At 34.6% G+C, this 922,746-nt stretch carries 835 protein-coding genes, 4 tRNA genes, 46 pseudogenes and 2 riboswitches (2 of these 887 cut by a window edge); of the genes and pseudogenes, 505 read left to right on the top strand and 380 right to left on the bottom strand.

The window, feature by feature from the left end; translation table 11 throughout:
* Positions 1-485: pseudogene (locus EAG08_RS22900) on the bottom strand (hypothetical protein) (it extends 735 nt beyond the left edge of the window).
* A gap of 180 nt (positions 486-665) precedes the next feature.
* Positions 666-3,158: a TonB-dependent receptor plug domain-containing protein gene (locus EAG08_RS05400; protein WP_228446780.1), complete on the bottom strand. Its 2,493-nt coding sequence runs from the start codon at positions 3,156-3,158 to the stop codon at positions 666-668.
* 197 nt (positions 3,159-3,355) lie between these two features.
* On the opposite strand from EAG08_RS05400, the gene EAG08_RS05395 reads away from it, so the two are divergent.
* The 12 genes from EAG08_RS05395 to EAG08_RS05340 all read left to right on the top strand — a co-directional run bounded on the left by EAG08_RS05395 (position 3,356) and on the right by EAG08_RS05340 (position 15,550).
* A complete protein-coding gene (locus EAG08_RS05395) occupies positions 3,356-4,033 on the top strand; it encodes a response regulator (protein WP_129534569.1) in 678 nt (225 codons plus the stop codon).
* A gap of 46 nt (positions 4,034-4,079) precedes the next feature.
* Complete coding sequence (locus EAG08_RS05390; protein WP_129534568.1) at positions 4,080-5,111, top strand: sensor histidine kinase; 1,032 nt, start codon at positions 4,080-4,082, stop codon at positions 5,109-5,111.
* A gap of 133 nt (positions 5,112-5,244) precedes the next feature.
* A complete protein-coding gene (locus EAG08_RS05385) occupies positions 5,245-5,847 on the top strand; it encodes an IS1096 element passenger TnpR family protein (RefSeq protein WP_129534567.1) in 603 nt (200 codons plus the stop codon).
* 357 nt (positions 5,848-6,204) lie between these two features.
* On the top strand, positions 6,205-7,482 hold the full coding sequence (locus EAG08_RS05380) for an alpha-amylase family glycosyl hydrolase (RefSeq protein WP_129534566.1): 1,278 nt from the start codon (positions 6,205-6,207) through the stop codon (positions 7,480-7,482).
* Between the two features lie 138 nt (positions 7,483-7,620).
* Positions 7,621-8,061, top strand: coding sequence for a hypothetical protein (locus EAG08_RS05375; RefSeq protein ID WP_129534565.1), 441 nt, complete (start codon positions 7,621-7,623; stop codon positions 8,059-8,061).
* Positions 8,062-8,064: 3 nt separating this feature from the next.
* Positions 8,065-8,715 carry a hypothetical protein gene (locus EAG08_RS05370; RefSeq protein ID WP_129534564.1) on the top strand — a complete coding sequence of 217 codons (651 nt, stop codon included), beginning with the start codon at positions 8,065-8,067 and terminating at the stop codon, positions 8,713-8,715.
* A gap of 100 nt (positions 8,716-8,815) precedes the next feature.
* Positions 8,816-9,565, top strand: coding sequence for an SDR family NAD(P)-dependent oxidoreductase (locus tag EAG08_RS05365; protein ID WP_129534563.1), 750 nt, complete (start codon positions 8,816-8,818; stop codon positions 9,563-9,565).
* Between the two features lie 107 nt (positions 9,566-9,672).
* Positions 9,673-10,467 (top strand): thymidylate synthase, encoded by a 795-nt coding sequence (locus tag EAG08_RS05360; RefSeq protein WP_129534562.1) that lies wholly within the window; start codon positions 9,673-9,675, stop codon positions 10,465-10,467.
* Between the two features lie 45 nt (positions 10,468-10,512).
* Complete coding sequence (locus tag EAG08_RS05355) at positions 10,513-10,752, top strand: hypothetical protein (protein WP_129534561.1); 240 nt, start codon at positions 10,513-10,515, stop codon at positions 10,750-10,752.
* Positions 10,753-11,131: 379 nt separating this feature from the next.
* Positions 11,132-11,362 carry a hypothetical protein gene (locus EAG08_RS05350; RefSeq protein ID WP_129534560.1) on the top strand — a complete coding sequence of 77 codons (231 nt, stop codon included), beginning with the start codon at positions 11,132-11,134 and terminating at the stop codon, positions 11,360-11,362.
* A gap of 10 nt (positions 11,363-11,372) precedes the next feature.
* Positions 11,373-13,883, top strand: coding sequence for a M1 family metallopeptidase (locus EAG08_RS05345; protein ID WP_129534559.1), 2,511 nt, complete (start codon positions 11,373-11,375; stop codon positions 13,881-13,883).
* A gap of 338 nt (positions 13,884-14,221) precedes the next feature.
* Positions 14,222-15,550: a hydroxymethylglutaryl-CoA synthase family protein gene (locus EAG08_RS05340; RefSeq protein ID WP_129534558.1), complete on the top strand. Its 1,329-nt coding sequence runs from the start codon at positions 14,222-14,224 to the stop codon at positions 15,548-15,550.
* Between the two features lie 197 nt (positions 15,551-15,747).
* Here EAG08_RS05340 and EAG08_RS05335 read toward each other — a convergent pair whose 3' ends face one another.
* Positions 15,748-16,668, bottom strand: coding sequence for a helix-turn-helix domain-containing protein (locus EAG08_RS05335; protein WP_129534557.1), 921 nt, complete (start codon positions 16,666-16,668; stop codon positions 15,748-15,750).
* Between the two features lie 180 nt (positions 16,669-16,848).
* On the opposite strand from EAG08_RS05335, the gene EAG08_RS05330 reads away from it, so the two are divergent.
* Positions 16,849-18,378, top strand: a complete 1,530-nt coding sequence (locus tag EAG08_RS05330; RefSeq protein ID WP_129534556.1) for an aldehyde dehydrogenase family protein — start codon at positions 16,849-16,851, stop codon at positions 18,376-18,378.
* 515 nt (positions 18,379-18,893) lie between these two features.
* Positions 18,894-19,280, top strand: coding sequence for a DUF779 domain-containing protein (locus EAG08_RS05325; RefSeq protein ID WP_129534555.1), 387 nt, complete (start codon positions 18,894-18,896; stop codon positions 19,278-19,280).
* Between the two features lie 2 nt (positions 19,281-19,282).
* Here the strand turns inward: EAG08_RS05325 and EAG08_RS05320 are convergent, their stop codons facing one another.
* Positions 19,283-19,813 (bottom strand): hypothetical protein, encoded by a 531-nt coding sequence (locus tag EAG08_RS05320; protein ID WP_129534554.1) that lies wholly within the window; start codon positions 19,811-19,813, stop codon positions 19,283-19,285.
* Between the two features lie 13 nt (positions 19,814-19,826).
* Positions 19,827-21,026, bottom strand: coding sequence for a dicarboxylate/amino acid:cation symporter (locus tag EAG08_RS05315; RefSeq protein WP_129534553.1), 1,200 nt, complete (start codon positions 21,024-21,026; stop codon positions 19,827-19,829).
* 94 nt (positions 21,027-21,120) lie between these two features.
* Here EAG08_RS05315 and EAG08_RS05310 point away from each other — a divergent pair, with 94 nt between their 5' ends.
* The 3 genes from EAG08_RS05310 to EAG08_RS05300 are packed head-to-tail and all read left to right on the top strand — an operon-like array spanning position 21,121 to position 22,910.
* Positions 21,121-22,038 carry a DnaJ C-terminal domain-containing protein gene (locus tag EAG08_RS05310; RefSeq protein WP_129534552.1) on the top strand — a complete coding sequence of 306 codons (918 nt, stop codon included), beginning with the start codon at positions 21,121-21,123 and terminating at the stop codon, positions 22,036-22,038.
* Between the two features lie 2 nt (positions 22,039-22,040).
* On the top strand, positions 22,041-22,343 hold the full coding sequence (locus EAG08_RS05305) for a chaperone modulator CbpM (RefSeq protein WP_129534551.1): 303 nt from the start codon (positions 22,041-22,043) through the stop codon (positions 22,341-22,343).
* A 30-nt stretch (positions 22,344-22,373) separates the two neighbouring features.
* Entirely contained in the window at positions 22,374-22,910 is a 537-nt protein-coding gene (locus EAG08_RS05300; RefSeq protein WP_228446779.1) for a hypothetical protein, read from the top strand.
* Between the two features lie 50 nt (positions 22,911-22,960).
* Here the strand turns inward: EAG08_RS05300 and EAG08_RS05295 are convergent, their stop codons facing one another.
* On the bottom strand, positions 22,961-23,944 hold the full coding sequence (locus tag EAG08_RS05295) for a PLP-dependent cysteine synthase family protein (RefSeq protein WP_129534550.1): 984 nt from the start codon (positions 23,942-23,944) through the stop codon (positions 22,961-22,963).
* Positions 23,945-24,393: 449 nt separating this feature from the next.
* The gene (locus EAG08_RS05290; RefSeq protein WP_129534549.1) at positions 24,394-25,623 is read right to left on the bottom strand and encodes an ABC transporter permease; all 1,230 of its coding nucleotides are present in this window, start codon (positions 25,621-25,623) and stop codon (positions 24,394-24,396) included.
* A gap of 4 nt (positions 25,624-25,627) precedes the next feature.
* Between EAG08_RS05290 and EAG08_RS05285 the strand changes: the two genes are divergently transcribed.
* Positions 25,628-26,824, top strand: a complete 1,197-nt coding sequence (locus EAG08_RS05285) for an exo-beta-N-acetylmuramidase NamZ domain-containing protein (protein WP_129534548.1) — start codon at positions 25,628-25,630, stop codon at positions 26,822-26,824.
* Between the two features lie 49 nt (positions 26,825-26,873).
* Here the strand turns inward: EAG08_RS05285 and EAG08_RS05280 are convergent, their stop codons facing one another.
* The 12 genes from EAG08_RS05280 to EAG08_RS05235 all read right to left on the bottom strand — a co-directional run bounded on the left by EAG08_RS05280 (position 26,874) and on the right by EAG08_RS05235 (position 36,833).
* On the bottom strand, positions 26,874-27,080 hold the full coding sequence (locus tag EAG08_RS05280) for a hypothetical protein (RefSeq protein ID WP_129534547.1): 207 nt from the start codon (positions 27,078-27,080) through the stop codon (positions 26,874-26,876).
* A 1-nt stretch (position 27,081) separates the two neighbouring features.
* The gene (locus tag EAG08_RS05275; protein WP_129534546.1) at positions 27,082-27,708 is read right to left on the bottom strand and encodes a DUF3575 domain-containing protein; all 627 of its coding nucleotides are present in this window, start codon (positions 27,706-27,708) and stop codon (positions 27,082-27,084) included.
* Positions 27,709-27,717: 9 nt separating this feature from the next.
* A complete protein-coding gene (locus EAG08_RS05270) occupies positions 27,718-28,893 on the bottom strand; it encodes a thioredoxin family protein (protein ID WP_129534545.1) in 1,176 nt (391 codons plus the stop codon).
* 266 nt (positions 28,894-29,159) lie between these two features.
* On the bottom strand, positions 29,160-29,759 hold the full coding sequence (locus EAG08_RS22590; RefSeq protein WP_262696807.1) for an LTA synthase family protein: 600 nt from the start codon (positions 29,757-29,759) through the stop codon (positions 29,160-29,162).
* The gene (locus tag EAG08_RS22585; RefSeq protein ID WP_262696806.1) at positions 29,759-30,991 is read right to left on the bottom strand and encodes an LTA synthase family protein; all 1,233 of its coding nucleotides are present in this window, start codon (positions 30,989-30,991) and stop codon (positions 29,759-29,761) included. The genes EAG08_RS22590 and EAG08_RS22585 overlap by 1 nt, the downstream gene beginning before the upstream one ends.
* 204 nt (positions 30,992-31,195) lie before the next feature.
* On the bottom strand, positions 31,196-32,482 hold the full coding sequence (locus EAG08_RS05260) for a sensor histidine kinase (protein WP_129534544.1): 1,287 nt from the start codon (positions 32,480-32,482) through the stop codon (positions 31,196-31,198).
* A gap of 95 nt (positions 32,483-32,577) precedes the next feature.
* Positions 32,578-32,772, bottom strand: a complete 195-nt coding sequence (locus tag EAG08_RS22895) for a helix-turn-helix domain-containing protein (protein WP_410493336.1) — start codon at positions 32,770-32,772, stop codon at positions 32,578-32,580.
* The gene (locus tag EAG08_RS05255) at positions 32,751-33,254 is read right to left on the bottom strand and encodes a response regulator transcription factor (protein ID WP_317126309.1); all 504 of its coding nucleotides are present in this window, start codon (positions 33,252-33,254) and stop codon (positions 32,751-32,753) included. Before EAG08_RS05255 ends, EAG08_RS22895 begins: the two co-directional genes overlap by 22 nt.
* Before the next feature lie 118 nt (positions 33,255-33,372).
* Positions 33,373-33,445: transfer RNA gene (locus EAG08_RS05250), tRNA-Phe, on the bottom strand.
* A gap of 115 nt (positions 33,446-33,560) precedes the next feature.
* A tRNA-Phe gene (locus EAG08_RS05245) sits at positions 33,561-33,633 on the bottom strand.
* Positions 33,634-33,729: 96 nt separating this feature from the next.
* The gene (locus tag EAG08_RS05240; RefSeq protein WP_129534543.1) at positions 33,730-35,571 is read right to left on the bottom strand and encodes a lysophospholipid acyltransferase family protein; all 1,842 of its coding nucleotides are present in this window, start codon (positions 35,569-35,571) and stop codon (positions 33,730-33,732) included.
* A 23-nt stretch (positions 35,572-35,594) separates the two neighbouring features.
* Entirely contained in the window at positions 35,595-36,833 is a 1,239-nt protein-coding gene (locus tag EAG08_RS05235; protein ID WP_129534542.1) for an aspartate kinase, read from the bottom strand.
* A 319-nt stretch (positions 36,834-37,152) separates the two neighbouring features.
* Between EAG08_RS05235 and fbp the strand changes: the two genes are divergently transcribed.
* Positions 37,153-38,169: a class 1 fructose-bisphosphatase gene (gene fbp / locus EAG08_RS05230; RefSeq protein ID WP_047442521.1), complete on the top strand. Its 1,017-nt coding sequence runs from the start codon at positions 37,153-37,155 to the stop codon at positions 38,167-38,169.
* Positions 38,170-39,171: an o-succinylbenzoate synthase gene (menC, locus tag EAG08_RS05225; RefSeq protein WP_129534541.1), complete on the top strand. Its 1,002-nt coding sequence runs from the start codon at positions 38,170-38,172 to the stop codon at positions 39,169-39,171.
* Positions 39,172-39,404: 233 nt separating this feature from the next.
* Here the strand turns inward: menC and EAG08_RS05220 are convergent, their stop codons facing one another.
* Entirely contained in the window at positions 39,405-40,346 is a 942-nt protein-coding gene (locus EAG08_RS05220) for an alpha/beta hydrolase (RefSeq protein WP_129534540.1), read from the bottom strand.
* A gap of 8 nt (positions 40,347-40,354) precedes the next feature.
* Positions 40,355-40,537 (bottom strand): hypothetical protein, encoded by a 183-nt coding sequence (locus tag EAG08_RS05215; RefSeq protein ID WP_129534539.1) that lies wholly within the window; start codon positions 40,535-40,537, stop codon positions 40,355-40,357.
* A gap of 190 nt (positions 40,538-40,727) precedes the next feature.
* Between EAG08_RS05215 and EAG08_RS05210 the strand changes: the two genes are divergently transcribed.
* Both EAG08_RS05210 and EAG08_RS05205 read left to right on the top strand, forming a co-directional pair.
* Complete coding sequence (locus EAG08_RS05210) at positions 40,728-42,371, top strand: glutamine--tRNA ligase/YqeY domain fusion protein (RefSeq protein WP_129534538.1); 1,644 nt, start codon at positions 40,728-40,730, stop codon at positions 42,369-42,371.
* A 244-nt stretch (positions 42,372-42,615) separates the two neighbouring features.
* Positions 42,616-43,785, top strand: a complete 1,170-nt coding sequence (locus EAG08_RS05205) for an MFS transporter (RefSeq protein ID WP_129537219.1) — start codon at positions 42,616-42,618, stop codon at positions 43,783-43,785.
* A gap of 150 nt (positions 43,786-43,935) precedes the next feature.
* Here EAG08_RS05205 and EAG08_RS05200 read toward each other — a convergent pair whose 3' ends face one another.
* From EAG08_RS05200 to EAG08_RS05190, 3 genes are all read right to left on the bottom strand, one after another.
* Positions 43,936-44,445: a hypothetical protein gene (locus EAG08_RS05200; RefSeq protein ID WP_129534537.1), complete on the bottom strand. Its 510-nt coding sequence runs from the start codon at positions 44,443-44,445 to the stop codon at positions 43,936-43,938.
* Between the two features lie 117 nt (positions 44,446-44,562).
* The gene (locus EAG08_RS05195) at positions 44,563-45,579 is read right to left on the bottom strand and encodes a TQO small subunit DoxD (protein ID WP_129534536.1); all 1,017 of its coding nucleotides are present in this window, start codon (positions 45,577-45,579) and stop codon (positions 44,563-44,565) included.
* 46 nt (positions 45,580-45,625) lie between these two features.
* Positions 45,626-46,003, bottom strand: a complete 378-nt coding sequence (locus EAG08_RS05190) for a hypothetical protein (RefSeq protein ID WP_129534535.1) — start codon at positions 46,001-46,003, stop codon at positions 45,626-45,628.
* A gap of 126 nt (positions 46,004-46,129) precedes the next feature.
* On the opposite strand from EAG08_RS05190, the gene EAG08_RS05185 reads away from it, so the two are divergent.
* Together EAG08_RS05185 and EAG08_RS05180 are read left to right on the top strand one after the other, a co-directional pair.
* Positions 46,130-46,453 (top strand): MazG-like protein, encoded by a 324-nt coding sequence (locus tag EAG08_RS05185; RefSeq protein ID WP_228446778.1) that lies wholly within the window; start codon positions 46,130-46,132, stop codon positions 46,451-46,453.
* Positions 46,450-47,000: pseudogene (locus EAG08_RS05180) on the top strand (DNA-3-methyladenine glycosylase I). The gene EAG08_RS05185 and the pseudogene EAG08_RS05180 overlap by 4 nt, the downstream one beginning before the upstream one ends.
* Positions 47,001-47,088: 88 nt before the next feature.
* On the opposite strand, the gene EAG08_RS05175 reads toward EAG08_RS05180, so the two are convergent.
* From EAG08_RS05175 to EAG08_RS05115, 13 genes are all read right to left on the bottom strand, one after another.
* Positions 47,089-47,457: a glyoxalase gene (locus EAG08_RS05175; RefSeq protein WP_129534534.1), complete on the bottom strand. Its 369-nt coding sequence runs from the start codon at positions 47,455-47,457 to the stop codon at positions 47,089-47,091.
* 189 nt (positions 47,458-47,646) lie between these two features.
* Positions 47,647-48,030, bottom strand: coding sequence for a DUF2199 domain-containing protein (locus EAG08_RS05170; RefSeq protein ID WP_228446777.1), 384 nt, complete (start codon positions 48,028-48,030; stop codon positions 47,647-47,649).
* A 10-nt stretch (positions 48,031-48,040) separates the two neighbouring features.
* On the bottom strand, positions 48,041-48,571 hold the full coding sequence (locus tag EAG08_RS05165; RefSeq protein ID WP_129534533.1) for a hypothetical protein: 531 nt from the start codon (positions 48,569-48,571) through the stop codon (positions 48,041-48,043).
* Between the two features lie 200 nt (positions 48,572-48,771).
* On the bottom strand, positions 48,772-48,996 hold the full coding sequence (locus EAG08_RS05160) for a hypothetical protein (RefSeq protein WP_129534532.1): 225 nt from the start codon (positions 48,994-48,996) through the stop codon (positions 48,772-48,774).
* A gap of 42 nt (positions 48,997-49,038) precedes the next feature.
* On the bottom strand, positions 49,039-50,625 hold the full coding sequence (locus EAG08_RS05155; protein ID WP_129534531.1) for a patatin-like phospholipase family protein: 1,587 nt from the start codon (positions 50,623-50,625) through the stop codon (positions 49,039-49,041).
* Positions 50,626-50,912: 287 nt separating this feature from the next.
* A complete protein-coding gene (locus EAG08_RS05150; protein WP_129534530.1) occupies positions 50,913-51,398 on the bottom strand; it encodes a hypothetical protein in 486 nt (161 codons plus the stop codon).
* A 43-nt stretch (positions 51,399-51,441) separates the two neighbouring features.
* Positions 51,442-52,842 carry a hypothetical protein gene (locus tag EAG08_RS05145; protein WP_129534529.1) on the bottom strand — a complete coding sequence of 467 codons (1,401 nt, stop codon included), beginning with the start codon at positions 52,840-52,842 and terminating at the stop codon, positions 51,442-51,444.
* Positions 52,843-53,023: 181 nt separating this feature from the next.
* Positions 53,024-53,785: an OmpA family protein gene (locus EAG08_RS05140; protein WP_129534528.1), complete on the bottom strand. Its 762-nt coding sequence runs from the start codon at positions 53,783-53,785 to the stop codon at positions 53,024-53,026.
* A 170-nt stretch (positions 53,786-53,955) separates the two neighbouring features.
* Positions 53,956-54,273 (bottom strand): hypothetical protein, encoded by a 318-nt coding sequence (locus tag EAG08_RS05135; RefSeq protein WP_129534527.1) that lies wholly within the window; start codon positions 54,271-54,273, stop codon positions 53,956-53,958.
* A gap of 118 nt (positions 54,274-54,391) precedes the next feature.
* Positions 54,392-55,222, bottom strand: coding sequence for a hypothetical protein (locus EAG08_RS05130; protein ID WP_129534526.1), 831 nt, complete (start codon positions 55,220-55,222; stop codon positions 54,392-54,394).
* Positions 55,223-55,233: 11 nt separating this feature from the next.
* Positions 55,234-55,641, bottom strand: a complete 408-nt coding sequence (locus EAG08_RS05125) for a hypothetical protein (RefSeq protein ID WP_129534525.1) — start codon at positions 55,639-55,641, stop codon at positions 55,234-55,236.
* Between the two features lie 95 nt (positions 55,642-55,736).
* A complete protein-coding gene (locus tag EAG08_RS05120) occupies positions 55,737-56,147 on the bottom strand; it encodes a response regulator transcription factor (RefSeq protein WP_129534524.1) in 411 nt (136 codons plus the stop codon).
* A gap of 415 nt (positions 56,148-56,562) precedes the next feature.
* The gene (locus tag EAG08_RS05115; RefSeq protein WP_129534523.1) at positions 56,563-57,462 is read right to left on the bottom strand and encodes a CorA family divalent cation transporter; all 900 of its coding nucleotides are present in this window, start codon (positions 57,460-57,462) and stop codon (positions 56,563-56,565) included.
* A gap of 78 nt (positions 57,463-57,540) precedes the next feature.
* Here EAG08_RS05115 and EAG08_RS05110 point away from each other — a divergent pair, with 78 nt between their 5' ends.
* A complete protein-coding gene (locus EAG08_RS05110; RefSeq protein ID WP_129534522.1) occupies positions 57,541-58,563 on the top strand; it encodes a 3-oxoacyl-ACP synthase III family protein in 1,023 nt (340 codons plus the stop codon).
* A 201-nt stretch (positions 58,564-58,764) separates the two neighbouring features.
* Here the strand turns inward: EAG08_RS05110 and EAG08_RS05105 are convergent, their stop codons facing one another.
* The 4 genes from EAG08_RS05105 to pruA all read right to left on the bottom strand — a co-directional run bounded on the left by EAG08_RS05105 (position 58,765) and on the right by pruA (position 62,444).
* On the bottom strand, positions 58,765-59,925 hold the full coding sequence (locus EAG08_RS05105) for a thioredoxin family protein (protein WP_129534521.1): 1,161 nt from the start codon (positions 59,923-59,925) through the stop codon (positions 58,765-58,767).
* 158 nt (positions 59,926-60,083) lie between these two features.
* Positions 60,084-60,341, bottom strand: a complete 258-nt coding sequence (locus tag EAG08_RS05100; protein WP_129534520.1) for a hypothetical protein — start codon at positions 60,339-60,341, stop codon at positions 60,084-60,086.
* 85 nt (positions 60,342-60,426) lie between these two features.
* Entirely contained in the window at positions 60,427-60,558 is a 132-nt protein-coding gene (locus EAG08_RS22580) for a hypothetical protein (RefSeq protein WP_262696804.1), read from the bottom strand.
* A gap of 260 nt (positions 60,559-60,818) precedes the next feature.
* A complete protein-coding gene (gene pruA / locus EAG08_RS05090) occupies positions 60,819-62,444 on the bottom strand; it encodes an L-glutamate gamma-semialdehyde dehydrogenase (protein ID WP_129534518.1) in 1,626 nt (541 codons plus the stop codon).
* A 137-nt stretch (positions 62,445-62,581) separates the two neighbouring features.
* On the opposite strand from pruA, the gene EAG08_RS05085 reads away from it, so the two are divergent.
* Entirely contained in the window at positions 62,582-63,076 is a 495-nt protein-coding gene (locus tag EAG08_RS05085) for a hypothetical protein (protein ID WP_129534517.1), read from the top strand.
* Positions 63,077-63,089: 13 nt separating this feature from the next.
* Here the strand turns inward: EAG08_RS05085 and EAG08_RS05080 are convergent, their stop codons facing one another.
* Both EAG08_RS05080 and EAG08_RS05070 read right to left on the bottom strand, forming a co-directional pair.
* Positions 63,090-64,133 carry a DNA topoisomerase IB gene (locus EAG08_RS05080; protein ID WP_228446776.1) on the bottom strand — a complete coding sequence of 348 codons (1,044 nt, stop codon included), beginning with the start codon at positions 64,131-64,133 and terminating at the stop codon, positions 63,090-63,092.
* A 266-nt stretch (positions 64,134-64,399) separates the two neighbouring features.
* Positions 64,400-64,837, bottom strand: coding sequence for a DUF6526 family protein (locus tag EAG08_RS05070; protein WP_129534514.1), 438 nt, complete (start codon positions 64,835-64,837; stop codon positions 64,400-64,402).
* Between the two features lie 313 nt (positions 64,838-65,150).
* Here EAG08_RS05070 and EAG08_RS05065 point away from each other — a divergent pair, with 313 nt between their 5' ends.
* Both EAG08_RS05065 and EAG08_RS05060 read left to right on the top strand, forming a co-directional pair.
* On the top strand, positions 65,151-66,920 hold the full coding sequence (locus EAG08_RS05065) for an aminopeptidase P family protein (protein ID WP_129534513.1): 1,770 nt from the start codon (positions 65,151-65,153) through the stop codon (positions 66,918-66,920).
* 295 nt (positions 66,921-67,215) lie between these two features.
* Positions 67,216-69,246, top strand: coding sequence for a TonB-dependent receptor (locus tag EAG08_RS05060; RefSeq protein ID WP_129534512.1), 2,031 nt, complete (start codon positions 67,216-67,218; stop codon positions 69,244-69,246).
* Here the strand turns inward: EAG08_RS05060 and EAG08_RS05055 are convergent.
* Together EAG08_RS05055 and EAG08_RS05050 are read right to left on the bottom strand one after the other, a co-directional pair.
* Positions 69,243-70,244 carry a S41 family peptidase gene (locus EAG08_RS05055; protein ID WP_129534511.1) on the bottom strand — a complete coding sequence of 334 codons (1,002 nt, stop codon included), beginning with the start codon at positions 70,242-70,244 and terminating at the stop codon, positions 69,243-69,245. The genes EAG08_RS05060 and EAG08_RS05055 overlap by 4 nt on opposite strands.
* Before the next feature lie 43 nt (positions 70,245-70,287).
* A complete protein-coding gene (locus EAG08_RS05050) occupies positions 70,288-71,256 on the bottom strand; it encodes a YpdA family putative bacillithiol disulfide reductase (protein WP_129534510.1) in 969 nt (322 codons plus the stop codon).
* Positions 71,257-71,409: 153 nt separating this feature from the next.
* Between EAG08_RS05050 and EAG08_RS05045 the strand changes: the two genes are divergently transcribed.
* Positions 71,410-72,045 (top strand): hypothetical protein, encoded by a 636-nt coding sequence (locus tag EAG08_RS05045; RefSeq protein ID WP_129534509.1) that lies wholly within the window; start codon positions 71,410-71,412, stop codon positions 72,043-72,045.
* Positions 72,046-72,096: 51 nt separating this feature from the next.
* On the opposite strand, the gene EAG08_RS05040 is transcribed toward EAG08_RS05045, so the two are convergent.
* The 8 genes and pseudogenes from EAG08_RS05040 to EAG08_RS05005 form a co-directional block, all read right to left on the bottom strand.
* Positions 72,097-73,392, bottom strand: a complete 1,296-nt coding sequence (locus EAG08_RS05040) for a glycosyl transferase family 1 (RefSeq protein WP_129537217.1) — start codon at positions 73,390-73,392, stop codon at positions 72,097-72,099.
* Positions 73,393-73,449: 57 nt separating this feature from the next.
* Positions 73,450-73,755 (bottom strand): annotated as a pseudogene (locus EAG08_RS23100) (GIY-YIG nuclease family protein).
* 60 nt (positions 73,756-73,815) lie between these two features.
* Positions 73,816-76,355, bottom strand: a pseudogene (locus EAG08_RS05030) (YfhO family protein).
* Positions 76,356-76,521: 166 nt separating this feature from the next.
* Positions 76,522-76,752, bottom strand: coding sequence for a hypothetical protein (locus tag EAG08_RS05025; RefSeq protein WP_129534508.1), 231 nt, complete (start codon positions 76,750-76,752; stop codon positions 76,522-76,524).
* Positions 76,753-76,838: 86 nt separating this feature from the next.
* Positions 76,839-77,885, bottom strand: coding sequence for a DUF6263 family protein (locus EAG08_RS05020; RefSeq protein ID WP_129534507.1), 1,047 nt, complete (start codon positions 77,883-77,885; stop codon positions 76,839-76,841).
* An 80-nt stretch (positions 77,886-77,965) separates the two neighbouring features.
* Positions 77,966-78,766, bottom strand: a complete 801-nt coding sequence (gene rlmB, locus EAG08_RS05015) for a 23S rRNA (guanosine(2251)-2'-O)-methyltransferase RlmB (protein ID WP_129534506.1) — start codon at positions 78,764-78,766, stop codon at positions 77,966-77,968.
* 64 nt (positions 78,767-78,830) lie between these two features.
* Positions 78,831-79,301, bottom strand: coding sequence for a DinB family protein (locus EAG08_RS05010; protein WP_129534505.1), 471 nt, complete (start codon positions 79,299-79,301; stop codon positions 78,831-78,833).
* Between the two features lie 225 nt (positions 79,302-79,526).
* The gene (locus EAG08_RS05005; protein ID WP_129534504.1) at positions 79,527-80,861 is read right to left on the bottom strand and encodes a peptide-N-glycosidase F-related protein; all 1,335 of its coding nucleotides are present in this window, start codon (positions 80,859-80,861) and stop codon (positions 79,527-79,529) included.
* A gap of 146 nt (positions 80,862-81,007) precedes the next feature.
* Here EAG08_RS05005 and EAG08_RS05000 point away from each other — a divergent pair, with 146 nt between their 5' ends.
* From EAG08_RS05000 to EAG08_RS04955, 10 genes and pseudogenes are all read left to right on the top strand, one after another.
* On the top strand, positions 81,008-82,306 hold the full coding sequence (locus EAG08_RS05000; RefSeq protein WP_129534503.1) for a hypothetical protein: 1,299 nt from the start codon (positions 81,008-81,010) through the stop codon (positions 82,304-82,306).
* A 210-nt stretch (positions 82,307-82,516) separates the two neighbouring features.
* The gene (locus EAG08_RS04995; RefSeq protein WP_047442535.1) at positions 82,517-83,521 is read left to right on the top strand and encodes an AAA family ATPase; all 1,005 of its coding nucleotides are present in this window, start codon (positions 82,517-82,519) and stop codon (positions 83,519-83,521) included.
* Positions 83,522-83,605: 84 nt separating this feature from the next.
* Positions 83,606-84,469: a DUF58 domain-containing protein gene (locus EAG08_RS04990; protein WP_129534502.1), complete on the top strand. Its 864-nt coding sequence runs from the start codon at positions 83,606-83,608 to the stop codon at positions 84,467-84,469.
* 49 nt (positions 84,470-84,518) lie between these two features.
* Positions 84,519-85,414, top strand: a pseudogene (locus tag EAG08_RS04985) (BatD family protein).
* A complete protein-coding gene (locus EAG08_RS04980; protein WP_129534501.1) occupies positions 85,407-86,399 on the top strand; it encodes a VWA domain-containing protein in 993 nt (330 codons plus the stop codon). The pseudogene EAG08_RS04985 and the gene EAG08_RS04980 overlap by 8 nt, the downstream one beginning before the upstream one ends.
* Positions 86,399-87,404: pseudogene (locus EAG08_RS04975) on the top strand (vWA domain-containing protein). The gene EAG08_RS04980 and the pseudogene EAG08_RS04975 overlap by 1 nt, the downstream one beginning before the upstream one ends.
* 98 nt (positions 87,405-87,502) lie before the next feature.
* Positions 87,503-88,237 (top strand): tetratricopeptide repeat protein, encoded by a 735-nt coding sequence (locus EAG08_RS04970; RefSeq protein WP_129534500.1) that lies wholly within the window; start codon positions 87,503-87,505, stop codon positions 88,235-88,237.
* A gap of 11 nt (positions 88,238-88,248) precedes the next feature.
* Positions 88,249-89,976, top strand: coding sequence for a BatD family protein (locus EAG08_RS04965; protein WP_228446775.1), 1,728 nt, complete (start codon positions 88,249-88,251; stop codon positions 89,974-89,976).
* A 44-nt stretch (positions 89,977-90,020) separates the two neighbouring features.
* Positions 90,021-90,623 carry a MarC family protein gene (locus EAG08_RS04960; protein WP_129534498.1) on the top strand — a complete coding sequence of 201 codons (603 nt, stop codon included), beginning with the start codon at positions 90,021-90,023 and terminating at the stop codon, positions 90,621-90,623.
* 5 nt (positions 90,624-90,628) lie between these two features.
* Positions 90,629-90,823: a hypothetical protein gene (locus EAG08_RS04955; RefSeq protein ID WP_129534497.1), complete on the top strand. Its 195-nt coding sequence runs from the start codon at positions 90,629-90,631 to the stop codon at positions 90,821-90,823.
* Positions 90,824-90,985: 162 nt separating this feature from the next.
* Here the strand turns inward: EAG08_RS04955 and EAG08_RS04950 are convergent, their stop codons facing one another.
* From EAG08_RS04950 to EAG08_RS04930, 5 genes are all read right to left on the bottom strand, one after another.
* A complete protein-coding gene (locus EAG08_RS04950) occupies positions 90,986-91,954 on the bottom strand; it encodes a chorismate-binding protein (protein WP_129534496.1) in 969 nt (322 codons plus the stop codon).
* A 13-nt stretch (positions 91,955-91,967) separates the two neighbouring features.
* Positions 91,968-92,402 (bottom strand): PaaI family thioesterase, encoded by a 435-nt coding sequence (locus tag EAG08_RS04945; RefSeq protein ID WP_129534495.1) that lies wholly within the window; start codon positions 92,400-92,402, stop codon positions 91,968-91,970.
* Positions 92,403-92,439: 37 nt separating this feature from the next.
* A complete protein-coding gene (locus EAG08_RS04940) occupies positions 92,440-93,036 on the bottom strand; it encodes a 1-acyl-sn-glycerol-3-phosphate acyltransferase (RefSeq protein ID WP_129534494.1) in 597 nt (198 codons plus the stop codon).
* A 302-nt stretch (positions 93,037-93,338) separates the two neighbouring features.
* The gene (locus tag EAG08_RS04935) at positions 93,339-95,066 is read right to left on the bottom strand and encodes a PspC domain-containing protein (RefSeq protein WP_129534493.1); all 1,728 of its coding nucleotides are present in this window, start codon (positions 95,064-95,066) and stop codon (positions 93,339-93,341) included.
* Between the two features lie 12 nt (positions 95,067-95,078).
* Positions 95,079-95,408, bottom strand: a complete 330-nt coding sequence (locus tag EAG08_RS04930) for a PadR family transcriptional regulator (RefSeq protein WP_129534492.1) — start codon at positions 95,406-95,408, stop codon at positions 95,079-95,081.
* Positions 95,409-95,700: 292 nt separating this feature from the next.
* Between EAG08_RS04930 and EAG08_RS04925 the strand changes: the two genes are divergently transcribed.
* Together EAG08_RS04925 and EAG08_RS04920 are read left to right on the top strand one after the other, a co-directional pair.
* Positions 95,701-96,408 (top strand): XAC2610-related protein, encoded by a 708-nt coding sequence (locus tag EAG08_RS04925; RefSeq protein ID WP_129534491.1) that lies wholly within the window; start codon positions 95,701-95,703, stop codon positions 96,406-96,408.
* Complete coding sequence (locus EAG08_RS04920) at positions 96,386-96,976, top strand: HD domain-containing protein (RefSeq protein WP_129537216.1); 591 nt, start codon at positions 96,386-96,388, stop codon at positions 96,974-96,976. The genes EAG08_RS04925 and EAG08_RS04920 overlap by 23 nt, the downstream gene beginning before the upstream one ends.
* A 170-nt stretch (positions 96,977-97,146) precedes the next feature.
* Here EAG08_RS04920 and EAG08_RS04915 read toward each other — a convergent pair whose 3' ends face one another.
* The 4 genes from EAG08_RS04915 to EAG08_RS04900 all read right to left on the bottom strand — a co-directional run bounded on the left by EAG08_RS04915 (position 97,147) and on the right by EAG08_RS04900 (position 100,128).
* Positions 97,147-97,530: an acyl-CoA thioesterase gene (locus EAG08_RS04915; protein ID WP_129534490.1), complete on the bottom strand. Its 384-nt coding sequence runs from the start codon at positions 97,528-97,530 to the stop codon at positions 97,147-97,149.
* Between the two features lie 113 nt (positions 97,531-97,643).
* Positions 97,644-97,825, bottom strand: a riboswitch (cobalamin riboswitch).
* A 64-nt stretch (positions 97,826-97,889) separates the two neighbouring features.
* Entirely contained in the window at positions 97,890-98,687 is a 798-nt protein-coding gene (locus EAG08_RS04910; RefSeq protein ID WP_228446774.1) for a hypothetical protein, read from the bottom strand.
* 31 nt (positions 98,688-98,718) lie between these two features.
* Positions 98,719-99,381: an ATP-binding cassette domain-containing protein gene (locus EAG08_RS04905; protein ID WP_129534488.1), complete on the bottom strand. Its 663-nt coding sequence runs from the start codon at positions 99,379-99,381 to the stop codon at positions 98,719-98,721.
* 342 nt (positions 99,382-99,723) lie between these two features.
* Positions 99,724-100,128, bottom strand: a complete 405-nt coding sequence (locus EAG08_RS04900) for a hypothetical protein (protein WP_129534487.1) — start codon at positions 100,126-100,128, stop codon at positions 99,724-99,726.
* Between the two features lie 243 nt (positions 100,129-100,371).
* Here EAG08_RS04900 and EAG08_RS04895 point away from each other — a divergent pair, with 243 nt between their 5' ends.
* Together EAG08_RS04895 and EAG08_RS04890 are read left to right on the top strand one after the other, a co-directional pair.
* Positions 100,372-102,051 carry a helix-turn-helix domain-containing protein gene (locus EAG08_RS04895; protein ID WP_164998527.1) on the top strand — a complete coding sequence of 560 codons (1,680 nt, stop codon included), beginning with the start codon at positions 100,372-100,374 and terminating at the stop codon, positions 102,049-102,051.
* Positions 102,052-102,543: 492 nt separating this feature from the next.
* Entirely contained in the window at positions 102,544-104,067 is a 1,524-nt protein-coding gene (locus EAG08_RS04890; protein ID WP_129534485.1) for a carbon-nitrogen hydrolase family protein, read from the top strand.
* Between the two features lie 45 nt (positions 104,068-104,112).
* Here the strand turns inward: EAG08_RS04890 and EAG08_RS04885 are convergent, their stop codons facing one another.
* A complete protein-coding gene (locus EAG08_RS04885; RefSeq protein WP_129534484.1) occupies positions 104,113-104,337 on the bottom strand; it encodes a glutathione synthase in 225 nt (74 codons plus the stop codon).
* A 379-nt stretch (positions 104,338-104,716) separates the two neighbouring features.
* On the opposite strand from EAG08_RS04885, the gene EAG08_RS04880 reads away from it, so the two are divergent.
* The 4 genes from EAG08_RS04880 to EAG08_RS04865 all read left to right on the top strand — a co-directional run bounded on the left by EAG08_RS04880 (position 104,717) and on the right by EAG08_RS04865 (position 108,459).
* Entirely contained in the window at positions 104,717-104,920 is a 204-nt protein-coding gene (locus EAG08_RS04880) for a hypothetical protein (protein ID WP_129534483.1), read from the top strand.
* 140 nt (positions 104,921-105,060) lie between these two features.
* On the top strand, positions 105,061-105,681 hold the full coding sequence (locus EAG08_RS04875; protein WP_129534482.1) for a hypothetical protein: 621 nt from the start codon (positions 105,061-105,063) through the stop codon (positions 105,679-105,681).
* Between the two features lies 1 nt (position 105,682).
* Complete coding sequence (locus EAG08_RS04870) at positions 105,683-107,827, top strand: catalase (RefSeq protein WP_129534481.1); 2,145 nt, start codon at positions 105,683-105,685, stop codon at positions 107,825-107,827.
* Positions 107,828-107,997: 170 nt separating this feature from the next.
* On the top strand, positions 107,998-108,459 hold the full coding sequence (locus tag EAG08_RS04865) for a CinA family protein (RefSeq protein ID WP_129534480.1): 462 nt from the start codon (positions 107,998-108,000) through the stop codon (positions 108,457-108,459).
* A gap of 98 nt (positions 108,460-108,557) precedes the next feature.
* On the opposite strand, the gene EAG08_RS04860 is transcribed toward EAG08_RS04865, so the two are convergent.
* Positions 108,558-109,166 carry a ferritin-like domain-containing protein gene (locus EAG08_RS04860; protein WP_129534479.1) on the bottom strand — a complete coding sequence of 203 codons (609 nt, stop codon included), beginning with the start codon at positions 109,164-109,166 and terminating at the stop codon, positions 108,558-108,560.
* A 141-nt stretch (positions 109,167-109,307) separates the two neighbouring features.
* On the opposite strand from EAG08_RS04860, the gene EAG08_RS04855 reads away from it, so the two are divergent.
* From EAG08_RS04855 to EAG08_RS04845, 3 genes are all read left to right on the top strand, one after another.
* The gene (locus tag EAG08_RS04855) at positions 109,308-109,634 is read left to right on the top strand and encodes a hypothetical protein (RefSeq protein WP_129534478.1); all 327 of its coding nucleotides are present in this window, start codon (positions 109,308-109,310) and stop codon (positions 109,632-109,634) included.
* Between the two features lie 74 nt (positions 109,635-109,708).
* A complete protein-coding gene (locus EAG08_RS04850) occupies positions 109,709-109,969 on the top strand; it encodes a SemiSWEET transporter (protein ID WP_129534477.1) in 261 nt (86 codons plus the stop codon).
* Between the two features lie 291 nt (positions 109,970-110,260).
* The gene (locus EAG08_RS04845) at positions 110,261-111,772 is read left to right on the top strand and encodes an acyl-CoA dehydrogenase family protein (protein WP_129534476.1); all 1,512 of its coding nucleotides are present in this window, start codon (positions 110,261-110,263) and stop codon (positions 111,770-111,772) included.
* 75 nt (positions 111,773-111,847) lie between these two features.
* Here the strand turns inward: EAG08_RS04845 and EAG08_RS04840 are convergent, their stop codons facing one another.
* Positions 111,848-112,795 carry a beta-1,6-N-acetylglucosaminyltransferase gene (locus tag EAG08_RS04840; protein ID WP_129534475.1) on the bottom strand — a complete coding sequence of 316 codons (948 nt, stop codon included), beginning with the start codon at positions 112,793-112,795 and terminating at the stop codon, positions 111,848-111,850.
* Positions 112,796-113,067: 272 nt separating this feature from the next.
* On the opposite strand from EAG08_RS04840, the gene EAG08_RS04835 reads away from it, so the two are divergent.
* The 3 genes from EAG08_RS04835 to EAG08_RS04825 all read left to right on the top strand — a co-directional run bounded on the left by EAG08_RS04835 (position 113,068) and on the right by EAG08_RS04825 (position 114,853).
* Positions 113,068-113,628, top strand: coding sequence for a helix-turn-helix domain-containing protein (locus EAG08_RS04835; protein ID WP_228446773.1), 561 nt, complete (start codon positions 113,068-113,070; stop codon positions 113,626-113,628).
* 317 nt (positions 113,629-113,945) lie between these two features.
* Positions 113,946-114,539 (top strand): DEAD/DEAH box helicase, encoded by a 594-nt coding sequence (locus EAG08_RS04830; RefSeq protein ID WP_129534474.1) that lies wholly within the window; start codon positions 113,946-113,948, stop codon positions 114,537-114,539.
* 119 nt (positions 114,540-114,658) lie between these two features.
* Complete coding sequence (locus EAG08_RS04825) at positions 114,659-114,853, top strand: cold-shock protein (RefSeq protein ID WP_047445827.1); 195 nt, start codon at positions 114,659-114,661, stop codon at positions 114,851-114,853.
* A gap of 78 nt (positions 114,854-114,931) precedes the next feature.
* Here EAG08_RS04825 and EAG08_RS04820 read toward each other — a convergent pair whose 3' ends face one another.
* The gene (locus EAG08_RS04820) at positions 114,932-115,273 is read right to left on the bottom strand and encodes a nuclear transport factor 2 family protein (protein WP_129534473.1); all 342 of its coding nucleotides are present in this window, start codon (positions 115,271-115,273) and stop codon (positions 114,932-114,934) included.
* A gap of 176 nt (positions 115,274-115,449) precedes the next feature.
* Here EAG08_RS04820 and EAG08_RS04815 point away from each other — a divergent pair, with 176 nt between their 5' ends.
* From EAG08_RS04815 to EAG08_RS04770, 10 genes are all read left to right on the top strand, one after another.
* The gene (locus EAG08_RS04815) at positions 115,450-117,003 is read left to right on the top strand and encodes a PAS domain-containing sensor histidine kinase (protein WP_228446772.1); all 1,554 of its coding nucleotides are present in this window, start codon (positions 115,450-115,452) and stop codon (positions 117,001-117,003) included.
* A complete protein-coding gene (locus tag EAG08_RS04810) occupies positions 116,993-117,394 on the top strand; it encodes a response regulator (RefSeq protein ID WP_129534472.1) in 402 nt (133 codons plus the stop codon). The genes EAG08_RS04815 and EAG08_RS04810 overlap by 11 nt, the downstream gene beginning before the upstream one ends.
* Before the next feature lie 312 nt (positions 117,395-117,706).
* The gene (locus EAG08_RS04805) at positions 117,707-118,651 is read left to right on the top strand and encodes an aldo/keto reductase (protein WP_129534471.1); all 945 of its coding nucleotides are present in this window, start codon (positions 117,707-117,709) and stop codon (positions 118,649-118,651) included.
* A 551-nt stretch (positions 118,652-119,202) separates the two neighbouring features.
* A complete protein-coding gene (locus EAG08_RS04800; RefSeq protein WP_129534470.1) occupies positions 119,203-120,801 on the top strand; it encodes a type I restriction-modification system subunit M in 1,599 nt (532 codons plus the stop codon).
* Positions 120,798-122,672: a restriction endonuclease subunit S gene (locus tag EAG08_RS04795; RefSeq protein WP_129534469.1), complete on the top strand. Its 1,875-nt coding sequence runs from the start codon at positions 120,798-120,800 to the stop codon at positions 122,670-122,672. The genes EAG08_RS04800 and EAG08_RS04795 overlap by 4 nt, the downstream gene beginning before the upstream one ends.
* Before the next feature lie 29 nt (positions 122,673-122,701).
* Positions 122,702-123,547: an HNH endonuclease gene (locus tag EAG08_RS04790; RefSeq protein WP_129534468.1), complete on the top strand. Its 846-nt coding sequence runs from the start codon at positions 122,702-122,704 to the stop codon at positions 123,545-123,547.
* Between the two features lie 9 nt (positions 123,548-123,556).
* Positions 123,557-124,126 carry a hypothetical protein gene (locus tag EAG08_RS04785; RefSeq protein WP_129534467.1) on the top strand — a complete coding sequence of 190 codons (570 nt, stop codon included), beginning with the start codon at positions 123,557-123,559 and terminating at the stop codon, positions 124,124-124,126.
* Between the two features lie 186 nt (positions 124,127-124,312).
* Complete coding sequence (locus EAG08_RS04780) at positions 124,313-125,653, top strand: DUF262 domain-containing protein (protein ID WP_262696802.1); 1,341 nt, start codon at positions 124,313-124,315, stop codon at positions 125,651-125,653.
* A complete protein-coding gene (locus EAG08_RS04775; protein WP_129534465.1) occupies positions 125,634-127,697 on the top strand; it encodes a DUF262 domain-containing protein in 2,064 nt (687 codons plus the stop codon). The genes EAG08_RS04780 and EAG08_RS04775 overlap by 20 nt, the downstream gene beginning before the upstream one ends.
* A gap of 3 nt (positions 127,698-127,700) precedes the next feature.
* On the top strand, positions 127,701-130,877 hold the full coding sequence (locus tag EAG08_RS04770) for a type I restriction endonuclease subunit R (RefSeq protein WP_129534464.1): 3,177 nt from the start codon (positions 127,701-127,703) through the stop codon (positions 130,875-130,877).
* A gap of 315 nt (positions 130,878-131,192) precedes the next feature.
* Here the strand turns inward: EAG08_RS04770 and EAG08_RS04765 are convergent, their stop codons facing one another.
* Positions 131,193-131,549, bottom strand: coding sequence for a hypothetical protein (locus EAG08_RS04765; RefSeq protein WP_129534463.1), 357 nt, complete (start codon positions 131,547-131,549; stop codon positions 131,193-131,195).
* 100 nt (positions 131,550-131,649) lie between these two features.
* Between EAG08_RS04765 and EAG08_RS04760 the strand changes: the two genes are divergently transcribed.
* The 3 genes from EAG08_RS04760 to EAG08_RS04750 all read left to right on the top strand — a co-directional run bounded on the left by EAG08_RS04760 (position 131,650) and on the right by EAG08_RS04750 (position 133,300).
* The gene (locus tag EAG08_RS04760; RefSeq protein WP_129534462.1) at positions 131,650-131,922 is read left to right on the top strand and encodes a DUF1294 domain-containing protein; all 273 of its coding nucleotides are present in this window, start codon (positions 131,650-131,652) and stop codon (positions 131,920-131,922) included.
* Between the two features lie 140 nt (positions 131,923-132,062).
* A complete protein-coding gene (locus tag EAG08_RS04755) occupies positions 132,063-132,611 on the top strand; it encodes a type 1 glutamine amidotransferase domain-containing protein (RefSeq protein WP_129534461.1) in 549 nt (182 codons plus the stop codon).
* A 302-nt stretch (positions 132,612-132,913) separates the two neighbouring features.
* The gene (locus EAG08_RS04750) at positions 132,914-133,300 is read left to right on the top strand and encodes a hypothetical protein (protein ID WP_129534460.1); all 387 of its coding nucleotides are present in this window, start codon (positions 132,914-132,916) and stop codon (positions 133,298-133,300) included.
* A gap of 79 nt (positions 133,301-133,379) precedes the next feature.
* On the opposite strand, the gene EAG08_RS04745 is transcribed toward EAG08_RS04750, so the two are convergent.
* The 6 genes and pseudogenes from EAG08_RS04745 to EAG08_RS04720 form a co-directional block, all read right to left on the bottom strand.
* Positions 133,380-135,641 (bottom strand): glycoside hydrolase family 3 C-terminal domain-containing protein, encoded by a 2,262-nt coding sequence (locus EAG08_RS04745; RefSeq protein ID WP_129534459.1) that lies wholly within the window; start codon positions 135,639-135,641, stop codon positions 133,380-133,382.
* 468 nt (positions 135,642-136,109) lie between these two features.
* A pseudogene (gene metQ / locus EAG08_RS04740) lies at positions 136,110-136,918 on the bottom strand (methionine ABC transporter substrate-binding lipoprotein MetQ).
* Between the two features lie 37 nt (positions 136,919-136,955).
* Positions 136,956-137,612 carry a methionine ABC transporter permease MetI gene (gene metI, locus EAG08_RS04735; protein WP_129534458.1) on the bottom strand — a complete coding sequence of 219 codons (657 nt, stop codon included), beginning with the start codon at positions 137,610-137,612 and terminating at the stop codon, positions 136,956-136,958.
* Positions 137,605-138,633 (bottom strand): methionine ABC transporter ATP-binding protein, encoded by a 1,029-nt coding sequence (locus EAG08_RS04730; RefSeq protein WP_129534457.1) that lies wholly within the window; start codon positions 138,631-138,633, stop codon positions 137,605-137,607. Before EAG08_RS04730 ends, metI begins: the two co-directional genes overlap by 8 nt.
* Positions 138,634-138,648: 15 nt before the next feature.
* Positions 138,649-139,122, bottom strand: a complete 474-nt coding sequence (locus EAG08_RS04725; RefSeq protein WP_129534456.1) for a DMT family transporter — start codon at positions 139,120-139,122, stop codon at positions 138,649-138,651.
* 119 nt (positions 139,123-139,241) lie between these two features.
* A complete protein-coding gene (locus EAG08_RS04720; protein ID WP_129534455.1) occupies positions 139,242-139,646 on the bottom strand; it encodes an EamA family transporter in 405 nt (134 codons plus the stop codon).
* 357 nt (positions 139,647-140,003) lie between these two features.
* Between EAG08_RS04720 and EAG08_RS04715 the strand changes: the two genes are divergently transcribed.
* The 3 genes and pseudogenes from EAG08_RS04715 to EAG08_RS04705 all read left to right on the top strand — a co-directional run bounded on the left by EAG08_RS04715 (position 140,004) and on the right by EAG08_RS04705 (position 144,070).
* Entirely contained in the window at positions 140,004-140,750 is a 747-nt protein-coding gene (locus EAG08_RS04715; protein ID WP_129534454.1) for a metallophosphoesterase, read from the top strand.
* Between the two features lie 99 nt (positions 140,751-140,849).
* The gene (locus tag EAG08_RS04710; protein ID WP_129534453.1) at positions 140,850-141,404 is read left to right on the top strand and encodes a DUF2652 domain-containing protein; all 555 of its coding nucleotides are present in this window, start codon (positions 140,850-140,852) and stop codon (positions 141,402-141,404) included.
* A 540-nt stretch (positions 141,405-141,944) separates the two neighbouring features.
* Positions 141,945-144,070, top strand: a pseudogene (locus EAG08_RS04705) (DNA topoisomerase 3).
* Between the two features lie 109 nt (positions 144,071-144,179).
* Here the strand turns inward: EAG08_RS04705 and EAG08_RS04700 are convergent.
* Together EAG08_RS04700 and EAG08_RS04690 are read right to left on the bottom strand one after the other, a co-directional pair.
* Positions 144,180-145,487: a helix-hairpin-helix domain-containing protein gene (locus EAG08_RS04700; RefSeq protein ID WP_129534452.1), complete on the bottom strand. Its 1,308-nt coding sequence runs from the start codon at positions 145,485-145,487 to the stop codon at positions 144,180-144,182.
* Positions 145,488-146,015: 528 nt separating this feature from the next.
* Complete coding sequence (locus EAG08_RS04690; RefSeq protein ID WP_034757421.1) at positions 146,016-146,360, bottom strand: MerR family transcriptional regulator; 345 nt, start codon at positions 146,358-146,360, stop codon at positions 146,016-146,018.
* Positions 146,361-146,477: 117 nt separating this feature from the next.
* Between EAG08_RS04690 and EAG08_RS04685 the strand changes: the two genes are divergently transcribed.
* A complete protein-coding gene (locus tag EAG08_RS04685; RefSeq protein ID WP_129534451.1) occupies positions 146,478-147,356 on the top strand; it encodes an AraC family transcriptional regulator in 879 nt (292 codons plus the stop codon).
* A gap of 3 nt (positions 147,357-147,359) precedes the next feature.
* Here the strand turns inward: EAG08_RS04685 and ccoG are convergent, their stop codons facing one another.
* A complete protein-coding gene (gene ccoG / locus EAG08_RS04680) occupies positions 147,360-148,802 on the bottom strand; it encodes a cytochrome c oxidase accessory protein CcoG (protein ID WP_129534450.1) in 1,443 nt (480 codons plus the stop codon).
* 244 nt (positions 148,803-149,046) lie between these two features.
* Between ccoG and EAG08_RS04675 the strand changes: the two genes are divergently transcribed.
* Positions 149,047-149,937 (top strand): SMP-30/gluconolactonase/LRE family protein, encoded by an 891-nt coding sequence (locus tag EAG08_RS04675; protein ID WP_129534449.1) that lies wholly within the window; start codon positions 149,047-149,049, stop codon positions 149,935-149,937.
* 64 nt (positions 149,938-150,001) lie between these two features.
* On the opposite strand, the gene EAG08_RS04670 is transcribed toward EAG08_RS04675, so the two are convergent.
* Complete coding sequence (locus EAG08_RS04670; protein ID WP_129534448.1) at positions 150,002-151,309, bottom strand: DEAD/DEAH box helicase; 1,308 nt, start codon at positions 151,307-151,309, stop codon at positions 150,002-150,004.
* Between the two features lie 120 nt (positions 151,310-151,429).
* Between EAG08_RS04670 and EAG08_RS04665 the strand changes: the two genes are divergently transcribed.
* The 6 genes from EAG08_RS04665 (at position 151,430) to EAG08_RS04640 (ending at position 156,591) form a co-directional block, all read left to right on the top strand.
* On the top strand, positions 151,430-151,852 hold the full coding sequence (locus tag EAG08_RS04665) for a PaaI family thioesterase (protein WP_129534447.1): 423 nt from the start codon (positions 151,430-151,432) through the stop codon (positions 151,850-151,852).
* A 103-nt stretch (positions 151,853-151,955) separates the two neighbouring features.
* A complete protein-coding gene (locus EAG08_RS04660; protein ID WP_129534446.1) occupies positions 151,956-152,300 on the top strand; it encodes a phage holin family protein in 345 nt (114 codons plus the stop codon).
* 241 nt (positions 152,301-152,541) lie between these two features.
* Positions 152,542-154,536: a S9 family peptidase gene (locus EAG08_RS04655; RefSeq protein WP_129534445.1), complete on the top strand. Its 1,995-nt coding sequence runs from the start codon at positions 152,542-152,544 to the stop codon at positions 154,534-154,536.
* A 156-nt stretch (positions 154,537-154,692) separates the two neighbouring features.
* The gene (locus EAG08_RS04650; protein WP_129534444.1) at positions 154,693-155,181 is read left to right on the top strand and encodes a DNA-deoxyinosine glycosylase; all 489 of its coding nucleotides are present in this window, start codon (positions 154,693-154,695) and stop codon (positions 155,179-155,181) included.
* 52 nt (positions 155,182-155,233) lie between these two features.
* The gene (locus EAG08_RS04645) at positions 155,234-155,887 is read left to right on the top strand and encodes a hypothetical protein (protein ID WP_129534443.1); all 654 of its coding nucleotides are present in this window, start codon (positions 155,234-155,236) and stop codon (positions 155,885-155,887) included.
* A gap of 26 nt (positions 155,888-155,913) precedes the next feature.
* Entirely contained in the window at positions 155,914-156,591 is a 678-nt protein-coding gene (locus tag EAG08_RS04640; RefSeq protein ID WP_164998526.1) for a hypothetical protein, read from the top strand.
* Between the two features lie 52 nt (positions 156,592-156,643).
* On the opposite strand, the gene EAG08_RS04635 is transcribed toward EAG08_RS04640, so the two are convergent.
* A complete protein-coding gene (locus EAG08_RS04635) occupies positions 156,644-157,336 on the bottom strand; it encodes an AIM24 family protein (protein WP_129534441.1) in 693 nt (230 codons plus the stop codon).
* Between the two features lie 199 nt (positions 157,337-157,535).
* Here EAG08_RS04635 and queA point away from each other — a divergent pair, with 199 nt between their 5' ends.
* The 6 genes from queA (at position 157,536) to EAG08_RS04600 (ending at position 165,573) form a co-directional block, all read left to right on the top strand.
* The gene (gene queA, locus EAG08_RS04630; RefSeq protein ID WP_129534440.1) at positions 157,536-158,585 is read left to right on the top strand and encodes a tRNA preQ1(34) S-adenosylmethionine ribosyltransferase-isomerase QueA; all 1,050 of its coding nucleotides are present in this window, start codon (positions 157,536-157,538) and stop codon (positions 158,583-158,585) included.
* Between the two features lie 94 nt (positions 158,586-158,679).
* A complete protein-coding gene (rlmN, locus tag EAG08_RS04625) occupies positions 158,680-159,714 on the top strand; it encodes a 23S rRNA (adenine(2503)-C(2))-methyltransferase RlmN (protein ID WP_129534439.1) in 1,035 nt (344 codons plus the stop codon).
* 104 nt (positions 159,715-159,818) lie between these two features.
* Positions 159,819-160,697, top strand: a complete 879-nt coding sequence (locus tag EAG08_RS04620; protein WP_129534438.1) for a hypothetical protein — start codon at positions 159,819-159,821, stop codon at positions 160,695-160,697.
* 70 nt (positions 160,698-160,767) lie between these two features.
* The gene (locus EAG08_RS04615; protein ID WP_129534437.1) at positions 160,768-161,745 is read left to right on the top strand and encodes a polyprenyl synthetase family protein; all 978 of its coding nucleotides are present in this window, start codon (positions 160,768-160,770) and stop codon (positions 161,743-161,745) included.
* A gap of 492 nt (positions 161,746-162,237) precedes the next feature.
* Positions 162,238-164,670 carry a transketolase C-terminal domain-containing protein gene (locus EAG08_RS04605; RefSeq protein ID WP_129534435.1) on the top strand — a complete coding sequence of 811 codons (2,433 nt, stop codon included), beginning with the start codon at positions 162,238-162,240 and terminating at the stop codon, positions 164,668-164,670.
* A gap of 90 nt (positions 164,671-164,760) precedes the next feature.
* Positions 164,761-165,573 carry a hypothetical protein gene (locus EAG08_RS04600; protein WP_129534434.1) on the top strand — a complete coding sequence of 271 codons (813 nt, stop codon included), beginning with the start codon at positions 164,761-164,763 and terminating at the stop codon, positions 165,571-165,573.
* A 96-nt stretch (positions 165,574-165,669) separates the two neighbouring features.
* Here EAG08_RS04600 and EAG08_RS04595 read toward each other — a convergent pair whose 3' ends face one another.
* Positions 165,670-166,872, bottom strand: a complete 1,203-nt coding sequence (locus tag EAG08_RS04595) for an aminopeptidase C (RefSeq protein ID WP_129534433.1) — start codon at positions 166,870-166,872, stop codon at positions 165,670-165,672.
* Positions 166,873-167,204: 332 nt separating this feature from the next.
* Here EAG08_RS04595 and EAG08_RS04590 point away from each other — a divergent pair, with 332 nt between their 5' ends.
* From EAG08_RS04590 to EAG08_RS04505, 20 genes and pseudogenes are all read left to right on the top strand, one after another.
* Complete coding sequence (locus EAG08_RS04590) at positions 167,205-167,723, top strand: RNA polymerase sigma factor (RefSeq protein WP_129534432.1); 519 nt, start codon at positions 167,205-167,207, stop codon at positions 167,721-167,723.
* Positions 167,724-167,734: 11 nt separating this feature from the next.
* Positions 167,735-170,272 carry a vWA domain-containing protein gene (locus EAG08_RS04585; RefSeq protein WP_129534431.1) on the top strand — a complete coding sequence of 846 codons (2,538 nt, stop codon included), beginning with the start codon at positions 167,735-167,737 and terminating at the stop codon, positions 170,270-170,272.
* Between the two features lie 65 nt (positions 170,273-170,337).
* Positions 170,338-173,103: a hypothetical protein gene (locus EAG08_RS04580; RefSeq protein ID WP_129534430.1), complete on the top strand. Its 2,766-nt coding sequence runs from the start codon at positions 170,338-170,340 to the stop codon at positions 173,101-173,103.
* A gap of 3 nt (positions 173,104-173,106) precedes the next feature.
* Complete coding sequence (locus tag EAG08_RS04575; RefSeq protein WP_129534429.1) at positions 173,107-175,050, top strand: hypothetical protein; 1,944 nt, start codon at positions 173,107-173,109, stop codon at positions 175,048-175,050.
* Between the two features lie 5 nt (positions 175,051-175,055).
* Entirely contained in the window at positions 175,056-177,176 is a 2,121-nt protein-coding gene (locus EAG08_RS04570) for a TonB-dependent receptor plug domain-containing protein (protein ID WP_129534428.1), read from the top strand.
* Positions 177,173-177,646: a hypothetical protein gene (locus tag EAG08_RS04565; RefSeq protein WP_129534427.1), complete on the top strand. Its 474-nt coding sequence runs from the start codon at positions 177,173-177,175 to the stop codon at positions 177,644-177,646. The genes EAG08_RS04570 and EAG08_RS04565 overlap by 4 nt, the downstream gene beginning before the upstream one ends.
* 207 nt (positions 177,647-177,853) lie before the next feature.
* The gene (locus tag EAG08_RS21855) at positions 177,854-178,078 is read left to right on the top strand and encodes a GbsR/MarR family transcriptional regulator (protein ID WP_228446770.1); all 225 of its coding nucleotides are present in this window, start codon (positions 177,854-177,856) and stop codon (positions 178,076-178,078) included.
* Between the two features lie 38 nt (positions 178,079-178,116).
* Positions 178,117-178,356 carry a hypothetical protein gene (locus EAG08_RS21850; RefSeq protein ID WP_228446769.1) on the top strand — a complete coding sequence of 80 codons (240 nt, stop codon included), beginning with the start codon at positions 178,117-178,119 and terminating at the stop codon, positions 178,354-178,356.
* A 524-nt stretch (positions 178,357-178,880) separates the two neighbouring features.
* Positions 178,881-179,225: a hypothetical protein gene (locus EAG08_RS04555; protein WP_129534426.1), complete on the top strand. Its 345-nt coding sequence runs from the start codon at positions 178,881-178,883 to the stop codon at positions 179,223-179,225.
* Between the two features lie 6 nt (positions 179,226-179,231).
* Positions 179,232-179,626: pseudogene (locus EAG08_RS04550) on the top strand (hypothetical protein).
* A gap of 132 nt (positions 179,627-179,758) precedes the next feature.
* Positions 179,759-180,541: a fatty acid desaturase gene (locus EAG08_RS04545; protein ID WP_129534425.1), complete on the top strand. Its 783-nt coding sequence runs from the start codon at positions 179,759-179,761 to the stop codon at positions 180,539-180,541.
* Position 180,542: 1 nt separating this feature from the next.
* Positions 180,543-180,992 carry an SRPBCC family protein gene (locus EAG08_RS04540; protein ID WP_129534424.1) on the top strand — a complete coding sequence of 150 codons (450 nt, stop codon included), beginning with the start codon at positions 180,543-180,545 and terminating at the stop codon, positions 180,990-180,992.
* Positions 180,989-181,693, top strand: coding sequence for a YqjF family protein (locus EAG08_RS04535; RefSeq protein ID WP_129534423.1), 705 nt, complete (start codon positions 180,989-180,991; stop codon positions 181,691-181,693). The genes EAG08_RS04540 and EAG08_RS04535 overlap by 4 nt, the downstream gene beginning before the upstream one ends.
* 225 nt (positions 181,694-181,918) lie before the next feature.
* Complete coding sequence (locus EAG08_RS04530) at positions 181,919-183,358, top strand: alpha-L-fucosidase (RefSeq protein WP_129534422.1); 1,440 nt, start codon at positions 181,919-181,921, stop codon at positions 183,356-183,358.
* Positions 183,358-184,397, top strand: a pseudogene (locus EAG08_RS21845) (glycoside hydrolase family 3 protein); the annotation flags it as partial. The gene EAG08_RS04530 and the pseudogene EAG08_RS21845, both read left to right, overlap by 1 nt.
* Before the next feature lie 234 nt (positions 184,398-184,631).
* Complete coding sequence (locus EAG08_RS21840) at positions 184,632-186,014, top strand: glycoside hydrolase family 3 C-terminal domain-containing protein (protein WP_410493351.1); 1,383 nt, start codon at positions 184,632-184,634, stop codon at positions 186,012-186,014.
* A gap of 109 nt (positions 186,015-186,123) precedes the next feature.
* Positions 186,124-186,387, top strand: coding sequence for a hypothetical protein (locus EAG08_RS04520; RefSeq protein ID WP_129534421.1), 264 nt, complete (start codon positions 186,124-186,126; stop codon positions 186,385-186,387).
* 178 nt (positions 186,388-186,565) lie between these two features.
* Positions 186,566-187,954, top strand: a complete 1,389-nt coding sequence (lpdA, locus tag EAG08_RS04515; protein ID WP_129534420.1) for a dihydrolipoyl dehydrogenase — start codon at positions 186,566-186,568, stop codon at positions 187,952-187,954.
* A gap of 139 nt (positions 187,955-188,093) precedes the next feature.
* Positions 188,094-188,708: a PH domain-containing protein gene (locus tag EAG08_RS04510; RefSeq protein ID WP_129534419.1), complete on the top strand. Its 615-nt coding sequence runs from the start codon at positions 188,094-188,096 to the stop codon at positions 188,706-188,708.
* 142 nt (positions 188,709-188,850) lie between these two features.
* Entirely contained in the window at positions 188,851-189,642 is a 792-nt protein-coding gene (locus EAG08_RS04505; protein WP_129534418.1) for a patatin-like phospholipase family protein, read from the top strand.
* A gap of 11 nt (positions 189,643-189,653) precedes the next feature.
* On the opposite strand, the gene ade is transcribed toward EAG08_RS04505, so the two are convergent.
* Positions 189,654-191,288: an adenine deaminase gene (ade, locus tag EAG08_RS04500; RefSeq protein ID WP_129534417.1), complete on the bottom strand. Its 1,635-nt coding sequence runs from the start codon at positions 191,286-191,288 to the stop codon at positions 189,654-189,656.
* 70 nt (positions 191,289-191,358) lie between these two features.
* Positions 191,359-191,808, bottom strand: coding sequence for a hypothetical protein (locus tag EAG08_RS04495; RefSeq protein WP_129534416.1), 450 nt, complete (start codon positions 191,806-191,808; stop codon positions 191,359-191,361).
* A 485-nt stretch (positions 191,809-192,293) separates the two neighbouring features.
* Between EAG08_RS04495 and EAG08_RS04490 the strand changes: the two genes are divergently transcribed.
* Positions 192,294-194,231: an SPFH domain-containing protein gene (locus tag EAG08_RS04490; protein ID WP_129534415.1), complete on the top strand. Its 1,938-nt coding sequence runs from the start codon at positions 192,294-192,296 to the stop codon at positions 194,229-194,231.
* Positions 194,232-194,284: 53 nt separating this feature from the next.
* Here EAG08_RS04490 and EAG08_RS04485 read toward each other — a convergent pair whose 3' ends face one another.
* From EAG08_RS04485 to EAG08_RS04475, 3 genes are all read right to left on the bottom strand, one after another.
* A complete protein-coding gene (locus EAG08_RS04485; protein WP_129534414.1) occupies positions 194,285-194,980 on the bottom strand; it encodes an ABC transporter ATP-binding protein in 696 nt (231 codons plus the stop codon).
* 81 nt (positions 194,981-195,061) lie between these two features.
* Entirely contained in the window at positions 195,062-195,640 is a 579-nt protein-coding gene (locus EAG08_RS04480) for a hypothetical protein (RefSeq protein WP_129534413.1), read from the bottom strand.
* 246 nt (positions 195,641-195,886) lie between these two features.
* Positions 195,887-196,174 carry a DUF3817 domain-containing protein gene (locus EAG08_RS04475; protein ID WP_129534412.1) on the bottom strand — a complete coding sequence of 96 codons (288 nt, stop codon included), beginning with the start codon at positions 196,172-196,174 and terminating at the stop codon, positions 195,887-195,889.
* A gap of 237 nt (positions 196,175-196,411) precedes the next feature.
* Here EAG08_RS04475 and EAG08_RS04470 point away from each other — a divergent pair, with 237 nt between their 5' ends.
* The gene (locus EAG08_RS04470; RefSeq protein WP_129534411.1) at positions 196,412-196,630 is read left to right on the top strand and encodes a hypothetical protein; all 219 of its coding nucleotides are present in this window, start codon (positions 196,412-196,414) and stop codon (positions 196,628-196,630) included.
* Positions 196,631-196,729: 99 nt separating this feature from the next.
* Here the strand turns inward: EAG08_RS04470 and EAG08_RS04465 are convergent, their stop codons facing one another.
* From EAG08_RS04465 to EAG08_RS04345, 28 genes are all read right to left on the bottom strand, one after another.
* Complete coding sequence (locus EAG08_RS04465; RefSeq protein WP_129534410.1) at positions 196,730-197,551, bottom strand: alpha/beta fold hydrolase; 822 nt, start codon at positions 197,549-197,551, stop codon at positions 196,730-196,732.
* A 358-nt stretch (positions 197,552-197,909) separates the two neighbouring features.
* Positions 197,910-198,428, bottom strand: coding sequence for a DsbA family protein (locus EAG08_RS04460; RefSeq protein WP_129534409.1), 519 nt, complete (start codon positions 198,426-198,428; stop codon positions 197,910-197,912).
* A gap of 3 nt (positions 198,429-198,431) precedes the next feature.
* Positions 198,432-198,893 carry a redoxin domain-containing protein gene (locus EAG08_RS04455; RefSeq protein WP_129534408.1) on the bottom strand — a complete coding sequence of 154 codons (462 nt, stop codon included), beginning with the start codon at positions 198,891-198,893 and terminating at the stop codon, positions 198,432-198,434.
* A 4-nt stretch (positions 198,894-198,897) separates the two neighbouring features.
* Complete coding sequence (locus tag EAG08_RS04450) at positions 198,898-199,602, bottom strand: YoaK family protein (protein WP_129534407.1); 705 nt, start codon at positions 199,600-199,602, stop codon at positions 198,898-198,900.
* Positions 199,603-199,626: 24 nt separating this feature from the next.
* Positions 199,627-200,361, bottom strand: a complete 735-nt coding sequence (locus tag EAG08_RS04445) for a M17 family peptidase N-terminal domain-containing protein (RefSeq protein WP_129534406.1) — start codon at positions 200,359-200,361, stop codon at positions 199,627-199,629.
* A 42-nt stretch (positions 200,362-200,403) separates the two neighbouring features.
* Positions 200,404-201,342 (bottom strand): cupin domain-containing protein, encoded by a 939-nt coding sequence (locus tag EAG08_RS04440; RefSeq protein WP_228446913.1) that lies wholly within the window; start codon positions 201,340-201,342, stop codon positions 200,404-200,406.
* Positions 201,343-201,816: 474 nt separating this feature from the next.
* The gene (locus EAG08_RS04435) at positions 201,817-202,374 is read right to left on the bottom strand and encodes a hypothetical protein (protein WP_129534405.1); all 558 of its coding nucleotides are present in this window, start codon (positions 202,372-202,374) and stop codon (positions 201,817-201,819) included.
* A 182-nt stretch (positions 202,375-202,556) separates the two neighbouring features.
* Positions 202,557-203,108 (bottom strand): antibiotic biosynthesis monooxygenase, encoded by a 552-nt coding sequence (locus EAG08_RS04430; RefSeq protein ID WP_164998525.1) that lies wholly within the window; start codon positions 203,106-203,108, stop codon positions 202,557-202,559.
* Between the two features lie 43 nt (positions 203,109-203,151).
* Entirely contained in the window at positions 203,152-204,048 is an 897-nt protein-coding gene (locus EAG08_RS04425) for a helix-turn-helix domain-containing protein (protein ID WP_129534403.1), read from the bottom strand.
* 63 nt (positions 204,049-204,111) lie between these two features.
* Positions 204,112-204,357, bottom strand: a complete 246-nt coding sequence (locus EAG08_RS04420) for a hypothetical protein (RefSeq protein ID WP_129534402.1) — start codon at positions 204,355-204,357, stop codon at positions 204,112-204,114.
* Positions 204,358-204,376: 19 nt separating this feature from the next.
* A complete protein-coding gene (locus EAG08_RS04415; protein ID WP_129534401.1) occupies positions 204,377-205,174 on the bottom strand; it encodes an SDR family NAD(P)-dependent oxidoreductase in 798 nt (265 codons plus the stop codon).
* A gap of 132 nt (positions 205,175-205,306) precedes the next feature.
* Complete coding sequence (locus EAG08_RS04410) at positions 205,307-207,514, bottom strand: hybrid sensor histidine kinase/response regulator (RefSeq protein WP_129534400.1); 2,208 nt, start codon at positions 207,512-207,514, stop codon at positions 205,307-205,309.
* A gap of 248 nt (positions 207,515-207,762) precedes the next feature.
* A complete protein-coding gene (locus tag EAG08_RS04405; RefSeq protein WP_129534399.1) occupies positions 207,763-208,458 on the bottom strand; it encodes a LytR/AlgR family response regulator transcription factor in 696 nt (231 codons plus the stop codon).
* A gap of 68 nt (positions 208,459-208,526) precedes the next feature.
* The gene (locus EAG08_RS04400) at positions 208,527-209,000 is read right to left on the bottom strand and encodes a Dps family protein (RefSeq protein ID WP_129534398.1); all 474 of its coding nucleotides are present in this window, start codon (positions 208,998-209,000) and stop codon (positions 208,527-208,529) included.
* Positions 209,001-209,259: 259 nt separating this feature from the next.
* A complete protein-coding gene (locus EAG08_RS04395; protein ID WP_129534397.1) occupies positions 209,260-209,799 on the bottom strand; it encodes a DUF3575 domain-containing protein in 540 nt (179 codons plus the stop codon).
* A gap of 91 nt (positions 209,800-209,890) precedes the next feature.
* Positions 209,891-210,427 (bottom strand): helix-turn-helix domain-containing protein, encoded by a 537-nt coding sequence (locus tag EAG08_RS21835; protein ID WP_228446768.1) that lies wholly within the window; start codon positions 210,425-210,427, stop codon positions 209,891-209,893.
* Positions 210,428-210,519: 92 nt separating this feature from the next.
* Positions 210,520-211,032 carry a hypothetical protein gene (locus EAG08_RS21830; protein ID WP_228446767.1) on the bottom strand — a complete coding sequence of 171 codons (513 nt, stop codon included), beginning with the start codon at positions 211,030-211,032 and terminating at the stop codon, positions 210,520-210,522.
* A gap of 202 nt (positions 211,033-211,234) precedes the next feature.
* On the bottom strand, positions 211,235-211,447 hold the full coding sequence (locus EAG08_RS21280) for a sugar MFS transporter (RefSeq protein WP_164998524.1): 213 nt from the start codon (positions 211,445-211,447) through the stop codon (positions 211,235-211,237).
* 320 nt (positions 211,448-211,767) lie between these two features.
* The gene (locus tag EAG08_RS04385; RefSeq protein ID WP_129534396.1) at positions 211,768-212,496 is read right to left on the bottom strand and encodes an SDR family oxidoreductase; all 729 of its coding nucleotides are present in this window, start codon (positions 212,494-212,496) and stop codon (positions 211,768-211,770) included.
* 84 nt (positions 212,497-212,580) lie between these two features.
* Positions 212,581-213,558, bottom strand: coding sequence for a hypothetical protein (locus EAG08_RS04380; RefSeq protein WP_129534395.1), 978 nt, complete (start codon positions 213,556-213,558; stop codon positions 212,581-212,583).
* Positions 213,559-213,756: 198 nt separating this feature from the next.
* Complete coding sequence (locus EAG08_RS22575) at positions 213,757-213,888, bottom strand: hypothetical protein (RefSeq protein ID WP_262696799.1); 132 nt, start codon at positions 213,886-213,888, stop codon at positions 213,757-213,759.
* Between the two features lie 195 nt (positions 213,889-214,083).
* Complete coding sequence (locus tag EAG08_RS04375) at positions 214,084-214,767, bottom strand: hypothetical protein (protein WP_129534394.1); 684 nt, start codon at positions 214,765-214,767, stop codon at positions 214,084-214,086.
* 81 nt (positions 214,768-214,848) lie between these two features.
* Complete coding sequence (locus EAG08_RS04370) at positions 214,849-215,181, bottom strand: helix-turn-helix domain-containing protein (protein WP_129534393.1); 333 nt, start codon at positions 215,179-215,181, stop codon at positions 214,849-214,851.
* A 70-nt stretch (positions 215,182-215,251) separates the two neighbouring features.
* The gene (locus tag EAG08_RS04365; protein ID WP_129534392.1) at positions 215,252-215,680 is read right to left on the bottom strand and encodes a transposase; all 429 of its coding nucleotides are present in this window, start codon (positions 215,678-215,680) and stop codon (positions 215,252-215,254) included.
* Between the two features lie 116 nt (positions 215,681-215,796).
* Positions 215,797-216,303, bottom strand: coding sequence for a hypothetical protein (locus tag EAG08_RS04360; RefSeq protein ID WP_129534391.1), 507 nt, complete (start codon positions 216,301-216,303; stop codon positions 215,797-215,799).
* An 81-nt stretch (positions 216,304-216,384) separates the two neighbouring features.
* Complete coding sequence (locus EAG08_RS04355; RefSeq protein ID WP_129534390.1) at positions 216,385-218,784, bottom strand: GEVED domain-containing protein; 2,400 nt, start codon at positions 218,782-218,784, stop codon at positions 216,385-216,387.
* 47 nt (positions 218,785-218,831) lie between these two features.
* The gene (locus EAG08_RS04350; protein WP_129534389.1) at positions 218,832-221,312 is read right to left on the bottom strand and encodes a GEVED domain-containing protein; all 2,481 of its coding nucleotides are present in this window, start codon (positions 221,310-221,312) and stop codon (positions 218,832-218,834) included.
* Positions 221,313-221,584: 272 nt separating this feature from the next.
* Positions 221,585-222,049, bottom strand: coding sequence for a hypothetical protein (locus EAG08_RS04345; RefSeq protein ID WP_129534388.1), 465 nt, complete (start codon positions 222,047-222,049; stop codon positions 221,585-221,587).
* Positions 222,050-222,351: 302 nt separating this feature from the next.
* On the opposite strand from EAG08_RS04345, the gene EAG08_RS04340 reads away from it, so the two are divergent.
* From EAG08_RS04340 to EAG08_RS04325, 4 genes and pseudogenes are all read left to right on the top strand, one after another.
* Positions 222,352-222,666 (top strand): hypothetical protein, encoded by a 315-nt coding sequence (locus EAG08_RS04340; protein WP_129534387.1) that lies wholly within the window; start codon positions 222,352-222,354, stop codon positions 222,664-222,666.
* Positions 222,600-222,878: pseudogene (locus EAG08_RS22890) on the top strand (phage integrase SAM-like domain-containing protein); the annotation flags it as partial. The gene EAG08_RS04340 and the pseudogene EAG08_RS22890, both read left to right, overlap by 67 nt.
* 9 nt (positions 222,879-222,887) lie before the next feature.
* Positions 222,888-223,580, top strand: coding sequence for a tyrosine-type recombinase/integrase (locus EAG08_RS04335; protein ID WP_164998523.1), 693 nt, complete (start codon positions 222,888-222,890; stop codon positions 223,578-223,580).
* A gap of 1,079 nt (positions 223,581-224,659) precedes the next feature.
* Positions 224,660-225,027 (top strand): annotated as a pseudogene (locus tag EAG08_RS04325) (hypothetical protein); the annotation flags it as partial.
* A gap of 34 nt (positions 225,028-225,061) precedes the next feature.
* Here EAG08_RS04325 and arsB read toward each other — a convergent pair.
* The 8 genes and pseudogenes from arsB to EAG08_RS04280 all read right to left on the bottom strand — a co-directional run bounded on the left by arsB (position 225,062) and on the right by EAG08_RS04280 (position 230,656).
* Positions 225,062-226,090 (bottom strand): ACR3 family arsenite efflux transporter, encoded by a 1,029-nt coding sequence (arsB, locus tag EAG08_RS04320; RefSeq protein ID WP_129534385.1) that lies wholly within the window; start codon positions 226,088-226,090, stop codon positions 225,062-225,064.
* Positions 226,091-226,096: 6 nt separating this feature from the next.
* Positions 226,097-226,588 (bottom strand): GNAT family N-acetyltransferase, encoded by a 492-nt coding sequence (locus tag EAG08_RS04315; RefSeq protein ID WP_129534384.1) that lies wholly within the window; start codon positions 226,586-226,588, stop codon positions 226,097-226,099.
* Position 226,589: 1 nt separating this feature from the next.
* Entirely contained in the window at positions 226,590-227,201 is a 612-nt protein-coding gene (locus tag EAG08_RS04310) for a protein-tyrosine-phosphatase (protein WP_129534383.1), read from the bottom strand.
* Between the two features lie 55 nt (positions 227,202-227,256).
* A pseudogene (locus EAG08_RS04305) lies at positions 227,257-227,437 on the bottom strand (chromate transporter); the annotation flags it as partial.
* A 131-nt stretch (positions 227,438-227,568) separates the two neighbouring features.
* The gene (locus tag EAG08_RS04295) at positions 227,569-228,210 is read right to left on the bottom strand and encodes a class I SAM-dependent methyltransferase (protein ID WP_129534382.1); all 642 of its coding nucleotides are present in this window, start codon (positions 228,208-228,210) and stop codon (positions 227,569-227,571) included.
* Between the two features lie 12 nt (positions 228,211-228,222).
* Positions 228,223-228,696: a DUF6428 family protein gene (locus tag EAG08_RS04290; protein ID WP_129534381.1), complete on the bottom strand. Its 474-nt coding sequence runs from the start codon at positions 228,694-228,696 to the stop codon at positions 228,223-228,225.
* Positions 228,697-228,798: 102 nt separating this feature from the next.
* The gene (locus EAG08_RS04285) at positions 228,799-229,125 is read right to left on the bottom strand and encodes an ArsR/SmtB family transcription factor (RefSeq protein WP_129534380.1); all 327 of its coding nucleotides are present in this window, start codon (positions 229,123-229,125) and stop codon (positions 228,799-228,801) included.
* 214 nt (positions 229,126-229,339) lie between these two features.
* Positions 229,340-230,656 carry a voltage-gated chloride channel family protein gene (locus EAG08_RS04280; protein WP_129534379.1) on the bottom strand — a complete coding sequence of 439 codons (1,317 nt, stop codon included), beginning with the start codon at positions 230,654-230,656 and terminating at the stop codon, positions 229,340-229,342.
* A 29-nt stretch (positions 230,657-230,685) separates the two neighbouring features.
* A riboswitch (Fluoride riboswitch) is annotated at positions 230,686-230,753 on the bottom strand.
* 236 nt (positions 230,754-230,989) lie between these two features.
* Here EAG08_RS04280 and EAG08_RS04275 point away from each other — a divergent pair.
* The 5 genes from EAG08_RS04275 (at position 230,990) to EAG08_RS04255 (ending at position 235,197) form a co-directional block, all read left to right on the top strand.
* A complete protein-coding gene (locus EAG08_RS04275) occupies positions 230,990-231,622 on the top strand; it encodes a Crp/Fnr family transcriptional regulator (RefSeq protein WP_129534378.1) in 633 nt (210 codons plus the stop codon).
* 72 nt (positions 231,623-231,694) lie between these two features.
* Positions 231,695-232,489 carry a sulfite exporter TauE/SafE family protein gene (locus tag EAG08_RS04270; protein WP_129534377.1) on the top strand — a complete coding sequence of 265 codons (795 nt, stop codon included), beginning with the start codon at positions 231,695-231,697 and terminating at the stop codon, positions 232,487-232,489.
* 213 nt (positions 232,490-232,702) lie between these two features.
* Positions 232,703-234,115, top strand: coding sequence for an MBL fold metallo-hydrolase (locus EAG08_RS04265; protein WP_129534376.1), 1,413 nt, complete (start codon positions 232,703-232,705; stop codon positions 234,113-234,115).
* A gap of 23 nt (positions 234,116-234,138) precedes the next feature.
* The gene (locus EAG08_RS04260) at positions 234,139-234,702 is read left to right on the top strand and encodes a YeeE/YedE family protein (protein WP_129534375.1); all 564 of its coding nucleotides are present in this window, start codon (positions 234,139-234,141) and stop codon (positions 234,700-234,702) included.
* A gap of 12 nt (positions 234,703-234,714) precedes the next feature.
* Complete coding sequence (locus EAG08_RS04255) at positions 234,715-235,197, top strand: DUF6691 family protein (protein ID WP_228446766.1); 483 nt, start codon at positions 234,715-234,717, stop codon at positions 235,195-235,197.
* Positions 235,198-235,328: 131 nt separating this feature from the next.
* Here EAG08_RS04255 and EAG08_RS04250 read toward each other — a convergent pair whose 3' ends face one another.
* On the bottom strand, positions 235,329-235,919 hold the full coding sequence (locus tag EAG08_RS04250; RefSeq protein WP_262696798.1) for a LytR/AlgR family response regulator transcription factor: 591 nt from the start codon (positions 235,917-235,919) through the stop codon (positions 235,329-235,331).
* A 118-nt stretch (positions 235,920-236,037) separates the two neighbouring features.
* Here EAG08_RS04250 and EAG08_RS04245 point away from each other — a divergent pair, with 118 nt between their 5' ends.
* Entirely contained in the window at positions 236,038-236,253 is a 216-nt protein-coding gene (locus EAG08_RS04245) for a tetratricopeptide repeat protein (protein WP_164998522.1), read from the top strand.
* A 171-nt stretch (positions 236,254-236,424) separates the two neighbouring features.
* On the opposite strand, the gene EAG08_RS04240 is transcribed toward EAG08_RS04245, so the two are convergent.
* Positions 236,425-237,597, bottom strand: coding sequence for a metallophosphoesterase (locus EAG08_RS04240; RefSeq protein WP_129534372.1), 1,173 nt, complete (start codon positions 237,595-237,597; stop codon positions 236,425-236,427).
* 199 nt (positions 237,598-237,796) lie between these two features.
* Here EAG08_RS04240 and EAG08_RS04235 point away from each other — a divergent pair, with 199 nt between their 5' ends.
* Genes EAG08_RS04235 through EAG08_RS04230 form a run of 3 tightly spaced genes read left to right on the top strand, consistent with a single transcriptional unit; the run spans position 237,797 to position 239,291 of the window.
* Positions 237,797-238,603: a sensor histidine kinase gene (locus tag EAG08_RS04235; protein ID WP_129534371.1), complete on the top strand. Its 807-nt coding sequence runs from the start codon at positions 237,797-237,799 to the stop codon at positions 238,601-238,603.
* Positions 238,600-238,764 carry a hypothetical protein gene (locus EAG08_RS22885; protein ID WP_317126306.1) on the top strand — a complete coding sequence of 55 codons (165 nt, stop codon included), beginning with the start codon at positions 238,600-238,602 and terminating at the stop codon, positions 238,762-238,764. The genes EAG08_RS04235 and EAG08_RS22885 overlap by 4 nt, the downstream gene beginning before the upstream one ends.
* A gap of 2 nt (positions 238,765-238,766) precedes the next feature.
* Positions 238,767-239,291: a LytTR family DNA-binding domain-containing protein gene (locus tag EAG08_RS04230; RefSeq protein WP_317126305.1), complete on the top strand. Its 525-nt coding sequence runs from the start codon at positions 238,767-238,769 to the stop codon at positions 239,289-239,291.
* A gap of 8 nt (positions 239,292-239,299) precedes the next feature.
* Here the strand turns inward: EAG08_RS04230 and EAG08_RS04225 are convergent, their stop codons facing one another.
* From EAG08_RS04225 to EAG08_RS04175, 13 genes are all read right to left on the bottom strand, one after another.
* Positions 239,300-239,647, bottom strand: a complete 348-nt coding sequence (locus EAG08_RS04225; protein ID WP_228446765.1) for a hypothetical protein — start codon at positions 239,645-239,647, stop codon at positions 239,300-239,302.
* Between the two features lie 93 nt (positions 239,648-239,740).
* The gene (locus EAG08_RS04220; protein WP_129534370.1) at positions 239,741-240,184 is read right to left on the bottom strand and encodes an MBOAT family O-acyltransferase; all 444 of its coding nucleotides are present in this window, start codon (positions 240,182-240,184) and stop codon (positions 239,741-239,743) included.
* 757 nt (positions 240,185-240,941) lie between these two features.
* The gene (locus EAG08_RS23095; RefSeq protein WP_410493308.1) at positions 240,942-241,130 is read right to left on the bottom strand and encodes a putative quinol monooxygenase; all 189 of its coding nucleotides are present in this window, start codon (positions 241,128-241,130) and stop codon (positions 240,942-240,944) included.
* Between the two features lie 228 nt (positions 241,131-241,358).
* Entirely contained in the window at positions 241,359-242,318 is a 960-nt protein-coding gene (locus tag EAG08_RS04215; protein ID WP_129534369.1) for a nitrilase family protein, read from the bottom strand.
* Between the two features lie 46 nt (positions 242,319-242,364).
* Complete coding sequence (locus tag EAG08_RS21825) at positions 242,365-242,685, bottom strand: helix-turn-helix domain-containing protein (protein ID WP_228446764.1); 321 nt, start codon at positions 242,683-242,685, stop codon at positions 242,365-242,367.
* An 11-nt stretch (positions 242,686-242,696) separates the two neighbouring features.
* On the bottom strand, positions 242,697-243,209 hold the full coding sequence (locus EAG08_RS21820; RefSeq protein WP_228446763.1) for a DUF6597 domain-containing transcriptional factor: 513 nt from the start codon (positions 243,207-243,209) through the stop codon (positions 242,697-242,699).
* A 262-nt stretch (positions 243,210-243,471) separates the two neighbouring features.
* Complete coding sequence (locus EAG08_RS04205; protein ID WP_129534368.1) at positions 243,472-244,317, bottom strand: GNAT family N-acetyltransferase; 846 nt, start codon at positions 244,315-244,317, stop codon at positions 243,472-243,474.
* Positions 244,318-244,354: 37 nt separating this feature from the next.
* Positions 244,355-244,855 carry a hypothetical protein gene (locus EAG08_RS04200; RefSeq protein WP_129534367.1) on the bottom strand — a complete coding sequence of 167 codons (501 nt, stop codon included), beginning with the start codon at positions 244,853-244,855 and terminating at the stop codon, positions 244,355-244,357.
* A 171-nt stretch (positions 244,856-245,026) separates the two neighbouring features.
* Positions 245,027-246,394, bottom strand: a complete 1,368-nt coding sequence (locus tag EAG08_RS04195) for a serine hydrolase (RefSeq protein WP_164998521.1) — start codon at positions 246,392-246,394, stop codon at positions 245,027-245,029.
* Positions 246,395-246,554: 160 nt separating this feature from the next.
* Positions 246,555-247,388, bottom strand: a complete 834-nt coding sequence (locus EAG08_RS04190; RefSeq protein WP_129534365.1) for a helix-turn-helix domain-containing protein — start codon at positions 247,386-247,388, stop codon at positions 246,555-246,557.
* Positions 247,389-247,827: 439 nt separating this feature from the next.
* The gene (locus EAG08_RS04185; protein ID WP_129534364.1) at positions 247,828-249,312 is read right to left on the bottom strand and encodes a serine hydrolase domain-containing protein; all 1,485 of its coding nucleotides are present in this window, start codon (positions 249,310-249,312) and stop codon (positions 247,828-247,830) included.
* A 103-nt stretch (positions 249,313-249,415) separates the two neighbouring features.
* Positions 249,416-250,219 (bottom strand): DNA alkylation repair protein, encoded by an 804-nt coding sequence (locus EAG08_RS04180; RefSeq protein ID WP_129534363.1) that lies wholly within the window; start codon positions 250,217-250,219, stop codon positions 249,416-249,418.
* Entirely contained in the window at positions 250,216-250,854 is a 639-nt protein-coding gene (locus EAG08_RS04175) for a peroxiredoxin-like family protein (protein ID WP_129534362.1), read from the bottom strand. Before EAG08_RS04175 ends, EAG08_RS04180 begins: the two co-directional genes overlap by 4 nt.
* Positions 250,855-251,227: 373 nt before the next feature.
* Between EAG08_RS04175 and EAG08_RS04170 the strand changes: the two genes are divergently transcribed.
* The 3 genes from EAG08_RS04170 to EAG08_RS23090 are packed head-to-tail and all read left to right on the top strand — an operon-like array spanning position 251,228 to position 252,749.
* Positions 251,228-251,626 carry an LIC_13387 family protein gene (locus tag EAG08_RS04170; protein WP_129534361.1) on the top strand — a complete coding sequence of 133 codons (399 nt, stop codon included), beginning with the start codon at positions 251,228-251,230 and terminating at the stop codon, positions 251,624-251,626.
* Positions 251,623-252,162, top strand: coding sequence for a TetR/AcrR family transcriptional regulator (locus EAG08_RS04165; RefSeq protein ID WP_129534360.1), 540 nt, complete (start codon positions 251,623-251,625; stop codon positions 252,160-252,162). The genes EAG08_RS04170 and EAG08_RS04165 overlap by 4 nt, the downstream gene beginning before the upstream one ends.
* Before the next feature lie 38 nt (positions 252,163-252,200).
* The gene (locus EAG08_RS23090; RefSeq protein WP_129534359.1) at positions 252,201-252,749 is read left to right on the top strand and encodes a DUF2867 domain-containing protein; all 549 of its coding nucleotides are present in this window, start codon (positions 252,201-252,203) and stop codon (positions 252,747-252,749) included.
* Here the strand turns inward: EAG08_RS23090 and EAG08_RS21275 are convergent.
* Positions 252,651-252,953, bottom strand: coding sequence for a hypothetical protein (locus EAG08_RS21275; RefSeq protein ID WP_164998499.1), 303 nt, complete (start codon positions 252,951-252,953; stop codon positions 252,651-252,653). The genes EAG08_RS23090 and EAG08_RS21275 overlap by 99 nt on opposite strands.
* Positions 252,954-253,045: 92 nt before the next feature.
* On the opposite strand from EAG08_RS21275, the gene EAG08_RS04155 reads away from it, so the two are divergent.
* Positions 253,046-253,387, top strand: coding sequence for a winged helix-turn-helix transcriptional regulator (locus tag EAG08_RS04155; protein WP_129534358.1), 342 nt, complete (start codon positions 253,046-253,048; stop codon positions 253,385-253,387).
* 170 nt (positions 253,388-253,557) lie between these two features.
* Here the strand turns inward: EAG08_RS04155 and EAG08_RS04150 are convergent, their stop codons facing one another.
* Entirely contained in the window at positions 253,558-254,004 is a 447-nt protein-coding gene (locus tag EAG08_RS04150; RefSeq protein WP_129534357.1) for a GNAT family N-acetyltransferase, read from the bottom strand.
* Between the two features lie 89 nt (positions 254,005-254,093).
* Between EAG08_RS04150 and EAG08_RS04145 the strand changes: the two genes are divergently transcribed.
* Positions 254,094-255,545, top strand: coding sequence for a PLP-dependent aminotransferase family protein (locus EAG08_RS04145; RefSeq protein ID WP_129534356.1), 1,452 nt, complete (start codon positions 254,094-254,096; stop codon positions 255,543-255,545).
* 150 nt (positions 255,546-255,695) lie between these two features.
* Here EAG08_RS04145 and EAG08_RS04140 read toward each other — a convergent pair whose 3' ends face one another.
* The 3 genes from EAG08_RS04140 to EAG08_RS04130 form a co-directional block, all read right to left on the bottom strand.
* A complete protein-coding gene (locus EAG08_RS04140; RefSeq protein WP_129534355.1) occupies positions 255,696-256,247 on the bottom strand; it encodes an ASCH domain-containing protein in 552 nt (183 codons plus the stop codon).
* Between the two features lie 562 nt (positions 256,248-256,809).
* On the bottom strand, positions 256,810-257,031 hold the full coding sequence (locus EAG08_RS04135; RefSeq protein WP_129534354.1) for a hypothetical protein: 222 nt from the start codon (positions 257,029-257,031) through the stop codon (positions 256,810-256,812).
* A 2-nt stretch (positions 257,032-257,033) separates the two neighbouring features.
* On the bottom strand, positions 257,034-257,960 hold the full coding sequence (locus EAG08_RS04130) for an IS1595 family transposase (RefSeq protein WP_129534353.1): 927 nt from the start codon (positions 257,958-257,960) through the stop codon (positions 257,034-257,036).
* Between the two features lie 319 nt (positions 257,961-258,279).
* Here EAG08_RS04130 and EAG08_RS04125 point away from each other — a divergent pair, with 319 nt between their 5' ends.
* Positions 258,280-258,753, top strand: a complete 474-nt coding sequence (locus EAG08_RS04125; RefSeq protein WP_129534352.1) for a hypothetical protein — start codon at positions 258,280-258,282, stop codon at positions 258,751-258,753.
* On the top strand, positions 258,753-259,379 hold the full coding sequence (locus tag EAG08_RS04120) for a hypothetical protein (RefSeq protein WP_129534351.1): 627 nt from the start codon (positions 258,753-258,755) through the stop codon (positions 259,377-259,379). Before EAG08_RS04125 ends, EAG08_RS04120 begins: the two co-directional genes overlap by 1 nt.
* Positions 259,380-259,464: 85 nt before the next feature.
* On the opposite strand, the gene EAG08_RS04115 is transcribed toward EAG08_RS04120, so the two are convergent.
* The 5 genes from EAG08_RS04115 to EAG08_RS04100 all read right to left on the bottom strand — a co-directional run bounded on the left by EAG08_RS04115 (position 259,465) and on the right by EAG08_RS04100 (position 261,885).
* Positions 259,465-260,049 carry a hypothetical protein gene (locus tag EAG08_RS04115; protein ID WP_129534350.1) on the bottom strand — a complete coding sequence of 195 codons (585 nt, stop codon included), beginning with the start codon at positions 260,047-260,049 and terminating at the stop codon, positions 259,465-259,467.
* 1 nt (position 260,050) lies between these two features.
* The gene (locus tag EAG08_RS21270; protein ID WP_164998520.1) at positions 260,051-260,209 is read right to left on the bottom strand and encodes a hypothetical protein; all 159 of its coding nucleotides are present in this window, start codon (positions 260,207-260,209) and stop codon (positions 260,051-260,053) included.
* A 302-nt stretch (positions 260,210-260,511) separates the two neighbouring features.
* Complete coding sequence (locus EAG08_RS04110; protein WP_129534349.1) at positions 260,512-261,207, bottom strand: hypothetical protein; 696 nt, start codon at positions 261,205-261,207, stop codon at positions 260,512-260,514.
* Positions 261,191-261,526 carry a hypothetical protein gene (locus tag EAG08_RS04105; RefSeq protein WP_129534348.1) on the bottom strand — a complete coding sequence of 112 codons (336 nt, stop codon included), beginning with the start codon at positions 261,524-261,526 and terminating at the stop codon, positions 261,191-261,193. The genes EAG08_RS04110 and EAG08_RS04105 overlap by 17 nt, the downstream gene beginning before the upstream one ends.
* A 161-nt stretch (positions 261,527-261,687) precedes the next feature.
* The gene (locus EAG08_RS04100) at positions 261,688-261,885 is read right to left on the bottom strand and encodes a hypothetical protein (RefSeq protein ID WP_129534347.1); all 198 of its coding nucleotides are present in this window, start codon (positions 261,883-261,885) and stop codon (positions 261,688-261,690) included.
* A 141-nt stretch (positions 261,886-262,026) separates the two neighbouring features.
* Here EAG08_RS04100 and EAG08_RS04095 point away from each other — a divergent pair, with 141 nt between their 5' ends.
* Positions 262,027-262,215 (top strand): hypothetical protein, encoded by a 189-nt coding sequence (locus EAG08_RS04095; RefSeq protein WP_129534346.1) that lies wholly within the window; start codon positions 262,027-262,029, stop codon positions 262,213-262,215.
* 72 nt (positions 262,216-262,287) lie between these two features.
* On the opposite strand, the gene EAG08_RS04090 is transcribed toward EAG08_RS04095, so the two are convergent.
* The 10 genes and pseudogenes from EAG08_RS04090 to EAG08_RS04045 form a co-directional block, all read right to left on the bottom strand.
* Complete coding sequence (locus EAG08_RS04090; protein ID WP_129534345.1) at positions 262,288-262,536, bottom strand: hypothetical protein; 249 nt, start codon at positions 262,534-262,536, stop codon at positions 262,288-262,290.
* 491 nt (positions 262,537-263,027) lie between these two features.
* Positions 263,028-263,705 (bottom strand): GNAT family N-acetyltransferase, encoded by a 678-nt coding sequence (locus EAG08_RS04085; protein ID WP_129534344.1) that lies wholly within the window; start codon positions 263,703-263,705, stop codon positions 263,028-263,030.
* Positions 263,706-263,778: 73 nt separating this feature from the next.
* The gene (locus tag EAG08_RS04080) at positions 263,779-264,336 is read right to left on the bottom strand and encodes a ClbS/DfsB family four-helix bundle protein (RefSeq protein ID WP_317126304.1); all 558 of its coding nucleotides are present in this window, start codon (positions 264,334-264,336) and stop codon (positions 263,779-263,781) included.
* A gap of 15 nt (positions 264,337-264,351) precedes the next feature.
* A complete protein-coding gene (locus EAG08_RS04075) occupies positions 264,352-265,302 on the bottom strand; it encodes a heavy metal-binding domain-containing protein (RefSeq protein WP_228446762.1) in 951 nt (316 codons plus the stop codon).
* A gap of 9 nt (positions 265,303-265,311) precedes the next feature.
* Positions 265,312-265,530, bottom strand: coding sequence for a heavy-metal-associated domain-containing protein (locus EAG08_RS04070; protein ID WP_129534342.1), 219 nt, complete (start codon positions 265,528-265,530; stop codon positions 265,312-265,314).
* Positions 265,531-265,682: 152 nt separating this feature from the next.
* Positions 265,683-267,032 carry a TolC family protein gene (locus EAG08_RS04065; RefSeq protein ID WP_129534341.1) on the bottom strand — a complete coding sequence of 450 codons (1,350 nt, stop codon included), beginning with the start codon at positions 267,030-267,032 and terminating at the stop codon, positions 265,683-265,685.
* 24 nt (positions 267,033-267,056) lie between these two features.
* Positions 267,057-270,160 (bottom strand): annotated as a pseudogene (locus EAG08_RS04060) (efflux RND transporter permease subunit).
* A 21-nt stretch (positions 270,161-270,181) separates the two neighbouring features.
* Positions 270,182-271,252, bottom strand: coding sequence for an efflux RND transporter periplasmic adaptor subunit (locus tag EAG08_RS04055; RefSeq protein WP_129534340.1), 1,071 nt, complete (start codon positions 271,250-271,252; stop codon positions 270,182-270,184).
* Positions 271,253-271,552: 300 nt separating this feature from the next.
* On the bottom strand, positions 271,553-272,125 hold the full coding sequence (locus EAG08_RS04050) for a helix-turn-helix domain-containing protein (protein WP_129534339.1): 573 nt from the start codon (positions 272,123-272,125) through the stop codon (positions 271,553-271,555).
* A 162-nt stretch (positions 272,126-272,287) separates the two neighbouring features.
* On the bottom strand, positions 272,288-272,536 hold the full coding sequence (locus tag EAG08_RS04045; RefSeq protein ID WP_129534338.1) for a heavy-metal-associated domain-containing protein: 249 nt from the start codon (positions 272,534-272,536) through the stop codon (positions 272,288-272,290).
* Positions 272,537-272,745: 209 nt separating this feature from the next.
* On the opposite strand from EAG08_RS04045, the pseudogene EAG08_RS21815 reads away from it, so the two are divergent.
* From EAG08_RS21815 to EAG08_RS04020, 5 genes and pseudogenes are all read left to right on the top strand, one after another.
* A pseudogene (locus tag EAG08_RS21815) lies at positions 272,746-272,880 on the top strand (Crp/Fnr family transcriptional regulator); the annotation flags it as partial.
* Positions 272,881-273,049: 169 nt separating this feature from the next.
* Positions 273,050-274,420, top strand: a complete 1,371-nt coding sequence (locus EAG08_RS04035; RefSeq protein WP_129534337.1) for a hypothetical protein — start codon at positions 273,050-273,052, stop codon at positions 274,418-274,420.
* A 112-nt stretch (positions 274,421-274,532) separates the two neighbouring features.
* Positions 274,533-275,666, top strand: a complete 1,134-nt coding sequence (locus tag EAG08_RS04030; protein ID WP_129534336.1) for a hypothetical protein — start codon at positions 274,533-274,535, stop codon at positions 275,664-275,666.
* 43 nt (positions 275,667-275,709) lie between these two features.
* The gene (locus EAG08_RS04025; RefSeq protein WP_185145178.1) at positions 275,710-276,039 is read left to right on the top strand and encodes a LytR/AlgR family response regulator transcription factor; all 330 of its coding nucleotides are present in this window, start codon (positions 275,710-275,712) and stop codon (positions 276,037-276,039) included.
* A 91-nt stretch (positions 276,040-276,130) separates the two neighbouring features.
* Positions 276,131-276,643, top strand: coding sequence for a hypothetical protein (locus EAG08_RS04020; protein WP_228446761.1), 513 nt, complete (start codon positions 276,131-276,133; stop codon positions 276,641-276,643).
* A gap of 135 nt (positions 276,644-276,778) precedes the next feature.
* Here EAG08_RS04020 and EAG08_RS04015 read toward each other — a convergent pair whose 3' ends face one another.
* Positions 276,779-279,196, bottom strand: a complete 2,418-nt coding sequence (locus tag EAG08_RS04015) for a heavy metal translocating P-type ATPase (protein WP_129534335.1) — start codon at positions 279,194-279,196, stop codon at positions 276,779-276,781.
* A gap of 252 nt (positions 279,197-279,448) precedes the next feature.
* Between EAG08_RS04015 and EAG08_RS04010 the strand changes: the two genes are divergently transcribed.
* Positions 279,449-280,090 (top strand): GNAT family N-acetyltransferase, encoded by a 642-nt coding sequence (locus EAG08_RS04010; RefSeq protein ID WP_129534334.1) that lies wholly within the window; start codon positions 279,449-279,451, stop codon positions 280,088-280,090.
* A gap of 170 nt (positions 280,091-280,260) precedes the next feature.
* Here EAG08_RS04010 and EAG08_RS04005 read toward each other — a convergent pair whose 3' ends face one another.
* From EAG08_RS04005 to EAG08_RS03995, 3 genes are read right to left on the bottom strand one after another with little or no spacing between them, the layout of a single operon-like run.
* Positions 280,261-281,283 carry a serine hydrolase domain-containing protein gene (locus tag EAG08_RS04005; RefSeq protein ID WP_129534333.1) on the bottom strand — a complete coding sequence of 341 codons (1,023 nt, stop codon included), beginning with the start codon at positions 281,281-281,283 and terminating at the stop codon, positions 280,261-280,263.
* Between the two features lies 1 nt (position 281,284).
* On the bottom strand, positions 281,285-281,848 hold the full coding sequence (locus tag EAG08_RS04000; protein ID WP_129534332.1) for a helix-turn-helix domain-containing protein: 564 nt from the start codon (positions 281,846-281,848) through the stop codon (positions 281,285-281,287).
* Positions 281,845-282,033 carry a hypothetical protein gene (locus tag EAG08_RS03995; RefSeq protein ID WP_129534331.1) on the bottom strand — a complete coding sequence of 63 codons (189 nt, stop codon included), beginning with the start codon at positions 282,031-282,033 and terminating at the stop codon, positions 281,845-281,847. Before EAG08_RS03995 ends, EAG08_RS04000 begins: the two co-directional genes overlap by 4 nt.
* A gap of 605 nt (positions 282,034-282,638) precedes the next feature.
* On the opposite strand from EAG08_RS03995, the gene EAG08_RS03990 reads away from it, so the two are divergent.
* The 23 genes from EAG08_RS03990 to EAG08_RS21265 all read left to right on the top strand — a co-directional run bounded on the left by EAG08_RS03990 (position 282,639) and on the right by EAG08_RS21265 (position 309,090).
* On the top strand, positions 282,639-283,394 hold the full coding sequence (locus tag EAG08_RS03990) for a helix-turn-helix domain-containing protein (protein ID WP_228446760.1): 756 nt from the start codon (positions 282,639-282,641) through the stop codon (positions 283,392-283,394).
* 318 nt (positions 283,395-283,712) lie between these two features.
* Positions 283,713-284,591 (top strand): serine hydrolase domain-containing protein, encoded by an 879-nt coding sequence (locus tag EAG08_RS03985; RefSeq protein WP_262696796.1) that lies wholly within the window; start codon positions 283,713-283,715, stop codon positions 284,589-284,591.
* A gap of 149 nt (positions 284,592-284,740) precedes the next feature.
* On the top strand, positions 284,741-286,204 hold the full coding sequence (locus EAG08_RS03980) for a serine hydrolase domain-containing protein (protein WP_129534329.1): 1,464 nt from the start codon (positions 284,741-284,743) through the stop codon (positions 286,202-286,204).
* 189 nt (positions 286,205-286,393) lie between these two features.
* Positions 286,394-286,876 carry a hypothetical protein gene (locus EAG08_RS03975; protein WP_129534328.1) on the top strand — a complete coding sequence of 161 codons (483 nt, stop codon included), beginning with the start codon at positions 286,394-286,396 and terminating at the stop codon, positions 286,874-286,876.
* Positions 286,877-286,904: 28 nt separating this feature from the next.
* Entirely contained in the window at positions 286,905-287,603 is a 699-nt protein-coding gene (locus EAG08_RS03970) for a hypothetical protein (protein WP_129534327.1), read from the top strand.
* A gap of 7 nt (positions 287,604-287,610) precedes the next feature.
* Positions 287,611-288,324 carry a DUF1266 domain-containing protein gene (locus EAG08_RS03965; RefSeq protein ID WP_129534326.1) on the top strand — a complete coding sequence of 238 codons (714 nt, stop codon included), beginning with the start codon at positions 287,611-287,613 and terminating at the stop codon, positions 288,322-288,324.
* A gap of 32 nt (positions 288,325-288,356) precedes the next feature.
* The gene (locus EAG08_RS03960) at positions 288,357-289,733 is read left to right on the top strand and encodes a serine hydrolase domain-containing protein (protein ID WP_129534325.1); all 1,377 of its coding nucleotides are present in this window, start codon (positions 288,357-288,359) and stop codon (positions 289,731-289,733) included.
* A 31-nt stretch (positions 289,734-289,764) separates the two neighbouring features.
* Entirely contained in the window at positions 289,765-290,031 is a 267-nt protein-coding gene (locus EAG08_RS03955) for a hypothetical protein (protein WP_129534324.1), read from the top strand.
* Between the two features lie 38 nt (positions 290,032-290,069).
* A complete protein-coding gene (locus EAG08_RS03950; protein ID WP_129534323.1) occupies positions 290,070-290,321 on the top strand; it encodes a recombinase zinc beta ribbon domain-containing protein in 252 nt (83 codons plus the stop codon).
* Between the two features lie 1,276 nt (positions 290,322-291,597).
* Positions 291,598-292,980 (top strand): T9SS type A sorting domain-containing protein, encoded by a 1,383-nt coding sequence (locus tag EAG08_RS03945; protein WP_129534322.1) that lies wholly within the window; start codon positions 291,598-291,600, stop codon positions 292,978-292,980.
* Between the two features lie 10 nt (positions 292,981-292,990).
* Positions 292,991-293,347: a hypothetical protein gene (locus tag EAG08_RS03940; protein ID WP_129534321.1), complete on the top strand. Its 357-nt coding sequence runs from the start codon at positions 292,991-292,993 to the stop codon at positions 293,345-293,347.
* The gene (locus EAG08_RS03935; protein WP_129534320.1) at positions 293,344-294,102 is read left to right on the top strand and encodes a hypothetical protein; all 759 of its coding nucleotides are present in this window, start codon (positions 293,344-293,346) and stop codon (positions 294,100-294,102) included. Before EAG08_RS03940 ends, EAG08_RS03935 begins: the two co-directional genes overlap by 4 nt.
* The gene (locus EAG08_RS03930; RefSeq protein WP_129534319.1) at positions 294,099-297,809 is read left to right on the top strand and encodes a SpvB/TcaC N-terminal domain-containing protein; all 3,711 of its coding nucleotides are present in this window, start codon (positions 294,099-294,101) and stop codon (positions 297,807-297,809) included. Before EAG08_RS03935 ends, EAG08_RS03930 begins: the two co-directional genes overlap by 4 nt.
* A gap of 140 nt (positions 297,810-297,949) precedes the next feature.
* Positions 297,950-303,355, top strand: a complete 5,406-nt coding sequence (locus EAG08_RS03925; protein ID WP_129534318.1) for an RHS repeat-associated core domain-containing protein — start codon at positions 297,950-297,952, stop codon at positions 303,353-303,355.
* Positions 303,330-303,848, top strand: a complete 519-nt coding sequence (locus EAG08_RS03920) for a hypothetical protein (RefSeq protein WP_129534317.1) — start codon at positions 303,330-303,332, stop codon at positions 303,846-303,848. The genes EAG08_RS03925 and EAG08_RS03920 overlap by 26 nt, the downstream gene beginning before the upstream one ends.
* Before the next feature lie 385 nt (positions 303,849-304,233).
* Positions 304,234-305,418 (top strand): RHS repeat-associated core domain-containing protein, encoded by a 1,185-nt coding sequence (locus tag EAG08_RS03915; protein WP_129534316.1) that lies wholly within the window; start codon positions 304,234-304,236, stop codon positions 305,416-305,418.
* A complete protein-coding gene (locus tag EAG08_RS03910; RefSeq protein ID WP_129534315.1) occupies positions 305,418-305,936 on the top strand; it encodes a hypothetical protein in 519 nt (172 codons plus the stop codon). Before EAG08_RS03915 ends, EAG08_RS03910 begins: the two co-directional genes overlap by 1 nt.
* 99 nt (positions 305,937-306,035) lie before the next feature.
* Positions 306,036-306,554 carry an RHS repeat domain-containing protein gene (locus EAG08_RS03905; protein ID WP_129534314.1) on the top strand — a complete coding sequence of 173 codons (519 nt, stop codon included), beginning with the start codon at positions 306,036-306,038 and terminating at the stop codon, positions 306,552-306,554.
* Positions 306,555-306,743: 189 nt separating this feature from the next.
* Positions 306,744-306,989, top strand: coding sequence for a ribonuclease domain-containing protein (locus EAG08_RS23085; protein ID WP_410493350.1), 246 nt, complete (start codon positions 306,744-306,746; stop codon positions 306,987-306,989).
* Positions 306,990-307,313 carry a hypothetical protein gene (locus EAG08_RS03900; RefSeq protein WP_129534313.1) on the top strand — a complete coding sequence of 108 codons (324 nt, stop codon included), beginning with the start codon at positions 306,990-306,992 and terminating at the stop codon, positions 307,311-307,313.
* 111 nt (positions 307,314-307,424) lie between these two features.
* Complete coding sequence (locus tag EAG08_RS03895) at positions 307,425-308,354, top strand: RHS repeat-associated core domain-containing protein (RefSeq protein ID WP_129534312.1); 930 nt, start codon at positions 307,425-307,427, stop codon at positions 308,352-308,354.
* A gap of 6 nt (positions 308,355-308,360) precedes the next feature.
* A complete protein-coding gene (locus EAG08_RS03890; protein ID WP_129534311.1) occupies positions 308,361-308,687 on the top strand; it encodes a hypothetical protein in 327 nt (108 codons plus the stop codon).
* Between the two features lie 262 nt (positions 308,688-308,949).
* Complete coding sequence (locus EAG08_RS21265) at positions 308,950-309,090, top strand: hypothetical protein (RefSeq protein WP_164998519.1); 141 nt, start codon at positions 308,950-308,952, stop codon at positions 309,088-309,090.
* Positions 309,091-309,585: 495 nt separating this feature from the next.
* Here the strand turns inward: EAG08_RS21265 and EAG08_RS03885 are convergent, their stop codons facing one another.
* The 7 genes from EAG08_RS03885 to EAG08_RS03855 form a co-directional block, all read right to left on the bottom strand.
* On the bottom strand, positions 309,586-311,541 hold the full coding sequence (locus tag EAG08_RS03885) for a KUP/HAK/KT family potassium transporter (RefSeq protein ID WP_129534310.1): 1,956 nt from the start codon (positions 311,539-311,541) through the stop codon (positions 309,586-309,588).
* A 1,307-nt stretch (positions 311,542-312,848) separates the two neighbouring features.
* Positions 312,849-313,511, bottom strand: coding sequence for a hypothetical protein (locus EAG08_RS03880; RefSeq protein ID WP_129534309.1), 663 nt, complete (start codon positions 313,509-313,511; stop codon positions 312,849-312,851).
* Positions 313,512-314,022: 511 nt separating this feature from the next.
* Positions 314,023-315,144: an NAD(P)/FAD-dependent oxidoreductase gene (locus tag EAG08_RS03875; RefSeq protein ID WP_129534308.1), complete on the bottom strand. Its 1,122-nt coding sequence runs from the start codon at positions 315,142-315,144 to the stop codon at positions 314,023-314,025.
* Between the two features lie 2 nt (positions 315,145-315,146).
* A complete protein-coding gene (locus EAG08_RS03870; protein ID WP_129534307.1) occupies positions 315,147-318,266 on the bottom strand; it encodes a LodA/GoxA family CTQ-dependent oxidase in 3,120 nt (1,039 codons plus the stop codon).
* Positions 318,267-318,418: 152 nt separating this feature from the next.
* Complete coding sequence (locus tag EAG08_RS03865) at positions 318,419-319,957, bottom strand: hypothetical protein (RefSeq protein WP_129534306.1); 1,539 nt, start codon at positions 319,955-319,957, stop codon at positions 318,419-318,421.
* A 70-nt stretch (positions 319,958-320,027) separates the two neighbouring features.
* Positions 320,028-320,741 (bottom strand): DUF2182 domain-containing protein, encoded by a 714-nt coding sequence (locus tag EAG08_RS03860; RefSeq protein ID WP_164998518.1) that lies wholly within the window; start codon positions 320,739-320,741, stop codon positions 320,028-320,030.
* Between the two features lie 37 nt (positions 320,742-320,778).
* The gene (locus EAG08_RS03855) at positions 320,779-322,248 is read right to left on the bottom strand and encodes a tyrosinase family protein (protein ID WP_129534304.1); all 1,470 of its coding nucleotides are present in this window, start codon (positions 322,246-322,248) and stop codon (positions 320,779-320,781) included.
* Positions 322,249-322,613: 365 nt separating this feature from the next.
* On the opposite strand from EAG08_RS03855, the gene EAG08_RS21810 reads away from it, so the two are divergent.
* From EAG08_RS21810 to EAG08_RS03755, 21 genes are all read left to right on the top strand, one after another.
* Entirely contained in the window at positions 322,614-323,225 is a 612-nt protein-coding gene (locus EAG08_RS21810; protein ID WP_228446759.1) for a recombinase family protein, read from the top strand.
* A gap of 14 nt (positions 323,226-323,239) precedes the next feature.
* Complete coding sequence (locus EAG08_RS21805) at positions 323,240-323,455, top strand: recombinase family protein (RefSeq protein WP_228446758.1); 216 nt, start codon at positions 323,240-323,242, stop codon at positions 323,453-323,455.
* 632 nt (positions 323,456-324,087) lie between these two features.
* Positions 324,088-324,243 carry a PTS sugar transporter subunit IIBC gene (locus EAG08_RS03845; RefSeq protein ID WP_129534303.1) on the top strand — a complete coding sequence of 52 codons (156 nt, stop codon included), beginning with the start codon at positions 324,088-324,090 and terminating at the stop codon, positions 324,241-324,243.
* Positions 324,244-325,096: 853 nt separating this feature from the next.
* Entirely contained in the window at positions 325,097-329,002 is a 3,906-nt protein-coding gene (locus EAG08_RS03840) for a response regulator (RefSeq protein WP_129534302.1), read from the top strand.
* Positions 329,003-329,797: 795 nt separating this feature from the next.
* Positions 329,798-330,334, top strand: a complete 537-nt coding sequence (locus tag EAG08_RS03835) for a peptidoglycan-binding protein LysM (protein ID WP_129534301.1) — start codon at positions 329,798-329,800, stop codon at positions 330,332-330,334.
* Positions 330,335-330,526: 192 nt separating this feature from the next.
* Entirely contained in the window at positions 330,527-331,072 is a 546-nt protein-coding gene (locus tag EAG08_RS03830; protein ID WP_129534300.1) for a peptidoglycan-binding protein LysM, read from the top strand.
* 541 nt (positions 331,073-331,613) lie between these two features.
* On the top strand, positions 331,614-332,159 hold the full coding sequence (locus EAG08_RS03825) for a peptidoglycan-binding protein LysM (protein ID WP_129534299.1): 546 nt from the start codon (positions 331,614-331,616) through the stop codon (positions 332,157-332,159).
* Positions 332,160-332,241: 82 nt separating this feature from the next.
* The gene (locus EAG08_RS03820) at positions 332,242-333,042 is read left to right on the top strand and encodes an Fn3-like domain-containing protein (RefSeq protein ID WP_228446757.1); all 801 of its coding nucleotides are present in this window, start codon (positions 332,242-332,244) and stop codon (positions 333,040-333,042) included.
* 227 nt (positions 333,043-333,269) lie between these two features.
* Positions 333,270-335,855, top strand: a complete 2,586-nt coding sequence (locus tag EAG08_RS03815; RefSeq protein WP_228446756.1) for a hypothetical protein — start codon at positions 333,270-333,272, stop codon at positions 335,853-335,855.
* A 19-nt stretch (positions 335,856-335,874) separates the two neighbouring features.
* The gene (locus EAG08_RS03810) at positions 335,875-337,299 is read left to right on the top strand and encodes a hypothetical protein (RefSeq protein ID WP_228446755.1); all 1,425 of its coding nucleotides are present in this window, start codon (positions 335,875-335,877) and stop codon (positions 337,297-337,299) included.
* Between the two features lie 26 nt (positions 337,300-337,325).
* The gene (locus EAG08_RS03805) at positions 337,326-339,371 is read left to right on the top strand and encodes a response regulator (protein WP_129534296.1); all 2,046 of its coding nucleotides are present in this window, start codon (positions 337,326-337,328) and stop codon (positions 339,369-339,371) included.
* 31 nt (positions 339,372-339,402) lie between these two features.
* Entirely contained in the window at positions 339,403-340,131 is a 729-nt protein-coding gene (locus tag EAG08_RS03800) for a sensor histidine kinase (protein ID WP_129534295.1), read from the top strand.
* Positions 340,132-340,134: 3 nt separating this feature from the next.
* Positions 340,135-340,782, top strand: a complete 648-nt coding sequence (locus tag EAG08_RS03795; protein ID WP_129534294.1) for a response regulator transcription factor — start codon at positions 340,135-340,137, stop codon at positions 340,780-340,782.
* A gap of 1,362 nt (positions 340,783-342,144) precedes the next feature.
* Complete coding sequence (locus tag EAG08_RS03790; protein WP_129534293.1) at positions 342,145-342,714, top strand: Crp/Fnr family transcriptional regulator; 570 nt, start codon at positions 342,145-342,147, stop codon at positions 342,712-342,714.
* Positions 342,715-342,793: 79 nt separating this feature from the next.
* Positions 342,794-343,666 (top strand): NAD(P)H-binding protein, encoded by an 873-nt coding sequence (locus tag EAG08_RS03785; protein WP_129534292.1) that lies wholly within the window; start codon positions 342,794-342,796, stop codon positions 343,664-343,666.
* A gap of 197 nt (positions 343,667-343,863) precedes the next feature.
* A complete protein-coding gene (dapB, locus tag EAG08_RS03780; RefSeq protein ID WP_129534291.1) occupies positions 343,864-344,664 on the top strand; it encodes a 4-hydroxy-tetrahydrodipicolinate reductase in 801 nt (266 codons plus the stop codon).
* Between the two features lie 55 nt (positions 344,665-344,719).
* The gene (locus tag EAG08_RS03775) at positions 344,720-345,856 is read left to right on the top strand and encodes an epoxide hydrolase family protein (RefSeq protein ID WP_228446754.1); all 1,137 of its coding nucleotides are present in this window, start codon (positions 344,720-344,722) and stop codon (positions 345,854-345,856) included.
* A gap of 126 nt (positions 345,857-345,982) precedes the next feature.
* Positions 345,983-346,546: a TetR/AcrR family transcriptional regulator gene (locus EAG08_RS03770; protein ID WP_129534289.1), complete on the top strand. Its 564-nt coding sequence runs from the start codon at positions 345,983-345,985 to the stop codon at positions 346,544-346,546.
* A 40-nt stretch (positions 346,547-346,586) separates the two neighbouring features.
* Positions 346,587-346,997 carry a nuclear transport factor 2 family protein gene (locus EAG08_RS03765; protein ID WP_129534288.1) on the top strand — a complete coding sequence of 137 codons (411 nt, stop codon included), beginning with the start codon at positions 346,587-346,589 and terminating at the stop codon, positions 346,995-346,997.
* 107 nt (positions 346,998-347,104) lie between these two features.
* Positions 347,105-347,977, top strand: coding sequence for an alpha/beta fold hydrolase (locus EAG08_RS03760; RefSeq protein ID WP_228446753.1), 873 nt, complete (start codon positions 347,105-347,107; stop codon positions 347,975-347,977).
* 1,558 nt (positions 347,978-349,535) lie between these two features.
* On the top strand, positions 349,536-349,988 hold the full coding sequence (locus EAG08_RS03755; RefSeq protein ID WP_129534286.1) for a VOC family protein: 453 nt from the start codon (positions 349,536-349,538) through the stop codon (positions 349,986-349,988).
* Positions 349,989-350,363: 375 nt separating this feature from the next.
* On the opposite strand, the gene EAG08_RS23080 is transcribed toward EAG08_RS03755, so the two are convergent.
* Positions 350,364-350,555 (bottom strand): helix-turn-helix domain-containing protein, encoded by a 192-nt coding sequence (locus tag EAG08_RS23080; RefSeq protein ID WP_410493305.1) that lies wholly within the window; start codon positions 350,553-350,555, stop codon positions 350,364-350,366.
* A gap of 178 nt (positions 350,556-350,733) precedes the next feature.
* Entirely contained in the window at positions 350,734-351,219 is a 486-nt protein-coding gene (locus EAG08_RS21800; protein ID WP_228446752.1) for a hypothetical protein, read from the bottom strand.
* 283 nt (positions 351,220-351,502) lie between these two features.
* On the opposite strand from EAG08_RS21800, the gene EAG08_RS03745 reads away from it, so the two are divergent.
* Together EAG08_RS03745 and EAG08_RS21260 are read left to right on the top strand one after the other, a co-directional pair.
* Positions 351,503-352,342 (top strand): MBL fold metallo-hydrolase, encoded by an 840-nt coding sequence (locus EAG08_RS03745; protein WP_129534285.1) that lies wholly within the window; start codon positions 351,503-351,505, stop codon positions 352,340-352,342.
* A gap of 279 nt (positions 352,343-352,621) precedes the next feature.
* Positions 352,622-352,792 carry a hypothetical protein gene (locus EAG08_RS21260; protein WP_164998517.1) on the top strand — a complete coding sequence of 57 codons (171 nt, stop codon included), beginning with the start codon at positions 352,622-352,624 and terminating at the stop codon, positions 352,790-352,792.
* 372 nt (positions 352,793-353,164) lie between these two features.
* On the opposite strand, the gene EAG08_RS03740 is transcribed toward EAG08_RS21260, so the two are convergent.
* From EAG08_RS03740 to EAG08_RS03710, 7 genes are read right to left on the bottom strand one after another with little or no spacing between them, the layout of a single operon-like run.
* Positions 353,165-353,812, bottom strand: coding sequence for a MarR family winged helix-turn-helix transcriptional regulator (locus EAG08_RS03740; protein WP_129534284.1), 648 nt, complete (start codon positions 353,810-353,812; stop codon positions 353,165-353,167).
* A 40-nt stretch (positions 353,813-353,852) separates the two neighbouring features.
* Positions 353,853-354,548 carry an SDR family NAD(P)-dependent oxidoreductase gene (locus tag EAG08_RS03735; protein WP_129534283.1) on the bottom strand — a complete coding sequence of 232 codons (696 nt, stop codon included), beginning with the start codon at positions 354,546-354,548 and terminating at the stop codon, positions 353,853-353,855.
* Positions 354,549-354,561: 13 nt separating this feature from the next.
* Positions 354,562-354,843 carry a TIGR03643 family protein gene (locus EAG08_RS03730; RefSeq protein ID WP_129534282.1) on the bottom strand — a complete coding sequence of 94 codons (282 nt, stop codon included), beginning with the start codon at positions 354,841-354,843 and terminating at the stop codon, positions 354,562-354,564.
* Complete coding sequence (locus EAG08_RS03725) at positions 354,843-356,321, bottom strand: cryptochrome/photolyase family protein (RefSeq protein ID WP_129534281.1); 1,479 nt, start codon at positions 356,319-356,321, stop codon at positions 354,843-354,845. The genes EAG08_RS03730 and EAG08_RS03725 overlap by 1 nt, the downstream gene beginning before the upstream one ends.
* A gap of 19 nt (positions 356,322-356,340) precedes the next feature.
* Entirely contained in the window at positions 356,341-356,484 is a 144-nt protein-coding gene (locus EAG08_RS03720) for a DUF2256 domain-containing protein (protein ID WP_129534280.1), read from the bottom strand.
* A complete protein-coding gene (locus EAG08_RS03715) occupies positions 356,485-357,807 on the bottom strand; it encodes an ABC1 kinase family protein (RefSeq protein ID WP_129534279.1) in 1,323 nt (440 codons plus the stop codon).
* Between the two features lies 1 nt (position 357,808).
* A complete protein-coding gene (locus tag EAG08_RS03710; protein ID WP_129534278.1) occupies positions 357,809-358,468 on the bottom strand; it encodes a TetR family transcriptional regulator C-terminal domain-containing protein in 660 nt (219 codons plus the stop codon).
* A 97-nt stretch (positions 358,469-358,565) separates the two neighbouring features.
* Here EAG08_RS03710 and ribA point away from each other — a divergent pair, with 97 nt between their 5' ends.
* Positions 358,566-359,156 (top strand): GTP cyclohydrolase II, encoded by a 591-nt coding sequence (ribA, locus tag EAG08_RS03705; protein WP_129534277.1) that lies wholly within the window; start codon positions 358,566-358,568, stop codon positions 359,154-359,156.
* Positions 359,157-359,210: 54 nt separating this feature from the next.
* Positions 359,211-360,644 (top strand): SDR family oxidoreductase, encoded by a 1,434-nt coding sequence (locus EAG08_RS03700; protein ID WP_129534276.1) that lies wholly within the window; start codon positions 359,211-359,213, stop codon positions 360,642-360,644.
* 312 nt (positions 360,645-360,956) lie between these two features.
* Here EAG08_RS03700 and EAG08_RS03695 read toward each other — a convergent pair.
* Positions 360,957-361,030, bottom strand: a tRNA-Arg gene (locus EAG08_RS03695).
* Positions 361,031-361,077: 47 nt separating this feature from the next.
* Between EAG08_RS03695 and EAG08_RS03690 the strand changes: the two genes are divergently transcribed.
* The 3 genes from EAG08_RS03690 to EAG08_RS03680 are packed head-to-tail and all read left to right on the top strand — an operon-like array spanning position 361,078 to position 364,856.
* The gene (locus EAG08_RS03690) at positions 361,078-362,124 is read left to right on the top strand and encodes an ABC transporter substrate-binding protein (RefSeq protein WP_129534275.1); all 1,047 of its coding nucleotides are present in this window, start codon (positions 361,078-361,080) and stop codon (positions 362,122-362,124) included.
* A 40-nt stretch (positions 362,125-362,164) separates the two neighbouring features.
* Positions 362,165-362,809, top strand: a complete 645-nt coding sequence (gene mtgA, locus EAG08_RS03685; protein ID WP_129534274.1) for a monofunctional biosynthetic peptidoglycan transglycosylase — start codon at positions 362,165-362,167, stop codon at positions 362,807-362,809.
* A gap of 13 nt (positions 362,810-362,822) precedes the next feature.
* Positions 362,823-364,856 (top strand): recombinase, encoded by a 2,034-nt coding sequence (locus tag EAG08_RS03680; RefSeq protein ID WP_129534273.1) that lies wholly within the window; start codon positions 362,823-362,825, stop codon positions 364,854-364,856.
* Here EAG08_RS03680 and EAG08_RS03675 read toward each other — a convergent pair.
* From EAG08_RS03675 to EAG08_RS03655, 5 genes are read right to left on the bottom strand one after another with little or no spacing between them, the layout of a single operon-like run.
* A complete protein-coding gene (locus tag EAG08_RS03675) occupies positions 364,834-365,130 on the bottom strand; it encodes a hypothetical protein (RefSeq protein ID WP_129534272.1) in 297 nt (98 codons plus the stop codon). The genes EAG08_RS03680 and EAG08_RS03675 overlap by 23 nt on opposite strands.
* 4 nt (positions 365,131-365,134) lie before the next feature.
* Positions 365,135-366,214, bottom strand: coding sequence for a DNA replication/repair protein RecF (recF, locus tag EAG08_RS03670; RefSeq protein WP_129534271.1), 1,080 nt, complete (start codon positions 366,212-366,214; stop codon positions 365,135-365,137).
* Positions 366,211-366,516 (bottom strand): type II toxin-antitoxin system RelE/ParE family toxin, encoded by a 306-nt coding sequence (locus EAG08_RS03665; protein WP_129534270.1) that lies wholly within the window; start codon positions 366,514-366,516, stop codon positions 366,211-366,213. The genes recF and EAG08_RS03665 overlap by 4 nt, the downstream gene beginning before the upstream one ends.
* On the bottom strand, positions 366,501-366,818 hold the full coding sequence (locus EAG08_RS03660; protein WP_129534269.1) for a hypothetical protein: 318 nt from the start codon (positions 366,816-366,818) through the stop codon (positions 366,501-366,503). The genes EAG08_RS03665 and EAG08_RS03660 overlap by 16 nt, the downstream gene beginning before the upstream one ends.
* A gap of 12 nt (positions 366,819-366,830) precedes the next feature.
* The gene (locus tag EAG08_RS03655; RefSeq protein ID WP_228446751.1) at positions 366,831-367,535 is read right to left on the bottom strand and encodes a hypothetical protein; all 705 of its coding nucleotides are present in this window, start codon (positions 367,533-367,535) and stop codon (positions 366,831-366,833) included.
* A gap of 78 nt (positions 367,536-367,613) precedes the next feature.
* On the opposite strand from EAG08_RS03655, the pseudogene EAG08_RS23075 reads away from it, so the two are divergent.
* The 20 genes and pseudogenes from EAG08_RS23075 to EAG08_RS03565 all read left to right on the top strand — a co-directional run bounded on the left by EAG08_RS23075 (position 367,614) and on the right by EAG08_RS03565 (position 385,479).
* Positions 367,614-373,560, top strand: a pseudogene (locus EAG08_RS23075) (alpha-2-macroglobulin family protein).
* Positions 373,561-373,602: 42 nt separating this feature from the next.
* On the top strand, positions 373,603-374,094 hold the full coding sequence (gene eco / locus EAG08_RS03645; RefSeq protein ID WP_129534267.1) for a serine protease inhibitor ecotin: 492 nt from the start codon (positions 373,603-373,605) through the stop codon (positions 374,092-374,094).
* A gap of 165 nt (positions 374,095-374,259) precedes the next feature.
* On the top strand, positions 374,260-374,715 hold the full coding sequence (locus EAG08_RS03640) for a DUF1569 domain-containing protein (RefSeq protein WP_129534266.1): 456 nt from the start codon (positions 374,260-374,262) through the stop codon (positions 374,713-374,715).
* 9 nt (positions 374,716-374,724) lie between these two features.
* The gene (locus EAG08_RS03635; protein WP_129534265.1) at positions 374,725-375,246 is read left to right on the top strand and encodes a hypothetical protein; all 522 of its coding nucleotides are present in this window, start codon (positions 374,725-374,727) and stop codon (positions 375,244-375,246) included.
* Between the two features lie 8 nt (positions 375,247-375,254).
* Positions 375,255-375,725 carry a hypothetical protein gene (locus EAG08_RS03630; protein WP_129534264.1) on the top strand — a complete coding sequence of 157 codons (471 nt, stop codon included), beginning with the start codon at positions 375,255-375,257 and terminating at the stop codon, positions 375,723-375,725.
* Positions 375,726-375,727: 2 nt separating this feature from the next.
* Positions 375,728-376,126, top strand: a complete 399-nt coding sequence (locus EAG08_RS03625) for a hypothetical protein (protein WP_129534263.1) — start codon at positions 375,728-375,730, stop codon at positions 376,124-376,126.
* Between the two features lie 245 nt (positions 376,127-376,371).
* A complete protein-coding gene (locus EAG08_RS03620; RefSeq protein WP_129534262.1) occupies positions 376,372-376,743 on the top strand; it encodes a VOC family protein in 372 nt (123 codons plus the stop codon).
* Positions 376,744-376,870: 127 nt separating this feature from the next.
* Positions 376,871-377,320, top strand: a complete 450-nt coding sequence (locus EAG08_RS03615; protein WP_129534261.1) for a VOC family protein — start codon at positions 376,871-376,873, stop codon at positions 377,318-377,320.
* A 112-nt stretch (positions 377,321-377,432) separates the two neighbouring features.
* Complete coding sequence (locus EAG08_RS03610) at positions 377,433-377,825, top strand: DUF1398 domain-containing protein (protein WP_129534260.1); 393 nt, start codon at positions 377,433-377,435, stop codon at positions 377,823-377,825.
* 141 nt (positions 377,826-377,966) lie between these two features.
* On the top strand, positions 377,967-378,614 hold the full coding sequence (locus EAG08_RS03605) for a DUF2490 domain-containing protein (protein ID WP_410493349.1): 648 nt from the start codon (positions 377,967-377,969) through the stop codon (positions 378,612-378,614).
* 34 nt (positions 378,615-378,648) lie between these two features.
* On the top strand, positions 378,649-379,392 hold the full coding sequence (locus tag EAG08_RS03600) for a bestrophin family ion channel (RefSeq protein ID WP_228446746.1): 744 nt from the start codon (positions 378,649-378,651) through the stop codon (positions 379,390-379,392).
* A 14-nt stretch (positions 379,393-379,406) separates the two neighbouring features.
* Positions 379,407-379,652: a hypothetical protein gene (locus tag EAG08_RS21780; RefSeq protein WP_228446745.1), complete on the top strand. Its 246-nt coding sequence runs from the start codon at positions 379,407-379,409 to the stop codon at positions 379,650-379,652.
* Positions 379,653-379,722: 70 nt separating this feature from the next.
* Positions 379,723-380,883, top strand: coding sequence for a Na+/H+ antiporter (locus tag EAG08_RS03595; protein ID WP_228446744.1), 1,161 nt, complete (start codon positions 379,723-379,725; stop codon positions 380,881-380,883).
* 14 nt (positions 380,884-380,897) lie between these two features.
* Positions 380,898-381,335: a hypothetical protein gene (locus tag EAG08_RS21775; RefSeq protein ID WP_228446743.1), complete on the top strand. Its 438-nt coding sequence runs from the start codon at positions 380,898-380,900 to the stop codon at positions 381,333-381,335.
* 113 nt (positions 381,336-381,448) lie between these two features.
* Positions 381,449-381,874: an SRPBCC domain-containing protein gene (locus tag EAG08_RS03590; RefSeq protein ID WP_129534259.1), complete on the top strand. Its 426-nt coding sequence runs from the start codon at positions 381,449-381,451 to the stop codon at positions 381,872-381,874.
* 81 nt (positions 381,875-381,955) lie between these two features.
* Complete coding sequence (locus EAG08_RS03585; RefSeq protein ID WP_129534258.1) at positions 381,956-382,336, top strand: VOC family protein; 381 nt, start codon at positions 381,956-381,958, stop codon at positions 382,334-382,336.
* A 38-nt stretch (positions 382,337-382,374) separates the two neighbouring features.
* Positions 382,375-383,400 (top strand): glutaminyl-peptide cyclotransferase, encoded by a 1,026-nt coding sequence (locus EAG08_RS03580; RefSeq protein WP_129534257.1) that lies wholly within the window; start codon positions 382,375-382,377, stop codon positions 383,398-383,400.
* A 90-nt stretch (positions 383,401-383,490) separates the two neighbouring features.
* Positions 383,491-384,327 (top strand): hypothetical protein, encoded by an 837-nt coding sequence (locus tag EAG08_RS03575; protein ID WP_185145177.1) that lies wholly within the window; start codon positions 383,491-383,493, stop codon positions 384,325-384,327.
* Positions 384,328-384,431: 104 nt separating this feature from the next.
* A pseudogene (locus EAG08_RS03570) lies at positions 384,432-385,045 on the top strand (deoxynucleoside kinase).
* An 83-nt stretch (positions 385,046-385,128) separates the two neighbouring features.
* Positions 385,129-385,479, top strand: a complete 351-nt coding sequence (locus tag EAG08_RS03565; RefSeq protein WP_129534255.1) for an ArsC/Spx/MgsR family protein — start codon at positions 385,129-385,131, stop codon at positions 385,477-385,479.
* A 50-nt stretch (positions 385,480-385,529) separates the two neighbouring features.
* On the opposite strand, the gene EAG08_RS03560 is transcribed toward EAG08_RS03565, so the two are convergent.
* Both EAG08_RS03560 and EAG08_RS03555 read right to left on the bottom strand, forming a co-directional pair.
* Positions 385,530-385,835, bottom strand: coding sequence for a DUF493 family protein (locus tag EAG08_RS03560; protein ID WP_129534254.1), 306 nt, complete (start codon positions 385,833-385,835; stop codon positions 385,530-385,532).
* A 38-nt stretch (positions 385,836-385,873) separates the two neighbouring features.
* Positions 385,874-386,557: a DUF4197 family protein gene (locus EAG08_RS03555; protein WP_129534253.1), complete on the bottom strand. Its 684-nt coding sequence runs from the start codon at positions 386,555-386,557 to the stop codon at positions 385,874-385,876.
* A 426-nt stretch (positions 386,558-386,983) separates the two neighbouring features.
* Between EAG08_RS03555 and EAG08_RS03550 the strand changes: the two genes are divergently transcribed.
* The 8 genes from EAG08_RS03550 to EAG08_RS03515 all read left to right on the top strand — a co-directional run bounded on the left by EAG08_RS03550 (position 386,984) and on the right by EAG08_RS03515 (position 397,162).
* Positions 386,984-388,051 (top strand): TonB-dependent receptor plug domain-containing protein, encoded by a 1,068-nt coding sequence (locus EAG08_RS03550; protein ID WP_129534252.1) that lies wholly within the window; start codon positions 386,984-386,986, stop codon positions 388,049-388,051.
* A complete protein-coding gene (locus EAG08_RS03545) occupies positions 388,045-389,796 on the top strand; it encodes a SusC/RagA family TonB-linked outer membrane protein (RefSeq protein WP_164998516.1) in 1,752 nt (583 codons plus the stop codon). The genes EAG08_RS03550 and EAG08_RS03545 overlap by 7 nt, the downstream gene beginning before the upstream one ends.
* A 10-nt stretch (positions 389,797-389,806) precedes the next feature.
* Positions 389,807-391,240, top strand: a complete 1,434-nt coding sequence (locus EAG08_RS03540; protein ID WP_129534250.1) for a RagB/SusD family nutrient uptake outer membrane protein — start codon at positions 389,807-389,809, stop codon at positions 391,238-391,240.
* Between the two features lie 81 nt (positions 391,241-391,321).
* Positions 391,322-392,710, top strand: a complete 1,389-nt coding sequence (locus EAG08_RS03535; RefSeq protein ID WP_129534249.1) for a glucoamylase family protein — start codon at positions 391,322-391,324, stop codon at positions 392,708-392,710.
* A gap of 204 nt (positions 392,711-392,914) precedes the next feature.
* Entirely contained in the window at positions 392,915-393,622 is a 708-nt protein-coding gene (locus tag EAG08_RS03530) for a prolyl oligopeptidase family serine peptidase (protein WP_129534248.1), read from the top strand.
* A gap of 35 nt (positions 393,623-393,657) precedes the next feature.
* The gene (locus EAG08_RS03525) at positions 393,658-394,224 is read left to right on the top strand and encodes a hypothetical protein (protein WP_129534247.1); all 567 of its coding nucleotides are present in this window, start codon (positions 393,658-393,660) and stop codon (positions 394,222-394,224) included.
* A gap of 152 nt (positions 394,225-394,376) precedes the next feature.
* The gene (gene bglX / locus EAG08_RS03520) at positions 394,377-396,704 is read left to right on the top strand and encodes a beta-glucosidase BglX (protein WP_129534246.1); all 2,328 of its coding nucleotides are present in this window, start codon (positions 394,377-394,379) and stop codon (positions 396,702-396,704) included.
* A gap of 71 nt (positions 396,705-396,775) precedes the next feature.
* Positions 396,776-397,162 carry a hypothetical protein gene (locus tag EAG08_RS03515; protein WP_129534245.1) on the top strand — a complete coding sequence of 129 codons (387 nt, stop codon included), beginning with the start codon at positions 396,776-396,778 and terminating at the stop codon, positions 397,160-397,162.
* A gap of 6 nt (positions 397,163-397,168) precedes the next feature.
* Here the strand turns inward: EAG08_RS03515 and EAG08_RS03510 are convergent, their stop codons facing one another.
* The 3 genes from EAG08_RS03510 to proS form a co-directional block, all read right to left on the bottom strand.
* Entirely contained in the window at positions 397,169-398,503 is a 1,335-nt protein-coding gene (locus tag EAG08_RS03510; protein WP_129537209.1) for an Nramp family divalent metal transporter, read from the bottom strand.
* A gap of 113 nt (positions 398,504-398,616) precedes the next feature.
* Entirely contained in the window at positions 398,617-399,942 is a 1,326-nt protein-coding gene (locus EAG08_RS03505) for an OmpA family protein (protein ID WP_129534244.1), read from the bottom strand.
* Between the two features lie 126 nt (positions 399,943-400,068).
* A complete protein-coding gene (proS, locus tag EAG08_RS03500; protein ID WP_129534243.1) occupies positions 400,069-401,544 on the bottom strand; it encodes a proline--tRNA ligase in 1,476 nt (491 codons plus the stop codon).
* 147 nt (positions 401,545-401,691) lie between these two features.
* Here proS and EAG08_RS03495 point away from each other — a divergent pair, with 147 nt between their 5' ends.
* On the top strand, positions 401,692-402,792 hold the full coding sequence (locus tag EAG08_RS03495) for a prolyl-tRNA synthetase (RefSeq protein WP_129534242.1): 1,101 nt from the start codon (positions 401,692-401,694) through the stop codon (positions 402,790-402,792).
* A 56-nt stretch (positions 402,793-402,848) separates the two neighbouring features.
* Positions 402,849-404,255: an OmpP1/FadL family transporter gene (locus EAG08_RS03490; RefSeq protein ID WP_228446742.1), complete on the top strand. Its 1,407-nt coding sequence runs from the start codon at positions 402,849-402,851 to the stop codon at positions 404,253-404,255.
* A 165-nt stretch (positions 404,256-404,420) separates the two neighbouring features.
* Here EAG08_RS03490 and EAG08_RS03485 read toward each other — a convergent pair whose 3' ends face one another.
* On the bottom strand, positions 404,421-405,140 hold the full coding sequence (locus tag EAG08_RS03485) for a ZIP family metal transporter (protein ID WP_129534240.1): 720 nt from the start codon (positions 405,138-405,140) through the stop codon (positions 404,421-404,423).
* Positions 405,140-405,864, bottom strand: a pseudogene (locus EAG08_RS03480) (class I SAM-dependent DNA methyltransferase). The gene EAG08_RS03485 and the pseudogene EAG08_RS03480 overlap by 1 nt, the downstream one beginning before the upstream one ends.
* 136 nt (positions 405,865-406,000) lie before the next feature.
* Here EAG08_RS03480 and EAG08_RS03475 point away from each other — a divergent pair.
* The gene (locus tag EAG08_RS03475; protein ID WP_129534239.1) at positions 406,001-407,170 is read left to right on the top strand and encodes a class I SAM-dependent RNA methyltransferase; all 1,170 of its coding nucleotides are present in this window, start codon (positions 406,001-406,003) and stop codon (positions 407,168-407,170) included.
* 414 nt (positions 407,171-407,584) lie between these two features.
* Positions 407,585-408,588 (top strand): annotated as a pseudogene (locus EAG08_RS03470) (glycosyltransferase).
* Between the two features lie 68 nt (positions 408,589-408,656).
* Here EAG08_RS03470 and EAG08_RS03465 read toward each other — a convergent pair.
* On the bottom strand, positions 408,657-409,883 hold the full coding sequence (locus EAG08_RS03465; protein ID WP_129534238.1) for an aminotransferase class I/II-fold pyridoxal phosphate-dependent enzyme: 1,227 nt from the start codon (positions 409,881-409,883) through the stop codon (positions 408,657-408,659).
* Between the two features lie 143 nt (positions 409,884-410,026).
* Here EAG08_RS03465 and EAG08_RS03460 point away from each other — a divergent pair, with 143 nt between their 5' ends.
* On the top strand, positions 410,027-410,485 hold the full coding sequence (locus EAG08_RS03460) for an Lrp/AsnC family transcriptional regulator (RefSeq protein WP_129534237.1): 459 nt from the start codon (positions 410,027-410,029) through the stop codon (positions 410,483-410,485).
* Between the two features lie 5 nt (positions 410,486-410,490).
* On the opposite strand, the gene EAG08_RS03455 is transcribed toward EAG08_RS03460, so the two are convergent.
* Both EAG08_RS03455 and EAG08_RS03450 read right to left on the bottom strand, forming a co-directional pair.
* Positions 410,491-411,525, bottom strand: coding sequence for a bestrophin family protein (locus tag EAG08_RS03455; RefSeq protein WP_129534236.1), 1,035 nt, complete (start codon positions 411,523-411,525; stop codon positions 410,491-410,493).
* Between the two features lie 80 nt (positions 411,526-411,605).
* Positions 411,606-413,678 (bottom strand): thiamine pyrophosphate-dependent enzyme, encoded by a 2,073-nt coding sequence (locus EAG08_RS03450; protein ID WP_129534235.1) that lies wholly within the window; start codon positions 413,676-413,678, stop codon positions 411,606-411,608.
* Positions 413,679-413,918: 240 nt separating this feature from the next.
* On the opposite strand from EAG08_RS03450, the pseudogene dnaE reads away from it, so the two are divergent.
* The 4 genes and pseudogenes from dnaE (at position 413,919) to EAG08_RS03430 (ending at position 427,033) form a co-directional block, all read left to right on the top strand.
* A pseudogene (gene dnaE / locus EAG08_RS03445) lies at positions 413,919-418,587 on the top strand (DNA polymerase III subunit alpha).
* Between the two features lie 296 nt (positions 418,588-418,883).
* Positions 418,884-422,621, top strand: a complete 3,738-nt coding sequence (locus EAG08_RS03440; protein WP_129534234.1) for a fibronectin type III domain-containing protein — start codon at positions 418,884-418,886, stop codon at positions 422,619-422,621.
* A 299-nt stretch (positions 422,622-422,920) separates the two neighbouring features.
* The gene (locus EAG08_RS03435; protein WP_129534233.1) at positions 422,921-424,813 is read left to right on the top strand and encodes a T9SS-dependent choice-of-anchor J family protein; all 1,893 of its coding nucleotides are present in this window, start codon (positions 422,921-422,923) and stop codon (positions 424,811-424,813) included.
* Positions 424,814-425,056: 243 nt separating this feature from the next.
* Positions 425,057-427,033, top strand: a complete 1,977-nt coding sequence (locus tag EAG08_RS03430) for a T9SS type A sorting domain-containing protein (protein WP_129534232.1) — start codon at positions 425,057-425,059, stop codon at positions 427,031-427,033.
* Between the two features lie 66 nt (positions 427,034-427,099).
* Here the strand turns inward: EAG08_RS03430 and EAG08_RS21255 are convergent, their stop codons facing one another.
* Positions 427,100-427,261: a hypothetical protein gene (locus EAG08_RS21255; RefSeq protein WP_164998515.1), complete on the bottom strand. Its 162-nt coding sequence runs from the start codon at positions 427,259-427,261 to the stop codon at positions 427,100-427,102.
* A gap of 35 nt (positions 427,262-427,296) precedes the next feature.
* The gene (locus tag EAG08_RS03425; RefSeq protein WP_129534231.1) at positions 427,297-428,124 is read right to left on the bottom strand and encodes an ion transporter; all 828 of its coding nucleotides are present in this window, start codon (positions 428,122-428,124) and stop codon (positions 427,297-427,299) included.
* A 63-nt stretch (positions 428,125-428,187) separates the two neighbouring features.
* Here EAG08_RS03425 and EAG08_RS03420 point away from each other — a divergent pair.
* Positions 428,188-429,284: pseudogene (locus EAG08_RS03420) on the top strand (Nif3-like dinuclear metal center hexameric protein).
* A 2-nt stretch (positions 429,285-429,286) separates the two neighbouring features.
* Positions 429,287-430,062: pseudogene (locus EAG08_RS03415) on the top strand (zinc ribbon domain-containing protein).
* A gap of 227 nt (positions 430,063-430,289) precedes the next feature.
* Here the strand turns inward: EAG08_RS03415 and EAG08_RS03410 are convergent.
* Entirely contained in the window at positions 430,290-432,068 is a 1,779-nt protein-coding gene (locus EAG08_RS03410) for an AMP-dependent synthetase/ligase (RefSeq protein WP_129534230.1), read from the bottom strand.
* A gap of 145 nt (positions 432,069-432,213) precedes the next feature.
* Here EAG08_RS03410 and EAG08_RS03405 point away from each other — a divergent pair, with 145 nt between their 5' ends.
* A complete protein-coding gene (locus tag EAG08_RS03405) occupies positions 432,214-433,353 on the top strand; it encodes an acyl-CoA dehydrogenase (protein WP_129534229.1) in 1,140 nt (379 codons plus the stop codon).
* A 33-nt stretch (positions 433,354-433,386) separates the two neighbouring features.
* Positions 433,387-433,752: a hypothetical protein gene (locus EAG08_RS03400; RefSeq protein WP_129534228.1), complete on the top strand. Its 366-nt coding sequence runs from the start codon at positions 433,387-433,389 to the stop codon at positions 433,750-433,752.
* A 223-nt stretch (positions 433,753-433,975) separates the two neighbouring features.
* Here the strand turns inward: EAG08_RS03400 and EAG08_RS03395 are convergent, their stop codons facing one another.
* Positions 433,976-434,911, bottom strand: coding sequence for a DUF4349 domain-containing protein (locus EAG08_RS03395; RefSeq protein WP_129534227.1), 936 nt, complete (start codon positions 434,909-434,911; stop codon positions 433,976-433,978).
* A gap of 220 nt (positions 434,912-435,131) precedes the next feature.
* Between EAG08_RS03395 and EAG08_RS03390 the strand changes: the two genes are divergently transcribed.
* Together EAG08_RS03390 and EAG08_RS03385 are read left to right on the top strand one after the other, a co-directional pair.
* A complete protein-coding gene (locus EAG08_RS03390) occupies positions 435,132-435,626 on the top strand; it encodes a hypothetical protein (RefSeq protein WP_129534226.1) in 495 nt (164 codons plus the stop codon).
* Positions 435,627-435,646: 20 nt separating this feature from the next.
* Positions 435,647-438,013, top strand: coding sequence for a reprolysin-like metallopeptidase (locus EAG08_RS03385; protein ID WP_129534225.1), 2,367 nt, complete (start codon positions 435,647-435,649; stop codon positions 438,011-438,013).
* A 254-nt stretch (positions 438,014-438,267) separates the two neighbouring features.
* Here the strand turns inward: EAG08_RS03385 and EAG08_RS03380 are convergent, their stop codons facing one another.
* Entirely contained in the window at positions 438,268-438,510 is a 243-nt protein-coding gene (locus EAG08_RS03380) for a hypothetical protein (protein ID WP_129534224.1), read from the bottom strand.
* Between the two features lie 45 nt (positions 438,511-438,555).
* Between EAG08_RS03380 and EAG08_RS03375 the strand changes: the two genes are divergently transcribed.
* The gene (locus tag EAG08_RS03375) at positions 438,556-440,931 is read left to right on the top strand and encodes a reprolysin-like metallopeptidase (protein ID WP_129534223.1); all 2,376 of its coding nucleotides are present in this window, start codon (positions 438,556-438,558) and stop codon (positions 440,929-440,931) included.
* Positions 440,932-441,003: 72 nt separating this feature from the next.
* On the opposite strand, the gene EAG08_RS03370 is transcribed toward EAG08_RS03375, so the two are convergent.
* Both EAG08_RS03370 and EAG08_RS03365 read right to left on the bottom strand, forming a co-directional pair.
* Positions 441,004-442,599, bottom strand: a complete 1,596-nt coding sequence (locus EAG08_RS03370; protein ID WP_129534222.1) for a peptide chain release factor 3 — start codon at positions 442,597-442,599, stop codon at positions 441,004-441,006.
* Positions 442,600-442,654: 55 nt separating this feature from the next.
* Positions 442,655-443,845 carry an MFS transporter gene (locus EAG08_RS03365; RefSeq protein WP_228446740.1) on the bottom strand — a complete coding sequence of 397 codons (1,191 nt, stop codon included), beginning with the start codon at positions 443,843-443,845 and terminating at the stop codon, positions 442,655-442,657.
* Positions 443,846-444,052: 207 nt separating this feature from the next.
* Between EAG08_RS03365 and EAG08_RS03360 the strand changes: the two genes are divergently transcribed.
* From EAG08_RS03360 to EAG08_RS03325, 8 genes and pseudogenes are all read left to right on the top strand, one after another.
* Positions 444,053-444,883 (top strand): CPBP family intramembrane glutamic endopeptidase, encoded by an 831-nt coding sequence (locus tag EAG08_RS03360; RefSeq protein WP_129534220.1) that lies wholly within the window; start codon positions 444,053-444,055, stop codon positions 444,881-444,883.
* Between the two features lie 117 nt (positions 444,884-445,000).
* The gene (rdgB, locus tag EAG08_RS03355) at positions 445,001-445,576 is read left to right on the top strand and encodes an RdgB/HAM1 family non-canonical purine NTP pyrophosphatase (RefSeq protein WP_129534219.1); all 576 of its coding nucleotides are present in this window, start codon (positions 445,001-445,003) and stop codon (positions 445,574-445,576) included.
* Positions 445,577-445,735: 159 nt separating this feature from the next.
* Positions 445,736-446,649, top strand: a pseudogene (locus tag EAG08_RS03350) (ribonuclease Z).
* 6 nt (positions 446,650-446,655) lie between these two features.
* Positions 446,656-447,426, top strand: coding sequence for a TIGR02757 family protein (locus EAG08_RS03345; RefSeq protein WP_410493302.1), 771 nt, complete (start codon positions 446,656-446,658; stop codon positions 447,424-447,426).
* A gap of 10 nt (positions 447,427-447,436) precedes the next feature.
* Positions 447,437-447,967, top strand: coding sequence for a DUF1003 domain-containing protein (locus EAG08_RS03340; protein WP_129534218.1), 531 nt, complete (start codon positions 447,437-447,439; stop codon positions 447,965-447,967).
* Positions 447,968-448,098: 131 nt separating this feature from the next.
* Positions 448,099-450,444, top strand: coding sequence for a choice-of-anchor L domain-containing protein (locus tag EAG08_RS03335; RefSeq protein WP_129534217.1), 2,346 nt, complete (start codon positions 448,099-448,101; stop codon positions 450,442-450,444).
* 169 nt (positions 450,445-450,613) lie between these two features.
* Entirely contained in the window at positions 450,614-454,219 is a 3,606-nt protein-coding gene (locus EAG08_RS03330; protein WP_129534216.1) for a choice-of-anchor L domain-containing protein, read from the top strand.
* A gap of 105 nt (positions 454,220-454,324) precedes the next feature.
* Positions 454,325-456,670 (top strand): choice-of-anchor L domain-containing protein, encoded by a 2,346-nt coding sequence (locus tag EAG08_RS03325; RefSeq protein WP_129534215.1) that lies wholly within the window; start codon positions 454,325-454,327, stop codon positions 456,668-456,670.
* 81 nt (positions 456,671-456,751) lie between these two features.
* Here EAG08_RS03325 and rsmA read toward each other — a convergent pair whose 3' ends face one another.
* Complete coding sequence (rsmA, locus tag EAG08_RS03320; protein ID WP_129534214.1) at positions 456,752-457,522, bottom strand: 16S rRNA (adenine(1518)-N(6)/adenine(1519)-N(6))-dimethyltransferase RsmA; 771 nt, start codon at positions 457,520-457,522, stop codon at positions 456,752-456,754.
* A gap of 92 nt (positions 457,523-457,614) precedes the next feature.
* On the opposite strand from rsmA, the pseudogene EAG08_RS22880 reads away from it, so the two are divergent.
* From EAG08_RS22880 to EAG08_RS03275, 9 genes and pseudogenes are all read left to right on the top strand, one after another.
* Positions 457,615-458,510, top strand: a pseudogene (locus tag EAG08_RS22880) (cell division protein FtsX).
* A gap of 4 nt (positions 458,511-458,514) precedes the next feature.
* Entirely contained in the window at positions 458,515-458,814 is a 300-nt protein-coding gene (locus EAG08_RS03310) for a DUF3098 domain-containing protein (RefSeq protein ID WP_129534213.1), read from the top strand.
* Positions 458,815-458,926: 112 nt separating this feature from the next.
* On the top strand, positions 458,927-459,745 hold the full coding sequence (locus EAG08_RS03305) for an undecaprenyl-diphosphate phosphatase (RefSeq protein WP_129534212.1): 819 nt from the start codon (positions 458,927-458,929) through the stop codon (positions 459,743-459,745).
* Between the two features lie 194 nt (positions 459,746-459,939).
* The gene (gene truB, locus EAG08_RS03300; RefSeq protein WP_129534211.1) at positions 459,940-460,638 is read left to right on the top strand and encodes a tRNA pseudouridine(55) synthase TruB; all 699 of its coding nucleotides are present in this window, start codon (positions 459,940-459,942) and stop codon (positions 460,636-460,638) included.
* An 80-nt stretch (positions 460,639-460,718) separates the two neighbouring features.
* Entirely contained in the window at positions 460,719-460,958 is a 240-nt protein-coding gene (locus tag EAG08_RS03295) for a hypothetical protein (protein WP_129534210.1), read from the top strand.
* A 27-nt stretch (positions 460,959-460,985) separates the two neighbouring features.
* Positions 460,986-461,708, top strand: coding sequence for a 23S rRNA pseudouridine(2604) synthase RluF (rluF, locus tag EAG08_RS03290; RefSeq protein ID WP_129534209.1), 723 nt, complete (start codon positions 460,986-460,988; stop codon positions 461,706-461,708).
* A 256-nt stretch (positions 461,709-461,964) separates the two neighbouring features.
* A complete protein-coding gene (locus tag EAG08_RS03285; RefSeq protein WP_129534208.1) occupies positions 461,965-462,768 on the top strand; it encodes a hypothetical protein in 804 nt (267 codons plus the stop codon).
* A gap of 11 nt (positions 462,769-462,779) precedes the next feature.
* Positions 462,780-463,622: a hypothetical protein gene (locus EAG08_RS03280; protein WP_129534207.1), complete on the top strand. Its 843-nt coding sequence runs from the start codon at positions 462,780-462,782 to the stop codon at positions 463,620-463,622.
* A gap of 2 nt (positions 463,623-463,624) precedes the next feature.
* On the top strand, positions 463,625-464,458 hold the full coding sequence (locus tag EAG08_RS03275; RefSeq protein ID WP_129534206.1) for a hypothetical protein: 834 nt from the start codon (positions 463,625-463,627) through the stop codon (positions 464,456-464,458).
* 224 nt (positions 464,459-464,682) lie between these two features.
* Here the strand turns inward: EAG08_RS03275 and EAG08_RS03270 are convergent, their stop codons facing one another.
* Positions 464,683-465,618 (bottom strand): hypothetical protein, encoded by a 936-nt coding sequence (locus tag EAG08_RS03270; RefSeq protein ID WP_129534205.1) that lies wholly within the window; start codon positions 465,616-465,618, stop codon positions 464,683-464,685.
* Positions 465,546-465,950 (bottom strand): hypothetical protein, encoded by a 405-nt coding sequence (locus tag EAG08_RS03265; RefSeq protein ID WP_129534204.1) that lies wholly within the window; start codon positions 465,948-465,950, stop codon positions 465,546-465,548. The genes EAG08_RS03270 and EAG08_RS03265 overlap by 73 nt, the downstream gene beginning before the upstream one ends.
* Positions 465,951-466,259: 309 nt before the next feature.
* Between EAG08_RS03265 and rpsA the strand changes: the two genes are divergently transcribed.
* The 5 genes from rpsA to EAG08_RS03240 all read left to right on the top strand — a co-directional run bounded on the left by rpsA (position 466,260) and on the right by EAG08_RS03240 (position 475,775).
* Positions 466,260-468,071, top strand: a complete 1,812-nt coding sequence (gene rpsA / locus EAG08_RS03260; protein ID WP_129534203.1) for a 30S ribosomal protein S1 — start codon at positions 466,260-466,262, stop codon at positions 468,069-468,071.
* Between the two features lie 168 nt (positions 468,072-468,239).
* A complete protein-coding gene (locus EAG08_RS03255) occupies positions 468,240-470,840 on the top strand; it encodes a T9SS-dependent M36 family metallopeptidase (RefSeq protein ID WP_129534202.1) in 2,601 nt (866 codons plus the stop codon).
* Positions 470,841-470,982: 142 nt separating this feature from the next.
* The gene (locus EAG08_RS03250; protein WP_129534201.1) at positions 470,983-473,601 is read left to right on the top strand and encodes a T9SS-dependent M36 family metallopeptidase; all 2,619 of its coding nucleotides are present in this window, start codon (positions 470,983-470,985) and stop codon (positions 473,599-473,601) included.
* Positions 473,602-473,715: 114 nt separating this feature from the next.
* Positions 473,716-474,696 (top strand): EamA family transporter, encoded by a 981-nt coding sequence (locus tag EAG08_RS03245; protein WP_129534200.1) that lies wholly within the window; start codon positions 473,716-473,718, stop codon positions 474,694-474,696.
* Positions 474,697-474,779: 83 nt separating this feature from the next.
* The gene (locus tag EAG08_RS03240) at positions 474,780-475,775 is read left to right on the top strand and encodes an alpha/beta fold hydrolase (protein ID WP_129534199.1); all 996 of its coding nucleotides are present in this window, start codon (positions 474,780-474,782) and stop codon (positions 475,773-475,775) included.
* A gap of 299 nt (positions 475,776-476,074) precedes the next feature.
* On the opposite strand, the gene rplS is transcribed toward EAG08_RS03240, so the two are convergent.
* Positions 476,075-476,431 carry a 50S ribosomal protein L19 gene (rplS, locus tag EAG08_RS03235; protein WP_007846341.1) on the bottom strand — a complete coding sequence of 119 codons (357 nt, stop codon included), beginning with the start codon at positions 476,429-476,431 and terminating at the stop codon, positions 476,075-476,077.
* A 262-nt stretch (positions 476,432-476,693) separates the two neighbouring features.
* On the opposite strand from rplS, the gene EAG08_RS03230 reads away from it, so the two are divergent.
* The 3 genes from EAG08_RS03230 to EAG08_RS03220 all read left to right on the top strand — a co-directional run bounded on the left by EAG08_RS03230 (position 476,694) and on the right by EAG08_RS03220 (position 481,102).
* Entirely contained in the window at positions 476,694-479,441 is a 2,748-nt protein-coding gene (locus tag EAG08_RS03230) for a fibronectin type III domain-containing protein (RefSeq protein ID WP_129534198.1), read from the top strand.
* Between the two features lie 163 nt (positions 479,442-479,604).
* Positions 479,605-480,309, top strand: coding sequence for a CoA transferase subunit A (locus EAG08_RS03225; protein WP_129534197.1), 705 nt, complete (start codon positions 479,605-479,607; stop codon positions 480,307-480,309).
* Between the two features lie 139 nt (positions 480,310-480,448).
* On the top strand, positions 480,449-481,102 hold the full coding sequence (locus EAG08_RS03220; RefSeq protein ID WP_129534196.1) for a CoA transferase subunit B: 654 nt from the start codon (positions 480,449-480,451) through the stop codon (positions 481,100-481,102).
* A gap of 261 nt (positions 481,103-481,363) precedes the next feature.
* Here the strand turns inward: EAG08_RS03220 and EAG08_RS03215 are convergent, their stop codons facing one another.
* Complete coding sequence (locus EAG08_RS03215; protein ID WP_129534195.1) at positions 481,364-482,170, bottom strand: DUF4197 domain-containing protein; 807 nt, start codon at positions 482,168-482,170, stop codon at positions 481,364-481,366.
* A 105-nt stretch (positions 482,171-482,275) separates the two neighbouring features.
* Here EAG08_RS03215 and EAG08_RS03210 point away from each other — a divergent pair, with 105 nt between their 5' ends.
* The 12 genes from EAG08_RS03210 (at position 482,276) to EAG08_RS03155 (ending at position 498,160) form a co-directional block, all read left to right on the top strand.
* Complete coding sequence (locus tag EAG08_RS03210; RefSeq protein ID WP_129534194.1) at positions 482,276-484,543, top strand: family 20 glycosylhydrolase; 2,268 nt, start codon at positions 482,276-482,278, stop codon at positions 484,541-484,543.
* A gap of 75 nt (positions 484,544-484,618) precedes the next feature.
* A complete protein-coding gene (locus tag EAG08_RS03205; protein ID WP_129534193.1) occupies positions 484,619-485,614 on the top strand; it encodes an isoaspartyl peptidase/L-asparaginase family protein in 996 nt (331 codons plus the stop codon).
* 7 nt (positions 485,615-485,621) lie between these two features.
* Complete coding sequence (locus EAG08_RS03200) at positions 485,622-485,819, top strand: hypothetical protein (RefSeq protein ID WP_129534192.1); 198 nt, start codon at positions 485,622-485,624, stop codon at positions 485,817-485,819.
* Positions 485,819-486,160 carry a hypothetical protein gene (locus EAG08_RS03195; protein ID WP_129534191.1) on the top strand — a complete coding sequence of 114 codons (342 nt, stop codon included), beginning with the start codon at positions 485,819-485,821 and terminating at the stop codon, positions 486,158-486,160. Before EAG08_RS03200 ends, EAG08_RS03195 begins: the two co-directional genes overlap by 1 nt.
* Positions 486,161-486,184: 24 nt before the next feature.
* Positions 486,185-486,847: a copper homeostasis protein CutC gene (locus EAG08_RS03190; RefSeq protein WP_129534190.1), complete on the top strand. Its 663-nt coding sequence runs from the start codon at positions 486,185-486,187 to the stop codon at positions 486,845-486,847.
* 295 nt (positions 486,848-487,142) lie between these two features.
* Positions 487,143-487,520: a GxxExxY protein gene (locus EAG08_RS03185; RefSeq protein ID WP_129534189.1), complete on the top strand. Its 378-nt coding sequence runs from the start codon at positions 487,143-487,145 to the stop codon at positions 487,518-487,520.
* On the top strand, positions 487,521-490,007 hold the full coding sequence (locus tag EAG08_RS03180; protein WP_129534188.1) for a beta-mannosidase: 2,487 nt from the start codon (positions 487,521-487,523) through the stop codon (positions 490,005-490,007). It abuts the gene before it with no gap.
* Between the two features lie 114 nt (positions 490,008-490,121).
* Positions 490,122-490,616: a hypothetical protein gene (locus tag EAG08_RS03175; protein ID WP_129534187.1), complete on the top strand. Its 495-nt coding sequence runs from the start codon at positions 490,122-490,124 to the stop codon at positions 490,614-490,616.
* A 56-nt stretch (positions 490,617-490,672) separates the two neighbouring features.
* Positions 490,673-491,581 carry an AEC family transporter gene (locus EAG08_RS03170; RefSeq protein ID WP_129534186.1) on the top strand — a complete coding sequence of 303 codons (909 nt, stop codon included), beginning with the start codon at positions 490,673-490,675 and terminating at the stop codon, positions 491,579-491,581.
* Positions 491,582-492,024: 443 nt separating this feature from the next.
* Positions 492,025-494,472 carry a primosomal protein N' gene (gene priA / locus EAG08_RS03165; protein WP_129534185.1) on the top strand — a complete coding sequence of 816 codons (2,448 nt, stop codon included), beginning with the start codon at positions 492,025-492,027 and terminating at the stop codon, positions 494,470-494,472.
* A gap of 159 nt (positions 494,473-494,631) precedes the next feature.
* Positions 494,632-496,101 (top strand): D-alanyl-D-alanine carboxypeptidase/D-alanyl-D-alanine-endopeptidase, encoded by a 1,470-nt coding sequence (gene dacB / locus EAG08_RS03160; RefSeq protein WP_129534184.1) that lies wholly within the window; start codon positions 494,632-494,634, stop codon positions 496,099-496,101.
* A gap of 145 nt (positions 496,102-496,246) precedes the next feature.
* Complete coding sequence (locus tag EAG08_RS03155; RefSeq protein ID WP_129534183.1) at positions 496,247-498,160, top strand: M1 family aminopeptidase; 1,914 nt, start codon at positions 496,247-496,249, stop codon at positions 498,158-498,160.
* Between the two features lie 88 nt (positions 498,161-498,248).
* Here EAG08_RS03155 and EAG08_RS03150 read toward each other — a convergent pair whose 3' ends face one another.
* Positions 498,249-499,139, bottom strand: a complete 891-nt coding sequence (locus EAG08_RS03150; protein WP_129534182.1) for a cupin-like domain-containing protein — start codon at positions 499,137-499,139, stop codon at positions 498,249-498,251.
* 159 nt (positions 499,140-499,298) lie between these two features.
* Between EAG08_RS03150 and kbl the strand changes: the two genes are divergently transcribed.
* The 5 genes from kbl (at position 499,299) to gldG (ending at position 504,176) form a co-directional block, all read left to right on the top strand.
* Positions 499,299-500,495 carry a glycine C-acetyltransferase gene (kbl, locus tag EAG08_RS03145; RefSeq protein WP_129534181.1) on the top strand — a complete coding sequence of 399 codons (1,197 nt, stop codon included), beginning with the start codon at positions 499,299-499,301 and terminating at the stop codon, positions 500,493-500,495.
* A gap of 79 nt (positions 500,496-500,574) precedes the next feature.
* Positions 500,575-501,015, top strand: a complete 441-nt coding sequence (locus EAG08_RS03140) for a hypothetical protein (RefSeq protein ID WP_129537207.1) — start codon at positions 500,575-500,577, stop codon at positions 501,013-501,015.
* Between the two features lie 129 nt (positions 501,016-501,144).
* Complete coding sequence (locus tag EAG08_RS03135) at positions 501,145-501,696, top strand: CopD family protein (protein WP_129534180.1); 552 nt, start codon at positions 501,145-501,147, stop codon at positions 501,694-501,696.
* Between the two features lie 79 nt (positions 501,697-501,775).
* The gene (locus EAG08_RS03130; RefSeq protein ID WP_129534179.1) at positions 501,776-502,504 is read left to right on the top strand and encodes an ABC transporter permease; all 729 of its coding nucleotides are present in this window, start codon (positions 501,776-501,778) and stop codon (positions 502,502-502,504) included.
* Positions 502,505-502,508: 4 nt separating this feature from the next.
* Positions 502,509-504,176 carry a gliding motility-associated ABC transporter substrate-binding protein GldG gene (gldG, locus tag EAG08_RS03125; RefSeq protein ID WP_129534178.1) on the top strand — a complete coding sequence of 556 codons (1,668 nt, stop codon included), beginning with the start codon at positions 502,509-502,511 and terminating at the stop codon, positions 504,174-504,176.
* A 328-nt stretch (positions 504,177-504,504) separates the two neighbouring features.
* On the opposite strand, the gene EAG08_RS03120 is transcribed toward gldG, so the two are convergent.
* Positions 504,505-506,703 (bottom strand): outer membrane beta-barrel family protein, encoded by a 2,199-nt coding sequence (locus EAG08_RS03120; protein WP_129534177.1) that lies wholly within the window; start codon positions 506,701-506,703, stop codon positions 504,505-504,507.
* Between the two features lie 227 nt (positions 506,704-506,930).
* The gene (locus EAG08_RS03115) at positions 506,931-507,395 is read right to left on the bottom strand and encodes an ankyrin repeat domain-containing protein (protein WP_129534176.1); all 465 of its coding nucleotides are present in this window, start codon (positions 507,393-507,395) and stop codon (positions 506,931-506,933) included.
* A 278-nt stretch (positions 507,396-507,673) separates the two neighbouring features.
* Here EAG08_RS03115 and EAG08_RS03110 point away from each other — a divergent pair, with 278 nt between their 5' ends.
* A complete protein-coding gene (locus tag EAG08_RS03110; protein WP_129534175.1) occupies positions 507,674-508,351 on the top strand; it encodes a YceI family protein in 678 nt (225 codons plus the stop codon).
* Positions 508,352-508,555: 204 nt separating this feature from the next.
* On the opposite strand, the gene EAG08_RS03105 is transcribed toward EAG08_RS03110, so the two are convergent.
* The 4 genes from EAG08_RS03105 to EAG08_RS03090 all read right to left on the bottom strand — a co-directional run bounded on the left by EAG08_RS03105 (position 508,556) and on the right by EAG08_RS03090 (position 510,969).
* On the bottom strand, positions 508,556-509,308 hold the full coding sequence (locus EAG08_RS03105) for a YwqG family protein (RefSeq protein WP_129534174.1): 753 nt from the start codon (positions 509,306-509,308) through the stop codon (positions 508,556-508,558).
* A gap of 20 nt (positions 509,309-509,328) precedes the next feature.
* Complete coding sequence (locus tag EAG08_RS03100) at positions 509,329-510,147, bottom strand: DUF2314 domain-containing protein (RefSeq protein ID WP_129534173.1); 819 nt, start codon at positions 510,145-510,147, stop codon at positions 509,329-509,331.
* A gap of 76 nt (positions 510,148-510,223) precedes the next feature.
* Complete coding sequence (locus tag EAG08_RS03095; protein ID WP_129534172.1) at positions 510,224-510,538, bottom strand: hypothetical protein; 315 nt, start codon at positions 510,536-510,538, stop codon at positions 510,224-510,226.
* Between the two features lie 2 nt (positions 510,539-510,540).
* Complete coding sequence (locus tag EAG08_RS03090; RefSeq protein ID WP_129534171.1) at positions 510,541-510,969, bottom strand: DUF4268 domain-containing protein; 429 nt, start codon at positions 510,967-510,969, stop codon at positions 510,541-510,543.
* Between the two features lie 134 nt (positions 510,970-511,103).
* Here EAG08_RS03090 and EAG08_RS03085 point away from each other — a divergent pair, with 134 nt between their 5' ends.
* The 6 genes from EAG08_RS03085 to EAG08_RS03060 all read left to right on the top strand — a co-directional run bounded on the left by EAG08_RS03085 (position 511,104) and on the right by EAG08_RS03060 (position 515,758).
* On the top strand, positions 511,104-511,511 hold the full coding sequence (locus EAG08_RS03085; RefSeq protein ID WP_129534170.1) for an RrF2 family transcriptional regulator: 408 nt from the start codon (positions 511,104-511,106) through the stop codon (positions 511,509-511,511).
* A gap of 86 nt (positions 511,512-511,597) precedes the next feature.
* Complete coding sequence (locus tag EAG08_RS03080) at positions 511,598-512,287, top strand: phosphoadenylyl-sulfate reductase (protein ID WP_129534169.1); 690 nt, start codon at positions 511,598-511,600, stop codon at positions 512,285-512,287.
* A gap of 22 nt (positions 512,288-512,309) precedes the next feature.
* Positions 512,310-513,218: a sulfate adenylyltransferase subunit CysD gene (cysD, locus tag EAG08_RS03075; protein WP_129534168.1), complete on the top strand. Its 909-nt coding sequence runs from the start codon at positions 512,310-512,312 to the stop codon at positions 513,216-513,218.
* A 79-nt stretch (positions 513,219-513,297) separates the two neighbouring features.
* Positions 513,298-514,539, top strand: a complete 1,242-nt coding sequence (locus tag EAG08_RS03070; protein WP_129534167.1) for a sulfate adenylyltransferase subunit 1 — start codon at positions 513,298-513,300, stop codon at positions 514,537-514,539.
* A gap of 1 nt (position 514,540) precedes the next feature.
* Positions 514,541-515,425 carry a sulfite exporter TauE/SafE family protein gene (locus EAG08_RS03065; protein ID WP_129534166.1) on the top strand — a complete coding sequence of 295 codons (885 nt, stop codon included), beginning with the start codon at positions 514,541-514,543 and terminating at the stop codon, positions 515,423-515,425.
* Positions 515,426-515,509: 84 nt separating this feature from the next.
* A complete protein-coding gene (locus EAG08_RS03060) occupies positions 515,510-515,758 on the top strand; it encodes a putative quinol monooxygenase (protein WP_228446737.1) in 249 nt (82 codons plus the stop codon).
* Positions 515,759-515,927: 169 nt separating this feature from the next.
* Here the strand turns inward: EAG08_RS03060 and EAG08_RS03055 are convergent, their stop codons facing one another.
* Together EAG08_RS03055 and EAG08_RS03050 are read right to left on the bottom strand one after the other, a co-directional pair.
* Complete coding sequence (locus EAG08_RS03055; RefSeq protein WP_129534165.1) at positions 515,928-517,223, bottom strand: T9SS type A sorting domain-containing protein; 1,296 nt, start codon at positions 517,221-517,223, stop codon at positions 515,928-515,930.
* A gap of 199 nt (positions 517,224-517,422) precedes the next feature.
* Positions 517,423-518,220, bottom strand: a complete 798-nt coding sequence (locus EAG08_RS03050; RefSeq protein ID WP_129534164.1) for a T9SS type A sorting domain-containing protein — start codon at positions 518,218-518,220, stop codon at positions 517,423-517,425.
* 253 nt (positions 518,221-518,473) lie between these two features.
* Between EAG08_RS03050 and EAG08_RS21755 the strand changes: the two genes are divergently transcribed.
* The 10 genes from EAG08_RS21755 to def all read left to right on the top strand — a co-directional run bounded on the left by EAG08_RS21755 (position 518,474) and on the right by def (position 528,444).
* Positions 518,474-519,052, top strand: a complete 579-nt coding sequence (locus tag EAG08_RS21755) for a TonB-dependent receptor plug domain-containing protein (protein WP_228446736.1) — start codon at positions 518,474-518,476, stop codon at positions 519,050-519,052.
* Complete coding sequence (locus EAG08_RS03045; RefSeq protein WP_228446735.1) at positions 519,049-520,608, top strand: TonB-dependent receptor plug domain-containing protein; 1,560 nt, start codon at positions 519,049-519,051, stop codon at positions 520,606-520,608. Before EAG08_RS21755 ends, EAG08_RS03045 begins: the two co-directional genes overlap by 4 nt.
* A 10-nt stretch (positions 520,609-520,618) precedes the next feature.
* Entirely contained in the window at positions 520,619-521,728 is a 1,110-nt protein-coding gene (locus tag EAG08_RS03040; protein WP_228446734.1) for an HmuY family protein, read from the top strand.
* A gap of 21 nt (positions 521,729-521,749) precedes the next feature.
* Entirely contained in the window at positions 521,750-522,628 is an 879-nt protein-coding gene (locus EAG08_RS03035) for a hemin ABC transporter substrate-binding protein (RefSeq protein WP_129534162.1), read from the top strand.
* Positions 522,612-523,652, top strand: coding sequence for a FecCD family ABC transporter permease (locus tag EAG08_RS03030; RefSeq protein ID WP_129534161.1), 1,041 nt, complete (start codon positions 522,612-522,614; stop codon positions 523,650-523,652). The genes EAG08_RS03035 and EAG08_RS03030 overlap by 17 nt, the downstream gene beginning before the upstream one ends.
* Positions 523,652-524,425 carry a heme ABC transporter ATP-binding protein gene (locus tag EAG08_RS03025; protein ID WP_129534160.1) on the top strand — a complete coding sequence of 258 codons (774 nt, stop codon included), beginning with the start codon at positions 523,652-523,654 and terminating at the stop codon, positions 524,423-524,425. Before EAG08_RS03030 ends, EAG08_RS03025 begins: the two co-directional genes overlap by 1 nt.
* On the top strand, positions 524,426-525,076 hold the full coding sequence (locus tag EAG08_RS03020) for a class I SAM-dependent methyltransferase (protein ID WP_129534159.1): 651 nt from the start codon (positions 524,426-524,428) through the stop codon (positions 525,074-525,076).
* 4 nt (positions 525,077-525,080) lie between these two features.
* On the top strand, positions 525,081-526,109 hold the full coding sequence (locus tag EAG08_RS03015) for a hemin-degrading factor (RefSeq protein ID WP_129534158.1): 1,029 nt from the start codon (positions 525,081-525,083) through the stop codon (positions 526,107-526,109).
* Positions 526,110-526,676: 567 nt separating this feature from the next.
* Entirely contained in the window at positions 526,677-527,549 is an 873-nt protein-coding gene (locus EAG08_RS03010; protein ID WP_129534157.1) for a ChaN family lipoprotein, read from the top strand.
* A 265-nt stretch (positions 527,550-527,814) separates the two neighbouring features.
* Positions 527,815-528,444 (top strand): peptide deformylase, encoded by a 630-nt coding sequence (gene def, locus EAG08_RS03005; RefSeq protein ID WP_129534156.1) that lies wholly within the window; start codon positions 527,815-527,817, stop codon positions 528,442-528,444.
* A gap of 30 nt (positions 528,445-528,474) precedes the next feature.
* Here the strand turns inward: def and EAG08_RS03000 are convergent, their stop codons facing one another.
* The 17 genes from EAG08_RS03000 to EAG08_RS02920 form a co-directional block, all read right to left on the bottom strand.
* Positions 528,475-528,927 (bottom strand): hypothetical protein, encoded by a 453-nt coding sequence (locus EAG08_RS03000; RefSeq protein ID WP_129534155.1) that lies wholly within the window; start codon positions 528,925-528,927, stop codon positions 528,475-528,477.
* Positions 528,928-529,051: 124 nt separating this feature from the next.
* Positions 529,052-530,461 (bottom strand): serine hydrolase, encoded by a 1,410-nt coding sequence (locus EAG08_RS02995; protein WP_129534154.1) that lies wholly within the window; start codon positions 530,459-530,461, stop codon positions 529,052-529,054.
* 162 nt (positions 530,462-530,623) lie between these two features.
* A complete protein-coding gene (locus EAG08_RS02990; RefSeq protein WP_129534153.1) occupies positions 530,624-531,046 on the bottom strand; it encodes an organic hydroperoxide resistance protein in 423 nt (140 codons plus the stop codon).
* Complete coding sequence (locus tag EAG08_RS02985) at positions 531,047-531,481, bottom strand: MarR family winged helix-turn-helix transcriptional regulator (RefSeq protein ID WP_129534152.1); 435 nt, start codon at positions 531,479-531,481, stop codon at positions 531,047-531,049.
* A 157-nt stretch (positions 531,482-531,638) separates the two neighbouring features.
* The gene (locus EAG08_RS02980) at positions 531,639-532,271 is read right to left on the bottom strand and encodes an NAD(P)H-dependent oxidoreductase (protein WP_129534151.1); all 633 of its coding nucleotides are present in this window, start codon (positions 532,269-532,271) and stop codon (positions 531,639-531,641) included.
* Positions 532,272-532,485: 214 nt separating this feature from the next.
* A complete protein-coding gene (locus EAG08_RS02975; RefSeq protein WP_129534150.1) occupies positions 532,486-533,088 on the bottom strand; it encodes a hypothetical protein in 603 nt (200 codons plus the stop codon).
* A 173-nt stretch (positions 533,089-533,261) separates the two neighbouring features.
* Complete coding sequence (gene lipB / locus EAG08_RS02970; RefSeq protein ID WP_129534149.1) at positions 533,262-533,993, bottom strand: lipoyl(octanoyl) transferase LipB; 732 nt, start codon at positions 533,991-533,993, stop codon at positions 533,262-533,264.
* A gap of 31 nt (positions 533,994-534,024) precedes the next feature.
* On the bottom strand, positions 534,025-534,759 hold the full coding sequence (gene trpA / locus EAG08_RS02965) for a tryptophan synthase subunit alpha (RefSeq protein WP_129534148.1): 735 nt from the start codon (positions 534,757-534,759) through the stop codon (positions 534,025-534,027).
* Between the two features lie 54 nt (positions 534,760-534,813).
* Complete coding sequence (trpB, locus tag EAG08_RS02960) at positions 534,814-536,007, bottom strand: tryptophan synthase subunit beta (protein ID WP_129534147.1); 1,194 nt, start codon at positions 536,005-536,007, stop codon at positions 534,814-534,816.
* On the bottom strand, positions 536,000-536,473 hold the full coding sequence (locus tag EAG08_RS02955) for an OsmC family protein (protein ID WP_129534146.1): 474 nt from the start codon (positions 536,471-536,473) through the stop codon (positions 536,000-536,002). Before EAG08_RS02955 ends, trpB begins: the two co-directional genes overlap by 8 nt.
* On the bottom strand, positions 536,470-537,138 hold the full coding sequence (locus tag EAG08_RS02950; RefSeq protein WP_129534145.1) for a phosphoribosylanthranilate isomerase: 669 nt from the start codon (positions 537,136-537,138) through the stop codon (positions 536,470-536,472). The genes EAG08_RS02955 and EAG08_RS02950 overlap by 4 nt, the downstream gene beginning before the upstream one ends.
* A 26-nt stretch (positions 537,139-537,164) precedes the next feature.
* Positions 537,165-537,944 carry an indole-3-glycerol phosphate synthase TrpC gene (trpC, locus tag EAG08_RS02945; RefSeq protein ID WP_129534144.1) on the bottom strand — a complete coding sequence of 260 codons (780 nt, stop codon included), beginning with the start codon at positions 537,942-537,944 and terminating at the stop codon, positions 537,165-537,167.
* Between the two features lie 225 nt (positions 537,945-538,169).
* Entirely contained in the window at positions 538,170-539,159 is a 990-nt protein-coding gene (gene trpD, locus EAG08_RS02940; protein WP_129534143.1) for an anthranilate phosphoribosyltransferase, read from the bottom strand.
* On the bottom strand, positions 539,156-539,839 hold the full coding sequence (locus tag EAG08_RS02935; RefSeq protein ID WP_129534142.1) for an endonuclease/exonuclease/phosphatase family protein: 684 nt from the start codon (positions 539,837-539,839) through the stop codon (positions 539,156-539,158). The genes trpD and EAG08_RS02935 overlap by 4 nt, the downstream gene beginning before the upstream one ends.
* Positions 539,840-539,850: 11 nt before the next feature.
* Positions 539,851-540,459, bottom strand: a complete 609-nt coding sequence (locus EAG08_RS02930; protein WP_129534141.1) for an anthranilate synthase component II — start codon at positions 540,457-540,459, stop codon at positions 539,851-539,853.
* A gap of 15 nt (positions 540,460-540,474) precedes the next feature.
* Positions 540,475-541,899: an anthranilate synthase component I family protein gene (locus tag EAG08_RS02925; RefSeq protein ID WP_129534140.1), complete on the bottom strand. Its 1,425-nt coding sequence runs from the start codon at positions 541,897-541,899 to the stop codon at positions 540,475-540,477.
* Between the two features lie 226 nt (positions 541,900-542,125).
* On the bottom strand, positions 542,126-542,773 hold the full coding sequence (locus EAG08_RS02920; RefSeq protein WP_129534139.1) for a hypothetical protein: 648 nt from the start codon (positions 542,771-542,773) through the stop codon (positions 542,126-542,128).
* Between the two features lie 279 nt (positions 542,774-543,052).
* Between EAG08_RS02920 and EAG08_RS02915 the strand changes: the two genes are divergently transcribed.
* The 6 genes from EAG08_RS02915 to EAG08_RS02890 all read left to right on the top strand — a co-directional run bounded on the left by EAG08_RS02915 (position 543,053) and on the right by EAG08_RS02890 (position 549,108).
* Positions 543,053-543,271: a hypothetical protein gene (locus tag EAG08_RS02915; RefSeq protein ID WP_129534138.1), complete on the top strand. Its 219-nt coding sequence runs from the start codon at positions 543,053-543,055 to the stop codon at positions 543,269-543,271.
* Positions 543,271-543,633: a c-type cytochrome gene (locus tag EAG08_RS02910; RefSeq protein ID WP_129534137.1), complete on the top strand. Its 363-nt coding sequence runs from the start codon at positions 543,271-543,273 to the stop codon at positions 543,631-543,633. The genes EAG08_RS02915 and EAG08_RS02910 overlap by 1 nt, the downstream gene beginning before the upstream one ends.
* A gap of 3 nt (positions 543,634-543,636) precedes the next feature.
* On the top strand, positions 543,637-544,557 hold the full coding sequence (gene rlmF / locus EAG08_RS02905; RefSeq protein WP_129534136.1) for a 23S rRNA (adenine(1618)-N(6))-methyltransferase RlmF: 921 nt from the start codon (positions 543,637-543,639) through the stop codon (positions 544,555-544,557).
* A gap of 376 nt (positions 544,558-544,933) precedes the next feature.
* A complete protein-coding gene (gene lysS, locus EAG08_RS02900) occupies positions 544,934-546,631 on the top strand; it encodes a lysine--tRNA ligase (RefSeq protein WP_129534135.1) in 1,698 nt (565 codons plus the stop codon).
* Positions 546,632-546,740: 109 nt separating this feature from the next.
* On the top strand, positions 546,741-548,186 hold the full coding sequence (locus EAG08_RS02895; protein ID WP_129534134.1) for a T9SS type A sorting domain-containing protein: 1,446 nt from the start codon (positions 546,741-546,743) through the stop codon (positions 548,184-548,186).
* A gap of 97 nt (positions 548,187-548,283) precedes the next feature.
* Positions 548,284-549,108: an OmpA family protein gene (locus EAG08_RS02890; RefSeq protein ID WP_129534133.1), complete on the top strand. Its 825-nt coding sequence runs from the start codon at positions 548,284-548,286 to the stop codon at positions 549,106-549,108.
* A gap of 2 nt (positions 549,109-549,110) precedes the next feature.
* Here EAG08_RS02890 and EAG08_RS02885 read toward each other — a convergent pair whose 3' ends face one another.
* Both EAG08_RS02885 and EAG08_RS02880 read right to left on the bottom strand, forming a co-directional pair.
* Entirely contained in the window at positions 549,111-550,121 is a 1,011-nt protein-coding gene (locus EAG08_RS02885) for a cytochrome d ubiquinol oxidase subunit II (protein ID WP_129534132.1), read from the bottom strand.
* Positions 550,118-551,461 (bottom strand): cytochrome ubiquinol oxidase subunit I, encoded by a 1,344-nt coding sequence (locus tag EAG08_RS02880; protein ID WP_129534131.1) that lies wholly within the window; start codon positions 551,459-551,461, stop codon positions 550,118-550,120. The genes EAG08_RS02885 and EAG08_RS02880 overlap by 4 nt, the downstream gene beginning before the upstream one ends.
* Before the next feature lie 230 nt (positions 551,462-551,691).
* Here EAG08_RS02880 and gyrB point away from each other — a divergent pair, with 230 nt between their 5' ends.
* The 6 genes from gyrB (at position 551,692) to EAG08_RS22870 (ending at position 559,252) form a co-directional block, all read left to right on the top strand.
* Positions 551,692-553,626 carry a DNA topoisomerase (ATP-hydrolyzing) subunit B gene (gene gyrB / locus EAG08_RS02875; RefSeq protein WP_129534130.1) on the top strand — a complete coding sequence of 645 codons (1,935 nt, stop codon included), beginning with the start codon at positions 551,692-551,694 and terminating at the stop codon, positions 553,624-553,626.
* 141 nt (positions 553,627-553,767) lie between these two features.
* The gene (locus EAG08_RS02870; protein ID WP_228446733.1) at positions 553,768-555,618 is read left to right on the top strand and encodes a DUF3857 domain-containing protein; all 1,851 of its coding nucleotides are present in this window, start codon (positions 553,768-553,770) and stop codon (positions 555,616-555,618) included.
* Between the two features lie 90 nt (positions 555,619-555,708).
* Positions 555,709-557,601, top strand: coding sequence for a transglutaminase domain-containing protein (locus EAG08_RS02865; RefSeq protein ID WP_228446732.1), 1,893 nt, complete (start codon positions 555,709-555,711; stop codon positions 557,599-557,601).
* Between the two features lie 78 nt (positions 557,602-557,679).
* Complete coding sequence (locus EAG08_RS02860; RefSeq protein WP_129534128.1) at positions 557,680-558,507, top strand: DUF3298 and DUF4163 domain-containing protein; 828 nt, start codon at positions 557,680-557,682, stop codon at positions 558,505-558,507.
* Positions 558,508-558,512: 5 nt separating this feature from the next.
* Positions 558,513-559,052 carry a diacylglycerol/lipid kinase family protein gene (locus EAG08_RS22875; RefSeq protein ID WP_228446731.1) on the top strand — a complete coding sequence of 180 codons (540 nt, stop codon included), beginning with the start codon at positions 558,513-558,515 and terminating at the stop codon, positions 559,050-559,052.
* Positions 558,959-559,252: a diacylglycerol/lipid kinase family protein gene (locus EAG08_RS22870; RefSeq protein WP_228446730.1), complete on the top strand. Its 294-nt coding sequence runs from the start codon at positions 558,959-558,961 to the stop codon at positions 559,250-559,252. The genes EAG08_RS22875 and EAG08_RS22870 overlap by 94 nt, the downstream gene beginning before the upstream one ends.
* Before the next feature lie 283 nt (positions 559,253-559,535).
* On the opposite strand, the gene EAG08_RS02850 is transcribed toward EAG08_RS22870, so the two are convergent.
* From EAG08_RS02850 to ggt, 3 genes are all read right to left on the bottom strand, one after another.
* Entirely contained in the window at positions 559,536-560,006 is a 471-nt protein-coding gene (locus EAG08_RS02850; RefSeq protein WP_228446729.1) for a VOC family protein, read from the bottom strand.
* Positions 560,007-560,356: 350 nt separating this feature from the next.
* Entirely contained in the window at positions 560,357-561,598 is a 1,242-nt protein-coding gene (locus tag EAG08_RS02845) for a dicarboxylate/amino acid:cation symporter (protein WP_317126303.1), read from the bottom strand.
* 147 nt (positions 561,599-561,745) lie between these two features.
* Positions 561,746-563,434: a gamma-glutamyltransferase gene (gene ggt, locus EAG08_RS02840; protein ID WP_129534126.1), complete on the bottom strand. Its 1,689-nt coding sequence runs from the start codon at positions 563,432-563,434 to the stop codon at positions 561,746-561,748.
* Between the two features lie 167 nt (positions 563,435-563,601).
* Between ggt and EAG08_RS02835 the strand changes: the two genes are divergently transcribed.
* From EAG08_RS02835 to EAG08_RS02825, 3 genes are all read left to right on the top strand, one after another.
* Positions 563,602-566,457, top strand: coding sequence for a TonB-dependent receptor plug domain-containing protein (locus tag EAG08_RS02835; protein ID WP_129534125.1), 2,856 nt, complete (start codon positions 563,602-563,604; stop codon positions 566,455-566,457).
* A 112-nt stretch (positions 566,458-566,569) separates the two neighbouring features.
* On the top strand, positions 566,570-567,520 hold the full coding sequence (locus EAG08_RS02830) for an NAD-dependent epimerase/dehydratase family protein (protein ID WP_129534124.1): 951 nt from the start codon (positions 566,570-566,572) through the stop codon (positions 567,518-567,520).
* Positions 567,521-567,629: 109 nt separating this feature from the next.
* Entirely contained in the window at positions 567,630-568,382 is a 753-nt protein-coding gene (locus tag EAG08_RS02825; protein ID WP_129534123.1) for a polysaccharide deacetylase family protein, read from the top strand.
* A 12-nt stretch (positions 568,383-568,394) separates the two neighbouring features.
* On the opposite strand, the gene EAG08_RS02820 is transcribed toward EAG08_RS02825, so the two are convergent.
* The 3 genes from EAG08_RS02820 to EAG08_RS02810 form a co-directional block, all read right to left on the bottom strand.
* Positions 568,395-568,685, bottom strand: a complete 291-nt coding sequence (locus EAG08_RS02820; protein WP_129534122.1) for a hypothetical protein — start codon at positions 568,683-568,685, stop codon at positions 568,395-568,397.
* Between the two features lie 27 nt (positions 568,686-568,712).
* On the bottom strand, positions 568,713-569,918 hold the full coding sequence (locus tag EAG08_RS02815) for a metallophosphoesterase (RefSeq protein ID WP_129534121.1): 1,206 nt from the start codon (positions 569,916-569,918) through the stop codon (positions 568,713-568,715).
* Positions 569,919-569,991: 73 nt separating this feature from the next.
* Positions 569,992-571,059 (bottom strand): 3-oxoacyl-ACP synthase III family protein, encoded by a 1,068-nt coding sequence (locus EAG08_RS02810; RefSeq protein ID WP_129534120.1) that lies wholly within the window; start codon positions 571,057-571,059, stop codon positions 569,992-569,994.
* Positions 571,060-571,159: 100 nt separating this feature from the next.
* Between EAG08_RS02810 and EAG08_RS02805 the strand changes: the two genes are divergently transcribed.
* The 9 genes from EAG08_RS02805 (at position 571,160) to EAG08_RS02765 (ending at position 576,645) form a co-directional block, all read left to right on the top strand.
* Positions 571,160-571,729, top strand: coding sequence for a hypothetical protein (locus tag EAG08_RS02805; protein ID WP_129534119.1), 570 nt, complete (start codon positions 571,160-571,162; stop codon positions 571,727-571,729).
* Between the two features lie 65 nt (positions 571,730-571,794).
* Positions 571,795-572,457, top strand: a complete 663-nt coding sequence (gene ubiE, locus EAG08_RS02800; protein WP_410493348.1) for a bifunctional demethylmenaquinone methyltransferase/2-methoxy-6-polyprenyl-1,4-benzoquinol methylase UbiE — start codon at positions 571,795-571,797, stop codon at positions 572,455-572,457.
* Positions 572,458-572,460: 3 nt separating this feature from the next.
* On the top strand, positions 572,461-573,243 hold the full coding sequence (locus EAG08_RS02795) for a porin family protein (RefSeq protein ID WP_129534117.1): 783 nt from the start codon (positions 572,461-572,463) through the stop codon (positions 573,241-573,243).
* Between the two features lie 138 nt (positions 573,244-573,381).
* Positions 573,382-573,684 (top strand): hypothetical protein, encoded by a 303-nt coding sequence (locus tag EAG08_RS02790; RefSeq protein ID WP_129534116.1) that lies wholly within the window; start codon positions 573,382-573,384, stop codon positions 573,682-573,684.
* On the top strand, positions 573,684-573,971 hold the full coding sequence (locus tag EAG08_RS02785) for a cell division protein ZapA (protein WP_129534115.1): 288 nt from the start codon (positions 573,684-573,686) through the stop codon (positions 573,969-573,971). The genes EAG08_RS02790 and EAG08_RS02785 overlap by 1 nt, the downstream gene beginning before the upstream one ends.
* Positions 573,972-574,189: 218 nt before the next feature.
* Complete coding sequence (rny, locus tag EAG08_RS02780) at positions 574,190-575,761, top strand: ribonuclease Y (RefSeq protein WP_129534114.1); 1,572 nt, start codon at positions 574,190-574,192, stop codon at positions 575,759-575,761.
* 224 nt (positions 575,762-575,985) lie between these two features.
* Positions 575,986-576,189, top strand: a complete 204-nt coding sequence (locus EAG08_RS02775; RefSeq protein WP_129534113.1) for a hypothetical protein — start codon at positions 575,986-575,988, stop codon at positions 576,187-576,189.
* A 42-nt stretch (positions 576,190-576,231) separates the two neighbouring features.
* Positions 576,232-576,429, top strand: a complete 198-nt coding sequence (locus EAG08_RS02770) for a hypothetical protein (protein WP_129534112.1) — start codon at positions 576,232-576,234, stop codon at positions 576,427-576,429.
* 30 nt (positions 576,430-576,459) lie between these two features.
* Positions 576,460-576,645 carry a hypothetical protein gene (locus EAG08_RS02765; RefSeq protein WP_129534111.1) on the top strand — a complete coding sequence of 62 codons (186 nt, stop codon included), beginning with the start codon at positions 576,460-576,462 and terminating at the stop codon, positions 576,643-576,645.
* Between the two features lie 189 nt (positions 576,646-576,834).
* Here EAG08_RS02765 and EAG08_RS02760 read toward each other — a convergent pair whose 3' ends face one another.
* A complete protein-coding gene (locus EAG08_RS02760; RefSeq protein ID WP_129534110.1) occupies positions 576,835-577,575 on the bottom strand; it encodes a sugar phosphate isomerase/epimerase family protein in 741 nt (246 codons plus the stop codon).
* 9 nt (positions 577,576-577,584) lie between these two features.
* Positions 577,585-578,052 (bottom strand): acyl-CoA thioesterase, encoded by a 468-nt coding sequence (locus tag EAG08_RS02755; protein ID WP_129534109.1) that lies wholly within the window; start codon positions 578,050-578,052, stop codon positions 577,585-577,587.
* Positions 578,053-578,191: 139 nt separating this feature from the next.
* Between EAG08_RS02755 and EAG08_RS02750 the strand changes: the two genes are divergently transcribed.
* Positions 578,192-578,548, top strand: coding sequence for an arsenate reductase family protein (locus EAG08_RS02750; protein ID WP_129534108.1), 357 nt, complete (start codon positions 578,192-578,194; stop codon positions 578,546-578,548).
* A gap of 100 nt (positions 578,549-578,648) precedes the next feature.
* Here the strand turns inward: EAG08_RS02750 and gcvT are convergent, their stop codons facing one another.
* From gcvT to idi, 3 genes are read right to left on the bottom strand one after another with little or no spacing between them, the layout of a single operon-like run.
* Positions 578,649-579,725, bottom strand: a complete 1,077-nt coding sequence (gcvT, locus tag EAG08_RS02745) for a glycine cleavage system aminomethyltransferase GcvT (RefSeq protein WP_129534107.1) — start codon at positions 579,723-579,725, stop codon at positions 578,649-578,651.
* Between the two features lie 45 nt (positions 579,726-579,770).
* Positions 579,771-580,262 carry a hypothetical protein gene (locus EAG08_RS02740; protein ID WP_129534106.1) on the bottom strand — a complete coding sequence of 164 codons (492 nt, stop codon included), beginning with the start codon at positions 580,260-580,262 and terminating at the stop codon, positions 579,771-579,773.
* A 6-nt stretch (positions 580,263-580,268) separates the two neighbouring features.
* Positions 580,269-580,778: an isopentenyl-diphosphate Delta-isomerase gene (gene idi / locus EAG08_RS02735; protein WP_129534105.1), complete on the bottom strand. Its 510-nt coding sequence runs from the start codon at positions 580,776-580,778 to the stop codon at positions 580,269-580,271.
* Between the two features lie 239 nt (positions 580,779-581,017).
* On the opposite strand from idi, the gene EAG08_RS02730 reads away from it, so the two are divergent.
* Both EAG08_RS02730 and EAG08_RS02725 read left to right on the top strand, forming a co-directional pair.
* Positions 581,018-581,419: a phosphoheptose isomerase gene (locus EAG08_RS02730; protein WP_129534104.1), complete on the top strand. Its 402-nt coding sequence runs from the start codon at positions 581,018-581,020 to the stop codon at positions 581,417-581,419.
* A gap of 95 nt (positions 581,420-581,514) precedes the next feature.
* Positions 581,515-582,474, top strand: a complete 960-nt coding sequence (locus EAG08_RS02725; protein WP_129534103.1) for a D-2-hydroxyacid dehydrogenase — start codon at positions 581,515-581,517, stop codon at positions 582,472-582,474.
* 70 nt (positions 582,475-582,544) lie between these two features.
* Here EAG08_RS02725 and mscL read toward each other — a convergent pair whose 3' ends face one another.
* Positions 582,545-582,988: a large conductance mechanosensitive channel protein MscL gene (mscL, locus tag EAG08_RS02720; RefSeq protein WP_129534102.1), complete on the bottom strand. Its 444-nt coding sequence runs from the start codon at positions 582,986-582,988 to the stop codon at positions 582,545-582,547.
* Positions 582,989-583,122: 134 nt separating this feature from the next.
* Here mscL and EAG08_RS02715 point away from each other — a divergent pair, with 134 nt between their 5' ends.
* Positions 583,123-584,640 carry an NAD(P)H-hydrate dehydratase gene (locus EAG08_RS02715; RefSeq protein WP_129534101.1) on the top strand — a complete coding sequence of 506 codons (1,518 nt, stop codon included), beginning with the start codon at positions 583,123-583,125 and terminating at the stop codon, positions 584,638-584,640.
* 26 nt (positions 584,641-584,666) lie between these two features.
* On the opposite strand, the gene lgt is transcribed toward EAG08_RS02715, so the two are convergent.
* Both lgt and yidD read right to left on the bottom strand, forming a co-directional pair.
* Complete coding sequence (lgt, locus tag EAG08_RS23070; protein WP_129534100.1) at positions 584,667-585,935, bottom strand: prolipoprotein diacylglyceryl transferase; 1,269 nt, start codon at positions 585,933-585,935, stop codon at positions 584,667-584,669.
* Between the two features lie 35 nt (positions 585,936-585,970).
* Complete coding sequence (gene yidD, locus EAG08_RS02705) at positions 585,971-586,213, bottom strand: membrane protein insertion efficiency factor YidD (RefSeq protein ID WP_185145176.1); 243 nt, start codon at positions 586,211-586,213, stop codon at positions 585,971-585,973.
* Positions 586,214-586,403: 190 nt separating this feature from the next.
* On the opposite strand from yidD, the gene EAG08_RS02700 reads away from it, so the two are divergent.
* Entirely contained in the window at positions 586,404-587,681 is a 1,278-nt protein-coding gene (locus EAG08_RS02700; RefSeq protein WP_129534099.1) for a replication-associated recombination protein A, read from the top strand.
* Between the two features lie 55 nt (positions 587,682-587,736).
* Here the strand turns inward: EAG08_RS02700 and EAG08_RS02695 are convergent, their stop codons facing one another.
* The 3 genes and pseudogenes from EAG08_RS02695 to EAG08_RS02685 form a co-directional block, all read right to left on the bottom strand.
* Positions 587,737-588,063 (bottom strand): hypothetical protein, encoded by a 327-nt coding sequence (locus tag EAG08_RS02695; RefSeq protein ID WP_228446728.1) that lies wholly within the window; start codon positions 588,061-588,063, stop codon positions 587,737-587,739.
* 310 nt (positions 588,064-588,373) lie between these two features.
* Positions 588,374-590,641, bottom strand: coding sequence for a DUF2339 domain-containing protein (locus tag EAG08_RS02690; protein ID WP_228446727.1), 2,268 nt, complete (start codon positions 590,639-590,641; stop codon positions 588,374-588,376).
* Between the two features lie 31 nt (positions 590,642-590,672).
* Positions 590,673-591,085, bottom strand: a pseudogene (locus EAG08_RS02685) (acyl-CoA thioesterase).
* Between the two features lie 135 nt (positions 591,086-591,220).
* On the opposite strand from EAG08_RS02685, the gene dnaA reads away from it, so the two are divergent.
* The 4 genes from dnaA to EAG08_RS02665 all read left to right on the top strand — a co-directional run bounded on the left by dnaA (position 591,221) and on the right by EAG08_RS02665 (position 594,545).
* Positions 591,221-592,675: a chromosomal replication initiator protein DnaA gene (dnaA, locus tag EAG08_RS02680; RefSeq protein WP_129534097.1), complete on the top strand. Its 1,455-nt coding sequence runs from the start codon at positions 591,221-591,223 to the stop codon at positions 592,673-592,675.
* A gap of 98 nt (positions 592,676-592,773) precedes the next feature.
* Positions 592,774-593,244 carry a low molecular weight protein-tyrosine-phosphatase gene (locus EAG08_RS02675; protein WP_129534096.1) on the top strand — a complete coding sequence of 157 codons (471 nt, stop codon included), beginning with the start codon at positions 592,774-592,776 and terminating at the stop codon, positions 593,242-593,244.
* 46 nt (positions 593,245-593,290) lie between these two features.
* Positions 593,291-593,989: an SAM-dependent methyltransferase gene (locus EAG08_RS02670; protein ID WP_129534095.1), complete on the top strand. Its 699-nt coding sequence runs from the start codon at positions 593,291-593,293 to the stop codon at positions 593,987-593,989.
* Between the two features lie 178 nt (positions 593,990-594,167).
* On the top strand, positions 594,168-594,545 hold the full coding sequence (locus EAG08_RS02665) for a hypothetical protein (RefSeq protein ID WP_129534094.1): 378 nt from the start codon (positions 594,168-594,170) through the stop codon (positions 594,543-594,545).
* A 67-nt stretch (positions 594,546-594,612) separates the two neighbouring features.
* Here EAG08_RS02665 and EAG08_RS02660 read toward each other — a convergent pair whose 3' ends face one another.
* Positions 594,613-595,491, bottom strand: a complete 879-nt coding sequence (locus tag EAG08_RS02660) for a DUF4349 domain-containing protein (RefSeq protein ID WP_129534093.1) — start codon at positions 595,489-595,491, stop codon at positions 594,613-594,615.
* Positions 595,492-595,630: 139 nt separating this feature from the next.
* Here EAG08_RS02660 and EAG08_RS02655 point away from each other — a divergent pair, with 139 nt between their 5' ends.
* Positions 595,631-596,698: a DUF2891 domain-containing protein gene (locus tag EAG08_RS02655; protein ID WP_129534092.1), complete on the top strand. Its 1,068-nt coding sequence runs from the start codon at positions 595,631-595,633 to the stop codon at positions 596,696-596,698.
* Between the two features lie 104 nt (positions 596,699-596,802).
* Here EAG08_RS02655 and EAG08_RS02650 read toward each other — a convergent pair whose 3' ends face one another.
* Complete coding sequence (locus EAG08_RS02650; RefSeq protein ID WP_129534091.1) at positions 596,803-597,276, bottom strand: DUF962 domain-containing protein; 474 nt, start codon at positions 597,274-597,276, stop codon at positions 596,803-596,805.
* A 69-nt stretch (positions 597,277-597,345) separates the two neighbouring features.
* On the opposite strand from EAG08_RS02650, the gene EAG08_RS02645 reads away from it, so the two are divergent.
* From EAG08_RS02645 to EAG08_RS02595, 11 genes are all read left to right on the top strand, one after another.
* Positions 597,346-598,191, top strand: a complete 846-nt coding sequence (locus EAG08_RS02645) for a helix-turn-helix domain-containing protein (RefSeq protein ID WP_129534090.1) — start codon at positions 597,346-597,348, stop codon at positions 598,189-598,191.
* 88 nt (positions 598,192-598,279) lie between these two features.
* The gene (locus EAG08_RS02640) at positions 598,280-599,590 is read left to right on the top strand and encodes a TolC family protein (RefSeq protein ID WP_129534089.1); all 1,311 of its coding nucleotides are present in this window, start codon (positions 598,280-598,282) and stop codon (positions 599,588-599,590) included.
* Between the two features lie 26 nt (positions 599,591-599,616).
* Positions 599,617-600,744, top strand: coding sequence for an HlyD family secretion protein (locus EAG08_RS02635; RefSeq protein WP_129534088.1), 1,128 nt, complete (start codon positions 599,617-599,619; stop codon positions 600,742-600,744).
* A 95-nt stretch (positions 600,745-600,839) separates the two neighbouring features.
* On the top strand, positions 600,840-602,429 hold the full coding sequence (locus tag EAG08_RS02630; RefSeq protein ID WP_129534087.1) for an MFS transporter: 1,590 nt from the start codon (positions 600,840-600,842) through the stop codon (positions 602,427-602,429).
* 375 nt (positions 602,430-602,804) lie between these two features.
* On the top strand, positions 602,805-604,007 hold the full coding sequence (locus EAG08_RS02625; RefSeq protein ID WP_129534086.1) for a DNA cytosine methyltransferase: 1,203 nt from the start codon (positions 602,805-602,807) through the stop codon (positions 604,005-604,007).
* Positions 604,007-605,425, top strand: coding sequence for a hypothetical protein (locus EAG08_RS02620; protein ID WP_129534085.1), 1,419 nt, complete (start codon positions 604,007-604,009; stop codon positions 605,423-605,425). The genes EAG08_RS02625 and EAG08_RS02620 overlap by 1 nt, the downstream gene beginning before the upstream one ends.
* Complete coding sequence (locus EAG08_RS02615) at positions 605,406-606,617, top strand: DNA cytosine methyltransferase (protein WP_129534084.1); 1,212 nt, start codon at positions 605,406-605,408, stop codon at positions 606,615-606,617. Before EAG08_RS02620 ends, EAG08_RS02615 begins: the two co-directional genes overlap by 20 nt.
* 9 nt (positions 606,618-606,626) lie before the next feature.
* The gene (locus tag EAG08_RS02610; RefSeq protein WP_129534083.1) at positions 606,627-608,555 is read left to right on the top strand and encodes an McrB family protein; all 1,929 of its coding nucleotides are present in this window, start codon (positions 606,627-606,629) and stop codon (positions 608,553-608,555) included.
* A gap of 6 nt (positions 608,556-608,561) precedes the next feature.
* The gene (locus tag EAG08_RS02605; protein WP_129534082.1) at positions 608,562-610,217 is read left to right on the top strand and encodes a DUF2357 domain-containing protein; all 1,656 of its coding nucleotides are present in this window, start codon (positions 608,562-608,564) and stop codon (positions 610,215-610,217) included.
* Between the two features lie 26 nt (positions 610,218-610,243).
* Positions 610,244-610,915, top strand: a complete 672-nt coding sequence (locus EAG08_RS02600) for a hypothetical protein (protein ID WP_129534081.1) — start codon at positions 610,244-610,246, stop codon at positions 610,913-610,915.
* Positions 610,916-610,999: 84 nt separating this feature from the next.
* Positions 611,000-612,883 carry a PEP/pyruvate-binding domain-containing protein gene (locus EAG08_RS02595; RefSeq protein ID WP_129534080.1) on the top strand — a complete coding sequence of 628 codons (1,884 nt, stop codon included), beginning with the start codon at positions 611,000-611,002 and terminating at the stop codon, positions 612,881-612,883.
* 267 nt (positions 612,884-613,150) lie between these two features.
* On the opposite strand, the gene EAG08_RS02590 is transcribed toward EAG08_RS02595, so the two are convergent.
* The 5 genes and pseudogenes from EAG08_RS02590 to EAG08_RS22555 form a co-directional block, all read right to left on the bottom strand.
* A complete protein-coding gene (locus EAG08_RS02590; protein WP_164998514.1) occupies positions 613,151-613,708 on the bottom strand; it encodes a DUF4956 domain-containing protein in 558 nt (185 codons plus the stop codon).
* Between the two features lie 275 nt (positions 613,709-613,983).
* Positions 613,984-615,437 (bottom strand): annotated as a pseudogene (locus EAG08_RS02585) (sigma 54-interacting transcriptional regulator).
* 212 nt (positions 615,438-615,649) lie between these two features.
* Positions 615,650-616,792 (bottom strand): vWA domain-containing protein, encoded by a 1,143-nt coding sequence (locus tag EAG08_RS02580; RefSeq protein ID WP_129534078.1) that lies wholly within the window; start codon positions 616,790-616,792, stop codon positions 615,650-615,652.
* Between the two features lie 102 nt (positions 616,793-616,894).
* Positions 616,895-617,125, bottom strand: a complete 231-nt coding sequence (locus tag EAG08_RS21740; protein WP_129534077.1) for a hypothetical protein — start codon at positions 617,123-617,125, stop codon at positions 616,895-616,897.
* A gap of 228 nt (positions 617,126-617,353) precedes the next feature.
* A pseudogene (locus tag EAG08_RS22555) lies at positions 617,354-617,769 on the bottom strand (AbiJ-NTD4 domain-containing protein); the annotation flags it as partial.
* Between the two features lie 123 nt (positions 617,770-617,892).
* Here EAG08_RS22555 and EAG08_RS02570 point away from each other — a divergent pair.
* Positions 617,893-618,597 carry a class I SAM-dependent methyltransferase gene (locus EAG08_RS02570; protein ID WP_129534076.1) on the top strand — a complete coding sequence of 235 codons (705 nt, stop codon included), beginning with the start codon at positions 617,893-617,895 and terminating at the stop codon, positions 618,595-618,597.
* 497 nt (positions 618,598-619,094) lie between these two features.
* Here the strand turns inward: EAG08_RS02570 and EAG08_RS02565 are convergent, their stop codons facing one another.
* Both EAG08_RS02565 and metG read right to left on the bottom strand, forming a co-directional pair.
* Positions 619,095-619,421: a hypothetical protein gene (locus EAG08_RS02565; protein WP_129534075.1), complete on the bottom strand. Its 327-nt coding sequence runs from the start codon at positions 619,419-619,421 to the stop codon at positions 619,095-619,097.
* 59 nt (positions 619,422-619,480) lie between these two features.
* Positions 619,481-621,514, bottom strand: coding sequence for a methionine--tRNA ligase (gene metG, locus EAG08_RS02560; protein WP_129534074.1), 2,034 nt, complete (start codon positions 621,512-621,514; stop codon positions 619,481-619,483).
* A gap of 568 nt (positions 621,515-622,082) precedes the next feature.
* Between metG and EAG08_RS02555 the strand changes: the two genes are divergently transcribed.
* The 17 genes from EAG08_RS02555 to EAG08_RS02475 all read left to right on the top strand — a co-directional run bounded on the left by EAG08_RS02555 (position 622,083) and on the right by EAG08_RS02475 (position 642,108).
* Positions 622,083-624,236 carry a glycoside hydrolase family 97 protein gene (locus EAG08_RS02555; protein ID WP_129534073.1) on the top strand — a complete coding sequence of 718 codons (2,154 nt, stop codon included), beginning with the start codon at positions 622,083-622,085 and terminating at the stop codon, positions 624,234-624,236.
* Positions 624,237-624,243: 7 nt separating this feature from the next.
* Positions 624,244-624,765 carry a nuclear transport factor 2 family protein gene (locus EAG08_RS02550; protein WP_129534072.1) on the top strand — a complete coding sequence of 174 codons (522 nt, stop codon included), beginning with the start codon at positions 624,244-624,246 and terminating at the stop codon, positions 624,763-624,765.
* Between the two features lie 224 nt (positions 624,766-624,989).
* A complete protein-coding gene (locus EAG08_RS02545) occupies positions 624,990-625,718 on the top strand; it encodes a pirin family protein (RefSeq protein ID WP_129534071.1) in 729 nt (242 codons plus the stop codon).
* Between the two features lie 192 nt (positions 625,719-625,910).
* A complete protein-coding gene (locus EAG08_RS02540) occupies positions 625,911-626,462 on the top strand; it encodes an NADPH-dependent FMN reductase (protein WP_129534070.1) in 552 nt (183 codons plus the stop codon).
* Between the two features lie 259 nt (positions 626,463-626,721).
* A complete protein-coding gene (gene purM, locus EAG08_RS02535) occupies positions 626,722-627,714 on the top strand; it encodes a phosphoribosylformylglycinamidine cyclo-ligase (RefSeq protein WP_129534069.1) in 993 nt (330 codons plus the stop codon).
* A 135-nt stretch (positions 627,715-627,849) separates the two neighbouring features.
* On the top strand, positions 627,850-628,419 hold the full coding sequence (gene purN, locus EAG08_RS02530; RefSeq protein WP_129534068.1) for a phosphoribosylglycinamide formyltransferase: 570 nt from the start codon (positions 627,850-627,852) through the stop codon (positions 628,417-628,419).
* Between the two features lie 267 nt (positions 628,420-628,686).
* Positions 628,687-630,201, top strand: a complete 1,515-nt coding sequence (purH, locus tag EAG08_RS02525) for a bifunctional phosphoribosylaminoimidazolecarboxamide formyltransferase/IMP cyclohydrolase (RefSeq protein WP_129537203.1) — start codon at positions 628,687-628,689, stop codon at positions 630,199-630,201.
* An 84-nt stretch (positions 630,202-630,285) separates the two neighbouring features.
* Positions 630,286-631,524, top strand: coding sequence for a phosphoribosylamine--glycine ligase (gene purD, locus EAG08_RS02520; protein WP_129534067.1), 1,239 nt, complete (start codon positions 630,286-630,288; stop codon positions 631,522-631,524).
* A 234-nt stretch (positions 631,525-631,758) separates the two neighbouring features.
* Complete coding sequence (gene guaA, locus EAG08_RS02515; RefSeq protein WP_129534066.1) at positions 631,759-633,288, top strand: glutamine-hydrolyzing GMP synthase; 1,530 nt, start codon at positions 631,759-631,761, stop codon at positions 633,286-633,288.
* A 233-nt stretch (positions 633,289-633,521) separates the two neighbouring features.
* The gene (locus EAG08_RS02510) at positions 633,522-634,487 is read left to right on the top strand and encodes a hypothetical protein (RefSeq protein ID WP_129534065.1); all 966 of its coding nucleotides are present in this window, start codon (positions 633,522-633,524) and stop codon (positions 634,485-634,487) included.
* A 100-nt stretch (positions 634,488-634,587) separates the two neighbouring features.
* Positions 634,588-635,106: a hypothetical protein gene (locus EAG08_RS02505; protein WP_129534064.1), complete on the top strand. Its 519-nt coding sequence runs from the start codon at positions 634,588-634,590 to the stop codon at positions 635,104-635,106.
* Between the two features lie 553 nt (positions 635,107-635,659).
* Positions 635,660-636,520 (top strand): hypothetical protein, encoded by an 861-nt coding sequence (locus tag EAG08_RS02500; RefSeq protein WP_129534063.1) that lies wholly within the window; start codon positions 635,660-635,662, stop codon positions 636,518-636,520.
* A complete protein-coding gene (locus tag EAG08_RS02495; protein WP_129534062.1) occupies positions 636,507-637,142 on the top strand; it encodes an ATP-binding cassette domain-containing protein in 636 nt (211 codons plus the stop codon). Before EAG08_RS02500 ends, EAG08_RS02495 begins: the two co-directional genes overlap by 14 nt.
* A 70-nt stretch (positions 637,143-637,212) precedes the next feature.
* Positions 637,213-638,049: a prephenate dehydratase gene (gene pheA, locus EAG08_RS02490; protein WP_129534061.1), complete on the top strand. Its 837-nt coding sequence runs from the start codon at positions 637,213-637,215 to the stop codon at positions 638,047-638,049.
* A gap of 65 nt (positions 638,050-638,114) precedes the next feature.
* Complete coding sequence (locus EAG08_RS02485; protein ID WP_129534060.1) at positions 638,115-638,816, top strand: hypothetical protein; 702 nt, start codon at positions 638,115-638,117, stop codon at positions 638,814-638,816.
* An 81-nt stretch (positions 638,817-638,897) separates the two neighbouring features.
* Positions 638,898-640,541, top strand: a complete 1,644-nt coding sequence (locus EAG08_RS02480) for an ABC1 kinase family protein (RefSeq protein WP_129534059.1) — start codon at positions 638,898-638,900, stop codon at positions 640,539-640,541.
* 214 nt (positions 640,542-640,755) lie between these two features.
* Positions 640,756-642,108, top strand: a complete 1,353-nt coding sequence (locus EAG08_RS02475) for a DEAD/DEAH box helicase (RefSeq protein ID WP_129534058.1) — start codon at positions 640,756-640,758, stop codon at positions 642,106-642,108.
* 79 nt (positions 642,109-642,187) lie between these two features.
* On the opposite strand, the gene EAG08_RS02470 is transcribed toward EAG08_RS02475, so the two are convergent.
* The 5 genes and pseudogenes from EAG08_RS02470 to EAG08_RS02450 all read right to left on the bottom strand — a co-directional run bounded on the left by EAG08_RS02470 (position 642,188) and on the right by EAG08_RS02450 (position 645,807).
* Positions 642,188-642,844 (bottom strand): GDSL-type esterase/lipase family protein, encoded by a 657-nt coding sequence (locus tag EAG08_RS02470; protein ID WP_129534057.1) that lies wholly within the window; start codon positions 642,842-642,844, stop codon positions 642,188-642,190.
* Positions 642,845-642,912: 68 nt separating this feature from the next.
* Positions 642,913-643,371 (bottom strand): lipocalin family protein, encoded by a 459-nt coding sequence (locus EAG08_RS02465; protein ID WP_129534056.1) that lies wholly within the window; start codon positions 643,369-643,371, stop codon positions 642,913-642,915.
* Between the two features lie 201 nt (positions 643,372-643,572).
* Positions 643,573-644,735, bottom strand: a pseudogene (locus EAG08_RS02460) (iron-containing alcohol dehydrogenase).
* Between the two features lie 121 nt (positions 644,736-644,856).
* Positions 644,857-645,390 (bottom strand): hypothetical protein, encoded by a 534-nt coding sequence (locus tag EAG08_RS02455; protein WP_129534055.1) that lies wholly within the window; start codon positions 645,388-645,390, stop codon positions 644,857-644,859.
* A gap of 159 nt (positions 645,391-645,549) precedes the next feature.
* Positions 645,550-645,807 carry a hypothetical protein gene (locus EAG08_RS02450; protein WP_129534054.1) on the bottom strand — a complete coding sequence of 86 codons (258 nt, stop codon included), beginning with the start codon at positions 645,805-645,807 and terminating at the stop codon, positions 645,550-645,552.
* A gap of 595 nt (positions 645,808-646,402) precedes the next feature.
* On the opposite strand from EAG08_RS02450, the gene EAG08_RS02445 reads away from it, so the two are divergent.
* Positions 646,403-648,937, top strand: coding sequence for a phosphoenolpyruvate carboxylase (locus EAG08_RS02445; RefSeq protein ID WP_129534053.1), 2,535 nt, complete (start codon positions 646,403-646,405; stop codon positions 648,935-648,937).
* A 52-nt stretch (positions 648,938-648,989) separates the two neighbouring features.
* Here the strand turns inward: EAG08_RS02445 and EAG08_RS02440 are convergent, their stop codons facing one another.
* Positions 648,990-649,889 carry a pentapeptide repeat-containing protein gene (locus tag EAG08_RS02440; protein WP_129534052.1) on the bottom strand — a complete coding sequence of 300 codons (900 nt, stop codon included), beginning with the start codon at positions 649,887-649,889 and terminating at the stop codon, positions 648,990-648,992.
* Between the two features lie 210 nt (positions 649,890-650,099).
* The gene (locus EAG08_RS02435) at positions 650,100-651,704 is read right to left on the bottom strand and encodes a S8/S53 family peptidase (protein ID WP_129534051.1); all 1,605 of its coding nucleotides are present in this window, start codon (positions 651,702-651,704) and stop codon (positions 650,100-650,102) included.
* Positions 651,705-651,872: 168 nt separating this feature from the next.
* On the opposite strand from EAG08_RS02435, the gene EAG08_RS02430 reads away from it, so the two are divergent.
* From EAG08_RS02430 to EAG08_RS02415, 4 genes are read left to right on the top strand one after another with little or no spacing between them, the layout of a single operon-like run.
* The gene (locus EAG08_RS02430; protein WP_129534050.1) at positions 651,873-652,997 is read left to right on the top strand and encodes a DegT/DnrJ/EryC1/StrS family aminotransferase; all 1,125 of its coding nucleotides are present in this window, start codon (positions 651,873-651,875) and stop codon (positions 652,995-652,997) included.
* Positions 652,998-653,000: 3 nt separating this feature from the next.
* On the top strand, positions 653,001-653,441 hold the full coding sequence (locus tag EAG08_RS02425; protein WP_129534049.1) for a hypothetical protein: 441 nt from the start codon (positions 653,001-653,003) through the stop codon (positions 653,439-653,441).
* Between the two features lie 44 nt (positions 653,442-653,485).
* Positions 653,486-654,508, top strand: coding sequence for a UDP-glucose 4-epimerase GalE (gene galE, locus EAG08_RS02420; RefSeq protein ID WP_129534048.1), 1,023 nt, complete (start codon positions 653,486-653,488; stop codon positions 654,506-654,508).
* Positions 654,509-654,539: 31 nt separating this feature from the next.
* Positions 654,540-654,977 (top strand): adenylyltransferase/cytidyltransferase family protein, encoded by a 438-nt coding sequence (locus EAG08_RS02415; RefSeq protein ID WP_129534047.1) that lies wholly within the window; start codon positions 654,540-654,542, stop codon positions 654,975-654,977.
* Between the two features lie 52 nt (positions 654,978-655,029).
* Here EAG08_RS02415 and EAG08_RS02410 read toward each other — a convergent pair whose 3' ends face one another.
* The 5 genes from EAG08_RS02410 to pnuC form a co-directional block, all read right to left on the bottom strand.
* Entirely contained in the window at positions 655,030-657,591 is a 2,562-nt protein-coding gene (locus EAG08_RS02410) for a TonB-dependent receptor domain-containing protein (protein ID WP_129537202.1), read from the bottom strand.
* 167 nt (positions 657,592-657,758) lie between these two features.
* Complete coding sequence (gene mltG, locus EAG08_RS02405; protein WP_129534046.1) at positions 657,759-658,784, bottom strand: endolytic transglycosylase MltG; 1,026 nt, start codon at positions 658,782-658,784, stop codon at positions 657,759-657,761.
* Between the two features lie 32 nt (positions 658,785-658,816).
* Positions 658,817-659,587 (bottom strand): diaminopimelate epimerase, encoded by a 771-nt coding sequence (gene dapF / locus EAG08_RS02400; protein ID WP_129534045.1) that lies wholly within the window; start codon positions 659,585-659,587, stop codon positions 658,817-658,819.
* Positions 659,588-659,679: 92 nt separating this feature from the next.
* On the bottom strand, positions 659,680-660,246 hold the full coding sequence (locus tag EAG08_RS02395; protein ID WP_129534044.1) for a hypothetical protein: 567 nt from the start codon (positions 660,244-660,246) through the stop codon (positions 659,680-659,682).
* Positions 660,247-660,251: 5 nt separating this feature from the next.
* Entirely contained in the window at positions 660,252-660,920 is a 669-nt protein-coding gene (gene pnuC / locus EAG08_RS02390) for a nicotinamide riboside transporter PnuC (protein ID WP_129537201.1), read from the bottom strand.
* A 163-nt stretch (positions 660,921-661,083) separates the two neighbouring features.
* Between pnuC and EAG08_RS02385 the strand changes: the two genes are divergently transcribed.
* The 4 genes from EAG08_RS02385 to EAG08_RS02370 are packed head-to-tail and all read left to right on the top strand — an operon-like array spanning position 661,084 to position 666,649.
* Positions 661,084-662,727, top strand: coding sequence for an APC family permease (locus EAG08_RS02385; RefSeq protein ID WP_129534043.1), 1,644 nt, complete (start codon positions 661,084-661,086; stop codon positions 662,725-662,727).
* Between the two features lie 50 nt (positions 662,728-662,777).
* Entirely contained in the window at positions 662,778-663,791 is a 1,014-nt protein-coding gene (locus EAG08_RS02380; RefSeq protein ID WP_129534042.1) for a WD40/YVTN/BNR-like repeat-containing protein, read from the top strand.
* Between the two features lie 52 nt (positions 663,792-663,843).
* Complete coding sequence (locus EAG08_RS02375) at positions 663,844-664,134, top strand: hypothetical protein (protein WP_129534041.1); 291 nt, start codon at positions 663,844-663,846, stop codon at positions 664,132-664,134.
* A 1-nt stretch (position 664,135) separates the two neighbouring features.
* Complete coding sequence (locus EAG08_RS02370) at positions 664,136-666,649, top strand: Hsp70 family protein (RefSeq protein ID WP_129534040.1); 2,514 nt, start codon at positions 664,136-664,138, stop codon at positions 666,647-666,649.
* A 69-nt stretch (positions 666,650-666,718) separates the two neighbouring features.
* On the opposite strand, the gene EAG08_RS02365 is transcribed toward EAG08_RS02370, so the two are convergent.
* Both EAG08_RS02365 and EAG08_RS02360 read right to left on the bottom strand, forming a co-directional pair.
* A complete protein-coding gene (locus EAG08_RS02365) occupies positions 666,719-667,900 on the bottom strand; it encodes an AtpZ/AtpI family protein (RefSeq protein ID WP_129534039.1) in 1,182 nt (393 codons plus the stop codon).
* A 2-nt stretch (positions 667,901-667,902) separates the two neighbouring features.
* A complete protein-coding gene (locus tag EAG08_RS02360) occupies positions 667,903-669,084 on the bottom strand; it encodes a hypothetical protein (protein WP_164998512.1) in 1,182 nt (393 codons plus the stop codon).
* A gap of 330 nt (positions 669,085-669,414) precedes the next feature.
* On the opposite strand from EAG08_RS02360, the gene EAG08_RS02355 reads away from it, so the two are divergent.
* Together EAG08_RS02355 and hemN are read left to right on the top strand one after the other, a co-directional pair.
* Positions 669,415-670,311: a sialate O-acetylesterase gene (locus tag EAG08_RS02355; protein WP_129534037.1), complete on the top strand. Its 897-nt coding sequence runs from the start codon at positions 669,415-669,417 to the stop codon at positions 670,309-670,311.
* A gap of 96 nt (positions 670,312-670,407) precedes the next feature.
* A complete protein-coding gene (gene hemN / locus EAG08_RS02350; protein ID WP_129534036.1) occupies positions 670,408-671,766 on the top strand; it encodes an oxygen-independent coproporphyrinogen III oxidase in 1,359 nt (452 codons plus the stop codon).
* A gap of 111 nt (positions 671,767-671,877) precedes the next feature.
* Here the strand turns inward: hemN and EAG08_RS02345 are convergent, their stop codons facing one another.
* Positions 671,878-673,248 (bottom strand): PQQ-dependent sugar dehydrogenase, encoded by a 1,371-nt coding sequence (locus tag EAG08_RS02345; protein WP_129534035.1) that lies wholly within the window; start codon positions 673,246-673,248, stop codon positions 671,878-671,880.
* Positions 673,249-673,463: 215 nt separating this feature from the next.
* Here EAG08_RS02345 and secD point away from each other — a divergent pair.
* The 6 genes and pseudogenes from secD (at position 673,464) to EAG08_RS02315 (ending at position 680,177) form a co-directional block, all read left to right on the top strand.
* Positions 673,464-676,375, top strand: a pseudogene (gene secD, locus EAG08_RS02340) (protein translocase subunit SecD).
* A gap of 324 nt (positions 676,376-676,699) precedes the next feature.
* The gene (locus tag EAG08_RS02335; protein ID WP_262696863.1) at positions 676,700-677,920 is read left to right on the top strand and encodes a TCR/Tet family MFS transporter; all 1,221 of its coding nucleotides are present in this window, start codon (positions 676,700-676,702) and stop codon (positions 677,918-677,920) included.
* 61 nt (positions 677,921-677,981) lie between these two features.
* A complete protein-coding gene (locus tag EAG08_RS02330) occupies positions 677,982-678,314 on the top strand; it encodes a twin-arginine translocase TatA/TatE family subunit (RefSeq protein ID WP_129534033.1) in 333 nt (110 codons plus the stop codon).
* Between the two features lie 2 nt (positions 678,315-678,316).
* Positions 678,317-678,877 carry a phosphatase PAP2 family protein gene (locus EAG08_RS02325; RefSeq protein ID WP_129534032.1) on the top strand — a complete coding sequence of 187 codons (561 nt, stop codon included), beginning with the start codon at positions 678,317-678,319 and terminating at the stop codon, positions 678,875-678,877.
* A 1-nt stretch (position 678,878) separates the two neighbouring features.
* Positions 678,879-679,694, top strand: a complete 816-nt coding sequence (locus EAG08_RS02320; protein ID WP_129534031.1) for a tetratricopeptide repeat protein — start codon at positions 678,879-678,881, stop codon at positions 679,692-679,694.
* Between the two features lie 27 nt (positions 679,695-679,721).
* The gene (locus EAG08_RS02315) at positions 679,722-680,177 is read left to right on the top strand and encodes a tRNA (cytidine(34)-2'-O)-methyltransferase (RefSeq protein WP_129534030.1); all 456 of its coding nucleotides are present in this window, start codon (positions 679,722-679,724) and stop codon (positions 680,175-680,177) included.
* A gap of 14 nt (positions 680,178-680,191) precedes the next feature.
* Here the strand turns inward: EAG08_RS02315 and EAG08_RS02310 are convergent, their stop codons facing one another.
* Entirely contained in the window at positions 680,192-680,665 is a 474-nt protein-coding gene (locus tag EAG08_RS02310) for a 23S rRNA (pseudouridine(1915)-N(3))-methyltransferase RlmH (RefSeq protein WP_129534029.1), read from the bottom strand.
* A gap of 97 nt (positions 680,666-680,762) precedes the next feature.
* Here EAG08_RS02310 and EAG08_RS02305 point away from each other — a divergent pair, with 97 nt between their 5' ends.
* The 3 genes from EAG08_RS02305 to EAG08_RS02295 are packed head-to-tail and all read left to right on the top strand — an operon-like array spanning position 680,763 to position 683,196.
* Positions 680,763-681,797, top strand: a complete 1,035-nt coding sequence (locus tag EAG08_RS02305; RefSeq protein ID WP_129534028.1) for a DUF4421 family protein — start codon at positions 680,763-680,765, stop codon at positions 681,795-681,797.
* Positions 681,798-681,800: 3 nt separating this feature from the next.
* The gene (locus tag EAG08_RS02300; protein ID WP_129534027.1) at positions 681,801-682,838 is read left to right on the top strand and encodes a YihY/virulence factor BrkB family protein; all 1,038 of its coding nucleotides are present in this window, start codon (positions 681,801-681,803) and stop codon (positions 682,836-682,838) included.
* Positions 682,819-683,196 carry a hypothetical protein gene (locus EAG08_RS02295; protein WP_129534026.1) on the top strand — a complete coding sequence of 126 codons (378 nt, stop codon included), beginning with the start codon at positions 682,819-682,821 and terminating at the stop codon, positions 683,194-683,196. Before EAG08_RS02300 ends, EAG08_RS02295 begins: the two co-directional genes overlap by 20 nt.
* Here the strand turns inward: EAG08_RS02295 and nhaA are convergent.
* The 13 genes from nhaA to EAG08_RS02230 all read right to left on the bottom strand — a co-directional run bounded on the left by nhaA (position 683,193) and on the right by EAG08_RS02230 (position 699,124).
* Positions 683,193-684,371 (bottom strand): Na+/H+ antiporter NhaA, encoded by a 1,179-nt coding sequence (gene nhaA, locus EAG08_RS02290; RefSeq protein ID WP_129534025.1) that lies wholly within the window; start codon positions 684,369-684,371, stop codon positions 683,193-683,195. The genes EAG08_RS02295 and nhaA overlap by 4 nt on opposite strands.
* Before the next feature lie 2 nt (positions 684,372-684,373).
* Entirely contained in the window at positions 684,374-686,578 is a 2,205-nt protein-coding gene (locus EAG08_RS02285; RefSeq protein WP_129534024.1) for a RelA/SpoT family protein, read from the bottom strand.
* A 119-nt stretch (positions 686,579-686,697) separates the two neighbouring features.
* Complete coding sequence (locus EAG08_RS02280; protein ID WP_129534023.1) at positions 686,698-687,063, bottom strand: hypothetical protein; 366 nt, start codon at positions 687,061-687,063, stop codon at positions 686,698-686,700.
* 206 nt (positions 687,064-687,269) lie between these two features.
* Entirely contained in the window at positions 687,270-689,180 is a 1,911-nt protein-coding gene (gene acs, locus EAG08_RS02275) for an acetate--CoA ligase (RefSeq protein ID WP_129534022.1), read from the bottom strand.
* Between the two features lie 189 nt (positions 689,181-689,369).
* A complete protein-coding gene (locus EAG08_RS02270; RefSeq protein ID WP_129534021.1) occupies positions 689,370-689,825 on the bottom strand; it encodes a GNAT family N-acetyltransferase in 456 nt (151 codons plus the stop codon).
* Between the two features lie 7 nt (positions 689,826-689,832).
* Positions 689,833-691,722 carry an AMP-binding protein gene (locus EAG08_RS02265; protein ID WP_129534020.1) on the bottom strand — a complete coding sequence of 630 codons (1,890 nt, stop codon included), beginning with the start codon at positions 691,720-691,722 and terminating at the stop codon, positions 689,833-689,835.
* Positions 691,723-691,826: 104 nt separating this feature from the next.
* The gene (locus tag EAG08_RS02260) at positions 691,827-692,192 is read right to left on the bottom strand and encodes a response regulator transcription factor (RefSeq protein ID WP_129534019.1); all 366 of its coding nucleotides are present in this window, start codon (positions 692,190-692,192) and stop codon (positions 691,827-691,829) included.
* A 12-nt stretch (positions 692,193-692,204) separates the two neighbouring features.
* Positions 692,205-694,898: an ATP-binding protein gene (locus EAG08_RS02255; RefSeq protein ID WP_129537200.1), complete on the bottom strand. Its 2,694-nt coding sequence runs from the start codon at positions 694,896-694,898 to the stop codon at positions 692,205-692,207.
* The gene (locus EAG08_RS02250) at positions 694,891-695,085 is read right to left on the bottom strand and encodes a hypothetical protein (RefSeq protein ID WP_129534018.1); all 195 of its coding nucleotides are present in this window, start codon (positions 695,083-695,085) and stop codon (positions 694,891-694,893) included. Before EAG08_RS02250 ends, EAG08_RS02255 begins: the two co-directional genes overlap by 8 nt.
* 87 nt (positions 695,086-695,172) lie before the next feature.
* Entirely contained in the window at positions 695,173-695,397 is a 225-nt protein-coding gene (locus EAG08_RS02245; RefSeq protein WP_129534017.1) for a DUF6814 family protein, read from the bottom strand.
* A 43-nt stretch (positions 695,398-695,440) separates the two neighbouring features.
* Complete coding sequence (locus EAG08_RS02240) at positions 695,441-697,021, bottom strand: MFS transporter (RefSeq protein ID WP_129534016.1); 1,581 nt, start codon at positions 697,019-697,021, stop codon at positions 695,441-695,443.
* A gap of 48 nt (positions 697,022-697,069) precedes the next feature.
* A complete protein-coding gene (locus tag EAG08_RS02235) occupies positions 697,070-698,449 on the bottom strand; it encodes a porin (RefSeq protein ID WP_129534015.1) in 1,380 nt (459 codons plus the stop codon).
* 258 nt (positions 698,450-698,707) lie between these two features.
* Entirely contained in the window at positions 698,708-699,124 is a 417-nt protein-coding gene (locus tag EAG08_RS02230) for a terminase gpP N-terminus-related DNA-binding protein (RefSeq protein ID WP_129534014.1), read from the bottom strand.
* A 158-nt stretch (positions 699,125-699,282) separates the two neighbouring features.
* On the opposite strand from EAG08_RS02230, the gene EAG08_RS02225 reads away from it, so the two are divergent.
* The 8 genes and pseudogenes from EAG08_RS02225 (at position 699,283) to argH (ending at position 708,306) form a co-directional block, all read left to right on the top strand.
* The gene (locus tag EAG08_RS02225; protein ID WP_228446726.1) at positions 699,283-699,882 is read left to right on the top strand and encodes a GNAT family N-acetyltransferase; all 600 of its coding nucleotides are present in this window, start codon (positions 699,283-699,285) and stop codon (positions 699,880-699,882) included.
* Positions 699,854-701,041 carry an argininosuccinate synthase gene (gene argG / locus EAG08_RS02220; RefSeq protein ID WP_129534013.1) on the top strand — a complete coding sequence of 396 codons (1,188 nt, stop codon included), beginning with the start codon at positions 699,854-699,856 and terminating at the stop codon, positions 701,039-701,041. Before EAG08_RS02225 ends, argG begins: the two co-directional genes overlap by 29 nt.
* A 152-nt stretch (positions 701,042-701,193) precedes the next feature.
* Positions 701,194-702,192, top strand: coding sequence for an N-acetyl-gamma-glutamyl-phosphate reductase (gene argC / locus EAG08_RS02215; RefSeq protein ID WP_129534012.1), 999 nt, complete (start codon positions 701,194-701,196; stop codon positions 702,190-702,192).
* A gap of 330 nt (positions 702,193-702,522) precedes the next feature.
* A pseudogene (locus EAG08_RS02210) lies at positions 702,523-703,661 on the top strand (aspartate aminotransferase family protein).
* 253 nt (positions 703,662-703,914) lie between these two features.
* Positions 703,915-704,826 (top strand): acetylornithine carbamoyltransferase, encoded by a 912-nt coding sequence (locus EAG08_RS02205; RefSeq protein ID WP_317126340.1) that lies wholly within the window; start codon positions 703,915-703,917, stop codon positions 704,824-704,826.
* Between the two features lie 7 nt (positions 704,827-704,833).
* Positions 704,834-705,547, top strand: a complete 714-nt coding sequence (gene argB / locus EAG08_RS02200; protein WP_228446725.1) for an acetylglutamate kinase — start codon at positions 704,834-704,836, stop codon at positions 705,545-705,547.
* Positions 705,548-705,601: 54 nt separating this feature from the next.
* Positions 705,602-706,684, top strand: coding sequence for a M20 family metallo-hydrolase (locus EAG08_RS02195; protein ID WP_129534011.1), 1,083 nt, complete (start codon positions 705,602-705,604; stop codon positions 706,682-706,684).
* Between the two features lie 317 nt (positions 706,685-707,001).
* Positions 707,002-708,306, top strand: coding sequence for an argininosuccinate lyase (gene argH / locus EAG08_RS02190; RefSeq protein ID WP_129534010.1), 1,305 nt, complete (start codon positions 707,002-707,004; stop codon positions 708,304-708,306).
* Positions 708,307-708,358: 52 nt separating this feature from the next.
* On the opposite strand, the gene EAG08_RS02185 is transcribed toward argH, so the two are convergent.
* Positions 708,359-708,841: a hypothetical protein gene (locus EAG08_RS02185; protein ID WP_129534009.1), complete on the bottom strand. Its 483-nt coding sequence runs from the start codon at positions 708,839-708,841 to the stop codon at positions 708,359-708,361.
* Positions 708,842-708,888: 47 nt separating this feature from the next.
* Positions 708,889-709,350, bottom strand: a complete 462-nt coding sequence (locus EAG08_RS02180; RefSeq protein WP_129534008.1) for an Lrp/AsnC family transcriptional regulator — start codon at positions 709,348-709,350, stop codon at positions 708,889-708,891.
* A gap of 242 nt (positions 709,351-709,592) precedes the next feature.
* On the opposite strand from EAG08_RS02180, the gene EAG08_RS02175 reads away from it, so the two are divergent.
* The 4 genes from EAG08_RS02175 to EAG08_RS02160 all read left to right on the top strand — a co-directional run bounded on the left by EAG08_RS02175 (position 709,593) and on the right by EAG08_RS02160 (position 716,961).
* Positions 709,593-710,483 (top strand): aspartate carbamoyltransferase catalytic subunit, encoded by an 891-nt coding sequence (locus EAG08_RS02175; protein WP_129534007.1) that lies wholly within the window; start codon positions 709,593-709,595, stop codon positions 710,481-710,483.
* A gap of 155 nt (positions 710,484-710,638) precedes the next feature.
* Complete coding sequence (locus EAG08_RS02170; RefSeq protein ID WP_129534006.1) at positions 710,639-711,712, top strand: carbamoyl phosphate synthase small subunit; 1,074 nt, start codon at positions 710,639-710,641, stop codon at positions 711,710-711,712.
* A gap of 141 nt (positions 711,713-711,853) precedes the next feature.
* On the top strand, positions 711,854-715,036 hold the full coding sequence (gene carB, locus EAG08_RS02165; protein ID WP_129534005.1) for a carbamoyl-phosphate synthase large subunit: 3,183 nt from the start codon (positions 711,854-711,856) through the stop codon (positions 715,034-715,036).
* Between the two features lie 227 nt (positions 715,037-715,263).
* Entirely contained in the window at positions 715,264-716,961 is a 1,698-nt protein-coding gene (locus tag EAG08_RS02160; RefSeq protein ID WP_129534004.1) for a hypothetical protein, read from the top strand.
* 179 nt (positions 716,962-717,140) lie between these two features.
* On the opposite strand, the gene EAG08_RS02155 is transcribed toward EAG08_RS02160, so the two are convergent.
* Both EAG08_RS02155 and EAG08_RS02150 read right to left on the bottom strand, forming a co-directional pair.
* Entirely contained in the window at positions 717,141-717,605 is a 465-nt protein-coding gene (locus EAG08_RS02155; RefSeq protein WP_129534003.1) for a hypothetical protein, read from the bottom strand.
* A 131-nt stretch (positions 717,606-717,736) separates the two neighbouring features.
* Positions 717,737-717,970, bottom strand: a pseudogene (locus EAG08_RS02150) (SDR family oxidoreductase); the annotation flags it as partial.
* A 277-nt stretch (positions 717,971-718,247) separates the two neighbouring features.
* Between EAG08_RS02150 and EAG08_RS02145 the strand changes: the two are divergent.
* Positions 718,248-718,736 carry a hypothetical protein gene (locus tag EAG08_RS02145; RefSeq protein ID WP_129534002.1) on the top strand — a complete coding sequence of 163 codons (489 nt, stop codon included), beginning with the start codon at positions 718,248-718,250 and terminating at the stop codon, positions 718,734-718,736.
* Between the two features lie 2 nt (positions 718,737-718,738).
* Here EAG08_RS02145 and EAG08_RS02140 read toward each other — a convergent pair whose 3' ends face one another.
* Positions 718,739-719,587, bottom strand: a complete 849-nt coding sequence (locus EAG08_RS02140; protein ID WP_129534001.1) for a hypothetical protein — start codon at positions 719,585-719,587, stop codon at positions 718,739-718,741.
* A gap of 103 nt (positions 719,588-719,690) precedes the next feature.
* Between EAG08_RS02140 and EAG08_RS02135 the strand changes: the two genes are divergently transcribed.
* From EAG08_RS02135 to EAG08_RS02115, 5 genes are all read left to right on the top strand, one after another.
* Positions 719,691-720,842: an ATP-binding cassette domain-containing protein gene (locus tag EAG08_RS02135; RefSeq protein WP_129534000.1), complete on the top strand. Its 1,152-nt coding sequence runs from the start codon at positions 719,691-719,693 to the stop codon at positions 720,840-720,842.
* A gap of 22 nt (positions 720,843-720,864) precedes the next feature.
* A complete protein-coding gene (locus EAG08_RS02130; protein WP_129533999.1) occupies positions 720,865-722,778 on the top strand; it encodes a hypothetical protein in 1,914 nt (637 codons plus the stop codon).
* 136 nt (positions 722,779-722,914) lie between these two features.
* Complete coding sequence (locus EAG08_RS02125; protein WP_129533998.1) at positions 722,915-723,520, top strand: DUF2911 domain-containing protein; 606 nt, start codon at positions 722,915-722,917, stop codon at positions 723,518-723,520.
* A gap of 17 nt (positions 723,521-723,537) precedes the next feature.
* Complete coding sequence (locus EAG08_RS02120; protein WP_129533997.1) at positions 723,538-724,065, top strand: GNAT family N-acetyltransferase; 528 nt, start codon at positions 723,538-723,540, stop codon at positions 724,063-724,065.
* A 199-nt stretch (positions 724,066-724,264) separates the two neighbouring features.
* On the top strand, positions 724,265-724,633 hold the full coding sequence (locus EAG08_RS02115) for a cupin domain-containing protein (protein WP_129533996.1): 369 nt from the start codon (positions 724,265-724,267) through the stop codon (positions 724,631-724,633).
* 283 nt (positions 724,634-724,916) lie between these two features.
* Here the strand turns inward: EAG08_RS02115 and EAG08_RS02110 are convergent, their stop codons facing one another.
* Both EAG08_RS02110 and EAG08_RS02105 read right to left on the bottom strand, forming a co-directional pair.
* Entirely contained in the window at positions 724,917-725,660 is a 744-nt protein-coding gene (locus tag EAG08_RS02110) for a dienelactone hydrolase family protein (protein WP_129533995.1), read from the bottom strand.
* A 133-nt stretch (positions 725,661-725,793) separates the two neighbouring features.
* On the bottom strand, positions 725,794-726,225 hold the full coding sequence (locus EAG08_RS02105; RefSeq protein WP_129533994.1) for a type I restriction enzyme HsdR N-terminal domain-containing protein: 432 nt from the start codon (positions 726,223-726,225) through the stop codon (positions 725,794-725,796).
* Positions 726,226-726,233: 8 nt separating this feature from the next.
* On the opposite strand from EAG08_RS02105, the pseudogene holA reads away from it, so the two are divergent.
* The 3 genes and pseudogenes from holA (at position 726,234) to EAG08_RS02090 (ending at position 728,696) form a co-directional block, all read left to right on the top strand.
* Positions 726,234-727,270, top strand: a pseudogene (gene holA, locus EAG08_RS02100) (DNA polymerase III subunit delta).
* Between the two features lie 236 nt (positions 727,271-727,506).
* Positions 727,507-728,448 carry a thioredoxin-disulfide reductase gene (gene trxB / locus EAG08_RS02095; RefSeq protein WP_129533992.1) on the top strand — a complete coding sequence of 314 codons (942 nt, stop codon included), beginning with the start codon at positions 727,507-727,509 and terminating at the stop codon, positions 728,446-728,448.
* A gap of 163 nt (positions 728,449-728,611) precedes the next feature.
* Positions 728,612-728,696, top strand: a tRNA-Ser gene (locus EAG08_RS02090).
* Positions 728,697-729,468: 772 nt separating this feature from the next.
* On the opposite strand, the pseudogene EAG08_RS23065 reads toward EAG08_RS02090, so the two are convergent.
* Both EAG08_RS23065 and EAG08_RS02080 read right to left on the bottom strand, forming a co-directional pair.
* Positions 729,469-730,209: pseudogene (locus EAG08_RS23065) on the bottom strand (recombinase family protein); the annotation flags it as partial.
* Positions 730,160-730,366 carry a hypothetical protein gene (locus EAG08_RS02080; RefSeq protein ID WP_072408530.1) on the bottom strand — a complete coding sequence of 69 codons (207 nt, stop codon included), beginning with the start codon at positions 730,364-730,366 and terminating at the stop codon, positions 730,160-730,162. The gene EAG08_RS02080 and the pseudogene EAG08_RS23065, both read right to left, overlap by 50 nt.
* Positions 730,367-731,226: 860 nt before the next feature.
* Here EAG08_RS02080 and EAG08_RS02075 point away from each other — a divergent pair.
* Positions 731,227-731,778, top strand: coding sequence for a Crp/Fnr family transcriptional regulator (locus tag EAG08_RS02075; protein ID WP_228446724.1), 552 nt, complete (start codon positions 731,227-731,229; stop codon positions 731,776-731,778).
* Between the two features lie 197 nt (positions 731,779-731,975).
* A complete protein-coding gene (locus EAG08_RS02070; protein WP_129533990.1) occupies positions 731,976-732,728 on the top strand; it encodes an SDR family NAD(P)-dependent oxidoreductase in 753 nt (250 codons plus the stop codon).
* Between the two features lie 192 nt (positions 732,729-732,920).
* Here the strand turns inward: EAG08_RS02070 and EAG08_RS02065 are convergent.
* Together EAG08_RS02065 and EAG08_RS02060 are read right to left on the bottom strand one after the other, a co-directional pair.
* Positions 732,921-733,678 (bottom strand): annotated as a pseudogene (locus EAG08_RS02065) (SDR family NAD(P)-dependent oxidoreductase).
* A 403-nt stretch (positions 733,679-734,081) separates the two neighbouring features.
* On the bottom strand, positions 734,082-734,666 hold the full coding sequence (locus EAG08_RS02060) for a Crp/Fnr family transcriptional regulator (protein ID WP_129533989.1): 585 nt from the start codon (positions 734,664-734,666) through the stop codon (positions 734,082-734,084).
* Positions 734,667-736,396: 1,730 nt separating this feature from the next.
* Here EAG08_RS02060 and EAG08_RS02055 point away from each other — a divergent pair.
* Both EAG08_RS02055 and EAG08_RS22860 read left to right on the top strand, forming a co-directional pair.
* Positions 736,397-738,052, top strand: coding sequence for a DUF6377 domain-containing protein (locus EAG08_RS02055; protein ID WP_228446723.1), 1,656 nt, complete (start codon positions 736,397-736,399; stop codon positions 738,050-738,052).
* 317 nt (positions 738,053-738,369) lie between these two features.
* Positions 738,370-738,629, top strand: a pseudogene (locus tag EAG08_RS22860) (Arm DNA-binding domain-containing protein); the annotation flags it as partial.
* On the opposite strand, the pseudogene EAG08_RS02045 reads toward EAG08_RS22860, so the two are convergent.
* The 3 genes and pseudogenes from EAG08_RS02045 to EAG08_RS02035 all read right to left on the bottom strand — a co-directional run.
* A pseudogene (locus EAG08_RS02045) lies at positions 738,630-738,893 on the bottom strand (helix-turn-helix domain-containing protein); the annotation flags it as partial.
* Between the two features lie 26 nt (positions 738,894-738,919).
* Positions 738,920-739,215, bottom strand: a pseudogene (locus EAG08_RS23060) (helix-turn-helix domain-containing protein).
* Positions 739,216-739,748: 533 nt separating this feature from the next.
* Entirely contained in the window at positions 739,749-740,093 is a 345-nt protein-coding gene (locus tag EAG08_RS02035) for a winged helix-turn-helix transcriptional regulator (protein ID WP_129533988.1), read from the bottom strand.
* A gap of 92 nt (positions 740,094-740,185) precedes the next feature.
* Between EAG08_RS02035 and EAG08_RS02030 the strand changes: the two genes are divergently transcribed.
* Positions 740,186-740,554, top strand: coding sequence for a DoxX family protein (locus tag EAG08_RS02030; protein WP_129533987.1), 369 nt, complete (start codon positions 740,186-740,188; stop codon positions 740,552-740,554).
* A gap of 355 nt (positions 740,555-740,909) precedes the next feature.
* Here EAG08_RS02030 and EAG08_RS02025 read toward each other — a convergent pair.
* The 27 genes and pseudogenes from EAG08_RS02025 to EAG08_RS01905 form a co-directional block, all read right to left on the bottom strand.
* Positions 740,910-741,089 (bottom strand): annotated as a pseudogene (locus tag EAG08_RS02025) (RteC domain-containing protein); the annotation flags it as partial.
* An 806-nt stretch (positions 741,090-741,895) separates the two neighbouring features.
* Entirely contained in the window at positions 741,896-742,060 is a 165-nt protein-coding gene (locus EAG08_RS21240) for a hypothetical protein (protein ID WP_164998511.1), read from the bottom strand.
* A 623-nt stretch (positions 742,061-742,683) separates the two neighbouring features.
* The gene (locus EAG08_RS02020; protein ID WP_129533986.1) at positions 742,684-743,691 is read right to left on the bottom strand and encodes a hypothetical protein; all 1,008 of its coding nucleotides are present in this window, start codon (positions 743,689-743,691) and stop codon (positions 742,684-742,686) included.
* A gap of 736 nt (positions 743,692-744,427) precedes the next feature.
* On the bottom strand, positions 744,428-745,642 hold the full coding sequence (locus EAG08_RS02015) for a T9SS type A sorting domain-containing protein (RefSeq protein ID WP_129533985.1): 1,215 nt from the start codon (positions 745,640-745,642) through the stop codon (positions 744,428-744,430).
* Between the two features lie 402 nt (positions 745,643-746,044).
* Positions 746,045-747,451 (bottom strand): hypothetical protein, encoded by a 1,407-nt coding sequence (locus EAG08_RS02010; protein ID WP_185145175.1) that lies wholly within the window; start codon positions 747,449-747,451, stop codon positions 746,045-746,047.
* A 459-nt stretch (positions 747,452-747,910) separates the two neighbouring features.
* Positions 747,911-748,270, bottom strand: a complete 360-nt coding sequence (locus EAG08_RS02005) for a cupin domain-containing protein (protein WP_129533984.1) — start codon at positions 748,268-748,270, stop codon at positions 747,911-747,913.
* Between the two features lie 537 nt (positions 748,271-748,807).
* Complete coding sequence (locus EAG08_RS02000) at positions 748,808-749,521, bottom strand: class I SAM-dependent methyltransferase (protein ID WP_129533983.1); 714 nt, start codon at positions 749,519-749,521, stop codon at positions 748,808-748,810.
* Positions 749,522-749,539: 18 nt separating this feature from the next.
* On the bottom strand, positions 749,540-750,859 hold the full coding sequence (locus tag EAG08_RS01995; RefSeq protein WP_129533982.1) for an APC family permease: 1,320 nt from the start codon (positions 750,857-750,859) through the stop codon (positions 749,540-749,542).
* A complete protein-coding gene (locus EAG08_RS01990) occupies positions 750,860-751,813 on the bottom strand; it encodes an NAD(P)/FAD-dependent oxidoreductase (RefSeq protein WP_164998601.1) in 954 nt (317 codons plus the stop codon).
* Between the two features lie 82 nt (positions 751,814-751,895).
* Positions 751,896-753,506 (bottom strand): MFS transporter, encoded by a 1,611-nt coding sequence (locus EAG08_RS01985; protein ID WP_129533981.1) that lies wholly within the window; start codon positions 753,504-753,506, stop codon positions 751,896-751,898.
* 16 nt (positions 753,507-753,522) lie between these two features.
* A complete protein-coding gene (locus tag EAG08_RS01980; protein ID WP_129533980.1) occupies positions 753,523-756,684 on the bottom strand; it encodes an efflux RND transporter permease subunit in 3,162 nt (1,053 codons plus the stop codon).
* Positions 756,685-756,698: 14 nt separating this feature from the next.
* Positions 756,699-757,790 carry an efflux RND transporter periplasmic adaptor subunit gene (locus EAG08_RS01975; protein ID WP_129533979.1) on the bottom strand — a complete coding sequence of 364 codons (1,092 nt, stop codon included), beginning with the start codon at positions 757,788-757,790 and terminating at the stop codon, positions 756,699-756,701.
* Positions 757,791-757,799: 9 nt separating this feature from the next.
* Positions 757,800-759,140, bottom strand: coding sequence for a TolC family protein (locus EAG08_RS01970; RefSeq protein WP_129533978.1), 1,341 nt, complete (start codon positions 759,138-759,140; stop codon positions 757,800-757,802).
* Positions 759,141-759,208: 68 nt separating this feature from the next.
* Positions 759,209-759,730 carry a GbsR/MarR family transcriptional regulator gene (locus EAG08_RS01965; protein WP_228446722.1) on the bottom strand — a complete coding sequence of 174 codons (522 nt, stop codon included), beginning with the start codon at positions 759,728-759,730 and terminating at the stop codon, positions 759,209-759,211.
* A 231-nt stretch (positions 759,731-759,961) separates the two neighbouring features.
* Positions 759,962-760,735: an SDR family NAD(P)-dependent oxidoreductase gene (locus EAG08_RS01960; RefSeq protein ID WP_129533977.1), complete on the bottom strand. Its 774-nt coding sequence runs from the start codon at positions 760,733-760,735 to the stop codon at positions 759,962-759,964.
* Positions 760,736-760,799: 64 nt separating this feature from the next.
* A complete protein-coding gene (locus EAG08_RS01955; RefSeq protein ID WP_317126301.1) occupies positions 760,800-761,720 on the bottom strand; it encodes a 3-hydroxyacyl-CoA dehydrogenase in 921 nt (306 codons plus the stop codon).
* A gap of 33 nt (positions 761,721-761,753) precedes the next feature.
* Complete coding sequence (locus EAG08_RS01950; RefSeq protein ID WP_129533976.1) at positions 761,754-764,807, bottom strand: efflux RND transporter permease subunit; 3,054 nt, start codon at positions 764,805-764,807, stop codon at positions 761,754-761,756.
* A gap of 2 nt (positions 764,808-764,809) precedes the next feature.
* Positions 764,810-765,316 carry an efflux RND transporter periplasmic adaptor subunit gene (locus EAG08_RS21725; protein WP_262696790.1) on the bottom strand — a complete coding sequence of 169 codons (507 nt, stop codon included), beginning with the start codon at positions 765,314-765,316 and terminating at the stop codon, positions 764,810-764,812.
* A 29-nt stretch (positions 765,317-765,345) separates the two neighbouring features.
* Positions 765,346-765,855 carry an efflux RND transporter periplasmic adaptor subunit gene (locus tag EAG08_RS21720; protein ID WP_228446721.1) on the bottom strand — a complete coding sequence of 170 codons (510 nt, stop codon included), beginning with the start codon at positions 765,853-765,855 and terminating at the stop codon, positions 765,346-765,348.
* A 6-nt stretch (positions 765,856-765,861) separates the two neighbouring features.
* Complete coding sequence (locus tag EAG08_RS01940; protein WP_129533975.1) at positions 765,862-767,229, bottom strand: TolC family protein; 1,368 nt, start codon at positions 767,227-767,229, stop codon at positions 765,862-765,864.
* A gap of 45 nt (positions 767,230-767,274) precedes the next feature.
* Entirely contained in the window at positions 767,275-767,949 is a 675-nt protein-coding gene (locus EAG08_RS01935) for a TetR/AcrR family transcriptional regulator (protein ID WP_164998510.1), read from the bottom strand.
* A gap of 304 nt (positions 767,950-768,253) precedes the next feature.
* Positions 768,254-769,522 carry an acetyl-CoA C-acetyltransferase gene (locus EAG08_RS01930; RefSeq protein ID WP_129537195.1) on the bottom strand — a complete coding sequence of 423 codons (1,269 nt, stop codon included), beginning with the start codon at positions 769,520-769,522 and terminating at the stop codon, positions 768,254-768,256.
* A 20-nt stretch (positions 769,523-769,542) separates the two neighbouring features.
* Positions 769,543-770,946: a dihydrolipoyl dehydrogenase gene (lpdA, locus tag EAG08_RS01925; RefSeq protein WP_129533973.1), complete on the bottom strand. Its 1,404-nt coding sequence runs from the start codon at positions 770,944-770,946 to the stop codon at positions 769,543-769,545.
* A gap of 14 nt (positions 770,947-770,960) precedes the next feature.
* Positions 770,961-772,139, bottom strand: coding sequence for an acetyl-CoA C-acyltransferase (locus EAG08_RS01920; protein WP_129533972.1), 1,179 nt, complete (start codon positions 772,137-772,139; stop codon positions 770,961-770,963).
* A 16-nt stretch (positions 772,140-772,155) separates the two neighbouring features.
* Positions 772,156-773,394 (bottom strand): beta-ketoacyl-ACP synthase II, encoded by a 1,239-nt coding sequence (gene fabF / locus EAG08_RS01915; protein ID WP_129533971.1) that lies wholly within the window; start codon positions 773,392-773,394, stop codon positions 772,156-772,158.
* A complete protein-coding gene (locus tag EAG08_RS01910) occupies positions 773,394-773,828 on the bottom strand; it encodes a PaaI family thioesterase (RefSeq protein ID WP_129533970.1) in 435 nt (144 codons plus the stop codon). The genes fabF and EAG08_RS01910 overlap by 1 nt, the downstream gene beginning before the upstream one ends.
* A 60-nt stretch (positions 773,829-773,888) precedes the next feature.
* Positions 773,889-774,482 (bottom strand): TetR/AcrR family transcriptional regulator, encoded by a 594-nt coding sequence (locus EAG08_RS01905; protein WP_129533969.1) that lies wholly within the window; start codon positions 774,480-774,482, stop codon positions 773,889-773,891.
* A gap of 512 nt (positions 774,483-774,994) precedes the next feature.
* Here EAG08_RS01905 and EAG08_RS01900 point away from each other — a divergent pair.
* The 5 genes from EAG08_RS01900 (at position 774,995) to EAG08_RS01880 (ending at position 780,200) form a co-directional block, all read left to right on the top strand.
* Positions 774,995-775,981 (top strand): helix-turn-helix domain-containing protein, encoded by a 987-nt coding sequence (locus EAG08_RS01900; protein ID WP_129533968.1) that lies wholly within the window; start codon positions 774,995-774,997, stop codon positions 775,979-775,981.
* Between the two features lie 111 nt (positions 775,982-776,092).
* Positions 776,093-777,169 (top strand): alkene reductase, encoded by a 1,077-nt coding sequence (locus EAG08_RS01895; RefSeq protein WP_129533967.1) that lies wholly within the window; start codon positions 776,093-776,095, stop codon positions 777,167-777,169.
* A gap of 1 nt (position 777,170) precedes the next feature.
* Complete coding sequence (locus EAG08_RS01890) at positions 777,171-778,121, top strand: NADP-dependent oxidoreductase (protein ID WP_228446720.1); 951 nt, start codon at positions 777,171-777,173, stop codon at positions 778,119-778,121.
* A gap of 17 nt (positions 778,122-778,138) precedes the next feature.
* Positions 778,139-779,056: an SDR family oxidoreductase gene (locus EAG08_RS01885; protein ID WP_129533966.1), complete on the top strand. Its 918-nt coding sequence runs from the start codon at positions 778,139-778,141 to the stop codon at positions 779,054-779,056.
* 64 nt (positions 779,057-779,120) lie between these two features.
* Complete coding sequence (locus tag EAG08_RS01880) at positions 779,121-780,200, top strand: alkene reductase (RefSeq protein ID WP_129533965.1); 1,080 nt, start codon at positions 779,121-779,123, stop codon at positions 780,198-780,200.
* A 797-nt stretch (positions 780,201-780,997) separates the two neighbouring features.
* Here the strand turns inward: EAG08_RS01880 and EAG08_RS01875 are convergent.
* The 3 genes from EAG08_RS01875 to EAG08_RS01865 form a co-directional block, all read right to left on the bottom strand.
* The gene (locus EAG08_RS01875) at positions 780,998-782,059 is read right to left on the bottom strand and encodes an alpha/beta hydrolase (RefSeq protein WP_129537193.1); all 1,062 of its coding nucleotides are present in this window, start codon (positions 782,057-782,059) and stop codon (positions 780,998-781,000) included.
* A 205-nt stretch (positions 782,060-782,264) separates the two neighbouring features.
* The gene (locus EAG08_RS01870) at positions 782,265-783,461 is read right to left on the bottom strand and encodes an MFS transporter (protein ID WP_228446719.1); all 1,197 of its coding nucleotides are present in this window, start codon (positions 783,459-783,461) and stop codon (positions 782,265-782,267) included.
* A gap of 92 nt (positions 783,462-783,553) precedes the next feature.
* Positions 783,554-784,429 (bottom strand): helix-turn-helix domain-containing protein, encoded by an 876-nt coding sequence (locus EAG08_RS01865; protein ID WP_129533964.1) that lies wholly within the window; start codon positions 784,427-784,429, stop codon positions 783,554-783,556.
* A 169-nt stretch (positions 784,430-784,598) separates the two neighbouring features.
* Between EAG08_RS01865 and EAG08_RS01860 the strand changes: the two genes are divergently transcribed.
* Both EAG08_RS01860 and EAG08_RS01855 read left to right on the top strand, forming a co-directional pair.
* On the top strand, positions 784,599-785,642 hold the full coding sequence (locus EAG08_RS01860; protein WP_129533963.1) for an aldo/keto reductase: 1,044 nt from the start codon (positions 784,599-784,601) through the stop codon (positions 785,640-785,642).
* A 171-nt stretch (positions 785,643-785,813) separates the two neighbouring features.
* A complete protein-coding gene (locus tag EAG08_RS01855; protein WP_129533962.1) occupies positions 785,814-786,275 on the top strand; it encodes a hypothetical protein in 462 nt (153 codons plus the stop codon).
* 130 nt (positions 786,276-786,405) lie between these two features.
* Here the strand turns inward: EAG08_RS01855 and EAG08_RS01850 are convergent, their stop codons facing one another.
* Complete coding sequence (locus EAG08_RS01850; RefSeq protein ID WP_228446718.1) at positions 786,406-786,897, bottom strand: nuclear transport factor 2 family protein; 492 nt, start codon at positions 786,895-786,897, stop codon at positions 786,406-786,408.
* A gap of 70 nt (positions 786,898-786,967) precedes the next feature.
* Here EAG08_RS01850 and EAG08_RS01845 point away from each other — a divergent pair, with 70 nt between their 5' ends.
* Entirely contained in the window at positions 786,968-787,354 is a 387-nt protein-coding gene (locus EAG08_RS01845; RefSeq protein WP_079466179.1) for a winged helix-turn-helix transcriptional regulator, read from the top strand.
* Between the two features lie 122 nt (positions 787,355-787,476).
* On the opposite strand, the gene EAG08_RS01840 is transcribed toward EAG08_RS01845, so the two are convergent.
* Entirely contained in the window at positions 787,477-788,469 is a 993-nt protein-coding gene (locus EAG08_RS01840; protein WP_129533961.1) for an NADP-dependent oxidoreductase, read from the bottom strand.
* 224 nt (positions 788,470-788,693) lie between these two features.
* On the opposite strand from EAG08_RS01840, the gene EAG08_RS01835 reads away from it, so the two are divergent.
* Entirely contained in the window at positions 788,694-789,065 is a 372-nt protein-coding gene (locus EAG08_RS01835) for a hypothetical protein (RefSeq protein ID WP_129533960.1), read from the top strand.
* Between the two features lie 53 nt (positions 789,066-789,118).
* Here EAG08_RS01835 and EAG08_RS22550 read toward each other — a convergent pair whose 3' ends face one another.
* From EAG08_RS22550 to dinB, 6 genes and pseudogenes are all read right to left on the bottom strand, one after another.
* Positions 789,119-789,193, bottom strand: a complete 75-nt coding sequence (locus tag EAG08_RS22550; RefSeq protein WP_262696861.1) for a hypothetical protein — start codon at positions 789,191-789,193, stop codon at positions 789,119-789,121.
* A 131-nt stretch (positions 789,194-789,324) separates the two neighbouring features.
* Positions 789,325-789,798 (bottom strand): annotated as a pseudogene (locus EAG08_RS23055) (AraC family transcriptional regulator); the annotation flags it as partial.
* Positions 789,799-789,977: 179 nt separating this feature from the next.
* On the bottom strand, positions 789,978-790,997 hold the full coding sequence (locus EAG08_RS01825) for a DJ-1/PfpI family protein (protein ID WP_164998509.1): 1,020 nt from the start codon (positions 790,995-790,997) through the stop codon (positions 789,978-789,980).
* Between the two features lie 123 nt (positions 790,998-791,120).
* Positions 791,121-792,095, bottom strand: a complete 975-nt coding sequence (locus EAG08_RS01820; RefSeq protein WP_129533958.1) for an NADP-dependent oxidoreductase — start codon at positions 792,093-792,095, stop codon at positions 791,121-791,123.
* Positions 792,096-792,482: 387 nt separating this feature from the next.
* A pseudogene (locus EAG08_RS01815) lies at positions 792,483-795,553 on the bottom strand (DNA polymerase III subunit alpha).
* A gap of 10 nt (positions 795,554-795,563) precedes the next feature.
* Positions 795,564-796,706, bottom strand: coding sequence for a DNA polymerase IV (gene dinB / locus EAG08_RS01810; protein ID WP_129533957.1), 1,143 nt, complete (start codon positions 796,704-796,706; stop codon positions 795,564-795,566).
* A gap of 61 nt (positions 796,707-796,767) precedes the next feature.
* Here dinB and EAG08_RS21705 point away from each other — a divergent pair.
* The 7 genes and pseudogenes from EAG08_RS21705 to EAG08_RS01785 all read left to right on the top strand — a co-directional run.
* Positions 796,768-796,902, top strand: a pseudogene (locus tag EAG08_RS21705) (helix-turn-helix domain-containing protein); the annotation flags it as partial.
* A gap of 87 nt (positions 796,903-796,989) precedes the next feature.
* Positions 796,990-797,154, top strand: coding sequence for a hypothetical protein (locus tag EAG08_RS21700; RefSeq protein ID WP_228446917.1), 165 nt, complete (start codon positions 796,990-796,992; stop codon positions 797,152-797,154).
* A gap of 41 nt (positions 797,155-797,195) precedes the next feature.
* Positions 797,196-797,540 carry a helix-turn-helix transcriptional regulator gene (locus tag EAG08_RS21695; RefSeq protein WP_262696786.1) on the top strand — a complete coding sequence of 115 codons (345 nt, stop codon included), beginning with the start codon at positions 797,196-797,198 and terminating at the stop codon, positions 797,538-797,540.
* Positions 797,541-797,561: 21 nt separating this feature from the next.
* A pseudogene (locus tag EAG08_RS01800) lies at positions 797,562-798,172 on the top strand (alpha-ketoglutarate-dependent dioxygenase AlkB family protein).
* A 32-nt stretch (positions 798,173-798,204) separates the two neighbouring features.
* Positions 798,205-798,417 carry a hypothetical protein gene (locus EAG08_RS01795; RefSeq protein WP_073334137.1) on the top strand — a complete coding sequence of 71 codons (213 nt, stop codon included), beginning with the start codon at positions 798,205-798,207 and terminating at the stop codon, positions 798,415-798,417.
* A 153-nt stretch (positions 798,418-798,570) separates the two neighbouring features.
* Complete coding sequence (locus tag EAG08_RS01790; protein WP_129533956.1) at positions 798,571-799,227, top strand: type 1 glutamine amidotransferase domain-containing protein; 657 nt, start codon at positions 798,571-798,573, stop codon at positions 799,225-799,227.
* Positions 799,228-799,657: 430 nt separating this feature from the next.
* Positions 799,658-801,001 (top strand): exodeoxyribonuclease VII large subunit, encoded by a 1,344-nt coding sequence (locus EAG08_RS01785; protein WP_129533955.1) that lies wholly within the window; start codon positions 799,658-799,660, stop codon positions 800,999-801,001.
* Positions 801,002-801,049: 48 nt separating this feature from the next.
* Here the strand turns inward: EAG08_RS01785 and EAG08_RS01780 are convergent, their stop codons facing one another.
* Both EAG08_RS01780 and EAG08_RS01775 read right to left on the bottom strand, forming a co-directional pair.
* Positions 801,050-801,526 (bottom strand): DUF6265 family protein, encoded by a 477-nt coding sequence (locus EAG08_RS01780; RefSeq protein ID WP_129533954.1) that lies wholly within the window; start codon positions 801,524-801,526, stop codon positions 801,050-801,052.
* A gap of 110 nt (positions 801,527-801,636) precedes the next feature.
* Positions 801,637-802,449 carry a helix-turn-helix transcriptional regulator gene (locus EAG08_RS01775; RefSeq protein ID WP_129537191.1) on the bottom strand — a complete coding sequence of 271 codons (813 nt, stop codon included), beginning with the start codon at positions 802,447-802,449 and terminating at the stop codon, positions 801,637-801,639.
* Between the two features lie 110 nt (positions 802,450-802,559).
* Here EAG08_RS01775 and EAG08_RS01770 point away from each other — a divergent pair, with 110 nt between their 5' ends.
* The gene (locus tag EAG08_RS01770; protein ID WP_055983569.1) at positions 802,560-802,736 is read left to right on the top strand and encodes a histone H1; all 177 of its coding nucleotides are present in this window, start codon (positions 802,560-802,562) and stop codon (positions 802,734-802,736) included.
* 149 nt (positions 802,737-802,885) lie between these two features.
* Here EAG08_RS01770 and EAG08_RS01765 read toward each other — a convergent pair whose 3' ends face one another.
* Positions 802,886-803,152: a hypothetical protein gene (locus tag EAG08_RS01765; RefSeq protein ID WP_164998508.1), complete on the bottom strand. Its 267-nt coding sequence runs from the start codon at positions 803,150-803,152 to the stop codon at positions 802,886-802,888.
* 177 nt (positions 803,153-803,329) lie between these two features.
* Between EAG08_RS01765 and EAG08_RS01760 the strand changes: the two genes are divergently transcribed.
* From EAG08_RS01760 to EAG08_RS01750, 3 genes are all read left to right on the top strand, one after another.
* Entirely contained in the window at positions 803,330-803,611 is a 282-nt protein-coding gene (locus EAG08_RS01760) for a helix-turn-helix domain-containing protein (RefSeq protein ID WP_034978563.1), read from the top strand.
* A gap of 97 nt (positions 803,612-803,708) precedes the next feature.
* Entirely contained in the window at positions 803,709-805,157 is a 1,449-nt protein-coding gene (locus tag EAG08_RS01755; protein ID WP_129533952.1) for a DUF3945 domain-containing protein, read from the top strand.
* Positions 805,158-805,214: 57 nt separating this feature from the next.
* A complete protein-coding gene (locus EAG08_RS01750; RefSeq protein WP_129533951.1) occupies positions 805,215-807,329 on the top strand; it encodes a type IA DNA topoisomerase in 2,115 nt (704 codons plus the stop codon).
* Between the two features lie 47 nt (positions 807,330-807,376).
* Here the strand turns inward: EAG08_RS01750 and EAG08_RS01745 are convergent, their stop codons facing one another.
* Positions 807,377-808,450 carry a DUF4236 domain-containing protein gene (locus EAG08_RS01745; protein WP_262696785.1) on the bottom strand — a complete coding sequence of 358 codons (1,074 nt, stop codon included), beginning with the start codon at positions 808,448-808,450 and terminating at the stop codon, positions 807,377-807,379.
* Positions 808,451-808,602: 152 nt separating this feature from the next.
* Here EAG08_RS01745 and EAG08_RS23050 point away from each other — a divergent pair, with 152 nt between their 5' ends.
* Entirely contained in the window at positions 808,603-808,929 is a 327-nt protein-coding gene (locus tag EAG08_RS23050; RefSeq protein ID WP_410493297.1) for a DDE-type integrase/transposase/recombinase, read from the top strand.
* A complete protein-coding gene (locus tag EAG08_RS01735) occupies positions 808,875-809,075 on the top strand; it encodes a hypothetical protein (protein ID WP_129533949.1) in 201 nt (66 codons plus the stop codon). Before EAG08_RS23050 ends, EAG08_RS01735 begins: the two co-directional genes overlap by 55 nt.
* 61 nt (positions 809,076-809,136) lie before the next feature.
* Here EAG08_RS01735 and EAG08_RS01730 read toward each other — a convergent pair whose 3' ends face one another.
* The 3 genes from EAG08_RS01730 to EAG08_RS01720 are packed head-to-tail and all read right to left on the bottom strand — an operon-like array spanning position 809,137 to position 810,045.
* The gene (locus EAG08_RS01730; RefSeq protein WP_262696784.1) at positions 809,137-809,532 is read right to left on the bottom strand and encodes a hypothetical protein; all 396 of its coding nucleotides are present in this window, start codon (positions 809,530-809,532) and stop codon (positions 809,137-809,139) included.
* Positions 809,533-809,564: 32 nt separating this feature from the next.
* The gene (locus tag EAG08_RS01725; protein WP_129533947.1) at positions 809,565-809,783 is read right to left on the bottom strand and encodes a hypothetical protein; all 219 of its coding nucleotides are present in this window, start codon (positions 809,781-809,783) and stop codon (positions 809,565-809,567) included.
* A gap of 4 nt (positions 809,784-809,787) precedes the next feature.
* Positions 809,788-810,045: a type II toxin-antitoxin system HicA family toxin gene (locus EAG08_RS01720; RefSeq protein WP_129533946.1), complete on the bottom strand. Its 258-nt coding sequence runs from the start codon at positions 810,043-810,045 to the stop codon at positions 809,788-809,790.
* Between the two features lie 683 nt (positions 810,046-810,728).
* Here EAG08_RS01720 and EAG08_RS01715 point away from each other — a divergent pair.
* Entirely contained in the window at positions 810,729-810,965 is a 237-nt protein-coding gene (locus EAG08_RS01715) for a hypothetical protein (protein WP_129533945.1), read from the top strand.
* Positions 810,966-811,198: 233 nt separating this feature from the next.
* Here the strand turns inward: EAG08_RS01715 and EAG08_RS01710 are convergent, their stop codons facing one another.
* The 5 genes from EAG08_RS01710 to EAG08_RS01690 are packed head-to-tail and all read right to left on the bottom strand — an operon-like array spanning position 811,199 to position 814,052.
* Entirely contained in the window at positions 811,199-811,666 is a 468-nt protein-coding gene (locus tag EAG08_RS01710) for a thermonuclease family protein (RefSeq protein WP_228446714.1), read from the bottom strand.
* A gap of 34 nt (positions 811,667-811,700) precedes the next feature.
* Complete coding sequence (locus EAG08_RS22545; protein ID WP_129533944.1) at positions 811,701-812,321, bottom strand: AbiH family protein; 621 nt, start codon at positions 812,319-812,321, stop codon at positions 811,701-811,703.
* A 59-nt stretch (positions 812,322-812,380) separates the two neighbouring features.
* Positions 812,381-812,827 carry an AbiH family protein gene (locus tag EAG08_RS22540; RefSeq protein WP_129533943.1) on the bottom strand — a complete coding sequence of 149 codons (447 nt, stop codon included), beginning with the start codon at positions 812,825-812,827 and terminating at the stop codon, positions 812,381-812,383.
* Between the two features lie 42 nt (positions 812,828-812,869).
* Positions 812,870-813,724 (bottom strand): reverse transcriptase family protein, encoded by an 855-nt coding sequence (locus tag EAG08_RS01695; RefSeq protein ID WP_129533942.1) that lies wholly within the window; start codon positions 813,722-813,724, stop codon positions 812,870-812,872.
* Complete coding sequence (locus EAG08_RS01690) at positions 813,705-814,052, bottom strand: helix-turn-helix domain-containing protein (RefSeq protein ID WP_129533941.1); 348 nt, start codon at positions 814,050-814,052, stop codon at positions 813,705-813,707. The genes EAG08_RS01695 and EAG08_RS01690 overlap by 20 nt, the downstream gene beginning before the upstream one ends.
* An 875-nt stretch (positions 814,053-814,927) precedes the next feature.
* Here EAG08_RS01690 and EAG08_RS01685 point away from each other — a divergent pair.
* Positions 814,928-815,437, top strand: coding sequence for a hypothetical protein (locus tag EAG08_RS01685; RefSeq protein ID WP_129533940.1), 510 nt, complete (start codon positions 814,928-814,930; stop codon positions 815,435-815,437).
* Positions 815,438-815,640: 203 nt separating this feature from the next.
* Positions 815,641-815,847: a hypothetical protein gene (locus EAG08_RS01680; RefSeq protein ID WP_129533939.1), complete on the top strand. Its 207-nt coding sequence runs from the start codon at positions 815,641-815,643 to the stop codon at positions 815,845-815,847.
* Between the two features lie 12 nt (positions 815,848-815,859).
* Here EAG08_RS01680 and EAG08_RS01675 read toward each other — a convergent pair whose 3' ends face one another.
* Positions 815,860-816,165, bottom strand: a complete 306-nt coding sequence (locus tag EAG08_RS01675; protein ID WP_129533938.1) for a hypothetical protein — start codon at positions 816,163-816,165, stop codon at positions 815,860-815,862.
* Between the two features lie 659 nt (positions 816,166-816,824).
* Here EAG08_RS01675 and EAG08_RS01670 point away from each other — a divergent pair.
* From EAG08_RS01670 to EAG08_RS01645, 6 genes are all read left to right on the top strand, one after another.
* Positions 816,825-819,818 carry a SusC/RagA family TonB-linked outer membrane protein gene (locus tag EAG08_RS01670; protein ID WP_129533937.1) on the top strand — a complete coding sequence of 998 codons (2,994 nt, stop codon included), beginning with the start codon at positions 816,825-816,827 and terminating at the stop codon, positions 819,816-819,818.
* Positions 819,819-819,858: 40 nt separating this feature from the next.
* Positions 819,859-821,235 (top strand): RagB/SusD family nutrient uptake outer membrane protein, encoded by a 1,377-nt coding sequence (locus EAG08_RS01665; RefSeq protein ID WP_129533936.1) that lies wholly within the window; start codon positions 819,859-819,861, stop codon positions 821,233-821,235.
* Positions 821,235-821,852, top strand: coding sequence for a hypothetical protein (locus EAG08_RS01660; RefSeq protein ID WP_129533935.1), 618 nt, complete (start codon positions 821,235-821,237; stop codon positions 821,850-821,852). The genes EAG08_RS01665 and EAG08_RS01660 overlap by 1 nt, the downstream gene beginning before the upstream one ends.
* Positions 821,849-822,142, top strand: a complete 294-nt coding sequence (locus EAG08_RS01655; RefSeq protein ID WP_129533934.1) for a hypothetical protein — start codon at positions 821,849-821,851, stop codon at positions 822,140-822,142. The genes EAG08_RS01660 and EAG08_RS01655 overlap by 4 nt, the downstream gene beginning before the upstream one ends.
* A complete protein-coding gene (locus EAG08_RS01650; protein WP_129533933.1) occupies positions 822,139-822,783 on the top strand; it encodes a hypothetical protein in 645 nt (214 codons plus the stop codon). Before EAG08_RS01655 ends, EAG08_RS01650 begins: the two co-directional genes overlap by 4 nt.
* A gap of 103 nt (positions 822,784-822,886) precedes the next feature.
* Positions 822,887-823,666, top strand: coding sequence for an alpha/beta hydrolase family protein (locus EAG08_RS01645; protein WP_129533932.1), 780 nt, complete (start codon positions 822,887-822,889; stop codon positions 823,664-823,666).
* A 69-nt stretch (positions 823,667-823,735) separates the two neighbouring features.
* On the opposite strand, the gene EAG08_RS01640 is transcribed toward EAG08_RS01645, so the two are convergent.
* From EAG08_RS01640 to EAG08_RS01630, 4 genes are read right to left on the bottom strand one after another with little or no spacing between them, the layout of a single operon-like run.
* Positions 823,736-823,975, bottom strand: coding sequence for a hypothetical protein (locus EAG08_RS01640; protein ID WP_249414799.1), 240 nt, complete (start codon positions 823,973-823,975; stop codon positions 823,736-823,738).
* A gap of 57 nt (positions 823,976-824,032) precedes the next feature.
* Positions 824,033-825,550: a MauE/DoxX family redox-associated membrane protein gene (locus EAG08_RS01635; RefSeq protein WP_129533931.1), complete on the bottom strand. Its 1,518-nt coding sequence runs from the start codon at positions 825,548-825,550 to the stop codon at positions 824,033-824,035.
* Between the two features lie 18 nt (positions 825,551-825,568).
* Complete coding sequence (locus tag EAG08_RS21235; RefSeq protein ID WP_164998506.1) at positions 825,569-825,736, bottom strand: hypothetical protein; 168 nt, start codon at positions 825,734-825,736, stop codon at positions 825,569-825,571.
* 16 nt (positions 825,737-825,752) lie between these two features.
* A complete protein-coding gene (locus EAG08_RS01630) occupies positions 825,753-825,974 on the bottom strand; it encodes a hypothetical protein (RefSeq protein ID WP_129533930.1) in 222 nt (73 codons plus the stop codon).
* Positions 825,975-826,488: 514 nt separating this feature from the next.
* On the opposite strand from EAG08_RS01630, the gene EAG08_RS01625 reads away from it, so the two are divergent.
* Together EAG08_RS01625 and EAG08_RS01620 are read left to right on the top strand one after the other, a co-directional pair.
* Positions 826,489-827,955, top strand: a complete 1,467-nt coding sequence (locus tag EAG08_RS01625) for a helix-turn-helix domain-containing protein (protein WP_228446713.1) — start codon at positions 826,489-826,491, stop codon at positions 827,953-827,955.
* Positions 827,956-828,001: 46 nt separating this feature from the next.
* Positions 828,002-828,847: an RteC domain-containing protein gene (locus EAG08_RS01620; protein ID WP_129533928.1), complete on the top strand. Its 846-nt coding sequence runs from the start codon at positions 828,002-828,004 to the stop codon at positions 828,845-828,847.
* Between the two features lie 50 nt (positions 828,848-828,897).
* On the opposite strand, the pseudogene mobC reads toward EAG08_RS01620, so the two are convergent.
* Positions 828,898-830,897, bottom strand: a pseudogene (gene mobC, locus EAG08_RS01615) (conjugal transfer protein MobC).
* Between the two features lie 157 nt (positions 830,898-831,054).
* Here mobC and EAG08_RS01610 point away from each other — a divergent pair.
* Positions 831,055-831,309: a DUF3781 domain-containing protein gene (locus EAG08_RS01610; RefSeq protein ID WP_129533927.1), complete on the top strand. Its 255-nt coding sequence runs from the start codon at positions 831,055-831,057 to the stop codon at positions 831,307-831,309.
* Between the two features lie 40 nt (positions 831,310-831,349).
* On the opposite strand, the gene mobB is transcribed toward EAG08_RS01610, so the two are convergent.
* Complete coding sequence (gene mobB, locus EAG08_RS01605; protein WP_129533926.1) at positions 831,350-832,633, bottom strand: conjugal transfer protein MobB; 1,284 nt, start codon at positions 832,631-832,633, stop codon at positions 831,350-831,352.
* Between the two features lies 1 nt (position 832,634).
* A complete protein-coding gene (gene mobA, locus EAG08_RS01600; protein ID WP_129537188.1) occupies positions 832,635-833,072 on the bottom strand; it encodes a conjugal transfer protein MobA in 438 nt (145 codons plus the stop codon).
* Positions 833,073-833,719: 647 nt separating this feature from the next.
* On the opposite strand from mobA, the gene EAG08_RS01595 reads away from it, so the two are divergent.
* The 4 genes from EAG08_RS01595 to EAG08_RS01585 are packed head-to-tail and all read left to right on the top strand — an operon-like array spanning position 833,720 to position 835,521.
* Positions 833,720-834,487, top strand: a complete 768-nt coding sequence (locus EAG08_RS01595) for a ParA family protein (protein ID WP_129533925.1) — start codon at positions 833,720-833,722, stop codon at positions 834,485-834,487.
* A gap of 4 nt (positions 834,488-834,491) precedes the next feature.
* Positions 834,492-834,680, top strand: coding sequence for a hypothetical protein (locus EAG08_RS21685; RefSeq protein WP_228446712.1), 189 nt, complete (start codon positions 834,492-834,494; stop codon positions 834,678-834,680).
* The gene (locus EAG08_RS21680) at positions 834,656-834,886 is read left to right on the top strand and encodes a DUF3408 domain-containing protein (protein ID WP_228446903.1); all 231 of its coding nucleotides are present in this window, start codon (positions 834,656-834,658) and stop codon (positions 834,884-834,886) included. Before EAG08_RS21685 ends, EAG08_RS21680 begins: the two co-directional genes overlap by 25 nt.
* An 11-nt stretch (positions 834,887-834,897) precedes the next feature.
* Positions 834,898-835,521: a hypothetical protein gene (locus tag EAG08_RS01585; protein WP_129533924.1), complete on the top strand. Its 624-nt coding sequence runs from the start codon at positions 834,898-834,900 to the stop codon at positions 835,519-835,521.
* Positions 835,522-835,667: 146 nt separating this feature from the next.
* Here the strand turns inward: EAG08_RS01585 and EAG08_RS01580 are convergent, their stop codons facing one another.
* Both EAG08_RS01580 and EAG08_RS01575 read right to left on the bottom strand, forming a co-directional pair.
* Positions 835,668-836,771: an FAD-dependent monooxygenase gene (locus EAG08_RS01580; protein ID WP_129533923.1), complete on the bottom strand. Its 1,104-nt coding sequence runs from the start codon at positions 836,769-836,771 to the stop codon at positions 835,668-835,670.
* Positions 836,772-836,850: 79 nt separating this feature from the next.
* Complete coding sequence (locus EAG08_RS01575; RefSeq protein ID WP_164998505.1) at positions 836,851-837,696, bottom strand: AraC family transcriptional regulator; 846 nt, start codon at positions 837,694-837,696, stop codon at positions 836,851-836,853.
* A gap of 253 nt (positions 837,697-837,949) precedes the next feature.
* On the opposite strand from EAG08_RS01575, the gene EAG08_RS01570 reads away from it, so the two are divergent.
* The 13 genes and pseudogenes from EAG08_RS01570 (at position 837,950) to EAG08_RS21230 (ending at position 848,226) form a co-directional block, all read left to right on the top strand.
* On the top strand, positions 837,950-838,255 hold the full coding sequence (locus EAG08_RS01570) for a DUF4134 domain-containing protein (protein WP_129533922.1): 306 nt from the start codon (positions 837,950-837,952) through the stop codon (positions 838,253-838,255).
* 10 nt (positions 838,256-838,265) lie between these two features.
* Positions 838,266-838,598 carry a DUF4133 domain-containing protein gene (locus EAG08_RS01565; protein ID WP_129537186.1) on the top strand — a complete coding sequence of 111 codons (333 nt, stop codon included), beginning with the start codon at positions 838,266-838,268 and terminating at the stop codon, positions 838,596-838,598.
* Positions 838,595-841,102: a TraG family conjugative transposon ATPase gene (locus EAG08_RS01560; protein WP_129533921.1), complete on the top strand. Its 2,508-nt coding sequence runs from the start codon at positions 838,595-838,597 to the stop codon at positions 841,100-841,102. The genes EAG08_RS01565 and EAG08_RS01560 overlap by 4 nt, the downstream gene beginning before the upstream one ends.
* Before the next feature lie 29 nt (positions 841,103-841,131).
* Positions 841,132-841,764, top strand: coding sequence for a DUF4141 domain-containing protein (locus EAG08_RS01555; RefSeq protein ID WP_129533920.1), 633 nt, complete (start codon positions 841,132-841,134; stop codon positions 841,762-841,764).
* Between the two features lies 1 nt (position 841,765).
* Entirely contained in the window at positions 841,766-842,758 is a 993-nt protein-coding gene (gene traJ / locus EAG08_RS01550; protein ID WP_129533919.1) for a conjugative transposon protein TraJ, read from the top strand.
* A gap of 12 nt (positions 842,759-842,770) precedes the next feature.
* The gene (traK, locus tag EAG08_RS01545; protein WP_129533918.1) at positions 842,771-843,394 is read left to right on the top strand and encodes a conjugative transposon protein TraK; all 624 of its coding nucleotides are present in this window, start codon (positions 842,771-842,773) and stop codon (positions 843,392-843,394) included.
* Between the two features lie 11 nt (positions 843,395-843,405).
* Positions 843,406-843,675, top strand: coding sequence for a hypothetical protein (locus EAG08_RS01540; RefSeq protein WP_129533917.1), 270 nt, complete (start codon positions 843,406-843,408; stop codon positions 843,673-843,675).
* A 4-nt stretch (positions 843,676-843,679) separates the two neighbouring features.
* Positions 843,680-844,975, top strand: coding sequence for a conjugative transposon protein TraM (gene traM / locus EAG08_RS01535; protein WP_129533916.1), 1,296 nt, complete (start codon positions 843,680-843,682; stop codon positions 844,973-844,975).
* A gap of 18 nt (positions 844,976-844,993) precedes the next feature.
* Entirely contained in the window at positions 844,994-845,896 is a 903-nt protein-coding gene (gene traN / locus EAG08_RS01530; protein ID WP_129533915.1) for a conjugative transposon protein TraN, read from the top strand.
* Between the two features lies 1 nt (position 845,897).
* Positions 845,898-846,458 (top strand): conjugal transfer protein TraO, encoded by a 561-nt coding sequence (locus tag EAG08_RS01525; RefSeq protein ID WP_129533914.1) that lies wholly within the window; start codon positions 845,898-845,900, stop codon positions 846,456-846,458.
* 12 nt (positions 846,459-846,470) lie between these two features.
* Positions 846,471-846,911 (top strand): TraQ conjugal transfer family protein, encoded by a 441-nt coding sequence (locus EAG08_RS01520; protein WP_129533913.1) that lies wholly within the window; start codon positions 846,471-846,473, stop codon positions 846,909-846,911.
* Between the two features lie 133 nt (positions 846,912-847,044).
* A pseudogene (locus EAG08_RS01515) lies at positions 847,045-848,033 on the top strand (DNA adenine methylase).
* 25 nt (positions 848,034-848,058) lie between these two features.
* On the top strand, positions 848,059-848,226 hold the full coding sequence (locus EAG08_RS21230) for a hypothetical protein (protein ID WP_164998504.1): 168 nt from the start codon (positions 848,059-848,061) through the stop codon (positions 848,224-848,226).
* A 72-nt stretch (positions 848,227-848,298) separates the two neighbouring features.
* On the opposite strand, the gene EAG08_RS01510 is transcribed toward EAG08_RS21230, so the two are convergent.
* Genes EAG08_RS01510 through EAG08_RS01475 form a run of 8 tightly spaced genes read right to left on the bottom strand, consistent with a single transcriptional unit; the run spans position 848,299 to position 853,777 of the window.
* Positions 848,299-849,096, bottom strand: a complete 798-nt coding sequence (locus tag EAG08_RS01510) for a PRTRC system ThiF family protein (protein WP_129533912.1) — start codon at positions 849,094-849,096, stop codon at positions 848,299-848,301.
* Positions 849,093-849,809, bottom strand: a complete 717-nt coding sequence (locus EAG08_RS01505; RefSeq protein WP_129533911.1) for a PRTRC system protein B — start codon at positions 849,807-849,809, stop codon at positions 849,093-849,095. The genes EAG08_RS01510 and EAG08_RS01505 overlap by 4 nt, the downstream gene beginning before the upstream one ends.
* 10 nt (positions 849,810-849,819) lie before the next feature.
* A complete protein-coding gene (locus EAG08_RS01500) occupies positions 849,820-850,992 on the bottom strand; it encodes a hypothetical protein (protein ID WP_129533910.1) in 1,173 nt (390 codons plus the stop codon).
* 13 nt (positions 850,993-851,005) lie between these two features.
* The gene (locus tag EAG08_RS01495) at positions 851,006-851,224 is read right to left on the bottom strand and encodes a PRTRC system protein C (protein ID WP_129533909.1); all 219 of its coding nucleotides are present in this window, start codon (positions 851,222-851,224) and stop codon (positions 851,006-851,008) included.
* Between the two features lie 18 nt (positions 851,225-851,242).
* Positions 851,243-851,710: a prtrc system protein e gene (locus tag EAG08_RS01490; RefSeq protein WP_129533908.1), complete on the bottom strand. Its 468-nt coding sequence runs from the start codon at positions 851,708-851,710 to the stop codon at positions 851,243-851,245.
* A 39-nt stretch (positions 851,711-851,749) separates the two neighbouring features.
* Entirely contained in the window at positions 851,750-852,160 is a 411-nt protein-coding gene (locus EAG08_RS21675) for a hypothetical protein (protein WP_228446711.1), read from the bottom strand.
* A 49-nt stretch (positions 852,161-852,209) separates the two neighbouring features.
* Positions 852,210-853,283, bottom strand: coding sequence for a DUF932 domain-containing protein (locus EAG08_RS01480; protein WP_129533907.1), 1,074 nt, complete (start codon positions 853,281-853,283; stop codon positions 852,210-852,212).
* Between the two features lie 41 nt (positions 853,284-853,324).
* Positions 853,325-853,777, bottom strand: a complete 453-nt coding sequence (locus EAG08_RS01475; protein WP_129533906.1) for a single-stranded DNA-binding protein — start codon at positions 853,775-853,777, stop codon at positions 853,325-853,327.
* A 399-nt stretch (positions 853,778-854,176) separates the two neighbouring features.
* On the opposite strand from EAG08_RS01475, the gene EAG08_RS01470 reads away from it, so the two are divergent.
* The 6 genes from EAG08_RS01470 to EAG08_RS01445 all read left to right on the top strand — a co-directional run bounded on the left by EAG08_RS01470 (position 854,177) and on the right by EAG08_RS01445 (position 860,058).
* Entirely contained in the window at positions 854,177-854,851 is a 675-nt protein-coding gene (locus EAG08_RS01470; protein ID WP_129533905.1) for a DNA-processing protein DprA, read from the top strand.
* On the top strand, positions 854,841-855,449 hold the full coding sequence (locus EAG08_RS01465; RefSeq protein WP_129533904.1) for a phosphoribosyltransferase: 609 nt from the start codon (positions 854,841-854,843) through the stop codon (positions 855,447-855,449). The genes EAG08_RS01470 and EAG08_RS01465 overlap by 11 nt, the downstream gene beginning before the upstream one ends.
* A gap of 109 nt (positions 855,450-855,558) precedes the next feature.
* Positions 855,559-855,834, top strand: coding sequence for an SMEK domain-containing protein (locus tag EAG08_RS01460; RefSeq protein ID WP_129533903.1), 276 nt, complete (start codon positions 855,559-855,561; stop codon positions 855,832-855,834).
* A 194-nt stretch (positions 855,835-856,028) separates the two neighbouring features.
* On the top strand, positions 856,029-857,048 hold the full coding sequence (locus EAG08_RS01455) for an ATP-binding protein (RefSeq protein ID WP_129533902.1): 1,020 nt from the start codon (positions 856,029-856,031) through the stop codon (positions 857,046-857,048).
* Positions 857,018-858,649 (top strand): hypothetical protein, encoded by a 1,632-nt coding sequence (locus EAG08_RS01450; protein WP_129533901.1) that lies wholly within the window; start codon positions 857,018-857,020, stop codon positions 858,647-858,649. The genes EAG08_RS01455 and EAG08_RS01450 overlap by 31 nt, the downstream gene beginning before the upstream one ends.
* 179 nt (positions 858,650-858,828) lie before the next feature.
* Entirely contained in the window at positions 858,829-860,058 is a 1,230-nt protein-coding gene (locus EAG08_RS01445) for a hypothetical protein (RefSeq protein WP_129533900.1), read from the top strand.
* Positions 860,059-860,095: 37 nt separating this feature from the next.
* Here EAG08_RS01445 and EAG08_RS01440 read toward each other — a convergent pair whose 3' ends face one another.
* From EAG08_RS01440 to EAG08_RS01430, 3 genes are all read right to left on the bottom strand, one after another.
* Positions 860,096-861,865 carry an AAA family ATPase gene (locus tag EAG08_RS01440; RefSeq protein ID WP_129533899.1) on the bottom strand — a complete coding sequence of 590 codons (1,770 nt, stop codon included), beginning with the start codon at positions 861,863-861,865 and terminating at the stop codon, positions 860,096-860,098.
* Between the two features lie 75 nt (positions 861,866-861,940).
* Positions 861,941-863,908, bottom strand: coding sequence for a DUF4365 domain-containing protein (locus tag EAG08_RS01435; RefSeq protein WP_129533898.1), 1,968 nt, complete (start codon positions 863,906-863,908; stop codon positions 861,941-861,943).
* 59 nt (positions 863,909-863,967) lie between these two features.
* A complete protein-coding gene (locus EAG08_RS01430; RefSeq protein WP_129533897.1) occupies positions 863,968-864,567 on the bottom strand; it encodes a hypothetical protein in 600 nt (199 codons plus the stop codon).
* Positions 864,568-864,804: 237 nt separating this feature from the next.
* Between EAG08_RS01430 and EAG08_RS01425 the strand changes: the two genes are divergently transcribed.
* The 42 genes and pseudogenes from EAG08_RS01425 (at position 864,805) to EAG08_RS01240 (ending at position 905,328) form a co-directional block, all read left to right on the top strand.
* Positions 864,805-866,622 carry an ATP-dependent nuclease gene (locus EAG08_RS01425; RefSeq protein ID WP_129533896.1) on the top strand — a complete coding sequence of 606 codons (1,818 nt, stop codon included), beginning with the start codon at positions 864,805-864,807 and terminating at the stop codon, positions 866,620-866,622.
* Positions 866,612-868,684, top strand: a complete 2,073-nt coding sequence (locus EAG08_RS01420; RefSeq protein ID WP_164998503.1) for a UvrD-helicase domain-containing protein — start codon at positions 866,612-866,614, stop codon at positions 868,682-868,684. The genes EAG08_RS01425 and EAG08_RS01420 overlap by 11 nt, the downstream gene beginning before the upstream one ends.
* Before the next feature lie 670 nt (positions 868,685-869,354).
* Positions 869,355-870,410, top strand: a complete 1,056-nt coding sequence (locus EAG08_RS01415) for an MFS transporter (protein WP_129533894.1) — start codon at positions 869,355-869,357, stop codon at positions 870,408-870,410.
* A gap of 12 nt (positions 870,411-870,422) precedes the next feature.
* Positions 870,423-872,654 carry a molybdopterin oxidoreductase family protein gene (locus EAG08_RS01410; protein ID WP_072408786.1) on the top strand — a complete coding sequence of 744 codons (2,232 nt, stop codon included), beginning with the start codon at positions 870,423-870,425 and terminating at the stop codon, positions 872,652-872,654.
* A 13-nt stretch (positions 872,655-872,667) separates the two neighbouring features.
* Positions 872,668-873,243, top strand: a complete 576-nt coding sequence (locus EAG08_RS01405; protein ID WP_072408788.1) for a 4Fe-4S dicluster domain-containing protein — start codon at positions 872,668-872,670, stop codon at positions 873,241-873,243.
* Between the two features lie 10 nt (positions 873,244-873,253).
* On the top strand, positions 873,254-873,781 hold the full coding sequence (locus EAG08_RS01400) for a ubiquinol-cytochrome c reductase iron-sulfur subunit (RefSeq protein ID WP_072408790.1): 528 nt from the start codon (positions 873,254-873,256) through the stop codon (positions 873,779-873,781).
* A 260-nt stretch (positions 873,782-874,041) separates the two neighbouring features.
* On the top strand, positions 874,042-874,326 hold the full coding sequence (locus EAG08_RS01395; RefSeq protein ID WP_072408792.1) for a DUF6755 family protein: 285 nt from the start codon (positions 874,042-874,044) through the stop codon (positions 874,324-874,326).
* On the top strand, positions 874,310-875,308 hold the full coding sequence (gene moaA / locus EAG08_RS01390; protein WP_072408794.1) for a GTP 3',8-cyclase MoaA: 999 nt from the start codon (positions 874,310-874,312) through the stop codon (positions 875,306-875,308). Before EAG08_RS01395 ends, moaA begins: the two co-directional genes overlap by 17 nt.
* A 75-nt stretch (positions 875,309-875,383) precedes the next feature.
* Positions 875,384-876,739: a T9SS type A sorting domain-containing protein gene (locus tag EAG08_RS01385; protein WP_129533893.1), complete on the top strand. Its 1,356-nt coding sequence runs from the start codon at positions 875,384-875,386 to the stop codon at positions 876,737-876,739.
* Positions 876,740-876,827: 88 nt separating this feature from the next.
* Positions 876,828-877,427 carry a molybdopterin-dependent oxidoreductase gene (locus EAG08_RS01380; RefSeq protein WP_072408916.1) on the top strand — a complete coding sequence of 200 codons (600 nt, stop codon included), beginning with the start codon at positions 876,828-876,830 and terminating at the stop codon, positions 877,425-877,427.
* Between the two features lie 62 nt (positions 877,428-877,489).
* Complete coding sequence (locus EAG08_RS01375; protein ID WP_079466016.1) at positions 877,490-878,686, top strand: molybdopterin molybdotransferase MoeA; 1,197 nt, start codon at positions 877,490-877,492, stop codon at positions 878,684-878,686.
* The gene (locus EAG08_RS01370; RefSeq protein WP_072408800.1) at positions 878,674-878,997 is read left to right on the top strand and encodes a winged helix-turn-helix domain-containing protein; all 324 of its coding nucleotides are present in this window, start codon (positions 878,674-878,676) and stop codon (positions 878,995-878,997) included. The genes EAG08_RS01375 and EAG08_RS01370 overlap by 13 nt, the downstream gene beginning before the upstream one ends.
* A complete protein-coding gene (locus EAG08_RS01365) occupies positions 878,987-879,406 on the top strand; it encodes a molybdenum cofactor guanylyltransferase (RefSeq protein ID WP_129533892.1) in 420 nt (139 codons plus the stop codon). Before EAG08_RS01370 ends, EAG08_RS01365 begins: the two co-directional genes overlap by 11 nt.
* 29 nt (positions 879,407-879,435) lie before the next feature.
* Complete coding sequence (locus EAG08_RS22530; RefSeq protein ID WP_262696781.1) at positions 879,436-879,567, top strand: hypothetical protein; 132 nt, start codon at positions 879,436-879,438, stop codon at positions 879,565-879,567.
* Between the two features lie 2 nt (positions 879,568-879,569).
* Positions 879,570-880,697 (top strand): TonB-dependent receptor plug domain-containing protein, encoded by a 1,128-nt coding sequence (locus EAG08_RS21670; RefSeq protein WP_228446710.1) that lies wholly within the window; start codon positions 879,570-879,572, stop codon positions 880,695-880,697.
* An 87-nt stretch (positions 880,698-880,784) separates the two neighbouring features.
* Positions 880,785-881,633, top strand: coding sequence for a TonB-dependent receptor domain-containing protein (locus EAG08_RS21665; protein WP_228446709.1), 849 nt, complete (start codon positions 880,785-880,787; stop codon positions 881,631-881,633).
* An 11-nt stretch (positions 881,634-881,644) separates the two neighbouring features.
* Positions 881,645-881,878: a MoaD/ThiS family protein gene (locus EAG08_RS01355; RefSeq protein ID WP_072408803.1), complete on the top strand. Its 234-nt coding sequence runs from the start codon at positions 881,645-881,647 to the stop codon at positions 881,876-881,878.
* Positions 881,879-881,890: 12 nt separating this feature from the next.
* Positions 881,891-882,043 carry a hypothetical protein gene (locus EAG08_RS23045; protein WP_228446916.1) on the top strand — a complete coding sequence of 51 codons (153 nt, stop codon included), beginning with the start codon at positions 881,891-881,893 and terminating at the stop codon, positions 882,041-882,043.
* Positions 881,977-882,972: a ThiF family adenylyltransferase gene (locus EAG08_RS01350; protein ID WP_410493347.1), complete on the top strand. Its 996-nt coding sequence runs from the start codon at positions 881,977-881,979 to the stop codon at positions 882,970-882,972. The genes EAG08_RS23045 and EAG08_RS01350 overlap by 67 nt, the downstream gene beginning before the upstream one ends.
* Positions 882,973-882,976: 4 nt before the next feature.
* Complete coding sequence (locus EAG08_RS01345; protein ID WP_129533890.1) at positions 882,977-883,405, top strand: molybdenum cofactor biosynthesis protein MoaE; 429 nt, start codon at positions 882,977-882,979, stop codon at positions 883,403-883,405.
* An 11-nt stretch (positions 883,406-883,416) separates the two neighbouring features.
* Positions 883,417-884,322 (top strand): bifunctional molybdenum cofactor biosynthesis protein MoaC/MoaB, encoded by a 906-nt coding sequence (gene moaCB, locus EAG08_RS01340; protein ID WP_072408809.1) that lies wholly within the window; start codon positions 883,417-883,419, stop codon positions 884,320-884,322.
* A 162-nt stretch (positions 884,323-884,484) separates the two neighbouring features.
* Positions 884,485-885,441 carry a DUF438 domain-containing protein gene (locus EAG08_RS01335; protein ID WP_072408811.1) on the top strand — a complete coding sequence of 319 codons (957 nt, stop codon included), beginning with the start codon at positions 884,485-884,487 and terminating at the stop codon, positions 885,439-885,441.
* Between the two features lie 79 nt (positions 885,442-885,520).
* Positions 885,521-885,952 carry an RrF2 family transcriptional regulator gene (locus EAG08_RS01330; RefSeq protein WP_072408812.1) on the top strand — a complete coding sequence of 144 codons (432 nt, stop codon included), beginning with the start codon at positions 885,521-885,523 and terminating at the stop codon, positions 885,950-885,952.
* A gap of 132 nt (positions 885,953-886,084) precedes the next feature.
* On the top strand, positions 886,085-887,119 hold the full coding sequence (gene nirK, locus EAG08_RS01325) for a copper-containing nitrite reductase (RefSeq protein ID WP_129533889.1): 1,035 nt from the start codon (positions 886,085-886,087) through the stop codon (positions 887,117-887,119).
* Between the two features lie 169 nt (positions 887,120-887,288).
* Complete coding sequence (locus EAG08_RS01320) at positions 887,289-887,990, top strand: formylglycine-generating enzyme family protein (RefSeq protein ID WP_129533888.1); 702 nt, start codon at positions 887,289-887,291, stop codon at positions 887,988-887,990.
* A 3-nt stretch (positions 887,991-887,993) separates the two neighbouring features.
* On the top strand, positions 887,994-888,548 hold the full coding sequence (locus EAG08_RS01315; RefSeq protein ID WP_317126299.1) for an SCO family protein: 555 nt from the start codon (positions 887,994-887,996) through the stop codon (positions 888,546-888,548).
* Between the two features lie 27 nt (positions 888,549-888,575).
* Positions 888,576-888,989 (top strand): c-type cytochrome, encoded by a 414-nt coding sequence (locus EAG08_RS01310; RefSeq protein WP_072408819.1) that lies wholly within the window; start codon positions 888,576-888,578, stop codon positions 888,987-888,989.
* Between the two features lie 244 nt (positions 888,990-889,233).
* Positions 889,234-889,958, top strand: a pseudogene (gene ric, locus EAG08_RS01305) (iron-sulfur cluster repair di-iron protein).
* 12 nt (positions 889,959-889,970) lie between these two features.
* Positions 889,971-892,217, top strand: coding sequence for a nitric-oxide reductase large subunit (locus EAG08_RS01300; RefSeq protein ID WP_072408822.1), 2,247 nt, complete (start codon positions 889,971-889,973; stop codon positions 892,215-892,217).
* A gap of 61 nt (positions 892,218-892,278) precedes the next feature.
* Positions 892,279-892,731, top strand: a complete 453-nt coding sequence (locus EAG08_RS01295; RefSeq protein ID WP_079466023.1) for a hemerythrin domain-containing protein — start codon at positions 892,279-892,281, stop codon at positions 892,729-892,731.
* A 23-nt stretch (positions 892,732-892,754) separates the two neighbouring features.
* Positions 892,755-892,979: a hypothetical protein gene (locus tag EAG08_RS01290; RefSeq protein ID WP_079466024.1), complete on the top strand. Its 225-nt coding sequence runs from the start codon at positions 892,755-892,757 to the stop codon at positions 892,977-892,979.
* A 159-nt stretch (positions 892,980-893,138) separates the two neighbouring features.
* A complete protein-coding gene (gene modA, locus EAG08_RS01285) occupies positions 893,139-893,885 on the top strand; it encodes a molybdate ABC transporter substrate-binding protein (RefSeq protein ID WP_228418940.1) in 747 nt (248 codons plus the stop codon).
* Entirely contained in the window at positions 893,886-894,569 is a 684-nt protein-coding gene (modB, locus tag EAG08_RS01280) for a molybdate ABC transporter permease subunit (RefSeq protein ID WP_072408826.1), read from the top strand. It abuts the gene before it with no gap.
* Positions 894,566-895,189 carry an ATP-binding cassette domain-containing protein gene (locus EAG08_RS01275; protein ID WP_129533887.1) on the top strand — a complete coding sequence of 208 codons (624 nt, stop codon included), beginning with the start codon at positions 894,566-894,568 and terminating at the stop codon, positions 895,187-895,189. The genes modB and EAG08_RS01275 overlap by 4 nt, the downstream gene beginning before the upstream one ends.
* Before the next feature lie 182 nt (positions 895,190-895,371).
* Positions 895,372-895,986 (top strand): HmuY family protein, encoded by a 615-nt coding sequence (locus EAG08_RS01270; RefSeq protein WP_072408830.1) that lies wholly within the window; start codon positions 895,372-895,374, stop codon positions 895,984-895,986.
* Positions 895,987-896,066: 80 nt separating this feature from the next.
* A complete protein-coding gene (locus tag EAG08_RS21655) occupies positions 896,067-897,149 on the top strand; it encodes a TonB-dependent receptor plug domain-containing protein (protein WP_228446707.1) in 1,083 nt (360 codons plus the stop codon).
* Positions 897,095-898,057, top strand: coding sequence for a TonB-dependent receptor plug domain-containing protein (locus tag EAG08_RS21650; protein ID WP_228446706.1), 963 nt, complete (start codon positions 897,095-897,097; stop codon positions 898,055-898,057). Before EAG08_RS21655 ends, EAG08_RS21650 begins: the two co-directional genes overlap by 55 nt.
* Positions 898,042-902,277 (top strand): cobaltochelatase subunit CobN, encoded by a 4,236-nt coding sequence (locus EAG08_RS01260; protein ID WP_129533886.1) that lies wholly within the window; start codon positions 898,042-898,044, stop codon positions 902,275-902,277. The genes EAG08_RS21650 and EAG08_RS01260 overlap by 16 nt, the downstream gene beginning before the upstream one ends.
* Before the next feature lie 3 nt (positions 902,278-902,280).
* Entirely contained in the window at positions 902,281-902,997 is a 717-nt protein-coding gene (locus EAG08_RS01255; protein ID WP_129533885.1) for a hypothetical protein, read from the top strand.
* 157 nt (positions 902,998-903,154) lie between these two features.
* A complete protein-coding gene (locus EAG08_RS01250) occupies positions 903,155-903,748 on the top strand; it encodes a MotA/TolQ/ExbB proton channel family protein (protein WP_072408836.1) in 594 nt (197 codons plus the stop codon).
* A 2-nt stretch (positions 903,749-903,750) separates the two neighbouring features.
* Positions 903,751-904,086, top strand: coding sequence for a DUF2149 domain-containing protein (locus tag EAG08_RS01245; protein ID WP_072408838.1), 336 nt, complete (start codon positions 903,751-903,753; stop codon positions 904,084-904,086).
* A gap of 33 nt (positions 904,087-904,119) precedes the next feature.
* On the top strand, positions 904,120-905,328 hold the full coding sequence (locus EAG08_RS01240; RefSeq protein WP_129533884.1) for a hypothetical protein: 1,209 nt from the start codon (positions 904,120-904,122) through the stop codon (positions 905,326-905,328).
* A gap of 15 nt (positions 905,329-905,343) precedes the next feature.
* Here the strand turns inward: EAG08_RS01240 and EAG08_RS01235 are convergent, their stop codons facing one another.
* Complete coding sequence (locus EAG08_RS01235; protein WP_079466029.1) at positions 905,344-905,784, bottom strand: RrF2 family transcriptional regulator; 441 nt, start codon at positions 905,782-905,784, stop codon at positions 905,344-905,346.
* A 246-nt stretch (positions 905,785-906,030) separates the two neighbouring features.
* On the opposite strand from EAG08_RS01235, the gene EAG08_RS01230 reads away from it, so the two are divergent.
* The 3 genes from EAG08_RS01230 to EAG08_RS21640 are packed head-to-tail and all read left to right on the top strand — an operon-like array spanning position 906,031 to position 909,435.
* Positions 906,031-907,773, top strand: coding sequence for an ABC transporter ATP-binding protein/permease (locus tag EAG08_RS01230; RefSeq protein WP_072408926.1), 1,743 nt, complete (start codon positions 906,031-906,033; stop codon positions 907,771-907,773).
* A complete protein-coding gene (locus EAG08_RS21645) occupies positions 907,763-908,842 on the top strand; it encodes an ABC transporter transmembrane domain-containing protein (protein ID WP_228446705.1) in 1,080 nt (359 codons plus the stop codon). The genes EAG08_RS01230 and EAG08_RS21645 overlap by 11 nt, the downstream gene beginning before the upstream one ends.
* Positions 908,839-909,435, top strand: a complete 597-nt coding sequence (locus EAG08_RS21640) for an ATP-binding cassette domain-containing protein (protein ID WP_228446704.1) — start codon at positions 908,839-908,841, stop codon at positions 909,433-909,435. Before EAG08_RS21645 ends, EAG08_RS21640 begins: the two co-directional genes overlap by 4 nt.
* Before the next feature lie 68 nt (positions 909,436-909,503).
* Here EAG08_RS21640 and EAG08_RS01220 read toward each other — a convergent pair whose 3' ends face one another.
* The 4 genes from EAG08_RS01220 to EAG08_RS01205 all read right to left on the bottom strand — a co-directional run bounded on the left by EAG08_RS01220 (position 909,504) and on the right by EAG08_RS01205 (position 914,139).
* A complete protein-coding gene (locus tag EAG08_RS01220) occupies positions 909,504-910,712 on the bottom strand; it encodes an alginate export family protein (protein ID WP_129533883.1) in 1,209 nt (402 codons plus the stop codon).
* 83 nt (positions 910,713-910,795) lie between these two features.
* Entirely contained in the window at positions 910,796-911,260 is a 465-nt protein-coding gene (locus tag EAG08_RS01215) for a hypothetical protein (RefSeq protein ID WP_072408845.1), read from the bottom strand.
* A gap of 32 nt (positions 911,261-911,292) precedes the next feature.
* On the bottom strand, positions 911,293-912,624 hold the full coding sequence (locus EAG08_RS01210) for an MFS transporter (RefSeq protein WP_079466031.1): 1,332 nt from the start codon (positions 912,622-912,624) through the stop codon (positions 911,293-911,295).
* 27 nt (positions 912,625-912,651) lie between these two features.
* On the bottom strand, positions 912,652-914,139 hold the full coding sequence (locus EAG08_RS01205) for an MFS transporter (protein WP_262696780.1): 1,488 nt from the start codon (positions 914,137-914,139) through the stop codon (positions 912,652-912,654).
* Positions 914,140-914,337: 198 nt separating this feature from the next.
* Here EAG08_RS01205 and EAG08_RS01200 point away from each other — a divergent pair, with 198 nt between their 5' ends.
* The 7 genes and pseudogenes from EAG08_RS01200 (at position 914,338) to EAG08_RS01170 (ending at position 919,454) form a co-directional block, all read left to right on the top strand.
* A complete protein-coding gene (locus EAG08_RS01200) occupies positions 914,338-914,565 on the top strand; it encodes a hypothetical protein (RefSeq protein ID WP_072408849.1) in 228 nt (75 codons plus the stop codon).
* A 10-nt stretch (positions 914,566-914,575) separates the two neighbouring features.
* Positions 914,576-915,004: a c-type cytochrome gene (locus tag EAG08_RS01195; protein ID WP_123885209.1), complete on the top strand. Its 429-nt coding sequence runs from the start codon at positions 914,576-914,578 to the stop codon at positions 915,002-915,004.
* A complete protein-coding gene (locus tag EAG08_RS01190; RefSeq protein WP_129533882.1) occupies positions 914,994-916,340 on the top strand; it encodes a cbb3-type cytochrome c oxidase subunit I in 1,347 nt (448 codons plus the stop codon). The genes EAG08_RS01195 and EAG08_RS01190 overlap by 11 nt, the downstream gene beginning before the upstream one ends.
* A gap of 89 nt (positions 916,341-916,429) precedes the next feature.
* Positions 916,430-918,222: pseudogene (nrdD, locus tag EAG08_RS01185) on the top strand (anaerobic ribonucleoside-triphosphate reductase).
* Positions 918,209-918,673 (top strand): anaerobic ribonucleoside-triphosphate reductase activating protein, encoded by a 465-nt coding sequence (gene nrdG, locus EAG08_RS01180; RefSeq protein ID WP_072408857.1) that lies wholly within the window; start codon positions 918,209-918,211, stop codon positions 918,671-918,673. The pseudogene nrdD and the gene nrdG overlap by 14 nt, the downstream one beginning before the upstream one ends.
* Before the next feature lie 134 nt (positions 918,674-918,807).
* Positions 918,808-919,152, top strand: coding sequence for a Crp/Fnr family transcriptional regulator (locus EAG08_RS01175; RefSeq protein WP_129533881.1), 345 nt, complete (start codon positions 918,808-918,810; stop codon positions 919,150-919,152).
* Entirely contained in the window at positions 919,149-919,454 is a 306-nt protein-coding gene (locus EAG08_RS01170) for a Crp/Fnr family transcriptional regulator (RefSeq protein WP_129533880.1), read from the top strand. Before EAG08_RS01175 ends, EAG08_RS01170 begins: the two co-directional genes overlap by 4 nt.
* 252 nt (positions 919,455-919,706) lie before the next feature.
* On the opposite strand, the gene EAG08_RS23040 is transcribed toward EAG08_RS01170, so the two are convergent.
* Positions 919,707-919,865, bottom strand: coding sequence for a DUF3817 domain-containing protein (locus EAG08_RS23040; protein WP_129533879.1), 159 nt, complete (start codon positions 919,863-919,865; stop codon positions 919,707-919,709).
* A 286-nt stretch (positions 919,866-920,151) separates the two neighbouring features.
* Here EAG08_RS23040 and EAG08_RS01160 point away from each other — a divergent pair, with 286 nt between their 5' ends.
* Positions 920,152-920,577: a hypothetical protein gene (locus EAG08_RS01160; protein ID WP_129533878.1), complete on the top strand. Its 426-nt coding sequence runs from the start codon at positions 920,152-920,154 to the stop codon at positions 920,575-920,577.
* Positions 920,578-920,795: 218 nt separating this feature from the next.
* On the opposite strand, the gene EAG08_RS01155 is transcribed toward EAG08_RS01160, so the two are convergent.
* The 3 genes from EAG08_RS01155 to EAG08_RS01145 form a co-directional block, all read right to left on the bottom strand.
* The gene (locus EAG08_RS01155) at positions 920,796-921,557 is read right to left on the bottom strand and encodes a GEVED domain-containing protein (RefSeq protein WP_129533877.1); all 762 of its coding nucleotides are present in this window, start codon (positions 921,555-921,557) and stop codon (positions 920,796-920,798) included.
* A 98-nt stretch (positions 921,558-921,655) separates the two neighbouring features.
* Positions 921,656-922,351, bottom strand: a complete 696-nt coding sequence (locus tag EAG08_RS01150; protein WP_129533876.1) for an ABC transporter ATP-binding protein — start codon at positions 922,349-922,351, stop codon at positions 921,656-921,658.
* Positions 922,345-922,746, bottom strand: the 3' end of a protein-coding gene (locus tag EAG08_RS01145; RefSeq protein WP_129533875.1) for a DUF3526 domain-containing protein. 945 nt of this gene lie beyond the right edge of the window; the window shows 402 of its 1,347 coding nt (coding positions 946-1,347); its start codon lies beyond the right edge, outside the window — the gene reads right to left on this strand; it ends in the stop codon at positions 922,345-922,347. Before EAG08_RS01145 ends, EAG08_RS01150 begins: the two co-directional genes overlap by 7 nt.

The raw sequence follows: 922,746 nt of genomic DNA, 5'->3' as shown, positions 1-922,746 counted from the left end.
ATTACCGCCATAATAAACGTTATTTCCATCTTCGGAAAGTGCTTGAGTATTTCCATTTACAGCTTTTATAGGAGCACTTCCATATAAAGTAATGCCACCCCAATCACCAGCAGTTTTAGTAGATGTAGTAAATACAATAGGCTCGTTGGCTGTACCAACAGCGTTAATGCTTCCATCCTGAAGGATTACTAAACCACTTGTTTTAGTTGTTACAACGTTGAAAGTAGCTCCCGCTTCAATTGTAATTGTGGCGTTATTTGTAATCTTAACAATTCCATCTAAAGTATAATTTCCTTTTTGATCAAAAGGTCTTTTGCGATAGTTCCTGATAATGTTCCGCTTCCGCTTAGTACATTTTCAGTCGTTCCTGGAGTTGTAATTGTGGTACCTTCTCCTAAGCCATCATTTACGTCAATAGTACATGAATTTAGGGCCAATGTTAACACTGCTGTTAACGATAATAAAGATAAAACTCTTTTTTTCATTTTTATACTTATTTTTTATTTTTAAATTTTAGAATGTATATCCTACTGTAAAATTGAAGGTGATTCCTTTATAGTAATCAACGAGTGTAGTGTCTCCATTTTGTACATTTAATGGGATATAGTTTTTGTCGCCAAGTAATATTTTGTATTTGCTATCTAATATATTCTGTACAGCAAATTTTAAGTTCCAATTTTTGACAGTTGCCCCTGATAAACAAAATCGAATTGGCTAAATGGCTTTTCATAATAATTGTCAGTACCTGTACCTCCTGTAGCAAATATTTTACTTCCTGAGACATTGTATACAAGAGATAATGTGTGTGCTAAGTTGTTACGACTTTTTAATTCATATCTCAAATCTGCATTAATTGTGTAAGGAGAAGCACCTTGAAGACCTCTTTTACGCAATACTTCACCAGTAGATTTAAACCATGTAGGTTCTTCCATGTTAAGTTGCTCCTGACTTCTTTCAACATTAGAATGCATGATTGTAGCGTTTGCTCCTAAGGTGAATCTGCTAAGTGATTCGGAGATTCTTTTTAAGCTTAAAATTCCTTCCAACTCAATACCAAACAAATCTGCTCTCTTGGCGTTAAAAAAGGTAATTGTTGAACCTGTCGCATTTCCTGAAGCTACCAAAGAACGTTCGATTGCATTATCTATTCTTTTTGCAAATAAGTTGACTGCAAACATCTCTTTTGCAGATGGGAAATATTCCCATTTTAAATCTAAATTGTAGTTTTCACTATTTTTAATATCAGGATTACCAACAATATTTACGTTATCAGGATTTATATACGTAATAGGCAATGTCTCTATAAGAATAGGACGTGTAACAGTTTTACTGAATGAAAATCTTAAATTATTTCTATCATTAACTGCTTTTTTCACCGCTAAAGATGGAAGAAAGAAATCTAAATTTTTCTCCAAATTTACTTTTGTATTGGCACTTTGGTCAGAATAACGGATAAGCGTCATGTCATTTTCATATCTGGCTCCTAGTAAAATATCCCAGGTATCATTTGGTTTCAAATTAATGTTAGCATAACCTCCATTAATGATTTGATAGAAACTTGAGTAGAATTGTGAGATATCCGAGCCTTCCTGATAGAATAGATCTCCATTTCTTATTGAAGCATCAAATGTGTTTTGTGGTGTATCAACATTTACAACAAATGGAGATAGTGAACTACTTGCCGTTCTTCCAAATAAAAATCGATAAGAGGTTTTTCTAAAATCGGAGAATCCATTATAACCAACTGCAATTTGGATAGGAAAATCTTTTCTTTCTCCTTTCTCACCTAGAGATAATTGATATTCTGCGAATGCCGAACCATAGAACCTAGAGTCAACATCTAAATACTGACGGATAAGGTTGTTTCCTCCATAACGCATTTGGATGTTACCTTCAGAAAGAATTGCTCCCGTATTTGGATCAGTACGGTTACCTTCTATAATTTTTCTGTCTGGCTGACTGTAGTTATTTACAACATAACTAGCTCCTGCTTTTATTTGATTTCTATCGTTGATTTTCTGAGAAGCAGTTAATTGTAAATCTAAAAATCTCGAAATATCTAATTGATTAGTTCTAAAGAAACCTGAATTTTCATTCTGTACTTGATTATCCTTGTATCCAAAATTATCTTCAATGATATTATTTGTATTTTGTAAATAGATAGCATTTAAGTTAATATTCGTTCCTTTGTTTTTATATCCTAATGCTAACAAAGCAGAAGATTCTGTTTCGTAATTATATTGTTTACGATTAAGGAAATTCATGTTGTCAATAAATGAATTTTGTCCTTGTGATCTGAATTGGCTGTTGGTTCCCTCTTTATACTCAAATTTGGTAGCCTGATTTAGTGAAAAGATAATCCCTAAGTTTCCAGATTCGCTCATTTTTACTTTTTGAGCAGTGGTAAAACCGATGCTTGTGTTAGGCATAGATTTTACATTATCTACATTCCAAGTATCTTTAAATGAATTTAATGATTGATCAGCAGTAAATCTGTAGTTATTTGGTCTAGAATTTCTGACTTCAGTAGGTAATTTTCTATTTTTTGAATTTAATCCCAAATAACCCTCCATCCCGTCAGCTCCTTCAGATACTTTAAAATTATCTCTGAATGTACTTAAGGTGTTTACTCCAACTCCAAATTCAATTTTAGAAAAAGATTTGTCGATAGTCATTGTTTCTATATCGAAAGTTGCACCGGCAAAATCTCCGTAAAGATTTGAGTTAAACGTTTTATAAATATTTAGCTTACCAACAACATCAGTTGGAAACTGCTTTAAAGCAATGATTTTTTGGAAAGGATTGTTTGAAGGTGATCCTAATCCGTTGATTAAAAGATAGTTGTATCTTTCTTCAAGACCTCTTACGAAAAGACCTCTTCCTTCTACTGTTGTAATACCAGTTACTTTTGTAAGTCCCTGCTCAACGTTAGAGATGCCTTTTCTTGAGATTTCTTCAGCGCTTATCGCCTGTTTTTGAATGATAGCTCGTTTTTGTTCACCTAAGACTGCCGTTTCAGTCTTCTTATTAGTACTTCCTTGAATTACTACTCCTTCAATTGCCTTTTCTTTCTTTACCGTATCTTGCACTTTCTCTTGAGCATAGAATACAGATCCAGATAAAAATAAGACTGCAATGCTGAGTTTATAAATTTTCATTATTTTACTTCCTTTAGTTTGTAGATTCTTTCGGTGCAAAGGAATAAAACAATTGGGTTGCAAATGGTTTAGTTAATTTTAAATATTTCTTAACTAAACATTACGAAATACCCTTTAATATTAAGTTTATGTGAATGAAAACGAATTATCAATCATGTTGCTTAAATTTTGTTAACTTTGAAATGTAAAAATTGAAAATGAACCAAAAAAAGATTCTATTAATTGATGATGAACTGGATATTCTCGAAATTCTTTCATACAATTTAGAAAAAGAAGGCTACGATGTTACTACCGCTACAAACGGAAACGAAGGTATAGAAAAAGCCAAAGAAATTATCCCGGATCTTATCTTATTAGATGTCATGATGCCAGAAAAAGACGGTATCGAAACGTGTCAGGAATTACGTAAAATAAAAGAACTTCAAAAAAGTTTGATCGTTTTCCTTTCTGCAAGAAGTGAAGAGTTTTCTCAGTTGGCAGGTTTTCAGGCAGGAGCTAATGATTATATCGTAAAGTTAATCAAACCGAAAATTCTGATTTCAAAAGTAAACGCTTTGTTACAGTTGACTTCTCTGGTTTCTGATAATGCAAAACTCATTGAAGTTGGAGATTTGATAATAGATAAAGATAACTTTAGAGTTTCAAAAAGCGGACAGCAGTTTTTACTTCCAAAGAAAGAATTTGATCTTTTATATCTTTTAGCTTCAAACACTGAGAAAGTATTCAAAAGAGAAGAGATTTTAGAAAGAGTTTGGGGAAATGATGTGATTGTGGGCGAAAGAACCATCGACGTACACATCAGAAGACTAAGAGAAAAATTAGGAATCAATACCATTCAGACTTTAAAAGGAATTGGATATAAATTGATTGTTTAATTCAAAAATCCTATCTTTACTTATAACCCCTTAAATATTTGTAAAATTGAAATTTTACAGACTTAGTTTCATCTCATCATGTCTATTGACATTGGTGATGTTGGTTTTGGTCGTCATTTTTGATGCCCTCAACGAAAAATATGACCACAACTCATTTTTTAAAATAGGTTTTATCATCTCTGTCTTGGTCATGTTTGTCGTCAATTACGTAGTTCTCGAATTACTTTTCAGTTACTATGCCAAAAAGCAGGTAAGAAATATCTCCAAAATTTTGCCGGAAGAGATTGTTTACGACAATCAGGAAAATATCACCTTAAAAGAATTGGGTGAAAGATTCTCCGACTTCAACCAGCAAAAAGTCACCGAGATGGAAGTGATGAAAAAGATGGAAAGCTACCGTAAAGAATACATCGGAAACGTATCTCATGAGCTTAAAACTCCACTTTTTTCAATTCAGGGATACGTAGAAACCTTGAGTGAAGGCGGTGTAGAAAATCTAAACATCAGAGACAAATATCTTGAAAGAATCGGTATTTCCGTCGAAAGATTGATTGCAATCGTCAATGATTTGGATATGATTAACAGGCTGGAAGCAGGAGAAATAGATGTTACCGTTTCAAAATTTGATGTTAATATCTTGGTTAAAGAAATCTTTGATCTTCTTGATTTGGAAGCTGAGAAAAATAATACAGTTTTACAATTACAGACTTTACACAGTCAGATATTTGTAGAAGCCGACAAACAAAAGATATCGCAGGTTTTTATCAATCTCATTTCAAACGCAATACATTACGCCAACAGACAGGAAGCGAAGGTAGTAGTGAAAACAAGTGTTCTCAGAAACAAAGTACTCATCGAAGTGATCGACAACGGAATGGGAATTAAAGAAGAACTTCTCCCAAGAATCTTCGAGCGTTTTTACCGTGTAGAAACCAGCAGAAGCCGAAGACAGGGTGGTTCAGGTTTAGGCTTGGCCATCGTGAAACATATATTAGAAGCTCATAACGAAAACATTACGGTAGAAAGTGTGTATCTTGAAGGCACCAAATTCAGTTTTATGCTCGAAAAAAGCAAATAAGCCGGGTAAAATGTAAGCAAAAAAAAATTCTAAAAATTTATTAAATATTCTTTTCTAAAATCTCATTTATTATATATTTGCAACAGAATTTGATCAATAGAAATAAGGTAAAAATAGAAATTGGAATAGTAGTATGGTTTACAAAATCCGTGTAATATTAGATACAAAAGAAGATATTTTCCGTGATGTTGAGATTAAAGGAAAACAAACACTCTGGAATCTTCATTTAGGAATCAAAAGTGCTTTCAACCTTAGTGGTGATGAGCTTTCTACTTTTAATCTCCTCGAAGAAGATGGTACCATTGTGAAGAGTGTTCCTCTGGAAGATATGAGTGATGAAGGGGATGGCGAGATTATGTCAGACGTTTACATCGATGAAGCATTTGAAAATGCTGGCGACAAAGCACAGTTTCAGTACGGTTTGCTTGACCTGTGGGAGTTTTTCTGCGAATTGGTAGAAGTGAACGAAGAAACAAAAGGGGTGAATTACCCAATTACCGTTTACAGATTCGGAAATGCTCCATTAAAAGCTCCAAGCAAAAGTGGAGGTGCTGGCTCAAAAAACAAAAAATCAGCAATGCCTTTGATGGATGATGATTTTGGTTTTGAAGATGACTTCGGGGCAGGCAACAGTTTCGCAGACGAAGATGATGACAGCTTCGATGATGACGAAGATGACGACTACAACGATGATGTCTTCGATGATGAAGATGACAGCGACGACGATAGAATCTAAAAAATACAGCCCTGAAAATTTATTTTCAGGGTTTTTTATTAAATAAATATTACACATCCAAACAATCAAACCCTCCAACACATTCAGGAGCTATTTCCCGTCATCCACTCATACTCCTCGCTCCAAAGCTATTGCCATCGCTTGCTGTGGGGTAACCGTTTCTACCGGGGCTAGGGAAGAGGTAGGTTTTACAGATTTCGCTGATAAAAGAATATAAAGTAAAATTCACAGATTACAATTCACTTTTAAATCTGCAAATTCCTATTTTTGTTTAATTAATCAAAAAAGAAGTGCTGCTTAACCGCACTATTTATGGGATAGAATTTTATTCTACACCACTCAAAAACATCAGAAAATATGGATTTATCAACAGAATGGAAACATACCACCAATATTTACGAAGTTAATCTAAGACAATATACTCAGAAAGGAACATTCAAAGCATTTGAAAAAGAAATGCCACGCCTCAAAAACATGGGCGTGAAAACCCTTTGGTTCATGCCCGTTACTCCCATTGCCCAACTTAATAAAAAGGGAAGTTTGGGAAGCCAATATGCCGCTTCAGACTACACAACCATCAATCCCGAATTCGGAACAATGGATGAATTTAAGCACATGGTCAACGAAGCGCATCGGTTAGGCTTTAAAGTAATCATCGACTGGGTGGCTAATCATACAGGCTGGGGTCATGTCTGGACAAAAACTCATCCCGAATTTTATTTAAAAGATCCGGACGGAAGCTTCCACAAAGCATCAGGAATGGATGACATCATCGAACTCGATTACAAAAATCAGGAGATGAGAAAAGCGATGATTGATGCCATGAAATTTTGGGTAAAAGAAACCAATATCGACGGTTTCCGATGTGATCTGGCATCGTGGGTAGAATTAGATTTTTGGATAGAGGCAAGACCCGAAGTCGAAAAACTGAAGCCTCTTTTCTTCATCGGAGAATATGATGAAATTGAAAACCCAGATTACGGAAAAGTTTTTGACGCAAGCTATTCATGGAAATGGATGCATAAGTCAGCCGATTATTATCAAAAAAATGAACCTCTCAGCGAATTAATAGATTTGCTTAAACAATATTCTGCAATCGGAGATTCATCCATGAGAGCATGGTTTACGACCAATCACGACGAAAACTCATGGAACGGAACCGAATTCGAAAAATATGGTGATATCACCAAGCCAATGGCAGTATTCTCTGCAACCTGGAACGGAATTCCGCTTTTGTATTCCGGTCAGGAACTTCCAAACTTAAAAAGATTAGAGTTCTTCGAGAAAGATGTCATCGATTGGAACGGAAATTATGAGATGGCAGATTTCTATAAAACGTTATTAAACTTAAAATCATCAAATCCTGCTTTGCGTGGCGGAGATTCCGCAGTTTCAACTTATCTTCTAAACACCACAGCTAATGATAAAATTTTGGCGTATGTGAGAAAAAACGGACAAGATGAGGTTTTAGTTATTTTAAATTTTTCAAAAGATCCGGTAAATTTTACTATTCAGGATGAGAATTTAAACGGAACTTTCAATAATGTTTTTGACAAAACAAAACGAGACTTCAGCGAGGGAAAAGATTTTAATTTTAAAGTTTCTGATTTCGCTGTTTTGAAAAATAAAGTATAACTTAAAGTAAAATATTTTAAAACATCAATAGGAGCGGGCTTTAGCCCGCTTTCAGCTTACAATACTAAAATTGGCTTTAGCAAAAATTTAATTTTCTTCACTTTTATTTAATTTATAAACTCAAAGATTGCTTTCAAAATGAACAAAGAAAATATACTGCAAATTCTTAAAGATAAAATTTCAGAAAAAATAAAAATCTTCGAAAATCTTATTGCCGAAACCCGTGCATCAAGTAACGATACCAAAAGTTCGATGGGTGACAAGTATGAAACTGGTCGCGAAATGCTGCAGCAGGAAATTAATAATATCCAAAGGCAATTAAATGAAACCTTAAACCAACAGAATTTCCTGAAAAAATTAAACACAGAGGTCTGTACAAAAGTTCAGAATGGAGCTTTGGTAAAGACAGATAAAGGATTTTTCTATATTTCGGTATCGTCAGGAGAAATTGTTTTTGAAGGCAAAAAAATAATGACCATTTCAAGTGAATCACCGTTGGCAAAAGCAATGTTTGGCAAGAAAATAGCTGAGACGTTTATCATCAACAATGTCAATCAAGTCATTGAAGAAATCGGATAAAATATGACATCTCTTAAAAATTTTCTGCCCGCTTTATTTTTAATTATTCATTCCTTCGCTTTTGGACAAATTAAAGCAAATATTTCAGCTAAAACCAACGACTTACAGTCTGTAGATATTACCATTGATGATGTAACGATACAGGTAAATAGTGATGGTGAAATTTCAGGTTTTAAAACAAACAATTTAGACGGAGAGGTAGATTATTATGATGATGCGAATTTTGATGCATACAGATTTGGAAAACTAAAAAACATCGGAAGTTTAAAAATTGATTATTGGGATATTTTAGATAAAAGTGATGTAAGATCTGGCAAGATTAAAAACGTATGCAATGTTTCAATAGATTACTATGATAATTTTGATAAAGAAAAGTTAGGTAAAGTAAAGAACATCGGGAACCTAAAAATAGATTATTGGGAAAAAGATATCATAGATAACAGCAGATTAGGAAAATTAAAATCCATAGGAAATATCTCGATTGATTATGGGCAGAAAGACATCATTGACTCTAGCAAACATAAAAAACTAATCAAGTTCGGAACTGTAAGTTTAGATTATTGGAGCGATAAAATCTTTAATAAAGAAAAATTCGGAAAACTAAAATCGATTAAAGGAAATTCAAAAGATGTTTCCGTTAATTTAGTTTGGTGACCCGAAAATTTAAGAAAAATTTACCATTGCTTCATATTGAATCTTAAATTGATTATCGTAAATTTAGTATAGATTAAATACAAACAAAAATTTTATCAATATGGGAATTTTAGATAATAAAGTAGCTCTGGTAACAGGAGCGGGTTCAGGAATCGGATTGGCAATTGCTCAGTCTTACGCAAAAGAAGGTGCTAAAGTTATCGTTTCTGATATCAATGAAGAGCACGGAAATCAGGCGGTAGAAAAAATAAAATCTGAAGGCGGTGAAGCATCTTTTGTGAAAGCTGATACTTCGAAAGCAGAAGAGGTAGAAGCTCTTGTGAAATCAACAGTTGAAATCTATGGAAGATTAGATATCGCTTGTAACAATGCCGGAATTGGCGGTGAAGCCAATCAAACAGGAGATTACAGTCTTGAAGGTTGGAAAAAAGTAATCGATATCAACCTAGATGGTGTTTTTTACGGTTGTAAATATGAACTTACTCAAATGGAGAAAAACGGTGGCGGAGTAATCGTCAATATCGCTTCGATACACGGAACGGTTGCAGCACCACTTTCTTCAGCATATACTTCAACCAAACATGCAGTGGTTGGCTTAACTAAAAATATTGGCGCTGAGTATGGAAAGAAAAATATTCGTTGCAATGCAGTTGGTCCGGGATATATCGATACACCATTATTGAATCAGCTAGACAAAGAGCATAAAGATGCATTGATAGCAAAACATCCTATGGGAAGGCTTGGAACATCAGAAGAAGTTGCAGAGTTGGTGCTGTTTCTAAGCTCTGAAAAATCATCTTTTATGACAGGCGGTTACTACCTTGTCGATGGAGATTACACAGCCGTTTAATAGATTTTAATTAAATATACGATACGAAGCATTCATGAAAATGGATGCTTTTTTTAATCCTTTTTTGGATAAGAATCTTTAAATTTGAACTCTCAAAAAACTGTGGAATGCAAAATTATTTAGACCTTCTAAAACATATCAAAGAAAACGGAACCGACAAAACCGACCGTACCGGAACGGGAACAAGAAGTGTTTTTGGGTATCAGTTGAGATATGATTTGTCTAAAGGTTTTCCGATGGTAACAACCAAAAAGGTGCATTTGAAATCAATTATTTACGAATTGCTTTGGTTTTTAAAAGGTGATACCAACGTAAAATATCTGAATGACAACGGCGTTAGCATTTGGGACGAATGGGCAGATGAAAACGGAGATTTAGGTCCTGTTTATGGTGCTCAATGGAGAAGCTGGAACGGAGCGGATAATAAAGTGGTTGATCAGATTTCGGAAGTGATTGACCAGATTAAAAAAAATCCGGATTCCAGAAGATTAATTGTTTCTGCTTGGAACGTTGCAGAAATTCCAAATATGGCTTTAGCGCCTTGTCATGCACTCTTTCAGTTTTACGTAGCTGACGGAAAATTATCTTTACAGCTGTACCAGAGAAGTGCAGATGTATTTTTAGGCGTACCGTTCAATATTGCTAGCTATGCGCTTTTATTAATGATGGTTGCGCAGGTTTGTGATCTTGAAGTGGGAGATTATGTTCATAGTTTTGGTGATGTTCATATTTACAATAATCATTTTGAGCAGGTCGAAAGACAGCTTTCAAGAGATCCGAAAGCGCTTCCTACCATGAAACTAAATCCTGAGATTAAAGATATTTTCGATTTTAATTTTGAAGATTTTACCTTAGAAAACTACGATCCACATCCAGGAATTAAAGCGCCTGTGGCGATTTAATATTTTAGTAATAATTTCATTAACTTTGATTTAAAATCAGGAATTATGGAAATTAAAATCAGTTTAGACGAATACGCAGATGTTCCTTTCATCAAAAAACTATTATCACAAATAAAAGGTATTAAGAGTTTTGAGGTTTCTGAGAATGACAAAATTGATTCTTGGAAAGAGATTGAAAATTCTGATGAATTTAGAAAATTGATTGAAAAAAGTCGTAATGAAATCAAAAATGGAGAATGTAAAGAATATTCGGAAGAATTGATAGATTCCATTTTTAAAAAGTAATGAAAGTTATATTTTCAAATACTGCGATTGAAAGTCTTAAAAATATTATTGATTTTTTAAATAAAATTGGACTCAAAAGGAACTGAAGATATTTAATAAAGACTTAGAAAAATTGGTTGAGTCATTTAATGATCAATTAATTTCATATCAGACGATAGACTCAGATAGTCAATTAAGATTTGCATTATTGGGAAAGAAGCAAGTTAAGGTATATTTTGAAGTGAAAAAAGATTGTGTAGAAATTTTATTATTTCTTCCTTCAAAAGGTAATCCTGAAAACATCCATAAGCTATTTTTAAAATAAAGAAAATATAAAAAGTGAAGCCAAAAAACTTCACTTTTTTTGTAACTATTCATCATAAAATACTACTTATTTACTATGAAATCAATTAAATTGACCTTAGAGCAAAATGTTGATGCCGAGAATTTAAAACAAATTCTGCTGCAGATAAAAGGAGTAGCTTCAATTGAGATCATTGATGAAGATAATCCTGAAAGCGAACTGAAAAAAGCTTTTGCCAAGACTAAAGAACAGCTTAAAAAAGGAGATTACGAAACGTTAGTCAACGATATTTTCGAAATCATTACAAAAAATAATACAAAAAAATAAAAGGAAAGAAATGAAGAAAATCATTTTATCTATTGCAATATTGGGAGCTTTGTTTTCCGGAAATGTATCTGCACAAACCGAAACTTCAGGCAGAGAAAAAGTCTACAGAGCAACATCTGCGAAAGTAACGGAACTTAAGCATACCAAGCTTAAAGTCAACTTCGATTATCAGAAAGAGCAGATGAATGGGGAAGAGTGGCTGACAGCTTCTCCTTACTTTTATGCGACCAACGAGTTGATTCTGGATGCAAAAGGAATGTTGATTCATGAAGTTGCTTTGGATAACAATGGCAAGAAATCTCCTTTAAAATTTGATTATAAAAATGATGTTTTAAAGATTACTTTAGACAAAACCTATCAGAAAAATCAGGATTATACTGTTTACATCAAATACACAGCTCGTCCGAACGAAGTGAAGCAAGAAGGAAGCATGGCAATCAGCGATGCAAAAGGTCTTTATTTTATCAACGCTCAAGGTCAGGATCCTGATAAACCCACTCAAATCTGGACTCAAGGAGAAACTGAATCTTCTTCAGCTTGGTTTCCGACAATTGATAAATCAATTCAAAAAACAACTCAGGAAATCTACATGACGGTTCCTGATAAATATGTAACGTTGTCAAACGGTCTTCTTAAAGATTCTCAGAAAGAATCAAATGGCTTAAGAACTGATCATTGGGTGATGGATAAAAGACACTCAACGTACCTTTTCTTCATGGGAGTCGGTGAATATGCCGTGGTAAAAGACAAGTGGAAAAATATTGCGGTTGACTATTACATCGAAAAAGAATACGAACCTTACGCAAAACAGATTTACGGAAATACTCCTGAAATGATTGAGTTTTTCTCTAAAAAATTAGGGTATGATTATCCTTGGTCAAAATATGCGCAGATTTCAGGTAGAGATTATGTGAGCGGCGCCATGGAAAATACAACTGCAACACTTCACGGAAGTGATATTTTACAAAAACCGGGACAGTTAATTGATGAGAATAAATGGGAAGATACCATAGCTCACGAATTGTTTCACCATTGGTTCGGAGATTTGGTAACTGCTGAGAGCTGGAGTAATTTGACGGTTAACGAATCTTTTGCCAACTACTCAGAATATCTTTGGAACGAGTACAAATACGGAAAAGATCAGGCAGATTACCATCAGATGGAAGATGTGAATCATTATATTCATAATCCTTCAGATTTCAAAAAAGATTTGGTAAGATTTGATTATGCTTCTCGAGAAGACGTTTTCGATTTGGTAACGTATCAGAAAGGTGGCGGAATTCTTCATATGCTGAGAAATTATTTAGGAGATGAAGCTTTTTTTGCCGGAATGAATGATTACCTAAAAACCTATGAATACAAGAATGCCGAAGCTCACCAACTGAGATTATCTTTCGAAAAAGTTTCGGGTAAAGATTTAAACTGGTTCTTTAATCAATGGTATTTTGGAAGCGGGCATCCAAAATTGAATTACTCTTACACTTTTGAGCCGGTAAAAAAACAAGTGACTGTAGTTGTCAATCAGTCTCAGGAATTGCCTTTCGAGTTTCCTTTGACCATCGATGTTTACGATAACGGAAAACCAAAAAGACAACAGGTTTGGGTGAATGCAGCTGCAAAAAATACATTCAGCTTTGATGTCTCAAAAAATCCTGATTTGGTCAACATTAATGCAGACGGAATATTGGTTGCAGACGTTACTGAAACTAAAACACCCGAGCAGAATCTGATGCAGTTTACAGGTTCGAAAGAATTTAAAAGCAGATACAATGCTTTAACGGCTATCAAAGATCAGGTAGGAAAAAGCCCTGCAGCGACAAAATTATTGTCTGCGGCGTTAAAAGATCCTTATTTCAGAGTGAGACAAAAAGCTTTGGAATTAATGGACTTATCAAACGCAGAACAGCTTAAAACTTTGGGAGCAGATGTTGAAAAATTAGCTTCAAATGATCCTAAAACTTTAGTTCAGGGAGCCGCAATTGCAGCTTTGGCAAAGACAAAAGATAAAAAATACCTTCCGATTTTCGAGAAAGGGGTAAATGCCGTTTCAAATTCTGTAAAAGGGAATTCTGTTGCAGCAGCTTTAGATGTTGATCCTTCTAAGGCAAATACTTTGGCTGATAAAATCGATTTGAACGGAGCTTCAGAAGATTTATTAAGTAAAATGCTTCCGGTTATTGTTAAAAATAAAGTGACTTCTCAAATGTCAAATATTGCTTCACTGGTTGCTTTTTATCCTTTCATTAAATTCCAGAATCCTGAATTGGGGAAATCTGCGGAAGAAGGATACAATTGGATCATGACTTCCGATAATTTAAAAGCTACAGAAAGCATTACCAAAATTTTAGGTCAGGCAAAAGGACAAATGGGAGAAAATCCTCAGGTAAAAATGATGATTTCTCAAATGTTAAAAGATGGTTTGACGAAGAAAATGGAACTTCTGAAACAAAATCCTCAAAAAGCTTCAAGCATCAATCCACAGATTGACGCCATTAATAAAGCAATTGAAAATTTCAAATAGTAAATCAATATATATTTTTCTAAGCATCTCCTTATTGGAGGTGCTTTTTTATTTAAAACTTGTCTATAATTACTGATTTTAAGAATTGAAAGACCTTGTGTTCTCTGCTAAATGGGACGCCTTTGCCTCAATTTATAAATTGATTATTTGAATCGGCGAAACTTCGTTTTGTGAACTTAAAAACAGTTAGTGGTAAAAAAAAGCTTAGCGAGCTTTGCGTTAAAATAATTTTCACAAAAACAATAAGTAATTAAATTAATAATTTTCGCAAAAATTTATACGATAATGAAGCTTTTTTTGCACTATCTTTTATAAATTCGTGTTAAAATTAAACGAGTATGGGTTTTGGAATTGAGGCAGCGAGTTATTATGTGCCATCTTTATATTTGGAAATTAAAGACTTAGCAGAAAAAAGAGGGATAGATTCTGCGAAATTGGAAAAAGGTTTAGGATTACATAAAATGGGATTTCCCGATGTGCATGAAGATGCTGCTACATTTGCTGCTGAAGCATTATTAAAATTAATTAAGGATTATCAGATTAATCCAAAAGATATTACAAGAATTTATTTAGGAACAGAAAGCGCAATCGATGCCGCAAAACCTACTGCTTCCTATGCAATGCAGATGATAGAAAAAGTTTTAGAGGCTGAGTTTGGTGAAAGATGTTTCAAAAACTGTGATGTGGTTGATATGACTTTTGCTTGTATCGGAGCAGTAGATGCACTTCACAATTCATTAGATTTTGTAAGGGTAAATCCTGATAAAAAAGCAATCGTTATCGCAAGCGATTATGCAAAATACGAGTTGGCTTCTTCCGGAGAATATACGCAGGGTGGAGGAGCGGTTTCTTTGTTGATCTCTGCAAAACCTGATTTAATTGAAATAGAAAACAATTGGGGAATCGCTACCGAAAGTGTTTTTGATTTTTTCAAACCAAGAAGACATTTCAAAAAAGAAGATTTGACAAACGCTCCTGAAAATTTCCCAGATAAAATTGAAATTTTCACCGATGAACCGGTTTTTGACGGACAGTATTCGAATCAGTGTTATCAGGATAGAATCAGAGAAGCGTATGAACATTATAAAGTAGTTTCAAGAAAAGAAAAGCCTTACGAAAACTGGAAATATTTAATCTTCCATCTTCCATACGCATTCCACGGGAAAAGAGTTTTTACTGAAATTTACAGCTTAGAAAACGGACTATCCTATTCAAATCCTGACGAACAGAAAGTGGTTGCAAAATCTGAAGAATATTTGAAATTTATCAGTGAAAAAATCGAAAAAACGCAGCGCGCATCTTCAGAAATAGGAAATATGTACACCGCCTCGATTTTTATGGCTTTACTTTCAGGTTTACAGACTTCTTTTAATGAAAATGAAGAATTAACTGGACAGGAAATCGGGTTTTTAGGCTATGGAAGCGGATCAAAATCAAAAATTTTTGCCGGAAAAGTTTCTGAAAACTGGAAAAGTGTCGTTGAAAAATGGAATTTATTTGAAAATTTGAATGAACGTTTAGCCATTGACTTTGATACGTATGAAAAGCTCCACAGAAAACAGCTTGAACATTCTGTAAATCCTGATTATAATGGATTTGGTCTGCAATCCGTAGAACTTGAAAATCCTGTTTTATTGGGAGCGAGATATTATGGTTATAAAGGATAAAAACTAAAAGAGCATCTCATTTGGGATGCTTCTTTTCTTAAAATTTAAATCTATTTATCTTTATTTAAAACGAGTAAGAACATCATAACAACAAAAAATAAAATAGACAAATTCAAAATCAAATTTCCTTTTTTAGTCATTTTAATTCCGAACAAAAACTCAATTATTTTTTTGGTGGAACCATTGTTTAAAATTAATTAGTAAGTAATAATCTTATTCTGATAAGTCTTCGGTGTTACCCCAACCAATTGCTTAAAAACTCTCGTAAAGTAATTCGTATCAGAAAACCCCGTCTGATAAGCTGTTTCTTTAATGCTGTTATTTAAAGCTAAAAGCTCCTTGGCTTTACTGATGCGTTCCTGAAGAATAAAATCATTTGGGGAAGTTCCCAGCTCATCTTTAAACATTTTAAAGAAATTAGACTTGCTTACATACGCCAATTTCGCAATACTGTCGATAGAGAGTTTCTGGTGAATATTTGTTTTGATATAATCTACCACAAAACCGATTCTAGATTTATTTTTAGCCAAATTTTTCTCAACCATACTTCTTGCCTGTGTTTGCATGAGTCTTATTAAGAGTTCTTTTAAAGCGAAATCAGCCATGATGTCTTTTTGAGAATTGTCATCCATGGCGATTCTCATAATGTTATTGGTGGCTGAAGCCAGTGATTTATTGTTAAATAGAAAATATTCGTCAAGCTGTAGATTCCATGATGAGGTTTCATCTACTTTAGCGAAATTATAGTTCAGATGATTCAGAGAGTTTTCGATAAATTCAGGATTTAAACTTAAAGAAATACATTGTGAGGGCGTTTCATCAGCATCTGGGAAATCTATTACCATCGTTTCGCCGGGCGCAACCAAAACACTTTCTCCGGGGAAATAATCGAAATAATTGGTTTTGTTCTCCAGCTTCATATATTTTCTTCCTTGGAGCATTGCTGTGAAAGCAATCGTATCAAAATGCAGTTTTACATCAAAAGCAGCCTTGTGAGTTTCATAAATGCTAAATTCGCAGTTGTTGAGATTAAATTTAGTCTGATTTTCAACTAAGTTTAAAAGCTGATCTTCCTTCTTTAATTCAGGAGTATTCAATAAAAACTTATGATTGTTCATTTCTAAATTTATTTAAGTGGCGACTTCTATCAAATATAGAAATTATATGATTAAAAACATGTTAATGAAATGATAAAGTCTGCCTTCTACACTATTGTGAAGTTTTTTTGTAGGATTTTGCTATTGGTTTGGTTGAAGTCGGTGTAATTTGGTTGAAGATAAAATCAAAACAATACGAATATGAGCACAGCAACAGAACAAAAATCAGACACGGTATTACAGTGGCCTGAATTCAAAAAACAATATGATAACTTTATCAATGGTGAATTTACAGCACCCGTAAATGGTAAATATTTCGATGTGATTTCTCCCGTTGACGGAAAAGTTTTCACACAGGCAGCACATTCTTCAAAAGAAGATTTAGAACTGGCTGTAAATGCAGCCGATAAAGCATTCCAAACCTGGAAAGATACTTCATCTACAGAAAGGAGTGTTATTTTAAATAAAATTGCTGACAGAATCGAGCAGAATTTAGAATATCTTGCCATCGTAGAAACCATCGATAATGGTAAAGCGGTGAGAGAAACTTTGGCAGCAGATTTACCTTTGGCAGTTGATCATTTCAGGTATTTTGCTTCAGTAATCAGAGCAGATGAAGGTTCACATAATGAATTAGATAAAGATACCGTTTCATTAATCGTTCACGAACCGCTTGGTGTCATCGCACAAATCATTCCATGGAACTTCCCAATCTTAATGGCTGTCTGGAAATTGGCTCCGGCATTGGCCGCAGGAAACTGTGTGGTCTTAAAACCGGCAGAAAGCACGCCAATTTCAATTCTTATATTGGTCGATTTAATTAAAGATTTACTTCCGGCAGGAGTGATCAATATCGTCAACGGCTTTGGAGCAGAATTAGGAAGAGCTTTGGTGACGAATCCAAAAGTAAACAAAGCTGCGTTCACAGGTTCTACGGCTACAGGTCGTTTGGTGATGCAGTACGCAACAGAAAATATCATTCCGGTAACTTTAGAATTGGGTGGGAAATCTCCAAACGTTTTCTTCAGTTCAGTGATGGATGCTGATGATGAATTTTTAGATAAAGCTATTGAAGGAGCGGTTTTATTTGCTTTAAATCAGGGTGAAATTTGTACTTGTCCGTCAAGATTACTAGTTCAGGAAGATATTGCCGATGCATTCATTGCCAAAGTAATCGAAAGAGTAAAAGCCATTAAAGTAGGAAATCCTTTAGATAAAACCGTGATGATGGGAGCTCAGGCTTCTAAGATTCAGAAAGACAAAATTCTTTCTTACATCAAATTAGGGAAAGAAGAAGGTGCTGAAATTTTAGTAGGTGGTGATGTGAATCATGTAGGTGAAAATCTTGAAGAAGGATATTACATCCAGCCGACGATTTTCAAAGGAAACAACAGAATGAGAATCTTTCAGGAAGAGATTTTCGGACCTGTTTTAGCGTTCACAACGTTCAAAGATGAAGAAGAAGGAATCAAGATTGCCAACGATACTATTTACGGACTTGGAGCGGGAGTTTGGACGAGAGATGCGCATCAATTGTATAACGTGCCACGTCAGATTCAGGCGGGTAGAGTTTGGGTGAACCAATACCACTCATATCCTGCAGGAGCGCCATTTGGTGGGTACAAGCAGTCTGGGATTGGTAGAGAAAACCACAAAATGATGTTGGATCATTACCGTCAGACCAAAAATATGTTGATCTCGTACAGCAAAAACAAATTAGGTTTCTTTTAATTATTAAATATTTAGGGCGTGCCCGTTTTCCCCGTTTGTCACGGGGAAAAACGGTCGGGCTATCCAGGGCTGCACTTCGTTTCGGTGCTTCGCACCGGCGAGTTCCTCGCCGCCCTTCCTATCCCTCACGCAAAAGTTGTGTAAAAAACACATCTCTATATTTGGTTTATGTAAAGCCTGACAATGCTTGTTTTGTCAGGCTTTTTTTAACTTTACACAACAGACACAGGCTAAGCTCGACTTAATCAAAGTTTAAAAAACCAAATGTTGTTTGAAAGACTTTAAAATAACTTAGGAGTCTTAAGCGTTAAGAAAATTATTTCGATGAACGTCTAAAAAATTCTTCTGTTCGAAGCGCGACACGACTTTTCAACCGAAGAATAAAATAAGATATCGCGCAAGTTTAGAATTTTTAGTGAATTGAATTAATTTTCAGCGAAAGAGTCCAAGTCTTGTCCCGAAACTTCGGGATTGGTTCTTTTGCTTCAAGGCAAAAGAACAATAAAAAAATCATTATGGAAACAAAGAAAATATCAAGACTCTCAGTTACAGAAAAAGCCCTCGAGCTTATTTGGGAACTCGAAAAAAAGCATGGCGAACTCATGTTTTACCAGGCGGGAGGATGCTGTGAAGGTACACAACCCCAATGTTTCGAAAAAGGCGGCTACTTTCCGAGAATGAATGATGCCATGATCGGAACCATCAACGAACATGAATTCTGGATAGACCGAGATTTATTTGAATATTGGCAATATTCACATTTCACCTTAGATGTTCTGGAAGGCTTCGGACCAGGTGGATTTTCGTTGGAAACACCATTGGGGAAAACATTTAAAGTACACTACAGATTATTTACACCAGAAGAATTGCAAAACTTGGAACCTATAAAACGAAGTGAATGATTTCACTTGCAGCTTTTAAACTGATTGTTTTTTGAAGCAATAAAATTCAATTCTCTTTCAAAGTCATATTTATCTCTCTTAATATTTCTTTTTAAAATAAAATACTGAATGATTGTTATCAATATTGGAATGACAATTAAGAAATAATTTTCGTTGTTTTGAATTTCTTGTGATGCGATAAAAAGGAAAAGAAGAATTCCTATGATAGAAGCTATAAAAGGATAAATGAAGGGAGTGAATTCTATTTTAATGACTGTTTTATTCTTTTCTTCTACAATATTTCCTTTTATAATAGAACGATAAATATTAATGTCAAATAAATGTTTTCTTCTTTTTATAATGAAGTTGTCCGGATTGATTAATCCTCTGTATTCAAATCTTGTAGGGATTCCGTGATCAGGAATTAAAGATATGAAACTTGTATTTGTTTCGTAGGTGATTTTTTTAAAACTTTCAACAAATTCAGATTTACCCATCTCAATATTGAAATTCAAATGATCATACAGTCCTATGTTTTTAAAAAATGAATCCATAATAAAATAATCATCAAACTTTCACAAACCGATTCACAAACATTGCCGCCACAATATCACCCACAGCATTTAAAACCGTCGCCAAAGGATCAACCAAAGTTCCGATAATAATCACGGCAGGAATTGCTTCCTGCGGCAACTGATACACAGAAATCATCAGCATTTCACCAATATAACCACCATTCGGAATTCCACCTGCAACAATACTTACGAACACAGTAATTCCCAAAGCTAAAAGAAGGTTTGATGGTTCAAAAAAATCTCTGCCAATAATCTGAAATGCTACGTAAATTTTAATAATAGAAGACATCGACGAACCGTTTTTATGAAGCGTCGTTCCAATCGGAATCACAAGATTTGCAATCGAACTAGGAATTCCAATCTTTGATGCTGCTAATAAATTAGTAGGCATTGTTGCAAAACTGCTGCAGGTACTCAATGCTGTTAATGTCGGAAGAATAGCGTTTTTCCAGAAACTTTTGATTCCGGTCTGTCTGTTTGCCATAAATGCATAGAGAGTGAAAAATACAAAGAAGTAGATAATTCCTGCGATGTAATACAGCCCTAAAGGTTTAGCATAAAATCCGAAAAGCTGAGGTCCTAAGGTCGCTACCTGATATGCAAAGTATGCTCCCAGACCAATCGGTGCAATTTTCATAATCATTAAAAGCAATTCCTTCATTACTTCATATCCCGAAGCAATAAACAATCTGAATGGTTTCCCGTTTTCTCCCGATTTTCTTGTAGCAAATCCTGTCATGAAGGCGAAAATCAACAATGCAAGCATGTTTTTCCGTGAAAAGAGCTCGGTAAATTCTCCTACGGTGAAGAAACTGACAATTTTGTCGCCCCAGTTTTCTTCTTTGGTCGCTTCAGCAATGATTTCTGAACTGCCCGAAATAGATGAGACCGGAAATAAATATACCGCTCCGATTGTAAACACAGCAGCTGTTAAAATGAAAAAAAGAAAAGTAAATGACATGACCATAATGATTTTGCCAAACTTAGATTCCTGTTCCAGTGAAGCAATAGAATTGGCCACTGCAAAAAATACCAACGGCACCACACTTACGAAAAGAAGATTCAGAAAAATATCTCCCAGAGGTTTTATGTACTCAACGATTTGTGGGGCAACAATACCAATAATACTTCCAATGGTGATCCCGAGAAGTAAAAACAGAATTCCTGAGTAATTTTTGAGAACCTCTTTCATGCCATGATTTTTAGTAAAGATAGATTTATTTTTAACAATTTCTAAGATGTTTCTTTGCCTTAATTGTTCTAAATTTGAGTAAACATTCGTTTCTATGGCTTATATAGATTATTACAAAATTTTAGGCGTAGACAAAAGCGCAACGCAGGACGATATCAAAAAAGCGTACCGCAAGCTGGCAAGAAAACTGCATCCAGACCTTAACCCCAACGACAAAGAAGCTGAGCGAAAATTCAAAGAGCTGAATGAAGCTAATGAAGTCCTAAGCAATCCCGAAAACCGTGCAAAATACGATAAGTACGGTGAGAATTGGAAGCATGGCGAACAGTACGAACAGGCACAGCAACAGCAAAGGCAGTCTCAAAGTCAGGGTGGAAACTACGGAGGTGGTTTCTCCGGTGCTGATTTTGGTGAAGGTGAAGATTTTTCAGACTTTTTCCAAAGTATGTTTGGTGGTGAAGGAGGCGGATTCGGCAGAAATTCGCGCGGAAGTGCGTCAGGAAAATTCAAAGGTCAGGATGTGCAGACAGAACTGAATTTAAACTTAAAAGATGCTGCAAAGACTCATCAGCAGACTTTCGATATTAATGGGAAAAAGGTAAGAATTACAATTCCTGCGGGAGTTTCTGATGGTCAAAAAATCAAACTGAAAGGTCACGGAAATCTGGGTTACAATGGCGGGCCGACAGGAGATTTATATATTACATTTAACATCGCTGCTGATCCTAATTTCGAAAGGGTAGGAGATGATTTAAAATCTAAGATCAGCATTGATTTGTACACCGCAGTTTTAGGCGGAGATGTGAAAGTGGAAACTTTAGAGGGTAGCGTGAATCTCAAAGTAAAACCAGAAACTCAAAGCGGAACAACGGTAAGATTGAAAGGAAAAGGTTTTCCGGTCTATAAAAAAGACGGTGAATTTGGTGATTTGTTTGTGACCTATGATGTGAAATTACCCACAAATCTTACGGAAAAACAAAAAGAACTTTTTGAACAACTTAAAAATTCTTAATCATGAGCGAAAGAATATCACGGGAAGAACTCGTAAAAATATACAATGTTGAAATTACTTTTTTTGATGAATTGGTTGATTATGGCTTGCTGAGAGTAGAAACTGAAGATAACATTCGGTATCTGATTTATGAAGATCTTCATGTTTTTGAAAAGTTTACCAATTGGCATTATGACCTTGAAATTAACCTGCCTGGTTTGGAGGTAATTCATGATATGCTCAGTAAAATGGAAGATTTAAAGAGAAAAAATCGCGAATTGATGAATAAACTTTCAGCAATTAGTGAGAGATATGAGGATATTTAATTTAGTTTTGTAAACTAAAACACGCATTATATGGCTAGAATCAACGACGACAAAATCATCAACTTAAAGATCAATAAAAAAGATTTTGAAGATATTTATCTCAACGGAAATCAGGGAAGTTTGTTTTTGTCGCCTACAGTAAAAGGAAAACTCATCACAACAGTTGTAGTTGCAGTGATTTTGTTGATATTGTTTTACTTTAAAGATGATTTAAGCAAAGAGAAATTCGGGATTTTATACTTTGTAAGTTTTCTTTTTCTGCTTTGTGCGGTCTACTTATCTTTAGCCATCAACAAGGTTTCAAAGTGGAAAAAAGAAGTCGTGAAATATCTGAAAACCCTTGAGAATACTGAGATTTATCAGATTCAGTTTAATGCCAAAGTTTTTAAAGTAAACCTTAATGACAATAAAGAAACCAGCCTTTGGACAGAATTTACAGCTGCTGAAATCAGCGATAAATTTATAGGCTTGGAAGGGAAGTTCAATTATATGTTTCCAAAAAAATCAATGCAGGAAGCAGATTTTGAATTGTTGAAAGAGGCTGTGCAGAAAAATGTTTTAGAATAAAAAAACTCAGAGCTGAAACTCTGAGTTTAAAATTTGTAATGAAAAGCTGATTAATCTAACCAACCCATTTCTTTCATCCACTCGTCGTTGTAGATTTTCCCTACATATCTTGAGCCGTGATCATGAAGTAACACAACAATCACGTCGTCTTTCGTAAACTGATCTTTCATCTGAACCAAAGCTGCCATTGCACTTCCCGCAGAATATCCACAGAAAATTCCTTCTTCTTTTGCCAATTTTCTTGCGTAGATTGCGCCGTCTTTATCGGTAACTTTCTCAAAATGATCGATGACAGACATATCGTAATTTTCTGGAAGAATATCTTCACCAATACCTTCTGTGATGTAGGTGTAAGCGTTTTCTAATTTAATTTCACCCGTTTCGTGAATTTCCTTTAAGATTGAACCGTAAGTATCAACCCCAAGTATTTTAATGTCTTTATTTTTTTCTTTAAAGAACATTCCACAACCTGTAATTGTTCCACCTGTTCCGGCTCCCACTAAAAAATGAGTCAGTTTTCCGTCGGTTTGTTCCCAGATTTCGGGAGCAGTAGACTCGTAATGAGCTGCTCTGTTTGATAAGTTATCATATTGATTTACGTACCATCCGTTTTCTGTTTCTTTAGCCAATCTCTTAGAAACTGAGTAATAAGAACGAGGATCTGTTGGTTTTACGTCAGTCGGACAAACGATCACTTCAGCACCAACAGCACGAAGTATATCGCATTTTTCCTTAGATTGTTTTGCATTGGTCACAAAAATACATTTGTAGCCTTTGATGATGGCAGCCAAGGCCAATCCCATCCCTGTGTTTCCTGAAGTTCCTTCAATAATGGTTCCGCCTGGTTTTAATCTTCCGTCTTTTTCGGCATCTTCAATCATTTTCAGAGCCATTCTGTCTTTAACCGAATTTCCTGGGTTGAAGGTTTCTACTTTTGCCAATACCAATGCTGGGAAATCTTCTCCAAGCACCTTGTTAATTTTCACAAGAGGTGTATTTCCTATGGTTTCGAGAATATTTTCTGCGTATTTCATACTTGTTTTTTTTCTGCGGGGCAAATATACGGCTTTCAAATGAGTTAAGAGAAGAGAAGGTATTAAATGAATTACAAGGTTGAATTAGCTTTTAGAAGCTAATTCCTGCTTGTAGTTTATACTGAGCGAAGTCGAAGTGCTGTATCTTTTGTTCCGCTTTGCTCCACAAAAGGATGTCGCTGCAATCAGGGCTATGGTAGTGAGTCTTCAGGAGTTGAATCTGGTCTAAGTAGCAGAGCTTTGTGTACTCATGTTTTAAACCACCCCGTCAAAAATTCTTTTAGAATTTTCGCCACCCCTCCGCTGGAAGGGGAATTCTGCGTTACAAATATTTGTAATGATACAGGATGTGAAGCAATTTATAAATTCATTAAAAACATTTAATCAAAATAAATGTCAGATTTACATTCTGCTTGTAAAATTCACAATTGGCAATTGAAAATTCATCTTTAGCTGTATTTAATAGACTTTACTGGAGAAATTTTACTGATCAGATAGCTTGGGATAATCAATGCTAATCCAGAAATAAATAATATACCGGCAGAGATCGAAAGAATAATAAGAGGATTTAAATCTACAGGAACAACGCTGACATAGTAGTCTTTCGGATCTAATTTAATAATTCCAAAAAACTTTTGAATTAATAGAAGTCCAAGACCAATAGCATTTCCGAAAAGCAACCCCGGAACCATGATAATTAATGTATAATTGATAAAAGTAGCTCTTATTTGCCCATTAGTAGCCCCTAATGTTTTAAGCAAACCAATAGAATTCGTTCTCTCAATAATCAAAATAAGCAGAACCATAATGATATTAATAATCACAACCGTTAGCATAATGGTAATAATGATCCCGATGTTGGTGTCAAAAAGACCTATCCAATCATTGATTTGAGGAAATTTATCAGTTGCCTTTTCTGCATAGTTTTTATAGCCAATTACTTTGTCAATCTCTATTGAATCTTTATCGATGTCATTTACATTTTTAAAGAAAATATCAATTCCGCCAATATCTTCAGGTGTCATATCCTGAATTTTTCTCACATGATTCACATCGCCAATCACAAACTGATCGTCAATCATTTTGATGTCAGTTTTGTAAATTCCAACTACCTGAAACTTTCTGTAAATCTGCTTTTGATCTTCTTTTGCAAAGACCGTTACAATGCTGTCGTTGAGTTTCAAATGAAGATCATTGGCTATCTTTTCCGAAATAGTAACACCGTTGTTGTAGCCTTCTTCTGTAATCTTTGGAGTTTTACCTGCAATCAGGAATTTTTTAAATCTTAAGCTGTCAAAATCTTTTCCTACGCCTTTAAAGATAATTCCTGCAAAACTATGTTCGTTACGCATAATTCCCGTTACCATGGCGTATTTTTGTACGCTTTCAACATCCGGGATTTCTTTCAGTTTAGCAATATTTAAACCTTGCTTGTCAAGAATTGAAGTATTGTAAGATGAGTTGGAACGGGTTGATTTTACAGTAATATGTCCGCTGAAATCTGCCAATCTCTCTTTAATGGCTTTTTTTGAGCCAAAACCTGTGGAAACGGTAATCAAAGAAACAATGATTCCCAAAGCAACAGAAAGTCTGCCGATGAAGATGATCACCCGCGATAGGTTATTTTTGTTATCTTTGGAAAACGCTATTTTTCTAGAGAAATATAAAGGAAATTTCAAGCTTATGAATTTAGATTTCAAAATTAAAACTTTAGTTCTTATTTGCCTAATTTTTTTAGGAGTAATCAACCCATATTATTCTCAGTCTCAAGATCAGGAATGTTTCAAAACCGGTGCAGACCGACCGGAACTTTATTTGCCCTTATTGAAAGACAAAACCATCGGAATTGTGACCAACCAAACCGGTTTGATGAAAGACAAAACTCATGTTGTAGATTATCTGGTTAAAAACGGAATTAAAATTAAAACAATTTTTGCTCCAGAGCATGGTTTCAGAGGTGATGCAGATGCAGGGGAAAAAGTAAAGAATGGAATAGATGTAAAAACTGGAATTCCTATTATTTCACTTTACGGAGCTAATAAAAAGCCAAAACCAGAGCAACTAAAAGGTTTAGATATTGTTTTGTTTGATATTCAGGACGTTGGAGTTCGATTTTATACTTACATCTCAACTTTAACCTATTTAATGGAAGCCGGTGCAGAAAATAATGTCGAAATTTTAGTTTTAGACAGACCAAATCCTCATGACGGATATATTGACGGACCGGTTTTAAAAAAGAAATGGGAAAGTTTTGTCGGAATGCATGAAGTTCCTGTCGTTTACGGTTTAACAATTGGTGAATACGGAAAAATGGTGAACGGAGAAAAATGGCTGAAGAATGGAGTAAAAGCGAAGTATACATTAATCCCGATGCAGAAGTATCATAAAAAACAGCGTTATGCAATTTTAGATAAACCTTCTCCTAATTTACCCAATGAGAAGTCGATTAATCTCTATCCGAGTTTATGTTTCTTTGAAGGAACTCAGGTTTCTGTGGGGAGGGGAACAGGTAGTCCTTTTCAAATCTATGGTTCGCCATGGACGAAAAATTTACCTTATCAATTTACTCCAAAACCGAATTTCGGAGCAAAAGATCCATTTTTAAACGGGAAATTGTGTTACGGAGAAAATCTTTCAAATTATTCTCAGGATTTGAGAAGTCTGAATTTAGAATGGCTGCTCAAAGCATATCAAAATTATAAAAATCCTCAACAAGATTTCTTTTTGAAGAATCTGTTTTTCGATACATTGGCAGGAAGCGATGAATTAAGAAAACAAATCATTGCCGGAAAATCTGAATCTGAAATCAAAGCTTCATGGAAAGCTGATCTTGAAAAATTCTCAAAAATCAGAAGTAAATATCTGATTTATGAAGAATAAAAAAAATGTCAACTGCTAAACTTACAGTTGACATTTTTTTATGTTTTTCTTAATCAAAATTCTGTGGTGGACTTTTATCGTCTTTTCCTTTATTTAAAATAAAAAGTCCTATTGAGAGTCCAATAACTCCTGCAAAAGCTGTCATGAGCGCACGCTGTAATTTATCTGCTTCCTGATTTCCCAAATAATTCATCAAAAATAGGATTGCAAAAGTAATTACCGATATGATGATGTGGTTTCTTCCGAATAATTTCATGTTACTTTAATTTATAAGATATCATTACACCTCCTCTGTAAGGGATGATTTCACCACTATGGTTATATCCTTCGGCAACATCATACCGTCTTCCTGTTTCGCGATCATATCCTTTGTAAAAATCCTGAGAAGTCCCAACAGTTCCATAAATATCCATGTTTAATCTGTCTGATAACCTGAATTGGTAACCAGCTGTAATTCCAAATAAAATAGAATATCCTTTTTGATATAAATTTGACTTTGTAAAAACTTCATTATTATCGTTTATGTAATCACCTTCACCCCAATAATTCCATTTTTGCAGAACGAATGATGATGCTCCAATATTTGCTCCTACATACCAGCCATTAAACGCTTCTTTAAAATAATACCTTCCCTCTACAGAAGCTGAATAGTATTGTAACTCATGCCCTGCAAATGATTTCCAGGGAGAGATAAGAACATCACCTTGTAAAGTATATTTTGAGTTGAGCTGATATTCAAGACCGGCGTTGATGACCCCAATCGGGATAAATAAAGCATTTGCTTTTAAACGTAAACTATTTTCGTTCTCTGAGATTTGCTCCTGAGCAGTCATTCGGTTTGCTGAGACTAAGGCTATGGCTGCTATAAAAATTTTGTATTTCAAATTGTCTTTTTATTTGATTTTACTTAATAACTCTGTCGCTAAATTGGCGTCTTTTCCAGATTGCAAAGCCATGTTTTTTGATAATTCAGCGAAGTTTTTTGCTAAGTCTTTGCTTCCTAAATTGTAATATATTTTTGCTAAAATATAGGTGTTTTCTGGAGTTTCACCACGCATGACCGATTTCTCAGCCCATTCTGCTGCTTTCTTTAACGAAGATTGTGTTTTGATATTGTCTGAGAAAATCCAGGCTGCCTTTAAAAGTTCGTTTGGTTCAAAAGAATCTGCGTTTTTATAATATTCTAACGCTGCTTTTTCGTATTCCAAGAAATTGGCATTTTGTTCATAATATGCTAATTTTGTTTGATTTAATTTTAAAATTGCTGCCTCTTTCCCAACTAAGGGTTCAGCAGTTTTTAAAAAATAATCGTCATTGATTTTCTTTGCTTTTTCGTCAATCGATTCTTGTACTACTTTGGCTAAAACCAATTGATTATTAAATTCTTTATAGTTTTCTTCAGGTAAAAATTTGATGATGTCTGCTTTTTGAGAAACAAATGTTTTGTAGTTGAGATCTTCTGTTGATTTTAAGAAATATAAAAGAAGACCAACATCGTCTTTGGTAAACTCGTCTGTTTTTTTTCTGTTGGAGAAGTATCTTTCAGAAGCTTGTTTTGCAAATTCGTAGTCAGCACTCGAATTCAACTTCATAATGTTGATGAGAAAATCTTTGTCTTTTTCACCTTTTGCAAAACGTTCTTTCAGCGAACCTTTTTTATTGTTTGGAGAATTGATATCCTGAGCCATTGCTAAGAAAATGCCTTCTTCCATGTACCCATAGTTTTGTGAAACCAATTCGCCGTCACCGTTTAAAAATAAATAAGTAGGATAGGAGCGAACGCCAAATTTTTGAGCAACCTCTCTTCCTTCACCTTTTTCCATGTCAATTCTTGCATTGACGAAGTTTTTATTATAAAAATCGCCTACAGATTTTTTGTTGAAAACATTCTTTTCCATCATCTTACAAGGGCCACACCAAGCAGCATATGCGTCGATAAAGACAAGTTTATTTTCCTCCTTAGCTTTTGCTACAAGATCTTTAAAAGGAAGATCCTGAAACTGAATTTCGTCCTGAGCAAAACCAAATATGGTGATAAAAATAAATAATCCGGAGATAATATTTTTCATTTTCAAATCAAAAATTTTAATAAGCGAAGATACTTAATTTTGACTGATAAGAATTGTTAAAAATATGTAAAAGTGAAAAAGCAATATTGCAGTTTCTATGTGATTACTGATATAAACGACATTAGAATTTTGAAGCTGGCTCTGAAAATTGAGACTTTTATTTATCTTTGAAATAATTTTTCATCGGTGAATTCTGTGCTATTATGTGAAATTTACAACACAAAAATACAGTTCAATTTAGAATCAATTTTTAGATCGAAAGAAAACTATTTTGCCTTCATCTTTCCGTTCTTAAATCTTTCGCTTGCGGTTTGATAATAAGAAATGGTCTCAGAAATTAGATCTTCATTCTTAAAATTGACTTCAGATAATGCTTGATCAGTTCCTGAAACTGTAAATTGTTTAACACGTTTTCTGTCATCAATTTGGGTGAATAAATTATTTCTTAGTAATCCTAAAGTTCTATAGTTTCCTATAAAAGCACGCTCATCGCCAATTTTGGTTTGATTAATATCTTTACCGTAAAAACTTGTGTTGTAATTCCATCCCAAATATCCGAATAGAGTAGGCATTAAGTCTATTTGTGAAGTCAGACGATTTATTTTTTCGGGTTGCTGATGAAGATTGTAAATAATTGCTGGAATATGATGTTTGGCAATATTAATTTCCCATTTTCCGGCGCTGCTTGCACAATGATCGGCAACTATTAAAAATACAGTATTTTTAAACCAAGGTTTCTTTTTTGCATCTGAGATAAACTTTCCTAAGGCATAATCGGTATATTTTACGGCGCCGTTTCTGTCGCCTTGTGGAAGATTAATTTTTCCGTTCGGGAATGTGTAAGGTTTATGATTGGAAGTGGTCATTACAAACTGAAAAAAATGTTTTTTTCTTGGGCACTTTTATCGGCGTATTTTATAGATTGTTTATAAAGGTCTTCATCACAGATTCCCCATGCATTTTCAAAACTGACTTCACTATCTTTGATCTGGAATCGATTCGTTTTAATTTCATCAGATAGAGGATTTCCTCTGTTTCTGTCTACGATATCAAATCCCTGACCTCCAAAAAAATTATTCATGTTATCAAAGTAACCATCACCACCGTAAATAAAGTAGGGTTGATAGTTTTTTGCTTTTACAATCGTGGAAACTGAAAATAAATTCTGATTGTTTGGTCTTCTCACAATGCTGTTTCCGGGAGTTGGAGGTACCGAAAGTGTTAATGCTTCCATGCCTCTTACCGTTCTCGTGCCTGTTGCATATAGATTGGTAAAAAATATACTTTCTTTTGATAATTGATCATAATTGGGTGTGAGATTTTCTTTATTCCCAAATTCAGTAAGGAAATCAGCACTGAAACTTTCAATCGCAATGACAATAATGTTAGGTTTCTGCTCGGTTTCTCCTTTTGTGAATCTTGAAAGATCATCATAATTTACACGGGTATATTTCTGATTTTCCTGCAGAAGATTGCCTTTCAGTATAGAATATGCTTTTTTCTCAGGCAGTTTAGGGTAAAATGTTTCGTAATCTAACTCGTTTGATTGGTAAGCAGATATAAAAGAAAAAGTTCCGTTTTTACCTAACTCATTAATAATTAAATTATTACTAAAATCTGCCTGCTTATTTTTCATTATTAATCCTAATACGAACGATATAACCAAAACAGGAATAGCGTAAAAGAGACGATTTGAAAAAGTAATTTTATTTGAAAATGTCTTTTTGAAAACATTTAATCTACTGAAAATGAAAAATGTAATTGCGATAAGCCCAATGAGTAAAACTATAACTAACGGCAAAGGATAAGATTGATTAATGTTCTCAATAACTTCATATGTGTAGATTAAATAATCAACAGCAATAAAATTAAATCTTACCTCAAACTCATCCCAAAAAGGAATTTCTGCTAATAAGCTGAAATAAATGATGATAAAAATTAAACTTAAATAAAAATAAGTAAAACCTTTATCAAATAAGGATCCTACCCATTTTTTCGGGAAAAGCAAAAGATAAATGGTATACAAAGACAAGAAAAGCGAACCGACACAAAGATCATATAAAAATCCTGTAATGAATGCTCGTACAATGTATAGCAAATTTAAATCGACATCTTTTATTGACCAAATAAGCAATCCCAGTCTTATAATAAATGATAGTACGAGGTATAAACTTAAAACACTGAATAACGCAGAAAATCTACCACTAAAAATTTTTTTGAAAGGCTTTGAATTTATTTTTGAAGTCATGATGCTTGCTTTAAAAAACAAAGCAATGAATCAATTTAGAAGAAATTTTGAATTTTAAAGTTTTACAGAAAAAATATGCGAACTATTTTCAAATGAATAATCAATCTCCCAATTTTGAAATTTGCAAATTTCTTTGATGATTGCTAATCCCAGACCGCTTCCATTGTTTTCGGCAGACTGTCTTGAAAATCTTTTGAACAACAATTCAGAATTCAGTTTCTCAGTTCCGGAATTGGTTACTTCGAAGAAAGAATTGGTTAATTTCACTGAAATTATACCGTTGTTAGGTGTATGCCGAATGGCATTGATGAGTAAATTGTTAATTAGAACCTCGGTCAGACTGCTGTTTCCAACTAATTTGATGCTTGATGAAATGTTTGTGCTTACAGAAATATTTTTTTGTTGAAAATGTTCTTCTAGTAATTCTAAACTTTGTTTTACAAGTGTGTCCAGCTCAATTTCTTCAGTTGCGTTAAATTGGCTGTTCTCTATTTTAGCCAACAATAGAAGGTTTTTATTGATTCTTGAACTTCTTGTCAGGGCTCGGTTCATCTCCTCGGTAATTTTATACTGATTTTCAGTCAGGTCTTTGTTCTGAAGTAAGATGTCTAATTTGTTTTTAAGAATTGCCAGCGGTGTCTGCAGTTCATGCGAGGCATTTTCCGTAAATTCTTTTTGAGTTTTGTAGACAGAAATATTATGCTCAATCAATTTACTTAAAGACAGATGAAGTTCTTCGAATTCTGTAACATCGGTTTTTTCAAATTCTATTTTACTTTGATGATTAAGATTAAATTTTTTAAGCCCATCTAACGTATTTCTAAACGGCTTCCAGATCGTTACAGAAAGTTTTCGATTGAAAAAAAGTAAACCCAGAACAATCATAACAAAGAAAAAAGTAGTGATGGCAGCAATTGCCGCAATCGTTTCACGAGATTCTTCAATGTTGGTCTGTACAGTAAATAGAAAAGGTTTGTTATTGATGTAAACTACTTTTTTCAGACATCTATAACGTTCCATTTCTGGTTCTGGTGAGAAAATTTCAGTTTTTTCTACCGTAAAATATTGGTCTTTTTTTAAATTATTAGAAGAGATTTCTTCAATATTTGTTTCCGGCTGAATTTTTTTCCAAAGGCTGATGCTTTCAGCCAATTCTTCATCAGAAAGTTTCAGATGATTAAATTCATAAGCTGTTTTTTCAGCGATGGTTTTGTTGTGTTCATCCAATTCATTTTTCCAGATGGTATCTATGATCAGATAATACACGGGAATGCTTATTGCCAAAATAACAAGTACATAAATGATGAATGGCTTTGTGGTTTTGCTAAGTAATGGCTTCACAATAAATCTTGGATTATGATTTGTAAATGATGTTTTATTATAAAATCATCTTTGAAATTTAATGATACATAAAAGTATGAAAATAATAGGTATGTTTAAATAAAAACCCATTTATAGCCTGTTCCGTAAACGGTTTTTAAGTAATGTTCACAACCTGCATCATATAATTTCTTTTTTAGGTTTTTAACGTGCGCGTAAACGAAGTCATGATTATCCAACATATCTGCAAAATCGCCGGAAAGATGCTCTGCCAAAGTACTTTTGGAGATTACTCTATTTTTATTTCCGATGAAATAAATAAGTAAATCAAATTCTTTTTTGTCAAGCTGATTATTTTTTGATTGATGGTAACGCTTTTTGCTAAAAGATCTAATTGCAATTCATTTTGAACAATAATATTTGAATTATTAAACTGTTTTCTACGGATCACTGAGAAAACTCTCGCCATTAATTCTGAAAGATGAAATGGTTTGGTAAGGTAATCATCAGCCCCCATTTGCAATCCTCGGATCTTGTCATCAAGTGCATTTTTGGCAGAAACGATAATGACGCCGTCCTGCTTGTTTTGAAGCTTTAGTTTTTCTAAAATTTTCAGCCCATTGCCATCAGGAAGCATAATGTCTAAAATAATGCAATCATATTCAAACTGCTCAATTTTATTGTTTGCATCAGCAAATGTCTTAGCAAATTCACACAAATAGTTTTCTTCAGAAAGATATTCTGCGATACTTTCAGCCAGTTCTATTTCGTCTTCAATGATTAGGATTTTCATACAGCTAATGTACTGTTTCAATTTTGAAGAAATTTAGAATGATGTTTTAATAAAATTAATATTTTCAATTTAAAATTTATTTAAAAACAAAAAAACCGCCTCAGATAAGGCGGTTAAGTGGTTTCTCCAGGAATCGAACCAGGGACACATGGATTTTCAATCCATTGCTCTACCAACTGAGCTAAGAAACCATTTTGGTTTGTACTTCGTTTTGAAGTGGTGCAAAAGTAATAATAAATATTAAATTCTGCAAATTACTTTTAAACAATTTTGAAAAGAAAACCGCCTAATGAAAGGCGGTTTAAGTGGTTTCTCCAGGAATCGAACCAGGGACACATGGATTTTCAATCCATTGCTCTACCAACTGAGCTAAGAAACCATTGATTTACTTCGTTGTTTTAAAGTGATGCAAAAGTAGGAAGTTTTGGTATATGAAGCAAATATTAATCAAACTTTTTTACCATCAGCGTAAAACCTACTGATTTTCAGTCTGATTATTTTCTTGCTCTTTTCTTATTTGCTCGCTCATTTCCTCTAAAACAGGCTTAATCGTACTTTCAGGAAGATCACTGATTCTGATATACATCAATCCGTCAATCGCATCATTGAAGTTGGGATCAACATTAAAGGCAATCACCTTTGCATTTTGTTTGATATATTTTTTGATTAAAACCGGCATTCTCAATTCAGGTTCCAGATCATCGATGATTTTATCTAATTTATTTAAATCAGATTCCATTTCATCTAAAAATAAGTGCTTATCACGATCTCGGAGTTTTACTTTGAAATCGTTTCTTGGTGTAATGTATTGAGCTACAGCAGAATCGTAGTAATTTGAACGCATGAACTCAATCATCAAAGATTTAGAAAACTCTGAAAATTTATTTGAAATACTTACACCTCCCATCAGGAATTTGTGATCCGGATTTCTTAGGCAGACATGCACAATTCCACGCCACAAAAGGAATAAAGGAAGCGGTTTTTGCTGATATTCTTCACAGATATAAGCACGTCCCATTTCAATAACTTTTTTGAAAAACGGATGAATATCTTGTTCAAATTCAAATAAAGAACTCGTATAAAAGCCTTTAATTCCGAATTTTTTCATCACATCTTTACCCAAAGCCATTCTGTAAGCACCGGCAAGTTTTTCTGCAGCATTATCCCACAAAAATAAGTGATGGTAATGTTTGTCGTATTCATCAAGATCAAACGGTAAATTACTGCCTTCACCCACTGCGCGGAAAGTCAGCTCTCTCTGTCTACCGATTTCCCTCATCACAGAAGGGATTTCTTCGTATGCTGTAAAATAAATTTCGTAATTACCGTTGCTGAAGAGCATTTTGTCGGTTCCACGAAGTTTAGAAATATCTTTTATTAAATCTTCCTTCGGAGTTTCATCGATAATATTCTGAACGATGTTTTCTTCTCGCAAAAGCTGGAATTTAAGTGATAAATTTTTAAGATTGATGACCTGGGCCAGAGATTTTCTTTTTTCGTAATAAGATTTCATCATATAAACCTTACGTTTCAGAAACTCTCCCAATTCCTCAATGTTTTCCATTTCATCCATCGCTTTTACAGTGATAGGTTTTCCTATTCTGATTCTGATGGGTTTCTCACGGTCATTCATCATTTCCGCAGGAAGCATAATGGTCTGTAAGTTAGGATGAATCTTAGCAACCTGATAAAATAAAGTGCTGTTCTTCGCATGAAAATACATTGGGACAACAGGAACTTTTGCCATTTTTATAAGCTTTAAAGCCGGTTTTTCCCACTCTCTGTCCAGAATCTCACCATAAGGATTGTTCTTGTTTGAAACTTCTCCGGCAGGGAAAATTCCTACGCAGCCACCGTTTTCGAGATGTTTCAAAGTTTCACGCATTCCGGTTGCACTGTTTCTGACTTCTTTTCTTCCTTCAAAAGGATTTACAGCAATCACAAACGGTTCCATGGGCTTTATTTTTTCTAAAAGAAAATTTCCCATCACTTTGAAATCCGGACGTACTTCTGAAAGAATTTTACACATTAGAATTCCGTCAATAGCACCCAAAGGATGATTAGAAACCAATATAAAAGGTCCTGTTTTAGGTATTTTTGCTAAATCTTCCTCAAACGCAACATAGCTTAAATTCCTTTCTCTGACGAAAGAATCGAAAAAATCTTTACCTTCTTTGTCTTTCAGCTTGTCATAAAGTCTGTTGACTTCATTTATTTTTGCAATGCTCATGACAGCAGACGCAACAGGATTTTTGAGGAATCCTATTTTATGTAAGCCGGAAGCTTTGATTAAATCAGTTTTCGATATTAAGCTCATCTGTGGTTTAGTCGGAATTAGTTTTACAATGTTACCATTTGAAGTGTGTTTTTTGAAATCTGTTCCAATAATACACTTTTTTCTTGGTAAAATTTGTCGATGTTCTCCATTTTTGCATTTCTTACCGTAAATAAAGATACATTTTTTATTATATCGGTTTTGAAAATTTTCTGAAGTTCATTATTCAGCTCCTCAATTTTAAGGAATTTATCTTCAAGGCATAGCGCCAATGAAATTGCAGAATTCTGCATCAAAGAAACTTTAATTTTATATTTAGCTAAATTATTGAAAATTAAGCTCATGTGATCTTCTGCAATGAATGAAAAATCTCTTGTGGAAATTTTAAGCAATGTCTGATCACCTTTTAGAATATAAGATTCTTCACTTTGGTTTTTTTCAGAAGCACCTACTTTGGTTCCTTCTTTTGTAGGATCTACGAAAGATTTCACATAAAAAGGAATATTTTTTTGCTGAAGTGGCTGCAAAGTTTTTGGGTGAATTACACTTGCACCGAAATAGGCCATTTCTATCGCTTCTTCATAAGATATATTAGATAAAAGCGTAACGTCTTTAAAAATTCTTGGGTCACCCGTCATTACTCCAGGAACGTCTTTCCAAATCGTCATCGCAGTTGCATCAAGACAATAAGCGAAAATTGCTGCAGAATAATCTGAGCCCTCTCTTCCTAAAGTTACAGTGAAATTATTGTCATCAGAACCAATGAAACCTTGAGTTACATAGCAAATATTAGAATTTAAATTCGATATGAATTCTTCAGTTTTTTGCCAATTCACATTGCCATCTCTGTAAGAGTCGTCTGTTTTTATAAAGTCTCTTGCATCGAGCCATTGGTTTGTAAACTGGATATCATTAAGATATTCGCTTACAATTTTGGTAGATATCATTTCTCCACAGCTCACAACCTGATCGTACACAAAATTGTAATTAGGAGATTTATTTCTTCTTAAAAATGAAACAATATCATCAAAAAATAAATTGATTTCTGCAAATACTGCATGATCTTCCGAGAAAAGCCCCTTGGCTATTTCGATGTGTTTCTGTTTTATATTCTCAATTTCAGTTTGATAGTTGTCTTTTTTGAAATACATTTCTACCACCTTTTCCAGCTCATTGGTGGTTTTACCCATCGCTGAAATTACCAATAGACATTTTTCAAAACCCTGGCTGCTAAGAACCATTGATACATTTTTTACACTTTCAGCGTCTTTCACAGATGCGCCACCAAACTTGAAAATTTTCATTAAATTGTTAAGAATAAAATTGTTAGATATAAATCATTCACGTTTTTTTTCGGAGGTCAAAATTAGACATTTACGATGAGATATGAAATAGGGCAGCGGCAGGTTGAATTAAGATTTAATTAAAATTACCGTAAAAGAGATGAAATATTGCTTTCCTAGGTGTGTGATTTGGGAGTAGTTCTGACAGACTGTCTCCTAATTATTTAAGAGAAATTTAGGTTTAAGATGTTGATTAATAGTATTTAAAGTCTTTTATGAGAAAATGTTTTTTAGTGTGATAAATTTTACGAAATTTGACGGTAAAGTAAAAAACATAAAAATGTCAGATCAACCGTTACAGACTTTAGGAGAATTTTTAATTGATAAACAGGAAGATTTTCAGTATTCCACTGGTGAATTTTCACGTCTTCTAAGTGCTATAAGGCTGGCATCCAAGGTCGTAAACAGAGAAGTTAACAAAGCTGGAATCGTAGATATTACAGGAGCTGCAGGAAATCAGAATATTCAGGGTGAAGAGCAGCAAAAGCTTGATGTGATTGCAAATGATATCTTTATCACCGCACTTTCTCAGAGAGAAGTTGTCTGCGGAATTGCTTCTGAAGAAAATGACGATTTTATCGACATCAAATGTGGAGAAAATGGTCATTTAAGTAAATATGTAGTATTAATCGATCCTTTGGATGGTTCTTCAAATATAGACGTTAATGTTTCTGTAGGAACTATTTTCTCAATTTACAGAAGAGTTACCGAGCCTGGAACACCGGTTCAGTTGGAAGATTTCTTACAAAAAGGGATTAATCAGATTGCTGCAGGATATGTAATTTACGGTTCGTCTACGATGATTGTTTACACAACAGGAAACGGGGTGAACGGATTTACTCTAGATCCTTCTTTGGGAACGTATTATCTTTCTCATCCTAACATGACTTTCCCAAGAACGGGTAAAATTTACTCAATCAACGAAGGAAATTATATTAAATTCCCTCAGGGAGTTAAAAATTACCTGAAATATTGTCAGATGGAAGAAGGTGACCGTCCTTACACATCAAGATATATTGGTTCTTTGGTGGCAGATTTTCACAGAAATATGTTGAAAGGTGGAATTTATATTTATCCATCATACGGTCAGTCGCCGAACGGAAAACTGAGATTATTATACGAATGTAATCCGATGGCATTCTTGGCTGAACAGGCTGGCGGGAAGGCTACAGACGGTTTCAGAAGAATTATGGAGGTTGAGCCTACCGAACTTCACCAAAGAATACCATTCTTCGCAGGAAGTATTGATATGGTAGAAAAAGCTGAAGAGTTTATGCGAATTGACAGCGTGAAATAAATGAAAGCAGAATATTTTAGATATTTATTAAAATTCAAACGCCCGAGTGGAACATCTCGTGGCGTTTTGTATGAAAAGGAAACTTTTATTCTTGAAATTTCCAATGACGGAAAAAAAGGAGTAGGAGAGTGTGCTATTTTCAGAGGACTGAGTTTTGATGACCGACCGGATTATGAAGATAAACTAAAATGGTTGTGCGAAAATATTCATCAGGACTTTGAATTTTTAAAAGAAGAATTAAAAGAATTTCCATCAATTTGGTTTGGATATGAACAGGCTTTACTAAATCTAAAGCATGGCGGAAAATTATACTTCCCTAGTGAATTTACAGAAGGTAAAAGCTCAATGATGATCAATGGTTTGATCTGGATGGGCGATGTTGGTTACATGGAAGAACAGATTCAGGAAAAATTAGCACAAGGCTTTCATTGTATCAAATTAAAAATCGGGGTCGACTGGAAATCTGAGCATGAAATTCTTCAAAAATTAAGACAAAAATTTTCTAAAGAAAAACTGGAACTGCGTGTTGATGCCAACGGCGGATTTTCGAAAGATGAAGCTAAAATCGTATTGCAACAATTGGCAGATTTGAATATTCATTCTATTGAACAGCCTATAAAAGCCGGAAATTGGAATGATATGGCAGAATTATGCGCTCAAACTCCAACTCCGATTGCTTTAGATGAAGAATTGATAGGAGTGATTGATTTTAATAAAAAGAAAAAACTTTTAGAAGCTATAAAACCTCAATACATTATTTTGAAACCATCTTTGGTAGGTGGTATTTCGGGTTCTGATGAATGGATAGCTTTAGCCGACCAAAACAATATTGGTTGGTGGATTACTTCTGCATTGGAAAGTAATTTAGGCTTAAATGCAATTGCACAATATACATTTACAAAAAATAATCCTATGCCTCAAGGTTTGGGTACAGGAAGTTTGTTCACAAACAACTTTGAGAGTGATTTGGAATTAAAAGGAGATCGGTTATTTTTTAATTAAAGTAGTTTTTAAATCAATAAAATTCTGTTTTTAAAATAATATCAGGCGTGGTTTAGATCACGTCTTTTTTGATGAACATTGCTTTCTTTATATAATCTAAAATATAAGAAAACTTTTTTTTGACTTTTTTCATAATATATAGTTTTGGTTTATCTGAATGAATTTGGGTAGGACAAAGGTCGTACCATTCTAAATAATAGCGAAAAAAAATTACTATTCAATGCATTGTATTTTCATTCTGAAATAATGGTGAAAGTATATTCATTATTTTTTATTCTGTTAGTAATTAAATTTCTGTCAACCCCATTCAATGTTTGTAAAATATCATCCTGAGCCTGTGAACTAGAGAGGTACCCCCAATGGTTTCCAAACTCAAATTTGAAAGTATTCTTTAAATCATTCTCAATAAATGTACAATCGACAATGGAGACAATATCTTTAAAATGTTCAATATTTGAAGGCCCATTTTTTCCTAATCTTGGGGTGAGAATGTTTTTTGTAAACTGAGAAATTCCCAGAATTGCATCTTTTCGATTTAAATAAATAGAAACTTTGTTTGCCAATAAGGGAAGCTTGTTAAAAGAATTTTCCGCATCATCAAATACTTTATAAGAAACATCGGCATTTAACAATAAAACTTGGTCAATCACTCTTAGCACATTTTCTTTTTTCAAGCTGTACAGCATACTTTGAAGCACTCTGTTCCCCATAGAATGTGTCATTAGGTGAATGTGCTGATTGCAAGGTTTCAGGTCTTTGTGAGAGAAAATATCTTTTAAAAATTGAGTATAGAAATAAAACATTCTCACCAATGAAGTTCCGGAATTAATGCTTGCCGCCTTATCATCAAAATACGTCATTGGAACCAAACTGCTGGATGCGGGCCAACTCACAAACAAAATATGTTCAATCGGAGATTCGTGATTATCAATAAACAGTTTTTTGAGATCAATAATAGCTTTCAGTTCATCGTCAAAAGTGTACGCATACCCATGAATAAATATCAAAACATCACTTCTCACTTTTGTAGAAGACATATTTTTATATAACTCATAAAACATTCTCTGAGTTCCGCCGAGATTATTTGCCGTTAATTTTGAGTTTTTTAAAGCTTTTTCGCCTAATAAAACCTCCAAAACTTCTTCATACCCTTGTTTGTCAGGTTCGGAAAACAAGCGATAGTCTAAAATTTTTCTGTTGGAATAATCTTTTTTCTTTTTTCCTGAGAAGTTGGCTCTGTGAAATTTTCAAAATTACATTTCGCAATCCTGAAATTCGGGATTGAGTATTCATCGTTGGAGAAAGAATCTGTCTTTTCGCCTTTATGACGTACAATTTTGCGGTTGCTGAGGATATAAACAGCCATTATCAATAGTTTTGTGAATGTAATTTTGGTTGAATAAAGTTCGGAATAAATTTTCAATTGTTTGTGAATTTAAGATTAAAAATATCGTTTTTTTTAACCCTTAAATTTTCTTAAATTTGCAAATTGCTGTGTAAACTATGCAGCAACGTAAGTTTACTCTAATGGAAGAAGAAAAAAATCACTCAATTTTATTGAGCAAATTATAGAAGATGATTTGGCAAACGGTATGAGAAATGATCAGATCCGTTTCCGTTTTCCGCCGGAACCCAATGGTTATCTGCATGTAGGTCACACAAAAGCAATCTGCATTAACTTTGGTTTGGGCGAAAAATACAATGCTCCCGTAAACCTTCGTTTCGACGATACAAACCCTGAAAAAGAAGAGCAGGAATTTGTAGATTCTATTATGAAAGACGTTGAATGGTTAGGTTTCAAATGGGATAAAGTGTTGTACGCATCTGATTACTTCCAGCAACTTTACGATTGGGCTGTTCAATTGATTAAAGAAGGGAAAGCTTATGTAGACGAGCAACCATCGCAAACGATTACCGAGCAGAGAAAAAATCCTGCTGAGCCGGGTGTAGAATCACCATTCAGAAATCGTCCTGTTGAAGAATCTTTAGGGCTATTCGAAAAGATGAAAAACGGTGAATTTGAAAGTGGTTCTATGTCACTTCGTGCAAAAATTGATATGGTTTCGCCAAATATGAATATGCGTGACCCTGTTATGTACAGAATTTTGAATAAACCTCACCATAGAACAGGAACGGCATGGAAAATTTATCCGATGTATGACTGGGCTCATGGAGAATCTGATTATATCGAACAAATTTCGCACTCCCTTTGCTCTTTAGAGTTTGAAAACCACAGACCGCTTTACAACTGGTATTTAGACCAAGTGTACGAAGACGGTAAGGTTAAAAATAAGCAAAGAGAATTTGCAAGGATGAATGTCTCTTATATGATTACTTCCAAACGAAAACTACAAAGGCTAGTCGCTGAAAATGTGGTCAACGGTTGGGACGATCCTAGAATGCCTACGATTTCCGGAATGAGAAGAAAAGGGTTTACACCGACTTCTATTAGGAACTTTATTGATAAGGTAGGTGTTGCCAAGAGAGAAAATTTAATATCCATTCAATTATTAGATTTCTGCGTGCGTGAAGATCTGAATAAAGTTGCAAAACGTGTCATGGCGGTCGTTGATCCGGTAAAATTGGTCATTGAGAATTATCCTGAAGGACAAGAAGAGTGGTTAGAGACTGAGAACAATCCTGAGCAGGAAAATGCAGGAACAAGAGAAGTTCCGTTCTCAAGAGAATTATATATAGAACGTGAAGATTTTCAGGAAGAAGCAAACAAAAAATTCTTCAGATTAAAATTGGGTGGCGAAGTCCGTTTAAAGTCGGCTTACATCATCAAAGCTGAAAGAGTGGATAAGGATGAAAACGGTGAAATCACGACAATCTACGCTACTTACGACGAAAAATCTAAGTCAGGAAGCGGAACTGAAGAGAGTTTAAGAAAAGTAAAAGGAACACTTCATTGGGTTTCTGCATCACATGCAATTCCTGTAGATGTCAGAATTTACGATAACTTATTCACGGTAGAACAGCCTGATGCTGAGAAAGATGTAGATTTCTTAAATTTCATCAATCCGGATTCTGTATCTACCATTCAGGGATTTGCTGAGCCAAGTTTGAAAGATGTTGCTGTGGGCGAACCGCTTCAGTTCCAGAGAATTGGTTATTTTACGAAAGATCAGGATTCTACGGATACAAATTTTGTATTCAACAGAACAGTAACTTTAAAAGACTCCTATAAGCCGGAGTAAATATTTATTTATATCACTATAAATGAAACAGGGCTTAATTTTTTAAGTCCTGTTTTTTTTCGTCAGTTCGAGTGTTTTTCGAAATGAAATGAAGAAAAATGTATCGAGAATTATCAATGAACTTCTCGATATGATTTTCTTCAAAAATCTACTCGAAGTGATGTTATTAATCATTAAATCAGAAATTGTGAAACTCTTACATATATATACAAGTTCTTACAAAGGACTTTCAAAAGAAAGCTGGATGCTGGCATTGGTGATGCTCATCAACCGTTCCGGCTCTATGGTACTTCCGTTTTTGGGAGTATACATGACTGCGCATCTGAAATTCAGTATAGAAAATACCGGAATTGTTTTAAGCTTTTTCGGAATCGGTTCGGTAATCGGTTCTTGGTTAGGCGGATTTATTACCGATAGAATTGGAGAATACAAAGTTCAATATCTTAGTTTATTATTGAGTGTACCCTTATTTTGTTTAATTCCGCTTTTTAAAACAGAGGCTAGTGTTGCTTTAATTATTTTACTGCAAAGTATTGTAAGTGATTCATTTCGCCCGGCGAACTCTGTGGCCATTACAAAATATGCAAAGCCTGAAAATATTACGAGAGCATTTTCACTCAACCGTATGGCGGTCAATTTAGGGTTTTCAATCGGTCCTGCTTTAGGTGGAATTTTGTCTGCAATTTCTTATGATTTTTTGTTTTACAGTAATGCTTTAGCGGCTTTATTGGCGGGTCTAATCTATATTCGGTTTTTCTACAAAAGAAATAAACTGGCAAAAATAAAAGCAAAAAAGGTACAAGAAGTTATGGAAATTAAAAAAGAGAACTCGCCATATAGTGACGGTAAGTTCTTAATTTATTGTTTCTTTTGCATGTTGTTTTCAATCTGTTTCTTCCAGTTATTCAGTACATTGACCATATTTTACAAAGATACTGCGCACTTAAGTCAGCAAAGTATTGGATATATTTTAGGATACAGCGGATTTTTGGTGGTTTTACTTGAAATGGGACTGGTACAGATTGCCGAGAAGTATTTTACTTTGGCTCGTACCATGTTTTTAGGAACATTTATTTGCGGACTTTCGTACGCAATGCTAGGTTTCGATCATAGCATTTTGACTTTAATTGTTTCAATGAGCCTCTTGTCTGCCGGCGAAATCTGGGCATTACCTTTCATGTCAACCATTACGGCTTTGCGTTCAGGGAAGAATAACAAGGGCGCATACATGGGTTTAAATGGAATTTCCTTTTCAATCGCATTTATCGTTACGCCTTATTTAGGAACTTTAATTGCTGAAAAATTCGGGTTTAATATTCTCTGGATAGGCACCGGAATTTTGGCGACCATGATAGCCATTGGTTTTTACTTTATTGTGCCTTGGATGTTGAAAGATAAAGAGGCTGAAGCGTAATCTTAAATATATATAGGATTTCATCCTGTCAACTTATAAAAAAAGCTACAGAATTTCTGTAGCTTTTTTCTTTGTGTAACATTTATTCAACTAAAAACAATTCAAATCATTTTTATTCAGATTATATATTTTTTGGAAATTAGATATATTTTATCTCAAACTCCTCACACTTACTTCAGGCTTCTCACCTGCAGGTACAATGAAAATAGCATTGTCATTAATGGTGTCTCCTGCATCAAAATAGTAACTTCCAATGACAGGAAGAATGTTGGTTACAGATTTACCAGATTTATCGTAAGAAGAATATGATACATTAATCATCTGAGTTTTCATTTTTAACTGAATCTTTTTTGAGGTCAGTTTTGCTCCCGTAGCATTTACACAATCAAGTTCCACAATTCCGGTGTCTAGGACGATTTGCGGGTATGAAGTAAGCCTTATATTATAAGATTTATCTGATGTATTTTTTACAGATGCCGAAACTTTATAGCGATCAAATGTTTTTCCGCCAGCCTGTACGCTTTCTTTGTTGGTGATATTAAAACTGACCTTCAGACCGTTGACGTCTACTGTTTCACCGTCAGAAATTTTCTGAGCCTTTGCGAAAGTTACGAAACTGCTGAATGTTAAAACAAAAAGTAAAAGAATTGAGTTTTTCATGTGATATGATTTTGGTGATTTTTATTGATATAAATTTACAAAATAATGAGAGTTGATAAAGCTAAATTTCCTCATATTCAGAAAAAGTTTGAGCATGAGGAAATATAAAGCTGAAAATTATTCAATTTTTGCTGTCCATTCTGCGCCGCTGATATCAGTTAATTTGATAATAGAAATCTTTTCATTTTGAATTAAAGCTTCTTTTATATCTAAACTTAAATCTGCTTTTGCGCCTAATGGAATAATCAAACTGTGCTTTCCTGGCTTTACTTTTGCCACATAATGATTATGAATATTTACTTTTGGAAATTTTGAAAGCTCTGCTCCGTTCAATGATTGAATAACTTTCCCTTTTTCGTTGAGTAAATCAATTCCGATAAGAAAAGAGCCATAGACATCTGCGCCTTCCGTTCTGTAAATTTCAAATTTAATCTGTGATTGATTCATCTCAATATTAGATATTTCAATCTTTGGTTTTACCGATTTATTATGCAAAGTTCCAAAGACACCGCCATGAAAATATTGATTGGTAAATAAGGTGAGTCCAAAAATAAGAAGTGAGCCTAAAAGTACAAAATATTTATAATTTAACATGGGAAATTGACCGGAACCTAACCATTTAAACCATTTTTTCTGCGTAAAACCGTATTGTTTATTGTTAAAATATTGGTCTAAAGAATAAGAACTGCTTCCTGTGAGAAAGAGGGTAAATCCGCACGCTATTCCTAAAACCCCTATTTGCCATTCGTCTAAGCAAGTCGTACCGATCCATCCTGAGCCCAATAGTATGCCCATTGCTAAACCGAAAACTCCTAAAGCCATTAATCTTGTGAATAAGCCGAAAATAATAAATAATCCCACAATACCTTCGATAACGGTAAAACTGATCATAGAGGTTTGCAACGCATCGGGATGAGTTACCAAATACTCAATAATGGGTTTTATTCCCAAAGCATTGGGTAAAAAGTGATTGAATTTTTCACCGATATATCCGGCTTCATCCGGTATCAGTTTGTTTTCGAGGATAAGTCTGCGCCAAAAAGCTGAAAAGTAGGTCCACCCAATGACAAGACGGATAGGTAAAGTATATAAACCAGCCACATCAAAGGGCTGATTGGTCATATTGTTTTTCATTAAAATTTATTTAAAAATTGATACTAAAATTTATTTCGAACGAAATCTAAATCATATCTAACTTCAACTGTTTAAATAAAATATATTTTGGAGGACTGTTTCCGGACGTGTTTCCGTAATAGTTTTTGAGAGCGAAATTTTTATTTTCAGAGTAATAATTTACTGATTGTAAAATATCAGAAAATAGATTGTTTTTAAATTTAAAATCAGTTTTTAAAAAAGAAACTTTTGCAGAAGAACTGATTGTCTGACAACTTGAAAATGATAATGCGGTTGTTTTTACTTTGTTGAGAGAACTGATATGCTGAATGTCGAAGATCCCCAACATATCTCTCTTTAATGAGCACGGAGATAATGAAAATGCCACAACAAGCATCACTACAATTGCTTTGTATATTTTTATATGGAGTTTTACATTTGACATCGTCACAAAACTACGGTTTTTATTTGTATTGATTTTTTCAGATTAATTTCTTACTTAATTTTTTTGCTACTGACTAACAGTTGTCAATAGTACATCTTATCTTTGTTTGTTAATTGTAAAATATAAATGATGGAATACAATAATTTAGACAAAATTATAGCACGCTCACTGGCAATCAGAGAAAAATACCACGAGTTAGAAATTCAGCAAAATGGAAGTGAATGGACGCTTGAGCAAGATGCTTTGGCATATCTTACGGATGCAGGATTGGTTGGCAGAAATGTGATGTCTCATGAAAAAACGTGGTCAAAAAAGAATTCTGCGGAAGAGCTGGAGCATAAGTTGGGCGAAAATATCTGGTGGCTCATCGTTTTGGCAGACCGCACCGGAATTGATATGAAAGAAGCTTTAGATAAATTTTTAACAAAAACAGAAAACCTATTCTCATGAGTTATTGTTCAGTAATCGAAAGAATGCAGCCCGAAAGCAGAAAAGAATTGCACAAAAAATACCACGACAACCATTATGGTTTCCCGATTCATGATGATAACGAATTGTTCGGAAGACTCATCATGGAAATCAATCAGGCAGGTCTGAGCTGGGAAACAATCTTGAAAAAGGAAGAAAGTTTCAGAAAAGCGTATGACAATTTTAATATTAAAAAAGTTGCAGCTTATACTGAAGAAGACCGTGAAAGATTGCTTGCTGATCCTGGAATTATCAGAAATAAACTGAAAGTCAACGCTGCCATAGAAAATGCCAAAACCATTATCGAACTTCAAAAAGAATTCGGTTCGTTTGAAAAATGGCTGGAACATCATCATCCAAAAGATCTACAGGAATGGATGAAACTTTTCAAAAAACTTTTAAATTCACAGGTGGAGAAATCGTGAATGAATTTCTGATGAGCATCGGTTTTCTGAAAGGTGCTCATGCTGAAGATTGTGTGGTGAATGAAGAGATTTTGAAGCATGATCCGATGTGGAGGAGAGGGTAGGTTACTGTAATTTGTCATTCTGACGAAGGAAGAATCTCTGAAATTTCATTTTCAACTTCAGTTTTTTAATAGAAATCAACTTTTATAATTATTTCATCTGGCTTTTCAATCTTTCGATCAGCATCGTGATGATTCTTTTATTGAAAACTTTGCTGTCAGATTGATAAAGCTCCAATTCCTCTAACGTAAACATTCCGATGGACATCCCAATGAACGTGTTTTTCAGAACCGCATCTTTTTGCAGGCTTTGTTCAATAAACGTTTGCTTTTTAAAAGTCGATAATGAGCTAAAATCTGCTTTTTGTCGCAATGCATAGTTTGTAAATAATGACAGATAAAGATCGTTCTGTAGTTTTAAAACAGGGCGCAGGGTTTGGTTTTGAAATATTTCTGCGGAAGTGGTTGTTTCTGAATTGGGTAAGTTTAAATTTTCTCTTAAATCTAATTTGGTAGTCATGTTTTGTGTTGATTAGTTGCGGTTAGTAAAATACAAATCATTGTTTGTCATTCTGACGAAGGAAGAATCTTGGCTATTTTATTTCCTCAAAACTACATTAATTCTTCTCTCTGCTGCTTCTTTAGAAATTCCATCATAGCAATCTTTCACAAAACGATCATCGTGGGAACTATGTGGAAGAATTAATGGTCATCCCAAAGAATTGTCAACTTCCACATTTGTTGGGATTGAATCATAGTCATAGTCTGGTAGATAATTGGCTAACCATCCAAAGTACACGGCAGTAAAGTCTTTGTTATCGTAATTTTCGACATATTCATAAAAACTTTCCTCACTCAAAGAAACCCAAACTCCATATTCAAGGTTTTGACAACCGTCAATTACATTTTGAACTAAAACAGCTCTTATAAAATAGCAAGTTTCGTCATCATATCTGATAATGCAAAAATCAGATCCCAATTCAGAATTTTTTTCTTCCTCATTAGTAAGATTCATATATGGAGATGGAGAATTGTAAGCTATTGCCGGCCAATCTTCTTTTTCTTCGCCGCAGCATTCGCAAATGTATTTCATTATGTTAAGTTTAAGGCTTTTCTTCGTAGAAATTATCTAATTTTAAATCTAAAATTTTCGGAAATTCTTTTACAATATTTAAATAATCATTTTGATTTAAAATAAATTGATACCCTAAATTTTGATATTCCTTTTCCATTAAGACTATTTTTCCTGAATATTTTTGATCTTTTAGAAGAGGTAGATATATAAATATTAAATACGGTTTGTCTTTTAATGCAACTTCAATTTGAATGAATTTTGGATTTTCTCCTCGTTGTAGTGGATTGTTGAACACATCCACTGATTCGTATTTTGATTTCGTTAGATCTGAAAATATATTTTTAATAATGGGTTTAATCTTTGATTTTTCAAATTCTTCAGCACCTCCTTGAATAGCGAAGTAACCAATTTCATTTTTAAATTTTGTACGTTTATTTTTTCCTTCATCATAATAAATGCGGAAACTGGTAATGTCATCAACATTAAAATTGAAGTTTTCAATTTGCTTGACATTCGGCCTATAATTTTTAGAATTTAAAGGTTTGTCTTGTAAATGCATACCTGACAGCTCTTTTGTACCATATTTTTTAAGAAAGCTAAAAATTAAAGTTTGTGATGATTTAAAGTTATAATTTATATTATTTATAAAAATAGTATCGTTGTTGTTTACGCTAGCTTGTAAAGAGGGAAGAATATCTCTTTTGTGTGTAGGAATTGTTTCTGTTTTAAAAAAAGAATTTAATTGTTCTGTAAGTTGCTTTATTTGAGAGTCATTAATTTTTTTCTAATATCTTCTGTAAAGAGATTTTTAAGATCTAAAGGTCTGTTTTCTTGAATTAGTTTTATAGCTTTCCTTGTTGTAATCAACATTTCATCTTCTGACATTATTTCTGATTTATAGTTTTCAATACTTTTTTGAGCTCTTAGGCAATTAGAAAAAAATATTAAAGCTAAAATCACCGAAAAACGTTTTGAAATAGTCATATAGGTTTTAAATAAAAATTAAGCTAAAATACTCAATTTTCCTCACCCCACTGTCTTCGTATCCTCCTCCTTCAAAATCTTTTTCTCCTTCATAGCGACCATCATTCTTTCACACTTATATTTTGCCCAGTCAAATTGATTGAGGAAATCTAATGCTGCAAAAAATCCGGCATTGAAGAGTTGTTCTTTTTCTTCTCTTTTCATAAAAAAATTAAGCCAGCTGCTTGTTCCACAGTTCACTGTTTTGATGCTGTAAAGATTGTAGAAAGAGTATTTGGTCAGAAATGTTTTGTCGTTGAAACCTTTTAAAGTTCCGATGATATTTCCGGCATAGGAGAGGGGAGTTTTCAGGATTTGTTCGCTTGTTTTTCCTTTTTCGCCCAAGATTTCAGAATCGCTGGTCAATTGTACTCCAAACAAAGGAAGTCTCGGATAAAAAATATCATTCATGTGAAAAAGATCAATCGGGAAATTGGAAAGTGTACCGCCATCGATGAAAATTCCGACGGGATAAATATCTTCTTTTGGGGTATTCATCCAGAACTTCCAGGCATATTTTACAGAATCATCGTCTTTATTGATGAGCTTTTGCATCGGCTCAAAAAAGAAAGGCACAGACATCGAGGCGCGCACAAACTCAGCCGGACTGATGTGTTTCAGTTCTTCTTCCGACCAATAGAGATTCGCCATTGTCGGTAATTCGACTTTTATTTTTGCGTTAATATCGGTTGTGATGACAATATATTCTGTTTTAAGCTGATAAAATGGATTGTTTTTATAATAATCGTTGTTTTCGGCGCTCTCGAAGAATATTCTGTAACGGGTTTCATCGATGTGCTCGAGGTTATTCATCTTGATTTCTTCAATTCCGTTTAAGGCATTGGTGTAAAACTCCATTCCGTTTCCGTAGCGGTAATTGAGATTCATTTGATCTTCTTTCTGAATAAATTTTTGGTTGAGTTCTGCAACGGTTTTAATTCCGAATCCGTTCATTACATCGGTCATTTGTTGAAGAAAAACATTTCCGGGATTCAATCCGCTATTGCTTTTCCTGAAATCACTATAAAACTTTTTAAAACAGAAAAATCCAATGATAATAGGAATCAACGGGACTAAAAATAAAAGTTTAGCATTAAGAATTGTTTCAGACGAAATAATAAACGGCAGTGCAACAAGAACCAGCATGACTACAGAAATAATAATCACATTGATTTTAATGAAATTTTTATTGTTGAGCATGGCATGAATGGTCGTTCTCACATACGGTTTACCATCCATAAAATCTGAAAAATCCCAATTGAATAGAATGTCTTTAATGACTTCACCTTTCGCTTCTTCTTTTGTTTTACAAGCTGCGATAAGCATGGTGTTGATGGCTCCGGCACTCGTTCCTGCCACTTTCAGAAAACGGATTCCGAAGATTTCTAAAGCATAAAGATATCCTACTAATGCACTACCCCAAACGCCACCGCCTTCCTGCACAAACTCAATATACTGATTGCCTTCAGCATCGAGAATGTCAGAAAATTCTTTGGTCGAAATATTTTCGTGTAAAGCGCTAAGCTTCTCTTTTGATTCCTGAGAAAGTACGTCGTCCTCAAGGATTTTTTGAAGGATTTCGGGTTTCATGATTTTGGTGTTAATTGAGTTTTATCAAATACTCTTACACAATAAATGATGGTAAATTACATTTGTTATGATAAGAATGATTCGTAGCAACTAAGTTAATGGTTTTAAGATAATTCTAAAATTTTTTCTTTTCTAAATAAAAATTTTTAGTAAAACAAAAAACAATTATACTGTAGTTTTTAAACCAAAATTCCAGAAAAAAACCGAGGCTGTACCTCGGTAAAATATTCAATAATTTTCATCAGATCAAATGGTAAATTTTTTGTGAAATTTCAATTCTTCAGAATTTATAAAATAGGTTCAGAAGTTGTAAAACGAACGTTTTTGGTGAAGGAGACAGGGCAAGGAGATTTTATTCCATAGTTCAATGAGTAGGTAATTCTGTAAGTTTCACCGGTTGTCATAGGCCTGAATGAGTTTGGCAAATGCAATTGGGTGATCACAAAAATTCTTTGTCCCATAGTATCTACAAAAGAAGTTAAATTACCTACAGGAATGGTGACTTGAATAGCATCACTTCTATAAATAGTAATATTTCCTTTAAATTCTGGCTTGCATTGGTTCCGGCCTTTATGATGAAAATCGAAGCGCAGGTACAAGTGGGAATTGGGTGCACTTGCGGCGTCTTTGTAATAGAAATAGGGATATATTTCTAAATCTTTGCATAGGCAAGAAGTTTGCGTGTCTGCTTGCGGAAGTCTTGGTTTTTTTTGAGAAAATATATTGCTGAAGCTTAGAAAAACGAAGGCTAAAAATATGATTTTTGTTTTCATGATTGTTTAGTTTAATGGTTATTAAATTATAATTGTTTGTATTTTATTTGCGTTTGATCATCTCTTTCAATTGTTCTCCCAATTGTTTGGCGCCATCTTCCATCGGATTTTTTTTGGTATTTCCCGCTTTGTCTTGGTTGCAATTGGTGTCTATGCTTTTCATTTTGCTCAGGTAAAGCATATTTTTTTCAGCCAAAGCTTTTGCATAGTTGTTTCCATGTCTTACATTAATGGCTGCCAAAGATTTTTGTAATTCGTCCAATTGTTTTACTGCAAGAGAGTAGCAAGCTATTTTTTTTGAAGCTCTTTCTTTTGCTTTTGCACCGTTGTATTCTCTAGAAGCGACCTGAATAGAGTATTCTGCCGCACAGATTCTTTTTTCGGTTTCCAGACGATGGGTTACAACCTGATCGGTTACATCCTGAGCCATTGCTCCTAATCTCAATCCATCTTTACTATTGGGATTTCCGCCGGATTTGATAAAGTCGTGGTAACTTTTTTCTTTATTTAAAATCTGTCGTTTGTGCTGAACCAATGCCGTGGTAGCTTCACATGTTTTACCGTATTCTAAATTATCCTGATAATCGAGATCCTTTTCCCGCTCTCTTATCATTTCTTCATTGGATTGAAGAGCTTCTTCTGCACCATCTTTAAATAAACTTCCGTCAAAACATTCGGTAACATCGGTTATTTTTTCAATTTTCACAAAATTATTCTCGCTTTCCACTGCCAGACAAATAAAGGTATTTCCCATTCCGTCTTTGTAATAACCCGTTCCAAAAGCACCCACATAATCTTTTAGCGGAATTCTTTGAGCATGATATGCTCCAAACAAATATTTCGTGCTGCTTTCACCAATTCCTTCGATAACGTACCCAAGCGTCGGCAAATTGAGGTTGGTAAATGGTTCTCGATAATCCAGAGATAACGCTCTTGGATTTTTCAGGACAAAACTGGTAGACATTCCATACGGAACATCTTCAGGAGGCATCTCTGCATAAAAAGTTCTTTCGCCTCTTTTATTAATTTTAAATGTGAAAGATTCTCCTACTTTAGAAGTGATCATCATTTCAAATCCGGGTTGCGGATTGTTCATTCCGTTGCAGCTTTCGTTTAGATTTGTTAAGAATTGAGCTACATATCCTGTTACAGAATTCATATAATAACAGCCTCTTTTGGTTTTTCCGTTGATGGTTGCCATGTATTCCAATTTTTTGTCGAAGCAGATTTTTTGAGTTCTGTTTATTTTTCTTGGAGCATGATTTCTGAAAACCGATTTCGGACCAATTGCATCATCATAATACAAGCAAGAATTGGGTGATTTTTTGCAGATAGAATCTAATTTTGCTTGGTCTCTTCTTCTTTGTTCTTCGGTGTAAGTTCCTTGTGCAAAGAAGATTTGAAGCATTAGAAAAGTGATGAAAAAGGTAAATAGGGTTTTCATATTAGTAGATTTTGTGATTGCAATTTTTTATTATGGCAGCTTTTTCCGCCCTCCACTCCCGCTTTTTTGTTCGTCGTGCCTCCTCACAAAAAGAGCTCCGTTCAGGTCGGGCTGCGGGTGATTTCGTATAAAAAGATTGATTTTTCATCAACCTTGTCAAGGTTAAATTGGGTGAAAAGAATTACTGAACGACAACAAACTCCACTCTTCGGTTTTGCTTTTTATCTTCTGCTGAAGTATTGTCGTTCAAAGGTTCAGATTCGCCTTTGCCGTAGGTTTCTAGTCGTGAACTTGAGATTTTATATTTCGTCTGAAAATATTGAGCAACTGCTTTTGCTCGGTTTTCAGAGAGTTTTTGGTTGGCATCATCATTACCATCGTTGTCGGTATGGCCTGTAATACTTACATGTACGGAAGGATTTTCAGCAAGAACTTTTCCTAATTCATCTAAAATTTTAAAACTTGCGGGTTTTATAATGGCTTTATTGACATCAAATAAAATTTCGTTGGTCGTGAAATTTCCTGTTTCTAATAATTTATGGCGTTTGTCTTCGCCCGCTTCTGCTAATCTTAAGTTAGAAATGAAAAGTTTGTCTGTAGAATTTTTGTACGTTCCGATAAAAAAGATGATTTGATTGTAATTGGCATCTCCGAATGCAGACGGTAAATCCCACGCTTTTTTACCATCGATATACATTCTGAATCGGTTTTTTTGTCGCCACACTTGTACACGAACGGTATTGTTGTTATTGCTAAATTCAGAAATGTCAACTTTGTTTTTTAGAATTTCTTTCTTTTCAGAAATTACAAAAACCTCGCTTCTGCCTTGTTTTGAAAGCGAACTTGTAGGATGTACACTAAAAACTACACCTTCTTTTCTTTTGATAACGGTATTCCAAACATTGTCTGCTTTGGTCGTTTTTTCTGTGAAAACAATATTCAAAGGTGTAGAATAAAAATTGAAATTATCAGTCGTAGTAACATCAAATTCAAAAGTGAAATTCTCTGGTAGTTTGGTGATGTTATTTGGAGTAAAACTTCCTTTATCAGATAGTTGTAGCCATTTTTTGTTGTTGAGATTTTGTATTTCTCCGCTACTGTTGGTAAACCAGTTTATAGGGAAATCTCCTTCAGCATCTCGACCGAATTTTTCTTCAAAAATAACTTTACTTCCGGAAACAAAATCTGAATTGTTATTAGACCTTTTTGAACTCGAGGAATTATTGGAGGTTGCACCGTTTTTCGTATTTGTTTTTTATTGTTCAAAATAACGTCCATACCATCATTGGTAGTTTTCGTTGCTTTTTGTTCAACTTTTCTTTCAATGGCTCTTTCGGTGGATTTCTGTGCTTTTTTTGCAAGATTTCCTAAGAATTGAGCGTTGAAAAACGCACACATAAAGAGAAAAGTAAAAGTGATAATTGTTTTCATAGTGTTTTTAGTTTAAATTATATTTAGATTCACAGATGCGAAATGTTTGTGTTTTATTTGGTAAAATTAGACACCCTTTAATTAAAAATATAAGGCAAATCACCCTTTATTGTTGAAATTATCTTACATTGTACATGATGTTTCCGTCATTATCCACATAAAACTGTGTGAAATAAACAGTCTCGCCGGTAATTCCAAGTAGTGCACGATTTGCCAGAATTCCAGACATTAGTTGATCAGAAATATCATTGATCGTTTTATCACTGTTGAGATATTCTGTGATTTTGCCCGAGAATAGGTCAAACAGAGGTCCGTTCATTGCTCTTGTAAATGGCTCTAATTGGGTGAATATAAAATTAAAACCATCGTGTCCTGCATTGGCGGAAATTTTCCCCGAGGCATTTCTGTACCGTATTTTACCGTTCTCGGCATAAGGCTCTAACTCAATATTTAATCGCAAATCGTCTACATGAAATTGAGGATTTCCTAGTCCTCCACAAGCCAGATTTCTTACACAGTTTACGCTTATCTCTACATCTTCTTTTTCAAAGCTTACAAAAAACTGTATTTTACCGTCTTTGGTATTTACTTCAGCTTTGTTGCTGTTGATGTTTTTAAAATAAACGGTAAGCGGATCATAGCGAAGTGGTTCTAATTTGAAAATAGTTTCAACGCCAGTTCTTCCCAATCGTAGCTTTGTGTCTTCAGGTTTATAAAATTGGAAATTCCCCGAAGCATCAGTTCCTGCAGGATCAAAATTGTTGATCCGAAAGTAAGATTGCCGCAAAGTCGCATTGATGAGAGTAACCCAAAGTCTACGGTCTATTTTTTTAATAAAGTTGAGTTTAGGTTTTTCGGTTATTTTTTTTGCAACATTAGGATTTACGACTTGTGAATACGCAGTTTGACTTATTGATAAGCTAAAAATAAGTAGTAGTAATTTTTTCATGATTTATTATTTTATAAAACTTTAAAATAGTAAGTACACGTTTTGCACGTCATTTTGCCACATTTTGCAGACAAAACGAGTTTGAAATTTCCATTAGAAGGAAATTGAATGGTTTCGGTAAAAGTAAAATTGCTAAAATTCTGAACAACGCTGGTTCCGTTCATTAGTTTTGCAGAAATTTGTGCTTTACACTCTTTTTTGTCGATGCACAGATAGCCTCCGCTTACAAAGGTGATTTTAGCGGTCGTTTTTACGGTAAGTTGGTACCCACAAGCGTATTTTTTGAGAGGTTCATCATTGATTCTGAATCCAATTCCGTCCCATCTGCTTTCTGAAGGTGTAATTCCACAAAGACATTGTGCGCTGATGTGATTTCCGAATACAAGAAATAATGTGATAATAAAGAGTAGTTTTTTCATGGTGATCAATTTTATAAGTAAAGCTCACCAAAAAAAAGAAGGTATAAAATAGCAGATATCTGTCATTTTTCAAGACAGATAAAATAATTTAAATTCTAAAAAATATTGTTTTTAAAAGCGAAAGAGATCAATTCTGCAGAGGTTTTGGTATTGGTTTTTATTCTTAAATTTCTCTTGTGATTTTCTACAGTGTGATAAGAAATTGAAAGTTTCTCTGCAACTTCCGGCGAGTTAAGACCTTTGGAAGTAAGTAGTAAAATTTCATGCTCTCTTTTTGAAATTTTTGGAATGGGGAGTGGCTTTAAAGTTTGATCTTTCATGACTTTAAAGTATTGGTTTTCGATATTGCTTCCGTCAAAAAAAGTAATCATTGCCTGGTTGTCGATATGAAGATGAGAAATATCAGTCACCATAATCCAACTGCTTTCTACAATGCCATTTTCATCAAAATAATATCCTGGAAACTGAATGAGTCTCCACTGAAATTCTTCGTTGGCATCAAGCATTCTTCCGTAGATGTTTACTCTGCAGTTTTTTTGTTTTTCGAGAGGCAGCTTCTCTGCTAATTCTAGTGCGAAAATAAAGGCGGAAAGTACGTGGTTTTTATCATCGGGATGAAAAAGATTGGCGAAGAAGTAAGCATCACCGTTCGTCCATTCTATCTCAGAAAAAGGGGTTAGCTTATGAATATTTTTACTTACAGCGATTATTTTGCTGTCTTTTCGGCTTCCGATAAACCAAAAGTATTGACCAATCGCCAGATCGGCAACCTTTTCAATATTTGGAAAAAAATAAGAAATAAAATCTTGTTCTGAAAAGGCTTTATTTTTTTTGAATTAATTACTTTGTTAAATTTTTCTTCCGAAATCGGCTTTACTATTTTCATCAGATGAATATTTGTGTTTTTTTATTGTTGAAAATCTACCACTGTTTTCTCCTCGCATAAATAAACGTACAAATCACAATCACCCCCATTAATCCCAAAGTGTAAAAATATCCGTGCTTGGTATGAAGTTCAGGCATATTATCGAAGTTCATTCCATATAATCCGGCAATAAAAGTGATCGGTAAAAAGTACACTGAGTAAATCGCTAAAACTTTCATCACTTGATTCGCTTTCTGATCAGACAATGCCAAAAACATCGAAATTAAGTTAGTAATCTGAATATTTAAATGATCAAAATCGGCAACGACATCTTTTTGTTTATCCTTCAAATCGACCACTTCAGAATCTTCCAGTTTCAACAATTTAAACTTATCAATTGCGTCATTTGATATGGTTAAAACTCTTGAATTTAATCCTGATTTTCTTTTCAATTTATAGAGCCTCCTGATTTGATTGGTGTGGTTTGTATTTTTAAGAAAAATTTCATTTTCAATATTGTCCATCGTTTCAAAAAGGCTGATGGCTTCATCATCAAAGGTTTTCATAATGACCAACGAAATCATCAGGGCAATTTTATGAGGATGTACATGATTCGAACTTTCTGTAAGCTCTTTCTTGGTTTCAGCAATACTTTTTGCCTTCATTCTGTGTACCGTGATAATGGTTTTTTCTAAAAGGAAAATTCCGATTTTGGTACTGATATCACTGATGGTGTTTAGGTTTTTCCGTTCGAGCTCGGTGCTTTCCCGAAGAAGGAAGAATTTCACGTTTCCGTCTTCTTCATATTTGGGTAAGTGATTGGGATCTAAAGTGTCTTCCAAAAGGAGATTATTGATCTCATATCTTTCATGAAGGTACTTCATATCTTCGTCCGTAGGTGCTTCTACGTCTATCCATTCGCATCCCGAATCTCTGTAAATTGTATTGATAGGCATAAAGTAAAAATACTATAAATTTTAAAAAAACCTATGTGTAAAATAAAGTTTTATCTTTACCAAAATTAAACAAACTATATGATTAAAAGTACAATAAAAGGAATCGGATTTCATGTTCCGGATCACGTTGTCACCAATGATGATTTAGCCAAATTAATGACCACAAATGATGAGTGGATTACAGAAAGAACTGGCATCAAAGAACGCAGACACAGAATCAACAGAAATGATACGCAGGAAACTACAGCATTTCTTGGTTTTAAAGCTTCTGAAAAAGCACTTCAACATGCTGGCTTAACGGCAAAAGATATTGATTATATTGTTTTTGCAACGCTTTCACCGGATTATTATTTTCCTGGTTGTGGCGTTTTGCTGCAGGATATGTTGGGTTGCGATACGATCGGTGCTTTGGATGTGAGAAATCAGTGTTCAGGTTTTGTCTATGCGATGAGTGTTGCCAATGCTTTTATTAAATCCGGTACTTATAAAAATATTTTGGTTGTAGGCGCAGAAATTCATTCTTTCGGACTCGATTTTTCTGATGAAGGAAGAGGAGTTTCTGTAATTTTCGGGGATGGGGCAGGAGCGATTGTACTTTCGGCAACTGAAGACGAAAATGCAGGTGATATTTTAGCCATGAATATGCATTCTGAAGGAAAATATGCTGATGAATTGTGTACGCAGTTTCCGGGTTCAAAATACGGCTGGAGCGACAGAATGAGAAAGGAGCCTGAAAATGTAACTGACAAAGAAGTTTATCCAATCATGAACGGAAATTTTGTTTTCAAACATGCGGTAACAAGATTCCCTGAAACTATGCAGGAAGCTTTAGATAAAGCAGGAAAAACGATTGAAGATTTAGATATGTTTATTCCGCATCAGGCGAATTTGAGAATTGCTCAGTTTGTACAGCAAAAATTTGGTTTACCGGACGAAAAAATTCACAACAACATCCAAAAATACGGAAATACGACCGCTGCTTCTATTCCGATTGCTTTGAGTGAAGCGATAGAATTGGGGAAAGTTAAAAGAGGAGATTTAGTACTTCTTTCAGCTTTTGGAAGTGGATTTACTTGGGGAAGTGTTTTATTTCAATACTAATAAATATTACAGAAAACTTAAAATGCTACGTCATTTCGAGTAGGTTTTTGAAGAAAACTGTATCGAGAAATTTTCATTAAGAGTAACCGAGAGTTCTCGATACGCTTCGCTACTCGAACTGACGAAACTTATAACTAGTCAATAAATAAAAATTCCGCTGAAATTTATTTCAGCGGAATTTTTTATGTTTTAAATTAAAGTTTATAAACTCTTCAATATTTTTTCGGTATCAGCAGTATCTTGACCTTCTGCTTTTCCTAATGCGATAGACTTTTCAGCCCAAAGTTTAGCGTTTTTCTTGTCGCCGATTTTGTTGTAAAGATTGGCAAGAGTATCTGTGTTTGCATATTCTTCTTTTTTCTTTACAGATTCCTGAGCCCATTTTACAGCAGTTTCAAGAGAAGATTTAGTGTTGACGTTTTCAAAGAAATTCCATGCGATTGAATTTAATTCTTCTGAATTTGCAGCAGAATAATCCTTGTAAAGATCTAAAGTCATTTTCTCATAAGTTGCGAAATCTTTGTCTTTTAAAGCTCTGTTTGATTTTGCTCTTTTTAAAAGCTTTTCAGATTCTTCTTTAGTTAAGAACTTCTGAGTTTCAGTGTAGAAATAATCGTCATTCCATTTTTTTGTATCAGCGCTGTACGTTTTTTTCATGATCGTATTCAGCTTGATGTTTTTGTCAAACATTTCGTAACGGTCAGCCGGGAAAACTTTAATGATTTCTTCTTTTTTATTCTGAAAAATTTGATACACAGGACTTTCTGTACTTTGAGTTCCTGCAAGAATCATCTGAACATCGTCTTTATCTAAAGTAGTTTTTGCACTGAAATAACGGTCTAAAACTCTTCCTGCAAAGTCTGAATCATTATAAATAGTAAGACCAGCAAGATTTTTTAAGAATTCAGGATCTTTTTCTCCTTTTTCGAATTTTTGCTTTAGAGCAGTCAGTCTTTTGTTTGGATCTCCTGCATCCATAGCAAACTGGATAAAGTCTTTCTCCTCAACATATCCTAACGTTCTGTGAACTTCTTCGCCATCACCATTGATGAAAAGATAAGTTGGGAAAGCTTTTACATTGTATTTTTTTGCTAAATCTATACCTTCACCCTTCTCCATGTCAATTTTAGCATTGATGAAATTGGCATTGTAATAATCACCGACAGGTTTTAGAGGGAAAATATTTTTCACCATCAGTTTACACGGTCCGCACCAAACTGCATAAGCGTCAATGAAAATCAGTTTGTTTTCTTTTTTTGCTTTAGCTAAAAGGCTTTTGAAATTTCCTTCTTCAAATTTAATTCCTTGTCCGAATGCAATCACGGCAAAGAAAAGAAGTGATAATATTGCTGTTTTTTTCATGAAATATTTTATTGAATACAAATGTAATAATTATGTTAATATAAGTCTTTAAAATTATCAATAATTCAATTCATAAAATTTAGTTAAAATCTTTAAAGATAATTTGGATGAAATTGTTTGTAAACAAAAAATCCACAGAAAATTCCGTGGATTGTATTTTATCTTGAACCGCCTACTTTTGTGTTTGGGCGTGATTCTTTACTTTCGTAATCTGTTGGTTTTTTAAGAGTATCTTGTGCGAGATTTGTATTATCAGGAGCGTTTTTTTCAGAGTTGGCTACTGCTGAATCTCCTAGATCATTTCGCATGGCATCTTTGTTGTGCTCAGCTTTAAATTCTTCTCTGTTTTCTTTTTTATCTGCGCAGCTTGCAAAAACCAACAATCCTAGAATTGTTCCTATCCATAGTTTTTTCATAGTAAATTTTTTAATGTTTGTTATTCAAATATAAAAAAATCCACAGAACTTTCATCTGTGGATTTCCATTTTTACATTAGACTTTTTATTTGGGTGCAGGAGCAACTACGGTATCTACTTTCGTACTATCCATTGGAACTGTTGTCATTGTATCTGCTACAATTGGTGCGGCTTGCGCTGCGTCTATTGCTGTAGAATCTGTGTTACTAGATGACATTTGCTTTTCTTTAGTTCCACAGCTCGCTGCAAAAAATCCTATCCCTAAGGTTAATAAAACTAACTTTTTCATAATATAATTTTAAATGGTGTAATAGGAAGTATCCAATAATTATTCCGAAAAGTATTGTTTTATTACTAATTAAATGATAAAAATATTAAAATATTGTTAATTTTTAAATAAAAGGCCCCGAAATTAATTCCGAGGCCATTTTATATTTTGTGAGCAATTACTCATTACCCATTATTTATAATTGATAGTTATCCCAAATATGGGTATTTATAATCTTTAGGAGAAACGAAAGTTTCTTTAATACTTCTTACAGAAGTCCATCTTAGTAAGTTCATTTTAGAACCTGCTTTATCGTTAGTTCCTGAAGCCCTTCCTCCACCGAAAGGTTGCTGTCCTACAACTGCACCAGTTGGTTTGTCATTGATGTAGAAATTTCCAGAAGCATTTTCTAAAGCTTTGAAAGCTTCGTCAGTTGCATATCTGTCTTGTGAAAACACAGAACCTGTTAATGAATAAGGAGATGAAGAATCTACTATTTTAAGTGTTTCTGTCCAATCTTTGTCTTCATAAACGTAAACTGATAATATTGGGCCGAAGATTTCCTCTACCATACTTTCATATTGAGGATCAGTAGTCTCGATTACTGTAGGGCTAACGAACCATCCTTTAGAATCGTCACATTTTCCACCGATAATTACATTTGCATTGCTCGACGCTTCAGCTCTGTCGATATAGCCTTTACATTTTTCGAAAGAGTTTTTGTCGATTACTGCATTCACAAAGTTGGAAGGATCTTCAGGTGAACCAATTTTAATGGATGCAATCTGAGTTTCCATTACTTTTTTTACGTCTGCCCAAAGTGATCTTGGAATGTAAGCTCTTGAAGCCGCAGAACATTTCTGTCCTTGATATTCAAATGAACCTCTTACCAAACCTGTTGCAACTGCTTCTACGTTAGCAGAAGGGTGAGCGATTACAAAATCTTTTCCACCTGTTTCTCCAACGATTCTTGGGTATGTTCTGTAGTTATGAATATTGTCACCAATCATTTTCCACATTCCCTGGAAAACTTTTGTGGAACCTGTAAAGTGAAGTCCTGCAAAATCTCTGTGTGCCAAAACTTTCTCAGCAGTTTCTTTTCCGTCTGTGAAAATCATGTTGATTACCCCTGCTGGAAGACCAGCTTCAGTAAGAACATCCATGATTACTTTTGCAGAGTAGATTTGTTTATCTGACGGCTTCCAAACCACAACGTTTCCAAGCATTGCCATACAAGCCGGCAAGTTTCCTGAGATTGCGGTAAAGTTGAAAGGAGTAACTGCAAAAACGAATCCTTCTAAAGGTCTGTATTCTACACGATTCCAGATTCCTGCATCAGAAACCGGCTGCTCAGAATACATTTCTGTCATGAATTCTACGTTGAATCTTAAGAAATCGATGAACTCACAAGCTGCATCAATTTCTGCCTGATGAACATTTTTACTCTGTCCGATCATTGTAGCAGCGTTGATCACATCTCTGTAAGGACCTGCCAAAAGATCAGCAGCTTTTAAGAAAATGGCTGCTCGGTGTTCCCAACCCAAGTCATTCCACTGTTTTTTAGCAGCTAAAGCAGCGTTGATGGCATCATCTACATGTTGCATTGTTCCTCTGTGGTAGAATCCGAAATCATGAGCGTGATCCTGAGGAGACTGAAGCTGAACTTTATCGTCAGTTTTGACTTCTTTACCATTGATAACCATTGGAATCTCGATTTTCTGTGCCCACATTTTTTTGTATTGAGCGATCAGAGATTTTACTTCCGGAGAACCCGGTTCGTAAGAATTTACCGGTTCGTTTACTGCAAATGGTACTTGCGAAATTGCTTTTGACATATTACGTTGTATTGTTTAATTTTTGCTTTTTACAAATTTACAACAATTAATTTGTACAAAAAATCGATAGAGACTATTTGCATTTTAGAATGATTATATTTGATAAATACTAAACTTTAGAATATGAAAAAATATTTTTGATTCTTTTGTTGTTGTCTCAAACCGTTTTTGCACAACACAAAAAGAAAGTTGTAAAAGAATATCCTTTAGCTCCTCAAATTGAAGAATATAAAATTCCTGAAGGTGAATTGTTGAATAGTAATTTAAAAGATTCAAAATGGTATTTCGACCTAAAAAATTATAAAGAAACGGAGCTATTTTTAGATAAAGACAAAATGAAATCCGATGTTTTGTATTTTGTAGACGCTAAGAATTTTCAGATTAATATCAATCAGAAAAACTGTAAAAGTTTAATAAAAGGAACCTACCAAATAATGAAAATGAATGATGGAACCACTACGGTACAAAAGGGACATCAACCTTTTAAAATCAAGTCACCTTATCAAAAATGTGTTGCGAAATTTTCCGGATTTTTGTCAAGAGCACTAGATATTTCTTTTAATGAAAATGGACAAGTTATGGAAATGAAAGAAGGAGAAATTTATTCACCTATTACAGTTCCCGGATTTTAATTGAAATGTCAAACTACATTTTTTCGTTTTCCAAAATTTTTAAAACTAATTTTTCCTCATGGGTTAATCCTGCTTTTCCGTCGTTTTCTTCAATGACTTCTAGAGCATCTAGGTACTTTTTGATAGAATTGTTTTCGTAAAGATTGATGACTAAAGGATGAACGTAATACTTTCTGCAAACGGTGCTTGTATTTCCGAGATGTTCAGCGACAATATCTAATGCAGCTTTAACTTTCTTTTTGTATTGAGTATTGTTTTCGGCATATCCGATTTCTTTGAATGCAATTAAAGCATTGACTGTTCCTGACCAGGTTCTGAAGTCTTTTGCTGTGAAATCTTCTCCACTTAATTCTTTAATATAATCATTCACCATTCCGGAATCGATGTGATGGCGGTTTCCTTCGCTGTCGTAATATTGAAAGAGTTCTTTTCCCGGAATTTCTTTGCATTTCGTAATTAGTTTTGCGAGTCTTTTACTTTTCAGATTGACATCATGCATTACTCCTTTTTTTCCCTTGAAGGCAAAATTGATTTTCTGTCCTTCCACTTTTACGTGTTTTCCTTTCAAAGTTGTCAAGCCAAAAGAACCGTAAAGTTTTTCGTAAATGCTATTCCCAATTCTAATGTTCGTGCGCTGCATTAAGCTTACAATTAATGCAAGGATTTTTCTTTTTTCGAAATTTCTTAAGGCTAAATCTTTTTCTAACTGCAGACGGATTTCAGGTAAGGCATAGCCAAACTGAAGCATTCTGTAGAATTTAGTATGGTTTCGCAATGCACTCCAAAGCGAATGATATCTATATTGTTTTCTTTTTCTTGCGTCCAGACCAGTTGCCTGAAGATGGCCATTATCGATGGCGCAAATCCAGACATTTTCCCATGCTGGAGGAATGACCAAGCCATTGATACGCTTGATCTCTTCTTTGTCTTTAATTTTCTCGCCGTCTTTGAAATAAAGATATTTCTTACCTCTTTTTCTGCGGATGATACCGGCTGTTTCTGCATCGGAAGTGTAAATAAGATTCACTGCCTTTGCAGAAGCTACCGGATCCTTCATAATTTTAACAATCTTTGACGGCTTCAGGTGAGAAATAATCTCTTGGTCTGATTGATTCATAAAATAATTGGTTAAGAGTTTTTACCCCTAGAAAACAGCCATAATAATAAGGCCACGATGCCAACAACTACAATTATTCCCCACCACATTCCGGCTTTGAAGATTGTTTCTACTGCTTCACAACTTGTCAATAACAGAATGGCAAAAAGACTCATACTGTATAAAGATAACTTTCTCATAATAGTTTATTTTTAGTGATTATATAATTAAATTCTTTCGTTATCAGGACGCCAGTTTTTGATTGACTTTTTGATTTCGTCTCCTGAAATATTTTCGTTTAGAGCTTTATATAAAAGTTCTTTAAACTCATCATCATAAGTAAATCTCAGAGCGGCAATTTGTCCAAAACTCAGTTTTTCACAAACTTCGTCTGACCTTTTGTTGAAAATCTCATAATATCTTTGTCTGAACTCCAATCGTACGATTCTGTTTTGAAGTCCGAGTGCGTAATGCTGTCTGGTCATGAATGCCAAATAGAAAATCAGAAAAATGATGACCGAAAATAAAATCCATAGCAGTTGGTTTTCTGCGTCATCCCAGATTTTATAAATTCCGTAAGCCTCTAAAATCATCAGTAATGGAAGCAAAATGAAGTGATGAGGCGGATAAAACTTCCTGTGGTTTTGGTAATTCTGTGTTTTCATTTTTAATGAATAGCAAGAACCTTTCCAAAATATTGTGAAATTAATAATGATTTAAGTTTATGGTATCTAAAACTATTTGTATTGAGGGTAACTGACATTCGTACAAGGACTTCAGCCCAGCCCGGATAGAAGCGGTTACCCCGCAGCAGGCGGTAGGCTTTCGTCACAGACGAAAAAGCGTTGGCGTGAGGAGTATGAGCGGATAGCCGGATTAAGCTCCTGAAAAAAATGAGTAATGATTGCGTAAAACCTCTGTAAATCGGGACGCTGAACTTGATTTTTTTGTAACTTTCGGTTTTTAAAATTTATAAAAATGACTTCAAAGGAAAAAGTAGCTGCGCTCCGTGAGGAGATGCAAAAAAATAATGTTGATGCATTTATCATATATTCTGCCGACCCACATATGAGCGAATATCTGCCTGAAGAATGGCAGGAAAGGGCTTGGCTGTCGGGGTTTTTAGGTTCTGCTGGTTTTGTAGTGGTGACGAAAGATAAGGCTGGACTTTGGACTGACGGAAGATACTTCACTCAGGCTCCGATTGAATTGGCGGGATCAGGAATTGACCTTTTCAAAGACGGAATGGAAGGAACTCCAAACTATATTGACTGGATTATTTCTGAAATTCCTGCAACTGGTAAAGTGGCTGTGAATGCTTTGGCAACTTCTCATGCTAACTGGGAACTGCTTTTTGAAAAACTGAATGCCAAAAACATTACATTGGTTGACAATGCTTTACTAAAGAATGTTTGGAAAGAAAGAGGAGAAGCTTCAAAAAATCCTATTTATACCCATCCTATCGAAAGAGCAGGAAAGTCCGTGGTTGATAAAATTGCAGCGATCCGTCAAAAAATGGAAAGTAAGGAAGTTACTATTCACGTAATTTCGAGCCTTGATGATGTTGCATGGACATTGAATTTGAGAGGAAGCGATGTGGAAAGCAATCCTGTATTTTTAGGATACATTATTATTACGAAAAATGATGCAATCCTATTTACAGGTCTTGAAAAGATGGAGGTTGAAGCAAGAAAGCAAATGGATGAAGCATGGGTGAAGATGATGCCTTATGAAGAATTCTACAATCACCTGAGAACCATCAAAAACGAAAAAGTTTTAGTTTCACCGAATAGCAATCAATCGATTTTTGAGGCTTTAAAAATCGGAAATGAGTTTGTAAAAGCTGCTGTTCCGGGAAATCTGATGAAAGCTCAGAAAAATGAAACCGAGTTGGAAGGTTTCAGAAAAGTAATGGTGCGTGATGGCGTTGCGATGGTGAAATTCCTTTACTGGCTGACGCACAATGCTGGAAAAGAGGAGATGAATGAATATTCTATCGGTCAAAAACTGAAAGGCTTCCGTGCAGAAGGAGAAAATTTCGTGGGAGAAAGCTTTGGAAGCATCGTCGGGTATAAAGATAATGGTGCCATCATGCACTATTCTGCAAAAAAAGAAGGTAGCAAAGACGTAACGAATGATGCAACAATTTTAGTAGATTCCGGAGGTCAGTATTTAGAAGGAACAACTGATATTACAAGAACTTTTGCTTTAGGAACGGCTTCTGAAGAGTTTAAAACAAATTCTACTTTGGTTTTACAAGGATTAATCCGTCTGTCGATGGTGAGATTTCCTAAAGGGACGAGAGGCGTACAGTTGGATGCCATTGCAAGACTTCCTTTGTGGATGAATGCTAAAGATTTTAATCACGGAACAGGTCACGGTGTGGGAAGTTTTATGAATGTGCATGAAGGTCCACAAAACATCAGAAAAGATTTAAATCCTCAGGAATTGCTTGTGGGAATGGTTTGTTCGAATGAGCCCGGATATTATGTAGAAGGTGAATACGGAATCCGTCATGAGAACCTGATTGCCGTAAAAGAATCTAAAACTACAACTTCTGGAACTTTCTATGAGTTTGAAACGTTGACGTTCTGTCCGTTCTTCAAAGACACGATTACAAAAGATATTTTGTCTGTTGAAGAAATCAATTGGCTGAATGATTATCACAGAATTTGTGAAGAAAAATTGGCTCCGCATTTGGAAGGTGAAGTAAAAGATTGGTTCTTAGAACTGGTAAAACCTTTATAAGATAAAAATATAAACTGAAAGCCCTGCGTCGAATGATGTAGGGCTTTTTTTATTCTGACATTTTTCCGCGATAAAATTGGGGTGTTTTTCCTGTTTCGCAATCTGAACATTGATTTTATCTTTGGGATATCAAATTTTCAGCATCAAAACACTCACTATATACTTTAGATCAATTTTGTTTAAATCATCTCAGAAATGGGGTGATTTTTTTAATTTAAAACAATTATTCAGCATCTGGCTTTTAAACATCAAAAAACTGTATAATATTTGCTAATGAAATTATACAAAATCTTTCATGACCAAAATTTATTTTTTAGCACTCACTTTTTGCGGTTCATTAGTCTTTTCTCAGAAACGAGATTCAGCGACGTTAATTTCCGAAGTGCGAATTGATGCATATAAAAAACCAACTTCCTTCATCACTTCTACAAAATCAGTTTCTGTAGTTTCTGAAAATTTATTAAATCAAAATACACCGGAAAGATTGCTTGAATCTGTCAATCAGATTGCAGGAGCACGAATGGAAGAACGTTCACCAGGAAGTTACAGGATTTCTTTGCGTGGAAGCACTTTGAGATCGCCTTTTGGAGTGCGGAATGTAAAAGTGTATCTCGATGATTTTATTTTGTCTGATGCATCGGGAAATACCTATTTTAATCTCATCTCACCTGAATTAATTAACAGAGTGGAAATTTTTAAAGGTCCTGAAAGCGGCGATTTTGGAGCAGCAACCGGCGGAACAGTTTTGTTGCAGACACAGAATTCAGAAAAAACTACAGCCAATCTTTCTGGTGGAAGTTATGGAACTTTTAATGAAAGCGTAAATTTTTCAAAGCAGTTTGGGAAGCACTTTTTTCAGATTTTCCAAAATTATTATCGCACAGATTCTTACCGTGAACAGTCTGCTGTTGAAAGAAAACAGATATTTATTAAAGACAATTTTCAGTATTCAAAAAATGCAGAACTGAAAGCGATGATACTTCTTTCTGATATCGATTATCAGACTCCAGGCGGATTGACTTTAGAGCAAATGCAGCTTAATAGAAAACAGGCCAGACCAAAGACGGCAACTGTTCCTGGAGCAAAAGAACAAGATGCGGGAATCCGTAATAAAATGGTTTTAGCAGGAATTTCTCATGACTTTAAAATTATTCCAAATCTATCGCATTTTGTTTTGGTTCAGGGATCATATGTAGATTTTGAAAACCCGTTTATTACCAATTTTGAAAACCGTTTTGAGAGTAATTTTGCATTAAGAACTCATTTGAATTATCAGCAAAACTGGGAAAAAGTGTCTGCAGAATGGAGGTTGGGTTTTGAAGGCGGAACAAACAATATCTTCATTAAAAATTTTGATAATAATAAAGGAGTAGAAGGTGATCCGCAGAATTCTGATAAGCTTAAAAACAATTCGGGATTCTTTTTCGTTTCCCAGAAATTGAATTTTAACGAAAAACTATTTTCAGATATTTCCTTGAGTTTAAATTCAAATGCTTACAAATGGGAAAAGCTGTATCCTACGTCTGAAAATGGAAAAACAAAATTTAAAGATCAGTTGCTTCCCAATTTTGGACTGACCTATCTTATAGGAAAAGGTTTTTCGGTTCGGGGTAAAGTGGGAAAAGGAAATTCGGCACCGACCAATGAAGAAATCCGCTCATCCAATCAGGAATTTAATCTCAATCTCATTCCCGAATATGGCTGGAATAAAGAAATTGGGGTGAGAAAGCAGTTTGGGAATATATTGTTCGCAGAAGCAAATTATTTTGATTTCCGAATGAAAGATGCCATCGTGAGAAGACAAAATGAGCGTGGACAGGAATTTCTTGTGAATTCCGGTGCAACCGTTCAAAAAGGAATAGAATTACTTTTAGAATCTAAAAATTTCAATCTAAAAAATGATTTTCTAAGCAATTTTAAATTCAGATTTTCAGGAAGTTTCTACGATTTTAAATTTCAAAATTATCAGCAGGGAGAAACTGATTTCTCAGGAAATGATTTAACAGGAGTTCCAAAAACTACAATTAACAGTTTATTGAATTTTACTTTCTTTAATAAACTTTCAGTCGATTACTCGCATTTCTATACTTCAAAAATGCCTTTGAATGATGCAAATACGGTTTGGTCAGATTCCAATTTGATTGGGAATATCCAGTTTAGATTTCCTTTTGATATTGAAAACACAAGACTAAATTTATTTCTGCAAATTCAGAATTTGTATAATACCGATTACGTTTTAGGATTTGATGTCAACGCTTTTGGAAACCGTTACTATAATCCTGCTGCGAAAAGGAATTTTGTTTTGGGTGTGAAGGTTGATTTTTAATCTTTCTTTTTACCATCAATAAATTTGAATGCTTTTTTCAAATAATCTTCATTTGTTTTAGTTTCGTCAGTTGATTTTTCGATTTTGATATCAGGAAAAATTCCTTCACCAATTTTAGCATATTCCTTTCCCGTTCTGTCAACAATATTTCCGATGGTAAGCACAAGAAAAGAACCATCTGATAATTTGTATTCCTGATTTCCGGATGTTAAACCCTGAGTGTTTGTACCGATAAGATTTGCGTTTTTTTGACCTACAAATGCTGCGGTGATAAATTCAGCAGAACTTCCAGTAACTTTATTCACCAAGATAGCTATCGGCTTTTTTACGGCTTTTGGCTCTTTCTGTGTCAATTGAAATAACTGAGTTGCCGTGGAGCCTTCATAAAATCCACCATTTTTATAGTTGTAGTATTCAATCGCACCCTCAGCATCTTTTGTGCCGACCACATTTTTACTGTCCAGAAAAGGAGCAATTGCAGCATACATTGGATAAAGCATCCCTCCGAAATTTCCTCTCAAATCAATAATCCATCCCTTTGGATTGCGTTTTTGTAATTCATTCACTTTTACGTAAAAAGTGTTGATATACAAATTCCAGTCGCCTTTGTTGAACGAGCCAATATCGGGCAAACTGATGTAAGCATATTGATTTTCTAGCAATTCGCTTTTGATAACCGGAAATTCTTGCCCGGTTGCTTTGTACCCTAAAGTGTACGCTCTTACCATTTCTTCAGGATAAAAATTTGAGTGAGAGTCGTTTAAAGAACTTAAAGCGTTTTTTATGCTAGGGTAAGTTTCTTTAATAGTTTTAGCTTTTGAAGCTTCTGCTAAGGTCTTATTAAATATATCTTCCCAGTTGAGTTTAGATTTATTGACCGATTTATTTTTCATAATCTTTAGTGCTTTGGTGACATACATTTGAATGCTGTCTGCCTGAGCAAAAGTATGAACCGAACATAATGTAGATATGAATGTGAAGATGATAAGTTTTTTCATGTTGAATATGGAATAGTCAAATGTAAGATATTTTGTGATGAGTTTATTTCTGATTATAAAGAATGTTTCCTACAATCATCTCCGCATGAATTCTAGAGTTTTCAATAAACCAAAGGTGCGTGTCTTTTCCGCCACAAACCACACCTGCCAAATACAAGTTTGGGATATTGGTTTCCATAGTTTTAGAATCATAAACAGGATTTAAACATTCGCCCTGAAGGTCAATTCTTGAATTTTTCAGGAATTCAAAGTCTGGAAGATAGCCGGTCATTGCCAACACAAAGTCATTTTCAATTTCCTGAATTTTGCCATTTTCATTTTTAAAAATAACAGAGCTTTCCTTGATTTCTAACAATTCCGAATTGAAATGGGCTTTAATGCTTCCTTCTGCAATTCTGTTTTCAATATCAGGTTTTACCCAATATTTTACATTCTTAGAAATCTCAGAATGACGGATAATCATCGTCACTTCAGCACCTTTTCTATATGTTTCTAAAGCAGTATCAACAGAAGAATTGCTTGAGCCAACGACCACGATTTTTTGTTTAGCGTAAGGATAAGGTTCGGTGTAGTAATGTTTTACTTTTTCTAAATGTTCTCCGGGAATATTCATCAAATTTGGGATGTCGTAGAAACCTGTAGAAATGATGACGTTTTTTGCCAAATATTTTGATTTAGAAGTTTCAATTTCAAATATTTCTTCTTTTTTAGATATATTTAAAACCTTTTCATACAAATTGATATTCAGATTTTTCTGCCTCGCAATTCCCTGATAATATTCTAAAGCTTCTTGTCTTCCGGGTTTCGGAGCTGCAGAGATAAACGGAATTTCATCAATCTCTAATTTTTCGGCAGTCGAAAAAAATCTCATGTACAAAGGATAATTGTACAACGAATTGACAATGGTTCCTTTTTCTATGATCAAATAACTGAGGTTGTTTTTTTTGGCTTCCAAGGCGCAATTTAAACCGATGGGTCCGGCTCCGATAATCAGAATATCTACAATTTCCATATAACAAATTTACAAAAATAGGTAAAGCAAAAGACCGTGAGATAATGCTAAAAGACTAAAGTTTAAAATTGAAACTAAAAAAGCTCAACAAAACACTCTTACACCCTAACTCAATCGTGGCATTGGTTTTGGACTTTTTGTGAAAATTTTAGAATGAAAAAAGCTTTTGCCATATTTTCACTTTTATTGGCGTTATCATGTGAAAAAAAACAGGATAAAAATCCAGCGGTTGCCACAGATAATATTAAAAGGTCAAATGAAAGAACCGATACCAAACAAGATGCATTATCAACTGAAGTTGCATTGAAAAAAACTAACGATGAGCTTATTCAGGCTTTGAAAGTTGGCTACTATGATATTTTCGCAAACTACATCCATCCTGAAAAAGGAGTTCGATTTTCTATGTACGCATTCATTAATAAAAATGAAGACAAGCATTTTACAAAAACCGATTTTGAGAAATATCTTCCTACAAAAACCGTTTTTACATGGGGATCAAGGGATGGCTCTGGTGAAATTTATAAATCCACATTAGATAAATATCTTAAAGATTGGGTGTTTAAAAAAGACTTTACCAAATCTGAATATTCATTTAACCAATTTCGTGGTGGAGGTAATTCTCTGAATAATTTAAAAGAAATGTATCCCAATACCAATTTCACAGAAAATTTTATTCCCGGTTCAGAAAAATATGGAGGAATGGATTGGAATGCACTGCGCTTTGTCTTCGAAGAATTTGATGGTAAATATTATGTTGTTGCAGTTATCAACGATGAGTGGACAATATAATATTCCCCTTCTTTGAAGGGGTGGATTCAACGAAGTTGAAGACGGGGTAGTTTACAAAATCTTAGATAATTGTTTCGTTAAATTCCTTCTGGAAAACTGTTCAATATTTCCAGTATTTTCTAAAAGATTTCTGGCTTTCCAAAGTTCAAATTTCTCTGAGATAAATTGCTTAATCGTTTCAGAATCATGATAACCGAAATGCTTTCCGGCTTTTGTTTCATTTAAAATTTTTGAAACATCCGCGTCATTGGGACCAAACGAAATAATCTGTTTTCCGGTAGCCAAATATTCAAATATTTTCCCTGGGATAATTCCTTTTGAAGAATCGTTGGGGAAATTGGTAATCAGTAACATTGAAGAATTGGCCATCTCATCAATTGCTTTATCGTGTGAGAGATATCCGAGATTATCAATGTGATTTTTTAAGTTTGAATTTTCAATAGAACTTAAAATCTTATCATCAATTCTCCCGACAAATTTCAATTTGAAATTCTCTGCAAAATCATTATTTGTTTTCACTAAATCATCAAGTGTTTTCCAAAGGTTTTCAGGGTTTCTCAATTGTTCAAGAACGCCTATGTAGCTGAGCGTGAATTTTGCTTGAGAATTTGAAGGTTTGAGAGTTTTTGAGTTTGAGGAGTCGCTTTCATCAAAACCGTTTGTAATACACACTGCATTAGCTCCGTTTTTTCTGAAATTTTCAGCATCGGTATAGCTAGTGGCAAGAGTAATATCTGCATTTCTGAAAACCTCGCTTTCTAATTGACGGTGTTTTTTATCAGATTTATTGGTGAGTTTTAGATGTTTGTAGTACGAAATTTCTGTCCAGGGATCACGGAAATCTGCAATCCATTTGATATTAGGGAATTTCTTTTTTAAATTTAAACCAATCAAATGCAATGAGTGTGGAGGCCCAGAAGTGACAACTACATCAATCTTGTTTATTTTTAAATATTGTTCTAAAAATTTCACAGAAGGATTTACCCAAAAAACTCTGGCATCGGGAATGAAAAAGTTTCCACGAACCCAAATTGATAATTTAGATTTCCAGCTCTGGTTATTTCCCACATCAAACTGTCCGGCCTTGAATTTTTTATTGCTTTTATTAAGCTTTTCCGCTAACTGATAAGGTTCCCAGATTTTAGTTTTTATAATTTCTAAATCTTTAGGAACATCTTTCATTAAACTTTCATCAATCAAAGGATAACTTGGATTTTCCGGGGTGAAGATGATTGGTTTCCAACCAAATTCCGGTAAATATTTTGCAAACTTTAACCACCGCTGAACGCCTGGTCCACCTGCAGGCGGCCAGTAGTAGGTGATGATAAGGATTTTTTTTCCTTGCATGGGTTGAAAAAATATTGTTGTCATTCTGAATGAAGCAAAGTGTAATGAAGAATCTCTTTAAATTCCATCATTCAAAAATTTCCAAGTAGGATTAAATTCTTTTATTAGGTTGTTTTTTTTAATTCTTGTCCAACCTTTTATTTGTTTTTCTCTTTTGATCGCAGTTTCAATGTCACTAAATTGCTCGAAGTAGATTAAATAAAAGCATTTGTATTTAGTGGTGAAATGTTTATCAATTGCTTCAGGATTTTGATGCTAGTACAATCTAATTTTTAAGTCATTAGTTACTCCTGTATATAATACCGTTTTTATTTTATTAGTTAAAATATAAACGTAGTAATTATGAGTTCCTAAAGTTTTCATGTTCTTAAGATGTTTTTGCGATTCTTCACTTCGCTTTGCTCCATTCAGAATGACAGAATATTAAATCTTTTCTTCAATCAAAACTTCTTTCTTTTTACTTTTATTCAGCCAGAAAATTCCAAAAGCGCTCAGAGCAACAAACAATCCAAAACATAGCATTGAGATCCATTTTCCTGTAGCAATAACTTCCGGTTCAAAAATCATTCTGATGCTGTGTTCTCCGGCAGGAACATGTATTGCACGCAACAAATAATCTGCTTTAATATACGGAACTTCTTTTCGTCAACAAACATTTTCCAGCCATGAGGATAATAAATCTCTGAAAATACAGCTAACTGTGGAGTTTTCGATTGAGATTTAAACTCTAGTTCGTTGGCTTCATATTTTGTTAAATTAATGGAAGCTGTAGAATCTGCCTGAACTTGTTTTCCGCTCAAATAAGCTTTATCTGAAACGTTGATAACTGCTGTTTTCTTAGAATCGATGTTTCCAAGCGATTTTATTTCTTCATCAGGAGTATTTACAAATTTTACATCAGCAACAAACCATGCATTTCCGTTGGCATTAGGATTCGGAACGACCTGTGGTTCCTGCGGATTTCCGAAAACCATGTATTTGGTATTCAGTAAATTCAGAATTTTCGGTGTTTTTACGCTATCTACATTTGAAATGTATTCATTCATTAAATCATCATAGCGTCTCAGTCTCACTGCATGATAACCACCGATGGATGATTTAAAATAAGACGTATTCGTTTCACTCGTTACTCCCAAAACCTGGTTGTAAACTCGGTAATGTTTTTTGTCTTTTTCAGCAATCGTTTCCAAAGTTTTATTAACAGGAATACTTGCCATAATAGACTGTAAATTCGGATTATCACCTACTTTTTCGGCTAAATAGTCTGAACCTTCTGTCTGGAAAGGGTTTTCGGCGAAGATTTTGTCAACGTAATTTTCGTCATTCAGATAACGTTTGTTTACTGTCCATAAATCAAATAAACTTACTGCACCGATGATAATCAAAGCAACATTCTGATTCAGTTTTTGTTTTAAACTAAAGAATAAAACAGATGCTGTGATTCCTACATAAAGTAGCGCTTTAATCGCATCAATTCTGAATAATTTAAATCTTTCATCAGTTAAATAATCTAACAAGAAAGGTGGTAAATATGTTTTCTCGTTATCCGTATGGAAACCTAATAAAGCCTTCCCGAAAACAATCAATAGTAAAGTTAAACCTAAAACCCCACCGCTTACATATGTCAGAATTTTCTTTTTGTAATCTTCCTCTAAAGTTGAATCTGTGTAAAATCTGTACAAACCGATTATCGCAACCAATGGGAATAATAATTCTACCACAACCAAAATCGAAGATGGTGCTCTAAATTTGCTGTAAAAAGGAACGTATTCAATGAAGAAATCTGAAAGCGGCATGAAGTTGCTTCCCCAAGCCAATAAAATGGTCAGAATTGTTGCTCCAAGAATCCAGTAGCGGTATTTTTTCCAGGCAAAAAAGAAACCTAATAATGCAAGGAAACAAACGATAGCACCTTGATACGCTGGTCCCGAAGTTCCAGGTTGGTCGCCCCAATAGGTAATGCTACCAAAACCTTTAGAAATTCTGTCATATTCAGCCTGAGAAGTCACGTTGTCTTGTACCAATTGCTGCACATTTTCCATCATTTCTTTTCCTTCAGGCTCCTGACTTCCGCCTCCCATCAATCTTGGGATAAAAAGATTTAAAGTTTCCAGTTTACCATAACTCCACATCAGGATACTTTTTTTATCCATCCCTATATCTCCGGCGGTGTGGTCTTCGGTATTTAAAATCTGTTTTCCTCTTACGGTTTCTTTGATGTACTCAGAGTTTGCCATGATTCGCTGAGAGTTCATTCCAACACCAATGGCTAAAGCACCAGCAATAATTCCTGACGAAATCAGGAAATGTTTCATCGGAGTTTTATTTAGGATGGCTCTGATTAATTCAGATAAAAATAAAAATCCTAATCCCAAAAATAGATAATAGGTCATCTGTGGATGATTGGCGGCCACTTGCAGTCCGAAGAATAGGGTAGTGACAATAAAACCGAGGACGTATTTTTTTCTAATATACACCAATAAAATTCCGGCTAAAAGTGGTGCGAAATATTCAATGGTATTGACTTTTCCGTTGTGTCCGGCGGCAATAATAATGTAAAAATAGGTTGAGAGTCCGAAAAATGTAGCCCCCAAAAGTGCATATTTCCAGTTTCTTACAGCGACCATCCCTAAAAGGAAAAATCCTGAAAATAAAAGGAATAAATAGTTGACAGGTCTCGGAAGAATATTCAGATAACTGTCTAGTTTTTTGATAATATCACCTTCAAAACGGCTTCCCATTTGGTAAGTCGGCATTCCTCCAAACATAGAGTCACTCCAATACGTTTCTTTGTCGTAAGTGTCTCTGTAATCGATGAGTTCTTTTGCTCCGCCACGATACTGAACGATATCATGCTGGAAAAGCTGCTTGCCCGTAAAAACAGGAGTGGAATATAAAAATGCTAAAACTAAGAATGCGATGATGGAAATCGCAATATAAATTAAGTTTTTATTTTTCGCCATTTTGGTTATTAAGTTGATATTTAATTGAGAAGTTCTGATTTTTTAAGAATCAGTCATTTAGATTCGTTTTGTTTCTAACGCAAAGTCCGCAAAGATTTTTTGACTACTATCTGCATAGATTTAAGTTCGCAAAGGCGTTTCACTCAGCAAAGTTCACAAAGATTTATTAATGATTCGCACTGTTTTTATCTTTCACTTCCTCATAGTCCACAGTTTCTGCGTCCCATTTTACTTTCTTTTCAATATTCGTGTTTGAGTTTTTAGGTTCTTGATTCGGAACGTTGTTAGGTTTAAAGCCTGTGTATTTATAAAAAGATTTAAAGAAGATTCTTTTTAAAATATTCCAAACAAAAAAAATAATAATAGTACCGAGTATTAACTCAAAAAGGAATTTCATAAAATAATTAATTTAATATTCAATGTTTACTATTCAAGATTGAACGTTTGTTTGCGATGACTCAATAACATTAAAACTCTCATACCTTATTTCGCTGCGGGATTCACCATTACTGAAGAATTTGACACACTTTTCATGCTCTGAGACTGTTTTCCGTCTGAAATTGTTTCAATCTGAGTTGTTTTTACCGTGATATTCTGATTAGTAATCCAACCTGTATTTTGATCAAATTTGATGGTTCCGTTTTGTGCCAGTTCACTGCTCATGCTGTGAGTCATTTCGCCTTGAGATTTTTTCTCTTCTTTTTTCGGAATTCCACCGTTTACAGAGATTTCAGCAATGCCATTTCCTACGCTTTTTAAAACATAGTTTGATGTTACTTTAAATTTTCCAGTTTCGTCTGCACTTTCACTCGTTGTCCATTTTTCACCGATTTTAACTCCTTTCTTAGGAATAATCGTTAAGTTTTTTGCAAACTGATCCTTTAAAACTTTTTCGTTAAAGCTTTGTTTTAGACCTGCAACGGCACTTGCTTTTTGGTTAGCATCTTTGATAAGCGTTCCCAATGCATTGGATATTTTTGTGTAAATAGCATCAAAACCTGTGATAGAAATCACATTTCCTTTGCTGTCCATCTTCATGTTCAGTTTGTTTCCGGTCAAAGCACGATTTACATTCCAGATCATTTTCAAATTATCTTCTTTAGGAATCGGCAATTTTGTATCAACAATTATTGTCTTTCCGTCAGCACTTTGAGAATTTCTTTTTCCGATCAGGTTGATGGTGATATCATAAACTCCTCCTTTCACATCGTTTACGGTAAAGCTCATTTCATCGGTTGATTCGCTGGTTCCGTTCAGGGTTTTTCCTGATGGGTCAGTCATCGTTTTTACATCTCTCTGGTAAGTTGTCAGAGGATAAGTTTTTCCTTTTTCAAGTTTAAAAGATTGAGTAAAAAATCCCAAAGAGTCTTTGATTGCAGGGTTTGCTTTTACTTCAGCCACAGAATCTGCAGGAACTTCAACGGTGATTGTTTTTCCGGTTTTAGGATCAACTTTAGTGATGGTTGCCGTCTCTTTCTTACAAGAAATAATTGCTAAAGAGATGAGTGCTAATGCTGCTATATTTTTCATAAATAGTATTCTGATTTTAAGAAATCTTCTCCCTTTTCAAAGTAGGGATGTGAATTTTTCTTTTTTTAATTTAAATGTGATTAATTAATTTTCACCAATTTCTGTCTCATTGCCTCGTAAAGAATAGCTCCACAAGCAACAGAAACGTTCAGTGACTGTGTTTTTCCTTCAATCGGAAGTTTGATTTTTTCGTCAGAATGATGAAGCACTTCTTTTGAAATACCGGTTTCTTCATTCCCCATCACGATTGCGCAAGGTTCAGTGAAATTAACATCGTAAATCAATTTTTGCGCTTTTTCAGTTGCTGCATAAACAGCGACTCCGCTTTGTTGAAGATAATCTACAACGTGAGCTAAATTATTCTCTTTGCAAATTTTAATATTGTACATCGCTCCCGCAGAAGTTTTGATTGCATCAGAATTGATTGGCGCTCCACCTTTTTCTGGAATGACAACGGCATGAATTCCTACACATTCTGCTGTTCTGCAGATGGCTCCAAAGTTTCTGACGTCAGTTAATCGGTCTAAGATTAATATAAAGGGCACTTTCCCTTCCTCAAATAATTCGGGAATGATGTTTTCAATTTTGTGAAAAGGGACATCTGAAATAAATGCCACCACACCTTGGTGGTTTTTTCTTGTAAAACGGTTCAGTTTTTCAACCGGAACATAGTTCGGACGAATTTTATATTTTGCTAAAACCGCTTTCAGTTCTGCATAAATTTCCCCCTGCAAAGCATTCTGCACAAAGATTTTATCAATTGTTTTTCCAGCTTCAATCGCTTCTAATACGGGACGTAGCCCAAATATAAAATCGTCTTTTTTACTAGGTTCTGAATTTCTAAATTCAGGTTTTGAGTTCTTATGTTGAAAATCTTCCAAAATTTTTATTTTATTTTTTTTAATGAATAAACTTCGTTATTCAAACTTATTTTACTTTACTCTTTTAAGACTTTTCTCCTAAAATTGCTCTCTTTATCGCCATTGCATAGCCATAGTGCAGGCTTTCATGCATATTATTAAAAATGATAGCATCCTGAATGCTTTTCAAATCCATCCCAAAACTTGTGGTGTAGGGTGTGTAATCTGAAAAGAAATCGCTGTCATAATCTTTCATTAAAATCTTTGAAGTTTCGGTTAATAGAAATTCCAAATCTTCCACTTCAGACTTCTGCACATTCAGATTGGGCATCGTTCCTTTTTTGTAGGTTTCGATCCAATAATTATCAATTCTGAACGGATTTCCGCTTAGGTAATAATGCAGCAATTGCTGTGTGGCAACGGTGTGGGCAATATTCCAATACAGATTGTTATTAAAACCATCGGGGATTAATAAAAGGTCTTCGTGAGAAGTGTCCCGCAAGATATCCAAAAGGTTTTTTCTAACCTGTCTGTGAGCTTGAAAATGATAATTCATGTTTCAAAAATTTAATCACCAAAATAGTTTAATAAACTGAAAATGACAATTTTTGAATGAAGTATAAAAGTTAAATTTTTTTAAATTTTAAAGATAAATTGAATTTTTAAACAAAAGCGCATTAAAAAACCTCCTATGGAGAATATCCAAAAGGAGGTTTTTAGCTTTTTAAATCTAGTTGATTGGAATGATTTTTAAAATAAAATTATTTTAGTTTTAGGTATTTTATTTTTTGATGATTTTATGTTTGAAAGTTGTACCATCTTTCAAAACAATATTTAAAATATACACTCCAGTGTTGTATGAAGAAATATTTATTTTACTTTCTTTAAAATTTTCTGTTAGTTTTCTTCCATCCATACTGAAAAGAGTCATTGAAGCTACATCTATTTTTGATTTTATATTAACGAAATCAGAAGTAGGATTAGGGTAAATGCTAACATCTATTGATTTGATGTCTTTTACATCCATATTAGCACTATTTTTACTTTGCATGTAAACAGATAGAAAAACATCTCCTTGTTGTTGGTTGAAAACAGCTGCTGGTATTGTATGTTTAAGGGTGTGGGTTCCTGCGGTCATATTAGTCATTGTAAAACTTCTGATAGGCACAGCATCACCGGGACACCAGTTATTCCAGGCAGTCCAGTCGGCAGTTGAACTAGGGGTGCTGCCATAGATTCCGTTCCCTTGTGTATTGTAAACCCTAAATGGTTCGCAAGAAGTTCCTCCAGGTTTATAGGTAAGCATTTGTACATCATCTATATAGGTGAAGTTATCTCTTCTCACATATTCTTCACCACCAGCATTTGCACCATGAGGTGTAGATATTACGAAAAACTGAGCATCTGTAATTGCATTGGGTAGATTGAACGTTGTAATTCTCACAGTCTGTCCTGGGACATCTGTGCTATTATAATTATTTAATTTGCTGTAATTTAATATTGGGGTGAGGTTATTGTAACTTGTTGGAGTTGCGCCTGCATTCGTGGAGAAAAAAGTAAGTGTTCCTGTAAAAACATCATTCCTGCCTGAGCATCCTGCAATTTCAGTTTGTGCTGCGTAAGGAACACCGAAAACATCAAGTTCCATATACATGTCGTAAGTGCTTCGCAATGCTGCATCATGAAACACATTATACAAATTACTTATATTATAGGTGTAAGGAACTTCTAAAGGCGAAACATTTTTATTCATAAAAGGAGTAATGTATCTAGCTACCTCAATCCTTTTCACATTTGCATCATTTATGGTATATGTAGGTTGGTTTTTTGGAACCATGGCTAAAAAAACACTTCCCAATCGGTCATAATTATCACACAAAGCTCCAATGGTTACTCTCATAGCAATCTTTGCTTTAAAGCCATCCAACTCAACGTCTGTCATTTTTCTCGCATACCTCGCATTTGTTAACCGAATGAGACCTGTAGGTACAGGTTGAGATACTAAAGCTGCATAACCATCGTAATAAACTGCTTCGGAAACGATATTCGTTCTTGTAGTTTGTGAATTAAAAAATCCCGTGATTAAAACGCTTAAAAAAAATAGCTTTTTATACATACCATTAGTATTTGTAGAGTTGTGTGCAAATGTATCAAAAATATATTAAAAAAAATAAATATTTATAATTAAATTATCATAATCAATTGCGAATAATCAAAATAAATTATTAAATTCGCACATTATTAACTATTGATCTATTAAAGATGAGAAAGAAATTACTTTTATTTTTATTGCTGGCGACTTTGATGTCTAATGCCCAAATAAATTTAAACATTGGAAGCACAGATGTAGGAGTAGCGCCTGTAAGTAGTTTTTTTTCGTACTCTTACGTTCAGCAGATATATCCTAAACAAGAAATAAATGCTAATTCTGCAGGGAATATTACAGGTCTAATATTTTATGTAGATCCTTCAGTAACTATCTCAGACTCTTCAGATTGGACTGTATATCTTGGTCTTAGTACAAAAACCGCTTTCACTTCTAATACAGATTGGGTTCCTGTAACGCAGCTTACTCAAGTATTTACAGGAACGGTAACTAATAATAATGGTCAGGTTGTGGTTACCTTTCCAACCCCATTTGCTTATAATAATATAGATAATTTAATAATTGCTACAAAAGAAAACTCGCAAAGTATTGATATTAATAATTTCAACGAAGTTTTCCGTGTTTATCCGCATCTTCCATCTTCTACACTTTATTACACAAGAGATCTTGCAGTGGTTGACCCTGCATCTCCACCAGCAGGCTTGAGAGCTGGTTATAAATCGGCAGTTACAATTTCAGGACTAACTCCTAATACAACTCCTCCTTGCCCATTTGTTACCTATCCGGCAAATAATCAGCAGATGGTTCTTTTATCTCCTATTATTAAATGGCTTCCGGTACCTGGAGCAAATTCTTATAAAGTTTCAATAGGAACTAGTGCGGGAGCTACAGATGTTGTTAATCAGCAGGTAGTACTCACTAATAATTTCACTCCATCTACTCCTCTTGTTCAAAATACAAATTATTACTTGAGGGTTACTTCTGTTTCAGGTGGCTTAGAATCTTCTGGTTGTACGGATGTTGTTTTTAAAACTATTCCACCACCACCGGCTAATGATGTTTGTTCGGGTGCTTTAGTAGCCACTGTTTTTCCTTATGTTTACACGCAAGCTGACGCTGCATCAGCTACTAATAATACTGGATTTATAACTACTTGTCCTGATGCGATGAATGACGGTACTTGGTTTAAATTCACAGGAGATGGTGGTCAGTTTAATATTAAAGTAACTATGCCTGCAAGTAGTGCTGATTTTGATCCTCAAATGGGAGTTTACAGAGGTAGTTGCGGTAGTTTAATATGCGTTGGTACATTAGATAATAACGGCGGTGGCGGTATGGAATCTGCTAATTTGACTACTACAGCGGGTACAGTTTATTATATCAATGTAGGATCTTACGAGGAAACGGTAGATGTTCCAGAAAATGTATTCACTTTTACTATCACGAAACTATAATAAATAACTTATACTGTTTAAGAATTCATCCTGTTTGTCAAACTGATAAACAGGATGAATTTTTTTATAACCGCAAAAAAATCAATATATCATGTTGATTATCTTATTAGCTGTAAAAATATTTAACAAATTTTAACTCAAAAATGGCATTCATTGTGTTGATTAATGCAAGTATTTATCAGAAATTTACCACTTATTTTAATTTAAACTATGTCAGATTCATATCAAGCAGAAGACATTCGTCAACTCACAGAAAAAGTAAGAGAACAGAATTATTTCTTTTCACTTTTGAGGCAGGAAATCAACAAAGTAATTATCGGACAAGAATACATGATAGACCGACTTTTGGTTGGGCTTCTCGGTAATGGTCACGTTTTACTTGAAGGGGTTCCCGGGTTGGCAAAAACATTGGCGATAAAAACCTTGGCGGAGGCTGTTCATGGTGATTTTTCAAGAATTCAGTTTACGCCAGATTTGCTTCCTGCAGATGTTGTGGGAACGATGATTTATAATATTAAAGAAAACGATTTTTCTATAAAAAGAGGTCCTGTTTTCGCGAACTTCGTGCTTGCTGATGAGATCAACAGGGCTCCGGCAAAGGTTCAGTCGGCACTTTTGGAGGTGATGCAGGAAAAGCAGGTGACGATTGGTGATGAAACGATGCATCTTCCAAAACCATTTTTAGTTTTGGCAACGCAAAACCCGATTGACCAAGAAGGAACTTATTTGTTGCCTGAAGCACAAAGCGATCGTTTCATGCTGAAATGTACTATTGATTATCCCGAGTTTGAGGATGAGAGAAAAGTGATGAGAATGGTTTCTACATCCCATCAGTACGATGTAAAACCTGTGATTTCTTTGCAAAATATTGTTGAAGCTAAGTCAATCGTCAACCAGATTTATTTGGATGAAAAAATTGAGAAATATATTCTCGATATGGTTTTTGCAACCCGTTTTCCGGAAAGATATGGTCTTTCAGAATTGAAGAATTATATCAGTTTCGGAGCTTCACCAAGAGCATCGATCAACTTGGCAATCGCTTCAAGAGCGTACGCATTTTTAAAAGGAAGAGCATTTGTAATTCCTGAAGATGTAAAAGAATTGGCAAAAGATGTCTTAAGACACAGAATTGGATTAACCTTTGAGGCTGAAGCCGAAGAAATTACTTCTGAGGAAATTGTGAATAGAATTTTGGCTAAAATACAAGCGCCATAAATAATGTAGCAATTTACCAATGTATCAGTTTACCAATTTGAGATTGTTATATTGATAAACTGATACATTGTTACATTTGAAACTATGCAGATTAAAGACATCATAAAAAAAGTAAAGCAAATCGAAATTCGTACTCGTAAGAAGACGGAAGCTTCTTTGATGGGGCAATATCACAGTGCTTTTAAAGGTCAGGGTATGACGTTTTCTGAAGTTCGCCCTTACCAATTTGGTGATGAAATCCGAAGGATTGACTGGAATAAAACTGCACGTTTCCGCGAACCTTTCGTGAAAGTAATGGAGGAGGAGCGCGAATTGACTATGATGATTCTGGTTGATATTTCCGCTTCAATGGACTACGGAACAAAAACCCAACTGAAAAGAGAATATGTCGCAGAAATTGCCGCAAGCTTAGGGTTTTCAGCAGCCGGAAATAATGATAAGGTGGGTTTGATTTTGTTTGCAGATAAAGTTTACAAGGTGATTCCACCACAAAAAGGAAGAAAGCATATTTTGTCAATTATCAGTAATATTCTGACGGCAGATTATATTCCTACGGTTTCTAAAATCGATAAATCTTTAGAATACATGATGGGGATTTTCAAAAGAAAATCGTTGGTGTTTTTACTTTCAGATTTTGGCGATGCTTATGATTCTAAAATGTTACGAGTCGCTTCAAAAAAACATCAGCTTTTGGGAATGAGAATTTTTGATGAGAAAGATAACGAAATTCCTGATGTTGGATATACTCTTTTCAGCGATGTAGAAACCGGAAAACAAGTTTGGGTCAATACTTCAAACGCACGATGGAGATATACATTTGCGGAAGCTCAAAAACAAAAAATTAGAGCTTTGGAGGAAGATTTTGCCAACAGTTCGGCAAGCTTTATGAATATCAGTACGGGCGATGATTACTCAAAATTGTTGTATCATTACTTTCAGAAGAAATAAATTTAAATTAAAAATAAATTAGGCATTAGCCGAAATTGACTATTTAAAATTGAAAAAATTAATATTACTCTTATCATTTTTCATCTGTGCAAATGCTTTTTCGCAGATACTTTCCTCGAATCTTGAGAAGAAAACCTTGGCTCTCGGTGAAGTCAACCGCTTTACAGTGAAAATTGATAATCTGAACAACCGGGAAGTAAAAGCTGCACCAAAAGACAAGTTGCTCCCTTTTCATTTTGAAGAAATTAAAGACAGTATAGGGATTCAACCCAATTCTTATCAGAGAAATATTGAATTTTCAGTTTTTGAAGAAGGAAAATATACCATTCCTGAGCTTGAATTTAAAGTAGGAGAAAGAGTTTTAAAAACAATTCCTTACGAAGTTGAAGTAATCAACACTGCTCAAAAAGGCGATCCGATCAACGATATTATGAATAATAAAGATGTCAAGCTGGAAGTTACAGATTATTGGCAGCTTTATAAATGGTATATTTTGGGTGCTTTGGCTTTGATTGCTTTAATAATTGCCATTTTTATGATTGTAAAATACGGCAGAAAATCTAAAGATTCTCCTGTGGTGGCAACCAATCAGACTTTGAAAGAATTAGACTCATTAAAAAGAAAAAATATATCGAAGACGGAAATTACCGTTCGTTTTATGTGGAGTTAATCGATATTTCAAGGAAATTTTTGGCCAAACAATACAGAATTCCTGCAGATGTTTTGTTGACTGACGATTTGGTTCAGCTGATGAAAGAAAACAATACTATTTCGCAGGACAATGAAAAGATCATCGAAGATGTTTTCTTCAGAGGCGATTTGGTGAAATTTGCCAAAACGTTCCCTGATCAGCAGATGATGGAAAAAGATTTTAACGAAATTAAAGACTTTGTGAAGAGATCATCAAAGGATATAGAATTTCAAAACCTGAGAAAAGATGTTTAATTTCGAGTTTTACAGTCCGTGGTTTTTATTTCTTTTCCTTTTGTTTATCCCTTTGTTAGTTAGAGATATCAGCAGAAAAAAACTGAAAGGAATCAAAGTTCCTACCGTTCAGAATATGAACGCAAGCAGTGGAATTTTACCTGTTTTATTTTTGCTTAAAATTTCAAAGTATATCATTCTATCATGTCTTTTCATTGCAATGGCGAGACCGAGAACGTTTACAATCTCTCAGGACAGAGACGATACCAAAGGGGTAGATATTATGTTTGCGGTAGACGTTTCACTGAGTATGTTGTCTAAAGATCTTTCACCAGACCGATTGACAGCATTGAAAGAAATTGCCATTCAGTTTGTTGAAAAGCGCCCGAATGACCGAATTGGAGTGGTGACGTATGCTTCTGAAGCTTTTACCAAAGTTCCCGTGACTTCTGATCATCAGGTGGTGATCGACGAACTGAAAAACCTGAACACTGCTGAGCTTTACCCCGGAACAGCCATTGGTGAAGGACTTTCTGTTGCGGTAAACCACCTTCGTACAAGCAAAGCAAAGAGTAAAATAATTATTCTGATGACGGATGGGGTGAATAATGTCCAAAATGCCATTGCGCCACAAATCGCTGCAGAACTGGCGAGAAGTAATGATATTAAAGTGTATTCAATTGGTGTAGGAACCAATGGTGTTGCTTTGATGCCGACTGAAGTTGATATTTTTGGAGACTTGGTTTTTACCGAAACTCAGGTTCAGATTGACGAACCTGTTTTGAGAGAAATCGCTGAGGCAACCGGCGGGAAATATTTCCGTGCTACGTCAAACAGCAGTTTGGAGGAGGTTTACAGCGAAATTAATCAGCTTGAAAAGACTGATGTGAAAGTTTCAAAACTTTACAATTATCAGGAATATTTTACAATTTTCCTTTGGGCTGCTTTGGGAATGCTGTTTTTTGACGCATTATTGAGATGGGTATTATATAAATTTTTAAGCTGATGGAATTGTATTTAGGAAATTATTGGTACTTATTATTGCTGTTGCTTTTACCGGTCTTAGCTTTTTTCTGATCAGATATTTAAAATGGAAAAACAAGAGAAGAGAAGTTTTTGCAGACAGCCGTTTTCATGAAGCTTTATTCGAAAAAAAATCTGGTTTTATCAAAATATTTCCCGTTTTATACTTTTTGGCAACTTTGTTTTTGATTTTTTCAATCATCGATTTGCTGAGTGGTTCTGAAGAGGTGACGACCAACCAAAAATTCAATAACGTCGTTTTTATGCTCGATGTTTCCAATTCGATGAATGCGGAAGATATTTCACCCAGTCGTTTGACAGAAGGTAAAAATCTGATGATTCAGACAATGAAGAAACTGAAAAATGATAAAGTGGGAGTGATTATTTTTGCGGGTCAGGCAACTTCTATTATGCCACTCACCACAGATTATAATTCTGCGGAAACTTACATTAGCGGTGTTGAAACAAACTCAATTAAAATTCAGGGAACAGACTTTTTAAAAGCGATGCAAACTGCGGTTGATAAGTTTATAAATATCAGTAAAGGCTCAAGAAAAGTCATTCTTCTGAGTGATGGTGAAGATAATGAAGGAAACGACAATGCTGCGATAAAATTAGCCAACAAAGAAGGGATTGTTGTGACTTCCGTAGGAATTGGTTCAGATGAAGGCGCACCTGTTCCGGAATACGAGTTTGGTCAGTTGATGGATATAAAAGCGATATGAACGGACAAACCGTTATTTCTAAAAGACAAACCGAAGCGCTCCACAAAATGGCAGAATCTACCGGTGGAACTTATATTGACGGTAATAATATCGACGAAGCTCCCGATAAAATCGTTGAAGCTTTAAATAAAAAAGCATCTTCTACGGCAACTTTGGTGAAATCTCAAAATGCTGTACATTACTACCAATATTTTCTAGCGGTTTCTATTTTCTTCTTTCTGATTATTTTTCTATTTAATCCTAAAAGAGATTTTAATGTTTGATTTGCTTTTGTTAAAATCTTAACCTAGTGAATACTTTAACCCAATTTTAACAATTAAAAGACTGTTTCTTAACATATAAAGGAATAATTTTGCAAGGGATGAATACTAAAATTTTATTTTTATCGTTTATGATTGTTTTCTGTTGCTCAGGCGCATTGTTTGGGCAGAAAAGCTATAAGACTTTGGTCTATGAGGGCAATCAGAAATTCAACGGTAAAGATTATGATGGTGCGTCGTCAAGATACATGGAAGCGGTGAAGTCGAACGAAAAAGATTTTACGGCACATTACAATTTGGGTAATGCTTTATATAAAAGCAAAAAGTATGAAGAGGCGAAAGGAGAGTTTGAAAAGGCACAGCGTCTTTCCCAAACAATTCCAGATAAAGCGGCAGCTTTGCATAACTTGGGAAATACGTATATGCAAATGAATAAGCCTGAGAAGGCAGCTGATTTTTATAAACAATCGCTAAAACAAGATCCTTACAATGAAGCAACGAGAAAGAATTTTGAAATTGCCAAATTAAAGGAAAAAGAAAATCAGCAGAAGAAAAATAAAGATGACAAATCCGGCAAAGGCGGCGGAGGCGAAGATCAGCAAAAAGATAAAGATCAAAAAGGCGATTCTAAAGATAAAGGCGAAGGTCAGAAAAATGAGGGTAACAGCCCAGAAGGAAATCAGCCCGATTCTAATAAAAATAATCAGGGCAAAATGCCTAAAGATCTTCAAAACGCAATACTAGATAAAGTAGGCGAAAAAGAAAAAGAAACTGCCAAAAGGATTTTAAATAAGAATTCTTATTCGTTGCCTCAAAGCAATGAGAAAGATTGGTGATGAAACAAAAATTGATTTACATATTGTTGACTTTTGTCTCCGTAATTGCTTACGGACAGGTAGAACTCAATATGAAACCAGACAAAACCGACTACAACGGTAAAGATATTGTAAATCTAACGATCACTTTAGAACTGAACGGTGATAATTTAGTTCAGCAAAGTCAACTTAGGTTACCAGATTTATCTAAATTTAATATCATTGGAAACGGGTCGTTTAACCAGATGGTTAGAGATCCGGAATCTAATGTTGCTGTTGAACAATATGTTACCAGAATTGCCTTAGAACCCAAGCAGAGAGGGAAAATAAGAATTGGTTCTGTGCTGGTGACTATCAATAACAAAATCTATAAAACTGAGCCTTTCGATATTTTCATTCGTGATATTGAAAAAAAGCCAATTGCAAAAAATACGGATAATGACGTCTATCTCAATATGGAAATTGAAGATAGAGAAGTGTATCAGAACCAGCCAACAGTTGCTGTTTTGAGGGTGTATTCTAAAAATATAGACAACCTTCGAAAAGTAAGACACATCAATCTTCCGGAGCAGGAAGATATCAATGTACATTCTATTAATTTTCATAAATCAGACATCGATCCATCGGGATATAGCAACATGCCTTCGCAGGTTTTAGCAATGTTTATTGTATTTCCAAATGAGTCGGGTTATGTTGACGTGCCGTCTGTTTCGGCTTCAGTAAATTCTTATTCTAGCAAAAATAAAATTGTTTCTAATAAGGTAAAACTTAATGTTAAAAAGCTTCCTGAAGGTTCACCGGAATGTTTTAAAGATGCTGTAGGAAATTTCAAAGTGGATGTTTACCACGAATCTAAAGAAAAAATTGAGGCAAAAAAACCTGTTAATGTCATTCTGAAAGTTTCAGGAGAAGGGAACTTGGCCGATATGCAGTTGCCTAAAATTGAAAGCTCTGCCGATTATGAAGTTTTTGCCCCGAAAATCACTTCTAAAGTAGTTGCGGGAATTGAGGGAATGAAAGGATATATTTTAGCCAATTACGTTTTAATTCCAAATAAATCTGGTCAGCTTAATATTAAAACTGAAGAATTTGCTTTCTTTAATCCTTCAGAAAAAGAATATGTAAATCTAGGGAAGGAAACCTTAAATCTTACTGCCTTTTCGCACGATGAGGTTTTAGAAGCCCGCACAACAGTTGAAAAAGTAAACGAATATACCAATACATTGTTGGAAACCGTCAATAGTCCGGTATTAAAGACGACGACTTTCAAAGTAAAAGAAAAAAGCCGATTTAATTGGAGCATTCTTTTGATTAATGCAGGAATTCTTTTAGGCTTATTTATTGCGTATTTGTTGTTTAAAAATTGGCAAAAAAAGCGTATTGTAATTAAAGAGAAAATAGCTTCTAAAAAACCTCTTGGTTCTGTTGCAGAAACTGAAAGAGAAATCAGAGAAAGCCTGAAAACTGATGTCGGTGATTATTTTACATACTTGGAAAATCTTAAAGATAGTCAGAGTTTTGATGAATTTTTTAAGACGGTTGATGAGTTGGACTCTGAAGTTAGAAACCAATACTTCCAAAGTTCTAAAGATGATTTCAGACAGTTTTTAGAAAATTATAAAGGAAGTGCAGTGGCAGAAGAATACCGAAATCTTTCTCAGAGAATTCAGATTGAAAAATATACGCCAGTAAAATCTCAGGAGGGAATTTCTGAACTTTTGAAAGATATTATCAATTTGTATTCTCAGATTAGTAAATAATCATTTTTTATTCATAATTTTGCGAAATTAATAATTATTGAATAATGGAGATTTTTGACGATTTTTCTATCAAAGAAACGGTAACTTGTTTTATGGTGCTTTTTGCGGTGATTGACATCATCGGATCTATTCCAATTATCGTTAGCTTAAAGCAAAAATTCGGACAAATTGAAGCGAGAAGAGCGTCAATCACTGCTGGATTAATCATGATTGTGTTTCTTTTTGTAGGAAATAAGCTTTTGAAATTTATTGGTGTAGATGTGAACTCATTTGCGATTGCAGGCGCAGTTGTAATTTTTGTGATTGCTTTAGAAATGATTCTAGGTATCGAAATCAATAAAACCACAGAAGCAAAGGCTGCATCTATTGTTCCGATTGCGTTTCCTTTGGTTGCAGGTGCTGGAACTCTTACAACAACATTGTCATTACGTGCCGAATTTCATGATATCAATATCATTCTTGGGATTATTCTCAACACAATTTTCGTATATTTGGTGCTGAAATCTGCTCCTTGGCTAGAGAAGAGAATGGGAGAGGCGACTTTGTCGATTCTACAGAAAGTTTTCGGGATTATCCTTTTGGCAATTTCAATCAAATTATTTACAGCAAATTTTGCTCAACTAATACAAGCAAACATTAATTTTTAATTATCATGCAGAAGTTTTATAAAGTATTTTTGATCGTGTTTATCATTATTATCGCAATCAACATTTATGCAATAGATTGGCATTCAGAAATTTCATCCGAGGACAATATGAAATATGTAATTTCAATTATTTGTGGTGTAGTCGGACTTTTCGTACTCTTCATTATGAATACTTGGAGTAAAATCGGAGTAAAGAAATAGTCATTTCTGATATAAAATATAATCCTCTTTCAGTTTTTGAGAGAGGATTTTTTTGTTTTAAGATAATTGATTTGAAAGTGTTCTAAACTAATGCGTGTGATTCAGTAAAGTCATCCGCATAACTTTAGAAGTTTATCCGCATGAATTGAGTAAGTCATCCGGTTAATTTGAAAAAGAAAGGTTTTTCAAAACGGCTTCAGATTTCAATTCCGTTTCTCTCCATTCTTTTTCAGGATTGCTTTGAGCCGTAATTCCACCGCCCACGAATAGATGTACAGAATCGCTGTATAATTTAGCACAACGTAAGTTGACAAAATACTGAATGAAATCATCTGTTTCAATTCTGATAAATCCGGCATACAATTCTCTCGGAAACTTTTCAAATTCCTGAATTTTATCTTTGCAAAAATCTTTTGGAATTCCGCAGACTGCCGGCGTCGGATGAAGTTCTTCAATGATTAAATCAAGATCTTCGGGATTTATTTTTAGTTTAAAATCAGTCTTTAAATGTTTAATATTTCCTGAAATGTGATCATAGGTTTCAGATTCCTGAATTTCAGATTCTGTATTGAATTTTTCTAAAACATTTCTGATATATGACGATACGGGTTTTTGTTCTTCAATTTCTTTAACTGTCCAGCTTTCAGACACGGGAATCGTACCCGCTAAGCCCATCGTTTCAAACTCGTGGGTAGATTTATTGAATTTTCCTAAAACCTCCGAAAAAGCACCCATCCAGGCTTTGCTGTTTTTAATAAAAATATATCGAAAAGCGTTTGGATAAACTTTACATATGTTATTAAAACTTTCCTCTAGATTGATTTCATTAAAGTCTTTGAAAATTTTCCTTCGTGAAAGCACAAGCTTCGGAAGTTGATTTTCTTTGATAACATTAATAATTTGTTGAAGTTTTCCTAAATATTCATCGTGCGTTTCCGCCGAAAATTCGGTTTCGTCTTTAGCTAATGATTGATTAGAGAATCTTTCTGAAATAGTGTTGACTTCAATACAATTTCCTTTAAAATGAACACTTTCAGCTTGGTCAAAAGACTTGAAAATGACTGTTTTTTTATCTGAATTTTCGTCTGTAGAATAGAGCTTTTCGTCAAAAGGAAATTTGAAGTAAATCATTAAACTTTAAATATTACTTATTAATAATATTATTCGTCATTGTCGTATGATTGATCAGTTGGCCTTTTTCGTCACGTATTTCAATTTCAGAAACATGCATGGTCTTTCCTTTTCTGATGAATCTTGCAACTGCGGTTACAATTCCGTCTTTTTTGCTTCTTAAATGATTGGAATTGATATTGGTTCCCACGCCGAAATATTTACTTCCGTCTATGAAAATATTAGAAAGACTTGAACCCATCGTTTCAGCTAATACACAACTTGCACCGCCGTGCATAATCCCGAAAGGCTGATGGATTTTAGGTAAAACAGGCATCGTTGCCGTAAGCGTCTCGTTTTCAAGATCGATGTCAATAAATTGTATATCAAGGGTTTTAGCAAAAGTTTCCTCGCCCCAGTTGTTGATGAATTCTAAAATTTCTTCTTTTGTTTTGCCTTCTGTATACATGTGTTATATGAGTAATTGGTAATGAGTAATTTTGTTTTTAGCTCTTCGCTTCTGCATCGTTTCCGATAATGTTCGGATTCCAATTGGCTGGTATTTTCGGTCCTATGTCGTTTTTGATATAGTAATTTTGAATTTCTTCCATCACTTCAAGGAAAGATGCAGTTTCTAATCTTTCATAGGGGATAGTGTAACCTAAATAAACAATATTTCTTTTAAAATCTCCTGCCGCTAAAACAATAGGAACTTTTGCTGCCAAAGCCATGTGATAAAAACCTTTTCTCCATTTCGGAACCCAACTTCTGGTGCCTTCGGGAGTGATTACTAAGCTGAAATCGTCTTTTTTAAATTCATTTGCAACAAAATTGATCAAATCATTTTTTTGGCTTCTGTCGATACCGATACCACCTAAACCACGTACAAGCGAACCATACCAGGCTTTTGTGTGCGCATCTTTGATAATGATTTTCAATGGCTTTTCTAAGGTCCAGTAAGCAAGATTTCCCAATATGTATTCCATGTTGTGGGTGTGGGGTGCCACCACCAGAATACAACGGTTCAGGCTATTTACATCACCCTGAAGAACGACTTTCCAACCCAATATTTTTAATATCAATTTGCCTAATAGCTTTTTCATGAATTTAAATTTAAAACAAAAAAGTATAACCAATAATGGTTATACTCTACAAATATATTGAAATATTATGGCTCTTAAAATAATCCGCTGATTAAATCTGCGATTTTTACTGCAATTTCTAAAACTAATTGTACCATGATTTGATGTTTTTGTATTGGTTAATTTTTTTTACGAATATAAGACTATTTTAGCATATAAACCACTTATTAATGAAAATTTTTGCTATTTATTTGAGAGTAGAAGGGTGTGGGTTTCAAACGGTTGCTATTCATCCACACCTTCCGCCACTCTCTCAAGTTTAATTATTTGGTTTTGATAGAAACTTCTTTTTTTCCATCTTTTATTTTGATATCAACGTCTTTCATTTTATCAATGTTCATCTTCATCGTATCCATAATCTTTTTGGCTTCATCTTTTTGATATTTCTTGCCATTGATGATGACGCTGTCTCTATCGTTATCGTTGTATTCTATGGTAGAACCGTTGATAGAGATTTTGTTTTTCTCAATTGAAATATTGCCATTTTCATCGTCGTTATTGTCTTCTTCATCATTGTCATTGATACCATTTCCGTCTGTATCTCCGTCAAAATTGATTCCGTCTTTCTTCAAAGGAATTACAATTGAGTTTTGTGGAATTACCAATTCGTAATCAATGCTGTAATCTCTGAAACGGTGATCGTAAGGATATTTAATATAATTAGGAAGAATCACTTTGTTACCAACAATCTCCACTGGAACACTTGCATTAAGCGGAATATTGTATCCTTTCGCCTCCTTTTTAATAATTAAATAAGGGGTTTTGATATCTGCTTTTCTTGTAACGTCCACATGAATCCAGTCTTTCTCATAAACAGATATTTTATCAGAAAAAAGATCATCGTCGTATGCAGTGAAGTTCTGAGGGATTGTTACACTTTTCATGTCCACATAAATGGTGTCAGATAATGTATTGATGGCTACCTCTTCAGTGTCTTCTTTTTGTCCTTTTAAGAACATTTCTTTTTTTGCCATGCTCACTCCAAAATAAGTACCTAATGCAATAACTGCCAGAAAAAGAACTCCTATTACCCAACCAATGTTTCTCAGTTTAGTTTTTGGTGAGAAAATCTTGATGCTTAGCAAACTGAATAATATTGCAGGAATCAATGATGCTATAATGATTAGTGCAGTAAATACAGTGTACAATCCATCATCATCAAAAAGGAATTTCATTTCATTAGCTCCTGGAAAATTTGAATCTATTCCGAAAAGTCCGAATAACACAAATACTCCAATGATGCTTCCAAATGCAAAAAAGACAAATAATGCACCTATTAAATATTTTAGAATATTCCAAACACCGCTTCCGGCATTATTGATATGAGGTTTATTTTCAATGTAAATTTCTCCGGCTCTGGTAGTAGTTTCATTCGCAAACTGTACAATTTTGCTAGATTCTTCTTTCAGGTTGTCAAAATTCAAAGGCTTTCCCTTCATTTTCAAAAAATCTGATGCGGTCTCTGCTTGCGGTAAAACAGCCCAAAGAATGAAATATAAAATAATCACTAGGAAAGATGATCCCGGTGCTACCCAAAGAAAGATAAATGCACCCACCCAGATTAATCTCATCCAAGTAATATCCATTCCTGAATAAGCGGCTAAACCTGCGCAAACTCCGGCAATCTTTTGTCTTTCAGGATCACGGAATAACTGTCTTTTATCAGTCTGTGTAGTTCCTGAGAAGTTATTTCTATTTGAGTTTGTATTTTTCTCAGAATAATAAGCTTCTTCCTGTTCTTCAATTTTTTCAGGAGAACCGATTTGGGCAATTACCTTTTCTACATCAGCATCGTTGATTACTTCACGTTTTCCTAAAGTATCTCTGAAGATTTCTACCATTCTGATTTCTATGTCGTGCATTACCTCGTCTGCTTCAGAAGCCTCTAGTGAGCTTCTAAGAGCGTTAAGATAATCGCTGAGCTTTATGTATGCGTGTTCTTCTATTGTGAAAGAAAAACCTGCGAGTCCTATTGAGAGTGTCTTGTTCATAGCTTTGTTTTTTTAAATTTTTTGAGTGATTTGGTTCACAGAATCTGTCAATTCTTTCCAGGTATTTTGCAGCTCGGCTAAAAAAGTTTCCCCTTTCTCTGTGATCTGATAATATTTTCTTGGCGGGCCTCCTGTAGATTCTTCCCATCTGTAAGAAAGAAATTCACCGTTTTTCAATCTTGTTAAAAGAGGGTAGAGGGTTCCTTCCACAACATCCAGTTTTCCTTTTTTCAGTTCATCTATTAAATCAGAAACATACATTTCGCGATTGTTGATAAGACTCAAAATACAGAATTCCAGAATCCCTTTTCGCATTTGCGCTTTGGTATTTTCAGTATTCATCTTTAATAAGTTTTTGTTATTGAGTTATATAAAATCGGTTTTCAGTTCCTAGCTAGTTAAACCTTCTCCGATTCTACATTACAAAGATATGTAATTAAAATGGTAATATGCAATACAAAGTAGTGGAATTATTTTTAAATATAATTTAAAGTGTTGATTTTTAGTTATATAAATTTTAAACTGATTTTGTATTCTGAATTATTTATACTTAAAAAAGATATTTTAAAACCTAATTTTTCTATTTTTGCAATATATTATGTTAAATTGATACTTGGAAAAACAACTAAAAACAATGAAGTACAAATTTTTCTACCTGTTAAGTCTATTTGGAACTTTATGTTGGGCTCAGAATCATTTTGAATTAAATGTAATCTCTAAAAATTATCATGTGAGCATTGATATAGCCACATGTAATGAAAAAGAATGTTTTGGGAAATCATCCGTTAATTTGACAGATAAGAAAACATCAGAGAAATTTCCAGCCTTGATTTCAGATAATTTTACTTTTACGATTGAAACAGATTCATTAAATTTAAACAAAGCTAAATTTGACGAAGAATCGCAATCTTTAATTTTTGAAGATTTTAATTTTGATGGTTTTGAAGATTTAGCTTTGATTAATAAATTTTCAGATAATTCTGAGAAATCCATTTATGATATTTATACCTTTGATTCCATTCAAAAACAGTTTTTAATGAATGAAGGAATGACGACTGTGGTAAAAGATAATTCAGCAATGTTTACCGTAGATTCTGAAAGAAAAAGACTAATCATGTATTTGAAATCAGGATGTTGCTTATATATTACCAAAGAATATAACGTCATTCCGGAAAGAGATCCTTTAAAAGTATACGAATTTGAAGAAGACACCAGAGATCGGGAAACTGTAATCACAAAGAAAAGTGAGTTTATAGATTACAAATGGTTTACAAAGACGACAAAATATCCCAGAGAAGTTTATTATAAAGAAAATAATGATGAAAATACAGAAAGAAATTGATTTTATCGTCGCTATAGACGCTTTAAAAAACGTACAGAGAAGAAACTACAACGCAGACGATTCCAGAAGAGAAAATACAGCTGAACATTCCTGGCAGATTATCATTCTAGCTCAAATTCTATTTCCTTATGCTAAAAACAGAGCAGATATAGATTTGTTGAGAGTGATCAGAATGTTGTCAATTCACGATTTGGTAGAAATTGAAGCGGGAGATACTTTCCTTTTTGATGAAGCTGCAATGGTTGGGAAATTTGAAAGAGAAAAACTTTCTGCTAAAAATATTTTTGGAATTTTAGATGAACCCATTCGTTCAGAATTTTTCAATCTTTGGCTGGAATTTGAAGAAGAACAAACTCCTGATGCGATTTTTGCTTGTGCTATTGATAGAATCATGCCTTTTATTCTCAACTCCCACACTTCCGGAAAAAGCTGGACAGAAGCTTCGGTAACCGAGAAACAAGTTAGAAATATGCTCGAAAATGCTATCAGCAGAGCATCCGATGAAATGGGAGAGGCTTTTCAGTTTTTGATGATTAAAAATCTTGAAACGGAGAAGGTTTTAAGATGATTTTTAAAATAAATACTCTTATTAGATTATTCAAATTTTCATTTTAAGTTTGTCATTCCGTAGGAATCTAAATTCACTATATAGAGATGCTTCCAGTATGACAAAATAGATTTAAATATAAGAAGAAAATAGTTTCGGCGGGCCAAAGGCCTGCCGAAACCGGTCTGAATTTATAGTATTTGAATTGGTTTCTTAAATTCATCAATGGCCACAAAAGTAAAATCACCTACAATTGCCTTTTCCCTTTCGTAAGAATACATTTGCTCTGTATAGATTTCGACATTCACTTTCATACTTGTTTTCCCGACATAAATTACTTTCCCGATTAGTTCAACAATCGTTCCGGCAGGAATTGGTTTTTTAAAGTCAATTTTATCGCTGCTTACGGTTACCACTCTTTTTCTTGCAAAACGGGTAGCGGTAATAAAGGCAACTTCATCCATCAGCTGCATTGCAGTGCCTCCGAAAAGGGTGTCGTAATGATTGGTAGTGTTGGGGAAAACCGCTTTAAAAATTCGGGTCTCGGAAGCTTCAATTCTTTCTTCTGTAGTCATATTTCATTATTAAATTAAAGCGAAAATGAAATATATTGAAACAAACAGATAGTTCAGGAACAAGAAATTCCTGAGATAAACCATAAGATCAACAAACTTCAAATCGCGAAAGTTTTTTGTCTAAAGAAATAGGCAGGTCTCCTGACTTGTAACATCTTTATTTCCTTCCCATGCCTTTTACACAGTGGATTTTAATAAAGACTTCTGTTACTTTACAGTTGCGCGACAGTTCGTGATTTTCACACGATTCCCTTTTCATCTGCGGTTAGGCAGAACCAATTTCCTGAAAATTATAAGCATGAGGTATTAGCCAAAAGCTCAATTCTTTTCGGATGCAAAAATAATGATAAATAGATGAATTATTCAGGATTTTTAAAAATAATCTGGCTGATTACTTTTCCCTCTTTGATTGTCCAAAGCGTCGTGTATCTATTCGCTCCAGAACCGTTGATCATATAAAGAAAAATATGGTCGTTATCGATAGAAGTTACACCGATGTTCTCAAAATCCATGGTTGGCTGGAACATATTTTTAATGGATTCACGTACAAACACAGAACCTCTTCCGGGTTGCTGCACTCTGATCGATTTTATTTCGGTCACCCCTTCAGGCAATTCTTTATCAATACCCCAAGGTTTTACTTTGTCGATGGTTACAATGCTTCCTTCCGCATCTTTTACCTGTTTACGGAAACCTGCATTAGAAGGATAAATGTCAATTACCACTTTACTTCTTTGTGCTGTAGGAATTTTAGGGTTGCTATTGTCGGTGAAAATCAATGATTTTCCGTTCTTAGATTTTGATGGCGTGTATTGTGGAAGCTGATCAATGAAGGCAATACGGTTCTTATTGACCATTCCTTCTTTGGTTAGGCTGTCATATCTTACAAAAGGTTTTTCTATTTCTGCTTTTTCAGGATATTTTATCCAGATCCATTCTGTTTCGCCAGGAGCAGGCTTTACATAAACAAAAACATCACCTCTTTTCATTCTGATTTTATCTACGATTTTACGATAATCTTCTTTGTGTACACGCACCATCGCATAGCCTTCCTCGGCTTTTACAACGCCAAAAGGAACTTTGCTTTGTGCAAAAATCAACGAAAAAGAAAATATACTGAATACCGATAGGTAGATTGTTTTGTTTATAAACGTCATTATAAAGAGTATTTATAGCCAAAGATATAAATTAAATATTTTTTGGAAGGTAATTAAACCTTTTCAATTCTGTTAAATCTTTAATAGGCTTTAAATAAGAGTCAGATAACAAATATACCTCGTCCGAAATGTCTAAAACATCTTGGTATAAATGATCAGAAATAATAAAACCTTTGAACTGCGACTGTTCTTTAATCAAATATTTTACTATTGAAACAATTTTTGGCGAAAGACTATGGAATGGCTCGTCAAGTAAAATAAATTCCGCTGATGAATAAATAATAAGTAAAACTTCTAAAAGTCTGACCTCGCCACAAGATAATTTATTAGGAGTTATAGTAGTGAGAGGTTTGATTAGATTCAAATCTCTAAGTTTTTTTGCATTTTCATGATTGCAGAAGATTTTAATTAAGTTTTCAACTTTTACATTTTTTGGTAAAAATGGATACTGTGGTAAATAAGCAATTCTGTTTTTCCTGTCAAACTGATTTTTCAGTATAGTATCATTAAATTTGATATATTGAGTATCGCCTTTCAATGTTCCGAAAATAATCTGAAATAAAGTTGATTTTCCACATCCGTTTCTGCCTAGAATACTTACGATTTTACCTGTTTCACAAGACAAATAAACATCTTGTAAAATTTTCTTTTCACTAAATGATTTTGTAATGCTGTCGATGTGAAGACTGTTCATAAAAATGCGGTTAATGTTTTAATGAAGAATCCGAAAGACAAGGTGAATGTCCATAGAAAGGCTTTTGAGAATCCAAAATTTGCATAAAAGCAATATTCATTTTTAAGTCTTAATTCATAGATGAAAAAATGCATCATTGGGAAAATTAATAAAAAGTATAATCCAAAACTTTTATAGCTCATCCCTGTTGCAAAATTAAGTATCAATGAGAACAAAACTGTCGGAATGAGCAATTTTTTATAAAAGATCCATAGAATTTTAATGAATGTCTGCATTATATGAAAAAGCAATTATAAATTTTTCGAATGTAGTTTTAATTGTTAAATAATGAAAAAAGCAAAACTATGGATAGTTTTGCTTTTTTGCTATATATAACTGTTTGGTGTAAATGTTCTTAGTTTTTTTTCTCCAATGTGTTCCATTTTTAGGAGGGTCTGTTACATCATCAATTGGCTTTATTGAATCAGATTCTTTCCAATGGGTTCCGTTTTTTGGAGGATCATAAGGGTCTGGAGATATTAATATTGAATCAAGTTTAGAATACGTTGCATTCTCTTGAGGATCTTTGAGAGTGATTCCAGTGAGCGAAGAATCACTGATCTTTGAAGAGGTTTGGTTTTCTACGGAATCAACTTTAACTTTTAGATTATTATCATTTTTTGTTTTTACCATTTCATCATCTTGACGACAAGACACAACAGAAATACTTATAATCGCAAAAGCTATGAAAAGATATTTTTTTATCATGATGCAAGATTTAAAATGACTGACCTATTTTTTACAAAGATAGATATGTAAAGTACTTATTACAAGTTAATCTAAGGTTAATTTATAAATATGGCTGTAAAAATTTATAAATATTTACTTTTAATTATTTGTAAAACAATATTTTATGGTTTTTTTGAAAGTTAGATTTTATTTACTTTTCAGCATTGTGGTTATGAATGAATTTGCTTATTTTTGGCTATGATTTTTAATTATACATATCCAATGATAAAGAGAATGCTGGCGCTTTGCTTTTGTTTTTTCGCGTCATTTTTATTTTCGCAGGATATCTATTCCGAATTGCGAAAAAAATATTGGGGATATGAAGAGAACGATGGTCGTGCTTTTGTCTATTTAAATCAATACATTAAAAAAGCTAAATCTGAAAAAAATTATCCTGAATTATTTCAAGGATACAAAGATGCTATATTGTTTTCTAAAGAACAAAAAATACAATACTCAGATAGTGCAATTTCTGCAGCAAAAAAGTCTGGTAACAATGATTTGATAGGGGATTCCTATCTTGGTAAGGGTGCTATTTACTATTTCAATCACAGGAAATTTCAGTCTGCTTTAAATGAATATTTGACGGCTTATGAATATTTAAAAGATTCGAAAAATGATTTTTTAAAGTATCAAAATCTATATCATATTGGCGTTGTAAAAAGTTATTTAGGCTACTATGACGAGGCTTTGCAGATTTTTAAAGAGTGTATTGCTTACTTTGAGACCAATGCTAAAGGCGATTTTCATGAAAATCTTATTTATAATAATAAAAAAGGATATCTCAATTCGCTTCATCAGGCAATTATTTGCTATCAGGCTTTAGGGAAATTTGACGAGGTGCAAAAGCTGCTTGAACTCGCTGAAGAATCTACTCCTAAAACTAAAGACTTCAGCCTTGAAAACAGCTACTTTAAGAAAAGTTTAGGTGTATTAAATTTTTCAAAAAAAAATTATAAAGAAGCTATCTTAGAGTTTAATCAATCGCTTCCTGGGCTTCTGAAAGTGAATGATTTCACTTGGGCATCTTATGTTTACTTTTATAAAGGAAAGAGTTATACAAATCTCGGTGACAAACAACTAGGTGTTGAAAATTATAAAAAGGTTGATTCTATATTTAATAAACATCAATTCATACTTCCTGAATTACGAAGTAATTACGAAGAGCTTATTAATTACTATAAAAAGCAAAATAATTCTGAAAATGAATTGTATTACACTAATCAGCTTCTGAAAGTAGACAGTATTATATCTTCAGACTTCAAATATCTCTCCACTCGTATTTATAAAGATTACGATACGAAACAATTATTAGAGGTAAAAGAAAATCTAGAAAAGACAAACACTTTAGGAATTGGTTTATTGGTTATTTGCGGTATTGTTATCATATTGCTGGGTTTTATGATGTTTTACAGAAATAGAAAACAAAAACAAATACAGCAAAAGTATGAAGAGTTATTAGTGAAAATAGAGGATGAAAAATTGTCTGATTCTGTTGCTGTCAATGAACCGTTAAAATTCGATGAAAGTAAAAATGTAAAACTCGATCAGAATATTGTAGAGAAATTGTTGAAAGATATCAGCGCTTTTGAAGCTAACGAAGGCTTCCTTGAACGTGGATTGACGCTGAAAAAATTAGCCGAGCACTTCAAAACCAATACTTCTTATCTTTCACAAGTTATTAATGAATATAAAGGAAGTAATTTCAGTGTTTACATTAATGTTCTTAGAATCAATTATGCTACGCAAAAAATTTATCATGAGAAAGAGTGGAGAAAATACTCAATCGAGCATGTTGCCTCAGCTTCTGGATTCAGTAATAGACAAAGTTTTTCTAATATTTTCCTTGAAATAAATGGAATACGACCTGTTGATTTCATCAAAAAAGAGTCAAGGAGTTAGAAGTTGGTGAATAAAGAGTAAAAGTTTTAACGAATATAAAAGTAGATGCCCAGATTGTGAAATCTGGGCATACTACTAATAGAAACTAAGTGATGAAACAATATATTTTATTGTGATAATGATGAATGTTCAATTTTGATAAGAAAATCTTAGATTACTCTGTATCATGTCTGTCAATTATTATAATGCTAAAGTATAAAGTTTTACAATCTATTGCAAGGTGATGCTGGGCACATTTATAAATATTTACGTAGTAATTTATAAATCAATACGAATGTTGTGTGTTGTAAATTGTTATTATTCAAATATTTACAATAGGGTGAGAATGAATTTGTAAAATTCATATTTTTATTTTGAAATTGCCTCGATTTTGTTAGATTTTTATAAAATTTACTTTTAAAATCCTCAATTCCCCAGATGCTTTAACTTTTATTAAGCAGTGTTCCGTCCTCTGTTCTTACAAATTTCCTTAACTTTAGTAAAAATAAATTTATGCAGATAGATACTCGTACACTGAATATTGATGATTATGATGAATTGGTTTCGGCAATGCGTCGGGCTTATCCGAAAATGTCCGAATACGTTTGGTCTAAAAAAAGCATTTTAAAACTTACCAAAATTTTTGAAGCCGGCCAGATTTGTATTACTGTTGACGAGAAAATTGCTGCAGTTGCGCTTTCTATCGTTGTCAACTATGAAGAATTCGATGATGAGCATACTTATAGTGACATTACAGGGAACTATACTTTTAATACCCATTCTTCAACCGGAAATGTGTTGTACGGAATTGAAATTTTCGTAGATCCGGTTTATCGTGAATTGAGATTGGGAAGAAGGCTTTATGATGCCCGTAAAGAACTATGTGAACAATTAAATTTAAAATCAATTATTCTGGGTGGAAGAATTCCTGATTATCATAAATACAGTCACGAGATTTCCCCAAGAGAATACATCAGAAGAGTGAGAGATAAAGAAATCTACGATCCTGTGCTTTCTTTTCAGCTTTCCAATAATTTTTTACCAATCAGGGTTCTGAAAAAATATCTTCCGGAGGACGAGGCTTCCAGAGAAAATGCTGTTTTGCTTCAATGGAATAATATTTATTACAGCAAAAAGCCAAATACAATGCAGGATAGTACTATTCGATTGGGTTTGGTGCAGTGGCAGATGAGGCATTTCAAAGATATCAATGCGTTTTATGAGCAGGTAGAGTTTTTTGTAAATGTGATGGGAGATTACAAGTCTGATTTTGTGCTTTTTCCGGAGTTGTTTAACACGCCTTTGCTTGCGCCCTTCAATAATCTTTCGGAACGTGATAGTATGATTGAGTTGGCAAAAATTACGGATCAGATTAAAACTAAAATTTCTGAATTGGCGATCAGCTACAATGTCAATATTATTTCAGGAAGTATGCCTGTTTTTGAAAACAATGATTTATATAATGTAAGTTACCTTTTGCATCGTGACGGGCGGATTGACGAATATAGAAAAATTCACATTACGCCAAATGAGAGGAAATATTACGGAATGAAAGGTGGGAGCGAAATCAAAGTTTTCGATACTGATTGTGGAAAAATTGGTTTAGTGATTTGCTACGATGTTGAATTTCCGGAATTACCAAGACTATTAGCCGATCAGGGAATGAAAATTCTATTTGTTCCTTATCTTACCGACACTCAGAATGCTTACATGAGAGTGCGTCATTGTGCTGCGGCAAGGGCTATTGAAAACGAATGCTATGTAGCCATTGCAGGCTGTGTCGGGAATTTGCCGGGTGTTAACAATATGGATATTCAGTTTGGTCAGGCTGCGGTATTTACACCTTCAGATTTTGCTTTTCCATCGAATGCGGTGAAAGGTGAGGCGACACCAAATACAGAGATGACGTTGATTGTGGATGTAGATTTAAATCTGTTAAAAGATCTTCATTATCACGGTTCTGTTCAGATTCTGAACGACAGGCGAAAAGACTTGTATGAAACTTATCTTATTAAAGACAAAAATCCAATAATATAGATTATATAAATTAATCCCCATTTTAAATAGAAATGGGGATTTGTTTTAGTTAAAAATTATTCTGCCGTCAACCGGCTGCTGTATGGCAATAAAGATGCTTTCATTATGTCTTTTAATAGGTATTTGAATGACTGTGTAAGTTCCATCTTCATTTTTCTGTTCAACAATCAGATTGCTTCCTTCACCTATTTCTGATTTTAAGTATTCCAACTGGTAAGTGCCGTCTTCGGTTTTTATAAAATCTTCTTTTGTAAAATCTTTGTGTGCCATGATAATGGTTTTAGTATTTATCTAAGTTACGAATAAATTCATGGTTTAAATATTTCATCAAACAAAAATCCCTAAACATTATGTTCAGGGATTTCATTATTAATATGATGTGAATTTGGTTTAATTTACTTTCTTATCATTTGTTTAAATTTTATTTTCAAATTTTGTGCCTAAAAAATAGATTATCCTGAATAAAACATAAAAATTTCATATTGGCATTATTAATGTATAAAAATTAGTGTTGTAATTATTATTAAAAGATTATGGTTTGAAAAATTAAATTATAGTTTATTATTTATATGAATAATAAATTGTGATTCAAATCATAAATCAGGCATAAGATTAGTTTATACATTTGAAATACACCAAATACCAAAATATGAAAACGATATTTTTCTCACTGCTTGTCACGAGTATCACTCTGATGAGTTGCAAAAAAGAATCGCAAAACACTGCGACCAATTCAGATTCAATTACCACTCCAGATACTGTAAGCAAGATTCCGGTGCCGGCTCTAGTAGATACTTTAGTCGCGGCTCCAAAATCTGATACAGCATCTTTGAAGAAAGATTCTGCTAAATAAATGAGGTTTTTAGCGGTTCATTTCTTAACTGAAATTCTAGGAAAAGTTTTCGCAGCGTGATAATGATGCTTTATTACGTTGTTAATCGGAATAAGACAGTTTACAAAATCATTTTAATCATCCATGCATTTTAAAAAAATATGAAATACAAAATAGATGTTCGGCATTTGGTACCAATCAACAATAATGGCTCTGAAAACAATGCAATATCCTTTCTACTTTGTAATTCTGAAACTGAAGCTTTCGACAAGTTTAGGAAACTATCACAAAAGCTATTACAAATAAATAATTGGAAAGTAAGTGCAGGTAAAAATCCAACCGAGTTTTATATCTACCATAATGAAAGCGACAAGTCAACAATTGCCCAGTTAAATGATTTAGTAAAAATAAAAATGCCTGCTCCGAAAAATAATTTAGGAAAAGGTTTTGACTGGGTGAAAGTGAATCAAATTCAGACAATAGAGCAGAAAGGGGTAAAAGCTTTTTTAATACAGATGAAACCCCATTATTGTCCCGACAATTCGAGTGGAAGCATTGCGCATTTTTATAAAGGTGAAGCTTCAAATACTTTTATTTTGGTCAAAAAAGATAAAACTCTGCAATTAAGCATTCATGGAAGAAATGAAATGCCTAATACAACTAAAGTAGGATTTATGGATGTTTTGAGAAATTTATTTGTTGCAAGCGGAGGAATTTTTGGAGGAAGCAAAATTCAATGGCAGGATTTCACAGAAGAATTTTTAAAAAATCAAACTATATAATATGGACAATAAAGACTTTAAACCAAATGAAAAGCTGAATCAGCTTCATGATCACACAACAGATAATCAGGATACGAAACTGACAACCAATCAGGGATTAAAAGTCAACAACAATCAGGATTCACTGAAGACTGATCAAAGGGGTGCAACTTTGTTGGAAGATTTTATTTTAAGAGAAAAAATTACGCATTTCGATCACGAGAGAATTCCAGAAAGAATTGTTCATGCAAGAGGTTCTGGTGCTCATGGGGTTTTTAAACTGAATAAAAGTTTAGCCAAATACACTAAAGCTAAATTTTTAAATGATGTTGATAAAGAAACACCTGTTTTCGTAAGGTTTTCTACCGTTGCGGGAAGCGCAGGAAGTACAGATTTAGCAAGAGACGTAAGAGGTTTTGCGGTAAAATTCTATACCGAAGAAGGAAATTATGATTTGGTAGGAAATAATATTCCTGTATTCTTTATTCAGGATGCGATGAAATTTCCGGACTTGGTACATGCGGTAAAACCAGAACCTGATAATGCTATTCCGCAGGCTGCCTCAGCGCACGATACATTTTGGGATTTTATATCATTAATGCCCGAAAGTATGCACATGATTATGTGGGCAATGAGCGATCGTGCCATCCCAAGAAGCTACAGAATGATGGAAGGTTTCGGGGTGCATTCATTTAAATTTATCAATAGTGAAGGTTCTGTTCATTTCGTTAAATTTCATTTCAAACCTAAATTAGGTGTGCATTCTGTTGCATGGAGTGAAGCACAGAAGATTTCAGGTACAGACCCGGATTTTCATAGAAGAGATCTTTGGGAATCTATTGAAAATGGTGCTTTTCCTGAATGGGATTTTGGAGTACAAATCATTCCTGAAGAAAATGAGCACGATTTTGATTTTGATCTTCTTGATCCTACAAAATTAGTTCCTGAAGAATTGGTTCCTGTTCAGCTTGTCGGAACTTTAACTTTAAACAGAAACCCTGATAACTTTTTTGCAGAAACAGAGCAGGTGGCATTCCACCCAGGGCATTTGGTTCCGGGAATTGATTTCTCTAATGATCCGCTTTTACAGGGAAGATTGTTTTCTTACACAGATACACAGTTATCAAGATTGGGCTCACCTAATTTTCACGAAATTCCGATCAATAGATCGATCAATACAGTTCACAACAATCAGCGTGATGGTCACATGAGACAGCAGATCGTAAAAGGGAAAGTAAGTTATGAGCCCAATTCTATTGGTGGAGGATGTCCTTTTCAGGCAATGATGAAAGATGGCGGATTTACATCAAATAACGAAAGGGTAGACGGTCATAAAATAAGAGCAAGAAGCGACAGTTTTGTTGATCATTATTCTCAGGCAAAAATGTTTTTAAACAGTCAGTCAGCACCGGAAAAAACTCACCTTCAGAATGCCTTGATATTTGAATTGTCAAAAGTGACCATCTTAGAAATCAGAGAAAGGGTAGTAGGGCAATTGGCTTTTATTGATGCTGAGCTTGCTTCAAATGTTGCCGAAAAAGTAGGTGTTAAAGTTAAGAAATTAGATATGCCTAATCAAAGCATTCCTGCAGATGCAGATGCCGCAAGTTTACAAAGCGAAGAAAGAGAACCTGAGACTAAAAGTTCGAAAGCTCTAAGCATGAAAAATACAGTGAAAGATACAATCGAAAGTCGTGTGATTGGTTTCATCATGGCAGACGGAGTAAATACTCAGGCTGTAAAATCTTTAAAAAGTAAATTGGAAAGTGAAGGAGCGGTTGTTCAGATCATTGCACCAAGTGTGGCACCGGTGAAAGCTGATGACGGAAGTAAATTTGAACCAAAACATTCGATTACAAGTACAGCAAGTGTATCTTTCGATGCTTTATACATCTGTTCAGGTGAAAAATCTGCCAAAGAATTGATGCATCCGGAAAGAAAACCAATTGTTACAGAATTCATGAACGAAGCGTACAAACATTGCAAGGCAATCTATTTTGGGAAAGATACTGACGAAATATACAATGCAACCAGAATCAGCGCCAAAAAACATGAAGATCCAGCAATCATCAATACTTCAGGAGGTGATTCTGATGAGAAATTTATTTCAGCAATTGCCAAACACAGAGTTTGGGATCTTGAGAAAGAGCGTAACTCTATGGCATAGAAATAGATAGATTCTCATTACAGCCAAGCCAATATATTTATGAAAGCAGCAGTTTTTCGTTCTTCATTTTTCTTACATGAACATGAGATTGCAGGTGCTAAAATTTAATCAAACTAAAATTTTACTATTATGGAATTTCAAAAAAAATATTAGAATACATCAGTGAATGTATGATGACAGCCGGCGAAACAGTTGCTGTCGCCGAAAGTGTAACCTCCGGAATGCTTCAATTGGCTTTTTCACAGATGCCCAATGCATCAATGTTTTATAAAGGTGGAATGACAGCATTTACTTTAGCGGAAAAAGTGAGACTTTTAAACGTAGACAAGCGGGAAGCTGAAAACAGTGATTGCGTATCAGAAAATATAGCGGACACAATGGCGCTGAATGTTGCGAAATTATTCGAAAGCGATTGGTCAATTGCAACAACAGGATATTGCACTCCTGTCAGACATTCGACGTACAGTGTTTACGCACATTATACAATTGCTTACAAAGGTGAAATTATAGTATCAAAAAAACTAGAGCTTCATCCAAAAACCCAAGCTTTGAATGCGCAACTGTATTATGCGGAATTTATTTTAGGCTGCTTCAAAAGTGAATTGAATAATTTGCTTATTTTAAATAATTAATATAAAAGCTCTCAATGTTTTTTGAAGCTATATCAATAAAGAAATTCCTCAATATAAATTGAGGAATTTCTTTTTGACTTAATATTGATTTTGAAAAATTATTTTGCCTTGCTGTTCAGCGCTGTGTCTGCAATCGTTGACAATAATTTATCGCAATTTTTTTCTTCTTTTAAGGTTGCTAAAAAGTTGCTTAAGCATTTTTTCTCTTTTAAAACTTTCGCATAAGCAGCAAGACTTCCGTAGGTCGCAATCTCATAATGTTCTACTTTTTGAGAAGCAGCAATGATTCCTACATCACGAATTGCGCCAGCTTTTGTCTCTTCCATGATGCCATTTCCTTCATCTAATAATCCTTGCATCGCGTCGCATTTTTTGGCTTCCGGTTTTAATCCTAAAGACTTGAAGCATTCTTCTAATCTCATTACATGAACTTTCGTTTCAGCTAAATGTGAAGAAATTGCATTTTTCAAATCCGGATGCGTTGCATTTTTCTCCATTTTCGGAAGTGCTTTTGTCAAGGCTTTTTCTGCCCAATAGATATCTTTCAATGCGTCTTCAAAGAATTCTCTTAAATCTGCAGAAGCATCTTTTTTAGCTGGTGTTTTAGAAGATTTTGATGCTGTGCTTTTTGAAGCAGTCGGTTTTTTTGGTGCTACAGTTTTCTTGGGAGCTGTAGTTTTTTTAACTGTTGCTGTTTTAGTTGCCATATTGTTTTGTTTTAGTGATTTTATATTGTGTTTTATTATTCAATTTTAAGACCAAAAAAAAATTAAATGATATAAATAAAGAAAAGCTTTGTGTCAGTTTTAATGGCAAGTGTTTTGTTTAATCAATCTCAAACAAATCACATGAATAATAAAGTAAAAATAGCTCTGGCATTAATTGCCGGGGGTACGGCAATTCTCCTTAATCAAAGAAGAAAGAAACTGAGTCGAAAAGTAAAAACTTTTACTGCACCAGACGGAACTACCTACAAGGAAAATCAAATTTATCGTAATTCAGAAGGTAAAGCTTATAGAAATGGTAAAGTTGTGCATTTCGATACTTTAGAATTTGAAAATGAACCTCATTCAAACAATGCTTTTAATCATTTGCATGATGATAAGCTTTCAAAAAATTATCAGGCGAAACCTCAAAATGTTGATTATCATCAAAGAGGGAAGAGGCATCGCTAAATTATTTAAAATAAAAATAAGCGGTTGTGATTGAGGTCATAGCCGCTTACTGTTTAACTCAGTATACTTAGATTATGGATGTAAATATTTTAGGGATAGTAGCAGGATTTCTCACTTCAATTGCCATGATTCCGCAGTTGATTAAAGTTATCAAAGAAAAAAACGTCGAAGATTTATCTTGGGTTATGATTTTGGTCTTAATCTGCGGGCTCTCTCTGTGGGTTTGGTACGGATTTATTCAGGATGAATTACCTATTATTCTATCAAATGCTTTTGCAGTGTTGGTGAATTTAACTTTGTTTATTTGCTATCTGTTATTTAGAAAAAAATCTTAAAAATATTATCTTGACAACTTTATTACCCAATAGAAAGAATTATTCTAATTAATCTAATTTTGGTTAAATATTCCTGATAAATATCAGTTAATTATTAGGATTTGTGCAAAAATCATAATGTTACGTTAATAATACATCAATTTTTGAACTTGTAGTTTATTTGGTGACCGAAAATTTGTATCTTAGTCGCATATTTTATGAAGCAACAGATTTAGAGTTTAAACTGCGCCATTCGCTTCATTATGTAATCCCGCTGTATCAATGGCATACGGCACATATTTTTTATTTTGTATGACTGAATCTTCAAACAAGTTATCCGGGGAAAATTACCCTGAATTTCTTGATCATTTTAAAACTTCACTCCATCATCTTTTTCAGAGAGAAAACATCGACCAGCTAAGTCTTTCAAGAGGTCTTCCGCCAAGTGTATGGAAAGAAATCATGAATCTCAAGCCGCTTTCGGTTGCTGTTCCCACTGAATTCGGAGGTCGCGGATTGAAAGTGAAAGAGTGTTTGGGGATTTTATCTGCCGCTTCTTATGAGTCTCTTCCTTTATCATTAACTTTTGGGATCAACATCGCTCTTTTTCTTGAGCCGTTAGCCAAATACGGAAATGAATCGATTAAAGAAAATATCTTTAAACATTTCTTAGATTACGGTGCAATGGGTGGTTTGATGATCACAGAGCCGGACTTTGGAAGTGATGCCTTAAATATGAAGACTCAAAACGAGTTGAAAGGAGATTCTTACGAAGTAAAAGGTACAAAACACTGGCAAGGTCTTACAGGTTTGGCTAATTATTGGCTGATTACCTCAAGAAGTGCCAATGCAGAAGGAAATTTATCGAGAGATGTTGATTTCTTCATCGCAGACACTCATCAACCTGAACAAAATATTGAGGTTTTGGAATATTATGATAATCCAGGATTATACATGATTCCTTACGGTCTTAATAAAATTGACATAAAAGTTCCTCAAGCCAACAAATTGATTCCTGAATCTACAGGTCTTAAAATGATGCTTGATATTCTTCACAGAAGCAGATTTCAGTTCCCGGGAATGGGAATGGGCTTCCTGAAAAGAATGCTTGATGAAGCTTTAAGTCATACAAGAACCAGAATTGTAGGAAATTCAAATCTTTATGCATTAGATCAGGTGCAGTATCAGCTGACAAGATTAGAGTCATTTTTCACATTGTGTTCTGCAATGTGCGCAAAAAGTTCTAAGATCAGCGGAATTGATCACAACCTTTCATCAGAAGGTGTTCATGCGAATTCTATGAAGGCTTTGGTTACCGATATGATGCAGGAAGCTGCACAGATTTTGGTACAGCTTTCAGGTGGAAAAGGCTACAGAATCAGCCACATCGGGGGAAGAGGAATTATGGACAGCCGTCCGTTCCAGATTTTTGAAGGTTCTAATGAAATGCTGTACACGCAGATTTCAGAAGGGATTTTGAAAGATATGAAGAAAAAGAAACTGGAAAATGTAGGTGAGTATCTTCAGCAAAATGTTTTAAGTGAAAATGCTGCTAAATTATACACTCAAAATTTAGATTTCACCATCAATACAGCAATTTCTCAAAGAAAAATGATTGATCTTGGTAAAGTAGTGGCAAGAATCATCACTGTGAATGACCTTTTGGAATTGAGCAACGCAGGATTTAACCAAAAATTGGTTGATAATGCTGTGGAGATGACAAGACAAGATATTGTTACACTTCTTGCATCAATGAATCATCATCAGGATTTGAAGCCGTTGGATGATTACTCAGAAAACAGCAATTGGATGTCTTTAGTTTAATCTAAAAATATTTTAAATATACTTCTCCTCAAATTTATTTGGGGAGTTTTTTTTTAATTTAAAATTTAATACAAATTAGTTATTTTGACCTAAATTGTTTCTAAGTTCTTTGTCTACATCATTGATTTCCGGCAAAGCAGAATGGAAATTTTCATCGATATATTTCAGCAAATCCTGATGATTTGTATAATTCAGTTTTCTTATAAAAAGATGATTATTTGATTTTAAATAATTTTCAAAAACTGAAGCAATATCATTGATGTTCAATGCATTAATGTCTATAATGGCTCGTTTGTCATCATTCACAATAACAGAATGAAAAGGTGTATTCATCAGCACAGTTTGAAAGAAAGATTCCGCAGGAAGTAACGTATGCAGATAATAATCTTTAAAAGCCATTACTTTTTCGCTATTGCACAGAAAAGAACATGTATCCCTCGTTAAAATCATCCATTTTCCACCAATAAATGGGATGACATCTTTCATAAATTCCCTTTTGTAAATAAAAGATGAGATACGAAATGCCAGTTCTGTGAAATGATTTTGAATACGTTTTAGCGTATCGGGTCTGTAAAATTTTTGATCATAATAAAAGAGATAATTTTTACCTTTTTGGGCAGTCAGAAATTTCCGGATGATTGTCTGAGACTTTAAAGGATAATCTTCACCACTCAGATTGATGAAATATTCCCATTCATTGCTGACGTTTAACAAAAATTCCATAGCATTGAGCTCAATTTGAACCATATTAAAACCGCCCGAGGTAATATTCATGCTTTCTAAAATATAAGCGTTTGGATATTGAATTAAAAATCCCTGAATCATCTCTGTTACTTCCTCATTTGCTTTTCTGTCGATATGGATGAGGTAAAACTGATCTCTAGTATAGATTTTTCTAAACATTCTGATGAATTGCTCAGGCTCATCGTGAACCATAATAAAATAGGCAATCCGCACCGATGAAGAGGGAGCACGAACCAAAGGTTTTGGCTGCGACTGAGGTTGGTGAAAAGTTGTGCGCATGACTTTACGGTTAAAGTCATTTACCAAGTATCAAGCAAACAACTTGATACTAAAGATAGGCATACTTTCTGTAAGAAATTTGATTTATTTGTAAATATTTGATTTTTAAATAATTGTACAGCGTTTGTTTAAAATAAATGATTCCTTTCAAAGAATGTTTTAAATATTTTCAATCAATATTTTATTTAATTAATGTAACTTACCTAATCATTTTGGTCATCGTTTTAATTGTGTGAAAAATTTATTCAGATTGCCGGAAATTACTAAAATGTATGAGGATTTACATAAAATATATGGTCAGTCTGCGATGTAAAATGATGGTGCAGCAAGAAATTGAGCAGCTGGGCTTAAAGAATGCTGTTGTAAACCTTGGTACCGTTGATATTCCCGATGGAATTACGAATGAGCAGCTGGAAGTTTTCAGAATAAAATTAGAGCATCTTGGACTTGAACTTTTAGACGACAAGAAAAGTATTTTAATTGAAAAAATTAAAAATACAATTACAGAAATGGTTCATAATGCCGATGAACAGCCAAAAGAAAACTACTCAGAATACTTAAGCGAAAAACTGGGTTACGATTACACTTATCTGTCTAATATATTTTCTGAAGTGAATGGTTACACGATACAGCATTTTATCATCATCAATAAGATTGAAAAGGTAAAAGAATTGCTGTTATATAACGAACTGAACCTTACAGAAATTGCCTATAAACTCAATTACAGCAGTGTTGCGCATCTTTCTTATCAGTTTAAAAAGATTACCGGTCTGGCGCCATCTTTCTATAAAAGTTTAAAGCAAAAAAGACTAAAGAATCTTGAAGACTTATAAATAATGTGTGATTTATGTAAGTTTAATATTTATTTATGTAACCTTTTCATCTCATTATTGACCCATCTTTGTACTGTGAAATAAATACCATAAGACTGTTCTTCAAATAAAATGGAAGAAGTTGAAAGTAATTACAGCACATCAGAGTTATATATTAAAGTAACTCAGTTATAAAGTTTATCCAGAAAATATTCTTCGAAAAGAAATTCCAGTTTCTATATTGAGTTCCCCAAAATTATAATTCCCCAAAAGACCATTAATAAAGTTTCCGAACGTTATTTTGACAAAGGAGAGCCGCAACTCGGCAAGCAAATACTATGAGTTTTAAGAATTTAAACTTAATCAATCCCATCGTTCGTGCCGCTACAGAAGCAGGATGTCCGAAGCCTACCGAATTGCAGACTAGAATTATTCCGCAAATCTTAAATGGTAAAGATGTTTTATGTGTTATTCCCCGCGGAACAGAAAGGATGACTTCTTTTACAATGCCGGTTCTACAGGCACTGAAAAAGAACAATCCGGATCATAATGACACGAGGGTTTTGGTTCTGACGCCTACTAAAGAAACGGTGTTAGAGATTGAGAAAAATTTTGAAATTTATACCAAATATTTACCATTATCACAGCTTTCTGTGTATGAAGGGATTTCAAACGGAACGCAATTATCTTCGTTGAGAAGAAGATTAGATGTATTGATTGCGACTCCTGAAAAATTAATGGAACTTGATGATCAGAGGCACATCAGCCTTTCGAAGATAGAAGTTCTGATTATAGATGATATCGAGATTTTATTGAAAGATAAAAGCAATGAGCTTAAAAAATTGATCAGTAAACTTCCGATAAAACGACAAAATATTCTTTTTCATCGATTATCTCGCCAGAAGTCACTACCTTCGCAGACAAGATTATAGATGGAGGAGTGCAGATTAAGAAAACAACCGTCTATTCAGCTGTTTCTTGAAATAATAAAATAAAAAGTTTAATCCAGAATTAGACACCCAATAATAAAACAATTTTTAATACCAATACAATGCAACAAGGCACAGTAAAATTTTTTAACGAAACAAAAGGTTTCGGATTTATTTCTCCAGCAGAAGGAGGACAAGACATTTTTGTACATTCTTCAGGATTGAACACTAAAATGATTCGTGAGAATGATAAAGTAGTTTTCGACGTAGAAAAAAGCGAAAAAGGATTAAATGCAGTTAACGTAAGACTTGCATAATCGATATATATCGTAAAAGAAAAGCTGCTTCGCAAGAGGCAGCTTTTTTTATGCTTAAATTGTAAAAGGTTTCTGATTTTAATTTTCAATAACGAAAGCAGTCAGTTCATCCATTTTATTGTTTTTAAATTTCCAGACGTCACAGTAAAAATATTCTACTGTTTCTCCATCTCTGTTTTTTATGCTTATTTTTCCGACAGCAGTTACAAAATCGTTCTCAGCAATCAAATGGTCAACCATGAATTTTGGAGGTTCTGCGTAAGCTTTTTTCATGTATTCACGAACTTCATTTTTACCGTTGAGAATCTGATCACCTACGAAAGTCCACTTTGTATCTTCTGTGCAGAATGATAAAAATCCTTCGTAATCACCTTCTGTAATTAGCGAATTGGCTTTTTGCAGTATTTCTTTATTATTCATGATTTGAAGATTATTAAAAGCAATTTAAGAATCATTTAAATTAAAGCAATTTGAAATTTTGAAAATCTTTTATGCTATGGGCATAGTATTTGGTTTACGAAAGTATCAGCAACATAAGAATGATGAATATTTTGTCTTCTTATTTTGTGAAATAGTGTTAATAAAATAGCTAAGAATTGGAAACATCACATAACGCCCGCCCCGATCATCGGAGTAACTCAGGGACTCATCTTGATCTTTATCTTAAAGCACTCAATTCTGCCAACTCGGGTATTATCATTACTGACAATATGCAACCAGATAATCCGATTATCTATTGCAATAAAGCATTTGAAACGATTAGCGGTTATAAACATAACGAAATCATTGGTCACAACTGTCGGTTTCTGCAATTACAAGACAGAATGCAGTCTGAAAGAAATGAGTTGAAAGAAGCTATAAAAAACGGAAAGGAATGCAGAGTTGAAATCAGAAACTACAGAAAAAACGGTAAATTATTCTGGAATGAGTTGTTTGTGTCCCCAGTTAGAAATGAAAAAGATGAAATTACTCATTTCATAGGAGTTCAAAATGATATTACCGACCGTAAAAAAGCTGAGCATGAACTGAGGGAAGAAAAAGCTTCGGTAGAAAGAAAAATTATGGACAGAACAAAAGAGCTGGTTGATAATGAAATATTTCTTTCAAGTATTATCCAGACGGTGAGAGAAAGCTTATTGGTTTTAGATGCAAAATATACGGTTCTAAGTGCTAACAGTCACTTTTTACATACCTTTAAAGTGACTTCAGAAGATACTGTAGGAGCATTATTGTTTGAGTTGGGAAACCATCAATGGGATATCGATCCGCTTAGAGAGCTTCTATTAAAGATATTACCGACCAACAATCCTGTTATTGATTTTGAAGTAGAGCACGATTTTCCGCATATTGGTAAAAAGATTATGCTGCTGAATGCCTATCGAATAGAGTTTGAAGGTCAGTATAAAGACAGAATTCTAATCGCCATCGAAGATATTACAGAAAAAAGAGAAACAGATCGCCGCAAAGACGACTTTCTTTCTATCGCAAGCCATGAACTAAAGACTCCTTTAACAACTATTAAAGGTCTTGTACAGCTTCTTCAAAGAATGCCGCCTGAAGGTTCATCCGACAAATACATATCGACACTTGATAAAGTGGGAACTTATGTAGATAGGCTCAATAATTTGATTACAGAACTTTTAGATACCTCAAAAATACAGTCAGGAAATATAGAGCTGCACAATGAACCCTTTGATCTTAATAAAACGATTCGGGATACAGTAGAAAATTTGTCTTTGGCAACTCCTGATTATAAGATTATCTTGTCTGGCAATACCGAAGCTGTAATTCTTGGTGACGAACTGCAAATTTCGCAAGTGATTAATAATTTAATTTCCAATGCGATTAAATATTCTCCGGGTTCTGATAAAATTGAGATTTATTTAAATAAAGTTGGAGATTTTGTTAAAATATCAGTCACTGATTACGGAATGGGAATTAGTCCGCAGGACAAAGCCAAAATTTTTGAGAGATTCTTCAGGGCTAGAGATATTCAGAAAAAATTTCCCGGTTTAGGAATTGGTCTTTATATTTCTCACGAAATTATTGCCAATCACAAAGGAACGCTGTGGGTAGAAAGTGAAATAGGTAAAGGATCAACTTTTAGCTTTACATTACCAATCATGAAAGATGAAAACAATGGACAATAAGAAAATAATGGTCTGTGACGATGACCAAGGAATATTGGATGTTCTGCAAATGTTGCTGGAGTCTGAAGGGTATGATGTTTTCACTGAAATCAACAGTACAAATCTGATTAAAGAAATAAAAACTGAACTTCCCGATCTGCTTTTATTAGATCTTTGGATGCCTGTTTTATCAGGAGATCAGGTTCTGAAAGCCATCAGGGCAACAGAAGAATTTGAACATTTACCAGTGATTGTACTTTCTGCAAGTGTTGACGGAAGCAGTATTGCAGGAAATGCAGGGGCTACAGATTTCGTTCCGAAACCTTTTGATATGGATGATTTGATTGCTAAAATCAGAGGATTGTTGCCTTACTCGGATGAGGTTGATACAAAGCTTGATTTGATCGTATAAACTTAAATTTTATTTAAATAATTATAAACTTGTAAGACCTTTTCTTGAAATGAGAAGGTTTTTCTGTTTGGCGCAGGAATGATTGATATTCTAAGCTCCGGAGGAGCAAAATGTTGTATTTCAAAAATCAATAGTAAAGCTAAGAGCGCAAAAGGCGCGGCACAATTATTAGAATTCAGAATTTAATTAAATCTCCCTGAAAATATTTATTCTCTCTATCATCACTAATTAAATTTTAAGCTGAAACCTTGGCCTAAGCTTTTTTATCGTTCGTAAATTTGAGTTTGAAAAATAAAATATTAAAACAAGCGCATGCAAAAGAGAAAAATTAAAAATACAGATTTAGAAGTAGCTCCGATTAATTTTGGAGGAAATGTTTTTGGCTGGACATTAGATGAAAAACAGTCATTTGACATCTTAGACCAATTTGTGGGCGGAGGTTTCAATTTCATTGATACTGCAGATACCTACTCATGGTGGGTCAACGGAAAAGGCGGACAGTCAGAAGAAATTATCGGCAAATGGCTGAAGCAGCGCGGAAACCGAAATGATTTGATAATTGCTACAAAAGTAGGTTCAGAAACTAAAGAACATGGTTTTGATATCAGTAAAAAGCATATTTTAAAATCGGTAGACGAATCTTTAGCAAGACTTCAGACAGATCATATCGATTTGTATTATACACACTTTGACGATAACAAAACTCCGGTTGAAGAAACCTTGGAAGCTTATGATGAAATCATTAAAGCCGGAAAAGTAAGATATATCGCAGCGTCTAATCTTTCTCCTGAAAGATTAAAGGCATCTTTTGAAGCTGCAAAGAAAAATAATCTTCCCAAATATGTTGCATTGCAGCCTCACTACAATTTGCTGGAAAGAGAAAAATTTGAAACCGAGTATGCAGATTTGGTAAAGGAATATGATGTAAGCGTCTTCACTTATTGGTCTTTGGCAGCAGGATTTTTAACGGGAAAATACCGTACAGAAGATGATTTAGCGAAAAGTACAAGGGGAGAAGGGGTCAGAAAATATCTGGATAAAAAAGGCCTTGAAGTATTGAAAGCTTTAGACCAGATGAGTGAAAAGCATGAGACTACCCAAGCATCTGTAGCATTAGCCTGGCTGTTGGCAAATCCTTTGGTGACTGCACCTATTGTAAGCGCAACAAGTGAATCTCAATTGAAAACTTTATTTCAGGCACCTGAATTAAAATTAAGCTCAGATGATATTGAACTTTTAAATAAAATGAGTCAATAAATGTTTTAAACTTTTTTGTAATAAAGATCCCGGTACTGAAGTTCTACAAGTGCCAAACTGTAATTTCTTTTTTTATGATCAATTAATAGAATCCGTGCTTATTCGTGAGCCGGATTTTTTTATTATAGCTAATGATCATCTTTTAATTAAAAGCTTACTGCTTTTTGATATTTCTTCGGGTCTTCTTCGGAAAAAAGAATCATTTTCAGAAGAAGACCCGAAGGAGAGTGGGAGAAGACCCGAAGAAATATAAAAAAATGATCAAAAACCAGTCGGTTTTTTTGCGAGTGATTCAAGCAAACAGTGATTCCGGAGCCGGACCTTAAAAGATGGAAAAGATTTATGCTTTGAGTATTGCGGTGATGAGTGAAGAGGAACTTTTGGGGTTGGTCAGGGATTTTATTAATGGATAAAAAATATTGGAATTGATTTCAAAAAAATGCAAAGAATCATTGGTTAAGTCTTCTTAACTTGAATAAATTGATATATTTTTATAAATTCTAAGCAAAACTTTCTAAAAAGAATATTTGTTTGGTTTTCAATAAATTAGAATGACTCAAAAAAGTATCAAACAACTCGAAATAGAACTGTGGGAAGCTGCAGACGAATTAAGAGCCAACTCAAAACTGACAGCTGCGGAATACAAAGATCCTTTATTGGGATTAATTTTACTCCGCTTTGCTGAAAATAAATATGAAGAAGCCAAAGAACATTTGGCGGAAACTTTACCCATCAATCCAAGAACGAAACAAAGACGTGAAGCTACGAAAGATGATTTTGCTCAAGCTGGCGCTATGCAATTGCCTGAAAAAGCCCAATACAGTTATTTAGCAAGTCTGCCCGAAAGCGAAGATTTAGCGGAAGCCATCAACACGGCGATGAAACTGATTGAAACGGAGTATGAAGATTTAGCGGGTATTTTACCTAAAAATTATCAGGAACTCACGCCCGAAGATGATTCTGATAATAACCTCTTAGCAAATTTGATTCGTATTTTCAACAGCGATTCGGTGCGCAATGCAAAAGGCGATGTGTTCGGTAGAGTGTACGAATATTTTTTGATGAAACTCTCGATGATGGGAGCAGGTGCGCAGGAAGGTGGGGAATTTTTTACGCCGCCGTCTTTGGTGCAACTCATTGTGAATTTCATTCAGCCAGATCACGGGATTATTCACGATCCTGCGTGTGGATCGGGCGGAATGTTCGTGCAAACCGCACATTTTATTAAAAACACCCAAAACAAAAGTGTGAACCAAGCCGTAAAGGTTTATGGTACCGAATACAAAAGCAACAACACGCGTTTGGCGAAAATGAACTTAGCCATTCACGGGATTGAAGGAAAGATTGCCAATAACAATTCCTTTTATTCCGATCCGCACGAACTATATGGAAAGTGCGATTTCCTGATGGCCAATCCTCCGTTTAATGTAGATAAAGTAGATGCGAAAAATAAGTTTTTGGCAGAAGACAAACGTTTGCCTTTTGGTGCACCTTTGACCGGAAAAGGAACCATTGGAAATGCCAATTACCTTTGGATTCAGTATTTTATGTCTTACCTCAATCCGATGGGTCGTGCAGGATTTGTTATGGCTTCTTCTGCGACGGATGCAGGAAATGCCGAGAAAAGAATTCGTGAAGAGTTGATAAAAACCGGCAATGTAGATTGTATTGTTTCGGTAAGCAATAATTTTTTCTATACCCGAAGTTTACCTTGTCATCTTTGGTTTTTTGATAAAGGAAAACCGAAAGAGAATAAAGATAAAATTCTGATGATTGATGCGCGAAATGTCTACCGAAAAGTAAGCACCACTATCAATGATTTCTCTGATGAGCAGTTGGAAGGTTTAACTGCAATAATGGCGCTTTACCGTGGCGAAAAACCGAATGTTGCGAAAGACAATGCTTGGTTTAATGAACATTTCCCTGATGGAACTTATCGTGATGTAGAAGGTTTGTGCAAAGTGGTAAATTTGGAAGAAGTGGCAGAACAGGATTACAGCCTTACACCGGGACGATATGTAGGCGTAAACATCGACATTGATATGGATTTTGATTACAAAACCCGAATGCAGGAATTGCACAGCGAATTAGCCGAACTGAATACCGAAGCCAACCAATTGATGAATCAAATTCAAGCTTATAAATTATGAGGGAAGGTTGGAAAGATGTGAAGCTAGGAGAGTTATTTAAAATTGGTTCAAGTAAAAGAATTTATTTATCAGATTATGTTGATAAAGGTATTCCCTTTTATAGGTCAAAGGAAATTATTGAAAATTATAAAGGTGAGGATATTTCTAACGAATTGTTCATTACAAATGAGAAATATGAAATCATTAAAGATAAATATGGAATACCCAATGAAAACGATATAATATTAACGTCGGTGGGAACCATTGGTATACCGTTCATTGTTGATAAGAGAAAATTTTATTTTAAAGATGGTAATTTGATATGGCTACATTGTGGTAATTCCAAAATTCTAGATTCTAAATATTTATATTATTTTATTTCCAGCAATAACGGAAAAGCAAAGCTAGACTCAATTTTGATTGGATCTTCTCAAAAAGCTTTGACAATTGAAGGCTTAAAAAAAATAGTTATAAATCTCCCACCAACTGAAACCCAGCGCAAAATCGCCAGCATTTTATCAGGTTATGATGATTTGATAGAGAACAACCTAAAACGTATAAAACTTTTGGAAGAAATGGCACAACAAACCTACGAAGAATGGTTTGTGCGGATGCGTTTCCCGAGTTATGAAACTGCGGTTTTCGATGAGAATGGTTTGCCGGAAGGTTGGGAGAAACTAAAGTTGGGGGATTTATGTGAAAAAATTTTTGATGGAACTCACGACTCTCCAAAACAGACAGAGTCTGGATTTAAATTAATTACAGGAAAACATTTACAAAAAGGGAAGGTAGATTTTGAAACTGCCTACAACATTTCAGAAGAAGATCATTTCAAGATTAAAAAAAGAAGCGGTCTTGTAAAAAATGATATAATGTATTCAAACATTGGGACAATTGGAAATCTATCAATGGTTTATGAAGATTTTGAATACAGTTGTAAAAATATGATTGTTTTTAGACCAAAAAAGAATTTCGAATATTTTATCTACACATATTTATTCAATGAGAACACAAAGAATAAAATTTTAGGTGAAGCTTCAGGTTCAACCCAAAAGTTTATCAGTCTCGGATACATTCGTAATTATGACGACATTTTCCCTACTATCGAGTTAATTTCAAAATTTAATGAGTATTGTAATTCTATCTATAAATCAATTAATAATTTAAATACTCAAAACCAGCGCTTAAGCGAGGCACGTGATATTTTGTTGCCAAGGTTGATGATGGGGATGATAGATGTTTCGGGAAGCTCTGCACAGCTTGTGGAAAGTTTAGAAACAAAACCAACTGAGACTAAAATAATTCCTTTAGAACAACCTAAAAAAGAAGCTTCCAAAGAATTTAAAGAAGCAGTTCTAATTGCTTGTTTAACTGAAAGATTTGGTAGCGAAAAATTCCCTTTGGGCAGAAAAAGATATACCAAGCTTTCTTATCTCTTTCACAGATATTCAGACAATAAAATTCAGGATTATCTGAGAAAAGCCGCAGGTCCTTACAATCCAAAAACAAAATACGGCGGTCCTGAAAAGATTGCTATAAACAACAAATACATTCAAAACTGGAAAAGCGATAATAAATTGACTGGTTTTGTATCTGCCGAAAAAATAGAAGATGCTAAAACATATTTTTCCAACTATTGGCAAATCTCAAATTTAGATTGGTTGACTGCGGAGTTTAAATTCAAATCTAATGATGAGTTAGAACTTTTAGCAACAGTTGATAACAGTTTGTTGGAGCTTTCTAAAAAGAATCTTGAGTTTACTTCCAGCAATGTTTTGGACATTATTAAATCTGAAAAGGAATGGGAGGCAAAGTTGGAACGAACGATTTTTAGTGATGCGAATGTGGAGAGAGCGATCGGGTTTTTAAGGGGTGTGTTGGAGTATGGGTAATAATTAAAAAAAACTAAAAACTAATACCTATGAATGAAATTATTACAAATTATGTAGCGAAATTATCATTTGAAATTGATAAAGTTACAGGCTTTGAGGGACTCGTACTTAAAGCAGGTGGAGGCGGTAAATATCCTGATCATACAATTTTATTCAGAGATATTTTAGGTAAATTAAAAGCAATTAATGCTCGTAAGGTTACCATTTATGTTGCTGCAACACCAACAGCTGCTAACAGTTATCCGAACAATGAATATCGAAAAATCAGATTTGAAGATCAGACTGAATTTGATTTTAAAACAATCGACTTGGATAGATTTATGTCTAATGCAAATGATGAGATCAGGGAAAAAGGTAAGGTCAATCCGGAAACACCCAATGGCTCAATTCACAAACGCTTACTAATAACGTCTGATTTAGATGAAAATGATTGGAATGAGTTGTTTAGGAATTCTTCTACACAACTAATTGTAAACCAAGAAATAATAAATAATCAAAATGAAGATGAGTTACAATACACTTATCAGAAAGTAAAAAAGCGTTTACGCCAATCGAAGTTCAGAAAAGAACTTTTGGTTGCTTATGATTATACTTGTGCAGTCTCTAGAAGTAAAGTCATTGAATTATTAGAAGCTGCTCATATTCAACCATACGATGGTATTCATACAAGTGTTGTAAGCAATGGAATTTTACTGAGATCGGATATTCACGATTTGTTTGATATTTATACTGATGGAAAAAGACTAATTAATATTTCTGCAGATTATAAGATTGAAGTGCATTCTTCTTTAATAAATTCTGAGTATTGGAAATATAACGGTGAGAAAATTAAGTTGCCGACAGAGGGTAATTATCCTGTTTTTTTAAATGAGTAAGTAACTAAAATGAAAAAGGTAACTTATTTATTTGGATCAGCTGAATTAATCAATATTGATTATCAAACTCTACAGATTTTTAAAGAAAGGTATTTTAGTTTTTTGACTGATAATCCTTTTCCCAAGCCGCCAGGTACGGGAGCTTATTTTGAAATGATTCATTATCTGAAGAGAAAAGATATCAACAATCCTCAAAAAATAGGACCTTATGAAAATATCACAATTTTTGAAGCAGCTAATCGCATCGCTTCTGATTTGGTCATTATTAATGGAATTATTCAGTTAGTTCAAAATAATCCATTATTAGAAAATGCACGTTTCACTTTAAGATTGGGAATCTTGCACGAAAAGGGTAAAGGAGATTTTACCATCCATTTAGAAAATGAAGATTTTGAAGGAGAAGCTTTTAATGTTGCACCTTCTTTTTTGAATGTAAAACTTAGAAATACAATCTCTAAATGGAATAAAGAAGATAACAGAGAAAAGTTAAAATATATTTTGGTGAATGATGAGGCTTTTGAGTTTGTTACCAAGTCTCCTGATGAAAGGATTTTTAGAGTTAAGAATTGGGAAAAATAAGATATAAAAAAAATAAAATCACGTTATGAATTGTGAAAGTGATTGTTCAGTAAGTGACTTAGTAACGGTTTTGCCAACAAAAGAATTAAGTGTTTACACTCAAAAGGTTAATGATTTTTTGAAAATCCACTTGGTACTGTCGGGTTGCCAGATTATCAAAGACCTTATGTTTGGAATGATGAAAAAGTGGAGCAACTTTTATTGGATTGGTATGAACATTTTTTTTCTACTGAGGAAAAGTATAAGGAAGATGCTCCTTTTTATTATATGGGAGCTGTTCTTTTTTATAAAAATAAAACAAAGTTTGACGTAATAGATGGTCAACAAAGGATTACAACATTGTTACTTATTGACCAATTCATAAATGATTCTAACTCTTATTTGAATCAGAATAAATGGGATTTGAACTATAATTCATTGCTTTCATCGGCTAACATAAAAATTAATTACAGTTATTTAAGGCGTTCTGAATCACTTGTGAAAATTAAAGATTTCATTTCTTCTATTTTTGAAAAACTTATATTTACAATAATCATTACCAATTCTGAGGACGATGCATTTACTTTTTTTGATAGTCAAAATAATAGAGGAGTAAGTTTGGGAGCAGTAGATTTTTTAAAATCTTATCATTTGCGTGAATTAAAAGATAAAATTGATATACAAACCAAATTTGTAAAACAATGGGACAGTAATAATGCTAATCAATTTTTGGATGAACTGTTCTCGCAGACTCTATGGCGTTCCAGAAATTGGAAAGGAAAAAATATACAGTTTGAAAATAAAGATTTAATTCTTAAAAATTTTCAAAAAGACACCTATAAAGAGGATAACAACGACCAGCTAAAATTGTATTCCAATGTAAACAATCGCTTTGCATCCAGCTTGATTTACGATGCTAAAAAAGGAATATTGATGCAACTCAATCCTTTGAGTATGCAATTGTCGCCTGCTTTGTATCCATTTGCTTTAAGACAACCTATACAAAAGGGTATTGGTTTCTTTCTTTATGCAGAAAAATATTATTCACTATATGAATTGTTATTTGATAAAAAGGAAGTGCCAGAGGTCATAGAAGTATTAAATACTTTAGTTCAAAGCTTTAATAGTTATTTCAAGTCTTTCTTTAAATTGGCTGTTGTTATTTACTATGACAAATTCAAGGAAGAGAAAGTTTTTGAATTTGCACTGTGGTTAGATTTTCTTTTGGGAAGCTTACGAGTAAATCAGGCAACAATTGTGGCGCAAACACCGGTGAAAATTTTAAGAGATTCAAATCAAAACTTTTTTGATGTTATAGAATTAGCGTACCGCCCTGAAGAGATATTTGAATTTATCAGGAAGCTCAATATCAATGGCAGTAATATTAATTATTTCTACGGTAAAGAGGTTAAAGATTATGGAGCAGAAAATGGTGTAAGGAATCAATACAGAAAAGACAATTTAGTCTTTTATAAGAATCAAAATTTAGAGATTGAGCAAGAATTAACCAATAAAAAACGATGGATTTATGAGCGACTTAAAAAGTAAACTTCCCATTTCTTCAGAAGACAGCACATTAAGTAACATTGTAAATTCTAGTTTTATTTTCAATATTCCTATTTATCAGCGCTTGTATGTTTGGGGAACAGACCAAATAAATACCTTACTTGACGATTTGGTAAATTCATTTATGAAGAATGAAAATCAATATTATTTAGGAGGTATAATGATTACTAAAAACAATAGTAATGAAATCTTATCAACCACCAAATACGATCTGATTGATGGGCAACAACGTTTTACAACATTATGGCTTATAAGCCAATGTTTGGGATATGATTTGGGAAATTTTGTTTTTTATAAAGACAAGCAAGAATCTATACCGCGTATTTCATTTTCTGTACGTGATTTTGCAAACATTTATTTTTCAGATATAGACAATTCTAAAATATATACTGAACAAGAAGAAAAGGAATTGAAACCTTTGAGAATTGCAGTTTCGACAATTAATAATTATTTCAAAAACGAGAACTGTAAAATCAAAAAATCGGATATAATTGATTTTGCCAGCTTTATTTATAAAAAGGTATTTTTTGTAATCACAGAAATGCCAGAAAATACAGATGAAAACAAAGTTTTTGAAGCGATGAATAATCGTGGAGTACAGCTACAACAACACGAGATTTTAAAATCAAATCTACTGAAGTACATTATTAGCGAAGTTTCACTTCGAAACAGATATGCTCAAATATGGGATGCTTGCTCTATGATGGATAATTACTTAGAGAAAAACATAAAAGATGTAGCTGGTCTTCAATGGAAACAACTATTTTCAGATACAGAAGAAGATGAGAAGAAGGTTGATTTGCCAGCAAATATTTTAGATGTTTTAAAGGTTAATACTACGAACAAAGTAGATTTTAGATTAAGTACAATCATAGGCAAAGAAATTACTGATGAGGAAGAGAAGGAGTTAAAGTATGATACTAACAAAGATGAGCTTTATGAATCCGCTAAAGTGAGAAGTGTAATATCTTTTCCGATGCTGTTACTTCATACTCTACGTATCTATCAAAAACGATATAAAAATGTAATCGATGCAAATGAGAGTGTAGAAGTAAATGGTAAAGAACTAATATCAATTTTTAAAAAGAACGAAAAATATCTTCAAAATGAGCAAGATGTGTCTAACTACTTCAAACTTTTATGGGAAGTTCGTGAAAAGTTTGATCGATTTGTAATTAAATGGGTAGTTGAAGAAGATAGTGATCGCAAATCAGAACAGCAAATTATTCAACGTTTGTATCAAAGTAAAACTGCATTTCAAAGAAAAAAACCAATTGGTAGTGATCAATTTGCATTGTTGCAAAGTATGCTTTATCATTCGCAACAGTTGATTACACACTATTGGTTAACACCATTTTTAAACTTTTTGCTAGAAAATAAAAAAGTTGATATAAACCTAACCTATTTAGAGCGTTTGGATAATGCAATGTTTTGTAACCCCAGAGAAGATTTACGCACTATGAGTTATTCAATGATGTTTGTTGATTTTAATGATCTAAAAGGCAACATTGTTTTTGTAGAAAATGAATTGAGAAAACCTCAAGGTGTTCAATTTCCGCATTATTTATTCTATAAAACAGAATACATTTTATGGAAAAATAAAAGCAATTTGAACCAACATAATATTGATCAAGCAAAGTGGGAAAATTATAGAATGACTGCAAAAAATTCAGTAGAACACATCTTTCCGCAGAACCAGAAAGAAGAAAATAAACATATTATTTTTATAGATGAAGACGAGGAAGAACAATTAAATAATGAGTTTAATTCATTAAGTGGATTTGAAGAAGTCCAAAGGTACCCATTCAAAGATGATTTTGGTAATTTAGTGCTTTTATCTCCAGGTATGAATTCTGAATATAGCAATAAGCCCTATGCTGAAAAGCGAGCTCAGTTTATTTCTAAACCAAATGTAGATTCATTAAAGTCAGACCTAATATTTAAAAGTGAATTTTGGGATTGGAAGAAAGCTTCCCAGCATCGAAATGAAATTATAAAATACTTTATTAACGATTTAAATTATTAATCTATGTCCTACGAATACTCAGAAGATCAACTCATAGAGCAAGCAACCGAAGACGTTCTCAAGGAATTGGGCTGGACTGTAATCACAGCTTGGCAAAATGAGACTTTTGGGGAAAATGGTTTATTAGGCAGAGATAATAAAACAGAAGTTATTTTAGAACGAACTTTGCGAAAGGCTTTGCAAAAATACAATCCGCACTTGCCGGACTTGGCTTACATGCGTGCGGTTGAAAAAATTGTACAGCGAGAAGCGGGCAAAACCATTGTCCAAGAAAACAAAGCTAAATATCTTTTGTTAAAAAATGGTGTTGAGGTTACATTTACCAATGAAGAAGGCAAAACGATAAAGAAAACCTTGAAAATTTTTGATTATCAAGATTACGCTAACAATGATTTTCTGGCAGTAAGACAATTGGAAATCACCGGCGAATTACACAATCGCAGACCTGATGTGATTGGATTTGTCAATGGAATTCCATTGGTGTTTTTTGAACTGAAAGCACACGCCAATGATTTGAGATCGGCGTATGATGATAATTTAAAAGATTACAAGGACACAATTCAGCATCTTTTTTATCACAATGCATTTGTCATTCTGTCCAACGGTACTGATGCAAAAGTAGGAACGGTGACAAGTCCGTATAAATACTTTTTAGACTGGAAAAGAATTACAGAGGATGCAGAAGGAATTGTAAGTTTAGATACAATGCTTCGTGGCGTTTGTTCGCCTCAAAACTTAATGGATATTTTTGAAAACTTTTTGCTGTTTGACGAGAGCAACGGAAATATTGTAAAGCTGATGGCTAAAAACCACCAATTCATCGGAGTTAATAGAGTTTTGGATAATGTTGAAAACATTGAAGATCTTGAAGGGAAATTAGGAGTTTATTGGCATACGCAAGGTTCCGGAAAAACCTATTCTATGGTTTTTCTCTGTGAAAAGATTCATCGTAAATTCGGTGGTTCATACACATTTCTGATCGTTGTAGATCGCACAGAATTAGAAAATCAGGCATATGACACTTTTTCGGGAGTAGGAATTGTCAAGAATAAAAATGTAATTGCAGGAAAAAAGAAAGGCATTACAGGAAGAGAACATTTGAGGGAATTGCTGAGTGAAAATCATAGGTATGTATTTTCATTAATTCACAAATTCTCCATCGATCCTAATCTTGAAACAGAATATCCTTTAATTACCGACAGAAAAAATATCATCGTCATTTCCGACGAAGCACACCGTACCCAAGGTGGAAAATATGCCAGAAATATGCGTTTCTTTGGTTTACCCAATGCTTCTTATTTAGGATTTACAGGAACACCAATCATCAAAGATGAAGAAGAGGTAACCAAGAATATTTTTGGTGAATATGTTTCAGTTTATGATTTTAAAAGAGCCATAGAGGATGAAGCAACACTTCCATTAAAATATCTCAACCGTGGTGAACGCTTGAATATTGAAAATCCTGCTTTGAATGAGCAAATGGCGGAAATTCTGGAGGAAGAGGATTTAGACGAAGACCAAAAAAAGAAATTGGCTTACTTGTTTAAAAAGGAATATCCAATCCTAACTTCAGAACATCGATTGCGTGCAATCGCAAAAGATTTGGTTTGGCATTTCAATGAACGAGGTTATCAGGGTAAAGCGATGTTTGTAGCATTAGACAAACCAACTGCCGTTCGAATGTATGATTACGTAATGGAATATTTCCCCGAATATTTATTTGACTTACAAAATCAAATTAAGAAATCGAAGGATATTCAGGAAGAACAGGAACTACAAAGAAAATATAATTTGGTTTCCTCCACAGAAGTTTGCGTCGTGATTAGTTCAGAGCAAAATGAAATGGATAAGTTTAGAAAAATGAACTTAGATATAGAACAACACCGCCGAAGAATGGTGAGTAGCAATCTGGAAAAAGAATTCAAAGATGAAGATAATCCGTTTCGTTTAGCAATCGTTTGTGCGATGTGGATTACAGGTTTTGATGCACCATGTGTTTCTACAGTTTATCTAGACAAACCCATTAAAGGACATACTTTAATGCAGACCATTGCCCGTGCAAATAGGGTTTATGATGATGAAAAGGAAAATGGGTTAATTGTAGATTATGGTAATGTATATCAGCAATTAGAAAAAGCGTATTCAGTTTATGGTGAAGGTTCTAAGGGAGCAGGCTCAGGAAATGATAAAGAGGAGAAAAAAGCTTTCGAACAGTTGGAGTCAATGTCAACTGAAATAAAAGAAGCAATCGATGAGGTCATTTTAATGTTGAGAGATTTAAATTTTGATATACTGACATTAATTGATGCTGTTCCAATGGGAAAAATTGCTGCTGTAAACAACGGAGCAAATGCCGTTTGCAGAAACGATGAAACCCGTGCAAAATTTGAAATTGCAGCCCGCAATGTATTTCGTAAATACAAAGCCTTATTTCCCGAGAAACAGGCAAAGAAATTTACTAAACAATACAATGCCATCGACGCCATTTACAATAAGCTCAATCAAAAAATTAAATCTGCAGATGTAACTGAAATTATTTCCAAATTACAAAGTGTAGTTAATAATTCTGTAGTAATTGACAATGTAACTGCTGAACCAAAAAATATCGAAATCGATTTATCAAAATTAAATTTTGAGGAATTAAGAAAAGCTTTTGAGAAAGTTCAACGTAAAAACGAATTAGTGTATGATTTAAATAAAGCGGTTGAGCAAAAATTAGAGCAGATGCTAAAAGAAAATCCTTTGCGTTTAGATTTTTATGAGCGATACCAAGAAATAGTAGAGGCTTATAATAATGGTAAAAGTGAAGTAGAATTGAAGCGGAGTTTTGATAATTTAACTGCATTTATAGCAACTTTATCACAAGAGGAAAAAAGAGCTTACACTGAAAATTTAGATCAACCAACCTTATCAATTTTTGATTTGCTTATTCAAAATAAAGATTTAACTAAATCAGAAAGAGAACAAGTGAAAAATGTAGCTCAAAAAACTTTAGAAACCCTTCAAAAAGAAAAACTCAACATTCCGAATTGGAAAGAAAGTCGTGAATTAAAAGCTGGAGTAAAAACGGCTATTTACGATCAGTTACTATGGCTACCAGAACAAAAATATACAGATGAAGAAGTGAGTTTGAAAAGTATTGCAGTTTATCAGCATGTTTATTCGTATACCTTTTTATAACGAGGGATTAATGAACGACTTTCTGCAAGCTAACCTTGTCAAGGATATTCGCATTGCGCTGATGAACCTTGCCAAGGTTTGTAGTGGGAGGAAAACTACTAGATACAATTTTCTTTGAAATTTAATAAAAAGAATAATCTACCAAAGTTCGGACAAATGCTTGTGAACAGTTTGGTATTTAAATAAATTGCTTAGATGCCTATGGCATTACAAATAGGGTGGTGATTGAAAGCACCACTGCATTTGATTAAATTGTTCTATTATCTATAAGGCTGTGAGATTGCTTCGCTTCGCTCGCAATGACCAGAAGGGAAATCAATTCAAAAACTCACTCGTATTAATCCTCACACAATACTCACTCCCCAAATACCTCTGATCACCATGCTTCTCCGACCAGAAGCCATCCAGAATATCCTTTGTGAGACAACGGTAAACAGCAGTTCCTTTGTAGATTTTCTGATCGTCACCTAGGTAATTAAAATTAATAACTAAAATTCCATCTTTATAAAATCCTGTTCCGTTCTGTTCGTGGTCGCCGATTATCCATTGGGCAATGATACGGTTATTTTCATCAAGAGAAAGAGTCAATATTCCGTGATAGGAAATGTGATCCGATTCTTCCTGATTACTGCCCTGAATGGAGTAGCTGCCCACCAAATCCTGTACTGTCATTGATTTATTTTTATGGATAACAAATGTAGAAACTTTTATATTGTTGAAATTAGAATGTGGACTGTTTTCTGATATTTATTTTTATTTTAGATTTGCTGTGATGTTGTACTTACTTTTAATAATCAATCTGATCACTTTCATAACCTTTGCTTTAGACAAATGGAAAGCGACCCAACACAAAAGAAGAATCTCAGAATTTTCTTTGCTGGCCTTAACGTTTATTGGAGGGACAGTGGGAGCCGTTTTGGCAATGCTCATATTCAGACATAAGGTTTCTAAGAAAAGTTTTTTGCTTAAACTGTGCGGAATTATTGTATTGCAGATTATTATTTTTGTTGGATATTGGAAATGGGGTATTGGAAGTTTTGAGTAGATTGAAAATCAGGAAGCTGACAACCAAAAACCGACAACCAACAACCAACAACTAATTTAACACTCTTTAAATACCACACCAACCCTTCACGGCATTATATTTTCTTAGTCATTAGCATATAACACCAAAAATAAAATAATATGTCAAAGAAAATTGCAATCTTAGCAACACACGGATTTGAAGAAAGCGAATTAAAATCTCCAAAAGAACATTTAGAAAAACAAGGCTGGACGGCTCACATCGTCAGCCCGAAAGCAGGAACCATCAAAGCATGGGCAGAAAAAGACTGGGGACAGGAATATAATGTCGATAAAACTTTAGATGAGGTTTCTGCCTCAGAATACGACGCCTTGGTACTTCCGGGAGGAGTTATCAATCCCGATCAGTTAAGAACAAACGAAAAAGTTTTGTCTTTTGTTCAGGATTTTTTCAAACAACACAAACCGGTTGCTGCCATCTGTCACGGGCCGCAAATTCTGATTAATGCAGGTGCTGTTGAAGGTAGAAATCTGACTTCTGTCAAATCCATTAGCATCGATCTTAAAAATGCAGGCGCACAATGGGAAGACAGCGAAGTAGTGGTAGACAATGGTTTGGTTACAAGCCGTACTCCCGAAGATCTTCCTGCCTTTAACGCCAAAATGGTAGAGGAAATTAATGAAGGGCAGCATGAAGATCAGAATTTGTAATATTTTTTAAGTTCTTTTGCTTTGATGCAAAAAGGATAAGACGTCAAATAATCTCAGGAAAATATAATTAAGAAGGGAAGCTTCTGATAAAATTTAAAGTTTTATTAGGAGCTTTTCCCGCTTTTCACTATATCTTTTGTTCCGCTTTGCTGCACAAAAGGATGTCGTTGCAATCGGGGCTAGGATTTTCGTTGTTCCTTAAAATATTTTAGAATTACTCAGCTTTGTCATTGACAAATATATCCTTGAAAATATATTTTTTTCGATTTATATTTACAGCTATTTAAGTTTTAAAAAGAACCATGAAAAAAGTAACATTTAATTTAATCGTTGGAGCCGGATTAATTTTAGGAACGGCTGCATTATTTGGACAAAAATCTTTTAACACAATTACTCCAGTTACATTAGCTGAAAAAAAACAGGATATTGGTGTTGAAGGCACTTGGAAACTCTATAAAGCAGATGGAAAAGTCGTGAAGGAAAACGTAACAAAAATATTTGCTGCTAACGGTGTAATTATTACAAAATACCCAAAAAGAACAACAAAAACGAAATGGAAAATAGAAAACGGAAAGCTTTGTACGAATGATTATGATCGTGATGAGTTTCAATGCAACGACTATAAAGTCACAAAAACTACTTTAACGTATACTTTTTTGAATTCAGAAATTATTTACACTCGTAAATAATACATTCTAATAGATAACTTTTGAAAATAAAAATGCCCGAAGAAATTCGGGCATTAGTTTTAGAAATATATAATTAAAATTACTTCAAAGTAAACTTTACCTTAGTTTTAATCGCATCAGAAGAGTTTCCGATTTGCGCTTCAAAATCTCCGGGTTCTGCAACCCAGTCGTGCTTTTGAGCATCAAAATAACTTAACGCCGTTTTGTCGATTGTGAAAGTCACTTCTTTTTGTTCACCAGGATTTAAAAATACTTTTTCAAAACCTTTTAGCTCCTTTGCAGGACGTTCAACAGATGATTTTACGTCAGTGATGTATAACTGAGCCACTTCAGCACCCGCTTTTTTACCTGTATTTTTTACAGTAACCGTAAACGTGATTTTATCGTCCTGAGTCATCGTTGATTTGTCTGCTTTTGCTTTTCCGAACTCAAAAGTGGTGTAGCTTAAACCATGACCGAAGCTGAATAATGGTTTGATCTTTTTCGTGTCATGCCAACGATACCCTACGAAAATTCCTTCGTTGTATTTAATATTGATTGGGTTTTTCTGGTCTTTACCTTTTCCTGCTGCTAACTCTTCTTTATTTCCGGGATATTCACCCATTGTGTGAGCTGAGTTATCTTCCAGCTTTACAGGAAATGTAAACGGAAGTTTTCCTGAAGGATTCGCATCACCGGACAAAACAGAAGCGATAGAATTTCCTGCTTCAGAGCCTAAGTACCAGCCTTGAACGATAGAAGGAACTTCTTTAATCCACGGCATTGCAACAGCATTTCCGCTTACTAAAACTACGGTGAAATTCTTATTTGCTTTTGCCAAAGCTGAAATTACGTTGTCCTGATTATACGGAAGTCCGTAACTTTTTCTGTCGTTTCCTTCGCTGTCCTGAAAGTCGGACTTATTTAAACCACCTACAAAAATTACGTAGTCTGATTTCTTTGCCAATTCAACAGCTTCGTTCAGTAATTCTTCAGGCGAACGGCTGTCTTTCAAATCCTGACCAGACTTTACGCCATTGTACTCTCCACCGACATCTCCTACATAACCTCTCGCATATTGTACGTCAGAGTTCTTACCAAACTTGGCTTTGATTCCATCTAAAGGTAAAGTTTCATATTTTACTTTTAAAGAAGATGAACCACCACCGACAGTCATTACTTTGATGGCATTTTCACCAATAACGGCAATTTTTTTAGCTTTATTGATGTCGATGGGAAGTACGTTTCCTTGGTTTTTTAACAAAACAATTCCTTCTTCACCGATTTCTTTTGCGACTGCTTTATGTTCTTCAGAAGCGATATTACCAAATGGTTTTTTGGTATTCATCGTGGTTTTATAAGCTAAACGTAAAAGTCTTGTCACTTTGTCGTCAAGCTCTGCAGTTCCTACTTTTCCTGATTTAATTAAATCTAAATAGGGTTTTGCTAAATAATAGTTGTCATACGCATTTCTGGTTCCGGCAGAAAGTCCGTTCGTCCAGCTTCCGAATTCTACGTCTAATCCGTTGTGAATCGCTTGCTCGGTATTGTTTACTGCACCCCAGTCTGAAACCACCACGCCTTTGTATTTCCATTCTCCTTTCAGAATGTCATTTAAAAGATATTTGTTCTGGCTTGCATACTGATTTTTGTACATATCATAAGCGCCCATAATCGTCCATGAATCTCCCTCAGTCACCGCTGCTTTAAAAGGCGGAAGGTAAATTTCATACAACGTTCTGTCATCCACAATCACATTGCTTGTATGACGGAACATTTCCTGATTATTTAAGGCAAAATGTTTCACAGAAGTGGCCACTCCGTTGGATTGTACTCCCTGAATGTACGGAACCACCATTTTGGAAGTCAGATACGGATCTTCTCCCATGTATTCGAAGTTTCTTCCGTTCAAAGGTGTTCTGTAGATGTTAATGCCTGGGCCTAAAAGGATGTCTTTCTTTCTGTATCTTGCTTCCTCACCTAATGCCTTACCGTAGTTCCAAGACATTTTCTTATTCCATGTTGCGGATAAAGCGGTTAGAGCAGGGTAGGCGATAATAGAGTCGTTGGTCCATCCGGCCTGATCCCATTCGTCCCACATTACTTCAGGGCGAACTCCGTGCGGGCCGTCTGTTGTCCAGAATTCAGGAATTCCTAATCTCGGAACACCGGGCGAACTGAACTTTGACTGTGCGTGAAGCATCGCAATTTTTTCTTCAAGTGTCATTCTGGAAAGCGCATCCTGAATTCGCTGTTCGACAGGTTTAGATTCGTCTAAGTAAACAGGAGTTGTATTGGTTTGAGCCATTGCTGAGGCAGATATTAACATAAACAAACTTAAGAGTACAGTTTTCTTCAACATAAAAAACTTTTTATTTGATTACTTACAAAAGTAGGTAAAATAATTATTATCTCAAATTGAGAAAATGAGTTTTTTGGAAAAATGGTTATTTTTAACCAATACACTGTGATTAATTGTAGGGTTAATTTTTCACATTTTAAATATTTAAAAATTTAAATGTGAAAAATTATTCTCGCAAATTATACAGATTAATAAAAGCGTAAAATAAAATCTGCCTAATTAGCTTAATCAGCGAGATAAATTTTTTAATTATTTAGTGGGAATAAAAATAATTTTAAAATAAAAACATCGTTTCGGAGGCAAAGGTTTTTCCGAAACGATGTTTGCATATAATAGATCTTTTACAAGTTCAATGTTTAATATTGTTTAGCTACCCAGTCTTTTTGCTTTTGCAAAAATCCATCCCTTCAGAGAAGAGGCATTTTTAGTTTCACCATTAACCAACCATCAACTGCCAACCAACAATAATTACTTCCAGCCTTTTACAGCGCCGCCTTTGAAAATTTCTTTGGCTTTGTCTTCCACTTCTTTAGACTGATACGCTTTTAAAAAGTTCTTCACTTTTTCATCATTCTTATTGTCTTCTCGTGAAACCACAACATTCATGTAAGGAGAATCTTTATCTTCTTTAAAGATTCCATTTTTGTTGGCGTCTAGTCCGGCTTGTGCTGCGAAATTATTATTGATAATAGCGATTACGACTTCTTTATCATCCAGAACCCTCGGAAGTTGAGGTGCCTCTATTTCGAGAATCTTCAGCTGTTTCGGATTTTCGGCAATGTCTGTTACTTTAGGCAATAATCCGATGCCTTCTTTTAATTTTAAAAGTCCGTTTTTTTGTAAAAGAAGAAGAGAACGACCGCCGTTGGTTGGGTCATTGGGAATCACAATCGTGCTTCCGTTTTGTAATTCGGCGATGTTTTTTATCTTTTTGAATAAGCGACAATCGGATAGACGAAAGTATTTCCAATCACAGCTAATTTATACCCACGCTGTTTTGACTGTTCAGTAAGATAAGGAACGTGTTGAAACGCGTTGGCATCGATATCACCATTGTTCAAAGCCTCGTTGGGAACTACATAATCGTTGAATGAAACGAGTTCCACTTCCAAATTGTATTTTTCTTTGGCAACTTTTTTAGCAGTTTCTGCAATCTGTTGTTCCGGTCCGGAAGTTATCCCGACTTTGATGAAATTGGGATCATCTTTTTTAGGTGAATTACACGCTCCGAACAAAAGCAGTCCTGCTGCTAAACTTAGAATTTTTATTTTTTTCATTGTAAATTATTTTTTATTAACTGTATAACTATTAAACTCATCGATGATCAAACCTCTTCGCCAAGCGGTCGCCCGAAAACTGAATGATAAACACCAAAGCGACCAAAAGACCAAGCACAAGATTCATAATCAATGCATCATAACCAATATATCCGTACTGATACCCGATTTGTCCCAATCCACCGGCTCCCACAGCTCCACCCATTGCGGAATATCCGACCAATGTGATGAGAGTGATCGTCGCATTATTAATGAGTGAAGGCAAAGCTTCAGGCAGTAAAACTTTTTTAATAATCTGAAACGGTGTTGCTCCCAAAGCTCTCGCAGTTTCAATTAAACCGTTTGGAATTTCCAAAAGACTGTTTTCAACTAATCTTGCGATAAATGGTGCTGCGCCAATGCTTAGAGGAACCAATGCTGCATTCATTCCTATGGAAGTTCCTACCAAAGATCTTGTAAAGGGAATCATCCAGACAATCAGAATAATAAAAGGAATCGATCTGAAAATATTAACCAAAACCGACAGAATTCTATTGTAAATAGTATTCTCTAAAAGCTGTCCTTTTCTTGTAATAAAAAGAAGAATTCCGATGGGAAGACCAAGCACGAAACCGAAAAATCCTGATACAAAAGTCATATAAACGGTTTCCCAGACTCCTTTTGAAAGAAGTGAAAGTACAGTGTCACTAAGCATATCCTTTTAAAGTATTTTGAATGTTATTCTGATTAAAATAATAGATAGCTTTCTGGTTTTCTTCACTTTCACCTTTCAGGTGCAGAAGAAGTTTTCCAAAGTTGGAGTCTCCCAGATATTCTACATCAGCTTTCAGAAGTTTGTATGGAATTTTATATTGATCGTAAATGATTGAAAGCAGTTCTTCAACGCTTATTTTTTCGTTTAATTCGATTTCAACCAGCGGAAAAAGTCCGGCTTGCGGCTCTTTCTGTAGTTTTTTGTTGAGTTCTTGCGGTATAGTCATAACACCTGAGTTTAAAAATTGTTTAATGATAGGATTTTCTTTGTTAGAAATAATTTCGCTCAAAGTCCCTTTTGTTACTAATTGTCCTTTGTCGATGACGGCAACATGGTTGCAGATCGCTTTGATGACTTCCATTTCGTGGGTGATCAGTAAAATCGTGATTCCCAAACGGTGGTTGATGTCTCTCAACAACTGCAAAATAGATTGCGTGGTTGCCGGATCCAGCGCACTTGTCGCTTCGTCACAGAGTAGGAGATAGGGGTCGTTGGCTAAAGCTCTTGCAATAGCAACCCTTTGTTTTTGTCCGCCCGATAAACTTTTAGGATAATCATGGGCTTTATCTTCCAAGCCGACGATTTTTAAAAGTTCGCTGACCTTGTCTCGAATTTTTTCTTTACTTAAATTGTCCAATTCCAGAGGAAGCGCAATGTTTTCAAAAACGGTTCTTGAAGAAAGAAGATTGAAATGCTGAAAAATCATCCCGATTTTTTTACGCTCTTTCGCCAGTTGTTTTGATTTTAATTTTGTGAAATCGGTTCCGTTGATGATGATTTGTCCGTTATCCGGTCTTTCCAGAAGATTGACGGTTCTTATCAGTGTACTTTTTCCGGCTCCCGAAAATCCGATGATGCCTACGATATCGCCTTTTTCAATGCTGAGATTGACATCATCTAAAGCTTTAAAAGACTGCTTTTTCTGATGAAAAGTCTTTGATATGTTTTTGATTTCTATCATTTTATTTTTTTAAAATTACATGGGTTGATAAGGTCTGCTGATTCTTCCGAAATGTCTTGCAACTCTTCTGATCTTGGCTTTTGACCGTTTTGAAAGTCTGAAATATTTGGTCACATTGGTTAACAAAACTCCAATTAATATGATGGCTAATCCATACAGTTGATTTCCGTTAATGGTTTGATTGGCAATGATGAATCCTGCAATAACGGTTACGATTGGGTTGATATAAGTATGCGTACTTACGATGGCAGCAGGTTTTACCGAAAGAAGCCAGATGTAAGAAATATAAGCGATAATTGATCCGAAGAAAATAAGAAAAAGTAAACCCAGCCATGCCGAAAGCGGAATTGTTGCCACTGAAAATCCAGTCCATTCACTTCTGAAAAAGGCAACTGCAAATGAAGCTAAACCCGCCACAATCAACTGCTGCGAAATATTCATAAAAGTTGAATGATCCGCAGGATTCTTCTTTGAATACAAAGATCCCATAACCCAGGCAATTGAGCTTAAAGCCAAAACAATAAATGCAGTAACCCGAAGCGAAGAGCTTACATTTTCGGTGTGCGAGTTGACGCTTCCGTTTAAGAATAAAATCAGTCCGGCAAATCCTAATAATAATCCGATAGGGATAAATTTATCTGAAAAATAATAGCTCCAATTTTTTTATCAATCGCTATAAACCAGAAAGGACCTGTCGCAATCGTAATGGCAGCTTCGGAAGCCGTGACATATTGTTCCCCCCAGGCGACAAGACCGGTTCCCCCTGTCAGAATCAGAATTCCGGTGACTGCATTTTTCCACCAGTTTTTTAATGAATTAGCTTTTTCACCTTTTGCTAATAAATAGCCGATCAGTAATATTCCTGCAGCGAAAAATCTTAACCCTGAAAGAATAAAAGGCGGAAATCCCGTCAATCCGAATGATATGGCAAGGAAAGTGATTCCCCAGATGATATAGATATTGGCAAATGCTACGGGAATCAGCCATTTGTTTTTTAAATTAAAAGTACTCATGTTATTTTTTGTTTATCGGTTTTTGCAAATAAAAAAGGCTCTACAACGTGGTAAAGCCTTTAAAAATATGTCATAATAAAAAGTAAGGTCATCCACTAAAATTCACATATAAAGGCATACAGCATTGCATCATCATATCATTGATGTTGATCATTTTCATTGTATTGTATCTGAATGTTGTTTTCATTTTCATTTCCAAACCTGATTACGGGTGCAAATATAAAACATATATTTTTATTAGTCTACTTTTTTAGTAGACTTTTTGATTGTTTATAATTAACCTTTTGATTTTTAGAGTTTTATTTTTTTAATTAAGTTGATATTTCAGTTTTATTTAAATTAAACTATTTTTAAAACATGAAAATTCAAATCATCAGCGACTTGCATCAGGAATTTGGTTCAACTGATTTATCTTTTGATAACGCAGATGTTGTTGTGTTGGCAGGAGACATCAATTTGGGAACGAAAGGAATTGAATGGATTAAAACTAAAATTTTTGACAAGCCCGTCATTTACGTTCTTGGAAATCATGAATATTACAAAGGTTCTTATCCGAAAACTTTAAACAAAATAAAAGAAGCTGCAAAAAATTCCAATGTATTTGTTCTGGAAGATTCTTTTGTAAATATTGAAGATGTAAGATTTCACGGAGCAACTTTGTGGACAGATTTTTCGTTATTTGGAAGTCCGATGGCTTATGGAAGTCTTTGCCAAACTCAGATGAATGATTATAAATTAATCAGACGCGATCCTTCTTATTCTAAAATGCGCAGTATTGATACTTTCAAAATTCATCAATTTTCAAGGCATTGGCTCAAGGAAAGTCTGGAAAATTCAAAAGAAATGAAAAATATTGTCGTTACGCATCATGCACCAAGTTTACAATCTGTTCCTGAACATTTTAAAAATGATCCGGTCACTTCAGCGTATGCTTCCAATCTTGAAAACTTTATTGAAGAATATCAGCCGTTGTATTGGGTTCACGGGCACATTCATACGCCTACAAGATATAAAATTGGCAACACAGAAATTATCTGCAATCCTCACGGCTATGTTACTGAAAAATATAATGGCTATGAGAAAGAGTTGATTATTGAAATTTAATTTTTTAGTTTTAAAAAATGTACATCATTTTTCAATTCCTATAAAGTAAAAACCTCCCATCTTCGTCTCTTTCAGCAAAGGTTTTAAACCGTGGAAATTATGAAGAATACAAACATTCAAAACGGAATTATTCTGATTCCCGATTTCAGTGGATTCACTGAATTTGTGTTCAATACAAAACTTTATACCGGAGAATATATTGTAAGACAACTACTTTCTATTTTGATTGATGTAAACAATCAATATTTTGATATTTCTGAAATTGAGGGCGATGCGATTTTGTTCTATAAATACGATCAAAAACCTTCCTACCAAAAAGTTTCAAAGATGCTTCGAAATATGAGAAATGCTTTCAACATGAAAATTCTGGAACTGAGCGAAATGTTGAATACCAACATCGAATTATCATTAAAATTTATCGTTCATTACGGCAGGTTTTCGCAATACAACATCGGAAGTTTCAAAAAACTATACGGTAAGCCCGTTGTAGAAGCTCATCAAATGCTGAAAAATGATTTGGCTGAGCAACCTTCTTATGCTTTGTACAGTCATTCTTTTTTGGAGAATTCGCAGAACGACGAAGCTGATTCAAATAAAGAAGCAATGCATGTGTCGGAAGTTGGAGCGATTCAATATTTTGGAAGTATAGATTAGCAATTTATTATTAATTCTATTGTTAACGTCTGCAGAAATTCGGACGTTTTTGCCTTATGATTAAATGTCATTCTGAACGAAATGAAATGGAGTGAAGAATCTTTTTTTTATTGTTGAGATTCTTCTTCGTCAGAATGACCAATATTTTAATTTAAATTTTAACGAAATATTATAGGGTGGTTATATTGAAAAGCCATTATAAAATTCTTAACTTCTCTCATAAAACTCTCGCCGGGTAGTATAAAGTAGCCAATCACTACAATATAATACACAGTATAAATGATAAATTAACCGTTATTATCAATAATATAAGTAACTGCTCTTATAAAACTACAAGTATAAATGATAATGTAGACAGCTGTAACTATAATATTAGCGATGTGACTGATAAAATAAGTGGTGTATCTCATAAAGTTTGTGATGTAAATGATAATATTAGAACCTGCTGAGAAAATACTATACAATCTTTTCTAAAATCCCAATCTATAAATCCAAAAAAATTCCCGATTTTTGCAACCCTTTCAATAATTCCGAATATTCATGAAACTTTGTATTGCCGAAAAACCCAGCGTTGCCAGAGATATTGCCAAAGTATTGGGCGCAACCATGCCTAAACAAGGCTATATGGAAGGAAACGGCTATTGCGTGACATGGACTTTCGGACATCTCTGTACCCTCAAAGAACCTCACGATTACGGTCCGCAATACAAATCTTGGAATTTGTTTTTGCTGCCGATTATTCCCACCAATTTCGGAATAAAATTAATTCCGAATCAAGGGGTTGAAAATCAGTTTAAAGTCATCGAAAGATTAGTCGCCGAATGTGATGAGGTCATCAATTGCGGGGATGCCGGGCAGGAGGGAGAACTCATTCAGCGTTGGGTTTTGCAGAAAGCAAAATGCGACAAACCCGTACAGCGTTTGTGGATTTCATCCTTGACGGAAGAAGCAATTAAAGAAGGTTTTCAAAAATTAAAACCAGCCGAAGATTACAAAAATCTCTACCTCGCAGGAAATGCAAGAGCGATAGGAGACTGGTTGTTGGGAATCAATGCCACAAGACTTTTTACCAAGAAATTTGGAGGAAATAAAGCAGTTTTATCCATCGGAAGAGTACAGACTCCGACTTTAGCAATGCTCGTTCAGCGTCAGAAAGAAATTGATGCATTCTCCACCGAAGAATATTGGGAACTTAAAACCAAATACCGTGATGTTATTTTCAATGCGGCAATCGACCGTTTAAAAACATTAGACCGAGCCGAAAAAGGTTTAGAATATTTAAAGGTTAATCCTTTTGAGATTGTTTCATTTGAAATTAAAGAAGGAAAAGAAAAAATCCAAGATTGTTTGACTTGACCGGACTTCAGGTGGAGGCCAATAAAAAGTTTGGTTATTCTGCAGACAGTACTTTAAAATATATTCAGAGTCTTTACGAGAAAAAGCACGTCACGTACCCGCGTGTTGATACAACGTATCTATCCGAAAGTCTATACCCAAAGATCGGAGGAATTCTTCAAAGCATGGTTATTTACAAAGATTTGATTTCGCCATTGCTGGAACAGCCTATTCCAAAATCGAAAGCCGTGTTTGATGATGCGAAAGTAACCGATCACCATGCAATTATTCCGACTGAAATTCCGCCGACACAGAATTTAAGCAGAGAAGAAAAACTCATTTATGATTTAATCGCTAAGCGTTTTATCGCCGTCTTTTATCCTGAATGTAAAATTTCAAATACCTTGGTGGAAGCTCAGGTAGGAACGATTCCGTTTAAAACAAGCGGAAGACAGATTCTTGAGCCGGGTTGGAGAGCAGTTTATGCAAAAGATGTCAAAGAGGAACCTACCGATAAAGAAAAAGATAAGGACGAAGAACAGACCATTCCTGAATTTAAAGTGGGGGAAACCGGACCGCACGAACCGATGATTCATCAGGGAAAAACCTCTCCACCAAAAGCGTACACCGAAGCAACTTTACTTCGTGCCATGGAAACTGCAGGAAAACAGGTCGATGACGAAGAACTTCGTGAAATGTTGAAAAATAACGGAATAGGAAGACCTTCAACCCGTGCTAACATTATCGAAACGCTTTTCAAAAGAAAATATATAGAAAGGAAAAAGAAAAATTTGGTCGCAACTTCTACAGGAATTCAGTTAATCGACACGATCGAAGATGAGCTGCTGAAAAGTCCTGAGTTAACAGGGGAGTGGGAACTGAAACTTCGTAAGATCGAGAGTGGTGAATATGAAGCCAATCAGTTCAAAGACGAGTTGATTCAGATGATCAGGGAGCTGACCAAAAAAGTTGTTGACGGAAAAGCTAAAGTCTTCACTTTACACGAAGAAAAAGAAGAAGTCAAAGAAAAGAAAAAACGTGAGCCAGCCGTAAAAAAAGAATTACAGTCTTGGGAAGAAACAAAATGCCCGAAATGCAAATCGCACAATCTGATGAAAGGAAAAACCGCAGTCGGATGTTCCGATTTTAAAAACTGCGGCTTCAAAGTTTCATTCGATATTTTTGGCAAAAAGCTTTCTGATAAGCAGCTGATGGATTTAGTATTAAAGGGAAAAACGTCAAAGTTAAAAGGTTTTACAACGCATCCGGAAAGTTTAAGCGAAGGCATAATTTCATTGTCTCCTGAATTTATAATTCATTTGAATTCATAATCGATTGATTAATATACCGTTTGTCCTTTCTAAGGACTCTAGTTTATTACAGTTGAGATTCCTCCGGAATGACAAAACGCATGATAATCTAGTCATTGAATTTCAATAATTACTTCAAATACAATCTCATTTTCGCTTCATACTCTGGTTTGGTTTTCAAGAATTTCCAAATCTTTTTGTCGTCAGGATTGCTTACTCTGTAAAATATAATTTTATCTGCCGAATATTTAAAATAAGGATGATTTTTCAGCCAGTCTTCAGGAGCGTCGACCAAAGTATGTCTTTCAACTTTTGAGTTATCGAGCGATGCAATGCTTAATAATTTCTGAACCAATTCTTTGTCGATATTATAGGTTTCTAAAATCTGTTCTTTCGTCATAAAGCCGCCCAGCTTTTTTCTAAAACCAATCATTGAACCGGCACTTTTTTCGTCCAAGCCAAATTCTAATAGCTGTTTGAATGTAACAGAATTCATATCTGTTTTTGAGAAATTAGTTTTTTCCTGCTTAAATTCTGGCTTTTTATCATCGGAATTTTTCACCATTGTTGAAGAATTTAATTTGATGAAAGGTTTTAATTCTTCAAACTTTTCTGCTGAAATGACAAAGCAATTTTTAATATCATCTAAAGTTTTAAAGCTTCCTTTCAAATTTCGATCACGGTAATTTACAATCACATTGGCTTGTTTTTCAGAAAATCCTAGTGCCATCCAACCGTTCACATCCAACGTATTCGGATCAAAAGAAGTTTGTGGAGTTTTAGATTTGAATGAATTAGATTTTCCTGCATAAACATCAAAATTAGCCGGAGTTTTTGCAGGAAGAATTAAGTAAGGCTCAAGTTTAGCATAATTTTCTTCGTTGATGATAAAACACTCTTTAAACTTTTCTTTGCTCACAAAACTTCCACCCAAATAACTTTTATATTTTAAAATAGCAGCAGATTGTCTTTCTGAAAAACCCATATTTTCCCAATCAGTTTGTGAAAGCTGATCCGGATTAAATTTCCTTGTAATGTTTAAAGTTTTCTTTTCATAATTTTTAAATCCAGAATTTCCAGATTTTGCTTCCAAATTGGTTTCAGGCAACAAAATAAAAGAACTAAGCTGCGAAAATTTTTCTTCAGAAATCGCATAGCATTTTTTGAATTGCTCTTTAGAAAGAAATTTTCCTCCAACAATTTTCTTGTATTTTAAAATCGTAGCGGTTTGTTTTTCAGAAAATCCAAGTTTTTGCCATTGGTTTTCGTCTAAATCATTCGGATCGAACTCAGAAAGGGATTCTACGGGTAAGCTTTCAGAAATAAAGGTGACTTCAGGAAAAGGTTCATCAGATTTTTCGGTATATTTTTGAAAGGCAAGTAGCGTGAGTAAGAGCATTCCAAGAAATGCCATCTGCTGGTAGTAATTTTTTTTCATCCGTTTATTTTATGTTTTATTTGGTGAGGTGCAAATCATTTGAGCATTTCTACCGATTGTAAAAATGGGGTCAAAAGTGAAATGTCACAGAATAAAGTTATGAATTAATTTAATTCAAAACTTAATGAGAATAAAAAATATTTTAAAACAAATGTTTGGTTATAAGTTGATTGTGGTGCAAACTTGGTATTGGGATTAAGTTGAATGTACTCTGAATCTTATTCTACCAAAGAATCTTTCAGTCTAAGCAATTCAGCTTTTGGAAATTTTAATCGGTCAATTAAAGTTCTAATTTCAGAAATTTTAGAATAGGTTGTGAGTGTAGAATAAGAAAAAAATAAATTTAAAAAGTTCTTTTTCCGTGAATGAAAATTTGTACAAGCGAACCGACAAAAATTCCAATCGCCGCACTCATTAGGTAGGTATTCACATTAAAAATCGCACCCATAATTACTAGAAATAAGGAGATACTGGCTATTATCTTTAAGTACTTCAGGTTTTTTATTTTGATCATTCGGAATTATATTTTTATTCAGAATCTTTTTCTACCAATGAATCTTTCAGTTTCAGCAATTCAGCCTTTACAAATTCCAGTCGGTCGATTAAAGTAACCGTTTCAGAGATTTTTGAGTTGGTGGTAAGTGCAATTCTTGCTCCGTCAAGAGTGTAACCTTTTTCTTTCACCAAGTGATAGATGATTTTCAGGTTTTTGATGTCTTCCGGAGTGAAATATCGGTTTCCTTTCTTGTTTTTTTTTGGTTTGATAATAGGGAATTCCTGTTCCCAATATCTTATCAATGAAGCGTTTACGTCGAATGCCTTAGCAACTTCTCCTATCGAATAATACAGTTTGTCGGGTAAATTTGTCTTCATTGTAGATGATCCTGAAAATTCAAAGATAAATATTTTTTAAGCTCGGGTACAAATACACGTTGTAAAATGTTCAGGTTAAATGTATTTTTGTGTTCTTTCACACTTAATAAAATCAGGATGAATTCTATCTCGGTATTGCATATCAATCTTTTTCAGTCAGAGAAAAACGCTCCGGATTTTTATTTTAATACTTTAAAAAATCACCTGGTTTCGAGTCACAAGCATATTGAGAAGCCGCATCGTCATGATTTCTATGTCACAGTTATTTTTACCAAAGGACAGGGAATTCACGAAATAGATTTCCAAAAATATGATGTTTCTGAAGGGAGTTTATTTTTTCTTTCTCCGGGGCAAGTTCACAGCTGGGAACTTTCTGCGGATACTGACGGTTATATTTTCTTTTTTTCTCAGCCTTATTACGAGATGCATTATGTGAATCAAAAACTGAAAAACTTTCCATTTTTCAATTCTCCAAGCTTTCCGAGAAAACTTCAGATTCAATCAGAAGAATTGGAGGGCATGATTCATCTTTTTAAAGCAATTGAAAACGAGCATTTGTCTAAAAATGTGATGAAACATAGCTTCATTCTTTCGTTGATTACCCAAATTTATATTCATTCGGTGAGAGATTTTTCTAAAAATGATCATGAAATTTCTGCTGCCGGTATATCTTATTTTAAACATTACCAGGATTTTGAAAGTTTATTGGAAGAGTTTTTCGTTTCACAAAAATCTATTTCTTATTATGCTTCCATGATGAATATTTCTCCGAAACATCTCAACAGAATTACGCAGACCGTCATGCAAAAAACTGCTTCAGAGATTATTACTGAAAGAGTAATTTTAGAAGCCAAAAGAATGCTCATTTATCTTGATGAAAGTTTGGTGGAAATCGCTTTCAGATTAGGTTACGAAGAGTATTCTTATTTCGCAAGAGTGTTTCGCAAAAATGCAGGAATTACCCCTTCCCAATTCGTTAAAAATCATAAAAATTAAGCTTTATAATAAAAGTTTAAACGGTCCTTCAAATGTCGTTTCGAAAGTATCTAAAATCTCTCCTTTATCGTCTACTACAGCGATGGTAATGTTTTGTTTAGAAAATTTGACGTCTTTTTCAGGGAAAGAAATACTAATAGAACCTTTCAGAATTTCATCGCCTTTCAATATAATTTTGCTTGAACCTGAAGAAATAACTTCGGCATTATCGGGATAAAGTACTTTTATTGAAACTACTTTCTTCTCATTGGTTTTATTCAGAAATGTATACGTGAAATTGTTGATGATTTTTCCGTCCCGCACAAAAAATGTTGATCCTGCAGGTTTGATAAATTTAGCTTCCATAGAACCTCGGTCGTAAATCAAAAATCCTAGAAGACCGATAAGTAATCCCAGAAAAACTGTTGTCACAATCATCCTGGAAGTTATCCCAGTTTTTTTTCCGCTTTCAATTTCTGCTTCTGTGGCATAACGAACCAATCCGGTTGGCAAACCTACTTTTGTCATTACTTCATCACAAGCGTCGATGCAGGCTGTACAATTGATGCATTCTAATTGCTGACCATTTCTAATGTCAATTCCTGTAGGGCAAACCACTACACATTGTCCGCAGTCGATACAGTCGCCTTTTGAAGAGGTCTTTCTGTCTTCTCCGTTTCTCCATTTTGCCCGGTTTTCTCCTCTTTTAGTATCGTAATAGACATTGATGGTTTGTTTATCGATCAATACACCCTGAAGTCGTCCGTACGGACAAACCAATGTGCAGACCTGCTCACGAAGCCATGCAAAAACGAAATAGAAAACCAATGAGAACGACAACATTGATGTGAAATGTAAAGGATGTTCTAAGGGGCCTTCTGCAATAATTCTGAACATATTTTCATATCCGATGATATACATAAACATGAAATGTGAAATGACCAGTGAAATCATAAAGAAAACAGACCATTTTAAAACTCTTTTTTGGATCTTTTCAGAATCCCAACTTTGTCTGTCGAGCTTCATTTGTTTGTTTCGGTCGCCTTCAATCAAGTATTCAATTTTACGGAAAACCATTTCCATGAAAATAGTTTGAGGACACAGCCATCCACAAAATATTCTTCCGAAAACTACCGTGAAAATCATTACGAAAATCACTGAAATTACAGCTCCTAAAGCTAAAATAAAGAAGTCCTGAAGGTAAAAAGGCATACCAATAATGAAGAATTTTCTGTCAATAAGATTGATAAGAAGAAACGGATTGTTGTTAATCTTTAAAAACGGAATTCCAAAAAATAATGCCAATAAAACATAACTTGTGTAATCTCTGTAATTGGTAAATTTCCCTTTTGGCTTTCTTGGGAAAACCCATTTTCGTTTTCCCGTATCGTCCATTGTTCCTACAGAATCTCTGAAAGCCTCACCATCACTTCCCGGAATTTTTATATTGCCCTGCTGAATACTCATCTTTGAATTTTATTTAATTAAAAGGACTTTTTAGATTGTAATGAAATTATTTTCATGCTCCATTTTCCTTCAATAAAAGATGATGCAAAGCTCCTGATAATAAGTTTTGATAAATAATATTAAATACTTACAGAATAGGACAAAAAGGACATTGCTTCTGTTTTGCTTAAATTAAATAATTGATAATTTAAAATTGTCAGACCTTTTTACAAATCGTAAATTGTCAGCTTTAAATTTTCAAAGAATGAAAAATATATTGAATGCAGGTCTTGTTGGTTTGGTTTTGGCATTTCTCAGTTGCAAATCACAAAATTATAATGCTATGTTGGAGAACACCGAACCAAAATTAATTTCAAATAAATTTACATTTACAGAAGGTCCTGCAACCGACAAAATCGGAAATGTTTACTTCACAGACCAACCCAATGATAAAATTTATGTCTGGGATTGGAAAACCGATAAAGTATCCTTGTTTTTAGATAAAACAGGTCGTGCCAACGGAACGTATTTCGATGATAATGACAATCTGATTACTTGTTCAGACAATGAAGGTGAAATCTGGAAAATAGGTAAAGACAAATCAGTTGAGGTTTTATCTAAAGGTTTTGAGGGTAAAAGGCTCAATGGTCCTAATGATCTTTGGCTCGATGGAAATGGCGGAATTTATTTCACCGATCCTTTGTACAAAAGAGATTACTGGGAAAATTTCAAAGTAGAGATTCCTGAAAAAAATCTTTACTACAGAAATAAAGATGGCAAGATATCAAAGTTGGAAACTTTTGTACAGCCCAATGGAATTATTGGAAGCACTAAATTGAAGAAACTATATGTTTCAGACATTGATGCCGGAAAGACGTATGTCTACGATATTTTAGGTGAAGGAAAATTGTCTGAAAAGAAATTATTTTGCGAAATGGGCTCAGACGGAATGACGCTTGATAAAGAAGGAAACTTATATTTAACAGGCGACGGCGTGACAGTTTTCAACAGCAAAGGACAAAAAGTTCATCACATCAAAATTCCTGAAGACTGGACGGGGAATGTGACTTTTGGAGGTGAAAATAATAATATTCTGTTTATTACCGCTTCAAAATCAGTCTATACTTTACCAACAAAAACGAGTGGATTGAAATAAATTGAAACAAAGGTTGAGGTTTAAAGTGAAAGAATTTTCAGTAAGCCTCAACCTTTGCCTTATCCTAATAAGCGACCTCCATTTTCACTTTCTTGCCTTTTAACTTTTCAGTGCTTAGTTTTTTCAGTAAATCTCTTACTTTTGTTCTTGAGACAGCCACATAAGACGTCGTATCTTTTACCTCAATCAGACCTAAATCTTCTTTCTGCAATTCCCCTTTTTTCAATAAGTATCCAACGATGTCTACTTTGTTGACTTTGTCTTTTTTTCCGGCACTGATGTAAATCGTCTGAAATGGCGGATTGGCAGGAACTTTAGAAAATTCTTTTACAGATTCTTCAGGTGTATCTTTTTTAATGAAAGGAAATTTTTCATCCTCTGTCATCACCAAATATGCAAAACCTTTAGCATTCATTCTCGCAGTACGACCGTTTCTGTGAATAAAAGCGTCTTCCGTGGTCGGTAACTGATAATGAACAATCGATTCAACTTCAGGAACGTCTAAACCTCGTGCAGCCAAATCGGTCGTAATTAAAACTCTCGCTGTATCATTTCTGAATTTCAGCAGGGCACGCTCTCTTTCATCCTGTTCCATACCACCGTGGAAAGTTTCTCTGGCAATGCCTTTATCTAAAAGCAAATCAGCGATACGGTCAACGGTTTCTCTGTGATTACAGAAAATCAGCGTTCTTTTATTCCCGATTTTACAAATCAGATGAAATAAAGTATCTAGTTTTTCCTCAGAAATCGTCATTACTTTTCTTAACTGAATGTCAGGCTTATTCTCACCTAATTTTAAGAAATCGACTATTTTTTCATTTTTCAGACCAGTAAATTTCGGAATTTCATCCATAGAAGTTGCTGATGTCAGGATTCTCTGAAAAAGGTTGTACATATTTTCGATAATATATTCCATATCATCATGAAAACCTAATTCTAAAGCCTTATCAAATTCATCAAGTACCAGATTTTTGATTGTTTTTACATCCAGATTTTTATTTCTCATGTGATAGGCAATCCTTCCTGGAGTTCCAATTAAAACTGCAGGGGCTTCTTTGAGATTGTTTATTTCAATCTTTTTATCGTGGCCGCCGTAGCACACCGTCACCTTAAAATCTGTTCCCATTGATTTGAAAACCTGCTCAATCTGTAAAGCTAATTCTCTCGCCGGAACCAATATTAAAGCCTGAATTCCTGTAGATTCTTTCTTAAGATTTCTTAGAACCGGAAAAAGAAAAGCCAATGTTTTTCCTGAACCTGTTGGGGAAAGTAAAACAACATCTGTATTGTTTTCCGTTGTTTTGTATGTAGATTTCTGCATCTGATTCATATCCTGAATCTGCAGTTTTTTATAAATAGATTCTAATTCCATTTTGCAAAGGTAAGGGAAAAGAATTTTTGTTGAAATTTTTAAATTAATTTAAAGAACTTTACATCAAAATATTTAAAGATTTAATCTAAAGAGATAATTTCAACCATCAACTATTATCCCATGACTCCAGAGAAAAGAAAACTCATGACCGACAGTTTCAACCGTTCAGAAACGTTGAAATTCTACAATGCCGAACTTCTCGAAGTAGAAACCGATTTCGTCTCCATTAAAATTCCAAAAATGGAAATGATGACTCGCACTGCCGGAATGTTCAATGGTGCAATGATTGCTTCGTTGGTTGATGTTTCTTCAGGTTATGCCGCTGTCAGCCATTACGAGCAAGATTGCTATGTTGTGACTGTAGAATTGAAAGTAAATTATCTCCGTCCTGCGATTGGCGATGCGTTAGTTTCAAAAGCGTATGTGGTGAAAGGAGGAGCAAAAATAAGCGTAATTCGCACAGAAATTTATACGGTGAATGAAGATCATTCTTCAGAAAGCCATGTTGCAACTTCTCTCGTCACCATGATGAAAATTAAATAGGAATAAATTTTATTGAAATTGAAAATGTCAGAGTCTAAAGATGTTTTCACAAATTTGGAATAGGATTTGTTCAAAAGTCAAAATAACATTAAAAAATTAAATCATGAACTTTATTATTCGACTATTAATCACTGCTGCCGCAGCATTTTTACTGACATACGTTTTGTCTGGAGTAAAATTTGAAAGCTTCGGAACAGCAATTATATTTGCCATCGTTTTAGGATTGCTCAATTTATTTGTAAAGCCGATTCTAAGCCTTTTCGGATTGCCTCTTACGATTATTACTTTAGGATTATTTGCATTGGTGATCAACGCCGCAATTATTCTTTTAGCAGATTATTTTATAGACGGAATGGTTGTGAATGGCTTTTGGTGGGCGTTTATCTTCAGTATTTTGTTAACGGTAGTGACTTCATTAGCGAATTCTATCTTTTCAGACAAAGATTAGAATTGAAAATATAAAGATGATCAATCGCCAGTTTTTTAGCTGGCGATTTTTTATTTGTAATATTTGTGAAAAATACTCATGCCATTTGACTTCGTCGAATCTTCGATTTGTGTTTAAAAAATTAAAACTAAATTGTTAATTCTATCGCTCAATTTTATTTTAAATATTAACTTTGGCATTCTTTGAAATTAATATGGATTGATGAATCAAAATTCTGAAATTCTTTTAAAATGATTCTCTTATGAAATTAAAGCACAGTCTGCTCGCTTTGGCAGCACCATTTTTAATGAATGCACAACAAGTAATGACTCCCGAAATTCTCTGGACTTTAAAGAAAGTCGGAGTTCAGGCAGTTTCACCTGATCAGTCTTCACTTATTTATAAAGTAGGACAAGTTGATTTAAAGACTGAAAAAACTAAAAACGAAAACTATTTCCTGAATGTTTTAAACAATCAATCTTCTAAAATTGATTTAGGTAAAAAAGCATTAATTCAGTGGGATAAAAACGGATTGTATGCTCAGGAAGGCGACAAAATTTTCCTTTCAAAAGATAGCGGAAAAACTTGGACAGAATTTTACACGATCGGCGAGGTTGATAACATCGTAATTTCTCCTGACGGAAAGAAAATAGCTTTCAGCAAGCAGGTTTTGGTTGAAAAATTAATGGGGAAAGATAAATATGCTGATACTCCTAAAACCACTGCTCAGGTTTACACAGATTTGAATCACAGACATTGGGATTACTTCAATGAAGGAAAATATAATCACGTTTTTATAGTAGATACTTCTGCAAACGTAGATTCTGCAAAAGATTTATTGGAAGGAAAAACCTGGGATTCTCCGCAAAGACCTTTCGGTGGAGCTGAAGATTTCGTTTTCAGTCCAGATTCTACGCAGCTTTTATATGTGACAAAACCAAAAAGCGGAAAAGAATATTCTACAAGTACCAACACCGATATTTTTGCTTACGATTTAGCATCAGGAGCAACTAAAAATTTAACTGAAACTAATAAAGGTTACGATGTAAATCCTAAATTTAGTCCGGATGGAAAATCTTTGCTTTGGCAAAGTATGGAAAGAGATGGCTACGAAGCTGATAAAAACGACATCAAAATGATGGACTGGAAATCAGGGAAATTATCAAACCTTACGAAAGCTTGGGACGAAAGTGTTTCCGGCGATGTTTTCTGGAGCGGAGATTCAAAAAATATTTATTTCACAGCAGCTTACAGAGGGACAAAACAGTTGTTTTCTTTAGATACAAAATCTTCAAAAGTTCAGCAGATTACCAAAGGTGATTTTGATATAAATGAAATTTTTGCAGATCAAAAAAGTTCACTTCTAGTTTCAAAAACAGATATTAACCATGCGTCAGAACTGTTTTCTGTAAATCTTAAAAACGGAGAATTAAAACAGGTTACTGAAGCTAATAAAGATTCTTATGCAAAATTAGCGCAAGGGAAATCTGAATTGAAGATGGTGAAAACCACAGACGGAAAAGAAATGGGAGTTTGGTTTCATTATCCGCCCAACTTCGATCCTAATAAAAAATATCCGACTTTAGTGTATTGTCAGGGCGGTCCGCAATCTGCGTTAACCCAATTTTTCAGCACAAGATGGAATTTTGCTTTAATGGCAGCCAACGGATACATCGTCGTTGCACCAAACAGAAGAGGAATGCCGGGTTGGGGAACAAAATGGAACAAAGAAATCTCAAGAGATTGGGGCGGACAACCGATAAGAGATTATCTGTCTGCTACTGATTACGCCAAAACTTTACCGTATGTTGACGGCGATAGAGTAGCGGCAGTTGGTGCAAGTTACGGTGGTTACAGCGTATTTATGCTGGCAGGAGTTCACAACAACAGATTCAAAACATTCATTGCTCACGATGGTTTATTTGACATGAAATCTTGGTATTTAACGACTGAAGAACTTTGGTTTGCAAATTGGGATTTGGGTTCTCCGTGGGAAAAACCACTTCCGAAAGCTTATACAGAATTCAACCCAAGTAATTTTGTTGATAAATGGAATAAACCTATCATGATTTTTCAAGGGGGAATTGATTTCAGAGTAGGATATGAGCAAGGTCAGGAGGCTTTCCAAGCGGCAAAACTGAAGGGTTTAAAATCAAAATTTGTCTATTTTCCAAATGAAAACCATTGGGTACTTCATCCACAAAACGGTTTGGTTTGGCAGAGAGAATTTTTTGATTGGTTAAAGGAAACACTTTAAAAATTCCCCTCCTTTGGAGGGGTGGTGAAAATTCAGAGAATTTTTGACGGGGTGGTTTTAATAAATCTAAAATTAAAATATGAATACGAGCGGGCTTTAGCCCGCTTTTTGTTTTCAATATTGTAAGGCTTTAGCCAAAATTTATATATTTGAACGATGCAAAACCGTATTTCTTCTTTCCCGCCATTTATTGATCATCAATCGAAAATTTTAATTTTAGGTTCAATTCCCGGTGTGAAATCATTAGAAAAGCAGCAATATTATGCACATCCTCAAAACAAATTCTGGAAGATTATTTTTGAGTTATTCAATGAAGAGTTTACAGAAGATTATGCCAAACGAATTGCTGTTTTAAAGAAAAATAATATTGCAATCTGGGATGTGATTGATTCCTGCGAAAGAAAAGGAAGCCTCGATTCAGAAATAAAAAATGAAGAAGCTAACCAAATTCCTGAACTTTTAGAAGAATACCCAAACATCCAAGCAATCTTTTGCAACGGTGGAAAATCTTATAAAAATCTACAGAAACTATTAGGCGAAAATTTTAGAATTTCAATTTACTTATTACCTTCGACAAGCCCACTTCACACCATTTCTTTTGAAAGAAAATTTGAAGATTGGAAAAGGATTTTAGAGTATTTATGAAATTGAATATTCATTTGAAAAAGATATATTTGCACTCCACAAATAATTTTAGATGAAGAAAAATTTCTTATTGCTTTTTTGTTTTATTACAACTTTCGTTTTCTGTCAGAAGTACACTTTCTACTATGAGTTGGATTACCATAAGGCGAATGGGAATACAAAATTAGGCATCATGCGCCTAGGCTTAAATGAAGCAGAACCTGTTTTACAACTATATAAACCCAATGACCATCTTTTTGCTGTAATTCGAGACTTTGCAAATAAAAAAAGACACTATTTTTATTATTCGAATAAAAACGGAGAAAAATATAAATATATAGGTACAGTCTCTGATATGAAGGAAATGAAAGATTTGTTTAATATTAAGTCTATTACTGATCAAGAATATACTAAAATTGAAAAAATAATCCTTCTTCATAAGGAATTTGGTGAAAATAATGCATATTATGTAACAAAAGATAATGTGAATGAAGAAGAAGTTCTTATGTATACATCAAAAAGTGAAACGTTGCGTCAACTAAAAGAAATACGACTCAATCCTACAATTAAAAAGGAAGTAGTGATACATTTACCAATGAAGTTGAAAAATATTTCATTCTCAAAAATTCAAAATCTAACAGCATGTATTGTGTCAACTTCATATAAGAATCTTAGCGAAATTGGTCATTTTGGTCAGGAAAAAGTAACTAAAAATACATGTGATTAAAATTATAAGTTAGATGTCTTTTTAAAATGAGAAACTTTTTTTCAATATTATTTTTTTCTGCCTCGATACTTACATTCTCTCAGGAATATCACTTTGATTATTTTGTCAAAGAAAAATCTACACGTGTGAAACCAGATGAAAATGTGTTATTTACGGAGAAGCTGGTGAATTCGAAAACAGGAACAATGATTTGTTTGTGGAACAAAAATAATAAAATTACGGCCATATTATATGCTAATGATAATAAATTAAAGCATGTTTTTGATGTTAGGAAACTAAACAATCAGTTTAATTTTATTTATAAACATTCAAGCAAAATTAATCAAGATTATCAGCCTAAAGTTCCTTACGTAAGTAAACAGGTTTTTAAGATTAAGAAAATTGACTCATTGAAGTATAATGTTGTTGTTTTCAAAAATTCAAAATCAAAGAAATGGAAAATTAATGCCGTAATAGATTTGGAAAAAGCTGAATTTGAAGATATTGAGTTTAAAGTAGATCATATAATATCAAACAGTATAGAAACTGAACTGAAAAAATTACTGGATCCTAATTTTAAATTTATCACAAGAAAAATTGATTATAAATATAGCTATGGCAAATCCTTTTCTACTTATATAGAAAATGTTCAGAAAATTAATTTAACGTTAGTTGTTCCAAAAGTTTTAAAAGAACCTAACCATTGGTCAGATTTTGAAGACTAGAAAAATGTCAACCCAACTTGGTTGACATTTTTTAATAATATATCATTGTAAGTTACTTAGTTACCACATAAACCTCCTCATACGGCTGTATCAACACCCATCCATTACCAGAAAATTTCATCTGAAATTCTTCACCACTGCCTCTTCCAATCAAACTTTTAAAAGAAACATTGGTTTTAAGTTCCGGACTTAAATTTCCAGACCATGCAACCGTGGCATTTGGATCAGTAAAAACCGGAGCGTCAGGAGTTACCATTAAGGTTAAAGGCTCACCATGAGTAGTAATGGCAATGTGTCCCGTTCCTGAAAGTTTTACCTGAAAAAGTCCTCCAGACATCATTCCGGCAATGCTTTTCAACATAGTAATGTCGCTTTTAATGCTTTGTTCGTGTGCTAAAACATCATTTCCGTTCACGAAAAGAGTTTCATTGTTCAAATATAGGATTCTAACCTTTTTTCCTGAATCGGCAACATATAATTTTCCTGTTCCCTCAGCTTTCATCAGTTTTGCACCTTCTCCGCTGATGGCTTTTTTCAACATATTTCCCAATCCGCCGGAAAGCATTCCTTGTCTTTCAAAGTTGACATTTCCAACGTAGCCAACCATGCTCCCTGTTTTTGTCCAGACTGCCTGATTGTTGAGGTTGATTTCTAAAAGTGCAGGTTTTTCCAACTCAAAATAATCTCTTTCAAGAGGATTTTCTTTGGTTTCTTTTACGAATTCTTCTAAAGAATATTTGCTCATAGGTGTAATTTTAATTCCGTCTAAAATACTGTTTTTTCTTGTAATAATTAAACAAAATAAAAAATGTAGTACTTTAAAATCCCTGCTAGTACCGATAGTGAAATAAAGACTTGACAAAGGGGTATCGAATGTTGTATATTTGCAGTCCGAAAAATTACATCCGTAATTTTTGTATAATTTTTAAACCGTAATTTAAAAAATGAAGACATCCGATTTTAATTTTGATCTCCCTGAAGAATTATTGGCAGAGCACCCGTCTGAACATAGAGACGAGTCTAGGTTGATGGTTCTTGATAGAAAAACTCAAACTATAGAGCACAAAACATTTAAAGACGTTGTAGATTATTTTGATGAAAAAGATTTGTTCATCTTCAACAACACTAAAGTTTTCCCGGCACGTCTTTACGGAAATAAAGAAAAAACAGGAGCTAAAATCGAAGTTTTCTTATTGAGAGAGCTTGATAAAGAAACCCGTGTTTGGGATGTTTTGGTAGATCCTGCAAGAAAAATCAGAATTGGTAACAAATTATTTTTTACCGAAGATGAATCTTTGGTTGCTGAGGTAATTGATAATACAACCTCTAGAGGTAGAACATTGAGGTTTTTATTCGACGGTTCTTACGAAGAATTTCGTAAAAAATTGAACGAGTTAGGAGAAACTCCTCTTCCAAAATATATCAAAAGAGATGTTGAACCGGAAGATGCTGAAAGATACCAGACCATTTATGCTAAAGTAGAAGGAGCTGTAGCGGCGCCAACTGCAGGTCTGCATTTCTCAAGACATTTGATGAAAAGATTGGAAATCAAAGGGATTGATTTTGCTGAAGTGACCCTTCATGTAGGATTAGGAACTTTCAACCCGATTGAAGTAGAAGATCTTTCTAAGCACAAAATGGAATCTGAAGAAATCATCATCGATGAGAAAAATGCTGAAATCATCAACAAGGCTGTACAGGAAAACAGGAGAGTATGTGCGGTAGGAACAACCACGATGAGAGCGATTGAAACTTCAGTGTCTTCAAACAGAAAAATCTCAGCGTTCAATGGCTGGACAAATAAATTTATCTATCCACCTCACGATTTTGGAGTTGCTAACACAATGATTACTAATTTCCACACGCCAAAATCTACTCTAATGATGATGATTGCAGCGTTTGCAGGAAAAGATTTTTTAATGCAAGCATACGAAGAAGCGGTAAGAGAAAAGTATAAATTCTATTCTTACGGTGACGCAATGCTTATTATATAATTAATTTTAAATTATAGATTATAAATTTTAGATTGAATCCCAACTATTGTGAGGGGTTTAAATCTAAAATTTATAATTTAAAATCTACAATATTTTGAAAGATATCAGAACTCTATCACTCGACCAGCTTAAAGATTACTTTGGTACTATTGGTGAAAAACCTTTTCGTGCTAAGCAGGTCTATGACTGGATTTGGAGTAAAAATCTTCATTCATTTGAAGAAATGACGAATCTTTCAAAAGATCTGAGAGAGAATCTTATCCGCGACTTTATCATGAATCCGGCAGCAGTAGATCAATTTCAGAAATCTACAGACGGAACGATAAAAAATGGGGTGAAGCTTCATGACGGTCTTATGGTAGAATCTGTTCTTATTCCTACAGAAACGAGAACTACAGCGTGTGTTTCGTCACAGGTAGGTTGTTCGTTAAACTGTGAATTTTGTGCTACAGCAAAGCTCAAAAGAATGAGGAATCTTGAAGTGGCAGAGATCGTAGATCAGGTTGCTTTAATAGACAGACAAAGTAAAGAATATTATAATCGTCCGCTTACCAACATTGTTTTTATGGGAATGGGTGAGCCGATGATGAATTATAAAAATGTGGTTGAAGCCATCCGAAAAATCACTCAACCTGAAGGTTTAGGAATGTCACCAAGAAGAATTACTGTTTCTACGTCAGGAATTCCTAAGATGATTAAAATGCTGGCTGATGACGAGTTAAAAGTAAAGCTCGCCCTATCATTACATTCTGCGGTTGAACAAACCCGTAATGAGATTATGCCGTTTTCAGATAAATTTCCTTTAACGGATATTATGGAGGCGCTTCAACATTGGTACAAAAAAACAGGCTCTGTGATTACGTTTGAGTATTGTGTCTGGAAAGGTATTAATGACAAAGATGAAGACATCAAAGCTTTAATTAAATATTGCCGACAGGTACCTTCTAAAGTTAATTTAATTCAGTACAATCCGATTGGCGAAGGGAAGTTTGACCATAGAAGCATTGCTGCCGAAGAAAAATATGTTCGTGAACTTGAAAAAGCTGGAATTACAGTGATGGTCAGAAAAAGTCGTGGCGGCGACATTGATGCAGCTTGTGGACAATTAGCCAATAAAAACGCCGAATAATTCCTTAATTAAATTCTTTTTTAAATAAATTCAATCCATAAAGTGGAAGCATAACTTCAAAATTCTTAACAATCAATTCATACCAAAATCCGTAATTTTGCGCTATGAAAAAGGTTTTTCTATTACTGATAATTTTTACTTTGCAAACTGCTTTTTCTCAACAGGCAGAAATTTTTAAGCTTAAAAAATTCAGAGTTTCAGTTTTAAATGATTCGATTCAAGAGACTTCCGGACTGAATTTCTTTGATGGAAAACTCTACACTTTCAACGACAGCGGAAATCCTGCTGAATTATATGAAATCGATAAAAACTCAGGAAGAATTCTCAAAGTTTTAAAAACGAATGCAGAAAATAAAGACTGGGAAGCATTAACAAATGACGGTCAAAATTTCTTTATTGGAGACTTCGGAAACAATGCAGGAACCCGAAGAGATTTAAAAATATATAAAATTCCTTTTCAAAATAATGAATTGCAGAATGATTTAATGAAAACCATTTCGTTTTATTATCCAGAACAAAACGATTTCACATCAAAAAATATTTCCACAGATTACGATTTGGAATCGATGATTTATTTAAATGGAAAAATTCACATTTTCTCCAAAGAATGGGCTTCAAAATCTACAACGCATTACACAATTGATTCTGAAAATTTTGAAAATCAGGCTGCTCAGAAAGTAGAATCTTACCAAACAGGTTTTGTAGTGACTGATACTTATTATTACGACAAAAAGCTTTACGTTGTTGGATATACCAAGAAAACCGAAGTCTTTTTAGATGTTTTCACGGAAACTGAACCGGGAATATTTTTCAAAGAAAATCCAAAACATCTTTATTTAGGCAGTGCATTGACCATCGGGCAAATCGAAGGAATAGCCGTTGATGAAAAAGGAATTTATATTTCAGGGGAAAAATTCTATTCACCGATCAAGAAAACCAAACCGTTTTTTTATTTTATTCCTAAAGAAAAACTCAAACTTTAATTTTTGTTAAAATTGGTTTAAAAAAATTATCTTTGTGAATTAATAAATACTCACCCATCATTCTCAGATAGTGGCCAATATTGTAGAAGAAATCAAACGACCGATCAATGAGGAAATGAAACTTTTCGAACAAAAGTTTTATGAATCCATGCAAAGCAAAGTCGCTTTACTCGATAAAGTTACCCGTTTTATTGTTACGACAAAAGGGAAGCAGATGCGTCCGATGTTTGTTTTTCTATGCGCAAAACTAATTGGAAACGTCAACGAAAAAACCTATCGTGGAGCTTCAATGATTGAGTTGATTCATACGGCAACTTTGGTGCATGATGATGTTGTGGATGAAAGTTTTAAAAGACGTAATTTCTTTTCTATTAATGCTTTATGGAAGAATAAAATTGCAGTTTTAGTTGGTGATTTCTTACTTTCAAAAGCGGTTTTACTTTCTACAGACCATAAAGATTACGATTTACTTTCTGTAATTTCAAGAACAATCAGAGAAATGTCTGAAGGAGAACTTCTTCAATTGGAAAAAGCCAGAAAATTGGATATTACTGAAGATGTTTATTATGAAATTATCCGTCAGAAAACGGCTACTTTGATTGCAGCGTGCTGCGAAATCGGAGCTTTGTCAAATGATGCAGATGAAAATTTAGCCAAGAAAATGATGCAGTTCGGAACGTATACCGGAATGGCTTTCCAGATTAAGGATGATTTATTCGATTATTTAAGCTCAAACTTTATCGGAAAACCGGTGGGAATTGATATTAAAGAGCAGAAAATGACTTTGCCTTTGATTCATACTTTAAAAATTGCCAACGAAACTGATAGAAAATACTATTTCAATACAATCAAGCGTTATAACAACGATCAAAAACGTGTGAAAGAACTGATTGCTTTTGTGAAAAGTTCAGGCGGTTTAGACTACGCCATTCAGGTGATGAAAGATTTTCAGCAGAAAGCTAAAGATATTCTTGATGAATTTCCTGATTCTGAAGTGCGAAAATCTTTGCACATGATGTTGGACTATGTGATTGAAAGAAAATTCTAATTACAAATTCTGCATCGAAATTCCAATGTTAATTTAAAGACAACAAAAAAACAGGAATTTTAATCCATTATTGCTGTTGTTATAATAATCACAGACAGAATAATACAAAATAAAGCGATTAAAAATAGATAATCCGCAATACTCTCGTATCTGTTTCCCAGACTCTCCTTATCAGTTCTTATCGACATAAACGAAAATAAACTGCTACACGCAAAAAGTACACATGCGATGCCTGCAAACTCATCTAAAAATGTATGATGGCTCGTTTTAGTGATTTTCAATGAGGTGATGATGATCATAGAAAACCCTAAAAGATTAGACGATGCATTAAGAATATGAGTGGACTTTTTTCCATATTACAGAGTTTTATTCAAAGTAAACACATTTTTTTCATTATCAAATTTATAAAAAACATTCTTGAAAATTAAAATTAATATAAAAAGTGTATATTAGCAAAATACTTCAGAATTAAAAAATATTTAATATTTGGCTATGCAGACAACCTATATTGAAACTCAGCAGATTTCTTTTCAAGATTTTAAAAATCAGATACTTGAAGACTATAAATTAGGTAGAATCTCTCGTGAAATGTCTTATCTGGGCAGAAGAGAAGTTCTTACCGGAAAAGCGAAGTTCGGAATTTTTGGAGACGGAAAAGAGTTGCCGCAGTTGGCAATGGCGAAAGTTTTCAGAAACGGAGATTTCCGTTCGGGATATTACAGAGATCAGACTTTTGCGTTGGCTATAGATGCTTTATCGGTTGAAAGTTTCTTTGCTCAGTTATATGCAGATACAAGTGTGGAAAGAGAGCCTGCATCTGCCGGAAGACAGATGAATGGTCATTTTGCCACAAGAAGTTTAAACGAAGACGGAAGCTGGAAAGATTTGATGGCTCAGAAAAATATTTCTTCTGATATTTCTCCTACTGCGGGGCAAATGCCAAGATTATTAGGTTTAGCGCAAGCTTCAAAAATATATAAATCCGTAAAATTTGACGGTTCTGAAAAATTCTCCAACGAAGGTAACGAAATCGCTTTTGGAACCATTGGAGATGCATCAACTGCTGAAGGTCATTTTTGGGAAACTTTAAATGCTGCATGTGCGCTTCAAGTGCCAATGATTGTTTCAATCTGGGATGATGGTTACGGGATTTCGGTTCCTACGATGAAGCAGAGAGCAAAAGCTGATATTGCTGAAATGTTGAGCGGTTTCCAGAGAAAAGAAGGAGAAAACCAGGGTTGTGAAATTATTCAAGTGAAAGCCTGGGATTATCCTGCTTTATTGGATGCTTATGCGAAAGCAGAACATTTTGCAAGAACAGAATCTGTTCCTGTTGTTGTTCATGTAATTGAAGTTACTCAGCCTCAAGGTCACTCGACTTCAGGATCTCACGAAAGATATAAAAACGAAGACCGTTTGTCTTGGGAGGCAGATTTTGATGGATTGGTAAAATTCAGAGAATGGATTTTAAACTATTCAATCGAAATTGAAGGAAATGAAGAAATCATTGCAACGGTTGAAGAGTTAGATGCAATCGATGAAGACGCGAAGAGAAAAGTAAAAGCCGGACAAAAAACTGCTTGGGAAAACTATCAGAAAACACTTACAGAATTAGCTTTTTCAGTTTTACCTTTAGTTGAAAATCTGAAAGGTCAGAACTCTGAAATTGAAGTTTATGTTAATCAATATAATAAATTAGTTTCTAAAGCTAAAAAGGATGTTTTCCATCTGATCAGAAAATCTTTATTGGCAACGAGAGGAACCAATTCTGCGGAGAGAACTCAGTTGATGAACAAATACAACGAAGTTTTTGAAGTTGAAAAAGACAATTATTCTTCTCATTTATACTCTCAATCTCAGTGGAAAGCTGAAAACATTCAGGAAATCAAGCCTATATATTCTGAAACTTCGGAGGATGTTGACGGAAGAGTAGTGGTGAGAAATAATTTTGATAAAATATTTGAAAAATATCCTCAAACTTTGGTCTTTGGTGAAGATGCCGGAAATATCGGTGACGTAAACCAAGGTCTTGAAGGAATGCAGGAAAAATACGGTGATATTCGTGTTGCTGATACCGGAATCCGTGAAGCGACAATTCTTGGTCAGGGAATCGGTATGGCGATGAGAGGTTTAAGACCAATCGCTGAAATTCAGTATTTAGATTATATCCTTTATTGTTTGCAGGGAATGAGCGATGATTTGGCGACGGTTCAATACAGAACAAAAGGCGGTCAGAAAGCTCCTGTAATCATCAGAACGAGAGGTCACAGACTGGAAGGAGTTTGGCATTCAGGTTCGCCAATGGCTGGGATTCTGAATCTTTCTAAAGGTATTTTGGTTTTGGTACCAAGAAACTTAACGAAAGCTGCCGGATTCTACAATACCATGCTTCAAAGCGACGATCCTGCTGTGATTGTTGAATGCTTAAACGGTTACCGATTAAAAGAAAAACAGCCTGATAACTTAGGTGAATTCACTGTTCCTGTCGGGAAAATTGAAGTGACAAAAGAAGGAAAGGATGTTACTTTGGTAACGTACGGTTCGACTTGGAGAATTGTCATGGAAGCAGCAGAAGAATTAGAAAAATTAGGAATCTCTGCAGAAGTTATTGATGTTCAGTCATTAATTCCTTTCGATCTAACGCATGAAATTGCTGAATCAGTTAAGAGAACCAACAGATTGGTCGTAATCGACGAAGATGTGGAAGGCGGAACTTCAGCGTTTATTCTTCAGCAGATTTTAGAAAAACAAAAGGCATTTAGATATTTAGATTCTGATCCTCTGACGATCGCTGCAAACGATCACAGACCTGCATACGCAAGTGATGGAGATTATTTCAGCAAGCCATCTTCAGATGATATGGTTGAAAGAATTTATGCCTTATTTAATGAAACAAATCCTCAGAAATATCCTGCGATATTTTAATTGAGATTTTTATAAAATCGAAACCGCTTTCTTTTAGGGAGCGGTTTTTTTGTGAAATTAAGTGTTATATTTATAGTAAATCACTTTAACATGGAAAACATAGTTGAGCAAATTATTAGTAGACAATTAGAAAGTATTCCGTTGATTGCTAATTATACATGTACATTGCTTAAAAACTTTAGTAGTTACAAATTACATGGAACGGGTGTATTTATTAAAATTGGAAATTTACATCTGCTTGTTTCTGCTGCTCATGTATTTGACGATTTTCATGAGTTATTTATCCCTATTGAGAATGGTAAAACATTAATTAAACCAGGAGGAGATATTATTTTTAATAATCCTAAAAGTGATAGAGAGTCTGATGAATTGGATATCGGAATATTATTATTAGATGAATTAACTGTAAATGATCTTAAGTCAAATTATAATTTTTTAAATGAAGGTGATTTGTTGATTAATCATAAATTAATATACTTAAATAGTTATATTGTTTTTGGATACCCTTCAAGCTGGTCTAAAAAATCCATTTCAAGAAATTCTTTTCATTCGCGTCCTTTAATAAGTTTTACACAACCTTTAGATATTGACTATTCTTTGTTTAAAAGAGAGGAATTTTTAAATATAATAGTTGAATATAACAGACAGGAAACGTTAAATTTTAAATCTAAAAAATTCAGTTTTGGACCAAATCTTTTTGGAATCAGTGGTTGTGGTTTATGGTATATTTCTCCATATGATTACGCCAAAGAAGCAAAACCAAAATTAGTAGGTATTATGACTGATTGGACAATCAAAAATAGAAAAGTTATTATTGGAACACGGATAGATGCAATAACAGAAATTTTAAGAAAAAAGGGATATATAGATTTCAGAGAATCAGATTTATTTTCTTTCAAATAACAAACAAAAAAACCGCCTCAAGAAAAAATCTCAAAGCGGCCTATTAACAAGTTTAAAAATATCTAAAATTGTCAAACGAATGACAATAATGATTTCCTACAAACCGATACTTTTGCTTGGTTTCAATTGTTTTCTGATGTTCTTTGGAATCGCATTTTTATGAACCAAAATCGCTGTCGATTTATACTCAACATAAGGTTTTGTCACATATAAATATCCATCAAAATCGTTCGTTACACCCCAAGAATTTTTAACCATATAATATTCTTTTCCGGTTTGATCTTTTGCCAAACCTACGATGTGCATTCCGTGATCATCAGTTGTGCTAAGGTTGTTTAAAGCCTTCTGACGTAGATCTTCAGTGATGGTTTTGTCTTTTTTAGGCTGTGTAAACAATTCTTTTTTTACTTCCGGAGTAATTTGATCCAAATCTACATCAGGGACATATGCAACACCGTTTTTATAAGAAAAATAAGGTTCAGAAACGTCTGTTGCCCAACCCACAGAATATCCTTTTGTAACAGCATTATCGATAATGGCAGTCATTTCATTCATCGGAATATTCCAGTCAGAATCGTGGCTCCAGTTATCAGGAATCGGAACTACAAATTTCTGATAGTACGGATAATCTTTGTAAGAAGACAATTCCACATAATCTTTAGGATTAATGCCTACAACTTCTTTAGCAAACGTTTTTGGAGTGTAATTTTTTCCTTCATACGTAAAGTTTGTCGGAACTTTCCCTAAATATTCATCAAGAATAGCATCTACGGATTCCATCCAGTTATCGGGAAGTTTTCCTTTTGAAGATGCCGCGACCAAACCTTCTAAAACGGGTTTCAGTTTTCCTTGCATTTCATTGAAATTATTTAAAGTTTGTCCTGATTTCAATCCTGTATAAACATCCTGCGGAACTGCACCATATTTTTTGTACATATTCACAACATCATGCAATTCTCCGCCATCACCCCAGCTGATTGCTCCGCCGTTTAAAACATATAATTTTGCCTTATCATGATAAGAATTTCTTGCTGTAAAAATCTCAGCTAAATCAACAGGTTTTTTACCCATCCTCTGCATTTCAGATTCCAGAAAAGAATTTCCGGAATAACTCCAGCAAGTTCCTGACGAACCTTGGTTTTTTACCGAAGTTGCCCCTACATCTTTTAAAGTGGTAAACTGGAAATTAGCATTTTGAGACTGATTGTTTTTCAACTTGTTGATCAGGTCATCCTGAGCAAACATCATACTTCCTGCGCATAAAACAAAAAGCAACGATGCAAATCTTTTATTTTTCATAAGAAAAGGTATATTTATTTTACAGTTGTGTTTCAACGTTTTTAGAACTTTAAAACTATTTAAGCAATTTTGCAACCGTAAAGAATTATATCTGAATAGTCGGCAATGTTAAGCGAGTGTTACATGAATTAATGTTAAAAAGGGTTAAAGACGATTTATTAGTTATACAGTTTTTCAGTTAAACAGTTTAAATAATGTCGCAAACAACTAACTAATAAACTGAATAACTTTCCAACCCTTTAGTTTGAGTATTTCCTTATTTTTAGAAAAAGTTTATAATGTTTCCAACCTTTCTGAAATTTCCTGCATCTATAAGAGTATAAAGCCTGACTATGGAAAAAGAATTACTGATAGAATGCCAACGGAACGACCGCAACGCCCAGCGGAAGATTTACGAGAAAATGGCGGGCAAACTGCACTCAGTCTGCAAGCGCTATCTGAAAAACGATGAAGATATCGAAGAAGTATTGGCCGATACGTTCTACAAGATTTTTACAAAGCTCAATCAACTTCAAAATCATGAAATTTTCGAAGCCTGGGCAAGAAAAATTGCAGTGAATGAATGTTTGCAGAAATTGAGAAGTATGAAAGCGCTCGATGTGTCTTTAGAAGAAGAGTTTGTAGAATCAACAGGTTCTCCAACAGATAGTATTTCTTTTGAAAAAGATATTCTAAAGCTGCTTAATTTTCTTCCGGAAGGCTGCAGAGCGATTTTCAATCTGTTTGCTATTGAAGGTTATCCGCATAAAGAGATTGCAACCATGCTTTCTATCAGCGAAGGAACTTCAAAATCTCAGCTCAATTTCGCGAGAAAAAAATTACAGGAACTCTTGGTCAATCACAACATTTAAACTTTTACACAATGGAAAACAATCACGATATAGATAAAAAATTCAATGAGGCTTCTCATTCTTTGGAAGAACCTGCGACTTTTCCGGGGTTTGATAAAGTTTGGGCAAAAGTTGAAGAGAAATTAGATAAAAAAGAAGAGAAGAAAAGAGTTGTTCCTGTTTGGTTTCCTTATGGAATTGCAGCGAGTTTGATTATTGGTTTGGGAGCATTTTATTTTATTGATAAAAAAGAGGTTGTTGATATTTCAAAACCTCAAATTGCTCAGAATACAGTTTCACCTAAAACCAATTCTAGTGTTCAGGCAACTGACAGTTTGGTAAAATCTAATATTGAGAAGGAAATAAATGGTTTAAAAGAAAACCCGAACCCAAAAATATTAGCTTATGAAGATGCTAAAGTTTTCGGGAATAGTGATGCCAAAATAGGTCTTGTTCTAAAAGGGAATTCAATAATAAGCAAAAATAAAAGCAATAATTTTAGTCCAATTGAAATCAATAATATAGTTCCACAAGTTTCTGTAGACAGTGGTTACAAAGAAAAAAATATTGAGGAAGTAGTTGTTCTGGGATATAATAAAACTCAAACAAGGCAGAAAACATCTTCTTCAACCACTGTAAATGCTCAAAATTTAGAAAGTCGTCCGAATCAAGGTTTTTTAAATTCATTACAAGGTGAAGTTGCCGGTTTAGCAATTAATTCAACTTCTGGAACTCCAGGTTCAGCGAAGATTGATCACAACAGTATAAGAAATGAATTCAAACAGTATAATAATATTTCAAAAGTTTTAGTTGGAGCAGTTCCAAGTCTTCAAATAATGACAGGTCAAGGAGCTCCAGGTTCTTCTAACAATATTATAATTAGAGGAATGAGTACTGTGAATGCAAGCACAAATCCTTTATACGTTATTAATGGGAAAATTTCAGACAATAAATCTTTAAGTAATTTAAATCCAAATGCCATTGAAAGTGTTTCAGTTTTGAAAGATGCTTCAGCAACAGCAATATATGGAAACAGAGCTTCGAATGGTGTTATCATTATTAAAACCAAAAAACTTTCCCGAAAAGAAAGAAAAGCATTTGAAAGACTTCAGAAATTTCAGGACAGCATCAACCTTTCGAAACAAATTCAGAAGCAAAATAATGAAGAATACGATGCTTTTGTAGAAAATCCTTTTGAACTGACAAAAAATCAATCTGTTTCTACTTTCTCAATCGATGTTGATAAAGCTGCGTATTCCAACATCCGAAGAATGATTAACAATGGGGAATATGTCAATAAAAATACTGTGCGAATCGAGGAAATGATTAATTATTTTAAATATAATTACCCGCAACCAAAAAATAATCAGCCGTTTTCAATCAATACAGAATACAACGATTCGCCGTGGAATTCTAAGCATAAATTATTGAAAATAGGTTTGCAGGGAAAAGATATTCCGACAGATCAATTGCCGAGTTCAAATTTTGTTTTTCTGATTGATGTTTCAGGTTCAATGGATGAAGCGAATAAATTACCTTTATTAAAATCGTCTTTTAAAGTGCTTTTAGATCAATTAAGACCGCAGGATAAAGTAGGAATTGTAGTCTACGCCGGAAGTGCAGGGATGGTTTTGCCACCGACATCAGCTAAAGAGAAAAATAAAATCATTGAAGCTTTAGACAAACTTCAGGCGGGTGGAAGTACAGCAGGCGGACAAGGAATTGAGTTGGCTTACAAATTAGCTCAGGAAAATTTCATTAAAGGTGGAAATAATCGTGTTATCATCGCAACCGACGGAGATTTCAATGTGGGAACATCTTCTACGGGCGATCTTCAAACCTTGATTGAAGAAAAAAGAAAATCCGGTGTTTTTCTGACGTGCTTGGGTTTCGGAATGGGTAATTTTAAAGACAACCGAATGGAAACTTTAGCCAACAAGGGTAATGGAAATTATGCATACATCGACAATATGCAGGAAGCTAACAAATTTCTAGGGAAAGAGTTTGCAGGAAGTATGTACGCGATTGCAAAAGATGTGAAAATTCAGATTGAATTTAATCCGAAATATGTGAAATCTTACCGTCTGATTGGTTATGAAAATAGAAAACTGAAGAATGAAGATTTTACGAACGATAAAATTGATGCAGGAGAATTGGGAAGCGGACATACTGTAACGGCTTTATATGAAGTCATTCCAACTGATGTAAAATCTGAGTTTTTGCCTAAAGAAAATGATTTAAAATACACTAAAAACACAAATGATGAAAATTTTAGTGATGAATTGGCAACTGTAAAATTCAGATATAAGAAACCAGACGGAGATACAAGTTCGGAAATCGTTCAAGTGGTTAAAAGCTCAAATGAAACCATCTCTTCAGCAAGTGAGGATTTTAAATTTGCTTCTTCAGTTGCTTGGTTTGGTTTGGTTTTAAGAAATTCAGATTTAATTAAAAATAAAGACTTAAAAGAAGTTGAAAAACTAGCAAAAAAGGGTAGAGGTATTGATGAAGAAGGTTATAGAGCGGAGTTTGTAAGATTGATCGAAAGCTATAGATCAATGCAAAAATAACATTCAAAAAAGAAATTTCTTCGGAGATTTCTTTTTTTTCTCTATTTTTAGAAATATTATCAAAGATGAAAAAACTTTATCTGTTGTTGCCTCTGCTTGCGGTACATTTTGCATTTGCGCAGAATTCGCAGCGTTATTATTCGGGGACGTTTTTAAATGAAAAGAAAAAGCCTCAGAATTTTCTGAAAATTTTCAATAAAAATACAGGTGTTCATGAATTGACTGACGAAAGAGGCTTTGCAATTATTGCAGCAAAAGAATATGATACTTTAGTTTGGAACAACGGTAAAAATATTCAGGTCGTTCACGGTGTTTACGAACTTAAATATATTTTAGAAAGACAAATAAAGAAAGAATCTGTTAAAAATATCAATTCGAAAGATTATGAAAACCAGATTGAGCCTTCTGAAGTGGATGACTTCAGTATTCAAAAGTCTTACGATTCATTACGCAAAAATTCAGACCGCAATTTTTCTTCGGTTCGAAAACTTAAATATAAATCAGATTCTTTATACAAAATTAAAAATCAGCCGAGAAAATATCTTGTTTTTAACGGAAGTTTCAGTACATCATTAGACATCAAAAACAGAAACAGAATTCCGCATACTCAGAGTCGATATGTTCAGGGAAGATCAGAAAATGGTTTTCTTGTTTGGAAAGGACCGGAAACTGGCGAGATGTTCAGCTTCGGCCCTGATATTTCTACTTTAGGTTTTAACGGGCAGCCTTATGAATATGATTTCAATGGACAATTAGTTGGTTTGTCAAACGTAATTTCTCTTGCAACAGCATATAATAACAATATTTTTAAAACTACTGCCGGTTACAGCAATCAGTTAAATATGAATGCGATTATTAAAAGTGATGGAAATGAAGATGCAAGACTTTCTGTGAACATAGGTCAACGAAAAGATCAGATGTATTTTGAAGATCAGTTTGATGTGGTCAATTCTTTTAAAGCAAAATTCAGCACAAAGATTTTAAATTTTAATATCAACGCAGGATTTAATTATGAAGAAAATAAAGCGACAAATACCAACAGAATCGGACTTTTCAACAGAGCATATCAAAATTCACTTTTAACTCCGATTTCATTTTCGAATCAGCAAAATACTTATCTAAATAATGGTTTGCAGAGAAGTTACAGTGTAAATGCAGACAATCCTGACTTTCTTTTTAAACAGGAAAATAAATACAATTATTACGAAAATGTGCGACAGCTTAATTTTGATGTAAGCAGACATTGGAATGGTTTTAAACTCAATGTCAGTCAGGCTTATGACAATCAGGATATTATGCATCGAGATGTTTATAAACCGTCAACGAATGGTTTTATCAATGGATTGTACAACAGGAGAGATCAGAAAAATGAATTTTATAATTCGAATATTCTGGCAAGTTATGAATTACATGGTGGTGATTTGACGAATAAATTTAGCTTAAATCATATTCTAAATAACAGAAAAGTTAATATTAATCACAGTTTAGACAAGAATTATTTTTATCAGAGAACATCGCAGGATTATATTTTTAATTATAATTTAGATTTCGAAAATTACAACAATGATATTGAGTTTGGTGTCAACCTTGGGAATTCATTTTATACCTCAAACACGTCCCTCAAAAATAATTTTTGGTTACCAAAAGCCAATGGATACTTCACATTTACCGACATTTTTAATTGGAACAATACAGATTTCCAATTAGTAGGAGCGTACACGCAACTGTCTGCGGAACCCGAAATTGCAAAATCTTATTCTTCATACGCAACAACACAGTTTTCTGCACAAAATTCACATCTGTACTTTCCTTTAAAAGAAGTAGAAACTTTTAATAATCTTTCTAATATCAACATCAAAGAATGGAAAACGGGATTTAAATTTATTGTCAATTACAAAATGAATTTAACTGCAGAGTACTTTAATCGCAGAACATCAGATGATGTTTTTCCTGTTTTTGAAGGACAAAATTTGGTGCTGAAAAATCTTGCAGATCATACTTATAAAGGGTATGAGGTTAATTTTAATTATGACAGAATAATCAGTAATTATCAATTTAGTTTAAGCAGCAAAGCTTCCTTTTTCAAGTATAGGGATGTTGTTGATCGTGTAAAATCGGGATATAATAATCTGATGATTTCGGGTTTTAATGATGTTTACAAAATATTATCTGAAGGTCAGGTTTTAGGCGCTGTGATGGGAATTTATTATGAAAGAAACAGTGAGGGAAAATTAATTATTGATGATTTGGGTTATCCGTTAAAAGCAAAGGGTTTAAAAATAATTGCAGATCCCACACCGGATTTTGTGATGAAATTTTCTCACAACATCACTTACAAAATGTTTGCGTTAGACGTCAATTGGGAATGGAAAAAAGGAGGGCAAATCTGGAACGGAACCCAGGCTGTTCTAGATTATTACGGTCGTTCTCAAAGTTCTGCTGAAGATAGAAATATTAAAAATTATGTATTTCAAGGAGTGAATTCCAATGGGAATATCAATCAGATTCCGGTAGATTTTTATAACCCTAATCAAACGGTCGGTGAGAATCGTTGGACTAGATATGGTTTTCTTGGGGTTTCAGAAAATTATGTTGAGAAAGCTGATTATATAAGAATTAATGATATTACGCTTTCTGCATATTTTGATGTAGGAAATTTCAGAAGAGTTTTAGGCGTGAGCTTTTACATAAATAATATTTTCCTTTGGCAGGCCAATAACGGAGTAGATTCTGATCAGAATTTTTATGATTTCGATAACAGCAGAGGCTTAGATTTCTTTAATCTGCCCTCTTTTAAAACGTTCGGATGTACGGTTTCTTTTAAATTTTAAACTATGAACTTCAAATTTTTATCCAACATAGCCTTAGTTTTTATTCTATTGTCAAGCTTATTTTTAAATGCACAGAATAAATTCAGCGATTTCAAAAAAGAGAAAACTTACATACAGACCAGCCATGTTTTTTACAAGCCTGGTGAAGAAATGTTTTTTAAAATTTTTATCGTTCAGGCAGAAAACAATCTTCCCGCTAATCAAAGTAAAGTGGTTAATTTTGAACTTGTCGACCCCAGCGGAACTGTGGTAAGAAAATCGAAATACGAAATTAAAAACGGTCATGCAGACGGTTCTTTTTATTTTGGGGAAGACATGAAGGGCGGAATTTACAAAATCAGAGCTTTTACAAATTGGATGCAGAATGAAGCAGGCAAAAATGTTTTTGAAAAGGAAATTACGCTCCAGAAAATCGTTTCGCCAAGAATTTTAATGAAACTTGATTTTCCTAAAAAAGGGTATGGAGCAGGCGATGAGGTTTTAGCAGATTTCTCGATGAGAAGTTTGAGCAATCTTCCGATTCCTTTTTATGAAGCTTATTTTACGGTGATGCATCAAGGCGAAAAAATAAACGAAGGCTCATTCATTACCGATAAAGAAGGAAAATATATCTTAAAATTCAAACTTCCTGAAGTCTTGAAATCTTCAGATGCTCTGTTAAATATTAAAGTCAATTTTGATGGCTTTACAGAATCTATTTCCAGAAATATTCCTATTGTTTTAAATAATTTGGATGTTAAATTCATGCCCGAAGGCGGAACTTTTATTAATGGTATCGAACAGAATATTGCTTTTAAAGTTCTTGATGAATTTGAAAAACCGGTAGACGCAGTTTTAGGAATTTACAATCAGAATCATAAGAAATTGACGGAAGTTTCAGCATACAATTTCGGAATGGGAATTTTTCTCTTGACTCCCAAAAATGGCGAAACATATTACGCAAAAGTTCTTAAGCCTGAAAACATCAGTAAAATTTACCAACTTCCAACAGCAAAAGATAACGGAATTGTTTTTAATGCTAAAAAAGAGAATCAAAAGATCAGTTTAAATATTAATTCAACCTCAGAAAGGAATGTTATTATCTCCGGAAATTTCCGTGGAAAAGAGATTTATTCTAAAACGATGAGGTTGAAACAAGGTTTAAATCTGTTTGAAATTCCTGAAAATGAACTTCCTATTGGGATTTGCAGGTTCACTGTTTCAGAAAGTAATATTCCTCTGGCTGAACGTATTGTTTTTACCAATGAAAACAGGCAGATGAAGGTGAAAATTACTCCTACAAAGAAAAATTATCTGCCCAGAGAAAAAGTAATCGTCAATATAGAAACAACCGACGAAAACAATCAACCCATTCCTGCAAACCTTTCTATGAGCGTGGTTGATGACAAATTATGGACGTATGCCGATGATAAACAAAATCATATTCTTTCATGGCTGTTGTTAGATTCTGAACTGAGAGGAAAAATAGAAAGACCTCAGTTTTATTTCGATAAAAAAGAAGAAAAAGCAAGAAAAAGTTTAGACTTGGTTATGTTGACGAATGGTTATCGTTATTTTGAGATGATTCCAGATGTTGAAAAGAGCGGCAAATACAAATATCTTCCCGAAAAGAAGAATCCAATTTACGGAATTATAGAAGATGAAAACAAAAAACCTGTAAAAGCTGAAGTTTTTTTGGTGGAAGGAAATTCTAAAATAAAAAAACAGATTACTACAGAAAATGGTTTGTTTTATTTTTCAGATTTAAACAGAAATGAATATTATACTGTCATTGCAAAATCTCTAAGTAAGAAACAGAAAGTCAATGTGAGAATGCTTTCTTATAAATTGAATATTAATCCTTTGGTGAAACAGTCTTTAGAAAATATTGATGTTGAAGAAATCATCAAAGAAGCTGAAATCAAAGAAAAAAGACACCAATTTCTCAGGGAGTTGAAGGGATTATAAAAACTTTGCCATCAGTTAATAGTAAATCTGATACGGTGAAATCTCAAAATATTGAAGAGGTTGTTGTTTTGGGATATTCGCAAATTACTAAAAAAAATAGTACTGTTTCCTCTACTACTATTAATTCTGATTACTTTTTAGAGAACAGGCCAAATGCTGTTATGCTAAATGCTTTACAAGGTTCTGCTCCCGGAGTTATTATGAACGGAGGATCTGGAAGTCCTGGGTCAGCAAAGTTTAGTTTATTGATTCGTGGGACAAGTTCAATTAGTAGTAATCTGGATCCCTTGATTGTTATTGATGGTGTCATTTCTAATTCATACGAATTTAGAAAATTAAATTCTAATAATATAAGTAATGTCTCTATATTAAAGGACGCAGCAGCAACATCCATTTACGGAAACAGAGGTGCAAACGGAGTCATCATTATCAATTCAAAAAATTGGAGAATTTCAAACATAAAATTTAACATAACACCAGAAACCTACTTCGCTGTAAAAAATATTCCAAATGATAGTTTAGTGAATTATAATTACTCACGCCAATTTTCTTATCCGGTTTATGAATCTACCAATACTGTATATCGTCACGATTACCGTGAAACATTATACTGGAATCCTGTCGTAGAAACAGATAAAAACGGAAAAGCTAAAATAGAATTTTATCAGTCTGATGCCAATTCGGCTTTCAGAATTATGACGGAAGGAATTTCTGCATCAGGATTGATTGGAAGAGACGAAACCACTTATGCTGCTCAAAGTTTGATCTCGATTGATGCCAAAATTCCACAATATTTGACAAGAACAGATCAAATGATAATTCCTGTAGTCATTAAAAACAATTCTTCTGAAACAAAAACTTTAACTCTAAATGTCGTAGTTCCGAACTATATCAGACTGATGAAAGCAGATAGTTTGATTACTTTAAAACCCTTAGAATCCGGAAGATTGTTTGTGAAAATGCAGACCGATAAATTGGTTAATTCAAATATTCAGTTTGCTGTAAAATCGGGAGATTTCAGAGAAACCATGATTTTGCCTTTAAAAGTAGAAGAAAAAGGTTTTCCGTATCATTTTTCAATTGTTAATAATAAAAAGGAGAATATTAAAATTACTATTCCTGATTATATTAATGGCAGTTTGGAGTCGTCTTACTATGTTTATGAAAATTCTGCATTGCAGATGTTTGAAGATCTAGAACGACTGAAAAATGAACCGCACGGTTGTTTTGAGCAGCTTTCTTCAACAGTTTATCCGAATGTTTTTATTTTAGATTATTTAAAATCAACAAAAAAAATCAATTTTGATACTGAATCTACAGCAATCAAAAATCTGAAAAAAGGCTATCAGAAAATGATTTCCTACAAAAACGGCGACGGCGGTTTCTCTTATTTTGGAGGAAGCGGATCTGATGTGGCACTTTCGGCTTTTGCTTTGATGGAATTCAGAGATTTAAAGAAATATGTCAATGTTGATACAAAGTTAATTCAGAATCTGACGTCATTTATTTTATCTAAGAAAAATGCAAACGGACTTTTTGAAGTAAGAAGAGATTATGAATCGAAAACCCAATATTCAGAATACTCATGGTCAAGAAATATGTATGTATTGTATGCCCTGTCTAAAATTGGTTTTAAAAATGAGCTTCAGAATACGTATGAAGCCAGCTTAAAAAGAGCTTTGTCAACAAAAGATTCTTATCAGTTAGCTTTGATGGCAAATTCAGCGGCTCATTTGGGTAAAAACGAAGATTATAAAAACCTTCTTACCATTTTAATCGAGCAATATTCAACTAAAAATGTAAAAACCAATACAACATTTACTGGTTCTGGCGGAATTTCTGCCAACGCAGAAACCATTTCTCTTTACATGATGGCTTTGCAAAAAAACACAAATTCAGATCAGTTAAAGATTGCCGAAATTGCAGATAAGCTGATTAATTATAACGGATATTACGGATTTGGCTCTACTCAGGCAACTGCTTTGGCTTTGGAAACTTTATCAGATTTCTTCGCTAAAATGAAAAATTATATGGCGTTGATAAGCCAACGATTACGCTTAATAATGCTAAAATTAAAGCCGATAACAGTGTTGCATCTGCTTTCAGAAATGGAGAAAATGACTTGAACATTGAATATATGCATGCTAAAGGTTTGCCTTACAAACTAGATTATCATTATTACACTTTGCAGGCTCCAAAAAGTGAAAATATCCCGTTAACATTAGAAACAAAAATAAAATCTGAAGTTTCAAAAGTAGGAGAGACCAACAGAATGACGGTGATTGTGAAAAATAAAATCAACGGAGAGTTACCAATGGCAACCACAAAAATAGGTATTCCGGCGGGTCTTACTTTGCAAAATGCTTTGCTGAAAGATTTGGTTGATAAAAAACATATTTCTTATTATGAAATTTTTGATAACTATCTGGTTTTATATTGGGAACATTTTGATGCTAATGAAACGAAAATAGTTAACTTAGATTTAAAAGTTGAATTTGCAGGTGAATACACAGGGAAAGCGAGTAATGTCTATCTCTATTATATGCCGGAAGCTAAGTTTTGGAATGAAGGAATTAAAACTAAAATAGAACCTTAAGATTGTTTATGATAAATAAAATTTCTTTTTAAAATGAATGGCTCCAGCGGAGCAAAATCTGTGCAGGAAACGGTAAATTAATTTAAATGGCGCTCTATAGGAGCGCTATCTTTTTGGTTAAAATATTTTTAAAAATAAACTTTCAATAATTATTGAAAATTCAAAAACTATCATTATATTTGTAATAGAAATTTAAACAAAACGAAAATGCAACTTTCAGAAGCTAAAGAAAAATACATCCAAACTTGGGGAACCTTTGCGACTAATTGGGGAATCAACCGGACGATGGCGCAGGTTCACGCATTACTTTTAGCAGAAGGAAGACCTTTATCAACCGATGAGGTAATGGATTTGCTGGAAGTTTCCAGAGGAAATGCCAACATGAATCTTAGGGCATTGATTGACTGGGGAATTGTAAAAAAGAATTTGTAAAAGGCGACCGTAAAGAATATTTCGTAGCAGAAAAAGATGTGTGGTATCTGTTTAAACAAATAACGAAAGAGAGAAGAAAGAGAGAAATAGAACCGGTAATCTCTTTCCTTGAAGAACTTAAAAATATTGAAGATAAAGATTCTGAAGGAGCAAAAGAATTTATTAAACTGATGGAAGATTTCAGTTCTGTGACAGGAAAGATTAACAATATTATGGATCTCGCTATAAAAAGTGACGACCATTGGTTGGTCGGTAAGATTACCAACTTGTTAAAATAGAAAGGATTTCAAAACTCCTTTTTTATTTCAATTGAAGTTTCAAAAATTATTGAAAGTATAGTAAAATATAATAACTAAAAATAGAAGCCATGAAACTAAATATTTTAAAAGTAGAAGTGATTTTCCAAACAATTTTAAGTTTAGGAAGTTTTTTTTACATTCTCGCAGATTATAGTAAACATGATCAGGCATCAGACTTTTTATCGCACTCTTTTTTATTGGTGTCTCCAATCTCTTAGGTTTTTTGATTAGAATAAGTACAGTAGCTAGTAAATTTCACCGATATTACTTCTTCGGAGTAATCTTGTTTTTCATTTCATTGTATGCTATATCTTGTCTCAGTATCAATTCTAATGTTGATTTTGCAATGTATTTTATGGGGGCGGGAGGAATACTTTTCAATATTTATTATTTGGTTTACGGATTTTACATCATAAAAAATATAAGTAGGAATAGAAAAGATAAAAACTCTTTTTTATTTCTTACGAAGTTTCAAAAATTATTGAAAATATAATAATTATAAAATGTTTAATATTATTTCATATATCATTTTCCTCGCCATTACTTCGTACATCACGGTTGATGTGGGCAGAAGGTGCTTCAATTCAGGGAAATTGTATTTGGAATATTTGATGAAAGACAAAGATTTTTGCCTCACCGTCAACAGAATTCTTCTGGGAAGTTACTACCTCGTCAATCTGGGTTATATTTCAATAAGTTTAAGCTTTTGGGGCAAAATTTCGAGTATCGAAGAACTATTGTATACTGTTTCCACCCGCATCGGAACCATCGTTTTAATTCTCTGTGCATTACATTTTATCAATATGTTCACAATTTATGTTTTAAGAAAAAAATTAACAATAAAATAGACTATCATGACAGCAACAATTCTTGCCCAAACGTACAACTTTTCAGCGTACATGATCTACTTACCAATCGTCATCACGCTCACTGTGCTGGTTTCACAATTTCTGTTTAAAAATTCAAAAACATTTATGATTGATATTTTCATCAGAAAGAAGATATTGCAATGGCGACCAACTCACTCTTTAAAATTGGGTTCTATCTTTTAAACATCGGGTTTGCCCTTTGTATTATTGAATTTTTTCAAATAGAAACTGTTGAAAGACTTGTCGTTGCTTTAAGCAAAAAAATCGGAGGATTTTCAATTTACTTGGGAGTAATGATGCTTTTGAACTTACTGCTTTTCCTGAAAGGTAGAAAACATGCGATGAATAAAGATAAAATCCAGAATGAAGAAACTACTTAATTGTAATTTTTAAATTAAATATTATGAAAAACCTGATCATTCATTTAGTTCTCATCTTTTATTTCGGAGGAAAAACGAAAAGAATAACATTTTAAATTGTAATACTAAGAGAACAATTATAAAACTAAAAAAATGAATCACCTTGAATTAACAAAAAAAGTAGAATGGAAAGACCTTAAAAAACTTTCCGTCAAAGAAATGTTGATTGAAAATAATATCAGTGTGCCATGGCTTTTTATTTCCTTGTTTTTGGCTTATAAAGGATATTGTTGGGCTGCACTTCCGTTTTCAGGATTCTATTTTTTGACGGCGCTCAGACAGGTTCACAACGGTTTTCACAACTCGTTGGGAACAGGGAAATTTCTCACTTGGTTATCAATGTATCTCAATAGTGTGTCAATGATGGCCTCAATTCATGCGGTGAAATTCAATCATATCAGACATCATAAATTTTGTCTTTCAGAAGAAGATTACGAAGGGAAATCTGCTTCGATGAAATGGTACGAAGCTATTTTCTACGGGCCAAAGCATATGTTTTTAATTCACTGGATAACATTTAAATTAGCAAATAAAAAATATAAGCGAAATATGTTTTTGGAACTAATTTCAATCTCAGTTTTTGTTTTCATTGCTTTTTATTTTAAAATTAATTTTTTGATTTATCACATTTCAATTATGTTTTTTGGAGAACTTTTAATGGCATTTTTTGCGGTTTGGACGGTGCATCATGATACCCACGATCATCCTGAAATCGCAAGAACCCAACGCGGATTTTGGAAGAATAAATTGACATTCATCATGTTTTATCACATGGAACATCACCTATTTCCCGCAGTTCCAACCATTAAATTACCCGAACTTGCAGAAAGAATTGATAAAGTTCTGCCGGACTTTAATAAAAAACAAACATTTTAAGATGTCAAAGATTTATTTAACAACAATCATCAAAGCCGATATTAACACAGTTTTCGATTTGTCAAGAGATATCGATTTACACCAAAAATCAACTTTTAAAACTGGCGAAAAAGCAATTGCAGGAAAAACATCAGGATTAATTGAATTGGGAGAAACCGTAACTTGGAGAGCAAAGCATTTGGGATTTTACCAAACTCATACTTCAAAAATTATTGAGATGGAAAAGCCAAATAAATTCACGGATGTTATGTTGAAAGGAAGATTTAAATCGTTTAAACATCAGCATATTTTTAAACAAGAAGGTAAAAACACAATAATGACCGATATTTTAGAATTTGAATCTCCTTTCGGAATTATCGGAAAACTTTTCAACATATTTTTTCTTAAAAATTATATGAAAAACTTCTTGTTAGAAAGAAATAAAATAATTAAAAACACAGCACAAAGATGAATTTCCTTAAAGCCGAATGGCGAAAATTAGCTATTATCAATTACGAAATTGATCCTCAAATCTTAATTAAATATCTTCCAAAAGGCACAGAACTCGATTTTTATCAAGGGAAATGTTATGTAAGCTTAGTCGGATTTATGTTTCTCAATACAAAATTATTAGGACTTCCGATTCCTTTTCATAGAAATTTTGAAGAAGTTAATTTGAGATTTTATGTAAAGAAAAAAGAAGGAAACACTTGGAAAAGAGGAGTCGTTTTTATCAAAGAAATTGTTCCGAAGGCTGCTTTGAGTTTTGTAGCCAATTCCATCTACAAAGAAAATTACAAAACAATGCCGATGAAAAATAGCCTAAAGCAGGATGATAAGGAAATATCAGTTAAATATTCTTGGAAAGATAAAAATTGGTATTTTATGGAAATTACTGCCGAAAATTTAGCTTTGCCGATGGAAAATGAATCAGAATTTGAATTTATCACTGAACATTATTGGGGCTTCACCAAAAAAGGAAACAAAACTTCTGAATATGAAGTCTGTCATCCGCAATGGTATTGGTATGTCGTTAAAAGTCATCATCTGGAAATTGATTTTAGTAAAATTTACGGAAAAGATTTTGAATTTTTAAACAATCAGAAACCAATTTCAGTCATGCTTGCAGAAGGCTCTGAAATTGAGGTGAGGACTAAAAAGTATTTAGTTTAGAAAGAGCTAAGTAAAAAGTATTGAAGTTAATTTTCCAGAATGAAAATCTTAGATTTTCAAAAACTCATATGCTGTAAAATATTTTCAAAGCTGTAAACTTAAAACCCATGTGACTTATGTGTTAAAAGAACGTTGTCACCAATAGACAAACTCAAAAATTCCCAGTAACTAAAAAACTTTTGTGCCTTTTGTTGTTAAAGTTTAAATTAGCAAAAACTAAACTTTATGTTAAGTAAAAAAACTAAAACCTTTTTTCTTTCATCACTATTCATCTCATCATCCCTATTTTCACAGGCTCACAACGTTTCGGAAGGCTATCAAAAACCGACTGATCCATTGGTTATTCAAAATCTTGAAAACTGGCAAGATTTAAAATTCGGATTGTTTATGCATTGGGGAACCTACAGTCAATGGGGAATTGTCGAAAGTTGGAGCTTATGTCCGGAAGATGAATCATGGACGCAGCGTAAACCCGAACACGGGAAATCTTACAATGAATATGTGAAAAACTATGAAAATCTTCAGACGACTTTCAATCCGACTCAATTTAACCCACAAAAATGGGCAGATGCTGCAAAAAAAGCAGGAATGAAATATGTGGTGTTCACAACAAAGCATCACGACGGTTTTACCATGTTTCATACGCAACAGTCTGATTATAAGATTACTTCTTCAAAAACACCTTTTTCCAAAAATCCGAAAGCGGATGTGACGAAAGAAATTTTCAGTACATTCCGAAAAGATGGCTTCAAAATCGGAGCTTATTTTTCAAAACCCGATTGGCATTCTGATGATTATTGGTGGTCGTATTTTCCGCCAAAAGACCGAAATGTGAATTATGATCCAAAAAAACATCCTGAAAGATGGAACAATTTCAAAAATTTCACATTTAATCAGTTAAATGAAATCACTTCAAACTATGGTAAAATTGATATTCTTTGGTTAGACGGAGGTTGGGTTCGCCCATTCAACACAATCGATCAAAAAGTGGAATGGCAGAGAACAATCAAGGTCGAACAGGATATTGATATGGATAGAATCGGAACGATGGCTCGTAAAAACCAACCCGGAATTATCGTTGTAGACCGCACCGTTCCCGGTAAATGGGAAAATTATGTGACACCCGAACAAGCTGTTCCTGAAAAGGCGCTTTCGGTTCCTTGGGAAAGCTGCATAACGATGGGAGATTCGTTTTCGTACGTTCCAAATGACAATTACAAATCATCTCAGAAAATCATTGAAACGTTAGTTAAAATCATTTCGAGAGGTGGAAATTACCTGATGAATATTGCTCCCGGACCCAACGGAGATTATGATGCAATTGTTTATCAAAGATTAAAGGAAATCTCAACCTGGATGGATAAAAATCAGTCCGCTGTTTTTGCAACAAGAGCTGTAGAACCTTATCATGACGGGAATTTTTATTATACACAAAGTAAAGATGGAAGGACAGTTAATATTTTTCACATCGATGAAAAAATAAATTATCAAGCTCCTTTAACTTTAAGTTTTTCAATTCCTGAAAGCTTTAAACCAAAATCATTAAAAATCTTAGGAATTTCCTCAAAAATTCAATGGAAAAAAACAGAAAATTCAATTGAAATTAATTTGCCAAAAGAAAGAGCTCAATTAAAATATTCAACTGTAATTCAAATAATGCAATAATGAAGTTTAGATTAAAATTAATTGGAATTTCATTATTGAGTTCTATTTTCATTTCTGCCCAAAAACCTTTATATAAAGATCCAAAACATCCTGTAGAAGCCAGAGTTCAGGATTTGCTGAATAGAATGACACCTGAAGAAAAATTCTGGCAGTGTTTCATGATTCCCGGAGATTTAGATAACGTTCCGAAAGGTCAATATTCTCACGGCATCTTCGGATTGCAGGTGAGCGCAGGAAATCAAGGCGGTGGAGCTGCCGGACAAATATTGAAATATAATGCAAACGAAGATGCAGAAAGATTAGCTAAAAAGATCAATGCGATTCAGAAATATTTCGTTGAAGAATCCCGATTGGGAATCCCGATTATCCCTTTTGATGAGGCCTTGCATGGATTAATGCGAGAAGGTGCGACGGCTTTTCCTCAGGCAATTGGCTTGTCAGCGACTTTCAATCCTGAGTTGATGAAAGAAGTTTCGACAGCAATTGCCAAAGAATCACGATTGCGGGGAATCCGTCAGATTCTGACACCGGTTGTGAATTTGGCGAGCGACGTTCGATGGGGTAGAACGGAGGAAACATATGGTGAAGATCCGTTTTTGACTTCCGTGATGGGGGTAAATTTTGTCAGTTCATTTGAAAATCAGGGAATTATTACCACTACAAAACACTTTTTAGCGAATGTTGGGGAAGGGGGAAGAGACTCATATCCAATTCATTGGAGTAAAAGATATTTGGAGGAAACACATTTAATTCCTTTTCAAAAAGCCTTTAATCAGGGGAAAAGTCGTTCGGTCATGACTTCTTATAATTTGTTGGATGGAAGACCTTCAACAGCAAATCATTGGTTATTGACCGAAAAATTAAAAAAGACTGGAATTTCAAAGGTTTCGTCATTAGTGACGCAAGTGCGGTGGGTGGTGCAAATGTTCTCCATTTTACAGCAAAAGATTATGACGATGCTTCTGCACAGGCGATCAATGCAGGTCTTGACGTGATTTTCCAGACAGAATATCAACATTATAAATTGTTTATTCCACCATTTTTGGATGGAAGAATTTCACAGGAAAGAATTGATGATGCGGTTGCAAGGGTTTTAAGAGCAAAATTTGAATTAGGCTTGTTTGAAAATCCCTACGTTTCCAATAAAGATATTGAAGAGTTAAAGAAATTAAATTACAAACCATTAGCGGAAAAAACAGCCATTGAATCTTTTGTTTTGCTCCAAAATAATAATCAGACACTTCCGATTTCGGAAAATATTAAAAAGATTTTAGTGGTTGGAATAGATGCTGTTGATGCAAGATTAGGAGGTTATTCCGGACCAGGAAATAAGAAAGTGAGTATTTTGGATGGAATTAAAAATTTAACTAAAAATAAAAATATTGAAGTCAATTATTCAAAAGGAATTGACTGGAATTTGAAGAACTTTATAACCGTTCCGACTGAGTTTTTATCTTCAGAAAATCAAAAAGGATTGAAAGGAAATTACTTTTCAAATTCTGATTTAAAAGGAAATCCTGCGTTTGAAAAACAAGACGAAAAGTTGAATTTCAAATGGACTTTATATTCTCCAAATCCTGAAAAACTGCAGCCAGACAATTACAGCGTTCGCTGGACAGGAAAATTGAAAGCCCCGAATTCTGGAAAATATCAATTGGGATTGCGCGGAAATGACGGTTTCAGATTGTATTTAAACGGAAAATTATTAATCGACAATTGGGAAAAATTGAGTTATTCAACTAAAACAGTTGATGTAGATTTTGTGAAAGGTCAAAAGTCTGATATTGTCATTGAGTTTCATGAAAATAGAGGAGAAGCAAACATCGAATTGATCTGGAACTATGGTTTAAATAATTATCAAAAAGACTTTAATGATGCTTTAAAACAAGTCCAAAATGCAGATTACATCATCGTCACAGCGGGAATTCATGAAGGTGAATTTCAAGATCGTTCTTCATTGAGTCTGCCCGGAAATCAGGAACAATTTATTCACGAAGTTTCAAAATTAAATAAACCGACAACAGTTGTTTTGGTGGGTGGTTCTGCAATAAAAACTACGAATTGGAAAGATAAAGTCGGAGCCATTTTAGATGTTTGGTATCCCGGAGAAGAAGGCGGAAATGCGGTGGCAAAAGTGCTTTTCGGAGCAGAAAATCCTTCTGGGAAATTGCCGATTACGTTTCCGATTGAGGAAGGTCAGTTGCCTTTGACGTACAATCATCATCCGACAGGGCGCGGAAATGATTATTACGATTTGAGTGGTGAGCCATTGTATCCGTTTGGTTTTGGATTGAGTTATACTACTTTTGAAATCTCTGATTTACAATTAAATAAAACAAAATATTCTGAAAATGAAACGATTGTCGCTAAAATTCAAGTTAAAAATACAGGTTCGAAAGCGGGAAGTGAAGTCGTTCAATTATATGTAAAAGATTTACTGGCTTCGGTTTCAAGACCGATTCTTGAGTTGAAAGGTTTTCAAAAAGTACAGTTAAAACCGGGAGAATCAAAGCAAATTACGATTGAAGTTCTTGTGAAAGAATTACAGTTTTTAGACGAAAAAATGAATTGGATCGTAGAAAAAGGTACTTACAGAATCATGGTTGGGAATTCTTCAAAAAACCTTCCTTTAAAACAAAATATTGAAGTTCAGTAAAATATAGAGCAGAAAATATTGGTATGATATGTGTAATATTTACTTAAAATCTGAATGAATTTAATTGATAATTATTCATTCATTAAAATCATTCAAAAAAATAAATGTTATGAAAAAGTTATTGATATCAACAGTTTTGTTATTAGGATTATCATTCAATGCTTACGGACAGAAACGTCCACCTGCACCACCACATCCGTCAAAAACCCAATTAGCAAACAGCAAAGCAAATGAATTGGATAAAAGATACAGAACAGAAAAAAAAATGATTATGAATCATCCTGTTGCTACAAAAAAGATGAAAAACGAACAGTTGAGAGCTTTGAATCTTAGGTATCAGAATGAAAAGAAGCTGTTGAGATCTGCGAGATAACTAAAAGCAGTTATCATTAAAATAGTTTTAAAAATATAAAAGAGAATGCGAAAAAGTGTTCTCTTTTTTGTTGTAAAAATAAAATCATAAAAACTTTTATGAACCTTGGTCATATCCATCTGCTGAAACGCAAAACATCCAATATTTTTCCGTAAATTCGCATAAAAATTTTAAGCTAATGAATTACGATATTATTGTCATCGGTAGTGGTCCTGGTGGATATGTTACAGCAATCAGAGCAGCACAATTGGGTTTTAAAACCGCAATTATCGAGAAAGAAAATTTAGGAGGAATTTGCCTTAACTGGGGTTGTATTCCAACGAAAGCTTTGTTAAAATCGGCTCAGGTTTTTCATTATATTAATCATGCTGAAGATTATGGTTTAAATAAAGTGGAAGCTAGTTTTGAGTTTCCAAATGTAATCCAGAGAAGTCGTGGAGTAGCGTCTAAAATGAGCAAAGGAATTGAGTTCTTGATGAAAAAGAACAAAATTGATGTTATTTTAGGAACTGCAAAAGTGCAAAAAGGTAAAAAAGTTTCCGTAACAGATAAAGAAGGTAAAGTAACTGAATATTCAGGAACAAACATTATCCTGGCTACAGGAGCTCGTTCTAGAGAATTACCAAACTTGCCACAAGATGGTAAAAAAGTAATCGGATACAGACAGGCATTATCTCTTCCTGAGCAGCCAAAATCTATGATCGTTGTAGGTTCTGGAGCAATAGGAGTAGAGTTTGCTGACTTCTATAACACAATGGGTACGAAAGTAACTGTTGTTGAATTCTTACCAAACATCGTTCCTGTGGAAGATGAAGAAATCTCAAAACACTTAGAGAAATCTTTGAAAAAGACAGGTATCGAAATTATGACCAACGCTTCTGTTGAAAGCGTAGACACAAGCGGAAACGGTGTAGTAGCGACTGTAAAAACAGAAAAAGGAAACATCACTCTTGAAGCTGATATCTTGTTATCTGCTGTCGGAATCGCTGCAAATATCGAGAACATCGGTCTTGAAGAAGTGGGCATCCAAACTGATAAAGGACGAGTTTTGGTAAACGAATGGTACGAAACTTCAGTTCCTGGCTACTACGCAATCGGAGATATTATCCCGACTCAGGCTTTGGCGCACGTTGCTTCTGCTGAAGGGATTACTTGTGTAGAAAAAATCAAAGGATTGCACGTTGAGAAAATCGACTATGGCAATATTCCTGGATGTACTTACTGTCACCCAGAAGTTGCTTCTGTTGGTCTTACAGAGAAACAAGCTAAAGAAAAAGGTTACGAAATCAAAGTGGGTAAATTCCCTCTTTCTGCAAGTGGAAAAGCGACTGCAAACGGAAATACAGACGGTTTCATCAAAGTAATTTTCGATGCTAAATATGGCGAATGGTTAGGTTGTCACATGATTGGTGAAGGCGTTACCGATATGGTTGCTGAAGCTGTTGTAGCAAGAAAACTAGAAACTACAGGTCATGAAATCATTAAATCTATTCACCCGCATCCAACGGTTTCTGAAGCTATTATGGAAGCTGCTGCTGCTGCTTACGGCGAAGTGATTCATATTTAATTTTCACTTTTTCAGAGATGTAAGTCTTTGACAAAGTTTAACAATATCAAAACCACAGATTTTTTCTGTGGTTTTTGTTTTTTATCTCACTTATTTTATTAATTTTATTTACTAAATAAACTACAAATTAAAATAAATTATGTTTAAAAAATTAGCTGCTGAAGCTTTAGGATTGGGGGATATTGGGAAAATCATTCCGTCTCAGGATTATGACAAAGTAGACTCTGACGATTATATTTTATCTGAAGATAATGAGAAGATTTTCTTTTTGATTAAATCTAAAAGAGATGAATATTGCTTTACCAATAGAGCCTTGATTCACATCGATGGAGCAAGTGCGCTTGACAGAAAAAGAATTCTGAGAAGATATGAATACTATCAATTTCCTTTCTCGAACGTAGTTTTGCAGACTGCAGGAACGATTGATCTGGATGTCGAAATTTCATTTAATATTGGAAATGTTCCTTTGATGATCAGCGTGGCAAAAGGTCAGGTTGATCAGTTGAAAGATTTGTATAAAGCACTTTTGGCAATTCAGCAGGAAGTTCACCATAATCATTCTTTGTTGAATTTTTCTAATGACAGCATCCAGAAAGCTATTGGAAGTGTTGCTTCCGGAAAACAGGAAAATGTATCAAAAAGCCAGGAATTAAAGGCTATCAACGAATATATTTTCGCATGGAACACCAATAGTTTCGACAGATATAATCAAAAAGATTTCTCAAGAATTTTTGAAAAATATATTAATAATTAGATTTTCAATTCTAAATTATAAAATTAAACCACAGATTTTGTCTGTGGTTTTTCTTTTTACATGCGATAAAAATTATTAGTATCGCATAATATTTAATACCATTATTTCTGTTTTTCCAGAGAGTTTTCATTAAATTTATTCAATGAATTTTGGGAAAACGGGTTTGGTTTTATCGGGTGGCGGTACTAAAGGTATTGCGCATGCGGGAGTTTTGAAATTTTTAAGCGAAAAAAATATCGATGTCGACATTCTCTCGTGTTGCAGTGCAGGTTCAATTGTGGGTTGTCTTTACGCCATTGGAAAAAAGCCTGAAGAGATTTTAGATTTCTTTCAATCCATCTACTTTTTCAACTGGAAGCATTTTACCTTTAATCAGCCGGGACTGGTTTCATCTATTATTTTTGCCAATTATCTCAAACCTATTTTTCAGGATATGAAAATCGGTGATTTGGATAAAGAAGTAAGAATTGTTGCCACTGAATTGGTGTCCGGAACCGAAAAAATATTTGATAAAGATTTCAAAGTCATAGATGCAATGATTGCTTCCTGCTCAATTCCCGGAATTACAACACCTTATATTTTGGGTGAAGAAATGTATTGCGACGGGGGAGTTCTCAATAATTTCCCTGCTGATATCATCAGAAACGACTGTGATAAATTGATTGGTGTATTTGTTTCGCCACCGCATGATATTAAAATCAGTGATCTTAAAACCATTAAATCAATTGTTTCACGTTCGTTCGATTTATTTTCATACAGAGTTGAAAAAGTAAAATTTGAATACTGTGATTGGTTGATTTCTTCAAAAGATCTTTCCGCTTTCGGGAATTTTGAACGGAAAAAAGACCGTCTCGAACAAATTTACAACATCGGTTATGAAGCTGCCAAAAACAGTTTTATTGAAAACGATTTCTTTAGCAAAATAAAAAATTAGAAAATAAAATTCTATTTATCTTTCACAAAAACATCCGTAAACTCAAAGCTTTTACCATTAAACAAGCCCTTATCGCTCAGTTTGAGTTCAGGAATAACCAAAAGTGCCATGAAAGACAAGCTCATGTAAGGTGCTCGTAATTTGCTTCCAAGCTCTTTTGCACGTTCATCTAATTTAATATACAATTCAGCAACTTCTTCGGCTGGAAGATTGGTCATAATTCCAGCAATGGGTAATTCTAAAACTAGTTCTTCTGTTTCTGTGGCTAAAGAAATGCCGCCTTTTGCTTTGATGATGGCGTTCACAGCTTTACAAATATCATCGTCATTTGTACCAACGACAACGATATTATGGCAGTCATGCGCAACGCAAGATGCGATGGCTCCGTTTTTTAAACCAATATTTTTAATAAAAGCTGTGGCAACGGGAGCATCGTTATATCGGTTGACTACAGCAATTTTTAGAATATCTTCTTCGGTATTTGATTCTGCATATCCGTCAATCACTAACGTTTCAGCCTGAATTTCGTGCGTGATTAATTGTCCATCTAGAGCTTCAATCACACGAATGGTATCGCTTTCACTTTTAATTTTAAAATCGGAAGGTTGTTTTACATTACAGTTAAAATTATTCACAACGGGAGCTTCAACAGATTGAATAAATGATGTCCCGTTCTCTGCAACCAACTCACCGTTGATGTAAGTTTTTAAAATATTAAAATCTTCAGTATTATCAATTTCTATAAAATCTGCATTGTCACCAACCTGTAATAAACCAATGGTTAAATTATAGTGTTTTATGACATTAAAAGAAGCCGCACGAAGGACATCGTATAAGTCATGGCCGGCTTTCAAAGCACGTTTTACATGATCATTGATGTGGGATTCAATCAAATTATCAGGATGTTTGTCATCACAACAGAACATGATCTGTTCCGGAAAATCTTTTAACAATGGAATTAATGTGTCGAAATTTTTCGCAGCACTTCCTTCTCTGATCATTATTTTCACCCCGTGTTTCAGCTTTTCAAGAGCTTCGGTGTGACCAAAACATTCGTGATCTGTCGTTATTCCGGCATCGAAATAGGTTTTCATTCCTTCTCCCATTAATCCCGGAGCATGACCATCGATGGGTTTGCCATGTTTTTTAGCAAAAGCTATTTTCTTTAAAACCTCTTCATCATTATAAATAACGCCAGGGAAATTCATCATTTCAGCTAAATAGACAATTTCTGTTCTTCTTAAGAGTTGGTCAATATCATTAGAATCAATTACAGCGCCTGCAGTTTCAAACTGGGTTGCCGGCACGCAGGACGGAGCTCCAAAATAAAAATGAAAAGGAACCTGCTGAGCATTTTCAATCATATAATCTACCCCTTTAACGCCCAAAACATTGGCTATTTCGTGCGGATCAGAAATCGTTCCTACTGTTCCGTGTTTTACGGCAATTCGGGCAAATTCTGAGGGTACAAGCATGCTGCTTTCTATATGAACGTGCGCGTCGATGAAGCCTGGTAAAATATAAGTGTCTAAAGTTTCTTCAATTCTCTTTATTGATGCAATTTTCTTATTAAAAATAGATACTTCTGCGGGATAAGTTTCTCTTGAGATGATATCAATTAAATTTGCTTTGATTGTAAATTCCATTCTGTTTTTCTTAAAATAAAAAATTCCTAATCGTGAAAATTAGGAATTATTATTGGATTTTTTGTTTAAATTAATTTTTAACAACCTGCGCATCTTGTCTTACTAAGGTTTCACCGTTTCCATCGATTACTACTAATGTGTAAGGCGCTTTTTTCGAAGAATTGGTTAAATAATTTCTCCAAACCTGATAAAGTGTTCCGTTATTATTAAATTCGAAATAATAATTGCCACCAGATCCATCGGGAGTAACTTCTCCGTCGGAGATAATCATGCTTGGTTTTGCTGAGATTTTTGTATTGGCGCCCCAAGATTGATAAAGGTAATTTCCGTTGGGTTGTTTGTCAATTTTTATTTTAAACTTTTTAGTTTTAATAATAACCGTTTTGGGAATTCTCTCTTGAGAATTTCTATCTCTGTTATTGGTGATTTTTTCCTTTGGATTGATATCATTATTATCTTTAATATTCGCAAAAGATAAAACAGGCAGTAAACATGCGCCTAATATAATTTTCTTAATCATTGTATTGGTTTTTATTTAAGATTATTCACCAAAGTGTTATCAAATTTAAAGCCAATTCAAGTAATTTTTGAAATAATAAGAAGATTATTTTGGCCAAATTATGGCTTCATTAAAATTGAAAATTACCTTCTTAAAGCTAAAAATTATAATCAATTGAAAATAAATATATTGATTTTCAATTGATTGTAATTTGTTTTGAAAAATATTTGCATTTTGCAAAACAAGTGAATATTTTTCTTACGTACATTTGTACAACAAAAGGATCTCTTTCCTTTACCATTGAAATGAAACTGATTAACATTAAGTTTTTTCTACTAAGAGTATCAGAAATCATATTCACGATTTTTAATACTTCTCCTCCTTCAATTTCTTAATTTTTTCGAAAGAATTATCAAATAATTCGTATTCTTTTTTTCATATTCAGAAAAATAGAGCACAATCTCCGTTTTCAAATTTAATCTAAATAAAAAACAAACAAACAAACTATGGAATTAGGTTTTCATGGCTGGATGATTCCGGCTGTAATTGCACTGTTGTGCGCAATTTTTTACAAATTTATTTTAAGAATTTTCTTTGGACTGATCATTGTTCCTCAGGATAAAATAGGATTAGTTACCAAAAAATTCGTACTCGTGGGGAAGCAGGAACTTCCTGAAGGAAGAATTATTGCAACCAATGGAGAAGCCGGTTTTCAGGCTCAGACTTTAGCTCCAGGAGTATATTTTGCAAAATGGATATGGCAATATTCTATTGACTTTCAGCCGTTCATCGTGATACCTACAGGGAAAATAGGTTTATTACTTGCAAAAGACGGTATGGAACTTGAAACTGGAAGGATTCTCGGTAGAAAAGTTGACTGTGATTCTTTTCAGGATGCTGAAGCTTTTTTAAGAAAAGGAGGAAGAAAAGGTCGCCAAACTGCAATTATTGCTCCGGGTTCCTATAGAATAAATACTTTATTATTTGAAATTGAATTAACAGATATGACCCAAATTCCCGATAATGCAGTGGGAGTGATTACAACGATGGAAGGAAGCCCTTTGGAAGAAGGTCAGATTGCAGGAAAGAGTATTTTGGATCACAATAAATTTCAGGATGTTGATACTTTTTTAAATAGTGGCGGTTACAAAGGTCTTCAGGAACAGGTGATTTTGGCAGGTTCGTATTTCCTTAATCCATGGTTTACAAAAGTTGAAATGGTAAAAATGACCGAAATTCCCATTGGTCATGTTGGTGTCATTATAAGTTATGTCGGCGAAGACGGAAAAGATTTAAGCGGAGTAGATTTTAAACATGGCAATATTGTTGAAAAAAGCCATAAAGGAGTTTGGGCGGAACCGATTGGTCCGGGAAAATACCCTATTAACCCTTATATTATGAAAGTTGAACTTGTTCCTACAACCAATTTAGTCTTAAACTGGGCCTACGAAAGAAGCGAATCTCACCAATTAGATAAAAATTTATCAACGATTACTGTACGAAGTAAAGACGGTTTCCCTTTCAATCTTGATGTTTCTCAAATTATTCATATTCCGACGTATGAAGCTCCAAAGGTGATTGCCCGCTTTGGAAATATGATTAATCTTGTAAGTCAGGTTTTGGAACCAACCATTGGGAATTACTTCAGGAATTCTGCACAGGATAGTGATGTAATTGCCTTCTTGGGAACACGTAAAGAAAGACAGCAATCCGCAAAAGATCATATCAGCAGCGTTTTGGAACAGTATAATGTCAACGCAGTCGATACTTTGATCGGTGCAATTGTTCCTCCGGAAAGTTTAATGAAAACTTTAACGGACAGAAAACTGGCAGAAGAGCAGAAAATTACTTACGAAACAGAGATGTTGGCTCAGGAAACACGCCAGGCTTTGGAAAAGGAAACGGCAGTTGCTGATATGCAGAAAGAAATAGTAAAGGCAGATCAGGGAGTTTGGATTGCTGAAAGAATAGCAGATGCATCGGTGAAAAAAGCTACCGGAGATGCCAATTCCGTGAGATTACAGGCCAATGCTGAAGGGGACAGATTAAAACTTCTAGCAACAGGTGAAGCCGAAAAAACAAGACTTCTCGCAAAAGCCGAATCAGAAAAAATTGAATTGTTAGCAAAAGCAAACGCTGAACAAATTTCATTGACAGGGAACGCCGAAGCTGAAAAAATTCTGGCAATTGGTAAGTCGAATGCCGAGTCGTATAAATTATCTGTAGAAGCGATGGGTGGAAGTAACTTTACTCAGTTAAAAATCATGGAAAATATTGCCAGTCAAAATGTAAGAATTATGCCTGAAGTTTTGATTGGAGGAAGTGGAGATTCTGCAAATGGCGGAATTAGTGGGCTTTTAGGACTTCAGCTTTTGGAACAAATACAGAAGAAAAATGTAGAAACAGTTTCAGTAATTGAAGAAAAAACAGATGACAATTCTTAAACTTTAATAAAATAAAAATGCTCCTAAATTATGGAGCATTTTTATTTTATTTTTTAAGCAGTATAACTCGCAAAAGCCTCCTCCAGACTGTCAAATTTTCCTTTAAATTCTTCAATTGCACAATCCTGAAGAATATTTCCTTTGTGAATCAAAATCACTCTCGAACACAATGCTTCAACCTCCTGCATAATGTGGGTAGAAAGCAAAACTGTTTTCTCTTTACCGATTTCTTTTACTACGTTTCTGATTTCAATAATTTGATTAGGATCAAGACCGTTTGTAGGTTCATCCAGAATCAATAGATCAGGTTGGTGAATAATTGCTTGAGCCAAACCTACTCTCTGTTTATAGCCTTTAGAAAGCTGTCCGATTTTCTTTGATTTTTCGGGAGTAATTCCTACCAATTCAATTACTTCATCTACTCTCGCTTCAGAAATTTTGTGAATGTTGGCAACAAATTGCAGATACTCTTTCACATACATCTCCAAATACAGCGGATTGTTTTCCGGAAGGAAACCTATGTTTTTCTTGCTTTCGATTTCGTTTTCAGAAATGTTTTTTTCGTTAAAAATAATTTCACCTTCATCAATTTTCAAAGCACCTACAATAGATTTCATCAGTGTAGATTTTCCGGCTCCGTTTGGGCCGAGAAGACCGATGATTTCGTTTTTTTCAATTGAAATATTAATATTGTTGAGTGCAGTTTGCTCGGCAAACTTTTTGGTTAAATTGATTACTTGAAGAGACATAATTGTTAATCTTTTTACAAAAATAAAATAAAAAAACTCATTCGTAAAGAATGAGTTCAGGTATTATTAAAAAATAAATATTTATTTTCTTGATTTCTTTTTCTTTGCCGGAGTAGGATTAGCAACAGCAGCTGTTTCTGGTACGTAAGTGTTTGTACTTGACACATTAGAAACTGTATTTGCTTTACTGACTACAGATTTTTTGTACAAAGCAGATTTTGACGAACCAATTCCGAAAATTTTGTCGATCTGTTTCTTATTCAAAAACTGAGATTTCCCAACATATTTTTTGTTCTTATTGATATACTGAATAAACTGTACGGTAGGCTGACCGTAGTTTTTTTCGTAATGAAGTTCAATGATATCATTTGGAAGTTCCAAAGTAACATTGCCCGAAGGTTGGTCTATAAAGCCGTCAGTGATCAATTTGTAAAGATCATTAACGTCACTGTTAACGTCTAAAAATGAAAATGACCTGAACGTGTTAAGATTACTTGTGTTAATATCCTGGTAATTGAATGTGAACCTGTTTTCTTTTTTGTACAAGCCTACCGAATTTTCTTTACCAATTTCCACCAAGGTCTCATTTTTTAGCACCTTAATCTGGGAAAAAGCAGATATGCCAAACGTGCAGGCGAATAGTAGAAGTATTTTTCTCATGTGATGTATTTTAATATAATGTGATATGGTAGTGCTAAATTAGCTATTCTACAATTAACCACAATTTTTTATGGCACAAAAATAACGTTTTTTTTTGACTTCGGTTTTCTCAATATTGAGATGAAAGAAATTTTAATTTGCTCGTTTTCTTTTTGAAATTGAAGTACAGGTACTTAAGTATATTTTGAACTGTGCTTTTATTTTTGTGCGAGATAATAAAAATTTTATTGAATTTTAGCCACTGAATCAGCTTTGCGAATACTCTTCTTTTAATTTTTTATCTAATATAAAAGGTACGAAAGGCAAAACAGAACCTATTGTGTAGATAATAACCCTTACAAGATTCCATTTGTACTTTAGTGCTGTTGCGATGAGAATAACCATAAAAACAAGAAATAACACTCCATGTATCCATCCAAAATATTTCACAGCTTCCGAAATATTAAAAATATACTTTAACGGCATCGCAATAAAAAGTAAAATCAAGTAGGAGACGCCTTCAATAAGAGCTGTTTTACGATAGATATTGATCATACAAAATAAAATTTTCGACAGGTGAATGTTGCGACAATAATAGCTTATTCTGATGAAATTTACAAATATATGTTTTTGTAAAAAATTAAAGACTCTCACCGTAAAGACCAAACTAGCAAGTTTTTATTTAAAATAAATCAAATTTTAGTTTTTGTTTAGTTGTTTCTAATTTTTGGTTGATAAGTTGTATAGTAAAAACCAAAGCGATAAATAAACTTTAATCATAAAAACAATACGATGGATATTTCTTACTACGATTTTACAAATTTACCAGATAAGACTCAATTTGACATGGTGTTGAGTAAAGGAAGAATAATCAGTGAAAATACTGTGAGTAACACAAAGAATATGCTGTATGAATTTTCCAGCTTTACGGTTGAGATTATTTATAGCTTATCCAAAAATTCCATTTCAGGGAAAAATGTTTATCTCAATAGAGCCGCATATTCTGCCTGATGCTGAATTAAAATACGAGTTTTTCATGATTTATTTATAACAAAATAAAGGGTGAACCATTAGGCTCACCCTTTTAATATTTATTTAAACAACTAGATTTTAAGCCTCAATAAACTCCAAAAGATCTTTATTAATAGTCGGAGCTTGCGTAGTCGGCATTCCGTGAGGGAAACCAGGATATGTTTTCAAAGTTCCGTTTTTCAACAATTTAATTGATTTCAAAGCGGCATTTTGGTAAGGAACAATCTGGTCATCTTCACCGTGAAGCACCAAAACCGGAATTTCCGTAGCTTTCAAATCTTCTGTAAAATTAGTTTCAGAAAACGCTTTGATTCCGTCATAATGAGCAACGATTCCGCCCATCATTCCTTGTCTCCACCAGTTTCTCTGTACGCCTTCTTTCACGTCTGCACCTTCTCTGTTGTAACCGTAGAAAGGGAAAGTCAAATCGATGTAAAACTGTTGTCTGTTGTTCAAAGTCTGGTCTCTGATGCCATCAAAAACAGACATTGGAACACCGTCAGGATTGTTGTCGCTCGCGACCATAATTGGCGGAACTGCACTGATTAAAACTGCTTTTTTCGCTCTTCCGTTAGCATATTTATTCACATATCGGATAACTTCGCCACCACCTGTAGAGTGACCGATGTGAACTACATCTTTCAAATCTAAGAATTCTACCAATTCAGCTGCATCAGAAGCATATTGCTCAATCGTGTGATTGTAAATATCCTGGCTAGAACGGCCGTGACCTCTTCTGTCGTGGGTCACCACTCTGTAACCTCTTTGCAGGAAGAAAATAACCTGTGCATCCCAATCGTCAGATGACAAAGGCCATCCGTGGTGAAACATTAAAGTTGGTCCTTCGCCTTGGTCTTTGTAAAAAATCTCTGTTCCGTCTTTTAATTTTAGTGTGCTCATTGTTTTAATTTTTTAATGTTGTGATTAATTTATTTTAATATTTTGTTGTCTTAATTCTTTAGCAAATGTAGTATGGTTCAGTTCGTTTCTCGTTAATCTAGTTTAATATCGTACATTTTTGATATTTTTTATTTGGGCAGCTTTATCCGCCTTCCGTTCCCGCTTTTTTTGTCATTGCGAATGACGTGAAGCAATCTGTAGAACTTTTGTACAATCGCAATGACAAAAAAGAGCTCCACTCAAGTCGGGCTGCAGATTCAGTATAGAAAACGACTTGATTTCAGCATTCGCTTAAGTGTTCTTATTTGCATTATCATAAAAACTTAAAATTACTTAAGTGTCACAAATCTTTTGTGCTTCAGTTTTCAGTATTCTCTCTTAAAAGCTCAAACAAATCTTCCGCACCACCATCGAATTTCTTTCCATTCACAAAGAAAGAAGGTGTACCGTTCACGCCACTCATAATTCCGCTTTCAAAATCTGAATCTACTTTGTCTGCCAATTCTGTACTTTCCAAATCTTTTTCAAACTGCGGAATATTTAGCTTTAATTTTTCAGCTAGCTTCATCAGAAAATTTTCATTCAGTTCTCTTTGATTTTCATAAATCGCATCGTGCATTTCCCAGAATTTCCCCTGAAGATTGGCTGCTTCCGCTACAATAGCCGCCGGTCTTGCGTATTGATGCATTTCGGACAGAGGAAAGTTTCTGAAAACAAATTTGATTTGACTTCCGAACTGACTCATCAATTCTTTCAGAACCGGATAAGCAGCGCCACAATATGGACATTGATAATCGCCGTATTCTACGATAACGAGGTCGGCTTCTAAGTTGCCTTGTGCGTGATCAGTCTGGCTGACGTTTGGTTTTAGTGACATAATTTATTTTGTGTTAAGGGTTTCTAAAGCGTCTAAAATTCCGTCTGCGCCAGGATTGATGGCCGTTGGCGAGAGATAACTCCATTCGATAATACCATCTTTGTTGATGACGAACAGTGCACGTTTGCATTCTCCTTCCTCATCATCGTAAACACCATATTTTTTAGCAATTTCTCCTTTAGCTTCAAAGTCTGCGAGTAAAGGAAAGTGTAAATTTCTGGATTGAGCAAATGCCAGATGACACCATTTGCTGTCCACAGAAATTCCAAAAATCTCTGCATCATATTTCTTGAAAAACTTCAAAGTTTCATTGTACAAAGCCATCTGGTCGCTGCAAACCGGACTCCAGTCGGCGGGATAAAAAGCGAGGATGACATTCTTTCCTTTGAATTCTGAAAGTGTAATTTTCTGGTCTGGCGTTGCGTACAATGTAAAATCTGGGGCAACATCGTTTTTTTGTAACATAGTATTAGTTTTTAAAGTTAATTTTTGAAATCAATAATCCACAAATCATCAGTAATAAAGCAGGAATCATCAAAGTCCATTTTCCAAAATAATCGAGTAGGAAAGGAGCGATAAAAGCACCAGATAAAAATCCTATCCACAAAAACAAAAGATGAAAGGCGTTGGATTTATATTCTACTTTTTCCGCTTTATCATCCGTCATACTTAGCATTGCGGTATTCCTTGCCAGGCTGTTCAGAGTTCCTGTCACGAAATCTGTGTTTACTTTTTGGTTTCCAACAGAAGTCACGATCGTATTCATCATTCCCATTGAAAATCCCACAATTGCAATAGATGACAAATTATTGATATTATAAAAATAAGCAATTATCGTATAGAAAATGAGAATTCCTGAAACAAGATAAAATGTTAATATTTGGTTCTTAATTCTCTTCCATAATGACAGACAGGTTCCTGCATAAATTCCTAATAGAAAACAACTAATGACTGTAATTGATGTAATGATGATTTCAGATTTACCCGTTGAAATGGCTGCTCCTAGTGAAGTTGTATTTCCACTCATAAAAGAGACGTAGGTTTTCCATTCTATCAATCCTGTTGCGTCGATATATCCGGCAATCAAAGCTAAAAATATGACCAATCTCTCTTGTATTCTGATGGACTCAGATGAATTAATAATGCTTGTAGAAGAAATGATTAGCTTTTTCATTTTGAAAACTTAATTGAGAATAGTTTATTTATTAAAAGCTGAAATCGCTTTCGTAATTCCTTCTCCTGCAGTTGTAAAAAATGCTGGTCCCGCAAGTAATGTTATTTTCTCAATCGGCTTAAATGCAGACATCTTTTTACTTTTCAAATAAACATGGGTTCTGTAAGCATTAATCGCTCCGGTCACGCCGTATCCTGCAACTTCTGCGGTTGGCGAATCTATTCCTGCATCTTTCAGGTCGGTGGCAAATGCATATTTTGTAACGCCCAATCTTAGGGCTTCTTCCATTCCGACACTTGCAACTTGCTGCATCAGTTCGGGTGTGAATTTTTTCCGATCGCCTAAACCGATAAGCAATAATTTCTTTGCACCGATGGTTCCTGAAGGAGGCGTAATGAGTAATGTTTCCAAGGAATGTCCTGCAAATTTTCCGGATTTTCTGAGTTCTGTGATGATGCCATTCAGGCTTTTATCAAGATGAACCATTCCGTTGACGGCTTCTGGCAATGCGGGTGGCGAATTAAAAATATCACCTTCTGTGTATTCAAAAACGCAGGCAATCTGTAAAGGTGTGATCTCTGTTGATGGCCCTTGTACCATTCCTTCGATGGCGATTCCGTCCACTTTCCCCCATATTTTGGATGTGTTTGCACTTGCTGTTTTCTCCGTTGTTTGGGCGAAATATATTTGTGGCGTTGCAAAAAGTGCTGTTGCTAATAAACCAACCTTAACTGCTTTTTTGATATTTAATAATTTCATAACTAGTGATTTTTTTTAATTAAATTAAAATTGAAGAAAGCTTTACTTCTTAGGCTGAATGAATATTTTCTCAGTCGGGAATTTTTCAATTTCGCCTTCTTTCAAACCGAAATTCGTAACCACCACATCTTTCGGATTTCCTGAAAGCCACTGACTCAAATCAATTGATTCATAATGTCCGCAGTTGAATCCAATTAGAATTTTGCAAACTGTGTCGCCTGTATTTTTGATGTAATGTCCTGCTCCCATCGGCACATAGCCAACATCTCCCGCATTAAACTGCTCAGTAACGCAAGTAGATTCTGCTAAGAAAACCGACATTTCCGCTTGTCCTGAAATAAAATATTGCCATTCATCTGCATTGGGATGCCAGTGCATTTCTCTCAAAGCGCCCGGCTGCAATTCTAAAATAGAACCCGACATCGTACTGCTGATAGGAAATTCTTTACTTGTAACCAATCTTTGTAAACCTCCACCCGGAACGATTCTTGGCTGTTGGGAATGCAAAGGATAACGGTGAAAACTTGTCAATTCTATATCAGATTCATTTGGGCGAGCTTCAGCAACGAAAGACATCTCGTCAGGAACAATTCCCGCTGCGAAGTAGGCTTCTTTTTGAGGTAAAGCTGCCACTTCTTCTAATGTTAAATTTAAATTCTGAGCAACGATTTCGGGTGGTACAGACGAAACAAAATCAGTCACGCTGAACGTGTGGTCTTCGGAAAAATTACCGTTATCAAAAATCAAAATGAAATGACATTCTTCTGTTCCCGTCGCCTGAATTGAGTGTCCGTAACCCTTTGGAAAATACCAGACATCGCCCGGTTCAAAATTATCTGTGTAGCTGTGACCGTCCGGATGGATAATCGTTGTACGAACGGTTCCTGAAATCACATACGCCCATTCTGCAGCGTTGGCGTGCCAGTGCAATTCTCTCATACTTCCCGGTTGCAGTCTCATAGAAACACCTGCAATGCCTATAGAAGCAGGGAAATCTTTTACAGATGCGCCTCTTGTAGTTCCGCCGTCATTAGTTCTTGGTTCTTTTTTTCAAGCTCGTATTTGAAGCTAAGTGATTCAGTTTTCATAATGGTAATTTTTATAATTAATAATAGTTTGTCTTTATTTCTACTGTAAAGCTACCACGGAATCGAAGGATTTTAAAGTGGTTTTCGGTGAATAGGCAAAATGAGTCGGTGGGAATTTGAAAGGAATAGTTGATGAATTTATAGGATGCCACGAATGCACGAATTTTTTAAAATCGAAATCGAAATTTAAGTCTAACAATAAATTAATTCGTGTATTCGTGGCTATTATCTTTAAAAGGAAAATAAAAAAAAGTTTGATTAAAAACCAGCTCTATCAAGCAAATCTAAAAGCAAAAAATTAAAAATATTTAAATAAAAAATCACTGGAAAACTCCAATGATTCTTATAAGCGATATGTTATTAAAAATTAAAAAGGCTGATTGTATTTACCTGTCAACGCCTTGTTTTCGATACTTTTTGCAAAGTTGGGCGTTTCTTCGTGATTGTGAGCGTCGGAAGAGGCTTGTCTGGAAGCGGCAGCATCCGCAAGATTAATGTTATGTTCTTTCAAATATTCGAACATTTCAGATGTTGCGGTTGCATGAATTTCGTTGGTGTACAACGTGGTGTTGTCATCAATTTTAGTGGCTTTCAGTTCCCATAAAACTTGAACTTTGGTACGGCCGTTTTGTGTAATTGAATCTGAAATTGATAACATTCTGCAGTAATCCGGACGGTGAACAACGGCAACATAATGTTGAACCATTAATGCATCTCCGATGGTTTCAACATTTAATGAAACTGGTTCGCCCTCGTAAGTTGAAGAGATTGCCGCACCGATGTGTTGAGTGGAGCAACGTTGATATTCTGCATCAGGAAGGTTGAGTAACCAATCTGCGATGTTTACTTTTTCGATTGGAGCATTGATGATTGCTGTAACTATAGAATGAGACAGTGCGTTTTCTGGGGTTTGTAGGATTTCCATGTTTTTTTGATTTAAATTGTTTGTATTAATTTGATGATGTAAAGCTACAAGCAACTCAGTGCAAAATCAATTGGTGTTCGATGAATAGGCAGAAAATGTCGTTAAATGAGGAATGTCTAAGATTGTTTTAAAAAAAATTCACTGTGTTCCAGTGAATTTGAATTTATCTGTCAAATTAATTATTATTTATAAAGCCACTTCCTAATCAGCTTCGTATAATTCGGCATCACCACATAAATCACCAGAAAAACCAGACAGCCCGTACTCACCAACGTATCAAAATACCGATTGGCAGGAATATCAATGAGTCGCAAACCCGGTAATAAAACCAATTGCATCAGCAATGATAAAGGAAAAATCGCTGACCAGGTTGCTAAATATTGTTTCCAGCGAACCGGAACTTTGACATCTGATTTTTCACCATAAAATAGAAAATCAAGACCGGATTTGATTTCGTAATTGTCTTCTTTTGTGAATAACGGATGCGCTTTGTCAATCAGCTTTTTTCTGGCGTCAGATTCCATCCAGTTTCTGAGATTATCAATGGTGTCAAAGCGGATAATGACCGTATAAGCAAAAGTCAGATTCGGAATCGGGCGGACGATTTGCCAATCAATAAAACCTTTGGCACTCTTGGAAACCGGCAGAATTTCGTCCAGCCATTTTTCATATTCAGGCTGTTTTCCGTCGATAACGTGATGGGTGATTACAACAGATGCGCCTTGAGTTTCCATAATTTTGATTTTACTAGTTAATATATTGTAAAGCTGATTTATATTAATTCAAAAACTGTTCTCTATACTCAGTTGGGGTAACGCCAACTTCTTTTTTAAAAAGCCTCGAGAAATAAGGCGGATTTTCGAAACCTAATTCATAGGCAGTTTCGGCAACGGTTTTTTCAGTGCTCATTAACAAGTTTTTCGCTTCCATTACCAATGCAATATGAATATGTTCCAATGCTGTTTTGCCTGTTTCCTGCTTCAATAAATCACTCAAATATCTTGGAGATAGAGATAATTCTGATGCAAGATATTTTACGGTTGGCAATCCGTTTTCTTTTAATTTTCCACTATCAAAATACACTTTTAAATAATTGGTAAATTTCGAAACCGTAGTCCCCGAAATTACAGTTCTATTGAGAAACTGACGCTTGTAATATCTTTGTGAATATTTTAAAATGGAATCAATATGAGTCAACATAATATCACGACTATACTCATCCTGATTGTTGTAATACTCGCCCCTCATTTTATTAAATAAATCCCAAAGTGTATCTTCTTCGCTCGGCGAAATATGCAATGCCTCATCTGTTTCATAATCAAAATAACCGTATTTCTGAATGCTGGAATGCAACGGATGATTGACTAAAAAGTCTTCGTGAACATAAATCATAAAACCTTTCTCGGTAAGTTCGATATCGTTCATCTGCACAATTTGATTGGGTCTAAGGAAAAACATAGAACCGTTTTCGTGGTCGTACTTTGTTTTGCCATACATTACGTTTCCTGATTTCACTTTTTTTAAAGCGATTTTATAAAAGCCTAAAGTGAATTCTGTTTCTACAAATTGACAACCTTTGATATCTTCAAATGTTACCAAACCCAACATCGGATTTTCCGGCGGCGGAAATCCATTGGCAGTGTAGAGTTCGGTAATTGTTTTGTAATGCTTCATTTTTATGATGATTTTAGACCTCTTCCAAATAAGTTACGACTGGTACATTTTCCAATTTTCCATCTAAAAAGCCGAAGAAACTTTTAACATAATCCTGTTCCAAATGCCAAGCATAAGTTTGTTGAGAAGTATAAACTGCAAAAATAACCAATGTGTTTTCATTTTCTTTTTTGTTGTTAAGATAAATGTTTCGCAGCCTTGTTCCAACAGTATTTTTTCTCTCGTCTCCTTTGCTTTTGGTAAAATTTCTTGCAAAAATTTAGGATTAATGGTAATTTCTGCGTGAGTAATTATTTTTTCGCTTTTCATTATAAATAATTTAGCATTGTTATTTTACACTTTTAAGCATTGTGCTTTCAAACATTTTTGGTGCGAATTTTTGAAGAAATACAATCATTCCAGACATTTTTCCCACCGGATTGCTGAATTTTGGTTCTTTTGTTTGAATCAGTTTTGTGATAGAACTGACTACAGCTTCAGGAGAATCGGCTTCGTCCAATCCTTTTTGTGTAACGATATTTACTTTCTTTCTATAAGCATTATAATCTGAAATGGAATTTCCTATAGATGAAACTGCGTTGCGTCCGAGATTTGTTTTAAACCAAACAGGCTCTACAACACTCACTTTGATATTAAACTGATTCAGTTCTAATCGCAATGATTTGAAATAACCTTCCACAGCGTGTTTAGATGCAGCATAAAAAGATAAATTGGGCGGGCCAATAATTCCGACAATAGAACTCACGGTAATGATTTGACCAGATTTTTGTTTTCTAAAAATTGGCAATAATGCATTGGTCACTTTTACGGTTCCCCAGAAATTAGTTTCAAATTGCTGTTTGGCAATTTCCATCGGTGTTTCCTCTGCAATTCCGGTTACCATAAAACCAGCATTATTTACTAATACATCTATCCGTTTTATTTCAGTCGTAATCTGTTCTGCAAATAACTGAATAGATGCGTCATCGTCAATATCAAGTTTCATTAATTTAAAAGGAAATTTCCCTTGATATTTTTGCGATTCACGGCTTGTACCGATTACGTTAAAACCTTTTTGATGAAGGTCTTTGGCAAGCATCAGTCCAAATCCTGACGATGCTCCTGTAATTAAAATTGTTTTGCTCATTAAAACGATTTTGTTTGATTAATTAATGAAGCAAAGATGAAACAAACCTGTTGGTCCTTAGTTATACAGAAGTTGGAAGGTATGATACATTTTTACGATGAGTTAAAATGATAACTGTTGCTAAAAATATTTTTAAATGGATTGTATAAATAATTTAGTTTCGAAAAACGATTTCAGCAAAATATCTTTCAACTCTTCCAAAGCTTTTTCTGATGCCGGATTTTCTTCGGTTGTTAATTCCAAAATATCTAGTTTCTTCTCTAATAAAGGAAGCAAACCCATTATCGCTACACTCGATTTTAAATCGTGGGCTCTCAATTTCAGCAATTTAAAATCTTTGTTTTCATAAGTCAGTTTCAGTTCCTGCAAATGAGTAGGGACTTTATCTAAAAACTGTTGCGTCACAGTTTTTTCAAAATCCTTGTCTCCATTGCTGATGGACTTCATATAAGTTAGGTCTATGAACTCATAATTAGAAGCGATTTCTTCAGTTTTTACTTCGGTTTTTTCGTTTTCCTGCAATCCAAAATTGGAGATTAATTTAAATAATTCTTCTTCTTTAATGGGTTTAGAAATGTACTCATTCATTCCTCGGCTCAGGCATTTTTCGCATTCACCCGCCAATGCGTGTGCGGTCATTGCGATAATCGGAATATCTAATTTTAGTACTTCACGAATTTGCTGGGTTGCGGCGTAGCCATCCATTTTTGGCATCTGAATATCCATCAAAACCAAATCATAAGTCTGATTGATCAATTGCTCAATAGCTTCTAGACCGTTAGAAACAATATCGAAATCAATATTCCATTGCAGCAAAAGATGTTTCATCAGACTTTGATTGATAGTATTGTCGTCAACCACCAAAACACGCAACGGCGTATTCGATTTGTCTTTGAAATAATTGGTATCAACCGCAGGAATTACATTGAGCTGTTCTTTTGCAATCCCGTAAGGAATATGAAAATTAAAAGTCGTTCCTTTTCCCTGTTCGCTTGTCACTTCAATGTCACCGTTTTGCAGTAATATCAGGCTTTTTACGATGGATAAACCTAATCCTGTTCCGCCGTAATTTCGGGTTGTAGAATCTTCGCCTTGGTTAAATCTTTCAAAAACTTCGTTCAGTTTTTCTTTATCGATTCCAATTCCGGTGTCCGAAATTTTGAAGCCGATGATGACTTCGTTTTCAGATTGTTGTTTGTTGTAAATTTCAATAATAATGCTTCCCTGATGCGTAAATTTGATGGCATTTCCGATGAGGTTGACCAAGATTTGCGTCAGTCTCGTTGCATCACCGATTAAAGTATCCGGAATGGAAGTGTCTATTTTGCTCGAAATTTTTAATCCTTTTTCCTTGGCGCGTTCAACAAAAAATGTTTCTACAGAATTCACCAATCCGTTGATACTGAATGTTCCGGGTGTGATGCGCATCATTCCTGCTTCAATTTTTGATAAATCTAAAATATCATTAATAATTGCCATCAGATTTTCTCCCGACCGTTGGATTGAGGAAACAAATTCCCTTGAAGTCTCATCCAAAGGTCTTTTCTGTAAAAGGTTGGTAAAGCCCAAAATTCCGCTCAAAGGTGTTCGGATTTCGTGGCTCATATTGGCGAGGAAATTTTCTTTGGTTTGCGCGGCAACTGAAGCTTTTTTCTCCGCAACGTCTAATTCTTTGATTAATAAATGTTGTCTTTTGAACTGTCGGATGATGTGGAATCCAATGATAGAACCACTTAAAACCAATAAAGCGAGTAGAGAAATGTCGTAAAGTTTGGCCTTACTTCCCATTTCTGCATTTTTTTTGCTGAGGTCTGCCATTTGAAGTCGGCGACTTTTGTAAATCTTGGCGGTAATGTCTGTGATTTCGTTCGATATTTTTCTCGCTCTAGGATTGGCGATGGAAGTCTGGTCGTCCATATCTCCGATTGAATGGTAGCGATGCAAAAGTTTTTCTTTGACGATTTTTTTATCCATTGCCAGAACGCCCAATCTTTTTATCAGCTTGTTCTGTTCAGCATCTGCATTGTCTTTTGAAAGAGAATCTAGGAAGTTTTCTACCTCATCGATTTTTTGATCCACCCCATTTAAGTGTGTTGTGTCGTTCGTTGCAATGGAAGCTCTTATTCTACTTTCTACGCCTAAAATATCACGGTCGATTTCTCGTAAGTGGTTGCTGGAACTCAGTTCGTGCAGAAGGATATTGTTGTTTTTGATGAGCTCTTTCGTATTTCTTGCTGAATTGATTTGAACGGCAATCAACAATATAGAACCTGCAATGAATGTCAAAACAATCAAGTATGCAAAGCGTTTATTGCCCATTACTGAAGATGTATTTTTCATAAGTGTTTGTACTTATTTTAAAATTGTGATTAACCACCCCGTCAAAAATTCTTTGAATTTTCGCCACCCCTCCAAGGGAGGGGAATTTTTACAGTCGAATTGGAACGTTGAATTGTCGCAGCCCGACTTGAGCGGAAATCCTTTTTTGCTTGTTCTCAAGTTCTATTTAATCTTAAATCGTCTGCAAAAAAGATTGGGAGCGGAAGGCGGATTAAGCTGCCCAAATAATAGATAAAACCTAATTAGGTCTAAAAAACATTCATCCTAGTGTTGAGTGCCTTTCGGTAAGCATCTGCAACGGGTATGAATTTTCCGTTGATCATAATTCCGCCATCTTGTAACGTGTCTATCTTGCCGACGGAAACGATGTAAGAGCGATGAACTCTGATGAAATGGTCTTTTGGTAAGCGTTCTTCTGCAGTTTTCATTTTGCCGTGGATGGCGAACATTTTTTCTCTTGTGTAGAATTTTACATAATCGCCCATTGCTTCTGCATAAAAAATATCGTCCAGCTTCAAACGCCTTGTGATATTGGAATCCCGGACGAAAAGGAACTCATCTTTGGTGACTTCTACATCTTCTTTTCTGCTTTCGAGAATTGCCTGAGCTTTGCTTACTGCCTGTAAAAATCTTGCCGGCATTACGGGTTTCAGGATATAATCTGCGATATTGAGTTCGAAAGCTTCGAGTGCGTATTCTTTGTTGGAAGACGTAAAAATGATGATAATATCTTTTCCGGAAAGGTTTTTGGTGAGTTCGATTCCGGTCATTTCCGGCATTTCTATGTCGAGAAATATCAGGTCAATTTCATTATTCTGCAAATGATTATAAGCTTCTATCGCATTAGAATATTCGCTGACAATTGTAAGGTTCGGAATCTGCTTTGCCAAATGCGCCAACGTTGTTCTTGCAATGTCATTATCATCGACAATTAAAGCTTTCATAGGAATAGTTCATTATGGTTGACACAAATATAATTATTCCTTTTTTATTTTGAAACTTCGGAAAGCGATTATCTGAAGTATGAACGGATCATCCAGGCCATTTCTTCGTGTGTTTCCATCAAACCTGTTATAAAATCGCTGCTGCCATAATCTTTATATTCTTCTGCAAAAGGGGTGATGTTTCCACGGATAAAATCGATGATGCTTTCGTGGTCTTTTAAAAGGTCTTTCATAAAGCCAAGTCCATCGTTTGTTCTTTCGCTGTATTCTGTAAGATGGGTGAGTTCAAGATACATTTTCATGGTTGCTGGTGCATAATGTCCGATTTTACGCATTCGTTCTGCAACACTGTCAATCAATTCATCCAATTGTTTGTATTGTTCTTCGAAGAAGATGTGATTTGCGTGGAAATTGTCGCCAGTCACGTTCCAGTGTGCGTTTCGGGTTTTGATGTAAAGTACAGTTTCGTCAGCTAATAATTTTGCCAATTGATCTGCAACTGCTTCTGTGTTTTTTTCTGTAATTCCGATGTGAGTTTTCATAAGATAAGATTTTAAGTTTAAAGCTTTATTGCTCTAATTCTTGTGTAAAGGTCTGCAGGAATCTTATGAAAATGATGGATTTTTCGGTGAACGGGCAAAAAGGGTCGTTGGAATTGCTAAAAAATGATTTCTATGTATTGGTAAACATTTACAAAAACAAATCCCAACTCTCGTCAGGATTTTCTTCATTCTTCAGTTCTGTAATTTATCCACCACAAACAAAAGCCTTGTTATGCCTTAGTTTTCAATATAGTTGGTATTAAAATCGATAACCAATACTCAATCCAAACTTTGCAACCACAGTATGATCAGTTTTGTCTGCATTGAACAAAAGTTTTCCGTAAGCTGCGTTGGCTTCAAAAACCAATCCTTTTTTTGTGACTATTTTATAGCCAAGACCAGCACCCAGCACAACATCGTAAACATCTTTATTTTCAGTGAATGTTATTTGGTCTGCTGCGTATATTTTTTTTCCATCAATAGAAGTGAACATTCCAAATCCTTCGACAAAAAATCCGGAAGCATATTTTTTTCCAAAATAATATCTGTAATAGGGGGAAACGTAGTAATTCGTATCCTCATCTTTTGTATCATCGTAAACAAAAAATGCAGAAATCCCTAGTGATGAGTTTTTGTTGAGATGCCGTTCAAAACCTGCTTCCACAGCACCGAATAACGGCGAGATAAGATTCAGTTTAATTTCATTGTTCTTCTGATAAGGATTTGCGTCAGTTTCATTTTGAGCATTGACAGAGCAAAAAACAAACAAAATGATGAGTAGTAAAAAGTTCTTTTTCATAAAAAAGTTAATTTGAATTATTTTAAGTGCAAAACTCAAATAATTCAAATTAGAACGGGTTTCAAAAGCTTAAAACTGGAGAAAATGGTACTTATTTGGTGGTGTTTTTATATTCATTGGGTGTTTGACCGGTAACTTTTTTAAAGGCATTGTAAAAAGTCGTTTTTGATGTAAATCCAGATTCTAATCCCATTGTCAACAAAGTATAGTTTTCATATTCCGGATCTGATATCATTTCTTTGACAGCTTCCACGCGATATTGATTGATATAATGGGCAAAATTGTCTCCTGTTATCGTGTTTACAATTTGTGAAACATATCCTGCACTTATGCCTAATTTTTCAGCTACTTTTTCTCTGTTTAATGTACTGTCGGTATAGATGTGCTGATCTTTGCAAAGAAGCTCTAGTTTTTGAAAATAAAGATTATCTGCCGTTATAGAGATAGATTCTTTATATTCTTGTGGTGTACTATTTTCTACAATTTGCAGATTGGGATACGGAATAGCTGAATCATTATTTAAAAAATTGTAGATAGCCTCTTTATTTTTGGCCAATTTATATTTGTAAATACCAATATAAGCAATCCAATGAATGACGAATGTTGCGCATAAAGCCAATACACTCATAGTAGAAGAAATGTCATAGTTTAAAAGTAAACCCGCTAGAGCGGTAATAAGCCAAACAAACAACAATAAAGAAACAAAGGTAAGTAAGGTAATTATCCATTTTTTTCCTGTGAATCTTTTAAATGTTTTATCATGAAATAAGAGTAAATAGGCAAAAATGGGATAAATGTAACGGCTAAAGCAAGATGAATCAAACCAAGTATGCTGATTACAGCGATGCCTGACTCAGGAATAGTATAAATCCCAGCAACATAATCAAGATCATTTATAATGTTAAGGACAGCGGAATAGGCAAATGGAATAAAATACCAATAGTTTTTTAGTTTGCTTTTTCCAGTGGTATCAGTCCTGTTTTTAATAAATAAGAATAGGAAAGTAGGTATTAGAAATACCCACTCGATGTTGTTTATAAAACGTAGAAGAGGGTAGGAGGTGAATACCTGTTGAATCTCAAAAACATGAGTCAGTAATTTAATTGAAAGTGTAAATAGTAAGTAGGCTAAATATTTATTTGATTTACTATTGAATAGGGAAGATTTTAAAATGACTAAGCCTAAGATGATTCCCTGGAAAATTGCAATATTTAAAAGTGTTGTATAAATCAATTTTTTATGAAAGTTATTTTGGAATATTATCGTTTAAATATAGCTCTTTCATACGAATTGATAAAAACGAATTTATATTTATACTAATAGTTTTTTTTTGTTTTAAACTTCGCAAAACTAAGCAATTTCTTTTGATTGAGGTTTGATGAGGTTCTTTAAAAATGATACGACTCTGTTTAATGAACAGCTTTTCTGCCAGATTTCACATATTGCCGATGGAGAATACCCAAAATGAATGTTGGATTATTCCATACCAGGATACCAATCCCGACAAAACACCTAACACCGTACCTAGCATAAAGCCTTTGCGCTGACCAAGTTTTTTAAGGATAATTGATGCAGGTATCATCATACTTGCAGTTCCCACGATAATCATAGCAATAGGTAGTGTTGATAGGTTTTTATCATCTGTCATTTGCAGGTCAACTACACCCGATAAGATGATTACTAATATGGATGCGGTTTGGAACAGTGCCTGTGATAGAAACAAGAGCCATACATTATTCCATTTTACGGTTTGTTTTCATCGTTTTAAATTGATGATACAAAATTCCGCATTTGCGCTAGTTTGTGTCTTGCTCTATTTCTTGTTTGTTTTGTAAGGTTTACGGATTTGTTATATTATTTCGGAGTTTACGATGATGAAAAAATCGAAACACAAAAGCCAAAATATTACTATAAAAGTTCAATCGAATTACTGTTATTGAATTTGAAACGAGTTATTGGTAGTCATTTCTATAAATTAAAATCATTCATTGCGGGCATATTGATTTCCTTTACACAGCTAGCGTTAGAAGTTGATATGATAAATTTCAAAGCATTAATAACGTCTTGTAAAGGAATTAGTTTTCCTTCTGTTTGTTCTATTACCGTTTCGATATTTTCATCATTTTCAAATTCGGTTGCTAAGTATCCTAAGTTTACTATTGAAACTCCAATTTTATATTCACGAAGATTTTCTCTTAATGAATGTACTATACCCCTCAATGCAAACTTTGTAGCAGAAAAAGTAACTTCTTTTCCATTGTGATTATCTAATCCCCAAGTTGAGCCAATTAAAATGATCTTGGCATTTTCAGATTGTTTTAAATTTTTAATTACTGATTTGATATTCAAAATACAAGAGGTGATGTTTGTATTGATCATATTGGCTATTTCTAATTCAGAATTTTCTTCAAAACTATATTTTTCTGTAAAAGCATTACTTTCCCATATTCCAACATTGTATATGAAATAATCAATTTTTCTATTCCCTATATTTGCTTTTATAATTTCCGACGAATTTTTCGGATTTGACAAGTCTGTGCTAATCCACGTTACATTCGATTTTTCATTTAAATAATTAGGCTTACTTCTTGAAATTCCAAATACTTCATCATTTTCATTAGGTAAGTTTTTAGTAATTGCTTTTCCGAGACCTTTACTTATTCCAAAAATTAAATATGTTTTTCTTTCCGTTTTCAAATTTTTCTGTTTTTAAGAATTATCGATAACTGTTTTGAAGCTTCTCATTTAATGTATTCAAATCAAGTCACAAAAGCCGAGTTTTTATTTTTCGTATTCAGTTTGTTTGTTCACCTCAAACTTTTTTGAAGCTTCTCCCTTTAAAAGTTTGTAGGCTACTTGTCTTATTTTTTTGGTTTCCACATTGTTTTCAAAAACTGGAAAACGTTGAACTAAATTACCTTCCATCAATGTAAATCTATCTTGCCCCTTATAACCAACGTTAATTTTATTATTTTCCACAGTTGGTTGGAAATATACAGAGCTCATGGATTTTTTGTTGTTTACAGAATAGGCATATACGTTTTCTTTATTACTGCTATCTTTGGTAAAAACGACCAATTCTGGTGAACTGTCGGCGTCTAAATCATCTACTTCTGCATTTATAACTATTTGGTTGTTAATGTTTAGGGTTTCGTTAAAATCATTTGGAAGTCCGAAAGTAGAGATACTGAGTTGTGTTGCTCCATTTTTTTCAGTAGACGAAATATTAAAGCCAACATCTTGTAAATTTAAAACTTTGCTGAACTTTGTTTTATCAATTTGAGTTTCATCCAACGGCCCATTTATTTTGGTATAAGTATCTGCAATACTCGCTCCGCCAGAACAATAAAAATTGAGGATGCCACTGTCTTTTTTTTTCTCGGTTTCGATGGCAATACCATTTTCGCTGAAACGAAACATTACCTTTTTATCTTGAACAACCGATGTGTAGGTATTTTCATCAAATTTTTGGGCAATAACGTCAAAGGTGCAAGTCGGTTTCTTTTTGTCTGCTCTTGAACGAACTGCTATTTTTAATTGATTATCGCTTTCTTTACTCACAATAACAGCAACCCAATCGTATCCTTCCTTTCTTTGGTTGTAAGAATTGTTCACATAATTTCCTTCAAAATTATTATTTTCAGCAGCTTTTTGTTCTGTTTGATTTTCTTCTTTTTCTTGCTTTTTGGTTTCAGTATTGCAGCTGAAAACTAATAGGGGTATGGTTGTAACGAATAGTATCTTTTTAAGATTTGTCATGATTTATTATACTTTGTTGTAAAGTTACCCTTAATAAATAATATAGAAATTTAAAGAAAAACCCTATGACAGGGCGCAGGGTTAATTTTATCCGGATTACTCGGCTCAGATTTTACTATTAAATCTGTTGTAACTAATGACCTTGGGTATTGATGTGTCATTTCTATTTTGTAGTAAAATTCCAGAAAATGATTTAAATTACACCCACATTCTGTAAACGCCCGCTTTTTCAATATGTGTTCGTGCAAAAATCGGGAAACGGTTGGCTGATACCGGATGAATGTGCGAAAATTCTTTATCTACCTTGCCAATCATTACGATATGGGCCAAAGATACCGTATGGGCGAGACAGAATGGTTAAACAAAAATGGTATTTGCATATCCATTATTATAATTTGCAATAAGAATAGAAATTTTTCTCATTTTTCATTTTCATTTTTCATAAATAAAAATGCAGAATTTTTTATTAACTATAATAAAAAATTCTGCATCATTTTAAAACTTTTATTACCCTTATAAGCGTAATTATTTTACTCGTAAAATTGAGAACTGAGCGTTAGAGTTCGTCAATAAACCAATACTAGCCAGCGGAATTCCTCTCATTCCAAAGCTTATTTTATCGCCCTTATTGAGCTTAACTATTGTTTGGGTTGATCTGGTTGGAGGAGAGACTCCTATGCCCAGAACACTGATATTTGTAAATGATTCTTCTGATAACAATGTTCGAATACCGGAAATACCATCTATTTTAAAAATGCCAATACCTGTAGTAGATACAGAAAGGAGAGAGGCCATTTCTATGAAAAAATAAACATTATAAACTCCTGTATTTGGAGCTATAAATTCTTGTTGAGCTGTATCGTAATTGTTTCCTTCATCAATTTCTAATGTCGGAAAGGAGACTTGCAGCCATCCATTTAATAAACTTATTGATAACAGGCTAAATCCTGTACCACCAATACCTTTTACAATAGCGTTACTGCCATTAAGCAGAATATCATCTGCATTTATTTGATGTATAATGTTATTGTCACCAAGTGCCAAAATTTTATTTACAGATTCTGAAGCAGGCAAAGGGTTTACTTTTTGTATTCTAACATCTCCATTTACATCTAGAGTTGCTTCTGGCTTTTGGGTATTGATACCCACCTGACTTTTAAATGAGGAGAAAATTATCTCCGCAATAAGAAATAAGATTTTTGTCTTCATAATGATTTTTGTGTATTTGATGTTTTTTTAAATATATTTTAAGTCATAATAAAAGTTTTAATGATTAAAAATTATAAAATATCAGTTTTTTTCAGAAAACATTTTTTTCCATTTACTGATTGTATTTCTGCTGGTTTTAAATTTTATTGCCGCTTGTTTATTATTTAATTTGTTTATTTTTTGATAATCTAGAATTTCTAATACAGTAGATTTATCATATGATCGTAACTTCTGATTAAACACGCCTGTAGCTTCATCGGAATTATCAGAAATAATCTTGTTTATTTTTATAACATCCATTACGGATAATGTACTCTTATTTAGTATACTTGAACAATCTGCTTTTTTATGAGCGTATTTTTTAGCAATCATATCTTCATAAATAAGTTTATAATTGGGAGGTAAATTATTCATGGCTCCTTTTTTAGCTGCGTTTTATGTATCTATTGGAATATTAAATTTAATTACAGATATTTTGGGGTTTTTATTTATTATTATATTTTGATATCCATTTGTAAAGTGTGGTTTTTGGAATCCTATAGTCATTAATAATTTCTTTTTTTGTCTTTTCACCAGAAGTTATTAACTCTAAAATAAAATCGATTATCTCACCTGTATAAATATTTTTTTTGAACTTTGGAAGATTGGAAACAATCTTTTTATTAGATGGTATTCTACCAGGGGGTGAAAACAGTATCAGATGTTGAGTATATAACCTGAAAAAATCATACTCCAGTAGTTTACTCCATTTTAATAAGACGTCTGTACTTAAATCTTTTTGTAAGAACATCGTTTCAACATCTTCTTCACTGCACTTAATAAAATTACAAATACGCGAAGTTTCTATCTCTAATTCTTGCACCTTATGTTTAATTAAGAATCCCAAATGAATATCTTTAAAATTACTAGTCATTTACAATTATTTAAATGAATAAACATAAAATACTTCAACCATGGCAGCTTTACCAAACATGAAAAAACTTACTAATTTTAATACCAGGTTGAAGATTTTATTTGACAGTCTGAATATTATGGTTTCCAGAACGACCACACAGTCCCATTAAATACCGCCAATTGACGTGCAGTTATATCATATACCATCATTCCTGCAGATGGATTGATAATATTCAAATGCGGACTAGCCACTTTAGGAAGAATCATCGCTTTGTTATTGTCTTCCAAAACTAAAATACCGTCTGTTGAAGTAGGAGTTCCAATACTTACCTTAGCTCCTGTTTTCTCAGTCTTGGTAGCTTGTAAAGACAGATCTGCATTTCCTGTAGTATCTACACTTAAGTCAAACCAACTTCCGCCTTTAAGGTATTTTACTTTATGATCTGCCGTGTCATAAATAATAGTGCCGTTTTCAGAAATCCCGCTGTTATCTTCTACATAAGGAAGAACCAGCCCTCTATTTTCAGTAGTTGCAAATTCTAATGATACCGAAGGATTAGCCACGCTTTCTTTTCCTATTGCCACCTGAGCATTTACAGAGATGGCACAGAATAATGTTATACTTAAGATTATTTTATTCATTTTGTAAGTTTTAAGTTAAAAAGCTTACGCAAAAGCAATAGAAAAACATCTATTACTTTTGCATTAAGCTCTTGTTATTATTTAATCAGGACAGGTTTGTGTATTTAAACACTGCCAGCTGAATGAAAATCCACCATCTGTAGATGTATACATTTTTAGACAGTTGTTTACTGTATCATAAACCATCATTCCTTCTGTAAAATCAGCAACCGGAATTCCTATAGGATTTCCTGAGCCATCAAAAGGAAGTCTGTTGACTACAAATCCTTTGGTTTTTGATTCCACTACCAACCAGGCACCCTTGCGAACCATTGGCCAATTATCAGGATCTGTAGCACCTGCTCTGCTCAAAGAGGTAATCCCAACCTTGCTGTCTAATGCTGTTCCGGTTGTTATTCCAGGTTTGTAGCAAAATGTAATTCCAGCATTAACGATTAAACATTGTGGGGTAATCGTAGAGGTATTTAGAATTCCACCTGAAGGTACAGTAATATTTGAAGAACTGTTTGTAAAGGCAGACGGATTTGCAGAACATGATGCATTAAGTTGCCCAAGTACATTAGTGATATCCACTGATATCGTTGCACTCTGTCCCGGATTTAATTGCAGCCCTGAAATAGTAACTATTCCTGAATTGGGAGCAGCAGTAATTACACCACCTGTTCCACCTGTGATTGATGCGTTAGGCGTTGCTGCAACTTTGATACTGCTTGGCAAATTGTCAGTAAAATTAATCGTCTGCAATACTGCATCAGATGCTGTATTGGTAACTGTCCAAATATATTTTGTAATACCGCCATCTACTATTGTATTCACAGGTAAACTTTTCGTTAATACAGGAGGGATTGCCAAGTCTACTGATATAAAATATGACCCGCTTACCAAAGCATCTCCTCCGGTAGACTGTTGTTGCAGAACCACATTGATAGGTGTTGAAGAAGGTGCTAATACTCCATTTGCATCAAAAATATCAGCATCAAACTCATATGCTTCAGATGCACCATAAATATGTCCTGCACTAATAGGATTCCTGGCAGTATAATTTCCGGATATAGCAGGTCCTCCATCTGTTGATACATTATTGTTGGCAGCCCATGCAACAGAACTGTTTAATGCATCATTGGTAACTCCTGTCATCGGATCTTTCAGCGAAGTTAAAGTAGTTCCTACCTGACCAAAATTCAACAAGTCACTAAACCCTCTATCACCATAAGTTCCCGTTACTCCAACCACAGCCTTTACTGTACCTGAAGCAGGAATTTTTAATCCGTTAATTTGGGTTTCTACAGGAAATGCACCTTGCCAACCATCAGTTACAACAATCTGTCTAAATTTAGAATTAGCATTTTTGTAAACAACAATCATAGACCATCCTCCCATATTAACTGGTGCTGGAGTTGGATTAGCAAGAAAATATCGACCTCCTATACCTCCTCCTGCTGTGCTTACATAGCCATTGGCGGGTACCATTGAAGTAATATCCCATATCATTTGAGCATATGCACCAACTGAAGTTCTATCTGCAATACTTGTTGCAGGCGTTAAAGTAGTGTAAGTTGTTGCTCCTGGAACTTTCAACATTGCCGAAGTGAAATTAGGGCCTCCATTTTTTTCTACCGATAAAAGTACTTTTTCAATCGTTGATCCTGCAGGTAAAATTAAATCTCCCGAAGTAGACCAAGTTGTAGAAGCATCTCCATCTACATCTGGTATTAAAGCCGCAGTCGGATTACCTGGTACACTATAATACCATGAAGTTCCTATCATACTCACCCCTCCCTGTATCACATCATTATACCTTATCGTAGAAATAACAGGTAACTGATAATCTTCAACCTCTCCAAATGCAATGGTGGGTGCGTTGGTAGCAACAACTGCAGAAGTAGCACCATTACCAACACTTCTTTCATCGATTAAAGCTCCTCCGCTTGCGGCAGTGGTAAAATCAGTTAAACTTAAATTAGATAACCTTAGCCTTAAATAAGCTGTCAGGGTTCCATTTACGATTGTAGCTGTTTGGGCAGCCGTCCATGTTAAAGTCATCGTTGTATTGGCAGTACTGGCTGTTGTAGCTGCAGCCGCTTCTCCCACTTGAAAAACTCCATCACTGTTAAGGTCTAACCATCCGTACAAATACTTTGTTCCCGTCAGGTTGGAAGGAATACTTACAGGTACTGTAATAATGTATGGTAAACCTCTTTCTATATTCCCCATTGTATTCATACCATCCTCATCAGCTATTCCAATAGCATTATCTCCTGATGTATTATTTTCAGCAGGTGAAGTAACGGAAGCAGGTGTGCTCTCCACATCTAAAAGACTTCCAATGCTAAATCCTATTAGAGGAGCATGCAAACCAGGTAAAGCATTACCATCCTTATCATTCTCAAAACTAGACGGTACATCACCGTAATCAAAAGTATTAACAACATCAATTTGATAATCTTCTACTTCTCCATTAGATGCAGAAGGAAAATTCACAGCATTAGCCGCAGAAGTAGCTCCAAAACCTACACTCCTCTCATCAATCAGAGCACCCCCGAAGCGGCTGTCGTAAAATCATTCAACGATCTGTCTGAAAGTCTCAACCTCATATAAAGTTTTGGTGCGCCCACTGCTATAGTTCCGGTTTGAGCCCCGGTCCAGGTAAGCGTTTGGTTGGTAGATCCTGTTGCAGAAAAAGTTGTAGTGGCAACCTCTCCCACCTGAAACTTTCCATCATTATTAAAGTCGATCCAGCCATAAAGATATTTTGTACTTGCCACCGGGTTGGTTACCGGAACTGATAAGATATAAGGAACTCCTTTTCTTATTTGATTAGCAGACACATCTATAGCATCTTCATCAGCACCATCACCATTACTTCCATTATTATTCGCTCCAGCAGCAACACTATAAGGCAACTGTTCTACATCAGGAAGAATACTTCCTAACGAAAGTCCTGCTAATTGTATTTGTCCAGCAGGTAAGAAAACACCATCTTTTGAATTGTCATAAGAAACCGGTACATCCCCAAAATCATACAGATCTACAGGTAACTGATAATCTTCAATTTCTCCAAAAGCGATATTTGGACTATTCGTTGCAGTTGCAGCAGCTGTTGCCCCATTCCCTACACTTCTTTCATCAATTAAAGCACCTCCGCTTGCGGCAGTAGTAAAATCAATTAAGCTTAAATTAGAAAGCCTAAGTCGTAAATACACTTTCGTTGTTCCACTAACTAGGGTAGCGGTTTGAGCTGCTGTCCAAGTAAGGGTAAGATTGGCTGCAGCTGTTGCTGCGGTAGTGATACTTGCTACTTCACCAATCTGGAAACGTCCATCTCCGTTAAGATCTAGCCATCCGTATAAATATTTTGTTCCTGCTAATGTTGAAGGAATAGTTACAGGCACTGTAAGACTGTACGCTACTCCCCGGCTTACACTTGTTAAAGAAATAAGTCCGTCTTCATCAGCCAGTCCTAATGCATTGTCTCCTGATGTATTATTTTCAGCAGGTGAAGTTACGGAAGCTGGACTGTTTTCAATATCCAGCAATGTGCCCAGCATAAATCCAGAAAGCGGAGCATGCATTCCCGGTAAAGGATTTCCATCTTTGTCATTTTCAAACGTAGAAGGTGCATCTCCATAATCAAAAGTGGTAACCACGTCAATTTGATAATCCTCCACTTCTCCATTGGCAGCTGTAGGAAAATCAGCAGCATTCGCTGTGCTTACAGCTCCATTTCCAACAGCGCGTTCGTCAATAAGAGCACCCCCAGAAGCTGCAGTGGTAAAATCATTCAGAGACCGGTCTGAAAGCCTCAATCTCATATACAATTTAGTGGTACTTGTTATGGTTGCTGTTTTTGCTGCAGACCAGGTAAGCGTTTGTGTCGTTGCTCCTGTTGTTGTAAATGTGACAATGGCATCAGATAATTCTCCTACCTGAAAAAGCCCGTCATTATTAAAATCGATCCATCCATAAAGGAACTTGGTAGTTGCTGCAGGATTTGTCACCGGAACCGATAGCGTAAAGGGTACACCTTTTCTTATTTGATTAGCAGATATATTTATAGCATCTTCATCAGCACCATCACCATTACTCCCATTATTATCTGAACCAGAAGCTACACTTAGTGGTGAAAGCTCAAGATCAGGAATATTACTTCCTAATGCTAAACCTGACAGAAGACTATGTGCTGCGGGAGCGTAAACTCCATCTTTTGTAAAATCATAAGTAGTAGGTACATCTCCATAATCATAAATAGGTGAAGTTACACTTGCCCAAGTAGTACCTACATTAATACCGTCCACCTCCAGAGTAGGAGCCGTAACAGCTGTCCCTTGCACAAGAGCTATAGCAGAAAAAGCGCCTGCATCAAGACCAATAGCGGCTGTATATACAGCATCTGGCGTTGCGGGTTCTGAAGATAGCCCCGGATTTACATATAATTTCACAGCGTCATTTGTAGCTCCTGCTACTACTTCATATTTCAAGACCACCATTACATTCGTATTAAATGGTCTTACCGTAGTTTCATAAACGGGGATTCCTCCTGTTCCTCTCAAAACTCCAAAACTGAAGCCTGATCCATTTGACTTCACAAACAGCTTAGCTCCTACCGTGGTAGCAGGTGCTGCACTAGTTCCTATCGAATAAAAGAAATCTCCAACTGCATTAGCCGCCGATACATTTACAATAAGTGAGGAGTATATAGGAGCTGCTGTACTGGTAAAAGTACGGGAGACATCCTGTCCGTTATTGGCTAAAGGAACTTTATTTCCCATGCCATCGCCTATGGACCCGGGATAAGCCAGGTTGCCATTGGAAACAGTAACATTGTTTGTTCCGGTACCGGCGAGGGCGGTCCAATTATTAGCTGTCAATAAAGTCCCAGAGCTGTAGTTGAAGCTCTCCGAAAGGAGACTCTGAGCCTGCAAAAGTGACAGCATACTAAAGAAGCAAAACAGTATAATACTGTTGATCTTTAGATAAATTTTATTTGTATTGTGTTTTATTAATTTCATAGAAATTCAGTATAAATTTTTTACCATCCTTTATTTCAATTTTAAATAATATATATCTTCCCATAGAAGTTAGAATAAGTTTAATTGAAGAATTAGAATAATATTTTTGTGTTATTTCTTTGTGTTTAAGGTAATTTATGTTTAAAAAAACCTGATTGCGCAGCTTGAAAAAGCAGGAGGGGGACGCAGTCTGTATAAAATTAAAAAGAGAGAGATTATTAATAATAAAATGTATTTACTAGTAATATTTATTATACGTGAAATATGTTTTTTTATAAAGTAAATATTGCACGATTTAATTGCATTAATTTTTTTAAACAATAGTTGTTGGTGATAATTACTATCTGGGAAGGAAGTTTCCAATTTCCAAAGTGTACAAGCCTGTCTGAAGAACATACTGACGCTAAAGGTTTTTGGCTTAAAGTTTTATTTCCTTTAACAATAATACTTCGCTTTAAACTCTTCCGTGGTTTTGAAGAATTTACTGTTTTCTTGGATTTTTTAACTTTTGACTGAGATGGTATTTTTTCAATTGAAACATTCTCCAAACCATATATCAAAATACTTCCGGTGGTGAAAATTTTACCTTGAGATCTAACAAGCGTGGAATCATGTTGAGAAGCTAAGCTATTGTTTAAATGATTATTTGCCTGAAGAACAAAACTTACCAGTAGTAATAATGTACTGAGCCCCTTCTTACAGGTGTAAAACAATATGAATTGTTTTCTTATCATCATTTAATTTATAGTATGTGCTTAAGAGTAGTCCTAACTAGACTACTTTCATTTTACTTACTAACAATTATATATATGTGGTACAATAACTTAACAATATAAAAATGTCAACAATAAATAATTATACATATATATATGATATAAAATTTAAATTTATTAGTCTGTCTCATTTATCCATAAATACTTAAAAACAGTTGTTTGATTTTTTTACATTGCAATTTTTTTATATTTGCAATTAGGAAAAGTAGTCTAGTTAGGACTACATTTTACCATATATTCGCAGATAATCAATAATTTATCTTATTATGAATTTTGTATTTTCCTTGTCTAAAAACGGAATAAATAAAAATATTTGTTTATCTATCGATAATGATCAATTTGAAAACCCATGCTATTTTTTAGTTCCATTAATTATTTCAGGAGATGAATGGGATAATGAAAAGCAACGTCCAAAAAACATATATCTTAAAGCACATAAAGAAATTAATCGAAAATTAGATTCAATAAAAGTTAATCTAACAGAGTATATTAAAAATATCCCTGCTAAAAAAAAATTACAAAAAAAAAGATATCTGATATTATTAAAAAGATATGTACAGAGGAGGAGGAATACCCTGTAAATACATTACTATATTTCGTCAGTCAATATATTAATAACCGTAAAGAACGCATCTGTTATTCTACATACAAACGTTATAAAGTATTTCGTAATCTAATTGCGCGATTTGAGGGGTTCATTAAAAATAGAATTACTATTAGCAATGTCAATTGTGAATTTGTTCAGAATTTTATTTTATTCTGTAAACAAGAATATTATAACGAAAATACGATATATCGCAGTTTGAATTTTATTAAAACTATTTTAAACTTTGTTGAAAAAAAGGGAATTGCAACCAGTATAAGAGAATTTGAATTTAAGAGAATCAAAGAGGAAAAAGAAGTAATCACGCTGAGTGAAGAAGAAATAACATCAATAAAAAAAACAAAAATTCCGGCAGCCTTAAAAGATTCAAAAGACTGGTTGTTAATAAGTTGTTATACAGGGCAGCGGATATCAGATTTTATGAATTTTACAAATGATAAATTACTTGAGATCGATGGCAGGCTATGCATCAATTTTATTCAACAAAAAACAAATAAGAAAATATTACTTCCTCTCCATCCGGCTGTCATAGAGATTATTAAAAGTAATAATAATAGTTTCCCTAAATTAATAAATGCCCAATTATATAATAAAAATATAAAAAAAATAGGCAAACTTGCACAGATTAATGAAGCAATCAAAGCAAAAAAAAGAATTGGACATAGAGCAGAAAGTCTTTTAGTGGAAAAATGGGAAATATTAACCAGTCATATAGGCAGAAGAAGTTTCGCAACCAATTTTTATGGAAAAATCCCAACCTCATTACTTATTTCAGCCACTGGACATGCTACAGAACAAATGTTTTTAAATTATATTAATCCATTGGATAAAGATCAAATATTATGCTTAAGCAATTATTTTGATACAATATACAACCAACAACTATCTTGACATTAAATAAACTGCTTAAGCAAAAGATATTTCACGCCTAATATACAGATACTTATATTCAATTTAGTCCCATAATTATATTTTTTTGAAATTGATCTTTTCCCAAAAAACAGGATCAATTAAAAGTAGAGATTTTTAATCGTTTTGTAAAAAACGGTAAAAAGAAAAGATTTTCTGCAGCACTAAGTTTCAGCTACAGTTTATTGTGGTATCTATTCAACTTTGATTTTATGTTTGGATGATCACATTGATTTTGTTGAAGAAAATATGAAGGAAAATTCAAGAACCACTTATTTTAAAACTAATTTACTTGATGAGTGAATTCCGCAAGCTATATTGGTTTGTAATGGATAATTATATTATTGATACAAAAAGAAAAATTATTATACATCGTACGCCCGACATTACACAGCAACAAATTTCTGGATTGTCAAAAAAAGTATTAGCCCAATAAATTAAATAATATTTTTCCAATATTATTTAGAACTACTTAGCATACACATTAATTTTGATTGTTATCATTACAACATTATCAAAACAATATTTAATAATCAAATACTTATAGATTAAAATTACATTTACTTTTGATTACAAACACCTTGTTATAACACGAAACAAAAAAATATTACAATCTACTAAAGCGTACATGATGTTAAAAATGACTGTTTTAAAATACAAAGCTATAGCTTTTAAAACAGAATATGATGTTTAGTCAAACTTTCAACATCATCATTATTTAGCTAAAAATCAACTAGTTAAATAATTTAAAACACGTCAGGTTTTGTCACATTAATGTATTAATTAGTGTTTACAGAAAGTTCATTTTTTATTTAAAAATTATTTCTTTTTTATTTCCAACACGTCAAGTTTTGGCGTATTACAAATCTACATTTGTTTTCCAAAGAAATTAAAATTATGGATAAAGTAACCTTACAAAGAATTGAAAAACTACACCCTTTTGTGAGAGAGGAAGTAAAAAAAATTAATAGAAGATTTAGCTTATAAAGGTACAAACCAAGAACTTTGGTATGACTCCAATAATTACATTCAGAAGGATAATAATAATTCTCTATTGTATACAATTATCTCATTGCATTTTACTCGGAGACAAAGACTATCTCTCATCATAGATACAGATTGATTTGTTTAATTATGCGAATATTACTTTGGAAACTCCAAAAAGAATTAATCAAAAAGATTATGCCCCCCCCAATTTTACTTATTCGAAAAGCATAGAAAAGGTTTAATAGTCAAAAACACCAACTATTTTTAACCACATTACCATAGAAAAAGGATTGAGACCCTATTTTCACAACTATGCGACCAATTTATGATAAGGCGAAACTATGCTAAAACTTGTGAAGGGTTTAAAACAAGAATATTAGCAAGCATTACAGCTTTGACAACGGTTCTGCTCATCAATGAAAATGAAACATCAACAATCTAAAATCAAACATATTTTAAAATGCACAACGGGTTTACTAATAATATTTTTTCTTTAACCATAGACTTGCCCGTACCAACAGTATCAGAACCGGAACTTCTACTAAAGGGCCTATGACCCCTACAAAAGCCTGCGCAGAGTTGATGCCGAAAACAGAGATCGCAACTGCGATTGCCAGTTCAAAATTGTTTCCTGTGGCTGTAAATGCGATGGAGGCATTTTTGTCATAAGGTACTTTCATCGACCTATTGATGAAGAAACTGACAAAGAACATCAATATAAAATACACCACAAGTGGTATCGCAACTTTGACAACGTCCATTGGCAGTTCTACTATTTTTTCACCTTTCAGGCTGAACATTAGAACAATGGTAAATAATAAAGCATATAAGGTTATGGGAGAGATTGCCGGTACAAATTTTCTGTTGTACCAATCCAAACCTTTTGATTTAACTAAAAAATAGCGACTCAGGAAACCAGCCAGAAATGGGATACCCAAGTAGATGAGAACACTCTCCGTCACATCTTTCATTGATACACTGACATTAAAATTGGCCAATCCTAATTTTCCTGGTAAAACATTGATGAATAACCATACAAAAAAACTGTAGGTGAATATCTGAAAAATACTATTTAAGGCGACCAGTAAGGCGGCATATTCTCTGTTTCCTTTTGCCAGATCGTTCCACACGATGACCATTGCAATACATCTTGCCAAACCGATGAGTATCAATCCTACCATATAATCCGGCTCGTTTCTTAAGAAAATAATGGCCAGTATAAACATCAATATGGGACCGATGATCCAGTTTAACAGCAGTGATATACTGATTACCTTTTTGTCTTTAAAAGCAACAGGCAATAAAGAGTAATCCACTTTTGCAAGGGGAGGGTACATCATCAAAATCAATCCAATTGCCAGCGGAATATTTGTTGCTCCTACAGAAAGCGAATTTGTGATGTTTGTTATTTCGGGAAATATATATCCTAAGCCTACTCCGACTGCCATGGCAAGAAATATCCATAGTGTTAAGTATCTGTCGAGAAATTTTAATTTTGGTTGCATACAGTTTTAATTTATTCCTGCTGTTTTACTTCTTCTTTCCATAATGACGGTGTCACGCCAAGTATCTCTTAGTTTTCCGATCTTTTCGCGATAACCTATCATTCTGAAGCCCGAACTTTGATGAAGAGACACTGTTGCTTTATTCTCAGGAAACATCCCGCTTTGCAACGTCCATATGCCGTTCCTTTCACTTTCTTCTATCAGTTTTTGCATTAATACTTTTCCTATGCCTTTTCCTTTATGATTATTGGAAATGTAGATGCTCAATTCTGCCACACTACCATAGACACATCGGTCACTTACTGCCGAGAGTGCAGCCCAGCCAACAACCGTGTTGTCAATTATAGCAGTCAATCGGCTGTGCTTTAATTTACTTTTGTCCCAATCTTCCCAAGTCGGAACAGTGGTTTCAAATGTGGCATTGCCTGTTTCAAGCCCTTGCCTGTATATTTCCGCTATGTCTAGAAAATGCTTCTTGTCTGTTGGTATTATTTCCATTTTATTTTTTTACCTGTGAGAAAACATAAAACATCTCTGTGGCGATCTGCAAACTTCTCTCAGCATAGATCTGCGTCTGTTCCGGCGTGTTGTCTGAGGCTTTGGGATCATCATATTTGATAGGAAATCTTGCTTCTGCTCCTATAACCAAAGGACAACCTTCATCAGCATTGTCGCAGGTCATAATCGCACCAAATTCTTTTTTGGGATTAAAATCATTGCTGTATTCTTTCGAAAAGCAGATGATAGGAGCTTCATTTTCTGCATACTTTACAGCATAGACAGGATTCTCATTGTCGCTCAGCATCTGAATCTGAAACCCTTGATTTTCCAATGTTTCAGTCACTTTTGGAAACATTGTGGTAGCTTCTGTTCCTCCGGAATAGCAGAATGCGTTTTTAATATTAAAATGATAAGCCATTGTTTGCGCCCAGATCTGTGACAGATGACTTCTTCGGCTGTTGTGTGTACAGATAAAATTCAGTCTGACTGTCTTATCTGCTTCCGATTTACTTTGGATGTAATCTGCTAATGGCTGCAAAACAGTTTTTCTTTCCTCTGTAATAGAGTTTATAGAAATTGATTCTATGATATTTGAAATGGTCTCGTTCATTTTTATTTATTTTATTAGTTATAGATAAATGGGCTTCTTTTTAATGATAAGAATACTAGATACTCATTAAAATATAACCTAATAATGCACCTCCTAAAACGATGAAAGCACTATTGATTTTTTTATATTTGAAAACAACAAAGGCACTGACCAATGCGATAATGATTGTTCGCCATTCGGTAATGGTCTCTTTCCCCATTGTGAAACATGCCAGTTATGATCGCAACGGAAGCGACTATCCAATGCCCAGTAGCCTCCACCTTTAACCAATAAAAAAATGCTTCCCAAGAGCATAGCCCAGTCGGTTCGGCTTCCGTGCAGCAGTTCCATACGGATTAAAATGATGGTTTTGCTATTGTCAGTAAGATTAAGGATTATCAGAAATGGTGTTTTTCCTTTTGAAGCTGCAGAATACAAAATTCTGAATGGTTTCAAAAGGTGTTTTATGATCAACAGAAAAACACTCAATCACTTCAAAATATTTCTCAAACCGATCTGTCATTGTCTGTTCTGAATATTGTTTAATATCGATACCGCTGCATTTTTTTGGTCCGAGCTTCGAAAAGGTACCGATTACCATCATTCCATTTCTGGAGACCGCATTTTCTGTAGTTTCTATATAATGATCCACACCTTTTTCTTCGGTCAAAAAATGAAAGGCGGCTCTGTCGTGCCAAAAATCGTATTGCTCTGTTGGTCTGAAATCCAAAATATCTGCGGTGATCCATTGTACTTTATCAGCTTTGCTTCCTAGCCTTGCTTTTGCCCGTTCTATTGCTGTATGGGAAATGTCAAGCACTGTTATATCTTCATACCCTAACTCAAGCAAATGATCCACAAGAAAACTGTCGCCTCCGCCAACATCAATGATCTTAGCGGACGTGGCCAGATTGAGCTGGCGGATGAATTTTAAAGAGGTCTCGGGATCAGGCTGATACCAGCTTACTGTTTCCAAAGGTTTATTTTGGTAAATGTTTTCCCAATGCGATCTTTTGTCGAATGCTTCCATATAGAAATTGATTTAGCAGCAGCCTCCGCCTGGCGTACACGTATTAGCATTATTGACAGGCAGTTCCGCCAAATTCTTCTTCAATTTTTCCGATGGAATTCCGCAAGCATCCTGAGCAAGACAAGCAGTAGTTTTACTTTTCAAAACAAAAACTTTCCCATTGAACTCCAGATCATATTTACCAATGGTATTGCTTTGATATTCCACTTCGATCTCATTATTTTCAATCCCTAATTTTTCTTCAGAAAGTTTGATAATATTAAGCAGTTTTCCGGGTTTTAACCTGTGCTCATAGTCGTCTGCATTCCATAACTGGAAATTGACCACTGATTCTTCACGAATCACTCCGCCACAATCGATGAATTTTTTATTAATCTGTCCGACTTCCGTCACGTGGAAATGCTCAGGCACAAAAGTGCCGTCTTCCAATTGAAACTCTACATTCTCCAATGTTGGTAAGATCTCTTTTATTTGTTCTAGTGTCATATTATTTGTTTTAATTGTTTTTAATTTAATGGAAGCGATTTAAAAGTCTAAAAATATATTGTATTAATGCAATATTACGATGATTAAGAGTAAAAAAATGCATCAACAACATTTCTGATCAGTAACGGTATTAATGATTTTTGAAAAGTAATCTTTCAGTATCTCGAAAGTATTTTCATCGATACAGTAGCATACTGAATTACCCCCGATACTGCCTTTTATCAAACCTGCATTTTTCAGTTCTTTCAAATGCTGGGATATGGTGGGTTGCGCCAAAGGCAATTCATTAACAATGTCTCCCGTGATACACGTATTTACCTTGAGCAGGTATTCTATAATAGCAACTCTGGCAGGGTGTCCCAATGCTTTTGCTATCACTGCTATTTTATTTTGTTGATCTGTAAAGTGATCCGTCTTTGTAGCTCCCATAATGATTTAATATTGCAATATTACGATGATTAATATTAATTAAAAAAATAAATGATCTAAAATTGAAAATTTTAACAAAGACCAGTGGAGTTTTATTCGACCAATTATTTCTTTAAAAAGATAAGAGATTTGGCACAGTCCTTTCCAGAATCCGCTAGTTTCTACTTTTGCCCTTGATTCAAAATAATCATTGAAATGAGATATTTCTTTTCCATTATTTTTCTTTGTCATTAATGGTTTTGCCTTCTTGATTTATAAATCTAATATGTTTAGGTTCTCCTATGACCTGTTTTCCGTAAATGCTGTTGTGACCAGAAATTAGATAGGAAACTACACAGGCAATCGCCATATAAATTCCGCTTTCAGCACCGAAAAGCTCTATTCCCATCAGCATACAAGCAAGCGGCGTATTGGTTGCACCTGCAAATACCGCCACAAATCCCATCCCTGCCAGAAGTCCTGTCGGTAGAGGGATAAATAACGATAAAGCACTTCCCAAAGTAGCACCGATAAAAAACAAAGGGGTTACTTCTCCGCCTTTGAAACCTGCTGCAAGCGTGATAATGGTAAAAGCCATCTTCAAAGCAAAATCATAAATTGGTTGCTGCTGCTCAAAAGACTCTACAATTGTAGGAATACCCAATCCGATATATTTCGTGGTTCCCATCGTAAAAACCGCAACGGCGACGATAATCCCTCCCACAAAAGGACGGAGCGGCGGAAAAGAAATTTTCGCTTTAAAAATCGCAGTGATATGATGAATAACCTTGCTGAAAGTAGCTGCACACAAACCAAATAAGATCCCTGCCAATATGCTGTAAATGATAGGTAAAGCTTCCAATTGGGGAACAAGGTCAATATGATAATGGGTGTGTTTTACCTGCAAGAGGTTGGTGACCAGATCAGCCAGAATTGCCGAAGCAAAAGCCGGAAATATCGCATCGTATTTTATTCTTCCTATCAGGAAGACCTCCAGACCAAACAACGCTCCCGCTAGAGGCGTTCCGAAAATGGAACCAAAACCAGCTGCTATGGCTGAAATAAGTAAGATTTTACGCTCAGATTCATTGAGTCTGAAGGGTTTTGTAAACTGGTCTGCAATAGCACCTGCCATCTGCAATGCTGTTCCTTCCCGACCTGCTGAACCTCCAAAAAAATGAGTAGCAATAGTTCCTAAATAAACAAATGGAGCCATTCTGAAAGGGATGATTTCTTTTGGATTGTGAATGCTGTCGATCAAGAGATTATTCCCGGCTTCAATATCTTTTCCTAAATAATAGTAGAGTAGACCAATCAGCAATCCGCCAATGGGCAAGAAGGCAATGAGCCATAAATGGTTCTCTCTGAAATTGGTAGCCCAATCCAGAGACACTAAAAAACCTGCCGATGCAGAACCTACACATATCCCAATAATGGAACTAATTAAAAACCATTTAGCAATATAAGGGAGACTGGGATATTTCCGAAAGAAGATCTTTGTACGAAGCTGAGCTTTTCTGCTGCTGAATCTGGAACGCTGATTTTTAGACATAATTTACCTGATTAAATGTGTTAACATTGTAGTAATCAGGCGTCATCAGCTTTTTTAAGGCGGTTGGGTAAGGAAGAGCACCATTTCCTTTGACGCAAATTTACAAATATTGATAAAATAAAAAAATAATAATGATCTTTTTATTACAAATATCTTGGATGTAATATAGAATTTCTTTAAAAACAGTAAATATTCAACAAAATCAAAGCTATTAGAAAAAATATTTCACGGTATAGAATTGCTGACTTAATTAATAAGTTTGAGTTCAAAACAAGGAGTCTAAACAATCACATTCTTTCAAATTAATGTAAATTCGTAGCATATTTTCACATAATGAATCCAAATATAATTTCTTCCGAATTCAGTTCTTCTAAGGAATTAACTGATAAGCTTTATCAAAACGGTATCTTGAAAACATATCGGGAGGGCGAAATCATTCTGGATGAAAATGCTTCTATACGCTCGATACCTATTGTAATGAAAGGATTGTTAAAAGTCATCAGGACGGAAGAAGACGGCAGAGAGATTTTACTCTATTATATCAAAGCTGGTGAAAGCTGCATTATGTCGTTTTTGGGAGGTATGCACAATGAGAAAAGCATTGTAAAAGCCGAGGTGGAGGAAGATTCAGAGATCTTGTTTTTACCAATGGATAAAGTTACATTATTCATCAAAGAATATCCAGAATGGCTGGATTATATTTTCAGGCTGTATCACAAACGCTTTGAAGAATTGCTCGATATTATCAATGCGATTGCCTTCAAAAAAGTAGATGAAAGACTACTCAATCTGCTCTATAAAAAATCTGAAATCTCCCAATCTAAAACCATCGTAATCACTCACGAACAGCTTGCCAATGAACTCGGAACAGTTAGAGTAGTTGTATCCAGACTTTTGAAACAGTTGGAAGATTCTGGTAAATTGAAATTAGGAAGAAACAAAATTATCCTTTCAGATTCTATTTAAATTTGCTTGTGTAACAAAAGTAGCTGTACATCTTCACAGATATATCCATTTTTGCTTTATAAAAGTTAAAAAATGGAAATTTTCGGATATGTAGCATCTATTTTTATCGGTATTTCTTTAGGACTAATCGGCGGTGGCGGAAGTATTCTTACCGTTCCTGTTTTGGTTTATCTTTTTGGTATTGATGCTTTTCTGGCAACAGAATATTCACTTTTCATTGTGGGAATCAGCAGTTTGGTTGGTTCGGTTTCTTACTTTAAAAAAGGATTGGTTAATCTGAGAACAGCTTTCATTTTCGGCGTTCCATCGATCGTTTCTATTCTTCTAACAAGAAATTATCTTTTACCTCTTATTCCTAATGAAGTTTTCACTTTTGGAAGTTTCATTGTGACCAAAGACATTTTTCTTCTGTTGCTATTTGCAGGATTAATGATTACCGCTTCCTACAAAATGATTCAGAAAAGCGTGGAATTAAAAATAGAAACAATCCCTTCACAAAATAACAATACACCTTTGGCAGTAGCTGAAGGTTCTGTAGTTGGTATTTTGACAGGTTTGGTAGGAGCAGGAGGCGGATTTATGATCATTCCTGCCTTGGTCAATCTTCTGAAAACGCCAATGAAAGTCGCTATCGGAACTTCTCTGGTCATCATTTCTTTAAATTCTCTGATCGGATTTTTTTCATCAATGAATCACATCAAAATCGAATGGAATTTATTAGGAAACATTTCCGCAATCGCCATCTTCGGCATCATCATTGGTTCTCAGTTATCAAAGAAAATTGATGGTAAAAAACTGAAACCTGCATTCGGATGGTTTATTCTGGTGATGGGAATTTACATTATTATCAAAGAACTTTTCTTCTAATATTATTTGGGCAGCTTTATCCGCCTTCCACTCCCGCTTTTTTGCTCGTCGTTCCTCCTCACAAAAAGAGCTCCGCTCAAGTCGGGCTGCAATCATTCGGTGTTTCAAAATAGGAGATAATTAATTAAGACTCTTATGTAACAAAAGTAGCTGTACAACAGAATTCAAACACGGAAATTTGTATCAAATTAAAATTAAATAAAAAATATCAAAATGAAAATAGAACAGATTTACACAGGATGTCTCGCTCAGGGAGCATACTACATCGTTTCTGAAGGTGAAGCGGCAATCATTGATCCTTTAAGAGAAACCCAGCCTTACATCGAAAGACTGGAAAAAGACAATGTAAAACTCAAATACATTTTTGAAACCCATTTTCACGCAGATTTTGTGAGTGGCCACGTTGATCTAAGTAAAAAAACAAATGCGCCAATCGTTTATGGACCAACGGCAAACCCAGAATTTAATGCGATTATTGCCGAAGATAATCAGATTTTTGAAGTGGGGAAAATCAAAATAAAAGTTCTGCACACGCCGGGACACACAATGGAAAGCTCTTCTTTTTTATTAATTGATGAAAACGGAAAGGAAAAAGCACTTTTCAGTGGAGATACTTTATTTCTTGGCGATGTCGGTCGACCGGATTTAGCTCAGAAAGCGGCGAATATGACTCAGGAAGAATTGGCAGGGCTTCTTTACGAAAGTTTATACAAAAAAATTCTGCCTCTGGACAATGAAATTATCGTTTATCCTGCTCATGGAGCTGGTTCTGCCTGCGGTAAAAATATGCAGAAAGAAACGGTTGATATGTTGGGTAATCAAAAGAAAACCAATTATGCATTGAATCAAAAAGATAAAGAAAGCTTCATAAAAGCTGTTACAGACGGGCTTCTTCCACCGCCTGCCTATTTCGGGATGAATGTAGCGATGAATAAAAAAGGCTACGAGAGTTTTGATGAGGTTTTGTCAAAAGGTCTTCACGCTCTTTCTCCTGAAGAATTTGAAGAAATGGCAGAACATTCAGGAGCTTTGATTCTGGATGTCAGAAATAATGAAAATTTCGCGAAAGGTTTTGTTCCTCAATCTATTAATATCGGTTTAGATGGAGATTTTGCACCTTGGGTCGGCGCTTTGATTGTAGATGTAAAACAACCAATTTTATTAATTACCGATGAAAATAATGAGGAGGAAACGGTCACGAGATTAAGCAGAGTAGGGTTTGACAACGTTTTAGGTTTTCTGAAAGGTAGTTTTGAAGCCTGGAAAAACAGCGGAAAAGAAATTGACAAAGTTCATCGAATTTCTGCTACAGATTTTGAAAAGGAAATTGAAAATAAAGAGGTGAAAATTATTGATGTACGAAAAGAAAGTGAATACGAAGCAGAACACGTCGATAAAGCCTACAATAAGCCTTTAGCTTACATCAATGAATGGATTAACCATATTGAACCGACCAATCATTTTTACCTTCATTGTGCAGGTGGTTATCGAAGTATGATGGCGGCGAGCATTCTTCTGGCAAGAGGTTACAGAAATTTCACCGAAATTGAAGGTGGATTTAATGCAATCGCACAAACTGATGTTCCCAAAAGCGATTTCGTTTGTCAAAGTAAAGTTTTGAACTAATTTTGAATTAAATAAGTAAATTAATGTTAGATATCATAAAAGAACCCTGGCCGTGGTATGTTGCAGGTCCGCTGATTGGTCTTACCGTTCCGGCTTTGCTGATCTTAGGCAATAAATCTTTCGGAATCAGTTCGTCATTGCGACATATTTGCGCAGCCTGTATTCCGGCAAACGTGAGTTTTTTCAAATATGACTGGAAAAAAGAATCCTGGAATTTATTCTTTGTCCTTGGAATTTTCTTCGGAGGAACGATTGCTTCTCATTTTCTTGTTAATACCAGAGAAATTACAGTCAATCCAAACCTTAAAGCAGAATTGGCAACCTATGGGATTACTGATTACAGCAATCTTGTTCCGACCCAACTGATGAATTTTGAAAGTTTATTGACGTTGAAAGGATTCATTCTGATGGTTGTCGGCGGATTTCTCGTAGGCTTCGGAACAAGATATGCCGGAGGTTGTACCAGCGGACACGCGATAATGGGACTCTCCAATTTTCAATGGCCGTCTTTGGTAGCAACAATTTGCTTTATGATTGGCGGTTTTTTAATGGCAAATGTGATTTTGCCAATCATTCTTTCACTCTAAATGTATTTAATAATGACAAAAGAAAAAGATATACGTCACCAAGATACCATTTGTACCAACGAAAGTCATCTTCAGCATAAATGGTATCACAATTTGAAATATTTAATAATTGGTGTTTTGTTCGGAATTGTGTTTGTGAAAGCTGAAATTATCAGCTGGTTCAGAATCCAGGAAATGTTCCGTTTGCAGTCATTTCACATGTATGGCGTGATTGGAAGCGCAGTTGTGACGGGGACGATTTCCGTTTGGATCATCAAAAAATTCAAAATAAAAACCATTTACGGAGAAAAAATTTCAATTGCTCCTAAAACTTTTAACAAAGGACAGATTTACGGAGGTTTGATTTTCGGTTTTGGCTGGGCAATTACCGGAGCTTGTCCCGGTCCTTTATTCGCACAGATTGGAACAGGAGCTTTTGCTGTTATTATTACTTTGTTGAGTGCTGTTCTCGGAACTTGGGTCTATGGATATTTCAGAGATAAGCTGCCGCATTGATTTTTAGAATGCCATTTAAAGAATTGTAATATCATTAAGTGGGAAATTTTGTAAATGAAATATTAGAATGGTTTCTTTAGCGTACATCACTGATATTGCCTTTGTAACGAATATTAATTTTGATTGAAGATTCAACTTAACAGTTGATTGATGTTCTCTTTATAGGTTTGTCCAATTGGTATTTTGTGCACTTCAATTAAGATCCTATTACCTTCAATTTGTTTGATTTTATTTTTGGCAACAATAAATGATTTATGGGTTCTTATAAACTCTAATTTAGGAAGCAACTTTTCAAAATCTGAAATTTTTTGAGGGCTAACAATCATCTCATTCTTTAAATAAACTTTGATAAAATGTCCGTAAGCTTCTATAAATAATACATCTTCAAAATGAATTTGATGGTGTTTTTTATCACCTTTTAAAAAAATACTACCGGCATCTGCTTTGGTTTCAGTCGTTGATAAGGTCGGTATATCTTTCTTATTTTGAACAGTAGAAATAGTTTTGTTAATCGCTTTTACAAATCGCTCAAAATTAAATGGCTTTAATAAATAATCGGAAATATTGAGTTCATACCCTTCTAAAGCAAATTCTTTGTAAGCTGTCGTCACAATTATTTTGGGCGGATTGGGCAGGATTTTTAAAAAATCGAAACCAGATAATTTGGGCATATTAATATCCAAAAACAACAAGTCTACTGCGTTTTCATTTAAAAACTGCATCGCTTCAAAGGCATTATAGCAATTTCCTTTCTTTTGCAGATGTGCTTACATAGACGCCATTAATAAAACTGTTAAAAGCAATAAGAATGATTTTTTGAATAAAATTGGTTACGCCTTTTTGAAAGAAAAATCCGTTGATAATGCGATTATAGTATTTCAGGAAAACGTGAAAATATCTCCAAATAATGCAAATAATTGGGATAGTTTGGGTGAAGCCTACTTGATAAACGGCGATAAAGGAAATGCATTAAAATCATATCAGAAGGCTTTAGCGTTAGATCCAAATTCGGAATCGGCAAAAGCAATGATTCAGAAATTAGAAACCATTAAATAAAAAAAATGGGTAGTAGTTTAGTTTCCGTTGCGTGCTACAAATGCAACGGAAACTCATTTTAAGGTTTAACTGGTCTAAGATAAATCAATGCCAAGAGCAAAAAACACCTGCAATGCAAGCACAATTAGATTAAATAGGGATTTTTGGTGATTTAATATAAAGAGGTTCATTCTATATCTCTTTCTTTTCTCCATTATGCAAAACTCTGTAATATTTATTTCCTTCAATCAACAGACCTTCTGATTTTTGGTTGGGAAGACTTTTAGAGTAATCTTTTGGGTGTTTTACATCAATTCCTATTACTTTTTCCTTGTATTTTCTATTGACTTTTGATTGTAGTGTATGCCCAACAACTATTGATTTTGCACCGAATTTATTTAATCCTCGTTCTACTTCTTTCTGGGTCAAATCATCTTTAAAATAGCCTCTGTACCATGCAATTCCTTTGTGAGAAGAAATTAACAATTGCTCCAAATTTTTCTGCGGATTCGGATAGTAAGGCTTATAATAATTGCTACGAATAATTTGATTGATTTCGTCCAAATTTGTTTTGTAACCTGCTAAATCTGGATGTATTCCGCCATGTGCAAAGAGAATTTTGTTAATTTTTTCAATTGAATTTTTGCTCGATATCCATCTTCCAAGAAATGAATTGGTACTATACAATTCGGTTTGTTGCTTTTTTAAAATAGAAGCAACGTGATAATACTTGAGCGAAGTATTTTCAAAATTTCCCTGCATATTTTTCAATTCGTGGTTTCCCAAAATGTAATGAACATTTCCGCCTTTTTCTTTTGCTTCTTGCTCCAATTTGTAAATAAACCAAAGCACTTGCGTAGTTGAAAAATCTCTATCTACAAAATCTCCGAGCAAAACAAGATGGCCATTTCCAAATGTCCAATTTAGCTTATTGTCAACAACTTTATTGGTAATTAAAAAATCTCGAAAGGTTTTAAAACCGCTTTCAATATCAGAAATAGCTAAAATTTTAGCGTTGTCGTCGTAAGTGTTTTTCGGAATTTCGATTTTGTTGTTGATGGTAAATTCAAAATGGGTAGAATCTAATGGAAAATAACAAGACACAGGAATTTTTGGATCCAAAGGATAATCTTTTTGGTCTAAATAAAATCCGTCATTTTGATTTCCTCTAACGTAATTTACAGTTACAACGCTGTCATTTTTATCAAAAATATATGGGCCATCTTTATCCCAATTCATCATTTCAGGATTTTCCGCATACCGAAAACTGGCTCCGTGATACAATCCGAATGAAACAGCAATAACTCCTATTACTACAAATGTGATAATGATATGTTTTGCATATCTCAAAAATCTCTTTTTCATTTTTCGATTAATTTCTGTAAACCTATTAATGATTGTTCCGTTTCTAAAACAATTGTGACAAACAACCTCTGTAAATACATAAACAGTATTTGCATAAGTTCAAAGTGCTTTCATCACTCATTTTCATCATTTCAAAACGCTTTGGCTGTCGTTTGTCAACACGCTTGCAGAGGCTTGTTTATAGTTGTAATATTGCAATATGATGGCTCTGAAAAGAAATGTAAAATGGATTGTGATTGCATTATTGGCAATAGTAGTTGTTCCTGTAATGATTACGGCTTATGAAGTAATCTTTACGGAAAACAAATCCGTTGTATTTTTAGGAAATTACCACCCGAAAGTTGCCATCATTGTAATTTGCTACTACGTTTTGCTTTTTTGTTTGGGTGTAGTTTTGTTAGTTCGGGAAATTATTTTTATCACCAAACTGAAAAACGAAAAAATGAAAGCCGAATTGATGCTTTTGAAAAGCCAGGTCAGTCCGCATTTCTTTTTCAATACGCTCAATAATTTATATGGTTTGGTGGCAAAAGACCCCAAAAAAGCACAAGAATTGATACTGAAACTTTCAGATATGATGCGTTACAGTATTTATGAAGGCGAAAAAGAAACAGTAAAGATGCAGGAAGAAATTGATTTTTTGAAAAACTATGTCGAACTCCACAAAATGCGTTACCATAAACTGATAAGCGTTGATTTTTATTGTAATATTGATAAAAATCTAAAAGTTGCTCCCTTGTTGTTTATCATCCTTTTAGAAAATGCTTTTAAGCACGGAGTCGAAAATTTGAGAGAGAATGCTCATGTCAAAATTAGTTTGATAACTTCACAAAACGAAATCTGTTTCGCCATTGAAAACAATTTTGAAAAAACTGAAAATCAATTCGGGATTGGCTTAAAAAATCTGAAAAGAAGATTAGAATTAATTTATCCCAATCAACACGAATTGACTTTTTCGGAAACAGAAAATGTATATCAAGCTCAACTAATTTTAAAACAATTATGATAAGCTATTTAATCATCGATGATGAACATATTGCCCACGATATCATTAAAGGATATTGCGATTTGATACCAAATATGCAGTTGATGAAAAACTGTTATGATGCTTTGGAAGCCTTTGAATACTTGAACAAAAATGAAGTGGATTTAATTTTTTGGATTTGAATATGCCTGTTTTAAAAGGTTTTGAATTTCTGAAAACCTTGCAAAACCCACCAAAGGTAATCGTAACAACTGCTTATCAGGAATTCGCTCTGGAAGGATATGAACACAACATTTCGGATTACCTGCTAAAACCTTTTGGTTTTGAACGGTTTTTAAAAGCTGCAAATAAAGCGATTAGTTCGGTAGTTCAAAAGACTGTTTCTTCTGAAAAAAATGACGTTCCAAACCGAATCTTTGTTCAAAGCAATAAAAAGCACATTCAACTAGAAACAGAAAATATTTTATACATCGAAGCAACAGGCAACTACACCAAAATAATAACCACGACTGAAACCATTACCATTCGTGAAAAATTCTCTACTTTTTTAGAACAATTGCCTAAAAACGATTTTGTGCAAGTTCATAAATCATTTGCAGTTGCTCCAAAGCAGATTAATAGTGTTGAAGGAAACATTATATTTATTTCGAATTACCAAATTCCAATTGGCAAAATTTATAAGATGAATATTGTAAAATTGTTAAAGTAGTTTATCTGTTACATTCTTGATCTCGCCACTTTAAGTTCAACAAAACCAAGTAAGGCAATATTTATTATTTCAGTCAAAAAATAGGTTGTTCCTAATATTGTGAGGAAAGAATAGTATTTAATCAATAATCCTAATGTCACGACGCAATAAAGAAAGTTTGCAACAGCAATAATCCTGATGAAAATTGTCCAATATTCTTTTAAAAAGAAAAAACAAACTGCAGAATAAATACAAAAAATGCTTGCTACTACAGAAAGATAAGTCAATACAGTTTCTGGCATTCCAAAATAATGGGTTAGATTCCGCATTACTACAAACAGGAAAAATGCAGTGAAAAATGCACCCAAACTGTCCATCAAAAAAGCGTTTTGGGTTTTTCTGATAAATGATTGACGAGATTAGTAATTATTCTGTTCATCAAAGCTTTTTTTGATTCCTCTTGCTTAAATTTAATAATAATAAAATATTGTGTTTAAGTACTTTGTCAAACAAAAACACATCGTTATTATTGAGACGTTTGCAAAAGCTCTAAAAATCCATTTTTTATTTGATAGGTCATAGTTGTTAAATGTTGAAATCGCAACCACTGTTCCCATTAAAAGAAACCAAACAGAAAAAAATAACGAAAGCTTTCCTCTAATTAAAGTGGTAACTAAATCGTGAATCAATCCGGAAAAAATAAATGTAAAAAATAAAGCAAGCCCTTTAGGAAATACCTTTTTCAAGGGTTTGAATATTTTTGAGCCTAAATAATATCCAAAAATAGGATTCCAGAAATTCCAGAATTCTGCAAAGTTTTTGGCACCCAGCGACCGCTGTAAATTATTCCGAAGTGATTTTGAATGTCCCATCGTAACACCATTTTTCTTTTTTACATATTCGGATAATGTCATTTAACATTTTATTTTTTAGTTGGTTAATTTTGAATTCCGTGATTTATTGTTACATTACGGTTACTATGTTGAAGTCTGTGAAATTGTTAAGCCTTTAACTGATGTTAAATTAATAAAAAAGCTGAAGTTAGTACTTCGGCCCCATAACGCAAAAACCCTTGTGACAGACAGTTTTATTTTAATTCATTGTTTTCATAAAATTCCTAATTCAATAGTAAAGCAATGTCCCATAAATCAAAATCAGTACTGTAGTGTTTAAGTGAATTACCACAGTGAACAATGACGGTTTCTTTATGAGGAACGCTGCAAATAATCTGTTTTCTAGTTTTCTTTCTGTTTTTACTGTTAACAAAAATACAGCAAGCAACAGCGATATAAAAACGGCAATCGCTGGAATAACTTCCAGAAAACTTAATTTTGTCTATTTAATATTTTTGCGAAAATAGGATATAAGTAATAAAGAAAATGATTGTTAATAATCATTTTTCAAATATTGTATTTTGATTATGTTTTCATCACCTAAAACAATTATTCTCATTAAATAAATATGGCGCCAACTGTCTTTAGTTGGCGCCATTTGGCTGTGTGTGAACATGACAGGACTTACCCAAGCCAATTAATAAAAGATAATGACAATATTTTAAACGTTTTAAATGCTATTTAATAGTTATACTATATACGTATTAGAATTACTTTCCAATCTTATCGAAAATCTGAGGCATTGTGTTTGGGTCTAAAGTGGTCATATCTACCAATTTTAAGGATTTAAACATTTTTTAAGGGTTGTGGTTTTATAATGCTGAAAATGGGGTGTATGCAAATGAGATTTATAGGTTTTTTGATTGGTGTATATTTCTATTATCTTAATCTGTAAAGGATTTTCTTTTTGTGAACTTGACAGGATTCTAATCAGACCATTTGTTGATCGTTGTAGGACAAGAATCAATGCAGCTTTTTATTTAAGGTGCAATATACTTGGATATACCAATTTTTCACTTAAAGTACTGATTTTTACTACTTATAGATAAATAAACTGACTTATAAATCAAAGTAATATTTTAGTTTTTTGATTCGGTACATTCAAGTATATAATTGCTTTGATTTGAATTGAAAATAGGTGTTCAATATCACTGGAATTTGCACGCATGTATAAAATCCATATTGGTGGTAGTTTTTATTTTTTTTCGCCCGTGTTCAACCAAATTACTTTTTGTTCCGAATCGTGATCTTTCCCTATGATGTCTCGGTACAAATCTGGTTTTCTGGATTTTATATAACGATTTCCACCTGCATTAGCAAGTTTTTCGGGGGTAATGGTTGCTGTCACAAAGCTATCGTCAAATGAACGACATTCTGCAAGAATATCTCCATATGGATCTATTATCATTGAGCATCCATTTTTCAATTGATCATCGTCCATTCCAATTGGATTTGAGAATACTGCGTATATCCCATTGTCATACGCTCTTGCTGGCAACCATTTCATGAGCCAAGCCCTGCCTTTCATACCGTCAAATTCCAAACGTAATGAAGTTGGGTCAGCTTCACGGTTTAGCCATAATTTGGGATCAACAAAGCCGGCTCCCGGTCGGGTTGATGGTGTACACATAGTTACATGTGGCATAAAAATGATATTTGCACCCAATAGCGTTGTCGCTCTTACATTTTCAATGATGTTATTGTCGTAGCAGATCAAAATGCCACATTTCCACCCGTTGATCTCAAAAATAGTATAGCTTTGTCCAGCAGTTAAATATGGATTTATGAAAGGGTGTATTTTACGATGTTTCGCAATTAACCCATTTTTATCTACACAGATGTATGGCTTGTATAAATTGTCATTTTCATCCTTTTCAAACAGTCCGGCTAAAATTACAATGTTATATTTGGTGGCGATCTCTATTAGTTTTTGTGTGCTCTCACCACTGGGGACGAATTCGGCCAAATTAAGCATTTGTTCTTTGTTAAGATGCCTTGCAAATGTGTAACCGGTAATAGAACATTCGTGAAAGGCAATTACATCAGAACCTTCTTCGAATGCTTTTTTAGCAAGTTTTTCAATTACTGATAAATTGTAGGCTTTGTCAGCATTTTTAGCCTCGAATTGGGCTGTTGAGATTTTTATTTTGTCCATTTTTTTTTGTTTTAATATTTAGGACAAAAGTAGCTTGTGAGTTTTTCTATAAATTGTACAAATCCGACATCGGTATCTCATTAGATTTTATTTCCATAAAATTTATTGCTAATCTATTGGTATTTTTTAAATATTGAGTAGGAGTTATGCCCGTATATTTTTTAAATTCTTTGATTAAATGCGATTGGTCAGCATACCCAGCGTCGTAGCATAAATCGGTAATATTGCTTTGGCTTGACTTGTACTTGAGTAGGTTCAAAAAGAAATGCAACTTTACAATGTTTCCAAACTTTTTTGGATTTAACCCAATACATTCTTTAAAAATTCTTTCGATGTGCCTTTCCGAATAACCAGTATGTTTTACCAAATGATTTACAGTTATTGCCCCTTTGTTTTCAGAATGTAATTTAATGTTGGATGAATAAGATTTTGGTTTGAAAGATTTTTTTTAGCAGCCTGTTTAATAAAAAAAGCATTCAGGATTTGTATTTTTGTTTCTAAATAGGATACTTCAGATAATTTTTCATAAAGCAGCGAATCCTTACTGCCAAATATATCTTCTGTCGCAACAATGCTCTCTCGCATTTCATTTGCGGATATTCCCAATAAATGATTGAAACCATAAGGTTGAAAAACGACAATAATTATTGATGTTTTTCCTGCCAAATACAAATCTCTAAACGTACTAATCTGTCCATACAAAAACGAATTTGGATAATTTAAAGTACTAGTGCCATGAGTGTTTGAAATAAGATTGCCTCTAAAAGTCATAACCATACCAGTGTTACCATCAGAAAACAAGCGAAGTTTTTTTGATAGAGTTCCTTCACTCTCTAAAAAAAGATAGTGCTTGATGTAAGGTGATAGTTCTTTTGTTGGTGCTATCTGCATTGTGACTTTAGTATTGAACTTGCAACTATTTTTGAGACAAAATTTATATACTCTTTACGCTGCATTTTTATATTGATTAGACATTAAATTTTGCTATTTTCTTATAGTTAAATTTCCTAAACTGTAATTTTTTATGATCTCTTCTTAAAGATAAAGAGTAGGAATTGTGTCCTAAATAAGCTAACAACTTCATTTGTGTGTTGCTATATTTCTTGTTTGTTTTGTAAGGTTTACGGATAGCCAATGATGTAGGTGATGGTTTCTATTTCAAGGGCAATTCCATTTCGTATTGTCGAATGAAAATATCCATTCCTATGCCGGTCATAAATTTTAGTGTTTCTTCTGAAGTATTGTCAATATTTGTAGCAGAAACATCTGTTGTATAATTTGTTGCAATGTGTGCTAAAAGTTGCCGACCAACGCCTTTTCTTCGGTAATTTTTGTCAACTGAAAGTTGATGTATCCTTTTTGTTTTTGGATTAAAAATAGTGTAACCTAATAATTTTTCCCCGTCATATATCCCTATAGAGATGTTAGAATTTTTCAGCTTTTCGACCGCTGTAATTGAATTTTGCCACGATGGTTTCAAATCCCAAAAGAAATGAAGTTTTTGCCAGTCATACGCTTCCAATTCACGAATTTCAAAATCATCATTAGTACTAGTTATATTTAATGAACCTTTATAACAATTTAATTCTCGGATGATTTTGAACCCTATGTTTTTATAAGTTTTGATTGCTGGCTCATTTGTAGTAATTACCTCAAGTAACAACCTGTCAATATCATTTTCGTGCAAAATTGGTAAAACATATTCATACAGTTTTGCGGTTAATTTATTTCCTCTTTTGGACGGAATTACACCTGTTCCTGCATTATACACAATTTTTAAATTGTCGATAGTGCCATACCCATGAAGTATAAAAGCAATTAATTGATCATCCTCGAATGCTCCTACAGAAAATTCAAGTTTAATACTGTCGCTTTTTATTTTATCTTCCAATTGCTCTTTAGTTAAGCAAAAAGGAACAACGTAGTCTGAAAATGACAAATTGAAAACTTCTAAAAGTTTTTCGGTCGGAATGCTCTCTAATGTTTTTAGGATAGTCATAAATTACAATAAAAATTAAAGCCAACAAACTATAAATTTAGAACTTCGTTTTGTCAATTTGAGTTTCATCCAACGGCTCATTTATTTTGGTATAGGTATCTGCAATACTTGCTCCGCCAGAACAATAAAAATTGAGAATGCTACTATCTTCTTTTTTCTCGGTTTCGATGGTAATGCCATTTTCGCTGAAACGAAACATTACCTTTTTATCTTGAAGAACCGATGTGTAGGTGTTTTCATCCGATTTTTGAGCAATAGCATCAAATGTGCAGGTAGGTTTCTTTTTATCTGCTCGTGAACGAACTGCTATTTTTAATTGATTGTCGCTATCTTTACTCACAATAACTGCAACCCAATCGTATCCTTCCTTTCTTTGGTTGTACGAATTGTTAACATAGTTTCCGTCAAAATCATCGTTTTTAGCTACTTTTTGTTCTGTTTTATTTTCTTCTTTTTCTTGCTTTTTGGTTTCAGTATTACAGCTGGAAACCAATAAGATTATCGTTGTAGCGAAGAGTATCTTTTTAAGATTTGTCATGATTTATTATACTTTGTTGCTTGCTGTAAAGGTACCATTATTTAATAAGGTCGGGGGCTTTTCGATGGTGGAAATCGGAGTACAAATCTTCAGTTTTGTACCGCAGCTCAATCAAAGAACTATCCGTTGAAGTTTGTAGTTACACTATTGCAAAACCCTTGTTAGCGGTAGTTATTTCATTAGCAGTTTATATTTTAATTGAGCATCATGGTCTTCTGGCTCTTTTTCAATGTATAACTTTAGATATTCAATCGCTTGTTTTTTTTGACCTGAAACCCGATATGCCTCACTTATATAATAATAGCCATAGGTTGAGTTTGGGAAAAAGTGAAGATTCAACTTAAACAAATCTATGGCCTGATTAGTCTTTTTTTCGAACAATAGCTTAAAACCATATCTTTCAATAAGATTTTCTCTTAATGAATATTTCTTTGAATTTTTTTCTATTTCCTTAATGCTAGCTTCATAACCTTTGTCACATACTGTCTTAATGATATCTTTAGTATAAAAAAAATTGTCAATGGATGGTGTTGAACCCACTAGTTGTTTTTTAATCAGATTACTCGCTTCCCAATAATTTTCGACTTCTCCATTGGTTAGAATGACGACAGTATAGCCCAAATCCGGATAGATCATTATTTCACAAGCAATACCATCGTGTCCGCCAGTATGTCCAATAATGCGGTGCCCGTTGATTGTGTTTTCTTCAAATCCATAGCCATACATTCCTTCTCTGTACTTCACTTTACCTGATGTACAAAGCGTTACATTCTCTTTACTCAATAAAATATTGTTTTGTAAAGCATTGGCGAAATTCAACAAATCGTCAGCTGTTGAATAGCCACCACCGGCAGGTGTTCCTTTGGCTAAATTTGAGAAAATATTATTTTTCCATTGTCCCGGTTCTTCTAATGACATTGTATAGCCGGTAGCCAAATTTGGAATCGCATTATCCAATTCGTAAGCATCCGTATTGATCATTTTTGCAGGTTGATAAATGTGTTCTTTTACGAAATCAAAATAATTCTGACCCGACACCTTTTCAATGATTAATCCTAAAACCATATATCCGGAATTGCTGTAGTAGAAGTCACTACCCGGCGCAAAGGCCAGTTTTTTATCAACAAACAAAGGAAGGTAATCAGAAACTGTTTTGAAGTTTACTTTTGCAAGTTTGTCATATTCCTCCCAAAAACTCTGCATTCCTGAAGTGTGCGTTAATAATTGATGGATGGTCACAGAGTCGGCCACCGTTTTATTAGGATAATCTGTAAGATATTGGCCTATTTTATCTTGAAGCGAAATTTTCCCGGATTCTACCAATTGCATAATAGCCGTTGCTGTGAACATCTTATTAATAGAAGCTAAGTTGAACTTCGTGTCCGGTTTATTTTTAACACCGTCCGGCAAATTGGAAAAACCAAAGGCTTCTCTATAGATTGGTTTGCCATCTTTTGCAATAAGAACAACACCGCTTAGATTATTCTCTTTTTCAAGAATTTTTAAGTGAGCCTTTATCGGATCAACGATACTTTTCAAATTTTGTGATTGGACAATAATAGGCTGTAAAAAAGCTATGAAGAAGACAGTTGTAACAAAATATATTTGACGGGTTGTTGTCATAATGGGTATCATTTTATGATTAAAGGGCAAAAGTAATTTAATCATAAATCGAAAAATTGTACAAGTGTAAACCCATCTATAAAAACAGCCAGTGAATTTGTTTTTTTTCCAGCGCAGTCGTTTTTTCAAAAAAAACTTTGGGAGAGAACCCTGTCACTGATTTGAATTCTCTTATCATATGCGACTGGTCAAAATAATCAACACCATAGGCGATATCCGTTAAGTTGTTTCTTGCGTTTTTTGATGCGTATTTATTAACCGCATTTCTAAACCTTAGAATCTTTTTGAATTGAGATGGTGTTTTACAGATATGTCTGCCAAAGTGTTTGTTCAGTGTGGTACGCGAAATAGCATTTTTTTCGCACAGTTCTGTAATGGTTACAGCGTCATTTTCATCACACATCATTTCAGACAAAACAGTTTCAAGGAAATGATGCTGAAATTCTCTTAATTTGGACAACCAATACCTTTCAACAGCCTCAATTTTTTCGATATCATTTTGTAAAGAAAGAATTTCGATCATCGCTTTTCTATAGTCTTCATAAGGTGAAAATTCAGAAAAGTTTGAACTGTTGTAATGGCTTAATTCGTGCTCCAAAAATGAATTAATAGCCAACGGTTTGAAATAGATCGTGATTTCGTTTATTTTCCCTTCATATTGTACATACACCGGCTTATTGAAATCAGATACCAAATTGGTTTCAACCGCATTGTCATCGCACTGCCTGATGATTAATTGATTTCCTTTATTAATAGATTTTGATTTTTCACTGCTTGATACAATGGTAAAAATAGATGGAAAGGTGATGTATTTGGCGGGTTTTTCTTCAGAGGTATGGGTGAGTATATAGATACACTCAATGTATTTTGTAAGTAAAGGATTTAAAGGAGAATAAACTTTTATTTTCATAAGTTGTAATTGGGCGTTAGAGCTCAACTAGCTGTTTGTATCCATATTTGACTAAAATTGGATTCATTTGCTGTCAACGAACCTTTTGTCTTTTACCGTTGTCACTAAAATTACTGCTAACTCTCAAATATCCGAAGGTTTTTCAAAACACACAATATTTATCAATGACTCATGGTTTTTTATATTTGTAAATATTCAAAATACGAAGCGCAAATTTACTTGCCATTTTTGCTTAGTCTGTTGAATTAATACAGCAATTTTCACTCTTGTGTCATAATTCATTATACTTTGTTGTCAAGGCACCATTTATTAATACAGTTTCCGGGTTTTGCGATGGTGGTAATCGAAGCGCAAATTTTCAATTTTGCACAAAAATTCAATCGAAGATACCGTTGAACTTTGTAGTTCCACTATTGGAAAAGCCTAAAGTTTTTTGGCATTATTTTTTATCGTCTAAATATTTGCGGGCATTTGTATTGTCTGGATTTAGTTCCAAAGATTTTCTATAATTAATAACTGCTTCTTTTCGGTTTTCTAAAGTTTCTAGGGTTTCACCATAGCTATCATATACATTCCAACTTTTAGGGAATAAAAGTGTATTTAACTTAAAAATCTGCAATGCTTCATTTTTTTTATCTTGTTCCAATAGTTGATACCCCCAAGTGTTCACTTCTTCTTCCGTTAAGGTGTAATTTTGATTTGTTTGTCTTAACTTTTGATAATTATTATAAGGGTTTTGATAGTTGTTTTTTATAAGGTTTTGACGTAATAATTTTAAATTTTTGCTGAGGCCAAAGCCATTTTTTATTTTCATATCAGGGAAATAATATCCTGCAATTTCATCTACGAACCATTCTGGATTTGAACCTTGAAGATTCGTTAATACCACAATAGATAAATTATCTTTTGGGTATACAAATAAAGTAGAACGCATTCCGCCGACTGGTGCTACAGCACGGTGTTCGTCTCTTTCTACAGTTGGCCATCCTAAAGCATAACCGTTTGTCAATTTATTGAACCCACCAATTTCACCGTTGTTTAATTTTGTTGTAGTAAACATTTGACTGATGCTTTCTTTGTTTTTTAATAGTTCCCCATTTTGTAAAGCAATAAGCCATTTACTTAAATCTTCGGAAGTAGAAATAATTCCGGTTGCAGTTCTAAAAAACAAAGGGAATGAAATATACGAATTGTGTAATTTTCCGTCATTAATCCATTTACCGCCATCATTAAAAATCGTTGAATATGAATTTGAATTATTGGGAATAATATCATCAGAATCTCCAAATCGGGTAGAAGTCATTTGACAAGGTTTGAATTGATTTTCTTCTATGAATTGTGTGAAATGTTGACCACTTAGTGAATTAATAATTCTTCCTAAAATATAATAACCAGTTTGATTGTAACTAAATTTTTCACCAGGTTTAAATTCCATTGGCAATTTCTTAACCATTTCCCAATTTTTACTTTCCAGGCCATCTCCCAAGAGTTGTTCCTTGCCATCTATATTGTTTGGAAGTCCAGAAACATTGCTTAATAATTGTTTGATTGTAATTGATTTCCAATTTTCCGAAATATCCGAAATATGAGAAGAAATGGGATTATTAATATTTAGTTTTCCCTGCTCTTGCAATTGCATAATGGCAATTCCCACAAAAGCCTTCGTTATAGAATTAATAGAAAAAGTTGTTCTTGAATTTGTAGGGACCTGATGCTCTATACTTGAGAAACCATAATTTTGTAACTTATCTAATTTTCCATTTTTGATTATAGCCAATTGAAGTCCCGGTATTTTGAGTTGGGTCATCTTCTCTTTGATAAAAGTATCAATGCTATCAGCAGTATTTTGCGCTATTACTTGTTGTGAAAATAATGCTATGATAAGTAGCAAGATTGAGTTAACAGTTTTGAATGTTTCTTTCATCTTATTTATTGATTTGTAAGTATGACAACTATGAACTTTATTATGTTACATAGTCGTGTGAAAGTACAGATAACACACAAATATCTGAAGGTTTTTCAAAACATTACTTATTGATAGTCCTCAATGCTTTTTTCGTGATGTACTTTGTTTCTTTCGTATCACTTTCTTTTTCCCAACGTTGGCAAAGTTTTTGAACAAATTCGGGTTGCGTTTTACTTGCATCGTTCAACCAATTACCAACGCTATCCTGAACGTATTTTAATTTATCAGACTTTAACGGTTCTAAAATTGACAAAGCCAATTCGGGATTTTGTTTTAATTCTTCAATGTGTTCGCACCAAACGCCACGAGGTCGGGTTGCTTCGCTTGCAAAACGTCTTATGTTTTCGTCTTTATGATTTGTCCAGCCTGACAATATTTCGATACTCTTGGTAAGATTTTGAGCAATTTTCGCTCTTACAGCCAACCAACTGATCTCCCTTACGCCAAAATGCTTATCCGCTGAAAAAGGCTGGATTTGTTTAAGCATTTCCGTAATGTTCAGCTTTTTATTTTTACCAATGGTATAAGTTGTCCAACAACGCACTAAATCAGCATTATGCTTTGATATAATTGCTAAAAATTCTTTGTCATTATTTTGTGTTGCCTGTTCAAATAGTCCTGTTCCGATAGCTTCGTTTATCGTATTGACGGTTTGTTTTTTAAGTTGGTCAATTTTTGAAAGAATAGGCTTTAAATAATGGGGTTTTTGATGTTCTACAAGTAAGTTTTCCAATAAAAGGCGTTGGTCAACAGCCAACCATTCTACGAGATTGGCTGTCTCAATTTCCCCACGATTAAGCTGTACTAAAATATTTGCCGGAATATCCTTTGTGCTTCTTGCTCCTTTTCTTTTTATTTCTGTCATAATTGCTCAATCAATTCTTTGATATTTATCCTCTTCATATAATTGGTGTCAACAAACCTGTACGTAATGCGACCATTTGTATCTATTACGAAAACGGCAGGCACAGGCAATTCGTTATTATCATTTTCGTTGTATTCTGACAGCTCAATACCTAAACTACCATAAGTAGGAATAACATAATCCTGAAGTCCGAATGAAATACCAAGCTGTTTAGCCAAAGCATTGTTTTTGTCCGTCAATAATTCAAAATCTAAAATGTGATTATCCTTTAATTCTTCGCTATAATCAACAGTTTGCGGTGAGATTGCCACAAGTGTTGCTTTTCTGTCGGTAATCTGTTTCAGACTGTCTTGCAATGCTTTCAATTCAAGATTGCAATAAGGACACCAACTGCCACGAAAAAAAGCTACAATCACTTTTCCGTTTTGTAGAAGCTCTTGTAACTTTACGATTTCATTGTTTGTATTGGGCAGACTAAAATCAGGAAACCTATCACCTGTCGCGATACTGTTTTCTTCGATGTTCTTGGTTTTCAAATCCTGAATAGATTTCCCGAATACCTCTAAAACTTTTGTCGGAAGTTGTTTGGCTAAATTTTCATTTAGTTCTTCTATTTGTGTTTCTAAACCCTTCATATTAAATTTTTTATTTTTACAAATATGTGTGCTTAAATTGAGAGCTACAATACCGCATATAATTGTCTCTATGGGACAAAAAAGTCAATTTTATGAAAACAAAGGAACGAGCGGTACAAGAAAAAATTTGCCCGCTGGAAATAATTGTTAATGTAATACGACACTACACAAAAAAACAAACATAAATTTATATTGTAACTATACTTAGGATTTATGAATTCATTTAACGTAAATCAAAAATCAGTTTAATTTAAGTATATGAGGTGTCGGTTTAAACTAATCAGATATTTTGATTCAGTTTAAGCAATTGTTCAATAAAATATAATACATTTGCATACCATACCATGAGGTATGGTATGGTATGCAAAACGAAATGAAGAAGTTGAACTATTTTAAAATCGGAGCGTCATCTTATATGTTGCTGGGTGCATTACATCTTGTTTATTTAATTAGTACGCCAAAGCGTCCTGAAAACGTAATGCAAGTCTATTTAAAAATGAAGAGGACGACTTTTGATTTTATGGGAGAACATACAGTAATGCAATTTTATACGGGATTTAGTGTCATGATGGGATTTATGCTCTTTGCATTTGGATTTCAGTCATTTATGATTAAACAACCTAGTAGGTCTGCTATTTTTGCAAATATTTTCCTTTCGCTTATAGCATCCATTATTGCGGTAATTTACTTCCATCCCTTGGCCTATACTTGTTTACTATTCGCAACACTTTGCTTTACATTATGTTTAATTAATTCAAGAAATAGAACATGAAAAAAATAGAAAAAACAGATTGGTTTGAAGATGGAATGAAAGTCCTGAAAACAGAAGGTTTCCAGCGGATTACCATAGACAACCTTTGCAAGTCTTTGCAAGTAACCAAAGGCTCATTCTACCACCATTTTAAAAATACGGAGGGCTACATTGAAGCATTGATGAAATATTGGCAGAATAAAAACACACTTGAATTTATTAAGTATACTGAAGAACAATCTGATATTCAGACAAAATACTTCATACTGAATGATTTGGCTGGCTCCTCATCCCATAAAATTGAGCAGGTGATCCGTGCGTGGAGCTTCTCGAATGAAACTGTCAAAGAATATGTAAAACAGGTTGACAATATGAGAATGGAATATCTTACTGATTTAAATATTCAAAAAGGTCTAGATCCAAAACAAGCTAAAAATTCCGCAATCGTGCAATATGGAACGTTAATAGGAATACAACAATTACTTCCTGATATATCAAAAGATGAGTTTAATGAGTTATATCAAGTTCTTATTAAAAATAAAACAGATAACGAATAAAACGGTCTAATGGTAAGTAATCATTTTGAGATAATCATATGAATTTAAAAGTAAACAAGGTTAACGTAGATAAGGCGTTTTTAGCTAATAAATATCTTCCAGCAAATTATGCTGATGCCTTTGAATGTATCGCTCCGATTTCTAATCATGTAACTCCCGACCATTTGCAGGTTGCTTTTTGGGGATCAGAAAAAAGTTGGATAAAAGCATTATTCAAATTGCGTAACATGTTGGTCAAACCTTTTGGTTTAAAGACATCAAAAAAAGAAAGTACTGTCAGTATTGCAATGTGTATAGAAAAAGGTACTAGCCATCATATTGCTTCGGTTTCGGATAGGTCTCCAAATGAAACCATCCTTTTATTGGATGATAGGCATTTGAAGGCGTATATATCAATTTCGATAGCAGAAGCAGAAGACGACCTGAAAAGAGTGACTGTATGCACTATTGTCCACTTTCATAACTGGTTTGGATACCTCTATTTTTACTCAATTGACCTTTTTCATAGCATAGTGGTAAGGAGTATGCTTAAACGTTCGATTCGGGCTAACCTGCAAAAAAGCTACAATCACTTTCCTATTCTTTAGAAGCTTCTTTAACTCTACGGTTTCATCAATTGTATTTGGCAGGCTGAAATCGGGAAACCTTTCGCCTGTTCCAATACTGCTGCCCTCAATACCTTGGGCTTTCAAGTCTTGAATGGATTTGCCGAATACCTCTAAAACTTCTGTGGGAAGTTGTATTGCTAAATTTTCATTTAGTTCCTCAATTTGTTGCTTTAAATTTTTCATATCTTGTTTATTATTTTTGCAAAGTTTTGAAAGTAAATTCAGAACCACAATACCGCATATTATTGTCCCTATGGGACAAAAAAGTCAATTTTATGAAAACAAAGGAACGAGCGATAGAAGAAAAAATTTGTCCGCTGGAAATAGCTGTTAATGCCATTAGTGGAAAATGGAAAATCCCGATTGTATGGCGTATAAACGAAGGCGAAAAACGTCCGAGCGAAATGTTAAGAGGTATCGCAAAAGTCGACAGACGTGTTTTGAACCAACAATTAAATGAAATGATTGCAGATGGTATTTTAACCAAAAAATCCTTTAACGAATTACCGCCTCGTGTCGAATATTCTCTTACCCCACTTGGCGAACAATTAGTAGAGGTGCTTTGGCAATTGAACGATTGGGGGAAGGTCTTATTAAAGCATTCCAATGAGGAATAACAAATAGTCAAATTTGTGATCAATTGTAGTTTGTATAATTGTTTTTTACTTTCCATTGCTGATGAAATAGTTCTGCTTCTTTTTACAATCTCTATTCTTTTATAAACATCAAATAATTTCATTTAGCTAACATTATCAAAAAGGCGAACCGATTAAGTCCGCCCTGTCCGTCATTTCCACCAATAGTAATAATTGTGATTGCCGTCGTACTCAAATCCGCAACGTGGATAGAGCTTGTTGCCTATGTCGTTTGTTTTTTCGGTTTCAAGCATCAATCCGCAAGCCCCTGTTTCATCGCACCATTGTTTTGCCTGGTCTATCAATGCTACCGAAAGCCCTTTCCCTCTGTAATCGGGGTGAACAAACAAATCGCTCAACAACCATTGCTTTGCCAATTTGATGTAATGGTACAATTTGTACAACTGAACAAATCCGACTGCTTTGTCGCCTGCATACACGACAAAAATATGCGATTGGTCATTGTTTAAGCGTTCCTCTATAAACTTTTTGCACTTTTCGTAATCGTCCGCTTGGCGGTAAAAAACCCGATAAAGGTTAAATAATTCTGCTGTTGTGTCTAAATCTTTTAACCCTACTTTTTTAATGTTGTACTCCATTGTTTTTGATTATTTTGAATGAGATAGCAAAATTATATTTTAACAGGACTATCTTTGTAGTCCAATTTAGATATAAAAGGTAGTCCAGAATGTTACCATACGAACACATCATCATTATAGATAAAGAAAGTAAAATTCCTGTTTACAGGCAGATTGCTGTATCCATCATCAATGCTATCAGAAATGGCACTTTGAAAGCCGGAACACACCTGCCCAGTAGCCGTGAATTAGCTAAAACGTTGGGTGTTCACCGCAAGACGGTAATTGCAGGTTATGAGGAATTGGACGCACAGGATTGGATTATGATTGTTCCAAGAAAACACGTGGCTGTTTCGGAACACATTCCGTTACTCAAACCTCAAAAGTGGAGCGAACCCAACAACATACTGACAGCCTATGAAAATGATTTGGATATACCTTTTAGAATGATAGAAGAGAAAGGATTTGAGGAAAATAATGTTGTATATCCCGATATTATTATTGATGACGGACATCCTGACGTAAGATTATCGCCAATAGATGATTTATTGAAAACATACCGCTCACTTACGTCAAAAAAGTATGCTATTAAAAACGCAAATATCGGAACTACGCAGGGAACACTGAAACTTCGGGAGGAACTGGTTAATTACCTGTCGGTAACAAGGGGGATAAACATTTCGGCTGATCATATTTTGATTACTCACGGGGCACAAATGAGTATTTATTTGTCTGCCCAACTGCTTTTAGGGCGTTCGTCCAATATCATTGTAGGTAAACCTAATTATCCTGTTGCCAATAAAACTTTTGAAGAAACCGAAGCGACCATTATTGAGGTAAATGTAGATGACAAGGGCATTGATACAGATGCCATTGAAAAGATATGTAAACGGACAAAAATTGATGCCGTGTATGTCATTCCTCATCATCATTATCCTACAACCGTAACGCTAAGTGTGGAAAGACGAGTGAAATTACTGGAACTTTCCAAACAGTTTTCGTTTGCCATTATCGAAGATGATTACGACTACGATTATCATTATACCTCTTCGCCTTACCTGCCTTTGGCAAGTGGAAATCACAACGGAAACGTGATTTATATTGGCTCTTTTTCCAAACTATTAGACCCTGCTTTACGTATTGGTTTTATGGTAGCTCCGAAAAATTTTATTGAACAATGTACGGCTTTCAGAAAAATAATAGACGTGGGTGGCGATGGATATATGCAGAATGCTTTGGCTGCCTTGATAAAAGAGGGCGAATTGAAAAGACATCTGAAAAAAGCCAAGAAAATCTACCACCAACGAAGAGATTTTTTAGATGCGTTACTGAAAGAAAAATTAGACGAGTATGTTTCTTATACGATGCCAACAGGCGGAATGGCTGTTTGGATAACGCTTAATAAAGGGTTTTCTGTCGAGCAATTACAATCAAATGATGCGTTGCAGATAGTCAGATTAGATAATGAACTAAATTCTTTTAGGTTTGGTTTTGCTTCGATGAATGAAACAGAATTACAATTGGCTGTAAATGCGATAGAAAAATTGTTAGTGAAAAATTGATTTTTTGTAAAATATCAAATAATGTTTCGGTGCTTGCGATGGTGGTAAATCGAGCAGAGACTTTCAACTAAAATACAAAATTGAACCGAAGCGCAAAACTTGAATTATAGACTTTCCGCCCGCGATTTCCAATAGCTGTAGTCAGGTTTTTCACCAAATAGTTTCAAAATATTCGCATACAATTTCCATTTCTTCGCTCGGATATTCATTGAATTCTTTCATTTCATTAGTGTAATAATCCCAATGTGCTTTTTTCCAATAATCCAATGTTTTATCTCCTTCCCCTTCAATTTGAGCGTATTCTGGTGTAATATCTTTAAATTTAACTATTTCTACTTTTATTGTCTTTATTATTGCTTTAGGTTCTCCATCCCAATTTGTAACAATAGCAATATCTCCAATTTTTGGAAATGGTTCATTATTTTTCTTAAACCACCATACAGATGGTGAGGTAGCTTGTTTAATTTTTTGAACAACTAAGTCGGCACATTCATCAGCCTCTCTTTTATTATCACAAAAGAAAAAAGATTGAGGTTGCTCAACATTAGTATATTCACTATTGTTTTTTTGAAATTCTTTCCAATATTCTGTCATAGAATTTATGGTTTCATAATTATTTTTGTTACTCGTAATTATTGTCTTTTTATTTTGATCGCAAGACATTAAGGTTATTAAAATAAAAGGAATTATTAATTTTGACACAGTTTTTTTTTTGGTTACAGCTAACGTTTTGGGGCTTTGCGTTCAGGCGGGAAATCGAAGCACAAAAGTTGATATTATTACTAAAGTTTAATTGAAATACTACCGTGGAATTTAGCACTCAGTCTGCCTGACGCAAAACCCTTGTTAGCAGATGTTTTTCTATTTAATTTCATTCCATTTATATTTAATAAACAAAGGTAACTACATACCACTTTACACAAAGTTAGGAAATAGAAAGTAAATAGAATTTGTTATATATTTACAAAAGGAAAAGGGACGGTGATTAGACCGCCCCTAAACCTAATTACTTTTTACAGCTTTTAGGTTTACTTCTGTAAAAGAACGATCTACCGTCTTTCGTTGGTACATGAACTTTTACAAACTTGGTTTTAGGTTTTGCGCCCATAATATTTCAAGTTTTAAAATGACAACCACCACCGTGTCATCTTCGGTGCTTCTTCGTTTCACCGATTAGACATTTAAATGGATAACCTTTTATAAATATAGAAATATATTCTGAAGTAAACCAAAAAAATACTCTCTAGTTATTTAGAGAGTATTTTTAGTTTTTAACGTTGAATAAACTTTTCATCACCTTATCGAAATCTGTAAGCTGTTCAATGTATTCTGCGATTATGTACGATTTCCTTCCAACAATAAGAATCTTCTTAATGTCTATCTTTAAATCAGGATGATTTTCTTTTATGTCGGCAACGTCAAAATATTCGATGCCATTCATTATTACGCTTTTCACGCCTTTTTGTTTTAGTTCTTGTACTAACATATTTAAGCTGCTAAGTCTTTATACTTTGTTCTCACATCACTATTTACTAATAAATGTTTGAACTTTTCATTATCCGGAGTCTTTCTTAAATTGAATCTGTAAACAAACTCGTCTACATATTTTTGAAGGTGTTTTCGAGAAACGTGATTATACATTCCGGAAACGCTCTTCTTTAAAATATTCCAACTTCCCTCTATATTGTTTGTGTGAATATTACTATCCTGTAAACTTACGTATTCTTTTTTGGAATGATCGATTATCTTATGGTCGTAATATTTGTTTAATCCGGTATACCCATGCCATTCATCACTGATCAGTATTGTAGTTTCAGGATTTACCAACCTACAAATTAATGGCTGTATACTAATTCTCTTTGTGTCCGGAACTACAAATGCGTTCATCTTTCCGTCCCTCTGCAGCATTCCCATTACAGGTGTTTTGTCTTTAAAGCTTCTACCTTGAGAATTATGTACTTTCTTATCCTTGTGTCTGTTTTTATTTTTCCCTCCGATAAAAGTTTCGTCACATTCTACTATTCCTTCAAGTTCATTATTGTTTTCTATTCCGAAACAAGCTCTGATTCTTTGAAGTACAAACCAGGCTGTCTTCTGTGTAACGTCAATATCTTTTGAAAGCTGAATAGAACTAATTCCTTTTTTATGTGAAGTTACAAGCCAGATTGCCAAGAACCATTTACGTAAACTGATCTTTGTGTTTTCAAACATTGATCCTGTTTTAACATTGAAATATTTACCAGTATTTTTACATCTATACCTATCTCCTTTACATTTATAAACAGCCGACGATGAATCAAAAGGACTGACAATAATGCCGCCCCATCTCATTTGTTCTAAATGTTCAATGCATTTTTCCTCTGTAGAAAAGGTATTAAGTAGCTGTAATACCGATTTAATATCTGTGTTTATCATTACGTGTAAAATAGCAACACAAATTTACAAAATATTTTTAGTTAGATGTTGTTTTTTAACACTTTAAACCATTATTTTTGCCAGAATATTTATCGAAAAAAAAATAAAGCGTTTGCTTTTATTCTGTTGAAAGGAATCTGACAATTCAAAACAACACTACAGAATAAACAGTTGATGTTCATGCCTATGGCGTGGGTCTATACTTGTTTGTGGTGTTGGGTTTTGTCAGAACCTCTTTCAACAAATGAAGTAATAGTTCCACGCTTTCTGCATTTATAAACCTTTCATTTTGGGACTAAGTGAAGTAAACTAATAACAAATGAAAAAGTTATTCATTCTATTTTTAATTTCAATTTCTTACGCATTTAATGCTCAATCAAAATCAGAACTATTTAATAATCTAAATTACTTTACTGTAAAGGAGGATATGCTTGAAAAAATAGAAGGAGGATTTATCTATAATGATAATCTAAATCTTGTAAAATATACAAACAAGCAAATATTAGGAAATGGAACAGTAAATTTTCAATCATTAGAATTTAATCCAGAAGATGTTATTCAAATAAATTCCAATGATGGATCTGATGGTTTTATTATGGCAGATATTATTCTTAATAAACAAATTCCTGTCGAAATTTATTACAAAGAGAATGGATTAACTAAACCAGAAACTCAACACAGATATATATTCACAGCTTTTTTCTATGGAACAAATAAGGATAAAGCAAGCAATATTTTCAAATCAATGACAAAATTATTTCCTAATAGTAAAATAAAAACAGATCTTAAATAATGAAAAAACTAATCACCTTAATTGCAATCTCATTTGCAACATTTTTCACCGCTCAAAAACAGATATTCGAAGCTGATAATTTAAAACAAGTAATTACGAAACATAAGAAAGTTGCTATTCTACCTTTTAACATAGCGATTACTCATAGAAAGCAGAACGAAGCACTTAATGCAGAATTTAATAGACAACAGGAGGAAACAATGTCAAATAGTATTCAAACTAGTATGTACACGTTTATGTTGCGAAGAAGAAAAGATTACACTGTTGAATTTCAAGATGTAGAGAAAACTAATATTCTACTAAAAAGAGCGGGAGTTTTCGATAAAATGAATGATTTAACCAAGGATGAAATAGCGAAAATTCTTGATGTAGATGCAGTGATAAGTGGAAAATTTGAAAACGAGCAAACGAGAACCGACAAGCAGGCACGAAATAATGTGATGTGGTTAGGGACAGGCGGTAAAACAGGATCAGGAACTCTTACTATGGTTTTGAATGATGGAACATCCGGAGAAATGGTGTGGAGGTTTTACAAAACAATGGATGATAACTATAGAAAAGGAACTGACGATCTTATTGAAAGTATGATGCGAAAGTTATCACGAAATTTCCCTTATCAAAAATAAAATGAGTCCAATTTAATAAGCAGACTCATAAGAATTCTAATCGGTTTAAAAACGACCTATGTAAATTTAATAATTATTTTCAAGTCTACTCAGGAATATGTATATCATCATAACAGTCCACAATAACAGTTTTTATTTTAGCTATTATTTTAAGTGCTGCGGTTTGGAAAACTTTATCATCTTGTGTTTCCAGATACTTTGATGCAGCATCTTCTATATTTACCATTGCAATTCCGCTGTTTTCAGGTATATCGAGTAAAATATATTGATTGTCTTTAAAAAGATTAAAGATGTGCCTTTTATACATTTTGAACCTTATAGTGTCTTGAGGGTCTTCTATCTTTTTTCCAGAGATTGATCTTGCACCAATTGCTACAAAGGAACATTGTGGATATTGTTCTATTAATTTAGGTAAAACCTGAGTACATGTCCACATTATCTTAAAAGGTTCATCTGTTCTTGTTTGAAGCGAATACTTGTTTTTACTAAAGCGATGTGACTTGCAAAAGAATTTTACAGCAAAAAAATTACCTTCGTGATATGTAGCCTCAATAACATAAATAAGCTTACTTTTATCTGATCGGAAATAATATTCGTATGTATTTTTAACAGAATGTCCAGCTTTTACAGCTGGACATGTTCTTTCATTGTATATTTTATAACCTTCCATTTTACCAGGAAAGAGATACTTTCGTTACTTCACGTGTGATAGGGTTGTACACGTTTACTTTATTAGCTTCTGATAGCTTAATATGTCTAGCCTTTTCAATAGTTGGCCAGCCTTTTCGGTCACCCTTATCCCTTGTAGGTTTTGATTGTTTTGTCGACATATTCATTTAGTTTTTTGATTGTGTGATTTGTTATGAATGATAATATTATTTCTTTATTACAAAAAATATGCTAAGTTTTTATTTGTAATAATTCCAAACAACATCATTTTCATTGTGTAAATATATATAATCCCACTATATTATGATTCATCCACACAATGATTTTTATCCTATAATGTAATTTGTAATTATTCTAAATAGAGATGTATGATTATTTTTTATCAAAACTAAGGGCTGCTAGCGACAAAAATTGACGTATTAAAATAAAAGTTCCCACTCGGAGTAGATAAGATTTACTGACCTTACTTTCGGTTCAGATCAATTGTCCAAGATTTACTTTTAGAATCATATTTCATGTTTTTTCTAAAGACATTTAATAAAATTTTTCCAGAATCAACTTTTTTCATGTTTTGAATATTTTTTGTTAAATCTTTAATGTCATCCAATTGTCTTTTACTGTTTAAATCTTCATAGTATCTATAATTGTCTTCGTAAAATTTAGAATTATCTTTATAATAAGCTTCATTGCTTTTAGCTGATTTTAACAATGTATTACACAACTCTAAATCTGATTTTGCTAAGCTTAATTCAGCTTCAGTTTTTAACAATTTGGTTTCTAAAGAATCATTACCCTTAATCAAATCACTGTAAGTTATCAGTTTTCCATTTAATTTCCTATATTTAATATAATTATCTTTTTCATTCAGATTTAACAAACTGTCTTTTAACGCAATCTTCTCGTCTACAAAATAACTTCTAAATTTGCTACTACTAACTGAAAATATTGTTACAATTATACAAATGAAAGTTACTGTAGATAAAAACAAAAGCATTAATCTTATTCCTCTCAGCGCTTGTTTAAGCTCTGAAATGTTTTTTGCAATTATAGTTGCATTATTTGAAACACTGCCTTCAGGGTATGTCTTCAAGAATTCGGCTAAATTTGCTATTTCATCCAAGTAGTATGAAAATGTTTTTTCGCTATTTTTTTCTGCCATTTTTTAGACTATCTCTAGTATTTATTAATATTATTGTAATGCGGTTCATTTCCACTTTATGATCTGATCTTTCTGTTTCGAACTGAATTTTTTGTAAATTCAGTTCGCTTTTCAGGTCATTATACTGCCTTTCTAAAATAACTATTTCTCTATCTTTTATGAAACTTGAAGAAAAGTATCCACCGGTATAACCGAGCACTAAAATGCTTGAAAACAATCCCAATCGCCCATATTTAGTATCTAATGATTGGAAAAATGCCAACCAATTAATTCTATTTGGTTGTGGATTTCCAGGATTGATTTCGCTCTCGTTAGCCATAATAATATGGCACCAAAAATACACATAAAATGATATACTAACTAAAATATAAATCAGATTCGGCTTTTCTAGGTCCCACTAAACCTCTTAGTTTTACGCCTTGACCAATAATGTACTTATTTTCAAACCAATCTTTAATAATGTCTTTCTATGATTTTTATTTACAGGATTAACGGCAAACAATGCCTTTTGTATTTATTCCAATTAGGATCATAACCCAAAAGCAATTGCTCTGTTGGCGGATTAACCGAAACTAAAAAACGTTGTACAGGATTTTGCCTGTCAAACATAGTCCAAAATCCACGAGTTTTTAATTCTTCAAGCAATTCTTCGTTCGTAATCTTTTTTAAATCTGCCATAGCTTTATTTTTTAAACGAAGTTACGGCAGATTTTGTTTTTTGAGGAGTTGCTAACATCTTAAAAAAAATTTTCTTATTAAATTCATTTTCACTATCTTTATGTATGAGCAGAAACGGTTTTGCTCAGTAAAAATTGTTATATGGTTAAAATTATTTTCGATTACATTGGTGAAAAATCAATTAATAACTCAGGAGCAAGTGTTTCATATGAAATTGCTAAAGAAAAATTTGGTCTATCTCCTGAAGAATTTCAAGAGATTGCTAAAAATTACAGCCATAGATATGATATGAAATTTAAAATTACTAAAGACGGAATCAACTTCAACTAACCAAAATATAAAAGAGGACTAAGCAATTAATCCTCTTTTATATTTTTTACCTTTGTGTAAACTAGTATATACTTACCTAAACAAATATCTGTGACTTGCTTCTTTTAGGTCTGTATCTTTTGGCACTGGAATTCCTTGTTGCATTATTGAGTCATTTTCATTTGGAACAAAAACCGGCAGGTCATGTCTTTCTATCAAAACACCTGTCACTTTAGCACTTTTAGTTTCTTTTTCAGTATAAAATCCGTCGGGCCAACTATGCATTTCGTCCATCCAAATTCGTTGTCCGTTTTCTAATATCAATGCTGCTCCTAGCTTCATATTCACTGTTTTGCCAAATTCTTTCCAAGGAGTTGTTTTATTTCGTCATTCTTCGGATTATCAGTTTGATTCGTGGTTGAACAAGCAAAAATCCAAAATATTTGGAGAAGCAAAAATCCTCTTGTGATATATTTCATTGTACGTTTTTTTTTAAAATATCTGCTAACACCCAAATATCCGAAAGTTTTTCAAAACATACAATATAGATCAACCTATCAACGACTTATGTTTTTTATATTTGCAGACATTCAAAGTACGAAACCTGAATTCAATTGCTATTTTTACTTCATCTGTGGAACTAATAGCAATTTTTCACTCTTGTTGTCGTAATTCATTATACTTTGTTGTAGAGTTATCTTTAATAAACAACATAGAAATTCAAAAGAAAACCCCGCGACAAAACGCAGGGTTGATTTTATCCGGATTACTCGGCTCAGATTTTACTATTAAATCTGTCGTAACTAATGACCTTGGCTGTTGATGTGTCATTTCTATTTTGTAATAAAATTCCAAAAACTGATTTCCCTTCTGGTTTGAAAACCTAGCTTTTCATATAATTTTATGGCTCCGATATTGGTGTTGGCAACGTGTAAATACGGGATTTTTTGTTCGTCGAAAATTTTGTCGCTTGCAAATTTTATCAACTGTTTTGCATAGCCTTTTCCTGTGAAATCGGGGTGTGTAACGATAGCACTTAGTTCGGTATATGCATCCATTTTCATTCGTTCGCCAGTTACCGCAACTAGCTTATCATCCTTATAGATGCCAAAATAATTGCCTAAATCTGATGTTTTGTTTTTAAAATAACCAGGTTGAACCAAATTCACAAGGTTAAATAAATCAGCCTTATGAATTGCTGTTTGAAGTTCAACGATGCGCTCCTTTATTTCCAGGTCAATTTGTGTATCAAGAACCATCTGATTGCAGACCAGTTCGTTGTTCAGCCGAACTGTATCATTATTATTTGGTTGGTCACCTACTACGAAAAAATTGTTCGTTAACGAAGCATATTCTCCAATTCCGGTTGCGGTTTTGTCTGAATTTAAAAAGCCTCCGAAAGGACAGTAATCAGGATGATAAAACTTGATGCCATCAAACTCTACCGCAAAATCTTTATGGGTTTCGTTCAAAGAATGCCAGGTTGGATTGTCTAATTTATTGATTTCCATTTTTTTTATACTTTTATTTGATGGGTCGCAATCTGGAAAGAAAAGAAGTTGTTACTAATCTTTGCTAGTATTATTATTTTATGTTTTGTCCCTTTTTCCATTTACGAATTCTTCCTCTTGCGTTGGTGTAAGGCGAAGCCGTATTGAATTGTATCATTCTTCCCAAAGTCCATTTTTCGTACCAGCTTACTTCGTAAAGTTCCTTATTCGATTTGTTTTCTATCAATTCTAAAATCTGTTCAACGTTTTTGTTCAATTTTTCAGTTAAAATATTGAAGTCATCATCTTTATAATCTACATAGAATTTTTGGGCAAGTTTTCCAAGTTCGTTCCATTTGTAACCTGTTTCTGGAAAATCAACAATTTCTTTATTATCTATCTTCTTGTTCCATTTCAAAACCAATTCTCCCCAACCGATAAGATAGGAAACCAAATTATTGATGCTCATTAATGTTCCTTTAGAATGCCCTTCCAATTCTTGAAGGCTGGTCATATCGTAAGGAATTGTAGATAATTCTTTATCTAATTTGGAAAAATTCTCAACAATCGTTTTTTGTAATTCTTCTTTATTGGTTGGAACAGCCATTTTTATAATTCTATTGGATAAATTTGCGATTGCTCTATTCAACATCCAAAATTAAACTTTTTAGTGTTGATGTGCATGCGACTTTTCTTCGTTTTCGCCTTTTTTTCCTTCGGTAACATCAACTGTAAAATCTGCTGTATGCACTTTTCCATCTATTTTAAACTGTGCCCACATTCTGTAAATTCCAGCCTTTTCGATTTGTGTCTGTGCAAAAACTGGAAAACGGCTGTCTGATACCGGATGAATATGCAGAAATTCTTTGCCAACTTTGCCAATCATTACGATATGGGCAGAAGCGCCTAAATATTGCTGCAAATCCTTTTCGATTAATTTCTTTCCGTCTTTTTCGATGGAAATTTCCAGGTGCTGTGTTTTGTTGGTTTTAAAGTCGCTTCCATTAAGAAGGGTTGCGGTAAATCCATCAACTTTTGAGATATACTTAGTCGAAATATCATTATTAACCGGGTTGCTTTTTCCCTGCACATCAATTTCCTGCTTGTTCAAAGTTTGTTCACCACCGCTCGGTTTAAAATCAGAAAACAGCAGATACTTTCCACCAGTCGGGAATGTTTCCGTAATCGCATACGCATCGTCTTTCTGCTCTTCCGGATGGATGTGGCGAAACCAGTTTAAATCTTCACTTACCACCATTAAATGTAATTTCATCTCGTGTGAAATATCAAGTGGTACTATTTTTTCGTTTTGCTTAACAGCAAGTGTCAATTGAGTTGGTTTTCCAGCTTCCACATTTTGTGGAGAAGTAGTTAACTGCACCTCATACGCAACTGTATTTTCAGCATTAACTGCTTTCAAATCCATTCCACATTTAGTGCATTTTTCTCCTTGTTTTCCGGTTACTTCCGGGTGCATCGGGCAAGCGTAAACGCTTTCTTTGTCTGTGTGCTCGTGAGTTGTCATATCTTTATTTTTTTTATTTTCCACATTGTTACAGGCCGATAAAGTAACTAAGCAAACCGTTACGCCCAACAATGTATTGATTACCTTTTTCATCTTTTTAAACTATTTTATGGGTTCAATTTTGAAACCTGCTTTTTGAACTGCTTCTATCACTTTTTGTTCAGTAATTCCTTCAGATTTCAAGGTGAGGATTTTTTCTCTATTCGCAGTGTCCACTTCCCATTGTCCGATACCTTCGGCATCATTTAAGAAAGGGGTTACTTTTGCTACGCAGCTGCTGCAATTGATATTTGTCTTGAATTGTAAATTCGTATTTTCCATTTTTATTTATTTTAAATTATTTATTGATACAAAGTTGAGCCAAATAACACGATTTCTTTTGCGGTTTTTGGGGTTTGATTTGTAAGATTTACTGATTGAAATTTCTTTGAGCAAATTGTTTATTCCATCCATTTTAAATTATTGATGAGTAATTAGAGATTTAACAGCCCAAGTGCATTTTGCAGTTCTACGTGGAGCATTCGCAGGTTATATACAGCATTCAGATAGTTAATCTTGGCTTGTGTCAATGCCAATTCTGCATCTGTCAACTCTAGCCTTGAACCTAAGCCGTTTTTGAAACGGTCTTCCATCATGTGGTGGTTCAGTTCCGCCGATTGTACGGTGGTTTCCTGAATGTCCATTTGGGTATTGGCTTCTTTCCATTTGCTTATAATGGTGGCCAGTTCCGTTTTAACCTTGTCTTTTAAATCGTTTAACCGTATATCTTCTTGCTCTGTTTTAATTTTTGCCTGACTGATTTGAGATTTGGTACGATATCCGTTAAAAATTGGTACGGTCAATTGCAAACCCAGAAAGGAAGTTCTTGGTAAAGAATATTCCCCAAACTTCATATCATCTGCCTGTGCCTGTACCTGATATTGCCCAACCAGAGAGAGCTGCGGCAACAACATGGCTTGCGTGGCTTTTAATTTTTTTTGCTGAAGGTCAATAGACAATTTTTGAATGTTCAAATCTTTTCTATTGGTTTCCGCAATTTTGAATGCCTCATCAACTTGGTAAAACTCGCTTTTGTTGGCTTCAATACCCAGCTCAAGGTCATCGGTCAATTCTAATGCAGATACATCATCCAATCCAATCAATCTTTTTAATTCAATACCCGAAACCTCAATATTGTTTTTTAAATAAGAAATAGAAGATTTTAAATTTTCTACGGCAATAAAGCTCCTTAGCGTATCCGCTTTTAAGCCTTTTCCTTGCGCCAATAAGGCTCGCGAATCTTGCAATGCCTTGATATTGCGTTGCAGACTTTGGTCTAGTAAACCCAATTGGCTGTTCATCATCAATATATCCAGATAGCGGGTTGAAACCTGAAGGGCAACCTGACTTTTCAGGTCGGCGGTCTTTTCAATTTCTATTTTTTCATTGATTTTTGAAGCCTTTGTTAACTGATTTGCAGCTGGTGAAAAAATGGGTTGATAGAGTGATACAAACCCATTATAGATATTTTTTCCGCCAACGGCGATGTCCTGCACCGGCTTATTGGTGCCTGCAAACGAACCCGGCATAAATATAACCTGCCTGTCGAAATAATAGGAATAGCCGAGGTTTGCCGAAATAGTTGGCAGTAAGGCACCTTTGGTTTCACGGGTTTTTTCTTTGGCGTTAATTTCTTCCAAAACTTGCACCTGCAATGCCTTGTTTCCCTGCTTCGCCATTTCCAATGCATCGGTAAGGGACAGCGTTTTTTTCTGTGCATACAATATATTTACGCTGCTAATAAAGAGCAGCATCGTAACTATATATGAGATATTCTTTTTCATTTTTTTCTTTTTTGAGATTTAAAATCATACTACTTCTGCCGGTCTGTTTTCTTCCTCTGTATCTTCTTCTACAATTACTCTCTCCGCTTTTTTGCTTGATAAATAAGAATAAACTGCTGGGATGATGAACAAGGTTAGTATTCCGGAGAAGGCTAATCCACCTACAATCACAATCCCTAAAGACTGACGGCTGTTAACCGTAAGGGCAATAGGTAATGCTCCGAATATCATCGCCAAAGAGGTCATCAAAATAGGACGGAAACGTTGCTCGGCTGCCTGTATGGCTGCTTCCCGTTTTGAAAGTCCAGTGTTTTTAAGGTGGTTAGCAAATTCAACGATAAGGATACCGTTTTTGGTTATTAACCCAATCAGGGTAATTATCCCAATTTGGCTGAACACATTTAAACTTTGACCAAACCACGAAAGACTGAGAATAGCACCGGTTATAGCCATCGGCACGGTAAGCATAATGGTCAATGGGTCACGTAAGTTGCCAAACTGTGCGGCCAAAATCATATAAATAAGTACCAGTGCCAGAATAAGCGTAAAGGTGATATTGCCCTGGCTCTCTGTATAATCTCTAGACTGACCAGCTAAAGATGCTTTAAACGTTTCACCCAAAACTTCTTTTTTTATTTTTTCGATTTCCTGTATGCCTTCGGCAAGGCTCACTCCTGGTGCCATGGCTGCCGATACGGTGGCAGAAGTGTATTGGTCGTATCGGTAAATAGCGGCAGGACTTACGGCTTCTTCGGTTGTAATCAGATTGCTCAATGGTATCATTTCGCCTGTTGCCGAACGGACGTAGATTGCACTCAAGTCACTTTTATCATTTCTATGTGCTTTATCTAATTGCCCGATTACTTCATATTGACGGTCGTTGCGTAAGAAATATCCGTAACGCTGCCCGGAGAAGGAGAGTTGTAAAGTGTGCGCTACTTCTTCCATAGACACACCCATTAAGGCGGCTTTCTGACGGTCGATATTTATTTTTACTTCGGGTTTATTAATCTTTAAATCGGCATCTATAAACATCAGTTTTTTGCTTTGTCGTGCCGCAGCTAGGAACTTTGGAAGCACCGCTGTCAGACTGTCGAGGTTTTGCGACTGCAATACAAACTGTATCGGCATACCACCACCATATCGGCTTCCAATAGTTGGTGGCAGATAAGGAAACAGAAGAAATCCTCTGAATTGCCCAGATGCAGCGCCATATTGGTTATACAAATCCTGAACGCTGTGCTTTCTTTCTTTAGGGTCTTTGAGATAGATACTTTGCACCGCTACATTCACGGGTGCTGGAGCGGGAATAAAAGAAATAGCGACCATTGAATAGGTTTGATACAGCCCATCGGTGGAGTCGTTCACATATTTCCCGACTTCGGTCATGTGCTTTTTCATATAATCGAACGAAACACCTTCTGGGGCAACAGCGATGAGGTTCATGTTTGAACGGTCTTCAACAGGCGCTAATTCTGATGGAAGTCCTTTTCCTACAAAATAGATGAGTGCAGTAGTTCCGACCAAAAATACCCAGGCTAACCATCTGGCTTTCATAAATGCGGTAAGCAAACGGGCATAGCCATTATTTAAACGCACGAAAAACGGCTCAGTAACCCGATAAAACCAACTCGGTTTTGCTTTTTCTTTAGAAAATAAGCACTCAACATCGGTGTCAATGTCAAAGCCACCAAAGCCGAAATCAGCACCGAACCCGATACTACGATTGCGAATTCCTTGAAAAGCTGTCCACTAATTCCACCCATGAAAACAATAGGAAGAAAAACTGCCGCCAACGTAATGGTAGTGGAGATAACGGCAAAATAAATTTCTTTGGAACCTTTAAACGCAGCCTGTATGGGCGTCATCCCTTCTTCTATCTTTTTATAAATATTTTCAAGTACAACGATGGCATCATCTACCACCAGTCCGATGGCAAGCACTAATCCCAACAGCGTTAAAATATTGATGGAAAAACCAGCCACATACATGATGAAAAATGCGGAAATGATGGATACCGGAATAGCCAATACAGGAATGATGGTTGAGCGCCAATCCCTCAGAAATAGAAAAATAATCAATACTACCAATCCGAAAGCTATGAACAGGGTTTCTTCTACCTCTTTGATAGATTCGCGTACAGAACTGGTATAGTCGAAACCAACAATCAAACGGTATTCAGACGGAACTTCCTTGCGCAATTGTTCTAAGCGCTTGTAAAATTCATCTACCACTTCAATGGCATTTGCACCCCTTTGAATTTGAATGGCAACACCAATTCCGATACGGTTTAACCCGCCAGTTTCGTTGATGATGGCGGTGCGTTCGTTTTCTTCGCCCAATTCGGCTGAGCCAATGTCTTTAAGACGAATTACCGAACTGCCCACTTGCTTGATGAGCATTTCTTCAAAATCATTTACCGAAGTAAGGCGGCCCATTGTACGGATGCTTAACTCGCTGTTGCTTCCTTCTATCCGACCAGCAGGCAAATCAATATTTTCCCTCGTTAAGGCTTTGCGAATGTCTGCAGGAGTCAATTGATAAGCGGCAAGTTTTGCGGGGTCAAAGCGAAGGCGCATGGCGTATTTGTGTTCGCCTACAATTGCTACATTGCTAATTCCGGGGATTGATTGCATTTTGTCTTTGATGACAGTAGAGGCGAGGTGACTTACTTCTTTGATGTCTTTGGTGTCACTTTCTACCTCAAGGAATGCTACCAGATTGTCTGGTGAAGACGCCTTTTGCACAATTGGCGGATCTACATCGCCAGGAAGTTGTTTACGGGATTTGGCCACTTTGTCCCTCACATCATTCAATGCATCTTCCAAATCCACTTCACGGTTAAACTCTACCGAGATAATACTTACCTGTTCCCTGGATTCAGAAGAAATGGTACGTATTCCGTTTGCTTCGGCAATAGATTCTTCCATTGGCCGGGTAAGCTTAGATGCAATCACATCTGGGCTTGCACCGGGATAGAACGTAATGACCGAAATAACGGGCGGTTCTGTTAAGGGAAATTCGCGAACGCCTAATTGTTTCCATCCTACTATTCCCAAAATAATAAGCAGGAGTGAAAATACCCCGGCTAACACCGGTTTTTTTATACTTAAAGATGATATACTCATAATGCTAAGATTTGAAATGAATTATTTAGACACGACAGCTTTTACAGGCATTCCATCTCCTAAGCGCAACATATTTGAAACAATAATGCTATCGCCGGTGGCAATGCCAGAGGTAATGACCGCATCTGTTTCTGTCCTTTTACTAATGGTCACTTCCGCAGGTTTTGCTACGCCATTTTTAATGATGAAAACAGTGTAACCTTTTGCGCCGGGAGCCAGCGCTTCGGTTGGAACCAATATTCCTTTTGCACCTTTATCGGTAGCATTGAAATATACTTTTGCTGAAAGTCCTGGCCTAAACTGACCACCCGTATTATTTGCTAATGCCTGCACCTGCAAGCTTCTGCCTTGAGCATCAAGTCCCGGTTCGGTGGCATTGATGGTTGCTACATACTCCTCGCCAGATAACTCGGAAGTAAACCGTACTTTATCTCCCATTTTTATTAAAGGCAGGTATTTTTCCGGAACAGAGAAATTGATTTTGATGTTGCTTTGGTCTTGCAACATTACCAGTACTGCACCAGGCGTAACATAAGCACCAAGATGTACTTTTGAAATCCCGATTTTTCCTGAAAATGGCGCTCGGATTACCGTTTTGGCAAGTTCGACACGAAGCAAATCCTGCTGTGCAACTAAGGAACGGAAACGTGTAAAAGCTTCATCATATTCCTGCTGTCTTACGGTTTCAGTTTTCAAGAGGTTACTCATCCGCTCTTTGTTGAGTTTTGCCAACTCCAGTTCCGCACCAACCTGTTTTAAACGGGATTTGATATCGGCGTCATTCAATGTGTACAATACAGCGCCTTGGGTAACGTAACCGCCATCTTTAAAGGCAACTTTAGTTATCTTTTGAGGAATTTCGCTGACGATGGATACTTCTCTATTAGACATCATCGTACCCACAATAGCTTCTTCATGATTGAGCAATTTTTCCTGAGCAATGATAATATCTACCGGCAATTTGCTGGCATCTGCGTTAGTGGTTGCCGTTTTTTTCGACGTTTTTTCTGACTTGTTCTCACAGGCAATCAATAAGATGCCCATTAACGGAATTAAAATTCCTAACCTTAGTCTTGTAGAATTGTATAACATGATCTTGTGTTTAATGATTTTGTATAACATGTTGCTGTGCTTAATGATGTAACAAACGATTAATTTTAAAGGACAAAGGTATTGGTGGAAGTTGCCGTATTTTTGATATTATTACGGGTAAGAGTTGTGAAATTTACGCCTTGCTATTTACGGCTTTTAAGTAGTATAGTATTGTTATTAAAGTACTTATAAAAAAGAATCCCTGTTCCTTTTGGTGAACAGGGATTGGCAAGTTGATTTGTGTTCCGGTAGTTTCAGGAAATCGGACTACAAAGAATTTTAGGTGTTACTGGCAATTTTTCATGTGATTATTTCTGTTGTAATAGCCAGCTTATCACGTCTAATCTTTTTATAGTGGGAAGAGGTAAAACCCGTGTATTTTTTCAACTGATTGGATAGGTACGCCAGACTGCTGTAACCTAAGGCATAAGCAATATCAGACAGCGATTGGTCTGTATAGACTAAAAGCTCTATTACTTTCTCTATCTTCTTTGAGATAATGAATTTTTCGAGCGTTAGTCCTTCTAAAGATGAAAATAAGGCACTCAGCGAATCATATTCTTTATACAGTTCATTGCTGATAAATGCCGAAAATTTAACAGGCTTGCCAGTATGCAGTTGTTGATCAATCCCTTTTTCAACTGCAGTTTTAATCAATTCGATTATCTTTTTATCTTTACTGTATAACAAATCGAATCCGTTCTTTTGGAGCATGGCTTTGATGATGTCTTCTTCAACAGTAATTTCATCCGTTTCTTTTAGAATTACCACCCCTAAGCGTATTTCGGAAATTTCCAAACCGAGCTTAGGAAATTCTTCCGACAGAAAATAGATGCACCTGTTGCATACCATTCCTTTAATTAATAGTTTCATAGGTTAAATTGTGTGCCTTATTTCTGATTCGTTAGGTCTTGAATTTCCTTGTATCATTTCCTGCTTTAAAGATTGAGATTAAATTTTTCAGCAAGATCATTGTGTATTTAAAATTTAAGGGATGCAACTTATTGTTGGTACGGCATCCCTTAAATTAAGCTTTTAGTTCGTACAGCATCCGCTAGAAGGGCTTGGATCTTTTTCACTATCATCACCTTCTACTTTGTAGCCAGCTTTTTCAATAGTTTCGACCAATGCTTCTTTTATTTTGTCACTTTCGACAGAAACGAATAATTTTCCAGCCTCTAATTTTTCTACTTTTATACCTTCAATAGCTACGATTGCGCCATTTACTCTTGCTTGGCAATGTGCACTTTGCATACTGGGAATGCTCAATTCTACATTTTTCATTTTAAATAAATTTTTGTACTACAAAGTTCCGCACTGTTCTGCGCTTATTTTTTACGCTATTCCTTATTTGATTTGTGATATTTACTGATTGGCGTGATGGTATTTGGCGTTGGGACAGGAATTTAGAAGTGGTTTATTTTTGACACCATCCACTTTTTGACCTATATCAATCTTTATGTTTTTTTGTTTGGACAATTTTGCATCATCAATTAAATGCAACGGAACGATATAAAAAATTGTTGGACATAAACCCAAAGATCGTTCAACGTTTGCCAAACAAAATCGTAGCGACTTATCTCAATATTTCACAAGAAACATTAAGCAGACTGAAATCAAAACGTTAGATTTGTAGCGTAATGAAATTCGGCAGATAAAGGGGTTTGGTAATGGTGGGGAGAAACTGCAAGGCTCAATGGTAGGAATTCTATTGAACCTTTGTGTTAAAAATTCGCCACATCGCCAAGCCGAAAAACGTTAGGCGATATTGCCAAAAACCCGTAATAGACAGAAATAATGAAGTATAAAATTTTACTGACACTTTTATTATTGACTACATTTGCATTCGGACAGAATGTAAAATTTAACATCAAATATTCCGAACAATTGGCTGTTTTTGTTTTTATGCAAAATATTTCTGAAAATTACCGTGGAAATGTTTTCAAAACTGAATTTCAAAAATCTAAATACAATACGGAACATTATAAAAATATCCTCTCAAAGTTTGACAAATTAACCATCGACTATAGTTATGCTTTTGACGAATTTCCATATGGTTCAAAAATCCCAATGCAAACAAGAGATATTTTGAAAAAAAATCTAATAGAAACAACTACATTAAATGATTTTAAACTTCGTTCTATTGGTATCGTTCCTAACAAAACTTTGAGCGACCTGACAGAAATGATTTCAACATTTACGCCAATTTATAATGAATTAATTTATAATCCAAACAAAATACAATTTGAGAAACAACTAGTTGAAATTTCAAAATATTCAAAAGAGCATAAAATTGAAGATTTTTTTGAAACAGGTTTGTTGTTTTATAATTCCACTTGGAACAATTCTATTCCTTTTGAAATCGCATTTTACCCTTTACCAAATTCTCAAAGTTTTACAGCACAAGCATTTTACAATAATTTTATCAGTGCCATTCAAACTAATCTGAAAGATTATAAGAACTTATTTAGTGTTATGCTTCACGAAACATTTCACATCATTTATGACGAACAACCTCTTGGGGTGAAAAATGATATTGACAAATATTTCAAAGAAAACAAATCAAAAAACAGCAATTATTCATATCAAATTTTGAATGAAGTTTTAGCAACAGCATTAGGTAATGGATACGTTTATGAAAAATTAGATGGGAAAATTGACTCAAACGATTGGTATTACCATCAATATATTGATTTATTGGCACGAAAAATCTATCCTTTAGTAACAGATTATATTTCCCAAAAGAAGCCGATGGATAGAAGTTTCATTGATAATTACATTAAAATTTATGACGGAAATTTTCCGAATTGGATAAATGAACTTGAAAATGTTATGGCTTACAGGTACGTGATTTCAGAAAATCAAGATGACTTTAATTCAATTAGAAAAATATTTTGGTATCGTTCAAGTGAAGATAATGACACAGAAATTACCGAAAACAGCATAGAAAAAATGCGAAAGACACCTTTGACAAAGGTAATTATTGTTTCAAAAAATAATAAAGAAAAACTAAGCCTTATAAAAAAGAAATTTGCTCAACTGAAAAATTGGAATTTTGAAGCTGACAAAGATTTTAGTTATAAAATACTATTAGAAGACAAAAGCCAGCTGATAATATTAAATCAAAAAAAATCAACAATTGAAGCACTTATCAAAACAGTAGAATAAAAAATACATTGCCTAATAGCTTGTAACCGCAATCACAGAGAGAAGTCAATCCGCTTTGATCCTCGACTGACGGTTACTGGCGAAACGTTATACTTTACTATAATAATACAAAATGAAAAAAACAATATTCTTACTTCTTACATTATTCATTACAAATTTTAACTATGCTCAAAATATATTACTTGACAGTTTAGTTCAAAAGAATGGTTTTCCTTTCCAAATTGATAAAAACATTTCATTTCAAGGAAAAGGATGGGATGTTTTACTAAACGAAATAAAACAATCTAATTCTGTTTTGTTGGGAGAAACTCATTTTACAAATGAAATTCCTTATTTTACAAATGCTGTTACCAATGAGGTTCATTTTGACAACTATTTTCTTGAAGTTGATCCTTATTCAGTAGATATAATCGAAACAAAAATTAAATCTCTATCTCCTGAACAACTTAATTTATTTGTTAAAGAATACAGTACAAACTTTTCTTTTTTGGAGTATGAACCTGAATTTGCTTTGTTTAAGAATTTAGTTAAACATAATACCAAAGTGTATGGTGCCGAACAAATTAGCATTTTTGCAGATCAAATGATAATTTCAACTTTAAAAGAAACTTCGAAAAATAAAAAAGTGATTGAGATCTATGAGCAAATGCTTCATAATTCCAAACTAGTTGCATCTAAAGAGGGTTTGGAAAAATACTACCTATTATCCGAAGATTGCCTTCAAAAAATAGATTCGTTATTGAAGTTAAAACTTTCTGAAAAAGAGCGAAAACAAATTGAAGACTTAAAGTTAAGCAGAGAGATTTATGTTAATAGAAATCATCCTTTAAGGATTCAACTGCTGAAAAATATCTTGCTAACCCAAATGTCCGATTGGAAAAACAAAAAAAATCTTTTCAAATTTGGTGCAGTTCATGTACCAAGAGGTGAAACCATCTTAACAAAAACCGATATATACGATATTGGCAGCTTAATCTCTAATATCGAAGAAGCAAATTTTAGGAAATCATTACATATAATGCTCATTGGAAAAGGAGACAAAGATGATGATATTAGTTTTAAATCTTTTCTAAATGTGGCAAAAGACGATCAATGGTACTGTTTTGATTTAAGACCTTTAAAGAAATCTATTCTACAAAACAAGCTAAAAGTAGATGATATTTACTTATCGAGAGTTATAAAGGGTTATGATTACCTTATTTATATTCCGAAAGTAACTAAAAGTAAAGATATCTCGATAGAATAACAACGAGCAATCGCCGTTTGGCAATTTTAACAGACTGACCAAAATGATAAATCAACAAAATTTCACTTTTATAAAAACTGACAAAAAATTAATCAAATTAAGTTTTGAGGACATTTTATTTATAAAAGGATTGGGAAATTATGTTGAAATATTTGTTAAAAACAACAAAAAGTATGTTTACTACAAAACCTTAAAACACCTGATTGACAAATTGCCTGATGAATTTATGAGGGTTCATAATTCTAACATCGTGAATTTGAAAAATGTGGACTATATAGAAGATAATCATTTAATAATTGGTGAACATAAAATCACAATTGCAAAAAGCTACAAAGATTGTCTATTAAATAGTATTGACAAATTACTACTCTAAATAAGAAATTTGACAAATGACATAAAAACTTAAATGAAGTAAATAACTTATTTTTTAGGAAAAAATTATCTGAGTTGCTTTGTAAAAAAAGATGAAACAAATTTTATTTTACTTAACAACAATGGTATTTATGACAACAGCAAATTTAAAAGCACAGAACAAATCATTTGCAAATGATGTAAAAACAATTGACGCATTAATGAAAGCAAGTTATGAAGTTGTTTCAGGCGAAAAAGGTGCAAAAAGACAATGGGAAAGAGATAATTATTTGCACCATCAAAAAGCAGTTTATTCTTATTTTGACAGAGAAAAACAAGAACAAGTAAGTATGACCTTGCAAGAATTTCATAAAAAAACTGATGAAATGGTTTTTAAAACAGCCTTTTACGAAAACGAAGTTAATCGCGAAGTTAGAGTTTTTGGTAATATTGCACACGTTTGGAGTACATATGAAACGAGATTAGAAAAGAATGGTAAAGTTGAAAGAAGAGGAATAAATAGCATTCAATTGATTTTTGAAAATAATCGCTGGTACATTATTTCTTGGACATTTTGTGGCGAAACGGACAAAAATATAATTCCGAAAACATTTGACAAAAATTGAATAACTGCCACCAACATGGGTTTTGCAATAGCAGGACGAAACGCAAAAGTTCAATCCCGAAGTTTTGGGATTGAACTTTTGTACAAAACTGAATATTTAAACTTCTATTCTCGCCACTTCACAAAATCCCACATTTTATTTTTCCCACTTCAATCTCAAACTATTGCTCACCACACTTACGCTACTCAAAGCCATTGCAGCTCCGGCTATCATTGGGTTTAACAAGAAACCGTTGATTGGGTACAATATTCCCGCAGCTAAGGGAATGCCTATCAGGTTGTAAATAAACGCCCAAAAGAGGTTTTGCTTAATGGTTGCCACCGTTTGTTTTGATAAACGTATTGCCTGCGGTATCTTGGTAAGGTCTGATGAGATGATGGTCATTTTGGCTACATCCATGGCGATATCACTTCCTTTTCCCATTGCAATACTCACATCAGCTGTTGCCAGGGCGGTACTGTCATTAATACCGTCGCCTACCATGGCTACTACTTTGCCTTGTTGCTGCAATTCTTTTACAAAATCGGCTTTATGCTGTGGCAATACTTCGGCTTTGTAATGCAGGATACCTGTTTGCTCGGCAATTGCTTTAGCTGTGGTTTCATTGTCGCCGGTTAACATATATAATTCGATGCCCATTTCTTGCATTTCTTTAATTGCTTGAACCGATGTTTCTTTGATTTTATCGGATATAGCGATAACAGAAAGTGCCTCTTTGCTGTTTGCAAACCAAATGACCGTTTTAGACTGTTTACCCCATTCATCGGCCTGATTTTGCAATTGTTCTGCAATCACAATATTGTTTTCAACCAAGAGTTTTTTGTTTCCTACAAAATAGGTTTCGTTATCGTGTTCTGCTTTAGCACCTTTACCCGTGATACTGTCGAAGTTGGATAAAGGTGTGGTAGCAACGCCTTCCAAATGTTTCACTACGGCTTCAGCTAATGGATGCTCTGATTGTTTTTCGATGCTCAGTAAAATAGTTTTTGTTGTATTATCATTGTTCAGCCATTGAATGCTTGTTACTTCAGGTCTTCCTTGCGTTATTGTTCCGGTTTTATCCAAAACAATTGCATTCACTTTCTTGGCTAATTCAAGGCTTTCGGCATCTTTAATTAAAATACCATTTTCTGCACCTTTACCAACTCCGACCATAATTGCCGTTGGTGTAGCCAGTCCCAATGCACAAGGGCAAGCAATTACCAATACCGTAACGGCTGCTAATAATCCTTGCACCAAACCATTTTCGCCACCTAAAATAATCCACAAAACAAAAGTAAGAATGGCAATACTAATCACCACCGGAACGAAAATTCCTGCAATTTTATCCACCAATTTTTGAACGGGAGCTTTACTGCCTTGTGCGTCCTGCACCATTTTAATGATTTGCGCAAGCATGGTTTCCTTGCCCACTTTCACCGCTTTAAATTGAAAACTTCCTTTTTGATTAATGGTTCCGGCAAATACTTTTTCGTTTTCTGTTTTTAGTACTGGAACGGGTTCGCCGCTCAGCATACTTTCGTCTACATACGAATTACCGGAAGTAACCATTCCGTCGACCGCAATTTTTTCGCCGGGTTTTACCAGGATTATATCATCTACATTTACGGCTTCAATAGCGGTTTGTTTTTCGCTTCCGTCCGGTGCTATTACCATTACCGTTTTAGGTTGCAAGCCCATCAGTTTTTTAATGGCAGTAGAGGTGTTTCCTTTGGCTTTTTCTTCCAATAATTTACCTAAAAGGATAAAGGCGATGACCACTGCAGCCGCTTCAAAATAGACGTGTGCATGCAGTCCTCTCTGGTGCCAGAAATCCATAAAAAGCATATTAAATACGCTGAATAGATACGCAATTCCTGTACTCAAAGCGACCAAAGTGTCCATATTGGCAGAACGGTGTTTGGCCTGTTTCCATGCATTGATGAAGAAATCTTTACCCAGCCAAAGTACCACGGGGGTGGAAAAGAACCACATAATTTCGTTACCATAGGGCATATCCATAAAAAACATACCGATGGTTACAACGGGTAATGACAATATAACCGCCCAAATAGTTTTGTTTTTTAACTTCTTGAATTTTTCGACATGGATGGTCTCCAGGGACTGCTGTTGCTTTGCTTCTTCAACGATGAGCAGGTCATAACCAACGCCCTGAACGGCTTCTTGTAGTTTGGTGGCGTCTGTCATATTGGGAAGATACTCAACGGTTAGATTTCCTGTCGCATAGTTGACAGAAGCGTCAATCACACCTGGTTCATACTTTACGATACTTTCTGCACTGCCTGCACAAGACGCACAAGTCATCCCCAAAACCGGGAAAGAATTTTTTACGGTTGGAATACCATAACCCAAGTCTTTAATAGCTGCAACGGCTTTGCCAACTGTTTCAGTATCTTTAACGGTAATGGCTGCTCTGCGGTTGTTGATTTCTACTTTCTGGGTTTCAACACCATCAACCTTTGCCAATCCTTTTTCAACGATTAATGCACAATGTTCGCTTTCTACATCTTCTAAAGGAATGTAAACGGTTTCTCTATTGTTATTTGTAGCCATAATTTCTATTGCTTTATTTGCAATACAAAATTGGCGACAATACTGAGAATAATTATTGTGGAATTATGGAATTGATTTGTAATATTTACTAAACTGGCTTAATGGTTTGCGGTTGAAGTTTTCTTAAATCACTTTAAAAGAGGTTGTTTTTTTATAAATTATTTTGAGAATTATTCTGAAATGAGAGTTGTGAAACGGTTATCCTTGTTGTCGGAAGTTTTTATATTTTAGCTTTTTTAATTTTTATTTTAAATGGGAAATCCGATTTCTAAAGATATCATTGCGAAATGGCTTACAGCCTGGTCTTTGTCTAGAAAATTATCGTTACCAATGCAGTACAAGTCAGGCTTTAAAGTTGATGTTGGTTTCGAAAATCAGAAAAGCCGTTATGTTTTTACAGAACTTAACGAAGATTTTATCCAATTATCAAAAGAAATTGATGAGCCATGGGTTTTTCTAAAGGTCTGTGCTTCAACAAAGGAAATTGAGGGCAAAGTTTCAGATAAATGGAAAATTCAACCCCAAGGTTATATGATGTGTTGTTTTCATAAAATGGATATTTTAAGTACCCAATTAGATAAGGAGTATAAATTAGAGTTTGAAAATTATAACTCAACTGTAATTGTTAGAATTGTTACGAAAAATGATGAACTAGCCTCAGAAGGTCGGGTTATTATTGTGGCTGATTTAGCAGTTTACGACAGAATAAAAACTGAAAATAACCATAAAAGAAAAGGTCTTGCAACTTTTTTGATGAAAGAATTAGAGAATATTGCTTTATCAAAAGGAGTTTTCAAAAATTTTTTGGTGGCAACAGAAGAAGGCAAATCACTATATGAAACTTTAGGTTGGGAATTGTATTGTCTTTATACTTCAGCTGTATTGATAGACTAATAATTATTCTTTTTCTTCATGAAATTTAGGCAAACCCAAGACATTTTAAATAATAGTATGAAATTTTATATTGTTGTGCATTGAGTAATCATTTAAATTGATTTTTGGTTAAGCAACGCAAAGAGCTGATAATAAAGGGGGTTTTTGAAAAATTCTCATTAACAATGCCCTTATTTCTTCATAGTTTCCCTCATCTCATCCAGAAAATCATTAACAGAAAATGCATCTCCTTGATTGGTCAAAACAATTAAAGTAATATCATTCTCTAGGTCTCTCCAAAATAAACTTCTAAACCCATTTAATCCACCTGTGTGCATGGCAATTCTTTCCGGGCTTTTTGATATAAACCAGCCAAAACCATATTCGCCACTATTTCCATTGCTTAATATCGGCTGTTGGTACATTAATTCAGTATTTGCTTTGTTAATTAATACGCCTTCTCTTAAAGCTTTGTCTAATTTGTACAAATCTTCAACTGTAGAATAAACCCCTCCGTCTCCGGTTGTTAATTGCCTATAGTCATCAAGATACTTGTCTTTATCAAACCCAATGGCTTTAGGTACAGTCTGAACCGTTGTTTCCTTAAAAACAAAAGTACGCTCCATTTTTAGGGGTTGAAAAATATTTTCCTTTAAAAACAGGTCAAGCGGTTTACCCGATATCGTTTCAATAATTTTGGCTAAAATAATATAACCACTATTGCTGTATTCATATTTGCTTCCCGGTGTAAAATTTAAGGTTGACTGTGTATTTAACCAATTCAATACCTGCTCATTTGTCAAATTTTTATCGTCTAAAATACCTTCATAATCTTTAATTCCGGATGTATGTGTAAGCAGTTGCTTGATGGTAACATTTTTTGCATATTCCGGTAGTTCTTGAATGTACTTACCCGCACTGTCATTGTAATTTAAAAGGTTGTTTTGTTGCAATAACATGATGCCAATCGCCGTAATAGGCTTGGCCAAGGAAGCGATATAAAACGAGGTTTGTTTTTGAAAGAGGATTTTGCGGTCGAAGTCACTGTATCCTAAAATAGTATCACAAATAATAACGTTGTTTTTTGCCAACAATACAGCGCCATTTAGCTTTCCTTTTTGATAATATTCTATTACAACATCTTTTTCAGATTGCTTACAAGATAACAATAGCAACAGTATTAGGATATTTATGCAAACAGATGCTTTTGTCATTTTATACTTCGTCTAATGGTTTGCGTTTGTCTTCCTTTATTTGTTTGAAATGACTTGGTGTCAATCCGGTAGTTTTTTTGAATTGATTGCTGAGGTAGGCAACACTCGAATAATTAAGCTGAAACGCGATTTCACTCAATGACAGTTCATCATAAACCAATAATTCTTTTACTCTTTCAATCTTCTGGGCGATAAAATATTTTTCTATTGTGGTACTCTCAACCTCAGAAAATAGATTAGAAAGATAATTGTAGTCGTGGTTGAGTTTTTCACTCAAGATATCAGATAGATTGGTTTTTGCGTCATTATCCTTATGATGTACTAAATCAATAATAACATTTTTGATTTGCTCTATCATCCTGCTTTTTTTATCATCAATCATTTCAAAACCCAATACTGATAAGGCTTCTGCTAAATTCTGCTTCTCTTCGATAGTCGGCTCTTTTTCAAAAACCACTTCGCCAAGCTTTATGCTTATTGCAGACAAATCAAGCTTATCCAATTCATTTTGAACCACCATTATACAACGGTTGCAGACCATATTTTTTATAAAAAGTGTTGTCATAATTTCTTCGGATAACAGATTTGTAAAAGTACAATTATTAAGTTTGTTAGTTGAGAAGATTTGTTTTCGATTTGCTTCATCAGAACATCAATTTTCGCTGAACTGTCACCAAACTGTTCTTCGTATTTTAATAACGCCGGAGCATTACAGATTAAAATGATTGACTGAATATATGTAATAACCATTTGGAAATGTGTGTTATAAAATTAAATAAAAGTCTTTGAAAAGCAGTACCCCGCTCGATAGACATGCTGGAATATATTTTTGATTAAAAAAAACTAAAGTAAAGTCAATCTAATTTTTATATTTGCACGTTTTGGATCTTAAAAGACTGCTGGAGTTTCAATAAAAATTTAAAAATAAAATAACCATATACAAAGAAGAGTAAGGAATGGATAAAATCAATTTATTAATTATTGTAAATATAGTCTCTTTATTCATTTCACTGTTTCTGGCATTTTTCCTGATTACACTTAAAACAAAGTACAAAACAAGTAATTCTCTGTTTGCTGTTTTTCTACTGTTAAATGCAATAGATATTAGTGAGCCTTTATTTAACATGATGGCTGATGGCCCGTCTAACCTGGGAATGTTTAGGACCACATTCGCTTTCCTGCAAATTCCTGTTTTTTATCTCTATATAATATCAGTCTGTTACTCTGATTTTAAGTTAAAGCCAAAATATTTACTACATCTGCTCCCATTTTTAATTGTTAATTTGGTTTTACTGCCACGTTTTTATACTGTAGATGACGCATCGAAAATGAGTTTTATTCAGAATCGTCAAAATATGATAGAGTTCCAGTTCATTCATATTTTAATCCATCTTCAGATCGTTTTATACATCATTGCTGTTTTTAGAGTACTAAGAAAATCAAAGAAACTGTATCTTGAAAACTATGCGGGGAAAAACATCAGTTCCTATAATTGGCTATTCCAGTTTACCATTGTATTGACCATTTTATATACGGTAGCTCTTTTAAAAAATATTTTAAAATTTTCTGATTATCCACACATTTCAGAATGGATCAAGATCGGACTTTTAGTATCTTCTCTCTTTATCTTTTGTTGGTATCTCTTCAAAGCATTAAATAATCCAGATCTTTTTAGAAATATTGATTCAAAACTAAAGCTTGTTTCTGAGCTTGTTTCAGAAGAGAAAAGCTGTGAACAATCAACCATAGATGAAAGCGAATACAAGGAAGAACTTTTGAAATTAAAAAAATACATGGTTGAGAAAAAACCTTACCTTAACTCTTCGCTCACCATTCAGGATGTTTCCAGTGATATTGAAATTCCAGTGCGGGATTTATCTCTTTTAATCAATCATCAAATAGGGCAACATTTTTACGATTTTGTGAATACTTATCGTATAGAAAATGCCATGGAAATTTTAAAAGATGCTTCAAAAAGTAAGGTAACTATTCTTGAAATTCTGTATGAAGTCGGTTTTAATTCAAAATCTTCTTTTAATACCGCTTTTAAAAAACACACGGGTAATACACCAACTAGCTATCGTAAGGATTTAAAAATCAGTAGTTTGTAATTACTCGTACTCTTTTCTGTAAGGATTCGTACTTATTTTTTTGCATAAATGTGATTGAATACTTTTATTCGGTCGCATAATTTTGTTTTCTCTCACATCTTTGTATCGAAATAATTTTTAACATAAAAAAAACGATACAATGAAAACTTCATTAAAACTTTTAGCAGGACTATTATTTATAAGCAGTTTTTCTTTTGGACAAAACATGACCAAAAAGATTGATTCCATCATAAGCGATAATTATAAAAAAATCCTGAGGTAGGAATTAGTGTTGGCTTTATCAATAGCAATGAAGAATATTATACAGCCTATGGTAATTTGAATGCAGAAAGCCAAACAAAAATTAATAAAAACTCGATATTCGAAATTGCATCAATCACTAAAATTATGACTTCAAATTTAATTGCCCAGGCAGTTTTGGATCATAAAATAAAGTTAGATGATTATGTAGACGGATTCCTCCCTAAAGAATATGTATTACAGCAGAATCTTAGGAACAAAATTAAAATTTCGGATCTGGCATCACATCAGTCTGGTTTACCTGATATCGATTTTGCGAAATTGATAGAACAGGATCCGCAGCAGCCTGTAAATAGCGTGACTGCAGAAACATTGGCTGCTATAATCAATAATTGCAGTGAACTGAAAGATTATGGTAAATATCGTTATTCTACGATTGGATATACTTTACTGGGGCAAATATTGGAGAAAGTGTATGGTAAGAGCTATGATGAAATTATCAGAGCTAAAATAATAAAGCCGTTACATATGACCCATACGTTAACTAAGGACTTTAATGTAAAAAATATAACCACGGCTCACAATCCCAATGGTGGCATTCAGGAATTTTTCAAATGGAACATTACCGCATCTGCTGGATTAGTAAAATCTAATGCTTCCGATATGGTAACATATTTAAAAGCAGTACTGAATAAAGAAACAACAGTAGGTAAAGCTGCTATCATCACGGAAAAAATCACGTATAAAGATGAAAAAAGAGAAATGGGATTAGGACTGAATATCGTAACTGATGACAAAAATACAATTTATATGAAATCAGGAGATTCTATGGGACAGTCTTCCATCATCTGCTACAACAGAAATAAAAAGTGGGGTATTATCATCCTTCTTGACCAGAGAAACTCAAAAATGAGACAGGATCTGTTGAATAAAATTTATGATACAGTCTTGAAATAGACAGGCCACAAACAAAAATGGTTGGGCTAAAGAATGTGAAAGTATCTTTTGGATCTCACTTTTTCCTACCATAAAATCTTAAACGACCGATAAAAATTGCATAGAACAGAATTGCAGTAAAAACCCTTAACCTAAAAGAAGATCATACCATGAAAAATACACTTTATTTACTCATTGTTACACTCATCATGTTGAGTTGCCAAACAAGGAATAATGCAGTAACCTCAAAAAAAGATTATAGCTTTCTTACAGACAGTTTACATATTGATAAGCAGTTAGAAAAGTATAAGCTACCTGGCTTTAGCCTTGTCGTTTTTGAAAATTATAAGATTGTATACTCAAGCCAGATAGGTGTGAAATCTATGGATTCTAAAGACAAATTAGATGTAAACACTGCTTTTTCCACAGCATCAATCACAAAACCAATAACAGCACTTCTTTGCCATATCCTTGAAGAAAAAGGATTAATTAATCTGGATGAGCCAATCGATAAGTACTTAAAACGCTGGCATTTGCCAAAAAGTAAGTTTACTGAAAATAATAGCCCAACCTGGAGACAATTTTTTAATCATACTTCGGGTACAAACCAAGGTGGATTCTCAGATTATTACAATGGAGATGTTATTCCAACTATAAAACAAAGTCTTTTAGGGCAGATCCCAAGGTATGATAAGGAAATTGAATTCCTGTTTACGCCGGGAACTGGTTTTGAATATAGCGGTGGAGGTTATGTAATTATCCAAATGGCATTAGAGGATACTTTGAATAAATCTATTACAGAACTGGCGAAAGAACATCTTTTTGCACCTCTTGGCTTGACGAATACCACCATGATGCAGCCTAATGAAAAAGGGTTTCCAGCAAATGTAGCTTCTGTTCACGATAAGGATGGAAAAGTTATAAAAACAGGTTTGCCCATTACGCCACAGATTGGAGCATCAGGAGTATGGTCTACCCCTACAGATCTAGCTAAGCTTTCTATTGAGATACAAAATGCTTTACGCAATAAAAATAACAAAGTGATTTCTCATCAGGTTGCCAAAAAAGTAACGGAAGTAACAGCTTTGAAAGATGCTGTTGGTGGTTGGGGCTACGGCTGGCAAAAGTCTGTTGCTTATAACAACTATGATTGGTTTATGTGTAATGGTTCCAATACTGGAGTTGGGGGAAGTATTTTGGCTACTATGGAAGACGGTAATGGTTTTGTAATTCTTGCGAATGGCGAAAAGCCTAATCGTATTCCGGTGATAAATGAAGCCCGCATAAAGCTTCTGACATTAATGGATTGGAATAAGAAAATATCCAATGAAAACACTCAGGAACTTCCTTTGAGCTTAAAAAAACAACTTGTCGGGACGTATAACGATTTTCTTTATGGACAGGGAGCGGAAACAAAAATTGTAGAAAAGAATAACAGGCTCTATGTTGAATCTCTATTTTTAGGATATTTTAAAGGAAAAAATGCTAACGAATTACTGTATCTGAAAGATGGAACTTTTAAAATTGTAGATTATCCAAATGCACTAAAATTTGATTTCAGCAATGGAAAGATAAATTCTGTTGTCTTAACAAGAGATTCCATGAAAACAGAAGTTCAAATAACTAAAAAATAAATACAGTTTTCCCATGAAAAAATTACTGACCGGTATTTTCCATTTTCATGTCCTGTTTGTGTATTCACAATAAGAGGATAACGCAACAGTGCTTTCTATCCATAAATTAAATCCATAAATTAATCGCAGCTCATTAATATTCAGATATGTAAGTGTTGCAATATTCAAAAATATTGTCTTACAGCTGATATGAGCCAAAATCAAATATCAAAATATGATAAAAAAATTCTCTTACTATCTTTTGTTTCAATCCTAGCAACAAATCTTATTTCAGCAAAGGCGAAAATTCCATTTGGAAAGGTTGATAAAATAGAAATAATAGCAGATTTACCGAACACTGAGAAGTATGCTGTAAGTAAAGACTCAAAAGAATACCTGGATTTGGCAAGAATGCACCAGGAATATAATATTGCCTGGGTCATTCCGGTCTGGATAACGCAGGAACCCAAATTGGTCTTAGCAAAAAAAGAAAGTGACGAATATTTCGAATTAACTAATGAACAGCTAGATCAGATTATAAATGAAAATAAACTGAATAAAGAAGATGTTTTGCAACTTGGGCTTTACACTCAATATGGAGGAAAATTCATAATAGTATTGATTATCGGACTTATTCTCTATGGGATTTTTTCTAAAGACAAGCCTAAAAAAGTAAATCCAACAACTATTTAAATATTAAAAAACTTAAACCAAATAAAATATGAATCCATTATTTTTAATTCCAGTCGTAGTAATAATTGCAGGGATAGCTTTCATGATTATCATGAATAAAAAACACAAAACTGCAAAATCAGAAATTGATTTAGATTCTGAAAGAACTAAATATAACCAGTATAAGCAAGAGCTTTTAGCGCAGGATTTTCCAAAAATAACAGAGTGGATGAGAGGGAAGCGGATTGATGCTTTTACTTCTGCATCTGTTCCCCAGTCAACAACCAATAAGATGCAGGAACTTGTAACTGACGGACTAAAAAATGTAGCATTATCCGCAATAGGGGTAAAGCTTAGACGGATTGAAACAGATTCTTTCTGGGTTTTAAGTGGAAATGATTTGCATTTTTTTAGTACCGATACAGTTGGTGAATTAGATGAACACATTGTATTTGATAATTTTAGAATTGAAAAAGCCACACTTCAATATGGAGGTATCCTGAAATCGCAATTGGGTGTTTATGCCAAATCATCAGAAGAATATTTACCCAAAACACATGTTATCACTTTTGATATAGACGGAAGTTCATTATCTCTTGAAATTCATGATAGACTTAATTATAGGGTAGATCCTGAAGATATGCTCAACCTGAAAAAACAATTGAAAACAAGAGCAAAATATCAGGTAGTCGGCGAAAAATTGGTAGCAATTTTACAAGACAGATTTCCTAATTTAAAAACGTCTTAATAATAGCATGGGGCTTTTATCAAAATTTTTAAATTCATTTAAAAGCATACGATTAAATGATAGAAATAGAGTAAATGGCTATTTATTGGATCATTTGCTGGTAGGTTCAATGTATGCCGAACAACAGTCGGCATACTTGAATTCTTATGAAACGGGGTTGAACAAATCTGATATTACAAATTTAGTTGAAACATATTGGGGAATATCAGATCAAGATCAGGCTATAGAAATCCTCCAGAGTTTGCATGACAGAAATCAAGATGAAAATCTTGATATTGTATATAAAGCATTTGAAAACTCAGAAAACTATGTTGATATTTTAAGATCAAATCTTCCCAATGAAGAGGACGTTTTTGAATATTACCTGAATCTGTTCAGAACATTGAAAAATGTTGTTCCTGAATTAATTGAGCAGAAAGTTATCACAGATTTTACTCAGTTAAAAAAAATAAAAGATAGCGGCTGGAATTATGGAAGAAGTGTGTTTTTAGCACGCTGCTGCCACGAATTAGGTTATATTTCTGAAAAGGAGCTGATAGAATATTTAGCAAAATCTCACAAGGAATTGAAAAAATATTGCAGCACCTGGAAAGAATATACAACGAGTTATATTTTTGGAAGAGCAATATGGGGTGGAGGCAGTAATAATGGAATGGTACAGATTGCAAATGACTTATTGAATAACAGCCAAAGCCCACTCAAAAATAGAACGTACCTCTGATTAGAAAATCCTATGTTCAACACCTACTATGTATGAGAAACTCAAAATTATTATTTCTTTTAGGAATTAGCTTACTCTCTTTCAAAGGCTTTTCACAAATCAAAAAGGTTGAGAAGAATGTGAATATAACAGAGAATCGGAAGAGCCTCTCTGAAAAATTATCAAATTATATGCAGGCCCAGGCAGATGTGAATGGATTTAGTGGTACCGTTCTGATTGTCAGAAAAGATTCTGTGCTATTGCGGGAGGCTTATGGTTATGCAAATTATGAATGGAAAATAAAAACAACTGCTGATACAAAATTCAGCTTGGCTTCTGTAAGCAAACAGTTTACTGCTGTAGCAATTCTTCAATTGGCAGAGCGTAAACTTTTATCAGTTGACGATACACTAAATAAATATTTTCCAGGTTTTCCAAAAGGTGATCAAATTACACTTCACATGATGCTTTCTCACATGTCAGGGCTTGCAATGGATTTTGATGAACTCTACCTTAACCAGGTTTCTTTAACCCAAGATAATGTATTGAGTTACATTGCTCACAAAGAACTTTTATTTACGCCGGGAAAGCAGGCTGAATATAGTAATATTGGTTATTACCTTCTGGCACGTATTATAGAAAAAGTAAGTGGCAAAAGCTATTCAATATATTTAAAAGAAAATATCTTTGATCCACTGAAAATGAATGATACTGGTGTTATGACCAATGAGGAAGTGATAGCGAATATGGCTGACAGGTATATCAAAAAGGAGAGAAGTTATAACAAAAACCCATATATCAATTGGTCATTTAATATTGGACATGATGGTGTCTATTCAACGGCTGATGATCTTTCAAAATGGGATAGAGCTTTATATGGGGTAGCGATTTTAAGTGAAAAAATGCGGCAAATTATGTTTACTTCATATAATGAACAAAACTTTGGATACGGATTTCTGATCAATCCTTTCTATCGTCAAGGACATCAATTGATTGCTCATGATGGAGGCTTTTTTGGAGCTATGACTTCCCTCAACCGTTTTACAGATGATGATTTGCTTGTCATTGTTCTTTCTAATAATCAATCTCCAGCTTATATGTTTGCATACGGATTAGCAGCAATATGCTTTGGTAAAGATGTTGAACTTCCATATTATCATCAGAAGGTTAAAAACAATGTATCACTCTACAAGCTCTTTAAAGGAAATTATGAAGATGTTAAAATTCTTGAAAATAATGGAAAGCTCTATTATAATGATTTCGATATTGAGCTATTTCCGGAATCAGATAATAAATTCTTCAGATCGGATGATGATAATAGAACCCTTGAATTTATTAGAGATTCCAATGGAAAATACTCTAGCATTAAATTGACTAAGGCTGGGGTAGTGGAAATACGAAAAAAACGATTTAGATATCCGATGCCTTAAATTTATCTTCTTTGGAGTTTGCTTCATTATTTTGACAGATCCAATAATTATCAACAGGAGTCAAGAAGATGGTAAAAAGTACATCGCCATCAAAGAGCCGGAGGCTTCAAATATCACCTGGGCGTTTAGTGAGGTTGCCAAAGTGTATATTCCTACTGAGCACTTAAGATTACAGATGAATAAAAGGGGAGGTGTTTCGAAGTCAAGAAGTGCGTTAGCCAAAGCCATGAGAAATCAGGTAAACTGTGGTAAGATCTACACTGAAGACTACAAACAAGAGGTAGCTATATTGATGTGATTATCAGCGAAAGACTTTTCAACCAAGCTCAGAAGGTTATGGATCAGAAAAGGAAAGTTGAAGGTCCCGGTGGAAGAGTGTTGGGTAACGAACGCTTTACGCTTCGAGGTATCCTGATCTGTCCAAGGTGTGGAAAGAATCTCACCGCAAGTAGCGCAAAGCGAAAGTCTAAGACCTATTATTATTATTATTATTATTATTATTATTATTATTATTATTATAAATGCGAATTCAGATTTGATTCTGATAAGCTCAATGAACTCTTTGAAATAGAAATTTCAAAACTTTAATATAATCCTATTATCAAAGATCTTTTTTTAGATAACTACAAACAATTTACTAGTGATATTGAAGAGAAAAGAAAGTCAGTTTCAAAAGAGATCAATTTACTCAATGAAAAAGTTGCCAATCCAAGAGATAAATATATTGCAGATAAATTAGACGAGGAAGATTATAAAGAGATCAAAAAACCACAAAATCACAAATTGAACATTTTGAGCAGGAGCAAATAGTCTCAGAAAGTAAAGAACTTGACATTAAAACAAAAATAGAAAATGCGCTCGATTCAATGGAAAATCTCGCAAGCCTTTACGAGCATGGCGATCTGTTAACAAAAAGAACGATAGGGTGTTTCATATTTCCCTAAAATTTGAATTTGACGGAAAAAGTTTTCAAACACTTAAAGTGAATATTGTAGCACAATGTATCTGTCAGTATAACAGTTTGTTAGGGAGTGAAAAAATCGACATGAGAGAGTGAAATCTTCAAATGTCAGTCTTGTGACCAAGACAAGCGTATCTTCAAACACTTTTATAGATGATTTAGTTAGATTGAGCCACATTAAACAAGAATTACAAAGCTCATTTTTAATTAATAATTTTCTTTAGTTTATGATATTGTAAACTTTATTGCAATTTAACTTTAAAAATAAAAAACAATCTGCATTGGAATAGTAGATCTTTAGTTAGCAGTACTTGTCTTTTACCCGTAACCGAAGAGAAGATTTAGTGAATATTGTTGTTTTAAAATACCAAAAAGAAAATTTATTTCTAATTTCCATCTCATTTGCAATATTTTAGTCACAATTACAATGCTACAAAATAAGTTCTTTAAATCGCACTTTCCAGATAAATCATTCCAGAATTTGAAATAAAATAAAATAAAATTTAATAAAATATTAGTTTATGATAGAAAGAAAAATGTTAATACATCTATATAAATAAGATTGTTTATAATACGGTTTTATACAATAGCTCTATATCTAAAATGTATTTTTTTGAATTATATTTTTATAATATTTATAGCGTTTAAGGTGGTTTTGGATTAGTTTTTATTTGTTTGAGTTAACATATTACAAATATTTTAATAAATTTTAAGATTTATTTATGAATTTTAAAATTTTTTTATAGTTTTGGGATACCAAATAAAAACAAGATAAAAAACACACAATATGAAAGCACAAATTACCTTCCCAACTTAATGATTTAATTCATCCGTCAATTTTCTAAATCTTGAAAATTGAATCATCTATTTTTCTAATTTCTCATTCCACATAATTTATTTGTTATGTCAAAATCGCTATACCGTAAATCGGTAATGATCATGGTATTCTTATACTCAGCCAATTCCTATTCTCAACTGATTGGATCTGATGTCCAAATCTGGGAGAAATCTACTCTAACTCCTCGTGAAGTTGCTAATTCGAAAGATGAGAACCTTCTCAACTTTCATTATGGAATTAAAGACAGACTACTTAAAAAATATATTAAACACAGTAAAAACAAGAGTCATACTTTGAGTCTTGTTCATACTTCCAAGAATGATGAGAAGATATGGGAGAATGATGATCAAAAAATATCCCTGAGTAATGATAAATATGAAAGCAAGGAGTCTAAAAAGACCGTAAAGATTCAGAAGAGACCCAGCATATTCTCTTTTACCGGGAATGCTGAAAAACCGGACGGGAAATCAGACAGCTTGAAAATCAGGTTTGAAGATCAGAATCTTTACGAAATGATTTTTATTCCAAGAAAAGCGAAAGCTATGGATTTGAATAAGATTCACTCTTATCTGTCTATTAAGTATGGAATTTCTTTGCAGAGAGGAAAATATTATGGCAGTGATGCAAAATTGATTTGGGATCCTGAAAAACATAAAGAGTTCAAACACAGACCTACCGGCTTAGGAAGAGATGACGGAAATGAGCTCTATCAAAAACAATCATCTAATGTCGAAGATCAGTTTTTAACCATTGGAAAAACAGACATTAAGAAAACGAATACTGAAAACACAAGTCTTTTTGATCACAATAATTTCGTGATCTGGTCTGATGATGACAAAGCAATGAGTACAAAGGCTGACGGAAATTTCAATGTTCTCGAAAGAAACTGGGAAATTAATTTTATTGGCTCTACGATTCCTAAGAATGACTATAAGATCAGGATAGACAAAAAAACAATCAACCCTGATTCACTGCCTATTGTTTACTGGATGTTTTTAAAAAATTCTGCAGGCGAGATTAAGAAATTTCAAGGTGTTGAAAATGAAAATTATGTAGATTTCAGTAAGGTTGATTTTAGTAAAGATAAGGAAGGTGAAATTTACCAATATTTTACATTTGCGGTAAGTCCTTTGAGAGAACCGAATAAAGAAAATGAATCAAATCCGGGATCGTCCTCAGTTGATCAAAATTTACTTTCACTCGATCTCAGTCAGATTGTACTCTATCCAAATCCTGTTAAGAAAGGTCAAAACTTTACCGTAAAATTCCCTGAAATGGAAAACTTATCGATAGCGGTCTATGATGGTGGAGGAAGACTGGTCAAATTGGAAAAAATAGATCACCGTTCAAGATCGTATAGTAGCTCATTAATCGTCCAAAGTTCTTATCTGATCACTTTAACGCAAAATGGAAAAGTAATCAAAACATTCAAATTAATTGTTGACTAAAAACCAAATCATGAAAACAAAATCCTTTAAACTTCCTTTTACAAAGAAGTCGGCTCTTTTGGTGTGCTTTTTTGCTATCATGTTTCTTTTTGCAAGTTTTACGAAAGAAGACCGATATAAAGTAAGAGCATTCAAATTGAAGATGATGGAGAGATATATCGGCCATCACGTGATTGCAGATGAACCTTCTACTGATGAGATAAATAAGAATGAATCAGTTACTGATTCTGCTGTTAATACTAATTCTGCTTTGACATCAAGCGTTAACAAGAACGTTGACAATGGTGAATTCAGAACGCTAATCCCGGAGTTAATAGTAAACAAAATATTGATCAGATTTTTGAATCTGAAGAAAAACAAGGGATGATAGGAGAGTTTTCTGACGATGAGTCAGATAATCCATCGGATAATTTTTTCACGATCAATATTCCTGAAGTAAAAAATCAAAATGTAAAGGCTTATTTAGTATATGATTTGTTTGGCTTGGAATCGTATCATTCTGTTTCAAGATCCATTAATAAAAATGTAGCATTTGGAGGGAATATCATCTTGCCAAGCAATAGCTGGAGTGCACAAAAAGAAGAGATTAGCCTGAGTTCCTTAAAAGGAGGTAAGAACAGTGTTCTGTTTACATCCTCTATTAACGGAATAAAATATAAAGTTAAGAATGTAAAAATCGTTTTTGAAAAAGGATTGAATTCTGCTGGAAATATTTCATCATTGCGTTCCGGTAACCAGCTTTATATTAAAGGTATTCAAAATGCATGGGTTTCGAATCCGTTAATGATAGATAACAAATCTTTACAAAGTACGAATGGTGAATTTGAGAGTTTAATCGAATTAACGGAAGAAAATAAAGCTAAAGGTAGTATTACTATTAAAGACGCAAATAGTGTACAAGAATACACAATTCCTGTAAGCAAATCTTCATTTAAAATATTGAATGAAAGCAGCTATGCACCATTAATTATCAATATTTCAAAAGACAACGAGTACAACGAAGCTTATGAAAATACAACAGTTACGATTGATAAAAACTCTGTGGAGTTATCAGCTCAGGTACAGATTTTAAAATTGAGAAAAAAGATTATCCTGCTGTTTCGAGAGAAATTAAGAGCATGATGGCAAACTCGTTAGCTTACCGTCTATCTATTAAAGCAGGGGTGTTGGCAAAAAAGGTAAAACTGTCTATTCCTTATGATGATAAAAAACTTGGTGCAAGATCATCAAAAGAAATAAAAGCTTTCTACTTTGATTATTCTTCAAAGAAATGGAAAGTGGATCCCACCAGTAAAGTGGATGCAGAGAAAAAAGTAGTGACTGTAGAAGGTGATGGTGACACTGATTATATCAATGGTGTAATCTCAGTTCCCGAATCTTCACAGTTGGAGTCTTTTGCGCCTACGAGTATCAGTGGTTTAAAAGCAGCAGATCCAACGGCTGGATTACAGTTGATGGGTGTTCCTTCAGCAAATCAAAAAGGAGATGCCAACGCAAATTATCCAATCCGTGTTCCTAGTGGTTTAGGAGGTCTTCAACCCTCATTGTCGATCGGATACAGTAGTGGCGGTGGTAACGGTTGGATGGGAGATGGATGGAATATCAATGGTCTGTCATCAATCAGTGTAGATACAAGATGGGGAACTCCTGAATTCGATGCTGCAGGTGAGACTGAACTCTACTCGCTGGATGGAGAAATGCTGGTATATCCTAATCAATATTTGCCTCACAGACATAATGATCTTAGTGAATATAATACTGCTATTACAACAGAAAAACAGTTGAGAACAGATCATACTGATCCTAACAGCAGCCTGGTGAAAAAATTCTATCTTAGAAAAAATCATGATTTTTCATTGATTGAGAGGATAGGAAATTCTCCTGGTGGTTACACTTGGAAGGTAACTTCTACCGATGGAACAAAAAGATATTATGGTGGATCACCGGATTCCATGCTTTCAGGTGTGGGAGGTATTTCTCATTGGGGTTTAAGAATGATAGAAGATGTACATGGAAATACGATGAATTTCACCTACTATAATGTAGGTGGAGGTGGCGGTCAATTTTATCAGATTGAAAAAATCTCGTACGGCAGGAATAAAGATTATACAGTCAATTTCATTAAGGAAAGTAGTATTACCAGAAAAGATATCAGTATCAATGCAAAACAGGGGTTTGCCAGATCTGAACCATATTTATTAAAGGAAATTCAGGTTAAGTATAAAACTGAACTTATCAGAACCTATAAAATGGATTATATTGATGGTGAGTTTTATAAAACATTATTAAAGCGTATTTATATTGTTCCTCATAATCCATGTTCTACAACATTGGCGAGTAAAGGAGAAATACGCGATATTGATGACGGAAGTGGCGGCGGTGGCGGTACAAGTGGGGGAATAGATCCGACTTGTAATGAAATAACTGACAGCTATACTTTTGATTATTACAATGATGTTCGTGACGGTCAAGGTAATGTAAAAATCTACGGACCGGATACTTTTATTGGTCTTCAACATGATAAACATGCCTATTCAGGATTTATAAGGGGGTTGATAAAACCTTCAAAAATAAACGGTAATATCAGTTCAGAAAAAGGATTTAATTTCAGACCCGCAGCAGGACTCAATTTCTTTTATCCCTCCAATGATGCCTATGGACATTTGATGCTTGGGTTTCCTTTTGGCTATTCAAATTCAGAGGCCAAAAATGCACAGCAACTTACCGATTTTAACGGTGACGGTATTCAGGATATGATTTACAGGGTGCCCGATGAAGGTTTATTTCTAAGAACCGGATATTTAGATGGCTCTGGTAATTTGGCTTTTAATTCCTCGCAACCTATCGGAAACTACAGTGGTGACTTTTCATTTACCGAAACAAAAACTACAAATTCAGGGTGGGATATAGGAGCTGTTATATACAGTAAATCACAGATAAGCTCATCTTCGACCAGCAAGACCAAAACATATTTGATTGATGCCAACTCAGACGGACTGACCGATATAGTACATAATGGTGAGGTATGGTTTAATAGGTTCGACAGAAATACTGGTAAATCTGAGATGACCAAACACTCTGAGCACACAGAGAATATGATTGTAAAAGCTAAAGCGATACAAGTACCTATTCCTTGTACGGAGAAAGGCTGCCCGCAGGATCCTGTGCTTCCTCCAACACCAATAACTGATGTGGTAAAGGTATGGATAGCTCCGAAAGATGGATATATAAAATTTACAGATAGAATTATTATAAGTCCTAGTAGTTATGGAATGGTTACCAATCCTCCTCAAAAGATGTATTATTCTGTTGAAATAGTAAATCCTACTCCTCTTACATCTGGATCCTTAATTTATTATATCAATGGAAGAATCTATCTAACTGAGCTTCATGCAGGAGACCCAGTGCAAAATGTTACTATTTCAAGATATAATGATTATTATACACAAATGCAGAATGTTCCTCAAAACGGAATTAACAGCAATTGGGGAATCAATAACCCCAATAGATTATTTGTAAAGAGCGGTGAAAAAATTTATATCAGACTTCATAAAAATTTAGAACAAAATTATGCTATTGATTCTGATCCGAAAATTACTTATGTTGATCCAACTTCTGGAGCTGAAATTTCAAACAATTTTGCACTGTCTCAAGATTATTTTCAGTTAAATAATGGAACTTATGGTGACAATATGTTCTTGAATAACATTTCAGCACCGATCTATCTTGATGCGCAGGGAACGGCTACCATTACAGTACCGAGCATTACTTTTCCATACCTGACAGACAAAGTGAACTTTAGGATTGTCTCTGAAAATGCTGCAGGTATAATTACTGATTTAATTACTCCGGAAACTTATGACCAACAAAATTTAGTAACCCAAGCCCATTCAATTAATTTAAATGTAAGTGCATCAGAACCTGTTCATCTGAGATTTATTGTGGAATCTGATTCTCATACTAATTTTTATACTGCCAATTGGAATGGTCAAATTTCAGTAAACTATCAGGCTTCTACCTCAATTAATCCAAATGTACAAGTGTATTTTCTCCCAATTCCAGAATATCCTTCATTTGCTGTCAATCAGTTGACAAATAAATTACATGTTAGTCAGTTACCTAACCCTGGTCTTTCTGGTAACCACAATTTCGGTATCCAGATCAATAAAAATATAGGAAATTTTTCAAGTCTCGGAACGGGATCTTTCTATTATATCATTAAAAGAGGTAATGATATTTTAGCTAAAAGAGTAGTAGTAATATCTCATACTAATAGTATATTGGTTGAAAAGGATATGACTACAGGTCAGACAATAAACGGCATTTCTCCGATTGATTTTTACACAGGTGACCCTACTATTGTCAATGGCGATAGTAGTAAGTTAATCACGGTGCAGGTATATTGTAAGACGGGTGGAGATTATGCACTATTTAATAATTATGCAAACTACTTCCAAGGCAAACCTTTCACTGTCTACTATGATAATGTTAATATTTTTGCAGATACATCTGCTACAGCCGTTAATACAGCGATGTACAACACAAAATCTGTATTTTTTAATAATTGGGGGCAATTTTTGTATCAGCCTGGAAGTTTTAGTGATTATACTTATGGACCTCCAATACAGGCAACGGCATTTACAGCAGATGTTACAACACAAAATACCTATCCGCAATGTCAGGGAATTACGAATAACGCTGATTTGGCAGCATGTATTTTGAATACTACCACCAATCCAAATGCAGGTAACAACACAGTCGCCAATACAGTTGCTCAAATGAAGCCAAGATTTGTAAAACCTAAAGGTCACGTTATGATTTTTATGTAGGAATCGGAAATGAGCAATATTCGTCAAAATCAGGTTTTAGCAATAGTGAGACCGTAAGTTATTTCAACAATCCCGTTCCAAATCTACCAACTGTAACTCCTGTTACTTACACTTCAGGCCAATTATCAGTAGATACGAGTATGAAAGGTATCGACAAAGTAAATAAAAGTGGGTCTAATAATACTACCGAGGGATTAAGTTTTGGGATGGGAAGTGGAGGTAATTCGGTAACCACTTTAGCAGGTATTGGAAGTGTTGAGACTCAGACATTTTCTGACCTTAACGGAGATGGTTATCCAGACATTGTCTATCCAAACTCTGTTCAATTTACCAATTCCACAGGAAGTCTGAATAGTATGCAGGTATTGAATTCAGGAGACTTTCCTACTAGCTCAAACAGCTATCAAAAAATGAATTCGCTTGGTTTTTCATACAATGCATTTTCTGTCACAGGGAGAATAGGAGCACAAGGAGGAAGCGGTACCACAACACATGCTGATACGGGCTTGCCTTGGTCAGGAGGAGCGTCTATCAGTGCCGGGGTTAACAGTTATTATGACTCTTACGATTTAGGAAAAACTTTCTGGATGGATATCAATGGTGACGGATTGCCAGATAGAATTAAAGACGGGGGTACTACCTACATGAAATATGCATTAAATATGGGTAGGAGTCTAGGAGGGTACTCATCTTATGAAAATTTAATAACATACCGTTCCCGTCCGAAAGGAAGTTTTAGTTTAGGGATTGGAGGATCATTAGGAGGATTAGCCAATTTGAGCGCTTTGAGTAGTTTTGGATTCGGAATCAGTGCAAGTGTGGGTGCATCTGCATCAACAGGAACGGCGGAAACGGTATATGAAGATGTGAATGGAGATGGTCTAATTGATATTTTAGAAATTAATAACTCTAACAATTCTACTACTGTTCGCTATAATTTAGGAAACAAGTTCGATAATGCAATGCCTCTTCTAAAATCGTCGGGTGCTGTAGATTTTACCGATGAAACGAGATCTTTCAATGGATCATTCTCGTTTGGAGGTAATTATATGTTGAATATCGGACCAATTACTTTGATTCCACCTTTTATTGCTCTAATACTTTGGATTAAAGCTGGTGCAGGAGCTACGGCTAACATAGGGTTAAATGTCTCTGAAACCAGAAAAGCATTTAAAGATATGAATGGAGATGGTTTTGCCGATTTGGTAGTTGATAATAATGATGGTTTTACAGTTAATTATTCTCAGATAGGAAGAACAAATAAACTGAAAGCAATTACCAATACGATCTCAAAAGGTAGATATAATTTAGATTATCAGTTTGCAAGATCAAATTATGATAACCCTCATGCTAAACTAGTGGTTAATAAAATTACTGTTACAGAACCGGATGTATTTTCTCCAAATTATACGACTGATCAAGGTAATAAAATGGAAACCCTTTACTCTTTCAGTAATAGAAAATATGACAGAAGAGAAAGAGAGGATTTTGGTTTTGGAGTTGTAAAAACTTCTGAGATGAATGGAGGATCAGCAGAAAGAGTTTCTGAAGACTATTACTATAATAATAGTTATCTAATGAACGGTTTGCCAGATAAAAACATCGTAATGAATGGGAGCGGTGGTCTTATTTCAGAGACAAATTACACATATAAGCTTCAACGATTTATCAACAATACCACGCAGATTGATCTAAATTCCAATTTGGGAACCGACTACGATACGGGAGGTAAAGAGGGAAGAAAAATGGCTATTGCTTTGTTAAGTGAGAAAACAAATACAGTTTATGAGTCAGGTGGAGATATTACAACTACCGAGCAGTTTTCTTACACCCCTCAGGGTCTGATGTCAAATTATCAATACACAAGTCCTTCAACGTCATATAATACAAATATTACTTATCAATCTCTTTTCAATAATATGATTGGTGTTCCTGTGGTGGTGGAAGTATATGACGGAAATACTCAATCAACATTATTGAGGCAGAGAAAATCTGAAAACATTAATCCATATAACGGAGATGTTGGAAGAATAATCGTTTATGATGGTACTGACAATATTGCTACGGATATGGAATATAATGTTTCTGGAAATATTAAAAAAGTTACTTATCCTCCAAATCATAACAATGACAGATATTGGATTGAATATGAATATGATGATACAGTAACCGGAAAATATGTCACTCAAGTTAAAGATATTCACAATATCAAATCTACGTCTACATACAACCCTCTGTTTGATGTGGTAACAAGAAAGGTTGATACCGGAGGAAATGCTATGGTATTTTATTACGACGGTTTCGGAAGACCCTCATCGATTATGGGACCTAATGAAATTGCGAGCAACTCTACAGTCCCTACCGTAAAATATAAATATTGGACGGATCATGCAGGTATTGTTAATAATAATAATGCAATAAAAATATACCGTGCATCAACCTCAAACTATGATCCGGAATATGCAAGTATCAATAATACGATTATGACCGATACATATGCTGATTTTTTGGGAAGAATAGTGCAGGTGAAAAAAGATGTAGAACTGAGTGGTACTGAAAGACGATCCGTATCAGGACGTACAGTTTTTGATATTTTAGGAAGAACAATACAGCAATATCATCCTAAATATGAGAATTTAGGGAATGCAAATTTAAACCTCAATGGTGCAAATGGACCTAGTACCTCTCAATCGTATGACAATCAAGGTAGGGTTGTTTCTGCAACTAATGAAGACGGAAATACAAAAGTGACCCAATACGCCATCACAAATAACTTGTTCAAAACGACTGAAGAGTTCTTGAATCAGAAATCGGAATCTTATGCTAATGCTGAAGGCAAAATAGTTCAAAAAGACGATTATCTATATTCACAGGCACTTTCTACAATATTTAATTATAATACCATTGGTGAATTAATGGAGGTAACAGATCCGGAAGGAATGACTACGAGTTATTCTTACAACCTTGCAGGACGACGCATCCTACAGAGACATCCGGATAAAGGAATGACGAGTTATGAATATGACCAAGCAGGAAATCTTAGAAGATTAACTACGGATAATTTACTGAATGATTCCAGTATCAACACGCACTATATTGAGTATAAATATGATTATAACAGACTTTTAGGAATATTCTTGCCGGATCTTCCTTCAGGAGATCCCAATCCAAACAACGTACAGTACCAATATGGCCTTTCAACTGCAGGAAATAATGCAGGTAAAATCATTACAAAAGCCGACGGTTCTGGTGATACAGTATATAAATACGGAAGAATGGGAGAAGTGATATCTGAGCTGAGAATTATACGCGGAGCCCATATTCCTGAAATGTACTTCAAGACTTACTTCAACTATGACAGCTGGAACCGTTTGACTAAAATCAAATATCCGGATGAAGAACTTGTCTCTTATCATTATGATTTAGGAGGAAACCTTAAATCAGTGGATAATAATAATGGTGAGACGTTGATTGATAACATTAATTACGATTACTATGAACAGCGTTTAAAAATCGAGTATGGAAATGGTACTAAACAACAATATGTTTATAATGCACAAAACAGAAAGTTAGATAGGTATTACCTAATGAACAATACCAATCATAGGATGTTGTATAATACGTATAAATATGATCAGTTTTCAAACATCAGTATGATTCAGAATCAGGCAGATCCGTTGGCAAACGGTATGGGCGGGGCATTTCAGTTTAATCTGAATTACGATACACTCAACAGGTTGATTGGTACAGAAACAGGGCAGGTAATCATTCGTGAGAAAGAAGGTCAGATCCCTATAACCTCTTTTACGCCATCTACTTATAATCTTGTAATGGAGTATAATAATGTTGGAGGAATTACACAGAAACACCAGCATCATGAAAGAGATCAGAATGTTGTACATGAAAACACTTATAAAAATAGATATGACTATGTTCAGAATACCCATAAAGTGGAAAGAGTTGTAGACCAATCATCTGGTAACGCAGAATATTTTGACTATGATTTTAACGGAAATGCTGTAAATCATAGTGACAGTAACGGCACCAAGAAAATGTTTTGGGATGAACAAGACCATTTAAAAGCTTTTTACAATGATAATACGGGAACTTATCAATACTATACATATGATGATCAGGGAGAAAGAGTCATAAAATATGGACTCGAAATCCCTACGCAACTCTATCAGAATGGAGTACCGGTTGAAATTAATGAATTAAGGTTATTTGAATACAAACTATATCCGAATCCTTATGTTACGGTAAGCTCAACAGGTCAATACACGAAACATTATTTTGAAGGATCCAAAAGGTTTGCGAGCAGACTCATGGATGGTGCTGACAGGTTTAAAGATCCTGCTGTATTGTACACCAACAGAACAGCGGAAGATAAACCATCTACTAACCCTGCAGACGTACAATCTGATTTTGAGAAGTATCTTGAAAAATCTGGTGTCGGTAAAGGTCTTTCTTTGGAGCTCAGAGAAAGAACCTGGAGCCCTGACTTATACTATCTACATGGAGATCATTTAGGAACTGCAACATTTGTGACCAATTCTCAATCAGAAGCAACACAATTTTTCCTAAATTTACCTTTTGGAGAAACAATGATTGAGCAGATGGATGGTTCTTATGACAACCCGTTTAAGTTTAATGCAAAAGAATTAGATGAAGATACCGGACTTTATTATTATGGTGCAAGATATTATAATCCGAGGTTGAGTATCTGGTATGGTGTGGATCCGCTGAAAGATAAGATGCCAAGCTGGTCGCCCTATGCTTATACATTTGATAATCCTATAAGATATATAGACCCAAGCGGGATGGCACCGGAAGATCCAGGTGGACCAGGGCCGCGTAAATTGACAGGCTCTAGAAATTTACTTGTTTATGTTTTGGACAAAAATCCATTATCTACTTCATACATGAATAAAGGAGCTAAAAATTGGGATTATATTGGCGTTAATAATATTGATGAAGTGTCTGGTGTTTTAAATTCACATTATGGAAAAAATGTTCCTAATTTTGAGAATTTGGTAATTAAGTCTCATGGAACTTGGGGTGCAGCAAAATTGAATCCAGGAAGTGCTACACAAGAATATGTTTTTGATGCACATAAAAGTAAAGGTTTAAACTATCTTTCTCAACATTTATCAGATGATGCCAATATTCTTTTCACCGGTTGTAATATGAGTATGCAATATCTTTCAGATAATGTATCTCAATCTCAAATTGATACATATACAGATGTGTTTCTTGCAGGTGATAGAAAAATGTTTTTCAATGGAGCCACGTCAGGATCCAATCTTCCAATTAAAAATGGAGAAAACATTGTAGCAGAAACATTTTATTTCGACACTAACCTTGTGAAAGAGAACGGGAAAAACTATTCTGGTTTTATGCAGTTTAATCTAAATTCAAAAGGAAAAACTGTATTTCAAAATAGACTATATAATATGAAAGTTCGTAGTAATGGTGGGTTTCAAAGAACTGATTTTATGGAAAACAAAAAAATTATTCAAAATGGAACAAGTGTTATTAAAAAATAGAATTTATTTATACATAATGCTAGCATTAGTTGCTTTGTCAGGTTGTAATAAATCACAAAAGGAGAATGTCAAAAATAACATTATTGATATTCAAAATTTTATGCCAGAGATTGTTAAAGGGAAAAAATATAGTTCATTAACACCTATGTCATCAATTCATGAAAGTAATAAATTTGTAGTAAAGCAATATGATTACAGTACATTCATTATATTTGATAAAGTAGAAAATGTAAAATACTGTTTTAAATATTCGGGAGGCGATAATGTATATTTGACCAAAAATATTAAACCGACAACTATTTTTCTTTTAAAAGATGATTTGTTACCAATGTATGCTATTAGTTTTAAAAAAAATGATCCAGATTGTAATTATGATTTTTTAAAATTTGAATATATTAATGGAAAAGTGTATAAAGTAATTTTTCCAAAAAAAGAGAGAAAAGATATCTTATCAATGACAATGGCAGATCTTAAAAAGAATTTAATATTATGAAGAGCGAAAATATGAAGTTTACAAGTAAAGTTGAAATGCCAGATTATTTCTTTGAAGCTCCTTTATGGGAAATAAGTTGGTAGAATATAGAAAATTTATCGTTCAAATTGAAAATTTAAAACCATGACCCCACGCTACCGCACGAATCCGTGTGGTAGTTTTTAATTTACCAAAAAACTTTTGAATAATCCAAAAAGTTTGCGAGCAGACTTATGGACTGTACAGAGATCCTACAATATTATACACCAATAGAACATCTGAAAACCCCCTTGCTACCGCACGAATCTTTTCACCTCGCTACCGCACGAATCCTTTCGTGTGGTAGTTTGATATTTAGGAGGCTCGAAAAGATTTGCAAGCAGACTTATGAATGGTGTGGTAAGATTTGAAGACCCTTGCAGTTTTATATACCAACAGAACTGCGGAAGATAAACCAATTACTAAATCTGCAGACGTACAATCTGATTTTGAGAAGTATCCTGAGAAATCTGGTGTAGGTAAAGGTCTCTCTTTGGAGCTCAGAGAAAGAACCTGGAGTCCTGACTTATACTATCTGCATGGTGATCATTTGGGGACAGCAACATTTGTTACCAATTCTCAGTCTCAGGCAACACAATTTTTCCTAAATTTACCTTTCGGAGAAACGATGATGGAGCAGATGGATGGTTCTTATGATAATCCTTTTAAGTTCAATGCAAAAGAATTGGATGATGATACAGGATTGTATTATTACGGAGCAAGATATAATAATCCTAGGTTGAGTATTTGGTATGGTGTAGATCCGCTGGCAGAGGATATGCCAAGTTGGTCACCATATAACTATACATTTGATAATCCTGTAAGATATACAGATCCTGATGGGCAGGCACCAAATGACATTGTATATATTAATAATCGTGGTGTGGAGGTTCATCGCATAAAAAGTGATACTCAATTTAAAACCTACATACAGGCGACTACCAATGCAAGTAGTAATCCTTCTCGAAGTACAGCAGGGTGGAAACAGGTTGCTATGCCTAATATTATACAAAGTAAGGGAGGAGAAGATGTGTCGGGATCAGCATATCAAAAAAATGATTATCAAATTGCTGCAAGAACTGGCTATTTTAATCAAGCAAAAAATTCAGGCAAATTAAACTTAGTCACAGAAGGAGGAAACCCAATTCCTCAAGTTGCCATAAAAGGAATTCCTGATTTAGACCCAACTTTAGTTAAAGCAATGACAATTCAAGAATCTAATGCAGGAACGACAGGAGTTACAGATATTATGCAAACGAATGTAAAAGCCGATTGGAATGGAGGAGAAATGAAATCTAATTACGGTTTAAAGCAAGGAGAAGGAGCAGATGTAAGTACTTCTTTATATGCAGGTACAAGGATTTTAGGAACTAAAGGTTTTAAAGGCGGAATTACTTATGATCCCAAAACAGGAAAGTCTACTTATAATTTTAAAGGATGGTTCAATGCCGCAGGATCATATAATAGTACAGCAGGTACTAAAGGTTATCAGGCAGATGTTCAAAAAATGTATCAAAATTCTAAAAAACCAACCCCAAAAAATTATAAATAATGAAACAGTATATAATTGCTTTAATTTTATTATTAGTTTTCAACTGTAGTCCTAATTCTGAAGACAATAAAAAGCACAAAAGCGAGGGTTTTTATGAAAAATGTAGACAACTTGTCTTAAGTGAAAACAAAGTCGGACAAGAATATTTTTTCAGTATAAAAGGCAAAGAAATTAACGAAATAAACATAAAATATTTAGGTAATATAATTACTTCGAAAAATGACACCCTTAAAATTGTAAACTCCCAAAATATTTTTGGATATCTTGAGAATACAAAAAAAGGTAACGGTAGCTTTTATATTTATAATAATAAAAATTATTTTATAGGTTATTATTTTGTTGGAGATTATTGGGCTGTTCCTTCTGGAATAGAAAATAATAGAGAATTGATTTTTAAATATGACAATGATTTTTGTAATCAAACTACTAAGATCAGTTTAAGAGATAGTATACCTAAGAAAATCTTTATTCAGTGTACAAAAGAAGGAGGAGATCTTTATAATCTTCAAAAAGAATAAAAAAATAACTCTTGCCAATCGGTGAGAGTTATTTTTTTTGTGAAATATTATCTTTTTGGGTTTGAAGGAATATATTAAATACGAAAGATATACTTTCTCATGGAGAACCATTTGGGACAAGCAACATTTATGACTAACTCTAAGTCACAGGCAACACAATTTTTCCTAAATTTACCATTTGGAGAAACGATGATGGAGCAGATGGATGGCTCTTATGATAACCCGTTTAAGTTTAATGCGAAAGAGTTAGATGAAGATACTGGTTTGTATTATTACGGAGCGAGATACTATAACCCGAGATTAAGTATTTGGTATGGCGTAGACCCACTAGCTGTTTATAATCCTGTAATGGAAACAGAGTTCTATGGAGATGGGCAACATAATGGAGGTGTTTATTTCTGGGGTAACCTGAATCCTTATATTTATACGTATCAGAACCCAATTAGATATGTTGACCCTAATGGGAAGCAAACATGGGCAGGAGCTTGGAAAGATGTGCCAAAAGATCAGATTAAACAGGTAGAAAGAGGATATCGAGAAAGCATGAAATATGCGGGATATTCAGCAGATTTTGTTCCTGTTGCTGGTGACGCAAAGGGAAGGTATTGTTGGAACTGATTTACAAGGAAATAAGTTATCTGAAAGCGAAAGATCTTTGTCGATGATGGGTCTGTCGGAAATTAAAACAAGTACCCATCTATTTGCATTATTAAACAGGACTACCAAAATTATAAATGAATTAGCTCCATTAAAGAAAGGTGTTTTTAATAATGCTAAATTAAGGAGGGTTAATGAGTTTTAAGCAATATTAAATCTGGAAAAATTGAAGGAAAGTTTTTTAGAAACGATGGAACAGACGGCTCTCAAATCTTACCTAAAAAAGGCAAAAATGGAAATATTAAATATACAGAATATGATCTCAATAATCCTCCAACAGCAGAACAAAGAGTAAATGGTGCTACAAGAGATAGTGAAAGAATACTTACTGGAAGTGATGGAAGTATTTGGCATACAAGCACACATTATCGTGTAATTAAAAAAATTAGTAAATAAATGAATAATAATGAAATTTATGATTTAAAATACACTTTGGCAGAGTATATTTTACCAAGATTAGAGGCGTTTAAAGAAAAAGTAGATAAAAATGAAGCTCCCACAATCCCAATATTTAAAGATGATAGTACTTTTTTAGGTGATAGAGATAATATAGATGAACTTTCAAATTATTGGAGCAAAAGGCTTGAAGAAATGATTTTCCCTTTTGAATATTATGTTTTCCCTGAAAAACATGATGCTTTAGAATTTGATGAGATAAATAAAAAATTTGAGAATGGCATGAAAATTTTCGCAAAATATTTTCATTATTTGTCTATTTGATTGTCTAAATTATGTACTATTAATATTAATGACGTCAACTCGCCTCCCCCACGCTATCCGAAGTTTGCAACTTCGGAGCAGTAAATAATAAACAAGACCAACTTTTCGGAGTTGGCTTTTCTGCTAAAAACCGCAACATTTGTTACCAATTCTCAATCACAGGCAACACAATTTTTCCTAAATTTACCTTTTGGAGAAACAATGATTGAGCAGATGGATGGATCGTATGATAATCCGTTTAAGTTTAATGCAAAAGAATTGGATGAAGATACAGGTTTATACTATTATGGGGCAAGATACTATAATCCAAGATTAAGTATTTGGTATGGTGTTGACCCATTGGCAGTTTATAATCCTGTGATGGAGAGTGAATTTTATGGAGATGGTCAGCATAATGGCGGAGTATTTTATTTGGGAAATCTTAATCCTTATATCTATACATATCAAAATCCAATTAAATATATTGATCCTAATGGAAAACAAGTAGAAGGTTATCAAAATAGTGGTTATAGACCTGGTATACCAATTATAATATTTAAGAAGGGAAATGTTTATTCTCCTTTCCCTATCGTTGATTTTGACCAAAAAAAAGTAATTCGAGGTTTTAATAGAATTACTGAACCTAGTAGGAATTTTCGTATTGGAGTGTATGTAACCGCTTCAGTATTAGCTATAGAAGGTTTTGATATTGTTAAAAATTTAACTAATAGAGTCTTAAATTCTAATGATTCAGAAAAAAGAATCTTTGAGCCTAGTCCTAAACATGGGGCAACTAATAATGGTAGAGCGAATAAAGAACCTGCAAATCCACAAAAATCTTTAGAGAATTCACATCAGCTTTCCCCTAATACGGAGAGAAGGATTGGATATGATCCAGAAGCTAATGAGTTTAATGTTTTTGATAAAACACATCCTGGAAAAAATGTTTATCATGGTCATTCCCGAGAATGGAATGAACTTTCGCAAGATATGAAAAATGTACTAATTAAAAATAAAGATGTTAATCATAAAGGTAAACCCTTACCTCCTAAGAAAAATTAATGTAATATGGAATACAAAAATTATAACTATAAAAATAAATCGGAGGTGATTAAGATGTTGGAGAATAATCAAAATGTTATTGAAGTTATTATTGGGGCTATTAATGGAATAGACGACCAAAAATGGCTGGAAGAAATATGTATAGAGTACATACTCGATGAAGACTTTGGAATTGCTAGGACTGCAATTTATGGGATAGGAGATATTGCGAGAATTTATAATAACTTAATGAATAAAAAAATAATACAAGATCGATTTAACCAAGTTAAAAATGAAAAATTAAAATTTGTAATTCAAGAGGTAAATGAAGATTTGGATATATTTTTGAAATAATTTTTTCCCGCTCCCGCAAGATTTTCGTGTGGGAGTTTTTTTTATAAAATTTATTTTAGAGAATAAAAAAAAATGCCATTAAACTGTGTTATCAAAACCCTCGCTACCGCACGAATCCTTTCGTGTGGTAGTTTGTTTTTATTGTCTGAATCGCAATATTTGGAATCAATTCACAATCGCAGGAACTAATATTCGGTGACAATTCAGGGAACAGAGTTATGTTATTTAATTTTGATACTAAAGGCGATAAAAATTGGGACCAATGACAGATCTTCAAAGTAACGCAGATAGACCGATGGGGAGATTTGATGTAAATGTTAAGTTTAACCAAAAAGGAGAAATAATAAAAGCTACGAACAATGTTACGAAAGAAAATCTTAAAATCGATAAATATAATAAATAGTCTTTTTATTTTATTATTTATATCCTGTAATGACAATAATGCAAAAAATGTGTATTACTATTTACCAAAAAATATTAACAGACCATTTTCAATTGTTTTTGATAGTGAAACTAAACAAACCTCAAGTAAGTTTCACAATATCTATAAATTCCTGAAAATAGGATTCTTGAAGCGGATTTCTGTGGTGAGCCAAATATCTCAAAAGCAAAAATTTATTATATAAATAGTAAAAATGATACAATAAAAAGAATTAGAAATTATCATTTTGATGTCTATAATACCATTCAATTCAGGTAGCAGGATATCGGTAATTATAAGATCCTAAGATGTATTTAAAGCTAATGTCTTTCCTGAAAGTCCATCAACAGCCAGTTCAGCATCAAAGCCATGCTCTTCTAATCCTCTCCTTTTAAGATCGGCTACTCATTGGTCGTCTTCTATCAGTAATATATTCATCTTGAAAATATGAGATTAGTCTTTCCTCTTCAAATTGTATTAACTTTCCTTTCTTTCTAATTTATTTTGGGCAAAAGGAACCACAACCAGCGGGTATTGTTCTATTTCTAAATGACTTTTATCCAGCCCAAAATTAATATGGTCTTTTATTGACAAATGTCTTAAATTATAATATGATCTCATAACAAAGTTTTTCCAAAGGGGCATTTTATTATCGTAAGAAAGAAAACTGTCCATCATTACAAATTTGAAATCACCTATTTTATTTTGTTGATAAGCCTGCTCTAAAGAGTCGGTAACATCAATTTCATTTTTTTCAATCATATCACTGACTACCTGTTTGAAATAATAACCAATTCTAGGCTCTTCACGAAATCCTAAATCAAATTGTATGTAATAAACATCATTTTTAATAATGGTTTCCACAGAATATTTTTGCGCATAAGGTTCATCCAGAATATTGACGTGAACAAACCAATAAATATCTGCTCGTTTCGGTAAACCCATTTTTAATATAGAATCGATGATTGTTTTTTCAATCTTCTTTTCAGAGTTTGATGTTGTAAGGTATACCAGATTTGTGGCATATTTTGGCATATTCTCATCTATACTTAGCCTGTTCAGGGTCGGAATATAATCAGATAGCTTAACAAGAGATTGAATGTCTGATTTTATCTGTCTTCCCCTCCACCAAATATACATTATACTGAATAATGAAAAACCAATCAACAAAGTGATCCAGCCGCCATCTTTTACTTTCTGAAGGTTAGCGATTAAGAAACTTATTTCCACGGTTAAAAAAATACCAGTAATGAGTACATTCAGGATCATAGGAACTCTTTTTATCCTTAGATAGGCATTTATGAGTAGGGTACTCATCAACATTGTAAGTGTAACGCTTAGGCCAAATGCGGCCTCCATTTTAGTGCTTTCCTTGAAATATAAAACCATTCCTACACAGCCACACATCAGGAACCAGTTAATTGCCGGAATGTATAATTGACCTTTTACATTACTCGGAAATAATACTAAATGTTTAGGCCAGATATTAAGTCTTATTGCCTCATTGATTAAAGTGAAACAGCCGCTAATTAGGGCTTGTGAAGCAATAATAGTTGCCAAAGTTGCGATCACTAAAGCGAGCCAGAATATAGATGGCGGAACGATATGATAAAAAGGACTCAGGTCACCTACTTCTTCGCCCACGTGATTTAAAAGCCAGGTTGTTTGCCCGGCATAGCTCAAAACCAAAGCAATTTTTATAAAGATCCAGGAAATTCTAATATTGTTTCTCCCAGCGTGTCCCATATCGCTGTACAAAGCTTCAGCACCGGTGGTACAAAGAAAGATACTTCCCAAAAGCCAGAATCCTTTCGGTTCATTGACCAGCATCTGATAAGCATAATAAGGATTTAATGCTTTTAAAACATCCCAGTTATTGCTCAAAGCCATTGCACCTAAAACGCCAATAAAGCCAAACCAGATTACCATTGCCGGACCAAATACCTTACCGATTTTATCCGTTCCAAATTGTTGGAACAGAAATAAAGCAATTAAAATTCCGATAATTACCGGAACTGTATTAAATCCAGGAATAACCGCCTGAACGCCTTCTACGGCAGAGGCTACTGAAATTGGCGGTGTAATAATTCCATCTGCCATTAAAAATGCTCCACCAGCCATTGCGATAAAAACAAGCCACTTTCCACTGTATCTTCTGACTAAAGCATATAGAGAAAAAATACCTCCTTCGCCTTTATTATCAGCCTGCAGAGTAATGAGGACATATTTTATGGTGGTCTGGAAAAGGAGTGTCCAAAAAATACAGCTTAAGCTACCAAGGGCAATAACTTCAGTGATAATTTTATGATGAAAAACTGCATTTAAGGTGTATAAAGGCGAGGTGCCAATGTCCCCAAATACGATACCTATGGCAATTAATGATCCAGCAAGAGATATTTTTTTGTGAAAATCTGAGCTATTTTGTCCAGTCATGATATGTTTTGCTACAAAATAAGTCAAATTTACAATGTAATTACTAAAATTGTTTTAAAATATATTTGTAATGCAGGGTATAATCGCTCAGAATATTAGGTGCTTCTTGAAAGCTTTTTGGTTTCTTAATAATTCATTATTATGATTTTAGTTGTTGAAAGTTTTAACGATGATGGTTGTAATAATTATAAAACCATATAGGCTTAGTAAAATATTCCAAGGTTTAATCTTCGGAGTTCCGTTTGAAATTTTCATTATGAATTTATTTTATAATAAAAAGAATCAAACTACCAGCCGAAAAAGAAAAAATGTAAACAAACGCCCTATTATAAAGTATTCATATGTGTTTAAAAAATTTTCTAACATAATAGACCCTTCCAATTTGATAGATAGGTTTATCATTTTGATAGGATTTGTGATGTTTTATATTCACGGTATTTTTACGATAAAGTGCGGATAACATTAAATTCTTCTTGCGCATCCATTAGTTCTATAAAAAAAAATAGTGGTTTTTGCACTTTGTAAAAATGTATTTCACTTTGCCTTTTAAAATAAAATACTCCAAATTTTAATTCCACTATTTTTATTAGATAACAATATACTTTGGTGTACCAGCTATAACAAAATGAGCTTTAATTTAATTTACTAAATACTAAGTAACATTTATGAAGTATAATTCGTGGTTTTAATCAGTTCTGACTATGTACATTCAAATATATTAACACCATATTTTATACAAAGATATAATTTGGTACATTCAAGTATATTGTCACCGAAATTTAATAATCTATCTATTTCGTTTGTTGGACATTTGCATGTGAATGAAGTTCACATAATATCCAATAAAAGAGGTCGTTTAATTATTAAATAATCTCATTTTAAATTTGAAAAACAACATGAATATGAAAATTTTATTGTTCTTTGTCCATTTGTAATTCAAAATAGAATTTATTTGGAATATGATATTACAAATAAATGTATTGAAATTAAAACCCTATAGATATTAAGTGAATACGCAAAGAAGTTGTTCGGATTAACTCAACTAACCTGAGTTCGGGATAAGAATAGAAAATGAAATTTGTGTAAAATAGCAATAATTCGTATATTTAAGTTTCTGAAATTCAAATATTTAAACGAATTACTGCTATGGATTTGAAAGACCAAATTACAAATGTTTTTATACAAATTGATGATTTTTGTAAAGAGTTTGATGGTTAAATCAAGAAAATGAATCTTAACGTGTTACAGTTTTTCTCTTGTACTTAAAAAGTATATAGTGACAATTTAACATTATAATCGTTTAAAATCTAATTCATTTTTTTTAGTAAGGAAATATTTAGAGAAACATCATCCCAATAATCAGATGCAGGATCTACTTCACTCATCAGTGCAATTGTAACAGTAAGCCTTGTTTTTCCTGAGGTCGCATCATTTTGAAGACTGACAACAGATGCTGAATATACACCATAATCTCCTTGTAAGGAATTCATATTCTTTGATCCAATTGTTGGTATACTAGCAACAGTAGTCAGAACTGGGTATGTTTTCGTAATGTCAAACGGAGCTCCTTGATATTCATAAATTACTGTAACTCTGCTTGCTCCATGTTGAGCTGCTGTATGACTAGATTGAGTAGTTTTCTTTTCTAAAACCCACCATGTATCAGAAGGAATTCCAGAATCATAATTTGTATTCATATGATTCGTCCAATCCGGAATCCCTGATGATGTTGTGGGAGGAATGGGAACCTGTGTAACATAAGGTTGATAATCAGTGGGTTTTGGAAATGCAGAGAAGGAAACATCCCAAGTTCCACCAGTATTATTATTATTATTATTATTGACCAATTCAACATAAACACCACTAGAAATAACTAATGTACTAGACGAAGATACGTCTGACCTCAAAGTATTCCCATCTGAAGCCTTAAGCGTAAGATTAAAAGGCGATATATTTTTGAACCTATACATCCTTCCGGAAAAACTATTATTACCTTAAACCTCCACCAGCAGGGTGATTTGCAAACACAAAGAACCATAGGGTGTTTGATATTTCCTCAAAAAGTTGAATTTAACGGAAAAAGTTTTCAAACACCTAAAATGAATATCGTTGCCCAATGTATCTATCACTATAACAGTGGGTTATGAAATGAAAAAACCGACAAAGAAGTGGAAAAACTTCAAATGTCGGTCTTGTGACCAAGACGAGCGTATCTTCAAACACTTTTATCGATGATTTGGTTCGATTAAGCCAAATTAAACAAGAATTGACTATTATTAATTTTTTGTAGTTATAAAGTTTTTTGCAATATAATTTTAAACATTTGAAATAATTGATGTTGACTTATTAGGCTTTAGTTTACTTCGATTGTCGTGTAAAATTATAAACAAATAAAATTTATCTGGTACTGGATGTACTAATTTAGCGTCCAATTAGAATTAATTTTAAGTAAATCTCATAACTCAATTTCATCAATAGTGCTTATTTAAGATAGTGACGCCTATTCCAAAATAATTGGTTTGGCCATCTTTTTTCCATCTTGTAATAGATGTAATGATGATATTCATAACGAGACCAAATATTTTCGGCAATACGATTGTATTCTGCTATAAATGCATTTTTAATGTTTCGTGATAAGGTATGAACTACATTCGATTTAATTATCAATTTGGAGTATTGTGCGGCCATTGCTAAAGCATTAAACATTCCTTGAGAGGATAATGGATCAAAGGTTAAACATGCATCTCCAATTGCTATCCAATTCGATTGTATTGGAAATTTAAGATAGGACGAATGTGATGCTTTTGTACCTAAAAATTCATAATCTAATATTTCTTCTTTAATTTCTAAAATTTTAATTAAATCTTTTTCAGCTAAAAAATAATTTTTAAAAAATTCTCCATCTTTTGTCAACTTTTTATCGCATAAGTCGGAATCTGTAAAGAAACTGATCAAGTGTTTATTATTAGGTAGTTTAGCAATATACCACCATCCATTTTCAACAGTATAGATTGTAGAAAGTTCTTTTAGAGTTGGGATGTATATACTTCCATGAATTCCAATAAGTTGATCTTTTTTGAGATGCTTAATGTTCATTTTTTGAGCCATCAAACTTCTACGTCCTGAAGCATCTATGATAAATTTAGCTTGATAATTATTTTCAAAACCCTCCTTGGTCTTTGTGATCAAAGCCCATTGTTGAGACTCTTCTACAACACTAATGATATTTTCTCTAATGATCTTAATACCTCGCTCGCTTGTTATTTTTTGTAATTCATTTACAAAATTATTCTTATCGATAGACCAGCCGTGACCTTCAGGATTCTGTATACTATCTTGCATGATGGGATGAGGGGTTCCCCAATATGATTGCATACCAATTGTAGGTTTACCAATCAATGGATTTTGCATTATTGCATCAATATCAATTCCTAATTCACTAAAAATACGTTTACTAGATGCAACTAAAGTTTCCCCATGTAAAACATTTGTGTTTTCTGGTTTTTCAATGACTAAAATTTTATAAAAAGGATGGAGGTGCATAGCAGCGATACACCCTGCTATACCTCCTCCAATAATTATAATGTCAAAATAGTTATTCATTATTAAGAATTAAAACGTCTTCTAAATCTTTCATGAATAGTTACTATTTTTTCATTTGGTTTAACATATTCTATTTGTAAATTTTCATTCATTTCTTGAACTTTTGACAGTAGATTTTCTAATGCTTCTGAGTTATTTAATATATGCTCCGCTTCTTTTTTTAGATCTTCGTCAATTTGTAATCTGGAAGAATTTAATACATTATCTGATATTATTTCAATTACCTTATCTTTTGCGACATTATCTATTAGATTTTGTCTGGTCTCTTTTAAAATGATATTTATAATTTTAGTGTATGAGCTGGTTAAAGCAACTTGTACCGTATCTGGAACTTTAGTGTTATCATTATTCGTATTTGTTTCGTCTAATTTCATAGGTAACACTGTGCCCACAGAATCAAAATGAGTAATCATTTTATTAATAATCTCTTGATATGGGGAATAAATGGTGGGTTTACCCGGTAAATCTTCTAACCACTCAAAACGTTGATTAAATATCTCTAATTGCTCTTCTGGATTTCCTTGTTTTTCTTGTAAAGCTTTAAATTGCTTGTAAGTAATAATTTCATTAGGCACTCGTGCTGGCCAAAATGTTGGAATATAAGAGTCATATGAACTGTCGTATCCGTCTTTACAAGAGGCTGTATCTGTTTGCCAAGGAATAGCCATCCAACGTGTTATACCACCTGCAACTTGAAATTCGAAAGGGTTAACTATTTTATTAAGTAACGTTTGATCTATAAAAGGACCGTAATCAAGATTGTCTTTAATAAGATTATCTCTATCAAATTTCAATCTAAAAGGAGAATCATACATAGAAGATATTCTTATCGGCCATGTCATTTCGCAACCTGGATGGAAAGCATCTGCTAAACAAAAATCTAAAGCAGCTCTTGTAAGTAAATCAGCCTGCTCTTCTACAGGATATTTATCTAAAGGTTTAGGATTAATATAATTGGTTTTATATTTATCCCAATCGTCAATAAAATTGCCATCTACCCATTGCTGCAACATTTTGATTTGCAAATTTGTAAGTGTACTATGCTGTCTAGGGCTTCCGCTTCCTACTATTTCCGTAGCATCTCCATATAACCAAGGCCATAAAGCTGGAGATTGAGAACCCGGGAGATCAAATTGCCTAAACTGATTAAACATTTGTCTTCTGAATTCTAAGTTATTCATTGTTCCGTCTCTTAATTTTTCAATCCATATATTTTCATTGAAATTATAAGCTCCATTAAACCCAAAAGTAGTTAAAAAACCTTTGTTTACCCATTGTAGTTCTGTCATTCTCTTAAAGATGGGAAATATATCATAAGAGAATGAAGGACTAATTGGAGCAGGCAAGTTGAGCTCTCTTACAGATAAATCTCTCATTAAATCCCAGACTGTTCGTACTGATTGTTGCATAGGCGCATAATCTGGAGGTGCACAAATTACCCAAGCTGGTTTTACATTAATTTCCTTATTATTGAATTTTACAATGGCTGTTACCGGTCCATCAGAGGTATCATCATACCAACCATCATTATTTGCAAAATCTAAAGCAATTTCATTTTTAACACTTTTAGATATACCTTTACCTCCAAGTACATGTAATCTTTTGGAATTTGATGAAGTCTTATCGAAAAATATTTCTCCAAGATAAACTTCTGTATTTTTTAAAAACTTCCCTCCAAATTTTGCTGATTTGCTGATTGATTTACTATTTATAATTTTTATACCTCCATCAATAACAAGACTCATACGATCCAAGACATCAGAATTTCTTTTAAATGAAAATTTATATTCATCTTCATTTGCTTCCGGAATATCTAATGCAAGATTAAATTGATACCAAGCTGCTTTTTGGTTAGCTAAATGGCAAGACCAGCTAATTTCAACTTTGTCTTTAATATCAGGATGGGTAAGTTCTTTTACAACTTCTCCTTTAATATTCAGACCATATATTCTAAATTCTGCTGCTTGTCTTTTAATTTTGCCTTCTCTATCTCTATAAAAAGAAAGATCATTTGACATTATGGGTTCTGGAACTTGTGGCCCTATATAGTACTCATCACTATTTCCTACACGCATAATGCCTATTGAAGGATATATTGCCGCACTCACAATTTCGTGGTCAACTATTTTTTCGTCTTTATTTTGCGCATGAAAAGGGCAAATTTCTCCTTGAGGTTCTCTGAACTCTAAACCATTAGCACTGTATCTCGTTTCTGCACCATATTTGTAAACATCTCTTCTTGCTTCAGCAATACTACCCAGAGGTTGGTTTAATGAATTTATACGCCAACAATTAAAATTAATATGATCACCAAGTTCTTTTACTCCAATCAGATTCAAATCTTGTTTGGGAAGGATTAATCTACCAATTTCAATAAAACTTTCATCCCATTTTAATTGTAGATTATCTGCTATTTTTTCATCGATCTCTTTAATCTGTCCTTCAAGAATAAATTGGTAAGAATTATTAGATAATTTTTGCTGTAAATCTTTAGCTAGATAGTCTTTCTGCTTCATGATGACAGGGAAATTTTCTTCAACTGCTGGTTTAAGCCGTAGTTTTATCATATGTTTTTCACCTAATCGGAATGGTATTATAGTGTAGTATGCAGTAGTTAAACAACTGTCTTCGTATTTTTCCATTTGGTCTAAAATACGTTTCAATTCTTTGTTTTCTCTATAATATTCATTTAATTGGTTGATATCACCAGAAGAGGAAATTTGAGTGAATTCTACCATTTGTTGTGCATTTTGAGCAAAAAACACATCAATATTTTGAAATATAAAGTCTGTATTTGCTCCACCAAACCCTTCAGCATTATTCGGTAGATCAAAGATCTTTAAACCCAAACCAATGGTAGACTTTACATCTGTTTTTTTAGGGGCTGTATCACTTGAAAAACGCAGTACACACTTGAAATTATCTTTAATTCCAAAGAAACCAAGATCACCTACTAATTTTTCAACCGGTAAGCTATTGGTTAAACTTAATTCTCCATGTATTACACCATGTTGTTTTCTGAATACGGCTCTTGGTGCTGGGTTTGCACCATTTTCTATCATAACTTTTTGGTACGTATCTATGAACTGAGCTTTAAGATCGGATATGTATTTTTTTTCCATTTTTTTAGTTTTAATTAATTTGTTATTTAACTTTTTGTAGAGCTACTTTTGTCTTAAATACTGGATCGAATTTGTATATTCTTTTTTTGGACTTGTTTAAAGTAAATATTTTTAAAATTAAATATCGATCCAGTATTTTAAGGGTATTATAACTACTTTTTAAGTAATTCTCTAGCTTCTTCACGAGATGATTCCCTTATGCTATTTTTTAACTTATTAATTTCATCTATATTATTAGAAGATTTTATTGTATTAGTATTCAATTCTTTATTAATGTCAGTTTTGGCTGCTCCTTGACTTGCTAATAATGCTGCTTTTAATTCTGCGTATTTCTCAAATAAGTGTGAGCTAATTAAAGGAGACTTAACATTTATTTTTTTTGATGTATTTGTCCTATATAAATTATTATTCATCGAGTGACAAGTAAAACAATTCATTCCTCCTGTTTGGAATGTGGTTTCCATAGTGATATTTGCTAAATTTAAACTACCAAAACTTTGCCCATTACCGGTACCATATGGTTTTGATAAATCTCCATCTAGCAACTCATTAATTGGAGCATTAGTTTTTGACCATATAGAGCCGACAAATTTATAGTTCGCCCATATTTTAACTTTATCATTCGTAAGGGCTTTTTTAGCTAATTCGTTACTAGATTTAATCATTGTAGCAAACTCTTTATCTTCTTTAATAACCTCCATTCCTTGAGATGCCTGATTGTATCTAACTCCTTCAGGATAGGATTGAAATACTTTATTTTTAACTTTTGGAGTAAGAGTGGTCTTATCTTGAATAATTCCATCTTCTGTATTTCCAACAGCACCTCCATCGAATAATGTGTATTTATCTGATTTAGAATTTACAGGGTCTCCATGAAAACTTGTTCTATCTGGTGCTAAATCTCGTTGATCAAAAGTTGACCACACGCCTTCAGGGTGCTCTGCTGTAACTGTAAATATATGAAAGCCAATCATAGACATTCTTTGCAGCTCAGCGTTATTATAATTTTCGTAAAAGTTTTTATTAGGTTGATTAACAATTGCAGTTATATTAAAAGTTTTAGTAGAATCTACTACTTGAGATGTTTCTATCCAGGCTATTTTAATTTCGGTAGCACCAACTGGATATTGATCTTTACTCTCACGAATAGAACGCTTTAAGCTGTCATTTTTTAGTATTTCAGCTGCTTGGCTAATAATTGATGATGCATTGGCTGAATTAAACATCTCTAATATTCCGTCATTAGCATGTATCGAATATCTTACGAGAGAATTGCTCTTGCTACTCAATTTTGTTCCGTCTGCCTGTTGATACAAATCTAAGATTAATGGTAATTTACCATCTTTTATATATGAAGATGGTAATCCTTTCTTTTTTAAAGAATCTATTTTTATTTCTTCACCAAAATCATTAACCTGTTTTAATTCTTTCATAAATACAGGAACATTATCTTCGGAATTTGACGTTAACCATAAAAATTTTTGCCAAGACCAGTCCACAAACATTTGATCATTGTCAAGAACTATGGTATCAACTGTATTTTTAATTTCGTTATTCTTATTGTAATCTTCAAAAATACTTACTAAGCTTGTTTTAGTTGTAGAGTAAGTTTCTTTTTTACAAGATGTAAGCCCCAGTAAAGTAGCTGTTGTAATGCTCAAAAGCATCAGTTTTTTAAATTTTGATTTCATGGTTATTTAGGTTATTAGTTTTTTTAGTTGATTGTTTTTTTTAAATTGCAATAAGATTCTGTAGTGATAACTAAAAAAAATTATTACACAATTTTACAAATCTCACTTTGTACCATATAAATTTGTAAAATTTTAGTCTGAAATTAATTTCCCATTTAGGAACTCGAGGATGTTCCATATGCTCTGTTAGCATAATAATAGTTACTAAAATCATGGCTAAATTATGACCAAAAGGTAAAAGCATAGGGAATAACATCAATCCCCAACCTGCGCCAACACAGTATAATCCATGTGTGGACCCATATTTAAAAGCCTCATAAATACCTTTTAAAAATCTTGAACTTACTATTGTGTGTTTATGGCATTTATTTAAAAAAATCTGTTTCCAAGGTGAGAATTGCCATATTAATGTTAAAACTCCAACTATAATTGCAGGGACAAATGAGTTTGGAAATTTTAAATTAAACCCTATAATAATCCACACCATTCCAAATCCTACAACAGACCATGTCGCTAAATATCCTAAAATAAAGCTTAAACAATTAATGAAACGATATTTTGAGAAAGTCTGAAAACTCAATAATTCAAGATGTGAAATCAGTTTAGGCAACATCATCGCAATCACCATTAATGTCCATCCTAAAAGTTGATTAGATATTGGGTTCATTTCTAATAACATTTTGAAAGATTGCATAGATGGGCCAGCTGATGATACATGACAGTGTTCCATGGTCATGATATTACCTGGATTAAACAAAAGTATAATCCAGGTAATAATACTCATCGTCCATAGTGTTTTTTTAATCATAAATGGCTTGATATTATAATTTATAAATACTAACTCTATCGATAGTTAATGAATCTTTGTTTAAGTCATGTTCTAATTGAAGATGTACCGACTGTATTATATTGTTTAAATTGTTGATAGTCTTTAATATATTGGTAATCTCTATACTAAAATTTAGCCCGTTTCCACCTTGATGAGAATTTTCGTCACTCGCGGAGGACAAACCAAATAGACCAATAGATTCAACCAGTTTATTTTTAATAAAAACATCGATAATATTTGAATCACGAGTTCCTTTTACACCTTCTAATAATAAAAAGTATCTGCTATTTAAATCAATATTATTCGATTTCTTTAATTGTAAATTATTAATTGAAGGAAATTCCGGTTGAAAAACTTTACTATTAAAAACATTAACATTTTCTGTAGCTATAAGAAGTTCAGGTTGGTTATTTTCGTTTTCCGATAATTTATTATTAATACCTTCCATATTTTTAAAGATTTTTACAAGATTATCATAATTATAGCTGTAATTTTCCCCCTGTACATTGATTTGATCTACATCATTAACATCTTTTGGAGCGTATTTCCAATTGTTTGGGTATGGCATTATAAAAATTCGATCACCCATTGATGTAGGACCATTAAGCCAATTTGGAACTACAGGATTCTCATTTCTCATTTTATTCCATGAGTTCCATAATCTATCAATATTTGAATGATGATAATAAAATATAGGATCTAAAGCTGCCGTATTGGGTACAGACATTAGACCACTTTGGTGATTTGTATTTTCTGAGCCAATTTCAACATGACCAATATTATGCGGATTACTTTCTAGTTTACCCGTAAAATTACCATTATGAGAAAAATCAGTCTTACCGCCACCATATCCAACTATTATATTTTTTATGGATGTAAAAAAATTAGTATTTTGACAATTATTATTAACACGATTGTCAATTCCTGTACCATAACGTTCCTTAACATATAATGGATTTTTTAATTCGCTTCCATCAAAAATAAATTTAGCTTCAGCGGAAAATTCAAACGGAATTGATTTTTCATTTACAATATCCCAATATGGTAAAGCCCAATTTTCTGGTCCTCCTTTCGAAACAATAACATCTCTTAATAGTTTTTCTAAAGACACCAAATATCCTCTATGCCAAGCCGAGAAATACCAAGTTCCATGTTGACATTGATCCCAATATTTTTTTTGAATAGATTCATCGGGAAAATCTTTAATCATGTCTTGATCAATGTAGGCAATATTATCCCAATTGAGATATTTATTCTTATTTTTTATTTTAGCTGATTCAGTTACATATTGACCATGAATAGCTGCATAAAACCACCAGCTAGTTGGTTCTGAAATTGGTATTTGCTGAAGGAAGTAAACTCCTACAGCGTACCAATACGTTTCTTCATTTCTAAAATTTCCTTTTGATTGATCTGAAGGATCGATATTCTGTATCCATCCATTTTTTCTAATGTAATTCATAGTTTTGAGTTTATTTTATGATTTTTATTGAAGTATAAAAGATTTTGTAGCAGGTATTAATTTGCAATACTGTGATTTTCTACGTTGTATGATAAAGACGTGCGTAAAGCATGATCCCCGTTGAGTGGAAAGATCTAATGTGATATTCATGGTGTATTATTATTTGATAAAAATATTAAAATTAAGTCATTTTAAAATAGGTATTTATACTTAATTTGTGGTATGCGCGTTTTATCAATCATCATTGGTTGGTAAGAAGCTTTTATATCTTACGAACTAAAAAAAGCTATCTTTTTTGCATTATAAAATCATGTATTTAGATATATTAAGGGGATGTAAAAAGTCAACTCGCTTCTGTCAATTATATGAAGTCAGCTTACTTATATGTCCGTGTAAGTACGGATGAACAAAAAAGAAAAGGTTATTCCCTGCCAGAGCAGGAGGATAGATTACTAAAGTATTGTAAATACAACAATATTGAAGTTAAAGGGATTTATCGGGAAGATTACTCTGCTAAAAATTTTAATCGACCAGAGTGGAAACAGTTATTCTCCGAAGTTAAAAAGAAATCACGAGGAGAGGATAAGAACATATTATTCATCAAATGGGACCGATTCAGTCGGAATGTGGAGTATGCTTATGAAATGATTGGAAAGCTTCGGAAGTACAAAACAACAGCAATGGCTATTGATCAACCAATAGATTTCTCCGTGCCGGAAAGCACAGTAATGCTGGCTGTATATTTAGCCGTTCCGGAAGCAGAAAATACACGGAGAGCTCAAAATACTTCTAATGTTATTCGGCGAGCGAAGCTGATGGGCAGATACCCTAATAAAGCACCAATAGGATATATCAATGTGACATTGATGGATGGTAAAAAAGCTATCATTCCTAAAGAGCCGGAAGCCGAAATTATAAAATGGGTTTTCAATCAAATTGTCCAAAGTGACCAAAAATATCCGAGATCAGAAAAATAGCTAATGATAAAGGATTGATATGTTCAAGGTCACATTTTTTCAGGGTCATACGCAATCCAATTTATTGTGGACTTATTTCAATCAAACTTAATTCTAATGAAGAACAAATGATAAAAGGTTTACACGAATCTTTGATATCGGAATCATTATTTTATCAGGTTCAATCTTTAATTAGTACAAAAATAAAAACTACAGGTAGAAAAGAAGACTTAAGAGGAGTATTTTTCTGAGAGGTTTCTTGATATGTCCTATTTGTAATCAAAAACTGACTGGATGTTTTGTACAAGGCAGGTCTAAACAATATCCATATTATTTTTGTCATCATGGCTGCGGGATCAGGATCAATGCTATTTTTCTTAATGATTGCTATCAAAATAGGCTTCAAGAATTAGTACTATCAAATAGTTCAATTGAATTATTTAAGAATGTTTTAGAAGATCAGAATATAAAAACTCAGAAAGCAAGTTATTTATACTCTAAAAAATTAATAGAGAGAAAGATAAAAGAGGAGTGGTTGACTCTTTCTCGAGGTAGAAAATTATTTATTGCGGGAGTATTGAAGATTGATGACTACAATGAATTAAAAAAGAAAATAGTGTCAATATTAAAAATCTTAAGAAGGAGGCACGTGATACTATTCTTAAATTAAATGCTATTGATAAAAAGAATAAAATAGAGAATAAAGCATTGATTGAAGTTTTTCAAAAATTTTCAGAGTTTGATACTCAGGATAAAAAATATCTTGTGAATCTTATTCCTCCAGTTGATATTGATTATAAAACAGGAGATCTTTCTCTAGATTTAAATCCAGCATTTTCAAAAATATTATCAGAAAAAACTCACCGAAAAAACAATAAGAAAAATGAATTTCATTGATAGGAATGTTTCAGCAGAACAAGTAATTATTATTTTAGCCAAGAATGGAGTTCAGGTAAATGAGAAAGAAGCTAAAATCATATTAGAATTATTATATTTATTATCAAAAAGTTATAATAAGCCAAAAGAGAAAAAATACTAGAACTTAATGAGATTTCAAACCATACTTAAATGCCGATGAAATCTCTGATGTAGCATTTTTAGGCTGTATATTTTAGATAGGCTAAAGTTTTCAAGTGAAAAAATTCAAACCATAAAATGTCAAGCTGTAAAAGTTTGATAAATAATTTGTTATGTCTATAAAAAAAGAGACAACTATCAAATAGTTGTCTCATTAAGTGACAAGACGAGCGTATCTTCAAACACTTTTATCGATGATTTGGTTCGATTGAGCAAAATTAAACAAGAATTACAAAACTAATTTTCATGAAATAATTTCTTTTAGTTGATGATATTGTAAACTGTATCGAAATTTAGTTTTAAAGATGAAAAACAATCTGCATTGGAATAGTAGGTCTTTAGTTGGCTGCGCTTGTCTTTTATCCATAACCGAAGAAATATCGAAATATTTGTTAGAAGATTTACAGCAAATTTTACAAATTTCAAAATAATTAATTCTCTCTAGTGAAAACAACTTAAATATGTTTCAATACCTTTAATGATGGCTTTGTTTCGTTTGAACCAAAAAGGAATAGGTTAACCGTTTGGTTGATAATGAAGATTTAAGAGAAAGAGTTGAATGAGCTGAACGATTTATGAAAAGCTGATTAAACTCCCGAAGATCATAACCTTAAAGATGCAAAAAGTATAAAAATTCTGTCCCAACAAAGATAGCAACTCCAGACTTTTTATACTACTGGAAATAAAGATTTACAGTTAAGTGTAAAATAATTTGTAATTTAGGATTTTATTTACATAATCGATTATTAGTTAAAATAATTAAATTTTTAAGCCCGAAGAAAACTAATATCATTTCTAAAAGAAGATGCTACTATATGGATAAATACCCTGTTCCTGATAATGAATATGGACGAATTAATAAGCTTAAGTTTTTTGACCTTTTGCAGATGCCAAAAGATCCGCAGTTAGATATTTTCGCAGAAACAGCGTGCCTCATTGCCGATTGTCCGGCCTCTCTTATTGGTATGATGGAAAGCGATACGCAGGTTATCCAAAGCTGTATAGGACTTGCATTTGATTCTGTAGACAGAAAAAGCACTTTATGCCAATATTCCATTGCAAGTGGCGAGGTTATCATCATCAACGACACCTTATTAGACGAAAGATCATCTGACAATCCTCTGATATTAGAAGGTGGAATTCGCTTTTATGCAGGAATCCCTCTTTTAGATGACGAAGGGTTTGCATTAGGAACTCTGTGTGTGATTGACTTTAAGCCTAAGATATTAACAGAAAAGCAGGTAACCGCTCTGCAAAAAATAGGAAGTGCAGTTACAAATATACTGACCGCAAAAAGAAAAAACATTGAAGCTGAATATTTTAAGCAGACTTTTAATATTTCCAATAATCTAATTTGTGTTCTAGATAAGAATTTGATGCTTAAGGATGTTAATCCTGTCTTTGAAAAGGTTTTCAAGTTTAGGAAAACAGAAACTCCAGATCAAAGTTTTTTGAGCGTTGTAGGTGGTCATAATAACGAATTGCAACTTTTAGTAAATAAGATGCCAGATATTCAGGAGGAAGTTACATTTTCTACTTCCACAATCATTAACGACGCATCTGCTATTATCGTACAATGGTATTTTAAACAAAATCAAAACAATTCTGAGATTTTCTGCTTCGGTATCAATATTACCCAACAAATCGAAGAAAAACAGAAACTTGAAAGCTCCGAACGTCGATTTAGAAGCTTTTTTGAAAATGCCATCGGATTGATGAGCATGCATGATATGGAAGGAAACATCCTTGCTGTCAACGAAAAAGGAAGAAAGACACTTCAATATTCGGCAGAAGAGGTGAAAGGATTGAATCTGAAAGATCTTGTTCCCGAAAAAAACTGGCCTTTGCTTGAAATGTATCTTGAAAACATCAACGGCAATCTGGAAGATATGGGAACCATGATCCTAAAATCTAAGGAAGGAGAAGAAATGGTCTGGATGTATCATAATCTTGTAGAAACTGATAAAGAAGGAATGCCATATGTGGTAAGTACAGCTTTGAATGTTACAGAAAGGATGTCTCTCGAAAAAGATTTGCTGTACACTAAGAAGATGTTAGAACAGACGAGCGCCGTAGCTCAAGTAGGAGGTTGGGAGGTCAATCTTAAGGCCAATACTGTTTTTTGGTCACAATCTACTAAAGAAATACATAAAGTAGACAAGACATTTCATCCTGATTTTGAAAATGCATTAGGATTTTACAGTACAGAAAGTAGAAAAAAAGTAGAATCATTATTTGAAACAGCTGTACAAAAAGGGATACCTTATGATGAAGAATTACAGCTCATACGTAATGATGGAGTGATGATATGGGTTAGGGTGAAGGGAATACCTGAATTTGAAGATGAGGTTTGTACAAGAGTATTTGGGATTATTCAGGATATTGATACCTTCAAAAACATATATATCGAACTGGCTACGAAAGAAGCCATGCTACAGTCATTTGTAACATACGTTCCTACTGCAGTGGCAATGTTAGATAATGACCTCAACTATCTTTCAGTGAGCAGCAGTTGGAAAAATGAATTCCAGATGCATGATACAGACCTTATCGGAAAAAATATGTTTACCGTTTCGCCTAATGTACCCGATGAAAGGAAGAAAATATATAGAGATGCGCTGGCAGGTAAAGCTTACGTAAATAAAAATATGACTTTGGAAGTTCCTCATAAAGAAGGATTACAACATTATAATATAGTGGTAAGCCCTTGGTACCTTTCAGATGAAGTTATGGGTGGCGTTATTGTTTCTGCACAAAACATTACGGAGTCGGAAAAAACCAATGAAGAGCTTAAAAATGCAAAGCAGATGGCAGATATTGCCAACAAAACCAAGTCTGAATTTTTAGCCAATATGAGCCATGAGATAAGGACTCCATTAAATGGTGTAATTGGTTTTTCTGATCTTTTGCTTCAAACTCCGTTAAATGAAATACAAACGCAATATCTCAATTACATTAATGAGTCGGGTGAAAACCTTCTGAATATCATTAATGACATCCTTGATTTCTCTAAAATTGAATCGGGAAAAATGGAGCTTTTGATAGAGAAATCCAATGTGTACGACATGGTGAGCCAGGTCATCAATGCAGTTCTTTATCAGTCTCAGAAAAAAAATATCGAACTTCTTTTGAATATTGAACCGGGGTTACCTAAAACAATCTGGCTTGATGAAACACGATTGAAACAGATTTTGATCAACCTTCTTGGGAATGCTGTAAAATTTACAGAACAAGGTGAGATTGAGCTTAAAGTTGAAAAACTTAATGCAGACGATAAAAATATAAATTTGAGATTCTCAGTAAGAGATACAGGAATTGGTATTCCTCTGGAAAAACAGCAGCATATCTTTAATGCTTTCACTCAGGAAAACAGTTCTATCAGCAAGCGTTATGGAGGAACAGGGCTCGGACTTACCATTTCAAATAACATTTTGAAATATATGGGAAGTAATCTTAATTTGGTAAGTGAACTTGAGAAAGGTTCTGTTTTCTATTTTGATATTGAGATTCCTTTTGAAATTTCTGATCAATGCGAAGATGAAATACTGAAAATTAATAAGGTTCTAATTGTTGACGATAATGAAGCAAACAGGGTTATTCTTCAGCACATGCTTGCTTATAAGAATATAGATTCTAAGCTCGCTGCCAACGGAATGGAAGCTCTTCAGATACTTTTAGCCGGCGAGCGTTTTGACATTATTCTGGTAGATTACCACATGCCGATTATATCAGGCTTAGAAACAATTGAAAAAATAAAGCAGCTATTTAATGAACAAAATGAGGCATCTCCTCTCGTTATTCTTCACACATCTTCTGAAGAGCATGACGTTATCAATTCATTCAGAAAGGAAGAAAGCTCCTATTTTCTGCTAAAACCTATTAAATCTGAAGAATTATACAAGACGTTACGACGTGCAATTAAAAGTTCAGAAAAAGAATTGGCTGCCGCTAAGTCGGTGCAGAAAGAAGAATATTTTCCACTAATGACTTCTCCCAAAGTTTTGCTTGTCGATGATAATCCGGTTAACATGGTTCTGAATAACAGAATGATGAAATCACTGATTCCAGATGCAAAACTAACAGAAGCAACGGATGGTTTGCAGGCATTAGAACAATGCCGTGATCAGTTTTTTGATATCGTTCTAATGGATGTACAAATGCCGGTAATGGACGGGATTGAAGCTACAAAACAGATTCGTCTGTTGCCGGAATACTCTGCCGTTCCGATTATTGGTATTACCGCAGGAAACGTTGTAGGCGAAAAAGAAAAATGTCTGAGTTCGGGAATGAATGATTTCCTGCCAAAACCTCTTAGACAAAACGATCTTTTAGAAATGCTGAAAAAGTATATTGGCACTGATGTTCAGGAATTGTCTGAAATCCTACCACATCCTGAAGGATATTTGGATATGAATCTTCTGAGCGAGCAGATGGGAGATGATGATGATTTTAAAGTGATATTTTTAAACTTAGTGATACAGGAGTTTGATCAAGCTAAAGAAAATATAAAATCGGCGGTGAAACAAAAAAATACCGAAGAGCTAAAGAAAATTCTTCATAAGCTGAGAGGAACTGCCGGAACTGCTGGCTTAATTATGCTCACAGAACAAACTTCCAATTGGGAGAAATGCATTGAAGAAAACATGGACTATAATGCTATGGAGCATGAGATAGTACATGAAATAACAGTAGGATTACAATTAATAAAAGATCTAGTATAAATAAATAATAAGACTATTGTAATTCTAATTGCTGAAGACGACGAACTTATTTTAAAAACAAAGCCAATGAATATGTCCTGAATGGAAAAGAAGAAGTTCGCTTTTGAAAATTTTAATTTCTAATTTTCGTACTCAACGTGATCAAGTTATCAGAGATGCTTATTACAGGAAGAGAGATGATATCTTTACAAACAAAGATGTTTGTAAACTTCAACAAATGGCTGGTCAATTATAAGGAGGGTATTCCTTTAAAAGATTATCAGAGTGGATCAATGTTTTTCTTTAGACTAAAGAACTGATAAAGCGAAGACTTTAAGAGGAGATTATATTCTTGATAGAATTAAATTTTCAATATCAATTCTAAGTAAAGTTTCCAAAAAAGCAGAAATAGTTGCATTAATACATATTTCATCCTACAATTAAATATCCTGCTAAGTAGGATGAGTTTCTTACAAAATTATTTGTAGTTATAATATATTTAAGGAGCAAATACAAATTACCCTTAGGATTTTAAATGAATCTCCTCTTTCGTTAATTGGGCTGCATTATATTAAACTTAAGCGATCCTTTTCTTGTTCTATTTTCCTAATAATGATAAAGTTACACCATATATTTTAGCAAATTGTTGCTGTTTAAGATTGGTGCGGATGGTGAAACATTTATTGCTAAAAAAATAGCAACAAAGCATTTGGTCATTTCAAATAATGGTATTAGATTTGATTCAACCAAGTATCACAGAACTATTAAATTAGAATAACAGCATTTATTTTACACCAATTTTAAATTTATTCTATTATGAAAAAACAAATCTTCATCGCCATGCTATCTCTAATAGCAGTAGGAACTCATCAGGTTCAGGCGCAACATTCAGACCATGTGGGTACGTCAGTCAATATTAATTTAGCAGATATTATTTCAATCGACGAAGGAAGTGTTGCCTCAGGAGGCGCTGTAGATTTTAATTATGTGAATACAACAGATTATAATTCTTCAAAAAGTGTAACGGTACCCAATAGTTTAGTCATAAATTCCTCCAAAAATTTCGATGTAAAAATAAAATCTGAGGGCGCAAATTTTGTAAGTGGCGCAAACCTTATTCCTGTAGATGTATTACAGGTAAAAGCGATATCAGGGGGAAGCTTAATGGGAACTATGAATGAGGTAACTTTATCTACAAATGATCAGGTGCTTGTAAGTAACGCAAGTTTAGGTTCAAACCAAATTTTAAATATTGCTTATTCTATTTCGGCAGAAAAAGCATCAAAGGTTCTTCTAGGAAAACCCAAAGGAACATATACGCAAACAATAACTTATACTGCAACTGCATTGTAATTATAACGAATAATTATTTATAAAAGCCCTCAACATGTAAATGTTGAGGGCTTTTCGTTGAAATCAACCGTGTAGTTATTTTACTACATGAACTTCCATTTTCAACTACAAAGAAACTTTTATCGCCGCCGTAGATTTGTAGTGTTCAAAAGAGAACAATTAAATAAAAATAAAAAATTAAATATTACTATCATGACAAAACAATTCGCAATCGCAGCCTTAACTATTGGAGCAATCGTATTAGGAACTAACAATGTTCAGGCTCAAAATACAACCGCAACAACAACAGTAAACATTACCCTGAACGATGTGATCTCTATAGACGCCGGAAGTACTGCAATTGGTAATACGGTTGATTTTAACTATGTTACTGCAGCGGACTATAACTCTGATCAAACGATTACTAAAGCCAACTCTTTGAAAGTTACTTCAACGAAGAACTTTAACGTTAAAGTAAAAGCAGGGGGTGCTAATTTCATGAATGGAGTTAACTTAATCCCTGTAAATGTTTTGACGATCAAAGCTGCTGCAGCTGCCGGAACAATGGGCGGAACAAAAACCGCTGTAGTTTTATCTGCAACTGATCAAACTTTAGTTACGAATGCTCCACTAGGAAGTGCATTAACGTTGAATTTGGATTACACGATTCCTGCAGCGAAATCATCTTCAGCCGACATTTTAGGTAAACCAGCCGGAACTTATACGCAAACAGTAACTTATACTGCAACAGCTTTATAATATTTTTTTTCATATTAATATTTTGTGATTTGGTGTTTCGAAGGCTTCCTACAGGAGGCCTTTGATTTTGTATGTATTGATAGCGATATAGAGAAAATTCAAAATCCGGTAATAAGTATCTATCAGCTGTAAGGTAAAATCTAGGTTTTTGGACATTTAAATCTAATTAATACATACACAAAACATTCAGTAAATTTATTAAGTCGTTTTATATCTTTTTAAAGTTATCAAATCTCAAAAAACGATGATAACAAATTTACCAACCTATAAATATTTTTTGTGAAAACCTAAAGAAAAATTATACGCAAACAGTTACGTAGACTGCAACAGCTTTATAATAAAAACACAGCAATTATATATACGCCCTCAACACTTTCTAGTGTTGAGGGCTTTTCTATTTAAACCAAATGAATCAACCGTGTAGTTATTTTACTACATGAACTTCCATTTTCAACTACAAAGAAACTTTTATCGCCGCCGTAGATTTGTAGTGTTCAAAAGAGAACAATTAAATAAAAATAAAAAATTAAATATTACTATCATGACAAAACAATTCGCAATCGCAGCCTTAACTATTGGAGCAATCGTATTAGGCACTAACAATGTTCAGGCTCAAAATACAACCGCAACAACGACCGTAAACATTACCCTGAACGATGTGATATCTATTGATGCGGGAAGTACTGCAATTGGTAATACGGTTGACTTTAACTATGCTACTGCAGCAGACTACAACTCTGATCAAACCATTACTAAAGCCAACTCTTTGAAAGTTACTTCAACGAAGAACTTTAACGTTAAAGTAAAAGCAGGGGGTGCTAATTTCATGAATGGAACCAACTTAATCCCTGTAGATGTTTTAACAATCAAAGCTGCTGCGGCTGCTGGAACAATGGGCGGAACAAAAAGCGCTGTAGTTTTATCTGCAACTGACCAAACTTTAGTTGCAAATGCTCCACTTGGAAGTGCATTAACGTTGAATTTGGACTATACAATCCCTGCAGCGCAATCATCTTCTAATAAAATTTTAGGCAAGCCAGCTGGAACTTATACACAAACAGTAACTTATACCGCAACTGCTTTATAATAAATTTTTTTAGTTTGTAAAGGTTCCTTTAGTTACGTTTTCAGTAGTTTTGGGAATCTTTTATTTTTAAACAATTTACACCATGCGCAAGTTTATTTACCTTTTCATTTTCTTTATCCTCACAGGGTCTTCTTCGCTTCTGGCACAAAGTATCTCTATGTCGCCTACACGCTTGTTTTTCACCGGTAATCCGGGAGAAAAAGTGACACAGACAGTCACGCTTCAAAACAGCTCGGATAAGGATTATGTTTTTAATCTCAACTATAAAGATTGGGTTAGAGAAGAAGACGGAAATAAGGTTTATCTTGATGCAGGCAGTTCAAAAACTTCCAATGCCTCTTGGGTGTCCACCTTAGAAAACTCTGTAACAGTTCCAGCGAAAAGTACAAAGGAGATTGTAGTAACCATGCAGATTCCGGCAAACGCATCAAAGTCTGCTGTTACAAACAGTATGTTGTTTTTTACCCAACTTCCTCAGCAGGCAGATCAGGCTCGTATTCAGAACGGGATTGGTATTATTACATTATTTGAGGTTGGACTTCACATCTTTTATACACCGTCTGGAAACCAGACAAAAAGTTTGGATATTACCAATATATCAGAGGTGAGTAATGAGAATGCAGCAAACAGAAAAGTTGCAGTAAGCATCCATAACGATGGAAATACCATCAATGATGCCACCGTTGAGTTTGAACTCACCGATACAGACAGTGGTAAGGAAATAAAATTACCCGCAATTTCCATCTCCATGCTTCCCAATACCAATCAGGTTGTTCAATTCTCTTTACCGGAGAACATTTCAGGGAACTTTCTTGGCGTGGCTATTATCAAAATGGCAGGGTCCAATGATTTACGCGTAGGCGAAAAAAACTTTAAATTTTAAAATTAAGTCTTGAAACCACAAAAAAGTATATCGATATCAATCCTAAGAAGAACAATCTTATTTTTGCATTTGTTCTTCTGCACTTTTCGCTAGCCTTTGCGCAGGAAAAGAAGGATATCGAAATCCGTTTTGAAAATGAAAGTGTAGCTGTTGAAAAGGGCTCTACTTTTACTAATTTCCTGGTTATTGAAAATAAAGGTTCTGAAGAAATTACCATTCAGAATATCATGCCTTCGGAAAATTATCCGGGTTTACTTTTCTATCCCAAAAATGGCTTTACCTTAGGTGCGGGTCAGTCTAAAAATCTTCCTGTGAAACTGATCGCCAACGTGGATTTTATGAAAATGAGATCCAATGAGATCCAATTCCAGTTTTCGTATACAACACCAACGGTCACTAAAACTGATAATGCCTCGTTCTTTGTTGAAAAAGACGAGAACAAAAACATTGCGATCTATACGGCAGCATACGAAAATTTCATTAATCCTACTGCGCCTGACTCCTCAATTCTGCTGACTGTAGAAAACCAAGGCTATAGTAAAAGAACCGTTAAGATTGATTTGCAATCCGTTCCTGATGGTTTGGAAATGATGCCAAAACAACAAACGGTATCTCTGGAAGGTTTAGAAAAACAAACGGTTGAAATCAAAATTGTGGTCAGAAGACAGAATACACTTTTTCCGGAATTTAATATTAATGCAACTGCCACAGACCTGCTTAATAATGAAATCGTGGGAAGCAACACGCTACACTTAGTTATTTTATCGAATAACAGACAAATTGCCCGAGGAAACGAAGCGGTGAGCGGAAGTAATTTTGCGGAAATTAGCTATAACGAAAACAGTTCGGGTTTCAATTTTCTTCAATTGAGAGGAAATACAGCGTTTCGAGTGACTGAAAATTTGAAATCACGTTTCAATATAGGTGCAGATTATTATCATGAAGATGGCCTTTATAACCTGTATGATACTTGGCTAGAACTTGAGAGAAAAAATACGGTATTACGGGTAGGAAATGTTAATAGTAACGATTACGATTACCCGGTTTTCGGGAGAGGTGGTAAAGTTTCTACCAAATTAGGTGATAATAATCAGATTGAAATTCTTGCGTTGGAAAATAATTACAACCTTTCTGGTACTTATTTCCAACAAACAGAAGGATCTAGCATGGTAGGTGCAAAATATGGTTTTGGTAATTCTAAATCATTCAACGGAAAAGTGTCCTATCTATTTGACCATGATCCGCGCTTTAACGTAGATACGCAGGTTACGAATGCAGTATCATCATTTTTAATTAACGATAAACACACAATCCGCACTGAGGCAGGTTTGAGCCACGAAAAAGGTCTTTCGAACAAAGATGAAAACGTAGGAGCTACAATGGGAGCCAATTACGACGGGAAAATGGGCAAATGGGATATACAATCTCTTAATTCTTTTGCCACCAAAAGTTATGCAGGGATCAAACGGGGATCTTTTTTCTCAAATCAGAGGATCGGGCGTCAATTTTCTGCTTCTCAGCGAGCTTTTATACAATATCAGAATTCGCAGGTAGATCCAGAGTTCCTGAGCTTCCAGAGTTCGCCTATCCAACCTGGAAATACCAATAATTTGCGTTATTATTTCAACAGTACAGAAGCTTTGGGAGTAGGTTACCAGTTTTCTTCAAAGAAATGGAATTTCCTATTGTCTCCAAAAGTGGAAAGGCAAAAAACAGCCAATTTTTACACATCGCAGGAACTTTTTTCTTACCGTATGGAGGCCAACGTAAGCACAACATTGGGTGCTCACGGATTGAATTGGACTGCGGAATATTCTTATTCAAAAGATAAAAATAAAGCCGATTGGTTCAACAGTCTGAAAACAACATTGTCTTACAGATATAAATCCTTCTCCCTCAACGGAACAGCCCAATGGAACGCAATCACTGTCTTTGATTTAAATTCTTATTACGATGTAGACCGTGATTTCGCCAACTACAATGTATATGCCTCGTATAATTTCCAGATGCTTGGTAATAATCTGATTGGATCTTTTTCAGCCGGAACTTTCTATTCAGAACTTTACAAAAACTTAAATACCAATGTAAGTGGTAATCTGGAGTATAAGATTTCGCCTTCCTGGTCTAGCACAGGTTATTTTAATCTTTCAGGATATAAATCTACGGCTGAATATGCAAGCAGTGGCAGTTATTACCAGTTCAGAGTGGGAATTAAAAAATATTTTACTACAGCAACGGCTCTTGGAAATCATAAAGTGACGTTTCAGTTATTTGAAGATAAAAATTTCAATGGACTTCTGGAAGCGGGTGAATCTGTTCTTGCAAATGAAATAGTGAAACTGGACAATTTTGTTGCACTGACAGATAAAAACGGAAAAGTAGTTTTTCAGAATGTGCCTGAAGGTATTTATACACTGAAGGTAAACGAAAGTGCGGGCGCACGATTGATGATGGATCCTGTAATTATGGTCAATAAAAATATCAACCGCAAGGTGGGTCTGGTAAAAAACATCAGGGTAAGTGGGAAATTAACCGAGATCAAACAAGTCTACGATGTTTTGGAAACGGATGTAACCGGAATAGTAGTGTATGCAAAAGGTGAAGATGGTATGATCTATACCGCCGTGGTTAACCAAAAAAACGAGTTTGAGTTTTTCCTGAAAGATGGAAAATACAACCTTTATATTGAAAATGACAAATACAGCTATACACAACCAAACCAAACTATTCAGGTGACAAAAGAAGGTTACTCAGCAACCGTTATTTTTGAATATAAGAAGAAAGACACAACCATTAAGGTGAAAAAGTTTTAAATTTAGAGATATGAAAACGATGAGTTTTTTTTTAATAGGAATTTTTACTGTGTGCTGCGGATCATCAGTCACGAAAGCTCAGGACGTGTACCTGTCTATCCCTGAAAATAATATTTTTAACAGGGTTGAATTTACCTCAGTACCTACAAGGTTAATGACAAATGCCAATAGAACAAACTGGGATTATGCCTTTTTTGGATTATCGCCAGTAGCTCCAACATTTACCTCTACGTCCGGACCAACTTTTACTCATACTTCTTCATCATTTACTTTACCTAGTTCTGTTCTTCTTTGGCAGTTAGAAAGTATGGGAGGTCAGTTGCCATCTGTAGGACTTACGGGTTCCTTACCAGGTTTTCAATTTTTCAGTACAAGTGCTGTAAAATGGTTTGAACCGCCATCGACCAGTCTTGGGGGAGGATTCAACCGGGGAAATATCAATTTTACATTTAAAATTCCTGCATCACAATTTACTGCAAATGCCTTCAGAGCAGGGAATTACTCCATGGATATCACGCAAAATTACAACGACTTCACACCACGTAATTTTAAAACAATTTTAGTCATTTCTCCATCTATACGATGGGTCACAACCTCTTTAACAAAATATATAGAAATATCTTCTTTGAATGACTATCGCAGTACAAACACGCGGGTATGGGATTTAGGAAATACGGAAATTGCTCATACGGTCGATTTTAATTTTTGGGCGAAAGCTGCTTCCAATACTGTTCAATTCACTTCTTCTAAAGGTGTTCCGGGAACCAGAAATATAGCCAGCATTAAATTGGGCAGCAATGGATCTGCTCTCACGACTAAAGCTCTATCAGCCAGTTTTCAGAATTTTTCAGCGGGTAATTTAAATGTTGTAGCAGGAAACAGAAACAGCTTCCTCCCAGAGCTTTACGTATCTGCAGATGATTTTAAGAACAATTTTTTTGAAGCCGGAACTTATACATTTGAATTGAACCTCAATGCCAGAAGTACAGATAATTCAATTAACAGTCTTCAAAATACTGCTGTTCAGTTAAAGGTGCTTCCTAGGTCGGAGATCACCATCCCCAGCTCAGGGCGAAATGTGAATTTCAATTTTAATACAGCTGCCCATTACACCAATGGTCAGTCACAAATAATTCCAAACCAAATTATATTGTCCAATAATGAGAGTTTTGAACTGTATGTAAAATCAGACGAAAATTATTTCAAAAAAGGAGGTGTACAGACGAACATCAATTCCAACATCTTACAAATTGGCGTTGATGGAAGTTCTGTAAATGCTCCTTTATCCAAAACTCCCCAAAAAATACTCTTTAACGGAACACCTGTTTTGGATAGGGAACTGGACGTAAGATACACCATACCACCTGCGGGTGCACAAAGTTTGGTAGGAAAGGAAAATACAACTTACTCTATCAATGTTTATTATAGCTTTACGGCAATTTAACAATACTTTCTAAAAAAACTCTTCCTATGGATTACTTTGATAGCAATAATCAATCGTCGGATCAGCGAGATATTGATAAATTAGAGGCATTCGAAAAAAAATATGCTGATGTTTTTGATTTCTTAGTGTTTGCAGCTGCTAAGATGACCAACATGGAACTTTGTACCATGAGTATTAGCTCGGAAGACCAAGTTTATATCATCGCTTCCAGTGATGCTTCCCTCAATCAGATTTATCCTCAGAATCCTCACTTTCTTTTGGATGATCAGACTTCGATTTATGAGTTTAAAAACTCGGAATTTAAATTTCATAGAAGTTATCTTATCCCTGGTCTTGAGGACAATCTTATCGCTCATTTAAATTTATTTGACAAGAAAGAGAAAAATTTAGATAAAGCAGAGGAAGAGATTGTCAATAAGATACTGAACCAAGCTTCAAAATGGTATTTGGCTAATGCAGTGGATATTACCGAAAGAATAAAGATGGAGAATGAAATCTTAGCGGCAAAAGAATTAGCAGAAAAAGCTTATGTTTTGAAATCGGAGTTCGTAGCCAATATGAGTCATGAGATAAGAACTCCATTAAATGGTATTATCGGCTTTACAGAGCTCCTTCTGGAAACAAACCTTGACGAAACGCAGAGGCAGTATCTGGATATTATCAACCAATCCGGTGTGTCCCTATATAGTATAATCAACGATATTTTGGATTTTTCAAAATTAGAGAAACAAAAACTTCAGTTAAACCTTGATAAAGTAGAGGTCGAAGAACTGGTTTCAGAAGCCTTCAATATTGTTTCGTACGGTAATAATAAAAAGCGCTTAGAAATGCTTATCGATATTGATGATACCATTCCTAGATATATCTGGACTGATGAGATGCGCTTAAAACGGGTTTTGGTCAATCTTTTGAGCAATGCTTTAAAATTTACCGAAGAAGGCGAAATTGTATTATATGTTAAAGTTTTAAATGACTTAGGAGAAGGAAAAAAATTCATCCGATTTGGGGTTCGCGATACAGGTATCGGAATTGATAAGGATAAACAGGCAGAAATTTTTAATGCGTTTTCCCAGGAAGATGGCGGTATTACTAAAAGATATGGAGGCACTGGTCTAGGACTAAGGATTTCGAACCAAATCTTAGCACTTGCCGGAAGTACCATAAAATTAGAAAGTGAACAAGGAAAGGGTAGTGATTTTTTCTTTGATATTCAATTTAATACTCAGGAAGAGGAATATGATTTAAGCTTAACCGATATTAAGAAAGTTTTGATTGTGGACGATTATGAAAACAATCGGAAAATCCTGAAAAGAATGTTGGAAAGAAAAAATATCGAAGTTGAGGAATGCGATAGTGGGCTGAAAGCTTTACTTTTAATAATGGACAGGCCAGAATTCGATGTGATTATTATGGATTATCATATGCCGATTATGGATGGAATTGAAACCATTAGAAAAATGAGAAATATTTTTCCGGAAACTGATCATGCAGCACCTTACATTGTTTTGTACAGTTCATCCGATGATAGTAATTTACAGGATGCATGTGACGAATTGGAAATAGAAAATAGGCTTGTAAAACCGATTCGAATGAAACAGATGTATCAGGTTTTGTCTACCTTAAAGAATTCTGAAAATAAAAAATTAGATAAAATAAAAAATGTCACAACGGAAGGTAGTAAACATGATATAAAAATCTTAATTGCTGAAGATAATGCGATCAACCTGCTTCTTACCAAAACTTATTTAAAGGACATTCTTCCTCAAGCTTTGATCATCGATGCAAAAGATGGAGCTGAAGCAGTAGAAAAATATCAAATAGAAAGTCCTGATCTTATTTTAATGGACATTCAAATGCCGCATCTCAATGGCATTGAAGCCACTCGAAAGATAAGAGCAATGGAAAGCAATATTGAAATCCCTATTATTGCGTTAACCGCAGGGAGTCTTCCCGGAGAAAAAGAGAAATGTTTTCAAGCCGGAATGTCTGACTTTTTAACCAAACCTTTATTAAAAAAAACTCTCTCTGATATGATTAAAAAATGGTCAGGAATAGAAATGAAGGGGAAATAATTAGATACCTTTGCACATTGATAGTAATTTTATGAATGACCAAATCAACGAACTGCAATTAAAAATAGAAAGACTTGAACAAGAAATCAATTTTAAGAACGGATTAATCTCGATATTGTCTCATGATTCAAAAGAAATTTTCGGAAATTTTGTGTTTCTTATAGAAGCGCTGGAACAAAAGACCATAAGTGAGGAAGATTTTTTTAAGTTGTTGCCGCAGGTAAAAAGAGATGCCCAGAAGAATCTGCAAACCGCTCAGGACAGTACCGCCTGGTTAAAAACACAATACGGGGAATTTAATATTAAACCTGTGAAAATCATGGTGATGGATCTTTTTCACCATTTAGAAGAAAATTACGCTGTTAAATTAAAAGAAAAAAACATTAAATTTTATTTTAAAGGAGATCCCAATGCATTTCTTACAACCGATCAATTGTTGCTAGAATATGTTTTAGACAAAATTCTTAATAATGCAGTTAAATATTCTTTGCCTGGACAAGATATTTACCTCCAGTACTTTACAGAAAATAGCGAGGATATAATTTCTGTGGTCGACTTCGGTACAGGAATTGGTGAAAAGTATTTATCCGCAATATTTAATTATGACAATCCAGTATTCAATGGTACTGCGGGTGAAATAGGGGTAGGGTTAAGTTTAAAAATTGTTAAAAATTTTGTATCATTACTGAAAGGAAACATAAAAATCATTTCCTCTGAAAATAAAGGTACTACAGTTTCTATCTTTTTACCAAAAATTTAAAGAATGAACAATAAAAAAAATAACGAGCGAATTATTGTAGCAGATGATCATGGGATCGTCAGAATGGGTTTAATACAAACTATTAAAAAGCTAAGACCCGATGCCATAATTTCTGAAGTAGAAGATTTTAAATCGCTGTATAAAGCAGTTTTGAAAGAAGAACTTGACTTGGCAATCATGGACGTCAATATGCCCAATGGTTCTATTCAGGAAGCAATAGATTACATCAAGATTCACAAACCCCAACTAAAAATTCTCATATTTTCTTCTCAAGATGAGGATTTGTACGCAGTGCGTTATCTAAAGATGGGAGCTGGTGGATACCTAAGTAAGCAAAGTTCAACTGCTGTAATTGAGACCGCTTTGAATGCGATACTCGCCACTGGTCGATATATTAGTGACGACGTAAAGGAAGCTATTTTTTCAGAATCATTAAATGGTCCAACCAAAAAAACAACTCTTGAATCTCTCTCAGACCGCGAATTACAAATTGCTAATAAGCTTGCAGAAGGTATTCCCCTCAAAGAACTTTCCAATCAATTGAATCTCCACTCATCTACGGTTAGCACTTATAAAAACAGACTGTTTGAGAAGCTGAAAATCCGATCCATACCTGAATTGGTAGAGATACTAAGGTTATATAATCATTAAACATTTCTATTATTTCCTAAAAATTAAGGGCTCAAATTTACTTTATCGGAATATTACCTCATATGACTAAACCTCAGATAGCTTTTCTGTATAGTGGAATTAAGAGGATTATATACTTTAGTGTACCAACTATAAATATTTATCGATTTTTTCTTTCAATAAATTTTTTCCTTCTAAAGGCAAACTATATCTTAGCCATGCAGACTTATTCAATATATTCCATAAACTAAAAAATTTAAACTGGTACATTAAAGTATATTGTTACCAGTTTAATAACTATATACTTGAGTGTACCAGCTATAACAAAATGAGTTTTTACTTTAATTTACTAAGTAATATTTATGAAGTATAATTCTTTGTTTTAATCCTGTAATATATTAATACCTTAATTTAATATAAAAATGGCGCCACTTGTCTTTAAGTGGCGCCATTTGGCTGTGTGTGACCAAGACGAGCGTATCTTCAAACACTTTTATAGATGATTTGGTTCTAATGAGCCAGATTAAACAAGAATTACAAAGTTTATTTTTATAAGATAATTTTCTTTTAGAGTAGAGTTGTTTCAATGTACATTTAATTATTTAAAAGAAGTAATTTTGGTTTAGTCAGCAATTGTGTTTGTTTGCCTTTTGTCCCAGAAAAGAAGAAGGTAGGGACTATAGATTAATTACGATTGCATTATGATTACTGCCATGATTCTGCCAACGATTGTCACAACATCCATTGGATTAATGAAATCAATTATTTTTAAGCAGTTCTTTCGTTATACTTTTTAATTCTGCCATAGCTTATTTTTGAGTTCATTTGTGGTGGTGATTTCGCTAGTGAATCCGTAGATAGGAAGGAAAAAGAGCTTATTTTGTTGTTAACATATTCTAACGGTGTTTTTCGACTGTTGTATAACCGCTTTGCCACGATTTTGCCGCAAGCTCATTAAGAGGCTACAAACTGCGTTTTTATGTCTCGGATGAAATATGTAGTTGCCGCCGCCAACATCAATTATTTGTTATTAAGGGTTAATACGATAGAAATTATGATAGTGGGCTCCGATGTCAGTGCCTGGCTGGAATTTGCTTTTTGAAGTTCGCGATGTCCAGAATTGATATGGTTCAATTTGTATTTATCACATTTACTATCTTTGAGTAATCTAGGTAAACGGAAACTAATTAGTTTAATGAAACAAACGTTCGTTAAGCAAAAAAAAGTTGTAGACATATACTAACAGCCGATCATCTTGATTGTAAATTAAATTTAAAATTATTGGCTGAAATAACTTTATGAAAGTTATTTAAAATTAGACTGAGGCAATGCGTAAATTTGGACGCTATGCGACATTTTATTGGAACCCTAAATTTTTTTTAAGTGCACTCACAATTAGAAGAATATTTTAAAACAAGAACTGAAATTGACGATAAGACACTTTCTTATATCTCATCATACTTCAAAATTAAAAAGATCAAACGTAATGAATTTCTGTTGAAAGAAGGGGAGATTTGTAAACATTTCTATTTTATAAATAAAGGTTGCATACGACTTTTTAACATTAATAAGGACGGAGAAGAAGGAACGAGATATTTTCATTTTGAGGATGCTTTTGGAACCGCGTTACCAAGTCTTATCAATCAAAAACCATCGTATGAATTTATGCAGACTATTGAACCTTCGGAGTTGCTGGTCATCAACCGTGAAGATTACTTTCATTTGGTTGAAATTGTTCCACAGTTCGCTATCGTTTACAGACAGATTTTAGAATTGGCTTATCTCAAATCCCAGGAACGTATTTACTGTTTTCAAAGTTTAGAAGCCATAGAAAAAGTTCGTTGGGTTTTGACCAATCAATCAAAATGGTTGACAAGGCTATCAAACAAAATGGTTGCATCGTATTTAGGTCTCACCCCTCAAACATTAAGCAGATTAAAATCAAAGCTATAAAAATGTGAACATAGGACAATGTTTACAAAAAATACTCTGGTCATCTTTGCACTTTAACAAACAATAAAAAAGTTCAAATATGATTTTGGTAACTACGCCGACAGGCAACACAGGTTCAATGATTCTGCAACAATTAGTAGAGCGAGGACAACAGGTGAGAATTTTTGTCAGAAATCCTGAAAAAATATCGGCTGACATATTAGAAAAAGTAGAAGTTGCCACAGGATCTCTGCTGAATGAATCTGAATTTACAGAAGCATTACAAGGATGCGAAACGCTCTATTTTTGTGTACCTCAGAGCAACACACAAGAAGACGTAAATGCCTATTATGAAAACTTCGCCAACGTGGCTTCAAACGCAATTAAAAATGCAGGTACACGAAGAGTTGTTTATTTGTCAAGCGGTGGGAAGGAAAGCAATTTGCAGGCAGGTCTTATAACAGCACTTCATAAAGGTGAAGATATCATCAGTCAGTCAGGTGCATCAGTCCGAGCATTGCGCTGTCCTGTATTTTATGAAAGCATTTTGTATCAAATTTCGTCACTAAAAAAAATGGGAATGTTCTTTTTGCCGATTGATGGAAATTACAAAATGCCACAAGTCGCAATAAAAGATATTGCATCAAAAGCGGTAGAACTTCTAATTGATAAAACCTGGGCAGGTGTAGAAGGATATGTGATTCAGGGTCCGGAAGATATCAGCTATAACGACATTGCCGTTCAACTGAGTGAACTGACAGGCAGACCGATCCGTTTTCAGCAGGTTTCAAATGAAGACTATATTAAAACACTGTTGGGACAACACCATACATCGGAAGCATTTGCATTCTCTTTAACTGAAATGCTGACGGCAATTGGTAATGGCCTGTATGATGCTGAACCGAGAACAGATGATACTACGACAACAATTAAGGACTGGATGATTGAAAATGTAGTAGATAAAATAAAATAAGGCCAAACAATAGCACAGAAACCAGCAAAATTACATTGGTAATTTAACTTTGTATTTATCCTCTTTTGAATATTTTATTTATTTTTTGACAACTGACATTTTCACATTTTAATTACTGCAGGAATTTTGTTATGCATTGTTCATAAGAATCATTTAAGTAAATTTAAAAAACATAAAAATAACAAAACACAGCTATTATGATTAAAGTATGTATAGCAGGCGGCACCGGTTGGGCAGGTTCTGAATTGAGCAAAGGCGTTTTTAACAACCCTAGTATGACGTTAGTTGGCGCACTTTCAAGAAAACATAAAGGAGAAAATCTGGGTGATGTTCTTAATTTTGGTTCAGCAAACATTCCAATCTTTGGTGATATCGAAACAGCATTAAAAGAAATTGATTTTGACGTATTGGTAGATTATACAAAGCCAACCATTGCCATGAAGAACATTATTTCTTGTCTGAAAAAAGGTAAGAATGTGGTTATCGGCACTTCGGGGCTTACCGATGAAGATTATTCGGAAATAGAAAAAATAGCAGAGGAAACCAACACCTCTGTTTTGGCTGTTGGAAACTTTGCAATAACGGTCGTGCTGCTTCAAAAGTTTTCTGAAATGGCGGCAAAATATATCCCCAACTTTGAGATTATAGATTATGCTCACGAAGACAAACTAGATGCACCAAGCGGAACCGCAAGAGAATTGGCCTATCGACTTTCAAAAGTTCAAAAACCAAATCAGTTTGTGACCGAAGAAGAACTGATTGGCGAAAAAGCAAGTCGCGGCGCAAAATTTAATGAAGTTCAGGTGCATTCCGTCAGGCTTCCGGGTCATGTAATTTCCATCGAAACAATCTTCGGATTAAAAGATGAAAAGCTGTCCATTCGTCACGATTCCGGATCAAGTGCAGAACCTTATGTAAAAGGCGGACTTTTGGCAATTGAAAAGGTCGGAACCTTCAAAGGATTAAGAAGAGGACTTGACAGTGTAATGGAATTTTAAACTAGTGCACACTGCCGTTTGAACAAAATAATAAAAATTTTGATTAAAAATTATAATGATAAAACCATTTTCAGCATATATTTCCGAAGACATTCTTGACGATTTAAAGACAAGAATCAGCAATGCACGTTTGACAGACGGGATAACCGATTCTGATTGGATTTATGGAACCAATCAATCTTTTTTAAAAGAGTTATGCCATTACTGGCTTAACAGTTTTGACTGGAGAAAAGTGGAGGCAGAAATAAATTCGTTTCCAAATTTTATTGCAAATATTGATGGTTACGAAATTCATTTTATACATGTAAAGGGAAAAGGTGAAAATTGTATTCCACTGCTTATTACGCATGGTTGGCCCGGATCATTTATTGAGATGATAAAGCTGATCCCTTTATTGACAGATGACAAAGATTTCTCCTTTGATCTGGTCATTCCATCGATAATTGGTTTTGGATATTCCAGCGCAAGCAAAGTCGATGGATGCAATTCTGAGTTTGTTGCCGATCTTTGGCAGAAATTAATGCTGGAATTGGGTTACAAACAGTTCGGAGCACAGGGCGGAGATATTGGTTCAGGAATAAGCACATGGCTATCTTTAAAGTATCCTGACAACGTAATTGGCATGCATCTGAATTACATTTCAAGTTCTTACAAACCTTATTTAAAAGAAGGGGAAGAATTAACTTCTGAGGTTCTGGAATTTCAAAAATTTGTTCAGATATGGTCATCCAAAGAAGGCGCATATTCCAATATTCAAAGCACAAAACCTCAAACTTTGGCTTATGGATTAAATGATTCGCCGATTGGCTTGTGTGCCTGGATTATAGAAAAATTTAATGCCTGGAGCGATAATGATGGTAATATTTATAACGTTTTTTCAAAAGACGAACTGCTTGCGAACGTAACCTTATATTGGATTACGCAAAGTATTCATTCATCGATCCGGATGTACAGTGAAAACAGCAAGCGTCCATTAGAATTTGGAGAAAACGACTTTATAAAAGTTCCTGTTGGATTTGCAAAATTTCCTAAAGAACTGCCAACTCCACCGCGTTCTTATATTGAGAAAAGTTTTAATATAACTCATTGGGCGGAAATGCCATTTGGAGGACATTTTGCAGCAATGGAACAACCAAAATTATTAGCCGATGACATTAAAAAGTTTTTCAAGAGTCTTATATTAATAAAATAATTTCAACAGCTGAGATACAGCATTTTAAAATTACAATAAGCAAGAGAAACAGCGTGTCATATCAAAAATAATAAAAGTATTTTAACGAACGTTAGGTAATTAATAGTTTTTGCATATATTTGCACTATGAGACCACAGAAAATTTTAGATACAGATATGATAGCCGGACTTACCAAGGTTTTTAGAGATAAAGGCTATGAAGGAGCGAGTTTAAATGATTTAGCGGAAGTAACCGGATTAAAAAAAGCAAGTCTGTATCATCGATTTCCAAATGGAAAACAAGAGATGGCAGAATGTGTATTGAACAATATAGATCAGTGGGTTGATGATCATATTTTCTTTCCTCTATTGGACGAAAATAAATCAATAAAATTGAGATTAAGAGATGCTCTAAAAAATATTGAAATTCTATATGATAGCGGAAAAGAAACGTGTGTTTTAAGAGCTTTTTCAATGCATAGCGGATTATCGTTATTTGAACAACAGATAAAATCTGGTATGGATAAATGGATTACCGCTTTTAATGTATTGGGTATTTCCTTAAAATTATCTTCCACAGAGTCTCAACAAAACGCTATGCAGACCTTAATAGAATTGCAAGGCAGTCTAATTGTAACAAAAGGGTTAGCTGATACCAGTATTTTTAAAAATACTTTAAAAAATATTGAAAAGCGATATTCAACAGAGTAAAAAAATTTGGATTAATATATTAACAAACGTTCGGTAAATTATGATACAATTACATCCGCTACCACCTTTTAACGAAGAAACAGCGATACAAAAAATTCAAAAGGCAGAAGATGCCTGGAACAGCAAAGACCCTATTCGAATTTCAAAAGCATATACGCTTGATACAGAATGGCGTAATAGAAATCAATTCATTAAAGGAAGAAAAGAAGTACAGAATTTTCTTGCTGACAAATGGAAAAATGAATTGGATTACAAACTTAAAAAACAGCTTTGGACATTTAACGACAATCGTATTGCTGTAAGATTTGAGTACGAATATCGCGATAAAAATGGTCAATGGTATAGAGCTTACGGAAACGAAAATTGGGAATTTGATGAAAATGGATTAATGAAAAAAAGATTCGCAAGCATCAATGATTTAAAAATTAAAGAAACAGAAAGAAGGTTATAAACAATCAGAATATGAAAAAAATAATCCTATTACAATTCATCATCCTATTCACATTATTTGGATGTAAAAGCCAAACAATTAATAATACTAACGTTAAATCAAAAAGTATGACACACAAACACCCCACATTATTTAAAACCATCAATGTTGACGGAATTAATATTGCATATAGAGAAGCAGGAGACCCCAAAAACCCTACAATAGTATTGTTACACGGTTTTCCTTCATCTTCACATCAATACCGGAAAGTCTTATCACAGTTATCTGATGATTTTCACTTGATCGCACCAGACTATCCCTCATTTGGAAACAGCGATTTTCCACCATCAAGCGAATATGAATACACTTTTGACAATATTGCAAAAACAATTGATGCTTTTTTAGAAAAGAAAAAAATTGACTCTTATGCATTAATGATACAAGATTATGGAGCACCAATTGGCTTCAGAATAGCGACAGCTCATCCAGAAAGGGTCACTGCAATAATTAATCAAAATGGAAATGCATATTTAGAAGGTTTGGGTGATGCGTGGGCTGGAATCAGAGCACTTTGGAAAGACCGAAACCCTGAGACCGAAAAAGCAATACTGCCATCCTTTTCACTGGACGGCTTAAAGTGGCAATATACACACGGAACAAGAAATATCGAAAACATCAATCCCGACACCTGGCATCTGGATTATTTAAGACTTTCAAGACCAAATGCGCATAAAGTGAATATGGATCTCTTTTACGATTATCAAAACAACTTAAAACTTTATCCGAAGTGGCAGCAGTATTTAAGAGACAATCAACCACCTTTATTAATAGTTTGGGGCAAAAATGACGAGTTTTTCCCTGAGAGCGGAGCAGCAGCTTTCAAAAAAGATGTAAAGGAAATCGACTACAATATCTATGATACCGGGCATTTTGCATTAGAAGAAGATGGAGAAGAAATAATAGAAAAAATTAGAGTATTTATGAAGAAAGTTGGTCGTTAATTGCAGGAAATCGCACAGCTTTTGCTACGAATATCTTGATTAACGATTTATCTATTAAGAAAAAGATTAAATCGGAAAGCTTTATAATGGTAAGGTTTAAATTCAGACTCACTTTATAAAGGTTTCTATGATTCCGTAAAAAAATAAAATTTTGATACTTGTATCTATCTTGAATAGGCAAATTGGTATTACATGAAAAGTCTTCGGTGGAACTATCAACTCTTATAAAAAAACAAATCTTTAAATATGATTATGAAGAATATTACTGCACTTATACTGTGCCTATCATGCTCCTTAGTAGCTTTCTTAGTTGTGGGTTTCAACTATTTTGCCTTATATCAGTTACTTCCAATAGCTGTTTTTTATGTTTTTCAACTGACAGTTTTTAACAAAATAAAGCGTTCAGATAAATTATCTTTTATCTGCTATATTCTTTCAATATTAATATTGCTGCTAATTCCACTGACAGCACAAATCATGTGGTATTTTGATATTAACAATCTTGCCTCAAAATCATCAACCAGCGGCTTACTTTTCGTATGGCTCCCGATTTATGCTGTCGTTCCGGGTATGCTGATTTCTTTTCTTGTATTGATATTCAGGAAAAATTCTAGAAATTAAGTAAAGTATTTATATTGAGCACAATCCTTCACAATGACTATGAGAACAAATTCACTGCTATTATCAGGTTTTAATATTAGTATTAGGAAATGTATAGAAGGTACTATAAAACAGGTAAGACCTGTAAATTAAAATTTTATAGTGTAAGGAAGTAATTTCTAGAATTACTTCCATTTTTTTAAGCCATTATTCGAATAACGACTTCTTTCAGCTGAAATTTCGACAATATTTGATTTGTTATTTTTAAAATTGGCTATTATGATAGCCGAAGCCACTTTAATAAACCTCATTCAATTTTTGAAATGTGAAATCTTAACAATTTTGCAAATAGTAAATAACCTTTTATAAATCAAAAGCCCCTTTTATATTGTGTTAGGTGATAATTTTAGATATATGTAGACTCGCTAAATAAACACTGCGCTGTTCAGCTAGCGTAAAAGTATTGTTGACATTAAGTTACCGCTGACATTTTTGAAAGAACTATCTTGTGAATAACATTCTCTTCTCTTTTTTAAAACTTATGATCTCAATTTTTAAGGCATGATACGATCGTTTTGATGAAACCTAATGTTTACAATATAATTTTTTTCAAGACTGGCTAATTTGCAGCTTATAAGATCTACTTAATATAACAGCCAGCACATCATAAAAACTTCATAAAATAATTACAAGTAGAATAAACAGCATATATATTTCAGTTATTCAATATAATGATGCAATATCAGCTGTATAATTTTTCTGGTATGCATGTTAAGATATATAATTTTGTTATTGCGAAAATAAACTCCAAACTGTTTTAAATACATATTGCAGAGATTCGAAAACAAAATTATACTTTTGTATAGCTTAAAGAACAAAAGATTTTATCACACCAGGAAATAATAAATTGAAAAAATGTTAGCATTAATAACGCTTCGAACAATATAGTCAAATTTATATGATAAAAATAAAGTACGCTCATACCAACATAATAACGAAGGATTGGAAGAAACTTGCAAATTTCTATGAAATCGTATTTGATTGCATACCAGTTCCACCTATACGAACCTATCAAGGAGAGTGGCTTGACAAAGGCACCGGTGTTGTAAATGCTGATATACAAGGGATGCAATTACGTTTACCCGGCTATGGCGATAATGGACCAACACTCGAGATCTATCAGTATTCCAAAATGATAAATGCTGAAAGACACATTGCTAATCAAAAAGGATTTGGACATATTGCATTCCATGTAGAGGATATTGCCGGACTTTTAGCATTAGCATTATCGAATGGAGCATCGAAGATTGGAGAGCTAAGCGAACATCATTTTGATAATAAGGGTGTGTTTAAGTTTATTTATATCTCGGATCCTGACGGAAATATAATAGAACTCCTAAACTGGAGTTGATATTGATTTAGCAAGCGTGGATATTGACACCGAACGCTTTTTGGTTTAAATTCTTCAGTCATCATCCAGTTTAAATCGCATTATTGTGCGAGAGATTTCGAGCTAAAAGAGATTTTCGGACAGGACAGTTTTCGTCGCAAATATTAATTTCGCTTAAATCCATTGATATAACGTATTTCTTACCTTTTGGTATGTGCTTGATTATGTGTGTTGTACAGGTGTAAAGGTAAGGCTAAAATGTTCTATAGTCAAATTTCAGCATGAATTAAATGGAATCCTGTTGCTCAAAGAGAAAATTTACATCTTTTATCAGATTCTTCGCTATTGACTAAATATGCAGTTTCAATAGTTATTATAAATCTATTTATAATAACTTTACATTGTGCTTAGACTTTCCAGATATGCGGAGGTAGTCATTCCTGTCTGCATTTTAAAAAATCTCATCATATGCCCCGGTTCAGCGTAGTTCAAATCAAAGGATATTTCTGAAACTGTTTTATTAGAGTAAACTAATCGATCTTTTATTTCAGCCAATAAGCGCTGTTTTAGAAGTTCTGTAGCAGTCACATTATATTGTTTCTTGATTGCTTTGTTAAGGGTGATCCTGCTGATATTTAATAAAACGGTGTAATCTTCAATATTTTTTTCTGACAGATGTGTTTCTCAAGAAGAGATTTATATTGTACTGCGTAATTTTTATCATCCTTCTCAATCATCAAATGATTAGCAGATGCATACCGTCGGTTTATGGTTTGTAAAAGGTAGTATAGGATCGATCTGATGATGTGAACGCTGTCTTTTTTGTGTCCACAAGTTCAGTTTTAATTTCTGCAAGAAATTCATTGAACCTTTTCATTTCAGAATCACTCACATTGAGACGTAACTCGTGATTGAGCTGATAAAAGAACAGCATTTTGTGAGTGAAAAATTTATCAGAAAAGAATTCATTCAGAAAGTCTTCCCTGAATATTAAAGTTTTGAACTCAAGCGCTTGTTCCTTAATTCTCCAGGCTCTTTTCTGAAAGGCTGAAATAAAAACAATGGAATTATCTTGTATATCAATTGTTTGATCATTGATTTGCACCTTACCCTTTGCTTTCGTAAAAAAAACAACCTCAAAATAGTCGGTATTGTGGGCATCAGTCTGTAGATAATTGATGGTGTCCTGATTTAGAATATTGATGAAAAAATCTACGCCACATTCTGTCTTGTGAAAATTGATGGTTTGCATGATAACTTTAATTAATTCAAATGTACAATGAAAACGCTAGTTATCAAAATGACATCAAAGCTATCGGCCAAAAGTAAATTTTCCCTATTTCCAAATTTCCATTAAATATTGAAAATTTAAGATAGCGAAAGTTGCGGATGAGAACCAGTTATCAGAATGGTAGTAATTAATGCAGTTTAGATATGTTAAAAATATGATGTTATTCAGAAATTTGCATTTGTTCTTATTTCATCAAAAATTCATCATAAAAAAATAAAATAATTAATAGAATAAAAGAAATATTATGAAAAAAGTAATTTTCGCAATGGCGCTTACCCTGTCATCTGCTTTATTGTTTGCGCAAGTCAATTCAAAAACAAAACCTACGGTGCAATTGGTTAGAAATGCAACCTTGTTGATTGATTATGCCGGAAAAAAAATATTGGTCGACCCCATGTTATCACCAAAAGGAACTATTGATTCTTGGGCAGGAATTCAGAAAAACCCTACGGTGGAGCTCACAATGCCCATAGAAAATATAGTGAAAAATGTTGATTTGGTGATTGTAACGCACACTCACGAAGATCATTTTGATAAGCCAGCAAGCAGCAACCTGAATAAATCTGTAGAACTAATAATACAGCCTGCTGATAAGGAATTTTTTAAAAAAGAAGGTTTTACAAATGCAACGGTTGTAGAGGATAAGAAAGTATGGAATGGCATCACAATCAATCGAGTAGAGGGAAAACATGGTTCTGGTACAGTATTGGAAATGATGGGGAAAACATCTGGATTTGTTTTGCAAGCAAAGAACCAGCCAACCATTTATATTGTAGGAGACACAATATGGAATGATGATATTAAAAATGACATTAAAAAATTCAAACCAGATTATATTATTGTTAATTCAGGTGGCGCACGTATCAAAGGTTTTGAAGACATCCCAATCATTATGAATGAAATGCAGACCATGGCATTAATAGCTGCAAGTGGAAAAGCAAAAGTAATAGCAGTTCACATGGATGCTTTGGACCATTGCTTCACAACTAGAGCTATTCTGAAAAAGAAAGCTACCGATTTGAAGATAGGAAAACATAAATTAATCATACCCGAAGACGGAGAAAAACTGACTCTTTCTGTTTAATTGACCTTGCTTTTCATGAATTATAGAAATAATTAGATAAATTTTGTTTATGTAAAAGTTATCAAAATGGTAGTTTAAACGACTGTTTTGATACTTTAAAATAGACATGAGAATTCTAATATTGATTTAAAAAAAATACTTTATGAGCAAGACAGCATTAGTTATTGTAGATATTCAAAATGATTATTTTGAAAATGAGATTTAGAATTAGTAAACCCGATTGAAGCAAGTAAAAACGCGGGTAAAATACTTTAATATTTCAGAAATAAAAATTTACCGTTGGTACATGTTCAGCATTTATCGGCCGAAAATGAAAGTCCAGTGTTTGCCGTAGGATCGGAAGGCGTAAATATTCACGATAACGTAAAATCTTTGGAAGGTGAAAAAATTGGTTCAAAAATACTACCCGAACAGTTTCAGAGAAACAAATCTTTTACAATATTAAAGTAGATTTACTAAGATGATAAAAAATGCTAATCTGGATTAATCTGGAAGATAAAGCAAAAAAAATGGCTCAATTTGGAATAAATTGGAGCCATTTGGACGTTTGTGAACTTGACAGGACTCTATTCAAACCATTTATTAGCTGATATAGATAATGTTTTGATGGTATTAACTGGTATTTAGGTTATAAAAATGAAATCAGAAAACTGTCTATCTATATATGATAATTTTCTGATAAATAAAATCATATCATAATATCTTCTTTTCATAAATAACCTATTGAAAATTAAATTGGTACATTTAAATATATAGTTACCATATTATAAATAGAAAAAAAAAATGATTTATTTGACCAAGTGAATTGTTACAGTTTTAAATTTATCCAAAAACCTTTACAATCGTTTCAATATCTGTGCTTTTATAATCGGTATATATATGAGAATGAAATTCATTAAGTTTTTTCAAAATCCTCAGAAGTTCATTCTTCTCATCTTTGTCAAGCTTTCCGGATAAAAGTTTTGATGTTTGGTTGACTTTTGCTACCGATAGATGAAATGTTTCATCACCCTTTTTGGTCAAATTGAGTCTTTTGCTGCGCTTATCGTCTAAGTCATTTTTTTCTTCTAGAAATCCTGCTTCCAAAAGTCTTTTGATGATTTGAGTTCCGGTTTGTTTTTCGTGTCCGTTTTTTTCGATCAACTGAATTTTTGTTAAAAAAGGTTCGTCTTTCAAGCGGTACAGATAAGTAAATTCTTCATTCGCTAATTCAGGAAAATCTCCTAACCCTTTTCTGATCAGTAATTTAGAGTATCGTCCTAATAAGAGAACCTGTTTGCAAATTTCATTTTCGGTAAATGAAACCTGATGTTTTTCATTCTTAAAAAGCTTGGTCGGACTTTCGTCGGAATATTTTTTATCATTCATCCACACCCGAAAATCGTCCACAGTCGAGTTATGTTTACACAGATCAGAATTTTCAAATTCTTTGACTTGATGAAGTAATTCTATGATAAAATCAGTTTGCATTGCTGTAATTTATGGTAAAGATATTAGTTTTTGGGAATGGTTACAATTTGATGTTACTCATTCCGCCGTCAATCCCGATGATTTGTCCTGTAATCCAAGATGAATTTTCAGATAATAAAAACTCAACCATTTTTGCGATTTCGTTCGCATTTCCAACTTTTTGCAACGGATGTCTCTTTCCCGAAGCTTCTCTTTTTTCAGGTGTTGAAAGAAGTTGTGAAGCTAAATTAGTATCCGTTAAAGAGGGAGCAATGGCATTAACTCTGATTTTCTGAGCAGACAATTCTGCCGCCAGACTTTTCGTTAAACCTTCAACAGCACTTTTACTTGCAGAAATCGAAGCGTGAAAAGGCATTCCTAATTTTGCAGCCACCGAACTGAACAATACAACAGAAGCACTTTCCGACTTCTTCAAATTAGGTAACAGCTTCTGAATCGTTTTCACCGCACCCAAAACATTGACTTCAAAATCATTCTTAAAATCTTCAATCGAAAGCCGGTTAAATGGTTTTAAATTAATACTTCCCGGCGAATAAACCAATCCGTCAATAACTTCAGGGAATGTAATTTTATCCAGATTCCCCGAAATGATATCTATCGGATGAAATTCAATATTTAAATTTTCAATTTCAGGATTTTCTGTTCTTGAAATGCCGATTACATTGTAGTCCGACAATATTTTTGCAGCAGCAAATCCAATTCCCTGTCCGCAACCGATAATGACTATGTTTTTCATTTTTCTAATATTTTTACCGTTTCGAAATTTTATTATGACTTATCATCCGTTGTCTAGTGCACTTAAATCTCTCAATTTCATGATTTCTCTTCATAAGATGTTTCTGGCTAACTCCCGAATTCACTCTCATTCTCCAAAGTCTAAAACTCGAAGGTTTCAATTCTCTTCGCATCACGTCAATCACTTCAGATTCAGAAATTCCAAACTGAAATTCTATTGCTTCAAACGGCGTTCTGTCTTCCCAAGCCATTTCAATGATACGGTCTGTCTGTATTAAATTAAATTTTTTCACAATTATTTTAAATTTTTAATCGTGTGCTGTGCGATTTTAAAGTGTTCAGATTTTTTCTCATCCGTCATTTTATCCAAAGTTCGCAACATCATTCCCAATCTCGGATTTGTTTTGAAAAATTCTCTGTTATCATTCACAAAATTCCAAAAGAGGGCATCCCATTTTTCCGTCCAGCCGTCATCAGAGTAATCGCTCATCTTTTTGATATAATTGCTTCCGCTGATGTACGGTTTTGTACTCATTTTTCCGCCGTCAGAAAAGCTGCTCATCCCATAAACATTCGGAACCATTACCCAATCGTAAGAATCGATGAACATCTCCATAAACCATTGATAAACGTCGTCTGGATTGAGTTTCAACAGATTCATAAAGTTGGCGAAAATCATTAATCGCTCGATGTGATGCGCATAACCACTTTCCAAAACCTTCAAAATTGTGCTGTCAATCGGTTTAATTTTAGTCTTTCCAGTATAAAAAGATTCGGGTAGTGGGTTTTGATGTTTCCAATAATTTTTATTCCGCTGAAAAGTTCCCTGATAGAGGTAAATCCCCCTCACAAATTCTCTCCAACCTAAAATCTGACGCACAAATCCTTCCAGAGAATTGATGGGGATTTTATATTCGTTCGCATATTCAATAGCTTCTTTCAAAACGTTTTCAGGAGTCAAAAGTCCAATGTTTAACAATGGCGAAAGCACGCTGTGATGCAGAAAATGTTCACGCTCTACGATACTGTCTTCATAGACTCCAAAATCGGCAAACCGCAGTTCAAAAAACTGATTCAACCAATTTTCAGCTTCCTCAAAAGTGACGGGATAGAGTTGATAGGAAGTTAAATTGCCATAATTTTCATTGAAATTTTTCTCCGTATAAATTTTTGCTTCATCATAATATTTGCTGTTTTGAGGAAAATGAACGGATGGTACTTTTTTGTTTTTAGGATATTTTTTACGGTTTTCTGTATCAAAAGTCCATTTTCCACAGATTGGTTTTCCGGCTTTCATTAGAATATTTCGGGAAATTCTTTGCTGTTTGTAGAAATCGGTTTGATGATAAGATTTTTTATCTTCAAAATAGTCTTTCAAATCTTCTCGGGTAATGATGAATAAAGAACTTTCAAGAATTTCTAATTTCAATTTCGTTTCCTTAATTCTCTTTTCAAGCCAATCGTCGCAAACATCCGTAATGAGAATTTCCTCAAATTCTTCTTTTTCTAAATGTTTAATTAAATTCCGAATATCAGAAAGTGGGGAAGTGCTTTCTATATATTGAACCTTGAATGTTTTCTTGGTCAGATATTCCTCATAAAACTTCATACTCCCCCTATGGAAGGCAATTTTCTGTTTGTGAAATTTGTATTGTTTGAAAAACAGAAACTCTTCCACCAAGAAAACCGGTTGATTTTTATCCAAATAATCCGTGTCTTTAAAAAGCTGATGCGGAAATATCAATTGCGCCGTACTTAATTTTTTGGATGGCATATTTTTCAAATTTTAATATTTAATCTGAAGATTTTAAACATTTAGTTCTTCGGCATTTTTCGCTGCAATATTTTACGTCGTCCCAATTTTTCTTCCACTTTTTCCGCCAATTGAAGGGAAATCCGCAGACTTCACAAATCTTTGAAGGTAAGTTGGCAGGCATTTACTGAATGAAATTTTTGTATTGATTGATAACGATATTTTTGGCTCTCAAATCGTGCATCATATTGTATAAACCGAAGAAAGTTCGGTTCAGATAAATAAAATGTTTCGAACCTCTGTTTGTGTTCATCCCTTTCATATCACTAAGTTTCGCATATCTCTGACCCAAATCTGCAATTTCCTGAAAGAACGATTCATCAGAAAAATCAAAAATTTCTGCGTTGAAAGGTCTCGTGAATAATTCCAGCAATTCGTAGAATAATTTTGTAAAAAAAGTCTGTTCCTGAGGCGAATCATCCGAACGTAAAATCTCTAGTTCGAACAGCTTTTCTCTGAAAATCTCAGGATTATTTAGATTCTCTTTTTTAGCCAATTCAAAATAAGGTTTATAAAAATCATCCGGAATTTCCTTGATGCAACCAAAGTCAATCACAAGCAATTTTTTATCCTCCGAAATCAGGAAATTTCCGGGATGCGGGTCAGCGTGAACCTGCTTCAAAACGTGCATTTGGTACATATAAAAATCCCAAAGCGTCTGTCCGATTTTGTTCAAATCTTCCTGAGAATTATCTAATTTTGTGAATTCTGAGAAATGTTTTCCGTTCATCCAATCCATCGTGATAATTCTTTCACACGAAAATTCAGGATAATATTTCGGAAAGTCAAGATTCGGAAGGTGGTTGCATTTTTCCGAGATATCCTGACTTCTTTTCAATTCAAGATTGTAATCAGTTTCCTCAAATAATTTGTTTTCAACTTCCTGAAAGTAAGATTCCGATCCTTCTTTTTTGATATTGAACATCTTCATCGCAATCGGTTTTACCATTTTCAGATCACTGGAGATGCTTTCTCTCACTCCGGGATATTGAATTTTAACAGCAAAATTTTGATCACCTTTTTTGGCTTTATGAACCTGACCAATACTTGCTGCATTCACAGATTCCGTTGTAAAGTCGTCAAAAATTTCTTCCGGATTTTTACCAAAATATTTTCTGAAAGTTTTTTTAACCAGAGCTCCCGAAAGTGGCGGAACGGAAAATTGCGACAAAGAAAATTTTTCTACATAAGCCTGTGGAAGGATGTTTTTCTCCATACTTAACATTTGCGCAACTTTCAAAGCGGAGCCTTTCAATTCTTTCAGAGAATCGTAAATGTCGGAAGCATTGTCTTCATTTAAAGTCTTCAACGCTTCGTCTTCGTTTTTGTCTTTCGTAATTTTATTACCGTAATATTTGATGTAATTAACGCCAACTTTTGCACCCGCTTTCAGCAAACTGCTCGTCCTTTCTAATTTCCCTGTCGGTATTTTATCGAGTGTTTTCATTTTAACTTTTTCTGAATTTTTCTTTAAATAAAAATTTTCCTAGATCTACAACTTTTCGCAAAGGTTCATTATCCATCAATTCGAATCCTGTATCAATCGTTTTTTCGATGAAAATATCAGTTTTTTCAAATGATGGCGAAGTGTCTTTTTTCCAAAACTCGATGGCGGAAACCAAATGAATCCACAATGCTTCTTCACGAGCTTTTTCGTGGAAATTTTTCACATCATCTTTCGCTTTTTGAATCATTTCCCAATCGTTGAAATCAAAAGTTTTGATAAAATGTCGATGCGTTTCCTTTAGCTGATTCAAGATTTTTGCTGAATGTAATTTGTCTTTTCCCAAAATCATCAAAACCAAAGAACGGTTCATTGTCATATTTTCAAAAAAGATGAAATAGACGTTCAGAAGTTTTTCTTTCGAAGTGATTTCATCAGAACTGTTAACTTCCGAAGCCAGTTCTACAGACTTATTGAAAAGATTGACCAACATTGATTTTTCAATCTGTTCAAAGCTTGAAAAGTAATCGTAAAAGTCTTTTTCCTCGAACTCATTGTCTTTTGCGAAACGGTAAATATTTTTTGGTCTCTCTCCGTGATTCAAAATGTAATCGCCGTACAATTCAAATATTTTATATTCTGTAATTATATTTTTTTGTTCCATTATTGATTTTATTTATCAACAAATTTAGTAATTAATTTTACTAATTAAATAAATAAAGTATAAATTTGTACTATATCAATAATTCAATCTATAACTAATGTTGAAAATACAGGCTCAATCTAATATACCAACCGATTTTGGAATGTTTACCGTCTATGCATTCTCAGAAAATGAAAATGACTGGAGTCCACATTTGGTCTGGGTTGCTGAAAAAACAGATTTTAATGATATTATTAATGTACGTTTCCATTCGGAATGCATTACGGGAGAAGTTTTTCATTCCAGAAAATGTGAATGCGGTCAACAACTGGATGCCGCAATGAAATTTATGTCGGAAAACGGAGGAATAATTATTTACCTCAGACAGGAAGGTAGAAATATCGGAATCATCAATAAATTAAAAGCTTATGCCCTTCAGGAACAAGGTCTTGACACGGTAGAAGCTAATTTGAGATTGGGTTTGCCAGCAGACGGGAGAAATTTTGATGTGGCAATAGAAATGCTGAAAATTCTTGAAGTCTCAAAAGTAAATTTACTAACCAATAATCCTGAAAAACTGAAAGCTTTCAACAACAGCGGGATTTTGCTCAATAAAAGAATTCCTTTGGAAATTGAATCAAATCCTACCAATGCGTCTTATCTTACGACAAAGAAAGATTATTTCGGACATCTTTTGGAAAAGCTTTAAATTAAAGTGTAAAATCATTAAAAATTTCTTTAACTGATTCAAAATTAATCTTGTATGAAAAAGATTCTATTAACAGGAGCAACAGGTTACATCGGTAAAAGGATGATTAGCGTGATTACCGAGCAAGGCTACAAAGTGGTTTGCTGTAGCCGTGATGTCAGCAGATTTTCTAAACCTGCAGGCATTGATGATAATTTAATTGAAGTTATCGAAGTTGATTTCTTGAAAGAGGAGACTTTAAAGAATATTCCGGCTGATATTTCGGGCGCATATTATCTGATGCATTCAATGAGCACGAGTGATAATTATGAAGAATCAGAGAAAATTTGTGCGCAAAATTTTGTTTCAGCCATTGAGAAAACTGAGTGCGAACATATTATCTATTTGTCTGGATTGGTCAATCAAAAAGAATTATCAAAGCATTTGAACTCCAGATTTAATGTAGAGAAGATTTTAATTGAATCTAAAATTCCAACAACAGTTTTACGAGCTGGGATTATCATCGGTTCCGGAAGTGCATCTTTTGAAATCATCAGAGATTTGGTTGAGAAATTGCCGATAATGATTACGCCTAAATGGCTCACTACCAAATGCCAACCTATTGGTATTGCCAATGTTTTGGATTTTCTAATTTTTACTCTTTTCAAAAAAGAAACTTACGGTAAAAGTTTTGATATTGGTTGTGATGATGTCTTGACTTACAAAGAAATATTGCTCGGTTTTGCGAAAATCCGAGGTTTAAAAAGAACAATTGTTACGTTGCCGGTAATGACACCAAAATTGTCGTCGTACTGGCTATATTTCATTACTTCAACCACTTACAGTTTGGCAAGTTCGCTTGTTGGAAGTATGAAAATTGAGGTGATTTGCGACAAAGAAAGTTTAGCAGAGATAAAAAAGATTACTGGAGTAAAGCCATTATCTTACGAAATGGCATTGCAAAGGACATTAGCAAAGATTCAGGCCAACGAAATACGTTCGAGCTGGAAGGACAGTTTTGTCAGTAGTAGAAATGATTCTTCACTCAAAGAATTTATAGAAGTGCCGCATTTTGGCTGTTTCAAAGACGTTAGGAGTGAAAAATACGATGATCGGGAAAAATGTCTGAATCGTGTGTTTGGTCTTGGAGGAAAAAACGGTTGGTACGGACAAAGCCTTTGGAAAGTCAGAGGGTTTTTGGATGTTTTGGTTGGTGGTCCAGGTTTGAGAAGAGGAAGAACGCATCCAACGCAACTTCACGAAGGTGATGCTTTGGATTTTTGGCGTGTGCTTTATGCCAGCAGGGAAGAAGGTAAATTGATTCTTATTGCTGAAATGAAACTACCTGGAGAAGCTTGGCTGATGTTCAAGTTATATAAGGGCAAACTCTGGCAGAAGGCAGTTTTTCGACCAAAAGGATTGTGGGGAAGATTGTATTGGTTTTCTGTATTGCCTTTTCACGGATTAATTTTTAAAGGAATGTTGAGAAAATTGGCTGCGGACCATTAAATGAGTTTAATTCATAAAAAACCTTTTGAACACAGGAAACGTAGATTTCAGCAAAACCCTTTATGATAGTGTTATTGAAGGTAAATAATAATCATCCCTAATTAGAAAGAGGCCTTTAAAAATATAATCTATTTGATACATTTAAGTGTATAGTTCCTATTTTTTTTATACATCCAAATATATTATTGCCATTTCTTATTTCCTTAAAATAGATTTGCTAAAACAATAAAAATCCTGATCTGGATTATTCTGGAATCAAAAAGCAAAAAAAATGGCTCAATTTGAAATAAATTGGAGCCATTTGGACGTTTGTGACCTCGACAGGATTCAAACCTGTAACCTTCTGAGCCGTAATCAGATGCGCTATTCAGTTGCGCCACGAGGCCTTGTTTAAAGGTTTGCAAATATAAGACTTTTTTAGTTTCTTTGAAAGATGAAACTGAAATTTTTATTCATTATTGCATTTTTATCGGTAATCTCCTGTAAACAAGAGACAAAAATATCATCATCTGATGTTGTTTCCTTGTCTTCAAAACTGAATTTTAGAGAAGATAAGGGCAATCTGCACTTAGAATCAGGAAAATTTAAATATAATTTTAAAAATAATCAGCTTCCTTTTAAAAAAGTGATTCTGCTAAATTCAAGTTTGCTCGGTTTTATTTCTGAGATTGGAGCGGAAAACACGGTGATTGGAGTCTCCAGTCCTGAGTATATTTATTCTTCAAAAATTAATGATTTAGTTACTCAAGGGAAAATTCAAAACGTCGGAAACGAACAAAAGTATGATGTTGAAAAAATCATTTCTCTAAAACCCGATGCAATTTTCACCAACTATATTGCAAGTTTCGATAATACCTATCAACTCCTGAAAAACAACGGAATTCAGGTTATATTCTTAGATGAATATATGGAACAGAAACCATTGGAGAAAACTGCTTATCTTAAACTTTTCGGAAAACTTTTCGGAAAAGAAGAATTAGCAGAAAAAAAATATTCAGAGATTGAGAAAAATTATAACGAATTAAAAAAATTAGCTTTAACATCAAAATCACAACCGAAGGTTCTAGCAAACGAAATGTATGGCGATATTTGGTATTTGCCGGGCGGAAAAACTTTTACCGCAAATTATATTGCTGATGCTAATGCTGATTACATTCTTAAAGGAAATACTGAAGAAAAAGCAGTAACTATGAGCTTTGAAGAAGTCTATGCAAAATCAAAACAAACTCAATATTGGGTAAATGTAGGCAATCATCTTTCAAAACAAGAGTTATTAAATATCAATCCATTTTACGGTAAGCTTGAAGTTTTCAATAAAGGTAAAATATATGGCGTGAATGCAAAAGAAAAGCAAAAAGCCAATGATTTTTTTGAAACCGGAGTAGTGCGCTCTGATCTTATTCTGAAAGATTATATAAAGATCTTGCACCCAGAGCTTTTGCCCGATTATCAGCTGACTTACATGAAAGAATTACAATAGGTCTCAGGAATTTTATATTTTTGCAGTAGTTTTTTAGCTTATGTGGAAGAAAATAAAACAATTCATTTTCATCGTTCTTATTCTGAACGTAGTATTTATCATCTGGGGGAGGTTTTTTAATCCGCCCATCACTATTACACAAATTGGTGGACTTTTCGAGTACGGAAGGCTTAATCGTGATTACATTTCTTACGACGAAATGGGAAGTAATGTGAAAAAAGCCGTGATTGCATCAGAAGATCAGAAGTTTTTTAACCATAATGGTTTCGATTATACAGCGATTGAAAAGGCGATGAAAAACAACGAAAAAGGCAAAAAAATTCGTGGTGGAAGCACCATTTCCCAGCAAACAGCAAAAAATGTTTTTCTTTGGCAGGGCAGAAGCTGGATCAGGAAAGGGCTGGAAGCAATGTACACTTTCATCATCGAAAAAGTTTGGTCAAAAGATATTATCCTGGAAAGATATCTGAATTCTATCGAAATGGGGCAGGGTGTTTTCGGGGTTGAAGCAGCTTCACAATACTATTTCGGAAAATCTTCAAAGGATCTTTCCGCTTCAGATGCAGCTTGGATTGCAGCAGTTTTGCCAAACCCTAAAAAATATGATCCGAAAAATCCTTCAGCCTATTTGAGAAAGAAACATAACTGGATCTTGAGACAAATGAGAAATGTAAGTTTGAAATAGTATCTTTGTACTAATGAAATTTCTCAGTTCAAGTACAAAAAATTTTGAATCTGTTCTTAAAAAATATTTTTCTTTTAAGAATGAAACCCTTTCTCTGGAGCCTTTTGCAGAGTTTTTGGAAAGTATAAAGAAAGCCGATTTTACCGACGTTCTCAATTATTTTAAGGCAAATCCTACTATAACTCATCATTTCAAATACTATATAAGCAATATTTTTGAAGGCAGACCTTTCAATTTATCATTAACTGAGGCTAATATATTATCTGAAAATGCTTTTTTTCCTGAATTAAAAAAACGAATTCTTAATAAAGTTTTGCCTCCCGTAGAGAATGAAAAAACGGTTTGGTACATGGTCGACAATATCAGTTTCAGACCCAAAAAAGATCTCGAATACCTCCATAATCTTCCGGAAAATGAGATGGATGAGTTTTTAGAGATTTTAGGAATTTCAGATTTTATTCAAAAACCCAAAGTCAAAAGAGAACTTATTTTCTCGATGAATATTCTCTCATGGCGTGTTACGGGGATGGCATTGGATGTTGAGGTTGTAAGAATGGCTCCCGAATACAGAAATTTTGACAACCCTTTTTTAGCATTACAAAAAGAACTTGAAACGTTGGCTGAAGAGTTTAAAATCAATCCTGACATCCAACTAACTTCTAAAGACAGCAGATACAAACAGATCAAAATTTACACGGAACAATGCCTTGATTTTGTCAATATCGCATTTAAAAATTCATCGAAGTACGGGATATCAGGGAAAATTAATCAGGCACTTTTAAAAATTCGTCAGCAGACTCAAAGAATTTATGAGATTGTACAATTGTTGGTGATTGATAATGACGCAGATGTTATTATTAGATCTAAACAATTGATGTTTAATATTTTGAGTTATAAATCTCATAAGAATAACATCTCTGAACTTTTCAACGACAGCACGAGAATGATTTCTCATCTCATTACGAATCATACTGCCGAAACGGGAAGTCACTACATCACTTCCAACCGCAAGCAGTACATGAAAATGTTCTACAAAGCGAGTGGCGGTGGAATTATCGTAGGAGCTTTGTGTGTCTTAAAAATGTTGTACGGTTTTATGCCGGGAAGCGACTTTTTCCATGCGTTTTTATATTCATTAAATTACGCAATGGGATTTGTGATGATTTATCTGATGGGTTTTACATTAGCAACAAAACAACCCGCAATGACCGCTGCAACGATGACTAAAGTTCTTTCTGAACAGGGAAATTCGAAAAGAAATAATACCGAATTTGCTGATTTGGTTTCCAAATTATTCAGAAGCCAATTTATTGCTTTTGTCGGGAATGTTTTATTGGCTTTTCCGGTTGCGATGGCAATTATTTATGGATTAGATGTGTTTTTCTCACAAAATCTGGCGGTTGAAAAATCTGAAAAATTATTGAGAGATTTAGATCCATTTAATTCTAAAGCAATTCTTCATGCAAGTATTGCAGGTTTTTATCTTTTCATTTCTGGGATTATTTCCGGGAACATTGGAAATAACTCTATTTTCTTTCAGATTCCGGATAGAATTGCAAAAAACCAGTCGATCAAAAGAGTTTTTGGGGCAAAATTTGCCAAAAGCCTTTCAAAATATTATGCAAAAAACTGGGCGGGAATTGTTTCTAATTTCTGGTTCGGTGTATTTCTTGGAGCTACGGCGCCTATTGGTTTGTTCTTCGGATTAGATCTCGATATCCGTCACATCACGTTTGCTGCAGGAAATTTTGCATTAGGTTTGTATGGGAAAGATTTCAGTGTAGATTCTTACACGTTTTGGTTGGCGCTGCTTACGGTTTTCATTATTGGATTCTTCAACTTTTTGGTGAGTTTCAGTTTGTCTATGTTTTTGGCGTTTAGATCACGAAAGTTGAATTTTGGTGAGGTTAGTGAGATTTATAGAGAGATTTTTAAATATTTCTTGAAAAACCCATTGAAGTTTTTCATACCGTTGCGTTCTACTTTTGATCATAAAACGTCTAATATGATGCAAAATACAATTCCTACAAAATCTGAAGATCAGTAAATTTTTCTTCCCCAAATTTATCCTGAAACTTTTTTAGATAAAAGCTTTTTCTCATTTTAAAATCATTTTTCAATAGTGGAGAATCAATTTTAATCATGATTATTTTATCTTCAATATTTACGCTTTCAATTTCATTAAATAAACTTTCATCCAGATATTCTTCAAGAAAATCTTTGATTTCAAAAGCCACTAATTTATCTTCAAAACCATAAATTCTTGCAAAAGATTTTACCAGTTCTGAAGATTGGAACTCACGTTTTTTATTTCTCTTCATTACCTCAAATCTCAAATATTATACTTTCCTCATTGATCTTTTTCACTACACTTTCTGTACGGTCTCTATGCGTATCTGTAATAAAAATCTGCCCGAAATTCTCCTGATTGACCAATTTTATCAACTGAGCAACACGAGTGTCATCTAATTTATCAAAAATATCATCCAATAAAAGAATCGGAGTTTTTCCGGTGAGTTCTTTTATTAAACTCATTTGAGCTAATTTTAATGAAATTAAAAACGATTTTTGCTGTCCTTGTGATCCAATTTTTTTAATGAGAACACCATCCATTTCAAAAAGTAAATCATCTTTGTGGATTCCTTTTGAAGTGTAGGTAAGCATTCTGTCGCGTTCCAAACTACCTTTTAATAAATTTTCAAATGATTCCTCCAATAAATGAGATTCATAAATTACAGAAACAGTTTCTTTTCCACCGGAAATGATCTGATAAAAATTCTGAACGATAGGATTTAGTTTGGCTACAAATTCTCTTCTTTTTTCAAAAATTTTTGTTCCTGATTTTGTGATGGGTTCGTCATAAATTTCTAATGAATCTTTATCCCAAGTTCTGTTTTTTGCAAAATATTTCAACAAAGCATTTCTCTGTTGAATTGTTTTCTGATACTGAATTAAATCAAAAAGATATCCCGAATCGGTCTGAGAAATCATAGAATCCAGAAACTTCCTGCGACTTTCCCCGGAATCTGAAATCAGATTTGAATCGTAGGGAGAAATCATGACACTAGGTAAATAACCAATGTGATCTGCCATTCGATCGTAGCTTTTGTCATTTTTTTTAATGACTTTTTTCGCTTCTTTAGGCTGAGAGATTTTAATGATATCTTCGCTGCCATCATTTTGAATTTCAGCATCGATAGTAAAGAAATCTTCGCCATTTTTGATATTGTTGGTATCGGTATTCCCCAAGAAGCTTTTTCCTACAGAAAGATAGTGCAAAGCATCAAGGATATTGGTTTTTCCGGCACCGTTATTTCCCACAAAACAGTTGATTTGCGGCGAAAACTCAAACTTTTTTTCAGAATGGTTTTTAAAATTGTAAAGGGTGAGTTTGTTAATGATCATAATCCTAAAATTTTTTCGAGTTTTTCAGGATTTTGTCGAGTATCAAAAATACTTAAGATTTCAATACTTTTTTCTGAGTTTATATAGATAATGTAATAATCTCTAATTAATCTTCCACGACATTCCGAACCACTTATTTTTAGCCCAATTTCAGGATATTCCAAAATCATTAATGCTATTTTGTCAAAAAGTTCATTTAGTTTTCTTGAATATTCTTTTGATTTGTTTCTAGTGTTCCAATATTCTAAAATATCTTTTCGTTGGCTTTTTGAAAATTCTGTCCATTTTAATCTTTTAGCCATTCTTCAAAATATTTTTCTACTTCTTCATTGTCAACAACACGCCCGTTTTTTACATCATCCATTCCTCGCTCAATCATTTTCATTATATAATCAGGCAAAACAATTTCTTCTTCTTTAAAATATTCTTCTACTTCTTCATCGGTCATCGGTTTTTCGGAGTTGTAAAAAGAATTGGGCTCAGCAACAGAAAAATCAGAATTTTTATGATTCCAAAATTCCCATAGACTCAGAATCTTTTCCCGATCAGTACTTTCGCTGATCGCTCTGAGTAATTTATTTTGAATAGTTTCAAAAGATTCCATTGCTGCAAATTTTTAGTAAAGGTAAAACTTTTCAAACAGAATTAAAAACAAAAGCGGTAAGCCGCAACAGCTCTCGATCCAAAAGGAAAAATAAGAATCTTTGTTTGAGTGTTTTGAAAAATAAATTAAAATAAAAGTAAAGATTGAGGTCAGGAAAAAGCTAATGGAAAATTGCGTTTTGAGATAAAAGACAGATGAAACTGCTGAAACGAAAACCAATATGTAAGCTAAATATTTAGTGTTCTGAACTCCAATTAATTTCGGAAAGGTCCGAACGGTATCACTTTTCATATCCCGGATATCAAAAGGTAAAACAAGCGCTGTTACAAAAAAGAAACTGATGAAAAATATAGGGAAATTAAATTCAGGTAAAGTAAGCCAAGCATTGACCAATGCCCAGACTAAACCCACATAAAATACTTTCAGCAAAGGAATCTTGCGGATATAGGTTTCCAGAAAAAAACTATTGTACAGTAATCCTAAAACTACAATGATACACCATTTTACCAGACGTATTTCGTTATGATTAAAGATGATTAAAGCGGCAGAAATAGTTCCTGTAATAACATTCAGCAAGAAAATTTTGTAAAAATATTTTGTGTTTTGATACTTTGTATAAAGATATCCGCTGAAATACGTGATAAATATCAAAAGCACAGAAGGAAAACGGAATGTATTTTGCTCAAACATGAAAAATACTGCAAAAAAAGTTCCCATTAAAGAGACAAAAATTTGACTGTCGATAACAGTTTTTTTCAGTACTTTTAAGCAATTCATTTAGTAAAAATAACACTTATGCAAAGATATTCAAAGATTTTGTTCCTATTCCTTTTGTTGTTGAGTTTTTCATTGGTTTTTTCGCAAAACTATTATGATCAGCAATGGAAAAAAGTACAAGAAAGCACGGGTAAAGGAAATTTTAAATCTACTCTGCCTACTATTTTAGACATACAAAATCACGCCATGAAAGAAAATAATGCTCTGCAACTGATCCGTTCTTTGAAAGCGGAATTTAGTATTGTGAATCAGACTTCAGATGATGATGAAAATGATTCGGCTTCAAAATTTTTTGTAAAACTTCAAAATGCAGAAAAGAACCTGAAAGGGGATGATCTTTTGGTGTATAAAGTTTTGTTATCCGGTTTTATGTTCGATTATTACAATGAGCATTCTTGGCAGATTAACGGAAGAACGAACATGAATTCTCAGGATGTTTCGCAAATTGAAACATGGAGTAAGCTTGATTTTAAAAACTATTTAAGCAAAAATCTTAAAGAGCTTGACCAACAAAGCCAACCAATGAAAAAAGTGTCTTTTGCAAAGTATAAAGATGCTTTTACTAATACGAATGATATTGCATATTTCCCGACTTTGCTGGATTGGTACTCGTTAAAAAAAGTGAGTTTTTTATCGGATAATGGATTGTTCACAAAGAATGAACTGACCGAAAACAGAAATACAATCAATACAATTTTTGATGAATTGATCACTCAGAATTCAGGGAATTCTAAGTTGTATTTTATGCATCAGAAGTTGTCTGAGAATTGCCAGTTTACCCAATGTAAAGATAAATTAGAGCAACTTCAAAATTTAGTTAAATCGAATATTGATGGCGATTACAAAGTTCTCGTGATAGAAGAAATCATGAATGAACTAATCATTAAAAACAAACAAAAAGAAGCTTTAGCAATAGGAAATCAGGCAAAAACACAATATCCGAAATCTCCTTTCATTGAAAATATTAAAAATAAAGAAAATCAGATTGTTAATCCTTTTTAAGTATAAAATATGAACAGCAAACCCAGCCGGATAAACCTATTCATTTGGTTGCGGAGTTTAAAAATGTCAAAGAATTTTCAGTGAATATTTATGAAGTGAAAGATAATCTTCAATCATTCATGCAATATTCAAGAAATCCTTATAACGATGCGTATTCTAAAGTGAAAAAAACGTTGGTGCGAAAAGAAGTTTTTCAATTGAATGATCCTCAAGATTATCAGCTTCACAAAACGTCATTGGAAATTAAACCACTTTCATCAGGGATTTACGTTGCAGAATATCAGGTTTCAGGAGCAAAAAGTGATGATGAAAATAGTAATCAGAATTTTTATTTTTTAGTTTCAAATCATAAGATTATCTATCAATCTAAAAATGATAGAAATCAACTTTCTAATGAGTTGAAATTGGTCAATGCTGAAAATGGGAAACCGATTAATAATGAAAATCTGACTTTTCATGAATTTGTACAAAACAAAACTTTAAATAAAATTGCAGGTAAAACTGACGAAAAAGGAGTTTTCAAATTTCCGAATACCGCAAGTACAGATTACTACAGAACATTTTTAATTCAACAACCGAAAACGAATGACTTTCAGATTATGGAAGTGTATGGCAATCGCGGAAATGCTGAAGGCTATAATCCCAATAAACAAACCCGTACAAAAGCACAGATTTTTACAGACAGAGCCATTTACCGACCAGGTCAAACGGTTTATTTTAAAGTAATCAACACTAAAATAGACAAAGAAATTGAAGCTGTTGCGTCTGGATTGAAGCAGAAAATTACATTACTTGATGCCAATTCTCAGGAAGTTGTGGTTCAGAATTTCACGACCAACGAATTTGGTTCTTATCACGGAAGTTTCGTTTTGCCTAAAGGAAAACTGAATGGTCAATTTTTCATTCAAACCGACGGCGGGACGAATGGTCATAGGTATTTTCAGGTAGAAGAATATAAACGCCCGAAATTTGAAGTCACTTTTGAACCTGTAAAAGATGAATATAAGTACGGACAAACTATCGAGCTGAAAGGAAAGGCAATGATGTTTTCTGGAGTTGCATTAAGCAATACAAACGTCAATTATGAAATCAAAAAACAAAACATCCGTTGGAGATATTTTCCATGGTATCCCAACGATAACGATAATGAGAACTCGATTCTTGGAGATGTGAAAACAAATGAGAAAGGAGAATTTATTATAAAATTAGACTTAAAAAAGATGAAAAATTAGAAGGGATTCAAATTGATAATTACCAGATCAGTGCTTCGGCAACCGACATCAATGGAGAAACGCAAATGGCAAACACCAATCTGAAAGTTGCCTCAGTTTCTCATTACATCAAAACTGATGAGATTAAAAATACTTTTGCCGACGAAAATGTGAAAGTAAAAGTTGAAACCAAAAATTACAACGAACAAAATCTAAAAAAATCTTATCAGGTGAAATTATCAAAACTGGAAGCTCCAAACAGGATTTTCAGAAGCAATTTTAAACATGAAATTCAGAATCTTCCGAAATTTTCTAAAGAAGAATTTATCAGCAAATTCCTTCACGATTTGTATGATAAAAATGATGAAGTTAAAAGCTGGAAATCAACAATCGTTTTTGAAAAAATTCAGCAACCAACAACTGACAACCAAAAACCGTCAACTAACCTCGATTTAGGAAAACTGGAAGCCGGAGATTATGAACTAGAATTATATAATATTGAAGGTAAAGACACGATAAAATCAACACAAAACTTCAGTGTTTGGGATAAAAAATCTTTGAAACCTAATCAGAAAACTTTCTTAACAGTTTTAGAACCGAAAAATGAATTTTCAAGAGGCGAAAAGGCGAAAATTTATGTGTATTCTGCAATTCCTGATGCTTTGGTGAATATTTTTGTGCAGGATGGTTCAGGAGAAACAGTTTCTGAAGTTTACAAATTCAACAACGGAATTTTAGAATATTCTGTTGATATTCCTAAAGATAAAAATGTCAACAGTTTGAATCTTCAGTTCCAGATTGTGGCATTCAATGATGTGCAGACAGAAATTGTTGATTTAAAAATAAAAGATAGCGAACAAATTTTAAAAATTGAAACCACAACTTTTAGAGATAAAATAGAACCGAATTCTAAGGAAAAATGGTCGGTAAAAATTTCAGGAAATGCTAGAGAAAAGATCAATGCTGAAGTTTTGGCAAATATGTACGATATGTCTTTGGATCATTTTGCTATGAATAATTTTTTCTGGGAACAACTGTACTCACCATTTTCAATAACATCTTCTTATCGTATTGGTAATAATCTTGAAGAAAAATACTTCCAAAGCAGAATGGAATATTTTAATGGGAAATATGTAGATGTTCCGCAGTTTAATTGGTTTGATAGAAATGTAATGTATGAATTGCAAGGCAGAGTAGCAGGGGGTTCTGTGAAAAATAGCGCTGCTCCAGCACCAATGGTCGCAGCAAAAAGATCAAGTTCTCCAACAATGAAATTAGAATCTGTGAGAACGGACGATGCTGCAATTGATATTTTGAATTCTGGAAGACAATTAACTGAGCAAGAGAAAAAAGAGTATACAGATGTAGCTCTTGATGAGAATGGATTGCCGATTATGGAAAAAATGGATGAAATCCCAGTCCGTCAAAATCTAAACGAAACCGCATTTTTCTATCCTGATTTAAAAACAGATTCCGATGGAAACGTCAACTTCGAATTTACTTCTCCCGAAGCTCTAACTAAATGGAAATTAATGTTCTTAGCGCATACAAAAGACGCAAGAGCTGCAACATTGGAAAAAGAAGTGGTGACACAGAAAGAATTTTCAGTTACTCCGAATTATCCAAGATTTTTGAGAGAAGGCGATGAGTTGAATCTTCAATCTAAACTATCCAATTTAACCAGCAAAAAGTTAAACGGTTCTGCACAACTGCAGATTCTTGATGCTTTCACAAACGAAGATATTTCTGAGAAATTTGGGTTGAGTTCGTTGACTGCAGTTTCCGGTTATAATAAAGAACAATCTTTCTCATTAGACGAAAACGGAAATTCATCGTTAACGTGGAAAGTAAAAGTTCCGAATAACGTTTCATCAATCATTCTGAAAGTGGTTGCAAAAGCCGATCAATATTCTGACGGCGAACAAAAAGCAATCGCCATTCTTCCAAACAGAATGTTGGTTACAGACGCTTTGCCAATTTTTGTGAAAGAAGGCGAAACAAAAACTTTTGTTTTAGAAAACCTTAAATATACCAATTCAACGACCTTATCGAATTTATCAAATACTTTGGAGTTGACGACGAACCCGATTTGGGAGATTATGTTTGCACTTCCAAGTTTGAAAAATGACCAGAATAATTCTGCAGATGTTATTTTCAACAAATGGTTTGCCGATGTTTTGGCTTCGGAAATTTTTAAAGCCAATCCGAAATTGAAAACTGTTTTCGAAGAATATCAAAGCAAAGGATTGTTAAATTCAAATCTTGAAAAAAATCAGGAACTGAAACAACTGTTGCTGGATGAAACTCCATGGGTTCTGGAAAGTAAAAATGAAGATGAACAGATGCAGAAACTGGCATTGTTGTTTGATGTCAATACGATGAAAAATTCAATCAATCAGGATTGGGATGATTTTAAAAAGCTTCAAAATCCTGACGGTGGTTTCTCTTGGTATCAGGGCTATCCGAGTTCGTATGGAACGTCGCTGTATATTCTTAAAAATCTTGGAAAAATCAACGTTTGGTTAAAAGATAATGTGAAAGATTATCAATCTTCAGAACAAAAAGAATTGGTTTCGAAATTGGTTCAATATGTTGATAATGAAATCAATAAATATACTGATGTCAAGAAAGAAAACGTCATCAACAATTGGACTTTAGACTATCTCGACACCCGAAACTATTGGGAAAAACAATATCCGTTAAAAGAAAAAGGAGCAACCTTAAAATCTTTGGTAAAACAAAAAGCCAAAACAACAAAAATCACTGATTTTACATTCTTCGGATTGCATCGTTTAGCTTTGTTGATGAGCGATTATGGCTTGAAAGATGTTTCAGATAAACTATTAAATTATTTAAAAGAAACTTCAGTAGATTCAAAAACACAAGGCATCTACTGGAAACAAAATCTTGATGATTGGGGCTGGTTCAGTTCTAAAGTAGTGAATCATGCAGGAGCTTTGGAAACTTTCAATAAATTGAAACCAAATGATCAGAAATTCATCGAAGACCTGAAAATCTGGTTAATCACGCAGAAAGAAGTGAATTCTTGGGGAAGTTCAAGAGGAACTTCGGAAGTAATTTTTACGATTTTAAATTCAGGAAAATCATGGACGTCAGCAGACAGCGACAAAGCAACCATCGTTTGGGGCGGAAAAGAATTAAAACCGGAAACTCAGGCGACAGGTTATGTAAAATTTACTTTGAAAACCGATGTTTTAGATAAAAATTTAGCCACGGTAACCGTTACAAAACCAGGCGCAGGAATTGTTCAGGGCGGATTATTCTGGCAATATTATGAAGATTTAGATAAAATAAAATCTTCTGAGAATTACATATCCATAACGAAAGAATTGTATAAAAAAATCAAAACCGTCAATGGTGAAGAATTGCAAAAAATATCTCCTGAAACTCCTTTGAAAGTTGGGGATAAAGTGACGGTAAGAATGATTTTAAATACCGATCGTGCGATGGAGTTTATTCATATCAAAGATATGCGAGCTGCAGGATTGGAGCCTCTAGATGTCATTTCAGGTTATCAGTGGAAAAATAATTTAGGATATTACCAGTCGACAAAAGATGCGTCTACCAATTTCTATATTCAGTACATGCCGAAAGGGAAATATGTTTTTGAATATGATTATGTTGCGAATGCATCCGGGAAATTCTCGAATGGAATTACAACTATGCAAAACTATTATGCACCGCAGATGAATGCTCATACGAAAGGCACTAATGTGAAAATTGTGGAATAGTTTTTGACTGTAAGGAAATTGTAAATTTTAAATCAAACAATTATGAAATTTTTAAAAGCAATATCTGTAGTATTGATGATGTTTGTAGTAGGCAATGTTTCTGCTCAGAAGATGAAAAAAGAAAAATTTGAAAAGCTTCAAATCGATATGTTTCCAAAAGCTAAAGAAGGATTTAAGCAAGTGTATATTCAATTGCCTATCGCAAAAAACGAAAGTGATTTAAAAGTCGAATTTTTTGTTGGTGTTGAAAAACTACTTGATTGCAACAAACATTTTCTGATGGGGAAAGTAACAACTCAGGATTTGCAAGGTTGGGGTTATAACTATTATGAAGTAGAATCTAACGGTGAAACGGGCGGAACTTTGATGGGTTGTCCGGATCAGAAGAAGACGAAGAAATTTGTTTCTTTACAGCCTGAAATTGTAAGATACAACAGCAAATTGCCTTTGGTTTTCTATGTTCCTAAAGATATGGAAGTCCGTTATAGGGTTTTACGACCTGATGCTGCGATGAAAAAAGCAGTTCAGAAATAGATTGTAACTACCTCAAAATAATCAGCTCCTCACAGATTTTGTGGGGAGTTTTTTTATTGCGATTTGAAGCAATGGGTGTTCAATAATTCACAATTGAAGATTGAAAACAATTTTTAAAATCATCCGAAATAATATTATATTTGTTCATATACAATTTAATAAGCTATGGAAAACGTATTTGATGCGAAAGACGCTCAGAATTACATCAATAGAATAAATAATTTAGTGGAAGATACACACGGTTTGTGGGGCAGAATGACGGTCGATCAGATGTTGGCACACTGTTGTATCAGTTACGAAATGGTTTACGAACCGGAAAAACATAAAAAACCGGGAGCCATCGCAAAATTTATCCTAAAATCATTTGTGAAGTCTAAAGTGGTTGGCGATAAAGCTTACCCAAGAGATTCTCCAACGGCACCGCAGTTTGTAATCACAGGAAGAAGAAATTTTGATGATGAGAAAAAAAGATTAATTGGTTTTATCCAAAAAACACAACAATTGGGAGCATCAGCGTTTCATGAGAAAGAATCGTTTTCTTTCGGAAAATTAAAGTCAGACGAATGGAACAATATGTTTGCAAAACATTTGAATCACCATTTATCTCAGTTTGGAGTTTAGTATTTTAAAATGAAAACAATTTTATTTTTACTGTTTCCATTTTTTATTTTCTATGCTCAGTCTAATGATTTTCCTTTAAAAGATAAAGATTTTAGCAAAATAATTCTTAATGAAAAATTGGGTTTTGACGGTGAAATGAATGCCGGGAAAATAGATGTCAAATTTTTTTCAGTCATAAAAGATTCCAAAAAACCGGAAAATTATCTGGTAAAAGGAGTCTACACATTAAATGGGAAAACTTTGACGTGTTTAGGGAAACTCACTTTTAATTATGTATTTAATGTAAAAGATTCACGTGATCTAATGTTAGTTTTCGGTGATTTTCAATTAAACGGAACTCAGCCAGATATTGATGATGGTATTTTTAAAGGTAAGTTTCGAATTCAGACGACAAAAGAAATGAATAGCATCAGCAAATTTTCCAATACAACCTTTAAAGGAGTGTTTGAAAATTTTGAAAACGGTAAAAAGACGGATTTTTGGTTTGCTAATTTTTATCATACCGACATTTCCAAAGTGATATTTAAATAAAAAATACAATGAAAAAACTTTTACTTATTCTCGTTCTCGCATCCAATTTTGTTTTTGCTCAAATGCCCAATATTTCAAATATTTGGCTGAATCAGTCAAAACCCTACATCGGAACGATTGGCAATGAAAATGAAACCATTAAACTGAAAATAGAAATTTCTGAACAGAACAAAAAAAATGATCAGGAATATTTTGTTTCAGGATATTCTGTGGTTGATAATAATACATCGAAATATGAAGGTAAATTAACGATCACCAAATACAAAGACGGTAAGAAAAAAGGAATTGTTTTTGGCGATTATGAGCTGGTTGAAGAGAATAAAGGAAAACATTCCGGTATTTTCACAGGAAAATTTGTGTATACATTTCAATGGAACAAAAAAACAGAAAAAATTGAAAATCCCAACATCGAATTTACAGGAAACTGGAAAAGCTATGACGGAACTTTAGATTTTAAAACTAATTTAAAAAACCAATAATCATGTTAAGAGTCATTTTAGGAGTTATTGCAGGAATTATTGCCGGTTCTGTTTGCGTTTGGGGAGTAGAAACACTTAATCATATTTTGCATCCGTATCCTGCCGGGATGAAGGCGAATGATATGGAAGCTTTTAAATCATATATTGAAAATTTACCATTCTTGGGCAAGTTTATGGTTATTGTGGGATATGCTTTGGGAGCTTTGGTTTCGGGTTTTATTTCTACAAAAATTGCAAAAAACGGAAAACCTACAGCAGCAATTATTTGCGGACTTATTTTCCTTTCTTTCACAATTTACAATATGGTTGTTTTGCCAACTCCAATCTGGTTTTGGGTTTTAGGAATCTTGGTTTGGGGATTGGTTTTAGCAGGATATAAATTGGCTTTAAGCAAAAAATAGGTTTTACCGTAAATGAGACAAAATGTTTTCAATCATTAAGTTTAAATGATACAAGTGACAACTTTGTGTTCTTTAATAAGTGAAATCGAAGATTCGACGTAGTTAAACGCCTTTGCCTCAATCTAAAATTATTTATTTGAATCGGCGAAACTTCGTTTTGCGAACTTAAAAATAGCTAGTAGTTAAAAAACTTTGCGAGCTTTGCGTTTAAATTAATTCAACATACAACCAAAAAACATCAAAATATGAAATTAGGAGCATTCTCCATCAGCTTAAGTGTGAAGGATTTAGAAAAGTCTAAAGATTTTTATGAAAAACTAGGCTTCACCCAAATGGGTGGAAGTATGGAAAGCAATTATTTGATCATGAAAAACGACAGTACATTGATTGGTCTTTTCCAGGCAATGTTTGACGGAAATATGCTGACTTTCAATCCGGGCTGGGACGAGAATGCTCAGAATCTCGAAGCCTTTGATGATGTTAGAGAAATTCAGAAACATCTGAAAGAACATCAGGTTGCATTAGAAAAAGAAGCCGACGAAACAACTTCCGGCCCCGAACATATTTTCCTGAAAGACCCTGACGGAAATATGATCTTAATAGACCAACATAGATAATTAAAAATAAGTAATGGGGTAATGATTAATAAGTAATGGAATAACATATTTTCACTATCAACTATCAACTATCAACTATCAACTATCAACCAAAAATAATAAACACAAAAACTTTTAAATAAAAATTATGGCAACAGTAAACGTTTATCTTACATTCAACGGAAATTGCAGACAGGCATTTGAATTTTACAAATCAGTCTTTGGCGGTGAATTTCCATACATCGGAACTTTTGGCGAAATGCCTCCGCAGGAAGGAAAAGAAATGCCTGATGAAGAAAAAGACAAAATCATGCATGTTACCCTTCCGATTTCTAAAGAAACAGTATTAATGGGAAGCGATACAGGTGGAGAATGGGCTTCAAGTCTAAAAGTGGGAAACAATTTTTCAGTTTCAATTAATGCAGATTCTAAAGAAGAAGCAGATAAATTATTCAACGGATTATCTAAGGGCGGACAAGTTACTATGCCTCTTGCAGATACTTTCTGGGGTGCATATTTCGGGATGTTTGCCGATCAGTTTGGCATCAATTGGATGGTTAATTATGACGATCCTGCGAAAATGCAGCAACATCCTTAATATTTATTTTTTAAATACGATAAATAGTAAAAAATAACCGACAAATTGATTTGTCGGTTTTCATTTTAAATATATTTGCTCTCCTAAATTTTTTATAATTAAATACAAACAAATGAAATTCACAATTGAAGAAATCAAAGCAGAACACCAAAAAGTAAAAAGCGGAGCAGATTTTCCTAAATACATTCAGGCTATAAAAAATCTTGGTGTTTCACATTACACGGCTTATGTTTCAGACGGGAACACAGAATATTTCGATACAGAAAATCATTCAGCAAAAACAGGAAGTAAATATGATGTTTTACAAATTTTAGAAAACTTGAATCTTGAAAATTTTAAAATTCAGTTAAAACTTCATCAGCAAGGCGGCACAGATTACATGACTTTTTGTAAAGACTGTGCAGAAAATGGAGTGGAAGGCTGGAAAATGGATTTGAATGATATGACCTGCACTTATTTTGACAAAAAAGGAAAAGATATTTTAGTAGAAAAAGTTCCTTCTTAATCTCAACTTATCTCCTGCCTGAGAATTTTATAAACTTAGATTTATTATTTGTTATTATTGATTAAAAGTATTAAATTTGATATTTTGATAGATAGTAATAATAAAGAAGTAAGACATGAAGGTTTTCAGGCAGTTGACGCTATTTTTTTTATAAGTATTTCAGCATATTCTTTTGCACAAGATAATAGTCTTGGGGCATGGTATATGTATTTCGGAAATAATAAAATCAGTAAAAAACTGAATTTCCATAATGAAATTCAATACCGTAATTTTAATGGAATTGGTGATTTAGAGCAACTTCTCATCCGTACCGGAATTGGGTATGATTTAACCGAAAACAACAACAATATTTTACTAGGTTACGGTTTTATTTTGAGTCAGCCTTACGTTAAAGGTGAAAAAACTGAGAATATCGAACACCGTATTTTCCAGCAGTACATTACTAAACAGAAATTTGGAAGATTCAATCTTCAGCATCGTTACCGTTTGGAAGAACGTTTTTTACAGGATGATTTCAGAATGAGATTCCGTTATTTATTGGGTTTAAATATTCCTGTTACCAATAAAGAAATGCTTCCAAAAACTCTGTATGTTTCTGCCTATAATGAGATTTTTCTGCATTTAGATAGTCCGGGTTTCGATAGAAATCGTGTTTATGGTGCTTTAGGATTCGTTATCAACAAAAACATGAGAATCGAAGCTGGCTACATGAATCAGATTCAGGAAAACAAAAACCGAGGACAGATACAGATTGGTTTTTACAACAATATTCCGTTCACAAGAAATTAAAATTGAATACCTTTAAAACACAAAAACTAAACAAATGCATTCAGGAAAAAGATTCAGCGCCATAGAATTTATAGTTTGGACTAAAAGAAGTATCTATATTCTATTGATTTTAGCAATAATTCCTACGCTTTTATATTATTTTGGATTTACCTTTCTTTCGTTTCCGTGGCAACCAATCGCAATTATGGGTACTGCAGTTGCTTTTATTGTCGGATTTAAAAATAATGCGAGTTACAGCCGTCTTTGGGAAGCCAGACAGATTTACGGAGCAATTATCAATGACAGCAGGAGTTTCGGGTATATTTTAAGAGATTCATTATCGGGTAAAAATCCGGTTAAAGTAAAAGCAATGTTTGAACGTCATTATGCTTGGTTGACGGCACTACGTTTTCAGTTGAGAGAACCAAGAGCATGGGAAAGTATGAATGTTGCTCAGTTTGAAGAATATGCGAAAAAATATGAAATTCAGGAACGAACTTTTAAAATAGAAGATGAACTAAAAAAATATCTTGTAGAAGACGAACTGAAATATATTTTAAGCAAAAAAAACCGTGCAACACAATTGATGGCTTTGCAAAGTAAAGAGCTTTCTGAGGCTTATGCAAATGGTGAAATCAATGATTTTCAATGGTCGCAGATTAATCAGCAATTGGTGAAATTTACTGATGATCAAGGCAAAGCAGAAAGAATTAAGAATTTTCCATATCCGAGGAACTTCTCTTCCATTACGACATATCTTTTGATTTTATTCATCGTTTTGTGCCTTTCGGTTTGGTAAAAGAATTTGCAAAAATGGGTGATGGAACAGCTCTTGAGAACTACACTTTGTGGTTTAATATTCCGTTTTCTCTTTTGGTGACTTGGTGTTTTCATACTTTAGACAGCGTAGGAGAAGCTTCTGTAAATCCTTTTGAAGGAAGCCCGAATGACGTTCCGATTACGCAAATAAGCCTTACGATAGAGATTGATATGAGAGATATGCTGGATGAGAGTGATCTTCCGCCGGCAATTACTCCGATCAACCAAATTGTATTATAAAGAGCTATGAGTTAATCTCCAAACTCAAATGAAGTTCATTTTTAGTAATAAAAATTAAAATAAAAAATCCATGATCCATACTTACGTTACCATATCCATTGCAGTCTTATTGTCTGTAATGATCCTCGTGATGATAGGGCAGAAGCTGAAAGTAGCTTATCCTATTTTTCTGGTGATTGCCGGATTAATCATCAGCCTTGTACCGAGAATGCCGCACATAGAAATTGAGCCGGATTTAGTCTTTCTGATTTTTCTTCCACCCATTTTATTTGAAGCGGCATGGTTCACCTCGTGGCAAGATTTTCATAAATGGAGAAAACAGATTTTTTCTATGGCTTTCGGATTGGTATTTCTGACCTCAGTGGTTGTTGCTTATCTTTCATCCTCAATAATTCCTGGATTGACGGTAGCGATGGGATTTTTGTTAGGTGGTGTAAACTCTCCTCCAGATGCAGTTGCGGCAACGTCTGTTTTAAAACATATGAAAATTCCAAAGAAGATCACCAGTATTTTGGAAGGTGAAAGTTTGATTAATGATGCATCGAGTTTAATTGTATTTAAATTTGCCCTAGCTGCAGTGATTTCCGGACAGTTCATCTGGAGAGATGCGATTGGTGATTTCTTCATTATGGCAGTTGGCGGAATCGCAATTGGAGTCGCCTTTGGGTTCCTTTTCGGATTTTTTCTTAGGTTAATTCCTTCCAACTCAAATATTGACACTGTAATTACATTAATTGTACCTTACATCATGTATGTTGGTGCAGAGCATTTTCATTTTTCCGGGGTGTTAGCAGTTGTGGCAGGCGGATTACTGATGTCATACAATTCGCATTGCTATCTTAGTCACACTTCAAGAATTCAGTCCGGCAATGTCTGGAGTGTTCTTATTTTTCTGATGAATACGATTATTTTTATCTTAATTGGTCTTGAATTACCGATTGTAGTCGCTGCAATGAAAGATTATACCATTTCAGAAGGAATATTTTACAGTATTGTAATCGGTGGAGCGATTATTTTAACAAGATTGGTTTACAGTTACAGTGTGATGTATTTTCCGTGGTTTTTATCTAAAAAATTAAGGTCAGAAAACCCAAAACCTGATTGGCGAGAACCGTTTATCATTAGTTTTGCAGCGATGCGAGGAGTAGTTTCATTAGCTGCGGCGCTTTCCATTCCTGCGTTTTACCAAACGGGGAAGCATTTCCGCATCGTAATATTATTTTATTCGTGACTTTCGTAATAATTTTGATAACTTTAGTTGGACAAGGTTTGATGCTTTCGCCAATTTTAAAATTTTTAAAAGTTGATGATGCCGGAAGCGAACTGCCGGAAGAAAAGCAGGAAGCAATTTTACTGAAGAAATTAAAAGAGACAGCACTTCAGAAATTGACTACAGATTTTTCTGAATTATCTGAAAGCAATAGTCTCGTGAGACATCAAATTTACAAGCTGGAAAATGAAATGAAGTTAATTGCTGACAAAGCACAATGCATGGGCTCTGCAGTAGATTATGCATCCGCAATGAACGAAAATAAAGATGTTTTGAGGCAGGTTATTCAGGCGCAGAGAAACGAACTTCACCGTATGAAGCGTGATAAAATATTCGACGATCATGTGATGAGAACGATTGAAATGCAGCTGGATTTTGATGAAGCTAAAATTACAGGATTTAGTCACTCTTAAATCATTGTTTCTCTTGAGGATTTGGCTAAATTATATTGGTTTAATTTGAAAAAATCTAATTGAACTTTGCGTTAAAATAAAAGTTAGGACAAATATTCATTAAAAAAATTCACATGGAAGATTCAATCATTATCAAAAAGAAAATCAACGCACCCATTGAAAAAGTTTGGAAAGCATTGACTGATAAAAACGAATTGCCATCATGGTATTTTGATATTGCAGATTTTGAAGCCGAAGTTGGACAGTCTTTTAATTTTTATGAGCCGGGTGAAGAAAAAAAATATCTTCATACGATTGAGATCATTGAAGCTATTCCAAATCAAAAATTGAAACACTCGTGGTTTTATCCCAATTTTTCTGATGAAAAAACTTTTGTGACTTGGGATTTAGAGTCTGATGCAAACGGAACTCTTGTGACATTAACTCATGAAGGAACTGAAAAATTGAAGGATTTAGGCGAAGGATTTGCTAAAGAAAGTTTTACCCAAGGTTGGAACGAAATTATTGGACAAAGCCTTAAATTATATCTGGAAAATTAATAATGAAATTAATCTTGATTTATAACACAAATGAAATAAGGCGATAAACTTATTGCCTAAAAAAAATATAATGATTTAAATATGAAATTTCATTCTCTGATGCCTGTCATTTGGACCAAAAATTTGGAGGAATCTATCGGATTTTACACTCATATTTTGGGTTTTTCGCTCGTTGATGCTAACATCGAAGCGCATTGGGCTTTTTTGATGAAAAATAAGGTGCAGATCATGCTCACTTTACCTAACGAACATGGAAATGTCAGTAACATCTGTTTTTCAGGTTCTTTTTATTTTAATATTGATGATGTAGATGAACTCTGGAAAGATTTGAATACGATCACAAAAATTTGCTATAAAATAGAAACTTTTGAATGGGGAATGCGTGAGTTTGCAATCTTTGATAACAACGGATATATATTACAATTTGGGCAAGCTGTCGACGAAATTAGTAAAGAGGAATAAATTTTGCTATTTTTGGAGAAATATTTTTAGAAATTAGAATGAAAAATAAAATAATTACAGGCTTCGCAGCACTTTTACTGTTCGTATCTTGTAACAAAGATAAGGAGATACTGAATTCATTAGTAGATTATAACAACTCGATGGAGGCGAAAGGATATCATTTTGGTGATAAACTTGATCTTCCAAAAGAAGTTTTAGATAACGCAGAAGCCATCAGCATCAGTTTTGGAGATAAAGAAACTTCAAGTCTGGTGGTAGATTCTAAATATTTTACCCTCGGAGATAATGCGGTCACTTTTAATATCAAAACAAAAGGTGGTGAGGTTTTGACGCAGGATGCAACTATCAATGTTTTTGCGAAAAATCCTGAAATGAAAATGAGTTATACTTTGGTCGCAGAATATCCTCACGATCCTAAAAGTTTCACAGAAGGGTTCTATATGGAAGGGAATACGGTCTATGAAAGTGTAGGACAGGAAGGTGCTTCAAAATTTATGAAATATGATCTAGGAAGTGAAGCGGTTATAAAAGAAGCGAAACAACCGGATAATGTTTTTTCTGAAGGAATTTCAAGTCTTGGAAATAAAATATATCAGCTGACTTATAGAGATAAAAAGGGTTTTATTTATGATAAAAACTCTTTTGAACTGATCAGCGAATTTGCTTATCCAAATGTAATTGGTGAAGGTTGGGGAATGACGACTGATGGAAAATATCTGATAGTTTCAGATGGTACAAAAAACATATATTTCCTAAATCCAAATGATCCCTCAAAAATGGAAAAATTTATTTCTGTAGCCGGAAATTCTGAGGTTTATGATCAGATTAACGAACTTGAGTATCATAAAGGATTCATCTACTCAAATGTATGGCATAAAAATATTATTCTTAAAATCAATCCCGCAAACGGTGAAGTGGTTGGTAAATTTGATTTTTCTCAAATTGCCGATCAGTACACAAAAGCTAATACAGAAAATGTATTAAACGGAATTGCTTTTAAAGGAGATAATATGGTGATTACAGGTAAAAACTGGCCGAAAATTTATGAAGTTGAGATTAAATAATTTTAAATTATTCTCAATTTCTTTTAAATAAAATAAAGTATGTAAATTGGTAGCGTTCCTCTGGAGCGCTATCGTTGGTAAAAAAGTTTTTTGAAAATATTCACAGCCTTATTCATCTTCATTTTCTGTACACTTTCTGCGCAGAGAGTTCTTCCTTTTGATACACTCAGAATCAAAGAAGTACGAGATTTATTCGCTGATGATTACGGAAATATTTATCTCTACAAAAACAAAGATTTTAGTTTCACAAAATACGATTCTGTTGGTAAACAGCTTGGTAAATTGATGTTTACAGTCCCATTCAGAGTTCAGGGTGTTCAAAACCCTTTGAGTATCGCCCTTTTTTCTGAAAATGCTCAGGAAATGAAATTTGTCGATCAGAATTTAAATGAAATTCAAAAAATAGACTTCAAACAGAAATTTACCTTTATCAAACATGCTTATGCAGAAGATCTACAGCAGATTTGGCTGCTGGATGAAAGCACAAAACGGCTTCTTCAATATAATTTCCGAAATGATACAACAATCAATTCATATCCTTTTGATGCCAGTTTTGATGATCTGATTGATCTTTTGGTGTACGAAAATAAGGTCTATATTTTAACAAAAAATCAATTCAAAATTTATAATTTAAAATTTGAAAAACTTTATGAAGCTCCTGTTGAAAACGGCAAAAGATTGAGGAGAGAAAATGAGTTTGTTTTAATTGTGGCTCAAAATTCTGTTTTTAAATATATTCCGGATAAAGAATTGGTCAAAATATTCGAAGATCCCGATGTGCAAATTGTGGAAAAAAATTCGCTCGCTTATTTTGAAATCAAAGGCAACAAACTTTATCTTTACAACTTGGAAAACCAAAAGGATTCTAAAAAACAAACAGCTCCTGAAACTCCGAAAAACGATACGGAAAAACAGTGGATGAATTGATGAAAGAGCAGTCTGAACAACCCGATATGCTCAAACTTTTAGAAGAAATTCAGGAATTAGGTTTTTAAAGAAGATAAAGTTTAAAAATAAATAGAAGAAGGAATATGCACATTGCAGTTACAGGAAATATTGGAGCAGGAAAGACTACGCTGACGACGATGTTGGCAAAGCATTATGGCTGGGATGCGCAGTTTGAGGATGTAGATCACAATCCTTATTTGGAAGATTTTTACGCAGATATGAGCAAGTGGAGTTTTGCACTTCAGGTTTATTTTTTGGGAAGTAGATTCCGTCAGGTAAAAGAAATCAGAGACAGTGGGAAAAATATTATTCAAGATCGTACGATTTACGAAGATGCCCATATTTTTGCAGAAAACCTGAACGACATGAAGCTTTTGTCAGACAGAGATTATAAAAACTATTCATCTCTTTTTGATTTGATGAAAACCTTTGTTTCGGCTCCAGATTTATTGATTTATCTGAAATCTGATGTTCCAAACTTAGTAAAGAAAATTTACAAACGAGGAAGAGAATATGAAGCCTCAATCAGTATTGAATATCTTTCTAAACTGAATCAGAAATACGAAAAATGGATAACAAATTATACCGAAGGTAAACTACTCATCATAGAAGTTGATGATCTTGATTTCGTAGAAAAGCCTGAAGATTTCGGATTGATTTTAGAAAAATAGAAACAGAATTGAATGGTTTATTTTAACCTTAAATTCATATTAAAATAATAAATCCTTGTCTTTTGGTGCTCAATTTGTTTTACACCTGAAAGATTTAAATTAAATAAAAATGTTGGTAAAAGTTCTTCATAACGGAAATTGCTCAAAATCAAATGCCGTACTCGAGTATTTGGACGAAAACGGCGTTCCGTTTGAAATTATCAACATTATCGAAGATCCGCTGAGTGTTTTGGAGCTGAAAACGGTTTTAAAAAAACTGAATGAAAATGTTTCTCACATCATCAGAAAAGAAGAAAAGTTATATCTGGAAAAATACGCAGGAAAAGATTTCACAGAGGATGAATGGCTGCAGATTTTGTCAGAAAACCCCTCTTTAATTCAGAGGCCGATTCTCATTAAAGGTTCTGTTGCGATGCTCGGAAGACCTGTGGAGAATGTGAAATTTTTTATTGAGCAGTAATCCGAATAATTGAAAATAAAAAAAAGTCAGCGATTGCTGACTTTCTTGTTTTATAATAAGATAACACCTTCTATTCTGGCGACTTCTTTATAAATTCTTACTACCTGATCTGCATCCAAAACAAATGCGTTGATATTGCAGGCTGTGTACTTGCCATTTTTGCTTTCACGGTTACCCAAAGTAAATTTGATACCATCAAAAACTTTGTATATTTCTGTAAGCTTTGCATCATCCGTGGGAATAATAAATTTAAAAAGATAATCTTCAGGAAAATCGTGGTGACCTTCTAGTTTTTCTTTTAATGATATGTAAAATTCTTCAGGATTTGCGTGCTGATTTCCTTGTAATATGTCCATTATTTCTACTTATTTATATAAATATAACGAAAATTTATTTATTTTCCAAGAGGTCCTAAAAGCGAAGCAGAATTTTGCTTCTCGTGATCTTCAATGATGTTGAATAATCCGTTCACAATCTGCTCAGAAGCCAACATGCTCAATCCACCAGCGTTGACGTTATTGTTGTTATTTCCACCACCTAAAAGACTTCCTAAAAGATTGCTTCCTGATAATGCAGTATTGATGGTTTTTACAATCCCGTATTTATTCAGTTCCTGCTCAACTTTTGGAGCGATTGCCGCAACGAGCTGCTGAGAAGTTTTTTCCTTCAAAATTAAAGTAGCTGTCCCTTTCTCACCCTGGATAATTCTTGTTACATCCTGAGCATTTAAGCTGTTGACTGCACTTTCAAGAATTGGTCTTGAGATATTTACAGTGTAAACTGCCGCATCAGCAATATATTCTCTCTCTTTGGCAACCAATGCCGGAGCGATTTTTTCTAAAGTGGTATTGATGTCACGTAATTGCTTTGGCAATGCCTTGTCAACCAGATTGTTTTGAAGAAATGCTTCTTTGTTGCCATAGATATTCATTCCTTTATTAATTCCGCCTAATAGAACTCTTTTAATCACTGCTAATCCTAAATCTGAAGTTGCCAAAGTAGAGCAAGACTGCAAACTTGTATTGATCACTGCACCTGTTCCTAAAACCAATGCAATGGCTATAATATATTTTTTCATTTTCAATTTTTTTAACCTTGTCAAATACTGCACCAAAGGTAAAGACATTTGTGTGTTTAACAAAAATTTACCATACGATAATTATAGTTCGGAAATTCCCCAATATTACATGAATTTTAAATTTTGAATTCAAAAATTTAAGATTGTATTAAAATGAGACATTAGAAGTGCTTTTTGGTTGTTTTTTGCAGTAAAAATCGCTTTGCTTCAATGTGAAATATTCATTTATATTAAAATATAATGTTGTAGAATATATTAAAATTTAATTTGTTTTAACATATTTCGTAATTTATTCTATAATTAGTAATTTATTTAACTAAATTTAACATCATTTGATATTTTTATATTTTTGACTAACGTCTTCTTTTGAGAAAATAAAGATGACAATAATGTAACACATTTTTGTACAAGATAAAATTAAACTATATGAAACAAACTAATTTAAAGTATTCTTGTCTGATTGCAGTTCTCTACTTCGGTATGAACGTCAACGGGCAGGTGACTCCTCAAGACACTCTTCCAAAAGAGCAAAAAATAGAGGAAGTTGTCATGATTGGGTATGGTAGCCAAAAGAAAGAGAATGTTACCGGAAGTATCGGTCTTGTTTCAGCAAAAGATCTAGCAGACAAACCTAACTCAAACCCTCTTAGCTCTGTACAAGGTAAACTTGCAGGTGTAAATATTACCAATGTTGGTACTCCTGGAGGATCTCCGAGAGTTGATATTAGAGGGGTAGGTTCATTAACAGGGAATACCGTCTTTATTGTTGATGGTATGATTACTACCGACATTTCTTATCTTAATCCTCAAGATATAGAATCGATGAGTGTCTTGAAAGATCCATCAAGTTTGGCTATTTTTGGAGCTCAAGCTGCTAATGGTGCTGTATTAATCAAAACTAAAACAGGTAAAGGAAAACCTGTATTCAGCTTAAATTCTTACATAGGATTTAAAAAGGTAACTAACATTCCTAAAATGGTTAACTCTAATCAATACATTGAGTTATATAATGAAAAACTGATTAATGACAATGGATCTAGTGCAGGTTCTCTTAGTAGAGCAAATTTTCCTGCTGATACCAATTGGTATGATGAAATTTTTCGCACGAGCATAATCAATGCAAATGATTTTTCTGCCATGGGTAGTTTAGGAAAACTTAATTACTATGGTAGCGTAGGATATCTTAAGGATGAAGGTAACTTGGCTGCCGGTTCGGGCATCAACTCTGGAAGTGGTTTTGGAAGGTTTAATGCAAAACTAAACCTTAGTTATAAGGTAACAGACAATATTACGATAGGAAATAACTTCAGTTTTTCTAAAATGCGTACGGATATCTCACAAAATCCTTTGCTGACGGCTTTTATTGCTCCGCCGATATTTTCGCCAATGAATTCAGCTACTGGAAATTATCAATATTTTAATGGATATAATATTGCAAATCCGAGAGCACAATTAGATCAATTTCGTTCTCAAAAAATGAGGAAAGATTGCTGAATAATGTTTGGGGAGAATTGAAATTTTTGAAAGATTTTACCTTCAGAGCTAGTTACTCAATTGATAATTATAATCCTTCTCAATACGAATTTACTCCTACACTTACATATGTGCCTGCTAATAATCAAGTTCCATCAACTTTGATTACAAGAGATTATAGAAATAGCAATTACATTTGGGATAATACAATTAATTGGAAGAAAAGCTTTGGTAATCATAATTTTGATGTTCTTGCTGGTTTTTCCAGAACAAGAACTACGCTGTCACAAAATTATTGGTCTGCACGAAATGTAATTTACGACGGCACAAATGAATCATTAAATATTGCAAACGGAACAGATCTTTTCAATGTAAACATTGATAGAACTGATTTGGGTGTAGAGCAAGATCAACAAAGAATTGAATCTTTCTTTGGAAGATTGAATTATGATTATAAAGGAAAATATTTGTTAAATGCTTCAGTTCGTAGAGATGCTAGTTCTCAAATTAGTGTTGATAGATACAGAACTTTTCCTGCAATAAGTGCAGGATGGGTAATATCTAAAGAAGACTTTATGAGTGAGCAAAATGTTTTCAGCTTATTAAAACTTAGAGCAAGTTACGGAGAATTAGGAAATCCTAACGTAGGAAGAGGATATACTGCCAATATTTCTATCATTGGAGCAGGTGCCTATCTCGGAAACGTAGGTTCTCCGGCAGCAACTGTAGATCAATTTATTGATCCTAATATTGGGTGGGAAACTACAACAGGAAAAGATGTAGGTTTAGAGATGGCTTTGTTTAATAATAAGCTTAAAATTGACGCTGCCTATTTTGATAAAGATTCAAAGAATGTTGTTTACGGTGTAAATCAAGGAACAGTTTCAGGTGCAAGTAACTGGAATAACTTTGTTACCAATGCATATTCTTTTAACAACAGAGGTTTTGAAGTATCTGTTAACTACAATACTAAATTCAGTGAAAATGTAAGTTTTGGTGTATACGGTAATTTTACTTCTCTTAAAAATGAGATTACTTCAGTATATCGTAGCTCATATTTAGAAACGGGCGCGAGTTTATTTGGGAATTCTATTGTAAGGTTGCAAAAAGGTCAGGCAGTAGGTTCTTACTATGGCTATAATGTGGATGGTGTTTTCCAGACGGATGCAGAAGCTGCTGCATCAGGGCAGACTGGCGCAAAAGCTGGTTGGTTTAAATTCACAGATCAGGACGGTAATGGAGTTATAGATTCCAGAGATAAAACATTCCTGGGAAGTCCTATTCCTAAAGGAACTTATGGTTTTGGAGTTAATTTTAATATCTATGCTATTGATCTTGCAATTGATTTCCAAGGTGTATTTGGAAACAAAATTTATAATTATAACCGTGAACAGCGTTATGGTAACGAGACATGGGATTTAGATATGTATAACAACAGATGGCATGGTGCCGGTACTTCTAATACCAACTCTATGATTACTTCTAATCAATCTGTTATCTTACCAAATAGTTTCTATGTAGAAGATGGTAGTTATATTAGAATCAGAAATATTCAGGTGGGGTATAACTTGCCAAAATCACTTGCCAAATCTTTGTCTTTAACCAAACTAAGATTGTATCTAAGTGCACAAAATCCTTGGACAAGCTTTAAATACAATGGTTTCTCTCCTGAAATCAATAATACGGATAGAGTACAGATGGGAATCGATAATAATATTTATCCAATTTCTGCAATTTATACAATGGGTATGAACTTAACATTTTAATTAAAAAATCATGAAAAAAATATTTTTAACGCTCTCTCTGTTTGGATTAATGGCAAGCTGCAGCGAAGATTTTGTTGATATAAAAGATGAAGGAGAAACTAATGTAGCAGATTTCTTCACAACTGAGGACGATGCACTACGCGCTACCAATGCGATTTATAGTTTCTTAAGAAGTTGGGAAAACACAGGTTTTCCTGCACAATTTGTTTTTGGGGTAACAGGCGATGATGTAGACAAAGGATCTAATCCTGGAGATGCATCATTTATTAATGCGTATGATAACTTTTCTTTTACAGTAAGTGATGATGGAGTAAGAGGATACTGGATCGGACAGTGGCAAGCTGTTAACAGAGCAAATCAAGTGATTACGAATGTGCCTAAAATAGAAATGAACGCTACCACTAGAAATAGATTGGTGGCTGAAGCTAGAATGCTGAGAGCTTATTTTTATTTCAACTTGGTAAGAATTTACGGAGGTGTTCCAATTTTTGATGGATTACCACCAGATGGCAATTACACAAAGCCAAGAAATTCTAAAGAGGAAGTTTATAATTTTATCGTTTCAGATCTTATTGCTGCTTCAGAAGTTTTACCTCAGACTTATCCTGCTTCACAGCTCGGAAGAGTAACTAAAGGTGGTGCTTTAGGTTTATTATCTAAAGTATATCTTTATATGAAGAATTATCAAAAAGCATATGATACTTCGAATCAGGTTATTGCGTTGGGTTATTCTTTAGATCCTGACTTTAATCATTTATTCAGACCTGCAGGGGAATTTGGGACAGAATCTGTCTTTGAAGTGAATTGTGGTTGTGATCCATCACTAGGTAAAGATGTAGGTAGTCAATATGCAGAAGTTCAGGGGGTAAGAGATCAGTTCGGATGGGGTTTTTTCACACCTACAACAGCTTTAGAAAATGCATTTGAGCCAGGAGATATCAGAAAAGAATTGACTATTCTGAGAGAAGGAGAAACTACTCTAGAAGGTGATTTAATCAAGAAAGGAGATCCCAATGCTGGGAATATGTGGAATCAAAAAGTTTATGTTCCTAAATCTTTAAACAATAGTGCGTGTGGTTATGGTTCTATCCAAAATTTAAGAATTTTAAGATTCGCTGATATTCTTTTAATCAATGCAGAGGCAGCAAATGAAATTGGAAATTCTGCAGCTGCGATTATCAATATCAATAAAGTAAGATTCAGAGCTAATTTAGGAAACACTACGGCCACTTCTCAAGCTGCTATCAGAACTGCTATTTGGCAAGAAAGAAGAGTTGAGTTAGCTATGGAAAATGACAGATTTCCAGATTTAGTAAGAACAGGTCAGGCTGCTACAGTTTTAGGGCCTAAAGGATTTAAAGCAGGAAAAAACGAACTTTTCCCAATTCCTTTGGATGCAATGAATTCTAGTACCGGACTATTCGTTCAGAATCCTGGTTACTAAGAGTTTTTATAAATAAAAATAACCAAAGTTTAACTTTGGTTATTTTTTTAACCAATTTTTTATCTTTAAATTGAAATTTATATGAAATTAAGTATAATATCAATTTTGTCTGTTTCAGCATTAGTTTTTAATTGTACTACAGCTTCGCCAACCACTCAAAATACTTCTCAAAACAAATCTGTTAAGAGCAATATTTCAGATGAGCAGCTGATGGATAAAGTTCAGAAAGATGCTTTAAAATACTTCTGGGATTATGCAGAACCCAATTCCATGTTGGGTAGAGAACGTTATCACGAAGACGATATTTATCCTGATAACGATAAACATGTTATTACAACAGGCGGCTCAGGATTTGGGTTAGCAACTATTTTAGTGGGTGTGGAAAGAGGCTTCATTTCACGGAAAGATGCTTTGAAAAGGCTGAATGTCATGATGGATTTCCTTGGAAAAGCAGACCGTCACAAAGGTGCTTGGTCACATTGGATCAACGGAGAAACCGGAAAAACTGTTCCATTCGGAAAGAAGGATAACGGCGGAGATTTAGTAGAAACCGCTTTCCTGACGACAGGAATTATTCAGGTTCGTGAATACTTCAAAAACGGAAATGCCGAAGAAAAAGCATTGGCAAAAAAATGTGACGAACTTTGGAAAGGAATTCAGTGGAATTGGTACACCAAAGGCGGCGAAAAAGTTCTGTATTGGCATTGGTCACCCGACTACCAATGGGAAATGAATTTTCCGCTTCAAGGTTACAATGAATGTTTGATTACCTACATTCTGGCAGCTTCGTCTCCCACGTATTCCATCGATGCCGAAACCTATTACAAAGGCTGGACGAGAAACGGAACTTACCTTTCAGACAAAGAAAAATACGGGCTTCCGATGTATGTAAAGCACAACGGAGCCGAAGAATATGGAGGTCCCTTATTTTGGGCACATTATTCTTACATCGGTTTAGATCCTACGAATTTATCAGATAAACTTATCAAAAATTACTTCGATTTAAACAAAAATCAGGTACTTATTGACTACAAATATTGTGTAGAAAATCCAAAAAACTGGAAAGGCTATAGCGAGAACTATTGGGGGTTGACTGCAAGTTATTCAAGAAATAAAGATGGTAAAACAGGCTACGATGCACATTTTCCACAAAATGATCATGGGGTAATTACGCCAACCGCCGCTTTGAGTAGTTTTCCATACACCCCAAAAGAATCGATGGATTTTCTGAAATTTATTTATACACAAAAACCAGAATTCATAGGTTCTGCAGGTCCTTACGATGCTACTTCTATTCATTATGACAATTGGACGACCCCACGATATTTGGCGATCGATCAGGGAACAATTGCTCCGATGATTGAAAATTACCGCACCGGGTTTTTATGGAAATTGTTTATGAATGCCCCGGAAATACAGCAAGGATTAAAGAAATTGAGTTTCAAATCAGAAAAGTATCATATTAAATAGTTTTTTTAGGAGCTTAATCCCGCTATCCGCTGTATCTTTTTTGTTACAGTCTCCGCTTCGCTGCGTCTGCAATAAAAAAGGATGTCGCTTCTATCGGGGCTAATTAAAATTCTTCAAAATAAATTGTTATCAATAGGAACGGACTTTAGTCCGTTTATATAAAAAAAAATAAAATCAAACGGCTTTAGCCAAACCTAAAGAAATATGAATTTTAAATTAAAATATTTACCACTTCTGCTTCTTCCGTTTTCTTTAAGCTTACACGCTCAGGAAGTCAAGACGACTTTCAGCAAAGACGCAAAACGAACAGAAAAAATATCCTACATTCTCGATTATCCCGAAAATGTAAAAGGAAAAGTTCCGTTGGTTGTTTTTCTGCATGGTTCAGGTGAACGAGGGAATGACCTCGAAAAAGTAAAAGCACACAGTCCTTTTACCTATAAAAATTTAATCAAAGAACCGGTTGCTATTTTAGCGCCGCAATGCCCTGAAAATATGTGGTGGGACACCGTTACGGTATATCATTTAATCAAAGAAATTCAGGCAAAATATAAAATTGACGACTCAAGAATTTATCTTACCGGACTTTCGATGGGTGGCTGGGGAACGTTAAAATTAGCAATGGAACATCCCGAAATGTTTGCAGCAGTCGTTTCAGTATGTGCACCGACCGACAGAGTGATGTATGCCAACATCCATCAGTACAAAAATCTCAACATGAAGATTTTCCACGGCGGAATGGACGATGTCGTTTTACCTGAAAATGCATTTAATTTTTATCAAAAGCTTCATCCCATAAACCCCTCAGCAGAACTGACGATTTTCCCAAATGAGAATCACAATTCATGGGATTCGACCTATTCAAATCCTTCGCTTTACGAATGGATGTTGAGTAAAAGAAAAGAGAAATAGCTTAAAAGAAATTATTCAGTCAAATTGTTCCATAAATGACCCAACAAATACAGGATAAATTAATTTATGAAAATCAGGAATTCTATTTAAATAGGGAATTGATTGAAGAGTATTTTCGGGAATTTCCGGAAAAGCGACCTGAATTCACTGTTTCGTGTACAGCACTTTGGAGGGGGTATATTGCTGAATTTGAAGTTAAAAATAATGAGTTATATATTAACAAATTTGATGTGTTGGCAGACATAGATTTTAATTTGAAGGCATTACGAGATGAAATATTTCCTGAAAATAAATTTGAATGGTATTCGGGATTAATAAGAATTGACGATTTCAGAGGCGAATTTGATAGAGAACTCGAAGATGGAATATTTGAATATTTAGAAATTATAAAAGGAAACTTTAAACAAAAGAGAACTTTTAATTATTTAGAATTACAGGAATTTAAAAAAGCGCAATTTGAATATTTTTTAATCTCTGAAGAAATAGAAATTATTTGTGATTTCTGGAGAAGAAATAATGAGAATGGAATAATTAAGAAAGAAGTTATAAACAAGATTGTTTTTGAAAATATGATGGAATATACCCGAGAAGTATATGTCTAAAATAGTAATTTGTCGTTTGTGGAATGACCAAAAATTTAAAATAAGTGAAACGCCTTGCGCCTTAAAAAAACGAAATTTGTCAGACAAATTAGCACCTTAGCGTTTAACAAAATTAAAACAAAAAGAAAAATATAATTTAAGAAGATAGATATATGAAAAAGTTAATTGTAATCGCCACAATGGCACTTGCGCCGATGTTTTCGGCACAGGAAATGGTCACGAAGCCCGTTCAATCTTATCAGACTGCCCAGTATCACGCAAAGAAAAAAGCGTTTGTTGATGCGCTTTTGGCTAAAATGACCTTAGACGAAAAAATCGGACAGCTGAATTTACCAAGTTCAGGCGATTTTACAACTGGTTTGGCTAAAAGTTCAGACATTGGAAAAAAAGTAGAGCAGGGACTAGTCGGTGGGCTTTTCAATATAAAAGGTGCTGAAAAAATTAAAGCCGTTCAGAAAGTTGCGGTAGAAAACAGCCGTTTGAAAATTCCTTTGATTTTCGGAATGGATGTTATTCATGGATATGAAACAACGTTCCCGATTCCGTTAGGATTAGCCGCTTCATGGGACATGAATCTGGTTCAGCAATCTGCAAGAGTGGCCGCAAGAGAAGCTGCAGCAGACGGGATCAACTGGACGTTCTCGCCAATGGTCGACATTTCACGCGAACCAAGATGGGGAAGAGTTTCCGAGGGTTCTGGAGAAGACCCATACTTAGGAAGTGAAATTTCTAAAAATATGGTCTATGGTTACCAAGGAAAAGATTTAGCAAATGGAACTAATATTTTAGCGTGTGTAAAACACTTTGCATTGTACGGAGCTGGTGAAGCCGGTAGAGATTACAATACCGTGGATATGAGTCATGTGAGAATGTTTAACGAATATTTCCCACCCTATAAAGCAGCTGTTGATGCAGGTGTAGCTTCTGTAATGGCTTCTTTCAATGAAGTTGACGGAGTTCCGGCAACCGGTAACAGATGGCTGCAGACTGAAGTGCTGAGAAATCAGTGGAAATTCAAAGGTTTTGTGGTAACAGATTACACCGGAATCAACGAAATGGTCGACCACGGAATGGGAGATCTTCAGCAGGTTTCGGCTTTGGCTTTGAAAGCTGGAGTTGATATGGATATGGTTGGAGAAGGTTTTTTAACCACATTAAAAAAATCTTTATCTGAAGGAAAAGTTACACAGGCTGAAATTGATTTAGCTGCAAAAAGAATTCTGGAAGCGAAATATGATTTAGGATTATTCGATAATCCTTACAAACACGGAGATGTTAAATTAGCTGCAAAAGAGGTTTACAACATGGAAAACCGTAATATTGCAAGAAGTGCTGCTGCTCAGTCGATGGTTTTAATGAAAAATGAAAACAAGGTTTTACCTCTGAAAAAATCAGGAACAGTTGCAGTAATCGGTCCATTGGTGAACAATTCTATGAATATGCCAGGAACCTGGAGCGTTGCTTCAAAACATGCTAATGCAATCAATCTGATGCAGGGTCTTCAGGCTAATTATGGGAAAGATGTAAAATTCCTTTCTGCAAAAGGGGCGAACATTGATTATGATGCTAAATTAGAAGATATTTATGCTGCTCACGGTAAAAAAACCGACAGAGACAACCGTTCAAAAGAAGCTTTATTGAAAGAAGCTGTTGATGTTGCAAGTAAAGCGGATGTAATTGTTTTAGCCATCGGGGAATCTGCGGAAATGAGTGGAGAATCTTCTTCAAGAACAGAAATCACCATCCCTCAGTCTCAGGTTGATTTATTAAATGAATTGAAAAAGACAGGAAAGCCAATCGCAGTCGTGCTTTTCACAGGTCGTCCTTTGGCACTAACCAATGTAAAAGATGCTCCTGATGCTATTTTGAATACTTGGTTCGCAGGTTCAGAAGCTGGAAATGCGATCGCAGATGTTTTGTTTGGAAAAGTAAATCCTTCAGGAAAATTGCCGATGACCTTCCCGAGAAGTCTTGGACAAGTTCCTATTTATTACAACGCTAAAAATACAGGCCGTCCATTAGATCAGAAATTAGTTGATAAATGCGAGTACCAGAGATTTCGTTCAAATTATATGGATGAGTGTAATACACCGTTGTATCCGTTTGGATACGGTTTGAGTTATACCAAATTCGACTATTCTGACGTGACGGTTTCTAATGCTAATCCAAAAGGAAATCAAACGGTTCAGGCTTCAGTTACTGTGACCAATTCTGGAAATTATGATGGAGCAGAAGTAGTTCAGTTATACATAAGAGATTTAGTAGGAACCATCACAAGACCTGTAAAAGAGTTGAAAGGTTTCCAAAAAGTAATGCTGAAAAAAGGAGAATCTAAAAAAGTAACTTTTGACATCACTCCGGAAAATCTTAAATTCTATAACGGAGATTTAAAGTATGATTGGGAATCCGGAGAATTTGATATCATGATCGGAACCAATTCTGAGGATGTAAAACATTCAAAAATCAATTGGACAAAATAAATTCTATATAAAGCCATTCGAAAGAGTGGCTTTTTTATATCTTAGATAAACTTAAAAACTTATATTTAATTATGAAAAAATCAATTTTATTCAGTGCAATGTTATTGTGCTCTTTTGCATTTGCCCAAAAAGTTGGAGGTGATAAGGATGTTCATGGCTGTAAAGGCTCTGCCGGCTACACGTATTCACAAGTGAAAAAAGATTGTGTAAGAGTTTTTGAACAGAAAATTAAACTCACCGAAGTAAAACCAAAAGGAAGCTCAACTTCAATGACCGCCATAATTTTCAGCAAAGACATGAAAAAAGCTGAGGTTTTCCTTCCTGAACAAAATACCGGAAGTTTAATCTTAACAAAACTTGGAAAAGGGAAAGTCTGGAAGAATGGTAAATATATTTTGGCTCCTTATAAAAAGACGGGTTATCAGTTGAAAAAAGATAATGTGGTAATTTACCAATAAGTTAAATTATTCCCCGAAAAACGTTTGGTACAAAAGATATAAATTCAAAATAATAATAACAGCAGTAATAATCCAAACGCAGATTTTTAGAAACGGTTTATTCACAAAATCACCCATTTTTCCTTTATCACTGGTAAACATAACAAGCGGAACTACGGCAAAGCTCAGCTGCATCGATAAGATCACTTGGCTCAAAACCAGCAGGTCTGTTGTTCCCTTTTCACCATAAATAATGGTTACAATCAATGCCGGAATTACGGCAATTAATCGGGTAATAAGTCTTCTAAGCCAAGGTTTTAATCTGATATTTAAGAAACCTTCCATTACAATTTGTCCGGCAAGTGTTCCTGTCAAGGTAGAATTTTGTCCTGAAGCTAAAAGTGCAATTGCAAAAGCAATACTTGCCATCGATGCTCCCAAAATTGGGGTCAACATCTTGTACGCATCATGAATATCTGCAATGTGTTCGTTTCCTGTCGTATGAAAAGTTGCTGCGGCCAAAATTAAAATAGCGGCATTAATAAAAAATGCTAATAACAAGGAAACTGTGCTGTCTAAGGTGGCGAATTTTATTGCTTCTTTTTTTCCTTCTTTGTCTCGAGTATAATCTCTGGTCTGAACGATGCTACTGTGAAGATATAAATTGTGCGGCATCACGGTAGCTCCTAAAATTCCGATACCAATATAAAGCATTGCGGGATTGGTAATGATTTCTTTTTGAGGAATTAATCCACCTAAAATAGCATTGATTTCAGGTTTAGAAATAATAATTTCATATCCAAAACAAACCAAAATAATAAACATTAATCCTGCAACGATACTTTCTATCCATCGGAAACCTTTTGCCTGAAGCATTAAAATAATTAAAACATCAATTGTGGTAATCACAATTCCCCACGTCAGAGGAATTCCAAAAAGTAAATTCAAGGCAATCGCAGAACCGATGACTTCTGCCAAATCGCACGCGGCAATGGCAATTTCACAAAATACCCAAAGAATAAAATTAGTAGTTGGTTTGAAGTGATCTCTACAAGCCTGAGCAAGATCTCTTTCTGCAACTACACCCAATTTTACCGATAAATGCTGTAAAACCATCGCAAAAATATTCGAAATTAAAACAACAGAAAGTAAAGTGTAGCCAAACTGCGATCCACCAGCAATATCGGTTGCCCAGTTTCCAGGATCCATGTAACCAACGGCAACCATTAAACCTGGCCCCGCAAATGCTAAATATTTCCGCCAAAAACCTGAACCTTTAGGTATAGAAATTGAGGAAAATACCTCTGGTAATGAGTGTGATGTTTTATCTTTTCGCCAAGCGTTTTTCATATCGAATTTCATCATTGTTAGAAATGACTAACAAATTTAATTAAATAATTGAAATAGAAAAGAAGTTCACATAAAAAATCCCGAAAAATATTCTTTCGGGATTCAATTTTAATTTAGATATAAGTTTATTTTGCGAATCTGACAGACATTTTTCTGTCAACAGCTCTTTCTTCGTTAGAAGCTGCTGCGTCTACTTTTGCGAACTCGCTTCCGTAACCGTCTGCTGCAATCACTTGTGCTCCTACACCTTGTTTTCCTAACCAATCTTTAATATAATTGGCTCTGTCTGCAGAAAGCTTTTTATTTTTTGCTTCGTCACCAGTTTTATCTGTATAACCTCCAATTTTAATTTTAGCATCCGGATAAGCTTTTAAAATTGCTACCAAGTTTTGTAACTGTCCTTCAGAACCAGCTTCCAAAGTATTTGCACTTCCGATTTTGAAGTTTACATGATCAAAATCATACCATTTGGTTTTTAAAGCATCATCGTTTGCTGCATTTTTATAAGCGTCTGACTTCAAGAAAGTAATCATCTGATCTTCCATTCCTCCTTTGTAACCTTTCAATGAAGTTCCGTTTAAATCGATGTTTTCATCCACTCTGGTAGTTGTCATGGTCGTTGCAGTATCATTTTGCATTGAAGCACTATCGTTTGTTGTATTTAAACTATCGCCAGCAACCGCTGTTGTTGTAGTGGTTTCTTTTTTCTCACATTGCTTCCAAAGAAAATATCCGGCGGCAATTAATAATAATAAAGGTAAAAGCCATTTCCAGATTGATCCGCCATCTGAAGTTGTAGATCTATCCGGGAAAGTTCCGCCATCAGCTACACTTTTTGTAACCTCAATCTTTTTCTCTTCATGCGGAGTAGGATTTGGAAGAGGAGTAGTCGGTGTAGTTTTGATGGTGTCGTTATCATTATCAAACTTGTAGCCTTTTGCCCAATCTCCAACATTTAATGATGCTAAAGATAGACCTGCTGGCAATAATGATGAAACAATACCTTTCTGATCATTCAATAAACCTGAAATTCCTGATTGGTCAAGGTTATTATCAGCTGCATACTTTCCTACAGAACCTACAGTGGCTCCGGTTACTAAATTTAGTAAAGAAGCGGATGAATTATTACTGATTCCTGCATAGGTTGAAATAGAATTAACCAAACCGCTCAGTTTATCACCAAAAATTGATGCTAACAAACTTTGTACCCAAGTATTTTCTGAAGCCAATCCTAAAAGATTTCCTAGAACTCCTTGAGAAGGAGCACCGGTAATTACATCTAAAACAGCCGGATTAGATGAATTGTTTGCCAATCCTCCTACCACTGCGGGAAGCAATCCTCCTATAGCTTTTGAAATTCCTGACTCACTTTCGCCCAATTGCGATGCAGCTTGCGTTACTAATGCAGAACCAAGCTGTCCTTTAATTAAATCGATAATGTTTAATGACATAAATGTGTTATTTTATATTAATGTGTTATAAAATTAAACAAAAATCTAACCAAATTGTTACTTTAAAAAAAATCTTTAAAAATTGCATGAATTTTTAAAGATTTGTTAATTATAAGTTGTTGAATTTTAGTATGCTTTTGCGTATAAAACACGTCTCTTAGATGGTTTTCCGGAAATCATAGAAATACCTTCTTCAATATCATCATCCAAAGGAATACAACGTATTGTCGCCTTGGTTTCTTCTTTTATTTGTGCTTCTTCCTCATCAGTTCCGTCCCAATGTGCATAGATGAACCCCCCTTTTTCTTCTAAAACTTTTTTAAATTCTTCATAAGAGTCAACTTTTGTAATGTTGTCTTTTCTGAAATCGAAAGCCTTAGTGTACATATCTTGTTGGATAGTTTTCAGTAAATCTTCAATATAAGAATCTAAACCTTCCAACGGACGAGTTTCTTTCGTAAGAGTATCTCTTCTTGCAATCTCAACAGATTTATTTTCTAAATCTCTTTGACCCATTGCGATTCTCAAAGGCACACCTTTCAGTTCGTACTCAGCAAATTTCCATCCCGGTTTGTTTTGAGTATCATCATCAAATTTTACAGAAATTCCTTTTAATTTTAATTTATTTTGGATTTCTAAAGCGACTTCGCTGATTTGATTCAACTGCTCTTCACCTTTAAAAATAGGTACAATCACAACTTGAATCGGCGCCAAAGTCGGAGGTAAAACCAATCCGAAATCATCAGAATGCGTCATAATCAAAGCACCCATCAAACGGGTTGAAGTTCCCCAAGATGTTGCCCAAGCATGTTCTATTTTTCCTTCTTTGTTGGTGAATTTCACATCGAATGCTTTTGCGAAATTCTGTCCTAAGAAGTGAGATGTTCCAGCCTGAAGTGCTTTCCCGTCCTGCATCAATGCTTCGATACAATACGTGTCATCAGCTCCTGCAAATCTTTCAGAAGGAGTTTTTACACCCATTACAACCGGCATTGCCATGAATTTTTCAGCAAAATCTGAATACACATTATTCATTTTCACTGCCTCTTCTAAAGCTTCATCTTTTGTAGCGTGAGCAGTGTGACCTTCCTGCCACAAAAACTCAGAAGTTCTTAAAAATAAACGGGTTCTCATTTCCCAACGAACAACATTTGCCCATTGATTAATTAAAATTGGCAAATCTCTGTAAGATTGAATCCAACCTTTATAGGTATTCCAGATGATTGCTTCAGAAGTAGGACGAACAATTAATTCTTCTTCTAATTTTGCATCAGGATCTACCATTAATTTCCCTGGATTATCAGGATCATTTTTTAGACGGTAATGAGTTACAATTGCACATTCTTTGGCAAAACCTTCAGCATTTTTTTCTTCAGCCTCAAATAAACTTTTGGGAACGAATAAGGGGAAGTAAGCGTTAACGTGACCTGTCTCTTTGAATCTTTTATCCATTTCGTCACGCATTTTTTCCCAGATTGCATATCCGTATGGTTTGATAACCATAGATCCTCGCACGCCGGAGTTTTCAGCTAAATCTGCTTTTACAACCAATTCATTATACCATTTGCTATAATCTTCGCTTCTTGAGGTTAATTTTGCCATTAATTTTATTTTAATATTTTTAACTTTTCTCTATTATTGTAATCTAAAAATAAAAATCTATTTTTGATAGATATTTGTAACCAATAATTTGGTATATTTTTGGTACAGATTGCAAATATAATTTAAATTAAAAATTTTTACATTATCATGAAAAGAAATATACATAAAAATTTACTTGGCATGCTGAAATCTAAAGGGATTTTGGCTATATCAAGTGGCTTGCTATTAATGTCTTGTGGTGCTCAAGTTGGAGGTTACAGTGAGACAGACGGAGTATATTATGATCCAAACAAAGATACTCTTCCAGAAGGTGTCATCATCAATGGTGATCAGGGAAACCAAGTAGGAGATTATTATGATTATTCCCCGCAATCTAGTATTGTAGAAAATTCTCAAATCAATTCCCAGGAATACAACAACAGATATAATGAATGGAGTGATGCCAATTACGGCAATGCAACAGATTCTGATTGGGGTAGTTTCGCAGGAAGCCAGACCAACGTATACGACAACTCTTGGGGTTGGGGTATGGGAATGGGTTGGGGCTCACCTTGGGGATGGGGAGGCTACAGTCCTTACTGGGGAATGGGATCTGGCTGGGGCATGGGAATGTCTTTCGGCTGGGGAAACTCTTGGGGCTGGGGCGGATACAATTCTTATTGGGGTATGGGATGGAACTCACCTTACTGGGGATATAACCCTTATTGGGGCGGATATGGTTACGGAGGCTGGTACGATGGTGCAGGTTATTGGGGAGGTAATTATTACAGACCATCTTACAGAAGAAGTGGAGCAAATGGTAGAGGATTTACAAATGCTCCCGGAGTCAATAAATATAACGGAAACACTTCTGGTTTCAGAAATGGAAACAATGGTTCTGGCATGAGAAATGGCCAAGGTCAGCAAGGATTTAGAAATAATAACGGAGGTTTCAGACAAGGGACAACCAATGGTGGATTTAGACAAGGAACTACAAACGGAGGTTTCAGAAATCAATCTGGTATGAGAAATCCTAATAGCCAGCAAAGACCCAATTATAATTACAGACCACAACAACAGCAACAAACCAGACCAAATTATAACCAACAACAATCACAGCCAAGATCAAACGATAATGGTGGTTTCAGATCAGGAGGATCCAACTCTGGAAGTAGCAGTGGTGGCGGATTTAGATCTGGAGGTTCTTCAGGTGGTGGAGGAATGAGATCAGGCGGCGGTGGCGGCGGTTTCAGATCTGGTGGTAGATAATATTGTAAAACTCAATAACTATTAATAAAATAATGTTAAAAAAATCTTTAGTAATAATGAGTATTTCTGCAGCATTTTTTGTGCAGGCTCAAGATATTTCAGTGATTAGAAACTCTATTGATGTATATTCAAATACGCCAATGGTTGGTTCTTCGAAGTTTAATGCAATGGTTGGCTCGAATGGAGCTTTGGGTGGTGACGGTACTTCGTTGATGACCAACCCGGCAGGTATCGGTGTTGCGATTGCTGGTGATGTTTCAGCAACGCTATCGGTAACGAATAATAAAAACACATCTTCATTAGCTGGTTCTTCTTTAAATTATGATATTAATAAAGTTGATATCGGTAATGCCAATGGAGTTGCTGTTTTTCAGTTGATGACAGAAACACCTTGGAAGTTTATTAACGTTGCAGCCAATATTTCTACATCATCTATTGAAAACTATGTAGAATCACCAGGAAACTCAAATGTTTCTATTGCTAAAAATCTTGTTGACTCAGGAGGAAATAACGTTGTGGGAAATATGTCTTATTTAGGACACGCTTACAACAGATATGGAACTCAGACTAAGTTCAATGTTGGTGTAGGTGCTAATTATAATAATGCTTTGTACTTTGGTGCAAGTTTAAATATGCACAGTGTAGATCTAGAGCAATTTGACAGTGCTGTTTTCGGATTAGATTTAGATAATTCTGTAACTAATTTTGATAAGCAATACACGCCATATTCTGAAAAATCAAGTGGTTTCTCGGGTACTTTAGGGGCTATTGGAAAAGTTAGCAATCAGCTGCGATTGGGTGCTTCAATTGAGTCACCTACTTGGTGGTCGGTTGATCGAGTATATAGAGATTATTATGATGGTGCAGATGGAATCTACTATGATAATTTTGCTGAAGACAGAACATTCAGATCTCCAATGAAAGCGACTTTGAGTGGTGCTTTTGTACCCAACAAGAATTTCGCAATCAACGTTGACTATACTTTAGGTTTAACTAAGCCAAAATATAAAGTGCAAGGAAATGCCGAATCTGAATTAAATTCATTCTTCAGCGATAACTACAAAAATTTATCTGAAATTAAAGTAGGTGCCGAATACAGAATCAAAGCTTTGAGATTGAGAGGAGGTTATTCTTATGCATCAAGTCCGTTTGACAGTACAACAATCAGTGCATTTTCTAATACGGGAACTGTTGCAAATACCAACTACAGCAACTTCATTTTAGGAGATAGAAATACGATTGGTGCAGGTGTCGGATACGATTTTGGTAAGTTTTACATTGATGCGGCTTATCAGAATATTACTTCAGAATACAAAAATCCTTTTTTGGCAGGATATCAATTTGATGATTATAATACAGGATATTACTCAGGAGATTTCGACGTTACAACGCCAAATTCTGTAGTATCTGATGTGAAAAATGTGAGAAATAATTTCTTCCTTACTGTAGGCTGGAAATTCTAATCATTGATTTTTCTTAAATATAAAAGGCTTCGAATAATTCGAAGCCTTTCTTGTTTTATTTAAATTTTTTCTCGCAGATTAAGCTAATCAAGAAGATTTTATAAAGTATTAATGGAAGCTTTAATATCTTAAACGATTGTTTTTTAATTGCAGCAAAAAAGCTATTTAATGATGATGACCATGCGGATGTGTATGAAATAAATGCATCAATAATGCTAGAGAAACGCCTAAAATAACTAAACCAATCTTCGACCAGTTGATGTTGTGATTTTTATTGCTTTCGAAAATAATGACCGATGAAATATGAAGAAAAATACCACCCACAATTGCCAAAAAGTAAGGTTGCCATTCAGGGTTGAAATAATTTCCAAGTAACATTCCCATCGGGGAAGCTAAAGCGAATAAAGCCACAATTAATAAGGAAGGATAAGATGCTTTTGAACCTGAACGGTTAAACAAGAAAGCACCCAAAATAAACGAAATAGGAAGATTGTGAAACAAAATCCCTAAAAGATAAGGCGACAGAGGATTTGTTTCATTTGCCAAAGGAATTCCTTCTATGAACGCATGAATAAACAATCCGACCATCAATGCGACAGGTAAAATATTGCTGCTTTCATTATGATGATGGAAATGCCCGTGCTCAAAACCTTTCGTCAAAGCTTCTAAAATCATTTGCAGCAAAACTCCGCCAATCACAAAGATTCCCAGATTTTCACTTACATCAGAAGTGTAAACTTGTGGAAAAACTTCATTGAGGCAGATGGTAATCAGAAAACCGGCACTTAAAATCAACAGATTTTTTGCAAACTGTTCTTTTTTACCAAAGAGTTTTCCGAGAAAAACACCGGCAACTACACTTAAAATTAATAAAATGAAAATCATTACTTTTTCTTAAACAAATTGATGCAACGTGGTGAAATTTCCTTTTCAAAATCATTCAGCTGATAATCTCCCCAAATTTTCACTCTTTCAAATCCACATTCTGAAGCGTAGTTTTCAATGGTTTCTAAAGTATGAAGTTTTACCTTTTCGAAAAAATGCTTGGGCTCTCCATCAATCTCAAAACGAATGTCTTTAATGATGTGTCTGTCTTCAATTTTTTTAGAAATATGAAAATCAATTCCTTCACGGTGAATCGTAGTTTCCGGAACCAAAGTTCTTGTTACAAATTCTTCATTCAGATAATCTAGAACAAAAAAACCTTCCGGTTTTAAGGCATTGTAAACTGATTTAAAAACATTTCTGTCATCTGTCTCGTTATCAAAATACCCAAAGCTGGTAAAAAGATTGAAAACTGCATTTACAGGTTCAGAATCGATAGGATTTCTCATATCATGAACTTTGAAAGTTAAACCTTCATTTTCAAACTGCTTGTCAAACTCAATACTTTGCTGAGAAAGGTCTAAACCAAGCACATCATAGCCCAATTTATTAAGAAAAACAGAGTGTCTTCCTTTTCCGCACGCAAGGTCAATTATTTTGAAGATTGAGGCAGCTGAAGCTCCTGAGTGAGTTTTGTGATAAAGTTTTCTGCTTCCGTATAGTCTCTGTTACTGTAAAGCAAATGATAATAAGGCGTATCAAACCAAGATTCAAACCATTCCATAATGCAAAAATAACTAAATTTGCGGTGTTAAAAGAAAAGTATTTTAAATATTAAGGTATTGAAAAATTCAATTTATTAATAAAATGAAACGCTAATTCTTTAATTTTTAAATAGTTAAATCTTTTAATTATAACTTATGGATACAGAAAATATTAAAATTCAGATAAAAACATTCTTCGGATTAGAAACAGTTTTGGGTGAAGAAATCAAAAAACTGGGTGGAAGAAACGTTGAACTTAAAAATCGTGCAGTCAATTGTGAAGGAGATTTAGGTTTTCTTTATAAAATCAATTATTCGGCAAGAACGGCTTTGAAAATTCTTGTGCCGATTGATGAATTTAAAGCATACAACGAAACAAAATACTACGACAGACTTTTCAAATTTGAATGGGATGAGTTTATGGATGTGAACCAGACTTTTGCCATAGATTCTACGGTAAATTCTGAAAGATTCAGTCATTCTCAGTTCATGACTTTCAAAATGAAAGATGCAATTGTAGATTATTTCCAAAATAAGTACGGAAGAAGGCCGAGTATTGAAACAAAATCTCCGGATATTAAATTCCACCTTCATATTGACAGAGAATTGGTAACGATTTCTTTAGATTCTTCTGGTGATGCTTTATTTAAAAGAGGGTACAGAAGAGAGCAGGGTGAAGCACCAATCAATGAAGTGTTAGCAAGCGGAATGCTTCAGTTGGCAGGTTGGGATGGAAAAGGAAATTTCCTTGATCCGATGTGCGGTTCTGGAACGCTTTTGATAGAAGCTGCGATGATTGCTATGGATTTACCGGCACAGCTTTACAGAAGAAGATTTGCTTTCCAAAACTGGAAAAATTATGATGATGATTTGTTTGCTACGATAAAGCAGCATCGTGTTGACAGAATCAGAGAATTTCACGGGAAGATCGTTGGTTACGATATCGACGGAAGAATGCTGGATGCTGCAAGAACCAATGTAGAATCTGCAGAAATGGAAGATGTGATCGAGGTAAGAAGAGAGAACTTCTTTGATACAAAAAAAGACCTTTTCCCTTTGTTGATGGTTTTCAACCCGCCTTACGATGAGAGAATTTCGATTAATGATGACGATTTCTACAAGAAAATAGGAGATACGTTTAAGACAAGTTACCCAAATACTTTGGCTTGGCTGATTTCTTCAGATCTTGATGCTCCAAAGAAAATAGGATTGAGACCTTCGAGAAAAATAAAACTTTTCAACGGAAAACTGGAAACCAGATTTTTGCAGTACGAAATGTATGAAGGAACGAAAAAGTTACATAAACTGGAGAATAAAGAAGAGTAAAAATGTCCCTGAATATTTTTGAGATTATTGAAGGTATCGTCGATTTCATTTGTCTTTTGACAGATTATACTTCGTCAGATTCTAATAATAACGGCAAAAAATTCAGAAAAAAATCAAAATACACAGTAAAATTGTGGAGTGGAGGCTTTTTGCTAATTGCCTCCATTTTGTTTTTTATTATATTTAAAAATCCTTTACCAGATAAAGATTTTGTACAGAGCATTTTGGTTTGTGTTCTGATAGGTTTAGTGCTTTCTTTATTGTGTTTTTTTCTCTATTTCACTTAGGTCTTTATTATTTCAGGAGTGTATTTGAGTTTCTGCTTTTCAGCGGAACGTTCATTTTATTAATGATTGCACTTGTTTTGTATGTGTATTTTAAATCAAATTTGTTTAGTATTTAAATTAGAATAAATTGAATCCTACCATTTCCATTGTTGTCGCCATATTTAACCGAAAAGATGAGCTTTTCGAACTTCTCAATTCATTGACTTTTCAAACGGATAAAGCTTTTGAAATCATTATTGTCGATGATGGTTCTCTCATAGATTTGAAACCGACAATCAAGAATTTTGATGGAATTTTAGATATTAAATATTTTAGAAAAGATAATTCAGGTCCGGGTTTATCAAGAAATTACGGTTCAAAAAGAGCTTCGAATGAATGGCTTGTTTTTGTAGACAGCGATGTGATTGTGGAGAAAGATTATATTCAAAACATCAAAAAAGATATTCTCACGATTCCTTGTGATGCTTTTGGTGGTGCAGACAAGGCACATAAAGGCTTTAATCTGATGCAAAAAGCAATTTCTTACTCTATGACTTCCGTTTTTACGACTGGCGGAATCAGAGGGAATAAAAAAGCAGTTTCAAAATTTCAGCCCAGAAGTTTCAATATGGGAGTGAAGAAGGAAGTTTTTGAGAAAGTAGGAGGTTTTTCCGAAATGAGAATTGGTGAAGATCCGGATTTATCGATGACGCTTTGGGAAAATGGTTTTTCAACTGCATTTTTGATGATATTGCAGTGTATCATAAACGTCGTGTCGATTTCGGTAAGTTTTCAAAACAGGTGTATCAATTTGGTTGCGCAAGACCTATTTTAAACCAAAGACATCCGAAATATGTGAAAATCTCTTTTGCTTTTCCAACTTTGTTTCTGCTGGGATATGTTTTAGGTTTTATCGAATATTTTATTCTTGGACGAGGAATTATTCTGGCTTTTTACGGACTCTATACTTTCATGGTTTTGATACATGCCACGATTGTCACTAAGAATATCGCAATTGCAGGAATGGCGGTTATTTCGACTTATATTCAAATGTTTTCTTATGGCTACGGTTTTTTAAAATCGTGGATTTTGCTAAATGTTTTCAGAATGAAACCTGAAAATGCTTTCCCGAAACATTTTCATAAAAATTAATAGATTTAATTATTCAAAAATATTTCTAAAAAAATAAATGCTGTTGAAAGTTCAACAGCATTTATTAATCAAGATGTAAAAATAGTTTCATGGTGTAGAACGCCTGTTTTTATCATGCATTCTTTCATTTTTTTATAAGTTCGCTCGATGTCGTGGTCGAGGCCTATAGAAAATCGTATGAGTCCGTCTGAGATTCCCATTTCTTCTCTTTCTTCTTCAGGTATTTCAGATGAAGTTGAGCTTCCGGAGCATGAGAATAATGTTTTATAAAATCCTAAACTTACAGCAAGATATCCAAGATTTTCGTGCTGCATCATTTCCATTAATTCATTGGCTTTTTCGGTTGTTCCGGCGTCCACAGTGAGAAGACCACCAAAACCATATTCTTTCTGCATCATACTCTTCATCAGTTCATGGTTTTTGTGAGATGGCAAACCTGGATAAGAAACTTTTAAACCATCATTTTCAAATCTTTCAGCAAGATATAGTGCGTTGTAGCTGTGCTGTTTCATTCGAATGTGAAGCGTTCTCAGGTTTTTAAGAATGCTTGCAGACCTGAAGCTGTCCATCGTAGGGCCAAGAAGCATACAAGCTCCGTTGTTTACATTTTTGGTATCATTAATAAATTCTTGGGTACCACAATAAACTCCGCCAACCGTATCACTGCTACCATTAATAAATTTGGTTAAACTGTGAATGACAATATCAGCACCTAAAAGACTTGGTGAAATGGAAAGCGGAGAAAAAGTATTGTCTACTATAAGTTTTAAGTTATGTTTCTTACAAATTGAAGAAAGCTTTCTAAGGTCGGCAACCTCTAAAAGTGGATTGCTCACACTTTCGCAATATATTATTTTTGTGTTTGGCTTGATGGCATTTTCAATCGACTCAAAATTATTGATATCAACAAAAGTTGTGTCAATATTGAACGGGGGAAGGAAGTTCTTTAGAAAAGCATACGTTCCGCCATATATTGTTCTGCTGGAGATGATATGATCGCCACTTTTGCAAACCTGCATCAGCACAGAGGTGATGGCACCCATTCCGGAAGCGGTTACGTTGGCCATTTCTGTATTTTCCATCTTTGCCAATGCCTGAGAAAGATACAGATTCATCGGAGAAGAATGTCTTGAATATAAATAACAGCCATCTGCATTTCCTTCAAAAGTATCAAACATGGTTTTTGCAGAAAGGAAAGTGTAGGTAGAGCTGTCTGAAATTGACGGATTTACTCCTCCAAATTCTCCAAAATATTGTAAGTCTTGAATTTCGTTTGCCGCATTAAAATGATCCATATTTTTTGTTTTAAAAGTGAATCTTTTTATATTTTATTACAACAAAATATTCAATATTTAGATTTTAAATCTATTTAAATTAAATTTTGATGATAAAAAGTCTATTCAATTTAAATTTAATAAATTTGACCAAAAATTTTTCTATGCAATTTGACGAAACGGATAAAAAACTGCTGCTTTTTCTACAACAAGACTGTAAGCAAACCACCAAAGAACTGTCTTACAAACTCGGTTTGTCAATTACTGCAGTTTATGAACGTATCAGAAAGCTTGAAAACAATGGGGTAATTTCAAAATACGTGGCCATTTTAGATAAAACAAAAATTGATAAAAATTTCATTATTCTTTGTCATGTAAAATTGACTCAGCATAAAAAAGAATATGTACTTCGTTTTGAAAAAGAAGTGATGACTTTAGATGAGGTGACGGAATGTTTCCATGTGAGTGGTGATTACGATTATATTCTTAAAATCTGTGTAAAAGACATGGAAGATTACCGTAATTTTATGCTGACCAAACTCACAACGATTCAGCATATTGCAAGTACCCAAAGTTCGTTCACAATTTCTGAAGTGAAAAATACGACCGAATTGGTATTGTAATGTATTTAAACTAAAACCCCATTCTTAGAAGCAATCGGTTCCGGAAGGTCTTCATGTTCGCCAATCATTTGAAGAAGGTCGATCTCTATGCTTCTGCATATTGATAACATTGGAATATCAAACATTAATCCTTCAAAAGGGTTTTCGGAGTAGTCTCCTACCAATTCCATAATGATATAAATCCAGCCAATTATAATGCAGAAAGGAACCGATACCCATATTCCCCAATCGCCGAGTTTAGAAAATTCGCTCACTAAACCTAAAGGAAGCAACATAATAAAGATAATATTGAAGACAAAAGCTGTACTTGCAAACTGTCTGGGAAGCGGAAATTTTTTAATTCTTTCTGCCTGCCCCTGTAGTGTGTAAAATTCTGTAAGACAATCCTGTAGTTGCATTTGGTTAAAATCAGAAATTGCCTTCATGTTTTTTAATTCATTCACATCTTTCGCCTGCTGTGAAACAAGAAAAGTTGCAAAATTGTTGTACGAAGACTGCAGCTCGCATTCTTCTTCAGATAGATATTTTTTGAGGAATATAGGTGTTCTTCCATAATCCGGAAATCCAGCTCTGATGATTCTATGTCTCTTTTTATCTGTGTTTTTTAATTTATCTTCTTCAAATTTTATATGTTCCCATTCTACAGGCACCAAGATTTGTTCGCGGAATGCATATAACCAGGCAATATGACGATAAACAATTTTTTTTCTGCGTTCTTCAAGATCAAATTTTCCTACCTCATTATTATCTATTTCGAAAGCATAAACCATCGCGGCAAATGAGCGGCTCGCATTAACGATGCCACCCCAGATTTTTCTTGCTTCCCATAATCTTTCATAAGCCTGGTTATTTTTAAAACCTACCAAAAAAGCTTCTGCTGTGCCAATCAGAGCTACCGGAACCCATGGAATAATCATCCAGTCCCAGTGAAAAACATGAAAAAGTACAGCGATAAGCGAGCACCAAAAAGAAATGATGAGTAAATGGAATCCGGATAAGTTGAGAACCTTTTTATAGTTGACGTATTTGGTTGTGATCATTTGTATATAAACATTTGTAGAACCAAGTTAACAAAAACTGTACAAAAAAACCTCTAAAAATAATTTAGAGGTTTTAATTTTTAATATTTCAACATTTCGTCGATTTTTTTCGAGAGCTTTTCAGCGTTGGGAAGCATTTCCTTTTCTAAAATTAAATTAATCGGAACTGCCGGAGTATCAAGCGATCCCATCGTTTCAACCGGAGCATCAAGATATTTAAAGCAGTTTTTAGAAATACGGTGTGCAAAAGCTTCTGCAAAAGAATTATTCAATTGTTCTTCTGTCAGAACGATACATTTTCCGTGTGCTTTTACTCGTTCAAAAACCAATTCTTCATCCAAAGGAATAATGGTTCTCAAATCGATTACTTCCACTTTACCTCCAAAATTTTTCACGGCTTCTTTTGCCCAGTAAACTCCCATTCCGTAAGTGATAACGACAACAGTGTTTCCTTTTTTAACTTCGTTTTCGTCAGCTTCAATAACTACTTTTCCTTTTCCGAAAGGTAAGATGTAATCTTCTGCAGGTTCGATGGTTTTTGCATCTTCAGTTCCCGGAACTTTGCTCCAATACAAACCTTTATGCTCCAGCATCACAACCGGATTCGGGTCGTAATAAGCCGCTTTCAATAAACCTTTAAAATCAGCTGCGTTACTTGGATAAGCGATTTTTATCCCTTTAATATTCGCTAAAATGCTTTCCACACTTCCGCTGTGATAAGGTCCGCCGCCGCCGTAAGCTCCAATCGGAACTCTGATGATATTGCTTACAGGAAACTTGCCGTTGCTTAAATAATTTGATTTTGAAATCTCCGTAATCAGCTGATTGATTCCAGGATAAATATAATCGGCAAACTGAACCTCAACGATTGGTTTTAAACCAACTGCACTCATTCCCGTTGTTGAACCGATGATATAAGCTTCCTGAATAGCGGTGTTGAAAACTCTTTTGCTTCCGAATTTTTTACCCAAAGTCACCGTCTCACGGAAAACTCCACCGATTCTTTCACCCACGTCCTGTCCGTACAATAAAGCTTCAGGATGTTTCCACATAATTTCCTGGATGGCGTGAATTGCTGCATCAACCATTACGATTTTTTCTCCACCTTCAGGTTCACGTGTTCCCACTTCTTCGGTGATCGGAGTCGGTGCGAAAATATGCTGCATCACAGTTTCAGGTTTCGGGTCTTCAGCTTTTTGAGCTCTTTCAAATGCTTCTTCAGCTTCTAATCTTGCCTTTTTTGTGATTTGCTTTAATAATTCTTCATCGCTACCAGACTCCAGCAATTGATTTCTAAGGATTTCTCCCGGATCTTTTGCTCTGTGCTTGGTTAAATCATCTTCATCTCTATAGAATTCTCTTCTCACTCCCGAAGTATGATGACCGATTAACACTGTTTTTGCGCAAACAACCAAAGGCTTTCTTTCGGTTCTCACAAAATCAACAGCTTTTTTCATTACGTCAAAACTTTCAACGAAATCGGTTCCGTCAACTCTCATTCTTCCTAAACCTTCAAACCCGGCTACGAAGTCATAAGCGTCACAAGTTCTCGCTTCTTCTTTGGTTACAGAAATTCCCCATTCGTTGTCCTGAACGAGAAAAATAATAGGAAGTTGGTGTAAAGCAGCAAACTGAAATGCTTCACTTACTTCACCTTCCGTAACAGAATTATCTCCCAAACTGCAGATTACGACAGGATTATTTTCAAATTGTTCTAAATTAAAATCCTGAATATATTTGATTCCTTGTGCAACACCAGTCGTAGGAATAGTCTGCATTCCGGTCGCGGAACTTTGGTGAATGATCTTCGGCATATTTTCGTTTCTGCTCGAAGGGTGAGAATAATACGATCTTCCACCAGAAAAAGGATCATCAGCTTTAGCCAACAATTGAAGCATCAATTGATAAGGCTCAAAACCAATTCCCAACAAAATACTTTCATCTCTGTAATATGGAGAAACCCAGTCTTCTTTTTTTAACTGATAAGCCGTTGCCAATTGAATTGCTTCGTGACCTCTAGAAGTACTATGTACATATTTGCAAACATTTCTGTTTTCCTCATAGATGTCGGCCATTGCTTTTGCAAGCATCATATGATTATAAGCCTTAAGTAAAATATCCTGAGAAACTTTTTCGTGAAGTGTATTTTCCATAGAAAGCAAAGATAAACATAATTTGGATTTCAAAAAATAAAAGCCTAACAATTGATAGGTAGTTGAATCAATTATTTGAATGTTAGTTAATTAAATATTTATAATAACAAAGTTTTAAACATTATTTCAGGAAAAATGATTCAGTTTATAGTTAATATCAATTTCCAAAAACTCATTAAAAAACAAAAAAATGCAGTAACTTTACTGACTATTTTCTCATTAAAAAGTTAGAAAAAATACATGTATTTAGTTTTTGACACAGAAACCACAGGTTTACCGAAAAATTTCAACGCACCGCTTTCAGATTCAGACAATTGGCCAAGAATGGTTCAGATTGCCTGGCAATTGCATGATGATGATGGTAATTTGCTTGAAAATCAAGATTATATAATTAAACCGGAAGGTTATGATATACCATTTAACGCCGCAAGAATTCACGGAATTACAACTAAAATTGCCAATGAAGAAGGTCGTGATCTTGAAGAGATTTTAAAGGAATTTGCCAAAGTTTTAGAAAAAGTCAGAGTAGTTTCCGGACATAATGTGGAATTCGATTACAACATCGTTGGAGCAGAATTTTCAGAAAAAATATTCAAGACAATCTTCAGGAAAAACCGAAAGCGGACACGATGATTCTGGGAACAGATTATTGTCAGCTTGGCGGTGGAAGAGGAGGAAGATACAAGTCTCCAAAATTGGAAGAATTGTATGAAAAATTGTATGGGCACAAATTCGATGAAGCGCATAATGCAGCAGCCGACGTAAATGCCACGGCTCAGGTTTTCTTCGAAATGATGCGTATCGGAATTATTCCTGCAGAAGTTTTGAAGACATCGGAAGATCAGTTGGCATATTTCAAAACGTTGCATCCAGATCCGATAAAACCTTTTGGAATTATAATCAGAAGGCAGGTTGCAGATTTTAATAATAAGAAAAAGCAATCCGATGTCGGCAGTATTGATGATATTGAATTAGGAAGATATTTCAATTTCGATAATAAAAGTGTTTTTTCAACATTAACGGCGACTTCGAGCATTAATGATTTAATCAACAAGGCTACAGAAGATCAATTTCCTGCAGTTGGAATGGTGGATTTGGGGAATATGATGGGAGCTTTCAAATTTGTTTCTGCTGTTGAGTCTACCAATTCTGACCGTTCAAAAAACATAAAGAATATTTAGCTAAAAAACAGGAAGCGGAAGAAAACGGAACTGAATTTAACGAAATGGAACCGGTTTCTGAGTCTTTAATTCCTGTCGTAGGTTGTGAATTTTATATTTCAGACCGTTATGAGCAAAAACAATTTACCAAAGATGATCCCGATAGAAGAACGCAGGTTGTTTTGCTGGCAAAAGATTTTAACGGATATAAAAATTTGGCAAAACTTTCAAGTATAGGTTTTCTTAAAGGATTTTATTTCGGAGTTCCGAGGATCAGCCGTGAATTGATTGCTGAATATAAAGAAGGATTAATCGCTCTTACTTCAGGAATCAACGGAGATATTCCAGATGCGATTTTAAATACTGGTGAGCAAAAAGGAGAAGAGCTTTTCAAATGGTGGAAAGAAACTTTTGAAGATGATTTTTATGTTCAGATTCAAAATCATAAACTTCCTGAAGAGGAGCATTTGAATGATGTTCTCTTACATTTTGCAGATAAATATAACGTTAAAATTTTAGCACAAAATCAAACCTATTATACCAATAAAGACGATTCTAATATTCAGGATATTGTAAGCTGTATAAAAGATGGTGAAAAACTGACAACGCCCGTTGGTAAGGGCTTTGGGAAGAGAAGAGGCTTAGCTGGAGGAGAATATTACATTAAAAATGCTCACGAAATCAAGGAAACTTTTCTGAATTATCCTGATGCGTTTGATGCCTACGAAGAGTTTACGGCAAAATTTAGTCCTTATACTTTAAAAAGAGATGTTCTCTTGCCAAAATTTGACATTCCTGAGGAATTTCTACATGAAGAGGATGAAGTTGATGGAGGTAAACGGGGCGAGATGGCGTATTTAACGCATTTAACTTACGAAGGCGCAAAAAAAAGATATGTTGAAACCGGAATTACAGATGAAATCAAAGAGCGTCTTGATTTCGAGCTTGAAGTAGTTGCCAACACCGGTTATCCGGGGTACTTCTTGATTGTTCAGGATTTTTGTAATGAAGCCCGAAATATGGGGGTTTGGGTTGGCCCCGGTCGTGGTTCTGCAGCAGGTTCTGTAGTTGCTTACTGCACAGGAATTACCAATGTTGATCCTATTAAATATGATTTGCTATTTGAGAGATTCCTGAATCCGGAAAGGATTTCAATGCCCGATATTGATATTGATTTTGACGATGAAGGTCGTGATAAAATTATCAAGTGGGTAGTTGAGAAATATGGGAAAAATCAGGTTGCGCAAATTATCACGTATTCGGTTTTGGGTGGAAAATCGGCTATTAAAGATGCTGGAAGAGTTTTAGATCTTCCAATTCCTGATACCAATAATATTGCGAAATTGATTCCTCCAAGTCCGGGGATGAATATTGCGAAAGCTTTATCTAAATATGATAAGCTAAAACCAGAAGATCAGCAGCTTGTCGACGAGATGAAGTATGTTCTTAATACACCTGATGATAACCGTCACAATGTTTTGGCAAGTGCCAAAAAGATGGAAGGTTGTATCAGAAACACCGGAATTCATGCTTGTGGAGTGATTATTACGCCAGAAGATGTGAGTAATCTGGTTCCGGTAACGATTGCGGCAAAAGATGCCGATATTTTGGTTTCTCAGTTTGACAACTCGGTGGCGGAAAGCGCAGGGCTTCTGAAAATGGACTTTTTGGGTCTGAGAACACTGACAATTATTAAAGATGCATTAAAACTGGTAAAGCAAAGGCATAATATTGATATTAATCCTGATGAGATTCCGCTGGATGATGCTAAAACTTATCAGTTGTTTAAGGAGGGTAGAACAGTAGGGATTTTCCAATATGAAAGTCCGGGAATGCAAAAGTATATGCGTGAACTGAAGCCAACTGTTTTTGCCGATTTGATTGCCATGAACGCATTGTATCGTCCTGGCCCCATCAAGTATATTCCAAATTTTATCAATAGAAAGCACGGAATTGAAGAAATTATTTATGACTTACCGGAAACGGAAGAATATTTAAAAGAAACCTACGGAATTACAGTTTATCAGGAGCAGGTAATGCTTTTGTCTCAAAAATTAGCCAATTTCACAAAAGGTGAAGCTGATACTTTGAGGAAAGCGATGGGTAAAAAGCAGATTGAAGTTCTGAATAAAATGTACCCGAAATTCATCGAAGGCGGTAGAAAAAATAATCTTGATGAAGGACCTTTAGAAAAAATATGGAATGACTGGAAAGCCTTTGCAGAATATGCCTTCAATAAATCACACTCAACCTGTTATGCTCTGATTGCTTATCAAACGGCATACTTAAAGGCAAATTATCCCGCAGAATATATGGCGAGTGTAATGAGCAACAACATTAACAATACAGAATCGATTACCATGTTCATGGAAGATTGTAAAAGTATTGGCGTTGATGTTTTGGGACCGGATGTGAATGAATCTCACTATAAATTTTCGGTAAATGAAAAAGGGCAGATCCGCTTTGGATTGGGGGCAATAAAAGGAATCGGAGAAGGACCGAGTGAAGGGATTACGAAAGAAAGAACAAACGGAAGATTTAAAAATATTTATGATTTTTTTGAAAGAATCTTACCGTCTCAAATGAATAAAAGAGTAGCAGAAAGTTTGGTTTTGGCTGGAGCTTTTGATGAGTTTAATATGTATCACAGAGGTCAGTATTTTGATATTGATATGGCGGGAAGAACAAATCTTGAGCGATTAATCAGATACGGACAGAGTTTTCAGGAAAGTAAAAATGAGATGGAAAATTCTCTTTTTGCTGATTTTGCTGAAGAAGTTCAAATTGAGCAACCCAAATTATTGCCTTGTCCGGAATGGCCAAACATGCACAAATTAAATAAAGAAAAAGAAATTATTGGGTTCTATCTTTCTGCGCATCCGCTCGATGAATTTAAATATCATTATCAGTTTATGCAGGGTAAGCTTTCTAAAAAAGCGGTTTTGGAAAAAGAAGATGAGGTAAAAGTAGTAATCGATGAAGTTGTTCCGATTTTGGAAGCAGACGATAAAGATGAAGCAGTAGATATTACAGAAATTATTTCAGATGATATTGTTGCCGGTGAAGAAGAAATCATAGAAGAAGTTACAAAAAAAGCAGAGCCAAAAGGGAACTTTGGATTTTTAAACCTCGATGAGGTTGATGCTTATAAAGAACAGGCTTTTGCTAATAAACCTGCAGAATTGTTTGAAGAAAAAAAGAAAGACTGGAAAACCCTTCAGAAAGAAAGAGAAAATGGCGGTAGCGGAAAAGAATATACTGTTGCTGGTTTGATAACGGAATATGTAGTGAAAGATGGTTTTAAAAGTGGTGAAAAAGTGGCGTTTTTAACTTTGGAAGATTATTCGGGTTCGTATTCTTTCAGATTAGGAGATCGTGATTATATGAGGTTGAAAGAGAAATTGGAAGTGCAACGTTTTGTTATATTAAAAATAAAATTTGCTCAGGTAAAAGACGGGCGTGTTTTCGTCAATGTAGTTGATGTAATCGAACTTCAGGAAGCGTTTGAAAAGTTTGCAAAAAGTATTTCGCTGGTCATGGATGTTATGGATTTCAGGAGAGAAGATTTAGAGTTTTTCAGAAATGTTCTCGACCAAAATAAAGGAAATCAAAAATTCAAATTTTTAATCAAAAATTCAGAAGAAAATTCAGATATGGAATTACAATCAATGAGATATTCTGTTGATTTGAATGGAGATTTGATTAAAGAAATTCAATTGTTGAATAAATATGAGTTTTATCTTAACTAAAACTTGATGTTTTAGATATTGAAAAGTGGCTTTTGGTCACTTTTTTTGTATTTATAATAATTATAATTAAAAGTATTTTCAGTTTGAATATTGAATCTGTGTGTGATTTAAATTATTGAAAGTAAGTGTTTTGTGTGTTTAAGTATATTTAAAATTGGGAATAATTAAATGATTGTTTAATAATTATTTAATTATTTAAATGGTTTTAAGACTTTTTGTATAAAAAATTATGATATTTTTTGATTTGCAATGCAAATATTTAGTAATTTCACCCTCTAATTTTAATTTAACTAAGTATGAAAAAACTTTTACTCACCTGCATGTTGGCTCTCAGTTATGGAGTTTTTGCACAGGTAGGTCCTCCACAAAGTACCAATCCAAATACAAACAATGGTTATGGATTTGCACAATCAAGTGGAGCTTATGTGCCTTTAACTGCTGGTAAAACAGTCTGGCAATCTGGCGCGACGCTGGCCACTAATGGTGTTTCAGGACCAATAAATTTGCCATCTCCATTTAAGTTTAATGGCAAATCTTACAGTATTATTTACATTAGTAATAACGGATTTATAACCTTTGGTAGTGCGCCTGTAGCAACTGCATATACAGGTTTGTCCACAAACTCTGCGGTACCGAATCTTGCCGAAGGTGCAGTTGCTGGATTTGCTAATAACTTAATCAATGCTAATACAACCACTTCTGAAATTGCCTATGAAGCAATAAGTGGAAAGTTTATTGTCCAGTTTACCGATCTTAAGAATACTAGTGGTTCAGCGACGCAATTGTTGAATTTCCAGATTCAGTTGGATATAACCAATAATTCTGTTCAAATTGTATACGGAAACTGTGTCTCTGGTACGGCAACAACTACTGGAGAAGTTGGTTTGAGGGGTGCTGACGGACGAGGAGATGTAAACAATAGGTTAGGAACAGATTGGACTGCTACTACATCGGGTACTGCTAATTCATCAAGCTGTACTTTAGGGATTACAAATGGTACTACAGTGCCAGCGAATGGTCTTACATTTACTTATACACCAGGAACTTGGATTGCGGCTCCTACTACATATGCTACATTACCTTTTACTGAAAACTTTTCAAGCTGGGCAAACGGAAACTCGACAGGAGATCTTCCTAATATAACATATTGGAGAACGTGGCCTTCACGAGGAAATGGAAGTTGGAGGCAAAATGACCTTGCAACGGCTAATTTAGGCTATACAGGTACATCCGGATGGTATGAAAACACTGAAGGTACCACTACTACTATTGCTGCTCCTGCAGTAGCTCCTACAGCAAGATTTCACTCTTATTATGCTACTGCAGGTCAAGTAGGTAATATGGATCTTTATGTAGATCTTTCGTCAGGAGGCTCAGGTGTAAGAGTACTTTCGTTTGATTATAGAAATGTCAGTGGAACAGATAAATTAGAGGTTTTATATTCTACAGATGGTGGAGTGACGTTTACTTCTGTTGGGTCATTAACAACAAATTCTGCTTGGACGAAGCCTTCTTATGTAATCAACTCTACTGCTGCTAATGCAATCCTTAGATTGTCTGCTACAGCAGATTATGGTTCAGATGATATTTTTGTTGATAATTTGAATATTATTGTCACTACTACTCCGCCTGCGTGTACTACTACTACAGCACCGCTTAACAACGCAACTGGTGTTTCTATTACTCCAACAGTTACTTGGGCTGCGTCTGTAGGTGCATCATCGTATAAAATAAATCTAGGAACAGTTCCTGGAGGTACTGATGTACTCAATAGTTTTGATGTGGGTAATGTGCTTACTTATGTGATACCTACTGCAACACCTTTAATGTACGGTAAACTTTATTATGTAACAGTTTTGCCAACTAATGCAAACGGTACAGCTAGTGGATGTACGGAATTTTCTTTTACGACCAAAAACTTAAATTGTCCTTCGGTGACAGCGCCTTCTTCTGCTGCAACAGGAGTTTCTACTACTCCTGCTTTTACATGGGGTGCTGTAACAGATGCTACGGGATATAAACTTACCATAGGCACTACTGCAGGTGGTAATAATATACTAAATGCTTTTGATCTTGGAAATGTAACTACATATACATTGCCAACACCATTGATGATAGGAACAAAATATTTTTATACCATTAATGCTTATAACTCTTACAACTCTTCTTTAAGCTGTACGGAAAGAAACTTTACTACAGCGGGTTGTGCAACGGTAAGCGCTCCTACTGCAGCAGCTACTGGTGTTTCGCTTACTCCTACCTTTACTTGGGCGGCGGTAACAGGAGTTACAGGGTATAAGCTTACAATAGGTACTACTACTGGTGGTAATAATATTCTTAATGCCTATGATGTGGGGAATGTTACTACACATACTCTTTCATCACCATTGGCGCTTGGAACAAAATATTTCTATACTGTAAATAGCTACGATGCGACAACTACTACTGCATCATGTACAGAAAGAAACTTTACTACAATTACAGCATGTCCTACGGTAAGTGCTCCGGCTTCGGCTGCTACAGGGGTGTCGGTAACACCAACTTTCACGTGGGCTGCAAACGCAAATGCAACTGGTTACAAACTTACAATCGGTACAACTACTGGAGGATCTGATGTTTTGAATGCTTTTGATGTAGGTAATGTTACTACGTATACACTTCCAAATCCTCTCAATAATGGTATAAAATATTTTTATACTATCAGTGGTTATAATGCAACAAGTACTTCTTTAGGATGTACAGAAAGAAACTTTACAACTGTAGTTACTTGTTTTGTACCAACTGTTCCGGCAATTACTGCTTCGAGCGTAACATCATCTGGAGCTACGGCTACTTGGACTGCACCTACTAGTGCGCCTTCAAATGGTTATGAAGTGTACTATAGTACATCTAATACAGTACCTACATTTAGTACGCCTTTAAATGCGACAAATTCAGTTGTTTCATCTACTACAACTGCTTCAATAGGTGGGTTAATTCCTTCTACATTATATTATGTTTGGGTAAGATCAGTATGTAGTGGTCCCGATAGAAGTGCGTGGACTTCTGTTGTTTCATTTGTGACACTTTGTCAACCACCTGCTATGATATCAACAACGGGTGCTACCGTTTGTCCTAATACGGCGGCTACTCTTTCTGCGTCAGCGGATGCAGGAGCAACAATTAACTGGTACAATGCAACGAGTGGCGGAACTTCTTTAGGAACAGGTGCAAATTTTACCACGCCTGCTATAGCTACAACAACATCTTATTATGCGGATGCATCTTATATTAATAATTTAACAGGACAGGCTAGAGTAACGTATGCTACGGTAAGTGCTACTGATCCGATTGATTACGGTTTAGTTTTTGATGCTGCAAAGTCTTTTAAACTGAATTCAGTAAAGATATTCTTAGAGAGAAATGCAACAACTAACCTGGTTGTGAATTTAACTAACAGTGCTGGAACAATACTTCAGACTATTACTATTCCTTCAGCTAACTTACCTACTGGTGGAACAACTACAACACCTGTAAGTTATACAATAGCTTTAGGATGGGATATCAATGCAGGTGCCGGATATAGGTTAATGGCAAACTCTGGTCCTTATATGATCAGGGAAAGTTCTTTAGGAGGTTTTCCATATTCTTTAGGAGATGCAGGAAATATTACTTCGGGTTATATTTCTAGTGCAAGTCCTTCATACTATTATTTCTACAGCTGGGATGTAACAACTGTATGTGCTTCATCGCCAAGACAGCAGGTTGTTGCTACTGTTGATTCAACAGGATGTCCTGGTTTGGCTACATCTGAGGTTGATTTGAATAAAAATGAAATCAAAGCCTATCCAAACCCATTTGCAGATGTTTTAAACGTCTCAGATGTGAAGAATGTAAAATCAATTTCAATTGTTGATATTGCTGGTAGAGTAGTGAAAACTATTGAAAAACCAAGTTCGTCTCTTCAATTAAGAGAATTGAACTCAGGTATGTATATGGTTATTTTATACATGAATGATGGTTCTAGACAAACTATCAAAGCGATCAAAAAATAATCAATTTTAAACTTTAAATTATGATAGCGACCAATTTTGGTCGCTATTTTTTTATATAAATACCTGTAAATGATTTTAGTTTGTAATTGTTAAAAATGAATTATTATTGTGTTTATATTGTTAATTTGATTTAATTGATTTGTATTTGATATTTTATTTCCATTATCATTTGTTTTTATTTTAAGGATTTTATTCATTTTTAAGTTTTTTTTGAGTTTAAAATTTATTTTATATATGATTTGTTGTTTATTTTTAATTAAATAATGTAAATTAGTGTAAAATTATTTAAAATAAAAAAAATGAAAAAAGCATTATTTTTTCTCTTAATTCCTTTTCTGGGATTTTCACAATGGACAGAGAATTTTGATTCTGGCACAACAATGCCTGCGGGGTGGGCGGTTATCAACGATGGAGGAGCTAATGGATGGCTTTTTGATATTCCTGATTCTGGTTCTGCACAATCGGGTGCCAATGTTGCCACACTTGAATACAACGCCACAGCGCATGACGATTATTTAATTACGAAAGCTATTGTTGTAACTGCTGGAGTAAGTGATAGAATTTCGTTTTATGTAAAGTCAAGAGCCTCATCTTTTCTTGAGGATTATGAAGTTTTGCTGTCAACTACTAATCAGACAAAGCCTGCATTTACAACTGTTCTTCAGGCTACTCAAAAAGCACCTAGTGCTTGGACTCAAAAAACATTTAGTCTGTCTGCTTATGTTGGGCAAACGGTATATGTGGCTATTCATGCTACTGATACAGATCAATTTGAAATTTATGCTGATACTTTTAAAGTAGATTCTGTACCAACTGCTGTACCAACATGTACATCTTTTACTTCTCCTACAAACGGAGCTGTTGGTGTAAATGTAGATGGTATCTTAAATTGGACTTCAGTAGCTTCAGCTACTGGATATAAAGTAAAGGTAGGGACAACCACCGGAGGAAGTGATATAGTAAATAATGTAGATGCAGGTAATGTAATAACATATAACATAACTGGAAACCTAAACGCAAGTACTGTGTATTATGCAACCATTACTCCTTACAATGCTGTAGGAGATGCTATAGGTTGTTCTGAGATTTCATTTACCACAATGGCTCCACCTGCAAATGATAACTGTTCGGCAGCTGTGGTATTAACTGTAAACCCCGACTATTCATGTGGTGTTACAACGCCAGGAGCAACGCAAGCTGCAACGGCGTCTACGGAAACAGCACCTACTTGTGGTGCGTCTGGTACAAATGATGATGTTTGGTTTAAATTTACGGCGACTAATACTGCACACAGAATTTCACTTACTAATGTATCTGGATTTACAGATATGGCAATGGCTGCTTATAGTGGCGCTTGTGGAGGTTTAGTAGAGGTTTCGTGTAGCGACCCAGATATTATGGATCTTACAGGGTTAACAATTGGTCAAGAATATAAGGTAAGAGTATGGACGTATACTTCAACAGTAACAACTGCAGCAACATTTAATATTTGTGTTGGAACACCACCACCACCACCAGCTAATGATAATTGTTCTGGAGCGATTGTACTGACTCCGGGGGCTACTTTTGCTCAAAATGCAGTTACGGCAACTAATGTAGGTGCAACTACGGACGGTGTTCCTCAATCTTGTCAAACTAATGCTATTAATAATGTTTGGTATTCTGTGGTAGTGCCAGCTTCAGGGAGTCTTACAATAGAAACTAAAGCAGCTGCTGGTTCTACATATTCTGATTCTATTATTAATGTATTCTCAGGAGCTTGTGGGGCGTTAGTAAATGTAACATCTGGATGTAATGATGATGATGGCGATGGCGCTTTTTCTTTAGTAAACTTAACAGGGCAAACACCAGGTGAGGTGTTGTTGGTAAGTATTTGGAGATGGGGGAATACTTCTGTTTTTGATGGTGCTTTCCAAATTTCTGCTTATAACGCAAGTTTATCAACTTCAGAGGTTTCTCAAGCGAAAAACAACATTACAGCTTATCCAAACCCATTTGCAGATGTTTTAAACATCTCAGATGTGAAAAATGTTAAATCAATTTCAATTGTTGATATTGCTGGTAGAGTAGTAAAAACTATTGAAAAACCAAGTACGTCTCTTCAATTAAGAGAATTGAACTCAGGCATGTATATGGTTATTTTAAATATGAATGATGGTTCTAGACAAACAATCAAAGCGATTAAGAAATAATTTTTTCTTTTAATTTGTTAATATTAATAGCGATCTTTTAGGTCGCTATTTTTTATGGAATGTTATATAAATCAAAATTGATAACTAGTTCTCAATGTTTTCGGCTTTCTGATTAAAAAAATATCTGTAGAATTTGAATTTTAAGTTAAATTTTGCAATTTTAATCCTGTGTTGTTAAATATTTAAAATCATAATTGGTAAATTGTTGTAAATTTGTAATTAATATTTTAAATTTATTAATTTGTGAAAAAACTTCTATTTTTTAGCCTTCTCTTTTTCAATATATTTCTAAATGCTCAGATTACTTTGGGTGCAGGCAGTACAACAGTGGGAGTTGCTCCGGTCAGTACATTTTTTGGATATTCTTATGTTCAGCAAATATTTACAAAAAATGAAATCAATGCGAATGCAGCAGGCAATATTACGGGGATTAAATTTTATTTGAATCCCAATTCAACTATTGCAAACTCTTCAAGTTGGGTAGTATATTTGGGAACAACCGCAAAAACAAATTTTACTTCTTCGGTAGATTGGATTCCTTTATCACAACTGAATCAAGTTTTTTCCGGAACAGTTACCAATGTAAATGGAATAGTTACGATTACCTTTCCGGTACCTTTCTTTTATAACAATACTGGGAATCTGGTTGTCGCTGCGAAAGAAAATACTCCCAATTATGATATTAATGGTTTTGATGATGCATTTTATGGATATTATTCAAATGTAAATTCGGTTTTGTATTACTCAGATGATAATATTAATCCAAATCCTTCATTTCCACCGACCGGATCTCTAACCGATCAAAAATCCGTAATCACTTTTACGGGGTTGGCTGCAAGCCCAACGATTGCATGCCCAGATGTTGCTTATCCTCTCAATAATGCAGTATACATACCTTTGTCGCCAACGGTTGAATGGAATGCAGTTCCTGGGGCAACAAGTTATAAAGTATCAATTGGAACAACGATGGGTACTTCCGATGTAGTCAATCAGCAGTCTGTAAGTGTAACAAGCTTTATGGTTCCTCAGACTTTATCTGCAAACACAGTATATTATTTAAAAATAACTGCTGTGAATACCACAGGAGAATCACAAGGATGCTCAACAACTATGTTCACAACTACTCCTGGACAGCCGACAAATGATGAATGTTCCAACGCAACTACTTTAACTATTAATCCAAATGCTAGCTGTACTGCTTTTAATCAAGGGTATACATTGGGTGCGACTGATTCTGGTGTAATAGTAGGCTCATGTTTTGGCAATCCGGATGATGATGTTTGGTTTAAATTTGTCGCAACAGCAATCACGCACAAAATTTCATTAAACAATATTACGTCAATTGGAACAAATTTTAGTGATGATATAGATTTTCAGGTTTTCAGCGGAGCTTGTGGGAATTTAACGAGTGTTTTGTGTTCAGAACCCGCATCCTCTTTGGTAGCAGGGTTGACTGTTGGTTCTACTTATTATGTGAGAGTTTTCAGTGCTGCAGGTGCAGGAAGTAATAATAGTTTCGACATATGTGTGGGAACAGTTCCGCCGCCGCCTGTTAATGATGCTTGTTCTGGGGCATTGGTTGCTACATCATTTCCGTATTCTTACACACAATCTGATGCTTTAGGAGCAACGAATAACTCTGGTTTTTTAAATGCTTGTAGTAATGGAACAATTGATAGAATGAATGACGGAACTTGGTTTACATTTGTAGGAAATGGGAGTAACGTCGATATCATTGTTACGATGCCTGCAGGAAGTTATTTTGATCCTCAAATCGGAGTTTTCACAGGAAGCTGTACTGCTTTAAATTGTTTTGATACGGTAGATGATGCCGGTGATGGAGAGATAGAGGTCTTATCTGTAGCTAGTGTTGCTGGAACGACATACTATGTCAATGTAGGAAATTATAATGATGTTAGTGATGAAGCAGAAGATGCATTCACCATCAGTATGGTAAGCGGAGTTTTATCAGCTACAGACGTTGATGAGGTGAAAACTAAAGTGAAAGTTTATCCAAATCCTTTTACAGACAGTATCCATATTTCAGATTTCAAAAATATCAAATCCGTTTCAGTAATTGATTTGTTGGGTCGTCATTTAAAAACAATTGAAAATCCGGCTTCATTTATTCATTTAGATCAATTAAAATCAGGAATGTATATTTTAAGTTTACTGATGAAAGATGGTTCTAAACAATCATTAAAAATAATTAAAAAGTAAAATTAAATAGCAATAAAAAAGGTGGCAATCAATTGACTGTCACATTTTTTATGTTTAAAAAAAAGTTTATTCGTTTGGTGAAACTGGTTTTATTTCTCCTGTATTCATAAGATCAAATACAGTCGGGAAAAACATCACGAGTATAAAGTAGATGATAATCATCAAGATAATTAAAGCAAATAAGATAATCACTAAACTGTTGGGTCTGTTTTTCTTTTGTGGTTCCATGATTTTTTGGGTATTAGATTAATAGATATTAAACTCTATGCTAATTTCTTGCCACACTGTTTGCAATACCTTGCATCATCGTCAATATCTTCGTTTCCGCAACGTTCGCAGATTAATTCAAGGTTTTGTCTTTTGTTTCTCATCTCGGCTGTTACAATTCCCGTAGGAACCGCAATAATGGAATAACCTGCCAACATCAATATCACTGCAAAGAATTTCCCCGTCGGCGTGATAGGAGAAACATCACCATAACCAACCGTTGTCACCGTAACCACTGCCCAATAGATTGATTGAGGAATTGTCTCGAAGCCTTGTCTACCGCCTTCAACCATAAACATCAACGAACCGACGATTACCGAAAATATAATTAAAAATAAAAGGAAAATGTAAATCTTTCGCGAACTGTTTTTCAAAGCTCTCACAATGACAAAACCATCATTCATAAAATCCAGAAGATTAAATACCCTGAAAACTCTAAGCATTCTCAGCATTCTGAAAATCAGAAAATATTTTGTCACAGGAAAGAGGAAGCTCAAATAAAAAGGTACGAGAGATAGAAAATCAATAATTCCGAAAAAACTGAATATGTAATGCTTTTTGTTTTTTAAGACAGCAATTCTCGTAAAATATTCTGCAGAAAAAAACACAGAAATCACCCATTCTGAAATGATAAAATAAATGTGAAATTTTTTGTCCAATTTAGGGACGCTTTCCATCATAATGATAAAGGTGCTTACCAAAATAAGACAAAGCAGAACAATGTCAAACAATTTCCCGAGCTTAGTATCAGAGCGGTAAATAATTCGGTACAAAAATCTTTTCCAGAGCTTATCTCCGGGAACAAGATTATGTTCTCTTTCCATGATCAGAGTTTTTTTAAATTTAGCAAATAATCCCTATTTTCGTAAACAAACTTACAGAATAATATGACAATACAAAAAGTAATTGCAGAGATAGAAAAATACATCGCAATGCCTCAGGCTGAAGACTTTGACAACGTGGGACTTCTATGTGGTTTGGCGGATAGAAATGTATCAGGAATTCTTGTATGTCACGATGCTTTAGAAAATGTGGTTGATGAAGCAATTCACAAGAACTGTAACTTGATTGTTTGCTTTCATCCTATTATTTTTTCAGGTTTAAAATCTTTGACCGGAAAAAATTATGTCGAAAGAGCAGTTTTAAAAGCAATCGAAAATAAAGTTGCCATCTATGCGATTCACACCGCTTTCGATAATGATTTTTATGGAGTAAATGCCGGAATTTGCAATCTTTTGGGATTAAAAAACTTAAAAATTCTTCAACCTAAAAAAATAATTTAAAGCAATTAAATGTTTACGTTCCGAAAGACTATTCTGGAACATTAAAAGAAGCCCTTTTCGCTGCCGGAGCCGGAAACATCGGATTTTATGACGAGTGCAGTTTTAAGATTGAAGGAAAAGGAACGTTCAGACCTATTGAAGGTTCTGATCCTTTTTCCGGACAGCAAAATGTACGTGAAAATGCGGAAGAAGATATGGTTTCAGTGATTTTTGAATCTTTTAAACAAAATCAAATTGTTGCTGCAATGAAATCTGCACATCCTTACGAAGAAGTTGCACATCAGATTTATCAGCTTGAAAACGAAAATCAATATTCTGGTTTGGGAATGTATGGCGAGTTTGAAACTGAAATGGATGAAAAAGAGTTTTTGGATTTTGTGAAAGATAAATTCAATTTGAATATCATCAAACATTCTAATTTCAATGAAAAGAAAATCAAAAGAGTAGGCGTTTTGGGTGGTTCCGGGGCAAGCGGAATAAAGTCTGCACTCTCAAAAAGATGTGACGCCTATCTTACGGGAGATCTCAAATACCACGATTATTTTTTAGCAGAATCTAAAATGCTGATTTGCGATATTGGACATTATGAATCTGAGCAATTGGTAAGTCAGCAATTATTTGAAATTTTATCACAAAAATTTAGTACATTTGCAATCTTAAAATCTAGTGAAAAAACAAACCCAGTAAATTATTTCCTATAGATATGGCAAAAATCACCGAAATTTCAGTCGAAGAAAAATTAAGAGCTTTATACGATTTGCAAATCATCGATTCAAGATTGGACGAGATCCGAAATACAAGAGGAGAATTGCCAATCGAAGTTGAAGATCTTGAAATCGAGATTGAAGGCCTAGAAAAAAGAGCGGAAAAATTTCATGCAGAGATTAAAGAGCAGAATGATCAGATCAGCAACAAAAATGAAGTTATCAATCATGCGAAATCTTTAATCGAAAAATACAAATCTCAACAAGATAACGTAAGAAACAATAAAGAATTTGAAGCTTTAGGAAAAGAAATTGAATATCAAGAACTTGAAATTCAGCTTTCTGACAAAAGAATCAAAGAATTTGGAGCTAAAATCGGTCACAAAGAAGAAACTCTGAATGAGTTGAATACTAAAATCGAAAATCTTAAAAACCACCTAAAATTCAAAAAGAAGAATTGGAAGGTTTGATTTCTGAAACTCAAAAAGAAGAAGATTATCTGATCACAAAATCTGACGAATTTGCTTCTAAAATCGACGAGAGATTATTGGCATCTTATCACAGAATCAGAACAAACTCTTCTACAGGTCTTGCAGTAGTAGGTCTTGAAAGAGGAGCGCCGAAAGGATCTTTCTTCACAATTCCACCACAAAAGCAAATGGAAATTGCTCAGAGAAAGAAAATCATCATCGATGAACATTCGGGAAAAATTCTTGTTGACGACGAGTTGGTAAACGAAGAAACTGAAAAAATGAATTCTATCATCAAGTTTTAATTAAAACTTTTTACAAAATAGAAACGGCTTCAAAAATTTGAAGCCGTTTTTTTAGGTCTGAACTTTTCGATGAAAAAATTATAATTCCCCTCCTTTGTAGGGGTGGCTTTATTTTACCTGTTGAAAAATCTTCATACTTTTTAAATTTAATTTTGGATAAAACAATCCGTGCAATTTGTGTTTAAACCTAAAAAAACCGCTTCAAAAACTGAAACGGTTCATTTACCTTAATCGTGATGATCATACATTTTGTCATACAGATATTTGAACTTCTCTTTTACCGCCTTTCTTTTCAGTTTGAGGGTAGGAGTTAAAAGTCCGGCTTCAATACTCCAAACTTCTGGGGTAAGCTCTATTTTTTTAATCTTTTCCCAGTTTCCTAAATGCTCGTTGATATCGTTGATTTCTTTTTCAATTCTTTCTTTCAGTTCAGGGCTACTTGCAATTTCCTGCGGAGTAGAGCCGATGTTGAGGTTATTTCTCATTGCCCAATTTTTAGCAAATTCAAAATCTGGCTGTACAAATGCGCATGGCATTTTTTCGCCGTCACCAACTACCATTACCTGTTCGATAAATTTCGAAGCTTTGGCTAAATTTTCAATCGTTTGAGGAGCGATATATTTTCCGCCGGAAGTTTTGAACATTTCCTTTTTACGGTCGGTAATCTGCAAAAATCCTTCACTGTCGATATGTCCAATGTCTCCCGTTTTGAAAAATCCGTCTTCTGTAAATGTTTCTTTGGTTTGTTCTTCGTTTTTAAAATAGCTTTTAAAAACAGATGGTCCTTTTACCGTAATTTCGCCATCTTGCTGAATTTTAACGGTCAAGTTATCCAAAGGATGCCCCACAGTTCCCACTTTCATTTTTGCAAATGAATTTACAGAGATTACAGGTGAGGTTTCCGTTAAGCCATATCCTTCAAGAATAGGAATTCCGGCATTTTGGAACATTAAATTTAATCTTGTTGATAAAGCCGCAGAACCAGAAACCAAAGTGATAATTTCACCACCTAAACCTTCTCTCCATTTTTTGAAAACCAGTTTGTCTGCAATAATTTCAGACAGACCGGAAGGTTTTGTAACTTCTTTCTTTTTCTGAATTAAATTCAATGCCCAGAAAAATATTTTTTGTTTTAAACCACCTGCAGATGAACCGGTGTTGTAGATTTTGTCATAAACTTTTTCTACAAGTCTCGGAACTACACTCATGTAGTGAGGTTTTACCTCTTTTACATTTTCACCCATTTTTTCAATACTTTCAGCGAAATAGACTGAAAAACCATTGTATTGAAAAAGATAAAAAAGCATTCTCTCAAAAATATGGCAAATCGGTAAAAAACTTAAAACTCTCGTGTCTTTGTAGTCTAAACTTTTTCGTCTCGGAATTCTTGGAAGCGATCCCAAAACATTCGAAACAATATTCTCGTGAGTTAGCATCACGCCTTTTGGTTTCCCTGTAGTTCCGGAAGTATAAATTAAAGTAGCTAAATCTTGAGTATTAATAGCTTTTGAAAGATCTTCCACCTCCATTTGTGTAGAATCATCTTCACCCAAATCGAGAATTTCCTTCCAATTGGCTGCTCCGGAAATATTATCAAATGTGAAAACACCTTGTAGTGAAGCAACGTTGTGCTTGATTTTCATCACTTTAGCCAAAAGTTCTTTATCAGAAACAAAGCAATATTTTATTTCGGCATTATTAAATATAAACTCGTAATCTTCGGGTGAAATGCTCGGATAAACAGGAACTGAAACAACTCCGATTTGTGAAAGCCCAAGATCCATGATTGCCCATTCTGTACGAGAATTGGTAGTAATCAGAGCTATTTTATCTCCGGGTTTTATACCCAATTTCAACAGTCCTCTCGAAATTTTGTTTCCTTGGTTTACAAACTCCTGAGTTGACGTCTTTATCCACTCACCTTGATGTTTTGTAGCGAACATTACATCATTTGGGAGTTTTTCTAAAGCCTGGTGCGGTATATCGAATAATCTTTTGATCGTCATAATTTGTTAAATATTTAATATTAGGATTTTAAATATAAGCATTTTTGTAAAAATAACATAAATCTGTTTACAAATCGCAATTGTTAATTTTTTTTTCAGATTTGATTAAAAAGTATTAATTTACGACCATCTAATTATAATTTTTATGGACTTTAATTTATCCGAAGAACAGCTGATGATTCAGCAGGCAGCAAGAGATTTTGCACAGAACGAACTATTACCAGAAGTAATTGAAAGAGACCGTGATCAAAAATTTCCTACTGAGCAAGTAAAGAAAATGGGCGAAATGGGACTTTTGGGAATGATGGTTGATCCTCAGTATGGCGGTGCCGGTATGGACAGCGTTTCTTATGTTTTGGCAATGGAGGAAATTGCAAAAATTGATGCTTCTGCAGCAGTTGTAATGTCTGTAAATAACTCATTAGTTTGTGCTGGTTTAGAAAAATATGCTTCTGAAGAACAAAAAGTAAAATATCTTACACCATTGGCAAGCGGTCAGGTAATCGGAGCATTTGCATTATCTGAGCCGGAAGCAGGTTCTGATGCGACTTCTCAAAAAACCACAGCAGAAGACAAAGGTGACTATTATCTTTTAAATGGTGTGAAAAACTGGATCACAAATGGTGGTACAGCTACCTATTATATTGTAATCGCTCAGACAGATCCTGAGAAAAAACATAAAGGAATCAACGCTTTTATCGTAGAAAGAGGTTGGGAAGGTTTTGAGATCGGACCAAAAGAAGACAAATTGGGAATCAGAGGAAGCGATACGCATTCTTTGCTTTTCAACAATGTAAAAGTACCTAAAGAAAACAGAATCGGTGAAGACGGTTTCGGATTCAATTTTGCAATGGCTGTTTTGAATGGCGGTAGAATCGGGATTGCTTCTCAGGCTTTAGGAATTGCTTCAGGAGCTTACGAGATGGCTCTGAAATATGCTAAAACCAGAAAAGCTTTCAAAACTGAAATTATCAATCACCAGGCGATTGCTTTCAAATTGGCAGATATGGCAACTCAGATTACTGCGGCAAGAATGCTTTGTTTTAAAGCGGCTGTAGAAAAAGATGCCGGAAAAGACATTTCTGAAATAGGAGCGATGGCTAAATTATATTCTTCTCAAGTTGCGATGGATACTACCATTGAAGCAGTTCAGATTCATGGTGGATACGGATATGTGAAAGAATATCACGTAGAAAGATTAATGAGAGATGCAAAAATTACTCAAATTTATGAGGGAACTTCTGAAATCCAAAGAATTGTGATTTCTAGAAGTATTGCAAAATAATTTCTTTAAATTTAAAGACACTAAATATCTTGTATGAAAAAATCTTGGTTAATCACTTTGGGAGTAATTTTACTTCTTGTGGGAGTTTTTATCTGGTATAAATTTTTCTTCGTTTTCGGAGAAGGCGTGAAATCTGGTTACCTCAATTACGCCATCAATAAAGGCTATGTTTTTAAAACATACGAGGGCAAATTAATTCAGGAAGGTTTTGGAAGAGGAAAAACCGGAACTGTAACAAGTTACGAGTTTGAATTTTCTGTAACGGATCCTGAAATTTTCAAACAGCTGGAACTCAACAGTGGTAAAACTTTTGATCTTCATTACAAAGAATACAACGGAACTTTACCTTGGAGAGGGAATACGAAGTATGTTGTTGATAAAATAGTGAACATGAAATAATCATAAAAGGCTCTCGCATTGAGAGCCTTTTACTTTACACCAAATCACAAATATTAATATATGAAAACTATTAATTTCTTTATTGTTTTGATTCAAATTTTTGAATAAGGTAAAATCTCGGTTCAATTTTTTTTCTCTTTTGAAATTTTGATAAAACAAATTTAGTATGAATATTAATTCTAATATAAAATCTTGCCTTAAAATTTAATTAAAACTTTTCTAATTAATTAGAATCATTCCCAGGGAGATTGTTGTTTTTCTTTTTGTAAAAATAATAACCAATCCCGGCGATTAGAAACAAAGGCCAAAGCGGAAGAATAAATAAGAATATTGAAGTGATCACGTTCCAACCGGACGAAACTGCTGCCAGAGATTGTGCTCCGAAGCCTTCAGGTTTTTCTTTTACAGCAAGACTTTCATTGTCTCCATATAGAGTTATTTCTACGTCACATAAAGTATTGTTCACGAAATCCTGACCGCTGATATAAATTCCTTTATTTTCAATTTCTCCAATGTTGTAGCTCAGATCTTCCATTAGATAATCAAACTTTTGAATCGGAACTCTTACTTTAAGATAAGCGATTTTTTTCTCGTTGTTATTTAAAGAAATATTTTCACTTTTAATGAAACCATCATATTTTTTCACTTGTTCTTTTACTATCTCTTTTGCGGTTTCTGCATCATTTACTTTTAATTCTAGAAGTCCGGTTTTTGTCATTTTGTTTTTTGAAACAATTTGTTCGTAGTTTTCATTTTTCGGTTTGTCCTTGTAAATGATTTTGGTTTCTTTAATAATTTTCGGTGCCGGAACATTGACTACAATTTTTTCAGAATTTTTGTTTAGAGAATCTTTCTTCTCAATTTTAGACTCCAGTTTCATATTAGCAATTTTATCTGAGATAGAGTCAACACTTTTAGATGTTGATTCTATAATTTCAGTTGCATTACTTTTTATTTTTTCGAAATCTTTAATTTTAATGCTGGCAGAATCGAAAACAGCTTCTGCTTCATTGCTTACGCTCTTTGCTTTATCACTGATATCTGTCGTCATGCTATCAACAGAATTTAGTGATTTTTCTAATTGAGAATTTGTTGCTTCACCTTTTTTACACATTGTGAAACTGGTTGCTGCTGCTAATAATAAGATGTACTTTTTCATAACATTAATTTTTTTGTTGAAGTAAAATTAGAAGGTTATCTTCAGCGAAATTTGTAAAAGAAATGTATGATTTTGGTAAAGTTTTATATTGTTGGTAATCAGTTATTTGTAAAATAAATAGAGTTGTTTTACAAAAAAAATGTTAAATGTTAAAAATGTTAAAAAAAAATATTCATTGGAAATATAATAATATTTACCTTTGCTTTTTGAGACTTTAATAATGAAACATACTTTCTTATTAGTTTTGTCGTTTTTAATTGGTTCTGCAGAATTCAGTTGTAGAAGTGTTTCTATGGCAAATAATGAATTAAAAACTGGATCAATAATGAATGAGCCCCAAGGTAATGTTGAGTTTTCAGAGGTGAGAAGATTAAATCGTGAGGTTCAATTAAATGATTTTCTGATAATAAAAGACTTTAGCGAAACCGTTAAATTATATGGTAAATTAGCAGATAAAAGATTTTCTAGATCTGCGCCTATTCCAACTCTTGAGGATAATGAATTTTTTCTGTTGCTAAAGCCAATAATGAAAAAACAACCCTTTGGAGATTTTGAAGTGACAAAAATGGAAATGAAAGGTTCTGTATTGAATGTTTATTATAAAGAAATAAGCAATGAAGAGTATTTATTAAACAAACAAAAAGATCCTATATTGATACTGAGAGTAAACGGAGTTGCTCCGTCAGGTGTCAAACTAATAAATTTAAATAAATAGTAATAATAATTATTTTAAATATGAAGAAAAAAATACTCATTCTGAGCAGTTTGCTGGTTTTTTATGCAGCGGGGTTTGCACAGCAAAATAATTGGAAAAAGTTGACTTCAAAAGTTGAAACAGAGGTTCGGGAGAACAATGTAAGACTTTCTGATTACACTCTTTTCACATTAAATGTAGCTGATATTCAAAATCAGTTAAAAAATGCTCCCGACATAGACAAATCGTCTAAAGTAAGAGGTGTATTTATTAGTTTGCCTAATCTTCAGGGAGGTTTTGATACGTATGAAGTTTACGAATCATCAACGATGCATCCGGATCTTCAAAGCAGATATTCTGAACTTAGATCCTATTCCGGATTTAAAAAAGATGATAAATCTTCAATGTTAAAATTTACCATCGATCCTTATTTTGGATTTAATGGGATGGTTAGAAATGACAATGGTATTTATTACATCGATTCTTATACAAAAGACAATCAGGTATATAAAATGTATGACAGAAAAAAGGCATCTTCTTTAAATCAGTTTGAATGTCTTTTTAATGGCAATAGTGATCTGAAAACAGCAGCAACTTCTATCGCTCAAAAAACTGTTGTTGACGGACTTAAAAGAAAATATAGACTCGCAATTACAACAACAACAGAATATACTGCATACATTGCAGGACAAGCAGGTGTAGGTACGGGAACTGATGCTCAGAAAAAAGCAGCTGTTCTTGCTGCAGTAAATTTAGCTGTTGCTCGTCTTAACGAAATTTTTGAAAGAGATATGTCTATCAGGTTACAATTGATAGCTAATACAGATGCTTTGTTTTTTATCAGCACGGATACATTTGATAATACAGATGCTGCTCAAATGTTGTCGCAAAATATTACAATTACAAATTCTGTTATTGGTGCAACTAATTATGATCTTGGGCATTTATTTTTTAAAGTTGATAATGCTAATGATAATAATGGTTTAGCAGCTACCCCTTCCGTATGCGGAAGTAGTAAAGCAGGTGGAGTTACTGGATGTGTAATACCTGTAGGAGATCCTTTTGTTATTGATTTTGTTGCTCATGAAATGGGGCATCAGTTTGGTGCGAAACACACGCAAAATAATGGTTGTAACAGAAATGCTCCAACATCAATTGAACCAGGAAGCGCGAGTACTATTATGGGATATGCTGGAATTTGTGCTCCAAATGTTCAAAATAATAGTGATGCTTATTACCACGCAGTTAGCATCAACGAAATGTATACAACACTTACAGGTACAGGATCGCCTTCATCTTGTGGAGAAAAAACTCCGATAAACAATGCAGAGCCAATTGCAAATGCTGGTTTAGATAAAAGTATTCCTAAAAGTACACCATTTGTCTTAACTGCATCAGCAACAGATGCTAATAATGATTCACTTACTTATACATGGGAACAGATAGATCCGGGAGCAGTTACAGCTACTGCACCTCCAACGTCAACCCTTGTTGCGGGACCTTTATTCAGATCTATTAGACCTACAGCGTTAACTTACAGATATTTCCCAAAATTACCTGTTATTGTTGCTCCGGCTACACCAAGTACTTGGGAAGTTCTTCCATCTGTTGCAAGAACACTTAACTTCTCTGTATTGGTAAGAGATAACAATGCATTAGGAGGTCAAACTGGTCGTGACGATGTGAAATTGACTGTAGTAAGTACAGCTGGTCCATTTGTGGTAACTTCACAAAATACTGCCGGTGTAGTTTGGAATGAAGGTCAGGCACAAATTATTACTTGGGATGTTGCCAATACTACAGCAGCACCAGTAAGCACACCGAACGTTACGATTTTATTATCGAAAGACGGAGGTCTTACATTCCCTACTGTTTTAGTTGCAAGTACACCAAATAACGGTTCGTATTCTTACACTGTACAAGGTGGTTTAGGAAATGTAACTAATGCTAGAATCATGGTGAAAGCTATAGATAATGTATTCTTAAATGTAAATTCACAAGGCTTTACAATCAATTCTTCTGCTGTAGTTATTCCTCCAGGAGGAGGTAATCCAGGAGGAGGTAATCCAGGTGGTGGAAATCCTGCAACTCAATCGCCGGTCTTCCAAGGAATGATGATTTATCCTGTTCCTTCAAATGATGGCTATGTGTATATTAAAACAGATTTTCCTCCAAAATTTGATGGAGATAAAAAGCCTGCCCCATACAAAGTAACATACGAAGTATATGCAATGGATGGTAAATTAGTGGTGCCTAAGAAAACCAGACACATCTTCTCAAGAACTGTTGATAACAGAGCAGACGAGAAACTAGATTTAAGAGATCTTCCTACTGAAGCTTACATGATTCATGTGACTGTGGATGACGAAAAGATTGTTAAGAAATTACTGATGCTTCACAAGAAGTAAAATGTAATTCATATTCATAAAAAAAACCGTTCATAAGAACGGTTTTTTGTGTTTCTTTCTAACTGTTTAAACACTCAATCAGATGGTTTAATATAATTATAAAATCTTTTTTTTGATATTAATTATATTCTTTTTTTATTTACATTGGTTAGTCTCAAGTTTCTCCACAGGTAATCACTTTTTGTTGAAGTAAAATAGACGATTATTCTCCGTGAAATATTTATATGAAATGTATGATTAAAATAATATTTTAATCATTGTGTAATCAGTGGCTTGTGAATAATTTGATGTGTTTTTAAAAATGATTTTGAGAGAATTTCAACAATTATTTCTATTTTTTTAATCATTTTTAAGTGTTGATTAGCTTTTGTCCATTTTTTTAATTCTTTTATTTTTAAAAAAAAATAAAAAATAGAATCTTTAATAATTGCGAAGAGTTTTAAGGTATTTCCAAAAGTTTTGTGAAAAAAATCATTTATAATGTTGTTAATTTTCATTAATTTTTATTAATTTTGAAATTTCGTAATCTAAATAAAATTTACATGAAAAAACATCTACTAGTGATGGGAGTGCTTTTTATATCCAATATGTTTTTAGCACAAACAAACCGACTTTGGAAGGAGGTTTCACCTAAAACCAATTCTGAAATATTTGAAAATAAAACTAGTATCATCCACCCGAAAGTATATAGTCTTGACTTTTCTGGTTTAAAGAATGCATTAGCTAAGGCTCCTGAAAGCTTTTCTAAAAGTGGAAAATCGGATGTGATTATCTCTTTTCCAAATGCAGACGGAGTTCTTGAAAATTTTAAAGTAAGAGAAAATTCTAATTTTGCTCCGGAATTGGCAGCACAATATCCAGACATCAAATCTTATGTCGGGGAGAGTTTAGGAGATACACAGTTTACAGTTTATTTTAGCATTTCACCACTAGGGTTGTCATCCATGGAGTTGTACGCTAACAAATCTGCAGTTTTTATAGAGCCTTATACAAAGGATCTTTCGACTTATGTTGTTTATAAAAAATCTGATAAGAAAGCTGATTTAGATAAATTTGAATGTACAGTAATTGATGTTGCACAAAAGGGTATAGATAACTCTAACCTTACGGCAAGACCAAATGCAGATGATGGTAAATTAAGAACTTTCAGACTTGCTTTATCATGTACAGGAGAATATACTACCTATTTTGGAGGAACAGTAGCTGGTGCATTGGCGGCAATGAATAACACAATGACTCGTGTGAATGGAGTTTTTGAAAAAGATTTTGCTGCAAGAATGGTTCTTATCGCAAACAATAATACGCTTATTTATACAAATGCAGCTACAGATCCTTACACAGGAAATTTGAATTTACAGTTGCAACAAACTTTAACAGCTGTTATTGGAAATGATAATTATGATATTGGTCATGTGTTCAATGCAGCTGGGAATAACGGAAATGCTGGCTGTATTGGTTGCGTGTGTGTAAATCCCGCTACCAATACTACAACCGCAAAAGGGTCTGGCTTTACTCAAAGCACAGCACCTGTTGGTGATAATTTCGATATTGATTATGTAGCACACGAAATGGGACATCAGTTTGGTGGAAACCATACATTCTCAATGAATAACGAAGGAACAGGAGTGAATATGGAACCTGGTTCCGGATCTACAATTATGGGTTATGCAGGAATTACAGGTCAAAATGTAGTAATGCATTCAGATCCATTTTTTCATGCTGTTAGTATTCAGCAAATTACGAATAATATTAAGTTAAAAACCTGTCCAGTAAGTACAAATACGGGAAATCTTATTCCAACTGCTGATGCAGGGTTAGATTATACAATTCCAAAAGGTACTCCTTTTGTACTTACAGGTTCTGGTACTGATGGAAATAGTGATCCGCTAACGTATATTTGGGAGCAAATGGATAATGCATCTAACACTCAAACCGGAGCTAACTCTGCAGCAAGTGCAACAAAAGCAACAGGACCTACTTTTAGATCTTACACTCCACAAACAGTTCCTTACAGATATTTTCCACCATTAGCTCGAATAGTTGCTGGTGCAACAACCACCTCAAGTCCTGTTGGTACTGCTTCAGGTATTGTTGTTGAAGCTCTCTCAAATGTTGCTAGAACGTATAATTTCAGGTTTACAACTCGTGATAACAGAGCGGGAGGTTCAGGAAATAATTCTGACGATATGATAGTAACGGTAAATGCTACTGCAGGACCATTTGTAGTTACGTCTCAAAACACTGCAGGTGTAGTCTGGAATGAAGGTCAGGCACAGACGATCACTTGGAACGTAGCAGGAACAACAGCTGCTCCCGTAAGTACACCAAATGTTACCATTCTTTTATCAAAAGATGGGGGTCTTACATTCCCTACAGTATTGGTTGCAAGTACTCCTAATACAGGTACATACAGTTATACTGTTCCAGGTGGTCTTGGAACTACTACTAATAATGCAAGAATTATGGTAAAGGGTGTGAATAATATATTTCTTAATGTAAATTCACAAAACTTCACAATCAATTCTTCTGCAGTGGTTATTCCTCCAGGTGGTGGCGGTAATCCAGGAGGTGGAAATCCAGGAGGAGGAAATCCTGCAACTCAATCACCGGTCTTCCAAGGAATGATGATTTATCCTGTTCCTTCAAATGATGGCTATGTGTATATTAAAACAGACTTCCCTCCAAAATTTGATGGAGATAGAAAACCTGCCCCATACAAAGTAACATACGAAGTATATGCAATGGATGGTAAATTAGTGGTGCCTAAGAAAACCAGACACATCTTCTCAAGAACTGTTGATAACAGAGCAGACGAGAAACTAGATTTAAGAGATCTTCCTACTGAAGCTTACATGATTCATGTAACAGTAGATGACGAAAAGATTGTTAAGAAATTATTGATGCTTCACAAGAAGTAATTGTAATTCATATTCATAAAAAAACCGTTCAATTGAACGGTTTTTTTATGTTTAAAAATGAAATTTTAAAATTTAATTCTGTCTGAACTCACTAATGAAATGTAGTTTCACATTTGGGAATTTCTCCTGAGTCATGTGAATGGTAAATGACGAATCAGCTAAAAATACCAATTGATTGTATTTGTCTCTTGCTAAAAATCGCTGTTTTAATCTTGCAAATTCTTTATACTCTTCAGATTTTTCATCAGCTTCCACCCAACAAGCTTTGTGCATAGAAAGTGGTTCGTAAGTACATTTTGCTCCGTACTCGTGTTCAAGACGGTATTGGATAACTTCATACTGAAGTGCACCCACCGTACCGATGATTTTCCTGTTATTCATTTCAAGTGTAAACAATTGAGCAACACCTTCATCCATTAACTGATCAATACCTTTCGCCAATTGTTTGGCCTTTAAAGGATCATTATTATTGATGTATCTGAAATGTTCCGGAGAGAAACTTGGAATTCCTTTGAAACTGATTTTTTCGCCACCCGTCAAAGTATCTCCAATTCTAAAACTTCCTGTATCATGAAGTCCGACAATATCTCCCGGGAAACTTTCGTCTACCACTTCTTTTTTATCGGCAAAGAATGCATTCGGCGATGAGAATTTCATTTTTTTACCTTCTCTTACCAAAAGATAATTTTCATTTCTTTTAAATGTTCCTGAAACAATTTTCACGAAAGCCAAACGGTCTCTGTGTTTAGGATCCATGTTTGCGTGAATTTTGAAAACAAATCCTGTAAATGCAGATTCTTCAGGTTTTACCATGCGGGTTTCGCTTTCTTTCGGTTGTGGCATCGGAGCAATTTCGATAAATGCATCCAACAATTCACGGACTCCAAAATTATTTAAAGCTGAACCAAAAAATACAGGCTGCAAATCACCATTCATATAATCTTCACGGCTGAATTCAGGATAAACGGATTGAATTAATTCCAATTCTTCTCTTAAATTCTTAGCGGCTTTAGTACCGATAACCTCATCAATAGAAGAATCGTTGATGTCATCAAATTTGATGGCTTCACCAACTTTCTGTTTCTTTTCTTCTAAAAATAACTGAATATTGTTTTCCCAGATGTTATAAATTCCTTGGAAATCTGCTCCCATCCCAATCGGGAGAGAAAGCGGAACAACTCTTAAACCTAATTTCTGTTCAACTTCATCCAAGAGATCAAAGGCATCTTTACCTTCACGGTCTAGTTTATTAATGAAAACCAGCATCGGAATGTTTCTCATTCTACAAACCTTCACTAATTTTTCGGTCTGTTCCTCAACTCCTTTTGCAACGTCAATCACGACGATTACAGAGTCTACTGCCGTTAAAGTTCTGTAGGTGTCTTCAGCAAAATCTTTGTGACCAGGTGTATCTAAAATATTGATTTTGTAACCTTTATATTCAAATGCCAATACGGAAGTCGCCACCGAGATTCCTCTCTGTCTTTCGATTTCCATAAAGTCGGAGGTTGCTCCTTTTTTAATTTTATTCGATTTTACGGCTCCAGCTTCCTGAATTGCACCTCCAAAAAGAAGTAATTTTTCTGTAAGTGTGGTTTTTCCGGCATCGGGGTGAGAAATAATTCCGAATGTTTTTCTTTTCTCTATTTCTTTGATTAAGTCTGACATAGTGTATTTTGAAGTTGCAAAAATCGTGATTTTTATCGGATTTTGAAAATCGGATTTACGACTTGTTGAAACTGGTTTTAGTTTTAAGATAATAAGCAACGCACAGACCTACCAAAACCATTCCAGCACTGAAAGGAAAAATGTATTTCATTCCACACAAATCAGCAAAAGCGCCAATCAAAGGGCCTGCAACGCCAAGCGAAAGGTCAATGAAAAGTCCGTATCCTGCCAAAGCAGAGCCTTGACTTGACGGCGAAACACTTTTAATCGCAACCACTCCAAGAGCGGGAAAAATTAATGAAAATCCTAATCCGGTAACTCCGGCTCCTAAAAGTGCCATCTGTGAAGTTGCTGCAAAGGAAATAATGACCAACCCTATTGTTTCTACTAAAAGACAGGCGATAGCAACTTTAATACCACCATAATTATTGATGACGTTGCTGAAAATCAATCGGCCTGCAACAAACAATCCACCAAAAACAGTGAGACAGAGCGCACCATTATTCCAATGAAAATAGTTATAATAAAGTGTGATAAAAGTAGAAATGCTTGCAAAACCAATTCCGCCCAAAGCCAGACAAATTCCGAATGGTGAAACTTTCCCTAAAACTTTCCAGAAAGATTGTGAATCCTGAGTATTCGTATTTGTGTAATTGATTTTAGTTTTAGCGAACAAAAAACCTATAATTCCAATTAAAATAGAAATGATACCGATGCCGTAAAGTCCGAATTTATGCTCAATCATAACTCCAAGAGAAGCTCCAATTGCCAAAGCTCCGTAACATGCAACACCGTTATAAGAAATGATTTTTGCTGTATGTTTTTCACCAAGCGCCATAATTGCCCAATTGATGGGACTTGCGCCAATCATTCCTTCTCCGCAGCCTGTAAGAAGACGTGTGATGATGAGAAAACCTAAACTAAGTATAGGTGAGAACTTAAAATAATAAGCCAGAATAAGAAAGATTCCTGTTAAAGAAAAGCCTAACATACTGAACAAGACAGCCGATTTCGGACCTTTTCCATCAATTATTTTTCCAGAATATGCCCTTAGGAAGAATGTCGCAACGTATTGTAAACTGATAACAAGCCCTGCAACGACCAGGCTAAACCCTAAATTTTTACTGATGAAAATCGGTAGAACAGAAAGTGATAACCCGATGATGAAATATCCTAAAAATGTAAAACCAACGTATGTTAATAAAGATAAATTAACATTTTTTTCTTGAACAACAGCATGATCCATATTCATAAAAAAATTAAGCTGCAAAGATACTGCGGAAAAATCATTTTAAGAGACTTATCGTTTTAATTAAAACCTAAAATTTATCAGTTAAAATGAGTTTGATGGATATAGAGGACCGTTTTCTTTTGAAATTCAGTGTTGCACATAATTCAGAGTTTTACTTTCTCACAAAATCAATTATCTTTGTTTCTGTAAACCTAAAAAAGCATGGAAAAAAGCAGATATCCGAAATTTATTTTTAATTGGATTGGTGGCTTGGTACTTCTCGCCGGATATATCGCAGGAAGCATTATTGTTGGATTTTCGAGTACTGTCTACAAAATTATTTTTAAGTTTGACATTATGCAAAAGCCATGGTTTATGATGTTGGCCAATGCTATAGTTTTTAGTTTGGTGATTGCTTTTTTTGATTTCTTCGTCGTGCGGCCTTCAACAAAAATGAAATTGAATTTCAATTTTTCGCCTACCAATTTTTATACCTATCTCCTTATTTTCCCCATGATGTTAGGAATGATGTTTATCGGTGAATTTTTTACTTCTCAAATTCCGACTACAGGACCGTTTTTCGGTTGGTTTTATGAATTTTTTCAGGATTTAATGCAGTTCATGACTGATGATCCTATTGTTATGGTTATCACGGCTGTAATTATGGCGCCAATTTTTGAGGAAATTATTTTTAGAGGAATTATTCAGAAAGGACTAATCAATAATGGGGTACAGCCTTGGAAAGCGATTGTTTTTGCATCGATTGTATTCGGTTTGGTTCATGGAAATCCTTGGCAGTTTGTAGGAGCTGTAATGCTTGGCTGCGTTTTGGGGTTGGTTTATTATAAAACTAAATCTTTGTTGTTACCGATGCTTTTGCATGGTTTCAATAATTTATGCTCATCTTTCTTAATATTTTACACCAAATCTGAAAGCTTTGCAGATGCTTTTAAAGTTTCAGAATGGGTTATTTTAGGAGTTGGGATTGTTTTGCTTTCTTCATTTTACTATTTATTTATGAAGAAGTATAAAGTACATTATTCAGAAATTTAAATTCATTCAAACATCAATAGCACTAACATTCTTCATAAATTTCACAAAATTCAATGAGTGCTATTAGTTTTCAAGAAAGATTACAGCGCATTATGCGCTTAAAAAAATAAAAGTTACATGGAATTATTAGTTGCCACACACAACGTACACAAGAAAGAAGAAATTCAACAGATTTTAGGAAATCAGTTTACGGTTAAAAGTCTTGCAGATTATGATTTGCATGACGAAATCGTTGAAGATGGCGATTCTTTCAACGCCAATGCTTTAATTAAAGCAAAATACTGTTTCGAAAAAACAGGAATTCCGAGTTTGGGTGACGACAGCGGTTTGGTAGTTGAATCTTTAGACGGAAGACCTGGGATTTTCTCTGCCCGTTATGCAGGAAATCATGATTTTGCAAAAAACATTGAAAAAGTTTTAAACGAAATGGAAGGTGTGGAAAACAGAAAAGCCTATTTCATTACCGTTTTGTGCTATTATGACGAAAACGGCGCTCAATATTTTGATGGTAGAGCTCACGGAAATTTACTTACAGAAAATAAAGGTCACAAAGGTTTTGGGTACGATCCAATTTTCGTTCCTCAAGGTTATGAAAAAACTTTTGCAGAGATGAATCCTGAAGATAAAAACCAAATCAGCCACAGAAAACAGGCATTAGATTTGTTTTTAGATTTTTTAAAAGTGAAAGGATAGTTTTAGGGTGAGGCTAAGTTTTAGACTAACAAATATTCCTATAATTTTTTAAATGAATTATGGATTGGAAGTTCCACAAAACTTATACCTAAACCTCAGCCTTAATCTCAATCTCAACTTCAAACTTTTATCGTACATTTACCCCAATAAACTATTGATTTGAGTACTTATTTAACCATTTTAGGCTTTAATTCAGCAATTCCTACCGTTAATACATCGCCCACTTCGCAGCTTCTTGAGATGGAAGAGCGATGTTTTCTGATCGATTGTGGTGAAGGAACGCAGGTGCAGCTGAGAAAAGCAAAAGCAAGATTTTCAAAATCAATCATATATTTATCTCGCATCTTCATGGTGATCACTGTTTTGGTTTGCCGGGTTTGATTGCGTCTTTTCGTTTATTGGGAAGAGATGTGCCGTTGCATGTTTATGGCCCGAAAGGCATAAAAAAAATGCTGGAAACCATTTTTACCATTACGGAAACCCATCGTGGTTTTGAAATCGTTTATCATGAACTTGATAAAGATTATTCCGAGAAAATTTACGAAGACAATAGAGTAGAGGTCTATACGATCCCATTAGATCACAGAATTTACTGTAACGGTTATCTTTTTAAGGAAAAACAAAAAGACAGGCATCTTAATATGCAGGAAATTTCAAAATATAATGAAATTGAAACCTGCGATTATCACAATTTGAAAGCAGGTAAAGATTTTGAATTGAGTGACGGATATATTCTTAAAAATGAAATTTTGACCACAGAACCTGCACCGCCCGTTTCTTACGCTTTTTGCAGTGATACCAGATATTTAGAATCTGTCATTCCGATTATTAAAAACGTAACGGTATTGTATCACGAGTCTACTTTTCTACACGATTTGAAAGAAATGGCAGATTATACCGGCCACACAACAGCTTTAGAAGCAGCCAGAATTGCGAGGCAAGCGGAAGTTGGTAAATTGATTTTAGGTCATTTTTCTAACAGATATGGTGATTTGACGGTATTTACTGATGAGGCAAGAACGGTTTTTCCAAATACTTTTTTACCTAAGGCTTTAGAAGTTGTAAAAATCTAAATGAATATGTTGAATTTTGAAGAATTAAAAGATTTTCTAAGCGAAAAGGCTGATGTGTATAATAATTCTGAATTTATTCAAGACGATCCTATACAGATTCCGCATCGTTTTTCTTTAAAACAAGATATTGAAATTGCTGGTTTTCTGGCGGCGACTATTTCTTGGGGAAATAGGAAAGCAATTATAAAGTCAGCTGATAAAATACTTGACATCATGGGAAATTCTCCCTATGATTTTGTGATGAATTATTCTGAAAATGATTTGAAATTTATTGAAGGAAAAAGTATTCACAGAACTTTTAACGGAGAAGATTTTACTTATTTTATCAGACAGTTTAACCGAATTTATTGTGAAAATGATAGTTTAGAAAACTTATTTCTCGTTAAAAATTTTGAAACCAATTTTTATCACGCAATCGAAAGATTCAGGTTAGGTTTTTTACAGACTGAAAAACACAGAAGTCACAAACACGTCAGTTCCCCTTACAAAAATTCATCCTCAAAAAGAATCATCATGTTTTTGCGTTGGATGGTACGAAATGATCAGCGTGGCGTAGATTTTGGAATTTGGAATAACATCGATCCTAAAAATTTATCAATACCTTTAGACGTTCACACAGGAAATATTTCAAGAAAATTGGGCTTGATTTCCAGAACTCAGAATGATTGGAAAACCGTTTTAGAGTTAGACGAAATTATCAGGAAATTTGATCCTAAAGATCCCGCAAAATATGATTTTGCACTATTTGGGTTAGGCGTAACTAAGGAATTATTTTAAACAAAAAATAATGAAAACATCACACGAAAGAATAGAACTTCTTGAGAAACTGGCAGATGGAATCACCTCTTGGATTGGCTCTATACCATCTCTTATTATTCATACTTTACTTTTTTTGACTGCATTTTTACTACCCTCATTTGGTGTAGTTGATTTTGACAAAATGCTGTTGGTATTGACAACAGTTCTTTCTTTGGAAGCCATTTATCTTTCAATTCTGATCCAAATGTCGGTAAACAAAAGCCATGAAAAAATTGAAGATATCCAGGAAGATATTGAAGAAATCAGCGAAGACATTGAAGACATTCAGGAAGACCTAGAGGAGATTAGTGAAGATATTGAAGAAATCACGGAAGATATCGAAGATATCCAGGAAGATATTGAGGAAATCAATGAAGATGAGGATGATGAGGATCATATAGAAAAAGCGAAAAAAGCGATTTTAAAAAGCAATGTAAATTCAAATAAAAACGAAATTAAATTACTAAAAGATAAAATTCAAGAGCTGCAAAATATGATTGATGAGCTGAAGAAAGATTAATTTTCTGTTGCAAATCTCAAATTTATATATTTCTAAACCATATTGTGAATTTGATGTTAATTCGCAAATCTATAGACTAAATCTTAAGCATTTAGAATTATTTTTATTATTTTTGGGCAAACAATCTGAAAATGTTAAATTATAGATTAAAAAATTACTTTAAAATTAGTTTTGTTCTTTTTGCTTTTCTAAGCACTTTTAGTTTTGCTCAAGTAAGAACTCAGAAACCAACTGTTTTTCCTCTGAATGCGAAAGCGGGAGCTTTTATTGATGTCAACGTAGCTCCATATCCTGCGAGCAATTATACTCCAACACAGTTGGTTACAGATATTCTTGTGGGTAACGGTGGAGGGTGTGTTGTTCCTAATATTTCCAATGTAACTGTTACACCGAGTACAGCAGCCACGCTGGAAAACAGAGCTTGGGGTTACTTTAATAAGGCAACTGCCAACTTTCCATTTTTAGAAGGTATCGTATTATCAACAGGTTTTGCGAAAAAAGCAGGTAACACTGCTCAAAGCAATATGGGTGATAACAATGGAGGAACTGGTGATGCTGATTTGAGTGCTGCAATTGGTGTTGCAAACCTTAATAATGCTTCAGTTCTGGAGTTCGACTTTGTACCGACAAGCAGCCAGATGAAATTTAATTACATTTTTGCATCTCATGAGTATGAAGGCAACTATCCATGCCCACCGTTACAATTTGATGATGCCTTTGCTTTACTGCTAAAGCCTAATACTCCGGGATCAACTTATACTAATTTAGCAATACTTCCTGCTGGAGCTGGTCCTGTATCCGTACCAAATATTCTGCCTGCAAGTTTTTCTTGTGGCCCTATAAACGCTCAGTATTTTGGATCGCTTTTACCTAATGCAACAAATTATAACGGGCGTACTGTACCTCTCACAGCTGAGGCTACTGTAGTTCCTGGACAATCATACCACATTAAAATGGTTATAGCAGATGCGCGTGATACTATCTATGACTCGGCAGTATTTTTAGAAGCCGGATCATTTGATATTGGAGTAAGTATTGTGGATGAAGCAGGAAACCCTGTACCAGAGACTTTAAATGTGTGTGATAATGCACCCCAAATTTTAAAGGCTTTGGTAGCTACTACTCCAGGGATGACATTTCAATGGTTTAAAGACGGCATTGCCATTCCTGGTGCTACCAACGTAACTTATACAGCTACCAGTCCGGGTGTTTATACTGTGAAAATTATTATACCGGGCCAAAATTGTCCTGCAGAAGCAAAAGTTACCATTATAGGAGGTACAACTCCAACGGCACAGAATGCTATTTTAAAATTATGTACTACACCTAGTGTTTCTACTTTTGATCTTAATTCTGCAAAACCTTCCATCAGTACTACAACGGGTGCAGTATTTAAATTTTATGTAAACCAGGCAGATGCTGTAGCCCAAAATGGAAGTTTTATTACAACACCTGAACTTTTTAACGGAAATGATGGACAAATTATTTATGTAGTTGTTTCTAATGGTGCTTTTTGTAGTAAATTAGTTACTTTAACTTTAAGAAAAGAAGCAACTCCGGTAGCGGTCCTTAATGCATCGAAAGTGAGGATTTGTAATGGAGAGTCAGTAACTCTTACGGCTTCAGGAGGTGTAACTTATGAATGGAGTGGTTTTTCAGGAACGGGTGCTGTGCGTACTCTATCTCCTACACAAACTACAACTTATACAGTTTATGCGATTGGTGCTCAGGGATGTAAATCTCTACAGCCCGTATCTGTTACAGTAGAAGTTGTTCCCGCAATTACTTCAAATCTTACTGGAGGTTATATTTGTGCTGGTGACAATATTACATTAGATGCAGGTGCGGGTCCAAATTACCAATATTTGTGGAGCAATGGTGCTACAACGCAAACCATTTCTGCAGGTACGCCAGGTACTTATACTGTAACAATTAATAATGGGGTTTGTTCTAAAGTGTACACTACGCAGGTAATGCTTGCAATTGTTCCTCAGATTATCAAAGTTGATTATGATGAAAGCGGAACTTTGGTTGTGACAGCAAGTAATCCAAGCAACGGACAATTAGAATATTCTAATGATAATGGAGTTACTTGGCAATCTTCAAATGTATTTACAAATGTTCTAAATAATTCACTAGTTTCTATCAGAGTTAAAGTGAAAAATACAAGTTGTGTTGGTTTCTTAGAGTATTTCACATTTGTTATGAAAAATGTAATTACTCCAAACGGAGACAACGTAAATGATATGATTGATTTCAGAGGAATTAGTGATCTCAAAGATTTTCAGGCGGTTATTTCTGACCGTTATGGTAAGGCCGTATTTAAAGCTGAAAAAACCAGGCCGTTCTGGGATGGTTATTTCCAAGGTAAAAAGCTTCCAACTTCATCTTATTGGTATCAGGTGACTTTCGAAGATCCTGCAACTAAAAAATTAACTGTGAAAACTGGTTGGATTTTATTGAAAAACTTTGAATAAAATTCCCTAATACTAAAAAGACCGATAAATAATCGGTCTTTTTTTATGCTTTAATTTTACAATCAGATTAATACAATTAAAATGGTAAGATTGTGTTAATAATAATATAAATATTTTTGAATTAAATTTTAATCAAAAAAAATAGTATTTTTGTTAAAAATAATACAAAATGTTAAATAAAAGTGCAGGAAGTTTATTTTTGGCTTTGTTTTTAGTTCTTATTGGAAATTTTACATTTTCTCAGACTAGAGAAAAAGTTAAAAGTATTCAGAAAGCTTCTTCTCAAACGATGAAAGCTGGTGCTTTTATTGATGTGAATACCGCAAACTATCCAGAATCTTCATATAGCATTACACAACTGGTGAAAGATGTTCTTATCTCTGGTGGTTCTGCATGTTCTACAGCAAATGTAAATGGGGTAGTTGTATCACCAAATTTAGCAACAAGCAATCCAAGTAGAAGCTGGGGGTTTTTCCATAGAGGCACTACCAATTTTCCTTTTGAGAAGGGAATATTACTGACCACAGGTCATGCATCAAAGGCAGGTAACTCTTTTATTTCAGGTCCTCTGGAAGATACACTTCCTATACAAGGTGATCAGGATTTGGCTAATGCACTTGGGATATCAAATGTAAATCTTAATGATGCTAGTTTCATAGAATTTGATTTCATTCCTACTTCCACAGAAGTTTCATTTAGATATTTATTTGCTTCAGAAGAATATCAAGGTAATTTTCCGTGTACTATCAGCGATGCTTTTGCTTTATTGTTAAAAAAAGTGGGCGATCCTACTTATACTAATTTAGCAGTTTTGCCAGGTGGAGCCGGACCTGTAAGCGTAACGAATATTCACCCTGCGGTACAATTTGACAATACAGTTCTTACTTGTGGTGCGATTAATGCATCATATTTTGGAGGATACAATACTACAGCAATTCAAACTAATTTCAGTGGGCGTACAGTACCACTAACTGCAAAGGCTACCGTAATTCCAGGGCAAACATATCATTTTAAAATGGTTATTGCTGATTATCAGGATTTTAGATTTGATTCTGCTGTTTTTTTAGAGGCGGGATCTTTCGATATAGGTGTTCAGATTCTGGGGCCTGGAGGCGTACAACTTCCAGCTTCTATCAATGTTTGTGATAATGCTCCACAGACCTTCACTGCGTCGGTACAGATTCCGGGTGCCACATATCAATGGTTTTTAGGAACTAATGCGATTCCTGGAGCAACCAGTTCTTCGTATACTGCCGTAGCACCAGGCGTTTATTCGGTAGAGGTTACACTTCCCGGAAATTCATGTCCGGGTAAAGCAACGATTACTGTTGTTGGAGGAACTTCACCAACGGTACAAAATGCTACCCTAACAACTTGCTACGCAGCCGGAAATGCAATATTTAATTTAACATCAGCGCAAGCTTCAATTAGTACAACTCCGGGAGCTACATTTTCGTACTATTTGAATCAAGCTGATGCAAACGCTGGAAATGCCAATACAATTGCAGCACCCACCACTTTTTCAAGTGCGGGAGGCCAAACAATTTATGTTTTAGTAAAAAATGGATTTTGCTCAAAGGTTGCAGAGCTGCAACTCGTGAAAGCCCCCGAAATTACCGCAACTATTGCTGCGCCTACGGCATTAACGTGTACAAATACACAAATTACCCTGAATGCTTCTGCTTCTATATATCCTACAACTTCTACATTTGCATGGACGACTACGGGAGGGAACATTGTCTCGGGAGGAACAACATTAAATCCGGTTGTGAATGCTCCGGGAACTTATACATTAACAATTTCAAATACCTTTGCGGGTAATGTCACATGTACCGCTGTTGCCAATGTAACTGTTGTTGGGAATAGTACGCCTCCTACAACTGGGCTCACTGCAAGCAAAATTTCTATCTGCGCCGGTGAAACCATTACTTTAACTGCTTCTGGTGGTGCAACCTATAATTGGGGAGGAGGTTTGCCAGGAAACGGAGCTACTCAAACAGTTTCTCCTACAGCTAATACAACGTATACAGTCACAGCAGTTGGTGCCAACGGATGTGTGTCAACTACTGCTGCAACGCTGACAATACAAGTTTCTCAACCTTTCACGGCTCAGAATGCAAGTCTTTTAAAATGTTATCAGCAAGGAAATATAATATATGATTTAACTTCTGCCCAAGGTCAGATAACTACAGCTACTGGTGTTACTTTTACATATTATGTCAATCAGGCAGATGCAATAGCTGGTAATACAAGTAATATAACAGTGCCTACTGCATTTCCGAGTACAGGAAATCAGACAATTTATGTTTCAGTAAGTAATGGAGGTTGTAAGTATGTTGTTAATTTACAATTATTAACTACTGCGACTACCACATTAACGATTGCTGCACCTCAAACAATCACATGTACTACAGCTCAGGTCACTTTAAATGCTTCAGCATCTGTAATTCCTGCAGGCTCTACTATTGCTTGGACGACTACAGGTGGAAATATCGTATCAGGAGCAACGACTCTGACACCTGTGGTAAATGCTGCTGGAACATATACTTTAACAGTAACAAATAATACACAACCTGCCAACTTAACATGTACTTTTACTTCGACAGTTACTGTGGTAGAAGATAAAGTTCTACCGATTGCAAATTTAGCTTCAACTTTTCAACAAATTTGTCCGGGAGAATCGGTTACTTTAACGGCTTCGGGTGGTGCAACTTATAACTGGGGTAATGGTCTTCCCGGAAATGGAAATACACAAGTAGTTTCTCCGGCTAACAACACAACATATACTGTATTTGCAGTAGGTGCGAATGGTTGTATTTCTGCTAATCCTGCAGTAATTAATATTGTTGTAGGTCCGCCAACTGCAACATTAGTTGCTTCGAAAATTAAAATTTGTGCGGGTGAATCTGTTACTTTAACTGCAGGCGGAGGATTTACTTACAACTGGATAGGCCTTCCCGGACATGGAAATACACAAATTGTTACTCCTGCTGTTACCACAAGTTATTCAGTATTTGCTTTAGGTGGAAACGGCTGTGTGTCTAACACTCCGGCTACAGTCCAAATCGTGGTTGTACCTGCCATTGTTTCAACATTAAAAGATGTGTATGCATGTGCTGGTGATACCGGGATTTTAGATGCTGGTGCAGGACCTAACTACACGTATCTTTGGAGCACGGGAGCTACTACTCAGACGATCTCTACAAATATTCCTGGATCTTATTCCGTGACAATTGATAACGGAACATGCTCTAGATTGTTTACGGCACAGTTGATTAACCCAGATCTTCCACAATTTACCAATGTAGTATTTGAAAATAATGTACTGACAATATCAGCTACCAATCCTACTGGTGGGACATTAGAGTATTCTATTGACGGAGGTATAACATGGCAACCTTCAAACATCTTTTATAATGTATTAAGTAATACTAATCTTACTCTAATGGTAAAAGTAAAAGATGCAAAATGTGGCAATACATTAAGTTTCTTTACTTTCGTTATGAGCAATGCAATCACTCCGAATAGCGATGGCGTCAATGATTTCATAGACTTTTCGGGGGTAAGCAATTATAAAAACTTTGCGGCATCTATTTTTGACAGATATGGAGCTGAAATATTTAAGGCAGATAAATCAAACGTAATGTGGAATGGTTCCTTAAAAACTATTAATCTTCCTACGGCAACCTATTGGTATAGGGTACAGTGGGAAAACCCTGCAAGTAAAAAACTAGAATTAAGATCCGGATGGATTTTACTTAAAAACAGAAATTAAATAAAATTTAAAGTCTTCCAAGTGGAAGACTTTTTTATGTTAAAAAAATGAGTTATTAATGATGTTTATGTGAAAAAAAACTAAATTTGTTGAAACAAAATTATTATGAAGAGATATCTACTGTTGTTTTCATTATTTATATTAAATTCTAATCATCTTTTTTCACAGGTAAATCAGTCAAGAAAACCTGTCAAAGAAACTCTATCTGCAAATGCAAAAGCAGGTGACTATATAGATGTAAATGTTCCTCCTTATCCTGAAAGTAATTTTACACCTACACAATTGGTTACAGATGTTTTGGTAGGTACATCTGGTTCTTGTGGTACTCCAAATATTTCTAACGTTACAGTAAGTCCTAATCAACCCGTTACCAATAATGACAGGTTTTGGGGTTATTTCAATAAAACTACTTCAACTTTTCCTTTTTTAGAAGGTATTGTTTTAACAACGGGTTATGCAAGAAAGGCTGGTAATGCTTTAGAGAATTTTACTTTAAGTGATGGTAATACTGGAGGAAGTGATCCTGATCTTGCTGCTGCTGTTGGTGTAACAACGCAACTTTCTAACGCTGCAATTTTAGAATTTGATTTTGTACCCACTAGCTCTCAAATGAAGTTTAGATACATTTTTGCATCTGAAGAATATGAAGGAAACTATCCTTGTCCACCATTACAATTTGATGATGCTTTCGCTTTATTGCTGAAGCCTAATACTCCAGGTTCTACCTATACAAATTTAGCAGTTCTACCGGGTGGTGCAGGACCTGTTTCTGTTCCAAATATTCTCCCGGCAAGTTTTGCGTGTGGTCCTGTAAATGGGCAGTATTTTGGGTCATTAGCTCCAAATGCTACGAACTATAACGGTACTACTGCGCCACTTACAGCTGAAGCTACGGTAATCCCAGGACAATCTTATCATATTAAAATGGTTGTTGCTGATGCAAGAGACTCTAGCTTTGGTTCTGCTGTTTTTTTAGAAGCTGGTTCATTTGATATAGGAGTAAGTCTATTAGATCCGGCAGGAGCTCAGTTACCAGCAGAAATCAATGTCTGTGATAATGTACCACAAGTAATTACAGCTTCTACAAGTGGTCCAAATTTACTATATCAATGGTTTTTTAACGGAACTGCAATACCAGGAGCAAACACAAATACAATTACGGCAATACAGCCAGGAAATTATAAAATTGAAGTAAGTGTACCTGGAAATCCTTGTCCGGGATCAGCAACTATAAAAATTAATGGTGGATTTACACCATTAGCTCAAGATGCTACTTTCTTATTGTGTAGCACACCAGACATTACTACATTTGATTTAAATAATGCAAAACCCCTTATAAGCCCTACTCCAAATGCAACGTTCAGATTCTATGTGAATCAGGCTGATGCAGCGGCTCAAAACAATGCTTTTATCACCAATATAGCAAACTATAATGGTGCAGATGGTCAGATTTTATATGTGGTAGTATCAGACGGTGGTTTCTGTAGCAAAACAATAGAGTTGACTTTGCAAAAAGAGGTAACTCCAATCGCAGCTATAACTTCTTCAAGGATTAGAGTTTGCCCGGGAGAAACAGTTACGCTTACAGCTAATGGTGGTGTTACTTATTTGTGGGATAACTTCCCAGGAAACGGAAACACACAAACTGTTACCGTTAATCAAACCACCACATTTACAGTATATGCTTTAGGAGCGAAAGGCTGTAAATCACTATTGCCAGCAAAAATCACTGTAGAGACTGTTGCACCTATTACCACGCCTTTGCTGGATGTTGAAATGTGTGTAGGTGATACTATTCTTTTGGATGCAGGCGCGGGAACTAACTACTCTTATTTATGGAATACTGGTGCAGAAACTCAAACTATTACAGCAACTCAGTTAGGAGTCTATACAGTAAAAATCAATAATGGAATTTGTGAGGAATTATTTACAGTGAAAGTTCACGGTGCAGCTTCGCCATTCTTTACGAATTTAAGCTATGATAACGGGACATTAACAGCAATTGCAACAAACCCTTCAATCAACAACGTATTTGGAACTTTAGAGTATTCTGTTGACGGAATCAACTGGCAAGAGTCAAATGTATTTACAAATCTTACAGATAATACGACGTACAATGTTCAGGTAAGAATTAAAGGGACAACTTGCTATGGTGCAGTTGAGTTCTTTACACTTGAAATTAATAATGTAATTACTCCAAATCAGGATGGTGTGAATGATGTTTTAGATCTTAGTAATCTAAGAGATTTCAATAATTTCACAGGATCAATTTATGACAGATATGGCGTAGAAATATTCAAATTCTCAAAAGAAAGACCAATCTGGGACGGAACTATATCTGGTAAAAGATTGCCGACAGCAACTTATTGGTACAAATTCAATTTCGAATACAAGAAGTCGAAAGTACAAATGAATAGAGCCGGATGGATTATGTTGAAAAACAGAGAATAATCTTAAGTTAAATATAATAAAATAGCCTTTCAAATTTTGAAAGGCTATTTTATTTTTGATGCACGAAAACGTTCTAAGTTTTTACATATTCTCTTTCCAGAGTTGTGTAAAATGAATAAAATCTTCTACACTTAATTCTTCAGCTCTTTTGTCCATAAATTCATGAGTTTTTAATGCTTCAGGAATGTTCATAACTTTCCATGAGTTAGATAGCTTTTTTCTTCTTTGCCCAAAGCCTGCTTTCACAATTTGTTTAAAAAGAACTTCATTTCCTACAAGACCTTCTTTCGGGTTTCTGGTTAGTCTGATAACTCCGGATTTTACTTTTGGCGGCGGATTGAATACATTTTCGTGAACCGTAAAAAGATACTTTACATCATAATAAGCCTGTACTAAAACAGATAAAATTCCATAATCTTTCGTCCTAGGAACTGCTGCAGTTCTTTCGGCAACTTCTTTCTGGAACATACCAACCATTTCCGGAACTATTTGATAATAGTCAATAATTTTAAATAAAATCTGTGACGAAATATTATACGGGAAATTACCAATAATGGCAATTTGCTCCTCATTGATAAAATTAAAATCTTGCTTCAGGAAATCTCCTACAAAAGTTTCTTCAGTAGCTTTAGCATAGTTTTTTTTAAGATAATCAATAGATTCAGTATCAATTTCTGCCAGATAAATGGTTTGGTCTTTTTCAAGAAGATATTTTGTCAGCACACCCATTCCCGGGCCTATTTCCATGACGTTGTCGTAGTTTTCGTAGCTTAAGCCTTCTACAATATTTTTTGCGATGTTTTCATCAGTCAAAAAGTGTTGACCCAGATGTTTTTTTGCTCTTACACTCAAAGTTTATTTATGATTTCGTTAACAATGATTTTCTCTTATTCGTTCCAAATTTCGGTAGAATTTTTCTATTTTAGCCAAAAATTTTAATATTAATGGCGAAATCTGTAGAAGAGTTTAATAAGAAAAGGCTTCGGTCTAGCAATATTACTGTAGTAATAAGTATTGCCTTAGTGTTATTTTTATTAGGATTAATGGGTTTAATTCTAATCAATGCACAGAAATATTCCGACTATCTTAAAGAGCAACTAGTTGTAAATGCGTACTTTGACGAGAATTACGACGATAAAGATTCTGCCAAAATAGCAAAACAGGAAGCTGTTGCCGTAGAAGTTATCAAAGGAATGGAATCGGTAAAACGTACGAAATATATTTCTAAAAAAATGGCTACAGCTGAAGCCAAAAAAAGTCTAGGGATAGATACAGAAGCACTTTTTGATGAAGATATTTATCCGGCTTCTGTGGAAGTAGCCTTAAAACCGGAGTATACAGATTCAACTAAAATTGGAGCAGTTCTTACGCAAATCAAATCGGTTCCCGGAATTATCGACGTAAAAAATGATTCAGATTCTCAAAAATATACGATAAATTAAATAAAATTCTAAAGTGGATTTTAGCGTTTTGTGTACTGTTTTTAGTTCTTGCTATTGTTTTAATTAATAACTCAATCAGACTGAAAGTATTCTCAAAAAGATTTATTATCAAAACCATGCAGTTGGTAGGTGCCAAAAGACGATTTATTTTAACACCTTTCATCAAAGAAGCATTAATTCTTGGTTTATTGGGTGCGGTATTGGCATTGATTGCATTATCAGGACTTTGGTATTACTTTACAACTACTATAAAAACTCCTTTCGTACAAGATACCAACCAATATTTCTGGTTAGTTCTTTTGATATTTGGAGTTGGTATTTTCATCACAATATTAAGTACAATCGTTGCAACATGGAGGTTCTTGAGATCAAATGTTGACGACTTATATTACTCTTAAAAAAATGGGCAAAAAAACGCATAAATTTTCCGCATCAGATTTTGGAACGGAAACAGAAGTTTCAAAAGAGCAAACATTCTACTTCGGAAAGGAAAATTACAAATGGATGCTGATTGGTTTAGCTTGCATCGTTGTCGGATTTCTTTTAATGATGGGGCCAGACGCCAACACCGTTGACGGAAAACTAGACCCGAATGTATGGAACGACGATATCTTTTCAATCAGAAGAATCAGAATTGCACCTTTACTCATCGTGATCGGTTTTGTAATCGAAATATATGCAATCTTGAAAAGAAAGAAATAAAAAATCTGGTAAAAAGATTTAATTACAAAAGTCGGTTGCATTGCAATTGACTTTTTGTATAAATTAAAAACGCTAAAAACCAATATTAATCATTACCAATTACCCATAAATTATGGATTTAATCAAGGCAATCATCATTGCGATTGTAGAAGGACTTACAGAATATTTACCCATTTCATCAACAGCTCACATGGGTTTTGCTGCCAACCTGATGGGTTTAGAAGAAACAGAATTTTTAAAAATGTTTCAGGTTTCCATACAGTTTGGGGCAATTTTATCAGTTGTGGTAGCTTACTGGAAAAAGTTTTTTGACCTGAAAAACCTTCAGTTTTATTTCAAGTTAGGGTTTGCTGTAATTCCGGCTTTGGTTTTAGGATATATCTTTGATGATAAAATTGAGGCAGTTTTGGGAAATCAGATTGCCATTTCTTCAGTTTTGGTTTTGGGAGGTGTTGTTCTGTTATTTGCGGACAAATGGTTTAAGAATCCTGTCATTCACGACGAGAAAGAATTATCTATAAAAAAAGCAGTGATCATTGGCTTTTGGCAATGTTTGGCAATGATGCCGGGAACGAGTAGAAGTGCGGCTTCAATCATCGGTGGGATGACACAGGGTTTGACAAGAAAAGCTGCAGCAGAATTTTCATTTTTCCTTGCTGTACCAACGATGTTGGCGGTTACGGTTTATTCGGTTTTTGTAAAAACATGGGGTAAAGAAACAGCAAATCCGATGAAAGGTTACGAGATGATTTTTTCATCACAAGATCACATCATGATTTTCATTGTCGGGAATATTGTAGCATTCATTGTTGCACTAATCGCAATCAAAGCATTTATCGGAGTATTAAATAAGTATGGTTTCAAGCCTTGGGGCTGGTACAGAATTATTGTGGGAATTGCTTTGCTGGTTTATTTCTATTGGTTCAAATAAGATTATTCATTAATAATTGCTGATTTTTGGGGCAGCTATTTCCGCCTTCCACTCCCGCTTTTTTGCCTCCGCTTCGCTCTGGCAAAAAGAGCTCCGTTCAAGTCGGGCTGCGAGAGATTCATCGCAAAAAAAACTGAACTAATTTGCTAACTAATCAACTGTAAACTGTATAACTTTCAACTCAACAACTAAAAATGACAGCAGAACAGCTTCTCGAAGGACATATCTTTCTTTTAGACAAACCTCTGGATTGGACTTCTTTTCAGGCAGTCAATAAAATGAAATACAAACTCAAAAGCGAGTTTGGTCTTCCTAAAAAATTTAAAATCGGTCATGCAGGAACTTTAGATCCGAGAGCAACAGGTCTTTTGATTGTTTGTACGGGTAAATTCACCAAAAAAATCCCTGAGATACAAGATGCTCCGAAAGAATACTGGACGGAGATTAAAATCGGAGTTCAGACAGAATCTTACGACACCGAAAAACCTGAGATTCTTCAACAAGATATTGCTCATATTACAGAAGAGAATGTAAAAGAAGCTTTAAGAAAATTTTTAGGCGAAATTGAACAGAAGCCACCCATTTTTTCAGCAATTAAAATTGATGGAAAAAGAGCTTATGACATGGCAAGAGCAGGGCAGGAGGTTGAAATGAAATCAAGAAAAACAACCATTACTTATATAAAAGATGTGGAAATCAATTTTCCGCTGGCGAGCTTTACGGTAGGCTGTTCAAAAGGAACATACATCAGAAGTTTAGCGCACGATATTGGTCAGGAATTAAGAGTTGGAGCTTATTTAACCCAATTAAGAAGAACGAAAATCGGTGATTACAACGTTGAAGATGCTACAAGTGATTTTTTAGAAAATGATTACAGATTTGAAAACTTATGATGAGAAATTTATTTTTAGTATCATTCTTAATGATTTCTCTACAGTTATTTTCACAAGTAAATCTTACAAAAAAAACAAAAATGGATTTCTATTTTAATTCAAATCTAAATGTCGGTTATAATTTAGGAAACAGAATTAAAGAAAATCAAAATAAAGATTCTTACGGTTATCAACAGAATGTTGCACCTTTTCTGCCTAATGATTTTACTTACGGAATCTCGGCAATAGGAGGTTGCAATTTTCTTCCTAACTTTGCAATCTCCAACACGAGTGCTGTATTTATAGGAATCAGTTATGGAATTACTATTTTTAGTAATTAAAAATTATACAATAGAAGGAATAGACTAATGGAAAAGACACGTATCAATAAATATCTTTCGGAAGTAGGTTTCTGCTCAAGAAGAGCGGCAGATAAACTTTTGGAAGAAGGAAGAATAAAAATCAACGGTAAAGTTCCTGAACTAGGAACTAAGGTTTCTGATGAAGATGTAGTAGAAGTTGACGGGAAACCCATTCGTGAAAGTGAGGAAAGTCCAATTTATATAGCTTTCAACAAACCCGTTGGAATCGTTTGTACTACAGATACAAAGCGTGAAATTGATAATATCATTGAATACATCAACCATCCGAAAAGAATTTTTCCCATCGGAAGATTAGATAAACCAAGTGAGGGTTTAATTTTACTGACAAACGACGGCGACATCGTCAATAAAATTCTGAGAGGAAAAAACAACCACGAAAAAGAATATTTAGTAAGAGTTGACAAACCTCTAAACTCAAAGTTTCTCGAAAAAATGCGAAATGGAGTCCCAATCTTGGATACCGTTACCAAAAAGTGTGAAGTTGAGAGAATTGATGATATGACTTTCCGAATTGTTTTGACGCAAGGTCTTAACAGACAGATCAGAAGAATGTGTGAATTTCTAGGCTATGAGGTGAAAAAACTGAAGCGTATCAGAATTATGAATATAAAATTAGATATACCTTTGGGTAAATGGAGAGATTTAACTGCAGATGAGTTATCAGAACTGAATTTGATGCTTGATGGCTCCACAAAAACCTTCGATTAATTAGATATTATTTTTTATGATTTATATCAGAAATGAAAATTGAAAGGCTTTTAAAATTCTAATAAAAGTGACTTTTAATTGATATTATCACTTGTCAATGAGTAATAGATTAATGTTTTTAATTTCATTATATAAATATTTGTAACCGTAAACCGTTATTTTTTAATGTTTTAACTTTTTTTTCAAATTATTGTTTTATATTTGTCTAAGATAATCGTCAGATTATTTAATAGAAACACTTATATAAACTACTGTGATGAAAAAAAACCTCTACCTAATAGCGGCATCTTGTCTGCTATTTTCTTTCAAAACACTCGCTCAAGTAGGGATAGGAACGACTACCATTGAGAATGATTTACTTCTAAAAATCTCTTCATCTAACAAAGGAATATTGATTCCTAATCTTTCAATACCTAATCTAAGTTTAGCGTCGCCTGTTACAAATCCTGCCCTAGGACTGCTTGCTTACAATAATGCAACCGGAAAAAAAGGCTTTAATTTTTGGGATGGTGCAAAATGGAATGAGTTAGTAGATACAAGTAATGTTTATTCTGTTTTGGGTCTATCAATCTCTTACAGTACATCCAATTCTTCTTCTGTAGATCTTACTACATTATCCGGTGCGCTCAATTATGTAGAGGATTCTGTTCCGGGAACTGTGTGGACATTTGTTCCTGGTCTTTCAAAAACAATAGACATTACGCAAGCAAATAATAATATTTTTGTTGTTACAGAAGGCATGGTGCAAGCAAACAATAGTTCTGTAAACGCTGCCAATACATATACATATGCCATAGGCATTTTTGTAGACGGAAAATTGATGGGAGTAAGAAACTATTCTGCCAACTATGGTCGTTCTAATCAATATGATTTCTTCTCAATTAATACACTTTTCAAAAATTTGAGCGTGGGAAGCCATGATATTAGAACATACGTTACGATGAGGGTAAATAACAACTCTAGTACTACATCTTGGAGATTTGGTGGAGCTACATCAGCTTCAGTAAACGCTGATATGTCTAAAATCAATATGTTTATTAAGCTAACAGAAAAATCATAAATACACAAGCAATGAAAAAATTAGTTGTGAATTTCCTTCTATTATTTTTAGGGGTAAATGTTTTTGCTCAAAATGGATCGGTAGGGATTGGAACTTCTGCTCCCAACAATTCTGCAATATTGGATTTAGTATCTACAAATAAAGGACTTATGATTCCAAAGGTTTCGCTTAATCAAAATAATATTTCTGACTATAGTTTTATGGTTTCGCAACCAACGGTATCTTTGCTTGTTTATAATACCAATGCAAGTTTTCCGGGAGGAAAGGGTTTGTATTATTGGGAAGGAACTAAGTGGGTTTTTTATTTTAATTCTGCGAACATCAATTTGTTGCTGGGAATTACAAAATATTATTCTAAAATCTATAATACAGGTGTTTCAACCAATAACTATCCTTCTGATGCTGTTTCGGTTTCAAAATTTGTAAACGGAACTGTACTTTCATCACCCTGGGTAGAAATTACAGATCCTGCACCATTTACTTTTACAATTGAAAGACCAGAGAATAATGCGGTGATAACGTTTACCGGAATGCTTCAGCTTAATAATGTTTCGTCAAGCAGCGCAAGTGTTACCTACGGTCTGGGGATATTTGTGGACGATCAACTTATCTCTTCAAAATCTGCTTCTATGAATGTAGATAACACATGCGCTTTTCAAGAGTTTACTATAACTGGTCTTATTGACGATCTTTCTGTAGGAACTCACAGTATCAGGTTGGCAGTGATGAATAGGTCTAGTACCACCACTACAACAATGTATTACGGGCAAAAAGGAGCAAGCTGCTCAAATATCTCTAATGATGAAGCCAAAGTAAGTGCAATTGTACTAGTTAACCAACCTTTACCTTATTAATTATGAAAAATATATTTAAAATATTTGTTTTGTTAATTATTCCCAATCTGTCTTTTTCACAAGTTGTGATGACAGATAGAACAACACCAATATTAGATGCTACAGCAGCATTAAAATTAGATTCTGATAAAAAAGGAGTTTTACTACCAAGAATTCCGTTGACTTCAAATGTGGATATTGCTACAATTTCTTCACCTCAAAACGGAAATATTGTTTTTAATACCAATCCTACAACGAGCTTACCTCAAACCCTTGCTTATTTTGATGACAATAAATGGAATGCACTTTTTACGAAAGAGCAGATTCAGTCACAGTTAGATTTGGTCAATACAAGTTCTATCTCTTCAGCAGGAGGTATTAGTGTGACAGGTTTTACACCTGGAGCAATCACTTTAGGTACTGGGATAGCCAACTGGACCTCGCTGGGAATCACAGATTCTAAAACCTTCACCAGAGCCAATAATTCTTTTGCTTTTACGTTAGAAGGCATGGCACAGATAGATAGATCTGTAGGTGAATATTTTCAATATGCAATCGGTATTTTTGTAGATGATCAACTAGTGGTGGTACGAAAATATCACAAGCAAAGAGAAGATTTTACCTGTTCTTGGCATAAGTTTGTTTTGAATGGCGTAGTCAATAATCTTTCGATAGGAAGTCATACAATAAAAGTGATGGCAAGGAATATAGCTTCTACAACTAATAGTCCCACGCAAAAGATTATCTATGGTGGCATTGCAAATAGTTCAAACTCAGGAAATCCTCCATGTGATAATATGAGTAATTTCTTGTCTAGAATCTCCCTAAGTACAACCATTGTAGAATCGTTAGACTAAAAAAAAGTGATTTTTATCATGATATGTGTTTTTAGTTACGGATGTGCTTTATGCCATCCGTTTTATTTTTTACCATATTACTTGTTTGGCATTCTTTTAATCAGACACAATAACTATTGTTATTGACTATGTTGAATCTTTGATTTCCAAGGGAATGTAGACTCATTTTGTAGAAATTGAATTGTAAAATTATTATCTAAATTAAAAAGAATGTTATCTGTCATCTACTTTGGCAACCTGCTCAACATCTCTTTCCCCCTTAATAAAGTGATTGGGTAGGCTTCATCGGAATTGGAAATAGATTTTTCGTAAAAATATTTGGCTTTATCAGTATCTCCCTGAGTAAAATTGATAAAACCCGATATTTCGTACATGAAATTACGTAGCTTGAGATCTTTTTCTTCTTTGGCGGATAGATATTTTAAAAGGTTTTCAGCCGAAGTCAGACGGGTATCTTTGTATGGTTTGATGTCATATCCGTTGGGCTTGCTGAACCAATAATCCCACATGGCGCCATTATTGTGCTCGTTCCATGAATATTTTATCAGCTGTAAAGCTACTTCTAGAAGAGCAGGGTCTAGGTTTTTATTTTTGGGATCCGATTTTTCGCTTTCTGCAATATATCGGTCGACTGTAGTTTCTATTCCTTTATTCATCATTTCCTGAAAAATAGATTCTTTAAGATATAAAGAATGATTCTTAGAGAAATGTTCATAGGCAAATGAAGCAGGAAAATGATCAGCCAGATTTTCAATATGGTAGCCCTTTTTGAGTTCGGATTTTAAGTCAATTTTATATACTGTATTGTAGTCGTGAAAAAGATAGACGTAGATAATTCCCTTTTTAAGGTCGCAGATGGTAGAATATAAAGTATTCAATTCTCCTTCCTGGTGGGTTTTATCTAAAATGGTTTTTAAAAACCCAATATTGTTTTCCTTGGAAGCAGCAAGCATTTCATTGGCTATGTCAGGTCGTCTGCATGAGAGTTTTCCATTGATCATATTGCAGTTTGAATTCACTTGGAAGTCACCTTTCTTTTCTATGATTCCTCCGGGAGTAATCACAATAGAATTTCCTTCTTTGTCAGCTAATAAAGCTTTGGCAGATATTGCATAATCATATTTTTCAATAGAACCATAGCTTCTTTTACATTTTTGCATTTTCCTAATATTTCCCACATCAGATCCCCTTTGTAAGGATTTTTTAGGTTCAGTTTACTCAAATCGTAATTGGCTGCTGCAAAATCATAGAATAGTCCGTATTCGTTCATTGCTGCGGCGGACTGCATATCCGGAGCTCCGAAGCTAATGGATCCGTATCGGTCCTTAGTGGCAGGATTATACCAGATTCTTGTAAAAGGAGTCATGTCATCTTCATTAGCCGCAACGAATGTTTCTCCACCTCTTGAACAGGAAAATATAGTGCAGGCTTTTACCGGATTCATACCAGCTGAAATTATGGTGATAAAAATTAAAAGGAAATGTTTATACATTATGTAGTTTTTATAAATATTGATGTTTTGATTACAAAAAAATGATTTTGTTAAAGTTTTTTTTGAAAATTTTATTTTTATTTAAAACTCAATTAATGCAGGGCAATGAAGGTTATCAAAAATTTATATATTTTCGAATGGGAAGGAAAGAAAATCATTGTTACTATTAAAAAAATCGTACTTTTGCACTCACTTTTGTGAACGTACTTTCGGCGAAGTAAAACATTAGCAATTAACAACTTCCATATTTTTCAGGATTCACAGCAAAGCCGAGGTCTGTAAGAATTGGAATACAAATTTTATTAGAAAATGTCAAAAGAGACAAATTCAGCAGAGGTTATTCTTAACCAAAACGTAGCACCAGAACAATTTGACTGGGATTCTTTCGAATCTGGTCTTGATGCAGATGCTAGAAAAGAAAAAAGCGATCTTGAAGAAATCTATAACGGATCTCTTAGCAGCTTAAATGATAACGACGTTATCACTGGTAAAGTTGTAAGATTGACTGACAAAGAAGCTATCGTAGACATCGATTTCAAATCTGAAGGTGTTATTTCTCTTAACGAATTCCGTTACAACCCGGGCCTTAAAGTAGGTGATGATGTTGAAGTAATGGTAGACAGAAGAGAAGACAAAACTGGTCAATTACAATTATCTCACAGAAAAGCTAGAACGCTTAAAGCTTGGGATAGAGTAAACGAACTTCACGAAACTGGAGAAATCGTTAACGGTTTTGTAAAATCTAGAACTAAAGGAGGTATGATCGTTGACGTACACGGTATCGAAGCATTCTTACCAGGTTCTCAAATCGACGTTAAGCCAATTAAAGATTACGATCAGTTCGTAGGTAAAACTATGGAGTTCAAAGTTGTGAAAATCAACCCTGAGTTCAAAAACGTAGTTGTATCTCACAAAGCATTGATCGAAGCAGATATCGAAGGTCAGAAAAAAGAAATCATCGCACAACTTGAAAAAGGTCAGGTTCTTGAAGGTACTGTTAAGAATATTACTTCTTACGGTGTATTCGTAGATCTTGGTGGTGTAGACGGATTGATCCACATTACAGACCTTTCTTGGTCTAGAGTGAACCATCCATCTGAAATCTTAGAAGACGGACAAACTGTGAAAGTGGTTATCCTTGACTTTGATGACGAGAAAACTAGAATCCAATTGGGTATGAAGCAATTAGAAGCTCATCCTTGGGATGCTCTTTCTGCTGACATGAAAGTTGGTGATAAAGTAAAAGGAAAAGTAGTAGTTCTTGCAGACTATGGTGCATTCGTAGAGATCGCTCCAGGTGTAGAAGGATTAATTCACGTTTCTGAAATGTCTTGGTCTACTCATTTGAGAAGCGCAGGAGATTTCGTAAAAGTAGGTGACGAAGTGGAAGCTGAAGTACTTACTTTAGATAGAGAAGACAGAAAAATCTCTCTAGGTATGAAACAATTATCTAAAGATCCTTGGGAAAATATCGAAGCTAAATATCCAGTGAGCTCTGAGCATGTTGGAACTGTAAGAAACTTTACAAACTTCGGTGTATTCGTAGAATTGGAAGAAGGTATCGACGGATTAATCTATATCTCAGACCTTTCTTGGACTAAGAAAATCAAGCATCCATCAGAATTCTGTGCAGTAGGTGACAAATTGAATGTTGTAGTTCTTGAACTAGACATCCAGGCTAGAAGATTATCTCTAGGTCACAAGCAATTGACAGAAAACCCATGGGATAAATTTGAAACTAAATATGCTGAAGGAACTGTACACGCTGGTAAAGCTGTAGAAGTACACGATAAAGGTGCTTCTGTACAATTCGAAGATGCTGAAGTAGAAGCTTTCTGCCCTTCAAGATTATTAGAGAAAGAAGATGGATCTAAAATCAAAAAAGGTGAAGATGCTCAATTCAAAGTAATCGAATTCAACAAAGAATTCAAAAGAGTAGTAGTTTCTCACACAGGTATCTTCAGAGACGAAGAGAAAAAGAATGCAAGAGAAGCATCTAACAACAGATCTAATAACAACAGTAACACTTCATCTTCTTCTTCTAACAACGAAGAAAGATCAACTTTAGGTGATATTGATGTATTAGCTGAATTGAAAAGAAAAATGGAAGGAGGTAAATAATCTTAAATCATTTTTATAAATATGAAGCCACTCGTAAGAGTGGCTTTTTTGTTTACTATTTAGATAAAATCTTTCGAAATTATCTTTTTAATTAATTTTATGAATAATTCAAAAATACTTGCTTTTTGTTGTTTTTATAATTGTACATTTGCGCCTTTAAAAGTGAAAATGAAAAAAGTAATTCTACCTCTTGTGATTGCAGTTTTTGCAATCATATCTTCAAAATCATTTGCTCAATCAAATGAAACTTTAATTAAAAACTATATTTCTCAAAATAAATTAAGAGATTATAAAAAATCGGATTTAAACCAGTTTATTATTGAAAATGTAGATTCTTCAAAATCATTAAATGGTGAAATAGTAAAGACGCAACAGACATATAAAGGATTTCCAATTTATGCTTCAGCTGGAACTGTCTTAATTAAGGATAATAAGGTTACCTATTATTCTGATAATTTTATAAAGGATTATACTGCTGTTTCGTCAAATAATATTGGAATTACAAAAGAAACTGCATTACAGAAGATTGCTGCAGATTTAGGAAATGATGCTATTTCAAATTTACAGATAATAGCATTCTTTGAAAATGGTGCTAATAAAATGACAGCGGCAAAGCAACGTCTTGTATATGCAGCTGATGAAAATAAAAATCTAAGATTAGCTTATGAATATTTTTTCAATGAGCCTAAAACAATCAATCACTGGAATATTTTAGTAGATGCTAATACCGGGGAAATCTTAAACAAACTTAATTTAAATCTTTCATGTAATTTTCATGATGAAGCTTATGCGCATGGTGAAAATATAATGGTCTCGTTGCCACAATTTGAAGTTATTGATAATAACAAGGGTTTCACTCCCTTTTTGTTACCTGATAATGCTTCCTATAACGTTTTTGCACTACCCATAGAAGCACCAACTTTCGGTGTCAGATCTATTATAAGTAATCCATGGATTCTTGCGTCATCACCTGAAGGGTGGCATTCTAATGGAGTAACACATTATACAAGTACAAGAGGAAATAATGTATATGCTTATGATGATAAAGACGGCAATGAAAGCACATACGGAACATCGCCAGATGGTGGTGTAGCAAGAAATTTTGATTTTCCTTACAGCTCCACCGCTTTAACATATAATAATCTATCAGCTGCAACTACAAACTTATTTTACATAAGTAATATGGTGCATGATATTTTTTATAAATTCGGATTTACAGAATCTGCCAGAAATTTCCAAAGCAATAATTTTGGCAATGGTGGGCTTAATGATGATGAGGTTTTTGCCCAGTCGCAAGATGGGAGTGGTTTTAATAATGCAAATTTTGCTAGTCCCCCAGATGAATATAATCCAGTCATGCAAATGTATTTATGGTTGGCATCAAATCGTAAAATGTTCTATAGGGCACCATCTGATGCGGTATCTCGAGTAGTTAATGCAGGTTTGGCACAATTTGGACCTACTTTAAATGATGTTGGGGCTACAGGTGATGTTAAATTAGCCACAGTAATAGATGGATGTACGGCTTTACCAGCAGGTGAAATGACAGGGAAGATAGGATTGATTGAAAGAGGTGGAGGAACCGCATGTAATTTTGCTTTTAAGGTTAAAAATGCACAGAATGCAGGAGCTGTAGGGGTAATCATTTATAATAATACTGCAAATGGATCTACCATTGGATTAATGGGAGGTACAGATAACACAATCACTATACCTTCAATATTAATAACCAATGCTGAAGGGGAATTTATTAAAACAAAGCTTACTGCAAATATTCCTGTCAATGTAGACTTAAGAGTGGATACGAAATATGATGGAAGTTTTGATAATGGTATCGTAACTCACGAATATGGTCATGGAATTTCAAATAGATTAACCGGAACAGGATATAATTGTTTAAATTCATCTGCGGATAAAGAACAAATGGGTGAAGGATGGTCAGACTTTTTTGCTTTGATGTTAACAAATAAACCAGGTGATAATGCTTCTGTAGCAAGAGGTATGGGAACTTATCCTATTGGTCAAGCAACAACAGGCGGAGGTCTTAGACCTGCAAAATATTCAAACAATTTTGCCGTAAATAATTATACATATGGTGATACCAATGGAATGGAATATAATAATGGTACTGCAATAGTACCTGATGTGCACTCAATTGGGTTTGTATGGGCTACAATGCTTTGGGATCTTCATTGGGATTATGTTGCAAAATATGGTTATGCATCTAATGTAGCTTCTAATACAACGAACGGAAGTTCAAGAGTTTTACAATTGGTAACAGATGCACTAAAACTACAGATTTGTAACCCATCATTTGTTGAAGGCAGAGATGCTATTTTGGCTGCAGAGTTAGCCACCACTCAAGGGGCAGACAGATGTATGATTTGGAGAGCATTTGCAAAAAGAGGTTTAGGTTTGAATGCTTCTGCTGGATTGAAAAATAATATTAATGACCAGGAAGAAAACTTTTCACTTCCTGCTGATTGTGTATTAGGAACAGATGAGGTAACATCAGTTAAAGACAATACAATCTCAATTTATCCAAACCCTGCAAAAAACGAATTCTTTATCAACTTCCCAAAAAATACTTTGGGTAAAGTAAATGTTGAGATCTTCGATATGTCAGGAAAGTTAGTATCTACAGAAAGTAAAATTTCGCCCGATGCTAAAAAAGCAATTCCTACAGATAAATTAATCAAAGGAACTTATATTGTAAAAGTAAAAGGCTTAGGAATTGATACTACTTCAAAAGTTATCATCAATAAATAAATTGAAATTTTAAAATTCAATAATATTTAGACTATCTCACTTTCGGGATAGTCTTTTTCGTTTTTGCTATTTGTTCCATGAATATTTTAGTTATGATTTCGTAAAATGTTCATATTTTTATAAAGTATTAACAACTAAAATCATGGATTGTAATTTTACTCACAATATAAATACAAAAAGCATTCAAATTCTTTTGGTGCTCTTTATTTTAATTCCTTTTTTTGTCTTCTCTCAACAACAGAAAAGGTTGATTACAGATTATATTCTTACAAATCAAATTAAAGATTTTAAAAAATCAGATTTAATAGATTTTGAAATCGATAATGTAGATCAATCTCAATCTTTAAACGGAGAAATTGTAAAATTTCACCAAAAATTTAAAGGCTTACCCGTTTACAATGCTGTAGGAACAGTTTTAATTAAAAACGATAAAGTTGCCTATTTTTCAGATTCATTTTTAAAAAATTACAATACTTCAACATCAAATATTGCAACTTTAAATAAAGAAAAAGCACTTGAAAGAATTGCGGCAATTTTAGATAAAAAAGATGTGGCAAAATTTCAAATTATTGAAAATTCTGAACCTGAACCGGCACATAGAAATTTCGCAAAGCAAAGTCTGACGTTCGTAGATGTTGATAATAATTTAAAATTGGTTTATCAGTTTTATCTGCGTGAACCAAAATCTCAAAACACTTGGAATATTTTAGTTGATGCCAACACAGGAGAAATTTTAAACAAAGAAAATCTTACCTTATCATGTAATTTTCATACTGGAGCATATGGTCATGATCATTCTAATGAAATTTTTTCTGAATCTTTAAATAAAACATCTATATCTTCAAATTTACTGGCGCCCGATAATGCATCTTACAATATTTTCCCTCTTCCAGTGGAAGCACCTACTTTTGGAAATAGATTAGTCGTTAATAATCCATGGATTCTGGCATCATCTCCCGAAGGATGGCATTCAACGGGAAATACAAATTATACAATAACTAGAGGTAACAATGTTTACGCTTATGAAGATACGGCAGATAAAGACGAGCCGGGATACTCTCCCGATGGCAGTGCAAGCAGGAGTTTTAATTTTCCTTTTTCAATAAACGGAACACCCTCATTCAATCGAAATTCAGCGATTACCAATCTTTTTTATATCAACAATAGAGTTCACGATATTTTTTATCAATTCGGATTTACAGAATCGGCCAGAAATTTCCAACAAAATAATTTTGGAAAAGGCGGAGCAGGAAATGATTACGTTTTAGCGGAATCTCAGGATGGAGGCGGTTTAAATAATGCCAATTTCACCACACCTTCCGACGGAAGCAGACCTGTCATGCAGATGTATCTTTGGTCGACAGTGAATAGATATTTTTTCTATAATGCTCCGGCATCGGCAATTCCTCGAATTCCTCAGGCAAATCCGGCACAGTTTGGCCCGCAACTCAATGGAATTGGTGTTACGGGTGATATTTCTTTAGCTTCAAATATAAATGGGTGTTCTGCATTGCCAGCAGGATCTTTAGCGGGAAAAATAGGACTTATAGAAAGAGGCGGAACCGCAAATTGTACATTTGCTGTAAAAGTTAAAAATGCTCAGAATGCAGGAGCCATTGCTGCAATCATTTATAATAATGCTGCTGCAGTTAATTTTCCGTCTTCAATGGGCGGAACAGATGCTACGATAACGATACCTTCAGTTTTGATTACGAATGATGAAGGTGAGTATATTAAAACCCAATTAAGCAATTCAGTAACAGTAAATATCACTTTAAAAAGTGATCCTGCAACTGCTCTTACGCCCGACGGAAGTTTCGATAACGGAATAATTACCCACGAGTACGGTCACGGAATTTCAAACAGACTTACAGGAAACGGATTCACATGTCTTCTAAAATCTCAAAGCAAAGAGCAAATGGGTGAAGGCTGGTCAGATTTTTTTGCATTAATGCTTACCAACAGACTTGGTGATAATGCGAATGTTCCGAGAAGTATAGGATCTTATGCAAGCGGACAATCAACGAATGGTACTGGATTCCGGCCTGCAAAATATTCACCGGATTTTTCAATTAATGATTATACATACGGAGATACAAACGGAATGGAAATTGAGGAAGATTCTGAAATTGTTCCCGACGTTCACAGGATCGGATTTGTATGGGCAACAATGCTGTGGGATTTACATTGGCAATATGCTGCAAAGTATGGATATTCTTCTGATGTAACTTCTAATAAGAACAGCGGAAGTGCGAGAGTTCTGCAACTGGTAACCGATGCTTTAAAACTTCAAACTTGTAATCCAACATTTATTGATGGACGAAATGCTATTTTATCTGCTGAAATGCTTACCACAAAAGGTGAAGACCGATGCATGATTTGGAAAACTTTTGCCAAAAGAGGTTTAGGTTTAAATGCTTTGGCCGGAAACAAAATGAATATTAGTGATCAGGTGGAAGATTTTTCAATTCCTAAAGATTGTACTGACGGCAACTCAAATATTGCAATCGACAGAAGTTTAGTAAGAATCTATCCAAATCCTGCAAAAGAAGAATTTTTTATTTACTTAAAAGATCATACCATCGGGAATGTTCATGTTCAGATCTACGATATGTCAGGAAAATTGGTGTTGTCAGAAAACAGATCTTCTCCTGATTCAAGAATTCAGATTTCAACAAGAGACTTTGAAAGTGGAGTCTATGTCGTAAAATTGCAAGGCATAGGAATTGACATCAGTTCAAAAATAATTATCAAAAAATAACAATAAAAGTCAATCAATACTATCAACTCAGAATTTCTGGGGTGGTTTTATTTAATATTGAAACTTCTCCAAACAAATTTTTATGTTGTACCTTTGCCGGCTGTAATAATGGATATGGAGAAGAAGAATATTTTAAAAGGAGTTTTATTTGTCGGGATTGGTGCAAGTATTTATGGGATGCTGGCAACTTTTGTGAAGATGTCTTACAAAGAGGGTTTTACAACCTCTGAAGTGACAACCGCACAGTTTGTCATGGGATTTGTTGGTTTATTGATTTTAAATTTCATTCAAACCATTACTTCTAAAAAAACTTTAGCGTCACCGATTTCAAAAGAGATTAAAATGTTAATGCTGGCAGGCACATCATTGGGGTGCACGAGCTTGTTTTACTACTTGTCAGTGCAGTACATCAATGTTTCGATCGCTATTGTTTTGCTGATGCAGTCTGTTTGGTTCAGCGTTGTGGTAGAAAGTTTCTTAACTAAAAAATTACCGACACTCAGAAAAGTGATTTCGGTTTGTATTGTTTTGTTGGGGACGGTTTTAGCAACAAATTTGATCAATCTTGAAGTTACAATTGACTGGCATGGCATCTTTTGGGGATTATTGGCGGCAGCATCATTTACGATGACGATGTTTACTTCAAATACTTTGGCGACAGGTTTACCGGTTCTTAGGAAAAGTATCATTATGCTTTCGGGAGGTTCGGTTGTTATCCTTTTGTTTTTGTTTTTTGCACAAATTGGGCCTCTTCATTTTGAAGGTTTAAAATCATTTTACCTTAATTTCACTGAAAATACACAGCACATCCGACCGTTTGATTATTCTATTTTTTGGAAATATGGATTTATATTAGCGCTGTTTGGAACCATCATTCCACCGATTTTATTTAATCTGGGTTTTCCAAATACAGGTCTGGGATTGGGAAGTATTATTTCGTCTTTGGAACTTCCGGTTTCCGTAACGATGGCGTTCGTTTTATTAAGCGAAAAAGTAATCCTTATTCAATGGATTGGAATTGTTTTAATTCTTTTCGCAATTGTTTTGATGAATCTGCCTTCAAAAAAAGAAAAACTTGCAGAACAACTTTCTTAAAATTGATAATTAAATTATAAATAACACCAAAAACCGTTTCTTTTGAAGCGGTTTTTTTAAATTTATATCTAAATTAAAATTTAATGAAAAATTTTAAAAATGCTGCAGTCATTATGTTGTTTTCATTAGCATCAGTTTCTGTGTTTTCTCAGGTAAAACCTTTAGACGTAACACTCTCAAACTACCAATATCCTTTCGAAGTTCATTTTAAAGATTTAAATTCTCAAAAACAAAATCTGAAAATGGCCTACATGGATGTGAAGCCTAAAAAATCCAACGGAAAAACCATGATGCTTCTTCACGGGAAGAATTTTAACGGAGCTTATTGGGAAAAAACGGCAAAAGATCTATCAGATAAAGGTTTCAGAGTGATTATTCCGGATCAGATTGGCTTTGGGAAATCTTCCAAGCCTCAAAGTTATCAGTTTTCATTTGCACAGTTAGCAAGCAATACTAAAGCTATTTTAGATGATTTAAAAATTGATAAAATCATTGTTCTCGGTCATTCAATGGGTGGAATGGTTGCCACAAGATTCACTTTAATGTATCCTGAAACCGTAGAAAAATTAATTCTCGAAAACCCAATCGGTTTGGAAGATTATAAAGCTTTAGCAAGATATCAAACCGTTGATGAAGCCTATCAATCTGAATTAAAAAATACCGCAGAATCGTATAAAAATTATCAACTTAAATTCTATTACGACAACAAATGGAAAGCAGAATACCAACCTTGGTTAGATCTTATCGCAGGCTGGACTTTACACAAAGACTATCCACAAGTCGCTTGGAATGCTGCGCTAACGAGCGATATTATTTTCAATCAACCAATTGTTTATGAGTTTAAAAATATCAAAACGCCCACATTATTAATTATCGGAACAAGAGACCGAACAGCCATCGGAAAAGACCGTGCACCCAAAGAAATTCAGCCTACCATGGGACAATATCAAGAACTAGGAAAGAAAACACAACAGCAAATTGCCGGATCAAAATTAGTAGAGCTCGAAAATGTCGGTCACCTTCCACACATCGAAGTGTACGATAAATTCTGGAATGCTCTTTATGATTTTATAAAGTAGGAGAGAAGCTGGAGTTTACAACTTTGAAAATAATTCAAGTTTAACATACATTACTCTAATATTATAAACGAAACGAAAATTCCCCTTCTTTGGAGGGGTGGCGAAAATTCGAAGAATTTTTGACGGGGTGGTTATAACAAGTTTATTTTTCTTAGCCCCGATTGCAGTGGAAATCCTTTTTTGAAAAAAAGATTGCAACGAAAAGCGGGAAACAGCTCTTTAAAAAAACAAAAACATACCAAAATAAAAAGAGACTGCTAAAAATTAGCAGCCTCTCTTCGTATGTGTTGTTGTCTGAATTATTTCTTCTTGTAAGCAGCGTCTTTAATTCTCGCTTTTTTACCTCTAAGGTCTCTGAAGTAGTAAATTCTAGATCTTCTAACTTTACCTCTTCTGTCAACTTCGATTTTTTGAAGAGCAGGCATGTTGATAGGGAAAACTCTCTCTACACCTACATCACCACTCATTTTTCTGATTGTAAAAGTCTTTGTAGAACCTGTTCCTCTTAATTGGATTACAGTTCCTTTGAAGAACTGAGTTCTTGTTTTTTGACCTTCTTTAATCTCGTAATACACAGTGATTGTATCACCAGCTTTGAATTCAGGGAATTCTTTTTTTGTAATGTACTTGTCTTGTACGTACTTTAATAAATCCATTATTAATAAAATAAAATGTGTTACGCTAAGCAACTTTCACGGACTTCGTCAGAGGTTGAATAACAGGTTGCAAATATATGAAATACTTTTTGAATATGCCAAACAATTTTGTGATACTAAATTGTGTTTTTTAAACTTTTTTCAGAGAAAAAATTAATAGTTGCTTATCATTAAAGTCATTTTGAGTTTACAAGTGAAATTTATATTTGCCGGGTTGTAAAATTACACCATCATTTAACAAATAAACTCAACTGAAATTACCATGAGGCATTATCTATTATTCTTTTTTTTCGTCGTCCAGCTTTCGTACGCTCAGGTTTTGTATCCTTACCTGCAAAATCCTGCTCACAATTCTATGATTGTCAACTGGAAGACAAGCTCAGACAATGAAACAACCGTTCTTTACGGAAATTCTCCAACGAACCTTAATGTGACTGTAACAGGAACTACCAATATTTTTTCTGATACAGGCTACAATAACAATTACTATTATCACACGGCAAAAATTACCAATTTACAACCTAACACCAAGTATTATTACAAAATAAAAACAGGAACCAGCGAATCTGCAGTGTATAACTTCAGAACACTTCCTCTTCCCGGGCAGCCTGTAACACTTGATGGAAAAATAAGGTTTTTGATCATGGGAGACAACCAGATCAAGGCAGAGCCTCGATATGATTCGTTAAATTACAAAGCTTACAAAAAACTTAAAGAAAAGTTCGGGCTTACATCAGATCCTTCAGATAATATTGCACTTACATTTATGGTCGGAGATCAGGTAGATGTCGGGACTCTTGATCATTATGAGAATGTTCACTTTAAAAAGAACAGAAAATTATCACCCTACCTTCCGATACTGACAACCGTTGGAAACCACGAGACGTATGGTACTTTGGGAATGAATTCTTACTACGCTCATTTTAATATCGATGAAATTAAATACAAAAATATCTCATCAGGCAACGAAAATTATTACGCTCAACAAGCAGGAAATGTTTTGTTTATAAGTTTAAGTTCAGAGCATACAGGCTCAGCACAGCAAACTTGGCTTCAGCAGATTTTAAACGAAGCAAATAACGATTCTACAGTTGACTGGATTATTTCATTAAGCCACAGACCTTATCAGGCAGAGCAATATGTAGGTGATATTTCTACATGGGTAAGAAACAATGCAGTTCCGCTTTTGGCAGGATCAGACAAATATTTGATGCATGTAGGAGCTCACCATCACCTTTATCACAGAGGACAGTTAAAAAACACTCCAAATTATCAGATTATCTCTGGAGGAACGGCTTGGGATCAGTATTGGGGAATGTCTACCGAACAGGATTTTGACGATGTACAGAAAACATTAACAGACTGGACGTACCAAATCATCGAAGTGGATGTCACCAACGGAAAAGTAGATATCGAAAGTTATTCTATCGGAGGAATTTATACTCAAAAAGACAATGTGCTGATTGACTCATTTCACAGGTATAAAAATAAACCTAAACCTTTGAAGCCGTCAATTACAAACATTTTTACAGCACCAATAACTTTGCCTTTAACATTAAATGGAAGTACTTTCTCTTCACCTGCAAACGAACTTTTAAATACGACTCAGTTTTTAGTAAGTAAAGTTGCTGACTTTTCGGTGATTGAAAAAGAATTTTACAGAGATTATGAAAACTGGTTCGGGAAAGATGGAAACGGAAATCCAGATCTTACCAAAAACGTGAATGCAGGTGTTGATATTACGAAAGTAACTTTCGCAGCAAACTCTATTACCAACGGAGTTTATTATGTGAAAACTCGTTACAGAGACAGAAACATGGAGTGGAGCGACTGGAGTGACGTAAAGCAATTTGAAGTAACAGGAAGCGTGGTTTCAAATCCTACTTTTACATTAAATAAAACAGAATACCTGCAAAATGAAGCGATTGCAGCTACTTACAATGACGGACCAGGAAATCAGCAGGACTGGGTCGCTATTTATAAAAAAGGACAAAACCCAGCATCAGTAACTTCACAAGGTTATATTTATACGAACGGACAAACTTCAGGAATTGCAAACTTCCCGAATGGTTTGGCAACTAAAGGTCAGTACTTTGCAGGATTTTTTGCTAATAACGGTTATACAGAAATTGCACCTAGAAAAAGTTTTTATGTGGGACCGAAAGCTGTGCTTCAAACCACTGCAGATGCATATCCTGTGGGCGGAACAGTGGTAGTTAATTTTTCGAATGGACCAAATTTAGTAAAAGACTGGATTGGAATTTATAAAATGGGACACGTTCCCGGGCCAACTCCTGCGACGAAATGGAGTTATGTCACAACCGCATCAGGAACTCTTGATTTTACAGGTCTTCCAAAAGGATATTATTATGCTCAGTATTTCCTTGAAGACGGTTACAGCACAGTAGGAGAGAAGGTTTTCTTTAAAGTAGGAGATATTGTGACAGACCTTTGGATCAATAAACCGGTATATACTTTAGGTGAAAATATTTCTGCTTCATGGACGGATTCGCCGGGTATCATCAAAGATTGGTTAGGAATTTATCCTCAAAATATTTCTGTTCCGGATGATAATTTTGTTTCATACACTTATTTTGATGGGGTAACTCAAGGTACAAAAGCCATTACAGGAAATGTAAATGGAGTACCAACCACAGCAGGTAATTATTACATGGTGATGTTTACCAATGATTCTTACACAGAAGTTTCAAACAGAGTACAGTTTCAGGTAACTTCAGCTACATTGGGAACTGAAGAAACGAAGAATAAGACTGAAAAAAATGTAGTTTTATATCCTAATCCTACAAAACCAGGACAGCCGACTTTTATTAAAAGTGACTATCCTATCGAAAAAATTGAGTTGATATCAGCGACAGGTCAACTGTTATACAAATCTGAAAACGTACAAAATCAGCGTTTTTCTTTAGTCAACGAGAACCTGCCAAAAGGTGTTTATTTTGTAAAAGTACATACCAGAAAATTATTTACTTTAAAATTAATTATTGAATAAACCTATTCACAACTGATTGATAAAGAGCGGAACTTGTTTCCGCTTTTTTGTTTTTAAATAATACTGAAAATGAAATTCTATTCAATCTTTCTCAAAATTTATTTGAAATACTGAAGGTGTCATAAAAATGTTTAAATTTAAAACTGAAAAAATCAAATATTTCATGATAGATAAAAGAGTAAAAAATGCTGCTGAAGCTATTGAAGGAATCCAAGACGGGATGACCCTGATGTTGGGCGGATTTGGTCTGTGCGGAATTCCGGAAAATTCAATCAATGCATTGGTAGATAGCGATGTAAAAGATTTGACATGTATTTCAAACAATGCGGGAGTAGATGATTTTGGTTTGGGATTATTGTTGCAAAAAAAGCAAATCAAAAAAATGATTTCTTCATACGTTGGGGAAAACGCAGAATTCGAAAGACAAATGCTTTCCGGTGAATTAGATGTTGAATTGACACCACAGGGAACTTTAGCCGAGAAATGTCGTGCCGCTCAGGCCGGAATTCCTGCATTCTACACACCAGCTGGTTTCGGAACTGAGGTTGCAGAAGGGAAAGAAGTAAAAGATTTCAAAGGGAAACCTCATATTTTGGAGCACGCATACGATGCAGATTATTCAATTGTAAAAGCCTGGAAAGGTGATCATGCAGGAAATTTAATTTTTAAAGGATCAGCAAGAAATTTCAATCATCCAATGGCAGGTGCTGGTAAAATTACCATTGCTGAAGTTGAAGAATTAGTTGCTCCGGGAGAATTAGACCCCAACCAGATTCACATTCCGGGAATTATGATTCAAAGGATTTTCCAAGGAGAAAAATTTGAAAAAAGAATCGAGCAACGAACTGTCAGAAAGAAAGATAATTAAGAATTATTATTTAAACAATTGAGTAATAAAAGTTTGTATGACTTTGCTGAGTGAAACGCCTTTGCGAACTTAAAAACAGTGTCAATCTAAAAAAACTTTGTCCCGAAACTTCGGGATTAAAAAAATCAAATTTAAAAAAATGTTAAGTAAAGAAGATATAGCAAAACGTATTTCCAAAGAGGTAAAAGATGGATATTACGTCAACTTAGGAATAGGAATTCCAACATTGGTGGCCAACTACGTTCCAGACAATCTTTCGGTAGAATTTCAAAGTGAAAATGGAGTTTTAGGAATGGGTCCATTTCCTTTCGAGGGCGAAGAAGACGCAGACGTTATTAACGCCGGAAAACAAACCATTACCATTTTAGAAGGTGGTTCATTTTTCGATTCAGCTTTCAGTTTTGGGATGATCAGAAGCCAAAAAGTAGATTTAACTATCCTTGGCGCAATGGAAGTTTCAGAAAACGGAGACATTGCCAACTGGAAAATCCCAGGAAAAATGGTGAAAGGAATGGGTGGCGCAATGGATTTAGTAGCTTCAGCCGAAAATATTATCGTTGCGATGATGCACGTTAACAAAGCCGGAGAAAGTAAAATCCTGAAAAAATGTACACTTCCTTTAACCGGAATTAACTGCGTGAAAAAAGTAGTAACCGAATTGGCTGTTTTAGATGTAACTCCAGCCGGATTCAAATTGGTTGAAAGGGCTCCGGGAGTTTCTGTAGAACACATCATCAAATCAACAGAAGCAGATTTAATCATCGAAGGAGAAATTCCTGAAATGCAATTCTAAATAAAACGAAAACCTTGTCATCGACAAGGTTTTTAATTGAAAATATTTATTTCAATTAAATTGATAGGAAATCGTAGCGTTAAGAAAATAAATTCTGTGAACGTTAAGAAAATTCTACTGTTTGAAGCGCGACAAAGATTCTGATTTGAAGAACAAATACCGAACTTGCACGAGTTTTAGAATTTTTAGTTTACAGATTTTATTTTTAGCGAAGAGGTCCAAGTCTTGAATTTTTGGTTCTTTTGTTTCAAGACAAAAGAACTACTTACCATCCTGCGCCCCAAAAACCTTTTGCAAAATACTGGTCGTTCTCATCACAGAATTATTTCTGATACCGCTTTCTTTTTCAGCAACCATTTTGAAAACGCCATTGATGGTTTCGTTGGTAACGTATTCATTTAAATCTGTTGAAACAGCATTTCCAGTCAAGGTATTGTATTTTGAAATTAATTGAGTCCAAACCTTATCAGCACCAACTTTCCCTAATGAAGCCTTCACTTTTGGCTGAAAAGCAGTGAATAATTGAGTTTGGGTTTTACTTTGTAAATAATTGGTTGCCGAATTATCGCCTCCCAATAAAATGTTTTTGGCGTCGGTAATCGTCATTGAAGTGATGGCTTTTGTGAAAATCGGAGCAGATTCAGTAACAGCATCTTCAGCTGCTCTGTTCAATAATTTCACACCCTGATCTGCTAAGCTTCCCAACCCGAAAGCGCGGAGTTTGGTGTCGATTACTCTTAATTTTTCAGGCATTAAAATTTTCACGGCTTCATTTTTCAGGAAACCATCGGTTACGCCCAGTTTTTTCACACCTTCAGTTACGCCTAAATTTAAAGCTTCCTTTAAACCTGATGAAATTTGGGTTGAAGTCAGACTTCCTAAATTAACTGAAGAACTGTTTTTGGTTGGAGTTTGTGGACTTGTTGTAGAAGTTGCTGGTGTCGTTTTGGGATTGCTTAGATCTATACCAGTCTGGTTTTTAACAGTAGATTTAATGATATCTAAAATTTGTGCTTGTGCAGAAACCGAGAATAATAATCCGGCTGCTAAGAGAAAAGTTTTTTTCATCGTTTATTTTTATACAAAATTAGATGTTTCGTAGCTGAAATAGTTAAATCATAGACTGAATTTTTCAGAAAATAATTATATTCGCTAAAATCTAAACTCAACAAGATGCTGCGTATTCTTTTGGTCTTTTCTTTACTCATTTCAACGTGTTTTTTCTCTCAGAATAAATTAAATTTAATTCCTTATCCGCAAAATTTAAAAATTAATAAAGGAGCAAGTGTAATTCCTGAAAAAATTCTTGTTCGGGAGGCAAAAAATGATTCTCTTCAGTTTGAAGTTAAGATTTTTAATACATTTTTAAAAACTGATGCGACTCACTTCTTAGTTTCAAATCATGGAGTACCAAAATATAGTTTTGTAGAATTAGAAAAGGTAAATTCTTCAGAAATTAAAGATGATGGATATTTTTTAGAAATTAACGATAAGAAGATTTTAATTAAATATTCAAGTAAAAAAGGAAAGTTCTATGCGTTTCAAACTTTGATTCAATTAATTAATCAGTTTTCAGATAAAAAGGAAATTCCAAATTTAAAGATAAATGATTCTCCAAAATTCGCATGGCGAGGAATGCACCTTGATGTTTGCCGTCATTTCTTCACTGTCGAAGAAGTAAAACAATACATCGATTATTTGGCAATATACAAACTCAATACATTTCACTGGCATTTAACCGACGATCAGGGCTGGAGAATTGAGATTAAAAAATATCCGAAACTTACACAAATTGGTTCAAAACGAAAAGAATCCATGATTGGTGCTTATGTCGATGATACTTATGACGGAAAACCTTACGGACCGTATTTTTATACCCAAGAGCAAATCAAAGAAGTTGTAAAATACGCTCAGGATAGACATATCACGGTCGTTCCGGAGATTGAAATGCCTGGTCATGCTTTGGCTGCACTTTCTGCTTATCCTCAATTGGCGTGTACGAAAGGGCCTTTCGAGGTGGCGACAAAATGGGGAGTTTTCGATGATGTTTTCTGTCCAAAAGACGAAACGTTTACGTTTTTAGAAAATGTTTTGGATGAGGTCATTGCACTTTTTCCTTCGCAATACATTCACATCGGTGGTGACGAATGTCCGAAAACAAGATGGAAAGAATGTGCACATTGTCAGGAATTAATTAAAAAACATAATCTGAAAGACGAGCACGGTTTACAAAGTTATTTCATTCAGAGAATTGAAAAGTATGTCAACTTAAAAGGTCGAAAAATCATCGGCTGGGACGAGATTTTGGAAGGTGGATTAGCTCCAAATGCCGCAGTAATGAGTTGGACTGGCATTAAAGGTGGAATCGAAGCTGCAAAAACCAATCATTTTGCCGTAATGACGCCGGGTGCATATTGTTATTTTGACCATTATCAGGGCGATCCGCAGACCGAACCGAATGCGTTTGGAGGTTTCACACCTTTGGATAAAGTCTATTCGTATAATCCTATTCCAGCTGAATTGAACGCAGAGCAGTCAAAATTTATTTTGGGAGTTCAGGCGAATTTATGGACGGAATATATTCTGGATTTCAAACAAGTTCAATACATGATCTTCCCAAGATTATTTGCTCTGTCTGAGGTCGGTTGGGGAACTTCAAACCCTGAAAAATACAAAGAATTTGAAAACAGAGTTGTGCAGCATTTTAAGATTTTAGATAAAATGAACATCAACTATGCGAAAAGTATCTACAATATTTCAGGCAAGGTAATTCCTAATAACACTGGTGTTTCTTACGAACTTTCAACTTCTCAAAATCCCAACGGAATTAAATATACAATTGACGGAAGCGAACCAAAATCAAATTCGGCAACCTATCAGAATGCAATTCCTGTTTCAAAAGCGATGACGATAAAGTCTGCTTATTTTGAAAATGGAGAATTGAAAAGTGCAATATCTTCTCAAAATTTTACCACCTCAAAAACGACTGGAAAAAAAATCATCTTGGAACATCAGCCGAGCGAAAATTATTCTTTCGGCGGCGCATTTACTTTAGTTGATGCAATTATAGGAAATGTAAAACAGTTAGGAAAAACGTGGCTGGGTTTTCAGGGAAAAGATGTTGTCGCAACCATTGATTTAGGCGAAAAAACTAATTTTTCAGAAGTTTATTTTAATACATTGGACAATAAAGGAAGCTGGATTCATCTGGCAAAATCAGCGACTGTTTCCATTTCGAATGACGGAAAAAATTTTAAAACCATCAAAGAAACCGGAAAAGAAGATATTCTTTCAACAAAAGGAAAAATTATTCTTAAAGTTGGAAATCAGAATGCCCAATTTATTAAAATTAAAATAGAAAACGCAGGAATTATTCCTGCAGGAAACCCTGGTGCAGACTCAAAAGCGTGGCTTTTTGTAGATGAAATCGGAGCACAATAATTAAATAAAATTTAGTACTTAAAGTTTCTAAAATTTTAAACAAGTCAACCTTAACCTAAGCCTCAACTTAAAAATATGAATTCAAGAAGAAAATTTTTAAAAACCACAGGAATATTATCATCCGCATTGTTATTGAATCCATTGGATTTGATTGCTAAAAATGTTCCAGACAACGAAAACTCAGTGGTGAATAAACCGATTGTTCTTTCAACCTGGGATTTTGGTTTAAAAGCGAACGAAGAGGCGTGGAAGATATTAGGAAAAGGCGGAAGAGCATTGGATGCTGTTGAAAAAGGTGTTCGTTTGGTTGAAAATGATCCGAATGAGAGAAGCGTTGGTTACGGTGGTCGTCCCGACAGAGACGGAAGAGTGACGTTGGATGCTTGTATAATGGATGAAAATTACAACATTGGTTCGGTTGCGTGTCTTGAAAATATTAAAAATCCAATTTCGGTAGCGAGAATGGTGATGGAAAAAACACCGCATGTGATGTTGGTCGGTGACGGAGCGTTTCAGTTTGCCGTTTCCCAAGGTTTTAAAAAAGAAAATATCCTTACAGCAGATTCCGAAAAAGAGTGGAAAGAATGGCTGAAGGACAGCAACTATAAACCCATCGTCAATATAGAAAATCACGACACGATTGGAATGATCGCTTTGGATGCTCAAGGAAATCTTTCCGGAGCGTGCACTACGAGCGGAATGGCTTTCAAAATGCACGGCAGAGTAGGTGATTCCCCAATTATCGGTGCAGGTTTGTTCGTTGATAACGAAGTCGGAGCGGCGACGGCGACTGGTCATGGCGAAGAAGTGATCAGAACGGTGGGAACTCATCTTGTGGTGGAATTAATGCGACAAGGAAGAAACCCTCAGCAAGCCTGTAAAGAAGCGGTTGAAAGAATCGTGAAAATTACTGAGCGAAGAAATAAAAATCTAAAAGATATTCAGGTTGGCTTTATTGCCATCAATAAAAAAGGGGAATATGGTTCGTACTGCATTCAGGACGGATTTAATTTTGCGGTTTATGACCGAAAAGGAAACCGTCTTGAGAAGCCTGAATTTGCTTTGAAATAATCACAAGATGAAAAAAGTAATTATTGCTTCTTTATTTTTAATTGTCAGCTGTAAAGATGCTGTGAAAAATGAGATCGATCTACATAATCCTACAATAAATGATGTAGTTGCAGATAATTCTAAAGGAGCTGCAGAAGCAAAGAAATGGTTGGAAAATAGTATTGTTAGTTATTTTAAAGCAGATATTTCTGAACATCAAAAATAATGAAAGACATTACAACCAAAGATTATTATGAGTTTAAAACCGATGCCACGAATGTTGATTTAGATGTTGATGGAAGTCTTACTTTAAAAGAATTTCAACAAAAATGGGGAGACAAATTTGACACAAATTTTGCAGGAATAAATACAGGGTTTTTAATTTCTGCTCAAGATTGGATTAATGTTGAAGTTAGAAAATGTGAAGTGATTACTGCCATAAATAATGTTTATACGTTTAATGTGGTTTTGGCTGATGATGGTTTTAAGGCAGAATACTTTAGAAAAATAAAAGTGATAAAAGAAAATGATAGATTCTTGATTGATGGAGTAATAGAATCAGACTAAATATAATTAAAATTAGCAAAAAAAATGTTCCTAGAAATTGCCACATTTGATATCACTTCCGCTGAAATTGCATTGAATTCCGTTGCCGACCGTATTGAATTTTGCGCAGACATCAATTCAGGAGGAATTACACCCGACCTTGAAGAATTGAGATATTTAAAAGAAAAATATTCCAAACCGATTCATGTGATGATCCGTCCAATTGGAGGCGGTTTTTTGTATTCAGATTCAGAATTTAATCAGATGCAGGAAAGTATCATTGAATTTTCAAAGGCAAATGCAGATGGTTTTGTTTTCGGAATTTTAGATGAAAATCAGGAAATTGATGTTGAAAAAAACAGGTTGTTGGTTGATTTGGCCAACGGAAAACCATGCATTTTTCACAGAGCCATCGACCGAACCAAAAATATTTTTGAATCTGCAGAAAAACTGATTGAATTGGGCTTTAAAGAAATTCTCACTTCCGGTGGAGAAAATTCTGCGATGGAAGGAAAGGGAAATTTAAAAAAACTTATTGAAAATTGTGGCGATGATATTAAAATCTTAATAGGTGGCGGAGTCCGTTCGAATAATATTTCAGAGTTGAAAAATGTGACGGGTGGGAAATATTTTCATTCTTCGGCAGTGTTGTCTTATGAGTCATTTGCGAATGCTGAAGAGATTAAAAAATTGAAGGTTAATTTGTGAAATTTTATTGAGAGATATTAAATGAAATTTTTTAACGCAAAGTTTTATTTTTTAATCCTCCTGATTTAAGAAGCAAAGAATGACGGACAAGCCGTCTAAGCTTGAGAATAAATTTACGGTTAAAAATAATTTTTGAATTTAAGAAAAGAATTAATCTATGAAAGTTTTATAGAGCACATATATTTTCAAGCTTAAGCAACTTGGTTGCTACTCTTTGCTTCTTAAATCTTCATAAAGAAAAATAATCTTTGCGTTAATAAAGTACAAGATAAAAGTTAAACAAACACAAACACAAATGACAGAAAACGAATTATCCTATAAAATTATTGGTGCTGCACTGGAAGTGCATAAAACTTTGGGAGTTGGTTTGCTTGAAAGCGCTTATGAAGTTGCTTTAGCTTACGAGTTAAGAGAACTTGGTTTTGAGGTCAAAAGTCAGGTGGTACTTTCCCTAAAATATAAAAGTGAGGTAATCGACAATGCTTACAGAGTTGATTTGATTGTAGAAGATAAGGTGATTATAGAAGTTAAATCTGTATTAGAAATTAATCCCATTTCCTATTCGCAGATTTTGACTTATTTAAAATTAACAAACATAAAACTCGGACTTCTCATTAACTTTAATACACCTTTAATCAAGGACGGAATCCATAGAATTGTAAATAAACTGTAAATGAACAAAACTATACTTTTTTCTATATTTTTCATTCAAATATTCATTAACGCCCAATTTTCAGAGCGAGATCTTTCGTTAGAAAAATGGCAGTTCAAAAATGTAAAAGAACAAAAATGGCTCACGGCCACCGTGCCGGGGACGGTTCATTTGGATTTGATGAATCATCAACTTATTCCTGATCCTTACAAAGATGAAAACGAGAAAAAAGTGCAGTGGGTTGAGAATGAAGACTGGGATTATCAGATGGTTTTTAAAGTTTCTTATAAAGAATTAGAAAATCAAAATGCGGATTTGGTTTTTCATGGATTGGATACTTTTTCTGAAATTTTTTTAAACGGAAAACTGCTGAAGAAAACAGACAACATGTTCAGAACATGGAAAATTCCGGTGAAAAATAATTTGAAAGTTGGAAATAATACGTTGCAGATTAAATTTAAATCTTCAGTCAATGTTGGAAAAGATTTAGCCAGAAAAGTTCCGTTCACAATGCCGGAAACGCCACGAAGTTTTGTCAGAAAAGCGCAATATCAGTTTGGTTGGGATTGGGGCCCAAGATTGGTTACTGCCGGAATCTGGAAAGATGTCAAACTGAATTTTTGGAATCATGCGAAATTTGAGAATGTAAAAATAGAGCAGAAATCTTTAACAAAGCAAAAAGCTGATTTAATTATTCACGCAGAAATTTTTGCAGAGAAAGATGGCAAATATAGTTTTACAACAGATAAAACAAATTATGATATTGTTCTGAAAAAAGGTTTAAATAAGATTTCAGTTCCATTTAAAATTGAAAATCCACATTTTTGGCAACCGAACGGATGGGGAAAAGCAATGACTTATGTATTAAAATTTTCACTGAAAAAGGATGCTCAAATTATTGATAAAAAAGATGAAACAATTGGTCTCAGAACCATCGAATTAATTCAGGAAAAAGACGAAAAAGGAAAAATTTTCTATTTTAAAGTCAATGGAAATCCGATGTATGCAAGAGGAACAAACTGGATTCCGTCTGACAGTTTTACGCCAAGAATTACCAAAGAAAAATACAAAAAACTCATCAAAGACTGCAAAGATGCCAACATGAACATGATTCGGGTTTGGGGTGGCGGAATTTACGAAGATGAAGAATTTTACAAAGCCTGCGACGAAAACGGAATTCTCGTGTGGCAGGATTTTATGTTTGCCGGAAGTTTTTATCCGTCAGACGAAGATTTTTTAAATAACGTAAAAGAAGAAGTCAAAGGTCAGGTCAACAGACTTCAAAATCATCCGTCGATTGCGTTGTGGTGTGGAAATAACGAAATCGATGAGGCGATTGTAAATTGGGGATATCAGAAACAATTCAAATATTCAAAAGAAGATTCTCTGCAGGTCTGGAAAGATTATAAAAAGGTTTTCCACGAGGTCATTCCGAATGCTTTGAAAGAAAATGTAACCCCAGAAAAAAATACTTACTGGCCAAGTTCGCCTTCGATCGGATGGGGTCACAAAGAAAGTTTAACTGAAGGCGATTCTCATTATTGGGGCGTTTGGTGGGGCGAATTTCCGTTTGAAATTTATAACGAAAAAGTTCCAAGATTTGCATCAGAATATGGTTTTCAGGGAATGCCAAGTTTAGAAACTGTGAAATCAATGTTTTCGGGAAATCCGGATTTAGGTTTAGAAAATCCGGTCATCAAAGCGCATGAAAAGAACGCCCGAGGTTTTCATATCATTAATGAGTATATGAAGCGTGACTACGTGGTTCCGAAAGATTTTGTGAAATACAATTACGTTTCTCAACTGCTTCAGGCTCGTGGAATGCAGATTGCCATTGAGGCGCACCGCCGTGCAAAACCGTACAACATGGGAACTTTGTATTGGCAGCTTAATGATTGCTGGCCAGTAATTTCGTGGTCGTCGATTGATTATCTGGGTAATTGGAAGGCTTTGCATTATCAGGTGAAAAGAAGTTTTGAAAACCAAGTAATTTTAACGGAAGAAATGGACGGTTTTTTGAACTTTTATGCCATTAATGATGAATTAAAAAAGTTTGAAGATATAAAAGTAGAAATTCAGGTTGTTGATTTTAACGGAAAAATTCTAAATGATTTAACTACGGTTCAGAATGGGAAAACATTGGATGGAATTGCAAAGATTGATCATATAGAAATTAAAAATTTAATTAAATATTCCAATAAAAATGAAGTATTTTTAAAATTGATTTTAAAAGATATCAATAAAAAAATCATTGCAGAAAATCTTCATTTCTTCGCAAAACCAAAAGATTTAAAACTTACAAGACCCAACATTACAATCAAGAAAATCTCACCAATAGAAATCGAAATTTCCACCGATGTTCTAGCGAAAGATGTTTATTTAATGGGTGACACCCATTTTAGCGACAACTTTTTTGATTTGCTTCCAAAAACTTCGAAGAAAATCTACCTTTCAAAACCTTTAGAAAAAGTTGAGGTGATGAGTTTGTGGAATATGGTGAATGAATAATTATAGAATAGTAAAATGCTAAAGAAAATTTCTAATTTTTTATTTTTTATATTTTTCGGAGTTCTTGCATCGGGAATATTTTTCATCTGGTTTGATTTTAAAATTAAAATAGAATTGCCAATCAGTGATTTTGCAGGATTTGTTGTTGATAGTAACGAAAATATTTATATCGGAGATAGTTTTTATTCAATCATTCAAAAATATGATAAAAAAGGAAATTTTGTTGAATCAATTAGGGTGGAAAATGCTGGTGGAAAAACTTTCAGAATGAGTATTGATGGTAAAAATAATATTATTATTAAATCTCAGATTGATAAAAATCTTATATTATTTCCATATTATAATCGTGATAAGGTTTCAGTAATATATAATGCTAATAAGGACGAAAAACTCCGAGATGTAAACAAAATTTTTCTTACTTCAAAAAAACAAAAATTTGAAGATGTTGGTAGATTGTATCCTTCAATTTGGAAATTATCAGAAACAAAAGAAAAAATTGTTGAGCAGAATTTTCTTTTAAAATTTCTTAGTCTTCCAACTATGGGAATAATAATTTTGATTGTATTGATAATGAAATTGACAATTTTTATTTCAGAAAAAAAATCATGAAAAAAAGGCAAAATTCTTAACATTCAGTCATAAATTTGTACATATTTTAAAGAATCATGGTAAATTTTGTTTTAATTGGCGTTTGCATTCTTGCGGGAATGATCCTCAAAGAAACAAAATCCATCCATCCCGATGCACACAAAGGTATCAATACCTGGATTCTCTATCTCGCATTACCTGCAGTTTCTTTCAAATATTTGCCGAAAGTTCAGTGGTCTTTGGAAATGCTTTTTCCCATTGCCGCAACATTTCTGACTGCCGTTTTTGCTTTCGTCTTTATGAAGATTTATTGTAAAACGAAAGGATATTCCGAAAGATCACGAAGCACATTAGAATTAGTCAGCGGTTACAGCAATACATCTTTCATTGGTTTTCCATTAATTAGTGCATTTTACGGTGAAAGTCTTTTAAGTATTGCGATTATCTGTGATCAGACGATGTTTTTTTCGCTTTCCACTTTAGGAATTATTACGGCAATAAGAGGCGGCGGAAAATCAGGCGAAGTGAGTGCGAAATTTATTTTTAAAAGATTAATCACCTTTCCACCGCTCGTAGGCTGTATTGCTGCATTGGTTTTGTCGCCATTTATCGATTTCACTTTTGCAGAACCGCTTTTCGATAAATTGGCAGCAACTTTAAGTCCGCTCGCCCTATTTTCTGTCGGATTACAATTAAAATTCAACGGCTGGAAAAAATTGATTCCTCAGATGTCAGCGTCGATGTTTTACAAGTTAATTCTGGCTCCTACAATCAGTCTTGGATTGGTATTTTTGTTCGAAATAACGGGAAATATTGCCAAAATCACCATTTTTGAATCCGCAATGCCGACGGTTGTGACTTCCAGCATTATTGCCGAACAGTTCAGGCTCAACACCAAGCTCACCAATCTCACCATCGGGTTCAGCATTATTCTCGGTTTTTTCACAACGGCGGTTTGGTATCAGATTATTGAATTTATTTTTTAAAATGGAGCTTAATCCCGCTTTCACTACTCGCTTTTCCGAGAGATTCGGCGACGGCTTTGCCGCCGCCGAATCTCTCGGAAAGAGCTCAAACATGCCGTTCAATCGGGGCTGGGAGTTTTGTCATTATTTTCAAATTTTGTAATAACTATAACGTTTGTCATTTATTTCAAATATTCAGACTAATCAGCGTCAAGTTTGTCATTCCGGAGGAATCTAAGCAAAATTGGATTTTAAATATCTATATCGAGATTCCTCCGGAATGACAAACTTGTTTTGATTTGAAAAGTTGAGATTGATTTTGCTAAGTGAAACGCCTTATCAAACTAAAAATATTCTCAATACAATCAATAAAAACTTAGCGTGCTTTGCGTTTAAAAATTTAGCTTCACTAAAAAATTGCAATTCTGTTTAGAAACAATTAATTTTACATTTTAATTTTTCCCTTGCAGTACGCCCAGATAATTTTACCGCTCAATTTAAAAGGAACCTTTACATACAAAGTTCCGGCAGAACTCGCTTTCAAAATTGAAAACGGAATGCGTGTACTCGTACCGTTTGGCGGGAAAAAAATCTACACCGGAATTGTTTTTGAACTTCATGATCAGGCACCGGAAAATTTCGTCGCTAAAGAAGTCATCAGCATTTTAGATGAATATCCGATTGTTCCGTCTGAGCAAATCAGCTTCTGGAATTGGCTTTCAAGTTATTATCTCTGCAATCTCGGTGAAATTTATCGGTTCGCTTTTCCTTCTTCTCTGAAACTGGAAAGCGAAACGTATTTAAAGCTTAAACCCAATGCAGTCATTGAGTTTGAGAATCTTGATGTCAACGAAATGTACCTCATTCAGGCTTTGGAAGTTCGTCAGCTGATTAATCTGACAGATATTGAAGCATTTATTCCGAAAAAGGAGATCATTAAAACCATCAATTCTCTGATAGATTTACAATATATTGAAATTGATGAAAAAGTTGCCGAAAAATACAAAGCCAAAGAAGTTGCGTACGTAAAAGTGAAAGATGAGGTTTTAAAAAATCAAAATCTGACTGAAATTCTTTTGCAACTTAACAGAGCAAAAAAACAGAAAGAACTTTTCCTGAATATTATAGAAAAGCAAACTGAACATCCCGATTTACACATTAAAAAATCGGAATTGTTTGAGGATGGATATTTTGGGAGTTCACATTTCAAAGCTTTAGCAGATAAAAATTTGGTTGAAGAATATTATCTTCAAAAATATAGAATCGAAAGCTACGAGGGTGAAATTGAAGAAATAGAAGAACTGTCTGAGGCACAAAAAGAAGCAAAGGCAGAAATTGATGAAGCTTTTGATGAAAAGAAAAACGTTCTGATTCATGGTGTCACTTCTTCAGGAAAAACGCATTTGTATTTAGAAAAAATTGAAGAATGTGTCAACGAAGGAAAAAACGTTTTGTTTTTGCTACCCGAAATTTCTTTAACCAAACAAATCACACAACGTTTAGAAAAAAAATACGGTCGTCAATTAGGTTTTTATCACCAAAAACTTACTGATTTTGAAAAAGTTGAGGTTTGGAGAAGAATTAAAAATAACGATATTAAAATTCTCATTGCGACAAGAAACGCTTTATTTCTGCCTTATCAGAATTTAGGGTTGATTATTGTGGATGAAGAGCACGATTCTGCCTATAGACCGAGAGAAGTTTCGCCTTTTTTCAATGCGAAAGATGCCGCTTTGGTTTTGGCAGGTTTTTATGATGCAAGAGTGATTTTGGGCTCGGCAACGCCTTCTGTGGAAAGTTATTATTTAGCCAGAAAAGAAAAATTACACTATATATTTTTAAATGAAAGATTCGGGAATGTAAAATTGCCTGAATTTGAACTGATTAACTTCAAAGAAGCCCAGGATTCCAAAAAGGTTTCCGGAAATTTTTCGTTACAGCTGATTGATGAGATTAAAAAAACTTTAGACGAAAAAAATCAGACCATCATTCTTCATAATCGCCGTGGCTATGCAAGTGTTATAGAATGCGAAACTTGTGGCTACGTCAATTACTGCTCAAACTGTGATGTTGTTCTGACGTATCATAAAGCAGCCAATGAAATGAAATGTCATTATTGCGGTCAGAGAGCTTCAAAACCGAAAGCCTGCCCGAAATGTCATTCTGAAAATCTGAATGAAAGAGGAGTTGGAGTAGAGCAGATTCATGAAGAAGTTTCAAAGATATTCCCCGAAAATGAAGTCGACAGAATGGATGTTGATTCGATGCGGAAAAAATTTGCCTACGAAAAATTATACGAGAAAATTGAAGATCGGGAAACTGATATTATTGTTGGTACTCAAATGATTTCCAAAGGTTTAGATTTTGATCATATCGAATTGGTCGCCATTCCGAAAGCTGATTCTATGTTGTATGTTCAGGATTTCAGAGCTGAAGAACGTGCTTATCAATTGATTACTCAGGTTTCTGGTAGAGCGGGAAGGGTTTCAGGAAACGGGAAAATTTTAATTCAGACTTACAATCCGGATCATTCTGTTTTTCAGTTGATTAAAATGAATAATGTTTTAAAGATTTATAAATATTTTCTTACAGAAAGACAGAAGTTTCATTATCCGCCTTTCACCAAATTAATTATGATTGAGCTGAAACACATTAAAGATGATAAAGTCAATCGTGCGTCTCAGTTTTTAGGTTCAATTTTAAGAAAATATCTTCCCGAAGATTGTATTCTCGGTCCGGAACGAGCTCAGATTGCGAGATTGAATAATTTGTATCAGTTTCAGATTTTATTGAAGCTTCCAAGAGGGAAAAACTATGAAAAATTTAAAAGTCTGGTTTTATTAAGTCTGAAAGAATTTGATGAAATCACTGCATATCAAAGCATTAAAAAAGATGTATTTGTAGATTTTTAACACTATTTAACAAAATTTATACGCTTTTATCATACTTTCATAGGTTGGTTTCTAACAATAATTTCTACATTTGAACGTTTATTATGTGTTTGGATTCTGAGAAAAGATTTAACTAATCGTTTTTTATGTCATCCAAAATATAACAAAAAGAAAAAATTGATGATAAATTACAGAAAGTATATTTCAGGTATTACGGTTTTGGCCACTGGTTTTTTCCTTGCCCAATCTACCGTATCTACAGTTCTTTATTCTCCAAATTTCGAAAGTCAAAAAAGCGGATTAAACTTACCTTCTCCTGCAGCAGCGATTGAAAAAGCTTTTTTGTCTCCTAAAGAACTTGTAGATGTTAACCTAAACACAATGATGACAGATCCCGTATTGAAAAATGCAACTTGGGGATTTGTAGTCTATGACCCGAAAACGAAGAAGGTAATCTCTTCGTACAACGAAAACACTCCGCTTGTTCCTGCTTCTACCACCAAATTATTGACCACAGAAACTGCTTTGCATCTGTTGGGAGAAAATTACCGTTGGATGACGCAGCTTGAATATTCAGGAGAAATCGACGAAAATGGAGTTTTGAACGGTAATCTTTATATTGTAGGTAGCGGCGACCCATCGTTGGGAACCAACAAAGCTGGAGCTTGGTCTTACAAAGAAATCGTTTCAGACTTCGTGAGTGGAATGTCTCGTGAGGGAATCAAAAAGGTAAATGGTGATATTATTATTCAGACAGCGCTTTTCAAAGGTAACATTTCGAGACTTCCGGAAAATGTTGTGTGGCTAGAAAACAATAATTACTATCTGCCCGTTGGTACAACTCGTGAGATTAATCCTGCAAACGAAAAACTGATCGTTAAAAAAGGTAATAACTCAGCATCAGATAAAAAATATTTCTACGTTTCACCTTACGCCAATCAAATGGTGTATGCTGAAAAGTATGATGGTGATGGAGTTTTAACCACTAAACTTCCTGATGCACCTGCGTTTTTGGCAAATTCATTCCGTGCAACTTTGGTGAAAAGCGGAGTAGGTGTTACCGGAAAAGTAACTCCAAAAACTACAGATGCAGCTCCGGAAGTAAGAAAAATGATTTCCGCATACAAATCTCCAACGTTGTCAGATATTATCTATTACACCAATCAGCGTAGTGATAACGGATTGGCAGAAGCGCTACTGAAAACAGTTGGTTTCCAGAAAATGGGCGACCAGACTTCAGAATCGGGTAGAATTGTGGTGAATGAACATTTGAAAGATGTCGCTTTCGATCTAGAAGGTTTAAATTATATGGATGGAAGCGGATTGTCTAGAAGCAATCATGTAACTCCAATTTCTCAGGTGAAGTTTTTAACTTCTTTGATGAACCAAAAATATTATAAAACATATTTCGATTCTTTACCGATTGCAGGGCAAACTGGAACTTTAAAAGGTATGTTTAAAATTGAAGGAAACGGACAAATTTTTGCAAAAACAGGAACCTTAAATAAAGTGAAAGCTTTGACAGGTTATATGAAAACGAATACAGGCAGAACTTTAGTTTTTTCTATCTTGGTTAACAATTATGCTGGTTCTGTTGCTCAGGTAAAAAGCAAAATGGAAAAAATTCTTCAGCCGGCTTTGGATCTTTAGAAAAGTAATTCAATTGATATACAAACCTTTTAATCTAAGATTGAAAGGTTTTTTTTATCTTTAACCTCTAATTTGTTGATAATGGAATTGATTTATATTTTCAATCAAAAACCATTTCATGTAGACAATCGTATATTATAATAATATGAAAAAGTTTTATCTTCTAATTTTAGGTGTTTTAGTATGTCAAACCGTTTTAGCTCAGGAAAATATTGAAATGAAAGGCTTGATGGCAAAAGAAATGAAGTCTTTTACCGCAAAAATGAATGCTGGAAATACCAATCCGAATACATTAAACTACGATTTGCAGTATCAGAGAATGGATGTTTCATTGAATCCGTCTGTTGCACAGATTTCAGGTTCTGTGACTTCTCATTTCAAGCCAACTCAAGCAATGAGTAGTATTTATTTTGATTTAACGAACCAACTGACGGTTTCTCAAGTTACTTTTCATGGTCAGCCCTTAGCTTTTCAGCAGTTGGCAACCAAAGAAGTGAAAATTGATTTTACATCATCACTTCCTGCCAATGTTTTAGATTCTTTAACGATACAATACAGCGGAAATCCTCCTACAAATAATAATGCATTCTTCACCAATAGTCAAGGTGGAACGCCAGTTCTTTCTACTTTAAACGAACCTTACGGTGCACAAGATTGGTTTCCGACTAAGCAAAGTTTAAATGATAAAATTGAAAGATTTGATATTAAAGTAACAACTCCTTCACAATATAGTGTAGCATCAAACGGGAGATTAATGAGCGAAACAATTCTGGGAAGCGGACAAAAATTAACGTTTTGGAGAACACAATATCCCACGGCAGCCTATTTGGTGGCTCTATCAATTACGAATTTTGTTAAATTGAATGATACGATGGGAAATCCGCCATTTCCTTTTGTGAATTATATCTATCCTGGAACGTCTACTAATGTAGGCAGCATGGCAAATATTGAATGGACGAAGACCGTAATGAATACTTTTGAAACCTACTTCGGACCTTATCCTTTCAGAAATGAAAAATATGGTCACATGGAATTCACCGCAGGTGGCGGAATGGAGCATCAAACGATGTCTTCCATGGGAAGTTGGAGCAAACAATTGATTGCTCACGAACTTGCCCATCAATGGTTCGGAGATAAAGTGACCTGTGGTGCTTGGAATGATATCTGGCTGAATGAAGGTTTTGCTACATTTGGAGAGCATGTTGCATATGAAAAATTGTTGATGACCAATACTGAATTTCTAAATTATCTTTTAAGCGAGAAAAATTATATTACCAGTGCTACAGGTGGCAGTGTGTATGTTGCAGACGCTAATTTAGGAAGTGTAGGGACAATATTTAGCGGAAGACTATCTTATTCTAAAGGAGGATATGTTGTAAGAATGATCAAATGGATTCTTGGTGAAACTGTATTTTATCAGGCTTTAAAAGATTATCATGCAAGACCAAATTTAGCTTATAATTATGTGAAAACATCAGACTTAAATGCTTCACTGTTGCAGTCTACTGGGAGAGATTTTACAGGTTTTTTCAATGACTGGATTTATGGTCAGGGTTACCCGACTTATGATATCAGATGGAAACAGACTGGAAATCAAGTAACTTTCAAAGCAGGACAAACTCAAAGTCATGCGTCAGTAAGCTTTTTTGACATGCCATTGCCTATAAAAGTAAATGGAACGGGTGGGCAGGTTGCTTATTTTGCTTTAAATAATACTTCAAATAATCAATATTTTACAGAAACTGTTTCATTTCCGGTCGCAAGCGTACAATTTAATTATGAGTATCAGATTCTGGAAAAAAACTCTACTGTTGCACAAGATAATACTTTGAGTACTTCAGAGGCTGTATTAGATCAATTGTCTATTTATCCAAATCCTGCAAAAGACGAATTGTTTATTTCAGGTTTAAAAAAGCAAACCGATTACAATATTGTTACGGCTGATGGCAGATTGGTGAAAAAAGGAAATACAGAAAAGAAAATTGATATTTCTGCATTAGAAAAAGGTGTTTACTTTATAACCATTCAACAGTTGAATCTAAAATTTATAAAGGAGTAACCACATCGACTATTATAATTTTAAAGTCTAAAATGTATAAATCTGCTTAGAAACTTTCTGAAAAGGAAAGTTTTTTTTGTAAAAGATTTTACAGTTCAACTGTAAAATCAAGATTGTCGAAATTTCCAATGGCTCTTTCAGCGCGCTTATTGGCAACTCTCACTTTATAATTAAACCATTTATCTTTAAAAATTCTTCGCATCAGATTATCAAAATGTCTGATGATGACCAAATTTTTAAAACCTCTCCATTTTTCAAGCGCACTTGATGGAAGAGCTCTCACAGAAACAGAATAGCCTTCCGTTTCATATTGAATGTAATGCCACCAACCTGAAGGGATATATAAAATCTCACCGGGGTGAATGACTGCTTCGTAACCTCTTAAACGTTTTAATGCCGGATATTTTTCATAATCTGGCTCCTGAAGGTTAACTAAACTATGAAAATTGTATGGCAATTTGTACATTAAATCAGATTGCTCCCACGGAAACAGCCACACTCTTTTGACGCCTTGAAATTGAGATAAAAAAACATGCGACATATCAATGTCAATATGATTTCTTGTAATAGAACCTTGTCCGCCAAAAAACATAAAAGGCAGCCATTTCAAAACCTTTCCTTTGGTAATATCTTTATAATGAATGTCATTTTTGAGCTCAGGTTTTAAGCTTAAAAGATTAAATAAAAATAAACGGTGCTCAGTAATTTTAGTTGTAATTAAATCTAAATATTCTGCAAATGTAGTTTCGCCAACAGGTTTACTGGCAACCCGATCAATAGATTCTATTTCGCTGCCGTAAACATTGACCTTTGTTTCTCCTGCAATCTCTTTAAAATATTCGTAATTCCATTTTTGAAATGCGGGACTGTCTGGTTCTATAAAATCCTTTAAAATAATAGGTTTCCCCGCTTTCATATATTGTTTCAAAAAGTCATCAGCGTCTATATTTTTTGCTCGTATAATCTGAGATAATTTCATATAATCGATTTTCAAAGTTCAAATATAATTATTATCCTATTGAATTAGTAGACTATTTGATGAAAATCTCGTATTTAAATCAAAATTTATAATAATAAAGGATAAAAGTAAATAGTTTAAAGCCTTTTTATTAAATTAGCGAACCTAAAAAATTATATAATGATCTCTGAAAAGTATCTTGAAAATCTACAGAACGAACTTAAAAATATTGAAAACGACGGTCTTTTTAAAACAGAAAGAATCATCACGTCACAGCAAAGTGCTGAAATTGAAGCCAACGGAAAGAAATTGTTAAATTTCTGTGCCAACAATTATCTTGGACTTTCAAACCATCCGGAAGTGATGAAAGCTTCTCAGGACATGATAGAATCTCATGGTTACGGGATGTCTTCGGTACGTTTTATCTGCGGAACTCAGGATATTCACAAGCAATTGGAAGCGAAAATTGCTCAGTTTTTAGGTCTTGAAGACACGATTCTATATGCAGCTTGTTTTGATGCAAATGGCGGAGTTTTCGAACCTTTATTCACTGATGAAGATGCAATTATTTCAGATGAATTGAATCATGCTTCGATTATTGACGGGGTTCGTCTTTGTAAAGCAGCCAGATATCGTTATAAAAATAATAATATGGCAGATCTTGAGGCGCAATTGATTGCTGCTTCAGAGAAAAATCATAGATTCAAAATCATCGTTACCGACGGCGTTTTCTCAATGGACGGAATTGTTGCTGACCTGAAAGGAGTTTGCGATTTAGCAGACAAATACAATGCTTTGGTGATGGTTGATGATTCTCACGCAACGGGTTTCATCGGTAAAACTGGTCGTGGAACTCACGAGGCAAACGAAGTGATGGGTAGAGTAGATATTATTACTTCTACGCTTGGAAAGGCTTTAGGTGGTGCGTTAGGCGGATTTACTTCAGGTAAAAAAGAAATCATCGATATGTTGAGACAACGTTCTCGTCCGTATTTATTCTCAAACTCATTGGCTCCCGGAATTGTTGGAGCAGCTTTGAAAGTTTTGGATATGATTTCAGATGATACTTCACTTCGTGACCAAGTCATGGAAAATGCAGAATATTTCAGAAAAGAAATGAAAGCAAAAGGTTTTGATATTCCTGAAGGTGATGCTGCGATTGTTCCTGTGATGTTGTATGATGCAAAACTAGCTCAGAAAATGGCTGAAAAATTGATGGATGAGGGAATTTACGTGATTGGATTCTTCTATCCGGTAGTACCGAAAGAAAAAGCGAGAATCAGAGTGCAGCTTTCTGCCGCTCACACAAGAGCGCATTTAGATAAAGCGATTGTCGCTTTTGAAAAAGTTGGAAAAGAATTAGGAGTAATTTCTTAAGGAATTATCTTAAAATAAATTATTCTACAATTGTAGAATAAAAACAGAATTTCTATATTTACTGAAATTCTGTTTTTTTATGATTAAAAATTTCTTACTTCTAGGTCTGGTATTGACAGTATTGGCTTCATGCAAAGCAAAAATGAATCAGTACGTAAAAGTTGAAAACAAATGGAATAAACGCCACGGAAAATGGAAAGAAGAATATTCTTCTGACCAGGGAACTTTAACGGCTGTAGGAAAGTACAAAATGGGTGAGAAGGTAGGATTCTGGAAAACCACTTTTGAAGGTAAGTCGTACCAAAAAGATAAAATCAGAAGGAATGTGACCAAGACAAAGCTGTATCATCCTAACGGTAAAATCATGGAGAGAGGTCAGTCAAAATTAGATATTTCCGATGCACAAAGGCATTGGTATTACTTTGGTGACTGGAAATATTATGATGAAAACGGTAAATTAAAGTATATTAAAAAATATGCAGACGGAAAGAAAATTGACAGTATTTCTTTTCACCATTAAATGTTTTTGATTTTTTTCTTTACATTTTTTAAGTAATGTTTAAAATAAATTCAAATTTCGCATTTTCAGAAGGCTTTTAATTAAAAGATTCAGTCACAAAATCATTATCTTTGCACACAAATTTTTACGATGCTGTATACCATCATCAAGGCGTTGCATATTATTTTTATGGTCAGTTATTTTGCGGGAATTTTTTATCTCGTGAGAATTTTTGTGTACTATAAAGACACCGATGCTTTTGAGGAAGATAAAAAGAGAATCCTCAGAGAACAATATATCTTTATGGCTCGCAGATTATGGAATATCATCACCGTTCCTGCAGGCGTTATCATGACTGTTTGTGGTTTAATAATGATTTTTCTCAATCCTGCTTTAATGAAAATGCCTTGGTTTCATTTAAAATTAACTTTTCTGATAGGATTGGCACTCTTCCATTATTGGGCTTGGAAAAAATTAAATCAAATTAAAAAGCTGAACGGCGAAACTTTGTCTACCTCAAATGTAAAGCTGCGACAAATCAATGAGATAGCAACATTTATTCTGTTTCTGGTTGTGTTTACAGTAATTTTAAAGTCTTCCGTAATAGAATATTGGTGGCAATTAATCACAGGATTTTTCGTTCTGGTATTTTTGATCATGATGACGGTGAAATTGGTGAATAAGGGTAAGAAAAATAAATAAAGTTATAAGTTAAGAGTGATGAATTATAAGTTCATTCATTGCTCATAACTAATAATCTATAACTCATAACTAAAAAAACATGTTTGCAATTTTTAAAAAAGAACTTTGGAGTTATTTCGGTAACTGGAGCGCATGGGTAATCATTGCCGCTTTCAGTCTGATAACAACATTGTTTCTATTTTTTTTCGAGAACGAGTCTAATATCTTCGACATCGGTTTGGCTTCTTTACAAAGCTATTTCGTTTTGGTGCCGTGGCTTTTGATGTTTATCATTCCGGCATTGTCAATGAAAACTTTTGCGGAAGAACAGCAAACCGGAACATTGAACTGGCTGTTTTCTCAACCTCTGAAAGTTTCAGAATTGGTTTTTGGGAAATTTCTTTCGGTTTGGGTGGTCGGAATTTTATGTCTGATTCCTTCGCTGATTTATCTGTACACTGTTTACGTTTTAGGTGTTCCGGAAGGAAATGTCGATTTGGGAATGACGTTCGGAAGTTATTTTGGACTGATTATTCTGATTGCAACATTTGCAGGAGTAGGAATTTTAGCTTCTTCGCTTTCACAAAATCAAATCATGGCATATTTGCTTGGCGTTTTCATGTGTTTCATCATGTATTTCGGGATTGAGCAGCTGGCGAGTTATAAATTGCTGGGCGGAGCAGACTTTATCCTTCAGAATATTGGTTTTTATCAGCATTTCTTAGGCTTCACAAGAGGTTTAATCGATTTTAAAGATGTTGCCTATTTTGTATTCGTTATCGGTCTTACATTAGCATTGTCTAATCATTTTATCACTAAAAAGAAGTAAAAACATGAAGAAGATATCCCTAAAATCTCCGTTCGGAATTTTACTGTTTGTCATTTTACCTTTAAGCATCATCCTGATGTTTTCAGGAATTCGGTTGGATTTAACCAAAGAAAAAAGATACACGCTTTCTGAAAGCACTGTGAAAATTTTAGAATCGATTAAAAAACCGGTGACTGTAGATGTTTATTTGGAAGGAGATTTTCCGGCAAGCTTTAAACAATTGCAGAGCGAGACCAGATTTATGCTCGAAGAATTTAGAAAGATCAATCCGAAAATTGATTTTAAATTCATAGATCCTATCAAAACCAAAATGTCTCAGGACACGTTGATGGCAATGGGAATGCAGCCTTCGGTGCTTCCGGATAATAAAGATGGAAAGATTACACAGATTTACCTGTTTCCTTATGCTGTGGTAAAACAGGGTCAAAATGGAGCTTCTATTCCATTGGTTGTGCAGCAGGCAAATATCAATGCTGATGAACAAATAAGAAAGTCAATTGAAAATTTAGAATATAATTTAGTTTCAAATATCAAATCGGTTTCAACAAATCAAAGAAAAAAGGTTGGGATTTTGGTGAATCAGGACGAGTTGAGACCTGAAGAATTTCAAGGGTTCATGAATCTGGCTTTAGAAAGTTATGATGCAGGTCCTGTGATTCCAAAAAATAATGTTGAACTGACTTTGGCAGATTTACCATTATTAAAGCAAATGAGCGCTTTGGTTATCGCAAAGCCTCGCAAAGCATTTACCGACGGCGAAAAAGTGATTTTGGATCAATACATCATGAATGGCGGAAAAACACTTTGGATGATTGATGCCGTGAATGCTGAAATGGATACACTAACGAAATCAAAAAAAGTAATGCCCTTTCCGGTTGACATCAATATGACCGATTTTTTCTTCAATTATGGTTTGAGAATTAATCCGGCTTTGGTAAAGGATGTGAAGAAATTTGCTTTGCTGAAATTGGTAACGGGTGAAGTAGCAGGAAACGCACAATATACAAAGCTTCCTTGGCCCTATTTTCCATTAGGAATTGCTGAAAACAACAATCCGATTACTAAAAATATCAATCCTGTAAAGTTTGAATTTCCAACTTCTATCGATACTTTGGGTGGAAAGAAATTTAAAACCAATGTTCTTTTTGAATCAAGCGAGAGAACCTTATTAAAGCAGGTTCCTAATTATGTTGAGCTAAGTGAAATTGCCAGCGTCGACAGCCTCGGACAAATGGAAAAACCGAGCACGCCAAAGATTTTCGCCGTTGCTTTAGAAGGGAAATTCTCGTCTGCTTACGCATCACGAATCGAAAGACAATCGTATCCTGGCTTTAAAGCAACAAGTCCGGAAAATAAAATGATTGTCATTGCGGACGGTGATGTCGGCAGAAATAAAACACACAAAGGCGAAGCTTTACCTCTTGGTGTGGATCGTTTGACCGACGAACAGTTTGGTAATGAGCAGTTCCTGAGAAATGCCTTAGATTACCTTCTCGACGACAGTAACCTGATGGGATTGAGAAACAGAAACATCGAAGAACGTCTTTTGGATCGTCACAGAATCAGTGAAGAAAAGGCAAATTGGCAATGGTTTAATTTACTGCTTCCTTTAGCGATTATCGGCCTTTTGGGAGGTTTGTTTTTCTGGTTAAGAAAAAAGAAATTTGGATAGAAATAGAAAAGAGAAACTTAGGTTTCTCTTTTTTTGTTTGATGACTTTAAGAGTATAATAATCAAAAATGGTTTTTAAATTTTCAATGACAAAATCGATCCAGATAATCTTCATACTTTGCCAATTTGCAGGTTGGTTTTCTAAATTTTCTCTTATTTGTTGTTATTGTGAAGACAATACAGATTCATCAAGATATTTACAATCATAAAATCAATGCAGATAAATAATCATCTTTTATCAATTTCAATAAAATAAAATTTTCAAGAAGGCAAATTATTTCGAAGCCATAAAAATTTCACATATCAAAACCGCCAACTATCATCATTTCCTAAAGCCTATCCGAAGTCTCATTCACCGTATTTTGCTTGTAATTTGATTTGAGCAGCTTTCCGAAATTATATTTTACAGCAAAAGATAGAGTAGGTGTGTTCCCAAAAAAAGTTCCTGTGGAAGTCATCTGATTATAGCTCACTTTCTGAATATAATTCATTTGATTAAAAACATCATTGTAACGAACTGTAAAATCAAAATTTGAAACGGAAGAAGTAAGTCCGAGATTAACCAAACACATGTCATTTACTTCATACAATCCTGCCGTGCGTTTGGTAATATAAGATCCATCGAGTAAAAATGACAAATGCTTCAACAAAGTAAACGTATTGTTGGTTGAGAAGTAAAGGTAAGGTGTAGATTTTTTGATGACGGCTAAAGAATCTTCGGTCTTATCATAATTTAAAGACAAACTGTTTTGTGAAGTCCATTTTTTCCATTCAATTGGGAAGTCCAGACCTACATTTGTCCCAAATTCTTTTTCGAAATTAACCATTGTGAACTTTGAAATATTTCTGCTTTCATCATAAACCAAAGTGTAACCAATCGGATTTTTACTGGTGTAAAAAGATGCATTCAAAGACCATTTCTTCAGATTACTTGTGAAAGAAACCGTGTTAGTATAAGTCGGAACCAAATCAGGATTTCCTACATATTCTACATACGGACTTCCGTATAATCCGCCGGCAGCAAGATTCCCATAGTTAGGTCTTGAAATGCTTTTTCTGAAATTTAATGTGTATGTATAATCTTCACTTTGCTTAAAATTTACTTCTGCATTGGGAAACCAGTCCACATAATCTCTTTCGATTTTAATTTCATAAATAATCGGTTCAAAACCTTTTGTAGAAGTGGTTTCCATTCTTATTCCACCTTTAAGGTTCCATTTATTGATATCCAAACCAAAATTGGCATAAGATGCTAAATTACTTTCTTTAAATTGATATTTATAGTATTCAATTGCCAGATTATTCCGGTAATCGGTGGTGTTGTCTGTATTGGTTTCGGCGCTTGTGTAGCTTCCTCCCAATTCTAAAACATGTTTTTCATTAAATTTCTTTTCAAAATCAATTCTCCCGGAATACACGTTCCCGGAATACAGTCGACTACGAAACTGGCTGAATTCATACCCTGAATTATTAATATCATTGTAAAAAATGTAGTCGACATTATTACTTTCTCTGTTGTATTGAAGTCCTGTAAAAATGTTTGCATCCCAATTCGTTATTTTTTTATTGTAATTAAATATGGAATTAATAGTTGACCGTTTACTGTCCTGCTGATTCAGTGTTTTGATGTAAGAAGAATTTCCATTTTCAGAGTACAACGTGTTGGTATTATTATCACCTTTATCTGGTCTAAAATTACTGTTGATCGTTAAAGTAATATAGTCTCCATCATTCAATTCATGATATAAACTTCCTCCAAAAATGGTTTGTGGACGTTTGGTAATCGAGGTAATCACATAATCAGAATAAATATTTTTGCTGGGTACCGAATATTCGAAACCGTTACTTTCCCAATGATTGATTTGATTGTATGCGGCATTGAGTTTCCACTCTGTTTTATTTTTTTTCTGCTGATAATTGACTGTGAAATGATTTCTGAATCGTTTTTGAAAAGTCGCCGTTTCAGAAATGCTGAGCTGAGTACCGTCTTTTCTGCTTTTTTTGAGATTGATCTTAATGACAGCTTTCCCTTCCGACTCATATTTTACGGATGGATTTCTGATAATTTCTACAGATTTGATGTCGTCTACGGCAATTCCTGATAAGGTTGCAAAATCTACTCTTTGGTTGTCAATATACAATAACGGAACGCCTTTTCCGACAAATGAAAGCCCTTCGCCATTGACATCCATCATTACAAAAGGTAATTTCGATAATAATTCTGTGGAGGTTGGTAACTTATTAAGCGGTGAGTTGGCGACCTCCAAAGTGATATTTCCGTTTTCAACTTTGAAATTATTTTTCTTCCCAACGAGATTAACTTCCTCAATCTGTTGAACTTTTGGTTCGTAAATAATTTTTAAATCTAAATTTTTATCTAAATAAAATGGTTTTTCTTTCTGAACAGTTTCATCCGAAGAAATTTGAAGATAATAATTGTTTGATTGTAACTGATGAAACTCGAATTTTGCATCCTGAGTGATAGTAGATTTCACCAAATGATTTTCGGTATTAAATAAATAAACCACAATGGGTGACGTGATTTTTTCCTGATTATGATTGATAATTGTCCCGTTTATACTTAGATTTTGCTGCGCAAAAGAGGTGATAAAAGAAAAGAAAAGAGAAAAAAGAAGTTAAATTTCATGTTGGTTTTTAGATAGGACAATTGGAGGAGGCAGGATATTACATCTTGAGGTGAATTTTATAGTATTTAGAAATTCTACGTTTGTTCACTACAAAACATTTCTATGAATTACCTTCTTTGTAGCACAATATCTAATATTTTCTTTAGTTCGATATTTTCAGAACTATAAGCAATATATAAATTTTGATTGTTTAATAGATTTGGGTCACCTCCGTTTTGAAGAATCCAAATAAGCAAGTCATTACTTTTACTATTTATAGAGGATAGAATACTCATGTTTATTATCATTCCATTATTGATATTTATATCGACTCCGTTTTGTATCGCAAATTTTAATCCTTCAAGTTCATTATTGTGTACAGCGTAATAAGTCCCTTGATAATCATAATTTGAAAATTTCGCACCTTTTGAAAGTAAATATTCTGCAGTTTCAATTTGAGAATATGCAATTGCATTTTCAAGTGCGATATCAAGTTCAAGTTGAGTGTAATTGTCTGATAAGATTGAAATCAATTCGTTTAATTTTCCGTCTCCAGCAAAATCTTCAATTTGATATTGTCTGCTTAACTCCATTTTAAAGTTTGTTTTTTTAATATTATATAAAGTTTGCTTCAAGCAATATATCAATCTCAATTATTAAAACTAAATAAAAAAAGTTCACAAAAAAATAATTTCCAAAGGAAAAATGAAGGGATTAAATAACAAACGCAATATTTTTTCATTTTCTTATCATATGTTAATGACACAAATCATAAATTTTTCCGAGGTTTGCACAGTTAAAAATAATAAAACGGTATTTTTGCTGTTTAGTAAAGCAATACTTAATCAATAACAATATTAAATTTTTAAAAATGAAAAAAATCAGTGTAATCGCTTTAGCAGGTATGGGTCTTTTATTGGCTTCTTGTGGAGAAAAAAAAACAGAAACTGCAACTGCAGGTCAAGAGCAAACTGTTGCTGAAAAAAAAGGGGATGTTTTAGCAGTTGATGTTGCTGCATCTAAAGTAAACTGGAAAGCTTTCCACAAAGGAGGTATGGCACCACGTTGGGGAACTCTAGCGATCACGTCAGGTGAATTATCTGTTGCTGATAACCAATTGGCTTCTGGAGAATTTGTAATTGATATGAAATCAATCAAAGTAGATCCTGCTTCTGTTACTGAGAAAGATAAAAAATCTACAGATCTTGAAGGTCACTTGAAGAATGAAGATTTCTTCAACGTTGAAAAATTCCCGACTGCTGATTTTAAAATCACTAAAGTTGAAGATTTGGCAACACCTGGAGCGGATGCTGTAGCCGGAGCTAACAAAACCGTAAGCGGAAACCTTACTTTGTTGGGTAAAACTATGAATGTAACTTTCCCTGCTAAAGTAGACGTAGTAGACAAATCAGCAAATATTGCGGCTAAATTTACAGTAAACCGTGCTGACTGGGGAATCAAATTCGGAACTTCTGAAGCAGATCCTGCAGAATGGATGATCAGCAAAGACATCGAAATTGCTATCGATGTGAAAGCTGCTAAGAAATAATCAGCATACAAAATATATAAGAAAAACATCTGCCTCGGCGGATGTTTTTTGATTTTAAATACGTTTTAAATAAAAAGAGAAACCCAAAAGTCCCTCTTCATTATTATTTAAGTACATTATACAAGAAAATCGACCACGGACTGATTCCCGTTTCATCCTCAATATCATTTGTCATTTGGTAAAAAACATTTGAAAATTGATTTTTCAGCAACAATCCCAATTAAACCAAGCTTTTTCAAAACGTTTATTTTTTAGATCTTCGGGATGAATGAAAAAGTTGGCAACCCCTGAATCTCCAAACATAATCTCTTCATCAGTATCAATTTGTAATAACAATAAATCTTGTTTAAGCTCTTTGTTGTAATCTCTAATATCAGCTTGAGTAAAGTATGCATAGCCGCCTACTTTATGATCAGTTCCGTCAATAATTTTTTCTATTTCGTTTTTTTGATCTTTTGTGAGAGTTTCGTGAAAATCCCAATAATCTTTACCATTAAAAGTCATGTCAAATCTAAAATCTTCAGAACTTCCGTATTCAATTTCTTTGCTGAAACTTAATTTATGCTCACAATATATAGGAGACTCTTCATACATATCTTCTGTTAAAAATGAAAAGTCTGTTTGAAATTCTTCAGTAATATTTTCATGGAAGATAACCTTGTAATCATCCATATCAAACCATTCTGCAGATAAAAAAAACTGCAAAATACCATGTTTTGGATAACCTTCAAGAATTGGAATGTCTGAAAAATTGATTTGTGCCCAAAGAACCATCGGTTTATTTTCTTTGTCTTTAGGATATTCCATCCCAATTGGTAAATAAGGTCTTCCTAAAAATTTACTGCTGTGTATTGGAAGTGATTCTTCATTTTTAAGAGGCGTTGCAACGATTTTAATTGTCTCAAGTTTGTATTTTTCAAGCTGAGTTTTAAACTCATTAAGAAATTCTGGTATCATTCAGTATTTTTAAAATGTGATTAATTGTTTTCCAAAACCGGAATCAAATGTTCCCAATTCAGTTGTTTAGCATAATCTAAAGCAGTTTTCCCATGATTGGTTTTGATGGTTTTGTCACCTCCGGATTCCAAAATAACTTCTACCGAACTTAGATTTCCAGCGATGGTTTCTCTGTGAAGAAGTGTGAAGCCATTATCATCAATATTGGTGAGTTCTGCAGGATATTCATTTAGAAATTTTACAAAATCTTCTTTCATATTTCTGCTCATCGGGTGTTCGATCAGATTTTCAGGCTTTTCTTTTTGTTCGTACACTACTTCTATTTCATTAAAATCTCCGAAATCGAGCTGCCAAGCATCATCATGTTCTTTTCTTTCAGAGGGTGACATATCTGCACGCATTTTCTGAATGGTAAATCCGCCATAAGCTTTTGGCAGTTGAGTAGAAGATGACGAGAATAATTTAGAAAATTTCGATTTTTTCTCTGGCTGAGTCATTGCAAAAAGCCAGTCGCTGATTTCATTTAATGGAATTTCAAAATAATCGCCGGGTTGTATATTGGTCAGCTCGTTCGGCTCATTGATGAGGTACCCTTTTACATGATCACCGTCAAAATCAATATCATTGATCCACATGTGTTCAACTATATTTTCACCGGTCTCGGGATCATCTTGTGAGAATGCAGCTTTTACGCAAGCCAGATTCAGTCCCGGAATAATTCTTCTGTATTCCCAAGACTGTTCTCTCCAGAAATATTTAAAAGTTTCCTGCGCTTTTTTATACGCTTCAAGCATTTTGGGGTCGGTTCCGTCTGTGAAAATAAACGAATTGTCTTCCATTGTCTTTAAAATTTTGTGATTTAATATAAAACTAAAATACAAAAATATTAAACAATGGTTTGAAATTTACATGAAATTATATCACTCTTTTGTTACCACATTTTGGACAAAAAGTTGCAGTTTCTGTTCTGTAAGGTTTTCCACAGTTTTCGCAATCAGGACCATACATGTCAATAAAGTGATGCATAATTGCATTTGGATTTGTCTCTTCAAACCCTGTTACCTCTTTATAATAATCAAGTAATTTTTTGAAGTTTTCTTGAATTGGTGCTTTCATTGATTTTCTAGCTTCTTGAAATCCTTCGGATAATAATTTTGATGCAATTTTTTCTTCTTCGGAATCAAGCATTGGGATATCCATTCTGCATCTCCAGCAATATCTGATTTTCATATCTAAACATCTTTTATAAAATCCTCATACTCGTAATAAAACCTTTCAAAACCATCCATTTTCTCCACAAAAAACTCGAAAATCTGCTGCCAGGTATTTTTATTAAGCACAGAAACTCCGTCTTTTTCTATCCAAATTCTGCTGATGACCTTACCGTTTTCCAAAGTATAGAATTCTTCTTTGTGAAAATCTCCTATGAAATCTTTAAGAATATCTTCAAGCGACCAGATTTTACTATAATACGCATCTCGGTAGACTTCATCTTTCATTTCGATGTCTAAAGAAACTTCTGCTTTTTTGTTGTCAGCATTAAATTTGAATGAGAAATCTTTCACTTTTGTATCATACAAAATCCATTTTCTCGGAAACGACTTTCCGAATACCGTCCAAAATTCTTTTTTTAATTGCTGTGCTTCTTGTTTACTGAACATAGAAACAAATTTAGGGAAATTTAGTCGAAAGAGGGAAGCGTCTTGCTTGGTACACTAAATGAGTTCCTACTTCCATCTCCTAACTTCGAACCTAGTAATTAGATATCAAACTATTTTCTTACTTTTGTGTTACAATGTTGTCAAAAAAATCTCAATATGCTTTTAAGGCACTTTCATATCTTGTAGAAAAAAGAAATGAAGGTCCGGTTCTGATTTCCGAAATTGCGGAGTACAAAAAAATTCCTTTAAAATTCCTTGAAAATATTTTATTAGAGCTAAAAAAATCTGAGATTCTCGATAGTAAAAAGGGCAAAGGCGGTGGCTATTTCCTCAAAGAAAGTCCAGAGAAAGTAAATTTAGCAAAAATCATCCGTCTCGTGAATGGTCCTATTGCGATGCTTCCATGTGTGAGTCTCAATTTTTATGAAAAATGTGAGAACTGTAATGAAGATCATTGCAGTTTACACGATGTTTTGATTGAGGTAAGGGATGCTTCGTTAAAAATTTTGGAAGAAAAAACACTTTTAGATTTAATTGATTAAATCGGTTTAAATTTTAATTTTACAAGTCTACTTATTTGGTAGGATAATATTTTTGTTAGATATTTGCGGGTATCAAACAGGAAATTATGTTTTCAAAAGAAGATATCGAAACTTTACAGCAACTTACTTTGGAAGACGGATTACAATTCATTTCATCAAAAATCTCCGAAGGAATTGTTTTCTCCACGTCGCTTGGTCAGGAAGATCAGGTAATTACAGACGCTATTTTCAAAAATAATTTACCGATAAAAATTTTTACTTTAGATACAGGAAGACTCTTCTATGAGCATTACGATTTGCTTTCAAAAAACAATTCACGCTATCAAAAAAAAACTGAAGTTTACTTTCCGGAAGTTTCTGATGTAGAAAATTATGTGAATTCAAAAGGGATCAATGCATTTTATCACTCAGTAGAAAACAGAAAAGAATGCTGTTTTATCAGAAAAGTAAAACCTTTGAATCGCGCTTTGGAAAATGCCAAAGTCTGGATTACCGGACTTCGTGCAGAACAATCTGAAAACCGTGAAAATATGTCGATTCTGGAGTGGGATGAGGAAAGAAATCTGTACAAATACAATCCATTAATCAATTGGGCGTATCATGATGTTTTAAATTATTTAGAACAAAATAAAGTTCAGGAACTGTCTCTTCATAAAAAAGGCTTTATAAGCGTTGGTTGTCAGCCTTGTACACGCGCCATTGAAGAAGGCGAAAACCCACGAGCTGGACGCTGGTGGTGGGAAAGTTCACAAAAAGAATGCGGTCTGCATACATAGTAACAAAAAATCTCAATTAAGAATGAGTGCATATACATTAGATTATCTCGAACAGCTGGAAGCAGAAAGCATTTATATTATGCGTGAAATTGCGGCCCAGTTTGAAAAACCTGCGTTACTTTTCAGTGGCGGAAAAGACTCTATTACTTTAGTTCATCTGGCAAAAAAGGCTTTTGCTCCTATGAAAATTCTTTTTCCGTTGGTTCATATTGATACCGGACACAATTTCCCGGAAGCTCTGCAGTTCAGAGATTATTTAGCAGAAAATATTGGTGCGGAATTGATTGTAAGAAAAGTGGAAGATACCATTAAAGCTAAAAATTTAACAGAACCCAAAGGAAAGTTTGCTTCAAGGAATTGGTTACAGACCCATACTTTATTAGATACCATAGAAGAGTTTCAGTTTGACGCATGTATTGGCGGAGCAAGAAGAGATGAGGAAAAGGCGAGAGCGAAAGAACGCTTTTTCTCTGTTCGTGATGAATTCGGGCAGTGGGATCCTAAACTTCAGCGTCCGGAATTGTGGAATATCTATAACGGAAGAATCAATAAAGGTGAAAATGTAAGAGTTTTCCCTATATCCAACTGGACGGAGCTTGATGTCTGGAATTATATTAAAAAAGAAAATATTCAGCTTCCGCCGATTTATTTTGCTCATCAACGGGATGTCATTGAGTTTGACGGGCAGTTAATAGCTGTTTCTGATTTTATTCAGATTGATGAAAATGATACGATTATTAATAAAAAAGTCCGTTACAGAACGGTTGGTGATATGACCTGTACCGCTGCCGTAGAAAGTTCTGCCGAAACTTTGGATGATGTGGTGAGAGAAATCACTGCTTCTAAAATTTCTGAACGTGGTGAAACCCGAATCGATGATAAGGTAACGGAAGCCGCCATGGAAGACCGAAAGAAAGGAGGATATTTTTAAGCAATAAGCTCAAGGCAGTAAGCAATAAGCTTTTAAAAAATTCATTATTTATCACTCATCACTTATAACTAAATTACACGTGGACATATTAAGATTTATCACTGCAGGAAGTGTAGACGACGGAAAAAGTACGCTGATCGGAAGGCTTCTCTATGACAGTAAAAATATACTGATTGATCAGCTTGAAGCTTTAGAAAAACAATCAAAAAACAAGAATGAGAACGGAATTGATTTGGCTATTCTCACTGACGGACTGAGGGCAGAAAGAGAACAGGGGATTACCATTGATGTGGCCTACCGTTATTTTTCGACTCCGAAAAGGAAATTCATTATAGCAGATGCACCAGGACATATTCAGTATACCAGAAATATGATTACCGGTGCGTCAAATTCACAATTGATCATAATTTTGATTGATGCAAGGCAAGGTGTTATCGAGCAGACCAGACGACATTCAATCATTGCTTCATTATTAAAAATGAAAAATGTTGTAGTTGCCATCAATAAAATGGATTTGGTTGATTATTCAGAAGCTATTTATAATAATATCAAAGCACAATATGGCTCGGTAGCTAAAAAATTAGGTTTGGAGAATGTCGAATATTTCCCGATTTCAGCTTTTTATGGAGATAATATTGTTGAAAAATCTGAAAGAATGCAATGGTATCAAGGTGCTGCACTTTTAGATTTTCTTGAAAATGTGGAAATTAATGAAGATAAAGATTCAGAGAATCCGAGATTTCAGGTACAGTATGTCATTCGTCCGCAGACTGATGATTTGCATGACTACAGAGGATATGCCGGAGAGGTAATTTCTGGAGTTTACACAAAAGGGGACGAAATAACTGTTCTTCCACAAAATATTCAGAGCAGAATATCAAAAATTGAAACCGGCGGAAAAGAGGTCGATTTTGTATTTACCAATCAGCCTGCAGTTTTGCATATTGAGGATGACATCGACATCAGCCGTGGTGATTTTATAGTGAAAACTGATCGTCAGCCCAAAGTAGAAAATGAATTGGAAGCGGTAGTTTGCTGGCTCGATAAAAAAGAATTGAATGAAGGAAATAAATATTTTATTCAGCATAAAAGCAAAACATTGAAAGCGATTATTAAAGAAATTGAATATAAAATTGATGTCAACACTTTAGAAAAGACAGAAATAACAGGAAGCATTAAACTGAATGAGGTGGTTAAATTGCGCTTGAAAACTTCTTCACCTTTAGTTTTTGACAGTTTTGAAGACAGTAAATCAACTGGAAATGCAATTTTGATTGACGAAACAAGTAATTCTACCGTTGGAGCGGTCATGATTCTGTAGCATGGTGATCTCACGAAAAATTCAGATCAGGCTGAACGTACTTTTTGCTACTCTTGCAGTTCTCCTAATTGTATCAGGAATTCTTTATAATTTGGGTTATCTGGAAGAACTTCAGATGATTTTAGCCAAAGATAATTACATTTTTTACTGGATGCTTTTGGTAGGGGTTTTAGCAGAAATCGTCGCAGGATCAATGGGAATGGGGTATGGTGTAATCTGTACGACCACACTTCTTTTTCTGAATATTCCGCCACATATTGTGAGTGCAAGTATACATTCTGCAGAAAGTTTTACGACCGCGGCCGGAAGTATTAGTCATATTAGACTTAAAAATGTGAGCAAAAGTTTGGTGAAAAAATTGGCAATTCCTGCGGTGATCGGTGCAATTATCGGTGCATTATGTCTCACCTATGTAGGTGAATATTATTCTAAAATCACAAAAACGGTTATAGCTTTTTATACTTTGTATCTGGGTTTTAAAATTTTATCGAATGCTTTTAATCCGAAAAAAGACAAAACTTTAAAAAAGAAAACCAACCTTACAAGACTCGGCGTAATTGGTGGATTTATAGATTCTTTTGCCGGTGGTGGTTGGGGACCTTTAGTAACCGGAACTTTAATTAAAAATTCTTTTACTCCGAGATTTGCTGTAGGAAGTTCAACGGTTGCGAAATTTATTTTAACGATTACTGCAGCAATCACTTTTTTCTTTACATTAGGAATTCAGCACTGGAATATTATTCTCGGTCTCTTGTTTGGAGGAATTATCACTGCACCCTTTTCGGCAATGCTAACCGCAAAACTTCCAGTGAACAAAATGTTTATCATCATCGGAAGTTTAGTGATTATTATGAGTTCAGTTACTATTTACAAATCTATCTTTTAAACATTAAATTTTGTGATAAATTTAGGACAAGAATGATGAAATCAATTTTAAAATTATTTTACATTTACAGCCTAAAATTAGCACATGAATTTACATATAGTTGCACTTTTCAAATTCAATGAAAATTATCTGATGGAAGCCGTTGAGCTTTTTCAGAAATTAGTGAGAGAAACAAGAAAAGAAGAAGGATGTCTGCAGTACGAACTGATTGAAGATAACGAACAAAAAGGAACTTTTTTCCTAATCGAATTATGGGAAAGTGTAGAACATCACAACCGTCACAACGGAACAGATCATCTTTTTGAATTCAGAAAAATACTTCAAAAATTTTAACCGAAACAGCACAGGTTTATAAAGGTTTTAAAATATATTAATTTGGCTAATGGTATAAAAATGCAAAGGCAGTTTCATAAATAATGAAACTGCCTTTTATAGAAAAAATAGAAAGTATTATTTTTAAAAATGAATTTTAAAAAACCGATTGTCAGTTTTTAAATCTCGTTTATTTTACGATTAATTTTTTGGTTTCTGTTTGTCCGCCAAAAGTGATTTTCACGATGTAATTTCCAGCTGGAAGATGAGATAAATTCAGTTCCTGTTTGTAGAAACCTGCTTGATTTGTCAATTCAGACTGATGAACTCTCTTTCCGGTAAGGTCATAAACTTCTACGTTGCCTTTATTATTAGCTTTTTCTTTCACATCATACAAAACTGTAACTTTCTTATCAGATGTTGTAGGATTGGGATAAATTCCGAATGATGCTTTTTTACCGACTTCTCTTACACCTAGAACTGAGGTAATATTTTTGTATTTGAAATACATATTACCTGTTCCCGTACCACCATTAGAAATGAAATACATTCTGTAATATTCTGATCCTTGTTTTACATAATAAACAACATTTGAGTGAGGTGCTCCTGAAGTTGGTTTCCAAGAATAGCCGATGGTTGCGATATTATTTGAAAATGGAGTAGTCGGTAATACTGCAGTTGATGTTTCCTGAGTTTCCGGCTGTACTTTTGCCACAGAAACTGTTGGGCTCTGAAGAATTCCTGCCATTTTATACATCATAGATCCTCCCGGATATACAAAATCTGTGTAAAATCTTGTAAACATCAAGTCCCAATTTGCTTTTGGTGGCTCCATATTTAAAACCTTTTCACCAGTGGTAAAAGAGAAATAATTAAAGTAAGCATCATCAGTTCCATTAGGAAGAGCTCTAGTCTGTGTCGCATTCCATGCGCTTCCATTCCAAATAGCATATTTGAAAGTATAGCCATTAGCAAATGATGTAATGAAAAATTTAATATAATTATTATTACCATAGTCTAGTACAAAAGTCACATTTCCATTTACGGTGTGCGTGCCAATGTTGTAGGTTCCCCAACCATAATTTAACGGTCCTGCCGGAGCTTTAGTAGCAGCATCAAACGCTCCGTCCTGTAAACGATTTGTCAGATCTGGATTGTATAAAGGCGTTCCCCAAGTTCCGATTTGAGAAGGATTCACCGAATCAAAGTCAGCAGCAACACCTGAAGCTTCATAAACAGTAACGTTTTTAGCATCATTGATTTTTACACCTTTGTCCATTGCGTTATTTCTGTAGAAAGCAATATCCCAATTGTCACCCACTTGAGAAACTGAATTGTTTGCAGAAAGATCAAAGAATACTCTATTGGCATATCCGCTACCCATTGTTACATTTGCTGTTGTGTAGCCATTTGCATCTGTTTGAGCCAAGACAGTTTGCTGTACTGTTATTGCTAATAATGATGCAAAAAATAATTTTGTCTTCATAACTTAATCTCTTATTTAGAATTATTCTACAAAACTAAATAATTGTTTTTAATTATTCTAAATAAAAACATGATATTTGTCGTGTTTCGTTATTTTTTAAATTAATTTTCATTCATAATATGCTGTATTCTATGGTGTTATAATAAAAAAAGGTTAATAAAATAAATTATCAACCTTTTTAATTTTTAAACTTATAAGCTTATTTTTTGATAAACTTAGATTTTATAGCTTTACCTTCTGTAGTTTCGATAAGGATATAATAAACTCCTGATTGAAGGGTAGTGATATCAAATTGACCATTGTTTACTTTACCAGCAGAAGCTTGTTGTCCCGCAGCAGAATAAATTTCTACAGTTTTAGGCTGTACTTTACCTACAAACTGAAGAGCAGTGTTTTGTGTGTTAACAGCAAACTTAATATTTTCTGCCTTTTTTACATTATCTGTAACCGCCAAATTTGCTGTTAAATCATATACAACATTGTCGATTTGAAGAAGATTGTGACCTGCTGTAGGTGTAAATTTAAATACAATGTATGAAGAAGCAGAAGCAGGAACAACAAAGCTAAGATTTTGAGCAGTCATTGTCGTTAATGACACCGACCCGAAAGATACAAAAGTGCTCATATCTGTAGGGCTAGAAGCCAATCCCACTTCAATAGTTCCGTTTGAGCTTGCAGCTTTTTGGGCTACAAAATTTAAAGATTTATTTCCTGTAGGTGTAGTAATCTGCGGAGTAATCAAATATGAAGGCATGGAAGGATTATTTCCAGAATAAGCCTGAACTGCTTTATCGGCAGCATTAGTAACAACCATTGTAGGAGCTGGTGGAAAAGGTGCCGGATTTGTTGCCATAACAGTTGTCCATCCGTTCTGAGGAAATGTAGTAGTTGTATCTCCAGCGGTAAAATTGTTAAAATTCTCGTTAATAATCGCTAACTGAGCATTTGCTGTAAAAGCAGAAAAAACCAATCCTGCAAAAAGTAATTTTAATTTCATTTTTTCTATTATTTTAATTATGAAGCAAAAATAAACATTTGTTTTTAATTGTTCTAAATAAAATGATGATTTTTATCTGTTTCTTCAGTCCCTTAAAAGTTATTTATAATCATTTAAAAGAATTAATTTAAAATCAGTTATCATTTTCGAATTCATGTTATCATACATCACTTGGGATAAATCATCTTTTTTAATTCTTGTTTATTTTTATCTATTCTAAATAAAATATTATATTTGTCAAAAATTTGAATCTATGAAGAAGAAAGTGTTTTCTATTGTGTTATTATCTGGTTTCGTTATCATTAATGCACAGGAAAAAGATTCTCTCAATCAGAAAAAAATAGAAGAAGTTGTCATCACCGGACAATACATGCAACAGTCGATTAATAAATCTATTTATAAAGTTGAGGTCATAGATGCGCAGCAGATTAAAAATATGGCAGTAACAAACGTTGCAGAAGTTCTTAATCAAAATTTAAATATCTTAATTGAACCAAGCAGAGGTTCAGGGAATTCAAGTGCTAATATTATGGGATTAAGTGGCGAGTACACTAAAATCCTGATCGATAATATTCCGGTAGTAAGTGACGAGGGAATGGGGAATTTGGTAGATCTTACCAAAATTAATGTTAATAATATTGAAAGAATTGAGGTCGTAAAGGGTTCTATGGGTGTAGAATATGGTAATAATGCGGTTGCGGGAGTTATCAACATCATTACCAAGAAAAATTACGGAAAGAAATTTACAGCCATTGCCTCTGTACAGGAAGAAACAGTTGGTAAAGATTACGACTGGTTCAAAAAGGAAACGGCCGCCACATTCAGTCTTTGAACCTTGGATATAAAATTAATGATAATTGGTCTGTTACAGCAGATATTAATCATAATGATTTTCAGGGCTATAAAGGTAATTATAACGGGTACAAATATTTTAGCGAAAGCAATGACGGAAACCGTGGGTACGAATGGCAGCCAAAAGACATGCTAACAACCAACGGAACCATCAGATACGGAAAAGGTCACACAAGCTTTTTTTACAAATTAAATTACCTTACAGAAAAAATAAACTACTACAATCCTTTGGTAGTTGAAGATTATCTTGGTGGCGGAAACAGAACCTACACTTCGAATGATATAGACTACAATACTGAGAGATGGATTCACCAGTTTAATATTCAGACCAAATTGGGAAGAATAAATTACAACGGCGATTTTTCTTATCAAACTCAAGAAAGAAAATCTCAGGATTACCTTTATGATGTTCCAAACAGAACAGAATTATCAAGAGACTCTGAAAAAACTTTCTTCAAATCTGATGTCTTGTATTCAAGAGGAATGTTTAGTAATTTCTTAAACAGTGAAAAAATCAATTTCCAGCTTGGTTACGAATTAGACCGAACAAAAGGATTTGCCGAAGCAAGCACTTTTGAAAGCAATAATAACGGAAGAAGCATCGAAAGATCGATTTTCAATTATGCAAATTTCCTATCAGCAGAATGGAATGTGGTTGATTGGTTTTCATTCCGTCCCGGTGTGCGATTGGCATTGAGTGATAAATTTGATTCTCAATATAACTATTCAACGACTTTCAGATTCAGAACGTCAGAAAATTCGGATATCCGTACCGTTTTCGGAACTGCCAACAGATTCCCTACGTATGATGAATTGTATACTTATGTAGTAGACAATAATCATGATATCAGAGGAAACGAAGCGTTAAAGCCTGAAAAAGGGTATTCCGCAAGTGTGTTTTGGGATTATACAACTACTTTATCAAACGATTGGAAGTTTAATTTCAGTGCATCGGGGATGTATCTTGATGTACAAAACAGAATCGAAGATGTGGTGGTCAACAACAGCCCATTACAGATCACTTATCTGAATGTTGATAATTATAGATCTCTATTATTCGGAGGTGGCATTAATGTAAGAAAAGGCGATTTGTCGCTTAACGCAGGAGTTTCGGTAATGGGAATCTCTCAATCTCTGAATTCAGGTAATATTTCTTCTCCTAATGATTTTAATTATTATGCTGAAGCAAATTTTGCAGCTAATTATACATTACAAAATACCAAAACATTGTTTGCACTATATTACAAATATACAGGCGAGCAGAGAAAATATACTTTAAGAACAAATGCTCAGGATGCACAAGATCCTGGTCAATATGTTTTAGGTGAAATCGGGGATTATAACATGCTGAACTTTACATTGAGTCAACCGTTTTTCAAGAACCATTTGGAACTGAGCTTAGGAATAAAAAATATTTTTGATGTTACAAGCGTGAGAAATACCGTACAGGCTGGAAATTCTCATAACGGACCTAGAGATCAACAGAATCTGTTCTATGGTAGAAGTTACTTCGCTAGATTAAATTATAATTTTTAAATAAATTAAAATGAAAAAAATACTATTTTGCTTATTAGTAGGCGCTTCATTCATTTCTCAGTCGTGTATTAATGATAATGAAGATCCGGTAGTGGTAACGCCCTCAGACGGAGCTAGAGTAGATCCTAATGTTGGAGGTGCCACACAGCCTAACCAGGTTTGGTTTGATTTCGGAACAGATACTGAAATTCTTACCAAAAGAACAGATTGGGATCTTGCATTATATTCAGGAAACGAATTTAAAGTAGTGTTGAATTCATCAATTATGATGGCAGCAGGTAAAATTCCCAATGCTACCAATATTGATTTAGTGACAGAAGCAAGTGTTGCAGCATTGCAAACCCAGGTGCAGGTTGCCAATTTTAATCCTGCAAATGTTGCTTTCATTGATGATGTGAAAGGTGATTTTCCTACAGGAAGCACAGCAATAGAAGAAATTAGAGCCAGCGAATCTGATAACGCAGTCTATCTAGTGAATATGGGTAAAGAAATTTACACAGGTACGGTGCCGACAGGTTCTGTAGCAACGGGTGGAGACGACAGAGGCTGGATGAAAGTTCAGATAGTAAGAGCAGGAAATGGATATAAGGTAAAATATGCCAACCTGAATGATGCTAGTCACAAAGAAATAACAGTAGCAAAAGATCCAACTTATAATTACAGTTTTGTAAGCTTAAATCATCTAAAGCCAGAGCCAAATAAAATTGCAAAACAGGTCTTCATTCAACCCGAAAAAAAGAAATGGGACATCTGTTTCACCGTTTTCACAAATACAATTATAGGAGCAGGAAGTTATATTTACGCTGATTTTGTAACGACTAATAACGTTGGTGGAGTAGCAGTTTATGAAATTATTGTTCCTTCCACATCTTCGGGAGTTGAAGCTTTTACAAACTTTAAAACTTCAGATATTGATCAGTCAAAATTTATACATAATGACCAAAGAATTATCGGGGCTAATTGGAGAAACCCTGTAGGAGCCAATGGACTTGAAGTGTATGGTGACCGTTTTTATATTGTAAAAGATGCTGAGGGCTTCTATTTTAAATTAAGATTTACAAGATTGACAAACACGGCAGGAGAGAGGGGAAGACCTCAATTCGAATATAAGCCTTTATAATAAATCAAATAATAAATAAAAATGAAAAAATTCATCCTTGCAGCATCTGTACTTATGGCAGTGTACTCTTGCAAAAAAGAGGCGCAAAAACCTACGGAAAATAAAACTGAAGTTTCTTCTGAAACTCCAAAATCAAATAATAAAATAGTTTCTATCAGCGGTGGTATTACAGAAATTGTAGCAGCTCTTGGTCACGAAAGCGAAATTGTTGCAACAGACGTTACCAGTACCTATCCGGAATCTTTAAAAGCTACAGCTAAAAACTTAGGTCACGTAAGATCAATGACGATTGAGCCGATCATGGCAGTAAGTCCTACTTTAATTTTAGCTTCTGATAAAGACATCAATCCTGATCTGTTAGGGAAAATCAAAGCTTCAGGAATCAAAACTGAATTATTCAAGCAGGAATTTACCGTTGACGGAACTAAAAAATTAATCGCCGACGTTGCAAAAGCGATCGGAAACACAGATTATCAAAAACTGACTGATAAAATTGATGCAGATCTAAAGCAGGTACTGCCTATCGCTAAAAAGCCAAAAGTATTGTTCATCTACGCAAGAGGAAATATGATGATGGTTTCAGGGAAAAATACACCCATGGCTGCATTAATTGGTCTTGCAGGTGGTGAAAACGCAATCAATGATTTTGAAGATTTCAAACCTTTAACTCCGGAAGCGGTGGTAAAAGCAAATCCTGATGTATTGTTCTTCTTCTCTACAGGTCTTGAAGGTTCTGGTGGTAACGAAGGTGCATTAAAAATGCCGGGGGTTTCTCAGACAAACGCTGGTAAAAACAAAAAGATTATTGCTATGGACGGAGGTTTGGTTTCCGGTTTCGGTCCAAGATTAGGTGAGGCTGCAGTTGCATTAAATAAACTTTTAGTTGAAAGCACAAAGTAAATTATATTTTTATGTACTAATAAGTGTCCTTTTGCTGGTTGTTCTGGCAATTGGGGCACTTTATATTGGGGTCTATGATTTTAATGGGGTTTCACCGTTTACCGTTTTAAGCCGGTATATTTCAGGTGATCCAAATTTAGCACTAAGCGATAAATATGTCATTTGGGATGTTCGTGCAGCTCGGATTATCATGGCGATTCTCATCGGAAGTATGCTTGCCGTTTCGGGAACGAGTCTGCAGGGTTTGTTCAAAAATCCTTTGGCAACTGGTGAGGCGATAGGTTTAACTTCAGGAGCGACTTTACTTGCAGCAATTGCAATTGTTTTAGGAGGACATTTCAAAGAGTATCTTCCTGAGATGGTTCAGTTTTCACTGACGGGTATTTCAGCTTTTATCGGAGCTTTATTAGCAATGATGCTGGTGTACAGAATCTCAACGAGCGCCGGAAAAACAAATGTCGTGATGATGTTGTTAAGCGGTGTTGCCATTACCTCGATTGGTTTTTCAATTACAGGTTTTCTGATTTATATATCTAAAGATGAACAATTGAGAGATCTTACCTTCTGGAATATGGGAAGTCTTGCCGCCGCAACATGGACAAAAAACATCGTTCTTGCAGTGGTTATTGCAATTTCCTATGCAGTTTTACTTCCAAAAGGAAAAGCATTGAATGCAATGATGTTGGGCGAAAGAGATGCACAGCATTTAGGAATCAATGTAGAAAGATTAAAGAAACAGATTGTCATTATCACTTCGCTAATGGTAGGAACCTGCGTTGCTTTTTCCGGGACGATTGGTTTTGTTGGGCTTATTGTACCGTATATTTTGAGATTGTTATTTAAATCAAATTATACATTCATTTTGCCTCTGTCAGCAGTTTTGGGAAGCATTTTACTTTTAATTGCAGATACCATCAGCAGAAGCATTGTAGCACCGTCAGAATTACCGATTGGTATTTTAACATCATTAATTGGTGGACCGATTTTCATCGCTATTTTAATTAAATTTAAAAAATCACTCTAATGTTAAAAGCACGTCAGATTGATTACAAGCATAAAGAATTTTTTATTCTGAATGATGTAGATGTCACTTTAGATTACGGAGATTTTCTGGCAATTGTTGGTCCCAACGGAGCCGGAAAATCAAGTTTGCTGAGTATTTTGGCGAATGAAGTGAAGCAGGGAAAACAGAAAATACTATTTAAAAACAAAGAAATTTCTGAGTGGGAAGTTCGGGAATTATCGATGCATAAAGCAAAGTTTTCTCAACACAATTCCAACGAAATTCCTTTGCAGGTAAAAGATGTGGTCATGATGGGTAGATATCCATACTTTGATTCACAGCCGAGAAAAGAAGATTTCGAAGCAATGAATAAGCACATGTACGAAACCGATGTTTATCACTTGAAAGAAAGAGATTACAATACATTATCAGGTGGAGAAAAACAGCGTGTACACCTTTCCAGAGTAATGGCGCAGGTGGAAAATGAGATTGAAAAGAAATTGATTTTTCTGGATGAACCTCTGAATAATCTCGATGTCAAGCATCAGTACAAAGCTTTGGAAATCATCAAAAAATTTACGCAAAAAGAAAATTCAGCAATTGTTGTTTTGCACGATTTGAATTTGGCAGCGCAGTTTGCAGATAAAATTTTATTAATGAAATCAGGAAAAGTCTCCGCTTACGGAACGCCGGAAGAAGTTTTTACAGCAGAGAATATTACGCAGGCATACAATTTCCCTTGTACGATTTGTCCGCACCCTGTCAACGCAAACCCAATGATTATTTTTGGATAAATGGAAGATAAAGATTTAAAAATATTAGCACAGAATCTTGCCAACCCGCAAGGTCAAAAAGGCATTGAAATCGGCGAAATGATGAATGCCACCAACATCGGAATGACGCTGGAAAGTATTCATGCCTTATTAATCGAAGACAACGAGAATATTCTTGAGATCGGTCATGGAAATGCAGGTCACCTGAAAAGCTTTTTAAAAATTGCTAAAGATTTAAAATACACAGGAATCGACATCTCTGAAACAATGCATCAAGAAGCTAAAAATTTAAATACTGAATTTAAAGATCAGGCTGATTTTGTTTTGTATGAAGGTGAAAAACTTCCGTTCGAAGATGAGGTTTTTGATAAGATATTTACAGTGAATACCGTTTATTTCTGGAAAAATCCTGTTGAATATTTAAATGAAATTTACAGAGTTTTGAAAGATAAAGGAACTTTCGTTCTCACTTTCGGGCAGAGAAATTTCATGGAAAAATTACCTTTCACAGCATACGATTTTACGCTGTACAGCAATGATGAAATGCAAGAATTGATTTCTAAAAGTCATTTTAAAAGAATGAAAATCTCAGAAAAGGAAGAGCAGATTCAAAGTAAAACAGGCGAAGAAACCATCACAAGATTATATACAGTTTTAACCATAAAAAAATAAAATAATGAGCACATTAGTTAACGAACTGAAAGAAAAATGGGAAGCTCTAAGAGCAGAAAACCCACATTTGAGAATAAGAAATGCCGCAGAACAATTGGGTGTAAGCGAAGCAGAATTATTATTAACTAACGTAGGAGAAGGAGTTACCGTCCTAAAACCTGAATTTGCCAATATCTTAACCGAAGTCGAAAAATTAGGAAAGGTAATGGCCCTGACAAGAAACGACGAATGCGTACACGAGAGAAAAGGAACTTACTTGAATGGTGATTTCAGCAGTCCTCACGCACAGCTTTTCGTAGGAGAAGATATTGATTTAAGAATCTTCCAGAATCACTGGAAATTTGCTTTTGCAGTAGTGGAAGGTGACAGAAAAAGCCTTCAGTTCTTCGGGAAAGACGGTCTGGCACTTCATAAAATATATTTAACGAAAGACAGCAACGCAGAAGCATTCGAGCCGATTGTTGCTCAGTTTACAGCTGAAAACCAAACTGAAACTTTTGAATTGGAAGCAGTTGCTCCAAAAGCTCCTGAAAAAGAAGATTCAGAAATTGATGCTGAAGGGTTCAAAAAAGCATGGACAGAATTGAAAGACACTCACGATTTCTTCATGATGACCAGAAAATTCGGAGTTTCAAGAACTCAGGCTTTGAGATTGGCTCCTGAAGGTTATGCTAAAAAAATAGACACTTCAAAAGTTGTCAACGTTCTTGAAGATGCATCTGAAAAGAACTTACCAATCATGATTTTCGTTGGTAACAGAGGAATTATCCAGATTCACACAGGTGAAGTGAAGAAGACGATGTGGCACCAACAGTGGTTCAACGTGATGGATCCTGATTTCAACTTACACTTAGACGTTACCAAAATCGCTGAAGCTTGGATTGTGAAAAAACCAACGGAAGACGGTGAAGTAACAGCGATTGAAGTATTCAACAAAGAAGGTGATTTCATCGTTCAGTTCTTCGGAAAAAGAAAACCGGGAATCCCTGAATTGCAAGAGTGGAAAGACCTTGTCGCAGATTTTGAAAAGTAATAATTAGATAATTTGATTGAGGCCGTTTTGTTTTTTTATTCAAAGCGGTCTTTTATTTTAATGAAAATACAGATTGCACAAATGTTTTTTTCACAAATACCACGAATATTAAAAGTTTGGATTAAAGAATTATTAGTGAAAATTATTGGTGTCATTAGTGTTTCAAAAATAGCAAACTTTAAAAATAAAAAACAGATCAAGCCCCAAATAGATATAACTTCCAGGAATCTAATGTAGGCATCTGAAAAGACTATTCTTGCTTCCTCATACAATATTGGAGCGGGTGGGAACTATATTTTAGCGTTGTCAAATGATATTCGAGCATTGTGGAATTATATTTTTGTGTTGTCAAAATATATTCTAGCATTGTCAAACGATATTGAAGCACTGTCAAGCTATGTTGGAGCGTTGTCAAACTATATTGAAGCATTGTCGAACAGTATTAGAGGATTGTTGAACTATATTCTTACTTCCGAAACTATATTTTTGCATCAAAAAACTAAAATGAGCCACCCCTACTTTGATTATTTAAAATAATAGTAAATTAAGACGATAAAATAAATAAGAATGAAAAATACTTTCATCATCCTGTTGCTGCTGGGATTTTCAGTATTGAAAGCACAAAACATTAAGCCTTATCAATTCTACGACAAAAAAGGAAAAGAAATAAAAACTGAAAAGCTCGTCAAAGAATTAGCGGACTATGACATCGTTTTCTTTGGTGAAAATCACAACAGTTCCATCAACCACTGGCTTCAGTTAAAAATTACGGAAGCTCTATTTGCAAAGAAAAAAGGACAGTTAATTTTAGGAGCCGAAATGTTTGAAAGAGATAATCAATCTCAGTTAGACAATTATTTAAGCGGAAAATTTGATGCAAAAACTTTGAAAGATTCAGCACGTCTTTGGAACAACTTTGCGACAGATTATCAGCCTTTGGTAGATTTTGCTAAAGATAAAAAGTTGAAATTCATCGCTACAAACGTTCCGAGAAGATATGCGTCCCAAACTGCCAAAGAAGGTCTCGAATCTTTAAATAAATTGGGTCAAAAAGATAAGTCATACATTGCCCAACTTCCTATAAAAGTTACGTTAGATACGCCTGGTTATCCTGAAATGAAAAAAATGATGGGTGATCATGCCGAAGGAACCAAAGTGATGAACTTCATTTCTGCACAGGCCATCAAAGACGCAACAATGGCAGAATCTATCCTGAAAAATTTTGAAGCCGGAAAAACATTCATCCACTACAACGGAAATTTCCACAGCAAAGAATTTGGCGGAATCTACTGGTACATCAAACAGAAAAACCCGAACCTGAAAATGGCGGTCATTTCGGTCTTTGAATCTGAAAATTCTGACTTGAAAGTCCCTGAAAAAGATTATATCCCGACAGATTTTAATCTGATCATTCCTGCGGATATGACGAAAACTTATTAAAGTTATCTATCGCAGATTACTCATATTTTTTATCTAGTGAATTTGCTAAATCTGCATGAGATAAAAACTATACGCAATGTAGAAATCTAAATAAAAACATTCAATAGAAACGGCTTTAGCCTGTTTTTTACGCAAAATTTGTCATTCTGAACGAAATGAAATGTAGTGAAGAATCTCTAAAAATACAGCTTAGATTCTTCCTTCGTCAGAATGACAAACATTATGTTTAAAAAGCAATGGTTATATTTGTTTATATTTTGTAACAATGAAAAAAATCTCTTTACTTCTCATATTCTTCATCAGTTTTATCAACGCTCAAAAACTGACGTCAACCGAGATTTCCCTAATCAATCAAGGCGACATAAAAACCGGTTTGCCTATTTTTCAAACAACCGATTCTCATCAACACATCACTTTATTAGATCAATCAAAAGAAATCAACCCAACAGATCCAAATACAGCAACATTGGTCGCCAGAATGAAAGAATCCTTACTTTCGACTGACGGTGGAGTAGGAATCGCCGCACCACAAGTAGGAATCAATAGAAAAATAATCTGGGTGCAGCGTTTCGATAAAGCTGGAGAGCCATTAGAATACTTCATCAATCCTGTGATTACATGGAAATCTGAACTTCAAAATCTTGGCCCGGAAGGTGATTTATCAATCCCTGAATTTCGTGGACAGTTTTACAGAAGCAAAGTGATTCAATTACAATATGTAGATTTAAAAGGCCAAAAGTTTACAGAAATTGTAGAAGGTTTTACTGCCGTGATTTTCCAACACGAGATCGACCATCTTTTCGGTGTTTTAATTTCAGATAAAAAAGAAAAGGAAATCAATGATGAGTATATAAAAGTGGATGCTTATAAAAGGAGTGATTCTGTGACGAGGTAAAAGATAAATCTACAATATAAATCAGTGTTATTACCATTCAATATTTTCTGAATATGGTTTGTCAAAATACTCTTTGAAGTCTCGTATCTTTGTTAAAGTTAATGGTTGTGTCAGTTTATTTAAGTCAATTGAAACTTGCCAAATTTCAGAATTTTCTGACCAAGGATCTGTTAAAATTTGAGTAGTGTAAGCATCAATACATTTTAAATCAAATATTTGTTTAAGATCACCTACTAATCTCAAAGTATTGTCAACCCAAGTTTTTAGGATTAAAACATCGCCACCTATCAAACACCAATCATTGTTTTGTCCCAAAATGCCGCAACACGGATCATCATCAAACTCAAAAATGGGAAATTCTTCTTTTGTTAATTTATCGAAGCAATATGAAGTTTCAAAAATGTGTCCAACTATCATTACTGTGTTCTCAAACAAAATTTTGAAGTTAGGGTCGTCTTTAATATATCCTTTATATGGTCGCATTGTTAAATTTAAATATTTTAATTTTGTGATAACTAATTGACTCTGTTTAATTTTGGGGTCAAAAATATTACAATAAAAATAAATAATCTTTTCCTAAAAATTATTTGTTGCAAAGAAAACAATACTACTTTTTATTCATTTCCCGCATCAATTCAAAACACAACGGATCAATATTTTCCATTTTAGGATTAAATGCCGAAACATTTGATAAGATAATCACTGCTGTTTTGTTATCAGTATTCACAGTCATTGAAGATGAATATCCGGCAGTTCCACCGTTATGCCAAAATAAATTTTGACCGTTTTCTGATTTTAAAATATGCCAGCCCAAACCGATTTTCATCTTTTCGCTGATGTCAAAAGTAGGTATTCTTGTTAATGTAAGTTCTTTGTTTTTAGCATTCAACTGTGCGGTGGCAAATTTCGCTAAATCTTCTGTTGTTGATAAGATTCCGCCACCGCCAAACAGAACGTCAAAGTCCCAATTTGGAATTGTTTCTCCATCTGCATTTAAACCTTTTACCAATTTTTCTCCCAAATTTCGAGAATTGCTAAAAGAATTCGTCATTTTATATTTGTCAAAAATTCTTTTCTTTAATAACTCTTGAAAGCTTGTTTTTTGAGATAAACCTAAAGTATGTCCTAATAAACCTGCTCCTAAATTTGAATAAGCGTAAGATTTTAAAAGTTTATTATCAAGTTTCAGAGTATTTTTAAGATAATCTTCAAGCTCTTTCTTACCATAATTTTTGTAAGGATTAGACTCATTGGATAAATCTAAATTCTCGGGTAAACGAGGCAGCCCAGAAGTATGATTGGCTAAGCTTTCAAAACTGATGTTGATGTTGTCTTTGAATGTAAAAGGATAATAATTATTGACATGATCAGCCAAGTTGATTTTTTTATCTTCTACCAGAGAAGCTAAAACTGTGGATGTGAAAACTTTAGTAATCGAACCAATCTCAAACACTTTACTTTGATTTTCAATTGGTTTTATAGAGTCATTTTCTTTTATAATTCCGTAATAATTTGTTTTTCCGTTTTTGATGACGGCAATAGATAATTGGGTATTATTTGGAAAATCTTTCGATTTTGAATAAATAATCTGGGCAATTTCTTTTGGATATTTACTTAAAACATTTACAGTATTCTTCGCTTCTGATGTAGCAGATTCTTCGAATGGTTTTACAAAAAGTCCGTTGATTTGATGGTTCTCATTCAGTGAAATATTGACTGATAAAACTGCCTTTTCAAATTTGATTTTATAACTTGCATAAGTTTCCTTTTCGTATTTGATGAATTCTTTATTTTCAATTTTACCAACTTGAGATTTTAAACTAGTTAAAAATTCTTTTGTACTTTCAAGGGGTAATGCCTGTTTCATTTCGATCGAGAAACTGTTGAAAATTTCATCATATTTTCCGGCATTATATTTCGTCTGAAATTGATCAATGGTAGTTTTGTAATTTTCAGTCTGAGCAAAGATTTGATTGGTCATCAGGATGGCGAAAAGTAAGGCGAATATTTTTTTCATAAGATTTTTGTTATAAAAACCGATTGTTTTTAAAGTTCGGCTATTGCTAAGGCTTTATATTTCCATAAAAATAAATAATTTCCACAATAAAACTCTAAACCTACTGAAATAAAAAATCCGCCTCCAAAGAAAGCAGATTATATAATTAAAAGAAAAAATTTCTTAGTTATTTGTCACCGAAAGTTTCACCTCAATATTATTTCTTGTCGCATTAGAATATGGGCAAATCTGATGAGCTTTTTCAGTCAATTGCTGGGCTTCTTCAAGAGAAACTCCCGGAATATTCACGTCCAATTCTGCAGCTAAGCCAAAACCACCATCTTCATTTTGTCCGATGCTTACTTTTGCAGCTACCGAAGTTTCTCCGGTTTCAATTTTAGATTTACTGATGATCAAGTTCAATGCGCTGTCAAAACAAGCTGCATATCCTGCTGCAAAGAGCATTTCGGGGTTTGTGTAATCGTCATTGGCTCCGCCTAATCCTTTTGGCATTCTTACTTCAAGATCCAAAACACCGTTATCGCTTTTTACCTGTCCGTTTCTTCCGCCTTTTGCGGTAACGTTGGTGGTATATAATGTTTTCATTTATTTTTGAATTTTATTTAAAATTTTCTGAACGGTTTCTTTCAGTTCTACTAAATCTTCTGTTGTCAGATTCAGTTTTTTCTGCATTTTTGCAGGAATTTCACAAGCTTTTTGTTGTAAATTTCTTCCTGCATCATCCAAAAAAACTTCTACGACTCTTTCGTCTTCTTTTTTTCTTTTTCTAATGATAAAACCTTTAGCTTCCAATCTTTTCAGAAGTGGGGTTAAGGTTCCGCTGTCGAGATAGAGTTTTTCTCCGACCTGATTGACGGTCAATCCATCCTTTTCCCAAAGCACCATCATCACAAGATATTGTGAGTAGGTAATATCTAGCTCATCAAGAAACGGACGGTACAAACCGGTGATTTCTTTTGCGATGACATACAGCGGGAAACAAAGTTGGTTTCCTAATTGGGGAGGGTTGTGATTGTCCATAATTTAGTGATTTTGTGAAAATACTATTTTACTGAGACTTTGCAGCCCGGCTTGAGCAGAACTCCTTTTTTGCTGAACCAGATTTTCTTTTTAAGACTGCTTCTGAAGCAAAAAAGAGTGGGAGCGGAAGACGGAAATAGCTGCCCAAATAAAAATACTATTTTCTGATGATAAATTCCTCCATCGGAATTCTTACTTTCTTCATGTTTGAAAGCCAGTCGTTTTCGGTATCTCTGTAACCAAGATATAAAAGAGTGACACTTTTTAAACCTAATTCTTTCAACTCAAGAATTTCGTCAACAATTTGATTATTGAAACCTTCCGCAGGTGTTGCATCGATTTTCAATTCTGCCGCCTGAGCCATTGCTAAACCTAATGCAATATACGTTTGTCTTGCGGTATGCGCAAAATGTTGTTCAGGAGTTTGAGCGTTGTACATCTCTTTGATCATATCGGTATAACTGCTGAAACGTCCTTGTGGCAATTCTCTCACATCGGTATGATGATCGTATACTTTATCGATTTTCTCATTTGAATAGCTGTCCCAAGCTGCAAAAACCAAAACGTGAGAAGAATCTCTCATCACTTCCGGGTTTAGTGCGCCTTTTACCATTCTCTCTTTTAATTCCTGATTTTCTATCACAATCACACGGAATGGTTGTAATCCTGATGAAGTAGGAGCCAATCTTGCAGCTTCTAAAATTGTATTTAAATCTTCTTGTGATACTTTTTTTGTTGAGTCATACGCTTTTACGGCATGTCTCCAGTTTAGGTCTTCTATTAACGACATTGTTTATTATTTTTTTAAATTAAAAATTCGATTCTTAAAACTGATTGAATCAAAATAACAATGCAAAGATATGGAATAATTAAATTGTGTGCAATTTAATTTTATGAAATTTAATTGTTGATGGAATCTATAATGTTTGATTTTACAAATGAAAAACCTCTTTTAAGATAGTTTAAAAGAGGTTGATTTTTGATTTTATTCTTTTTGATTTTAGTTATTTTCTCAGAAGATTTATACCATTGCTCCAAATTAATTTTTGCTTGCTTTTATCTTCCATATAGAGAAAATAATCTGAAAAATCTTTGCGGTTAGGTTTGTAAATATCACCTATAATAATTAACCCTACTTTAGTAAGCTTTACTTGTTCGCCGTATATACTATTTTTAGCGGGATAGTCAAATTTTAAGTTTTTTCGAATAGTCCCATTAATTGTTATCTTAGATTTTGATTCGATTTTTTTAAGTTCAGGGATATTACTGTCACATCCACCTTTGGGATTATAAAAATAAGTGTAATTATTATTAATCTTAAAGTTGTTGTACCAAGAACAACTCATCATCTCTATGTACAAATCTTTTTCCCCGACATTATCAATGTCGATTGTTACGTCATAGTAATGTTCAATTATAGAATCTGTTATTACATCTAAACTTTGTTCTTCTATTTGATTTTTAACCCAAAAATCATTTTTGCTTACTGACTTAGTATATTCCTTTTCGAGATTTAGTTTTATCTTTATAGGAATGGTATTTGTTTGTCTACACCCTAAATTGAGAGTTAAAGCCATTAATAAAAGAAGTATAAAGGTTGATTTCATTAGTTTATGCATTAGATTTATGGATGCAAAATTTGTTTTCAAACAAATCAACAATTCAAATATTATTCTTCTAAAATAAGCAAATAATCAATTCCAATTCAATTTTATTTTAGTCCACAATGAAAAAAAATCTGCTCCAAAAAGAAACAGATTCAAAATCTTAAATAAAATTTCTAATTTTTCCTCACCAATTCCGCTTCAAAAACTTTCTCAAAATGCCTTTTAATGCTGTTTTTTACCTGCTCAACTTCTTCTGTTGTCAGTTCTCTTTCGAGCTCTCTTTTCAAAGAAGTCACCTGTTTATCTTTAATTCCACAAGGTATAATGTATTCAAAATAACGCATATCGGTGTTGACATTGAAGGCAAAACCATGCAAAGTTACCCAACGGGAAGCTTTTACGCCCATTGCACAGATTTTTCTGGCGTATGGTTTTCCGACATCCAACCAGACTCCGGTTTCTCCGGGTGAGCGCTCGCCTTTTAAACCAAATTCAGCCATTGTTCTGATAATCACCTCTTCAAGATTTCGCATATATAAATGAATATCGGTGAAGAAATTTTCAAGATCCAAAATAGGGTAACCCACAATCTGTCCGAAACCGTGATAAGTAATGTCTCCGCCTCGATTTACTTTTACAAAAGTCGCCTCGATTTCTTTTAATTTATCAATTCCTGCCAACATATTTTCTTCATGACCGCTTTTCCCCAAAGTATAAACATGAGGATGCTCTACCAAAAGAAAATGATTGGAAGTGGTGTGACGTTCTTCGGCTGGTAAGTCGCGGTTTTTGACTTTGGTATCAATGATTGCTTTCATCAGCTTTTCCTGATAATCCCAAGAAGATTGATAATCTTTGATGCCTAAATCTTCAAATGCAACGACTTTATTTTGATGTGTGTTCATGCCTTTTATTAACAGACAAATTTAGTGATTTTTAATTTTTTATTGAATGAATAAAATCTATGGCATTTATCTTCCAATCTTTATCATTCAGCAGAATATTGACGAAGGTAGTTCCGATGATTCCGCCGTCTGCTTTTTCGGTAACGTTTTCAAAATCTTCTTTAGATTTAATTCCAAAACCAATCATCACAGGATTTTTTAGTGGAAGAGAAGCAATTCTTGAAAGATAGTCTTCGTTTTTTAAAACTGCATTTTCATTTCCCGTTGTGGAAGAAGAACTTACCGCATACAAAAAGCCTGAACTTAAAGAATCTAAATACAAAATCCTATTATCTGAAGTTTCAGGGGTAATGAGAAAAGTGAAATTCAGATTATATTTTTCTAAAATTTTCTGATAATTTTTTTCGAACTCAATTGGCGGGAGATCAGGAATAATCAATCCCGAAACACCGCTTTCAGAACATTCTCTGCAGAAATTTTCAAATCCAAAACTTAAAACAGGATTGATATATCCCATCAAAATAATTGGAATTTTAATTTCGTTTTTAATTGATTTTAATTGAAAAAAGAGTTTTTCAATCGTCATTCCATTTTTCAAAGCCAATTCATGTGCTTTTTGAATGACCGGTCCATCCGCAACAGGATCAGAATATGGCATTCCGATTTCCATCATATCCGCTCCGGAATCTTGGATGAGTTTTATAATATCGCCAGTATCTTCCAATTGCGGAATTCCTGCTGTGAAGTATATATTTAGTTTTTTCATTTTTTAGATGTTAGAGGTTAGATTTTGATTCCATTAAATACTAATTTCTAGTATCTAACTTCTAATTTCTTTTAGGTAGGTTTCCATATCCTTGTCGCCACGGCCACTTAAGCAAATGACCACAATATCATTTTCGTTAAACTTTTTCTTATTTAAAACTGCCAAAGCATGAGCACTTTCCAAAGCAGGAATAATTCCTTCTAATTTGGTTAAATCAAAAGCAGACTGTAACGCTTCATCATCATTAATACTGAAAAATTCTGCACGGTTTTCTTTAAATAAATTTGCGTGAAACGGTCCGATTCCCGGATAATCCAAACCTGCTGAAATCGAGTGAGGCTCGATAACCTGTCCGTCATTGGTCTGCATGACTAAACTTTTACTTCCGTGCAAAACACCTAAAGTTCCTAAAAAAGTAGTCGCAGCAGATTTCCCTGATTCAACGCCAAAACCTCCTGCTTCTGCAGCAATAATTTTTACGCTCTCTTCCTCTACAAAATGATAAAAAGTTCCTGCAGCATTGCTTCCGCCACCAACACAGGCGATCACGTAATCAGGATTTTCTCTTCCGATTTGTTCGTGAAGCTGTTCTTTAATTTCTTTAGAAATCACCGATTGAAATCTCGCTACCAAATCAGGAAACGGATGTGGTCCAACCACACTTCCAATGACATAATGTGTTGTGGTTGAGTTATTAATCCAATCTCTTAGCGCTTCGTTAACAGCATCTTTCAACGTTTTCGAACCGGAAGTTGCAGGAATTACGGTTGCTCCCAACATTTTCATTCTTCCAACATTCGGAGCCTGTCTCGCAATGTCGATTTCGCCCATATAAACAATACATTCTAGTCCAAGTAAGGCACAAGCTGTTGCTGTTGCAACACCATGTTGTCCGGCTCCGGTTTCAGCAATAATTCTATGTTTACCCAAACGTTTTGCCAATAGAACCTGTCCCAAAGCGTTATTGATTTTGTGCGCACCGGTGTGGTTAAGATCTTCTCTTTTTAAATAAACTTTAGTTTTATATTTTTCACTTAAATTCTTCGCAAAATAGAGTGGAGTAGCACGTCCGACATAGTTTTTTAATAAATCCTGATATTCATTTTGAAATTCTTCGGATTCTATAATTTCAAGATAATTTTTCTGTAGTTCTTCCACATTTGGATATAGCATTTCGGGGATGAATGCGCCGCCGAATTCTCCGTAATATCCGTTTTCGTCTGGGTTTTTATAATTTGTTTTAATCATTTTTGTAGTTAATTTCTGGTTGATGTTTTATTTCAAAATTCAAAGAGTTGGCAATGAAGCAATATTCATTTGCTTTTTGATGCAGCTCGATTGCTTTTTCAATCATATTTTTTTCAGCAACTAAAATTTTAGGTTTAAGGATAATTTCAGTGAATTTGCCACTTCCATTTTCAATTTCTATCATTGTTCCTTCTGCAAAATCTATATATTCTAAGACCAAAATGTTATTGACCGAGCAAAAATGCAGATACCATAACAAATGACAGGATGAAACAGAAGCTAATAATAAGTCTTCAGGATTGTGAAGCTCGGGATTTCCTAAAAATTCAGGATCAGAAGAACCATTAATCTCCGCTTTTCCATCAACTGAAATGGTGTAACTTCTTTCATAGGAGCGATAGTTTTTTGTTGATTCACCGGAATTTCCCGTCCATTCTATTTTTGATTTGTAGTTATGGTTTTTCATTGATTAAGCATTAATTTTTTTATTTTTTCTAAATCTTTAATTCCAGGCTCAATTTCAAATTTTGAATTGATATCCAAAGCAAATGGTTTTTGACTTAAATTGTTAATATCTTTGGCATTTTCCAAAGAAATTCCGCCGCTTAGAAAATACGGAAGTGATATTTTAATTTCGTTTAGAACATTCCAATCAAAGGTTTTTCCTGTTCCGCCAAAAGCTTTTGAATCGGTGTCGAAAAGAAGGTAGCTGATGGTTGACAGTTGTCTGTTGATGGTTTTTTGCAATTCTGTGGAAGATTGATTTCCGATTCTAATTACTTTAATAATCTTTATATTTTTGTTTAATCTCTGTCTTAATCTTAGAAAATATTCTTCATTTTCATCGCCGTGAAGTTGAATGAAATTTAAATCTGCATTTTCTGAAATCTCGATAATTTTTTCAACACTTTCATTCACGAAAACTCCTACTTTTCTTTGATGATTTATTTTAACGATGTCATCTAAACCTAAATGATTTAAAACAAATCTTGGTGATTGTTCATAGAAAATAAAGCCTATAAAATCAACTTTTAATGCCACTAATTCACGAATCTGGATTAGCTGGGTTAATCCGCAGACTTTTACTTTCGGTCGATGATTTTCGCTTGGTTGTTTATTGTTTTCAGTCATTGCTAGATTGATAAACTGTTACATTATTAGATTGTTACATTGGAAATAAATTCTCTGAATTTATTTCCGGGATTTTGATTTTTCATAAAATATTCGCCCATTAAAAATCCGTCAAAACCTTTTTCTTTCAGGAATTTGAAATCTTCTTCGCTGTAAATACCGCTTTCTGCGATGGAAAAAGTATTTCCCGGAAGTTGATTTTTCAGATGAACGGAATGTTGTAAATCAACCTTGAAATCTTTTAAATTTCTGTTGTTGACGCCCACAAAATCAATATTTTTATTGATGTGTTGAAGTTCATCTTCGATATGAATTTCTAATAAAACTTCTAAATCTAAACTGTGTGCCAATTCAGTGAATTCTGAAACCTTATTGGGCGAAAGACAAGCTGCAATGAGCAAAATAACATCTGCACCCATCGATTTTGCTTCGTAAAACTGATACTCATCAATCATAAAATCTTTTCGCAGAATCGGAATATTGATGTGATTTCGCACATTCAAAATATCTTCAAAACTCCCGCCGAAAAAATCTTTATCAGTCAAAATAGAAACGGCACTTGCTCCGAACTTTTCATAAGCCGAAACAACTTCAAGAGGAGAAACTTTATCATTAATAATTCCTTTTGATGGAGATTGTCTTTTGAATTCTGCGATAATTCGCGATTTTGATTGTAATGTTTCTTTCAACGATAAAGTTTTTCTGTTGAAAAATTCTGAATTTTCCAGCTGTTGCAAAGAAATTCTGGATTTTGAATCTGAAATTTCCTCTTTTTTTCTTGCGATGATTTTATCTAAGATGTTCATTTTTTGTACTCTTTCGGTGATTTTTTTATAGGATTTCATCCTATCCTTTGTTAACTCGTCCCTTCGGGACTTTTAAAACTAAAATTTATATTGATGACGAAATTGCGACCCGACCTGAGTGGAGCTCTTTTTGTCATTGCGATTGATTAATCGTGCAACAGATTGCTTCACTTCGTTCGCAATGACAAAAAAGCGGGAACGGAGGGCGGAAAAGTCGTCCGAAAACTATTGCTTAATCAAATCATTTAAACTGATTAAGGCTTTTCCACTTTCTAAACTTTCCTGTGCGAGCAAACGACAATCCTGATATGAACCCCATTTTTTTGTATGATATAGTGCAATGGCTGCATTGGCTATAACCACAGCGTTTTGATCTGCCGAACCATTTCCCTCCAGAATATTTTTGAATAATTCCGAAGATTCCTGAATGGTTGAACCACCTGAAATGTTTTGAGGATCTACTGGATTAAAACCTAAATCTTTTGAGGAATAAATTTCTTCGCCGGTCTTCGTGATGATTTTGCTGTCTCCGGTGAGGCTGATTTCGTCGTAGCCGTCCAAACCATGCACCAAAATAAAATCCCGACTGTCTTTTTGCAGCAAATACTGATAAATTCTTGCGATCTCAAGATTGTAAACGCCAATTACTGAAAACTGAGGTTTCGCAGGATTGACCAAAGGACCAAGCAGGTTGAAAAACGTACGCAAACCCAGAGATTTTCTCAAAGCACCTACAGACTGCAATGCCGGATGAAAATAAGGAGCGTGCAGAAAACAGATGTTGGCTTTTTCCAAATCCTGATTTAATTCTTCTGAAGTTTTCTTGAACTGATAACCCAATGCTTCCAACACATTTGACGAACCGGTAATGGTAGAAGCTCCGTAATTTCCGTGTTTGGTCACTTTCTGCCCGGCTCCGGCAACGACGAAGCTGGCCAAAGTGGAAATGTTGATGGTGTTTTTTCCGTCACCGCCTGTTCCTACAATGTCAATGGTGTTGTCGGCTTTGATGTCTACATGAACTGCCATGCTGAGTAACGCCTGTCTAAAGCCTTCCAGTTCTTCTAAAGTGATATTTCGCATCAGAAAAATACTGACGAAAGCTGTCACTTCGGTGGCATTGAATTTATTTTGAGCAATTTCAATCATAATCGCTTTTGCTTCCGATTTTGATAAGGTGTGATGATTGAAAAGGTATTCTAGTATTTCTTTCATGATTGTTGATTTTGTTTTGAAATTTCGCAGATAATCAGGTTGTGATCCGATATTTTTCTATCGATTTCAATCATTTTTGTAGTGTAAATTTTATCTTTTAAAAAATCTTTATTAAAGATGGTGTGGATAGCGCTGTCTTTATTATTTTCTGTAATTATTTCTAAATTCTGAGCACTGAAAAATTCTTTAGTTCCTTCAATTATTTTTATACTTGGATATTTCCATCCTGAAAACGAAATATTAAAATCTCCTGAAAAACAAATATTTCCTTTTAAATTTTTAATGTCTTTTTTCTGTTGTTCCAAATCATTTTCAAAATGAAGACCTTTTCCGCCGAAGATTCCGATAATGCTTCCATAAATCACTAATTCACCAAAATTTGTTTCTGCTAAACCGCAAACGGTTGTGAAAGAATCGTAAGTTGAAATTTGCTTTTTGAAAGGAAATTTAGAATAGATACTGACTCTGTTTTCGCCCTCAGAATAATTTTGATGATCATGAAATGAATGCAGGAAATCTGTATGAAGCTCAAAATATTCTTGTCCAAAATCAATGCATCGATTACTTTCTGTCACAATAATAATGTCAGCATTTTCATTTTTTATCAAATTTTGAATTTGATTTATTTTCGCCAACTGATTTTTCTTCGGCCGTTCAAGATTCCAGCTTAAAATTTTCATTGTTTTTGAACTTAATTAAGAAGGAAATTTCTGATAATTTGTTCTCCATCGGGAGTTAAAATGCTCTCTGGGTGAAACTGAACGCCGTGAACATCATAATTTCTGTGCTGCAAAGCCATGATCATTCCGTCATTATCGGTTGCGGTGATTTCTAGTTCTGCAGGGAAATTCTCGGGATTGACTGCCCAGCTGTGGTATCTTCCGACTTCGATTTCTTCGGGTAAATCTTTGAATAATTTTACATTTTCTCTAATGGTTTTTGAAGACGTTGCTACTCCGTGAAAAATTTCTGTCAGATTGATTAAATTTCCACCGAAAGCTTCTGCGATCGCCTGTTGACCGAGACAAACTCCGAGAATACTTTTTGTTGGTGCGTATTTTTTAATTAAATCCAACAAAATTCCAGCTTCTTCAGGAATTCCTGGTCCTGGCGAAAGGATAATTTTATCGTACTTTTCTATTTCTTCCAATGAAATTTCATCGTTTCGGTAAACGTCAACTGATTGATTCGTGATTTTTTCAATCATCTGAACGAGATTGTAGGTGAAGCTGTCGTAGTTATCGAAGACCAATATTTTGGTTGTTGGTTGTTGGTTGTTGGTTGATAGTATATTTGTCATTTTATTTTATAATAATTAATTAACAACTAATTTTTCCGCTTTTTCTACCGCTCTTTTCAAAGCGTTCAGTTTATTGTTTACTTCTTCCAGTTCGTTTTGAGGAACTGATTTTGCGACCAATCCTGCCCCTGCCTGATAAAAGAGAGTGTTGTTTTTACTTAAAAACGTTCGGATCATAATGGCCTGATTACAATCGCCATTCAAACCAACCATTCCGATGCAACCACCATAATATCCACGGGAATCTTTTTCGTATTCATTGATGAGCTGAAGGGCTTTGTATTTTGGAGCTCCACTTAAAGTTCCCTGTGGAAAGGTGTTAGAAACAATGTCAAACGGATTGGTATTTTCTTCAACTTCTGCAGTCACTTCACTGACCATGTGAATAACGTGTGAGAAAAGCTGAATTTCTTTCAGTTTGGTCACAGTTACGTTTTTTCCCATTTTGCCTAAATCATTTCGAGCCAAATCAACCAACATGGTGTGTTCGGCATTTTCTTTCGGATCTTTTTTTAAAGCTTTGGCAGACTGCAAATCGGTTTCAAAATCACCGCTTCTTTTGAAAGTTCCTGCAATGGGATGAATGATGGCTTTGTTGTTTTTAATAATTAATTGACTTTCAGGGCTTGAACCGAATAGTTTGTAATTTCCATAATCGAAGAAGAACAAATATGGAGATGGATTAATGTTTCTCAAAGCACGATACACATTAAACTCATCTCCTTTAAATTTTTGTTCGAATCTTCTGCTTAAAACCAACTGAAAAACATCACCTCTCATACAGTGTTTCTGAGCCTTTTCTACCAATTCCAGATATTCATTATCGGTAAGATTTGAGGTTTCAGAACCATCTTTTTCGAAAGGATAAACGAGGGCATTTTTATTTTTAATTAAATCCTGAAGCAACCGCATTTCAGATCTTACACCGTCGATCTGATTTTCGATAAAATGCATTTCATCATTAAAATGATTAATGGCAATCACGTATTGATAGAGTCTGTAACGCAAAATAGGGATCTCGACTTCTTTGCTCTGAGGCTTAAACTGGATATTTTCAAAAAGCGGAACGGCTTCAAAACTTGTATATCCAAAAAGGCTTTGCGCCGTTTCTTCAATGGGGTCGTTGGTTTTTTCACATACAAAAGCTTTAGAGAAATCATTGAGCAAATCGGTGACTTTTATATTTTCCAAAGGCTTTTTCTCCGGATTTTTATTCGGGAATTTTACTTCAAACTCGTGAAGGTTTTTAATCTCAATTCCTGCAATAGCATTCACTGCAATGAAAGAAAAATTGTTGTCGATATTCTTGGTGTCCGAACTTTCAAGAAGAATGGTATCACGAAATTTATCTCTGATCTGAAGATAAATATTCATAGGAGTCTGAAGGTCCCCGAGTGATTTTCTTGAGGTGGTTTTTATATTAATTTTGGTATTAAACATTTTGATAATTTTAAATTTTTTGACAAAAAAAAGACTTCAACGCAATCGTCAAAGTCTCTGTATGTTTTTCTATAATATTCTTGCTGTAAATTAACAACACGACAATAGCATCAGACCCGACGAAGAGTTTGAGTGCCACCACCAATTTTTGTTAACTGAATTAATCATGGGACAAATGTAAAACTTTTTTTAATATCAGAAATAAAAAATTCAAAAAAATGAAAATTTATTTTTCCAGAAGTTGTAATTCTTGTTTCAGTTCGGTGATTTTTGATTTAAATTGTTCATCATCATACACTTTTACATAATCTTCTAATGCAAGAATATAATCTTTTATAAATTTTATATTGGTTCTGTCGGCTTCATATTTTATTCTTGCAGAATTAATTGGGCGTTGTAATTCGTACATTCTCAAATTTTTACCTTCCTCAGATTGTTGAAAAAGAATAACAATGTTTTTCTCATATCCAGGAATGAATTTTACAGGAAATTCTTTGTCGGGAACAGGAATTCTGATTGCATTTTCTAGAGGATAAATCGCCGCAGACATCGTTGAAAAAAAAGTTTCAACATATTTGCCATCCTGTTTTTTTACAATGGCTTCATAATCATGAATGTATTGGTCGTTCAAAGTTGAATTGGTTTCAACATCTGAAGTGATAATTGCCGTGCTTTCGACTCCATATTTATTAAGAAACCAAGCGTTCAGATACTGCCCGGCAAAGCCATTACCTATGGATAAAGGAATAATAAATATGAGTACCCACGCTTTCCGAGTGACGATAGATAAAAGCCCGAAAAATAAAATAAATATCAATACGGAATAAAAACCATGGTGACTAAAGAAAAAAAGGATTTTTGATATGATGACCATTTTATTAGTTTTAAAATCACCCTTAAATATAATCATTATTAATTAAAATGATAATACAAAATATGATTTAAAAAAGGCAAGAACTCTCTTATTATAAAACTTTATTTTTATATTTTTGTGATCGAATTAGAAAATAAAGAAATCGTACTTGCGATTCTCTTAAATATAGAAAATAAATAGAAATTTACCTATGAAATCGCCACGATTGGTTTACATTAACCAAGATATAGAAAAGTTGGGCGATAACATATGACCTTTAAAAATAAATAATATATACATATGAAAAAAGTATTAGCAATCGCATTTATCGGAAGTGTATTCGCAGTTAGTTGTTCAAAAAAAGCTGACAAATCATTACAAGACAGCAATATTATGTTGGAAGAGCCTGTAGCACCTACAGTGCCAGTTGATTCTACTAAAAAAGATTCTACACCGGCTCCTGCGGTTGCAATTCCTGCTCCATCACCATCTACAGATTCTACGGCAACTGCTAAATAATGAAAAAACTGTTTTTAACAGGAATGGTAAGTTTACTTGTTGTTTCCTGTTCTAAAAAAGAAAATTCAGAAATACAGCCATCAGCAGATACTTCTACGCCTGATACTGCCAATGTTTCGGGGCAAAGTTTAATAGAAGCTTCAGATTGTATGGCATGTCATAATGCTGATGAACGTTTGATAGGACCTTCGTACAAAGAGATTGCGGCAAAATATTCTGAAAAGGATATTGAGATTCTTGCCTCAAAAATTATTGAAGGCGGAAGTGGAGTTTGGGGAAGCGTTCCGATGCAGCCTCATCCGCAGATTTCAAAAAAAGATGCCAAAAAAATGGTGGAATATATTCTGTCACAGAAAAAATAATTCATGGCCGCCGAAAAATCAGGACTGCACACAAGAAATCTTCACAAAAATCCTTACGATTTTGAACAACTGATTTCCTGTGTGCCGGAACTGAAACATTATGTATTTAAAAATGCTTACGGAAATTTAACCGTCAATTTCAGCATTCCGAAAGCCGTAAAATTGCTTAATAAAGCCTTATTGGAACATTTTTATGATGTTAAAAATTGGGATGTTCCAGACGAAAATCTTTGTCCGCCCATTCCGGGACGTGCAGATTACGTTCATTACATCGCCGATTTATTGGGTGCAACTTTAAAGGAAATTCCGAAAGGTTCATCAGTAAAAGGTTTAGATATCGGAACTGGAGCCAATCTTGTGTATCCTTTGATTGCCTATCAATCTTATGGCTGGGAAATGTTGGGTACAGATATCAATAAGAAATCTTTAGAAAATGCTCAGAAGATTTTAGATGCAAATCTGAGTATGTCTGAAAATGTTCAATTGAAATTTCAGCCGGATTCTCAATTTATCTTTAAAAATATTCTCAATTCCGAAGATAAATTTGCGTTTTCTATGTGCAATCCACCTTTCCATGATTCGGAAGAATCTGCAATGAAAGGAAATCTCAGAAAAACAAAAAATCTCAAATCAAAAGTTCAAAAGCCCAATCTCAATTTCAGCGGACAACAATCAGAGTTGTGGTGTGAGGGAGGCGAGTTGGCTTTTATCTCAAAAATGATTGAGGAAAGTGCTTTGTATTCCAAACAAATTCTTTGGTTTACCTGTTTGGTTTCTAAAAAAGATAATCTTTTTAAATTGAATTCACTTTTAAAGAAAGTTAAAGCTGTTGAAGTAAAAACGATTGATATGTCGCAGGGTCAGAAAGTGAGTAGAATTTTGGCTTGGACGTTTGTTCCTCAAAATGAAAGAAGTAATTTTTAAGATTAACTTTTCTATTTGGGCAGCTTAATCCGCCAGTAGTTTATCCTGAGCGAAGTCGAAGGGTTCCCGCTTTTTTGATCGTCGTTCCTCCTCACAAAAAGAGCTCCACTCAAGTCGGGCTGCGAGTGATTCATTGTCAAAAATTTCCATTCTTTGGAGGATTGCCGAAAATTCGAAAGAATTTTTGACGGGGTGGTTTAAATACTTAAATCATCATAACAATTTTAAAGGGGAAATCTTAATTAGTTTTAATAAAATAAAAAACTTTTGTGACCCTTGACTATGTCGAATTTAACGATTTGTGGTTTAAATAAAATTCCAGTTTCATAAACGCTTAAAATTCACTATTTTTGCAATTCGAAAAAATTGAATTATAATGCAATTATCAGAACAGGAAATCATTAGAAGAGAAAAGCTGACTAAGCTTGTTGAAATGGGAATCAACGCATTCCCGGCAGAAGAATACACGGTTACAGATACTACAGAATCTATAAAACAGAATTTTTCTGAAAGTAAACAGGTGAAGATTGCGGGCAGACTGATGTCTCGCCGTATTCAGGGGAAGGCTTCTTTTGCTGAATTGCAGGATTCTACAGGGAAAATTCAGGTCTATTTTAACCGTGACGAAATCTGTACCGGAGAAGATAAAACTTTATACAACGACGTTTACAAACACTTATTAGATATCGGTGATATCATCGGAATCGAAGGAGAATTGTTCACAACTCAGGTTGGTGAAATGACGGTTTTGGTGAAAAATTTTACGTTGCTTACCAAAGCATTGCGTCCGCTTCCACAAGCAAAAACTGACGAAAACGGAGTGGTGCATGATGCTTTCAATGATCCTGAAATGAGATATAGACAGCGTTATGTCGATTTAACGGTGAATCCGCAAGTGAAAGAAATTTTTGTGAAAAGAACAAAACTGTTCAATGCAATGAGAACTTTTTTCAATGACGCAGGTTATTTTGAAGTTGAAACTCCAATTTTGCAGTCAATTCCCGGTGGCGCTGCGGCTAGACCATTCATAACGCATCACAATGCTTTAGATATTCCTTTATATTTAAGAATCGCAAACGAATTGTATCTGAAAAGATTGATCGTTGGTGGATTTGACGGTGTTTACGAATTTTCGAAAAACTTCAGAAATGAAGGGATGGACAGAACCCATAATCCGGAATTTACTGCGATGGAAATTTATGTAGCCTACAAAGACTACAACTGGATGATGGATTTCACTGAGAAATTACTGGAATTCTGTGCAACTTCTGTGAACGGAAATTCAGAATCAACTTTTGGCGAACATACAATTAGCTGGAAAGCTCCTTATCCAAGAGTTTCAATGACCGATGCCATCATCAAATATACAGGTTTCGACATTACAGGAAAATCTGAACAAGAATTGTTCGATTTTGCAAAGTCTATCGGAATCGAAGTGAATGAAACGATGGGGAAAGGAAAATTAATCGACGAAATTTTTGGTGAAAAATGTGAAGGAAACTTCATTCAGCCGACTTTTATTACCGATTATCCGATTGAAATGTCACCTTTAACCAAGAAACATAGAAGCAAAGATGGTTTAACTGAGCGTTTTGAATTAATGGTTTGTGGTAAAGAAATTGCCAATGCTTATTCAGAGTTAAATGATCCGATTGATCAGAGAGAACGTTTTGAAGAGCAGTTGAAACTAGCTGAAAAAGGTGATGATGAAGCAACTGGGTTTATCGATGAAGATTTCCTGAGAGCTCTAGAATACGGAATGCCACCAACTTCAGGTTTAGGAATCGGAATGGACAGATTGATTATGTTCTTAACCAATAATCCATCAATTCAGGAAGTATTATTCTTCCCTCAAATGCGACCAGAAAAAACCGTTGCTCAAATTGAATTAGGAGAAGATGAAAAGATCATTCTTGATATCCTAAAATCTGGCGAACAAATCGCTTTAGCTGAAGTGAAAACTTTAAGCAAATTATCTGGTAAAAAATGGGATAAAGCTTCTAAAACTTTGACTAAACATAATTTGGTGAAAGTGGAGAAGATTGATGAGAATGTATTGATGAAGTTGGTTTAAAATCAAATAGAAATAAAAATGAAAAAAAGCGAACTTAAAGTTCGCTTTTTTTCATTTTTATGTGATTAATTTTTATTAGCTTTGCTCTTAGGAAAAAAACACACCTAAGATGAAAAAAATAATTACTGCAGTTCTTGCATGTGGGTTTGCATATTCTTATGCACAGATTACTCTTACTAAAGATTTAAGCTTCGGAAATAATGGGGTTGTACAAATTACCACACCTAATCAATTTCTGATGGTAGAAGATCGTGATATTGATAAAAAGTCAATGTTTCAGGGAGATAAAATTTTTCTAAGTTATCCTTATGGAGATCAATTGAACGGAATTCCTACTTCTACAAGATATATTCGATTGAATCATAACGGAACTATTGACAATACTTTTGGTAATAACGGTGAAGTATCTGTTCCGGAGTTAGAATCTTACTATTTCCATTCACAGAATGATTTTTTTTATTTGCTTTCAGGAAATAAGTTCCTTTCAAATGGTCAGATAGATTCTTCTTTTGGAAATAACGGAATGTTGACAACAGGAAATTGGTCTTATAAGTTTGTACTTCCTGACGGAAAAATCATTTCAAGAAATGATACAAATATTGAGAAATTTCTCTCAAACGGTACTGTAGATGCTTCTTATGGTACTAATGGTACTTTAACTTTAAGCTCTTCAGTTAATAATTCTTTGTACGATTATGGATACTTACTTTTTTATAAAGATAATGCTGTGTACGAAAATGTAATCGCTATTGGGCAATTCTCAACTATAAGAAAAATAAATTTGAATACCGGAAGTTTAGACTTATCGTATGGTCAAAACGGATATGCGCAAATTAGGCATTCCACTGCTAGTTTAAATTATGATTTTTACAGTGGCAGTGTTTTGATAAATGACCAAGACAATTCATTTATTAATAAAGTTGATGGTTTAGATGGTTACTCTCAATTAACAAAAACAAACTCGCAAGGTAACTTAGATTTAGGGTTTGGTACAAATGGAGTTATTGAGTTTGATAATTCTTTTACATATAACGGGGATGATTATCTTGGTGGAGAACGAAGACCTCTTCTTTACGGAAATACGATATTGGTTTCCTCAGAATTTGAGACAGCGGGAGTAGGTAAAATCGGAATCAGAGGATTTTCTCCCTCTGGAAATACCGTAACGATTAATAATAATTTTTTCTATCCTTTATCTGATGTGACTTATACTCATCCTGAGTATATGCGAATGATTGTGAAAGACAATTACTTGTATGTTTTTTTTGATAATAAAATTGCGAGGTATATTTTTGGTCAGTCTACATTGGCTACGAATACTATTTCACAAAATGAAAATTCATTAAATTTTAATAATCCTTTCAAAAATGGATTAAATTTAAACACCAATGAAAAAATAAAATCGGTGGAAATTTATGACGAAGCAGGACGTTCAGTGTTAAAAGCAAACGCAACAAAAAACATCAATACTTCTATGCTGGAAAAAGGAGTTTATTTTATTAAAATCACTACAGAGCAAAATCAAATAATTTCCAAGAAAGGAATTAAAAATTAGTTTTAAATAAATTATAAAATCCTGAAATTTTCGGGATTTTTTTTGTTCAGTATAAACTACAAAATGATATTTCGCCGTTGTAAGAAAAACTAAAATTATGAAACTTATTTTTTTCTTTATATTCTTTTCATTTTATAGTCTGAACAGCGCACAAATGCTTTCTTCTGTCTATTTTAAAAATAACAGTTATGTACTCAATCAGGAATCTAAAAACAAGTTGGATAGTTTAGCCCTGTTGAAAAGTAATCTCACATTCAGAATTTTTGGAAATTGTGATCCTTCAGGAAATCTTTCACTCAATAAAAAATTATCAGAAAACCGTGCAAATGCAGTTAGTGAATATTTAAAAGGAAAAATTTCGAGCAAGATTAAATTGCAAACTACAGTTGGTTTGGGTGTAGAAAAACAAATCAACGACAACAGTACAGAAGATCTTCGAGAAAAAAACAGAAGAGTAGATGTTTTTATTGAAAAATCATTCGCTCCTGGAGAAAAAATTTCGAGAAAAGCCTATCCTAGTTTTCTCAATACGAAAATTGCAATGATGAAAGTGAAAGATACTTTTTCACTTCCTGATGTGAATTTCATTGGTGGGCGTCACTTCTGGCTTCCGAACGGAAATACAAATCTGCTGAGACTTTCAAAAATATTAAAAGAAAATCAAAGTCTTGAGGTTGAGTTGCAAGGTCATATTTGCTGCGATTACGAGAATTTCGATGGTGAAGATATTGATTTAAAAACATTCAATCTTTCATGGACGAGAGCTACTGCAATCAAAGACTATTTGCTGAAACAAGGTATTGAGAAGAATAGAATTATGGTAAAAGGTCTCGGCCATCTCAATCCGGTCGTTTACCCTGAAATTACAGAAGCCGACCGAATCAAAAACCGTAGAGTAGAATTGGTTTTAACTAAAAAATAGCTTTAAGATTTTCCTTTTGCTTTTGTAAACGAAAACATCAGATAAAATAAGAACGGCAAAATAAATAGTGAGCCTAAAACCAAAGCCCAACCCAAAGCTGAAATTGTTTTTTCAGCTGCGATATGTTTTAATAAAGAAAGATGTTGTCCGTTTCCTAATAAAATAATATCCGGATTGTGCTGATAGGTTGCCGCTACAAGAATCATAATAATCTGAAATCCTGCCAAAGCTCTAACAGGAAGTAATTTTCTGTTATGCATCGCTCTTAAAATTAAACCTAAAGCAACGGTTGCAAAAGAAATCGACATCACACCCAATGGTTTAGAAAAAATCCATTTTGTTAAAGGAATATCAGAAAAGTAAGCAGCAAAAAAGACCAACAATCCCGTTACGACTACAAAAATCATTGTTTGATGTGATTTTTTAATCATTAAGCCTAATTCTAATCTGTCACTGGTTTCCCGTAAAGAAAAAATGGATGCTAAATAAGCGCAAAGAGAAACGGTAAATAATCCAACCGCAACACCAAACCAATTGAGCCAGCTGAAAACATACAAATCTAAAAAGTTATTTGCGTCAGGGTTGATCGATTGTGAAACCGTCGCAGCGGCTATTAAACCTAAGAAAAATGGTGTTAAAAGACTCGCATAATAGAAAATCTGTGTATAAATTATCTGCCATCGGTCTTCCACGGCATCATAATGTCTGAAGGTGAATGCAGTTCCTCTCGCAATAATTCCTACCAGCATCATGACCAGAGGGATGTGAAGGTAAGTCGACATCGTAGTATAGATTTCGGGAAAGCCAACAAATAGAATTACAATCGCAATGATGAGCCACATGTGGTTGGCTTCCCAAACGGGCGCAATCGACTCGTACATGATTTTTTCGGTATATTTTCTGTTTTTCTTTTTGGTCATTAATTCGACAATTCCCGCTCCGAAATCAGCACCACCCAAAATCACATAAAGACATACGGAAAGCCATAGAAAACCAATTACAACGTAGATCATGATTTTTTGTTTTTAGAGTTAAATTGTGCGTCTGTCGGGTCGTAAAGTTTGGGAACCATTTGTATTTGTCTTCTCAAAAGAAAAATAATAATCAATGACAATGAAATAAAAATAGCCGTAAAAAAGTAAAATGAATACTGAATTCCGGGCATTGGTGTCACAGCATCTACGGTTTTCATAATTCCGTAAATAATCCAAGGTTGTCTTCCGACTTCAGTGACTGTCCAGCCAGCTTCTAGGGCAATATATCCGAAAGGTGTTGCGAAAAGAAATGTTTTCAGCAGCCAGTTTTTATTCAGCCATTGTTTTTTGAAAAAGAAAGCATAGAGATACAGACTTCCAATGCAAATCATCACCACACCAAAGAAAATCATAATCTGGAAAGCGTAATGTACAACGGCGACAGGTGGCCATTCATCTTTTGGAAAATCATTTAAACCTTTTATTTCTGCGTTAAAATCATTAGTGGCTAAAAAACTTAAAACTTTTGGGATTTTTAAAGCATAATTAATTTCACCTTTTTCTTCATCAGGAATCCCACCAATCACGAAAGCTGCACCTTTTTCTGTTTCAAAATGCGCTTCCATTGCAGCTAATTTGATGGGCTGTCTTTCAGCAACAGATTTTGCTGCAACATCCCCGCTTAAAGGAGCACCAAAAGCACCAATCATAGCAAAAGCAGCAGCAATTCTGAATGCCTTTGTATGAAATTCAACATTCTTTTTTCTCATAATTAAAAAAGCATGAACTCCCGCAACGGCAAATCCGGTCGCACAAAAAGCAGCTACTGTCATATGTAAAGCCTGAGGAAACCAGGCCTCGTTGAACATTGCTTTAATAGGATCAATATTGACGTATTCTCCATTAATATAATCAAATCCGGTAGGTGAATTCATCCACGCATTGGCAGCGACAACTAAAATTCCTGATGCTAAACCGCTTAAACCAACCAAAAATCCACAAAACCAATGAAACCATTTATTGAATTTATCCCAGCCGTAAAGAAAAAATCCGATAGCGATGGCTTCGATAAAAAAGGCTGTTCCTTCGAGAGAAAACGGCATTCCAAAAATAGGGCCGGCATGCTTCATAAACCCTGGCCAAAGAAGTCCCAATTCAAATGAAAGCATAGTTCCTGAAACGGCTCCGGTAGCAAAAAGAATCGCGACACCTTTGCTCCACGCTTTGGTAAGACCTTTGTAAATTTCATTTCCGGTTTTCAGATATTTCCAATGGGCAAATGCCATCAGGAAAGGCATTACCATTCCGACGCAGGCGAAGATAATATGAAACCCTAAAGAAAGTGCCATCTGGGCTCGTGCAGCGATGAAATCATCCATAATATTAATTTTTCAGCTGAAAGTTACGGATAAAATTAAGGTAACTTTATATGATTTAAAACATTGCAATCAATTCAAATCTGCATTGTAACTTTATTGTTTTTTTGTTGAAAGAATCATTCAAATTTTAGGATAAATTCTGATATTTTAAGAGGTAAATTACTTTCATAAGTCGAAAAAAATCACGATATTTGTAGGTCTTTGCATTAAGCAAATATTTCAATTTTAATATGAGTCAAAAACAATATACAGCTAGTAGTATCCAGGCATTAGAAGGCATGGAGCACGTTCGTCTAAGACCATCTATGTACATTGGAGATGTAGGAGTAAGAGGTCTTCATCATTTGGTTTATGAAGTAGTAGATAACTCTATCGATGAGGCGCTTGCAGGTCATTGCGATACGATATTAGTAACAATTCATAAGGGAGAAGGTATCTCTGTAAAAGATAATGGTAGAGGAATTCCCGTAGACTTGCATGAAAAAGAACAAAAATCGGCTTTGGAGGTTGTAATGACCAAGATTGGAGCAGGTGGAAAGTTCGATAAAGATTCATACAAAGTTTCCGGAGGTTTGCATGGTGTAGGGGTTTCTTGTGTGAATGCGCTTTCTACTCTATTAGTGGCGACAGTTAGTCGTGACGGTAAATTATACCAGCAGAAATATTCTGAAGGAAAAGCTTTAGCGGATGTTGCTGAAATTGGTACAACTGACGAAAGAGGAACTGAGGTTTTCTTCCAGCCGGATGGTACTATTTTCCAGGAATTGGTTTACAACTATGATACGCTTGCAGCGAGAATGCGTGAGCTTTCTTTCTTAAATAAAGGAATCACAATTACTTTGGTTGACGAAAGAGAACCAAACGAAGACGGATCTTTCGCTTTTGAAGTTTTCCATTCTGAAGGTGGGTTGAGAGAATTTGTAGAATTTATCGACGGAAGCCGTGAAGCAATCATGGAAAACGTAATTTTCATGGAAGGTGAAAGAGACGATATTCCTGTAGAAGTTGCGATGCGTTACAATACTTCTTTTAGTGAAAATCTTCATTCATACGTTAACAATATCAATACCCATGAGGGTGGAACTCACTTGGCAGGTTTCAGACGTGCTTTGACGAGAACTTTGAAGAAATATGCAGATGATTTAGGAATTCCTGCTAAAGAAAAAGTAGAAATTACCGGGGATGATTTCCGTGAAGGTTTGACGGCTGTGATTTCTGTAAAAGTAATGGAGCCTCAGTTTGAAGGACAGACTAAAACTAAACTTGGGAACTCTGAAGTTTCCGGTGCGGTTGATAAGATCGTTGGTGAAATGTTGACTAACTTCTTGGAAGAAAATCCGAACGAGGCTAAAATTATCGTTCAGAAAGTTGTTTTGGCTGCAAAAGCTAGACAGGCTGCGAAAAAAGCTCGTGAAATGGTTCAGAGAAAATCTCCGATGGGAGGTTCTGGTTTACCGGGGAAATTGTCTGACTGTTCATCAAAAGACCCAGCAGAATCTGAATTGTTCTTAGTCGAGGGAGACTCGGCAGGTGGAACTGCAAAGCAGGGGAGAGACAGACATTTCCAGGCGATTCTTCCGTTAAGAGGTAAGATTTTGAATGTTGAGAAATCAATGCTTCATAAAGTTTACGATAACGAAGAGATTAAAAATATTTACACCGCACTTGGAGTTTCTGTAGGAACTGAAGAAGATAGTAAGGCCTTGAATATGGCTAAATTAAGATACCATAAAGTAGTAATCATGACCGATGCCGATATTGACGGTTCTCACATTTCTACTTTGATTCTTACGTTCTTCTTTAGATTCATGAAAGAAATGATTGAGAACGGATATATTTATATTGCACAACCTCCTTTATATTTATTAAAGAAAGGAAACAAGAAAGTATATGCGTACAATGAAAAAGAGCGTGAAGAGATAACTTTAGAGATGTCTCCGGACGGGAAAGGCGTTGAAGTTCAACGTTATAAGGGTCTTGGGGAAATGAATCCTGAGCAACTTTGGGAAACTACATTGAATCCTGATCACAGAATTCTGAAGCAGGTAACGATTGATAATGCTGTAGAGGCAGATTCTGTTTTTTCAATGTTGATGGGTGATGAAGTTCCACCAAGAAGAGAATTTATCGAGAAAAATGCAAAATATGCGAAGATTGATGTTTAATTATCTTCTAAAATAATATTTCAAGGACTCCATACAAATGGAGTCTTTTTTTTGTGTTAAAAAAATAATAATTCTCATATTCATGATAATATTTTAACATTTTATTAAGATTTTTTATATTTTCGTGGAAAATTAAATACCATGATGAAATTTCTTTGTTTATGTGCTTTTTCCTTGGCGTCTATTTATTATGCACAAAGCTATCCTGTCTCAGAAATCAGTGATAAATTAAAGAAAAATGCCAGTGCCGTTATCCGAAATGAAAATACCATTGTTGAAATCAATAAAATTGACGAAATTGTTTATAGAAATTTATCTGTAATCACTATTTTAAATAAAGATGCTATCAGTTTTTCTGTTCCAAAGATCTTCTACGAAAAAGGTGATGTCATTTCTAATGTGAAAGTAACTGTCTATGATGAAAAAGGAGCGAAGCTGAAAAGTTATTCTAAGAGTGACTTTACAGATATGGCAGCCAATTCTCAAGGGACATTTTACTCAGACAGCAGAGCAATGGTTCTTCTGTACACTCCTTCTACATTTCCATACACGATAGAATTCAGCTATGATCAAAAAGATCAGAACACTGTTTTTATTCCTGATTTTACTCCATTCAACTCCTATAATATTTCTTTGGAAAAAAGCAGTTTTAAAATCATCAATAAATCAGGAATTAATCTACGTTCAAAAACCTATGAATCTCCATACAAATATGCGGCTGCAGAAGTAAATGACAACGGAAACGAAAAGACATATTCTTATCAGAATGTTCCTGCAATTGATAATGTAGAGTTGGTTCCTAATCCACAGAAAATTTTACCGAAAGTAAGTTTTTCTTTAGATCAATTCAGTTTGGTTGGTAAAAAAGGGAATATCACTTCATGGAAAGATTTCGGACTTTGGTATTACAGTAATCTTTTGACTCCTGTATCTGTTTCTACACCACAAATCAAATCTGAAATTGCTGCGCTCAATCTCTCAGGAAGTACAGATGATAAGGTGAAAAAAATCTACCAATATATGCAGAGCAAAACAAGATATATTTTTGTCGCTCTAGGAATTGGAGGTTGGCAGCCGATGATGCCGGATGAGGTTCAGAAAAAGGGTTATGGCGATTGTAAAGGCCTTACCAATTACATGAAAACACTTTTAGATGAGGCCGGAATTCCTTCTTATTATGCAATTATCAATTCAAATTCTTCACCTGTAAGTTTCGATGTTGATTTTCCTAAAATGGCTGGAAATCACGTGATTTTGGTAATTCCCACAGAAAAAGGAAATATTTGGCTAGAGAATACTTCGCAGGATATTGCCTACAACCATTTGGGCTATAGTACAACCGACAGAAATGTTTTAGCGGTAAAGTCTACGGGAATTGAAATCATGGAAACTCCTTCTTACACAGCTCAGCAAAGTAAGGAGAAGCAAATTTTGAATATTCAGATCAATCCGGATAAAACTATTTCGGGAAAAGGGAAATTTACATATACCGGAAATCAGTATGACTTTAATTTATCTTATGTTTCACTTTCTCAGAAAGATAAGAATGACGCTGTAAAATCTAAGTTTTCTCATCTGAATTTTGAAAATGTGGAGATGAATAATTTTGTCAACAATAAAGATTTAGCTTCAATTGATTTTGATTTAAATTTTAAAGCGACCAATTATTCTAAAATGATGGGTGATAGTTTTATTTTCAGAGCAGTACCTATTTATTCTACTGGTTTTTATCATACCGATGAAAACCGTCAGCTGCCTTTTGAAAACAGATTTTCTTACGAAGATGAGTATGAAATTGTCTACCAAATTCCAGCAAACTATGTTGTTGAAGAGATGCCAGAAAACGGTCTTTTAGCTTCAGACTTTGGAATCTACACCATTACTTTTGAGAAGAAAGACGATAAAATTATTGTAAAAAGAAATGTAAATATTAAAAAAGGGATTTATTCTAAAGAAAAGTACAACGATTATGTAAGTTTCAGAAAAAAATAATGAACGCAGATAACTCAAAAATCCTAATTTCAAAAAAATCATAAGATGAAAAAAATTGTTCTAATTTTTTGTGTAAGCGCTATGAACATAATGCTTATTGCACAAAAGCATGAGTTCCTTAAAATGCCAAAATTCACGATTGAAGATTTAAAGAAAACAAAATCCAGCATTGACGAAAAGGCTCCTGCGGAAATTCTGTATCGATCAATACATTATCGAATAGATCCTTCACACGGACAATTAATTAAAAGTTTTGCATACAGGATAAAGATTTATGAAAAAGATAAATCCGAAGATTTGTTAGATTTAGATATATCTCTTTATAACAATAATTCTGGAAGTAGAGAAGTGCTCAGTTCGATAAAAGCGTATGTCTATAATCTTGAAGACAATAAAATTGTAGAAACAAAAGTCGATAAAAGTTCAACGTTTAAATCAAAAGAAAACAAATATATTACGGTAAACAAATATGCTTTTCCTAATATCAAAAATGGTTCTGTGATTGAATATCAGTATGATGTATCTACACCATTCATGTATGAGATTCCATTAATTTATATTGAATTGGATACTCCTTCGCAATATTCGGAATATGTATTCGATGTGCCTAGTAATATGTCTTATAATATTGATTTTACTGGTGGTTTGACTCCTAAATATAAAAAAATAAGTGAAGAATTTTTATACGGTGTAGATTCTAAAACTTACAGATTTGGATATGAAAATGTGAAAGCATTTAAGTCTGAAAAATTTGTAAAGAACAATGATAATTACAGAACTAAAATTAGAGCTGAACTTCATTCTACATTTTTTAATAATGGTTTGAAAACTTATTCATCTACTTGGGAAGATATCAGAAAAAAACTGTGGGATCATGAGTATTTTGGTTTACAATATAAAAAAGAAAAATTGGTAAAGGATCTTATTCCAAAAGATATTTCCGAAGAAAAAGATGAAGTGAAGAAAGCAAATGCTATTTTTGATTTTGTTAAAAATTCTTACACTTGGAACGAGACCAATGGTTTTTATGCAGAAACAGGAATAAAAGAACTTGCAAAAACAAAAACAGGAAATACTGGTGATCTTAATTTAATGTTGATTAATATGCTGAGAAGTCAGGGCATAAAAACATATCCAATCTTGATTTCCACGGTGAGAAATGGATATGTAAATCTTACGTTTCCTAATATCGGAAACTTCAATTATGTGATCGTCGCAGCAGAAATTAACAAAAATATTTATCTTTTTGATGCCACTTCAAAGCAGTCTAAAGAAGGAATTCTTCCTGGCAGAGTTTGGAATAGCAATGGACTTTTGTTGAGAGATGAAAAGGCGGAGATTATTTCATTGAATAATATTAAAGAAAGTTATAATAGTCATACAACTAAGGCGAAAATAAATCCTGACGGTACTGTAACAGGTCAATATCAGGATCAAGATGAAGGTTTGTTGGCTCTCAATGCAAAAGAAAGTTTTGATGAAAACCCTGATAAATACAAAAAACAGTACAAGGAAAATTTTTCAGTTGATTTTGATAATATCAATTCAAGAGTTTTAGAGGGTGGAGAGTTCAGATCTACCATGAGTTTTACATCAAGTAATATGATTGATAATTTAGGCAAAAGAAAAATCATCAACCCGCTTTTATTTTTGCACCAAACGACTAACGATTTTGATCAGCAGGAAGAAAGAAAATACATGATTGATTTTATCTCACCAATTAGTAAGACAAAAATTGTTGAAATTGAAATTCCGGAAGGATATGAAGTTGCAGATTTACCAAAAAGCAAAAAAATTGTGACTGAAGATAAAGAAATTAGTTATTCTTACACTGTAGAAAGAAAAGAAAATAGAATTGTTACGATTTCAGAGTATAAAATTGCAAGTGCAGATTATCCGAAAGAATATTATCCTGCTTTCAAACAAATCTGGAAAGTAATTTCTGACAGCGAAAATCAGGTGATGAGTTTAATCAAAAAGTAAATTAAACAAATATCAAATAAAAACGAAAACCATTCATCTTTTGAATGGTTTTTGCATTGCTAAACGAAATAATAATTTATGAAAAACACCATTGCTATTTTTACTATTTCTGCGGTATTTGCTCTAGCATCTTGTAAAAAGAATGATTCTCAAAATACACAAACAAATACAACAGAAGTTAAGACCCCCGAAAAATTCACTGTAGATTCTGTTAAAGTAACTGATTCTATGAAAATTAATGATAAACTTTCTGTGAATTATGCTGCAAAAATGCTAGTATTTCCCACTTTAAAAGACAAAGTGCTTCTAGACAGCATTTATTACGATAAAAAAGACATTACAGATTTTTCCAAAAACGGATTGCAGAGTTTTTTAGATAAAGATAAAACAGAATATTTCTCATCAATAAAAGAAAAAAGCAGCGAGTGGATTTCGGATATCCAATACAAACAGACTTGGGAAGCAGGTTCTTTTATGAAGCTTCTTTCACAAACTGACGATTTTCTTCAAATCGAGTATCTGTTTACATCTTACGAAGGCGGTGCGCACGGAAATTATTCTTTTGCTGCACGAGTTTTTGATTTGAAAAATAATAAAAAGATTGATTTAAAAGATATTACGACAATGCCGCAGGCTAGATTATCAGAGCTTTTAATGAAAAATATTAATAAGCTTCCTAGTGGAACAACAGATTCTGACGGTGCGGTTAATAATTCTGAGATGCTTTTGGTTGATGTCATTCCTGCCAACAAAGATTTTTATTTTGATGACAAAAATCTTTATTTTCATTACAGTCCTTACGAAATTGCCGCTTTTGCAGCCGGTGATATTGTGATTCCTGTATCTTGGGAAGAGCTGAAAGGAACAGTAAATCCTGAATTTAAAAAGAGAATGAAAATTAACTAATATTAATGCTTCCAAATCAGGAAGCATTTTTTACTTTTGTGGCAATGGAAAAAGTAGCTTTTATCATCAATCCTTTTTCGGCGAAAAAGAATTATCAGCCATTTCTCAATGAGCTGAAGAGGAAAGTCGAAAATCCTTTATATTACATTTCAGAATCGATTATTGGAACGGAAGAATTTATTCAGAAACATTTTTCGCATACGGATATTTTCGTGGCGATTGGGGGTGACGGTACAATTTCTACGGTTGCTAAAAATTTGATTAATACTGATAAAATTTTAGCAATTTTTCCGGCAGGATCGGGAAATGGTTTTTCTAATGAAACACAGTTTAGCAAAAATTTAGATGAACTGTTGGAAAAATTAAAACAAAAAAATCCAGAAAGATTGATACGTTTACCGTTAATGATCGGCTTTCCATCAATGTTTCAGGAACCGGATTTGACGGGAAAGTGGTCAAAGAATTTGAAAAAACCGACCGTGGTTTCAAAAATTACATTAAAGTTTCACTCAAAACATTTTTCAATTATAAACCCATCAAATTAAAGTTTGCTGATGAAAAATACCATCAGTACAATGGCAAGTATTTAATGGTTAACATCGCAAACACACGCCAGTTCGGGAACAATGCTTACATCGCTCCGATGGCTAGTAAAAGTGATGGTTTGGTAGATATGGTTTTGGTGAAAAAATTTCCACTGACGTATTCGGCGCTTTTTGCATTCAGGATGTTTACAAAAAGCTGAAAGAGGATGATTACATCACATATTTGCCGGTTTCAGAAGTAGAATTTAAAGTCAATACCAAAAATTGGCATCTTGATGGTGAATTCAACAAAATAAAATCTCCCATCCACATCAAAGTACAGCCTTCAAGTCTTACTATTTTAATTTAAAATTATTGTAAAATAAAAAACCTTCCATGAAGAAGGCTAAAAACACAAATGATGAAAAAATTATCATTACAATAATATATTACATGGTAAATATTTAGAACTTATATTAATCATATAGAATGAAGAAAACTACCTTAATTTTCATTTTTTATGGTTTCGTGAAGTGCAATTCGGTTTCCTTCACTGTCTTCAAATTCGGCAACTGCAAAACCGTGTTTCTCATTAACTGTTCTTGGGTAAAGAAGTTTCCCCTTGTTTTCTAAAACTTTTTTTAAAGTAGAATCAATATTTGGGGTTTTAAAATAAATAATAATTCCTTCTTTCGTTGGTTTATAGGCATCTCCTTTTGCCAAAGCTCCGGAAATTCCACTTTTGGTTTCTTCAAAAGGGAAAAGCATCATTTCATAATTGTCTATGATTTCTTTTTCAAATTTAAAATTAAAAACATTGGTATAAAATTTCTCTGCCCGTTCAATATTGGTAACGGGAATTTCGAAATATACCACTGGATTATTTCCATTCATATTTTTGTTATTGTTTTGTTCGTTGCAGGCTAAAAAAATACTTGCAGTAAAAAGTAATATAAATTTTGCGAAAATTTTCATTAAAACAATCTTTAGATTTCCAGTTTTTTCTCAATTTCATTTGGGTTTTCCAGACAATAGTGAAGTTGCCTTTTATCTAATTGCTTTTCCCAATTGGCTATAACTACAGTTGCTATAGAATTTCCGATAACATTGGTTAAATACTAGAAAACAATTTGAAGAAAACAAAAAGCCTTCAATGAAGAAGGCTTAAAAACACAAATGATGAAAAAAAAATTACCATTATTCAATGATAATGTACTGCAAATTTAAGAAAACTAAATTTAAAATCTTATGTTTTGAGCCACAGTTTTGAAAAAAGTTTAATTAAATTTAAAAATTAACGATTTACAGTGATTCAGACAGCAAATTCAAACTTCTAGTTTTTCTTCTATTTTATTTGGATTATTTAAGCAGTATTGCAATTGCTTTTTATCTAACTGTTTTTCCCAATTGGCTACTACAACTGTTGCAACAGAATTTCCAACGACGTTTGTCAACGCACGGCATTCACTCATAAATTTATCAATTCCCAAAATCAGAGTCATTCCTGCAATCGGAATTTCGGGAACTACTGCTAAGGTCGCTGCTAAAGTTACAAATCCGGCTCCGGTAACACCAGCAGCTCCTTTCGAGCTCAACATTGCCACCAAAAGAAGCATTAATTGCTTTTCCAGTGAAAGATCTATATTCAAAGCTTGAGCAATAAATAAGGATGCTAAAGTCATATAGATATTAGTTCCGTCAAGATTGAAAGAATATCCTGTGGGAACCACTAAGCCTACAATTGCTTTAGAACAACCTGCTTTCTGAAGTTTGTCCATGATTCCCGGCAGTGCAGATTCTGAAGAACTTGTGCCCAAAACCAAAAGAAGTTCTTCTTTCAGGTAATACATTAATTTAAAAATGCTAAAACCATTATACCATGCAACAGAACCTAAAACCAAAACCACAAATAAAATAGAGGTAATGTAAAAAGTACCGACAAGGAAAATTAAATTTAAAACTGATGCCAGACCGTATTTTCCTATTGTAAATGCCATTGCTCCAAAAGCCCCAATCGGAGCCAGTTTCATCAACATGTGTACAATTTTAAAAACCGGTGTCGCCAAATCTTGAAGAAAATCTGTCACTTTTTGGCTTTTTTCTTTGGTTAAAACCAACGCAACTCCCATCAGAATGGCAACCAACAAAACCTGAAGGATATTGTCACCAACCAGCGGACTGAAAAGCGTTTCCGGAATGATATTCATCATAAATCCTGTCAGCGTGGTATCATGAGCTTTCTGCTGATATTGTGAAACGTCACCGGACAGACTTGCAGGATCAATATTCAATCCAGAACCTGGCTGTAAAAGGTTTCCGACAATTAATCCGATAATTAAAGCCAAAGTGGAGAATGTGAAAAAGTAAATCATTGCTTTCACTGCAATTCTTCCCACTTTTTTCAAATCGGTCATGTGAGCAATTCCCAAAGTCAATGTGATGAAAATCACGGGAGCAATAATCATTTTGACAAGTTTGATAAATCCGTCACCCAAAGGTTTCATTTTTTCACCGACTTCAGGATAAAATTTACCTAAAAGAATTCCTGCAATAATCGCAACAATCACCTGAAAGTAAAGTTGCTGATAGATTTTTTTGCTCTCACAAGAAATATGTTTAATTCTGGTTGAAAAGTAAGAAAATAACTATTAAGATTTATGCTTTTGAGAAAAGTTTGTTGTTAGCTAATGTTGAGGGTTAAATATTATTCGAAATTATTCCACTGCAACAGAATCGTCTCCACGACCATCAGCCACAGCATTGATTGTTCCATTATCATCAATCAAAATTATTTCTGTTCTTCCCAATTGATTGACTCTTTCTGCTTTGTAGCCTAGTTTTTCTAAATCCATAATCGTAGTTTCCGGAAAGTTTTTCTCAAAAGCAACAGTTTCCGGAAGCCATTGATGATGAAACTTAGGAGAATTGACAGACATGTTTACATTCAATTTAAAATCAATTACATTTACGATCGATTGGTAAACAGAAGTCGGAATCGTTGTTCCGCCGGGAGTTCCAACAACCATATAAGGTTTTTCGTTTTTCAATACAATCGTCGGAGTCATTGATGACAGCATTCTTTTATTTGGCTGAATGGAATTGGCCTCGCCACCAACGGCTCCAAACATATTCGGAACTCCGGGTTTTACAGAGAAGTCATCCATTTCGTTATTAAGAAAAAATCCGGCTCCAGAAACTACGACTTTACTTCCGTACAAGCCGTTTAAAGTGGTGGTAACCGCAGCGGCATTACCTTCTTTGTCAATCACTGAAATATGAGTGGTTTCTATAGATTCTTTGGGTTGTTTGATAATTTTTCCGACCTCCGAACTTGGTGTAGCTTTATTAAAACTAAAACTTTTCCAGCGATTCTTCAAATATTCGTCTGAAATTAAATATGAAGTCTTATCCTTGATGAAATCCGGATCACCCATGTATTCTGCACGGTCTGCAAAAGCTCTTCTTTCAGCTTCTGCCATAATCTGAACAGCTTCTTTAGAATTGTGCTGATATTTTTCTAAATTTTCATAGCCTGACATTTTCAGCATTTGAGCTAACAAAATTCCGCCACTTGAGGGTAAAGGCATCGATACAATCTGATTTCCTTTATAGTCAAATTCCAATGCTTTTCTTTCTGCTACTTTATAGTTTTTTAAATCTTCTAAGGTGATAATTCCGTTTCCTTTCTTCATTTCAGCAACCAAAAGTTCAGCAGTTCTTCCTTCATAAAAACCTTTTAAGCCTAACTTCTGAATTAATTTTAAAGTCTCAGCCAATTCTTTTTGAATCAGTAAATCTCCTGATTTCCAGGGATTATTTTTAACGAAAACTGTGGTTGACGGATTATGTTTTTGAAAATATTCTCTATTTGAGTTTAATAAATTGGCTTCCCGTTCCGTAATGGCAAATCCTCTATCCGCTAAATCAATTGCGGGCTGAATCAGTTTTTCCATCGGAAGTTTGCAGTGTTTTAAAGTAGCAAAAAATCCGGCAACACTTCCGGGAACACCTACTGCCAATCTGCCATTTTGGGATAAATCTGTATTGGCATTTCCTTTTTTATCTAAATACATATTGTGAGAAGCCTTTTTGGGAGCAGTTTCACGATAATCAATAGTGAATTTTTCTCCGTTATTTTTTACTCCAACCAAAAATCCACCGCCGCCGATGTTTCCAGCCTGTGGATAAACAACAGCTAAAGCATATTGTGTCGCTACAATTGCATCATAGGCATTTCCGCCTATTTTGAAAACTTTTGCTCCGGCTTCACTGGCAAGAGGATGTGCAGAGACCACAACACCTTTGTTTTTTACTTTAACTTCTTTTACAATATTAAATGAAGTAAACTGAGAAAAATAAATGTTAGAAGTTGTAAGAATAGCTATTATTAGTGTTTTTTTCATAATTATATTTAAAATTATTTGAATTTTTTAAAATGTGAATTTATTTAAATTATGTTAAATAAATTAAATTATATTTAATAAAATTAGAAGATTGTTTTTGATAATTATATTTAATTGAATTTTTATTGTTATGTTTGAAAACTTAAATATAACGCAAAAACATAAATATGAAGAAGAATTATCAGAAAATTATTTCTATAGGGGTATTGTTTTTTATTTCTACCGGTTTAAATGCTCAAACTGTTGACAGTTTAAAAACAAAAACAGTAGAGGAGGTTAAAATAACAATAGGTTCCAGAAATAAAAATCGTGTTGCTACAGACACTCCTGTTCCTGTAGATGTTATCAACATAAGCTCACAATCAGTATTAAGTCCTCAAACAGATCTTACCCAGATTTTAAATTATGCTGCACCTTCATTTACATCAAATTCTACTACGGTTGCAGACGGAACAGATCATATAGATCCTGCTCAGCTCAGAGGTTTGGGTCCGGATCAGGTTCTTGTTTTGTTAAACGGAAAAAGAAGACATACTTCTTCATTGGTAAATATTAACGGATCACCGGGAAGAGGATCGGTAGGAACCGATCTTAATGCGGTTCCGGCTTTTGCTATCGAAAGACTTGAGGTTTTAAGAGACGGAGCTTCTGCACAATACGGTTCTGATGCAATTGCAGGAGTCATTAACATTATAATGAAAAGGAACACAAAAAATTTAACGGCAGCAATTACAGCGGGAGGTTTCAATTCCAGTGGTTCAAACGATCATTCCGGAGGTTGGGACGGAGGTAAATATCAGCTTGATCTTAATTATGGTACCAATTTGGGAAGCAATGGTTTTATAAATTTCACGGGTAGTTTGATGAATAGAGATGATACCGGAAGAGCAAAAGCCACGACTTCAAATATTTTTAATGCGTATAATGCAATTGAGCAACGTGCTTTAAATGGCGGAGTGAATATTTCTTCTCTTTTTGGCAATATCAATAATACGCCCAATTCTACTCAGGTTTTAGATTATATTAAGCAATATTCTCAAGGAGTTTCTTATTTTACAATTCAACAGCTAAACCAAATTCAGAATGCGAATACTATTTCTGCGATGCAGAGCGCACTGAATTTTGATGTTACCAATAATGAATTAGCTTATAGAGGATTAAACAGAAATGATTTCAATATGAGAGTCGGGCAATCAAAACTTACCAATGGTCAGTTGTTTGTAAATTCTGAATTTGAAATTTCATCGGGTGTAAGAGGATATGCTTTTGGAGGATATTCTTACAGAAATGGTAATGCTGCAGGTTTTTACAGATTTCCAAATCAAAACAGAACTTCAACATCTATTTATCTTAATGGTTTTTTACCGGAAATTTCTTCAGATGTAATTGATGTTTCTTTTGCTGCAGGTTTTAAAGGTAAATTAGGAGCAGTAAGCTATGATATCAGCAATACTTTTGGAAGAAATACTTTCGATTATACCATTGAAAATACGGCTAATGCAAGTTTACCTTATCCGAGCAAAACGAGTTTTGACGCAGGTGGACTTGGCTTCTCACAAAATACGATCAATGCAGATTTTGATACCAAATTCGATTGGTTGAAAGGCTTTAATCTTGCTTTTGGTGCTGAAGCCAGATTTGAGAATTTTAAAATAAATAATGGTGAAGAAGCTTCATGGGCACTTTATGATATCAATGGAAATATACAGAATTCTTCTACAGATGTTTCTTTAAAACCTACTGATTTTTATGGAAATGCAAGACCGGGAGGTTCTCAAGTGTTTCCCGGATTCAGACCTGAGAATGCTCTAAGCAAAGGTCGAAATTCTGTTGCTCTTTATGCAGATACAGAATTGGATATTACAGATAAATGGCTTGTAAGTGCAGCTTTACGCTATGAAAACTATTCAGATTTTGGTTCTACTTTTAATTATAAATTGGCTACCCGTTATAAAATTACAGATAATATAAATTTCAGGGCGGCTCATTCTACAGGATTCAGAGCACCATCGTTGCAGCAAATGTATTTTAATTCTACATCTACACAGTTTGTGGGCGGAGTTCCTTTCGAAGTGGGTACTTTTTCTAATGATTCCAAAGCTGCACAGATCTTGGGAATTCCACAATTAAAGCAAGAAGAATCGAAGAGTTATTCTGCAGGTTTTACAGCTAAATTTCCGGCTGCAAAGCTTAGTGTAACTTTGGATGGTTATTATGTAAGAGTGAATGACAGAGTGGTTCTTACCGATCAGTTTTCAAGACCAACAGGAATTCAAGCAGATGGTACACCTCTTAGAAATTTGCAGTTGGCTTTTGATGCAGCAAATGCTACCGCAGCAACATTCTTTGCTAATGCCATAGACACTCAAACTAAAGGAATTGAAGGAGTAGTTTCTCACAAAGCTCATATCGGTAAAGTAGCATTAAATTCGGATTTTGCTGTTACAGTTTCCAAAACAAACAGAGTGGGAGATATTCATGGATCTGATGTTTTGGTAAATGCAGGGCAGGTCAACAGATATTATTCTGAAGCGAGCCGAGTGTATGTTGAAGAAGCTATCCCAAGATTTAAGGCATCTCTAAACAATTCAATCGAAATAAATAAATTAAGCTTTCTTGTAAGAAACGTTTATTTCGGGGAAGTAACAGATCCAAATACAGTTGATGTAAACGGAGATGGTGTTGTTCAGGCTGAAGTGATCAACGGACAGGCTGTAGAAACAGAACATCCGGTTTGGGGTGGTAAGATCATTACAGATTTCTCGGTAGGATATAATTTTTCAAAATCATTTAAACTTACCGTAGGTGCAAATAATTTATTTGATATTTATCCGGATGAAAATTTTGGCCCGGTAACGGCTAAGAGAGCTACAGGAGTAGATGCTAACGGAAGTGTTGTATATTCCGGAACTCCAGCTACAATCGATTTATCAAACGCTAATCAGTTTGTCTATTCAAGAAATGTTTCGCAGTTTGGGATGAATGGAAGATTTCTTTTCGCAAGAATCAATCTAAGTTTCTAAATATTATTTTGATTATATTTAAAAAAAGGTGTGTTTTGCGCACCTTTTTTATTTTTGGTTAGTTTGATTTTTTTACTTTTGCCAAATCTAATAATGGTAAAAGAAACCTACTATGGAAAAAATATTGATTACAGGAGCTTTGGGCCAAATCGGGACCGAGCTTACCAACAGACTTGTAGAAATTCACGGAGCTGATAATGTGGTCGCTTCAGGCCTCGATAGGTACCAAAAAGGGCTTACTTCTGCCGGTCATTACGAAAGAATGGATGTGACCAACACTCAGTTAGTAAAACAAGTGATCAAAGATTACGAAATTACAACCGTTTATCACTTGGCATCACTTTTATCGGGAACGTCTGAAAAGCAGCCTATTTTCGCATGGAAACTGAATCTTGAGCCACTTCTTCATTTTTGTGAAATGGCAAAAGAAGGTTTGCTTCAAAAGATTTTCTGGCCTAGTTCAATAGCCGTTTTTGGAAAAGGAATTCCTAAAAATGATGTTGCTCAGGATGTTGTTTTGAATCCCACTACTGTCTATGGAATTTCAAAAATGGCAGGTGAAAAATGGTGTGAGTATTATTTTGATAAATATGGTGTGGATGTAAGAAGTATCAGATATCCTGGATTGATTTCTTGGAAAACTCCAGCAGGTGGAGGGACGACTGATTACGCTGTTGAGATTTTCTACGAGGCAGTGGAAGAGGGGAAATACACAAGTTTTATTTCAGAAGATACAGCGATGCCAATGTTGTATATGGATGATGCGATCAACGCAACTTTGAAGCTAATGGAAGCTCCGAAAGAAAGTTTGACTATTCGTTCTTCTTATAATTTAGGTGGAATGTCTTTCACTCCAAAAGAATTGGCTGCTGAAATTAAGAAGGAAATTCCTGAATTTGAAATTGATTATAAACCGGATTTCAGACAAGCAATTGCAGATTCTTGGCCGTCGTCAATTGATGATTCTATCGCCAAAAAAGACTGGAATCTTTCTTATGATTTCGGAATTTCTGAAATGTCTAAAGACATGATTAAAAATCTAAAGGTCAAATTGTCTAAGTAAATTTAGTGTAAAGTTTTACTTTATTTAGTGTAAAGTTTTACTTTAATTAAATTGTATTTTAACTATTGATTGATAGTGTTTTATAAATTTTATGTAAATTTAAGTTTAAATGATTTTACTGACCTTTAATTTGATAAATATTGAATCTGAAACTAAAAAAGAAGTTCAGATTTCCAATGATGAAAGGTTGGCAATCACTGAAGCGAATACAAAATCGGTGCTTAGAATTTTAGACATTCATGAAATAAAAGCAAGTTTTTTTATCGAGATTTCTCTTGTCGAAAAACTTAAAAATTTAATAAAAGCAATTTCTGCTCAAGGGCACGAAATTGCTTTTTACAATAAAAACTCTTCCGCTTCACAAATAGAAGAAGCCAAAAAAAATGCTGAGGATTTTTTAGAAAAACAAATCAAAGGCATTCGACAAAAAGAATTTAAAATCGCTGAATCTGATTTGAAATTAATGGGATTCAACTATATTTCTAATATTGATAATGCCGATATTTTGTTTCCTTTTAAGCGTCTGAAGAGAGATTCTGAGATTACTGAAGAGAACGGAATCAGTATCGTTCCGGAAAGTATTTCTCCTTACTGTCAGCTTCCATATAATGATTTTGTATTTCAGACTTTACCGATGAAATATTATCAGAATATGGTTTTTGAAACGCTGAAAAATGACGAGTTTGTATTGGTTTACCTTGACTCTTGGCAATTCACAGATGTGAAAAGATATAAGTTTAAAGTTCCGTTTTACAGAAGCTACAACTGCGGAAAAAAAATGGAAGACAAGCTGGAAGATTTCCTGACCTGGATTAATGAAAAAGAATTGGCGACGTCGAGAATGAAGGATTATATTTTTTAATTGCCTACAATATTATTTGTAGCTTTCTTCTAAGAATTTAATAATAGCTTCATTTGCTAATCTTTCAACATCTACTTTTATATTTCTGTCATTATAATTGGAAAGCGCGTATTGTTGAATGTTTTTCACCAAAGAATTTAAATAATCTCTCCCAAGATTTTGATACTCATTCAATTCCGAAGTGTTTAATTGAATTAGCATATTGAAGCCAACAAATGAAAAACTGCAGTTTACATCAATATAATAATCTTTGTCATTACTTAGAAAAAACCAGGATTTAGATTCAAAATCAATTACTTCCATGTAGCGGTATGATTTAAAGATTTTAAGCTAAGAAAGTTCCAATAATGTAATTTCAGGCAATACTCCGACTCTCCCAGGATATCCTAAAACCCCGAAACCACGGTTCACATAAAGCATTTTTTCTTCACTTTCGTATAAGTCTGCCCATTTAGGATAACGATATTGTACAGGCGACCATTTGATGTTTTTTAAATCCAATCCAAACTGCATTCCGTGCGTATGACCGGAAAGTGTCAAACTGATATCTGCAGGATGTTTTTTAACCACATAATCAAAATGAGTAGGGTCATGGCTCATTAATATTTTTGCAGCATTTTGCGGAACGTTTTCTAATGCTTTGTCGATCTTTCCAAATTGTGGAAAGGGCTTCAGTCCCCAGTTTTCAACGCCTAAAATATAAAGTTTTTCTCCGTTTCTGTCGATTGCACGGTTTTCATTCATTAGCATTTCAAAACCTGCCTGTCTTTCATATTCGATCAAATTATCAAGATTCACTTTTTTTGCATTAGGAGAATCCCAAGTTACATAATCACCGTAATCATGATTTCCTAACACTGCAAACTTGCCGTCTTTCGCTTTAATTTTAGAAAAAAGAGGAATAAAAGGTTTGAATTCTTCAGAAACATTGTTGACCATATCTCCGGTAAATAAAACCAAATCTGCGTTTTGTTCGTTGATCAATTCAATAGCGTGCTCCAGTTTTCTTGGGTCTGAAAAACTTCCGCTGTGAACGTCTGAAATCTGAATAATTTTATATCCTTTAAAACTTAGAGGAAGGTTTTTAATTTTAACTTTTACTTTTCTTACGGTATGTCTGTATTTACCGAAAGTAATTCCGTCGATAAATAAAGCCGAAAGTACTCCTCCTAAACCAAGTCCCATAATGCTTAGAAATTTCCTTCTTTCCGGGAAGAAATTCTCTGTTGGTCTCGTTAAGCCAATTAAATATCCACCTGTTCTGAAAATATCATCAATCAATAAAAATAATACGATGAATATTTTAGGTAAAATAAAGACCAAAAACAAAGAGATCATGATTTGTGCTCTCATCGTACTTCTGTCTGACCTTTGAAAATGCGAAACCTCGTAAGCAAAGAATCCGTAGATAGCCAAAGATAAGACGCAGTAGCCTATTTTGATCCATGAATTATCTGTTAAGGTTCTTATTGCTTGATAGATATAGACTTCGAGAAACAAGAAGATGGCAGCTATAAATAAAAAATTTCTTTGCATAACTAAGTTTTAAAAAAGCACAAAAGAAAATTCCTCTGTGCTTTTTTTATATTTTTTTAAATTTATTTAAGTCTTAAGGAAATTTATAAACGATCGCATTGATATTCATTCCGGCACCTACCGAAGTCATCACAATGTTCCCTTTTTCTTTAAACGTATGACCATCCATTTTTCCTTTAATTATTAAATCAAACATGGTAGGAATGGTTGCTACAGAAGAATTTCCAAACTCCTGAATCGTCATTGGTGAAATTGCGTGGTCGTAATCTTTCACTTCGTACAGTTTGTGAAGTCTGTCGATCATTGCATAATCCATCTTAGCATTGGCCTGGTGGATTAGAATTTTGTCGATATCATCAATAGATAATCCTGCATTGTCGATAGTTTCTTTGATGGCAACGGGAACATTTTTAAGTGCATATTCGTAGATTTTTCTACCCATCATTCTGATATACAGTTTTTGGTCGTCAAAATCTTTGTTGATGGACGCGCCGTTTCTTAAATATTCAAGCTCAGGACCGTTGTCACAAATGGTATTATGAGAAATAATACCTACATTTTCTTCGTTAGTTGCTTTTACAACAACTGCACCTGCACCGTCAGCGAAAATCATTTTATTTCTGTCGTAAGGATCAGTTACTCTGCTTAAAGTTTCTGAACCGACCACAAGTATTGTTTTGGCAACTCCGGCTTTGATAAAGTGGTCTGCTAAAATCATTGCTTCAACCCAACCCGGACATCCAAAAATCATATCATAAGTGATACATTTTCTGTTTTTGATGCCTAAATGATTCTTCACTCGTCCTGCCATATTCGGCATAAAGTTCGCAGCGCCATTGGTTCCTACTTCACCAAAATTACTTGCGTAGATGATGTAATCTAAATCTTCACCATCAACTTTTGCGTCTTCAAGAGCAATTTTTGCAGCTTCGTAACCAATTTTTGAGTTTGACGTGTCTTCGCCTATGTATCTTCTGTTTTCAATTTCTGTAATTTCTACAAATTTTGAGATAATTTCTTCGTTTGGCTTGTCTATTTTTTCGCCTTCATCGGTATAGAATTCAGAATTTAGAAAATAATCTCTACCAATAACTCTGTTAGGAATGTAAGATCCAGAACCAATAATGATCGTATTCGGCATTCGTTTTAATGATTTTATAAAGATGCAAAGTTAATAATTAATATTAATAAGAAAGAATTAAAATTATTATTAAATTTGCAAAAATTGTGCTTTACAATCTATGAAAAACAATCCGTCGTTAAAAGGGTTACTTATAGCATCAGTGGTATTTATACTTGCTTTTGGAGTGTACTTCTTTTTCTTAGCCAAAAAAAATTATTACATTGTAGACAACCCTACGCCAGATACCTATTACTATAAGATTAATAATGGTTCTGAGGGAGTGATTTCTGGGGGACAATTTGTTAAGGTTGATCTTAAAAAAGGGAAAAATTCTATCAAAGTTTTTAATCAAAATAAGAAGCTTCTTTACGATTCTGCATTTGAAGTGAATAAAGTAAGGGGCTTGATCAACATTGCGCATAAGGATTATTATGTTAATGATCAATATTATGGGTACAATCTTAAAAAAGATTCATTACTTTTGGCGTTGGATAAAACCATCATTGATGGAAAACCATATTTTGGGGGTGCAAAACACTTCAACAAGCTTTATACAGACGATTTTTACTATAATGTAGACGAAGAATATGATCAACTGATAAAGAATATTGATAAAGTAGAATCACGTTCAAAGATCTTTAGAAAACAAGATTACCTTAATTATTATAAAGAATATTACAAGTTTTGACAAACGATATCAACAAAGTAACTCCCTACAACTCTGAGGCAACGAAAAAAAGCCAGGTAGAGGATATGTTCGACAATATAGCGCCGAAATACGACTTACTGAACCATGCATTATCTATGAAAATAGATGTTTTGTGGAGAAATAAGCTGGTAAAAATGATGAAAGAAGATGCTCCTCAGGAGGTTCTTGATGTAGCAACTGGAACAGGAGATTTAGCAATTGCTGTGGAAAAAGGAACTGACGCAAAAGTGGTTGGTTTAGATTTATCGCAACAAATGTTAAATGTTGGCGTTATTAAAATAAAAAAACTTAAATTAGACGGCAAAATTTCTATGCAGAAAGGCGATGCAGAAAATTTACCTTTCGAGGACAATAGATTTGATGCTGTTTCCGTTGCATTTGGAGTAAGGAACTTTGAAAACCTTACAAAAGGTTTGGCAGAGCTGAGAAGAGTAGTGAAAGAAAACAAGAGCGTATACATTCTTGAGTTTTCAAAAGTGGAGGGTTTTTTAGGACCGTTTTATATGTTTTACTTCAAAAATATATTACCGGCAATCGGAAGATTGGTTTCTAAAGACAATAGGGCGTATACTTATCTGCCGGATTCTGTAAATGCTTTCCCGTTTGGAGAGAAAATGAGACAAATACTTTTAGATACAGGATTTAAAAAAGTAGAATATAAAAAATTAAGTTTAGGTATAGCCACAATTTATAAAGCAACAAAATAACCTATGAATAAATTTCTATTAAAAGCTCTGGTTTTAGCCTCAGTTAGTATTGCAACATTTGCAGACGCTCAATTTAGAACTCGTAACAGGATGGACAAGCTGGAAGATTTTGACCAGCAAAAGTTCAGTTGGGGGTTTTATCTGAATGGCAATATTCTTGATTACCGTATCGTGCATAACCCTAGATATGGTATGGCTGATAACCAGAACCTTGTAAGTTCTAAATCTAGTACTAGCTTTGGAGCAGGTTTGATTGCGAAATTCAGAGTGCATGATTACTTAGATGTAAGATTAGAGCCGGGTTTACAGTTTGCTCAGAGACAATTGACTTTCAATACGCAGGGAAATGATATTTATCAAAATGGAAGTTTAACGAATCCTGCATTTACTCCGATTTTATTAACTGAAAAAGATAAAGTAAGAGAGGTTAAGTCTACTTTGGTAGATATTCCTGTTATGCTTGAATTTCATGGTGAAAGATGGTACAACTCAAGACCCTACGTTGCGGCGGGTGTGAATTACATCGTTAATTTACAGTCGAATTCTGATTCAGAGGATGATAACCAACAACAGGTTTTTAGATCTACAACGCATAATTTTGCATGGTCTGCAGAGATGGGAATTCAGTTTTATTTCAATAAATTTAAATTGACTCCAGCTGTAAGAGGAACGTTCTTTATGAACAACGAAATGGTTGCTGATAACGCTACAACTCCACCTTATTGGTCTGCAGCAGTATCTACTTTACAGACAAGAGCGATTATGTTTGTATTGAAATTTGAATAATATAATAAAAAATTAATATAGAAAGGAGGTGCTTTGGCATCTCCTTTTTGTTTTTAGTCAAAATATAGAGACATTTATTTTTGTTAGTCTTTTTATTTTCATATTTTTGCTTTTAGTTAGAATATTTAGAAACCTGAAATGCTTCAAGAATTAGAAAACAATTTTTCAGAATTGGAAAAAAAGATTTTGAATCTTCATAAAAGTCATCAAAATCTTTCTGAAAAGTTATCAGAGTTGAATAAAGAGCATGAAGACTTGAAGAAGAAATATGAAGAAGAAAGAAAGAAAAATCAGGTATTAGCAGAAGAACAGAAAAATATAAAATTGTATTCAGCAATATCAGGAAATCCTGAACACAACAGACTCATGAAAAACCATATCAACAGATTGGTAAAAGAAGTAGACTTTTGTATTGCGCAGCTTCAAAACAGTGGACTATAATGGAGGTAAGGAGAATAACCATCAACATTGCAGGAAGAGTATATCCGCTGAATGTACCCGCGGCAGAGGAAGAAACTTTGCGCAAAGTGGGGAAGCAGATTGAAAATATGATTAAAGATTTTGAACAGAATTTCGATGTGAGAGATAAACAAGATGCTTTGGCAATGTGTGCCCTAAAACTGGGAACCAATGCAGAAGTTGTAAATCTGAACTACGAAAAAAATATAAATTCAACCAACGAAAGATTAGCAAAAATTAATCAGACGTTGAATGAAGTCGGAAAGTAAATTTCCGAAAAAACTGCCTACAGTAATTCTAACACATTAAGGTAAACTCAACACTAAACAATTAATGTTCGAAAGTCTTTTCAATGGCGTGCTGCATTACGCAGATTACAGAGAGAAGGAATCAGATCAAATCGTGGAGATCAGGAGTTTACTCTAAATCACTGGATTATTGTAGGTTTTTTATTTTTAAATTTAGACAATTAAAACTCAATATATATATGACAACAACCGCTATTATTATAGGCGTTATTTGTTTGGTAATAGGTGCTGTTTTAGGAATGGTATTTTCTAAAAGCTCTCTTAATGCTAAAGGCAAATTTATTATAGACGATGCAACAAAAAATGCCGAAAACCTTATAGAAAAAGCTAACGTACAAGCCGAATCGATAAAGAAAGAAAAAAATCTTCAGGCAAAAGAAAAGTTTCTTGAACTGAAATCTCAGCACGATGCAGATATTCAGTCTCGTGAAAGAAAAATGCAGGAGGGCGAAAAAAGAGTTAAAGACAAAGAAAACAAACTGAACGACGAGCTGAGCAAAGCGGGTAAACTTGAAAAAGATTTAGACAGACAAATTGCTGACTACGCTAAGAAAACCGAAGTTTTAGAAAGAAAACAACAAGAATTAGACTCAGCAACTTCTAAGAAAGTTGAAATGCTAGAGAAAATTTCAAACTATACCGCTGAAGAAGCTAAATCTGAATTGGTAGAAACCATGAAAGCTGAAGCGAAAACTAGAGCTCAGGCGCATGTTCAGAGCATCATGGAAGAAGCTCAGTTGAATGCGAAAAGTGAAGCGAGAAAAATCGTTATCCAAACCATTCAGAGAATCGGAACAGAACAGGCGATTGAAAACTCAGTATCTGTTTTTAACATCGAATCTGACGAAGTAAAAGGTAGAATTATCGGTAGAGAAGGTAGAAATATCCGTGCTTTAGAGGCGATGACAGGTGTAGAAATCATTGTTGATGATACTCCGGAAGCTATTCTTCTTTCATGTTTTGATCCGGTAAGAAGAGAGATCGCAAGATTATCCCTTCACAGATTGGTAACAGATGGTAGAATTCACCCCGCAAGAATCGAGGAGGTTGTAGAGAAAACTAAAAAAATGATCGAAGAAGAGATTATTGAAGTGGGGAAAAGAACCATCATCGATCTTGGAATCCACGGTTTACACCCGGAATTGGTAAAAATCGTTGGTAGAATGAAATACCGTTCGTCGTACGGACAAAACCTTCTTCAACACTCAAGAGAAGTAGCAAACATTGCTGCGACGATGGCTGCAGAATTAGGATTAAATGTAAAAATGGCCAAAAGAGCAGGTCTTTTACACGATATAGGTAAAGTTCCTGAGCAGGAATCTGAACTTCCTCATGCCTTATTAGGAATGCAGTGGGCAGAGAAATACGGTGAAAATCCTGAAGTAATCAATGCAATTGGTGCTCACCACGACGAAGTGGAAATGACTTCACTATTATCTCCGATTATTCAGGTTGCCGATGCAATTTCAGGAGCAAGACCAGGAGCAAGACGTCAGGTTTTAGAATCTTATATCCAAAGATTGAAAGATCTTGAAGCTGCTGCTTTAAGCTTTGAAGGAGTTTCAAGCGCTTACGCAATTCAGGCGGGTAGAGAACTAAGAGTAATGGTAGAAAGCGGAAAAGTAAATGACGAAATTGCTTCTCAACTTTCTTACGACATCTCAGAAAAAATTCAGAATGAATTGACATATCCAGGACAGGTAAGAGTTACTGTTATCAGAGAAACTAGAGCTGTTAATATCGCAAGATAATTCAGGTTTAAAATAAAATTAGAATCCTTTCAAAGAAATTTGAAGGGATTTTTTTGAAACCAGGTTTAAAATATCGAGTTGTATTTATTAAAAGCAGATTAAATATTAGTTTTTTAGAATTAAATACTAAGAGTTTATATTAAATGTTATAAATAATATAAAATAATTTACAAAGTAGTTGTTTTAATTATTAAATTTGAGCTTCAACTTAAAACCAAATTATTATGTTAAATGAAATTCTAAAAAACGCTAAGAAATTAAAAAGTGCTGACCTGAAAGACATCGTTGGAGGTGTAAGTGTAGATAATGCGACTCCAGATTTATCGCTTTGCGGATGCAGCTGTTCAGGTGCTGTCACGGGACCTAAGTACTGCCCAACTTATATTGGCTGTCTACAAGTGTATACTTGTGATGATTTTGCTGTATAAATTATAGATTTTTATATTTTTTAACTTAAAACCCAAATCATTATGTTAAACGAAATTTTAAAAAATGCTAAGAAATTAAAAAGTGCTGATCTAAAAGATATCGTAGGTGGTGTCGGTAAAATTGGTAAGCCAGATTTATCTCTTTGTGGATGTAGCTGTTCTGGTGCTGTAACGGGACCTTTCTATTGTTCAACTTATATAGCATGTCCGCAAGTGTATACTTGTAATGATGCTGTTTAACTTTCTCCAACAAAGTAAAACCACAGAATTATGTCAAATAAATTTTTGAATAACGCTAAGAAATTGAAGAGTGCTGATCTGAAAGATATCGCAGGAGGTGTCGGTAAAATCGGAACTCCAGATTTATCACTTTGCGGTTGCAGCTGCACCGGAGCAGTGACCGGACCTAAATATTGCAGTCAATATATGGGATGCCCGCAAGTAATTACTTGTTAATATTAAAAAACATTTAAAAATAGAAAGTCTTCCATTATTTGGAAGACTTTTGCATTTATTTATTGAAGAAGAAAGAATTGCTTTCAACATATTTTTTACTCATCGAAATACTCTCAAAAATATCTCTCTCACTCGAATCCTGTTCAACAAACCAATATTCTAAACCAGCTTTTTCTCTGGCTTCAAAAATTATTTTAAAATCAATAGTTCCGTTTCCGATTTCTGCGAAATTTTTGTTTCTTTCTGCATGTCTTTCACATGCCATAAAGGAAATCTTCCAGGATATTTTTCAAAATAGGTTAGCGGATCAAATCCTGCTTTTGCAATCCAATATAAATCAAGTTCCATTTTAACCAAATCCGGCGAAGTATTTTCTAAAATGAAGTCATAGAAATTCTTCTGATCATCCATTTTTAAAAATTCAAAATCGTGATTGTGATACGCAAGTTGGATTCCGTTTTGCTTTGAATTTTTACCAGCATTTTCCAAAACTTCCGGAAGTTTTCGGTAATTTTCAAGACTTCTTTCGGCTTCGGGAAGATAAGAGCAAACGGCATATTTTGCGCCGATATAATTCAGATCATCTAGCGTATTTTCCCAGTTTTTTAAAAGTGTTCCTTCATCTTTATCGGTGATTCCAGTACGATGATGCGAACTGATGACTTTTAAACCTGTGCTATTTAAAATAGATTGAAATTCATTTCTGTTTTTGCCAAAAAAAGTTCCATCATATCCATAGATTTCTACATCTTTATAACCTAAAGAAGCGATTTTCTCGAAGGCTTTTTCCAGATTTTGAGAGACGGCGTCCCGAATGGTATAAATTTGTAAAGCTAAACGTTGGTTTGTGTTCATAGATTTTGAGATTCCGCAAGAATATAATCCCAAAAAACCTAAAGATGACAGTTTCAAAAAATCAATTCTCTGCATAATTTTCTGTTAAAGAAAAGGTTTCATTTCATCTTCAATTTGCGTTCTGAGTTCCATCAGACGTTTGGCATACATTTCCTGCTGTTTTTCTTCATTGGTTTCCGGAATCCATTTAGGAACAGGTAGCTTTTTACCGTTTTCATCAACTGCCACAAAAACGATAATGCAGTGTGTTTTTTTATCAAAAATCGGTTGTTTAAGGTTTCTTGAGAAGACATTGATCGAAATATGCATACTGGATGAGCCGGTATAGATGACTTGAGCCTCAACTTTTACGATTTCTCCGATTTTTATTGGCTCATAAAAACGAATTCCGCCTACATAGACTGTTACAGAATAATTTCCGCTCCAGGTTGTTGCGCAGGCGTATCCTGCCTGGTCAATCCATTTCATAACGCTTCCACCATGTACATTTCCCCCATAATTGACATCTGAAGGCTCCGAAATAAACTGAAAAGTAAGAGGCTTATTATCCATTTTTATTTAAATTTTAATAAAGATATTCATTAATTATCATAAAGTGAAATTAAATAGCTGTTTTTCCATATTAAAGTGGTATCTTGTAATAATATCCAATTTGGAGAGAAATTTTAAAAAATAATTAATTAATATATAGATGAAGAAAGTATTTTATCTTAATAGTTGCGACACATGCAGAAAAATTTTAGCAAAATTTGATCTGAGAGACTGGGAGATGCGCGAAATAAAGAAAGAGCCTATCACACAAGAAGAAGTGGAAGCCATGCATAAAATCACAAATTCTTACGAGGATTTGTTCAGTAAAAAATCAACCCAGATCAAATTGAGAGAACTTGATTTGAAAACAATGGGTGAAGACGATTTCAAAGAGTTGTTGTTAGATCATTACACGTTCTTGAAACGTCCGGTTTTCCTTACTGATACGGAGATTTTCATAGGAAACGACAAGAAGAACATTGAGAATTTAAGAGCTCATTTCAACGGAAATAATTAAAAATTTTTCTGTCAAAAAAAGTGAAAAAACCACAGAGCAATCTGTGGTTTTTTGTATGTAAAAGCAGACTAGCCAAAAACCAGCTGCAAATAGTAATATGCTAAACGAAAGGCATTTTAACAACTTTCGCAGGAATATTTTTATTTCTAACCTGGATAAAAATTTCAGTTCCCAATTTGAAATGAGGCTTATCAACATAAGCGATTCCCAAACCGATTTTCTTCATTGGAGATTGCGTTCCGGAAGTTACTCTTCCAATCACGTTTCCTTCTGCATCTACCACAGGATAATCATGTCTTGGAACACCTTTATCAGTTAATTCAAAACCAACTAATTTTTTGGTAACTCCTTCTTCTTTTTGTTTTGCAAAAATATCTTTAGACACAAAATCTTTGTCAAATTTTGTGATCCAGCCTAACCCAGCTTCGATAGGAGAAGTTGTATCATCAATGTCCATTCCGTATAAACAGAAACCTTTTTCTAATCTCAAAGTATCTCTGGCAGCCAATCCACAAGGAATAATTCCTTCGTTTTCTCCAGCTTCAATGATTGCATCCCAAAGTTGTACTGCATTGTCATTTTTAAAATAAATTTCAAAACCACCGCTTCCTGTGTAACCGGTGTTTGAAATAATCACATCGCTTACACCAGCCACCGAACCAACGGTAAAATGATAGTAAGGAATTTCTGATAAATTAGTTTCAGTTATCTTCTGAAGAATCTCAGTCGCTTTCGGTCCCTGAACTGCCAAAAGAGACATTTCATCTGAAGCATTCGTCATTTTTGCACCGAAAGTATTGTATTTTGAAATGTGATTCCAGTCTTTTTCGATGTTTGAAGCGTTGACAACTACAAAATATTTGTCGTCTTCCATTTTGTAAACGATAAGGTCATCTACAATTCCGCCATCTTCGTTCGGAAGACAAGAATATTGCGCTTTTCCGTTCTCAAGAGCATCAAGATTATTGGTTGTTACAAACTGCAAAAGATCTTTCGAACCTGCACCTTCAATGAAAAACTGTCCCATGTGAGATACGTCAAATAATCCCGCTTTTTCTCTTACTGCAAAGTGCTCTTCCGTCACTCCGGAATATTGTACAGGCATATCAAATCCCGCAAAAGGTACTATTTTCGCTCCCAAAGAAACGTGTTTATCGTACAAGGCTGTTTTCTTCATGTTTATTTTTATTTATAAATATTCTTAATTTGAAAAGTGAAAATCTTACAATAAGATTCTATTTTTTATTTTAAAACTGTCAAAAGTCTCGTTAAAAACTTTCATATAATTTCCATTCCAGTATTTTTTTTGACAGTTGATGCTTACAATATAGATTTCTTTGCTTTTTTGAAACACTTTGGTGATCCAGAAGAGATTTTCTTTCTCATCAAAATATTCGTAAAAATACTCTGTGTAACCTCTTTTACCGCTGCCGGTCTTTATTTTTTTCTCGTCATCTGAAGAATTGTAAAGAGCAAGAATAAATTTCTTGGTTTCAGCTTTTGGAAGTTCTAAATCGTGATATTCAGAAATGGTTATCGCGCCAATCTGATTAGTCGGGAAAATGTTAACGATGCCTTCATCATTGGTGGCTTTCCATGTATCCGGCATTGTCAATGAATAATTTTCGCTTTCAAAAACTTTAGTATCTGATTTCTGACCAAACAGACCTAAAGAAATAAGGAGAGCAAAAAGAAATACTGTTCTTTTCATCATAGGTGTTTAAAAATTGTGTTTGTATTCTTCTAAAATGATTTTAAACCATTCTGTAAATTGTTCAGGGTGTTCTAATATTTCCTGATCTAAATCTTTCATGGAAATATATCGAACTTCCTCAACTTCATTTTTATTTAAATTAAAGTCTGCATTGTAAGTTCCTGTAAAAACATAATCGAGCTCATGCTCCCAAAGCCCCTTGCCAACGTCTGCTTTATAGATGAAGTTAAATTTTTCTGAAAGTTCAGTTTCTATTCCCAATTCTTCTTTTACTCTGCGTTTGGCTCCTTCAAGATAAGATTCACCATCTCGGGGATGAGAACATACAGCATTCGTCCATTGATTGGGAGAATGATATTTCTCTGCCGCACGCTTCTGCAAGAGCATTTCACCTTGATCATTAAATAAAAAAACAGAAAATGCACGGTGTAGCAAACCATTGATATGAGCCTGCTGTTTTTCCATCAAACCTAACACTGTATCTTCAGGATTTACTAAAACTACGTATTCTTCCATTCCTACAAATTTAAGTTTTAATCATGATTACGTAAAATATTTGAGTGAAATTTTTAATATTTATGAAATATTGGCTTTTTTTTAAATAAAAATAACACGCTAATTTTATGAAAAATGCAATAGAATGCTTGCTTTTATTCATTTAAAAATATTTTTTATGTTAAAATTTTAACATAAACTAAGATTAATGTAAGTCTTTGATCAATAATGTGTAACTTTGCGCTTTAAAAATTTGAACGATGGAGCTAGATTATATTGAGCATATCAGTCCGATTCTGAAGGACGGAGTTAAGAATTATTTAATTGATATTGACGGAACAGTTACAGATGACGTTCCTAATGAAGAACCGGAAAGAATGGTTACTTGTCTTCCTTATCCTGATGCATTGGAAACAGTAAACAAATGGTACGACGAAGGTCACCAAATCTGTTTTTTCACATCAAGAACTGAAAATTTAAAGCAGATTACCATCGATTGGCTAGACAAACACGGATTCAAATATCACAGTGTATTGTGCGGAAAACCAAGAGGCGGAAACTACCATTGGATCGACAATCACTTGGTAAGAGCTACAAGATATAAAGGTAAATTCACTGATTTGGTCGAGAAGCAAGTAACCATTGAAGTTTTTAAAGATTAAAATCTAATTGAAGATTTAAAAATTGAATAAATAAAGTTTTAAACGACTTCCATTTTTTAATTTTTAAATCTTTCATTTTTAATATATAAATAGTTATGAAAGTTTTAGCAAACGATGGATTAGATCAATCTGGGATTGATGCATTAACGGAAAAAGGTTTTGAAGTAATCACTACAAAAGTTCCTCAGGAGTTTTTGATGGATTACATAAATGAGCACAAAATCCGTACGATTTTGGTAAGAAGCGCAACGCAGGTAAGAAAAGAATTGATTGACAATTGCCCATCTATCGAAATCATCGGTAGAGGCGGAGTAGGAATGGATAATATTGATGTAGATTATGCAAGAGGAAAAGGAATTCACGTCATCAATACCCCTTCTGCTTCTTCAGAATCTGTTGCTGAATTGGTATTTGCACATTTATTCTCAGGAGCAAGATTTTTGCAGGATTCGAACAGAAAAATGCCTTTAGTAGGTGATACAGAATTTGCTTCACTTAAAAAAGCATATGCTGCAGGTATCGAATTGAAAGGAAAAACCATCGGAATCGTTGGGATGGGAAGAATCGGGCAAGAGGTTGCAAAAATCGCTTTGGGTCTTGGTATGCGTGTTATTGCTGCTGATAATATGATCGGTAAAGCGAGTATTAAAGTGACGTTTTACAACAATCAATTCATCAATGTTGATATAGAAACTGAACCTTTACAAGAAGTTCTGAAGCATTCAGATTTTATTACCCTTCACGTTCCAGCTCAGAAAGAAGGTTTCATGATTGGTAAAAATGAATTTGATATCATGAAAGCCGGCGTGGCAATCGTAAACTGCTCAAGAGGCGGTGTGATTGACGAAGCAGCTTTGATAGAAGCTTTAGATTCAGGAAAAGTAAAATTTGCAGGTCTTGATGTTTTCATTAACGAACCTACCCCTTCAAAAGCAATCTTAAATCATTCTAAAATTTCTCTGACTCCACATACAGGAGCTTCAACTTTAGAAGCACAAGATAGAATCGGTCTTTCTTTAGCTGAGCAAATTTCAAGTATTTTACAGATTCACTAAGAATAATTTCTTACAAAGTAAAACTCGCCGCAAATTTATTTGCGGCGAGTTTTTTGGTTATTTTTTTAAACTATTTTTTCTTAAGTTCATCACGAATCTCCACAAGTAATTGTTCCGTTGCAGTTGGTGCTGCCGGAGCTGCCGGAGTTTCAGCTTCAGTTTTTCTCATTCTGTTGATTGTTTTTACCAGACTGAACACAACTATAGCAAGAAGTATAAAATTAATAGCAACTGTAATGAAATTACCATAAGCAAAAATTGCAGCATCCGGAGCAAGTTCCTTTGCTTTTGCCAATGTGGATCCTGCCGGAATATTTTCAGCTCCTTTCCCCATCGCAAAATAGATACTGCTGAAGTCTGGTTTTCCAACTATAGCGGCAACGATTGGCATAATTAAATCATCTATAACACTGGTTACAATTTTGCCAAAAGCACCACCTATAATTACACCGACAGCCAGATCAAAGGCATTTCCTTTAATTGCAAATTCTTTAAATTCTTTTACAAATCCCATAATTTTTATTTTTTAATGTTTATCACAAAAGTATCATTTATAAATAATAATCTTTCAAGTTTTATATTTTTTTTACTTTTTAAATGGCATATTTTTCAATCTATAATGATTATTTTTAATAAAAATTGACTCCAATGAAAATTTTAACAGCAGAAAACATCAGATTAGCGGATGAATTTACCATAAAAAATGAACCTGTTTCTTCAATTTTATTAATGGAAAGAGCTTCTTCCGCTTGTGTAAATTGGATTGTTGGAAATTGTAAAAAGCATACAAAATTTGCGGTTTTTTGTGGAAATGGGAATAACGGCGGAGACAGTTTTGCTATTGCCAGATTATTGTATCTGAAAGGCTTTGATGTACATATTTTTGTTGATCAGTCAAATGAGAAATTCTCAGAAAATGCTGGAATTAATTATAAAAGATTAAAAGAATTTTCTGGGATTTCGATTCATGATTTTAAAGATATTGATTCTGTTCAGTTTGATCATGAAACGATTATAATCGATGCGCTTTTCGGAACGGGATTATCCCGAAAATTAGATGGGATTTCTGAAGATTTAATTGAAAAATTGAATGATTTCAAGCAAATAAAAATTTCTATTGATGTTCCTTCAGGATTGTTTTCTGATAAAATTTTAGAAGAAAATCAAACTGTTTTTAAAGCTGATTATACTTTAAGTTTTAAGTTTTGGAAACGAAGTTTTTTACATCCTGAAACCGGATATTTTGCAGGTAAAGTTGTGATTTTAGATATTGATTTAAGTGAAGAATTTATAGAAAAACACGCAACAGATTATTATGTGATTGATGACGAAATGATAGCGGAAATTTTTCAGCCAAGAAATAATTTTGCACACAAAGGAACTTACGGAAAATCGATTATTGTTGGTGGAAGTTATGGGAAAATAGGTGCTGCAATTTTGGCTACAAAATCAGCTTTGAAAACAGGTTCAGGATTAACTTTTGTTATGGCACCCAACTGTGGATACGAAATACTTCAGACGACTTGCCCGGAAGCTATGTTTATTTCTGGTGGCGAAAAATTAATAGAAGAAATTGAAATTCAGGAGAATTCAATCTATGGAATTGGTCCGGGTTTAGGAACGGATTCTTTAACGGAAAAAGCATTGTTGAAATTTTTAGAACAAAGTTCAAAACCATTGTTACTAGATGCGGATGCTTTAAATAGTATTGCTAAAAATAGAGACAGTATCAATTTAATTCAAAAAAACTCAATTATTACTCCACATCCTAAAGAATTTGAGCGATTGTTTGGTTCGACTGAAAATTCATTTGAGCGACTAGAACTGGGAAGGACTAAAGCAAAAGAATTACAAATCTTTATTGTTTTAAAAGATCATCACACGCAAGTTATTACTCCAGAAGGTAATGTGTTTTATAATATCACCGGAAACTCAGGTTTGGCAAAAGGTGGCAGCGGAGATGTTTTGACGGGGATTATTACTTCACTTTTAGCTCAAAATTATTCTTCCGAAAATGCTTGTGTTTTAGGAGTTTGGCTTCACGGAAAGGCTGCAGATTTTGCTGCTCAGAAATTTTCAAAAGAAGCCATGCTACCGACTGATGTTATTGATGAACTTGGAAATGTATTTTTGGAACTCAACAAAAAAGCCACAACTCAGTTGTGACTTTATGTTTATATTTTTAGCTTTTTTTAGAAAGTTTTGTCTGCTTCGGGAGCTATTTTATTGTTTTTAGAATACACCATAATGATTAAACCTGCCAACATAAACGGTAGTGAAAGAATTTGTCCCGTATTTAATCCTGCAAATGAAATGAATTCATCTCCCTGAGGTTCTTTCAAAAATTCCACAAAGAATCTGATTGCCCAAAGAAGGAAAAAGAACAAACCAAATAACCATCCCTGTTGGTATTTTTTGTCTGTTTTTCTATATAAACCCCAAAGAATAACAAATAATGTTACATAACCTACAGCCTCAAATAACTGAGTAGGGTATCGAGGAATTGTAACACCATATTCACTGCTTTGTTGTGGAAATAATAATGCGAAAGGAGAATTAGGATCAATTGGTTTTCCTATGATTTCAGAGTTGAAAAAATTTCCCATTCTTACAAATGCGCCACCAATTGCTACTACAATACCCAGTCTGTCAAAAACCCAAAGCGGATTTTTTTTGATGACTTTATAAGAATAGTATAGTGTGGTTACAATCACTGCAAGTGTAGCACCGTGACTTGCTAATCCTGCAAATCCTGTAAATTTTAATCCATTTTTTGTGCTGATCGGTAAAAATACACTCCAGAAATCTTCTTTAAATAATTCTGGCTGATAAAAAATAACGTGCCCCAACCGTGCTCCAAGGATAGTTCCTATTAATGTCCATGTGAAAAATGGTTCTACATATTTTGTATCAACTCCGTCAATAGAATACATTTTTGTCATCAGGAAATACCCGATTCCAAAAGCGAAGATGAACATCAAACTATAAAAGTGTAAAGTAACAGGCCCTAAATGAATTCCCGTTGAAGGATCCCATATTTTAAAAGGAGTTTCAAGCTCAACTTTATCGGTAGATTTGACTGGATTAAGAGTTTTTGCAGCATATTTAAAAGCTTCAACATTATCTTCAGTAACTTTGATGTTTTCAATTAATTTAAAATCTTTATCAAAAAATTGATAATTGTTTGCTTTAAATTTCCCTAAAATAATAGAGCTGTTGACGTAATGTGAGACTTCTACATTTGATTTATTTAAAATAACCAAAGTATTCTGTATGTTATTTAAATTGGCAAAAGAATCAAGTTCTACAAGTTCTGAAGTTGCGAAAATTTTTACCGGAACGTCAGTAGAATTTACTTTTAAAGTTCCTTCAGACAATCCTAAGGGATTATTTTGTGCAAAAAAACACTGGGTAATCAATGCAAATGCAAAAAGGTAAATTCTGAAAAAAATATTACTCATTTTTATTTTTTTAATAGGTCGTTTATTCAAAAATATTATTTTTTTGGAGGTACGGGATCATAGCCGCTTCCACCCCAGGGATGACACTTAGCAATTCTTTTTAATCCTAACCAAAACCCTTTAAATATACCATGTACTTGCAGCGATTTAACCATGTAGTGCGAACAGGTTGGCTCGTATCGGCAGTTTTTGGGAAGCAAAGGCGAGATAAACCATTGGTAAAATCTGATTAAAATTACCAAAGGCGATGTAATGATTTTATTGAATGTAAGTTTCAAAACAATGCAAAAATAGGCTAAAAAATTGAAAATTAGTTTAAATTTGTTAGAAGTTTCAGAGTGATAAATGGTTGTTTGTCGGATAAATGAACGCGTTTGTCGATTTTAAAATTTCTTGACCGAAAAGCTATTCTAATTATTGAAAATCTGTGACTTTTTATTAAATTTCATTTTAACCAAACTATAAATTTTGAGTCAAAATACTCCATTAGCCGAAAGAATGAGACCGAAAACTTTAGATGAAGTTTTGGGGCAGGAACATCTTACTGGCGAAAAAGGGACACTGAGGAAAATGCTGCAGAATGACACCTTAAATTCTCTCATTTTATGGGGTCCGCCTGGAACGGGTAAAACTACTCTGGCAGAAATTATTTCAGAAAAATCCGGAAGAAAATTTTATAAACTTTCTGCAGTATCATCGGGTGTAAAAGATGTACGCGATGTAATTGATGAAGCCAAAAAACAAAATTTGTTTTCCGGAAAATCACCGATTCTTTTTATTGATGAAATTCATCGTTTTAATAAATCTCAACAAGATTCATTACTTCATGCGGTAGAAAAAGGTTGGGTAGTTTTGATTGGTGCAACCACAGAAAACCCCAGTTTTGAAGTGGTTTCGGCATTGCTTTCCAGAAGTCAGGTGTATATTTTAAAAGCTTTGTCACACGAAAAATTAGAAGAACTGATTGATATTGCTCTTGAAAGATTTAATAAAGACGAAAAAACTGATTTCACAATTAAAGAAAATCAGGCTTTCATTCAATATTCAGGTGGTGACGGGAGGAAATTGATTAATTCGGTGGAATTGGTTTTGAGTCAGTTTATGAATTCTGAGACAAAAGAAATTTCTAATGATAATGTGATGGAAGTGCTTCAGGAAACGATGGCGTTGTATGATAAAAATGGAGAACAGCATTATGATATCATTTCGGCATTCATCAAATCGATGCGAGGAGGTGACCCGAATGGTGCAGTATATTGGCTTGCGAGGATGATTGCCGGTGGCGAAGATATAAAATTTATTGCCCGAAGAATGCTTATTTTGGCGTCTGAAGATATTGGTTTGGCCAATCCAAATGCTTTGGTGATTGCAAACAGTTGTTTTCAGGCGATAAATGTAATCGGAAATCCTGAAGCCAGAATTTTGTTGAGCGAAACTGCAATTTATCTGGCGGTTTCACCGAAAAGTAATTCGGGATATATGGCAATTAATGATGCATTAGCTTTTGTTAAAAAGACCGGAAATTTGCCGGTTCCGCTGCATTTGAGAAATGCACCGACTAAACTGATGAAAGATCTAGATTATGGTAAAGAATATAAATACGCTCATTCTTTCGAAGGCAATTTTGTCAATCAGGATTTTTTACCGGAAGAAATAAAAGACGTTAAGTTCTACGAGCCCGGAAATAATGCCACAGAAAAGAAAATCTACGACGAGCTCAAAAAAAAATGGACCAATAAATACTAAAAAAAACGGATATTCAAAGTTGAATATCCGTTTTTAAATATAATAATTCTAAATATTATTTCTTATTTGTAGTAATAACCAGCGCTTTTTTACCATCTACAGTTTCTACTTTGTAGTCAGCAATCATATCAGCGAAGATGTGTACATTGGTGTTTTTGAATTCATATCCTTCAATAAAAACGGGTGTATCTTTTGGAAGTCCATTTTGAGCATTAAAATCAGCTAAAGCCATACGATCTAAAGTTCCGAAATCTTTTTTGAATTTTACTTCAGCCAAACCGTTGTCAGCTAAATAATCAAATTTCTTAAGGTTTTGAGGAAGATTTGCTTTCGTTTTAAAAACATTTACGCTCTGAACGGCTTCTTTTCTTGAATCGAACATTGCCACAGTACCTACAGCGTCGTTACAGATTGCAAATTTTACAGCAGTATTTTTTTGAGCAAATAAAGTTGCTGAAGCAAATATTAATAAAGAGTAGAGAATTTTTTCATATAACAGATATTTTATTATTTCAAATAATCTTGCACCAGCTTATGGAAGCTCGCTTGCTATGTTTTTATCAACATTAATTCTTTAAACGTAACGTATTAGTGTTAAAAACGTGATAAATATACTTATTTTTTACAGATTGTCAATGAAAAATTAAAATAATTTATAGAATAATGACAAATAATAGATTTTGTTGTTATTTCTATTGATTTTCTTCAAGAGCTTCATCTTTTTTGCCTACCAAGTTTCTGATCATATTCTTAAGTCGTTGGAACATAAATGAACTCAAGAGCAAGATGATTCCAAGGATGATAAATGCGATAATTCTTGAGACATTATCCATTTGCCAGACGTCGTAAGCGTATAATTTTAAAACCATGATTCCGAGTAAACTGAAACCGATTTTGTTGAATTCCGGAATTTCTTTTTTTAAACCAAAATAAATGAAAAGACAAGCCAAAACTGCCCATGTAATTGGTAAATATAATATGCTGAAATGATTTTGAAGCGTATAAATTTCATCCAAATTATTTGCATTAATCAATAAATATGTTCTAAATAATTCGAAACTGAAAGCAAGAACAATAATTAAAGAGGTCACCCAATAGGCTAAGTTATTTTTAATGAAATCTGATTTCGGAATTATTTTTAGAATTAAATAAATGAGTGGTAGAATGTACAATAAGTGAATAAAGTAAAACCCCACCTCAATTTGTTTACTGATAATTTCTGTTGCAACCTGTGAACTTGATATATGTGTGAAGAGCAATAAAAGAAAAAGATAAATCATTCCGGTTTGGAAATCTCTGCTAATGCTCAGCTTTTTGCCGAATAAAATCAACGCAAATAAATAATACAAAGTAAAAAGGAAACCAATGGTAAGGATAAAAACCCAACTTTCATCCGAAATATGATAGATAATTTCAAATAAAACTGAGAAATAAATAACCGAAATGCATAAAAATTTAAATACATTTTCATAAAATTCCAATTCAGATTTTTCTTCTTCAGAATCTTTTTTCAGTAAAAATAAATTCATAAAACAGCTTCCAATCACAACCAGACTTGTAATAAAAACAGGATTTAAAATCACATTTAAAGAAGCTGAATCAAAATACCTCGCCCAAGTGATCATCTGGGATAAAATAACCATTGGAAAAAGCACGTAAAAGAAAACTTTGAAGATCTTATGATTTGTTTTCTTCCAGATATACAGCAGAAGGCTCGCCTCGATTGCCCAAACACTGGTAGTGAGGTGAGTTTTTAGCTCAAGTGCAAATGCTATTGTGATAAGGCTTACAGTGATGCTTGCAAAAACTGAATAATTGATACCGAAATTTTTCTTTTGATATTCTCTGTATAAACCAATAGCGTTGATGATAGCAAAAGCAACCGGAAATACAGATACAGGAAACATTTGCAACTCATTAAAAATATAAACCAGACCCGAGACTGCCGAAAAATTAATCAGTACAAGCATTAATATATCAAGCTGTAACAACAGATTCTTTTTAATGTAATTCTGTAAAGCAAACGCATAAAATATAATATACGTAATACTGTAAAAAGGAATACTTGTCAGCATTGGATGATCTGTAGTCCAAGCGAAAAGATAAATTGAGGTGAAAATAAGCGAGATCCAGCCAATACTTTTCCAATGTTTGAGATAAGCGATAATCAGCATTCCAATATTTAAAACAGATAAATAAGTAAACAGGAAAATATAGTTGCTTTGCCCTGTGCTGATCATTAACGGTGCTAAAAATCCACCAAATAAAGAAAATATAATTAAGATTTCACTTTTGTAATAGTAGGAAAGAGCAATTGAAATCACAGTAATCAAACATGTTATCAAAAACGCTGTATTCTGTGAAAAAATCTGGTACTCACGAAAGGCAATCGTTGTAGTAAAGTAGAGTACTGCCACACCGCCACCCGTAATTATGGATGAAAAAACCGTGTAGTTTTTCCTTAAAAAATGTCCGATTCCTATGATGCTGATGCCGACAATGAAGCCAATTCCTGCTCTGGAAGTCTCGCCAATCCAGTTTTTGTCGATGGCGTATTTTACAAAATATCCGATTCCTAAAACAAGGGTGAAAATTCCGATAATGGTGAGCGCGTTTTGTTTTAAAAAATCAAAAATAGGGGTCAGCCAATCTTTCTGTGGTTCGGGTTCTTCAAAATTGGTTGCAATGATATTTGGGCTTTCAACTCCGGTATTTTGACTGATAAATTGGATGGGTTCTGGGATGTTATCTTCATTTTCAGTCTTCTCAACTGAAGGAATTTCTTTTTTAGATAAATCAGAAATCTTTTTTTCTAAAATCTCTATGCGCCTATTAAGTCTATAATAAACCAATATGAGAATCACTATTAACATGACAATTAAAGAAGAAATAGAACTCATATACCTAGATTTGTCATCAAATATAAGAATTTGAGAAATAGAGGTCAATAAAAAATCCATTGTGTGAATTTTACAATGGATTGTTATTTATTTAATTTTCTTTCCAGTTTTCTTCGATGAGCTTCATCAAAAAATCAGGACATTTGATGACTTTGTTGGTCGCAGCATCCAAAAAGAAAAGGGTAGTGCGGGCTTCGGTGATTTTTATTTTTTCTTCGTTGTAAATTTCATATTCAAATTCTATCCGCACACCCGGAATTTTTTTACATAAGTATGAATTTCTAATTTTTGATCGTATAAAGCTGGTTTTAAATACTTAATATTGTAATCAGAAACCGGTAGCCAGATTCCAAGCTTTTCAATCTCGTCATAAGATATCCCTATGCTTCTGAAAAGTTCTACTCTTCCCAATTCAAAATATGCGGCGTAGTTGCCGTAATATACGTATTTCATAGGGTCGGTTTCTGCGTAACGTACTCGTATTGTGTGAGTTGTGTGTATCATCTTGAGGTTTGATTTATACATACAAATATATTTTTTAATAATCAATACTTGCAATATTTTTTTTTAAAGTTAAAATATGTGACCTTTGTCTTCCCAATAAAAACAAACAACCAAAGAATTAATCAGGGCATAAAAATGGATGAAAATTTAATGATGATATGGCAGAAGTGCCTTCAGTTTATGCGAGATAATTTAAACGCGGCTGAAGACAATTCTGATCTTAAAAAACTCGAAAAATCCTTCGACTTACTGTTTGATAAAGTGCAGCCAATTTCATTGGTTGACAACAATCTTACATTAATGGTTCCGAGTGATTTTTACAAAGAATATATTGAAGATAATTACTTATCGTTGCTTTCTGCTGCCCTGAAGAAAAACATCGGTAAAGGCGTTAAACTTTGGTATTCGGTAATGGAAAATAAGCCAAGCGGTTTAGAAAAACCAGTTACAATGAATATGAAAGGCAAAACCGTTCCTACACCAAAAATGCAGGAAACAATGCCTCAGGGTTTTTCATCTAATATTGTTAATCCTTTCGTTGTTCCGGGAATCAAAAAAGTAAATATTGATTCTAACCTGAAAGCTGATTTTTCTTTTGATAATTATGTGGAAGGTGAGAGCAACAAGTTTGCTTCTACGGTTGCTAGATCAATTGCAAAAAGACCTGGTTCTACGGCATTTAATCCACTATTTTTGTACGGAGGTTATGGTGTTGGTAAAACTCACCTTGGTCAGGCGGTTGGTTTAGAAGTGAAAAGCCAGTTTCCGGATAAAGTGGTTCTTTATCTTTCTTCAGAAAAATTTATCCAGCAGTTTATTTCAGCTGCAAAAGCTCATAAACAGACAGAGTTTGCTAATTTTTACCAAATGGTAGATGTTTTGATTATCGATGATATTCAGTTCTTATCTGGTAAGTCTGCAACACAGGACAGCTTCTTCCATATTTTTGATTATTTACATCAAAACGGGAAGCAGATTATCTTGACTTCAGATAAAGCTCCCGTTGATATTATGGATATTCAGGACAGAATTGTTTCTCGTTTCAAATGGGGACTTTCTGCAGAAATCAAATCTCCGGATTTAGATACAAGAAGAAAAATTATCGTTGATAAACTAAGCAGGGACGGAATTGTTTTAACAGAAGATATGTTAGACTTCCTTGCCGCAGAAGCAAAAACTAACGTAAGAGAACTGATTGGGGTTATCAATTCAGTAATTGCCTATTCTACTATTTATAAATCTGAGCTAAGTCTTGAATTATTAAAGGAAACAATCAATAAGATTGCTGCCAATCAGAAAAAGGTTATCAATATTCCTTACATTCAGGAAGTTGTCTGTGAGTATTTCGGAATCAAAAGAGAACAGCTTTTATCTAAGACCAGAAAAAGAGAAATCGCTTTACCAAGACAATTAGCGATGTATTTTGCTAAAGAATTTACCAATGCAACATTTACAAAAATTGGTGAAGAGATGGGAGGAAAAGACCATTCAACAGTGATGTACGCTTGCGATACGATAAAAGATGTTTCTAAAATCGATAAGGAAATTAAAAAATACGTAAAAGAATTGACAGAGAAAATCAAGCATTAATCTGTAACTAAAAATAATAGGAAAGTGGAGAATATTTTTGTTCTCCATTTTTTATTTAATTTTGTCAACTGAAAATATATAATTCTAAATTTTGTTCAATGAAAATACTAATGGTTTGTTTAGGAAATATCTGCAGAAGTCCGCTTGCTGAAGGAATTTTAAGATCTAAACTTCCTGATAGTTTTTTGGTCGATTCTGTAGGGACAATCTCCATGCATGAAGGAGAAATACCTGACAAAAGAGCCGTGAAAACCGCGGCCAATCATGGCATTGATATTTCAAAACAAAAATCCAGACCACTTCTTATATCAGATTTAGACAAATTTGATAAAATCTACTGTATGGATTTGAAAAATCTTGAAGATGTGATTTCTATGACTAAAAATGAAGAACAACGTCAGAAAGTTCATCTGTTTTTAGAAGAAGCTGGAAATCATCAAAACTCAGAAGTTCCTGATCCTTACTGGGGCGACATGAATGATTTTGAAAATGTTTTTCAGTTATTGGATGATGCCTGCAATAAAATTTCACATCAATTACAACAACAGGTTATTACTAATAAAGTATAGAATAAACATCTTCTTTTAATTAAATTTCAACTTATAATTTACAACAATGCTTTTTTTAATTCCGGCTTATCTTTCAGAAAATACCCCAATCACTCATTTTTCTCCAGTGATTAAAGACTATATCATGCAGACCGACTTTTTCTTTGTTGAAAATGAAAAAACGGCAAGAAAAGTGATCAAGTTTTTTGCTCCTGAAAAAAAGCAGGCAGATTTAAAGTTATTTCTTTTAGATAAATACACAGAAAATTCTGATGTCAAAGAAGCTCAGGACAGAATGCTCAACGGTCAGGATTTCGGATTATTATCAGAAGCCGGACTTCCGTGTATCGCAGACCCTGGAAATCTGATTGTAAAATGGTGTCATGAGAAAAAAATCAGAGTGATTCCTATTTCTGGGCCTTCATCGATTATTTTAGCTTTAATTTCAAGCGGTTTTAACGGTCAAGAATTTAGTTTCAACGGTTATCTTCCGATAGAAAAGGGCGAGAAGAAAAAGAGAATCCAATATCTTGAAAGTGAACTTCAAAAAACGGGGTACACCCAGATTTTCATGGAAACGCCTTACAGAAATAATGCGCTCTTCGATGATTTGTGTAAATTTCTCTCGCCGAATACGAAACTTTGTATTGCTGCAAACATTAATGATTCGGAGCATGAATTCATAAAAACTTTAAGCATCAAAGATTGGCAAAAACAAAAACCTGAATTGCATAAAATTCCTGCTGTGTTCGTTTTAGGAAAATAATTTTTTCTCTCGCAGATTAAGCAAATTGAGCAGATTTATTTTTAAACATAATGTCATTCGTGAAATTCATTTGTGAAATTTGTGTTTAGGAAATTCTTTATTTATTATTTAACAGCCGTTAACAACTCTTTAGCATCATTCTTGTCATTACATACATATAACATTAAAAAAATATAATATGTCTGACAAAAAATTAGCAGGTCTTTGGATCGATACCCAAAAAGCTGTAGTCGTAAAAAATCATGATGCACAGAATGCATTCAAATTTTTCTTATGCAGTCCTGTAAAAGCAATTATTCAGCACGGGAACTCCAGTGAAAATGCAGGAAATAATGCCGAACAAACAAATAGAGTAAAATTCTTTAAAGAGGTTGAGCATCTTCTGACAAATTCTGAAGATGTTTTAATTACTGGTCCTGGGACTATTCAGGAAGAATTGAAAAAGTATCTGCATGACACCGCTCAGTTTAAAGATTTAAAAATCACTTTAGAAACTTCGCAACAAATGTCTGATGAGCAGGTTTTAGAAACTGTAAAATCGCATTTTAATGCTTAGATAAATTGTTTATTGCAATGAAACATCCGAATATCAAAAGTATTCGGATGTTTTTTGTTTTATGATTTTATTTTTTAACTCTGTTTTTCCTCCATTTTTTCCAAACGAAAACGACTATTGGAATCAGTAGCAAGAAAGGCCAGAAAGAAATAACTCCTAAAAAGAATGCTATGAAACTATTCCAGCCTTCTGTAATAGAATCTCCAAAACGGCTTCCAAAACCTATTTTTGAGGTTGCTGAACTTCTCACTTTCTCTTTATACAGCATTAATTCCAAAGTACTGTAGTTGACTCTGTCGTCTATAAAACGAAGTCTTCCCTCCGAAACGTCAATCTCATCTTCCAATGACCGAATATTTTCCTGAATTTCCAACATGTCTTTTGTGGTTTTTGCACTTCGCAACATGTCACGATATTTTTCTAGATAAATTTTCTTATTCTCTAATTTGATAGAAACATCTGTATATTCTTCTGTCACGTCATCGGACGAAATATTTTTAGATAAAACAGAACCAACACCATTGGAAAAGGAATTAATAAGTGGATCAAAATTTTGATGGGGAACTCTTATGGTTACATTTAAATTTTCGGCAGTATCATTATTATTAAAACGTTCAGATTGAATGTATGCATTATTTTTCTTTAGAATTTCACTGATTTGATTTTGTGCTTTCTTAATCTCACCAACCTGAATTTCCATCTCCCCATTTTTAATAATTTTTTTAGAAACAATATTGGTTTTTGGATTAGAAGAATTTGGTTCACTGTTTTGTACTTGTTTGTCCGAAGTGGTAGTTGATGGAGAAGGAGAATAGGAAGCAGCCGCTGAATCAACGGCAACATCTTCCATCACTGCCATTGCACTTACTGATTCATTGGCAACAGCTTCTGATTTGTTACAGTTAAGAAGGATCAAACAAAATAATGGTAAAATTATCTTTTTCATAAATGAATTTTTCAATGTGGTATCAAAAAACGTGCTTGAAGTCTTATTTGTTGTAAATATCTCAAATATTTTAATTTGAATTAATTAATAATTCGCTGTAAGACTGTTACAGTTAAATTTTAATTAATATTTTTATAAAATGAAAACAAGTCTTTTAGTATTTATCTTCTCTCCATTTTTAATTTTTGCTCAGGAATCTCCGAAATTAACGGATGAAATGGCTATAAAGCTCTCTGAAAAGCCACTGCACTGTATCAATCAGGAATATCCCAATAAAACAGCACACATTATCAATAATGCAAATGAAGTTCCTTTAACACCGAAAGATCTGCACCCAAGTTTCTACGGCTGTTTTGATTGGCATTCGTCTGTTCATGGACATTGGATGTTAGTGCGGATGCTGAAAACAAAACCTAATTTATCAGTTGCTAAAGACATTGAGAATATTTTAGAGAATTCATTTAAGAAAGAAAATCTTCAGGTTGAGGCCGATTATTTTACAAAATATCAATTGACTACAACTTTCGAGCGAACGTATGGTTGGGCTTGGCTTCTCAAATTAGACGAAGAACTCATGACATGGAATCATCCTAAAGCAAAGATATGGCATGAGAATTTAAAGCCCCTCACTGATAAAATTCTTGCTTCATGGAAAACCTATCTGCCTAAACAAACCTACCCCAACAGAACTGGAGTTCATCCGAACACTGCATTTGCTATGGTTTTTGCGCTAGATTGGGCAAGAGCTGCGAAGGATAAAGATTTTGAAAATCAACTGACTGAGAAAGCAAAATACTTTTATTTAAATAATACAAAAACACCTGCTTATCTCGAGCCAGATGGTTCAGATTTTTTCTCGCCAAGCCTTGAAATTGCAGATTTGATGCGAAGAATTCTTCCACAAAAAGAATTTGTAAAATGGCTTGATCAATTCTACGAAAAAAGAAGCATAGAAAATATTGAAAAAATTCCTGTGGTCAGTGATTTGAGCGATTATCAAACGGTACATTTGGTCGGATTATCTTTCACAAAAGCATGGTGCATGAAAGGAATTGCAAAATCTCTTCCAGCCAATCATCCATTGAAAAAAGAATTTCAGAAAACAGCGACCATATTTTTGAACAACGGTCTACCACTATTATTCCAAGGAAATTATGGAGGAGATCATTGGTTGGCAAGTTTTGCGGTGTATGCTTTAGAGGATTAATATTTAACTGAAATTTTAATAAACTTAATTCTAAATAATTGTCTTTCTTAGTTAAGTGAAACGCCTTTGTCTAACCTTGCGTTTAAAAACAAGAAAAATTAAAATCAATATCTAATCCCCATTTTTTTCAAAATAAAACTCAACAACCAAATCGGTCCAATTAAAAGAAACTGCAAATCTTTCAGAAAAGAAGGTTTCTTACCCTCAATCTTATGTCCAACAAATTGTAAAATCCAGGTAATCACAAAAACTGCCAAATAAACCATCCACGATTTATTTCCAAAATGAATATTTACAGCATACGCTAGATGCTCCATCAAAAGCATAGCGAAAATCATAATGAAACCAATCAAAAGTGAAAGTCTGAGATAAAATAGAGTAATCAAAATCACAACAATCAAACTCACCAAACTGATACATCCAAAGTAAGGCGCACAAAAATGTGGGGAAGGAATCAAAGAAATAAATCCTAAAATCGTCCAGAAGATCAGCGGAACACAGATCCAGTGAATCAGCTTGTTGGTGGAGTTTCTGTGGCTTTCAGCGTATTCTGCGAAAAGTAAATCAATCTTTCTCATAGTTTGAATTTGGGTGTACTAAAATAATAAATTTTTGCAATCGAAAAAGAGATTGATTACATTTGCCTTATGTCTGCTTTAGAAACATTCGGGGTTGAGATTTTTACGCAACATAATATCTTTGAAAGAATCTCTGCCGACAAACCTTTCCGTCCCGATAATCCTGCTTTTATCTTTATCAAAAGTGGTTCTATCAAACTGCGACAGCATTTCAGCGACCTAGAATTGTCTGCCAATATGTTTATGGTGACCGACCCGCAGACGGTTTACGAAATGATCTCGGTGAGTGACGATTTTCAGTCGAGGATGGTTTCTTACAAAAGAGATTTTATTTCAGCTTTATCTCTGAAATTTAATCGGTTGATTACGTATCGCTATTTCCGTCAGCAGATGAATGTCGGCGTTCCTTTTCATCAGGATGATATGGATGTAGTTTGGAAAAGCGTTAATTTTTTAAAATATATTCTCGATTCTCAGACAGAAATGATTTACAAAAAGGAAATGGTGGAGCATCTTTTCTCGGTTTTCTGTTACCAAATGGCTGGAATTATTTCAAGGGAGGACAATAATTCAATGAATCAAATGTCGAGACAAGAAGAAATTGTTTTCGTTTTTCTCAATGATTTGGCTTCTCATCATCATAATGATAGAACAGTAGAATTCTATGCCGAGAGACAGTCGATTACAACCAGACATCTTTCATCAGTGGTGAAAGCCATTACCGGAAAGTCAGCGAGTCAGATTATTGCTATAATTGTAATGAATGAAGCGAAGGTTTTATTAAACTCTTCTAAAAAGCCTGTTTCAGAGATTTCTACAATCCTAGGTTTTAGCGACCAGTATTCATTTTCTCACTTTTTCAAGAAACATTTGGAGGTGAGTCCTTCTCAATACCGAAATCAGTTCGAAGGTTAGAATCCTACATTTGAACATCTTTTTCCAAATCTCAAACATTTGTTTGAGATTGCAGTCGTCGTAACTTTGCTTCGTAAAACAAGGTAAAATGACAAAGAACATAAAAACAGCACTATCGCTTGTAGTGACTATCTTTCCTGCGCTGTTTTTTTCACAAGAAATAAAACAGATGACAGCGAATGAAGTCGCCGAACTGGCACTTCAGAATCACTATCAGTTAAAAGTTTCTGCGCAGAATATCAATATTGCCAAACAGCAGACGGATATTACCAAACTTCAGAAGCTTCCTTCAATAACGGCTTCCACTACTCAGTTTTATTTGGGAAATGTGGTTGCGATCGATAAAGATTTCTCAAATTCTACAACCATTCAGATGCCTCATTACGGAAGTACGTATGGCGTGCAGGCTACTCAACTTATTTTTAAAGGTGGATTGGTTAATAAATCTGTCGAATTGGCAGGCCTTCGTGAACAGCTTTCTGAACTGGATTTAGAAAAGAATAAGCAGGACGTTAAATTTTTAGTGATCTCAAATTATTTAGATGTTTATAAAATCATTAATCAACAATCGGTTTTTGAAAACAACAAAAAACTGGCTCAGCAACGATTGAAGAACATCAACGATTTTTACAAACAGGGAATGCTGACGAGAAATGAAGTCATCCGTGCTGAATTGGCGATTAAAAATTTAGATCAGGGAATTCTTACGTTATCCAACAACAGAAAAATCCTTAATTACAATTTAAATATCGCTTTGGGATTGCCTGCGGATACAGAAATTATTCCTGTTGAAAATTTAGGCAATAAAGAATCAGGAATCGGAATGGATTATTATTTAAATCTTGCTCACGATACCAATCCGCAACTAAAATCTGCACAAACCAACATTGGTGTGGCCGACAAAAATATTGAAATCATTAAAACTGACAGAATGCCGACGCTTTCAGGTTTTGGAGGCTACAGTTTGCAAAGACCGATTACCAATAGAAATCCTGTTTTGGATATGTACGCAAGCGGTTGGCAAGGCGGAATTTCTTTAAGTTATAATATTGATAATTTATATAAAACTAAAGAGAAAGTAAAGTTGGGTGAATTGCAGAAAACACAGGCAAATGATGCGCTGACTTTAACGCAACAGAATATTGATATGAATGTCAATGCATCTTATGTAAAATATCAGGAAGCAATTCAGCAAGCAGATATTTTAAACGATTCAAAAAGACTGGCCGAAGAAAACTATAAAATCACTGAAGCAAAATACCTCAATCAATTGGCGGTGCAGGCAGAAATGATTGATGCGCAAAACCAAAAACTTCAATCTGAATTGGACTTTGCCAATGCGGAAATCAATGTGCTGTATCAATATTACAATTTATTGAAATCTACTGGGACGCTTTAATTATTTAAAACTGAAAATCAAAAACAATGGAAAACAAGGAACAAAATACTCAAGATACACAACCACAAACAGCAGCAAAACCTGTGGTTTCAAACGTTGATGCTAAGAAAAAACAAAACAGAAAGAATAAAATCAGAGCCATCATTTCAAACGTTGTCGTTTTTGCATTGATAGGTTTCGGATTGTTCTGGCTGATTCGTCAGTATTTCCACATCGGTGACAAAACCTATACAGAAGCGGCTCAGGTGGAGGAATTCATCAATCCAATCAACACAAGAGTTTCAGCTTACATTAAAGAAATAAAATTCATCGAACATCAGCAGGTGAAAAAAGGAGATACGTTAGCCATTTTGGACGACCGTGAAATCATTACCCAATTAGGACAAGCGGAAGCAGCGTATCAAAATGCATTGGCTCAGCGTTCTGCTACAGGTTCTTCAATTAATACCGTTTCCAACAATGTCAGCGTGATGGAATCCAACATAGCCGGTGCAAAGGCAAGATTGTGGAATGCCGAACAGAATTTAGGCAGATACAAAAACCTTTTAGCTGCAGAGGCAGTAACCAGACAACAATTTGACCAAGCCAAAACTGAATATGATGCGCAGAAAGCAGCCTACGAAACTTTGGTCAATCAGAAGCAATCTGCCAACCTTTCTACAACGGAAGTGAAAAGTAAGTTGGGAATCAATGATGCTGAAATCAAAAGAACAAAAGCCGCTTTGGATATGGCTAAAATCAATCTTTCGTACACCGTAATTACAGCGCCTTACGACGGTGTGATGGGAAGAAGAACGATTTCTGAAGGACAGTTAATTCAGCCCGGACAACAAGTTGCCACTATCGTTTTAAACAATCAAAAATGGGTCACAGCCAACTTCTTGGAAAGTCAAATGCCGAATATTAAAATTGGTGAAAAGTTAATGATGACAGCAGATGCTTTAGGTGGAAAACAGTTTGAAGGCGTAGTCACCGCAGTTTCAGCAGCAACGGGTTCAAGATATTCAAGCGTTCCGACAGATAACTCAACTGGTAACTTTATCAAAGTGCAACAGAGAATTCCCGTAAGAATCGAGTTCACAGACGCCAATAAAAAAGAAGATGTCGCAAAACTGAGTGCGGGGATGAATATGAATGTTTCAATTAAAGACTAAACGATTTCAGATTTCAGATTCCAGACTTGAAGTAAGAAAATGAAGAACGCTGGAAATCTGATGTCTAATATCTGAAATCTAATATCTATAAAAAAATGTATAATAAAGGTCTTTTCAGCGATTGGGTTCCGAAACCCGTGCAGCTCCTGATGATGGTTTTACTGCTTACTGTGGTAATGCCGTTGGGTGGCGTTTACACCGGAAACATCAGTTTTATGGTGGGCGGAACCGGTGTGATGCAGGAATATTTTCTGTGGGCAAATTATGCCACCACCATTGGGATGGGAGCGTGTATGCCTGTGGTTTTAAGAATGAAAATGCGATTCAAAGTGCGTGATAAAGTTGTGATTTTATTGGTGCTTCTCGGTGCATTAAGTTATATCAACGCAACCACTTTTGAACCAATGATTATTGTGATAACCTCTTTGGTAATCGGATTTTTAAAAATGATGATTACCATTGAGTTATTTCTTCCGCTGATGGCAATGCTCGGCGGACGTGGGATTTTTTACGGAGTTTTCTACACATTTGTTTTGATATTAAATCAGGTCTCTGCTTATTATGCAGTGGAAGTTTCGGTGCTGTACAATTATCAGCAGTTTTTTATCTTGGCAGCCGTATTGTGTTTTGTGCTGGCGATTTTGTGTTGGGTTTTGATGCACGATAAATATTTTGCCTTAAAAGTTCCGTTGCATTACATCGATTGGCTGAGCATCATTCTGTTTGTGTCGACCTTTATGTTTTCGGCGTATGTTTTTTCATTTGGAAAACAGCAGGATTGGCTCAATTCGAAAAATATCATCAACGCCAGCATCGCAGCATTTGTGAGTTTTGCCTTACTGGCGATTCGTCAGATGACTTTAAAAAGACCGTATATTTCATTTCATATTTTTACAAAAAGCAATGTGTTGAACGGATTGTTTATGCTTTTGTGGCTGGGAATGTTTTTAGGAACAACATCGATTCAAAACATCTATTCAGTTGGAGTTTTAGGTTATGACCAATTGACCAATGCCAAACTGAATGTAATGATGACGCCCGGAATATTCTTAGCCGGAGTCATCGCTGTATTTTGGTTTAAAAAAGAACGACCGCTCAAAATGTTCATTTTTTCAGGCTTCGCTTCAATGACTGCTTATGCCATCATTATGTACTTTTCGATGGTGCTGGAATTCAATTACGAAAACTGGTACTTACCGATGTTCCTGAAAGGTTACGGAATGTGTTCACTCTTCATTTCAGTTTGGTATTACACCTTAGATAAATTGGAACTCAACGAAATGCTGGCGGCCATCGGACTGGTTTTGGTATGGCGAACCTTCCTTGCGGTAGGATTTTTCTCAGCTTTGTTCTCGTGGTTTCAGTATCAGTTTCAAATTGTCAGTTTAGGAGATTTGGCTGTTTATATGGACGGAATGACCATCACGCCACAGACCGTTGCTGCCAATATGAAAAGCATTCAGCTCAACGCCATCATATCTGCCAATAAAAAGATATTCGGTTACATCATCGTTGCCGGTTTCGGGGTAATGCTCTACGTGATTACCCATCATTTTGGAAAACGTACAGAATATTTAAGAGTGATAAGAATCCTCAACGGAAAATCGGTCATCGCGAGACGTAGAGCCCGTGAAAGAAAAAAATTAGAAGAAGACATCAAAGGCGCAGCCGGTCCTGCGCTATAAAGAAACCTTGTTTTTATCCGTAAAGTCTCGTTTTGTTCTCAAATCGGGGCTTTACTTTTAAGTATCTGATTAGAATCCTCAGTGCTAAAACGTTGATTTCTCAGAACTGCTGTATATTTTTAAAGTGTTTTCAGATGGGTATAATATTAGAAAGTAGGTGGTTCGGGAATCAGAATTAAATAAAAAATAATTTGATACTATTTATTGAATGATTATGAAATCAGTAGAGTTCATTGTCGTTTTTTGATAGTAGATTTTGTATTTTTGGAGGAATTTTCTTTTAAATAATATTTATTTTATTTAGTAGAAAAAATTAATCATGAAATAGATTATTTGTTTAAGTAATTATTATGGTTTCAAAAAAAGCAAATAAAAATGAGTAATTATACATTTATAGATCTATTCGCAGGTTGTGGAGGATTGAGTGAAGGTTTTTATAAAGAAGGTTTTAAATCATTAGTTCATGTTGACTTTGATGAAGCAGCTTGTCTTACAATAAAGGAAAGAATGAAATATTATGATTATTCTCAAGAAGAAATTGAGAATAGTGTAATATGTGGTGATTTAACAAAAGAAGAAATCAATGTTCATATAGAAAATATTGTTAAAGATTCAAAAGTTGATGTTTTAGTTGGTGGTCCACCTTGCCAAAGTTTTTCAACAGTTGGAAGAGCACAAGATCCTAATTCAATGTTTGATGATCCTAGAAATTATTTATTTCTAAATTATCTGAAAATTTTAGAAAAGTATATGCCTAAAGTTTTTGTTTTTGAAAATGTTTCAGGCTTGTTATCAGCAAAACCTAATGGCGAATTTATCTTTCCTAAAATAATTGCAGAAATGTCTAAATACTATGATGTATGTGATGACAAAGAAACGCTATTACTTAACTCTGTTCATTATGGAGTTCCACAAATAAGAAAAAGAGTTATTATTGTTGGTGTAAGAAAGGATTTGAAATTTACAGCAAAAAATATTTATAGAAATATTATTAAAACTCATTATAGTCCAGAAATGGAAACTAAAGGTAATACAGATGGTTTCTCTAAGTATGTTACTGTAAAAGAAGCAATATCTGATTTACCTAAATTATTTCCGGGCGAAGGAAAAAATGAAATTGAGTTTAAACCTTCAAAATTTAATCCTTATTTAAAAAAAATAAGAACATCTGATTTTGATAAATTGTTCAATCATGAGGCAAGGAGACATAATGAGAATGATAGAAAAAGATACCAATTACTAAGTAAGAACGAATGGCAATTAAAGCACTTAGCTGAAGTAAGTCCTGAATTGGTGCATCATGATCCTAAACATTTTGGAAATAGATATACAGTGCAGAAAAATAATTTACCTGGGACAACTGTAGTTGCACATCTTTATAAGGATGGTAATTTATTTATTCATCCGGATCATAAACAAGAGCGAACATTTACAGTAAGAGAAGCTGCGAGAATTCAGTCTTTTCCTGATGATTTTGTATTTATGGGTTCTAGAACAAATCAATTCAAACAAGTCGGTAATGCTGTTCCACCTTTAATGGCGCAACAAATAGCAAAAGCAATTAAAAAGTTTTTATAATGATATTTTTTAGTATTCCGTCTGTTGGCCAATTAAAACCAAGTACTCTTTTTGGAGAAGATGATCATTTTGGTTTTATTCAATCTTTATATGGTGAAGAGTACCATAGAGCAGAAGTCAATGAAAAGTGTTCAGTATACTATGATAAGGACAACTTAAGATATTGGGATAGCATTATCACAATATTTAATTTTCTTGGGATAAAAAAATTAAACTCTGACAATAGCTTTGATAGGATTCCCTTACTTGAATATATTTCTGATGAATATGATAATCATAATACTAAACCATCTGAAATTCTATTTGATTATTTATTGAGCCAATGGCAATATCCGCATCCAATCGTAACGCATAATGATCAAAAATATATTAAAAACTTAGATTTAATTATCAATAATCAAAGGTTAGATTTTCCATTCGTAAAACCATATCAGGTACTTTTATCCATTCTAAAAGAACTTTATTTAATTTCTCCAGATGCATCATATTTTTCGAATTCAGAATTCTATTGGATCGGTTATCAATTTTACAAAGGCTCAGGAAAAACTTTCAATTTGGATAGTTCAAAAATATGGGCGGAAGATATAGTTAAATTAAGAAAAAATGGCGGATGGGAAATATACAAAACCTTAGAAAAAGGTCCACATTTGTCCTATCCGAAAGGGTTTCTTAAAAACTCATCAGTTTTAAGTGATAATCCTTTAAATTATGTTGAGACAAATGATTTATTTTTAGGGCTTGTCCAATCTGAAAACATCCTTGAAACGATTGACTCAATAATTGAAAACTCAAATGATGTATTTGAATTTGACAGAACAGTAAGTGAACGAAATAGAGAATTAGCTTTTAACTATTCAAATTATCTTTATGATCATGAACGAATAAATAATTGGTTACAGAAGGTTGATATTCACTTAGATCAAAAAGATATATTTAAAACTGTCCACATTGAGACAAAGGAGTTTAAGTCAGAAGAGTTCGAGTTGTTTAAAATTGCAAATCAATTAAAAAGGTTAGCTTCTTTAGATAGAGAAACCATATCAAGAAGGAGAACAGAACAGTATATTCTTAGAAACTATTTGACTAAAAGTAAAGATAGTTGTCAATGTGCAATATGTCAAAAAGACTATCCAATAAAATTTCTAGCAACTGCACATATAAAAAAGAGAAAAGATTGTTCTGAAGAAGAAAAGAGAGATTTAAATATTGTTATGCCCGCTTGTCATTTTGGGTGTGATAAAATTTATGAAGAAGGATATATCTATATAAAAGATGGATATATTCATAGTAATCTAGAAAACAAAAATACCACTGAACCACTTACCGATTACATTTTAAATTTAGAAGATAAAAAATGTAATTATTTTAAAAAAGAAACAGCCCACTATTTTAAGTATCATGCCAAACAAAACATATAACTTTATTGACCTATTCTGTGGAGCAGGTGGATTTGCGAAAGGATTTGAAATGACAGGTAAGTTCAAATGTATTGGAGGAATAGACAATAAATCTTCTGCGATTGAAACACATAAACATAATTTTAAAGATTCAATTTCAATATGTGATGATATTCGAAATGTTCCACCTGAAGAATTTGAAAAACTATTGAATGGTCAAAAAGTAGATTTAATTATAGGAGGACCGCCTTGCCCAACATTTAGCACTATCGGTCATGCAAAAATCCAATCCGTTTACAAGGAACATATTGATAAGGATATAACTAATGATCCAAGAAACGATTTGTTCTTGGATTTCTTCAATTATGTAGATTATTTCAGACCAAAAATGTTTGTAATGGAAAATGTACCTCAATTTTTAACAAAGTACAAAGGCGCAACTTTCAATGCTGTTAAAGAAATTATCAAAAGAGATTTACCCGAATATGATTTAGTTGAGGAAGTTAAAGTATTGAATAGTGTAAATTATGGAGTACCTCAAAACAGAAGAAGGATGATTTTGGTTGGATATTTAAAAGGAATAAATTTTAAATATCCTGAAATCACGCATTGGTTTAGAGAAGGCAAATTTAATATTAATCCCAATAATACAGATATTGATGCTGAAAAATTAGAAAAGCATATTTCAGTGAAAAGCGCAATATCTGATTTACCCAAAATCACAGATAATTGGAGAGTTTCCGAGGTGGAATATAGTAAACAAAAAGATTTAGATTCTTATCAGAAATTGATGAGAAAAAACTCGGGAACAACAGTGAAAAACAATATTTGTAGACTAACGAACGAAAGAGCGAAAATTGTATTTTCACACATGTACCAGGGATGTATTTACATGGATTTGCCACCAGAAATTAGAAAAGTTTTACCATTCAGAGAAGATATTTTTAAGGATAGATTAAAGAGATTGGTAGAAGAAAATCCATCCTGGACTGTTCTAGCTCATATTGGCATGGACGGTTATATGTATATTCATCCAACCGAAGATAGAACCTTATCTGTTAGGGAAGCAGCTAGGATTCAATCTTTTCCTGACGATTTTGTATTTATTGGTAATCAACAAGAAACATACATGCAAGTTGGAAATGCTGTTCCACCATTAATGGCGATGAGGATAGCAGAATCAGTATTTGAGTCGATTATAAACCAGAATTAGATAATTTAAATGATTTATATAAGAAATCTTTTCACGCAGGATCTTAGAGATGGAAAGCAGATTGCTTTTCCTACAGAACCTTCTAATGTATTTTTTAAATTTAGTTTTAGCGATGATGATCCTGAGAGAAGAATAAGCTTTAAGTTCAAAGATACAGACGTTTCTTCTCCTTTCTATTTATTTAATGGGAAAATTATCAAAACTAGATTGTATTCTGCTAAAAGCGAATCGCGTATAGATGGAGAACTTAAACAGTTTTTCCGAGATGATTTAAAAGCAAAAATTGAGGATGTAATTGTTTTTAGAGCGATTAATAAGGAATCATATGAATTTGAGTTCATACCTGATGGAACAGCATCCTACAATACCTATAAGGCTATTCTAAGTGGTAGAAATCATGAACTTGTCATTGAAGATGATCAAGAAATATATCATGATTTTTCATTTATTGATAATACTGACTTAGTAAATTTGAAGGAAGATTTCGCCGATTGGTTTATCAAGGATGATGGTTTAAAGCATAATTATTTTACAGATTCATTTGGTTCAAAACGATCTAATTTTATTGAACAATTAACTAAATATGATTCTGTATATAATCAACAATTTGGAACATCTATTTTTAGCTTACCTGAAATAGATTTAAATGAATTTATATCTCAAATAGAAAAAAATCTATATCTAGAAGAAGGTGAGTTTTATGAATTTAGTTTAAAAACATCAACACATATGCCTAGAGCGATTCTGGGTAAAAAAAATTATTTAAAGTTTTTAAAGGAAAACTTATCTAAAAATAGAATTACTCAAATTGATTTCAATTTAAATTCATTCAGAGAAATAGTACAACAATCCAACCTCAATTTCTCCCCATCCTTAATCCTACGTTTCATCGCCTCATTAACCTCAAAACCTTTTGTAATCCTCAGTGGTTTATCAGGTTCAGGGAAAACCAAAATAGCACAAAGCTTTGCTCAATGGATTTGCGAAAGCGATTCCCAATATAAAATTGTTCCTGTAGGTGCAGATTGGACGAATCGTGAACCTTTAGTTGGTTATCCGAACGGTTTGGTTACCGAAGAATATATTACACCAGATAGTGGCATCATTCATTTGTTATTGGAAGCAAAAAGTGCAGGTAATGAAAATAAACCTTTCTTCCTAATTTTAGATGAGATGAATCTTAGTCACGTAGAACGTTATTTTGCAGATTTCCTGAGTATTATGGAGTCTAAAGACAAGATGAAATTATATACAGGGAAAGAGAGAATAAGTATTGACGGAAAAGCAATTCCACAAGAAATAGGTTGGCCGAAAAATGTTTTCATTATCGGTACAGTGAATATTGATGAAACGACGTATATGTTCAGTCCAAAAGTTTTAGACAGAGCCAATGTAATAGAATTCAGAATTACTGAGGAGGAAATCAATACTTACTTAGATAATCCGGGAGTTCCTGATTTGAAAAAATTAGAAAGACAAGGAGTCTCTATGGCTGAAAGTTTCTTAAAGATTTCTGAGGATTACAAATTAGAAAAAAATCCTAAGATTTCAGAAGAGCTGATTTCATTTTTTAATCAACTTAAAAATGTTGGTGCTGAGTTTGGCTATCGTTCTGCAACTGAAATCCTGCAATTGGTTTCAAAATTAAAAATGCTGGAGCCTTCATTTCAAGATAAGGATTGTTTAGATATTGCAATTATGCAAAAATTGTTACCAAAACTTCATGGTTCCAGAAGTAAGTTGGTGAAGATTCTTCTTTCCCTTTCAGTATTATGTCTAGAAAATATTTCCTATGAGTACTTTGAGAAAGAATATGATACTCTTTATAAAAATAATTTCGACGGAATAACTGTTAAATATCCAATTTCTTTTGAGAAGCTCACCAGAATGTATAAAAATGTTTTGGCAAATGGTTTTACAAGTTATGCAGAAGCGTAAAGAAATATGGACGAAGCAAAACAGTTTATTCGAATTCCGTTACCATTTTTTAGTGATGAAGATTTTTTAGAAATCTATCCTGAAAACGAGGCAAAACTTTTTCAAATTTCAGAAGAAGTGGCTCGGGAAAATGGTGAAAGTGTCTTTCAAATATTGGAAGGGAACTTTTATGAATACTTTTTTAGTAAAAAAACATATCGATTAAAATGTGATAGTATTGTTTATCAATCCAAACGTGATCGTTATAGGGGCAGAATTGTTCCGAATATTTATGTAGGGACGCTCACTTTATTTATAACTGATGAAACTCAAGCAGGAAAAGAATTTGAAATTACAATTGAGGTATTAGCAACAAAGTTCGACACCAAAGAAGATAAAAGTTATCGGGAAAATTACCGGTATATGCTCAAAGATATTACCGATAAGTGTACCGAACTGTTAATGCAAATCAATTCTCCGGTAAACCAAAATTTCGAAACTGATTTTTCTAGAGACAATGAAACGATTTATCAACGGTTTAGTTTTGTAAATAGTATCATTCAGAATAAAGATTTTGAGGAAGCGGTACTTAAAATTATGGCTTCTCCAAAAACCACTTGGAATACAGAACAAGAAGTGGTTGACATCAGAAGAATAAAGAGATTTAATAATTCTGCTACAAAACAAATTACATCAGGTTCTAATAGAATTCCGTTGCAACAATCTCATTCTTTATACCAAAATGGAATTGAATCTATCCCAAGTAAAATCAATAGTTTCGGGAAAATTGAACATATCGATACGCCTGAAAATAGATTTATAAAACACGCATTAGAGGTCTTCTTGAAATTTGTGGAAGACTGTCAGCAATATTTTAAGGAAAAGAATTATTCAAGACCATTCATGGAAGCTACCAATTTGGTAACTCAGTTAGATGGTTATTTGAGTCAGTCATTTTTTAAAGAAATTTCAAGACCAACTTCCCTGAAATTAAACAGTCCGGTTTTACAAAGAAAGAGCGGTTATCGTGAAATTTTAAGTGCATGGTTGCAGTTTGATTTAGCATCAAAATTAGTTTGGAAAGGTGGTGACGATGTGTACAAAGCTGGAAAAAGAGATATCGCAACTTTGTATGAATATTGGTTGTTTTTTACTTTGTATGATTTGTTTAAATCAAAATTTAAAATCAATGATATTGAGTACGAGGAAAAACCTTATGAGCATTTATTAGAGCCAACGAAAGACGGTTTGAACGTCATGGTAAAGCAAGGAAAACACACAGCGCTGTATGGTGATTTTGTCACAGAAAATAGAATCCTAAAAGTGAAGTTTTCTTACAATCGTTCTTTCAAAGGAGGTACAGATTACAAAGATAATATTGCGGGAAGTTACACGACAACATTGCGACCGGATTACACATTATCTGTATGGCCATCGATGTTAAATGAAAAGGAAGCGGAGAGGCAAGAGTTAATTGTTCATATTCATTTTGATGCTAAATATAAAGTCACACAATTTCAGATTCAAACAAATATAGATATTAATTTAGAAGAGGAAGAAGAAAACGAGCGAAAAGGTATTTATAAAAATGTAGACTTACTGAAAATGCATGCTACAAAGATGCGATCAGAAGATCGGGTGGTGCGTATATTTTATATCCGGGAACTGAAAAAAAAGAAATAAGAGGTTTTCATGAAATTATTCCAGGGTTGGGTGCTTTTTCAGTCAATCCAAATGGAAAAGCTGATGATATTAGTGAATTATCTAAGTTTATTGATTTGGTGATTGCTCACTTGTTAGATCGGGCATCTCAAAGAGAGAATGTGAGTCATAAAGCACATCAGATTTATCAAAATCCTAAAGACGATAATCACTTATTACACGAATCTCTCCCCGAATATATAAGTGGTAAAAAGCTAATTCCGAGTGAGGTTTTTGTGTTGATAGGATATTCCACATCCAATGATCGTTTCAAATGGTATGAAGAAAATAAGAAATACATTTTCCGAATGGATGGCAACACTGGATCTTTAGAACTCAATAATGATGTGGTGAATGCCAAATATTTATTGTTGAGAAAAAAAGGTGAAGCACATGCATCAGATTTGTACCAGATTAAAAGCAAAGGTCTAAAAGTGTTCTCGAGAAGTTATCTGGATACGCTTAATTACCCACCATCAAAAAATCCAAAAGAATATTATTTGGCTATCGAGATTGAAAAAGCATCAGATATAGAATTTGAAAATGTTAGCTGGGATTTTAAAGAATTGGAGACGTACAAAAAAATCTTAGAGGATGTGACAAATAAATATTCAAGAGCAGGTCTGCCATTTACTGTCTCTTTGACTGATTTGATGAAAACGAAGATGAGAAAAGAGTAACATAAAATTGTAGTACTCATCCCAAACTTTCAAAGTTTGCCACAATCAAGATATTCTCTACATTTGTTGCCTAATCCGCACAAGATGAAAAATATATTACTATTCTTATTCCTCACCATTTCTGTTTTATCATATTCACAGGATAATTATGTGAACTCAATTGCCAAGAAACAACAGTTTTTGAATCTTTCAGGTAAACCACTTACCGATAAATTTACCAATATGAAATCGGTAAAAGTGGTGTATGATTACGGTGCGAAAAAACTGTATTTTTTTAACAGTACGAGATATACCTATCATTATGATTTTTGCCTGAAAGTTTTGGGTTTTAATGATGAGATTGGTGAGTTCAATAAACAGTCGTACAACCCAACCAATAAGAGAACTTATCTTCTCGCCAATATCAACTATCTGCAGGATTCTGACGATTGGGTGATGGAGCTGGCTGCTTCAGATGAAATGAATGCCGGACTGATTAATTTCTTTTATAATGAAGTCAGCAAGAACGTATTTTTCAAAGATAAGCTGAAGTTTTATCTCAACTCTCCTCATGTGATTGGCTTAAATTCAAAGAAACAACTGAAAATCCCGACCGTTCTCTCGGATTTTATTTTTAAAAGAATTACTGAACAGTCAATTGAAAACACTTCAAATGTTGGAATTCTTAAAAAATATGACCTGCAGAAAAAGGAAGACTTTAATCCGAAATCAGATGAAATCATTATCATCAACACAACGCCAGAATTTATTCCGACTGTACGGGGAATTATTATTACCGAGCTTCAAACTCCGTTGAGTCACCTGGTTTTATTGGCAAAAAACAGAAATATTCCGGTGTATGTAGATACCAAACTTTGGGATAAGCAATCTGTAAATGCACTTTTGGGAAAGAAAGTGGAGTTGATTACCAAAGAAAATTCATACTTATTAAAAGCTTCACAGAAACCCATTCCAACAAAAAAAGCAGTAAAAGAAATTATTCTGAAAAAAGATTTTTCGGTTACCGATTTGGTAGATTTGGAAACAACAACACCATTAAATATTGTTCATTCAATTGGTTCAAAGGCAACCAACCTTGGGCTTTTAAAACAGATTCAGAAAGAAATGAAGTCGTTCAAAACTCCTGAATATGCTTTTGCGATTCCGTTTTATTATTTTGATCAGCATATTAAAGACAATCATTTGCAGGATAAGATCAATGAGTTGTATGCGATCCCAAAAGATTCTGTAAAGCTTCTTGAGAGAGAACTGAAAGCTTTCAGAAAGACGGTCAAAAATTCAAAAGTTAATCCTGCACTCTTGAAGAAAATTGAAGAAAAGCTGAATGCTCAAAGTGATTTTAAAAACTTCAGATTCCGTTCTTCCACCAACGCTGAAGATATGGAAGGTTTTAACGGAGCGGGATTGTACGATTCTAAAACAGCTATCATCGGAGATGCCGATAAGACCGTAGAAAAAGCGATATTAGACGTTTGGTCAAGTTTTTGGAATTTCCGTGCGTTTCAGGAACGCGATTTGTTTGGGATCAATCACGAAAGTTGTGCAATGGGCGTTCTTGTTCACCGATCGTTCCCTGACGAAAAAGCGAACGGAGTTTTGGTTTCAAAAAATCTATACCGAAATCAATATGACGGAATTACCGTGAATGTTCAGTTGGGTGAAGAATCTGTAGTCAAGCCGGAACCGGGTGTTACGTGCGATGAATTTTACTGTCACAATTTCAATAGTTTTGGTTCGTTTGTGGTCGATTACCGTTCTACATCGAGTCTTAACAATGGAAAACCCATTTTGACTGAGAAGGAAATTAAAAAGTTATTTGATATTTCATCTCCTTTGGAAAGAAGACTGAATCTGCTTTGGCAGAAAAGAAAAATGTCGAAAAGACATTATCCTCTAGATATTGAGTTTAAATATTTGGGTGATGAGAAGCAGCTGTACATCAAGCAGGCTAGAGCTTATATGGATTAATTTTTTAAATGAGATTTAAACGCAAAGATTTATTTATAATTTTGATTTAAACGAGCAAAGTTTGAATCAATAAATTTGACTTTAATTAAGCTTGAAAAGACTGTTATCCTCTTATTAATTAAATCCGATTCTTTAGAAATTTTAAGCAGTTAATAGCTTAAAGGATTATTTTTTCTCTCGCAGATTGAGCTGATTTTGCAGATAATTAATTGAAAAATCTGCGTAATCTCCTAGATCTGCGTGAAATAAAAAATTCCTGAATAAATCTTAATGCGAAACCTTTAAAATCACAATATTATCATTCAGATTGATACTCTTAATATTGTAACTGAAATTCTTAAGTTTGGTTTTTTCCGTTAAAACTCTTTTGCGTTCTGCTTCTTCGAGCTGGAGAAAATCTAATGAAGAAATAATTTCAATCGAACTCTTTTCAGAAACAATCGGTGACTTCTTTTCGAAATAATTTAAAATCAAATAAATCGTTACAATCGTAATATTGATTCCTAAAAGGATCTCGAGATTTTTAATGGGTAAAAGTCCGTCTAGAAGGGAAAGCGTAATCGATACAAACAGAAAAACAATAGTCTGAATGGTGAAAGTTTCTGTTCTGAAACGGAGAATCGAAAAAACGGCAAATAATCCGAAGCCAACTCCGAGACTGTATTCAGCTTTCGTGAAAACCAGACACATAAAAAATGTACAAATGCTGATCAACCCTAAAAGAGGATGCAGTCTGATATTTCGATTTCTGTTTGAAAAATAATATAGGGTAAAAATTGACAGACAAAGTATCAATAAACGTTCGAAAAGTTCCTGTAATTCCAAAATTGTGTTTTTAGTTTTAGCAAATATACAATTTAGAATGAAATTGAAAGCAAAATGATATTAGGTCAGTTGTAATGTTTTTACGGAAAAAAGAGAAGGAAACATGTATAGAGAATTGAAGTTGTGAGTGTATGTTCTCGATACAAAATTCTTTCAGAATTTCTACTCGAACTGACAAACAACTCATTTTAACAATTTATCCAATAAAAAGGAGTCATAAATTACCCAACAATCTGAGTAATTTATGACTCCAATATGATGAAGATTTTCACATTTTAATTTCTCAAATACTGCCCGATATCTGCAGAATCAAAAGTATAAGCATTAGAGTTTTCAGATTTATCTAATTTATTGCTGATAGTCAATGCCCATAAAACCAATTCTTTGCAGAAGTTTTTGTCTTCTGTACTTAATTCAGAAACGTTTTCTTCTATAACAGTTGTCAATGGAGCAATGCTGTTGAGCTTGCTGTAGAATTCTTCGTCAGTGTCGGTATAATTAAGCTCTAAATGATTTTTATTAAACCATTTAATTAAATCTGTGTAAGGTGTTTTGATGCCTTCTTTTTCTAATTTTGAAATACGAGGAAAAATACTTTCAAACTGCACCATCACGGCTTTATCAATTAATATTTTCGCAACGTAATCTGCACCTTCCTGTTCGCCTTCGTACACTAGTTCAATTTTCCCGTAATCGATGGAATGATGGACATAAAATCTAACAAACGGACTGTTGTTTTTGAAGCATCAGTTTCTATCAGACGTAATTTTGCGGCAGCTACTAAGTTTTCCATTGCGCTAATGGTTAGTCTTGCACTTACGCCACTTTTTGCATCTACATATTCACTGTCACGGGCTGCAAAAGCTACTTCTTCCAATAGGTTTTTTGCCAAATCAGGAATTTGAATCTGTGCTTTATCTTCAGCGGAAACTTGTGCTTCTTGCTCGGTAATTTGTTTAGCTAAAGCAATTGTTTTCGGGTAATGCGTGAAAATCTGTGACCCGATTCTGTCTTTCAGAGGCGTAACGATGCTTCCACGGTTGGTGTAATCTTCTGGGTTTGCGGTAAACACAAACTGAATATCCAAAGGCATTCTCAACTGAAATCCACGAATCTGAATATCACCTTCCTGTAAAATATTAAAAAGCGAAACCTGAATTCTCGCCTGTAAATCGGGCAATTCATTCAATACAAAAATAGAACGGTTCGCTCTAGGAATCATTCCGTAATGTAAAACTCGCTCGTCAGAATAAGGTAGTTTTAAAGTTGCAGCTTTTATTGGGTCGATGTCACCAATTAAATCTGCCACATTCACATCGGGAGTCGCTAATTTTTCAAAGAAACGGTTCGAACGGTGAACCCAAGAAATTGGAGTTTCGTCGCCCAATTCTGCAATCAGATCTCTCGCAAATTTCGAAATCGGCTGAAACGGACTGTCATTGATTTCCGAACCTTTTACAATCGGCATGAATTCATCCAAAAGATTGACCATACTTCTTGCGATTCTGGTTTTTGCCTGTCCGCGCAAACCTAATAAATTGATATGATGCCCCGCTAAAATCGCCTTTTTCAATTGCGGAACCACAGAATCTTCATAACCCCAAAGTCCTTCAAATACAGGTTCTTTCGCTTTAATTTTCGCAATTAAATTTGCCTGAATCTCCTGATTGATGGTTTTATCGGTATATCCTGATTTTTTTAATTCTTTAAATGTTGTATCGTTTTTCATTTGTAATGATGTAATTATTTATTGAGTGGGAATGCTTTAAAAAATATATTTAACTCAAAGTCCGCAATGATTTTTTTACTACTAACTGTTTTATTTTAAGTTCGCAAAGGCATTTCACTCAGCAAAGATCGCAATGTTTCTAAAGTCAAGTAATTTTACTTGGTAAATAGAAATCCCACTTTTAACCTTTTACTTTTCCCTTTGCTCTTAGCCTAAATCCTTTTTATCCTGTTCTTCTCGTAATCCTCGAAGATCATCTGTCCCAAACCTGAAAGTCCAGTCAGAAAAGCTTTTCCTTTATTTTGTGCAGTAAAAGCATTCACAAACTGACGAAGATAAGGATCCTGGGCAATCATAAAAGTGGTAATCGGAATTTTCAGTTTTCTTGCCTGTGCAGCTTTATTCAAACATTCAGTTACAATTCTCTGATCAAGTCCGACACTGTTCATGTAATACTCGCCATTGGGTAGCTTCAGACAGCTTGGTTTTCCGTCGGTGATCATGAAAATCTGCTTGTTGGTATTTCTTTTTCTGCGGAGAATATCCATTGCCAATTCCAATCCTGCAACGGTATTTGTGTGATACGGACCGACCTGCAAATAGGGAAGGTCTTTGATTTTAATTGGCCACGCTTCGTTTCCGAACACAATGATGTCAATGGAATCTTTTGGATATTTTCGTTTGATGAGTTCCACCAAAGCCATTGCCACTTTTTTGGCTGGAGTGATTCTGTCTTCACCGTACAAAATCATCGAATGACTGATGTCGATCATTAAAACCGTGCTCATCTGAGCTTTGTGTTTGGTTTCTTCCACGATGAGGTCGTCTTCGGTCATTCGAAGGTCTGCAATTCCGTTGTTGATTTGGGCGTTTTTCAGACTTTCAGTCATGTTCACCGTTGATAAATCATCACCGTATTGGAAGTTTCGGTTTTCGCCATCACGTTCGTCACCGACTCCGGATTTGTTGGTTCTGTGATTTCCGATGCCACTTTTTTTAAGCTTACCAAAAATCTGGTCTAAAGCATATTCACGCAAAGCTGCTTCCAGTTTGGCGGTCAGAATATTTTTGCCTTTTCCGGGTCCTGTATTTCCTTCTTCGGAATCGTCTTCTTTTTTGATGTAGCCTCGTTTTCTGAGGTCTTCTTCAAAGTCTTCTAGCGTATATTCGTCGGTGAAAATATCGTATTCTTTATCAAGCATATCGAGCCATTCAAAAGCTTCCTCAATATCGCCGGAAGTGTGGGTCAGCAAATCTTTGAACACATCAAAAACCCGGTCAAAATGCGATATTTCTTCCGGAACGTGTTTGCTGAATGTAAATCCCTGTTGAAAATTAAATTGTTTATCTGTCATGAGAAGAATCTCGTTTTTAGAAAAGACAAGTTAGGGATTTTTTGTAGGAGTGGAGTGGGTTAAAAATAGAAAATGTGGATGATGGTGATAGTCTTTAAAAAATTAATTAAAAGTAATTCCTGCTTTATCAGCTTTAATTACTAAATAATTTATAAAAGCACTACATGATACTAACATAAATTTTGCATCTTCAAAATCACAGTTATTGTCTTCAGTCAAAGCATGCCTTATTCCATCTGTATCACTTGTATAACCATAGATTTGTTTGAAACCCCTTTCAAGTGCGGAATGGATTTTTAATTTACCTTTGATTTTGTCCAATGCGCCACCCAAACTATCTTTTGAATTATTTGAAATAATTTTTGAAATTGATTCAACTGCTGAAATTGATTCTTTTATAGAGTTTCTATAATCGGGATTAAGTCTATCAGAAAGTTTTGATAATGATGATTTTAGATGTGTATTACAAGATTTAAGTGATGTGAAGTCTTGAGTTATAAATAAAGATTCTTCAATCTCTTTTATTTCTGTTTTGTTGGTTATTGGAACAAGTTCACCGTCAATAAATCTATATCCAGCAAATTCCCTTTCAAGAATTAGATTAAAATTTTCATATAATTCTTCTGTATTTATACAATCTGTAAATATAGAATTTTCTGCTAGCTCTATACTATATTCGATTAAGTCATAAAGTTTATACCAATCAGTATTGAAAAAAAAATTCTAATAGAGGTTTTTACATCAGGAAAGTATGAAGGTATTTGATCTATTGGATATTTAAATAAATTATGCCATAAAGAGTTACTGAAAAAGACAGATGGGATTACATTGTGATAATAGTCATATTCTTCACTAATCCGCCCTAATAAGTAGAGATCATAAATATTCCAAAGTCCATTTTTTAGATCATTATCAATACTTTCAATTTGAATATCTTTTATTATGATACTTTTACCTATTCGTTGACTAAATTTCATTTTTATTTAGTTTATTACAAAATTATTATTTATGCCAAATATAAAACATTTTTAAGGTACTCAAATACTAAATTATGCACTGTGAAATTGTAAAATGTTATCTTTGTGTCCAGAATTAATGCTATGAAAGACTTAATGGGACGCGCAATCTGGGATTATTTTCACAACGAAAATCCTGAAGATCTGCAGACTGAAACTTCAATTTCCGAACTCGATGAACTTCCGGTAGACTATCTTTTCAGAGATTTTGAGGAGATGAACAAAATTGAACAAAAAGCTTTGAAATTAGCTCATGGAAAAGTTCTCGATATTGGAGCAGGAGCGGGTTCGCATTCACTCTATCTTCAAAATGAAAGAAATTTAGAGGTTACCGCTTTGGATATTTCTCCAAAATCAATTGAAGTTTGCCAATTGAGGGGGATTCAGAAAGCAGTTGCTCAGAATATGCTTGAATTTTCAGGAGAAACTTTCGATACCATTCTTCTGTTAATGAACGGAACCGGAATCTTCCAAAGCCTGAACGTGATTGATATTTACCTCAAAAAACTTTATTCCTTATTAAATAAAAACGGACAAATTCTTATTGATAGTACCGATATTTTATACATGTTTGATGTTGATGAAGATGGCGGAGTTTTGATTCCCGCAAATGGATATTATGGTGAACTAGATTATGTGGTTCACTATAAAAATGAGTCTGAAGACCCTATCAAATGGCTGTATCTTGATTTTAATACTTTGCAAAATGCAGCAGTAAATAATGGTTTCAAAATTGAAATGATTTTGCAGGATGAGGATTCTTATTTGGCAAAATTGACTAAGGGATAAAAATTGTCATTGCGAGCATAGCGAAGCAATCTCTAAAAATTTGAAGTTCTTAAATATTTACTGTTACAATCTTTTTAACCATTAAGATCTATTAAGGATATAAGAAAATTTAAGTTTAACTTCGTTTTAAGTTCAGTTAAATGATTGCCTACTATTCACGAAATTCTATTCTGAAAATCTCATTAAAAAATAACTTGAAAATAACCCGTAATAATTGTTGAAAATCAGAAATAACATGACAACTGCAAACAGAATAGGGAACAAGTAAGATTGGGATCTATACACGATTCTCTTGGGCATTGTAGTCACCCAAATTATAATCAAAATTATTGGACCTAAAATAATAGGAAATGTTTCTGGGCTGTATCTTGATGAAGTTACCAAATTATTTTCAACTAAAAAATTGTAAACATAATATTGTAACGGAAGATAAATCGTTCCAAACAGAAAAGTGAAAGTTGCGGGAATGTATTTTTTTAATTTTAAGAAATTTAAACTTAATAAAACTGCTCCGAAAAATGTTCCCAAAAAAAGCTTGAAACCAAAATCAATGTTCTTGAATATAGTTTTACAGCGGATGGATCATTGGTGATATGATCTTTCCAGTCTTCTGTTTCTTCGTGCTTTTTTGCTGCTTCAGTTTCTATTTTTTGCTGAATAATATTCTGAATGTTGATTTTTTCTGATTCATTGAAAATCCGTCCCCTTTCTTCAAGGATTTCAAGCGCCATCTGAACAGCTTCTGGAACGAAGCGGTTTTGGGGGTTTAAATAATTTTCTAGTTCCTTATTGGAAAGTTTACTTAAAACATTTTTTTTGACCATTATTCAGAAAAAAAATGGGCATCAGAAAATGCCCATTTGTATATTTTAAGATTTAAAAATTATCCTATTTCAATACCGTTTTCCACCGTTTCATCAGGTGTCACAAAAGATAATTTCCCATCAGCTTTTGTCGTTAATAACAACATTCCCTGAGATTCGATTCCTCTGATTTTTCTTGGAGCAAGATTTAATAAAATCATCACCTGCTTTCCAATCACTTCTTCAGCGGTAAAACTTTCTGCAATCCCTGAAACTACGGTTCTTACATCAACACCTGTATCAACAGTCAGTTTTAATAATTTATCTGCTTTTTCTACTTTTTCAGCAGTTAAAATCGTTGCTGTTCTCAAGTCGATTTTTGTAAAATCATCAAACTGTATTTCGTCTTTCATAGGGTTGGCGTTAGGATTTGTTTTTTTATTGTTTTGTTTAGTATTTTCTAATTTCTGGATTTGAAAATCAATCACATCATCTTCAATTTTTGAGAAAAGAAGAGACGATTCGTTGATCTGATGTCCAGTTTTAATTAAGATTTTTTCATTTTTAATGTCGCTCCAATTTAATTGTGAAACATTAAACATCTTCTGTAATTTTTCTGCACTGAAAGGTAAAAAAGGTTCACAAATTTGTGCTAAACCAACTGCAATTTGTGCAGCGATGAAAAGTGAATTTGCCGCCTTCTCAGGATTGTCTTTAATGGTTTTCCAAGGTTCTTCAATTTGTAAATATTGATTTCCGAATCTTGCCAAATTCATCATTGAAGTCAAAGCATTTCTGAATTCGTAGTTTTCTAAAAAGGTTTCAACTTCTGTTGCTGCCTTTGTAATTTCGTTGAGTTCATCAGCATTTTCATTTCCTGCAGGAATAATTCCGTCATAATATTTATGAATTAAAACCGCAACTCTGTTGATAAAGTTCCCAAAAATCCCAACTAATTCTGAATTATTCTTCGTCTGAAAATCTTTCCATGTAAAGTTGTTATCCTTCGTTTCAGGAGCTGATGAAAGCAATGCATAACGCAAAACATCCTGCTGTCCAGGGAATTCTTCCACATATTCGTGTGCCCAAACCGCCCAGTTTCTTGAGGTTGAAATTTTGTCGTTTTCAAGATTCAAAAATTCAAAAGCAGGAACATTTTTAGGCATTTTGAAATCTCCGTGAGCCTTCATCATTGCAGGGAAAATAATACAGTGAAATACAATATTATCTTTTCCGATAAAATGAACCAAATCAGATTCTTCACTCTGCCAGTAATCTTTCCAGTCTTTTCCATTTTTCTCAGCCCACTCTTTGGTGAAAGAAATATATCCGATTGGTGCATCAAACCAAACATACAAAACTTTTCCTTCTGCATTTGGAAGTGGAACAGGAACACCCCAGTTCAGATCTCTGGTCATGGCACGAGGTTTCAAACCATCGGTTAACCAAGATTTTACCTGTCCGTAAACGTTCGGTTTCCAGTCGTCTTTGTGACCTTCAATAATCCATTCGTTTAAGAAATCTTCATATTCATTTAAAGGTAAATACCAGTTTTTAGTCTCTTTTAAAATCGGAACATTTCCGCTCAACATTGATTTTGGATTGATCAATTCTGATGGCGAAAGGGTAGAGCCACATTTCTCACACTGATCTCCGTAAGCGTTTTCGTTGCCGCAATTCGGGCAGGTTCCAACGATGTAACGATCTGCTAAAAATTCATTTGCCTGTTCGTCAAAATACTGTTCAGACATTTCTTCTGTGAACTTTCCTTTTTCGTAAAGCACTTTAAAGAAATCCTGACTCGTTTCACGGTGATTAGCCGATGTCGTTCTTGAATATTCATCGAATGAAATTCCTAAATCTGCAAAAGATTTTTTGATGATTTCATGATATTTATCGACGATATCCTGTGGTGTAACTCCTTCTTTTTTAGCTCTTATGGTGATAGGAATTCCGTGCTCATCTGATCCACAGATAAAAGCAACATCTTTTCCCGATCTTCTCTGAAATCTTGCGTAAACATCTGCAGGAATGTAAACTCCCGCCAAATGCCCAATATGAACCGGTCCGTTTGCGTAAGGCAAAGCCGCCGTAATCATCTTTCTGTTTGACATTTATAGTATAGTTTTAAGTCTGCAAAGATAAAGATAATCTGCCAAAATTCCTGAATTAGCTTAGTATAATGTATGTAATATATTTTCGCAAAGCTTTATTAGTAACTATTGTATTTCTTCATTAAACGAAGTGGCTTTGTTTAGCATAAAAAAATAATTATTTTTAGAAAAAGACTTTGTCTAACCTTGCGATAATTTTAAAAACAAGGCAAAACAAAGAGAAATAAATGCAGTGAAAAATTTGGGATAAACAAAGCCGTTTCACTTATTTTCTGAATACAAAGATTTATATAAAAGATAAAAAGAATCTTTACTCGTTGTACATTTTAAAGTACTTTCGTCACTTCGAGTAGATTTTTGAAAAAAAATAGTATCGAGAAGTTTGTAATTTTGAAGATAAAACTATTCTCGATACATTTTTTCTCCACTTTGTTACGAAAAAACACTCGAATTGACGAATCCAATATTGCAATTTTTCAAAATGCACAACGGTTAGGAATCTTTATTTGATTTGTTACTAATTGTTGATGCTAATTTTTTATTTTTAAACTTTATAAAATTCAATAAGATGAAAATTACAATTAGCGCAGTTTTGCTTACGATGATGTTTGCGGGTGCAGATGCGCAGTCGTTGAAATCTCCCGATGGAAAATTTGAAATGAATTTCCAGTTGAAAAACGGAATTCCTTTTTATAATTTAAAATATAACGGGTCTACTGTTATTGAAGACTCCAAATTGGGATTAAGGCTTTTTAAAGATACTTCGGTAACATTTGCTTCTGAAATTGCTAAAACTGAAGATGCGAAATTTGATTTGAATAATGATTTCGTTAAAACTTCTGAGAAAAGAGATTCAAAAAATGAAACCTGGCAACCGGTTTTAGGCGAAAAGAAAAATTATATCAACCATTATAATGAATTGGCGGTTACGTTAAATCAAAAATCTACGGACAGAAGTGTTGTAGTGAAATTTCGATTGTTTAATGATGGTCTGGGTTTTAGATATGAATTTCCACAGCAAAAAAACCTGAATTATTTTGTCATCAGAGAAGAAGATACAGAATTTGATTTTCTGACGGATATGAAAGCCTGGTGGATGGTCGCTGACTACGATTCTCAGGAATACAAATATCAGGAAACCAATATCTCTGAAATTCCACAAAAATGGGATAAAGCTTTTGATTCTAATGCTTCTCAGAAATTAATCAAAAATGCGGTTCAGTCTCCGTTAATGTTAAAAAAGAACGGAAAAGAACCTTTGTACATCAATATTGCAGAAGCGGCAGTTCTTAATTATGCAGCATCTCATCTTGAAGTTGACGCTCAGAATTTTAAATTTAAAACCCATCTTACGGCAGACAGGCAAGGCGCAAAAGGATATATTCAGACTCCTTCTGTGACGCCTTGGAGAACCATTATTGTTTCGCCAAAAGCAGAAGAGTTGATGGATTCTAAAATGCTTTTTAATCTGAATGAACCTACGAAATATACCGACACTTCTTATATAAAACCTACAAAATACATGGGAGTCTGGTGGGAAATGATCATCGGAAAAGCACAGTGGGCATATTCTACAGCAGATAATGTGCATCTTGGAGTAACCGATTTTTCTAAATTAACACCCAACGGAAAACATGGAGCCAATAATACAAAAGTTAAAGAATATATTGATTTTGCCGCTGAAAATGGTTTCCAGGGATTGTTGATTGAAGGTTGGAATGTTGGTTGGGAAGATTGGTTCGGTCATTCGAAAGAATATGTTTTTGATTTCCTGACGCCTTATCCTGATTTTGATATTAAAATGTTGAACGAATATGCTCAATCTAAAGGTTTAAAATTAATCATGCACCATGAAACTTCTGGTTCGGCAACGAATTATGAAAGATGGGCAGATCAGGCTTTTCAAATGATGAATAAATATGGTTATACTTCTGTGAAAACGGGTTATGTAGGCGATATTATTCCGAGAGGAGAGCATCATTATTCGCAGTGGACGATCAATCATTATTATAGAATTGTTGAAAAAGCAAACGACTATAAAATTATGGTCAATTCTCATGAATCTGTTCGTCCGGGAGGAGAAAGCCGTACCTATCCGAATTATATTTCAGCAGAAGCAGCAAGAGGAACAGAGTACGAAGCGTTTGCCGGAAACAATCCTGACCATCAGACTATTCTTCCGTTTACCAGATGGATGGGCGGTTCGATGGATTACACTCCTGGAATTTTCCAGACAAAATTAGATTATTATTTTCCGGGAGATCAACGTTTTGTGAAAACTACTTTGACAAAACAGTTGGCTTTGTATGTGACAATGTACATGCCTTTGCAGATGGCTGCAGATTTACCTGAAAACTACAAAAAACACATGGATGCGTTTCAGTTTATCAAAGATGTGGCGGCAGATTGGGATGATACCAAAATACTTTCTGCAGAACCGGGTGATTACGTGATTACAGCCAGAAAAGCAAAAGGAACTGAAAATTGGTTCGTAGGCGGAATTACCGATGAGAACAAACGAGATTATACGGTAGGTTTTTCATTTTTAGATAAAGGAAAAAAATACGAAGCGATAATCTATGAAGACGGAAAAGATGCAGATTACATTGACAATCCTCAGAGTTATAATATTTACAAAAAACAGATTAACAGCAAATCTAAAATCAATTTTAAAATGGCTCGAAGCGGAGGTTTTGCTATCTCAATTAAACCTGTGAAATAATTTAAATATGAAAAAAACTACAATAATTTTTACAGTAATACTTTATGTATTCGGTTTTACCACGTTATCAGCTCAGGCAAAATTTGAAAAAGAAAAAATAGAAATTTCAAAAATGCTTAATGATTTTAATGTGGCAGCAGCAAATGCTGAATTCGAAAAATATTTCGACTTCTACGCTGATGAATCAACATTTATTGGAACTGATGCAACCGAAATTTGGAACAAGCAAGAGTTTAAAGTTTGGGCAAAACCTCATTTCGACAGAAAAAAGACCTGGAATTTCACGTCCTTGAAAAGAAATATCTATTTCAGCAAAGACGGAAAGCTGGCTTGGTTTGATGAATTATTAGATACTCAGATGAAAATCTGCCGCGGCTCGGGAGTTTTAGAAAAAATAAACGGCGCTTGGAAAGTAAAACAATATGTTCTCTCGATGACGATTCCAAATGATGTTTCGGACAAAGTGGTTTCAGAAAAATCTGCGTTAGAAGATGTTTTGTTACAGGAATTAAAATCTTCTAAAAAATAAAAAGCAATAAAAAAAGTAATTAATCAATAGGAGCGGACTTTAGTTCGCTTTTTTTATTTGATATGGATGAATGGCTTTAGCCAAAACTTTAATTAAATCTAAAAGGAATTCAAGTCGAAGAAAATTCACATTTTACTTACAATCACTTCTTACCTTACATCAACATTTTCCGACAAAGCTCGCTGTACATTTGTACTATAAATAATCAAAAAAATATCTACAATATGAAAACAGTATATCACAAAGCAGATTCTAGAGGTCACGCAGATCACGGTTGGTTAAATTCTTATCATACCTTTAGTTTTGCGGGGTATCAAAACAGAGAAAGATCTAACTTTGGAGTGTTGAGAGTTTTAAATGACGATACCGTTTCACAAGGAATGGGGTTTGGAACGCACCCTCACAAAAACATGGAAATCATTTCTATTCCGTTAGAAGGAAATTTAGAGCATAAAGATTCTATGGGAACCACTGCAGTTATCAGAAAAGGAGAAATTCAGGTAATGAGCGCCGGAACTGGTGTAATGCACAGCGAATACAATCAAAATAAAGATGAAGCTGTAAAATTCTTACAAATCTGGGTTTTCCCAAGAGAAGAAAATGTTGAACCAAGATACGACCAAAAAAGCATCAAAGACGGAGAAAAAATCAACGGTTTTCAACAGATTTTATCTCCCAATAAAAACGACGACGGAGTTTGGATTCATCAGGATGCTTGGTTTAATTTAGCCAACTTTACCAAAGGAAATGGTAAAAACTACACCATTAACAAAAAAGGAAATGGCGTTTATGCTTTTGTTTTAAAAGGAAGCGCAAAAGTTGGTGACAGAATCTTAAACGAAAAAGACGGCTTAGGAATCTGGGACACCCAAAGTTTTAACATCGAAGCAGTTGAAGACACCGAAATTCTTTTAATGGAAGTTCCAATGGATTTACCTGAATATCTAAAATAAAAAGTAATATTTTCGCAAACCAAAATTCCCCTCCACTGGAGGGGTGGCGAAAATTCAAAGAATTTTTGAAGGGGTGGTTTAAAACAGTACAATAAAATAAAACAAAACATCTCACCAACAAGCCCCAAAGGGGCGACATAACAAAGCATAGGGCTTTGCCTTATGAAATAAAAAACAGACAACAATTATACAATGAAAATCCTAGCCATCGCAGGAAGCAATTCCGAAACATCAATCAACAGACAGCTCGTAACATATGCTACAACTTTATTCGAAAATGCAGAAATAGAGATCGTAGACATGAACGATTTTGAAATGCCAATTTACAAACATCAGCGTGAAGTAGAAAGTGGCGTTCCACAACAAGCTATCGATTTTGCTTCAAAAATTGATAGTGCAGATGTACTTTTAATTTCACTTTCTGAGCACAACGGAACATATTCAACAGCATTTAAAAATGTGTTTGACTGGACTTCAAGAATCAAACAAAGAGCAGTCTGGAACGAAAAACCGATGTTGTTAATGGCGACAGCTCCCGGTGGAAGAGGCGGTTTAGGAGTTTTAGAAGCTGCAGAAAAACGTTTTCCTTTGCATGGCGGAAATATTGTAGACACTTTTACGCTTCCTTTCTTTAATGATAACTTCGATAAAGAAGCTCAGAAGATTTCTAACGCTGAAAAAGACAGCGAGTTACGCGAAAAAGTAAATAAGATTTCTGCAGTTGAAACAATCTTAGAAAAATAGCATTTGAATATTAACTTAAAATTAATATCTTTGCACAAAGAAAAAAAGAATGAAGATTCAGTCCACTTTCAAAGAATGTTTTTCCCTTAATGGAAAAATTGTGGCCTCTGAAATTCTGAGATAAAACATCAGCCGATAATCTACCAAGATTGTCGGCTTTTTTATTGAGATAATTAAAAATAAATTGTACCAATTGGGCATGATTACAATTGAAAAGATTGTTATACTGCTAAACTGATACACTGTTACATTACATACTATGAGCAATACTTACAAATCTGCAGGTGTAGACAAAGAAGAAGGTTACAAAACCGTTGATAAAATCAAAAAAGCGGTGGGCGAAACGCACAACTCCAATGTATTGAATCATTTGGGAAGCTTCGGTGCTTTTTACGAAATCGGAGGTTACAAAAACCCGGTTTTGGTTTCAGGAACTGATGGAGTAGGAACGAAATTGAAAGTTGCTTTAGACTCAAAAAGATATGATTCTATCGGTGTAGACTGTTTCGCAATGTGTGCCAACGATATCCTTTGTCACGGTGCAAAGCCTTTGTTTTTCCTTGATTATTTAGCTTGTGGAAAACTTGATTCTGAAATCGCTGCTGAAATCGTTTTAGGAATGGTAAAAGCTTGTAAAGACAACAACTGTGCATTAATTGGTGGTGAAACTGCCGAAATGCCGGGAATGTACCAGCCGGGAGATTACGATGTTGCAGGTTTCTGTGTAGGAATTGTTGAAAAAGACCAGATTATTGACGGTACTAAAATCAAAACCGGAGATAAGATCATCGCCTTACCAAGTTCAGGATTCCATTCAAACGGTTTCTCTTTAGTGAGAAAAATATTCCCGAATTTCGAAGAAGAATTTGAAGGAAAACCTTTATATGAAACACTTTTGGTTCCTACAAGATTATATTTCAAAGATATTCACAGCGTAATCGAAGAAGTGGAAGTTTCAGGAATTGCTCACATTACAGGTGGCGGTTTGTACGAAAATATCCCAAGAATCATCGGTGACGGATTGTGTGCTTCAATCGATGCCTCAAAAATCCAGATTCCTAGCGTAATGTTGGAGTTGGAAAAAAGAGGAAACATCGCTCGTGAAGAAATGTTCGGAACTTTCAATATGGGTGTAGGGATGATCGTAGTTGTTGATCCTGAGCACGCTGAAAAAGTGCTTCACCTTTTAGACGACGCTTACGAAATCGGAGAAATCACTGAAGGAGCTGAAAAGATCGATTTAAAATTTTAGGAGCTTAATCCCGCTTTCCGCTATATCTTTTGTTCCGCTTCGCTACACAAAAGGATGCCGCTTCAATCGGGGCTAGTTAATAACAGTCAAAGCCTTGTCAAGGTTTTAAACCTTGACAAGGCTCACAAAATAAAAATGAAAAACTTAGTTATACTCGTTTCAGGTTCAGGAACCAATCTTCAGAGAATTATTGATACCATCGACAGCGGAGAAATCCGAAATGCAAAAGTATCTTTAGTTGTTGCTGACAGAGAATGTTACGGACTCGAAAGAGCAAAAAACCACAACATTGAAACTGCGTTGATTCCGAGAGGGAAAAACTTTAGCAGTGACTTGGGTAAAATCATCCCCGAAAATACAGATTTAATCGTATTGGCAGGATTTTTATCCATCCTCAAACCTGAGTTCGTGGAAAGTTGGGAAAATAAAATTATCAATATTCATCCAGCCTTACTTCCAAAATACGGTGGAAAAGGAATGTGGGGACATCACGTTCATAATGCGGTAATTGAAGCTAAAGAAAAAGAAAGCGGAGCAACCGTCCATTTTGTAACCGTAGGAATCGATGAAGGAGAAGCAATCCTCCAAAAATCATTCGAAGTCACAGAAAACGACACTCCCGAAACGTTAGCAGAAAAAGTTCACAAAATCGAATATGAAATTTTTCCAATAGCCATCAATAAATTACTCAATGTACCAATCTAATAATCTAACAATTTACCAATTAAAGGTATTGTTACACTGTTAAACTGATACATTGTTATATTAAATAAAAAAGACACACTTAGATAAAAAAAGAATATTTCGAAAAAGTAAAAAATCTAAGTAAAAGTAAGATCGGAGGTGAAAGAACCGGTCTACAGTTTGAAATAACTGTAAAAAGTAAAAGTTGAAAAAGTCCTGAAAGGGACAAAAGTAAAAATGAGTGAAAATCGCAATCCTGCGATTTTCGCTTCAAAAAATGAAAAATCTATGAGCAAGAGAGTTTTGATCAGTGTTTCTGACAAAAGCGGATTAACAGAATTCGCACAGTTTTTAGAATCTCAAAATTATGAATTGATCTCTACAGGAGGTACATTCAAACATTTGAAAGACGCTGGTTTAAATCCGATTCAGATCGATGAGGTGACCGATTTTCCTGAAATGTTGGACGGAAGAGTTAAAACTTTACACCCGAAAGTTCACGGTGGTTTATTGGCGGTTCGTTCAAACGAAGAGCACATGAAAACCGTTCAGGAGCACAATATCGGTTTGATCGACATGGTGATTGTGAATTTGTATCCGTTTTTTGAAAATGTAAACAAAGACATTTCATTACACGAAAAAGTTGAATTCATCGATATCGGAGGTCCTTCAATGCTTCGTTCTGCTGCAAAAAATTTCGATTCTGTAACTGTAATTACTGACGTTGAAGATTACGAAAAAGTAAAAATCGAAATGGAACAAAACGGTGACACGTTCATCGAAACCCGTAAAAGATTAGCAGGAAAAGTATTTAACTTGACTTCAGCTTATGATGCGGCAATCTCAAGAATGCTTTTAGAAGAAGATTATCCGACTTATCTAAGCGCTTCATATAAGAAAGTTTCAGACTTAAGATATGGAGAAAATCCACACCAGACTGCAGCGTTCTACGTTTCAACTTTTGAAAATGGTGCGATGAAAGATTTCGAACAGTTAGGAGGTAAGGAATTGTCATTCAACAACCTTCGTGATATGGATCTCTGCTGGAAAGTGGTAACAGAATTTAAAGAAGAAATGGCTTGTTGTGCCGTAAAACATTCCACACCTTGTGGAGTGGCGATTGGAACTTCAGCTTTAGAAACTTATAAAAAGACTTTCGAATGTGATCCTGTTTCTATTTTCGGAGGAATTGTTGCTGCCAACTTCAAAATCGACGCTGCAACCGCTGAAGAATTAAACAAAACTTTCTTAGAAATCGTAATGGCTCCGGAATTTGATGAGGATGCTTTGGAAATTTTAAGAAAAAAGAAAAATTTAAGAATTATAAAAATCGTTAATCCGGTTTCAGATAAGCAAACTTGGGTAAAAGTTGACGGTGGAATCTTGGTTCAGGACAACGACAGTATTTTCTCAGACGATATTAAAGTGGTTACTGAAACTCAACCGACTGAAGAGCAGAAAAAAGCATTATTATTCTCTCAGAGAGTGGTAAAATACGTGAAATCAAACGCAATCGTTGTTTCAAACGGAATCCAGGCTTTCGGAATCGGAGGCGGACAGGTGAACAGAATCTGGGCAACTCAACAGGCCATCGAAAGAGCAAAAGAGAAATTCACAGGAGAATTAGTTTTGGCTTCTGATGCATTTTTCCCTTTCCGTGATGTGGTAGATTTCTGCGCTCAGGAAGGTATTACAGCAATAATTCAACCTGGCGGAAGCGTAAAAGATCAGGAAAGTATTGATGCTGCCAACGAACACAAAATCCCAATGATGTTCACAGGTGTAAGACATTTCTTTCATTAAAATTGAATTAAAATAGTAATTTGAGATTGTATTTATAGCATTCAAAATTATATATTTGTAAACTAGATTAGAAATAAATAAAGTATGAGAATATTAATCATAGGTGAAGGTGGAAGAGAATCTGCACTGGCAGCGAAACTTCAAAAGGACAACAGAGTTACTAAAATGTTTTTTGCCAACGGTAATGCGTCTACAGATGCCATCGGGCAAAATGTTCATATGTCAGAAATCAAAGAATTGAGAGATTTTGCGATAAAAGAAAAAGTAGATCTTACGATTGTAGGTCCGGAAGCTCCTTTGGTAGCTGGTTTGAAGGATGAATTTAAGAAACATGATCTTAAAGTTTTCGGTCCGAACCAAAAGGTAGCAAGTCTTGAAGGAAGTAAGGCTTTCTCTAAGAAATTTATGCAGACCTATGATATCAAAACAGCAAAAGCTGTGGTATTTGATTCATATAACGAAGCTAAAGAATACGTACAGACTCAGGAATATCCTTTGGTAATCAAAGCGAGTGGTTTAGCAGGCGGAAAAGGAGTTGTTATTTGCGACACTCTTGAAGAAGCTGAAGCGACGATCCACGATTTCATGATTAGAAGAATCTATGGTGATGCTGGTATTCGTTTGGTGATTGAAGAATATTTACAAGGTTTTGAAGCATCAATCATTGCATTCTCAAACGGTGAAAAAATCTTCCCTTGTATTGCTGCAAAAGATTATAAAAAAGCTGGAAACGGTGATAAAGGTCCAAACACAGGTGGTATGGGTTCTGTAGCACCAAGTCCGGAATTTACGGCAGAACATACTGCAGATTTTGAAAAAAATATTTTAGAGCCAACATTGACGGGCCTTAAAGCAGAAGGTTTCAGTTTCAAAGGAATCATTTTCTTCGGATTGATGGTAACTAAAAACGGAACGTATCTTTTAGAATACAACATGAGATTCGGAGATCCTGAAACTCAAGTTTTGATGGCGTTAATGGAAAATAATCTGTTAGACGTGATCAACGATTGTATGAACGGAAAAGATTTAGATCTTAAATTCAAAGACGAAAAAGCAGTTTGCTTGGTAATGTGTTCTGGTGGTTACCCTGGAAACATCGAAACTGGATTTGAAATCACAGGAATAGAAAAAGCAAAACACAGCCAGGTATTGTGTGCAGGAGCTGTAAAAAAAGGGGACAAAATAGTTTCTAACGGAGGTCGAGTAATGAACGTAGTTGCTACGGGAGCTACATACGACGAAGCCAGAAAGAAAGTATATGAAGACGCACTTCACGTTCACTTCGATTACAGTTTCTACAGAGAAGACATCGGTAAATTTTAATATAATGCCCTGATTTTTTCGGGGCTTTTTTATTAGAAGCCGAGAACCTGCTGTCCGCTGTATCTTTTTTGTCATTGCGAACAACGTGAATTAATTTGTTGAACTATTTCTCAATCGCAATAACAAAAAAGGATGCCGCTTCCATCAGGGCTAGGGTTTTCGTCCTTTTAAAAAATTAGGTAAATCAACATCATTTGTTTTATCATTTATAAATTATCAATCATCAATTATACAATGAATAACGGTATTATCATATTAGATTTCGGATCTCAGTACAACCAGCTTATCGGAAGAAGAATCCGTGAGATGGGAGTGTATTCTGAAATTTTACCATTCAATACACCATTAGCAACAATCTTAGAAAAACAGCCAAAAGGAATCATCCTTTCCGGTGGACCAAGCTCTGTAAATGCAGAAAATGCTCATTTGGTTGAAAAAGAATTGTATGAACAAGGAATTCCTGTATTAGGAATCTGTTACGGAATGCAGTTGACCGCACATCTTTTAGGCGGAAAAGTACACAAAGGCGTAAAAGGCGAGTACGGTAAAGCACATTTGGATATTGTAAAAGAATCATCTTTATTAAAAGGCGTTACTCAGAATTCTGTAGTTTGGATGAGCCACTTTGACGAAGTAGGAATGTTGCCTGCAGGTTTTGAATTAAATGCAAAATCAGGAGTAATCGCTTCAATTGCCAACGAAGAAAAGAAAATCTACTGCGTACAGTTCCACCCTGAAGTTTCTCACACAGAAGAAGGTGGTAAAATGTTGGAGAATTTCGTTTTTGCCATCTGTGAATCAGAGAAAAACTGGAAACTGACCAATTATATCGACAAAACAGTTGAAGAAATCAAAGAAAGAGTAGGAGACAACAAAGTGATCCTTGGTCTATCAGGTGGTGTAGATTCTTCTGTTGCTGCCGTTTTAATTCACAAAGCAATCGGTGATCAGCTTCATTGTATATTTGTAGACACCGGACTTCTTCGTAAAGACGAAGACGTAAAAGTGATGAGAAATTACGGCGAGAGTTTTAATATGAACATCAAATTGGTTGACGCTTCAGAAAGATTTTTATCAAAATTAGCCGGAGTTGACGATCCTGAACAAAAAAGAAAAATCATCGGAAACGAATTTATTCATGTTTTCGACGAAGAATCTCATAAAATTGAAGGAGCAAAATTCTTAGCGCAGGGAACAATTTATCCTGACGTGATCGAAAGTCAGTCGGTAAATGGACCTTCAGCTGTAATCAAATCTCACCACAATGTGGGTGGACTTCCAGAAGAAATGGAATTTGAATTGCTTGAGCCTTTAAGAGAACTCTTTAAAGACGAAGTAAGAAAAGTGGGTGAAGAATTGGGTATTCCTCATCATTTGGTACACAGACATCCTTTCCCGGGTCCAGGTTTGGGAATCAGAATTTTGGGTGCTGTTGATGCTGAAAAAGTGAAAATCCTTCAGGAAGCTGATGATATTTTCATCGAAGAATTATATAAAAACGATTTGTATGAGAAAGTTTCTCAGGCATTCGTAGTTCTTCTTCCTGTAAAATCTGTCGGAGTTATGGGTGACGAAAGAACCTATGAATACACAGCAGTAGTTCGTTCTGCCAACACTATCGATTTTATGACCGCAACGTGGAGTAGACTTCCTTACGAGTTTTTAGATACTGTTTCAAGCAGAATCATCAACGAAGTAAGAGGAATCAACAGAGTAGCTTACGATATTTCAAGCAAACCACCTGCAACGATTGAGTGGGAGTAATCCTATACGAACTATTTAAATAAAAAAAAGCCTGGTTATATCTTTATAGCAGGCTTTTTTGTTATTATCAAAAAGCTTTTTTATGTCTCAATTAAAGATATTTTCGTTACTCTGAGACCTTTATTTTTTATTTTTAAATTGAAAAATAAATTGACCCTTTTTTTGTAGAATTATTATACATTTAGCACCAGTAATTTTTTACAATTCAACTCTCAGGCTAATAATCCGAAAAAATGAAAATAAAACATCTGATTACAATAATCGTACTTGGCTCAATACTGACCAGTTGTATGGCTTCCAGTAAAAATAATTCACCTTCTGAAAACTATCCATGGTTTCCGTTTTCATGGTATGCCGCAAAGATTTCAGGAAAGAATTTTGATAAAGTAGCCATGCTTGTTCCTGTTAAAGTTAATGATTTAAATGCAAATTTCACCCTTCAGTTCGATTTGGGAAGCGATGCAACACTTGTCTACGGAAATACAATAAACAGTTACTATAAAGAAAGTGAAGTGAAAAACTTCCTCATAGAAAGCTCTAAGTCTACGGATAATGGAGGAAAAACAGTGTATAAGACAAAAGGACTGATTTATCATTTAGGAAAACTGTCTAAAGATAATTTAGTGTATAAAGAAAACTACGGAGATAAAATTCCTACAGATTCATTATTTAACAAAAAACCTAAGCACATCGGAACTTTAGGTGCAGATATGTTTAATAATAAAATACTTATCATTGATTATCCTAATAAAAGAATGTGTGTCCTTGATTCATTAGACAGCCATTTAAAGAAAATGACGACATTTGTAGATGCAAAATCTAATAATGGTAGACTGAATATTCCTCTTACTATTGCAGGCAAAACCCATTGGTTTATGTTTGATACAGGTGCAAGTTTATTTCCCATTAATACCAATAAAGAGCTGTGGACTTCATCGGTAGACCAAACTGTCAAAACAGATACGATAATTGCGAATTCATGGGGTGAAAAAGTTAAATTTTATGGACGACCAATTAAAGAAAAAGTATATCTGGGAAAAAGAAAGCTGGAAAATGATTATGCCTGGTATAATGATAACAAAAGACTTCAGGAATTCAATAAAACCGAGAACATTGACGGTCTGACAGGAAATGCGTTTTTTGTTAATAACATTATTGTACTGGATTTTAAAAATAATAAATTCGGGGTAGTGAACTAACTCCAAAAACTCATAGTGCAATTGAATAAAATAATCCTGCCTTTTTTCTGGTGGGATTTTTATATTATTTTTGAAATCTCTTTCTTAAAAAATTAAGTGCATGAAAAATATTTTAATCGCAAGCATTTTAATAATTTTACTCGGATGTAATAGAAACCCGGAAATTACTGAGGTTATTAACAATCAAAAAATAATTTCTGAAATTGATAAATTTATTACAGATTCTAATAATAAGAAGAAAGTGAAATTTATTGTTGTTTCGGGAACTGATGATAGTAATAAGAATGTCACTGAGCTATTATTTGCCAATCAAAAACCTACAATCATTAATGAAAATTCTAAGAGAATTAATGATGAAGTAAAAAATGAAAAATATGGATATTTTAAATATAAGGATTACGAGTTTTTAGTTTCAGAAAGACTGAATAAAACTTTTAAATTAAAATATGAGAATTTTGATAAAATGAAAGACCATTTTATTATGAAAGACAATTATCCTGAAAAGGCAGAAGTAGCAAAAGAGAAATGGAGAACCATGTATTTAAAATACAATAAAGAAAAAGATTCAGTTGAATTCAGTAACATTTCTGAAATATCAATGTCAGATTACGCAAATTAACAAATACCAGCTTTTCGAGGCTGGTTTTTTATTTTACTATTTAGAATTTATGCAAAAACATAGTAATTACTGAGATATTTAGGAGAATTAAAATACAATACAAAATTTTGAAAATTTTATTTTCACCTGCCAATAGATAACTTAGAAATAGTAATGGACCAAACACAAAGAAAATTGAACTTTTTACTTCAGCGTTGTTAAGAGATGAATAAGAAAACAAATTTATATTATATGTAATATTATTTATTAAATCAGGAAAAAATATTCTTAAAATAAAAATAATAAGTATTGTGATAATATGTATGAGTCTGAAATATTTCATCTTTTAGTTTTGACAAAAATAAAGATTATTAGACAAAATTTAAAGTGTTTTTACAGCTGATTTTATTTATAGTTCAATTAATATCACTTTTAAGTGATTAAAATAATCAACTCATCTTAAATTTTTCATATATTTGAAAATTCAGAAAAAAATATAGCAAGAAACCTTTAAAATAAAGTGTTGAGAAAGTTTTATACCCATTTCAAGTTCCGAATCAATCAAAGTTTGCGGATGTTTAATTTAAATCCGAAAATCAGTCTTCCTGCATTTTTAATTTTTGGATGTCTGGTGGTGGTGAAATTTCCTCTAGCAATTTTATATCCTTCACTATTTTTTCTATTGACATTTGTTTTTCACATCAACAGAAAAGATATTCCGTTTCTGCAAAAAGTCTTCGTAAGAGAATGGAGGTTAGTGGTTTTTCTTGAATCGGTAATTATTTACAGCATATTCCTGCTAGCAAACATCAATTATAAAATTGATCAATATGCACTTCTGTTTTTTGCTGCTGTGATTTCCTTCGCTTTTTTCTATCCCAAAAAACAAATTCGCTTCGGGCTTCAATGGAATTTTATTCCGACTTTTCTTTTTGAATGGAAAAGTTATTTTAGGAAAAATACGATTTTGGTGATTTTGGTTTATCTAATTCTAGTGATGTCGTCTTATTATCCGGCAAGTTTTATTTTATGCGGAATTTTTACATTTGATTTTATAGGCGCTATTTTTGAGCCCAATGAAAGTAAAGAAATGTTGGAAATGTATTTTAAAAAGTATGATTTTACATTTAAACTGCGAAATAATCTCGCTTTTTTCAACCTTGTTTTGCTGCCTACTTATATTGGTTTCTTGGTTTTTAATTACTCTGAAAGCTTTTATCTTCTGTATTATATGGTATTTATGAATCTGTATTTCCTTTTGATTCTCACCAGAAAATACAAAATATACAACTTTAAAGAAAGAGGAAATTACTACGGAATGATTGTCTTTTTAGAATTTTTTGTCTGCAGTATATTGATTATTCCTGCAATTTTCGTAATCAAACAAAATATCAAAGAGGCAAAACAAAACATCAGAATTTATGTTGGAAATTAAAAATTTATCGGTCAGTTTTAAAGATAAAAATGTCTTAAAAGGCTTGAATCTAAATTTAAAAGAAGGTTCTATCATTGGTTTGCTTGGAAAAAATGGAGCAGGAAAAACTACACTATTTGAATCTCTGTATCAGAATCAAAAATATACTGGCGAAATTCTTTGGAATAACGAAAAACTCAAAAGAAAGAGCATTTCTTATCTCGAAACTGAAAACTACTTCTACCCATACATCACCGGAAAAGAGTATTTAGAATATTTCTCAGAAAACGAGCAGCAATCTGTAAGCGAACTTACCAGAAAATTTAAGTTGCCACTCAATAAATTTGTTCAAGATTATTCCAGCGGAATGAAAAAGAAAATTGCGTTGATGGGAATGCTGATGCTCGATAAACCCATCAACATTCTTGACGAACCTTTTAATGGAGTAGACTTTGAAGGCGTTCATATTTTATATGAAATCATCCGTGAACTGAAAGATAAAAACAAAATTGTGGTGATTAGCTCGCATATTATTGAGACTCTATTTCATACCTGTGACAAAATTGCAATTTTGGAAGAAGGAGTTATTAAAGATATATTTGATCGCTCAGATTTTGATCAACTGAGTAATTTTAAATTTTAAAAATAAATTGGTTCATCGTTTTACAGCTTCATCCGAACATTTTTTATGATTAATTTTTTACATTTGTTCAATGAAGATAGCATACCTTGGTCCACAGGCGAGTTTTACGCAGTTGGCAGCCACACAGATTTTCCCGAATGAAGAATTGGTTCCACAGTCGAGCATTTTAGACTGTTTCAATGCCGTTAAAAATAATGAAGTTGATAAAGCGGTCGTTCCTTTAGAAAATTCTATTGAAGGTACGGTTTCAATGACATTGGATTATCTCTATGACTTCGAAGTATTTATTGAAACTGAATTGGTGATGCCGATCGCGCATCATCTGATGATTCATCCTGATAACGAGACTTTTGATAAAATCATTTCGCATCCTCAAGCCTTGGCGCAGACTTTTCACTTTAGACATGATTATTATAAAGATATTCAGTCGCAGGATTATAGTTCAACAGCCGCAGCCGCAAAATTGGTTTCTGAAAATCCAGACGAGAAATGGGCAGCAGTTGCCAATCGATATTCAGCAAAATTGTATGGTTTAAAAATCATTCATCAAAATATTCAGGATTTTGAACAGAATCATACCAAGTTTATTGTGATTTCAAAAAAGAAAGAAAGTTTAAAATTGGATTTACCGCAAACTTCTGAGAAAACATCACTTATCATCACACTTCCCGAAGATCACGCGGGAGGTCTTCATCAGGTACTTTCCGCTTTTGCATGGCGAAAAATGAACCTTTCAAAAATTGAAAGCCGAACTTTGAAAACGGGTTTGGGAAATTACTTTTTCTTCATCAATGTTGCCAGTGAATGGCACAATGTTTTGTCTCAAAACGTCATCGATGAGATTATTTCTTTAGGTTCTAATGTGAAATTTTTAGGACATTACAATGAATATGTTTTTACAGAATAATTTCAGTTAAATATTGGTTTCATGTGTTCAATTCTTCGTATTTTTAAGATATAAAATTCACACACATGATGATTAAAGAAAAACAGAAGAGTTTCATTAACGAAGATTTCAAATATTTTGCAAAGCTTTTTGGAAGGTCAACTCTGAGCTTTTTGAAAATAAATTTGATAGGCCAATTCTCGATTGCAATTCTTTGCATTGCGACAATAATGATAATCATCCGACAAACATATTCAAATGGCAGCGGTCCAGTTCACACAAATGGTGATGCTGCCATTGTTGTGCTTTTTATGCAAAGACCTATTGCGTTTGGTTTGACGTTGCTAAGTATGATAGGCAGTCCGTTTTTATTATTCTCAATGGGAAATAAATACGTGATGTTCAAAACAATCAACCGACTGATTGCTGATAAAGGTGAAAAATTATTGTTCCCGATTATAGATAAAATTCTTTTAAAGGTGAAAGAACATCAACCTGAATTATTCAAGCAAGGCGTTGACAAAACTAAGTTGCAGCTGAGAATTTTGCAGGAAATCAGAGATTCAAAACAAAACAAATGGCTGAAGAAAATTATCACGTTTGGTTTTAAAAAAGTAGACTTGAATGAAATTGATTTCAAAGACGAAAACGTAAGCTTTTCTGAAATTATTAAAGTGAAAATCATCGATCAACTGAAAAGTATTTCCGAACCAAGCCGACTTTTCTTTTGGGTGATTTTGGGGATTAATCTTTTAATATTGATTTTGACGGGATTTAAAGTGATTTAAAATTATCTTGATAATTCTCAGTTAATTTCCAATCGGAATAATTTTTGAAGTTACTTTGCAATTCAATTCATCCTCAAAATTATGTTTGACAAACAACAGCGAAAGCTGAAAAGATCTGCACGCTTAATTTCCGTTTTAAGTAAATACGGCTTCAAAGATATGATTGCCAGAATGGGCAAAAGACCGGAAGAAAGTTCTGCGTCGTCTGACGAAATTATTTCTAAAGGAACCGTTTACGAAAGAATACGATTGGTTTTAGAAGAATTGGGTCCTACTTTTGTGAAGCTCGGACAGACATTCAGCAACCGTGAAGATTTGCTTCCACCAGAATTGATTCAGGAATTACAGAAACTTCAGGATCGGGTAGAAGTAGTTGAAATGAATGTTGAAGAAATTCTGGAAAATGAATTTAATATCGTTGTCAATGAGCATTTCTCAGAAATTATCACAAAACCTTTAGCAACAGCTTCTATAGCTCAGGTTTACAGAGCGACTCTAATGACTGGAGAAGAAGTCATTTTAAAAATCAAAAAACCTGATGTTCTCAGCGTCATTGAAGATGATTTGCTGCTCATTAAAGATTTGGTGAAATTGATTTCTACCTATTCTGAGATTGGGTCAAAACTTAATTTAAAACAAGCCATTGCCACCTTCGAAAAATCTTTGCTGGAAGAAGTTTCTCTCGTTAATGAAAGGAATAATATCAAACAGTTTGCTTTAAATTTTAAAAACAATAAAGAAACATACGTTCCGATTGTCTATGATGAATTTTCAAACAATAATGTCCTTTGCATGGAATTTATTGACGGAATTAAAGTAACAGACAAAGAAGAATTAGTAAAACATCAAATTGATCCCGTTGTCATTTCTGAAGTTGGTTTAAGACTTTTTGTTTCACAGATTTTAGATTACGGCTTTTTTCATGCTGATCCGCACGCCGGAAATATTTTGGTAAAAAGAGATGGAAAAGTTGTGTTCATCGATTTTGGAGCAGTAGGAAAAATTCAACCGAATGATAAAGAAATTCTCGAAAGTCTGATTGTCGCTTTTGTGGCTAAAAATTCCAACAAAATTGTTCGTTATCTCAAAAAAATGGCGGTCAGCTATGAAATTCCGGATGAAAGAAGATTTGAAAATGATGTAGAAGAAGTTTTGAATTTCGTTCACAGCACTTCACTAAAAGATATTGATCCGCATATTATCATCAACAAAATGAAAGATGTTTTGAAGGTTAATCAGTTATATATGCCAGATTACTTCTATCTTTTATTCAAGGGAATTGGGTTGATAGAAGGTGTCGGAAGAACCATTAATCCTGATCTGGATATTGTAAAAAGTCTTCATCCGTACACAAAAAAAATCCTGACAAGAAAGATCAGTCCCAAAAAGCTTTTCAAATCCGGAATGGATAAAATGATGAATTTCACCGATAATGTGGATGAAATTCCGAAAGAGTTGCGTTCTGTTCTGCAGAAACTGGATGATAATAAATTTACTATATCAAGTGAGATTAAAAATATCGAAAAGACCAATCAGCTGATTAAATCGAGCATTGTCAATTTGATTTTGGCGATGGTTTTGGGAGCGAATATTATTGCCACGGCAATTGTTTTTGTTTCAGAATCAGGACCAAGAATTGGGGAGATGTCCTTGGTAGCGGTTTTAGGATTTATATTTTCGGTTTTACTGGTTGTGATTCTTATGTTGAGAATTACGAGGAAGTAATTTTACGTAGATTATTAATATTAAAAATATGCGTCCAATTGTCATTCCGTAGGAAGCTAGGAATAGAAAAGTTTAGTGGCTAGTTTCGTATGGAATGACAAACATTATGTTAACTTTTCAAAAAAAAATGGACATGAAACTTACCATAATTCATATTGTATCCTACAAATTTCTACAATAATACACAACCAAATTAATTGCCTATCTTTGCAAAATGGAAAAACTCACTTTTGCAGACTTTGACCTTCCGGTTAGAGTTCTTGATGTTTTAGCAGATTTAAATTTATTTGAACCTACTCCAATTCAGGAGAAGAGTATCGGACCGATCCTTTCAGGAAGAGATGTGATGGGAATTGCACAGACGGGAACAGGGAAAACTTTGGCGTATCTTCTTCCGGTTTTGAAGACCTGGAAATACAATAAAACGGGAAACCCTACAGTTGTTGTTTTAGTTCCTACAAGAGAATTGGTCGTTCAGGTATCAGAAATCGTAGAAAAACTGACAGAAAATATCACTGCAAGAGTAATCGGAATTTACGGTGGGAAAAACATCAACACGCAAAAGCTTTTATTCAACGACGGTTGTGATATTTTAGTTGGAACTCCTGGTCGTATCATGGATTTAGCGATTGATAATGCCATTTCATTAAGAGAAGTTCAGAAACTGATTATTGATGAGTTTGATGAAATGTTGAATTTAGGTTTCAGACCTCAGTTGACACACATCTTTGAAATGATGAGAGATAAAAGACAGAATATTCTTTTCTCTGCAACCATGACAGAAGCTGTTGACGAAATGCTTGAACAGTATTTCGCAGGACCGATTGAAATTTCATTAGCAAAATCAGGAACTCCGCTTGAGAAAATTGAGCAGACCGCTTATAAAGTTGAAAACTTCAATACCAAAATCAATTTGCTTGAGCATTTGTTGAAGAACAATCAAGATATGTCTAAAGTCTTGATTTTTGCGAATAACAAAAAACACGCAGACTTATTATTTGTAAAAATAAATGAACTTTTCCCGGAAGAATTTGATGTAATTCACTCAAATAAATCTCAGAACTACAGATTGAAAGCGATGAAAAGCTTTGAAAAAGAAGAGATCAGAGGTTTGATTACGACGGATGTTATGGCGAGAGGTCTGGATATTTCAAATATTACCCACGTTATCAACTTTGAAACTCCGGAGGTTCAGGAGCAATATATTCACAGAATTGGTAGAACGGGTAGAGCAGACAAAGATGGTAAAGCCATCACTTTTGTGACTAAAAAAGAAGAAACTTTAGTACTTGACATCGAATTATTGATGGATAAAGAATTAAGGTATATTGACTTCCCGTCTGAAGTGAAAATCAATCCTAAAAAGATTGCTTCGGAAGAAGATGTTATCCTGATGAAAAATCCTGCACAAGGTAAGCTTTATGAAGGTGGCGGAGCATTCCATGAGAAGAAAGATAAAAATAAGAAGGAAAACTGGGGCGGACCATCAAAAAGGAAAGAGCCTAAGAAATTCGGAGCCAACCGAGCACAACAAAAAGCAATCTCAAAATCGAAGAGAAAGAAATAAGCATAAAGAAAAACGATTCCAAAAATTGGAATCGTTTTTTGTTTATTTGAATTAAATACTTGATTCTATTACTAATAATTTACTTCATATAAGGTTTCATCACTTTAGTCCAAAGCTGATAACCTTCAGGAGTTATATGAAGCATGTCTTCCACAAAAAGGTCTTTTCTAATATTTCCATTTGCATCGTTCATTGCTTTTGTAATGTCTATGAAATCTGCATTTTTTTCTTTCTTCATGAATTTTGCGATTTTTTTATTGGCTTGTTTCATTTGAGGCCAAAGATGCTCCCGGCTTGGAGAATATTTAATTGAAATATAATCAACCTGAATATTTGGAAATTTTTCACGAATTTTCCTGTAAAAAGTCTTGTATCTCTCGACAACGACATCTGCTTTTAACTTGGCATCATCTGCAAAATCATTTTCACCACAATAGATGATGATTTGCTTGGGTTGATAAGGGGTTAATAAATCTTCAGAATAATAATTGAGATCTGTCAACCTTGAACCTCCGAAACCTCTATTAATAATCACTTTTTCGGGAAAATAATCTGAAACATCCTGCCATTTGGTAAAAGATGAACTCCCAATTAGAAGGATAGCATTTTTAGGCGGTGCAGATTCCTGATCCAGTTTTTTGAAATTTTGAATGTCCTGCCAGTACATTGGCTTTTTTTCCTGCGAAAAAATAAGGGCAAAAGTGAGCAAAAGAAATGCTGCGAAAATCTTCTTCATTGTTGTCTAATTTTTGTAGGAAATAAATATAATAAAAAACTCCCGAAAATATCGGGAGTTTAGTTATTTTATCTTACATAGCTGATCTGGGTAAAGTCGATGACTTTGTCTCCGTTTTGATCAATATTACCAATCATTGTCATCAATTTCATTTCTGTACTGCTTAGAATGATAACTTTAAATACAAAGATACTATTGTCATCATATTGAATAGTAAGCAATTTTTCTTCTGCATCGTAAGAATATTTACCTTCTGTTTTAGTGCTTGTACAGCTTGTTCCCACTCCGGTTACTGCTGTGTATGCTGCATAGTAATCAATTCTGAATTCTGTTGTACTTTTTGCACTACATCCGGTAGGTGTATCGGTTGAGAGTACAGTTTTAAGGTCTTTTCCAGAAACAACTTCCGATTTTGTCGTCTTCCATTCACCTTTTAGCATATCCAATTCATAGTTTTGAATATCATCATCTTCACAAGAACTAAGCGCTAAGGCTGAAAAGGCAAATAAAAGTAAGTATTTTTTCATTTTCACAAATTTAAGAATATGCTAAAATATAAATAAATTTGAAATATTTATAATGAAATTCAGGTTTTTTAAACTAATGTTTATAAAAAATGTAATATTTGTTCTCAGAGAGTAGAGTCAGAAGATTGAAATTTAAAAATATTGAATTTTATAATTACAATCCGTTAGATTTTAACCACGATCTTCTGACTTCCCGACTTCCTAATAACTCATTTCTACAATTTTATAAGCATCTTGCGGTGTAAGATTTTTATTTTCTCCCAGACCCAGCCAGTTTCTTTCTGTAAAAGCTTTTTCTACACGCTCTGCTGTGTTTTGATAATCTGGGGTGTAATCTGAAAGTTTTGTTTGAATTTCGAGACTGTGGAAAAACGCTTCCATTTTTTTGATTGCAGCTTCTGCTTTTTGTTCTACAGTTCCTTCAGTTATTTTCCACACTCTTTCTGCGTATTGAGCTAATTTTTCTTTTTTGGTTTCAAAATTATAGCGGTAGTGAGAAGGTGCGATTACAGCGAGTGTTCTTGCATGGTCAATTCCATAATAAGCGGTAAGTTCGTGTCCCATTGCATGAACTGCCCAGTCGGTAATTACTCCTTTTTGAATAAGTCCGTTCAGCGCCATTGTACAACACCACATAAAGTTACCTGCCGCATCGTAATCAAAGTTTTCGTTCATTACTTTAGGTGCTGTTTCTTGTAGAGAGATTAGAATACTTTCGGCAATTCTTTCCTGAAGATCAGCCGAAGATGGTGACGTCATATATTGTTCTAAAACATGCGTATAAGCATCGGCAATACCGTTTGCAATTTGTTTTTTGGAATTGATCTGATGACTTCAGGATCTAAAACCGAGAATTGAGGAAACAATCCTGGACCGCCGGACGATAGCTTTTCATTGGTTTCTCTTCTAGAGATAACATATCCTGAATTCATTTCAGAACCGGTTGCTGGTAACGTTAGAATAGTACCAAAGGGCATTCCTTCATCTTCAAGGGTTCTCACTGGTTTTTTCAAAATTTCCCAAGGTTCACCATTGTAATTGGCTGCTGCTGAAAGGAATTTTACACCGTCAATTACAGATCCGCCTCCTACAGCCAGTAAATAAGTGATATTATTTTCTTTGATAAATTGTAAAGCTTTTACTAAAACTTCATACTCAGGATTCGCAGGAACACCACCGAACTCCTGAACATCATGGTTTTTCAAAGCATCTTTTACCTGATCGTAAACACCATTGCTTTTGATGCTTCCGCCACCGTAAATCATTAAGACTTTGGCATCTTGTGGAACTTCTTTTGAAATTTTAGCGATTTCTCCCTTCCCGAAAAGTATTTTTGTTGGATTTTTTAACTCGAAATTAAGCATTGTTCTAAATTTATTTTAGACCAAATTTACGCATTGAGTAGCGAAATTTCAGTTAATAAAAGTGTAAAGTTTGTATGATTGAATTTTATTAAAACTATGAGGAGTTGCAGCAATTTTGTAATTAAAGTTGCTGCAATCTTGATTTCTCATCATTAAATCTTGTGCGGAAAATTTTAAGATGTTGATTTAATTGTGAGTCAGTAATATCTAGTTCATCAATTGCTATCTCAATTCTTTCATTTTTATAATAAAATAATAAATGATTGACTTCACTGCTATTGTCATGTTTTGATTCTTTAAAAGTATAAAATCTTGAGATGATTCTTTCATTTTCTATATCATACCAATTCATGAATGGCTTTTTCAATATTTGTATTCCTTTGCTGTTTATTGTAATTATGGTGGAGTTCATTTTTTTTATTTCCTTATAAATCATGAATACAAAAAATATTATCACAGTAATTGGCATTATTGCAACAAGGCTAAAAAAAATATCTATTCCCTTTTTTAAGACAAGATATAGAAAGAATGTACTGATTATTATAAAAATTGAACACGTTAAAATAGTAATGGCGTTGATGGATTTATAAGTTTTTATCTGTATTTCATTTACATTGGAATAGATTTTTGAGTTCTCCTTAAGTAATGTTTCCATTTTGTTTTCTCTGAATGCAAAGAATATGTTTGCAATTGTTGACAAAAAGAAAATAAAAGAAAGTAATGGAATATTTTTAAGAAAAAAAATCCAATGGCACATGTGATTATTGCAATTATAATAAGAAAATATATGCGGGTTTTATGCATAACAATAGTACTATTTAATGTACTTAGATTCTCTCGATTTTATTTCAGCATTAATCTGTTTTAAACCGATGACGCTAGGAAGTAGAGTGATAAAACATCCGGTAGATATAGGTAGAAGTGCATAGTTTTTATTAACGATTGCAAGATAAAAGAGAAATGAACAGGCAATAATCATAACGATTCCCAATCCTATCAATGCACCTTTAAGTGTTTTCTTTTTTGCTTCTAACTGTTCCGTGGTAAGGTCTGCTAATTTATTATTTTTCATAACAACTGTATTTTATTACTCTAAAACTGTGATGATAGAAAATAATAAAGTATTCTCTTAAACATCCATATTTCTTTTTGAATTTGGCAGAGCGAAAATACAAAAAAATATACTTAGAAAACTTAGTGAATTCCCTTGTTGTTGAAAAATAATTACATGATTAACCTCTTAAATGCAATATTCTGGACTTGATTTCTTCTCTGATTTTTTTCAATCTAAAATGAGAAGATATAATAGAATAACTGAAGAATATTGGGAAGAACGTATAAAAGCCGAATCCTTTTTCAGAGGTTACGAAAATTGAAATTGCTATGATGAAAAGGAAAAGAATGATATTATTAATGAAGCTTTTTTTTGCCTTGTTTTCGTTCTGATAAAGCTCATCAATTGTTTGGTGAGATAATGGTTTTTCAGTCATAATAAATGATTGTAAACAAATTTGAATATAAATATAGGGTTAATTTTTTTAAACAATTGCTGATTCTTGTCTTTTATTATTCTTTTAACCTATCTGAAAATTAAAAATAAATTAAATTTCACACTTTTTTAAACTCAATCGCTCGCAATTAAATTTAAAATCTATTACATTTGTTGTATGAGACACGACCAGCGCGCAGAAAAATTCAGGCAGATTGTAGAAAATAAATTTCAAATTTACAATTCATTATTTATGAGCCTGCCTTATGATAAAATGACCAACATCGGGATGCTACTCCCGTTTTTATATGAAGAAAGCAAAGAGGGTTACCATGCCGGAAAAACTCCTGAACAAATCGTAGAAGAATTCTTTGCTAATCATACCGATTTACATACAGAGGAACAAAAACTCGAATTGTTGTTTAAAATCATTCAGTATATTGAGAGACAAGTTGTTTTGTTTGATAGTATTGAAGATGCAGCGTTCCCAAATTTACATTCTGAAAGTGACAGCGGAACGGTAACCAATCTTTTTGAGCGCTCATTGCAAGATCATAAACTGGAGAAAGTGCGTGAAAAGTTGCGAGATTTTACGGTGAAAGTAGTTTTTACCGCTCACCCCACTCAGTTTTATCCGAGTTCGGTACAGAGAATTCTGCATGATTTAAGAAAATCAATCACTGACGATTCGATTACCAATATTGACATGCTTTTGCAGCAATTAGGGAAAACTCCATTCGTGAATAAAGAAAAGCCAACTCCGATTGATGAGGCTTTGAGCATCATTCATTATCTGAGGTATGTTTATTACGATACGATTGGCGAATTATTTACCAAAATCAAAACGACTTTTGGCAATGGGCATTTTCATTTGCATGAAGATCTCATTCAGCTTGGTTTCTGGCCGGGTGGTGACAGAGACGGAAATCCTTTTGTGACAGCAGATGTTACGAAAAGAGTTTCTGAAGAACTGCGTTCAGCCATTTTAAAATCATATTATGGAAATTTAAAAGATGTAAGAAGAAGATTAAGTTTCAGAGGAGTTTCGGAAGTTCTGGGACAACTGAGTGCTGAGCTTTATACTGCGATTTTTAGAAATGAAAGAATCACCGCAGAAGATATTCTTAAAAGATTAAATGAAGCCGAGAAAATATTGGTAGAACAACATAATTCTCTTTTCATCGATCAGCTTGAAAATTTCAAAGACCGTGTGAAGATCTTCGGAACTCACTTTGCAACTTTGGATATCAGACAAGACAGCAGAATCCACCAACAGGTGATTGATGATGTTTATAAAGCTAAATTTGGTGAATCTGAGGTTAGCAACGATGAGAAATTTAATCAGTTAATTCAGGTTTCAGAGAAAATAGATGCTGATGGTTTTGAGGATATTATAAAAGATACTTTAATCAACGTCGCTCAGGTAAAAGATATTCAGTTTGCCAACGGAAACCGAGGGATGAATCGATACATCATCTCCAATTCTGATGCGGTGAAAGATGTGATGAATGTGTATGCATTCTTCAAAATTACAGGCTACAAGGACGAAGAAATCAATATGGATATTGTTCCGCTTTTTGAAACGATGGAAGGTCTAGATAATGCCGAAAGTGTAATGACCGAATTGTATAAAAATCCGATTTATCAGAAACATCTTGAGAGAAGAGGGAATCAGCAGACGATTATGCTTGGGTTCTCAGACGGAACTAAAGACGGAGGTTATTTGAAAGCCAATTGGGAAATTTATAAAGCGAAAGAAGTTTTGACTAAACTGTCAGAAGAGAATGGTATTAAAGTAGTCTTCTTCGACGGTAGAGGCGGTCCACCGGCAAGAGGTGGTGGAAAAACACACGATTTCTACGCTTCTCAAGGAAAAACTATTGCCAATAATAAAATTGAATTAACCATCCAGGGGCAAACCATTACAAGTATTTTCGGAAATAAAGAGCAGGCAAAGTATAATTTTGAACAGCTGTTGACTGCCGGAGTAGAAAATGATGTGTTTAAAAACTCTAAAAAGGATTTAACTGAAAAAGAAAGAGCGCTAATTCTTGAGCTGGCCAATATCAGTTATAAAAAATATTCAGATTTAAAGGCGCATCCGATGTTTGTCCCTTATCTTCAGGAGATGAGTACACTCGAATATTACGGAAAAACCAATATCGGAAGTCGTCCGTCAAAACGTGGTGGTGGAAACGAGTTGAAATTTGAAGATTTAAGAGCCATTCCTTTTGTAGGATCCTGGTCGCAGTTGAAACAGAATGTTCCCGGTTTCTTCGGTTTTGGTTTTGCAATGCAGCAGTTGAAAGAAGAGGGAAGATTCGACGAAGTGAGAGAATTGTATAAAGGTTCTGACTTCTTTAAAACTTTAGTTTTAAACTCAATGATGAGTATGAACAAATCCTATTTCCCATTGACTTACTATATTAAAGATAATCCTAAATTCGGTGAATTCTGGAATGTCCTTTTCAGTGAATATAATCTTTCAAAAGATATTATGCTGGAATTGACTGGGTTTAAAATGCTTCAGGAAGAAGATCCATTGTCAAGAAAGTCGGTGAAAATTCGTGAGAAAATTGTGCTTCCGTTGTTGAGCATTCAACAATACGCTTTAATGAAAATTCAGAAAGGTGAAGGAAATAAAGAAGCATATGAAAAATTGGTAACGAGATCGTTGTTCGGTAATATTAATGCGAGTAGGAATTCAGCTTAAATAAAAAAATAGACTGTTCAAAAACGAAACAGTCTATTTTTTTAATATTATTTTATTGAGTTAATAAAGTGATGCCGCTAATATCTGCTTTCCCACTTTCTAGGAATTCGTAAGTTATTCTATCTGCCTGACAATCGATGAACTGTACTCTTTTTAGATTATTGTTTTTAAAAAAAATGTTATTGAGTACCGAATGTTGAAATGTCACTTTGGTAAATTTACAATTTTCAAAATAGCAATCATCCAACTTACCTTCAAAAACAACGTCAGCAATATGTGTATTAATGAAAGAAGTACGGTTCCAGATAGATTCAGCAATGATATTTTTCTCGAAACCGCCATCTTTTAAAATTACTCCTGTAAAATCGGTGTCCGTGAAATCGCAGCCTGAGATGTAGCTTTTAGAAAATTCCGTTTCATTCAGGGAACCATTCTTAAATGTATTGTTAGATAAATTAGAATTCTGAATGCGGCTTTTGCGAATCTCAGATTTTGAAAAATCACAAAGATCAACATTATTATTTTTTAGAATAAGATGAGAAAGATCTGAACCAACAAATTTACAACGTTGCATATTTGAGGAGCCAAACTTTTCATCAAGATTTTTCAATCCGGAAAAGTCGGCATCAATCCAATTTCCGAGTGACATATTCCATTTAGGCTTTTGTTCCTGCTTTTCGGATGGGAGTTCAATAGTTTGCTTTTCCGAAAGCTCATCAGATGTTGTTTCGCTTGTTGCAGACTGAAAGTTTTCTGAAAAATAATTAAGATCTACCCCTAAAATTTCCGCAAGACGATTGAATGTGATAAGATCAGGAATTGATTCTCCGCGTTCCCATTTTCCTATTGCCTGAGGACTGATAAATAAGAGTTCTGCAAGTTGTGCCTGAGACATATTGGTCTCTTTTCGTGCCTTGACAATTTTATTGCCAATGATTTTAGTGTTTAACATAGTGTAATTTTTTCTTTGTTTTAATGAAGCAAAGATATTTACATCAGTACCAAAAGCTGTGAAGAAACCAGAATCGAATAGTTGTAATTACGCTACTTTTAGTTGTTATATGACAACTGTAAGTTGTTTTCTGTTTAAAAATTCAAAATAACAAGTTTTTTTAGCTGAAAACGTTCTATTAATCCTTTTTTATATTGTAAAAATAATACATTATTCTTTTATAAATTTCTCGTAATAAACTTTGTCTTTCGTCTGAATTTTCAAATAATAAACTCCTTTCGCAAAATCTTCGACTTTCATTGATTTTTGATTATTAATTTTATTAATCAATCTTCCAAGATTGTCATAAATTTCAAGAGACGAAACATCACCTTCAGTTGCAATATTTAAAATAGACTTTACCGGATTTGGGAAGATGACCAATTTTTCTTTCTTCACCAATTCGGAAGTGTTTAAAACAGAATTATACAAACTTCCAAAATTTAAAATTCCATATCCCATTTGGTCAGTATGGCTCGGAAACAGTGATGCAGTTTGTTTTAATTGAGCTCTCATCGTATTTCTGTTCATTGCAGGAAATGCTTGTATCAGACATGCAACTCCGCCTGCTGCAATAGGTGTTGCAATGGAAGTTCCTGTAACAGAGATTGTAGAATTATTATTCACCGTTGTAGCTGCTGATCCTCTCGCACTCGCATCAGGTTTGATAACTCCTGAAGAATTGGGTCCGAAAGATGAAAATCCAGAAGAAAGTCCCGCAGAATCTACTGAACCAATACTAAAAACTTGTGCATTATCTGCAGGAGTCATTAGGTAATGCCAAGGTTGTTGCCCTGAATTTCCCATAGCGATCAAAACAAAAATTCCTTTGCTTACTGCAATTTGACTTGCTCTCGCAATGAAAGAAGTAGTTCCGTTCATTTGAGCATACGTATAACTGTATTTTGGGTCGTCAAAAATATTATAACCTAAAGATGTCGTTATAACGTCAACACCTTTTCTATCGGCTTCTTCAGCAGCTTCAATCCAATATAATTCTTCTTCGGGAACTTCTACTGTAGCATTTTCGCTTCGATATAAATAAAAATCTGCATCTGGAGCAGAACCCACAAAACTATCCTGAATATATCCGCCAATAGCTCCTAAAACCACCGTTCCATGGTTATTTAATGTGCTTTCGTAGATATTTGAAGTTTTTGTGACAAAATCGTAGCCACCTTTAATCTTATTATTGGTCCATAATCTTGAGAACGCAGTACCGGTATTGACTGTAGGAAAACCTGTATCAATCACCGCAATTGTAACTCCTGTTCCTGTATATCCGGCGAGGTGAAGTGGTCGCAGATTAATTTGATCAATCTGTGCAGAACCAGATCCGTAATCAAAAGTTGTTAAAGTTTTTTGATTTTGTTCAAAACTTTCCCATTTATTAAAGTGTTGAGCCTTTAAGGTCAAAGAAGAGTTTTTAGCGAAACTTTCTACCGATTGTACAAAAGGCTGTGCTTTAATCAAGTTAACCTGAGCCTGGTTTACAGTTACAGCAACTCCGTTCAACCATTTAGAATAATCTGTGATGGTAAATCCTAAATTCTGAAGATTTTGAATGTATGATTGTTCGATAGGTGCATCCTGATCATTGAGAGCAATTCCCAAAGCAGTTCTTCTATTCAATGCCTTTTGAGTGAGCTCTGACAAAGGATTCGCATAAAATGCTGCCTTATTTGGTTTGTCATTAAAATAAACAAAAACAAGTTCGGTCTGTGCATTACTCAATCCATAACCTGTTAGAAAACAAAATAATAAAAGTTTTTTCATCTCTTTATTTTGTATAAAGATAAAACAAATTCAATAAAATTTTTGATAGGATTTTAAATTCCTTATTTTTACGAAAATATTTGTTTGTGAAATCGCTGCGCAAGATTTGTGTGAAAAAATAATAATAGTAAAGCGGTTACATTTAACTTAGAAAAAATAAATTTACGTATGAAAAAAATACAGATGGTTGACTTGCAAAGTCAGTATTACAAAATAAAAAATGATGTAGATAATGCGGTTCTTAATGTGATGGATTCTGCTGCGTTCATCAATGGTCCTGAAGTGAAATCTTTCCAAAACGAATTGGAGACTTATCTTGATGTAAAGCACGTAATTCCTTGCGCAAACGGAACTGATGCTTTACAAATTGCTTTAATGGCATTGGATTTACAAGAAGGTGATGAAATAATTACAGCTGATTTTACTTTTGCAGCAACCGTAGAGGTTATTCATTTGCTTAAATTAAAATCTGTTTTGGTAGATGTAGATTATGATACTTTTACAATTTCTACAGAACAAATCAGAAAGGCGATTACTCCAAAAACTAAAGCGATTATACCGGTTCATATTTTCGGACAATGTGCGAATATGGAAGAGATTTTGAAGATTGCTGAAGAACATAATTTATTCGTTATCGAAGATAATGCGCAGGCAATCGGCTCTCAATTTACATTTTCAGACGGAACTGTAAGAGATGCAGGAACGATGTCAACAGTAGGAACTACTTCTTTTTTTCCATCTAAAAACTTAGGTTGTTACGGTGATGGTGGAGCGATTTTTACAAATAATGACGAATTAGCATATAAAATAAGAGGGATTGTAAATCACGGAATGTACGAAAGATATTATCACGATGAGGTTGGTGTAAATTCTAGACTAGATAGCCTCCAGGCAGCAATTTTAAGAAAAAAACTTCCGAATCTTGATTCTTACAATGATGCAAGAAGAAAAGCAGCTGACTATTATGACGAAGCTTTTGCTGGTAACGAAAATATTTTAACCCCAAAAAGAGCTGAATACTCAACACACGTCTTTCATCAATATACTTTAAGAATTCTTAACGGAAAACGTAACGAATTGCAGAAATTTTTAACTGAAAAAGAAGTTCCTGCAATGATTTATTATCCGGTAGCTTTAAGAAAACAAAAAGCTTATTTTCAGGAAAGTAATGATGCAGATTTTGCGAATACAGATAAGCTTTTGGATCAGGTGATTTCTCTTCCGATGCATACAGAATTAGACGAAGAACAGTTGAAGTATATTACGGATGCTGTGTTGGAGTTTATGAAATAAAGAATGAAAAGGAAAGTTTTTAAGTATAAATTTGTTTATTGGATTATACTTTTATTAAACATTACCATATCGATTTCTTTTTTAGTAGGAGTAAACAATAGAATTGAGACAAAAGACTTTGATAGTATATTAGATATATTTTCATTTACAGCAATAACTTTGATCAGTATTTTATCGCTGATATCATTGGTAATGCTAATTATAAAAAATAAAAATTCAACTATTGTCTTTTCAGTAGTAGTATTGTTAATACTACTTATAATTTCTGTATTTCTAATTTATTCAATTTTTGTAGTAAAGGATTTTGGTGAAAATAAGGCTGATTTTTACACTGCACCAATACCTTATTTAATTATATTTGGAGTGCTTTTTTTAATTCATAAATATAAATCAATAGATAAATTTGAATATTTAGAAATCGACGAAATAGGAAAACCAAATTAACATTACTCATTACTCATTACCAATTACACATTACTTATAAAAAAATGGCAATACTTGTAACAGGCGGACTTGGATACATCGGTTCCCACACCGTGGTAGAACTGATCAATAATAACTTTGAAGTGGTTATTGTTGATGATTTATCCAATTCGGAAAAATTTATTTTAAATAATATTGAGGAAATTACAGGTAAACGACCTTTATTTTATCCTTTCGATTTGAAGAGAAAAGAACTTTTGCATCAGGTTTTTGACGCACACAATATCGAAGGTTGTATCAACTTTGCAGCTTTCAAAGCAGTAGGAGAGAGCCAGCAAAAGCCCATTGATTATTATGAAAATAATTTGTTTTCTTTAATCAATGTTCTTCAGGAATTTAAAGAAAGAAAAATCTCAAACTTTATTTTCAGTTCATCTTGTACAGTTTACGGACAGGCTGATGAAATGCCAATCGATGAAAATACTCCGCTGAAAATGCCGGAAAGCGTTTATGGTAAAACAAAACAGATGGGAGAAGAAATCTTAAAAGATTTTGCTACGGCTTACAAAAGTAAAATTTGTCTGTTGAGATATTTTAATCCGATTGGAGCGCATCCGTCATCTTTGCTTGGAGAATTACCGATTGGTGTTCCGAATAATCTTGTGCCTTACGTGATGCAGACTGCTGCAGGAATTCGTGAGAAACTAAGCGTCTGGGGAAATGATTATCCTACAAAAGATGGAACGGCAGTTCGTGATTATATTTATGTTGTAGATTTGGCGAAAGCGCACGTTGCAGCTTTGAAAAGTTTAATGAATAATAATTCAGAAGAAACTGTAATTGATATCTATAATCTGGGAACAGGGAAAGGTTCTTCAGTTTTGGAAGTCGTACAAGCTTTTGAATCTGCAAATGAAGTTGCTGTACCTTATCAAATTTGCGATAGGAGAGAAGGTGACATCACCATCGCTTATGCTAATGTTGATAAAGCAGAAAAAGAACTTAATTGGAAATCTGAAACTTCTTTGGAAGAAGCATTAAAAACGGTATGGGATTGGCAGAAGTATTTAGAGTCTAGAAAAAATTAATTTATAACAAAATAATACACCAAGAATTTATATGAAGACCGAAAGAATAGGAATTACATTTTCCTCATTTGATTTATTACATGCAGGACACATCAAAATGTTGGAGGAAGCAAAAACAGTTTGTGATTATCTGATTGTAGGATTGCAGATTGATCCTTCTCACGACAGACCTACAAAAAATAAGCCCACTCAGACTATTGTTGAAAGATATATTCAGTTAAAAGCTGTCAATGCTGTGAACGAAATAATTCCTTACTATACAGAAGAAGATTTGGAAGATATTTTGAAGTCTTTTGTGATCGACGTGAGAATTATCGGAGATGATTATATGGACAGAGATTTCACCGGAAAAAAATATTGCGAAGAAAAAGGTATTGAGATTTTTTATAATAAAAGAGATCACCGCTTTTCATCAAGCGATTTAAGAAAAAGAATCTACGAAGCTGAAATGTCAAAATTATTAAAATAAAAAAAGTCCCGAAATTTAAATTTCGGGACTTTTTATGTTCATTAAACTCTGATTACATCGGACCTTGTTGTTCGTCTCCTGTGGCATTAGAATTTACATCTTTCTTTCTCTTCGGTTGCTCGATTTTTTCACCTTGCTTGAATCTGTACGTCAGTGAAAGCGCAAACTGTCTTGGCTGCCATTGCATGTAAGATTCTCTCGTAAAGTTCTCACCATAAGTGGTAGATCTCATTGCTCTGGTATTGAAAATATCTTGCACATTGAATGATAATGTTCCGTTACCATTCCAAATCGTTTTTGAAGCTCCTAAACTCAACGCATACATATCTTTTCTATCCTGGTAAGCAGTTTTCTGTGCTCCTCTGTAAAAACCTTGTAATTGGAAGCTGAATGTTTTGTCAATTTTAAATGTTGAAGTCAATCTCGCTCTTGTAGAAAAACCGCTACCATTAAAGTCTGCCGTTGCTACAATTGGGTTTCCTTTGCTATCTAATGTGTTGTAAAGTACGCTGCCTTTTGTTTTGTACCCAAATAAATCAACGTTACCTAAAAACTTCAACCAGCTTGTTGCGTCCCAGTTAAAGTTTAAATCTAAACCAAAACGATCATCAGATCCTAAGTTAATAGGTTGTGTATGGAAAACAATTCTGTCTTCCGGCTGACCAAGGCTATTGATAAATGTTTCCTTTTCGTTATACACCAACATTTTTGTATCGTCAGTCTGATGTCTGTAGTAAAGCGTTGGGTTAATAGTAAATTTCTTTTTAGAAATACTGTAACCAAATTCGTATGAATCAACATAAGAAGGATTTAGATCAATATTTCCGTCGAAGATATTTTGGTTATCGTTGTAGTTAGGATTAGGTATCAAAAAGAAAGATCTTGGTCTATCTATTCTTCTTGTATAGTTTAATAAAAACTGGCTGTCTTTAGCTAATTCATAGCTAAGATAAACACTTGGGAAAAGATTATTATAACTTTTTCTGCTTCTGATATCTTCATCTGCGGGATTCAAGTTGGTATAATCGATATCTACATTAGAATATTCATTTCTTACCCCCAACTGATAACTTAACTTGCCGACTTTACTTTTGAATTGTAAGTATCCTGCATTAAACATTTCTTTGTATCTAGCTTCGTAAGTGTATGTTCCTAAGAAATTCAATGCTGGTGCATTTGCAGTGCTTTCTCTTACATCATTATCATAATCATTTTGATTAATGTCGATTCTGTAACCTGCTTCAATCTTAGAATTTTCTCCGATTGGAAGCTCATAATCTGCCTTACCAATTAGTGTTTTGTTCTTCGTGGTTTGATTAATGATATTTTGCAATTCAAAATTGCCATTATTCGTTTCATTAATATCAGTATCATTGTAAGATCTGTTACTTTGTAAACTCAATGATAAAGCAATGTTCTGACCCTTATCATCAAACTTGTGATCTAATCCTATATCACCCTGAAATGCAAGGTTGTTATTAAAACTGTTAGTTTTTCTATTTCTAAAAGTATTGGCAGCGTTAAATAGTTGGTTGCTGTACGTTACGTTACCTGTATTTTCGCTGTCAAATGTTCTTACAGTTCCTGATAAGTTGATTGAAGTTTTATCAGATACATCGTAAACAATTCCTGTGGAGGCATTATAATTGTTATTTTTGCTGTCGCTGATGTTTTCCTGATTACTTTGTAAAGTGCCACCGATGTTGGTTACATTAGTAAAATAGTTATCAGTTTTATTCGTATTCTTAGATTCACGATAACCACCGCCGCCATTCAAAAACCACGTAAGGCTTCCTTTTCTCCAGCTTAAGTTAGTGTTTAAATTTGTTTGAGGTAAATATCCTAAAGTTCCGATAACACTACCATTGAAACCTGTTTTCTTAGATTTCTTTAAAATGATATTTAAAATACCAGCCGTTCCGCTTGCTTCAAATTTTGAAGAAGGGTTGGTGATTACCTCAATTCTCTCAATCTGATCTGCAGGAATACTTTGCAAAGCGTTGGCACCATCGTCAATTCCAAGAAGAGCTGAAGGTTTTCCGTTGATTAAGAATCTTACGTTTGAACTTCCTCTCATCGATACCGTTCCGTCTGTATCCACAGAAACTGAAGGTACATTCGATAAAACATCCTGAAGGTTACCTCCTTTACTTACGATATCCTGAGATGGGTCGTATGTTCTTTTATCTAATTCTACTTTATAAGGCTTTGTAGCAACTGTGATTGTTACGCCTTGAATGTCCTGAGTTTTAAGATTGGTAGCAGATCCTTCAGCTTCAATTGATAAAGCACCGATGTTTCCAGCTGCTGCAATCTGCTTATTGATAACACTTTTCTTGAAATCGATTGCCTCAACAGAAATATCATAATTTCCGGGAGTTAATTCAAGTTTGTATTGACCTTTTTCGTCGGTCAGTGTAGCATCACTGAAAAGTTTATTCGCTTTATTGCTAAATGTAACTGATGCATAAGGCACCGGCTGATTGCTTTTATCTACAATAGTTCCTGTTACACCTACTTTTTCCTGTCCGAAGGCAAAAGCCGCTGCAGATAATACAAAAGTCAACCCCAAGGTTTTCTTCGTAATCATGCTGATTATTTCCGTCTGATTCATAAGAGATTCTTTAAGTGAAATCATGAAAAACATATTTAATATTATGAAATTATTAAATAATTAATTTTTCAGTCTCTCACAATTCGTTTATTGTTCTTAATAGATAGGTCGCCTTTTACTGCGATTTGTTAATTGCTAAATTGTTAAAATTTAGTTAAATATGTTTACTATTTGATATTTTTTGAATTGAGCCAATCCTGATACGCTTTAGCATTGATAACATGCTCTTCTGCACTAGCTGTAAATTTGTGATAACCCATTCTAGCAGGGTCTGCACACATAAAAATATAAGAGTTGTTTTCTGCATCCAAAACGGCATCCACAGAATTTTTATCAACTACACAAATTGGTCCCGGAGGAATTCCTGCATTAGCATACGTATTGTATGGCGATGGAGTAGTAAGATGTTTGTATAAAACTCTTTTGATAGGCTCTTTAAAATTGGTTTGCTTGTTTATTGCATAAATTACCGTAGGATCAGACTGCAGTTTCATTCCTTTTCTGAAACGGTTTAGATATAACCCTGCAATCGTTTTCATCTCGTCAGGTTTCCCGCCAGATTCTTTGTAAACAATAGATGCCAGCGAATAAATCTGTTCTCTTGATAATCCTGATTTCTGTTCTTTAGCTTTTCGATCGGCAGTCCAGAATTCATTGTACTGATCTTCAAATTTTTTGAAAAACTCTTGTGGTGTTACCGTCCAGAAGAAATTGTAAGTGTCAATGAAAAAATATTTTTTAAGATCTTCAGCATTCTTGTATCCTTTTTCAGAAGCAATTTTATTTAAATCATTGACGAATCTTAATGAATCAAGCTCAGTTTTCTTAGAAACTTTCCCAATCATCTGATAAATGTCTCCGAAATCTCCGATTCTGAATGAATTTGCTGTTTGATTTCCTGCTTTAATCATATTCACAAGAATGGTATTGCTGGCTCCTTTTTGGAAATGATAACGTCCGGGTTTGAAATACTGATCCATCGATTTATCTTTTGCAACATCAATGAATGCTTCTTTATTATCAATATAGGGTGTAATTGAATCTAAAATCTGCTTAAATTCTGCCCCATGCGGAATCAAAACGTACCCATCTTTCTGTACGTTGCTTCCGTAATATTTTTTGTAAAATTTAAAACCAAAAAATCCTGCCACAGCAAGAATAAGGAGTACGATAATGAGAATAGCTTTTTTCATTATAGATAATTGATTAAAAGTTTTTGTTTTATTTAAATAAGATCAACCTTACCACTGAAAACTTGTTTTGCTGGACCTTCGAGCCAAATTTCCTGGAAAGAATTTCCATTTTTTTCAGCATACACTTTAAGATCACCGCCCAACGTTTTAACTTTTATGGAGGTTAGATTGCTTTTTTGGAGAAAAGTTAAAGCAGAAGCGGTAACTCCGGTTCCACAACTGTAAGTTTCGTCCTCAACGCCTCGTTCATAGGTTCTTACGAAAATTTCATCATCAGAAATATTTTCAACAAAATTCACATTGATGCCTTTTTCCTGATAGTTTGCAGAATTTCTGATGCTGTTTCCTTCTGCAAAAACGTTGAAATTAGAAATGTCTTCTACATATTTTACATAATGCGGCGAACCGGTATCTAAAACGGAATCATCACCATCAGTGTTGATGGTATCAACGTCACCCATTTTCAGTTTTACAATATCTTCATCGATTTCAGCTTCATGAAGTCCATCAATTGCTGTAAATACGGTCTTGTTATTTTTAAAAATAGAAAGGAAATGTGCAAAGGCAACCGAACAACGAGCTCCGTTACCGCAGAAACTTTTTGAACCGTCAGAATTGTAATAATCAACCTCAAAATCTACACCTTCTGCTGTATTTATCTTGATTAACCCGTCAGCACCAATCCCAAAACGGCGGTCACAAAGTTTTTGGATATGCTTAATAGAAAGATTATTCCACTCTCCAGAGCGGTTATCTAGCATTACAAAGTCGTTTCCTGTTCCCTGATATTTATAAAATTCCATACTTTATTTTGTCTAAAAACTAACGTGCAAAATTACTATAATTAAAACGAAAAACGAACAGCGATGGCTGTCCGTTTACTTATTTAGAATGATTATCTTCTGAATCCTCCGCCGGATCTTGTTGAGTTGTTTTGCGGTGTAGCTGGTGTGGTATTTTGTGTGTTCGGGGTACTGTTTGTATTGTTTCTGAAACCACTATTGCTGTTTGATCTCGGGGTACTTTGTTGCTGAGGTCTTTGTCCGTTATTGTTGTTAGTTCCCTGATTTCTAAATCCACTGTTTCTAGGATTGGTTGCGTTCCCGTTATTATTGTTTCTCGGATTAGTATAATTGCCATTATTGTTATTGTTTGGCTTATTGGTGAATCCGTTTGCAGGTCTTTGAGATGTACTTCTTTTCTCTACATAAACTTTCGTTCTATTATTACCATAGTAATAAGGAACACCGTTGTCATATTGGTACTGCATGTTATTTCTGTAGTAATATCCATCATTACCATAATATCCTCCTGTGTTGTAATAACCTTGGGGCGCATAATAATATCCATCATTATAATAAGGATCTCCGTATGTGTCAGTGTATGCATTATTGTAAGACATGCAAGAAGACAAGCTTAATGTAATGAATATTGAGAATGCTATTTTTATTAAATTTTTCATCTTTATTAAATATTGTTTTGTTTAAAATTTTTCTTCCATTGAATATAGCCAATGGTAGCCATCACAGTAAAAACCAAATACTGTACCGAAGTAATTCCGTAACCTTTGTAAATATACATCGGGATAGAAATAAGATCACCTAAAATCCAGAAAATCCAGTTCTCGATGCGTCTTTTTGCCATCAGCCACATTCCGACTAGAAATACTGATGTTGTGAAAATATCCATCCAGTTGGCCCAATCCAGATGATGAAAACCGTACTGCACATTTTCTGAAATAAAGTTGTTGTCAAGCAAAGGTTTATAAAAATAGATAATCATCACCAGAATCACACTGAATACGAAAAGCAATATAGAAATCAACCATTCTTTTTTAGTAGCCCAATAAACTTCCACATGAATATTATCTTCAGAATTTCTTTGCCACAAAATCCAGCCATAAATACTCATGATTGTGTAATACACATTGATCATACAATCTCCCAACAATCCTGCAATAAAAAGGAGGTAAACATAAATGATGGTAGAAATAATTCCGGTAGGATAAACCCAGATATTTTTTTTGATAGAAAAGAAAACACTCAAAATTCCGAACAGAGTTCCTGCAGCTTCCAGAAAAATTTGCAAATCAGTATAGGTTTCATACGGTTTTACAAAGAGATCATATACATTCATGAGGTCAAAAATAAGTAAAAAAACAGTCACTTTAAAATATGTAAAACAAGTGGAAATCAGTTTTTTATATTTTTAAATGTAAATTAAATCATGAATTTTTATTAATAAATGTTAATATCGTTAAAATTTTTATATTTTCGTAAATCTTTAATAAATAAAAAATATGTCAAAAATTTGGGCTAAAAAGCCAATGAGTGCTTATGAAGCTGATATACAGAAGAGCGAACTAAAACGTGTTTTAGGAAAATGGAGCCTTACTGCTATCGGAATTGGAGCTATTATCGGAGGAGGAATTTTTGTACTTACAGGTACTGGTGCCTATTACAACGCAGGGCCTGCATTGGCACTTTCTTTTGTAGTAGCGGGTATTGCCTGTGTATTTGCAGCTTTGTGTTATGCTGAGTTTGCGTCAATACTTCCCGTGGAAGGTTCTGCTTATGCGTATGCATACGGAACGGTAGGTGAAATTTTTGCCTGGATTATCGGTTGGGGTTTGATATTAGAATATGCGATGGGATCGATGACGGTTGCCGTTTCATGGTCGGGTTATTTTGGTAAACTTCTCAAGATGTTTGGTCTTCATCTACCTTATTGGATGACCACAGATCCTGGAACTGCTCATAAAGCATTCGGGGAAGCTACAAAACAGATTGCGGAAGGAAAACTTCCTGCAGATAAATTATTAGGTTTTCAAGAAACCATTAATAACTTTAATGCAGCTCCTGAATTATTAGATTTTAAACTGTTTTTGAATTTTCCGGCATTGGTAATCGTTCTATTTGTAATCTGGATTTTATTGAGAGGTACAAAAGGCGCTGCTAAAGCCAATAACTTTATCGTAATCTTAAAAGTTTCTGCAATTATATTCGTAATTATTGCAGGTTTATTCTTCATAGATACTGCTAACTGGACACCTTTTATCCCTGATGCAACGACCATTACAGAAAACGGAGTCTCCCACAAAGCATACGGCTATGGCGGAATTATTGCCGGAGCTTCTGCTATCTTCTTTGCTTATGTAGGTTTCGATGCCGTTTCTACGCAGGCAGGTGAGGCAATCAATCCTAAAAAAGATGTTCCTTTTGCGATCATCACTTCTTTAGTAATTTGTACAATTTTATATATATTAGTATCACTTGTTCTTACAGGAATGATGCATTATACAGATTTTAATCCTTTAGGTAAATATCCGGATGCAATTAAAGCTCCTGTTGCGTATGCATTTGATATTGCAGGTCAGGCTTGGGCTGGTTACATCATCACGATTGCTGCAACTGTAGGTTTGATTTCTGTATTGATGGTAATGATCATGGGACAGTCTAGAATTTTCTTAGGAATGTCTAAAGATGGTCTTATTCCTGCAACTTTCTCAAAAGTAAATCCTACTTCTGGAGTTCCTAGAAAAAACTTAATGATTTTAGGGACAGTTATTGCAATTGTAGCATCATTAACACCAATTAACGAGTTGGCACACATGACAAGTTTTGGAACTTTATTTGCCTTTACAATGGTTTGTGTTGCGGTTTGGGTTTTAAGAGTGAAAGAACCAAATTTGGTAAGAAGTTTCAGAGTTCCTGCATTGCCTGTAATTGCTTGTTTAGGAATTGCAATCAATGTATACTTGATTTTCAACCTTAGTAAAGAAGCACAGATGTACTCATTTGGTTGGTTGATTATCGGGTTTATTATTTACTTCCTTTACAGTAAGAGAAATTCAAAACTGCAGAATGGCGGTTATGGAGAAACCTTCAAGGCTGAACAAAAACCTTTAGAAGACGTCAATATCAACATTGACAATAAAGAATAAATTTAAATTCCGCTTTATGCGGAATTTTTTTTTGATTAAATTTGACTGTTATGAAAAAATTATTTCCCACACTATTTCTATTCTTCGGAATGTTTTTGTTTGCCCAAAATGTAAGTTTTGAAACTTTACTCAATGATAAAATCAGCATCAGAGCTCTAGAAATCTACGACAATAAAGTCTGGTACAGCGGAACAGATTCAAAATTCGGATATGTAGATTTAAAAAATCCTAAAAAGCAAAAGCAGATAAAATTGTCTGAGAAGAAATTGCAGTTTAGAACTTTGGCGCAGGATAAAAAATCGTTTTATGTGATAAATATTGAAAGCCCGGCTTATTTTTTTAAAATTGATAAGAAAGATCTCACGCATAAAATTGTATTCACCGATACTGTAAAAACTGCTTTTTATGATGCTCTATATTTTAATAAAAATAAATTTTATGCTTTTTCAGATCCTTCAACAGATTTAAAGCTAAAACTATTGCAATTCAATTTAAATAAAGAAAAATTCGAAATTAAAAACTATTCACATTTAAAATTGAATGTTGGTGAGGCAGCGTTTGCAGCAAGTAATAGCAATATTTCCGTAGGACAAAATTATCTTTGGATTGGAACTGGAGGAAATTCTTCAAGAATTTTGAGATTAAATCTTAAAAATGACAAATTGGAAGCTTTCAATACTCCTTTTGTTCAAGGAATTTCATCACAGGGAATTTATTCAATTGATTTTTTAGATGACAAATTCGGGATCGCAGTCGGTGGTGATTATACTAAACAAGACGCCAACGCCAACAATATTGCAACGACAAATGACGGTGGAGAAACTTGGCAAATTCAGGCATCTGGACAAAATGCGGGATACACAACTTGCGTGAAGATAAAACCAGAATCTAAAGGGAAAGAAATCATTACAGTCGGCGATCAGCATATCAGCTATTCTTCAGATTTCGGAAAAACATGGAAGAAAATTTCTGATGAAAAAGGACTTTTCGTTTGTGAATGGATTGATAAAAATACCGTAGTTTTTGCCGGTAAAGACAGAATCGTAAAAATGAAATTCAATTGATTATTTTCAACAAAAAATAATTAAATTGTGCTTTTAAAAACATCAATAATTCATGCTGAATATCATTAATCAAATCTTTGAAATAGAAAAAAAATCAAAAGATCAGGATATTTCAATCTTTGAAAGAAATTTTGAAAGAATACATCACGCGCTCGAAGAATTAGGCTATTCTGTCAACAATCCTATCGGGAAACTGTATGATTCCAGAGACACTTCTTTGGAAGCGAATCTTATTGGAAATTCTTCAAAACCAATCATCACCAAAGTCCTGAAACCTGCCATTTTTCAGAATGACGGTTCGGGAAATATATTGTTGCAGAAGGGAATTGTAATTGCAGAATAAGATGGGAAACATAAATTTTGGGATAGACTTAGGAACTACCAATTCGGGGATTTCAAAGTTTGCAGACGGAAAAGTTCAGATTTATAAAAATCCTGTAGGCTTCAGCGATACGTTACCTTCAATTGTAGCCTACAAAAAAGGGAGAATTCTCATTGGTGATAAGGCCAGAGAACTTTTGAAATCAGCGCATCTGGATGTTTTTTCTTCTTTCAAAAGAAAGATGGGTACAGAACATTTGTACGATGTTGCCGATACCGAGGAACAAAAAAGCCCTGTAGAGCTTTCGGCGATGATTTTGAAAGAGCTGCAGAGTTTTATTCAGGACGAAAAACCTCAATCTATTGTCATCACAATTCCTGCATCTTTTGATACCGTACAGTCTAATGCTACCAAAAAAGCAGGTCTTTTAGCAGGTTTTCAGCAGGTTGTTCTTTTGCAGGAACCTATTGCAGCGTGTTTGGCGTATGCTAATTTTCAGACTCAGGATCAGTCTGAAGAAAAAAACTGGCTGGTGTATGACTTTGGTGGCGGAACTTTCGATGTTGCTTTGGTGAAAATCAATGAACGGGAACTGAAAATTACAGATCATGAAGGAAACAACTTTTTAGGTGGCATTGACCTTGACCATTTGGTGATTGAGCATTTGTTTGTTCCGAAAATTGAAGCGGTTTTGAATGAAGAATCACTTTTCAAAAAGCTGATGTCTAAAGAGAATAGTTTTTACGCAAAACTATACTATGAACTGTTGTACAAAGCTGAAGAGACCAAAAAAGAATTATCCGTAAAAGAGACCATCAATACCGAACTTGAATTGAATGACGGTGATCATTATATCGATTTTGAAATTTCGAGAGACGATTTTAACAGAGTCATCGCTCCAAAAGTGGATGAAACAATTACCCTCATCAAGAAACTTTTAGAAGAAAATCAAAAATCGACGAGTGATATTGAACGAATTATTTTGGTAGGCGGAACGACTTACATTCCGTACATCAGAGAGCATCTGAAAGAGGTTTTCGGAATTACTGTAGATCACTCAATCGATCCGTCGACAGCAGTGATGGTGGGTGCAGCCTATTTTGCAGGAACTAAAGAAGAAGATACTCAAATAATTAAAACTGAAACTCATTTAAGTTCAGACCAGAAAGAAATTCAAAATTCTAATAAGATTGATTTAAAATTGATCTACGAAGTCAATACGCAGGATGATGAAGAACTTCTGGTGGGAAGCGTTAAAGGAGACTTTGATGGATATTACAGAATTACCCGAAAAGACGGAGGTTTTGATACGGGTTTGATGAGCTTTAAAAATAAGTTTTCCGAGTTTGTAAAGATTCTTCCCAAGCAGATCAACCAGTTTAGTCTGACAGTATCAGATCAAAATCAAAATGTGGTTTTTGAGCAGAATGATATTTCGATTAATCACGGAATTTATAATATTTCCGGACAGCCGTTACCGAATGACATTTGCCTTGAAGTGGATGATAATTTTGGAAGCACTTATCTGGAAAGAATTTTTAAGAAAAATGATATTCTTCCGCTTAAAAAGACTATTTATAAAACTACCTCAAAAAACTTTAATAAAGACGCTGACGATAAACTGATTATCAATATTCTTGAGGGTAAAAATGCCACACTTCCTGCGAGCAATATGAGCATCGGATATATTGAAATCAATTCAAAAGATCTACCGATTAACCTATTAAAAGGAATGGATATCGAGCTGAAATTCAGCATGAGCGAGTCCCGCGATCTGTCGGTTTCTGTGTACATCAGTTCGGTAGATTTTGAGAAAAATGAAGTGTTCAATCCGCATACAAAGCATATTAATAAAGATAAATTTCAGAAAGACATCGACAAAGTAATTGATGAAATAGAAACTGAGCTAAGTTATGTTCAAAATGTAGATGAAGCAGATCCTGAAGATATTGCTGTTTTGGTGAAATTTAAAAACATTAAAGACGAGCTTTTCAGAATTAAATTTGACCTGATTGAAGTGCAGGAAGATGAACAGACCGAAAGGATTTTCCAGTTGGATGAGAGAAAAAGACGTGCTTTGCAGGAATATGACAAGATTGTCCGTTTTCGTGATGTCATTTACGAAATAGAGGAGTATAAAATTTCAAAGACTGATTTGGAAAGTCAGCTTGAAGAAGCAACTCAAAGACAGAAAGAGCAATTCCAAAAAATTATTAAAGATGAAAAAATATTTCTGGAATCCAACGAGAAGTCACTCATCAAAAGAAAAACGAAAGAATTAGATAAGTTGCATTCGGAAATTTACTATCAAAAAGATGAATCGTACGCATCATTGTATTATTACTACAAATACAGAGATATCGACGAATATAAAGATCAGAAAAAAGCCACGAAACTTTTTGATGCCGGCGACAAAGCCATGGAAAATAACAACTTTAAAGAAGTAAAATATGTCATCCAGGGACTATATGACTTGCTGAAAGTAAAACCAAAAAATCCGTTTGAAGACACCGACGGAAATCTGGGATTGAAATAATTGAAGAAGCCATCTGATTGTTCGGATGGCTTTTGCTTTTTAGTAAAAATTTTTAGATTAAATTTACTTTCATCTTTTCATAATCCTCCGAATAATCCAAATTGCAAAAACGATTCCCACAGCACCTACACCACTAGAAGCAAAGATTAAAGCGATTAATCCCAAACCAATTACAACAGAAATTGCGATAATTATTAAATAGATCTGAAGTATAAAAAATTTCACAACCAATTTTTTAATCTTTCTGCGGGTTGAAAGATTTCCATTTGAAGGTGGATTTTCTTGATAATGACCATTTAATCTTTTATTTAAAAGTAAAAAGAAAGCAATTTCGAAGACAGGGAAAGTCCAAAAATATTCATCTAATTTTATGTATAGAAAAAAAGAAATTAATATCAGGAGAGATAGATAAATTACGAGCAAGGTGATTTCTTCGTATTTTCCGTATTCTTTTTCGATGTATTTTCGAGTAGATTTCTTTTCTACAGTGATGATTTCTGAAGTAGGATTTATCCATTTGGCTCCAATCCTTGAATTTTTTATTAATAATCCTCTCAGTTCTTCGGTATAAGCATCAAAGCTTGCCAGCGCCACGAAAATTTTGCCTAAAAAGACTTTATTCTGCTGAGTTGTATGCTGATGGTTTGCCAAATCATTGTTGATATCCAGTATTTCCTCATTAAAATAAGCCGAATCAATATCCGATTGCAGAGCGTAAAAATCAGGATCTACCGAATGTCTGTATTGATTTAGAAGCAAATGATACTGATCAGTGTACGGAATTGTTCCTCTTACCAGATTGTTTTTTGTCGTAATGCTGTCGATCAACAAATCCTTATTTTCATAACTGATAATCGGGAAATAGTTTTTATAGAACACTCTGATATTTTTCCAGTTGTTATTTTTAATGTTCAGTTGAATGTAGTTTTGAATGTTTTCCTCATAATCATTTCCAAAATCTTCACGCAGAGAAGGGGGTTGTGAGAGAATATTGTTTTGTGAAGAATCTATTTTGAAGTCCTCATTTTTTAGAATCTTTTGAAGGTTCTCATCCTGAAGAATTGCTTCATATTTGTTACCATTATCTTTATAAAACTCAATAAAATTCTCAATATCATTGAGCTGCAGATCAGGATTTGTTTTCTGGTGAATCTTTAAAATCTTTTCGGCTTTTATCAAATCAGAAGGGTTGCCGGCATCAAAATGGGGCAATGTTTCTTTAATGATATCCAATAATTGAAGCTGCGACATAATTATTTTCTGTTTCTGTACATATAGATTTTCACTCCGATGATGATTACCGGTAAAATGATTTGTGTAGGGAATTTACGATCTGCTACAGAGTCGAAAACGTAAAGCGAACCCATACCCACCACAACCATCAGAGGAAAAGAAATTACCATCGTAATCAGAATAGTAGCCGATATTTTCCCTAAAGCATCCACTTTGTCATGTAAGTTGATTTGGCTGAAATAATATTTAAAATTTCTAAAAGCCAGATAGATGGCTACTGCGTTCGTCAGCAGGTAAAACATCAATGCTTTGATACCAAAACTAAAAACATAGATGAAACTGAAAAGATATCCTAAAATAATAACTGTTGACAGAAATATAATTAATGCAGGGCTTTTATTCTTTAGAAAGAAACCCGCAATATGATAAGCAATCATATTGAGAAACCCGCTTTTCTCATCTTTCCATTCCTGAGCAACTCTTTGGTTGTTGCGGATGATATTTTTCGTCACCTCATTTTCAGAATTAAAACCATAAATGGCCGTCAGAATTTCACCGAGAATGACTTTATTGTTAATGTTCGTTCGTTGCATTTCGGCAACTACATTGTTAATGGAAAGTACATCGTCATCAAATTCAAATTCGTCAATGAGACCTTGCAGATAATAGAATTTACGTTCTGTAGCAAATGGATAATTTTTTTTGAAAGTGACCAGATCTTTGTTTTTCAGTATACCTTCAATGATTAAATGATTCCGATCGTGCAGTAAATTCTTATAAAAATCTAAAGATTCTACACTGAAAAAGGAAGCATAATATTGCTGAAAATAAATCAGACTCTGCCATTGGTTTTTCCTTACAGCCTCAGAAAGAAATGCTTTCAGGTTTGGAGTAAATAACTCGCTAAAATCTTCCAGCTCATCTTTGGAAATTTTTCTTAAATCAGGCTTAAAGGAAAGATTTTGGGGATAAATGTCTGTGTAAATACATTTGATGACGGGCAATTTCAGAATTTCATCAAAATTCTGTTTCTGATTTTTAATGAAATCTAAAAATGCTTCAATTTCATTAATGCTGAAAGTTTGGTTTAATTTGCTCTCGGCTTTTAACAGTTTTTCAGCTTTAATCAAATCCTGAGGGTTTTTAGGATTAAAATTCTGAATGTTCTGTTCTACAAATTCTTTCAATCTGAAATTTTGCATGGATATCAAATGGTTTGTGCAAAATAAAAGAATTTATTGATAATTCTTACGCTCTGTTGTATTAATTTAAAAATTTAGAAAGCTTATTGCTCTCAAGATCATTTCTTAAAACTTGTTTGATTTAATTAAAATAAAAAGTCAATCCTATCAATTGCCTTAGAGAAGCTCCGTAGGAGCGATATGTTTGTAGAAAATAATCCTAGACATTACAATGAGCTCCGTAGGAGCGGCACGTTCAGCACCTTGTTTTCGAAATAACCAATCTCACCCATAGAACTTTTCTTTTTTACAATCAATATTTTCAAATTACCTTTGAATAAAATTTCCCCAATGAAAAATCTGAAAATATTTCTCCTTCTGTTCTTGCCCGCATTATTTTACACTCAGAAAACCAGGGTTTTCATTCTTGCAGGGCAGTCAAATATGAATGGATTTGGATATAATAAAGATTTACCAAATGATTTAAAAACATTTAAAGATGTTTATATATTTCAGGGAAATTCAGTTCCGGATGGCGATCTGAATGGCGGAATAGGGAAGTGGGACGTTTTAAAGCCAGGAAACGGAACAGGATTTAAAACGGATGGGAAAACCAATCAGCTTTCAGACAGATTCGGTCCGGAGCTGTCTTTTGCCAAAAGGCTCAAAGAACTTTTTCCGAATGATAAAATTGCTTTGATTAAATATGCACGAGAGGGAACATCCATTGACAGTGTTGCAAGAGGCGGATTTGGATGCTGGGATGCCGATTTTCATGGTAAAAATGGAATTAATCAATATGACAACTTTCTTAAAACCATAAAAAATGCTTTGGCCGAAACCGACATTGATGGAAACGGCAAGAATGATGAAATCATCCCATCCGGAATTCTGTGGATGCAGGGTGAAGGCGATGCAAGCCATGATGAAGCTATTGCCAACCGATATTACGGAAATTTGAAAGTTCTGATGAATCAGATGAGAGCTGCTTTACTTACGGATGATCTTCCGGTGGTTATCGGGAAAATTTCCGATTCCGGGAAAAATGAAAAAGGAAAAGTGTGGCCAACCGGAGAGCTGGTGCAGTATGCGCAGGAGAAATTCGTAAATGACGATAAAAATGCAGCAATAGTTCGCTCAACAGCTAAATACAATTACGGAAATGATCCCTGGCATTACGACAGCGCAGGATATATTGACCTCGGGAAAAACTTTGCCGACGAAGTATTTAGACTGATTATAAAATAAGACCTAATATAATTCATAATCAAAAAGTCATCTGTAATGGTTATTTTTGCAAGACGAAAATCCTTCAAGGATTTAATTTTATTTTAAATTTTCTGAATGAACTCTTTAATCGATAAATATAATATTCCCGGACCTCGTTATACGTCTTACCCTACCGTTCCTTATTGGGACGAGAGCACTTTTTCATCAGAAAAATGGAAAGAAACGGTCATCAGGTCTTTTAATGAAACCAATGCTGAAGAAGGAATTTCTATTTATATTCATTTGCCTTTCTGCGAAGCTTTGTGTACGTTTTGTGCATGTCATAAACGGATTACGAAGCAACACAGTGTGGAAATTCCATACCTTGAAAGTGTTTTAAAAGAATGGCAACTGTATCTACAATTGTTTAATGAAAAACCAAAACTGAAAGAACTTCATTTGGGTGGCGGAACACCTACATTTTTCTCTCCTGAAAATCTAAGAACTTTATTGGAAGGGATTTTTTCTACGGTTGAAATAGCCGAGCATCAGGAGTTTTCTTTTGAAGGACATCCGAATAATACGACGAGAGAGCATTTGCAGACTTTGTATGATTTAGGTTTCAGAAGAGCAAGTTTTGGCGTTCAGGATTATGATTTGAAAGTGCAGAAAGCAATCAATAGAATTCAGCCTTTTGAAAAAGTAAAAGAAGTTACCGAAATAGCCCGTGAAATTGGATATACAGGGATCAGTCATGATTTGGTATTTGGTCTTCCACATCAGAGTTGGGAAGCGATGGAACATACCATCCGCAAAACAATGGAATTGAAACCGGACCGTTTAGCATTTTACTCTTATGCTCATGTTCCGTGGGTGAAAGGTGTCGGGCAACGTGGTTTTGACGAAAACGATTTACCAAGTGGTGAAGAAAAACGCCGTCTTTATGAGGACGGAAAAAGATTGTTAGAAAATTTAGGATACATTGAAGTAGGGATGGATCATTTCTCTCTGGAGCATGATGATTTATACCAATCTTTAATTCAGAAAAAGCTTCACCGAAATTTCATGGGATATACTTCGAGCAAAACCCAATTAATGGTAGGTTTGGGTATGTCTGCCATTTCAGATTCCTGGTATGCTTTTGCACAGAATGTGAAAACGGTAGAGGAGTATCAGAAAACTGTTGAAGAAGGAGTGATTCCTGTGGTCAAAGGACATATTTTAAGTGATGAAGATTTAACAATTCGTAGACATATTTTAAATTTAATGTGTCAGCTGGAAACTTCTTTTAATCTTCAAAACTCTTTTCCTGAGCTTGAAAATGCTTTCGAAATGCTGCAAGAAATGGAAAGAGATGAGTTGGTTGAAATTCATGACAATCAAATAAAAATCACAGAAAAGGGTAGAGCTTTCACGAGAAACGTTGCCATGGTATTTGATCTCAGAATGATGAGAAACAAACCTGAAACCCGAATATTCTCGATGACGATATAAAAAAACAAGCGATTCAATTTTGAATCGCTTGTTTTTGTTTAAATAAATGTTGGTTAATTAGATTTCACCCAGTTTTTTAAATTTAATTTTAGTCAGAGAGAGAAAATTAACTTATTTAATGATCAACTTCTGGCTATACTCTTTCAAATCTCCTGATTTTATATTGATGTAATAAACTCCTGGTGCAATTCCCGTAACATCAAAACTGTTTTCACTGTCTAGTTTTACACTGTCGATTGCTTTACGACCTTCGGTACTTATCAATTCAATCTTAGCATTTGCCGTCTGTAATCCTTCTACAAAAACCCTTTCATCCGCTGGATTTGGATGAATTTTAACATCCTTGAATATATTTTCCTGAACACCTAATGTTGATGTTGTGATTTTGTAAACGATTCCGTTGTTGACTGCGGCCACATATAATTCTTTCTGATTGTCTTCTCCAAATGTTGAAAAATTGTTTCCGGTAAATGGCGTAGTCCAAGTAATGACATTGCTGCTGTCTAAAGTTCCGATCTGTGTAGAGCAGTAATCTGCGAAGAAATATTTCCCCTGAAGACTGGGTGAAGCCGTTCCACGGTAAACATATCCCCCTGTGATTGAGCATTTTCCCCCGGTATGATCATACACGGCAATAGGAAAAGTCATTGTTGAAGAAGCAGCGCAACCTGCTGTGTTGTAAGTGTTATTTCCTTCATAACATCTCCAGCCATAGTTTACACCTGCTGTTGTCACCGGAACTCTGTTGATTTCTTCAATCACACCTTGTCCTACATCTGCAATCATCGCATTTCCTGTAGTTTGGTCAAATGAAAACTTCCAGGCATTTCTCAATCCGTAAGACCAAATTTCATCAGAACCGTCTACACCCGCCCCTGCAAAGGGGTTGTCAGCCGGAATATTGTAAGGTCCTGTAGGATTATTAATATCAATTCTCAACATCTTACCCAAAAGTGAATTTTTATTCTGACCATTATTGTTCAGATCACCGCCACCGCCGCCATCACCTGTTACAATCCATAAATTACCATCTGGTGCAAAGTGCATACTTCCGCCATTATGATTGTCAAAAGGCTTAGGGATATTCAAAATAATCTTTTCTGTAGTATCGTCAGCCACATTTGTGTTGCCAGAGCTAACCGTGTATCTTGCGACTATGATATTTCCTGCTGCATTGTTATAATAAACGAAGAAATATCCGTTGGTTGCATATTGTGGGTGAAAAGCTAGGCCTAAGAGTCCTCGCTCACCTCCATAATTGACTTTCGTGCTAATGTTCAGAAAGTCGGCCGCATTCACGGTTCCGTTGGGTTGTACTATCTTTATAATTCCGTTTTGTTGAACAACAAATAATCGGGTGTCGTTGGCGTGGGTAATCTCAACAGGGCTTGTGAATCCCGTTGCAAATTGCGTCAATGCAAAGCTTTGTGCACTGAAAGGTAAGGCAGATAACAAGATTGCCGAAAGTAATAATTTTCTCATAATATTTTGATATTTAGTGTATTATGTTTAATGAAAATTTCATACCAAAAGAGAATTGAAAACTTTATTAAAAAATATTAGATAAATTGCTGAATCTTTAATTGAAAGCAGAATGCCGATATATCTGAAAATAAACCATTTCTGTTCTTAAAAATTCATAAAATATCAAGAAAATCATTATATTTGCCGACTTAATTTAACGTAGTTATAACAAAATGCAAGGAAAAGGACTTATTACAATTGTTGCTATTGTACTAGGGTTAATTTGCTTAAATGAGCTATTACCAACATGGTACGCCAGCAAGATTGAAAAGCAGGCAACTGCTATTGCAGGAGACAATCCGGAAAAGTATCAGAAAGAAATCGCAAGACTTTCTAAGGATACACTTAATCTAGGTTTCACAGAACTTTATTACACCAAAGCGAAAGACAAGGAAATGAAACTTGGTCTTGACCTTAAAGGAGGGATCAACGTTCTTTTGGAGATCAACCAAAGAGACTTGGTGAATGATTTAACCAATTATTCTACCAATCCTATTTTGATTGAAGCTTTAAACAGAACTGACGAAGCTCAGAAAAACTCTACAAGACCTTACATCGATAATTTCTTTGTTGAGTTTAATGCTGTAAACAAAGCAAAAGGAGCCAATCTAAAACTTGCAGATCCTGAAATCTTCGGAAACACCAACCTTTCTGAGATTAAATTTAATACTACTGACGAGCAGGTGCAGAGTATTGTAAAAAGAAGAATCGACCTTTCTGTGGGTACTGCTTTTGAAGTAATCAGAACCAGAATTGATAAAATGGGAGCTGTTCAGCCTAATGTTCAAAGAGTTCCGGGTACAGCAAGAATTTCTGTTGAAATGCCTGGTATGAAAGACATTGATAAGGTGAAAAAAATGCTTCAGACTTCTGCGAAACTTCAGTTTTGGGAAGTGCAGCAATTTGGTGAGGTAGCACCTTATTTCCAGAATTTAACCAATGCAGTTTCTGCTAAAGGTGATTCTATAGGTGTTGCTAAAAATGTAAACCTAATGGCTTTGATGCAGGGAGGTAAATCTGGAAGCCAAAGTTCAGTAGGAAGCGTAAAGTTATCTGATACTGCTATTGTTAATAAGGTTTTAAACAGTAAAGTTGCTAAGTCATTAAGACCTGCAAATTTAAAATATACCCAATTCTTGTGGGGTTACAAGCCAGAATCTACGGATACTAATAGCTTGGTTCTTTACGCAATCAAAGGTAGCATCAATCAAAAAGCTCCGGTAGATGGTGCAGTAGAAACTGCTAGTATCGGATATGATGATTTGAGCAGAGTGGTTGTTGACATGCAAATGGATTCTAAAGGTGCTAAAGAATGGAAAACTCTGACAGAGAAAAATGTTGGAAGACCTGTAGCAGTAACTTTAGATAACAGAGTATATACCGCACCAAATGTTGTTGGTGCTATTCCAAACGGTAGAACTCAAATCTCAGGTAACTTCTCTCAGGAAGAAGCTAAAGAATTGGTTGACGTTTTAGGAGCTGGTAAATTACCTGCAGGTGCAAAAGTAGTTCAGGCTACACAAGTAGGACCTTCATTAGGTGAAGAATCAATCAATGCGGGGGTAATCTCTTTTGCTATTGCATTTTTAATTATCATTGTATACATCGTATTCTATTATGGTGGAGCAGGTGTTTATGCGGTAATTGCAATGATCATCAACTTGTTTTATATTTTCGGAATTATGGATTCCGGAGACTTTACATTAACGCTTCCCGGTATTGCTGGTATTGTACTGACAATGGCGATGGCGGTTGATACCAACGTAATTATTTATGAAAGAACCAAAGAAGAACTGTTTGCAGGAAAAATATTCTTGAAGCTTACAGAGACGGATTTAAACATGCTTTAAATGCAATTATCGATGGTCACCTTACAACTTTGTTAACAGCAGTAGTATTGTTCTTCTTCGGAACGGGTCCTATTAAAGGATTTGCTTTAACGCTGATGATTGGTATTGTAATGACACTTTTCACTTCGGTAGCACTTTCTAGAGTAATGATTTTCTCAAGATTAGAAAAAGGTAAAGGTCTGTCTGTTTGGACTCCTCCTACAAAAAACCTTTTCAGAAATACTTGGATCGACTTTATTGGAAAAAGAAAAATCGCTTATACTATATCAGCTATATTAACAGTTATATGTTTGGTTTCAATCTTCACAAACGGTTTCAAATACGGAATTGATTTTACAGGAGGTAGAAATTATGTAGTGAGATTCGATAAGGATGTGAAAGCGGAAGATATTGAGCAAAAACTAGTAAAAGTATTCGCAACCTCAGATGGTAAAAATTCTTCTGTGGAAGCTAAAACCTTTGGTAATGACAGACAATTGAAGATCTCAACAGATTATTTAATTGATGATGAATCTTTGAAAGCTGACCAAACAGTTGAACAAAAATTATTTGAAGGATTGAAATCAAATCTACCAACTAATACAACGATACAAGATTTTAAATCAGCAGATAATGCTAGTGTAGGTATTGTATCTTCTGAAAAAGTAGGTCCTACGGTTGCTGATGATATTAAAACGCATGGTATTCTAGCTGTAATAGCTGCATTGGGTGGTATTTTTATTTACATCCTTGTGAGATTTAGAAAATGGCAATTCTCCTTGGGAGCAGTAGCAGCTTTATTCCACGATGCGGTGATTATTTTAGGTGCTTATTCTCTCCTACACAGAATCATGCCATTCAATATGGAAATCAATCAGGATTTTGTAGCTGCAATTCTTACAGTATTGGGTTACTCTATCAATGATACCGTAATTATCTTCGATAGAATTAGAGAGTATTTAAGAGAAAAGAAATCAATAACATTGGCAGGATTATTTGATGATTCTATTTCTAGTACTTTAGGTAGAACTTTCAATACTACGTTTACCGTTTTACTTGTAATTCTTGCAATCTTTATTTTCGGGGGAGATAATCTTAGAGGATTTATGTTTGCATTGCTTATCGGAATAGGCTTTGGTGCTTACTCATCAATATTTATCGCATCTGCGATTGCCTATGACTTCTTGAAATCTGGAAAAGAAGAAGAAGTACATGGTAAAACAACCACAAACAAAGAAGTTCTTGCTTCAAAATAAATTCAACTACATTAAATACAAAAGAGCCTTTCATCTGAAGGGCTCTTTTTTTGCCTTAATCTCTAATAGATTTTCCTCTTTTTAGAGATTGGAAATAAATCTCTTATTTTAAACAGAATTTAAAAAACTCTTATTTTTACTGAAATTTTATTTTAAATTTAAAAATCTGTGCAAATCTGCGTGATCTGTGGAAATTAGTTTCTCACACCAATTTTGGGTTTCATAATTAACAATAGAATTAAATTTAAAAACTAAAGATTAAGAGCAATATTAAACTTTATACTCACAATATCCCTTTTCCCAATATTTCCTTACTTTTGCACCATTATGGAAAAATCGAAAAAGAAAGCCGCCATGAGCTTTATTTTCATCACCTTACTGATTGATATTACAGGGTGGGGAATTATCATTCCGGTGGTTCCGGCATTGATCAAAGAATTGATTCATGCGGACATCAGCGAAGCGGCCAAATATGGTGGCTGGCTTGGGTTTGCGTATGCATTTACCCAATTTATTTTTTCGCCCATTGTTGGGAATCTGAGTGACAAATTCGGACGAAGACCCATAATTTTGATTTCACTTTTCGGTTTTGCGGTAGATTATATTCTTTTAGCGTTATCACCAACAATAATCTGGCTTTTTGCAGGGAGAATTATTGCCGGAATTACCGGAGCAAGTGTGACCACAGCAAGTGCCTATATTGCAGATATTTCAACCGACGAAGACAGAGCTAAAAACTTTGGTTTAATTGGAGCTGCGTTTGGTCTTGGATTTATCATCGGGCCTGTGATTGGCGGTGTTTTGGGACATTATGGTGCTAGAGTTCCATTTTACGCAGCAGCAGTTTTATGCTTATTAAATTTCTTATACGGATATTTCATTCTTCCCGAAAGTTTAGATAAAGATAAAAGACGAGAATATAGCTGGAAACGTGCAAATCCGGTTGGTTCATTTAAATTTTTAGGCAAACATCCGGAAATTTCAGGTTTGATTGTCGCTTTAATTTTAATCTACATCGCAGGTCATGCAGTTCAAAGCAACTGGAGTTTCTTCACAATGTATGAATTTGACTGGACGGAAAGAATGGTCGGAATTTCTCTCGGCGTAGTCGGACTTTTAGTAGGTTTGGTACAAGGAGTTTTAATTCGTTGGACAACTCCAAAATTAGGCGAACAAAAAAGTATCTACTACGGTTTGGCTTTATATGCACTAGGAATGTTGTTATTCTCATTTGCCACAGAAGGCTGGATGATGTTTGTATTTTTAATTCCTTATTGTTTAGGTGGAATTTGCGGGCCAGCATTGCAGTCTGTAATTACCAAAAGTGTTCCCAGCAACGAACAGGGGGAACTTCAGGGAGCTTTAACGAGTTTAATGAGCGCAACTTCAATTATCGGTCCGCCAATGATGACGCAGTTATTTTTCTATTTTACACATAAAGATGCCCCTTTTAAATTTTCGGGAGCTCCGTTCTTTTTGGCGTTCATTTTGATGACGATTAGTGTGGCGGTCACTTATTATGCTTTTCAGAAAAAGAAATCTTAAAATTTGTTTAAAATTAGGCCATAAAACATCATTTGTATATAATCTTTTGTAATTTAGCATCATGGAATTAAGCATTGGAGAAATGGCATTAATCGCCATTGCGATTGTAGTTTTATTCGGTCCGGATAAACTGCCTCAGATTGCCCGTGATCTAGGATCCGGAGTAAGAAAAATGCGTGGCGCAGTAGAAGATATCAAAACCGAAATCATGAAAGAAACAGACAATCCTGTTTCTGAGATTAAACGTGAAATCGAAAAGGTAAAAGATGCTGCCAAAGATTTTGATCCTACAAAAAATATTCAGAAAGATTTGATCGGTGAACCTTCTGTATCTGAAACACCAAAGATCAAACCTTCGGATGATGATACCTACGAAGGGCCTGTAAGCAGATAATAATGGAAGAGATCATTCTTGAAGATAAAAAGGCATTTCTGTACCTTAATAATTTAGGTGATACGCCATTCGATCAGTTCTGGCTCATGGTTTCCGGAACATGGATCTGGGTGCCGCTTTACATCATTTTCTGTTATTTTCTTTATAAAAATTTTAAGCTTAAATCTTTACTGTATATTCTTCTTTTCGTTGCAATCGGGGTCACGATTTCCGATCAGGTATCAGGGATTTTCAAGTATGGCGTTGCGAGATTAAGACCCTGTCACGACCCAAGTTTACAGTCTTATATGAGAATTGTAAAATGTGGCGGACAGTTCGGTTTTTACTCTGCACATGCCTCAAATACCTTCTTTTTAGCAAGTTATTTAAGTTTTTTGTTAAAAGATAAGCTTAAATGGTTTCCTTATGTTATATTTGTTTGGGCTGTGGTAGTATCATACAGTCGCATTTATTTAGGAGTGCATTTCCCGATAGATATTTTGGTGGGGGCGTTTGTTGGAATTTTATTGGGAGCGATATTTTCTGTGCTCGCAAAAAAAGTCATCAACAAACAAACTATATAAAATGAAAAAACATCTATTCATTATTACTTTAGCGGTTTCATCGCTACAATTTTTCTCAGCTCAAGATAAAAAGATCGCAGAAGAATGCATGCAAAAGGCCGATTACAAATGTGCCGAAGAGCAGTATGCAAAACTGGCTGACAAAGAAATGATTCAGCAGTATCAATCTGAATATTTCAACAATTTGGGTACTGCACAAAGACGTTTAGGCAAAACTGCAGAAGCTTTTAAATCTTATGAATCTGCTTTAAAATCAAATCCTAAGTCGGCTGCGGTTTATGCAAATTTAGGTTCGTTACACAATCAGAAAGGCAGTAAAACCAAAGCTCTTGACTATCTGAATAAAGGTTTAATTGCAGACGATCAAAATGCTGAAATGTATTTGACTCGTGCTAAAGTCTATGAAGGTTTAAACAAAAAGGATTTAGCCGAAAAAGATTTAAACCAAATTCTAACATTTGCTCCCGACAATATTTTTGCAAGAACTGGTTTAGCCAATCTGAAAAAAAGAAATGGCAACCTTGAAGGTTCTTTGAGTGATTACAATAAACTACTTTCAGAAAAGCCAGAATCTCTACTATACAACGGAAGAGCCGATGTTTATTTAAAACTAAAAAAATACAAAGAAGCATTAGCAGACGTCAATAAAGCAATCTCAATCGATCCGAAATTTTCACAATCATACGTGACGAAAGCACTAATTTTATTTGATTCTGCAAAAGATAAAGAAGCTTGTGCAAGTCTGGATAAAGCTGTTGCCACAGGATACGAAAAAGCGGCATTGACTGAGCAGTATGCAAAATGTGTCAAAAAATAAATACTAAATTTCTTTTAAAATTCATTCATGTTAAACATCGTTCTTGTAGAACCGGAAATCCCTAATAACACAGGCAATATCGGAAGATTATGCGTAGGAACCGAAAGCCGATTACACCTCATTCATCCTCTCGGATTTTTAATTGATGACAAAAACCTCAAACGTTCAGGTTTAGATTATTGGGTGCATCTTGATGTTTCAGAATATGCCAATGTTGAAGAATGGATGAAGGTAATTCCTGATCCATCCAGAGTTTTTCTGATGAGTTCTCATGCTGAAAAATCTTATCTTGAAATAGATTTTCAGGATGGTGACTGGCTGGTTTTCGGGAAAGAAAGTGTGGGATTGAGCAAAGATGTTTTAAACCTATTTGAAAATCACTTAACGATACCGATGTCTAATCTGATCAGAAGTTTTAATATTGCAAATTCTGTGGCGTTTGTAGTGGGAGAGGCAAAAAGACAAATTAACCTAAAACTTTAGTTTAAATAAATTTTTCAGTCATTATGATAAGGTTTTCCCTGCAAAATCTGGTCAGCACGATATAATTGTTCAACGATAAATAACCGGATCATCTGGTGCGTAAATGTCATTTTAGAAAGTGACATTTTTTCGTTGGCTCTGTTATAGATTTCATCTGAAAAACCATAAGCTCCACCAATCAGGATATGTATTTTTTTTACGGAAGAATTCATCCAGTTGTCGATTTTCTGAGAAAACTCTCTGCTGGTGAACTGTTTTCCTTTTTCGTCTAAAATCGCGACCCAATCATTTTTATCAATATGATTTTGAAATAATTTAGCTTCTTCTTTTTTCAATAAATCAGGTGAAAGATTTTTTGCATTTTTGATGTCAGGAATTTCAATAATCTCAAAATTCCAGTGTTTTGGAAGTCGGATGAGATAATAGCTGATCAAAGAAGTGATTTCCTTATCGTCGGTTTTCCCGATACAAATTAGATTAATGCGCATTTTTTAGCTTTAAAAAAGAAAGTTCAAAGATACTTATAATTAAAAAATTGACGAATTATTTTAAAATCTGTATTTTTACCATACTATCACAGTTAAGATGAAATCTTCTTTCATTAAATTTATATTTTTAAGCTTATCAGGAATAACTTTCGGTCAGGAAGTTATCGATGCCGATGAGAAAAAATATCTTGAAGAAGACCACAACAAAATTTCATTGGTTGCCGGTGTCAGTTACGTGAATAATTCTTTCGGACTTTACTATGAAGATCAGACTTTTCTCCTCAAACCGAATGATTCTTTTTATACCGAATTTTTCCTGAGATACCGATGGCTGGACGCAAGTGTTTCGTTTGCTCCTAAGTTTGTAAGAATCAACAATGATGATGATACTAAAGGTAGAACGAAATATTTTAATCTCGGATTTGCGTTTTTCCTAAGTCCAAAATTGAGACAGTATGTGAATTACAATCAGGTGAAAGGTTTGTATTTTGAAAGCACTAAAAGATTTTTTGAGACTGTTTTTAAAGATGAATTTAATGGAGAATTCAGTGACGATTATATGCTGTTTCCTGATGCCAAATATCAATCTTTTACTGGTGAAACAAGTTATCTCTGGTTGGGAAATAAAGACAATTACAGAAGCTACACCAATATGACTTATAAGCCATTGAAAAATGATTTTGTGCTTATTTCCGGTTTGCTTTATCAATATAATATGATGAAAGATACAAACCATGTCATTTATCAAGGGATAAATCTTTCGGATGCTGACGCAGGGAGTTCTATTACAAAAGATATCCGACTGACGTTGAGAACCGGAGGAGGAATGCAGAAAGTAATTGGGAAAAATTGGTATGCAATTGTGGAACTTTATCCGCAGGTTTATTACGCTCATCTGATTAATGAAAATTATAAAGAATTTAATATTGGTTTAAACTCAAATACACGAATAGGTTTTGACAATGGAAAATGGTTCTTCGGCGGAGGGGCACAGCTCAATTGGATCAACAGTACGAATGAGAATTTTTACTCTACGACCAATTGGTTATTTCGTTTCGGATTGGGTTTTAGAATAAATTCCCCTAAATTTGTCAATCAACAGTTTGACAAGATTGATCAAATTTTAAAATAAAAGATGGCAATAAAAGTTCCGGGTTTTCTTTTGAAAGTTCAAGATTTTCTAGATGATATACATATTCCACTTTTGGGAATATCACTTTGGCAGTTATTTCAAATCTATTTTGCTGGTGTTTTCAAAGGTAAAATAGGGAAGAAGGCCGCCGCAATCTCCTGGAGTTTTACGTTGAGTTTATTTCCTTTTATTCTGTTTTTGCTTTCTGTTTTGCCTTATATGCCGCATTATGATAAGCTTCAGTTTTATATTTTTGAAGTGTTGATGCACAATATTTTCCCATCTAATATCGAAGGAGATGTGAGAGGTTATATTGAAAATAACATTATTCCCAATATGAAGGGAATCAGTAATTTAACGATTCTTATTGCCCTTGTTTTTGCAACCAACGGAACATTTTCTATTATTAATGGTTTTAATGAAAATTCTAAAGAGAAACTTCCTGATGTTAAAGAATTTATTCTGTCATTTTTCATCACAATTGGCTTTGTTACCATTGTATTTTTAGCGCTTTTTGGCGTTTACTATTCTGAGGTTGTTCTTAAGCTTTTTACACCAAAATATAATATTTCCTGGCTCGTCAATAACCTTTCAAAGATCATCGGTTTTGTATCATTTCCAGTATTCTTTTTCCTTTTGCTGACTATGTTTTATTGGTTGGGAACGGTGAAAATAATCAGATTCAGACAGGCGGTTCCGGGAGCGATTCTCACAACGGTTTTATTTATTCTTACAACTTATCTGTTTACGCTTTATGTGAAAAATATCGCACGTTATAACGTACTATATGGATCGATTGGAAGTATGATTTTATTGATGGTCTGGGTAAATGTCAACGTTTACCTCCTTCTTTTTGGGAATGAATTGAATATGGCCTTGCGAAAATTAAGAGTTGAAAAACTTTTGGCAGACGAGCTCAAAAAAGAAGCCTCTCATTATCAGTCAAAAAGTGAAGAGCCCAATCTCGACAGTGATGAAGAGCATATCCGCAGTATTATACAAGAAATTAAAAAAGAAGAAGATGAAAAATCTAACGGTTAAAGTATTGATTACGTGTACACTTTTAAGTATGCAATCTTGTGAGCATATTCTTGATCAAGCTGAAGAGAAAAGAGCTCAGGAAAATTTCACTTCAGAATTTATGGGAAATTATTCCGGAAGTTATACGGGAGATATGAGTGGACAACTAACCGTGAATGTACGGAAAGATGCGAGCGTACAGGTTATTCGTGGTACAGCGGGTAATCCAGACTCATATGATACCCATTTGATTATGTCATCGTTCAATACAACTGCAAAATCTCCACAAGGTTTTATACTCATCGGAAATATGCAAACCAAAAAAGGAACTTGGGAAATGGGAAATTTAAAAGGAACTTGGAGTCTGACTAAAAATTAATCCTCTTCAGTTTCTATGGTTTCAGATGAGCTCATATTTAGAATAATGTATCCTGCAATTGCAGCAATAAAAGAAGCAATCAGAATGGCAAATTTAGCTTCATCCTGAATTTGAATTTCTCCTTTAAATGAAAGTAAAGCGATGAAAATCGACATCGTAAAGCCAATTCCGGCCAAAAGTCCGACTCCCAACATCTGTGTCCATGATGAGTTTTGAGGAAGCGAACTGATTTTAAATTTGATGGCAATCCATGAAAAAAGATTGATTCCTATCAATTTTCCTAAAACTAATCCGCAGATAATTCCCAAACCTAAACCACTGAAAAGCCCATCAACCATTCCATTATTAAAAGTAATATTGGTATTGGTTAAAGCGAAAATCGGCATGATGAAAAAGCTTACCGGAAAATGAAGCCGATGTTCTAGTTTTTCTAAAGGTGAAATTTCTGTTGTAGAAATATTTGTTGGAATTGAAAATGCCAAAACAACACCCGCAATTGTCGCATGGATTCCCGAATGATGAAGGAAATACCAAAGAAAAATTCCAGGAATCAGATACAAAATGATTTTGGTTACTTTAAAATAATTCAGAAGAAACAGCAAAACTGAAGTTCCTAAAGAAAGAAAAATGTAAATCCAATGAATTTGCTCAGTGTAAAAAATAGCAATCACTAAAATAGCACCCAAATCATCTACAATTGCCAAAGCTGCAAGAAATATTTTAATCGAATTTGGAACTTTTTTCCCAAGCATCGAAATAATTGCCAATGAAAAAGCAATATCTGTAGCCATCGGAATTCCCCAGCCGTTGCTATGATCAGTTCCATAATTAAAAGCGGTATAAATAATTGCAGGAACAATCATTCCACCAATTGCGGCAAATATCGGCAAAGAAGCATTTTTAAAAGATGAAAGCTCACCTTCGATGACTTCTCGTTTGATTTCTAGACCCACTAAAAGAAAGAAAATAGCCATCAAACCATCGTTAATCCAAATACTGACAGGATATTTCAGATGAAATAGATTAACACCAATTTCTTGATCTAAAAAGTTCTGAAAGTTTTCGGCCAAAGAAGAATTGGCGATTCCTAATGCCAAAGCGACACAAAGTATCAATAAAACCCCTGATGACTGGCTGCTCTCGAAGAATTTTTTAAAGTATATGCTTAATTTCATGCTTAAATTCTGATGACTTTAGAAACACCGTCGATATCTTTTAGTTTTTTAAAAGTTTCATCGAGCTGGCTTCTATTTTTTACTTCAAGATTGATATTTCCGGTGAAAACGCCGTTATTCGATTCAATTGACATACTCTTCATATCCATGCCCATTGCACCGCTGATTACTGCGGTAATGTCATTGATCATTCCCATTCTGTCGAGTCCCTCGATCTCAATTTTAATACGGTTTTTGAAGCTTTCTTCATTCACCCATTTTGCAGGGATTACACGGTAATCATATTGAGCTCTCAAGTTGATCGCATTCGGACAATTGTCGCTGTGCACTTTTATACCTTCGGAAATGGTGATAAATCCAAAAATTTTGTCTCCCGGGATTACTGTACAACATTTTGCATAACTGTAATTCAGTTTTTCTTCGTCTTTCCCGAAAACAATCATATCCAGATTGATCTCTTTCGGCTCTACATAATGTTGGTTTTTTGTAGGTGATTTTCTGAATCTTGAAAGTAGGTTGTTGAATACATTTTTACTTTCAATATATTTTCTTAAACTACTAGCATCCAGCTCATTCGTCTGGAATTTTAAAAATAGTTCCTGAGAGGTTTTCAGATTGAAAAATTTCTGAAGTTTATTGATTTCTTCATCATTGAAATTGATTTTCGCATGCCTCAATTTTCTGCGAAGAATTTCTTTTCCTTCATCAACCAGCGAGTTTTTCTCAGAATTTAAATACCCTTTTATTTTTGATTTCGCTTTGGAAGTCACCACAAAATCGAGCCAGTCAAACTTTGGTTTCTGGTTTTGAGACGAAAGAATATCTACCTGATCGCCATTTTGCAAAACATAAGAAATAGGGACTAATTTTCCATTAATCTTTGCACCCAAACACTTCATTCCTAAATCTGAGTGTACAGAAAATGCAAAATCTAAAGCGGTTGCATTGGTCGGTAGAATTTTAATCTCACCTTTCGGAGTAAAGACAAAAACTTCTTTAGAATATAAATTGAGTTTAATATTATCTAAAAGCTCAGAAGTTGAAAGATTCTGCTGTTGCTCAAGTACATCACGGATTTCGGTAACCCATTTTTCAAAATTTCGGTCGTCATTAGTCTGTTTATAACCTTCTTTGTATTTGTAATGTGCGGCAACACCTTTTTCGGCAATATCATCCATTCTGTCTGAACGGATTTGCACTTCAATCCATTTTTTATCAGGACCAAGCACCGTTAAGTGTAAACTTTCATAGCCTGTAGAACGGGGTTGTGTAATCCAGTCACGCATTCTCGATGGATTACTGTGATAAACATCTGTTACAATCGAATAAATTTTCCAAGCCAAAAATTTCTCATTTTTAGCATCTGATTTATAAATTATTCTGATGGCGTAATTGTCAAAAACTTCCTCAAAAGTAACGCCCTGCTTGAGCATTTTTCTGTAAATCGACGAAATCGCTTTTGCACGGCCTTTGATGGTGACATTCAGCCCTTCGTCTTTTAAACGTACAGAAACCTCTTTCTTAAACTCTTCGATGTACCGCTCTCTGTTTTCCTTGGCAAGTTCTAATTTTTGCGTTATTTCATTATAAACATCCGGACTGTTATACTTCAAAGATAAGTCCTCTAGTTCAGATTTGATATTGTACAAACCTAAACGGTGTGCGAGTGGAGCATAAATGTAAACAGTTTCTGAAGCAATTTTTTTCTGCTTGTCCGGCGCCATGCTTTCCAACGTTCTCATATTGTGAAGTCGGTCTGCAATTTTGATCAAGATCACACGAAAATCTTCTGAAAGCGTGAGGAGTAGTTTTCTGTAATTTTCAGACTGCACAGAGATGTTCTGATGGTTCATGATTGAGATCTTGGTCAATCCGTTGACAATTTCCGCAATTTTATCACCAAAAATCTTCTTCAGGTCTTCGTAGGTGTAATCTGAATCTTCAATAACATCATGCAATAATGCACAAGCGATCGATGTTGCTCCCAAACCGATTTCTGTTGCGACAATTTTAGCTACAGCAATAGGATGGTAAATGTACGGTTCTCCAGATTTCCTTCTTTGGTCTTTGTGCGCATCTAATGCAATATCAAAAGCCTTTCGGATGAGTTTGTTGTTCTCTTCATCCAAAGTTCTGTATGTGTTAGAAATCAGGTCTTTATACCTCGTTAAGATTTCTTTATTCTCTTGTTCTAGGTCGTAACTCATTTGTGTAAAAGGCTTTGTTTAAACGAAAATACGAAAAATATAGCTATTTGTCAATTCTATAAACTAAAAATCCGTAGAAAAAATTCTACGGATCCGGTTATGAGTTTTTAGTTTTTAATTTAAGATTTCACTTCAGAATTTATTCCGTCATGCTGTACTTTGATTCTTACATCAGGGCTGCTGTGAATTTCAGCTCTACACCTTGCATCAATGTATTTTTTTATGTTGCTGTAGGATGCTTGTTCGATGCTCATGTTTTCAAATAAATACGTTTTGACAACAGAATTTTGATGAAATATATTCTGCGCTGTTGTTAACTGTTCGTTATCTCTAATCTGTACACTCGCCATATATTGTGAATGCGGATGATCTTCTAGGAGATAAACTATATAATCAGAGTTTTCAAACCCCGAAGTTTCAACTTCGTTTTCTAACCGCTTGTAATCACTGTGACGTTCAAATATTCCTGTTAAAATGCTTGACATAGTAATTTTGTTTTGGTACTTAAAGATAGAACTATTTTTTAAATAATTGATAAAAATTTAATGAAATTTAAAATATTTTATTTTATCTATAAAAAATTAATAATAATTAAGATATTATCTATTTTTATTAAATCTTCATTTATTGATCTAATTACAAAAAAACCCTGCACAATAAAAGTACAGAGTTACTTAGTATTTAAATGTTTTTACCCTAATCTTTCATTTTTAATTTCCTCCACAATTTCGGGATTCAACAGAGTAGAAGTATCTCCGAAATTCGAGAAATCACCTTCTGCAATCTTTCTCAAAATTCTACGCATGATTTTTCCTGAACGCGTTTTCGGAAGTCCTGAAACAAATTGAATCTTATCTAATTTTGCAATCGGACCGATCTGATCTGAAATCAGCTGATTGATTTCTTTTTTTAGGTTTTCCTTTTGACGACCTGCGCCGCTGTCTTTTAAAATCACAAAACCATATAAAGCACTTCCTTTGATATCGTGTGGGAAACCTACAATTGCAGATTCTGCAACTGCTGGATGTTCATTGATGCTGTCCTCAATCGGTGCAGTTCCTAAATTGTGTCCAGAAACAATCACTACATCGTCCACACGACCCGTAATTCTGTAATAACCCACTTCGTCTCTTAAAGCACCATCACCCGTGAAATATTTCCCCGGAAAAGCTGAGAAATAGGTCTCTTTGTATCTTTGATGATCGCCCCAAATGGTTCTCGCAATTCCCGGCCACGGAAAACGGATGCAGAGATTTCCGGTCACCTGATTTCCTGTAATTTCATTGCGTTTGTCATCCATTAAAACAGGTTGAATTCCCGGTAATGGAAGAGTTGCATACGTTGGTTTCGTAGGCGTTACAAAAGGAATAGGAGAGATCATAATTCCTCCGGTTTCAGTTTGCCACCAAGTATCTACAATCGGGCATTTTTTTCTTCCGACGTGATCATTAAACCAATGCCACGCTTCATCGTTAATCGGTTCTCCCACGGATCCGATAACTCTCAATGAGCTTAAATCGTGTTTATCAACCCATTCAGCGCTTTCTTTTGCTAAAGAACGAATTGCAGTTGGTGCCGTATAAAATTGGGTAACTTTATGTTTTTCAATAACTTCCCAAAATCTGTCCGGCTCAGGGTAAGTAGGAATGCCTTCAAAAATAACAGTGGTTGCACCATTTAACAACGGTCCGTAAAGAATATAAGAATGCCCGGTAATCCAGCCAATATCTGCAGTACACCAATAAATATCGTTTTCCTGATAATTGAATACATTTTTGAAGGTGTACGCGGAATAAACCATGTAGCCAGCGGAAGTGTGAAGCATTCCTTTTGGTTTTCCGGTAGAACCAGATGTGTACAGAATAAACAAAGGATCTTCTGCATCCATAATGATGGTCACGAAATCGGCAGAAGCTTTTTCGTACAAATCAGCCAGCCAGAAATCTCTGCCTTCCTTCATTTTAACCTCGTTGTTGGTGCGTTTTACTACCAAAACTTTTTCTACGGTAGGGCATTTTTCTACTGCTTCATCGATAATTGATTTTAAATCTAAAACTTTACTTCCTCTGTAACTTCCGTCTGAAGTAATTAGCATTTTTGCACCACAGTCATTAACTCTGGAAACCACAGCAGAAGCCGAAAATCCCGCAAATATTACGGAATGAACTGCTCCCAATTTCGCACAAGCCAACATCGTAACTGCCAGTTCTGGAATCATTGGAAGATAGATGCAAACTCTGTCGCCTTTCTCAATGCCCATGTCTTTCAAAACATTTGCTGTCTTGTTGACTCTTTCGTAGAGTTCGTTGTAAGAAATGTGCTGTGCTTCTTCTTTTGGGTCGTTGGGTTCCCAGATGATGGCTGTTTTTTCTCCTCGCACAGATAAATGTCTGTCTAGGCAGTTTTTGGTGATATTTAATTTAGCATCTTTAAACCATGTGATCTTTGCCTCATTCATATCATATTTTACCACTTTGCTCCACCTTTGGTACCATACAAAATTTTGGTCAGCCACTTTATCCCAGAATTTTTTCGGGTTTTTGATTGATTTTTTGTACTCTTCAAAGTAGTGCGGTAAATCTTCTATCACGTAATTTCTCATACTTTTTCTTTTTAGAATTATTTATTGTTTAAATTTTTTATTTGTTTAAGTTGTGCCTTTTCGATTTTCAAATTGAACACGAAGCGCACGAAGTTTTTTTATCTGACTTTTTTTAAGCCTCACAAAGCCGTTTCACTTAGAGAAGTTTACAGAGGTTTTTAGTTCATGACAGATTGAGAGCAATTTTCATTATAGTTTGTGTTCCATAATTGGAAGAAATCTATCTTTAACTGATGTTTCACTTTCTCCAATTTTTATAAATCCGAAACTTTCATAAAATTTTTGTGCATTAGGGTCGGCGTCCAGAATTATTCTGATTTTTTCGCTCTGTTTTATTTTTAAAATAAAATCATTCATTAATAATTTTCCATAACCTTTACCGATATATTCAGGTGAAACAAACAGATTGTCAAGTCTCACATTCTTATTTTCAATTTCAAAATAAGAATAGTAAGCAATAATCGATTGGTTGACAATTAATTTATACACTTGATTCTTGTCGATGTATTCTGAAGTAATGGTTAGTAAATCTGACCACCTGCTCATTTGTTCTTCAGAATATCCCCAGTAGGCCTTTGATCTTTTTGTGATCTCAGTTAAAATCTTGTCGTCATCGGTATTTGCTTTAATAATTTCTGTCATCATCTTTACTTTACGAATTTCTGTATTGCCGAATCTTCTCTTTCAACTCACCAATAATCATTTCATCATCAATCGTTGACGGAATCTGAAATTCCTTTCCATCAATAATCGTCCTGATCAATTTTCTTAAAATCTTTCCCGAACGGGTTTTTGGAAGTCTTTTTACGACCATTACAGATTTTAAAAACGCTACAGCTCCAATTTTTTCTCTGACTTTCAGGATGATTTCTTTCTCTACATCTTCTTCAGAAATTTCTGAACCATTTTTTAAAACGATTGTTGCAAAAGGAACTTGTCCACGTAAATCATCATCAATTCCGACGACAGCACATTCGGCAACATCAGGATGAGAGGAAACGATTTCTTCCATTTCAGAAGTTGAAAGTCGGTGACCGGCAACGTTGATGACATCATCCACTCTTCCTGTGATGAAAATATAGCCGTCTTCATCTTTAATCGCCCCGTCTCCTGAAAAATAATAGCCTTTGTATTGTGATAAATAACTTTTTTCAAAACGCTCGTAATCATTCCAAATTCCCAACATTGCGCCTGGAGGAAGCGGAAGTTTGATAACTAGATACCCTTCTTTATGTTCGTCAAGTTCAAATCCGTTTTCTTCAAAAATTTTAATATCGTACCCCGGAATCGGTTTTCCTGCTGAAGCTCTTTTAATTTTATAATCATCATCAAAAGTCATCAGTCCTAACATCGGAGATCCGGATTCTGTCTGCCACCAATGGTCGATGGCGGGAACTCCGATGTGCTTTTCAAACCAATCTAAAGTCGCAACATCGCATCTTTCACCTGCCAAAAATTGTTTTTTGAAATGGCTTAAATCATATTTTTTAACTAGTTCGCCGTTCGGGTCTTCTTTTTTAATCGCTCTGATTGCTGTAGGAGCAGTGAACATCGCTGAAACTTTATATTCGGAAATAATTCTCCAAAAAGTTCCTGCATCAGGAGTCATGATGGGTTTTCCTTCAAAAATAATGGTGGTATTTCTGTTAATTAATGGTCCGTAAACGCTGTAGCTGTGACCAACCGCCCAACCAAAATCTGAAGCTGCCCAGAATGTTTCGCCTTGATCAATTCCATAAATATATTTCATTGAGAATTTCAAAGCGATAGCGTAACCTCCTGTATCTCTTGTAATTCCTTTTGGTTTACCAGTCGTTCCGGAAGTATAAAGTAAGTATAACGGATGATTTGATTCTACTGAAACACAATCTGCAGGTTTGGACTTTTCAACTAACTCTTCATAATCGATGATGCCTTCAAACATTTCATGTTGATTATTAACTAATTTTCTGTTGAAAACAATGATATTGTCTACTTTATCCTGCGCCAGTTCAATCGCTTTTTCAACCAATGGTAGATAAGGAATTCTCTTCGCAATTTCAATTCCTGCCGTTGCCGTAATCAAAGCTTTTGGTTTGCAGTCATCAATTCTTACGACCAATTCATGAGGTGCAAACCCTCCAAAAACAACATTGTGGATCACCCCAATTCTTGCACAAGCCAGCATTGCAAAAAGCGTCTGCGGAATCATCGGCATGTAAATTACTGCGGTGTCACCCTTTTTTAAACCTAAAGAAACTAATCCGCCAGCTAATTTTGAAATTTCTTCTTTAGCCTGATTATAAGTGTATCTTATTTTTTGATTGGTAACCGGAGAATCATAGATAATCGCAGTTTCTTCTCCAAAGCCATCTTCAATATGTTTGTCGATGCAGAGGTAAGACATATTCAGTTTCCCATCTGCAAACCATTGGGTGTAACTGTTTTCGTCTTTTGAAATAATCGTTTCGGGAAATTCAAACCACGAAATTTCATGAGCCTGCTCTTTCCAGAACTGCTCTTTGTTTTCTATGCTTTGTTTAAATAAATTGTCTGCTTTCATAATTTTTGCGTTTGGTTTAATTAAACACTAAGTACACGAATTTCTTTCACGAATAACACTATACCAGTTGTGTCATTCATGCAATTCGTTTGTGGCATTCGTGTTTAAGAATTAAGCAACTCCTCAATCTGAGAAATCAATTTTTTTATTGAATAAGGTTTTGTCACATAGGCGTCCGCTCCCATCTCCAGTCCTTTTTCAATATCTTTCGGGTTGTTTTTGGCACTGAGAAAGAGAACTTTTGTATTGTTTAAGGATTCATTTTTTTTAATTTCTTCCAAAGTGCTGTATCCGTCAAGATTGGGCATCATGATATCCAATAAAATGACATCGGGAACAAGTGTTTTTAAAAATTCTAAAACTTCAGTTCCGTCTCTGGCAATGAACACTTCGTAACCTATTTTCCGGAAACTGTATTCGAGTGACATTAATATTTTGTGTTCGTCATCTGCAATTAATATCTTTTTCATTCTTGTACTTCGTTAGGGTTCAACTTCATGGGTTTCTATATTTTTCTTCGGCAGGGTGATGGTAAACGTAACACCCAATCCACTGTTTTCTGCTTTAATGTTTCCGTTGTGGGCTTCGACGATTCTCTTTGAAATTGCTAGTCCGAGACCACTTCCGGTAGGTTTTCTTATGTTTTGATTTTTAGCCTGATAAAATTTATCAAAAATCATTTCCAAATCTTCTTCGGGAATATGCTTTCCAGTATTGAATATTTTTATAATTAAAAAATTATCTTTTGCTGAAAATTTAGTTTGAATTGTACCTTGATCTTCGGTGAATTTCAAGGCATTTCCTAAAATATTCTGAAACAGCTGAATAAATCGAGCTTCATCATATTCAAATTGATAATGATTCAATAAATCAACTTCGCTTACATGAATGAATTTCTGCTGAATTAAATGTAATATTGGGTTTAAAGCCTTTTTATACGTTTCAATAATGTTATTTTCATGAATATTTAATGCGATTTCTCCGTGTTGAAGTTTGTCCAAATATAAAATATCGTTGATAATTTCACTGAGACGGTCAGATTCTGTAATGATATTATTTAAAAATTCTCTTTTAATATCTAAAGGAATATCGTCGTCATCGGCTAAGATTTCTCCAGCCGAACGAATTGCGGTAATCGGTGTTCGCAATTCATGAGCAACAGAATCCAGAAAATCATCTTTCTGGCGGTCTTTCACGATAAGATTTTCATTTGCGGCACTGAGGTCGTTGGAAAGCTGTTTCAGCTCTTCAGATTTCTCGGTAAGTTTTTTATTTAATGTGATATTTTCTTTTGATTCTTCCAAAATATTTAAAACTTCTTTCAAAGATATTTTATCTTCTTTCGTTACTCCTTCAATGAGAATTTTTGCAGAAGCCGTCCCGATTCTCCCCGCCAAAAGGTTCTCAGAGAATTTAATAAATCTTGAATCTGCCGTTTCGGTTTGCGAATCGATGTTATATTTTATATTGAAAATCCGCATCGCCTGTTCGGTTTTTTTCTTGCCTAAAAAACGTTCCAGAATATTTTGAATATCAGAAACATAAGCAGTTCCCCGCCAAATGAATGCGTTTTCGTGATTTTGAATGTATTTATCGATGTCAACATACAATTCTGCGAAATTTCTTTCACGGTAATTCCCTTTCATGCTTACAGAAAGTATGGTGAAAAGGGCAGTATTAACCAAAATCGACCAGAAGAAAATTTCAGGAATTCTGGTTAGAAAAGAAATGTCAAAAAACTGAAAAATGTCATACATTTCTCGTAAAATACCTTTCAGTTCAGAATTATAAGAAAAATAATATTGTGGAATAATTAAACCGAAATAACAGATAATTAATCCAGCAAAAAGTCCTGCCACTGCACCTTTATAACTTCCTCTTCGCCAAAATATCGCTCCAAAAAATGCAGGTGCCAATTGTGCAATGATGACAAATGAAATTAATCCGACAGAATCTAGAGAGCTTCTTAAAATAAAATATTTGTAAAAGGCAAAAGCCAGAATAATCAATCCGAATATCGAAAATTTACGGATGTTGGTAATATTTTTGGTGTTTTGAACTTCATTTTCAGCTTTAAATTTGCCTAATAAGCCGTAAGGAATAATCAGGTTGTTGGAAAGCATAATTGACAAAGTGATTGCCGAAATAATAATCATTGAAATACACGAACTTAATCCTCCTAAAAATACCAAAACCGTAATCAATGTGTTGTCAAAATGTTGCGGAATTAAAATAGAGTAGAACTCAGGGTTTACGTTTTGTCCGGCAAAAATTAATCTTCCACCCCAGGCAATCGGGAAGATGAAAATGGTGAATATCAAAAGATATAAAGGGAAAAACCAGATTGCTGTTTTGATGTGTTTTTCCTGTCTGTTTTCAACAATTGCGGTGTGAAACTGTCTTGGTAAGATACAGATTGCAGTTCCGGAAATCATGCAGAGAACCATCCAGTTCATGGCGCCTTCAATTCCGTTAAAAGTGTTTTTAGCTTTAAAATCCGGGAATTTACTTGCTTTTTGATACAAGTCCGAAAATCCGTCAAAAGCATAATAGATCACGAATAATCCTAAAATAATAATGAAAAATAATTTAAGAAAACTCTCCAAAGCAATTGCGGAAATAATTCCTAAACGTTTTTCGGATGCATCAACATATTTTGTTCCGTAATAGGATGAAAAAACAGCAATTAGAATAACCACAAAAGTTCCGCTGTCGGTTAAAATATTTTGAGAAATTTTAGTTTCTGTAACCAAGTGAAAAGTCTCAGAAATCGCCTTAATCTGCAATCCGATGTAGGGAATAATTGCAAAAAGACAAACCAAAGTAATAATGGCACTGAAGCTTCTGCTGTTTCCGTACCGTAATGAAATAAAATCAGCTAAACTACTGATCTTGTTGACCCTTGAGATGCGGACAATCCGAGTATTAATATAAATCCAGGCAGGAATCACCATGATCGGGCCAATGTAAATCGGTAAATAATTGAGTCCGCTGGTTGCTGCCACGCCGATACTTCCATAATACGTCCATGCGGTGCAATACACGGCAAGAGACAATGCATAGATGTATGGATTATTAATCCAAATCTTACTCTTTTTCTTCTCTGCCAAATGGGCAACTAAGAACAAAAGTGCGAGGTAAATAAGGACAACGATAAATAATGCGAAACTACTCATCATATTTTTTTACGATTACAAAGGAAATAATGATTGAAATCATCCAGACTGTGAAAAAATAAATAAGAATCATCGGATAACCAAAAACCTCTCTCTCGCTATTAAAAAGCAGCGAAACAGGAATACTAAACGCAATCAGTAAACCTACGCTCAGAATAATCAGTTTTTGCTCGTGACGCTTTTTCATAATTAATGATTGATATATGATGATTGATATAATAAACGATAATTGATGAACAAAATCATTCATCAATTATCATCTGTCACTTATAATTTATTTGTCGTCAGAATATTCTCCTATCAAAGAATAATATCCGAAGATGGCCAATCCGCCTGTGACAATCGGTACCAATACAAAAAGTATAATGATGCCGAATACCAGGTCCTCCTGTTTTCCTGATGTGATTTTAGGGATGCCCATCACCGTTATTCCGAAGTAGGCAACGATCAAGGCAGCTAAAATCCATACAATGCCTAATATTTTTTTTAATCCGTTCATTTTAGTAGATTTAAAATTAATAATTTTTAAGTGATTATCCCTATTAATCGTGGATATTATTGTTTTTGGTTTTAAGATAAATCAATCCGATGACTAAACAGACTGTGGCAACTCCAATCGGATACCAAAGTCCTTCAAGATACCACGTCGCATGCCCTGCATCTTTTCCGGAAGTTACGAGATAAGTGGCAACCGCAGGAAGTAATCCTCCAAAAACTCCATTACCAATATGATATGGTAACGACATCGATGTGTAACGGATTCTTACCGGGAACATCTCAACTAAAAATGCTGCAATCGGACCATAAACCATCGTCACAAAAATCACCTGAACAAATACAAGGAAAACCAGATACCATCTTGTGTCGTCGTTCAAAGTAATTGCTGTCGAAACTTTTGGCTCTTCAGCTTTTCCGTCTTTCATTATTGGGCCGGCGGCTGACCAATGAACGATACTGTCTTTTTTAATTAAAGTTCCGTCTGTAAAAGTGGTTTCTTTATGGAATGTAACTAAACTGTCTGATGCAATAGTTTTGTGCACTGCTGCAACTCTTGTTTCTTTAATTCCATTGTCTGCTACAGTTTTCGCTTCAATATTCACGCTTTTGTACATCGCGTCGTAAATTGGTCTGTAGGCTAAAATTGCCACCAGCATTCCGGTCATCATTATCGCTTTTCTACCAATTTTATCTGAAAGCCAACCGAAAAACACAAAGAAAGGTGTTCCCATTAATAATGCAGTTGCCATCAGATAATCGACCTGCATTGAGTTGATATTCATTACCTTTTGGAGAAAACTCATTGCGTAAAACTGTCCTGTGTACCAGATCACTCCTTGACCCATTGCTGCTCCAAATAATGCCAGCAAGACAAATTTAAAGTTGAATTTATTTCCGAAACTTTCTTTTAAAGGATTTTTTGAAGTTTTCCCTTCACTTTTAGCCTTTGCAAAAAGTGGAGATTCTTTCATATTTTTTCTGATGAAATAAGAAACACCAACCATTAAGATTGAAATCCAGAACGGAACTCTCCATCCCCAAGAGTCAAATTCTTCTGCGGATAAAGTATTTTTAGTAATTAAAATAACAATTAATGAAATGAAAAGTCCTGCGGTTGCGGTAGTCTGAATCCAAGAAGTCCAGTAACCTCTTCTGTGCGGCTGCGAATATTCTGCAACATAAGTTGCTGCTCCGCCGTATTCTCCACCTAAAGCTAATCCCTGTAAAAGTCTTAAAATTAAAACTAAAACCGGCGCCATAAATCCGATGGTTTCATATCCCGGAATACATCCGATCAGGAAGGTGGAGAATCCCATTATTAACAGAGTAACTAAGAAAGTATATTTTCTTCCGATAATATCTCCCAATCTTCCGAAAAATAAAGCTCCGAAAGGTCTCACTACAAATCCAGCCGCAAAAGTTGCCAGTGTAGATAAAAATGCTGCAGTAGGATTGTCTGCCGGAAAGAATTTGGTCGCCAAAACGACTGCAAGACTCCCGAAAATATAGAAATCATACCATTCTATCAAAGTTCCGAGGGATGATGCGGTGATGACGCTCCAGATGGTGCGGTTTTTCTGCTTATCTGTCATATTCTCGTAAACATCGTGGTGTTGTTCGCTCATATTAGTAGATTTTTTTTGTTAATAATTAAATTTTATAGGATTAGTTTTTTATAAATAAATTTGAAGTTGTACAATAAATTCTCCTTTAGATTTAGGGTTTTCTGTCGGGCTTGTATAAACCGGTCTTGTAGAATATTGCGTCGTAATTTTAGCATGATGACCGTCTAAAAACCAGTTGGCTCCCACATCAAACTGAGAAGAAGGTTTATCAAACGCTTCAAAATCTTTGTAAGTGTAAGCCGCAAAAGGCTGAATTCTGATTTTCGGTTTTTCTGATTGATTTGGAAGTAACAAACCTGCCTGAGCGTAAACCACATTTCCGGTTCCAATCATGGGTTGAAGATTTCCGGGGCCCGCTAAAGCTCTTTGTCCGACAAAATTCGGATCGTTGGCTGCAATGTTCATCGTTCCTAAATTTCTTACGTAATTCGGCCCGAAATTATAGTTGAAATATCCTGCATAAGCCGAAACGGCCATTTTATTTTTTGCTTCACCTAAAGGAATATCAGCAAAAGCATCTACAGAAAGTAGGGTAATGTCGTGTTTTTCGATGTTTGAATTCACTGAAGTTCTTGTTCCTTCGGCTTGATGATAAAAACCTGCACCGAGGTTGAAAACTTTTTTGGTTCCCAGATAAGAACCCACTTTGAAAGGAAGGAGATTAGATTCTGTATCTAAGAATTGATATTCAAAATAACCTGCTTTTGACCAGTTCGGATTTCCGTTGTTATCAACCGCAACTTCATTTCCGGGGATTAACGTGTTGGCTGGAGCTAAATCTGTTGCGAAAGGTTTGTTTAGACTCATTCGGTACTCAAATTTACCGTACTTTCCTTTTGCAAAAACACCCATTTGTCTCGCAAACTGATCAGAATTGTCAATCAGAGGCCAGCTGAAAACCGGAGAATCTAAAGTCAGGAAATTCAGTGTGGAAGCCATTGTCATACGGGAAAGTCCCATGTAGTAATGCAATCCGCCTCCTAAAGTTAAACTAAATTTTCCTGCTTCACCGGGCATTACAACGGCATATTCATTCCATGCGTCATGAAAAAAAAGCTGAGGTTTTTTCCCGTTTCCGTAGCCGCCAGTTCCTGTAGTTCCTGTTGCGCCACCGTTAATGAAAGTCTGGTTATTGATCCCGAAATGCGTGAGAATCATGTAACGCTTGGTAATTTGAGCGTAAGCTAAAATACGTGCTCTTCGGTTTCCTAAGTTCCAGGTATTGTCGGTTGGTTCGCCGCCAACCATACTTCCGGGGTTCATTTCTGTGTTCCTGATCCAGAACTGATCCCATAAAATAAATCGGATGTACTTATCTCCTTCAGGATTAATATTAATTTTTAAACCATTTCCATAATCAGGAGAACCTTGACCGTATACAGAACTGCTAATTAAAGCTAATCCAATAAAACTTAATATTTTCTTCATAAATTATTAATTTTTTGGCTGTTATTTTGTGAAAGCCAAATTGGAATTAATAATTTAGTTGTGAAAATTTAATATATATTAGTGGTTATAATATAGTTGTAAGTTTTTAGTCATGAATTATGAGTTGAAAACTCTTATTTGAAAGTTATTGTTTTTGATTAAATTATTTAGTAATGTTTTGATTAATAAATGTTTAATTAAATTGATTGTGTTTACAGAACTCAAAAATCATAATTAATAACTCATAACTTTTAAAATCTATTTTTTAAACCTTTCCCATTTGATCAACATATATTTATCCGCAAACTGAGTAATTATCAAACCGGAATCTTTGATATTTTCTTCTTTAGACATGTAGTCAAGCAACTCATTTTGTTTTAAAATTTTATATACCGGATGAAAGTCGGAATGGGGTGGTCTAGTAATATTATATTTCTTGATCCACGAACTTATTGTAACATGCGAAACGCCAATAATCCTTTCTATTTCTCTAAAACTTAGTCCTTCAAGATATAACTGTAATGCCTTAGTTACATAATAATCATCGATTTTTTTACCCAATTTTTTGACAGTAAAATAATAATTACAATCCTTACAATGGAATCTCTGTTTCTCATTAATGATTCCGCTTTTAACGATTTTCTCGCTCTTACATTTTGGGCAAATATTTTCCATATATAGTATTTTAGCAAATATATAATAATTTAGCAATATTAAATTTTAACAATAAGATAATTATACCTGTTAATATTAATTAAACAATAAAATTATCTTTTTAATTTGGTTTTTAAAGATAATATGCTTTAAATTTGCCAAAAAATTCAGATAAATAAATGGAAATACAAATTTCCTCATGCGAACATTTAATGTATGTGAGTGAAATACAGCAGGAGATGTATGATTCTGCACAGCGACGAGGAACGGGCATCGCAAAACGTTCTATAGAATATTTAAGTAAAAAGATTTCAGATGGCAATGCTGTTGTCGCTACTGAAAACGGTGAGTGGGTGGGGTTTTGTTATATAGAAACTTGGTCACATGGTCAGTTTGTGGCCAACTCAGGGTTGATTGTTTCCCCAAAATTCAGGGAAAGAGGAGCTGCAACTTTAATTAAGGATAAAGTTTTTCAATTATCCAGAGACAAATACCCGACTGCAAAAATTTTCGGATTGACGACGGGTTTGGCTGTCATGAAGATCAACAGCGATTTAGGTTACAAGCCGGTAATTTATTCTGAATTAACACAAGATGAAGAATTCTGGAACGGCTGTAAAAGCTGTGTGAATTATGATATTTTAATGAAAAAAGAACGAAAAAACTGTCTTTGTACCGCAATGCTTTTCGTTCCTGATAATAATAAAGTAATTGGTGTTGAAAATAATCAACCCGAAAATCAATATAAAAATGAGCAAGAAAGTAATCTTAGCATTTAGCGGAGGTTTAGATACCTCTTACTGCGCCAAATATTTGAGTGAAACACTTGGGTATGAGGTGTATGCAGTCACTGTAAATACCGGAGGTTTTTCTAAAGAAGAGGAAAAAGAACTGGAGAAAAAAGCCTTCAATCTTGGAGTGAAAGAATACAGGTGCGTTGATGCTCAGGAAGATTATTACAATTCTTGTGTGAAGTATTTGATCTTTGGAAATGTGTTGAAAAACAATACCTATCCTTTGTCTGTAAGTGCTGAACGTACGATTCAGGCACAGGAAATTGCAAAATTTGCCATTGAAATCGGTGCTGATGCGATTGCTCACGGAAGTACAGGTGCGGGAAATGACCAGGTTCGTTTTGATTTAATTTTTCTGGTAATGTGTCCGAATGTAGAAATTATTACGCCGATCCGTGATATGTCTCTATCCCGTGAAGAGGAAATTGAGTTTTTGAAAAGTCACGGCTACGAAATGGAATTCCAAAAAGCACAATATTCTGTAAATAAGGGACTTTGGGGAACTTCAGTTGGTGGAAAAGAAACGTTATCATCACGAAATTATCTTCCTGAAGAAGCTTTTCCATCTCAAATTAAAGAAACTCAGCCTTCAGAACTGGAAATTGAGTTTAAAAATGGTGAAGTTGTAGCGGTAAACGGAGAAAACTTTGAACATTCGGTGTATGCGATTCGAAAGATTGAAGAATTGGCTTCTGCTTATGGAATTGGTCGCGATATTCACGTTGGTGATACGATTGTTGGAATTAAAGGAAGAGTCGGTTTCGAAGCGGCGGCGGCATCTGTGATCATCAAAGCGCATCATTTATTGGAAAAACATACGCTTTCAAAATATCAGCAGATGATGAAGTCTCAATTGTCTGATTGGTACGGAAACTGGCTTCACGAAGCACTTTTCTTAGATCCTGTGATGAGAAATATCGAGTCTTTTTTAGTCGATTCTCAAAAAACGGTAAGCGGAAAAGTATTTGTGACCCTTCATCCATACAGATTTATCTTAAACGGAATTGAGTCTAAACATGATCTGATGTCCGATAAATTCGGAAGCTATGGCGAGGCGAACAGAGCATGGACAGGTGAAGATGTAAAGGGCTACACAAAAATCGTAAGCAATTCTTTAAATATATATCATCAGATAAATAAATAAGATTTGGGCAGCTTTATCAGCCTGTAGTTTATCCTGAGCTTGTCGAAGGACTCCCAATCTTTTGCTCGTCGTTCCTCCTCACAAAAGGATTTCCGCTCAAGTCGTGCTGCAAGAGATTCAATGTATAAATTAACCCTAAGGGTTCAACAATAATAGCCTCAGGTGCAACCTGTGGAAAAAAGAAAAATGAAAAAAATATCGGAATAATCGGTGCCAACGGCTACACAGGAAGCGAATTAGTTCGTCTGTTGGCTTTTCATCCCAATGTGTCTTTGAGTTTTTTATATAGTCGTTCGAATTCGGGGACAAAGATTTCAGATTTGTACCCGGATTTAGCGACGGTTTGTGAAATGGTTTTAACGGATCAGCCTGAAGATGTAGACATTTTGTTTTTATGTCTTCCTCACAAAGAAAGTCAAAATTGGCTGACTCAAAATAATATAAAAGATGAAACATTAGTAATCGATTTAGGAAATGATTTTCGTTTAGATGGTAATTTAGGAAACAGAAATTTTATCTACGGTTTGCCTGAAATCAACAAAAAACAACTTTTAGGATCAAAAAGCATTGCAAATCCGGGATGTTTTGCGACAGCAATTCAACTGGCCTTGCTTCCATTAGCTCAAAAAGGATTGTTGCATGAGGTTTACACAACGGGAATTACAGGTTCAACAGGTGCCGGTCAGTCATTGCAGCCAACGACGCATTTTACCTGGAGAAACGATAATATTTCAGCATATAAAACTTTGACACATCAACATGTGGATGAGATTTTACAGCAGTTAGTTTCTTTTAATACGAATGAAATCAGTCTGAATTTTGTTCCATGGAGAGGAGATTTTGCGAGAGGAATTTTTACGAGTTCCACGGTGAAAACAGATTTAGAACTTTCAGATATCAATCAATTGTATCAGGATTTTTATGCAGATGAGCCTTTTGTAAAGGTAAGTGAGAAAGCAATTGATTTAAAACAGGTTGTCAATACCAATCGCTGTGTGATTCATATAGAAAAGAGTGGAAATGTTGCAGTTATTCACTCAGCGATTGACAATTTGTTGAAAGGAGCTTCCGGACAGGCAGTTCAAAACATGAATATTGCAATGGGTTGGGAAGAAAACTCAGGATTGAACTTAAAGCCTGTGGCGTTTTAAATGTGAATAGTTAATAAGCCAATAGTGAATTTTAAAACTCAAAGTAAAAACAGACCTAGGAAAATGGAGCGTTAAGAAAATTGAAATTTAATCCGTTAAAAAATTCCCACTGTTTGAGCACGAGACAAATCCTCAATCAAAGAACAAATAGTCAATTCGTGCGAGTTTTGGAGATTTTAGGATTTAATTTAAATTTTTAGCAGAATTTTCCAAGTCTTGAATTTTTGTTTCTTTTGTTTGACTACGTCGAATCTTCGATTTCAAGACAAAAGAAAAATATAAGAAAGATGAAATCATTCATCAAACATCAATTATCATTTATAAATAGACATGAATTTATTCAACGTATATCCATTATTCAACATAAATCCGGTAAAAGCCCAAGGATCATTTCTTTGGGATGATAAAGGAGAAAAATATCTTGATTTTTACGGAGGTCATGCCGTTATTTCTATCGGGCACAATCATCCACATTATCAAACTCAATTAAAAAACAATTAGATAAAATATCTTTTTATTCAAATTCTGTTCAAAATGAATTGCAAACTGAATTAGCTGAGAAATTAGGAAAACTTTCAGGTTTGGAAGATTACAATCTGTTTTTATGCAATTCAGGAGCTGAAGCGAATGAAAATGCTTTAAAACTAGCTTCTTTTCACAATGGAAAAAGTAAAGTGTTGTATTTCTCAGGTTCATTTCACGGCAGAACTTCGGCAGCAGTTTCTGTGACAGATAATCCTAAAATTGTTGCTCCGGTAAATTATGACGAAAGATTCATTAAATCTGAATGGAATAATATTGAACAGCTTGAAGCAATTTTTGAAAATCAGGGAAGTGAAATTTCATCGGTGATTATCGAAGGAATCCAAGGAGTTGGCGGAATTATGATTCCAACTGTTGAATTTTTAACTAAAATCAAAGAACTGTGCGAAAAATACAATGCGGTTTTGATTTTAGATGAAGTTCAGTCCGGTTATGGAAGAAGCGGGTATTTCTTTGCTCATCAGGAATTTGGAATTGAAGCTGATATTATCACAACCGCAAAAGGAATGGGTAATGGTTTTCCAATCGGCGGAGTATTGATTCATCCTAAATTTCAGGCAAGCAACGGTTTGCTGGGAACAACTTTTGGTGGAAATCATTTGGCTTGTGTTGCTGCGATCGCTGTGTTAGACGTTATGAAAGATGAAAATCTCATCGAAAATGCTCATGAAATGGGCAAATATATTGAAAATGAAATTAAAGATTTTCCACATATTAAAACGATCCGAAGGAAAGGTTTGATGATTGGGATTGAACTCGACAGGGATTGCTCAGAAGTGAGGAATAGCTTGTTGTACAATCATCATATTTTCACAGGAAATTCAAATGATAAGGCTGTGTTAAGGATTCTTCCGGCACTTAACATTAAAAAAGAAGAAACCGATATTTTCATCGGTGCTCTGAAAACTATTTTAGAAAATCTCTAATTTTTAATTAACTACAAAAATTTTAAACACTTTAGTTTAATTAAGTTAAAAGATAAAGTTGAAGAAGTTCACTTAAGGTTCTGAAAATCTTTGATTTTCTACTCATGTGTTCTAAATATTTTCAATAATATAAAACTTCTAAAGTGTACTAATATGTTAAAACTTTTTTGGTTTAAAATCAATTCAAAATGAAAAAATTCACCTCTGTAAGCGATGTTAAAAACTTACAGGAAATTATAAAAAAGCTTTACAAATTAAAGAAAATCCTCTTTCGGAAACCGAGAAAGGAAAAGGAAAAACAATAGGACTTGTATTTTTAAATTCAAGTTTGAGAACTCGTTTAAGTAGTCAGATTGCAGCACAAAATTTAGGTTTAAATGTTTTGACGTTAAACGCAGCTCAGGAAGCCTGGAATTTAGAATTTGCAGACGGAGCTGTAATGAATGGCGATACTGTTGAACATATCAAAGATGCCATTGAAGTTTTAAACCAATATTGCGATATCATCGCGGTTCGTTGTTTTGCTGGAATGAAACATAAGGAAGACGATGTTAACGAAAGTATTTTAAGCCAGTTCGAACAACATGCAAAAGTTCCGGTAATTTCTCTGGAATCTGCAACACGTCATCCTTTGCAAAGTTTGGCAGATTGCATCACGATTACAGAAAACTTGGAACACTTCGACAAGCTCAGTGTAAACCGAAAGCCTAAAGTGGTGCTGACTTGGGCTCCTCACATCAAACCGATTGCTCATGCGGTAGGAAATTCCTTCGCAGAATGGATGCAGGAAATGGATGTTGAGTTAGTGATAGCTAATCCTGAAGGGTACGATTTAGATAAAAACTTCACGAAAGATGTAAAAGTGATTCATAATCAAGATGAAGCCTTGAAAGATGCAGATTTTATTTATGTGAAAAACTGGTCATCTTTTGATAATTATGCAGCAATGCCTGAAGTGAAAGAAAACTGGATGCTGACGAACGAAAAATTAGCCAATACTAATAAGGGGAAAGTAATGCACTGTCTTCCGGTTCGTCGAAATGTAGAATTGAGTGATGAGGTAATGGATGGTGAAAATTCAATCATCTACCAACAGGCAAAAAACCGAATTTTCTCTGCGCAGGCTGTTTTCTCTGAAATTTTAGATGAAATTAATTCAAAATAATTCAATCATGCAAGAAAAGCTTTTTGTTGTAAAAATCGGCGGTGCTTTAATTGATGATGAGGAATTATTGAACGAATTTCTGAAGCAGTTTTCTGAAATTAAGGAGAAGAAAATTTTAGTTCACGGAGGTGGAAAATTAGCAACCATATTGGCTGATAAATTAGGTGTTGAACAAAAAATGATCAACGGACGAAGAATCACGGATAAAGATACGTTGGATATTGTGGCAATGGTGTATGCAGGAGGTATCAATAAAAATATCGTGGCTAAACTTCAGCAGAAAAAATGTAAGGCAATAGGATTTTCGGGAGCTGATGCTAATTTAATTAAAGCGAAAAAAAGAGAACACGCAGAAATAGATTTCGGATTTGTAGGAGATATTGAGAAGAAAAGTGTGAACAGAAAATTGATTTCAAAATTAATTAAACTTAAACTTGTTCCTGTATTTTCAGCAATCACTCACGACAAAAAAGGAAATCTTTTCAATACCAATGCGGATACGATTGCTTCGGTGATTGCTCAGGCGCTGTCTTCAAAATATGACGTTGAATTGTTGTATTGTTTTGATAAAGAAGGAGTTTTGGAAGATGTCGAAAATCCTGAATCTGTCATAAAAAATATTTCTGAAGGAGAATTTTCAACATTAAAAAATGAAGGAAAACTTCACAAAGGAATTTTACCTAAGCTGGAAAACGCTCTTGGAGCCATAAAAATAATGTAAATAAGGTTTTTTTAATAAAAGAAACCGAATTGAAAAACCATATAGAAAACCATCATGCAGGAACTGAAATCTGTTTATAATAAAGAAGAATTACTGAATAACGCAGTGGATTTGTTGAAAAAACTGATAGAAATTCCGTCATTCAGCAAAGATGAATTTAATACGTCTGTAGAGATTGAAAATTTTTTCAAAAAACATCAGATTCCTACAAAACGTTTTAAAAATAACATCTGGGCGGTGAACAAAAACTTTGATGTTTTCAAACCGTCGATTTTGCTGAATACGCATCATGACACCGTAAAGCCAAATAAAGCTTACACTTTAGACCCATTTTTAGCGATTGAAAAGGATGGAAAGTTGTTTGGATTGGGAAGTAATGATGCGGGTGCTTCTTTGGTTTCTATGGCGCAGGTATTTTTGCATTTTTATGCTCAAGAAGATTTAAAATATAATTTAGTTGTTGCTTTGACGGCTGAGGAAGAGATTTCAGGTTTTGACGGAATTGAAGCTTTATTTCCTCAATTACCCAATATCGAGCTTACCATTGTGGGAGAACCAACGCAGATGAATCTGGCGATTGCAGAAAAAGGATTGTTAGTCATTGACGGGGAAATGAAAGGCACTCCTTCTCACGCCGCTCATCCGAATGACGATAATTCTATTGTGAAATGTATGGAAGATTTGCAACAAATTTTAAGCTTTAAATTTCCAAAAGTTTCAGATTATTTGGGTGAAGTTAAAGTGACGTTGTCAGGAATTCATGCGGGAGTTCAGCATAACGTAGTTCCGGAATCTTGTGTTTTTACTTTAGATGTTAGGGTTACAGACGAATATTCTAATGAAGAAGTGTTTGAAATCATCCAGTCGCAGATGAAATCGACCTTAGCAGCAAGGTCTTTCAGATTAAATTCTTCAAAAATAGAAATGGATCATCCGTTTGTAAAAGCAGGTTTGGAAATCGGCAGGACAACTTACGGTTCGCCAACTTCATCCGATCAAGCGATTATTCCATGTACATCGGTAAAACTCGGTCCCGGCGACAGCACACGTTCTCACACTGCGGATGAATACATATATATAAAGGAAATAGAAGAGGGGATTGAGATTTATATTAAGATACTTGAAAAGGTTTTATAGGCTGGAAAAGGGATGATGGATGATTGAAGTCTATGAAAAGTATATCAATAATGACTTAGGAAACGGAAGCGTTAAGAAATTTTAAAGAATTTACGTTAAAAAATTTCCACTGTTTGAGTGGCGGCAAAAAATAATCTTATTATATCTAATCGTAGTTTCCGCCCGAGTTTTGGGAATTTTAGGAAATTGTTTAAAATTTTAGCATGAGTTTCCAGTCTTGAATTTTTGTTTCTTTTGTTTCAAGACAAAAGAAAATTTTAAAATAATATTTAAATGGATTTTTTTAGAGTTTCCATTTTTAGAAAAAAAGAATAATTATGAAAAAGATATGGCAAAAAGACAACAACGCCACTAATATATTAGTCAATAAATTTACAGTTGGGAAAGATCTTGACTTTGATGAGCGTTTAGCAAAATACGACGTGAAAGGTTCGATGGTGCATTGTAAAATGTTGGCAGAAGTTGGAATTATTACTGATGAAGAATCAGAGCAGATGTTGTCTGTTTTAGAGGAAATTTTGAAAGATATCGAAAACGGAACTTTTGAAATCGATAAAAGTGCAGAAGATATTCATTCGCAGGTAGAATCTATTTTAATTGAAAAATTAGGAGATACAGGAAAGAAAATTCATACGGCTCGTTCAAGAAATGATCAGGTTTTATTGGATATAAAGCTGTATTTAGTAGATGAAATCCGTGAAATCACAGCGTTGACAGATGAATTTTTTCAAATATTAATCAAATTGGCAGATCAGCATAAAAATGTTCTTCTTCCGGGATATACCCATTTACAAATTGCCATGCCTTCATCGTTTGGATTGTGGTTTGGAGCTTATGCTGAAGCTTTGTTGGATGATGTTGAAATGCTTTTCTCGGTTAAAAATATCATTAATAAAAATCCATTGGGTTCAGCGGCGGGATATGGTTCGTCTTTCCCGATTGACCGTGAGAGTACGACGTATAATTTAGGGTTTCAATCGATGAATTATAATTCAGTGTATGCTCAAATGACACGCGGAAAGTCAGAGAAAATGCTGTCGATGGCAATGGCAACTTTGGCTGGAACATTAGGAAAATTTGCGTATGATGTTTGTTTATATTTAAGTCAGAATTTTGATTTTATAAGCTTTCCTAAAGAGTTTACAACAGGAAGCAGTATCATGCCTCACAAAAAAAATCCTGATATTTTTGAACTAGTTCGTGCCCGTTGCAACAGAATTCAGTCGTTACCGAATGAGTTTATTTTATTGACGAATAATCTTCCTTCAGGATATCACAGAGATATGCAGTTGACGAAAGAAATTCTTTTCCCTGCAATCGATTCCTTGAAAGAATGTCTTGAAATTTTAAGCTATACATTACCGAATATTCAGGTGAAAGATGGGATTTTGGAAGATGAAAAGTATAAATATCTTTTTAGCGTAGAAAAGATCAATGAAGAAGTGAAAAACGGAAGTTCTTTCCGTGATGCGTATGTAAAAGTAGGGCAGGAGATTGAAAATAATGAATTTGATTTTGAGATAAAAAATTTGAATCATACTCACCAAGGAAGTATAGGAAATCTTTGTCTGGATAAGATTGAATATCAATTCAATAAGTTGAAGAATAAGTTGTTGGGTTAAGGTTTTATGAACGATAAAACATTCAATGCTTCTTATCTTGATAAAATGATGATTAGTTATCTTTCTTATCAGATTTTAATAATTTATAGACAATAAATATCAATATAATGTAACCTAAAATATCATATCTTATATTTCTAGATTTACGTTCTTTCAAATAGTTCTCAAAAGTAAAAATATAGGAGTTGTTTTTATTTAAGGAATAAATAAAGACTTTGCCTTTGTTGTTAAGATTATTTGCCTGACTATTGTTGATTCCAACAAAAAGTTTATCATTTACTTTAACTTTATCTTCAATTTTCCAATATGAAGCACCTCCCCCTGAATTGTCAATAATAAACTCGCAAGGATAATTATCAGAAAAAATTACATATTTATCATAAGAATTTTTATTACCAATATCTCTTACTGCTTTTACAGTTATTTCTTTCTGGATTAAATCATTTTCATTAAGATTAAAATTGTCTTTTAGAAAAAATTTGGAAACAATCAAAAATAATCCTATTACTAATAATATCCATTTTCTATAATTCATGAATCGTACTTTCTGTGGTTAAAAGGATAATTTTATTTTTAAAAAAATTATCCCAAATCAATCTTAAACTTAGTAGATTTTTTAACCTCGTGAAGAACAATAGAACTGTGATATTGCCCAATATTAGGAATATTTGAAATAATGTTGACAGCGAATTCATTATAAGAATTAATATCCTTAGCAATGATTTTCAACATATAATCGTATTCGCCGGAAAGACTAATGATTTCCTGAACTTCATCGTGTTGCATGATGTTTTTCTCGAAAGTTTCCAAAACTTTTTTAGACTGTTCTTTGAGGCGGACATTACAATAAACAACAATATTTAAACCCAGTTTTTCACGGTTCAGAAGACCGACATATTTCTCAATAATACCTTGCTTCTCCAGCTGTTTGATGCGTTCATAGGTTGGAGTAAAGGTCAAACCTATTTTCTCTGAAATTTCTTTCACCGAGAAAGTAGAATCTTCCTGAATTATGCTGAGAATCATCCTGTCTTTTGCGTCCATAAACTGTATTTGAATTCTAACAAAAATATTAAGAATAAATGAGAATAACCAGCGATTGAAGTTTTTTAATTTTTTTAAAGTTTCGCTTTGTCATGTTACCCAAATGTTATATCTTTGCACCTAATGAATAACACAGTATTTATATCATTAGAATTACCGGGCGTAGACGCCCTTTACGATATTTATTTATTTTAAGCGAAGATATTTTCTTCGCTTTTTTTATGTTCAAAAATTAAGATATTATGTTTACGATTACCGAACTAAGTACAGAGAAAATCAATAAGATACTGACGGAAGCTTTAGCTTTTGCCAACGGAAAAACTGCTAAAATTGAAGGTGAGGTTTTCTGCTCAAATCTGTTTTTTGAAGACAGCACGAGAACTAAAACAAGCTTTGATATTGCCGAAAGAAAATTAGGTTTGAAGGTCGTTCCGTTTGATGCATCCAACAGTTCTGTCAACAAAGGTGAAAGTTTATATGATACAGTAAAAACAATTGAAAGTATAGGGGTAAATCTGGTCGTAATCAGAGATAAGAAAGACCGTTATTTTGATGAATTAAAAAATATCAACATTCCGGTAATCAACGGCGGTGACGGAACGGGAAATCATCCTTCACAATGTATGCTCGATTTACTGACAATTTATCAGGAATTCGGAACCTTTGAAGGTTTAAAAATCGGAATCGTCGGAGATGTGAAACACAGTCGTGTTGCCAATTCGAACGCAGAAGCATTAAGAAGATTAGGAGCGAAAGTATACTTCTCAGGACCTGAACAATGGTTTGACGAAGGAGCTTTAATTGACGGAACCTATCTTTCTGTAGATGAGATGATTCACGATGTGGATGTTTTGATGTTATTGAGAATTCAGCATGAAAGACATGATTCAAAAATGAGTTTCTCAGCTTCTGAATATCATAAGAAATATGGTTTGACAAAAGCCAGAGAAAAAACAATGAAAAAAGAAGCCATCATTATGCATCCCGCACCAATCAACAGAGGTGTAGAGATCGATACTGATCTGGTAGAGTGTGAACGCTCAAGAATCTTCAAGCAAATGCAGAACGGGGTTTTCGCAAGAATGGCGATTCTGAAAAATGCTTTAGAGGAAAAAGGATTTTCTTTTAATTAAAAAGTTTAAAGTTTAAAAAGCCAAGTGAAAGTTCAAAAATAAATTGCTCTAAAAATTCCCCTCCTCTGGAGGGGTGGCGAAAATTCAAAGAATTTTTGACGGGGTGGTTTAAAGAGAAAGATTTAGATAAAATAGAAATAAAGATAAAAGTTAAAATGAAGAAAAAATTAATACTGGAGTCCGGTGAAGTATTTCATGGAGAAGGTTTCGGAGCAGAATTGGAGACAGCAGGAGAGGTGGTTTTCAATACCGGAATGACGGGATATCAGGAATTGATTTCTGACCCGTCTTATTGTGGTCAGATTGTTTGCATGACGTATCCGCTGATCGGAAATTACGGGATTAACCGTGATGACTACGAAAGCATCGAGCCTGCAATCAAAGGTTTTATTGTAAAAGAAATTTGCGATTTACCTTCCAATTTCAGAACACAGATTACTTTAGAAGAACTGTTTAAAAAGAAAAATCTTTCAGGAATTTCAGGAATTGATACCCGAAGACTGACAAGAATTCTTCGTAATTCCGGAGTGGTAAAAGGAAAAATCGTGAATGCAGATGCAGACGAAAATACTACCGTTGAAGAATTAAAATCAACGACTTTCCCAACCAATCAGGTGGAGCAGGTTTCTACAAAAACTTCTTACGCCAATCCGGGAAGAGGACTTAAAGTAGTGCTTGTGGATTTTGGGTCTAAATTAGGAATAATCAGAGAGTTATCTCAAAGAAACTGCGACATCATTGTTGTTTCTCATGATACTACAGCTGAAGAAATTCTGTTAATGGATCCGGATGGAATCATGTTATCCAACGGTCCTGGAGATCCAGAAGATAACCAACAGGCTTTAGAGATGATTCGTGGATTGTTAGGAAAAGTTCCAATTTTCGGAATTTGCCTTGGACATCAGTTAATTGGATTGGCATGTGGTGCAAAAACATTCAAATTAAAATTCGGTCACAGAGGAGGAAATCATCCGGTTTTAGATTTAGAAAAAAACAAAGTGGCTATTACTTCTCAAAACCACGGTTATGCTGTTGATCAGGAAAGCCTTAAAGGAACAGATTTAATTGAAACCCATATCGCATTGAATGACAGAACAAATGAAGGATTGAAACATAAAATTCACCCTTGCTTCTCAGTTCAGTATCACCCGGAAGCGAGCCCAGGGCCAGAAGATGCGAATTACTTGTTTGATGATTTCATCACGTTGATGGAGGATTTTAAAAAGTAAGACTGTTACTGTCATTCTGACGAAGGAAGAATCTCTAAAAATTCTATAAAGTCAATGACAAATTGTGAAATTAAATCTAAATAAAAATTAATGCTAAAAGTCTGAAATCTGACTTCTAACATCTCATATCTAAATTAGAAAATGGCAAAACGTACAGATATAAAAACAATTTTAGTAATCGGTTCCGGACCAATCATCATCGGTCAGGCAGCGGAATTTGATTACGCAGGAACGCAAGCTTGTCTTTCTCTGAGAGAGGAAGGCTACAAGGTGATTTTGATCAACTCAAACCCTGCAACGATTATGACGGATGTTGAAATCGCTGACAAGGTTTACATCGAGCCGATTTCACTTCAGTTTGTAAGTCACATCATCAGAAAAGAGCGTCCTGATGCACTTTTACCGACCCTTGGTGGACAAACAGGTTTGAACATGGCGGTAGAATTGGAAAATTCAGGGATTCTTGAAGAATGTAAAGTGGAAGTTTTAGGAACGACACTTTCTGCCATCAACAGAGCAGAAGACAGAGATTTGTTCCGTGAACTGATGAGAGAATTGAACGAGCCCGTTCCTGAATCAGATATCGTAACAACGGTTGAGGGAGCGCTTAGCTTTGCTGAAGAAATCGGTTATCCGGTAATCGTTCGTCCTGCCTTCACAATGGGCGGAACCGGTGGTGGAATCGCTGCTAATGAAACTGAATTGAAAGAAATTGCAGAATTAGGATTAAAATATAGCCCTGTTACGCAATGTCTGATCGAAAGATCAATCGCAGGTTTCAAAGAAATTGAATACGAAGTAATGCGTGATGCAAACGACAACGCGATTGTGGTTTGTAACATGGAAAATATAGATCCGGTGGGAGTTCATACCGGTGACTCAATCGTTGTAGCACCTTCTCAGACGCTTTCAGACAGAGAATATCAGATGTTGAGAAATGCTTCCCTGAAAATCATCAGAGCTTTAGGAATCGAAGGAGGATGCAACGTACAGTTGGCTTTAGATCCGCACTCATTCGAATATTATATCATCGAGGTAAACCCAAGAGTTTCTCGTTCATCGGCTTTGGCAAGTAAGGCAACAGGTTATCCGATTGCTAAAATTGCTGCAAAAATTGCGGTAGGATTAACTTTAGATGAAATTATGAATCCGGTTACGGGTAAAACTTACGCTTGTTTCGAACCGGCTTTGGATTATGTAGTAACTAAATTCCCGAGATTCCCATTCGATAAATTCGAAACAGCTGACAGAAGATTGTCAACTCAAATGAAAGCGACAGGTGAAGTAATGGCGATCGGAAGAAATTTCGAAGAGTCTTTACAAAAAGCGGTGCGTTCTTTGGAAACAGGTTTGAGACATTTAGGTTTAAAAACAAAACAGGCTGCAGCTTTAACGGACGAAGATATCGAAAGAAGAATCAGAGTTTGTGATGACGAAAGATTGTTTATCATTTGTGACGCTTTAAGAAGAGGTTACGATTGGGAACAAATCGTAGAATGGAGCAAAATCGATAAATTCTTCATCTGGAAATTAAAGAAATTAGTCGATTTCGAAAAGACAATTGCCGCTAACAGATTCGATAAAGAAATTTTGATTCAGTCTAAAAAATTAGGTTTCTCAGATCAGAATATCGCTCATTTGTGGGAGTCTACTCAAAGAGAAGTTTACAATTTCAGAAAAGAAAACGGAATCATTCCGGTTTACAAAATGGTAGACACTTGTGCTGCTGAATTTGAAAGCGAAACTCCATATTTCTATGGAACTTACGAAGAGGAAAACGAATCTGTAGTTACCGACAAAGAAAAAATTATCGTTTTAGGTTCGGGACCAATCAGAATTGGGCAGGGTGTTGAGTTTGATTACGCAACCGTTCACTCTGTTTGGGCAATCAAAGAAATGGGCTACGAAGCGATTATCATCAACAATAATCCTGAAACAGTTTCTACAGACTTCTCGATTTCAGATAAATTATACTTTGAGCCATTAACGGAAGAGGATGTGATGAGTATCATCGACCTTGAAAAACCAAAAGGTGTTGTAGTTCAATTCGGTGGACAAACTGCCATCAATTTAGCAGATAAATTAGCAGCTTACGGAGTTAAGATTTTAGGAACTTCTTTAGAAGATCTTGATAGAGCTGAAAACAGAGATAAGTTTGAAAAAGCCCTTCAGGAAATGGGAATTCCTCAGCCTTTAGGAAAAACTTCAACTTCAAAAGAAGAAGCGATTGTGATTGCCAACGAGATCGGTTATCCGGTTTTGGTTCGTCCAAGCTATGTTTTGGGAGGTAGAGCAATGGAAATTGTGTACAATGAAGCAGAATTGGCTCACTACATGGAATTTGCGGTAGATGCAAGTCCGGATCAGCCGGTTTTGGTGGATCGTTACATTACGGGAAGAGAAGTGGAAGTAGATGCGATTTGCGACGGCGAAACAGTAATCATTCCTGGAATTATGGAGCATATCGAAAGAGCAGGTGTTCACTCCGGTGACTCGATTGCAGTCTATCCGCCACAGAATGTTTCTCAGGCAGAAATCGATACTTTGGTAGATTATACCGAAAGATTGGCTAAAGGATTGAATGTGATTGGTTTAATGAATATTCAGTACGTTCTTTTTGAAGGAAATGTATATGTGATTGAAGTAAACCCACGTTCATCAAGAACAGTTCCTTTCTTGTCTAAAATTACGGATGTTCCGATGGCAAACCTGGCTACCAAAGCGATTTTAGGTCAGAAACTGAAAGATTTAGGCTATAAAAACGGATTGGTTCCCAACAAAGAAGGTGTTTTCGTAAAAGTTCCTGTGTTCTCTTTCTCAAAATTAACCAAGGTTGATATCTCTTTAGGACCAGAAATGAAGTCTACGGGAGAAGTAATGGGGAAAGATACTACTTTAGAGAAAGCTTTGTACAAAGGATTGGTTGCAGCGGGAAGAAAAGTTCCTATGCACGGTTCAATCTTATTCACGGTAGCTGATAAACACAAGCAGGAAGCAGCTGATTTGGCATCAAGATTCCATGAAGTTGGCTTCAGAATCTGGGCAACAGAAGGAACTGCAAAGTTCTTTGCAGAACAAGGGATTCCTTGTAAAATCGGATACAAAATAGGAGAGGAAAGTGTCAACTTAATCGACTTAATTCAGAAAGGAAAAGTTCAATATGTTGTCAACACCATGACGAAAGGAAAACAGTCTGAAAGAGACGGTTTCCAGATCAGAAGAATGAGTGTCGAAAACGGTGTTCCTTGTTTAACATCAATGGATACGGTTGAAGCAATCCTGAAAGTAATCGAAAGCATGAGTTTCAAAATGGAGACGATGTAATTTTCGGATCTAAAATATTTTTTTTAAAACGCATCTTTTTTAAGGTGCGTTTTTTTATTTTTTTTACTCATAAAAAATTATAGGTTAAATGATTTAAAGAAAATTAAAATATTTTTTTATTCTTTATTATTTTTTACAATTATTATGAAAATAATAATATTTAGTAGATTATTTTGATTTATATAACTTTGAAAGAAATATTAAAAAACACAGTTAAAAAAAATTAAATGAATAATAAATTTTTTTATTCCCTATTTATAATCGCTTATTCAAATGTTTCTGCTCAAAAAGATGTAAATGCAAAAATTATAATTGATGAAAATGCAAATCTTCAGATCACTCAAAACTTTAAACCAAATAATAAGAATATATATTTATTTCCAAAATATATTTCTTTGAATGACACTTCAGTAAAGTTTATAGCCGATGAAACTGCTAATTTTTCAAGCTACGAGATTGAAAATGTTGATCAAGTTAATTTCGCTTTAAATTCAGATAAAGCATTTTTTAGTAATGATTTTTTTATTACAACTTCTAGATATTTAGGTACCAATAAAAATGAATTTTTTAAAGAGAAAAAATTTGATTTAGATATTATTTCTAAAAAATATAAAATCATCTATCCTTCAAATGAAGATTTGAAACAAAAATTTATTAGCGAACCAGTTATCGTTGGAGGAAATTTCAAACTCGTCGAAAATAAAGGGTTTAAAATTTATTATCTCGAAAAAGAAACAAAGCTTTCAGAATTAATAAAAGGCTCTGATGAAATGGAAAAAGCTTTCGAGATGTATAAGAACTATTTTGGAAATAAAGATAAACCGACAATAGTTTTTGCACCTATTGATGGTCGCAGTATAACAAATGAGGGTATCATCATTTATAACAACAAATCTCTGAAAAAAGAATTTAGTACTACTATTTCTCATGAAATTGGTCATATTTGGTTCGGCGAAGATGGTGTTATTTTCAGGGAAAATTTATTGACCGAAGGCTTTACAGAGTTTCTTGCATTGAATTATCTTACATCTAAATACGGAGAAGATAAAGTAGAGAAAATAATTAAGGAAAAATATTATGCAACAGAAGGTTTAAAAAATTTTACGGATATCAATATGAAAGTTTCCGACAAACAAAAAGCTGATATTTTGTCATACAGTTTGCTGCCTCTTTTTTTACACTCTAAACAAAAAAAAGATAAAAACTTTATTAATATTGTAGCTGACTTTTACAAGTACAAAAATCAGAATCGTAAGACAAGTCTTGATGAACTTAACTATTATCTTCAATCGAAAGGATTAGAAACCTTATTTACGGATAAAATTCCGGATTTTTTTATTAGTCCTTGTAATTCGTCAAATGTCTGTATATATTCTACTTCCGAAAAGAATATTGATGTGGAAGTAGATTATATTTCAAATAATAATGAGAAATCAAGAAAAGTTATAAATATTACGAATAAAAGTCCGCAAGTTTTAGACACTGAAAAAATTAAAAAAATTATTGTTGATCCAAATTATAAAATTCAGCAGGTTTCAAGGCTAAATGACATTTGGAATAATGATGAAGACAATATTTTTAATAAAAACAGATATTTTGATATTAAAATCTTAAATCCAGAAATTGCAAAAATTTCCAATGATGTTGCAAATTTTTTCACTAGTCAGGAAAATATAGGAATTTTAAAAAGTATCATTGTAAATGAAGAGCAAAGAAAAATAATTGATAACTTAAAAGAAAAATTTTTAAAATCATCAAATACTTTATTGACTGGAGCTGTAACTTCATTTGCTGAAAATAAAAATATAATTTTTCTTGCTTTTGCATTTTATGATGAATTAAAAACAGAAACGAATGTTTTAAAATTCAGTTTAAAATTGGATGAAAAACACTCAAAATTGGAATCTGTTAAAATTTATGAATAATTATTTATATCAAAGTAAATTAGAAAAAGAATTGAAATTTATTGAGTTTTAACAGAAAGCATTAGGTCAAAACAAATTTTTGGTGTCTTATCTTTTTTATTTAAGACTTCTTATATTGGAGATTTTGATGAAAAAAAAATATTGGACTATTCTGATAATGCTTGAAGAGTTTAAAAAAATTATTTGATAAGAGAATAGATTAAAACACCAATACCAGCATAAGCGGCAACAGTAATGATATCAGCGATGGGTTGTGAAAAGCGTTTTTCAGCGATTTTTTCACCATTGATCTGGTTTTTATGGAATTTCAGAATTTTTTTAGGATTATGAACCGGATGTGCAACCAGACTGTCATTTTCCCATTTATCAACTATTATTTTATAGGTCTTGCCATCAACGTCAATTCTAACATTTTTATTAGGTGCAAGTTTCTCCTGAATATTGACAGGCGCTTGTTGTGGATTCAGACTTTTGGATTCTGCTGTTTTACTTTTCGCTTGCGTAGGAGTATTATCAGTAAGATTTACACTCTTTTTAGATTCCTGTTCATTGTCGGTTGTTGTATTCGATTGTTTTTTAACCTGGTAGGTGTAGCAACTCACAAGACAGAATGATATAATGATGAGATAAAGATTCTTTTGCATTGGTCAAATTTAAGAATTAAATGGAATATTCAGTATTTTCTTTTGAAAAATTCTATGTTTAAAAATTTATTCCTACTGAAAAAAAGCAATCGATATTGATTTTTAAATATCTTAAATATTAATTCTATAATTTAACCTAAACTTCTGTCCAAATGTACGTAACCACCATCCACATGAATCAATTGTCCTGTTGTATGCGAAGATCTTTCTGATAAAAGAAACGCTGCCATATTAGCAATTTCTTCTGAGGTCGTCATGCGGTTTTCGAAAGGTATTTTTGATGTAATGCTACTTAATTTTTCATCCGGGTTTTCAAACGTAGAAATCTACGATTGGTAAAGCGGTGTCCACGCTTCAGCAACAATAAACTGTGTCAAATATTTTGAAATGAATTCCAGCCCCAAAGCATAATTTCCTCCTAATAACATGACATGACAGGCCAGGATAGTAGAAGATAGTTAAGAAATCTTGAAATTTATTAATGATTTTTTAATGTTATTTTTTTATCCAGCAATAAGCGAACGCATTAACTCTATAACAAAAAAATATAATTATTATAAACAAAAATCAAATTTATTATTAAAATGGTTTTTAACTAAAAAAATGTAATTTAGAATAAAATAAATTCATAAAAACGCAAAAATGGAATATCAAGCAACTTCAGAAAAATTCACCACTTTCAAAATAACAAAAGACGAAAAGATAATCGGGGAATTGCACTACAAAAATTGGTTTAAATTCAATGCTGAAATTGAAATTTTAAACTCAAAATATCAAGTCGAACCGAAAGGTTTTTGGGGAACGACAGTTGAAGTAATAGACGGGAAAAATGTGATTTTGAAATTCGCAATGAATTGGGATGGCAATGTTCTTTTGAAAACTTATTTTGAAGATACCGAAAAAGACTACATTTTTAAACACCAAGGTTTTTTTAAAGAATCATTTTTATTGACAGACCAAAAAGGATCTGAGCTCATGATGATGAAGCCAAATTTTAAATGGAATAGTTTGAACTACGAATATCAAATGATGACTTCCGAAATTTTAGAAACATTTGACGAGAAAAATATTTTGCTTTTGATTTCACTGCATTGCGCCAACTATTACATGTCAATGATGATGGGAATGTGAGCTTAATTGATTTTATAATAAGGTGCATCTAAGTATTTGCTGGGCTTTATGTAAACCATTTTTCTATCCGCATCAAAAATCCAATTGAATCTTTTCATAACGTCTGCTGCAAAGTAATTTTTATGTTGTGTTTTGAGTTCGCCTGTGAAAAATCCTGCAGTTACATCTTTTAGAATAATATTTCCCAATTTTAGAGATGGTAGAATGCCTTGTTTGGTGGTAATGCTTTGTCCCGCAGAGTTTTTCATGACTTTTTCACCTGTAATTTTCAGGTTTTTATCCAACTCTTTTCCGTCTGCAAACTCATTGCTATATAATAATCCTCCTGAATAACCTGATTGCAAAAGGAAATTCGCTTGATATGGTTTTCCATCGATTATATTGTCAGCAACGATATAAAACTGTCCATTTTCGACAGAAAGTGGGAGAGGTTGATAATCTTTCAAATCCGGAAGTTGATTGTAGATGACAAATTTGTTTTGATCATAATCAATTTTAAATATTTTATCTTTAAAAATTCCGGTTCCTATTTTCCCGTCGGCTTCATGACCTGTAAATTCATTGTCAAAAAATCTTATGTTTTTGTAGTTTTTGTTGCCAATTTTCACTGTATTTCCGTTGCTTATTTCATCTTTAAAAAAGATATTGTCAGCTTTTCTTGTTCTTTCCGGTGAAATCGATGCATCTTCCATGGCAATCTGAAACATAAGATGAAGTGAATCTTTGTCGTTTACCAAAGTTTTTACAATGATATTGTTGTGTTTTGTCAATCTGAATGGAATTGTTTCCTGAGCTTTGAGTATCACTGAACCAATCATTAATGATAGAACTAATGCAATTTTTACAAACATTTTCAAATAAAATTTAGCCAAATATAAACATTAAATTTATCTCTGTAAATTGATATAATTTATTCTTAAAATTTATATATATTAGATCAATTAAATATCCCAAATGACGAAACATCAACATCGTGTGAACGAGGTTTATCATTTCTTTGATAATAAAGATACTGTATTAGGTTTTAGAAAACTGCTCGACTGCGCTATCGATACGCAGAACATGGAAATCTATAAAGAAGCCATCAACCTGACAGACTGGAAAGAAACAAATAGCCACGCAATAAGCGAGTTTATTGAAAAGTCTAAAATTCTTCTTGAGAAAATTGAAAAAATTCAAGTGCAGGAACATTCGGCTGAGAAACCTGTGCTTTGTGCAAAAAATATTTTGAAATCTTACGGCAGCAACAGATTTTCTCTCGGTCCGGTTTCTATGGAAATCAATAAGGGCCAAGTCTACGGTTTGGTAGGAGAGAACGGAAACGGGAAAACGACACTTCTGCGAATTTTAGCCAAAGAAATTTCTTTTAATGAAGGGGAACTCAATTATTCTTTCAATTCTGAGCCGAAAAATGAATATGACCTTTGCACAAAACTGGTGTACATCCCGCAACGTACTGAAAAATGGTATGGAAGTTTGAAAGATAACTTGAAATTCGTTTTGTCAAATTACAACGTTAAACCCGAAGAAAATGAAATACGAACGTTGATGATGATCGCCAGATTGGGGCTTTGGAATTACAAACATTTGAAATGGAACGAGCTTTCTTCCGGTTACAAAATGCGTTTTGAATTAGCCCGAACCCTTTTAAGAAAACCTGAAATTCTTTTATTGGATGAGCCTTTAGCCAACCTTGATGTCTTGGCTCAGCAGGTTATTCTGGAAGATTTAAAATCAATTGCCAACTCTGTTAATCACCCGATTGCTTTGATTTTAAGCTCGCAGCAATTATATGAAGTCGAAAAGGTTTCAGATAAAGTTATCTTCCTGAAAAACGGTCAGTACAAAGACAATTCTGAATTGAAAGACACTGAAAATGCAAGTTTGATTATAGAAATTGACACCACCAATTCAAGAGAACATCTGCTTGAAGTTTTTAAAGATTTTGCTCTAGAAAAACTGAATTTTAATGGTGGAGTTTATGTTGCCTATTTCTCAGCTGAAACTGAATTTCATAATGTCATCACAGCTTTAGGACAAGCGAAAACAGATTTGGTTTACATTAGGAATATCTCATCTTCTACGAGAAGATTTTTCGTTAATTAATCTTCTTTAATTCAAATTAAAAATGCAAAAAATAAATAAAATTAATCAATATTTATTAGAGAAATATCCTACTGTTTGGAATACCAAAATTGTGTGGATGCTTTTGGCAAGCTTGCTTGTTCACATTCTCTTTTTCATCATCGGCTATCTTTCGCACCTCGACCCGGTTTCTTTGCAGACACGTACAGTGAGAGATGATTATTTCAAAAACGGACTGATATTTATTCATCTAATTATCTCTATTTTGATGATTGTGGGATGGCTGATTATGATGTTTAAAAACAATGCGTTCAAAAACTTTTATCCTTTATCACGAGGTAAACTCTTTTCGCAGTTTGTACAGTATTTTGTGATTATTTTTGCGAGTACCACTTTCTATTTTTCATACATGTCTGGTTTTAAAATATTTGTTAATCATAAATATCCCGACTCTGAAATGAAAGAAAATATCGATATCGTCAACAGAAGTTATCCTTTTCTTTCCCAGAATTTAGAATTGTACACTTTAGAAAACAGACTTTCTCCACAACCTTTTTATGATCTTTACTGCGAAACCGAGATTAAAAAAGTGGATCGAAATAAAAAATATTTTGTCTATTACAACAGGGTTTATCAGTATTATACGATGTATTCTAAAAAGTCTTACAAAAAAGATGAAAATCATGAATACATTCTTCCGGATTATGAAAGAAACAAAGGAATTGAAGCTGTAAAGTCTGACCGAAACGAAAATTTTGAAACTTTTTACTTTAAAAAAGATGTCGTTGATTTGTCATCTTACATAAAAAATACAGCGCCAAGTTATTATAACTTTTCTGACGTTTTTTATGAAAATAAATTCTCAGATCAAAATTATGAAGATTCATATTATACTGGTTATAATGATTATAATAATGTTTCAGAGGGCGATTTAAAATCCAGACAAGCTGAAATCAACAGGAAAACTTCTGAGCTTCTTAATAAAAATAATCATGTTGAAATTGAAAAACTGCTTTCCCAATTTTTAAATATTTCTGAAAAATTTAAAATCAGAAACAATTTAAAGGCAAAAGAATGGACTAATATGGTGTATTCTCCGCAAAATTTTGAAGTCAGATATTTTATCAAAACTTACAAACCTGAAAAAGGGGAAAAATATAACCCAAACAGTTCTTCATATTATTCTGACAGAGAAAATAATGAAGTTGCCGAAGCTGCTGCGATTGCGGTTGATTCTGCAGCAGCATCGTATGTTGATGAGAACGGAACGATTGTCGATGACTCGATTTCTATCAAAGAATTTAATCCTGAAATCAATAAACAGATTTCTCCTGAAAAATACTTTTATAATAACGTCTCTGAGTTTTACTACTATCAAGATAACCTGAAAGACCTTCTGAATAATGTTGATTATGTGAAAAGTGAAGATTTCTTTTCGCAAAATATTCACATTTATCTTTGGATTTCTTTTTTCCTTTCAACACTGATTTTTAGTTTTAGAATTACAGGTTTAAAATCGCTGTTATTCAGCATTATCAGTGCAGGAGTCTTAGTTTTGGCAGTTGTTCTGATAACTGTCTTATATTCATTTTCTCACATAGGAAAAGAAGAGTATTTTGTCTCTCAATTAGGTTTGTTGATATCAATAGTTATCTTGTTGATTCCGTTATTGATGATGAATAAATTTAATAAACTGGTGACCTCAATTTTTGTCAATATTTCGTTGAATGGCTTTGTACTTTTTGTATTGCTGATTTTTATAATTATTTCAATGTATCAAAGAGATGCTTGCCAAGGAACCGTTTATGATCCTGTAAAAGGAGTAGGATATGAAGACTGTCAATCAATTATAGATTCACTTGGGCTTTTCCTCAGCTATATTCTTTTAGTGATAGGATTTATTTTCACCTATTTTTATACCACTATTCTCCAAAAATGGAAAGCCAGATCTGAATAAATTTAAAATAATCTAAGCCTCACAAGTTTTATTGTGAGGTTTTTTATTTAAAGCGAATAATACTTTAACAAAATTTATCAAACTCAAAAACCAATTTCTGACATCCATTTCGTAATTTTAGCAAAATTTAAAATAAGTGAAAAAGTTATTATTTGCAGTTTGCATATCAGCTTCGATGTTCAGTTTTGCACAAGATTATTCTGTACCGGCAGCAAGTCCTCGTCAGAAAGTAGAACAGCAGTTTTCTATGTCTAAAATCTCTGTAGACTACGGAAGACCAGGCGTGAAAGGAAGAAAAATTTTCGGAGAATTGGTTCCTTACGGACAAGTTTGGAGAGCGGGTGCCAACTCATCTACAAAAATTACATTCGGGCAGTCTGTGAATTTTGGTGGAAAAGTAGTTTCTGCAGGAACTTACGGTTTGTTCATCGTACCAACAGAAAAAGATTGGAAAGTGATTTTAAATAAAGATTTCCAGCAATGGGGAGCTTACACTTACGATCCAAAACAAGATGTTGTAGACGTTACAGTTCCGGTTAATAAATTGACTGATAAACAAGAGTGGTTTGAAATTACATTAAACCCAACTGACGAAAACTCAGGGAATTTGGTAATTAAATGGGATATGGCTCAGGCTGAGGTAGCTTTAAAACCTGCAAAACCTGAAGCAGTAACCAAGATTGCTGAGAAATTGAAGGAAATCAAAAAGATAGAATCTGACGCTGCAAAAGCAAAAAGCTAAGATTTAAAATTATTAAGATGAATTTTTCTATTCAACCTGTTTTAGAAAACGAAAAATATCAATTAATCCCCTTACAGCAAGGGGATTTTGAATTGTTGTATGAAGTGGCTTCCAATCCAAAAGTCTGGGAGCAACATCCGAATAAAGACCGTTATAAAAGAGAAGTCTTTGAAAACTTTTTTAAAGGTGCGATGGAAAGTCAGGGCGCTTTTAAAATTGTAGAAAAATCTACCGGAGATATTCTAGGAAGTACTCGTTTTTATGATTTTGATGAATCCAAAAACAGCATTTTCATTGGCTACACTTTCTACGGAACCAATTCTTGGGGGAAAGGCATCAATCCACAGATTAAAAAGCTGATGATGGATTATGTTTTTCAGTTTGTAGATAAAGTGTATTTCCATATCGGAAAAGAAAATTTCCGTTCGCAAATTGCTTTAGAAAGATTGGGCGGACAAAAGATTGCTGAAGAAGAAGTGGCTTATTTTGGTGAACCGACGAGAACTAATTTTGTGTACGAAATCAAAAAAGAAAATCATTTTTAAGTAAGTTTCACGCAGATTTTGAATGCTGAAAATATATCAGCAAAATCTGCGAGAGATTTAAATTATAGCTTGTCAACAATTTGTTTTATATAAAAAACTTTGTGAGCTTTTATAAGTGAAACGGCTTTGTGTAACTTAAAAACATTTAGTAGTTAAAAAATCTTTGCGACCTTTGCGTTAAAAAATAATTAGTAATAAAATGAAAAAATATAAAATTCAGAAATCACCTTTTGTAGTTCCTACAAACGACGGAAAATTGATAGAAGAACACTGGGGAAACTCAACCCAGAACCCAAATATTTCAATTGCACACATGGTTGCTCCGCCAGATTGGAGCGAGCCTCATCAAACTCCTGAATTTGATGAATTTACCATTATTATTTCAGGTAAAAAGCAATTTGAAATTGATGGAGAAAATGTTATTTTAGAAAAAGGACAAAGTATTTTAATTGAAAAAGGGGCAAGAGTACGTTACAGCAATCCGTTCTCAGAACCGTGCGAGTATATTGCGATCTGCCTCCCTGCATTTTCGATGGAATTAGTGAATAGAGAACAAGAAATAATTTAAATATGGCGTTACAAATTTGTCCTAAATGCAAAGAAAATTCATTTACTTGGTTTATCAACGGGAAAACTCATCTGACGAGTTGGAGTTGCTTTAGTTGCGATTACGAAGCGAAGCAGACTGACAATGTTGAGCTAGTATGTGAAAACTGCAAAGAAAAATCAAAAATAAGGTTAAAAGATAGAGAAAATGAATATTGTTGGTGTTCTAATTGTAGCACAACCAGTGATTTATAAACAAAAACAACCTCAATCAATGAGGTTGTTTTTACTTTATTATATTTCAATTACTTCAAAATTTCTTTCAAAAACATCAGCGTGTGATTCCAGGCTCTTTTTGCCATCACGGGATTGTAATCTGCAGATTTTGGGTCAGTAAAAGTGTGTTTTGAGTTGGCGTAAGTAATGATTTGCCAATCTGCTTTTCCATCATTCATTTCTTTTATCAGGTTGTTATAATCTTCTGGAGTTACTCCTTTATCCTCCGCAGGGTTTTCTACTAAAATTTTAGTTGAAATAGCTTCATTCGGTCTCGACTGATCTTTTCCAATGCTTCCGTGAATGGAAACTACGCCCACAACAGGCAATTTTCCTCTCGCAGATTCTAAAGCTCCGGTTCCGCCAAAACAATATCCGATGACGGCAATTTTTTCAGGAATGGCTCCGTTTTTTTTCAGTTGTTCCAATGCAAGAGAAATTCTCTTTTGGTAGGCTGCGTAATCTTTTTTGTAAAATCCTGCAGTTTTTCCGGCAGAGGTATTGTCTGCAGGAATATTTCCTTCACCATAAATGTCGGCGATAAATGCAATATAACCTTGTTTTTCTAAATCTGCGGCTGCAGTTTTTGCTTCATCGTCAATTCCTTTCCATGCGGGAAGTATGAGAACTCCGGGAAGTTTTTTTCCGGCATTTGAAGTGACCAAGCCGTTTAGTTTTTGAGTGCCGTCTTGATAAGAAACTTTTTTCAGATTCTGACTGAAAACTGTTGCTGAAGCAAGCAAAGTTGCGGTGATGAAGATTGATTTTATCATATTTTTGTAATCATTTAAAATTAATGAACACAAATCGCACCAATAATTTCTCAAATCTCACAACTTAAAATATTTCTCTGTTACAAATTTGTTATATTAGTTTTTAAGCTAAAATTTATTCTAATCCTCAACCTTAATCCGCTCTATAAAACTGATATTCTCCATTCTCATAATACGCATTGATATGCTGCAAACCATTCGTTAAAACAATTTCAGAAGCACCAATAATGGAATTGTATCTTGCAGTTTGTTCGAAAGTTTTTTCAGTGAGTTTAATTTGCGGAGCTTTACATTCAATCAGAATTTTAGGCTGTGCTTTTTCGGTAACCAAAAGGTCAATTCTTTTCGTTAAACCATTGAGAACAATCTTTTTTTCTGTAATCAAAGCAGATACAGAATAAGATTTTACTGTGAGATAATAATGAATCCAATGCTGCCGAACCCACTCTTCAGGCGTCAGCAAAAGGTAAGTTTTGCGTACCAAGTCATAGATAAAAAACTTATCTTTGTCTTTCTTGAATTTAAAATCAAAAGTTTCCTGAAAATTCAGTTTGGGAAGTTCCATTAATTAAGATGAAAGAATTAGATTTAATCCTCAAAATATTAAAAATAAAGAAGTATTACCGATTTATTTTTTCCACGGAGAAGAACCTTACTTTATTGACGTTGCTGTAAAAGCCCTTGAACACGACTTTCTGGAGGAAGACGAAAAAGCCTTCAATCAAACTGTGACTTACGGAAAAGACACAACCTATCAGGAAGTGCTTTCTTTGGCAAGACAGTTTCCGATGATGGGCGACAAACAGATGATTATTGTAAAAGAAGCGCAGGATTTAAAATTTAATGATGAGGAAAGCAGAGCTTTAGAAGCGTATGTTGAAAATCCGGTTCCGTCTACGGTTTTGGTTTTTGCACACAAACACAAGAAGTTAGACAGCCGAAAAAAGGTTACTAAAACTTTAACGAAAATAAATGCGCTTTTTCTGAGCGAATCGTTCAAAGACCACAATCTTCCAAAATGGATTGCCGATGAATGTCTCAGATTAAAAATAAAAACTGCCCCGAATATTTCTCATCTTTTGGCAGAATATCTTGGGAACGACCTTTCAAGAATATCTAATGAATTAGGTAAACTGAAAATTATTCTGAAAGAAGGGCAGATTTTAGACGGAACTATCGTTGAAAATCACATCGGAATCAGTAAAGAATTCAATGTCTTCGAATTGCAGAAAGCTTTAGGTACTAAAAATGCAAATGCTGCATTTAAAATCGCTCATTTTATGGGTAAAAACCCTAAGAATAATCCGTTTGTGATGTTACTTTCGAGCTTGTACAATTATTTCTCAAATGTGATCATTTACAATACAATGATTGGTCAATCGCCACAAGTGATTGCTTCGCAGATGGGCGTGAACCCTTACTTTTTGAAAGATTATGCCGAGGCGGCAAGGCTGTATCCTTTAAAACATTCTACCAGAGTGATTTCTATTTTGAGAGAATTTGATATGAAAGGGAAAGGTTTGGGCGCTGTGAATATGAGTGAAGCCGAACTAATAAAGGAATTGGTTTATAAGATTATCAATGTTGATAAAATCAAAATGAAGGTTTAGATTGAATGTAGTCATTTCTTTTATTTGGGCGACATTTTCCGCCCTCCGTTCCCGCTTTTTTGCTACGCAAAAAGAGCTCCACTCAGGTCGGGTCGCAAAGAGTCATAGTAAAGAAATGCAGTTATCGAAAACCAACATATTTAATATTGACAAGTATCATTAATTTTTCTTTAATTAAATATTAAAAATCACGAACTTTGTCGTCTTAAAATTAAAATCTTTTTGAAAAGAGAATTATGGAAGAAAATATTTTAGATTGTGTGATCGTAGGATCTGGACCTTCTGGTTTTACAGCAGCAATTTATGCAGCAAGAGCAGACCTTAAACCACAATTATATACAGGTTTGGAACCGGGTGGACAATTGACGACAACGACTGAAGTTGATAATTTCCCTGGTTACCCTGCAGGAATTACCGGCCCTGAAATGATGATGGATCTGCAAAAACAAGCTGAAAGGTTTGATACAAAAGTTCTTTACGAAATGATTACCAAAGCCGAATTTTCTAAAGAGGTTGGTGGTGTTCATAAACTATATGCAGGAAATAAAGAGATTTTTGCTAAAACTGTGATTATTTCTACAGGTGCTACTGCAAAATATTTAGGTTTAGACGACGAAAAAAAATACAATGGAGGTGGAGTTTCAGCATGTGCAACCTGCGACGGATTTTTCTACAGAGGAAAAGATGTAGTCGTAGTAGGAGCGGGCGATACCGCAGCTGAAGAGGCAACTTATCTTGCGAAATTGGTGAATAAAGTAACAATGTTAGTGAGAAAAGGTGAATTCAGAGCTTCAAAAGCAATGATTCACAGAGTTGAAAATACACCGAATATTGAAGTAAAATTTCACCATGAATTGATTGGAATTGAAGGGGAAAATAATTTGGTGGAAAGAGCAGTTGTGATCAACAATCAAACTCAGGAAAAATCTACAGTTGATGTACACGGGATTTTCATCGCTATTGGTCATAAGCCAAACACTGATATTTTCGCTGGCCAAATTGATTTAGATGAAAACGGATATATCGCAACTGAAAAAGGTTCTACAAGAACTAATCTTCCGGGAGTTTTTGCGGCAGGAGACGTTCAGGATCATATCTACAGACAAGCAATTACAGCGGCAGGAAGCGGTTGTATGGCAGCCATGGATGCGGAAAAGTATTTGGCAGAATTACATTAATTCTAAATTTTTGGTACAATAATTAATTTCCATTAAAAATAATCCAATTGATTTTTAATGGATTATTAATTTTAAGTAAAATTTAATTTAAAATTGTTTTGCAGATATTGAAAAGAGTTTTATATTTGCACCACCAAAAACAACGACATATATCGGAGTTAATGGAGAGATGGCAGAGTGGTCGATTGCGATAGTCTTGAAAACTATTGACTGTAACAGGTCCGGGGGTTCGAATCCCTCTCTCTCCGCTAAAAGGGTCTTCAACATGAAGACTCTTTTTTTTTCATATACAAGAAGGCCTTTGTCTTTCATTTTCAAAGAATTATGAGAGAAGATACCAAGCATAGTAGGTGTTCGATAGATACCGTTTTCATAATAAAGGTTGCTGTCGAACACCAAGTTTACGAATTCCCTTTTTTGTATTGTATTTGCCTTTGAATATATTTGTCTTATGTCATTTAAAGAGTTGAGATTTTTCTCTAAGATTTTATATGCTTTATTCTGATTGGTACTTAATCTCTCTATACTTGTATTCAACACTCTAATCTCAGTATTATATAAATTTGACCATCTCTCAAAAGTTTCCTTGGTAATATCATTTTTTATCCACTTATCTTCTACTGAATATAAGTTTTGTTCAGTCTCTGATAATTTTTTCTGGTTTTCTTTAAGAACAAGTTGGTTCTCCTTCAGTTCTAGGTCAAGTGATTTTCTGCATGACAATTTAATTTTCTTTATGTTTTCAATAGACAAACTCATGAGATCACAGATTCTTAAAAACTGCTCATGTGACTTGATAGCACTTATATTATTATGCTTTGAATGTTTGCATTTATAATAGTAATAATACCTACCAGCTTTACCTCGAGAAGGCGCTCCGGATAAAGGTTGCCCACAATGACATTTTAATACGCCTCTAAGTGGTATATTATCATCTATTACAGTTTTAATCTTCATAGGACGTTTCATCTTCTCTTGAACAATTTTCCACGTAAGCAAATTTATTATTGGTTCGTGAATACCCGGAAACAGACCCCCAGCATACTCTTTGTGTGATTCTACTTTTAACAATCCTGCATATACAGGATTTCTTAGAACTCTTTCCACAGCCATATTCCCTTTTCTATTGAAACCTATACTCAGAGCATTTTCTTTTATTAGATATAAGGGCGTACCTCCTAAGTATGAATCATAAATAAAACGAACTATTTTTGCTTCTGCTTCATTAATTACTAATTTTCTATCCTTTCTTTCACCTTGCTTTGTATAGCCGAAAGGAGCGTTTTTATATACAAAACGACCTTCTTTTGCTTTTGCAGTGTAAATTCCACCCTTAACTTTTATGCTTCTGTTAATATTATCTTCTTCAGCTAAAAGCAATTGAAGACCTGCACGAAAAAAACTTCCAGGAGTATTATAATCGAAGGTAATACCTTCAGTAACACTAACAATTTGTATATTGTATTTTTGTTGTAAAAGTTTCACTAAACTCATCGCTTCACCAGCATCTCGACTGAATCTATCAAGTTGGTCAACCAAAAGATAATCTACTGAGCTGTGATGTTTTGTGATGAATTCTCTTAATTTGTTAAAATCAGGACGATCAAATGTTCTAGCACTTTTACCTCTGTCAATAAATGTATCAACTAGCGTTACATCATTAAATGCTAACCATTGATCTGTATAAAGCTCTTGTCTTTCAATAGAGCCATTACTTTGTCCCAGTTGACTGAATCTTAGATATCTTATCGCACGTTTCATAATATTCTTTTAAGGTAATAGAAACAATTATTCTTACAATCAGCTTATTTAACAGCTCCTCTTTCTCCTCTTCTTTTTTCTGTTCGAAGGTTAAAATATTTTTTTCTATAAAAGAGTTATCTTTTTTATCATTATTTCTTTCCATTGCTTCTGACATTTATGTTAGCAAATCCATAGTAGATATCTAACATACTTAGAAAGGTGATACTTGCACTGACTATGGCATTATAGAGTCAATGTTAGGTATTGAATGGCTTTACCATACAAAAAAATCTCAAATATCAACTTACATTTAATTGCTCAAAGAAAAAAATAAGAAAGGTAAATCTTGCTAAGTTATTTATAATCTGAATATTATACAATACTTTGTGTCGTAATTAAAAAAATAAATAAAATATAGATGATCATTAAAATTCATGGAGATTCATTTTTTATCTATTGAATTGAATAGATATTTTTCAGAATAAATCGTACAGCTGACACCCCGTGATTCAAAGCCAAAAACAAATGGCATAAACTGTTTCGTCCCTTAAGGTACTATCGAATATTCCCTTTCTTTGCGTACCTCCAGTTGTCTGATAAGATTATGTTATTTCTTTTTTCCGGTTTTTCTTTCGAAAAATATTAGCGAAGCCTAGATGGGAACACAGCAAAGCCCTTTAATACAATGATATTCAAGGGTTTTTTTTATAGGGGCAAACAGGGAGCTGAAAAGTTATTTGAAATAACTTGATTATCTAACAATTTGCTTTAAAAGACTTAACTAAAGGTACATTTTTTATAAATCGATGTCCGATTTTGGACCCATAACCGAAGAAATATAGAAATTTTTTATTGAAGATTTAGAAAGAATTGCTACAATTTCACAAAATAGATAATCCTGTTTAGAGATTTCTAATTCTGAAGCTCGGATATTTAAGAAATGATTTTGTTTTAAATAGACGTCTTAGTATATTGCAAACTAATAGCTACTTGTAAATGTCCAATTTCGAAGCTTTTTATGACTACATTAAAAAAATGTCCGGAGAAATACTTTCTGAGGGTGAAAAATTAGTGATCGAAGCTCATATGAAACCACGAAGGTTCCGGAAAAAACAATATTTTCTGCAGGAAGGAGATGTCTGCAAATATACAGGATTTATCGTAAAAGGATCTGCCAGAACATTTTCTGTGGATGAAGAAGGAAATGAAAATATTCTTAAACTAAGTGTCGAAAACTGGTGGCTGGCTGATTTTGAAAGTTTTTATCATCTGACGCCAAGTCAGTACAACATACAGGCAATAGAGGATTTAGAAGTGTTGCAGGTGACCAATGCTCAGGTTGAAGAATTTTTTAAACATATCCCGGCATTTTCGGCAATGATGGAGGTCATCAAGCAGAACAATGCAATTGCAAATCAAAAAAGGATGCAAGCTGTTATCCGTTATACAGCAGAAGAACGTTTTTCTGATTTTGTCAATAATTATCCTCACTTTTTACAACGGTTTCCTCAAAATATGATTGCGTCCTATTTAGGTTTGTCTCCTGAAACATTGAGCAGATTGCGAAAAAAAATAAATTCAAAATAGAAATTTATACTAATATCTTCTCTCTTTTATTTTCCTTCTTCTAATTTCAAAAAAATACTTCCAGAAACTTCAAATCTATGACTTGATTTAAATCAAGTGTATTTAATGATTCAGGTCAAGAATGCATTTGTGCTGAGGAAATATCTTTGTACTTATAATTCAGAACAGAATATCTGAAAAATTTAAAATGTACAATTATGAGTAAATTAAAAAACAAAGTTGCAGTAATCACTGGCGGAAACAGTGGTATAGGTCTTGGTATCGCAGAGGCATTAAAAAATGAAGGCGCAACAGGCGCAATTGTTGGTAGAAATCAGGAAACTTTAGACAAAGCTTTAGCGCTTCTTGGAGACGGATTTATCGCTATCAATGCCGATGTAACAAAAGCTGAAGATCTTGAAAAAGCGTTTAAAACAACAGCAGATAAATTTGGAAAGATTGATATTTTGGTAGCCAATGCTGGTGCAGGAAGCGTAGGAACGGTTGCAACTACAACTGAAGAAGATTATGACAGATTAATGAATTTGAACCTAAAAGCAGTTTATTTCACAGTTCAAAAAGCTTTACCTCATTTGAATGATGGTAGTTCTGTTATTCTTATCGGATCCAATGCTGCACATCGCGCTTATGCATCATTCACCCTTTATGGCGCTGCAAAATCTGCTGTAATTTATTTGGCGAAAGGATTTTCTACGGATCTTTTAGACAGAAAAATAAGAGCGAATGTGATAACTCCTGGTACAACGGATACTCCGGCATTTGAAAAGTTTATTCCTGCCGAACAAATCACTTCTGTGAAACAACAGTTTGCTGAAGCCGTGCCGGCGGGCAGGATAGGGCAACCTTCTGATATCGGAAGTGCTGCGGTGTTTTTGGCTTCCGACGATTCTTCTTTTATGCTTGGTACTGAACTGCTTGTTGATGGAGGAATGACTTATCTGGTGAAATAATTTGTTTTAATCCTTATTACAAGATTATGATTTAATCTAAGTACTCCTCTAATATTAAAAATGCCGAATAACGATAAAATTATTTGGCATTTTCATTCATAAAATTAAATCTTCTTCAAAAATCAAAAATCACAAATAATTAAATATCTGTAATTTTCATATTTACTGAATGTTTCTGATTATCAATATGTACTAAAAACCATACATCCCACCCGAAACAGAAATCTGCTCACCTGTAATCCACGCTGCATCATCAGAAGCAAGGAATACCGCAGCTTTGGCAATATCTGACGGCTGACCTCTTCTTCCAAGTGGTGTTTTTTCGATAAACATTTTTCATAATCACTTCCCGCAGTCACGCCCGCATTGGCTGCACCTTCTGTATCTGTAGCGCCCGGCAAAATAGAATTGATACGTATGTTTTTTGCACCCAGTTCTTTAGACAATGCAATCGTAAAAGCATCTACCGCAGCTTTTGTAGAAGAATACAGCGACGCATGAGGAAGTGGAGATTTACTTGCGCCTGAACTGATATTGATGATGTTTCCACCATTGTCTCCAAAAAGTTTCAGAGCTGACTGGATGGTTAAAATTGTTCCTAATACATTCACGTTAAAACTTTTGTGAAAATCCTCCACCGTAATCTGTTCAATACCTGCATATCCTTGAGATACTGCATTGTTAACCAAAATATCCAGCGTTCCGAAAGCTTTTTTGGTTTCTTCAAACAATCTGTTGACATCTGCTTCATTGGAAACATCTGCCTGTACAGCTATTGCCACACCGCCGTAGTCGGTGATGATCTTAACGATATCTTCCGCAGCTTCTTTGCTCGAAGCATAATTTACGACAACTTTTGCACCTTCGTGGGCGAAGTATTTTGCAATTGCAGCACCTATTCCTTTTGCAGCACCTGTAACTATCGCTACCTTGTTTTCCAATTTACTCATAATTTCTATATTAATTTCTTTAAATTCGTCAGATTATTTTCGTTCTGATTTATATGCAAAGTTGCCGCATCATAGCTATCTGTGCATTGATATTCATCACGGATTAATGGTGACAAATGTCAATTGAAACCTGTGACTTAAATCAGAAAATTATCTTAAATGATTGTAAAAAAGAAGTTTATGCGAAATGTGAAAAATGAAGAAATTCGTGAAAGGGTAGAATAACAAAGACGAAAAGTTCTTCCGTATAAGCTTTTTAATTTGCTAAAAGCTTTAATCTTGGACAAATTGAATTGAGATATCAAGAATAATAAACCAACAAAGTTTTGCAGAATCAAGCATTATTTAGTAAGTTATTAGATCAAAAATGAAAGAAGATTTCCGATGGTTTATGAGTTAAAATTTATTTCAGTGCGTTTTTCTTGATTCTACTCAGCGTTTCAGATGACAATCCAAGATAAGAAGCAATCATATTTTGCGAAAACCGCTGCAGAAAATAGGGATAGTTTTCCACCAGTTCTTCATAGCGCTCTTCAGCGGAGTAGTTGATCGCCTGCATTCTTTTCTGTGTTGCAATCGTGTTGTTTTGATTGATAATATTTGACATCGCGGAAAAGGCTGGGATATGTTTGAGAAATTCTTCAATTTCCGCGTTTGTTGTTTGCAGTAATTCCAGTTCCTCCAATGCTTCAATATGATAGCGGCTTGGTGTCAGTCGATAAAAACTTTCGAAATCTGTAAGCCACCAATTTTCTACAGACAATCTCAATATATTTTCATGTCCTTTTTCATCTACAGTAAAGGTCTTTGCAGAACCTTTCACAATAAACGCAATAAATTTGCACACGTTACCTTCCTGTAAAAAGTATTGCCGTTTTCGGAGTTTTCTCGGTTTAAAATGTGCCGTCAGCAAATGCTTATCATCTTCGGACAGTATTTTGCCTGAAATTTCCTGAACGTAATCGAAAAACATTTCAAAATTGGACATTGTAAAAGTAACTTAAAGGCCAGCAATTTACTCAATTTATAAGATATCTCAAAGATGCAGATAATAGGTGTTGGAAAGTTAGATTGAACTACAGATATATTTGTAAATATAAAACGCATAACGGAAGGTCCAAAGAATTGCTCAATAGCAAAGCTTCAGTTCAGCTGAATGATGAATTGAAAGAAAATCCTTTGCTGATACATTGTTTGACTTCTTAATTAAATCCATAAGACAGTGTAATGTCAACCTTGTATGGAAATGATATCGCGTTTAATTATGCTGAGAAAAATTTGGATTCAAATTACCCAAATGGTGCACTTTTACATTAAGTTACCTGGAAACAAAAGCCATATGAGTTATGGTTTGTAGCCAATATTCCCGGCGAAATAAAATCAATCGAAAAAAAACAGTTTATTTTGAATAAGAATTATTAAAGGAGAGTTGTTAAAACAAATAAAGGTAGGTACGGAGATAGAAATGTCAAGAAAGAATTTTATGTATGGACAAAAATGGACGTTTCTCGTTACTTCTACTAAATTAAATTTACTCATTGCCCTATATTTCAACTATGAAACAGTCGAAGTAAAAGGGACTAAATAAAATTATTTAAATAATAAAAGATGGGGGCACCTAAAGTTAAGTGTGACATCTGACTAAGATATTTAATTATTAAAGATTATAAGCATTTTTGGACTCAATTTTTGTTAGTAATTTTTGAGCAAGATTTTAATATTGTAACATTCTTTAATTCAATATTACTTATTATAGGGAGAATTAATCACTACAGGCCTATCGCAAATAAGATAAGTGAATATGACTTTTCCCAGGTTTTTATTCTATGCAAGTTTCATTATCCCATGTTATCATCAGTTGCCAATTGTCCCACTTTCTGATTTTATGAACATAAGAATTAAAAGTATATTTGATCTCACCTTTACTTTTTATATCCCGATAGATTAATAAGTATTAATTATATATTACAAATAATCAATTCTGAAGAGCAGTCCTTCACGTTAAGGCTTTTCGAAAATATTCCAAATATTGCACAAAGCTTTGCTGCTTTCTACTAGGCTAGTCTCATTTTTCACAGTAATTATATATTAGTAAATGCATGATAAATCAATATGACATTTTTGGGCATAAATGGCATTTTGTCATAAGTTGGTGATTTCTGATCGAAAGCTTTTCTTGAAATTGCGATGTCTTTGATTTTACAAAGAGGATTCTAATAAGATTTTTCATATTCTTTTGTAATTAATAAGAGATCTTCAAATTTTGTTCTAGGAAAATATATCTCTTGAAAAATATGAATTTTTAATAATAAAATACATGGGGTTTGGCAATGAAATAATTTTGTATAACATTTATTTATTTTAAAATTTAAAAGAAATGAGTAATACTTATACGTCACTCCTTTCGAAAAACCGAGTAAGATTTTGTTTTCTTTTGCCAAAAAACATTGTTTTGCTCATAAAGTTGAATTTTATGGTTAGAAGTTAAACTGTTTATACCTTTTAATAATATTAGTACAACCTCAGAAAAGTTTCCAAAACGATGCCAATTGAAATGAGGCAACACATTGTGATAATGAAGAAAAATTTATAGAAACTGGATTTTTAAATATTCATTAATTAATCATATAATTTAGAGTGTAATTTTTAATAATGCACTTTTATATAAGAATATTTCTGTATTATTGATATTTTTTATAAATGTCAAAACTCTTTTGAATGTTAAAAAGAATTCTTTTCGCAATATTCTTTCTCATAGGAACAACTATGATGTTTTCTCAAGAAACACTTGATACTCTTTTAAAGGCACTGGATGAAGATATAGCAAAAGAAGATTTTTATACCAAAAAGAAGCAACAGGAAATTCATGCTGTTTTAAAACAGTTGAATTCCACGAACAGTAATGAGAAAAATTATAGAATATATCATACACTTTCCCGAAGTTATGAGGTTTTTATAGCAGATTCAGCTGAATATTATACCAATAAATCTTTAGAAACAGCACATCTGCTTAACAATCAAAGCTATTCCGCAGAAAGCAAAATCCGACTGGCCCGAATAAAAGCAAAAGAAGGAATGTTTCCTGTATCACTTGACATTCTGAAAACCGTCGATAAAAAAAAGCTGAACAAAAATCAGCTTATTGATTATTATAAAGCCTATATCGAGGTCTATATTTATTGGATCGAATACCAGTATGGTTATGATATGGAAGAAATCATTCAGAAAAAAGATGCCGTTCAGGATACCCTTCTTACCCTTCTTCCCAAAAATAGTTACGAATATGTTATAACTTTTAGCACAAAAAATATTGAACTTAAAAAATATGACCTTGCCGAAAAAGAACTTTTACAGGGCTTTCGATATGTAAGGCCAGATACACGGGAATTTTCAATCCTTAATGCTATACTTGCCTATCTTTATGAAAAGAAAAGCGATATTAAAAAACAAAAAAAATATCTCGCAAAATCTGCACTATCAGATATTCATGCTGGTGTAAAAGAGAACATGTCTCTGCGCGCTCTTTCCATTTTACTCTTCGATGACAATGATATCTCAAGAGCAAATTTTTATATTAAAAGAAGTCTCGAAGATGCCAATTTTTATAACACAAGATTACGTAATATACATATTGCGAGAGTATTACCTATTATAGATAAAGCGTATCAGATAGAACGTGAAAATCAGCAGAAAAAGTTGCAGACACTTTTTATCACAGCCAGTATTTTATCGCTTATATTATTCATTGCTGTTATTCTTATTATTAAGCAAAACAAAAAGGTTTTAAAAGCTCAAAAAAAACTTAAGGAAACCAATGAAAAGCTTAATGTTCTAAATAATGATCTTAAAAAAGCCAGCCTTCTTCAGATCGAAACTAATAATTCACTTACTGAAGCTAATCACCTGAAAGAACAGTATATTAAAAGTTTTCTTGAAATCTGTACAGAATATATTGACCGTCTTGCGCACTTCAAAGGAATTGTAAATCGTAAGATCAAAACCCGACAAACCGCTGAGATCCTGAAAATAACAACCTCATCACAGGATAATTCCAAAGAGCTGAAAGAATTGTATAGCAATTTCGACAGGGCTTTTCTAAGAATATATCCGAATTTTGTGGAACAGATCAACGAACTACTTCGTCCAGAAGAACGATACCGCATCAGTGACGGAGACACTTTAAATCAGGAACTTCGTGTATTTGCCCTGATCAAATTAGGGGTTACCAATAATAATCAAATCGCAACGTTTCTTCATTATACCTTGCGTACGATCTACAACTATAGAAGTAAAGTGAAATCAAAGGCTATCCAATCTGATGAGAGCTTTGAAATTAAAGTTCAGAATTTGGGGAATGTTTCTAAACATGCATAATTTTAGTGAGGTCTTCTTAGTAAAATAAACACGTTTTCTATTTTTGTAAAAAAAGATTAGTAAAAAGCAAAAATAAGAAAAACGCTTTACCTTTTATATCCAATGCTCTATAAAACAGTAGTCTTAGTTTGGAATTCAGTGTCTGATAGGTTTTGGTCTTAAAAATACAAAGATAGCTTACTAGCTCGTTACCGATTGTTAAAGGGATTTAAGATTGTAATATGTTGTATTTCAGCGTCTTGACTTGTTTTTCATATTCCTTTGTAACTCGATACAATTTAGTTTTATTCATTATACATTAGAGTTATGGAACAGAAATAAAATCCACGTTCAAGCTACTACTTTTCTACTTAAAAAAGAACGAGCCGAAAAAGAACGGTAATGCCCCAAATTATGGCACGTATTACTATTTATGGAACACTTAAGACTTTAGAAACAAAGTTAGAAATAACCCAAATAATTGGGATTTAAAGTATGGAAGAGTTGAAGGAAAGGGTGTAAAAGCACAAGGTATTAAACAAAATTGGATAATATAAGGGCACGCATTGACACCCTTTATGAAGATATGCTGAAACACTCTGAGGAATTGATGCACATCAGACAACTTGTAATCAAGCTTTCCACTAATAGTATAATATGGCAGTTTGCCGATGGAGCGATACCGTTGCAGAGAACGGTTGCTTATTTTCAGCATTTGAAGTAAATCCTGATTGTCCAGTAATTCCTCATCATCTATGCCGTTGCGTTTCTTTTGCAACTCGTCTATGTTATCACTGGGCATATCTAGGCGACCCATTAAGAGTTCCATCCACGCCAAAAATTCCATTCTGTCAATATTCATAGGGATATACTTTTAAAGGTTCATACCTATTTTTTATTTGTTTTTAGCTTTCTGCCTTTTTCGATAAAGCTTTTACCATAAGCTCTTCTACAAATTCCTCACTACTCTGTATGGAATTCGCATTAAGCATAGCTTTTATGGATCCAAGGGTGTAGAAATACTGACCATAAATTTTTGAGTAAGTAATCTCGCCTTTGATACGCATACGCCACAGCGTTTTCTCGCAGACGTGCAGGTATTGACAGACCTCGTGGTTATTGAGCCACAGGTCATCATACCTTTTATCTTACTGTCTTTTCAGATAGTTGGCAATGGCATTGATATGGCTGTTTAGCTGTTGTCAGGCTTCCTCTTCAATTGTTATTATTTTCATCGCACAGCTTTTTAAAGTTCACTATGCAAAATTGTGAAAGCTGGCAGTGTTTGTCTGCCGGACTTTGCCAATTGGTGTGGCTTTTTTTTTAAATTTTTACAATCGAAAAACCTTTTTGATAAGGGTTTCTGGGTGTTTTAGATGTTTGGTAGTGGAGTTTTGAGAACATTTGCCAATTGGCAGATATGGGCAAATAAAGGAGGCCATCCATTTGAACAGCCTCTTTTAATTAGATAGTCAATAAATGTTTGTACTTGTTATGTGTTTAAATAATTTTGATATATCTTCTATTAATTATGTAGGCTACCTTCGTATAATGTTGTATGTTTTAATATTGAAACGTCCCTAATTGCGAAGCATTCCTTATACTTACTACATTTCCTAATTTCATTGTTACTAAAGTATGCCTGCCATATAAACAATTAAGAATTTTTAGTTGCAAAAAGGAGATAGATTTACTATGTGCATTATATATCCTAAAATCAAACTTTATTTGAAATAACTTTCTCTCTGTGTTGTAATCCCCATTTCTCCATTGCAAATAAAACTTCATGTAAAGTTGTACTATATTCAGTTAATTCGTATTGAACTGTTACAGGCTTGGTATCCATAACCTGACGTGTGACCAGTCCGTTAATTTCAAGCTCTTGTAATTCTTTTGATAAAATACGTGGAGAAATTCCAGCATCGCGTGTCAGTTCATTAAAGCCTTTCTTGCCATTGAACAATACTGAAATTAAGACAAGTTTCCATTTTCCACCCACTACATCAAGTGTATCACGTATGGCTAATTTGGCTTTAAAACAACTTCCTCCCTCGTGTTTCATATACTATTCTTTTTGTAACTACTATTCTTTTTGTAACAGATAACAAAGGTATAGCATTTAGCAATAAATTTGTAAAAAATATTACATTAATTATGAAACAGAAAACTATCAAGATTACAGGTTGGGTATTAACGATTCTTATAGGGTTACTCTTGGGGTTAAGTGCTTCTTTAAAACTTATTCAAAGTGAAGAAACTCTCGCACAGGCTGCCACTATAGGAATTGATGGTACAACTTATTTTATTATCGGCATTATTGAAATAGTATCGTTACTACTTTTTATTATTCCTCGTACAAGCATCGTAGGTGCTTTATTATTGGCGGCATATTTAGGTGGAGCTATTGCCACCCATTTAACGAACCAGCTGCCAGTAATTATGCCAATATCAGTTCAGGTGCTTCTTTGGATTACTGCATTTATACGTTTTCCTGAGCTAAGACAAAGGCTTTTTGTTAAATAGATGCATTCCTTATCGATTTTATTTGGTTAGCTGCAACAAATATTTATTTATACTAAGCTAGTTGTAAAAAACTGAAAAGAGGCTGTCCGAAAAAAACAGTCTCTTTCTATTTTATCATTTTCATAACTAATTGAAAAATTATAGTATATGAGAAAATAAAATATTTAAATCAAACGGAAAAAGTTTGTTGTTGGACTGAATGAGGTTTTAAAATTGCTTGCATCGTCAGTATTTATATTATTCAAAAAACAGAATATTACTATAAAAAAGCTGCGAAAAAATTACTTTTTGGGCAGCTTCTTGAAACTTACAGTTTAACCTTTACCTAAAGGTCTTTATCGATATATGCTTTGAGTTACATTTTGAGCTGGTCTAAAAATGCCGTTCGGGCGCCTGCCCTTATTTTCATTCGGTGGAAAGAGTGATGGATGTTGTGTAAGGGTGAACGGAATAGCTCCTGAATAATCAAAGCTAATTTTCGGATACCTATTTTTCCGAATGTAATGGAATTGGAAGCATCTAGATCGTAAATAAGAGCCTTGGTTCTAAATATTCATTATCAGAAAAAGAACGCAGATACACTTACGTAAGAAAAATCTATACATAATATTGTCATGATCGGAAATGAGAAAGAAAATAAGATCAGACAAGTTCTGCTTGGATAATGAAAATGAATAATGATATAAGGAAGTTTGCACCCTGTCCTCAATACGTTTGGAAAGTAAAAATGGCAGGCTTTATAATAACAACAGATGATAGTCTCACAGTGGAATTACAGCGATCAACAAATGTGAAGGTTATTTATTATCTGCAAGAAGTGATTCTTTAATTAATAAACAGATTAATGATTGACAATTGCAGATCAGGAGGCGAGAGGGATATTTAATTTTAAGATGTTGATTAGTCTTAATTATTATATTAAGCTAATACATTAGTACATATAATACTATGGTTGCATCATCAGAATAATGTTTGGGTCTGATTAACTTTTCTATATTATAAACTCATTTTTATGACCTGAACCAAATTTTTAAATTATTAATCTGCTAGAAAAAATATCTTAAGTTGAAAAATAGTAAAATTAATTAGTTCCACTGCATTTCTCCAATATTAACTTTTGCCCCTATTTCAAGTGCTTGTAAAAAGCCCGCTTTTGGGTACATTATTTTTAAAGATGTTATCAGAGATTTTGAAGTGCTATTTGTCTTTAGTAGTTTTTCATAAGCCAGATGATATGTTTTATAATAGTTAACTGATTCTATCGATAAATCTGCGTTTTTACCAAAATGTCCAGATATTACAACTTTAGGATCTAAATTTGCAATTGTCTAAAGCATCTATCTACATATCTCTTTTTATTACAGTTGCATCATTAGCTGTCCACAAATGAAAATCATTTCCAAAGACATTAATGCCACCTACAACAGCTTTAATAGAGGGAATCCAAATAAAACTACGGGCAGGCTCATCGGCTATTTTTATAATTTCAAGCTTATGTCCTTGCAACTCTATGTGGTTACTAATCAAAATATTGGGATAATTATAAGCTTCGGAGCTTCAGATTTTAATTCTTTTCCCCAATATTCAAGTTTCTCTTTGTAAGTGGAATTAATATGATTGACAGTAGTTGCAGTTGTGTAGATCGGTACATTACGATAATATTTTTTTAAGATTTCCAGACCAAAATAATAATCTGGATCTCCATAACTACTAAATATAGCCTTTAAGTTTTTACCACTGCTTCATATCATATTTACTACTTTTTCCGCATCTGGTACAGTAAATTGAGAATCAATAAGTACGGCAGCTTTTTTTCAGATATTATTACAGAAGCTGCTCTAAACTTGATTCAGCAGAATTGTAGTAAGTACGTTTTAGCGGTGAGGCATTGATTAGTTTAATTTCATAATATTATTGAAGTGAAGAATGAAACGATTTGATTATTTGTTTTTATGCTATAGTATTTTTAATAATATTAAAATACTGGTAATATTTTAATCTTACTATGAGGGAAATTGTGTATTCATTATAAAATAATGAATACACAATTTCAGTAAATAAGATGATTTTTGTATTGTAAAATATTTGCTTTACTGTAAAATGATTATCATAAGCTATTTTCTTATATTTTAGTTGCAAGATAATTTTAAAGTGCTTTCAAAAGTACTATTATGAGGAGTTGTAAGAAGTATGGAACCTCCAAATGGGGTTGGTACATATCGTCGTGTAATATTCTTAAATATTCCTTTTTGCCAAGTTGGAAATCCATCATTATCATATTCATATGAGTAGTTAATATTTGTGGTATCACTAGTATTATAACGATGCGCTATAACTTCAATATTTTTTAGCATTTTTTTCTCAGATGAACTTTCTTGAGCATAGAATAATTGATAATTATTTCCATCAGGAAGATATTGTAATGACTTTTTAACAGATACATTTGAAATAAAAAGCAATCCCAAAGTTCCTTCAAAGTACGGTTTTATTTTATTTTCCTTATCAAGGTAGTAGTTATATGTGAAATCAGCGTTATAAAATTCATTTGAGTCCACATCGTAAAGATTTTGAATTGATTTCTTTGTTAAGTTTCCATTTGTATATTGATAAATAGTAGTTACTACTATATTTGAACTATTTTTATGACTTATTAATCTTTTTAAAGAATTATTATCATATTCTGAAATAGTATAAGTAATCAAATTGCCCAAAGGATTATATTCAGATTGTTTAAATAATTTTCCATCTGCATTATATTCCATTACATAATAAAGGTCTGGCTGATTATTTTTTGATGTAGAAACCTTACTAATCCTACCTTGTAAATTATATTCTATTGTATAAATTGTTTTAATGGGTGCTTCATTTGGAGCTGATGTATTATATATTGTAGTCGCCACTTCAAATGGCTGATCTTGTGAATTATATTTTATATCATGTTTATTATTTCCAAAAGAAATTTGACTTGGTTTTTTTTTGCACGCTAATGTACTACCATTGGTTTCAGGGGTGATTATTTCTTCATCATTTTTAATACAAGAAGAAGCTAGTAAAGAAATTATAATTAAGAAAGTACAAAATATCAAACGAAGTTGATTATTTTGTATTCCTTTTGAGAGGAAATTTTTTAGTACCATTTTTTATAAGATTTTTTAAATTATATATTTAGAATATTTGATTAAAGTAATTAGAAGAAAAAGTTAAAGATTGAATTTGCGGTAAAATTATCAGATAAAATATTTATCCAATATTTGAGCATACTACAATAGTACTTTTACTAAGAGTATTTAATTATCTCGTCCCTCTGCACTATCCAAGATTTTCAAGAATTTATAAGCCATTATTACATAGTAAACTTTTTTTGTTGATATAAATCCAAAAAGTATCTATCTATCTATCTATCTATCTATCTATCTATCTATCTATCTATCTATCTATCTATCTATCTATCTATCTGTATTTGATTTTAATGACGAAATATCATATTCATAATATAAGTGCGGTATTGATTAAGCCCTAAAGAATCCGCAAGAAAAAGTATCTTTGTTTTCGTTTCTGAAGTGTAATTGTAAGAAATCAAGCTTGTCCTATATCTGTATTCAACTGAATTTTCTTTTTTAATAGTTTATACATCAATGTATCTGCCCTTTTATTATCTTTTTCTTTTAGATAAAATATATTTGAATATACTTGAATGTACAACTGAAAAAGAATCTTAAAAATTTAGATTCGGACCCATGACATCTAATTTAACTGATAACAATTGATATTCAAAAGCTCTAATAATAAATTTTAACTTGGTAAATTCAGGTATATCATGACACTTATTTATTATGTATTGTACTTAAACATTATGTGAAGTCAGTTTACTAACTACTTATGTTTTAAAATTCTAATGATTTTACTTTGATTATTTTCGTTTGTTACATTCATTAGATAGACTCCATCAACAGAATTGCTCATATCAAGTTTATTATTGCCGGAAACTAAATTTTTAGAAACAATAATTTTTCCTGACATATCATAAACCTTTACGGCAAGACCTTTATCAGTTGTTACCGTAAATATATTTTGGGATGGATTTGGATAGACGCTTAATTTTGAAGAAAATGTATGTTCGTATGTACTTAAACCTAGTATGTTACCAGATGTCATAACTCTATTCCCTGAACCTGTAACAGCTACAGCTATAAACATTCCATTACCGTAAGTAATCGAAGACCATTCATTAGATGCCGATGCCGATGTGATGGTCCAATTAATTCCGTCCGGACTTGTCATTATATTTCCCATGCCTAAAGAGCCTACAGCAACGAATAGTCCATTGCCATAGGTTACAGATCGCCATGGATAATTAAGTGGAGGAGTTCTGGATGTCCAGGTTAAGCCATTTGGACTGGTCATCACTTTACTTGTATTACCTGACCCTGCCACCGCAACAAATAGACCATTACCATAAGTCACAGATCGCCAAGTGTTATTTGACGCCGGAGATCTATTTGTCCAGATAATGCCGTCTGGACTTGTCATTACTGTATTTCCTGCGGTATCACTACTTACAGCAACAAATAAACCATTACCATAAGTTACAGAAAGCCAAATCCTATCTGATGAAGAATTTCTAATAGTCCAATTAATACCATCAGGACTTGTCATTACTCTATTTCCTATGCCGGTAGCAGCAACAGCAACAAATAAACCGTTACCATAAGTTACAGCAACCCAATAGTTATCAGCTGCAGAGATTCTATTCGTCCAAGTGATCCCATCTGGACTTGTCATTACTCTGTTTCCTGTGCCTGATATAGCTACGGCTACAAACAGGCCATTACCAAAAGCAACCGAATAACATTCATTATCGTTTGCTGGGGTTCTGGTTGACCACGTAATACCATTAGTACTTGTCATCACTCTATTGCCTGTCCCATCATCAGATACTGCTACAAATGTCCCATTACCATAGCTTATACTTCGCCAAGAGTTATCTGCTGCTGAGGCTTGAATTATCCATGAAGTACCGGTTTGGGCTTGTGTTTGGAATGTAGTAAATATTGTCAAAAGTAATAGTAAATGTTTTACTGTTTTCATAAAATTTAAAATAAGTTGTTGTAAATAAAAAAGGTTAATGAGTTATATAACTATTTATTAGTATGTGTGAAAATGGATTAATAAAAGCGTAACAATTTTCATTACATATAATATCCATTATTGTAGATAAATATTCTTAGATATGAGTAATCTCATTCCTTGCAGGTGATAATTAGATCTATATAAATCACACTGATTTTATTGATGTTTATGTAATTGTTTGTGAAATAGTTCACCGTCAACTATGATAAAATATGAGAGATTTAGTTTCAAGGGAAGGGACAGGTGACTAAATCACTACTTTCATTACTATTTAATTGTTAATTTGATATTATAGATATCTACATCCTATTTTGATAGATAGGAAATAAACATATTTTAAAAAAAGAAGCTAACTGCTGATTAGATATTTATGTTTTCTTCAATATTGCCTTTTGAGCCTTTCGCAATTAGGCCTGTGCGATCAGTTACCTTTCCTCCATATATTTGAACCGCTATACCATTTTTTGATATAGCAGAGATGTTTTTAAGAGATGTCTCACCCTTGTTGTTAACAGCTACTGAAGTAGAATTTTTGCCAGCTGCAAGTACATCACCTGATATGTTTAGGCTATGTACAATTCCTCCTTCAACATGATAAGAATGAACATTGTTACCATGAGTAGTAATGCCACCAGAAATTTTCAGTTCCGTGATTTCTCCACCGGGCTTAATACTTACTGCATCTGCGGGAAGGGAAGTGATAGTTCCCTTAACAAGTGAATTTCCAATAGACCCCCAAGTTTCAACTCCATTTTTCACTTCAATATTGCCAACAGGTTTGCTAAACTGCATTCCAACTGATCCATCCCCATGTGTAATAATCGAATGAAAAATTGCCTTTTTTATGGTGCCGTCATATTGATTAAATCCCCTCGCGCCAAGTCCAAAAGTTTCAATCTTATCTTTCGTTTCAAAATCATCAACGGTACCAAAGTTCACGAATCCAATACCACTTGGTCCATAAGATATGATTGGTTTTTCTGCGATCCATTTTTCTACATATCCCCAAGTATCAAGGACCATATCGTTTACTCCATAAGTTGTAACCTGCCCTTGATTTGTTAATTTTTTTATTTTGGTACCATACACAATAAAAACACCTGCAGTTATCATGTCTGGTTGCCCTAACGGTATCATTCCATTGGAGTAAATCTCACCAGTAGTGATCTCGTCTGCAATAACCCAACCACCAATATCGCTGAACCCACATATAAATAAGCCTGTTCCAATTACTGGAGCTCCTTTTCTTCCTAGGCTAATATTTGTCAAAGTTGCATTTATGATACTGTCAGGATCGCTACTAAAATTGTAAACAGTAAATGCTCCCTGATAAACATTAACACCATATTTTTGTGGCTGTTCAGAATACCTTCGTGAATCACAGGCTACAATGTCGATGTTATCAGCAATAAGGTTAGTTTTTTTTGTGCCTGTTCTGGTTAATATCTGAATCTGTCCTGTAACTGTTAGATTCCTTAGTATTAAAGTACCTAAATCTGTGTTGTTGCTTAAGGTGTATATAGCCCGATTATTATGATTGGTCTGTATAATAAGGTTCGAAATTTCATTATTAGCAGTAAGGCCTATACCATCACCGTTATTAAAGTTTATGATGCAACTTTCTTTGTTAGCTCCAGTTAAACTATAACCATTAGGCAATGAAATAGCATATGGACAGAGTATTGAAGTTTGTAACTCTAGGTTTTGTGGGATATTACGATCCAATGCTGCCATTAGATCGGCTAGCGAGTTTATTTTTGTTTTCATGAAATTTTTATTTGGATAAGCTGAATTAACATGTGCATATTAATTATTAGTAAATCAAAGAAAAAAAGTAATTTTTATAAAAAGAATGATACAATTTATATTTATGAGAAATAGCTTGTTCATTCATAGGTGGAGAGGATCAAAATGCTTACTTTCAGCGCATGAATATTCAGTAGAAATTTTACTTACTACTGTAAGCAGATAATGAATGTTACGGAAGTAATTCTTTTAAACGCATTGATAAATCAATAAATTCCCAACTTTCATCATACTTAATACCATTTATGAAATTGTTAGAGTTCCATTTACCCCACTAGATATACCACTCCCAAAATCATTATATTTTAATATTGATATTTTTATATTATGATAAACTTGAATTAATATGTTTTTTTGTAAAATGTTTTATATTAAGGTAGATATTTTGACATTCTAATTCATAATCAATTATTAATTTATTTAATACTTTTGTTCATTGATTGATTTTGTGATTTCGGACTTTACTTTTCCAGTATGCTCAGTGGTCTTGGACTCAATTAACATTATCAAACACTCTTCACTAGAAGAAACTTTATGATTTATTCCTTTTTTTACAACACATAAATCACCTGCCTGCATGACAGTATCCATTTGATTTTCTATTTGCATAAGTAATGAACCTTCAATAATATAAAATAATTCATCTTCATTTTCATGATTATGCCATGGCACTAGATCTCCTTTTATTTTCGCAACTTTAATATATTGGTCGTTTACTTCACCCACTATTTTAGGAGAAAAATAATTATTCACATTTTTTAGGGCATCTTTTAAATTCATTTTTTATCTCATTCTTTAAGTTATCGAATTATTGACTTTGTATCTACATACACCAATACCATAATTGATTTTGATTTTACAAATATAATATTAACGTATTGTTGTACCATTCAAAAGCAACGGTAGGTAAATCGTCGATAAGTATATTTTCATTTAATTAATTGATTAATAATTGTTTAATTGTTTTGTTTGCATGAGGTAAAGTAACTTTTTTGATATAGAAAAAGATAAAATATTCTGGTTTTATGGAGAAAAGTTCATTAAATTTTATACCTAGTTTAAAAGTTTCCTTGATTCTAAATCTTATTTAAAAGTTTTAATCAAATTAGTAGTTCTTATTTCATAAACTTAATTCTTGCAAAATTAAATGAACTGAGACTACATAACCAATGTTATTTAAGCCACTTGTTTATTTTTCAATGCGTAAAATAAGGTTCAGAAAACACTTGGGTTTGTTTCATTTACTCAGGCTGTATTAGAATCTTACAAAATGGAAATGATGTAAATGCTTCTTCCCAAAATTCAGGCATAATCTTATTATTTAGCTTTAATGATATACTGGTACGGCATTATATTCACTTCGACTTCAAAAGACGTAAAGCCAGCTTTTTTCAGTTCAAATACGATTTCATCCACAGAGGCTCTCATAGTCATAGCTGGAGCCTGCACTTTCTCAGTGAATACAGCTTTGAAAAAGTCGACAATTACTAGTTCACCATTTTTGTTTAAACCTTTTTTTACTTTAGAAAAGTAATCGGTTCTGTTATCTATATGATGGTAGGTGTTAGCAATAAAAACAATGTCCGCTTCATTATCTTTAAGTAATGGGCTGTCATAATGAATCTTCCGAAGCTCTATGTTCTTTATGCTTTCTTTAGCAATCCTATCTTTAAGATAATCCTGAAAGGCATCGCTTACATCTGCGGCAATAACATGCGCTCCTTTAGCTGCAAACTTTACAGAGAAATAGCCGGTGGCAGCACCTATATCCACAATTTTTTTGCCTTTAAGGTTTCCCATATATTGCAATACTTTATCGGGATGCTGCATGGAATCTCTTTCTGCTGATTCAAAGTTTTCAGCCATTTTAGCTACTGCTTTCTTATCTGCGAAAGCATGCTCGGAATGTGAATGTTTTGTCTGGTTATGTTGCTTTTGATCCGTATGCTGTGCTTTACTTTTACAGGATAACATAAGGATTGCAAGTAATAATCCGCGGTTTATCGGGCTACTCATTCTTTTTCTGTTCATTTTATTTGATTTATGTATTTAACAATTAAGATTAAAAGAAGCGTCAGGCTTCAGGCGGTTGCTCCAGTAATAGGTTGCTAAACCAAGAATCAGATTTAGCAATCCAATCATAGTCTCCATCGGATGATGAATAATCGTGTAACTAATCATCCATAGGGATCCTGATAAGAAGATTATTTGAAAAAAAGGAAAAAAGGGACTGCGATAAGTTTCGTTACTCTTCTTGCGATTTTTACGCCGTATTATAAATACAGCAAGCACCACCAGCATAGTGGACATACTCAGTAAAACGCCACAGTATATCATAATTTGTTCGAATGTACCCGTTACAATTAAAATAACACTTAGTATGAACTGCAACCACAAGGCTCTTTTCGGCACTTGGTTTTTCTCTACTTTGAAGTATTGCCATAGCCTATGCTCACCCGCCATGCTCGCCGTAACCCGAGGTCCTACCCAGACCATAGCACTTATGCTTGACACCAGTAAAAAAGATATGATAATACCGAACAGTTTTCCGATATCTGTGCCGAACATTTTTTTTGCAGCAATTTCTCCGACTTCCAACTTTCCGGCTAATTCGGCAGCAGGAATATGTTTTAGAAAAACAAACTGTAGCAAGGTATATAGTAGGGTTACTGCCAAAGTACCTCCGATAAGTGCGATTGGCAAAGATTTTCTGGGATTTTCAAACTCTTCGGAGATATAGGCTGCCGCATTCCAACCAGAGTAAGAATAGCTCACATAAATTAGTGCGATGGCAAAGGCACCTGATTTTATTTCGGAGAAATACTGCTGGTTAATCTCATAAGTCACTTCAGATTGTTCCGCTACTACTATGCCAGAAAGAATGATTACAGCCATTATCAATACTTTAAACAATGTGGAAAATATCTGGAATTTGGAACTGGTTTTCAGGTTCTTCGTGTGAATGAAAGTAATAACGGCAATAACGGAGATGGCAATCCATTTGATATTATAATCCCCGAAACTAAAATATTCTGTAAATGCAATCGTTGCAAGAGCAATGGGTGCCGCAAAACCCACGGTAAGTGATACCCAACCGGATAGATACCCAGCTATAGGATGATACATCTCAGAAAGAAAAGCGTATTCTCCGCCTGATTTGCGTATATAAGTGCCTACTTCTGCATAGCTGAAAGCCCCGGCTAATGCTAATATGCCCCCCAGTATCCATAGTGTGAGTATAGATGCGGGATGCCCCATATCTTTCAATTGAAATCCCAGGCTGGTAAATGCACCTGTGCCTATCATGTTGGCCATTACGATAGCAACACCAGCAAGAGTGGATATTTTATACGCTAATTTCTTTTGCATCTATAAAAAGTATTCGTCGGTTAGTTCTTTATTTACCATAGCACCTGTCATATTTCCCGCAGAAACGGCATTTGCTACAGACCTCATCATGGCTGTATTGTCGCCACATGCATATACTCCCTCAACCGTTGTTTTATAAAAATCATCAACCTTTATGTGACCGAACGCTGTAAGTTCACAACCCAATGCCACCGGAACTTCACAGTGCTGTTCGAAAGGAACTGCGGCATAGACCGCCTCAAAATGCTGGATACCTCGATCTTTAAAAACGACAGATTTTATATACCCATTTTCGTGAACTATCTCGACTATCTCATTTTCAACAATCGAAATCTTATGCTTATCCAATGTTTTAATTTGATCAGTAGAGAAATCAGGCTTGCCGTTTGTAAGAATGGTTAGGTCATCAGTAAGATTATTAATCATAGACGATAAATGATAAGCCCGATCACCATTTGCTAATAGTCCGGTTTTCATGTTACGAACCTCGTATCCATGGCAATACGGGCAATGGATCACGGAAATGCCCCAGCATTCAGCAAAACCTTTAATGTTTGGCATGATATCTCTAATGCCTGTGGCAAATACCAGTTTCTTCGCTGTAAACCGCTCTTTTTTATCTGTCACAACTTCGAAACCATTATCCATTTCTATTCCACTGACCACAAGTCCTTCATGAAATAGTACAGTTTTGTAATTCAATACCTGGGCTTTACCCTTTGCTGTAATGTTGCCGGGTTTTTCACCATCCTGCGTAATGAAATTATGAGAATGTGGTGTTTGTCTATTACAAGGTAATCCGCTATCAATGATTAAAACGTTTCTCAACGAACGTCCTAAAGACATAGCTGCCGATAATCCTGCATAACTTCCTCCTATAATAATGACATCAAAGTTTGTGTGCTTTTCCATTGTAATATTGTTTGTAAATGAAGTGAGCGGAAAAAATAACATTCCGGCAATTGACAATCCACCTAGCGAAATAAATTCGGCTCTCGTTAACAGCCTCAAATCTTTTCCAGAATTATATTTTATGCTATCCATCTATCTGATTTTCCATTTGGTTATTGGATCTACTTTCAGAATTAATCACCGCAGAAGCATTCTTATTAGCGATTGTTTGTGGCCCTTTAAACAGGATATACAGAAAGAGGGCTGTCATGATGAAAGCTCCTATCCACATCGCTTGTTGCCACCCCGTAACAAAAGATTCTCTTGCAAAATGGACTAGCATTTCTTTCTGACCTCCAGCATCTGGTGCAATTGCCAGAGCATGTGCCAGTCCTTCTTTAGAAGTCGCAATAATATCCTGAGAAAACCCTTTTAATTTTGCTTCTATAGAAGTACTGTAGCCTGCGGTTACCAGCGGTCCAAGCAAGGCTACTCCTAAAGCTGTTCCCAATTCTCTGGTAATATCATTTAAGGCAGAAGCAACTCCTTGTCGGTCAGTTGGCAGTGAAGAGGTAATGGCTTCTGTGGAAGGAGTCATCGAAAATCCCATACCTAAACCCATGACCATTAAGCCAGGTAGTACAGACAGATATCCTGTCTCAGCAGACACAAAAGCAGCCATCAGCATGGCACCGATAGCACCGAATGCGATCCCCAAAGCCATGGTGTATTTGCTGCCAATTCTTAATGCTAGCTTTGGAGCCATGCCTGAGCTAAGCATCATCAAAACTGCCATCGGCATCATTCCTAATGTAGAACGCAGACCTGACCAGCCCAATACGCCCTGAAAAAATGGAAACAGTACAATGAATATACCTGCCTGCACACCAAATACAGTTAAAAGCGAGATAGAACCACTTGAAAGGCTTCGTTCACGGAACAGTCTGATATCCAGTAAGGGGGCTTTGTGACGTAGTTCCCATAGTATAAAACCGATTGTACCGCTTATACCGACAAACAAGCTCACCAACACTAAGGGTTGATTCCAACCCAATGCAGGTGCTTCATGCAACGCATAAATAATACCTACGGTAGCCAACACGGAGAGTAATGAACCTACGATATCAAATGGATGGCTGGTTTTCTCCGTTGAATTAGGAACAAAACGAAGCGTCATCATAATGGATACTGCGGCAAGTACTACTGGCAACAGGAATAACCACCTCCAGCTCGCAACATCTACCAATAGTGCAGAAAGATACATTCCTAAAATACCGCCACCTCCGGCAACACCTGTCCAAATTCCTATTGCTTTGGATCGTTCTTCTTTTGGGAAAGTGGAAGTAATTACAGCTAATGTCACGGGCATAATCAACGCAGCTCCTATACCGGTAAGCAATCGGGCAATCAACATCATGGCTGCACTTGTTGCTATACCTGACATTGCACTAGCCATTCCGAAGATGACAAGTCCAGTCAGTAACATTTTCTTTCTTCCTTTCCGGTCGCCCAAAGCTCCAAGGGGTAATAGTAGAGCAGCCAGTGTCAGGGTATAAATATTAATCATCCATAAAACCGTGTTTTGGGATGCACTAAATTCAATCGCCAGCATCGGTTGTGCTACGTTCAATCCGCTTACGGAGGCAATGACCGCCATTAATGCTATGCATACGGCTATTAATATTTTCTTTAAATGGGGTGGTGTTGTTTCCACCTCTGTTTCCAGTGTGCTATTTGTTGTTTTATTTGCGTTCATTTTCTATGCTTATTTTTTACTTAATATCTTCAACCATTTCAACCAATGGCTGATCCAGATTCACTGCTTTGATTAACGGTTTTACATCTTTGCGTTTTACTTCACCTTTTATCAAATCGACAAGGAGATAAATGGACGGTACAACAAACAAGGTGAGTATCATTGAACTGGTCAAACCACCAATCAACACCCATGCTAAACCATTCTTCCATTCCGCTCCGGCACCAGATGATAAGGCAATGGGAAGCATCCCGAAGATCATAGCAAGCGTGGTCATTAATATGGGACGGAGTCTTGCTTTTCCGCTTAGGATTAATGCTTCAATGGTATTCTTTCCATTTGCTTTTAACTGATTAGCAAAATCCACGATCAGTATCCCATTTTTGGCAACCAACCCTATCAGCATAATCATACCCAATAGAGAAAAGAAATTGAGGGTATGCATGGTTAAGGCCAGTGCCAGTAATGCACCTATAATGGATACAGGAATGGAAAAAAACACGACGAAAGGATATACAAAAGAGTTATAGAGCATTACCATAATCAGGTACACTAGCAGTATGGAAGCTACTAATGCCAGCAAGAGGTTGGAAAATGTTTCCTTCATATATTTCATCTCGCCTTCGGCGTCAATGTTTATATCTTTTTCAAACTTGGCCTGTTGTATGAATTGATCCAATTCACTGCTGATAACGCTTGGTGTAACTCCCAGCACTTGTGATGTAATCGTAACAGAAGGCATTCTGTCTTTCCTATCCAATTGTTTGGAAGCTATTCCATAGTTAAAATCAGCGAACTGCTCCAATTTCACGGATTGTCCCATCGAGTTGACAAATGAAAGGTTACGGAGGCTTTCTTCGTTCTTCCTGTCGAATTTGTCATAGGCAATTTCAACGTCATATTCCTTCTGCTTGTCACTAAACTTCACATCCGTATTTCCACTGAAAGCAATGTTCATTGACATTCCCACGACATCCATACTCAGACCCAAATCCGCCATTTTATCCCTGTCAATGGCTACCTGCAATTCAGGCGTTCCTTTCTCAACAGATAATTTTACATCCGATGTTCCTTTAATTGTTTTCAATTTATCAGCAATAGCTACGGCTGCTGTATAAATCTTATCAGGATCATTACCGGACACGACCAATGAAATAGGGGCATCGTTTGAGGTTCCCATCATATTCATAATGGCAGAGTTTACCTTTACACCGGGCAGCAACTTTTCCAGTTCCAATTTGGTGTAGTGTGCAAACAAGTCGGATGATTGAGTTCTTTCTTCGTTGGGTACAAGCTTGATATTGATCTCCGCTTTGTTTTGGGTATTCCTGCTGCTACCCATAGAGCCGGAGCTGGTACCGATACTTGAATATACTTTTACCACCTCAGGTTTATCAAACAGCAATCTTTCTACTTTCTTAACGGTTTCATTCGTATTTTGAAGTGTTGCGCTTTGAGGCAGTTCAAGGTTAATCAGCACTTCACCTTTGTCGCTGTTGCTGGCGAATTCCCCTCCAATAAATCCACCGCCTACCAGCATGAAGGAAGCGATGATCAGTGCAAAAGACCCTCCCAATACCCATCGCTTCTTAGCCAAAGCTTTAGCAAGCATACGACCATAGAAATTTGTTAGCCGGGTAAGCCAATTTTCAAATACCGTTAATACCTTTCCAAATACTGAATTCGTGTTGAGGTGTTCAACTTTTGCCCAGCGTGAAGCCAGTAAGGGAGTGAGTGTGAAAGAAACGAATAAGCTCATCAATGTGGCGATGACAATAACCATTGAATATTGTCCCAGCATATTGGATATAATCCCGCCTACCATAGTGAGCGGTAGAAAAACGATTACATCTACCAGCGTAATAGCGACAGCAGTAAAGCCAATTTCCTGCCTCCCATCTATCGAAGCTCGTACCTTGTCTTTCCCTTTTTCAAGATGGCGGTAGATGTTTTCAAGTACCACTATACTATCATCAACCAGTATTCCTATAACAAGGGAAATAGCCATCAAGGTTAAAAGATTAATGGTATAGCCCAGCAGATTCATCGCTATAAACACTGACAGAAGTGATGCAGGTATAGATATCATAACAATCAATGAGTTACGAAGACTATGGAGGAATAGCAACATCACAGCGGCTACAATTACAATGGCTAAAAAGAAATCGAACATCACCAAATCGGCCGCTTCTATAGTAAAATCGGAACTATCGTTGGCAATATTGAATTTTAATTCCTGCTTTGCATAAGTGCTTTCTATTTCGTTTAATGTTTCCTTTACGGCTCTTGCCACTTCTACAGAATTGGCATCCCTCTGTTTAATCAATTGAAGTCCTATTGAGTTTTTTCCATCTATCCGATTAAATGTAGTAATGTCTTTTACACCATCCTGAACAGCGGCAATGTCAGAAAGCCTTATTTTGGAACCGGTAGTGGGATCGTTTTTAATGATCAGATTCTTGATATCATCAATTGACTGGTATTTGCCTTTAAGCTTTATGCTGGTCTCTGATTGATTATTGGTCAGTTTTCCTGTTGGAAATTCCAAGTTCGCATTGTTGATTGCCTGGTTCACCTGAAGTAAAGAAACACCGTATTGATCGGCTCTGCTCCGGTTAATATTCACTTTTATAACCCGTTCTTCGCCACCTACCAGTTCCACTCTGGCTGTCCCTTTAATTTTGGTAATAGCCGGCTTTATCTCATCTTTTATCAATGCATACAGGTCTGTCGGGTTCATTCTTGCTGTCACGCCGAATCGCATGATAGGCATATCGGTCATGGAAAATTTGCCGATCGCCGGTGGCTTGGCACTTGAAGGCAAATCTTTGACCACTTCATTTACCTTTCTTTGTGCATCCTGCATGGCTTGTTCCACATCTGCATCAACTTTCAACTGTACAGTTATGGAGGACATGCCATCTAGTGAAGTAGATTTGATGGCATCAATATTATCGATACCTGAAACCGCATCTTCTATTTTTTTGGTGATGCCGGTTTCTACTTCAATGGGCGAAGCTCCCGGATACGCTGTTGTGATGCTGAACATTGACATTGACATATCCGGGGTAAGCTCGTAATTCAGCCTTGAATAGCTTATTATGCCCAAAAATGTCAGTGCTATGAAAATGACCATGATGAATGACGGTCGCTTTATGGATAGTTCTGTTATTGACATGGAAAAATCTGATTTTATTGTTTAATTACCTGCACTTTAGAGCCGGCATTGATATTGAGTTGTCCTGTTTCAACTATTTTGTCTGTTGTCGAAAGACCATCAAGTACCACTACATTTTCTCCCTGCACACGGCTGGTTGTAATCTTTTTCAATACTGCAACTTCGCCTTCCAACACATAAACCTGTGGGGCTTGAAGGCTGCCAACAATGGTTTTTACAGGTATCATCAGCACATTATCCGTATAGTTATTATTGATGATGGCTTTACCGCTCATTCCAGGTTTCAAAGGGTTTTTGGAGTTATTGGGGATTTGTACTTCTACCAGAAAATTTCTATTGGCATCTGCTTGTGCTGCAATGTAAACTACTCGTCCTGTCACTTTATAATCAGGATATAAATCGGGCACTACCTGAATTGTTTTTCCAATTGAAAGCCTGATTACATCCTTGTCCAACAACTGCAATTGTAGTTTAAGTGAAGAATTGTCCACGATATCTGCCAGCTCTGTTCCAGTGCTAATGTAACTGCCTGTTTGCACGTGAGATTTATTAACGGTACCGGAAAAAGGGGCTATTATAGTAGTAGATTTTCTAATGGCATTGATGGTATTCAGCTTTGATTCCGCAGACTTAACAGCCAGCTTTTGCTCATCTACTTCACGAATAGTAATTGCATTAGCTTTAAGCATATTTTCCATTTTCAACAGATCAGCCTTTGCCTTTTGCAATGTCTCCAGTGCTAACTGTTTATCTATTGCGTTCTGCTGCCTCTCTATATGCTCTGACTCGTTAAATACCGACACAATGGTTTGTCCCTTCGAAATATGTGCTCCATCCTTTAATGCGGTGGTGACTATTCTGCCGGAAATATCAGCCGTCAAAGTCATTTCATTTACGGGTATAAAAAAACCATTGGAAGTATAGGTTCCGGTTAAGCTTTTATATTGAGCGTTAGTAACCGTTACAGGAAATACCAATGTCTTAGTAGCACCGATTTCGGCCTTTGCATCCAGCTTTTGTTTGTTATGACTGAGCGTAAATAAAACAACCAACAATAATCCTGTAATTATTAAAATCGGAACGATGTATTTTTTTATCCTTTTCATTCTTGAATATTATTTTAAAATAGATTGTATATTTCCTGATATCTTTAAGAATTCTAATTCTGCTGACTGAACTTCTAAGATGGCTTTTAGATAGGCTGTCTGTGACTCCTTCACTTTGGTATTGGTATCCAATAAATCTTTCAATGAAGTGTAGCCGTTTTGAAACTGGATATAGGAAAGCGCATATACTTCTTCAGCAAGGGCTTTACTCTCTTTAGTAGTTACTAAATTTGCAGTATTGATCGTCAACCTTTCCTTTGCATTCTTTACTTCTTTGTTTACCGTATTTTGTTGGATCGTTATATCCAGTTCATTTTGCTTATGCTCCAATTGCAACTGTCTGACTTTTGATAATTTATAGTTTCCGTCAAAGATGGGTATGGATAGGTTTAAGCTTGCTAGAGAGTTGGGATACCAGTTTGTAGTGCTTCTGAAAATATTCGCCTCATTTTGTTGTGCCAATATTCCATATTTAAAATTGAATGAGAGCTTGGGTAAATAAGAATGCTTCATTTGCTTTAAAGCCAACGTTGTTAATCTATCCTGTTCCTGAAGCAATTGAATGTCCAGAGAATTTATGCTGATGTCTTCGCCAAGAAGATGAGATAGTGTGGAATGGTCTATTTCTGTTTCAATACTGATTTTTTCTTCTAAAGGAAATGTCATTGTGTACTTTAGTATGGTCATCCTTTGCTCGTATTCAAGCTGTGCATTTTGAAGCCTGGTTTGCAGATTACTCCGTTCAAATTGTAATCGCTTTAGATCTATCGAGTTGGCAAAGCCATTGTCAATCTGCGACTGTACACTCACCAAAAGGGAATCTATTTTCAATATGTTATTATGGATGTCTGCCTGTTGCAGAAATGCAACCTGTGAAACGGTGTAGGCGTTTGAAATATCATACATAATTTGCTCAACGGTTTTTTGCTTGTCTAGCATACCTATTCTGGAATGCTGCCTTGCTATTTTCTGACCGGTAATTTTCTCAAAATCGATTAGCGTTTGCGATAGCTCAATATTTGCTGATGCATTGTATTTTGTTCCAAACTGAACAGCTTGATCCTGACCGGGCTGCCCCAAAAATTCACCGGGGATAATCTGCGTAATTAGTTTCAGGTTGTTGGTGTAGGATGCATCAGTCTTTACTTGTGGCAGGTATCCGGACAATTCTTCCCTGAATTTTTGATTGTATTTCTCCAATTCAAAATCAGACTTCTGAACGGAAAGATGATGACTAACACCATATTCTACCGCTTGCTTTAACGTAAAGCTTACAGGTTGCTGTGCCCAGATGAAATGTGGGATCGTCAATAATAACAGCAGACAGTATCTTAAAACCTTATTATTCATTTTGTTTATTGTATTCAATAATTATTAATTAGTTCAGTTTTTTATGAACTTTTAGGGCAAAAAAAAGGTTATTTCCTGTTTTCCCATTTTTTGATGGCAATCATCAATTCCTTGTAAACGAAGTCTAAAAATTCGGTTACTTCTTTAAGGTCACTATTAAACTGTGGGGTCTTGGTAGTTCTGGCTTTTAGTATTTCTTTCAGTATAACATTCAGTTCATCAAATTTTTCGAAATTCTCCTTGGTCATCTGTATCCAGTTGTTCATCTTACAACGGAAATAGCGTTTCTTATCTCCAAGCTTCGTAATGTATTCGATGTGATGGGTCATCATCAACCTGTTTAGTGCATTACTGGTTCCTCCTTTGCTTAAATGTAAGGTTTCCATAATTTCATCAAAGGTCAATTCTACTTTGTCGGCAACCAAAAAAAGTCCCCAAACCCTACACTCGGCAGGGGGCAATCCATACTTTTCATTCAGTACTCCAAATTGCTCAATCAGTTCTTTTTGTTTCTCGGTTAAAACCATAATTATAAAATGCTCTTCTACTAATTCTGGAGCAAAGATAAAAAGGTTTTTTGAGTTCAGCAAATAATGAACTAAATTTTCTGTAGAAAAATTTATGAATTGTGTGGTTATAGATTTTTACTTACTATTAATGCGATTAATGCAGGTTAATGAATTAGCGAACATTTCACTAACCTGCCATAATGTTCTTGAGGATTATTTTTCAGGCTAAAAGAATAAAATCAAATTATAACAGATAATACTTCCATACAAACTTCTTTGGAAATTTTTGCTTTAGACTATGCCGGATCAATATTATTTCTGACTCGCCAGATCCTTCTTGATCTTCATCATTATACTGTCAGGTATGAAATTTGGGAGTTTGGTATTAAACCAGTTTTGAAATCCTGTTACTTTTTTTCCTTTCCCCTCTAAAAGATGCTTTATACCGATTTCCGCGACGATCTCAGGATGCATTGGTTTAGTTTTATGCAGATTGGTTGATTGCATCTCACTGGTAGTAAACGCAGTATCTACCGTACCTGGATATAAAGAAAGAATGGTAACACCTGTGCCTTCCAATTCAGCTGCTAGCGTATCACTAAAAGCCAAAACAAAAGCCTTGGTTGCAGAATAAACAGAAAAATATGGCATTGGTAAAAATGAGACTACTGAGCCTATGTTCATAATTCTCCCAGATCTGCGTTTGACCATATCTTGCGCAAAGAGCTTGGTTAATACGACTAAGCTGGAAATATTCAGTTGAATCATACTTAATTCTTCGTCCAACGCAGTTTCTGTAAATTCACCATAGTTGCCCACACCTGCATTGTTCATCAGGTGGCTCACTTGCAAATTTTGGTTTATCACCTTTGCGTACAGGTCAGTAGCACTACTGACAACGGACAGGTCTGAGACGAAATAATGAACCAAGATCCCGTATTTTTTTGTTAGTTCTTTCTGCATTTGCTGGAGTTTGGTTTCTGTACGGGCAACCAATATGAGGTTATAGGCTTTCTCTGCAAGCTGGTAGGCCATCTCGTGACCAATGCCGGATGATGCTCCGGTAATTAAAATGTATTCTTTCATTTTGGTATTATTTAGTTGATTAAAATTTATATTTATCGTAACGATAAATATGTTTGCATGTCCTCTATTTTAGGAAGTCCGCTTCTTGATAGGCCGGGTTCGGGTACTTGTAAAAACCTTCTCCAGTAGAGATCCCAAGCTTGTTTTGATCTATAAAATTTTCTTTAATAAAATAACTGCGGTCTTTCCATGCCTTCTCTCCAGTCAATTCAGCATACGCTTTAGTTACATTATATGCTGTGTTCAAACCTACCAGATCAGCCATGGCCATGGGGCCGAGATCGGCCCCCACGGTCTTCATCCACGTTTTGTCAATAGACGGCGCATCCGCAACACCATTTCTAAATAGATCCAGACCGGCAATTAACCAGGGCACCAAAAGGGAATTCATCACATATCCGGGTTGTTCTTTGTAAATCTGGATTGTCAGCATGCCGATCGTCTTGGCAAATTGCGTGACTTCTTCAAAAATGTCACGATCTGTTCCTGAGTGGCTCATTATTTCAGCCACATTGTTCTTCCATAGATAATTGGCAAAATGGAGGGCTAAAAACCTTTCGGGTCTTCCAGTTTCAGCCGCAAATTGGCTGGGCAGTAATGTAGATGAGTTGGTGCAAAAGATCGTTTTTGCAGGTGCCACAATCCCTAATCTGGTGTAAAAATCCTTTTTGATCTTGATGTCTTCCGGAATCGCTTCAATGGTCAGGTCGGCATCTTTTACGGATTCCTTCAGATCTGTGGTATAACTGATTCTATTTACTGCATTGTCAAGATCAGCAAGCTCTGCATTGATGTCCAGCTGGTACATTGGTTTGAACTGCTCAAATTTTTGTTTGGCATTTTCGAGCAATTCGTAACTGATGTCAAATAGTGTAACATTATATCCGTGATAAGCTGTGTGAAAAGCTATTTGTGCTCCAAGTACGCCGGACCCGAATACGGTCACATTCTTAATCTCTATATTTTTAAATATTGTTGTTTCCATTAATTTATTTTAAGTGTCTTGCTATTTTTAAAGTTATATCTTCTCATCAAGTTGCGGAGGTATCAATTTATACATCACGGGTGTAACAATTCTTGACAGTATGGTTGAGCTTATCAATCCTCCGATCAATACAATGGCCAATGGTGCAATCAATGGATTGGGGTTCAATGCGATAGGAAGAAGCCCGCAAATTGCAGTGATCGAGGTCAACACAACAGGAAGGAAACGGGTTTCACCGGCAATATGGATGGCTTCATCAATACTGTGCCCTTCAAGCCTAAGCTGATTTGTAAAGTCAACCAAAAGCAGTGAGTTTTTAACCTGGATTCCCGATAGGCCTATAAAACCTATGATGGATACCAATGACATAGGATTTCCTGTGAGCAGTAATAATGCGACACCGCCTAATATTCCCAATGGGATAATGGACAATACAATAATGATCCCTTTGAATGTTTTGAACTGGAGTAATAAAACAGCAACAAACAGAAATGCACTCAGGATAATGACCGAAATAAAATTCCCTCCCAAGGTATCACCCTCAGATTCTTTTTCTCCGGCCAGTTTATAGGAATATCCAGGTGGCAGCTTCATTTTGTCCAGTTCCGGGACAATATCTTTTAATATATCATTTGCCAGTACTCCGTCCTTTGTCAATGAGGTCACTTTGACAAACCTGGATTTATTGAAATGGTTGATGGCGGTAGGTGATTTCTCAAAGCCGATGGTCGCTATCTGGTCCATTTGTACCGGCACACCCTGAATATTATTGACATATAGATTTTTAAGAGCATCTAAATTTGAAAATTTTTCTCTCGGTAGCGTAATGACCACATTCCTGGAATCGCCTCGGTCATCAATGTAATCACCCACATTCAGTCCTGCCACAGCCATACGGATCACTTTATCAACGTCACTTGTCATTACGCCCAATGTTCTTGCCTTTTCTTTATCGATTTTTATTTTGATATCAGATTTATAGACGTTCAGCTCATTGTTGATATAGAATGTACCCGGATGCTTTCTCAACAGTTCTTCAACTTTGAAGGAAAGGGAACGTAACGTATCCTGGTTCTCGCCAAAGACCCTCACCACAATATTGGCTTCGACGGGAGTCCCTTGTTCGAAATCTTTAACTTCAATTCTTGCGTATGGGAAATCTGCGAATTTGTTTCGAAGTTTTTTTATTAATTCTGTCTTTGTATCAGGACCGGCCTTTTCATCCATCTGTACGAAGATCTGGGCAAAGTCGGGCTTTACATCCTGCTGATGGACATTATAATAGATCTGTGGGTTTCCTTTGCCGACGTTCGAGGTGAAATAGACAATTTCACTCTCTTTCTTTAATTCTTTTTCTATCAGTTTCGTTACACGGTCACTTTCGGGAATGTCGGCCTGCAGAGGCATCTTTATATTCACCAAAAACATTGGTTTTTCAGAAGTAGGGAAGAGCTTGAAACCTGCCAGAGAAAACAGGAAGAATGCCAGCACACTCAACCCGATAGAAATTCCTACAGTTGCTTTAGGCCACTTCAAAGCGACAGGCATGATGCCCTTGTATGAATAGCTTAAAAATCTTTGCAGATGTTTTAGAAAGAAATTTCCTTCACCGTGAGTATGTGTCTTCAATATTTTACTTCCTAAAAAAGGTACCAAGGTCAATGCAACGATCATTGATGCCAGCACGCTTGTCATGACCGCCATCGGAAGGCTACGGATGAACTCCCCCGCAATATCAGGCAGGAATGCCAGCGGTAGGAATGCAATCACCAAGGTTGCCGTACAGCCCACAACTGCGATACCGATCTGTTTGGTTCCTTTCAGGATGGCATCTTTTCTCGAGTGGCCCTCTCTAAGCCACCTTTCTATATTTTCTACCACTACGATACTGTCATCCACCAATAGTCCCAATGCAACCACTAGTCCTACAATACTCAGCTGATTGAGGGAATATCCCATAAGATCCATCGTGATCAGTCCCAAAGCAAGAGACAATGGAATAGAGATCATTACAATGATGGACGCCCTGAATCCCAGCGGTAGTAAAGTGATCACCACCAAAACAATCGCCAGCCCAAAGTCAAAACCGAGATGTCCCAGACGTTTTGACACCATATCTGCCTGGTCAAAGTTCTTCACCATTTTGATGTTCTCCGGCAATGTTTTATCGAAAGCTTCCAATATTGGGACATATTGGTCTTTTACCGTGCTGATATTGACATTGTCCTTCATTCCGGCGGTTACAAGGATACATCTGTTCCCGTTCAGTCTGGTGATGTGGTTCACAGTGCCGTCTTTATAGCTGACTTTTGCCACATCCTTCAGGTATACGATCTTACCGTTTGCGTTGTAGATGACCGTATTGGAAACGTCCTCCACATTCTTGAACTTACCGCTTGTCTTGACATTGAATACCTTGCTGTCCAGATTGATGCTTCCTCCCGGAATATCGGCAGCCTCGCTTTGAATACTTCCCATGACAAGGTTCAAAGGTATCTTCAGCTGGGCCAATTTGTCAAGCTGCAGGTCGATCCTTATCTCCTGCTCCGGGATCCCTGCATATTTCACTTCCTTCAGATTGGTGATCTTTTCAAGCTGGGTCTTTAACTGGTCCGCCTGATCTCTCAATGCTTTTCCCGACATGGTGTTTGAAACCAGAGCGATCTGGAGTATCTTGACATCCGAGGAGGAGATTTTTTCTGTTTTAATAAGATAGATGTCCTTAGGAAGTTCACTGGTCTTCAGTGCATTCATCTCCGTGGAGATCTCCTGGTATTTGTTGTCGACATCGACACCGTATTTGAACTTGACCTGTATTGCGGCCACACCATCTTCAACAGTGGTCAGGATCTTATCAATATTTTCCAGACCGTAGATCTTGTTTTCAATGGGTTTTACCACCTGCTCTTCCATATCTTTCGGGCTGGTGCCCGGATAGATGACAGTGATCAGGTATTGTGGCGGATCCGTCGTCGGGTCTTCCGATCTCGGCATTGTGAAAAGTGTCAAAATACCTACCACGGCAACCAGAACGAATATAATCAGCGTAAACTGATAATTCTTAACGGAGAAATTCGTGATCTTCATAATTATTTGATGATTTTAATAATGGATTGTTCGTTGAGGTAGGCACTGTTGGAAATGACTATTTTGTCAACGCCCAGAGGCTTTTCCTTAAGAAATACATTCTTGTTGTCAAACTTTAAGATGCTTACCGGAACTTTCTTAACCCTGTTGCTGCCGGTTGGTGTAAATACAAAGGCCTGTTCTCCGTCTGCCTCTACAAGCGCATTGTAAGGAACGACTATTGATTTTTCGGTCTCTTCCGTCTTGATTTCGGCTTTTCCAAACATTCCAACTGCGGGGATCACCTGGTCAAGTTTTAATTTAAGTTCTATCTGAAATGATCCGATCTCCCTGTCAGCAGCCTGTAATTTTCTAAAAACTGTAGCTTCAAATTTGTGATCAGGATAGCCATCCAATGTCACCTTAGCAGACTGTCCCATTCTTATCGATGCCCATTCTCTGTCTGTCACACCCACTTTTAAAAGATAGCTGTTGCTTTTTTGAGTGGAGTTGGTCAGAAAGACAGGCATTCCTCCGCCTACTACTTCTCCCTCATTTGCTATTTTTTTGCAACAAATCCATCTGAAACAGCATAGATCTTGGCATACCGCTCATTGAATGCTGTTGCCTGTTTAGACTTTTGGGCAACTTCCAACGAAGTTCTTGTGTTCTGTAACTGTTCAAGAGAGAAGACACTGTCTTTGTAAAGGTTATTCGCCCTGTTGTAGTCACGCTGCGCCTTTGCAACATTCAGGTCAGCTTGGGCCAATCCTGCGGCTATTTCAGTCGTGTTCAATGTTGCCAGGAGCTGACCCCTTCTGAAGAACTGTCCCTCATTGACGAATATTCTGCTGATCACACCGCCGATCTTAAAGGAATAGTTGGTCTGGTCTTCTGTGCTTACAAGTCCTGTGGCCAGAATGGAGTTGGGAACCTCTTGAGAAGACAAAGAGGATACTTTTACCGAGATGATATCCGGCTGCCCCATAGGGTTTTTGTCGGGATGCTTTTCACTGCAAGAGGACAGGATGAATGCAAGCGCAATGAATGATGAGTGGATTTTTTTCATAATTTATTATTGTATATTAAAGCTGGCATTTGCTCTTTCAATCGCAGTGTAGGCGATCCAAGTGTCAAATAGGGTGATGTTTGATTTTAATTGTGCGTCGATCCATTGATTCTGGGCATCGAGAAGTTCGATGTAGATCGTCATTCCTTCTTTGTATAGTTTAGACATATCACCGTAGTAGGTCTGACTTGTTTTTAACTGGGATTGAGCAGCCCGATATTGAGCGATAGCACTTTCCATATTGGCCTGTCTAACTTTCAGTTCGGTCAAGAGTTGCTGCTGCACATAATCTGTTTGGGAGGTTATGGCCTGCTCTTCAGCTACGGACTGTTTGATGCGGTACGTATTTTTTCCAAAAGCGAAAAGATTCCATTCTAAGGAAATTCCAAATAAATAGTATCTTGTTTTCTGATTAAATTTCCAGTCGAAAGCCTGGGAACCCAGATCCAGGCTGGCTCCGATCTTTGGAATGAGATAAGACTTGGCAAGTCCTGTCAGATCGTTATTGATGTCCCTGGAAATTTTGAGTTTAGACAATTCCTCACGATTGCTGACATCCTCATCCGGCAGTTGGGCGTCTTCCGGCAAAGTTGTGATGTCATCAATTACAATACTTTCCGTCAATGGCCGATTTAAAAGAAAATTAAAATAATATTGTGCAGATTCCTCTGTTTTCTGAGATGCGATAATGGAGGCATTGATCTTTGAGACTTCATTTTGGCTCCTGATGACCGCTGTTCGGTTGATCTTCCCATTCTCGAACAGTTTTTTATTCACTCTTTCGCCCTCGGTAACGAGCGTTAGATAAGATTGGTAGATCTTGGTCGCATTGGTAGCCTTAAGATAATTGTAGTACGCGGTCTTTATCTCTTTTACCAGCTCTCTTTTGTAAAGAAGGATCTCTGTTTTTTGCAGATCGATCTGTTTTGATTTGATCTTTCTGTTATATCCAAGCTCTGCATTTAAAATAGGCTGGCTAATGCGGAATTTTGCATCATAGAAGTTATCTGGATTCAGTAAAATACTTTGATTCTGAAGTTGAGGAAATGAACTGCTTCCTGTCAACTGATTCAAAGTAGAGTAGACCCCATTCAAAAGATCACCTGTAGGAAAATCGATCGTTCTTCCTCCGTCTGCCTTTGTGTAGGTTGTAGAAAAGGTAATGTTGGGTAAGAACATACTTTTAGCTTCTCCCAAAGCATAGACGCTTTTTTCAAGGATGAAAGACTGTTGTTTGATACTCTGGTTGGATTCAATGCCCTGTTGAATGTAATTGTCAAGTGTGGTTTGGGCATGAGTCAATTCTGTTGGAGAAAATGAAAAAATACTCAGGCAACAGAACAGGAGCAGTCTTTTTTGATTTTTATTAATCATTGTATTAAATTTAAACAGTGTTCAATTAATGGTTAAAAAAAAGGATTATCCTTTTTCCAGAAGTGAAACAAAACAATCATAACCCTTTTGCATTAGTTCCTCGTTTGTTTTATTTTCGAAACTAACAGTACGGTCCTTACAGAAAAGAGCACATATACCATGGACAGAAGACAGGATCATAAATGTAAGATACTCAGTATCCATATCTTTAAAACGTCCGTCATTCTGACATTCTTTGATGATCCCGGACAGATGATTGATTGCTTCTTTTGCAATTTGAAAACCTCCTTCTTCAGTTGGATTTGAGGTTGATTCTTCAACAAGAAACATCAGGTTGTAATAATCTTTATTATCCTGGGCGAATTTTATAAATACCCTTCCTACAGCTTTCAGTCTTTCAAAAGGCTCTGCTACACTATCCAATATTTTCATCTGAGAAAGCAGCAAACGAAAACCTTCCTTATGAAGTTCATGAAAAATCTCACTTTTGTCCTTGAAGTGGAAATAGATTGTACCAGCACTATAATCGATTTCGCTTGCAATATTTCGCATGCTGGTGCTTTCATATCCCTTTTGAAGAAATATCTTTCTTGCGGCATCTAAAATACGCTTTCGCATTTCAAGCTTTTCTTTATTCTTTCTGTCTGTGATACTCATGGGATGATGAAAATTAATTTGATTGACTTCGTTTAAATTACGATTTTCTAAAATCAATCCCAAAATTAGGATTATGATTCTATCAAATAATAATTACTTTGCAAATATACTGAACGGTGTTCAATTAAAAAATGTTTTTTTAAAAAAATATATTAAATGTTCTTAACTGATAAGATTGTCAAAAACAGATGTCTCAAAAACTACGGGAATTTATTATTTAGAAAAATATTGTTGCAATATTTTTCACTACCTGCGGCTACTAACTTAAGACCAATAAATTTCTATGGTATGGCTGAATACAAAACAATAGTGTAAAATCATAAATGTCCTGACTGAACAAGGACATTTATGATTATTCCACCATTGACTATTTCTCAAGGATCATTGTCACGCCCTGACCTCGTGCGGCACATATTGAAATAAGACCTTTGCCACTTCCTTTTTCATTTAACAACTTAGCAAGTGTTGCGATAATTCTACCACCGGTTGCTGCAAATGGATGTGCTGCAGCGAGGCTGCTTCCTTTTACATTAAGCTTATTTCTGTCGATGGTTCCTAAAGCTTGATCTAAACCAAATTCTTTTGAAAGCTGATCACTTTCCCATATCTTGAGTGTTGCCAATACCTGTGCAGCGAAAGCTTCGTGAATTTCATAGTAATCAAACTCGTCTAATCTCATGTTTGCTCTTTTTAGCATTCGATCTGCAGCAAATACAGGAGCTAATAATAGATTATGTTGGTTTTTAACATATTCAATCCCTGCAATTTCAGCTTGTGTTATATAGGCGAGTATTGGGAGATTATTTTTTATAGCCCAATCTTCACTTGCCATCAATACTGCAGAGGCACCATCGGTGAAAGGAGTAGAATTCCCTGCTGTCAGCGTTCCGTTCTGTTTATCAAATGCCGGGCGTAACTTTGATAACTTTTCAAAAGTGGTATCCCTTCTCAAATTGTTGTCGACTGATATTCCCAGATAAGGGGTGATCATATCTTTATAAAATCCTTCATCATAAGCTTTAGCCATATTCACATGGCTTAATAATGCGAGCTGATCCTGATCTTCTCTTGAAATCCCATAATATTTTGCAGTGATCTCTGTGTGTTCTCCCATGACCAAACCTGTTTCAGGCTCTTTCCCTTTATAAGGAATTGGAATGAAGTCTTTTATTTTTGCTTTCGATAATTGTTTCAATTTACCAAATGTTGACTTTTCACCATTCGCTTTGAGTAAGATCTTCCTCAACCGGGCATTCGTTTCAAAAGGAATATTGCTCATTGCTTCCACACCACATGCAATACCACTTTCTATCTGTCCCAATGCAATTTTATTGGCAATATAGATCGCTGATTCAATTCCGGTATCACAAGCCTGTTGAATATCGCAACCGGGCGTAGCAGGATCCAGAGAGGTTTTCATTACTGATTCCCGAACAAGATTACTTTCTGAAATATGCTTAATGACAGAACCTCCTGCAACTTCACCTAATCTTTTATTGTGTAGATTGTATTTGTCTATCAGCCCACTTAAAGTGGCCACTAATAAGTCCTGATTGGTAGCATTGGCAAAAACTCCATTGTGTCTTACAAAAGGTGTTCTGTTATAACCGACGACGGCGACTTTTTTTACTGACATCATTCTTTTTTCTTTTTAATTTAAATATTGATTGCAGGCTGTCCTGATGCTAACATATAGGCTTCTTTCAAAACTTCAGAATAGGTTGGATGGGCATATGACATCATAAACATATCGCTGTCTGTTACTTCGTATTCTAATCCGATCACGGCTTGAGCAATGAGATCTGCAGCTCGTGGGCCTATAATGTGCACTCCAAGCACTTCACCATATTTTGGTTCAGACAGTACTTTCGCAAAACCATCTTTTTCCATCGCTGCCCTGGCTCTCGCACTTGCTGAAAAAGGGAATTTGCCTTTTCTGTACTCGATCCCTTTGGCTTGTAGTTCTTCTTCAGTATAACCTACAGATGCCACTTCAGGCCATGTATAAACTACGCCAGGAATTCTGTTATAATGAATGTGTGGCTTCTGTCCATCGATGATCTCTGCAACAAAAACAGCTTCTTCCTCAGCTTTGTGAGCCAGCATTGGTCCTGCGACCACATCTCCGATAGCATAAATTGATGGCACGGCAGTTTGCAGATTTTCGTTAGTTTTTACTCTCCCTTTTTCATCAAGCTGTATATCTGTGTTTTCCAGCCCCAAGCCTTCAGTATAAGGTCTGCGACCTACAGCCATTAAAACATATTCAGCTTCTAAACTAAATTCTTTTTGATTTTCATCTCTGTAATAAACAATAGCTTCGTCGCCCTGGTTCTCTACATTGTAAACGCTTTTGTTGAGTTGAATATCAATTCCCTGTTTCTTTAAAATTTTTCTCAAGCTTGCACCCAGCTCTAGATCCATTGTCGAGATGAGTTCCTTTGCATACTCTACGATCGTCACCTTCGTACCTATGCGATTATAAATGGAAGCCATTTCTACCCCAATAACTCCGCCACCGATGATGATCATGCTTTTTGGTTTGTCATTTAAAGTTAAAGCTTCTGTTGATGTAATGATTCTTTTCTTATCAATTTTAATATTGGGTAGAGATGCAGGTTTTGAGCCTGTAGCGATGATAAAATGTTTAGACTTGATTTCTATTGGTTGATTATCAGGGCTTTTTACGGTAATTTCCGAATTGTTTTTAAATTGTGCAGTCCCCTCAAATACAGTAATTTTATTTTTATTCATCAAAAAGTTCAATCCTTTTGTATTTTGAGTAACCACTTCATTTTTCCTTGCAATAAACTGCTGGAAATTTAGCTTTACTTCTTCCAATTCAATACCGTGTTTATCAAAAGTTTCTATTGCCTGATGATAATGTTCTGAGCTGTCCAGCAAAGCTTTGGTAGGAATGCATCCTACGTTAGTACATGTTCCGCCTAAGGTCGGATATTTTTCTACAATGGCTGTTTTATAGCCTAACTGAGCACAGCGGATTGCTGCGACGTATCCACCGGGTCCCGATCCAATTACGGTGATATCAAAAGTTTCCATATTGATTCTATTTTTTAGTCCATTAAATTTTCAATAACAATCGCCGTTGCGCCACCTCCGCCGTTGCAGATAGCCGCTACGCCATATTTACCTTTTTCCTGCTGAAGTACAGAGACCAAAGTACAAATTATTCTTGCTCCTGAAGCACCCAATGGATGTCCCAATGCAACAGCACCACCATAGATATTGATCTTTTGAGGATCTATTCCTAATTCAATCTGGTTTGCTATTGCGACAGCCGCATACGCTTCATTAATTTCAAAAAAGTCGATATCCTCCAATTGAAGATTTGCTCTTTTTAAAGCTTTTGGGATGGCAATTGATGGGGCAGTGGTAAACCATTCCGGAGCTTGCGCCGCATCTGCATATCCTATAATTTTTGCCAGGGGTTTAAGATTGTATTGTTCAACGGCTTCTTTTGATGCCAATAATATAGCCGCTGCACCATCATTCAGATTACTTGCGTTTGCAGCGGTGATCGTACCGTCTTTAACAAAAGAAGGTTTTAATTTTGAAACTTTCTCGGGAATTATTTTGTAGATATCTTCGTCCTCAGTGATAATCGTTTCTCTCTGTTTTTGTTTTAGTGTAAAAGGAATGACTTCATTTTCAAATTTCCCTTCTTTTGTAGCTTTTGCAGCTTTTTCATAAGATTTCAAGGCATATTCATCCTGCTGTTCTCGGGTTAACTTATATTTTTCTACGCAGAGTTCAGCAGCATTTCCCATGTGGAAATTATTGTAGACATCAGTCAATCCGTCTTTAAGCAGACCGTCAATCAATATTTCATTACCCAGTTTGTTGATCTTTCTTTTATTGGTGTAATGCGGTACGTTGCTCATACTTTCCATACCTCCGGTAATAACCATATTTTCTAATCCCAGCTGAATTTGCTGAGCTCCAAGGATGGTTGCTTTCATTCCTGCTGCACAAACCTTATTGACGGTTGTGCAATCTGTCTCGTCAGGAATTCCTGCAAATTTTGATGCTTGACGGGCAGGGGATTGGCCAAGGTTTGCAGACAGCACATTTCCCATATAAACACTCTCAATATCTTTAAGATCAATGTTGACGTTTTCAATTGTTCCTTTGATGGCTGCTGCCCCAAGATCTGTGGCTGAAACTTCAGCAAAATTTCCCAAAAATCCACCAATTGGAGTTCTCTTAGCGGATATAATAAATACTTCTTTCATTTTAATAGAATTAAATTTAAATTTCACGGAAAACAACAGTTGAATTATGTCCGCCGAAGCCAAAAGCATTACTCATGGCTGTTTTAATTGTTTTTTGTACCGGCTCATTCATGACGATCTGGATTCCTTCAGGAATATTTTCATCGAGGTTTTTGATATTGATCGTTGGCGGAATGATATTTTCGTTGATGGATTTGATTGCGAGAATAGCTTCGATTGCTCCCGCAGCTCCCAATAAGTGACCGGTCATTGATTTTGATGAACTTACCCATAAGTTGCTTGAGCCTTTGAACGTTTTATTAACGGCATTGAGCTCCGCAATATCTCCTATAGGTGTCGAAGTTGCATGTAGGTTCAGATAATCTAAGTCAGAAGGATTAAGTTTTGCCTCTTCTAATGCCAATTGCATTGCTTTGGAAGCACCTATTCCTTCCGGATGTGGTGAAGTCATATGGTACGCATCTGCAGTCATGGAAGCACCAACCAGTTCTGCATAAATTTTAGCACCTCTTTTCTTAGCATGCTCATATTCTTCTAAAATAAGTGCACCAGCACCTTCTCCCATTACAAAACCATCGCGGTCTCTGTCAAAAGGACGGCTCGCAGTAAGTGGATCCTGATTCCGAATCGACATTGCCTTCATTGAAGAAAAACCTCCAATCGAAGCAGCAGTAATGGGAGCTTCTGAACCCCCGGTAACAAATATTTTTGCCTTACCCAAACGAATGTAGTTAAAGGAATCCATGATTGCCGTGTTGGATGTTGCACAGGCGGATACGGTTGTATAATTAATTCCCTGCAAACCAAATTTCATTGAAATCATTCCGGAAGCCATATTGACAATGAGCTTGGGAACAAAAAATGGACTGAACCTCGGAATGTAATCTCCTTTCACATAGTTTTCGACCTCGCTTTCAAATGTTTCCATGCCTCCTTGTCCAACTCCCCAAATGACACCGATATCAAAAGGATCAAGTTTTGATATTTCTAAACCGGAATCTTGTAATGCCTGTGAAGCGCTGTACAAAGCATATTGCGTAAACAGATCACTTCTTTTGATCTCGTTACGGTCAAGATATTTTTGAGGGTCAAAATTTTTAATTTCGCATGCAATCTGTGTTCGGAATTTCGAAGCGTCAAATCGGGTAATTTTATTTGCACTGCTAAACCCACTAAGAGAATTTTGCCAAAAAGCACTGATGTCATTTCCCAAAGGATTGACTGTACCTAAACCGGTTACTACAACTCTTTTCATTAGTTTTTTTTTATTTCTGTTTTAAATAGATTAGAACTGCCTTTAGCGATCAATCTGCTTTTGTCGCTGTTCCAGATTTCACATTCAGCATTGATGAATTGTTTTCCTTTTTTAACAATAGTTGTTTTTGCAACGATACTTTCGTTTCCGGTTACAGAAGAAAAATAATCGATGACATTATTTATTGTTGTATAAAAATTTGCCTCATTCAATGAAAACATTGTTGCACCGATGATATCGTCAACAATAGCAGCTGTAACTCCGCCATGCAAATTGCCCACAGGGTTTAGCCATTCCGGACGAATCTGATACCTGAACTCTAAGTTTCCTGCTTCGGCGGTAATAACAATTGGATTCAGCCATCTCATGAAAGGTGAAGGTGATTCTGTGAATTCTTTTCCTATGGAAGATTGGATTTTTTCTAGCGGTGTCATATATTTTTTATTTACTGATTAGTTAAATATACCGATTGGTATTTGTAGGGGTAAAAAATTTTATTTTACGATTTCTTCATCAATGATTCTCTTAATCCTGTCCAGCATTAAATGAAGATCTGCTGGATCATCTGAAATTTTTGCGAGCAGAATTCCCCCCTCGATCATCATAATGAATGACTTAGAGTATTCAACAACACTGATGTCATTTTTAAAAAGTCCATTATTTCTGCCTTCATCAATTATCGCAGAAATATTATCTTCCCAATTTTCAAAAGTTGATCTCACCAATACTTTCATCGCAGGCATGACATCGTCTGATTCTGTTGCTGAGTTAAGATATGGACAACCCCCATTATCAGAAACATATTTCCAATTATTTCGATAAAAATCAAGAAATGCTATCAGCTTTTCATAGGCATTATCCTTTTTAGAGATCCATGCTTCGGTTTTTTTTGAAAGTTCACTTGTATTATATTTAAAAACGGCAAGTCCTACCTCTTCCTTATTTAAAAAATTCCCATAGATACTGCCTTTAGTTAAGCCTGTAGCATTTGTAATATCTGACAAAGAGGTACCTGCATAACCTTTTTTATTAAAGATAGGAGCTGTTTTTTCAATAATGAATTGCCGCGTTTGTTCTGCCTTCGTCATTTTTCTGATAATTGTAAAACAAAGATACGAAATAATACCGAAGGGTATATTTTTATTTTCGAGAATGCTAAAGTTCTACATAGTAAGTTCTTATGAATACAATAAAAACTAGAAAGTGGGAAATGATTATAAAATAAAAAATATTTTACAAGACTCAGCTATTAGGTCTATTTAAATCGGGATTTTAAATTCAGATCATGTGTCAATGTCTTATTGCCCCCATGAAATTTAAATTATTGCCTTAGCAATTGTGCTGATTGTAAAATAGAGAATATTATAGTTTTTGATTCGGTATATCCAAGTATGCAATTTCATTATTCTTATTCAAATAATAGCATTCGTTTTAAGCATTAGGAGCAAATCTACTTTTTTTCTAAATTTACAAATCTAGATTTCGTACATACTGGTATCCATAGACATAACAAATGGTCATTAATAAGGATTGATTGGACAATACATCAATGATTGGGAAATTTAAATAACTTTATAGCACTAAACAACTATCACAAGTCATGATCTTCGAATTCACTACTGCGCCCGGCTTTGATTTTATTACGTTGTTCTCCCGTCAGATCAATAGTCCTGTGCAGGATAATTTGTTGAAGATCCCGAAATCTATGGGCGAGGGGTATGTACGTAGGATCAGTTTTGGAGATGATTTCAAGTTGACCATCCACAGGTACAAGCTGAAGGAAGACCTTATTGTAAAACGAAATCCTGCAGAAACACCAAATAATGTTCGGACCATATTCTTTTACAACAATACTGAAGAACGGGAACTCAAATACCAGAACGAAGAAAATAATCCGTTCGGACAACAGAATGATGCATTCGTTCTTTTGTCAACAAACGACCTTAGAACAGAGATCCGCTTTCCTGCAAATAGCAATATCCATTACGTGGTGGTTGGTATTACCAGTGATCGCCTTCAGTCGATCTTATCGATCGAGAGACCCAATAATACTATTAAGACCATTGCTGCCGAGAATGCCTCCTTTCTTTTCTTTGAGAACTTTGATGCAGAGATGCAGCTGATCCTCAAGAATATTGTGGTTGTCGATATGAACAACTCTCTCAATTATTTTTATGTACAGATCAAAGTTCTGGAGCTTATGTATTTGCTTTTCAGTAAATTATCATTACGTGAGAATACAGCATTTAAAAATATCAACAGTATGGATGCTGAAAAGATTTTGCAGACCAGGAATGAGATATTAAATGATCTAAGCACGCCACCTGTCTTAAGTGATCTGTCCCACATCGCATCCATGAGTGAGACAAAGCTCAAACAGCTTTTCAAGCAGACCTTTGGAGATTCTATCTACAACTACTACCAGAAGGCCAGGATGGAGGAGGCTGCATTTCTTTTGAAGCAGGCCAGGCATTCTGTTTCTGAAGTGGGTTATGAGTTAGGATTTTCGAATCTCAGCCATTTCAGCAGGCTATTTGAGAAACACTACGGCATCACACCCAAGAAGTTTTCTACTTCTAAATCATAACAAACATGTTTTCGATTAAATAAATCCGTCGGATAGAACTATTCTTGTGTCTATTCCGGTTATTTTGCCCATCGGATAACTTATACATTTGCTCATATAAATAATGGGACAATGAAAAAGTTATTCACGCCATTTGAGAAGGGAACATTGAAGCTGAAAAACCATTTGGTGATGGCCCCGATGACAAGAAGCAGAGCGATCGGCAATCTACCCAATGAAATGATGGTCAGCTATTATTCACAGCGCACGGGCGCTGGACTCATCATTACGGAAGGTACCGCACCAAGTCCCGAAGGGCTAGGCTATCCGAGAGTTCCAGGAATCTATTCCCAGTCACAGGTGGAAGGCTGGAAGCTGGTCACTGATGCTGTACACAAAAACGGATCAAAGATCTTTTTACAGCTTATGCATACAGGTCGTATTTCACATCTTTCCAATCTGCCTTCAGAATCGAAACCGGTCGGTGCTTCAGACATACGAGCGTCTGGAGAAATATTTACAGATGATCATGGTATGCAGCCATATTCTGTTCCTGAGGCACTTGCTCTAGAGGATATTACCAAACTTATTGAAAATTTCGTCCGTGCATCTAAAAATGCCATTCGTGCTGGTTTTGACGGTGTAGAAATTCACGCGGCCAGTGGTTATCTGTTCGAGCAGTTTCTTAATCCTAATGTTAACACCAGAGATGATCAATATGGGGGCAGCATTATCAACAGGAGCCGCCTCATAGTTGACATTGTAAAAGCTATTGCCGATGCTATCGGACCGGAAAAGATAGGCATCCGCTTTTCTCCATTGTCCCGTATGGGCGATCAGAAGCCATACGGAGAATCTGAAGTAAACCAAACATATACTTACCTAAGCAGTGAAATGAACCAAATCGGGATCGCCTACATCCATCTTTCAACGAATCCTGACATTCCGGAGAAAACGTACAGGATCATACGGGCTGTATTTGATCACACCATCATTTACTGCAATGGGCTCAATGCAGACTCAGCAGAGAAAGTACTCCAGAATAATGAAGCGGACCTTGTGGCATTCGGGCGGGGATTTCTTGCGAACCCTGATTTTGTCAACCGTCTTAAAAAAAATATTCCCCTTGACGATTTGGGAGACAATATCATATGTATCAGCAAAGAATCCGATAATAGCAAATATTCACGTGATAATAAAACCGAATAAAATGACATTAAATAAAAAAATAATGAAAGCAATACAGTACAAAGAGTATGGAAGATCAAATGTCATCGAATATGTTGAAGTTCCAAAACCACTTATACAAGGTGAAAATGATATTTTAATTAAGGTAAAGGCCGCAGGTATCAACCCGATCGATATGAAGATACGAATGGGATTTATGAAGGCGACCCGCCCAGTGGAGATGCCGTTCATACCCGGCGGCGAGGCCTCAGGCTTCATTGTAGAAGTTGGCGCAAAGGTGTCCAAGTTCAAGGTGGGCGATGAGGTCGTTGCCCTTACAAGAAAACACGCTTACGCAGAATATGTATTGGCCAATGAAGATCTGGTCGTGCTAAAACCTGAAAGCCTTTCCTTCGAAGAGGCGGCGTCAATAAGTGTCACCATAGGAACTGCACAATCGGTTTTATTTACCGAGGGGAAATTGGAGAAAGGACAAACGGTTCTGATTCAGGGCAGTGGCGGAGCTGTTGGTGCCGCCATGGTCCAGATGGCAAAAGCTTCTGGTGCTTATGTCATCGCTACGGCATCGGGAAATGGTGTGGCATTGGCAAAAAGTTTGGGAGCGGACGAGATTATAGACTATAAAATAGATGATGTTGTCGATATGGTGAACAATATCGATCTCGTAGCAGATACCGCAGGTGGAGAAGCACAGGCAAAGCTTTTCCAAGTATTAAAACCAGGCGGGACATTATTGAGCATTGTCGTACCACCATCACAGGAACTGGCACAGCAATACAAGGTCAGAGCAGGTTTTGTAGCATCCGATATATCGGCAAAGACCCTACAAAATGGAATTGACCTTATAAATGCCGGAAAATTCAGAACGGTGGTCTCCAAAACATTCAGACTTGAGGATGCCGCCATAGCCCAGGACTTTCTATCTGCCGGTGGTGTGAATGGTAAAATTGTCCTTACAATGGAAGAAAATTGATAAAATAAAATTATAATATGAAAAATAAAAAAGTGGTCGTTGCCGGAGCCACAGGAATGCTTGGCAGCCAGATCGTGGAAGAACTGCTTGGACAAGGTGCAGAAGTGACCGCTATGGTCAGATCAAGCAGCAACACGGATGCGCTTGTCAAATTAGGGGTCAAAAATTTTGTGGTTGGTGATATGATGGACCCCGCTTCTTTAAAGAAGGCCTTGTCTCCCAAACACGGTTTCGATGTGATCGTTGCCAGTGCAGCAGGATATACACGTCGTAAAAAAGGAGACAGCGCAGCAACGGATACAATAGGTTACAAAAATCTGGTGGATGCTACCAAAGAAGCAGGAATTCCAAGGTTTGTTTTGATCTCTATCTTAGAATCAGACAAAGCAAAGTCGGTTCCTCATTTTTACAACAAATACCTCATCGAGCAATATTTGAAAGAGAAAAAGCAACCTTATATTGCGCTCAGACCGGGAGCATTTCTAGATCAGACACCTGATTTTATAGTTGATAAAGTAAGGAAAGGAATCTTCCCTACATTCCTGACAGGAACCTACGGCATCATCTACACGCCACAATTGGCAAAATATACTGCGATGGCAGCAGTTGTATTACCTGATACTGAACTGAACACTTCCATCGACATAGGCTGGAATAAACCGGTGAATGAGACGATACTGGCTTCGGCATTTTCAAAAGTACTGAGAAAGGACCTTGAAATCAAGCCGGTCTTTCCATCGTTCGTCCTTAAATATGTTTTACCTGTCATCTCAAAGTTTAGCGAGAATATGGCCGATATGTACCAGATGATCAAATGGATCGATACCGGAGTTTATATCAGCAAAGATCCAATGAGACAAAAAGAACTTTTCGGAGAATTGCCGACTGTGGAAGAAAGTGTGAAGCAATATTGCACCGATCGAGGGCTGATCTAGAGATACATAGATTTTATATAAAAAATTACAATAAATATATCATTAACATAAAAAAAACGACATTATGAAATTATTAGAAAAAGTAACATTAGGAAAACAAACGCTTCAAAATGCCTTGGCGATGGCGCCAATGACAAGAAGCCGTGCAGACATCGAAGGCGTGATATCAGACATTACGACCTTGTACTACACACAGCGGGCTAGTGCGGGACTGCTGATAACGGAGGGCATCAATATTTCGGAACAGGCTCTGGGAAGTCCATACACACCTGGCATCTATACCAATGATCAGATCGAGGCCTGGAAAAAAGTAACTAAGTCTGTACACGAAAATGGGGGCGTGATCTATGCCCAGCTTTGGCATACGGGTCGAGTAGGGCATTCTGTGGATAGAAATGGGAAACTTCCTGTTGCGCCGTCGGCAGTTGCAATTAAAGGACAGCAGCATTTTACCGCTGAGGGAATGAAGGATTACGAAGTGCCCCACGAGCTGACCACTGAAGAGATCATGCAGATCGTAAAGGATTATGGTACGGCGGCCAAAAATGCAATCGAAGCTGGTTTTGACGGGGTTGAACTGCATGCGGCATTCGGATATCTGCCTAACCAGTTTTTGTCGGAAAGTGCTAATCTTAGAACGGATGAATATGGTGGCAGTGTAGAAAACAGAAACCGTTTTGTACTGGAAGTGATGAAGGAATTGGTAGATGCGGCCGGCAGCGACAAAGTAGGAATCAAGTTGTCACCAACTATTTATTACAACAATATAGAGAACAGTGATCCTGAAGCGCAATTCAAGCCTTTGATCGAATCGTTGAATGAATTGCCGTTGGCCTACGTTCATTTGATGAACGCAATGTTTCCGCTGGATAATCATCCGCACTATCCAACGGATATTATGGGGACTTTTGGTAGTGTAAGCAAGCATTTGGTCATTGCAAATGCAGGATATGATAAAGCGAGCGGGGAAGCAGAATTGGAAAAAGGGATCGCAAAGATGATCTCTTATGGCTCATTGTTCCTTGCCAATCCTGACCTTGCAAAAAGATTTGAACTGGATGCTGAATTTAATCAAGCTGATCAGGCAACGATGTATGGCGGCGGAGCACATGGTTATACTGATTACCCTTTCCTGAATGATTGACCTCCAATCACAGTTCTATCAAGTAATTTATCTTTAAGATATAGAAAATAAATTTTCTATATCTACCCTCACAACCAAATTTGTTGTGGGGGACTTTTAGTATTCTATAACTTTATAAAGAAAGATAAAAAATACAATTTTTAGCGACCTTCTATTGATAGAACTATAATACTTTGTCTGAATTACCTTTCCTTTCAAATAGCAGATACAATAAAATCACAGTATAAAAATATTTCCGTATCAACAAGTGATTTTGAGACCTGAGTGTAATGGCTATCAAAAAGTTTGCGGTCATTTACAAACATAGAAAAGAGGCATTCTTGGATGTAGGTTGTTATATCTTTTCCACGAAAGCGATAAATGCAATCAACTTGCATTGGAAGATATACCACTTTAAAACCTTTAATTTCCATATGTTGACAGGTGTCCAAAGCGGTTTTTCGTGGTAAATATGGTGATCTTTTTCCTATGTGGGTTTTCAAGTCCTTTGAGGCCTAAATTTTAAGCTTCAGTTGCTAATACCTTTGTATCTGTCTTTGTTGTTGCGTTATTGTCAAGCTATATGTGATCATTATTTGCCATTGTTTGTAGTGTCTGAATTTCCAATGAAAGATAATTAAAATTTACATCAATGTTTTGATGTATAGAAAGGTTTTCAATAAAAAAAAGGTAAAATACATTTGTATTTCACCTTTTTTTTATTGAAAATATTAAATTATATTTAATCGTCAGTAGTATATAAGTACTGTATTGATCCATATCCACATTATTAAATGTATATAACAGTTAACGGATAACTATTTTAAGCTTTTTCTGAAGAAAGTATCTAACTTATCAAAAGGAATCACATCAATTTTGTCATACAGGTCAACGTGAACGGCGTTTGGAATGATCATCAATTCTTTCGGTTCATTAGCAGTCTTGATAATGTCCTCGCTGAAATATCTTGAATGTGCATTTTCACCCGCAATCAAAAGCATTGGTCTCGGTGAAATTTCTTTCACATAATTCAAAATCGGCATATTCATAAAGGAGATTGGATTTGTAATGAGCCACGCTCCGTTCGAGTTTACAGAATTGACATGAAAGCCACGCGGTGTTCTGTAATAATCAAAATATTCTTTTACAAATTGAGGTTCATCGCCCTTTAATGTCTCGGGTAAATTTCTAGACCCGTCTGCGGGTTTCCCTGTTTCGGCATCTTTCCAGCGTTGCTGACCTAGATCTTCTAGTGTTTTGGTGCGCTGTTCAGGTGTAACAGAATCATTGTAACCTTTTGACATGACTCTGGTCATATCATACAAGCTTGTCGTAGCAACAGCTTTGACACGTTTGTCCACCGCAGTTGCGTTTAAAGCAAAACCACCAAAACCACATATTCCGATGATGCCGATTTTGTTTCTGTCTACTTTATCCTGTAAACCTAAAAAATCAACTGCAGCACTGAAATCTTCAGTATTGATCTCCGGCGAAGCCATATTTCTAGGTTCCCCACCGCTTTCGCCAGTGTAAGAAGGGTCAAATGCAATTGCTGCAAAACCTCTTTCTGCCATCTGATTGGCATACAAGCCTGATGATTGTTGTTTCACAGCTCCGAAAGGTCCACTGATGGCTAAGGCAGATAATTTTTCATTTCCTGCATTTTTTGGAAGATACAGATCTCCACTTAATGTAATGCCATAACGGTTTTTAAACGTTACTTTCTGGCGGGTCACTTTATCGCTTAACTGGAATGTGTAATGTTCTTTTGTTGTATCCATTTTTTCTGAATTTTTATCTGATGATTTTTTTTTGCTTTGTGCTGTTAATTGCCCTAAAGACATCAGCATAGCAGCCATAATTAAAGTTAGTACCCTCATATTAATGTTGTTGATTAGCATTATAAAATTCTTCATCTGTAACTGATTTCTCTCCTTTTGGGAAAAGAGATGTTGTATTTTCATTGTCCATTGTTTCTATATTTTATCATAAGTGTTGCAACTTGAAGTTATTGATCGCATTACAGCGATTGCTATTGCATTTTTAAAATTTTTCATGCTTATAATTTCTTTTTTGAACTTATAGTTAAATGCCAGTCTCTTTCAATTTTAATTTAACTTGTCTATCCAAAATCTCTCGGCTTATCATTGTCAAGAACGCTAATATTCCAAAGCCGGCTCCAACCCATGCGATGGAATTGATCCCCACATTAACAATGAACCATCCGCCGACTAATGTTCCGGTAAAAACACCAAGGTTTCCAAATGATGACTGTAGGCTATTGGCAAATTCGGGTGCTTCCGGAGCAGCATCGATCATATAGGATATGGCTGTTAAAAATGCAGGTCCGTACATGATGCCCCAGAAACTTATCACTAGAATTTGTACATAGAAGTTTTCGCCTGAGAACTGCAAAATAATGGGAAGCAATATAGTTCCCAACAAGAAAAATGCGGTTGTTAAAACAATATTTCTTGATAATAACCTTCCGGTTAACCAATTAGCGATAACTCCGGTTATTCCAAAAAGCAGTAACATATAGCTTATCTCTTGCCCTGTCATCATTTTGACTTTTCCCAGATAGTCGGCGAAATAGCTATACGTTGAAAACCAAGCTGAAATCAACAGTACATTGAATATAATACTGATAATAAATCGTGGTTTTTTCAGAATCAACAATTGACTCCCATAGGACAATTTCTCTTTTACAGGCATCGTTGGAATGAATGTGAAAATTCCAGCCAAAGCAATCAGCGAAATAATTCCCTGAATGACAAAACTGATTTGCCATCCGTAAAGGCTAGACATATATGTAGTAAGTGGAATAACGGTTACCTGTGCCAGCGCAATACCTCCGATAACGATTCCCATCAACTTGTGTTGATCTCTTTTTGAAGCTGTACGGATGATCGTGCCTACAGCCGCCGAAAAGAATACAGGTTGCAGGATTGCGGGTAAAATTCTCAACAGAATCAACAACCAAAAAGGCGGAGCAAAAGCAGAACCTATGTTGGATATCAGGAAAAATGAAATGGCCCAAAGCATCATCTTTTTTCTATCAATCCCAGACGTCAAAAGAACAAGAAATGGTCCTATAATGAAAATAGTCAGGGCAAATGCACTGAGTAATGAACCGGCTTCGTCAATTCCAATATTATAATGAGAAGCTACCTGTGGTAGAACGCCAATAATACCAAATTCTGTACTAATGATGCTGAGTGCTCCCAGACAACCTGTATAAGCTATTTTCTTTATTCCTGTTCCGCTATTTTTACTATCCATTAATCTTTGCTATCTCTAATTAAATTATGGAACAAAGGTACTTTTGGATAGTCAATAACGACTAACAATATTCAAACTAAAGATTAAGAAATTCAAACTTCCGTCAAACGAAATGCTTTTGGATTGGTGCCGGTTTGTTTTTTAAAGAAATTATTGAAGTAGGTTGGATATTCAAACCCTAGGGCGTAGGCAATTTCGGAAATACTCCAATCTGTATGTTGCAGTAACGCTTTTGCTTCCGTGATAATTCGCTCTGTAATATGTGTAGTTGTAGATTTATCTGTGATTTCCTTCAAGGCACGGTTGAGATAGTTGATATGCACATTAAGATGCTGCGCATAATGTTGCGCAGTTTTTAACTGAAGTGGATTTGCAGTGGTTTCAATTGGGAATTGTCTCTCTAATAACTCCAAGAACACAGAAGTTAGTCTCGAAGAGGCATTCTTGTTCTGTTCGTAATTTTCCGATGGCTCCATCTTCAACGACTCGTGGATGATCAGGCTGATATAATTGCGAATCAATTCATCTTTAAATATATACCCACTTTCCTGTTCGGCGATCATTTTCTGAAATAGGGTATTGAGAAAAATTCTTTGCTCTTCAGTAATTTTCAGGACAGGTGTTCCACCAATCTTAAAGAATGATGACTGTTGCAAGCTCTCCGAACGTTCGGAATTTTTAAAAAAATCTTCAGAGAAAAGAATAGTATAACCCACGTAAGTTGTAGAAATCGTTTCCCAGGAGTAAGGAATATGCGGATTTCCAAAGAAGAGAATTGTTCCTTCCTGTTCATACGTTTTATCAGAATAGTGAATTTTGCTATTGCCGGTGGTGAGGCATATTTTATAGAATTCTTTCCGGCTATAAGTTCTCGTATCACCACTGTCTTGTTCAATCTGAAATGCTTTAAAACCTTGAAGCTTCAATTCATTATTAAACTCCGACACGACTCTAACAATCTTTTCCATTTTACAAAAGTAAGAAATTCAAATATAGATCATGTAAATAATAACAAATATTATAATAAGCAATTCCAAAATCGTAGTTGATAACCTTTTAGTAACGACTAATAAATTGTAATCAAATATGAGGTAATTTTGCCCATAAGAATTACAATTAATCTTAAAATTAAGAAAAATGAATTATAAATTGTTAGGTAAAAGAACAGGTCTTCCTGTAAGCGATCTTGCTTTGGGAGCAGGAAATTTCGGACAGGCGTGGGGCTATGGTGCAGAAGCCAAAGAAGCAGAAAGGATCATTTCACTTTATACGGAACATGGCGGTAATCTGATCGATACGGCAGATACTTATCAATGCGGTGAATCAGAGGAGATTCTTGGAAAGGCAATCGCTGCCAAGAGAAATGATCTTGTCATCAGCACCAAATATACCAGAGGTGTTTTTCCGGGTCAGGCGTTGGGAACATTGGGAAATCATCGTAAAAGTATGGTTCAGGCGGTGGAAGATAGCTTAAGAAGATTAAAAACCGACAGGATCGATCTTTACTTTGTCCATCAGGATGATTTTTTCACGCCTATCGAGGAAATAGTCCGTGGATTGGACGATCTTGTCCGAGCCGGAAAAATTGTGTACGGCGGTATTTCCAACTTCCCGGCCTGGCGTATCTCTGCTGCTGCAACAATCGCTGACCTTCGGGGATGGTCTGGCGTCAGCGCTATCGAAGTAGAGTACAGTCTTCTTCAACGTGAGACAGAACGAGATCTTTTACCAATGGCAGAAGCAATGGGATTGGGTGTATTGGCCTGGTCACCATTGGCTGGCGGACTGTTGACCGGAAAATACAGGAAAGGTGAAAGCGGCAGGGCTACTGTATTTGCAGGGAGTAATCCTTACCAGGGTGGTGAGATTGCAGAAGCAGTTCTTGACAGGCTATTTGCTATCGCTGAGTTTCTTGAAAGTGAACCCGCATTGGTGGCACTTGCCTGGCTTAAAGCTAAAAATGTCATTCCAATCCTTGGACCACGCACGTTTGAACAGCTCGAGTATAATTTGAAGGCGGCAGATCTTCATCTTACCGATGAACAGGTTGAAAGTTTGGATGAGGCAAGTTCGATAAAGATGGGATATCCCCACGATTTTAACAGAGCACCGGAAAATAGGTCAACTCTTACCGGAAATAAGGTGGATCTTATCAAGAAGCCAACGATCACTGTTCTCTAAATTCTACTGATAGTGACCATTTTTAATGCTGTTTCATTGCTTTATGGGACAGCATTGAATTGTATAAATGAAAGTATGGCTTTTACTTTACAATAAATGATGACCGGACTGTGTGTTTTGTTCAAAACCAATGGGTACGACACCAATGTTTAACAGAGTTAAAAATGATCTATGATATTTGACAACATAAAAAACAGGTTGGATGAGCTTTCTATCTCAACGGGAACTCTTCCTTATATTCTCAAACCTTTTAAAGTTGATGGCAATATTAAAGAATATATTCCTCAACGGCATCTCAAAGAATATACTCAAGGAATTGCTTTTTTTATCTCTGAATTTTATACTAGGGATGATTTTCACGATTATCTCATACACAGCAAAGAATACTTCAATCTCACCAATGAGGATAAGCGTATCGATTATATGCTTCAGCAGTTATCTAAATTTGAAGATGGAGAACAATTCAATGATTGGAAAAACAAGCAAATGTATATTGCTTTGGGAATTGCTCTGTTTGAAATTAAAAATTCTCGCAGAGCTTATGAAGAGGTATGTCCCGCTAACCTTCACCTTTTTGAAGAATCAATAAAAATTGAAAATGGTACTTTAAAAGAGGTTCTATTGTTCAGATAGATTGCCTGACCTTCATAAGTTAAAGCTTTTTCCTGAGGGAGGCTGCCAAATTAAAATTGATTTTTGGAAAGCGTAAAGCCTTGTAACAAAATGTGTTGCAAGGCTTTACTGTTTAAATGCGCACAGAAGATCAAGAAATTGACCTTGATTCGATAATCAGGAAATGGGCCACACGGTCTTTGATCAGCCATTTTTCATTTTGCTTCACATAGAGGTCGTCATATTTTACACTATAGTCGGTCAAGATATCTTTTCCTTCAGCTTCCCTGATCATTTTGATCTGGGCGAAGGAAATGCCGGTGGCAGTTTCGTTTTCAATCTTTACAGTATGCTGCCCGTTGAGCGTAAAATACGTTTTCACTTGTGAAGCGTGAAGATTGAAATCCCGTTCCATATTTTCCCTTCCTGAAACGTCTGCTACCAAAGCACCATTCATATGGACCTTATAGCTCACATCTGGTGTGAACAGATCCATTACTTCGGAGATCTTCCATTCATCACTTAAGTAAGCATAGTCATCGATCAGGTTTCTCAGGTCTTCCTTTGTCTTTAAAATTTCTAGTGTCATAATTTTGTTGTTTAATGAATACTGAAAATTACTTTCTGTAATTAATGTTGACAAAATTATACTATATTTGCTTACAATTTATTAGTCGTTACCTAAAGGTTATGAGCTAATCAAAAATAAAGCTATGGCAGATACACAGGAAAATCAAATAGATAACAAAGCATTTACAGAAGAATGCCATAAGGTTTTAATGGCCATGTCAGATGCTTTGTACGCGATCGGAGGCAAGTGGAAACTGATGATCATCATTGCTATGGGAAGAGGTAACAAAAGATTTACAGAGATCCAAAGGCAGGTAGCGGGAATTTCTGCGCGTGTTCTTTCAAGTGAATTGAAGGAACTTGAAATGAACGGTTTCATCATCAAAAAAGTAGAAAATGGATATCCGGTAACGATCGAGTATGAACTGCTTCCTTATAGTTACACTCTGGAAGAGGTAGTCGCTGCCATGACAAAATGGGGAATGCAGCATCGTGAGAAGGTAAAGGCTGAAATGTCCGCTGAAAAGTAATTTAGGTTTTTTTTGGTTGATAAAAATGTAAAGAATCAACAAACAAAATCAATAAGAAAACTTCAAATAAAAAAGAGACTTCCACGAATAGAAGTCCCTTTGTTTTATTTCAAATGATCAGATTACGGAACAAGGATTATTTTGCCCACAGCATTTTTGGTTTGAATGATTTCATGTGCTTTAGCCATTTCTGCCAACGGGAACACATGTGAGGTATAGGTTTTGATTTCTCCTTCAGATAAAAGTTGAGCGATAGTTTCCATATCTTTAAGATAGGTATCATTGGGCGTCACATTCACCCGCTGAACAGTTATGTTCCTCTCTGTCTTTGCCTTGTCAATAAATTGTTGGTCAGGGTAAACCACAATACTTGATAAAATTCCACCTTCCTTGAGTGTTTTCAATGAACGGGCCAAATGGGTCTCTTCAGTACTGTTGACGTCTGCTTCAACCCAAACGGCATCGTGGACGATGTCGGCATCGTTGATAAAATCTTCAACCGCCTGGGTTTTATAATCAAAGAACTCGTCAGCGCCGAGACCTAGAACAAAATCTTTGTTATCACCAGATGCTACTCCAACAACATATGCACCGAAATGCTTTGCGATCTGTACAGCATAATGACCAACACCACCTGAGGCACCGTAAACAATGACCTTATCGCCTTTCTTAACCTCTGCAAACTTCACCACTGAAGCCCAAGCGGTCAAAGCAGCCATTGTTGCACCTGCTGCTTCTTCGAAACTGACATTTTCAGGTTTGATGACCAATTCATGTTCCGGTGCGGCAACAAATTCTGCGTATGCATTTGCCTGACCGATAAAGTTGAAATTCCCAAAAACTTCGTCTCCGACCTGAAATCTGGTCACAGTACTTCCAACTTGAGTTACAATACCAGCCACGTCCCATCCCAGAATGATATTTTCTTCATTACCCTTAAGCGCATAGATCATTTCCAATGCAGCCTGATTTCTACGGACAAAAGCATCTACCGGATTAATGGCTACTGCCTTTACTTGAACCAGAACTTCGTTTTCTTTGATGGATGGTACAGGAACGTCTGCTAAAATTAAGTTTTCAGGACCGCCTACTTCTTTTAAGATTATTGCTTTCATTATTTATTGTATTTAAAATGATTGGTCAAAGGTAGATTCAATAATCTGCTTTTTTTTTGTTCATAATGTCAAATTTACTTTGCTGAGATTGTCAAAAAGCAGTTGGCAGTAATTTCAAATGACATTTTGAACAATGTTTTTTTGACATTATGAACAAAGAATAATTGTCGGTTTGAAGCTAATTTTGTATTTAATTAATCAAGCAATAATTAAAAACATTTAAAATGTCAGAACAATCAATTTTACGACTTACAATGTCTGCAACAGTGGAGCCCAGTGAATGGGAAAAATTAGAACAATTGATGGCAGCTGCAAGAATATCTATACCTAAAGAAGGGGATGGGGTCTTGATCCATGAATGCCATTACAATCCGGATACTTTGGAAATTATTTTTCTTGAGTCTTATGCTGATGAAAATGAATTGATAAAGCACGCACAGGCATTTGGTCCGGTAATGAATGAGCACAAAGTTGATTGGAAAATCAATCGAATCGACCTGCTTGGCAACTATTCTGACGATATTTTTGCTATGATGAAAGGAATGGCAGGTGGTGCAACAGTAAATCTTTACAGCAATGTATTTAAAAATAAATAGTAATCCTTAACGGATTACTATTTATTTTTAAATTACTCTAACTCTAAAACCAATCATAATTCTGAGGGTGAATACCCGAACTGTTTCTTAAAGGCAAAAGAAAAATGGGAGAGATTTTCAAACCCGATCTCAAGATAAATGTCTCTCGCTTTTTTGTCTTTTTTGCTAATTGAAAATGTGCCAATTCCAGGCGCTTTTTTGTTAGCCAGCGTTGAGGAGTTATTTTAAAAGCTTTCTTAAAATCCCTTATAAACGTAGAAAGGCTGCGCCCTGTGAGATATGCGAATTTTTCGATTGGCATATTGAATTTGTAATGCTTTTCCATAAAATCAACCAGATTGATTTTCCCTGGTTCAGAGAAATCAGAGAGAATACCATCTATACCGGGCTCAATGTACCGGAGAATAGAAATAGCTTCTTCGAACTTCAGTTTTTCAATATTTTCAGGAAGTTTTTGCTCCAATTCAAAATAAGGAAGGATGGAAGAAAAAAAACTTTTCAATAATGGCTGCTCACTTAAGATCCGAACAGAAAGATCTGGTGAAACATCAGGATTTGGACTTTCTTTGGTGTAAAATGCTTTCAGCCTTTCCACCGTCAAACCGAATACTATAGCCTTGTATGGTCTCCCGTCTTTAGGCTGCTTTATGACCGCAGATATTTGATTTCTCGGAAAAAGCAGCATACTGTCCGCACCAAATGTATAGGATTTATCTGCCTGAATGATCTTCATTTCTCCGGAAATGATGAGTACAAAAGAATGAAAGTCGAGACTCAGATCGTCTTTATAAATCCCTTCCTCAGTGACAGTCCAGACAAGATCTGTGAATTTATTGAAGTTTTGTTTTGCCATCTTTCGATTATGTGTTTAGTCTGTTGTAAAAAAAGAGATTAAATTACAGATTTTTCTGCTTAATCAATATGAGATTTTTTATTTATTACACCCACTATTTCTTGTAATTTTTGCGTCAGGGCATCCATTGCCTGTGGACCATTGCCTGTCAGGAGTTTAAACTTTTGATCATAAACTACCTGGATAGCAACAGGATTATAACTGTTAACAATATGGTAACCATCTTGTTTAAGAACATCTTCAACAATATACTCAAGTCTGGTCTTTTTTCCTGGAATTTTTGGATAGGCCATTTTTACCGCAATCATTTCTGCAAGTTTCGAAGATACGGTTATATTCGCACCTTTAAAATTCTTATTGTCAGTAAGGACGGGCTTTCCATTGGTAAGAATTCTGTATTTGGCAGAGGTCAAAGCTACAGGTCCATGACAGATCATAGATATCAAGATATTTTCCTCTCTCAATCTGTTCATCAGTTCACCAAGGTGGGGATTGTCGTAAAAATCGACCATAGGGGCATGCCCACCCGGAAGATGTACGAAATCCAAATCTTTAAGCTTGAACACGTCTGTAGATCGTACATCTTTTTCGAGCAGCTCTTCAAGAGAGAAAAAATACTTTTCAGTCAAGGTGCTCATTCTGCTTTCTATGTCTGGAATGATACTTCTTACCTCCTTGTCTGTATTCGGAAGTAGCTTTGATATATGAATCTTACCCAAATGTTTGAATGCCGTATTCAATTCTGATTCTCTTCTGGAAGCCAATTCTGAATACTTTTTTCGAAAACTGTCAGCATTAAATTTAAACATCTGATCTATTATCGTACCCATTGTAATGCTCCCGGTCTTATCAGCTGCATGCATGCTTAATGCTAAACCGTTGATATCCAACTGCGGTACTTTTCCGTCCGGTGTAGCAAAAATAAAATCATGTGTGTCTTCGAATGCATGCAGTACTTTGGCTAATTCTATGAGAAAAAATCCGGTCGATATGCCTCCGTGACCAACGGGTTTTGAAAGAGGCAGTATTTTCGCTGAAGAGATCACGATAAGTGCCTTTTTCTTTTTAGTTGAATCCATAGTCATTGATATTTAATTTTGTAAATGAGCTGCATCTCTTAAGATGCATAAAAGGATGATAGCTTCGATAGATCAGGGCTTCATAATAGAGTAAGCACAATAGTTATCGAAGCCCTGTTATCTTTATAGTTTGATAACTATCTTTCCTTTAGTAGTGTGTGTTTCTATCTGCTGATGTGCCTTTTGGGTTTCCTCTATTGCAAATTCCTGAGAGATGTGGGTTTTCATTTTACCCATATCCAAGAGTGACCTGATGGCTTCCACATCTCCGATATGGTCAGAAGAATCAGTCACATTCATCCTTACAACGGAAACCTTTCTCTCTTTCATTGCCATCTCTATGAAATCAACACTAGGATATACCATCAGGCTGAGAAGTGTTCCTCCTGGTTTAATCGCATTGAGTGAACGAAGGATATGTGATTCGTCATTTCTCCAAACTGCATCGTGAACTAGATCAGCGTCCGTAATAAGCTCTTCAAAATTTTGCGTCTTATAGTCTACGAATTCATCTGCGCCCAATGACAGTACAAAATCTCTGTTTTCTTCAGATGCCACTCCAATTACATGGGCACCAAAATGTTTTGCAATCTGTACGGCAAAATGTCCAACACCTCCGGATGCCCCTGTTATAACAACTTTATCACCTTTTTTGACCTTTCCATATCTAACAAGTGAAACCCAGGCTGTCTGTGCTGCCATGGTTGCACCTGCCGCCTCCTCAAAACTGATGTTGGATGGCTTCAAAGCCAAATCAGTAACTGGAGCACTGACATATTCTGCGTATGCTGCTCCATATCCGAGGAAATTGATCATTCCGAAAACCTCATCGCCTTTTTTAAATTTGGTGACATTCTTTCCTGTTTCAGTGATGATACCTGAAACGTCCCAACCCAATATAATATGTGGATCTGCGGTTGTAGAGGCACTGACCAGGTTCCACCAGTGTTCTACTTCACGTACATGCGCCTCTACGGGATTGATACTGAATGATTTTACATTCACAAGGACTTCATCATCTGATATTGATGGAATTGGGACATCCGCAACATGTAGATTCTGTGCCGGTCCAAACTCCTTTAAAACAACTGCTTTCATATGTAATAATTTAACTATTGCAAAGTTATCTTGAACGCAGTAAAATAATTTTGCTTAGAATGTCAATTATTCTTTGTTTAAAATGTCAGTAGGGCATTATTACAACTTCTTCTGTAATAAATCATATTTTTGATATCAAACAAAATCATATAGGATAAAGGATCAATAAATATGAAAGAAACCTAATTAAAAAGAGATCCTTGGATTGATTCCAAGGATATGAAATAAATAGTGGAAGCAAGTCCTTGCATTATTGAAAAGAACGATATTTTTAGTTTATGATATCTGGCAATTCAGACAAGCAAGTTCAGGCGTGCTGCGAAAAGGTCTCTCAACCCTTAAGGAATAATAACGCTCATCCACTTCATCGATTAGTGGTATTTACAATCACATTTTCTGTCTGGGAAGTCTGATCTCATGTGGCTGTGGATAGGGCTGCCTGGATGTCATGCTAACATCTTCCCGAAGTCCTCTCTCAATTTCATTAGCTTTCTCCTGATCCATTGAATATCGGGGATCGGCAATAAGCGGCATCTTTGCCATCTTGGTAATGGTGACCGTCGGAAAATGATAATCAACTTCCACCGTTCCCAACAACAAATAAATCCCCCTTCTTTGAAAGGAAATTTTCTAAGACTATCGGGAAAATGCGCTGTGTCAAAATACTGACCATCAGCATCGATCCAGGTCCCGAAGTACATGTCGTCTTTCTTGCCGGGATGATCTTTCTTTTTGATAGGCACATGCTTTCTTGATATCAGATAGGCCAGCATTTTGACCTGTTTCTTATGATATTTCAGAAGATCCTTTACTAATACGTGACCTCTGTACTTTGTTTTCAGCATATCAAATATGGAATAGGAGACTGGAAAACCCAGTATTTCAATTTCGTCGAAAGCATCTTCAAACCGGTCTCTCTGAATAACCGGTAACTTATAATCCTTCTGAGGCTCGTCAAATAAAGAAATAATTTTAGTTCTGTACTGACCTTTAGAGAACAGGAATCTGGCCTCGATCAGCAGTTCATGTTTTTGCTTTCCTGTGAACCTGAAAGCTCCGATGAAAATAAGGGTCTGCAATGTTTCGATACCTATAGAAACTCTTTTTACAAAATCCTCAAGCGATCTGTAATCTCCATTGTTCTTTCTCTCTTCAGGGATGAACAGCTTGACCGTAGCCTCTAATTTTTCGATGTGCATTAGACCTAGGTATACGTCTGTTACATAGACCGTGGTCTGAAATTCACTGAGGTTGACACAAGGATTATGAATGGTCGCTCCTGCCATTTTAGCTTCGTGCACATAAACTTCCGTCCTATAAAATCCACCGCCGTTGTTGATGGCCGAAACCATAAATTCAATAGGGTAGTAGGCTTTCAGATAAAGACTCTGATAACTTTCCACCGCATAGGAAGCAGAGTGTGCCTTGCAGAAAGAGTATCCTGCAAAGGATTCGATCTGTCTGTACACTTCCTGGGACAATTGTTCAGGATGACCCTTTTTCTTGCACGATTCAAAAAAATCATCTTTTAATTTTTGCAGGGCGGATAATGAACGGCCCTTGCCGCTCATGGCTCTTCTTAGTACATCCCCATTTTCTGCAGAAACGCCGCCGAAATGCATGGCGATCTTAATGACATCCTCCTGATAGACCATAATACCATATGTCTCGCCCAGTTCTTTTTCGAAGACCTCGTGAAAATATTCAAACTGGTCGGGATGATTATGCCGGAATATATATTCCCGCATCATACCGCTCTGTGCAACTCCGGGACGAATGATGGAGGAGGCTGCAACCAATACCTTGTAGTTATCACATTTCAGCCTTCTTAATAATCCCCGCATCGCAGGCGATTCAATATAAAAACAGCCGATGGTCTTTCCAATACTCAGGAACTCGTTGCACTTGGCCTCATTCTTCGAAATCCTTGTATCCTCGATGTCTACAATGATCCCTCTTTTTTCTTCGATCAGTTTGACCGTGTCTTTTATCGTTCCCAGTCCTCTCTGAGATAGAATGTCAAACTTTTCCAAGCCAATATCTTCTGCCGTATGCATATCAAATTGTACGATCGGGAATTCTTTTGGAGGAAATTCCAAGGCAGAATAATTCGTGATCGGTTCCTCGGAGATCAGGATGCCGCAGGAATGCATGCTTCTCTGATTGGGAAAGCCGACCAATAGTTTTTCATATTTATAAATTTCCTGTACAATAGAATTCTGATCATGCTGATCTTTCGGTTTTTTAGATAGAAGATCCAGCTCATCTTTGGGCAGTCCGAAAACTTTCCCCAATTCCCTGAATCTTGATCTGCTCTTGAACTCGACATTGGTTCCACAAAAGGCAACGTGATCCTTTCCATATTTTTTAAAGATATATTCCAAAATAGTATCCCGGTTCTTCCAACTCCAATCCAAGTCAAAATCTGGTGGTGTCTTCCTGTTAAGATTTAAAAACCTTTCAAAATAAAGATCCAGTTCCAAGGGGCAAATATCGGTGATCCCGATACAGTAGCTGACAATGGAGTTGGCACCGCTTCCCCGACCGACGTGCATAAAGTCCATCCGATTACTGTACTGGACAATATCCCAGGTGATCAAAAAGTAGCCACAAAAATTAAGTTGATCGATCACCGCCAGTTCTTTATCAACTCTTGCCTTTGCCTGTATGTTATCATCAGGATATCTTTTGTCTAAGCCCTCATAAGCCAGTTTTTTCAATAATTTAAAATCATTTTCCTTATTTTCGGTATAATATTTTTTGTTTTTCGGTGTCTTGAAGTCAAAGTCAAAACTGCATTCATCAACGATATATTTTGTGTTTTCAATGATCTCCGGATATTGGGAATACTTCTCTAACAGTCCTCTTTTACCGATAAAGGTCTCATTGCTTTTACAATAATCATCCTCTGTGAGTTTAGTAAATAAGGTGTTGCCATCTATTGCTCTTAATACTTTATGCAATTCATATTCTTCGTCTGTCTTAAAGGTTACCGGATGCAGGATGACCATTTTATGGGTCAAAGCTTTCAATTCAGGATCGAACAACCGATTGAGCTCATCCTGTCTTATCCCGATAAATTCATGTTGAAGCAATTTTTCAGGAATATTTGTTAAGGGATAGATCACAAAACTATCTTTCAGGTCAGGATTAGCTTTAGGTATTTCAATTCCGTCACAATTATAGTTGGTCAAAAGCCTGTTGACCTCTGCTATGCCTTTTGGGTTTTTGGCAAGACAGATGTAGTATTGTTCATTTTCAATCCTAATATCCATACCGACAATCGGTCTGATTCCTTTTTCCTGACAAAGTTTGTAAAACTGATAGATACCCGTAACCGTATTGATATCCGTCAATGCCAACACTTTTAGTTGATAATCAACAGCCAGCTGAACCAGATCTTCAACAGGGATGGTTCCATAGCGTAAACTGTGATAAGTATGGCAATTAAGAAACATAGATAAAAATTTATTTTAAAAACCCCGATGCCCTTCCTACACTTGAGCTTCCAAATCGGTTTTTAATATGATCCATTGTCTGATATAGGGAGATCATTTCTTCAGTGTCTTCGAAAAGATCCATCTGATGAAGTCCGTGTACCAGTCCGGTAAATCTGACACCGATCAATCGGATCCTCATTCTTCTGGTGTAGACTTTTTTGAAAAGTTCCAAAACATACTTGAGCAAAGTATGGTCAGCTGAGGTGTAAGGAATTCTGCATTGCTTGATCTCAGTATCGAAATTGGAATACCTGATCTTTACGGATACCGTTGAGGTCAGCCATTTTTCATGTCTTAGCTGATAACAAAGCTTTTCAACCATTCCCGATAGAATGCTTCTGATCTTCAGTATATCGATGGTATCCTGAGCAAATGTATCCTCAGTGGAGATTGATTTCCTTTCTGAGTAGGGGATAACCGGTGTTTCATCTATTCCATGGGCTTTTTTCCACAAGGTTGTCCCATTCTTACCGACCAGTTCTTGTAGTACGTCAATCGGCATTTCAGAAAGGGTCTTTATGGTCTTGACACCCAATCGTGAAAACAGGTTGAATGTTTCAGGTCCGACCATCGGTATCTTTTTTATCGATAAAGGATTTAGGAAATGCTGGATATTCTGTTCTTTCACTTCAAATCTTCCGGTGGGTTTGGATTCACCGGTTCCGATCTTGGAGACCGTCTTATTAGTAGACAAAGCAAAGCTGATCGGCAAACCGGTATTTTTTGTTACGGCGTCGACGATATCATTGGTCCACTGAAAGCAGCCGAAGAACTTGTCCATTCCCGAAAGGTCAAGATAAAATTCATCAATGCTTGCCTTTTCCAACACCGGTACTCTTTCCTGAATTACCTCTGTCACCAGATGCGACATATTTGAATAGTATTCCATATCGCCCTTGATCACTTTTGCTTCAGGACATAACCTCAAAGCCATTTTTATCGGCATCGCTGAGCGTACTCCAAACTTCCGAACTTCATATGAGCATGACGCAACCACACCACGATCACCACCTCCAATGATTATCGGCTGTTTCTCCAATTCGGAGTTTTTCAGTCTTTCACAGGAAACAAAGAACGTGTCCAGATCCATATGTGCAATTGCTCTTTCCATTTGATAAAATTAGATACATTATGTATCTTTTTTATTATATTTGCAGATACAAATTGTATCAATGTCGATATTTTCAGAAAACATCAGGCTTCTAAGGCATAAGAAAAATTTATCTCAGCAGAGCTTTGCAGAAAGTCTAGGGATGAGTAGAGTGCGGTATTCAAAATACGAAGACGGGCGTTCAGAGGCACCTTACGAGATCCTGATCCGGATCTCCAAATTCTTCAATGTGAGCATCGATCTGCTGCTGACCTTGGATATCAGCAAATACCCGGTGGACAATATGATGAAGCTACCGGAGAACAGGGTGGTATTGCCGATCACCGTAGATTCTGAAGGGGAGAATTTTATCGAGATCGTACCTCAGAAAGCATCGATGGGTTATCTGAAAGGTTTCAGTGATGCAGATTATATTGATAAGCTTTCCCGAATGAAACTTCCCTTTTGAAGAATGGAAAATACAGGGCTTTTCTGGCGGATGGTGATTCGATGCCTCCTTTTGCAGACGGCTCCTATATTATAGGCGAATACATAGAACAATTGACCGACCTGAAACCCGGCAAGGAATATATTTTCGTCACTTCAGAAGGCATCACCTACAAGACATTGGTCAAGCAGACGAAAAAGTCGGTTATCGTCTCGGCAGACAATACATTTTATGAGCCTTATGAGATCCCTCTTGAAAATGTTTTTGAGGTATGGAAATATGTGCGTGGGATCCTTCCGGAAAATTATAAACCTGGAAAGACAAATGAGACCTATATCAATACAGTGTTGCAGGAACTTAAAACCAGTATCAAAGAATTGGATGATAAGGTTTCATCCATTAAATAATTTTTTTCAATCAATATTCCCATGCAGCTTAGTTTATTTGATACAGAAGAATTTTACGAGTTTCCAAAAGACCTTTTGGAATACAGGGAGAATTTCCTGAACAAGGAAGAGGCAGATCGGTTAAAAGATCATCTGCTTCAAACAGCGCCATGGGAACAGCGAACTCAGAAGATGTATGATAAGACAGTCATAACCCCACGACTGACCGCTTGGTATGGTGATGACAAAAGATCTTACGAATCGGCTGATAATAATACATCCGGTACCAATCCCTGGACTCCGGAGTTGCTGGCATTAAAAGAAAGAATTGAACAAGAATTCGGTTATAAGTTCAACGGGGTTCTATTAAACCTCTATCGGGACAATAAGGATTCAGTAGCCTGGCACAGGGATAAGGAAAGCAGGTATGGAAAGCGTCCTGTTATTGCATCCATTAGTTTAGGCGAAACAAGAAACTTTGATTTTAGAAAAAAGACCACCATCAGAGCAAATACAGTCTGCCGCTTCCGAACGGTTCACTACTGATTATGAAGGGAGATCTTCAGGAAAACTGGGAACACCGGATCGCCAAATCTGTAATACCCATGAAAGAACGTATAAACCTAACGTTCCGATTGATCAGTGAACTATAATATCATAAAAAATAAAATTAAAAATTAGTTATATGTCTATTTCGTACTACGATTTTAAAAATCTGCCCACGCAATCTCAATACGAATTGGCTTTGGCCGAAGGAAGGGTCATCAGTGAAACCTCGAAGGATGGACTAAAGTTTGTATTATATGAGCTGTCAAGTTTTTCAGTTGAGATCGTATATAAGACCATCAATAACAAGATAGAAGGTCTTAGCGTCTTTCAGAATAAAGGAACTCTATGACACATTTAATAATTTTCATTTGCCTGCGTCTCAAAAAAGTGTGATCTGGATCACATGAAAATTGTGACTTAGATCCTGTGTTCAAAACACAGATAAATTCCAACTTTGTAGTATTAACTAAATAAATATAAAAATGAGCAAAAAGTTTTATTTGTGCTTACGAGTCACGACGAATTAGGAAATACAGGTCAGAAGACCGGATTCTGGACTGAAGAATTAGCAGCGCCATATTATGCATTGTCTGATAAAGGGGTTGAAATTACATTGGCATCTCCAAAAGGGGGGCAACCGCCGATCGATCCTAAAAGTGAAGATCCCTCGTCTCAAACGGATGCTACACGCAGAATGGACAAGGATGAGGTTTTAAAGGATAAATTAAAAAACACCCACAAGTTATCCGAAGTCAAAAGTGAAGACTTTGAAGCGGTATTTTATCCTGGTGGTCACGGTCCTTTATGGGATCTGGCTGAAGACAAGGTTTCTCAGGACTTAATTGTTGATTTTTACAGCAATGATAAACCTGTAGCATTCGTTTGCCATGCACCCGGAGTTCTGAAGGATGTGAAAATTGACGGTGAGTATCTGGTAAAAGGTAAAAATGTCACTGGATTTACCAATACTGAGGAAGAGGCAGTACAATTGACTGATGTTGTCCCTTTTCTGGTAGAAGATATGCTGAAAAAGAATGGCGGATCATACAGTAAAGTCGAAGACTGGGCTCCTTATGCGATTGTTGACGGAAGACTGATCACAGGACAGAATCCTGCATCATCTGAGAAAGTTGCAGAGGAATTATTGAAATTAATATAGACCATTTTCATTCAGAAATAGATCTTGTCATCAAAGATCAATTGATGACGATAAAAATGATTGCTTTTTAGGAAACATTAAGATAATCAGGTCTTTTTTAAAATACAATTAACACCATTGATCATCTTCAAATGTATTTAGTTTCCATAATTTTGCAAAGGAAATACTTGTAAAAAGGTTTTCATGGTTATTAGTTTTTATCCCCATATTATTTGGGGATTTTTTTATTTCTAAAGCAACTAAAATGTTGTAATAGTTGAAGCCAAAAGTTAGAAAGTGACATACGTTCTATATTCTTTTAAAGTATAGGTAATTGTTGCATTCAATTTAAAAGCTCACCTTTTCAGGATATGTAATCACGGCTATTTTATTTAAGTGCAATTAGCAATACCTTTGCTTCTCAAGCTTTTTTAAAACGACAGTCAATCACATGGACGATCAAGATGTCACATATCCGGTCTATTCACCAGCCTCAGTCATTGGGATCTTCAGCAATGCCTTGAAGCTCAATGCCACGGTCAATCTGATCTATCTTAAAGGCAGATATGCTTTTGGTGGCGGTAAATCATATGGAAACTATTATTATGACCTTCTGTTCTCAGAAGGTGATCACACTTCGATAGGGATTCGTATTTCTTCATTGCTCAGGAGCAAGATCACCAATAATGAGGTCTACACACTCAGAGGATTTATTGAGAAAAGCATTAAAAATTCTTCGATTGAACTGCGCTTTGTTGTGGACGAGATCGTTCAGCAGGAAGAGAGATCCATCTCCGAAGAAGAACTGGAAAGGTATGGGCTGATCCAGAAAAAACTGGAGACAGGATCAAAAGACCTTGAAACCCTTATCAGGGATAAGATGCTCAAAGATGAAAAGGTCAGGGTGGCTAACATCTATGGGAACAACGCCATTGTCCAGAAGGATTTTTTTGAAGGATTGGATGTTTCCCGAAAATATTTTGATATTTCAGATCACAGCTGCAATATCACTTCCTCCACGGCGATCATTTCCAAACTGAATGAAATTTCAGCTTTGGATTATGACATTGTTGCCTTGGTCAGGGGAGGAGGTGACCGGCAGAGTATGGAGACTTTTAATGACCTGAGCCTATCCGAATTATTCATCACAATGAAACCGGTTACTGTTACGGCTATCGGTCATACGGTCGATGAAACATTATTGGATAAGCTGGCTGACAAGCGTTTTCACTTACCGCACGATTACGGCGCTGGATTGCATGCCATTGCAGAGAAGCTATCCCACGAAAGATCAAATTCAAGAGCTTTGCTCATCGATGAGGTCAAAAAAGATGTTACCAAGCAGTTTTCGGAACAGGTAGAAACTTTGGAAAAGCAGCTGAAGAAGAAAAATGAAGAATTCACCGAAGCCCAGAAAATATATAAAGAGCAAGTAGAGAACCATAACAAAACCTTTACAGACCAACTGAAAATCAGAAACGAGGAGTTTCAGAAACTTCAGTTATCATCCGGTAAACAGTTGGAAGATCTTCAGAAGAATTTCCAGGAGCAGCAGAAACAGCGCCAGGCTGAAATGGAAAGCTACAAAAAGGAGATCGCTGTTCTGCACGAGAAGAACGTGCAGTCTGCCATCAATGAAAGTACAGCTTCTTTAAAGGTCAATATGGAAACTCTGGAAAAGGAAAATGTCAGGCTTAATCAGGAAGTGCAAAGCAGTAAAACCGATCATACGAAGATTATCATTGCATTTCTAGTGGCTTTGGTTATAGGATTTATTCTTGCAAAATTTATATAGCATAAAAGAGCAGGTTTTAACCTGTTCTGCGGATTAATATATGAGACTCTATTTAATACGTCTCATTGGGAAGTAACGCCGTTCTTCCTTTCCATTCCTAAGTCCTGAAATCTCAGCTTTCAAAGAGTCTTCACTAATCTTTTTGTAAGAGATGACCTGTGGGAAATCGTGCATTTTATTTTCAAACACCAAATGGGTTTCAGAAATTCTCTTTCCCTCAAAACGGATCGGAGTACCTTCATTCTGATCCTTAACAGCCGGAATATAAAAAAGTTTGCCTTGCTCGTGAACCAATCGTATGCTCTCAAATAAGATAGTATCCTTATTCTTGATCACATAACTTTTACCGACAAGTTCATTTCCATCGCCTTTTTTCCAGGTTTCATAAATATTACCTTTCGAAGTTTTATGTTCCCAGGTTCCGACCAGCCATTCTATTTTTTTGATATTGCTTGGATTTTTTACGGTACAGGTACAAAGCGTTAGCAGTGCAGCAACCATAGAAAAAAATATTCTTTTTGTCATCGTTTTTGTTTTATTGATGGCGTTTACTACAATTCTCTTTGCCTTGTCATCAGATCACGATGCGAAGTTGCAATATCCCCTGTAAACAAAATTGTAAAAACGCGACACGATCAATCTACGATAAAAAAAGAGGTCATTTTCAGATTCTTTCCGTAGAATTCTTTTGGGGTAATGCCAACAAGTTCTTTGAAATCTTTGATGAAGTGAGCCTGATCATAATAATTATTCTCATGGGCCAGAGCCGTAAGGTTAGCAGGTTCCTTCGTCAACAGCATCTTAAGTGCAGCCTGCAGACGAATGGTCTTTGACAGTTGTTTTGGGCTTAAACCTATGGCCAGATAAAATTTACGCTCCAATTGCCTGCGGTTGATATGGATCTGGCTGGAAAGTTCATTAATGGAAAGTTGTCCGTTGCCTGTTAAAATGATCTCAACAGTCGATCTCACAATATGATCTATAGTTTCTAAGCGGCTCAGACTGTTCAGTAAAAATATTTCGACCAACTTGATCCTTTCCTGCACCGAATCCACATTTAATATTTTCTCCTCCAGATCTTTCCCTTTCCGTCCGAAGAGTTTTTCCAATGGAATAGCAGTGTTTTCCATTTCCTTTATGGGTAGGAAAGCAAAAGGTAAAAAACCATAGGGATGAAAGCGGACAGAGAAAATACCCGTCCTTCCGGTAGGTTCTATTTCAAGTGGTCTTGTCAGCTGACCGATGACAAAGCATCTGGGTTGAATTATACTTTTTCCTCTGCCGGTGTACTGCTTATAAAGATCACCATAATGAAAGATCATCTCCATACATCCATCTGGAACGACGGATTGCTTTTCCCGTTGTTCATCTACTGAACTTTCCAGTGTCCAATAGCATTTGACAAGTACCTCCAATTCCTTATCAGGCTCAAATATTTGGTAATTCATCGGTTTTTCAATAAAAATAGAAAAAATCATCTAAATATGATTTAAAAATATTCAATAAAAGCCCCATAACCATTATATTTGCCGTCCAATTAATTTTAAATTATCACATTATGAAAGAACTAATCGAAAAGATCAACGCAGAATTTGAAGCATTTTCTGCTGAAGCTAATCAACAATCTGAAAAAGGGAACAAGGCTGCCGGGACAAGAGCAAGAAAATCTGCCCTTGAACTAAGCAAATTATTTAAAGACTTCAGAAAAGTTTCTGTTGAGGAATCAAAGAAATAAGAATGTTACGATACTGATCCCTGCAAATTTTGCGGGGATCTTTTATTGAACCCTATTTTTAGGAATTTCAAGACGTTAACAAATTTATTGTTGTCAACTAAATCATTCCATTACCTGAAACGGATAGATGTACAAATTCTAATGAGATACTACAATTTCTTAAGATGCTTTTCCGAACAATCATGTAGAATTTTATCAATCTCGATATCAATCTCATTTGAAATATCACTCGTCCTACTGAATCCAATTCTGCCTGTCCCGCTTTGTCCAAATGTGATTATATAGGAATCATTCAGATCAATATTTTGTTCAGAAAGAAAATTTTTATGCTTCTCATTGAGTTCCGCAATTTTAATTTCAACACATTCTGTAAATTTCTCAGCAGCACTTCCAAAAAGTTGTTCTGTCAATCCCATCTTATTTTTATTTTATAGTAAATATCGATCTTTTACCAAAAATATTCATTTCAAAAACTTAAAATCTTTTCGGTACTACGAAAAGGTAGTGATTTTATGTGATGTTCAATTTTCAACTTTACCCCAATAAAAAGTTGATCAACTGTTCAGACCATTTAACATCAAAAAATCACCGTTATGAATACTGAAAGAACAGAATTTATCGCATGGATGGAAAGAATCATGGAACGATTTGACATCCTGAAAGAACAAGTGTCATCCAGCCAGTCCAGATTCATAGAGATCGACGGCGAGGTGCTTCTTGACAATCAGGATGTATTACAGCTCCTAAAGATCAGTTCAAGATCCCTGCAACGCTACCGCACCGATAAGAAACTGCCATACTATACCATCAGTGGTAAGTTGTACTACAAGCTGTCCGATGTCCATCAGCTGATCAGGGAATGTTTAAGTTCATAATAGAACAAGACATTAACAGCCAAAGAAGCATCTCCAATACCATTTCCTAAAGACTGACAGCAGGGGTGTTTACTTTCGTCTCATTAAAAATATTGTGATGGAAGACATAGCACAAAATAAAACGAATCAGATCAAGCCAATTTCAGATACACTGCTTGTCCTGAATATCAATACCAATCAAATTGAGATGGTCAAAGGGGTTGACAAAGATGGAAATCTTCAAAAGTTATCACCTGATGAAAAGAAAGACAACGACCAGTTGATCCGGGTTGACAAGCACGGCGACCTGTTCTCCAACTTCTTTTCTAATTTCTACAGGCAGCTTAAAAACCCCTCGCATTTCAATTTCTTCAAGGTCTCGGAATACGATGCGGTCAATACAGCAAAAGACCTTCAGCAGTATGTCGATCAGGCATCCCCTGAAGAAAAGGAAAAGCTTAAGGAATATGAACTCTTACCAAAAAATACAAACCCATTAAAAAATCAGAATACAATGGAAAACAACACAGAAACTCAGGAATACCGTTTCCAGCCTGAACAGATCGACTGGAAAACCATGGAAAAATTCGGGCTTAACCAGGAAAAGCTTGAAAAGCTAAATGCTATGGATCCTCTGCTTAGAGGCTTCAAAACCAATAATTTAATTCCCATTACCATCAATCTGGGAACAGCGGTCAGCAAGATGGATGTCCGTCTATCACTCCAGACCGCAGACAACGGAGAGGTTGCCGTGAATCTGCACGGCATCCGCAAAGAGCCCAACTACAACCTCAAGTTCCTCGGTCACGAGTTCACCGATGAGGACAAGAAAAATCTTAAAGAAAGCGGAAATATGGGCAGGGTCGTGGACCTCGTCAATCCCAAGACCGATGAGATCATTCCTTCCGTGATCAGCCGAGACCGGCTGACCAACGAGCTGGTCGCCTACAGAGCAGAATATATGAAGATCCCGGATGAGATCAAGAGCATCAAGCTGGATGACCATCAAAAACAAACATTGCTGGAAGGCAAGCCTCTTTATCTTGAAGGGATGACCTCCAAAAAAGGAGAATTGTTTGAAGCAACCGTTCAGTTCAATGCAGACAAGCGCTATGTCGAATTCATCTTCAACAACAACCAGAACCAGCAACAATCACAACAGCAGAACCCATCCAGTCAGCAAAATCAATCCAAAGCCGGGGAAGCCCCGAAAGTATTCCGAGGTAAGGAGCTTGATGTTGCACAATATGAAAAGTTCAAAGCAGGGCAGACGGTGTATGTTGACGGATTGGTGGACGGCAAAGGAAAAGCCTATCAAGGCTACATCACCTTCGATAAGGAAACGTCCAAAACGGAATTTTCCTTTACCAACCCCAACAAGCTGAAGGAAAAAGCCCAACCATCAGAGGACCACAAGACTCAAAAGGCAGTCAATTCCGATGGCAAGACCAATGAAGCCACCAAGAATCTCAAAGAACCTTTAGAGTCCAAACAGCAGCAACCTGCCAACAAACAGCAGGAAGTCCAGCAAAAGAAACCGGTCAGATCCAAAGGGCGCAAGATGTAATCCAAGACTTACAATTACAATCACAAAAACAATTCTAATCACAATAAATCCAATCCTATGAAAGCCATCATCGCAGAAAAGCCCAGTGTTGCAAGAGAGATCGCCCAATTGTTAAATGCCAACCAAAGAAAAGACGGTTACCTGGAGGGCAACGGTTACTGCATAACCTGGGCATTAGGCCATTTGGTGTCTTTGGGAATGCCGGAAGATCATGGTATAAGAGGCTTTGACAAAGCCTCTTTGCCTATCTTTCCAGATCCGTTCTTATTGATCCCAAGACCTATCAAAAAGCAAAACCACAAAGGCTATCAGCCTGATCCTTCCGCCCTCAAACAATTAAAAACAATAAGAAACGTCATCGACAGATGCGACAGCATCATTGTAGCCACCGATGCAGGAAGGGAAGGAGAGCTCATCTTCCGATATATCTACGACTATCTCAAATGCACCAAACCATTTGAACGATTGTGGATCAGTTCCCTTACTGAAAAAGCCATACAAGGCGGTTTCAAAAAGCTTCAGCCGGGTTCAGCGTTCGAAGGTTTGTATCAGGCTGCAAAGTCCAGAAGCGAAGCCGACTGGCTGGTCGGGATCAATGCGACTCAGGCATTAAGCATTGCCGCCAACCAGGATGTCTATTCATTAGGTAGGGTACAGACCCCGACATTGGCTTTGATCTGCAAAAGATTTGAAGACCATCACAATTTCACGCAGAAAAAATACTGGCAGATCCAGTTGAAGCACCGTAAAGAATATCTGGATTTCACGAGCCGGTCAACTGAACAATGGGAAGACAAAAAACAGGCAGAGCAGATCCTAAGATCCATAGAAAGAGAGGGCAGGGCCACTGTTGAGAATGTCTCAATCCAAACTGTAAAAGAACCATCTCCCTTACTTTTTGACCTGACCGAACTTCAGAAGGAAGCCAATAGAAAACTGGGGCTGTCAGCCGATGAGGTTTTGCAGACGGCACAGGCACTTTATGAAAAGAGATTCATCACGTATCCAAGAACCGGCAGTAAATATATACCCGAAGACCTCTGGGCAGAGATCCCGGAACTGGTTAGAATCCTCAATACGGTCGATCAATTCAAACCCGCCATTTCAACACTCAAATTCGGCAACTTCAACAAGCGGATAGTCAATGATCTGAAAGTAACTGATCATCACGGATTACTGATCACAACAAAAATACCATCTGCATTGACAGCAACTGAAAAGGCCATTTACGATATGATCGCCTACCGTTTACTGGAATCCTTGTCAGAACATTGCAGCAAACAGGTCAGCCACATTACACTCAAAGTACACCACTATGAATTCAACATCAAAGGATCAAAAATACTAACCAAAGGCTGGCGAGCCATCAAAGGGATACTCTCAGAACATAACGATAATAACAAAAATAACGACAGCACTTCCAATAACCATAATGTTGAAGAAACACTTATTGACCTCCCAGAAATGAAGATCGGGGATGAACTGAAAATCTCCCAAACGGAACTACAGGAAAAGACCACCCAGCCTCCTAAATTATACAGTGAAGCAGATCTGTTGTCGGCGATGGAAAATGCAGGAAGATCGATCGAAGATAAAGAAGCACAGAAAGCCATTTCAAATATTGGTATCGGTACACCAGCCACCAGAGCTTCCATCATTGAAACCCTGCTCAGCAGAAACTACATCAACCGAAAAAGCAAGGCTCTAGTACCAACTGAAAAAGGACTGAAAGTTTATCACCTTGTCAAAGAGCAAAAGATCGCCAACGTACAAATGACCGCAGAGTGGGAGATGGCATTGGACAAGATCGAAAAAGGCGAGCTCAGCTCAAAACAATTCATCAACGACATCCAACACTACACAGTGGAAATCACCAATGAACTTTTATCACTTCATATTCCTCAAGAAAATATTCCCGAACTCAAATGCCCCAAATGCCAACAGCATCATCTTATTATCAAAGATAAAATCGTAAAATGTCCCGATGAGCAGTGCAACTGGATTCTCTTCAGAACTATATGCGGAGTACAACTCAGTATTAAAGATCTTACTTTACTATTAACTCAAAACAAAACATCATTAATCAAAAACATGAAAAGCAAAAACGGTAAAAAGTTTGATGCTTATTTAACTTTAGATGATAAAGTAAATTTGATTTTTAAATTTTCTTAGATTATTAAAGATAAGATTTTCAATCTTATTGCTTTCTGAAATCGATTTTAAGCTAATTCCTTGCACAAACTTTTATACTCCTGAAATGAATTTGCAAACTCTTGGGCGAACTCAAAATTACTTATTTGATATTCCTCATTAACACCGTTACTGGAAGAAAACCTCAGCCTTGCATATTGAACGACTGGTATCTGATAATTACTCTTGAATCTTTTGTCAGGAGTTCCGTTTTTATTGACTTTCGCCCATGTTTTTCTAATAACTTTTGAATCACGAGGAACACTGCTGGTTTCGGTAAAACTTACAGAAGAAAATGTAACATTAAGTTCATCAAACCCAATAATGGCAAAGCTCTGATCATTTTTATACATCAGTACAAATGTTGGATAAAAATATAAATCTGCTCCGTTCACATTTTGAAAATATATTGCTTCATAGTTTGATGTGATGATGGGAAGTGATTTAAAACCAATTCTTGCATCTTTTCTGTTGACCAATGTGCTGGCACTAGATCGGGCAGCCACACGATCCTGAAAATGCGCTCCTGTAATATCCCATATTTTATGCGCTGTGGTTAGATTTTTAAAACAATGCTGTAATTGTTCATACTTTCTCTTAGAAGGATCATCGAACTGTATATCAACCTTAACAGCCGAGTTATCAATTACAATCTGGGTTTCTTTAAGCGCTTCTTTTTGTGCACTAATATCTTCATTTATCTGTTGAACAATATTTTTGTTTACCAATCCATATATAAAGATATAACTCGCAATTTTCTTGGTTTTCGTAAAGGTTAGCGTTTTTTTTATCTTCTTCAGATCCGTCTTCAATTCCGCTTTTTGCTGTTGAGCCATTAAGATAGATTCTTTGATACCTGCCATATTTTGGGATGTTATCTCATGAACATCGGCACTAAAAATGTTATCTGATAACTCAGTGTAAAATGGTTGTGGTTCAGGATAAGATTGAGAGGGAGCCTTTGGTGATGAAGAACCTGAAAGCCTGTATGAATTTGAAAAACCTGAAAAATTGGTATTAAGTCTCGTACCTGACGAACTCAAATTTAAACTCATACCTTTAACCCCAATACTAGTTGAAATTCCTCTTTTGCTGAAATTCAAATGTACACTGGGAATTATTTTGATTCTCTTTCTGTATGACCAAGCCATGATATAGTTTTTAAGATAATTGTAGTCACAAATCTAAACTACTACAGGCAGAAATATTTACGGAAAACCGTAATCTTATCAAGAATTATTCTTCCCCTATTTCATTGAGTTTGCTAATCAACCTCTCTTTCTCCCCACTTCCTGTAGTTGAAATTAAGGATCAGAGTTATTTAAGTTTGAGCACTGATGCTTATTCCAAGAAAATCTTTGGGCATTGTGTTGCAAATAATGTTAATACGGAAAGTAGGTTAAAGGCACTTAGGAAGGTATTTAAGAATCATCAACGCGGTATAGAATCTCTAATACATCACTCAGACAGAGGTTTGCAATACTGTTCGAATGAATATAAGAGAATTTTGAAAAAGCACCATGTCAAATGCAGTATGACACAGAACTCGGATCCTTACGAAAATGCGTGGCTGCGAAAATAAACGGAATTTTGAAGCAGGAATATGATATTGAAACAAAATTAAGAAGAAAAATTGTGGACGAATCAATACAAATCTACAATGAATGGCATCCACATTTACTAAACAATTATATCACTCAAAATCAAATGCACAAGCTGTCAGAATAGAAAATAAAAACCTATAAAACAAAAAACCAAAGCAAAAAGGTTTCTGCTTTGGTTTAATTAATTATTTTTGACCTATAATTTGTATCGGATTTTTAGGAAGGAGCATTAAAATCTTTCTATTTTTTTTCTCCATCCTATCTTTTCTCATTTTATCCATAATCGACTTCCAACTAGGTATGTCAAATTCGTTTCTTTTATGAATATCTAAATCACCTGTTGATAGTACTGTGTAAGAATTATCATCTCTAGCGTCGAATACGACATAAACTTTTTCAGTTGGAATTTTTGAGCTATCACTTTTGAGCCAAGCATGTTTATTATTTCCAATTACAGACCATCTGTCTGGTGGTGTCGCCATATCAAATGTAGATTCTTTCTTTTTTTCAGTTGAAAAATATACATCAAAAGCGTCATTGATAATAGCATTAAGTTTTGTTTTACTCTCAACTGATGCCATAAAAAGTTTTTCATGCATCTCAGGTGAAGTTCTCACATTAAAAACGCCTTTAAATTCTTTTTTATAGACATTTCATTATCTTCACACATCTTTATATACTCATCAACAGCTGAAATGAAATTTTTCTCAAAATCATCTCCATTATCAGCTTCATACATAACAAGACCGTTGATTCCTACTAATTCCCCAAAAAACATTTTTGTTTCTTGATCAAATTCTACTGTTCCTTTTATGTCCCTATGTTTAAGCATAATCTTAAATTAAGTTGTTGTTTTCTAATTCTTGTATAATTTTTTTTATTTGGTATCCTTTTAAAATATCTGGATTATGAGGTTTATGCATATTTATCGTGCTACTTACTGTTTTATTTAAAAACATAACTCCACTTCCTGATGTACCACCTTTATTATCTTCATCGTAACCTAAAGATATTAACAAAGTTCTTAATTCACTATATTCAAAATCCTTTGGATTATTTTTTAGTCTTGCAATAAGTTTATCTTTTTTCGACATCCAATTTTCCTTTACACAAATGTAACTAAATTTTAGTTACATTACAAATTTCGCTACGATATATAATTTTTTTTAAAATCAATAAATCTTAAAAAATCTTAAAAAAATAATGTTATAACAATTTAGGTTATTTTTGTACTGTAGGATAGAGAAAATATATTATGATTTAACTTTTTAAAAAATTAATGTTTTATTATTTAAAAGATTGATATTGGTTTAAAGAAGAAATGAGAATAAAAATAGAAAAATATCCTTCGGAATATTTGGCGATACTCATGAAGGATATTTTATTTAATCAGTAGATAAGTAACCTGTTTGCTGATTGGACAGTGAGGTGGTTACATAAATACTCTAACAAAAATTTTAATAATGGACGACATAATTAAAATTTTGTGCAGCGATGAATTTACTGCGCTGCGCAATTTAGTTTCATTATCCTATCTTTTATACAACGTTTTAGCAGCGTTTACAAAGAAAGAAAAATAATGAAAGGTTTGAAATCCTGACAGTTGACGCTGTTGGGATTTCATTTTTTTGTTGTAATTGTTGTACAAATATAAATAAATTTTGTTTATATGTTGCAAAGTTGTAAAGCTACACTATACATTTATATTTTCGTTAACATTTTGTACTTAAAAGAAATATTCTTATCTATGTTGTCTAACCAACTAGAAAATTAATTTATGAGCAATCAACAATTAGACGACATCAATGAGGAGCAGGCTAACAGACAATTAGCAGATTTATTAGGAATCACGTATGAAGAATTATTTGAACTAGAGTTTACTCACGGAGTTGATGAAAGCAATGATGGAGATAAATATTCTAATTATATTGAATTCAACCCTGAAGTAGGTAAAGAAATTTTGAGAAAAATAAATCTCGATGATAATAATACTTTTTATTACAACGCTGATTAAAAAAGCGATGCAGATAGCATCGCTTTTTTAAAATATTACTTTAGGTGATTATGTGTAGAAGACAGTCATCAATCACTGGAATCAATAGCTGTATCAAAGCTGGCAATAGTGATGGAATACTGTTATGCGTGGCTAAGGTGTAGGGAGGTTTAGGCAAGTAAAAAAGCTTAATAAAAATGCTAAGCTTTAGTGAAATAAAATTATATGAATTTAAAAATTCCGAAATGATATATTTAGTTTGAATTTCTTCTTTCTTCTCTGTAAATCCAAGGAGGTATTGCGTTTGGGTCCTGAAATAAACCTAATTTTTTAGAACTAGCTTGGTTTTCTAATTTACCGAGATTTTTATCTTTTGAATATTTATAATACCACCATCCTAAACCATTTTTAATAATTTCTTCAGATAAATATTTACCGTTATCGTAATAAATTTTCGAAATGCTTCTATTGTATCTGTCGGTAGTCGTAATGTAGTATTTTACAGTTTTACCAAATATTTGATCACTAGTAAATTGTTTTGCATTTTTTCCGAAAGGCTGATTATTTTCAGGGCAATCAACATCTGCTAATCTCAAAGTAACTTGATTTTTTAGGCTATCTAAAATAACGACTGTATCGCCGTCTTTAATTCCTATAACTTTAGCGGTATGCTGTGAGAATACGAATACAGGAAGTATTAAAAAGAATAATATTTTTTTCACTTGTGGCTAAAATTAATATTCAAATTTAGAAATATTATGTCAATGTTTCACAAAGATTTTTTTCTACTACTTTTTCTCTGAATGAGGCGTTTTTTGTGAAGTTTCGATATATGTTGCAGACTATATCAAAATAATTATCGCCACCTTCCCATTTATGATAATAAGGCTGTATAGTAGTACAATTTTCATGTTCAAAAATTGTATTAAGTAAAGTCCTATCTGAGTTCCCGCAAGAATGCCCCAATATTATTACTTCAAATTTATTTTCATCAATAAATTTTAGAATATTTTTATAGTAACTTGTAGATTGATAATTTAAAGATTTTATATTTTTAAAAAACTCAGAACCTTTAATTTCAGCTAAATCTTTGCTATTTTTATCTAACTCATCACCATATCCAAATATCATAGGATTATTCTGCAAATCATTGATATCACCATGAATATGTATATGCTCCATTGACCGATTAGAAAATTTCTTGTTATAGTCTCTCAAATTATTTAAATATAGCTTTTCAAAGGTATTTGTATAATTAAAATTAACAACTAAAGTTCTTAAAATAGGAAAGTGTCTTCTTCCAACAGATATAACAGGTTGCCATTCATTATTTGTTATAACTTTTTCATGAATAGATTCTATTTTTTCAATTTTCATTGATTGTTCAGTTCGTAAATGACTAGCTAAAAGATTTTTAATTAAATCTAATTCATAATTCAATTTAATAATACCAGAACTTCCTTTTTTTTCTTCTCAAAATTAAGCTGTTCAAGTAAAAATTCGTAATACTCATTTTCGATATCAACCCAATTTTGTACTTCAATTTGTTTTAGAAGAAATTCAAATAATGAATTTTTGATATCTACTATGAAATTTTCATTTACTTCTTCCAAAGCTTTTTCTAAACCTTTGTTGATTTTGGTGTTGATATAATGATCTTCTGACAAAGCAAAAACATTACTTATCTGAACACTGTAAACTTCATTTGAAAACCCTATAGGTAATTTATCACCTATAGTTGTATTGTTCTTATGCATGTTTGAATTAAGTTTATCACATTCTAATAAAAGTGACTCCCAAAAAAAATTGATTAAATCTGAATATTTCGTTTTGAGACCATGTGCTAAATCAAAGCCATTTCCGACAATTATAAGTTTATTCATTTTAATTAGTTAAGGTTAATAAAAAAACTAATCTCCGTAAAATTATTTTTTACGGAGATTAGTTTTAAGTACTCGCTCCCGATATTTTGTTAAATATTTTTGCCTATTATCTTGCAATAAACTTTCTGCATTTATCTTTTGAATTATTTTTTCTGGAACATCAATTTTATGATTGAAAACTTTAATGCCAGTAATTGTTTGATTTTTAGCATATTTAGTTTTTCTTCTACTTATTCTAAATCCAGAGCTTTTAATTAATTCTAATATCTCATCGATTAAAAAATGAAAATCTTGCTGAGAAGAAAATGTTAAATCATCCACATATCTAGTATACGTAATATTATGTCTTTTGCAAAAGTCAATTAACAAAAAATCGATTTTTAAAAATACAATATTCGCTATATGTGTACTTGATGGTGCACCTTGAGGTAACTGTCCTTTCCAAGTTGTAAATCTAGAGATAAAAAAAGCGAATTGAGGATTGAAACCTAATTCTATAAAGGTTTCTTTAATCAGTAATGGTTTTACAGACGGATAGAATTCCTGCAAATCAGTCGCTAGTACATATTTCTTACCTTGGTGTGCCTTGGCATTTGTGATATTACTTTTCTTTTTAATACCTCCATGAATATTTTCTGGTAATTGAACTTTTTCAAGAATTCTTGATTTAATTCGGCTTTGTAAGGTATTTAATTGTCTCAAAGAAGGACGAATAAATCTCTTTTTTATCGTACCATCTAAATATGTTTTGGGTTGACCTGTCGTTTTGTCATTCTTAATTATTTCCCATTCTTTGTAGAAATCGTCGATAGACGATATCATTTCTTGCAAATCACCAAGAGAAAAACCTACAATCGAAGGGAAGTATAATTTATTTTTAGCTTCTGAAGAATTCATTCACTAACGATTTTATAGAAGGACTTACTAAATTAAAAGCCTCTCTTTTATCAGGCTTAACATCTTCATTGCTAAGCGAAAGGAAAAATAAAATTGGTAATGGTACATCTAAAGATAAACTAATTTCTTTTAGGGTTGATAAATTAGGATCCTTGCTGTTGTTTTCGATTTGTGATAAATAAGTTTGTGAGATTCCACAAGATTCAGCAAACTCGTTTTGAGTTTGCCCTTTTTGTTTTCTAAAGTTACGTATTGCAGTACCTAAATCCATGATGATTTTTTTTAAAAATTTAAAGAAGTGTCTTTGATTGTTAATAATTGTAACCATAATATATAAATTTAATATTTAGTTAAAAAAAGCGTTATTAGGTTAATAATATCTGATATCTCTACCAAGTATTGTTTATTTGTTAAACCTTTTTTACTTTTCAATCCATTTAATTTGGCTATCGCTTCATTTAATAGATTCAACTCAATCTCCGAAAGAGAACATTGGTTTTTGATTATGGTATCTAAAACTTCGTTTAGACCATTAATGTTTCTAAGTCTTTTTAATCTTGACATAAAAATATTGTTTTAAGTTATTATTGGGCATTATTGCTCCTGCTTATTACAATAAATATTAATAACTGAATACGTAAGCAATGTTCTCTATGCACTACCTTTAAAATCCTGCTTCTCACAACAATCTGGGAAAAGCAAATCGAACAATTATCTAACATCTCTAACAGTTGTAGGGGGTTAGAAGGTTTGTCCTGAAAGCCTCTTGAGGAGGTATTTAATTTAGCATTAAATAAAAATAAACTCTATTCAGTTATCTTAGAAACGTTTTATCAAAGAACTCATTGCAAATGTACAAAAAAAATTGCTACCAGTTAATATATTTACAGTAAATATTTTAAAATATAATTTATATGATTGATAATCAGCGATATAGTTTTTAATGTTGTTAAAGTACGAAATATTCTAAATATCCTGTAAATTGGAAATCGCTTTTAGTAGTAATTTTTTTGTTAATGTAATAATGGAATGTTTTTCCTAATTCTTTTTGCAGTCCGGATATCCGGGAAAAAGATCATAAATACAATGCCGAGAATTATTTATGGTGGCGAAATTTTGTAATTGCTAATCCGGTTATTGTGCAAAATTCAAGTTTTAAGAAATATTTGCAGGTTTTATAACTATATTTAATCAAAAATAAACATGAAAGAGTTTTTAAGTGAATATCCGCTATATCGTAACTACCTACTTGTCGAAGATTTTAAACTTGGTAATGAGCATTATTATGACCCATCAGAGTTTAAAGATATTACATTCAAGTATTTTTGTGAATATGAGGAAGAAGAAACAGTTTTTAATCTATCATTAGACCGTGGTAATCACTTCAATACATATTCTTACGAGAACAGGATTGCAGATTTTTTATTTAAAAACAATAAATTAGATTACACATTTTTAACTGAAGGTTTGTGTCAATCTTGCAGAAAATATAAGATCGATTTTTTACTACATGTTTATAGTGATAATCCTATATCAGATATTCTTAAAAACGAAAGAAACATAACCTTATCTTCTCAATCTGCTATACCAGGTGTCGTATCAAATTTGTTCATAGAAAAAGTAGGAATTAATCCTGAACAAAAATTTATAATTAATAAAAATGTCAAAAAATTTCTTGATAAGGAAAGTAATGTTTTTATTTTAAAGGTTTAAAAGCATTACATCAAAACCTTGGAGTTGGAGCTTTAGGTTATTTTCGAAGAATTATAGAGAAAGAGCTTTTACATATTGTAAATGAAATTAAAAATCTACCAAACTCAGATAGCGCAGAAATTCAATCACTTTTAGACAAATACGAAAAAACAGAGAAAGTTTACACTATCTATGAAAATATCTTTCAATATCTTCCTGAATCTTTGAAAGACTTAAATTGTAATCCAATTATGTTGCTATACAATCAAACATCTGAAGGTCTGCATAAATATACGGAAGAAGAAGCTTTAGAAAGAGCTGATAACATTAAAAATCTACTTGAATTTGTTATTATTAGGATCAATGAAGAGAAATCTGCTATTAAAAACATGAAAGATATTGTAAAAGCGTTACGAGATGATAAAAAATAAATCATGACATTGTCATGATTTATTTTTTATGATAAACTCTTTAAATTCTTCAATATCCTTTTCTGTAATTTTATCATATTGATCACCAAAATCTTTCATGTCAAAGCCCATTGATTCAACAATTAATATTATTGTAACCATTGTAGATTTTTTTGTGCCACTAAAAGCATTTGTAACTGTAGCTTTTCTAATATCTGCACTTGAATTCGCAGCAATCTTTTCATAGCTATTAACTAAGTCATCTTTTTCTGTATTTAACTCAATATAGCTTTTATTACGACTAAGTAAAAGGCGTAACGTAATTGCTACCTTTAACATGATGATTTTTTCAGATTCCTTATACATACACGCAATTACGAAATAATCAAAATTTTATTCGGTACGCTTTTGTATACCAATATTATTTTTATTATATTTGTAAAATAAGTTATAGAAATGTAACTTTGCGATACTTCAAAGAATTATAGAAGCTATTGCTTAGAATCTCGCTATTGAAAACTGGTACTTTTTAACACACGAGACAATAAGTATTGAAGCTCACGACCTAGGCGTGGGTTTTCTCTCTTGTCTGTGTGTATGGTATACCAGTGCCTCAATAGCAGATATTGTAGAGTTTCCCATGCCGTCTTTTTTCAATGCTGTTCGCCTAACCTCTACATTAAAATCTAAGCCCGCTTCCTAAAATACAGTATCAGATTACAGGATACAATAGGAGGGTACAACCTATTGCGGCTTTCAATAGCTCACACGGGACACAGATTTCATTCATATTAAATTCTTTCCGGTGCCTTGCGGTCACTGCTTTAGATCCTCACCAGTCCTTTTTCATACCAAAGGGCATCAGGAAAGTTTTTATCATCAATGGATCCACTACTACAATTACAAAAAACAAAAAAGCCCCTTCCCATACAGTTTGACGACCTAGGGAAAGAGCAGATCAGTAATTAATTTAACGATTAAAAACCTTTTACAAATCTATGAAAAATTCCTATTACAAGATAGGAGGTATTTTCTTTGGCCTTATGCTGACCGCTGTCAGCACCAACACAAAAGCCCAAACACGCACCATTTCAGGTACCGTTACCGCATCCAAGAAACCACTTTCGGGAGTTAGTATCTCCCAAGAGGGCAGCGATCAGGTAACAACTACAAGCGAAAACGGAACCTACACATTACAGGTTTCAGCAGAAAATCCCATCCTATTGTTCAGACATCCTGATTATGCTGAAGAAAAAGTTTCAACTAATAATCAGACCGTCGTCAATATCAGCTTAGAACAAAAAGTAAAGGGAATCGAAGAAGTTATTCTCAACGCCGGCTACTACAAGGTAAGAGACAGAGAAAGAACCGGTAGCATCGCCAAAGTTTCAGCAAAAGACATAGAAAATCAACCCGTGACCAATGTACTTGCCAGTGCGCAGGGTAGAATGGCAGGAGTAAGCATTACCCAAAACTCAGGAACTCCCGGAGCAGGTTTTGATATTCAGATTCGTGGGCGAAACAGTCTCCGCACCCGTTTGACTTCGGATACCGACGGAAACCAACCCCTATATATAGTGGATGGTGTTCCTATCGGAGGGAGCGTTACTTCAAGATACGGAGCCGGAATTTTACCGAATGCCGATATCAATCCTTTAAATGCAATCAGCCCCAACGATATTGAAAGCTTTGAAATTCTCAAGGATGCCGATGCCACTGCCATTTACGGTTCGCGTGGAGCGAATGGGGTAGTGCTCATTACCACCAAAAGAGGAAAGAAAGGAAATGTCAAACTTTCCCTTAATTCTTCTTATGCTCTGAGTGAGACTTTATCCAACCTCAAGATGATGAACACAGAACAGTATATAGCCATGAGAAAACAGGCTTTTGCCAATGACAATATTTCTGTGTATCCTGCCAATGCCTATGATGTGAACGGTGTTTGGGACAGCAACCGTTATACGGACTGGAGGAAAGAACTGATCGGGAATTTTGCCACTTTGTCCAACACACAGCTTTCATTAAGCGGAGGAAGTGAAACCACCAGTTTTCTGGTAAGTCTGGGACATATGGAACAGACCACGGTATTCGGGCATGATTTCAGGTATAGAACGAATACGGTTTCCGGAAATATCAGCCACCGCTCTCAGGACAGGAAATTCAGTTTTAACTCATCCAGTTTATTTTCATCATTAGATAATAATCTGATCAATTCTGATATCACAAGGAATGCGTACAGTCTTTCTCCTAATGCACCCGCTTTATATGATGCTAACGGAAATCTGAATTGGGAAAATAACACGTTTACCAATCCTGTTGCCGCTTATGAGAATTCATATTCCAACGATAATCTTCAGTTCATGAATAATATGAGTGCAGAATATGAAGCATTTGAGAATTTCAGAATTAAGGTTAACGGAGGATTTAACTATAATACCCTTGAAGAATGGTCTTTACGCCCAAGTACAGCTTTTAATCCTTCCACCGGAGCAACTTCGCTTAATTCACAGTCTTCCAAAAGTAATATGAACCGTTTTTCTATGGTCGTCGAACCACAGATCACCTGGCTGTTTAAAAAAGGAAAACATCAGCTGGATATTTTGGTGGGAGGAACTTATCAGAGAGATACCAACGGATCAGGTGCTATTCAGGGAACCGGTTATGAAAGCAATGCCTTTATTAATAATATCGGAGCGGCACAGACCAAGGTCATTCTGGATCATATCACCACAGAATACCGATATGCAGCATTTTTCGGAAGGGTTAATTATCAGTTTGATAAAAAATATATTGTCAACATTACCGGTAGACGGGATGGAAGCAGCAGATTCGGAAGCAATAACAAGTTTGCCAATTTCGGTGCGGTAGGAGCAGCATGGCTGTTTTCGGAAGAGAATTTCTTGAAAGATAGTTCATGGTTGAGTTTCGGAAAACTGCGAGGAAGTTTTGGTTCCTCAGGTAGTGATAATATCGGAGATTATCAGTATCTGAATACATTCGCAACATCAACGCTGATTTATAATGGGACATCAGGACTCAGCCCAACCAAATTATTCAATCCTGATTTCAGTTGGGAAAGAACAGTGAAAATGGAGGCGGCTCTTGAACTGGGATTGTTCAAAAACAGACTGAACATGACGGCAGCATATTACAGAAACCGCTCCGGAAATCAGTTGGTAGGCTATCAGCTTCCAGCAGTAACAGGGTTCAGTTCGGTTTTAGCGAACTTGGATGCAGTTATTCAGAATACAGGCTTTGAATTTGAATTGAGAGCAGATGTTCTGAAATCTGAAAACTTCTCATGGAACAGTTCTTTTAATATAACATTTCCTCAGAACAAACTGATTTCATTTCCGGGTCTTGAAGGTTCTACCTATGCGAACAACTATATTGTTGGAGAACCCATTTCAATCATTAAACTGTATCAGTTAACGGGCGTAAATCTCGCTACCGGATTATACAGCTTTACGGATTTCAACGGTGACGGAAGAATCTCATCACCGGACGACCGCCAGATTGTGGAAAATATAGGGCAACGGTTTTTTGGAGGATTAAGCAATGAGCTGAGATACAAAAACTGGAACTTATCTTTCCTTTTACAGTTTGTAAAACAACAGAGCCGAAATTACAACTCAATTATAACCTCACCGGGCATTATGACCAATCTTCCGGTGGAAGCGCTCAATGTCTGGTCTCCTCAAAATCCAAACGGACTTTATATGCCGTACCGATCTGTGAATTCATCTTCTAACAGTCTTTTTCAGACCAGTACAGCCAGTGTGTCTGACGGATCGTTTATACGCTTGAAAAATGTTCAGATCAATTATACCATTCCGATGCGCTCATCAGTATTTCGGGAAGCTAAAGTCTACTTTCAGGGACAGAATCTTCTGACATGGACGAAATATTTCGGAATTGATCCTGAATTTACATCCGTAGGTTTCTTACCCCCTTTACGGACTTACTCATTGGGAGTACAGCTGACCCTTTAATTAAATGATTTTGAATTTGAATTATTAAAACAAAAAGAAAATGGCAACAAATATTAATAAAATAACAGCAATAGCAGTGCTTTGCATTCTGACTACACTGATATCGTGCGAAAAAATGCTGGAAGTAGATCTTCCGGAAAATCAGATGCTGTCTGAAACAGTGTTTCAGGATGCCCAAACTGCTAATTCGGTACTTTCGGGTTTATACGCCGGACTTTGGGAAGCTTCGCCGATTGCAGGAGATCAGAGTGGCAGAATTCTGAGTCTTTACACCGATGATTTGACGTACTACCCAGTCAACGCTACCAACGGGCTTCCCGAGATTTCCAATAATACTTTGATAGACACCAATCAATTTGTAAGTTCAGTATGGTCTGCAGCCTATCAGAAAATATATGTCAGCAATTCAATAATTGAAGGACTGAATAGCTCAAGTTCTATATCAGCTGCTGAAAAAAACAGAATGACAGGGGAAGCTTTGACCATTCGTTCTTTGCTCTTTTTTTATCTGCAGCAAATCTATGGTGATATACCATATCCCGTTACCACTAATTATCAGATCAATCAATCCATTGCCAAGACAAATGCTGAGGAGGTTTTACAGCGAATTGAATCAGATCTTACAGAGGCAGTGGAATTGTTACCGGATCAATACCGTTCTGCAGAAAGGATTTTCATTAACAAAAAAACGGCTCAACTGATGCTGGCAAAAGTTCAGATGCAAAGATCAAAATATGCTGAAGCTGAAAGCACTTTAAAAGCCGTCATTCAAAGTCCTCTGTACCAATTTCAGAATGATATTACAAAAGTTTTTCTAAAATCAGGAACGCATATTATCTGGCAACTTAAACCAAAGAACAGTGGTGATCCTGTCAGAGAAGCTACCCTCTATTATTTCGCCAATGTAGCACCTTCATCTATGTCCCTGTCTCCGGCTCTTGTCAGTTCATTCCAGACCGGTGATCTCCGTAAACAACATTGGATGGCGGCTGTTACCGTAGCAGGAACGACCTGGTACCGTGCAGAAAAATATAAAGCAAGATCTGCTAATACAACGGAAAACTCTATCGTTTTCCGACTGGAAGAGGCTTATCTTCTTTTAGCTGAATCTTTGGCTAAACAAAATAAGACTGCGGAAGCGCTTCCTTACATCAATCCTATAAGACAGAGGGCAGCTCAACCCCTTTTGGCAAGTTCAGTTTCACAGAACACTCTTTTGGATGAAATTCTGAAAGAAAATAGAAAAGAGTTTTTTACGGAAATGGGTCACCGCTTTATAGATCTGAAAAGAGCAGGGCAGTTGAATACCTTACAAACGACTAAGCCAAATTGGAAAGACTTTCATAAAGTTTGGCCTCTGCCGCAGAAGGAACTGTTAATGAACCCCAATATGAACCCTCAAAATTCAGGATACTAATGAGAACCGTTTGTCTTTTATTATGGCTTTGCTCAGGTATCCTGATTAAAGCACAGAAAACTGATGCCGAAATGGATCAATGGATGTCTCGTTTTTCAACAGCAATAGGTGGCTTGCAGGTAACAGATGATCAACGGTTTGCCTCAGTAACGAAATATTACAGAAAGAATTCAGATACAATTTTGATTTTTGATACGAAATCGGAGAACATAATTTTAGATACTTTAGTCAAAAAAAGCAAAGTAACATTCCTGAATAACAATCTTGTATTTGCAGTGGGTAACAGTACAGCAGAACTGATAGATCTGCCCTCAAAAAAGAGCAAGAAGTTTGATCAAATAATTAGTGGAGAAATTCTGTCAGTGTCAAAACAGGTGGTTCTCCTTGATCATGCTAAGAATATTAATATCTATGACTATAAAGGGAAACTTCTGCATTCTTCAAAAGGAGTGCAGGATTTTATTTCGGATGAAGACTGCAGAGTATATCTGGTTTATAAAAATGGTAGCACCTCTGAAATTGCTGTATGGAATGGTAAAACTGTAAAAACGATACATACAACGAGCAATGGTATTAAATCAATAAAGTACCTGCCATCAAAAAGTTCATTTCATTGATAGAAGAATACCGGAAAAAAGATGATTTAGAATTAAGTGTTTCTTTAATCCGAACATCCGATAATTATTTATTTAAGAAGAAGGAAATAAGTTCCGGTGGGTTTGAATCCGTTAAAATATCTGAGATTCATGATTCAGATACGTTCCTGATTGATTTTCAGCATGTCCAGCAGCCACAGAAAAATAAAATGGTAGAGGTATGGTATAGTGGTGATAAACGCCTGCGGGACAAAAAGACGGAACAAAGCATCATCGGTACTTACACTGGAACATTACAAAAGATGAGATGATAGAAATACCGACAGATCATTTTTCAGATTTTATCGGGATGAACGATGCCCGCTATCTTTGGGCATATCATACGGACGAAGAATTCAATTATACTGGCTATCGCAGTTTTAATGTATTCAGATATGATACACACAAAGATAAGGCTGAACGTATCTTTGAAAATGTCGAAGAATTGGTCATGAGTGAGAACCGCAGATTTACCCTTGCATACCGTATTGACAAAAAAATGTGGATATTATATGACCATTTTCTCAACACGATAAAAGATATTGAGACTACCGAAAAGCTTACCAATCCTGTGATGATGTCTGATCAGGCAGCCTTATTTGAATGTGCAGACGGGTTGTTCAGATATGATCTGATAAAAGGCAGTTCAAAAAAAATTGTTGTTTCAGAAAATTCAAAAGTAACCTTTCATAATTTACTCCGAAACATGATCTATCATTTAAGTAATTTTAAATTTGTCGAAAGAAGTGCCGATACAAAGAAACCTCTAATAATAAATGTAAAAAGAACAGATCATAATGATAACGGCTATTTCACATTTCTGAACGGAATGATAAAGAATATAATTCCTTATACTCCCAACAGAATCAAGGATTTTAAATACGACAAAAGAAAAACAAAATATTTATTGTAGAGGAAAATTTTAATGTACCCGCTAGTTTGTATTTAAGTGAAAAAGGTGATCCAGAAAAAAATTATTATACCGTACAAATTTGCACGATCAAAAAGCAAAGTTTATGAAACAGGATATTCTATCTTATGAAAATAGCAAAGGAACTCCTTTAAAAGGAATTCTTACTTATCCTGTAGATTTTGATCCCTCGAAAAAATATCCTGTCGTAGTTTATATATACAGTTTACTTTCCGGAAGTGCAGATAAGTACCTTTACCCTGACTGGGGTAATACTGGTTTTAACAAACGTACGCTTATAGAGAATGGCTATTTTGTTTTCCAACCGGATATACTATTCGATAAGAGAGGAACAGGTATATCTGCTCTGGATTGCGTGAACAGCGGTTTAGATGAAATTATAAATCATTCTAATGTGGATGCATCCCGTTTAGGGTTGACTGGTCATTCTTTAGGAGGATATGAGACCAATTTCATCGCAACACATTCCAAACGCTTTGCAGCATACGTTTCAGGTGCCTCGTTGGGGGATGTTCCTCACTTTTACTTTTCGTTCAGCGATTTTTTTAATGTTGCCAACTATATGCGGTTTGAAAACGGTCAGTTTGAAATGGCAGTTCCATACGCTGAAAATAAAGACCTGTATTTTCGTAATAATCCAATCAATTATGTGGAAAATGTGAGTGCACCGGTCTTGATATGGGCAGGAAAAAAAGATACTAATACTCCTTTGGATCAGCCTATGAGTTTCTTTATGGGATTGTTGCGAAATGATAAGAAGGCTGTGGCTTTACTGTATGACAATCAGGAGCACTCTTTAAAGGATGATTCTGAGGAAATCAAAGACTTTAATAATAAGGTAATGGATTGGTGGAATTATTTTTAAAAAAGAGGAAAATATTGACTGGATTAGTCAGGAAATGAAAAGGGACGCTCAATAGCGTCCCTCATCTTTCTAATTAGGAATCTCAAAGAGTTCACTTCCACACATGGTTCCTGAGCCTTCATTATGAAGATCAGTAGTGCCGTCAACTTCCCATTTACAGACAATACCATTATTAACATCACTACACTGTTGCTCAGCATTTTGACATTGGAACTGTCCTCCTCCTACGCTCACAATTCTGTACGCAGGTACTAAAGCTTTGTTACTCTTTTTTGCTACATTGGTAGCAAGTGCTGACCCTGTGCCCACTAATACAAGGACAACAGGAAAAAGAAATTTTTTCATAATAAAGAAATTTGATTGTGCCTACTCTTGGATACGGTTTTCGGCTACCCCGTTTTTAAAATATTTTGTCAGAGAATTTGTCAGGCGGTACTGAATGAGCTGATTTCCTGCAATGACGTACAAGTGCTTATCGGTAACTGTAAAATCTGACATCTCTGAATCTTTGTAATGATCAATGTAAATACTTCCGATATATTCCTGCTTATTGATATTGTAAACATCAATTGTTCTGCTTTCCTTCCATCTTTTGACGGGTTCATGCTGGCCTCTTAAGTAGGCGGGATTAAATAAAAGTCCGCTGAAAACTTTCGCATGGCCATTAACATGTAACGCAGGCTTAGACATTTTAAATCTTCCGTCGGATAAGGGAGTTACCTGTATTTGTGCAATAGTTGTTGTATCAATGGTTGATAATCTCCGTTGAAGTTTCATTGTTGAATCCATCACAAGAAACTGATTACGGTAAGCATGGATGTAAGTCACTTGAGCTGATTTTGGATTTGAAGAAAGATAACCGTCCGAATCAAATACCCCATCAGATTGTTTTTCCAGAAGTTGCGGAAATAACTGCACCTCATTTTTCCCATTGCTTCCAATCTTCAATATACCAAGTGTCAGATTTTTAGTTGTTGATGACAGTGCTCTAATGGCCATTCTGTTACTGTTGATAATTTCTATCTGGCTGAAAAAAGCATCCTTATAACTGATGACCTCCGTTTCAGAACGACCTAGCTGTCCTTTAGATATTACAGGCACTGTACCGTCATAGATAAAATAACTATTATCATAGACTTTAACCTCAATCTTTCTATATGGATATTTTTTAAGATCCAAATCCATTTTTAAATTGAGACGTTTTTGAAGCATTGAGTCAACAGTTAACAGATTTTGTGGCATTGTCCTATTTCCAAGATATACCTTTTGATTATCAGATCCTGCAAAATAGTATGTGTTGTTTTCGAGAGCAATACTTTTTGTTTTTAGAACAGGATGCATTAAAAACCTTCGTGTAAAATTATTTTCCTGCTTAATCACATAGTCTGATCTTAAAAATAAGAAAAGAATAAAGACAGCACTTAGAATATTGGAAATGACGAGTGATAGAACAACAGTTTTACGTGGATATTCTTTCTTTGTATATAAAAAGACAGCTACAATTCCCAGCACTACGGCACTGATATTAAAAATCAGGTGTTCTGTCCATCCCATCTTTTCCAAGATCCCTCCGCATGCACAGGGTACGAAATCACTATGATTTAAAATTAAATAGATGTAGACCGTAAACGCTGTCATCAATGCAGTTGATGAATATAATCCCCAGAGAAATGTTTTTGGAAAAATCAGCATCAGTACGATGAGCAGTTCTGCAATAATTACTGCATAGGATATAAATCCTGCATAAGCGCTTAACAAAGGAGACTGCCCAATCTGAACCTGAAAGTTTTCAAAATCCAGTATTTTGCTGATTGCAGCATAGCAAAAAAGCAGTATAAAAAAGTAGGTGATCACTTTAACGATTATAGAATATGTCTTTCTCATGGTAAATATTTGTAAATTTTAACAGGCTATAATTAATCTCCATTTGATCTTCTTTCCACAATAGTCAGGCATTTTCTCACCTTTAAACAGGGTGACTGTCGTTCTGAAATTCCCCATACTTTCCCAGATGCCGCTTTCCGGACATGGTAAGCCTGTGACAACTGATATGGAGGTATGGGGAATCATAGGTCATAAGATGTGATTACTTTTTTGGAACAGACCGCCAATTATCGCCATCTCTTACCGGCGGATCGGGATCTACAATTTCTCCTGACGATCTGGTGGAATCTCCACGCATCATGAACTCTGGTTGTGTGTCATTTAATCGACTATGATCTGCACTGACATCTTCATCTCGATCGGTGCAGTTTTGTAATAAAACTGACGCTATCGCTATACTAAAAATTGGGATAAACTTTTTCATTTTAATTTTTTTAATGGGGTTATCCCGGCCGGATTATGATAGAATTCTAAGCCAAAGGTATCGGACAAGAAGTCTTAAAAAAGTGTTGTTAGGCGTGATTTTAAAATTAATACGTCACAATTTTAAAATTGATCCCATTGATTTTAGGGATTATGTAGTTGTTTATCAATAGAATAAAGCCTCCTATGCTTTTTGATAGCATGAAATCTATTTGATCTCATACTTTCAGTAAAAAAAATGTCTAAATTTGATATGGTGAGTTTCTAAAATAAGTGATATGGAAAGGGTTGCATACTTTCTTGTATTCATTTCTGTTTTTTCACAGCTCCTGTTTTCACAGGGTCATCAGACAACATTCAGTGAGATAAGAAGTTCATATGAGAAAAAAGACATTGACGACAGCAGTGCCATGCCACAGGTACGACGATACATCCAGAAAGCAAAATCAGAGTCCAGTTTTAATAAGCTAATTCAAGGATACCGCGACGGACGTCAGTTTGACTATGCCCATAAAATGCAGTACGCGGACAGTGCAATACTGGCAAGTCGTCAGTACGGAACGAGTGATGATCTGAGCAGGGACCATCTCAGCAAAGGAATTATCTACTATTTCTATCAAAAAAATTACAGGCAGGCACTTAATCAATATGTTCTTGCTTACAACTATTCTAAAGGTTCCGACGACCAATACCAAAAATATAAAGTGGTCTATCATCTGGGTATCGTCAAAGGTCATTTGGGGTATTATGAAGATGCGTTGTCCCATTTTGAGAAATGCATACGATTTTACGGTCAGCATATCGCCGAAGACCTTCACAACAATGAGACCTATAATTACAAGAAGGCCTATTTCAACAGTCTTCACCAACTGACGGTCATCAACCGCTATCTTAATAATTTTAAAAAAAGCGACAGTTTGAGCCTATTAGGGGATAAGCTTACCCGTAATAACAAAGACTTTGTTCTGGAGAACAGTTATTTTCTGAAGTGCATAGGGATATCAAAATACAACGACGGAGCGTATGCTTCAGCAAGTGCTTATCTTAAAAGGTCGTTGCCTGCCATTGTCAAGCGAAATGATTTCGCATGGGCCTCTGTGGTCTATTTTTATCTGGGCAGAATTGATATTGCACAAAGGAAACAGGAGCAGGGTATAATGTATTTTAATAAGGTCGATTCGATCTTTAACAAACAAGGATTTGTCATTCCCGAAGTTTCACCCAGCTATAATTTTCTGATCGATTTCTACAGGTCGAAAAAAAATATCAAAAGACAGCTGTATTACACCGATCAGTTGCTTAAAGCTGACAGTCTGATCAGCAATGACTATCCTTATCTGTCATCGAAGCTTCACAGGGATTATGACCGGAGCAGTTTACTTGATGAGAAGCAACGCCTTGAGAAAGCCAGCAGAAAGAAAATAATGATAGGACAGATTTTAATTGTATCCGGATCAATGCTACTCGGATTTTTTATCTACCATTACTACAGGGAACGCAAGATCAGAAAGCAGTATGAGCTACTGCAGAAAAAATTAGAAAACCAACCCAACGTCATTGCTGACGTTGATGGCGAGATGTCCCCAAAAGCTTCTTCAAGAAAGACCAGTCTTACTGCAGCAATGACCGAAGAAATCAGGCAGAAACTTAATAAATTCGAGAAAGACCTAATGTTCACCAAGAAAGGCCTGACCGAAAAAAGTGTTGCTGTCAAATTGGGAACAAATTCACATTACCTCTCGGTGTACATCAACGAAAACAAGGGGATGAACTTCAACAAATATATGGCCGAGCTGCGGATCAACCATATCACGCACCTTCTGAATACCGATACGAAATATCTTAATTACAGCATCAAAGCATTAGCGGAAGAATGCGGTATTGCAGCAAGGCAAAATTTTTCCAGCCTATTCTTCGAGATCAATGGAATCCGACCTACAGACTACATCAAGAATCGAAAAAAGGACCTTGGGATCAGTTGATTGTCGCATGAATACACGAATTTTTGTAAATTTCTGAAAAAAGGACATGGTAACAAAAGCAATTTTTAGAAAGATCACAAAATTACATGACGATTTAGAGCTGAAGATCAATGAAGTATATGACGACGATGACGATATAGTGAAAGTCGCAGAGAAATCCTTACTGCTGATCGATGAATCCATCAGAAAGTTAAAAGAAATGATCTCAACGCACGATTTTGAGAATATCGCTGAAGAGGTTTACTTTTTCAAGAAACTAAAACCACAATTTATCTCAAAGTTTATCTATTTGTCTGCAATTTTAGAACTTGAATCCCATAAACCGAATGCAGGGAATAAGGCAATGAAAAAATACTACGAGGCAGAACAGGAAAAACTCAAAAGTTTTTACATGGAACATGCGGAATTTTATGGCTATCATCGAAGAGAGGCGACCTATCTCGACCATAAGGTCTTTATCAGAAATTCATACGACCTGAAAATGAAATTATCGTCAGGTTTCTACAATTTTGACAGCAGCTTTACCACTTCTCACGATCATCTGGTAGCGAGATTCATTGCCAGCCAGCAAATGGACAAATACCTGAAAAAGCAGCTCGAGAAATTAAGTAATAATGACAACACTAAAACCTTGTCACCCCTGGTATGGTCTGCCTCCAAGGTTGGTTTGATCGAACTCATCTATGCCCTTTATCAGATGCGTTGTTTCAATGGAGGTAATATCGAGCTCAGTGAGGTCATTAAATTTGTAGAAAAATCATTGGACACAGATTTAGGCAACTTCCACAAAACGATATTTGAGATCCGAAACCGAAAACAAGGTCCAACGAAGTTTTTGCATTTGGTCTGTGATCATCTTGATCAGCACTTCAAGAATTCAGAAGGAGAGTAACTCTCCTATGAAAACCTCGAATGGTTTAAAACTTCCATTTGAGGTTTGCTTTAATTTTTACTGATGAGGTGCTGCAGATCGGGGTCATTTGAAATCCGTTCCATTTCGTTACCGATGATCATTACGATATCTGCTTTGACACTTTTATAGTTTGATGTAATTTCTGCCTGCATGCTGTCTTTTCCCTGCTCGTCGACAAATGAGCGGATCTGAGGTATGGGTTGGTAATTCTTTTCCACTTCAGAAAGTTTAGCGGTATCCACGACGATCTCCGAATGGAATATTTTCTGTTCTATTCTTTCATCAAAATTGTCGGAAACGGCACCCACGAAAAATCCCTGTGTCAATGTTGAGATCTTAGAGGCCGGGATCAGGCTATCCAGCTGCGTTGAAATAGAGGTGGAGGTGTCATTCCTGTTGATGGAAATGCTCTGCCTTTTCTGTAACACCTTACCGAATCTTTCAGACAGTGATTTAGCGGTTTCTCCAACCACCTGTCCGCTGAATATATTGCCGACGGTGTTCTGGATCACTTTGCTTTCCTTATCCCCATAATCCCTTGTCAACTGTGAGAAATCCTGAAATCCAAGGCAGACTGAAACCTTATTGCTTCTGGCGGTAGCGATCAGATTGTCCAATCCTCTGAAATAAATGGTGGGAAGCTCATCAATGATGACCGAACTTTTCAGCTGGCCTTTTTTATTGATCAATTTGACAATTCGCGAGTTATAAAGCCCCAAGGCAGCAGAGTAGATGTTCTGACGATCCGGATTATTGCCGACACATAAGATCTTGGGTTCTTTGGTATTATTGATGTCCAACGAAAAATCATCCCCGGTCATCACCCAATAAAGTTGCGGAGAGATCATTCGTGACAAGGGAATCTTTGCCGAAGCGATCTGTCCCTGCAGCTGATCCTGTGCTCCGCCCTGCCAGGCGTCCATAAAAGGGGAGAGGTAATTCTCCAATTCAGAATAGGACGTCAGGATCGTAAAAACATCCTCGTATTTTTTGTTCAGAAGTTCGATGGCGTGTGGAAATGTACAGTATCGACCATCCTTGTAGATCTTCAGGAACCAGATGATCGCTGCCAAAAGGATGATCGGGCTCTCCACGAAGAAGTCTCCCTGCTTTTGTATCCAGCTTCTGTTCAAATTCAACATGATCGTGTATGCAGCTTCATAGGCATCAGAGATATCCGTCATAAAATCAGGATTCAACGGATTACATCTGTGGCTTCTTCTTGGATCATCGAAGTTGATGATGTAAAATTTCGGTTTTATTTTGTAACCCTCTGAATGAGTTATCAGGTGGTTGTAAGCAATGGTTGAAAGGTCATCGAACTTAAAGTCGTAGATGTACATCGAGAATCCCTTTTCGATATGCTGTCTGATATAGTTGTTGACCACAGCAAATGATTTTCCAGATCCGGGCGTGCCTAAAACAATGGTGGCTCGAAAGGGATTTACGACATTGATCCATCCTTGATGCCATTTCCCATGGTAATAGAATTTAGTTGGCAGATTGACCGAATACTCGTTATAGAGAAGCTTCGTCTCCTGCTGAAAGCTTTCATTTTCACTGTTGAAGACATCATCCATTAGGTGATGTTTCAGAAGACGGCTCATCCAAACACCGGCTACCATCAAAGAGATATAACCTAAGGCTGTAGTAATAATGTACAGAAACGTAGCGGTACTTAATGATGATTTTAATAATGGTATGTTCAGAAAAAATAGGCAAAATCCTATTCCCAAAGCCACATAAATTTTAGTCCAGGTAATTTTTTCATTCTTGACGCCTTTTGTACCTAAGCAACTTAATGACAATAATACCAAAGCAAACAGCTTGGTATAAAAGGTATGCGAAAACAGTCCGGCGGTACGCTGAAAATTGCTTAATATTCTATTGAGGATCTCTAAAGTCCAACCACGTTCTAAAAGAAACGGTAGCAGAACCAATAAAGATGCATCAGTATTAAAAGAATACTTACGGCCCTCATAAATGCCATTATTTTGGCTAAGCCTCTTAAATCGTCTTCTCCCTGCATTATTATCATTTTTAATGTTCGGGAGTAAATGTAATGGCTGTAATGAATGGCTTTGGAAAAGTGCTAGTCGATGGTCGCAATGGGCGCTGTTTGGCTTAATAAAAATGATGCAATTTTTTTGTTATTTTTGTTTGGTAGTATTTAATTAAAAGAAACAATGAACAAAACTGAAATTTTAAATAACATTTGCTACACTGAGCTTGTTTACGGCAGAATAAACAAGAAACTTAAAAGTAATTTTTCAAAATCTGAAATTGAGATTATGCTTTTCAATTTAATTCAAGAAACAGATAAGAAATCTTTTCAAAAAGTTGGAAAAAACTTTTATTTAACCAATGTGGATAAGAATATTCGAATTACCGTTAACTCTAATACTTTCAGAATCATAACTGTTGATAGAGTTGTTAAATGACAAGTTAATACATAGGTATTATACCTTAGAAATAGTTGACCTATTGCCTTCTTCGTTTCTTCTTTTTGTTCATTTTATTCGCAAAATCCTGTTCTTCATAATCTTCGCCCTGTGCTTCCGGAAGTAAACCACCAAACGCTTCTATCAAACCATCGTCACGCTTTTCAATATTCAAAAGATCGAAAAAATGACAGGGTTGGTCAGTAGTTAAGTCTTTCATGTCATTTGACCGAGATATTTTTGATTGCTGTCGAACAGGTCCTTTAATTTCAGGTTTGACGTCATTGTTCCAATAATTATTGAAGGTGTTTGCAGAATACTCCTTTCCCAATCTTGACCCGTTCCAAACCGTTTTTGAATGGTGATCAATAAAAGTGATACCGTAGATCCTGCCGTTGTCGTTTTTCCGGACAACGGTATCAATTCCTATTTTTTTTAATTTCTTTTTAAATGCCTGCTCATTTGTAGAAGAATGATGCGCTTCAGTGATCGCTTTTCTCAAATTTTGTTTGACCAATTGATCATTGCTTTTGTTTTTACCAGCAGTGAAGTGCTTTTCGAGAGCATCGATCCCTGCATTTTTTCCAAACAAAGATGCCTTGACAGGATTTCCTGCCTTTTCGCCCTGATTGTCTAATGGAAAATACAGCAATCCTCTTCTTAGTTGACCTTGTAATTCTCCTTCCACTTTGTCCACTGTAATGTTAAAGAGAGACAGCAACGCATTATATTCCCCTAAAGATTGAAATTGGTAATGGGATGGAAGGTATCTTACCACTGAGGCCATCTGGCTTTTAATACCTCCAGCCATATAATTGACCGGCCTAAATACCATTTGGTTTTTCGCAGGTTGTTTCTTAAGCGCTGATATTAAACTAAATTTTTTCTCCAGCTCCCGGCAGACTTTCATCGAACGAACCTTTTCAAATTGATCAGAGATCTTTTTTCCATCTTCATCTACACAAACTGAAACAATATGGATATGGCTTCTGTCGATATCTGTGTGCTTGAACACAATGAATGGCTGATCGCCATAACCCATTTCGTCCAGATAAAGCTGGGCCATTTCTCGATATTGTTCATCAGAGACGTTGTCAGTAGGATCAGGATTTAAAGAAATATGCAAGGTGTGTTTTTCAGTCTTCCGGTTTGCCAACAAATAAGGTTCAAATGATTTTGCCAATTGAGCCACAGAATATTTCCCATCAGCCGTTTCAATTATTTTGTTGATCAACAGGATCTCTCCCTTATCCTGTTCCATTTTCAAATTGTTGTAGGAGAGTGTTCCAAACAGATTACTGCTTCTTCCAATTTTTGCGATCATCTCATTCTGAATTTTTCAAATGTTTTTGATCAAATTCTTCCGTCAACTGCATCACTTTTTTGAAGACGTCCACCATTTCAACAGTATTCTTTTCCAATTTATAGAGCAAAGCCGCTGCTTTTTTCTCAGAAAAATTATGGTATAGGATCTTCACGATCTGATTATAGTTCACCCCGACAGCCCGAAACTGGCTGTGAAATGAGGTCAACCGCATATAAAAATCGGTCGTTCCTTTGTCCACCTTCACCGTTTTGATCGTCTTTTCGAAAATACAGGACGTAATAAAATGGGCTTTTATTTTCATTCCTGACTCGTCAAAAAGTTCAAGAAAGCGGGAATGTTCCACCTCATTGAATGAGATCGTATATCGGATCTTGGCAGGATCGGCCTTCGGACGGCGTCCCGTCTTTTTCTGTGGTTTGCCATTATGTTCATTCATCATCTTTCCAATTAATTTTTAAAACATCGACTTCGGAGATTGTTTCTGCCCCCTGCAAGGGCAAGTTGTTTTGAGCATCCGAAAACGTTTCGAGATGCTCAAAACACAACTTGCCCCTTTCGGGTGAAAGGATCAACCTATCATACAATAGAATGGGTCCTTTTCAGGACACTTTTACATCTTAAAAGTTTAAGATTGATCAACCGGTCAATTCTCCTTTGACAAAGAAAACCACAATGTCTAAAAGATCCTTTGATGGACATAGCGCCAAACATCACCAATGCTAGCCAAAGACAACCACCCTGAAGCTGACCACAGCTCGATGTTATTTATTTGCACAAGAATGTCAGCAGGCGAGCTGGATGGCAAAACCGCTTGAAATCCAGAAAGCAACAATACAGGCTTTCAAGATAGCCAGCCAGATTGAGGTCCGGATGTAAATCCTTCAGGAATTACACCCTGACTAAAGGACAGCAATCACTGACGGGAGATTGATTGACGGTTAAAAGACCTGCCATCATTTCGGAAATCAGGAATGCTTTCAAATATCCAAGATTTCAGGACAGCCGGATGTAGGTCAGGCCTGCCCGCCAGCTGTCAATATATATATGTTGACCAACCCATGTTTAATTAAAAAATCAAAGAAAATGGAAACAAAAAAACAACCATCAATTATCGCCTTCTCGACTCAAAAAGGAGGCGTAGGCAAAAGCACTTTCACAGCACTTATGGCCAGCATCCTTCATTACCGTCTGGGTTATAATGTCGCAGTGTTCGACTGTGACTTCCCGCAGTACAGTTTGGTACAGATGAGAGAAAGGGATCTGAAAACAGTGATGCAGAATGAGGTACTGAAAAAAATAGCCCATAAGCAGTTTACGAGCATCAACAAAAAAGCTTATCCTGTCTTTCAAAGCAAGACCGATACGGTTTTGGAAGAGCTTGAAGGGTATGTTGCCAATTCAGCAATATCTCCGGACGTTATTTTTCTGGATCTACCCGGAACGGTCAATACGGCTGGCATTTTGAGTACACTCGCCAGTGTACACTACATCTTTTCACCCATAACCGCGGATAGGGTTGTCCTGGAAAGCACCCTGAGTTTTACGGACGTACTCACCAATGTATTAATGAAGAAAAAGCAAACCGAGATCAAAAGTATTCATCTTTTTTGGAACCAAGTGGATGGCCGAGAAAAAACCCCCTTGTATAATAATTATGAAAAGGTCATCAAAGATCTTGGCCTTCAATTAATGGAAACCTCCATCACCGACAGCAAGAGATTCCGAAAAGAAGGCGAGACCTTTGCTAAAACCGTTTTTCGTTCCACCTTACTGCCGGCAGATCCTAAACTAATGTCATTATGCAGGCTGGATCGGTTTATGAATGAGTTTTTAGGTATTGTAAAATTATAAAAAGATGGACACTGATAAAAAGAACAAAGAAGACAACAGTATCGATGAACAATATCTGATGTCCATTATGGCGGGCAGCGCAAAGAAAGAACCTCCGAACCAGGAACCGGATTCCCCACAGGAAAAACTTGCGACGAAGCAAAAAATAAAGGGCAAAAAAATAATGAGATCTCCTATGCTGAGCAGTTTCTGACCCATCATACGATGACCAAGCGTGGTGATAAAAGCATCTACATCCGTCCTGAATATCATGAACGTTTATCGCGTATCATCCAGATCATTGCCGACGACCAGATTCCTCTGTACGCTTATCTTGACAATGTGTTAGCGCATCACTTCGAAACGTTTGAAAAAGAGATCACTGATGATTTCAACAACAAATACCGTCCAATTTTTTAATATATCATCTTATGGAACAATTAATCATCATAGCACTGTTAGTCATTATCATATTAATTCTTTGGGACAGGAAGTTTTCAAACCAGTATCCTCAGGAAAAAAACACCGACAATAGGTCAGAATTACCCTCTGTTATGGGAGAAACAAAGAAAGAAAACAGACATCCGCTGCCATCTGACGCCGATCAAGGCCACGATGAATCTAGTACAGTTAATGCAAATAATTTTGATCCAGAAACCAAAGAGAAAGTAATTGAAAATACGGCTTCAAAGAAAGAACTGGACGAGATACTGATCAAAAATAATGATCAGGAAGACGAGGAAGAAGACTGGCAATACCAGAATGATTCTATCATCGAAAGCGGTTTCGCCACAGGGGTTACCTTTCAGGAATTGAGTACTGCGGGACAGCTGCTTCAGCGAGATGTGCTGGAGCCTGACTTAGAACAACAAGCAGTTCACATCATTCAAAAAATTCAGGGAACCGAGCTTTTTGATCTTTTAGAAAATTCATTAGGTGATGCATCAAAGAGAGTTGCTAATTTGCTGAGCCAGAATATTTCGAATGAAGATGATGGAATTGCTTTTAAGCGTAAAGATGATGCAGAAGGTTTCGATATTGGGGAGTTTGTTTAGACAAATTCCCCTTTAATATTTTGATAAAGTTAAAAAAGATTTACCAGTATATTGAATTGAAAGGATAGAGTAAATAATCATAACTAGTCTCAAATTATTAAGACTCGGTACGATTTTCAATTGATTTTACTGTCATCAAAACAAATTTAAAATTCAAAACCATTTTTATTTCTCAAGTCTATTTCCTCCTGCGTTGCCGGTAAAAGTTTGTCCAGCATTTCTACTGCGTCAGCCTGAACTTCTTCTGTGAAAGGTCTAAACTCTCTATTGTATCCTTCAAAAGCCAGTTCAAAATTACCATTGTATTTTTCAAAGGCGTCCGCCAAAGCTGTCGCTCCAATGATAGCTAGCGAACCTCCCATTCCTGCTGCGGGTGAAGCACAATAGCCTGCATCACCAACCAATGCAACACGACCTTTCGTCCACGAGGACATTTTGATCTGACAGAATTTATCAAAGTAAAAAGATTCGGAATTGAGTAATTCTTCTTTTAACTCAGTTGCTCTCCAGCTCATATTTTCTATTTGCTCTTGAACAATCTGTTTCATTTGCTCCTGATCACGGTAATCATAAAGGATTTCCTTTTCCGGACGGAAGGTAAAAATGATGTCTGTTTTGTTGTTATAAGCATAGAGCGCAAGACCTTTGTTCGGTTCTGCGTACATATGATAAGTGCCTGCTTCCACCAACGATCCTTTAGCGATCACAACACAAAAATATTGTCCCAGAAAACGAGCATATTCTGATTCTTCTCCAAAGCAGATTCTCCGCACCGCAGAATGGATTCCGTCACAGCCAAACACCAGTTCAAATTGACTTTGAGAACCATCTTTGAAAGCAACTTCTATGCAATCTTTTTTCTCATTTAAAGAAGTGATGCTGTTATTAAAGATAAAATTGACGTCTTCTTTTACAAGGTCAAAAAGCATGTTGAGCAGAATATCTCTTTCAATTTCAAACTCATTGTCTGGCTGCTTTTCTAAAAAAACAGTTTTTTCACTCACATCATCAGCATTTTTGAATTCCCATTTTTCAGGACCTATCCTTTGGGCTTTTATCTGTTCAAAAATTCCCATCCGTTTTACAATATTCACAGTTTCATCTTTAATATCCACAGGTGTTCCTCCCATTTTAAGATGATTCCCAATTTCTACTACAGTTACTTTATAACCCATTTTGTTCATCCAATAGGCAGTTGTAAGTCCTGCGAAGCTTGCACCGGATACCAATACTTTTTTATTGTGTTCCATTTTATCAATGATTTAATTATGGTGCAAAATTCTCAAACAGTAGCGCATCAGGCAATAACAGAAAATAGTAATGATAGGACTATTCGTGGTTTTTGTTTTGGAAAGCTAAAGCAGAGATTCCTGCAGCTTTGGTAAAGAGTCTTGAAAAATAGGAATGATCATCGTATCCCAATTCAAACGAAATTTCTTTAATTGATTTTTCGCTGTGATAAAGCATTCTTTTTGCTTCCAACACAACTCTGTTCTTGATATGTTGAGAAACTGAAGAACCTGTCGTATTCTTAACGCACTCATTCAGATAAGAGGTAGAAATATTCAATTGATCTGCATACCCGCTCGGACTTTTTGAATTACAGTAATTCTTTTCCAATAATAGTTTGAAGGATTTTGCCACGATCTCAAACCTTGAAAAATTGGATTCCGGTTTATTTTGATCCAGAAATTGTGAGATCAGAAATGCAACCAGCGTATTGCAACTGTCTTTCAGTAAAGAATAATGGAGTTTATTATTTTTTTGAATTGAAAAATTGTAGCAAAGCCTAAAGATATCAGAGAGTGTTGAATTGGTTTCATTAGTAAGCTCCAAAGGCTTTGCAGGAGCAATCTCTTCCAGCAGTTTAAGATAATCAGGATTCAGGTTTTCATCTTTTACAGACAATGAGCAGACGGTAATTTTTTCAAAATCCAAAATACGGTGTACTTGATTTGGATGCATATATACAACGGATGGTGCGTGGATCTCATACTTCTGAAAATCAATTTCAATATGAATAACGCCTTTTTCGATGATATGAAAAGTATATCCGTCGTCCCGGTGTGAATGTTTAAAATCAGGTTTATCCAGACTTATTTTATCGATAGAAATACCCTGACCAGAGTTTTCAGTCATTGTATTAACAGGAATGTGCTGATCGTTTTTACGCATTCAAATGTACGGTTATTTAACAAGTAGTTTTATTGCTTAAGCAACCATTCAAAGCTACAAAATAATTCAATTGATCTAAATAAGCAATCCCTCGAGATCATCATTATTACAGTTTCATTTTCTCATCAAAAGCCATTTTTCGCCAAACTATACGGTAGAAAGACAAGTAATAATAGCACATCTGTTTCCATAACACCTTTGCCTCATCAACCCACAGGGTGTGGGGTAAAGTAATAATTAATGTGTTTCAATTATGGAAAAACAAAGAAAAAAATTATTGCTATTAGGTCTGACCTTTTTAGCAGTAACGGGTGCTTTTGCCCAAGGCAATGGTACCGCAGGAATCAATGAGGCGACCCAGATGGTGACCTCCTATTTCGAGCCTGCAACCCAACTTATCTATGCGATCGGGGCGGTCGTGGGACTGATCGGTGGGGTCAAGGTCTACAACAAGTTCAGCAGCGGTGATCCCGACACCAGCAAGACCGCTGCCAGCTGGTTCGGGGCGTGTATCTTTCTGATCGTCGCAGCAACGATCCTTCGTTCATTCTTCCTTTAAACTGATGATGATGAATACCTATCATATCAACAAAGGCATCGGAAGAACGGTAGAGTTCAAAGGACTCAAAGCACAGTACCTGTTTATTTTTGCAGGTGGCCTGTTAGGGCTCTTGATCTGTATTATGATCATGTATATCGCGGGTGTCAATACCTATCTCTGCCTCACACTTGGCGGAGCCAGCAGCGGAATCCTGATCTGGCAGACTTTCTCATTGAACGCTAAATATGGGGAACACGGACTGATGAAATTGGGTTCTCAGAAAAAGCATCCCCAATACATCATCAGCAGAAAAGGCATCTACCGCTACCTTAAAACCAACCGTCAAAAAAATTCAGCATGAGAAATACCTCCAAAGCCGCAACGCTGGAGAGTAAATTTCCACTGCTTGCGATAGAAAACGATTGTATCATTTCAAAAGATGCGGATGTAACGGTCTGTTTCAAGGTCAGGCTTCCTGAATTGTTTACCGTGGCATCGGCTGAATATGAAGCGATCCACTCCGCATGGTTCAAGGCGGTCAAGACCCTGCCTGACTTTACAATTGTGCACAAACAGGATTGGTTTATCAAAGAAAACTATAACCCTGATCTGTCCAAGGAAGACCAGAGCTTTCTGTCAAAATCTTTTGAAAGACATTTCAACGAGAGACCTTTTCTCAATCACTACTGCTATTTGTACATCACGAAGACCAGTAAAGAAAGAATGCGGATGCAAAGTAACTTTTCTTCGCTGTGCAAAGGTCAACTGATCCCAAAGGAGATCAGGGATAAAGAAGTGGTCAGCAGGTTTATGGAATCCGTCGATCAGTTCGAAAGGATCATGAATGACAGTAGTTTTGTCCATTTGGAAAGAATGACCGAAGATGAGATCTCAGGAACCGCTGGGAAGTCAGGACTGTTGGAGCAGTATCTGACCCTGTCAAGAGAGTCGAATCCTTCATTGCAGGACATCAAACTTGGTTCAGAAGAAATGCGCATCGGCAACAAACGGATCAGTATGCATACGTTGTCCGATACCAATGATCTGCCCGGCACGGTCTCTTCTCACAGCCGTTATGAAAAACTGAGCACAGACAGGAGTGACTGCCTGCTGTCCTTTGCATCTCCGGTTGGACTTCTGCTGAGCTGCAACCATATCTACAACCAGTACCTTTTTATTGATCACAGCGATGACAACCTGCGACAATTTGAAAAGTCCGCCAGAAATATGCATTCATTGGCAAGGTACAGTAGGGCGAACCAGATCAATAAAGAATGGATCGAAAAGTATTTGAATGAAGCCCATTCTTACGGTCTGCAATCCATCCGTGCCCATTTCAATGTGATGTCGTGGTCAGATCATCCTTCAGAACTCAAACAGCTGAAGAATGACACCGGTAGTGCATTGGCATTGATGGAATGCAAGCCCAGACACAACACAACGGATACGGCAACTTTGTACTGGGCAGGAATTCCAGGAAATGCGGGTGACTTTCCAAGTGAGGAGAGCTTTTACACCTTTATCGAACCTGCCTTGTGTTTCTTTACGGAAGAGACCAACTATCAGGATTCACCTTCACCGTTCGGGATCAAGATGGCCGACCGACTGACAGGAAAGCCCATTCATCTGGATATCTCCGATCTCCCGATGAAACAGGGAATTATTACCAATCGTAATAAGTTTATCCTCGGACCTTCAGGAAGCGGTAAATCTTTTTTCACGAATCACATGGTCAGACAGTATTATGAGCAGGGTGCGCACGTCTTATTAGTTGATACCGGAAATTCTTACCAAGGATTATGCGAACTCATTAAAGGCAAGACAAAAGGGGAGGATGGCGTGTATTTTACGTATACCGAAGACAATCCGATTGCCTTCAATCCATTCTATACCGATGACGGCGTCTTTGACATTGAAAAGCGGGAAAGCATCAAAACCCTGATCCTCACTTTATGGAAGCGGGATGATGAGCCACCGAGGCGTTCAGAAGAGGTTGCCCTGTCCAATGCTGTAAGCGGTTATATTGAACAGATCAAACGCAGTGATCAATTTCCATCTTTCAATGGCTTTTATGACTATATCAAAGAAGACTATCAAAAAGTCCTTGAGCAGAAGAAGGTCAGGGAGAAGGATTTTGACATTGCCAATTTTCTCAATGTATTGGAACCATACTATAAAGGTGGAGAGTACGATTACCTTTTAAATTCGGAAAAGCAACTTGACCTGTTGTCCAAACGATTCATCGTTTTTGAGATCGATGCCATCAAAGACCACAAAATCCTTTTCCCGATTGTGACCATCATCATTATGGAGGTATTCATCAACAAGATGCGAAGACTCAAGGGCATCAGAAAACTGATCCTCATTGAGGAAGCATGGAAAGCCATCGCTAAAGAAGGGATGGCAGAGTACATCAAATACCTGTTCAAGACGGTTAGGAAGTTCTTAGGGGAAGCCATTGTGGTGACTCAGGAAGTGGACGATATCATCCAGTCACCGATCGTCAAGGAAAGCATCATCAACAATTCAGACTGTAAGATCCTTCTCGATCAGCGCAAGTATATGAACAAATTCGATGACATCCAGGCGATGCTTGGACTGACTGACAAAGAAAAGTCTCAGGTGCTTTCCATCAATATGAACAACGATCCGAGAAGATTGTACAAGGAAGTCTGGATCGGACTGGGCGGAACCCACTCTGCGGTGTATGCCACGGAAGTTTCGACAGAAGAGTATCTCGCTTACACCACCGAAGAGACAGAAAAAATGGAAGTCATGAATCTGGCTTCTGAACTTGACGGCAATGTAGAACATGCCATCAAGAGGATCTCTCTCAGGAGGATCAGATCGAACAAAGACAATTAATTAATTCAATCATTTAAAATTTAAAAACAATGAAAAATCTGATCATTAAAACAGCAATGGTAGCCATTTTTGCTACCGCAACCTATGCAAAAGCACAATTCGTTGTGACCGATCCTGCGAATCTGGCATCGGGCATTCTGAACTCAGCCAATGAGATCGTGCAGACCTCATCAACCGTTTCCAACGTCGTCAAAAACTTCAACGAGGTCAAGAAGGTGTATGAACAGGGAAAAGAATATTACGACAAATTGAAAGCCATCAATAATCTGGTCAAAGATGCCCGAAAGGTTCAGCAGACCGTTCTGATGGTCGGAGACGTATCAGAGATCTACGTTACCAATTTCAGCAAGATGCTCAATGATCCCAACTTCAACGCGCAGGAACTGACAGCGATCGCGAACGGCTACTCAGCTTTGCTGACCGAAAGCACTGAACTGTTAAAGGAACTGAAGGAGATCATCACCGCCAATGGGCTTTCGCTGAATGACAAAGAGAGAATGGACGTGGTTGACCGGGTCTACAAAGAGGTGAAGGAATATCATAATCTGGTGCGTTACTATACCAACAAGAATATTTCTGTCAGCTACCTGAGAGCAAAGAAGCAGAACAATACCAAAAGGGTATTGGATCTTTACGGAACCTCAAACCAAAAATACTGGTAAGATGGAACCCACTAATTTACACGAAGTACTTCGTTCCGTCTATGATGAGATGATGCCGTTATGTGCAGACATGGCGGCTGTCGCAAAGGGCGTTGCCGGATTGGGCGCATTATTCTATGTGGCCATCAAGGTTTGGCAGTCGCTGAGCCGTGCCGAACCGATCGACCTGTTTCCGATGCTAAGACCTTTTGCCATCGGGATCTGCATTATGTTCTTCTCGACATTGGTGCTTGGGAGTATCAATGGGGTCTTAAGTCCGATCGTTCAGGGAAGCCATTCGATGCTGGAGGATCAGGTGTTGGATCTGAACGACCTGCAGCAGAAAAAAGATCTATTGGAACGTGAGGCTATGCTCAGGAATCCTGAGATGGCCTATCTGATCTCAGATGAAGAATTTGACAAAAAACTTGAAGCACTCGGATGGTCACCATCTGATCTGGTGACGATGTCCGGAATGTACATTGAAAGGGAGATGTTTGATATTAAGAAGCAGATCAGGGATGGGTTTCGTGAGTTTTTAGAAATTCTCTTTCAGTCAGCAGCTTTGGTCATTGACACCGTAAGAACTTTCTTTCTCATCGTACTTTCCATTTTGGGACCGATAGCTTTTGCCATTTCAGTATGGGATGGATTTCAGACTACGCTCACCCAATGGCTGACGAGATATATCAGTGTTTATCTATGGCTTCCGGTGGCTGACATCTTCAGTGCTATCCTGGCAAAGATCCAATCACTGATCATTGAAAGGGATATTGAGATGCTGAGCGACCCCAATTTCATTCCCGATACCTCCAATACCGTGTACATCATCTACATGATCATCGGGATCATCGGATATTTCACGGTTCCGACCGTCACCGGATGGGTCATTCAGGCAGGAGGCGCAGGAAACTTTATGCGCAATGTCAACCAGACCGCCACAAAATCGGGAAATATGGCAGGGGCAGCAGCAGGTTCGGCGACAGGTAATATTTCAGGCAGATTATTAAAATAAAAATACGATCCAATGGAATTTAAAACTTTAAGAAATATAGAGAGCAGCTTCAAGCAGATCCGCCTTTTCACCTTTGTTTTTGCGGTGCTCTGCTTCGCAGTGGTGGGCGTTGTCGTTTTCAAGTCCTATCAATTTGCAGAGGAACAGCGCCAGAAGATCTATGTGCTGGATAACGGAAAATCGCTGATGGTCGCACTGTCCCAGGATATGTCGATCAACAGACCGGTAGAGGCCAGGGAACATGTAAGGCGATTCCATGAATTGTTCTTTACGGTGGCACCTGATAAAAATGCCATTGAAAGCAATGTCAAAAGGGCTTTCAATCTGGCAGACCAGTCTGCATTCAACTACTACAAAGACCTGCAGGAGAAAGGATATTACAATAGGATCATTTCCGGCAATATCCAGCAGAGGGTTGAAGTTGACAGTGTCGTAGCTGATTTTAACAATTACCCTTACTCGGTCAAGACGTATGCAAGGCAGTTCATTATCCGGTCAAGCAATTTGACGATAAGAAGCCTGATCACCGATTGTTCATTAGTGAACTCTGTGCGGTCAGACAGCAATCCCCAGGGATTTACCATTGAAAAATTCAATGTCGTAGAAAACAAAGATGTCGAAACTGTTGAACGTTAAAAATCATGACAATGAAAAAGATAAGAGATCAAATAGAACACCACATTTTGTGTGCAGACAGAAAATGGAAGGCGCTTCCTGCGAAGCGGCAAAGGTTATTTACCAAGCTATTTTTAGCAGGGTATGCCATCCTTACTGTGCTTGTATTGGGCAGCATCTGTATTTCGACGGGAAATAAGACCAATACTATGTCGATCAGTCACATCACCACCATCTCAGACCATGCTGTTGTGAAAACCAGGATGAACAATGACGTTGAAAGTTCCCCAATTAAAAAATAAAACGATGAACAATTCAAATAAAATCAAGATCACGGAAGGTGAATCCCAGGAGCGGGAATATGATTCACAGGGTTTACAGACATTAAGTTGGGAGCGACTTAAAAAGCCGGTCATTTATCTTTTGATGGCAGCGGTATGTGCAGCTTGCTTTTACCTCATCTTCAAACCTAAGGACAGTAAAACCATTGAAGAATCAGGTTTCAATGCAGGGATACCGCAGGCAAAGGATGATCAGCTGGAAGCCGATAAACAAAAGGTCTATGAGCAGCAATTGCTGGAGCAGAAAAATGAAGAGAACAGAAATGCGATCACCACCTTGTCGGATTATTGGAGTGACCAGAACAACCTGGCTCAAAATTCCGATCAAGATCCATTGAAAGCTACTTCAAATGGTTTGGCTGAATCTAATCAGAGTGCGGTGAGCAGCTATCGCAACGCACAGCAGACATTGGGTTCATTCTACAGCAGAGATGATCAGGAACTAAACAATTTGAGGAAGGAGATCTCCAGGCTTAAGAATGAAGCCGTCCATAACAATGCTGTTCCTGCAGGTCTCGGGGTCAATGATCAGCTCACGCTGATGGAAAAATCCTATCAGATGGCCGCGAAGTACTTACCTGGAAATAACAATCAGGGAGGATCTGTATCCAGGGACGAGGATATGAAACCGCCTACTGAAGAGAAACAACTTTTCAAAGCAGCAAAACAAGCCCGTCAAAATGTGGTCTCATCTTTATATAGAGAGTCATCAGACAGTACATTTTTGGAGGGACTTTATGAACAGAGGTTTTATGGAATTTCAGCCGATCCCAATAAGACGAGGCCAGCCAATAATGCGATCAGAGCCACTGTTTATGAATCAAAGACAATGACCACAGAAAGTACTTTATCTGTCAGACTCTTAGAAAGCATGGTCGTAGGTCGCACAGAAATCCCTTCTGGAACCTTGCTGAAAGCGACAGGCAAATTTCAGGGCGGGAGACTGCAACTCCTTATTTCATCCATTGAATACCAAGGCAGTATCTATCCTGTAGAGATCCATGTTTACGATAACGACGGTCAGCTTGGCTTAAATGTACCGTATTCACCGGAACAAAACGCAGTAACCGACATTGTCGGTAGTATGGGACAAACTTCCGGCACCAGCATTATGATGACACAGTCGGCAGGTCAACAGATCGCTGCGGACGTAAGCAGGGGCGTTGTGCAGGGTTTGTCAGGCTATTTTCACAAAAGGGTCAGACAGCCCAAAGTCACCGTGAAGGCTGGTCATCAAGTATTCTTGATACCAAAAAAATAACCAATTAAAAAATAGAAAATGAACACAAAAAGAAACCAATATCTATTGATAATTCTGTTTCTGCTCTCGGTGGGCAGAACATTTGCCCAGGACTCTGTATTGACATTTCTTCCGTTAGAAGAAGCAAGATTGGAATCCTACAAAATGCAGGTGACGTACAATAAAACCTCACATCTGCTGTTTCCGTCACCCATTCGCTATGTGGATCTTGGCAGTGATCTGCTGATCGCCAGTAAAGCAGAACCCATCGGAAATGTACTTCGAATCAAGTCTGCGGTCAGGGATTTTGAGGAGGAAACTAATTTTTCGGTGATCACCGAAGACGGAAAGTTTTACAACTTCGATGTGTATTACAGTTCATATCCTGATGTACTTAGCTATGATCTTTTAAAGCAGCAAAGAAGCATGGAACAGCAGTATTCTACGGATGTCTTATTTGAAGATCTTAAGGGAAGTTCGTCTTCCCTGACGGAACTGATTATGGAAAACCTTTATAAAAAAAGCAATAGAACCATTAATCACATTGCTTCCAAAAGTTATGGGATCCAATTTTCAGTCCGGGCATTGCACGTTAATGACAATAAATTCTATTTCACCTTACAGGTTAAAAACAGCAGCAATGTGTCGTTCGATATCGATCTGGTCAATTTCAAAATTGTCGACAAGAAGAATTTGAAAAGAACGGTGGTTCAGGATAAACTTCTACAACCAGTTCGCATCCACGTTCCAACGATGACAGCCAGCCAACATTCCGATATTTCAGGGGTTTATTTGTTGGATCAGTTTACACTTTTGAAAGATCAGGTATTGGAAATTGAAATTCTGGAAAAGAATGGGGGAAGGTATCAGAAGGTTCAGCTTGACAATAAAGACCTGATTCAAGCAAGGCTGATCACTGGTTTAAACATTAAAACAAAGTAAAATGAACAAGATATTTTTAACATCTGCATTACTGCTTACAGTAAGTATTAACGTGTTTGCCCAGCAGATGATCCCTAAACAGAAGGGATTAGAATTGACCTATTCAGTATTTCCACAATCTCCTGAAAAGCAGAATTATGCTTTAAGCGCAGGACTTATTTCTTATGCTAAGAATGGTCATTTTCTGTTCTGGCTGGCTGAATACAGCAGAAAGTATGATGAGTATGTCCATTACGATATCCCGATTGATACTTATTTATTTAATGGCGGTTACAGTCTCCATCTATGGGGAGATCTTTTGCGAAATGTCAATTTCAATCTGGGTATTGGCGGGCTCGCGGGTTATGAGCAGTTCAATGAGGGTACTGAAATGCTCTACGACGGCTCGATCCTTAATTCGACCGGGAATTTCATTTATGGTGCAAATGGAAAACTTTCCTTAGAAAGTTACCTGACGGAACATTTGGTCTTTTTGGTCAATGGGCAGTTGCGTTATCTGCTAAACAGCCAGCTTGGTCAATTTCACACCTTGTTTGGTTTTGGATTGCGATTTAATTTTTAAAAAATTCATACAATGAAAAATGTAATCAACAAAAAGATCTTGCAGCTATGTAAGTATTCAATGGCAATTTTATTCATTAGTTTTATACTTAATTCTTGTCAGGATAATGATATGGAAATTCAGCAGGACTTTCCGTTCGAGGTTGAAATTATGCCTGTACCTTCAGAGATCGCGGAAAATGAAACAGTAGAAATTCGTATCTCGCTCCTGACTTCTTCAAACTTTAATGGGACTACGTACCGAATTCGTTATTTTCAATATGAGGGAACCGGAAAACTACAATATTTCAGTGACCCACCTTATTTAAATAATGATGAATATGATCTACTTCAAAAACAATTCAGACTTTATTACACCTCCCAAGCTTCTGAATCCCATCAGTTCAGTATTTGGATCAGGGATAGTTTTGGAAATGAAAGAAGAATAGATTTTGAATTTGACAACGCATCATAAAAATGTCTAACCTTATTCTAACGGCTTGGTTTAAACCAAGCCGTTTTTATATGACGACATTCAAAGCAAAATCAAGACATTACCATACAAAATAAAGCCTCATCCCCATTATACAGGAGATTGCAAATAAAAAATGAATTATTTGGGATCTAAGATAAGATTGTCTGGTTTTATTTACAACGAAGTTTCAAATATAACAGGGCAAAACCTTGGCGACTGCAGCTTTTGCGATCTGTTTGCAGGAACCGGTGTAGTCGGAAACCTTTTCCATAACAAGGTGAAAAGTATCATCTATAATGACAGAGAGTATTACAGTTATGTCCTTAACAGCGCATTTTACTGTGGTATAAGTCAAGAGCAATATCTTACAATGCTTGTCGACCTAAATCGTTTGGAAGGTGTTGAAGGATTTATATTTGAGGAATATTCAGATTCTGGATCTGCCGGTCGGTTGTACTTCACTGCCAATAATGGGAAGAAAATAGATGCCATAAGGATGGATATTGAACGACGATTTCAAAGTTCTGAGATAGATCAAGATTTCTATATTTTGCTGATAGCGACACTTCTTGTCGCCTTAGATAGAATTGCCAATACGGCATCCGTCTATTGTGCATTTCTAAAGAAACTGAAGAAAACGGCACTCTGCGATATTGAACTTTTACCTATAAAGAGGGCTTTAAAAAAGGTGAAATATAAAGTATACAGGAAAGACAGCAACGTTTTGATAAAAACCTTAAAGGGGACATCCTTTATTTGGACCCGCCATATAATGGAAGAGAATATGGCTCGTATTATCATCTGCTGAATACCATCTCATTATATGATACCCAATTCCAACCAAAAGGGATAACAGGATCAAGAAGCTATGAGACCTCACGATTTTGTCTTAAAAAAAAGGCAGAAAAAGCACTTTTTGAACTCATAGAGCAGGCTGACTATAAGTACATATTTCTCAGCTATAACAATGAAGGTTTTATACCGTCTTCCCATATCAAAGAGATGATGACAGGCTTAGGTTGCTATCAATGTTCATCGGTGAAATACCCGAAGTTTAAAAGTCATAGAAATAGTTCCAGGTCATATACCGAAGAGTACTTACATTGTTTAATCAAAGATTAAATGAGATTGACCGCAACTTTTTTGAATGGCGTTGGCGTTGGTCATCGTTATTCAAATGGGTTGCTTCATTGATGTGAAAAAAGATGCTTTCGACCTTGGAAGAAATGATCTTTTTTCGTCTGCCGCAGAAAGACACATAGAACAGCCCCACAACTTTTTTGAACAGGCAGAGATAGGGAAGGTATTCAAATAGGTTGTGTCCGATATGAGCGCAAAAAGACCTTTCCGAACTTTGGTTGGAATGGTCTTTTTGCCCGATTTTTTATCAGGCGATTTTAATGGGTTGCGTATTCAAATCTTTCAGATTGTGAAAGAATCCCCTGTACGGAGTGAAGCCATATCTAAATAAATTCCAAAGCAGACTGCATCCCATTTGTGCCAAGGACGCATTGATGAATAGATCCTGTTTTTGCAAAGCTTCTGCCAACGAACAACTTGGCGTATGGTCTTCCTCTTCGGACTTTTTTAGCAGTTCCCCGAATTCATCCGTTATGAAAGGCAGATTTTCTACAGTTTCGTATTTTTCAGACTTTGGTTGACGGATATTTCCGATGGTCGAAAGGATGACCTGCCCTTTATCTTTGGTATTTCCGAAATCCAGCCAATATTTAAGGCTTGAATTGTGATGTCTTTTGTGTTTCAAAATATCGGCAATTTCAAAACGTGCTGATACATTATCTACACAGGAAATATAAATATTCGATTCTGTATTATCGGGGTAATAATCCTCTCTTTCCCAAGCAAATTTTTTGGTTTCCGCTTTCCAGTTTGTCCCTGCCCAACGGTTACATCGGTTGATAAGTGCGACTGACTTATGCAGTCCTGTTTCAGATTCTGCAAAACGCTGTCTTCCCAAGTTGGCTGAAGTGATGATGTCATCATCCCAAAGACGAACCTGCAGACCAGGGTGTTCCATTGCAGTAAGACTGTGATTCATCTCCATCAAGGCGGTCAACACTTTAGAGCCTGTTCCACCTGCACCAATTACATTGACTGTGACAGGGTTGGTAGGGTTGATCAGATAGTTATCTGTAAAATGCACTTTTAATTTTTCAGTAGTCATGAGAGTAGGTCTTTAAGGGTTTTATTGGTTCTCTTTAATAACTTCTTTGGAAAAGGGTTTCCTGTATCAATTAGTTCTTTCCATAGATTTACGCAGTTGCCTTTTATCGGATTGTGACCGTTCATCAGATGGCTGAAATAGCTGTTGAAAAAATACTTTTCCCAAGCCTCTGTAAATTCCTCAATCGATGCAGAATTTTTGATATTGACATCTACCGTTCCCATACAGACAGTTCCGCTGTCGTAGACGTTGAAGAACGGTGCGTGATAAAGTACTGTTTTTTCTGTCGGTCTTCTGTCAGAAGCCAAGGCAAAAATTACCAGATTCTGTTTATTCGCAGACCAAAGCAAAGGAGGAACTTGTGCGATACCATTGGAAATGCCTAGCGTTTCAGAAAAGAAAAGGTCTACTTTCTGACCTTTGGTGTACCAGATGACAGAGCCGTCTTTACTCGGGTCGATATGCAGTATATTTTCTGAAAGGATATTTTGAGGTTTTAAAAATTCTCTGCTTTTTTTGGTTTCGATATTCAGGGCTTTAGATAAAAATTTTGCTTCACGAATGGTCAATGGGTGCGCATTGATGGGATTTCCGTCTTTGTCAATATCAAAATGTTCTACATAAATATCTTTGATCCTATCAGTTGTCTGATAAAATACCAATGCTGACGTGGGATGATATAGTTTTCCAAAGTCTTGTATTATATTTTCCATTGTTTAAGATTTAAAATTCGTTCATTAGGTCAATGAGATCTTTGATCAGATCAAATATCTGATGTTCAAATTCGAGATTGTTTTGCCTGACATTCGAGCCGTTAAAATGTTTAATGATCACAGGTTCCTCCATTTGTCCGTACTCCTGTAATTCGTTATTGACACTTTGAAAAAGTTGATCAAACAAACATCCTTTGGCATCTGCACAGAAAGAAATATATTGACCCATTGTGACCATATTTTCACAGTTTTCGTCATCCTCTTCATCATTGTTAGTGTCATTCGAACAGGCTTGCGCGTTTCTGAAAATATTTGAATTTGGAAAATTGACGAATAGATCAATTGCTGTTTTTGCCACCTTCAAACATTTGCCATCGAAATGGTCTTTAGCTTTGAATTGCTGTAAGCGGTTTTCAAAATGTTGCAAGTTTAGAGGGTTATAAATTTTCTTTTCCATACAGTTGCCGACCCATTCTGCGTATTTTGTTTCGGCTAGGAATCTTAGAGAATCTTCTGTTTCATCATCTTCGGTAGCCCATTGCTCCAACATATCGTACATCCAATACAGATAACTTGCTTCCTGCCTATAATAAGGAATATCAACAATATGATATAAGTAACTGTACACTGAAAGTAAGAGTTGGAAAGCTTTTTTATACTTTTTTTCCTTTGACAATCGATACAGAGGCATAACAGGAATGTAATATAAAGTTGCTTCTGTATTGTATCTTTCCTCACTTGTGAAATAGACCTTTGCTTTATCTCTTATCAGTCGTATTTCTTCCCAATCCCTTGTCTTATTTTTTAGCTGTTGCTGTAGATCGTGGACTGCCAAAGCCATATTGTAAGGATATCCATATTGTTGGGATGGTTTCGGATCGATCAGATAATGTTTTGCGAGGTCTGAAAGGGATTGATAAAAATCCCTTTCCAGTCGTTTAAATTTCTTACAACCCTGTAAAGTTTCATTGTCTTTCAACTTGGGAAGAAACGAACATGTCAAAAAAGCATTGGAAGCATCGGCACAGGTACTGATTTCCTCTGGTCTTTTCTGATCTCTCCTGCATCCTTGGGATGTTTCATCCACTCTGCGAATTCTCTCAACTGTCGGTGCAGTTGCTTCTGCTTGGGTTGCTGTGGGATTTTGATCGTTCCCGAGATGATATGTCGTTGCATGATCCATAGCGTTTTTTTAATTAACCTTTAGTACCCATGATGCTTTCAAAGGTGTATTGTAGCGTATCTTCACGAATGAGGGGTGCTGATACTTTTGCGGTGGTAAGAATGGGGTAGGTATTGGCGTAGAAATTCATCACGGCTTCAACACTCCATTTAGGTTCGGGGTCACTGAGTTTTATTTCCTGTCCTTTGTCCACGATGATAAAAACCCTTTCCAATTCGGTTGCGAGTAACATAGATGTTGATTTTTAAGGTTATGAAGTAAATAAGTTAGGCGCAAATTCTTTTTCGTAGGCTTCCTGTTTCTCCAATATTTCTCTGGAAAATTCGGGATAATCGGAAGCCTTTGGCAAGGCTGACCATGCATCCTTGAATTTGGATTCTTTTTCAAAATCTTCTGCTTTTTTCATAGCATCTTTATATTTTTTCTCTCTTTCTTCCTTGGCTTTACTTTCCTTGTCAGCGTTTTGTTTTTCCATTGCAGAATGTTTTTTCGCTTCTTCCAATTGCACCATAAAAGCGTCCATATTGACCATAAGGTATGATGCAGACTGTATCGGTTGGGCAATGTTTTCAAAAAATCTATTGTCCAGATCTTCAGCAGTTCCCCGAAGATTTAAGGGCGGGATCCTGTTTTTCGCATCGTCTGCGCAACCATTATTTTGGAGCAGTACGGAAACGATCCAATTGTTATCTGTCCCTTTTTGAATGGCTATATTCAAGTTGCCTGTAAAGTCAAGTTGCGTTACAAGGCTGAAAAATTAGTGTTCATTTTGTTTGTTTTTTAAAATTGATCTCTTAGAATTTCTATCGTAATTGATCTTGTAACCATTGGAATGAACAATGGTTTCAAGTGAATTTCTTGCCGTTCTCAAATCTTCGTCATCTGGGCGGGTCATCTTTAGTAGATGAAGCTTTTCAAACTCTTTGATGATGTTTCCTATGATGCACAAAGCTTTGTATTCAGTCTTTTTGATAGGATGCTCATTTTGATATTTTTTTAGAAATAATAATTTGTTGTACACATCAGTCCAATAGGCTTTTTGCCTTGCGTCGAAGTCTGCGAAGTTTTTATCTTCGTGTTCGTAATCTTTTAGATTTTCAGCCTGTTGAATGGCTTTTTCCAAATCGGTTACCTCAATACTTCTTCCGTGTAGATCCTTGATGTTCATAAAATGATTTTTTAAAAGTAACCGCCGTTAAAGGCGGTTACCTGAGTGATTAATTCAGAGTGAAAACAGCATGTCCGTCTTTCGCAAATCCTGTACACAACTCAAAAGCTTTTTGAGATTTCAGTTGTGCAGTTCCGCCCAATACAATGGATTGAAGTTTGGCTTCGTTATCCTTGTAATTTCTGACATTCTGAAAGTAACCTGTTACCGCATTGTAAGTACCAAACAAAGTTCCCTTGGTCGTTTCCATTTGTTGGGTGTCGCTCATCATCGCATAGGCAAAAGCATCATCAACGGTGTTTTTAAATAGCGTTGACAGATCGTCAAAATTTCCTTTCTGCAAGTGCTGTAAAGTTTCTTTATTGGGACAAAGTGCCAATTGGATCAGCTTCTTCATTTCATCATCACCGACTTTTATTTTTGCCCAATGATTAAACGTGTTTTCCAATTCAGTACTCAATTTACTCGCTAATCCCATCACTTTGTGTGCGTCTTCCAAACGTTGTTTTGCGCCTGCGGTGTGTCTTATTCGTACCACATTGCTCATATTTCGCAATGATGCATTCAAGGTGTTTTGACAGACTATTCGGACGGGTGTAAATGCGGCGGTAATGCTGCCGCTTCCATCGTGGGAGGTGGTAAGGAAAATGTATTTTTCTGTAATATCGTCACCGTTGCCAACACGGATATAGTCGGGTAATTTGGCGGTAATAAAAATGCGTTCTCCATTTCCCAAAGCTCCTGCGGTCTCGTATAAAATTCCTTTTCCACCCCCTACAATGGAATCAAAAAATGAAAAAGCTTCACGGTTTTGTACGATATGGTAATCTTTTCCCACGACACCTAAAACGGTGTTGTTATCCGTTCGGATATTGGCAAAATAGTTCGGGACTTCCAATTCTGAATCGATCATTTCTATTCCGTTGGTACTTTCGATGATTTCTGCACCTTTTGTGAAAATGGGAGATTTTTCGACCTCGTAGTCAAGTCCTGCAAATTTGATGGCTTCTTCACTTGTCGGGTATTCCTCTACGACCTGCCCCAAGTTGTGCCATGCTTTTTCCTTTACGCTGAAAAATGAATATTTTCCTGTTCTGTTGTTGAAATTTAAATTATGTGCCATGATGTTAATATTTAATTGTTAGAGAATTCTGTTTGATGATTTTAAAATGGTAGGTCATCATCCTTTTCGCTATCTATGGATTTAGAATTAGAATTAGAATTAGAATTAGAATTAGAATTAGAATTAGAATTAGAAATTTCCTTCTTAGCTGTTTTGTTCGACTCAGTAGAGATGTTTTCGGTTCTTTTACCACCGCCGTGAACCTTGATCTGTGAGGTGTGGAAATTCAGACCTGCATGGGGTTCTCCGTCTTTTCCTAACCATGCAGAGGTGTAGGCTCTTCCGCTTAATTCTACCAAAGTCCCTTTTGTTAAAAAGTCTGCGACTTTTGGAGAGATCCAATAGGCACATTCAAAATAGGTGGTCTGTTCGATTCGTTCGCCCTGTTTGTTGCGATAATTGTCATTCGTAGCAATTGAAAAATTAACTACCTGTTTTTCATTTGGCAAGTTGCGCACTTCCGCATCCCTTGTCAGTCTTCCGATAATGTTCATAATCGTAGGTTTTTAAAGATTGTACATTTTGATTTGTTCTCAATCTCTTCTCCGTACTTTCTCTTAAAGCCCTTTGGGCTTCGCTGAATATTTTTCAAAAGAAAAACCGGAAAAAAGAAAGCAGATAATCTTAGCGGGCAAAGGCGAAAGCCAAAAGGAAACGGAATAATTGGAGGGTACCTTCAGGGAGGAAACCGTTTATGCCGTAGTCTTTTGGCTGGGTGAAGAAATGGATGACCGATATACCTTAGCTGCCTTTTTACCGGTTTATTCTGAAAAAGATCAGTTGTATATAATATTTATTAATTCTCCTTGATGGTTGGTTTTAGTGTTTTTCGATTTGTATTTTACACACTAAATACACTATATTTACATTATTCATTTAAATCTTGAAGACCTATGCAGATCAGTGCTTTTAACGAATACTACGATAAGCTGACCACCGTTGAGAAAAAGAACAGTCCCAAAGAGTTGTTTTACAAAGGGGATTTTTCGTTATTGGAAAATGGAAGAAGGGTAGCGGTCGTTGGTTCCAGGAAGGTTTCTGAACTGGGTATAAGAAGAGCAAGAAAGATAGCGAAGCTCTTGGTTCAAAATGACATTACTGTGGTCAGCGGCTTAGCAGAAGGTGTCGACTCAATCGCACATAAAACTGCCATTGAATTTCAAGGTCACACCGTAGGTGTTATCGGGACACCCCTTGATAAATATTTCCCTGCTGAAAATAAAGACCTTCAGGATTTCATTGCTGAAAATCATTTGCTGATCTCGCAGTTCCCAGAAAACTATCCCGTAACATCAAAAAGTTTCCCTATCAGAAACCGCACAATGGCGTTGATCAGTGATGCAACGATCATCATTGAGGCGAGTGAGAAAAGCGGAACAAAACATCAGGGTTGGGAGGCATTAAGATTAGGAAGACAGTTGTTCATTATGGAAAATGTCCTTAACGATAAAATTTCATGGGCAGAAGAAATGCTAAGTTATGGTGCACAGGTACTGACCAATGATAACTTTGAATTTCTGATCGAAAGCATTCCCTATTTAACAACAAAGAAAGAGTATGTCTTTTGAGTTTCTTACTTTTCTGGCCTATTCTCCAAGAGGTAAGTCCGAGATAGAAATTTCTTCAAGAACAGTTGCCGGATCCTGTAAAAACGGAGATGTAAGCTTCAGTACGAGATTAAGCCAGAGAATAAAAGAAGCAAATCTATCAGAATTTTTTGCAAATTCAGCTTTAGTTCCGGTACCAAGAAGTACACCTTTAGTAGATGGCGCTGTTTTTCCGGCGAAGATCATCTGTGAGACGCTTGCCAGCAATGGAGTGGGAGAGAATGTAGCTGATTGTCTGATGCGCAAGTATGCAATTCCCAAATCAAGTGGGCAATTTCATGCAGACACCAGAAATACGGTGCAGGCACATCAAGAAAGCTTAATAGTAGATCCAGTACTGTTCAGCGAACCCACCATTATTATAGTCGATGATATTCTAACTTTAGGCAGAACATCGATGGCATCAGCATTAGAACTACAAAAAGTTTATCCTGATAAGGAGATCAAAATATTCTGCGCCATAAGAACGAGAAGTTGGAAAGATCTGGAGAAAATTATTGATATAAGTAGAGGAAGGATATATCTTACGACAAATGGAGCAGTACAACTCCCAGATTAAATATTCTTTCAGCATTTTTTATTAACTCGCTTGAAAGCGAACTACTACCATTAACCCTTTAACTAAGCACAGAGGTAGTTGAAGTTTTTGATGCTTGACCCACTATAATATGAGTTCACCAGCGTATTTTCATAATATTAAAACCTATCTATTCAATTTTGCGGATGAGTTAGGATACTCAAATTCAGTTGGATTAGGTGATTTAAATATATTTGCAGAGAATTTGAGTAAAAATTTGCTCAATGAGATTTTTGGATGGGAACTTATTAACGCCAATGAGAAAAAAAGAAATCAACGTAGTTATGATTTAGTTTCTGAATCAAGGGGTATTTATATACAAGTTACAGCAGACAAAAATCACAAAAAAAATATAATGATAGTGTAACAGCATTTAAGGAAATAGGTATCTGTGCTAATCACTTCATAGTATTTTTTATTAGTAAAAAAGTAAATGCAAATCTTCTTGAACAAAAAACATTAGATGGAGTTATCTATGAGGCATACGATCTTTCTAAATTTTTGGACGTTATACTATATCGATGTACAGAACCGAAAAAATTAAGATTAATCAACGATATTTTGGCAGATTGGAATCATCCCCAACTTTATAATTCAATATCAAAATCAGATTTAAAAATACCCTTTCAAAAAGTAAATGAAGTAGAGAAGGGAATTTATATCCACAGAGCAGATCTAATCAAAACAGTATTTGATTTTGTACAAGAAAAAAATGGGCTTTTGGTGGGAGGTCCTGGATTTGGCAAAAGTTTCCTGCTTGAAGAGCTAAGCAGGTACTGTTCATCTAGGAGCATACCCTGTTTTATTATTAGAATAAATGATCTGACAGAAGGTACGAATGATGAAATAGGTGAAGAACTTAAAATTGATAAAGAATGGTTAACTATTTTGGCACGAATTGATGCCGGAAACGACAAGTCTATATTAATTTTTGATGCTTATGATACTGCCAAAGATGAAAAATTAAAAAGCAATATAATAAGAGCTATAAAAAAATCTATTGTTGAATTATCCAATACCTGGCGGATAGTAGTAAGTGTAAGAACTTATGACGCTATAAAATCAAGAAAACTTCTTGAACTCTTTCCAACTGATAATATCAATAATCAAGTTTCTTGCAGGAATTTTCAAATACCTGCGCTCACTGAGCAAGAGGTCGAAGAAGCTTTCGATCTTCTGCCTGGATTTGAAAGCATTTATCAAAAAAGTAATATCGAATTAAAAAAATTATTGAAGACTCCTTATTTTCTCAATATGTTTTATTACGTATTGATTGGAAAAAAAGGAAATTTCAGCGCATTCAATAGTATAGAAAGTGAAGAACAGTTGTTAAATGTATTTTGGATAAGTTCAATTGAAGATAGCTTCGAAAAAGGATTGTTTTTACGAAATCTGACATTAAAACTTGCAGAAAGTGGAAGTCTATCATATGATAAGTTTCAGATATTAGAAGAGAACCATAAGAATGTCTTTAATGACCTTATAAGTTCTGGAATTTTAGAGGAAGTAAGTGTGATGAAAAAAAGATTTCGTTTACTCATAACATATTGTTGGATTTTGCCATTTCTAAATATTTGTTAAAAGAGGACATAAACGAGCAAGTAAATTATGTTGCGAACAATGAAAAAATGCCCTTTATTTTTAGGCAGAGTTTTATTTATTTCTATACAAAGTTATATAAGGAACACAATTATTTATTTTGGGATCACTATTTTAAAATCGTGCAGGAAGAAAGCCCCTTGTTTAGACTGCTGCATCAGACCACATTGATTTATGTACTAGTGAATTGTTACAGTTCTGTCGAAGATTTAAATATTATTTTTCAGGAAACTGACATTGATAAGAAAGGGCAGATCGTGAAAAAATTACTTGAAGGTATTAGATTTTTAAATAGGGGAAATATCAGAGAGAAGGATGTAGACTTATTGTTAAAAGTTTCTACGTGTTTACATGTGACAAACGTATGGGAGGTAAATTCTCTGATTACCATCAGTATTGAACAATATTTTTTAAGCGAACAATTAAACGTTATTAAAAGCCTTTCAGATGCAAGTTGCAACTGCTTTGACTTTGTTTGGGAAAATAGGAAAGATGTTAATAGTAGGGATGTTTTAGATCATAATGGAGGTGTAAAAGCTATTGATAATATTATTAAAACTTTACCATTTAATATCGAAAAAGCTCAGAAGTTCTTTAATAATATCTTATCGCTTTTAAATGAAGAAGATTTTCCAATAGGTTACTTTTATCAATTGTCCGACAATATTGTGTTGATCTACAATCACGATAATGAATTAGCGACTAGCATTTATAAATCCCTTTATTTTCATACAGAGAGAAGTGAAAAAGGAACAAATCTTGGGAATGGAGTTGTTTTATCTCTAAGAAGTAACAGGAAACAAGACTATGGTATGGTTCATTATGCGCTTGAAGAAAAGTTTAAGGAATTTTTAAAATTGGATTTTGATTTCGCATTAGCACTAGGAATTGACATTTATAATGCAGTTAATGACCTGACTGCTAATAAATTATATCAGAAGGTCAATTTTGAAATCGGCAAATCTAAATTCGAAATTTGTTCTGATTATTCACGTTATGATTATGATAGTTCTAATGGTCCCTCATCGTACATTAATAAAATTTTAGATGAGATCGGTCAAAATCTCAACACTAAAAATACAATACGAAAAGGCATAGAACAGCTAAAAAGATTAATGCCGTTGATTAAACATGCAATGGTTTGGCGACGGGTATTTCAACTATTACGAAGATCTCCTGAAAAAACTAAATTGATTGCATTCCAATTATTGAGTAAAAGAGAAATTTATTTATTCGATGAACTGGTATATGAAGCAGGGGAGTTGATTACGGCAGTCTGGTTAAACTTAACTTATTTACAAAAAGAAAAGATAGAAAAAATCATATTATCATTACACTTAGATAATCCTTCCTCTATCATTGTTAGTAGAATTATTCAATTGATTAACTGTATTCCTACTGGACAAACAACGACCAAGGCAGCAGAAGAAATTCTTGCCGACAATATGAAAGTCCCTAATGAACCGATGGTTTATGAGGGTAATATTCTTGCAGATGTATCATACTCTTCCCGAGAAGAAAAAGCAAAATGGTCTGGATTCAATGTTGATGACAAAGATGATGATGTATTGTACAAAAAATAGAAGACATTGAATCATTTACTAATTTTTATAATAACAGTACAGAGCTTCCTAGTAAGTCAAAGGTTATTAGGATTGCAAAGCAAATAGAAGATTTGTATTCAGTATGTAATAAGTGGAGTGGTAACAGGAAAACAAGTACAGAGTTAGAGATAGCGCGCTTTCTGAATATTTTTTCCAAATTGGGAAAGCAATTAACTATAAAGCAGAAATTTATAATCAAGAAAATCGCGTTACAGTATGTGCGAGATATAAATTATCTTACAAAAGATTATGAATCTGGTGAATTAAACCAGACTGTTAGAGGCTATGGTCCTAATGCTAAGAATGTATCAGTCTTAACATTACTCCGATTAATGAGTGCTTTTAAAGATAAGGAAATTGAGGATTGGGTTATTTTGTTAATGTCAGATAATGAACAAATTGTCAGGTATCATGCTTTAAAAGGGCTTAAATATTTTTGGAATCAAAGAAAGACTGAGTATTGGAATATTATTAAGAATAGATGTATTGTCGAAACTGACGGAATGTGCTTCAACGAAATTCTTTTAGCTGTTTATCCGCATGAGATTATAATTAATGACAAGGAAAATGTTGAAGATTTTTGTTTATCAGTAATGGAAAGGTTGAATGCTTACAAAACTAAAATAGCACCAGAAATATGGAAAGTTTTAGTAGTTATTATTTTAAAATTAATAATTTATGAGGATAGTTCCGAAGCCAAAGCCATAGTCTATTCAAATATAAATGTTAATGATTTTTGCCGTAGTTTAATTTTTGAGATTACGAAAGTAATTGACCCCTATCGTGAGAATAATGACTACATTGAAGAACCAGAAAAATATAAAGGATTAATCATCATTCTTCTGGACTTAGTAAAAATTAGGTACGAAAAAATGCGTATTAAAAATTTAGATCAGGATTCTAAGTACGATGACTTTAAAATTATTGATCATTTAATCCAGCAATTATACTATACAGTATGTCATGGCAAAGTATCTAATAAAGATAGATCTATTTCCGCAAATCATAAATTGGCATTTTACAAAAAAATTAAACCTTTGATAAGTTGTATTGTTGAGCAGTCTGTTATTTTGCACAATGGATATATGGTTGCTCATACAGGATATTATTTTATACAAATGCTAAATGACTTATTTGAACTGGATCCCGAAGATATTCTAGATTTTTCTAATAAAATTGTATTGTGTTCATCCAAGTCAGGCTTTACTTCTGATCGTACAACATTAGGTGAGATTATCAAATTAACAGAATTGATAATTACTGATTACAAGGAAATTTTATACAAAAAAAATAATTTTAGTAACTTAATTTCTATCTTAGATCATTTCTCCAATTCAGGTTGGCAGGAAGCTATGGAAATGACCTGGAGATTAAAGGAAGCTTTTTAAAAGGACACGACTTAAAAAAATTACGATTAAAATAGCTTCAAGTATTAAAGGCATTATTAATATCAATCTTTCTACAATTGCAAGTATTCTCCTTATTGACCCAGCTTTCACAATTTTGGCAGAACGTAAGTAAATAAAAGTCATTAACTAAAGTGGAAAACTCACGAATGTCACTATTGCTCAGTGATATAGCCCAGTCATTATAATGTGCACCTAATAGATTTCTGATGTGTAGAAGTTTGTCAATTTTAACAACATGATTACACAAAGACGTTTTCTTGAAATACTTTACCAGTCCCGGCCACAGGTCTCCAAGATTATACTTGTCATCTTTTTTCCTCTGAATACTTAAGTTAAGATTCATGCTATGAATATTACTCATAAATTCTAGAAAAAGACCTGTTTGAGAAGCTATAATTTGGGTGTCCTTAGTTTCAATCGCTTTAACCAGACTTGAGTTTTGAAAATTGTGTGATTGCTCATAAATTTGAAGTCCATTTTGGAAATCCCACCTAAATATTTCAAGCTCTTTGAAACGATGACTATTCCTTCGAAAAGAACTTCTCAATTGATTTAACCAAAGTCTATCGTGGGTTGTTATGATAAACTGCCAATCTTTAAACGAATTTAGAAGATACTCCATAAAATTGATTCTTATCACAGAATCAACACTTTGAAGTACATCATCAAGAATGATCAATTTTGATTGTCCATACTTGTTTGATTCTTTAATGATTGACGTATAGAGTAATAGAATAAGAAGGTCAAGATTTGCTTCGCTGAATATTTTATTGGGAAATGTTTTTACTCCATTCTTCAGTGTAACTTCTAATTCAAAGGAAACATCAGTCTGTTCACCCATTTTAACAGAAATTTCTTTAACAAAATCCGAGTTTGTTATTTCCAAAAAGGAGGTTGTTAGCTCTAATGAAGCTTCTTCCAAAAATCTTCTGGTTTCCTCTTTTCGCCTTTCAGAAGATGGTGAGTTAAGTTTTTTCATGCGACCAAGCTGATTATTTAGTGTAATAATCTCTTGATTTATTATTAGCAATTTGTCAGATACGGTAATTGCTACTTCATTAACTCCCTTTAAATGACCCATCTCTTTTAGTGAGCGATATTGCTGCTTCGATACTCCATTTCTAATCTTCTCCTTGATAAATTGGTCAAAGACGGTTCCCATAATTGGAATTTCTTCAACAGGTATCTTTAATATATCGCTAAGCTTCTCCCTAAGTTCCTTTCGTTTGTTTTTGAGTTCAAGCCTCTCACTTGAAAGTTCACTGATAAGATTATTATCAACTAGATCATTTTCTTCTTCAGTTTTATCAATTGGAAATTTTGTTCTATAGATGAAAGTCCAGAATATGACCTGTTTTTTCTCTGATGGTGTCAGAGAATAGGTGATGATGTCGTTTCTACGTAGCGCTATAGGTGCTATATTAAAATATTTGTTAAGTGGGTTTGTGCTTCTTGAATAAATATGTTTATCCTTTTCAATGTCAAAATCAACAAGAATATCTCTAGAATTAGAACTGTCGTCTTCAAAATGTAAAATCGTTTTACTACCTTCAAGAATATTATTTCTAAAATTAGTTACTGAGGGTCTAAATTCATTATTTAGAGAGTCACTACGTTCAAGTTTTCCCTGGAGGTTAAATTCTATAGCGTCGATGATTGATGATTTCCCAGTTCCATTATCTCCAAAAATAATGGTAGATATAGGTCTGCCTTTTTTTGAAAAATCAATGCATAATTGGTTGCTTATCCCACGAAATCCATCAATCTCTATCCTTTTTATTTTCATTGATTTTTTAAGCTGTATATTAATAAAAAAATATTTAAATTGCTGCTTCAGAGCATATTATTAATTTCCAAACTACTAATTTCTGAACATTAATTCCGTCTTTCTGAATTCATTTTCATACAACTCTTCTCGAATTCTGTAAACATTTCTAAGGTTCTCTATACCTTGATATTCATTGTGTCCATTTAGAGGTCCTTCCTGCTCGATTTTAAGAACATAACAATTTAAAACAGGGATGTATTTTCCTAAAATATTTTTAATATTATCAATTAAGATTTCGTCGGTTATTCTTAAGATTTTAAATATATCTTCTATTTGTTCTTTAGGGAACTGGAAATGCCCGATTGGAAAAAGGTTAATCGTTAATCTTGTCGGATCATATTTGTAGTTGAATTCTTTTTCACCTCTTTCAATTTCTGTTAGTCTAATTTCCAGATTAGCTATTTTATCGTTGTCCAACTCTATACTATTAGCCATAGTAATAATCTGATTCACAAAAGTGCCTCCATTTTTTATAAAGTCTATTTTTTTGTTAAAATCAAAATTGCCATATTGTTTTTTATAGTCATCTAACAATAATAGTACATTATTTATTCCTTCTCTATCCTCAATATTTTGGTAGTATTCCAATAAGAGTGTTATAGTACAAATTTCATTTTCAACATGGTTAATATTTTGAAAAAAATTCAAGGTGTCCATGATTTTCGCCTTGAGGTCGGTTAAAAATTTATCGAGGTAATTGGATTTTTGATTTCTCCTATAAATACTGTCAAAATGAATAACGAAAGTACAATACCTTAATGAACAAAAATGGACAGCAAAATTTGAACTTACGTTTTTGCTTTCAGATAATAAATCATGGAACTGTTGGCTGATCGAATTGAATTGAAGTTTAGCTTCATCTACATCATTACTTACTAGCATCATAATTAATCTATAAATTAACTGCTGTGATTTATAATAATTAAATTCAATTTTTGCCAATAATTTTATATAAGATGAGGCGCCTGCATTGTTAATAATTTGACTGATCTTATTTTCAAAATCATGACTTATGTAATCTATTGAATTATTCATTTCAACCATACTTTCTTTTGCTTCTTCTAAGAGCTTATGCATAAACATATGGCTGTTGGAAGGAAAAGAATTTGTAATGTTTTGATATTCATCTTCAGTAATTACATTAAATATTCTTTGTAGACCATAATAAAAAAACCTTAAATAATCCTGCAAATACGGTTCAATTCTATCGATATCCCGATAGGCATCTTTTAAAAAGTCCAACGATCTTAAAAACTCACCAGAATAATAAAAGGAAACGCCTACCGCTAAAGAGTATTTAGCTGATCGATTACGAATTGAGGTCGTTTGATTATGCAAATTTATAACATCATTCCATCTGCATTGATCTATCAATAAAAGGCCAACATCTTCAATCTTACCAACTATTTCAGAGTCACTTACAACATTGGTGTCTAAATCAATTATTATTTTATCTTTTTTTTCAAGATATCCAAAATTTTCCGCAAAAGCAGCTTGTATACGCCGTATCATTTGACCTTCTGATAATGCAATATTATAGATAGATGTAATGGATGAAAAATCTAACTTTTCGCTAAATCTTATTGTATGATTCGGTTGATCCTGCCATTTTGGATTTTTGATATTCAGATCGTGGATTACTTTTTTGAGGTCAGTGTAATATATGTTTTTTTCTGCTTCAATGTAAAATGCATAAAAAGCTGGTTGTCCATTATTTAATAAATATTCAATATTGCTTGTTTCTATGTTTTTACTATATGAGCCATCGTGATTTTGTTTTGTGTTTTCAGTACTTTTTAATTGAAAATTGAAGCCAAATCCTGTAACGGTATTATTTATTTTTACTTCAAATCGGAAATCTATTCCATTATCAATAACTTCCTCTTTAACAACAAAACGTTCTACATCAAAAAGTGGTCTAAATTTATCCTTTGATATAATCTCTAATTGCTTATTTCTTGAATCTTTTGGTAAGTTTAAGTTGTTTATATCGTGGTTCATTGGTATTCTTACTAGTAAATTAATATTAAATCGATCATCTGTAGTTTCAATTAGAACCTTTACTCTAGAAATTTTTCAACAAATGCTTTATGTTCTTCAGTTCGCTGATTGCGTCTAGCAGCGACCGATTTTAATTCCTCAGAGAAGTCTTTTACAGGATTCCAGTCAATATATATTTTTTTCGTAATACCATACTTATCTGATAGTTTGTTAGATAGTTTATGAGCTATTAAACCAAATTGACAGTAGTAAAACCTTCTCTCATCAAACCAATCCTGATAATCCGGAGGGTATGCAATAATGTTAGTAGCACTAATCATGCGGTTGCCATCTTCAATTTCTGAGGGGAAGGATAGAAGTGCGAACATCAAATCAGGATCAATGCTTTTCCAGTCAACATCTTCGGGATACTTAGGAGAATCAGGGGGGCGAACTTGAGATTGAAGACATCCGTCAGCTGTCCTTTGTCCTTCACATAATCCTGTATCTTTCACAACTGCTGCGCAGTCTTCCATGTATTTGTCTAATATGCACACAATTCTGATTGCTAAATATCTGGCACTTTTTTCAGCTTCTTTTTTGCTAGTCCAATGGGATTGAAACCAAGAAATGGCTGATCCCACAAGAACTCCAATTAATCCAAAAATTGCTTCGGTCATCACTTTAATTTTGAATTACAAGATATGAAATAATTAGATTGAACTATAGAATTGAGTACTGATTTTATACTTTTATTTCTGAAATACAGGAAATATAATTTGGTAAATTTTAATCTACAATTAATATACAGTGGAGTCTAACTATGTTTTTAATCTTAATGAATTATCAGTGTCGAAAAAAAATATCTTAAGTTTATTTTTTTTTGTATTTTTTCAAAATAACCATAAAAACTTCTCATGTACATATCCGCTTTAAAGCTCTGGAACTTCAGAAAATATGGGAGTACAGACTTTGATCTTAGTTCTCCACATTTAACAGTACCTTTTAATAAGGGAATGAATATTTTGATTGGAGAAAATGACTCTGGAAAATCAGCGATTATTGATGCCATCAAGCTTGTAATAAAAACTCATGCTTATGAATGGATAAAAGTTGAAGAAAGTGATTTTTTTACTAGTGGAGATCAGATTTCACCGATTTTAAGAATAGAACTCGAGTTTTCTGGAATTACCAATGCTGAAGCATCTAATTTTACAGAGTGGTGTGGAACTCATGATGAAAAAATTGATGTTGGAGGAAGAGAAGAGGTGGTGAGAAGACCAAAGCTGAATTTGATTTACCAAGTGGAATATAAAGATGGACGCATATTTTCAGCGGATGTTAAAGCAGGAATGGATGGTGTTGGAAATACACTGACAGCCGAAGCAAAAGATTACCTGAAATGTACCTATCTAAAGGCTTTGAGAGATGCGGACAACGAGTTGGCTGCTAAGAAGAATTCCAGACTGTCCCAGATTTTGAAAGAGCATAAAGAATTTAAACATCGACAAGAAAATGGCCTACACGAATTTGAGGAACTGTTTGAAGGAACAAGTGATCAGATAAGAAATAAATTTAAAGACGAAGAACAGGGATATCATACGAATATAAAGAAAGTAGTTGATGATTTTATAGGCTCTTTTATAGATGACAGTTCAGAGTCTGTATTTGATTTCGGACCTACTAAGATCACCAATATTCTTGAAAAAATGTCCCTTGGTATCATTGATGCTAAAAACTTGGGACTTGGTACCATGAATCGTTTATTTATGGCTGCAGAATTACTTCACCTACGAAAAGCTGACTGGAATGGCTTAAAGCTTTGTATGATTGAAGAGTTGGAAGCCCATCTTCATCCTCAGGCACAATTGAAAATTATTAATCGATTAAAAAGGGAGGAGGGTATTCAGTATATTCTTACTAGTCATAGCCCAAATATTACCTCACAGGCAGATCTCAGGGAAATTATAATATGCAAGAATAATGATGTTTTTCCTTTAGGTGAAGGAAATACTAAACTGGATCGCAAAGATTATAAATATTTAGAGCGCTTTTTGGATGTGACTAAAAGCAACCTCTTCTTTTCTAGAGGAAATATTATTGTAGAAGGCTGGTCTGAAGAAATACTTCTTCCTACATTAGCTCTTAAATTAGGTATGGATCTAACAAAAAAAGAAATATCGATTATTAATGTTGCTTCTACCGCATATCTTCATTTTGCCAAAATATTTCTACGACAAGATGAAGGAAAAATGAAGGTCCCTGTTTCTATTATTACTGATTTTGATAATAGACCTGATGAATTTGGAGTTTTTAAATCCTTACTCAGAGAAAATCAGACGTTTAAAAATAAATTTTGTAATATCAATGCTTTAAAACGTGGATTGAAGTCTACTGATGTAAAATTAAATATAGCTCGAGAATGGACACTTGAATGGTGTTTATATAAATCTTGCTTAACTAATATTTTCAAGGAGGCGGTTTTACAGGTGCATAGTAAAACAGAAGATTTTAAAAAAGAGGATGGCGATTTTAAAGTTTCTTTTGAAGGAAAGTTTATAAAGAAATTATCTAAAGGGGATGGAACGTCGCCAATTGATAAAGTAGCGGTTATGAATGTTTTTGCTGAATTATTGGAAAAGGATACTATCGTTACAGCTGAACAAATTACTGAGGATAATTATTTATCTTACTTGGTGACAGCTGTAAAACATGTACATGATTATGAGAATTGATCCACGACACCTTAGAAAAGCAGAAGAGATATTCATAAATGGGGAAGAATTTGATGATGAAAGAAGAGAATTTATAAATCATATGAATACTGTTGATTTATTAGCAGTACCTGGAAGTGGTAAGACTACAGCTCTATTAGCAAAATTATATTGCTTGGCGAAAAATATGCCTCTCGAAGCAAATCAAGGAGTATTAGTGCTTTCGCATACGAATCATGCCATTGAAGAAATTGAGAAAGTTTTAAAACCATTATGTCCACAATTATTCACGTATCCTAATTTTGTCGGTACACTTCAAAGCTTTGCAAATAAATTCATAGCTAATCAAGCTTGTTTCGAACTATATGGTAGTTACATACATAAAAATGATGATGAAATGTATTTTTATGAGGTTGGACGTTTTTTTGGAAGTCTTGTTTATTCCGGAAAAGGTATACAACCATCTAATCTTAAAAATAAGCTTTTTGGTTTAGTTAATAGAGACTTTGTTGGTTCATCGAGAGAAAAGGAAAATAATATTCTAGATTTTTTGAAGAACTGCTCATATGATTTTGAAGGCAGAAAAATTAAAATCGGAAATACATCAAAACTGACATATTCTGGTGTTAACAGAAATTATTATCTGGAGTTGGAGAGTTGGAAATTAGGTCTTTTATCTCAAGGTATTCTTTCATATAAGGATAGTTTTGATATTTCAAAAAGATATCTTAGTCTTCCTGGCTCCATAGATTTAAAGGCTATATTGCAGCATAGGTTTAAATATGTTTTCATAGATGAAATGCAAGATCTTGATTTTGATCAAGTTCAATTGATAGAAAGTATTTTCTTTACAGAAGATTCTGGCACTGTAATTCAAAGAATTGGTGACCGAAATCAGGCAATTTATTCAACCAGTTCTTTGAACAGTGAAGTTGTCTGGCAAACTAGGAGTGAGATTTATCCAGAAAGATTTGAGTCAGATCTAAGCTTAAGTAACTCTCACAGATTGACTCCAATAATTGGTTCACTTGTGGACGGGTTTGTTTTAAATCGAAATGAAGGTTATAAAGTAGTCGGGTGTTCTAACCGTGATTCCATCGCTCCTCATCTTTTGATCTATGAGGATGAATCGGAAGCAGATAAACTTAAAGAGAAATATATTAGCCTAATAAAGCATTACGGTCTAGAGCAAGATCCCAAAAATGTTGAAAGAGGCTTTCACATCATTGCCTGGACAACGGACAAGGAAGAAGGCTCTGAAAAATGGCATTTAAGAAAACTGTTTCCGGAATATTCACGTGAAAGTAAGCAGAAAAAAGAAGATTTTGATTGTTTAAGAAAATATCTCTTTTTATTTGACCGGAATAAGAAGACTTTTGAGTCAGTTAGGAAATCGATTTTGAATGGAATAATTAGGATCTTACGAATTGAGAATATAAATTTATCTGAAGATCTTCCAAGGAAATTTCGTAAATCTACTTTTGTTCAGCTTATTAGAAGCAAGGGAAATGGATATTATGAGAATTTTAAAATTAGATTGTATGCCTGGTGTTATTCTATTGTCGTTGAAGAGGATTATGAGGTCGTATTTAATGATTATTCAAGTTTTATTGTTAATGACTTAGCAGACTTAATTCCAGGCTTTAGGATTATTAATTCTGGTGGATTTATTAACAAAGATTTCGATTTTAATAGTGCTGAAATTGTAGAGAATAATGATTTAGGTCAAAAGACAGATCTTCTAATTAAGTTAGGGTCTGTTCATTCGGTTAAGGGGCAGACACATTGTGCAACAATGTATGTTGAAACGGACTACCACACTTCTGAAATTGCTAAATTGACAGTTTTCGTCAAAGGAACTAGGAAAAGGCCAGATTTTATTGGTAAGAATCCGTTATTTTTTCAAGAACAGGATTTTTCACACTTAAACAAAGTAAGGTCAAATGAAACTTTAAAAATGATGTACGTGGGTTTCTCAAGGCCGACGGATCTACTCTGTTTTGCTGTCCGAAAAGAAAATGTAGAACATGATCTGGAGCTGTTTGCAGAGGCGGGGTGGAATATAGTTCCAGTTAGTGATTAAGTAAAGGTGAATCAAAGAAGGTCGTTTTCTTTATTCTAAATATTATTTTTCTACAGATGTAGTATGCATTACAATTTCGGCGAGAGTTGATTTTATTTATTTGTAATAAAAAAATTTCATTCCATTCAAAGCAAAATAATACAATATATTTCCACCGTTTTTTTTCTTCAATAATGTTTCATTAATTTACTTTTAACATCTATACAAATTAATAATTGATTGATGATAGTTTCGCAATTTCATTTAAATCTTCTACAAAAGTGTTCGAAAATTGTACCTCTGGGTCACAAATGCCATTTAAAGCCAAACAGCGCTTGATAATAATAAGTTATCAGGCGTTTACTTTTTTAATTCATACATCTCTTCATTCAAAATTTTAAAAAATCGTCAAAAATATCAACACTTCAGTAGTTGATATAATGTGAATGTATCTTCAGTTCTAATTTGATTTTAAAAAAAAATCTTTAATTCTTTCAATATGATGTAAATCATGTTATTTGTAATTATTTGATTATCAAATTAATGATTTGTATTATTTAAAACTTATTGCTTTAGAATAATTTTAAATAAGATGTTTTTATCTTATTTAAGGATGTATTACTGTATCTTTGTTAAAGAAAAAATAAGTCGTCATCGATTATTAATAAGGTTTTACTTAAAATTCTTAGCTATGTTCAGCATTTTTACTAACATCAACAAAAAAGCATTTATCAATGCAATAATAGCAACGTTTGTAGTAATTGCAATTACCATATTAGGTTCAGTCAATTTGCAAAATTTCGATGCTGCGCTAATTATTTATTTCTTCGGAACTATCAGTATGACGTTTGGTGTGGTTTATCACCATTCTGTTTGGAAGCAGCGTCCTGCGACACAGAAATATTGGAAACGTACCTGGGAATTCATTTTTAGCAAAGATTATCCGGTGTATATGAAAGAGGTCATTCGGCTTTCTGTTCGTAATATTTTATTCCAAAAATTTATTGTACCGAGAGGAAGGATGCGCTGGCTTGGACATTTTCTTTTAGCTACCGGATGTTTAATTTCTTTTGGAGTTACTTTCGGGCTTACATTTGGTTGGCTGCACTTTACGCTTAAACCTGGAACTATTGATATCTACGAAACACATATGATGGGAGTAACGGTGATGACTTTTCCATTAGATACCTTTATTGCAGTTTTTTTTTTCCACATTTTGGTCTGGACTGCGATTATGGTTATCGTAGGTTGTTTGATAATGATGCATAGAAGATTTATTGATGAAGGTTTAATAGCAACACAATGGTTTGAAAGAGATTGGCTTCCGTTGATTTTACTCGTTGCAGTTTCAGTTACAGGATTAGGAATTTGGTTTGATTATACTTATCTCGAAGGTAAAATGAGCCAGTTTATGGCAATTATTCACGCAATTACTGTTGCGATGTTTCTGATGTGGATTCCTTTCGGAAAATTCTTTCACATTTTTCAAAGACCTGCACAAGTGGGTGCAAACATCTATAAAATAGAAGGAAGACGTCGCGGAATGCAGATTTGTCCGCATACAGGAGATGAATATACTACTTCAATGCACATAGAAGATTTAAAAGAAATCACCCAAGAAATAGGTTTCAATCTAGAAAATGAAGAAGGAAAAAGTTATCTAGATTACAGCCCCGAAGGAAAAAGAGCAATGCTTGCAAAAGCGCATCTTAAAGCAAGACAAGAATCAGGAAATTATTTTGGTTAAAATAAAATAGAAATGGCAAAATTACCCGTAACAGCCGACGAAATCATTAATGTATTCGGACCCCACAAGCATTACCCAAACAAGGGAACAGTGAGATCAAATCCTCAAAATCCCGATGCTTTGGTGAAAACACACTGCTGTTTTTGTGGTTTACAATGTGGAATTCAATTAAAAGTGAAAGACAAAAAAGTTGTAGGTTTCGAACCATGGAATGATTTCCCTTTTAATGAAGGAAGACTGTGCCCAAAAGGTGTGCAACGATATATGCAGGATAACCATCCGGATCGTTTACTTTCACCATACAAAAGGGTAGAAGGTAAAGGTTTTGTTCCGATTGAGTGGGACGAAGCATATGATGTTGTCATCAAAGAAATCAGAAGAATTCAGGAAAAATATGGTAAAAATTCTTTCGCAATGTTGTCCGGTGTTTCTCTTACGAATGAGAAAAGTTATATGGTCGGGAAATTTGCCAGAGTTGCCCTGAAAACCGCAAATCTCGATTATAACGGTCGTCTTTGTATGGTAAGTGCAGGTGCGGGAAATAAAAAAGCATTCGGGATGGATCGATCATCCAACAGTTGGGCAGACTTGGCGCATGCCGAAGTCATCATCATTACCGGAGCTAATGTGAGCGAATGTTTTCCTGTTTTAACACATAAAATTTGGGAAGCAAGAGACAATGGAGCCAAACTCATTGTCATTGATCCGCGTCAGATCCCAATTGCGAGAACTGCCGATATTCATTTGCCGTTAAGACCGGGAACAGATTCTGCTTTAACGAATACAATGTTGAAAGTTTTAATTGATAACAATTGGCTGGATAACGATTTCATTAATAATTATACTTCAGGATTTGAAGAAACTGCGGAAGCTGTACAAGAGTGTACTTTGGAATGGGGCGAAGAAGTAACCGGAATTCCGAAAGAATTGATTTTTAAAGCGGCAGAAATGTGGGGGAAAGCAAAAACCAGTTTCCTGATGCATGCTCGTGGAATAGAACATCATTCTAAGGGTGTTCAGAATGTTTCAAGCTGTATTAATTTGGTGTTAGCAACCGGAAGAATAGGAAAGCCTTATTGTGGTTACGGAACAATTACCGGACAAGGAAACGGACAAGGTGGACGAGAACACGGACACAAATGCGACCAACTTCCCGGAAACAGAGATATCGAAAATCCTGAACACCGAAAATTTGTGGCCAATGTCTGGGGAATCAAAGAAGAAGATATGCCAGGAAAGGGTTTAAGTGCTTACGAAATTATCGAAGCAATCAACCGAGGCGAAATCAAAGGTTTGTTGTCGATTTGTTTCAATCCCTTAGTTTCATTACCAAATAATAGCAACGTTCGTGCAGCCTTAGAAAAACTGGAATTTTATGCCGGAATTGATTTCTTTTTGTCCGAAACTTTACGTCACGCCAACATTATTCTCGCAGGTTCTTTACAGGAAGAGGAAGAAGGAACTACAACTTCTGCGGAAGGTCGTGTTATCAGAATCAGAGCAGTTGTAGACCCACCCGGAAAAGCAAAACGGGATAGCGAGATCTTAATGGAATTAGCCAGAAGATTAGGTGAAGGCGATAAATTCAATTATAAAAACAGTGAAGAAACTTTTAATGAATTAAGAGTTGCATCCAGAGGAAGCGCCGCAGATTATTACGGCATTACCTACGAAAGAGTAGAAAAAAATCTCGGGATTTTCTGGCCTTGTCCAACCGAAAATCACCCCGGAACACCAAGGCTTTGGGAAGATAAGGTTTTCAATACCAATGATAAAAAGGCACATTTCAACCCGACTCCTTACAAAAAACCAACCGAAGAGCCGGACGAAGAATATCCGATTGTGTTGACAACAGGAAGAGTGGTAAGTCAGTATTTAAGCGGTTCTCAAACAAGAAGAATCGGGAAGTTGGTTGACCTTTATCCTGAACCTTTATTGGAAATTCATCCAAAATTGGCAGCAAAATACGGTATCGAAGAAAATGATTTAATTAAAGTTTCTACAAGACGCGGAAGTGCATTATTTCCTGCAAACGTCGTGGAGACCATTAGACAAGATACTGTTTTCATTCCTTATCATTGGGGTGGTGTAAACTCAGCAAATCAATTAACCATTGATGCTTTAGATCCGGTTTCAAAAATTCCTGAATTTAAAGTTTGCGCTTGTAAAGTTGAAAAAACCGGAAGAAAAAAAGGCGAACATTCAGAAGAGTTTGCCAACCAAAGTAGAGATATTCAATATTAAATTTTAAAAAATTATGGCGGAACAATTTGAAAAATTTAATGACATGGAGTTTTTTGTGGATATGCAACGATGTATCGGCTGTCACTCATGTGAGATGGCGTGTGCAGAATGTGAAACTAACGGAGAAACCTCGATGATTCATATTCATTATGTAGACAGAGCAGAAACAATTCAAACCACGGTTCAGGTCTGTATGCACTGCGAAGATCCTATTTGCGCCAATGTTTGTCCGGCAGACGCAATTACAAAAGACGAGTACGGAATCGTGCACACTGCAGATACTTCAAAATGCATCGGTTGTGCGAATTGCGTGATTGGATGCCCGTTCGGAGTTCCGCAAATTCCTGATGAAAGTGCGATGTTGATGATGAAATGCAATATGTGTTACGACAGAACAAGTGTGGGACTGAAACCAATGTGTGCAACCGTTTGTCCGAGTGGCGCGTTAACTTTCGATACAAGAGATAATGTTGCGAAAAAAAGGCCAAACAGTACTCCGGTCAACCGTTTTATTTTTGGAAAAGAAATAGTGAATACCAAAGTGAATATTATGATGCCAAAAGGCAGCGAAGAATTAAAAGTTTTTTAAACCTACAACAATGTCAGAAGATAATAAAAAAATCCCCGCCTGGAAAGCTGATTTTCCTATAAAAAAACGAGAAGCAGCCTATGTGTCTCGCAAAGAATTTATTAAACTAATCACCTTTTTTTCAGGTACTTTAGCATTGGCGAACGTGGCGGTTCCGGTGTTTAATCATTTTAGAAAAGAAGAAACTATTGGTGAATATTTTGTAGGATTAACCACTGATTTGGAAGTCGGAGGAATGCGAACTTTCTACATCAATGAGAATCATAGGGTTCCCTATATGCTCATTCGTCTCGCAGAAGATAAATGGAAAGTTTTTGAGCAGAAATGTACTCATTTATCGTGTTCTGTTTTGTACAATCATCAAGAAAAAATAATAGAATGTCCTTGTCACCACGGTTTTTTCAATCCAGACGATGGTTCTGTGATTCAAGGTCCGCCGCCAAGACCGCTTCCACAATTAACGGTTGTGATAAAAGAAGATAAAATTTACGTGACAGATTTCGCTAAAGAAACTAAAGAAACTCACGGTCACGGTTAGAACGATAATTATTTGGGCAACTATTCCGTCTTCCGCTCCCAATCTTTTTGCCAAGGCTTTTCCCAACGCAAAAAAGGATTTCCGCTCAAGCCGGGTTGCAACAATTCACTGTTGAAAATTACAGAGAAATCAAGTAAAAATCGATGTAAACGGACTTTTACCCGTTTTTGAAGACTATAATAAACACTGGTTTTAGACAAAAAATAAGTTTGGCCTAAAGCCCATCGTAATTGAAATAAAATTATTAAAACTGAAAAGAAATGTCTGTACGAAAGAAACCTATAAAAAAAGTAACCTTCCGCGTCAACGAAATGTTGGTTGCCATCATTAGTATTTACATTTTGCTGGTCAGTTTACAGATGTGGCTTTTGTTTGGAACTATCAATAAAGCGTTAGACAAAGAGCATATTGATTTTGCTTGGTATTCGGCAATTGGCTCAGTGGTTATTTTTATGTGTACAATTTTCTTTCTGAGATATGTACCCGATATTCCGACAGGGCAAATCAAAAATTCAAAAACAGAAAACGATGACAAATCCTACTGATTTACTCGATTCTTTCGGGAGAAAACATGATTATCTCCGGCTTTCGATTACTGACAGCTGTAATTTTCGTTGCCTGTATTGTATGCCCGATGAGCCGTTCAAAAGTACGCCTTCAATTGAGTTGATGAATAGTCAGGAAATTTATGAGCTTGCTAGAGTTTTCGTTCAAAAATTCAATATCAATAAAATCAGAATTACGGGTGGCGAACCTTTGGTAAGAAGTGATCTTGAAACAATTATTCGCCAGATGTCTACCTTAAATGCAAGGATTGGAATCACCACAAATGGCGTTTTGCTTCACAAATATTTTGATTTATTTGAAGAATGTGGCGTGAAAAATCTTAACATCAGTATCGATTCTCTCGACCGCGAAAAATTCAAATACATCACGAAAAGAGATTTGTTTCAAACGGTTTGGGACAATATCAAAGAAAGTATTAAAAGAGGATTTAATGTAAAATTGAATGTTGTCATGATGCGAGGTTTCAATGAAGACGAAATTCCAGAATTCATCGCACTTTCGCATCATTATCCGATAGAGTTGAGGTTTATAGAATTTATGCCTTTTACCGGAAATTCCTGGGAGAAAAATAAAGTGATTCCGATTTCGGAAATGCTGAGTTTAGTTTCCAAACACTTCACTTATGAAAAAGTAAAAGACCATAAAAATGATACTTCCAGAAAATATAGGATCAACTCAGAAAGCAAAGGGGTTTTCGGATTGATTTCTACAATGAGCAACTCATTTTGCGCAGGTTGTAACCGAATTCGTATCACATCTGACGGGAAAATGAAAAACTGTCTTTTCGGAGCTGATGAATTTGATTTGCTGAAATCTTTAAGAAATAATGAAGATCTAAAACAACTCATCCAATTCGGAATCCTCAAAAAACACAAGGAAAAGGGTGGACAGTTTTCTAAAATGGAAAATATACAGAACAATGAAATTGTCAATAGAAGTATGATAAAAATAGGAGGTTGATTTTTATTTGGCCACCGATAGGATAAAAAAACATAACGGCAGGTTTTACTATAAACTAACAAAAAATTTTATTATATGAAACAATTAATGCTATGCGCTTTGGCTATAGCGGGGCTGGCTTATGGCCAAACACCAGCAATTGAGTGGCAGAAATTTTATGGTGGAACGAAAGATGATGACGTAATCAGTATTAGGCAGACTTCGGATGGAGGGTATATATTTATAGGAGATTCTGATTCTAATAACGGTGATTTAACATCCAATAATGGGAAAAAAGATTTTTGGGTTGTAAAGAGCAATCCCTTAGGAGCTATACAGTGGCAAAGATCACTCGGAGGAAGTCAGGACGAAGAAGCACATTCAATCAGACAAACGGCTGATGGAGGATACATTATTGCCGGTGAAACAAATTCAAATGACGGAGATGTCACAGGAAATCACGGAGGGACAGATGCCTGGATTGTAAAGTTGAATCAAAATGGAGATTTGGTCTGGCAAAAAACGTATGGAGGATCCAATAGCGATTCCGCCAATTTTATTGAACCTACTGGAGATGGAGGGTACATTGTTGCAGGGGACTCGAATTCTAACAATGGAGATTTAACTCAAAATAAAGGAAGTTATGATGCATGGGTTTTTAAAATTTCTTCAGACGGAACTTTAGAATGGCAGAAAAATTACGGAGGAACGGCATATGAAGGAGCAGAATATATTCAAAATACTTCAGATGGAGGATATATCGTAGCAGCTACAACTACCTCAAACAATGGTGATTTGACTTCTAATCATGGTGATTTTGATTATTGGTTTATCAAGCTTAATTCAGCTGGAAATATAGAATGGCAAAAATCTTTGGGTGGAACAAATTCCGATTATGGGCGTTTTTCACAACCTACTTTAGATGGAGGATACATTGTTGCAGGTTATTCTAACTCAAATAACGGAAATGTAAGCGGAAATAATGGTGGATTTGATTGTTGGATTGCAAAGCTGAATGAAACAGGAACCATTGAATGGCAAAAATCACTGGGAGGAATGGGTTATGACTGGGGGAGAAGTTTAACGGAAACAGAAGATGGAGGTTTTGTAATTGCTTTAGGTTCAAAGTCGACGAATATTTCCGCAGGAACACACCACGGAAATAACGATGTCCTACTCATCAAATTAGAAAGAAATGGTTCATTGTCAACGTCAGAAACAAGCTTGAAAAAAGATTCAACTGTGGCTCCAAATCCTTCAAACGGTTACTTTACGATTAATCATCTTTTTAATAACAGCAGCTTAGAAGTTTACTCATTAACAGGAAAACTTATACAAAAAGTTAAAAATATATCTGGAAAATCTTATTCAATTGATATTTCTAATCAACCGACCGGAGCATACATTATTAGAATTGATAATTTAATTACACTAAAACTGATTAAAAAATAAAGTTCTTACCGGATAATTAATCTATAAGCCAATACAAACTTCAAAAAGCATAATGCTTTTCAGAAATAAAATCTTTAAACAATTACCAATGAAAAAATTAACAAAGCTAATCGCTGTTGCGATGATTGCAATCACAACACTGCAATGCAAAAAATCTGAAACTGTTGTAACCGAAAATCAACCACGAACCTCACAAAATAGTTCTGAAAAAGAAAATCACAAACACGACGAAAAAGATGACTTAAAATACATTTCAAAAGAAGTAAAAGTGACTGGAGATGTTGTAAATCAATTGACATTAACAGTCGATTCTTTAAAAAAAATGAATGTGAAAGAACTGAATGACATGAAAATCGTTTGTCAATCTGGGATTACGAAAGACGACATTAAAACAACAAAAGGAGTTCTTCTGACAGATATTTTAGAGAAAGCAAAAATCGCACAACAGGAGCATAAAGACCGAAATTTTTACATTGTTGCAAGAGCATCGGATGATTACAAAGCGACATTTTCCTGGGCAGAGTTATTCAATAGTCCGACAGGTGAAAAGGTGTACGTATTATTTGAACAAAACGGTCAGCCTCTTAAAGAAAAAGGAGAAATGATTGTGGTAAGTCTTAACGATACCAAAACCGGCCCACGACACGTAAAGTGGCTGAAAAACATTGAAGTAAACCGAGTGAAATAGGAGAGATTAATAAGAAACAATTTTATACCTTCAATTTTTAAACTTTCAAAAACATCTGCAAAATGAAATATTTCATCCCTGTTTCCGATGCTAAAAGAATAATCGAAACACAAATTTATCGTACAGAGAAAATAACAGTTTCACTATTAGAAGCTCAAGGTTTTTATACCTCAGAACCTATTTTGGCAACTTTAGATGTTCCTTCTTTTGATAACTCTGCGATGGATGGTTACGGATTTCGATTTGAAGATTTAGCAGATTTTTCAGAATTAAAAGTTAAACATATCATTCCTGCCGGAGTATCAAAAAATAGTTTTGAGCTTGCTCGGGGAGAGGCTGTACGTATTTTCACAGGTGCAAAAATTCCTGAAGGTGTTGATACCGTAATTATGCAGGAAAAAACGATAAGGATTGAAGACCAAATTCAATTTAATTGTAATGAAATTTTAAAAGGAGAAAACATCCGTTTGAAAGGTTCTCAAACTCAAGTAGGAACAAAAATAATAGATGAAAATACATTTGTCAATCACGCGGTTATAGGTTTTTTAGCAGGATTTGGAATTGACAGAATTGATGTTTACAGAAAATTAAAAATAGGACTACTCTATACAGGAGATGAATTGGTGGAAATAGGGAAACCTCTTCTGGATGGGGAAATCTACAATTCTAATACGTACACGCTTCAATCAGCTTTGGCTGAAATTAATCATCAGTTGTCATTCATCAATCATGTCGAAGATACGGAAGAAGCTACTTTTTCTGCCATAAAAAATGGTTTTGAAATGGTGGATGTTTTACTAATTACAGGGGGAATTTCTGTAGGAGATTATGATTATGTGAAACCTGCTTTAGAAAAATCAGGCGTTTCAGAATTATTCTATAAAATCAAGCAAAAGCCAGGAAAACCTCTGTATTTCGGTAAGTTAAACAAGAAAATTGTTTTTGCATTGCCCGGTAACCCGGCTTCTGTTTTTTCCTGCTATCATCAATATGTAAAACCCTTTTTACTAGGTTGTTTCGGGCGGAAAGATTTTAATGAAGAACAAGATTTTGCCATTTCAGAATCTTTTGCAAAGAAAAAAAGCAAAGACCAGACGCAGTTTTTGAAAGCCTTCTATTCTAAAGGTCGTGTGCAAATTCTCAACGCACAAGAATCTTATAAAATGGATTCTGTTGCACAGACCAATTGTCTGGTAGAGTTTCCTGAAAATGCAACTGAAATTAATATAGGAGAGAAAGTTACAATATGGAAAGTCTGAAAATCAAAGGCAGAATATGGATTGAAACCGAATCCGGATTAAAGATTGGAATTGGAAGAGCCCGGCTTTTACAGCAAATCAATGATTTGGGTTCTATCACAGAAGCGGCAAAAGTTTTAAAAATTCCTTACCGAAAAGCGTGGGGAATTGTAAAAGATATTAATTCCAATTCTTCCAAAGAAATCGTCATTAAGGAAGTGGGCGGAAAAACAGGTGGGAAAAGTTCACTTACAGATTATGGGAAACTGATAGTGGAAAAGTTCAAAACAGCAGAAGAATGTTTTATCAAATTTTCTCAGGATGAAATCTAAAATCAAAATGAAAGCAGTCATTTTAGCAGGAGGCAAAAGCTCCAGAATGGGACAAGACAAGGCCTCGATGGTGTTGGGTGAAAAATATGTAATACAGCATGTTATTGATAATTTATCTTCTGTTTTTGAAGAGGTTTTTATATCAGGAAATCATACAGATTATCCAAATTCGAAGGGTATTATTACAGATATTACAATACAAAAAGGTCCGATGGGGGGTATTCACTCCGCCTTAGAATTCTGCCGGGAAGATATTTTTGTCTGCAGTTGCGATATGCCCTTCGTTTCTTCAGGTTTAATTCAAGATTTTCTTCAAAAAAGGTTGAAAATAAAATTAATGTGGTGCGTCATGGCGAAAAAATATATCCGGTTTTGGGTATTTATCCTCTGGCGGTACTCGGTACTCTAGAAGAAACAATTAAAAATGAAAATCTCAGAATGACCAGCTTCCTTCAGCAACAAAACGCTCATTATATTGATTATGATGATGGTTTTGAAACTCAACTTTTAAATATAAATACGCCGGAAAACTTCCGTGCTGCAGAAATTATAATCAATAAAAATTTATAAAAATGAAAAAGAACTATGTAGTGGCAGGAGCAATTCTGCTTTCAGTAAATATGTTAGCACAAGAACAACCAAAGGTAGATTCCTTAAAGAATTATTATGAAATTCAGGAAGTGAATATCTTTGGAAAAGATAAAAATGAAGGTCCTATTCACAAGGTGGATGTACAATTAATTCAGGATTTTAATAAAACGAACGTCGTAGATGCGGTCAATCTTTTGCCCGGAGTTAGCATCACACAAATGGGTGCAAGAAATGAAGGAAGTATTTTAGTAAGAGGGTTCAATTCACTCAGAACACCTGTTTTTTTTGATGGTATTCCTATTTATACACCTTATGACGGTAATTTTGACTTAAGCAGATTTACAACTTTTGATATTCATAGTATTTCTGTAGAAAAAAGTTTGGTTTCAGTACAGTATGGACCCAATACGATGGGTGGAGCAGTGAATATCGTATCCAGAAAACCTGTAAAAGCTTTAGATATCGATGGGCAGTCAGGCGTTGGTTTTGCAGACGGAACGGGAGTGAATTCTTATTTTACGGCACTCAACATCGGAACAAGACAAGATAAATATTATATCATGGGTTCTGCTTCTTTATTGAAAGTTGATAATTATCTGATTTCAAGAAAATTTGACGGAACACCGTTGCAGCCTTCATTAGAAAGAGTGAATTCCGAATCTATGGATGTCAGGCTCAGTGCAAAATTCGGTTATACGCCAAACAAAACGGACGAATATTCATTCAGCATCATTTCCCAAAATGCAGATAAAGACATCGCTCCCAATGCATTGAAAGCAGGAAACAGCAACTGGAGAAATTACCCGACGTACGATAAGAGAAGCATGTATTTGAAAACAAGAACTTTGGTTGCCAATAAAACCTTTTTAAATTTTACCGGATATTATGATACCTATTACAATAAAATGAAGCAATATGATGACGATCAGTATACTTTGCTCAACAAAAATTCTTCATTTTCAAGCGTCTATGACGATTATTCATTAGGTGGAATTTTAAATTTAACGACCGAAGCGATTAAAAATAATGTTATTACACTTTCTGTTAATAATAAGTTTGATTCTCATAAAGAACATAACGAGGAAATTTTAGCCAATACCTCTACCTGACAAAAATTTAAAGAAGGTGAACCTGAGCAAAATTATAGGGATAATACTTTTTATGTTGGTGTGGAGGATGTCGTGACAATTAATTCATTGATAAAAGCCGTAGTGGGAGCTTCTTACAATTCAAGAAATAATATCAAGGCTCAGGAATACGGAACTCACTTTGAAACAGGAGAAAAAAATGTACTGTATGATTTTCCAAAAGGTTCAGATCACGCTTTCGATTACAAAGGAGGAATTATTGTGGAACCTGTAAAGAATCATTTAATCACACTTTCAGCTTCCAAAAGATCAAGATTTGCCTCTCAGAAAGAAAGATATTCAAGCCGATTCGGAAGTCAGGTTCCCAATCCGGATTTGAAATCAGAATACACCTGGGCTTATGATATCACCTATTCTGCAAAGTTGGGAAACAAATTCAACTATGAAGTTTCAGGTTTCATCAATAATGTGAAAGATGCCATTTTTGCCAGAACAGTCGGCGCTTTAGACAACGGAAACCCCGTCAGTCAAAATGTGAATATCGGCAAAGCCGTTTTCCAGGGTTATGAACTGGCGTTCGGATATATGCCGATTAAAAATATGACTTTAGGAGCTAACTACAGCTATATCGATATGAAAGATAAAACGGAAGGTAGTAACGAAAAATTTACCGACGTTCCGAATCATAAATTAATGGCTTATACTAAATTGGAAGTACCAAAATTACGCTCTACACTTAATGTAAATATGGAATTTTATGGAAAAAGATACACAACAAGTACAGGAGATCAGGCACCCGAATTTACGTTGGTTAATGCTAAATTATCGGTAAACATTGTGAAAGGAGTCAACTTTGATTTTGGTGTCAGAAATTTATTGGACAGAGATTATTATTTGTCTTATGGCTATCCTAAAGAAGGAAGATCTTTTATAACTGCATTGCGATATCATTTTTAAAATTTAAATTAATGAAACTTAAAATATTTGGAAAACTCACGGATATCTTTACAACGGATGAATATAATTTTTCTTTAGAAAACATAAAATCCATTGCTGAACTGAAATTGATGCTTGAAAAAGAATTCCCCAAACTAAAAGAAACGACTTATTTGGTCGCCGTTAACGGAACTAAAGCAGAAAATACTCAAGCAATCTCTAATGTATCTGAAATAGCTTTATTGCCTCCATATTCAGGTGGTTAAAATTTAAACATAATGAATTTAAATCGATACAACAGGCAGATTATATTACCGGATTTCGGAGTTTCTGCACAGGAAAAATCGCCCATTCATCTGTATTGGTGGTCGGCGCAGGTGGATTGGGATGCCCGGTTCTCCAGATATTGGTGTCTACGGGCGTTGGGGTAGTAGGTATAGTAGATTTTGATACAATAGAATTAGAAAACCTTCATCGCCAGTCTTTGTACAGAGAGCAAGATGTAGGATTACCCAAAGTTATTACCGCGGTAGAACATCTAAGTAAAATTAATTCTGAAATTGAGATTATTGCATTTCAGGAAATGATAACGGGTAAAAATGTTTTGTCGATGATCCATAATTTTGATGTAGTGGTAGATTGCACAGACAATTTTGCAACAAGATATTTGTTGAATGACGCTTGCTATCTGATGAAAAAACCTTTGGTCTATGCCTCTATTTTTCAGAATGAAGGTCAGGTTTCGGTTTTTAATGTGGAAAAGGAAAATCAAATCACCAATTATCGGGATCTTTTCCCGGTTCCACCCAATCAGAATGAAGTTCCGAACTGTAATGAAGCCGGAGTTTTGCCTGCGCATTCGGCGGTTATCGGTACTTTTCAGGCAAATGAAGTTATCAAATTATTGATTGACTCTCCCGAAACTCTGATTCACCAATTATTGGTTTTCAACACGAAGAATTATGAGTCAATGAAAATCAATTTTAAGGAAAGTACGGAAAAATCAGGACCGAAAACGATTCAAGAATTTCTGAACTTTAATTATAATGAATTTTGTAACAGTTTTGATAATAGCATAAAATCACATCAGGAATTGATATCGTTTTTAAATCAAAACAACAGTATTTTGATAGATGTAAGGGAAAGCGATGAACAACCTAAAATTGCATTAGCAAAGACTTTAGAAATTCCGTTAAGTTCACTGGAACAAAATCTGAACAAACTAAATTGTTACACATCCATCTGTTTTGTCTGTGCTTCAGGAGCTCGAAGCCAAAAAGCATTAAAACTGTTAAAAAGTCACTTTCCTGATAAAGAAATAAAGCATCTTAAATCAGGGATAAAATCAATTCAACAATGAAAAAATTAAAAATATTTTTATCGAAGGCCCTATAAATCCTGCTTTTGTTGCGGAAAGCATCACTAAGCATACAGTAAAAACTGCTATTGGAGGACATAGTATTTTTCTCGGTCAGATCCGTGAAGATTTAATTGACGATAAAAAAGTAGAAGCAATTGATTTCACCACATATCATGAAATGGCCTTAGAAAAAGCTGGAGAAATTCGCGAAGATATCATTACAAAATATGAATTGACTTGCGCACATATTTACCATTCTCTGGGCAAAATCAAAGTTGGCGAAATATGTCTTTTCGTCTTCACTTCAGCCCCACATCGCAAGGAAGCCATTCGTGCCTGCGATGAAATGGTTGATAGGATCAAGAAAGAAGTTCCTTTATGGGGGAAAGAAATATGGGAAGATAATACTCACACTTGGAAAGAAAATAAATAATTAAAAATAAAATGGTTAATATTACTCACAAAAATAGTACTCTCAGAAAAGCTTTAGCCGAAGCTGTACTGAGCGTTAGTTCACAAGATACAATTGATGCAATAGTTAACAACAAAGTTCCTAAAGGCAATGTTTTTGAAATGTCAAAAACAGCAGGATTATTTGCAGCAAAAAAAACAAGTGACATGATTCCTGATTGTCATCCGCTTCCGATAGAATATACTTCCATACAGTTTGAAATTAGAGATCTTGATATTTATATTACTTCAGAGATTCACACGATTTATAAAACGGGTGTGGAAGTAGAGGCAATGCACTCGGCATCCGTTGTAGCGCTTACAATGTACGATATGCTGAAGCCAATCGATAAAAACATTGAAATCAGAAATATCAGACTCATTGAGAAAAAGGGCGGAAAATCTGATATCAAAGATTCGGGAGAAGGTATCGATGCTTCTGTAATTGTTTGTTCCGACAGTATTTTTGCAGGAAAAAAAGAAGATAAAGCAGGGAAAGCAATTATTTCATCTTTAGAAAAGAATAATGTAAAGACAAATGATTATGTAATTATTCCTGATGAAGTTTTAGAAATTCAAAATAAAATAAAGTCTGATATTGAAAATGGGATTGACCTAATAATGATTACAGGCGGAACCGGACTTTCAAAAAGAGACGTTACACCAGAAGCAGTTCGTCCGCTTTTAGACAGAGAAATTCCCGGAATTGCCGAAGCAATCAGAAGCTACGGGCAATTGCGAACTCCTTATTCTATGCTTTCCAGAAGTCTTGCCGGAATGATTGGCGATACGTTGATTATTGCACTTCCCGGCTCTACAAAAGGTGCGGAAGAATCTATGGATGCCATCTTCCCTGGAATTTTACATATCTATAAAATTTTGAACGGAGGAAAACATTAAAGTAAACTGATATTTATCAGAATAATAAAATACTAAAAAGTCTTTTATTTGGAATTCAAACCTTAAATTTGTCATTATCTAAATAGTAAAAAAGGAAAGTCAAAGGTTTTTCTTTAAAATTAAAAGATAAAAAGATATTAATATTTTATTTAAAATTTAAAAATGGTCAAAGAACAATTTAAAGCAGGTCATCCCGTTCATACCTATTTGGTTGAAGAGGAGTTAATCATCACTCTGTTGGAAGAGTTAATTAATACAAATCCGAACGAAGAGTTTCAGAAATTTTATAACCTTTTCAATCATTTAGCAACTGTAGAAAGAAGGTTTGAGCGAAAAGAAAATCAGTTGTTTCCCTTTTTAGAACAAAAGGGCTGGACAGGGCCTTCAAGAAATATGTGGTCTTTTCATGATACGATTCGGGATATTTTCAGAATAATCAGAAAAAATATTGACGATAAAGATTTAGATTCTGCTAAACAAAATATAGAATATGCGGGTCAGAATCTGAAAAACCTGATGGAAGTTGAAAAAAGAGTACTGTTCCCCAATGCGATGGATATTCTCTCAGATGAGGAATGGATAAAAATGCGTGAAGGTGAAAACGAAATAGGCTGGATGCTGAATGAATCACCTGCAAAATATCCTGATGAAGTACAATATGTTCATCCCTCCGAAGATACCACTTTGAGAACAGAGGTTGTTTTTGATGAAAATGCATCACATTTTGATGAAGGATATATGACGGTAGAGCAGGTAAATCTGTTGTTCAGAACTTTGCCATTAGATCTAACGTATGTAGATGAAAACGATCGTGTAATTTTCTATAACCGTGGAGAAGAGCGTGTTTTTCCCAGAAGTGCTGGTATTATAGGAAGGGAAGTTCGTTTTTGCCATCCTCCGAAAAGTGTTGATACGGTACTGAAAATTTTAGAAGCTTTCAGAAAAGGTGAACAAAATGAAGCTTCGTTTTGGTTTAATTACCGAGATAAACTGATTTATGTTAGATATTTTGCAGTCCGTGATTCGGAAAAAAATTATCGTGGCGTAATTGAGATGTCGCAGGATATTTCTGAGACAAAAAAAATTGAAGGGGAGCGAAGACTTTTGGAATGGGAATGATAATTATCATTTAAAATAAAATACTAAATTGTCTTTTATTTCAAAATAGATTTTTATCTTTGTATTATAAAAATAGCAAATGTTTTCTAAAACCTGTGAATACGCCATTCGAGCTTTGATATTTATCGCACAGAAGTCTAAGGACGGAAGTAGGGTGGGGATTAAAGATATTTCATCAGGGATAGATTCTCCGGAATATTTTATTGCTAAAATATTACAGGATCTCAGCAGAAAGGGCTTTGTACAATCAGCAAAAGGACCCAACGGAGGTTTTTACATGGAAGGAAAAGATCTTGAACAGTCTGTAGCTGATATCGTGAGAGAAATAGATGGAGATAAACTCTTTTCGGGTTGTGGTCTCGGTCTTAAAGAATGTTCGGAAGATCATCCTTGTCCTATTCATAATGATTTTAAGCATATTCGCCAGAAAATAAAAGATATGCTGGAAAATTCTAAAATCGAAATGTTTGTTAAAAATCTAGATTTGAAATTGACTTTTCTAAAAAAATAAACCACTTAAATAATTAAAAAGATAATAATTTTGAATATAAAAACTATCAAATAATAAAATACTTTAAGGTATTTATATATTATTTAAATTTAATTATTTTAAAACATGAGAATCTTTGTAAATCTATACAAAATGAGAAAATCACTCTTAGTAACAGCTGTTTTGTCTGCATTCATTAGTTTGAATTCCTGCAAACAAAACGAATCTGCTTCATCTGAAAACAAGCAAGATGCAGAACAGATCAAAACTGACGGAACTACCGAAGAACACAAGTTTGCAGTAGCACCTAATGTTCCCTTACCCATTGGTAACCGTGCTGCAAAAAAAGTTATCGTCAGACTTGAAACCATTGAAAAAGTGGGCGAACTTGCAGATGGAACGCAATATAATTTTTGGACGTTCAACGGAACAGTTCCCGGAAGTTTCATCAGAGCAAGAGTGGGAGATGACATTGAACTTCATCTTAAAAATAACGAAAATTCAACCTTTCCTCACAATATAGATTTACATGCGGTAAACGGCCCCGGAGGTGGAGCAGAAGCAACTTTTGTTGCGCCAGGAAAAGAATCCGTGTTTACTTTTAAAGCAACCAATCCGGGGTTATACGTTTACCATTGTGCAACTGCACCTGTAGGAATGCATATTGCCAACGGAATGTATGGTTTGATTTTAATTGAACCGGAAGGTGGACTGCCAAAAGTGGACAAAGAATTCTACATTATGCAGGGTGATTTCTACACCAAAGGTAAATTTGGAGACAAAGGTCTTCAGGAATTTGATATGGATAAAGCTATTGCCGAACATCCTGATTATATTGTATTCAATGGTAATACAGGTGCCCTGTTAGGTGCAAATGAGCTTCAGGCCAAGGTAAGTGAAACCGTAAGATTCTATGTTGGAAATGGTGGACCAAATATGACATCATCATTCCATGTTATTGGTGAAATTTTCGATAAAGTATACATAGAAGGTGGAAGTAAAATTAATGAGAATGTACAAACAACGGTAATTCCTCCGGGCGGAGCTTCAATCGTAGAGTTTAAAGCGACAGTTCCCGGCGAGTATGTGATTGTGGATCATGCGATTTTCAGAGCCTTTAATAAAGGTGCTTTAGGTAAAATTAAAATCACCGGAGCTGAAAATCCTGCGGTTTACAAAAAAAACTAAAATTACTTAAGGTTACATTGAGGATCTAAAATATAGAAATAATGAGAATTGTGGTGAGTATGTTTTTTGCAATTGCCGTAACCCTGTTTTCTTGTTCCAGACATTCTAATATGCATGAAAAATCTCCGGATGTTCATAGCCATTTAAAATATGTCTCCAACTCAAAAAAATGGTAAGAATTGACGGAGGTGTCTATGAAGCTTTTATAGGTAAAGATTCAGGAAGAACTGTAAAAGTAGAAACCTTTTATCTGGACGACAGCCCGGTTACCAATGCAGACTATCTCAGATTTCTTAAAGCAAATCCTCAATGGACCAAAAGTAAAGTAAAACGTCTTTATGCAGACAGCTCATATCTTCAACATTGGAAAAGTGATTACGAAATACCCGAAAATCTAAGTCCGGATGCACCAGTTACAAATGTTTCCTGGTACGCAGCTAAAGAGTATGCAAGAAGTGTTGGTAAAAGATTACCTACAATTGACGAATGGGAATTTACAGCATTGGCAGATCGTAATTCAAAAAATGCTTCTAAGAAACCTGAGTTTACGGACTATATTTTAAAATCATATCAGAAAAAGGATAAAAATAAGCAAGTTATCAAACAAGATTTACCTAATTATTATGGTGTTTATGATATGTATGGAATGGTTTGGGAATGGACATTTGATTTTAATTCTGTAATGATGAGCGGAGAATCCCGCAAGGATAATACGACAAACGAATCTCTTTTCTGTGCAGGTGCTGCCATCACTTCTAGTGATCTTAGAAATTATGCCGGATTCGTGAGATATGCACTCAGAGGGAGCCTTAAAGCTGATTATTGTCTTAATAACTTAGGATTCAGATGTGCAAAAAATTTAAATAAATAAAAAATGAAACGGTTACTATATCTTTTGTTTGCATTTTCAATTTTGTCGTGCAGCAAAAAAGAAGAGATTATAAGTCCCGACTCGATTTACAACGTGGGGTCAGTATGGGAAAAACAGGATGGAAGTAAAATTTCCTTTATAGATCTTAAAGGGAAAGTAATTGTAACGACAATGATTTTTACCTCATGTAAAACTGCTTGTCCGAGGCTGACTGCGGAAATGAAAAAAATAGCAAAAGAAGTTGGAAAAGTAGATCCTGATAATATCGAATATTTATTGATTTCTATTGACCCTAAAACAGATACTCCTGAAGTTATGAAGGCTTATCTAAAAACCCATCAGCTTGATGAAAAAGAATGGATGTTTATCCGCAGCAACGAAAACGATACAAGGGAAATTGCCAATATTATGGCCGTGAAGTATAAAGAGATTTCTCCTATTGAATTTTCGCACTCCAATATTATTAGTGTGTATTCAAAAAAGGTACACTGGCTTACCAGAAAGAAGGCCTTGATAACAATATTCAACGCACTGCAAAAGAAATTAAAAAGCAACTAGAGTTATAAATTATAAAAAAATTGAAAAATGAAAAAGGTAGTATTAGGTGCAGTTTTATCAGCACTCACAATGATCTCATGCTCAGATAAAAAGCCAACAGAAACAGCGGTAGAATCTAATGTAATGCTTGAAGAGCCTAAGACAATAGATTCTGCAGCAATGGCATCTAAATCTGAAACATTAACACCCGAAGCCGAAGGAAAAGAGTTGTTAGAAGGAATGGATTGTCTGTCATGTCATAAAGTAGACGCTAAATTGGTTGGTCCATCATATCAGGATGTTGCAGCAAAATATACAGAAGCTGATATTGATATGCTTGCGCAGAAAATCATTGATGGCGGAAAAGGAAACTGGGGAGATATCCCAATGACACCTCACTCAGGAATGAGTAAAGAAAATGCTCAGAAGATGGTAAAATATATTCTTTCTTTAAAAAAATAGATAAATATTTATATAATATTTGGAAGTTAAAACAGCTGAACCTGTTTTGATCTCACTTTTCTCTCTGGCATTACGAATCCATGTTTTTTACTTGCTGAATTTTTAATTATCGTAATGCCATGAAAGAGAGTGGCTTTTGAAATAATTGAGTTACAGTTTTTATTTTAAAAATCTGTAATTGAAACAAAGCAATAGTGCAAAACAAAAAATTTTAAAATAATAAAAGATAAAAAAGTATTAAATTATGAATACACAGACAGACTTTATAGGAGACATTGTAGCAGAAGATTTTAGAACTGCTGCGATATTCAAAAATATGGCATCGATTTTTGTTGTAAAGGAGGTAGAACGATAGAAGAAGCGTGTGGTCCGAGAAATTTAGATAGTGATCAAATTTATTCAGACATAGAAAATCTTCCGAAGACTGATGGTAATTCTATTGATTTCAACAGTTGGCCATTAGATCTTTTAGCAGATTACGTAGAAAAAACGCATCACCGCTATGTGGAAGAAAAAACACCTGTTTTGCAACAATTTTTGGATAAGTTATGTAAAGTTCATGGTGCCCTGCATCCTGAGTTATTCGAGATCAGGGATCTGTTTTTTGCATCTGCACAGGATTTGGCTTCACACATGAAAAAAGAAGAGTTAATGCTTTTCCCATTTATTAAAAATATGGTTAGAGCGCAAATAGAAGGAATGGCAATTCCGCAACCTCCATTTGGATCGGTAGAAAACCCTGTAAATATGATGAAGCACGAGCATACTGTTGAAGGAGAGCGATTAAGAAAAATTGCAGAACTTACAGATGAATATACACCTCCTGCAGATGCTTGTAATACCTATAAAGTAACATTTGCAATGCTTCAGGATTTTGAAAATGATCTTCATAAACATATTCATTTAGAAAATAATATTCTCTTTCCAAAAGCGATTCAATTAGAAAAAGAATTTTCAGTAGAACACTAAATTGAGAAGATTATGACAACTAAAAAGTTATGGACCTGGCTTGCTGCCGTTATTATCGGATCATTTGCCGTTTTGATTTACTACGGTGTAGATATTTACAGGAAAATCCCTCCGGTTCCCGATAAAGTTGTTACAGCTGATGGAACAGTTATGGCAACAGGGCAAGATATAAAAGATGGTCAAAATGTTTGGCAGTCGATCGGTGGACAGACTGTTGGGAGTATTTGGGGGCACGGAGCCTATATTGCACCCGATTGGAGCGCAGATTACCTTCATCGCGAATCTCTGCTTTTATTAGATGAATTGGCAAAAAAAGACGGGAAAACTTATAAAGATCTTCCCGATGATGAGCAGGCAAGATATAAGGTACTTCTGAAAAGAGAAATCCGAAAAAACACTTTAGATGAGGCAACTCAGACGATTGTAATTTCTCCTGAAAGAGCTAAAGTACAGGCAGAATTAGCAGAATATTATGCTAAGATATTTATGAATGATGCGGAGATGAATCAGCTTCGTGACCATTATGCCATTCCTAAAAATACAGTGAAAACTGAGGAGAGGATGGCAAAAATGAATGCTTTTTTCTCTTGGGCAGCCTGGGTTTGTATCACAGATCGTCCCGGAGACACAGGAATTACATACACCAACAATTGGCCTCATGATGAACTGATAGGAAATATTCCTCCACCATCGCTGCATTTGTGGTCTGGATTCAGTGTATTAATGTTATTAGGTTGCGTTGGGTTGTTGGTTTTCTATCACGCTAAAAATAAAGAAGAAGAGATCAGTGAAATGCTTCCATTGGAAGATCCTTTGAGAAGTATGAAACCTACAGCCTCGATGCGTGCAACTTTAAAATACATTTGGGTTGTTGCTTTATTGATTTTAGTGCAAATGTTTGCAGGTGTCATCACAGCGCATTACGGAGTTGAAGGAAGTGGGTTCTATGGTTTTCCGCTCGATGAGTTTTTACCGCAGTCAATTTCGAGAAGCTGGCATGTGCAATTAGCTATTTTCTGGATTGCAACTTCTTGGTTAGCGACAGGATTATACATCGCTCCTGCAGTTTCAGGATACGAGCCAAAATATCAGGTTTTGGGTGTCAATATTTTGTTTGGAGCCCTATTGATCGTAGTTTTTGGCTCATTAGCCGGACAATGGTTAGGCGTGATGCAAAAGTTGGGCTATGTAGATAATTTCCTTTGGGGACATTCTGGTTATGAGTATGTAGAATTGGGAAGAATTTGGCAGATCTTATTGTTAGTGGGATTAATTCTTTGGTTAATTTTAATGGTAAGAGCTCTTTTACCAGCATTGAAAAAGAAAGATGGCGACAGACATTTATTATTACTCTTTACACTTTCCGCAGTGGCAATCGCATTATTTTATGGTGCAGGATTGATGTATGGAAGACAAACCCACATGGCAATTGCAGAATATTGGAGATGGTGGGTGGTTCATCTTTGGGTAGAAGGATTCTTTGAAGTATTTGCAACCGTTGTAGCTGCGTTTTTATTTACGAGATTAGGATTACTAAGATTAAAAGCAGCAACTCACGCAGTATTATTTTCTACAATTATTTTCCTTGCCGGAGGTATTTTGGGGACGTTCCACCATTTATATTTCAGTGCAACACCAACAGCAGTTCTGGCTTTGGGAGCAACATTTAGTGCACTCGAAATTGTTCCGTTGGTTTTAATAGGATTTGAAGCGTATCAAAATTACCAAATTAGTAAATCTACCAAATGGATCAAAGCGTATAAGTGGCCAATTTACTGTTTCATTGCAATGTGTTTCTGGAATTTCTTAGGAGCAGGTATTTTCGGATTTGCCATTAATCCACCGATAGCATTGTACTATATTCAAGGGCTTAATACCACTGCAGTTCACGGCCATGCTGCACTATTTGGAGTGTATGGAATCCTGGGAATTGGTTTGATGATGTTTATGTTGAGAGGATTGTATCCGGACAGAGAATGGAATGATAAACTGATCGGTTGGGCTTTTTGGTTAACTAATATCGGATTATTGGTGATGGTAACCATCAGTTTGCTGCCGATAGGAATTATGCAATCTGTAGCCTCAATTAAAGAAGGGTATTGGTATGCACGTTCCGCCGAATTTATGCAAACCGATATGATGCATACATTGAGATGGCTACGTGTTCCGGGTGATATTTTATTGGCAATAGGAGAAATGCTGTTAGTAATTTTCATTATCGGACTGAAAACCGGCTGGTCTTTAAAAGATAAAAGATAATCAATTATTTAATCCTGAGAACTGCCACTTTTGTAGTGGTGGTTCTTTTAAATTTTAAAATATGAAAAGAAACGAAAACTTAGTCCCGCTTTCCCGAGATCATCATTTCGGATTGCTTTGCAGCTGGAAAATTCGTCAAGGGATCAAAAAGAATGTTTCTTATGACAGAATAAAAAAATACATCAATTACTATTGGCAGGAAAATCTGAGTCGTCATTTTGAAATCGAAGATCTCGTACTTCCCGAAACTGAAAACAATATTCTTCAGATTCAGATGGAAAAAGAACACATCGAGATCCGTAAGTTGATCAATACTATGAATCAAACTAACGATATCCGTATTTTAGGAGATTTTGCGAATGCTTTAAGCAATCATATTCGTTTCGAAGAGCGGATGTATTTTCCTCATTTAGAAGAACATTTATCTGATGTGAAACTGAATAATATTGGAGCTCAACTTGAGCAAATACATCAAAAAGAAAATGATTTTTATCAAGATGAATTCTGGAAATAAATTATTGAATTTAAATTAAAAACATGAGCATTCATATTCAATCACGATTGGGCGACTATCTTTATTTGGCGATGGGTGACTGTAACGGCCATAAAGTTGTAATAGCAGTTGGTTACACTTATGGTTACGCAGATAAAAAAGCTAAACAATTTGAAGAAGCAAGTCAGGGAACGGTAAAATATATTGATATTTCAGTCGTGAAATCTGGTGATAAAGAAAAATGCAAAACTTTGGAAAAATTGGTTTGATCTTACAAATCCCCACAAAATATTTTTGAATTTTCAATGGATAGCCTTATCTTTGAAAAGGATAAGAAAGTCTTATTTTAAATCTTTCTTTTCGTTTATTTTATGAAAAATTGGATTTATTTAAGACTTTCTTTTTGCTTATTTTTAGCAACAATTTTAATGTTAAATTGTAAAAAAACTGAATCTGATTTTACAAAAAAGTCGACACAAAACTTTACAATTTCAGTTGCAGCAGCAGCTAATCTTCGGGATGTTTTGGAAGAATTGAAACAGATTTATATGAAAGAAAATCCTGATAAAAAAGTCGAAATTACTTTTGGTTCGTCGGGTTTGCTGGTTCAGCAGATTCTAAATGGAGCACCTTTCGATTTGTTTCTGTCAGCCGATTCTTCTTTTCCAGATAAGTTAAAAAGTAAAAATAAAACTTCTGGAAATTCTGAAATTTACACCTTTGGAAAAGTGGCTTTATGGAGTTCAAAAGCCAATGTTTCCAAAGGTTTGAAACTGATTTTAAATCCTGAAATAAAAAAAATCGCCATCGCCAATCCAGATCTTGCACCTTATGGAAAAAATACGGTCGAAGCTTTGAAAAAAATGGGAATTTATTCTCAAATTGAAAACAAAATTGTTTGGGCAGAAAATATCAATCAGTCCGCACAATTTGCTTCAACAGGAAACGCAGATATCGCATTCATCGCACTTTCCAATGCAAAGAACAAAGGAATGATGACACGAGGAAATTTCTACGAATTATCAGCAAGCGAATGTTTACCAATCGCCCAAAGCGGAATTGTTTTGAAAAGTAAAAATCAAACCGAAGCAAAAGATTTTTTTGATTTTATTAAAAGTAAAAAAGCCAGCCAAACTTGGGAAAAGTACGGTTATCAAACAAAAATTTCAAAGTAAATGCTTGATCAGGATTTTATTTACACTTTATTACTCACCGGAAAATTAGCGTTGATAACAACAACGATTCTGATATTCATCGGTGTTCCGATTGCATATTGGCTTACTTATTCAAAGTTTAAATTGAAATTTATCGCCGAAACTTTAATCTGTATGCCAATGGTTTTGCCACCAACAGTGATGGGATATTACTTGTTGGTCGCCTTCAGCCCCGAAAATGCATTCGGAAATGTTTTGCAGGAATTTTTTGATGTTCGCCTCGCATTTTCCTTTAACGGAATTGTGGTTGCGAGCATTATCGCGAATCTTCCGTTTATGATTCAGCCTTTGCAGAACGGCTTTTCTGCATTGAATGATGATTTGCGCCAAATTTCTTACACTATGGGAAAATCTAAAATTACAACTCTATTTAAAGTTCTTATTCCTAATGTCAAAACGTCTGTTATTACAGGAATTGCGCTCACTTTTGCCCATTGCATCGGTGAATTTGGTATTGTCATTATGGTCGGCGGAAATATTCCTAAAGAAACAAGAATCGCTTCTGTCGCGATTTACGACCAGGTTCAGGCGCTGAATTTTGAAGTTGCAAACCGTTATGCATTCATACTTTTCATCGTTTCGTTTTTGATTTTATTGTTGATTTATGGTATCAATCGGAAAATTAATTTTACCACTTTCCGATGATTGAATTGAATATAAAACATCAGATTTTCACTTCTTCCGGAAGCAAATTTCTGGAGGTTAGTGAAGTGATTGAAAAGGGAAGTTTTATTCACATTTCGGGCGATTCCGGAATTGGAAAAACCACTTTTTTCAAGATTTTAGCAGGAATTATTACTCCGAATTTTGGCATTATTAAAGTCAATAATTCCATTTTGTTAGATACCGAAAACCGAATTTTTCTGTCTCCTCAAAAGCGAAATATTTCGATAATGTTCCAGAATTACGCGTTGTTTCCGAATATGACGGTAAAGCAAAATATCGCTTTTGCACAAAAAGAAAAAAACCTAGAAATAATCGATTATTATTTAGAAAAATTTAATCTGAAAATTCTGGAAAATGTTTTTCCTTCAAAGCTTTCTGGCGGACAACAGCAAAGAGTTGCCTTAGCGAGAGCGTTGGCTCAAAATGCCGAAATTATTTTGCTTGACGAACCACTATCAGCTGTTGATGCATCTTTACGACACTCGATGATGGAAGAAATTTTGAAAATTAATCAAGATAAAGATTCGACGATTTTTATGATCAGTCATAACCAAGGCGAATTTCAAAATGTTAGTTTCAAAAATTTGATAATCAGTTAATATAAAGTTTTTATCCTCTAAACTTTATTCATCATTAAATTTTAATAATTCTTTATTTTCTTCATAAAACTGCTTTGAAATTTAAAATAAGACAAAAATGTCTTATTTATGATTCTTATCATATTGCTATTTTTATTAAGTATAAATAAAATTAATTCCTTTGTAAAAATAATTTATACATTATGAAATTAAAATCAATTTTTGCTCTTTTATTAGTGCTTCTAATTTTCACTTCATGTAGCAGTAGCGACGATAGAGAAGAAGATATTGCAACAGCAGGAGAAATCAAAACGCATCAATTTTTAGATGCAAGATCGTACACCAACTGGATTTATTTTTCATTTTCAAAAAATGAAATTGTTACCGTTTCAGATCCTCAAAATGATAATAATTGGGACATCGCTTTCCACAGAGGTGATGTAAAACTGAATGGTGGAAAATCTGGAAAAGGGAGTGGCGAAGCAATCAACACAAACAAAACTGAATGGAACTCCATCATTTCTGCACCAACTTCCGGATACGTGAAAGACGAAATTGGAAAAATCACAACTGCGTTTACAGGAACTGGAATCACGGAGGAAGATCAACCGTTTTCTCAAACTTTAACAACTTGGTTAACAGTCGATACAAGCAGTCCGCCACCAAAATATACGGTTCATAATTTTGTGTATGTTGTGAAATCGGCTTCTGGAAAATTTGTGAAACTACAGATTTACGATAATAAAAGTGCAACAAACACTGCTGGTCACGTAAGTTTCAAATACCAATACAATGCTGAAGGCGGTTCTGCTTTTTAAAATCAACAAATTAATCTCGGGTTATTGAATGAAATGAATTGTTGGATATGTTTCAGCAATTCATTTAAAAAAGAATGGAGATGCTAAAAAAACTGATAATTCTTCCACTGATATTTCTTTCAAATATTCTCTGGTCTCAGACTGAAAATCTTTCCGAAAAACAAGAACAATACAAAGATATTGAGCAAGTTGTAGTAACGGCGACAAGAACCGAAAGAAAACTGAAAGACGTTCCTGTAACCACACAAGTCATCACTTCTGAAGCGATTGAGAAATCGAAAATGGCAAATTTTCGTGATTTTATGGAGCAAGAATTGGCGGGTGTAGAATTTACTAATAATGGTGGTCACGCAAACATCAATATGATGGGATTTGGCGGGAAATATGTTCTTTTTCTGATTGACGGCGAAAGAATGGCAGGGGAAACTTTTGATAATATCGATTACAACAGAATTGATATGAACAACATCGAGCGTGTGGAAATCGTGAAAGGAGCGTCGTCTTCTTTGTATGGCTCCAATGCGATTGGTGGTGTCATCAATATCATTACTAAAAAGCTTAAAAAACCTTTGCAGATCAGTGCTTCGGCTTTATACGGAAGCAATAAAGATCAGAATTACAATTTAACTTTCGGAACAAAACAAAAATGGGGAAGTGCAGGTTTTTCAGCGTTTTATAAAAGCAGAGATCCTTATTTATTGACTGATACAGAAGCGTTGAAACAAGAATACACCCACGGAAATATTGTGGAACAAAAACTGAGCAGTACCTACATTGCTGGATATACAGATTACGGTTTCAGTCCGAATGTTTCCATAAAAATTACGCCAAAAATCCAGACAGAAATCAATACAGGTTTTTACTTTCAGGAGAGAAATACGGGTGGTTTGGATGGCTTTAAAGTTCGGGATCAGTTTCATAATTTCAGAACTGGGATGAAGACAAGTTTTCAGCTTCGCGAGAACAGCAATTTGGTTGTATCAGGAAGTTATGATGAGTATCAGAAATTCGATTTTTATAAATTATTAAATCAAAAGATAAAAACTACGAGAACAAAATCTGGCGAGTTGGTTCCATTTACGATGTTCAACTTTTCGGAAAACATTCTTTGGTTGCCGGTGCAGAAGCTTTTTCTGAAGATTTGCTCACATTTATGTTTGTGAGTGATGGTTCTGGTGCGAAAAGAGATGCTCAGAATTATTCACTTTTCACACAGCAGGAATGGAAATTGGCAGATGCTTTTACCTTGGTTACAGGTGCGAGATACGATTATCATTCACAATTCAAAGGACATCCGACTTTTCGTTTGTCGGGAATGTACAAAGTCAATAAAAATATGACTCTTCGAGGTGGATATTCCGGAGGTTTCCGAGCACCGACGCTGAAAGAATTGTACACCGATTGGTTTCATCCTTATGGTGGCGGTTTTCAGATCATTGGAAACAACAATATGAAAGCGGAGAAAAGCAACAATTTCAATATTTCTTCGGACTTAAATTTCAAAAAACTGAACATCACATTGATGGCTCAATATTCCAAAATTCAGGACAAAATCAATGCAAATTGGGTTTCCAGCGATACCATTCAGTACATAAATGTTGGGAAAACCGATGTTTTCAGCAGTGAAGTTTCTTTGTCTTATCGTTTGAGAAAATCATTGTTGTTGAAAGGTGCCTATACTTATGTTTATGAAAATCCACAAAAAAGATCGATAACAAGACCGCATACAGCGACTGTGAGAGCGGATTATACTTTGGATTTTCTCAAAAAATATGCGCCAACAATTAGTTTCAGTGGAAAATATTTCAGCAGTATGAATACGTTCGGAACTGCGGATATCACAGATGTTGATAACACAACGGGAATCGATACGCACACAGAAGAATACAAAATTTACTACGAGCCATATTCGATCTGGCGATTGCAGTTGTCTGCGCCTTTGCTTTTCAATTTTACAGCAAGCGCAGGAATCAATAATTTATTTGATTATAAAACCAAATTTTCAAGTTTTTACTCCAGCATTTCGCCTGGCAGAACATATTATATAGGATTAAAATGGGATCTCAATTAATTAAAAACAAAAAAAAGGCAATCTACTTTGGTCTTGCCATAGTTTTACTTTTCGCAGGTTGGTTTATTTGGAAATCAACTGCATCTGCAACACGCATTGCTTTGGTCAATTTTCAGCCGTATCAAGCGTCGAATATCGCATTGTCGAATCAGGATAAAATGATAAAATTTAAGGAAGTTTCTTTGGATAATATCGATAAACTCAAGAATTATGATTTTGTTCTCGGTTTCGGAATGGGACTTAAAATCGATGACAAACAACGTGCAAAACTAACTGAGATTTCCAAAGAAGTACCGATGCATTTCACTTCGGTTACGAATCCTGAAAATAATATCAACAGTTTAGATTCGCTTCAACTGAAGAAAGTTTCGTCTTATCTCGAAAGCGGAAATAAAGAAAATTATCAAAATCTGGTTCGCTACATCCGAAAGGATATTGATGGTAAAAAACTATTCGTCACCAATCCTAAAGATGCGATTGCGAGTAAAGAAAATGTCTATTTCCATATTGATGAGAAAGTAGCTTTTAACGATATTAAATCTTATGAAGATTACCTCAAAAAAAATAATTTCTATAAAGAAGGTGCACCAAAAGTAGCTTTGATTTCTGGTATTCACGATCCTTTTAGCGGAAACAAGCAGTATTTGGACAGCATTATTGTCTCATTTCAAAAGTCCGGTTTGAATGTTTATCCTGTTGCTTCTTTCACCGATAGAATCAGATTTTTATCAGAAATAAATCCAAATGCAGTCGTCTATTTTCCACACGGTCGTCTCACAATGGGAAATCCCGACGAAGCTGTCAATTGGCTGAAACAAAGAAATATTCCGTTTTTCACACCACTTTCTATTTTGCAGTTGGAAGAAAAATGGTTGGAAGATCCAATGGGAATGGTCGGTGGATTTATGGGGCAATGTATCGTAATGCCGGAATTGGACGGCGCGATTTATCCTTATGTTCTCATCGCTCAGGAAAAAACCAAAGACGGAATGTTTTTGTTTAAAACGATTCCTGACAGATTGGCGAAATTCACCCAAATCGTAAATAATTTTATTGATTTGAAAAACATAAAAAATCAGGATAAAAAAGTTGCGGTCTATTATTTTAAAGGTGAAGGAAAAAACACGCTGAACGCACAAGGAATGGAAGGTACAGAGTCTCTCTACAACGTTCTGAAGCGATTGAAAGCTGAAGGTTACAACCTGAACGGGCTTCCCGAAACCGAGAAAGAATTTGAAAATATTATTCAAAAACAAGGGAGTATTTTCAGTCCAAAAGCGAAAGGTCATTTCGAGGAATTTGTGAAAAATGGAAAACCGACTTTGATAGAATCTTCGAAATATGATTCTTGGCTGAAATCTTCATTAAGCAAAAAATCCTATGATGATGTCATCAAAAAATATGGTTCTGCACCGGGAGATTTTATGAATGTCAATCAAAACGAAAAATCTTATCTCGCAATTTCTGCGGTTCGTTTTGGTAACATAGCATTGCTTCCACAACCATCTGCAGCGATTGGTGATGATGAATTTAAAATTACTCACGGCGTAAAAGAACCTCCAACTCACGCTTATTTGGGCGCTTATCTTTGGGCTCAGAAAGAGTTTAAAGCAGATGCAATGCTTCATTTCGGGACGCACGGAAGTTTAGAATTTACGCCAGACAAACAAGTTGCTCTTTCCGGAAACGATTGGGGCGATATTTTGGTCGGAACGATTCCTCATTTTTACTATTACACGATTGGAAATATCGGCGAAAGTATGATGGCTAAACGAAGAACTTATGCAACAACGATTTCTTATTTAACGCCAGCTTTTGTAGAAAGCGATATGCGAAATTACTTCCGAAGTTTGCAAGACAAGATTAGATTTTATCATAAAACGGATGCTAAAAATAAACCTGAAATTTCTATCGAGGTTAAGAAAATGGCTGTTAAAATGGGACTTCACAGAAGTTTGAGATTAGACAGTATTCTCACAAAACCTTATTCTGAAATGGAAATCGAAAAGCTGGATAATTTTGCTGAAGAAGTTTCTACGGAAAAAATCAATGGTGAATTTTATGTTGCTGGACAAGCTTATAAATCAGAAAAAATAAATTCTACCGTTTTGGCGATGAGCGCAGATCCAATTGCTTACAGTTTAGCTTCATTGGATAAAATGAATGGAAAAGTAACGGATATTCAACTGAAAAATAAAGCTTTTTTTAATCAAAAATATTTGAATCCTGCGAAAGTTTTAGTGAATCAAATTTTAAATGGAAAACAAGTTTCTCCAGAATTTGTAAGCTCTGTTGCTGGTGTTAAAATGGATGAATTAGAAAAATCCAAATTGCTTTTGAATCCTCCAAAAATGCGACCTGCGTTTTTAGATAAAAAATCAGGAAAAGGAAAACCGAATTTAAGTAAAATGAAAGGTCAAAAACCAGACTTTGCAAAATCCGGAAATCAGAAATATTCAGGAAAACCAAATGCTGAAAAACCATCAGGAAAGCCATCTTTTGCAGATTCCAAAAAACCTGAAATTCCAAAAGCGATGAAGGATAAAGCGAGGGCAATTTTGGAAATCGACAGAACTTTGACCAATGTTTTGCGCTACAAAGAAAATCTTCTAAAAAGCCCTGAATTTGAATTGCAGACTTTGCTAAACGCTTTATCCGGCGGTTACATTGCGCCTTCTTCTGGCGGAGACGCAGTTGCAAATCCGAATGCTGTTCCAACTGGGCATAATTTATATTCCGTAAATGCAGAATCTACGCCGTCAGAAATTGCATGGGACAGAGGCGTGACTTTAGCTCAAAAAACACTGGACGAATACAAGAAAAAACATAAAGAATTTCCTAAAAAAATCTGTTATACATTTTGGAGCAGTGAGTTTGTAGAAACGGAAGGTGTTTCCATTGCGCAGGTTTTATACATGTTGGGAACCGAGCCTGTGAGAGATACTTACGGTAGAGTTTCGGATGTGAGATTGATTCCATCAAAACAATTGGGAAGACCAAGAATTGATGTGATTATTCAGACTTCTGGTCAGTTTAGAGATTTGGCGGCTTCACGATTATTCTTAATTTCTAAAGCCATCGAATTAGCAGCGAATGCAAAAGATGAAGGTTTTGAAAATCAAGTTAATAAAGGAACTTTAGATATTGAAAAACAATTGGTAGCCAACGGAGTTCCACCAAAAGATGCGCGGGAAATGTCGAAGCAAAGGATTTTCGGAGGTTTGCAGGGAAGATACGATACAGGAATCAAAGAACTGATTACAGCAGGAGATAAATGGACTTCCCAAAAGGAAATCGCCGACCAATATATTTACAATATGGGCGCAACTTACGGACAGGAAAAAGATTGGGGAAAATACAGCGAAGGAATGTTGAGAGCGGCGCTTAAAAATACGGATGTCATTATTCAGCCTCGTCAAAATAATACTTGGGGCGCAATAAGTTTGGACCACGTTTACGAATTTATGGGCGGAATGAACACGGCAATCAAAGAAGTGACGGGCAAAGATCCTGACGCATATTTGGCAGATTACCGAAACCGAAATAATATGAGAATGCAGGAACTGAAAGAAGCAATTGGTGTGGAAGCCAGAGCAACGATTTTCAACCCGACTTATATTAATGAGGTGATGAAAGGAAAAGCTTCCAGCGCATCGCAAATTACAGAAATCGTGACCAATACTTACGGCTGGAACGCAACCAGACCAGAAGTTATTGACAATGAAATGTGGAACGAAATCTATGATACTTATATGAATGACGTTCATAATCTTGGCGTGAAAGAATTTTTTACGAAAGAAAATCCTGCCACTTTGCAAGAAATGACAGCCGTAATGCTGGAAACTTCCCGAAAAGGAATGTGGAAAGCCAATGCAGAACAATTGAAAGGTCTTGCTTCGCTTCATACGAAACTGGTAAAAGAATTTGGCGCAGAACCTGGAGGTTTTGCTGGAGACAATACAAAATTACAGGATTATATTTCTAAAAACAGCTCTCCTGAAGATGCGAAAATTTATAAAGAACAGATTCGGGAAATGAAAGAAGGCGTGAACGATGGGAAAATTTCTAAAGACGGAAAAGTTCTTAAAAAAGAAGAAAGACAAACTGCAGATCAACAGGAAAAAACTGAACTTAACGGCGTTTTCATCGGAGCTGTGGTTGTGATTTTATTCGGAATTTTGATTTTTGTTTTAAGAAAAAGAAGAAAAAACGAACAATAATCTATGAACATCATCATCGACATATTGATTCTCTTCATCATCATCAACACACTGCTGAAATTGAGTTTTTGGAAATTCTGGCAGATTTTGGTAATGGCGATTTTAGCCGGCGGATTTCTATTTTTTGTCTATCCTTTTGCGATAGAACAGTCGCAGGTGAAAATGAAAGAATATCTTCAAAATACAGAGATTCTCAGCAATATTGCGATTTTGGTAACGCTGGAATCTGCAATTTGCCTCAGTTTTTGTTTTACGGCTTTGCTGGAATATATGAATGGAAAACAAAGCAAATGGAATTCGGTTTTGAAATTTTATCCCGGTTTGTTGATTTTTCCTGTTTTGTTGTACCTCCTGACACAAAGTTTTTTCACTTTTACAGGTTTTGATTTTGAAGTTTTATCGATGCTTTTTGCTGTGATTGTCATTGTTTTGATAATCGGTTTAAGTTTCGGAATTCGCTATTTGGTTCCTGAAAAAGATTTGAGATTGGAGATTCATTTTTTGATGAGTTTGTTTGTTGCAATTCTTGGATTAATCGTCACAACAAGTGGAAAAATGGTTTATGTTGCAGTAGATGAACCTCTGAATTTCCAAAGGTTAGGATTTACTTTTGGGTTGTTTGGATTTTTATTTTTGCAGGATTTTTCATTAATAAAATCTGGTGGAAATTTTTTCGGAAACCATAGTCTGGAACAGAGAATTGCTCGCAGCCCGACTTGAATGGAGCTCTTTTTGTGAGGAGGAATGACGAGCAAAAAAGCGGGAGTGGAAGGCGTAAAAGCTGCCATAAAAAGTAAATATAAAATTGCTTTCGACGTAGTCAAATAGCTGCCCAAATCATAAAAATAATTTAAAAAAATAATAGAATAAAACGAAAATGGAAACAATTTCTAAAGTACTTTTTTGGGTCGCCAACAGTTTGCTGATTCCCGATATCATCATTTTGCTGATTTTATTTGTACGATCTTTATTGCTTACGGGCAGTTTTTACAACCAGTTTATCACGAAACAGAAAAACGACAAATTGCTGGATTTGTCTATCAAAACATTAAGTTCTGAAACCTCAGAAAATCTGAGAAACAATTTGCCGAAAAAAGATAATTCTTTGTATATTAAATATTTAAGAGATTTGCTCACGCATCGTCCGGATGTTACTTATTCTGATTTTTTGATTTCAAATTTTGAAGGTGAAGCGGAAAAAGACATTGCGGTTTCCAAACTTTTGGCAAAATTAGGACCTGTTTTGGGTTTGATTGGAACTTTGATAGCGATGAGTCCCGCTTTGGTTGGTTTGTCTTCGGGCGATATTTCTGGTATGGCGTACAATATGCAAGTGGTTTTTGCGACCACGGTTGTCGGTTTGGTGGTGAGTGCAGTCGGTTTGGTGACTTTGCAATTCAAGCAAAGATGGTATGCCAAAGAAACCAATAATTTGGATTATGTTGCCCAAGTTTTAACCCAAGATTTGTAGAAATGAGAAGAAAAAGACGCATGTCTAAATTTCGGGTAGAAGAGGATGTTGATCCGTTGAGTGTGATTGTAAATCTTTTTGATGTTGCGATGGTTTTCTCTGTGGCTCTGATGGTTGCAATGGTGATGAATATGAATATGTCGGAAGTTTTCACAAAAGAAGATTTCACCGTTGTGAAAAATCCGGGTAAAGATAATATGGAAATCATCACCAAAGAAGGCGGAAAAATTAATAAATATACACCATCTGAAGACAAAAAATCGTCTGACAAAAAAGGCAAGAAAATCGGAATCGCGTATGAGCTGGAAAATGGTGAAATTATTTATGTTCCGGAGTAATTTTTAACTTTGAGAAATAGTACTGAATAAGAAATGAAAAACTTTAATTTTTGGTTAAAAATCTGCGTTTTCAATTTCTTCGTTGTATCGGCCGTCGGTGTGATGATGCGCTACAATATGGCTTTTTCTTTGTCTGGGTTTAATCATAAATTTATGCAGGAATCGCATTCACATTTTGCATTTTATGGTTGGGTTTCGGCGGGAATTTTTCTTTTTGTGACGAAATATTTAAGTGAAAATTTCAAGAAAATCAATCTTGCGAAATATCAATATTTAATGATTTACAATCAAATTGGTTCCTACGGAATGTTGTTTACATTTCTTTATGGAGGCTATTTTTGGTTGTCGATTGTCTTTGCGTCGATTGCTTTGTTTACTGGGTTTGCATATTTTATTTTTTTGTTAATTGATACAAAATCGAATGAAAATCCTGAAATTATCTGGTTGAAATCAGGCGCTTTTTTTGCCACATTTTCAGCAATCGGGATTTTCGGATTGGCGTATTTTTCTAGCAAGAAAGAAGAGTTTGATGTTCTGTTTCGAGCTTCCACTTACTTTTATTTGCATTATCAATACAACGGATTTTTCCTGTTTTCCTGCATCGGATTATTGTTGATTTCATTAAAAAAAATCGGAATTGAAATCAAGGAAAAACTCAACAAAACCATTTTCTATCTTTTGTTTTTCGGATGTTTTTTCGGTTACGGATTGTCCGTTTTATGGATTGAAATGAACTCAGTTTTATATGGATTTTTTGTCTTGATTTCCGTAATTCAATTCTTCGGCGCAATTCCATTTTTGAATTGGATAAGAAAAACGAATATTTTTAAGCGTCAAAATTTTATACAGAAACTTCTTCTTTGTGTTTTTGGTTTTGCTTTTATTCTAAAATTTATTCTTCAAAGTTTATCGGTAATTCCAAGTTTAGGAATTTTTGCTTTTAGCAATATTAACATTGTTATAGCTTATCTGCATTTGGTTTTATTGATGGGAGTTAGTCTATTTTTGGTTTGGAGAATTTTGCAGAATAGAATGATAAAACTAAATCTCGTATTAAAATTCAGTGTGTTATTAATGGTTTTCGGAATTATTTGCAACGAATTTATCTTAGCTTTATCCGGAATTTTTTCAATATTCTACATTCCTTTTTTAAGCTCAAAATATTGGCTGCTCTTTGCTTCGGTTGTTATAATGATTTCAATCCTAACTTTTATACGATCTTTAAAAATTGAAAATAAATAATTTAATATAAAAAAATTACAGTAATTCAGGAGGTTGACTCATAATTTGAAATACACTTCCCAAATCTTTCAAATCTTTAATTTTATATTGGAACATAATAAGGACCTTTTCTCTTACTGCAACTGCAAGATGATGAATAGGACAAGGGTTTTCACCGCTGCAGTGTTTTAAACCCAAAAGACAAGAAGTGAGAACTTCTTTACCTTCAAAATTCTCGTAGATATCTTGAATGGTAAGATTTTCAAATTGCTCATCTGTTAGATAGAATCCTCCTCCTTTTCCTTTTCCTGAAGAGATCAACTGTTTTTTAGTGAGCTGTTGTAAGATTTTAGAGGTGAAATATGTTGGGGTACCTATTTGCTCAGAAATATCAATGATACCTATCTTTTTTCTTTCTGTAGCAAGAACAATGCAGGCTTTAATAGCGTATTGACAGGTATAAGAAAATATTAGCATTTATAATAATTATTTAAAAATGTTTTTTGAATATTTCTACCCAAAAAAATAGTGATAAAATTACAAAATCTTTAAGTAATCAGCTTACTATTGAAATTGAATTTTGTTATCAGACATATTGATGAAATAAAGCATTATGAAATATGTTGTTGTTTCTGATTCAATATTTGAATGTATGGAAAAAACTTAACTAATATAAAAAATAAGATAAAAAGGTCTTATACTATTAATTTAAAACTTCATTATATGCTTAATTCAGAACTTTTACATTATGTACAGGGAACTAAGAAGAATATTCTGTTGAACGTTCTTTTTCGATGGTTTGCTTTGTTGATGAACATTCTAATTTCTTTTTCAGTTGCACGGCTTTTAAATGATTTGTTTATTGGTCAACCTCCTAATTATTTTTTATATTTTATCTCGGTACTGAGTTTTTGGTTGGTCAAATTTTTATTTGAAAGAAGGGCTGAACTTTACGGACATCAATTATCAGAAAGCGTTAAAATAGACCTACGCCAAAAATTTTTCAAAAAGATTATTTCGATTGGACCTTCTTATAATCAGAAAATTTCTACCTCCAAAATTATGCAGCTTGCCGGGGAGGGTATTGAGCAACTGCAAACGTATTATTCAGGTTTTATGCCTCAGTTGTTTTACAGTATTGCGGCCACTTTAACAATGGTTGTGATCAGCTTTTTTATTAATATTAAAACATCACTTATTCTGTTATTACTATCACCAATTATCCCATTAGTGATAGTGATTGGATTGAGGATAGCAAAAAAAATATTAGGTAAATATTGGAAAAGCTACTTTAGTCTTGGACACATTTTTTTAGATAATATACAAGGCCTCACCATGCTAAAAAGTTATGATTTAGATGCAGAAAAACATTTGCAAATGAATCTTAAAGCCGAAGACTTTCGTAAAAAGACAATGAGTCTGCTGAGATCGCAGCTTAATTCAATTAATATGATGGATATTATTGCATTTGGAGGTCTTGCCGCCGGAATTGTTACAGCTTTGTATCAACTAAAAAATCATCAAATGTCAATGTTTGTTTTACAAGGTGATACACGTCTTCTGGCAGTATTTTTTATTATTCTTCTCTGTTATGATTTCTTTGTACCATTAAGAATTTTGGGCTCATTATTTCATGTTGCAATGAATGGAATCTGGGCTAGCACTTTTATAAAGGATGTTCTTGATGCTCCTGAGAATACTCAGGCAAATCAAACAATAGAGAATTTGGATTATGACATACAACTGAAAGAAGTTAGTTTTTCATATGATAAGAATAAAATCATAAGTCATTTGAATATGGAATTTCCTCACAAAAAAATTACTTCAATTGTGGGGCAATCTGGATGTGGAAAATCAACAATTGCAAATTTACTCATTGCAACAGTTACTGGCTATCAGGGTAAAATAATTATTGGAGGAATTGAGAATAAGTTTCTTACCACGGAAAACCGCATGATGACGATCAATATGCTGACTCATAATCCTTATTTTTTTAAAGGAACTGTCAAAGAAAATTTACATATAGCAAATCCAAATGCAACCAATGAAGAGATAGATTCTTTGTTGAGAGACGTACATCTTTATGATTTTCTCTATGAGCAACAAGGGCTGGAAACATATCTTTCTGAAAATGCCGGCAATTTTTCAGGAGGACAAAAGCAGCGGCTTGCCATTGCAAGAACCCTTCTTCAAGATCCTGAAATTTTAATATTTGATGAAGCAACTTCTAACATCGATGAAGAAAGCGAAGAAATTATCATGAAATTGATTCGTAAAATCTCATGCGAGAAAACCATTATCATTATTTCTCACCGCCTTTCCAATGTAAAACTTTCTGATAATATTTATTATATGTCAGACGGAGAAGTGAAAGAACAGGGCACTCACGAAGAACTTATTAATGCACAGAAAGACTATGCAATTTTATATCAACATCAAAAACATTTAGAAAAGTATGCAAAATAGTAATAAAAGAAAAGATAATATGCTGAATCTTTTTTTAGAACTTCTAAAGTTAGTGAAACCACTTACAGGCTATATGTGTTTGGCGGTAAGCGCTGGTGTTATTGGTTTTTTAATGGCTATTTTCATTCCAATTTTCGGAACATATGCCATGGCAGATATTTTGGGGTTTAAAGTTCCTTTATCATTCAATGTTCTCATCATTTTATGTTTTACGTTTGCCGCTTTGAGAGGATTTCTGCGTTACGGAGAGCAACTATGCAATCATTTTATTGCATTTACCGTACTTGCCCTATTGCGTGATAAAATTTTTTCTGCCTTGCGTCGGCTCGCACCTGCAAAATTAGAAAACAGAGATAAAGGATCACTTATTTCGATGGTTACAGCAGATGTTGAGATTATGGAGGTTTTCTATGCACATACGGTATCACCTATGATAATTGGCGGAATAGTATCTATTGTAATGGTATTGTTCATTGGATCATTTCACTGGATATTTGGTATAATTGCATTATTGACCTATCTATTCGTAGGTGTATTTTTACCTTTATATATTTCAAAAGCGGGAAGGAAAAGCGGCATAAGGCAACGTGAAAGTTTTTCTAAACTCAACGATTATATGTATGAAACTTTAAAAGGAATTAGTGAGATTTTTCAGTTTGGTGTTGAAAAACAAAGAGTTGATACCATTTCTAAAATTGGAACCGACTTAAAGAATAATCAGCGGAAACTGAAAAAATATGGCTTTCAAACAAGTTTATTGAATGGTTTTGCAATGGTTTTTTTTCCTGCTTTTATTCTTATTTTCGGGGGGAAGCTATATCAAACAGGTCAGATAGATTTCCCATCGATGATTATTCCCGTGATTGCGCTTTTATCATCATTTGGTCCTGTTTTAGCGCTTTCGAATGTCGCTAATACTTTACTACTGGTTTCTGCTTCCGGAAAAAGAATCATCGATTTAATTAATGAACAGCCTGAAGTAAATGAAATAACAAACGGTTCTAATATTATTTTTAATAAACTTGAATGTGATAATATCAGTTTTTCTTATCAAAAGAAAATATTTTGAACGGTTTATCTTTAAATTTAGAACAAAATAAAATTCTCTCCATCAATGGTAAAAGTGGTTCCGGAAAATCTACCTTACTGAAACTTATGATGCGTTTTTGGGAAACAGATAGTGGAACAATAAAAATATCAGACGAAAATATAAACCATATTAATACATCATCTTTAAGGATTAATCAATCATACCTTATTCAAAATCCTATTTTGCTAGACGATACCATTGCTGAGAATATTCGTATTGGTAACTATAATGCAGATTTGGAGGATATTAAAAATGCCGCAAAAAAAGCGAGTATAGATGAGTTTATAAATAAGCTCGAAAATGGTTACGATACTAGAGTGGGAGAGTTGGGAGACCGTCTGTCTGCAGGAGAAAAACAAAGAATAAGTTTAGCAAGATTATTCTTGCATGATGCACCGCTTTTACTTTTAGATGAACCTACAAGCAATATAGATAGTCTTAATGAAGGCATTATTTTAAAATCACTTAAAGAGGCTTCAGTAGATAAAACTATAATTTTAGTAACGCATAGAACTTCAACAAAGGGAATTGCTGAAGAGTATTTAAATATGTCAGAGATTCGCAAATCATAAGTCAACAAAAAAAAGAGGCTGCCTCACTTTTGAGACAGCCTTTTTTTATATAAATGTCTTTCTAAATATTATTTCAATCTAAAATTGGGCATAATTTTCAAACCCACCCACGTCCATGTCTGTACATTTTTAAGGTCTGAGACATTCTTAAGGAATTTCATGCTTTCCCCTGAAAACATGAAAGAATGACCCACATTTGCTGTAATCATTTTTCCGACTTTATGGGTGAAAACAAAGTCTAGCTCTGTTCCTAAATAGGTGGATATTTTTTGACCAAAATCAGAATAACCCATTTTTCCATTAGAGGTAAAAGCATGTAAATTAGCTTGTAACAATGAATTTTGACTGAATTTTAAATTTGATTTTAAATAATAATCATTCAGTCCAAAACTGTTAAAATGGCTTGTTCCAAAATAAAAGTAATCCATAAATCCGTTATAAAAATGATTGGTGCCGTATAACGGACTGAAGGATTTATTTTTGCTGGATTCGGTATCGTAATTCTTCCCTGAAAGCCATTCTGTTCCCAAAACAAAGTTGAATTTTGGATGAAGAGTAAAGTCAATATTCCCAGAAAACTGATAAGCATTTTTACTCTGCGCAAGTGTATTTTTTCCGGTTTGATAATATGCTGAACCAAAGAAGCCGATATTTTCCAAGTATTTTTTTGTATTAATTCCTATTGTAAGCATATCGTAATGGGTTCCGGATGGATTCTGTAATATATTATTCATAGCGATCGCAGAGAATTCAAAATTTTTCTTTCCGATATATTGATAATGAATGATCTGCAAAGACTTTGTTATTTCTCCCGCTTCCGAAATAGTATAAATTTCTTTATCGGGAAAATCATTTAGATCATTGTCGTCATTATTATAAGTTACTACAGTTTCTAATTTTGAATTTAGGCTTAATTTATAAATACCCTTTAATGCATCAAAACTTCGTCCCTGCATCATCCAGTCGAGTGTTCCAATAAGTCTTTCATTATCGTAAGAAAGAATTTGGCGACCTAACTTTAATGAGAATTTCTCTGAAACCTGATATTTTGCCCATGCTTCATTTAGAATGAAATTTTGATTTTTGCTTGCGTTTGACGAAGTCTCACCCCAAGTGCGGGTATCTTGCGCAGAGATATAAAGTTCCAAATTTTTATAATAATAATCTATGCCAAAACGTGCCCTGGAAGCAATCGTTGTTTCAGGTGATTTTCCTTTTGGCATTATTGTTCTTGCTCCGTTATCCAGTTCGGCTCTCGTTCGGAAATCTATATTCATTTTTAGGCTATCAACCTGAGCATTGACATTTCCTAAAATAAAAAAATAGAAACAAAGGTTATTGATTTTTGTACCATATCAAATTATTTTTCAACAGAAATTTTATAAGTTTTATGACATGCAACACAATTGTTCAACAGTTGATTGAGTTTCTCTTGAGTTTGCTGACGGTCATAATTTTTTTTTGCTATTTTCGATATCGCATCAAAAAGCTCATGGGTCTGAAATCCCATTTGTTTAAATTCATACGGTAGAGATCTAACCAATCCTTGAGGAACAACATCTACTTTGCAGGTTCCTGATTGCTGACCGACTTTTGTAATTATTTCGGGATTGTTTTTGGCAATTCCTTCGTTGATTTTCTGAACACTTTCCAAAAAGCCACGCATTTCTGTCATCACAAACTCACGGTTTTCTCCAGTCATCTTTATTTCGGATCTTCCGTCTTTTGCTAAAATTACTTTCTCACCCTCGTAAAAGAATTTATAGATCAAACCTATATTTAGGAATATTGAAAGCAAGAGTAGAATAATCGTTATTTTTTTCATTACTTTTTTATTAAACAAATTAGTAGCAGAACTTAGCAAGGTCTTTCACAGCCTTTTCTCGTGTAGAAATACCAATTCACACCAGTAGCCATTACGCATCCGAAAACTAAAAACCAGAAAAATAATCGCGCATCTCCGGAAATTGCTCGGGATTGAGTAATCAAAACATTAAACACGAATGGTCCAAACGCCGCAATTGCTGATGTGAAACCAATTACACCTGCCGCTTTTCTTGGTGATTTGGCAAAGATGGTAGGAAATTGTTTGAAGGTGGCCGCATTTCCAACACCGGTAAAGAAGAAAATGGCTAAAACAATCAGTAAAAATCCTTGAAATTGATCCGGTGAAGTAGGAGTTAAATAGCCACCAAGAATTAATCTTGTAAGTAAGATTATTAAAGAAATTCCTGTAATATGAGTGAGAAGAGCACCTCCAATTTTATCGGCAACTTTTCCGAAAATTATTCTTGATGCTGAGCCAATAAGCGGACCGTAAAAAGCATATTGCAAAGGGTCCAAATTTTTATCTAAGGGAAGATATAGATTTTTTATCATTAACGGAAAAGCTGCTGAAAAGCCTGCAAAAATACCAAACGTCATAATATAGGTCATCGTACAGTACAAAGTATGTCTGTCTTTGAAAATATCTAATTGTTCTTTAAATGAAGCTTTTACAGGAATACTTTTTAGAGAAAACCATGCCCAGATACCGATTATCAATAATGGAATAACATAAATGAATGCAATATTCTCCAGATAAATGGTTTTTCCGGTCTCGGCGATTATTTGTCCACCACCTAAAAATGAAAAGATTGTTAAACTCATAATCAATGGAGAAAGAAGCTGCACCAAACTTACTCCGAAGTTTCCTACGCCAGCTTGGATTCCGAGTGCAGTTCCCGCTGATTTTTTAGGAAAAAAAAGGGATGTTGAAGGCATAAATGAAGAGAAATCTCCACCTCCAATTCCGAGTAGAAATCCGATAATCATAAAATAGGTGAAAGAAGTTTGAGGATTCATCACTGCAAAACCAAGCATTAGTAAGGGAATGATTTTAATTAATGAACTGATGGAAATGATTTTCCTCGTTCCATAAATCGGAATTAAAAAAGTATTTACAATTCTCAGGAGTCCGCCTGCAAGACCGGGCATTGCTGCCATCCAGAAAAGTTGGTCATCGGTAAATTTGAATCCGATATGGGGAAGTTTGATGACGACAACGCTGTAAAGAAACCATGTAGCAAAAGAAAAAGTAAGTGCAGCCGTTGTTATTGTCAGTGTTTTCCAGGCAATTTTTTTTCCTTTCTTGTTCCAAAATTCTTCGTTTGATGGGTCGTAGTCGGTTAACCAATGTGAATTGTTCATATTTTTAATTGTTTATTCTTTTAAAGTTTAGTCTTTGTTGTTGTTCTCATGCTCAATTTTATCTTTGAGATGAGGAGCTTCGTTGTGCATCATTTTTTTAATAATAGTATTCATCCAAAACAGAGAAATAGCGGAAACAATGAAGACGAAAATCCATGAACTCGTCCATAATCCTGAGAAATCGAGCAGATATCCAAATAATATAGGACCTATGAAACCGCCAAGCCCACCTATTAAACCTACCATTCCGCCAACTACTCCCACTTCATTCGGGAAATATTCAGGGATGTGTTTATAAACTGCGGCTTTTCCAATTCCCCACATAATCCCTATGAGAATGACAAGAATTGAGAAAACCCAAATATGTGCTTCAAATTTGATTAAGGTAACACCTTGAGCTAAAAGTTGCTTTTTCTGAACCTGCTCGTTTTGTTTTACTAATACTTCCTGCCACGAAAAAGATTCAGGTAACACCGAGGTCTGTTGTGGAATTTCGGGTTTTGAATTAATTTCAAATTTACCTGTATTAAGGATAATTTTTTCTTTTTCTATTGCTGTAACTATTCCGGCTTTCTTAGCAGTGATGCCTTTTCCCGGCGTTAATATTTCCATTTTTGGAAGCATGAGTAATCCGCTTAATACTAAAGATGAATATAAAACCCAGTACATTACTTTTCTCGCCCCGAATTTATCAGACAAATAGCCACCAAACGCTCTGATAACACCACTTGGCAAACTAAAAGCTGAGGCTAAAAGTCCACCCAAAACCAATGATGTTTTGTAAACGCTCACATAATATGGCATTAACCATTGAGAAAAGGCGACAAACAGACCAAAGACAAGGAAATAATACAGTCCAAATCTCCAAACTCTAACCTTAGAAAGTGGAGCAAGAAGTTCTCGGATAGATTTATTTTGAATAGCTGCTTTTTTATTCTGTACAAAAAATAAAAAAATCAAACCAATGATAACCAAAGTGATTCCGTAGATGATTGGGAGTAATCTCCATCCATTTTCTGAGTTGTTTTCTGAAAAATAATTAAGTAGAGTTGGTGCGAAAAACGTGGTAAGTGCAGCTCCTGCATTACCCATTCCAAAAATTCCTAAAGCACGACCCTGCCATTCTTTAGGATACCAAGCTGATGTAAATGCGATTCCCACTGCAAAGCCAGTTCCCACCATTCCGAAAAGTGCGCTTAGCAGAAAATACATCCAATAGGAATCTACAAAGTAAAGTAGGAAAAGTGGAATGCTGCACAAAAGAAGTAAGATGGAGAAAACAGGTTTTCCGCCATATTTATCTGTAAGAATTCCTAATGGCAATCTCATAATTGAGCCCGTGAGAATTGGTATACCTAAAAGCCAGCCTGTTTCTACTACAGACCAATTAAAAATATTATTATCTACTAAATAGGTAACTAAAACACCATTCAAAGTCCAGCAAGAAAAACAGATGGTAAATGCCAATGTATTTAGAAATAACATTTTGTGGGCGGAAGATAAATTTGTATCCATTTTGTACCAGTTTAAAAGAAAAATTGATTCTGATACAAAGATATTATAAATAAGACATTTTTATCTTATTATACTTTTTTTTTCTATTTTTGTGTCATAAATCATATTGCTCTTGCGATTCAGATAGAGCACTAAATTTTAAATACTCATCGTACCATCCTTTGTAGATTTATATAATAGAATCATATTCAAATCATTATGAAAAGTGTAACAGAAATTGAAATTATTCTCAATGTCAATGACCAAGTAAAAAATGTAAACTCTTCTAGAGCTTTATTAAAAAAGAAGCATAATGAGTTTGACAATGTTTTAAAATTCGGGGCAAAATTAATCAGCTCAATCACAAATAGAAATTGGCAATATCATGTATGTCATTTTTCTTATTTAGAAGGACGTATGACTGCTTTTGGTTCAAAAATTCAATAAAAAGTACAGCATGCATAAATATTACGTGAGTGTATTTTTTATTTTGGTAGTAATCTACGCATTGTATAGTAAAGAAATCTACACAGAAAAAACCAACTTTGGGTATATTAAATTGTCCTCTAATGCTTTAAAAGGAGAAAATCTGTGGCTGCAGAATAATTGCAACGCCTGTCATCAACTATACGGATTAGGCGGGTACATGGGGCCGGATTTAACAAACGTTTCTTCGCATCCCCAAAAAAGTGCAGAATACTTAAAAGTGATGATGATAAGTGGTGTGAAATCTATGCCCAAATTCAATTTTTCATCAGATGAGCAGGAGTATATTCTTCAATTCTTAAAAGAAGTTGACAGAACAGGCTATTACCCAAACAGAAATGCACAGATAAAATATACAGGTTGGGTTCAATATCAAAAAAAAGAAAATAATGAAAAATAGCACATATCCATTATATTATATACTCGTTGGATTGTTGAGTCTTGCACTTTGCCTGTTGGTTGGGCTTTTATCGGGTGTTCAATATGTTATCCCAGATTTTATTAAAGAAAATCTTCCATTCACCGTTCTAAGGCCTCTGCATACACTTTTTGCATTGTCATGGATTTTTATGGCTGCAATGGGCGGTATTTTTTGGTATATACAAAATGATAAAGTGAATCCTGTAATAATGAAATGGCAGTTTTGGATTTTCTTTATCACGGGAATATTGATTGTCATAAGCTATCTTTTTAAGAAGTTTGAAGGAAAAGAATATCTGGAGTTTCCGCATTGGTTCTACATTCCCATACTGTTGGGCTGGCTTTTATTTGGACTCTATTATTTCCGTGTGATGTGGCGAAATTTTTCTCAGTGGCCGGTCTATTATTGGATGTGGGGAACCGGAATTTTACTAATGATTTTTCATTTTACCGAGGCTCATCTTTGGATTTTACCCTATTTCAGAGAAAATTATATACAGAATTTAACAATGCAGTGGAAGTCGGGAGGCGCTTATGTAGGAGCCTGGAATATGTTGGTATACGGGTCATCCATGTATATAATGGAAAAAAGCAGCGAAAACGACTTTTACAGCCGTTCAAAAACCGCTTTTTTCTTTTTCTTTCTTGGGTTAATTAATGTAATGTTTAACTGGGCACATCATGTGTATGCTGTTCCTAATCCTGGCTGGATAAGATATGCAGCTTATCTTGTAAGTATGACAGAATGGATAATACTTTTACGAATCATATATCTTTGGAAGAAAAACCTGTCGAACGAGAAGAAAATTTTTTATTCATCCTCCTATTCTTTCATGATGCTTTCTGAGCTGTGGATTTTTATTAATCTTTTTCTTGCGATTCTTTTGTCGATACCGGCTTTAAATCTTTTCACCCATGGAACGCATATTACAGTTGCCCATTCTATGGGAACAATAATAGGAATAAATACAACAATTTTGCTTTCATCAATATGCTTCATACTAGATAAGATCAAAGCAATATCAAACAATACCAAAAGATACATAGTAATAGGAACGAAGATTTTCAATTTGTCTTTTATCTGCTTTTTTATAACCTTATTGGTTATGGGAGTTGAACGCTCAAAATGGATTTATTTTTCAGAAAATATCCTGTTTAGTCAATTTTATGATGGCAATAAGCATTTACATATTTTATTTGGAATATTTGGATTGGGTTTATTGCTTGGTATGTACATAATAATTTATCAATTGATAAAGCTTATTATACATATTATTCTAAAAAAAGTAGCCCCAGATTATAATCTTTTAAATTGATTTTAATAGCAGAGTAAAATTAAAATCTTAAAATAAATTTCGATTAATAAAATAGTAAAATACCTTAATATATTATTTAAATTTTAATTATGAAAAATAAATTCACCCGATTAACAAATGAACAGTTAGAAGTAAAATGTAACTTTATAGAAAACTACTTATTATCTTCAAATGCTGCGAGCGGAGCCTTATTCGATTCAAATGCCAATGTTTCCAATAAAAATATTGCAACTATGGAAGCGGAACTGAATAAGGATATTAATATTCAAGTTAACAGAAAACTTATTTCAAATAAAATTAAAGACCTTTTTGGTGATAATCTGGCAGTTGAATACATCAGACAATTGAATGATCATGAGATTTATGTACACGATGAAACCAGCTTAAAACCATATTGCGTGAGTGTTTCTATGTATCCATTACTTCTGGATGGATTAACAAAACTGGGAGGAGAATCTAAAGCCCCTAAGCATTTAGCTAGTTTTTGCGGTTCTTTTGTTAATTTCTTATTTTCAGTATCATCACAATTTGCCGGTGCTGTTGCTACCGTAGAATTTTTGTTGTACTTCGATTATTTTGCTAGAAAAGATTTTGGCGATGATTATATTATAGAGCATCAACAAGTTATTGAAAGTGAATTACAGCACGTTGTATATGCAATTAATCAACCAGCGGCAGCTAGGGATATCAGTCGGTTTTTTGGAATATTTCTTTATATGATAGCTCATATTTTGAATCTATGTTTGGAACATTTGTTTTCCCCGATGGAAGCAAACCAAATTATTCTTCATTAGATAATTTGCAGCAATTTTTTATGCAATGGTTCAACAAAGAACGTTCAAAAGCCATTTTAACTTTCCCAGTGATTACCGTTGCAATGCTTACAAAGAATAAGAAAGTAGATGATGATTCTTTTGCCAATTTCTGCTCCAAAGAATTAAGCGAGGGCAATTCATTTTTTATCTATCAATCGGATAATGCAGATTCATTAGCGAGTTGCTGTAGATTGAGAAACGAAATTTCTGACCATACATTCAGTTATTCTTTGGGTGCGGGTGGTGTTTCTACAGGAAGTATCAATGTAATTACAATTAATATGAATCGGTTGGTTCAGAAAGGAATTTCTCTTGAAAATGTGATTGATAAAGTACATAAATATCAGGTGGCTTTCCGAAGTATTGTACAGGATTATAAAGATGCAGGAATGCTTCCTGTTTATGATGCAGGATTTATATCATTAGATAAACAATTTTTAACCATTGGTATTAATGGAATGGTTGAGGCCGCGGAGTTTCTGAGAATTGAAATCTCTAATAATGACAATTATAAAAAATTCGTCAATGAAAATCTTAAATTGATATACCATAAAAATAAAAAAGCAAAAGAAATTTATGGTTTTATGTTTAACACAGAATTTGTTCCGGCAGAAAATCTTGGTGTAAAAAATGCAAAATGGGATAAAAATGATTGGTTATATGTACCAAGAGACTGCTACAACTCTTATTTTTATATAGTTGAAGACAAAAGTCAAAATCTGATAGATAAGTTTTTCCTTCATGGCAAAGACTATATTCAATATCTTGATGGCGGCTCTGCATATCATTGTAATTTAGAAGAATATCCGAGCCAGGAAGGATTCAGAAAATTATTAGATGTTGCGGCTCATACAGGCTGTAATTATTTCTGTTTTAATATTAAAGTTACAGTTTGTAACGTATGTGGTTTTGTTAATAAGCAAACCGTACATTATTGTACAGATTGTAACTCATCTGATATCGATCATGCTACTCGAGTGATTGGCTATTTAAAGAAAATTACAAACTTTTCAAAAGACCGTCAAAAAGAAGAGAAAATAAGATATTACGGTAATGTTGAAGTATGATTCTTACGATATCGTATTACAGGAAATTCCTAATGAAATTTCACTTTGTTTTACCATCACAGGTTGCCAGTTAGCTTGTGATGGCTGTCATTCGGAGCATCTTTGGAATCCACAAAACGGAACAGATCTTACTCCAGACCTCTTTCATAGTCTGCTTGTAAAGTATCAGAAAGTAATAACGTGCATCCTTTTTATGGGAGGAGAGTGGCATGACCAAAAGTTACTTGAATTAATCTCAATAGCCAAGCAGCAAGAATTAAAGGTTGCATTATATACAGGACTTAATGAAAAACAAATCCGAAGAAAATATTTTGAATTATTGCAAAATTTAGATTTTATAAAAACCGGAAAATGGATACCCAGCCTAGGAGGATTAAATAAATTTAATACCAATCAAGAATTGAAAAATTTAAAATCCGGAGAAATTTTAAATAAGTATTTTATCAGGTAATAAATCTTTGTAACAGCTAAAAGGTAAGTTTTGACAACAATCTTTGCAAGTAAATAGGTATTGGTTTACATTTGTATCACAGCCTTTATTTTAATTATGAAAAAAAATTAGGAGAGTGTGATCACAGTTGTTTTATGTGTAAAAATATATTAAAAGAATGGTGGGAAGCAATCGATATAAAAGGAAATAGTATCAACGTAAAAAAAGGACAGAAATTTATCAATGAAGGTAGTGAAATGCCTGGTGTGTTTTTTATACAAAAAGGATTTGTAAAAGTACATAAACATTGGGGCGATAGGGAAATGATTGTAAGGTTTACCAAGGAAGGAGAAATTGTGGGACACCGTGCAATTTCCTCTGAAAATTTATTATCTCCTATTTCGGCAACAGCAATGCAGGATTCTGTATTGTGTTTCATAGAGCTTAATTTTTTAAGACTTTACTTAAAACCAATTCAACTTTTGCATATGAGCTTATGATGTTTTATGCAAATGAGTTGCTATGGTCTGAACAAAAAATGGGCAGCCTAGTGCATCTTTCAGTAAAGGAGCGCTTCGTAGTTAATCTTATTTACCTTATCAATTATTTTGGATTGGATGAAGAAAATATTTTGAAGATTGAACTAACAAAGACTGATTTAGCCGCCTATATAGGTAGTACTTACGAAACAGTTTATAGAACAATTTCAGAATTGGAGAATGATAAAATCATATCATTCCGTAATAAAATAGTTAAGATTATTAATCTTGAAAAATTAAAATTACATATCGCGAATACCTAAATGAAAATAATAATTAAAGTGTATTAAATAGTATGTTTTTTCAAATCATTTTAAGATTCCATAGCTGTGAAAGTTTATCCAAATCTTCCAGAAAAGTGTTCGAAAATTGAACCTCTGGGGTCGCAAGACAGAGAAGATACTGTTTAAATAGACTATTTGTTGTGGATATTCTTTTTTAAGTTTTTTATGAAGCAGAAAAGGAATAAAAGGGAGAACAGAACCTAATAGATAGACAGCAATTCTAATTAAACTCTAACGGTATTTGACGGATGGAATGACAAGACATACAAAAAATAATTGAAATAAAATTCCGTGAATCCACCGAAAATATTTTAAAGGTATTGCAATGAAGAGTAGAATCAAATAAGAAATACCTTCTACTAAAGCTGTTTTTCTGTAGAGATTAATCATTTTAAATAATTAGAACTGATGTGTTTAAAGTTCTGCTTACAATAATAATAGAATTCATTGTAATAGGCAAAGAATAATCTTGCTTAGTGTTTCAATACTATGTAAAAAATGCAGCAAAGAATATCGTTCTTCAGTTTTTTAACAAATTGAAATTTTCACACAGAGGATTCTCATATTCTTGCTCAGAATTAACGGTCAGTAAAATCGCAGCCGTTGCTGGTTTTGATAAAAATTAATATATGAATATTTCGGAAGTGCTGATAACCTCATTGATGAGTATATCAGAATGAAGGATTATTGGAGTGTAATAGACGAAAAAGAGATTAATCAAAACCTTCCAGCATCTGCAAAAGATCTTTTAGAATTGGTTTTGGTGAAACAGTTTGAAGGCTTGAGGAAAAACAAAGAATTACAGAAGATTATGCTTTGGCAACTTTCTGAGAATCGTCCTATCCTTACACGATTATATGAACAGCGAGAAGAGGTTGGTCAAGGCTTACAGGCTAATATGACAGAGCTAAATTTTTGTGATAAATCTGAATACTACAGAGCAACGGTTGCCTTAGTTCTTGCCGGAATTTATCACTTAAATCTTTGTACAGTAACAAAGCGCAGTACTTTTTTTGGTTTTGATTTAAATTCTGAGGATGACAGAAAAAAAATTGAGAAAGCGATCATTGATATATCATCTTTTGCGCATCAGATTAGATAACTTTTGATCTACAATAATGGAAAGCTAAATGCCACACATTTTAACGTGTGGCATTTCTTTTTTAAATTGAAATCCTGATCATTCTTTTATGATAAATTACTTTATATGATAATCCATTCAGAATGAGAAAGCTTTTGAAATCAGCTTCCTCTGCAGATAAAAAATTCAATTATAGTTGACATATCATCTTTAAAAAGTTGTATGGATTATTGTTGCGGTTACTTTTTCAATATCTTCAGTGTTTTAAGACTATCTTTAAATGTCAAAGTAACCAAATAGCTTCCCGCGGGAAACTGTATAAAATCTAATTTGATGTTTTTTTCTTCTGATAGATCTTTGTTGAAAAGTAGTTTTCCTGCAATATCATACACCTTATATCCTGTAATACTTTTGTTCGAAGATACATTTAAATCGCTATGAACGGGATTAGGATAATATTTTAGATCCATATCCTTGGACACCTCATTTATCGATAGATTGTTATTGATAATTTCAACAGTATAATCTCGCGTTTCGCCGGAACCGAAACTACTACAAGCATTATTTGCAGATATTGTACTTCCGTAAGCCCTTGATCTTATTCTCATTTTTATACTTCCAGATGGGACAGTTGCCGGTATAGCAAAAGAAGTGGTGTTCTGAGTATTCATAGAATTGACCAATACAGTAAACTCATTGGGTTCGAAAACATTGTTATAATTATAATCAAGCCATACCCCAATAATGGCTTCAGAAGATGTAGAAGTATACAAATTATAGGACTGACCCGCAATAAGTTGTGCGGTTGTATTTCCGGTAGGAGGGTATTCGTGGTAAAATGCAGTTAATCCTGAAAAAGTATTATGATCCAATGAGGTGCTTTCAATTTTAAAGGTGATGAAAGCTGGGTCGATATCACCTCCAAGATTACTTGTACAAATCGATTGGGCTTGGTGAAAAAGGCTTACCAATAGTAAGCTGAATGTTAAAGATAATTTCATAGGTTTATATATTATTTTGTTTAAATTTTTTCAAAAATTGTTCAAGTTTTGATTTTCCAGTTATACTGGTTTTCACAATGAATTACACAGGTATTGTTTTAAATAGTCTTAAGATATAATTCCTGCAGTTCTGCAGCACTGAAGGCTTTCGAAGGTACATTTTGTACCAATTCTCCCTGGCGCATGATACCAATATTTGTGGACACACTTGCTGCATTAAATATATCATGAGTAGCCATTAAAATGGTACGTCCTTCTTCTCCTAACTCGCGGATGATTTCAGTAAATTCAGCAGTAGCAATAGGATCGAGTCCACTGGTCGGTTCGTCAAGGAGCAGAACTTTTGCATCCTTGGTCAGAGCAATAGCTATCCCCACTTTTTGACGCATTCCCTTGGAATAACCTCCCAAAAGTTTATTGTGTGCTGCTTCCTGTAATCCTGTTCGTTGCAGCAATTCGGAAAGCTCATTTTTAGAGTAAGTAAAACCTGCGATTTTAGAGAAAAAGTCAAGATTCTCGATTCCTGTCAGATTGGGGTAAAGCAATACGGTCTCTGGAATGTAAGCCAGATGCTTTTTAATTTTCTGAGGTTCTTCCTTGACTGAAATATTATTAATAAAGGCGTCTCCTGATGTAGATTGAATCAATCCTAAAAGAATGTTGATTGTTGTGCTTTTGCCGGCACCGTTCTGTCCGAGAAGTGCAAAGACCTCACCTTCCTGAATTTCGAGATTAAGGCATTTGAGTGCCGTAAAATCATTATATTTTTTATGGAGATTGATTGTTTTTAACATAGTTTTCTGAATTTTTGTTGTGAAAGAATTGTTAAGAGGATAATTAAAATAAAGTAGGGTAGGAAAACCTGTAATAGATTTGTTTTTTCAGCATCGCTAAAGGTTTTAACCGTGTGTTTGCTCCAGTCAATGACATCAGCTTTTTGTTCCGAGAAGATATACGGATAAAAGAACAACCTTTGTTTTTCGTGGAATGTTCTTAAACCTTCTGCATACTGAAGTTGATTTTCCATACCTGTTTTGGCAAGCTGACTTTGTACCAGTTGGGTGTGAATAGTAGGGAAGAGATATCCCAAATACACCGAAGCATCATTTCTCCTTTGCATTTTCATGTGATATTGCTTCGACGATTCTTGCGATTCCGCGTCTCCAAGATGTTGCATGGCATAATACCA

Origin of the sequence: Chryseobacterium sp. 3008163 (genome assembly GCF_003669035.1) — a bacterium.
In the GTDB taxonomy this organism is placed as follows: domain Bacteria; phylum Bacteroidota; class Bacteroidia; order Flavobacteriales; family Weeksellaceae; genus Chryseobacterium.
This window is presented reverse-complemented; position numbering and strand designations above follow the sequence as displayed.

What these genes read in the sequence shown, in the direction of transcription:
- EAG08_RS02365 (WP_129534039.1), bottom strand. Translation starts at nt 667,900, where the DNA reads ATGTCGCAGCTTCAATTATTGGATATCATTAAAGAAACATTGCCCCAT.
- EAG08_RS01210 (WP_079466031.1), bottom strand. Translation starts at nt 912,624, where the DNA reads ATGAACAATTCACATTGGTTAACCGACTACGACCCATCAAACGAAGAA.
- EAG08_RS04470 (WP_129534411.1), top strand. Translation starts at nt 196,412, where the DNA reads ATGGATATTTCTTACTACGATTTTACAAATTTACCAGATAAGACTCAA.
- EAG08_RS02630 (WP_129534087.1), top strand. Translation starts at nt 600,840, where the DNA reads ATGTATAATAAAGGTCTTTTCAGCGATTGGGTTCCGAAACCCGTGCAG.
- EAG08_RS04000 (WP_129534332.1), bottom strand. Translation starts at nt 281,848, where the DNA reads ATGACAACACTTTTTATAAAAAATATGGTCTGCAACCGTTGTATAATG.
- EAG08_RS03945 (WP_129534322.1), top strand. Translation starts at nt 291,598, where the DNA reads ATGTCAAAATCGCTATACCGTAAATCGGTAATGATCATGGTATTCTTA.
- EAG08_RS02915 (WP_129534138.1), top strand. Translation starts at nt 543,053, where the DNA reads ATGAAAAAAGTATTAGCAATCGCATTTATCGGAAGTGTATTCGCAGTT.
- lysS (WP_129534135.1), top strand. Translation starts at nt 544,934, where the DNA reads ATGCAATTATCAGAACAGGAAATCATTAGAAGAGAAAAGCTGACTAAG.
- EAG08_RS03830 (WP_129534300.1), top strand. Translation starts at nt 330,527, where the DNA reads ATGACAAAACAATTCGCAATCGCAGCCTTAACTATTGGAGCAATCGTA.
- EAG08_RS03240 (WP_129534199.1), top strand. Translation starts at nt 474,780, where the DNA reads ATGAAAAATTTTAAAAATGCTGCAGTCATTATGTTGTTTTCATTAGCA.
- traM (WP_129533916.1), top strand. Translation starts at nt 843,680, where the DNA reads ATGAACAATTCAAATAAAATCAAGATCACGGAAGGTGAATCCCAGGAG.
- EAG08_RS04310 (WP_129534383.1), bottom strand. Translation starts at nt 227,201, where the DNA reads ATGAACGAGACCATTTCAAATATCATAGAATCAATTTCTATAAACTCT.
- EAG08_RS22875 (WP_228446731.1), top strand. Translation starts at nt 558,513, where the DNA reads ATGCTTCCAAATCAGGAAGCATTTTTTACTTTTGTGGCAATGGAAAAA.
- EAG08_RS03625 (WP_129534263.1), top strand. Translation starts at nt 375,728, where the DNA reads ATGTTAAGAGTCATTTTAGGAGTTATTGCAGGAATTATTGCCGGTTCT.
- EAG08_RS21800 (WP_228446752.1), bottom strand. Translation starts at nt 351,219, where the DNA reads ATGCAAACCATCAATTTTCACAAGACAGAATGTGGCGTAGATTTTTTC.
- EAG08_RS21700 (WP_228446917.1), top strand. Translation starts at nt 796,990, where the DNA reads ATGATGAAGCTACCGGAGAACAGGGTGGTATTGCCGATCACCGTAGAT.
- EAG08_RS03680 (WP_129534273.1), top strand. Translation starts at nt 362,823, where the DNA reads ATGAAATTTCTCAGTTCAAGTACAAAAAATTTTGAATCTGTTCTTAAA.
- EAG08_RS02825 (WP_129534123.1), top strand. Translation starts at nt 567,630, where the DNA reads ATGATTTTACTGACCTTTAATTTGATAAATATTGAATCTGAAACTAAA.
- EAG08_RS02880 (WP_129534131.1), bottom strand. Translation starts at nt 551,461, where the DNA reads ATGGATGATTTCATCGCTGCACGAGCCCAGATGGCACTTTCTTTAGGG.
- EAG08_RS03065 (WP_129534166.1), top strand. Translation starts at nt 514,541, where the DNA reads ATGGTGATCTCACGAAAAATTCAGATCAGGCTGAACGTACTTTTTGCT.
- EAG08_RS01675 (WP_129533938.1), bottom strand. Translation starts at nt 816,165, where the DNA reads ATGTTAAAGGTAGCAATTACGTTACGCCTTTTACTTAGTCGTAATAAA.
- EAG08_RS04925 (WP_129534491.1), top strand. Translation starts at nt 95,701, where the DNA reads ATGAAGTACAAATTTTTCTACCTGTTAAGTCTATTTGGAACTTTATGT.
- EAG08_RS02625 (WP_129534086.1), top strand. Translation starts at nt 602,805, where the DNA reads ATGAGTAATTATACATTTATAGATCTATTCGCAGGTTGTGGAGGATTG.
- EAG08_RS01645 (WP_129533932.1), top strand. Translation starts at nt 822,887, where the DNA reads ATGAAACAGGATATTCTATCTTATGAAAATAGCAAAGGAACTCCTTTA.
- EAG08_RS04520 (WP_129534421.1), top strand. Translation starts at nt 186,124, where the DNA reads ATGAAAAAGTTATTGATATCAACAGTTTTGTTATTAGGATTATCATTC.
- EAG08_RS03540 (WP_129534250.1), top strand. Translation starts at nt 389,807, where the DNA reads ATGAAAAAAATATTTTTAACGCTCTCTCTGTTTGGATTAATGGCAAGC.
- EAG08_RS05350 (WP_129534560.1), top strand. Translation starts at nt 11,132, where the DNA reads ATGAAATCAATTAAATTGACCTTAGAGCAAAATGTTGATGCCGAGAAT.
- EAG08_RS04235 (WP_129534371.1), top strand. Translation starts at nt 237,797, where the DNA reads ATGATGGCTCTGAAAAGAAATGTAAAATGGATTGTGATTGCATTATTG.
- mtgA (WP_129534274.1), top strand. Translation starts at nt 362,165, where the DNA reads ATGTGGAAGAAAATAAAACAATTCATTTTCATCGTTCTTATTCTGAAC.
- EAG08_RS01565 (WP_129537186.1), top strand. Translation starts at nt 838,266, where the DNA reads ATGAATACCTATCATATCAACAAAGGCATCGGAAGAACGGTAGAGTTC.
- EAG08_RS01250 (WP_072408836.1), top strand. Translation starts at nt 903,155, where the DNA reads ATGGAAACAATTTCTAAAGTACTTTTTTGGGTCGCCAACAGTTTGCTG.
- EAG08_RS21695 (WP_262696786.1), top strand. Translation starts at nt 797,196, where the DNA reads ATGCCTCCTTTTGCAGACGGCTCCTATATTATAGGCGAATACATAGAA.
- EAG08_RS02285 (WP_129534024.1), bottom strand. Translation starts at nt 686,578, where the DNA reads ATGAGTTACGACCTAGAACAAGAGAATAAAGAAATCTTAACGAGGTAT.
- EAG08_RS05370 (WP_129534564.1), top strand. Translation starts at nt 8,065, where the DNA reads ATGACATCTCTTAAAAATTTTCTGCCCGCTTTATTTTTAATTATTCAT.
- EAG08_RS02725 (WP_129534103.1), top strand. Translation starts at nt 581,515, where the DNA reads ATGAAAGTTTTAGCAAACGATGGATTAGATCAATCTGGGATTGATGCA.
- EAG08_RS02765 (WP_129534111.1), top strand. Translation starts at nt 576,460, where the DNA reads ATGTCAAATAAATTTTTGAATAACGCTAAGAAATTGAAGAGTGCTGAT.
- EAG08_RS02675 (WP_129534096.1), top strand. Translation starts at nt 592,774, where the DNA reads ATGAAAATACTAATGGTTTGTTTAGGAAATATCTGCAGAAGTCCGCTT.
- EAG08_RS04530 (WP_129534422.1), top strand. Translation starts at nt 181,919, where the DNA reads ATGTTAAGTAAAAAAACTAAAACCTTTTTTCTTTCATCACTATTCATC.
- EAG08_RS02010 (WP_185145175.1), bottom strand. Translation starts at nt 747,451, where the DNA reads ATGAAAACAAAAATAAACTCGCTAGCCGATCTAATGGCAGCATTGGAT.
- EAG08_RS01190 (WP_129533882.1), top strand. Translation starts at nt 914,994, where the DNA reads ATGAAAAATAGCACATATCCATTATATTATATACTCGTTGGATTGTTG.
- EAG08_RS01695 (WP_129533942.1), bottom strand. Translation starts at nt 813,724, where the DNA reads ATGAATTCTTCAGAAGCTAAAAATAAATTATACTTCCCTTCGATTGTA.
- trpA (WP_129534148.1), bottom strand. Translation starts at nt 534,759, where the DNA reads ATGAAAAAACTAAATATATACTTCACAGCAGGAATTCCGCAATTGGAA.
- EAG08_RS01245 (WP_072408838.1), top strand. Translation starts at nt 903,751, where the DNA reads ATGAGAAGAAAAAGACGCATGTCTAAATTTCGGGTAGAAGAGGATGTT.
- EAG08_RS21835 (WP_228446768.1), bottom strand. Translation starts at nt 210,427, where the DNA reads ATGAGTGTATTGGCTTTATGCGCAACATTCGTCATTCATTGGATTGCT.
- dinB (WP_129533957.1), bottom strand. Translation starts at nt 796,706, where the DNA reads ATGGAAAGAGCAATTGCACATATGGATCTGGACACGTTCTTTGTTTCC.
- EAG08_RS02235 (WP_129534015.1), bottom strand. Translation starts at nt 698,449, where the DNA reads ATGAAGAAAATATTAAGTTTTATTGGATTAGCTTTAATTAGCAGTTCT.
- EAG08_RS02805 (WP_129534119.1), top strand. Translation starts at nt 571,160, where the DNA reads ATGAAAAACAATCCGTCGTTAAAAGGGTTACTTATAGCATCAGTGGTA.
- EAG08_RS03255 (WP_129534202.1), top strand. Translation starts at nt 468,240, where the DNA reads ATGAAAAAAGTAATTCTACCTCTTGTGATTGCAGTTTTTGCAATCATA.
- EAG08_RS02260 (WP_129534019.1), bottom strand. Translation starts at nt 692,192, where the DNA reads ATGAAAAAGATATTAATTGCAGATGACGAACACAAAATATTAATGTCA.
- EAG08_RS01525 (WP_129533914.1), top strand. Translation starts at nt 845,898, where the DNA reads ATGAACAAGATATTTTTAACATCTGCATTACTGCTTACAGTAAGTATT.
- EAG08_RS04580 (WP_129534430.1), top strand. Translation starts at nt 170,338, where the DNA reads ATGAAAAAACTTTATCTGTTGTTGCCTCTGCTTGCGGTACATTTTGCA.
- EAG08_RS04185 (WP_129534364.1), bottom strand. Translation starts at nt 249,312, where the DNA reads ATGAAAGAAACATTCAAAACTGTTAACTCAATCTTGCTACTTATCATA.
- EAG08_RS04860 (WP_129534479.1), bottom strand. Translation starts at nt 109,166, where the DNA reads ATGGCAACTAAAACAGCAACAGTTAAAAAAACTACAGCTCCCAAGAAA.
- EAG08_RS05190 (WP_129534535.1), bottom strand. Translation starts at nt 46,003, where the DNA reads ATGTCAAATGTAAAACTCCATATAAAAATATACAAAGCAATTGTAGTG.
- EAG08_RS01665 (WP_129533936.1), top strand. Translation starts at nt 819,859, where the DNA reads ATGGCAACAAATATTAATAAAATAACAGCAATAGCAGTGCTTTGCATT.
- EAG08_RS21275 (WP_164998499.1), bottom strand. Translation starts at nt 252,953, where the DNA reads ATGAAAAATTTAAAGCAACAAATTGAGGAACTAAATGAAAATTTAGCA.
- EAG08_RS02120 (WP_129533997.1), top strand. Translation starts at nt 723,538, where the DNA reads ATGAATTTTTCTATTCAACCTGTTTTAGAAAACGAAAAATATCAATTA.
- EAG08_RS21720 (WP_228446721.1), bottom strand. Translation starts at nt 765,855, where the DNA reads ATGAAAAAAATCCACTCATCATTCATTGCGCTTGCATTCATCCTGTCC.
- gldG (WP_129534178.1), top strand. Translation starts at nt 502,509, where the DNA reads ATGAAGAAGATATCCCTAAAATCTCCGTTCGGAATTTTACTGTTTGTC.
- EAG08_RS03615 (WP_129534261.1), top strand. Translation starts at nt 376,871, where the DNA reads ATGGCAACAGTAAACGTTTATCTTACATTCAACGGAAATTGCAGACAG.
- EAG08_RS04180 (WP_129534363.1), bottom strand. Translation starts at nt 250,219, where the DNA reads ATGACAGAAATAAAAAGAAAAGGAGCAAGAAGCACAAAGGATATTCCG.
- EAG08_RS04270 (WP_129534377.1), top strand. Translation starts at nt 231,695, where the DNA reads ATGGAAATTTTCGGATATGTAGCATCTATTTTTATCGGTATTTCTTTA.
- pruA (WP_129534518.1), bottom strand. Translation starts at nt 62,444, where the DNA reads ATGTCAAAAGCAATTTCGCAAGTACCATTTGCAGTAAACGAACCGGTA.
- EAG08_RS02650 (WP_129534091.1), bottom strand. Translation starts at nt 597,276, where the DNA reads ATGAGAAAGATTGATTTACTTTTCGCAGAATACGCTGAAAGCCACAGA.
- EAG08_RS02175 (WP_129534007.1), top strand. Translation starts at nt 709,593, where the DNA reads ATGTTTACGATTACCGAACTAAGTACAGAGAAAATCAATAAGATACTG.
- EAG08_RS04415 (WP_129534401.1), bottom strand. Translation starts at nt 205,174, where the DNA reads ATGAGCAAAACAATTTTAATTACAGGAGCATCGTCAGGATTTGGACTG.
- EAG08_RS03250 (WP_129534201.1), top strand. Translation starts at nt 470,983, where the DNA reads ATGGATTGTAATTTTACTCACAATATAAATACAAAAAGCATTCAAATT.
- EAG08_RS02895 (WP_129534134.1), top strand. Translation starts at nt 546,741, where the DNA reads ATGAAAAAAATAATTACTGCAGTTCTTGCATGTGGGTTTGCATATTCT.
- EAG08_RS04250 (WP_262696798.1), bottom strand. Translation starts at nt 235,919, where the DNA reads ATGCAGTTTTTAAATGAAAACGCAGTAGACTTGTTGTTTTTGGATATT.
- lipB (WP_129534149.1), bottom strand. Translation starts at nt 533,993, where the DNA reads ATGAACACACATCAAAATAAAGTCGTTGCATTTGAAGATTTAGGCATC.
- EAG08_RS02860 (WP_129534128.1), top strand. Translation starts at nt 557,680, where the DNA reads ATGAAAAACACCATTGCTATTTTTACTATTTCTGCGGTATTTGCTCTA.
- EAG08_RS02815 (WP_129534121.1), bottom strand. Translation starts at nt 569,918, where the DNA reads ATGCAAAGAAATTTTTTATTTATAGCTGCCATCTTCTTGTTTCTCGAA.
- EAG08_RS01940 (WP_129533975.1), bottom strand. Translation starts at nt 767,229, where the DNA reads ATGATTAATAAAAATCAAAAAAGACTGCTCCTGTTCTGTTGCCTGAGT.
- EAG08_RS22885 (WP_317126306.1), top strand. Translation starts at nt 238,600, where the DNA reads ATGATAAGCTATTTAATCATCGATGATGAACATATTGCCCACGATATC.
- EAG08_RS02925 (WP_129534140.1), bottom strand. Translation starts at nt 541,899, where the DNA reads ATGTTTAATACCAAAATTAATATAAAAACCACCTCAAGAAAATCACTC.
- EAG08_RS02385 (WP_129534043.1), top strand. Translation starts at nt 661,084, where the DNA reads ATGTCAAAAATTTGGGCTAAAAAGCCAATGAGTGCTTATGAAGCTGAT.
- EAG08_RS03490 (WP_228446742.1), top strand. Translation starts at nt 402,849, where the DNA reads ATGAGTATTTCTGCAGCATTTTTTGTGCAGGCTCAAGATATTTCAGTG.
- EAG08_RS02485 (WP_129534060.1), top strand. Translation starts at nt 638,115, where the DNA reads ATGATGATTAAAGAAAAACAGAAGAGTTTCATTAACGAAGATTTCAAA.
- lpdA (WP_129533973.1), bottom strand. Translation starts at nt 770,946, where the DNA reads ATGGAAACTTTTGATATCACCGTAATTGGATCGGGACCCGGTGGATAC.
- EAG08_RS05270 (WP_129534545.1), bottom strand. Translation starts at nt 28,893, where the DNA reads ATGAAAAATATTATCTCCGGATTATTTATTTTTATCACCATATTTGGT.
- EAG08_RS03880 (WP_129534309.1), bottom strand. Translation starts at nt 313,511, where the DNA reads ATGTATAGGTTCAAAAATATATCGCCTTTTAATCTTACGCTTAAGGCT.
- EAG08_RS04640 (WP_164998526.1), top strand. Translation starts at nt 155,914, where the DNA reads ATGAGAAACTTTTTTTCAATATTATTTTTTTCTGCCTCGATACTTACA.
- EAG08_RS04575 (WP_129534429.1), top strand. Translation starts at nt 173,107, where the DNA reads ATGAACTTCAAATTTTTATCCAACATAGCCTTAGTTTTTATTCTATTG.
- idi (WP_129534105.1), bottom strand. Translation starts at nt 580,778, where the DNA reads ATGGAAGAATACGTAGTTTTAGTAAATCCTGAAGATACAGTGTTAGGT.
- EAG08_RS05365 (WP_129534563.1), top strand. Translation starts at nt 8,816, where the DNA reads ATGGGAATTTTAGATAATAAAGTAGCTCTGGTAACAGGAGCGGGTTCA.
- EAG08_RS01785 (WP_129533955.1), top strand. Translation starts at nt 799,658, where the DNA reads ATGGACGATCAAGATGTCACATATCCGGTCTATTCACCAGCCTCAGTC.
- EAG08_RS03080 (WP_129534169.1), top strand. Translation starts at nt 511,598, where the DNA reads ATGTTTTCAAAAGAAGATATCGAAACTTTACAGCAACTTACTTTGGAA.
- EAG08_RS01730 (WP_262696784.1), bottom strand. Translation starts at nt 809,532, where the DNA reads ATGGCATCAGTTGAGAGTAAAACAAAACTTAATGCTATTATCAATGAC.
- EAG08_RS02985 (WP_129534152.1), bottom strand. Translation starts at nt 531,481, where the DNA reads ATGGACAATCACAACCCTCCCCAATTAGGAAACCAACTTTGTTTCCCG.
- ribA (WP_129534277.1), top strand. Translation starts at nt 358,566, where the DNA reads ATGTTGAAAATACAGGCTCAATCTAATATACCAACCGATTTTGGAATG.
- EAG08_RS03230 (WP_129534198.1), top strand. Translation starts at nt 476,694, where the DNA reads ATGAGGCATTATCTATTATTCTTTTTTTTCGTCGTCCAGCTTTCGTAC.
- EAG08_RS03310 (WP_129534213.1), top strand. Translation starts at nt 458,515, where the DNA reads ATGGGCAAAAAAACGCATAAATTTTCCGCATCAGATTTTGGAACGGAA.
- EAG08_RS01920 (WP_129533972.1), bottom strand. Translation starts at nt 772,139, where the DNA reads ATGAAAGAAGTATTTATTATATCCGCTAAGAGAACTCCAATTGGTGGA.
- EAG08_RS01510 (WP_129533912.1), bottom strand. Translation starts at nt 849,096, where the DNA reads ATGACTACTGAAAAATTAAAAGTGCATTTTACAGATAACTATCTGATC.
- EAG08_RS01235 (WP_079466029.1), bottom strand. Translation starts at nt 905,784, where the DNA reads ATGCTAATATTTTCTTATACCTGTCAATACGCTATTAAAGCCTGCATT.
- EAG08_RS03980 (WP_129534329.1), top strand. Translation starts at nt 284,741, where the DNA reads ATGAAAAATACACTTTATTTACTCATTGTTACACTCATCATGTTGAGT.
- EAG08_RS01330 (WP_072408812.1), top strand. Translation starts at nt 885,521, where the DNA reads ATGTTTTCTAAAACCTGTGAATACGCCATTCGAGCTTTGATATTTATC.
- EAG08_RS02185 (WP_129534009.1), bottom strand. Translation starts at nt 708,841, where the DNA reads ATGAATTATAGAAAATGGATATTATTAGTAATAGGATTATTTTTGATT.
- kbl (WP_129534181.1), top strand. Translation starts at nt 499,299, where the DNA reads ATGATCTCTGAAAAGTATCTTGAAAATCTACAGAACGAACTTAAAAAT.
- EAG08_RS01995 (WP_129533982.1), bottom strand. Translation starts at nt 750,859, where the DNA reads ATGCAAAAGAAATTAGCGTATAAAATATCCACTCTTGCTGGTGTTGCT.
- EAG08_RS04200 (WP_129534367.1), bottom strand. Translation starts at nt 244,855, where the DNA reads ATGACAAATCTTAAAAAGATACTCTTCGCTACAACGATAATCTTATTG.
- EAG08_RS04225 (WP_228446765.1), bottom strand. Translation starts at nt 239,647, where the DNA reads ATGGACAGTTTGGGTGCATTTTTCACTGCATTTTTCCTGTTTGTAGTA.
- EAG08_RS02695 (WP_228446728.1), bottom strand. Translation starts at nt 588,063, where the DNA reads ATGTTCGATTCAAGAAAAGAAGCCGTTCAGAGCGTAAATGTTTTTAAA.
- EAG08_RS05125 (WP_129534525.1), bottom strand. Translation starts at nt 55,641, where the DNA reads ATGAAAAAACTACTCTTTATTATCACATTATTTCTTGTATTCGGAAAT.
- gyrB (WP_129534130.1), top strand. Translation starts at nt 551,692, where the DNA reads ATGAGTCAAAAACAATATACAGCTAGTAGTATCCAGGCATTAGAAGGC.
- EAG08_RS01755 (WP_129533952.1), top strand. Translation starts at nt 803,709, where the DNA reads ATGGAAGACATAGCACAAAATAAAACGAATCAGATCAAGCCAATTTCA.
- EAG08_RS02665 (WP_129534094.1), top strand. Translation starts at nt 594,168, where the DNA reads ATGTCTGACAAAAAATTAGCAGGTCTTTGGATCGATACCCAAAAAGCT.
- EAG08_RS03700 (WP_129534276.1), top strand. Translation starts at nt 359,211, where the DNA reads ATGAAAAAGATTCTATTAACAGGAGCAACAGGTTACATCGGTAAAAGG.
- EAG08_RS04645 (WP_129534443.1), top strand. Translation starts at nt 155,234, where the DNA reads ATGAAGAAAAATTTCTTATTGCTTTTTTGTTTTATTACAACTTTCGTT.
- EAG08_RS02615 (WP_129534084.1), top strand. Translation starts at nt 605,406, where the DNA reads ATGCCAAACAAAACATATAACTTTATTGACCTATTCTGTGGAGCAGGT.
- EAG08_RS02570 (WP_129534076.1), top strand. Translation starts at nt 617,893, where the DNA reads ATGAAAGACTTAATGGGACGCGCAATCTGGGATTATTTTCACAACGAA.
- EAG08_RS01735 (WP_129533949.1), top strand. Translation starts at nt 808,875, where the DNA reads ATGCAGTATGACACAGAACTCGGATCCTTACGAAAATGCGTGGCTGCG.
- EAG08_RS03020 (WP_129534159.1), top strand. Translation starts at nt 524,426, where the DNA reads ATGGAAGATAAAGATTTAAAAATATTAGCACAGAATCTTGCCAACCCG.
- EAG08_RS03275 (WP_129534206.1), top strand. Translation starts at nt 463,625, where the DNA reads ATGAAAAATATATTTAAAATATTTGTTTTGTTAATTATTCCCAATCTG.
- EAG08_RS04420 (WP_129534402.1), bottom strand. Translation starts at nt 204,357, where the DNA reads ATGAAAAGCGAAAAAATAATTACTCACGCAGAAATTACCATTAATCCT.
- EAG08_RS03930 (WP_129534319.1), top strand. Translation starts at nt 294,099, where the DNA reads ATGATGGCAAACTCGTTAGCTTACCGTCTATCTATTAAAGCAGGGGTG.
- EAG08_RS02645 (WP_129534090.1), top strand. Translation starts at nt 597,346, where the DNA reads ATGTCTGCTTTAGAAACATTCGGGGTTGAGATTTTTACGCAACATAAT.
- EAG08_RS04090 (WP_129534345.1), bottom strand. Translation starts at nt 262,536, where the DNA reads ATGAAGCTAGGAGCAGCATTGATATTAGAAAACGGACAACGAATTTGG.
- EAG08_RS01660 (WP_129533935.1), top strand. Translation starts at nt 821,235, where the DNA reads ATGAGAACCGTTTGTCTTTTATTATGGCTTTGCTCAGGTATCCTGATT.
- EAG08_RS05340 (WP_129534558.1), top strand. Translation starts at nt 14,222, where the DNA reads ATGGGTTTTGGAATTGAGGCAGCGAGTTATTATGTGCCATCTTTATAT.
- EAG08_RS04110 (WP_129534349.1), bottom strand. Translation starts at nt 261,207, where the DNA reads ATGGCAGAAAAAAATAGCGAAAAAACATTTTCATACTACTTGGATGAA.
- EAG08_RS03660 (WP_129534269.1), bottom strand. Translation starts at nt 366,818, where the DNA reads ATGGAATCTTTTGAAACTATTCAAAATAAATTACTCAGAGCGATCAGC.
- EAG08_RS04510 (WP_129534419.1), top strand. Translation starts at nt 188,094, where the DNA reads ATGTTTAAAAAATTAGCTGCTGAAGCTTTAGGATTGGGGGATATTGGG.
- EAG08_RS01385 (WP_129533893.1), top strand. Translation starts at nt 875,384, where the DNA reads ATGAAACAATTAATGCTATGCGCTTTGGCTATAGCGGGGCTGGCTTAT.
- EAG08_RS03295 (WP_129534210.1), top strand. Translation starts at nt 460,719, where the DNA reads ATGGATTTCTATTTTAATTCAAATCTAAATGTCGGTTATAATTTAGGA.
- EAG08_RS03800 (WP_129534295.1), top strand. Translation starts at nt 339,403, where the DNA reads ATGAATGACCAAATCAACGAACTGCAATTAAAAATAGAAAGACTTGAA.
- EAG08_RS01205 (WP_262696780.1), bottom strand. Translation starts at nt 914,139, where the DNA reads ATGGATACAAATTTATCTTCCGCCCACAAAATGTTATTTCTAAATACA.
- EAG08_RS05105 (WP_129534521.1), bottom strand. Translation starts at nt 59,925, where the DNA reads ATGAAAAAAACAGCAATATTATCACTTCTTTTCTTTGCCGTGATTGCA.
- EAG08_RS04690 (WP_034757421.1), bottom strand. Translation starts at nt 146,360, where the DNA reads ATGAAGACAAATTTACCCGACAAACTGTATTATTCGATAGGAGAAGTT.
- EAG08_RS01220 (WP_129533883.1), bottom strand. Translation starts at nt 910,712, where the DNA reads ATGAATATAGATTTCCGAACGAGAGCCGAACTGGATAACGGAGCAAGA.
- EAG08_RS04850 (WP_129534477.1), top strand. Translation starts at nt 109,709, where the DNA reads ATGGATGTAAATATTTTAGGGATAGTAGCAGGATTTCTCACTTCAATT.
- EAG08_RS04765 (WP_129534463.1), bottom strand. Translation starts at nt 131,549, where the DNA reads ATGACAGTACAGGATTTGGTGGGCAGCTACTCCATTCAGGGCAGTAAT.
- EAG08_RS02750 (WP_129534108.1), top strand. Translation starts at nt 578,192, where the DNA reads ATGAAGAAAGTATTTTATCTTAATAGTTGCGACACATGCAGAAAAATT.
- EAG08_RS02480 (WP_129534059.1), top strand. Translation starts at nt 638,898, where the DNA reads ATGTTTGACAAACAACAGCGAAAGCTGAAAAGATCTGCACGCTTAATT.
- EAG08_RS02145 (WP_129534002.1), top strand. Translation starts at nt 718,248, where the DNA reads ATGGAATATCAAGCAACTTCAGAAAAATTCACCACTTTCAAAATAACA.
- EAG08_RS04130 (WP_129534353.1), bottom strand. Translation starts at nt 257,960, where the DNA reads ATGATAAACACAGATATTAAATCGGTATTACAGCTACTTAATACCTTT.
- EAG08_RS03975 (WP_129534328.1), top strand. Translation starts at nt 286,394, where the DNA reads ATGAGCCAAAATCAAATATCAAAATATGATAAAAAAATTCTCTTACTA.
- EAG08_RS04490 (WP_129534415.1), top strand. Translation starts at nt 192,294, where the DNA reads ATGGAATTAGGTTTTCATGGCTGGATGATTCCGGCTGTAATTGCACTG.
- EAG08_RS03810 (WP_228446755.1), top strand. Translation starts at nt 335,875, where the DNA reads ATGAGTTTTTTTTTAATAGGAATTTTTACTGTGTGCTGCGGATCATCA.
- EAG08_RS01765 (WP_164998508.1), bottom strand. Translation starts at nt 803,152, where the DNA reads ATGGGATTGACAGAACAACTTTTTGGAAGTGCTGCTGAGAAATTTACA.
- mscL (WP_129534102.1), bottom strand. Translation starts at nt 582,988, where the DNA reads ATGGGATTTGTAAAAGAATTTAAAGAATTTGCAATTAAAGGAAATGCC.
- EAG08_RS04230 (WP_317126305.1), top strand. Translation starts at nt 238,767, where the DNA reads ATGCCTGTTTTAAAAGGTTTTGAATTTCTGAAAACCTTGCAAAACCCA.
- EAG08_RS04940 (WP_129534494.1), bottom strand. Translation starts at nt 93,036, where the DNA reads ATGAAAAAGCTATTAGGCAAATTGATATTAAAAATATTGGGTTGGAAA.
- EAG08_RS04720 (WP_129534455.1), bottom strand. Translation starts at nt 139,646, where the DNA reads ATGAGTACTTTTAATTTAAAAAACAAATGGCTGATTCCCGTAGCATTT.
- EAG08_RS04790 (WP_129534468.1), top strand. Translation starts at nt 122,702, where the DNA reads ATGAATGAAATTATTACAAATTATGTAGCGAAATTATCATTTGAAATT.
- argG (WP_129534013.1), top strand. Translation starts at nt 699,854, where the DNA reads ATGAGCAAGAAAGTAATCTTAGCATTTAGCGGAGGTTTAGATACCTCT.
- EAG08_RS02360 (WP_164998512.1), bottom strand. Translation starts at nt 669,084, where the DNA reads ATGCAAAATTTCAGATTGAAAGAATTTGTAGAACAGAACATTCAGAAT.
- EAG08_RS04930 (WP_129534492.1), bottom strand. Translation starts at nt 95,408, where the DNA reads ATGAATACTGAAAATACCAAAGCGCAAATGCGAAAAGGGATTCTGGAA.
- EAG08_RS03550 (WP_129534252.1), top strand. Translation starts at nt 386,984, where the DNA reads ATGAAACAAACTAATTTAAAGTATTCTTGTCTGATTGCAGTTCTCTAC.
- EAG08_RS02610 (WP_129534083.1), top strand. Translation starts at nt 606,627, where the DNA reads ATGATTTATATAAGAAATCTTTTCACGCAGGATCTTAGAGATGGAAAG.
- EAG08_RS02975 (WP_129534150.1), bottom strand. Translation starts at nt 533,088, where the DNA reads ATGAAATCAACCTTTATACTTCTTTTATTAATGGCTTTAACTCTCAAT.
- dapF (WP_129534045.1), bottom strand. Translation starts at nt 659,587, where the DNA reads ATGGAATTTTATAAATATCAGGGAACAGGAAACGACTTTGTAATGCTA.
- EAG08_RS04050 (WP_129534339.1), bottom strand. Translation starts at nt 272,125, where the DNA reads ATGAAACTATTAATTAAAGGAATGGTATGCAACAGGTGCATCTATTTT.
- EAG08_RS03860 (WP_164998518.1), bottom strand. Translation starts at nt 320,741, where the DNA reads ATGAGTATTATTACCTGGATTATACTTTTGTTTAATCCAGGTAATATC.
- EAG08_RS21780 (WP_228446745.1), top strand. Translation starts at nt 379,407, where the DNA reads ATGGGTGATGGAACAGCTCTTGAGAACTACACTTTGTGGTTTAATATT.
- lgt (WP_129534100.1), bottom strand. Translation starts at nt 585,935, where the DNA reads ATGAGTAATATTTTTTTCAGAATTTACCTTTTTGCATTTGCATTGATT.
- EAG08_RS04755 (WP_129534461.1), top strand. Translation starts at nt 132,063, where the DNA reads ATGTCAAAGAAAATTGCAATCTTAGCAACACACGGATTTGAAGAAAGC.
- EAG08_RS04635 (WP_129534441.1), bottom strand. Translation starts at nt 157,336, where the DNA reads ATGAGCAAATATTCTTTAGAAGAATTCGTAAAAGAAACCAAAGAAAAT.
- EAG08_RS04220 (WP_129534370.1), bottom strand. Translation starts at nt 240,184, where the DNA reads ATGACATTATCCGAATATGTAAAAAAGAAAAATGGTGTTACGATGGGA.
- EAG08_RS03610 (WP_129534260.1), top strand. Translation starts at nt 377,433, where the DNA reads ATGAAATTCACAATTGAAGAAATCAAAGCAGAACACCAAAAAGTAAAA.
- EAG08_RS02255 (WP_129537200.1), bottom strand. Translation starts at nt 694,898, where the DNA reads ATGAGTAGTTTCGCATTATTTATCGTTGTCCTTATTTACCTCGCACTT.
- EAG08_RS01980 (WP_129533980.1), bottom strand. Translation starts at nt 756,684, where the DNA reads ATGTCAATAACAGAACTATCCATAAAGCGACCGTCATTCATCATGGTC.
- EAG08_RS01715 (WP_129533945.1), top strand. Translation starts at nt 810,729, where the DNA reads ATGAGCAATCAACAATTAGACGACATCAATGAGGAGCAGGCTAACAGA.
- EAG08_RS21670 (WP_228446710.1), top strand. Translation starts at nt 879,570, where the DNA reads ATGAAAAAGAACTATGTAGTGGCAGGAGCAATTCTGCTTTCAGTAAAT.
- EAG08_RS05360 (WP_129534562.1), top strand. Translation starts at nt 9,673, where the DNA reads ATGCAAAATTATTTAGACCTTCTAAAACATATCAAAGAAAACGGAACC.
- def (WP_129534156.1), top strand. Translation starts at nt 527,815, where the DNA reads ATGAAAAAAATCTCTTTACTTCTCATATTCTTCATCAGTTTTATCAAC.
- EAG08_RS02110 (WP_129533995.1), bottom strand. Translation starts at nt 725,660, where the DNA reads ATGATAAAATCAATCTTCATCACCGCAACTTTGCTTGCTTCAGCAACA.
- EAG08_RS01630 (WP_129533930.1), bottom strand. Translation starts at nt 825,974, where the DNA reads ATGAAAAAGTTTATCCCAATTTTTAGTATAGCGATAGCGTCAGTTTTA.
- EAG08_RS04935 (WP_129534493.1), bottom strand. Translation starts at nt 95,066, where the DNA reads ATGAACAAGACACTCTCAATAGGACTCGCAGGTTTTTCTTTCACAATA.
- EAG08_RS02495 (WP_129534062.1), top strand. Translation starts at nt 636,507, where the DNA reads ATGTTGGAAATTAAAAATTTATCGGTCAGTTTTAAAGATAAAAATGTC.
- EAG08_RS05135 (WP_129534527.1), bottom strand. Translation starts at nt 54,273, where the DNA reads ATGAAAACAATTATCACTTTTACTTTTCTCTTTATGTGTGCGTTTTTC.
- EAG08_RS03845 (WP_129534303.1), top strand. Translation starts at nt 324,088, where the DNA reads ATGAATTTCATTGATAGGAATGTTTCAGCAGAACAAGTAATTATTATT.
- EAG08_RS02990 (WP_129534153.1), bottom strand. Translation starts at nt 531,046, where the DNA reads ATGAAAACATTATATACCACCAACGTTACCGCAAAAGGCGGAAGAAAC.
- EAG08_RS02795 (WP_129534117.1), top strand. Translation starts at nt 572,461, where the DNA reads ATGAATAAATTTCTATTAAAAGCTCTGGTTTTAGCCTCAGTTAGTATT.
- EAG08_RS03085 (WP_129534170.1), top strand. Translation starts at nt 511,104, where the DNA reads ATGTTGTCAAAAAAATCTCAATATGCTTTTAAGGCACTTTCATATCTT.
- EAG08_RS05175 (WP_129534534.1), bottom strand. Translation starts at nt 47,457, where the DNA reads ATGACTACCAAATTAGATTTAAGAGAAAATTTAAACTTACCCAATTCA.
- EAG08_RS01495 (WP_129533909.1), bottom strand. Translation starts at nt 851,224, where the DNA reads ATGTTACTCGCAACCGAATTGGAAAGGGTTTTTATCATCGTGGACAAA.
- EAG08_RS01650 (WP_129533933.1), top strand. Translation starts at nt 822,139, where the DNA reads ATGATAGAAATACCGACAGATCATTTTTCAGATTTTATCGGGATGAAC.
- EAG08_RS01575 (WP_164998505.1), bottom strand. Translation starts at nt 837,696, where the DNA reads ATGCGTAAAAACGATCAGCACATTCCTGTTAATACAATGACTGAAAAC.
- EAG08_RS03245 (WP_129534200.1), top strand. Translation starts at nt 473,716, where the DNA reads ATGGAGAAGAAGAATATTTTAAAAGGAGTTTTATTTGTCGGGATTGGT.
- EAG08_RS03405 (WP_129534229.1), top strand. Translation starts at nt 432,214, where the DNA reads ATGGACTTTAATTTATCCGAAGAACAGCTGATGATTCAGCAGGCAGCA.
- EAG08_RS01300 (WP_072408822.1), top strand. Translation starts at nt 889,971, where the DNA reads ATGACAACTAAAAAGTTATGGACCTGGCTTGCTGCCGTTATTATCGGA.
- EAG08_RS03285 (WP_129534208.1), top strand. Translation starts at nt 461,965, where the DNA reads ATGAAAAAAAACCTCTACCTAATAGCGGCATCTTGTCTGCTATTTTCT.
- EAG08_RS03050 (WP_129534164.1), bottom strand. Translation starts at nt 518,220, where the DNA reads ATGAAATTAAAATTACTTTTTGCAGGATTGGTTTTTTCTGCTTTTACA.
- modA (WP_228418940.1), top strand. Translation starts at nt 893,139, where the DNA reads ATGTTAAATTGTAAAAAAACTGAATCTGATTTTACAAAAAAGTCGACA.
- EAG08_RS03820 (WP_228446757.1), top strand. Translation starts at nt 332,242, where the DNA reads ATGCGCAAGTTTATTTACCTTTTCATTTTCTTTATCCTCACAGGGTCT.
- EAG08_RS04675 (WP_129534449.1), top strand. Translation starts at nt 149,047, where the DNA reads ATGAAAAATATATTGAATGCAGGTCTTGTTGGTTTGGTTTTGGCATTT.
- EAG08_RS03485 (WP_129534240.1), bottom strand. Translation starts at nt 405,140, where the DNA reads ATGATTTTCATTTTATTAATTTTAAGTGTAGTTGCCGGTGTTTTTCTC.
- EAG08_RS03410 (WP_129534230.1), bottom strand. Translation starts at nt 432,068, where the DNA reads ATGACGATCAAAAGATTATTCGATATACCGCACCAGGCTTTAGAAAAA.
- EAG08_RS04980 (WP_129534501.1), top strand. Translation starts at nt 85,407, where the DNA reads ATGTTTAATTTCGAGTTTTACAGTCCGTGGTTTTTATTTCTTTTCCTT.
- EAG08_RS04730 (WP_129534457.1), bottom strand. Translation starts at nt 138,633, where the DNA reads ATGATAGAAATCAAAAACATATCAAAGACTTTTCATCAGAAAAAGCAG.
- EAG08_RS02320 (WP_129534031.1), top strand. Translation starts at nt 678,879, where the DNA reads ATGAAAAAACATCTATTCATTATTACTTTAGCGGTTTCATCGCTACAA.
- EAG08_RS05295 (WP_129534550.1), bottom strand. Translation starts at nt 23,944, where the DNA reads ATGAAATACGCAGAAAATATTCTCGAAACCATAGGAAATACACCTCTT.
- EAG08_RS01470 (WP_129533905.1), top strand. Translation starts at nt 854,177, where the DNA reads ATGCAGATCAGTGCTTTTAACGAATACTACGATAAGCTGACCACCGTT.
- EAG08_RS02935 (WP_129534142.1), bottom strand. Translation starts at nt 539,839, where the DNA reads ATGAAAATTTTAAGCTGGAATCTTGAACGGCCGAAGAAAAATCAGTTG.
- EAG08_RS04085 (WP_129534344.1), bottom strand. Translation starts at nt 263,705, where the DNA reads ATGGAAATCAATAAATTAGACAATCCAACCTGGCATTCTTTGAACGAA.
- EAG08_RS01975 (WP_129533979.1), bottom strand. Translation starts at nt 757,790, where the DNA reads ATGAAAAGGATAAAAAAATACATCGTTCCGATTTTAATAATTACAGGA.
- EAG08_RS04795 (WP_129534469.1), top strand. Translation starts at nt 120,798, where the DNA reads ATGAGGGAAGGTTGGAAAGATGTGAAGCTAGGAGAGTTATTTAAAATT.
- EAG08_RS01860 (WP_129533963.1), top strand. Translation starts at nt 784,599, where the DNA reads ATGAATTATAAATTGTTAGGTAAAAGAACAGGTCTTCCTGTAAGCGAT.
- EAG08_RS02995 (WP_129534154.1), bottom strand. Translation starts at nt 530,461, where the DNA reads ATGAAAAAAATATTCGCCTTACTTTTCGCCATCCTGATGACCAATCAA.
- EAG08_RS04145 (WP_129534356.1), top strand. Translation starts at nt 254,094, where the DNA reads ATGTTACCATACGAACACATCATCATTATAGATAAAGAAAGTAAAATT.
- EAG08_RS03460 (WP_129534237.1), top strand. Translation starts at nt 410,027, where the DNA reads ATGCAATTTGACGAAACGGATAAAAAACTGCTGCTTTTTCTACAACAA.
- EAG08_RS04995 (WP_047442535.1), top strand. Translation starts at nt 82,517, where the DNA reads ATGTCAGATTCATATCAAGCAGAAGACATTCGTCAACTCACAGAAAAA.
- EAG08_RS04395 (WP_129534397.1), bottom strand. Translation starts at nt 209,799, where the DNA reads ATGAAAAAGAACTTTTTACTACTCATCATTTTGTTTGTTTTTTGCTCT.
- EAG08_RS04175 (WP_129534362.1), bottom strand. Translation starts at nt 250,854, where the DNA reads ATGAAGGGTTTAGAAACACAAATAGAAGAACTAAATGAAAATTTAGCC.
- EAG08_RS01880 (WP_129533965.1), top strand. Translation starts at nt 779,121, where the DNA reads ATGAAATTATTAGAAAAAGTAACATTAGGAAAACAAACGCTTCAAAAT.
- EAG08_RS01895 (WP_129533967.1), top strand. Translation starts at nt 776,093, where the DNA reads ATGAAAAAGTTATTCACGCCATTTGAGAAGGGAACATTGAAGCTGAAA.
- EAG08_RS02470 (WP_129534057.1), bottom strand. Translation starts at nt 642,844, where the DNA reads ATGAAGAAGATTTTCGCAGCATTTCTTTTGCTCACTTTTGCCCTTATT.
- EAG08_RS04535 (WP_129534423.1), top strand. Translation starts at nt 180,989, where the DNA reads ATGAATTTCCTTAAAGCCGAATGGCGAAAATTAGCTATTATCAATTAC.
- EAG08_RS01270 (WP_072408830.1), top strand. Translation starts at nt 895,372, where the DNA reads ATGAAATTAAAATCAATTTTTGCTCTTTTATTAGTGCTTCTAATTTTC.
- rplS (WP_007846341.1), bottom strand. Translation starts at nt 476,431, where the DNA reads ATGGATTTATTAAAGTACGTACAAGACAAGTACATTACAAAAAAAGAA.
- rlmF (WP_129534136.1), top strand. Translation starts at nt 543,637, where the DNA reads ATGGCCGCCGAAAAATCAGGACTGCACACAAGAAATCTTCACAAAAAT.
- EAG08_RS05280 (WP_129534547.1), bottom strand. Translation starts at nt 27,080, where the DNA reads ATGAAATTATTCGGAAGAAACCACATCATCATATCGGTAATTACTTTT.
- EAG08_RS02435 (WP_129534051.1), bottom strand. Translation starts at nt 651,704, where the DNA reads ATGAAAAAACTTTTATTATTTTGTTTTCTAACAGGTTATGGATTGAGT.
- EAG08_RS04095 (WP_129534346.1), top strand. Translation starts at nt 262,027, where the DNA reads ATGGTTAAAATTATTTTCGATTACATTGGTGAAAAATCAATTAATAAC.
- moaA (WP_072408794.1), top strand. Translation starts at nt 874,310, where the DNA reads ATGACAAATCCTACTGATTTACTCGATTCTTTCGGGAGAAAACATGAT.
- EAG08_RS04380 (WP_129534395.1), bottom strand. Translation starts at nt 213,558, where the DNA reads ATGACAAATCTTAAAAAGATACTATTCGTTACAACCATACCCCTATTA.
- EAG08_RS03475 (WP_129534239.1), top strand. Translation starts at nt 406,001, where the DNA reads ATGGATACAGAAAATATTAAAATTCAGATAAAAACATTCTTCGGATTA.
- EAG08_RS04035 (WP_129534337.1), top strand. Translation starts at nt 273,050, where the DNA reads ATGAAGTATAAAATTTTACTGACACTTTTATTATTGACTACATTTGCA.
- EAG08_RS02910 (WP_129534137.1), top strand. Translation starts at nt 543,271, where the DNA reads ATGAAAAAACTGTTTTTAACAGGAATGGTAAGTTTACTTGTTGTTTCC.
- EAG08_RS01950 (WP_129533976.1), bottom strand. Translation starts at nt 764,807, where the DNA reads ATGAAGATCACGAATTTCTCCGTTAAGAATTATCAGTTTACGCTGATT.
- EAG08_RS04660 (WP_129534446.1), top strand. Translation starts at nt 151,956, where the DNA reads ATGAACTTTATTATTCGACTATTAATCACTGCTGCCGCAGCATTTTTA.
- EAG08_RS01685 (WP_129533940.1), top strand. Translation starts at nt 814,928, where the DNA reads ATGAAAGAGTTTTTAAGTGAATATCCGCTATATCGTAACTACCTACTT.
- EAG08_RS03305 (WP_129534212.1), top strand. Translation starts at nt 458,927, where the DNA reads ATGGATTTAATCAAGGCAATCATCATTGCGATTGTAGAAGGACTTACA.
- EAG08_RS04545 (WP_129534425.1), top strand. Translation starts at nt 179,759, where the DNA reads ATGAATCACCTTGAATTAACAAAAAAAGTAGAATGGAAAGACCTTAAA.
- EAG08_RS02565 (WP_129534075.1), bottom strand. Translation starts at nt 619,421, where the DNA reads ATGGTCAAAAAAAATGTTTTAAGTAAACTTTCCAATAAGGAACTAGAA.
- EAG08_RS03530 (WP_129534248.1), top strand. Translation starts at nt 392,915, where the DNA reads ATGAATTTTAAATTAAAATATTTACCACTTCTGCTTCTTCCGTTTTCT.
- EAG08_RS04585 (WP_129534431.1), top strand. Translation starts at nt 167,735, where the DNA reads ATGGAAAACAATCACGATATAGATAAAAAATTCAATGAGGCTTCTCAT.
- EAG08_RS05345 (WP_129534559.1), top strand. Translation starts at nt 11,373, where the DNA reads ATGAAGAAAATCATTTTATCTATTGCAATATTGGGAGCTTTGTTTTCC.
- EAG08_RS01335 (WP_072408811.1), top strand. Translation starts at nt 884,485, where the DNA reads ATGGTCAAAGAACAATTTAAAGCAGGTCATCCCGTTCATACCTATTTG.
- EAG08_RS04365 (WP_129534392.1), bottom strand. Translation starts at nt 215,680, where the DNA reads ATGACTAGTAATTTTAAAGATATTCATTTGGGATTCTTAATTAAACAT.
- EAG08_RS05285 (WP_129534548.1), top strand. Translation starts at nt 25,628, where the DNA reads ATGAATTTAGATTTCAAAATTAAAACTTTAGTTCTTATTTGCCTAATT.
- dacB (WP_129534184.1), top strand. Translation starts at nt 494,632, where the DNA reads ATGATAAATTACAGAAAGTATATTTCAGGTATTACGGTTTTGGCCACT.
- moaCB (WP_072408809.1), top strand. Translation starts at nt 883,417, where the DNA reads ATGGTTAATATTACTCACAAAAATAGTACTCTCAGAAAAGCTTTAGCC.
- EAG08_RS04275 (WP_129534378.1), top strand. Translation starts at nt 230,990, where the DNA reads ATGAATCCAAATATAATTTCTTCCGAATTCAGTTCTTCTAAGGAATTA.
- EAG08_RS02920 (WP_129534139.1), bottom strand. Translation starts at nt 542,773, where the DNA reads ATGGTCATCATATCAAAAATCCTTTTTTTCTTTAGTCACCATGGTTTT.
- menC (WP_129534541.1), top strand. Translation starts at nt 38,170, where the DNA reads ATGAAAGCAGAATATTTTAGATATTTATTAAAATTCAAACGCCCGAGT.
- EAG08_RS01855 (WP_129533962.1), top strand. Translation starts at nt 785,814, where the DNA reads ATGATATTTGACAACATAAAAAACAGGTTGGATGAGCTTTCTATCTCA.
- EAG08_RS01865 (WP_129533964.1), bottom strand. Translation starts at nt 784,429, where the DNA reads ATGGAAAAGATTGTTAGAGTCGTGTCGGAGTTTAATAATGAATTGAAG.
- EAG08_RS04480 (WP_129534413.1), bottom strand. Translation starts at nt 195,640, where the DNA reads ATGAGAAAAATACTTCTACTATTCGCCTGCACGTTTGGCATATCTGCT.
- EAG08_RS02005 (WP_129533984.1), bottom strand. Translation starts at nt 748,270, where the DNA reads ATGAATTTAAAAGATGCCCTAAAAAATGTGAATAATTATTTTTCTCCT.
- purM (WP_129534069.1), top strand. Translation starts at nt 626,722, where the DNA reads ATGAGCAATACTTACAAATCTGCAGGTGTAGACAAAGAAGAAGGTTAC.
- EAG08_RS02450 (WP_129534054.1), bottom strand. Translation starts at nt 645,807, where the DNA reads ATGAAAAATAATAAATTAGCAGACCTTACCACGGAACAGTTAGAAGCA.
- EAG08_RS05205 (WP_129537219.1), top strand. Translation starts at nt 42,616, where the DNA reads ATGCTGGCATTGGTGATGCTCATCAACCGTTCCGGCTCTATGGTACTT.
- EAG08_RS03280 (WP_129534207.1), top strand. Translation starts at nt 462,780, where the DNA reads ATGAAAAAATTAGTTGTGAATTTCCTTCTATTATTTTTAGGGGTAAAT.
- EAG08_RS21265 (WP_164998519.1), top strand. Translation starts at nt 308,950, where the DNA reads ATGACAGATCTTCAAAGTAACGCAGATAGACCGATGGGGAGATTTGAT.
- EAG08_RS03155 (WP_129534183.1), top strand. Translation starts at nt 496,247, where the DNA reads ATGAAAAAGTTTTATCTTCTAATTTTAGGTGTTTTAGTATGTCAAACC.
- EAG08_RS02415 (WP_129534047.1), top strand. Translation starts at nt 654,540, where the DNA reads ATGAAGACCGAAAGAATAGGAATTACATTTTCCTCATTTGATTTATTA.
- EAG08_RS02060 (WP_129533989.1), bottom strand. Translation starts at nt 734,666, where the DNA reads ATGTCCAATTTTGAAATGTTTTTCGATTACGTTCAGGAAATTTCAGGC.
- EAG08_RS04595 (WP_129534433.1), bottom strand. Translation starts at nt 166,872, where the DNA reads ATGAAAAATAAAAGATTTGCATCGTTGCTTTTTGTTTTATGCGCAGGA.
- EAG08_RS02250 (WP_129534018.1), bottom strand. Translation starts at nt 695,085, where the DNA reads ATGAAAAAGCGTCACGAGCAAAAACTGATTATTCTGAGCGTAGGTTTA.
- EAG08_RS03740 (WP_129534284.1), bottom strand. Translation starts at nt 353,812, where the DNA reads ATGCAAACTGATTTTATCATAGAATTACTTCATCAAGTCAAAGAATTT.
- EAG08_RS04290 (WP_129534381.1), bottom strand. Translation starts at nt 228,696, where the DNA reads ATGACACTAGAACAAATAAAAGAGATCTTACCAACATTGGAGAATGTA.
- EAG08_RS03785 (WP_129534292.1), top strand. Translation starts at nt 342,794, where the DNA reads ATGATTTTGGTAACTACGCCGACAGGCAACACAGGTTCAATGATTCTG.
- EAG08_RS02240 (WP_129534016.1), bottom strand. Translation starts at nt 697,021, where the DNA reads ATGAGCGAACAACACCACGATGTTTACGAGAATATGACAGATAAGCAG.
- EAG08_RS01775 (WP_129537191.1), bottom strand. Translation starts at nt 802,449, where the DNA reads ATGAATTACCAAATATTTGAGCCTGATAAGGAATTGGAGGTACTTGTC.
- EAG08_RS03505 (WP_129534244.1), bottom strand. Translation starts at nt 399,942, where the DNA reads ATGTCATTAAACATTATCGATTTAATTAAAGGACAGCTTGGTTCTGCA.
- EAG08_RS03640 (WP_129534266.1), top strand. Translation starts at nt 374,260, where the DNA reads ATGGAAAACGTATTTGATGCGAAAGACGCTCAGAATTACATCAATAGA.
- EAG08_RS02380 (WP_129534042.1), top strand. Translation starts at nt 662,778, where the DNA reads ATGAAAAAATTATTTCCCACACTATTTCTATTCTTCGGAATGTTTTTG.
- EAG08_RS02370 (WP_129534040.1), top strand. Translation starts at nt 664,136, where the DNA reads ATGGGAAACATAAATTTTGGGATAGACTTAGGAACTACCAATTCGGGG.
- EAG08_RS03905 (WP_129534314.1), top strand. Translation starts at nt 306,036, where the DNA reads ATGGAGAACCATTTGGGACAAGCAACATTTATGACTAACTCTAAGTCA.
- EAG08_RS05165 (WP_129534533.1), bottom strand. Translation starts at nt 48,571, where the DNA reads ATGCATTTACAAGACAAACCTTTAAATTCTAAAAATTATAGGCCGAAT.
- EAG08_RS02115 (WP_129533996.1), top strand. Translation starts at nt 724,265, where the DNA reads ATGAAAAAATATAAAATTCAGAAATCACCTTTTGTAGTTCCTACAAAC.
- EAG08_RS01845 (WP_079466179.1), top strand. Translation starts at nt 786,968, where the DNA reads ATGGCAGATACACAGGAAAATCAAATAGATAACAAAGCATTTACAGAA.
- EAG08_RS04450 (WP_129534407.1), bottom strand. Translation starts at nt 199,602, where the DNA reads ATGAAAAAGCTAATCATTTCTTCTACAAGCATTATTAATTCATCTGAG.
- EAG08_RS04770 (WP_129534464.1), top strand. Translation starts at nt 127,701, where the DNA reads ATGTCCTACGAATACTCAGAAGATCAACTCATAGAGCAAGCAACCGAA.
- metI (WP_129534458.1), bottom strand. Translation starts at nt 137,612, where the DNA reads ATGCTTAGTGACACTGTACTTTCACTTCTTTCAAAAGGAGTCTGGGAA.
- EAG08_RS04435 (WP_129534405.1), bottom strand. Translation starts at nt 202,374, where the DNA reads ATGGAAATCCTACAAACCCCAGAAAACGCACTGTCTCATTCTATAGTT.
- EAG08_RS04080 (WP_317126304.1), bottom strand. Translation starts at nt 264,336, where the DNA reads ATGTTGAATAGAGCAATCGCAAATTTATCCAATAGAATTATAAAAATG.
- EAG08_RS03890 (WP_129534311.1), top strand. Translation starts at nt 308,361, where the DNA reads ATGGAATACAAAAATTATAACTATAAAAATAAATCGGAGGTGATTAAG.
- EAG08_RS03580 (WP_129534257.1), top strand. Translation starts at nt 382,375, where the DNA reads ATGAAAAATAAAATAATTACAGGCTTCGCAGCACTTTTACTGTTCGTA.
- EAG08_RS03865 (WP_129534306.1), bottom strand. Translation starts at nt 319,957, where the DNA reads ATGAAATCAAAATTTAAAAAACTGATGCTTTTGAGCATTACAACAGCT.
- EAG08_RS03835 (WP_129534301.1), top strand. Translation starts at nt 329,798, where the DNA reads ATGAAAAAACAAATCTTCATCGCCATGCTATCTCTAATAGCAGTAGGA.
- EAG08_RS02730 (WP_129534104.1), top strand. Translation starts at nt 581,018, where the DNA reads ATGGAGCTAGATTATATTGAGCATATCAGTCCGATTCTGAAGGACGGA.
- EAG08_RS01230 (WP_072408926.1), top strand. Translation starts at nt 906,031, where the DNA reads ATGCTTAATTCAGAACTTTTACATTATGTACAGGGAACTAAGAAGAAT.
- EAG08_RS01375 (WP_079466016.1), top strand. Translation starts at nt 877,490, where the DNA reads ATGAAATATTTCATCCCTGTTTCCGATGCTAAAAGAATAATCGAAACA.
- EAG08_RS02550 (WP_129534072.1), top strand. Translation starts at nt 624,244, where the DNA reads ATGAAAAAAACTACAATAATTTTTACAGTAATACTTTATGTATTCGGT.
- EAG08_RS02155 (WP_129534003.1), bottom strand. Translation starts at nt 717,605, where the DNA reads ATGCAAAAGAATCTTTATCTCATCATTATATCATTCTGTCTTGTGAGT.
- EAG08_RS02785 (WP_129534115.1), top strand. Translation starts at nt 573,684, where the DNA reads ATGGAGGTAAGGAGAATAACCATCAACATTGCAGGAAGAGTATATCCG.
- EAG08_RS01400 (WP_072408790.1), top strand. Translation starts at nt 873,254, where the DNA reads ATGTCAGAAGATAATAAAAAAATCCCCGCCTGGAAAGCTGATTTTCCT.
- EAG08_RS04015 (WP_129534335.1), bottom strand. Translation starts at nt 279,196, where the DNA reads ATGGCTACAAATAACAATAGAGAAACCGTTTACATTCCTTTAGAAGAT.
- EAG08_RS02820 (WP_129534122.1), bottom strand. Translation starts at nt 568,685, where the DNA reads ATGGAAGTAATTGATTTTGAATCTAAATCCTGGTTTTTTCTAAGTAAT.
- EAG08_RS02015 (WP_129533985.1), bottom strand. Translation starts at nt 745,642, where the DNA reads ATGAAAACAGTAAAACATTTACTATTACTTTTGACAATATTTACTACA.
- EAG08_RS03655 (WP_228446751.1), bottom strand. Translation starts at nt 367,535, where the DNA reads ATGGGAACTTTTTTTGCAGTATTTTTCATGTTTGAGCAAAATACATTC.
- EAG08_RS04135 (WP_129534354.1), bottom strand. Translation starts at nt 257,031, where the DNA reads ATGTTAGTACAAGAACTAAAACAAAAAGGCGTGAAAAGCGTAATAATG.
- purH (WP_129537203.1), top strand. Translation starts at nt 628,687, where the DNA reads ATGAGCAAGAGAGTTTTGATCAGTGTTTCTGACAAAAGCGGATTAACA.
- EAG08_RS02465 (WP_129534056.1), bottom strand. Translation starts at nt 643,371, where the DNA reads ATGAAAAAATACTTACTTTTATTTGCCTTTTCAGCCTTAGCGCTTAGT.
- EAG08_RS03690 (WP_129534275.1), top strand. Translation starts at nt 361,078, where the DNA reads ATGAAACTGAAATTTTTATTCATTATTGCATTTTTATCGGTAATCTCC.
- EAG08_RS03940 (WP_129534321.1), top strand. Translation starts at nt 292,991, where the DNA reads ATGAAAACAAAATCCTTTAAACTTCCTTTTACAAAGAAGTCGGCTCTT.
- EAG08_RS04745 (WP_129534459.1), bottom strand. Translation starts at nt 135,641, where the DNA reads ATGTTGAAGAAAACTGTACTCTTAAGTTTGTTTATGTTAATATCTGCC.
- EAG08_RS03270 (WP_129534205.1), bottom strand. Translation starts at nt 465,618, where the DNA reads ATGCAAAAATGTAAAAGAAGCTATGGTTCTATTGAAAAATATGATTAT.
- EAG08_RS02035 (WP_129533988.1), bottom strand. Translation starts at nt 740,093, where the DNA reads ATGAAACACGAGGGAGGAAGTTGTTTTAAAGCCAAATTAGCCATACGT.
- EAG08_RS03325 (WP_129534215.1), top strand. Translation starts at nt 454,325, where the DNA reads ATGAAGAGATATCTACTGTTGTTTTCATTATTTATATTAAATTCTAAT.
- EAG08_RS01275 (WP_129533887.1), top strand. Translation starts at nt 894,566, where the DNA reads ATGATTGAATTGAATATAAAACATCAGATTTTCACTTCTTCCGGAAGC.
- EAG08_RS02955 (WP_129534146.1), bottom strand. Translation starts at nt 536,473, where the DNA reads ATGAAAAACCATAACTACAAATCAAAAATAGAATGGACGGGAAATTCC.
- EAG08_RS04430 (WP_164998525.1), bottom strand. Translation starts at nt 203,108, where the DNA reads ATGGAAACTCAAGGCGCATCTGTTGTAATCACCCATCACGTTATCGAC.
- EAG08_RS04825 (WP_047445827.1), top strand. Translation starts at nt 114,659, where the DNA reads ATGCAACAAGGCACAGTAAAATTTTTTAACGAAACAAAAGGTTTCGGA.
- EAG08_RS04870 (WP_129534481.1), top strand. Translation starts at nt 105,683, where the DNA reads ATGGACAATAAAGACTTTAAACCAAATGAAAAGCTGAATCAGCTTCAT.
- EAG08_RS03055 (WP_129534165.1), bottom strand. Translation starts at nt 517,223, where the DNA reads ATGAAGACAAAATTATTTTTTGCATCATTATTAGCAATAACAGTACAG.
- EAG08_RS02280 (WP_129534023.1), bottom strand. Translation starts at nt 687,063, where the DNA reads ATGTCAAGCATTTTAACAGGAATATTTGAACGTCACAGTGATTACAAG.
- EAG08_RS04885 (WP_129534484.1), bottom strand. Translation starts at nt 104,337, where the DNA reads ATGGCACACAAAGATTTTACAAAAGAAGATTTTATAAAAACCGAAGAC.
- nrdG (WP_072408857.1), top strand. Translation starts at nt 918,209, where the DNA reads ATGTTGAAGTATGATTCTTACGATATCGTATTACAGGAAATTCCTAAT.
- EAG08_RS04215 (WP_129534369.1), bottom strand. Translation starts at nt 242,318, where the DNA reads ATGGACAAAATAAAAATCTCAACAGCCCAATTCGAGGCTAAAAATGCT.
- dnaA (WP_129534097.1), top strand. Translation starts at nt 591,221, where the DNA reads ATGGATGAAAATTTAATGATGATATGGCAGAAGTGCCTTCAGTTTATG.
- EAG08_RS01595 (WP_129533925.1), top strand. Translation starts at nt 833,720, where the DNA reads ATGGAAACAAAAAAACAACCATCAATTATCGCCTTCTCGACTCAAAAA.
- EAG08_RS01720 (WP_129533946.1), bottom strand. Translation starts at nt 810,045, where the DNA reads ATGTCGAAAAAAGATAAACTTATTGCAAGACTAAAAAATAATCCAAAG.
- EAG08_RS03100 (WP_129534173.1), bottom strand. Translation starts at nt 510,147, where the DNA reads ATGGAAGACAATTCGTTTATTTTCACAGACGGAACCGACCCCAAAATG.
- EAG08_RS02170 (WP_129534006.1), top strand. Translation starts at nt 710,639, where the DNA reads ATGAAGAAAAAATTAATACTGGAGTCCGGTGAAGTATTTCATGGAGAA.
- EAG08_RS01870 (WP_228446719.1), bottom strand. Translation starts at nt 783,461, where the DNA reads ATGGATAGTAAAAATAGCGGAACAGGAATAAAGAAAATAGCTTATACA.
- EAG08_RS01900 (WP_129533968.1), top strand. Translation starts at nt 774,995, where the DNA reads ATGATCTTCGAATTCACTACTGCGCCCGGCTTTGATTTTATTACGTTG.
- EAG08_RS02245 (WP_129534017.1), bottom strand. Translation starts at nt 695,397, where the DNA reads ATGAACGGATTAAAAAAAATATTAGGCATTGTATGGATTTTAGCTGCC.
- EAG08_RS03225 (WP_129534197.1), top strand. Translation starts at nt 479,605, where the DNA reads ATGATAGATAAAAGAGTAAAAAATGCTGCTGAAGCTATTGAAGGAATC.
- fbp (WP_047442521.1), top strand. Translation starts at nt 37,153, where the DNA reads ATGTCAGATCAACCGTTACAGACTTTAGGAGAATTTTTAATTGATAAA.
- EAG08_RS01420 (WP_164998503.1), top strand. Translation starts at nt 866,612, where the DNA reads ATGAGAATTGATCCACGACACCTTAGAAAAGCAGAAGAGATATTCATA.
- EAG08_RS04280 (WP_129534379.1), bottom strand. Translation starts at nt 230,656, where the DNA reads ATGTCTAAAAATCAGCGTTCCAGATTCAGCAGCAGAAAAGCTCAGCTT.
- EAG08_RS03765 (WP_129534288.1), top strand. Translation starts at nt 346,587, where the DNA reads ATGATACAATTACATCCGCTACCACCTTTTAACGAAGAAACAGCGATA.
- EAG08_RS22590 (WP_262696807.1), bottom strand. Translation starts at nt 29,759, where the DNA reads ATGACCACTTCCAATCATAAACCTTACACATTCCCGAACGGAAAAATT.
- EAG08_RS01885 (WP_129533966.1), top strand. Translation starts at nt 778,139, where the DNA reads ATGAAAAATAAAAAAGTGGTCGTTGCCGGAGCCACAGGAATGCTTGGC.
- EAG08_RS21230 (WP_164998504.1), top strand. Translation starts at nt 848,059, where the DNA reads ATGGCGTTGGCGTTGGTCATCGTTATTCAAATGGGTTGCTTCATTGAT.
- EAG08_RS01610 (WP_129533927.1), top strand. Translation starts at nt 831,055, where the DNA reads ATGAACAAAACTGAAATTTTAAATAACATTTGCTACACTGAGCTTGTT.
- EAG08_RS05065 (WP_129534513.1), top strand. Translation starts at nt 65,151, where the DNA reads ATGACTTCAAAGGAAAAAGTAGCTGCGCTCCGTGAGGAGATGCAAAAA.
- EAG08_RS04255 (WP_228446766.1), top strand. Translation starts at nt 234,715, where the DNA reads ATGACAAAAGAAAAAGATATACGTCACCAAGATACCATTTGTACCAAC.
- nhaA (WP_129534025.1), bottom strand. Translation starts at nt 684,371, where the DNA reads ATGAAATTAAGCATATACTTTAAAAAATTCTTCGAGAGCAGCCAGTCA.
- EAG08_RS04005 (WP_129534333.1), bottom strand. Translation starts at nt 281,283, where the DNA reads ATGACAAAAGCATCTGTTTGCATAAATATCCTAATACTGTTGCTATTG.
- EAG08_RS01825 (WP_164998509.1), bottom strand. Translation starts at nt 790,997, where the DNA reads ATGGATTCAACTAAAAAGAAAAAGGCACTTATCGTGATCTCTTCAGCG.
- EAG08_RS04455 (WP_129534408.1), bottom strand. Translation starts at nt 198,893, where the DNA reads ATGTTACAAAAAAACGATGTTGCCCCAGATTTTACATTGTACGCAACG.
- EAG08_RS03390 (WP_129534226.1), top strand. Translation starts at nt 435,132, where the DNA reads ATGAAACATACTTTCTTATTAGTTTTGTCGTTTTTAATTGGTTCTGCA.
- EAG08_RS05325 (WP_129534555.1), top strand. Translation starts at nt 18,894, where the DNA reads ATGGAAACAAAGAAAATATCAAGACTCTCAGTTACAGAAAAAGCCCTC.
- EAG08_RS04155 (WP_129534358.1), top strand. Translation starts at nt 253,046, where the DNA reads ATGAAAACAAAGGAACGAGCGATAGAAGAAAAAATTTGTCCGCTGGAA.
- EAG08_RS05240 (WP_129534543.1), bottom strand. Translation starts at nt 35,571, where the DNA reads ATGAGCTTAATATCGAAAACTGATTTAATCAAAGCTTCCGGCTTACAT.
- ggt (WP_129534126.1), bottom strand. Translation starts at nt 563,434, where the DNA reads ATGAAAAAAACACTAATAATAGCTATTCTTACAACTTCTAACATTTAT.
- EAG08_RS04540 (WP_129534424.1), top strand. Translation starts at nt 180,543, where the DNA reads ATGTCAAAGATTTATTTAACAACAATCATCAAAGCCGATATTAACACA.
- EAG08_RS02760 (WP_129534110.1), bottom strand. Translation starts at nt 577,575, where the DNA reads ATGCAGAGAATTGATTTTTTGAAACTGTCATCTTTAGGTTTTTTGGGA.
- mltG (WP_129534046.1), bottom strand. Translation starts at nt 658,784, where the DNA reads ATGAAAAAAGCTATTCTCATTATCGTACTCCTTATTCTTGCTGTGGCA.
- EAG08_RS02505 (WP_129534064.1), top strand. Translation starts at nt 634,588, where the DNA reads ATGAAAAATATTTTAATCGCAAGCATTTTAATAATTTTACTCGGATGT.
- EAG08_RS21755 (WP_228446736.1), top strand. Translation starts at nt 518,474, where the DNA reads ATGAAGAAGAAAGTGTTTTCTATTGTGTTATTATCTGGTTTCGTTATC.
- EAG08_RS03840 (WP_129534302.1), top strand. Translation starts at nt 325,097, where the DNA reads ATGGATAAATACCCTGTTCCTGATAATGAATATGGACGAATTAATAAG.
- EAG08_RS02075 (WP_228446724.1), top strand. Translation starts at nt 731,227, where the DNA reads ATGTCCGGAGAAATACTTTCTGAGGGTGAAAAATTAGTGATCGAAGCT.
- EAG08_RS01160 (WP_129533878.1), top strand. Translation starts at nt 920,152, where the DNA reads ATGAAGGATTATTGGAGTGTAATAGACGAAAAAGAGATTAATCAAAAC.
- EAG08_RS05200 (WP_129534537.1), bottom strand. Translation starts at nt 44,445, where the DNA reads ATGAAAAACTCAATTCTTTTACTTTTTGTTTTAACATTCAGCAGTTTC.
- EAG08_RS02655 (WP_129534092.1), top strand. Translation starts at nt 595,631, where the DNA reads ATGAAAACAAGTCTTTTAGTATTTATCTTCTCTCCATTTTTAATTTTT.
- EAG08_RS03950 (WP_129534323.1), top strand. Translation starts at nt 290,070, where the DNA reads ATGGATCAGAAAAGGAAAGTTGAAGGTCCCGGTGGAAGAGTGTTGGGT.
- EAG08_RS02310 (WP_129534029.1), bottom strand. Translation starts at nt 680,665, where the DNA reads ATGCGCATTAATCTAATTTGTATCGGGAAAACCGACGATAAGGAAATC.
- EAG08_RS02070 (WP_129533990.1), top strand. Translation starts at nt 731,976, where the DNA reads ATGAGTAAATTAAAAAACAAAGTTGCAGTAATCACTGGCGGAAACAGT.
- EAG08_RS04240 (WP_129534372.1), bottom strand. Translation starts at nt 237,597, where the DNA reads ATGAAAAAGAGATTTTTGAGATATGCAAAACATATCATTATCACATTT.
- trxB (WP_129533992.1), top strand. Translation starts at nt 727,507, where the DNA reads ATGGAAGAAAATATTTTAGATTGTGTGATCGTAGGATCTGGACCTTCT.
- EAG08_RS05055 (WP_129534511.1), bottom strand. Translation starts at nt 70,244, where the DNA reads ATGAAAAAACTTATCATCTTCACATTCATATCTACATTATGTTCGGTT.
- traN (WP_129533915.1), top strand. Translation starts at nt 844,994, where the DNA reads ATGAACACAAAAAGAAACCAATATCTATTGATAATTCTGTTTCTGCTC.
- EAG08_RS04895 (WP_164998527.1), top strand. Translation starts at nt 100,372, where the DNA reads ATGATAAAGAGAATGCTGGCGCTTTGCTTTTGTTTTTTCGCGTCATTT.
- EAG08_RS04030 (WP_129534336.1), top strand. Translation starts at nt 274,533, where the DNA reads ATGAAAAAAACAATATTCTTACTTCTTACATTATTCATTACAAATTTT.
- EAG08_RS01355 (WP_072408803.1), top strand. Translation starts at nt 881,645, where the DNA reads ATGAAACTTAAAATATTTGGAAAACTCACGGATATCTTTACAACGGAT.
- EAG08_RS03025 (WP_129534160.1), top strand. Translation starts at nt 523,652, where the DNA reads ATGTTAAAAGCACGTCAGATTGATTACAAGCATAAAGAATTTTTTATT.
- EAG08_RS21235 (WP_164998506.1), bottom strand. Translation starts at nt 825,736, where the DNA reads ATGATTCCCCATACCTCCATATCAGTTGTCACAGGCTTACCATGTCCG.
- EAG08_RS04785 (WP_129534467.1), top strand. Translation starts at nt 123,557, where the DNA reads ATGAAAAAGGTAACTTATTTATTTGGATCAGCTGAATTAATCAATATT.
- acs (WP_129534022.1), bottom strand. Translation starts at nt 689,180, where the DNA reads ATGAGAAATTACGTGATAGAAGATTTACCGCACTACTTTGAAGAGTAC.
- EAG08_RS05305 (WP_129534551.1), top strand. Translation starts at nt 22,041, where the DNA reads ATGAGCGAAAGAATATCACGGGAAGAACTCGTAAAAATATACAATGTT.
- EAG08_RS02305 (WP_129534028.1), top strand. Translation starts at nt 680,763, where the DNA reads ATGAAATCTTCTTTCATTAAATTTATATTTTTAAGCTTATCAGGAATA.
- EAG08_RS01150 (WP_129533876.1), bottom strand. Translation starts at nt 922,351, where the DNA reads ATGTTAAAAACAATCAATCTCCATAAAAAATATAATGATTTTACGGCA.
- EAG08_RS05170 (WP_228446777.1), bottom strand. Translation starts at nt 48,030, where the DNA reads ATGAAATACATTTGCGAATGCTGCGGCGAAGAAAAAGAAGATTGGCCG.
- EAG08_RS05385 (WP_129534567.1), top strand. Translation starts at nt 5,245, where the DNA reads ATGGTTTACAAAATCCGTGTAATATTAGATACAAAAGAAGATATTTTC.
- EAG08_RS03395 (WP_129534227.1), bottom strand. Translation starts at nt 434,911, where the DNA reads ATGAAAAAGTACATCTTATTATTAGCAGCAGCAACCAGTTTCACAATG.
- EAG08_RS01435 (WP_129533898.1), bottom strand. Translation starts at nt 863,908, where the DNA reads ATGAACCACGATATAAACAACTTAAACTTACCAAAAGATTCAAGAAAT.
- EAG08_RS05310 (WP_129534552.1), top strand. Translation starts at nt 21,121, where the DNA reads ATGGCTTATATAGATTATTACAAAATTTTAGGCGTAGACAAAAGCGCA.
- EAG08_RS02540 (WP_129534070.1), top strand. Translation starts at nt 625,911, where the DNA reads ATGAAAATCCTAGCCATCGCAGGAAGCAATTCCGAAACATCAATCAAC.
- EAG08_RS04345 (WP_129534388.1), bottom strand. Translation starts at nt 222,049, where the DNA reads ATGATGATAAGAAAACAATTCATATTGTTTTACACCTGTAAGAAGGGG.
- EAG08_RS03200 (WP_129534192.1), top strand. Translation starts at nt 485,622, where the DNA reads ATGAAAAAAGTAATTATTGCTTCTTTATTTTTAATTGTCAGCTGTAAA.
- EAG08_RS03715 (WP_129534279.1), bottom strand. Translation starts at nt 357,807, where the DNA reads ATGAAAACACTCGATAAAATACCGACAGGGAAATTAGAAAGGACGAGC.
- EAG08_RS03675 (WP_129534272.1), bottom strand. Translation starts at nt 365,130, where the DNA reads ATGAAGAGAAATAAAAAACGTGAGTTCCAATCTTCAGAACTGGTAAAA.
- EAG08_RS03185 (WP_129534189.1), top strand. Translation starts at nt 487,143, where the DNA reads ATGACAGAAAACGAATTATCCTATAAAATTATTGGTGCTGCACTGGAA.
- cysD (WP_129534168.1), top strand. Translation starts at nt 512,310, where the DNA reads ATGAGTGCATATACATTAGATTATCTCGAACAGCTGGAAGCAGAAAGC.
- EAG08_RS04900 (WP_129534487.1), bottom strand. Translation starts at nt 100,128, where the DNA reads ATGATAAAAAAATATCTTTTCATAGCTTTTGCGATTATAAGTATTTCT.
- EAG08_RS03105 (WP_129534174.1), bottom strand. Translation starts at nt 509,308, where the DNA reads ATGATACCAGAATTTCTTAATGAGTTTAAAACTCAGCTTGAAAAATAC.
- EAG08_RS21725 (WP_262696790.1), bottom strand. Translation starts at nt 765,316, where the DNA reads ATGCCTGTCTTTCTGACCAACTCCACTCAAAAAAGCAACAGCTATCTT.
- EAG08_RS02080 (WP_072408530.1), bottom strand. Translation starts at nt 730,366, where the DNA reads ATGTCAGAAGCAATGGAAAGAAATAATGATAAAAAAGATAACTCTTTT.
- EAG08_RS03360 (WP_129534220.1), top strand. Translation starts at nt 444,053, where the DNA reads ATGGAAAAAAGCAGATATCCGAAATTTATTTTTAATTGGATTGGTGGC.
- EAG08_RS02870 (WP_228446733.1), top strand. Translation starts at nt 553,768, where the DNA reads ATGATGAAATTTCTTTGTTTATGTGCTTTTTCCTTGGCGTCTATTTAT.
- EAG08_RS04475 (WP_129534412.1), bottom strand. Translation starts at nt 196,174, where the DNA reads ATGATCAATATCTATCGTAAAACAGCTCTTATTGAAGGCGTCTCCTAC.
- EAG08_RS01195 (WP_123885209.1), top strand. Translation starts at nt 914,576, where the DNA reads ATGCATAAATATTACGTGAGTGTATTTTTTATTTTGGTAGTAATCTAC.
- EAG08_RS03805 (WP_129534296.1), top strand. Translation starts at nt 337,326, where the DNA reads ATGGATTACTTTGATAGCAATAATCAATCGTCGGATCAGCGAGATATT.
- EAG08_RS01580 (WP_129533923.1), bottom strand. Translation starts at nt 836,771, where the DNA reads ATGGAACACAATAAAAAAGTATTGGTATCCGGTGCAAGCTTCGCAGGA.
- EAG08_RS03400 (WP_129534228.1), top strand. Translation starts at nt 433,387, where the DNA reads ATGAAAAAATCTTGGTTAATCACTTTGGGAGTAATTTTACTTCTTGTG.
- EAG08_RS02950 (WP_129534145.1), bottom strand. Translation starts at nt 537,138, where the DNA reads ATGACTGAAAACAATAAACAACCAAGCGAAAATCATCGACCGAAAGTA.
- EAG08_RS04120 (WP_129534351.1), top strand. Translation starts at nt 258,753, where the DNA reads ATGAAAAAACTAATCACCTTAATTGCAATCTCATTTGCAACATTTTTC.
- EAG08_RS01570 (WP_129533922.1), top strand. Translation starts at nt 837,950, where the DNA reads ATGGAAAAACAAAGAAAAAAATTATTGCTATTAGGTCTGACCTTTTTA.
- rluF (WP_129534209.1), top strand. Translation starts at nt 460,986, where the DNA reads ATGGAAAAGACACGTATCAATAAATATCTTTCGGAAGTAGGTTTCTGC.
- EAG08_RS05110 (WP_129534522.1), top strand. Translation starts at nt 57,541, where the DNA reads ATGATTAAAAGTACAATAAAAGGAATCGGATTTCATGTTCCGGATCAC.
- EAG08_RS03110 (WP_129534175.1), top strand. Translation starts at nt 507,674, where the DNA reads ATGAAAAAAATCAGTGTAATCGCTTTAGCAGGTATGGGTCTTTTATTG.
- EAG08_RS03560 (WP_129534254.1), bottom strand. Translation starts at nt 385,835, where the DNA reads ATGGACATATTACAAGGAAATCAGCACGCAAATCCTGAAGAATTTTAC.
- trpB (WP_129534147.1), bottom strand. Translation starts at nt 536,007, where the DNA reads ATGATTAAAACAAATTATAAAAACCCAGACGAAAACGGATATTACGGA.
- EAG08_RS03600 (WP_228446746.1), top strand. Translation starts at nt 378,649, where the DNA reads ATGCATTCAGGAAAAAGATTCAGCGCCATAGAATTTATAGTTTGGACT.
- EAG08_RS04190 (WP_129534365.1), bottom strand. Translation starts at nt 247,388, where the DNA reads ATGAAAATAAAAGTTTATTCTCCTTTAAATCCTTTACTTACAAAATAC.
- EAG08_RS05145 (WP_129534529.1), bottom strand. Translation starts at nt 52,842, where the DNA reads ATGAAAACCCTATTTACCTTTTTCATCACTTTTCTAATGCTTCAAATC.
- EAG08_RS03210 (WP_129534194.1), top strand. Translation starts at nt 482,276, where the DNA reads ATGCTGCGTATTCTTTTGGTCTTTTCTTTACTCATTTCAACGTGTTTT.
- EAG08_RS02930 (WP_129534141.1), bottom strand. Translation starts at nt 540,459, where the DNA reads ATGACAAATATACTATCAACCAACAACCAACAACCAACAACCAAAATA.
- EAG08_RS23090 (WP_129534359.1), top strand. Translation starts at nt 252,201, where the DNA reads ATGAATTTAAAAGTAAACAAGGTTAACGTAGATAAGGCGTTTTTAGCT.
- lpdA (WP_129534420.1), top strand. Translation starts at nt 186,566, where the DNA reads ATGAATTACGATATTATTGTCATCGGTAGTGGTCCTGGTGGATATGTT.
- EAG08_RS04495 (WP_129534416.1), bottom strand. Translation starts at nt 191,808, where the DNA reads ATGATTAAGAAAATTATATTAGGCGCATGTTTACTGCCTGTTTTATCT.
- EAG08_RS01425 (WP_129533896.1), top strand. Translation starts at nt 864,805, where the DNA reads ATGTACATATCCGCTTTAAAGCTCTGGAACTTCAGAAAATATGGGAGT.
- EAG08_RS03010 (WP_129534157.1), top strand. Translation starts at nt 526,677, where the DNA reads ATGAAAAATACTTTCATCATCCTGTTGCTGCTGGGATTTTCAGTATTG.
- EAG08_RS02020 (WP_129533986.1), bottom strand. Translation starts at nt 743,691, where the DNA reads ATGGTACTAAAAAATTTCCTCTCAAAAGGAATACAAAATAATCAACTT.
- EAG08_RS05255 (WP_317126309.1), bottom strand. Translation starts at nt 33,254, where the DNA reads ATGAAAATCCTAATCATTGAAGACGAAATAGAACTGGCTGAAAGTATC.
- EAG08_RS04960 (WP_129534498.1), top strand. Translation starts at nt 90,021, where the DNA reads ATGGAGATTTTTGACGATTTTTCTATCAAAGAAACGGTAACTTGTTTT.
- EAG08_RS03635 (WP_129534265.1), top strand. Translation starts at nt 374,725, where the DNA reads ATGAAAACAATTTTATTTTTACTGTTTCCATTTTTTATTTTCTATGCT.
- EAG08_RS02865 (WP_228446732.1), top strand. Translation starts at nt 555,709, where the DNA reads ATGCTTATTGCACAAAAGCATGAGTTCCTTAAAATGCCAAAATTCACG.
- EAG08_RS04970 (WP_129534500.1), top strand. Translation starts at nt 87,503, where the DNA reads ATGAATACTAAAATTTTATTTTTATCGTTTATGATTGTTTTCTGTTGC.
- EAG08_RS01560 (WP_129533921.1), top strand. Translation starts at nt 838,595, where the DNA reads ATGAGAAATACCTCCAAAGCCGCAACGCTGGAGAGTAAATTTCCACTG.
- EAG08_RS02325 (WP_129534032.1), top strand. Translation starts at nt 678,317, where the DNA reads ATGGAAGAGATCATTCTTGAAGATAAAAAGGCATTTCTGTACCTTAAT.
- EAG08_RS05060 (WP_129534512.1), top strand. Translation starts at nt 67,216, where the DNA reads ATGACCAAAATTTATTTTTTAGCACTCACTTTTTGCGGTTCATTAGTC.
- EAG08_RS04910 (WP_228446774.1), bottom strand. Translation starts at nt 98,687, where the DNA reads ATGACGTTTATAAACAAAACAATCTACCTATCGGTATTCAGTATATTT.
- EAG08_RS05355 (WP_129534561.1), top strand. Translation starts at nt 10,513, where the DNA reads ATGGAAATTAAAATCAGTTTAGACGAATACGCAGATGTTCCTTTCATC.
- EAG08_RS01370 (WP_072408800.1), top strand. Translation starts at nt 878,674, where the DNA reads ATGGAAAGTCTGAAAATCAAAGGCAGAATATGGATTGAAACCGAATCC.
- EAG08_RS05000 (WP_129534503.1), top strand. Translation starts at nt 81,008, where the DNA reads ATGAGAAAGAAATTACTTTTATTTTTATTGCTGGCGACTTTGATGTCT.
- EAG08_RS01295 (WP_079466023.1), top strand. Translation starts at nt 892,279, where the DNA reads ATGAAAAGAAACGAAAACTTAGTCCCGCTTTCCCGAGATCATCATTTC.
- EAG08_RS04725 (WP_129534456.1), bottom strand. Translation starts at nt 139,122, where the DNA reads ATGGGATCTTTGTATTCAAAGAAGAATCCTGCGGATCATTCAACTTTT.
- EAG08_RS03375 (WP_129534223.1), top strand. Translation starts at nt 438,556, where the DNA reads ATGAAAAAACATCTACTAGTGATGGGAGTGCTTTTTATATCCAATATG.
- EAG08_RS03745 (WP_129534285.1), top strand. Translation starts at nt 351,503, where the DNA reads ATGAAAAAAGTAATTTTCGCAATGGCGCTTACCCTGTCATCTGCTTTA.
- EAG08_RS04620 (WP_129534438.1), top strand. Translation starts at nt 159,819, where the DNA reads ATGAAAAAGGTTTTTCTATTACTGATAATTTTTACTTTGCAAACTGCT.
- EAG08_RS01635 (WP_129533931.1), bottom strand. Translation starts at nt 825,550, where the DNA reads ATGAGAAAGACATATTCTATAATCGTTAAAGTGATCACCTACTTTTTT.
- EAG08_RS04400 (WP_129534398.1), bottom strand. Translation starts at nt 209,000, where the DNA reads ATGAAAACTCACATCGGAATTACAGAAAAAAACACAGAAGCAGTTGCA.
- EAG08_RS03710 (WP_129534278.1), bottom strand. Translation starts at nt 358,468, where the DNA reads ATGGAACAAAAAAATATAATTACAGAATATAAAATATTTGAATTGTAC.
- EAG08_RS03595 (WP_228446744.1), top strand. Translation starts at nt 379,723, where the DNA reads ATGATCCATACTTACGTTACCATATCCATTGCAGTCTTATTGTCTGTA.
- EAG08_RS01725 (WP_129533947.1), bottom strand. Translation starts at nt 809,783, where the DNA reads ATGCTTAAACATAGGGACATAAAAGGAACAGTAGAATTTGATCAAGAA.
- EAG08_RS22580 (WP_262696804.1), bottom strand. Translation starts at nt 60,558, where the DNA reads ATGTCATCTAGTAACACAGATTCTACAGCAATAGACGCAGCGCAAGCC.
- EAG08_RS04505 (WP_129534418.1), top strand. Translation starts at nt 188,851, where the DNA reads ATGAATTTTGGGAAAACGGGTTTGGTTTTATCGGGTGGCGGTACTAAA.
- EAG08_RS04010 (WP_129534334.1), top strand. Translation starts at nt 279,449, where the DNA reads ATGGGAAATCCGATTTCTAAAGATATCATTGCGAAATGGCTTACAGCC.
- bglX (WP_129534246.1), top strand. Translation starts at nt 394,377, where the DNA reads ATGAAAAAGTTAATTGTAATCGCCACAATGGCACTTGCGCCGATGTTT.
- EAG08_RS02850 (WP_228446729.1), bottom strand. Translation starts at nt 560,006, where the DNA reads ATGAAAATTTTCGCAAAATTTATATTACTTTTTACTGCAAGTATTTTT.
- EAG08_RS04920 (WP_129537216.1), top strand. Translation starts at nt 96,386, where the DNA reads ATGAAAATACAGAAAGAAATTGATTTTATCGTCGCTATAGACGCTTTA.
- EAG08_RS21270 (WP_164998520.1), bottom strand. Translation starts at nt 260,209, where the DNA reads ATGTCGACAAAACAATCAAAACCTACAAGGGATAAGGGTGACCGAAAA.
- EAG08_RS03195 (WP_129534191.1), top strand. Translation starts at nt 485,819, where the DNA reads ATGAAAGACATTACAACCAAAGATTATTATGAGTTTAAAACCGATGCC.
- EAG08_RS03960 (WP_129534325.1), top strand. Translation starts at nt 288,357, where the DNA reads ATGAGAAACTCAAAATTATTATTTCTTTTAGGAATTAGCTTACTCTCT.
- EAG08_RS05115 (WP_129534523.1), bottom strand. Translation starts at nt 57,462, where the DNA reads ATGCCTATCAATACAATTTACAGAGATTCGGGATGCGAATGGATAGAC.
- EAG08_RS03630 (WP_129534264.1), top strand. Translation starts at nt 375,255, where the DNA reads ATGAAAAAACTTTTACTTATTCTCGTTCTCGCATCCAATTTTGTTTTT.
- EAG08_RS01960 (WP_129533977.1), bottom strand. Translation starts at nt 760,735, where the DNA reads ATGAAAGAATACATTTTAATTACCGGAGCATCATCCGGCATTGGTCAC.
- EAG08_RS02195 (WP_129534011.1), top strand. Translation starts at nt 705,602, where the DNA reads ATGCAGGAACTGAAATCTGTTTATAATAAAGAAGAATTACTGAATAAC.
- EAG08_RS21655 (WP_228446707.1), top strand. Translation starts at nt 896,067, where the DNA reads ATGCTAAAAAAACTGATAATTCTTCCACTGATATTTCTTTCAAATATT.
- EAG08_RS23045 (WP_228446916.1), top strand. Translation starts at nt 881,891, where the DNA reads ATGAATTTAAATCGATACAACAGGCAGATTATATTACCGGATTTCGGA.
- EAG08_RS03875 (WP_129534308.1), bottom strand. Translation starts at nt 315,144, where the DNA reads ATGAATAACTATTTTGACATTATAATTATTGGAGGAGGTATAGCAGGG.
- EAG08_RS04955 (WP_129534497.1), top strand. Translation starts at nt 90,629, where the DNA reads ATGCAGAAGTTTTATAAAGTATTTTTGATCGTGTTTATCATTATTATC.
- EAG08_RS22545 (WP_129533944.1), bottom strand. Translation starts at nt 812,321, where the DNA reads ATGAAAATTGAAAAAATAGAATCTATTCATGAAAAAGTTATAACAAAT.
- EAG08_RS03665 (WP_129534270.1), bottom strand. Translation starts at nt 366,516, where the DNA reads ATGGCTAAAAGATTAAAATGGACAGAATTTTCAAAAAGCCAACGAAAA.
- EAG08_RS01365 (WP_129533892.1), top strand. Translation starts at nt 878,987, where the DNA reads ATGAAATCTAAAATCAAAATGAAAGCAGTCATTTTAGCAGGAGGCAAA.
- EAG08_RS01930 (WP_129537195.1), bottom strand. Translation starts at nt 769,522, where the DNA reads ATGTCAGTAAAAAAAGTCGCCGTCGTCGGTTATAACAGAACACCTTTT.
- EAG08_RS02580 (WP_129534078.1), bottom strand. Translation starts at nt 616,792, where the DNA reads ATGACAGATAAACAATTTAATTTTCAACAGGGATTTACATTCAGCAAA.
- EAG08_RS01405 (WP_072408788.1), top strand. Translation starts at nt 872,668, where the DNA reads ATGGCGGAACAATTTGAAAAATTTAATGACATGGAGTTTTTTGTGGAT.
- EAG08_RS01670 (WP_129533937.1), top strand. Translation starts at nt 816,825, where the DNA reads ATGAAAAATTCCTATTACAAGATAGGAGGTATTTTCTTTGGCCTTATG.
- EAG08_RS01835 (WP_129533960.1), top strand. Translation starts at nt 788,694, where the DNA reads ATGTCAGAACAATCAATTTTACGACTTACAATGTCTGCAACAGTGGAG.
- EAG08_RS04875 (WP_129534482.1), top strand. Translation starts at nt 105,061, where the DNA reads ATGAAATACAAAATAGATGTTCGGCATTTGGTACCAATCAACAATAAT.
- EAG08_RS04485 (WP_129534414.1), bottom strand. Translation starts at nt 194,980, where the DNA reads ATGTCTCTTCAAGTAATCAATTTAACCAAAAAGTTTGCCGAGCAAACT.
- ubiE (WP_410493348.1), top strand. Translation starts at nt 571,795, where the DNA reads ATGTTCGACAATATAGCGCCGAAATACGACTTACTGAACCATGCATTA.
- EAG08_RS02660 (WP_129534093.1), bottom strand. Translation starts at nt 595,491, where the DNA reads ATGAAAAAGATAATTTTACCATTATTTTGTTTGATCCTTCTTAACTGT.
- EAG08_RS03450 (WP_129534235.1), bottom strand. Translation starts at nt 413,678, where the DNA reads ATGGAAAATACACTTCACGAAAAAGTTTCTCAGGATATTTTACTTAAG.
- EAG08_RS21280 (WP_164998524.1), bottom strand. Translation starts at nt 211,447, where the DNA reads ATGACAGATGATAAAAACCTATCAACACTACCTATTGCTATGATTATC.
- EAG08_RS21855 (WP_228446770.1), top strand. Translation starts at nt 177,854, where the DNA reads ATGCAACTTTCAGAAGCTAAAGAAAAATACATCCAAACTTGGGGAACC.
- EAG08_RS04915 (WP_129534490.1), bottom strand. Translation starts at nt 97,530, where the DNA reads ATGACTACAGAAGAAAGAATTGAAGCTTCCGAGACCCGAATTTTTAAA.
- EAG08_RS05010 (WP_129534505.1), bottom strand. Translation starts at nt 79,301, where the DNA reads ATGAATTATCATTTTCAAGCTCACAGACAGGTTAGAAAAAACCTTTTG.
- EAG08_RS04205 (WP_129534368.1), bottom strand. Translation starts at nt 244,317, where the DNA reads ATGACTATCCTAAAAACATTAGAGAGCATTCCGACCGAAAAACTTTTA.
- EAG08_RS01240 (WP_129533884.1), top strand. Translation starts at nt 904,120, where the DNA reads ATGAAAAACTTTAATTTTTGGTTAAAAATCTGCGTTTTCAATTTCTTC.
- EAG08_RS02635 (WP_129534088.1), top strand. Translation starts at nt 599,617, where the DNA reads ATGGAAAACAAGGAACAAAATACTCAAGATACACAACCACAAACAGCA.
- EAG08_RS05375 (WP_129534565.1), top strand. Translation starts at nt 7,621, where the DNA reads ATGAACAAAGAAAATATACTGCAAATTCTTAAAGATAAAATTTCAGAA.
- EAG08_RS03465 (WP_129534238.1), bottom strand. Translation starts at nt 409,883, where the DNA reads ATGGATCATTTTAATGCGGCAAACGAAATTCAAGACTTACAATATTTT.
- EAG08_RS03435 (WP_129534233.1), top strand. Translation starts at nt 422,921, where the DNA reads ATGAAAAAAGCATTATTTTTTCTCTTAATTCCTTTTCTGGGATTTTCA.
- EAG08_RS05395 (WP_129534569.1), top strand. Translation starts at nt 3,356, where the DNA reads ATGAACCAAAAAAAGATTCTATTAATTGATGATGAACTGGATATTCTC.
- EAG08_RS03760 (WP_228446753.1), top strand. Translation starts at nt 347,105, where the DNA reads ATGACACACAAACACCCCACATTATTTAAAACCATCAATGTTGACGGA.
- EAG08_RS04605 (WP_129534435.1), top strand. Translation starts at nt 162,238, where the DNA reads ATGCAGACAACCTATATTGAAACTCAGCAGATTTCTTTTCAAGATTTT.
- EAG08_RS01620 (WP_129533928.1), top strand. Translation starts at nt 828,002, where the DNA reads ATGGTAACAAAAGCAATTTTTAGAAAGATCACAAAATTACATGACGAT.
- EAG08_RS04880 (WP_129534483.1), top strand. Translation starts at nt 104,717, where the DNA reads ATGAAAACGATATTTTTCTCACTGCTTGTCACGAGTATCACTCTGATG.
- EAG08_RS04315 (WP_129534384.1), bottom strand. Translation starts at nt 226,588, where the DNA reads ATGGAAATAATACCAACAGACAAGAAGCATTTTCTAGACATAGCGGAA.
- EAG08_RS03015 (WP_129534158.1), top strand. Translation starts at nt 525,081, where the DNA reads ATGAGCACATTAGTTAACGAACTGAAAGAAAAATGGGAAGCTCTAAGA.
- rny (WP_129534114.1), top strand. Translation starts at nt 574,190, where the DNA reads ATGACAACAACCGCTATTATTATAGGCGTTATTTGTTTGGTAATAGGT.
- purD (WP_129534067.1), top strand. Translation starts at nt 630,286, where the DNA reads ATGAGAATATTAATCATAGGTGAAGGTGGAAGAGAATCTGCACTGGCA.
- EAG08_RS05335 (WP_129534557.1), bottom strand. Translation starts at nt 16,668, where the DNA reads ATGAACAATCATAAGTTTTTATTGAATACTCCTGAATTAAAGAAGGAA.
- EAG08_RS05130 (WP_129534526.1), bottom strand. Translation starts at nt 55,222, where the DNA reads ATGAAAAAATTACTACTACTTATTTTTAGCTTATCAATAAGTCAAACT.
- EAG08_RS03870 (WP_129534307.1), bottom strand. Translation starts at nt 318,266, where the DNA reads ATGGAAAAAAAATACATATCCGATCTTAAAGCTCAGTTCATAGATACG.
- EAG08_RS03220 (WP_129534196.1), top strand. Translation starts at nt 480,449, where the DNA reads ATGTTAAGTAAAGAAGATATAGCAAAACGTATTTCCAAAGAGGTAAAA.
- EAG08_RS04890 (WP_129534485.1), top strand. Translation starts at nt 102,544, where the DNA reads ATGCAGATAGATACTCGTACACTGAATATTGATGATTATGATGAATTG.
- EAG08_RS04990 (WP_129534502.1), top strand. Translation starts at nt 83,606, where the DNA reads ATGCAGATTAAAGACATCATAAAAAAAGTAAAGCAAATCGAAATTCGT.
- EAG08_RS04945 (WP_129534495.1), bottom strand. Translation starts at nt 92,402, where the DNA reads ATGTATACAGAAGGCAAAACAAAAGAAGAAATTTTAGAATTCATCAAC.
- EAG08_RS03130 (WP_129534179.1), top strand. Translation starts at nt 501,776, where the DNA reads ATGTTTGCAATTTTTAAAAAAGAACTTTGGAGTTATTTCGGTAACTGG.
- EAG08_RS02545 (WP_129534071.1), top strand. Translation starts at nt 624,990, where the DNA reads ATGAAAACAGTATATCACAAAGCAGATTCTAGAGGTCACGCAGATCAC.
- EAG08_RS04425 (WP_129534403.1), bottom strand. Translation starts at nt 204,048, where the DNA reads ATGAAGCATTACAAAACAATTACCGAACTCTACACTGCCAATGGATTT.
- EAG08_RS04800 (WP_129534470.1), top strand. Translation starts at nt 119,203, where the DNA reads ATGACTCAAAAAAGTATCAAACAACTCGAAATAGAACTGTGGGAAGCT.
- EAG08_RS21675 (WP_228446711.1), bottom strand. Translation starts at nt 852,160, where the DNA reads ATGAACATCAAGGATCTACACGGAAGAAGTATTGAGGTAACCGATTTG.
- EAG08_RS21255 (WP_164998515.1), bottom strand. Translation starts at nt 427,261, where the DNA reads ATGGAACCACAAAAGAAAAACAGACCCAACAGTTTAGTGATTATCTTA.
- EAG08_RS03795 (WP_129534294.1), top strand. Translation starts at nt 340,135, where the DNA reads ATGAACAATAAAAAAAATAACGAGCGAATTATTGTAGCAGATGATCAT.
- argB (WP_228446725.1), top strand. Translation starts at nt 704,834, where the DNA reads ATGCAAGAAAAGCTTTTTGTTGTAAAAATCGGCGGTGCTTTAATTGAT.
- EAG08_RS03620 (WP_129534262.1), top strand. Translation starts at nt 376,372, where the DNA reads ATGAAATTAGGAGCATTCTCCATCAGCTTAAGTGTGAAGGATTTAGAA.
- dapB (WP_129534291.1), top strand. Translation starts at nt 343,864, where the DNA reads ATGATTAAAGTATGTATAGCAGGCGGCACCGGTTGGGCAGGTTCTGAA.
- EAG08_RS03330 (WP_129534216.1), top strand. Translation starts at nt 450,614, where the DNA reads ATGTTAAATAAAAGTGCAGGAAGTTTATTTTTGGCTTTGTTTTTAGTT.
- EAG08_RS04260 (WP_129534375.1), top strand. Translation starts at nt 234,139, where the DNA reads ATGTTAGATATCATAAAAGAACCCTGGCCGTGGTATGTTGCAGGTCCG.
- EAG08_RS04065 (WP_129534341.1), bottom strand. Translation starts at nt 267,032, where the DNA reads ATGAAAAAGAATATCTCATATATAGTTACGATGCTGCTCTTTATTAGC.
- EAG08_RS01840 (WP_129533961.1), bottom strand. Translation starts at nt 788,469, where the DNA reads ATGAAAGCAATAATCTTAAAAGAAGTAGGCGGTCCTGAAAACTTAATT.
- EAG08_RS02330 (WP_129534033.1), top strand. Translation starts at nt 677,982, where the DNA reads ATGGAATTAAGCATTGGAGAAATGGCATTAATCGCCATTGCGATTGTA.
- EAG08_RS04165 (WP_129534360.1), top strand. Translation starts at nt 251,623, where the DNA reads ATGAAAAAAATAGAAAAAACAGATTGGTTTGAAGATGGAATGAAAGTC.
- EAG08_RS02790 (WP_129534116.1), top strand. Translation starts at nt 573,382, where the DNA reads ATGCTTCAAGAATTAGAAAACAATTTTTCAGAATTGGAAAAAAAGATT.
- EAG08_RS04855 (WP_129534478.1), top strand. Translation starts at nt 109,308, where the DNA reads ATGAATAATAAAGTAAAAATAGCTCTGGCATTAATTGCCGGGGGTACG.
- guaA (WP_129534066.1), top strand. Translation starts at nt 631,759, where the DNA reads ATGAATAACGGTATTATCATATTAGATTTCGGATCTCAGTACAACCAG.
- EAG08_RS03385 (WP_129534225.1), top strand. Translation starts at nt 435,647, where the DNA reads ATGAAGAAAAAAATACTCATTCTGAGCAGTTTGCTGGTTTTTTATGCA.
- EAG08_RS04445 (WP_129534406.1), bottom strand. Translation starts at nt 200,361, where the DNA reads ATGAAATTATTAAATATCAAAAAAGCAGTTAAGGTTGGTTTATTAGCA.
- EAG08_RS01505 (WP_129533911.1), bottom strand. Translation starts at nt 849,809, where the DNA reads ATGGAAAATATAATACAAGACTTTGGAAAACTATATCATCCCACGTCA.
- EAG08_RS05400 (WP_228446780.1), bottom strand. Translation starts at nt 3,158, where the DNA reads ATGAAAATTTATAAACTCAGCATTGCAGTCTTATTTTTATCTGGATCT.
- trpC (WP_129534144.1), bottom strand. Translation starts at nt 537,944, where the DNA reads ATGAACATCTTAGATAAAATCATCGCAAGAAAAAAAGAGGAAATTTCA.
- EAG08_RS02135 (WP_129534000.1), top strand. Translation starts at nt 719,691, where the DNA reads ATGACGAAACATCAACATCGTGTGAACGAGGTTTATCATTTCTTTGAT.
- EAG08_RS01990 (WP_164998601.1), bottom strand. Translation starts at nt 751,813, where the DNA reads ATGTTATTTTTTCCGCTCACTTCATTTACAAACAATATTACAATGGAA.
- EAG08_RS02140 (WP_129534001.1), bottom strand. Translation starts at nt 719,587, where the DNA reads ATGTTTGTAAAAATTGCATTAGTTCTATCATTAATGATTGGTTCAGTG.
- EAG08_RS21820 (WP_228446763.1), bottom strand. Translation starts at nt 243,209, where the DNA reads ATGCAGATAGCACCAACAAAAGAACTATCACCTTACATCAAGCACTAT.
- EAG08_RS01585 (WP_129533924.1), top strand. Translation starts at nt 834,898, where the DNA reads ATGGAACAATTAATCATCATAGCACTGTTAGTCATTATCATATTAATT.
- EAG08_RS03040 (WP_228446734.1), top strand. Translation starts at nt 520,619, where the DNA reads ATGAAAAAAATACTATTTTGCTTATTAGTAGGCGCTTCATTCATTTCT.
- EAG08_RS01410 (WP_072408786.1), top strand. Translation starts at nt 870,423, where the DNA reads ATGGCAAAATTACCCGTAACAGCCGACGAAATCATTAATGTATTCGGA.
- EAG08_RS03265 (WP_129534204.1), bottom strand. Translation starts at nt 465,950, where the DNA reads ATGTATAAACATTTCCTTTTAATTTTTATCACCATAATTTCAGCTGGT.
- EAG08_RS05050 (WP_129534510.1), bottom strand. Translation starts at nt 71,256, where the DNA reads ATGGAAATTGTAGATATTCTGATTATCGGAGCCGGACCCATCGGTTTA.
- EAG08_RS21685 (WP_228446712.1), top strand. Translation starts at nt 834,492, where the DNA reads ATGGACACTGATAAAAAGAACAAAGAAGACAACAGTATCGATGAACAA.
- EAG08_RS02055 (WP_228446723.1), top strand. Translation starts at nt 736,397, where the DNA reads ATGTTAAAAAGAATTCTTTTCGCAATATTCTTTCTCATAGGAACAACT.
- EAG08_RS03340 (WP_129534218.1), top strand. Translation starts at nt 447,437, where the DNA reads ATGAAAACATCACACGAAAGAATAGAACTTCTTGAGAAACTGGCAGAT.
- EAG08_RS02410 (WP_129537202.1), bottom strand. Translation starts at nt 657,591, where the DNA reads ATGAATCAGACGGAAATAATCAGCATGATTACGAAGAAAACCTTGGGG.
- EAG08_RS01200 (WP_072408849.1), top strand. Translation starts at nt 914,338, where the DNA reads ATGAAAAGTGTAACAGAAATTGAAATTATTCTCAATGTCAATGACCAA.
- EAG08_RS04670 (WP_129534448.1), bottom strand. Translation starts at nt 151,309, where the DNA reads ATGGAATTAGAATCTATTTATAAAAAACTGCAGATTCAGGATATGAAT.
- EAG08_RS03425 (WP_129534231.1), bottom strand. Translation starts at nt 428,124, where the DNA reads ATGGAAAGAGAACATAATCTTGTTCCCGGAGATAAGCTCTGGAAAAGA.
- EAG08_RS04020 (WP_228446761.1), top strand. Translation starts at nt 276,131, where the DNA reads ATGAAACAAATTTTATTTTACTTAACAACAATGGTATTTATGACAACA.
- EAG08_RS04715 (WP_129534454.1), top strand. Translation starts at nt 140,004, where the DNA reads ATGAAAATTCAAATCATCAGCGACTTGCATCAGGAATTTGGTTCAACT.
- EAG08_RS05045 (WP_129534509.1), top strand. Translation starts at nt 71,410, where the DNA reads ATGAAAAAAGCTTTTGCCATATTTTCACTTTTATTGGCGTTATCATGT.
- EAG08_RS04750 (WP_129534460.1), top strand. Translation starts at nt 132,914, where the DNA reads ATGAAAAAAGTAACATTTAATTTAATCGTTGGAGCCGGATTAATTTTA.
- EAG08_RS04295 (WP_129534382.1), bottom strand. Translation starts at nt 228,210, where the DNA reads ATGGAAGCATTCGACAAAAGATCGCATTGGGAAAACATTTACCAAAAT.
- EAG08_RS05215 (WP_129534539.1), bottom strand. Translation starts at nt 40,537, where the DNA reads ATGGCTGTTTATATCCTCAGCAACCGCAAAATTGTACGTCATAAAGGC.
- EAG08_RS05040 (WP_129537217.1), bottom strand. Translation starts at nt 73,392, where the DNA reads ATGCAAGGAAAAAAAATCCTTATCATCACCTACTACTGGCCGCCTGCA.
- EAG08_RS04410 (WP_129534400.1), bottom strand. Translation starts at nt 207,514, where the DNA reads ATGAAAAATACATCTTCAGTAATGGGCAATAAACGCTTTGCATACTTG.
- EAG08_RS05155 (WP_129534531.1), bottom strand. Translation starts at nt 50,625, where the DNA reads ATGAAACCCGAAATCCTTCAAAAAATCCTTGAGGACGACGTACTTTCT.
- EAG08_RS03770 (WP_129534289.1), top strand. Translation starts at nt 345,983, where the DNA reads ATGAGACCACAGAAAATTTTAGATACAGATATGATAGCCGGACTTACC.
- EAG08_RS21810 (WP_228446759.1), top strand. Translation starts at nt 322,614, where the DNA reads ATGAAGTCAGCTTACTTATATGTCCGTGTAAGTACGGATGAACAAAAA.
- EAG08_RS02105 (WP_129533994.1), bottom strand. Translation starts at nt 726,225, where the DNA reads ATGGAACTTCCCAAACTGAATTTTCAGGAAACTTTTGATTTTAAATTC.
- EAG08_RS04170 (WP_129534361.1), top strand. Translation starts at nt 251,228, where the DNA reads ATGAAGAAGTTGAACTATTTTAAAATCGGAGCGTCATCTTATATGTTG.
- recF (WP_129534271.1), bottom strand. Translation starts at nt 366,214, where the DNA reads ATGATCATTAACAAACTCACCCTTTACAATTTTAAAAACCATTCTGAA.
- EAG08_RS03935 (WP_129534320.1), top strand. Translation starts at nt 293,344, where the DNA reads ATGATAGGAGAGTTTTCTGACGATGAGTCAGATAATCCATCGGATAAT.
- EAG08_RS01480 (WP_129533907.1), bottom strand. Translation starts at nt 853,283, where the DNA reads ATGGCACATAATTTAAATTTCAACAACAGAACAGGAAAATATTCATTT.
- gcvT (WP_129534107.1), bottom strand. Translation starts at nt 579,725, where the DNA reads ATGAAGAAAACAGCCTTGTACGATAAACACGTTTCTTTGGGAGCGAAA.
- EAG08_RS04075 (WP_228446762.1), bottom strand. Translation starts at nt 265,302, where the DNA reads ATGAAAAAGGTAATCAATACATTGTTGGGCGTAACGGTTTGCTTAGTT.
- EAG08_RS04405 (WP_129534399.1), bottom strand. Translation starts at nt 208,458, where the DNA reads ATGAAAGCTTTAATTGTCGATGATAATGACATTGCAAGAACAACGTTG.
- EAG08_RS04775 (WP_129534465.1), top strand. Translation starts at nt 125,634, where the DNA reads ATGAGCGACTTAAAAAGTAAACTTCCCATTTCTTCAGAAGACAGCACA.
- EAG08_RS04810 (WP_129534472.1), top strand. Translation starts at nt 116,993, where the DNA reads ATGGACAATAAGAAAATAATGGTCTGTGACGATGACCAAGGAATATTG.
- EAG08_RS03095 (WP_129534172.1), bottom strand. Translation starts at nt 510,538, where the DNA reads ATGAAAATCAGATATTGCTGGAGATGCAGAATGGATATCCCAATGCTT.
- EAG08_RS04590 (WP_129534432.1), top strand. Translation starts at nt 167,205, where the DNA reads ATGGAAAAAGAATTACTGATAGAATGCCAACGGAACGACCGCAACGCC.
- EAG08_RS04820 (WP_129534473.1), bottom strand. Translation starts at nt 115,273, where the DNA reads ATGAATAATAAAGAAATACTGCAAAAAGCCAATTCGCTAATTACAGAA.
- EAG08_RS02030 (WP_129533987.1), top strand. Translation starts at nt 740,186, where the DNA reads ATGAAACAGAAAACTATCAAGATTACAGGTTGGGTATTAACGATTCTT.
- EAG08_RS03345 (WP_410493302.1), top strand. Translation starts at nt 446,656, where the DNA reads ATGTTGAATTTTGAAGAATTAAAAGATTTTCTAAGCGAAAAGGCTGAT.
- EAG08_RS22540 (WP_129533943.1), bottom strand. Translation starts at nt 812,827, where the DNA reads ATGAATAAACTTATAATTGTCGGAAATGGCTTTGATTTAGCACATGGT.
- eco (WP_129534267.1), top strand. Translation starts at nt 373,603, where the DNA reads ATGAAATTTTTAAAAGCAATATCTGTAGTATTGATGATGTTTGTAGTA.
- EAG08_RS03000 (WP_129534155.1), bottom strand. Translation starts at nt 528,927, where the DNA reads ATGCGACCATATAAAGGATATATTAAAGACGACCCTAACTTCAAAATT.
- EAG08_RS01985 (WP_129533981.1), bottom strand. Translation starts at nt 753,506, where the DNA reads ATGAACGCAAATAAAACAACAAATAGCACACTGGAAACAGAGGTGGAA.
- EAG08_RS03440 (WP_129534234.1), top strand. Translation starts at nt 418,884, where the DNA reads ATGAAAAAACTTTTACTCACCTGCATGTTGGCTCTCAGTTATGGAGTT.
- EAG08_RS01820 (WP_129533958.1), bottom strand. Translation starts at nt 792,095, where the DNA reads ATGAAAGCAGTTGTTTTAAAGGAGTTTGGACCGGCACAGAATCTACAT.
- EAG08_RS02715 (WP_129534101.1), top strand. Translation starts at nt 583,123, where the DNA reads ATGAAAATTTTAACAGCAGAAAACATCAGATTAGCGGATGAATTTACC.
- EAG08_RS01380 (WP_072408916.1), top strand. Translation starts at nt 876,828, where the DNA reads ATGAAAAAATTAACAAAGCTAATCGCTGTTGCGATGATTGCAATCACA.
- EAG08_RS04350 (WP_129534389.1), bottom strand. Translation starts at nt 221,312, where the DNA reads ATGAAATTAATAAAACACAATACAAATAAAATTTATCTAAAGATCAAC.
- metG (WP_129534074.1), bottom strand. Translation starts at nt 621,514, where the DNA reads ATGTCAAACAGAAAGATGATTACGGCGGCTTTGCCTTACGCAAACGGA.
- queA (WP_129534440.1), top strand. Translation starts at nt 157,536, where the DNA reads ATGAAGACATCCGATTTTAATTTTGATCTCCCTGAAGAATTATTGGCA.
- EAG08_RS03510 (WP_129537209.1), bottom strand. Translation starts at nt 398,503, where the DNA reads ATGAAATTCGATATGAAAAACGCTTGGCGAAAAGATAAAACATCACAC.
- rdgB (WP_129534219.1), top strand. Translation starts at nt 445,001, where the DNA reads ATGGAATTATTAGTTGCCACACACAACGTACACAAGAAAGAAGAAATT.
- EAG08_RS01260 (WP_129533886.1), top strand. Translation starts at nt 898,042, where the DNA reads ATGGGATCTCAATTAATTAAAAACAAAAAAAAGGCAATCTACTTTGGT.
- EAG08_RS04555 (WP_129534426.1), top strand. Translation starts at nt 178,881, where the DNA reads ATGTTTAATATTATTTCATATATCATTTTCCTCGCCATTACTTCGTAC.
- EAG08_RS03060 (WP_228446737.1), top strand. Translation starts at nt 515,510, where the DNA reads ATGAATTTACATATAGTTGCACTTTTCAAATTCAATGAAAATTATCTG.
- EAG08_RS01910 (WP_129533970.1), bottom strand. Translation starts at nt 773,828, where the DNA reads ATGACACCGCTAGAAAAAATCCAATCTTCCATAGGAAAAGAATTCACA.
- EAG08_RS21645 (WP_228446705.1), top strand. Translation starts at nt 907,763, where the DNA reads ATGCAAAATAGTAATAAAAGAAAAGATAATATGCTGAATCTTTTTTTA.
- pnuC (WP_129537201.1), bottom strand. Translation starts at nt 660,920, where the DNA reads ATGAATGTATATGATCTCTTTGTAAAACCGTATGAAACCTATACTGAT.
- traK (WP_129533918.1), top strand. Translation starts at nt 842,771, where the DNA reads ATGGAATTTAAAACTTTAAGAAATATAGAGAGCAGCTTCAAGCAGATC.
- EAG08_RS02475 (WP_129534058.1), top strand. Translation starts at nt 640,756, where the DNA reads ATGGAAAAACTCACTTTTGCAGACTTTGACCTTCCGGTTAGAGTTCTT.
- EAG08_RS02690 (WP_228446727.1), bottom strand. Translation starts at nt 590,641, where the DNA reads ATGGATTTTTTATTGACCTCTATTTCTCAAATTCTTATATTTGATGAC.
- EAG08_RS05005 (WP_129534504.1), bottom strand. Translation starts at nt 80,861, where the DNA reads ATGTATAAAAAGCTATTTTTTTTAAGCGTTTTAATCACGGGATTTTTT.
- EAG08_RS03205 (WP_129534193.1), top strand. Translation starts at nt 484,619, where the DNA reads ATGAATTCAAGAAGAAAATTTTTAAAAACCACAGGAATATTATCATCC.
- mobB (WP_129533926.1), bottom strand. Translation starts at nt 832,633, where the DNA reads ATGATCGCAAAAATTGGAAGAAGCAGTAATCTGTTTGGAACACTCTCC.
- EAG08_RS02835 (WP_129534125.1), top strand. Translation starts at nt 563,602, where the DNA reads ATGAAGAAGAATTATCAGAAAATTATTTCTATAGGGGTATTGTTTTTT.
- EAG08_RS05150 (WP_129534530.1), bottom strand. Translation starts at nt 51,398, where the DNA reads ATGAAAACAAAAATCATATTTTTAGCCTTCGTTTTTCTAAGCTTCAGC.
- EAG08_RS02980 (WP_129534151.1), bottom strand. Translation starts at nt 532,271, where the DNA reads ATGTCGTTAATAGAAGACCTAAACTGGAGACATGCCGTAAAAGCGTAT.
- EAG08_RS02270 (WP_129534021.1), bottom strand. Translation starts at nt 689,825, where the DNA reads ATGATGACAGAAATTATTAAAGCAAATACCGATGACGACAAGATTTTA.
- EAG08_RS01875 (WP_129537193.1), bottom strand. Translation starts at nt 782,059, where the DNA reads ATGAGGGTACTAACTTTAATTATGGCTGCTATGCTGATGTCTTTAGGG.
- galE (WP_129534048.1), top strand. Translation starts at nt 653,486, where the DNA reads ATGGCAATACTTGTAACAGGCGGACTTGGATACATCGGTTCCCACACC.
- EAG08_RS03140 (WP_129537207.1), top strand. Translation starts at nt 500,575, where the DNA reads ATGATTAAAAATTTCTTACTTCTAGGTCTGGTATTGACAGTATTGGCT.
- EAG08_RS02355 (WP_129534037.1), top strand. Translation starts at nt 669,415, where the DNA reads ATGAAAAATCTGAAAATATTTCTCCTTCTGTTCTTGCCCGCATTATTT.
- EAG08_RS04115 (WP_129534350.1), bottom strand. Translation starts at nt 260,049, where the DNA reads ATGGAAGGTTATAAAATATACAATGAAAGAACATGTCCAGCTGTAAAA.
- EAG08_RS03335 (WP_129534217.1), top strand. Translation starts at nt 448,099, where the DNA reads ATGTTAAATTATAGATTAAAAAATTACTTTAAAATTAGTTTTGTTCTT.
- EAG08_RS02345 (WP_129534035.1), bottom strand. Translation starts at nt 673,248, where the DNA reads ATGAGAAAATTATTACTTTCGGCAATCTTGTTATCTGCCTTACCTTTC.
- EAG08_RS04055 (WP_129534340.1), bottom strand. Translation starts at nt 271,252, where the DNA reads ATGTTATACAATTCTACAAGACTAAGGTTAGGAATTTTAATTCCGTTA.
- EAG08_RS04700 (WP_129534452.1), bottom strand. Translation starts at nt 145,487, where the DNA reads ATGAAAAAAAATTACTACCAGCAGATGGCATTTCTTGGAATGCTCTTA.
- EAG08_RS23040 (WP_129533879.1), bottom strand. Translation starts at nt 919,865, where the DNA reads ATGATTAATCTCTACAGAAAAACAGCTTTAGTAGAAGGTATTTCTTAT.
- EAG08_RS03920 (WP_129534317.1), top strand. Translation starts at nt 303,330, where the DNA reads ATGGAACAAGTGTTATTAAAAAATAGAATTTATTTATACATAATGCTA.
- arsB (WP_129534385.1), bottom strand. Translation starts at nt 226,090, where the DNA reads ATGCAACCAAAATTAAAATTTCTCGACAGATACTTAACACTATGGATA.
- EAG08_RS01955 (WP_317126301.1), bottom strand. Translation starts at nt 761,720, where the DNA reads ATGGAAACAACAATATTTAAAAATATAGAGATTAAGAATGTGACCGTA.
- EAG08_RS04070 (WP_129534342.1), bottom strand. Translation starts at nt 265,530, where the DNA reads ATGGAAAATACGAATTTACAATTCAAGACAAATATCAATTGCAGCAGC.
- traJ (WP_129533919.1), top strand. Translation starts at nt 841,766, where the DNA reads ATGGAACCCACTAATTTACACGAAGTACTTCGTTCCGTCTATGATGAG.
- EAG08_RS02500 (WP_129534063.1), top strand. Translation starts at nt 635,660, where the DNA reads ATGTTTAATTTAAATCCGAAAATCAGTCTTCCTGCATTTTTAATTTTT.
- EAG08_RS03885 (WP_129534310.1), bottom strand. Translation starts at nt 311,541, where the DNA reads ATGACTGGACAAAATAGCTCAGATTTTCACAAAAAAATATCTCTTGCT.
- EAG08_RS03735 (WP_129534283.1), bottom strand. Translation starts at nt 354,548, where the DNA reads ATGAAAAACATAGTCATTATCGGTTGCGGACAGGGAATTGGATTTGCT.
- EAG08_RS01475 (WP_129533906.1), bottom strand. Translation starts at nt 853,777, where the DNA reads ATGAACATTATCGGAAGACTGACAAGGGATGCGGAAGTGCGCAACTTG.
- EAG08_RS04685 (WP_129534451.1), top strand. Translation starts at nt 146,478, where the DNA reads ATGAATTCTATCTCGGTATTGCATATCAATCTTTTTCAGTCAGAGAAA.
- EAG08_RS05160 (WP_129534532.1), bottom strand. Translation starts at nt 48,996, where the DNA reads ATGACTATTTCAAAACGTTTTTCGGTGATTTTAGCTTTAATATTTTTT.
- EAG08_RS01290 (WP_079466024.1), top strand. Translation starts at nt 892,755, where the DNA reads ATGAGCATTCATATTCAATCACGATTGGGCGACTATCTTTATTTGGCG.
- EAG08_RS05185 (WP_228446778.1), top strand. Translation starts at nt 46,130, where the DNA reads ATGATGGAATACAATAATTTAGACAAAATTATAGCACGCTCACTGGCA.
- EAG08_RS02375 (WP_129534041.1), top strand. Translation starts at nt 663,844, where the DNA reads ATGCTGAATATCATTAATCAAATCTTTGAAATAGAAAAAAAATCAAAA.
- EAG08_RS03565 (WP_129534255.1), top strand. Translation starts at nt 385,129, where the DNA reads ATGTTGGTAAAAGTTCTTCATAACGGAAATTGCTCAAAATCAAATGCC.
- EAG08_RS03775 (WP_228446754.1), top strand. Translation starts at nt 344,720, where the DNA reads ATGATAAAACCATTTTCAGCATATATTTCCGAAGACATTCTTGACGAT.
- proS (WP_129534243.1), bottom strand. Translation starts at nt 401,544, where the DNA reads ATGGCAAAATTAACCTCAAGAAGCGAAGATTATAGCAAATGGTATAAT.
- EAG08_RS03035 (WP_129534162.1), top strand. Translation starts at nt 521,750, where the DNA reads ATGAAAAAATTCATCCTTGCAGCATCTGTACTTATGGCAGTGTACTCT.
- EAG08_RS03150 (WP_129534182.1), bottom strand. Translation starts at nt 499,139, where the DNA reads ATGAAATTATCTCAGATTATACGAGCAAAAAATATAGACGCTGATGAC.
- nirK (WP_129533889.1), top strand. Translation starts at nt 886,085, where the DNA reads ATGAGAAAATCACTCTTAGTAACAGCTGTTTTGTCTGCATTCATTAGT.
- EAG08_RS03090 (WP_129534171.1), bottom strand. Translation starts at nt 510,969, where the DNA reads ATGTTCAGTAAACAAGAAGCACAGCAATTAAAAAAAGAATTTTGGACG.
- EAG08_RS02740 (WP_129534106.1), bottom strand. Translation starts at nt 580,262, where the DNA reads ATGATGAAAAGAACAGTATTTCTTTTTGCTCTCCTTATTTCTTTAGGT.
- EAG08_RS05195 (WP_129534536.1), bottom strand. Translation starts at nt 45,579, where the DNA reads ATGAAAAACAATATGACCAATCAGCCCTTTGATGTGGCTGGTTTATAT.
- EAG08_RS04465 (WP_129534410.1), bottom strand. Translation starts at nt 197,551, where the DNA reads ATGAGCACACTAAAATTAAAAGACGGAACAGAGATTTTTTACAAAGAC.
- EAG08_RS03170 (WP_129534186.1), top strand. Translation starts at nt 490,673, where the DNA reads ATGGTAAATTTTGTTTTAATTGGCGTTTGCATTCTTGCGGGAATGATC.
- EAG08_RS01625 (WP_228446713.1), top strand. Translation starts at nt 826,489, where the DNA reads ATGCAGTACGCGGACAGTGCAATACTGGCAAGTCGTCAGTACGGAACG.
- EAG08_RS04655 (WP_129534445.1), top strand. Translation starts at nt 152,542, where the DNA reads ATGAAATTAAAGCACAGTCTGCTCGCTTTGGCAGCACCATTTTTAATG.
- EAG08_RS03215 (WP_129534195.1), bottom strand. Translation starts at nt 482,170, where the DNA reads ATGAAAAAAACTTTTCTCTTAGCAGCCGGATTATTATTCTCGGTTTCT.
- mobA (WP_129537188.1), bottom strand. Translation starts at nt 833,072, where the DNA reads ATGAATGAACATAATGGCAAACCACAGAAAAAGACGGGACGCCGTCCG.
- EAG08_RS05380 (WP_129534566.1), top strand. Translation starts at nt 6,205, where the DNA reads ATGGATTTATCAACAGAATGGAAACATACCACCAATATTTACGAAGTT.
- EAG08_RS03180 (WP_129534188.1), top strand. Translation starts at nt 487,521, where the DNA reads ATGAACAAAACTATACTTTTTTCTATATTTTTCATTCAAATATTCATT.
- EAG08_RS04285 (WP_129534380.1), bottom strand. Translation starts at nt 229,125, where the DNA reads ATGGGAGCTACAAAGACGGATCACTTTACAGATCAACAAAATAAAATA.
- EAG08_RS03365 (WP_228446740.1), bottom strand. Translation starts at nt 443,845, where the DNA reads ATGGATCATGCTGTTGTTCAAGAAAAAAATGTTAATTTATCTTTATTA.
- pheA (WP_129534061.1), top strand. Translation starts at nt 637,213, where the DNA reads ATGAAGATAGCATACCTTGGTCCACAGGCGAGTTTTACGCAGTTGGCA.
- EAG08_RS01690 (WP_129533941.1), bottom strand. Translation starts at nt 814,052, where the DNA reads ATGGTTACAATTATTAACAATCAAAGACACTTCTTTAAATTTTTAAAA.
- EAG08_RS05100 (WP_129534520.1), bottom strand. Translation starts at nt 60,341, where the DNA reads ATGAAAAAACTATGGATAGGAACAATTCTAGGATTGTTGGTTTTTGCA.
- EAG08_RS03590 (WP_129534259.1), top strand. Translation starts at nt 381,449, where the DNA reads ATGGAAGATTCAATCATTATCAAAAAGAAAATCAACGCACCCATTGAA.
- EAG08_RS05020 (WP_129534507.1), bottom strand. Translation starts at nt 77,885, where the DNA reads ATGAAAAATATAGCAGCATTAGCACTCATCTCTTTAGCAATTATTTCT.
- EAG08_RS02265 (WP_129534020.1), bottom strand. Translation starts at nt 691,722, where the DNA reads ATGAAAGCAGACAATTTATTTAAACAAAGCATAGAAAACAAAGAGCAG.
- EAG08_RS02775 (WP_129534113.1), top strand. Translation starts at nt 575,986, where the DNA reads ATGTTAAATGAAATTCTAAAAAACGCTAAGAAATTAAAAAGTGCTGAC.
- EAG08_RS02440 (WP_129534052.1), bottom strand. Translation starts at nt 649,889, where the DNA reads ATGTTAAACACTAAAATCATTGGCAATAAAATTGTCAAGGCACGAAAA.
- EAG08_RS04865 (WP_129534480.1), top strand. Translation starts at nt 107,998, where the DNA reads ATGATGACAGCCGGCGAAACAGTTGCTGTCGCCGAAAGTGTAACCTCC.
- EAG08_RS02315 (WP_129534030.1), top strand. Translation starts at nt 679,722, where the DNA reads ATGTTAAACATCGTTCTTGTAGAACCGGAAATCCCTAATAACACAGGC.
- EAG08_RS04340 (WP_129534387.1), top strand. Translation starts at nt 222,352, where the DNA reads ATGAATTTTGTATTTTCCTTGTCTAAAAACGGAATAAATAAAAATATT.
- EAG08_RS04760 (WP_129534462.1), top strand. Translation starts at nt 131,650, where the DNA reads ATGTTGTACTTACTTTTAATAATCAATCTGATCACTTTCATAACCTTT.
- EAG08_RS01395 (WP_072408792.1), top strand. Translation starts at nt 874,042, where the DNA reads ATGTCTGTACGAAAGAAACCTATAAAAAAAGTAACCTTCCGCGTCAAC.
- EAG08_RS05025 (WP_129534508.1), bottom strand. Translation starts at nt 76,752, where the DNA reads ATGAAATTCCTTTTTGAGTTAATACTCGGTACTATTATTATTTTTTTT.
- EAG08_RS01795 (WP_073334137.1), top strand. Translation starts at nt 798,205, where the DNA reads ATGTCTATTTCGTACTACGATTTTAAAAATCTGCCCACGCAATCTCAA.
- EAG08_RS03900 (WP_129534313.1), top strand. Translation starts at nt 306,990, where the DNA reads ATGAATAATAATGAAATTTATGATTTAAAATACACTTTGGCAGAGTAT.
- EAG08_RS02755 (WP_129534109.1), bottom strand. Translation starts at nt 578,052, where the DNA reads ATGGATAATAAGCCTCTTACTTTTCAGTTTATTTCGGAGCCTTCAGAT.
- EAG08_RS01315 (WP_317126299.1), top strand. Translation starts at nt 887,994, where the DNA reads ATGAAACGGTTACTATATCTTTTGTTTGCATTTTCAATTTTGTCGTGC.
- carB (WP_129534005.1), top strand. Translation starts at nt 711,854, where the DNA reads ATGGCAAAACGTACAGATATAAAAACAATTTTAGTAATCGGTTCCGGA.
- EAG08_RS04665 (WP_129534447.1), top strand. Translation starts at nt 151,430, where the DNA reads ATGACTCCAGAGAAAAGAAAACTCATGACCGACAGTTTCAACCGTTCA.
- EAG08_RS05235 (WP_129534542.1), bottom strand. Translation starts at nt 36,833, where the DNA reads ATGAAAATTTTCAAGTTTGGTGGCGCATCTGTGAAAGACGCTGAAAGT.
- EAG08_RS01465 (WP_129533904.1), top strand. Translation starts at nt 854,841, where the DNA reads ATGTCTTTTGAGTTTCTTACTTTTCTGGCCTATTCTCCAAGAGGTAAG.
- fabF (WP_129533971.1), bottom strand. Translation starts at nt 773,394, where the DNA reads ATGAAAAGAGTTGTAGTAACCGGTTTAGGTACAGTCAATCCTTTGGGA.
- EAG08_RS05120 (WP_129534524.1), bottom strand. Translation starts at nt 56,147, where the DNA reads ATGCTTGATGCCAACGAAGAATTTCAGTGGAGACTCATTCAGTTTCCA.
- trpD (WP_129534143.1), bottom strand. Translation starts at nt 539,159, where the DNA reads ATGAAAGAAATACTAGAATACCTTTTCAATCATCACACCTTATCAAAA.
- EAG08_RS03720 (WP_129534280.1), bottom strand. Translation starts at nt 356,484, where the DNA reads ATGCCTGCCAACTTACCTTCAAAGATTTGTGAAGTCTGCGGATTTCCC.
- EAG08_RS04265 (WP_129534376.1), top strand. Translation starts at nt 232,703, where the DNA reads ATGAAAATAGAACAGATTTACACAGGATGTCTCGCTCAGGGAGCATAC.
- EAG08_RS22530 (WP_262696781.1), top strand. Translation starts at nt 879,436, where the DNA reads ATGACCAGCTTCCTTCAGCAACAAAACGCTCATTATATTGATTATGAT.
- EAG08_RS02160 (WP_129534004.1), top strand. Translation starts at nt 715,264, where the DNA reads ATGAATAATAAATTTTTTTATTCCCTATTTATAATCGCTTATTCAAAT.
- EAG08_RS02595 (WP_129534080.1), top strand. Translation starts at nt 611,000, where the DNA reads ATGAAAAATATATTACTATTCTTATTCCTCACCATTTCTGTTTTATCA.
- EAG08_RS04100 (WP_129534347.1), bottom strand. Translation starts at nt 261,885, where the DNA reads ATGGCAGATTTAAAAAAGATTACGAACGAAGAATTGCTTGAAGAATTA.
- EAG08_RS03555 (WP_129534253.1), bottom strand. Translation starts at nt 386,557, where the DNA reads ATGAAAAAATATATTATAGCCATTGCATTGGTTTTAGGAACAGGTGCA.
- EAG08_RS03725 (WP_129534281.1), bottom strand. Translation starts at nt 356,321, where the DNA reads ATGCCATCCAAAAAATTAAGTACGGCGCAATTGATATTTCCGCATCAG.
- EAG08_RS03380 (WP_129534224.1), bottom strand. Translation starts at nt 438,510, where the DNA reads ATGAAAATTAACAACATTATAAATGATTTTTTTCACAAAACTTTTGGA.
- EAG08_RS02640 (WP_129534089.1), top strand. Translation starts at nt 598,280, where the DNA reads ATGACAAAGAACATAAAAACAGCACTATCGCTTGTAGTGACTATCTTT.
- EAG08_RS01770 (WP_055983569.1), top strand. Translation starts at nt 802,560, where the DNA reads ATGAAAGAACTAATCGAAAAGATCAACGCAGAATTTGAAGCATTTTCT.
- EAG08_RS01890 (WP_228446720.1), top strand. Translation starts at nt 777,171, where the DNA reads ATGACATTAAATAAAAAAATAATGAAAGCAATACAGTACAAAGAGTAT.
- EAG08_RS05300 (WP_228446779.1), top strand. Translation starts at nt 22,374, where the DNA reads ATGGCTAGAATCAACGACGACAAAATCATCAACTTAAAGATCAATAAA.
- EAG08_RS04905 (WP_129534488.1), bottom strand. Translation starts at nt 99,381, where the DNA reads ATGAACAGTCTTCACATCGACAGCATTACAAAATCATTTAGTGAAAAG.
- EAG08_RS01780 (WP_129533954.1), bottom strand. Translation starts at nt 801,526, where the DNA reads ATGACAAAAAGAATATTTTTTTCTATGGTTGCTGCACTGCTAACGCTT.
- EAG08_RS03495 (WP_129534242.1), top strand. Translation starts at nt 401,692, where the DNA reads ATGAAAAGAAATATACATAAAAATTTACTTGGCATGCTGAAATCTAAA.
- EAG08_RS04150 (WP_129534357.1), bottom strand. Translation starts at nt 254,004, where the DNA reads ATGGAGTACAACATTAAAAAAGTAGGGTTAAAAGATTTAGACACAACA.
- purN (WP_129534068.1), top strand. Translation starts at nt 627,850, where the DNA reads ATGAAAAACTTAGTTATACTCGTTTCAGGTTCAGGAACCAATCTTCAG.
- EAG08_RS01760 (WP_034978563.1), top strand. Translation starts at nt 803,330, where the DNA reads ATGAATACTGAAAGAACAGAATTTATCGCATGGATGGAAAGAATCATG.
- EAG08_RS02605 (WP_129534082.1), top strand. Translation starts at nt 608,562, where the DNA reads ATGGACGAAGCAAAACAGTTTATTCGAATTCCGTTACCATTTTTTAGT.
- EAG08_RS02395 (WP_129534044.1), bottom strand. Translation starts at nt 660,246, where the DNA reads ATGAAAAATTTAATAAAAATAGCATTCTCAATATTCATTACATTAAGC.
- EAG08_RS03990 (WP_228446760.1), top strand. Translation starts at nt 282,639, where the DNA reads ATGATAGAGTTCCAGTTCATTCATATTTTAATCCATCTTCAGATCGTT.
- EAG08_RS02130 (WP_129533999.1), top strand. Translation starts at nt 720,865, where the DNA reads ATGCAAAAAATAAATAAAATTAATCAATATTTATTAGAGAAATATCCT.
- EAG08_RS03855 (WP_129534304.1), bottom strand. Translation starts at nt 322,248, where the DNA reads ATGAATTACATTAGAAAAAATGGATGGATACAGAATATCGATCCTTCA.
- hemN (WP_129534036.1), top strand. Translation starts at nt 670,408, where the DNA reads ATGAACTCTTTAATCGATAAATATAATATTCCCGGACCTCGTTATACG.
- EAG08_RS02770 (WP_129534112.1), top strand. Translation starts at nt 576,232, where the DNA reads ATGTTAAACGAAATTTTAAAAAATGCTAAGAAATTAAAAAGTGCTGAT.
- EAG08_RS05080 (WP_228446776.1), bottom strand. Translation starts at nt 64,133, where the DNA reads ATGAAGGATCCGGTAGCTTCTGCAAAGGCAGTGAATCTTATTTACACT.
- EAG08_RS03585 (WP_129534258.1), top strand. Translation starts at nt 381,956, where the DNA reads ATGAAATTTCATTCTCTGATGCCTGTCATTTGGACCAAAAATTTGGAG.
- EAG08_RS03515 (WP_129534245.1), top strand. Translation starts at nt 396,776, where the DNA reads ATGAAAAAATCAATTTTATTCAGTGCAATGTTATTGTGCTCTTTTGCA.
- EAG08_RS04805 (WP_129534471.1), top strand. Translation starts at nt 117,707, where the DNA reads ATGCAAAAGAGAAAAATTAAAAATACAGATTTAGAAGTAGCTCCGATT.
- EAG08_RS01500 (WP_129533910.1), bottom strand. Translation starts at nt 850,992, where the DNA reads ATGGATCATGCAACGACATATCATCTCGGGAACGATCAAAATCCCACA.
- EAG08_RS02180 (WP_129534008.1), bottom strand. Translation starts at nt 709,350, where the DNA reads ATGGACGCAAAAGACAGGATGATTCTCAGCATAATTCAGGAAGATTCT.
- EAG08_RS02430 (WP_129534050.1), top strand. Translation starts at nt 651,873, where the DNA reads ATGAAAAAAATACAGATGGTTGACTTGCAAAGTCAGTATTACAAAATA.
- EAG08_RS03995 (WP_129534331.1), bottom strand. Translation starts at nt 282,033, where the DNA reads ATGGTTATTACATATATTCAGTCAATCATTTTAATCTGTAATGCTCCG.
- EAG08_RS05320 (WP_129534554.1), bottom strand. Translation starts at nt 19,813, where the DNA reads ATGGATTCATTTTTTAAAAACATAGGACTGTATGATCATTTGAATTTC.
- EAG08_RS04600 (WP_129534434.1), top strand. Translation starts at nt 164,761, where the DNA reads ATGGAAAACATAGTTGAGCAAATTATTAGTAGACAATTAGAAAGTATT.
- EAG08_RS01460 (WP_129533903.1), top strand. Translation starts at nt 855,559, where the DNA reads ATGAGTTCACCAGCGTATTTTCATAATATTAAAACCTATCTATTCAAT.
- EAG08_RS04460 (WP_129534409.1), bottom strand. Translation starts at nt 198,428, where the DNA reads ATGTCACTAAAACCAAACGTCAGCCAGACTGATCACGCACAAGGCAAC.
- EAG08_RS01540 (WP_129533917.1), top strand. Translation starts at nt 843,406, where the DNA reads ATGAAAAAGATAAGAGATCAAATAGAACACCACATTTTGTGTGCAGAC.
- EAG08_RS02295 (WP_129534026.1), top strand. Translation starts at nt 682,819, where the DNA reads ATGAAAAATCTAACGGTTAAAGTATTGATTACGTGTACACTTTTAAGT.
- EAG08_RS01155 (WP_129533877.1), bottom strand. Translation starts at nt 921,557, where the DNA reads ATGAAATTATCTTTAACATTCAGCTTACTATTGGTAAGCCTTTTTCAC.
- EAG08_RS04375 (WP_129534394.1), bottom strand. Translation starts at nt 214,767, where the DNA reads ATGAAGACAAAAATCTTATTTCTTATTGCGGAGATAATTTTCTCCTCA.
- ccoG (WP_129534450.1), bottom strand. Translation starts at nt 148,802, where the DNA reads ATGAGTATTCAGCAGGGCAATATAAAAATTCCGGGAAGTGATGGTGAG.
- EAG08_RS01520 (WP_129533913.1), top strand. Translation starts at nt 846,471, where the DNA reads ATGAAAAATGTAATCAACAAAAAGATCTTGCAGCTATGTAAGTATTCA.
- EAG08_RS03115 (WP_129534176.1), bottom strand. Translation starts at nt 507,395, where the DNA reads ATGGAGTTAAGCAGACAATATCAAATTGAAGATTTTGCTGGAGACGGA.
- EAG08_RS02670 (WP_129534095.1), top strand. Translation starts at nt 593,291, where the DNA reads ATGCTTTTTTTAATTCCGGCTTATCTTTCAGAAAATACCCCAATCACT.
- EAG08_RS04710 (WP_129534453.1), top strand. Translation starts at nt 140,850, where the DNA reads ATGAAGAATACAAACATTCAAAACGGAATTATTCTGATTCCCGATTTC.
- EAG08_RS01440 (WP_129533899.1), bottom strand. Translation starts at nt 861,865, where the DNA reads ATGAAAATAAAAAGGATAGAGATTGATGGATTTCGTGGGATAAGCAAC.
- EAG08_RS02445 (WP_129534053.1), top strand. Translation starts at nt 646,403, where the DNA reads ATGAGACACGACCAGCGCGCAGAAAAATTCAGGCAGATTGTAGAAAAT.
- EAG08_RS02225 (WP_228446726.1), top strand. Translation starts at nt 699,283, where the DNA reads ATGGAAATACAAATTTCCTCATGCGAACATTTAATGTATGTGAGTGAA.
- EAG08_RS03190 (WP_129534190.1), top strand. Translation starts at nt 486,185, where the DNA reads ATGTTCCTAGAAATTGCCACATTTGATATCACTTCCGCTGAAATTGCA.
- EAG08_RS04830 (WP_129534474.1), top strand. Translation starts at nt 113,946, where the DNA reads ATGAGTTTTAAGAATTTAAACTTAATCAATCCCATCGTTCGTGCCGCT.
- EAG08_RS01310 (WP_072408819.1), top strand. Translation starts at nt 888,576, where the DNA reads ATGAAAAAGGTAGTATTAGGTGCAGTTTTATCAGCACTCACAATGATC.
- EAG08_RS01750 (WP_129533951.1), top strand. Translation starts at nt 805,215, where the DNA reads ATGAAAGCCATCATCGCAGAAAAGCCCAGTGTTGCAAGAGAGATCGCC.
- EAG08_RS03535 (WP_129534249.1), top strand. Translation starts at nt 391,322, where the DNA reads ATGAAATTAAGTATAATATCAATTTTGTCTGTTTCAGCATTAGTTTTT.
- EAG08_RS03925 (WP_129534318.1), top strand. Translation starts at nt 297,950, where the DNA reads ATGAAAGGTATCGACAAAGTAAATAAAAGTGGGTCTAATAATACTACC.
- EAG08_RS04360 (WP_129534391.1), bottom strand. Translation starts at nt 216,303, where the DNA reads ATGAATAAAATAATCTTAAGTATAACATTATTCTGTGCCATCTCTGTA.
- EAG08_RS03910 (WP_129534315.1), top strand. Translation starts at nt 305,418, where the DNA reads ATGAAACAGTATATAATTGCTTTAATTTTATTATTAGTTTTCAACTGT.
- EAG08_RS01320 (WP_129533888.1), top strand. Translation starts at nt 887,289, where the DNA reads ATGGTAAGAATTGACGGAGGTGTCTATGAAGCTTTTATAGGTAAAGAT.
- EAG08_RS04105 (WP_129534348.1), bottom strand. Translation starts at nt 261,526, where the DNA reads ATGGCTAACGAGAGCGAAATCAATCCTGGAAATCCACAACCAAATAGA.
- EAG08_RS02555 (WP_129534073.1), top strand. Translation starts at nt 622,083, where the DNA reads ATGAAAATTACAATTAGCGCAGTTTTGCTTACGATGATGTTTGCGGGT.
- rpsA (WP_129534203.1), top strand. Translation starts at nt 466,260, where the DNA reads ATGTCAAAAGAGACAAATTCAGCAGAGGTTATTCTTAACCAAAACGTA.
- EAG08_RS03825 (WP_129534299.1), top strand. Translation starts at nt 331,614, where the DNA reads ATGACAAAACAATTCGCAATCGCAGCCTTAACTATTGGAGCAATCGTA.
- EAG08_RS04840 (WP_129534475.1), bottom strand. Translation starts at nt 112,795, where the DNA reads ATGCGCACAACTTTTCACCAACCTCAGTCGCAGCCAAAACCTTTGGTT.
- EAG08_RS02810 (WP_129534120.1), bottom strand. Translation starts at nt 571,059, where the DNA reads ATGCCGAATACGATCATTATTGGTTCTGGATCTTACATTCCTAACAGA.
- EAG08_RS02300 (WP_129534027.1), top strand. Translation starts at nt 681,801, where the DNA reads ATGGCAATAAAAGTTCCGGGTTTTCTTTTGAAAGTTCAAGATTTTCTA.
- EAG08_RS02885 (WP_129534132.1), bottom strand. Translation starts at nt 550,121, where the DNA reads ATGATCTACGTTGTAATTGGTTTTCTATGGCTTTCCGTATGTCTTTAT.
- EAG08_RS04650 (WP_129534444.1), top strand. Translation starts at nt 154,693, where the DNA reads ATGCAAAACCGTATTTCTTCTTTCCCGCCATTTATTGATCATCAATCG.
- EAG08_RS04045 (WP_129534338.1), bottom strand. Translation starts at nt 272,536, where the DNA reads ATGAAAAATGTAGAATTGAGCATTCCCAGTATGCAAAGTGCACATTGC.
- EAG08_RS02890 (WP_129534133.1), top strand. Translation starts at nt 548,284, where the DNA reads ATGAAACTTATTTTTTTCTTTATATTCTTTTCATTTTATAGTCTGAAC.
- EAG08_RS01905 (WP_129533969.1), bottom strand. Translation starts at nt 774,482, where the DNA reads ATGACGAAGGCAGAACAAACGCGGCAATTCATTATTGAAAAAACAGCT.
- EAG08_RS02455 (WP_129534055.1), bottom strand. Translation starts at nt 645,390, where the DNA reads ATGGAAACATTACTTAAGGAGAACTCAAAAATCTATTCCAATGTAAAT.
- EAG08_RS01255 (WP_129533885.1), top strand. Translation starts at nt 902,281, where the DNA reads ATGAACATCATCATCGACATATTGATTCTCTTCATCATCATCAACACA.
- EAG08_RS03815 (WP_228446756.1), top strand. Translation starts at nt 333,270, where the DNA reads ATGCCTTCGGAAAATTATCCGGGTTTACTTTTCTATCCCAAAAATGGC.
- EAG08_RS04845 (WP_129534476.1), top strand. Translation starts at nt 110,261, where the DNA reads ATGACTGAATCTTCAAACAAGTTATCCGGGGAAAATTACCCTGAATTT.
- EAG08_RS04370 (WP_129534393.1), bottom strand. Translation starts at nt 215,181, where the DNA reads ATGAATAATTTACCTCCCAATTATAAACTTATTTATGAAGATATGATT.
- EAG08_RS02000 (WP_129533983.1), bottom strand. Translation starts at nt 749,521, where the DNA reads ATGAACAGAAAAAGAATGAGTAGCCCGATAAACCGCGGATTATTACTT.
- EAG08_RS01555 (WP_129533920.1), top strand. Translation starts at nt 841,132, where the DNA reads ATGAAAAATCTGATCATTAAAACAGCAATGGTAGCCATTTTTGCTACC.
- EAG08_RS01175 (WP_129533881.1), top strand. Translation starts at nt 918,808, where the DNA reads ATGTGTAAAAATATATTAAAAGAATGGTGGGAAGCAATCGATATAAAA.
- EAG08_RS01430 (WP_129533897.1), bottom strand. Translation starts at nt 864,567, where the DNA reads ATGACCGAAGCAATTTTTGGATTAATTGGAGTTCTTGTGGGATCAGCC.
- EAG08_RS03370 (WP_129534222.1), bottom strand. Translation starts at nt 442,599, where the DNA reads ATGTCAGACTTAATCAAAGAAATAGAGAAAAGAAAAACATTCGGAATT.
- EAG08_RS05330 (WP_129534556.1), top strand. Translation starts at nt 16,849, where the DNA reads ATGAGCACAGCAACAGAACAAAAATCAGACACGGTATTACAGTGGCCT.
- EAG08_RS02230 (WP_129534014.1), bottom strand. Translation starts at nt 699,124, where the DNA reads ATGGAAAATATTTGCCCAAAATGTAAGAGCGAGAAAATCGTTAAAAGC.
- EAG08_RS04125 (WP_129534352.1), top strand. Translation starts at nt 258,280, where the DNA reads ATGAAAAAGTTATTCATTCTATTTTTAATTTCAATTTCTTACGCATTT.
- EAG08_RS02425 (WP_129534049.1), top strand. Translation starts at nt 653,001, where the DNA reads ATGAAAAGGAAAGTTTTTAAGTATAAATTTGTTTATTGGATTATACTT.
- ade (WP_129534417.1), bottom strand. Translation starts at nt 191,288, where the DNA reads ATGGAATTTACAATCAAAGCAAATTTAATTGATATCATCTCAAGAGAA.
- EAG08_RS03135 (WP_129534180.1), top strand. Translation starts at nt 501,145, where the DNA reads ATGCTGTATACCATCATCAAGGCGTTGCATATTATTTTTATGGTCAGT.
- EAG08_RS02830 (WP_129534124.1), top strand. Translation starts at nt 566,570, where the DNA reads ATGGAAAAAATATTGATTACAGGAGCTTTGGGCCAAATCGGGACCGAG.
- EAG08_RS03455 (WP_129534236.1), bottom strand. Translation starts at nt 411,525, where the DNA reads ATGATCACAACCAAATACGTCAACTATAAAAAGGTTCTCAACTTATCC.
- EAG08_RS03970 (WP_129534327.1), top strand. Translation starts at nt 286,905, where the DNA reads ATGAATCCATTATTTTTAATTCCAGTCGTAGTAATAATTGCAGGGATA.
- EAG08_RS03965 (WP_129534326.1), top strand. Translation starts at nt 287,611, where the DNA reads ATGGGGCTTTTATCAAAATTTTTAAATTCATTTAAAAGCATACGATTA.
- EAG08_RS01215 (WP_072408845.1), bottom strand. Translation starts at nt 911,260, where the DNA reads ATGAAAAAAATAACGATTATTCTACTCTTGCTTTCAATATTCCTAAAT.
- modB (WP_072408826.1), top strand. Translation starts at nt 893,886, where the DNA reads ATGCTTGATCAGGATTTTATTTACACTTTATTACTCACCGGAAAATTA.
- EAG08_RS01415 (WP_129533894.1), top strand. Translation starts at nt 869,355, where the DNA reads ATGTTCAGCATTTTTACTAACATCAACAAAAAAGCATTTATCAATGCA.
- EAG08_RS01170 (WP_129533880.1), top strand. Translation starts at nt 919,149, where the DNA reads ATGATGTTTTATGCAAATGAGTTGCTATGGTCTGAACAAAAAATGGGC.
- EAG08_RS04025 (WP_185145178.1), top strand. Translation starts at nt 275,710, where the DNA reads ATGATAAATCAACAAAATTTCACTTTTATAAAAACTGACAAAAAATTA.
- EAG08_RS04835 (WP_228446773.1), top strand. Translation starts at nt 113,068, where the DNA reads ATGAGGATTTACATAAAATATATGGTCAGTCTGCGATGTAAAATGATG.
- EAG08_RS05315 (WP_129534553.1), bottom strand. Translation starts at nt 21,026, where the DNA reads ATGAAAGAGGTTCTCAAAAATTACTCAGGAATTCTGTTTTTACTTCTC.
- EAG08_RS04950 (WP_129534496.1), bottom strand. Translation starts at nt 91,954, where the DNA reads ATGATTTACTTCAAATTTCCTTTTGACGAAAAGCTCTATTCTACAGAC.
- EAG08_RS03755 (WP_129534286.1), top strand. Translation starts at nt 349,536, where the DNA reads ATGATAAAAATAAAGTACGCTCATACCAACATAATAACGAAGGATTGG.
- EAG08_RS02620 (WP_129534085.1), top strand. Translation starts at nt 604,007, where the DNA reads ATGATATTTTTTAGTATTCCGTCTGTTGGCCAATTAAAACCAAGTACT.
- EAG08_RS05070 (WP_129534514.1), bottom strand. Translation starts at nt 64,837, where the DNA reads ATGAAAACACAGAATTACCAAAACCACAGGAAGTTTTATCCGCCTCAT.
- argH (WP_129534010.1), top strand. Translation starts at nt 707,002, where the DNA reads ATGAAAAAGATATGGCAAAAAGACAACAACGCCACTAATATATTAGTC.
- EAG08_RS02510 (WP_129534065.1), top strand. Translation starts at nt 633,522, where the DNA reads ATGAAAATAAAACATCTGATTACAATAATCGTACTTGGCTCAATACTG.
- EAG08_RS03525 (WP_129534247.1), top strand. Translation starts at nt 393,658, where the DNA reads ATGACCCAACAAATACAGGATAAATTAATTTATGAAAATCAGGAATTC.
- truB (WP_129534211.1), top strand. Translation starts at nt 459,940, where the DNA reads ATGACAGCAGAACAGCTTCTCGAAGGACATATCTTTCTTTTAGACAAA.
- EAG08_RS01970 (WP_129533978.1), bottom strand. Translation starts at nt 759,140, where the DNA reads ATGAATAATAAGGTTTTAAGATACTGTCTGCTGTTATTATTGACGATC.